This window comes from Streptomyces viridifaciens (assembly GCF_001888885.2).
GTDB lineage: Bacteria > Actinomycetota > Actinomycetes > Streptomycetales > Streptomycetaceae > Kitasatospora > Kitasatospora aureofaciens.
Window position 1 is genome coordinate 3,898,333 of the sequence record NZ_CP090841.1, and the last position, 905,595, is coordinate 4,803,927.

At 72.2% G+C, this 905,595-nt stretch carries 818 protein-coding genes, 12 tRNA genes, 3 rRNA genes, 2 other RNA genes, 14 pseudogenes and 1 riboswitch (1 of these 850 only partly in view); of the genes and pseudogenes, 530 read left to right on the top strand and 319 right to left on the bottom strand.

All coding sequences use genetic code 11. The annotated features are described in order from the left end of the window. The first annotated feature begins 12 nt into the window (after positions 1-12). Both BOQ63_RS24455 and BOQ63_RS24460 read left to right on the top strand, forming a co-directional pair. On the top strand, positions 13-576 hold the full coding sequence (locus BOQ63_RS24455; protein WP_305953133.1) for a DUF5819 family protein: 564 nt from the start codon (positions 13-15) through the stop codon (positions 574-576). Continuing rightward, a complete protein-coding gene (locus tag BOQ63_RS24460; protein WP_107488541.1) occupies positions 566-1,699 on the top strand; it encodes an HTTM domain-containing protein in 1,134 nt (377 codons plus the stop codon). Before BOQ63_RS24455 ends, BOQ63_RS24460 begins: the two co-directional genes overlap by 11 nt. Before the next feature lie 775 nt (positions 1,700-2,474). On the opposite strand, the gene BOQ63_RS24465 is transcribed toward BOQ63_RS24460, so the two are convergent. The 4 genes from BOQ63_RS24465 to BOQ63_RS24480 form a co-directional block, all read right to left on the bottom strand. After that, the gene (locus BOQ63_RS24465) at positions 2,475-3,896 is read right to left on the bottom strand and encodes an arylsulfotransferase family protein (RefSeq protein WP_079184087.1); all 1,422 of its coding nucleotides are present in this window, start codon (positions 3,894-3,896) and stop codon (positions 2,475-2,477) included. A 612-nt stretch (positions 3,897-4,508) separates the two neighbouring features. Further along, positions 4,509-5,333 (bottom strand): IS21-like element helper ATPase IstB, encoded by an 825-nt coding sequence (gene istB / locus BOQ63_RS24470; RefSeq protein WP_072652950.1) that lies wholly within the window; start codon positions 5,331-5,333, stop codon positions 4,509-4,511. After that, positions 5,333-6,601 (bottom strand): IS21 family transposase, encoded by a 1,269-nt coding sequence (istA, locus tag BOQ63_RS24475; protein ID WP_072652949.1) that lies wholly within the window; start codon positions 6,599-6,601, stop codon positions 5,333-5,335. The genes istB (BOQ63_RS24470) and istA (BOQ63_RS24475) overlap by 1 nt, the downstream gene beginning before the upstream one ends. 532 nt (positions 6,602-7,133) lie before the next feature. Further along, a complete protein-coding gene (locus BOQ63_RS24480) occupies positions 7,134-9,884 on the bottom strand; it encodes an ATP-dependent DNA helicase (RefSeq protein ID WP_072654961.1) in 2,751 nt (916 codons plus the stop codon). A gap of 283 nt (positions 9,885-10,167) precedes the next feature. On the opposite strand from BOQ63_RS24480, the gene BOQ63_RS24485 reads away from it, so the two are divergent. Next, complete coding sequence (locus BOQ63_RS24485; protein WP_167395778.1) at positions 10,168-10,308, top strand: hypothetical protein; 141 nt, start codon at positions 10,168-10,170, stop codon at positions 10,306-10,308. Positions 10,309-10,960: 652 nt separating this feature from the next. On the opposite strand, the gene BOQ63_RS24490 is transcribed toward BOQ63_RS24485, so the two are convergent. The 3 genes from BOQ63_RS24490 to BOQ63_RS24500 form a co-directional block, all read right to left on the bottom strand. Then, a complete protein-coding gene (locus BOQ63_RS24490; RefSeq protein WP_143174770.1) occupies positions 10,961-12,079 on the bottom strand; it encodes a hypothetical protein in 1,119 nt (372 codons plus the stop codon). Positions 12,080-12,164: 85 nt separating this feature from the next. Then, the gene (locus tag BOQ63_RS24495) at positions 12,165-12,725 is read right to left on the bottom strand and encodes a peptide deformylase (RefSeq protein WP_223886034.1); all 561 of its coding nucleotides are present in this window, start codon (positions 12,723-12,725) and stop codon (positions 12,165-12,167) included. Between the two features lie 5 nt (positions 12,726-12,730). Beyond that, positions 12,731-13,702, bottom strand: coding sequence for a helix-turn-helix domain-containing protein (locus BOQ63_RS24500; protein ID WP_072654964.1), 972 nt, complete (start codon positions 13,700-13,702; stop codon positions 12,731-12,733). Between the two features lie 143 nt (positions 13,703-13,845). Between BOQ63_RS24500 and BOQ63_RS24505 the strand changes: the two genes are divergently transcribed. The 4 genes from BOQ63_RS24505 to BOQ63_RS24520 are packed head-to-tail and all read left to right on the top strand — an operon-like array spanning position 13,846 to position 17,820. Continuing rightward, positions 13,846-15,000, top strand: a complete 1,155-nt coding sequence (locus BOQ63_RS24505) for a glycosyltransferase (protein ID WP_072654965.1) — start codon at positions 13,846-13,848, stop codon at positions 14,998-15,000. Continuing rightward, a complete protein-coding gene (locus tag BOQ63_RS24510; RefSeq protein ID WP_072654966.1) occupies positions 14,997-15,701 on the top strand; it encodes a hypothetical protein in 705 nt (234 codons plus the stop codon). Before BOQ63_RS24505 ends, BOQ63_RS24510 begins: the two co-directional genes overlap by 4 nt. Then, positions 15,698-16,933, top strand: a complete 1,236-nt coding sequence (locus BOQ63_RS24515; protein WP_072654967.1) for a glycosyltransferase family protein — start codon at positions 15,698-15,700, stop codon at positions 16,931-16,933. Before BOQ63_RS24510 ends, BOQ63_RS24515 begins: the two co-directional genes overlap by 4 nt. Further along, the gene (locus tag BOQ63_RS24520; RefSeq protein ID WP_072654968.1) at positions 16,930-17,820 is read left to right on the top strand and encodes a hypothetical protein; all 891 of its coding nucleotides are present in this window, start codon (positions 16,930-16,932) and stop codon (positions 17,818-17,820) included. The genes BOQ63_RS24515 and BOQ63_RS24520 overlap by 4 nt, the downstream gene beginning before the upstream one ends. On the opposite strand, the gene BOQ63_RS24525 is transcribed toward BOQ63_RS24520, so the two are convergent. Continuing rightward, entirely contained in the window at positions 17,778-18,278 is a 501-nt protein-coding gene (locus tag BOQ63_RS24525; protein WP_191093588.1) for a P-loop nucleotide/nucleoside kinase family protein, read from the bottom strand. The two genes, BOQ63_RS24520 and BOQ63_RS24525, sit on opposite strands and share 43 nt — an antisense overlap. Before the next feature lie 103 nt (positions 18,279-18,381). Between BOQ63_RS24525 and BOQ63_RS24530 the strand changes: the two genes are divergently transcribed. Continuing rightward, positions 18,382-19,299: an FkbM family methyltransferase gene (locus BOQ63_RS24530; RefSeq protein WP_072654969.1), complete on the top strand. Its 918-nt coding sequence runs from the start codon at positions 18,382-18,384 to the stop codon at positions 19,297-19,299. A gap of 88 nt (positions 19,300-19,387) precedes the next feature. Next, positions 19,388-19,864 (top strand): NUDIX domain-containing protein, encoded by a 477-nt coding sequence (locus BOQ63_RS24535; protein WP_072656350.1) that lies wholly within the window; start codon positions 19,388-19,390, stop codon positions 19,862-19,864. A 686-nt stretch (positions 19,865-20,550) separates the two neighbouring features. Here the strand turns inward: BOQ63_RS24535 and BOQ63_RS24540 are convergent. Next, positions 20,551-22,113 carry a DnaB-like helicase N-terminal domain-containing protein gene (locus BOQ63_RS24540; protein WP_223886035.1) on the bottom strand — a complete coding sequence of 521 codons (1,563 nt, stop codon included), beginning with the start codon at positions 22,111-22,113 and terminating at the stop codon, positions 20,551-20,553. Positions 22,114-22,366: 253 nt separating this feature from the next. On the opposite strand from BOQ63_RS24540, the gene BOQ63_RS24545 reads away from it, so the two are divergent. The 3 genes from BOQ63_RS24545 to BOQ63_RS24555 all read left to right on the top strand — a co-directional run bounded on the left by BOQ63_RS24545 (position 22,367) and on the right by BOQ63_RS24555 (position 25,341). Further along, complete coding sequence (locus BOQ63_RS24545) at positions 22,367-22,888, top strand: helix-turn-helix domain-containing protein (protein WP_107488543.1); 522 nt, start codon at positions 22,367-22,369, stop codon at positions 22,886-22,888. Positions 22,889-23,219: 331 nt separating this feature from the next. Continuing rightward, entirely contained in the window at positions 23,220-23,525 is a 306-nt protein-coding gene (locus BOQ63_RS24550) for a helix-turn-helix domain-containing protein (RefSeq protein WP_072654972.1), read from the top strand. 10 nt (positions 23,526-23,535) lie between these two features. Continuing rightward, complete coding sequence (locus tag BOQ63_RS24555; protein WP_072654973.1) at positions 23,536-25,341, top strand: tyrosine-type recombinase/integrase; 1,806 nt, start codon at positions 23,536-23,538, stop codon at positions 25,339-25,341. Between the two features lie 134 nt (positions 25,342-25,475). Here BOQ63_RS24555 and BOQ63_RS24560 read toward each other — a convergent pair whose 3' ends face one another. The 3 genes from BOQ63_RS24560 to BOQ63_RS24570 all read right to left on the bottom strand — a co-directional run bounded on the left by BOQ63_RS24560 (position 25,476) and on the right by BOQ63_RS24570 (position 27,859). Beyond that, positions 25,476-26,777: a GNAT family N-acetyltransferase gene (locus BOQ63_RS24560; protein WP_107488544.1), complete on the bottom strand. Its 1,302-nt coding sequence runs from the start codon at positions 26,775-26,777 to the stop codon at positions 25,476-25,478. Then, positions 26,774-27,574, bottom strand: a complete 801-nt coding sequence (locus tag BOQ63_RS24565) for an HNH endonuclease (protein ID WP_072654975.1) — start codon at positions 27,572-27,574, stop codon at positions 26,774-26,776. The genes BOQ63_RS24560 and BOQ63_RS24565 overlap by 4 nt, the downstream gene beginning before the upstream one ends. 197 nt (positions 27,575-27,771) lie before the next feature. Continuing rightward, a tRNA-Ser gene (locus BOQ63_RS24570) sits at positions 27,772-27,859 on the bottom strand. A 108-nt stretch (positions 27,860-27,967) separates the two neighbouring features. Here BOQ63_RS24570 and ffs point away from each other — a divergent pair. The 10 genes from ffs (at position 27,968) to BOQ63_RS24620 (ending at position 37,852) form a co-directional block, all read left to right on the top strand. Continuing rightward, positions 27,968-28,064: signal recognition particle sRNA small type (gene ffs, locus BOQ63_RS24575), an RNA gene on the top strand. Positions 28,065-28,140: 76 nt separating this feature from the next. Beyond that, complete coding sequence (locus BOQ63_RS24580; RefSeq protein WP_150476089.1) at positions 28,141-30,318, top strand: DNA polymerase III subunit gamma and tau; 2,178 nt, start codon at positions 28,141-28,143, stop codon at positions 30,316-30,318. Positions 30,319-30,483: 165 nt separating this feature from the next. After that, positions 30,484-30,822, top strand: a complete 339-nt coding sequence (locus tag BOQ63_RS24585; RefSeq protein WP_072654976.1) for a YbaB/EbfC family nucleoid-associated protein — start codon at positions 30,484-30,486, stop codon at positions 30,820-30,822. 165 nt (positions 30,823-30,987) lie between these two features. Then, a complete protein-coding gene (gene recR, locus BOQ63_RS24590) occupies positions 30,988-31,587 on the top strand; it encodes a recombination mediator RecR (RefSeq protein WP_030288200.1) in 600 nt (199 codons plus the stop codon). Next, the gene (locus BOQ63_RS24595; RefSeq protein ID WP_223886036.1) at positions 31,580-32,302 is read left to right on the top strand and encodes a DUF5063 domain-containing protein; all 723 of its coding nucleotides are present in this window, start codon (positions 31,580-31,582) and stop codon (positions 32,300-32,302) included. Before recR ends, BOQ63_RS24595 begins: the two co-directional genes overlap by 8 nt. Before the next feature lie 311 nt (positions 32,303-32,613). After that, positions 32,614-33,894: an aspartate kinase gene (locus tag BOQ63_RS24600; protein ID WP_030288196.1), complete on the top strand. Its 1,281-nt coding sequence runs from the start codon at positions 32,614-32,616 to the stop codon at positions 33,892-33,894. A gap of 28 nt (positions 33,895-33,922) precedes the next feature. Then, a complete protein-coding gene (locus BOQ63_RS24605) occupies positions 33,923-34,993 on the top strand; it encodes an aspartate-semialdehyde dehydrogenase (protein ID WP_072654977.1) in 1,071 nt (356 codons plus the stop codon). A gap of 285 nt (positions 34,994-35,278) precedes the next feature. After that, positions 35,279-35,824, top strand: coding sequence for a SigE family RNA polymerase sigma factor (locus BOQ63_RS24610; RefSeq protein ID WP_030288192.1), 546 nt, complete (start codon positions 35,279-35,281; stop codon positions 35,822-35,824). Further along, positions 35,817-36,974, top strand: a complete 1,158-nt coding sequence (locus BOQ63_RS24615) for a hypothetical protein (RefSeq protein WP_030288190.1) — start codon at positions 35,817-35,819, stop codon at positions 36,972-36,974. The genes BOQ63_RS24610 and BOQ63_RS24615 overlap by 8 nt, the downstream gene beginning before the upstream one ends. Positions 36,975-37,054: 80 nt before the next feature. Next, positions 37,055-37,852, top strand: coding sequence for an SURF1 family protein (locus BOQ63_RS24620; RefSeq protein WP_072654978.1), 798 nt, complete (start codon positions 37,055-37,057; stop codon positions 37,850-37,852). A 75-nt stretch (positions 37,853-37,927) separates the two neighbouring features. Here BOQ63_RS24620 and BOQ63_RS24625 read toward each other — a convergent pair whose 3' ends face one another. The 4 genes from BOQ63_RS24625 to BOQ63_RS24640 form a co-directional block, all read right to left on the bottom strand. After that, positions 37,928-38,431: a hypothetical protein gene (locus tag BOQ63_RS24625; RefSeq protein WP_072654979.1), complete on the bottom strand. Its 504-nt coding sequence runs from the start codon at positions 38,429-38,431 to the stop codon at positions 37,928-37,930. After that, entirely contained in the window at positions 38,428-40,278 is a 1,851-nt protein-coding gene (locus BOQ63_RS24630) for a S9 family peptidase (RefSeq protein WP_079183734.1), read from the bottom strand. The genes BOQ63_RS24625 and BOQ63_RS24630 overlap by 4 nt, the downstream gene beginning before the upstream one ends. Before the next feature lie 82 nt (positions 40,279-40,360). Beyond that, positions 40,361-41,827: an MFS transporter gene (locus tag BOQ63_RS24635; protein ID WP_079183735.1), complete on the bottom strand. Its 1,467-nt coding sequence runs from the start codon at positions 41,825-41,827 to the stop codon at positions 40,361-40,363. 72 nt (positions 41,828-41,899) lie between these two features. Then, positions 41,900-42,277: a nuclear transport factor 2 family protein gene (locus BOQ63_RS24640; protein WP_030288179.1), complete on the bottom strand. Its 378-nt coding sequence runs from the start codon at positions 42,275-42,277 to the stop codon at positions 41,900-41,902. A gap of 177 nt (positions 42,278-42,454) precedes the next feature. Between BOQ63_RS24640 and BOQ63_RS24645 the strand changes: the two genes are divergently transcribed. Then, positions 42,455-45,280 carry a helix-turn-helix transcriptional regulator gene (locus BOQ63_RS24645; protein ID WP_150476091.1) on the top strand — a complete coding sequence of 942 codons (2,826 nt, stop codon included), beginning with the start codon at positions 42,455-42,457 and terminating at the stop codon, positions 45,278-45,280. A 59-nt stretch (positions 45,281-45,339) separates the two neighbouring features. On the opposite strand, the gene BOQ63_RS24650 is transcribed toward BOQ63_RS24645, so the two are convergent. Continuing rightward, positions 45,340-46,260, bottom strand: coding sequence for a YDG/SRA domain-containing protein (locus BOQ63_RS24650; protein WP_072654982.1), 921 nt, complete (start codon positions 46,258-46,260; stop codon positions 45,340-45,342). Between the two features lie 2,276 nt (positions 46,261-48,536). Between BOQ63_RS24650 and BOQ63_RS24655 the strand changes: the two genes are divergently transcribed. After that, positions 48,537-48,815 carry a hypothetical protein gene (locus BOQ63_RS24655; protein ID WP_072654983.1) on the top strand — a complete coding sequence of 93 codons (279 nt, stop codon included), beginning with the start codon at positions 48,537-48,539 and terminating at the stop codon, positions 48,813-48,815. Between the two features lie 179 nt (positions 48,816-48,994). Here the strand turns inward: BOQ63_RS24655 and BOQ63_RS24660 are convergent. The 3 genes from BOQ63_RS24660 to BOQ63_RS24670 all read right to left on the bottom strand — a co-directional run bounded on the left by BOQ63_RS24660 (position 48,995) and on the right by BOQ63_RS24670 (position 50,845). Beyond that, positions 48,995-49,068: transfer RNA gene (locus BOQ63_RS24660), tRNA-Pro, on the bottom strand. Positions 49,069-49,168: 100 nt separating this feature from the next. Further along, positions 49,169-50,113 carry a metallophosphoesterase gene (locus BOQ63_RS24665; protein WP_030288132.1) on the bottom strand — a complete coding sequence of 315 codons (945 nt, stop codon included), beginning with the start codon at positions 50,111-50,113 and terminating at the stop codon, positions 49,169-49,171. Positions 50,114-50,137: 24 nt separating this feature from the next. Beyond that, positions 50,138-50,845, bottom strand: a complete 708-nt coding sequence (locus tag BOQ63_RS24670) for a CGNR zinc finger domain-containing protein (RefSeq protein ID WP_150476093.1) — start codon at positions 50,843-50,845, stop codon at positions 50,138-50,140. Between the two features lie 91 nt (positions 50,846-50,936). Here BOQ63_RS24670 and BOQ63_RS24675 point away from each other — a divergent pair, with 91 nt between their 5' ends. Then, a complete protein-coding gene (locus tag BOQ63_RS24675; RefSeq protein ID WP_030288130.1) occupies positions 50,937-51,389 on the top strand; it encodes a GatB/YqeY domain-containing protein in 453 nt (150 codons plus the stop codon). Positions 51,390-51,502: 113 nt separating this feature from the next. On the opposite strand, the gene BOQ63_RS24680 is transcribed toward BOQ63_RS24675, so the two are convergent. Continuing rightward, complete coding sequence (locus tag BOQ63_RS24680) at positions 51,503-53,770, bottom strand: transglycosylase domain-containing protein (RefSeq protein ID WP_030288129.1); 2,268 nt, start codon at positions 53,768-53,770, stop codon at positions 51,503-51,505. 504 nt (positions 53,771-54,274) lie between these two features. Between BOQ63_RS24680 and BOQ63_RS24685 the strand changes: the two genes are divergently transcribed. Then, positions 54,275-54,598, top strand: coding sequence for a WhiB family transcriptional regulator (locus BOQ63_RS24685; protein ID WP_030240986.1), 324 nt, complete (start codon positions 54,275-54,277; stop codon positions 54,596-54,598). Between the two features lie 43 nt (positions 54,599-54,641). Here the strand turns inward: BOQ63_RS24685 and bagB are convergent, their stop codons facing one another. Together bagB and bagA are read right to left on the bottom strand one after the other, a co-directional pair. Continuing rightward, complete coding sequence (gene bagB, locus BOQ63_RS24690; protein WP_197698055.1) at positions 54,642-55,817, bottom strand: ATPase BagB; 1,176 nt, start codon at positions 55,815-55,817, stop codon at positions 54,642-54,644. 17 nt (positions 55,818-55,834) lie between these two features. Beyond that, positions 55,835-56,923 (bottom strand): ATPase BagA, encoded by a 1,089-nt coding sequence (gene bagA, locus BOQ63_RS24695; protein ID WP_046386725.1) that lies wholly within the window; start codon positions 56,921-56,923, stop codon positions 55,835-55,837. A 241-nt stretch (positions 56,924-57,164) separates the two neighbouring features. On the opposite strand from bagA, the gene sp36 reads away from it, so the two are divergent. The 5 genes from sp36 to BOQ63_RS24720 all read left to right on the top strand — a co-directional run bounded on the left by sp36 (position 57,165) and on the right by BOQ63_RS24720 (position 59,839). Then, positions 57,165-57,323 (top strand): Sp36 family protein, encoded by a 159-nt coding sequence (gene sp36 / locus BOQ63_RS24700; RefSeq protein WP_094743074.1) that lies wholly within the window; start codon positions 57,165-57,167, stop codon positions 57,321-57,323. After that, positions 57,320-57,787 (top strand): RidA family protein, encoded by a 468-nt coding sequence (locus tag BOQ63_RS24705; RefSeq protein WP_030288123.1) that lies wholly within the window; start codon positions 57,320-57,322, stop codon positions 57,785-57,787. Before sp36 ends, BOQ63_RS24705 begins: the two co-directional genes overlap by 4 nt. 63 nt (positions 57,788-57,850) lie before the next feature. Further along, entirely contained in the window at positions 57,851-58,717 is an 867-nt protein-coding gene (locus BOQ63_RS24710) for an NUDIX hydrolase (RefSeq protein ID WP_072654986.1), read from the top strand. 80 nt (positions 58,718-58,797) lie between these two features. Next, a complete protein-coding gene (locus BOQ63_RS24715) occupies positions 58,798-58,971 on the top strand; it encodes a hypothetical protein (protein ID WP_157846654.1) in 174 nt (57 codons plus the stop codon). A 34-nt stretch (positions 58,972-59,005) separates the two neighbouring features. Next, the gene (locus BOQ63_RS24720) at positions 59,006-59,839 is read left to right on the top strand and encodes an MBL fold metallo-hydrolase (RefSeq protein WP_030288119.1); all 834 of its coding nucleotides are present in this window, start codon (positions 59,006-59,008) and stop codon (positions 59,837-59,839) included. Between the two features lie 121 nt (positions 59,840-59,960). On the opposite strand, the gene BOQ63_RS24725 is transcribed toward BOQ63_RS24720, so the two are convergent. Together BOQ63_RS24725 and BOQ63_RS24730 are read right to left on the bottom strand one after the other, a co-directional pair. Next, complete coding sequence (locus tag BOQ63_RS24725; protein ID WP_030288117.1) at positions 59,961-60,635, bottom strand: Crp/Fnr family transcriptional regulator; 675 nt, start codon at positions 60,633-60,635, stop codon at positions 59,961-59,963. Between the two features lie 152 nt (positions 60,636-60,787). Continuing rightward, positions 60,788-61,825: a DUF5937 family protein gene (locus BOQ63_RS24730; protein ID WP_030288115.1), complete on the bottom strand. Its 1,038-nt coding sequence runs from the start codon at positions 61,823-61,825 to the stop codon at positions 60,788-60,790. A 113-nt stretch (positions 61,826-61,938) separates the two neighbouring features. Between BOQ63_RS24730 and BOQ63_RS24735 the strand changes: the two genes are divergently transcribed. Continuing rightward, positions 61,939-62,757 carry an isocitrate lyase/PEP mutase family protein gene (locus tag BOQ63_RS24735; RefSeq protein WP_030288113.1) on the top strand — a complete coding sequence of 273 codons (819 nt, stop codon included), beginning with the start codon at positions 61,939-61,941 and terminating at the stop codon, positions 62,755-62,757. A gap of 41 nt (positions 62,758-62,798) precedes the next feature. Here the strand turns inward: BOQ63_RS24735 and BOQ63_RS24740 are convergent. Together BOQ63_RS24740 and BOQ63_RS24745 are read right to left on the bottom strand one after the other, a co-directional pair. Continuing rightward, positions 62,799-63,424 (bottom strand): annotated as a pseudogene (locus tag BOQ63_RS24740) (RraA family protein). 106 nt (positions 63,425-63,530) lie between these two features. Further along, a complete protein-coding gene (locus tag BOQ63_RS24745; RefSeq protein WP_030288109.1) occupies positions 63,531-64,319 on the bottom strand; it encodes an alpha/beta fold hydrolase in 789 nt (262 codons plus the stop codon). A gap of 140 nt (positions 64,320-64,459) precedes the next feature. On the opposite strand from BOQ63_RS24745, the gene BOQ63_RS24750 reads away from it, so the two are divergent. After that, positions 64,460-66,136, top strand: a complete 1,677-nt coding sequence (locus tag BOQ63_RS24750; RefSeq protein ID WP_150476097.1) for an FUSC family protein — start codon at positions 64,460-64,462, stop codon at positions 66,134-66,136. A gap of 39 nt (positions 66,137-66,175) precedes the next feature. Further along, positions 66,176-66,676, top strand: coding sequence for a MarR family winged helix-turn-helix transcriptional regulator (locus BOQ63_RS24755; RefSeq protein WP_030288107.1), 501 nt, complete (start codon positions 66,176-66,178; stop codon positions 66,674-66,676). A gap of 117 nt (positions 66,677-66,793) precedes the next feature. Here the strand turns inward: BOQ63_RS24755 and BOQ63_RS24760 are convergent. After that, positions 66,794-67,385, bottom strand: a pseudogene (locus BOQ63_RS24760) (response regulator transcription factor); the annotation flags it as partial. A 111-nt stretch (positions 67,386-67,496) separates the two neighbouring features. Between BOQ63_RS24760 and nth the strand changes: the two are divergent. The 4 genes from nth to BOQ63_RS24780 all read left to right on the top strand — a co-directional run bounded on the left by nth (position 67,497) and on the right by BOQ63_RS24780 (position 71,305). Beyond that, entirely contained in the window at positions 67,497-68,501 is a 1,005-nt protein-coding gene (gene nth, locus BOQ63_RS24765) for an endonuclease III (protein WP_150476098.1), read from the top strand. Next, entirely contained in the window at positions 68,498-69,232 is a 735-nt protein-coding gene (locus BOQ63_RS24770) for an NUDIX hydrolase (protein ID WP_046385980.1), read from the top strand. Before nth ends, BOQ63_RS24770 begins: the two co-directional genes overlap by 4 nt. 46 nt (positions 69,233-69,278) lie before the next feature. Next, positions 69,279-70,463, top strand: coding sequence for a MarP family serine protease (locus tag BOQ63_RS24775; protein WP_030288103.1), 1,185 nt, complete (start codon positions 69,279-69,281; stop codon positions 70,461-70,463). Between the two features lie 143 nt (positions 70,464-70,606). Then, positions 70,607-71,305: a metal-dependent hydrolase gene (locus tag BOQ63_RS24780; protein WP_030288101.1), complete on the top strand. Its 699-nt coding sequence runs from the start codon at positions 70,607-70,609 to the stop codon at positions 71,303-71,305. A 131-nt stretch (positions 71,306-71,436) separates the two neighbouring features. On the opposite strand, the gene BOQ63_RS24785 is transcribed toward BOQ63_RS24780, so the two are convergent. The 7 genes from BOQ63_RS24785 to BOQ63_RS24815 all read right to left on the bottom strand — a co-directional run bounded on the left by BOQ63_RS24785 (position 71,437) and on the right by BOQ63_RS24815 (position 81,568). After that, positions 71,437-71,646 carry a hypothetical protein gene (locus BOQ63_RS24785; RefSeq protein ID WP_030288100.1) on the bottom strand — a complete coding sequence of 70 codons (210 nt, stop codon included), beginning with the start codon at positions 71,644-71,646 and terminating at the stop codon, positions 71,437-71,439. A 144-nt stretch (positions 71,647-71,790) separates the two neighbouring features. Further along, positions 71,791-72,819 (bottom strand): alpha/beta fold hydrolase, encoded by a 1,029-nt coding sequence (locus tag BOQ63_RS24790; RefSeq protein WP_078867530.1) that lies wholly within the window; start codon positions 72,817-72,819, stop codon positions 71,791-71,793. Positions 72,820-72,897: 78 nt separating this feature from the next. Then, positions 72,898-73,374, bottom strand: a complete 477-nt coding sequence (locus BOQ63_RS24795) for a phage holin family protein (RefSeq protein ID WP_030557840.1) — start codon at positions 73,372-73,374, stop codon at positions 72,898-72,900. Between the two features lie 202 nt (positions 73,375-73,576). Then, entirely contained in the window at positions 73,577-74,950 is a 1,374-nt protein-coding gene (gene nhaA, locus BOQ63_RS24800) for a Na+/H+ antiporter NhaA (RefSeq protein ID WP_072654988.1), read from the bottom strand. A gap of 554 nt (positions 74,951-75,504) precedes the next feature. Next, on the bottom strand, positions 75,505-77,460 hold the full coding sequence (gene acs / locus BOQ63_RS24805; RefSeq protein WP_072654989.1) for an acetate--CoA ligase: 1,956 nt from the start codon (positions 77,458-77,460) through the stop codon (positions 75,505-75,507). A 242-nt stretch (positions 77,461-77,702) separates the two neighbouring features. Beyond that, a complete protein-coding gene (locus BOQ63_RS24810; RefSeq protein ID WP_079183740.1) occupies positions 77,703-80,117 on the bottom strand; it encodes a SulP family inorganic anion transporter in 2,415 nt (804 codons plus the stop codon). Positions 80,118-80,548: 431 nt separating this feature from the next. Next, the gene (locus BOQ63_RS24815) at positions 80,549-81,568 is read right to left on the bottom strand and encodes an ATP-binding protein (protein ID WP_030288088.1); all 1,020 of its coding nucleotides are present in this window, start codon (positions 81,566-81,568) and stop codon (positions 80,549-80,551) included. Positions 81,569-81,783: 215 nt separating this feature from the next. On the opposite strand from BOQ63_RS24815, the gene BOQ63_RS24820 reads away from it, so the two are divergent. After that, positions 81,784-82,674 carry a Fic family protein gene (locus tag BOQ63_RS24820; protein WP_078938823.1) on the top strand — a complete coding sequence of 297 codons (891 nt, stop codon included), beginning with the start codon at positions 81,784-81,786 and terminating at the stop codon, positions 82,672-82,674. 413 nt (positions 82,675-83,087) lie between these two features. Here the strand turns inward: BOQ63_RS24820 and BOQ63_RS24825 are convergent, their stop codons facing one another. Beyond that, positions 83,088-83,906, bottom strand: coding sequence for an HAD family hydrolase (locus tag BOQ63_RS24825; protein WP_030288083.1), 819 nt, complete (start codon positions 83,904-83,906; stop codon positions 83,088-83,090). 824 nt (positions 83,907-84,730) lie between these two features. On the opposite strand from BOQ63_RS24825, the pseudogene BOQ63_RS24830 reads away from it, so the two are divergent. The 4 genes and pseudogenes from BOQ63_RS24830 to BOQ63_RS24845 all read left to right on the top strand — a co-directional run. Beyond that, positions 84,731-85,243, top strand: a pseudogene (locus BOQ63_RS24830) (CpaE-like family protein); the annotation flags it as partial. Between the two features lie 233 nt (positions 85,244-85,476). Continuing rightward, entirely contained in the window at positions 85,477-86,553 is a 1,077-nt protein-coding gene (locus BOQ63_RS24835; protein ID WP_454130155.1) for a tyrosine-type recombinase/integrase, read from the top strand. A gap of 1 nt (position 86,554) precedes the next feature. Further along, on the top strand, positions 86,555-86,902 hold the full coding sequence (locus BOQ63_RS24840) for a helix-turn-helix domain-containing protein (RefSeq protein ID WP_072653004.1): 348 nt from the start codon (positions 86,555-86,557) through the stop codon (positions 86,900-86,902). Between the two features lie 334 nt (positions 86,903-87,236). After that, complete coding sequence (locus BOQ63_RS24845; RefSeq protein WP_143174565.1) at positions 87,237-89,255, top strand: site-specific integrase; 2,019 nt, start codon at positions 87,237-87,239, stop codon at positions 89,253-89,255. A gap of 29 nt (positions 89,256-89,284) precedes the next feature. Here the strand turns inward: BOQ63_RS24845 and BOQ63_RS24850 are convergent, their stop codons facing one another. After that, positions 89,285-89,977, bottom strand: a complete 693-nt coding sequence (locus BOQ63_RS24850; RefSeq protein WP_143174564.1) for a HEPN domain-containing protein — start codon at positions 89,975-89,977, stop codon at positions 89,285-89,287. A 159-nt stretch (positions 89,978-90,136) separates the two neighbouring features. Here BOQ63_RS24850 and BOQ63_RS24855 point away from each other — a divergent pair, with 159 nt between their 5' ends. From BOQ63_RS24855 to BOQ63_RS24890, 8 genes are all read left to right on the top strand, one after another. Then, the gene (locus BOQ63_RS24855) at positions 90,137-90,706 is read left to right on the top strand and encodes a CpaE-like family protein (RefSeq protein WP_499504919.1); all 570 of its coding nucleotides are present in this window, start codon (positions 90,137-90,139) and stop codon (positions 90,704-90,706) included. 83 nt (positions 90,707-90,789) lie between these two features. Next, positions 90,790-92,043, top strand: coding sequence for a TadA family conjugal transfer-associated ATPase (locus BOQ63_RS24860; protein WP_223886038.1), 1,254 nt, complete (start codon positions 90,790-90,792; stop codon positions 92,041-92,043). Further along, on the top strand, positions 92,040-92,207 hold the full coding sequence (locus BOQ63_RS24865; protein ID WP_157846627.1) for a hypothetical protein: 168 nt from the start codon (positions 92,040-92,042) through the stop codon (positions 92,205-92,207). The genes BOQ63_RS24860 and BOQ63_RS24865 overlap by 4 nt, the downstream gene beginning before the upstream one ends. Positions 92,208-92,223: 16 nt before the next feature. Next, the gene (locus BOQ63_RS24870) at positions 92,224-93,219 is read left to right on the top strand and encodes a type II secretion system F family protein (RefSeq protein ID WP_079184089.1); all 996 of its coding nucleotides are present in this window, start codon (positions 92,224-92,226) and stop codon (positions 93,217-93,219) included. A gap of 182 nt (positions 93,220-93,401) precedes the next feature. Beyond that, entirely contained in the window at positions 93,402-94,001 is a 600-nt protein-coding gene (locus tag BOQ63_RS24875) for a type II secretion system F family protein (protein ID WP_043389450.1), read from the top strand. A gap of 81 nt (positions 94,002-94,082) precedes the next feature. Then, on the top strand, positions 94,083-94,355 hold the full coding sequence (locus tag BOQ63_RS24880) for a DUF4244 domain-containing protein (protein WP_234355171.1): 273 nt from the start codon (positions 94,083-94,085) through the stop codon (positions 94,353-94,355). A gap of 85 nt (positions 94,356-94,440) precedes the next feature. Continuing rightward, positions 94,441-94,836: a TadE family type IV pilus minor pilin gene (locus tag BOQ63_RS24885; protein ID WP_030289403.1), complete on the top strand. Its 396-nt coding sequence runs from the start codon at positions 94,441-94,443 to the stop codon at positions 94,834-94,836. Next, the gene (locus BOQ63_RS24890; protein WP_050366703.1) at positions 94,824-95,393 is read left to right on the top strand and encodes an Rv3654c family TadE-like protein; all 570 of its coding nucleotides are present in this window, start codon (positions 94,824-94,826) and stop codon (positions 95,391-95,393) included. Before BOQ63_RS24885 ends, BOQ63_RS24890 begins: the two co-directional genes overlap by 13 nt. Here the strand turns inward: BOQ63_RS24890 and BOQ63_RS24895 are convergent. Further along, a complete protein-coding gene (locus tag BOQ63_RS24895; protein WP_072654991.1) occupies positions 95,388-97,751 on the bottom strand; it encodes a DEAD/DEAH box helicase in 2,364 nt (787 codons plus the stop codon). The genes BOQ63_RS24890 and BOQ63_RS24895 overlap by 6 nt on opposite strands. A gap of 221 nt (positions 97,752-97,972) precedes the next feature. Here BOQ63_RS24895 and bldG point away from each other — a divergent pair, with 221 nt between their 5' ends. From bldG to BOQ63_RS24950, 11 genes and pseudogenes are all read left to right on the top strand, one after another. Next, the gene (gene bldG / locus BOQ63_RS24900) at positions 97,973-98,314 is read left to right on the top strand and encodes an anti-sigma factor antagonist BldG (RefSeq protein WP_030289397.1); all 342 of its coding nucleotides are present in this window, start codon (positions 97,973-97,975) and stop codon (positions 98,312-98,314) included. 163 nt (positions 98,315-98,477) lie between these two features. Then, positions 98,478-98,897, top strand: coding sequence for an ATP-binding protein (locus BOQ63_RS24905; protein ID WP_030289395.1), 420 nt, complete (start codon positions 98,478-98,480; stop codon positions 98,895-98,897). Positions 98,898-99,098: 201 nt separating this feature from the next. Then, positions 99,099-99,462: pseudogene (locus tag BOQ63_RS24910) on the top strand (cyclophilin-like fold protein). A 178-nt stretch (positions 99,463-99,640) separates the two neighbouring features. Beyond that, a complete protein-coding gene (locus tag BOQ63_RS24915) occupies positions 99,641-100,414 on the top strand; it encodes a hypothetical protein (RefSeq protein ID WP_051747220.1) in 774 nt (257 codons plus the stop codon). 423 nt (positions 100,415-100,837) lie between these two features. Then, the gene (locus BOQ63_RS24920) at positions 100,838-102,370 is read left to right on the top strand and encodes a DUF7059 domain-containing protein (RefSeq protein WP_030289390.1); all 1,533 of its coding nucleotides are present in this window, start codon (positions 100,838-100,840) and stop codon (positions 102,368-102,370) included. Between the two features lie 310 nt (positions 102,371-102,680). Further along, a complete protein-coding gene (locus tag BOQ63_RS24925) occupies positions 102,681-103,148 on the top strand; it encodes a DUF3592 domain-containing protein (protein WP_030289388.1) in 468 nt (155 codons plus the stop codon). Between the two features lie 343 nt (positions 103,149-103,491). Then, entirely contained in the window at positions 103,492-106,371 is a 2,880-nt protein-coding gene (gene topA / locus BOQ63_RS24930) for a type I DNA topoisomerase (RefSeq protein WP_030289386.1), read from the top strand. 323 nt (positions 106,372-106,694) lie between these two features. Beyond that, positions 106,695-110,135 carry a dTMP kinase gene (gene tmk / locus BOQ63_RS24935; protein WP_150476103.1) on the top strand — a complete coding sequence of 1,147 codons (3,441 nt, stop codon included), beginning with the start codon at positions 106,695-106,697 and terminating at the stop codon, positions 110,133-110,135. 295 nt (positions 110,136-110,430) lie between these two features. Continuing rightward, positions 110,431-111,642 carry a DNA polymerase III subunit delta' gene (locus tag BOQ63_RS24940; RefSeq protein ID WP_072654994.1) on the top strand — a complete coding sequence of 404 codons (1,212 nt, stop codon included), beginning with the start codon at positions 110,431-110,433 and terminating at the stop codon, positions 111,640-111,642. Between the two features lie 289 nt (positions 111,643-111,931). Beyond that, positions 111,932-113,110 (top strand): alpha/beta hydrolase, encoded by a 1,179-nt coding sequence (locus tag BOQ63_RS24945; protein ID WP_030289379.1) that lies wholly within the window; start codon positions 111,932-111,934, stop codon positions 113,108-113,110. 123 nt (positions 113,111-113,233) lie between these two features. Continuing rightward, positions 113,234-114,907, top strand: a complete 1,674-nt coding sequence (locus BOQ63_RS24950) for an alpha/beta hydrolase (RefSeq protein WP_072654996.1) — start codon at positions 113,234-113,236, stop codon at positions 114,905-114,907. 118 nt (positions 114,908-115,025) lie between these two features. Here the strand turns inward: BOQ63_RS24950 and leuE are convergent, their stop codons facing one another. Further along, positions 115,026-115,682 (bottom strand): leucine efflux protein LeuE, encoded by a 657-nt coding sequence (gene leuE, locus BOQ63_RS24955; protein ID WP_072654997.1) that lies wholly within the window; start codon positions 115,680-115,682, stop codon positions 115,026-115,028. Positions 115,683-115,865: 183 nt separating this feature from the next. Between leuE and BOQ63_RS24960 the strand changes: the two genes are divergently transcribed. The 5 genes from BOQ63_RS24960 to BOQ63_RS24980 all read left to right on the top strand — a co-directional run bounded on the left by BOQ63_RS24960 (position 115,866) and on the right by BOQ63_RS24980 (position 122,186). Further along, positions 115,866-115,939, top strand: a tRNA-Thr gene (locus BOQ63_RS24960). A 438-nt stretch (positions 115,940-116,377) separates the two neighbouring features. Further along, positions 116,378-117,634 (top strand): AAA family ATPase, encoded by a 1,257-nt coding sequence (locus tag BOQ63_RS24965; protein ID WP_030289375.1) that lies wholly within the window; start codon positions 116,378-116,380, stop codon positions 117,632-117,634. Beyond that, positions 117,634-118,299, top strand: a complete 666-nt coding sequence (locus tag BOQ63_RS24970) for an RloB family protein (RefSeq protein ID WP_030289374.1) — start codon at positions 117,634-117,636, stop codon at positions 118,297-118,299. Before BOQ63_RS24965 ends, BOQ63_RS24970 begins: the two co-directional genes overlap by 1 nt. Positions 118,300-118,393: 94 nt before the next feature. Continuing rightward, entirely contained in the window at positions 118,394-120,985 is a 2,592-nt protein-coding gene (locus BOQ63_RS24975) for a type I restriction-modification system subunit M (protein ID WP_030289373.1), read from the top strand. After that, complete coding sequence (locus BOQ63_RS24980; RefSeq protein ID WP_030289372.1) at positions 120,975-122,186, top strand: restriction endonuclease subunit S; 1,212 nt, start codon at positions 120,975-120,977, stop codon at positions 122,184-122,186. Before BOQ63_RS24975 ends, BOQ63_RS24980 begins: the two co-directional genes overlap by 11 nt. A 23-nt stretch (positions 122,187-122,209) precedes the next feature. Here BOQ63_RS24980 and BOQ63_RS24985 read toward each other — a convergent pair whose 3' ends face one another. Together BOQ63_RS24985 and BOQ63_RS24990 are read right to left on the bottom strand one after the other, a co-directional pair. Continuing rightward, a complete protein-coding gene (locus BOQ63_RS24985) occupies positions 122,210-122,431 on the bottom strand; it encodes a DUF397 domain-containing protein (RefSeq protein WP_030289369.1) in 222 nt (73 codons plus the stop codon). Continuing rightward, the gene (locus BOQ63_RS24990; protein WP_030289367.1) at positions 122,424-123,221 is read right to left on the bottom strand and encodes a helix-turn-helix domain-containing protein; all 798 of its coding nucleotides are present in this window, start codon (positions 123,219-123,221) and stop codon (positions 122,424-122,426) included. Before BOQ63_RS24990 ends, BOQ63_RS24985 begins: the two co-directional genes overlap by 8 nt. 358 nt (positions 123,222-123,579) lie before the next feature. On the opposite strand from BOQ63_RS24990, the gene BOQ63_RS24995 reads away from it, so the two are divergent. The 3 genes from BOQ63_RS24995 (at position 123,580) to BOQ63_RS25005 (ending at position 128,346) form a co-directional block, all read left to right on the top strand. After that, positions 123,580-123,912: a hypothetical protein gene (locus BOQ63_RS24995; RefSeq protein ID WP_030289364.1), complete on the top strand. Its 333-nt coding sequence runs from the start codon at positions 123,580-123,582 to the stop codon at positions 123,910-123,912. 115 nt (positions 123,913-124,027) lie between these two features. After that, a complete protein-coding gene (locus BOQ63_RS25000) occupies positions 124,028-127,558 on the top strand; it encodes a type I restriction endonuclease subunit R (protein WP_030289363.1) in 3,531 nt (1,176 codons plus the stop codon). A 5-nt stretch (positions 127,559-127,563) separates the two neighbouring features. Continuing rightward, complete coding sequence (locus BOQ63_RS25005) at positions 127,564-128,346, top strand: M48 family metallopeptidase (RefSeq protein WP_030289355.1); 783 nt, start codon at positions 127,564-127,566, stop codon at positions 128,344-128,346. Positions 128,347-128,632: 286 nt separating this feature from the next. Here the strand turns inward: BOQ63_RS25005 and BOQ63_RS25010 are convergent, their stop codons facing one another. Both BOQ63_RS25010 and BOQ63_RS25015 read right to left on the bottom strand, forming a co-directional pair. Then, entirely contained in the window at positions 128,633-129,619 is a 987-nt protein-coding gene (locus BOQ63_RS25010) for an IS3 family transposase (protein ID WP_197698057.1), read from the bottom strand. Then, a complete protein-coding gene (locus BOQ63_RS25015; RefSeq protein WP_030558521.1) occupies positions 129,550-129,861 on the bottom strand; it encodes a transposase in 312 nt (103 codons plus the stop codon). Before BOQ63_RS25015 ends, BOQ63_RS25010 begins: the two co-directional genes overlap by 70 nt. A gap of 18 nt (positions 129,862-129,879) precedes the next feature. Between BOQ63_RS25015 and BOQ63_RS25020 the strand changes: the two genes are divergently transcribed. Continuing rightward, positions 129,880-131,904: an AIPR family protein gene (locus BOQ63_RS25020; RefSeq protein ID WP_079183743.1), complete on the top strand. Its 2,025-nt coding sequence runs from the start codon at positions 129,880-129,882 to the stop codon at positions 131,902-131,904. 505 nt (positions 131,905-132,409) lie between these two features. Here the strand turns inward: BOQ63_RS25020 and BOQ63_RS25025 are convergent. The 10 genes from BOQ63_RS25025 to BOQ63_RS25070 all read right to left on the bottom strand — a co-directional run bounded on the left by BOQ63_RS25025 (position 132,410) and on the right by BOQ63_RS25070 (position 142,332). After that, on the bottom strand, positions 132,410-132,538 hold the full coding sequence (locus tag BOQ63_RS25025) for a hypothetical protein (RefSeq protein WP_267885585.1): 129 nt from the start codon (positions 132,536-132,538) through the stop codon (positions 132,410-132,412). 226 nt (positions 132,539-132,764) lie between these two features. After that, the gene (locus BOQ63_RS25030) at positions 132,765-133,898 is read right to left on the bottom strand and encodes a DUF4034 domain-containing protein (RefSeq protein WP_072654998.1); all 1,134 of its coding nucleotides are present in this window, start codon (positions 133,896-133,898) and stop codon (positions 132,765-132,767) included. Between the two features lie 65 nt (positions 133,899-133,963). Next, positions 133,964-134,287 (bottom strand): hypothetical protein, encoded by a 324-nt coding sequence (locus BOQ63_RS25035; protein ID WP_030556806.1) that lies wholly within the window; start codon positions 134,285-134,287, stop codon positions 133,964-133,966. A gap of 513 nt (positions 134,288-134,800) precedes the next feature. Further along, entirely contained in the window at positions 134,801-136,513 is a 1,713-nt protein-coding gene (locus BOQ63_RS25040; RefSeq protein ID WP_454130141.1) for a phytoene desaturase family protein, read from the bottom strand. A gap of 467 nt (positions 136,514-136,980) precedes the next feature. Then, a complete protein-coding gene (locus tag BOQ63_RS25045) occupies positions 136,981-137,535 on the bottom strand; it encodes a hypothetical protein (RefSeq protein ID WP_030556809.1) in 555 nt (184 codons plus the stop codon). Between the two features lie 154 nt (positions 137,536-137,689). Beyond that, a complete protein-coding gene (locus tag BOQ63_RS25050; protein ID WP_072655000.1) occupies positions 137,690-139,339 on the bottom strand; it encodes an ABC transporter permease subunit in 1,650 nt (549 codons plus the stop codon). After that, positions 139,333-140,229 (bottom strand): ABC transporter ATP-binding protein, encoded by an 897-nt coding sequence (locus BOQ63_RS25055; RefSeq protein WP_030556812.1) that lies wholly within the window; start codon positions 140,227-140,229, stop codon positions 139,333-139,335. The genes BOQ63_RS25050 and BOQ63_RS25055 overlap by 7 nt, the downstream gene beginning before the upstream one ends. A 157-nt stretch (positions 140,230-140,386) precedes the next feature. Continuing rightward, positions 140,387-140,974, bottom strand: a complete 588-nt coding sequence (locus BOQ63_RS25060) for a TrmH family RNA methyltransferase (RefSeq protein WP_046386525.1) — start codon at positions 140,972-140,974, stop codon at positions 140,387-140,389. Beyond that, positions 140,971-141,615 (bottom strand): class I SAM-dependent methyltransferase, encoded by a 645-nt coding sequence (locus BOQ63_RS25065; protein ID WP_033346980.1) that lies wholly within the window; start codon positions 141,613-141,615, stop codon positions 140,971-140,973. The genes BOQ63_RS25060 and BOQ63_RS25065 overlap by 4 nt, the downstream gene beginning before the upstream one ends. A gap of 249 nt (positions 141,616-141,864) precedes the next feature. Next, positions 141,865-142,332, bottom strand: a complete 468-nt coding sequence (locus BOQ63_RS25070) for a carboxymuconolactone decarboxylase family protein (protein WP_030289335.1) — start codon at positions 142,330-142,332, stop codon at positions 141,865-141,867. 200 nt (positions 142,333-142,532) lie between these two features. Here BOQ63_RS25070 and BOQ63_RS25075 point away from each other — a divergent pair, with 200 nt between their 5' ends. Further along, on the top strand, positions 142,533-142,730 hold the full coding sequence (locus BOQ63_RS25075; protein ID WP_030289332.1) for a hypothetical protein: 198 nt from the start codon (positions 142,533-142,535) through the stop codon (positions 142,728-142,730). A gap of 77 nt (positions 142,731-142,807) precedes the next feature. Here the strand turns inward: BOQ63_RS25075 and BOQ63_RS25080 are convergent, their stop codons facing one another. Continuing rightward, positions 142,808-145,816 carry a lysylphosphatidylglycerol synthase domain-containing protein gene (locus BOQ63_RS25080; protein WP_150476105.1) on the bottom strand — a complete coding sequence of 1,003 codons (3,009 nt, stop codon included), beginning with the start codon at positions 145,814-145,816 and terminating at the stop codon, positions 142,808-142,810. A gap of 55 nt (positions 145,817-145,871) precedes the next feature. After that, entirely contained in the window at positions 145,872-146,633 is a 762-nt protein-coding gene (locus BOQ63_RS25085; RefSeq protein WP_072655003.1) for an SDR family oxidoreductase, read from the bottom strand. 226 nt (positions 146,634-146,859) lie between these two features. On the opposite strand from BOQ63_RS25085, the gene BOQ63_RS25090 reads away from it, so the two are divergent. From BOQ63_RS25090 to BOQ63_RS25105, 4 genes are all read left to right on the top strand, one after another. Continuing rightward, positions 146,860-147,789, top strand: coding sequence for a helix-turn-helix transcriptional regulator (locus BOQ63_RS25090; RefSeq protein ID WP_063737815.1), 930 nt, complete (start codon positions 146,860-146,862; stop codon positions 147,787-147,789). Between the two features lie 37 nt (positions 147,790-147,826). After that, positions 147,827-148,093, top strand: a complete 267-nt coding sequence (locus BOQ63_RS25095) for a UBP-type zinc finger domain-containing protein (protein WP_030288435.1) — start codon at positions 147,827-147,829, stop codon at positions 148,091-148,093. 117 nt (positions 148,094-148,210) lie between these two features. Further along, a complete protein-coding gene (locus BOQ63_RS25100) occupies positions 148,211-148,480 on the top strand; it encodes a hypothetical protein (protein WP_030288436.1) in 270 nt (89 codons plus the stop codon). A 233-nt stretch (positions 148,481-148,713) separates the two neighbouring features. Then, entirely contained in the window at positions 148,714-149,691 is a 978-nt protein-coding gene (locus BOQ63_RS25105) for a sigma-70 family RNA polymerase sigma factor (RefSeq protein WP_030288438.1), read from the top strand. On the opposite strand, the gene BOQ63_RS25110 is transcribed toward BOQ63_RS25105, so the two are convergent. Further along, positions 149,599-149,934: an STAS domain-containing protein gene (locus BOQ63_RS25110; protein ID WP_046385860.1), complete on the bottom strand. Its 336-nt coding sequence runs from the start codon at positions 149,932-149,934 to the stop codon at positions 149,599-149,601. The two genes, BOQ63_RS25105 and BOQ63_RS25110, sit on opposite strands and share 93 nt — an antisense overlap. A 202-nt stretch (positions 149,935-150,136) precedes the next feature. Here BOQ63_RS25110 and BOQ63_RS25115 point away from each other — a divergent pair, with 202 nt between their 5' ends. After that, complete coding sequence (locus BOQ63_RS25115) at positions 150,137-150,628, top strand: NUDIX domain-containing protein (RefSeq protein WP_078867556.1); 492 nt, start codon at positions 150,137-150,139, stop codon at positions 150,626-150,628. Between the two features lie 67 nt (positions 150,629-150,695). Here BOQ63_RS25115 and BOQ63_RS25120 read toward each other — a convergent pair whose 3' ends face one another. The 3 genes from BOQ63_RS25120 to BOQ63_RS25130 form a co-directional block, all read right to left on the bottom strand. After that, entirely contained in the window at positions 150,696-151,457 is a 762-nt protein-coding gene (locus BOQ63_RS25120) for a Clp protease N-terminal domain-containing protein (protein WP_030288442.1), read from the bottom strand. A 97-nt stretch (positions 151,458-151,554) separates the two neighbouring features. Continuing rightward, complete coding sequence (locus BOQ63_RS25125; protein ID WP_072655004.1) at positions 151,555-152,292, bottom strand: tyrosine-protein phosphatase; 738 nt, start codon at positions 152,290-152,292, stop codon at positions 151,555-151,557. A 127-nt stretch (positions 152,293-152,419) separates the two neighbouring features. Beyond that, on the bottom strand, positions 152,420-153,133 hold the full coding sequence (locus BOQ63_RS25130) for a VC0807 family protein (protein WP_043389055.1): 714 nt from the start codon (positions 153,131-153,133) through the stop codon (positions 152,420-152,422). Between the two features lie 427 nt (positions 153,134-153,560). Here BOQ63_RS25130 and BOQ63_RS25135 point away from each other — a divergent pair, with 427 nt between their 5' ends. The 3 genes from BOQ63_RS25135 to BOQ63_RS25145 all read left to right on the top strand — a co-directional run bounded on the left by BOQ63_RS25135 (position 153,561) and on the right by BOQ63_RS25145 (position 157,461). After that, a complete protein-coding gene (locus tag BOQ63_RS25135) occupies positions 153,561-154,337 on the top strand; it encodes an RNA polymerase sigma factor (RefSeq protein WP_223886298.1) in 777 nt (258 codons plus the stop codon). Continuing rightward, positions 154,334-155,344 (top strand): hypothetical protein, encoded by a 1,011-nt coding sequence (locus BOQ63_RS25140; RefSeq protein ID WP_150476107.1) that lies wholly within the window; start codon positions 154,334-154,336, stop codon positions 155,342-155,344. The genes BOQ63_RS25135 and BOQ63_RS25140 overlap by 4 nt, the downstream gene beginning before the upstream one ends. 521 nt (positions 155,345-155,865) lie before the next feature. Then, positions 155,866-157,461 carry a protein kinase domain-containing protein gene (locus BOQ63_RS25145; protein ID WP_051747158.1) on the top strand — a complete coding sequence of 532 codons (1,596 nt, stop codon included), beginning with the start codon at positions 155,866-155,868 and terminating at the stop codon, positions 157,459-157,461. 134 nt (positions 157,462-157,595) lie between these two features. Here the strand turns inward: BOQ63_RS25145 and BOQ63_RS25150 are convergent, their stop codons facing one another. The 5 genes from BOQ63_RS25150 to BOQ63_RS25170 all read right to left on the bottom strand — a co-directional run bounded on the left by BOQ63_RS25150 (position 157,596) and on the right by BOQ63_RS25170 (position 161,777). Continuing rightward, positions 157,596-158,120 (bottom strand): ion channel, encoded by a 525-nt coding sequence (locus BOQ63_RS25150; protein ID WP_037830814.1) that lies wholly within the window; start codon positions 158,118-158,120, stop codon positions 157,596-157,598. 168 nt (positions 158,121-158,288) lie between these two features. Then, positions 158,289-158,570: a Sec-independent protein translocase subunit TatA gene (tatA, locus tag BOQ63_RS25155; RefSeq protein WP_030288456.1), complete on the bottom strand. Its 282-nt coding sequence runs from the start codon at positions 158,568-158,570 to the stop codon at positions 158,289-158,291. A gap of 197 nt (positions 158,571-158,767) precedes the next feature. Next, positions 158,768-159,337, bottom strand: a complete 570-nt coding sequence (locus BOQ63_RS25160) for a methyltransferase family protein (RefSeq protein WP_030288457.1) — start codon at positions 159,335-159,337, stop codon at positions 158,768-158,770. A gap of 110 nt (positions 159,338-159,447) precedes the next feature. Next, the gene (locus BOQ63_RS25165) at positions 159,448-160,080 is read right to left on the bottom strand and encodes a class I SAM-dependent methyltransferase (RefSeq protein WP_030288458.1); all 633 of its coding nucleotides are present in this window, start codon (positions 160,078-160,080) and stop codon (positions 159,448-159,450) included. 143 nt (positions 160,081-160,223) lie between these two features. Continuing rightward, positions 160,224-161,777 carry an MFS transporter gene (locus BOQ63_RS25170; protein ID WP_072655008.1) on the bottom strand — a complete coding sequence of 518 codons (1,554 nt, stop codon included), beginning with the start codon at positions 161,775-161,777 and terminating at the stop codon, positions 160,224-160,226. Positions 161,778-161,886: 109 nt separating this feature from the next. Here BOQ63_RS25170 and BOQ63_RS25175 point away from each other — a divergent pair, with 109 nt between their 5' ends. Next, positions 161,887-162,501, top strand: coding sequence for a TetR/AcrR family transcriptional regulator (locus BOQ63_RS25175; RefSeq protein WP_046385460.1), 615 nt, complete (start codon positions 161,887-161,889; stop codon positions 162,499-162,501). On the opposite strand, the gene BOQ63_RS25180 is transcribed toward BOQ63_RS25175, so the two are convergent. After that, positions 162,491-162,808: a cupin domain-containing protein gene (locus tag BOQ63_RS25180; RefSeq protein ID WP_030288463.1), complete on the bottom strand. Its 318-nt coding sequence runs from the start codon at positions 162,806-162,808 to the stop codon at positions 162,491-162,493. The two genes, BOQ63_RS25175 and BOQ63_RS25180, sit on opposite strands and share 11 nt — an antisense overlap. 136 nt (positions 162,809-162,944) lie before the next feature. Between BOQ63_RS25180 and BOQ63_RS25185 the strand changes: the two genes are divergently transcribed. Further along, positions 162,945-163,211, top strand: coding sequence for a hypothetical protein (locus tag BOQ63_RS25185; protein ID WP_030288465.1), 267 nt, complete (start codon positions 162,945-162,947; stop codon positions 163,209-163,211). Positions 163,212-163,277: 66 nt separating this feature from the next. Here BOQ63_RS25185 and BOQ63_RS25190 read toward each other — a convergent pair whose 3' ends face one another. After that, positions 163,278-164,435: an acyl-CoA dehydrogenase family protein gene (locus BOQ63_RS25190; RefSeq protein WP_030288467.1), complete on the bottom strand. Its 1,158-nt coding sequence runs from the start codon at positions 164,433-164,435 to the stop codon at positions 163,278-163,280. Between the two features lie 209 nt (positions 164,436-164,644). Between BOQ63_RS25190 and BOQ63_RS25195 the strand changes: the two genes are divergently transcribed. Beyond that, on the top strand, positions 164,645-165,796 hold the full coding sequence (locus BOQ63_RS25195) for a TetR/AcrR family transcriptional regulator (RefSeq protein WP_072655009.1): 1,152 nt from the start codon (positions 164,645-164,647) through the stop codon (positions 165,794-165,796). A gap of 70 nt (positions 165,797-165,866) precedes the next feature. On the opposite strand, the gene BOQ63_RS25200 is transcribed toward BOQ63_RS25195, so the two are convergent. Further along, positions 165,867-166,190, bottom strand: a complete 324-nt coding sequence (locus BOQ63_RS25200; RefSeq protein WP_072655010.1) for a hypothetical protein — start codon at positions 166,188-166,190, stop codon at positions 165,867-165,869. Between the two features lie 249 nt (positions 166,191-166,439). On the opposite strand from BOQ63_RS25200, the gene BOQ63_RS25205 reads away from it, so the two are divergent. From BOQ63_RS25205 to BOQ63_RS25225, 5 genes are all read left to right on the top strand, one after another. Continuing rightward, positions 166,440-168,344, top strand: coding sequence for an ATP-binding protein (locus BOQ63_RS25205; RefSeq protein ID WP_072655011.1), 1,905 nt, complete (start codon positions 166,440-166,442; stop codon positions 168,342-168,344). A 73-nt stretch (positions 168,345-168,417) separates the two neighbouring features. Next, positions 168,418-170,775 carry a hypothetical protein gene (locus BOQ63_RS25210; RefSeq protein ID WP_072655012.1) on the top strand — a complete coding sequence of 786 codons (2,358 nt, stop codon included), beginning with the start codon at positions 168,418-168,420 and terminating at the stop codon, positions 170,773-170,775. A 380-nt stretch (positions 170,776-171,155) separates the two neighbouring features. Further along, positions 171,156-173,069 (top strand): threonine/serine exporter family protein, encoded by a 1,914-nt coding sequence (locus BOQ63_RS25215; RefSeq protein WP_223886039.1) that lies wholly within the window; start codon positions 171,156-171,158, stop codon positions 173,067-173,069. A gap of 85 nt (positions 173,070-173,154) precedes the next feature. Further along, positions 173,155-174,240: a hypothetical protein gene (locus BOQ63_RS25220; RefSeq protein ID WP_198429381.1), complete on the top strand. Its 1,086-nt coding sequence runs from the start codon at positions 173,155-173,157 to the stop codon at positions 174,238-174,240. Between the two features lie 243 nt (positions 174,241-174,483). Next, positions 174,484-175,830 carry a C40 family peptidase gene (locus BOQ63_RS25225; RefSeq protein WP_150476109.1) on the top strand — a complete coding sequence of 449 codons (1,347 nt, stop codon included), beginning with the start codon at positions 174,484-174,486 and terminating at the stop codon, positions 175,828-175,830. On the opposite strand, the gene BOQ63_RS25230 is transcribed toward BOQ63_RS25225, so the two are convergent. Then, positions 175,796-176,080, bottom strand: a complete 285-nt coding sequence (locus BOQ63_RS25230) for a hypothetical protein (protein WP_143174772.1) — start codon at positions 176,078-176,080, stop codon at positions 175,796-175,798. The genes BOQ63_RS25225 and BOQ63_RS25230 overlap by 35 nt on opposite strands. Before the next feature lie 142 nt (positions 176,081-176,222). Here BOQ63_RS25230 and BOQ63_RS25235 point away from each other — a divergent pair, with 142 nt between their 5' ends. After that, positions 176,223-176,759, top strand: coding sequence for a GNAT family N-acetyltransferase (locus tag BOQ63_RS25235; RefSeq protein WP_030555039.1), 537 nt, complete (start codon positions 176,223-176,225; stop codon positions 176,757-176,759). Positions 176,760-176,799: 40 nt separating this feature from the next. Further along, positions 176,800-178,080 carry a GNAT family N-acetyltransferase gene (locus tag BOQ63_RS25240; protein WP_046386116.1) on the top strand — a complete coding sequence of 427 codons (1,281 nt, stop codon included), beginning with the start codon at positions 176,800-176,802 and terminating at the stop codon, positions 178,078-178,080. A gap of 80 nt (positions 178,081-178,160) precedes the next feature. On the opposite strand, the gene BOQ63_RS25245 is transcribed toward BOQ63_RS25240, so the two are convergent. Continuing rightward, positions 178,161-178,961, bottom strand: a complete 801-nt coding sequence (locus BOQ63_RS25245) for a TetR/AcrR family transcriptional regulator (protein ID WP_223886040.1) — start codon at positions 178,959-178,961, stop codon at positions 178,161-178,163. A 9-nt stretch (positions 178,962-178,970) separates the two neighbouring features. After that, on the bottom strand, positions 178,971-179,120 hold the full coding sequence (locus BOQ63_RS25250) for a hypothetical protein (RefSeq protein ID WP_157846604.1): 150 nt from the start codon (positions 179,118-179,120) through the stop codon (positions 178,971-178,973). A 32-nt stretch (positions 179,121-179,152) separates the two neighbouring features. On the opposite strand from BOQ63_RS25250, the gene BOQ63_RS25255 reads away from it, so the two are divergent. Continuing rightward, positions 179,153-179,731 (top strand): GNAT family N-acetyltransferase, encoded by a 579-nt coding sequence (locus BOQ63_RS25255; protein WP_046386115.1) that lies wholly within the window; start codon positions 179,153-179,155, stop codon positions 179,729-179,731. Positions 179,732-179,813: 82 nt separating this feature from the next. On the opposite strand, the gene BOQ63_RS25260 is transcribed toward BOQ63_RS25255, so the two are convergent. Both BOQ63_RS25260 and BOQ63_RS25265 read right to left on the bottom strand, forming a co-directional pair. Beyond that, complete coding sequence (locus tag BOQ63_RS25260) at positions 179,814-180,293, bottom strand: macro domain-containing protein (protein WP_030288491.1); 480 nt, start codon at positions 180,291-180,293, stop codon at positions 179,814-179,816. 9 nt (positions 180,294-180,302) lie between these two features. Next, complete coding sequence (locus tag BOQ63_RS25265; RefSeq protein WP_072655015.1) at positions 180,303-181,559, bottom strand: MFS transporter; 1,257 nt, start codon at positions 181,557-181,559, stop codon at positions 180,303-180,305. A 116-nt stretch (positions 181,560-181,675) separates the two neighbouring features. Between BOQ63_RS25265 and BOQ63_RS25270 the strand changes: the two genes are divergently transcribed. After that, positions 181,676-182,689, top strand: a complete 1,014-nt coding sequence (locus BOQ63_RS25270; protein WP_150476111.1) for a LysR family transcriptional regulator — start codon at positions 181,676-181,678, stop codon at positions 182,687-182,689. Positions 182,690-182,751: 62 nt separating this feature from the next. Here BOQ63_RS25270 and BOQ63_RS25275 read toward each other — a convergent pair whose 3' ends face one another. Next, on the bottom strand, positions 182,752-183,357 hold the full coding sequence (locus BOQ63_RS25275; RefSeq protein ID WP_030288499.1) for a YceI family protein: 606 nt from the start codon (positions 183,355-183,357) through the stop codon (positions 182,752-182,754). 226 nt (positions 183,358-183,583) lie between these two features. On the opposite strand from BOQ63_RS25275, the gene BOQ63_RS25280 reads away from it, so the two are divergent. From BOQ63_RS25280 to BOQ63_RS25310, 7 genes are all read left to right on the top strand, one after another. Continuing rightward, positions 183,584-186,748 (top strand): DEAD/DEAH box helicase, encoded by a 3,165-nt coding sequence (locus BOQ63_RS25280; protein ID WP_150476112.1) that lies wholly within the window; start codon positions 183,584-183,586, stop codon positions 186,746-186,748. Next, positions 186,745-186,933 carry a hypothetical protein gene (locus tag BOQ63_RS25285; RefSeq protein ID WP_030288503.1) on the top strand — a complete coding sequence of 63 codons (189 nt, stop codon included), beginning with the start codon at positions 186,745-186,747 and terminating at the stop codon, positions 186,931-186,933. Before BOQ63_RS25280 ends, BOQ63_RS25285 begins: the two co-directional genes overlap by 4 nt. A gap of 115 nt (positions 186,934-187,048) precedes the next feature. Beyond that, complete coding sequence (sigJ, locus tag BOQ63_RS25290; RefSeq protein WP_046387333.1) at positions 187,049-187,855, top strand: RNA polymerase sigma factor SigJ; 807 nt, start codon at positions 187,049-187,051, stop codon at positions 187,853-187,855. Between the two features lie 34 nt (positions 187,856-187,889). Then, positions 187,890-188,975: a DNA polymerase III subunit beta family protein gene (locus BOQ63_RS25295; RefSeq protein ID WP_030288505.1), complete on the top strand. Its 1,086-nt coding sequence runs from the start codon at positions 187,890-187,892 to the stop codon at positions 188,973-188,975. Between the two features lie 102 nt (positions 188,976-189,077). Next, positions 189,078-189,485, top strand: coding sequence for a helix-turn-helix domain-containing protein (locus BOQ63_RS25300; RefSeq protein WP_046387331.1), 408 nt, complete (start codon positions 189,078-189,080; stop codon positions 189,483-189,485). A 2-nt stretch (positions 189,486-189,487) separates the two neighbouring features. Continuing rightward, the gene (locus BOQ63_RS25305) at positions 189,488-190,000 is read left to right on the top strand and encodes a hypothetical protein (protein WP_046387330.1); all 513 of its coding nucleotides are present in this window, start codon (positions 189,488-189,490) and stop codon (positions 189,998-190,000) included. Positions 190,001-190,120: 120 nt separating this feature from the next. Then, positions 190,121-190,471 (top strand): DUF2516 family protein, encoded by a 351-nt coding sequence (locus tag BOQ63_RS25310; RefSeq protein WP_046387329.1) that lies wholly within the window; start codon positions 190,121-190,123, stop codon positions 190,469-190,471. Between the two features lie 76 nt (positions 190,472-190,547). Here BOQ63_RS25310 and BOQ63_RS25315 read toward each other — a convergent pair whose 3' ends face one another. Then, positions 190,548-192,062: a PP2C family protein-serine/threonine phosphatase gene (locus BOQ63_RS25315; protein WP_079183747.1), complete on the bottom strand. Its 1,515-nt coding sequence runs from the start codon at positions 192,060-192,062 to the stop codon at positions 190,548-190,550. 238 nt (positions 192,063-192,300) lie between these two features. Here BOQ63_RS25315 and BOQ63_RS25320 point away from each other — a divergent pair, with 238 nt between their 5' ends. Beyond that, entirely contained in the window at positions 192,301-192,864 is a 564-nt protein-coding gene (locus tag BOQ63_RS25320) for an O-acetyl-ADP-ribose deacetylase (protein ID WP_072656353.1), read from the top strand. Positions 192,865-193,050: 186 nt separating this feature from the next. On the opposite strand, the gene BOQ63_RS25325 is transcribed toward BOQ63_RS25320, so the two are convergent. Then, the gene (locus BOQ63_RS25325) at positions 193,051-193,884 is read right to left on the bottom strand and encodes a class I SAM-dependent methyltransferase (protein ID WP_046387126.1); all 834 of its coding nucleotides are present in this window, start codon (positions 193,882-193,884) and stop codon (positions 193,051-193,053) included. Between the two features lie 226 nt (positions 193,885-194,110). Between BOQ63_RS25325 and mshA the strand changes: the two genes are divergently transcribed. Together mshA and BOQ63_RS25335 are read left to right on the top strand one after the other, a co-directional pair. After that, positions 194,111-195,478: a D-inositol-3-phosphate glycosyltransferase gene (gene mshA / locus BOQ63_RS25330; RefSeq protein WP_046387125.1), complete on the top strand. Its 1,368-nt coding sequence runs from the start codon at positions 194,111-194,113 to the stop codon at positions 195,476-195,478. 57 nt (positions 195,479-195,535) lie between these two features. Further along, entirely contained in the window at positions 195,536-196,072 is a 537-nt protein-coding gene (locus tag BOQ63_RS25335) for a type III secretion system chaperone family protein (protein WP_072655017.1), read from the top strand. A 13-nt stretch (positions 196,073-196,085) separates the two neighbouring features. Here BOQ63_RS25335 and BOQ63_RS25340 read toward each other — a convergent pair whose 3' ends face one another. Continuing rightward, the gene (locus BOQ63_RS25340) at positions 196,086-197,384 is read right to left on the bottom strand and encodes an MDR family MFS transporter (RefSeq protein WP_030288518.1); all 1,299 of its coding nucleotides are present in this window, start codon (positions 197,382-197,384) and stop codon (positions 196,086-196,088) included. Between the two features lie 151 nt (positions 197,385-197,535). On the opposite strand from BOQ63_RS25340, the gene BOQ63_RS25345 reads away from it, so the two are divergent. Both BOQ63_RS25345 and BOQ63_RS25350 read left to right on the top strand, forming a co-directional pair. After that, positions 197,536-198,294 (top strand): phosphoglyceromutase, encoded by a 759-nt coding sequence (locus BOQ63_RS25345; RefSeq protein ID WP_030288521.1) that lies wholly within the window; start codon positions 197,536-197,538, stop codon positions 198,292-198,294. Positions 198,295-198,577: 283 nt separating this feature from the next. Next, complete coding sequence (locus tag BOQ63_RS25350) at positions 198,578-199,174, top strand: lytic polysaccharide monooxygenase (protein WP_030555052.1); 597 nt, start codon at positions 198,578-198,580, stop codon at positions 199,172-199,174. 80 nt (positions 199,175-199,254) lie between these two features. Here the strand turns inward: BOQ63_RS25350 and BOQ63_RS25355 are convergent, their stop codons facing one another. Together BOQ63_RS25355 and phoU are read right to left on the bottom strand one after the other, a co-directional pair. Continuing rightward, on the bottom strand, positions 199,255-199,434 hold the full coding sequence (locus BOQ63_RS25355) for a hypothetical protein (protein WP_030288526.1): 180 nt from the start codon (positions 199,432-199,434) through the stop codon (positions 199,255-199,257). A 233-nt stretch (positions 199,435-199,667) separates the two neighbouring features. After that, positions 199,668-200,357: a phosphate signaling complex protein PhoU gene (gene phoU, locus BOQ63_RS25360; RefSeq protein WP_030288528.1), complete on the bottom strand. Its 690-nt coding sequence runs from the start codon at positions 200,355-200,357 to the stop codon at positions 199,668-199,670. 306 nt (positions 200,358-200,663) lie between these two features. On the opposite strand from phoU, the gene BOQ63_RS25365 reads away from it, so the two are divergent. Both BOQ63_RS25365 and phoP read left to right on the top strand, forming a co-directional pair. Beyond that, the gene (locus tag BOQ63_RS25365) at positions 200,664-202,142 is read left to right on the top strand and encodes a sensor histidine kinase (protein ID WP_079183748.1); all 1,479 of its coding nucleotides are present in this window, start codon (positions 200,664-200,666) and stop codon (positions 202,140-202,142) included. A 2-nt stretch (positions 202,143-202,144) separates the two neighbouring features. Beyond that, the gene (phoP, locus tag BOQ63_RS25370) at positions 202,145-202,840 is read left to right on the top strand and encodes a two-component system response regulator PhoP (protein WP_030061050.1); all 696 of its coding nucleotides are present in this window, start codon (positions 202,145-202,147) and stop codon (positions 202,838-202,840) included. A gap of 76 nt (positions 202,841-202,916) precedes the next feature. Here the strand turns inward: phoP and BOQ63_RS25375 are convergent, their stop codons facing one another. Further along, a complete protein-coding gene (locus BOQ63_RS25375; protein ID WP_051747162.1) occupies positions 202,917-203,615 on the bottom strand; it encodes a hypothetical protein in 699 nt (232 codons plus the stop codon). Between the two features lie 427 nt (positions 203,616-204,042). On the opposite strand from BOQ63_RS25375, the gene BOQ63_RS25380 reads away from it, so the two are divergent. The 7 genes from BOQ63_RS25380 to BOQ63_RS25410 all read left to right on the top strand — a co-directional run bounded on the left by BOQ63_RS25380 (position 204,043) and on the right by BOQ63_RS25410 (position 211,121). Continuing rightward, positions 204,043-204,525, top strand: a complete 483-nt coding sequence (locus tag BOQ63_RS25380) for a CarD family transcriptional regulator (RefSeq protein ID WP_030244332.1) — start codon at positions 204,043-204,045, stop codon at positions 204,523-204,525. Between the two features lie 259 nt (positions 204,526-204,784). Continuing rightward, positions 204,785-205,540 (top strand): 2-C-methyl-D-erythritol 4-phosphate cytidylyltransferase, encoded by a 756-nt coding sequence (gene ispD, locus BOQ63_RS25385; protein ID WP_030288536.1) that lies wholly within the window; start codon positions 204,785-204,787, stop codon positions 205,538-205,540. Beyond that, on the top strand, positions 205,530-206,021 hold the full coding sequence (gene ispF, locus BOQ63_RS25390) for a 2-C-methyl-D-erythritol 2,4-cyclodiphosphate synthase (RefSeq protein ID WP_072655019.1): 492 nt from the start codon (positions 205,530-205,532) through the stop codon (positions 206,019-206,021). Before ispD ends, ispF begins: the two co-directional genes overlap by 11 nt. A gap of 151 nt (positions 206,022-206,172) precedes the next feature. After that, on the top strand, positions 206,173-206,568 hold the full coding sequence (locus BOQ63_RS25395; protein ID WP_030288538.1) for a PPOX class F420-dependent oxidoreductase: 396 nt from the start codon (positions 206,173-206,175) through the stop codon (positions 206,566-206,568). A 115-nt stretch (positions 206,569-206,683) separates the two neighbouring features. Further along, positions 206,684-208,078, top strand: a complete 1,395-nt coding sequence (gene cysS, locus BOQ63_RS25400) for a cysteine--tRNA ligase (protein ID WP_030288540.1) — start codon at positions 206,684-206,686, stop codon at positions 208,076-208,078. Positions 208,079-208,214: 136 nt separating this feature from the next. After that, entirely contained in the window at positions 208,215-209,207 is a 993-nt protein-coding gene (rlmB, locus tag BOQ63_RS25405) for a 23S rRNA (guanosine(2251)-2'-O)-methyltransferase RlmB (RefSeq protein ID WP_030288542.1), read from the top strand. A gap of 228 nt (positions 209,208-209,435) precedes the next feature. Then, on the top strand, positions 209,436-211,121 hold the full coding sequence (locus BOQ63_RS25410) for a DoxX family membrane protein (protein WP_150476114.1): 1,686 nt from the start codon (positions 209,436-209,438) through the stop codon (positions 211,119-211,121). A 76-nt stretch (positions 211,122-211,197) separates the two neighbouring features. On the opposite strand, the gene BOQ63_RS25415 is transcribed toward BOQ63_RS25410, so the two are convergent. From BOQ63_RS25415 to BOQ63_RS25425, 3 genes are all read right to left on the bottom strand, one after another. Then, entirely contained in the window at positions 211,198-211,995 is a 798-nt protein-coding gene (locus BOQ63_RS25415) for a nucleotidyltransferase family protein (RefSeq protein ID WP_078867559.1), read from the bottom strand. Between the two features lie 84 nt (positions 211,996-212,079). After that, a complete protein-coding gene (locus BOQ63_RS25420) occupies positions 212,080-212,523 on the bottom strand; it encodes a hypothetical protein (protein WP_030288545.1) in 444 nt (147 codons plus the stop codon). Between the two features lie 161 nt (positions 212,524-212,684). Then, complete coding sequence (locus tag BOQ63_RS25425) at positions 212,685-213,782, bottom strand: ABC transporter ATP-binding protein (RefSeq protein ID WP_030288546.1); 1,098 nt, start codon at positions 213,780-213,782, stop codon at positions 212,685-212,687. A 314-nt stretch (positions 213,783-214,096) separates the two neighbouring features. Here BOQ63_RS25425 and BOQ63_RS25430 point away from each other — a divergent pair. Then, positions 214,097-214,170: transfer RNA gene (locus tag BOQ63_RS25430), tRNA-Thr, on the top strand. Between the two features lie 139 nt (positions 214,171-214,309). On the opposite strand, the gene BOQ63_RS25435 is transcribed toward BOQ63_RS25430, so the two are convergent. Beyond that, positions 214,310-215,065: a hypothetical protein gene (locus BOQ63_RS25435; RefSeq protein ID WP_072655022.1), complete on the bottom strand. Its 756-nt coding sequence runs from the start codon at positions 215,063-215,065 to the stop codon at positions 214,310-214,312. A 147-nt stretch (positions 215,066-215,212) separates the two neighbouring features. Between BOQ63_RS25435 and BOQ63_RS25440 the strand changes: the two genes are divergently transcribed. The 3 genes from BOQ63_RS25440 (at position 215,213) to BOQ63_RS25450 (ending at position 219,382) form a co-directional block, all read left to right on the top strand. Further along, positions 215,213-217,234 (top strand): N-6 DNA methylase, encoded by a 2,022-nt coding sequence (locus tag BOQ63_RS25440; protein ID WP_072655023.1) that lies wholly within the window; start codon positions 215,213-215,215, stop codon positions 217,232-217,234. 151 nt (positions 217,235-217,385) lie between these two features. Further along, entirely contained in the window at positions 217,386-217,802 is a 417-nt protein-coding gene (locus BOQ63_RS25445) for a hypothetical protein (RefSeq protein ID WP_030284438.1), read from the top strand. Beyond that, positions 217,799-219,382 (top strand): serine/threonine-protein kinase, encoded by a 1,584-nt coding sequence (locus tag BOQ63_RS25450; RefSeq protein ID WP_072655024.1) that lies wholly within the window; start codon positions 217,799-217,801, stop codon positions 219,380-219,382. Before BOQ63_RS25445 ends, BOQ63_RS25450 begins: the two co-directional genes overlap by 4 nt. A gap of 22 nt (positions 219,383-219,404) precedes the next feature. Here BOQ63_RS25450 and BOQ63_RS25455 read toward each other — a convergent pair whose 3' ends face one another. The 5 genes from BOQ63_RS25455 to BOQ63_RS25475 form a co-directional block, all read right to left on the bottom strand. Next, positions 219,405-220,658 carry a sensor histidine kinase gene (locus tag BOQ63_RS25455; protein ID WP_223886041.1) on the bottom strand — a complete coding sequence of 418 codons (1,254 nt, stop codon included), beginning with the start codon at positions 220,656-220,658 and terminating at the stop codon, positions 219,405-219,407. Beyond that, positions 220,655-221,479 carry a response regulator gene (locus BOQ63_RS25460; protein ID WP_030551648.1) on the bottom strand — a complete coding sequence of 275 codons (825 nt, stop codon included), beginning with the start codon at positions 221,477-221,479 and terminating at the stop codon, positions 220,655-220,657. Before BOQ63_RS25460 ends, BOQ63_RS25455 begins: the two co-directional genes overlap by 4 nt. Continuing rightward, positions 221,476-222,396: a hypothetical protein gene (locus tag BOQ63_RS25465; protein ID WP_150476116.1), complete on the bottom strand. Its 921-nt coding sequence runs from the start codon at positions 222,394-222,396 to the stop codon at positions 221,476-221,478. The genes BOQ63_RS25460 and BOQ63_RS25465 overlap by 4 nt, the downstream gene beginning before the upstream one ends. Before the next feature lie 174 nt (positions 222,397-222,570). Then, positions 222,571-223,368, bottom strand: coding sequence for a class F sortase (locus tag BOQ63_RS25470; RefSeq protein ID WP_223886042.1), 798 nt, complete (start codon positions 223,366-223,368; stop codon positions 222,571-222,573). Next, the gene (locus tag BOQ63_RS25475) at positions 223,361-223,822 is read right to left on the bottom strand and encodes a hypothetical protein (protein WP_051746883.1); all 462 of its coding nucleotides are present in this window, start codon (positions 223,820-223,822) and stop codon (positions 223,361-223,363) included. The genes BOQ63_RS25470 and BOQ63_RS25475 overlap by 8 nt, the downstream gene beginning before the upstream one ends. A 380-nt stretch (positions 223,823-224,202) precedes the next feature. Here BOQ63_RS25475 and BOQ63_RS25480 point away from each other — a divergent pair, with 380 nt between their 5' ends. From BOQ63_RS25480 to BOQ63_RS25510, 7 genes are all read left to right on the top strand, one after another. Beyond that, a complete protein-coding gene (locus tag BOQ63_RS25480; protein ID WP_030284423.1) occupies positions 224,203-224,394 on the top strand; it encodes a hypothetical protein in 192 nt (63 codons plus the stop codon). A gap of 40 nt (positions 224,395-224,434) precedes the next feature. Beyond that, on the top strand, positions 224,435-226,264 hold the full coding sequence (locus BOQ63_RS25485) for an ABC transporter ATP-binding protein (RefSeq protein ID WP_223886043.1): 1,830 nt from the start codon (positions 224,435-224,437) through the stop codon (positions 226,262-226,264). 163 nt (positions 226,265-226,427) lie between these two features. Continuing rightward, complete coding sequence (locus BOQ63_RS25490; RefSeq protein ID WP_157846563.1) at positions 226,428-226,802, top strand: hypothetical protein; 375 nt, start codon at positions 226,428-226,430, stop codon at positions 226,800-226,802. 183 nt (positions 226,803-226,985) lie between these two features. Next, positions 226,986-227,219, top strand: coding sequence for a hypothetical protein (locus BOQ63_RS25495; RefSeq protein WP_046387441.1), 234 nt, complete (start codon positions 226,986-226,988; stop codon positions 227,217-227,219). 167 nt (positions 227,220-227,386) lie between these two features. Continuing rightward, positions 227,387-227,932, top strand: coding sequence for a methylated-DNA--[protein]-cysteine S-methyltransferase (locus BOQ63_RS25500; RefSeq protein WP_030284415.1), 546 nt, complete (start codon positions 227,387-227,389; stop codon positions 227,930-227,932). A gap of 222 nt (positions 227,933-228,154) precedes the next feature. After that, positions 228,155-229,576, top strand: coding sequence for a family 2B encapsulin nanocompartment shell protein (locus BOQ63_RS25505; protein WP_030284413.1), 1,422 nt, complete (start codon positions 228,155-228,157; stop codon positions 229,574-229,576). Between the two features lie 174 nt (positions 229,577-229,750). Beyond that, entirely contained in the window at positions 229,751-230,800 is a 1,050-nt protein-coding gene (locus BOQ63_RS25510; protein ID WP_030551642.1) for a family 2 encapsulin nanocompartment cargo protein polyprenyl transferase, read from the top strand. Between the two features lie 82 nt (positions 230,801-230,882). On the opposite strand, the gene BOQ63_RS25515 is transcribed toward BOQ63_RS25510, so the two are convergent. Beyond that, the gene (locus BOQ63_RS25515) at positions 230,883-231,923 is read right to left on the bottom strand and encodes an NAD-dependent epimerase/dehydratase family protein (RefSeq protein WP_030284410.1); all 1,041 of its coding nucleotides are present in this window, start codon (positions 231,921-231,923) and stop codon (positions 230,883-230,885) included. 198 nt (positions 231,924-232,121) lie between these two features. Here BOQ63_RS25515 and BOQ63_RS25520 point away from each other — a divergent pair, with 198 nt between their 5' ends. Then, the gene (locus BOQ63_RS25520) at positions 232,122-233,459 is read left to right on the top strand and encodes a DUF1254 domain-containing protein (RefSeq protein WP_072655026.1); all 1,338 of its coding nucleotides are present in this window, start codon (positions 232,122-232,124) and stop codon (positions 233,457-233,459) included. 98 nt (positions 233,460-233,557) lie between these two features. Further along, positions 233,558-234,892, top strand: coding sequence for a DUF1254 domain-containing protein (locus BOQ63_RS25525; protein WP_030284405.1), 1,335 nt, complete (start codon positions 233,558-233,560; stop codon positions 234,890-234,892). A gap of 34 nt (positions 234,893-234,926) precedes the next feature. Here the strand turns inward: BOQ63_RS25525 and BOQ63_RS25530 are convergent, their stop codons facing one another. Next, entirely contained in the window at positions 234,927-236,849 is a 1,923-nt protein-coding gene (locus BOQ63_RS25530; protein ID WP_150476118.1) for a BACON domain-containing protein, read from the bottom strand. Positions 236,850-236,999: 150 nt separating this feature from the next. Here BOQ63_RS25530 and radA point away from each other — a divergent pair, with 150 nt between their 5' ends. Together radA and disA are read left to right on the top strand one after the other, a co-directional pair. After that, a complete protein-coding gene (radA, locus tag BOQ63_RS25535) occupies positions 237,000-238,511 on the top strand; it encodes a DNA repair protein RadA (RefSeq protein ID WP_030284400.1) in 1,512 nt (503 codons plus the stop codon). 195 nt (positions 238,512-238,706) lie between these two features. Then, positions 238,707-239,765, top strand: a complete 1,059-nt coding sequence (gene disA, locus BOQ63_RS25540) for a DNA integrity scanning diadenylate cyclase DisA (RefSeq protein WP_030284398.1) — start codon at positions 238,707-238,709, stop codon at positions 239,763-239,765. A 139-nt stretch (positions 239,766-239,904) separates the two neighbouring features. Here the strand turns inward: disA and BOQ63_RS25545 are convergent, their stop codons facing one another. Beyond that, complete coding sequence (locus tag BOQ63_RS25545) at positions 239,905-240,801, bottom strand: hypothetical protein (protein WP_191093691.1); 897 nt, start codon at positions 240,799-240,801, stop codon at positions 239,905-239,907. A gap of 191 nt (positions 240,802-240,992) precedes the next feature. Here BOQ63_RS25545 and BOQ63_RS25550 point away from each other — a divergent pair, with 191 nt between their 5' ends. Further along, on the top strand, positions 240,993-241,913 hold the full coding sequence (locus tag BOQ63_RS25550) for an HhH-GPD family protein (protein WP_072655028.1): 921 nt from the start codon (positions 240,993-240,995) through the stop codon (positions 241,911-241,913). Between the two features lie 75 nt (positions 241,914-241,988). Here the strand turns inward: BOQ63_RS25550 and BOQ63_RS25555 are convergent, their stop codons facing one another. Next, positions 241,989-243,584: an MDR family MFS transporter gene (locus tag BOQ63_RS25555; RefSeq protein WP_030284392.1), complete on the bottom strand. Its 1,596-nt coding sequence runs from the start codon at positions 243,582-243,584 to the stop codon at positions 241,989-241,991. Between the two features lie 221 nt (positions 243,585-243,805). Here BOQ63_RS25555 and BOQ63_RS25560 point away from each other — a divergent pair, with 221 nt between their 5' ends. After that, a complete protein-coding gene (locus tag BOQ63_RS25560) occupies positions 243,806-244,438 on the top strand; it encodes a TetR/AcrR family transcriptional regulator (RefSeq protein WP_072655029.1) in 633 nt (210 codons plus the stop codon). 30 nt (positions 244,439-244,468) lie between these two features. Here BOQ63_RS25560 and BOQ63_RS25565 read toward each other — a convergent pair whose 3' ends face one another. From BOQ63_RS25565 to BOQ63_RS25640, 16 genes and pseudogenes are all read right to left on the bottom strand, one after another. Next, positions 244,469-245,389, bottom strand: coding sequence for a M23 family metallopeptidase (locus BOQ63_RS25565; RefSeq protein ID WP_050366717.1), 921 nt, complete (start codon positions 245,387-245,389; stop codon positions 244,469-244,471). 387 nt (positions 245,390-245,776) lie between these two features. Continuing rightward, the gene (locus BOQ63_RS25570; protein ID WP_037829611.1) at positions 245,777-248,128 is read right to left on the bottom strand and encodes an immune inhibitor A domain-containing protein; all 2,352 of its coding nucleotides are present in this window, start codon (positions 248,126-248,128) and stop codon (positions 245,777-245,779) included. 275 nt (positions 248,129-248,403) lie between these two features. Next, positions 248,404-250,923 carry an ATP-dependent Clp protease ATP-binding subunit gene (locus BOQ63_RS25575; protein ID WP_030284384.1) on the bottom strand — a complete coding sequence of 840 codons (2,520 nt, stop codon included), beginning with the start codon at positions 250,921-250,923 and terminating at the stop codon, positions 248,404-248,406. A 666-nt stretch (positions 250,924-251,589) separates the two neighbouring features. Then, on the bottom strand, positions 251,590-251,940 hold the full coding sequence (locus BOQ63_RS25580) for a histone-like nucleoid-structuring protein Lsr2 (RefSeq protein WP_030284382.1): 351 nt from the start codon (positions 251,938-251,940) through the stop codon (positions 251,590-251,592). 91 nt (positions 251,941-252,031) lie between these two features. Then, positions 252,032-252,568, bottom strand: coding sequence for an amino-acid N-acetyltransferase (locus BOQ63_RS25585; RefSeq protein WP_030284380.1), 537 nt, complete (start codon positions 252,566-252,568; stop codon positions 252,032-252,034). Between the two features lie 9 nt (positions 252,569-252,577). Beyond that, positions 252,578-253,045: a BlaI/MecI/CopY family transcriptional regulator gene (locus BOQ63_RS25590; RefSeq protein ID WP_030284378.1), complete on the bottom strand. Its 468-nt coding sequence runs from the start codon at positions 253,043-253,045 to the stop codon at positions 252,578-252,580. 252 nt (positions 253,046-253,297) lie between these two features. Continuing rightward, a pseudogene (gene lysX / locus BOQ63_RS25595) lies at positions 253,298-254,839 on the bottom strand (bifunctional lysylphosphatidylglycerol synthetase/lysine--tRNA ligase LysX); the annotation flags it as partial. Between the two features lie 118 nt (positions 254,840-254,957). Beyond that, positions 254,958-255,707, bottom strand: a complete 750-nt coding sequence (locus BOQ63_RS25600) for a hypothetical protein (RefSeq protein WP_063756584.1) — start codon at positions 255,705-255,707, stop codon at positions 254,958-254,960. A 135-nt stretch (positions 255,708-255,842) separates the two neighbouring features. Beyond that, on the bottom strand, positions 255,843-256,628 hold the full coding sequence (locus BOQ63_RS25605) for a type III pantothenate kinase (protein WP_030284369.1): 786 nt from the start codon (positions 256,626-256,628) through the stop codon (positions 255,843-255,845). A 53-nt stretch (positions 256,629-256,681) separates the two neighbouring features. Beyond that, entirely contained in the window at positions 256,682-257,650 is a 969-nt protein-coding gene (gene nadC / locus BOQ63_RS25610; RefSeq protein ID WP_030284367.1) for a carboxylating nicotinate-nucleotide diphosphorylase, read from the bottom strand. A gap of 4 nt (positions 257,651-257,654) precedes the next feature. Beyond that, entirely contained in the window at positions 257,655-259,328 is a 1,674-nt protein-coding gene (locus BOQ63_RS25615; RefSeq protein WP_037829609.1) for an L-aspartate oxidase, read from the bottom strand. Between the two features lie 15 nt (positions 259,329-259,343). Next, positions 259,344-259,793 carry an aspartate 1-decarboxylase gene (gene panD / locus BOQ63_RS25620; RefSeq protein ID WP_030284363.1) on the bottom strand — a complete coding sequence of 150 codons (450 nt, stop codon included), beginning with the start codon at positions 259,791-259,793 and terminating at the stop codon, positions 259,344-259,346. 65 nt (positions 259,794-259,858) lie between these two features. Further along, positions 259,859-260,764 carry a pantoate--beta-alanine ligase gene (panC, locus tag BOQ63_RS25625; RefSeq protein ID WP_030284361.1) on the bottom strand — a complete coding sequence of 302 codons (906 nt, stop codon included), beginning with the start codon at positions 260,762-260,764 and terminating at the stop codon, positions 259,859-259,861. Continuing rightward, on the bottom strand, positions 260,751-261,722 hold the full coding sequence (locus tag BOQ63_RS25630; RefSeq protein ID WP_072655032.1) for a Rossmann-like and DUF2520 domain-containing protein: 972 nt from the start codon (positions 261,720-261,722) through the stop codon (positions 260,751-260,753). Before BOQ63_RS25630 ends, panC begins: the two co-directional genes overlap by 14 nt. 74 nt (positions 261,723-261,796) lie before the next feature. Next, positions 261,797-262,486: a response regulator gene (locus tag BOQ63_RS25635; RefSeq protein WP_030551626.1), complete on the bottom strand. Its 690-nt coding sequence runs from the start codon at positions 262,484-262,486 to the stop codon at positions 261,797-261,799. Between the two features lie 26 nt (positions 262,487-262,512). Then, positions 262,513-263,742, bottom strand: coding sequence for a sensor histidine kinase (locus BOQ63_RS25640; RefSeq protein ID WP_030284355.1), 1,230 nt, complete (start codon positions 263,740-263,742; stop codon positions 262,513-262,515). Between the two features lie 128 nt (positions 263,743-263,870). Here BOQ63_RS25640 and BOQ63_RS25645 point away from each other — a divergent pair, with 128 nt between their 5' ends. Then, complete coding sequence (locus BOQ63_RS25645) at positions 263,871-264,905, top strand: SAM-dependent methyltransferase (protein WP_072655033.1); 1,035 nt, start codon at positions 263,871-263,873, stop codon at positions 264,903-264,905. Beyond that, the gene (locus BOQ63_RS25650; protein WP_030284351.1) at positions 264,902-266,071 is read left to right on the top strand and encodes an NADH-quinone oxidoreductase subunit D; all 1,170 of its coding nucleotides are present in this window, start codon (positions 264,902-264,904) and stop codon (positions 266,069-266,071) included. Before BOQ63_RS25645 ends, BOQ63_RS25650 begins: the two co-directional genes overlap by 4 nt. A gap of 52 nt (positions 266,072-266,123) precedes the next feature. On the opposite strand, the gene BOQ63_RS25655 is transcribed toward BOQ63_RS25650, so the two are convergent. Further along, complete coding sequence (locus BOQ63_RS25655) at positions 266,124-266,939, bottom strand: DUF3109 family protein (protein ID WP_030284349.1); 816 nt, start codon at positions 266,937-266,939, stop codon at positions 266,124-266,126. Between the two features lie 258 nt (positions 266,940-267,197). On the opposite strand from BOQ63_RS25655, the gene BOQ63_RS25660 reads away from it, so the two are divergent. The 9 genes from BOQ63_RS25660 to BOQ63_RS25700 all read left to right on the top strand — a co-directional run bounded on the left by BOQ63_RS25660 (position 267,198) and on the right by BOQ63_RS25700 (position 278,891). Beyond that, positions 267,198-267,650, top strand: a complete 453-nt coding sequence (locus BOQ63_RS25660; RefSeq protein WP_072655034.1) for a hypothetical protein — start codon at positions 267,198-267,200, stop codon at positions 267,648-267,650. Between the two features lie 28 nt (positions 267,651-267,678). After that, entirely contained in the window at positions 267,679-270,453 is a 2,775-nt protein-coding gene (locus BOQ63_RS25665) for a toxin glutamine deamidase domain-containing protein (RefSeq protein ID WP_150476119.1), read from the top strand. A gap of 192 nt (positions 270,454-270,645) precedes the next feature. Next, positions 270,646-271,938 carry an SUKH-4 family immunity protein gene (locus BOQ63_RS25670; protein ID WP_030284343.1) on the top strand — a complete coding sequence of 431 codons (1,293 nt, stop codon included), beginning with the start codon at positions 270,646-270,648 and terminating at the stop codon, positions 271,936-271,938. Between the two features lie 162 nt (positions 271,939-272,100). Next, positions 272,101-272,958 carry a glycerophosphodiester phosphodiesterase gene (locus tag BOQ63_RS25675; RefSeq protein WP_072655037.1) on the top strand — a complete coding sequence of 286 codons (858 nt, stop codon included), beginning with the start codon at positions 272,101-272,103 and terminating at the stop codon, positions 272,956-272,958. Positions 272,959-273,088: 130 nt separating this feature from the next. Continuing rightward, positions 273,089-274,051: a Ppx/GppA family phosphatase gene (locus tag BOQ63_RS25680; RefSeq protein WP_030284339.1), complete on the top strand. Its 963-nt coding sequence runs from the start codon at positions 273,089-273,091 to the stop codon at positions 274,049-274,051. A 610-nt stretch (positions 274,052-274,661) separates the two neighbouring features. Then, positions 274,662-275,465, top strand: coding sequence for a sugar phosphate isomerase/epimerase family protein (locus BOQ63_RS25685; protein ID WP_030284337.1), 804 nt, complete (start codon positions 274,662-274,664; stop codon positions 275,463-275,465). Positions 275,466-275,517: 52 nt separating this feature from the next. Further along, positions 275,518-276,288 carry a class I SAM-dependent methyltransferase gene (locus BOQ63_RS25690; protein ID WP_072655038.1) on the top strand — a complete coding sequence of 257 codons (771 nt, stop codon included), beginning with the start codon at positions 275,518-275,520 and terminating at the stop codon, positions 276,286-276,288. A 140-nt stretch (positions 276,289-276,428) separates the two neighbouring features. Beyond that, a complete protein-coding gene (gene ilvD, locus BOQ63_RS25695) occupies positions 276,429-278,273 on the top strand; it encodes a dihydroxy-acid dehydratase (RefSeq protein WP_030284333.1) in 1,845 nt (614 codons plus the stop codon). 105 nt (positions 278,274-278,378) lie between these two features. After that, on the top strand, positions 278,379-278,891 hold the full coding sequence (locus BOQ63_RS25700) for a hypothetical protein (protein WP_030551616.1): 513 nt from the start codon (positions 278,379-278,381) through the stop codon (positions 278,889-278,891). A gap of 3 nt (positions 278,892-278,894) precedes the next feature. Here the strand turns inward: BOQ63_RS25700 and BOQ63_RS25705 are convergent, their stop codons facing one another. Together BOQ63_RS25705 and BOQ63_RS25710 are read right to left on the bottom strand one after the other, a co-directional pair. Further along, positions 278,895-280,220 (bottom strand): SCO2583/SCO2584 N-terminal domain-containing protein, encoded by a 1,326-nt coding sequence (locus BOQ63_RS25705; protein ID WP_072655039.1) that lies wholly within the window; start codon positions 280,218-280,220, stop codon positions 278,895-278,897. A 110-nt stretch (positions 280,221-280,330) separates the two neighbouring features. Further along, positions 280,331-280,780: a hypothetical protein gene (locus tag BOQ63_RS25710; protein ID WP_143174775.1), complete on the bottom strand. Its 450-nt coding sequence runs from the start codon at positions 280,778-280,780 to the stop codon at positions 280,331-280,333. Between the two features lie 225 nt (positions 280,781-281,005). Between BOQ63_RS25710 and proC the strand changes: the two genes are divergently transcribed. The 7 genes from proC to BOQ63_RS25745 all read left to right on the top strand — a co-directional run bounded on the left by proC (position 281,006) and on the right by BOQ63_RS25745 (position 287,453). Further along, on the top strand, positions 281,006-281,833 hold the full coding sequence (proC, locus tag BOQ63_RS25715) for a pyrroline-5-carboxylate reductase (RefSeq protein WP_030284325.1): 828 nt from the start codon (positions 281,006-281,008) through the stop codon (positions 281,831-281,833). Between the two features lie 86 nt (positions 281,834-281,919). After that, on the top strand, positions 281,920-283,161 hold the full coding sequence (locus BOQ63_RS25720) for an MFS transporter (RefSeq protein WP_051746877.1): 1,242 nt from the start codon (positions 281,920-281,922) through the stop codon (positions 283,159-283,161). A gap of 98 nt (positions 283,162-283,259) precedes the next feature. Then, on the top strand, positions 283,260-284,456 hold the full coding sequence (locus BOQ63_RS25725; RefSeq protein WP_046386055.1) for an acetoin utilization protein AcuC: 1,197 nt from the start codon (positions 283,260-283,262) through the stop codon (positions 284,454-284,456). 225 nt (positions 284,457-284,681) lie between these two features. Further along, positions 284,682-284,891 carry a helix-turn-helix domain-containing protein gene (locus tag BOQ63_RS25730; protein WP_045699258.1) on the top strand — a complete coding sequence of 70 codons (210 nt, stop codon included), beginning with the start codon at positions 284,682-284,684 and terminating at the stop codon, positions 284,889-284,891. A gap of 192 nt (positions 284,892-285,083) precedes the next feature. Next, on the top strand, positions 285,084-285,182 hold the full coding sequence (locus BOQ63_RS25735; RefSeq protein WP_003948845.1) for a 30S ribosomal protein bS22: 99 nt from the start codon (positions 285,084-285,086) through the stop codon (positions 285,180-285,182). A gap of 150 nt (positions 285,183-285,332) precedes the next feature. Beyond that, positions 285,333-286,439 (top strand): NAD-dependent epimerase/dehydratase family protein, encoded by a 1,107-nt coding sequence (locus BOQ63_RS25740; protein ID WP_030284319.1) that lies wholly within the window; start codon positions 285,333-285,335, stop codon positions 286,437-286,439. 6 nt (positions 286,440-286,445) lie between these two features. Then, entirely contained in the window at positions 286,446-287,453 is a 1,008-nt protein-coding gene (locus tag BOQ63_RS25745) for a lysophospholipid acyltransferase family protein (protein WP_030284317.1), read from the top strand. 62 nt (positions 287,454-287,515) lie between these two features. Here BOQ63_RS25745 and BOQ63_RS25750 read toward each other — a convergent pair whose 3' ends face one another. From BOQ63_RS25750 to BOQ63_RS25760, 3 genes are all read right to left on the bottom strand, one after another. Then, positions 287,516-288,811, bottom strand: a complete 1,296-nt coding sequence (locus BOQ63_RS25750) for a DUF5667 domain-containing protein (protein WP_150476121.1) — start codon at positions 288,809-288,811, stop codon at positions 287,516-287,518. A gap of 288 nt (positions 288,812-289,099) precedes the next feature. Next, the gene (locus tag BOQ63_RS25755) at positions 289,100-289,921 is read right to left on the bottom strand and encodes an ECF subfamily RNA polymerase sigma factor, BldN family (RefSeq protein ID WP_046386058.1); all 822 of its coding nucleotides are present in this window, start codon (positions 289,919-289,921) and stop codon (positions 289,100-289,102) included. A 571-nt stretch (positions 289,922-290,492) separates the two neighbouring features. Then, positions 290,493-291,530 carry an HAD family hydrolase gene (locus BOQ63_RS25760; protein WP_030284311.1) on the bottom strand — a complete coding sequence of 346 codons (1,038 nt, stop codon included), beginning with the start codon at positions 291,528-291,530 and terminating at the stop codon, positions 290,493-290,495. Positions 291,531-291,931: 401 nt separating this feature from the next. On the opposite strand from BOQ63_RS25760, the gene BOQ63_RS25765 reads away from it, so the two are divergent. The 7 genes from BOQ63_RS25765 (at position 291,932) to hemB (ending at position 299,241) form a co-directional block, all read left to right on the top strand. Further along, complete coding sequence (locus BOQ63_RS25765; RefSeq protein WP_030284308.1) at positions 291,932-292,207, top strand: glutaredoxin family protein; 276 nt, start codon at positions 291,932-291,934, stop codon at positions 292,205-292,207. 163 nt (positions 292,208-292,370) lie between these two features. Beyond that, positions 292,371-293,117, top strand: a complete 747-nt coding sequence (locus BOQ63_RS25770) for a 3'-5' exonuclease (RefSeq protein ID WP_046386054.1) — start codon at positions 292,371-292,373, stop codon at positions 293,115-293,117. Positions 293,118-293,218: 101 nt separating this feature from the next. After that, positions 293,219-294,121 (top strand): redox-sensing transcriptional repressor Rex, encoded by a 903-nt coding sequence (locus BOQ63_RS25775; protein ID WP_030284305.1) that lies wholly within the window; start codon positions 293,219-293,221, stop codon positions 294,119-294,121. Between the two features lie 25 nt (positions 294,122-294,146). Then, positions 294,147-295,487 carry a glutamyl-tRNA reductase gene (locus BOQ63_RS25780; RefSeq protein WP_072655040.1) on the top strand — a complete coding sequence of 447 codons (1,341 nt, stop codon included), beginning with the start codon at positions 294,147-294,149 and terminating at the stop codon, positions 295,485-295,487. 41 nt (positions 295,488-295,528) lie between these two features. Further along, positions 295,529-296,533: a hydroxymethylbilane synthase gene (gene hemC / locus BOQ63_RS25785; RefSeq protein ID WP_030284301.1), complete on the top strand. Its 1,005-nt coding sequence runs from the start codon at positions 295,529-295,531 to the stop codon at positions 296,531-296,533. Then, the gene (locus BOQ63_RS25790; RefSeq protein ID WP_030284299.1) at positions 296,530-298,176 is read left to right on the top strand and encodes a bifunctional uroporphyrinogen-III C-methyltransferase/uroporphyrinogen-III synthase; all 1,647 of its coding nucleotides are present in this window, start codon (positions 296,530-296,532) and stop codon (positions 298,174-298,176) included. The genes hemC and BOQ63_RS25790 overlap by 4 nt, the downstream gene beginning before the upstream one ends. 78 nt (positions 298,177-298,254) lie before the next feature. After that, positions 298,255-299,241, top strand: a complete 987-nt coding sequence (gene hemB, locus BOQ63_RS25795; RefSeq protein ID WP_030284297.1) for a porphobilinogen synthase — start codon at positions 298,255-298,257, stop codon at positions 299,239-299,241. Positions 299,242-299,296: 55 nt separating this feature from the next. Here the strand turns inward: hemB and BOQ63_RS25800 are convergent, their stop codons facing one another. From BOQ63_RS25800 to BOQ63_RS25810, 3 genes are all read right to left on the bottom strand, one after another. Next, entirely contained in the window at positions 299,297-299,563 is a 267-nt protein-coding gene (locus BOQ63_RS25800) for a hypothetical protein (protein ID WP_030284294.1), read from the bottom strand. A gap of 140 nt (positions 299,564-299,703) precedes the next feature. Then, on the bottom strand, positions 299,704-300,048 hold the full coding sequence (locus BOQ63_RS25805) for a hypothetical protein (protein WP_030551600.1): 345 nt from the start codon (positions 300,046-300,048) through the stop codon (positions 299,704-299,706). Positions 300,049-300,130: 82 nt separating this feature from the next. Continuing rightward, complete coding sequence (locus tag BOQ63_RS25810; RefSeq protein ID WP_037829602.1) at positions 300,131-300,475, bottom strand: hypothetical protein; 345 nt, start codon at positions 300,473-300,475, stop codon at positions 300,131-300,133. Between the two features lie 325 nt (positions 300,476-300,800). Here BOQ63_RS25810 and BOQ63_RS25815 point away from each other — a divergent pair, with 325 nt between their 5' ends. Beyond that, positions 300,801-301,520 (top strand): hypothetical protein, encoded by a 720-nt coding sequence (locus BOQ63_RS25815; protein WP_030284288.1) that lies wholly within the window; start codon positions 300,801-300,803, stop codon positions 301,518-301,520. Positions 301,521-301,596: 76 nt separating this feature from the next. On the opposite strand, the gene BOQ63_RS25820 is transcribed toward BOQ63_RS25815, so the two are convergent. The 4 genes from BOQ63_RS25820 to BOQ63_RS25835 all read right to left on the bottom strand — a co-directional run bounded on the left by BOQ63_RS25820 (position 301,597) and on the right by BOQ63_RS25835 (position 303,195). Then, a complete protein-coding gene (locus tag BOQ63_RS25820) occupies positions 301,597-301,977 on the bottom strand; it encodes a hypothetical protein (protein ID WP_046387201.1) in 381 nt (126 codons plus the stop codon). Between the two features lie 149 nt (positions 301,978-302,126). Then, the gene (locus BOQ63_RS25825; RefSeq protein WP_030284285.1) at positions 302,127-302,396 is read right to left on the bottom strand and encodes a chaplin; all 270 of its coding nucleotides are present in this window, start codon (positions 302,394-302,396) and stop codon (positions 302,127-302,129) included. Between the two features lie 106 nt (positions 302,397-302,502). Continuing rightward, the gene (locus tag BOQ63_RS25830) at positions 302,503-302,745 is read right to left on the bottom strand and encodes a chaplin (RefSeq protein ID WP_030284283.1); all 243 of its coding nucleotides are present in this window, start codon (positions 302,743-302,745) and stop codon (positions 302,503-302,505) included. Positions 302,746-302,976: 231 nt separating this feature from the next. Next, a complete protein-coding gene (locus BOQ63_RS25835; protein ID WP_141763766.1) occupies positions 302,977-303,195 on the bottom strand; it encodes a hypothetical protein in 219 nt (72 codons plus the stop codon). Positions 303,196-303,313: 118 nt separating this feature from the next. On the opposite strand from BOQ63_RS25835, the gene BOQ63_RS25840 reads away from it, so the two are divergent. Together BOQ63_RS25840 and BOQ63_RS25845 are read left to right on the top strand one after the other, a co-directional pair. Beyond that, complete coding sequence (locus tag BOQ63_RS25840) at positions 303,314-303,553, top strand: chaplin (RefSeq protein WP_030284281.1); 240 nt, start codon at positions 303,314-303,316, stop codon at positions 303,551-303,553. A 242-nt stretch (positions 303,554-303,795) separates the two neighbouring features. Then, on the top strand, positions 303,796-305,466 hold the full coding sequence (locus tag BOQ63_RS25845) for an RICIN domain-containing protein (protein ID WP_223886044.1): 1,671 nt from the start codon (positions 303,796-303,798) through the stop codon (positions 305,464-305,466). 25 nt (positions 305,467-305,491) lie between these two features. On the opposite strand, the gene BOQ63_RS25850 is transcribed toward BOQ63_RS25845, so the two are convergent. Continuing rightward, positions 305,492-306,079, bottom strand: a complete 588-nt coding sequence (locus tag BOQ63_RS25850; protein ID WP_072656356.1) for a DUF4291 domain-containing protein — start codon at positions 306,077-306,079, stop codon at positions 305,492-305,494. A 153-nt stretch (positions 306,080-306,232) separates the two neighbouring features. Between BOQ63_RS25850 and BOQ63_RS25855 the strand changes: the two genes are divergently transcribed. The 5 genes from BOQ63_RS25855 (at position 306,233) to BOQ63_RS25875 (ending at position 311,401) form a co-directional block, all read left to right on the top strand. Beyond that, a complete protein-coding gene (locus tag BOQ63_RS25855; RefSeq protein ID WP_030284275.1) occupies positions 306,233-307,516 on the top strand; it encodes a glycosyltransferase family 39 protein in 1,284 nt (427 codons plus the stop codon). 63 nt (positions 307,517-307,579) lie between these two features. Then, entirely contained in the window at positions 307,580-308,068 is a 489-nt protein-coding gene (locus BOQ63_RS25860; protein ID WP_030284273.1) for a MarR family winged helix-turn-helix transcriptional regulator, read from the top strand. Between the two features lie 103 nt (positions 308,069-308,171). Continuing rightward, entirely contained in the window at positions 308,172-309,629 is a 1,458-nt protein-coding gene (locus BOQ63_RS25865; RefSeq protein WP_030551595.1) for an MFS transporter, read from the top strand. Positions 309,630-310,026: 397 nt separating this feature from the next. Further along, the gene (locus BOQ63_RS25870; protein ID WP_143174776.1) at positions 310,027-310,629 is read left to right on the top strand and encodes a hypothetical protein; all 603 of its coding nucleotides are present in this window, start codon (positions 310,027-310,029) and stop codon (positions 310,627-310,629) included. A gap of 124 nt (positions 310,630-310,753) precedes the next feature. Next, on the top strand, positions 310,754-311,401 hold the full coding sequence (locus tag BOQ63_RS25875; protein ID WP_072655043.1) for an SMI1/KNR4 family protein: 648 nt from the start codon (positions 310,754-310,756) through the stop codon (positions 311,399-311,401). 48 nt (positions 311,402-311,449) lie between these two features. On the opposite strand, the gene BOQ63_RS25880 is transcribed toward BOQ63_RS25875, so the two are convergent. The 4 genes from BOQ63_RS25880 to BOQ63_RS25895 form a co-directional block, all read right to left on the bottom strand. Further along, positions 311,450-312,613, bottom strand: a complete 1,164-nt coding sequence (locus BOQ63_RS25880) for a hypothetical protein (RefSeq protein ID WP_072655044.1) — start codon at positions 312,611-312,613, stop codon at positions 311,450-311,452. Continuing rightward, the gene (locus BOQ63_RS25885; RefSeq protein WP_072655045.1) at positions 312,592-313,113 is read right to left on the bottom strand and encodes a DUF4365 domain-containing protein; all 522 of its coding nucleotides are present in this window, start codon (positions 313,111-313,113) and stop codon (positions 312,592-312,594) included. Before BOQ63_RS25885 ends, BOQ63_RS25880 begins: the two co-directional genes overlap by 22 nt. Positions 313,114-313,465: 352 nt before the next feature. Beyond that, positions 313,466-314,296 carry a hypothetical protein gene (locus BOQ63_RS25890; protein WP_072655046.1) on the bottom strand — a complete coding sequence of 277 codons (831 nt, stop codon included), beginning with the start codon at positions 314,294-314,296 and terminating at the stop codon, positions 313,466-313,468. Between the two features lie 89 nt (positions 314,297-314,385). After that, positions 314,386-315,354: a hypothetical protein gene (locus BOQ63_RS25895; RefSeq protein ID WP_072655047.1), complete on the bottom strand. Its 969-nt coding sequence runs from the start codon at positions 315,352-315,354 to the stop codon at positions 314,386-314,388. A gap of 371 nt (positions 315,355-315,725) precedes the next feature. On the opposite strand from BOQ63_RS25895, the gene BOQ63_RS25900 reads away from it, so the two are divergent. The 4 genes from BOQ63_RS25900 to BOQ63_RS25915 all read left to right on the top strand — a co-directional run bounded on the left by BOQ63_RS25900 (position 315,726) and on the right by BOQ63_RS25915 (position 319,319). After that, positions 315,726-316,343, top strand: a complete 618-nt coding sequence (locus tag BOQ63_RS25900) for a hypothetical protein (RefSeq protein WP_143174777.1) — start codon at positions 315,726-315,728, stop codon at positions 316,341-316,343. Between the two features lie 61 nt (positions 316,344-316,404). Further along, positions 316,405-317,673, top strand: a complete 1,269-nt coding sequence (gene istA, locus BOQ63_RS25905) for an IS21 family transposase (RefSeq protein WP_072652949.1) — start codon at positions 316,405-316,407, stop codon at positions 317,671-317,673. Then, positions 317,673-318,497 (top strand): IS21-like element helper ATPase IstB, encoded by an 825-nt coding sequence (gene istB / locus BOQ63_RS25910; RefSeq protein WP_072652950.1) that lies wholly within the window; start codon positions 317,673-317,675, stop codon positions 318,495-318,497. The genes istA (BOQ63_RS25905) and istB (BOQ63_RS25910) overlap by 1 nt, the downstream gene beginning before the upstream one ends. Positions 318,498-318,650: 153 nt before the next feature. Beyond that, positions 318,651-319,319 (top strand): hypothetical protein, encoded by a 669-nt coding sequence (locus tag BOQ63_RS25915; protein WP_072655049.1) that lies wholly within the window; start codon positions 318,651-318,653, stop codon positions 319,317-319,319. A gap of 63 nt (positions 319,320-319,382) precedes the next feature. Here BOQ63_RS25915 and BOQ63_RS25920 read toward each other — a convergent pair whose 3' ends face one another. Beyond that, positions 319,383-320,720: a hypothetical protein gene (locus tag BOQ63_RS25920; protein WP_072655050.1), complete on the bottom strand. Its 1,338-nt coding sequence runs from the start codon at positions 320,718-320,720 to the stop codon at positions 319,383-319,385. Positions 320,721-320,729: 9 nt separating this feature from the next. Beyond that, on the bottom strand, positions 320,730-321,248 hold the full coding sequence (locus BOQ63_RS25925) for a hypothetical protein (protein WP_360462769.1): 519 nt from the start codon (positions 321,246-321,248) through the stop codon (positions 320,730-320,732). Between the two features lie 226 nt (positions 321,249-321,474). Here BOQ63_RS25925 and BOQ63_RS25930 point away from each other — a divergent pair, with 226 nt between their 5' ends. Beyond that, on the top strand, positions 321,475-322,380 hold the full coding sequence (locus BOQ63_RS25930; protein ID WP_435820390.1) for a glycosyltransferase family 2 protein: 906 nt from the start codon (positions 321,475-321,477) through the stop codon (positions 322,378-322,380). A 24-nt stretch (positions 322,381-322,404) separates the two neighbouring features. Here the strand turns inward: BOQ63_RS25930 and BOQ63_RS25935 are convergent, their stop codons facing one another. From BOQ63_RS25935 to BOQ63_RS25945, 3 genes are read right to left on the bottom strand one after another with little or no spacing between them, the layout of a single operon-like run. After that, positions 322,405-323,544 (bottom strand): DegT/DnrJ/EryC1/StrS family aminotransferase, encoded by a 1,140-nt coding sequence (locus BOQ63_RS25935; protein ID WP_223886045.1) that lies wholly within the window; start codon positions 323,542-323,544, stop codon positions 322,405-322,407. Next, a complete protein-coding gene (locus BOQ63_RS25940; RefSeq protein WP_072655051.1) occupies positions 323,541-324,596 on the bottom strand; it encodes an NAD-dependent epimerase/dehydratase family protein in 1,056 nt (351 codons plus the stop codon). Before BOQ63_RS25940 ends, BOQ63_RS25935 begins: the two co-directional genes overlap by 4 nt. Before the next feature lie 20 nt (positions 324,597-324,616). Further along, positions 324,617-325,669, bottom strand: a complete 1,053-nt coding sequence (locus BOQ63_RS25945) for an NAD-dependent epimerase/dehydratase family protein (protein WP_072655052.1) — start codon at positions 325,667-325,669, stop codon at positions 324,617-324,619. A gap of 125 nt (positions 325,670-325,794) precedes the next feature. Here BOQ63_RS25945 and BOQ63_RS25950 point away from each other — a divergent pair, with 125 nt between their 5' ends. Then, positions 325,795-327,150, top strand: coding sequence for an NsdA family TPR-like regulatory protein (locus BOQ63_RS25950; RefSeq protein WP_072655053.1), 1,356 nt, complete (start codon positions 325,795-325,797; stop codon positions 327,148-327,150). Between the two features lie 52 nt (positions 327,151-327,202). On the opposite strand, the gene BOQ63_RS25955 is transcribed toward BOQ63_RS25950, so the two are convergent. From BOQ63_RS25955 to BOQ63_RS25970, 4 genes are all read right to left on the bottom strand, one after another. Further along, entirely contained in the window at positions 327,203-327,532 is a 330-nt protein-coding gene (locus BOQ63_RS25955) for a hypothetical protein (RefSeq protein WP_072655054.1), read from the bottom strand. Positions 327,533-327,663: 131 nt separating this feature from the next. Next, on the bottom strand, positions 327,664-328,386 hold the full coding sequence (locus tag BOQ63_RS25960) for a hypothetical protein (RefSeq protein ID WP_072655055.1): 723 nt from the start codon (positions 328,384-328,386) through the stop codon (positions 327,664-327,666). 104 nt (positions 328,387-328,490) lie between these two features. After that, entirely contained in the window at positions 328,491-329,018 is a 528-nt protein-coding gene (locus BOQ63_RS25965) for a hypothetical protein (protein ID WP_072655056.1), read from the bottom strand. Next, entirely contained in the window at positions 329,015-329,860 is an 846-nt protein-coding gene (locus BOQ63_RS25970) for a hypothetical protein (RefSeq protein ID WP_072655057.1), read from the bottom strand. The genes BOQ63_RS25965 and BOQ63_RS25970 overlap by 4 nt, the downstream gene beginning before the upstream one ends. Positions 329,861-329,899: 39 nt before the next feature. Here BOQ63_RS25970 and BOQ63_RS25975 point away from each other — a divergent pair. Beyond that, a pseudogene (locus tag BOQ63_RS25975) lies at positions 329,900-330,421 on the top strand (tyrosine-type recombinase/integrase); the annotation flags it as partial. Positions 330,422-330,512: 91 nt separating this feature from the next. After that, positions 330,513-330,752, top strand: a complete 240-nt coding sequence (locus BOQ63_RS25980; RefSeq protein WP_079183758.1) for a hypothetical protein — start codon at positions 330,513-330,515, stop codon at positions 330,750-330,752. Positions 330,753-330,969: 217 nt separating this feature from the next. On the opposite strand, the gene BOQ63_RS25985 is transcribed toward BOQ63_RS25980, so the two are convergent. The 5 genes from BOQ63_RS25985 to BOQ63_RS26005 form a co-directional block, all read right to left on the bottom strand. Beyond that, on the bottom strand, positions 330,970-332,649 hold the full coding sequence (locus tag BOQ63_RS25985) for an IS5 family transposase (RefSeq protein WP_223886046.1): 1,680 nt from the start codon (positions 332,647-332,649) through the stop codon (positions 330,970-330,972). Beyond that, positions 332,646-333,644: an SMODS domain-containing nucleotidyltransferase gene (locus BOQ63_RS25990; RefSeq protein WP_072655059.1), complete on the bottom strand. Its 999-nt coding sequence runs from the start codon at positions 333,642-333,644 to the stop codon at positions 332,646-332,648. Before BOQ63_RS25990 ends, BOQ63_RS25985 begins: the two co-directional genes overlap by 4 nt. Positions 333,645-334,261: 617 nt before the next feature. Beyond that, the gene (locus BOQ63_RS25995; protein WP_072655060.1) at positions 334,262-334,780 is read right to left on the bottom strand and encodes an ImmA/IrrE family metallo-endopeptidase; all 519 of its coding nucleotides are present in this window, start codon (positions 334,778-334,780) and stop codon (positions 334,262-334,264) included. Next, positions 334,767-335,084 (bottom strand): helix-turn-helix transcriptional regulator, encoded by a 318-nt coding sequence (locus BOQ63_RS26000; RefSeq protein ID WP_072655061.1) that lies wholly within the window; start codon positions 335,082-335,084, stop codon positions 334,767-334,769. Before BOQ63_RS26000 ends, BOQ63_RS25995 begins: the two co-directional genes overlap by 14 nt. A 553-nt stretch (positions 335,085-335,637) precedes the next feature. After that, positions 335,638-336,120: a hypothetical protein gene (locus BOQ63_RS26005; RefSeq protein ID WP_072655062.1), complete on the bottom strand. Its 483-nt coding sequence runs from the start codon at positions 336,118-336,120 to the stop codon at positions 335,638-335,640. Between the two features lie 478 nt (positions 336,121-336,598). Between BOQ63_RS26005 and hemL the strand changes: the two genes are divergently transcribed. The 7 genes from hemL to BOQ63_RS26040 all read left to right on the top strand — a co-directional run bounded on the left by hemL (position 336,599) and on the right by BOQ63_RS26040 (position 343,657). Further along, positions 336,599-337,927, top strand: coding sequence for a glutamate-1-semialdehyde 2,1-aminomutase (hemL, locus tag BOQ63_RS26010; RefSeq protein ID WP_030284268.1), 1,329 nt, complete (start codon positions 336,599-336,601; stop codon positions 337,925-337,927). Between the two features lie 62 nt (positions 337,928-337,989). Beyond that, complete coding sequence (locus BOQ63_RS26015) at positions 337,990-338,640, top strand: histidine phosphatase family protein (protein ID WP_046386371.1); 651 nt, start codon at positions 337,990-337,992, stop codon at positions 338,638-338,640. A gap of 142 nt (positions 338,641-338,782) precedes the next feature. Further along, on the top strand, positions 338,783-339,397 hold the full coding sequence (locus tag BOQ63_RS26020; protein WP_030284264.1) for a TlpA family protein disulfide reductase: 615 nt from the start codon (positions 338,783-338,785) through the stop codon (positions 339,395-339,397). Then, the gene (locus BOQ63_RS26025) at positions 339,394-340,167 is read left to right on the top strand and encodes a cytochrome c biogenesis CcdA family protein (RefSeq protein ID WP_030284262.1); all 774 of its coding nucleotides are present in this window, start codon (positions 339,394-339,396) and stop codon (positions 340,165-340,167) included. The genes BOQ63_RS26020 and BOQ63_RS26025 overlap by 4 nt, the downstream gene beginning before the upstream one ends. A gap of 2 nt (positions 340,168-340,169) precedes the next feature. Next, a complete protein-coding gene (gene resB, locus BOQ63_RS26030) occupies positions 340,170-341,936 on the top strand; it encodes a cytochrome c biogenesis protein ResB (protein ID WP_046386369.1) in 1,767 nt (588 codons plus the stop codon). Positions 341,937-341,939: 3 nt separating this feature from the next. Beyond that, a complete protein-coding gene (gene ccsB / locus BOQ63_RS26035; RefSeq protein ID WP_030284258.1) occupies positions 341,940-343,130 on the top strand; it encodes a c-type cytochrome biogenesis protein CcsB in 1,191 nt (396 codons plus the stop codon). 122 nt (positions 343,131-343,252) lie between these two features. Then, positions 343,253-343,657 carry a hypothetical protein gene (locus BOQ63_RS26040; RefSeq protein WP_030284256.1) on the top strand — a complete coding sequence of 135 codons (405 nt, stop codon included), beginning with the start codon at positions 343,253-343,255 and terminating at the stop codon, positions 343,655-343,657. Between the two features lie 24 nt (positions 343,658-343,681). Here BOQ63_RS26040 and BOQ63_RS26045 read toward each other — a convergent pair whose 3' ends face one another. Continuing rightward, positions 343,682-344,746: a ScbA/BarX family gamma-butyrolactone biosynthesis protein gene (locus BOQ63_RS26045; RefSeq protein WP_078867320.1), complete on the bottom strand. Its 1,065-nt coding sequence runs from the start codon at positions 344,744-344,746 to the stop codon at positions 343,682-343,684. Positions 344,747-345,095: 349 nt separating this feature from the next. Between BOQ63_RS26045 and BOQ63_RS26050 the strand changes: the two genes are divergently transcribed. Next, on the top strand, positions 345,096-345,713 hold the full coding sequence (locus BOQ63_RS26050; RefSeq protein WP_046386368.1) for a ScbR family autoregulator-binding transcription factor: 618 nt from the start codon (positions 345,096-345,098) through the stop codon (positions 345,711-345,713). Between the two features lie 13 nt (positions 345,714-345,726). Here the strand turns inward: BOQ63_RS26050 and BOQ63_RS26055 are convergent, their stop codons facing one another. From BOQ63_RS26055 to BOQ63_RS26070, 4 genes are all read right to left on the bottom strand, one after another. Beyond that, entirely contained in the window at positions 345,727-346,338 is a 612-nt protein-coding gene (locus BOQ63_RS26055; RefSeq protein ID WP_043388209.1) for a ScbR family autoregulator-binding transcription factor, read from the bottom strand. Positions 346,339-346,568: 230 nt separating this feature from the next. Next, the gene (locus tag BOQ63_RS26060; RefSeq protein ID WP_030284250.1) at positions 346,569-346,778 is read right to left on the bottom strand and encodes an acyl-CoA carboxylase epsilon subunit; all 210 of its coding nucleotides are present in this window, start codon (positions 346,776-346,778) and stop codon (positions 346,569-346,571) included. 79 nt (positions 346,779-346,857) lie between these two features. Beyond that, entirely contained in the window at positions 346,858-348,459 is a 1,602-nt protein-coding gene (locus BOQ63_RS26065) for an acyl-CoA carboxylase subunit beta (protein ID WP_030284248.1), read from the bottom strand. Positions 348,460-348,910: 451 nt separating this feature from the next. Beyond that, on the bottom strand, positions 348,911-349,351 hold the full coding sequence (locus tag BOQ63_RS26070; protein ID WP_030284246.1) for a PLD nuclease N-terminal domain-containing protein: 441 nt from the start codon (positions 349,349-349,351) through the stop codon (positions 348,911-348,913). Positions 349,352-349,445: 94 nt separating this feature from the next. Here BOQ63_RS26070 and BOQ63_RS26075 point away from each other — a divergent pair, with 94 nt between their 5' ends. Both BOQ63_RS26075 and mqnP read left to right on the top strand, forming a co-directional pair. Further along, positions 349,446-350,903, top strand: coding sequence for a menaquinone biosynthesis decarboxylase (locus BOQ63_RS26075; protein WP_030284245.1), 1,458 nt, complete (start codon positions 349,446-349,448; stop codon positions 350,901-350,903). After that, positions 350,891-351,796, top strand: coding sequence for a menaquinone biosynthesis prenyltransferase MqnP (mqnP, locus tag BOQ63_RS26080; RefSeq protein ID WP_030284244.1), 906 nt, complete (start codon positions 350,891-350,893; stop codon positions 351,794-351,796). Before BOQ63_RS26075 ends, mqnP begins: the two co-directional genes overlap by 13 nt. A 56-nt stretch (positions 351,797-351,852) precedes the next feature. Here mqnP and gcvH read toward each other — a convergent pair whose 3' ends face one another. The 3 genes from gcvH to BOQ63_RS26095 form a co-directional block, all read right to left on the bottom strand. Continuing rightward, positions 351,853-352,242: a glycine cleavage system protein GcvH gene (gcvH, locus tag BOQ63_RS26085; protein ID WP_030551587.1), complete on the bottom strand. Its 390-nt coding sequence runs from the start codon at positions 352,240-352,242 to the stop codon at positions 351,853-351,855. Between the two features lie 102 nt (positions 352,243-352,344). Then, positions 352,345-353,100, bottom strand: a complete 756-nt coding sequence (locus tag BOQ63_RS26090) for an alpha/beta fold hydrolase (protein ID WP_030284237.1) — start codon at positions 353,098-353,100, stop codon at positions 352,345-352,347. Positions 353,101-353,167: 67 nt separating this feature from the next. Then, positions 353,168-354,394, bottom strand: coding sequence for an FAD-dependent oxidoreductase (locus BOQ63_RS26095; RefSeq protein ID WP_030284234.1), 1,227 nt, complete (start codon positions 354,392-354,394; stop codon positions 353,168-353,170). Positions 354,395-354,490: 96 nt separating this feature from the next. Here BOQ63_RS26095 and BOQ63_RS26100 point away from each other — a divergent pair, with 96 nt between their 5' ends. Both BOQ63_RS26100 and BOQ63_RS26105 read left to right on the top strand, forming a co-directional pair. After that, positions 354,491-355,297 (top strand): TetR/AcrR family transcriptional regulator, encoded by an 807-nt coding sequence (locus BOQ63_RS26100; protein ID WP_072656360.1) that lies wholly within the window; start codon positions 354,491-354,493, stop codon positions 355,295-355,297. Further along, the gene (locus BOQ63_RS26105) at positions 355,294-355,662 is read left to right on the top strand and encodes a VOC family protein (RefSeq protein ID WP_030284229.1); all 369 of its coding nucleotides are present in this window, start codon (positions 355,294-355,296) and stop codon (positions 355,660-355,662) included. The genes BOQ63_RS26100 and BOQ63_RS26105 overlap by 4 nt, the downstream gene beginning before the upstream one ends. A gap of 67 nt (positions 355,663-355,729) precedes the next feature. Here BOQ63_RS26105 and BOQ63_RS26110 read toward each other — a convergent pair whose 3' ends face one another. The 3 genes from BOQ63_RS26110 to BOQ63_RS26120 all read right to left on the bottom strand — a co-directional run bounded on the left by BOQ63_RS26110 (position 355,730) and on the right by BOQ63_RS26120 (position 359,590). Then, the gene (locus BOQ63_RS26110; protein WP_143174778.1) at positions 355,730-357,784 is read right to left on the bottom strand and encodes an LPXTG cell wall anchor domain-containing protein; all 2,055 of its coding nucleotides are present in this window, start codon (positions 357,782-357,784) and stop codon (positions 355,730-355,732) included. A 253-nt stretch (positions 357,785-358,037) separates the two neighbouring features. Beyond that, positions 358,038-358,754, bottom strand: a complete 717-nt coding sequence (locus BOQ63_RS26115; protein ID WP_030551581.1) for an MOSC domain-containing protein — start codon at positions 358,752-358,754, stop codon at positions 358,038-358,040. Positions 358,755-358,840: 86 nt separating this feature from the next. Continuing rightward, a complete protein-coding gene (locus BOQ63_RS26120) occupies positions 358,841-359,590 on the bottom strand; it encodes a cyclase family protein (protein ID WP_030284224.1) in 750 nt (249 codons plus the stop codon). Between the two features lie 90 nt (positions 359,591-359,680). On the opposite strand from BOQ63_RS26120, the gene BOQ63_RS26125 reads away from it, so the two are divergent. From BOQ63_RS26125 to BOQ63_RS26150, 6 genes are all read left to right on the top strand, one after another. Next, on the top strand, positions 359,681-360,355 hold the full coding sequence (locus tag BOQ63_RS26125) for a UbiX family flavin prenyltransferase (protein WP_030284222.1): 675 nt from the start codon (positions 359,681-359,683) through the stop codon (positions 360,353-360,355). 119 nt (positions 360,356-360,474) lie between these two features. Next, complete coding sequence (locus BOQ63_RS26130) at positions 360,475-360,933, top strand: Lrp/AsnC family transcriptional regulator (protein WP_030055719.1); 459 nt, start codon at positions 360,475-360,477, stop codon at positions 360,931-360,933. Positions 360,934-360,936: 3 nt separating this feature from the next. Next, positions 360,937-361,899 carry a threonine ammonia-lyase gene (locus BOQ63_RS26135; RefSeq protein WP_030284219.1) on the top strand — a complete coding sequence of 321 codons (963 nt, stop codon included), beginning with the start codon at positions 360,937-360,939 and terminating at the stop codon, positions 361,897-361,899. Positions 361,900-361,951: 52 nt separating this feature from the next. After that, entirely contained in the window at positions 361,952-363,115 is a 1,164-nt protein-coding gene (gene mqnE / locus BOQ63_RS26140) for an aminofutalosine synthase MqnE (RefSeq protein WP_030551577.1), read from the top strand. Between the two features lie 115 nt (positions 363,116-363,230). Then, positions 363,231-364,490: a L,D-transpeptidase family protein gene (locus BOQ63_RS26145; protein WP_318299380.1), complete on the top strand. Its 1,260-nt coding sequence runs from the start codon at positions 363,231-363,233 to the stop codon at positions 364,488-364,490. A gap of 122 nt (positions 364,491-364,612) precedes the next feature. Further along, positions 364,613-365,557, top strand: coding sequence for a beta-ketoacyl-ACP synthase III (locus BOQ63_RS26150; protein WP_030284214.1), 945 nt, complete (start codon positions 364,613-364,615; stop codon positions 365,555-365,557). Positions 365,558-366,139: 582 nt separating this feature from the next. On the opposite strand, the gene BOQ63_RS26155 is transcribed toward BOQ63_RS26150, so the two are convergent. Then, entirely contained in the window at positions 366,140-366,787 is a 648-nt protein-coding gene (locus BOQ63_RS26155) for a TetR family transcriptional regulator (protein ID WP_030284205.1), read from the bottom strand. A gap of 416 nt (positions 366,788-367,203) precedes the next feature. On the opposite strand from BOQ63_RS26155, the gene BOQ63_RS26160 reads away from it, so the two are divergent. Then, entirely contained in the window at positions 367,204-369,630 is a 2,427-nt protein-coding gene (locus BOQ63_RS26160; protein WP_150476123.1) for a serine/threonine-protein kinase, read from the top strand. A gap of 37 nt (positions 369,631-369,667) precedes the next feature. Here BOQ63_RS26160 and galE read toward each other — a convergent pair whose 3' ends face one another. Further along, entirely contained in the window at positions 369,668-370,654 is a 987-nt protein-coding gene (gene galE, locus BOQ63_RS26165; RefSeq protein ID WP_030284203.1) for a UDP-glucose 4-epimerase GalE, read from the bottom strand. Positions 370,655-370,875: 221 nt separating this feature from the next. Here galE and BOQ63_RS26170 point away from each other — a divergent pair, with 221 nt between their 5' ends. After that, positions 370,876-371,988 (top strand): S1C family serine protease, encoded by a 1,113-nt coding sequence (locus BOQ63_RS26170; RefSeq protein WP_030284202.1) that lies wholly within the window; start codon positions 370,876-370,878, stop codon positions 371,986-371,988. A gap of 149 nt (positions 371,989-372,137) precedes the next feature. On the opposite strand, the gene BOQ63_RS26175 is transcribed toward BOQ63_RS26170, so the two are convergent. Continuing rightward, positions 372,138-373,307, bottom strand: a complete 1,170-nt coding sequence (locus BOQ63_RS26175; RefSeq protein WP_072656361.1) for a sensor histidine kinase — start codon at positions 373,305-373,307, stop codon at positions 372,138-372,140. A 335-nt stretch (positions 373,308-373,642) separates the two neighbouring features. Here BOQ63_RS26175 and BOQ63_RS26180 point away from each other — a divergent pair, with 335 nt between their 5' ends. The 14 genes and pseudogenes from BOQ63_RS26180 to BOQ63_RS26245 all read left to right on the top strand — a co-directional run bounded on the left by BOQ63_RS26180 (position 373,643) and on the right by BOQ63_RS26245 (position 386,684). Next, positions 373,643-374,059, top strand: a complete 417-nt coding sequence (locus BOQ63_RS26180) for an NADH-quinone oxidoreductase subunit A (protein WP_030284196.1) — start codon at positions 373,643-373,645, stop codon at positions 374,057-374,059. Beyond that, positions 374,050-374,718, top strand: a complete 669-nt coding sequence (locus tag BOQ63_RS26185) for an NADH-quinone oxidoreductase subunit B (protein WP_030284195.1) — start codon at positions 374,050-374,052, stop codon at positions 374,716-374,718. Before BOQ63_RS26180 ends, BOQ63_RS26185 begins: the two co-directional genes overlap by 10 nt. Next, the gene (locus tag BOQ63_RS26190) at positions 374,715-375,797 is read left to right on the top strand and encodes an NADH-quinone oxidoreductase subunit C (RefSeq protein WP_150476124.1); all 1,083 of its coding nucleotides are present in this window, start codon (positions 374,715-374,717) and stop codon (positions 375,795-375,797) included. The genes BOQ63_RS26185 and BOQ63_RS26190 overlap by 4 nt, the downstream gene beginning before the upstream one ends. Further along, positions 375,794-376,753, top strand: a complete 960-nt coding sequence (gene nuoH / locus BOQ63_RS26195; RefSeq protein ID WP_030284193.1) for an NADH-quinone oxidoreductase subunit NuoH — start codon at positions 375,794-375,796, stop codon at positions 376,751-376,753. Before BOQ63_RS26190 ends, nuoH begins: the two co-directional genes overlap by 4 nt. Beyond that, positions 376,750-377,307 carry a NuoI/complex I 23 kDa subunit family protein gene (locus tag BOQ63_RS26200; RefSeq protein ID WP_033353872.1) on the top strand — a complete coding sequence of 186 codons (558 nt, stop codon included), beginning with the start codon at positions 376,750-376,752 and terminating at the stop codon, positions 377,305-377,307. The genes nuoH and BOQ63_RS26200 overlap by 4 nt, the downstream gene beginning before the upstream one ends. Then, entirely contained in the window at positions 377,304-378,017 is a 714-nt protein-coding gene (locus BOQ63_RS26205; protein ID WP_030551564.1) for an NADH-quinone oxidoreductase subunit J family protein, read from the top strand. The genes BOQ63_RS26200 and BOQ63_RS26205 overlap by 4 nt, the downstream gene beginning before the upstream one ends. After that, positions 378,017-378,394, top strand: coding sequence for an NADH-quinone oxidoreductase subunit NuoK (gene nuoK / locus BOQ63_RS26210; protein ID WP_072655066.1), 378 nt, complete (start codon positions 378,017-378,019; stop codon positions 378,392-378,394). Before BOQ63_RS26205 ends, nuoK begins: the two co-directional genes overlap by 1 nt. Further along, positions 378,391-380,451, top strand: a complete 2,061-nt coding sequence (locus BOQ63_RS26215) for an NADH-quinone oxidoreductase subunit 5 family protein (RefSeq protein WP_030284185.1) — start codon at positions 378,391-378,393, stop codon at positions 380,449-380,451. The genes nuoK and BOQ63_RS26215 overlap by 4 nt, the downstream gene beginning before the upstream one ends. A 53-nt stretch (positions 380,452-380,504) precedes the next feature. Further along, a complete protein-coding gene (locus tag BOQ63_RS26220; RefSeq protein ID WP_072655068.1) occupies positions 380,505-382,085 on the top strand; it encodes a complex I subunit 4 family protein in 1,581 nt (526 codons plus the stop codon). A gap of 56 nt (positions 382,086-382,141) precedes the next feature. Next, positions 382,142-383,707, top strand: a complete 1,566-nt coding sequence (locus BOQ63_RS26225) for an NADH-quinone oxidoreductase subunit N (protein ID WP_072656362.1) — start codon at positions 382,142-382,144, stop codon at positions 383,705-383,707. 173 nt (positions 383,708-383,880) lie between these two features. Then, positions 383,881-384,744 carry a zinc metalloprotease HtpX gene (gene htpX, locus BOQ63_RS26230; RefSeq protein ID WP_030284182.1) on the top strand — a complete coding sequence of 288 codons (864 nt, stop codon included), beginning with the start codon at positions 383,881-383,883 and terminating at the stop codon, positions 384,742-384,744. Further along, positions 384,745-385,107: pseudogene (locus BOQ63_RS26235) on the top strand (EamA family transporter); the annotation flags it as partial. Positions 385,108-385,295: 188 nt separating this feature from the next. Continuing rightward, the gene (locus tag BOQ63_RS26240) at positions 385,296-385,721 is read left to right on the top strand and encodes a BlaI/MecI/CopY family transcriptional regulator (protein ID WP_030284173.1); all 426 of its coding nucleotides are present in this window, start codon (positions 385,296-385,298) and stop codon (positions 385,719-385,721) included. Positions 385,722-385,724: 3 nt separating this feature from the next. Continuing rightward, a complete protein-coding gene (locus tag BOQ63_RS26245) occupies positions 385,725-386,684 on the top strand; it encodes a M48 family metalloprotease (protein WP_030284170.1) in 960 nt (319 codons plus the stop codon). A gap of 18 nt (positions 386,685-386,702) precedes the next feature. Here the strand turns inward: BOQ63_RS26245 and BOQ63_RS26250 are convergent, their stop codons facing one another. Further along, entirely contained in the window at positions 386,703-387,701 is a 999-nt protein-coding gene (locus tag BOQ63_RS26250; protein ID WP_072655071.1) for an NADP-dependent oxidoreductase, read from the bottom strand. Positions 387,702-387,847: 146 nt separating this feature from the next. On the opposite strand from BOQ63_RS26250, the gene BOQ63_RS26255 reads away from it, so the two are divergent. Next, on the top strand, positions 387,848-388,777 hold the full coding sequence (locus tag BOQ63_RS26255; protein ID WP_072655072.1) for a LysR family transcriptional regulator: 930 nt from the start codon (positions 387,848-387,850) through the stop codon (positions 388,775-388,777). On the opposite strand, the gene mug is transcribed toward BOQ63_RS26255, so the two are convergent. Together mug and BOQ63_RS26265 are read right to left on the bottom strand one after the other, a co-directional pair. Then, positions 388,747-389,301 carry a G/U mismatch-specific DNA glycosylase gene (mug, locus tag BOQ63_RS26260; RefSeq protein WP_072655073.1) on the bottom strand — a complete coding sequence of 185 codons (555 nt, stop codon included), beginning with the start codon at positions 389,299-389,301 and terminating at the stop codon, positions 388,747-388,749. The genes BOQ63_RS26255 and mug overlap by 31 nt on opposite strands. Before the next feature lie 17 nt (positions 389,302-389,318). Further along, positions 389,319-390,317 carry a phosphatase PAP2 family protein gene (locus BOQ63_RS26265; protein WP_050366726.1) on the bottom strand — a complete coding sequence of 333 codons (999 nt, stop codon included), beginning with the start codon at positions 390,315-390,317 and terminating at the stop codon, positions 389,319-389,321. Between the two features lie 198 nt (positions 390,318-390,515). Between BOQ63_RS26265 and BOQ63_RS26270 the strand changes: the two genes are divergently transcribed. From BOQ63_RS26270 to BOQ63_RS26280, 3 genes are all read left to right on the top strand, one after another. Further along, positions 390,516-390,692, top strand: coding sequence for a hypothetical protein (locus tag BOQ63_RS26270; protein WP_157846559.1), 177 nt, complete (start codon positions 390,516-390,518; stop codon positions 390,690-390,692). A gap of 42 nt (positions 390,693-390,734) precedes the next feature. Then, positions 390,735-391,223, top strand: coding sequence for a hypothetical protein (locus BOQ63_RS26275; RefSeq protein WP_030284158.1), 489 nt, complete (start codon positions 390,735-390,737; stop codon positions 391,221-391,223). A 136-nt stretch (positions 391,224-391,359) separates the two neighbouring features. Further along, on the top strand, positions 391,360-391,989 hold the full coding sequence (locus tag BOQ63_RS26280; protein ID WP_030551546.1) for a hypothetical protein: 630 nt from the start codon (positions 391,360-391,362) through the stop codon (positions 391,987-391,989). A 90-nt stretch (positions 391,990-392,079) separates the two neighbouring features. Here the strand turns inward: BOQ63_RS26280 and BOQ63_RS26285 are convergent, their stop codons facing one another. Next, the gene (locus tag BOQ63_RS26285; protein WP_030284153.1) at positions 392,080-392,568 is read right to left on the bottom strand and encodes a YajQ family cyclic di-GMP-binding protein; all 489 of its coding nucleotides are present in this window, start codon (positions 392,566-392,568) and stop codon (positions 392,080-392,082) included. Between the two features lie 217 nt (positions 392,569-392,785). Here BOQ63_RS26285 and BOQ63_RS26290 point away from each other — a divergent pair. The 5 genes from BOQ63_RS26290 (at position 392,786) to BOQ63_RS26310 (ending at position 397,457) form a co-directional block, all read left to right on the top strand. Then, positions 392,786-392,866: transfer RNA gene (locus BOQ63_RS26290), tRNA-Tyr, on the top strand. A gap of 336 nt (positions 392,867-393,202) precedes the next feature. Further along, positions 393,203-393,358, top strand: a complete 156-nt coding sequence (locus tag BOQ63_RS26295; protein WP_157846558.1) for a hypothetical protein — start codon at positions 393,203-393,205, stop codon at positions 393,356-393,358. Between the two features lie 271 nt (positions 393,359-393,629). Then, on the top strand, positions 393,630-394,016 hold the full coding sequence (locus BOQ63_RS26300) for a potassium-transporting ATPase subunit C (RefSeq protein ID WP_079183763.1): 387 nt from the start codon (positions 393,630-393,632) through the stop codon (positions 394,014-394,016). 143 nt (positions 394,017-394,159) lie between these two features. Next, complete coding sequence (locus tag BOQ63_RS26305) at positions 394,160-396,790, top strand: ATP-binding protein (protein WP_079183764.1); 2,631 nt, start codon at positions 394,160-394,162, stop codon at positions 396,788-396,790. Continuing rightward, positions 396,783-397,457 carry a response regulator gene (locus tag BOQ63_RS26310; protein WP_072655074.1) on the top strand — a complete coding sequence of 225 codons (675 nt, stop codon included), beginning with the start codon at positions 396,783-396,785 and terminating at the stop codon, positions 397,455-397,457. Before BOQ63_RS26305 ends, BOQ63_RS26310 begins: the two co-directional genes overlap by 8 nt. Before the next feature lie 268 nt (positions 397,458-397,725). On the opposite strand, the gene BOQ63_RS26315 is transcribed toward BOQ63_RS26310, so the two are convergent. Then, positions 397,726-398,994: an amidohydrolase family protein gene (locus BOQ63_RS26315; protein ID WP_030290452.1), complete on the bottom strand. Its 1,269-nt coding sequence runs from the start codon at positions 398,992-398,994 to the stop codon at positions 397,726-397,728. A 227-nt stretch (positions 398,995-399,221) separates the two neighbouring features. On the opposite strand from BOQ63_RS26315, the gene BOQ63_RS26320 reads away from it, so the two are divergent. From BOQ63_RS26320 to BOQ63_RS26355, 8 genes are all read left to right on the top strand, one after another. After that, a tRNA-Thr gene (locus tag BOQ63_RS26320) sits at positions 399,222-399,294 on the top strand. A 43-nt stretch (positions 399,295-399,337) separates the two neighbouring features. Continuing rightward, positions 399,338-399,410: transfer RNA gene (locus tag BOQ63_RS26325), tRNA-Met, on the top strand. 83 nt (positions 399,411-399,493) lie between these two features. After that, a complete protein-coding gene (gene rpmG, locus BOQ63_RS26330; protein ID WP_006604855.1) occupies positions 399,494-399,658 on the top strand; it encodes a 50S ribosomal protein L33 in 165 nt (54 codons plus the stop codon). 130 nt (positions 399,659-399,788) lie between these two features. After that, positions 399,789-400,247, top strand: coding sequence for a MaoC family dehydratase N-terminal domain-containing protein (locus BOQ63_RS26335; RefSeq protein WP_030290451.1), 459 nt, complete (start codon positions 399,789-399,791; stop codon positions 400,245-400,247). Between the two features lie 5 nt (positions 400,248-400,252). Next, the gene (locus BOQ63_RS26340) at positions 400,253-400,675 is read left to right on the top strand and encodes a MaoC family dehydratase (protein WP_072655075.1); all 423 of its coding nucleotides are present in this window, start codon (positions 400,253-400,255) and stop codon (positions 400,673-400,675) included. Positions 400,676-400,844: 169 nt separating this feature from the next. Continuing rightward, entirely contained in the window at positions 400,845-401,477 is a 633-nt protein-coding gene (locus BOQ63_RS26345) for a TetR/AcrR family transcriptional regulator (RefSeq protein WP_079183765.1), read from the top strand. 92 nt (positions 401,478-401,569) lie between these two features. Next, positions 401,570-403,126, top strand: a complete 1,557-nt coding sequence (locus BOQ63_RS26350) for an MFS transporter (RefSeq protein ID WP_072655076.1) — start codon at positions 401,570-401,572, stop codon at positions 403,124-403,126. Between the two features lie 82 nt (positions 403,127-403,208). Next, positions 403,209-404,252 carry a UDP-N-acetylmuramate dehydrogenase gene (locus BOQ63_RS26355; RefSeq protein WP_030290447.1) on the top strand — a complete coding sequence of 348 codons (1,044 nt, stop codon included), beginning with the start codon at positions 403,209-403,211 and terminating at the stop codon, positions 404,250-404,252. A gap of 49 nt (positions 404,253-404,301) precedes the next feature. Here the strand turns inward: BOQ63_RS26355 and BOQ63_RS26360 are convergent, their stop codons facing one another. Then, positions 404,302-405,351, bottom strand: coding sequence for an adenosine deaminase (locus tag BOQ63_RS26360; RefSeq protein ID WP_072655077.1), 1,050 nt, complete (start codon positions 405,349-405,351; stop codon positions 404,302-404,304). Positions 405,352-405,467: 116 nt separating this feature from the next. Further along, positions 405,468-406,715, bottom strand: coding sequence for a pyridoxal phosphate-dependent aminotransferase (locus tag BOQ63_RS26365; RefSeq protein WP_030557926.1), 1,248 nt, complete (start codon positions 406,713-406,715; stop codon positions 405,468-405,470). 286 nt (positions 406,716-407,001) lie between these two features. Here BOQ63_RS26365 and BOQ63_RS26370 point away from each other — a divergent pair. The 13 genes from BOQ63_RS26370 (at position 407,002) to BOQ63_RS26430 (ending at position 423,641) form a co-directional block, all read left to right on the top strand. After that, positions 407,002-407,074: transfer RNA gene (locus BOQ63_RS26370), tRNA-Trp, on the top strand. Positions 407,075-407,224: 150 nt separating this feature from the next. Beyond that, positions 407,225-407,551 carry a preprotein translocase subunit SecE gene (secE, locus tag BOQ63_RS26375; protein ID WP_030290444.1) on the top strand — a complete coding sequence of 109 codons (327 nt, stop codon included), beginning with the start codon at positions 407,225-407,227 and terminating at the stop codon, positions 407,549-407,551. A gap of 206 nt (positions 407,552-407,757) precedes the next feature. Next, positions 407,758-408,660 (top strand): transcription termination/antitermination protein NusG, encoded by a 903-nt coding sequence (gene nusG / locus BOQ63_RS26380; RefSeq protein WP_078867727.1) that lies wholly within the window; start codon positions 407,758-407,760, stop codon positions 408,658-408,660. A 166-nt stretch (positions 408,661-408,826) separates the two neighbouring features. Next, the gene (gene rplK, locus BOQ63_RS26385) at positions 408,827-409,261 is read left to right on the top strand and encodes a 50S ribosomal protein L11 (protein WP_030290442.1); all 435 of its coding nucleotides are present in this window, start codon (positions 408,827-408,829) and stop codon (positions 409,259-409,261) included. A 104-nt stretch (positions 409,262-409,365) separates the two neighbouring features. After that, positions 409,366-410,088 carry a 50S ribosomal protein L1 gene (gene rplA / locus BOQ63_RS26390; RefSeq protein ID WP_030290441.1) on the top strand — a complete coding sequence of 241 codons (723 nt, stop codon included), beginning with the start codon at positions 409,366-409,368 and terminating at the stop codon, positions 410,086-410,088. Positions 410,089-410,298: 210 nt separating this feature from the next. Next, positions 410,299-411,081, top strand: a complete 783-nt coding sequence (locus tag BOQ63_RS26395; protein ID WP_030290440.1) for a hypothetical protein — start codon at positions 410,299-410,301, stop codon at positions 411,079-411,081. Positions 411,082-411,185: 104 nt separating this feature from the next. Then, positions 411,186-412,019 (top strand): SCO4651 family lipoprotein, encoded by an 834-nt coding sequence (locus tag BOQ63_RS26400; protein WP_033355164.1) that lies wholly within the window; start codon positions 411,186-411,188, stop codon positions 412,017-412,019. A gap of 106 nt (positions 412,020-412,125) precedes the next feature. Further along, positions 412,126-413,073: an SCO4651 family lipoprotein gene (locus tag BOQ63_RS26405; RefSeq protein WP_050366728.1), complete on the top strand. Its 948-nt coding sequence runs from the start codon at positions 412,126-412,128 to the stop codon at positions 413,071-413,073. 132 nt (positions 413,074-413,205) lie between these two features. Then, complete coding sequence (locus BOQ63_RS26410; protein ID WP_030557923.1) at positions 413,206-414,084, top strand: SCO4651 family lipoprotein; 879 nt, start codon at positions 413,206-413,208, stop codon at positions 414,082-414,084. 357 nt (positions 414,085-414,441) lie between these two features. Then, complete coding sequence (gene rplJ, locus BOQ63_RS26415; RefSeq protein ID WP_030290437.1) at positions 414,442-415,005, top strand: 50S ribosomal protein L10; 564 nt, start codon at positions 414,442-414,444, stop codon at positions 415,003-415,005. A 90-nt stretch (positions 415,006-415,095) separates the two neighbouring features. Further along, positions 415,096-415,479, top strand: a complete 384-nt coding sequence (rplL, locus tag BOQ63_RS26420; RefSeq protein WP_030290436.1) for a 50S ribosomal protein L7/L12 — start codon at positions 415,096-415,098, stop codon at positions 415,477-415,479. 675 nt (positions 415,480-416,154) lie between these two features. After that, on the top strand, positions 416,155-419,631 hold the full coding sequence (rpoB, locus tag BOQ63_RS26425) for a DNA-directed RNA polymerase subunit beta (RefSeq protein ID WP_030290435.1): 3,477 nt from the start codon (positions 416,155-416,157) through the stop codon (positions 419,629-419,631). A 116-nt stretch (positions 419,632-419,747) separates the two neighbouring features. After that, positions 419,748-423,641, top strand: coding sequence for a DNA-directed RNA polymerase subunit beta' (locus tag BOQ63_RS26430; RefSeq protein WP_030290434.1), 3,894 nt, complete (start codon positions 419,748-419,750; stop codon positions 423,639-423,641). 87 nt (positions 423,642-423,728) lie between these two features. On the opposite strand, the gene BOQ63_RS26435 is transcribed toward BOQ63_RS26430, so the two are convergent. The 6 genes from BOQ63_RS26435 to BOQ63_RS26460 all read right to left on the bottom strand — a co-directional run bounded on the left by BOQ63_RS26435 (position 423,729) and on the right by BOQ63_RS26460 (position 430,603). Next, entirely contained in the window at positions 423,729-425,078 is a 1,350-nt protein-coding gene (locus BOQ63_RS26435) for a M48 family metalloprotease (protein ID WP_079183766.1), read from the bottom strand. Between the two features lie 103 nt (positions 425,079-425,181). Then, positions 425,182-425,712, bottom strand: a complete 531-nt coding sequence (locus BOQ63_RS26440; RefSeq protein WP_107048713.1) for a Pycsar system effector family protein — start codon at positions 425,710-425,712, stop codon at positions 425,182-425,184. 17 nt (positions 425,713-425,729) lie between these two features. Continuing rightward, entirely contained in the window at positions 425,730-426,695 is a 966-nt protein-coding gene (locus tag BOQ63_RS26445; RefSeq protein WP_072655078.1) for a hypothetical protein, read from the bottom strand. Between the two features lie 42 nt (positions 426,696-426,737). Continuing rightward, positions 426,738-428,945: a hypothetical protein gene (locus BOQ63_RS26450; protein WP_072655079.1), complete on the bottom strand. Its 2,208-nt coding sequence runs from the start codon at positions 428,943-428,945 to the stop codon at positions 426,738-426,740. Further along, entirely contained in the window at positions 428,942-429,772 is an 831-nt protein-coding gene (locus BOQ63_RS26455; protein ID WP_030280697.1) for a hypothetical protein, read from the bottom strand. Before BOQ63_RS26455 ends, BOQ63_RS26450 begins: the two co-directional genes overlap by 4 nt. Before the next feature lie 111 nt (positions 429,773-429,883). Then, positions 429,884-430,603, bottom strand: a complete 720-nt coding sequence (locus BOQ63_RS26460) for a Crp/Fnr family transcriptional regulator (RefSeq protein WP_030280698.1) — start codon at positions 430,601-430,603, stop codon at positions 429,884-429,886. A gap of 230 nt (positions 430,604-430,833) precedes the next feature. Here BOQ63_RS26460 and BOQ63_RS26465 point away from each other — a divergent pair, with 230 nt between their 5' ends. The 4 genes from BOQ63_RS26465 to BOQ63_RS26480 all read left to right on the top strand — a co-directional run bounded on the left by BOQ63_RS26465 (position 430,834) and on the right by BOQ63_RS26480 (position 434,221). Continuing rightward, positions 430,834-431,508: a DUF4097 family beta strand repeat-containing protein gene (locus BOQ63_RS26465; RefSeq protein ID WP_030280701.1), complete on the top strand. Its 675-nt coding sequence runs from the start codon at positions 430,834-430,836 to the stop codon at positions 431,506-431,508. A gap of 82 nt (positions 431,509-431,590) precedes the next feature. Beyond that, positions 431,591-432,778 carry a sensor histidine kinase gene (locus BOQ63_RS26470; RefSeq protein ID WP_037828675.1) on the top strand — a complete coding sequence of 396 codons (1,188 nt, stop codon included), beginning with the start codon at positions 431,591-431,593 and terminating at the stop codon, positions 432,776-432,778. Next, the gene (locus BOQ63_RS26475; RefSeq protein ID WP_030280704.1) at positions 432,775-433,455 is read left to right on the top strand and encodes a response regulator; all 681 of its coding nucleotides are present in this window, start codon (positions 432,775-432,777) and stop codon (positions 433,453-433,455) included. The genes BOQ63_RS26470 and BOQ63_RS26475 overlap by 4 nt, the downstream gene beginning before the upstream one ends. Positions 433,456-433,609: 154 nt before the next feature. After that, positions 433,610-434,221, top strand: coding sequence for a hypothetical protein (locus BOQ63_RS26480; protein ID WP_030280709.1), 612 nt, complete (start codon positions 433,610-433,612; stop codon positions 434,219-434,221). A 91-nt stretch (positions 434,222-434,312) separates the two neighbouring features. On the opposite strand, the gene BOQ63_RS26485 is transcribed toward BOQ63_RS26480, so the two are convergent. Together BOQ63_RS26485 and BOQ63_RS26490 are read right to left on the bottom strand one after the other, a co-directional pair. Further along, positions 434,313-436,112 carry a vWA domain-containing protein gene (locus BOQ63_RS26485; protein ID WP_072655080.1) on the bottom strand — a complete coding sequence of 600 codons (1,800 nt, stop codon included), beginning with the start codon at positions 436,110-436,112 and terminating at the stop codon, positions 434,313-434,315. Beyond that, a complete protein-coding gene (locus BOQ63_RS26490; RefSeq protein WP_030280713.1) occupies positions 436,109-437,173 on the bottom strand; it encodes an ATP-binding protein in 1,065 nt (354 codons plus the stop codon). The genes BOQ63_RS26485 and BOQ63_RS26490 overlap by 4 nt, the downstream gene beginning before the upstream one ends. A 112-nt stretch (positions 437,174-437,285) precedes the next feature. Between BOQ63_RS26490 and BOQ63_RS26495 the strand changes: the two genes are divergently transcribed. From BOQ63_RS26495 to BOQ63_RS26505, 3 genes are all read left to right on the top strand, one after another. Continuing rightward, positions 437,286-438,026, top strand: coding sequence for an SIR2 family NAD-dependent protein deacylase (locus tag BOQ63_RS26495; protein WP_030280716.1), 741 nt, complete (start codon positions 437,286-437,288; stop codon positions 438,024-438,026). 91 nt (positions 438,027-438,117) lie between these two features. After that, positions 438,118-439,332 (top strand): cytochrome P450, encoded by a 1,215-nt coding sequence (locus tag BOQ63_RS26500; protein WP_030280718.1) that lies wholly within the window; start codon positions 438,118-438,120, stop codon positions 439,330-439,332. Between the two features lie 22 nt (positions 439,333-439,354). Further along, the gene (locus BOQ63_RS26505; RefSeq protein WP_030280720.1) at positions 439,355-440,353 is read left to right on the top strand and encodes an ADP-ribosylglycohydrolase family protein; all 999 of its coding nucleotides are present in this window, start codon (positions 439,355-439,357) and stop codon (positions 440,351-440,353) included. A gap of 120 nt (positions 440,354-440,473) precedes the next feature. On the opposite strand, the gene BOQ63_RS26510 is transcribed toward BOQ63_RS26505, so the two are convergent. Continuing rightward, complete coding sequence (locus BOQ63_RS26510) at positions 440,474-440,725, bottom strand: hypothetical protein (protein WP_072655081.1); 252 nt, start codon at positions 440,723-440,725, stop codon at positions 440,474-440,476. Positions 440,726-440,971: 246 nt separating this feature from the next. Here BOQ63_RS26510 and BOQ63_RS26515 point away from each other — a divergent pair, with 246 nt between their 5' ends. Further along, the gene (locus tag BOQ63_RS26515) at positions 440,972-442,279 is read left to right on the top strand and encodes a serpin family protein (RefSeq protein ID WP_072655082.1); all 1,308 of its coding nucleotides are present in this window, start codon (positions 440,972-440,974) and stop codon (positions 442,277-442,279) included. An 18-nt stretch (positions 442,280-442,297) separates the two neighbouring features. On the opposite strand, the gene BOQ63_RS26520 is transcribed toward BOQ63_RS26515, so the two are convergent. Continuing rightward, positions 442,298-443,410, bottom strand: coding sequence for an ADP-ribosylglycohydrolase family protein (locus BOQ63_RS26520; protein ID WP_037828677.1), 1,113 nt, complete (start codon positions 443,408-443,410; stop codon positions 442,298-442,300). Between the two features lie 137 nt (positions 443,411-443,547). Between BOQ63_RS26520 and BOQ63_RS26525 the strand changes: the two genes are divergently transcribed. Continuing rightward, the gene (locus BOQ63_RS26525) at positions 443,548-444,216 is read left to right on the top strand and encodes a zinc ribbon domain-containing protein (protein WP_167395782.1); all 669 of its coding nucleotides are present in this window, start codon (positions 443,548-443,550) and stop codon (positions 444,214-444,216) included. An 87-nt stretch (positions 444,217-444,303) separates the two neighbouring features. Here BOQ63_RS26525 and BOQ63_RS26530 read toward each other — a convergent pair whose 3' ends face one another. The 3 genes from BOQ63_RS26530 to BOQ63_RS26540 form a co-directional block, all read right to left on the bottom strand. Further along, positions 444,304-445,578 carry a DUF2786 domain-containing protein gene (locus tag BOQ63_RS26530; protein ID WP_051746691.1) on the bottom strand — a complete coding sequence of 425 codons (1,275 nt, stop codon included), beginning with the start codon at positions 445,576-445,578 and terminating at the stop codon, positions 444,304-444,306. Positions 445,579-445,661: 83 nt separating this feature from the next. After that, entirely contained in the window at positions 445,662-447,296 is a 1,635-nt protein-coding gene (locus BOQ63_RS26535; RefSeq protein WP_079183767.1) for a hypothetical protein, read from the bottom strand. After that, entirely contained in the window at positions 447,293-448,102 is an 810-nt protein-coding gene (locus BOQ63_RS26540; protein WP_030553963.1) for an ABC transporter ATP-binding protein, read from the bottom strand. The genes BOQ63_RS26535 and BOQ63_RS26540 overlap by 4 nt, the downstream gene beginning before the upstream one ends. 215 nt (positions 448,103-448,317) lie before the next feature. Here BOQ63_RS26540 and BOQ63_RS26545 point away from each other — a divergent pair, with 215 nt between their 5' ends. The 49 genes from BOQ63_RS26545 to glmM all read left to right on the top strand — a co-directional run bounded on the left by BOQ63_RS26545 (position 448,318) and on the right by glmM (position 486,048). After that, positions 448,318-448,857 (top strand): DUF1707 and DUF4190 domain-containing protein, encoded by a 540-nt coding sequence (locus BOQ63_RS26545; protein ID WP_305953110.1) that lies wholly within the window; start codon positions 448,318-448,320, stop codon positions 448,855-448,857. 429 nt (positions 448,858-449,286) lie between these two features. Further along, complete coding sequence (gene rpsL, locus BOQ63_RS26550) at positions 449,287-449,658, top strand: 30S ribosomal protein S12 (protein WP_014144289.1); 372 nt, start codon at positions 449,287-449,289, stop codon at positions 449,656-449,658. 2 nt (positions 449,659-449,660) lie between these two features. Next, positions 449,661-450,131, top strand: a complete 471-nt coding sequence (gene rpsG, locus BOQ63_RS26555) for a 30S ribosomal protein S7 (protein WP_030055803.1) — start codon at positions 449,661-449,663, stop codon at positions 450,129-450,131. Positions 450,132-450,170: 39 nt separating this feature from the next. Further along, entirely contained in the window at positions 450,171-452,276 is a 2,106-nt protein-coding gene (fusA, locus tag BOQ63_RS26560; protein ID WP_030280740.1) for an elongation factor G, read from the top strand. A 196-nt stretch (positions 452,277-452,472) separates the two neighbouring features. Further along, the gene (gene tuf, locus BOQ63_RS26565) at positions 452,473-453,666 is read left to right on the top strand and encodes an elongation factor Tu (protein ID WP_030280743.1); all 1,194 of its coding nucleotides are present in this window, start codon (positions 452,473-452,475) and stop codon (positions 453,664-453,666) included. Positions 453,667-453,857: 191 nt separating this feature from the next. Then, entirely contained in the window at positions 453,858-454,817 is a 960-nt protein-coding gene (locus BOQ63_RS26570; protein ID WP_037828681.1) for a glycosyltransferase family 2 protein, read from the top strand. After that, positions 454,814-455,260, top strand: coding sequence for a GtrA family protein (locus BOQ63_RS26575; protein WP_050366731.1), 447 nt, complete (start codon positions 454,814-454,816; stop codon positions 455,258-455,260). The genes BOQ63_RS26570 and BOQ63_RS26575 overlap by 4 nt, the downstream gene beginning before the upstream one ends. A 165-nt stretch (positions 455,261-455,425) precedes the next feature. Then, on the top strand, positions 455,426-457,483 hold the full coding sequence (locus BOQ63_RS26580) for a hypothetical protein (protein WP_072655083.1): 2,058 nt from the start codon (positions 455,426-455,428) through the stop codon (positions 457,481-457,483). Between the two features lie 134 nt (positions 457,484-457,617). Further along, a complete protein-coding gene (locus tag BOQ63_RS26585) occupies positions 457,618-458,940 on the top strand; it encodes a hypothetical protein (RefSeq protein WP_030280751.1) in 1,323 nt (440 codons plus the stop codon). 86 nt (positions 458,941-459,026) lie between these two features. Next, positions 459,027-459,716 (top strand): glycosyltransferase family 2 protein, encoded by a 690-nt coding sequence (locus tag BOQ63_RS26590; RefSeq protein ID WP_030280753.1) that lies wholly within the window; start codon positions 459,027-459,029, stop codon positions 459,714-459,716. Beyond that, positions 459,713-460,090 carry a DUF2304 domain-containing protein gene (locus BOQ63_RS26595; RefSeq protein WP_030280755.1) on the top strand — a complete coding sequence of 126 codons (378 nt, stop codon included), beginning with the start codon at positions 459,713-459,715 and terminating at the stop codon, positions 460,088-460,090. Before BOQ63_RS26590 ends, BOQ63_RS26595 begins: the two co-directional genes overlap by 4 nt. Positions 460,091-460,385: 295 nt before the next feature. Next, positions 460,386-461,279, top strand: coding sequence for a glycosyltransferase family 2 protein (locus tag BOQ63_RS26600; protein ID WP_046385840.1), 894 nt, complete (start codon positions 460,386-460,388; stop codon positions 461,277-461,279). A gap of 97 nt (positions 461,280-461,376) precedes the next feature. Beyond that, entirely contained in the window at positions 461,377-463,197 is a 1,821-nt protein-coding gene (locus BOQ63_RS26605; protein WP_072655084.1) for a hypothetical protein, read from the top strand. A 419-nt stretch (positions 463,198-463,616) separates the two neighbouring features. Then, positions 463,617-463,925: a 30S ribosomal protein S10 gene (gene rpsJ / locus BOQ63_RS26610; RefSeq protein ID WP_012785157.1), complete on the top strand. Its 309-nt coding sequence runs from the start codon at positions 463,617-463,619 to the stop codon at positions 463,923-463,925. Positions 463,926-463,939: 14 nt separating this feature from the next. Continuing rightward, a complete protein-coding gene (gene rplC, locus BOQ63_RS26615; protein ID WP_030280762.1) occupies positions 463,940-464,587 on the top strand; it encodes a 50S ribosomal protein L3 in 648 nt (215 codons plus the stop codon). A gap of 5 nt (positions 464,588-464,592) precedes the next feature. After that, complete coding sequence (gene rplD / locus BOQ63_RS26620) at positions 464,593-465,270, top strand: 50S ribosomal protein L4 (RefSeq protein ID WP_072655085.1); 678 nt, start codon at positions 464,593-464,595, stop codon at positions 465,268-465,270. After that, positions 465,270-465,587, top strand: a complete 318-nt coding sequence (rplW, locus tag BOQ63_RS26625) for a 50S ribosomal protein L23 (protein ID WP_030280768.1) — start codon at positions 465,270-465,272, stop codon at positions 465,585-465,587. The genes rplD and rplW overlap by 1 nt, the downstream gene beginning before the upstream one ends. Positions 465,588-465,633: 46 nt before the next feature. Further along, positions 465,634-466,470 (top strand): 50S ribosomal protein L2, encoded by an 837-nt coding sequence (gene rplB, locus BOQ63_RS26630; protein WP_030280770.1) that lies wholly within the window; start codon positions 465,634-465,636, stop codon positions 466,468-466,470. An 11-nt stretch (positions 466,471-466,481) separates the two neighbouring features. After that, positions 466,482-466,763: a 30S ribosomal protein S19 gene (gene rpsS, locus BOQ63_RS26635; protein WP_030280772.1), complete on the top strand. Its 282-nt coding sequence runs from the start codon at positions 466,482-466,484 to the stop codon at positions 466,761-466,763. 55 nt (positions 466,764-466,818) lie between these two features. Continuing rightward, positions 466,819-467,166, top strand: coding sequence for a 50S ribosomal protein L22 (rplV, locus tag BOQ63_RS26640; RefSeq protein WP_030280773.1), 348 nt, complete (start codon positions 466,819-466,821; stop codon positions 467,164-467,166). After that, positions 467,166-467,990 carry a 30S ribosomal protein S3 gene (gene rpsC / locus BOQ63_RS26645; protein ID WP_030280775.1) on the top strand — a complete coding sequence of 275 codons (825 nt, stop codon included), beginning with the start codon at positions 467,166-467,168 and terminating at the stop codon, positions 467,988-467,990. The genes rplV and rpsC overlap by 1 nt, the downstream gene beginning before the upstream one ends. 5 nt (positions 467,991-467,995) lie before the next feature. Next, the gene (rplP, locus tag BOQ63_RS26650; RefSeq protein WP_030232476.1) at positions 467,996-468,415 is read left to right on the top strand and encodes a 50S ribosomal protein L16; all 420 of its coding nucleotides are present in this window, start codon (positions 467,996-467,998) and stop codon (positions 468,413-468,415) included. Next, positions 468,415-468,639 (top strand): 50S ribosomal protein L29, encoded by a 225-nt coding sequence (rpmC, locus tag BOQ63_RS26655; RefSeq protein WP_030232478.1) that lies wholly within the window; start codon positions 468,415-468,417, stop codon positions 468,637-468,639. Before rplP ends, rpmC begins: the two co-directional genes overlap by 1 nt. Continuing rightward, on the top strand, positions 468,639-468,911 hold the full coding sequence (gene rpsQ, locus BOQ63_RS26660) for a 30S ribosomal protein S17 (RefSeq protein WP_030280777.1): 273 nt from the start codon (positions 468,639-468,641) through the stop codon (positions 468,909-468,911). Before rpmC ends, rpsQ begins: the two co-directional genes overlap by 1 nt. A gap of 99 nt (positions 468,912-469,010) precedes the next feature. Continuing rightward, on the top strand, positions 469,011-469,382 hold the full coding sequence (gene rplN / locus BOQ63_RS26665; protein ID WP_030232481.1) for a 50S ribosomal protein L14: 372 nt from the start codon (positions 469,011-469,013) through the stop codon (positions 469,380-469,382). Positions 469,383-469,397: 15 nt separating this feature from the next. Then, positions 469,398-469,709, top strand: a complete 312-nt coding sequence (gene rplX, locus BOQ63_RS26670) for a 50S ribosomal protein L24 (protein ID WP_030263484.1) — start codon at positions 469,398-469,400, stop codon at positions 469,707-469,709. Continuing rightward, positions 469,709-470,278, top strand: a complete 570-nt coding sequence (gene rplE / locus BOQ63_RS26675; RefSeq protein ID WP_030280779.1) for a 50S ribosomal protein L5 — start codon at positions 469,709-469,711, stop codon at positions 470,276-470,278. The genes rplX and rplE overlap by 1 nt, the downstream gene beginning before the upstream one ends. 4 nt (positions 470,279-470,282) lie before the next feature. Further along, positions 470,283-470,468, top strand: a complete 186-nt coding sequence (locus BOQ63_RS26680) for a type Z 30S ribosomal protein S14 (protein WP_030055830.1) — start codon at positions 470,283-470,285, stop codon at positions 470,466-470,468. Between the two features lie 285 nt (positions 470,469-470,753). After that, positions 470,754-471,161, top strand: coding sequence for a 30S ribosomal protein S8 (gene rpsH, locus BOQ63_RS26685; RefSeq protein ID WP_030280781.1), 408 nt, complete (start codon positions 470,754-470,756; stop codon positions 471,159-471,161). A gap of 22 nt (positions 471,162-471,183) precedes the next feature. Further along, positions 471,184-471,723: a 50S ribosomal protein L6 gene (gene rplF / locus BOQ63_RS26690; protein WP_030280782.1), complete on the top strand. Its 540-nt coding sequence runs from the start codon at positions 471,184-471,186 to the stop codon at positions 471,721-471,723. A 3-nt stretch (positions 471,724-471,726) separates the two neighbouring features. After that, a complete protein-coding gene (rplR, locus tag BOQ63_RS26695; RefSeq protein ID WP_030280785.1) occupies positions 471,727-472,110 on the top strand; it encodes a 50S ribosomal protein L18 in 384 nt (127 codons plus the stop codon). Between the two features lie 48 nt (positions 472,111-472,158). Beyond that, positions 472,159-472,779, top strand: a complete 621-nt coding sequence (gene rpsE, locus BOQ63_RS26700) for a 30S ribosomal protein S5 (RefSeq protein ID WP_030280788.1) — start codon at positions 472,159-472,161, stop codon at positions 472,777-472,779. Next, the gene (rpmD, locus tag BOQ63_RS26705; RefSeq protein WP_030055835.1) at positions 472,779-472,961 is read left to right on the top strand and encodes a 50S ribosomal protein L30; all 183 of its coding nucleotides are present in this window, start codon (positions 472,779-472,781) and stop codon (positions 472,959-472,961) included. The genes rpsE and rpmD overlap by 1 nt, the downstream gene beginning before the upstream one ends. Before the next feature lie 2 nt (positions 472,962-472,963). Next, on the top strand, positions 472,964-473,416 hold the full coding sequence (gene rplO / locus BOQ63_RS26710; protein WP_030280790.1) for a 50S ribosomal protein L15: 453 nt from the start codon (positions 472,964-472,966) through the stop codon (positions 473,414-473,416). Positions 473,417-473,755: 339 nt separating this feature from the next. Beyond that, positions 473,756-475,066, top strand: coding sequence for a preprotein translocase subunit SecY (secY, locus tag BOQ63_RS26715; RefSeq protein ID WP_030280792.1), 1,311 nt, complete (start codon positions 473,756-473,758; stop codon positions 475,064-475,066). Beyond that, entirely contained in the window at positions 475,066-475,719 is a 654-nt protein-coding gene (locus tag BOQ63_RS26720; protein WP_030280796.1) for an adenylate kinase, read from the top strand. The genes secY and BOQ63_RS26720 overlap by 1 nt, the downstream gene beginning before the upstream one ends. Positions 475,720-475,835: 116 nt before the next feature. Then, the gene (gene map / locus BOQ63_RS26725) at positions 475,836-476,675 is read left to right on the top strand and encodes a type I methionyl aminopeptidase (RefSeq protein WP_030280803.1); all 840 of its coding nucleotides are present in this window, start codon (positions 475,836-475,838) and stop codon (positions 476,673-476,675) included. Positions 476,676-476,807: 132 nt separating this feature from the next. Further along, positions 476,808-477,233, top strand: a complete 426-nt coding sequence (gene mscL, locus BOQ63_RS26730) for a large conductance mechanosensitive channel protein MscL (protein ID WP_030280806.1) — start codon at positions 476,808-476,810, stop codon at positions 477,231-477,233. 194 nt (positions 477,234-477,427) lie between these two features. Beyond that, positions 477,428-477,649 (top strand): translation initiation factor IF-1, encoded by a 222-nt coding sequence (gene infA / locus BOQ63_RS26735; RefSeq protein WP_003956442.1) that lies wholly within the window; start codon positions 477,428-477,430, stop codon positions 477,647-477,649. A gap of 33 nt (positions 477,650-477,682) precedes the next feature. Further along, positions 477,683-477,796: a 50S ribosomal protein L36 gene (gene rpmJ / locus BOQ63_RS26740; RefSeq protein ID WP_003956441.1), complete on the top strand. Its 114-nt coding sequence runs from the start codon at positions 477,683-477,685 to the stop codon at positions 477,794-477,796. A 177-nt stretch (positions 477,797-477,973) separates the two neighbouring features. Next, positions 477,974-478,354, top strand: a complete 381-nt coding sequence (rpsM, locus tag BOQ63_RS26745; protein WP_030259703.1) for a 30S ribosomal protein S13 — start codon at positions 477,974-477,976, stop codon at positions 478,352-478,354. A gap of 72 nt (positions 478,355-478,426) precedes the next feature. Further along, positions 478,427-478,834 carry a 30S ribosomal protein S11 gene (gene rpsK / locus BOQ63_RS26750; RefSeq protein ID WP_030232513.1) on the top strand — a complete coding sequence of 136 codons (408 nt, stop codon included), beginning with the start codon at positions 478,427-478,429 and terminating at the stop codon, positions 478,832-478,834. A gap of 126 nt (positions 478,835-478,960) precedes the next feature. Then, the gene (locus BOQ63_RS26755) at positions 478,961-479,983 is read left to right on the top strand and encodes a DNA-directed RNA polymerase subunit alpha (RefSeq protein WP_030055844.1); all 1,023 of its coding nucleotides are present in this window, start codon (positions 478,961-478,963) and stop codon (positions 479,981-479,983) included. Positions 479,984-480,110: 127 nt separating this feature from the next. After that, complete coding sequence (gene rplQ / locus BOQ63_RS26760) at positions 480,111-480,590, top strand: 50S ribosomal protein L17 (RefSeq protein ID WP_030280807.1); 480 nt, start codon at positions 480,111-480,113, stop codon at positions 480,588-480,590. A gap of 88 nt (positions 480,591-480,678) precedes the next feature. Beyond that, on the top strand, positions 480,679-481,590 hold the full coding sequence (gene truA, locus BOQ63_RS26765; protein WP_072655086.1) for a tRNA pseudouridine(38-40) synthase TruA: 912 nt from the start codon (positions 480,679-480,681) through the stop codon (positions 481,588-481,590). A gap of 41 nt (positions 481,591-481,631) precedes the next feature. Continuing rightward, positions 481,632-483,290: an ABC-F family ATP-binding cassette domain-containing protein gene (locus BOQ63_RS26770; protein ID WP_030553947.1), complete on the top strand. Its 1,659-nt coding sequence runs from the start codon at positions 481,632-481,634 to the stop codon at positions 483,288-483,290. Positions 483,291-483,522: 232 nt separating this feature from the next. Then, positions 483,523-483,966 carry a 50S ribosomal protein L13 gene (gene rplM / locus BOQ63_RS26775; protein WP_030055846.1) on the top strand — a complete coding sequence of 148 codons (444 nt, stop codon included), beginning with the start codon at positions 483,523-483,525 and terminating at the stop codon, positions 483,964-483,966. Positions 483,967-484,011: 45 nt separating this feature from the next. Beyond that, complete coding sequence (gene rpsI / locus BOQ63_RS26780; protein WP_030280813.1) at positions 484,012-484,521, top strand: 30S ribosomal protein S9; 510 nt, start codon at positions 484,012-484,014, stop codon at positions 484,519-484,521. A 162-nt stretch (positions 484,522-484,683) separates the two neighbouring features. Further along, a complete protein-coding gene (gene glmM, locus BOQ63_RS26785) occupies positions 484,684-486,048 on the top strand; it encodes a phosphoglucosamine mutase (protein ID WP_030280815.1) in 1,365 nt (454 codons plus the stop codon). Between the two features lie 66 nt (positions 486,049-486,114). Here glmM and coaA read toward each other — a convergent pair whose 3' ends face one another. Further along, on the bottom strand, positions 486,115-487,110 hold the full coding sequence (gene coaA, locus BOQ63_RS26790) for a type I pantothenate kinase (protein ID WP_030280818.1): 996 nt from the start codon (positions 487,108-487,110) through the stop codon (positions 486,115-486,117). A gap of 99 nt (positions 487,111-487,209) precedes the next feature. Between coaA and glmS the strand changes: the two genes are divergently transcribed. Next, complete coding sequence (gene glmS / locus BOQ63_RS26795) at positions 487,210-489,066, top strand: glutamine--fructose-6-phosphate transaminase (isomerizing) (RefSeq protein WP_072656365.1); 1,857 nt, start codon at positions 487,210-487,212, stop codon at positions 489,064-489,066. A 39-nt stretch (positions 489,067-489,105) separates the two neighbouring features. On the opposite strand, the gene BOQ63_RS26800 is transcribed toward glmS, so the two are convergent. Beyond that, positions 489,106-489,663 carry a Uma2 family endonuclease gene (locus tag BOQ63_RS26800; protein ID WP_030280822.1) on the bottom strand — a complete coding sequence of 186 codons (558 nt, stop codon included), beginning with the start codon at positions 489,661-489,663 and terminating at the stop codon, positions 489,106-489,108. A gap of 171 nt (positions 489,664-489,834) precedes the next feature. Here BOQ63_RS26800 and BOQ63_RS26805 point away from each other — a divergent pair, with 171 nt between their 5' ends. From BOQ63_RS26805 to BOQ63_RS26825, 5 genes are all read left to right on the top strand, one after another. Beyond that, a complete protein-coding gene (locus BOQ63_RS26805) occupies positions 489,835-491,310 on the top strand; it encodes a bifunctional ADP-dependent NAD(P)H-hydrate dehydratase/NAD(P)H-hydrate epimerase (protein WP_030280825.1) in 1,476 nt (491 codons plus the stop codon). Between the two features lie 374 nt (positions 491,311-491,684). After that, complete coding sequence (gene alr / locus BOQ63_RS26810; RefSeq protein WP_030280827.1) at positions 491,685-492,884, top strand: alanine racemase; 1,200 nt, start codon at positions 491,685-491,687, stop codon at positions 492,882-492,884. Continuing rightward, entirely contained in the window at positions 492,881-494,152 is a 1,272-nt protein-coding gene (locus tag BOQ63_RS26815) for an alpha/beta fold hydrolase (protein WP_046385838.1), read from the top strand. The genes alr and BOQ63_RS26815 overlap by 4 nt, the downstream gene beginning before the upstream one ends. A 102-nt stretch (positions 494,153-494,254) precedes the next feature. Continuing rightward, positions 494,255-494,749, top strand: a complete 495-nt coding sequence (tsaE, locus tag BOQ63_RS26820; RefSeq protein WP_030597235.1) for a tRNA (adenosine(37)-N6)-threonylcarbamoyltransferase complex ATPase subunit type 1 TsaE — start codon at positions 494,255-494,257, stop codon at positions 494,747-494,749. 129 nt (positions 494,750-494,878) lie between these two features. Further along, positions 494,879-495,073: a hypothetical protein gene (locus BOQ63_RS26825; RefSeq protein ID WP_030280833.1), complete on the top strand. Its 195-nt coding sequence runs from the start codon at positions 494,879-494,881 to the stop codon at positions 495,071-495,073. Positions 495,074-495,112: 39 nt separating this feature from the next. Here BOQ63_RS26825 and BOQ63_RS26830 read toward each other — a convergent pair whose 3' ends face one another. Beyond that, positions 495,113-495,679 (bottom strand): hypothetical protein, encoded by a 567-nt coding sequence (locus BOQ63_RS26830; protein ID WP_030280835.1) that lies wholly within the window; start codon positions 495,677-495,679, stop codon positions 495,113-495,115. Positions 495,680-495,837: 158 nt separating this feature from the next. Here BOQ63_RS26830 and tsaB point away from each other — a divergent pair, with 158 nt between their 5' ends. From tsaB to BOQ63_RS26855, 5 genes are all read left to right on the top strand, one after another. Beyond that, positions 495,838-496,494, top strand: a complete 657-nt coding sequence (gene tsaB / locus BOQ63_RS26835) for a tRNA (adenosine(37)-N6)-threonylcarbamoyltransferase complex dimerization subunit type 1 TsaB (RefSeq protein ID WP_030280837.1) — start codon at positions 495,838-495,840, stop codon at positions 496,492-496,494. Between the two features lie 23 nt (positions 496,495-496,517). After that, positions 496,518-497,006 carry a ribosomal protein S18-alanine N-acetyltransferase gene (gene rimI, locus BOQ63_RS26840; protein WP_499504921.1) on the top strand — a complete coding sequence of 163 codons (489 nt, stop codon included), beginning with the start codon at positions 496,518-496,520 and terminating at the stop codon, positions 497,004-497,006. Next, the gene (gene tsaD / locus BOQ63_RS26845; RefSeq protein ID WP_072655087.1) at positions 496,999-498,087 is read left to right on the top strand and encodes a tRNA (adenosine(37)-N6)-threonylcarbamoyltransferase complex transferase subunit TsaD; all 1,089 of its coding nucleotides are present in this window, start codon (positions 496,999-497,001) and stop codon (positions 498,085-498,087) included. The genes rimI and tsaD overlap by 8 nt, the downstream gene beginning before the upstream one ends. Then, entirely contained in the window at positions 498,084-498,344 is a 261-nt protein-coding gene (locus tag BOQ63_RS26850) for a hypothetical protein (protein ID WP_030280843.1), read from the top strand. The genes tsaD and BOQ63_RS26850 overlap by 4 nt, the downstream gene beginning before the upstream one ends. 79 nt (positions 498,345-498,423) lie before the next feature. Further along, positions 498,424-499,335: a polysaccharide deacetylase family protein gene (locus BOQ63_RS26855; protein ID WP_150476126.1), complete on the top strand. Its 912-nt coding sequence runs from the start codon at positions 498,424-498,426 to the stop codon at positions 499,333-499,335. Here the strand turns inward: BOQ63_RS26855 and BOQ63_RS26860 are convergent. Continuing rightward, the gene (locus tag BOQ63_RS26860; protein ID WP_030553935.1) at positions 499,311-500,507 is read right to left on the bottom strand and encodes a THUMP-like domain-containing protein; all 1,197 of its coding nucleotides are present in this window, start codon (positions 500,505-500,507) and stop codon (positions 499,311-499,313) included. The two genes, BOQ63_RS26855 and BOQ63_RS26860, sit on opposite strands and share 25 nt — an antisense overlap. A 422-nt stretch (positions 500,508-500,929) precedes the next feature. Here BOQ63_RS26860 and groES point away from each other — a divergent pair, with 422 nt between their 5' ends. From groES to BOQ63_RS26875, 3 genes are all read left to right on the top strand, one after another. Further along, entirely contained in the window at positions 500,930-501,235 is a 306-nt protein-coding gene (groES, locus tag BOQ63_RS26865) for a co-chaperone GroES (protein WP_014136232.1), read from the top strand. Positions 501,236-501,366: 131 nt separating this feature from the next. After that, on the top strand, positions 501,367-502,995 hold the full coding sequence (gene groL / locus BOQ63_RS26870; RefSeq protein WP_030280849.1) for a chaperonin GroEL: 1,629 nt from the start codon (positions 501,367-501,369) through the stop codon (positions 502,993-502,995). A gap of 139 nt (positions 502,996-503,134) precedes the next feature. Further along, positions 503,135-504,133, top strand: coding sequence for a LysR family transcriptional regulator (locus BOQ63_RS26875; RefSeq protein WP_030280851.1), 999 nt, complete (start codon positions 503,135-503,137; stop codon positions 504,131-504,133). 97 nt (positions 504,134-504,230) lie between these two features. Here the strand turns inward: BOQ63_RS26875 and BOQ63_RS26880 are convergent, their stop codons facing one another. Beyond that, a complete protein-coding gene (locus BOQ63_RS26880) occupies positions 504,231-504,557 on the bottom strand; it encodes a WhiB family transcriptional regulator (protein ID WP_030280853.1) in 327 nt (108 codons plus the stop codon). Between the two features lie 562 nt (positions 504,558-505,119). On the opposite strand from BOQ63_RS26880, the gene BOQ63_RS26885 reads away from it, so the two are divergent. From BOQ63_RS26885 to BOQ63_RS26900, 4 genes are all read left to right on the top strand, one after another. Next, a complete protein-coding gene (locus BOQ63_RS26885) occupies positions 505,120-505,731 on the top strand; it encodes a response regulator transcription factor (protein WP_014136228.1) in 612 nt (203 codons plus the stop codon). Positions 505,732-506,066: 335 nt separating this feature from the next. Beyond that, complete coding sequence (shbA, locus tag BOQ63_RS26890; protein WP_072655088.1) at positions 506,067-506,783, top strand: RNA polymerase sigma factor ShbA; 717 nt, start codon at positions 506,067-506,069, stop codon at positions 506,781-506,783. Between the two features lie 270 nt (positions 506,784-507,053). Beyond that, entirely contained in the window at positions 507,054-508,556 is a 1,503-nt protein-coding gene (guaB, locus tag BOQ63_RS26895) for an IMP dehydrogenase (protein ID WP_030280857.1), read from the top strand. A gap of 161 nt (positions 508,557-508,717) precedes the next feature. Continuing rightward, a complete protein-coding gene (locus tag BOQ63_RS26900; RefSeq protein ID WP_030280859.1) occupies positions 508,718-509,845 on the top strand; it encodes a GuaB3 family IMP dehydrogenase-related protein in 1,128 nt (375 codons plus the stop codon). A gap of 395 nt (positions 509,846-510,240) precedes the next feature. On the opposite strand, the gene BOQ63_RS26905 is transcribed toward BOQ63_RS26900, so the two are convergent. After that, positions 510,241-510,798 carry a hypothetical protein gene (locus BOQ63_RS26905; protein WP_050366733.1) on the bottom strand — a complete coding sequence of 186 codons (558 nt, stop codon included), beginning with the start codon at positions 510,796-510,798 and terminating at the stop codon, positions 510,241-510,243. 248 nt (positions 510,799-511,046) lie between these two features. Here BOQ63_RS26905 and BOQ63_RS26910 point away from each other — a divergent pair, with 248 nt between their 5' ends. Further along, a complete protein-coding gene (locus BOQ63_RS26910; protein ID WP_072655090.1) occupies positions 511,047-512,999 on the top strand; it encodes a serine/threonine-protein kinase in 1,953 nt (650 codons plus the stop codon). Between the two features lie 3 nt (positions 513,000-513,002). On the opposite strand, the gene BOQ63_RS26915 is transcribed toward BOQ63_RS26910, so the two are convergent. After that, entirely contained in the window at positions 513,003-513,518 is a 516-nt protein-coding gene (locus BOQ63_RS26915) for an SHOCT domain-containing protein (protein WP_072655091.1), read from the bottom strand. 56 nt (positions 513,519-513,574) lie between these two features. Between BOQ63_RS26915 and BOQ63_RS26920 the strand changes: the two genes are divergently transcribed. The 7 genes from BOQ63_RS26920 to BOQ63_RS26950 all read left to right on the top strand — a co-directional run bounded on the left by BOQ63_RS26920 (position 513,575) and on the right by BOQ63_RS26950 (position 526,104). Next, positions 513,575-514,663, top strand: coding sequence for a protein kinase domain-containing protein (locus BOQ63_RS26920; RefSeq protein ID WP_030280871.1), 1,089 nt, complete (start codon positions 513,575-513,577; stop codon positions 514,661-514,663). Between the two features lie 162 nt (positions 514,664-514,825). Continuing rightward, positions 514,826-516,610: a serine/threonine-protein kinase gene (locus tag BOQ63_RS26925; RefSeq protein ID WP_046385624.1), complete on the top strand. Its 1,785-nt coding sequence runs from the start codon at positions 514,826-514,828 to the stop codon at positions 516,608-516,610. A gap of 95 nt (positions 516,611-516,705) precedes the next feature. Then, entirely contained in the window at positions 516,706-518,346 is a 1,641-nt protein-coding gene (locus tag BOQ63_RS26930; RefSeq protein ID WP_150476128.1) for a succinic semialdehyde dehydrogenase, read from the top strand. A 121-nt stretch (positions 518,347-518,467) separates the two neighbouring features. After that, positions 518,468-520,273 carry a GMC oxidoreductase gene (locus BOQ63_RS26935; RefSeq protein WP_030553122.1) on the top strand — a complete coding sequence of 602 codons (1,806 nt, stop codon included), beginning with the start codon at positions 518,468-518,470 and terminating at the stop codon, positions 520,271-520,273. Between the two features lie 118 nt (positions 520,274-520,391). Next, positions 520,392-522,284 carry a hypothetical protein gene (locus BOQ63_RS26940; protein WP_150476129.1) on the top strand — a complete coding sequence of 631 codons (1,893 nt, stop codon included), beginning with the start codon at positions 520,392-520,394 and terminating at the stop codon, positions 522,282-522,284. Positions 522,285-523,300: 1,016 nt separating this feature from the next. Further along, on the top strand, positions 523,301-524,869 hold the full coding sequence (gene guaA / locus BOQ63_RS26945) for a glutamine-hydrolyzing GMP synthase (protein ID WP_435821415.1): 1,569 nt from the start codon (positions 523,301-523,303) through the stop codon (positions 524,867-524,869). Positions 524,870-525,066: 197 nt separating this feature from the next. Further along, complete coding sequence (locus BOQ63_RS26950) at positions 525,067-526,104, top strand: Rieske 2Fe-2S domain-containing protein (RefSeq protein WP_191093591.1); 1,038 nt, start codon at positions 525,067-525,069, stop codon at positions 526,102-526,104. Between the two features lie 22 nt (positions 526,105-526,126). On the opposite strand, the gene BOQ63_RS26955 is transcribed toward BOQ63_RS26950, so the two are convergent. Further along, positions 526,127-526,336, bottom strand: coding sequence for a hypothetical protein (locus BOQ63_RS26955; RefSeq protein ID WP_030280885.1), 210 nt, complete (start codon positions 526,334-526,336; stop codon positions 526,127-526,129). Further along, entirely contained in the window at positions 526,333-527,757 is a 1,425-nt protein-coding gene (locus tag BOQ63_RS26960) for a PspC domain-containing protein (protein WP_191093592.1), read from the bottom strand. Before BOQ63_RS26960 ends, BOQ63_RS26955 begins: the two co-directional genes overlap by 4 nt. A 263-nt stretch (positions 527,758-528,020) precedes the next feature. Between BOQ63_RS26960 and BOQ63_RS26965 the strand changes: the two genes are divergently transcribed. From BOQ63_RS26965 to pcrA, 3 genes are all read left to right on the top strand, one after another. Further along, positions 528,021-529,370, top strand: coding sequence for an ATP-binding protein (locus tag BOQ63_RS26965; RefSeq protein WP_046385606.1), 1,350 nt, complete (start codon positions 528,021-528,023; stop codon positions 529,368-529,370). Beyond that, a complete protein-coding gene (locus tag BOQ63_RS26970; protein ID WP_030280891.1) occupies positions 529,363-530,040 on the top strand; it encodes a LuxR C-terminal-related transcriptional regulator in 678 nt (225 codons plus the stop codon). The genes BOQ63_RS26965 and BOQ63_RS26970 overlap by 8 nt, the downstream gene beginning before the upstream one ends. A gap of 81 nt (positions 530,041-530,121) precedes the next feature. Then, on the top strand, positions 530,122-532,746 hold the full coding sequence (gene pcrA, locus BOQ63_RS26975; protein ID WP_072655097.1) for a DNA helicase PcrA: 2,625 nt from the start codon (positions 530,122-530,124) through the stop codon (positions 532,744-532,746). A 33-nt stretch (positions 532,747-532,779) separates the two neighbouring features. On the opposite strand, the gene BOQ63_RS26980 is transcribed toward pcrA, so the two are convergent. After that, on the bottom strand, positions 532,780-533,571 hold the full coding sequence (locus BOQ63_RS26980; protein ID WP_150476132.1) for a M23 family metallopeptidase: 792 nt from the start codon (positions 533,569-533,571) through the stop codon (positions 532,780-532,782). 343 nt (positions 533,572-533,914) lie between these two features. Here BOQ63_RS26980 and icmB point away from each other — a divergent pair, with 343 nt between their 5' ends. Next, positions 533,915-534,322, top strand: coding sequence for a coenzyme B12-dependent isobutyryl CoA mutase small subunit (icmB, locus tag BOQ63_RS26985; protein WP_030280897.1), 408 nt, complete (start codon positions 533,915-533,917; stop codon positions 534,320-534,322). 86 nt (positions 534,323-534,408) lie between these two features. Here the strand turns inward: icmB and BOQ63_RS26990 are convergent, their stop codons facing one another. Both BOQ63_RS26990 and BOQ63_RS26995 read right to left on the bottom strand, forming a co-directional pair. Further along, positions 534,409-536,040, bottom strand: coding sequence for a DUF5691 domain-containing protein (locus BOQ63_RS26990; protein ID WP_030280899.1), 1,632 nt, complete (start codon positions 536,038-536,040; stop codon positions 534,409-534,411). A gap of 11 nt (positions 536,041-536,051) precedes the next feature. Continuing rightward, complete coding sequence (locus tag BOQ63_RS26995; protein WP_150476134.1) at positions 536,052-537,350, bottom strand: SWIM zinc finger family protein; 1,299 nt, start codon at positions 537,348-537,350, stop codon at positions 536,052-536,054. Between the two features lie 179 nt (positions 537,351-537,529). On the opposite strand from BOQ63_RS26995, the gene BOQ63_RS27000 reads away from it, so the two are divergent. The 5 genes from BOQ63_RS27000 to sucD all read left to right on the top strand — a co-directional run bounded on the left by BOQ63_RS27000 (position 537,530) and on the right by sucD (position 544,617). Further along, entirely contained in the window at positions 537,530-538,612 is a 1,083-nt protein-coding gene (locus tag BOQ63_RS27000; RefSeq protein ID WP_033349975.1) for an ATP-binding protein, read from the top strand. A 73-nt stretch (positions 538,613-538,685) separates the two neighbouring features. After that, a complete protein-coding gene (locus BOQ63_RS27005; RefSeq protein ID WP_150476136.1) occupies positions 538,686-541,040 on the top strand; it encodes a DUF5682 family protein in 2,355 nt (784 codons plus the stop codon). A gap of 23 nt (positions 541,041-541,063) precedes the next feature. Continuing rightward, positions 541,064-542,260 carry a VWA domain-containing protein gene (locus BOQ63_RS27010; RefSeq protein WP_150476137.1) on the top strand — a complete coding sequence of 399 codons (1,197 nt, stop codon included), beginning with the start codon at positions 541,064-541,066 and terminating at the stop codon, positions 542,258-542,260. A gap of 281 nt (positions 542,261-542,541) precedes the next feature. Next, positions 542,542-543,714, top strand: coding sequence for an ADP-forming succinate--CoA ligase subunit beta (gene sucC / locus BOQ63_RS27015; RefSeq protein WP_030280910.1), 1,173 nt, complete (start codon positions 542,542-542,544; stop codon positions 543,712-543,714). 18 nt (positions 543,715-543,732) lie between these two features. After that, on the top strand, positions 543,733-544,617 hold the full coding sequence (sucD, locus tag BOQ63_RS27020) for a succinate--CoA ligase subunit alpha (RefSeq protein ID WP_030280912.1): 885 nt from the start codon (positions 543,733-543,735) through the stop codon (positions 544,615-544,617). Positions 544,618-544,675: 58 nt separating this feature from the next. Here the strand turns inward: sucD and BOQ63_RS27025 are convergent, their stop codons facing one another. Continuing rightward, on the bottom strand, positions 544,676-546,412 hold the full coding sequence (locus tag BOQ63_RS27025) for a LuxR C-terminal-related transcriptional regulator (RefSeq protein ID WP_150476139.1): 1,737 nt from the start codon (positions 546,410-546,412) through the stop codon (positions 544,676-544,678). A 129-nt stretch (positions 546,413-546,541) separates the two neighbouring features. On the opposite strand from BOQ63_RS27025, the gene BOQ63_RS27030 reads away from it, so the two are divergent. Beyond that, positions 546,542-548,101 (top strand): cell division protein PerM, encoded by a 1,560-nt coding sequence (locus tag BOQ63_RS27030; protein ID WP_150476141.1) that lies wholly within the window; start codon positions 546,542-546,544, stop codon positions 548,099-548,101. An 82-nt stretch (positions 548,102-548,183) separates the two neighbouring features. Here the strand turns inward: BOQ63_RS27030 and BOQ63_RS27035 are convergent, their stop codons facing one another. Next, positions 548,184-548,825 (bottom strand): hypothetical protein, encoded by a 642-nt coding sequence (locus BOQ63_RS27035; protein WP_051746696.1) that lies wholly within the window; start codon positions 548,823-548,825, stop codon positions 548,184-548,186. 411 nt (positions 548,826-549,236) lie between these two features. Here BOQ63_RS27035 and purN point away from each other — a divergent pair, with 411 nt between their 5' ends. Beyond that, a complete protein-coding gene (gene purN / locus BOQ63_RS27040) occupies positions 549,237-549,896 on the top strand; it encodes a phosphoribosylglycinamide formyltransferase (protein WP_030280920.1) in 660 nt (219 codons plus the stop codon). Further along, positions 549,893-551,470: a bifunctional phosphoribosylaminoimidazolecarboxamide formyltransferase/IMP cyclohydrolase gene (gene purH, locus BOQ63_RS27045; RefSeq protein WP_030280922.1), complete on the top strand. Its 1,578-nt coding sequence runs from the start codon at positions 549,893-549,895 to the stop codon at positions 551,468-551,470. The genes purN and purH overlap by 4 nt, the downstream gene beginning before the upstream one ends. Before the next feature lie 69 nt (positions 551,471-551,539). Here purH and BOQ63_RS27050 read toward each other — a convergent pair whose 3' ends face one another. Further along, positions 551,540-552,145, bottom strand: a complete 606-nt coding sequence (locus tag BOQ63_RS27050) for a hypothetical protein (protein WP_030280924.1) — start codon at positions 552,143-552,145, stop codon at positions 551,540-551,542. Between the two features lie 487 nt (positions 552,146-552,632). On the opposite strand from BOQ63_RS27050, the gene BOQ63_RS27055 reads away from it, so the two are divergent. The 6 genes from BOQ63_RS27055 to BOQ63_RS27080 all read left to right on the top strand — a co-directional run bounded on the left by BOQ63_RS27055 (position 552,633) and on the right by BOQ63_RS27080 (position 558,212). Beyond that, positions 552,633-553,487: a bifunctional methylenetetrahydrofolate dehydrogenase/methenyltetrahydrofolate cyclohydrolase gene (locus BOQ63_RS27055; RefSeq protein ID WP_030280926.1), complete on the top strand. Its 855-nt coding sequence runs from the start codon at positions 552,633-552,635 to the stop codon at positions 553,485-553,487. Between the two features lie 19 nt (positions 553,488-553,506). Then, positions 553,507-553,932, top strand: a complete 426-nt coding sequence (locus tag BOQ63_RS27060) for a DUF3017 domain-containing protein (RefSeq protein WP_046386795.1) — start codon at positions 553,507-553,509, stop codon at positions 553,930-553,932. A gap of 197 nt (positions 553,933-554,129) precedes the next feature. Then, positions 554,130-555,122 (top strand): malate dehydrogenase, encoded by a 993-nt coding sequence (locus BOQ63_RS27065; protein WP_030280929.1) that lies wholly within the window; start codon positions 554,130-554,132, stop codon positions 555,120-555,122. Between the two features lie 133 nt (positions 555,123-555,255). Beyond that, positions 555,256-556,581, top strand: a complete 1,326-nt coding sequence (locus BOQ63_RS27070) for a hemolysin family protein (protein WP_030280931.1) — start codon at positions 555,256-555,258, stop codon at positions 556,579-556,581. A 30-nt stretch (positions 556,582-556,611) separates the two neighbouring features. Next, positions 556,612-557,652 carry a tryptophan--tRNA ligase gene (gene trpS, locus BOQ63_RS27075; RefSeq protein WP_072655106.1) on the top strand — a complete coding sequence of 347 codons (1,041 nt, stop codon included), beginning with the start codon at positions 556,612-556,614 and terminating at the stop codon, positions 557,650-557,652. 65 nt (positions 557,653-557,717) lie between these two features. Then, positions 557,718-558,212, top strand: a complete 495-nt coding sequence (locus tag BOQ63_RS27080) for a 2'-5' RNA ligase family protein (protein WP_223886048.1) — start codon at positions 557,718-557,720, stop codon at positions 558,210-558,212. A gap of 27 nt (positions 558,213-558,239) precedes the next feature. Here the strand turns inward: BOQ63_RS27080 and BOQ63_RS27085 are convergent, their stop codons facing one another. Further along, entirely contained in the window at positions 558,240-560,750 is a 2,511-nt protein-coding gene (locus BOQ63_RS27085; RefSeq protein ID WP_051746697.1) for a CDP-glycerol glycerophosphotransferase family protein, read from the bottom strand. Between the two features lie 278 nt (positions 560,751-561,028). Further along, a complete protein-coding gene (locus BOQ63_RS27090) occupies positions 561,029-564,601 on the bottom strand; it encodes a bifunctional glycosyltransferase/CDP-glycerol:glycerophosphate glycerophosphotransferase (RefSeq protein WP_030280937.1) in 3,573 nt (1,190 codons plus the stop codon). A 134-nt stretch (positions 564,602-564,735) separates the two neighbouring features. On the opposite strand from BOQ63_RS27090, the gene BOQ63_RS27095 reads away from it, so the two are divergent. Next, the gene (locus BOQ63_RS27095; protein ID WP_030280938.1) at positions 564,736-565,734 is read left to right on the top strand and encodes a glycosyltransferase family 2 protein; all 999 of its coding nucleotides are present in this window, start codon (positions 564,736-564,738) and stop codon (positions 565,732-565,734) included. Between the two features lie 69 nt (positions 565,735-565,803). Further along, complete coding sequence (locus BOQ63_RS27100) at positions 565,804-566,742, top strand: YihY/virulence factor BrkB family protein (RefSeq protein ID WP_063737974.1); 939 nt, start codon at positions 565,804-565,806, stop codon at positions 566,740-566,742. Between the two features lie 27 nt (positions 566,743-566,769). On the opposite strand, the gene BOQ63_RS27105 is transcribed toward BOQ63_RS27100, so the two are convergent. Next, positions 566,770-567,987 carry a D-alanyl-D-alanine carboxypeptidase family protein gene (locus BOQ63_RS27105; protein ID WP_051746698.1) on the bottom strand — a complete coding sequence of 406 codons (1,218 nt, stop codon included), beginning with the start codon at positions 567,985-567,987 and terminating at the stop codon, positions 566,770-566,772. A gap of 146 nt (positions 567,988-568,133) precedes the next feature. On the opposite strand from BOQ63_RS27105, the gene BOQ63_RS27110 reads away from it, so the two are divergent. After that, positions 568,134-568,391 (top strand): SCO4848 family membrane protein, encoded by a 258-nt coding sequence (locus BOQ63_RS27110; RefSeq protein ID WP_030280941.1) that lies wholly within the window; start codon positions 568,134-568,136, stop codon positions 568,389-568,391. A gap of 112 nt (positions 568,392-568,503) precedes the next feature. Beyond that, entirely contained in the window at positions 568,504-570,135 is a 1,632-nt protein-coding gene (locus BOQ63_RS27115; protein WP_072655108.1) for a hypothetical protein, read from the top strand. Positions 570,136-570,201: 66 nt separating this feature from the next. On the opposite strand, the gene BOQ63_RS27120 is transcribed toward BOQ63_RS27115, so the two are convergent. The 7 genes from BOQ63_RS27120 to BOQ63_RS27150 all read right to left on the bottom strand — a co-directional run bounded on the left by BOQ63_RS27120 (position 570,202) and on the right by BOQ63_RS27150 (position 577,215). Continuing rightward, complete coding sequence (locus BOQ63_RS27120) at positions 570,202-570,972, bottom strand: succinate dehydrogenase iron-sulfur subunit (protein ID WP_030280945.1); 771 nt, start codon at positions 570,970-570,972, stop codon at positions 570,202-570,204. Then, entirely contained in the window at positions 570,972-572,714 is a 1,743-nt protein-coding gene (gene sdhA, locus BOQ63_RS27125; protein WP_072655109.1) for a succinate dehydrogenase flavoprotein subunit, read from the bottom strand. The genes BOQ63_RS27120 and sdhA overlap by 1 nt, the downstream gene beginning before the upstream one ends. 51 nt (positions 572,715-572,765) lie before the next feature. After that, complete coding sequence (gene sdhD, locus BOQ63_RS27130; protein WP_030280950.1) at positions 572,766-573,257, bottom strand: succinate dehydrogenase, hydrophobic membrane anchor protein; 492 nt, start codon at positions 573,255-573,257, stop codon at positions 572,766-572,768. A 7-nt stretch (positions 573,258-573,264) separates the two neighbouring features. Then, positions 573,265-573,645 (bottom strand): succinate dehydrogenase, cytochrome b556 subunit, encoded by a 381-nt coding sequence (gene sdhC, locus BOQ63_RS27135; protein WP_033332398.1) that lies wholly within the window; start codon positions 573,643-573,645, stop codon positions 573,265-573,267. A 323-nt stretch (positions 573,646-573,968) separates the two neighbouring features. After that, positions 573,969-574,454 carry a 2-oxo-4-hydroxy-4-carboxy-5-ureidoimidazoline decarboxylase gene (locus tag BOQ63_RS27140; RefSeq protein ID WP_030280952.1) on the bottom strand — a complete coding sequence of 162 codons (486 nt, stop codon included), beginning with the start codon at positions 574,452-574,454 and terminating at the stop codon, positions 573,969-573,971. A gap of 282 nt (positions 574,455-574,736) precedes the next feature. Next, the gene (locus BOQ63_RS27145) at positions 574,737-576,383 is read right to left on the bottom strand and encodes an alpha/beta hydrolase (RefSeq protein ID WP_030553154.1); all 1,647 of its coding nucleotides are present in this window, start codon (positions 576,381-576,383) and stop codon (positions 574,737-574,739) included. Between the two features lie 76 nt (positions 576,384-576,459). Continuing rightward, positions 576,460-577,215, bottom strand: a complete 756-nt coding sequence (locus tag BOQ63_RS27150; protein WP_030280954.1) for an SDR family oxidoreductase — start codon at positions 577,213-577,215, stop codon at positions 576,460-576,462. Between the two features lie 168 nt (positions 577,216-577,383). Here BOQ63_RS27150 and BOQ63_RS27155 point away from each other — a divergent pair, with 168 nt between their 5' ends. From BOQ63_RS27155 to BOQ63_RS27190, 8 genes are all read left to right on the top strand, one after another. Continuing rightward, positions 577,384-578,964, top strand: a complete 1,581-nt coding sequence (locus tag BOQ63_RS27155; protein ID WP_030280955.1) for an acyl-CoA mutase large subunit family protein — start codon at positions 577,384-577,386, stop codon at positions 578,962-578,964. 252 nt (positions 578,965-579,216) lie between these two features. Next, entirely contained in the window at positions 579,217-580,470 is a 1,254-nt protein-coding gene (locus BOQ63_RS27160; RefSeq protein WP_030280956.1) for an amidohydrolase, read from the top strand. 253 nt (positions 580,471-580,723) lie between these two features. Further along, the gene (locus BOQ63_RS27165; RefSeq protein WP_030280957.1) at positions 580,724-581,782 is read left to right on the top strand and encodes a BMP family lipoprotein; all 1,059 of its coding nucleotides are present in this window, start codon (positions 580,724-580,726) and stop codon (positions 581,780-581,782) included. A 346-nt stretch (positions 581,783-582,128) separates the two neighbouring features. Continuing rightward, positions 582,129-583,655, top strand: a complete 1,527-nt coding sequence (locus BOQ63_RS27170; RefSeq protein WP_435820353.1) for an ABC transporter ATP-binding protein — start codon at positions 582,129-582,131, stop codon at positions 583,653-583,655. 3 nt (positions 583,656-583,658) lie between these two features. Beyond that, positions 583,659-584,813, top strand: a complete 1,155-nt coding sequence (locus BOQ63_RS27175) for an ABC transporter permease (RefSeq protein ID WP_046386284.1) — start codon at positions 583,659-583,661, stop codon at positions 584,811-584,813. Continuing rightward, entirely contained in the window at positions 584,810-586,075 is a 1,266-nt protein-coding gene (locus tag BOQ63_RS27180; RefSeq protein ID WP_030280964.1) for an ABC transporter permease, read from the top strand. The genes BOQ63_RS27175 and BOQ63_RS27180 overlap by 4 nt, the downstream gene beginning before the upstream one ends. Continuing rightward, positions 586,072-586,464, top strand: a complete 393-nt coding sequence (locus BOQ63_RS27185; RefSeq protein WP_030280967.1) for a cytidine deaminase — start codon at positions 586,072-586,074, stop codon at positions 586,462-586,464. The genes BOQ63_RS27180 and BOQ63_RS27185 overlap by 4 nt, the downstream gene beginning before the upstream one ends. A 96-nt stretch (positions 586,465-586,560) precedes the next feature. Then, positions 586,561-587,838: a thymidine phosphorylase gene (locus tag BOQ63_RS27190; RefSeq protein WP_030280968.1), complete on the top strand. Its 1,278-nt coding sequence runs from the start codon at positions 586,561-586,563 to the stop codon at positions 587,836-587,838. A 30-nt stretch (positions 587,839-587,868) separates the two neighbouring features. Here the strand turns inward: BOQ63_RS27190 and BOQ63_RS27195 are convergent, their stop codons facing one another. Then, positions 587,869-588,423: a Uma2 family endonuclease gene (locus BOQ63_RS27195; protein ID WP_072655111.1), complete on the bottom strand. Its 555-nt coding sequence runs from the start codon at positions 588,421-588,423 to the stop codon at positions 587,869-587,871. Positions 588,424-588,449: 26 nt separating this feature from the next. Further along, entirely contained in the window at positions 588,450-589,742 is a 1,293-nt protein-coding gene (locus BOQ63_RS27200) for an MFS transporter (RefSeq protein ID WP_030280970.1), read from the bottom strand. A gap of 92 nt (positions 589,743-589,834) precedes the next feature. Here BOQ63_RS27200 and BOQ63_RS27205 point away from each other — a divergent pair, with 92 nt between their 5' ends. The 3 genes from BOQ63_RS27205 (at position 589,835) to BOQ63_RS27215 (ending at position 592,638) form a co-directional block, all read left to right on the top strand. After that, positions 589,835-590,803, top strand: coding sequence for a LysR family transcriptional regulator (locus BOQ63_RS27205; protein ID WP_078938792.1), 969 nt, complete (start codon positions 589,835-589,837; stop codon positions 590,801-590,803). 105 nt (positions 590,804-590,908) lie between these two features. Then, positions 590,909-592,066 carry an adenosine deaminase gene (locus BOQ63_RS27210; protein ID WP_051746700.1) on the top strand — a complete coding sequence of 386 codons (1,158 nt, stop codon included), beginning with the start codon at positions 590,909-590,911 and terminating at the stop codon, positions 592,064-592,066. 212 nt (positions 592,067-592,278) lie between these two features. After that, positions 592,279-592,638 carry a hypothetical protein gene (locus BOQ63_RS27215; RefSeq protein ID WP_030280973.1) on the top strand — a complete coding sequence of 120 codons (360 nt, stop codon included), beginning with the start codon at positions 592,279-592,281 and terminating at the stop codon, positions 592,636-592,638. Between the two features lie 85 nt (positions 592,639-592,723). Here BOQ63_RS27215 and BOQ63_RS27220 read toward each other — a convergent pair whose 3' ends face one another. Then, a complete protein-coding gene (locus BOQ63_RS27220; RefSeq protein ID WP_030280974.1) occupies positions 592,724-592,909 on the bottom strand; it encodes a PspC domain-containing protein in 186 nt (61 codons plus the stop codon). A 380-nt stretch (positions 592,910-593,289) separates the two neighbouring features. Here BOQ63_RS27220 and BOQ63_RS27225 point away from each other — a divergent pair, with 380 nt between their 5' ends. Further along, positions 593,290-594,660 carry a hypothetical protein gene (locus tag BOQ63_RS27225; RefSeq protein WP_051746701.1) on the top strand — a complete coding sequence of 457 codons (1,371 nt, stop codon included), beginning with the start codon at positions 593,290-593,292 and terminating at the stop codon, positions 594,658-594,660. Between the two features lie 76 nt (positions 594,661-594,736). On the opposite strand, the gene BOQ63_RS27230 is transcribed toward BOQ63_RS27225, so the two are convergent. Next, positions 594,737-595,264 carry a hypothetical protein gene (locus BOQ63_RS27230; protein WP_072655116.1) on the bottom strand — a complete coding sequence of 176 codons (528 nt, stop codon included), beginning with the start codon at positions 595,262-595,264 and terminating at the stop codon, positions 594,737-594,739. 153 nt (positions 595,265-595,417) lie between these two features. On the opposite strand from BOQ63_RS27230, the gene BOQ63_RS27235 reads away from it, so the two are divergent. Next, positions 595,418-596,065: a PhzF family phenazine biosynthesis protein gene (locus BOQ63_RS27235; RefSeq protein ID WP_030280978.1), complete on the top strand. Its 648-nt coding sequence runs from the start codon at positions 595,418-595,420 to the stop codon at positions 596,063-596,065. A 159-nt stretch (positions 596,066-596,224) separates the two neighbouring features. On the opposite strand, the gene BOQ63_RS27240 is transcribed toward BOQ63_RS27235, so the two are convergent. The 4 genes from BOQ63_RS27240 to BOQ63_RS27255 form a co-directional block, all read right to left on the bottom strand. Beyond that, on the bottom strand, positions 596,225-596,845 hold the full coding sequence (locus BOQ63_RS27240) for a VanZ family protein (RefSeq protein WP_072655117.1): 621 nt from the start codon (positions 596,843-596,845) through the stop codon (positions 596,225-596,227). A 106-nt stretch (positions 596,846-596,951) separates the two neighbouring features. Beyond that, on the bottom strand, positions 596,952-597,272 hold the full coding sequence (locus BOQ63_RS27245; RefSeq protein WP_030280982.1) for a hypothetical protein: 321 nt from the start codon (positions 597,270-597,272) through the stop codon (positions 596,952-596,954). Further along, on the bottom strand, positions 597,269-598,810 hold the full coding sequence (locus BOQ63_RS27250; protein WP_046386472.1) for an ATP-binding protein: 1,542 nt from the start codon (positions 598,808-598,810) through the stop codon (positions 597,269-597,271). The genes BOQ63_RS27245 and BOQ63_RS27250 overlap by 4 nt, the downstream gene beginning before the upstream one ends. Positions 598,811-598,850: 40 nt before the next feature. Continuing rightward, the gene (locus BOQ63_RS27255) at positions 598,851-599,528 is read right to left on the bottom strand and encodes a response regulator (protein WP_030257458.1); all 678 of its coding nucleotides are present in this window, start codon (positions 599,526-599,528) and stop codon (positions 598,851-598,853) included. Between the two features lie 272 nt (positions 599,529-599,800). On the opposite strand from BOQ63_RS27255, the gene BOQ63_RS27260 reads away from it, so the two are divergent. Continuing rightward, positions 599,801-600,766, top strand: coding sequence for a SigE family RNA polymerase sigma factor (locus BOQ63_RS27260; RefSeq protein WP_370863277.1), 966 nt, complete (start codon positions 599,801-599,803; stop codon positions 600,764-600,766). Positions 600,767-600,978: 212 nt separating this feature from the next. Here BOQ63_RS27260 and BOQ63_RS27265 read toward each other — a convergent pair whose 3' ends face one another. From BOQ63_RS27265 to deoC, 5 genes are all read right to left on the bottom strand, one after another. Further along, the gene (locus tag BOQ63_RS27265; protein ID WP_078867159.1) at positions 600,979-601,617 is read right to left on the bottom strand and encodes an ATP-binding protein; all 639 of its coding nucleotides are present in this window, start codon (positions 601,615-601,617) and stop codon (positions 600,979-600,981) included. Between the two features lie 47 nt (positions 601,618-601,664). After that, complete coding sequence (locus BOQ63_RS27270) at positions 601,665-602,072, bottom strand: hypothetical protein (RefSeq protein WP_030280991.1); 408 nt, start codon at positions 602,070-602,072, stop codon at positions 601,665-601,667. Positions 602,073-602,286: 214 nt separating this feature from the next. After that, a complete protein-coding gene (locus BOQ63_RS27275; protein ID WP_072655118.1) occupies positions 602,287-603,192 on the bottom strand; it encodes an aldehyde dehydrogenase family protein in 906 nt (301 codons plus the stop codon). Continuing rightward, complete coding sequence (locus BOQ63_RS27280; RefSeq protein WP_046386471.1) at positions 603,185-604,666, bottom strand: aldehyde dehydrogenase family protein; 1,482 nt, start codon at positions 604,664-604,666, stop codon at positions 603,185-603,187. The genes BOQ63_RS27275 and BOQ63_RS27280 overlap by 8 nt, the downstream gene beginning before the upstream one ends. Before the next feature lie 5 nt (positions 604,667-604,671). Then, on the bottom strand, positions 604,672-605,658 hold the full coding sequence (gene deoC / locus BOQ63_RS27285) for a deoxyribose-phosphate aldolase (RefSeq protein ID WP_030280997.1): 987 nt from the start codon (positions 605,656-605,658) through the stop codon (positions 604,672-604,674). Positions 605,659-605,825: 167 nt separating this feature from the next. Between deoC and BOQ63_RS27290 the strand changes: the two genes are divergently transcribed. After that, positions 605,826-606,506, top strand: a complete 681-nt coding sequence (locus tag BOQ63_RS27290) for a PH domain-containing protein (RefSeq protein ID WP_030280999.1) — start codon at positions 605,826-605,828, stop codon at positions 606,504-606,506. A gap of 66 nt (positions 606,507-606,572) precedes the next feature. Here BOQ63_RS27290 and BOQ63_RS27295 read toward each other — a convergent pair whose 3' ends face one another. From BOQ63_RS27295 to BOQ63_RS27305, 3 genes are all read right to left on the bottom strand, one after another. After that, complete coding sequence (locus BOQ63_RS27295) at positions 606,573-608,291, bottom strand: phospho-sugar mutase (protein ID WP_072655119.1); 1,719 nt, start codon at positions 608,289-608,291, stop codon at positions 606,573-606,575. A gap of 160 nt (positions 608,292-608,451) precedes the next feature. Further along, positions 608,452-609,273, bottom strand: a complete 822-nt coding sequence (locus tag BOQ63_RS27300) for a purine-nucleoside phosphorylase (RefSeq protein WP_030281003.1) — start codon at positions 609,271-609,273, stop codon at positions 608,452-608,454. Between the two features lie 149 nt (positions 609,274-609,422). Continuing rightward, complete coding sequence (locus BOQ63_RS27305) at positions 609,423-609,860, bottom strand: gamma-glutamylcyclotransferase family protein (RefSeq protein WP_030281005.1); 438 nt, start codon at positions 609,858-609,860, stop codon at positions 609,423-609,425. A 98-nt stretch (positions 609,861-609,958) separates the two neighbouring features. Between BOQ63_RS27305 and BOQ63_RS27310 the strand changes: the two genes are divergently transcribed. Both BOQ63_RS27310 and BOQ63_RS27315 read left to right on the top strand, forming a co-directional pair. Next, positions 609,959-611,473, top strand: coding sequence for an NAD(P)H-quinone dehydrogenase (locus BOQ63_RS27310; protein WP_030281007.1), 1,515 nt, complete (start codon positions 609,959-609,961; stop codon positions 611,471-611,473). Between the two features lie 199 nt (positions 611,474-611,672). Continuing rightward, positions 611,673-612,665 carry a DeoR/GlpR family DNA-binding transcription regulator gene (locus BOQ63_RS27315; protein WP_072655120.1) on the top strand — a complete coding sequence of 331 codons (993 nt, stop codon included), beginning with the start codon at positions 611,673-611,675 and terminating at the stop codon, positions 612,663-612,665. Between the two features lie 102 nt (positions 612,666-612,767). Here the strand turns inward: BOQ63_RS27315 and BOQ63_RS27320 are convergent, their stop codons facing one another. The 6 genes from BOQ63_RS27320 to BOQ63_RS27345 form a co-directional block, all read right to left on the bottom strand. After that, positions 612,768-614,543 carry an acetyl/propionyl/methylcrotonyl-CoA carboxylase subunit alpha gene (locus BOQ63_RS27320; protein WP_030281012.1) on the bottom strand — a complete coding sequence of 592 codons (1,776 nt, stop codon included), beginning with the start codon at positions 614,541-614,543 and terminating at the stop codon, positions 612,768-612,770. A gap of 235 nt (positions 614,544-614,778) precedes the next feature. Then, on the bottom strand, positions 614,779-615,531 hold the full coding sequence (locus tag BOQ63_RS27325) for a hypothetical protein (RefSeq protein ID WP_030281015.1): 753 nt from the start codon (positions 615,529-615,531) through the stop codon (positions 614,779-614,781). 121 nt (positions 615,532-615,652) lie between these two features. After that, complete coding sequence (locus BOQ63_RS27330) at positions 615,653-616,252, bottom strand: nucleoside triphosphate pyrophosphatase (protein ID WP_030281017.1); 600 nt, start codon at positions 616,250-616,252, stop codon at positions 615,653-615,655. Positions 616,253-616,299: 47 nt separating this feature from the next. Further along, the gene (mmpB, locus tag BOQ63_RS27335) at positions 616,300-616,440 is read right to left on the bottom strand and encodes a morphogenic membrane protein MmpB (protein ID WP_167344906.1); all 141 of its coding nucleotides are present in this window, start codon (positions 616,438-616,440) and stop codon (positions 616,300-616,302) included. Between the two features lie 154 nt (positions 616,441-616,594). After that, on the bottom strand, positions 616,595-616,816 hold the full coding sequence (locus BOQ63_RS27340; RefSeq protein ID WP_072655121.1) for an acyl-CoA carboxylase epsilon subunit: 222 nt from the start codon (positions 616,814-616,816) through the stop codon (positions 616,595-616,597). Positions 616,817-616,845: 29 nt separating this feature from the next. Further along, positions 616,846-618,456 (bottom strand): acyl-CoA carboxylase subunit beta, encoded by a 1,611-nt coding sequence (locus BOQ63_RS27345; protein ID WP_454130029.1) that lies wholly within the window; start codon positions 618,454-618,456, stop codon positions 616,846-616,848. Between the two features lie 235 nt (positions 618,457-618,691). Between BOQ63_RS27345 and BOQ63_RS27350 the strand changes: the two genes are divergently transcribed. The 4 genes and pseudogenes from BOQ63_RS27350 to BOQ63_RS27365 all read left to right on the top strand — a co-directional run bounded on the left by BOQ63_RS27350 (position 618,692) and on the right by BOQ63_RS27365 (position 623,633). After that, positions 618,692-619,582, top strand: coding sequence for a biotin--[acetyl-CoA-carboxylase] ligase (locus BOQ63_RS27350; protein WP_030281027.1), 891 nt, complete (start codon positions 618,692-618,694; stop codon positions 619,580-619,582). 173 nt (positions 619,583-619,755) lie between these two features. After that, a complete protein-coding gene (locus BOQ63_RS27355) occupies positions 619,756-620,877 on the top strand; it encodes an adenylate/guanylate cyclase domain-containing protein (protein WP_046386475.1) in 1,122 nt (373 codons plus the stop codon). A gap of 230 nt (positions 620,878-621,107) precedes the next feature. Further along, positions 621,108-622,358 (top strand): annotated as a pseudogene (locus tag BOQ63_RS27360) (GGDEF domain-containing protein); the annotation flags it as partial. Positions 622,359-623,249: 891 nt separating this feature from the next. After that, positions 623,250-623,633, top strand: coding sequence for a hypothetical protein (locus BOQ63_RS27365; RefSeq protein ID WP_030553176.1), 384 nt, complete (start codon positions 623,250-623,252; stop codon positions 623,631-623,633). Here the strand turns inward: BOQ63_RS27365 and BOQ63_RS27370 are convergent. Then, positions 623,596-624,216: a TetR/AcrR family transcriptional regulator gene (locus tag BOQ63_RS27370; RefSeq protein ID WP_072655125.1), complete on the bottom strand. Its 621-nt coding sequence runs from the start codon at positions 624,214-624,216 to the stop codon at positions 623,596-623,598. The genes BOQ63_RS27365 and BOQ63_RS27370 overlap by 38 nt on opposite strands. Before the next feature lie 97 nt (positions 624,217-624,313). Between BOQ63_RS27370 and BOQ63_RS27375 the strand changes: the two genes are divergently transcribed. Together BOQ63_RS27375 and hutH are read left to right on the top strand one after the other, a co-directional pair. Further along, positions 624,314-625,504, top strand: a complete 1,191-nt coding sequence (locus tag BOQ63_RS27375; RefSeq protein ID WP_030553180.1) for a macrolide family glycosyltransferase — start codon at positions 624,314-624,316, stop codon at positions 625,502-625,504. Between the two features lie 129 nt (positions 625,505-625,633). Then, positions 625,634-627,217 (top strand): histidine ammonia-lyase, encoded by a 1,584-nt coding sequence (hutH, locus tag BOQ63_RS27380; RefSeq protein ID WP_107488557.1) that lies wholly within the window; start codon positions 625,634-625,636, stop codon positions 627,215-627,217. 28 nt (positions 627,218-627,245) lie between these two features. Here hutH and BOQ63_RS27385 read toward each other — a convergent pair whose 3' ends face one another. Continuing rightward, a complete protein-coding gene (locus BOQ63_RS27385) occupies positions 627,246-627,680 on the bottom strand; it encodes a hypothetical protein (RefSeq protein WP_030281042.1) in 435 nt (144 codons plus the stop codon). Positions 627,681-627,908: 228 nt separating this feature from the next. Between BOQ63_RS27385 and BOQ63_RS27390 the strand changes: the two genes are divergently transcribed. Both BOQ63_RS27390 and BOQ63_RS27395 read left to right on the top strand, forming a co-directional pair. Continuing rightward, complete coding sequence (locus BOQ63_RS27390; RefSeq protein WP_030281045.1) at positions 627,909-628,778, top strand: MurR/RpiR family transcriptional regulator; 870 nt, start codon at positions 627,909-627,911, stop codon at positions 628,776-628,778. Between the two features lie 90 nt (positions 628,779-628,868). Then, a complete protein-coding gene (locus BOQ63_RS27395; RefSeq protein WP_033350007.1) occupies positions 628,869-629,192 on the top strand; it encodes a hypothetical protein in 324 nt (107 codons plus the stop codon). A 17-nt stretch (positions 629,193-629,209) separates the two neighbouring features. Here the strand turns inward: BOQ63_RS27395 and BOQ63_RS27400 are convergent, their stop codons facing one another. Genes BOQ63_RS27400 through BOQ63_RS27410 form a run of 3 tightly spaced genes read right to left on the bottom strand, consistent with a single transcriptional unit; the run spans position 629,210 to position 632,187 of the window. Then, a complete protein-coding gene (locus BOQ63_RS27400) occupies positions 629,210-629,848 on the bottom strand; it encodes a restriction endonuclease subunit S (RefSeq protein ID WP_030281050.1) in 639 nt (212 codons plus the stop codon). Beyond that, positions 629,845-631,503 carry an N-6 DNA methylase gene (locus BOQ63_RS27405; protein ID WP_072655127.1) on the bottom strand — a complete coding sequence of 553 codons (1,659 nt, stop codon included), beginning with the start codon at positions 631,501-631,503 and terminating at the stop codon, positions 629,845-629,847. Before BOQ63_RS27405 ends, BOQ63_RS27400 begins: the two co-directional genes overlap by 4 nt. 18 nt (positions 631,504-631,521) lie before the next feature. Continuing rightward, positions 631,522-632,187, bottom strand: a complete 666-nt coding sequence (locus BOQ63_RS27410) for a hypothetical protein (RefSeq protein ID WP_030281054.1) — start codon at positions 632,185-632,187, stop codon at positions 631,522-631,524. A 462-nt stretch (positions 632,188-632,649) separates the two neighbouring features. Here BOQ63_RS27410 and hutU point away from each other — a divergent pair, with 462 nt between their 5' ends. The 4 genes from hutU to hutI are packed head-to-tail and all read left to right on the top strand — an operon-like array spanning position 632,650 to position 638,090. Continuing rightward, entirely contained in the window at positions 632,650-634,320 is a 1,671-nt protein-coding gene (gene hutU / locus BOQ63_RS27415; RefSeq protein ID WP_030281056.1) for a urocanate hydratase, read from the top strand. A gap of 11 nt (positions 634,321-634,331) precedes the next feature. Further along, positions 634,332-635,513, top strand: a complete 1,182-nt coding sequence (locus BOQ63_RS27420) for an allantoate amidohydrolase (protein ID WP_030281058.1) — start codon at positions 634,332-634,334, stop codon at positions 635,511-635,513. Further along, positions 635,504-636,865 (top strand): formimidoylglutamate deiminase, encoded by a 1,362-nt coding sequence (locus BOQ63_RS27425; RefSeq protein WP_223886049.1) that lies wholly within the window; start codon positions 635,504-635,506, stop codon positions 636,863-636,865. Before BOQ63_RS27420 ends, BOQ63_RS27425 begins: the two co-directional genes overlap by 10 nt. Before the next feature lie 49 nt (positions 636,866-636,914). After that, positions 636,915-638,090, top strand: a complete 1,176-nt coding sequence (hutI, locus tag BOQ63_RS27430) for an imidazolonepropionase (RefSeq protein ID WP_072655129.1) — start codon at positions 636,915-636,917, stop codon at positions 638,088-638,090. 58 nt (positions 638,091-638,148) lie between these two features. Here hutI and BOQ63_RS27435 read toward each other — a convergent pair whose 3' ends face one another. The 3 genes from BOQ63_RS27435 to BOQ63_RS27445 all read right to left on the bottom strand — a co-directional run bounded on the left by BOQ63_RS27435 (position 638,149) and on the right by BOQ63_RS27445 (position 639,471). After that, positions 638,149-638,349, bottom strand: a complete 201-nt coding sequence (locus BOQ63_RS27435; RefSeq protein ID WP_072655130.1) for a DUF397 domain-containing protein — start codon at positions 638,347-638,349, stop codon at positions 638,149-638,151. A gap of 62 nt (positions 638,350-638,411) precedes the next feature. Further along, a complete protein-coding gene (locus BOQ63_RS27440) occupies positions 638,412-638,612 on the bottom strand; it encodes a DUF397 domain-containing protein (protein ID WP_072655131.1) in 201 nt (66 codons plus the stop codon). After that, on the bottom strand, positions 638,605-639,471 hold the full coding sequence (locus BOQ63_RS27445) for a helix-turn-helix domain-containing protein (RefSeq protein WP_072655132.1): 867 nt from the start codon (positions 639,469-639,471) through the stop codon (positions 638,605-638,607). The genes BOQ63_RS27440 and BOQ63_RS27445 overlap by 8 nt, the downstream gene beginning before the upstream one ends. A gap of 261 nt (positions 639,472-639,732) precedes the next feature. Between BOQ63_RS27445 and BOQ63_RS27450 the strand changes: the two genes are divergently transcribed. The 5 genes from BOQ63_RS27450 to BOQ63_RS27470 all read left to right on the top strand — a co-directional run bounded on the left by BOQ63_RS27450 (position 639,733) and on the right by BOQ63_RS27470 (position 642,439). Then, positions 639,733-640,098 (top strand): ATP-binding protein, encoded by a 366-nt coding sequence (locus tag BOQ63_RS27450; protein WP_072655133.1) that lies wholly within the window; start codon positions 639,733-639,735, stop codon positions 640,096-640,098. Beyond that, positions 640,095-640,346: a hypothetical protein gene (locus BOQ63_RS27455; RefSeq protein WP_072655134.1), complete on the top strand. Its 252-nt coding sequence runs from the start codon at positions 640,095-640,097 to the stop codon at positions 640,344-640,346. Before BOQ63_RS27450 ends, BOQ63_RS27455 begins: the two co-directional genes overlap by 4 nt. After that, positions 640,334-640,465: a hypothetical protein gene (locus BOQ63_RS27460; RefSeq protein ID WP_318299381.1), complete on the top strand. Its 132-nt coding sequence runs from the start codon at positions 640,334-640,336 to the stop codon at positions 640,463-640,465. Before BOQ63_RS27455 ends, BOQ63_RS27460 begins: the two co-directional genes overlap by 13 nt. A gap of 158 nt (positions 640,466-640,623) precedes the next feature. After that, a complete protein-coding gene (locus BOQ63_RS27465) occupies positions 640,624-642,144 on the top strand; it encodes a WXG100-like domain-containing protein (RefSeq protein WP_150476143.1) in 1,521 nt (506 codons plus the stop codon). Continuing rightward, positions 642,128-642,439, top strand: a complete 312-nt coding sequence (locus tag BOQ63_RS27470) for a hypothetical protein (RefSeq protein WP_141763769.1) — start codon at positions 642,128-642,130, stop codon at positions 642,437-642,439. The genes BOQ63_RS27465 and BOQ63_RS27470 overlap by 17 nt, the downstream gene beginning before the upstream one ends. A 619-nt stretch (positions 642,440-643,058) precedes the next feature. Here BOQ63_RS27470 and BOQ63_RS27475 read toward each other — a convergent pair. After that, entirely contained in the window at positions 643,059-643,259 is a 201-nt protein-coding gene (locus tag BOQ63_RS27475; RefSeq protein ID WP_030291246.1) for a hypothetical protein, read from the bottom strand. Between the two features lie 16 nt (positions 643,260-643,275). Continuing rightward, positions 643,276-643,464 carry a hypothetical protein gene (locus tag BOQ63_RS27480; RefSeq protein ID WP_072655137.1) on the bottom strand — a complete coding sequence of 63 codons (189 nt, stop codon included), beginning with the start codon at positions 643,462-643,464 and terminating at the stop codon, positions 643,276-643,278. Between the two features lie 255 nt (positions 643,465-643,719). On the opposite strand from BOQ63_RS27480, the gene BOQ63_RS27485 reads away from it, so the two are divergent. Then, positions 643,720-643,893: a helix-turn-helix domain-containing protein gene (locus tag BOQ63_RS27485; protein ID WP_318299382.1), complete on the top strand. Its 174-nt coding sequence runs from the start codon at positions 643,720-643,722 to the stop codon at positions 643,891-643,893. 179 nt (positions 643,894-644,072) lie between these two features. Next, positions 644,073-644,939 carry an XRE family transcriptional regulator gene (locus BOQ63_RS27490; RefSeq protein ID WP_223886051.1) on the top strand — a complete coding sequence of 289 codons (867 nt, stop codon included), beginning with the start codon at positions 644,073-644,075 and terminating at the stop codon, positions 644,937-644,939. 26 nt (positions 644,940-644,965) lie between these two features. On the opposite strand, the gene BOQ63_RS27495 is transcribed toward BOQ63_RS27490, so the two are convergent. Together BOQ63_RS27495 and BOQ63_RS27500 are read right to left on the bottom strand one after the other, a co-directional pair. Next, complete coding sequence (locus tag BOQ63_RS27495; protein WP_072655138.1) at positions 644,966-646,984, bottom strand: prolyl oligopeptidase family serine peptidase; 2,019 nt, start codon at positions 646,982-646,984, stop codon at positions 644,966-644,968. Positions 646,985-647,067: 83 nt separating this feature from the next. Then, positions 647,068-648,576, bottom strand: a complete 1,509-nt coding sequence (locus tag BOQ63_RS27500) for a peptide MFS transporter (protein ID WP_030290976.1) — start codon at positions 648,574-648,576, stop codon at positions 647,068-647,070. 328 nt (positions 648,577-648,904) lie between these two features. Here BOQ63_RS27500 and BOQ63_RS27505 point away from each other — a divergent pair, with 328 nt between their 5' ends. After that, on the top strand, positions 648,905-649,579 hold the full coding sequence (locus BOQ63_RS27505) for a response regulator transcription factor (RefSeq protein ID WP_030290974.1): 675 nt from the start codon (positions 648,905-648,907) through the stop codon (positions 649,577-649,579). 63 nt (positions 649,580-649,642) lie between these two features. Next, positions 649,643-650,890 (top strand): sensor histidine kinase, encoded by a 1,248-nt coding sequence (locus tag BOQ63_RS27510; RefSeq protein WP_030290972.1) that lies wholly within the window; start codon positions 649,643-649,645, stop codon positions 650,888-650,890. 77 nt (positions 650,891-650,967) lie between these two features. Here the strand turns inward: BOQ63_RS27510 and BOQ63_RS27515 are convergent. Further along, positions 650,968-651,267, bottom strand: a pseudogene (locus tag BOQ63_RS27515) (ester cyclase); the annotation flags it as partial. A 109-nt stretch (positions 651,268-651,376) separates the two neighbouring features. Further along, on the bottom strand, positions 651,377-651,955 hold the full coding sequence (locus BOQ63_RS27520) for a GtrA family protein (protein WP_072655139.1): 579 nt from the start codon (positions 651,953-651,955) through the stop codon (positions 651,377-651,379). Between the two features lie 257 nt (positions 651,956-652,212). Here BOQ63_RS27520 and BOQ63_RS27525 point away from each other — a divergent pair, with 257 nt between their 5' ends. From BOQ63_RS27525 to BOQ63_RS27535, 3 genes are all read left to right on the top strand, one after another. Further along, entirely contained in the window at positions 652,213-653,352 is a 1,140-nt protein-coding gene (locus tag BOQ63_RS27525; protein ID WP_030290965.1) for a 5-(carboxyamino)imidazole ribonucleotide synthase, read from the top strand. Further along, complete coding sequence (gene purE, locus BOQ63_RS27530; protein ID WP_030290964.1) at positions 653,349-653,873, top strand: 5-(carboxyamino)imidazole ribonucleotide mutase; 525 nt, start codon at positions 653,349-653,351, stop codon at positions 653,871-653,873. The genes BOQ63_RS27525 and purE overlap by 4 nt, the downstream gene beginning before the upstream one ends. A 76-nt stretch (positions 653,874-653,949) precedes the next feature. Then, the gene (locus tag BOQ63_RS27535; RefSeq protein ID WP_072655140.1) at positions 653,950-655,161 is read left to right on the top strand and encodes a dipeptidase; all 1,212 of its coding nucleotides are present in this window, start codon (positions 653,950-653,952) and stop codon (positions 655,159-655,161) included. 11 nt (positions 655,162-655,172) lie between these two features. Here the strand turns inward: BOQ63_RS27535 and BOQ63_RS27540 are convergent, their stop codons facing one another. Further along, positions 655,173-655,418, bottom strand: a complete 246-nt coding sequence (locus BOQ63_RS27540; RefSeq protein WP_078938424.1) for a CoA-binding protein — start codon at positions 655,416-655,418, stop codon at positions 655,173-655,175. Between the two features lie 17 nt (positions 655,419-655,435). Between BOQ63_RS27540 and BOQ63_RS27545 the strand changes: the two genes are divergently transcribed. From BOQ63_RS27545 to BOQ63_RS27560, 4 genes are all read left to right on the top strand, one after another. Further along, positions 655,436-655,861, top strand: a complete 426-nt coding sequence (locus tag BOQ63_RS27545; protein ID WP_030290958.1) for a CoA-binding protein — start codon at positions 655,436-655,438, stop codon at positions 655,859-655,861. A gap of 336 nt (positions 655,862-656,197) precedes the next feature. Next, entirely contained in the window at positions 656,198-656,467 is a 270-nt protein-coding gene (locus tag BOQ63_RS27550) for a hypothetical protein (RefSeq protein ID WP_143174783.1), read from the top strand. A 2-nt stretch (positions 656,468-656,469) separates the two neighbouring features. After that, entirely contained in the window at positions 656,470-657,537 is a 1,068-nt protein-coding gene (locus tag BOQ63_RS27555; RefSeq protein WP_143174784.1) for a putative T7SS-secreted protein, read from the top strand. Positions 657,538-657,545: 8 nt separating this feature from the next. Further along, on the top strand, positions 657,546-657,926 hold the full coding sequence (locus BOQ63_RS27560) for a DUF6188 family protein (protein ID WP_141763772.1): 381 nt from the start codon (positions 657,546-657,548) through the stop codon (positions 657,924-657,926). 445 nt (positions 657,927-658,371) lie between these two features. Here the strand turns inward: BOQ63_RS27560 and BOQ63_RS27565 are convergent, their stop codons facing one another. Continuing rightward, positions 658,372-659,709 carry a UDP-glucose dehydrogenase family protein gene (locus BOQ63_RS27565; RefSeq protein WP_072655141.1) on the bottom strand — a complete coding sequence of 446 codons (1,338 nt, stop codon included), beginning with the start codon at positions 659,707-659,709 and terminating at the stop codon, positions 658,372-658,374. Between the two features lie 207 nt (positions 659,710-659,916). Between BOQ63_RS27565 and BOQ63_RS27570 the strand changes: the two genes are divergently transcribed. From BOQ63_RS27570 to BOQ63_RS27585, 4 genes are all read left to right on the top strand, one after another. Then, on the top strand, positions 659,917-661,083 hold the full coding sequence (locus BOQ63_RS27570; protein ID WP_046385436.1) for an acyl-CoA dehydrogenase family protein: 1,167 nt from the start codon (positions 659,917-659,919) through the stop codon (positions 661,081-661,083). 152 nt (positions 661,084-661,235) lie between these two features. After that, positions 661,236-662,093, top strand: a complete 858-nt coding sequence (locus tag BOQ63_RS27575; RefSeq protein ID WP_030289917.1) for an oxidoreductase — start codon at positions 661,236-661,238, stop codon at positions 662,091-662,093. Positions 662,094-662,149: 56 nt separating this feature from the next. Then, a complete protein-coding gene (locus tag BOQ63_RS27580; protein WP_072655142.1) occupies positions 662,150-662,647 on the top strand; it encodes a GNAT family N-acetyltransferase in 498 nt (165 codons plus the stop codon). A 140-nt stretch (positions 662,648-662,787) separates the two neighbouring features. After that, entirely contained in the window at positions 662,788-663,237 is a 450-nt protein-coding gene (locus BOQ63_RS27585; protein ID WP_030289922.1) for a MarR family winged helix-turn-helix transcriptional regulator, read from the top strand. Positions 663,238-663,243: 6 nt separating this feature from the next. Here BOQ63_RS27585 and BOQ63_RS27590 read toward each other — a convergent pair whose 3' ends face one another. Further along, entirely contained in the window at positions 663,244-663,615 is a 372-nt protein-coding gene (locus tag BOQ63_RS27590; RefSeq protein ID WP_030289923.1) for a MerR family transcriptional regulator, read from the bottom strand. A 229-nt stretch (positions 663,616-663,844) separates the two neighbouring features. On the opposite strand from BOQ63_RS27590, the gene BOQ63_RS27595 reads away from it, so the two are divergent. Further along, positions 663,845-664,339 (top strand): peptidylprolyl isomerase, encoded by a 495-nt coding sequence (locus BOQ63_RS27595; RefSeq protein ID WP_030289924.1) that lies wholly within the window; start codon positions 663,845-663,847, stop codon positions 664,337-664,339. Between the two features lie 140 nt (positions 664,340-664,479). Next, positions 664,480-665,283 carry an arylamine N-acetyltransferase family protein gene (locus BOQ63_RS27600; RefSeq protein WP_051747264.1) on the top strand — a complete coding sequence of 268 codons (804 nt, stop codon included), beginning with the start codon at positions 664,480-664,482 and terminating at the stop codon, positions 665,281-665,283. Positions 665,284-665,298: 15 nt separating this feature from the next. Here the strand turns inward: BOQ63_RS27600 and BOQ63_RS27605 are convergent, their stop codons facing one another. Together BOQ63_RS27605 and BOQ63_RS27610 are read right to left on the bottom strand one after the other, a co-directional pair. Then, positions 665,299-665,766: an LbetaH domain-containing protein gene (locus tag BOQ63_RS27605; protein ID WP_050366748.1), complete on the bottom strand. Its 468-nt coding sequence runs from the start codon at positions 665,764-665,766 to the stop codon at positions 665,299-665,301. 38 nt (positions 665,767-665,804) lie between these two features. Beyond that, the gene (locus tag BOQ63_RS27610; RefSeq protein ID WP_150476145.1) at positions 665,805-667,016 is read right to left on the bottom strand and encodes an LCP family protein; all 1,212 of its coding nucleotides are present in this window, start codon (positions 667,014-667,016) and stop codon (positions 665,805-665,807) included. 179 nt (positions 667,017-667,195) lie between these two features. Here BOQ63_RS27610 and BOQ63_RS27615 point away from each other — a divergent pair, with 179 nt between their 5' ends. From BOQ63_RS27615 to BOQ63_RS27635, 5 genes are all read left to right on the top strand, one after another. Continuing rightward, positions 667,196-667,273, top strand: a complete 78-nt coding sequence (locus tag BOQ63_RS27615) for a putative leader peptide (protein ID WP_355212135.1) — start codon at positions 667,196-667,198, stop codon at positions 667,271-667,273. 80 nt (positions 667,274-667,353) lie between these two features. Then, positions 667,354-667,908 carry an NADPH-dependent FMN reductase gene (ssuE, locus tag BOQ63_RS27620; RefSeq protein WP_072655143.1) on the top strand — a complete coding sequence of 185 codons (555 nt, stop codon included), beginning with the start codon at positions 667,354-667,356 and terminating at the stop codon, positions 667,906-667,908. 255 nt (positions 667,909-668,163) lie between these two features. Next, complete coding sequence (locus BOQ63_RS27625; RefSeq protein WP_046386331.1) at positions 668,164-668,949, top strand: ABC transporter ATP-binding protein; 786 nt, start codon at positions 668,164-668,166, stop codon at positions 668,947-668,949. A 19-nt stretch (positions 668,950-668,968) separates the two neighbouring features. Continuing rightward, positions 668,969-671,539, top strand: coding sequence for an ABC transporter permease (locus BOQ63_RS27630; protein WP_030289930.1), 2,571 nt, complete (start codon positions 668,969-668,971; stop codon positions 671,537-671,539). Positions 671,540-671,882: 343 nt separating this feature from the next. Then, a complete protein-coding gene (locus BOQ63_RS27635) occupies positions 671,883-672,926 on the top strand; it encodes a glycosyltransferase family 2 protein (protein ID WP_030289931.1) in 1,044 nt (347 codons plus the stop codon). Positions 672,927-672,964: 38 nt separating this feature from the next. Here BOQ63_RS27635 and BOQ63_RS27640 read toward each other — a convergent pair whose 3' ends face one another. The 3 genes from BOQ63_RS27640 to BOQ63_RS27650 all read right to left on the bottom strand — a co-directional run bounded on the left by BOQ63_RS27640 (position 672,965) and on the right by BOQ63_RS27650 (position 676,660). Next, entirely contained in the window at positions 672,965-674,458 is a 1,494-nt protein-coding gene (locus BOQ63_RS27640; protein WP_223886052.1) for an LCP family protein, read from the bottom strand. 148 nt (positions 674,459-674,606) lie between these two features. Beyond that, positions 674,607-675,731: an LCP family protein gene (locus tag BOQ63_RS27645; RefSeq protein WP_223886053.1), complete on the bottom strand. Its 1,125-nt coding sequence runs from the start codon at positions 675,729-675,731 to the stop codon at positions 674,607-674,609. A 137-nt stretch (positions 675,732-675,868) separates the two neighbouring features. Further along, on the bottom strand, positions 675,869-676,660 hold the full coding sequence (locus tag BOQ63_RS27650) for a TIGR03089 family protein (RefSeq protein WP_030289935.1): 792 nt from the start codon (positions 676,658-676,660) through the stop codon (positions 675,869-675,871). A gap of 104 nt (positions 676,661-676,764) precedes the next feature. Here BOQ63_RS27650 and BOQ63_RS27655 point away from each other — a divergent pair, with 104 nt between their 5' ends. Together BOQ63_RS27655 and BOQ63_RS27660 are read left to right on the top strand one after the other, a co-directional pair. Further along, positions 676,765-677,928, top strand: coding sequence for a peptidoglycan recognition protein family protein (locus tag BOQ63_RS27655; protein ID WP_078867664.1), 1,164 nt, complete (start codon positions 676,765-676,767; stop codon positions 677,926-677,928). 47 nt (positions 677,929-677,975) lie between these two features. Beyond that, positions 677,976-678,899, top strand: coding sequence for a DNA-3-methyladenine glycosylase family protein (locus tag BOQ63_RS27660; RefSeq protein ID WP_030289938.1), 924 nt, complete (start codon positions 677,976-677,978; stop codon positions 678,897-678,899). 144 nt (positions 678,900-679,043) lie between these two features. Here the strand turns inward: BOQ63_RS27660 and BOQ63_RS27665 are convergent, their stop codons facing one another. From BOQ63_RS27665 to BOQ63_RS27675, 3 genes are read right to left on the bottom strand one after another with little or no spacing between them, the layout of a single operon-like run. Beyond that, entirely contained in the window at positions 679,044-680,336 is a 1,293-nt protein-coding gene (locus BOQ63_RS27665) for a coenzyme F420-0:L-glutamate ligase (RefSeq protein WP_030289939.1), read from the bottom strand. After that, positions 680,326-681,291 (bottom strand): 2-phospho-L-lactate transferase, encoded by a 966-nt coding sequence (gene cofD, locus BOQ63_RS27670; RefSeq protein ID WP_072655144.1) that lies wholly within the window; start codon positions 681,289-681,291, stop codon positions 680,326-680,328. Before cofD ends, BOQ63_RS27665 begins: the two co-directional genes overlap by 11 nt. A 42-nt stretch (positions 681,292-681,333) precedes the next feature. Continuing rightward, on the bottom strand, positions 681,334-681,969 hold the full coding sequence (locus BOQ63_RS27675; RefSeq protein WP_223886054.1) for a cysteine dioxygenase: 636 nt from the start codon (positions 681,967-681,969) through the stop codon (positions 681,334-681,336). 620 nt (positions 681,970-682,589) lie between these two features. Between BOQ63_RS27675 and BOQ63_RS27680 the strand changes: the two genes are divergently transcribed. The 3 genes from BOQ63_RS27680 (at position 682,590) to BOQ63_RS27690 (ending at position 688,706) form a co-directional block, all read left to right on the top strand. After that, the gene (locus BOQ63_RS27680) at positions 682,590-682,862 is read left to right on the top strand and encodes a WhiB family transcriptional regulator (protein ID WP_030062195.1); all 273 of its coding nucleotides are present in this window, start codon (positions 682,590-682,592) and stop codon (positions 682,860-682,862) included. Positions 682,863-683,111: 249 nt separating this feature from the next. Beyond that, the gene (locus BOQ63_RS27685) at positions 683,112-686,978 is read left to right on the top strand and encodes a glycosyltransferase family 2 protein (protein WP_030289943.1); all 3,867 of its coding nucleotides are present in this window, start codon (positions 683,112-683,114) and stop codon (positions 686,976-686,978) included. Positions 686,979-686,984: 6 nt separating this feature from the next. Further along, positions 686,985-688,706, top strand: a complete 1,722-nt coding sequence (locus BOQ63_RS27690; RefSeq protein ID WP_078938877.1) for a DUF5719 family protein — start codon at positions 686,985-686,987, stop codon at positions 688,704-688,706. Positions 688,707-688,757: 51 nt separating this feature from the next. Here the strand turns inward: BOQ63_RS27690 and BOQ63_RS27695 are convergent, their stop codons facing one another. Then, a complete protein-coding gene (locus BOQ63_RS27695) occupies positions 688,758-689,210 on the bottom strand; it encodes a metallopeptidase family protein (RefSeq protein WP_030289945.1) in 453 nt (150 codons plus the stop codon). 242 nt (positions 689,211-689,452) lie between these two features. On the opposite strand from BOQ63_RS27695, the gene BOQ63_RS27700 reads away from it, so the two are divergent. The 6 genes from BOQ63_RS27700 to ahcY all read left to right on the top strand — a co-directional run bounded on the left by BOQ63_RS27700 (position 689,453) and on the right by ahcY (position 695,962). Further along, on the top strand, positions 689,453-689,818 hold the full coding sequence (locus BOQ63_RS27700) for a DUF3499 domain-containing protein (protein WP_030289946.1): 366 nt from the start codon (positions 689,453-689,455) through the stop codon (positions 689,816-689,818). 159 nt (positions 689,819-689,977) lie between these two features. Beyond that, the gene (locus tag BOQ63_RS27705; protein WP_030289947.1) at positions 689,978-691,363 is read left to right on the top strand and encodes a phosphomannomutase/phosphoglucomutase; all 1,386 of its coding nucleotides are present in this window, start codon (positions 689,978-689,980) and stop codon (positions 691,361-691,363) included. Between the two features lie 142 nt (positions 691,364-691,505). Continuing rightward, positions 691,506-691,688 (top strand): Trm112 family protein, encoded by a 183-nt coding sequence (locus tag BOQ63_RS27710; protein ID WP_030289948.1) that lies wholly within the window; start codon positions 691,506-691,508, stop codon positions 691,686-691,688. A gap of 84 nt (positions 691,689-691,772) precedes the next feature. Next, the gene (locus tag BOQ63_RS27715) at positions 691,773-693,017 is read left to right on the top strand and encodes an SIS domain-containing protein (protein ID WP_030289949.1); all 1,245 of its coding nucleotides are present in this window, start codon (positions 691,773-691,775) and stop codon (positions 693,015-693,017) included. A gap of 179 nt (positions 693,018-693,196) precedes the next feature. Then, positions 693,197-694,174: a cation diffusion facilitator family transporter gene (locus tag BOQ63_RS27720; RefSeq protein WP_030289951.1), complete on the top strand. Its 978-nt coding sequence runs from the start codon at positions 693,197-693,199 to the stop codon at positions 694,172-694,174. Positions 694,175-694,513: 339 nt separating this feature from the next. Further along, positions 694,514-695,962 carry an adenosylhomocysteinase gene (gene ahcY, locus BOQ63_RS27725; protein ID WP_030289952.1) on the top strand — a complete coding sequence of 483 codons (1,449 nt, stop codon included), beginning with the start codon at positions 694,514-694,516 and terminating at the stop codon, positions 695,960-695,962. Between the two features lie 66 nt (positions 695,963-696,028). On the opposite strand, the gene BOQ63_RS27730 is transcribed toward ahcY, so the two are convergent. Together BOQ63_RS27730 and BOQ63_RS27735 are read right to left on the bottom strand one after the other, a co-directional pair. Continuing rightward, positions 696,029-697,096, bottom strand: coding sequence for a hypothetical protein (locus BOQ63_RS27730; protein ID WP_030289953.1), 1,068 nt, complete (start codon positions 697,094-697,096; stop codon positions 696,029-696,031). Next, positions 697,093-697,605, bottom strand: a complete 513-nt coding sequence (locus tag BOQ63_RS27735) for a SigE family RNA polymerase sigma factor (RefSeq protein ID WP_030289954.1) — start codon at positions 697,603-697,605, stop codon at positions 697,093-697,095. Before BOQ63_RS27735 ends, BOQ63_RS27730 begins: the two co-directional genes overlap by 4 nt. A gap of 110 nt (positions 697,606-697,715) precedes the next feature. On the opposite strand from BOQ63_RS27735, the gene BOQ63_RS27740 reads away from it, so the two are divergent. After that, the gene (locus BOQ63_RS27740; protein ID WP_030289955.1) at positions 697,716-698,345 is read left to right on the top strand and encodes a hypothetical protein; all 630 of its coding nucleotides are present in this window, start codon (positions 697,716-697,718) and stop codon (positions 698,343-698,345) included. 53 nt (positions 698,346-698,398) lie between these two features. Here BOQ63_RS27740 and BOQ63_RS27745 read toward each other — a convergent pair whose 3' ends face one another. Continuing rightward, positions 698,399-699,364 carry an RDD family protein gene (locus tag BOQ63_RS27745; protein WP_030289956.1) on the bottom strand — a complete coding sequence of 322 codons (966 nt, stop codon included), beginning with the start codon at positions 699,362-699,364 and terminating at the stop codon, positions 698,399-698,401. A gap of 241 nt (positions 699,365-699,605) precedes the next feature. On the opposite strand from BOQ63_RS27745, the gene BOQ63_RS27750 reads away from it, so the two are divergent. The 6 genes from BOQ63_RS27750 to BOQ63_RS27775 all read left to right on the top strand — a co-directional run bounded on the left by BOQ63_RS27750 (position 699,606) and on the right by BOQ63_RS27775 (position 708,088). Beyond that, positions 699,606-700,610, top strand: a complete 1,005-nt coding sequence (locus tag BOQ63_RS27750; RefSeq protein ID WP_072655148.1) for a stage II sporulation protein M — start codon at positions 699,606-699,608, stop codon at positions 700,608-700,610. A 573-nt stretch (positions 700,611-701,183) separates the two neighbouring features. Further along, positions 701,184-702,700: ribosomal RNA gene (locus BOQ63_RS27755) — 16S ribosomal RNA — on the top strand. Between the two features lie 271 nt (positions 702,701-702,971). Next, positions 702,972-706,091 (top strand): 23S ribosomal RNA (locus BOQ63_RS27760). A gap of 86 nt (positions 706,092-706,177) precedes the next feature. Beyond that, positions 706,178-706,294: ribosomal RNA gene (rrf, locus tag BOQ63_RS27765) — 5S ribosomal RNA — on the top strand. The 16S, 23S and 5S rRNA genes sit together here, the layout of an rRNA operon. A 193-nt stretch (positions 706,295-706,487) precedes the next feature. Beyond that, the gene (locus BOQ63_RS27770) at positions 706,488-706,907 is read left to right on the top strand and encodes a YciI family protein (RefSeq protein WP_030283918.1); all 420 of its coding nucleotides are present in this window, start codon (positions 706,488-706,490) and stop codon (positions 706,905-706,907) included. Between the two features lie 23 nt (positions 706,908-706,930). Continuing rightward, positions 706,931-708,088, top strand: coding sequence for an RNA polymerase sigma factor (locus BOQ63_RS27775; RefSeq protein WP_072656370.1), 1,158 nt, complete (start codon positions 706,931-706,933; stop codon positions 708,086-708,088). A gap of 3 nt (positions 708,089-708,091) precedes the next feature. On the opposite strand, the gene BOQ63_RS27780 is transcribed toward BOQ63_RS27775, so the two are convergent. The 5 genes from BOQ63_RS27780 to BOQ63_RS27800 all read right to left on the bottom strand — a co-directional run bounded on the left by BOQ63_RS27780 (position 708,092) and on the right by BOQ63_RS27800 (position 713,579). Continuing rightward, positions 708,092-709,402, bottom strand: a complete 1,311-nt coding sequence (locus BOQ63_RS27780) for a DUF58 domain-containing protein (RefSeq protein WP_030553222.1) — start codon at positions 709,400-709,402, stop codon at positions 708,092-708,094. An 85-nt stretch (positions 709,403-709,487) separates the two neighbouring features. Then, a complete protein-coding gene (locus BOQ63_RS27785; protein WP_051746870.1) occupies positions 709,488-710,468 on the bottom strand; it encodes an AAA family ATPase in 981 nt (326 codons plus the stop codon). A 26-nt stretch (positions 710,469-710,494) separates the two neighbouring features. Beyond that, positions 710,495-711,724, bottom strand: a complete 1,230-nt coding sequence (locus BOQ63_RS27790) for a DUF4350 domain-containing protein (protein WP_051746860.1) — start codon at positions 711,722-711,724, stop codon at positions 710,495-710,497. Then, the gene (locus BOQ63_RS27795; RefSeq protein WP_033350789.1) at positions 711,721-712,422 is read right to left on the bottom strand and encodes a DUF4129 domain-containing protein; all 702 of its coding nucleotides are present in this window, start codon (positions 712,420-712,422) and stop codon (positions 711,721-711,723) included. Before BOQ63_RS27795 ends, BOQ63_RS27790 begins: the two co-directional genes overlap by 4 nt. A gap of 5 nt (positions 712,423-712,427) precedes the next feature. Further along, positions 712,428-713,579 (bottom strand): hypothetical protein, encoded by a 1,152-nt coding sequence (locus BOQ63_RS27800; protein WP_050366754.1) that lies wholly within the window; start codon positions 713,577-713,579, stop codon positions 712,428-712,430. Between the two features lie 287 nt (positions 713,580-713,866). Here BOQ63_RS27800 and mtrA point away from each other — a divergent pair, with 287 nt between their 5' ends. The 3 genes from mtrA (at position 713,867) to BOQ63_RS27815 (ending at position 718,515) form a co-directional block, all read left to right on the top strand. Next, complete coding sequence (gene mtrA / locus BOQ63_RS27805; RefSeq protein WP_030283937.1) at positions 713,867-714,544, top strand: MtrAB system response regulator MtrA; 678 nt, start codon at positions 713,867-713,869, stop codon at positions 714,542-714,544. A 112-nt stretch (positions 714,545-714,656) separates the two neighbouring features. After that, positions 714,657-716,651, top strand: coding sequence for an MtrAB system histidine kinase MtrB (mtrB, locus tag BOQ63_RS27810; RefSeq protein ID WP_078656714.1), 1,995 nt, complete (start codon positions 714,657-714,659; stop codon positions 716,649-716,651). A gap of 10 nt (positions 716,652-716,661) precedes the next feature. Continuing rightward, the gene (locus BOQ63_RS27815) at positions 716,662-718,515 is read left to right on the top strand and encodes an LpqB family beta-propeller domain-containing protein (protein WP_072655154.1); all 1,854 of its coding nucleotides are present in this window, start codon (positions 716,662-716,664) and stop codon (positions 718,513-718,515) included. A 52-nt stretch (positions 718,516-718,567) separates the two neighbouring features. Here BOQ63_RS27815 and BOQ63_RS27820 read toward each other — a convergent pair whose 3' ends face one another. Then, entirely contained in the window at positions 718,568-719,290 is a 723-nt protein-coding gene (locus BOQ63_RS27820) for a ComF family protein (protein ID WP_094745267.1), read from the bottom strand. 361 nt (positions 719,291-719,651) lie between these two features. Here BOQ63_RS27820 and hpf point away from each other — a divergent pair, with 361 nt between their 5' ends. Continuing rightward, positions 719,652-720,347 carry a ribosome hibernation-promoting factor, HPF/YfiA family gene (hpf, locus tag BOQ63_RS27825; RefSeq protein WP_030283945.1) on the top strand — a complete coding sequence of 232 codons (696 nt, stop codon included), beginning with the start codon at positions 719,652-719,654 and terminating at the stop codon, positions 720,345-720,347. Between the two features lie 238 nt (positions 720,348-720,585). Then, a complete protein-coding gene (locus BOQ63_RS27830) occupies positions 720,586-721,344 on the top strand; it encodes a response regulator (protein ID WP_030283947.1) in 759 nt (252 codons plus the stop codon). A gap of 103 nt (positions 721,345-721,447) precedes the next feature. Here the strand turns inward: BOQ63_RS27830 and BOQ63_RS27835 are convergent, their stop codons facing one another. Together BOQ63_RS27835 and BOQ63_RS27840 are read right to left on the bottom strand one after the other, a co-directional pair. Continuing rightward, complete coding sequence (locus BOQ63_RS27835) at positions 721,448-722,656, bottom strand: winged helix-turn-helix domain-containing protein (RefSeq protein WP_030553230.1); 1,209 nt, start codon at positions 722,654-722,656, stop codon at positions 721,448-721,450. 67 nt (positions 722,657-722,723) lie between these two features. Beyond that, positions 722,724-723,281 carry a GNAT family N-acetyltransferase gene (locus tag BOQ63_RS27840; RefSeq protein ID WP_072655156.1) on the bottom strand — a complete coding sequence of 186 codons (558 nt, stop codon included), beginning with the start codon at positions 723,279-723,281 and terminating at the stop codon, positions 722,724-722,726. A gap of 242 nt (positions 723,282-723,523) precedes the next feature. Between BOQ63_RS27840 and secA the strand changes: the two genes are divergently transcribed. Continuing rightward, positions 723,524-726,286, top strand: a complete 2,763-nt coding sequence (secA, locus tag BOQ63_RS27845) for a preprotein translocase subunit SecA (RefSeq protein ID WP_030283953.1) — start codon at positions 723,524-723,526, stop codon at positions 726,284-726,286. A 77-nt stretch (positions 726,287-726,363) separates the two neighbouring features. Here the strand turns inward: secA and BOQ63_RS27850 are convergent, their stop codons facing one another. Beyond that, positions 726,364-726,867 (bottom strand): Rv3235 family protein, encoded by a 504-nt coding sequence (locus tag BOQ63_RS27850; protein WP_150476146.1) that lies wholly within the window; start codon positions 726,865-726,867, stop codon positions 726,364-726,366. Positions 726,868-727,203: 336 nt separating this feature from the next. Between BOQ63_RS27850 and BOQ63_RS27855 the strand changes: the two genes are divergently transcribed. The 5 genes from BOQ63_RS27855 (at position 727,204) to BOQ63_RS27875 (ending at position 736,621) form a co-directional block, all read left to right on the top strand. Beyond that, entirely contained in the window at positions 727,204-728,313 is a 1,110-nt protein-coding gene (locus BOQ63_RS27855; RefSeq protein ID WP_191093593.1) for a patatin-like phospholipase family protein, read from the top strand. A 90-nt stretch (positions 728,314-728,403) separates the two neighbouring features. After that, a complete protein-coding gene (locus BOQ63_RS27860; RefSeq protein WP_030283960.1) occupies positions 728,404-728,913 on the top strand; it encodes a DUF6912 family protein in 510 nt (169 codons plus the stop codon). Between the two features lie 51 nt (positions 728,914-728,964). Continuing rightward, a complete protein-coding gene (locus BOQ63_RS27865) occupies positions 728,965-729,621 on the top strand; it encodes an HAD family hydrolase (RefSeq protein WP_072655159.1) in 657 nt (218 codons plus the stop codon). Positions 729,622-729,762: 141 nt separating this feature from the next. After that, complete coding sequence (pruA, locus tag BOQ63_RS27870) at positions 729,763-731,388, top strand: L-glutamate gamma-semialdehyde dehydrogenase (RefSeq protein ID WP_033350825.1); 1,626 nt, start codon at positions 729,763-729,765, stop codon at positions 731,386-731,388. A gap of 286 nt (positions 731,389-731,674) precedes the next feature. Next, complete coding sequence (locus BOQ63_RS27875; RefSeq protein ID WP_030283965.1) at positions 731,675-736,621, top strand: NAD-glutamate dehydrogenase; 4,947 nt, start codon at positions 731,675-731,677, stop codon at positions 736,619-736,621. A 134-nt stretch (positions 736,622-736,755) separates the two neighbouring features. On the opposite strand, the gene BOQ63_RS27880 is transcribed toward BOQ63_RS27875, so the two are convergent. After that, positions 736,756-739,737 carry an FtsK/SpoIIIE domain-containing protein gene (locus tag BOQ63_RS27880; protein WP_499504506.1) on the bottom strand — a complete coding sequence of 994 codons (2,982 nt, stop codon included), beginning with the start codon at positions 739,735-739,737 and terminating at the stop codon, positions 736,756-736,758. Between the two features lie 315 nt (positions 739,738-740,052). Between BOQ63_RS27880 and BOQ63_RS27885 the strand changes: the two genes are divergently transcribed. From BOQ63_RS27885 to prfB, 3 genes are all read left to right on the top strand, one after another. Further along, a complete protein-coding gene (locus BOQ63_RS27885) occupies positions 740,053-741,894 on the top strand; it encodes a serine/threonine-protein kinase (protein ID WP_037829528.1) in 1,842 nt (613 codons plus the stop codon). Positions 741,895-742,139: 245 nt separating this feature from the next. Continuing rightward, complete coding sequence (locus BOQ63_RS27890; RefSeq protein WP_030283971.1) at positions 742,140-743,393, top strand: serine/threonine-protein kinase; 1,254 nt, start codon at positions 742,140-742,142, stop codon at positions 743,391-743,393. A gap of 67 nt (positions 743,394-743,460) precedes the next feature. Continuing rightward, on the top strand, positions 743,461-744,573 hold the full coding sequence (prfB, locus tag BOQ63_RS27895) for a peptide chain release factor 2 (protein WP_030283973.1): 1,113 nt from the start codon (positions 743,461-743,463) through the stop codon (positions 744,571-744,573). A gap of 96 nt (positions 744,574-744,669) precedes the next feature. Here prfB and BOQ63_RS27900 read toward each other — a convergent pair whose 3' ends face one another. Continuing rightward, positions 744,670-744,864: a hypothetical protein gene (locus tag BOQ63_RS27900; RefSeq protein WP_030283975.1), complete on the bottom strand. Its 195-nt coding sequence runs from the start codon at positions 744,862-744,864 to the stop codon at positions 744,670-744,672. A 367-nt stretch (positions 744,865-745,231) separates the two neighbouring features. On the opposite strand from BOQ63_RS27900, the gene ftsE reads away from it, so the two are divergent. The 8 genes from ftsE to BOQ63_RS27940 all read left to right on the top strand — a co-directional run bounded on the left by ftsE (position 745,232) and on the right by BOQ63_RS27940 (position 754,246). Continuing rightward, a complete protein-coding gene (gene ftsE, locus BOQ63_RS27905; protein ID WP_030059730.1) occupies positions 745,232-745,921 on the top strand; it encodes a cell division ATP-binding protein FtsE in 690 nt (229 codons plus the stop codon). Between the two features lie 78 nt (positions 745,922-745,999). Continuing rightward, positions 746,000-746,911 carry a permease-like cell division protein FtsX gene (gene ftsX / locus BOQ63_RS27910; protein ID WP_030283977.1) on the top strand — a complete coding sequence of 304 codons (912 nt, stop codon included), beginning with the start codon at positions 746,000-746,002 and terminating at the stop codon, positions 746,909-746,911. 112 nt (positions 746,912-747,023) lie between these two features. Continuing rightward, complete coding sequence (locus tag BOQ63_RS27915) at positions 747,024-748,160, top strand: S41 family peptidase (protein WP_150476150.1); 1,137 nt, start codon at positions 747,024-747,026, stop codon at positions 748,158-748,160. 63 nt (positions 748,161-748,223) lie between these two features. Next, positions 748,224-748,703, top strand: a complete 480-nt coding sequence (gene smpB / locus BOQ63_RS27920) for an SsrA-binding protein SmpB (RefSeq protein WP_030283981.1) — start codon at positions 748,224-748,226, stop codon at positions 748,701-748,703. A gap of 86 nt (positions 748,704-748,789) precedes the next feature. Beyond that, positions 748,790-749,171: a transfer-messenger RNA gene (gene ssrA / locus BOQ63_RS27925) on the top strand. Between the two features lie 162 nt (positions 749,172-749,333). Continuing rightward, a complete protein-coding gene (locus BOQ63_RS27930) occupies positions 749,334-751,637 on the top strand; it encodes a HelD family protein (protein WP_072655163.1) in 2,304 nt (767 codons plus the stop codon). A gap of 347 nt (positions 751,638-751,984) precedes the next feature. Then, positions 751,985-753,454, top strand: a complete 1,470-nt coding sequence (locus BOQ63_RS27935) for an NAD-dependent malic enzyme (RefSeq protein ID WP_037829531.1) — start codon at positions 751,985-751,987, stop codon at positions 753,452-753,454. 510 nt (positions 753,455-753,964) lie between these two features. After that, a complete protein-coding gene (locus BOQ63_RS27940; RefSeq protein WP_030059737.1) occupies positions 753,965-754,246 on the top strand; it encodes an HU family DNA-binding protein in 282 nt (93 codons plus the stop codon). 96 nt (positions 754,247-754,342) lie between these two features. On the opposite strand, the gene murA is transcribed toward BOQ63_RS27940, so the two are convergent. Then, positions 754,343-755,683, bottom strand: coding sequence for a UDP-N-acetylglucosamine 1-carboxyvinyltransferase (gene murA, locus BOQ63_RS27945; RefSeq protein ID WP_030283988.1), 1,341 nt, complete (start codon positions 755,681-755,683; stop codon positions 754,343-754,345). 299 nt (positions 755,684-755,982) lie between these two features. Between murA and BOQ63_RS27950 the strand changes: the two genes are divergently transcribed. The 6 genes and pseudogenes from BOQ63_RS27950 to BOQ63_RS27975 all read left to right on the top strand — a co-directional run bounded on the left by BOQ63_RS27950 (position 755,983) and on the right by BOQ63_RS27975 (position 763,337). Beyond that, on the top strand, positions 755,983-756,576 hold the full coding sequence (locus tag BOQ63_RS27950; protein ID WP_079184101.1) for a YqgE/AlgH family protein: 594 nt from the start codon (positions 755,983-755,985) through the stop codon (positions 756,574-756,576). A 73-nt stretch (positions 756,577-756,649) separates the two neighbouring features. Further along, on the top strand, positions 756,650-756,928 hold the full coding sequence (locus BOQ63_RS27955; protein ID WP_030283993.1) for a DUF3039 domain-containing protein: 279 nt from the start codon (positions 756,650-756,652) through the stop codon (positions 756,926-756,928). Between the two features lie 84 nt (positions 756,929-757,012). Next, the gene (locus BOQ63_RS27960; protein ID WP_030283996.1) at positions 757,013-758,623 is read left to right on the top strand and encodes a beta-N-acetylhexosaminidase; all 1,611 of its coding nucleotides are present in this window, start codon (positions 757,013-757,015) and stop codon (positions 758,621-758,623) included. A gap of 318 nt (positions 758,624-758,941) precedes the next feature. Then, complete coding sequence (locus BOQ63_RS27965) at positions 758,942-759,808, top strand: FAD binding domain-containing protein (protein WP_046385723.1); 867 nt, start codon at positions 758,942-758,944, stop codon at positions 759,806-759,808. Between the two features lie 71 nt (positions 759,809-759,879). Continuing rightward, positions 759,880-760,446 (top strand): annotated as a pseudogene (locus tag BOQ63_RS27970) ((2Fe-2S)-binding protein); the annotation flags it as partial. 560 nt (positions 760,447-761,006) lie between these two features. Next, positions 761,007-763,337, top strand: a complete 2,331-nt coding sequence (locus BOQ63_RS27975; RefSeq protein WP_030284004.1) for a xanthine dehydrogenase family protein molybdopterin-binding subunit — start codon at positions 761,007-761,009, stop codon at positions 763,335-763,337. A 134-nt stretch (positions 763,338-763,471) separates the two neighbouring features. Here BOQ63_RS27975 and BOQ63_RS27980 read toward each other — a convergent pair. Next, positions 763,472-763,543: transfer RNA gene (locus tag BOQ63_RS27980), tRNA-Cys, on the bottom strand. An 83-nt stretch (positions 763,544-763,626) separates the two neighbouring features. Further along, a riboswitch (guanidine-III (ykkC-III) riboswitch) is annotated at positions 763,627-763,693 on the top strand. A 44-nt stretch (positions 763,694-763,737) separates the two neighbouring features. Between BOQ63_RS27980 and BOQ63_RS27985 the strand changes: the two genes are divergently transcribed. Together BOQ63_RS27985 and BOQ63_RS27990 are read left to right on the top strand one after the other, a co-directional pair. After that, positions 763,738-764,052, top strand: coding sequence for a DMT family transporter (locus BOQ63_RS27985; protein WP_030284006.1), 315 nt, complete (start codon positions 763,738-763,740; stop codon positions 764,050-764,052). A gap of 95 nt (positions 764,053-764,147) precedes the next feature. After that, positions 764,148-765,587 carry an MFS transporter gene (locus BOQ63_RS27990; protein WP_030284008.1) on the top strand — a complete coding sequence of 480 codons (1,440 nt, stop codon included), beginning with the start codon at positions 764,148-764,150 and terminating at the stop codon, positions 765,585-765,587. Between the two features lie 29 nt (positions 765,588-765,616). Here BOQ63_RS27990 and BOQ63_RS27995 read toward each other — a convergent pair whose 3' ends face one another. Next, the gene (locus BOQ63_RS27995; RefSeq protein ID WP_370863227.1) at positions 765,617-766,933 is read right to left on the bottom strand and encodes a polysaccharide deacetylase family protein; all 1,317 of its coding nucleotides are present in this window, start codon (positions 766,931-766,933) and stop codon (positions 765,617-765,619) included. Between the two features lie 453 nt (positions 766,934-767,386). On the opposite strand from BOQ63_RS27995, the gene BOQ63_RS28000 reads away from it, so the two are divergent. The 3 genes from BOQ63_RS28000 to BOQ63_RS28010 are packed head-to-tail and all read left to right on the top strand — an operon-like array spanning position 767,387 to position 771,881. Beyond that, entirely contained in the window at positions 767,387-768,031 is a 645-nt protein-coding gene (locus BOQ63_RS28000) for a class F sortase (protein WP_223886055.1), read from the top strand. After that, positions 768,028-769,344, top strand: coding sequence for an alpha/beta hydrolase (locus tag BOQ63_RS28005; protein ID WP_050366758.1), 1,317 nt, complete (start codon positions 768,028-768,030; stop codon positions 769,342-769,344). The genes BOQ63_RS28000 and BOQ63_RS28005 overlap by 4 nt, the downstream gene beginning before the upstream one ends. Then, a complete protein-coding gene (locus BOQ63_RS28010; protein WP_051746863.1) occupies positions 769,341-771,881 on the top strand; it encodes a bifunctional lysylphosphatidylglycerol flippase/synthetase MprF in 2,541 nt (846 codons plus the stop codon). Before BOQ63_RS28005 ends, BOQ63_RS28010 begins: the two co-directional genes overlap by 4 nt. A gap of 90 nt (positions 771,882-771,971) precedes the next feature. Here BOQ63_RS28010 and BOQ63_RS28015 read toward each other — a convergent pair whose 3' ends face one another. Then, positions 771,972-772,400 carry an SsgA family sporulation/cell division regulator gene (locus BOQ63_RS28015; RefSeq protein WP_030284019.1) on the bottom strand — a complete coding sequence of 143 codons (429 nt, stop codon included), beginning with the start codon at positions 772,398-772,400 and terminating at the stop codon, positions 771,972-771,974. 307 nt (positions 772,401-772,707) lie between these two features. Between BOQ63_RS28015 and BOQ63_RS28020 the strand changes: the two genes are divergently transcribed. From BOQ63_RS28020 to BOQ63_RS28030, 3 genes are all read left to right on the top strand, one after another. Then, positions 772,708-774,540, top strand: a complete 1,833-nt coding sequence (locus BOQ63_RS28020; RefSeq protein ID WP_030284021.1) for a DEAD/DEAH box helicase — start codon at positions 772,708-772,710, stop codon at positions 774,538-774,540. A 372-nt stretch (positions 774,541-774,912) separates the two neighbouring features. Beyond that, positions 774,913-775,563 (top strand): IclR family transcriptional regulator, encoded by a 651-nt coding sequence (locus BOQ63_RS28025; RefSeq protein WP_030284022.1) that lies wholly within the window; start codon positions 774,913-774,915, stop codon positions 775,561-775,563. A gap of 52 nt (positions 775,564-775,615) precedes the next feature. Continuing rightward, the gene (locus tag BOQ63_RS28030; RefSeq protein ID WP_107050778.1) at positions 775,616-776,422 is read left to right on the top strand and encodes a S16 family serine protease; all 807 of its coding nucleotides are present in this window, start codon (positions 775,616-775,618) and stop codon (positions 776,420-776,422) included. 126 nt (positions 776,423-776,548) lie between these two features. Here the strand turns inward: BOQ63_RS28030 and BOQ63_RS28035 are convergent, their stop codons facing one another. Next, positions 776,549-777,106 carry an Lrp/AsnC family transcriptional regulator gene (locus tag BOQ63_RS28035; RefSeq protein ID WP_223886056.1) on the bottom strand — a complete coding sequence of 186 codons (558 nt, stop codon included), beginning with the start codon at positions 777,104-777,106 and terminating at the stop codon, positions 776,549-776,551. A 170-nt stretch (positions 777,107-777,276) separates the two neighbouring features. Continuing rightward, entirely contained in the window at positions 777,277-777,819 is a 543-nt protein-coding gene (locus BOQ63_RS28040; protein WP_072655165.1) for a hypothetical protein, read from the bottom strand. A 145-nt stretch (positions 777,820-777,964) separates the two neighbouring features. Between BOQ63_RS28040 and BOQ63_RS28045 the strand changes: the two genes are divergently transcribed. The 3 genes from BOQ63_RS28045 to BOQ63_RS28055 all read left to right on the top strand — a co-directional run bounded on the left by BOQ63_RS28045 (position 777,965) and on the right by BOQ63_RS28055 (position 781,867). Then, the gene (locus BOQ63_RS28045) at positions 777,965-778,669 is read left to right on the top strand and encodes a response regulator transcription factor (protein WP_030284031.1); all 705 of its coding nucleotides are present in this window, start codon (positions 777,965-777,967) and stop codon (positions 778,667-778,669) included. 17 nt (positions 778,670-778,686) lie between these two features. Next, entirely contained in the window at positions 778,687-780,141 is a 1,455-nt protein-coding gene (locus BOQ63_RS28050; protein WP_150476390.1) for a sensor histidine kinase, read from the top strand. A 325-nt stretch (positions 780,142-780,466) separates the two neighbouring features. Next, positions 780,467-781,867 carry a glycosyltransferase 87 family protein gene (locus BOQ63_RS28055; RefSeq protein ID WP_078939068.1) on the top strand — a complete coding sequence of 467 codons (1,401 nt, stop codon included), beginning with the start codon at positions 780,467-780,469 and terminating at the stop codon, positions 781,865-781,867. Between the two features lie 161 nt (positions 781,868-782,028). Here the strand turns inward: BOQ63_RS28055 and BOQ63_RS28060 are convergent, their stop codons facing one another. Beyond that, positions 782,029-782,445, bottom strand: a complete 417-nt coding sequence (locus BOQ63_RS28060; protein ID WP_030284038.1) for an SsgA family sporulation/cell division regulator — start codon at positions 782,443-782,445, stop codon at positions 782,029-782,031. A gap of 477 nt (positions 782,446-782,922) precedes the next feature. Here BOQ63_RS28060 and BOQ63_RS28065 point away from each other — a divergent pair, with 477 nt between their 5' ends. Both BOQ63_RS28065 and BOQ63_RS28070 read left to right on the top strand, forming a co-directional pair. Continuing rightward, the gene (locus BOQ63_RS28065) at positions 782,923-784,350 is read left to right on the top strand and encodes an RDD family protein (RefSeq protein ID WP_150476152.1); all 1,428 of its coding nucleotides are present in this window, start codon (positions 782,923-782,925) and stop codon (positions 784,348-784,350) included. A 165-nt stretch (positions 784,351-784,515) separates the two neighbouring features. Beyond that, positions 784,516-785,283 carry an RDD family protein gene (locus BOQ63_RS28070; RefSeq protein ID WP_072655168.1) on the top strand — a complete coding sequence of 256 codons (768 nt, stop codon included), beginning with the start codon at positions 784,516-784,518 and terminating at the stop codon, positions 785,281-785,283. Between the two features lie 34 nt (positions 785,284-785,317). On the opposite strand, the gene BOQ63_RS28075 is transcribed toward BOQ63_RS28070, so the two are convergent. Then, on the bottom strand, positions 785,318-785,566 hold the full coding sequence (locus tag BOQ63_RS28075; protein WP_046385846.1) for a hypothetical protein: 249 nt from the start codon (positions 785,564-785,566) through the stop codon (positions 785,318-785,320). Between the two features lie 200 nt (positions 785,567-785,766). Between BOQ63_RS28075 and BOQ63_RS28080 the strand changes: the two genes are divergently transcribed. The 4 genes from BOQ63_RS28080 (at position 785,767) to mycP (ending at position 789,776) form a co-directional block, all read left to right on the top strand. Beyond that, a complete protein-coding gene (locus tag BOQ63_RS28080) occupies positions 785,767-786,465 on the top strand; it encodes an endonuclease V (RefSeq protein WP_037829538.1) in 699 nt (232 codons plus the stop codon). A 97-nt stretch (positions 786,466-786,562) separates the two neighbouring features. Then, positions 786,563-787,003, top strand: coding sequence for a DUF2563 family protein (locus tag BOQ63_RS28085; RefSeq protein ID WP_030553273.1), 441 nt, complete (start codon positions 786,563-786,565; stop codon positions 787,001-787,003). Between the two features lie 29 nt (positions 787,004-787,032). Continuing rightward, entirely contained in the window at positions 787,033-788,448 is a 1,416-nt protein-coding gene (locus BOQ63_RS28090) for a WXG100 family type VII secretion target (protein WP_072655169.1), read from the top strand. A gap of 86 nt (positions 788,449-788,534) precedes the next feature. Beyond that, complete coding sequence (gene mycP, locus BOQ63_RS28095) at positions 788,535-789,776, top strand: type VII secretion-associated serine protease mycosin (RefSeq protein ID WP_143174787.1); 1,242 nt, start codon at positions 788,535-788,537, stop codon at positions 789,774-789,776. On the opposite strand, the gene BOQ63_RS28100 is transcribed toward mycP, so the two are convergent. Both BOQ63_RS28100 and BOQ63_RS28105 read right to left on the bottom strand, forming a co-directional pair. Beyond that, positions 789,770-790,333 carry a GNAT family N-acetyltransferase gene (locus BOQ63_RS28100; protein ID WP_072655171.1) on the bottom strand — a complete coding sequence of 188 codons (564 nt, stop codon included), beginning with the start codon at positions 790,331-790,333 and terminating at the stop codon, positions 789,770-789,772. The two genes, mycP and BOQ63_RS28100, sit on opposite strands and share 7 nt — an antisense overlap. 40 nt (positions 790,334-790,373) lie before the next feature. After that, positions 790,374-790,859: an NAD(P)-dependent oxidoreductase gene (locus BOQ63_RS28105; protein WP_030553284.1), complete on the bottom strand. Its 486-nt coding sequence runs from the start codon at positions 790,857-790,859 to the stop codon at positions 790,374-790,376. A 341-nt stretch (positions 790,860-791,200) separates the two neighbouring features. Here BOQ63_RS28105 and BOQ63_RS28110 point away from each other — a divergent pair, with 341 nt between their 5' ends. Both BOQ63_RS28110 and BOQ63_RS28115 read left to right on the top strand, forming a co-directional pair. Continuing rightward, on the top strand, positions 791,201-791,428 hold the full coding sequence (locus tag BOQ63_RS28110; protein ID WP_370863226.1) for a winged helix-turn-helix transcriptional regulator: 228 nt from the start codon (positions 791,201-791,203) through the stop codon (positions 791,426-791,428). A 107-nt stretch (positions 791,429-791,535) separates the two neighbouring features. Beyond that, on the top strand, positions 791,536-792,117 hold the full coding sequence (locus BOQ63_RS28115; RefSeq protein WP_051746864.1) for a DinB family protein: 582 nt from the start codon (positions 791,536-791,538) through the stop codon (positions 792,115-792,117). Between the two features lie 60 nt (positions 792,118-792,177). Here the strand turns inward: BOQ63_RS28115 and BOQ63_RS28120 are convergent, their stop codons facing one another. Continuing rightward, positions 792,178-792,618, bottom strand: coding sequence for an RNA polymerase sigma factor (locus BOQ63_RS28120; RefSeq protein WP_050366761.1), 441 nt, complete (start codon positions 792,616-792,618; stop codon positions 792,178-792,180). 473 nt (positions 792,619-793,091) lie between these two features. Next, positions 793,092-793,730: a hypothetical protein gene (locus BOQ63_RS28125; protein ID WP_030284063.1), complete on the bottom strand. Its 639-nt coding sequence runs from the start codon at positions 793,728-793,730 to the stop codon at positions 793,092-793,094. 333 nt (positions 793,731-794,063) lie between these two features. Here BOQ63_RS28125 and BOQ63_RS28130 point away from each other — a divergent pair, with 333 nt between their 5' ends. Next, positions 794,064-795,068, top strand: a complete 1,005-nt coding sequence (locus tag BOQ63_RS28130; protein WP_050366762.1) for a hypothetical protein — start codon at positions 794,064-794,066, stop codon at positions 795,066-795,068. A gap of 24 nt (positions 795,069-795,092) precedes the next feature. On the opposite strand, the gene BOQ63_RS28135 is transcribed toward BOQ63_RS28130, so the two are convergent. Continuing rightward, positions 795,093-795,686, bottom strand: a complete 594-nt coding sequence (locus tag BOQ63_RS28135) for an isochorismatase family protein (protein WP_150476154.1) — start codon at positions 795,684-795,686, stop codon at positions 795,093-795,095. Positions 795,687-795,955: 269 nt separating this feature from the next. Beyond that, positions 795,956-797,272 (bottom strand): nicotinate phosphoribosyltransferase, encoded by a 1,317-nt coding sequence (locus BOQ63_RS28140; RefSeq protein WP_030284069.1) that lies wholly within the window; start codon positions 797,270-797,272, stop codon positions 795,956-795,958. Between the two features lie 140 nt (positions 797,273-797,412). Here BOQ63_RS28140 and clpS point away from each other — a divergent pair, with 140 nt between their 5' ends. The 7 genes from clpS (at position 797,413) to BOQ63_RS28175 (ending at position 802,236) form a co-directional block, all read left to right on the top strand. Further along, positions 797,413-797,706 (top strand): ATP-dependent Clp protease adapter ClpS, encoded by a 294-nt coding sequence (gene clpS, locus BOQ63_RS28145; RefSeq protein ID WP_030284071.1) that lies wholly within the window; start codon positions 797,413-797,415, stop codon positions 797,704-797,706. Between the two features lie 83 nt (positions 797,707-797,789). After that, the gene (locus BOQ63_RS28150; protein WP_030284073.1) at positions 797,790-798,365 is read left to right on the top strand and encodes a DUF2017 domain-containing protein; all 576 of its coding nucleotides are present in this window, start codon (positions 797,790-797,792) and stop codon (positions 798,363-798,365) included. Positions 798,366-798,585: 220 nt separating this feature from the next. After that, entirely contained in the window at positions 798,586-800,055 is a 1,470-nt protein-coding gene (locus BOQ63_RS28155) for an amino acid permease (protein WP_078867314.1), read from the top strand. A 54-nt stretch (positions 800,056-800,109) separates the two neighbouring features. After that, on the top strand, positions 800,110-800,541 hold the full coding sequence (locus tag BOQ63_RS28160) for a M67 family metallopeptidase (RefSeq protein WP_030284075.1): 432 nt from the start codon (positions 800,110-800,112) through the stop codon (positions 800,539-800,541). Positions 800,542-800,678: 137 nt separating this feature from the next. Next, a complete protein-coding gene (locus BOQ63_RS28165) occupies positions 800,679-800,798 on the top strand; it encodes a putative leader peptide (protein WP_317621128.1) in 120 nt (39 codons plus the stop codon). 117 nt (positions 800,799-800,915) lie between these two features. Beyond that, complete coding sequence (locus tag BOQ63_RS28170; RefSeq protein ID WP_030284076.1) at positions 800,916-801,194, top strand: MoaD/ThiS family protein; 279 nt, start codon at positions 800,916-800,918, stop codon at positions 801,192-801,194. Between the two features lie 73 nt (positions 801,195-801,267). Further along, the gene (locus BOQ63_RS28175) at positions 801,268-802,236 is read left to right on the top strand and encodes a PLP-dependent cysteine synthase family protein (RefSeq protein ID WP_030284077.1); all 969 of its coding nucleotides are present in this window, start codon (positions 801,268-801,270) and stop codon (positions 802,234-802,236) included. Between the two features lie 64 nt (positions 802,237-802,300). On the opposite strand, the gene BOQ63_RS28180 is transcribed toward BOQ63_RS28175, so the two are convergent. After that, positions 802,301-802,756: a type II toxin-antitoxin system PemK/MazF family toxin gene (locus BOQ63_RS28180; protein WP_030284078.1), complete on the bottom strand. Its 456-nt coding sequence runs from the start codon at positions 802,754-802,756 to the stop codon at positions 802,301-802,303. A gap of 189 nt (positions 802,757-802,945) precedes the next feature. Between BOQ63_RS28180 and BOQ63_RS28185 the strand changes: the two genes are divergently transcribed. Both BOQ63_RS28185 and BOQ63_RS28190 read left to right on the top strand, forming a co-directional pair. Continuing rightward, the gene (locus BOQ63_RS28185) at positions 802,946-803,134 is read left to right on the top strand and encodes a MerR family transcriptional regulator (protein ID WP_030284079.1); all 189 of its coding nucleotides are present in this window, start codon (positions 802,946-802,948) and stop codon (positions 803,132-803,134) included. A 227-nt stretch (positions 803,135-803,361) separates the two neighbouring features. After that, complete coding sequence (locus tag BOQ63_RS28190; protein ID WP_030284082.1) at positions 803,362-804,108, top strand: MBL fold metallo-hydrolase; 747 nt, start codon at positions 803,362-803,364, stop codon at positions 804,106-804,108. A 5-nt stretch (positions 804,109-804,113) separates the two neighbouring features. Here BOQ63_RS28190 and BOQ63_RS28195 read toward each other — a convergent pair whose 3' ends face one another. The 4 genes from BOQ63_RS28195 to BOQ63_RS28210 form a co-directional block, all read right to left on the bottom strand. After that, positions 804,114-805,400 (bottom strand): LLM class flavin-dependent oxidoreductase, encoded by a 1,287-nt coding sequence (locus BOQ63_RS28195; RefSeq protein ID WP_072655173.1) that lies wholly within the window; start codon positions 805,398-805,400, stop codon positions 804,114-804,116. Beyond that, complete coding sequence (locus BOQ63_RS28200; protein WP_063737812.1) at positions 805,397-806,509, bottom strand: LLM class flavin-dependent oxidoreductase; 1,113 nt, start codon at positions 806,507-806,509, stop codon at positions 805,397-805,399. Before BOQ63_RS28200 ends, BOQ63_RS28195 begins: the two co-directional genes overlap by 4 nt. A gap of 374 nt (positions 806,510-806,883) precedes the next feature. Beyond that, positions 806,884-808,143 carry a PTS transporter subunit EIIC gene (locus BOQ63_RS28205; RefSeq protein WP_030284090.1) on the bottom strand — a complete coding sequence of 420 codons (1,260 nt, stop codon included), beginning with the start codon at positions 808,141-808,143 and terminating at the stop codon, positions 806,884-806,886. A 533-nt stretch (positions 808,144-808,676) separates the two neighbouring features. Then, positions 808,677-809,966, bottom strand: a complete 1,290-nt coding sequence (locus BOQ63_RS28210) for a PTS transporter subunit EIIC (RefSeq protein ID WP_030553293.1) — start codon at positions 809,964-809,966, stop codon at positions 808,677-808,679. Between the two features lie 370 nt (positions 809,967-810,336). Here BOQ63_RS28210 and BOQ63_RS28215 point away from each other — a divergent pair. The 4 genes and pseudogenes from BOQ63_RS28215 to rdgB all read left to right on the top strand — a co-directional run. Beyond that, positions 810,337-810,600, top strand: a pseudogene (locus BOQ63_RS28215) (PTS sugar transporter subunit IIB); the annotation flags it as partial. Between the two features lie 107 nt (positions 810,601-810,707). Next, the gene (gene rph, locus BOQ63_RS28220; protein WP_030284098.1) at positions 810,708-811,433 is read left to right on the top strand and encodes a ribonuclease PH; all 726 of its coding nucleotides are present in this window, start codon (positions 810,708-810,710) and stop codon (positions 811,431-811,433) included. A 144-nt stretch (positions 811,434-811,577) separates the two neighbouring features. After that, positions 811,578-811,967 (top strand): hypothetical protein, encoded by a 390-nt coding sequence (locus BOQ63_RS28225; protein ID WP_030284101.1) that lies wholly within the window; start codon positions 811,578-811,580, stop codon positions 811,965-811,967. Between the two features lie 31 nt (positions 811,968-811,998). Next, positions 811,999-812,604: an RdgB/HAM1 family non-canonical purine NTP pyrophosphatase gene (gene rdgB / locus BOQ63_RS28230; RefSeq protein ID WP_030284104.1), complete on the top strand. Its 606-nt coding sequence runs from the start codon at positions 811,999-812,001 to the stop codon at positions 812,602-812,604. Positions 812,605-812,678: 74 nt separating this feature from the next. Here rdgB and BOQ63_RS28235 read toward each other — a convergent pair. Both BOQ63_RS28235 and BOQ63_RS28240 read right to left on the bottom strand, forming a co-directional pair. Next, positions 812,679-812,765 (bottom strand) — tRNA-Leu (locus tag BOQ63_RS28235). Between the two features lie 12 nt (positions 812,766-812,777). Continuing rightward, positions 812,778-813,461 carry an HNH endonuclease signature motif containing protein gene (locus tag BOQ63_RS28240; RefSeq protein ID WP_051746865.1) on the bottom strand — a complete coding sequence of 228 codons (684 nt, stop codon included), beginning with the start codon at positions 813,459-813,461 and terminating at the stop codon, positions 812,778-812,780. Between the two features lie 350 nt (positions 813,462-813,811). Between BOQ63_RS28240 and BOQ63_RS28245 the strand changes: the two are divergent. Beyond that, positions 813,812-814,994 (top strand): annotated as a pseudogene (locus BOQ63_RS28245) (chitinase C-terminal domain-containing protein); the annotation flags it as partial. A 111-nt stretch (positions 814,995-815,105) separates the two neighbouring features. On the opposite strand, the gene bcp reads toward BOQ63_RS28245, so the two are convergent. Beyond that, positions 815,106-815,579 carry a thioredoxin-dependent thiol peroxidase gene (bcp, locus tag BOQ63_RS28250; RefSeq protein WP_030284109.1) on the bottom strand — a complete coding sequence of 158 codons (474 nt, stop codon included), beginning with the start codon at positions 815,577-815,579 and terminating at the stop codon, positions 815,106-815,108. A 156-nt stretch (positions 815,580-815,735) separates the two neighbouring features. On the opposite strand from bcp, the gene BOQ63_RS28255 reads away from it, so the two are divergent. From BOQ63_RS28255 to BOQ63_RS28270, 4 genes are all read left to right on the top strand, one after another. After that, positions 815,736-816,077: a DUF3618 domain-containing protein gene (locus BOQ63_RS28255; protein ID WP_030284111.1), complete on the top strand. Its 342-nt coding sequence runs from the start codon at positions 815,736-815,738 to the stop codon at positions 816,075-816,077. Between the two features lie 224 nt (positions 816,078-816,301). Next, complete coding sequence (locus tag BOQ63_RS28260; protein WP_079136310.1) at positions 816,302-816,604, top strand: GroES family chaperonin; 303 nt, start codon at positions 816,302-816,304, stop codon at positions 816,602-816,604. 143 nt (positions 816,605-816,747) lie between these two features. Continuing rightward, positions 816,748-817,059 carry a transposase gene (locus BOQ63_RS28265; protein WP_030284115.1) on the top strand — a complete coding sequence of 104 codons (312 nt, stop codon included), beginning with the start codon at positions 816,748-816,750 and terminating at the stop codon, positions 817,057-817,059. A gap of 5 nt (positions 817,060-817,064) precedes the next feature. Next, entirely contained in the window at positions 817,065-817,976 is a 912-nt protein-coding gene (locus BOQ63_RS28270) for an IS3 family transposase (protein WP_318299405.1), read from the top strand. A gap of 131 nt (positions 817,977-818,107) precedes the next feature. Here BOQ63_RS28270 and BOQ63_RS28275 read toward each other — a convergent pair whose 3' ends face one another. From BOQ63_RS28275 to BOQ63_RS28290, 4 genes are all read right to left on the bottom strand, one after another. Next, a complete protein-coding gene (locus tag BOQ63_RS28275) occupies positions 818,108-818,653 on the bottom strand; it encodes a hypothetical protein (RefSeq protein ID WP_143174788.1) in 546 nt (181 codons plus the stop codon). Positions 818,654-818,704: 51 nt separating this feature from the next. Next, positions 818,705-820,336 (bottom strand): alpha/beta hydrolase, encoded by a 1,632-nt coding sequence (locus tag BOQ63_RS28280; RefSeq protein WP_051746868.1) that lies wholly within the window; start codon positions 820,334-820,336, stop codon positions 818,705-818,707. Next, complete coding sequence (locus tag BOQ63_RS28285) at positions 820,333-820,659, bottom strand: hypothetical protein (RefSeq protein WP_143174789.1); 327 nt, start codon at positions 820,657-820,659, stop codon at positions 820,333-820,335. The genes BOQ63_RS28280 and BOQ63_RS28285 overlap by 4 nt, the downstream gene beginning before the upstream one ends. Before the next feature lie 105 nt (positions 820,660-820,764). Beyond that, positions 820,765-821,553 (bottom strand): GntR family transcriptional regulator, encoded by a 789-nt coding sequence (locus BOQ63_RS28290; RefSeq protein WP_037829541.1) that lies wholly within the window; start codon positions 821,551-821,553, stop codon positions 820,765-820,767. 250 nt (positions 821,554-821,803) lie between these two features. Here BOQ63_RS28290 and BOQ63_RS28295 point away from each other — a divergent pair, with 250 nt between their 5' ends. The 4 genes from BOQ63_RS28295 to BOQ63_RS28310 all read left to right on the top strand — a co-directional run bounded on the left by BOQ63_RS28295 (position 821,804) and on the right by BOQ63_RS28310 (position 825,511). Then, positions 821,804-822,151 carry an SCO3933 family regulatory protein gene (locus tag BOQ63_RS28295; protein WP_030284127.1) on the top strand — a complete coding sequence of 116 codons (348 nt, stop codon included), beginning with the start codon at positions 821,804-821,806 and terminating at the stop codon, positions 822,149-822,151. Between the two features lie 204 nt (positions 822,152-822,355). Further along, a complete protein-coding gene (locus tag BOQ63_RS28300; RefSeq protein ID WP_051746869.1) occupies positions 822,356-823,657 on the top strand; it encodes an FtsK/SpoIIIE domain-containing protein in 1,302 nt (433 codons plus the stop codon). Next, positions 823,657-823,854: a hypothetical protein gene (locus tag BOQ63_RS28305; RefSeq protein ID WP_030284131.1), complete on the top strand. Its 198-nt coding sequence runs from the start codon at positions 823,657-823,659 to the stop codon at positions 823,852-823,854. The genes BOQ63_RS28300 and BOQ63_RS28305 overlap by 1 nt, the downstream gene beginning before the upstream one ends. A gap of 163 nt (positions 823,855-824,017) precedes the next feature. Beyond that, complete coding sequence (locus tag BOQ63_RS28310) at positions 824,018-825,511, top strand: replication initiator (RefSeq protein ID WP_223886057.1); 1,494 nt, start codon at positions 824,018-824,020, stop codon at positions 825,509-825,511. A gap of 123 nt (positions 825,512-825,634) precedes the next feature. On the opposite strand, the gene BOQ63_RS28315 is transcribed toward BOQ63_RS28310, so the two are convergent. After that, a complete protein-coding gene (locus BOQ63_RS28315; protein ID WP_030284135.1) occupies positions 825,635-827,239 on the bottom strand; it encodes a recombinase family protein in 1,605 nt (534 codons plus the stop codon). 41 nt (positions 827,240-827,280) lie between these two features. On the opposite strand from BOQ63_RS28315, the pseudogene BOQ63_RS28320 reads away from it, so the two are divergent. Both BOQ63_RS28320 and BOQ63_RS28325 read left to right on the top strand, forming a co-directional pair. Next, positions 827,281-827,505 (top strand): annotated as a pseudogene (locus BOQ63_RS28320) (co-chaperone GroES); the annotation flags it as partial. Positions 827,506-827,606: 101 nt separating this feature from the next. Then, a complete protein-coding gene (locus tag BOQ63_RS28325) occupies positions 827,607-828,782 on the top strand; it encodes a winged helix DNA-binding domain-containing protein (protein WP_030284140.1) in 1,176 nt (391 codons plus the stop codon). 22 nt (positions 828,783-828,804) lie between these two features. Here BOQ63_RS28325 and BOQ63_RS28330 read toward each other — a convergent pair whose 3' ends face one another. Beyond that, entirely contained in the window at positions 828,805-831,129 is a 2,325-nt protein-coding gene (locus BOQ63_RS28330) for a transglycosylase domain-containing protein (protein ID WP_191093595.1), read from the bottom strand. Between the two features lie 279 nt (positions 831,130-831,408). Between BOQ63_RS28330 and BOQ63_RS28335 the strand changes: the two genes are divergently transcribed. From BOQ63_RS28335 to BOQ63_RS28390, 12 genes are all read left to right on the top strand, one after another. Beyond that, entirely contained in the window at positions 831,409-832,293 is an 885-nt protein-coding gene (locus tag BOQ63_RS28335) for an ABC transporter permease (RefSeq protein ID WP_078867787.1), read from the top strand. Then, a complete protein-coding gene (locus tag BOQ63_RS28340; RefSeq protein WP_223886058.1) occupies positions 832,286-833,218 on the top strand; it encodes an ABC transporter permease in 933 nt (310 codons plus the stop codon). The genes BOQ63_RS28335 and BOQ63_RS28340 overlap by 8 nt, the downstream gene beginning before the upstream one ends. 38 nt (positions 833,219-833,256) lie before the next feature. Further along, entirely contained in the window at positions 833,257-834,216 is a 960-nt protein-coding gene (locus BOQ63_RS28345; protein WP_030558043.1) for an ABC transporter ATP-binding protein, read from the top strand. A gap of 201 nt (positions 834,217-834,417) precedes the next feature. Then, positions 834,418-835,314 carry a glycosyltransferase family 2 protein gene (locus BOQ63_RS28350; RefSeq protein ID WP_030291145.1) on the top strand — a complete coding sequence of 299 codons (897 nt, stop codon included), beginning with the start codon at positions 834,418-834,420 and terminating at the stop codon, positions 835,312-835,314. Between the two features lie 171 nt (positions 835,315-835,485). Continuing rightward, on the top strand, positions 835,486-836,781 hold the full coding sequence (locus tag BOQ63_RS28355; RefSeq protein WP_037831716.1) for a DUF445 domain-containing protein: 1,296 nt from the start codon (positions 835,486-835,488) through the stop codon (positions 836,779-836,781). A gap of 159 nt (positions 836,782-836,940) precedes the next feature. Continuing rightward, the gene (locus BOQ63_RS28360) at positions 836,941-837,960 is read left to right on the top strand and encodes an adenosine deaminase (protein ID WP_030291141.1); all 1,020 of its coding nucleotides are present in this window, start codon (positions 836,941-836,943) and stop codon (positions 837,958-837,960) included. Positions 837,961-838,099: 139 nt separating this feature from the next. Beyond that, positions 838,100-838,672, top strand: coding sequence for a toxin-antitoxin system HicB family antitoxin (locus tag BOQ63_RS28365; protein WP_030291139.1), 573 nt, complete (start codon positions 838,100-838,102; stop codon positions 838,670-838,672). A 142-nt stretch (positions 838,673-838,814) separates the two neighbouring features. Continuing rightward, positions 838,815-839,654 (top strand): DUF4097 family beta strand repeat-containing protein, encoded by an 840-nt coding sequence (locus BOQ63_RS28370; RefSeq protein WP_030291137.1) that lies wholly within the window; start codon positions 838,815-838,817, stop codon positions 839,652-839,654. Continuing rightward, positions 839,654-840,580, top strand: a complete 927-nt coding sequence (locus tag BOQ63_RS28375; RefSeq protein ID WP_030291135.1) for an ATP-binding cassette domain-containing protein — start codon at positions 839,654-839,656, stop codon at positions 840,578-840,580. Before BOQ63_RS28370 ends, BOQ63_RS28375 begins: the two co-directional genes overlap by 1 nt. Beyond that, on the top strand, positions 840,577-841,344 hold the full coding sequence (locus BOQ63_RS28380) for an ABC transporter permease (protein WP_030291231.1): 768 nt from the start codon (positions 840,577-840,579) through the stop codon (positions 841,342-841,344). The genes BOQ63_RS28375 and BOQ63_RS28380 overlap by 4 nt, the downstream gene beginning before the upstream one ends. Positions 841,345-841,518: 174 nt before the next feature. Beyond that, positions 841,519-842,130, top strand: a complete 612-nt coding sequence (locus BOQ63_RS28385) for a hypothetical protein (protein WP_143174790.1) — start codon at positions 841,519-841,521, stop codon at positions 842,128-842,130. Between the two features lie 35 nt (positions 842,131-842,165). After that, positions 842,166-842,609: a hypothetical protein gene (locus BOQ63_RS28390; RefSeq protein WP_051747368.1), complete on the top strand. Its 444-nt coding sequence runs from the start codon at positions 842,166-842,168 to the stop codon at positions 842,607-842,609. Between the two features lie 217 nt (positions 842,610-842,826). On the opposite strand, the gene BOQ63_RS28395 is transcribed toward BOQ63_RS28390, so the two are convergent. After that, positions 842,827-843,225, bottom strand: a complete 399-nt coding sequence (locus tag BOQ63_RS28395; RefSeq protein ID WP_197697988.1) for a hypothetical protein — start codon at positions 843,223-843,225, stop codon at positions 842,827-842,829. A gap of 253 nt (positions 843,226-843,478) precedes the next feature. Next, positions 843,479-843,889, bottom strand: coding sequence for a VOC family protein (locus tag BOQ63_RS28400; RefSeq protein ID WP_030291223.1), 411 nt, complete (start codon positions 843,887-843,889; stop codon positions 843,479-843,481). Positions 843,890-844,183: 294 nt separating this feature from the next. Between BOQ63_RS28400 and BOQ63_RS28405 the strand changes: the two genes are divergently transcribed. Further along, positions 844,184-844,363: a hypothetical protein gene (locus BOQ63_RS28405; protein ID WP_030291221.1), complete on the top strand. Its 180-nt coding sequence runs from the start codon at positions 844,184-844,186 to the stop codon at positions 844,361-844,363. A gap of 984 nt (positions 844,364-845,347) precedes the next feature. On the opposite strand, the gene BOQ63_RS28410 is transcribed toward BOQ63_RS28405, so the two are convergent. Then, positions 845,348-845,533 (bottom strand): DUF397 domain-containing protein, encoded by a 186-nt coding sequence (locus tag BOQ63_RS28410; RefSeq protein ID WP_072655178.1) that lies wholly within the window; start codon positions 845,531-845,533, stop codon positions 845,348-845,350. A 605-nt stretch (positions 845,534-846,138) separates the two neighbouring features. On the opposite strand from BOQ63_RS28410, the gene BOQ63_RS28415 reads away from it, so the two are divergent. From BOQ63_RS28415 to BOQ63_RS28430, 4 genes and pseudogenes are all read left to right on the top strand, one after another. Continuing rightward, a complete protein-coding gene (locus tag BOQ63_RS28415) occupies positions 846,139-846,540 on the top strand; it encodes a hypothetical protein (RefSeq protein ID WP_030290703.1) in 402 nt (133 codons plus the stop codon). A 161-nt stretch (positions 846,541-846,701) separates the two neighbouring features. Further along, positions 846,702-846,791, top strand: a pseudogene (locus BOQ63_RS28420) (TetR/AcrR family transcriptional regulator); the annotation flags it as partial. 28 nt (positions 846,792-846,819) lie between these two features. Then, positions 846,820-847,260 (top strand): SDR family oxidoreductase, encoded by a 441-nt coding sequence (locus BOQ63_RS28425; protein WP_232543253.1) that lies wholly within the window; start codon positions 846,820-846,822, stop codon positions 847,258-847,260. Between the two features lie 174 nt (positions 847,261-847,434). After that, a complete protein-coding gene (locus BOQ63_RS28430; RefSeq protein WP_030290707.1) occupies positions 847,435-847,989 on the top strand; it encodes a GNAT family N-acetyltransferase in 555 nt (184 codons plus the stop codon). A 9-nt stretch (positions 847,990-847,998) separates the two neighbouring features. Here the strand turns inward: BOQ63_RS28430 and BOQ63_RS28435 are convergent, their stop codons facing one another. Continuing rightward, positions 847,999-848,682 (bottom strand): TetR/AcrR family transcriptional regulator, encoded by a 684-nt coding sequence (locus tag BOQ63_RS28435; RefSeq protein WP_030290709.1) that lies wholly within the window; start codon positions 848,680-848,682, stop codon positions 847,999-848,001. Positions 848,683-848,761: 79 nt separating this feature from the next. Between BOQ63_RS28435 and BOQ63_RS28440 the strand changes: the two genes are divergently transcribed. Beyond that, positions 848,762-849,694, top strand: coding sequence for a zinc-binding dehydrogenase (locus BOQ63_RS28440; RefSeq protein ID WP_030290711.1), 933 nt, complete (start codon positions 848,762-848,764; stop codon positions 849,692-849,694). 70 nt (positions 849,695-849,764) lie between these two features. Here BOQ63_RS28440 and BOQ63_RS28445 read toward each other — a convergent pair whose 3' ends face one another. The 3 genes from BOQ63_RS28445 to BOQ63_RS28455 form a co-directional block, all read right to left on the bottom strand. Then, the gene (locus tag BOQ63_RS28445) at positions 849,765-850,601 is read right to left on the bottom strand and encodes an NmrA family NAD(P)-binding protein (protein WP_030290713.1); all 837 of its coding nucleotides are present in this window, start codon (positions 850,599-850,601) and stop codon (positions 849,765-849,767) included. 147 nt (positions 850,602-850,748) lie between these two features. Beyond that, positions 850,749-851,315 (bottom strand): hypothetical protein, encoded by a 567-nt coding sequence (locus BOQ63_RS28450; RefSeq protein WP_030290715.1) that lies wholly within the window; start codon positions 851,313-851,315, stop codon positions 850,749-850,751. Between the two features lie 170 nt (positions 851,316-851,485). Continuing rightward, positions 851,486-852,475 carry a quinone oxidoreductase family protein gene (locus BOQ63_RS28455; protein WP_030290717.1) on the bottom strand — a complete coding sequence of 330 codons (990 nt, stop codon included), beginning with the start codon at positions 852,473-852,475 and terminating at the stop codon, positions 851,486-851,488. 108 nt (positions 852,476-852,583) lie between these two features. Here BOQ63_RS28455 and BOQ63_RS28460 point away from each other — a divergent pair, with 108 nt between their 5' ends. Continuing rightward, entirely contained in the window at positions 852,584-852,982 is a 399-nt protein-coding gene (locus BOQ63_RS28460; protein WP_078867755.1) for an ArsR/SmtB family transcription factor, read from the top strand. Positions 852,983-852,994: 12 nt separating this feature from the next. Here the strand turns inward: BOQ63_RS28460 and BOQ63_RS28465 are convergent, their stop codons facing one another. Together BOQ63_RS28465 and BOQ63_RS28470 are read right to left on the bottom strand one after the other, a co-directional pair. Further along, the gene (locus BOQ63_RS28465; protein WP_051747342.1) at positions 852,995-853,528 is read right to left on the bottom strand and encodes a hypothetical protein; all 534 of its coding nucleotides are present in this window, start codon (positions 853,526-853,528) and stop codon (positions 852,995-852,997) included. A 125-nt stretch (positions 853,529-853,653) separates the two neighbouring features. Further along, the gene (locus BOQ63_RS28470; RefSeq protein WP_030290723.1) at positions 853,654-854,421 is read right to left on the bottom strand and encodes a CDP-alcohol phosphatidyltransferase family protein; all 768 of its coding nucleotides are present in this window, start codon (positions 854,419-854,421) and stop codon (positions 853,654-853,656) included. A 269-nt stretch (positions 854,422-854,690) separates the two neighbouring features. Here BOQ63_RS28470 and BOQ63_RS28475 point away from each other — a divergent pair, with 269 nt between their 5' ends. Next, positions 854,691-855,257: an NUDIX hydrolase gene (locus tag BOQ63_RS28475; RefSeq protein ID WP_030290725.1), complete on the top strand. Its 567-nt coding sequence runs from the start codon at positions 854,691-854,693 to the stop codon at positions 855,255-855,257. A gap of 57 nt (positions 855,258-855,314) precedes the next feature. Further along, entirely contained in the window at positions 855,315-856,004 is a 690-nt protein-coding gene (locus tag BOQ63_RS28480) for an HAD family hydrolase (RefSeq protein ID WP_030290727.1), read from the top strand. Positions 856,005-856,062: 58 nt separating this feature from the next. Here the strand turns inward: BOQ63_RS28480 and BOQ63_RS28485 are convergent, their stop codons facing one another. Continuing rightward, positions 856,063-856,755 carry a YidC/Oxa1 family membrane protein insertase gene (locus BOQ63_RS28485; protein WP_033355088.1) on the bottom strand — a complete coding sequence of 231 codons (693 nt, stop codon included), beginning with the start codon at positions 856,753-856,755 and terminating at the stop codon, positions 856,063-856,065. A gap of 87 nt (positions 856,756-856,842) precedes the next feature. Then, on the bottom strand, positions 856,843-857,136 hold the full coding sequence (locus BOQ63_RS28490) for a DUF6412 domain-containing protein (protein ID WP_030290731.1): 294 nt from the start codon (positions 857,134-857,136) through the stop codon (positions 856,843-856,845). Between the two features lie 161 nt (positions 857,137-857,297). Between BOQ63_RS28490 and BOQ63_RS28495 the strand changes: the two genes are divergently transcribed. Together BOQ63_RS28495 and BOQ63_RS28500 are read left to right on the top strand one after the other, a co-directional pair. After that, on the top strand, positions 857,298-857,582 hold the full coding sequence (locus BOQ63_RS28495) for a type II toxin-antitoxin system Phd/YefM family antitoxin (protein ID WP_030290733.1): 285 nt from the start codon (positions 857,298-857,300) through the stop codon (positions 857,580-857,582). Next, the gene (locus tag BOQ63_RS28500) at positions 857,575-857,997 is read left to right on the top strand and encodes a type II toxin-antitoxin system VapC family toxin (RefSeq protein ID WP_037831599.1); all 423 of its coding nucleotides are present in this window, start codon (positions 857,575-857,577) and stop codon (positions 857,995-857,997) included. Before BOQ63_RS28495 ends, BOQ63_RS28500 begins: the two co-directional genes overlap by 8 nt. Positions 857,998-858,017: 20 nt before the next feature. Here the strand turns inward: BOQ63_RS28500 and BOQ63_RS28505 are convergent, their stop codons facing one another. Continuing rightward, positions 858,018-859,106 (bottom strand): Gfo/Idh/MocA family oxidoreductase, encoded by a 1,089-nt coding sequence (locus BOQ63_RS28505; RefSeq protein ID WP_030290736.1) that lies wholly within the window; start codon positions 859,104-859,106, stop codon positions 858,018-858,020. 227 nt (positions 859,107-859,333) lie between these two features. Here BOQ63_RS28505 and BOQ63_RS28510 point away from each other — a divergent pair, with 227 nt between their 5' ends. The 4 genes from BOQ63_RS28510 (at position 859,334) to BOQ63_RS28525 (ending at position 863,609) form a co-directional block, all read left to right on the top strand. Next, positions 859,334-860,113 carry an HAD-IIA family hydrolase gene (locus BOQ63_RS28510; protein ID WP_030290738.1) on the top strand — a complete coding sequence of 260 codons (780 nt, stop codon included), beginning with the start codon at positions 859,334-859,336 and terminating at the stop codon, positions 860,111-860,113. A 93-nt stretch (positions 860,114-860,206) separates the two neighbouring features. Then, the gene (locus BOQ63_RS28515; protein WP_072655179.1) at positions 860,207-861,469 is read left to right on the top strand and encodes a low temperature requirement protein A; all 1,263 of its coding nucleotides are present in this window, start codon (positions 860,207-860,209) and stop codon (positions 861,467-861,469) included. 129 nt (positions 861,470-861,598) lie between these two features. Next, entirely contained in the window at positions 861,599-862,276 is a 678-nt protein-coding gene (locus tag BOQ63_RS28520) for a uracil-DNA glycosylase (RefSeq protein ID WP_030290743.1), read from the top strand. Positions 862,277-862,502: 226 nt separating this feature from the next. Next, the gene (locus tag BOQ63_RS28525; RefSeq protein WP_223886059.1) at positions 862,503-863,609 is read left to right on the top strand and encodes a glycoside hydrolase family 6 protein; all 1,107 of its coding nucleotides are present in this window, start codon (positions 862,503-862,505) and stop codon (positions 863,607-863,609) included. A 13-nt stretch (positions 863,610-863,622) separates the two neighbouring features. Here BOQ63_RS28525 and glxA read toward each other — a convergent pair whose 3' ends face one another. The 4 genes from glxA to BOQ63_RS28545 form a co-directional block, all read right to left on the bottom strand. Further along, positions 863,623-865,554, bottom strand: a complete 1,932-nt coding sequence (gene glxA, locus BOQ63_RS28530; protein WP_030290749.1) for a radical copper oxidase GlxA — start codon at positions 865,552-865,554, stop codon at positions 863,623-863,625. Between the two features lie 35 nt (positions 865,555-865,589). Then, entirely contained in the window at positions 865,590-867,779 is a 2,190-nt protein-coding gene (locus tag BOQ63_RS28535) for a glycosyltransferase family 2 protein (RefSeq protein ID WP_079183792.1), read from the bottom strand. Between the two features lie 421 nt (positions 867,780-868,200). Continuing rightward, on the bottom strand, positions 868,201-868,968 hold the full coding sequence (locus BOQ63_RS28540) for a 3-oxoacid CoA-transferase subunit B (protein ID WP_191093596.1): 768 nt from the start codon (positions 868,966-868,968) through the stop codon (positions 868,201-868,203). 4 nt (positions 868,969-868,972) lie between these two features. Then, positions 868,973-869,734, bottom strand: a complete 762-nt coding sequence (locus BOQ63_RS28545; RefSeq protein ID WP_072655181.1) for a CoA transferase subunit A — start codon at positions 869,732-869,734, stop codon at positions 868,973-868,975. Positions 869,735-870,132: 398 nt separating this feature from the next. On the opposite strand from BOQ63_RS28545, the gene BOQ63_RS28550 reads away from it, so the two are divergent. From BOQ63_RS28550 to BOQ63_RS28575, 6 genes are all read left to right on the top strand, one after another. After that, on the top strand, positions 870,133-871,416 hold the full coding sequence (locus BOQ63_RS28550) for a substrate-binding domain-containing protein (protein WP_072655182.1): 1,284 nt from the start codon (positions 870,133-870,135) through the stop codon (positions 871,414-871,416). A gap of 86 nt (positions 871,417-871,502) precedes the next feature. Next, positions 871,503-872,294: an ABC transporter ATP-binding protein gene (locus BOQ63_RS28555; RefSeq protein WP_072655183.1), complete on the top strand. Its 792-nt coding sequence runs from the start codon at positions 871,503-871,505 to the stop codon at positions 872,292-872,294. A 113-nt stretch (positions 872,295-872,407) separates the two neighbouring features. Next, the gene (locus BOQ63_RS28560; RefSeq protein ID WP_046387181.1) at positions 872,408-873,190 is read left to right on the top strand and encodes an ABC transporter ATP-binding protein; all 783 of its coding nucleotides are present in this window, start codon (positions 872,408-872,410) and stop codon (positions 873,188-873,190) included. Beyond that, entirely contained in the window at positions 873,190-874,056 is an 867-nt protein-coding gene (locus BOQ63_RS28565; protein WP_030290073.1) for a branched-chain amino acid ABC transporter permease, read from the top strand. Before BOQ63_RS28560 ends, BOQ63_RS28565 begins: the two co-directional genes overlap by 1 nt. Before the next feature lie 251 nt (positions 874,057-874,307). Next, positions 874,308-875,393 (top strand): branched-chain amino acid ABC transporter permease, encoded by a 1,086-nt coding sequence (locus tag BOQ63_RS28570; RefSeq protein WP_078867681.1) that lies wholly within the window; start codon positions 874,308-874,310, stop codon positions 875,391-875,393. Next, positions 875,390-876,295, top strand: coding sequence for an alpha/beta fold hydrolase (locus tag BOQ63_RS28575; RefSeq protein ID WP_030290071.1), 906 nt, complete (start codon positions 875,390-875,392; stop codon positions 876,293-876,295). Before BOQ63_RS28570 ends, BOQ63_RS28575 begins: the two co-directional genes overlap by 4 nt. 132 nt (positions 876,296-876,427) lie before the next feature. On the opposite strand, the gene BOQ63_RS28580 is transcribed toward BOQ63_RS28575, so the two are convergent. Beyond that, the gene (locus BOQ63_RS28580) at positions 876,428-877,711 is read right to left on the bottom strand and encodes a polysaccharide deacetylase family protein (RefSeq protein WP_030290070.1); all 1,284 of its coding nucleotides are present in this window, start codon (positions 877,709-877,711) and stop codon (positions 876,428-876,430) included. Between the two features lie 357 nt (positions 877,712-878,068). Continuing rightward, the gene (locus BOQ63_RS28585) at positions 878,069-878,656 is read right to left on the bottom strand and encodes a DedA family protein (protein ID WP_050366769.1); all 588 of its coding nucleotides are present in this window, start codon (positions 878,654-878,656) and stop codon (positions 878,069-878,071) included. Positions 878,657-879,441: 785 nt separating this feature from the next. Here BOQ63_RS28585 and BOQ63_RS28590 point away from each other — a divergent pair. Then, the gene (locus BOQ63_RS28590; protein ID WP_030290068.1) at positions 879,442-880,533 is read left to right on the top strand and encodes an LLM class flavin-dependent oxidoreductase; all 1,092 of its coding nucleotides are present in this window, start codon (positions 879,442-879,444) and stop codon (positions 880,531-880,533) included. A gap of 109 nt (positions 880,534-880,642) precedes the next feature. On the opposite strand, the gene BOQ63_RS28595 is transcribed toward BOQ63_RS28590, so the two are convergent. Both BOQ63_RS28595 and BOQ63_RS28600 read right to left on the bottom strand, forming a co-directional pair. Then, on the bottom strand, positions 880,643-882,658 hold the full coding sequence (locus BOQ63_RS28595) for a putative bifunctional diguanylate cyclase/phosphodiesterase (protein WP_051747278.1): 2,016 nt from the start codon (positions 882,656-882,658) through the stop codon (positions 880,643-880,645). A 653-nt stretch (positions 882,659-883,311) separates the two neighbouring features. Further along, on the bottom strand, positions 883,312-883,737 hold the full coding sequence (locus tag BOQ63_RS28600; RefSeq protein WP_072655185.1) for an OsmC family protein: 426 nt from the start codon (positions 883,735-883,737) through the stop codon (positions 883,312-883,314). A gap of 237 nt (positions 883,738-883,974) precedes the next feature. Between BOQ63_RS28600 and BOQ63_RS28605 the strand changes: the two genes are divergently transcribed. Both BOQ63_RS28605 and lepB read left to right on the top strand, forming a co-directional pair. Continuing rightward, on the top strand, positions 883,975-884,310 hold the full coding sequence (locus BOQ63_RS28605) for a chorismate mutase (protein WP_030290065.1): 336 nt from the start codon (positions 883,975-883,977) through the stop codon (positions 884,308-884,310). Between the two features lie 135 nt (positions 884,311-884,445). Next, positions 884,446-885,333 carry a signal peptidase I gene (gene lepB, locus BOQ63_RS28610; protein WP_072655186.1) on the top strand — a complete coding sequence of 296 codons (888 nt, stop codon included), beginning with the start codon at positions 884,446-884,448 and terminating at the stop codon, positions 885,331-885,333. Here lepB and BOQ63_RS28615 read toward each other — a convergent pair. The 3 genes from BOQ63_RS28615 to BOQ63_RS28625 all read right to left on the bottom strand — a co-directional run bounded on the left by BOQ63_RS28615 (position 885,296) and on the right by BOQ63_RS28625 (position 889,337). Continuing rightward, positions 885,296-886,405, bottom strand: a complete 1,110-nt coding sequence (locus BOQ63_RS28615; protein WP_078867679.1) for an EamA family transporter — start codon at positions 886,403-886,405, stop codon at positions 885,296-885,298. The two genes, lepB and BOQ63_RS28615, sit on opposite strands and share 38 nt — an antisense overlap. A gap of 202 nt (positions 886,406-886,607) precedes the next feature. Further along, a complete protein-coding gene (locus BOQ63_RS28620; RefSeq protein WP_051747277.1) occupies positions 886,608-889,040 on the bottom strand; it encodes a transglycosylase domain-containing protein in 2,433 nt (810 codons plus the stop codon). Between the two features lie 223 nt (positions 889,041-889,263). Continuing rightward, positions 889,264-889,337: transfer RNA gene (locus tag BOQ63_RS28625), tRNA-Lys, on the bottom strand. A gap of 125 nt (positions 889,338-889,462) precedes the next feature. Between BOQ63_RS28625 and BOQ63_RS28630 the strand changes: the two genes are divergently transcribed. Next, positions 889,463-890,419: an alpha/beta fold hydrolase gene (locus tag BOQ63_RS28630; protein WP_318277936.1), complete on the top strand. Its 957-nt coding sequence runs from the start codon at positions 889,463-889,465 to the stop codon at positions 890,417-890,419. Positions 890,420-890,496: 77 nt separating this feature from the next. On the opposite strand, the gene BOQ63_RS28635 is transcribed toward BOQ63_RS28630, so the two are convergent. The 5 genes from BOQ63_RS28635 to BOQ63_RS28655 form a co-directional block, all read right to left on the bottom strand. After that, positions 890,497-891,177 (bottom strand): GOLPH3/VPS74 family protein, encoded by a 681-nt coding sequence (locus tag BOQ63_RS28635; RefSeq protein WP_051747276.1) that lies wholly within the window; start codon positions 891,175-891,177, stop codon positions 890,497-890,499. A 72-nt stretch (positions 891,178-891,249) separates the two neighbouring features. Then, positions 891,250-891,323: transfer RNA gene (locus tag BOQ63_RS28640), tRNA-Lys, on the bottom strand. A gap of 73 nt (positions 891,324-891,396) precedes the next feature. Continuing rightward, positions 891,397-893,469, bottom strand: coding sequence for a dipeptide ABC transporter ATP-binding protein (locus BOQ63_RS28645; protein ID WP_030598336.1), 2,073 nt, complete (start codon positions 893,467-893,469; stop codon positions 891,397-891,399). Next, positions 893,466-894,452 carry an ABC transporter permease gene (locus tag BOQ63_RS28650; RefSeq protein ID WP_046386477.1) on the bottom strand — a complete coding sequence of 329 codons (987 nt, stop codon included), beginning with the start codon at positions 894,450-894,452 and terminating at the stop codon, positions 893,466-893,468. The genes BOQ63_RS28645 and BOQ63_RS28650 overlap by 4 nt, the downstream gene beginning before the upstream one ends. A gap of 29 nt (positions 894,453-894,481) precedes the next feature. Further along, entirely contained in the window at positions 894,482-895,462 is a 981-nt protein-coding gene (locus BOQ63_RS28655) for an ABC transporter permease (RefSeq protein ID WP_030290053.1), read from the bottom strand. A gap of 335 nt (positions 895,463-895,797) precedes the next feature. Between BOQ63_RS28655 and BOQ63_RS28660 the strand changes: the two genes are divergently transcribed. Further along, positions 895,798-897,501, top strand: coding sequence for an ABC transporter family substrate-binding protein (locus tag BOQ63_RS28660; protein ID WP_072655188.1), 1,704 nt, complete (start codon positions 895,798-895,800; stop codon positions 897,499-897,501). A gap of 521 nt (positions 897,502-898,022) precedes the next feature. Then, positions 898,023-899,264: a low temperature requirement protein A gene (locus BOQ63_RS28665; protein ID WP_223886060.1), complete on the top strand. Its 1,242-nt coding sequence runs from the start codon at positions 898,023-898,025 to the stop codon at positions 899,262-899,264. Here the strand turns inward: BOQ63_RS28665 and BOQ63_RS28670 are convergent. Further along, entirely contained in the window at positions 899,252-900,265 is a 1,014-nt protein-coding gene (locus BOQ63_RS28670) for a LysR family transcriptional regulator (RefSeq protein ID WP_030290049.1), read from the bottom strand. The genes BOQ63_RS28665 and BOQ63_RS28670 overlap by 13 nt on opposite strands. A gap of 316 nt (positions 900,266-900,581) precedes the next feature. Here BOQ63_RS28670 and BOQ63_RS28675 point away from each other — a divergent pair, with 316 nt between their 5' ends. The 4 genes from BOQ63_RS28675 (at position 900,582) to BOQ63_RS28690 (ending at position 905,276) form a co-directional block, all read left to right on the top strand. Then, the gene (locus BOQ63_RS28675; protein WP_030290048.1) at positions 900,582-901,232 is read left to right on the top strand and encodes a snapalysin family zinc-dependent metalloprotease; all 651 of its coding nucleotides are present in this window, start codon (positions 900,582-900,584) and stop codon (positions 901,230-901,232) included. A 331-nt stretch (positions 901,233-901,563) separates the two neighbouring features. Next, complete coding sequence (snpA, locus tag BOQ63_RS28680) at positions 901,564-902,193, top strand: snapalysin (protein ID WP_030290046.1); 630 nt, start codon at positions 901,564-901,566, stop codon at positions 902,191-902,193. 169 nt (positions 902,194-902,362) lie between these two features. After that, a complete protein-coding gene (locus tag BOQ63_RS28685) occupies positions 902,363-903,022 on the top strand; it encodes a pentapeptide repeat-containing protein (RefSeq protein WP_030290045.1) in 660 nt (219 codons plus the stop codon). A gap of 193 nt (positions 903,023-903,215) precedes the next feature. After that, positions 903,216-905,276 carry a phosphocholine-specific phospholipase C gene (locus BOQ63_RS28690; protein WP_030290044.1) on the top strand — a complete coding sequence of 687 codons (2,061 nt, stop codon included), beginning with the start codon at positions 903,216-903,218 and terminating at the stop codon, positions 905,274-905,276. 24 nt (positions 905,277-905,300) lie between these two features. Here BOQ63_RS28690 and BOQ63_RS28695 read toward each other — a convergent pair whose 3' ends face one another. After that, positions 905,301-905,595, bottom strand: the end of a protein-coding gene (locus tag BOQ63_RS28695; protein ID WP_191093597.1) for a phosphoribosyl-dephospho-CoA transferase MdcG domain-containing protein. It continues 485 nt past the right edge of the window; 295 of the gene's 780 nt are visible here — the last part of the coding sequence; the start codon falls outside the window, past its right edge; it ends in the stop codon at positions 905,301-905,303.

Sequence of the window (905,595 nt, forward strand, 5' to 3'; positions counted from 1 at the left end):
GTGGCGCTCTGCGTGACCACCGCTCTCGTCCACGTCCTGTTGGTATTCCTTTACGTGGCGCCCTCGAATCAGATCTCACAGCGCTACAGCAAGCAGATCAACGCGTGGATCTATCCATTTTTCGAGCAGAACTGGCGGCTTTTCGCACCGAACCCCGAATCGGTGTCCCGACAGATCTCGGCTAGGACCGAGGCCACTTCGTCGAACGGTTCGAAGCAGGTGAGCGACTGGTTCGATCTGACGGCTGTGGACAGCGCAGACGTTGAACACAACATTTTCCCGAGCCATACGACGCAGAACATGCTGCGCCGGGCGTGGACCAGCTATCTCGAAACGCACGGAGGGGACGATCGGTCCTACTCCGCGCGGGCTGCGATGTTCCAGAAGTATCTCCGGAACATCGCCGTGGAGCGAGTTTCGGCTCATCAGCCCGGTCCGTTCCAGGCCATCCAGCTGAGGGTGACCACGCAGCCGATCGCAGGGTCCCCCCACGCGCGCGGTCCGTACCCCGCCGCGAAAGCCCCTGTCGAAACCAGGTACCTACCGTTGTGGAAGGTGACACCGAATGGCAACTGACCAGGCACTGGCCGCGGCGCCACCACCGTCCCGTGCCGCCACCGCCACCGGCCAAGCCGCCCCGCGACGGATCCTCGATCGCCCGGGCGCGCTCGTCGCCTCCCTGACCACGCGGCAGACCTCCCTCCACGCGGCCGCAGTGCTGCGCATCGGATACGGAGCGCTCTACCTCGCCTTTCTGTTGCGGGAGTTCCCCCACCGCCAGGAGATCTGGGGTCCCGAGGCACCGTGGACCCCCGCCTTGGCGAGGCAGCTGTTCGATCAGACGGGCTGGATCAGCATCCTCACTCTGTCCGACAGTCCTGCCTACTTCGAGAGCTGCTACGTGCTCGCGGTTCTCACGGCCACCCTGTTCATGCTCGGTTGGCGGACCAGGGTGATGTCCCTTCTGTTCGCGGCCGTGGTGGCCTCGTTCCACGCCAGGGCCATCTTCATGTCGGACGGAGGAGACAACGTGATCCTCCTCATGTCCCTCTACCTCTGCTGCACCGCATGCGGCCGACGCTGGTCCCTCGACGCGCGCAGAGCCCGCCGACGCGCTGCCGCCCGTACGGTCGACGCCTCGTCGTCACGCACGGAACCCGGGCTCAGGCACCAAGTCGCCGCCTCCCGCGAAACATTGGTCACGACGCTGCACAACTGCGGCATGTTCGTCATCGCCGCTCAGGTCTGCTTCCTCTACGGCTCTGCGGGGTTGTACAAGGTGCAGGGCAGCGCCTGGGGGGACGGGACCGCTCTCCACTACGTCCTGAACCTCGACCTGTTCCGGCCGTGGCCCGCCCTCTCGCTGATGCTCGACAACCATCAGATGGCCGTCGCGGTTGCCAGCTATCTGACCGTGATCCTGCAAGTGGCCTTCCCGTTCGTCCTCTTCGGCAGGCTGAAGTACATCGTTCTGGCCATGCTGCTGAGCATGCACGCGGGCATCGCGGTACTGCTGGGCCTCCCGCTCTTCTCCGGCGCGATGATCATTGCTGATGCCGTATTCCTCCCGGACCGGTTCTACGGGTCTCTGGGAAGCCTGTGCCGACGCGCCTTCAAACGTGCTGCGGCGAAGGGGCCGGTGTCCTCCTCGGCCCCGGACGCCACCCTCGTACCGCCGCAGCCCGGACGGGCCGGGTGAGACCGAGCGGCGACACCGGCACGGAACCAGCGCCGGCAGGGGAGGGGGAGGGATGAGTGACGCGCACCAAGGCACCGGAACGATCCTGGCCTACGACGGCGACTGTGGCTTCTGCCAGGCCGTGGTCGACCGGATCCGCAAGCTGAGCCACGCCTCGGATGCCAGCCGTGCCATGGCAGGCCCTGCCGGATCGCCTCACCGCTGCGCACTTGACGCGACTCGAACGGGAGGCGCTGATCTTCCGGGGCGGCGAGGTGCATGCCGGCGGAGTGGACGCGCTGACCTGCTTCGTCGAGTCCTCGCCGAGCCTCCGGTACCGGCGGGCCGCTGCTGCGATCGGCCTCCCGGGTGTACGGGCCGTCGCTCGTCGGGTCTACGCCGCGGTATCGCGGAACAGACACCGCATTCGTATCGGCGCAGTCACCTGCTCCGTGCACCACTCCTGAGCAGCCCATCAGGAAATTCGCCGCCAAGCGAAAAACGTCGGCCCCGACCGCAGAAGTGGTCGGGGCCGACGTTTGCCTTGATAGGCAGCGGCGGAGGATACGAGATTCGAACTCGTGAGGGGTTGCCCCCAACACGCTTTCCAAATCTCCTCGGCAGTGTCCGGCGGCGTTCACACACGTTCTGAACTGCGGTTCTCTTGCTGTCGGGGTGGTGACCGAACCCATTCGGACGGCGATGAATGAGACCGGAACCGAGACCAGGCCAGGGTTGTTGTTCGACAGTCGCGGGCGATGCTGCCGCCGAAGACGGCCCGAGGATCGGTCCTTCCTCAACCGGAGCGGGTCACGACGTGGGACGTCCCGATGACCTCCCCCTTCGCGTTCAGCGCCCTCACCTGGAAGTACGGTCCCGGGTTATCCGTCGTGAGGGCCGTCTCGAAGCCGGTCCGGTCGGCGTGGTCGACGACCACCGACAGGGAACGGGCGTCCGGTCCGGCGAGCACCTGCCACGCTCTGGTCTCCGTTGAGCCGTTCCAGGAGGCGTAGACGGTGCTCCGCCCGCCGCTGCCGTCGCGCGCCGCCGCACTGGGCGGATACCACGGCTTGCCGACCCACTCGTGGCGGAACGCCCGGTACGAGATGTCGGAGCCCGGCATCATGGCGTCGTAGAGCAGGTTCTTCGAGCCGTCGCCCTCGGTGTTCCCGGCGCCCCTGTACTCCGAGTAGTACGACTCCTGCCCCCACCCGACGAACTCGTTGCCGTTGGTGAGCGCCTGGGTGTCCCCCTGGGACGCGGCGTACAACCCCGGTGCGTGGTAGTAGGTCCGCGCCGCGGTCGCGCGGTGGTTGGGGAAGTCGAGGTTGAGGATCAGGCCGTGTGACTGCTGTTCGGGGGTGCCGTCCGGCTGGTTGCAGCAGCCGTCGTCGAACATGCTGATCCGGTTTCCCGGCCGGAACCGGGCGTGGTGCTGCCAGTAGAAGTCCGCGTTCGGGCCGAAGCTGAAGTCGCTTCTCTTGCCACCGAGTTGCCAGCGGATGTCGCCTGTCTGCCGCGCGACGTCGTAGACCGCCCAGAGGTTTCGGGCCGAGATCAGCAGCTGGCCGTCAGGGCCCTCGTCGATCGAGTTCACGTGATAGGCGTCCCACACCCCGCCGGACGAGGACGCCGAGGAGGCCGACACCTCGGAGTCCGCCGGGTTCACGTGGTCCAGGATGTCCCACGAGAAGACGAGTCTCCCGGTCGCGAGATCGACCTCCTGGACCTCACTGTCCTCGATGGCTCCGTTCTTCGGCCCCCCGTAGGGGGTGAGGTCCATCGGGACCGGCTTGGACGCGATGAACAGCGCGGTCCCCCGGCGTGTCAGGAGGAACTCGTGGAAGTCCGGGTAGAAGCCGTGCCGGGCGAAGACGGTCCTGAGCAGGCGGTAGTGGTCGTCGTAGATGTAGTAGCAGCCTCCCGGCTCGGGGGCGCCGCCGGGCAGGTTGGTGTAATACGGGGGAATCGCGATGGTTCCCTGCCAGAACGTCAGCACCGGTTGTGTGACGCCGGTCCGGGGGTTGTGGTACGTCTGCACCCGGAAGTCGCCGTTCTCGAGGTTCGCGACGGGAAGCGGGCGGAACCAGACCGGATCGCCGGAGTCTTCGAGCATCAGCGCCCCGGTCTGGCCGACCGGCTGGGTGAGGTTGTACGGGGCGACGAAGGCGTCCCCCCGGGCCGTGCCCGGTTGTCGCGTGGTCACGGTGACCCGCATGGGATGCAGCTTCGGCGCGGACGCGAAGCTCCACACATCGCTGCCGGAGGTGATCGGCGCCGGTACGCTCGTCGCCGGCGGGGCCGGCCGGGTCGCGCACCGGGCCCGGTCCCATCCCATCAGGTCGGACGCTGCGGACGTGCCTGCCCCTAGCGAACCGAGTGCCCCAGCCGTCACCATCACCGTCGCGGCTGCCATCCAGCGGTGCCAGGCACCCATAGCTGCAGGCACGTCCCTCCTCCTTCTGCTGCTCACCCGCGTGGAAGCGGGGCGATGCCCGCACGGCCTTGGCCGTCCTGCCCGGAAGCGGCGGGAAGCCAGCGCCCCACACGAGGTTGAACGGGCCTGCGGCATCCGCCTCGGAGGCCCTCACCCTCGGTGACCGGTATGGCCCAGAGATGGCACCCGAACAGGCCAGCCGGTCGGCCGGCGGCCGACCGGCTGGCCTGTTCGGTCGGCTGGGTGACGCCCCGGGGTGGCTTCATCCGGCAGGTGGTCAAGGACGCCGAGGGGGACGGCTCACAGGCCCCCGAAAAGGCCTGTCGGCGGCGGCTGAACCGTGACCCACTTTGGACGGTTGAGTTCTGACCCTCGCGTCGTCGGTGGTCTTGTTCAGTCGTTGTCGGTGGTGCGGGTGCGGCCGAGTTCGCGGCCCCGCATGCGGTAGGACTCGCCCTTGAGGGAGTGGACCTCGGCGTGGTGGACGAGTCGGTCGATCATGGCGGCGGCGACGGTCTCGTCGCCGAAGACCTCTCCCCAGCGGCCGAAGGGCTTGTTCGAGGTGACGATCACACTGGCTCTTTCGTATCTGTTCGAGATGAGTTGGAAGAACAGGTTCGCGGCCTCGGCCTCGAACGGGATGTAGCCGACCTCGTCGATCACGATCAGCGGATAGCGGCCGAGCTTGACCAGTTCGTCCTGGAGCCGGCCGGCCTGGTGGGCGGCGGCGAGGCGGTCGACCCACTGGGAGGCGGTGGCGAACGCGACCCGGTGTCCGGCCTGGCAGGCCCGGATGGCCAGACCGGTGGCGAGGTGGGTCTTGCCGGTGCCCGGCGGCCCCAGGAAGATCGCGTTCTCCTTGGCCGCTATGAAGTCCAATGTTCCCAGATGGGACAGTTGTTGGCGCGTCAGGCCGCGCAGGTGGGTGACGTCCAGCTCTTCGATGGTCTTGATCGCGGGGAAGCGGGCAGCTCGGATGCGGCCCTCGCCTCCGTGGCTGTCGCGGGCGGAGACCTCGCGCTGCAGGCAGGCGACGAGGTATTCAAGGTGGGTCCAGGACTCGGCCTGGGCGCGTTCGGCCAGGCGCTCGGCGGCGTCCAGCAGGGCGGGGGCCTTCATGGCGCGGGCGAGGAAGGCCAGGTCGGCGGCGGTCTGCCGGCCGGTGCGGGCCGCCTCGCTATCAGGCTTGACCGCGTCGGTCGTGGTGGTGCGGGCCATCAGGCGCCCTCCTCCCTTCCGGCGCCGCCCTCGATGAGGGTGAACATGCGGTCGTAGGTGCCGAGTTCGCGTTGTTCGACCTCGATGCCGAGGCTGTCGGGGGCCAGGAGGGCGGTGCGGGCGGTGGCGACGCGGGCGGCCTGCTGGTGGATCACCTCGCCGCGCAGGAGGTCGGCCGCGGCGGCGTGTTCGGGGTCGGTCAGGCTCTGGTGTTTGGCCCAGCAGCGGGTGTGGCGGGCCACGATGTCGTTGCCGGCGATGACGGTGATCTCCTCGTTGTCGGCGCGGACCATGACGGTCTTGCCGATGGCGCGGGGGTGGACGGAGTAGTCGTTGGTGTCGACGCGGATGTAGTGGTCGCGGCCGATGCGGGTGTGGAAGCGCCACCAGTTGGGCGGGGCGACGGGTGGGATGGTGAGCATCGCGGCGCGGTCGCTCTCCCAGCGATCCACCGGACGGGCGTCGATCGAGCGGTGCCGGCGCCGGTTGGCGATCTGCAGCCAGGCGGTCAGCTGGGTGTTGAAGTCGGTGGGGCCGGTGAACGTGCGTCCGGGCAGGAAGCTGGTCTCCAGGTAGCCGTTCGCGCGCTCGACCAGGCCCTTCGCCTCCGGGTCGCGGGGCCGGCAGAGATGGATCCTGACCGCGAGCAGGCCGGCGAACGCGGCGAACTCGCTGGTCAGTTTGCCTTTGCCGACGCCCGCCTCGTTGTCCCAGACCAGCGTCTTCGGGACGGCTCCCCAAGCGGTGAGCAGGCGCCAGTGGCCGTCGATCAGGTCGCCCGTCTGGCGGGAGGGCAGCATTCTGGCGGTGATCACCCGCGAATACCCGCAGACGATCACCAGCACCGGCGGTCGGCCCGACTGGCCGTAGCCGAGCGGAATGTCCACGGCCGGGAACCACAGGTCACACTGGGCGAGCTCACCGGGCTGGTAGACCGTGCGGGAGACTGGATCGACGGGCAGGTAGGCCGGTCGCAGCTCGCGCACGCGTTCCTTGAGGATCGTCAGCCCGCGCTGCCAGCCGATCCGCTCGGCGATCACCGTGGCGGGCATCGTCGGGGTCTGCTTGAGCAGCTCGCGGATGGCCGGCTCGACCGCGTCCACGGCCGAGCCTTTCAGCGGGCGTTGGTAGACCGGCGGCCGGTCGGTGGCCAGGGCCCGTTTCACCGTGTTCTTCGAGATGCCCATGTGCCGGGCGATCGCCCGGATCGGCATCTCCTCGGCCCGGTGCAGTCGACGGATCTCAGCCCAGTCCTCCACGGGAATCACCCTCTCCTCCTGACCCTCGATGGGGATCAGGATGATCAGACGATCGCAAGAAGGGTCGGATCTACTCCGGTGGGTCCCGTTTCATCCGCCGTTCAGCGGTCACAATTCGCCCGTCGCCGAGAAGGCCGACTGAGACGGAAACTGAGACGGGACACGACGAAGGCCCCGACCGGGACCCGGTCGGGGCCTTCGTTTGCCCTGACGGGCGAAGGCGGAGGATACGAGATTCGAACTCGTGAGGGGTTGCCCCCAACACGCTTTCCAAATGTTCGTCTGGCTGTCCAGGGACGGCCGTAGGCGTCCTGACCTGCGGCGGAGCAGCCCGCCGACTGACTTCCGAACGGCGGTGGACGAGGGTGAACGCAACCAGAACTGCAACCACGCTGGCGTCGATCGCCGCTGGTCGTGGGCGACAGCTTCACTCTGTGCGGTTCAGTGCCCGCCTATCGTGACCATGATCGCTGCGATCCGACCGAGCGCATCGAAGGTGAGGCCAGCAATCGACTGCTGGCCTCTGCTTCCAACCTCGTGTCTATGGCAGCTGGCGCGTCTTACCGCGCTTCGGTCGCTTCTCAACAGGGGCCAAACCTCGGCGGATCTTCATCAGATGCTCGTCTTTCGTGTTCTCGCGCACTGCGAGACGACTCAGGATTCGATGCTGTGTTTCTGGAGTCCAGAACACTTCGAGACGCTCCCGAGCGCGGGTGATCGCGGTATAGAAGATGCTGTGGGAGATGCTTTCCTCGTTGGCGTCCGTGATAACGACCTTGACTGACTTGTACTCAACGCCCTGTGCCTTGTGGATCGATACGGCGTAAGCGATCTGAAACGGCACCATGGTAGTGACCGAGTCATCGTCATCGTCGCTGTCGCCACGTTCGAAGACATCGAACTGGACCGTCGAGTCTCCTGCCCAGCGCAGACCTGAGAAAATTGCATCGGCTTCAGTGAAATCCCGTTCGAGATTCACATCGAAAATGATACGGCCGGGCATGCGAATGATCTTGACGATCCTGCCCTTCAAGTTGTTGAAGATGACCGGGCTGAACCGATCGGACTCGTTGAAGAGTACGGGATCTCCGACCTTGTACGTAGACTCGCTCCACGCCACAGCGGGATTCGGGTTGCTCGCCTGTAGGAACCGGTTGACGTTGTTGATTCCGTACAGGCCGTCGTAGTTTAGGCAGAGCACGATCTCGTCGTCGCTTCGATGCTGGAACAGCGAGTCTCCCAGAACCGTAGAGTAGCCATTCTTGGAGAGCGACTCTTCGATGCGGTCGTCCAGGTTCCGCACCCTGTCCCATAGCGTGAGAAGGCTCTGATCGGTCGTCCTGAAGGGCTCTGTAAGTTCGAAGACGGACTCGCTCGGGATGTACGACCGGATGATGCTGAACCAGTTGCCAAACTCGATCGACTCGATCTGGTAGACATCGCCAACGAGTACGAGCAGATCGAAGGATGTCATCTCAAGCACATCGAGCAGGCTTGCGTTGCTTACTGTGCTGCACTCATCGATCACCAATACGTCGTACTTTGCGCCGAGCGACGACGTACCTTTGCGTACGTGCTTGCTGATCGTGCTGAACTCGACGTTCGGCGCTTGCACTCGCCTCTTCAGATTGTCGACCGCCGGATTAGTGTGTGCCAAGAATAGCTTCCGTGCGCCACTGAAGTAGTTTGCAATGTGATTCACCATCGTTGACTTCCCAGTGCCGGCTGCACCGTAGACGAGGGCGATCTTCGAGTGCTCAAACAATTCCGTCAGTGCCTTGGCCTTCAAAGGGTCATCGATGGCACCTGGGTTCGCATCAATCCATGCCTGTACATCGCTGCTGTGGTGAGAGACGCCACTGGCAGAGATCTTTCGGAGGTTGTTGATGATCGAGACGGTGTCGTCCTCGTATCCGACGATGAACACGTGCCCGTTTTCATGAGCCAGCTTCCGAGGCTTGTGCCGTTCAGTGGGTGGCAGCATCCGATTGTGGCGCGCGATCAGATCGTCGACGTCGCCGAGGTCCTCTAGGTCGGCTGCTGGCGTATAGATCACACCGTGCTGCTCGACATTGCTCCGGACTCGTCTGGCCAGCAGCTCGTGAGGTCGGGTCCTCGCGTCCAGACTCTCGGCAAGGTCCCCAAAGCGCGGGTTGTGTCCGCGCGGTGATGTGCAGAATGGCATCGTGTCGAAGGGCTTGCAACTCCAGGAAACGCGCAGCCCGGAGAGTGCAGAACACTGGTGAGCATCGAACTGTGCCTTGATAACACGATTGTTCATCCGCAGCATGAGGTACCGCAAAAGACGAGAACCTGGCTGGTCGTTGCGAATGATTGATCGTGCGCTGTCAAGGACGGGGAAGATGATCGCATCTCGTTGGGCTCCGGTTAGCACCCAGGAGCGGAACGAGCCGTATGCTGCGTCGGTCATATCCATGAGATCAAGCAGGCTTGATCGTGTTGTCGTGAGGTACCGCATCAGGTTTCGGTACTCGGAATTCGACGTTCTGACCTTTCCGTGAGAGGCGTCGAAGAGGCGAGCGAAATTGTCGAACTCACACGGCCGGATTGACACCTCCCATGACCGGATCAGCGTGATCGGCATCGTCTGTCCGAGGACCTCGATCGTGTCGCTGGCCAGCTCCAGACTGGCCGCATATTTGTCGGTGACGTCGATGTCGGTGAACCCAATGATGCGATCGAACTTACTCGTGCGATTGTGGGCGAGATAGAACGTCACTTCGTAGTAGATGCGGCCGGAGATGAAGAAGGGGCGCGAGCTGTGAATGTAGTACCGCTCGCGACGTGCACTTGAGGACGATACCGTCCTTTGCCGCTGGATGCGGGCGGCAATCCTCTCGTAGTACTCATGCAATGAGGGGTCGAGATCGACTGGAAACTGTTCGATGTTGTGCAGGATTTTGATTCCGAGGAGATCCTGTGCCAGGTCGCGTGTGCGGAGTAGGTACTCGTAGTACTTCAGCATCAACCGCTCAGACGGATCGCGATCCAGCGTGTAGTGCGAGACGCTGGCCTGGAGCAATCCATGGAATCTGCTCAGGAGCCTGAACTTGGCAAGCGCTCTGACAGCATCCAAGGCCGGCCCGACCTGGTTATAGTGAAACTCAGTCGAGCGATCGCCGAGGTGCGCCCAGACAGCAAGCCCCTCGACGAGATTCCGGAGCTGCCCCAGCACGTTCTGCGAGAGGAAGCCCCGGTCGCCTACGAGGTTGACAAGGTTTTGGCAGATCACACTGTCGGCGCTCTTCACTTGCTGTTCTACTGATGCCATCGTTCCCGCTCCACTCCCCGAAGGCTCGCGCCTCACCTGCGATCGGGGTGAGAGGTCCTGGCAGCTCCTGCCCCGAGCGTTGCCGAGGCGGACCGGGCAGCATGCACGAAGGCGCTCTGGCTGCTGCCGAACAGCGGACCCGGCCCCGGTCCACATCATCAGGCAACAATGAAACCACTTAAGAGGCTGCAAACGGGCCGTTTTTCAAGACTGCCTGGCTTACTATGCTGGCTCCTGGGAGCTCAGGCTCCAACTCCCGCTCGGCGAGCTGAGCAGCGACGGAGTGGCCAAGGCGCTGCCTGCTCTGGCTTCGGCGTTCCGGGGCTGCACGACGCTCGGCGCGGTGCTGCTCCTGCTGAAGATCCCGGAGTGGATCGGGGCGGCCACCATGAGCTGGGCGTCCACCTCCACGGCCAGGCGCTAACAGCATGTGATGGACCCGATCCAGGATGGGGCTACGGAGAAGATTGGCGGTCTGTTTTGGGGCAGCTGGCCGCAGCCGCCGGCCTGGCGCCGGAAACGGCCGACTGAGATGGAGATCGCTAGGGGCTCAGGCCGCTTGTACGGTCCAAGCCCTCTGGGTTGGCAGAGGTTACGAGATTTGAACTGGTAAGGGATTGTCTCAAACGCGCTTTCCAGCCATCCCGAACGGTGTTCGGCGTGGTTGGCACTCGTCCTGACCTACGGTGGAGCGAACTGCTGGGCGAGGGACTGGGGCTGGCTGGAGTGGATCAAGCAGCCAATGAGGCTGAATCAGCTGCCCGCGTCTCAGCGATAGCGGGCGCTGTGATAAGTGCTACAGCCGGTACGAAGAGCGGCTGCCGGGCGACTGGTGCCATACCGATGTGAAGTCCATCGGCAGATTGGCATGCCAGAGCAGTTCGTGCCCCAGGATGCAATCCTATCCGCGGTAAGGCCCTCAAGGTTCGGCGCTGGGAAAATCGGCTTGGGCGCTAGTTGCCGCTGTGAGCCGAAGCCCCGGAAATTCGCCCCGCAGAATGGTCAACGGAATGACGGAACGTCGTGATTAGGCCCTCCGTCTTTGCGGAGGCGAGGTTTGTGAGCTGTTCTATAGGTCAGTCCATGAAGATTTCAGAAGGAACTATCACATCGTTCGTGATGACGGTCAGAAAACCGGATCCAGTGAACAGGCCGGAGAGCTCGTAACGTGTGGACTGTGTAGTGCTGAGATACTGATCCCGTACCTCCGCGCCGATCTTGCCGTCGAAGTCGTGGCAATAGTCCTCTACGAAAACCCCATTATCGAGGCCATTCACAGACTCGGCTTCCTGGTAGTAGTTCGTCTTTCGGTACATCTCGTGACGCCACAGGTCACGGCCATACGTTTTGAGTAGACGGGTGTCCAGGTAGATTGAGCATGGGTCCGGGAATAGCTCCGCGCCATTCGCTCGGGAACCACTGCTGTCGCGGTAAACGAACAGCAGATTACGAATGAGCGAGCCCATTCGCGGCAGGCGTACGGTGTTGAAACCATTGGCTACATTAATGGTGCTCTTGGACCAGTACGATGTGGTGCCGATCGCCGGGGGGTTCTGTGCGGTGGGACGCCCGTTAGGATCGGCCTGCGGGGGCTGGCCCCACGCCTCCAGGTGTGCACGGATCCGCACAATCGGAAGGGTGCTCGGCGCGGTTCCGTAGATGGTGGAACCGGCTGCCAAGGTGATGCGCAGCTTCCACGGGGATGCGGGGTTCAGATTTGGTAGCGCGCCCAGAGCGTCCCGGGCTGATAATTCCACGGGAACGCGCATGCAGAACCGGAAATTGCCGCCGGTGGGGGTTGCTGCCGAGTACATCGGCGACGCCTTAGGATCTGAATTTGCACCTGCTGCTCCACCCCACTTGTTAATGAGGTAGAGGTCGTAGCCGCTGAAAGGTCCGACCACAGGGGCGCCATTAACATCAAGGAGCGTGATCTCCGAGATGATATTCCACGGCGAGTCCTCGGTAATGGTGACGTCGGTACCGGCGCCATTGGTCGCCTGCACGTCCAGGATGATGCTGCGAAGGTAGCCGTACGAGGGCACGTCCCAGGAGCCCATAGCCGCTGAGCTTGTGCCTAGCGCTTGCGTCACATCGAACATGGGCTGGATGTGTTCGTGACTGGCCCGGGTGAACGGGACCAGCGATGTGGGCCGGTCCACCTTCTGGACGGTGCTGGCCGATTCCCTGTTCATGCACTTCCCTTCGCGAGCATGCTCTGGTTGTGGATCCCCTTCACATGTTGCGCTGAATTGTCCTTTGGTTGGTAATACAGGGCGCTTACTGCTCGTAAGCCCACGCCTGACCTGTCTGTCGGTACTGCTCGACAGGGACAGGGGCGACGCCGTCAGGCATGCGTGCGGTGTAGAGAAGGCCGTCGAGGTGGTCGATCTCGTGGTGAATCAGGCGGGCGAGGCCTCGTTCGTAGGCTGTGGTGGTCAACTGGCCGTCCAGCGTTGTGGCTTCCACGGTGATCCGAAGAGGACGGGGGACTACGCCACGGACGTCGAAGAACGAGAGGCAGCCTTCGAACTGCTCGTCCGTCTCAATGGAGCAGTCGGTGATCCGCGGATTCAACAGGACGATCGGCGGGGTGTCCGGGCCGACCGGCTGGACGATGGCGGCGGCGCGGCTGAAGCCGATCTGGGGTGCGGCGATGCCCATACCCTTGGCGAAGGGGTGGACCTGGCCGATGCGCTCCATGGCGGTGAACAGCTTCTCGATGACCTGCTCGGCGGCCTCGCGCTCGGTGGGCAGGTCGAACGCTCGGGCAGCCTCGGCGAGTACGGGCTCGCCCTCCTGGACGACGCCGAGGTCACGCATCTGCTCGCTGGGCCGCACCTGAATCACCTGAACTCCCCTTGGGTCGTGTCGCGTTCGGGTCGGGCCCGGAACCGCCATTCGAGACGGTACCGGGCGTGGAGGGCCGGTGTGGAGGTGCTCCAGGAGAAGACGCGCACGCCATCCTCCTCACGCCGGATCGGGGCAGTCCGCAACGGTGCCGCCTCGGCGGTCATGGACGTCTCCGTGCCCCACACCGCAGCGTCGAGCTCGACGGGGAAGACGAGTTCGACTTCCAGGTGCTCGGTGGGCAGGCGGACCGCGCGCTGGAACCAGCGGCCCCACTTCTCCTCGCCGACCGAGTAGGCGTACTCGATCCAGACCTCCTCGCCCGGGTAGAGCGGGAAGCGGCCCTGCTCGTTCTCGAACAGCAGCCACACCTCCTTGAACGCGTCGCGGTCGTGCTTGGTCTGCCAGTTCATCGCCTCCCCGCGGCATGTCGCGGTCAGTGCAAGCTCGTCCCAGGTCAGCGGGTGTTCGCGGTAGTGGGCGTTGGAGCGCTCGGGCTCACCGGGGTAGCGGTCGACGCTGATGCGGATCAAGTAGCGGGTGATCGGCTCGCTGCCGCTGTTCCGCAACAGCCGGCGCATCGTCAGCCGGTACTGGGAGCCGTCGAAGTCCAGGCGCGCGCCGTCGTGCGCCACGATGATCGCTGAGCCCGTCGCGTACGGCTGCTCGGGGCGGCGCGGGGCTGGCGGAGCCGCAGCCGGGGCCGCTCCGTTCTTGGCGGTCTCGTAGTCCAGCCAGCGCTTCCAGATGGCCTTGCCCGCGTTGAGGGTCTCCTCCGAGCGACGTGCGAAGTCCTCGGTCGGCTTGTGCCGGCCGGACTCCACGTGGCTCACGTACGACGGGTCGAAGCCCATCTTGAGGGCGAGCCCCCGCTTGGACAGGCCGCGCACTTCGCGCCAGTACGAGACCTCCGCTGCGAACGCCTCGGCGGCTTGCTCAACGGTCGGGCTGTCGTCGCGCTCGTCCATCAAGGCCCCCGCCCTGGCTGCTGGATGAGATGAATGAACCGTGAGTGATCTCGATTCATCATTCTGTCACGGTCCTGGTCGCCGGTTTCCTTCTTTTGCCAGCCCGGGTCGACACCCGGGCCGAGAGAGGGAGGACTCAAGCGATGCGCCTGCTGTACCTGCTCAACGTCTCCAACTCCAGCCAGCTGACTGCCGACTCCGGCTATACCTTCGCCGACATGCTCACCCCGGCCCTGGCCGACGCCGGGGTCGAGGTCACCGTGGCCGCTCCCGTCCCGGCCGGCGACGACCGCGTGCAGTTCGAGCGGACCACGTCGCCCGCGACCAAGTACCGGGCCCGCTTCGACCCGGGCGTCGGCGCCCTGGTGCGGCTGTTCCGCCGCCAGCAGCCCGAAGTGGTCGTGGCCAACCAGATCGAGGCCGCCCCCGCGATCCGCGCCGCGCTCCTGGAAGCAGGAGTGGACGCGCGGATCGTCGGTTACTGCCACTACCTGCCGTTCTCCTTCACTGGCACCGGCCAGTTGGCGCTGGACCCCGCGATGGACGACGGCGGGCTGGGCCGCAGCGTCCTGCTGGCCTTCGCCGCTGGCCTCGCGGCCTGCGACCGTGTCTTGGTCCACTCCGGCACCGCCGCTTCGTGGGCCGCCGCTGCCGCCGCCCGCACCGGCGTCGAGCTCACCGAGAAGTTGCACGTGGTCCCCGCCCCCAGGGACGTGCGCCTGGTCCGCGACCTTGCCGAGATCACCCCGCCGGAGGGCCGGGCGGTCGGCATCTACAACCACCGCCTGTACGCCCACTACGGCACCGCCCGGTTCACCCAGCTCGCTCGCCACCTCGTCGCTGAGGCCCCGGTGCGGCTGGCCGTGATGGACCTGTTCGGCACCCGCAGCGCCGAGCGGATCCGCCTGGATCCCAGCCCCGAGCGGAACTTGGAGGAGCTGGCGGCCGTGGACGGCATCGCCATCACCTCCGACCGCGGCGACCGCGTCCGCTACCGCAACCTGCTGGCCGGCGCTCACTTCGGCATCGCGCCGTTCCGGCCCGGCTGCCCCTGGTCCATGTCGGTCATCGACTGCCAGGCGATGGGCTTGCCGGTGATCGGCCCGCGCATCGGCTGGCTGGCCGAGCACCTCGACCCGGAGCTGGTGTTCGACACCGACGATCAGGCCGTCCGGATCGCCGAACGCCTCGCCACCGAACCCGAGTTCTACCTGGTGCACGCCAAGCGCGCGCACGCCTCCACCACGGACCTGACGCCCGCTGCGGTGGCCGCCCGCTACCTGGAGGCGATCAAGTGACCGGCTTCGACGCGGTCCTGCTCTCCTACGACGAGCCGCTGGCCGACTCCCTGCACACCCGCCTGGCCCGTGTGCTGGGCGGAACCGTCAAGCGTCTGCACGGGGTATGCGGGATGCGCCGCGCCTACCGGCTCACGGCCGAACTCGTCGACACCGACCAGTTCTTCCTCGCCGATGGCGACTTCGCCATCGACCCCGCTTTCCCCGCCAGCGCGGTGGAGCCGCTGGCAGCGGGCGTGTCGATGCGGGTCTGGCGGGCCGTCAACCCGGTCAACGGGCTCACCTACGGCTACGGCGGCCTCAAGCTGATCCGCACCAGCGCACTGCGGGAGATGGGCCAGGCCGTCGACGTGCTGGCCGCGCTGCCCGGCCGGGTCGAGTTCAGCGAGCACACCGCCGGGACCACCCTGTTCAACCAGACCCCGTTCCACGCCTGGAAGGCGGGCTTCCGGGAGTGCGCGATGCTCGCGCGCGGCAGCGAGTACGGCATGACCGACGCCTCCGCCCAGGAACGCATCGACGCCTGGACAGCCAGCAAGGACGGCGACTTCGCCGAGTACGCGGCAGCCGGGGCCCGCGACGGCCTCGAGTTCGCCCGCACTGCGGCCCGCGACCCCAAGCGCTTCGAGGCGCTCAACGACCCGCCCTGGCTGCACCGGCACTTCATCACGCTGCACGGCGAGCAGGCGGTCGCCGGATGAGCACCCGCTGCGGGCCGCTGGTCCTGATCGAGCCGCAGGCGCACCTCGGCGGCGGGCACCACCAGCGCACGCTGACGGCACTCGCCGCCGCCCGCCCGGGTGCCGTGGTCATCACCCCGCAGGGGATCGCAGACGGGCCCGGTTTGCTGCTGCGGGCCGGCTCCTGCATCGCCGCCGGACCGGTGGGTTTGGCGGCGAAGGCCCTGCTGGCCGCAGCACGCGCGGCGGAACGCGTATCGACCGCTGGCAAGCGGGCCTTCCGCTCACGGCGCTGGCCGCTACCGCTCCGCCGGCTGCCGCACCAGGTCACCCTGGTCGCGCGCTGCCTGATCGAAGCCGGATGCCTGCGTACCGCCCGCCGCCTCGCCCCTCAGCCGGCGGCCGTGGTGATCCTCAGCGCGAGCGAAGCCCTGCACGGCCTGGCCGCCCTGCTCGGCGGCACCCCGCACCTGCGGTTCATCCACGAGCAGGTCACCACCGAAGACTCGCCCGTCCGGCTGCTGGGTCGGCTCGCCCGGCGGAGCGAGAAGCACCTGGTCGCCCTCTACCCGACCACCGCCGTCCGCGACCGGCTCGCCCCGGCCTTCCCCCACCTCCCAGGGCGGGTGCGGGCGTTCGCGGTCGACGACGGTCGGCCTCTCACCGCCGCCGAGCGCGACGGTGCCCGCGCCGCCTTCACCATCCCCGACTCGGCGACGGCGGTCTGCCTGGTCGGCGGCTGGTGGCCCTACAAGGACATCGCCACCGTCGACGCGGCCCTGGTCCGCCTCACCAAGCCGCTACACGTCCTGGTCTGCGGCACTCCGCTGGACGACGCGGTACTCGAACGCTGGCACCGCCTGCCCCTCGTTCGGGTCCACACCGTGCCCGGCCCGGTCGGCGAGGACGTCCTTCGGCTCGTCTACGCTGCCGCCGATGCCGCCCTGGTGGCACGGCGTCCCGGGACCGGCAAGGAGTCTGGGCTGGTCATGGACGCCGCCCGGCTCGGTGTCCCCCTGGTCGTCTCCGACCACGACCCGGACCTGACCGAGCGGCTGGCCGGACAGCCCTGGGCCCAGCTCTTCCCGGCCGGCGACCCGGGCGCCCTCGCCAAGATCCTGGACCAGCTGGCGGACGGGCCGCCCGCCCGGCCGGGGTCGCGGGCCCCTGCGGTGCTGGACATGCTCCCGGCCTCCGAGCAGGCCGCCTACCTCACCGAGACATACGCCGACCTGGTCAAGGAGTACCGATGACGCCCGCTCCCCCCACCCTGGTCGCCGTGATCGGCCCGGTCGAACCGGCCCTGCTGACCGCCTGGACCGCCCACTACCGCGCGCTCGGCGTCGAGCGTTTCCGCCTCGCCTTCCACTTCGCCGAGCACGTCCCCGACGCCTGGCGCCGCCAGCTACTGGACACCGCTCAGAGCCTCGGCCTCCCCACCGGCCAGGTCAGCACCGGACCGTGGCACGAGCACACCAACACCGAACTGCGCGACGCGCTGCGGGAGCAGGCCGGCCCCGGCTGGCACCTGCTCGCCGACTCCGACGAGTTCCAGACCTACCCGGCCCCACTCGGCGAGATCACCGAGGCAGCCGAAGAGAACGGCTGGGCGGTGGTGGGCGGCTTGATGCTCGACCGCGTGGCCGCTGACGGCCGACTCGCCCTCTGGCGCCCCGAGACCGGACTCGACCGCGCCTTCCCGCTCGGCGGCCACCTCACCCACCGCCTCCTCCAGGGTGACCCCCGCAAGATCGTCCTCGCGCTCTCGGATGTCGCCGTGGCCTCCGGCAACCACCGCGCCCCCGGCCGCAGGCCCGACCCTCACACACTGGCGTGCGTCCACCACTTCAAGTGGCGCGCTGGCGTCCTGGACGACCTACGGCGCCGGGTCGACCGCTTCGCCTCCGGCGGCTGGACCGAGCACAGCCCCGCCGTCCGGAACGAGGCCACCCGCCTGCTGCAGCACATCGACCGCCACCACGGCCGCATCGACGTCTCCGACCCCCGACTCGGTTTCCGTCACGTCACCCTCGACCGCCTGCCCGACGACTGGGCTACCGAAGCCGCCCAGATCCATGCCGCCTGGCGCCCGCCCCGTCAGAGCCAGCCCGGCTCCACGATCTCCTCGCCCTCGTCCTGAGGCGCCTCGAAGCGCGCGAAGAAGTCGTCCAGAGCCTCAGGGGTCACGATCAGCGCGTTCGCGTCCCCTCGCTGGTTGCGCTCGGCCAGCCTGCGCAGCAGCTCGTCCCGATCGACGGGGAAGTACAGCAGCCGCCACCGACCGCCGGCCGACTCCACCAGCTCCTTCATCGCTTCGCGGTCCTTGCGCGGCCACAACCCTTGGTCCCACACCACGTCCCGGCCCTCGGAGACCAGTTCGACCAGCCGGGAGCGCAATTCGGCGACGACCGGGGCCTCTTTCTCGAAGTAGGTGTTCTCCGGATAGTCGACGCCGTACCGGCCATGCCGCTCGTGGACGACCTCGTCCACCGACAGCCGCACTGCACCCTGCGGCTCCAGCTCCCGCTGGGCGTAGGTCGTCTTCCCCGAACCGGTGAGCCCCACCAGCAGGAACACCACCGGAGCACTCTCGGCCACCGACAACTCCCCTCACCATCACCAGCGTTCACCGGCAAGTCTGCCACCACGGCCGTCTCCGGGAACCGCGTTCCGCACCCTCCGCCATCTGAAGGAGTCACGCGTGCCCGCCTCCGCCCTCGCCCGCCTGCTGCGGGCCTACGTCCGCCACGCGCCCGGAACAGTCGGCAAGGCCCAGCTCGTCGACCGTTTCCTCGACGATCACCTACGATCCCGTCCCCTCCACACCACTTCGCGGTTGCGCTCGGGTGACCTGGTCACCGTCACCACCAGCGACGTCATCCAGCGCTACCAGTACCTCTTCGGCGAGTGGGAGCCGAACCTGAGCGCCTTCCTACGGGACCGCCTGCGGCCCGGGGACACCTTCATCGACGTCGGCGCCCACCGCGGCGCGTTCAGCCTCCTGGCCTCCCACGCAGTCGGACCGACCGGCCGAGTCGTCGCCATCGAGCCCACCCCGCAGTTCCACGACGACCTCACCATCGCGGCCACCACCAACCACCGCGCCAACATCCGCACCGTCCGCGCCGCCGCCTCCGACCTCACCGGCACGCTGACCCTCTACCTGGAGGACCCGGCCAACCTCGGTCACACCACCGCCATCCGGCCCCGCCGCGTCCACACCACCTTCCACGTGCCGGCCGCGCCGCTCACCGAACTCCTGGGTCCGGCTGAACTCGACACCGCCCGAGTCATCAAGATCGACGTGGAGGGCGCCGAGGCGGCGGCGATCAGGGGACTGCTGCCCGCGCTGCCGCACCTGCGCGAGGACGTCGAGCTGGTCGTGGAAGTCACCCCCAAGCTCCTGGCCAAGCAGGGCGAGAGCGCCGCCGGGATCATCGACAGCCTGCGCGAGCACGGCTTCCACGCCTACACGCTCACCAATGACTACGACCCGGCCACCTACCCCCAGGCCATGCGCCGACCGCAGCCGCCTGCCCGATGCACCGAGACCCCGGAGCACATGACCGACCTGGTCTTCTCGCGCACAGACGCCGACCGGCTCACGCTCGGGCGCTGAGCACCCATGCCGTCCTAGCTGCGGAGCCAGTCTCAGCCACCCGACCGGACACCGAAATCCTCCGGCACTTCAACAAAGAGTGGGCACCGTGACCACTACCAGCGTGATGAACAGCCGCAACGCGGTCAGCGTGATCGTCCACGACCAGGACACCGACACGATCGCCGCCGTGCTCTACGCCGCCCGCAACTGGTCCCCCCAGCCGGCCTGGACCGTCCCTGGTGGCAAGGTCGAGCCCGGTGAAGCCCTGGACGAGGCCGCCGCCCGCGAGCTCAAGGGGGAGACCGGCCTGCTCGTCGACTCGGCCGATCTCGTACTCGTCCACGTCATGCACGTCGAGCAGGGCTTTGACCAGGCCGGGCAGTTCGTCCTCTTCGTCTTCGCCACCGACCGGTGGACCGGCGAACTGACCAACACCGAGCCGGACAAACACCTGGCCGCCCAGTGGGTCGAGGCGGATCGCTTCCCGGAGCCCGCTTTCCCGACCTCCGTGCAGGCGCTGGCCGCCTACCGCGATGGAGGTCCCTCTTTCTCCCGCTACGGATGGTCGGTCGCCCCTGTGTGAGGGGGTGACGTTGGTCGGACATCCTCCCGCTCGGAAGCTGCCACCGAGGGGGAGGATCCGGGCTCTCGTTCGGCGACCGGCTGCGTTGCCCTCGCACCCCTGGGCGAGGGCAACTGCTCCTCCAAGGGGCAGGCGGGGTAAGGACTCCTTGCCCCACAACTTGCTCCGCCTTGGCGGTGCCGGGGTAAGCATCGCTTATCCCACAACTTGCTCCGGCTTCAGACGGCCTGACCGAGGCTTGGCCGATGGGGCGTTCACGCTGGTGCGTACACGCGAGCCCCCCTCTAGAGGGGGGCTCGCGCGTGAACGCTGGGCCGCGTGGACGGCGTGTACGACTCTGTGATCGCTCTACCTGCGATTTCTGCTTCCCCGTGGACGACGTGAGCGGAGTTCGCCAAGCTCGTCGCGAGGAGGCTGCGTGGACGGCCCCGTGCACGAGACCACGTCCTGCCGCTGCCCCCGGGTGGTTGGTGATTCGCGTGGTGACCGGTGCTAGCGGCCTCGGTCGGTGCTGTCCCGACAGCAGGTCAGTGCGTTCAGCAGGACGCTGACCTGCCCGGTCACTCCGGTCAGCGAGAGTGACCGGCTGACCGACCTGCCGGACACTGTCCTCGGTCAGGACAACGCACTGACCGAGGACAGCGGTCAGCGCGCTGTCCTCGGTCAGTCCAGTGACCGCGAGGCGGTCAGGACACGGCAGTGATGTGCCGAGCGGACGGGCGGTACCGGGCCTGCTGACCGCCTCCGATGCCGCCAGCGGTGCCCTCGCTCTTGACCGCCAGTCCGCTCTTGACCAGGCGGTCCAGGTGACGGCGGGCCTTTTCGATGTCGGCACGGTCAGGGTTGGCCTCGCCGGTCAGGGCAGTCGCCAGGTCACGGGCGGTCAGTCCGTCCGTCGCGGCGCGCAGGAGGGTGACCGGGTCGAGGGTGGGTTCGACGTAGGTCGTGCCGCGCTGGTGGTCGTGGATGACCGGGAGGGGGCCGATCTCGCCGGTCACGGTCTTGAGGTGGTGGATGGTGACCGCCGGGTCGCCGGCCTCTCCGGCGATGAACAGGACACTGCCCGCCCCGGCGGTCAGCCAGGTCGAGCCGTACACCCGGTCCAGCGTCGGCCGCATGCCGCGCGGTGCGTCGGCAGCGGCCTTGCGCTGGTGGTGGAGCTCCATGATCTGGACCCCTGAGCGCAGGGCGCGCATGCGGGCGTTGTTGAAGGCGACGGCCAGGGAGTCGTCCACCAGGGTGCTGACCGCGTCCTTGAGACTGTCGATGACGATGGTGTCGGCGCGGTGGGCGGCGGCGAGCTCGGCGAGGAGGTCGGGCTCCTTGTCGAGGGTCGCGGGAAGCGGTCCCTGCCACACGGCGAGGCGGTCGCGCAGGAGCACCTCATCGGCCGGGGTGATGCGGCGGGCCATGGCGCGGGCGATCTGCTGGGGTCGGTCCATGGCGAGGTAGAGGACGCGTTCTCCCTCGGCGACGGGCAGGTCGAGGACAGTGGCCTGCAAGCCGAGACGGGCGAGGATGACCTGGTGGGCCAAAGTGGTCTTGCCGACGCCCGGTGCGCCGACGATCATCAGGCTCTCGCCGGAGGCCCAAGCGGTCTGCTCACGGGTGCCCCACAGAGGCTGCTTGTCCGCGCCCGTCTTGGTGACGAAGTCCCAGCCGTTGACGATGTAGCGGGCCAGACGGCTGCTGCCGGACGCCAGGGCACGTTCGCGTTCAGCGCGGATCTCCGTCTCGATGGCTGTGCGAATCTCGTCCGGATCGGCGCCGGGGGTCAGCGCGTGGTGGACGGTGCGGATGCCGGTGGAGTGCAGGGTCCGCAGCTGGGCGTCGCGCCGCACGATCTGCGCGTAGTAGTCGGCGTTGTCCGCCGAGGGCGGCGCGACGGCGACGAGCTTGTGGAGGTAGGAAGCGCCGCCGATGCGGGAGAGATCGCCCGTGCCCTGGAGGTGGTCCGTAAGGGCGATGGGATCGGTCGGGGCGTCCTCGGAGCGCAGGGCGAGGATCGCGCGCCAGATGGTCTCGTGGGCGGGCCGGTAGAAGTCGCTGGCGTCCAGCGTGCCCCTGACCTTCTCGACCGCCTGGTGGTTCACCATGCACGCGCCGAGGACCGCCTGTTCGGCGTCGACGTTGTGCGGCGGCTCCCCGGAGACGGGCTCCGCGAGCACCGGGAAGGGGTTCGACGCGCGGTGGTCCCGCCGCCGGTCGCGGGATGACGGCTCTGGCGGCGGGGCCGTAGGCTTGTCCACAGCGGTGTCCTCACTTGGAGGATTCGGGCGGCTACCCGGCTCCTCCGTTGTCGACTGTTCCAGGGATGGGCGGTTACGAGGTTCTGCTTCGCCCCCGGTGTTCGTAGCGCCGGGGGCCCTTTGCGTTCGGTGCCGGGTGGCTGGCCCGACACGCTGATCCGGTCTGGATCAGTTGCGTTTCGTCTTGCATCACGTTAGCCTCGTGCCAATCGCATTGCAAATGGGCTTAGCAACGATGCAAGGAGGGTTGGCCGTGGCCGACGGGGAACGTCGACAACGTCTGGAAGGGGAGGAGAACGTCGCGCGGCGCATCAAGCTGGAGCGCGAGGCACGCGGGTGGAGTACCGCCACGCTCGCCGACCGTCTGACCGACGCCGGCTACCCGCTCAACCAGTCGGCGGTCTGGCGCATCGAGAGCGGTGAACCGCGCCGCAGGGTCAACCTGGACGAGGCCATCGGCTTCGCCAAGGTCTTCGACGTCTCCCTAGACAACCTGGTCGGACCGCCCGAGATCGCCGCGAACGCCCAGGTGAAGCAGCTGATGTCCGAGTTCGCCGCGAGCTGGGAGAAGTCGGTCGCCGCCCGTAAGGAGATGGACCAGGCCCGGGAAGCGCTCGACGCCTACGGCCGCGCCCACCCGAACGTCGCCGAGCTCATCAGGGCGATGGTCAACCGGGTGGTGGCCGACGCGGCTGGTGATGACTTCCGCTTGCCCGACTCTCCGTCCGGCTCGCCTGGGCCTGAAGGTCTTGCCGATCCGAGCGCCGAGGCATAGTCCGCCGACGCCGCAGCTTGCTCTGACTGCTCGATGGCCCTGTTGCCGTCTGCTGATTCCGCATGCCAACTCCGCCGCCGATCCGATAACGACTGGCATCATGCCGGGCAATCGGCGGTTTGGTGCGGCCGGAATTAGCAGTTAACGTCCCGTTCCGCCGGTCTGAATGCGGGCCCAGCCAGCCCGCAGAACCCTCGACCAGCCATGCCCACCGCAGCCCTCGGCGCTACGAACGCCGGAGGTCGCCACGCGGTCCCATAACTCAACTGCCCATCCCTGGAACACCGACAACGGCGGCGCATAGCCGAAAGCGCCGCCGGGAGGAACACCCATGCCCGAAACTCCCTTGTCCTTCGCGCGGCTTGCCTGCGCGCTCGACCTCACCGAGGGCCAGCTCCTCGCCCTCGTCGCCAACTCGCACGAAGAAGCGGCCGATCTGACGCTCGTCGCCCTCACGGTCGAAGAAGCCGCCCGTCGCCTTGGCATCGGCCGAACGACCATGTACGCCCTGGTCGCCTCCGGTGAGGTTCCGTCCGTGACGATCGGCCGCCTCCGCCGAGTGCCCGCTGAGGCGCTCAAGGAGTACGTGGCCGCCCGTGCACGGGTGTCTGCCTCGACCGTCGCGCTCGCGGCCTGAGGGGGACCGCATGACCAAGTCCCGCAAGCCCAACGGCGACTCGACCATCTACCAGGCCAAGGACGGACGGTGGCACGGTTACGTCACCGTCGGCGTCAAGGACGACGGCAACCCGGACCGTCGGCACGTCTCCCGCAAGACCCGGCCCGAGGTGACCAAGGCGGTCCGCGATCTGGAGGCCAAGCGCGACAAGGGCAAGGTGCCCAAGGCCGGCCAGAAGTGGACGGTGGAGACCTGGCTCACCCACTGGGCCGAGAACATCGCGGCCCCCAGCGTGGGCGAGAACACGATCGACGGTTACCGCGTCGCCGTCTACCACCACCTCATACCCGGCCTCGGTGCCCACCGGCTGGAGAAGCTCGAACCTGAGCACCTCGAACGCTTCTACCGGAAGATGCAGGACGCCGGGAGCGCTGCCGGCACCGCTCACCAGGTCCATCGCACGGTTCGGACCTCGCTGAACGAGGCGGTGCGTCGGAAGCACATCACCGAGAACCCGGCGACGATCGCCAAGGCGCCGGTGCTGGACGAGGAGGAGGTCGAGCCCTACTCGATCGAGGAGGTCCAGCAGCTCCTGGTCGAGGCGGGTAAGGTCCGCAACACCGCGCGGTGGGTCATCGCTCTCGCACTGGGGCTCCGGCAGGGCGAGGTACTCGGACTGCAGTGGGAGGACGTCGACTTCGTAGCTGGCGTCATCCGTGTGCGGCGCGGTCGGCTGCGGCCCCGTTACGCGCACGGCTGCGGCGACCGCTGCGGACGCAAGCCCGGGTACTGCCCGAAGAAGATCCAGACGCGGCGCGAGACCAAGTCCACCAAGTCGAAGGCGGGCAAGCGGCCCATCGGTGTGCCGGAGCAGCTGATGAACCTCCTGCTCCAGCACAAGGCCGCCCAGGAGCGCGAGCGCCAACGGGCCCGTGACCTGTGGGTCGAGAAGGGGTACGTCTTCACGTCTGAGGTCGGCGAACCGCTCAACCCCAACACCGACTATCACCGGTGGAAGGACCTGCTGAAGGCCGCTCAGGTCCGCGACGGCCGCCTCCACGACGCCCGGCACACAGCCGCCACGGTGCTGCTGATCCTCGGCGTCCCGGACGCCGTGGTCGACGCCATCATGGGCTGGGAGCCCGGCAAGTCCGCCCGGATGCGGCGGCGCTACCAGCACATGACCAGCCCGGTGCTGCAGCAGACCGCGGCCAAGGTCGACGGGCTGCTCTGGCCCACTCGGCCAGCCGTGGACCAGGGCAATGCCGCTCCGGAGCCCGCCGACGTCCCGGTCGACGGCCTGGTTGAGCCCGTCGCGGCGGAGTCGGAGATCGAGCATGTCCCAGACCCGTCAGTGCTGTTCGTCGCGCACCTGGATGGGCGCCGTGTCCCGTTTCTGCACCGTGTCCACGCGAAGACGGTGGTCGATCAGTGGTGCTCCGAACAGCCGGGCCGCACTGGGGAGGTGCAGGAGTGGCAGCGGGAGAAGTGGGAGCGCGAGGGCCCAGGCGGCTTGAACGCGGTACGCGACCGACTCCCCGACCGCCGGGTCGTTTTCCACGCGTTCGCGGCGTACCGCCCGGGTGGCGAGCGCCTTGACCTCGCAATGCCCGAGCAATGGGCCGTCACGGCCTGGGACTTCGAGCCCGACCTCTACACCGACCGTCCGGTCTCCTGGCGTACCACCCGCCGGCCGGGAACCGACCAGTTGGTGGAGGCCCAGGTGCGCGGCACGGACAGGGACGCGGTTGCCGAGGCGTATGCCCAGGCCAAGGACCAAGCTGTCGACCGGGCTCAGAATCCCGGCAAGTACGGTGACACCAACGACTGGTAGACCCGGCGAAGACGTGGCCTGCCCCGTGTTCGTGGGGCAGGCCACGCTTGGCTTTGTAAGACCCGCGGTTGAGGCTCAACCCGGGATGACGTCGAGGGGCTCGTGGGCCTCGGAGGCCCGGTCGATTTGGTGCATCAGCTGATCCAGATGCCCCCGGGCGAGATCCGGCGTGCGAGGCGCAGGCCGGCGTTGCTGACCGGGGTCGACCAGGACACATCGGTAATCTCGCACCCGGAGTCGTTTGCGAGGGCTTGTACGAGCGTCGCGCCAACGCCCTTTCGGCGATGGGAGTCCGCCACCCATATCAGGTCGATGCACGGACGCAGAGTGTCGTCCTGATCGCCGTTCTCCGACTCATCGAGTAGGTCCCAGAAGTGGTGCCTTCGGACGTCGTGGGTCGCCAGGTAGCCGATGACGTATCCGTTGGCGTGCAGCAGGTATGCGCGTACGTTGTCCGGGGTCTGCTCAGGCTCACGAAGGTGTGACCACGAGTTGGCGTCGTAGCCATTCTCTCTCTGAGGCATACGCCCCACCTGGTAGGTCAGCTTCCGCCAAGCGATTGGCGACTCGGTCGTCACCACGGCCAGGTCGCCCCACCAGTCCAGGTTCTTGGGTGCCCGAACGCCGATCGCCCACATCGCGTGGTGGGCGGCGTGTTCATTTCCACCGTCCTCAGGAGCGCGCAGGGTCATCCCGCAGGGGCATTTGCTGCCACTCGGTGTCTGTACAAGCTGGAACTGGACAGGCGTTGCGCGGTGGCTGAGGTTCTGTCCTCTGCCGCCCACCCACGGTCGGTAAGGCGCATCCTCTGGCTCAACGTATCCGGTCCATCGGTCCACCCAGCCAGGGTGCTGTTCGGGAGACAGCTCCCGCTTTTGCTTCTCGGCGAGCGGCAGTGTTGGGCGAACCCACACACTGTCTGGGGTTGCCCGGCCGTTGAGGCGCACTCCGTGCCGTTTGGCCTTGGCACGTAGGAAGCGCAGAAACACACTGGGTGGTACGGAGAAGTCGATGCCGCGGACCAGTTCTCGCTCGCCGGGAGCAATCCACTCCTCGACAGGGAGTGCCAGTCGCTCAGCGAGGGCATGGAGTTCGCTGTAGTCGTGGTCGAGCTCAGCACTGCGCAGCGCTTCGATTGCGGCTCTGACTTGGGTAAGGGGAGCGGGCAGAGTGATCCAGCACGGTCCGCTGCCCCACGAGAAGCTGCCCGGGTACCCGTCGTACCAGATTCGATCGATAGACGTGTTCTGCGCCCTGGTGACGGCCTCCGTATAGGCGGTGGGTAGATCTGGGGAGTCTCCCCGCCGGGTCAATGCATCGACATACCCATCGCGGTCGAGCTCGACCGTGGCGTACCAACGGTGGGCTCGGACATTGATCCTCCGAGAACTGGGGTCGTGTCGATCGGGGTCGAGGTAGATTGTCCGCTCAGTCATGCGCTCTGCTCCTCGTCAGGTGCTCCCGCGTTCGGCTGCTTGTTGGGATAGGGCTTGCCGTTCTCGTCCGTGATCGTGGCGTCTGAAGCTGGCTGGACCTCGACGCGGAGCATGGGCCATGGCGTGCCCTCCTGATCGGAGTTATCGGTCAGGAGCATGTGGCGCACGAAGGCGCCCACTAGGAAGTTGCGCTCGGCGAGCTGGCTCAGGTAGCTCTGCAAGTCCTTCTCGGCCTCGCGATTCTCACGCACGCTGTGCAGCTCGGACGCAATGTCGCAGTAGTCCTGCACCAGGCCCAGGAACTCCAGGATGAGGTCTTCGTCCTCTTCGGGGAGGTGATCCGGCAGCGCATATTCGAAGGTCACGCTGGGCTTGATCATGTTCCACAGCGGGTTCCCACGCGTGATCAGCTTCAGGACCCGAGGCTGCGGAAACGCCGGGTCGGGTACCAGCCTCAGCCGGCCTGGCGTGGCCTCGCCGAGCGAGCGCGTCCACGCGGCATGCTTGGCCTTGATCTCGCGTAGCCGCTCCACCGTGAAGTGACCTGGTTGGTCATCGATTTGCTTGTGATGCCTGTTGCACAACAGGACCAGGTTCGTATGGCTGTGGATAGACGCTTCGTCTAGCCCGCCAGCTCGCGGCCCGCCCTTCGAGCGGGCAACTATGTGGGCCTCCTCGCCGAAGACCGAGGGGTCGTCGCAGTCAGTTCCGGGTGTGACGACCTGGACCCGGCAGATTGCGCACCGGCCGCCTGCTTCACACCAGATGATCTTGCGGGTCTTGTCGGACACAGCCATGAAGAGCACCCTGCCAGAGCAGCAGTGCCCAGCGGGGGCGAATGCGATGGCTCGGTCAGAGAGTCCGACCGTCGGATGCGGTCGAGCAGTCAGCCGTTCCTGGCGGATCCTGGCAACTGCAACCAAAACTGCAACCACGCAACGACGAAGGCCCCGACCGCTGAGCGGTCGGGGCCTTCGTTATGGCTGGTCAGCCATGGCGGAGGATACGAGATTCGAACTCGTGAGGGGTTGCCCCCAACACGCTTTCCAAGCGTGCGCCCTAGGCCTCTAGGCGAATCCTCCGTGGGAGAGCTTAGTACATGTTTCGGGGTGCTCGCGACCAGCTATCCCGCAGGCAGGAGGGTGGGGGTGGCCTGTGGATCGTCGGGGCCGGGATCCGGTAGTGTGGGGGTCAGCCCCTCGTGCGGCGTCATCTCTCTGAACCCCCCCAGGGCCGGAAGGCAGCAAGGGTAGGAGGGCTCTGGCGGGTGCACGGGGGGTCTTTGCGTTCCCGGGGCGTTCCGGGCGGGGGCCGGGGTGAAGGGGCGACGCGTTTGTCGGCCCGTCCCGATATCGTCGGTGGTGTGTCCCTAGCCCTGTACCGCCGCTACCGCCCCGAGACCTTCGCGGAGGTCATCGGGCAGGAGCACGTGACCGCTCCGCTCCAGCAGGCCCTGCGCAACAACAGGGTCAACCACGCGTACCTGTTCAGCGGGCCGCGCGGCTGTGGCAAGACGACGAGTGCGCGCATCCTGGCCCGTTGTCTGAACTGTGAACAGGGGCCGACGCCGACGCCCTGCGGGGAGTGCCAGTCCTGTCGGGACCTCGCGACCGGCGGGCCCGGCTCGATCGACGTGATCGAGATCGACGCCGCCTCGCACGGTGGTGTGGACGACGCGCGCGAGCTGCGCGAGCGGGCCTTCTTCGCGCCGGTGCACAGCCGGTACAAGATCTTCATCCTGGACGAGGCGCACATGGTGACCTCGGCCGGCTTCAACGCACTGCTCAAGGTGGTCGAGGAGCCGCCGGAGCACCTCAAGTTCATCTTCGCGACCACCGAGCCGGAGAAGGTGATCGGGACGATCCGGTCCCGTACCCACCACTACCCGTTCCGGCTGGTGCCGCCCGGCACGCTGCGCGACTACCTGGCGGAGGTCTGCGGCCGCGAGGGCATCCAGGTCGAGGACACGGTGTTCCCGCTGGTGGTACGGGCCGGCGCGGGCTCGGTGCGTGACTCGATGTCGGTCATGGACCAGCTGCTGGCCGGCGCCGGCGAGGGCGGCGTCACGTACCAGATGGCGACCGCGCTGCTGGGGTACACCGACTCCGCGCTGCTGGACGAGGTGGTGGACGCCTTCGCCGGGCACGACGGGGCGACGGTCTTCCAGGTGATCGACCGGGTGGTCGAGGGCGGGCACGATCCGCGCCGCTTCGTCACCGACCTGCTGGAGCGGCTGCGCGACCTGGTGATCCTCGCCACCGTGCCGGACGCGGGGGAGAAGGGGCTGATCGACGCCCCGGCGGACCGGATCGCCGTGATGCAGGCGCAGGCGGACGCGTTCGGCGCGGCCGAGCTGAGCCGGGCGGCCGACATCGTCAACACCGGGCTGACCGAGATGCGCGGCAACGCGGCGCCGCGGCTCCAGCTGGAGCTGATCTGCGCCCGGGTGATGCTGCCGGGCGCGTACAGCGACGAGCTGTCGCTCCAGGCGCGCCTGGACAAGCTGGAGCGCCGGGCGGCCGCGGGCGGCCTCGCCGCGCCGGCCGGGATGGCTCCGATGGCCGCCGCGCCGACTGCCCCGTCGGTGGAGGTGCCGGTGAGCGTGCCCTCGGCCCCCGCCTCCGCCTCCGCCCCCGCCGCCGCCCCCGTGGCCCCCGCACCCGCCCCCGCTCAGGCGACTCCGCCCCCGCCCCCGGCTCCCGCCGGGCCCGCCCCGGGCGCCTGGCCGATCCCGCGCAGCTTCCCGCCCGCCGGTGGCGCACCGGTCCCGGCCGCCCCCGCTGCCCCGCCCGCACCGCAGCAGCCGCAGGCGGCCCCGCAGCCCGCGCCCACCCCGCCCCCGGTCCAGCAGGCCCCCGTCGCCGCCCCCGGCGGCCAGCCGTCCGCCGCCGCCCAGCAGGGTGCGGCGCAGGTCCGGCAGCTGTGGCCGCAGATCCTGGAGGCGGTGAAGAACCGCCGCCGCTTCACCTGGATCCTGCTCAGCCAGAACGGCCAGGTGGCCGGGTTCGACGGCAGCACGCTCCAGGTCTCGTTCATCAACGCGGGCGCCCGGGACAGCTTCGTCGGCAGCAACAGCGACGACGTGCTGCGCCAGGCGCTGTCCGACGCGCTGGGCGTGGACTGGCGGATCGAGTGCATCGTCGACCCGTCCGGAGGCGGAGGCGGTGGTGGCGGCACCGCCCTGACCGCGACCGCCCCGACCGCGACCGCCGCGGCCGGCGGTGGCTGGGGGGCCCCGGCCCGTCCGGCAGCCGCCGCGCCGCCGATGGCCGCCCCCGCCCCGGTGCAGCCGCAGGTGCAGGCGCCCGCCCCGGTCCGGCCGCAGCCCCAGCCGTCGGCCCCGGCCCCCGCGCCGGTGCAGGCCCCGCCGTCGGCCGCGCCGGCGCCCCCGGCCCGCCCGGTGCAGTCGGTGGCTCCGGAGGACGACATCCCGGAGGAGGACGACCCGGACCTCAACGAGGAGGCGTTCTCCGGCCAGGAGCTGATCATCCGCGAGCTGGGCGCCACGGTGCTGGAGGAGATCCACCACCGGGGCAACTGAGCGGACCTCCCAGGGCCCCGGGGACGCCCTTCCGGGGAGACTCCAGGGCCCTCCTGGGGACTCCGGGGAGCCCGGGGAGCCCCGGGAGCGGTCCCCACGGGCGGCCCCGGGCCCGTAGGCTCGGCGGTGACGGACGAAGAACCGCGTGACAGCAAGGAGTGAGCCGTGTTCCCCGGTGGTGGTCAGCCCAACATGCAGCAGCTGCTCAAGCAGGCGCAGAAGATGCAGCAGGAGCTCGCGAAGGCCCAGCAGGAGCTGGCCGAGGCGAAGGTGAACGGTACGGCCGGCGGTGGCCTGGTCGAGGCGACGGTGACGGGTTCGGGCGAGCTGGTGGCGCTGACCATCGCTCCGGCCGCCGTGGACCCGGAGGACACCGAGACCCTGGCCGACCTGATCCTGGCGGCCGTCCGGGACGCCACCCAGGCGGCCCAGAAGATGCAGGCCGAGCGGATGGGCCCGCTCACCCAGGGCATGGGCGGCGGCATCCCGGGCCTGCCCTTCTAGCGTTCCGGGGCGTCCGTTCCCGGACGTCCCTCATGTGATTTCTGTGGGAGTCGGGCGTCGGCCGGTGTGTCCGGCGCCCGATTCGTTGGATGATGGCACCGGAGCACCTCCGGCAGGAGGACCTCCGGCCAGGAGCAGACCGACCATCCGAGGGAAGGCGCGACGTTGTACGAGGGCGTGGTTCAGGACCTGATCGACGAACTGGGCAGGCTGCCCGGCGTCGGGCCCAAGAGCGCCCAGCGGATCGCCTTCCACGTGCTGCAGGCCGACCCGGTCGACGTGCGCCGCCTCGCGCACGCGCTGCTGGAGGTCAAGGACAAGGTCCGCTTCTGCGTGGTCTGCGGCAACGTCGCGGAGGCCGAGCAGTGCCGGGTCTGCCTGGACCCGCGCCGCGACCTCGCGGTCATCTGCGTGGTCGAGGAGCCCAAGGACGTCGTCGCCATCGAGCGCACCCGTGAGTTCCGCGGCCGCTACCACGTGCTGGGCGGCGCGATCAGCCCCATCGAGGGCGTCGGCCCGGACGACCTGCGCATTCGCGAGCTGCTCGCGCGCCTCGCGGACGGTACGGTCACCGAGCTGATCCTGGCCACCGACCCCAACCTGGAGGGGGAGGCGACCGCCACCTATCTGGCCCGGCTCTGCAAGCCGATGGGCCTGAAGGTGACCCGCCTGGCGAGCGGCCTGCCCGTCGGCGGGGACCTGGAGTACGCGGACGAGGTCACCCTCGGCCGCGCCTTCGAAGGGAGACGACTGCTCGATGTCTGACCGGACGATCAACCAGCAGCCCCACGGCCCGCAGCCCCACCCGGAGCCGGAGGCCCAAGCCCCGCACACCCACGGCCCGCACATCCACGGCCACGGCTCCGAGCCGGACGACTTCGCCGTGCAGATCGCCGACTCGGTGGAGAGTTTCGTGCTCGCCGTCACCGAGGTCGCCAAGGGCGACGAACCGGGCAGCGCGGTCTCGCTGCTGCTCCTGGAGGTCTCGCAGCTGCTGCTGGCGGGCGGCCGGCTGGGCGCCATCGAGGACGTCGTCCCGGAGGACCGCTTCGAGCCCGATGCCGGACCGGAGCCGGACGGCGAGCAGCTGCGCGAGCGCCTCGCCGAGCTGCTCGCGCCGATCGACGTCTACCACGAGGTCTTCGACCCGTACGGTCCGCCGGAGAAGCCGAACGCCTTCCGGATCTCGGACGACCTGGCCGGTGTGGTCAGCGAGCTCCAGCACGGTCTGACCCACTACCGCGAGGGCCGGGTCAGCGAGGCGCTGTGGTGGTGGCAGTTCTCGTACCTCTCCAACTGGGGCACGACCTGCACGGCGGTGCTGCGGGCGCTGCAGTCGCTGATAGCCCACGTCCGGCTGGACAGCCCGATCGGTGCGGCGCCGGACGGCGCGGACACCGACGACGACGGGCTCACCGACGAGCAGCTGGAGCAGCAGGCGGGCGACCTGATGGCGGCGGAACTCGGTCTCGGCCGGTAATCCGCCGCGGGCCGGCACCGGTGCGGAGGCCGATTGTGACGAATGCCTCAGCAATCCGTCCGGAAAAGAAATCCGACCGTGGCGGCGGGCATTCGTCCGGGGATTCTGCGGAGCGGCGCCGAATGCCCCGCAGACCTGCCGGTGGCCCCGCCCGGATCGCCGCCCACCTGCCGAAACCGCCGTCTCATCATATGGAAAGCGCCGGTCGGGCCACCCCTGCTCGGTAGACTGGCGCGGACCGCACCCCCCTTTCCACCGGGGGGTACGGGGGCCAGGCGCCCCCGGAAAACGACACTAGTCGAGGAGCGCACGTGGGCCTTGTCGTGCAGAAGTACGGCGGCTCATCCGTTGCGGATGCCGAGGGCATCAAGCGCGTTGCCCGCCGAATCGTTGACGCCAAGAAGGCCGGCCATGAGGTCGTCGTCGTGGTGTCCGCGATGGGCGACACGACGGACGAGCTCATCGAACTCGCGGAGCAGGTGTCACCGCTCCCTGCCGGCCGTGAGTTCGACATGCTGCTGACCGCTGGAGAGCGCATCTCCATGGCGCTGCTGGCCATGGCGATCAAATCCCTGGGTCACGAGGCCCAGTCCTTCACGGGCAGCCAGGCCGGTGTCATCACCGACTCCGTCCACAACAAGGCGCGCATCATCGACGTCACGCCGGGTCGCATCCGCACCGCCCTGGACGAGGGCAACATCGCGATCGTGGCCGGCTTCCAGGGCGTGTCCCAGAGCAGCAAGGACATCACCACCCTGGGCCGCGGCGGCTCGGACACCACCGCCGTCGCGCTGGCCGCCGCGCTCAAGGCCGAGGTCTGCGAGATCTACACCGACGTGGACGGCGTGTTCACCGCCGACCCGCGCGTGGTGAAGAAGGCGCGCAAGATCGACTGGATCGCGTACGAGGACATGCTGGAGCTGGCCTCGTCCGGGTCCAAGGTGCTGCTCGACCGCTGTGTGGAGTACGCCCGCCGCTACAACATCCCGATTCACGTACGCTCGTCCTTCTCGGGTCTTCCCGGGACGATCGTCAGCAACGACAACCCGAACAAGCCCGAAGGGGGCGAGATGGAGCAGGCCATCATCTCCGGAGTCGCCCACGACACCTCCGAGGCCAAGGTCACGGTCGTCGGCGTGCCCGACAAGCCGGGCGAGGCGGCGCGCATCTTCCGCGCCATCGCCGACGCCGAGGTCAACATCGACATGGTGGTGCAGAACGTCTCCGCCGCGTCGACCGGCCTGACCGACATCTCCTTCACCCTGCCGAAGACCGAGGGCCAGAAGGCCATCGACGCGCTCGGCCGGGTCAAGGAGGGCATCGGCTACGAGTCGCTGCGCTACGACGACGCGATCGGCAAGATCTCGCTGGTCGGCGCGGGCATGCGGTCCAACCCGGGCGTCACCGCCACCTTCTTCGAGGCGCTGTCCGCCGCGGGCGTCAACATCGAGCTGATCTCCACCTCGGAGATCCGCATCTCGGTGGTCACCCGCGCCGACGACGTGCCGGAGGCGGTCCGCGCCGTGCACAGCGCCTTCGGCCTGGACAGCGAGAGCGACGAGGCCGTCGTCTACGGCGGCACCGGGCGATGACCCGGCAGCCGGGCAGGGGCTCCCGGAAGTGACCCGGCGGCCCAACCTCGCCGTCGTCGGCGCCACCGGCGCGGTCGGCGAGGTCCTGCTCGGCCTGCTCTCGCTCCGTCAGGACATCTGGGGCGAGGTCCGACTCGTCGCCTCCCCGCGTTCGGTCGGCCGTACGCCGGTGGTGCGCGGGGAGCCGGTCGAGGTCGTCCCGCTGGCCGAGGAGGCCTTCGCGGGCATCGACGTCGCCGTGTTCGCCGTCCCCGACGCGGTCTCCGCCCAGTGGGCGCCGATCGCGGCGGCCAAGGGCATCGTGGTGGTCGACGACTCGGCCGCCTTCCGCACCGCCGGGGACGTGCCGCTGGTCGTCCCCGAGGTCAACGCGGCCGCGCTGCGGATCCGTCCGCGCGGCATCGTGGCCAGCCCGGCCGGCACCACGCTCGCGCTGGTCGCGGCGGTCGGCGCGCTGCACGCCGAGTACGGGCTGGAACAGCTCGTGGTCGCCACCTACCAGGCCGCCAGCGGCGAGGGCCGGGAAGGCATGGCGGCGCTGCGCGAGCAGACGGCCCTGGTGGCCGGCACCGAGGTCGGCCGGCAGACCGGCGACCTGCGCGCGGTGATCGCCGACGAGGGGCCGTTCGCCGCCCCGCTCGCCCTCAACGCCGTGCCCTGGACCGGCGGCCTGTGCGAGGGCGGCTGGTCCGCCCAGGAGCTGGGCCTGCGCGACGAGGCCCGCAAGATCCTCGGCCTGCCCGCCCTGCGGGTCTCCGCGACCTGCGTGCGCATCCCGGTCGTCCGCACCCACGCACTGGCTGTGCACGCCCGCTTCGAGCGCGAGGTCAGCCAGGAGCACGCCCAGGACATCCTGCGCGAGACACCCGGCGTGGTCCTCTACGACGACCCGGCGGCCGGGGAGTTCCCCACTCCGAACGACGTGGTCGGCACCGACCCGGTCTGGGCCGGGCGGGTGCGCCGGGCGCTGGACGAGCCGGACGCGCTCGACCTCTTCCTCTGCGGCGACAACCTGCGCAAGGGGGCCGCGCTCAACCTGCTGCAGATCGCCGAGCTGGTGGCCGGCGAGCTGAGCGCAGGCAGCCCCGAGGGATCCTAGGAACCGTCACCGGACCGGTTCGGCGGGCCCTTTGTGCCCGAGGATGTCCGGACCTGTGTCCGCTCCTCGACACAATCCGTCCGGAATCCCGTGGGAATCCCCTGGAGGCCTCTTCGGCCGATGCGGAAGAATGGGCCCCGGGCTGGGCAACCATGACAGGGGATCGAGTGTCCAACGGGCGTGGCGAACGTGGTGGTGGGGGCAAGGACGGGCATCTCGGCGAGGGCCGTGGTGACCTTCCCGTCGCGCGCCCCGTGGTTTTCGAGTAGGCCGGAAGAAGACCAGATGACGGCGGCCGCACCCGGTGCGGCGGACTCCGGTGCCGGTACCGACGCGGGTACCAGCGAGGACCTGCTCACCGCGACCTACCAGGCGCACTACCGCTCCCTGCTGCGGCTCGCCGCGCTGCTCCTGGACGACCTCTCCACCTGCGAGGACGTCGTGCAGGAGGCCTTCATCCGGGTGCACGCCGCCCGGCGCCGGGTGCGCGAGCCCGAGAAGACCCTGGCCTACCTCCGGCAGACGGTGGTCAACCTGTCGCGCTCCACACTGCGCCGCCGGATCCTCGGCCTGCGACTGCTGCCGAAGCCCATGCCTGACATGGCCAGTGCAGAAGAAGGTGCCTACGATGCCTTGGAGCGCGACCAGCTGAAGGCCGCGCTGAAGGGTCTGCAACGCCGTCAGCGGGAGGTTCTGGTGCTGCGTTACTTCGTGGACATGACGGAGGCGCAGGTCGCCGAGGCCCTGGGCATCTCACTCGGTTCGGTGAAGGCGTACGGCTCGCGCGGACTCGCCGCCCTCCGGATCCAGATGGAGGCCGGACATGGCTGACGGCGCCCGGCAGCGGCCCGAGGACGACGACGTACCCGGCCTGTCCTCCGAGGAACGGGCGCTGCGCGAGCTGATGCGGCACGCCGTCGCCGGGATCCAGCCCGGGGCCGGCGCCCTGCCCCGAATCCGGCAGGCCGTACCCCGGCGCCGGGCCGCCCGCCGCGGGGCCTGGACCGGTGCGGCGGCGCTGGCCCTGGCCGTCGCGATCGCCCTGCCGGTACTCCACGAGGGCGACCACCTCGGACTCTCCGGCGGGCCCGGGTCCACGACCGTCAACGGCGCGACCCTGGCGGCCCCCAGCGGCGCCGCGGTCGGCGGGGGGGCCACCGGCACCGGCGCGCACCCCGGCTCCGGCGGCGGGGGCACCGCCCCCGCGACGGGCGCCGGCACCGCCTCACCCAGTCCCGGCGCGGACGCCACCCACCCCGGCCCCGCCATCCCGACGGGGGCCACCGGCACCGCAGACGGCGGGATCCTCCCGCTGTGCGGCCGGACGGACCTCGGCCAGGGCGCCGCGCAGGTCGGCCCCGCGGACGCCCAGGGCCGGATCTACGGCTCCTTCACCGTGTACAACGTCTCCGGACACAGCTGCCGACTCGGCGGGCCCGGCGCGGTGGCCGTCACCGGCGTCAGCGGCACCGACCGCAGCCGGGTCCGCACCGCCGACCACGCCCCGGGCGACCCGGCGGGCAGCCTGCCCGCGATGGACACCGAACCGCCGGTGCTCGCGCCGCAGGCGGGGTACCGGGTGCCGTTCGCGTGGATCCCCGACCAGGGCTGCGGCTCCGGCGGCGCCACCACCGCGCCGAGCACCGGAGCCAACCGGGCCTCCCTGACCACCCAGGCCCCCGCCGCCGCCTCCGGCGCCGCCCCGGCCTCCGGCGCCTCGGCCGCCCCGAGCGCCAACCCGCAGGCCAGCTCCTCGCCCACGTCCGGCACCAGCTCAGCGCCGAGCCCGACGGCCACCCCGAGCGGCAACCCCACCTCCGCGCAGGCCACCGCCACCATCGCCCACACCCCGGCGCCGGGCAGCCCGGAGGCCGCGACGGCCTCGCTGCCGGTCGGCTGCGGGGGGACGCTCTACCGGGGCGGCGTGCAGCAGGTCGGCGGCGCCGCGGCCCAGCCGACCGGGGCCCCCGCGGCGGGCTGAGCGCCCGCCCGGGCCGGACCGGCGTGCGGCGACGGACCCTGTGGTCCGCAGAGGTGTGAGGAATGGTTACCGTGGGGGGTGTGTACCGGTTCCTCCTGACTCCGCGCTGGCTGGGCGGCACCGCCCTGGCGATGGCGGCCGTGGTGGTGTGCGTCTGGCTGGGCTCCTGGCAGCTCGGCCGGTTCGAGGACCGCGTCTCCACCCACCAGGACACCAAGGCGTCCCTCACAGCTTCGGGTGATGCCCGGCCGATCGACGCACTGCTCGGCCAGGCCACCCCGCAGGTGACCACGGAGACCGTCGGCAAGCCCGTCACGGTGACCGGCAGCTTCGACACGGAGCACCAACTCCTCGTTCCCAACCGGGTGCTGGACGGCAAGCAGGGCTACTACGTGCTCACCCCCCTGCGCACCGCCGACGGACACGCCGTCGCCGTGGTGCGGGGCTGGGCGCCCGGTGCCCCGTCCGGCTCCGGCTCCGCCTCCGCTGCCGAGGCCGCGCCCGCCGGGCAGGTGACCGTCACCGGGCGGCTGCAGGCCAACGAGTCGGTCGGCAGCAACGGCGCGGTCGCGGGCGGCCTGCCCGCCGGGCAGCTCGGCATGATCAACCGGGCCTCGCTGCTGAACGTGCTGGAGTACGACGGCTGGTACGACGGCTGGGTGGCCGCCGACCAGGTGCCCGCCGGGCTGACCGCGGTCCCGACCGTGCAGCCGCAGGGCGGGGACGGGCTCACCCTGCGGGCGTTCCAGAACCTGGGCTACACCCTGGAGTGGTTCGTCTTCGCGGGCTTCGTGATCTTCATGTGGTTCCGTCTGATGCGCCGGGAGGCGGAGGCCGAGCAGGACCGGGCCCTGGGGCTGGACCCGGTCCTGGACTGACCGGCTCGCGACAGGCGGGCTCGCGACAGGCGGGCTATGGGCGGGCTCGCGACCGACCGGCCGCGACCGACCGGCTCATCTGGACGGCTTGCCGGTCGGACTGGGCAGTGGCTTGGCCGGGGGCGCGGCGGGCGTCGGCACCACGGTCGGTGTCGGGGACTGCGACGGGGCCGGCGTGTTCACCCCGCCGCCGAACGGCGCCCCGGTGTCCTCGTTCACCGGCGCGGAGCCACCGCTGCAGTGGCCGTGGCCGCCGACCACGTCGTTCGAGTCGTGGTGGTCGACGTGGTGGTGGACGGTGCCGCCGCTCTTCGAGCCGGACGAGCCCTTCGAGCCGGACGAGCCCTTGGAACCGCTGGACCCGTGCGAACCGCTCGACCCGTGCGACCCGCCGCGCTCGGCGGTGTCCTCCTCCGCACCCGTGGAGGCGGCGGCCGTCGGTGTGCCCGCCGCCGGGCTCGCCGGCCGGGGAGCGACCGGCGGCGGACAGTCCGCCTCGTCGCCGTGCGAGCCCGAGCAGCCACTGAGCGCCAGCGCCCCGGCCAGCACCGCCCCCGCGAACGCAGGCAGGCGTCTCACCCGGCCCCTCCGGAGCTCCCGCCCGGAACGCCGAGGTGCCGCCGGACGAAGTCGATCTCCAGCCGCAGCTGCTTGATCCGCTCCTCCACCACCAGCGAGCCGTGCCCGGCGTCGAACCGGTACACCTCGTGCGTCTTGCCGAGCTGCTCCAGCCGCTCGACGTAGTTGTCGATCTGCCGGATCGGGCAGCGCGGGTCGTTGACCCCGGCGCTGATGTACACCGGCACCCGTACCTGCTCGACGTAGGTCAGCGGCGAGGAGGCGGTGAAGCGCTCCGGGACCTCCTCCGGGGTGCCGCCGAAGAGCGTGCGGTCCAGCGACTTGAGCGCCTCCATCTCGTCGGCGTACGCGGTGTGGTAGTCCGCGACCGGCACGGCGGCGACGCCCAGCGACCAGCTGTCGGGCTGCACGCCCAGGCCGAGCAGGGTCAGGTAGCCGCCCCAGCTGCCGCCGGTGAGCACCAGCCGCCGCGGGTCGGCCAGGCCGCTGGAGAGCGCCCACTCCCGGACGGCCGCGATGTCCTCCAGCTCGATCAGACCGACCCGCTCGTGCAGCGCGTCGGTCCAGGCCTGGCCGTAGCCCGTCGAGCCGCGGTAGTTGACCCGGACCACCGCGAAGCCGTGGTCCAGCCAGGCGGCCGGGCCGGCCGCGAAGGAGTCGCTGTCGTGGTGGGTGGGGCCGCCGTGGATCTCGAACACGGTGGGGTAAGGGCCGGGGCCGGCCGTGCGCGGACGCTGCACCAGGGCGTGCACCCGCCCGCCGGGCCCGTCCACCCAGACGTCCTCGACCGGGACGGAGCCGGGCGGCACCGGGCCGGGCGCCCGCAGCACGACCGCCCCGGCGGTGGAGCGGACGGCGGAGGGCTCGGCGGCGGAGGACCACAGGTACTCCACCGTGCCGTCCGGACGGGCGGTGGCGCCGCCGACGGTGCCGCGAGGGGTCTCCAGCCTGGTCAGCCGGCCGTCCGCGAGCGTGTAGGTGAACAGCTCGCTGCGCGCCTCGTACTCGTGCTCGACCAGCAGCTCCGCGGCACCCGGGCGCCACTGCGCGGAGACGTCGCCGGGCAGTTCGCGGCCCTGCTCGTCGCGCAGCGGCAGGGCGGTCTCGGCGCCGGTGGCGACGTCCCAGATCATCGGCTCCCAGCGGCCGGTGCGCTGGTGGGCGACCAGCAGCCGGGTGTCGCCCTCGACCGGGGCGAAGCCCAGGCAGGCGACGCCGCGCGGCTCGTCCCGGCCGGTCACCTCGTCCAGCTCGGCGACGGTCTCGACCCCGTCACCGGTGAGCCGGAGCACCCGGATCGCGGAGTGCATCGCGTCGCCGTGCTCGGTGTGGTCGATGGCGAGCAGGGTGGCGTCGTGGCTCAGGTCGCCGACGCCGCCGTACTCCTCGTGCCGGTAGATCTCGACCGGCACGGCCGTGCCCGGGCGGCGCAGGTGCAGGGTGGTGCCGTCCTCGTCGGTGGACCGGCCGACGACCACCGTGCCGTCGCGGCCGAGGGCCAGTCCGGCCGAGTAGGAGGGGGCGAGGCCGGGCACGGCCTCCTCGTCCGGGCCGCCCGCGAAGGGCTGGCGGCGCCAGATGCCGAACTCGTCGCCGTCGTGGTCGTCGAACCACCAGACCCAGTCGCCGTCCGGGGACAGCTCGGCGTCGGTGGTGCCGTTCGGGCGGTCGGTGACCCGTCGGTGGGTGCCGGTGGCCCGGTCCCAGGCGTAGACCTCGTAGGTGCCGGTCGCGTTGGACACGTACAGCGCCCGGTCGGGGGCGTCCTCGGCCCAGTCGGGCAGTGACACGCGCGCCGCCCGGAACCGCTGCTCCCACGCCGGCAGGGCGCTCTTCTCCTCGCTCATCCGACCATCCAACCCGATCGGGGGGACGGAACGGAACGGGCGGGTGGGGTTCACCCCCACCCGCCCGCGGCTGTCACGGCGTTCACGAACGGCGCGGCAGCAGCCCGACCAGTCCCACCAGCACCAGCTCCAGCACCGCCAGCGCCGTCACGCTGCGGCCGAAGGCGGCGGCCGGGTCACCGGCGCCGTAGTAGACCAGGCCGATCAGCGCGATCCCGACGGCTCCACCGACCTGCTGCACGGTGGCCACCACCCCGGCCGCCGCGCCGGCCAGCCCGGGCTCGACGGCCGCCAGGGAGACGGTGGTCACCGGGGCGATGACCAGGCCCATGCCGAAGCCGTCGACGAACAGCCCGGGCGCCAGCCACCAGACGCTCGCGTCCCCCGCGTCGTACGCGGCGAGGGCGAGCAGGCCCAGCCCCACGGCCATCAGCAGCCCGCCGACGGTGATCGTGCGGCGCTCCCCGAGGCGGGCGGTGACCAGGTGGGTGGCGTTCGAGGTGAGCAGGTAGCCGAGGCCGATAGCGGTGAACACCAGCCCGGAGCCCAGCGCGTCCAGCCCGCGGCCCAGCTGCAGGTGCAACGCGAGGACGAGGAAGAAGGAGGCCTGGCCGAGCCAGAAGGCGAGTTGGGCGAGCAGCCCGGTGCGGAAGGCGCCGCTGCGGAACAGCCGGGTGTCGACCAGGGGAGTGCCCTGGGCGGTCGTGGCCCGGTGCTGGTGGACGGCGAAGACGGCGAGCAGGACGGCGGCGGTGGCGAGGCAGAGCACCGTCCACAGCGGCCAGTGGAGCCCGGGGCCCTGGATCAGCGGCAGCACCAGGGCGGTCAGCGCGACGGACACCAGCAGCACCCCGACCGGGTCCAGGCCCGGCCGCTGCGGGGCGCGCGACTCCGGCAGGCAGCGGCTGACGGCGGCCAGGGCGGCCAGGCCGATCGGCAGGTTGATCAGGAAGCAGCTGCGCCAGCCGAGGCCCAGCAGGTCCGCGCGGATCAGCAGCCCGCCGATCAGCTGGCCGAACACCGCGCCGATGCCCATGGTCAGTCCGTACCGGGCGAAGGCCCGGGCCTGCGCGGGGCCACTGAACGCGGTCCGCAGGATCGCCAGCACCTGCGGGCCCATCAGTGCGGCCGCCAGACCCTGGGCGACCCGGCCGCCGACCAGCGCGGTGGCGGTGGGGGCCAGGCCGCAGGCCGCCGAGGCGAGGGTGAACAGCGCCAGGCCGAGCGCGAACACCCGGCGGCGGCCGTACCGGTCGCCGAGCCGTCCGGCGGTGACCAGGCCGACGGCGATCGCCAGGCCGAACCCGGCCATCACCCACTGGACGACCGCCGGGCCGGCGCCCAGGTCGGCCTGGACGGAGGGGACGGCGACGTTGACGACGAAGGTGTCGAGGGCGGTCATGAAGGTGGCGGTCAGGACGACCGGCAGCAGGCCCCTGGGGGCGGGTGCCTGCTCCGTCGGGGCGGGCGACTGTCCCGTCGGGCCGGGTGCCTGCTCCGTCGGGGCCGCCGCTCCGGTCGGCGGTGGGGTGTCCAGGGCGGTGCTCATGTGGGGCTCTCCTCCGGGGTGGGGGCGCCGCCGTGGGGGTGCGGCGCCCCTGTGGTGGGGTGTCCGGGTTGCTCAGGCGCCCGGCACGCGGTCCAGGAAGCCGTGCACGGTGGCGATCCGGCCCTCCGGGGTGGCCGCCAGCACGTCGAAGCCGATCACCACCGGCTCGGCGCCCGCCGGGCCGAGGTTCCAGGTGAACCGGGCGATGTCGTGGTGTGCGTCCACCGGGCCGAGGGTGAACTCCAGCCCCGGGAACTGGGCCTGGGCTGCGCCGATCAGCGCGTCGATCGCGTCCCGGCCGACGACGGCGGCCAGCGGGTCGGTGTAGCGGCCGTCCTCGGCCCACACCTCGTCGATCAGCTTGCGGCGGGCCGCCGGGTCGGTCTCGTTCCACACCGCGAGGTAGCGCTCGGCGAGCTGCTGGAGGGTGGCGGCGGTGATCTCGGTCATGGTCATCTCCCGTGTTCCGGTCAGTGGTTGGCGGGTCGTTCCCGCGTCGTCGGCGGGTCGTTCCCGCTGCTCACAAAGGTAGGGACGGGCGGCCGCGGGCGAATCCGTCACGTATCCGTACGTGCCTACGTAGGTATTGCTCCCGGGTACCGGCGGCCGGCTCGGTAGGGTCGGGGCATGCTGTACGGGAGGGAACACGAACAGGCCGCCGTCGACGACCTGTTGGCGCAGGCCCGGGACGGGCGCAGCGGGGCGCTGCTGCTCCGCGGCGAGGCGGGGATCGGCAAGACCGCCCTGCTGGACGACGCCGTCGAACGGGCCGGGAAGGCGTTCCGGGTGATCCGGGCGGCGGGCGTCGAGTACGAGGCCGAACTGCCCTTCGCCGGGCTCAGCCTGCTGCTGGCGTCCGGCCTGGACCGGCTGGACGTGCTGCCCGGGCCGCAACGGCGGGCCCTGGAGACGGCGTTCGGGCTCGGCGACGGCTCGGCCGAGCCGGGAACGGCACCGGCCGCCGGGGCCGCCGACCGGCTGCTGGTCGGCCTCGCCACCCTGGGGCTGCTCGCCGAACTGGCCGCCGAGCGGCCCCTGTTGTGCGTGATCGACGACGTGCAGTGGCTCGACAAGGCCTCCCTGGACGCCCTGCTGCTGGCCGCCCGCCGCCTCCAGGCCGAAGGCGTCGCCCTGCTTCTCGCCGCCCGCACCGAGGGCGGCGCCGCCCCGTTCGATCGCCGACTCGGCCTGCCCGAACTGCGGGTGGCGGCCCTCGCCGACGCCGACGCCACCCGGGTGCTGACCGAGCGGGCCGGCCCCGACCTGCCCGCCGCCGTCCGCGACCGACTGCTCGCCGAAGCCGCCGGGAACCCGCTCGCGCTCACCGAACTCCCCGTCGCCAGCGGCCCGCAGGCCCACACCGCGGCCGGGCTGCCGCTCACCAGCCGGCTGCTGATCGCCTTCCACGGCCAGGTCACCGGCCTGCCCCCGGCCACCCAGACCCTGCTGCTGGTCGCCGCCGCCGAGGAGAGCGGCGAACTCGACGTCGTGCTGCCCGCCGCGGCCGCGCTCGGCATCGGTGCCGAACACCTCACCCCCGCCGAGGAAACCGGCCTGGTCACCGTCGCCCCCGACCGCCGGATCGCCTTCCGCCACCCGCTGCTGCGCTCCGCCATCCTCCAGCGAGCCCCGCACCACCAGCGGCTGACGGTCCACCGCACCATCGCCGAGGCCCTGCCCGAGGGCGACCGGCGCACCTGGCACCTCGCCCTCGCCGCCACCGCCCCCGACGCCGCCCTCGCCGACGCGCTGGAGCGCACCGCCGTCCGCACCGGGCGGCGCGGCGGCCACGGCGGCGCGGCCGCCTACGAACGGGCCGCCCGGCTCACCCCCGACCGCGACGGCGCCACCCGCCGCCTCGTCCTGGCCGCCGAAGCCGCCACCGAGGAAGGCGAGTTGACCCGGGCCGAAGCCCTCGCCGACGAGGCCGCCGCCCGTACCGACAGCCCCTTCGCCCACGCCCTGCTGGACCACGTCCGGGCCACCGCGCACTTCTGGCGCGGCTCGTACCCGACGGCCTACCGGCTGCTGCTCGACGCCGCTCTCGCCGTCGACCACTCCACCGCGGACGGTACGGCGGGCGGCGCTGCGGACGGCGCTGCGGACGGCGCTGCGGACGACACCGAGGGCGGCGCCGCGATCGAGCCCGCCCACGCCGCCCGGATGCTGTTCCAGGCCTTCCACGCCGCCTGGTACGCGGGGGAGGAGCCGGTGGCCGACGTGCTCGACCGGCTCGCCGCCCTCCCCCTGGCCGCCGACGACCCCGTCGCCCCGCTCGCCCGCTACCTGCCCGCTGCGGTGCTCCCCGCCCTCGGCCGGCCCGCCGCCGCGCTTCCGGCCGCCCGCGAGGCCGTCGAAGCCGCCCGCCGGGCCGGCGCCGAAAGCCCCGCCGACCTGGTCCAACTCTGCGGCGCCACCCTCATCCTCGGCCGCGACGAGGAGACCGTCGACCTCGGCGGCGAACTGGTCGCCGAGGCCCGCGCCAAGGGCGCCCTCGGGGTGATGCCCACCCTGCAGTTCTTCCTCGCCGAGGCCGAACTCTTCCACGGCCGCCACGCCGACGCCGAACTCACCGCCACCGAGGCGCTCGCCCTCGCCCAGGACACCGGCCAGCACCAGTGGGTCAGCCAACTCAGCGCACTGCTCGCCTATCTGGCCGCCCTCGACGGCCGCACCGACCGCTGCACCGACCTGGCCGCCACCTCCCTCGCCACCACCGGCCCGCAGACCGCCGCCCCCGCCGCCGGCCACCCCTGGGCCCAGTGGGCACTCGCCCTGCACGACCTCGGCCAGGGCCGGGCCGCCGGCGCCGCCGACCGCCTCCACGCCCTCACCACCGGCCCGCACCGCCACCACGTCAGCGCCACCCGGGCCGTCCCCGACCTGGTCGAGGCCGCCGTCCGCCTCGGCACCCCGGACCGCGCCGCCGAACCCTACGAACGCTTCGCCCGCTGGACCGCCGCCGCCGACCGCCCCTGGGCCGAAGCCCTACGGCTGCGCTGCCAGGCCCTGCTCGGCCCCGACGAACTCGCCGAACCCGCCTACCTCGCCGCCCTCGACCTCCACGCCACCGCCCACCGCCCCTTCGAACACGCCCGCACCGCCCTCCTCTACGGCGAATGGCTCCGCCGCACCCGCCGCCGCACCGACGCCCGCCCCCACCTCACCGCCGCCCTGGAAACCTTCGACCGCCTCGCCGCCCACCCCTGGTCCACCCGCGCCCGCACCGAACTCTCCGCCACCGGCACCCCCGCCCCCCAGGCCCCCCTCACCCCCCTGAACTCCCTCACCCCTCAGGAACTCCAGATCGCCCGCCTGGCCGCCCAGGGCCTCACCAACCGCGACATCGCCGCCCAACTCTTCCTCAGCCCCCGCACCGTCGCCCACCACCTCTACAAGGCCTATCCCAAACTCGGCATCACCTCCCGCACCGCCCTCCTTACCGTGCTCTGAGGTGCAGCTCCGACACTCGGGGTCCTGCCGTATTCCTTGCTGGCAGGACCCCGGTCCATTTACTCCTCGGCGTCGCCGTCGACGCCATCGTCTGCTGAAGCATCTGATGAGTGCTTCCACCCCGGCGAGTAGTGTTCACGGTGATAGGCCAGATGTTCTCGGTCTACCTGATGGTCCGTGGCCTCGCGCAGCTTCCCAATCGGGCTACCAGCCGCGTGGTCGATAACCATCAGGTCGTCCCTAATGGTCAACATGCCGAAGTCGAACAGCGCATGGTGGTTCGGACAGAGGCAGAGCACATTGCTGGTGACATCGGGGCCCCCGTGTGGCTCACCCAGACCTCGGATGTGAGCCGCCTCGGCGTATGCGCCCGTCGGCGTTTGAAGTCGGATCCCGCACACCTGGCAGGTGAAGTCATGGGTCTGCTTCACGAAATTCGCAACCTTGGTGCTACGTACGATCCGTTGGACCATTGATTCCATGCGCGTCGGCTTCTCCTGGCCAACCGGCTCCAGGGGTAGCGACTTCGGCGCTGCGGTTGCTACCGCAGCATCGATTCGTTCCAGCCGGTAGCGCCAGATCCGGAACTCTGATTGGCCGTTCTCGTGCCAGGACTGCTCCACCCGAAAGAGCCCGTCGTAACGGTAGCCGGTCTTGGGCGAGTACTCAGGATCTCCTGATGCTCCGCGGATGACTCGCACCGGCTGGCCGGTGGTCATGCTGGTGACCAGGGCGGCGTTGCCGCGGATCAGTTCCTGGTGGCCGGTCTGCTGGCCCGAATTGGGGTCACGGCCTCCCTGCCCCGTGTAGACGATGAGGTCGCCGTGATCCCGGTCGTCTTCATAGCCGCCAGAGACGACGATGGACTCGGCGCCGGTCTTGACCGTGCCACAAATGCCCGCCTGCAACGGCCGGTGCACCTTGGCATCGGAAAGCGCCCGTCGGTTGACGAAGATGCTTCCGACTTCTATGCCAGGCACGGCTCCGAATCCGTCGAAGCCGTCGGGCGGGGTAGGGAATGTTTCGTTCGGCAAAGCTCCGGGCCTCTCAGCGTCAAAGAACCGATGTACCAGGGGTCGACATTCGTATCGCGAAACGCGTGCCGACCCATGGTGGTTCCACCTGCCGAGGTGAGCCGGCAGCCCGGGTGACGCCACCTAGCGAACGTTGCCGATCGGCCGCTTTCCGAGTCGACGACGGCACCTCGTTGTCACGGATGTCGTCCCACGACGTGGCGGCTGGCTCCCGCTGGTCGCTGTGCAACCAGGCGATGGGCAGCTGGCGGGCGCCAGCCCGCACGATCAGGTCAGGAGCGGCTGCCAACAGGAGCCGAGGGTGATCGCACCGAACCCGGAGCATTTCTTCCAGCATAGCGAGAACGAGCCGGCGGATCGTGATCGCAGATCTGCTGTCACCCCTCCTCATCGAGGGTGCGATGGTGGACGACAGCTAGACGCCGAGGCGGTTGAACAAGGCAACCTGTTGATACCCGTCGATTGAGCCGGGAAGTGAATCCTTGCGGCGAAGGAACTCATCCCCCTACAACGGGCGCTTCGCCCATCGGGTGACGGGCTGCCGGGCGCGGGGATTCTTCCGGATACAACGTCAGAGGGCCCATCGGATCTTTCCGATGGGCCCTCTGGACTGGGTCGGGGTGGCGGGATTTGAACCCACGGCCTCTTCGTCCCGAAGCAACCTGGGTACCCGCGCGACCTTGGCTATCTGTGCCGCTGACCTGCGCTAACGATCCCCGAGTGTCCGTGGTCGTCCGCCGACGTACGCCCTCGTTGTAGCGCAGTTAGACACTCAGCCATGTGAGGCCTGTGCCCTCGTCGCTGGGCGCCGCTCGCCAAGCAGGAGCGCCACGATTCCGGCCACCGCAGAAAGAGCCGTCGGCAGGACTTCGGTTGGTGCTCGCAGCACGACCACGATGACAATCACGGCTGCTGGCCAGATATGGGGAATCCTGTTTGACAGGGGCCCTGAGGTTGGAGACAGACTCACAGTGGTACCTCCAAGAGGTGCTCATGCCCGCCGTTGCCGCACTCGGTTCCCGCCTCAGCGGCAGTGGCGGGCTTCGCCTTCCGGTCAGCCGACCGTAGCAGCGCTCAGCTCTCAGGCTGGGGGCTGAAAGGGGCAAGCGATGACTCTCGGATATTGACTCTGAGAAACAGTTGCGCTGAGTGACTACCGAGAAAAAGCCTGCAGTACGTTGGAACGACCTACAGCGCGTTGTTGCGATGTTCTTGTCGGCGGTAGTCGCGCACGGTAGCCGTAGACGTTGGCTGATTCCAGTCACATCTGTAGACGCCTCACGCGGATGCTCACCCTGGCCCTCTCCGTCGGCCTGCGGCCACTCCTCGGGCTGAGCGGGTGGTCCCCTCCTCGATCGGGCAGCTTCGCCGGCCCCAGGAGGTTCCGGGTACGCCCTTGGGTGTCCGGTCGAGGAGGGGGCCTCCCGCGACCCACCCACGATCACCCCGTCGAAGCCGCACCTGTGCGCCTGCCCCCGGTCCCCTCCGAGGAGGGCCCGGCGGAGCCATGCCCTGACCCGAGCTGTCCGCCCGGCGGGCTCACTCACCATCGACATCCCCGGCCGCACGCTCGACGTGCGCGGCCGGCCGCCGCCGAAGCGGGGCGCAGACAGGAGCGACGGCGAGCGGCAGGGCCGCGCGCTGGCGCGCCGTGCGCGCCCTTGAACCCGTAGAGAAGGTTTTTACGCACCCCCTCATCACTACATGCTCCACGTTCCCCTGAAACCAAGCACCCCCACCCCCACCTGCACCGATCCGCTTTACTCTCCCGAGACAATCCGTCTCTAAGGCAAGGCTATTGTCACGGCCGTGACGACCTGACACACTCTCAACATGGCGGCACGCAAAGGCAAGAAGAATCGATTGCCCGTTCAGAGTCGGCCGATGGCGGCGACGCCGGCGGAGACTCCAGGCGCCACGTCCGCGGCCACAGAAGCCACTCCAGAAGACCTCCGCGCCCACGCCGTGCGGCAACTCTCGGGAGTAGGTAGACGGCGGATTGAGCTGGCCTCTGAACTCGCAGACCTGGACTCCGCGCTCAGGCCGCTGGTCCAGGAAGCTGTCGCAGCCGGCGTTCCTTACCGGCGCATCGAGGAACTCACAGGCATCTCGCGCGCCAGCGTCACACGTTGGACCCGGCAAATGGTGTCGGGCTGAACGAACAACGGGGTCGCGCCCGGTGCGACCGGACGCGGTCTGGCCGATTTGAAGGAGCCGAATCCATGTCGAAACGAACCGAACTCATCATGTCCTCGACCATCCCCGACCTCCTGCCGGAGGAGGACTGGGTGTGGGTGGTCGCCAATAGCCTGGTTTGCATGTGCGACGACCACAGGTGCGGGCCGGTTCCGGATGAGATCCGAGCGAACCTTGAGTTCGATGAGCTGGTCTGCCCGGTTCACCCTTCCCGCTCGCGTCGCTCGTTCGACTCCACGCAGTTGGTGCCGATCGAGTTGCCCGCAGACTGGAAGCCCTCGCCCTCAGACTTGCTTGGCCCCTGAGCGCACCAGCCCGTCACCCCTTCGCACCGATACGTTTTACGCGTGACCCAGGCGGGCGCCACGGTCGCGGATGACCGAAGCTCGCAGACCGCTGAGGCCTAGTCACTCAGTTAGTCACGCAGAACGAGGAAGGGCCCTACCGGATTTCTCCGGCAGGGCCCTTACCTGCAACTACTGGGTCGGGGTGGCGGGATTTGAACCCACGGCCTCTTCGTCCCGAACGAAGCGCGCTACCAAGCTGCGCCACACCCCGGTCTTTCTGTTTGTCGCTCCGTCTCCTTCGCGACGAGTAGAACTCTACCGGACGCTCGCCGAGACACGAAATCCGGTTTCGGGCGGGCGTCCGGTCGGGGTCAGCGGGGGGCGGGGGTGAGGGTGAGGAGGGTGGCTTCCGGGGGGCAGGCGAAGCGGACCGGGGTGTAGCGGTTGGTGCCGCAGCCGGCGGAGACGTGGAGGTAGGAGCGGTGGCCGCCGGCCTGGTGGGTGGAGAGGCCCTTGACCCGGCGGGTGTCGAGGTCGCAGTTGGTGACCAGGGCGCCGTAGAAGGGGATGCAGAGCTGGCCGCCGTGGGTGTGGCCGGCCAGGATCAGGGGGTAGCGGTCGGCGGTGAAGGCGTCGAGGACGCGCAGGTAGGGCGCGTGGACGACGGCGAGGGAGAGGTCGGCGTCGGCGGAGGGGCCGCCGGAGACCTCGGCGTAGCGGTCGCGGCGGATGTGGGGGTCGTCGAGGCCGGTGAACTCCATGTCGAGGCCGTTGACGGTGAGGCGGCCGCGGGTGTTGGTCAGGTCGAGCCAGCCGGCCGCGTCGAAGCCGTCGCGGAGCTTCTCCCAGGGGTTGTGGACGGCCCCGCTGATGCCGCGGTTGCCGGTGCCGTCGGGGTTGTTCATGCCGTGGACGCCGCTGCGCATGGCCTGGAGGTAGCGGGCCGGGTTCTTGCGGGCCGGGCCGTAGTAGTCGTTGGACCCGAAGACGTAGACGCCGGGGAAGTCCATGAGCGGCCCGAGCGCGTCGAGGGTGGCCGGGACGCCGAGCGGGTCGGAGAGGTTGTCGCCGGTGTTGACCACCAGGTCGGGGCGCAGGCCGGCCAGGCTCTTCAGCCAGCGCTGCTTCTTGCCCTGCCCGGTCACCATGTGGATGTCGGACACCTGCAGGATCCGGACGGGCTTGGCGCCGTGCGGCAGGACGGGGACCTCGATCCGGCGGAGCCGGAAGGCACGCACCTCGTACCCGACGGAGTAGGCGAGGCAGGCGGCGCCGGCGGCGGCGACACCGAGGGGAACGGAGTACAGCGGTCGCATCAGCCCATGCTCTCAGACGGTGGATCAGCTGGTGAACGTCCGGTGGCCCGCTACGGGCACGGCCCCTGCTGTGGGCGCGGTCCCCGCTGCGGAATCCTCGGAGTCCCGGCGGGCGCGCAGGGCCCGGACCTTGTTGCGGTTGCCGCACCGCTCCATCGAGCACCAGCGCCGCCGCCCGGGCCGCGAGGTGTCGACGAAGAGCAGCCGGCAGTTGTGTGCCCCGCACTCCCGGATCCGGTCCGCGTACGGGCCGGCGAGCAGGGCGATGGCGTCCCGGGCGAGGGTGGAGACCAGCTGGGCCCCGTCGGCGGGCAGCGGGGCGGCCGCGGTGCCGTCGGGGCCGATCTGCGGGACGAGCGGCGGGTGGGCGGCGGCCCGGTTGAGGGCCGCGTGGTCGGCCGCGTGGTCGGCCACGGTGCCGGTCGTGCCGTGGGCGCGGGCGGTGGCCAGCCGCCAGAGGGCGTCGCGCAGGGTGCGGGCGTCGGTGAGCTGCTCGGCGGTGATCCGTACGGCTCCGGCGGGCAGCCGCAGCCGGGAGCGGGGGAGCCAGTCGGTGAGGTCGGACGGACGGTGCAGGGCCTCGAACCGGGAGAGGTCGCCGGGGCCGCCGGTGGTGAGCAGTTCGAGGCAGAGGGCACCGGGGTCGAAGAGGAAGCTGCTGCCGCCCGGAGTGGTGAGGACCAGGCCGGGCGCGGGGTGCTCGGGGTCCGGCGCTCCGTCTCGATCGGTCATGTAACCAGGGTAAGTGGTTACAGGCCGGGCCAGGGGACACCCGGCGCTTAATGGCAAGCGACCGAACGGCGCAGGTGGGAGACTCGTGGCCATGACGACGCTCAAGGAGCAGCTGCAGGAGGACCTCACGGCTGCCATCAAGGACCGGGACGAGCTGCGCTCGTCCACCATCCGGCTCACGCTGTCCGCCGTCACCAGCGAGGAGGTGGCGGGCAAGGAGAAGCGCGAGCTGTCCGACGCCGAGGTGCTCAAGGTGATCACCCGCGAGGCGAAGAAGCGCCGCGAGGCGGCCGAGGCCTTCGACCAGGGTGGCCGGGTCGACCAGGCCGCGCGGGAGCGCGCCGAGGGCGAGGTGCTGGCGGGTTACCTGCCCAAGCAGCTGTCGGACGAGGAACTGGCCGCGATCGTGGCCGCCGCCGTGGCCGAGAGCGGGGCGAGCGGGCCGCAGGCGATGGGCGCCGTGATGAAGCTGGTGAAGCCGAAGGTCGACGGACTGGCCGAGGGCGGCCGGGTGGCCGCGGCGGTGAAGGCCGCGCTGGCCTGAGCGGGACGCACGGCACGGCGCACGGCACGACGAACGCCGAAGGGGCGCCCTCCGGAAGATCCGGAAGGCGCCCCTTCGGCGTTCGTACGGGCGGGAGAGCCGGAGAGCCCCGGTCAGCCGTTGCCGCCGCCGTGCTTGCCGCCGTTGCCGTTCCCGTTGCCGTTCCCGCCGCCGATCATGCCCGGCGGGAGGGTGAACCCTCCTCCTATCACCCCACCGGGGCCGTTCCCGTTCCCCGGACCGGCCGGCGGCGGGTTCTGGGCACCCGGCTGCTGCTGCGGCGGCTGGGCGTTCGGGTCGGCTGCCGGGGGAGCGGCCGGCGGGGGCGTGGTCGCCTGGGGGTCCGGGATGTTGGTGGTCTGGATGGGCTCCAGGGGCGTGCCCTTGAGCGCCTGGTTCATCGCCATCTGCCAGATCGGACCGGGGCCGTCGGCGCCGAACACCTCGTCGAAGTGCTTGCCGCCGATGTTGATGTTCTTCATCTTGACGCCGCCGGCCGGGCCGCCGAGCCAGACCGCGGTGGCCAGCGACGGGGTGTAGCCGTCGAACCAGGCGGCCTTCTTCTCGTCGGTGGTACCGGTCTTACCGGCGATCTTGCGGCCGTCGTCGAGACCGAGGGCGGCCGCGGTGCCCTTCTCGGTCACGTTGAGCAGGACGGTGTTGAGCGAGTCCGCGGTCTGCTCGGAGAAGACCTGGTTGCACTGGGACTGCGGGACCTTGAGTTCCTTGCCGTCGACCGTGGTGATCTTGTTGATCGCGATCGGGGTGCAGTACTTGCCGCGCGCGGCGAAGGTCGCGTAGACGTTCGCCATGGTCAGCGGGGAGAGCTCCAGGGTGCCGAGGACCATCGAGGGCACTTCCTGGAAGGCGTCGCCCTTGGCGGACTGGGTGATGCCCAGCTTGTTCGCCATCTGCTTCATCGCGCAGAGGCCGACCTGCTGCTCCATCTCGACGAAGTAGGTGTTGACCGAGAGCGCCATGGCCTGCTTGAGCTCGTACGGCCCGACCTCGCCGGCCGACTCGTTCTTCACCGTGGCCTTGGGCTTGTCGGTGTTCTTCCAGGTGCCGTTGCAGGTCGACACCTGGGGGTAGTCGATCTTGTTCTCGGACGGGAACGACTGGGTGTTCGACATGCCCGCCTCCAGCGCCGCCGCGGCGAGGATCGGCTTGAAGGTCGAACCGGTCTGGAAGCCGTTGCCGCCGCCCATCGAGGCGTCGACGTTGAGGTTGACGACGGTCTGGTTCTTGTTCTGGTCCAGGCCGTACGGGCGGGTCTGGGCCATCGCCAGGATCTTGCCGGTGCCGGGCTCCATCATGGTCGCCGCGGCCGACACCTGGTCGGTCACGTTGACCTTCTTGGTGACGGCGTTCTGGGCGGCGGCCTGCTTGTCCGGGTCCAGCGTGGTGTAGATGTTCAGGCCACCGGTGTCCCACAGCTTCTTGCGGTCGTCGGCGGTCTTGCCGAAGGCCGGGTCCTGCTTGACCACGTGGCGGACGTAGTCGCAGAAGAAGCCCATGCCGGCCTGGGCGGTGATGCAGCCGTTCTGCGGGTCCTTGTACTTCAGACCCAGCGGGGCGGCCTTCGCCTCCTTCGCCTGGTCGGCGGTGATGTGCTTGTTCTCGAGCATCTTGTCGATGACCGTGTTGCGCCGCTTGATGGTGTTGTCCGGGTAGCGCACCGGGTCGTACTGTGACGGGTTCTGGACCAGGCCGGCGAGGGTGGCGGCCTCGGCGATGGTCAGGTCCTTGTTGCTCTTGCTGAAGTAGCGCTGGGACGCGGCCTCGACCCCGTAGGCCTGGTGGCCGTAGAAGGTGATGTTGAGGTAGTTGGTGAGGATCTGATCCTTGGTCAGGTCCTCCTCCAGCTTGATGGCGACCTTGAGCTCCTGGATCTTGCGGCCCAGGGTCTTGCGCTGCGCCTCCAGGACGGCGGCCTGGTCGTCACCGGCCTTCTCCACGTTGACGTTCTTCACGTACTGCTGGGTCAGCGTGGAGGCGCCCTGGGCGGCCGTGCCGCTCTCCGCGTTCTTGCCGACCGCGCGCAGGACGCCCTTGAGGTCGACGGCGCCGTGCTCGTAGAAGCGGGCGTCCTCGATGTCGACCTGGGCGTGGCGCATGTACGGCGACATCTGGTCGGCGCTGAGGACCGTGCGGTCGCGCTCGTAGACCTTCGCGATCAGGCCGCCCTTGGCGTCGAAGATCTGGGTGGCCTGGGTGAGCGGCGGGGTCTTGAAGTCGTCGGGGATGTTCTGGAAGCTCTCCGCCGTGTCCTTGGCGGTCAGCCCCATGGCGCCGACGGCCGGCAGGGCGAGGCCTGCCAGCAGGACTCCGGAGAGCACGCTGACGCCCAGGAACTTCACGCCGTTGCCGACGTGGTCCATCGGTGATCCGCTGCTCCTGCGGCGCGGAGCTCCGGGGTTGCCTGGGGGCTGGGGTGCCGGTGGGCGCTTCGGTGCCATGGGGAGAACCCTACGTCCCCGATTCCCGCACATGGGGGCAGGTGTTCGCCTAGGCTTGTCACAAGCTTGCGACAGCTTCGGTGCGTCAACATCATTCACTCTTGTGAGTGCGGAGACTTGCCCGAATTGCCCGGTATCGCACGGGTTTTGGGGCGGCTGGGACCTGCCGCGCTCGAGTGAACGACTGCGCTCCGTGACGGCGTCTGCGGCGAGAGTGGGGGCCTGCGGGTTGGCAAGGCTCGCGACCTGCGATCACTCCAACGAGTGAGATGACCGATACCCATAGTCCGATCGGGTCATTCGAGATTGAGCCCGAAGGGGCTGTTGCAAGCTGTCCATCTTCCGTAACGTCCTCAACTGGCAACGGTGAATATGCCGTTGCCGCCGTGGGGGAGCCTCGAATCATCGGGAGAGGACGGCGCCGGCATGGGCTGGGTTGACGACTGGAGTGCGCAGGCCGCCTGCCGCACGAGTGATCCGGACGAACTGTTCGTCCAGGGGGCGGCACAGAACCGGGCGAAGGCGGTGTGCAGCGGCTGCCCCGTCCGTACGGAGTGCCTCGCGGACGCGCTGGACAACCGGGTGGAGTTCGGGGTGTGGGGCGGGATGACGGAGCGCGAGCGCCGGGCGCTGCTGCGCCGCCGCCCGACGGTCATCTCGTGGCGCAGGCTGCTGGAGACGGCCCGCACCGAGTACGAGGAGTCCCTCGCGACCGGCGTGATACTGACGGACTACGCCCAGGCAGGCTGAGCCCGGCGGCGGTGCGCCGTCGGCACGGCCCCCCGGGGGGTGCTCATGCCGCGCCGCTGAGCCGCTCCCCGATGGCCCGCAGCCCGTCCAGGTCGTGCACATCGCCCGGCAGCGCGGCCACCTCCACGATCGGCACGTCCGGGTACACCGAGACGAAGCGGTCCCGGGTGCGCCGCTCGCGCCCCATGATCTGCATCCGCTCGGCGTGCAGCCGCAGCAGCCCGGCAGCGAGCAGCTCCGCCTCGGGCGAGGAGTGCTCCGAGCCGTTGTCGTCCAGGGCCTCGGCGGCAGCCAGCGCCCGCTCCGCGGTGAGCTGCGGCGCGCCCGTGCTGTGCACCCGGTTGAGTACCAGCCCGGCCAGTGGCATCCGGTCCGCGGCGAGCCGGTCCACGAAGTAGGCCGCCTCGCGCAGCGCGTCCCGCTCGGGCGCCGCCACCACCAGGAACGCCGTGCCCGGCGCCTTGAGCAGCTGGTAGGTGCGGTCGGCGCGCTCGCGGAAGCCGCCGAACATCGAGTCCGTCGCGCTCACGAAGGTCTGCACGTCGGTGAGCAGCTGGGCGCCGAAGATCTTGCCCAGGGTGCCGGTGAGCAGGCCCATCCCGGCGTTGAGGAACCGCATCGCGCTGCGACCGCCGACCTTGGCCGGCGCGGTCAGGATCCGGATCACCCGGCCGTCCAGGAAGGACCCGAGCCGGTTGGGCGCGTCCAGGAAGTCCAGCGCCGAGCGGGACGGCGGGGTGTCCACGACGATCAGGTCCCACTCCTCGGCGGCGCGCAGCTGTCCGAGCTTCTCCATCGCCATGTACTCCTGCGTGCCCGCGAAGCCGGCCGACAGGGACTGGTAGAACGGGTTCTCCATGATCGCCCTGGCCCGTTCGGGCTCGGCGTGGGCCAGCACGACCTCGTCGAAGGTCCGCTTCATGTCGAGCATCATGGCCTGCAGCTCGCCGTTGCCGGTGACGCCCTTGACCACCCGGGGGGTGTTGTCGAGTTCGGTCAGGCCCATCGACTGGGCCAGCCGCCGGGCCGGGTCGATGGTCAGCACCACGACCTTGCGGCCGCGCTCGGCGGCCCGCAGGCCGATCGCCGCGGCGGTGGTGGTCTTGCCGACGCCGCCGGAGCCGCAGCAGACGATGATCCTGGTTCCCGGGTCGTCGATCAGCCCGTCCACCGCGAGCCGGCTGCCGGTCGAGGCCATGCCGCTGTTCGCCGAGGCCATGCCGCTGTTCGTCGAGGTCATGCCGCCCCCTGCCGCTTCAGTTCGCCCGCCAGCCGGTACAGCCCGCCGAGGTCCACGCCCTCGCCCAGCAGCGGCAGTTCGTACGTCGGGAGCCGCAGCTGCTGCAGGTCGGCGCGCTGTTCGCGCTCCAGCTCGACCCGCTCGGCGTGCTCCCTGGCCTGTTCCAGCAGCGGGTCGAGCAGCGGCTCCACCGCCGCCCGGACCGTCTCCGTCCGGCGTGAGCGGCCCCCCAGCCCGGCCTCGCCGAGGGCCAGCGCCACCTCCTCGCGGTGGTCCCCGTCCACCGCGGCCACCGCGGCCGCGTCCAGCACCGGCGGCCGGACCATGTTGACCATCACCCCGCCCACCGGGAGCTTCGCCTCGCGCAGCTCCGCGATGCCGTCGACCGTCTCCTGCACCGGCATCTCCTCCAGCAGGGTGACCAGGTGCACGGCCGTCTCCGGCGACCTCAGCACCCGCATCACGGCCTGCGCCTGGGTGTGTATCGGGCCGATCCGGGCCAGCCCGGCGACCTCGGAGTTGACGTTCAGGAACCGGGTGATCCGCCCGGTCGGCGGGGCGTCCATCACCACCGCGTCGTACCGGCGCCGCCCGTCCGGGCCCTTGCGGCGGGCCGCCTCGCAGGCCTTGCCGGTGAGCAGCACGTCCCGCACGCCGGGGGCGATGGTGGTGGCGAAGTCGACGAAGCCGACCTTCTGCAGGGCCTTGCCGGCCCGGCCGAGCTTGTAGAACATCTCCAGGTACTCGAGCAGCGCCTGCTCGGTGTCGATCGCCAGCGCGAGCACCTCACCGGCGCGCGCCCCGCCCGCGGGCACCTCCCCGGCCGGCAGCCCCAGCTGGGAGGGGGAGACCGAGGCGATCCGGCGCTCCTCGTACGGGAGCGCGGCGATCCCGAACAGCTCGGCGATGCCCTGCCGCCCCTCGACCTCGATCAGCAGCACCCGTCCGCCGTCGGCGGCCAGGGCCAGGGCCAGCGCGGCGGCCAGCGTGGTCTTCCCGGTGCCGCCCTTGCCGCTGACCACGTGCAGCCGGACCCCCTCCCAGTCGGGGTCGCGCCGGGCCGCCTGGCCGGGGGTGCGTGCCACGCTGCGTCTCCGTCCGTCTCCGTCCCTACGGGCTCCCCTCCCGCGGGGCGCCCCTGCCGGGGCCCGCACGGGTGGGGCCTTCCTCCATGAGGGTGCCCTCTCGCGAGGGTAACCAGGGAGCGCTGCCGATGCCCGGAGCACCCGGGGTGCCAGGACTGAATCATGCCCCCTTTGTGCCCCACCTCACACGCCGGTCGGCGGGCGGCGGCGATCGCCGGGACGGCTCGTCTAGAGTCTGGCCATGACCAAGTGGGAATACATGACGGCGCCCCTGCTCGTGCACGCCACCAAGCAGATCCTGGACAACTTCGGCGAGGACGGCTGGGAGCTCGTCCAGGTCGTGCCGGGCCCGAACCCCGAGCAGCTGGTGGCCTACTTCAAGCGGGAGAAGAACGCATGAGCCAGGTCGAGTCGAAGCTCGCCGAGCTGGGTCTGACCCTGCCGCCGGTGGCCGCCCCGGTCGCCGCGTACGTGCCGGCCGTGCAGTCCGGCGAGTTCGTGTTCACCTCCGGCCAGCTGCCGGTCGTCGGCGGCAAGCTGCCGACGACCGGCAAGGTCGGCGCCGAGGTGTCCCCGGAGGAGGCCAAGGAGCTCGCGCAGACCTGCGCGCTGAACGCCCTGGCCGCCGTGAAGTCCGTGATCGGTGACCTGGACCGGATCGAGCGGGTCGTGAAGGTCGTCGGGTTCGTCGCCTCCGCCCCCGACTTCCACGGCCAGCCCGCCGTGATCAACGGCGTCAGCGAGCTGCTCGGCCAGGTGCTGGGCGACGCCGGTGTGCACGCCCGCAGCGCCGTCGGCGTCGCGGTGCTGCCGCTGGACGCCCCGGTCGAGGTCGAGCTCCAGGTGCGCGTCAAGAACGCCTGAGTGTGATCGCGGAGGCGGGGTCGGGCCTGTCCAACCCCGCCTCCGTGCGCTTAGCATCCGGGCATGGACCATCGAGCAACGACGCTCCCGATGCCGCCCGGCTGGCCCGCCCGCATCCGGGCGGTCGACTCCGGCCTGCTCACCCCCGCGGTGCCCAGGCCCGCCGCGACGGTCGTGCTGCTGCGCGACGGCGCCGACGGGCCGGAGGCCTACCTGCTGCGCCGTCGCACCTCGATGGCCTTCGCGGCCGGGATGTACGCCTACCCGGGCGGCGGGGTGGACCCGCGCGACGCCGAGGTCGAGCCGGGCTGGGCCGGGCCGTCGCCCGAGGAGTGGGCGCGCCGCCTCGGGGTGGACGCCCGGACGGCGCGGGCGGTGGTGTGCGCGGCCGTGCGCGAGACCTTCGAGGAGGCCGGCGTGCTGCTGGCCGGCCCGGACGCGCACAGCGTCGCCGCGCCGCGTGACTGGACCGCGGAGCGGGCCGCGCTGGAGGCGCACGAGCTGTCCCTCGCCGAGTTCCTGCGGGACCACGGCCTGGTGCTGCGCAGCGACCTGCTGGGCGGCTGGGCCCGCTGGATCACCCCGGAGTTCGAGGAGCGGCGCTACGACACCTGGTTCTTCGTCGCCGCCCTGCCGGTCGGTCAGCGCGCGGCACTGGAGGTCGGCGAGGCCGACCGGGTCGCCTGGCTGACGCCGGTCGAGGCGGTCCGGGGCTACCACGAGGGCCGGTTCGGCATGCTGCCGCCGACCGTGACGGTGCTGCGCGAGCTGTCGCCGGTGCGGACCGCCGCCGAGGCGCTGGCCGCGGCCGCCGGACGGACGCTGGAGCCGGTACTGGGCCGCGCCGAGGTGCGCGGTGACCGGATGACGGTCCGCTGGCCCGGGTACGACGAACTGACCATCGACGGGGAGTTCCCCGAGAGCTCCTGAGCCGGGTGCCGCCGAGCCCGGTACCGATGACCACCGCTGAAGAGATGCCGATCAGACGAACCAGAAAGGACCGACGACCGATGGACCACAACGACGTGGCTCGCCGGACCACCCCCGAGCTGCCCGCCCGCCGACTGCCCTCCCGTTCCCCGGCCTGCACCAGCCAGGTCCCGTTCGTCGAGGTCGCCCAGCGCGCGCTCGTCCGGGCCCTGCCGCTGCGGGCCCTGCATCGCGACGGCGAGGGCGGCCGGTGAACGAGCGGAGCGAGCGAACCGTCGAGGAGTGCGCATGAGCGGGCTCCTGCCGGGTGACCCCGCCGCCGTGGTCGGCGGCGAGGCCACCCCCCGGGCGTTGTGCGTACTGGCGCCGAACCCGTCGCCGATGACGCTGGACGGCACCAACACCTGGCTGCTCTCCGAGCCGGGCTCGGACCTCGCGGTGGTGATCGACCCGGGCCCGCTGCACGAGGGCCACCTGCGCCGGGTGCTCGACCTCGCCGAGGAGCGCGGCAAGCGGATCGCACTCACCCTGCTGACCCACGGCCACGCCGACCACTCCGAGGGCGCGGCCCGCTTCGCCGAGCTCACCGGCACCGAGGTGCGGGCCCTGGACCCGGCGCACCGGCTGGGCGCGGAGGGCCTGGTCGGCGGGCAGCGGCTGGACGTCGGCGGCCTCGACCTGCGGGTCGTCGCCACCCCGGGGCACACCTCGGACTCGCTGACCTTCCACCTGCCGGACGACGGCGCGGTCCTCACCGGGGACACCGTGCTCGGCCGCGGCACCACGATGGTCGCCCACCCCGACGGCCGGCTCGGGGACTACCTGGACTCGCTGCGCCACCTGCACACCATGGCCTCCGCGCACGGCGTCCGCACCGTGCTGCCCGGCCACGGGCCGGTGCTCGCGGACGCGCTCGGCGCCGTGGACTACTACCTGGCGCACCGGGCCACCCGGCTCGCCCAGGTCGAGACCGCGGTCGAGGCGGGCTGCCGGACGGCCGCCGACGTGGTCGCCCGGGTCTACGCCGACGTCGACCGGGCGCTCTGGCCGGCCGCCGAGCTGTCGGTGCGCGCCCAGCTGGAGTACCTGGAGGAGCACGGGCTGATCCCGGACCAGGACTGATCCCGGGCCCGGACCGTTCCTGCCCGAGGCCTGGTGGGGACCGGGCCGGGGAACGACGAAGGGCCCGTCCGGATCGGACGGGCCCTTCGCGGTGCTCGGAGCGCTCGGAGTGCTCGGCGCGTCAGCGCGAGCGGCGGGACAGCCGCTCGACGTCGAGCAGGACCACCGCGCGCGCCTCCAGCTTCAGCCAGCCGCGGCCGGCGAAGTCGGCGAGCGCCTTGTTGACGGTCTCGCGGGAGGCGCCGACCAGCTGGGCCAGCTCCTCCTGGGTGAGGTCGTGGGCGACGTGGATGCCCTCCTCGGACTGGACGCCGAAGCGGCGGGAGAGGTCCAGCAGGGCCTTGGCGACGCGGCCGGGCACGTCCGAGAAGACCAGGTCGGACATCACGTCGTTGGTCCGGCGCAGTCGGCGGGCGATGGCCCGCAGCAGCGCGATGGAGACCTCGGGGCGGGCGTGCAGCCAGGGCTGCAGGTCGCCGTGGCCGAGGCCGAGCAGCTTGACCTCGGTCAGCGCGCTGGCGGTGGCGGTGCGCGGGCCCGGGTCGAACAGCGACAGCTCGCCGATCATCTCGCTGGGGCCGAGCACGGCCAGCATGTTCTCGCGGCCGTCCGGGGAGGCGCGGTGCAGCTTCACCTTGCCCTCGGCGACGACGTACAGCCGGTCGCCCGGGTCGCCCTCGTGGAACAGCGACTCACCACGGGCGAGGGTGACCTCGGTCATGGAAGCGCGCAGCTCGCCGGCCTGTTCGTCGTCGAGTGCCGCGAAGAGTGCGGCGCGCCGCAGAACGTCGTCCACGTGCTTCCTCCTTCTCGGCCGTCCGGCGGGTGGGCCGTCCGGCGCAAGTTCCGTTCAGTGTTCTGCATCACCAAGCATGGCGCATGTCGCTCCGATCATATGAGGAGGGGGTGTGTCCGGGTGTGCGGTGCGGGGCCATTCGCACCGGCGGGTCATCGGGCGGGGCGCCCCGCGGGCGTCGCCCGGTCGAGCGACTGTCCGTCGGTGTCGAACAGGGAGTCGCCCACTCCCGTACGGGCCGAGAGGACGGTGTGGCCGGCCCGGTGGGCGCTGGTCAGGCCCGCCGCGCGCAGTGCGGTGAGGTGCTGGGAGACGGCGGCCGGGGACAGTCCGGTCCGGCGGGCCAGTTCGGTGGTCGAGGCGGGGGAGTCCAGCTCGGCCAGCAACTGGGCCCGGGACCGGCCGAGGACGGCGGCCAGTGCGTCGGTGCGCGCCGCCGAGCCGGGCCGCTCCTCCCACAGCGCGGCCGTACCGCGCGCCGGGTAGACCAGCTGCGGCGGGTCCGGCGGCAGCACCCGGGTGAGCACCCGCGGCCAGGCGAAGGCCGAGGGCACGAGCAGCAGGCCGGCCCCGGCGGTCAGCCGGGTGACGGCGCAGTGCCGCCGCTCCAGCCGCAGCGCGGTGCCGTCCCAGCGGACCGTTTCGTGCAGGTCGTCCAGCATCCGCGCGGGGCCGTGCTCGGCCGCCTGCCGGGAGCGGTGGAAGACGTCCGCCGCCAGCAGCGCCCGGATCCGCGCCCAGTACGGGGCGAGCGCCAGCTCCCAGTACGCCTCGATCTCGGCCGCCAGCCGGGGCAGCTGGCCGGACGGGTCCCGGTGCAGCGCCGTCAGTGCGGCGGGCAGCCGGCCGCCGGCCTCGGCGGCCAGGACGTCGAGATCGGCCCGGACCTGCTCGGCGCCGGTCGCGGTGATCACGGCCAGCTCCTCGGCGAGCGTGGTCGAGCAACCCGCCGGGGCGGGGTTGAGGAAGTCGGGCAGGTGGCCGTCGGGCGGGACCATCGCGGCCAGCCGGCCCCGGTCCAGCCCGGCGGCGGCCAGCCGGGCGCGCACCTGCCCGGCCCAGCGGCGGTGCAGCGCCGGGACGGGGGAGCAGGCGAGCGCCCGCAGGCTGGTCACCACCTCCTGCATCGGGCTGACGGCGAACCGGGTCAGCGCCAAGTCCTGGGTGGAGAACTGGAGTTCCGTCCGCATCCGCGGTCCCCCTTCGGAAGATTCGGCCCCAGCTTAATCACTGGTGGCGGCCTACGGCCGGGGCGCAGGATGCCTGCGTCCCCACCGATCCGTACGAAAGCCGGTGACCCGATATGTCCACCACCCCCGAGACCCGCGAGCGGGCGCTGCGGCTGCGCGAGCTCGTCGCGGAGGGCGTGCTCGTCCTGCCCAACGCCTGGGATGCGGGCAGCGCCGCGGTGATCGCCTCGGCCGGCGCCCGGGCGATCGCCACCACCAGCGGCGGCGTCTCCTGGTCGCTGGGCCACGGCGACGGCCAGCGGATGGACCGGGCGGCGGCGGTCGAGGCGGCCCGCCGGGTCGTCGCCGCGGTGGACCTGCCGGTCACCGTCGACGCCGAGGGAGGGTACGGGCCGCTGGCCGCCGACGTGGCCGCGACCGTCACCGCACTGGTCGGCGTCGGCGCGGCCGGGGTCAACCTGGAGGACTCGACGGCCGTCGGCGGGCCGCTGTTCCCGGTGGCCGAGCAGGCCGGGCGGCTGCGCGCGGCCCGTACCGCGGCAGCGGCGGCCGGACTGCCCGAACTGCTGGTCAACGCCCGGACCGACGTGTTCCTGTTCGGACTGGGCGGGCTCGACGACGTGCTGGTCCGGGCCGAGGCCTACGCCGAGGCGGGCGCCGACGGCCTGTTCGTCCCCGGGCTGCTGGACCTCGACGTCCTCACCGAGCTGTGCCGGCGCTCCCCGCTGCCGGTGAACGCGATGGCCGGGGCGGGCGGGCCGGGTGTCGCCGAACTCGCCGCCACCGGGGTGCGGCGGGTCAGCGTCGGCACCGGGCTCGCCCAGGCCGCGTACACCACGGCCCACCGGGCCGCCGTCGAACTGCTCGGCGCCGGGACGCTGACGGAGCTCGACGGGGCGCTCGGCTTCGGGGAGCTGAACGGACTGTACTGACGCGCTGCGCCGGCGCGTCGTACCGGCGGTTCCGGGAGGCGTCAACCGGTGAAGCCCAGCTCGGCCAGGCTCTGCTCGATCCGGGCGTGGTGGGCGGCCTGCCAGTCGTCCAGGGTCTCGGCGGACTCCTTGGCCAGCTTCACCCGGGCCGCTTCCAGGGCCGTCACCCGCTCAGTGGCGGGCACCACCACGACACCCTCCTCGTCGGCCACCACGATGTCGCCGGCCACCACCAGCACGCCGCCGCAGCGCACCGGGGCGCCGTGGGTGCCCAGCTGCTTCTTCGCCCCCGGGATCGGGATGACGCCCCGGGCGACCACCGGGAAGCCCAACTCCCGCACCTCGCCGAGGTCCCGGATCAGGCCGTCGGCCACGAAGGCGGCGACGCCCCGGCGCTGCGCCACGGCGCAGACGTTGCCGCCGGCCAGCGCGTGGTCCAGGTCGCCGGACTCCACCACGATCACCGAGCCGGGCTCGGCCCGGTAGATCGCGCGTGCAGCATCAGGTTGTCGCCGGGCGGGCACTGCACGGTGAAGGCCGGTCCGGCCACCCGGGGCATGCCCGACCAGAGCGGGCGCAGGCCGATGTCCATGACCTGGGCGCGGCCCAGGACATCGGCCAGGGTGGTGGTGGGAATGTCCGCGAAGTCCTTGAAGTCCCCGTCCATGCTTCCTCTTTCCTCGATTTCCTCGGTGATTTCCCTGATGGTCGGACCGTGGGAAGACTAGGACGCGGCGGTGGACGGGGGTTCAGCGGCTCGGGGCGGGCGTCCGTCAGGCGTAGAACTTCAGCAGCTCCGGGACCAGCGCCTCGGCCGCCACCTCGTGGGTCTGGTCGGCCAGCGTCCGGTACTCGGCGCCCGGCACCGCCCCGGCCACCGCGCGGGCGGGGGCCCGCAGCAGCTCCGGGCTGGCGCCGCCGTCCAGGACCAGGGTGGGCACGGCGACGGTGGCCAGCAGCTCGACCGGCACGGTCGCACCGGTCCGTGCGCCGAGCGCCGCCGCGTCGTACGCCAGGGTCGGCGCGACCGCCTCGAACACCGGCCAGACCGGGGCGGAACGCATGCCCTCCAGCATCTCCCCGGGCAGCCCCACGAAGGTCAGGAAGGCCGCGACAGCGTCCCCGCGCCGTCCCTCGGCGAGCGCCGCCTCCAGCTCGGTGACGTACCCGACGAAGCGTTCGGCCTGCCCCTCCTCGGTGCTGAACGGCGGCTCGTAGACGGCCAGTCGGGCCATCCCGACGCCCGCGGCGGCGGCCCGCAGCGCGAGCGCGGCGCCGGAGGAGATGGCGAAGACGGCCGCCGAGCCGCCGGCCGCCGCGATGACGGCGGCCAGGTCCTCGATCTCGCGCTCCACGGCGAACGGCGCGGTGTCCCCGCTGCCGCCGCGGCCGCGGCGGTCGTAGGCCCACACGGTGTGGTGGGCGGAGAGCTGCTCGGCGACCGCGACGCCCGGGTCGAAGGCGCGGTGGCCGATCGCCCCGTCGACCAGCACGACGGCCGGGCCGGAGCCGGTGACGGTGCAGGCGATGGTGGTGCCGTCGGCGGAGATCACGGTGCTCATGGGGTGTTCCTTCTGTCGGGCGAGTCGGTCATGGGGGTAGACCGGGGCTCGTCGCAGAACTCATCGCTCCGGGGAGAAATATTTTTCCCGACCTGTCATGGCAGATGATTCACAGGTAAATTACCTGCTAATCTTTTTCCATGGCCACAGCCCTCCAGTTCCGACAGGCACTCCGGGTCGGCCCGCCCGGGGACATCTGGCACAAACCCGCGCTCAGCGCCGTGGCGACCCTCGGCGTCCTCAACCTCACCCTGCTCGCCCTCGGCCGGCTCGACCTCGCGCTCTACACCTCGGCCGGCGGCCTCGGCGCGCTGTACGGCCACGGCCTGCCCTACCGCGCCCGGGCCCGGACCCTGGCCGGCGTGCTGCTCGGCACCGTGCTCAGCACCGCCGCCGCCCTCACCGCCGCCGCACTGACCCGGGACGCCGTGGTGCTGGTCGCGGTGGCGGCCGGGCTCGCCGCGCTGCACAAGCTGGGCTGCGACGCCGCCCGGATCGGCCCGCCCGGCAGCCTGATCATCACCTTCACCAGCGCCAGCTGCGCCTTCGTCCCCCAGCGCCCCGCCGACCCCCCGCCGCACCTGGCGCTCACCGCACTCGGCGCCGCACTCGCCTGGCTGGTCGGGATGGCCCCCGCGCTGCTGCGCCCGTACGGGCCCGAGCGGATCGCCACGGCCCGCGCGCTGGAGGCCGCCGCCCGGCTGGCCCGCAGCGCGCCCGGCACCCCCGACGCGGCCGCCCGCACCGCCCTGGTCGGCGCGGTCGACGCGGCCCGGCAGAGCCTCGCCCTCTCCTCCCCGGCCCGGTGGCGCGCGCTCGGCGACGCGCCCGAGCGGCTGCTCGTCCACGCGGAGTCGGCCCTGGCCGCGCCCGCCGGTCCGGCCGCCGAATCGGTGACCGAATCGACGACCGAATCGACGACCGAATCGGCCGCCGAATCCGCTGCCGCTGCCGCCGAGCGGTACACGGCCTGGGCCCGTGACCTGCGCCGGGGCCGCCCGCTGCCGCTGCTCGACCTCACCGAGGCCGAGGCCGCCGAACTGCGCGCCCACCGCCCCGGCCCCCGCCCCTCGCTGCGCCAGGCCCTGTGCCCCGGCTCCGCGCTGCTGCCGATCGGCCTGAGGGTCGCGGTCGGTTGTGCCGCCGCCGGGTGGCTCTCGCTGGCGTTCGGCGTCGGCCGTCCGTACTGGGCGGTGGTCACCGCGGCCTCGGTGTTCCAGGCCAACAGCACGCTCTCCTGGCATCGCGCGCTGCAGCGGGTGCTGGGCAACCTGATCGGCCTGGCGGTGTTCACCGCCGTACTGCCCCTCGCCCACTCGGGACAGCCGGCCATGATCGGGCTGGGGCTGCTGTGCCAGTTCGGCGCCGAGGCGACGATCGCCCGCAGCTACTGGCTGGCCACCGTCTTCGTCACCCCGATGGCCCTGCTGATGACCGAGTTCGCGGGCCTCCAGCCCGCCCGGACCCTGGTCGCCGACCGGTGGCTGGACACCTGCGTGGGCGCGCTCACCGGCCTCGCCGCCTGTCTGCTGGTCACCAACCGCCGCACCGCCACCCGGCTGTCCCGCGCCCTGACCGGAGCCGAGACCGCCACCCGCGAGGCCCGGGTGGCCGCAGCCGACGCGGCCGTCGGTTCCGAGGCCGCGGCGGTCCGCAGTGGACTGGCCACCGCCCTGCTGGAGCTGCGCGAGGCCGCCGACGCCGCCACCGGCGAGTGGCGCCGTCCAGCCCTCCCGCACCAGCGCACCGCCGACGCCGAACAGCACGCCCACCACCTCCTGGCGGCCCTTCTGGAGCGGCGCGGCGCCAGACCCTAGGATCGACGGACGGTCGGTCGCGGAACGGGAGCAGCGCACGTGGAGGACGTCGTCGCAGGTGTGCTGCGCCAGTGGGAGCGCGCCTATCCGGGCCTGGACACCGGCCCGATCGCCGTCCTCGGCCGGATCAACCGCTGCGCCGCGCTCCTCCAGCAGACCCCCGACCCGCTCACCCGGGCCGGGCTCACCCGCGCCGAGTTCGACATCCTCGGCGCCCTGCGCCGGGTTGACGCCGAGCTGACGCCCACCCAGCTGGCCCGGGAGAGCTTCGCCTCCGGTGCCGCCGTCACCAAGCGCCTGCGGCTGCTGGAGGAGCGCGGACTGGTCAGCCGCCGCACCGACGAACGGGACCGCCGGGTCGCCCACCTCTCGCTCACCGACGCCGGGCGGGAGCTGGTCGACGGCCTGGTCCAGGAGCTCGTCGCCTACGACCGCGTCCTGCTCTCCGGGCTCACCCCCGACGAGCAGGACCGCCTCGCCGAGGCCCTGGCGGGCCTGCTCAACACCCTTGAGGGCACCATCGGCCGCTCGCTGCGGTGAACACCCGCCGACCGGATCCGATGGCCCGCGGCACCCGGGGCATCGCCCTCCTGCCGGCGGTCGGCTCCTTCGCCGCCTCGGTGCCGGCCACAGGCCGGACCACCGCCGGTTGATCCCGCCCGGCTCCCCGGCGATCCGGACCGCGTCCAACCCGGCTGCGCCCGCCGGGCTCGGCCACCGCGGCCGCCAGGTGGTTGCGCGCGGTGCCGGTGGAGAGGACCAACCGGGCGGCGATCTGGGTGACGGTCGCGCCCTGCGCCGCCGGCCGCAGAACCTCGGCCTCACGGGGCGTCAGCGGGTTCTCCCGCACCCCGGCGCGGCCACGGCGAGTTCCGGGTCGACGACCCGCTCCCCGGCGGCCCCCCGTCGGGTCGCGGCCGCCAACTCCTCGGCCGGCACGTCCTTCCCGAGGAGGCCGGGCACCCCGGCCGCCAGCGCCCGGCGCAGTTCGGCGGGCCGCAGCTGTCCGGCGAGGAGTGCGGCACGCCGGGAGCCGCTCGCGCAGCTCGGCCGCCGCGCGAAGCCCGTCCGGTCCGGGCAGATCGATGTCGATCACCGCGACGTCCGGCCCGGTCCGCAGCGCGGCCGGCACCACTTCGTCCCCGCGCTCGACGTCGGCGACGACCACCAGGTCGGCCTCGTACCCGAGCAGGGCGACCAGCCCCTGTCGCACGATGGTCACGTCCTCGGCCGACAGGACCCTGATCATCCGCTCTCCCACCAGCCGGACCGCCCCCACTACACAACAGCCGCCCCGGCAGGCCCTTTTTACGTCCTTGATCGGTCCCGAGCGGTCCGCCGCTCGGCGTAGCCTTCGTGCATGGCAGAGAGCAAGGCCCGGAAGACCGCGACCGAGCCGGCCGCGAAGCAGGCCGTGACGTCGGCCGCGAAGCCGGACGTGAAGCCGGACGTGAAGCCGGACGTGAAGCCGGACGTGAAGCAGGCTGCGAAACCGGACGTGAAGGCGACTGCGAAGCCGACTGCGAAGGCGGCCGCGAAGCCGCCCGTGAAGCCGAGGAAACCGGAGTCGCACCTGGCGATGGTGCGGCGGGCCCGGCGGATCAATCGCGAGCTGGCGGAGCTGTACCCGTACGCCCACCCGGAGCTGGACTTCGAGAACCCGTTCCAGCTGCTGGTGGCCACCGTGCTGTCGGCGCAGACCACCGACCTGCGGGTGAACCAGACCACCCCGGCGCTGTTCGCGAAGTACCCGACGCCCGAGGACATGGCGGCGGCGAACCCGGAGGAGCTGGAGGAGGTCATCCGCCCCACCGGCTTCTTCCGGAACAAGGCGAAGGCGCTGATCGGCCTCTCCACCGCGCTGCGCGACGAGTTCGGCGGCGAGGTCCCCGGCCGGCTGGCCGACCTGGTGACCCTGCCCGGCGTCGGCCGCAAGACCGCCAACGTGGTGCTCGGCAACGCCTTCGGTGTTCCCGGCATCACCGTGGACACCCACTTCGGGCGGCTGGCCCGCCGGTTCGGCTGGACCACCGAGGAGGATCCGGTGAAGGTCGAGCTGGCCGTCGCCGAGATCTTCCCGAAGTCGGAGTGGACGATGCTCTCGCACCGCGTGGTCTTCCACGGCCGCCGGATCTGCCACTCCCAGAAGCCCGCCTGCGGGGCCTGCCCGATCGCCCCGCTCTGCCCCGCGTACGGGGAGGGCGAGCTGGACCCGGAGAAGGCCCGCAAGCTGCTCAAGTACGAGATGGGCGGTCAGCCCGGCCAGCGGTTGAAGCCGCCGTCGGACTTCCCCGGCGAGGCCGCCGCCCGCGCCGACGCGGCCGCCCACCAGGGCCGGGTCGCCGACCTGGGGGTGGACGCGTGATCAAGGGAGCCATCGAGCGGAGCGGCCTGCCGGGCTGGCTGGAGCCGGTCCGGGACGCGGCCGAGCGGGTGCTGCCGGAGCAGCTGAGCCGTTTCCTGCCGCCGCGCGAGGGCGGCCGGGCGGCGGCCGTGCTGATGCTGTTCGGCGAGGGCCCGGACGGGCCGGACCTGCTGCTGATCGAGCGGGCCCGCTCGCTGCGCTCGCACGCCGGCCAGCCGTCCTTCCCGGGCGGCGCGCTGGATCCGGAGGACGGCGACCCGGACGGTCCCGGCCCGATCGCGGCGGCGCTGCGCGAGGCCTGGGAGGAGACCGGCCTGGACCCGGCCGGGGTGCAGGTCTTCGCCGCGCTGCCCCGGCTGTACATCCCGGTGAGCAGCTTCGTGGTGACCCCGGTGCTGGGCTGGTGGCGCGAGGAGTCGCCGGTCCACCCCGTGGACCAGGGCGAGACCGGCGCGGTGTTCCGGGTGACGATCGCCGACCTCGCCGACCCGGCGAACCGGGTCCGGCTGCGGCACCCGTCCGGGCACGTCGGTCCGGCCTTCGCGGTCGCCGGGCGGCTGGTCTGGGGGTTCACCGCCGGGGTGATCGACCGGGTGCTGCACCACAGCGGGCTGGAGCTGCCCTGGGACCCGTCCCGGATCGTCGACCTCTCGGACGACGCGCTCGCGCTCGTCCAGGGTGACCTCGAGCACTCCCGTGCCCTGCCGGGCGGCGACGCCGGCAGCTCGTGACGCACCGTCGGCGCGACACGGTCGCGAAGCGTGGGAGGGTGTCGGGGTGAACGTCCTGGATGTGCTGCTGATCCTCGCCGCTGTCGGATTCGCCGTTTCGGGCTACCGGCAGGGCTTCGTGGTGGGCGTCCTCTCACTCGTCGGCTTCCTCGGCGGCGGCCTGCTGGCCGTTCAGCTGCTGCCGCTGCTGCTCGACCACCTCAGCCCCGGCACCACCGCCTCGGTGGTGGCCGTCGTGGTGGTGATCGTCTGCGCCGCGATCGGCCAGGCGGTCACCGCCCACTTCGGCTGGAAGCTGCGCGGCCACATCGACCGCCGCCCGGCCCGGCTGCTGGACGCCTCCGGCGGTGCGGTGGTCAACGTGATCTCGATGCTGCTGGTGGCCTGGCTGATCGGCTCCGCGCTGGCCGGGACGTCCCTGCCGACGGTCTCCAAGCAGGTCCGGACCTCGGCGATCCTCGGCGGCGTCCAGGACGCGCTGCCCGGCGACGCGCCGAACTGGTTCTCCGACTTCTCCAAGGTGCTCGCCCGCAACGGCTTCCCCCAGGTCTTCAACCCCTTCGAGCACGAGCCGATCACCCAGGTCGACACCCCCGACCCGGCGCTGGCCAACAGCCCGGCGGTGGCCAAGGCCCGGCAGAGCCTGGTCAAGGTGGTCGGCACCGCGACCTCCTGCGGCAAGACCCTGGAGGGCAGCGGCTTCGTCTTCGCCCCGCACCGGGTGATGACCAACGCCCATGTGGTGGGCGGCGTCGACGAGCCGACCGTGCAGATCGGCGGCGTCGGCCAGCTCTACGACGCCACGGTGGTCCGCTACGACTGGCAGCGCGACATCGCCGTCCTGGACGTGCCCAAGCTGAACGCGCCCCCGCTGACCTTCGCGGGCGAGGCGCGGACCAACGACAGCGCGATCGTCGCGGGCTTCCCGGAGAACGGGGCCTTCAACGTCCAGCCCGCCCGCATCCGCGGCCGTATCCAGGCCAACGGCCCGGACATCTACCACCGCGGCCAGGTGGTGCGCGACGTCTACTCGGTCCGCTCGCTGGTCCGCCAGGGCAACAGCGGCGGCCCGCTGCTCACCCCGGACGGCCAGGTGTACGGCGTGGTCTTCGCCAAGTCCCTGGACAGCGCCGACACCGGGTACGTGCTGACCTCGGCCGAGGTGCGCGAGGACGCGACGGCGGGCGGGAGTGCGAGCGCCAGGGTGGACACCCAGGGTTGCGCGCTCTGACCTCTCGTCGACTCGCGGCGGCGGCCGGTGCGGGATCCGTCGTACCGTCAGTCCGCCCTGGTAGCCTCGGCCGCGCTCACCCGTTCGGCTCAACCGGGTTGCCGTCCCGGAGTGAGTCAACGGGAGGTCGTGGCAGTCCGATGATGGGTCATTCACATGCGGTGAGCGGGGCGATGCTGTACGCGGCCTCGGCTCCGTTCCTGCCCCCGCTGCTGCTGCACACCACGCTGCAGCCGGCGGACATACTGATGGGCACGGTGCTGTGCGCGGGCGCGGCGCTGCTGCCGGACCTCGACCACCACGACGGTTCGATCGCCAACTTCCTCGGCCCGGTCTCGAAGGCGCTCTGCCGCTTCGTGGCCTGGGCCTCCGGCGGCCACCGGCACGCCACCCACTCGCTGCTCTTCGTCGCGCTGATGGGCGGCGGCACCTGGGCGGGCGTCACCTTCCTGGGCCGCTACTTCACCCTTTCGGTGACGTTCTTCCTACTGGCGCTGGCGATCCGCGCACTGCGGCTCTGCCCGCCGAGCAACGGGCCGGAGGCGTGGATCACCGTCATAGGCCTGGCCGCGCTCGGCACCTTCGGGATGAACACCTGGATGCCCAACTCGCCCGGCTGGCTGCCGTACGCGGTCGGACTGGGCACGCTGGCGCACCTGCTGGGCGACTGCCTGACCAAGAAGGGCGCGCCGCTGCTGTGGCCGCACAAGGAGCGCTACGAGATCGTGCTGATCAAGCGCAGCGGCAACAGCGTCGAGACCAAGGTGCTGGTGCCGATCATGTCGGTGGCGACCTTCGTCCTGCTCTGGTTCACCGCGCTGTCGCCGCAGATCGTGAACTGACCGGCTGACCGGCTGACCGGCTGACCGACTGGCCGTGACCGACTGGTGGGCCGGCCGACCGGTGGGCCGGCCGACTGACCGGCCGGCTGGCTGATCGGCCGTCGTCCGGACCGCCGGAGCGGCGCGGGGCCTCAGGTCTCGCGCCGCAGTCGTGCGCCCACCCACCGGGCGCGCCGGCCGAGGATGCGCCGGATGCCCATCTGCCGTTGCACCCCGCGCTGACGGCGGTCGAGGCCGTCGAAGCCGAGGTCGTCCGCCCGGTCGGGGCGGTGTGCGGAGCGCTGGGGACTGTTGTGGCGTCGGCCGCGCGGGGCGTCGTCGCGATCGGGCATCCAGGTCATACCGGAATGGATGCCCCTGGGCCGGTGGGAGTAACCGCCCGGGCTCGCCAGAACTGGCCTATGCGTTTGTCATATGAGCACAACATTAAGGGAGTTGGGCCGTCCGATCCCGTCGCGGAGACCGTCCGGCGGACCCTCCGGGCGTCACTCCTTGTGGCGGCCGACCCAGTCCAGCAGCTCGGCGGTGAACTCCTCCGGCGCCTCCTCGTGCGGGAAGTGCCCCACCCCCGGCATCAGCCGCCAGCGGTACGGCGCCGCCACGTACTCGCCGCCGCCCAGCGCGGTGTGCGGCAGCAGCACCGGGTCCGAGGCGCCCTGGACGTGCAGGGTCGGCGCGGTGATCGGCTTCTTCATCCGCCGGGCGAACTGGATGCCGTCCGGGCGCGCCATCGAGCGCAGCAGCCAGCGGTACGGCTCGATCGAGCAGTGCGCGGTGCTGGGGATCTGGATGGCCTGCCGGTACGCGTGCACGGCCGCCTCGTCCAGCTTGTTCGGCCCGGTCCACTCGTCCAGGTAGCGGCCGACCAGCGCGGCGTCGTCGGCGACCAGGCGGCGTTCCGGTATCCACGGCCGTTGGAAGCCCAGCACGTGGTCGAAGGCGGCCATCTGCTTGCGGTCCGTCAGCAGCGCCCGGCGCAGGTCCCGGGGGTGCGCCGCGGAGACCACGGTGAGGCTCTGGATCACCGACGGGCGCATCACCGCCGCCACCCAGGCCAGGGTGCCACCGGAGGCGTGCCCGACCAGGTGTGCCCGGCGCTCGCCGAGCGAGCGGATCACGCCGGTGATGTCCAGGGCGAGGTTGCCCGGGTCGTACCCGCGCGGGGTGCGGTCGCTGCCGCCGATGCCCCGGAGGTCGAGCGCCACCGCGCGGTAGCCGGCCGCGGCCAGCGCGGTCAGTTGGTGGCGCCAGGCCCACCAGTACTCGGGCCAGCCGTGCACCAGCAGCACCAGCGGGCCGGAACCCAGCTCGGTGATGTGGAAACGGGCGCCGTTGGCCGCGAGGTCGCGGTGCCCCCACGGGCCGGACTGCCGGATGTTCCAGGCCTCGGCAGCGCCCTCGCCGTGCCGCTCGGCGGCCGGCCCGGGGACGGTGCCGGGGACGGTGCCGGGGCCGACGTCGGGGACGGAGTCGGCGGACGGCTGCGCGGTCACGGGCGTCTGGTCGAGCGGCATACCGAGAGCGTGTCACATCCGCGAGCCGGACACGTGCCCGGCACTCGCTCTCGGCGGGTTCGAGCGCCCCTCCCGCGGTTACGGGATACGGCCCAGACCCCGGTCGATCTCCTCCTGGGTGGCCGGCCGCGGCCGGGCGTTCTTCAGCACCTCGGCGGTCTTCTGGACGCCCTCGATGGTGCGCTCAGGCTTGGTCACCTTCTTGAAGATGCGCACGGCCACGAAGCCGACCAGCGCCGCGACGAACACGTGGAGGGCGAACGAGATCGCGAACGACCAGCCCAGCGGCACACCCAGCCAGTGGAAGAAGAAGGCGATCGCGATGCTCGCCATCGGAATGCCTGCCAGGCCGATCACGCCGGCCACGACGAAGAAGATGCTGCCGGCGGCGCCGCGCTTGACGTCCGTCTTGATCTCGGCCTTGGCGAGCGCGATCTCGTCGTGGACCAGCGAGGACAGGTCGGCGGTGGCCGCCGCGAACAGCTGCCCCACCGAACGCTCACCCTCGTAGGGCGCCCGGCCGTTGCTGGACGGGTCTGCGGCTCCTGTGGGCATCAGCGGTTCTCCTCTGCAGCTGTTGCGGCGTGACGCCGTCGCGGTGTGCGGTTTCCGGTGCCGGTGGGGGATCCGGAGGCGTCAGTGGTGTGTCGACAGCTCAGAATCATGCCCCTACCGGTCAGTCGGACACCACTCCGGGGCCCCGGCGGAGGGACGTGTCCTGGCTTCGGAAGGCGCGCTGGACCCCTCCGGAAGGGCTTCAGCCGTCGCCTCCGAACCCCTCGCGGGGCAGGCGCCGGGCCGGTTCGTCCTGCTGGCGGACGTCCGGCACGCCGTCGCCGTCCACGCTGCCGCCCACGCCGCCGTCCACGTCCTGGTCCTCCTCCTCGCACAGCGTGCGGTAGTGCCGGGTGCGCAGCTTCAGCAGCACGGTGGCGATCGTCGCGCAGAGCAGCGAGCCGACCAGGACGGCGGTCTTGGAGCGGTCGGCGAGCGCCAGGTCGTGGGGGAAGGCCAGTTCGCTGATCAGCAGCGAGACGGTGAAGCCGATCCCGGCGAGCACCGAGACGGCGAACAGGTCGGCCCACTTGAGCCGCGGGTTCAGCTCGGCCCGGGTGAACCGGGCGGCCAGCCAGGTGCCGCCGAAGATGCCCACCGTCTTGCCGACCAGCAGACCGGTCACGATGCCGAGCGGAGTGGCCTGGGTGAAGACCTCGCGCAGCGCCGGGACGGAGATCGTCACCCCGGCCGAGAACAGCGCGAACACCGGGACGGCCAGCCCGGCCGAGAGCGGGCGGACCAGGTGCTCGATGTGCTCGCCGGGGGAGTGCTTCTCGTCGCCCTCCCGGTGGCAGCGCAGCATCAGGCCCATCGCGACGCCCGCCACGGTGGCGTGGACGCCGCTCTCGTGCATCAGCGCCCAGACCACGACGGCCAGCGGTACGAACAGGTACCAGCCCTTCACCCCGCGCCGGTGCAGGAACCAGAACAGGACCAGGCCGGCGAAGGCCAGGCCGAGCGCCCAGAACTTGATCCCGGAGCTGTAGAAGATCGCGATGATCAGGATCGCGATCAGGTCGTCCACCACGGCCAGGGTGAGCAGGAAGGCGCGCAGCGCCGAGGGGAGGTGGCTGCCGACCACGGCGAGCACACCGAGCGCGAAGGCGATGTCGGTGGCGGTCGGGATGGCCCAGCCGCCTGGGTGTCCGCCGCTGCCGGAGTTCACCAGGGCGAACAGGACCGCGGGCATGGCGACGCCGCAGACGGCGGCGACCACCGGCAGCAGTGCGGCGCTCGGGGTGCGCAGCTCGCCCGCGACGAACTCGCGCTTGAGTTCGATGCCGGCCACGAAGAAGAAGATCGTCAGCAGGCCGTCCTTGGCCCAGGTGGCCAGGGTGAGGTCGAGATGGAGCGGGGCGGACGGGCCGATCCGGTAGTCGAGCACGCTCTCGTACGAGTGCGGCCAGACGTTGGCCCAGATCAGGGCGACCACGGCGGCGGTCAGCAGCAGCATGCCGCCGACCGTCTCGGTGCGCAGGGCGTCGGTGATGAAGGTGCGCTCGGGCAGTGACAGCCGGCCGAGGAACTGCTGGCGGCGGGTCGTCGGCTCGTGGACGGGCGGCTGGTCGGTCACGTGGGACCTCCTGGGGCGGGGAGCGGCGACGGATGCACGGGTGGTGCAGTTGCCGACCAGACTTCCCGGCGCGCCCTCTGACGCCCGCGACTCCTGCTCAAGGATCTTGATGCGTCCTTAGCAGTCTAACGGGACTTTTCGGGTGACATCGGGATCGTCCTGTTAAAGGACTTAAGCCCTGCGGGACGGTTCTGCACTCCCGAGTAGCAGTGGACCGTCGCCCGAACAGCCCGGGCCGCGCGCAGTCGGGTGAACGCCCCCCTGTCATCGGCCGCAGCCGCCGCCCCCGTCCGGGAGACGCCGGGCCTCCAGGTGCGCTACTCCAAGCCCGGCTGCGGACCGCTCGGACCGCGGTCGCCCAACGCGGTCGGGCAGCGCGGTCGGGCGGCGCAGCTGGGCCGCGCAGCTGGGCCGCGCTACGACGACCTGCCCGTCGCCCGGGTGTCACACCGTCTGCGGGCATGACGAAGGGGCCCGGGCGGTGAACACCGCCCGGGCCCCGTCACGGCTTCAGCGCGCCGAGCCCGCTGCGCGCTCCGTCGTCAGCGCCGCACTCAGCCGTTGTCGCCGTTCGGCGGCAGCTGGGCCTGGATCTGGCTCATCACCGTACTGTCGGCGAGGGTGGTGGTGTCACCGACCTCGCGGCCCTCGGCGATGTCGCGCAGCAGGCGGCGCATGATCTTGCCGGAGCGGGTCTTCGGCAGCTCGCCGACCACCTTGATCTGCTTCGGCTTGGCGATCGGGCCGAGCGTGCGGCCGACGTGCGCCCGCAGCTCCTCGACCAGCTCGGGGCTCTCGGCGATGCCGCCGCGCAGGATCACGAAGGCGACGATGGCCTGGCCGGTGGTGACGTCAGCGGCGCCGACCACGGCGGACTCGGCCACGGACGGGTGGCCGACCAGGGCCGACTCGACCTCGGTGGTGGAGATGTTGTGGCCCGAGACCAGCATGACGTCGTCCACCCGGCCGAGCAGCCAGATGTCGCCGTCCTCGTCCTTCTTGGCGCCGTCACCGGCGAAGTAACGGCCCTGGAAGCGCGACCAGTAGGTGTCGATGTAGCGCTGGTCGTCGCCCCAGATGGTGCGGAGCATGGACGGCCACGGCTCGGTGAGCACGAGGTAGCCGCCGGAGCCGTTCGGGACCTCGTTGGCCTCGTCGTCCACCACGGTGGCCGCGATGCCCGGCAGGGCGCGTTGGGCCGAGCCCGGCTTGGTCTCGGTGACGCCCGGAAGCGGGCTGATCATGACGGCGCCGGTCTCGGTCTGCCACCAGGTGTCCACGATCGGGCACTTGCCGCCGCCGATGTGCTCGCGGTACCAGATCCACGCCTCGGGGTTGATCGGCTCGCCGACGCTGCCCAGCACCCGCAGCGAGGACAGGTCGAACTTCGCGGGGATGTCGTCGCCCCACTTCATGAAGGTACGGATCGCGGTCGGCGCGGTGTAGAGGATCGTCACTCCGTACTTCTGGACGATCTCCCAGAACCGGCCCTGGTGCGGGGTGTCCGGGGTGCCCTCGTAGATGACCTGGGTGGCGCCGTTGGAGAGCGGGCCGTAGACGATGTACGAGTGGCCGGTGACCCAGCCGATGTCGGCGGTGCACCAGTAGACGTCGGTCTCCGGCTTGAGGTCGAAGACCGCGTGGTGGGTGTAGCTGGTCTGGGTGAGGTAGCCGCCCGAGGTGTGCAGGATGCCCTTGGGCTTACCGGTGGTGCCCGAGGTGTAGAGGATGAACAGCGGGTGCTCGGCCTCGTGCGCCTCGGGGGTGTGCTCGGTGGACTGGCGCGCGGTGATCTCGTGCCACCAGACGTCGCGGCCCTCGGTCCAGGGGATCTCCTGCTCGGTGCGGCGGATCACCAGGACGTGGTCGACGCCCTCGACCTTGGTGAGCGCCTCGTCGATGGCCGGCTTGAGGGCGGAGGGCTTGCCGCGCCGGTAGCCGCCGTCGGCGGTGATGACGAGCTTGGCCTGGGCGTCCTGGATGCGGGAGGCGACGGCGTCGGAGGAGAAACCGCCGAAGACCACCGAGTGGGTGGCGCCGATCCGGGCGCAGGCGAGCATCGCGACGACCGCCTCGGCGATCATCGGCAGGTAGACCGCCACCCGGTCGCCCTTGCGGACGCCGAGCTCCAGCAGCGCGTTGGAGGCCTGCGAGACCTCGTCCTTGAGCTGGGCGTAGGTGATCGAGCGGCTGTCGCCGGGCTCGCCCTCGAAGTGGATGGCGACCCGGTCGCCGAGGCCGTTCTCGACGTGGCGGTCCACGCAGTTGTAGGCCACGTTGAGCTTGCCGTCGGCGAACCACTTGGCGAAGGGCGGGTTGGACCAGTCGAGCGTCTCGGTCGGCTCGACGGCCCAGCTGAGGCGGCGGGCCTGCTCGGCCCAGAAGCCCAGCCGGTCCTCGGAGGCCTGAGCGTACGCGGCCGCGGTGACGTTGGCGGCCGCGGCGAGCTCTGTCGGCGGGGCGAAACGCCGCTCCTCCTTGAGCAGGTTGGCCAGGCTCTCGTTGCTCAACGCGCACTCCTCATCGAGTCATGATCTGGGGCGATCCCGTGGGTGGGGATTGTCCCGTGTGTCCCAGCGCACAAGCTCACCAGGCGAACGGGTCAGTTGACAAGAGGCTCCTTGGAATTGGTGTAGACCTATGACCGAAGATCGAACGACCGGCCGTGCGGTCCGCCGCGCGGGGCGGCGGACCGCACGGCGGCCGGGGGGCCCGCGCCCCGGCCCGCCCGGCGGGGACACGGGCCCGGCTCTCAGGCGGCCAGCTGGGGCCCGTCCTCGCCGCCGTCGACGGGAACCCGGCCGTCCTTTCCCGCTCGTTCGGCCGACTTCTCGTCAGGTCGCCCGTCCGGCCGGGCTTCGGCACAGGCGCCGGCGTGGGCCTCGGTGCGGGCCTCGACCGGACTGAACGTCCCGGCGTCGCGGTCGAGGACGTAGGCCTGGGCGGTGGCGAAGTCGAAGTACATCCCGACCAGTCGCAGGCTGCCCTCCTCGACCCGGCGCTCCACCGCCGGATTCGCCATCAGCTGGTCCAGCTGCTGCACCACGTTGGTGATGCAGAGCTGCTCGACGAGGTCCACCACCGGCCGGTCGGCGAACTCGGCCGGGACCCGTCGCAGCCGGTCCAGTGAGCCGCGGCCGTTGCGCAGCCAGCGGGCCAGCGGGGTGGGCGGCCCGGTGCGCTCGTCGTGCACGCCGTCCAGCAGGGCCTTCATCGCGCCGCAGCCGGAGTGGCCGCAGACCGTGATCGAGCGCACTTCCAGCACCTCGACCGCGTACTGGACCGCGGCGGCCACCGAGTCGTCCGCCGCGCCGGGCTCGAACGGGGCCGGTACGAGGTTGCCCACGTTCCGGACGGCGAACAGGTCGCCGGGGCCGCTGTTGGTGATCATGCTGGTCACCATCCGCGAGTCCGAGCAGGTCAGGAAGAGCTGGGAGGGCGTCTGCCCCTCCCGGGCCAGCCTGGCGAGTTCGGGCCTGATCAACGGGGCGGTGTGCTGTTGGAACACCCGGACGCCGTCCAGCAGCCGGCCGTGCGGGTCCTCCTGCTGCTCGATGCAGCGGTGGCCGACCCAGGGCGTCCAGGCCCGGCAGCGGTGCGGGCCCGGCGAGCTGCCCGTGCGGACCGTGCCGTCGGGATCGAGCACCTCGTCGTCCTGGCGCCGCGTCACCAGCGAGACCCGGCCGCCCGCGGCCTGGTGTCCCGTCCGCCAGTCGTGCAGCGTCTCGTACGCGGCGTGGTCCAGGAAGGAGCCGTCGTGCACCACGGTGACCTCGGTGGCCTCGGGGATTCCGGCCAGCGCCCGGCTCAGCCGGGGGACGGCGGTGAAGGTGAGCGGCCCATGGGTGTGGACGGTGACCGAGCCGTCGGGGCCGGTCTCGACGTCCACGTGGGCACGGGTCAGCCGGTAGAGCGCGAGCAGTACGGCGGTGGCGGCGCCGAGGCCGACACCCCACAGCACGCCGAAGGCGACCACGGCGAGCATGGTGATCAGGTAGACCGGGAACTCGCGGTGCCGGTGCACGTTGCGGATGTGCGCGAAGCTCACCATCTGCAGCCCGACCACCAGCACCAGGGCGGCCAGGGCGGCCAGCGGGATCCGGCGCAGCCCACCGGCCAGCGCCAGTGCGGCCGCGAGTACCCAGACGCCGTGCAGCACCGAGGCCCACCTGGTCTGCCCGCCGGCCCGGACGTTGGCGGTGCTGCGCACGGCGCCGCCGGCGATCGGCAGTCCGCCGACCAGCCCGCTGACCAGGTTGGCGAGGCCCTGTCCGCGCAGCTCGCGGTCGAGGTCACCGGTGCGCTGGGACATCCGGTCCACCGCCACGGCGGACAGCAGCGACTCCACGCTCGCGACGGCGGTGACGGTGAGGGCGGCGGCGAGCACCCCGGCGAGCGAACCGTGCGGGAGTGCGGGCACGAGAGACTGCGGCTGCCAGGAGGGCAGTTCGATGTGGGCGAGTCGCAGGTCCAGCGCGAGGGCGAGCGCGGTGGCGGTCGCCACGGCGGCCAGCGGGCTGGGCACCTTGGCCAGACGGGCACCGAACTCGCCCGCACGGCCTGGGAGTCGGTCGAGCCGGGGCCAGCCCAGCAGCACGGCCACGGTCACCGCGCCGACCAGCACCGCCGGTGGGTGCGGACCGGACAACTGCTCGGGCAGCGCCAGGAGGTTGGCGACCGCCGAGCTCTGCGGGGAGCCGCCGAGGACGACGTGCAGCTGCGCGAGGGCGATGGTGAGTCCGACTCCGGCCAGCATGCCGTGCACGATCGCGGGCGAGACGGCGAGTGCCGTCCGGGCCACCCGGCGTGCGCCGAGCAGGAGTTGCAGCAGTCCGGCGGCGACGGTGACGGCGCAGGTGGCCCGCCAGCCGTACTGGGCGATCAGCCCGGCGGTGATCACGGTCAGCGCGGCGGAGGGACCGCTGACCATGAGCGGGGTGCCGCCGGACAGCCCGACCACGATGCCGCCCACGGCCGCGGCGGCCAGACCGGCGGTGAGCGGGGCGCCGGTGGCGAGCGCGATGCCGAGGGAGAACGGCACGGCGATCAGGAAGACCACCAGGGAGGCGGAGAGGTCCTGGGTCCAGCGGATCCGGGGGCCGGGGTCCGGTGGCGCGTGGTCGGTGGTGTCTGAGGCGATGGGGGCACTGGAGATGTCGAGGGTCATGGTCTTCCCGTCTGTCCGGGGGAACGAACGCAGTCAGGTCCGGTGGTGAGCCCGGGGTCGGGCTCCGGGGCGGATCGGCTGTCGTGGGCGCGACGGTGTGGCGGGATGGCGTGGGCGCGGCGGGGAGTGCGGGTGTCACCGGCCGGCGTCGACCATCCGGCCCGCCGAGGGCCAGGGCGAGGCGCGGGATGTCTCGCCGAGGGCCGTGGGAGGGCCGTCAAGACTCGGTAAACCGAGGGTAATGAAAGCTTTGCACGGCGTCGTTCCCGGAGGGAAGCGGAAAATCCCCGGTTCACCCCATTGGGTGGTGATCGAACTGGCGGGAATTCGCAGGTGGGGGCGCACCGACACGGCGGACGGGCTGCGGGCTCCCCGGGGTGGAGGGGAGCCCGCAGCCCGTCCGGTCGGTGGCGGTGCCGTTCGCGCTGGGGTCAGGCGGTGGCTCCCGCGGGGGTGGCCGACGCGCCGTCGGCGGTGAACTCGCCCGGGAACCCGCCGAGCACGAAGCCCTCGTCCACCTGGGTCGCGAGGTCGACGCCGACCTTGGCGTTTGCCCAACTCTCCGCGTTGCGCCGGTGGAAGAGCACGGCCTGCTCGGTGTAGCGGCGCGCGTCGCGCAGCTCGTACGCAGCCTCGGCCTCGGTCCGCAGTTGCTCCAGCACGGCCCGGTTGGCCGGCTCCAGCGACTTCAGCGGCGGCTCGGCGCCCTGCTCCAGCCGGCGCACCCAGTCCGACTGTCCGAAGGTGGTGAGCAGGTCGTCGCCGACCTCGCGGCGCAGGAAGGCCAGGTCGTCCGGGCCCTGCACCTTGTTGCCGATCACCCGCAGCTGGACCGCGAAGTCCCGCGCGTAGTCCTTGTACTGGCGGTAGACCGAGACGCCCTTGCGGGTCGGCTCGGCCACCAGGAAGGTCAGGTCGAAGCGGGTGAAGAGGCCGGAGGCGAAGGAGTCCGAACCTGCCGTCATGTCGGTGACCAGGTACTCGTCCGGGCCGTCCAGCAGGTGGTTGAGCAGCAGTTCCACCGCGCCGACCTTGGAGTGGTAGCAGGCCACCCCGAGGTCCTCCTCGGTGAACGCGCCGGTGGCCAGCAGTCGGACCGAGCCCTCGTCCAGTGCGATCGGGCGGGCGCAGGCGGCGTAGACCGGGTTCTCCTCGACGATCCGCAGCAGTCGCGAACCGCGGCCGGGCGGCGTGGTTTTGATCATCTCGTCGGCCGAGCGGATCAGCGGGTTGCTGCCGCGCAGGTACTCCTTGATCTCCGGCAGGCGCCCGCCGAGCGGGGGCAGCTCGGCCGCCTGAGCGTCGGTCAGGCCGAGGGCGGGGCCCAGGTGCTGGTTGATGTCGGCGTCGACGGCGATGACCGGCCGACCGATGGCGGCCAGGTGGCGGATGAACAGTGCGGACAGCGTGGTCTTCCCGCTGCCGCCCTTGCCGACGAAGGCGATCTTCATCTGGGGCTCCGGCTCTCGCTCTGGGCCCTGGGGGCGGGCCGCGTGCTCAGGGGCGCGCGTGGGACACCCCTAACTGGAAATAGTTATCGTCTCCGATAGCGGCCATGCTAGCGGGGGTTTGTGCCCCGCCGGGGAAGGGAAGTGAGGATTGCCTCGAACGGGTGATGTGGGGTTGCTGTTCCGGGAGGGGCGGGCCGTTCATTACTCTCGGGTAGGTGAGCACTGGAACAGATCCCCTCGCCCCGCTGGCCCAGCTCCCCGGGGTGCCCGACGCCGTGGCCGAGGTGCGCAAGGCCGTCGACCGGCTGTACGGCCACCGGGTGATGCGCCGCCGAGCGGCCGAGGTCACCTCCGAGTCCGCGCTGCGCGGCGCCCGCGCGTCGGCGGCCGTGGCCGGGGCCGACTGGCCGCTGGAGGAGGTCCGGCGCCGCACCGACTTCGGCCTGGACACCGAGGCCCGCACGGTCGGCGCGGCCCTGCGCATGGCCGCCGAGGCGGGGCAGCTGCTCAGCGTCTGGCGGCACTCGCCGCTGCAGGTGCTGGCCAGGCTGCACCTGCTCGCGGTCGGCGACGCCGACCCGGCCGCCGGTCGGCCGCGCCGGGCGGGGGAGCGCGCCGACGAACTGTTCCCACTGGAGCTCGAGCCGGTGGAGAGCGTCGAGGTCGAGGCCGGGACCGGGCCGCTGCCGGTGCTGCCACCCGCCCCGGACGCGGAGGAGGTCGCGGCCCGGCTGGACCAGCTCTCCCGGCTGCTGGTGGCCCGCGCGGAGGGGCACGGGGTGGGGACGCCGGCCCTGGTGGTCGCCGCGGTGGTGCACGGAGAACTGCTCGCCCTGCGGCCGTTCGGCACCCACAACGGGCTGATCGCGCGGGCCGCCCAGCGGATCGTGCTGATTGCCGAGGGCCTCGACCCGAAGTCGATCTGCCCCGCCGAGGTCGGCCTGGCCGAGCTGGGCACCGGCACCTACCGCCGCGCCCTGGCGGGCTACCTGGCGGGTACGCCCGAGGGGATGGCGGCCTGGATCGCGCACTGCGGGCGGGCGCTGCGGCTCGGGGTGCGGGAGAGCACGGCGGTCTGCGAGGCGATGCAGCGCGGCATGGCCTGAGCGGCCCGGCCGCCCTCGCTCGGAGGCGCTGCGGACCCCGAGGGCGTAGCCGGCTCCGAGGGCGCTGCGGGCGCTGAAGACGTTGCGGACACGAAGATGCGGCGGCACCTGATCCTGCTGGGTGCCGCCGCTGGTGCAGATACCGGGTGACCAAGCATGCACCGGAAGTGCCGATCAGACGGGGATCCTGCCCGTTCGTCTGGTCCGGCGGCCCGACAGCGGGTCGGCTGCATGTGGGTGCTCGGATACCTGTACGTGCGGTCCGTGGGCCTGAACTGCGTTGTCGGTTTGACCTCTTCGGTCCTGACCGGGTCTCGCGGGCCGTGCTTCATTTGTATCGCGTTTCGGCCGAAAGGGGAACCCGAAACGAGAAGTCTGTGTCGATTGCCCGTTTTGGCGGTCTTCGTGCTAGATCACGGCTTCCGTCGGGGGCGCAGGGTCGTGGGCCTGCGCCGACGCGCCAGGTACCAGACGACCCCGGCGGTCACCGCCGCCGCCCCGATCGCCACCGCGGTCAGTACCGAACCGCTCGGCGCCGAGAACTCGGGCAGCCGCCGTCTCAGTTGCACCGGCCGGTCGAAGACCAACACCGGCCACTCCCGGGCCTGCGCCTCCTTGCGCAGCGCGCGGTCGGGATTGACGGCGGAGGGGTGGCCGACCGCCTCCAGCAGCGGCAGGTCGGTCGAGGAGTCGCTGTAGGCGTAGGACTCGGCCAGGGCGTAGCCCTCCGCCTCGGCCAACTCCCGGATGGCGGCGGCCTTGTTCTCGGCGTAGGCGTAGTACTCGATCTCGCCGGTGTAGCAGCCGTCCTCCACCTTGAGCCGGGTCGCGATCACGTGGTCCGCGCCGAGCAGCGCGCCGATCGGTTCGACCACCTCGGAGCCGGAGCTGCTGACGATCACCACGTCCCGGCCGGCCGCGTGGTGCTGTTCGATCAGCGAGGCGGCCTCGTCGTAGATGATCGGGTCGATCAGGTTGTGCAGCGTCTCGGCGACGATCTCGCGGACCTGCTGGACGTTCCAGCCCCGGGTGAGCGCGGAGAGGTACTCGCGCATCTTCTCCATCTGGTCGTGGTCCGCGCCGCCTACCAGGAAGACGAACTGGGCATACGCACTGCGCAGTACGGCCCGACGGTTGATCAGACCGCCCTGATAGAAGGAGCGGCTGAAGGCCAGCGCGCTCGACTTGGCGATGATGGTCTTGTCGAGGTCGAAGAAGGCGGCCGTGCGCAGTCCGTTCGGCCGGGGTCGGCCCGGTGCGGTCGGCTCGTCGGGCCCGGTGGGGCCGCCCTGGGACTCGTCGGCGTGGTCGTCGGCGTTCTCGGTGGTGTCCACGGGAACCGAGGATAGAGGGAGCCACAAAACACCCCGCCATTCGGTGTACTCGCGGGCGTGCGGGTTTGTGTTTCTGGCCGCTCGGGTACACCATGGAAGTCACGGATCGTTCGCGACCGTGCTAACCCGGTCCGGCTCCTCCCCCCCGAGTCGGGCTGTGGATAGACGACCCCCGCTCTCCCCCCCGGCGGGGGTCGTCGCACGTCCGGGGCCGTTTTCAGGGCTTGAAGGCCCGCTGCCGCAGCTTCCGCGGGGCCTCGTCGGAGGTGTGCAGGGGGTGTCGACAGCTCCGTCTGTCCACCACCTTTCGTCACTCTGCGTTGCCGTTTGCTCATGGCGGGCGCGGCGCGCGCGCTCGTTTCGAGCTGTGCCGCGGGCCGCTACGACGGGGTGCGGAAGAGTCGGCGCGTGGGCGTCCGGAAGGCGGTCGGCCTCGGGGCGGCGGAGAGCCGGTTCATCTCCGTGATCCCCTTTCGTCAATTCTTCGACGAATAGCCCCCCGCCCGGGTGAACGTTTTCATCCACAGCCCCCGAGTTATCCACAGGCAATCGGAACGTGGATGACGGAATCCGGATCTCCCCCCACCGTGATGGTCGGCGGCGGTCGCCGGGCAGGGCCTCATCCCCCCTTCTTCCAGAGGCCCGCCCGGCGGCCGTCCGTCGGAACCGTCCGACGCGCGTCGTGGCCACCCCGGTGGCCGCGGCGCAGAGGGGAGAACACCATGTCGACGCCGATTGCCGACCACGTCACCGCCGAAGGCCCCGCGGCCGCTGGGCCGCTCGTGGTCACCGCGGACGAGGGCCTGGCCGAGCACCTGCTGCGGCTCTGTGCGGCGGCGGGCACCGAACCCAGGCTGATCAGGGGCGCGCCGCCGCCGCGCGAGCTGTGGGACGCCGCCCCGTTGGTCCTGGTCGGGGACGACCAGGCGGAGCGCTGCGCGGGGCTGGGCAGGCGCGCCGGGGTGCTGCTGCTCGGGCTGGACCTCGACGATCCCGGGGTGTGGGTCAGGGCCGTCCAACTGGGCGCCGAGCACGTGCTGTTCCTGCCCGACGCCGAGGCCTGGCTGCTGGACCGGATCGCGGACGCGGCCGAGGGCGTCGGTTCGCCGGCGGTCACCGTCGCCGTGCTCGGCGGCCGGGGCGGCGCCGGGGCCTCCACGCTGGCCTGCGCCCTCGCTGTCACGGCCGCACGGACGGGGCGGCGGACGATGCTCCTCGATGGTGATCCAAGTGGAGAGACGGCGGGTTCCCCGGGGGTGCTGGAGGGCGCGTCTCTGCTGTTCACGCTGGTCAGGGCCCTGTGCGCCAGGTCTACACGATCGGGTGAGGTTCTGACGGTTACTGGCAGATTCCAGGAGCTTGTCGCGTAATTTCACAGCTTGTGACAGATTCTGGGACCCCTCGCCTGTCCCTCATCACGGGAGCAGGCGGCGCGGGCACGCTTGAGCGGGAGCCGGCGCTTGCTGATGTGCTCACTCTTCAGCGGCGGGCCAGCGAGTCCTCCTCGCCGGAGGCGGAGCGCGATCTGTACCAGGACACGCTCGCGGAGTACTGCTGGGCCCGGGACGTGGCCGGGCTGGCCCCCAGGACCTTGCAGGCTCTGGTGCAGCCCGTGGTGGAGGTGTGCTCGTTCTACGACGTCGTTCCGTGGCGGCTGACGTCGCGGGACCTGGACCGCTACTTCGCCGGGCCGGGCAAGGCGGGGAAGCACTCGACGATGCGCGCGAAGGCCACGAAGATCGACGGCTACTTTGCGTTCCTCGAGCAGCGGTACGCGGGCGAGATCATGAGGAGGTTCGGGGCCACGGTCGAATCGCCGATCGATGCGTTCAACCGGCCTCGGCATCGTGGTGACTTCGGCCTTCGGATCCCGCCCTCGGTCAGGGAGACGGCGGACTTCTTCGCTTCCTGGCGGGACGCGCTTCCTGCCGCGCGGAAGTATCCGGTGGCGGTCCGTAACTACGTGATGTCGAAGCTGACGTACATCTCCGGAGTGAGGGCGGCGGAGCTCTGTGCGGTCCGTCTGGGTGACATCCACTGGGAACACGGTCAGTGGGGACGCTTCCTGGTCCACGGCAAAGGAGCCCGGGGGTCCGGGCCGCGTGAGCGCGAGGCCTTCCTGTTCGCTGAGGGGCGGGAACTGCTGTGGTGGTTCATCGAGGAGATCCGGGGAGAGTTCCACGACGACCCCAGTGATCCCCACGCGCCGCTGTTCCCATCCGAGCGGCTGCCCAAGTCGGTGGCCGATCTCAACATGCCGACGGCTCCACCGGTCGGTCCTGACACCTTCCGCCGGGCCTTGAAGATCGCCTCGCGTGAACATCTGAGCGGCTCCGTCGACCATCTCTTCCCGCACCTGCTGAGACATGCATGCGCAACACACAACTATGAAGCAGGGATGCCTCTTTGGGATATTCAAGTGCTTTTGGGTCATACCTGGGCAACGACCACGGTTGGATATCTGGCGACCGCCAAGGGAGATCCCGAGCGGCGGAGCCTGGAGTCGTCCCGGCGAGCGGTTCGCCGGCTGAGTGGGGAGTCATGAAGTGAAGTGGAACCTGCGCTGGGTCGCGGCCAAGCGCGACATCTGGCGGCCCACCCAACTGCAGGCGGCCTTCGCGGAGGTGGGATTCACCCCCTCGCTGAGCAAGGTCGCGGCCCTGTGGTCGAACAAGCCGATCACGGTCAGGCTCGACGATCTCGACATGATCTGCACCGCGTTGAACTGCACGGTTGCTGAGCTCATGGAAGCCGAGCCCGTCGCCACGGCTGTGGGCGAGCACGGGCCGCAACGGCTGGCGGTCGGAGACGAAGCGAGGCCCGCCAGCGGCCCGGCTCGGCCGGTTGCCAAGCCGTCCACGGGTGGTCGCCGACGGTCGCTCCCCCCGAACTGAGCTTCAGATGCCACGTCTACGGAGGGTCGGCAGCTGCAGCTTCTGCGCGGGCTGGGGGCTCGTGAACTGGTGCGGACTGTGTCCGACCTGCGCTCGAAGCCTTGGCCGGGCTGAGCGCGGGAATGACGGGGCACGGCTGGGGGCCTGCCGGCGGTGCGGGTGGCGAGTCGCTCTCAACTTCGAAGGCACCTGCCCGGCGTGTCTCCTGGCTGTTCGGTTCGGTGAGGACGACGCCTGGCTTCGGGCAGAGGTGCGAGGGGAGTACCTGCCGAGCGGCCGGCCCCGTCAGCTCACGCTTCACCTGGACGGACTTCGACTGCCCAACATCCAGCCCTTGCGGAAGGCGAGCCGTGCCGGCACCGCGAGCACCAAGGCCCGACGGCTTCCACCCGAGTTCCCACCCGAGGAGGACCAGAGCGCCGAGTACATCTGCACGCCGCAAGTCGATGGCCAGCTTGGGCTGTTCGCGACCCCGCCCAGGTTCTTCACGATGGAACATGCGGCCCGTCTCCGGGCCCGCGACATTCCCGACCTCCAGCTCGTGGTGGAGACGCTGGCGGAGATCTCGGCAGAGCGCGGAACCGACGCCGCCTGGCGACGTACGACCCGCGGCCTCGCCCTGCTCGCGTTGGCCGCGCGGGAGCCGGGCGAACGGCTGGTCCACCCGGAGTCCCTGGCCGACCTGCCCCAGATGCGGCCCACGATCGAATCGGCCCTCGACCGGGCCGGACTCCTCGCTGAACGAAAGCACCGGATCGTCCCCAGATCGCTTCTCTTCTCCGGAAGCTGTGCCCACTGCATGGCCTGGGCGAACGACCGCTGGAAGATCTGCCTGCCCTGCGCGGCCTGGCAGCAGGCCCACCCTCGGCCCAGGCCGTGCTCGCGCTGTCGACGAGTACTCCCGCTGAGCGGGGAGCTCTGCCGATTCTGCACCCTCGTCCTGGCCGAGACCGAGGTCGACATCCACGGCGCCGCACTCGAGGGGGGTGACCAGCTCTGGTTCGGCGGCCGGTTCGCGCCCTCCAGACGGGCGACCTACGGCCCCGGGCAGAGCTGCCCGCGCAGGGGCCGCTTCGATACCCGCAGACGGGCCGCGAAGGCGGCTGACAGGGCCGCGCAGCCTCCGTCCCAGCACCTGGCCGCCCCGGGCCAGCAGGCGCTGTTCAAGGCCCCCGCTCGGGACTGGACTCGCATCGATGAGGCCGACCTGCCGGCCGTCACCCCTGAGGCGGCTGATCTGATCGCCGACTTCAACCACTACATCAAGGACCGAGGCTGGACGCCGGAGCAGACCAAGAGCAGCCAGCGGGTCCTGCGGATCCTCTTGGCCTATCTCGGTGCCGACGCGCCGATCCGCGAGGCGGATGTCCGCTCGCTGTCCTCGCTGAGTTCCAACCACCAGGGCGCCCGCGTGATCGACTACCTCCGTCGCCAAGGCCTGCTGGCCGAGGAGGATGCCGTCGACGCGCACATCGCACGCGCCCGGCGCATCGCGGACGGGCTGCCCAAGCCGTTCATTCACGGGGTCAACGTCTGGATCGACGTCCTTCTGGGCCAGAGCACGAAGCCCAGCATCCCCATCCTTCCTGCCACCGCCAGCCGATACGTCAAGGACGTGTCACCCGTGCTCGAGGGCTGGGCCGCCGCCGGCATCACCAGCTTCCGCGAGATCACCAAGGAGCACGTCGAGGAGGCCGTCAAGGCCGGCGACAAACGGGCCCGCCACGTCGGACTCAGGTCGCTGTTTCGGGCCCTGCGGCGCGAGCGCCTGATCTTCCGGGACCCGGCCCGAGCCGTCAGCCTGCACGTCAGCCCCCGCATGCCCACGCCACTGCCCCCGGACCGGCTGAACGGCTTGCTCGACAAGGTCTCAAGCCCGCGCGACCGCCTGATCCTCGCCCTGGTCGCCATCCACGCCCTCACCTTCGCCGACCTGCGAAGGCTTCCACTTCGGGGCCTGGACCGGGCCAGAGGTCGACTTCGAGTCATCAGGCCAGGCCACCCCGACCACATCGTCTTCCTCGACGAGATCACCCTGAACCTGGCCACCCAGTGGGTCATCGAACGCGACCAGCGATGGCCCTACACCGCCAACCCGCACCTCCTGGTCACCCGGGTGTCCGCGGCCTCCGACAAGAACGCCCCAGTCACCAAGATCACCCTGCGAGCCCCGTTCCACCAGGCCGGCGTCCAGGCCCGAAAGCTTCGGGAGGACCGCATCCTGGACGAGGCCCACGAGAGTGCCGACCCCGTCCACCTGATGCGGATGTTCGGCCTGTCCCAGGCGACCGCGATCAAGTATATTGCCACCGCGCACCCCGCCGACATCCGGCCCGATCCCATCGCGCCATGAACTCCGTTGGCAATCAGCAGACTTGAGGGTCAGGCTGGTGGATCTAGTTCCGGGAGCGGCTGGCCCGTGTGCTTGAGAAGGTGCTCGCTGACGGCCGCCGCGCTCTTCTCCGCAAGACGAAGGATGAGGTCGAGGCCACCCGTCGCCTGGCTCTTCCGCACACCTCCCGCTGGCGAGCGGCGGTGCGCGATGGATCCACGGAGAACGACAAAGTCGTTCAGCAGCTTGGTGGTTCGCGCCTGATCGTTCTTGTGCCAGAACCACGCCGAGGTAATGTCCGCGATGCCGACGTTCTGCTGGAAGAAGGTCTTCAACTGTGCGGGCTTCGGCGTGTTCAGAGAGCTGTCGCCGTCCGCGGACAGTGCGGTGGCCCGGTCGCGGAGTACGGTTCGCCAGCCGTCATCCGCAAGGCCCCATATCGCCAGCTCGTTCTGATCGTCAAGCAAGATCTTTTTGAGGGTCTTCTTGACCTCTTTCGGCAAGGCGGCGCCATCCGGAGCATGATCGGCCAGGTGGCGCAGGGCCTCTGCCACGAGGTCCTCGCAGAACGCCTCCCACGACGCGCAGGTCATCACCACTGCTGAGCGGCTGACCACCTGAATGTCCGGCCGTCGCCGGCCCGGAGCCGATCCGGTTTCCTTCGAGTGGAACTCGATCAGCCGCTCGATATCGGGCACTGCATCATCCAGAAGACTGCGATGTGCGACGCCGAAAGCTCCCATGCCGTGACCATCCTCCGCCCCTAACCCGAGGGCTACTTGCCCGCGGAGTGAGGAGGAGCCTACGGGTTCAGCCTGGATCTACTCCAGGAATTCGCGAACCCGTCGGAATCGCTGGGCGGGGGTCTGGACGTCCTGCTCGGCGGGGAGACGGCGCGCGGTCTGCGCTGGCCCGACCTGGCCGGTGCGCGCGGACGGGTCAGCGGGGCCGAGCTGGCCCGGGCGCTTCCGGCCCTCAAACGGCTCTCCGCGCTGTCCTGCCTGTCCTGGGACCGCGGCGACACCCTGACTGTGCCGCCGGAAGCCATGCGCAGCGTGCTGGCCGCCGCCCGGCGACGCGGCGGGTTGGTGGTCGTCGACGTGCCCCGTCATCTCGACGCGGCCGCCGGACAGGCGCTGCAGCAGTCCGACCTGGCGCTGCTGGTGGTCCCGGCCGAGCTGCGCGCCGTGGCGGCCGCCGACCGGGTCGCTTCGGCGGCCCGGATGCGACTCGGGGACGTCCGGGCCGTGGTCCGGCCGGTGCGGGCCGGCGGGCTCCCGGCACACCGGATCGCCCGCGGGCTGCGACTGGAGCTGGCCGGGGAATTGGAACCGGAGCCGGGCCTGGCCGAGGACGTCGAGAAGGGCGTGCCGCCCGGGATGCGGGACGGCGGCCCACTCGCGCGCTTCTGCGCGACCTTCCTGAACGAAGTGCTACCGCCGGTGTCGGCGGTCGGAGGAGGTGTGTACTGATGGTCCGCCTGCGCAGAACAGGTCTTCGAGGCGGTGCCCCGGGCCCGGGCGACGGTGCGCGGGAGCACCGGCCGCTCCGGAGCGTGCCGCCGCCCGGCGGGCCGCCGTCGGCCGATCACGGGCCCTGCCCGTACGGCCGGACGGCCCGCGAGGAGCGGACGGCGGAGCTGGTGGACGCGGTGCGGCTGCGGCTCGCCGAGTCGGGGGCCGCCCCGACGGCGGGATCGGTCGCGGCCGTGCTGCGTGCCACCCGGCCGCCGCTCGGCGGGGACGAGGTGCTGGACACCGTGCGCTCGCTGCGCGCCGAACTGGTGGGTGCGGGCCCGCTGGAGCGGCTGCTGGCGGCGCCGGACGTCACGGACGTGCTGGTGAACGGTCCGGAGGAGGTGTGGGTCGACCGTGGCGGCGGCCTGCACCGGGCCACCGGAATCCGGTTCGCCGACGCCGAGGCGGTCCGGCGGCTGGCCCACCGGCTGGCCACCGCGGCCGGGCGGCGCCTGGACGACGCCCGGCCCTGGGTGGACGCCCGGCTGCCCGACGGCACCAGACTGCATGCGGTGCTGCCGCCGATCGCGACCGGCTGCACGCACATCTCGCTGCGGGTCTGCCGACCCCGGCCGTTCACGCTCGACGAGTTGACGGCGGGCGGAGCGCTGCCGCCGGAGGGCACCGAGCTGCTGGCCGGCATCGTGCGGGCCCGGCTGTCGCTGCTGGTCTCCGGCGGTACGGGTTCGGGCAAGACGACGCTGCTCGCGGCGCTGCTCGCCCTGGTCGGTCCGGACGAACGGATCGTGGTCGCCGAGGACTCCGCCGAGCTGCGCCCGGCCCACCCGCACGTGGTTCGGCTGCAGAGCCGACCGCCGAACCAGGAGGGGCTGGGCGAGTTCACCCTGCGGGACCTCGTCCGGCAGGCGCTGCGGATGCGCCCCGACCGGCTGGTGATCGGCGAGGTGCGCGGAGCCGAGGTGTCGGACCTGCTGGCCGCGCTCAACACCGGGCACGAAGGCGGCTGCGGCACCGTCCACGCCAATACGGCGGCGGACGTGCCGGTCCGGCTGGAGGCACTGGGCTCGCTCGCCGGGCTCGACCGGCCGGCGCTGCACAGCCAACTGCGCGCCGCGCTCGACGTGGTGGTGCACCTGGTCCGGGATCCGGGCTCGGGGCGCCGCCGGGTGGCGGAGATCCACACCCTGGCCGGGGACCGCGACGGGCTGGCCGTGACCATCCCGGCGGTGGAGTTCCCCCCGGCGGGTGGCTTGGTGCCCGGGGCGGGCTGGGAGCGACTGGTCAGGCTGCTGGCGGCGCGCGGAGTGGTCCTCGAGGCGGTGGCGCCATGAGCGCGGCGGCGGTGTCGGCGCTGACCACGTCGGTGTCGATGGCGTCGGCGGCCCAGGCGGCACGGGAGCTGCGGTTGGTCGAGATCGGGTTCGTGCTGCTGCTGGCCGGGTGCGCGACGGGTGCCCTGGTGCTGCTCCGGTCTTGCGGCCGGAAGAGGCGATGACGTGGAGGTGAGTGAGGTGACGCAGGAACAGATCGGGTTCTGCTGGGCGACGGTGCTCTGCCTGCTGACCGTCGCCGGGTGGCGTGCCGTCCAGGAACAGTTGCCGGGCGGGCGGCGCTCCAGACTGGTGCTGGCGGGCAGTGGGCCCCCGGTGTACGGGCCGGGCCCGCAGGCGGAACGACGGGGCTGGGCTCGGTTTCCGGGACTGCTGGTCCCCGAACTGTTGGTCCTGCCTGCGGGGTTGGCCTTCGGCCGGGCCACCGACTCGCCGGTACCGGTGCTCGCGGCCGCACTGGCCGTCCTTCCGTTGCGGCGGTGGCGGCTGCGGCGGCGCCTGGCCGCGGAGGCCGGGCAGCGGGCTGCGGCGGTGGTGGAGCTCTGCGCCGCGCTGGCCGGGGAGTTGCGCAGCGGCGCGACGCCGGAGCAGGCGCTGCACCTGGTCACCGCGCGGCTCGCCGCGGATCCGGAGGGGCTGCGCCGGCTCGGAGCCGAACCGGTGGCCCGGTTGGCCGCGGGCCGGTACGGCGGGGACGTTTCCGCCGCGCTCCTGTTGCTGGCCGAACTGCCAGGTGGCAGCGGGGCGGCGGCGATCGCGGCCTGTTGGCGGGTCGCCTCCGACGGCGGATCGGGGCTGGCCGCGGCGCTGGACCGGGTCGCCGAGGCGCTGCGCGGTGAACGGGAGTTGGCGGAGGAGATCGCCGGGGAGCTGGCCGGCCCGCGTACGACGATCGCGGTCCTGGCCGCCCTGCCGGGCGCGGGCCTGCTCCTGGGCAGTGGGCTAGGGGCACGCCCGCTGGAGGTCCTGCTGCACACCTCGGCCGGACTGGGCTGCCTTGCGGCGGGTGCGGCTCTGGAGGGTCTAGGGGTGCTCTGGACGGCCCGCATCGTCCGGGTGGCGGCCCGGGGCGCGCTGGAAGCCCCGCAGGGCGCTGAGTGGCCTGGTGGAGGCGGTGACGGGCGTCGAGGACCGCTGCGGGCGCGGGCGCTCGGTACCGGAGCGGGGGTGGCGTAATGCGAGGCCCCGGATGGATCGCGGCCGGGCCCCTCGCTGCGGCGGCGGTGACGGCGGCCGCCATGACGGTGGGGACGTTGCGGCGTACGGCCGGGCGGCGAGCGTTCGCCTGGGCGCCTGAGCGGGGCGCGGAGCGACGGCGAACGAGCCCGAGACGTCCAGGGCTTGGTCCTCTGCGGCGATTGGTCTCGGCGGTCGGCGCCGGGCTGGCGGTGGCGGTGCTGGTCGGGGATGTCGTCGGCGTCGTGGCCGGGGGACTGGCAGCGGCGGGGGTCCACCGCTGGTCGGCTCGGGCCCGTTCGCCGACGGATCGCCGGGCGGCGCTGGAGGAGGAACTGCTGACCAGGCAACTCCCACTGGGCGCTGAGCTGTTGGCGGCCTGCCTCGGATCGGCGGCACTGCCCTCGGTGGCGGTGTCGGCGGTGGGCCGGAGTGTGGGCGCACCGCTGGGGCCCAGGCTGGTGGCGATCGGAGCCGAACTGGCCCTGGGCGCACCGCCGGAACTGTGCTGGACCAGGCTGGGTGAACAGCACCCCGCACTGGCCCCGCTGGCACGCTGCCTGGTCCGGACGAGCCTCGGCGGGGCCCCTGTGGCCGGTCCGCTGATCGGACTGGCCCAGGCACAGCGGACAGCGGCCGCGCGGGCGGCCCACACCCGGGTCCGCCGGGCCGCGGTGCTCGCCACCGCGCCACTCGGGCTCTGCTTCCTCCCGGCCTTCGTCCTGATCGGCGTGGTGCCGGTGGTGATCGGCCTCACCAGCCGCTTCGCCCAGGCGATGTGAGTGGACGTCGGCTCCCGCGCCGCCGGAGTCACGGGAAAGACCGGAACGAAACCGGAAGAAAACTCCAGACAGGAGAGAACGATGACCGCAGTGATGATGATCAAGGCCGGGACCGGACAGCCGCTTCGGCAGTTGCTCGGGGGATGGCGACGGAGGAGTCGCGGGGCCGAGGGCCGGCTGCGCCGGACGGTCCGGCGCCGGGGCCGGTCGGACGCCGGAATGACCACCGCCGAATACGCAGTGGGAACGCTGGGCGCGTGCGCCCTTGCCGCCGGGCTCTACAAGGTGGTGACCAGCACGGCCATCACCGGGGCGCTGACCGAGATGCTGGAACGGGCACTCCATGCGACGTAGGGGCAGGCCGAGGCCCCGTGCTGCGCCCGTCCTCCGAGCGGCCGACGGGCGTTGCGGGAGCTCGGCGGCGGCACAGCGCCAGGCGGTGCGGTCGGCGCGGCGCGGGGACGGTGGCTTCGTCACGGCGGAGACGGCGGTGGTGCTGCCGGCGCTCGTCCTGCTCGCGGCGATGCTGATCTGGGGCGTACTCGCGGCGGCCGCGCAGATCACCTGCGTGGACGCGGCCCGGATCGGTGCCAGGGCGGCCGCGCGCGGGGAGACGGACGCCGTCGAACTCGCCCGCGCGGCGGCGCCGCCGGGAGCGCGGGTACGGCTGGCGGTCGCGGCGGACACGGTGCGGGTCGACGTGGACGCCCCGTGCGCGGGGCCGGGCCGGCTGGGCGGTCTGCTCGCGGTGCGGGTCGGCGCGATGGCCGTGGCCGCCCGGGAGGACGTACTGGGTGGCACCGCGGAGGGAGGTGGTGGCTCGTGGCCCGCCTGACCGGCCGCCGGTGGCCGGTGGAGCGGCTGGAGCGAGTCCGCACCGCCCGGGCCGCTGCGGCCGGCCGGCACGGGTACGGGGCGGACGCGGGCTCGGCGACGGTCTGGCTGCTCGCCCTGGCGATGCTGGGCACGGTGGCCTTCACCGCGACGATCGCGGTCGGTGCGGTGGTGGCCGCCCGGCACCGGGCCGAGTCGGCCGCCGACCTGGCAGCCCTCGCGGCAGCGGACCGGCTGCTGCTGGATCCGGACGGCGGCTGCGCTCGGGCCGCCGGGATCGCCGCGACGCAGGGCGCGGCTCTGGCGTCCTGCACGGTGGACCGCTCGGCGGACGCCGTCGAGGTGGTGGCCGAGGTGTCGGTGGGCGGGCTCCCGCTGCGGCTGCCGGTCGGCCCGGTGCGGGCGAGGGCCCGGGCCGGACCGCTTCGGGCTACGGTCACCGCGGCCGAGGGCGGCGCTGGTGCCGGCTCCGGTGCTGGCCCGGGTGCGGATGGCGGTGCCGGTGCAGGTCCCGGCGGTGTTCCGAGCAGCACGAGCGGTGCGGCGGCAGGGTCATGAAGCGGCCGGCGCTCCACCGTCCGGGCCCGCTGCGGAGCCGGTCCCCGGCGCCCCGGCCAGTAGGACGTCGAGCAGCCGGACGGCTGCCGCCTTGTCCAGTGGGTCGTTACCGTTGCCGCACTTGGGCGACTGGACGCAGGACGGGCAGCCGCGTTCGCACTCGCAGGAGGCGATCGCGGCGCGGGTGGCGGTGAGCCACGGGACGGCCCGCTGGAAGCCGCGTTCGGCGAAGCCGGCCCCGCCCGGGTGGCCGTCGTAGACGAACACCGTGGGCAGCCCGGTGTCGGGGTGCAACGGGACGGAGACGCCGCCGATGTCCCACCGGTCGCAGGTGGCGAACAGCGGCAGCAGGCCGATCGAGGCGTGTTCGGCGGCGTGGGCGGCGCCGGGCAGCCGGTCGAGCGGGAGGTCCGCGTCGAGCAGCTGGTCCTCGGTGACGGACCACCAGACCGCGCGGGTGCGCAGGGTGCGGGGCGGGAGGTCGAGCTTGCTCTCGCCCATGATCTCCCCGGTGGAGATCCGCTTGCGGAGGTAGCCGACCACCTGGTTGACCACCTCCACCGAGCCGAAGCTGAGCCGGCCCTCGCCCCACTGGACGGTGGTGTCGGTGTCAAGGACGGAGATGGAGGTGATGTCACGGGCGGCCGTCGTGTACGGCGGGTCGGCTGGTTCGACCAGGGCGACCGAGTCCTCCAGATCGAGTTCCCGGACCAGGTAGGTGCGTCCCTGGTGGAGGTGGACGGCCCCGGTGTGCACGGTGGTGTGGGCGGCCGCGGCGTCCACCGTGCCGAGCAGCCGGCCGGTGTCGGCCTCGACGATCTGCACCGGGCTGCCGCCGCTCCCGCGCAGGTCGACGGCGTCGGCGGCGCGCTCCCGGCGGGTCCAGTACCAGGAGCCGTCGGCGCGCCGGCGCAGCAGGCCGCGCCGCTCCAGCACCGGCAGCAGTGGTGCGGTGGAGGGGCCGAACAGCTCCAGGTCGTCGTCGGTGAGCGGGAGTTCGGCCGCCGCCGCACACAGGTGCGGGGCGAGCACGTGCGGGTTGTCGGGGTCGAGCACGGTGGCCTCGACGGGCGTCGCGAACAGCGCCTCCGGGTGGTGCACCAGGTAGGTGTCCAGCGGATCGTCCCGGGCGATCAGGACGGCCAATGCGCCCTGGGCCTCACGCCCCGCCCGGCCCGCCTGCTGCCAGAGCGAGGCCCGGGTGCCGGGGTAACCGGCCATCAGGACGGCGTCGAGTCCGGAGATGTCGACGCCGAGTTCGAGAGCGGAGGTGGAGGCGAGTCCGAGCAGTCGGCCGGAGTGCAGGTCGCGCTCCAGGGCCCGGCGTTCGTCGGCGAGGTAGCCGCCGCGGTAGGCGGCCACCCGCTCGGCGAGCGGCCGGCCGAGCTGGTCCTGGGCCTGCAGCGCGACGAGTTCGGCGGCGCGGCGGGAGCGGACGAACACGACGGTCCGGGTCTGCCGTTCGACCAGGTCGGTCAGCAGGTGCGCGGCCTCGGCGGTGGCGGTGCGGCGTACCGGGGCGCCGTGCTCGCCGACGTTCTCGGTCAGCGGCGGCTCCCAGAGGCCGAAGACCATGGGCCCGCGCGGCGAGGCGTCCTCGGTGACGGCCACGGCGGGCAGGCCGGTCAGCCGCCGGGCGGTCACGGCCGGGTCGGCGGTGGTGGCGGAGGCGAGCAGGAATGCGGGTGACGAACCGTAACGGGCACAGATGCGGCGCAGCCGCCGCAGCACCTGGGCGACGTGCGAGCCGAACACGCCCCGGTAGCTGTGGCACTCGTCCACGACCACGTAGCGCAGCGCCTTGAGGAAGGAGGCCCAGCGGGCGTGCGCGGGCAGGATGCCCCGGTGCAGCATGTCCGGGTTGGTGAGCACGTAGGAGGCGTACTGGCGCACCCATTCGCGCTCCTCCGGCGGGGTGTCGCCGTCGTACAGGGCTGCCCGGACCCTCGGCGGGGCGAGTTCGGCGGCGCGGCGGCGCTGGTCGGCGGCCAGCGCCTTGGTCGGAGCCAGGTAGAGCGCGGTGGCGCCGCGGCCGTTGCGGGCCTCGGTGCCCTCCAGCAGATCGCTGAGCACGGGCGCCAAATAGCCCAGCGACTTGCCCGAGGCGGTGCCTGTGGCGATGACCACAGTCTGGCCGGTTTTGGCCAGGTTCATCGCTTCTGCCTGGTGCGCCCAGGGCTGTTCCACCCCGATGTCCCGGGCCGAGGCGACGATCTCCGGTCGGATCGAGTCGGGCCACGGTGAATAACGCGCAGGTCGGGCGGGAAGGTGCTCCGTATGGGTGAGCCGATCGGCCCGGCCCCGACTGGTGGACAGGGTCGTGAGCAGTGCCTCGGGCAGGCTGTGTCGGGGCGGCATGAGGACCCAGTGTGTCACCGGCGTGACGCAGAATCGTCGTAAGCCATCGTGCGGGCATGGTCGCAGGTGGTTGAATGTGGCCGTGACGGCCGTACGGCCGTGGGTCGCAGCGCTGAGGCTTGCCACGCGTGGCTTGGCGTGCCCGGGCTCGCGACCATGCGGTGGCGGCCGTCCGGCCGAGGATCGCACATGACGTAGCAAGGCAAGGTGCTGGAGGTTCCGTGGACCTGTCCCTGTCGACCCGCGCAGTCGGCGATCGTACGGTCGTCGAGGTTGGCGGCGAGATCGATGTGTACACCGCCCCGAAGCTGCGGGAGCAGCTGGTCGAGCTCGTCAACGACGGCAAGTACCACCTCGTCGTCGACATGGAGGGCGTTGACTTCCTCGACTCGACCGGTCTGGGCGTGCTGGTCGGTGGCCTGAAGCGGGTACGTGCCCACGAGGGCTCGCTGCGCCTGGTGTGCAACCAGGAGCGTATTCTCAAGATCTTCCGGATCACCGGTCTGACCAAGGTCTTCCCGATCCACACCTCGGTGGACGACGCGGTCTCCGCGACCGACTGACGCGTCCGGGCCGGTCCACGTGGTCGGCCCGCCCGTTCCAACGCGTCCGGGGCGCAGGGGCCCGTATGAGGACCCGTGTTCCCCGGACGCCTCAGGGCCGGTCGAGTGCCGGCCCCGCGGGGCCGCACCGTCGGCTCCGGTCGGAGCACCCCGAGGGGGAGAGATGGCAACCGTCGAACTTCGATTCAGCGCGCTTCCCGAGCACGTGCGGACGGCCAGGCTGGTCGCCGCGGCCGTCGCCAGACGGGCCGGGGTCGACGAGTCGGTGCTCGACGAGGTGCGGCTCGCGGTCGGTGAGGCGTGCTCGCGTGCGGTCGGCCTGCACCAGCGTGGTGGCATCGGCGGCACGGTGCGGGTCGCGCTGACCGACCAGGAGAAGCGTTTCCTCATCGAGGTCGAGGACGAAGCGGGCCCCGCTGCGGTCCCGGCCCCCGGTGCCGCCGAGGGCGGCGACCCGGACGACGACACCCTGGGCCTCGCCGTGATCACCGGTCTGGTCGAGGACCTGGAGGTCACCAAGGGTGCCGACGGTGGCGTGATCCGGATGAGCTGGCCGGTCTCGGTCGCCTCTGTCGCGGTCTGACCTCTCCGACCTCGTCGCGGTCCGTGGACCGCTTCCCGGCGGCGCCCGGGATTCCTTCCGGCGTTCCGCCTTCCGGCCTCGTGCCCTCCGGCGTTCCCGCCCTCCGGGCAGTCGTTGACAGATTGTTGAGCCTGGCGGTTCGCTGCTTCCGGCACGACCGGGTCCGATCCTCGATCGGACCAGTCGCGGAAGAGGAAGCACATACGCATCCTGTGGCCGGCCGGGCAGGCCACCGCCACGCTGTCGGCCACCCCCACCACCGAGGCACTCTGGCCCAGGCTGCCGATCAGTTCGACGACCGGCACCTGGGGCGAGGAGGTCTACTTCCGCACGCCCGTCAGCGCGCCGCGCGAGGACGGCGCCCGGCAGGGCGTCGAGCCGGGCACGGTCGCGTTCTGGACCGATGGCTAGAGCCTCGCCCTGCCGTACGGCCCGACCCCGATCTCGCACGAGGGCGAGTGCCGACTGGCCAGTCCCTGCAACGTCCTCGGCGCGTTGGACGGGGACGCCCAGGTGCTGCGCACCCGTCCGGCCGGGCGATCCGATCAGGGTCGAGCGGGCCTGAGCGGCGGCGGGGGCGTGCTCTGAGCGGGCCGGGGTGGGAGTTCGGGCAGGGACGATCCGGGAGCCGAGCAGCGGCGCAGCCGAGGTGCCCGGCAGTCGAGCGGGCGGGAACCGGGCGCCTGGTGACGGCCGTGTAGGTTCGACGACCGAAGACGACCGAAACCGAAAGGCTTCTCCCGGTGAACAAGCGACTGCTGGCCGTACCCGCCCTCGGCGTGCTGCTCGCGTTCGGAGCCGTCGGCTGCGGCGGCGACGACAACAGCAAGCAGCTGGAGTCCTGGGCGTCGAACGTCTGCGGTGCGGCCAAGGACCCGATCGCCCAGGCACAGACCGCCCTCGCCGACACCGGCCAGGTGAAGACCGGCGAGTCCCCGGCCGACCTGCAGAAGCGGCTCTCGACGGACATCGGGCGACTCGCCAAGACCAACCAGGACATCGGGGCCGCCATCGACGCGGCCGGTGTGCCCAAGGTGGACAACGGAGCGGCGCTGCAGAAGGACACCGTCGACGAGCTGAAGAAGGCGTCCGACGGCTACCTGGACGTCCAGAAGAAGCTGGACGCGCTGCCCAACAACGACCAGGCGAAGTTCGCGGACGGGCTGCACAGCGTCGCCGACCGGCTGCAGCAGCTGTCCTCGCTGTCCACGCAGGCGCAGGCCAAGCTGCAACGCGGCGACCTGGGCGCGGCGATGGCCAAGCAGGAGGGCTGCAAGCCCACCCAGACGACCCCGAGCGCCGGGGCGAGCGGCCGTGCCGGCGGTTCCCCGGCCACCGGGGGCGCGAGCGCGAGCCCGAGCGCCGGTGCCTCCGCCTCGGCCGGCGCCCCCAGCGGTACCCCCGCGCCGGGCGCGACGGACACCGCGAGCCCGGCGGCCACCCCCTCGGCGGGCGCCTCCACCACCCCGGCGGCCTCGGCCACGACCCCGGCCACTCCGGCACCCAGCGCGAGCTGATCGAGGGCGCGGAGAAGCGGGGGAGGAAGGCGGGGAAGGTCAGGGAAGCATCAGGGGCCGGGGCCGTTCAAGGGAACGGCCTTCCCCGGACCCTGACCCAGACCCTGACCCAGACCCGGACCCGGGCCCGGATCCGACCTCGGCCCCGGCGCCTGCGTTCGCGGTCGGTGTTCCGGTCCGGACGGTGGGGGACTCAGCCGTGGCAGGGGGCGTGTGGGTGAGGGCGCGCTCCTGCTGAGGGGTGGGGCCCCCTGGCCCGGGGCGAGGTGGTGACCGGCCCGCCCCCGGTGGCGGACCGACCGCGCGCCGGCCCGGACAAGCCTGTAGCGGGCCGGGACCGGCCGAGGGCGGGCCCTCGCCCGTTCCGTGTGGACTGGTGGGCCGGTGGGGCCGGGGCGGGGTGGACCGGGGGACAATGGCGGGGTGATCAGTAGCCCCGTTCTCGACCCGACCCGTCTGGCCAAGCTGCGCGAGGCGCTGCTGGCCGCCTCGTTCACCGCCGATGGGTGCCTGGACCTGCTGGGGCCCACCGGCTACGCGGCGTTGGCCCGTAGCGAGGCCGTTCCGGCACTGCGTGCGACGCGCGGCGGCACCCCGCTGGAGACCCTGGTGCGGCTGTTCCTGCTGCAGCAGCCGGTGCCGTACAAGGCGGCGGCCGCCGCGCTACCGGTGGAGGACTGCCTGGCGGACGGCTGGCTGCGCCCGGACGGCGATCTGGTGCGCGCCACGGTGGACGTTCGGCCGTACGCCAACGAGGTGGCCGGGCTCCCGAGTTCGGATGCCTGGGTGGTCTCCGACCTGGGGTGCGCGGTGGGCGGCGCGGGTGGGATCGGCTCCGGCGAGACCGCGCACGGGGTGTCCCGCAAGGACCTGGTGCTGGGGGTCGGCGGGGCGTCCACGACGCTGGCCAACATCACCGTGCGCCGGCCCGTCCGGGCCGCGCTGGACCTCGGTTCGGGCTCCGGGGTGCAGGCGCTGCACGCCGCCCGGCACGCCCGTAGCGTCACCGCCACCGACCTCAACCCGCGCGCGCTGCGGTTCACCGAACTGACCCTGGCGCTGTCCGGGTTCGAGAACACCGAGGCGCTCACCGGGAGCCTCTTCGAGCCGGTCGGGGAGCGGAAGTTCGACCTGATCGTCTCCAACCCGCCGTTCGTCATCTCGCCAGCCGGCCGGTTCACCTACCGTGACGGCGGCATGGCCGGGGACGACCTGTGCCGCAGTCTGGTGCGCTCGGCCGCCGAGCACCTGGAGCCGGGCGGCTACTGCCAGTTGCTCGCCAACTGGCAGCACGTCAGGGGCGAGGACTGGCGCGAGCGGCTGGCCGGCTGGGTGGCGGGCACCGGACTGGACGCGTGGATCGTTCAGCGCGAGGTCCAGGACGTGGCCCAGTACGCCGAGTTGTGGCTGCGCGACGGCGGTGACCACCGCGGTCCCGGCGGCGACTACCAGGCCCGGTACGGCGAGTGGCTGGACGCCTTCGAGGCGGGCCGGGTCGAGGGCATCGGAATGGGCTGGATCACCCTGCGGGCCGGCGGAGCCGAGCGTCCGATCGTACGGGTGGAGGAGTGGCCGCACCCGGTGGAGCAGCCGCTCGGCCCGCACATCGACGAGTGGTTCGACCGGCAGGACTTCCTGCGCTCGCACGACGACGCGGGCCTGCTCGCGGCCCGCTACGTGCTGGCCGACGAGGTGGTGCAGGAGCAGGTCGGCGCGCCGGGGGCGGAGGACCCGGAGCACGTGGTGCTGCGGCACAACAGGGGCATGCGGCGGGCCACCAAGGTGGACACCGTCGGCGCCGGGTTCGTCGGGGTCTGCGACGGGACGCTGTCGGCGGGCGAGATCGTGGACGCCATCGCGCACCTGCTGGGCGAGGACCGGGTCGTGCTCCGGGACCGGGTGCCGGAGTCGCTCCGGCTGCTGACCGAGCAGGGGTTCATCAACCCGGTTCGCTGAGGCCCGGTTCGCTGAGACCCGGTTCGCTGAGGCCGGGTCGGTATGGCCCGGTGAAGCCCGCTCCGGCGAGGCCTGCCCGGCAAGGCCCGTCCGGCGAAGGCCGGTCCGGTCAGGCCGGTCAGGCCGGTCAGGCCCGTCCGGCAGCTCCCTCGAGCCGCCACGGCCCCGCGTGAGGCTGCGGATCCCCCCGTTCACCTGCCGGTGCCCCCAGGTTCCCCCCGTGGTCCCCGCTCGGCCGCCCCCTGTTGGTCGGCTGCTGTGAGGCTCTGTCCACAGGCTGTGGACAGAGCTGGGGAGCCGGGGGCCAGGGGTGGACACGACGACGGCGGCCGTGAGCGGACTGGTGCTCGCGCTCTTCGGTGGCGTGCTGTTGCTGTGGTGCGCCGCCGAAGTGCGCCTGCGCCACTGGGTGCGCCGCCGGGGGGTGTCGGCGGTGGCCACGGTCGTCGCCGAGAACGACGCGCACGGTCAGCTCGACAGCGCGCCGCTGCTGTCCTTCTCAGTGCTGTCGCCGGAGGGTTGCGCGGACCGCTCCGGGGCCGGCCGGATCGCCGAACTCGTGCTCACCCGCCCGCGCGGGCACACCCCGCTGCGCCGGCCGGAGCGTTTCGCCCCCGGCGCCCCGGTGCGGATCTGCTACGACCCGGACCGCCCCTGCCGGGCCGTGCTGGCGGCCGGGGAGGCCGGCCGGGCGGCGGCCGTCGACCTGCTGTGGGGCGCACTGGGCGCGGCCTGTCTGGTGGCGGGCGCCGGACTTCTGGCCGCGTTGGGCCGCTGAGGCCCCGGCGTGATCCGGAGGGCGCAGTACCGCATACCGCGAGCGCCCCGATTTATCCGTTGACAGATCTTGAAATCCGTCATTCCATCCTCCGGAACCTGCCGAAGCCCCCCTCCACGGGGCGCGAACCTCCGTCATCGGGTTACCGTTCGAGTGGCGTCGGTGAGCGCGGCAAGCGAAAAAGCGGGATCCGTCCGTTTGACAAGGGTGGCCGGGGTACGGTCACACTCCGCTGGTGGGGTGTCGTTCAGCGGCGACCCCGGGACGGTGGAGGGGTCGGGCGGAGCGCAGCCCGTGCTGCCAGCGCCGACCAGCCAATCAGGACCGGGAGAGAAGAGCGAAGGTGTCCCCGAGCAGCGAGACCGCGCACGGACAGCGACTCGTCATTGTCGAGTCGCCGGCCAAGGCGAAGACGATCAAGGGCTACCTTGGCCCCGGCTACATCGTCGAGGCGAGCGTCGGGCACATCCGCGACCTGCCCAGCACCGCGGCCGAGGTGCCGGACAAGTACACCGGCGAGGTGCGCCGCCTCGGAGTGGACGTCGACCACGACTTCGCGCCCATCTACGTGGTCAACGCGGACAAGAAGTCCCAGGTCAGCAAGTTGAAGTCGCTGCTCGCGGAGTCCGACGAGCTCTTCCTCGCCACCGATGAGGACCGCGAGGGCGAGGCCATCGCGTGGCACCTCCAGCAGGTGCTCAAGCCCAAGGTGCCGGTGCACCGGATGGTGTTCCACGAGATCACCAAGACGGCGATCCAGGAGGCGGTGGCCAACCCGCGCGAGCTGAACCAGCGCCTGGTCGACGCCCAGGAGACCCGCCGCATCCTCGACCGCCTCTACGGCTTCGAGGTCTCGCCGGTGCTGTGGAAGAAGGTCATGCCGAAGCTGTCGGCGGGCCGGGTGCAGTCCGTGGCGACCCGTCTGGTGGTCGAGCGGGAGCGTGAGCGGATGGCCTTCCGCACCGCCTCGTACTGGGACCTGGTCGGCACCTTCGGCACCGGTCGCACGCCGGCCGACGCCGCCAACCCGGAGACCTTCGGCGCCCGGCTGGCCTCGGTCGACGGCAAGCGGATCGCCAGCGGCCGTGACTTCGGTTCGGACGGCCGGCTCAAGGCCGGCAGCACCAACACCCTGCACCTGGACGAGCAGGCCGCCCGCCAGCTGGCCGCCGCCCTGGCGCAGACCGCGTTCAGCGTCCGCAGCGTCGAGTCCAAGCCCTACCGCCGCTCGCCGTACGCGCCGTTCCGCACCACCACGCTCCAGCAGGAGGCCAGCCGCAAGCTGGGCTTCGGCGCCAAGCGGACCATGCAGGTGGCCCAGAAGCTGTACGAGAACGGCTTCATCACCTATATGCGCACCGACTCCACCACCCTGTCGGACACCGCGATCGCCGCCGCCCGCGCGCAGGTCACCCAGCTCTACGGCGCGGACTACCTGCCGGACGCCCCGCGCACCTACGCCAGCAAGGTCAAGAACGCCCAGGAGGCGCACGAGGCCGTCCGCCCCTCCGGCGACCGCTTCCGCACCCCCGCCGAGACCGGGCTGAGCGGCGACGACTTCCGGCTGTACGAGCTGATCTGGATGCGCACCGTCGCCTCCCAGATGAAGGACGCGGTCGGCCAGTCGGTCACCGTCCGGGTCGGCGGCGCCTCCGCCGACGGCCGGGACGTCGAGTTCTCCGCCTCCGGCAAGATCATCACCTTCCACGGCTTCCTCAAGGCCTACGTCGAGGGCGCCGACGACCCGAACGCCGAGCTCGACGACCGCGAGCGCCGGCTGCCCCAGGTCGCCCAGGGCGACCCGCTGGCCGCCGACCGGATCACCCCGGAGGGCCACGCCACCAAGCCGCCGGCCCGCTACACCGAGGCCTCGCTGGTCAAGGAGCTGGAGGACCGGGAGATCGGCCGTCCCTCCACCTACGCGTCGATCATCGACACGATCATCCAGCGCAGGTACGTGTTCAAGAAGGGCACGGCGCTCGTCCCGTCCTTCCTCTCCTTCGCCGTGGTGAACCTGCTGGAGAAGCACTTCGGCCGGCTGGTCGACTACGACTTCACCGCCAAGATGGAGGACGACCTCGACCGGATCGCCGCCGGTGAGGCGCAGTCCGTGCCGTGGCTGAAGCGCTTCTACTTCGGCGAGGGCGAGGGCGCGGCCGGTGCCGCCGCCGAGGCCGGCAACGGCGACGGCGACCACCTGGGCGGCCTGAAGGAGCTGGTCACCGACCTCGGCGCGATCGACGCCCGGGAGATCAGCTCGTTCCGGATCAGCGAGGACATCACCCTGCGGGTCGGCCGCTACGGCCCGTACGTCGAGCGCGCCTCCGCCGTCGAGGGCGAGCCCGGCCAGCGCGCCGACATCCCGGACGAGCTGCCGCCGGACGAGCTGACCGTCGAGCTGGCCGAGGAGCTGCTGGCCAAGCCCAGCGGCGACTTCGAGCTCGGCCCGGACCCGGTCACCGGCAACATGCTGGTCGCCAAGGACGGCCGCTACGGCCCGTACGTGACCGAGATCCTGCCCGAGGGCACGCCGAAGACCGGCAAGAACGCGGTCAAGCCGCGCACCGCCTCGCTGTTCAAGACGATGTCGCTGGACACCGTCACCCTGGAGGACGCGCTGCGGCTGCTCTCGCTGCCGCGCGTGGTCGGCACCGACGCCGAGGGCGCGGAGATCACCGCGCAGAACGGCCGCTACGGCCCGTACCTCAAGCGCGGCACCGACTCCCGCTCGCTCACCAGCGAGGACCAGCTCTTCACGATCACCCTCGAAGAGGCGCTGGCGATCTACGCCCAGCCCAAGCAGCGCGGCCGGGCCGCTGCCGCCCCGCCGCTCAAGGAGCTGGGCACCGACCCGGTCAGCGAGCGCCCGGTGGTGGTCAAGGACGGCCGGTTCGGCCCGTACGTGACCGACGGCGAGACCAACGCCACGCTGCGCAAGGACGACGACGTCGAGACCATCACCCCGGAGCGCGGCTACGAGCTGCTCGCCGAGAAGCGGGCCCGCGGGCCGGTGAAGAAGGCGGCGAAGAAGGCCCCGGCGAAGAAGGCGGCGGCCAAGAAGACGACCACCACCAAGACGGCGGCGACCAAGACCGCCGCCAAGAAGACGGCCGCGAAGAAGACCACCACCGCCAAGACGGCGACGGCGAAGAAGACGGCCACGAAGAAGGCCGCGGCCGGCAAGACCGCCGCGGGCAAGGCCGCCGCCACCGACGAGGGCTGATCCCTCCGACAGCGGTACCACCGGGCCCGTGCCCCCCGTCCGGGAGCGCGGGCCCGGCGTTCGTCCGGGGGTGTGGGCCCGAGGCCCGTCCGGGGTCGGCGCGTGACCGGTACGGCTGCGGCGGCGCGGGACCGGGGGCCCACGGCGTCCGGGGTGGCCGTCTGGGACTGTGCGGCCCGGACGCCGGGACTGTGCGGGGCGGCCCCTGGTCCGTGCGGGGCGGCCGACCGCTCTGTGCGGGGATCGTCACAAGCCGGTGATGACGGGGAACCGGAACCCCGTTCATCTCAATCGGGCAAAGCCCAGACCGCTACGCTGACCGTATGACGAGCGAGGAGCAGCCCATCCCCAGCGCCGCCCCGGCCGCCAGAGCCACCGGGCCGGACCTGCCCGAGGTCGCGCCCGCCGGAACCCCCGTGGACCGGGCCCGGGCACTGTTGCGGACCAGGCCCTACCGGCGCCTGTGGACCACCCAGCTGATCGGCGGCACCGCCGACCGGCTCGGGCTTCTGGTGCTGCTCGCGCTCACCGTGATCGCCGCCGCCCGGGCAGGCCAGTTCGGCGACCTGCCGCGCAGCCTCGCCTTCGCCACCGCGGCGGTCCTGGCCGTTCGGGTGGTGGCCACCGGGCTGGTCGGCGTGGCGTTGCTGGAGCCGGTGCACCGGCTGGTCGCCGGGAAGCTCGACCGGCGCTGGACGCTGTTCGGCGCGGACGCGCTGCGAGCCCTGCTGATCGGCATCGCGCCCTGGTGGACGGTCTGGCTGGGCTCCGGCCCGAAGCCCTCCGGCGCGGCCACCTACGTGCTGCTCGCCACGGTGTTCCTCACCGGTGCCGCCGAGCGGGTGTGGGGGATCGCCAAGGCCGCCGCCGTCCCCGGCCTGCTGCCGCCGGCCAACCCGTACGCGCCCGCCGCCGAACAGCGGCCGGCCGCCGCCAACCTGGACACCGTCCGGAGTCTCGACCGGTTCACCGGCTGGGTCACCGTGGCGCTCGGCGCCGTCGGCCTGGTCGTCTTCACCCTGCTCAACAACATCGGCGCGGCGCTCGGCTCGGACTGGCTGCGTGCCCACCAGCTGACCTTCGCGTCGCTCGGTGCGGCCGGCCTGTTCGCCGCCGCGGCCGTCCGCGGCTACCTTCAGCAGCTGCCCGGCGGTCCGGTGGCCGTCGCCCCGCACTCGCCGCTGACCGGCCTGCGCGCCCCGACGGACGCGACCCCCGGCCCCGCCCTGAGCAAGGGCCGCACCGGCAGCGCCCCGTACTTCACCTTCGCCGTCGCGGCCGGGTTCGCCTCGATGGCGGGCGTCGCCGCACTGGCGCTGCTCACGGCCGCCGAGCACCGGGCCGGGCCGATCGGCTACGGCCTGATCGTGCTCGCGGCGGCCGGCGCCCCCGCGCTCGGTGCCGGGCTCACCCGGGCCACCCTGCCGTCGCTCTCCCGCCGCCGGCTGCTCGCGCTGGCGCTGCTCACCGAGGGCGTCGCGCTGATCCTGGCCGGGCTGGTGCTGGACTTCGTGCTGGTCCTGCTGCTCACCGTGGTGGCCGGGCTGGCCGCCGGGATCGTCGTCTCGGCCGGGCGCACCCTGCTCGCCCAGGAGGTCGAGGAGGCCCGGCTGCCCAAGGTCACCGAGCACCTGCACGCGGTGCTGCGGGCCGTGGTCGCCGCCGCGCTGGTCGCCGTGCCGCTGATCGCCGCGGCCTACGGGGACGTCGAGTACGGCACCGTCGAGCCCGGCTCCTTCACCTTCATCCACGGCGGGGCCGCCCTCGCCGTCGTCACCTCGGGCCTGCTCACGCTGGTGCTCGCCGCCGTCGTGCTGCTGCGCACCGACGACCGGCGCGGCACCGTGCCGTTCGGCCGGGACCTGGTGGACGCGGTGCGCGGCGGCAGCGGCCCGGTGCCGCACCGCGGCGCGGGCACCGGCTTCTTCATCGCCCTGGAGGGCGGGGACGGCGCCGGCAAGTCCACCCAGGCCCAGGCGCTCGCCGAGTGGATCCGCGGCAAGGGGCACGAGGTCGTGCTCACCCGCGAGCCCGGCGGCAGCCCGGTCGGCCAGCGGCTGCGCGGCCTCGTACTGGACGTCGGCAACACCGGCCTGTCCCACCGCGCCGAGGCGCTGATCTACGCCGCCGACCGCGCCGAGCACGTCGAGAACGTCATCCGGCCGGCCCTCGCCCGCGGCGCCGTGGTGATCACCGACCGGTACATGGACTCCTCCATCGCCTACCAGGGCGCCGGGCGCGACCTGGCCGCCACCGAGGTCGCCCGGATCTCCCGCTGGGCGACCGGCGGGCTGCTGCCCGATCTGACCGTGGTGCTGGACGTCGACCCGAACAAGGCCCGGGAGCGCTTCACCGAGGCGCTGGACCGGCTGGAGTCCGAGCCCACCGAGTTCCACCAGCGGGTCCGGTCCGGCTTCCTCGCCCTCGCGGCCGCCGACCCGGCGCGCTACCTGGTCGTGGACGGCAGCCAGGCCCCCGGCTCCGTCACCACCGCCATCCGGCACCGGCTCGACCGGGAGCTGCCGCTCTCCGAGCATGAGAAGGCCGCGCGCGCCGAACAGGAGCGGCTGGCCAAGGAGGAGGCCGAGCGGCGCGCCGCGGAGGAGGCCCGCAAGAAGGCCGAGGAGGAGGCCGCCGAGCGCAAGCGCCAGGAGGTGCTGGCGCAGCTGCGGGCCGAGCAGGCCGAGAAGGAGCGGGTGGCCAAGGAGGAGGCGGAGCGGGCCGCCGCCGAGGCCCGGCGCAAGGCCGAGGAGGAGGCCCGCCGCCGCGCGGAGGAGGAAGCGCGCCGCCGCGCCGAGGAGGAAGCCCGTCGGCGGGCCGAGGAAGAGGCGCGGCTGGCCGCGGAGGCCGCCGAGCGCCAGCGGATCGCCGCCGAGGCGGCCGCCCAGGCGGAGCTCCAGCGGCAGCGGGAGCTGGCGCGCGAGGAGCAGCGGCGCCGGGCGGAGGAGGCGCTCCAGCGGGCCGAGGAGGCCCGGCTGGCTCAGGCCGCGGCGCTCGCGGCGGCTGCTGCGGCGGCGGAGACGGCTTCGGACCGGGCCGATTCGGGTTCTGGCTCCGGGACCGGTGTGGGTTCTGGGGCCGGTGCGGGTTCGGATCGGCCGGGTTCGGGTGCGGGTTCGGACCGTTCGGGTGCGGGTTCGGGTCCGTCGGGCCGGGACGTGGCCACGACGGAGTTGCGGGCGGTCCCGGAGAGCCCGCAGGGTGCGGCGGAGGGCCTCGGCGACGAGGCGACGCGCGAGCTGACCCTGCGCGATCGGCAGGCGGCCGTCCGGGCTGCGGAGGCCGCCGAGGCGACCACCCAGCTGCCCAGGGTTCCGGCGGCGGTGGACGAGACGGCGGTGCTGCCGAAGGTGCCGGCGGCGGACGAGACGGCCGTGCTGCCCAAGGTGCCGGCGGTGGACGAGACCGCGGTCCTGCCGCGGGTCGAGCCGGCTCGTCCCGGGGAGCAGGTGGACAGCACCCGCGAGCTGCCGGTGGTGGACGGTCGGTCGGCCGCCCAGCCGCTCGCTGCCCCGCCTGCGGTCGACCCGCAGTCCACCGCCGAGCGGCCCCGGCCCGAGTGGGCCGAGGAGACCCCGATGGACGACCTGCCGAGCCTCACCGACACCCTGCTCGGCTCACGCGACGAGTGGGCGCGCTGGGAGCAGGGCGGCGGCCCGGGCGAGCCGGGCCCGCGCGACGGCGGTGACCGGCACGACGGGGACGACCGCCGGGGCGAGGGCGGCGGCAAGGGCAAGGGCCGGCGTTGGGGCCGCCGGGGCTGAGCCGGCCCGGACGACGGGCGGACGGATGGACGGATGGATGGACGGGCGGCGCCGTCGGGGCAGTGGTCCCCGGGGGCGCCGCCCGTCCCGTCGCTGTACTGCCGGCTGCGTGGTGCTGCCGGCTGCATGCCGCGGTGCTGCGTGCTGCGGTGCTGCGTGCTGCGGTGGCGCGTAGCTGGGCCGCACCCGTGACCCCCGTGACCCGGACGGAGCAGTGGCTGTCGGAGCGGAGACGTATGCTCGACGGCGGGGAATCGGCGCCGGGAGCGCTGCCGTACGGAGCTTGGGAGCAGCTGTGGCCGTCTGGGACGACCTGGTGGGCCAGGATCGGGTGGTCGACCAGCTGACCGCCGCGGCCCGGGCAGCCGGGGCGACGGTCGAGGCCGGCCGCGGTGCCGCTCCGGGCCAGGGCGGGAACGCCTCCCTGATGACCCACGCCTGGCTGTTCACCGGCCCGCCGGGGGCCGGGCAGGTCACCGCGGCGCGCGCCTTCGCGGCCGCCCTCCAGTGCACCAGTCCTGACCTCGCGCTCGGCGGCACGCCCGGCTGCGGGTTCTGCGACGGCTGCCACACCGTGCTGGCCGGCAGCCACGCCGACGTCAAGTACGTCCGGACCGACGGCCTGTCCATCGGTGTCGGCGACATGCGCGACCTGGTGCTGCGCGCCTCCAGCTATCCGACCGGTGGCCGCTGGTCGGTGATCCTGGTGGACGCCGCCCACCGGCTCACCGAGGCCGCCGCCAACGCGCTGCTCAAGGGGGTGGAGGAGCCCTCCCCGCGCACCGTCTGGCTGCTCTGCGCCCCCTCCGTCCAGGACGTGCTGCCGACCATCCGCTCGCGCTGCCGCCTGCTGGTGCTGCGCACCCCCGCCGCCGACGCGGTCGCCGACATGCTGGTCCGCCGGGACGGCGTCGACCCGGAGACCGCCCGGCTGGCCGCGCTCGCCGGGCAGGGCGACATCGAGCGCGCGCGCCGCCTCGCCGTGGACGAGCAGGCCCGCACCCGCCGCGCCGAGGTGCTGCGGATCCCGCTGGAGGTCGCCGACATCGGCGGCTGCCTGACCGCGGCCCAGCGACTGGTCGACACCGCCAAGGCCGACGCCGAGGCGCTCGCCGAGACCCAGGACGCCAAGGAGACGGGCGACCTGAAGGCCGTCTACGGCGCCGCCGAGGGCGGCAAGGCGCCGCGCGGCATGGCCGGGGCGGTCAAGGAACTGGAGAAGCGGCAGAAGAGCCGAGCCACCCGTACCCGTCGGGAGACCCTCGGGGTCGCGCTGCTCGACCTGCTCGGCTTCTACCGGGACGTGCTGGCGATCCAGTTGGGCTCCACCGGCGCGCTCGCCAACGAGGACCAGCGCCAGGCCCTGAACCGGGTTGCCCAGGCCGGATCGGCCGAGGGCACGCTGCGCCGGATCGAGGCGGTGCTCGCCTGCCGCACGGCGCTGGACCGCAACGTGGACCCGCTGCTCGCGGTCGAGGCGATGACGGTGGCGCTGCGGGCGGGCTGAGGCCGTCCGGCGTTCGGGCTCTCGCCGCCTCGTACCGGTTCACCGCCGTCTCGCTTTGTTGTTGTAGGCCTCCCGGAGTCGGTCCGGCGTCCCACCTTCGAGTGAACGGCCGGTACTCGCCGGGCACACCCGCGTGTGACGGCGCACCCGTTGTGCACGCTGGGGGCCGACTGTGCCCCGGCCGTACCCGGGCCTCCCCGTCCGGGAGGGCCCGCCGCCGGAGCGGTCGCCTCCTGTACGGCACCGGGTCCATCCCGGCGTCGGCCCTCCTCCCGAGGTGGTGCGTTCCGTGGTTCGTCCGCTCCTCGTCATCCCCCTGCTGGCTGCCGCTCTCGGCGGGATCTGGCTGGCACGCGGTGCGCTCCAGCGCTGGCGCGACCTGCGGGCCGCCGCGACCTACGAGCTCGCGGGCGAACGGTGGCCGATGCTGGTGCGGGCGGGCGGGGCGATGGTGTGCGGGGTGTGCGTCACCGCGCTGACGCTGCTCACCGCGCTCGGGGCGTTCGGTGTTCTGAGCAGGGGCCGGACGGGAGCGGACCGGGCGCAGTCCGCCGTGGACGCGGCCGAGGCGGGGGCCTGGCCCGGGTCGGTGCCGGAGACGGCGGTCCGGCAGCAGGCGGCGCCGCCCACGGCTGCCGCGTCGGCCGCGGCGTCGGGCGCCGCGACGTCGGCTGCGAGTGCGGCACCTGCCGGGGCGTCCGCCGTGGCCAGCCGCTTCGACAGCGTCGGGCACCCGGGCGGCGGCGAGTTGCTCCAGTCCGCCGTGCTCGGCCCCGACGGGAAGCCGCGCAACGTTCGGGTCTGGCTGCCGCCGCAGTACGCCAAGGAGTCGAACGCGCGTTTCCCGGTCGTGGTGATGCACGCCGCCACTCCCGGCAAGACCGCCGACGCCGAGGTGCCGGACGTCGTCGAGGGCGTCGGCGCCGCCCTGCAGACCGGCCGCATCCGTCCGTTCATCCTGGTCGCGCCCGAGGCGCCGAACGGCACCGCGCACCCCTGTGAACTGGTCGCCGCTGCCCCGGCCGCCGTCGCCGACGACGCGACGCTGCGGGCCACCATCGCCGCCTCCTTCCGCACCCTCCCGCCCGGCCCGACCTCCTGGGGCGCCCTCGGGGTCGAGGGCGGCGCGCCCTGCGCGGCCGCGGCCGGGCTGGCCAGGCCGGACCTCTACGGCGCGGCCGCCGCGGTCTCCGGCCGGTACGACGCCGCCGCGCTCGCCCAGACCGGAGCCGAGGCCCCCGCGGGCAGTTCGGCCAAGCTGTTGCTGGCCGCGGCCAAGGGCGACGCCGCCGGGCTGGACGCGGCCCGCAAGCTCCAGACCGCGCTCAAGGCAGGGCCGGGTCCGGCGGCCAAGGCCGAGGTGCGGGTCTCGGACAACGTGCAGGACTACACCGCGGACCGGGAGCGGCTGCGGCTGGTCCGGCAGGCCGCGCAGTTCCTGGCCGAGACGCTGACCAGGGCGTCCTGAGCTCCGGTCGGCGCTGGCCACCTGGTCGTTACGCTGCCCGGTACCCGGGTTGGGTACCGGGCAGCGACGTTTCTTCGGTCTCGTACTTTCTCGGATTTTCCCGGCGTGGTGGAGAGGAAGCGGATGAGGGGCTTCGGGTGGGTGCGGGTGCGGGTGCGGGTGCGGGTGCCGGGCCGGGGCCGGGTGCAGGGCCGGGTTCCGGTCTGGGCGCGGGTGGCGGCAGTGGCGCTCGCGACCGGGCTGGTGGCGGTCTCGGCCGGCGGGTGCAGCGGGGGGCCGAGCGTGGCGTCCGGTGGGCCCGGCCCGTCCGACTCGACCGATTCCGCCGTACCCGGGGCGACCTCCGCCGTCACCCCGTTGGAGCCGCTGCCCACCGCCGCCACGGCCGCGCTCGCGCCGTACTACGCGCAGCGGCCGACCTGGCAGCCCTGCGATGGCGGGTTCGAGTGCACCACCTTCCGGGTGCCGATGGACTACGACCGCCCCGGCGACGGCGACCTCACCCTCTCGGCCGCCCGCGCGGCCGTCGAGGCGGCAGGTTCGGGCGACTCCCGGGTGGGTTCGCTGCTGCTCAACCCGGGCGGCCCCGGCGGCTCGGCGATCGAGTACCTGGAGGCCGTCGCCAGGACGTACGACCGCGCGGTGCGCGCCCGCTACGACCTGGTCGGCCTCGACCCGCGCGGGGTGGGCCGCAGCAACCCCGTCAGCTGCCTGAGCGGCGACCGGATGGACGCCTTCACCTCCGCCGACCTGGCCCCCGGCGACCAGCGGGCGATCGACGCGCTGGTCGCCGCCGACAAGGAGTTCGCCGAGGGCTGCCGCAAGCAGGCCGGGCCCGTCCTCGGCCACCTCAGCACCGTCGAGGCGGCCCGCGACATGGACGTGCTGCGTGCCCTGCTCGGCGACGAGCGGCTGAACTTCGTCGGAAAGTCGTACGGCACCTTCCTCGGCGCCACCTACGCCGGGCTGTTCCCGAGCCGGGTCGGACGGGTGGTGCTGGACGGCGCGATGGACCCGGCGCTCGACTCCGTCACCGGCAACCGAACCCAGGCCGGCGGCTTCGAGACCGCCTGGGCCGCCTTCGCCAAGGACTGCGCCAAGCGCGAGGACTGTCCGTTCGGCCGCACCGAGCAGCAGGTCGGCGAGCAGCTCACCGCCCTGCTCGCGGCCGTCCACGCCAACCCGCTGCGCAGCAGCGACCACGGGCGCCGGCTCACCGGGTCCCAGGCCACCACCGGGGTCGTCCAGGCCCTGTACGCCGAGTTCCTGTGGCCCGAGCTGCGCACCGCGCTCAGCGACGCCAAGGCGGGCGACGGCACCGGGCTGCTGAAGCTCTCCGACGCCTACTACGGGCGTGAGGCGGACGGCTCGTACCCCAACATGATGTTCGCCAACGCGGCGGTGAACTGCCTCGACCTGCCCGCCCCGTTCCGCTCGCCGGAGGACGTCCAGCGGGCGGTGCCGGACTTCGAGCGGGCCTCGCCCCACTTCGGGCGGGACATCGCCTGGATGGCGTTGACCTGCGCCTACTGGCCGGTCCGGGCCACCGGCGCGGCGCACACCATCCGGGCCGCCGGCGCCGCCCCGATCGTCGTCGTCGGCACCACCCGCGACCCGGCCACGCCGTACGACTGGGCCCGGTCGCTGGCCGGGCAGCTGGAGTCCGGCCGGCTGCTGACCTACGACGGGGACGGCCACACCGCGTACGGGCGGCGCAGCACCTGCGTGGACGGCGCGGTCAACCGGTTCCTGCTCACGGGAGAGGCGCCGGAGCAGGACAGGCGCTGCGACTCGTAGTCACCCTCCTGCTGCGGTCGGCGCCGCGCCCGCGGTGGCCGCCGTGCTCGCCGCGTCGTGTCCGCGGGGTGTGCTCGCCGTGTCCGCCGTGCCGTCGGCGGGCTCGCCGTGCCGCCGGTCAGGCGGAGGAGACCGCCAGCTTCGCGGCGAAGCCCGCGAACAGCACGGCGACACCGCTGGTCAGGGTCGCCGACAGGCGCCGGCGGCGGCGGAAGGCGGTGGCGAGCGTGGTGCCGGCGAAGATCAGCAGCGAGAGGTAGAGCAGGCTGAAGGTCTGCAGGATGCCGCCGAGCAGGGCGAAGGAGAGCGCGGGCTGCCCGTAGGACGGGTCGACGAACTGGGTGAAGAACGACAGCAGGAACAGGATCGCCTTGGGGTTGAGCAGGCTGATCACCAGCGCCCGCCGGAACGGCCGCTCGCCCGCCTCCACCGCCGCCTCCGCGCCGTCCGCCGGGTCGGCCTCCGCCCGGCGTTCGCGCCAGAGCTGGCGGGCGGCCCGCAGCATCCCGAACCCGATCCACAGCAGGTAGGCGGCGCCGCCGAACTTGACCACCGCGAACACCGCCGGGTTGGCCTTCAGCAGTGAGGCCGCCCCCAGCGAGGTCAGGCTGATCAGCGTGAGGTCGCCCACGAACACGCCCGCCGCGGCCCGGTACCCGGTCCGGATGCCCTTGCGGGCGGCGACCGACAGCACGTACAGCGAGTTGGGACCAGGCAGCAGGATGATCACGAGGGCGCCGAGGACGTACGTCGCCAGGTCGTTGACACCGAACACGGTGCGCTCCGGAGATGGGGAAGGGGTGACTGGGGGCGCTCATCGTAACGTCGCACCGGCGATCGATTGAAGCGAAAACTATCTGCCCCCACGCACCCCCACCCGTCCCCCGACCATCCCGGCTACGGATCACCTGCGAACCTGTGTAGACTGACCCGCGTTGCCACCACACATGGCAGTGGTGCCGCCTTAGCTCAGTTGGCCAGAGCAACGCACTCGTAATGCGTAGGTCGCGGGTTCGAATCCCGCAGGCGGCTCAAGGTGAACCCCAGGTCAGGCATTTGACCTGGGGTTTTCTGGTTTCGATGGCCACGGGAGTCGGACAAATCGGGCATCTGACCCTGGGCATCGCAATGCGTAGGCCATCGCTTCGTTAGCGTGATCGATTCCCAAAGGTGGCGTCTGTGACCTGCGGCTTCGTCGATTGCGATGGGTTAGGGCAGTTCTTGCTGGGTGGCCTCGGTGGACAGTCGGTGGACAGCCGTGCGTGATTCAGCGCTAGGAGCAGCCGCGCTGGTCGTTGGAGGAGCGCCTGCAGGTTGCTCTGGTTGTGGCGTTCCGATAGAAGGGGCCGAAAGCGGAACGCTGGGTCGGCGCGGGAATCGCTTCTGGGGCTGAGCCAAAGATCATCGTTCAAGCAGTTCGGTGAGGCCTTCGCCGCTACTCTGATCGCATCGACGAGAGAGGGGGACGGGATGCTGCTCCGTTTCCGTGTCGCGAATGTGCGATCACTACGGGACGAACAGGAGCTGTCCTTCGTCCTTCCCGAGGGCGAGTCGGAGATGGCGTCGCGTGAGCTTCGAACCGGCGGTGACCGTTCGGTAACCGTGCTCCCTCTGATCGGAATCTTCGGCGCCAACGCTTCGGGTAAGTCGAACGTGCTGGCTGCCCTGACCGACATGAGGTCGGCCGTCCTCAACTCATACGCTCGTTGGGCTTCGTACGAGGGGATCCCTCGCAGACCCTTCGCCTTGAAAGCCACGGACGAGGACGAACCCAGCTTCTTCGAAGTCGATGTCGTCATCGACGAGGTGCGCTGGACGTACGGGTTCGAACTGGGGCCGAAGCGCGTCGAAGCTGAGTGGATCCACAGCTACCCCCGTGGCCATCGCCAGGTGTGGCTCGACCGTGACGCTTCGCGGCCCGAGGCGTACGAGTGGCCGGGGAGCCGGGTCAAAGACCGCGCCCAGCTTGCGCGACGTACCCGACCCAACGCCCTTCTCCTGTCCACGGCGGGCACGGACAACCACCCCCAGCTCTCCGTGCTCTTCCACTGGTTCCGCCGGAACCTCTGGATCATCAATCCGGAGGACGAACGGGAGCAACGGGAACAGTTCACGACACGTGCCCTCTCCGGTAGCCAGGCCCACCGGATCAATGAACTGCTGCGGGTCGCCGACCTGGGGATCACCGGAGCGAACGTCGTCCAGGAGGAAAAGGGCAGGGTCAGGGTGAGGCTCACCCATCGGTCGACCGGGGGTGACGTGGCCTTCGACTGGCGTGACGAGTCGCTCGGCACCCGTTCCTGGTTCGCACTTCTCGGCCCCCTCCTATTGGCGCTCGACGAGGGTGCGGTGCTGCTCGTCGACGAGCTGGATGCCAGCCTGCATCCGCGCTTCGCCGCCGAGGTCATCCGGCTCTTCCACGACCCCCACTCCAACCCCAGGGGGGCGCAGCTCCTTTTCACCTCGCACGACCCGTCGGTTCTCGCCACTCCGAGCGGTGGCCGCCTGTTGGAACCGGACCAGGTGTGGCTGACCGAGAAGGACGAGAACGGGGCCACCGAGCTGTATCCGCTGACCGCCGCAGCGCCGGGTGAGGACGAGGACCTGATGAGGTCCTACCTGGTCGGTGCGTTCGGGGGGGTTCCCTCACTCCTGGAGGGGCAGATCGCCCGGCGGCTGATGGCCGTGGGCGCTGAGGAGCGCGAGGAAGGGGCGGGGCGGAGCTGATGGCGCGCATGAAGGGGAACGAATCACTGGGGCCGACGAAGCCGCAGCGCGGCCGGCGCCGCCGCGTGGTCCATGTCTTTACCGAGGGGCGGGTCACTGAACCCACCTACATCGAGGCGGTCTCCGACCTGGTCCTCCTGCACGACCAGGGGGTCGAAGTCCGGATCGCCAACGCGAGCGCCCCGGGCTCCCAGCGCAAGCCCATCAAGCTGGTCGAGGCGGCGGTGCGGCTCATGCGGGAGGAAGCCCGCGCCGCGAAGCGCAGCGGAGTGAAGAAGGAGCTGTGGCCGCAGGTCTGGTGCCTGTTCGACCGGGACGACCACGAATCGATCGATACGGCGCTCAAGCAGGCCCGCGAAGGTGATGTCCAGGTCGCTTTCTCGCACCCGTGCTTCGAGGTGTGGCGGCTGCTCCACCACAAGCCGGTGACCGGCACCTTCGGCGGCGTGTGTGGGGAGGCGGAAGCCAGGCTGCCGTTCGCCAAGGAGCCCGGGAACATCAAGGTGGTGCTACCGACGCAGATCCAGGGCGGATTCATCAAGGCGAAGGCTCGGGCCGAGAAGATGAACGGGGAGCACGGCAAGCACATGCCGCTGACCCAGCGAGACCCGTACACCGACGTGCATGACTTCGTCGAGAAGGGGCTCGGCATCGCGTCGTACTGATCGGAGGCCCACCCGGTTCGGGTGAACGGTTTTCGCTGGGTCGCCCCGCCCCCCGTAGGGTTCCTACGTCATACCGGTCGTAGGGAGTCGTACGTTGGCCAAGCTCACGCTCGCGCAGTTGGAGCGGCATCTGTTCGCCGCCGCGGACATCCTCCGCGGCACGATGGACGCCTCCGAGTACAAGGACTACATCTTCGGTCTGCTGTTCCTGAAGCGGGCCAACGACGAGTTCGAGGCCGCCCGCGACCGGATCAGGCAGCGCGTCGCCGAGGAACTCGACCTCACCGGCGAGGCGCTGGACAGCTACATGGACGAGCCTGCCGCGTACAGCGACCGCGATGTGCTGTTCGTCCCCCAGGACGCCCGCTGGGAGCGGATCTCCTCGGCCACCCACAACATCACCGAGGAACGACTGCGCCCGGCCCTTCAGGCGCTGGAGGCGCAGAACGACAAGCTCAAGGGCCTGTTCGACCACCTCGACTTCAACCGGATCGGAGGTTCCGGCGCGGCGGCGGGGGCGGCCAAGCTCGCCGACCAGCGGCTGAGGCTGCTGATCGCCCACTTCGGGCGCATCCGACTGCGGACGGACGACTTCGAGTTCCCCGACCTGATCGGCGCCGCGTACGAGTACCTGATCAAGGAGTTCGCGGACTCAGCCGGCCGCAAGGGAGGCGAGTTCTATACCCCGCGTGCCGTCGTCCGCATGATGGTCGAACTGCTCCGCCCCCGGCAGGGGACACGTATCTACGACCCGTGCGTAGGCTCCGGCGGCATGCTCATCCACGCCAAAGAGTACGTGGAGGAACACGGCGGCGACACCACGGACATGTACTTCGCCGGCCAGGACGCCAACAGCGGCGCCTGGATCATGTCGACGATGAACATGGTGCTGCACGGCGTGCGGCGCTTCGACCTGTACACCGGTGACACCCTCGCCGAGCCGGCGCAGGTGCCGGAGTCCGACGCGTACCGCTACGACGGGGTCCTCAGCAACCCGCCGTTCTCGATGGACTACGCGCTCGGCGGCCTCAAGTTCGCCGCGCAGCGCGCGGCCTACGGGGCCACGAGCGAGCGTGGCAAGGCCGACCTGATGTTCCTCCAGCACATGCTCTGGATGGCCAAGCGGGAGGGGCGCGGCGGGATGGTCATCACGGTCATGCCGCACGGTGTGCTGTTCCGTGGGGGTGGAGAACAGGAGATCCGTACCAAGCTCCTCGACGACGACACGATCGAGGCGGTCATCGGCCTCGCCCCGAACCTCTTCTACGGCACCGGCATCCCCGCCTGCATCCTGGTCCTGCGCCCGCCGCACAAGAAGGACCCCGAGCTGGCGAACAAGGTGTTGTTCATCAACGCAGACCGGGAGTACCGAAAGGAGTCGGCGCAGAACGTCCTGCTGCCCGAGCACGCTGAGAAGATCACCTCCACCTTCCATGCCTACGCAGAGGTGCCGGGATTCTCGCGGCTGGTGAGCCGTGAGGAGCTGCGCGACAACGGCGACAACCTCAACATCCGTCGCTACGTGGACAACACGCCGCCGCCGGAGCCGCAGGACGTGCGGGCGCACCTGGTGGGCGGGGTGCCGCGCACGGAGATCGAGGGGAAGAAGGAGCTGCTCGACGCCTATGGGGTGAGCGTGGCCGATCTCTTCGCCGAGCGCGACCCGATCGACCCGGAGTACGTGGACTTCCTGCCCGAGGGGCAACGCCCGGACGCGGCCCGGCTGGCGGAGCTGGCCCGCCCTCGCGAGGATGCGCTGCGGGGCGTGTTCGAGGAGTGGTGGGCGGCGGAGGTCCGGCGCCTGGAGGCGGTGGCCGCGACTCCTGAGCGGCTTGCGGACCTGACCCCCTCGGAGCGCAAGGCTGCGCTGATGGCCGTGCGCGGCGAGCTGATCGAGTCGTTCGTGGAACGTCTGGGCCAGGTCGGGCTGTTGGACCGGCACGCGCTCGCCGGCGCCGTCGCCGGCTGGTGGTACGAGGCCAAGTACGACCTCCTCGCGCTCTCGGAGAACGGGTTCGCGGGCGTCCTGGATGGCTGGATCGAGAATGTCGAGACGCTGCTCGCCCCTGAACAGGACCCGAAGACCCGCAAGCTGCGCAAGCGCACGGCCGCCGAGCGGCGCCAGGCGTACGACCACAAGGTAGTCGCGGCGATCCTTCCGGATTTTCTGGAAGAGCTGGCGGCGGCGGACGCGCGGAAGGCGGAGCTGGACGCGCGGTGGAAGGAGCTGAACGCGGAGCCGGAGGACGGCGAGGGCGGGGGCGAGGAGGACGGCGACGCCCCCACGCGGGAGGAAGTCGTGCTGAGCGCCGAGCAGTTGGCGGAGCTGGCGTCGGTGAAGAAGGAACGTGCGAAGGCGGGCGCTGTGATCAAGCGTTTGGAGGCGGAGTTCTGGTTCCCGTGGCCGAGTGACCCGCCCAGGCTGGGCGAGGAGTCGCCGAGGCTGTTCCGGGCACGGGAGGCGCTGGACGCGGCAGGGGAGCGGCGGGTGGTGCTGGACCTGCTGCGGGACGATCTGGTGGCGAAGCTGGACGGGCATGTGATGCGCCGGCGGCGGGAGTTGGCGCAGGCGTACGGCATGTGGGAGGACAAGTACGCGGTGTCGCTGCGGGAGATCCGGGCCGAGCGGGAGAAGGCGGCGGCAAAGCTGGACGGGTTCCTGAGGGAGCTGGGCTATGCGAACTGACGCCGAGGTTCAGTGGGTTCCGGTGCGTGAGGTCGGCGACGTCCGGATGGGTAAGCAGCTTTCGCCTGCGAGCAAGGTTGCGGCGGGGCAGCGCCCGTACCTGCGGGTCGCGAATGTGCTTCAAGGGCGCATTGACTACACAGACGTGAAGACAATGGGATTCAGCGAAGCTGAGCGTGAGACCTATGGCCTCAAGCCGGGCGACATCCTGCTGAACGAGGGACAGAGCCTAGAGCTGGTCGGCCGCAGCGCAATCTACGACGGCGCCGCAGGGGAGTTCTTCTTCCAGAATACGCTGGTGCGCTTTCGTCCGAGCAATCTGGTTCTCTCGGCATATGCCCAAGTGATCTTCGAGCGTTGGTTGGCCAATGGTGTTTTCGCTAGCATTGCCAAGCAGACGACGAGTATCGCTCACCTGGGTGGGGAGAGGTTTGCATCATTGAGCTTCCCACTTCTTCCGCTTTCCGAGCAGAGTCGGATTGTTGAGGTGGTCGACGCCATTTCGGCACAGGAGCGCGCTATCGAGGCGTCGGTCGCAAAGCTGGGAGCCATGAAGTCCGGCGCGTTGGATGGGCTGCTCGACGAGTTTACTTGGAGTTTCAACCTGGCCGATGCGACGGATGGTGTTATCCGCAACGGATTCTCTCCCGTGGAGAGCGAGACGTGGACAGGAGTGCAGATGCTTGGGCTTGGCTGTCTCACCCCCGCGGGGTTCAAACCCGTTCAGCTCAAGAATGCTCCGCCGTCCGTCACTGCCGACCATGTCGCAGTGGTGCGGGATGGCGATCTTTTGATGAGTCGCGCCAACACACGTGAGTTGGTAGGCTTGGTTGGCATATACCGGCACGTCGGATCGCCCTGTATCTATCCTGACCTCATGATGAGGATTCGGCCGTCTAGGGCTTGCTCGACTGATTTCTTGGCTGCTGTTCTAATGTCGGCACGCGTGCGCGGCTATGTCCGGTCTATGGCGCAAGGGACTTCAGATAGCATGGTAAAGATCTCGGCGAATTCGGTTCGGGGCATTCCTGTTCCGCTGCCTGATCTTGAGGATCAGACGCGAATCCTTGCAGCCCTTGCCTCGCTCTCTCGGCAAGTAGATGTCGAATCCGAAGAGCTGGCAAAGCTGCGGAAACTCAAGCTGGGCCTCTTCGTCGACCTTCTTGCTGGTGGGGTTGGCGGCGCAATGCGACAAGGCTGAGCGTGGCGCGGGCTGCGGACTGGTCAGACCGTGAACTCCCCGTCCTTGACGGCCGTGACGAACGATGACCAAGCATCCGTTGCGAAGACCAGTGCAGGGCCGTGCGGGTCCTTGGAGTCGCGGACAGGGATGCCCGACGGGTAGCCGTCCAGCACTTCGACGCAGCTGTCAGCTTGGGAGCCGCTGAAGGATGACTTGCGCCAGCCGCTCAGCGACGAAGCGTCCGGGATGGTGCGCTCAGTCATGGTCTCCATAGTCCTTCGCTCTCGCCCTCAGGAGGGCGAGTGACTCTCTCGTCGGCAGTGCACCGCCCAGCGCAAGAGCGTAGGCGCTCTGGAGTTCCTCGACCATAGCTGGACTGTCGAACACCCTGCCGGTGCGCAAAGCCTCCGTGTAGGCGACTGGGGGCTGGTCCTCGAACCACATCAGCGTCAGCATGCTGTACAGCAGGGGGTGGTACCCCAGGTCGAACGGCAGCACGTGCACGCGTACGCGCCGAGTCTCGACCAAGCGGATGATGTGCGTGATCTGCTCGGCCATGACGTCAGGGCCGCCGATCGGGCGCCGGAGGACGGACTCGTCAAGCATGGCCCACAGTACGGGCGTCACCGGGTCGGCGAGGATCTTCGATCGTTCAAGGCGTGCGACAACCGTCCTGTCACACTCTGCTTCACTCCGAGGAGGGAAGGCCGCGCCGAGAACCGCACGGGCGTACTTCTCCGTCTGAAGGATGCCGGGGACGAAGGTCAGCGCGAACTCGTGGATCGTCGTGGCCTGCTGTTCAAGGTGTCGCGCAGTGGCGAAGTGATCGGCCACCGCCGCGTCGTCCTGCGGCAGGAAGCTGGTCAGCACGTCTCCGGTGTTCAGGGCCTTGTCCAGGCGCCGCAACGCGTCCTCCCTGGACGGGATGCGGCGGCCGGCCTCGATGTGTGAGATGTGCGAGCGGGTCATGAATGCCGTGTCGGCCAGCTCCTGTTGGGTCAGCCCCGCCGCTTCGCGCTGCGCCTTGAGCCAGTCCCCGTAAATGCTTCCCATCGTCAACCCCCGTGTGACGGACGTCGTGTCACCTGTCAACCACTGGCGAGCCTAATCCGCTCCGTCTCACTCTGTGAGTGGATCGCTACGCAGCGATGCCGGGCCGGGAATGTCCGGCCGCAGACCGAAGACCCCCGCGACCGCTTGCGACGGCCCGGGGGCGTGGCCCTCAACTACGTGGAGTTGACGACGTGTTGCACTGTATCGCCCGTGTCTTCGAGCCGCTGCTGCGGCTCCTGTGGCCCGCCCCAGGCCGCCACCGCTCGACCGGCTCGCCGTCCGTGAGTGCGCTCCCCGTGACCCCGGCGCGCCTGCGGCGTGCGCGGAAGTGCGCCGTGTGCTGCACGGAGGTGGCCGCGTGATCGGCCAGCCGGGCGGGCGGCGACTGCTCCCGTGGACCACTCCGGAGGGAAACCCCTGCTTCCTCGTCGGCGGTGGGGACGGCCGCGTCTCCCGGACCGCCGACAGAGTCGAGCGCGTGCAGCTCGGCATGGCGGTTGAACTGCTCGGCCACGCCGCCGAGATGGTGGCCGACCGCCGGGCCACCGCAGCGCAGCTCCGCTTCCTCGCCGCCCGCCTGGCGGAGTCGCTGCGCGACGTGCACCGGATTGCGGAGAGCCGGGGTGCCCGCATTCCCGAACCCTCCTACGACGTCCCCGAGGAGAGCGACCCGCCCCTGCCGGAGGTCTGAGCCGCCGGACCCGCCGTAGCCGCCGTACTCCCGTTCGTTCGAACTCTCCCGCCGAACCCCACCCGTGGCGCAGAATGGATCACCTGGGCGGTGATCGGCGGGGGAAGGCGCGGGCATGGCAGTGCAGACCGAACGGGACGAGGTGGAGCGGCCCATCGTCGCGCAGCTCCAGGCGATGGGGTGGCGGCACGTCCCCGGTACGGAGGTCGGCACGCTCGACGTCGAGACGCCGCTGCTCGTGGACGAGCTGGATGAGGCCCTGCGCCGGATCAACGTCCGGGCATCGGACCACAAGCCCTGGATGGACGGTACCGACGTCAAGCGGTCCATCGCGGAGCTGGCGTCCGTCTCTCTCGGTAAGGGCGTCGCACAGGCCAACTTCGACGCCACCGACCTGCTGCTCAGCGGGCTCGTCCTCTCCGGCCCGTCCGCCGCGCACGGCGGTGCATCGGCCACCGTGCAGTACATCGAATGGCGCGAGGAGCGGGCCGCGCTCAACGACTTCACCGTCGTCGACCAGCTCCGCGTCCAGAACCGGTCCGGCGAGCTGTCGGTCCTCGACATCGTTCTGTTCGTGAACGGGATCCCGCTCGTCGCCGTGGAGTGCAAGAGTCCCGATCTCGCCGACCCGATCCGCAGTGCCGTGCTCGATCTGCGGCACTACGCCGGCGACCCCGTCGCCGACGACGGACGCGACGACCCCGCGCTGTTCGTGCCCGCCGGGGTCCCGGAGCTCTTCCGGACCGTGCAGCTGCTGGTCGCCGCGACCGAGGGGAGTGCCTATCTGGGCACGGTCACGTCCACGCCCGACCACTTCCACCCCTGGCGGAGCATCGAGCCGCAGAGCGAGGCGACGCTGAGGGCGGAGCTGCCTGACCACACCGGCAAGCTGAACGAGCGGCACAAGCTCTTCGGGGTCGTCCTGCGTCCAGCTGCTCTTCTCAACGTCGTACGCCACTACGTCATCCCGCTCCCGGTGGAGACCGAATCCGGGGCGACCCGGACGGTCAAGGCCGTCGCCCGGCACCAGCAGTACCGGGCGACGGAGAAGTCCGTGCACAGGCTGCTCACCGGCAGGACACGCGGCGGCTCCGTGGCCGACGACGAGCGCGGCGGGATCATCTGGCACACCCAGGGCTCCGGCAAGAGCCTGACCATGACGTTCCTCGTGCGCCGGATCCATCTGCACCACCGGCTCAGCGAGTTCATGGTCGTGGTCGTCACCGACCGCACCCAGTTGCAGGACCAGCTCTCCAAGACACTGAAGCTGAGTGAGTCCGACGTCGAGACCGCCGCGACCCGCCCGGAGATGGAGGGGCTGCTACGGGACGGCGGGCGGCGGGTCGTCTTCGCGATGATCCAGAAGTACGGGACCGGGTTCACCTTCGCCGCCGAGGCGACGGGCGACGAGGACGACCGGGACCTGGCGGAGGAGTACCAGGAGGCCGAGCGAGTCGGCGCGGGCCGGCAGGCCGACACCCAGCCGCCCGTGGTGGACTTCCCCGAGTGCAATACCTCGTCCGACATCCTGGTCCTGGTCGACGAGGCCCACCGCTCGCACACCAACACGCTGCACGCCGCCCTGCGCAAAGCCATCCCCAGGGCGGCGAAGATCGGTTTCACGGGCACGCCGATCATGACGGGCCGGCTGGAGGACACCCGCCGGATCTTTGGCGGCTTCCTCGACACCTACCGGATGGCGGAGGCCGAGCACGACAGGGTCGTCGTCCGCATCCGCTACGAGGGCCGCACCGGTGAGGGCAAGGTCTTCGACAAGGACGGCCTCGACCGGAACTTCGCGGATCTGGTCCGCGACCTCACAGACGACGAGCGCAACGCGCTGCGGCGCTCGCCCACCGCACGCGACGTCGCCGAAACCCAGCCCATGATCCGCGCCAAGGCCGAGGACATGCTGGAGCACTGGGTGACCTGGGTGCTGCCCGGCGGCGGCTTCAAAGCCCAGGTCGCGGCGGTCAGCCGAAAGGCGGCTGTCGAGTACCACCACGCACTGCGACTGGCCCGGGACACCCTCCTGGCCGAACTCGCCGCGTTCGACCCGGAGTCGGTGGCCGGCATGCCCCCGGAAAAGCTGCCCCGCCGACTGCGCTACCTGCACCAGGCCTACCAGTACCGCTCCCTGCTACGCCGCATCGACTTCGTGCCGATCATCTCCCCGGGTGCGGAGCGCAAGCGTCGGGAATGGCTGCAGTGGACGGACAAGGACCGGCAGAAGGCGTACATCGAGCGTTTTCACCAGGCCTTTCCCCACCTGCCGCCCGAGTCGGAGTGGGTTGCCACCACGCCCTTCCACGTACCGGCGCAGGCCGGCTCGGAAACGAGCGCCGTCGGGGGCAACCCCTGGTCCCAGGACCCTGTCGAGCAGCCGCAGAGCCAGCCGACGACCGTACCCGACCCCGTCCACCCCGAGAGCCCGATCGCCTTCCTCATCGTGAAGTCCATGCTGCTCACGGGCTTCGACGCCCCGCGCGAGCAGGCGCTGTACCTGGACCGGCCGATCCGTGGCGCCGAGCTCCTTCAGGCCGTCGCGCGGGTCAACCGGCCGATGCAGGGCAAGGACGTCGGCTACGTCGTCGACTACCACGGCGTCTTCGAGCACCTGTCCGGCGCACTGGCCGCCTACCAGCAGGCCGACATCGACGACACAATGCGCAGCCTGTCGGAGGAGATCGACGGCCTCGGGCCGGCGGCTGAGGCGGTGCGCGCCTACCTCCGTGCGCACGGGGTGGCAGAGGCGGACCTCTCCCACCTCGGGCGGTTGGGCTCCGCGGCGCTGGCCTTCGAGGACGAGACCGCGAGGTTCGGGTACGACGAGGTGCTGCACCAATTCCTCGCCGTGCTGGAACGCGTTCTGCCGCACGAGCACGGCCTGGAGTACATCGCCGACGCCCGGCGCTGGGGGATGCTCCAGAAGCGCATCCGCAGGCTTTACCGGGATGAGTCGGGCGGTTCGTTCACCCTGCGGCGCTACGGTCGCAAGGTCCGGGCGATGATCGCCAACCACCTGGAAGGGCCGGAGATCGAGCAGGTCATCGCGCCGGTTTCGCTCGCCTCGACGGTCTTCGACGACCGGGTTCGCGCCATGCCGCCGCGCGAGGCCGCGGCCGAGATGGGGCACGCGCTCCGATTCCACCTGGAGGAGCGGGTCAAGCGGGAGGACCCGGCGAAGTACGCCGAGCTCTCCGAGCGCCTGGAGGAGATCCTCCGGGAGCTCACCGGACGCTTCGAGGAGCAGATCGAGGCGTTCGGCCCGCTGATCGAGCAGGCTCGGCGAGAGAACGAGGAGGATCCGGAGCTCGCGGGGCTCACCCCGTTGGAACAACGGGTGTACCGGCTGTTGGAGCAGCTGCTCGCGGAGAACCCGGGAGTCGTGCGGAGGGACGGAGCTACCCGGCTACTCGTCGACATGGTGTGCGATACAGCCGCGCAGATCATGGTCAAGGCGTCGTTCCAGGGGCAGCACCAGGACCTCGACGCGCTGGCGAACAGCATCCAGAACCAGTTGATCAAGGGCGGACTGCGGGTCGTCGGCGCGGACTGGGCACCCCTGCGGGACATCGCGCAGAGACTCACGGCGTATGCGGCGGGCAACCGGCGGCAGTTCCTGGGCAGGTTGCGGGGAGAATAGGCGGGGTGACCGCCCTCGCCGATAACCGCGTCCTCCTGGCCCTTGCCGAAGGGGACAGGCTCACCGTGGACGGCCTGGTGCTGCGGGTGCGGGTCAGCGCCCGCCGCAAGCGGTTCGCGCTGACAGTGGAGGCGGACGCCGGGCTGACGCTGCACGTGCCCGAGGGCCGTCAGGCAGGGGACGCAGAGCGGTTCGTCCGCGAGCACCGAGCCTGGCTGATGGCCAAGGTCGGCGTACGGGAGCGGACCCGACCGCTGAATCCCGCGAAGCGGCTGATCGAGGGCGAGGTCTTCCGCTACCTGGGACGGACGTACCGACTGGCGATCGTGGCGGACCCACCTGCCGATGGCAGAGTGCGCCTGATCGCTGGGCGGTTGGCCATGGGCAGGGAGCAGGCCGAGGATCCTATCCGTGGGCGGGCGGTGCTGGTCGACTGGTACTGCCGGGCCGGCCACGCCTGGGCGGCAGGGAGGCTGCAGCCTTGGGCGGCTCGGATGTCCGTGACCCGGCCGGTGGTGGACGTACGTGATCTTGACACGCGTTGGGGCGTGTACCGGCCCGACCCGAAGGGGCACGGGCCGGGCCGCATGAGCCTCGGTTGGCCGCTCTTCCAGCTTCCGATGCACCTGGTGGACTACGTCATCGCACACGAGCTTGCACATGTGCGGGTCCCTGGACATGGTGCCGACTACTGGCGGCTGCTGAGGTCGGCTCTGCCCGAATGTGAGTCCCGTTGCGGGGAGCTCGATGAACTTGGGCGACGCATGTGGATGGGGGACGTGGTTTAGCAGGGGCCACTCGGTGGCGGTGCCTGATCCTTCAGTTCGATCACGATGACGTCGGTGACTGCGCTACGGTCGAGCGGAGCAGACCGGGATAGGCACATTGGGGTGGGCATGGCCAGGACGAACAACGGCGACCTCACGGCAGTTCGACAGGTCGGTCGCATACTGGACACGGCGTTCGACGGGCTCATTGACATGTCCGACTTTGAAAGCAATTCCGAGGAGCAGCGTCAAAGGGCATTCCGATCTCGGGCCCTGTGAGCTTCCCCCGCTGCACGGGAGGCGTTGATTACCTGGTCAGGACGGGTGTGGGTGGTTCGACGGTCACCGGTTCGGCCGTCGCCTGGTCGGCGTAGAACTTCGCCTCGTACTCGTCGGGGCTGAGCCAGCCCAGGCGCTTCTGGATGCGGCGGGTGTTGTACCAGCCGTCGATGTAGGCGAACAGGGCCAGGTCGGCGTCAGTGCGGGTCTCGAAGGTCGTGCGACGCACGCACTCGGTCTTCAGCACGCTCCAGAAGTTCTCGGCGAGGGCGTTGTCGAACGAGTCCCCCACGCTTCCCATGCTCGGCTCGATTCCCGCCTTCAGCAGTCGAGTTGTGAGCTTGATGGACGTGTATTGACACCCATGGTCGCTGTGATGGACCAGTTGGCCGGGTTCGACGGGGCGGCCGTGCAGGGCGTACTCCAGCGCGGTGAGCACGAGGTCGGCGTCCGCCCGCTCGGAGGTGTGCCAGCCCACGATCCGGCGGGAGAAGGCGTCGCGGATCGTGGCCAGCCACCACGGTCCCTCGCCGGTGGGGATCAGCGAGATGTCGGCGACCCACAGCCGGTTCGGCGCGACGGCGGTGAAGTCGCGCTGGACCAGGTCCGGGGCGAGATCCGCCGCCGGGTCGCGGCGGGTGAAGGAGCGGGGCCGGCGCGGGCTGACGCCCTGGATGCCGGCCTGGCGCATGAGGCGTTCGACCCGCTTTCGGCCGACCCGGGTGCCCTCGCGCCGCAGGACGGCGTGGACGCGCGGGGAGCCGTACGTCTCGTCGGAGTCGGCGTGGATGCGGCGGATGTGCTCGGTGAGCTCGGCGTCGTGGCGCTTGCGCTCGCACGGCTCCGCCACGTCGCGGCGCCAGCGGTAGTAGGTGGAGGCGGGGATGTGCAGTTCCCGGAGGACGGGCTCGGCCCCGAAGCGGTCCTGGTGCTCGTCGATGAGCTTCAGTACCGTCGCCGGGTCGGGTCGAGCTCCTGGGCGAAAAAAGCCGAGGCGGCCTTGAGGATCTCGCAGGACCGGCGGAGCTCGGCGTTCTCCTTCCGCAGAGCGGCCAGCTCCTCCTTCTCCGCGGTGGTCAGCCGGTCGTCCCGCTCGCCCCGGTCCGCCTCGTCCTGGCGGATCCAGTTGCGCAGCGCTTCGTGGTGCACGCCCAGGTCGCGGGCCATCTTGCGGATCACGGGCTTCGGGTCGGCGGTGCGGTACATCTCCACCGCACGCCGTCGCAACTCGGGCGGGTACTTCATCGGTGCGGCCATGGCAGAGGCTCCCTTCTCATGGCCAATCAGGCCATCTCCGGCAACCTTCCGCACGTCGGGGGAACCTCACTGGCAGCCTTGGCGGTGCGGATGGTTGCCGGTTGGCAGAACGCAGCCGCAGCAGAAGCGGTCATTGACGGGCGGGACGATCAAGGGATTGACGCCATCGCCGTCACGAGCACCCCTCCGCATGTCTACCTGGTACAGGCGAAGTGGAGTGATCAGGGGCGGGCGACGGCTCGAACCGATGCCATCCTCAAGATGTTCGCCGGATTGAGGCTTATCGATGGGGAGGAGAGCAGCCAGTTCAATCCGCGCGGCCAGCTGTTGGCTGAGCAGGCCAAGGAAGCGATGAGCGAGCAGGCGGTCGGGGTCACGCTGGTCACTGTTCTGATGGGTGCCGAGGCGCCCTCCAGGGAAGTCCTCAACGAATTGGCCAACGGGGAGCGCGAGTTCAATACCCATGGCGACAGGGTTGGCCATCGCTTCCTGCACGCTGCGGACGTGTGGAACTGGGCGCGTGCGGACGCTGCGCCCACTCCCGTGGCCATGTCGGTGCAGATGGATCCGTGGTTCTCGCTTGACATACCTCACCAGGCTTTTCAGGGAGTGGTCCAAGCAGAGCAAGTCGCGGACTGGCTGGACACCCATGGCGCCCGGCTCTTCGAACTCAATATTCGAAATCCGTTGAGCGGCACACTCACGAACGAGGAGTTGGTCGCGACACTCACGGAAGAACCATCGCTGTTCTGGTACTTCAATAACGGGATCACCGTTCTCTGCGACACGGTGGATCCGCAGTACAGCTCCTTGCGGAACCCCCGCGGCGGACCGGTGACTCTTCGACTCACGGGGGCGAGCGTTGTCAACGGAGCGCAGACGGTCAGGGCGGTCCAACGAGCACTCGAGTCCTCAGATGATCCCGCGACAGCGCGTGTAGGCGTACGGGTGATCGTGACTGGTGGCGCGAGTGACTTCTCCTCGCGCACCACCCGGGCCACCAATCGGCAGAACCAGGTTGGGCCGCGTGACTTCGCCGCCCTGGACCCGGTTCAAGCGGAGATCCGTGCCGATCTCCGGGCCGAGCTGGGCAAGTCGTACTCGGTGAAGCGCGGCGAACTGAGCCCCTCACCCGAGACGGGTTGCTCGCTTGATGAGGCGGCTGCTGCCCTTGCCTGCGCCCACCCGAACGCCGAGTATGCGGGCAGGACGGCCAGTTCACTGGACACGTTGTGGGAGCGGGGCCCGAAGGAGACCTACGACATCCTCTTCCGCCCGCAGCCGACCGCGTTCCAGGTATGGCGTTCTGTTGTGACGATGCGCCTGATCCGTGATGAGCTGCATCGACTGCGGCCCACCTATGAGAAGCTCCCGGCCGCTGTCTTGGAGCACGGCACCTATCTGATGTGCCACTTGGTGTTCCGCAAGTTGGGGACCGATCGGATCGATGACCCGGACATTGACTGGGAGGGCGATGTCCTTCCACAGGTGTCGGCGGCTGTCGGGTCGCAGCTAGTCGCGCTGGTCGACGTTCTCGAAAAAGGCTATACGTCCCGGGTCCAGGGACTCCTCAGTGACCCCGACAAGTGCCGAGAGCTCGCTGCCAAGGTTGCCGCACTCGGTTGTGCGGGCGGGTCCGCGGACGAACTGGCTGACCGGTACGGCAAGCAAGCTCAGGCTCGGAAGCGGCGGCGGCCGAATGCCGTCCCCACGTTGGTCGATCACCAGGCCATCAAGGAAGGAGCGCCACTGCGCTTCGTGCCGATGAACCCCATCGAGCAAGAGGCCCTGGCTGAGTGGCTGGCAGAGGATGACCGGCGTTCCCGCTCGACCTGGGTCAATGACAGGACGAAGCCGTTGCTTTGGGAGGCGGATGGTCGGCGGTACTCGCCGTCCGGGCTGGTCACGCTGATGTGGGGGCAGGCGAGGTGGGAAGAGCGGCCTGTCTCCAACCAGGGGACGGCCCGCTGGCAGACGTCGGAGGGCGTCACTCTGGCAGCACTGGCCTTTGCTCTGCAAGACGGTAACGCCGAGTCCGACTGAGCCTAGCTGGGTCGCTCCGACACAGCGCCGTGCTGGTGAGCGCCGGGCGGCAGGCAGACCCGGCTGGGGGCCCAGGGGAGTCACAGCGTGTGCACCAAGCGACAAGACGGTCCGAACCGCCGTCTAGTCGCTCCCGGCTGCCTTGGTGGACGGTCGGTGGACGGACGCCTATGGACGGCGCGGCACAGGGCGGCACGAGCCAACCTGCCGTACATGCTCTGATCAGCTGAAACGTCACGAGACGGCATGGCTCGGCACCGCGCATCACGACCGCCGATGATCTCGTAATGCGTAGGTCGCGGGTTCGAATCCCGCAGGCGGCTCAAGGTGAACCCCAGGTCAGGCATCTGACCTGGGGTTTTTCCGTTTCCTTGGCCATGGGAATCGGGAAGATCGGACACCCGGATTCTGTGCATCGCAGTGCGTGGGTCGTCGGTTCGCTGGTGTCACCGATTCTCCGGAGGGAGCCTGTGACCTGCAGTTATGTCGAGGGTGGCGAGTTGATTCACTCGGTGCCGGAGAGCCTCGGTGGACAGCCGGTGGACAAGCGTGCCGCGGTCATGGCGCGCAGGGAGTCGACCGGCGTCGCGCGCCGCCTGATGCCGCCCGCGAAGTCGCGGATGGCGTCGAGCATCCGCTGACAGTAGCCCTCCAACTGCCGGTCCCGGCCTGCCATCTGCTCCGGGCCGACAGGAGGTCAAGACTGCCGCCCACGGGGTTTGTCATGTCGCAGTCGGACGGTCGCCTGCGGTCCCGTAAAGGTGTACGAGGTAAACAGACTATCGGTGGGGCGCGTTGGACTTGGCCAGCGCGATGGGCGTATAGCCCGTTGCCGATCACTCGGCTGACGGGCGTCCCTGTCAGGCGGTGGGCGGTGTGGGGCGGCCCGCCTTGTCCCAGCCGGTGAGGGCGCGGTTGCGGATCTCTATGTAGGTGGCCTTCGGTCGGCCGGTGTAGGTCCAGGGCGCGTGGTCGATGTACCGGTCGGCCAGGCGGAACTGCTCGACGGCCTCTGCCCAGCGGCGGTTGTGGGTGAGACCGTAGGCGAGGAGGTGGTGCAGACCGGGCAGGCGTGGGTCGTCAGTCGGGACGGTCTTCAGGTCGGCGATGACTTTGTCGATGGCCTGGTTCGCCTGCGGAGTCATCCAGGACCGGTAGTCGTCCTCGGTGAACTCCAGCTCGTGGAGGGCGGCCAGGCGCAGACCGGAGAGCAGGCTCTCGGGAGGCGCTCCGGCGGCGGCCCGCTCCGCGAACGCGGACATCTGCTCGTGCGAGCCGCTCCACTTGCGGCACCAGTACTGCAGCGCGGTCTGGTGGGCGCTGTAGTGGTACGGAGCTCGGGCGATCACCTGCTGCCACAGGGCATCGAACTGCTCGTGTGACCAGCCGAGGCCCATGGCGATGGGCAGTTGCGAGACGAACGGGGACGGGTCGTCGGGGGCGAGTTCGGCGGCGGCGCGGCTCGCCTCGGTGGCCTCGCCCAGGACGCGGTGGAAAGCGTCGAACTGCTCGCGGGTGACGTGCTTGGCCTGCTTGCTGCTGCGGACCTGCCAGGCGAGGTCGATCAGCGCGGTGGCGTGGACCACGGCCGCGTCCGCAGAGCCAGGTTCGGCGGCGCGCCAGGCGCTGAGCCAGCCGTCGTCCTTGCTGGCGTGCTCGGCGAGCTTCCACAGGCGGCGGTAGCGCTCGTTCCAGTCGGTGCCGGCCTCGGCGAGGTAGGCGGCGAAGGGCTTCCAGTCGCCAGCTGTTGCGGCTTCCTCAGCCTGCGCCAACTGTGCCGCGTCGGCGCCGGGCGCGGTGGCACGGGTCGGGTCGAGATCTCCGTCGGAGGGCAGGCCGAACGCGGTGGGGTCGATCTGGGCGCGGGCGGCACTGGCGGCCTTGAGGGCCTCGGTCTTCTGCTGGAGATCGGCGGTGCGGCGGTTGAAGTACCGGGTCGCGAGTTTGGCGAGGGCCCATATCAACGGCGGGATGAGCAGGAGAAGAACAGCCATGACGGCGCTTTGGGTCTTTCTCTGTGGAGACGCGGACGGACGGGGCGGTGCGGGCAGGCCTTCGCTCACACGGCCGTCGAGGGGCCGGCGCAGCGTAACAGCGTGCACAGCGGGGCGGTGTCGGGGGTGTCGGTGACGGCGGCGCCCAGGGCGGCGGTGAGGCCGTCCTGGACGCCGTGCGGTAGGGACAGCCGGGCCGGCTCGCCCCAGGAGGGTTCCCGGCGGGCTTGGCCGGCGTCGGCGAGGACAAGCAGAGTGAGCGAACGGAGTCCGTCGCGCAGGGCGGTGTGCAGGAACTCGCGGGCGGCCCGGGCGGCCCGGGCGGTGGCGGCGGCGGACCGCTCACTCCTCGTCAGTTCCGATCGCGACTGGAATGCGCTGTATCCCACGAGGACACCTGTACATCGTTCAGGCACGAGGAGAGAACGCTTGTTTGGAGGCCGGCCGTCATCGAAGAGTGGATTGTTCAGCGGTCGCAGAGCAGGTCGACCGCCGGGCGGCGAGCTCGAACCGACAAGACGTAGCTATGCCCCCGTCTCGGCGCGCGTAGCAACCTGCCAGTGCGTGAGCGATGCGTGAGCGGACGGGGGCAGCACAGGGCCGGTTCGGGTGAGATCGTGGATCACGGTGCAACGCTCTGAACTGCGGGTTCATCACCAGGTGGTCGATACTGGCAGCGGCCAGCATGATCACTCTCGGTCGAAATGCGTAGGTCGCGGATTCGAATCCCGTAGGCGGCTCGATAGGTGGAAGGTTCGGTCGGATGTTCTGGCCGGGCCTCTTGCGTTGGGTGGGCGGCGTGGGGCGGGAGGTCGGGGCTACTGGTCCGGGTGGGCGAGGACGGGGACGACGGACGCCCGCCCCGGGGAGAGGCGGGCGTCGCGGGAGTGGTCGGGCGGGGGTCAGCCGAGGCGGGCGAAGCCCTTGGCGGTCCGGCGGGCGAGGCCGCGGGAGACCAGCAGTGGATCCCAGTCCGGGCCGCGGTCGGGCAGTTTGGCCGGGTCGCCGAGGACGGCGCCGGCTGCCACCTCGGGGAGCAGCTGGCGTCCGAGGATCTGTCCGGCGGCGGCCATCCCGCCGGTGGCGACCGCGCTCAGGCCGCTGCCGAAGCGGATGTTCTGGCCGACCACGTAGAGGCCCTCGACGTCGGTGCGCACGTCCGGGCGCTGGCTGACGTTGCCCCAGCGGGCCATGCCGTACGGGGTGCCGCCGGTGCCGCGGATGTAGCGCTCGTGGCTGAGGGGGGTGGCCGCCTCGAGGTGGGTGATGCGGTCCCGGAAGGGGCCGATCACCTTCTCGGCGGCCGTCACCATCAGCTCGGTGAAGTGCCGCTTACGGGCCTGGTAGGCGGCGTCGCGGCGGTAGGGTTCGCCGTCGACCGGGCCGCCGCGGACGCCCCAGAAGCCGTAGCCGGGCGGGCAGAGGGTCATCAGCTGGAAGTTGCTGTGGCCGGGCGGGCAGACGGCGGCCGCGCCCGGGTCCTTGTGGGAGGCGAAGGAGAACAGCAGCTGGGGGATCGAGTCCACCGTGCCGTCGCGTTCCCAGCTCTCGACCATCGCCGCGTAGGCGGCCTCCATGTCGTCGCTGCCGTGCCACCAGATGTTGGCGTTGGGCAGGCCGGGCAGCTCGGTGTCGAGCGCGACGTACGCCGTGACCAGGCCGCCGCGCATGGTGGCGGCGCGGGTGCGGGCGACCAGGTCGGCGGGGAAGGCCTGCTCGCCGCCGCACAGGTCGAGCACGGTGCGGCGGTAGTCGGCGTTGGAGATCACCAGGGGGGCGGATATCCGGGTGCCGTCGGCGAGTTCGACACCGGTGGCGTGCCCCTGCTCGATCAGGATGCGGCGCACCTCGCAGCGGGTGCGCAGCTCGCCACCGTAGGACTCCAGGGCTTCCACGAAGGCGGCCACCAGCATCTGCCCGCCGCCCTCCGGGTAGTAGGCGCCGCGCATGTAGTGGTCGAGCATGGCGGCGTGCTCGGCGAAGGTGATGCCGTCCGGCATGGTGCCGTAGTTGCCGGCCTGTGCGGCGACCAGGGTGCGGGCCTTCGGGGAGAGCCCGCAGTGGTCCAGGGCCTCGGCCAGGGACCGGCTCCGGCGGGCCCAGCGCATGGTGTCCGGCTGATCGCGGAACAGCTCGACCATGTGGTGGCCGACCAGGCTCTCCCGGGTGGCACCGGACACCGTCCGGGCGATGTGGACGAAGCGGTCGACCCCCTCGGCCTCCTCGGGCAGTGCCGCGCGGAGCCGGTCGCGGTAGGCGTCCCAGCCGGCCGGCACGTCCAGCGTGGCGGTGGGGGTGATGATCCGGTCGAAGCCCTGCTCGTTGTCCATCGGGCGGAAGGTCACCCGGTCGCGGACGCCGAGGCCGGACAGGATGGCCGGGAAGATGCCGTTCGGCCCGCAGTCGCCGATGTAGTGGGTGCCCACGTCGAACTCGTACTTGCGCCGGCGCCGGAACACGTGGGCGTTGCCCCCGGCAACGTCGTGCTGTTCGAGGACGAGCACCCGGCGCCCGTCGGCGGCCAGGTAGGCCGCGCTGACCAGTCCGCCGAGGCCGCTGCCGACCACGATCGCGTCGTAGCGTTCCTCGCCGGCTCTGGCCGTCGGACCTTGCACTTCCCGCATTTCCGCCCCCACTCGTCTGCCCATCGGAAGGTGCCGCCATGGACGTGGATCTCGAAGGCCGGCCCGTTGATGTGCGCCGCTCGATCGGAGGGCAGGGAGGAGACCGGATCGGCCGCCTCCTCGGGCTTGCCGACCCGGCCGAGCGCAACGTTCCCCGCATCCGTTCCAGCGCGGCCCCGGGCAGGTCGCCCACCGTGTCGGTGGCGATCGGGCCGGGGCGACCACGATGGCTCGCACGCCGCGCGGGCCGCACTCCTCGGTCGGGGACCTGGTGAATCCGGTGATCCCCGCCTGAAACACGGCATAGTCGGCGCGGGCGACGTTACCGCAAATCCCTGACCGTGACGATGGGTTGACGATGGATCGGATCCTGTGCTCGTTCAGCGGGCCGAGTGGGGCGGGGCGGGCCGAGCGGGGGAGCCCGGAGGAGGTCGGAGGGGCTCGGTGGGCGGTCGCCCTCACCGCCGCAGGAAGGTTCCGCCGTCGAGGACCCAGAGGCTGGCCGGGACCGCACCGCACTTGACGACCTCGGTGTGCAGGTCGGGGTCGGTCCGGCTCCAGCCGGCCCGGCGCTGGTGCTGCTCGTCGGTCGGGTAGAAGGTGAGGCCGGCCTCGGGGTGCAGGCCTTCCTCGAAGAGGTACGGCTCGCCCCCGAGCGGGGTGATCACGGTCTTCGAGATGGGCCCGGTCACGGTGACGGCGCCGTTCGCGTCGACGGCCAGGCAGTCGACGTCGAACTCGGCACGGACGGTGCCGGATGTCTCGAAGACGTGCTGCACCACGACGTGCCCCTGGGCGCGGCCGTCGATCGTGCGGGCGCTGACCTGCGCGGTGAGCCGTTCGCCCGGGGTGGGGCCCGGGCCGTGGTCGCTGAGCAGGGTCCAGCTGTGCAGCGTGAGGTGCTGGCCGGGGCGCTGGGCCGGTACGGGCGCGGCCGAGGCGGTGCCTGCGGACCCGGCGGCGAGGGCCAGGGCCGCAGTGGTGAGCGCGACGGCGGCGGTGAACTTGCGCATGGTCAATCCTCTGCGGAGAGAAGGGAATCGGCCGGTTCTCCGGCTGCCTCCAAGCTCCCAGTTCACTCCTGGTCACGGCCTCCGCCGCGGGGCGGGACCGGCTCCCCCCGTCGGGGGAACCGTCCCTCCTCCGCGCGGTGCACGGAGTGGCGTGTCACCGGACAGCGTGGCGTATCGCGTCCAGGGCAAGGGCGGCCGCGGCGAGTGCGGTGGCCAGGCCCGCGACCGCGAGCGGGGCCGGGGCGCGGCTCCCGGAGGCGCCGAGGAAGTCCAGCCCGGAGACGTGGTTGACCATCCCGTACCAGAGCAGCGGGTAGACGGTCTGGAACATCCGGGGGCCGCGGGTGAGGCTGCCACAGAGCAGTGCCAGGGCGGGGATCAGCAGGGCGCCCGCCAGAGCGCCGGCCGCCGCCCGGACCTGCCCGGCACCGGCGAGTCGCAGCGCGGGTACGGCGGCCACCGCCAGCGCCGGGAGGATGCCCGCGAACAGACCGGCCAGCCCCCGGCGCAGCGGGGACGGGCAGGCGCCGAGCAGTTGGTCGATGCTGCCGCCGTCGGCCCGGTGACCCATCCGGGACCAGAGCGGCATCGGCCAGAGCATCGCGAACGGCAGCACCGCGTGGCTCGGCCCGTCCGGGGCGACGGCCGCCGCCGCCATCGCGAGCACGGCCACCCCGACCCACCAGAGCCGCTGCCCCCGCACCAGGATCCGCAGCTCCCCGAGCAGCGCGTCGAACCCGATCCGCCCCTGGCGGGGAGCGGTCAGCCGGGTCGGATCCAGGGCGAAGCCCGCCGGTCCGGCCGAGGACGCCGCCGCGCCCCCGGCCGGACCGTCCTGGCCGGTCGGCCGGAAAACCCCGGCCAGCCGGAGGTCCCAGGTCCGCCGGAGGACCCCGGTCGGCCGGGTAGCCCCGATCGCCCCGCCAGCCCCGGCTGCTGGGTGGGCCCGGGGCCCGTCGAAGCGCCGGAACCACAGCGCCCCGATCAGCGCGATCCCCACCGCCGCACCGACCAGCAGCACCCCCGTGGCTGCCGGTCCGAACGCCTCGCCGGGCCCGAGGCCGGGCCAGTCGAAGGTGCCGAGCACCCGGTTGTCCGCCGTCAGGCCCACACCGAACTCCACCCCGTCGACCGGTCGCCCGCCGGCCGCGAGCACCTCCCGGATCGAGGCGGTGATCCGCCGCATGCCCAGCAGGTCCGGCCCGCCGCCGGCCTGCGCGCCCAGCACGAGGACCAGCCAGACGACGAACCAGACCGCCGCCCCGAGCCCGCCGCGCAGCCCGGGCACCGTGTCGAACAGCACCGCGCACCCGGCCACCGCCGCCAGCAGCGGCAGCGTGACCAGGACGTACGGCAGCAGCAGCCGCACCGCGTCCACCCGGTCGGAGTCGCCCTTGATCAGCTGCACCGCGAGCGCCGTCCCCGCCAGTGCGAGCAGCATCGAGCCGAACAGCAGCAGATTGCTGACGAACTTGCCCGCCAGGTACCCGACCCGGCTCAGCGGGGTGGCGGCGAGGAGCCGGCCGACGCCGCTCTGCTCGTCCCGCCCGATGGCGCCCCGGGCGATCCCGAAGCCCGCCAGCGAGAGCCAGACCGCACCGCCGAGCGCCGTCACCGTGCCCACGTAGCCGCTGGTGTAGCGGCCGTGCAGGTCCGTCACCTGGAAGACCTCCCAGCGGGAGTCGCCCACCGGCGCGGCCAGCAGCCCGAGCGCGAGCGTGCCCAGCAGCACGACCAGGTAGCCGGGCCGCCGTCGGCGCTCCCGGAAGTCGGCCAGGGCCAGTGCCCCGATGCGCGTCACCATGCGGCCACCTGCTCCGTCGCGGACCGGTCGGCGGTGAGCAGCAGGTACGCGTCCTCCAGCCGGGGCGGTACCGGCCGCGCCCCGGCGGCGGGCGCGTGCCGGGACAGCACCCGCGCCCGGACGCCCTGCGGGGTACGGGTGGTGCCGCCGAGCAGGAACCGCGAGCGCAGCGGCGGGAGTTGGTCGGCCGGGACGGTCAGCTCCCAGACCGAGCCCTCGGCGCTGAGCAGCAGTTCCTCCGTGCTGCCGTGGTGCAGCAGCCGCCCGCCGCCCATCACCGCGATCCGGTCGGCGGTGGCCGCCACGTCCGGCACGATGTGGGTGGAGAGCACGACGATCCGCTCGGCGCCCATCCCGCTCAACAGGCTGCCGAAGCGCAGCCGCTCCTCCGGGTCGAGCCCGACCGTCGGCTCGTCGACGATCAGCAGCGCCGGGTCGTTGAGCAGCGCCTGGGCGATGCCGACCCGTTGGCGCATTCCGCCGGACATCGCGCCCAGCCGCTGCCCGGCCGCGTCCGAGAGGTTGACCAGTTCGAGCAGCTCCTCGATCCTGGCCCGGGCGGAGCGCCGGCGCAGCCCCTTGGCGGCGGCCAGGTAGGCGAGGAACTCGCGGGCGGTGAGCTGCGGGTAGACGCCGAAGTCCTGCGGCAGGTAGCCGACGGCACGGCGCAGCGGCCCGGGCCTGCGGGTGATGTCCACCCCCTCCCACAGCACCCGCCCCGAGGTGGGCCGGGTGACCGTGGCCAGGATGCGCATCAGGCTCGACTTGCCGGCGCCGTTGGCGCCGAGCAGGCCGAGCACTCCGGGCCGGAGCGTCAGCGTGAAGGAGTCCACGGCGCGCTTGCCGCCCCGGTACTCCTTGGTGAGGTCGAGGATCTGGAGTTCGGTCACGCCCGAAATGCTTCCGGCCGGGCCGCATCCGCACATCTGCCGTTCGGCAGATATCCGAGCGCTTCCGGCGCGGAAAAACGCCGGAGGGGTGGGCCTTTCGGCACACCCCTCCGGTCATCTGGTCCAGATGTCAGGCCGGTTCGGCCCTCCGGTCGATTCAGTCCTCGTCGCCGAAGTCGCCCCCGAGGTCGCCCCCGGCGTCGCTCCCGTCCGGGGTGCCGCTGAGCGCGTACCCCTGGCGGCGCGCCTCGTAGCAGGCCACCGTCGCGGCCGCCGAGACGTTCAGCGAGCCGACCCGGCCCAGCTGCGGCACGAACACCACCTGGTCGCAGAGCGCCAGCGCCTCGGGCGTGATCCCGCGGTCCTCGTGCCCGAGCACGAAGGCCACCGCCGGGGTCAGCTCGGCGGCGAACATCGGCACCGCCTCGTCCGCCAGCTCCAGCCCGACCACCTTGAAGCCGTCCGCCTTCGCGGCCGCGACCGCCTCGGCGACCGTCGGGAAGTGCTCCACCTTCAGGTACTTGTCGGTGCCCATGGCGGCCTTCTGCGCACCGGACGAGCGCACCGACGGGGTGTCCCCGGTCAGGTACAGCTTCTCGGCGCCCATCGCCGCCCCGGTCCGGACCACCGAGCCGACGTTGAACGGCGACTGCAGGTTCTCCAGGATCATCGCGAGCCGGAACTCGTTGCTGCGCCGCCACGAGCGGTGCAGTCGCTTCAGTTCGGTCCCGCGCAGCTGCTTCACGACGTCGTTCCCCGTCCACTCTCCGAGCCCTCGCCCGCATCCGGGCGGGGCCGCGCTTCCAGAATCCGGAACCCGTTGACCGAGGTGACCCGGGAGGTCGGGTGGCCCTGCTCGTTGAGCCACTTCTGCAGCGAGTCCGAGCCCAGGTGCTTCTGCACCACGAGGAACGCCGAGCCGTCCGGAGTCAGCCGGCCGAGCCAGTGCGTCAGCAGGCGGCGCAGCTCGGCCTTGCCGATGCGGATCGGCGGGTTGGAGTAGATGGTGGCGAACCGGAGGTCCTCGGGGACGTCGTCCGGCAGCGCGGCGTGGACGTTGCCCAGCCGCAGCGCCTCGGCGTTCAGCCGGACCAGTTCCAGCGCGCGCTCGTTGACGTCCACCGCCCACACCGGCAGCCGCTTGCGCCGGGTCGCCCAGGTCAGCGCGATCGGGCCGTAGCCGCAGCCGACGTCCAGGATCGGTCCGCGCACCCGCGGCTGGGGGGCGTGCTCCAACAGGATCCGGGTGCCAGGGTCGAGCCGACCGTGCGAGAACACCCCGGTGTCGGTGGTCAGTTCGAGGGTCAGGTCCGGCAGTGAGACCGTGATCGGCCGGCGCTCGCTGGCGACCTCGGGTGCACTGGAGAAGTAGTGCGAGCCGGACATCTTTTCCCCGTCGTCGGTATGGGCTCGGGGCCACCGGGTGGGTGTGGGTAAGCCCTGGGTACGGCACCGATCGTACCCCCGGTGGCCTGCAGCGCGTTCCGCGCGGCCCTGCGGTGCGGGTCCGCCGGGGCCTCCGGTGGGCCCGCCGGGTCAGGCCGCGGGTCCGCCCGGTCCGGCCGCGGGTCCGCGAAGGGACCGCGGAGGGTCCACCGGGGCCGGGTGCGCACCGCCCCGCCGCGGCCGCCGCGGTTACCGGGTGCCCAGGGTCTTGCGGGTGGTGATGTTGATCCGGTTCCAGGTGTTGATGGTGAAGCACACGGAGACCAACTGCGCCAGCTCCGCCTCGGCGAAGTGTTCGGCGGCCCGGGCGTACACCGCGTCCGAGACGCCGCCGCCGATCCGTACGATCTCCTCGGCGAGCGCGAGCGCGGCCCGCTCGCGCTCGCTGTACACCCCGGCCGGGGCCTCGTGCCAGACGGGCAGCAGGTAGATCCGCTCGTCGGTCTCGCCGGCCTTGCGGGCGTCCTTGGCGTGCATGTCCAGGCAGTACGCGCAGTTGTTCAGCTGCGAGGTGCGCATCTGCACCAGCTCGACCAGCGCCGGGTCCAGGCCCTCGCGGGCGGCGGCGTCCAGGGCGATCATCGCGCGGAACACCTTGGGCACGGTGCGGGCGTAGTCGAGGCGGGCGGGGGTGGTGGTGATCTCGTTCGTCGTCATGACTACGACCCTAGGAGGAGAATGCACCCGTTCCATGGGTCATTCAGGGGCAGGATTCGTGGGTCAATTCCGCTTCCGGCGGCAGGGCCCGGGCAACACGCCGGAGCGGCCCCGGCGCGTCGCGTCAGCGCGCCCGGCGACGGATACTGCCAGTACGCCATCCGGGCCCTGGGAGTCTCCCGACAGTGAGGACGGACGCCATGCCGCAGGACCACGAGGACTACCTGATCGACGAGACCGTCGAGACCGTCGAGCCCGACGAGGAGGAGGTCACCAGCGACGAGTACGACGAGGTCGCCGAGCGCCGGGCCCTCGGGGCGGACCCGGCCACCGACGTCGCGGACGCCGCCGAGCAGAACCGGATCGTCCAGCTCGACGAGGACGACTACCGCGAGTAGGCCGCCCGGCCCCCAGCCTCCCCACAGCTACACGGCTCCACAGCCGCACAGCCACACGGCTCCACAGCCACACACCTTTACAGCGCCTTGCGGCGCTGCAGCCAGGTCATCGCCGCCCAGCCCGGCAGCACCGGCAGGATCAGCGTCAGCAGCCGGAAGAGCGCCACCGCCGCCACCGCACCGCCTTCCTCCATCGACGCGGTCTGCTGCAGCCCGAACACCAGCGCCCCGTCCACCGCGCCGGCCCCGCCCGGGGTCGGCGCGGCATTGCCCGCCGCGTTGCCCACCAGGAACACCACCGCCACCGAGGCGAAGGACGGCTCCCGGCCGATCGCCAGGGCACAGCAGTACAGACAGGCAATCAGACAGAGCGACACGAGCAGCTGCCCGGCCACCCCCACCGCCAGCCGCCCGGGGTTGCGCAGCAGGTCCAGCAGTCGCGGCAGCACCTCGGCGGTCAGCGGTCGCAGCCGCGCCGCCAGCCACCGCCGGGCCGGCGGGATCGACCACACCACCGCCAGCAGCACCGCGGCCACCACCAGCCCGACGACCACGGCGGGCAGTGCCTCCAGCTCCGAACCGCCCGGCTGCGCGTCCACCAGGTAGACGAAGGCCCCCAGCTGGAGCAGGTGCAGCACCAGCCCGATCACCTGCCCCACCCCGACGCTGGACAGCGCCTTCGCGGTCGGGACGTTCGCCTGCTGCAACAGCCGGGTGTTCAGCGCGATCCCGCCGACACCCCCGGGCGACACCAGCTTCACGAACGCCCCGGCGAGCTGTGTCAGCACCACGTTGCGGAAGTTCAGCCGCTCCGGGACGAAGCCGACGAACCCCATCCCGGCCGCCACATGACTCAGTCCCGCCGCCACCAGCGCCAGCGCCAGCCACCACGGATCGGCGTCGGCCAGGGCAGCGACCGGGTTGTCCTCGGCCGCGAAGAACTGCGGGATCAGCAGCCAGCCGGCCACCACCCCGCCCACCACGGCCAGCAGCGTCCGCGGCCGCAACCGCTCCAGCCGCACCGGCCGCCCCACCACCTCCGGCCGACCGCGCAGTACCTCCGCCCGGATCTCCTCCAGCAACCCGCCGGTCGGGTCGGCCTCGTCGGGGGCCTGGTCCGGGGCTTCAGGGATGTCGCCGGACCTGGCCGACCGTTCGGCGCGGGGCACCTGCGGCTGCTCCCCGGCGATGGACGGGGCGCTGCCCGTGCCGCCGTCTCCTCCTGCGGTCGGCCCGGCAGCTGCGGGATCGGCCCGGTCGGCGGGTGTGCCGATCGTCGTGGGCGCGCCGATGTCGGAGTGCCGGGAGCGCGCTCCGGTCGGGTCGGTGCTCGAAGCCGCGCCCGCCGGGTGGGCCGTCCCGGCCGCCGACGGCGCGTCGCCGTGCCCCGGCCGGACTCCGGTCGCAGGGACATCGGCCGCCGGGGCATCGGTCGCAGGGACATCGGTCGCCGGGACAGTGGTGCCGGCCGCGCCCGTGAGCAGGAGCGGGGCCGTGTGCCGCCCGGTCGGGCGCGCGCCGCCGGGCGCCTCCGCCGGGCCGACCCCCAGCGCCCGCGCGTCCGACTCCCCGCCCTGGCCGCGCTTGAGTGCCTGGCGGGTGGTGCGGGCGAGGGCTATCGGCTGGAGCAGGGGCAGGGCGGCGCCCAGGGGGTCGGGGCCGAGGACGTCGGTGGCGGTGCGGACGGAGCGGGCGGCGCCGGCGCGGAGGGCGAGGGTGGTGAGGAGCTGGACGATGTCGCAGCGCAGGACGAGTTCGCTCGCCGCGATGTCGCCGTCCGCGAAGTCGACCAGGTGGACCGCGCCGCTGTCGTCGACCAGCAGGGACGACGGGACGAGGGCGCGGTGGGCGATCTCGCGGCGCTGGAGCAGGGCGAGCTGGCTCCAGACGTCGGCGAGGAGCTCGTCGGTGATCTCCGCGTCGTCGAGCTGGTCCAGGGTGCGCCCGGCCAGGTGCTCGTACGCGATCAGGGCGGTGTCGTGGCCGAGGCCCGCGGTGGCGGCGATGCGGCGGGTGCGCACGCCTGCGGCGAGGGCCGCGTAGGTGACCAGGGCCTCGTGCTCCAGCCCGGTGCGCGGTGAGCGCAGTGCGCGGGGGTGGGGGGCGGTGCGCAGGCGCAGGCGGCGCCAGGCGCGGCCGACGGCGGCGGCGGTGACGGCCTGCCGGTCGAGGAGCTGGACGTCGAGGTCGGGCCGTTCCTCGGCCTGCCGGACCCGGTAGCGGTCCGGTCCGGCGGGGACGGCCTCGACCGGCCGCAGCCCGCTGTCCCGCAGGGCACGCAGGACGTCCCCGGGCCTCGGCCGCGGGTCCGGGGTGCCGACGGCGTACAGGGTGCCGTGGGCGCCGGTCCAGCCGATCAGCAGGCCGAGCAGCAGCGCGGTGGGGGTGGCGTACCCGCCGGCCAGTCCGGCGAGGCCGGAGAGGGCGAGGACGGCCCAGGGCAGGCGCCGTTCACGGCTGCCGGAGGCGGTCATGAAGGCGAGGACGGGTGCGAGATAGCCGTAGACCGGCTCGGTGTGCCCGAGCACGTCGCCGGGCAGCCGGTGGGTGAGGGTGGTGAGCAGCGAGGTAGGGGCGAGGTCGTCGGCCCAGAGGTCCAGGGCGAGGGTCGCGCCGTACGCGGTGACGGCGGCGAGCAGTCCGTCGGAGACCTGTTGGAGGGCGCGCCGCCGGTCCGGTCCGAGCAGGCGGCGGACGGCGAGTCCGACGGGCAGCAGCAGTACGGTGGCGGTGGTGAGTCCGCCGGCCAGGCTCGCCAGCGGCCGCGGCACCAGTGCGCCGGCCTCGGCGACGTCGGCGGCGAAGCCCCCGGTGGTGGCCCGGGCGTAGTCCGCGAGCAGCAGGGTGAGCGCGATCGCGAGCAGGCCGGTGAGCAGCCGGATCAGGGCGACGGGCTGCCGTATCCGGCCGGCGTCGGACAGCGGTCGGGCCCGCCGCCGCTCACCGCCCGGCTGCCCGGGTGCGCCTTTGCCCCTGCCGTCGCCCGGCTGCCCGGGTATGCCCCCGCTGGTGTCCGGCCGCCGCGCAGGGGCCGTACTGCCGCCCCCGTCGGTGTCGCCGTTCGTTCTCCCCGTCACGATCGCCACGGGTGGCATGCTCCCATGCCACCCGTGGACCCGGAGCGGGATCTGCGTCCGTCCGTCACGCCTGCCGGGTCGGCAGCACCACCTGGTGGCGCAGGTTGACGTGCCGGGGGCGGCTGACGGTGTAGGCGATGAGATCCGCGACGTCCTCCGCCGTGAGCGCCGGGATGGCCGCGAACATCCCGCCGAGCTGCTCCCGCAGTGCGGGGTTGTCGATGTGGCCGCCGAGTTCGGTGTCGGTCAGGCCGGGCTCGACGGCGCTGACCCGGACGTCGCGCGGGCCGAGTTCGGCGCGCAGGGCGGTGGACAGCTGGGTGAGCGCGGCCTTGGTGGCGCCGTACACCGCGTAGTCGGGGAAGACGACGTGCGCGCCGATGGAGGAGACGTTGACCAGGTCGGCCGTGCGGCCGTCGGCGGCGGCCGCGGTGAGGTCGGCGGTGAAGGCGCGGATGACCCGCAGGGCGCCGGTGAGGTTGGTGTCGATCATCCGGGTCCACTCGTCGATCCGGCCGTCGGCGAGCGGGTTGGGCAGCATCACCCCGGCGTTGTTGACCACCAGGTCGACCGGCCCGTACGCGTCGTGGACGGCCGCGGCGGCGGCGTCGACCGAGTCCTGATCGGTGATGTCGGCGGTGACGGCGAGGGCCTGCCCGCCCGCCGCGGCGATCTCGGCGACGAGCGCCTCGATCCGGTCGGTGCGGCGGGCAAGCAGGGCGACCCGGGCGCCGTTGGCGGCGAGCAGCCGGGCGGTGGCGGCGCCCATGCCGCTGGCGGCTCCGGTGACGACGGCGGTGCGGGCGGCGAGGGCGGGGTAGCTCATCGGGGACTCCTGGGCCGGGTCGGCGGGCTGACGTCGACCACTCTGCGCCGGTGCCGCGCGCCCACCCAGGGCCACGTCCTTCCCCGGAACCCCTCACCCGGGAACCCCTCACCCGGGAACCCCTCACCCGGGAACCCCTCACCCGGGATGCCCGTTCCCGGGAACGGGCATCCCGGGAAAGGCAGTACCACCCTCGCGCCGCCCGCCCGGAGCTACCCTGCCTGGCATGGAGAACACCCTGGGGGACTTCCTCCGCTCGCGCCGGGCCCGGATCCAGCCGGAGGAGGTGGGCCTGCCCGCGCACGGCCGTCGCCGGGTGCAGGGCCTGCGCCGGGAGGAGGTCGCGCAGCTCGCCGGGGTGAGCGTGGACTACTACATCCGGCTGGAGCAGGGCCGCGGCGGCAGCGCCTCGGACGCGGTGCTGGGCGCGGTGGCCCGGGTGCTGCGGCTGGACGAGGTGGAGGCGGCGCACCTGCGCTCGCTGAACCGCCCGCCGAAGGCCCCGGCCGGCCGGGCCCGCGGGGACCGGCGGGTCCGCCCGGGGACGCGGTTGCTGCTGGACCTGATGACCGGGGTGCCGGCCTTCGTGCTGGGACGCCGGATGGACGTCCTGGCCTGGAACGCGCTGGGCGACGCGGTGAACGGTTTCTCCGACCGCGCGGGCGCCACCGCGGGCTCGCCCCCCAACCAGGCCCGGGACGCCTTCCTCGACCCCGCCGCCCGCGACTTCTACCCCCAGTGGGACGCCGTCGCCGCGGAGACCGTCGCCCAGCTGCGCCGGGACGCCGGACTGCACCCCGACGACCCGGCCCTGGCCGCGCTGGTGGGCGAACTGTCTCTGCGCAGCGAGGAGTTCCGCCGGTTGTGGGCGGATCACCTGGTGCGGGAGAAGACCAGCGGCGTGAAGCTGCTCCGGCACCCGCTGGTCGGCGAGCTGGAGTTCGGCTACGAGACCCTGACCGTCAACGGCTCGCCGGACCAGATGCTGGTCGTCTACACCGCCCCGCCGGACTCGCCCACCGCCCAGAAGTTGGCCCTCCTGGCCAGTTGGACGGCCCCGGGTGCCGCACCGGCCACTTCGCCCGGTACGCCCCCCATCCCCACCCCCGCCGCGCCGCCCACCCCCGCCGCGCCGCCCACCCCCGGCGCGTCCTGAAGCGGCGGCCCCGCCCGGGCCGTCATAGCCTTCGAGCATGAGCGCCTGCGAAGACCTCGCCGTGGCACCCCGGGACATCGATCCCCTCGCACCCGTCGACGGCTGCGCCGACTGCCTGGCCCAGGGCCGTCGGGACTGGGTGCACCTGCGGATCTGCCTGGACTGCGGCCACATCGGCTGCTGCGACTTCTCGCCGCAGCGGCACGCCACCGCGCACTTCCACGACACCTCCCACCCGGTGATCCGCTCGTACGAGCCGGGGGAGGACTGGCGCTGGTGCTTCGTCCACGAGGTCATGGGCTGAGCACGCCCTGCCTCTGCGGTGGCACCGGCCCGTGACCCGGGTAAAATCCCGACATAACGCCCATGCGGTCCCTCCGGCCGGCACCCGTCCGGCCGCGGCCGCCGAAGGGAGGTCGACGTGACCAAGCACGCAGCGGGCAGCACCGCCAAGTTCCGCCAGGGCACCCTGGACCTGTTGGACCGCCGGGGCATGGCGACCACACCGAGCCGGCTCGGGCCGAAGCCGCGGCCCGGCGCGGTGACCGCCGAGGCCGGGCACGCCAACGGCGACACCTTCCGCCACATCGGGCGCGATGTCACGCCCCCGGGGGTGCACGCCGCCCCACCGGTCCAGGGGGAGCTCAAGGGACACCGGCACCGTGGTGCGGAGAAGCACTCCGCCCACTGACCGGCGGCCGCCCCCCGGAGGTCCTCGGAGGGCCCCGGAGCTCCCCGGAGGGCCCCTGGGGCCGTCTTCGAACTCCCGCCTGCGGGGCCGTCAGGGGCGGACGCCACCGACCCGGCGTCCGCCCCTGACGTGTGCTCAGGGAGCCTTCTCGTTGGCCCCGGAAAGAGTTGTCAGTGGGCTGCGCTACCGTCGTCCCGTAAGCCAGCACACGGCAGTACGACGGGGGGCGCGCCATGACCGACGTGATCACGGAGGAGCCGGTCGAGCTCCAGTTGGAGCGGTACCGCACCGAACTCACCGGCTACTGCTACCGGATGCTGGGCTCGGTCTTCGAGGCCGAGGACGCGGTGCAGGAGACCATGGTCCGGGCCTGGCGCGGGCACAAGGGCTTCGAGGGGCGGGCCGCGCTGCGCTCCTGGCTGTACCGAATAGCCACCAACGTCTGCCTGGACGCGCTCAACGGCCGCAAGGGCCGCGCCCGTCCGATGGACCTCGCCGGGCCGGTGACGGTGGCCACCGCGAGCGCCACCCAGCTCCCCGAGGTCACGTGGATCGGCCCCGCACCGGACGGGCGGGTGCTCCCCGAGACGGGGGACCCGGCCGAGGTGGCCGCCCAGCGCGAGTCGGTGAAGCTGGCCTTCGTCGCCGTGCTGCAGCGCCTCGCGCCCCGGCAGCGGGCCGTGCTGATCCTGCGCGAGGTGCTCGGCTGGAAGGCCGCCGAGGTGGCCGAACTGCTCGGCGTCACCGTCGCGTCGGTCAACAGCGCGCTGCAGCGGGCACGCTCGGTGCTCGCCGCCGACGCCTCGGCCGCCCGCCCGGCCCCCGCGCTGGACGACGCGCACCGGGCGCTGCTGGACCGCTACGTCCGCGCCTTCGAGGCGTACGACATGGACGGCCTGGCCGCGCTGCTGCACGAGGACGTCACGCTCAACATGCCGCCGTTCTCGATGTGGCTGCAGGGCCAGGAGGAGATCCGGGCGTGGATGCTGGGCCCGGGGCAGGGCTGCCGGGGCTCCCGGCTGCTCCCGGTGACGGCCAACGGCGGCCCGGCGCTGGCCCAGTACCGGCCGAGCCCGGACGGCGGGCACGAGCCGTGGGCGCTGGTGGTGCTGGAGGTGTCAGAGGGCCGGATCACCGGGCTCACCAACTTCCTGGACACCGACGTGCTCTTCCCGCTGTTCGGCCTCCCGGACCGGCTCCCCGCCGAGTAGGGCGGCCGGCCAGGGCAGTTCCACGGCGTCCGGCGGATCGCCCGCTCCCGGCAGCAGTGCCGCGAGCCCGCTGAACGCGAGCAGTTCCCGCAGCGGGCCGCTCGCGTTCAGCAGCACCACGCCCACCCGGTGCCGTCCGGCGGCCAGCCGCAGCCGGGCGAGGGCGTCGACGACGGCCAGGTCGGGGGCGGTCAGCGCGCCCAGGTCACAGGTCAGTACGGCTTCGGCCGCAACGTTCTCCATGCGGATTGGACCGTCGCGCGGGCCCCGACTCATCGGTCCCGGCGGCGCCGACCCCGACGGCATCCCGCGGCATCCGGCCGCATCCGACGACATCCACGCCGCATCCGACGACGTCCAAGCGGCGTCCGATGGCGTCCGATGGCGTCCGGACGGCGATGGCAGAGTGGGGGCGACCGAACCGCCCTGCCCCTGGAGGAACACCGTGACGGCTGAGCCCTTGAGATCCCGCGAGGAGTGGCTGGCGTCCCTGCCCCGGATCTACGCGGCGGCGGGCTGCCTGCTGCGCGACGAGTCCGGCCGGATCCTGATTGTGAAGGCCGGGTACCGCGAGCACTGGCAGTTCCCGGGCGGGACGATCGACCTCGGCGAGGGCCCGGTCGAGTGCGCCGTGCGGGAGTTGGAGGAGGAGACCGGCATCGTCAAGGAGGCCGGGGACCTGCTGGCCATCTCCTGGACCCACGCCTCGGCCGAACTCGACCACCCCGCCCAGCACTTCATGTTCGACTTCGGCACCGTCCCGGACGGTACCCCGGTGACCGTGCCGGCCGGCGAGCTGGACACCCACCGCTGGGCGTCGACGCAGGAGGCGATGGAACTGCTGGGCCCGGCCCGTTCGGCCCGGCTCAGGGCGGCGCTGGAGGCGGCCGTCGACGGACGGGTCCGGATCGTCACCACCCACGTCTCCGGCTTCTGAGCGGAACGCGGAAGTGCCGTGCCCCGGGCGGGAGTTCCACCCCGGGCACGGCGGTCCGACGGAGGTCTCACTGCTGCTGCCCGGACTCCGCGTCCCGGGCGGCGACGATGGCGGCGATGGCCTCCGCGATGAAGGTCTCCGCCTCGGGCTTGTCCACCTTCAGCCCGGTGAGCACGCCCTCGCCGTTCTCGAACTCCAGCAGCGCGAGCAGGATGTGCTCGGTGCCGACGTAGTTGTGGCCGAGCTTGAGCGCCTCGCGGAAGGTCAGCTCGATCACCTTCTTGCCCTGCGCGTCGTACGGGATCAGCGCGGGGATCGCCTGCTCGACGGCGGCCGGCAGGGCGGCGGTGGCCGCCGTCCGGACGGCCTCCGGGGTGACGCCCTGGGCGGCGAGCGCCTTGAGGCCGATGCCCTCGGGTTCGGCGAGCAGGCCGAGCAGGATGTGCACGGCGGTGATCTCGGGGTTGCTCGCCTTCCTGGCCTCCTCCTGCGAGGCCACGATGACCTTGCGGGCCCGGGGCGTGAACCGGGCGAAGCCCTGGCTGGGGTCGAGGTCGGCGGTGGTGCCCGGGCCCTTGGGGACGAAGCGCTTCTGGGCGGCCTGCTTGCTGACGCCCATGCTGCGGCCGATGTCGGTCCAGGAGGCGCCGGAGCGGCGGGCCTGGTCCACGAAGTGGCCGATCAGGTGGTCGGCGAGGTCGCCGAGGTGGTCGGCGGCGATGACCGCGTCGGAGAGCTGGTCGAGCGCGTCGGTGTGGACCTTCTTGATCGCGGCGATCAGGTCGTCGAGGCGCAGCGGAGTGGTGTTGGGAACAACGGGATTCTCCATGCGTCAACCGTAGGTTGTCGATCCGAGGATCGTCAACCATCAGTTGACGCCTACCCGCAGGTAGGTTGTTCTCCTGTCCCTCGAACGCCCCGGCGCCCTACGCGCCGGGCAGCAGCCGGCTCCGGGCGGCGGCGATCCGGGCCGGCGTGACGCCCGCCGCGAGCAGGTAGCCCGTCGGGTCGAGCCCTTCGAGGGTGGCCTCCAGGGCGGCCTCGGCGGTGGTCCCGGCCTCGGCCAGTACCGCGTCGATCCCGCGGTATGGGTCCGGCAGCCCGAGCATCCCGTACAGCGGGCGGATGTTGGGGCCGCTCAGCAGGTAGTCCTCGGCGATCGCGGCCCGGTCGACCCCGGCCAGGGTGAGCAGCAGCAGCGCGGCCAGGCCGGTGCGGTCGCGGCCGGCGCCGCAGTGCACCACCAGCCCGCCGGGTCGGGCGTCGGCGATCGCGGTGACCAGCGCGGCGGCGGCGTGCGGGCAGTGCTCCAGGTAAGGCCGGAAGGCCAATGGGGTGCCGTCCAGTCGGCCGTGGGTCCGCCACCAGGCGGGGCCGGCCAGTTCGTCCAGCGGGACGCGGACCAGCTCGACGCCCTCGGGGAGCGGGAGGAGCGGCTTGTACTCCTCGGCGTTGCGCAGGTCGACCACGGTGCGGACACCGTGGTCGAGGAGGGCGCCCCAGCCCTCGCGGGTGAGGCGGTCCAGGTTGTCCGCCCGGGCTATCGCGCCACGGGCGGTCGGGCGGCCCGAGGCAGTGGGCAGTCCGCCCAGGTCGCGGACGTTCAGGCAGCCGTCCCAGGCGAGGGTGCGGTCCTCGGTGGTGGTCAGCGCGTCGGTCCGCATGGTGGGCTCCCCGTTTCCTGGATGGGGGGCCCGTTACCCCCTCGTTATAAGGACTCCCGGGAGGTCCCGATGGTTCCGATCGTTCGAACGGTCGGAACCGGCAGTCCGGGCAGCGGCCGAGCGGGGATCAGGCGGCGGTGGGGGCCTCGGCCTCGGCCTCGACCAGCTTCTCGATCGGCTCGACCGCGATCTGGCCGAGCAGGGAGCCGCCCACGATCGCGCCGATCAGGAACACGGTGGACAGCCAGGCCATGGTCGAGACCGGCAGGGTGAAGGCGCCGACCACCCGGGCCGCGCACTCGGTCAGCAGGGCGCCGCCCCAGATGCCGGCGAACACCCGCTCCTGGCGGTGGAAGGCCCGCGAGGCGGCCGCCCGTCCTTCGGCCAGCCGCTGCCAGGCGGCGGCGCGGTCCCGCTTGCCCTTGGTGACGAAGGGCATCAGCATCGGGGTCATCACCGGCCGGCCGATCAGTGCCGAGGCCAGGATCGCCAGCGCCACGCTGCCGCTCAGCAGGCCGTCCTTGGCGATCATCATCCGGGCGTCGCCGGTGACGAAGGTGAGCGCCAGACCGGCCAGATTGACCACCAGCATCAGCGAGGACCACAGGTTGAGCCTGCGCTCGCGCAGCAGACCGAGGACGGTCCGGCCGGCCGAGAAGGCGCTGCTCCAGGCCAGCGCGGCGAACTCGCTCAGGCCGCAGGCGGAGTGCAGCAGGTAGTACCCGGCCAGCGGCGCCACCACGTCGAGGACGAGCGGGCGCAGGCCGGCGGCCAGCGGGTTGGGCGCCTCGTCGGCCTGGGCGGGAGCGGTGGTGGCGACGGCGACGGTCTGGCTGCTCATGGTGGGTTCCTCCCCCGACTGGTGACTGCGGGCCGCTGCCCGCGTCGTGCCTCCAGTCTTTCCGGCCGACCCTCCGTCAGAGCAGTGCCGTCCGTTGCGGGATCCGCATGACAGTTGTCACTGGGCGGCCCGTGACACCCCCGCTGACCTGCACGTGGAGGTGCGGGCCGGCTCTGCGCGGTGCCGCGGCCACGGCAGGCCGTAGTCGCGCAGCGTCCAGCGGCAGATGCCAGCACGGCCCGGGCAGCCACCCGGAGCGCGAGCGCGCCGGGGACACGTCGGCGGGTCGAATCGATTCGCCCACCGACGACCCGGGCGGGGAACAGCGACCGGGGGCCTTGGCCGCCCGGCGGCCGTCGCCGGGACCTCGACCCCGGCCGGTCCGGTCCTCCGACCGGAGCCGACCCGTTCGCCCGGATGGCGCATGATGTGGCGGGTGCAGAGTGCAGAAAGCCCCGGAGCGGGCACCGGCAGCCCCCTCGGCCGGTCCGGACCAGTACCACCACCGGGCAGGGGCCCCGTTCCCAGCGACCTGACCGAGGCGGTCCGTGCCGCCCAGGACGGGGACGAACAGGCGTTCCGGCTGCTGTTCCGGACCGTCCAGCCGGGCCTGCTGCGCTACCTGAGGGTGCTGGTCGGCGGACGGCCGGAGGACGTGCAGGACGCCGAGGACATCGCCTCCGAGACCTGGCTGCAGATCGCCCGCGACCTGCGCGGCTTCTCCGGCGACGGGGACGGCTTCCGTGGCTGGGCCGCCACCATCGCCCGCAACCGCGCGATGGACCACCTGCGTGCCCGGCGCCGCCGCCCGGTCACCGACCTGCCGTTCGAGTACCTGGTCGAGCTGGCCGCCGGGGACGACACCGCGCGCGCCGCGCTCACCACGGTCGGCACCGCCGACGCACTGGCCCTGATCTCCCGGCTGCCGCGGGACCAGGCCGAGGCGGTTCTGCTCAGAGTGGTCATGGAGCTGGACGCCGAGAGCGCCGCCCAGGTGCTCGGCAAGCGGGCCGGCACCGTCCGGATGGCCGCCCACCGGGGGCTGCGGCGGCTGGCCAAGCTGCTGGAGCAGCCCTTCGCCTCCGGCGTCGGGATCCCGGCCGCCGGGAAGCCCGCGGAGGAAGCCGCCGGAAAACCCGCGAAAAAAAGTTCTCCGCAGGGTGTGACAGAACGCCGGGCCGCGACGCTGAAGGACATGAGATGAGCACCAACCGATCCCGTCGGATCGACCGTGATGCCGCCGAGCAGCTGCTCGGCGGTGCCGTGGGCGGCCCGTCGGCCGGGCAGGACGCCTCGCTCACCGGACCGGACGGTCCCGGGCAGCTCGCCCGGGTACTGGCCGCGGCCGCCGCCCCGGCGACGGCCGCGGAACTGGCCGGCGAGGAGGCCGCGCTGGCCGCGTTCCGGGAGGCGAGTCTCACGCCCGACCCCCTAGTGACCCCCGTCCGGAGACGATCGATGGCAACCGCCGCGCTGGCCAGGGCCTTCAGTACGAAGGCCGCTGCCGCCGTGCTCGGCGCCACCGCGCTGTGCGGGGTCGCGGTCGCCGCCGGCACCGGGAACCTGCCCGCCCTCGGCGGCCCGACCGAGCCGGAGCACTCGGTGGCCGCCTCGGGCAGCCCGACCGACTCCACCCACGGCACCACCGGCACCACCGGCGCCACCGCCAGCCCCGGCACCACCGGCAGCCCCGGCTCCGCCTCCCCGAGCGGATCCGCCCGGCCGACCACCGGCGCCCAGGCCGACCCGCCGCACGGCGTCGCCCCGTCCGCCCCCGCCACACCCGGCGCCCGCGGCGACCACCCCAGCCCACCCGCCGCGCTGGTCCCGCTCTGCCAGAACTTCGCGGATCGTACGAACAAGGGCGAACGCCCCCGCCAACTGGCCGCCGACCCGCTCTTCGCCCCACTGATCGCGGCGGCCGGCGGGGCGGACGGCGTACCGGACTTCTGCGAGGGCACGCCCGGCCACTCCAACGGCGACCACCAGGGCACCCCCGCGCAGCCGAGCCCGTCCACCCGCAACGGCAACCCGAACGGCAACGGCAACGCCAACGGCAACACCAACGGCGAGGACACCAGCGGCGGCAACGGCGCCAAGCCCGGCAAGGGCGGCGTGACCGGCACGCTCCCACCGGCCCTACCCACCCCGCCGAACGCCCGTCCGAGCAGAACCGGCCCCTCCGAGGACGAGCAGTCGGCCCGGAGATGACCCCCAGAACTCCGGGTGGGCGGCGAGCGACTCCCCCCGGGCTCGCCGCCCACCCGGGCCGCACCACCCCGCAGTAACCGCAGTACGCACAACCACCCGAACCCCGGGTGGCCGGTCGGCTCCCCCGTGCCCGCCGTCCACCCGGCCGGCCCCGGCCGGACCGGCGGGCGCTCACCCCGGACGCGCCCCCGGCCCGGCCGGCCCGGAACGTGCGGCCCGCCCGCCCGCAGTCAGGGCGGGCCGCACCCCGATCCGGCGGTCGGGGGACCGCTGCCCGGTCCCCCGGCCGCCACGCCCGGCCCTGCCCCTCCGTGGGCGCGCAGGGCAACGCCCGCCTCACCGCCTCCCACCGAACCGGGCGAGCGGGAGCCGCCCCGGCGTCACCCACTCTCCCGAGAGCCCACCCCCACCCGCAGAACCCCGCACAGCCCCCAACCGTCCCCCACCTCAAGACGGCTATCGTGCACGGGTGCACCAGGCATCCCCGGAACCCCGGGCGCCGCACGTGAGGGGAGCTCCAGGTGATCGGACGGGCGCTGAACGGGCGTTACGAACTCGTCGAGATGCTCGGCGTCGGCGGCATGGCCACCGTCTGGCGCGGCGTCGACCGGGTGTTGGGCCGCCAGGTGGCCGTCAAGGTCCTCAACGGCGGCCTCGCCGACGACCCCCGCTTCGCCGAGCGCTTCAGCCGTGAGGCGCAGCACGCCGCCATGCTGGTGCACCCGAGGATCGTCATGGTCTTCGACTCGGGTGTGGACCAGGGCACCCCGTTCATCGTCATGGAGCTGGTCCAGGGCCGTTCGCTGGCCGCCGTCCTGGTCCAGCAGCCGAATCTGCCGGTGGAGCGCGCGGTCGGCATCGCGGCGGCGGTGTGCGAGGCGCTGGCGGTCGCGCACGGGGCCGGGCTGGTGCACCGGGACATCAAGCCCGGGAACATCATGATCACCGACGACGGCGGCGTGAAGGTGGTGGACTTCGGCATCGCCAGGGCCGGGTCCTCCAGCAACCTGACCCAGACCGCGAGCGTGCTGGGTACGGCCGCCTACCTCTCGCCCGAGCAGGCCACCGCCTCCGACCTGGACGGCCGCACCGACCTCTACGCCGTCGGCTGCGTGCTGACCGAGATGCTCACCGGCGAGACCCCGTTCACGGCCGAGTCTCCGGTGGCGATCGCCTTCAAGCACGTCAGTGAGCAGCCCCTGCCGCCGTCCGCCCGGCGTCCCGGCCTGCCGCCGGCCGTGGACGCCGTGGTGCTGCGCCTGCTGGCCAAGGACCCGGCCCACCGCCCGGCCGACGCCGTCGCGGCACGGGCCGAGCTGCTCTCCACCGTCCCGGGCCTGGCGGTCGGCGACCCGACCGCCGAACTGCTCGCGACGGCCGCTCCCACCCAGATGCTCCCGCCGGTGCCCCCGAACCAGCCGGTGCCGTCACACCAGCCGGTGTCCCCGAACCAGCAGCACACCGCGCTCCTGCCGTCCCAACCCGCTGCCGCCACCTCCCTGCTGCCGTCGGTCCCCGCCGCTCCGCCCGGGGCCCTCGCCGGCTTCCCCGGCACGCCCGCGCCGGCGCGGAACCGCCGCAACAAGCCGCTCGTCCTCGGCGCCCTCGGCATAGCGGGCATAGCCGGGATCACCGCGCTGGCGCTCACCGCCTTCGACGAGCCGGCCGGCAACGCCGCCGCCAAGCCCACCGCCGCCAAGCCCGCGGCCACCGCTCCGGTCACCACGCCGGCCACGCCCCCCACGTCCGGCGCCTCCTCCGCCGCCCCGACGGCCCCGACCGCAGCTGCGTCCCAGGCCGCGCCCACCCAGGCCGTCCCGCGCAACCAGCCCGCGGCCCTCCAGCTCCAGTCCTTCCGCCAGGCGGTCGCCCAGGCTCCGATCACCAAGGAACGCGACAAGCAGGCGGACCTGTTGCGGATCCTCGACGACAGCGCCGCCCGGCTCAACGAGGGCAATCCCGACGACGCCGCCCAGGAGCTCAGGGCCGCCCAGAAGACGGTCAAGGACCTGGGCAAGAAGCACTCCATCGATCCCCTCACCTACGCCAACTGGAACGCCCGCCTCGGCGCGCTCCTCACCACCCTCCACGCGACGGCCGACAACCAGGACGACTGACGCCGCGCCAGGGCGTCCCGGACGGCCGCACCGGGGGCCGGCCCCTGTTGTCGGTCCCGCCACGGCTGACAGTCCGGCAGGATGCGCGGCGGGCCGGGTGGGGGGCCGGGTGGGGGCAGGCCGCCGAGCCGGAGTCACTCCTCGCGCCGGACCCGCCGTTCGATGCTGCTCCGGACCGCCTGGGACGCCGTCCCGGCGGCCGCCGCAAGGAACACGAAGTTGTACCCGATCTGCAGCACCACCACGAGCCGCGCCGACTGGCCGGCCGGAGTGATGTCCCCGTACCCGACCGTCGACATCGTCACGACCGTGAAGTACAGCGCGTCCAGCCGCGTCTCCAGCCCCGCGAACTCGGCCCTGTGCGTACCCATCACGTAGTACGACGCCGAGAAGATGGTCATCGCCAGGAAGATCAGGAAGGCCAGCCAGACCACCGGCCGCTTCGCCGTTCCCAGCACCACCCCGACGATCTTGACCACCATCAGCCAGGTCATCCCGCCCAGTGCCCCCGCGAAGACCAGCCAGCTGAGCACCGGCCGACGGTCACCGAACCACTCCAGGGGCAGCGTGAAGTACCCGACCATCAGCAGCGTGAACGCGCAGAGCAGCCACGCTCCGGCCCGGAAGTCGAGGGGTGGAGAGCCAGGGTTCTCGGACATCCTGCCCAGCCTCGCCCACCGGCACGGCCCCCGCCCGCCCCGATCGGCTGTTCGGCCGATCCGCCGCCGGACGCCCGGCCCGCGGCTCCGGTCCCGGCTCCGACCCCCGAACGGCGTCGAGCCCCTGGTGGAAGGTCCACCAGGGGCTCGACGGGGAGTTCGGACGGCTCAGGCGGTCGTGCCGGTGTGCTTGGTCTCGGTGGCCTTGGTCACGTTGGTCGGCGTGACGGCCGGGCGGTCGGCGCCCTGCTGGGGGGTGGCCGTGCTCTGCGCGGTGCCGGCGTCCGCCGGGGTGTCCTCCTCGCGCATCGCCTTGGTCTCCGCCTTCAGGATGCGCATCGACTTGCCCAGGCCGCGGGCCATCTCCGGCAGCTTCTTCGATCCGAACAGCAGGACTACGACCGCCAGCACCACCAAAATGTGCCAGGGCTCAAGACCGTTCCGCAGCATCCCTGGCCACCGGTCCCTTCTTGTCTAGAGTCACGGGTGGGCGCGAGCGCCCATGCTCGCCAGTATGCCTGGACCTGACGGCGAACGGATACACCAGCCGGGAAACGCTGGCCGAAAACCAGGTGCCGTTCGAGCGGAGCGTGAGCGACGCGGCCCCGAAGTGGTGTCCGCCCGCACCCGCCCCACGGCCGGACCGATCAGTAGACGAACGGCACCAGGCGCTTGGACTCCTTCCGGTACCGCGCGTACGCCGGACCGAAGGACGCCAGCAGCAGCCGCTCCTCGGCGGCGATCCGCCAGCCGTACGCGCCGAGCAGCAGCGCGGCGACCACCAGGGCGGCGGCCCAGCCGCCGGCGCCGAGCGCGTAGCCGATCCAGACCAGCAGGCTGCCGGCGTAGCCGGGGTGGCGGATCAGCCGGTACGGGCCGGAGCGGACCACGTGCTGGGTGGCCACGGTGCGCAGGGTGCGGGTGTAGTAGCGGCCCAGGGTCCGCATGCCCCAGGCTCGCAGGGCCAGCCCGGCGAGGACCAGCGCGACCCCGAACCAGCGTGCCCAGGTCGGCGGTTCACCGATCGAGGCGCGGTCGAACAGCACCACGGCCGGCACGGACGCGGCGTAGCAGGAGAGCAGCAGCCGGGTCGAGCCGCGGTCGCGGTCGTCCGTGTGCCAGGTGCCGGCCTCGCCGTCCTCGCGGCGTCGCAGCAGCAGCTCGTAGGCGATCCAGCAGAGGAGGCCGAGCAGGGAGAGGAGGGACGGCAGGGACATCGGGTGGCTCCTGACGGTCGTGGGTACCCCTCAACGGTCCTCCGGTCGGGCCGCCGCGACACGCACCCCGAGGTGGACGCAGCGGTGTCCACCCCCGGGTGGAGCGGCCCTTACGGGCGCCGCGCCAGCAGGTAGCCGCGCCGGGTGTCGGCCTCCTCGGGCAGGCCCACCCGTTCGAGCCGAGCCTCGACGGCGAACCCGGCCTCGGCGAGGCGGTCGGCGACGGCGTCGGTCTCCAGGAAGTGGAAGTCCACGTGGACCCGGTGGCCCCACCACTCCTCCAGCCGTCGGACCTCCTTGCCCAGGTGGAAGGAGACCAGCAGCACCCCGCCGGGCCGAAGCACCCGCCGCATCTCGACGAAGGCGGGCAGCAGCTCGTCCGGCTCCAGGTGGATCACCGAGTACAGTGCCACCGCGGCCGCGAACTCCCCGTCCCCGGCGGGCAGCGCCAGCAGGTCGCCGGTGCGGAACGCGGCCTCCGGGTGCTCACGCCCGGCCAGCTCGACCATCCGGGGCGAGAGGTCGATCCCGACCACCCGCGCGCCCTGCCCGGCCAGCCACCCCGCCACGTGCCCGGGCCCGCACCCGAGGTCCGCCACGACTCCGCCGGCCGCCTCCTCCAGGACGGCGCTCAGCAGTGCCCGGTCCACCACCTTGTGCGCCAGCTCACCCCCGATCCGCTCCAGGTACTCCTCCGCCACCGCGTCGTAACTCCCGCGCACCCGCCCGTGAACGTTCTCCATGGCCGCCACCCTGGCATGCCTGGCCACTCCTGCACCGGGTCTTCGCGAACCCCGCCCCTGGCTCCGGCGCGGACGGCGGAGAGCCCCCGCCCGGGTGGGCGGAGGCTCTCGATGACTCGCGCGGACCGGAAGCCGTGGACGGGTCAGGCGGCGACGGGCTCCTGCTCCGGGGCCGTGGTGGCGGCCGCGGGGAGGTGGCGCAGCAGTCGGTAGGCCAGGAGGGCGGCGCCGAGGGCGAAGAGCAGGCCGACGACGGCGGCGACGTGCAGGCCGTCGGTGAAGGCGCCGCGGGCGGTCTCCAGCAGGTCGGGGCCGAGCCGTCCGGGAAGGTGGGCGGCGACGGAGACCGCGCCGCCGAGGGTGTCCCGGGCGGTGCCGGCGGCCGCGCCGTCGACACCCGCCGGGAGCGCGCCGTCCAGCTGGTGGCGGTAGACCGCGGCGCCCGCCGCGCCCAGCAGGGCGATGCCGAGGGAGCTGCCGAGTTCGACGGCGGTCTCGGAGGTGGCGGAGGCGGCGCCGGCCTGCTCGGCCGGGGCGGCGGAGACGACCATCTCGGCGGTCATCGTCATGGTGCCGACGGTGCCCGCGGCCAGCACGCCCGCCGAGGTGAGGATGAGGGCCAGCGGCGAGTGGGGGCCGACCTGGGTCATCATCGCGAAGCCGGTCGCGCCGACCACGAAGCCGCCGCACATCAGGGCCGCCGGGCGGACCTTGCCGGCCAGCGCCGAGCCGATGCCGATCGCGGCGCCGACGCCGACGCTGGGCACCAGCGACCAGAGCGAGGCGGTGAACGGGCTCATGCCCTTGACCAGCTGCAGGTACTGCGAGGTGAAGAGGGCGAAGCCCATCATGGCGAACATCGCGAGGGTGTTGACGCTGATCGCCCCGCTGAAGGTGCGGATCCGGAACAGGCTCAGGTCGATCAGGGGGTTCGCCGCGGTGTGCTGGCGCCACACGAAGGCGCCGGCCAGCAGCAGTCCGGCCGCGGTGGCGAGGGCGGGCCGCGGGCTCCAGCCGTCCACGGCGAGGGTCTTGACGCCGTAGACCAGCGGGAGGATCGCGGCGAGCGAGAGCGCGGCGCCGGGCAGGTCGAAGCGGCCGGTGGGGGCGGTGGTGCGGTACTCGGGCAGCAGGACGGGCGCGGTCAGCAGCACCAGGACCATCACCGGCACGGCCACCAGGAAGGCCGAGCCCCACCAGTAGTGGTCCAGCAGCAGTCCGCCCGCGACCGGGCCGAGGGTGGCGCCGGCGGTGAGCATGCCGCCCCAGGCACCGAGCGCGGTCTGCCGCTGCTTGGTGTCGTGGAAGGTGTTGCGGATCAGCGCGAGGGTCGAGGGCATCACGGTGGCCCCGGCGGCGCCGAGCAGGGCGCGAGCGGCGATCAGCTGTTCGGCGCTGCCGGACCAGGCGGCCAGCAGGGAGGCCCCGGTGAAGCCCGCGGCGCCGATCAGCAGCAGTCGGCGGCGGCCGATCCGGTCGCCCAGCGCGCCCATCGTGATGAGCAGCCCGGCCAGCAGGAAGGAGTACATGTCCATGATCCACAGCTGCTGGGTGCCGCTGGGCGCCAGCTCGGTGGAGATGTACGGGACTGCGAAGAACAGCACGCCCATGTCCATGGACAGGACGAGCGTCGGGAGCAGGAGGACGGCCAGGCCGATCCATTCGCGACGGCCTGCGCGGCCGGTGGTTGCGGTCATGGGAAAGACGGTACGGACGTGTCAGACGTTTGTCTAGTACAAGTGTGTAAAACGAAAGTCCAAGACTCTCGTACAAGACATCTGTGCAGCACTTCCGTACGATCGGGGCATGGGAAACCGCGAAGACCTGATGGCCGGCGCCAAGCGCTGCCTGTACGAGAAGGGCTACGGACGCACCACGGCCCGCGACATCGCGACCGCCTCGGGCGTCAGCCTGGCCGCGATCGGCTACCACTTCGGCTCGAAGGACACGCTGCTCAACGCCGCGATGATCGAGGCGATCGGCGAGATGGGCGAGGCCCTGGGGGCGGTGGTGTACGGCGCCAATCAGGTGTCGGACGATCCGGAGGTGCGCTTCGCGGCCGTCTGGAACGGCCTCCGGGACGTCTTCGTCGAGCACCGCGGGCTCTGGGCGGCCCAGTTCGAGGCCCTCGCCCAGGCGGGGCACAACCCCGAGCTGGCGCGGGCCCTCGAGGAGGTGCAGAAGGAGGGCCGGCTCGGTCTCGCCGCGGTGTTCCAGGGGGTGACCGAGGTGCCGGACAACGACGAGGAGCTCGCCCGCGGCACCTTCTACCAGATCCTGCTGGCCGGCTATGTCGCCCAGTGGCTGGCCGCGCCCGAACTGGCCCCGGACGGGTTCGAGTTCCTGCGCGGGCTCCGGCTGGTCAGCGGCAGCGTCCTGGGGGCCGACGCCGGCGCCCCGGGGGCCGACGCTACGCGGTGACCGCCGTCAGCAGCACCACCGAGTCGACGTGCGCCAGCAGCCCGTGCCGCTCCTGCGGGACGGGCTCCAGCTCGCCGACGGAGAGTTCCAGCTGTCGGCCGGCGATGGTCAGCGAGACCCGACCGCGCAGCACCTGCACGCTCCCGGCGGTGGGCGGGTTGTGCTCGTCCAGCGCGGTGCCCGCGGTCATCGCGATCACGGTCTGCCGCAGCATCCCGTCGTGCAGCACCAGGTGGGCGCTGCGCCCGTGCGGACTCTCGGCCGCCAGGCCGGTGTGCTCCACGGCGAGCCGTTCGAGATCGGGCATCGCGCCACCTCCTCCTCAAGCCGGGTGCCCGGGTTGTGTGCCCAGGCTGGCGGACGCACCGGCGACGCGCACCCGGAGAGCCCCGGAGCGGGCCACCCGAGGTGCGGCCCGCGCCGACTGCCCGCATCGTGGAGGCATGGCGACCAACCAGACGACTTCCAACGGGTTCCAGGTCAACCGCTCCCTGCTGGTCGGCGGCGTTGCACTGGCCGGCATCGGCTCGGTGCTCGGCGCGGCCGGGGCGGCGCTGGTGTGCGCGGCGCTGTTCAGCGCGGGCCGCAGCTGGGTGCGCGGCCTGGAGGCCGCGCCGGCCGTGCTTGCCCAGCGGGCCCTGCGCGAGGCCAAGGTGGCCTCCGCGGCGGGCTGGGAGGCCTGGCGGGCCGAGCACGGTTCGGCCAACTGAGCCGACCGGGCCGCATCGGGCTCGGTCGGCCCGGTCGGTCGGCCCGGTCGGTCAGGCCGATCCGCCCTACAGCCCCAGGGACTTGGCGATGATGCTGCGCATGACCTCGCTGGTGCCGCCATAGATCCGGAACACCCGGTTGTCGGTGTAGAGCCGGGCGATCGGGTACTCCAGGATGTAGCCGTAACCGCCGTGCAGCTGAAGGCACTTGTCGATGACGGTGGAGGCCGACTCGGTGCAGAACAGCTTCGCGGCGGCCGCGTCCGCCACGGTCAGCTCGCCGTCCTGGTAGAGCTCCAGCGCGCGGTCCACCATCGACTGCTGCGCCAGCACCTGGGCCTGGCAGTCGGCCAGGGTGAACTTGGTGTTCTGGAACTCGGCCACCGCCTTGCCGAACACCTTGCGGTCCTTGACGTACTGCACCGCGAACCGCACCGCCGCCGCGGCCGCCGCGTACGCGCCGACGGCGATCGCCAGCCGCTCCTGCACCAGGTTGTGGGTCAGGTAGGAGAAGGCCCGGCCCTCCTCGCCGAGCAGGTTCTCCACCGGCACCTTGACGTCGCTGAACGCCAGCTCCGCGGTGTCCGAGGTGCGCAGGCCGATCTTCTGCAGCTTGCGGCCCACCGAGTAGCCCGGCGAGGTGGTGTCCACGCACAGGATGGACAGCCCGGCCCGGCGGTTCTCGGGGTCGTACGGTGCGGTGCGGCAGACCACCAGGACCAGGTCGGCCAGCACGCCGCCGGTGATGAAGGTCTTGGCGCCGTTCAGGACGTAGTGGGTGCCGTCCTCGGAGAGCCGGGCGGTGGTGGAGATGCCCGCGAGGTCGGAGCCGGCGCCGGGCTCGGTCATCGCGATCGCGGTCATGATGTCGCCGGAGACGAAGCCGGGCAGCCAGCGCCGCTTCTGCTCCTCGTTGGCGTACTCCAGCAGGTACGGCAGCACCAGCCCGGTGTGCACGCCGGAGGAGCCGAAGCTCACGCCCGCCCGGGCGGTCTCCTCGGCGATCACCGCCTGGTACTTGAAACCGCTCTCGCCCGCGCCGCCGTACTCCTCCGGCACCTCGATGCCGTAGACGCCGAGTTCGCCGAGCTGGCGGTAGAAGTCGCGGGGCGGGTGGCCGTCGGCCTCCCAGCTCTCGTAGACCGGGACGACCTCGTTGGCGATGAAGTCCCGGATGGTCTCCCGGAAGGCCTCGTGGTCCTCGTTGAACACGGTGCGGCGCACGGCGGCGCTCCCTTCGACGGTGCCGGCCGGCGGGCCGGCGGAGGCGGAACGTGCCAGGTGGTGGCCCGACAAGTTAATCCCCGGTAGCCTCGACTGTCCAGCGTTGCGACCCCTGGGAACCGGCGTGGAAGAGCGGTCCCGCGCGGCGGCGAAGTGAATCCTTGCTAGCCTTCTGGCGGGGTTGAGGACGAACGCGAGGGAGGCCCGCCATGGTGGTCCGACGGCCGCCCGGCCGACGCGCCCAGATCCTCGCCGTGGCCGCCGACCGCTTCCACCGCAGCGGCTACCACCAGGTCTCGATGACCGAGGTCGCCGCCGGGGTGGGCATCACCGCGCCCGCCCTCTACCGGCACTTCCGCGGCAAGCCCGAACTGCTCGACCGCGCCGTCCGGTTGGGCCTGGACGCACTCGCCGACGGCCTGCGCACGGCCCGCACCACCGCCGAACTCGGCGCCGCACTGGCCGCGGTGGCGGTCGGCCACCGCCCGCTCGGCACCCTGGTGCAGCGCGACGCCCGGCTGCTGCCGCCCGCCCGCCGGGCCGAGCTGCGCCGCGAACTCCGTACGGACGTCGCCCTGATGACAGCCGTGCTGCGCGCCGAGCGGCCCGAGCTGGCCCGGGCGGACGCGGAGTTGCTGTGCTGGTCGGCGCTCTCCGGCTGTGCCGGGCTGTCCTACCTGTCGGTCGCGCCGCAGCCCCGCCGGGCCGAGGCGCTGCTGCGCGAACTGGTCGCGGCCGTCCTCGCGGTGTCCCTGGACGGTACGGCCGCCGGGCCGGAAGCCGCGCCGGTGTCGCGGCCGAGGCCGCAGGCGCGCCGGGAGGAACTGCTCGCCGCAGCTGTCCGGCTGTTCCACCAGCGCGGTTTCGACAACGTCAGCACCGACCAGCTCGGCGCCGCCGTCGGCATCTCCGGGCCCAGCGTGTACCGGCACTTCGACAGCAAGGCCGACCTGCTCGCCGCCTCCCTGGTGCGCAGCCGGGAGCGGCTCTGGCACCAGGTGGACGGTGCGATCGCGACCGCCGCCGGGCCGCGGGCGGCGCTGGCGGCCGGACTGGGCGCGTACGTCGACTTCGCGCTGCGCAACGGCGACTACCTGGGCGCGATGCTCAGCGAGACGGAGCGGCTGGCCCCGCCGGACCGCCGGATCGCGGTGGACTTCCGGCGCGACTTCCTGCGCACCTGGGTCGGCCTGCTGCGGCAGGTGCGCCCGGAGGAGGACGCGCTGGCCGCCCGGATCCGGGTGCACGCGCTGTTCTCGCTGGTCAACGACGGGGTGCGGAACCGTCCGCACAGCGCCAGGCCGGACCTCGGCGACTGCCTGCGTCGACTGGGCCGGGCGGTGCTGGGGGCGCCGGAGTAGCGCGCGGGCCGGATGCCCGCCCCGCGCGTCGGGGGAGGCGGACACCCGGCCCCGGGGGCGGGAGGGCGGTCTAGTGGAGGACGTGCGGGTAGGAGAGCCGGGCGCCGACGTTCCCGTTGCCCTGCAGGGCGCCGATGCTGCCGCCGTTGCCGGTCACGGCGAGGCCGTTGTTCTGGTTGCTCGCCCCCGAACCGGTGGCCGTCTGCTGGGTGTTGGCCACGTGCCCGGCGACCGTGCCGATGACGTTGCCGGAACCGGCGTCGCTCACGACGCTGCTGTTGGAGCGGTCGTTCGCGCCGGCGCCGTTGTCGGCGTGCGCGGTGGTGGCACCGACACCGACGAGGAGGAACGCCCCGAGGGCGGTGACGGCGGCGGCTGCGCGTATGCGGGACACGCTGGTCTCCTGGACTGGAAGTGCGAATGTGGCGCGGTCCGGAGTGGCCGCCCCGGAGCACCGTTGCCTGACGTCGCGTGATCAGCCTTCACCAGCGCCGTGGACGAACTCCACCAAACGGGTGGCATTTCCCTCGATAGTGGGGGATCGGTCAATTCGGAGCTGACCAGAATCCGTCATTTCAGCGGTGCGGGCTGATGCAGAGAAAGAAATGGTCGGCAGATTGTCGCACTGGCACACTGGGGACCCATGTCTGAAGGTGCCACGACCGAGCCCACCCCCGCCGAGAACCTGCGCACCACCGAGGTCGACCTCGGCGGCCTGGTGAACGTCCTCGCCACCCATCTCTACTCCACCCCGCTGGTCGCCCTGCGCGAACTGGTCCAGAACGCCCATGACTCCCACACCCGCCGGCTCCTGGAGGACCCGGACGGCGAGCACCGGCCCCTGATCCGGGTACGCGCCGACGCCGCACGGCGGACCGTCGCCATCGAGGACACCGGGGCCGGCCTCACCGAACCGGAGATCCACGCCTACCTCGCCACCGTCGGCACCGGCTACACCCGGATGCTGCGCGAACTCACCGGCAACCAGGAGCTGATCGGTGCCTTCGGCCTGGGCTTCCTCTCCGCCTTCTCGGTCGCCGACGAGGTGACCGTCACCACCACCTCGCACCGCGAGCCGCAGCTCGGCCACCGCTACCGCAGCCGCGGCGGCGAGCACTACCAGGTCGAGCCGGTGCCCGCCCGCCCGCAGCCCGGCACCGTGGTCGAGCTGGCGCTCAAGGCCGAGCACGCCCACCTCGCCGACGAGCACGCGCTGCGCGAAGTCCTCGGCCGCTACTGCGTGCTGCTGCCCATCCCCGTCTTCGTCGGCGAGGACGAGCAGCCCGTCAACGCCGTCCAGGTGCCCTGGCGCCAACAAGTGGCGGGCGACCGGCACGCCGCCCGGATGCGCTTCGCCACCGCCTTCGGCCGCCGCTTCGAACCGCTCACCGCCTTCCCGGTCGGCCCGTCCGAGGGCGCCACCGACGCCGTCGGGCTGCTCTGGGTCCAGGACGGCGGCACCTACGGCAGCAGCGACAACCGCGACCTCGCCGTCTACCTGCGCGGCATGCTGCTCGCCGAGGACGCCCGCGACCTGCTGCCCAGCTGGGCCGGGTTCATCGGCGGGGTGATCGAGTCCAACCGGCTCACCCCCACCGCCAGCCGCGAGGACCTCCAGCGCGACGACCACTACCGCGCGCTGCAGCAGGTCCTCGCCGACGCCGTCGTGGACGGCCTCTACGAGACGGCCCGGCTGCGGCCCGCCGCCTGGCGCCGGATCCTCACCCGGCACGGCCAGGACCTGCTCGGCGCGGCGCTCTGCGACGAGCGGCTGTTCACCCTGCTCGCCGACGACGTCCCGGTGCCCACCTCGCAGGGTGACCTCACCGCGGGCGGGCTGCGGGCGGCCGGCGGAGGAGCCGTGCACGTCGCGCTCGGCAGCGGCGGCGGCTTCGAGGAGATGCTGTACCGGGCGATGCGGGTGCCGATCGCCCGCGGCGACCGCTACGCCGTCCTGCCGTTCCTGCGCCGCTACGCCCAGCTGCGCGGCTGCCGTCTGGTCGAGCTGGGCAGCGAGCAGGGCAACCGCGAGCTGTTCCGCGACCCGGAGCGCCCGCTGCCGCCCGAGGAGTCGGCCTGGCTGGCCGGCGCCCTCGCCGACCCGGGCGAGCAGCTCGTCCCGGCCCGCTTCGACCCGCCCGGCCTGCCGCTGGTCCTGGTGCCGGACCGCGAGGCCGAACTGAAGGCCCGGATCGAGGACGACCAGGCCGAGACCCGGATCCCGTCCGCCGTGCTGCGGCTGGCCCGGGCGTTCACCGCCCGCACCGACGGCGAGGTCAGGGCCCGGCTCTACCTCAACCTGGCCTGCCCGGCCGTCCAGGACCTGCTCGCCGCCTACCGCGCCGGGCACACCGGCAGCGCCACCGCGGCCGGACTGCTCCGCTCGCTCAAGGTGATCATGGCGGCGGCCTCGACCGGCCCCGCCGAGGGCGACCTCGGCGCCGCGCTGGCCGGCGTCGGCACCGCCGTCTCCGCCCTGACCGCCGCCGTCCCGGCCGGCCTGCCGGACGTCCCGGACAGCCCCGGCGACCTCCGGGAACAGGCGTGACCGACCGCCCGGCGGACGGATTGTCAGTGGCCCGCGGTAGACAACTCATCAGCACGACGCAGGGGGAACGGACATGACCACCGACATCTGGGCCTGGGTGCGCGACACCCACCAGCAGCTGCACGCGGTCGGCCACCGGCGGCTGGCCGACGCCATGTACGAGCTGCCGGAGCACGCGACCGAGGGGCGCAACGAGCAGCTCGACGCGGTCTACCCGGAGGCCGTCGCCTCCGCCCGGGCCCTCGGCCTGCCCTGGGTCGAGGTCTACCTGCGGCACTGGCGGATGCAGAACCTGCTGAACAAGCGGCAGCAGGGCGAGTCCGTCCTGCCCGAGGTGGTCGACCTGCTGGACTTCGCTCACCGGGAGGAGACGGCCGACTGCCCGCAGTCCGTCTGCGTGGTGCAGGACTTCGCGATCTGCCACGCCCGGGTCGACGGCCCCGGGTACGTGCGGGAGCGCCTCGACGTGGTCGGCGAGACGCTGGACCGGATCGAGCCCGGCCGCGCCTGCTTCGACTGCCTCTCCCGCGAGTACGCCGACGCCCTGGAGGACGACGGCCGGCCCGCCGACGCCCTCGCCCACCTGGACACCGCCGCCGCCCGGATGCGGACCGCGGGCCAGCAGGTCTCGCTCCGCTTCCACCGCGCCCGGGCCGGCACCCTGCACCTGCTGGGGCGGCACGAGGAGGTGCTCGCCCTGCTGGACACCGCCGACCGGGCGGCCAGGGCCCGGGGCGAGGAGCTCGACGAGAGCGACCGGCGCTCGGGCGCCGTGCAGCGGGCCCGCGCGCTCGCCTCGCTCGGGCGCACCGAGGAGGCGCTCGCCCTGCTGCCCGAGCGGGCCGAGGCCGAGCGGCACGCAGACCTGCGCCAGAGCTGGACGGAGACGGTCGAGCTGCTGATCGCGGCCGGTGCATGGGGGAACGACGCCGAGCTGGGCGCCGTGCTGGCCGGCTGGGTCGGCTACCTGGACGGCACCGGCTCCCACCGCCCCTGCGTGGACCTGCTGCTGGCGGCCGGTCGGCTGGCGCTCGCCCGCGGCGCCCGTACGGTGGCGCTCACGCTCGCGGCCACCGGGGAGCGTAAGCTCGCCCAGTTGCGCCGCACCGCCGGCGTGGCCGAGCAGGTCGCAGCCCTGCGCGCGGCCGCCGAGGCACTGCCGGTGCCCGAGCTGCCCGTCCCGCCGGGCGAACTGACGACACACCTGGCCGAGGCCCGGGTGCCCTTCGAGACCGGCGCCGACCTGCTCTCCGTCGCCCTGGACCGGTACCGGGGTGAGCAGGCCGGCGCCACCGACCTGGCCGTGCTGCTGGCCAACGTGCTCGGTGGCCTCGGCCACGCCCGGGCCGCCGCCGAGCTGCTCTGGCAGCGGCTGGACGCCGACCCGGGCAGCGAGCAGCTGACCGGCACGCTCGGTCAGGCCCTGATCGAGGCCCGGGACGCCGAGGGCGTGCGCCGCCTCGCCGACCGGCTGGCCGCGACCAGCCCGGCCGACGGACACTGGATACGCGCCCGCTGGGCCGCCGCCGAGGAGCGCTGGGCCGAGGTGCTGGAGCAGTGCGAGGCGATCCTGGCGCTGGAGGCGAGCCGGATCAACACCCGGCGGCTGGCCGCCGCCGCCGCGACCGAGCTGGGCGACCACGCCACCGCCCAGCGCCTCTACCAGGAGCTGCTGGAACACGCCCTGCCCGCCGAGGAGGCGGGGGAGGACGAACTCCACCGGACGGTCCAGGAACCCGACCTCTGGCACCTGATCACCGCGGCCACCGCCAACCGGGACTGGGCCGTGGTCCGCTCCACCGGCGCGCGCATCGGCATCGAGTTCGACGAGCCCGACGGCCCGGTGGACGAGGAGTGGCAGCTGATCAACGTCCGCGCCACCCGCGCCAACGGCACCAGGGCCGACCTGCCCGCCGTCCGGACGGGCCCGGCCACCGCCCGGATCCTGCCGGTGCTCGGCGCGGACCTGACGCTCAACCACGGTGACGTGGTGGTCTTCGCCCCGGCCCTGCTGGAGCGCCCGCCGGCGGAGGACGCCGCCGAGGAGGAGCGGGAGGAGTGGCGCCCCACCTTCGGGCTGCTGACCCTGCTCGACCCGGCCGGCTACACCACCTATTGGATCGACGGCGTCCGGCCGGGGGACGAGGCCTGGGCCGCTTTCCGGGACGCGCTGCGGGCGGCCGGCTACGCGGTCTGGGTGTACAGCGGGGAGCAGTACCGGCTCTCGGACCCGGAGCGGGAGGACGGCGACCTGCCCGGCGTCTATGCCGCCCTCGGCCTCCCGCCGACCGCCTCGGCCGAGCGCGCCGACGCGCTGCTGCACGACCTGACGGCCGGCTGGGAGCACCCGGTGACCTGGCTCGACCTGGCCGACGCGGCGGGGGCGGACCTCCGACGGCACACCGAGATCATCGAGCGCTACGACATCTGAGCCGCAGGCGGTCCGGTCCCCCGGCCCGGTCGGCCCCGCGCGGCGGGCCGGGGAACCATTCCGGATCCGGGCGAGTCTTTTCAACGGACCAGGTCGGCTACCTGTTCGGGTACTTCCCCCGGGCGGATCCCCTTCGTCCGGGACACCGTCGCGGCCGTCCTGGTCGGCATCGCGCTGGTCTCGGGGATCCCGGTGGCGGTCGAGCTGCTCCGGGCCCGCCGCTCCGGCGCGGAGCATGCCGCCCGCCACCGCGCCGGGTAGGCGCCCGGGCCCGCCGCCGCGGGACGTCTCGTACATGTGCGTCCAGCTGTTCGATCAGGCAAGGTGTAACCCGAGATCGAACGGTGGCCGGCGGCCACCAGGGGCGGCAAGGAGCGGAAGTGCCTAAGCGGGGCCGACCGGGTGCGGGCAAGCGGGCGAGGGGAGGCCGGGCGGTCCGCCAGGTGGGGCAGACACCTCCCCGGCCTGTGCACCCCGCCGAGGCGCCGCCCACCGAAGGCCTGCTCGGTCACCCCGCGCCGCCCGTCGAGCCCACCATCGAGGTGCCGCTGGCCCCACCGGTCCCGGAGAGCAGGGGCCTGCTGGCCCCCGAACCGGAGCCCGCGCCCGAGCCGCGGGTCGAACCGCAGCCCGAACCGCAGCCCGGGCCGTCGCCGGAGCCGCCGCTGGAGCCGCACCCCGAACTGACCGTCGACCTGCGCCCCCGGGACGCGGCTCCCCAGGACACGGCCCCCGGGCGCCCGGCCGCCGAGCGCCCGGGCCGCCGTCGTTCGGTCGCCGAGGACACCCTCACCCCCGAGGAGTGGCGCGCGGCCGGCTACACCCCGCCCACCGGCATCCCGGTCCCCGAGCTGACCGTCGGCGCCCCCGGGGAGGTGCCCTGGCCGGACCGGATGCGCACCCTGCTGCGCACCCCGATGTCCGAGCGCCCCGCCTTCGAGCGCACCGCCCGCGAGATGCACCCCTCCGCGGGCACTGCCCGCAACGTCCCGCGCATCCTCGACCTGACGCTGCGCATCGGCGAACTGCTGCTGGCCAGCGGCGAGGCCGCCGAGGACGTCGAGGCGGCCATGCTCGGCATCGCGCACGCCTACCGGCTGGACCGCTGCGAGCCGCAGGTGACCTTCACCCTGATCGGCATCTCGCACCAGCCCTCGCTGGTCGAGCCGCCGGTCACCGCCGACCGCGTGGTGCGCCGCCGGACCTCCGACTACACCCGGCTGAACGCGGTCTACGAGCTGGTGGCCGACATCACCGCGGAGAAGGTGACGGTCAACGACGCCTACCGCCGGCTGGCCCTGATCCGCCGCAACCGGCACCCCTACCCGGCCTGGCTGCTCGCCCTGACCACCGGTCTGCTGGCCGGCGCGGCGACCTTCCTGGTCGGCGGGCGGCTCGACGACAAGGCCTGGCTGGTCTTCGGCAGCGCCTTCGTCGCGGCCGTCCTCGGCGACCGGCTGGCCTCCGCGCTGGCCCGGCGCCGGCTGCCGGAGTTCTACCAGTTCGTGGCGGCCGCGATGCCGGCCGCCGCCTCGGGCATCATCCTGTCCTTCAATGACTGGGGCCTGCGCGGCTCGGTGGTGATCACCGGCGGCCTGTTCGCCCTGCTCCCCGGGCGCGCCCTGGTCGCCGCCGTCCAGGACGGCCTGACCGGCTTCTACATCACCGCCGCGGCCCGGCTGCTGGAAGTGATCTACCTGGTCGCGGGCATCGTGATCGGCGTGATCATGATCCTCTACCTGGGCGTCGGCTTCGAGGCGAGGCTCAAGCCGGACGAGAGCCTGGTGGGCATCAGCTACCCGCCGGTGCAGATGGTCGCCGCGATGGTGCTGACCCTGGCCTTCGCGATGCTGCTGCAGACCGACCGCCGCACCCTCGCGCTGGTCACCCTCAACAGCGGCATCGGCTGGGCCAGCTACGGCGCGCTGGTGTACAACGCGCACGTCAACCCGATCGCCGCGACCGGGGTGGCGGCCGGACTGGTCGGCCTGTTCGGCCAGCTGATGGCGCGCTACCGCAACGGCTCGGCGCTGCCGTACGTGACCGCCGCGATCGGCCCGCTGATGCCGGGTTCGGCGCTCTACCTCGGGATGCTCGCCTTCGCCCAGGGGCACTCCAGCACCGGCCTGGTGTCGGTGTTCCGGGCGGCGGCGATCGCGATGGCGCTGGCGATCGGGGTGAATCTTGGTGGTGAGATCGCCCGGCTGTTCCTGAAACTGCCGGTGGGCGCCGAGCTGCCCTCGCTCTACCCGGCGGTGCCGCGCCGGGCGGCCAAGCGCACCCGGGGGTTCTGACCGGGGCCGGCGCATTCGGGCCGGCACTGGTTTCGGGCCATGTCACGGCAGGCAGGACGCAGCACCAGGAACGAAGGTAAGACCCATGTCGACACTGCTGGACAGCTACCGCGAGCACATCGTCAACGCGCAGAAGCAACCGCTGTTCCTGCTGCTGGTCGGCTTCATCACCTCCTTCGTCTTCATCCGGTTCAGCGTGCGGATGATCCGCGCCCAGGTGCGCTGGTGGCCGGGCAACGTCACCCCCGGTGGCCTCCACATCCACCACATGGTGTTCGGCCTGGGCTTCCTGCTGGTCGGCGGCATGGGGGTGTTCGCCGCCTACGGCACGCCCCCGTGGATCGACTGGTTCGGGCTGCTCTTCGGCATCGGCTGCGGCCTGGTGCTGGACGAGTTCGCGCTGATCCTGCACCTGGACGACGTGTACTGGAGCGAACAGGGCCGCAAGTCGGTGGACGCCGTGATCTTCGGCATCCTGTTCACCGGCCTGCTGCTGATCGGGTACGTGCCGTTCGGCGCGCTGCCCGGCGAGGACACCCGCTGGGGCCTGATCACCGTGATCTCGGTGAACGCGCTGGCCTCGGTGATCACCCTGTTCAAGGGCAAGGTGTGGACCGGCCTGCTCGGGATCATGGTCCCCGGCCTGTCCTGGATCGGCGCGATCCGGCTGGCCCGCCCGAGCAGTCCGTGGGCTCGCTGGCGGTACACCACGCGCTCCCGCCGCCGGGCGCGTGCGCTCCGACGCGAACGTCTGCTGCACCGGCGTGCGGACCGTGCCCGCACCTGGCTCTTCGACCTGATCGCCGGCGCGCCCGACAAGGTGCCCGCCAACCATCCGGCCGCCCACCGGGTCGCCGAGCGGATGGCCGCGCGGGCCTCCGCCCACCTCGACGCGCACGCCGCCCGGGCGCTGGCCCGCCGCCAGGCGCGGCTGGCCGACCGCCGTTTTGCGGCGGTGGCCGGGTCGGCGGCGCACCAGCCCGCGGTGCACCCGCAGCCGGTGGAGGTGGCCGTCGGCAGCGTCCCGGGCCGCTCGGCCGCGGCGCAGCAGCGCCGCCGTACGATCCGTGCCGGGCGCAACCGGACGTACGGGGTCGGCCCGGCCGGGGCGGAGCGCCGGCCCGGGCGGCATCCCCACCTGCGGACGAGGACCCGCCGGATCCACCGGTAGTTCGTATGCCCTGTGTGCCGGACCGGAGTTGGTATCTGGTCGGATCATCGGATGGTCACCCGGTCGGTGGAGCGCGTTCGCGGTGTGAACGGCGCCGGAGTTGAGAACATGAGCGACGAATGACCGTTCTGTCACGTGATGGGATGATTCGTCGGACCTCCCGCTGTTGCCCGGCCGCCGCCCGCCCGCGCGCAGATCGGCATCCGCCGCCGTCCCCTCCGGACCCGTGAGAAGGGATGTCTCGTGGCGTGCAGGATCCTGCCGACCCTCCTGTTGTCCCTCACCGCCCTGCTCGGGCTGCTCCCCGCCGCCCAGGCCGACCCGGCGGACCCTGACCCGGCGACCGGCCGGCCACCGGGCGGTCAGCCGTCGGAAGTCCGGTCCCCGTCCGTCCGGTCCCCGGCTGGGCAGGCCCCGGCCGGGCAGCCCCCGGTCGGCCAGGACCCGTACCCGTCCACCGAGGAGATCGACCGCTCCCGCACCGAGGCCGACGGCAAGGCCGTCTCCGCGGCCGCACTGGAAGCGGCGCTCACCGCCGCCCGGGCCGAACTCGACCGGGCCGGCCGCAGCGCCGAACAGGCCGTCGAGGCATACAACGGCGCCCGGCTCGCCCTCACCCGGGCCCGCACCGAGGAGACCGCCGCCAACCGGCGCGCGGCCGCCGCCGAGACCGAGCGCTCCGAGGCCGCCGAGGACGCGGCCCGGCTCGCCGCCGAGACGTACCGCCAGGGCGCGGGCGCCGAACTGTCCGCCCTCAACGCCCTGCTCGGCGCCCACGGCCCGCGCGAGGCCGGCGACCGCGCCGCCGCGGTCGGCGTGGTCAGCGAGCGCACCCGGCAGATCCTGGACGCCGCCACCTCCACGGCCGCCGCCGCCCGCAGTGCCTCCGCCGCCGCCCGCACCGCCACCGAGGCCGCGGAGAAGGCCGCCGCCGAGGTCGGCGCGGCGAGGACCAGGGCGCAGCAGCGGCTCGCCGCCCAGCAGGGCGAGGTCGCCGCCGCCGACCGGCGCCGGGAGCGGCTGCTCGCCGAGCTGGCCGCGGCCCGGAACACCACGGTCGAGCTGGAGCGCGAACGCCGCGAGGCACTGGAGGCGATCGCCGCCCGGGAAGCGGAGGCGGGGGCGGCCGCCCGCGCCTCCGCCGAGCAGGCCGCCCGGGATGCCGAAACGGCCGCGGCCGCCGCCAGGGCCCAGGCGGTACTGCCCGAGCCTCGCCTCTGGTCGGCCGAGGGCGCGGCCGCCGCCGTGGCCTTCGCCAAGTCCAAGATCGGCCTGCCCTACGTCTGGGGCGGCGAGGGGCCGGAGGGCTACGACTGCTCCGGGCTGACCATGATGGCCTGGCGTGAGGGCGGCAAGCAGCTCAACCACTTCGCGGCCGACCAGTACGCCCAGTCCACCCCGATCGGCTACGGCCAACTGCGCCCCGGTGACCTGGTCTTCTGGACCGACACCGGCCGCGCCGCCGACATCCACCACGTCGGCCTCTACATCGGCGACGACCAGATGATCGAGGCCCCGCGGGTCGGCATGCCGGTCAAGCAGGCCAGCCTCTGGATCATGGGCATCCCGGACTACTACGCCCGGCCCTAGCCAGGGCCCGGGAGCCGACCGGCCCGTGCTCACGGCCGGCCGGTCGGCTCCCGGACGGGGGGAGCGTGACCACGTCCTTCGCCTCCCGCGCCGGCTCCGGGGCGGGGGTGACCAGGGCGTCGGCCTGGAGGCGGGTCGGCGCGAGGTGCTCGGCGGCGGGGGTGTCGGGGTGGCCGGGCTGCTCGGCGGTCGTCCAGGCGGTGGGCTGCAGGACGCGGTCGCCGAGCAGCCGGCTCCGCGGGGCGCGCACCCGGTCGGGGGCGCGGTCGGCGTCCCGCCTGGTCGGCTCGCCGTCGTGCCCGAGCCGGCACGGGAGATGTCGGACCGGCTCCCGCGCCGATGTCGGTGGCCCGCGTTAGCGTGGCCGCTCCGAACACTTCTGAGGAGGCGTCGTGCACCTGCGGAACGTCGAACCGGGCGACGCCGAGGCGTACGTCCGGATGCGCTGTGACGAGGGGATGATGGCCGAGCTGGGCGGCCCGCTGCCCCGGGAGAAGGTGGAGGCGCGGCTGCGCAAGGACCTCGCCCTGGTGGCGGCGGACAGCGCCTGGATCAAGGTGATCGTGCCGGACGGCGACGCCGGGCCGGGCGGGGCGGCCGGTCTGGTCACGCTCTGGCAGGACGAGGAGGACGGCGTCACCGTCTCCGAGATCGGCTGGATGGTGCTGCCCGGGTTCCAGGGCCGCGGTCTCGCCAAGGCGGCGGTGCGGCAGGTGCTGGACGCCGCCGCGGCGGACGGCCGCTGGGGCGAGGTGCACGCCAACCCGGGGGTGACCAACGGCCCGTCCAACGGGATCTGCCGTGCGCTCGGCTTCCGGCTGCTCGGCCAGCGGGACCTCGACTTCGCGGACCGGATCCTGCGCACCAACCACTGGGTCGTGACGCCCGGGCGGCACGACGGAGCGCGGGCCGGGTCGGGCACCGAATAATTCGAATGACGCCCCAGGTCGGCGGCCGTACGGTGGCTCGATGGGCAAGAGCATCGACGACACGGCCGTCGACACCGTGAACGGGGTCCAGGTCAGGGCCGTCTCCGTGGACGAAGTGGAGGAGTGGAACCGGGCGCTCAACTTCGGCTTCCTGCGGCCGCACGCGGGCGTCGCGCCGGACCTGCGCCGTCGGCAGTGGCAGCCGGGCCGGATGGTGGCCGGCTTCGACGGCGAGCGCCAGATCGCCACCTTCCGCAGCTTCGACGTCGAACTGACCGTCCCGGGCGGGGCCGTGGTCACGGCCGACGCGATCACCAACGTCACGGTCAGCTCCACCCACCGCCGCCGGGGCGTGCTCAGCGCGATGATGCGCCGGGACCTCGCCTCCGCCGCCGAGCGTGGCTGCGCGGTCGCCATCCTGGCCGCCGCCGAGTACAACATCTACGGCCGTTTCGGCTTCGGCCCCGCCACGTGGGGCTCCGGCTGGCGCATCGACCTGGGGCGCACCAGCGGTCTGCGCGAGGGCCTGCCCGGCGTGCCCGGCGGCCGGATCGACTTCGTGACGCTCGCGGAGCAGCGCGAGCTCGGCGCCGAGCTGTACGACCGCTGGAGGCTCACCCAGCCGGGCGCGATCGCCCGTGACGGGATCTGGTGGGAGCGCAACACCAATGTGATCCAGGTGCCGGGCGACAGCTTCAAGGAGCCGTTCGCCGCCGTCCACCGGGACGCCGACGGCGGGGTCACCGGGATGGTGGTCTACCGGATCGACAACAAGTGGGAGGGCGCCCTCCCCGCCGGCACGCTCACCGTGCACGACTTCCTCGCCCTCGACCTGCCGACCGCCGTCGAGCTGTGGCGCCTGGTGCTGTCCGTCGACTGGGTGCGCAAGGTGGTGGTCCAGGGCGTCTCCCCGGACGACCCGCTGCCGCTGCTGCTCCAGGACCCGCGCGCGGCCGTCCCGGACGAGGCGAACGCCGACCTCATGTGGCTGCGGCTGCTGGACGTCGGGGCCGCCTTCGGCGCCAGGACGTACGGCGCCGCGGGCCGGGTCGTGCTGGAGGTCGAGGACCGGCTCGGCTACGCCTCCGGCCGTTTCGCGATCGAGGTCGCCGAGGACGGCACCGGCCGCTGCACCCGCACCACCGACGACGCCGATCTCGCCCTGGGCGCCGGCGCGTTGGGCTCGCTCTACCTGGGGTCCGAGACGGCCCCGAGGCTGGCTGCGGCCGGACTGCTCACCGAACTGCGCCCGGGCGCGGCGGCCGCCGCCGATCTGCTGCTGCGCACCCCGCTGCGGGCCTGGACGCCGACCGAGTTCTGAGCCGCCGGCGACCACGGCGGAGGCCGGCCCGCGGATCGCGGGCCGGCCTCCGGGGTTCCACAAGTCCTGCGAGCCGCGGTCTACTTCACCGCGGTCTTCCCGATGGTGGGGAGGATGAAGTCCTGGATCAGCCCCTTGGCGTCCCGCACGATGGGCCGGAACACCCGGTAGCGCGACAGGTTGATCAACCGGGCGGCCATCGGCGTCGAGCGCCGGACGAACTCCCTGGTCCGCTCGGTGTCCTCGGTCCGGTCGAAGACCCAGTAGAGCACCACGACCATCAGGTTCAGCCAGAGCACGTCGGGCAGCAGCTCGACCAGTTCGGCGTCCAGCTTCGGCGCCAGGTCGGAGCCCTGGAGGACGTCGCGGAACAGTTCGACGGCCGTCGCCCGAGCGGGGTGGGACTCGTTGGAGAACGGGCTCAGCGAACTGGTCGGGTCGGCCGCCGTGCGGAAGAACTGGGCGGCGAACTCGTGGTACGGCGCGGCCGTGTCGAGCCAGGAGGTCAGCGCGATCTGGAGCCGCTCGGAGAAGTCCCGGGTGTGGGCCATGCGGCGCCTGGCGTCGGCCGCGTGGTCGTGGGTCATCCGGTCGTAGAACCCCTGGATCAGGAATTCCTTCGCGGAGAAGTAGTAGTAGGCGTTGCCGACCGACACGCCCGCCTCGGTGGCGATGGCGCGCATCGTGGTCTTCTCGTAGCCCCGCTCCTGGAACAGCCGCATGGCCGTCTCCAGGATCAGCGCCCGGGTCGCCTCGCTCTTGTCTGTCTTGGGCTGGGCCCGGCCGCCGGGCATGGGCCCGCCGTCCGTGCCGGGTGCGGCCGAGGCGTCGGCCGCACCCTTCCCGCCGTCCGTTCGGTTCGTCGCTGCCAGGTCGTCCACGGGCAGAGCCTAACCGGAGACGACGCTCCACCCGGTGTCGGTGCTGTCGGTGCTCGCGGCACCGGATGCCCCCTCCGCACCCGGTGCCACGCCCACCGCCCCCATCTTTTCGAACGCGTTCAAAAGCTCGGCAGAACTGTAGGCGTTGAGGTTGAACATGTTCAACTCCATCTCTGTGGGAGGCTCGTCACATGACCGGATCAGGGCGGATCACCATTCGGCACGGCGGAGAGCGGGATGCCGTGCACGTCGCGGACCTGCACACCGAGAGTTGGTGCACCAGCTACCGCGGGATCGTCCCCGACGAAGCGATCGGGGACGGACTGGCCGTCCAGCGGCGCGAGCTGTGGGAGCTGCGCCTGACGGTCGACTACGGGACGCCGGAGAACACGCCCGTGTTGCTGATCGCCGAACGGGCCGGGGAACCGGCCGGGTTCGTCTACCTGGTGCCGCAGCCCGACGGCGGGGTGCTGGTGGACAACCTGCACGTCCGCCCGGGCCTCACCGGCGGTGGGATCGGCCGGGAGCTGCTGGCGGCAGCCCGCGCCGAGGTCGCCGCGCGGTACCCCGGTGCCGACCTGTACCTGGAGGTGCTGAGCGCCAACACCCGCGCGATCGCCTTCTACGAGCGGGAGGGCGGTGTGCGGATCAGGGCGCAGGAAGGGGAGTTCCCGGGCGGGTACCTGCTGCCCGAGTACGTGTACGCCTGGCCGGCCGGGCCCGGGTCAGCGCCCGGCGCCGCCACGGCCGACTCGGCTCGACCGGCTTGACCGACTCAGCCGACCTGACCGGCTCAACTCGACCGACTCGACCGACTCGACCGACTCGACCGACTCGACCGGTTCGGCCGGGTCAGTCGACGTCGTAGACCGTCACCGGCACGCCGCGCGCCGTCAGCCGGTCCGCTATCAGCGGCGCGACCTTCGACCAGCGCCCGCCCGCCAGTCCGCAGCCGATCCGCGGCATGTGGACGGAGGCGCCGAGTTCGAGCGCGTGCTCGGCGAGCGCGGCCAGCCCGGTGTCGATGGCCTCGTACCGCACCGGCACGCCGGTGGAGCGCCCGGTCCGGATGCCGCGCTGGCCGACCAGGTTGGCCACCCAGACGTACGGCTCGACCTGCACCATTTGCAGGGCGCCGAGGCCGAAGTCGTTCTTCGCCCGCTCCCGGTGCCAGCGTCGGAACGCGGCCTCGGGCTCGGGCCAGCGTCTGGAGAGCGCGAGCACGAAGCCCTTTCCCCAGCCGCCCAGATCGTTGCAGACGTGCGCGATCACCTTCACGCCCTTGCCACGGGGCGTGGTGGCATCGCCTCGGACGTAGGTGATTTCCGCCATGCCTAGAAGTTAGACGGAGGCACTGACAACCCGCTCGGCATTTTCCCGCACCCCCGCCGCGCGCAGGTGGCGCCGCCCGGCCAGGGCGATCAGCAGGGCGAGCGCGGCCGCTCCGGCGGGCAGGACGTAGCCGGTGCCGGGCGCGGCGTGCTCGGCGACCGTTCCGGCGAGCGCGGCCCCGGCCGAGATGCCGACCACGATGCCGGACACCGCCACCGCCATCCCCTCGTTGAACTGCCGCTGCGGCAGCAGCTCCTGAATCAGCGTCATGCCGGTCACCATGGTCGGCGCGGTGGCCGTGCCGGCCGCGAACAGCACCGCGCCGAGCACCGCGAGCCCGGCTCCGCCCAGCCCGGCGGCGAGCGGCAGCAGCAGGACCCCGGCCATCGCGGCGGCCCCGACCAGGAAGCGCACCCCGGGCGCCCGACGCGGCGTCAGCAGGCCGAACACCAGCCCCGCCACGCAGGACCCGGCCGCGACCAGGGCCAGCAGCGCACCGGCCGCGGCCTTGTGGCCGAGCGAGTCCGCATAGGCGACGGTGGTGATCTCGGTCGCGCCGAAGACCGTGCCGGTGGCGAGGAAGGTCAGCACCAGCACCCGCAGCCCGGGTACCCGCAGCGGGGAGCCGTGCCGCTGACCGGCGGGTACACCGACGGGCAGCGGCGGTTCGGTGCGCCGCTGGGCGGCGAACAGCAGGGCGCCGGTGGTGCCGAGGGTTCCGGAGGCGAGCAGCCCGGCCTCCGGGGCGAGCGTGGTGCAGAGCAGCATCGCGAGCACCGGACCGGCCATGAAGCAGAGTTCGTCCATCGCCTGTTCGAAGGAGTTGGCCAGGTGCCGGGCGGCCTGGTCGTCCCGGTACAGGTGCGCCCAGCGGGCCCGGGCCATGCCGCCGAGGTTCGGCGCGGCCGCGCAGGCGGTCCAGCAGGCGTACAGCGTCCAGTCCGGTGCGCCGAGCCGTACGCAGAGCAGCAGGGCGAAGAGCGGTACGGCGTTGTACAGCGCGGCCGGAACCGCGACCCGCGACTGGCCGTACCGGTCCACCAGGCGCCCGAGCAGCGGCATCCCGAGCGCGCCGGTGACCAGCCCGGCCGCCGAGACCGTCCCGGCCAGCGCGTAGGACCCGCGCCGTTCCGCGAGCAGCACCACCAGCGAGACGCCGTTCATGGACAGCGCGAGCCGACCGAGCAGCCCGGCCAGGGTGAAGGCGGTGGCGCCGGGGGCGGCGAACAGCCGGCGGTAGGAGGCGAGGAGGGCGCGCGGGGGCAAACGGGCTCCTGGGACACGGGGCGGGAGGGGATGCCCCAAGCCTCGCCGTGTCGGCGGGCGGGCGTCCAACACCTGTTTCGCCACTCCCACAACACCTTGTTGTTAATCTCTCGCCCATGCCCCGTGACCTGCACCCCCGTCTGCTCCGCGGCTTCGTCGCGACCGCCGAGACCCTGCACTTCGGCCGGGCCGCCGAGCGGCTGTACGTCGCCCAGCAGGCACTGAGCCGCGACGTCCGCACCCTGGAGGGGCTGCTCGGCGACACGCTGTTCGTCCGCACCACCCGCAGCGTCGAACTGACCCCGGCCGGGCAGCGGCTGCTGCCCAGGGCGCGCCGGCTGCTCGCGCTGCACGACGAGATCCTCGCCGAGGCGGGCACCGGCGCCGGCGCCGCCGCCCGGCCGCTGCTGCTCGACCTCAACAGCGACGTCACCGGTCCGGACCTCACCGCCGACCGGGTGCTCCAACGGGCCCGCGCCGCCTGGCCGGAGGGCGAGCTGCTGGCCCGGTTCCACGGCGGCCTGGCCGCGGCCGCGGCCGAACTGCTGGCGCACCGGCTGGACGCCTCGTTCGGCCGCTTCGCCGGCCTGTCCGCCCCGGTGCGCGGCCAACTCGCCCAGCTGCCGGTGCGGTTGGAGCGGATCTCGGTGATGATGGCGGACACCCACCCGCTGGCCCGCCGCCCGGCGCTGCGGCCGGCCGAACTGGCCGGGCACCCCGTCGACATCTGCGCGGGCAACCCGGCGACCACCGAGTGGGCCGACCTCGGCGCCCGGCTGCTGCGCGAGCACGGGCTGGCCGCGGCCGAGCCGTACGTCCCGCCGGTCGGCCTGGACGAGACCGCCCGCTACCTGGCCCGGCACGGCGACCCGATGCTGACCACGGTCGGTGGGCCGAAGATCCCGGGGTCGGTGAACGTGCCGCTGGTGGAGCCGGTGCCGCTGTGCCTGGTGAGCCTGGTGCACCGGCCCGGCGAGCGTCACCCGGGGCTGCGTGCGCTGGCCGCCGCCGCGAGTGAACTCGGTACGGCCGAGAGCTGGTTGAGCCGCCCGGCGGGCAGCTGGCTGCCCGAGGCGGACGCGGAACTGGTCGCCGCCGCGCAGAACACCGCCCCTGCCTCGGGGGGATAGGCAGGGGCGGTGGGCTCGGTGGCTCGGCGACGGCACGGGCCGCCGGGCCGGGGACGGCCGGTTCAGGCCGCCTTGACGGCGGAGATGTCGAAGCTGAGCTTGACCTTCTCGCCGATCAGCACGCCGCCGGTCTCCAGGGCGGCGTTGTAGGTCAGGCCGAAGTCGGTACGGTCCACGACCGCCTTGCCCTCGAAGCCGACCCGCTCGGCGCCGTAGGCGTCCGTGGCGCTGCCGGTGTACTCCAGGTCCAGGACGACCGGGCGGGTGGTGTCCTTGATGGTGAGCTCGCCGTTCATCCGGTAGGAGTCCTCGCCGACCGCCTCGGTGGAGATGCTGCGGAAGCGGATCTCCGGGTAGGTCTCGGCGGCGAAGAAGTCGCCGGTGCGCAGGTGCTCGTCGCGCTGGGCCTGGTTGGTGTCGATGCTGGCGACCTTGATCACCAGATCGGCCGAGGAGTTGCCCGGCGTGGCGCCGTCCAGGTGCAGCTTGCCGTCGTACTCCGTGAAGCGGCCCTTGACGTTGGTGACCATCGCGTGGCGGACCGAGAAGCCGATCTCGCTGTGCATGGCGTCGACGGTCCAGTCGCCGGTCAGGTGCGACAGATCCGGGCCGGCCGGGGCCTGGACAGTGGCGGTGGTGGCGGTCTTGGTGCGGTTGAACAGGCCCATGGCTCCTCCTCGGGTTCGAAGCCAATTGTTTAGGCTTCAACTTCTTGGCTCCAGCGTACGACGCTTTCGTTCAAGTTTCAACCATGCGCCCGGAGCCTCCTTCCGAAGCGTTCCTCCGAAGCCTTCTTCCGGACCCCCGAACGGCCCGGTGCCCGGGCCGACGGGCACTGTCGGACCACCCGACTAGGCTGCGAAGGACAGTCCGATCCCCCCCGGAAGGCCCCGCATGTTCGTCCTGCACGCGCTCTGGCGGGCGGACGGACGGCTGGCCCTCTGGGCCGAGGACGCCCGCGCCCACCCCGGCGCCGGCGAACCCCGGCCCGACCGGCCCGCCCCGCGCGCCCACCCCTTCGCCTGCCCGGCCGGGAGCCTGGCCGCCGTCCTCGGCGGCATCGGGCCCGGGCTCGGCTGGCTCGCCGCACAGGCCCCCGAACGCTGGGCCACCCTCCTGCTGCCCACCGTCGGCACCCTGCCCGCCCCCTCGCCCGACCTGCCGGTCACCCCGCCGCGCGGCGGTGCCGTCCTCGCCCCCTGGCGGGTGCCCGCGCTCCTCTTCGACGCCGGAGCCGCCGCCCAGCTGCTCGGCGAGGTCCACGACCCGCACTGGGCCGTCACCGACACCGACCTGCCCGGCACCGGCCGGGTCGAGGTGGTCTACGGCCCCTCGCTGCGCTGGCTCACCGGGGTGCACGACCTCGCCTGGCGCACGGTCGGCCGGGGCCGGGTGCTGCCGCTGCCCGTCCTGGCCGACGGCCGTCCACAGGCCCGCTGGCGGCCCGATCCCACCCCGGCCGGGCGCCACGAGGCCGCCGCACTCGCGGCGGGCTGCCCGCCCGTACTGCTCGGTGAGTGGCCCACCGGCGCGACCACCGGGGAGGCGCTGCTCGACGCCGCCCTGGCCGCCCTGGTGGACGCCGAGGCCCGCGCCGCACTGGCCGACACGCCCTTCCCCGATTCCGGCGGGACGGCCGCCGACCGCTGGCTGCACGCCCTCACCACCCCTTCCGGCGAGGTCGACGCCCCGCCCCGGGACGTCGCCGAACTGCGCCGCCGGATCGCCGACTGGTACGCCACCGCCGAGCCCGCCGACCCCGCGCTGCGGCTCTGCTTCCGGCTGGTCGAACCGCTCGGCCCCGCCGACGACGGCCCCGGGGGCCGCCCCTCCGACGACGCCTGGCACCTGGAGTTCCTGCTCCAGGCCGTCGACGAGCCGTCCCTGCTGGTCCGCGCCGCCGACCTGCACGAGGGCGGCGCGGCGTACGCCGCACTCGCCCGCAGGACCACGCAGGGCCCGCCCGCGGCTCCGACGGACGAGCCCGCCGGCCCGGCCGAGGTCCTGGCCGCCGAACTCGGCCGCGCCGCCCACCGCTGGCCGGTCCTGGACGGACTGCGCCACCGCACCCGCCCGTCCGCCCTGCCGCTCGACCGGACCGGTGCCCTCGACTTCCTGCGCACCGCCGCGCCCGCCCTCGCCGAGGCCGGTTTCGGTGTGCTGCTGCCCGCCTGGTGGCGCCGCCGCCCCCGGCTCGGACTCGCCCTGCGCGCCACCACCCCGCCCGCGCCCGGCACCCTCGCCGTCACCAGCCAGGTCGACCGGGACGCCGTCGTCGCCTTCCGCTGGCAGGCCGCGCTCGGCCCGGACGGCACTCCGCTCACCGAGCAGGAACTCGCCGAACTGGCCGCCGCCAAACAGGGGTTGGTGCGGGTCCGGGGCACCTGGCTGGAGGCCGACCCGGCCCAGATCGCCGCCGCGCTCGCCTTCCTCACCGAGCAGCGCGACGGCCTGCTGGTCGCCGCCGACCTGCTGCGGCTCGCCCTCGACCCCGACGCGACGGTCGCCGGGCTGCCGGTCACCGGCGTCCGGGTGGACGGCCCGCTCGGCGACCTGCTCGCCGGCGGTGCCGGTGCCGCCCCCGAGGACCGGCCGCCGCCACCGGACTTCCGGGCCGAACTGCGGCCCTACCAGCGGCGCGGGCTCGCGTGGCTCAGGACCATGTCCGGCCTCGGCCTCGGCGCCGTCCTGGCCGACGACATGGGCCTCGGCAAAACCGTCCAGACCCTCGCCCTGCTCGCCGCCGAGAAGCACGACGGCGAAGCCGGCCCCACCCTCCTCGTCTGCCCGATGTCCCTGGTCGGCAACTGGCAGCGCGAGGCGGAACGCTTCGCCCCCGCCCTGCGCCGCCACGTCCACCACGGTGCCGGCCGCCTCGACGCCGGGCAACTCGCCGACGCGGTCGGGGGAGTGGACCTGGTCATCACCACCTACGGACTGGTCCAGCGCGACCTCGCCGCACTGCGCGCGATCCGCTGGCGCCGGGTGGTCGCCGACGAGGCGCAGCACATCAAGAACAGCGGCACCGCCCAGTCCCGGGCGATCCGCGCGCTGCCCGTCACCCGGCACCGGATCGCCCTCACCGGCACCCCGGTGGAGAACCGGCTCGCCGAACTCCACGCCGTACTGGACTTCGCCAACCCCGGACTGCTCGGCCCGGCCGAGCGCTTCAAGGAGCGCTACGCGATCCCGGTCGAAGTCCACCGCAACCCCGGGCGGACCGCCGAACTCCAGCGCCGCACCGCCCCGTTCGTGCTGCGCCGGCTCAAGTCGGATCCGGCGGTGGCGGCCGAGCTGCCCGCCAAGCAGGAGATGACCGTCTGGTGCAACCTCACCGCCGAACAGGCCGGCCTCTACCAGGCGGTGGTCGCCGACCTGCTGCAGCGGGTCGAGGGCATCCGGGGCGTGGAGCGGCGCGGCACGGTGCTGGCGGCGATCGGCAAGCTCAAGCAGGTCTGCAACCACCCGGCCCAACTGCTGCACGACGGTTCGCCGTTGGGCGAGCGCTCGGGCAAGGTCGCCCGGCTCGCCGAACTGCTGGAGGAGGCGCTGGCCGAGGGCGACCGCACCCTGGTCTTCACCCAGTACGCCGAGTTCGGCACGATGCTCCGCCCGTACCTGGAACGCCGACTCGGCGAGGAGGTGCTGTACCTGCACGGGGGCGTTCCGCGTGGCCGCCGCGAGGAGCTCGTCCGGCGCTTCCAGTCCCCGGACGGCCCAGGGGTGTTCCTGCTCTCGCTGCGGGCCGGCGGCACCGGCCTCAACCTGACCGCCGCCAACCAGGTGATCCACCTGGACCGTTGGTGGAACCCGGCGGTCGAGGAGCAGGCCACCGACCGCGCCTTCCGGATCGGCCAGCGCCGCGACGTCCAGGTCCGCCGGCTGGTCTGCGTCGGCACCGTCGAGGAGCGGATCGACGAACTCCTCACCGCCAAGCGCTCGTTGGCCGACACCGTGGTGGGCGCGGGGGAGCAGTGGCTCACCGACCTGCCGGTCGAGGCGCTGCGTGAACTGGTCGCCCTCACCCGCGAGGACGCCGTGGCCGAGGAGGACGCGTGACGGAACGGCCGAAGCCTGAGACGGTCAACGTCGCCGCCTACTGGCGCGGCGACTTCACCCTGAAGACCCCCGACGAGGAACCGGCCGAACCCTCGCTGAACCGCCTCGGCCGCTCCGGCATCACCGTCCACGGCCGTGACCTCGCCGCCCTCCTGGCCCCCGCCTACGACACCTTCCGTTCCTAGGGGCCGTCCCGCCCCGCTACCGTGCGGTAGCGTCCCGACCGTGACCGACACCCCCGACACCCGGCTCGCCGACTTCGAACGACACCGGCGGACGGTCTTCGGCATCGCCTACCGGATGCTCGGCAGCGTCGCCGACGCCGAGGACCTCGTCCAGGACACCTGGCTGCGCTGGAGTCAGGTCACCGGCCCGGTCGCCAGCCCCGGCGGCTACCTGGCGCGTACGGTCACCAACCTCGCCCTCAACCGCCTCGACTCCGCCGCCGTCCGCCGCGAGTCCTACGTCGGCCCCTGGCTGCCCGAGCCGCTGGTCACCGAGCCGGACGCGACCGACGGCGTCGAGCGCGCCGAGACCGTCTCGCTGGCCTTGCTGGTGGTGCTGGAGAGCCTCTCCCCGCTGGAACGGGCGGTGTTCGTCCTCAAGGAGGCCTTCGGTTTCTCCTACCAGGAGATCGCCGAGGCACTGGACCGCACCGAGACCGCCTGCCGCCAGGTCGGCAGCCGGGCCAGGGCGCACGTGCGCGCCCGCCGCCCCCGCTTCGACGCCCCGCCGGAGCTGCGCCGCCGGGCCACCGACGAGTTCCTGGCGGCGTGCGTCGGCGGCGACCTCAACCGGGTGCTCGCCCTGCTCGCCCCCGACGTCACCACCTGGAGCGACGGCGGCGGCGTGATCACCGCGGCGGTGCGGCCGGTCACCGGCGCCGACAACGTGGCCCGCTTCCTGCTCGGCCTGCTCCGCAAGCTGGGCGATGGCGTGGGCGCCCGACCGGTCCTGGTCAACGGCCAGCCCGGCCTGCTGATCACAGTCGACGGCGCCGTCGACTCCGTCTCGGTGCTCGACTTCACCGAAGGACCGGACGGCTCCCTCCTGGTCTCCGAGATCCGGGCCGTCCGCAACCCGCACAAGCTCGCCCACCTCGCTTGACCCTCGACCAGGTCGAGCCCCGAGAGTCACCGGCATGGAGAGCGAGCTGCACAGCATCGGCGAACTGGCCCGCGCCAGCGGCCTGGGCGTCGGCACCCTGCGCTACTACGACGGCGCCGAGGTGCTCACCCCCGCCTGGGTCGATCCGCAGACCGGCTACCGCTGGTACCGGCCCGCCCAACTCGCCGACGCCCGCCTGCTGGCCCGGCTGCGCCGGGTCGGCCTGCCGTTGACGGCGATCCGCGCGGTCCTCGCCGCCGTCCCCGGCAGCGGCGAGGCCGAGCGCGTCCTCGACGCCCACCTGCGCCGGCTGGAGGACGGCCTGTCCGACGCCCGCCGCGAACTCTCCCTGATCCGCACGACGATCGAGCAGAGGGAGCACCCGATGACCACCACCCCCGCCGAGCTGCGCCTCACCGTCCGCGCCGACGGCCTGGCCGCCGCCCTGGACGCGGTCCGCTTCGCGGTCTGCGGCGACCCGGAACTGCCCTCTCTCGCCGGAGTGCTCTTCGAACCCGACGGTCCGGTCCTGCGCCTGGTCGCCACCGACCGTTACCGGATGGCCCTGGCCGAGCTGCCCGCCCTCGGGGCGCCCCAGCAGCCCACCGCCGGCAGCACCGTCCCGACCGCCCTGGTCGACGCCCTGCGCGCACTCCTGCCCACCGGCCCGACCGAGATCGCCCTCACCCTGGGCGCCGGCACCTTCCGCGCCGAAACCCCCGACCACCGCGTCGAGGGCACCACGGTCGACCTCGACTACCCCGACCACCGCACCCTGACCCGGCTCGACCCCCGGCACCGGATCACCCTCCCCGCCGCCGAACTGCGCGCCGCCGTCGAAGCCGGCGCCACCCGCACCCTCCCCTCCGGCCCGCACGGCGCCGACTGCCAGGTCACCCTCCTCACCCTCACCGAGGACGGCCACCTCACCGTCGCCGACGACCCCGCCCCCGAGGACTTCCAGGTGGCCGTCAACCGCGACTTCCTCCTCGACGCCCTGCGCGCCGGCCACCCCGGACAACTCCTCCTCGAACTCGGCGGCCCCATCGCCCCCCTGGCCATCCGCACCCCCGGCCGAACCGGCACCTTCTCCGTCCTGATGCCGGTCCGCCTGCCCTGAAGTCACCGGAACGCCCGATCGGGGTCACCCGGTCGGCGCGCCGCGTTTGCTCCCGCTAACACCGTGCTTGCAATTGCAAGCAGGGTGTTGCACGCTGTCCCCATGGCCTCCCTGAACGTCGGCTCCCTCGGCGAGTACATCCGCGAGCAGCGCCGCAACGCGCAGTACTCACTGCGCCAGCTGGCGGAGGCCGCCGGCGTGTCCAACCCCTACCTCAGCCAGATCGAGCGAGGGTTGCGCAAGCCGAGCGCGGAGATCCTGCAGCAGATCGCGAAGGCGCTGCGGATCTCGGCGGAGACGCTGTACGTCCAGGCCGGGATCCTGGAGGAGCGGCGGGGTGAGGGCCTGGAGCTCCGGGCGTCGATCCTGGCCGATCCGCTGATCAACGAGCAGCAGAAGCAGGCGCTGCTCGCGGTCTACGACGCCTTCCTCAAGGAGAACGCCGCTTCGGGGTCCACCCCGATGACCGACGGCGCGGCCACCCAGCACACCCCCCTGGAGGACCGGTAACCATGCCGATCACCGACGACATCAAGAAGACCCTCACCGACCCGACCCCGCTCTACGCCCTGGCCGGTGCCGGGGACCTCGCGTACGAGAAGCTGCGCGAGGTGCCGGGCCGGGTCGAGGCGCTGGCGGCCGACCGCCAGGCCGCACAGGACAGGGCGACCGCCCGGCTGCACGAGGCGCAGGAGCTGCTGGCCGGAGCACCGGCCAAGGTCAGCGAGGCCGTCACCGCCTTCCCCACGGACCTCAAGGTCCTGCAGGAGCGGGCCCAGGACTTCGCCCTCCAGCAGGTGGCCCGTGCGCTGGAGTTGGCCGTCCGGGCCAAGGAGACGTACGACGAGCTGGCCGAGCGCGGCAAGGTCGTCGTGGACAAGGCCCGCCCCCAGAACACCCCGGACACCGAGGCCGTGGACTCCGCGGACGAGCCCGTCCGGGGCGAACTGGTGGACGACGCCGAGGCTCCGGCGCCGCAGAAGTCCGCCAAGGCCCGGAAGGGCGGCGCCGACGCCTCGGAGTGACCGGCCCCGCCCGGCCGGGGCACATCCGGTGACGGTGGGACGTTCACACGTGCGGGTGGCCGCCGTGCCAGGATGGGCGGCGGCCGGGGTGCAGCAAGCCGAGAGACGTAGGAGACCGCGATGACCGGAGTGTTCCAGATCCTGGCCTTTTCCTACCTGAACCCGTTCTGGTGGATGGCCGTCGCCATTCTGGGCTACAAGTTCTTCGCGCTGGTCGACGCGGCCACCCGCCGGGAGGACGCCTACCGGGCGGCGGACAAGAAGACCAAGGGGTTCTGGCTGGCTGTGCTCGGGATCAGCTTCGGCTGGGACCTGCTGTTCGGCGCGAACTTCCTCGGCAGCATCGGCACCCTGGCCGGCCTGGTCGCCTCGATCGTCTACGTGGTGGACGTCCGCCCCGCGATCCGGGCCCTGACCGGCGGCAGCGGCCGGGGCGGCCGGAGCAACACCGGCCCGTACGGCCCCTGGTAGCGAACCCGGCGGAACGAGACCGCAGCCCGGGCAGGTGAACTCCCTGCCCGGGCTGCGTCCTTTCCTGCGGCTGGGCTCAGCCGAGCAGTAGTTGCACCGGATTGCGTTCCAGCAGCAGCACCGCGACGTCGTCGGTCAGCGCGCCGCCGTTGAGTTCCTCGACCTCGGCGATCGCACTGTCGACCAGCCGGCCCCGGGTGAGCCCGGCGGACTGGTGGTCGGCGACCAGGTCGGCCAGCCCGTCCTGGCCGAGGCGCCGCGACCCGGCCCCGACCCGGCCCTCGATCAGCCCGTCGGTGTAGAGCAACAGCCGCCAGCCGGGCTGGAGTTCGACCTTGTGGGCGGGCCAGGCGGCCTGCCCGTCGTGGCACGGCAGCAGGCCGAGCGCGGGCCCCGCGAACTCGGAGGGCAGGGTGACCGGGGGGTGGTCGCGCCCGAGGAGCAGCGGCGCCGGGTGTCCGGCGAGGTAGAGCCGGGCCCGCTCGGGGGTACCGGCCGAGTCGAGGCCGGCGACGGCGGCGCCGGGTTCGATGACGAGCATGCAGAGCGTGGCGAAGATCTCGTCGCTGCGCCGTTCGTGCTCCAGCACGTGCTGGAGGGTGGTGAGCAGGGTTTCGCCGGTGAGGCCGGCGAAGACCAGGGTGCGCCACGCTATCCGGAGCGCGACACCGAGCGCGGCCTCGTCCGGGCCGTGGCCGCAGACGTCGCCGATCACGACGTGGACGGTGCCGTCGTCGGTGCGCACGGCGTCGTAGAAGTCGCCGCCGAGCAGGGCGCGGCGGCGGCCGGGGCGGTAGCGGCGGGTGAAGGAGAGCCCGGCGCCGTCCAGCAGCGGGGTGGGCAGCAGGTGGCGCTGCAGCCGGGCGTTCTCCTGGCCCCGCAATTCGGCCTCGACCAGGCGGCGCTGGGACTCGTCGGCGCGCTTGCGTTCGACGGCGTAGCGCAGTGCGCGGGCCAGCAGCGGGCCGTCCGTCTCGTGCTTGAGCAGGAAGTCCTGGGCGCCCGCGGCGACGGCGGCCGCGCCGAGTTCGGCCCCGGCGGCGTCGGTGAGCACGACCACGGGGATGTGCGGGGCGCGGCGGAGCAGTTCGTGCAGGCCTTCCAGGCCGTCCGAGGCGTCGGAGGGGTGCGGCAGGTCGGCCGGGGAGGCCAGGTCGAGCAGCACGCAGCCGAAGTCGTTGCCGCGGGAGCGCCCGCGCCGGGTGGCGGGGAAGGCCTGGGCGAGCAGCTGGGTGGCCTGTTCGAGGCCGCGGGCCCAGTGGATCTCGATGGAGGTGCCGCTGTCGGCGACCGCCGCCTTGATCAACTGGGCGTCCGAGGCGTCGTCCTCGATGACCAGCAGCCGCAGTGGCGTGCTGCCGTCGGCGGGCTCGTCACCGGCCGCCGGAACGCTTCCCGCCTCGACGAGGTGCGCGGGGTGGCGGGTGCCGTGCGCGGTCCGGACCGGCTGCGAGCGGGGGTGGGGTATCGGGGGAGTGGCCGTGGCCGGGCCGGTCGTCGGGCGGTTGCGGGCATGGCCGACCGGGGCGCCGTCATGGGCGCCCGGCAGGTCCGCGGCACCAGGTGCCCGCCCGTCTCCCGTTGCGGGCATCGGTGGTTCCTCCCTTTCCCCGACTGCGTAACGGCCGGAGTCCGTCCGCAGTGCCCGCCTGGCACCGTGCGTCGGGGAACTTCTCGCGACCATAACGTGATCTCCGGGGATTTCTCTGGCCGACCGGCGCCGTTGTGGTTATTGCCACGCCGGTGGCGGTGCGGTGATCGGATTCGGACGACGGCTCGGATCCCGGCCCGGCGGCTGCCGGGCGGGCCCGGGGAAGGGGTTGGTGACGGTGGCACGGATCACCCTGGTCGAGGGTGACATCACGGAACAGCGGGTGGACGCGGTGGTGAACGCCGCCAACTCGTCCCTGCTCGGCGGGGGCGGGGTGGACGGCGCGATCCACCGAAGGGGCGGGCCGGAGATCCTGGCGGAGTGCCGTCGGCTGCGGGCCTCGCACTGGGGCAGGGGGCTGCCCGTCGGGCGGGCGGTGGCGACCACGGCGGGGCGGCTGCCGGCCCGGTGGGTGGTGCACACCGTCGGGCCGGTGTACCTGGCGGAGGAGTACGAGGAGCGGGCTGGGCTGCTGGCCTCCTGCTATCGCGAGTCGCTGCGTGCGGCGGCTGAGTTGGGCGCGCGCACGGTGGCCTTCCCGGCCGTGTCGGCCGGGATCTTCGGCTGGCCGCCGGCGGATGCGGCCCGGATCGCGTTGGGCACCGTCGCCGGCGTGCTGGACGGCGGTGACGCGCGGGCGGGCGCGGAGCTGGCGGAGGTGCGGTTCGTGCTGTTCGGGGCGGAGATGTACCGGGTGTTCGAACGGGCCCGGGGGGAGCTGCTCGGGCCGGAGGGCTGCTGACGGGCTGCTGCGGTGCTGTGCGTGACTGGACAGGGCGGCCACCGAGCGGCGTGTGGTGTCGCCGCTCGGTGGCTTCCATCGTGGCGTGACGGGGCGTCAACGCGCCAGAGATATTCGATAACTCGTTCGAGTGAATGCGTCGTGTCGCTCACCAGCGCGCAGGTCCACCAGCAGGGAAAGGGGCCGCTACGGTGCGAGCGCCGTCCACGGCAGTGTGACCTCGCCCTGTCGCCACCGCCCCCGCGCGTCCACCAGCGGCCAGCTGCCCGCCAGCGCCGTGCACGCCGCCACCCAGCGCTGCCGCGCCCCGAACGCCCCGTACGGCGCGGCCGCCGCCCAGGCCCGGTCGAAGTCGGTCAGGAAGGCGTGCACCGGCCGCCCCGGCACGTTGTGGTGGATCAGCGCCTTCGGCAGCCGTTCGGCCAGGTCGGAGGGCTGGACCAGGCCGCCCAGCCGGGCCGCGAAGGTGACCGTTCGGGGCCCCTCCGGCCCGAGCGCGACCCAGACGTGCCGCCGCCCGATCTCGTCGCAGGTGCCCTCCACCAGCAGCCCGTCCGGGGCGAGCCGGGAGCACAGCCGCTCCCACACCCCGGGCACCGCCGATTCGTCGTACTGCCGCAGCACGTTGGCCGCCCGGATCAGCTGGGCCGGCCCGCCGCCGTCCAGCGGCACCTCGAAGCCGCCGCGCCGGAAGGTGAGCAGCGGCGGCTCGGCGTACGGCAGCGCGGCCGCGACCCGCTCCGGCTCGATCTCGATCCCGACCACCCGGACGTCCGGCCGCACCGTGCGCAGCCGTCCGGCCAGTTCCACGGCCGTCCACGGCGCCGCGCCGTAGCCGAGGTCGACCGCGACCGGCGGCCGCTCGGCGGCGCGCAGCGTCCGGCCCAGGGTGTGGGCGATCCAGCGGTCCATCCGGCGCAGCCGGTTGGTGTTGGTGGTGCCCCGGGTGACCGTCCCCACCGGCCGTCCGGCCCGGCCGCGGGCGGGCGCGGCGGTCGCGGGGTCGAAGGAGGCAGCCATGCGAGAAGGGTAATCGGCCCCGGTGGGGCCGGTCGGCCGCCGTCCTGACCTGGGCGGATGCCGGAGCGGCCGGTCGATCGCCGCGACCGGGAATGCCGGGCGACCGCCGCGTGGTTGGCACACTGGTGGTGATGTGTGCCCGGACGGGGCAGCGCACACCGGACATGCGGCGGCCCGTCCACGCGGACCCGCCGAGACGGGCCGCACACGAGGAGGCTTCAGCCAGGTGATCCAGCACCCCGTCCGTTCGGTACGCCGTGCCCAGTCGGCCGCGCCCGCGCGCGGCCGGCTCCAGTCGCTCGTCCCGGGCCGCCGGCGCCCGCGCCGGATAGCCATGCTCAGCGTGCACACCTCGCCGCTGCACCAGCCCGGCACCGGGGACGCGGGCGGGATGAACGTGTACATCGTCGAGCTGGCCAAGCGCCTGGCCGAGCTCAACATCGAGGTCGAGGTGTTCACCCGGGCGATCTGCTCGGACGACGCGCCGACGGTCGAGCTGGCGCCGGGCGTGCTGGTCCGGCACGTCACCGCCGGGCCGTACGAGGGCCTGGTCAAGGAGGACCTGCCGGCCCAGCTGTGCGCCTTCACCCACGGGGTGCTGCGCACCGAGGCCGGCCACCGCCCCGGCCACTACGACCTGGTGCACTCGCACTACTGGCTCTCCGGGCAGGTCGGCTGGCTGGCCGCCCAGCGCTGGGGGGTGCCGCTGGTGCACACCATGCACACCATGGCGAAGGTCAAGAACGCCGCACTGGCCGAGGGCGACACGCCCGAGCCCGCGGCCCGGGTGATCGGCGAGACCCAGGTGGTCGAGGCGGCCGACCGGCTGATCGCCAACACCACCGAGGAGGCCGCCGAGCTGGCGCTGCACTACGCGGCCCGGCCGGACCAGCTGGCCGTCGTCCACCCCGGGGTCAACCTGGACGTCTTCCGCCCCGGCGGCCCGCGGACCGCGGCCGACGCCCGGGACCGGCTGGGCCTGCCGCAGGACGCCGCGGTGCTGCTGTTCGCCGGGCGGATCCAGCCGCTGAAGGCGCCGGACGTGCTGCTGCGAGCGGTGGCCGCGCTGCTGGATCGCCGTCCGGAGCTGCGCGAGCGCCTGGTGGTGCCGGTGGTCGGCGGGCCGTCCGGCACCGGGCTGGCCCGGCCGGAGAGCCTGCACAAGCTCGCCGCCCAGCTGGGCATCGGCGACGTGGTGCGCTTCCACCCGCCGGTCGGCCAGACCCGGCTGGCGGACTGGTACCGCGCGGCGACGGCCCTGGTGATGCCCTCGTACAGCGAGTCCTTCGGCCTGGTGGCGCTGGAGGCCCAGGCCTGCGGCACCCCGGTGGTGGCGGCCGCGGTCGGCGGCCTGCCGGTCGCGGTGCGGGACGGCGAGTCCGGCACCCTGGTGCACGGCCACGACCCGCTGGCCTGGTCGCACGCGCTGGAGCCGTACGTCACCGACCGGGCGCTGGTGGCCCGGCGCGGTGCGGCGGCGGCCCGGCACGCGGCGGCCTTCGGCTGGGACACCGCCGCGGCGACCACCGCCGAGGTGTACGCCGGCAGCATGGCCCGTCCGGCCGGCCGACTGACCGGGGCCCTGCGCCGCTGACTCCTGCGGCCCGCACCGGGCTGCGCCGTCCCCGTACCGCCGAGTAACGTCACCCCCATGGCAATCCGCACCAAGGACGAGGTCCTGACCCTCCTGCGCACCGCCCTGGACGAGGCCGGGGTGGCCTGGGAGCCGGCCGCCGCCGACCCGTACACCCTGGTGGCGACCCTCCCTGGCACCCGCAAGCTGAACACCGCCTGCGCCCTGCGGGTCGGCGACCACACCCTGTCGGTGAACGCCTTCGTGATCCGCCGCCCGGACGAGAACCACGAGGCCGTCTACCGCTGGCTGCTGGAGCGCAACACCCGCCTCTACGGCGTGGCGTACGCGGTCGACGCGCTCGGCGACGTCTACCTGGCCGGGCGCCTGCCGCTGGAGGCGCTCACCCCGCAGGCCGTCGACCGGCTGCTCGGCACGGTGCTGGAGAACGCCGACGAGCCCTTCAACACCCTGCTGGAGCTGGGCTTCGCCTCGGCGATCCGGCGCGAGTGGGAGTGGCGCACCAAGCGCGGGGAGTCCACCCGCAACCTGGCCGCCTTCGCCCACCTGGCCGCCCCGGGCGCCCCGGCCGCCGAGGGGAGCCCGGGAGCCTGACCCGCCCGGGCGCTCAGGCGCCCGCCGGGGCCTTCTCGGTCTCCTCCGCCGGCGCCACCTCGATCACCGCACCCGGACGGCGCCCCGTCGCACCCGTGCGACGGGCCAGCACCGCGTACCCGAGCGCGGCGGCCGTCCCGATCGCCCCGCAGACCGACCACAGCACCGCCGGCCCGGCGTACTGCAGCAGCAGCCCGCCGCCGGCCGGGCCGAGCAGCGAGGCGAGCGACCAGGACAGCGAGTAGACGCCCTGGTAGCGGCCGCGCCCGTGGGTCGGCGCCAGCTCGCTCACCAGGCCCATCATCACCGGGGTGTGGAGGATCTCGCCGACGGTCCAGACGGCCACCGACAGCGCGAACAGCCAGGCCGAGGATCCGGCCAGCGCGGCCAGCCCGAAGCCCCAGCCGGTGAGCAGGCAGCTGGTGATCAGCATCGCGGTCCGCGAGCGGCCCTCCAGCCAGCGGGTCAGCGGGATCTGCAGCACCACGATCAGCAGCCCGTTCAGACCGATGACCAGCCCGTACTCGGTGGACGTGATGCCGGAGGCGCCCATGTCGACGGCCAGGGTGGTGCTGCCCTGCTGGAAGACCAGGGCGATCAGCAGGGTCAGCCCGACCAGCGCCATGAAGGGGGCGTCCCGGAGCACGGTGAGCAGGCTGGTGCTCGCCCCGGCCTCGTCCGCGTCCCTCCCGGGCGCGGCCTGCGGCCTGGTCTCCGGGATCCGGATGAAGATCACCACCGCGCAGACCAGGGTGGTGAGGGCGTCCAGCAGGAAGAGCGTGAGGTAGCCGCGGGTGGCGATCAGGCCGGCCACGGCGGCGGAGAGGCCGAAGCCGATGTTGATCGCCCAGTAGTTCAGCGAGTACGCCCGGACCCGGTCCTCGGCCGGGACGAGGTCGGCGATGATCGCCGAGGTCGGCGGCCGGGTGGCGTTGTTGCACAGCCCGACGACGAAGGCCACCGCGGCGATCGCCGCCTGGCCGTCCACGAAGCCGAGTACGGCGGTGGACGCCGCGGTGCCGAGCTGGGCGGCGACCAGCGTCGGACGGCGCCCGATCCGGTCGGTCAGCACCCCGGCGCCGACCGCGGCGACCGCCGAGCCGGCACCGAACAGCGAGGCCACCAGCCCGGCGTAGGACGCCGAGTACCCCCGCTCGGCGGTCAGGTAGAGCGCTAGGAACGTGACGACGAAGGACCCGAGCCGGTTCACCAGGGTGCTCACCCAGAGCCACCAGAACTGCCGCGGCAGCCCGCCCACCGTCTCGCGCACCAGTCTTCGGATCCGGGGGTTGGCGGCCAGGGCGACGAGCATGTGGGGGGCTCCCGGGGGCAGGCGTCCGCTGAGCGGCGCGGGCAGGCCCGGTCAGCCGACGTGGGTAAGTGGCAGGTAACCGCCGCACACGTTACACAGCCGCCCGAGGTCCCCACCAGGGGTTTTCCTGCCCTCCACTAAGCTGGGGGCCATGGCTGACACGACGTACCGACTCATCCTGCTCCGCCACGGCGAGAGCCAGTGGAACCAGAAGAACCTGTTCACCGGTTGGGTCGACGTCGACCTCAACGAGAAGGGCGAGAAGGAGGCTGCCCGCGGTGGCGAGCTCCTGGCCGCCGAGGGCCTGTTCCCGGACGTGGTGCACACCTCGCTGCTGCGCCGTGCCATCCGCACCTCGCAGATCGCGCTGGACAAGGCCGACCGCCACTGGATCCCGGTCAGCCGCAGCTGGCGCCTGAACGAGCGGCACTACGGCGCGCTGCAGGGCAAGGACAAGGCCCAGACCCTGGCCGAGTTCGGCGAGGAGCAGTTCCAGCTGTGGCGCCGCTCCTACGACACCCCGCCGCCGGTGCTGGCCGACGACGCCGAGTACTCGCAGGCCGGTGACGCCCGCTACGCCGAGATCCCGAGCGAGTTGCGTCCGCGCACCGAGTGCCTGAAGGACGTCGTCGAGCGGATGCTCCCGTACTGGTACGACGCCATCGTCCCGGACCTGGCCGCCGGCCGGACCGTCCTGGTCACCGCCCACGGCAACAGTCTGCGCGCGCTGGTCAAGCACCTCGACGGCATCTCCGACGCGGACATCGCCGGCCTGAACATCCCGACCGGCATCCCGCTGGTCTACGAGCTCGACGCCGACTTCAAGCCGGTCGCCAAGGGTGGCCGCTACCTCGACGCGGACGCCGCCGCCGCGGCCATCGAGGCGGTCAAGAACCAGGGCAAGAAGTAAGCCGCAGGTCTCAGGTCGTCCCAGGGCCCCGCACCCGGTTCGCCGGGTGCGGGGCCTTCGGCGTTCAACGGGACTGGGGTTCATGCGAGTTGGGGTCTGGTGGGCGAGCTGTGGTCTCGTCCAAAATGGTTCAGACCATTGACGGGTGGTGGCGCCGGCTCCTACCGTGAGGGCACCGGGCTGGCGCGGGCATGCCAAGGGATCCCCTGTCCCGGGCCGCCGCACCCCCACGCGCGCGTCTGCGCCCCGGCGCACTCTCCATCCACCCCCACGGAGGAGCACCATGCGCACACGTCATCTGGTCGGGGCGGTCGCCGCCGCGCTGGCGATCCCGCTCACCCTGGCCGTCCCGGCCCAGTCCCACGGGTACATCACCACGCCGCCCAGCCGGGCCGCGCTCTGCGACGCGGACGCGAGCGCCGTCCCGTGGGACTGCGGCGACATCCAGTGGGAGCCGCAGAGTGTCGAGGGGCCGAAGGGCTTCCCGGCCTCCGGGCCCTCCGACGGCACCATCTGCGCCGGCGGCAACGCCCGCTTCGCCGAACTGGACGACCCGCACGGCGGCGCCTGGCCCACCACGCCGGTGACGGCGGGTCAGCGGCTCACCTTCACCTGGAGGTTCACGGCCAGGCACGCGACGACCGACTTCAGGTACTACCTGACCAAACCGGGCTACGACGCCTCCCAGCCCGTCACCCGGGCCGACCTCGACCTGACGCCCTTCCTGGTCGTCCCGTACGGCGGTGCGCAGGTGCCCAGCACGCTCAGCCACACCGCGACCGTCCCGACCGGCCGCACCGGGCACCAGGTGGTCGTCGCGGTGTGGACGATCGCCGACACCGGGAACGCCTTCTACTCCTGCACCGACGTGCAGTTCTGACGGCAACCGCAGGACGGGCGGCCCGGGATGCACGAACGGTGCATCCCGGGCCGCCCCCGGTCCGGTGACGGTGGACTTCCTCAGTGACCGCCGCAGCAGCCGCCGTCCGCGCCGCCGCACTGGCAGGGCGCGCCGGACTGGCAGCCGCAGCCGCAGCCCGGGCCGCAGCCGCAGCCGGCCGCGAGGACGGGCAACAGCTTCGGGGCGGGCGGCTCGACGGTGTCGTGGGCGGTTGCCGGTCGGGTCGGGTTGGCCTTCATCGAGCTCTTCCCTCCTAGTGACGGGCACACCGCGGTGCCCCACCCTCGAGTGAAGCCGCCGTTCGGTGGGAGCGTCAACGGGCGCGCAGTGGTGGGACGTACGGAGGACCGTGCGTCCACACCCCCCTCGCCACAGGTTTACTCGGCCCCCGGGGTGAGCGACGGTCACTCCACCCGCGCCGTCACTCCACCCGGGCCGTCACTCCACCCGGGCGTCACTCAACCCCGCGCCGTCACTCCACCCCGGCGGCCTCCGCCGCCTCGGCGGCGGCCACGAACTCGGCCACGTGCTCGCCGGTCACCAGGTACACCACGCGCTTGGCGACCGACACCGCGTGGTCCGCGAAGCGCTCGTAGTAGCGGCCGACCAGGGTGATGTCGACGGCGGTCTCGATGCTGTGGTGCCAGCGCTCGTCGATCAGGTGCGACAGCAGCTCCCGGTGCAGGGCGTCGATCCGGTCGTCGTCCTGCTCCATCTCCAGGGCCTTGTCGACGTCCTTGGTGGCGATCACCAGGCCCGCCTTGGCCACCAGGCGCTGGGCGAGCTGGCCCATCTCCAGGACGGTGGACTGCAGGTCGGCGGGCACCGCCGACTCCGGGTAGCGCATCCGCGCGACCTTGGCGACGTGCCGGGCGAGGTCGCCGCAGCGCTCCAGGTCGGCGCTCATCCGCAGCGAGGTGACCACGATCCGCAGGTCAGTGGCGACGGGCTGCTGACGGGCGAGCAGGTCGATGGCCCGGTTCTCCAGCTCGTGGTGGAGGTCGTTGATCTTCTCGTCGGCGGCGATCACGCCCTCCGCCAGCGCCAGGTCCGCGTCGAGGAGAGCGGTGGTGGCCCGGCCCAGGGCCGAGCCGACCAGCCGGGCCATCTCGACCAGGCTGTCGCCGATCGCATCGAGTTCCTCGTGGTACGCGTCGCGCATGTTCTCTCCTCAGTAGCTGTGTCGGTGGCGGTGCCGACCGGTCAGCCCGTCCGACCGCCGTTCCGGCGTTCGGGCGACCGCTGCTGGTGGCGCGAATGGTACGCGCACACCCGAGACCTTGGCCGCCGTTCGGCGCACCGGTCTCTCCCACACGGGCTGCATGGACAACTCTGTGCCGTTCGGGCGACGGCGCACGGCCGCTACGGTGAATCGGCAGCCACGTGGAGGTGAATTCTCGGCAACGCACGGTCGATGCCTTGATCCAGCCCTTGGGGAGTGGTGTGGCCGTGCGCTTACGCTGGCCACATGGACGTGAACGTGGCCGCTGCCGCTGCCTGTGCCATAGCCGGGCTCGGCGTCGGCCTCACCGCCTCCATCGCCTTCCGCTGGAGCGAGCGCGAGCAGGCCAGGGGCAGGTACACCAGCGGCAAGCAGTACGGCCGGCACCAGGCACTGGGCACCGGCACCCCGGAGCCCCCGCTGCCGCCGGGGGTCGACACCGTACTCTCCGTGCTCCGCTCCTGCGCGATCGTGCTGGGCGAGGGCGACGAGGTGGTCAAGGCCAGCTCGGCGGCGTACGCGATGGGCCTGGTGCGCGGTGGTGCGGTCGCCGTGGACCAGATGCTGGCACTGGCCCGTGCCACCCGCCGGGACGGCGAGATCCGGCAGGTGGAGCTGGAAGTGCCCCGCCCCGGCGCGGCCCGCGCGGCCGAGCCGCTCGCGGTCTCCGTCCGGGTCGCCCCGCTGGGCTCCCGGCTGGTGCTGGTGCTGGTCGAGGACCAGACCGAGCGCCGCCGGGTGGAGGCCGTCCGCCGGGACTTCGTGGCGAACGTCAGCCACGAGCTCAAGACCCCGGTTGGCGCCCTTTCGCTGCTCTCCGAGGCGGTCGCCGACGCGGCCGACGACCCGGAGGCGGTGCAGCGCTTCGCCGGCCGGATGCAGGTTGAGGCGACCCGCCTGGCCAGCCTGGTGCAGGAGATCATCGACCTCTCCCGGGTCCAGGACGACCGGCTGATGGCCGACCCGGAGCCGGTCGCGGTGGACGAGCTGATCGCCGAGGCGATCGACCGCTGCCGCCAGCAGGCCGCCGCCAAGCAGATCCTGATCGCGGCCGGTGGCATCGCCGGGCTCTACCTGCACGGCAACCGCGGCCAGCTCGCGGCCGCGCTCGGCAACCTGGTGGAGAACGCTGTCAACTACAGCCCGCCCCGCACCCGGGTGGCCATCGCCACCCGCCGGATCTCCAGCGCCGCGGCGCTCGGCGAGGCGGACGGCGAACTGATCGAGATCTCGGTCACCGACCAGGGCATCGGCATCTCCGAGAAGGACCGCGAGCGGGTCTTCGAGCGCTTCTACCGCGTCGACCCGGCCCGCTCCCGGCAGACCGGCGGCACCGGCCTCGGCCTGTCCATCGTCAAGCACGTCGCCGCCTCGCACGGCGGCACCGTCTCGGTGTGGAGCGTCGAGGGGCAGGGTTCGACGTTCACCGTGCGCCTGCCCGCCGGCCAGGCGCCCGCCGGCGACGACGGGTTCGCCGACGACTCCGACGGCGACGCCCTCGACGGCCACGGGTCCGACGGCCACGGGTCCGACGACCACTTGGCCGACGACCACTTGGCCGACGACCGCGGACCCCGCGACGCGCCCGGCGCCGAGACCGCCGGGCCCGCCGCGGCACCCCGAACCCTCACCACGGACCGCACCGACCGTACGGCCCGTTCGCTCCCCGCCGGGGAGCGGCAAGTACCCCTGACAAAGACAACCCAGCTTGCCCCGGAGGCCTGATCGTGACCCGAGTACTGGTGGTCGAGGACGAGGAGTCGTTCAGCGACGCCCTCTCGTACATGCTCCGCAAGGAGGGCTTCGAGGTGGCCGTCGCCGCGACCGGCCCCGACGCCCTGGAGCAGTTCGAACGCAACGGTGCCGACCTCGTCCTGCTCGACCTGATGCTGCCGGGACTGCCGGGCACCGAGGTCTGCCGCCAGCTCCGGGTGCGCTCCAACGTCCCGGTGATCATGGTGACCGCCAAGGACAGCGAGATCGACAAGGTCGTCGGGCTGGAGATAGGCGCTGACGACTACGTCACCAAGCCGTACTCCACCCGCGAGCTGGTCGCCCGGATCCGCGCGGTGCTGCGCCGCCGCGGCGAGGACGGCGGCGCGGGCGAGAACGGCGGCGGCCCGGGCGCCCTGGAGGCGGGCCCGGTGCGGATGGACGTGGACCGGCACGTGGTGACGGTGGACGGCGCCAAGGTCGACCTGCCGCTCAAGGAGTTCGACCTGCTGGAGATGCTGCTGCGCAACGCGGGCCGGGTGCTTACCCGCATGCAGCTGATCGATCGGGTCTGGGGCGCGGACTACGTCGGCGACACCAAGACCCTGGACGTCCATGTGAAGCGCCTGCGGGCGAAGATCGAGCCCGACCCGGGCGCGCCGCGCTACCTGGTGACCGTCCGCGGCCTGGGCTACAAGTTCGAGCCGTAGACCGCGGGCCCGAGCGGACGCGGGAGGCCCCCGCCGGCGACTGCCGGCGGGGGCCTCCCGCGTTGCCCTGACTGCGTCAGTGGGCGGCCGGGGCGGTCGCCGTCGCGGTGGCACCGGCGACCGGGGCACCCGCGGTGGTGGCGCCGGCCGACGGGGTGGCCGGGGCCGTCGGGGTGCCCGTGGCGGTGGCGCCGGCGGACGGCGTGGCGGCCTTGGTGGGCGCGGCGGCCGGGGTCGGGGTCGGGGTCGGGGTCGGGCCGAAGCCCTTGTACAGGCCGCGGCCGTTCTCGCCGGAGTCCGGGCTCACGCCGGCCTGGGCGTCGACCTTCTGGCCGTCCTTGAAGGCGAAGGTGGCGGTGGCGAAGCCGCCGATGTGGACGGAGGCCGAGCTGAACGAGGCGGAGGGGTTGCCCTGGCCGCCGAGCACCACGGAGCCGCCGGGCGGCACGACGATGCTGGACTGCGGGGCGCCCGCGGCGTCCGCGAAGGTGGCGGTGGCACTGCCGACGGTGATCGACTGCAGCTCCGCCGGGGTGCCGGCCGTGTTGGAGATGTTCACGACCACATTGGCGGGGCCCGTGTAGTCACCCGAGGTGCCGACCCCGGTGACGAGCACGATGTTGTTCAGTCGAAGGTTCGTCCCCAGGGTCGCCGCGGCGTTGTCCGGCTTGATCTGCAGGGTGTCCGGCGTGGTGCTGGCCGCGCAGGAGGACAGCGAGGCGATGGCGATGGCGGCGATGGCGGCGATGCTGCCGCGTCGAAGGCTGCGGCTCACGGCGGCGGCTACTCCTAGGTCACGTGTCGACAGGTCAGGCCTCAGATTATCGACCTCACTTATGCGCTCCTCACGGGGTGGTCCCCGTGTCGCGCTCCCGGGGCTCCGCGGGGGCCGTCCGGCCACCCCTATGGCATGGACGAGTCAGCTTCAGGACAAGCTTCGACCAAGATCGAATAACGATCGGGTCACGGCCGGAAAAGGGGTGAAAGCTCAAGATCCAATCATGGCTGCCGGGGTGTTGCGCAAGGGTTTCGGCAGACGTCGGAACCGCCTCCGACCTGCGGGAAGCCCGTCTCGAACATCGGTCGCAGCACGTCATGGGGGTGGTTGTCAAGCCCCGAGACCGGCCCTGACCTGCGAAAACGCCCTTCGGGTGAGCCGCAAGGCGTGTTATTCTGGAAAGCCACGGAAGGGGTCCTGTCACATGACGTTCAAGGTTGGCGACACGGTGGTCTACCCCCATCACGGGGCTGCGCTGATCGAGGCCATCGAAATTCGCCAGATCAAAGGTGTGGACAAGACCTACCTGGTGCTCAAGGTGCAGCAGGGAGACCTGACGCTCCGCGTGCCCGCCGAGAACGCGGAGTTCGTCGGCGTGCGCGATGTGGTCGGCCAGGAGGGTCTGGACCGGGTCTTCGAGGTGCTCCGCGCACCGTACACCGAAGAGCCGACCAACTGGTCCCGTCGTTACAAGGCGAACCTGGAGAAGCTCGCCTCGGGCGACGTCATCAAGGTCGCCGAGGTCGTGCGCGACCTCTGGCGTCGTGAGCGCGAGCGCGGCCTCTCAGCCGGCGAGAAGCGGATGCTCGCGAAGGCTCGTCAGATCCTCGTCAGCGAGCTCGCGCTGGCGGAGAACACCAACGAGGACAAGGCGGAGACGCTGCTCGACGAGGTCCTCGCCTCGTAGTGCGGTCGGGCTGCCGCCCATTGCCCACAGCGCCCGGTGCCGGCGTGCCGTTCCCAGGACGAACCGTCTGGGAGTGGTGCAGTGGCACTCCGGGCGCTGAGGCGTGTCCGGACGACGCCCCCCGCCCGAGCCGGTCCAGGCCTGCAAGACCGTTTCCGCGCAGGTGTACGGCGGGCAGTGGACCAGTGGTTCTTCGGAAGGGGCCCCCGCGCCCGCCGGGCACGCCAAGGCCATACCCACTTCGCCGAAGGAGTGAAACCTGAACGCCTCAGGAGCAGTCGCAGCAGCAGTGGTGCCCGCCGCCGGACGCGGTGAGCGGCTGGGGCCCGGCGCCCCGAAGGCCCTGCGGGAACTGGGTGGCGTGCCGCTCCTGGTGCACGCCGTACGGGCCCTCGCCCGCAGCCGGGCGGTCGGCCTGGTCGTGGTCGCCGCGCCCGCCGACGGGGTGGCCGAGGTGGTCGCCCTGCTGGACAGCCACGGACTGGACGACAAGGACATCCGGGTGGTGGCCGGCGGCGCGACCCGCCAGGAGTCGGTCCGGCTGGGCCTGGCCGCGATCCCCGAGGAGGTCGGGATCGTCCTGGTGCACGACGCGGCCCGCCCGCTCGTCCCGGTCGAGGTGGTGGACGCCGTCGCGGCCGCCGTCCGGGCCGGGTGCGGGGCGGTGGTCCCCGCGGTGCCGCTGGCCGACACCGTGAAGCGGGTCGAGCCCAACCCGGGCGGCCCCGAGCCGGTCGTCGACACGCCCGAGCGGGCCACCCTGCGCGCGGTGCAGACCCCGCAGGGATTCGACCGGGCCACCCTGGTCGAGGTGCACGCCAAGGCGCTGGCCGAGGAAACCGCGGGCGGCGTCGCCGCCCCGCCCGTCACCGACGACGCCGGACTCGTGGAGCGCTACGGCGGCACCGTCGTCGTGGTGCCCGGCCACGAGGAGGCGTTCAAGGTCACCCGTCCGCTGGACCTCGTGCTCGCCGAGGCCGTACTCGCCCGCCGGAGGGCCGCCGATGCCTACTGAGCCCCTGATCCCCCGGGTGGGGATCGGCACCGATGTGCACGCCTTCGAGGCCGGCCGCCCGCTGTGGGTGGCCGGACTGGAGTGGCCGGACGCCGAGTTCGGGCTCGCCGGGCACTCGGACGCCGACGTCGCCGCCCACGCCTCCTGCGACGCCCTGTTCTCGGCCGCCGGGATCGGCGACCTGGGCGCCCACTTCGGCACCGACCGCCCGGAGTGGGCCGGTGCCTCCGGGGTGAAGCTGCTCGGCGAGGCGGCCCGGCTGGTGCGCGCGGCCGGCTTCGAGATCGGCAACGTCGCGGTCCAGGTGATCGGTGTCCGCCCGAAGATCGGCAAGCGGCGGGCCGAGGCGCAGGCCGCGCTGTCCGAGGCGATCGGCGCGCCGGTCTCGGTCTCCGGCACCACCACCGACGGCCTGGGACTGACCGGCCGGGCCGAGGGGCTGGCCGCGATCGCCACCGCGCTGGTGTACGAGCGGCGTTGAGCCGCCCGCCGGTCGGTCGGCCGGAAATACACCGTTGTTGACGGGTGTTCACCGGATGTCGCGGGGGCCCGGATCGGTAGGGTTCGATCCGGGCCCGTGCGGAGCTCGCCCTCGGGTCCGTATCGTCGCCGACCAGAAGAGGAAGAATCCGATGAGTGCCCAACTCTCCGACCGTGCGAAGGCGTTGATCGACGGCAAGAGCTTCGCCGTGGTCTCCACGATCCAGCCCGACGGCAGCCCCCAGTCCTCGGTGGTCTGGGTCAAGCGAGACGGCGACGACATCCTGTTCTCCACCGTCCAGGGCCGCCGCAAGCACCTCAACCTGGTGAAGGACCCGCGCGTCTCGATCCTGATCAACCCGGCGGAGAGCCCGTACGAGTACCTGGAGGCCCGCGGTTCGGTGACGATGACCACCGAGGGCGGCCGGGAGCTGATCAACGAGCTGGCCGCCAAGTACCGCGGCGAGGACGAGTACACCTGGGACGGTCCGGAGGACGTCCGGGTGGTCGTCCGGCTCTCGCCGAGCAAGGTGGTCGGCAGCATCTGAGCCGCACGCGCGACCTGCGCTTCCCCGGGACCGCACCCGCCGGATCCCGGGGAACGCCCTGCCGTTCCCCGGTAATGTCGCGGGGCACCCCCCGCCGCCCACTACGCTTGACGCTGTGAGCATTCGTCTGTACGACACCAGCACCCGCCAGGTACGCGACTTCGTCCCGCTTGTACCGGGTTGTGTCTCGATCTACCTGTGCGGCGCTACCGTCCAGTCGGCGCCACACATCGGGCACATCCGGTCCGGCCTCAACTTCGACATCATGCAGCGGTGGTTCGCTTACCGCGGCTACCAGGTGACCTTCGCCCGGAACGTCACCGACATCGACGACAAGGTGATCGCCAAGGAGCGCGAGCTCGGCACGCCGTGGTGGCAGATCGCCTACGAGAACGAGCGCGCCTTCAACGACGGTTACAGCGCGCTCGGCTGCCTGCCGCCGACCGTCGAGCCGCGGGCCACCGGGCACATCCCCGAGATGATCGAGATGATGCAGGGGCTGATCGCCAAGGGCCACGCCTACGCGGCCGACGGCAACGTCTACTTCGACGTGAAGTCGTACCCCGACTACCTCGCGCTCTCCAACCAGAAGCTGGACGACCTGCGCCAGCCCGAGGGCGAGGGCGAGACCGGCAAGCGCGACCAGCGTGACTTCGCGATGTGGAAGTCCGCCAAGCCGGGCGAGCCGAGCTGGGACACCCCGTGGGGCCGCGGCCGCCCGGGCTGGCACCTGGAGTGCTCGGCGATGGCCCACAAGTACCTGGGCACGGCCTTCGACATCCACGGTGGCGGGCTGGACCTGATCTTCCCGCACCACGAGAACGAGATCGCCCAGTCCAAGGCCTACGGCGACGACTTCGCCGCCTTCTGGGTGCACAACGCCTGGGTCACCATGGCCGGTGAGAAGATGAGCAAGTCGCTCGGCAACTCGGTGCTGGTCTCCGAGATGGTCCAGCGCTGGCGGCCGATCGTGCTCCGCTACTACCTGGGCGCCGCGCACTACCGCTCGATGATCGAGTACAGCGAGGACGCGCTGCGCGAGGCCGAGGCCGGGTTCGGCCGGATCGAGGGCTTCGTCCAGCGGGCCGTCGAGCGCTGCGGCACGGTCGACGCGGCGCCCGAGGTGCCCCCGGCCTTCGCCGAGGCGATGGACGACGACCTCGGCGTCCCGCAGGCGCTGGCCGTCGTGCACACCGCCGTCCGCCAGGGCAACAGTGCCCTGAACGCGGACGACAAGGAGAGCGTGGTGGCGCGTCTGGCCGAGGTCCGTGCGATGCTCGGTGTACTGGGCCTCGACCCGCTCGACCCGCAGTGGGCCGGGACGGAGCGCGGTGAGGACCTCCACGGCGTGGTCGACTCGCTGGTCCGCCTGGTCCTGGACCAGCGGCAGGCGGCGCGTCAGCGCAAGGACTTCGCCACCGCGGACGCCATCCGCGACCAGCTCGGCCTGGCCGGGCTGGTGATCGAGGACACCCCGTCCGGCCCGCGCTGGACGATCAACAGCCAGTAACCCCATCTGATGATCGGGGTGATGGGTGGGCCGTACCGGACCGGTGCGGCCCTCCCGCATGACGTAGCGCATGCCGTCGGCCGCCGCCGCACCGAGCGGGGCGGCCGGGCATGCCGGACAGACAGGAAGTACAGCCATGGCCGGCAACAGCCAGCGCAGGAACCGCCGCAACCCCGGATCGAAGAAGGGCGCGTCTGTCGGTACCGGCGGGCACAGCCGGAGGGCGCTGGAGGGCAAGGGCCCGACCCCGCCCGGTGAGGCGCGCAAGGGCCACCCCAAGCAGCGGGCCGCCAACGCCGCGCTCAAGCGCGAGCGGGACGCCAAGGCCCGGGCCGGCATGCGCCGGGCCGGTGCCGGCGGTCGCGGCGGTCGCGGCGGCGCGGGCAGCGCCGAGCTGGTCTTCGGCCGCAACTCGGTCGTCGAGGCGCTGCAGGGCGACGTCCCGGCCAACGCGCTGTACGTCCAGCAGTTCATCGACACCGACGACCGCGTCCGCGACGCCTTCCAGGCCGCCAATGACCGCGGCATCCCGCTGATGGAGGCCCCGCGGCCCCAGCTGGACCAGATGACCGGCGGGATGAACCACCAGGGCCTGGTGCTGCAGGTCCCGCCGTACGAGTACGCCCACCCCGAGGACCTGCTGGCCGACGCCGCCGACGCCGGCCAGGACGCGCTGATCATCGCGCTGGACGGGGTCACCGACTCGCGCAACCTGGGCGCCGTGGTCCGCTCCGCCGCCGCCTTCGGCGCGCACGGCGTGGTCATCCCCGAGCGCCGCGCGGCCGGCATGACCGCCGGTGCCTGGAAGACCTCCTCCGGTGCCGCGGCCCGGCTGCCCGTCGCCCGTGCCACCAACATGACCCGCACCCTGGAGGCCTACCAGAAGGCCGGCCTGATGGTGGTGGGCCTGGCGGCCGACGGCGAGGCCGAGCTGGGCGACCTGGAGCTGCTGACCGGCCCCGTGGTGATCGTCGCGGGCAGCGAGGGCAAGGGCCTGTCCCGGCTGGTCTCGGAGACCTGCGACATGCGGGTGCGGATCCCGATGAGCGGCCTGACCGAGTCGCTGAACGCCGGTGTCGCGGCCGGCATCGTGCTGTACGAGGCCGCGCGGCTGCGCGCCAAGCGCTGAACGCGGAGCGCTGAGCGCTGAGCGCGGCGGGCGGCGTTCCGTCCGCAGCGCCGAGCACGGCGGGTGTGCCGCCCGCAGGGGATCTTCTGAATTCCCCGTGATCCGAGTGGAAAGCGATCGGGCCCGACCGGGTCCGATCGCTTTTTTCATGATCACTTCAAGTATGCGCCGGACATCCACCCGCGAGAGTGTCCTAAGCGGCCGTCACCCGGTTAGTCGGGCGTGGACGTGGACACCAGAACACCTCGGCGCCCCCTGTTCGGCGGCGGCAGCACCGGGATAGACGCGAGCCCAGCGCTCGACACCGTCAAGGTGCCGTCGGACCCCGCGCGCCTCAGCAACACCCAGGCGAGCTTCCGGCTCCAGCTCGGCGCCCCGGTGGCGCCGCTGATCGAGACCCCGGTCGGACTCCTGTCCACCGGCGCCGCCTTCGGCGACCCCTACGCCGACCAGGGCCTGATCCGCCGTCCGCTGGTCACCCCACAGGTCGTCGTACCCGCCTCCGCCGTCCCGGCGCTGGCCGGGGCGGCCGCCGGGGCCGCCGGCGGCGCACCGCGCCGCAAGGGCCGGGTCACCCCCGTCACCTGGACCGGCCAGACGGCCCCCGGGGACCTCGCGGCCACCCGGCTGCTGGAGGCGGTGCGGACCAACCGCTCCCCGGCGGGCACCGGCCCGGACGAGGCCGACACCCAGGTGCTCCCGGCCTACCCCGGTGCCCGGACCGTCCCCCGCCAGCCGCGCGAGGGCACCGGCACCGCCACCGACGCGGGCATCGGCCCGGTCGGAGAGCCGCACGGCTGGACCCCCAGCGGCGAACTGCCCGAGGTCTCCGCCACCGACGCCGAGGGCAGGCAGCCCTGGTACCCCGGCCGACGGGTCGACCTCGGCCTGGTGCTGCTGCCGCTGCGCGCCGTGCTGGGCTCGCTCTCCCTCTACGCCGGGTTCAGCAAGCTCTGCGACCCGGTGTACTTCGACGGCGGCGAGCGCGGCTCGATGATGCGCTGGCTCTCCTCGCTGCACCCGTGGAAGGTCGCCGAGCCGCTGCTCGCCTTCGCGATGGCGCACCCCGTCGGCTCCGGCCTGGTGGTGTCGTTCACCGAGATCGTGGTCGGCGTGCTCACCGTCCTCGGCCTCTGGCAGCGGCTCGCGGCCGGAGCGGCGATGCTGCTCTCCGCCGCGCTGCTGTTCACCGTCAGCTGGCGGGCCGTACCGGTCTACGACACCCCCGACCTGATCTTCCTCGCGGCCTGGAGCCCGCTGCTGATCGCCGGGGCGCCCTTCGCCTCGCTCGACGGGCGGCTCAACCTGGAGGCCTGGCGGCGGATCGGCTCCGGCGCGCCGGGCGCCCTGCGCCGCCGGGTGCTGCGCCGCGGCGCGGTGGTCACCACCGTCGTGGTCGGCCTGACCCTGCTGCTCGGCTCGATGCTGGGCGCGGCCGTCCGCACCGGCGCCCGGCCCCACCAGACACCGGGCCGTCCGGCCACCGACTACGGCACGCCGGTCTGGCCGTCGGGCAGCCCGTCCGGGGCCCCGGGCGGACAGGGCACGTCCACCTCGCCCCCGCCCGCCGCCCCGCGCCCGGCCACCCCGACGCCGAGCGCCACCGCGCCCTCCAGCGCCCCGGCCAAGCCGGCCGGTGCCTCGCCGAGCGGCAAGCACTCCGGCAAGGCCGAGACCGGCGGCTCCTCGTCGGCCACCTCCGCCCCGTCCGCCGGATCCGCCGGGTCCGGCTCCGCGTCGACCCAGCGGACCCCGGCCCCCGGCGGCTCGGGCACGGCGCCCAAGCCCAGCCCGAGCAATGGCTCCGGACTGCTCGGCGGGGTGCTGGGCAGCGGGCCGGTGCTGGGCAGCGGTCCGCTGTCCGACCTGCCCGGTGGGCAGTCCTCCCGTCCGGGGACGCCGACCGCCACCTGAGGCCGCCGGACGCGCTACGGCCGGGTGCTCCGTGGGGGAGCACCCGGCCGTAGCGCTGCCGCGGCCGCGTCCTGGGTCACTGGGCGCTGTCGCGGTAGGCGGCGAGCTCCTTGGCCGCCTCGGTGAGGTCCTTCGCCGTGTCGATGGCGCGCCAGTACACGCCCAGCGCCAGCTGGTAGCCGGCGAGCCGCTTGCCGCGGGCGAGCTGGGGGAAGGTGGTCCGCTCGTGGTCGCCCACGTCCGGCAGCAGCTCGGCGAACTCCGGGCTGAACACGTACAGGCCGGCGTTGATCAGGAAGGGCGAGGGCGGGGCCTCGATGAAGTCCAGCACGTTGCCGAACTGGTCGGTCTCCACGGCGCCCCACGGGATGCGCGGCCGGGCCAGCGCGAGCGTCGCGACGGCGTCCCGCTCGTGGTGGAAGGCGGCCATGTCGCGCAGGCTGAAGCGGGTCCAGATGTCACCGTTGCTGGCGTACCAGGGCTCGTCCGGGCGCGGCAGCGCCTTCGCCGCGAGCTTCAGGCCGCCGCCGCGCCCCAGCGGCTCGGCCTCGACCACCGTGCTGACCCGCAGCGGCAGGTCCGCCCGGTCGAGCCACTCCTCCAGCACGTCGGCGAGGTGGCCGCAGGACACCACGACGTCGGTGACGCCCTCGGCGGCCAGCCAGGCCAGCTGGTGGCCGAGGATCGGGATGCCCGTCCCCGGAATCTCGACCAGCGGCTTGGGGCGGTCGTCCGTGTAGGGGCGCAGCCGGGAGCCCTGGCCGCCGGCCAGGATCACGGCCTGGGTGACGGGCGTCGTGGTCGGCCGGGGCTGGTGGGGCTGGTGGGTCTGCGAGGACGCGAGGTCGGCGGTGGGGCCGGAGTCAGCGGTCATGCCTGAACAATAGGACGCCGTCCGGTCGGGGGCGGCCTGCTTCAACTGTCAGGCGGGACGGGCCTGTCAGGTGGGACGGGCCTGTCAGCCGGTGACGCCGGCCGCGAAGGAGCCGTCGCAGACCGGGCGGGCGAAGGACCGGGCCCGCTGCACGTCACCCTGGTACTTGCGCACCGCGGCCTTGCCCAACTCGGTGGCCAGCGAGGTGCAGTACGGCGTCAGCGAGGGCTGCTCGCGCATCGAGCGCTCCAGCAGGTCCAGGGCGGCCGACGGATTCTTGGCGCGCAGCTCGTCCAGCAGCGCCACCCGCAGCGAGTCCTGCGGGGCGAGCCCGTCCGTCTTGGTGGTGGCGGTGGCGGAGCGCCCGATCCCGGCGCCGTCGCCGCTGGCCGCCGCCACGACCTGCTGGTCGAGCCCGGTCGGTGGAGCCCACGGGACGCGGGTCACGGCGAGGGTGCCGGTGGTCACCAGGACGACCGGCAGGGTCAGGGCGAAGGTCTGGCCGATACGGCGCACAAGCTGCTTCACCCTCAGGAGAGTAGCGGTGGGTACGGGGCGGATCGCCCTCCGTTACACCATCGAGTGACAGGGTGTCCGGGTTCGTCCCTGCACCGTGTTGACGCGGGGGTGTACGGACGGAGCCCGTCGGACCGGAAGGGGTCCGACGGGCTCCGCCAGGTGCGGCTTCCTCAGTCGCAGACGCTCAGGCGCACGCCGCTGCTGGCGGCGAAGACGTGGGTCTCCTGGGCGATCGGCACCACGTGGATGGTCTCGCCACGGGTCGGGATCTGGCGGCCGGGCACCCGGACGACCAAGTCCTTGTCCACGCCGCCGATCTGGGTGGTGCCGTAGACGAAGCCGTCCGAGCCGAGCTCCTCGACCACGTTCACCGTCACGGCGACGCCTTCGATGCCGCCGGCGTCGACGATCTGGAAGTGCTCGGGGCGGATGCCGACGATCACCGTCTTGTCGGTGCCGGCGCCGGCCAGGTTCTCGCGCGAGATGTTGACGACGGAGCCGCCGAACTTCACCCCGCCGTCCACCAGCGGCACCTCGACCAGGTTCATGGCCGGCGAGCCGATGAAGCCGGCCACGAACAGGTTGGCGGGCTTGTCGTACATGTTGCGCGGGGTGTCGACCTGCTGCAGCAGACCGTCCTTGAGGACCGCGACCCGGTCGCCCATGGTGAGCGCCTCGGTCTGGTCGTGGGTGACGTACACGGTGGTGATGCCCAGGCGGCGCTGCAGGCCGGCGATCTGGGTGCGCGTCGAGACGCGGAGCTTGGCGTCCAGGTTCGACAGCGGCTCGTCCATCAGGAAGACCTGCGGCTGGCGGACGATCGCGCGGCCCATCGCGACGCGCTGGCGCTGACCACCGGAGAGCGCCTTCGGCTTGCGGTCCAGGTAGTCGGTGAGGTCGAGGATCTTCGCCGCCTCCTCGACCTTGGTGCGGATGTCCGCCTTGTTCACGCCGGCGATCTTGAGCGCGAAGCCCATGTTCTCGGCGACGGTCATGTGCGGGTAGAGCGCGTAGTTCTGGAACACCATGGCGATGTCCCGGTCCTTCGGCGGCAGGTGGGTGACGTCCCGGTCGCCGATCCGGATCGCGCCGCTGTTGACGTCCTCCAGGCCGGCCAGCATGCGCAGGCTGGTCGACTTGCCGCAGCCCGACGGGCCGACCAGCACGAGGAACTCGCCGTCCGCGATCTCCAGGTCCAGCGCGTCCACCGAGGGCTTGGTCGCCCCGGGGTAGATGCGGGTCGCCTGGTCGTACGTGACAGAAGCCATGGTCGTTCTCTCCTTCACCGGCAGGAACGTGCCGGACGATCCGAGTAAAGGGGGGGTGGTTCGTCTCCGTCGGTCCATCAGTGGTCTGAACCACTACCGGAGCCGACTCCCGGCGACGCTACCTGCGCCACCGACGCTTGTCAGCCCCCTCCGCCCCGATTTCGGCATCGGTTCCATCACGCTCACCCCGCGCCCACCCGCCTCCCGCCCACCCACCACCCACCCCGCCAACCCCCGGATATCCCCCCACCCCGCCACCCCGGCCCGGTAGACTGCCCCCGGTGCCGCCGTGATCCGTCGCGGACGGCCACCGTGCCTCCTTAGCTCAGCTGGCCAGAGCACCGCTCTTGTAAAGCGGGGGTCGTCGGTTCGAACCCGACAGGGGGCTCAGTGGTGGAAGGGCCGGCTCGATCGAGCCGGCCCTTCGTCGTTGTCAGGCCCGGCGCTCCCCTCGCCGCGCCGGGCCTGCCGCCGCGCCGCCGCCGTCGTGGACGGCCGGGCATGGGTTGCTCGCTCGGGCCCCGAGTTCAGTGCGCGGAAGCCGCGTTCTTGACCAGGGTCTTGGTCAGGGCCACGCCGGCGGTTCCGGCCTTGCTCTGCTCGTTGTCATAGGTCGCCACCACGACCTTGCCGACGCGGGCGGCGACCAGCGTGCTTCCGCCGGTCCATTCCGGAGAGGTGATGACCGCCTGGAGTGCTTCGTCCCCGACGCCGGGCAGGCTCTGCAGGGTGACGGTCGCGGAGTAGTTCTGGCCGTCCTGGGTGACGGTGAAGGTGTGGCAGGCGGTGAGGGTCTTCTTCAGGTTGGCCATGACCGTCTGAGCGTCGTTGCCGCGGTAGGCGTCCAGCTCCTGGGCGAACATGTTCTGGGCTTCGTCCGCGTAGTTGTTCTTGGCGAAGGACGCGGCGATGATCCCCGCCGAGTTGACCCATCCCGTCCCGTTGAGCATGTCGCACGCCTTGTCGGCGGGCACCGCGGAAGGCGAGGCCGGCGGGATGGCGCCGTCGCCGGTGCTCTGGGAGCCGCTGGGGTCGAGCTTGAACTTCGGCGGCATCGCGGTGGCCGGCAGGAGCAGGGCGTTCAGCTTGTTCCCGTCGGGGAGGCCGGCGGTGCTCGCGGCGGGCCCGGGGGCCGGCGCGGTGGACGATGCGGCGCGGGCGGACGCGGCGGGGGCCGCCGCGGTGGCCGAGGGGTTCGCGTTGTCCGGGCCGCAGGCGGCGAGGCCGAGGACCGCGGTGGCGCTGCAGGCGATCAGGGTGGCCCGGCGGAGTTGCTGAGACATCGGGGCGTGCACCTTTCGGGCGGGGAGCTGTGTGAGCGGCGGGCTAATCAGATCATCGCCTGTGAACCGCGTCAACATGAGAATTCGCCGTGAGGCTGGTTGTAGAATCGTTCTCAGTCGTAGCGTCGCGGGGAGGGGGCCCACTCGGTGCCGGAGAACAGGACAGACGTCACCGCCGCCGGGATCGCGCGGTTGGCCGGTGTCGGCCGGGCCGCGGTCAGCAACTGGCGGCGCAGGCACACGGACTTCCCCAAGCCCGTCGGCGGCACCGACACCAGCCCGGTCTTCGACCTGGCCGACGTCGAGCAGTGGCTGCGCGACCAGGGCAAGCTCGCGCAGGTGCCCCTGCGGGAACGGGTCTGGCAACAGATCGAAGGGGATCCGGGCGGCGCGGCGACCGCGCTGCGGCTGGTCGGTGCCGTGCTCCTGCTGCGCGATCAGCCCACCCGCTGGCAGGAGCTGGCCACCGCGGACGACCGCCGTCTGGCCTGCGAGCTGCCCGGAGCGCTCGCCGAGGCACTTCGCGCCCGCCTGGGCGAAAACCACCCGGTACCCGTGCCGAGCGGGCCCGAGCTGACAGGGCGTCTGGCGCTGCTGCGCGGTGGCGTGGAGCTCGCGAACGAACTCGGCGCACGCCAGGCGTACGAGTTCCTGATGGGGCGCCACCTGGAGGCGGGGCCGCGCCAGTACACGCTCACCCCCGCGCCGCTCTCGGAGCTGATGGCCGAACTCGCCGGCCCGGCCGAGCTGGTGCTGGACCCCGCCTGCGGATTCGGCGGCCTGCTCGGCGCGGCCGGTCCCACCACCACGGTGATCGGTCAGGAGGCCGATCCGGACCTCGCCGCGCTGACCGCGGTGCGCCTCGCCCTGCACACGGACGGGGAGGTGCGGATCCAGGTGGGCGACAGCCTGCGCGCCGACGCGCACACCGGCGTGCGCGCGGACGTCGTGCTGTGCCACCCGCCGTTCAACGAGCGCTCCTGGGGGCACGAGGAGCTCGCCTACGACACCCGCTGGGAGTACGGGCTGCCGCCGCGGACCGAGTCCGAGCTGGCCTGGGTGCAGCACGCCCTCGCCCATGTGCGCGATAACGGCTGCGCCGTGCTGCTGATGCCGCCCGCCGCGGCGTCCCGCCGGTCGGGCCGGCGGATCCGGGCGGACCTGCTGCGGCGCGGCGCGCTCCGGGCGGTCGTCGCGCTGCCCGCGGGCGTGGCCCCGCCGTACGGGATTCCCCTGCACCTGTGGGTGCTGCGCCGTCCTGCGGCGGACGCGCCGCAACCGCAGCGACTGCTGCTGGTGAACGCGGCCGAGCACTCGGACGGCGGGGAAAAGCTGCCTTGGCAGGAACTGCGCAACACGGTGCTGGCGGACTGGTACGCCTTCGACCACGCCGGCGCGGCACCGGAGCGGCCCGGCGTCAGCCGCACCGTCCCGCTGGTCGACCTGCTGGACGACGACGTGGACGTGACCCCGGCCCGGCACCTGCCGATTCGGGCGGCGGGCACCGGAGGGGCCGGGCTGAGCGAGGTCCGCCAACGCCTGACCGATGCCCTGCGGAGCACCGTGGAACTGGCGCCGGTGGTGGGCGTCCAGGGCGCGCTCGTGCGCTGGCCCATGACCAGCCTGGGCGAACTGGCCAGGACGGGAGCCCTGGTGATGCGGACGGGCGGTGCCGGAGCCGGCACCGGCGGCCCGCCGGTCCTGAGCGAGCACGACATCGTGTCGGGCGGCGCCCCCTCCGGCGTGCTGCCCGAGGGCGAGGACGAGGAGCCGGTGCTCATCCGGGCCGGGGACGTGGTGATCCCCGTGCTCGGCCGGGGCACCGCGACCCGCGTGATCGACGAAGCCACCGCCGGTGCCGCGCTGGGCCGCAACGTCTACCTGCTGCGCCCCGACCCGGCCACCCTGGACCCGTGGTTCCTCGCCGGCTTCCTGCGCAGCAGCGCCAACAACCGGCAGGCCAGCAGCTTCACCACGTCCGCGACCCGGCTCGATGTGCGCCGGCTCCAGGTGCCCCGGCTGCCGCTGGCCGACCAGCAGCGCTACGGTGAGCGGTTCCGCGCGGTCGCCGCCTTCGAGGAGGCGGCACGCCTGGCGGCCAGACTGGGCGAACTGTTCGTCCAGGGCCTGTACGACGGGCTGACGGACGGGAGCATCAGCCCGTCCTGATGGGCGGAGGTCGCCCGGCGGACGGGTCGGTAGGCTGACCCCGGCAATCACCGATCAACCTCCGCCGAGCAGGAGCTGGCCCATGTACGGCCCCGTCCCCACAACGCCGCCGCGTCGACGTGGCGCGCGCGTGTGGAGGGTGCTTCTCAGGGTGGTCCTCACCGCCGTTCCGGTGCTGACCATCGGCATGCTGGGCTGGATATCGATGCTGTACCTCGCGCTCGTGCACCGCCGCCGACGCGACTGGCTGGTGCTCGTCGCGGTGGCGGCGGCGTCCGTCGGCGGGGTGGCGCTGATCGGGCCGTCCGGGAAGGACAGTTGGCAGGCCACCACCGGGGTGGTGCTCCTGCTCGGGACCATGGTCTTCGTCCCGGCGTACTTCCTTGCCGTCGACCTGCGGCCGCAGCCTTCGGGCGGGGCGGTTCCCGGCCAGGGGACCCCGGTGGCACTGCCGGCGGTGCCACCGGGCCACCCACCTGTGGGCCTGCCGCGCCAGGACCGCATCGGGCAGGTCAGGGCCGGGCTCGACGAACTGAGCGCCTACCTCGAGCAGCAGGAGCGCTCATGAAGGGCCGGCTCGTCGCCGGGCGGTACGAGCTGGCGACGCTCGTCGGGCAGGGCGGCATGGGCCAGGTGTGGACGGCACACGACAACGTCCTGGACCGGCAGGTGGCGGTCAAGCTGCTCCGGACCGACCGGATGCCCGAAGCGGCGGAGGACTTCGACGGGGTCAGGCGGCGCTTCGTCCGGGAGTGCCGGGTCACCGCCCAGGTCGATCACCCCGGACTGGTCACCGTGCACGATGCCGCCAGCGACGGCGACGACCTCTACCTGGTCATGCAGTACGTCCAAGGCGCGGACCTGGCCGACCACTTGGCCGAGCACGATCCCTACCCCTGGCCGTGGGCGGTCGCCGTGGCGGCGCAGCTCTGCCCGGTGCTGACCGCCGTGCACGCGGTACCGGCCGTGCACCGCGACCTCAAGCCGCGCAATGTCATGGTCCGTCCCGACGGCACCGTCGTCGTGCTCGACCTCGGTGTCGCCGCCGTCCTGGACTCCGACACCACGCGCCTCACCCTCACCGGCTCTCCCATCGGCAGCCCCGCGTACATGTCGCCCGAGCAGGCCATGGGAGGCGAGGTCGGCCCGAGCGCCGACCTCTACTCGCTCGGCGTGATCCTGCACGAACTGCTCGGCGGCACGGTCCCCTTCGCCGGTGCCTCCGCGCTGGGCGTGCTGCACCGGCACCTCCACGAGCCGCCTCTGCCACTGCGCCGGCTCCGGCCAGAGGTGCCGGAACCACTGGAGACCCTGGTCCTGCGGCTGCTCGCCAAGGACCCGCGGGACCGCCCGGCCGATGCGGCGGAGGTCTACCGCGAGCTGGCGCCCCTGCTTCCCGGGCCCGCGTCGAACCGCCTTGACGGCCCCGGGGTCCCGATGGACCCGACCCGTCCGTTCCGGCAGCCCTACGCGCCCTGGCACGGCGGGCAGCCGCCGTACCGGTCACGGCACTCGCCGACCGTGCCCGCCGCGGACCCGCACCCGGGCCCTCCCGCACCCGTCGGCGGGACGGCCGAGATCGGCGCCGCCGTCAAGGAGGCCAAGGGGTTGCTGGACGCGGGTCGGGTCACCCAAGCCGTGAGCGTGCTCGGCAGAGCGCTGTCCGGTGCCGCTGAGGCCCGTGGCCGGAACTCTCCGGTCGTCCACATGCTGCGGAAGCACTACGCCGCGACTCTGCTGGAGGACGGTCAGTTCCGCGCCGCACTGTCGGAGTTCCGGCTGCTGATCGAGCAGCGCTCCGCCGAGGCCGGCCCGGCTGACCCCCAGGCCCTACGCTTCCGCGTCGAGGCAGCGCAGTGCCTGGAACACCTCGGCGACCACGTCTCGGCACTCGCCGAGTACCGGTCCCTGCTTCCTCAGCTGGACCGGCTCGCCGACGACGATCCGGCCTTCGCACTGGAGGTCCGCGGCCGCGCAGCACACCTGCTCTTCGCGACCGGTGACCACATCGGCGCCCGCACGGCCCAGCTCCGAGTACTCGTCGACACCGAGCGGCTCTATGGCCCGCACCACCCGCTCGCCGCCGAGACCCGGCGCACCCTCGACGAATGGGACTCGCGGGACGACCGGAGAGACCGCCGTCCGTAGCCACCACGCGATGAGGAGGCGGTCAGTCCGGGGGGAGGGTGAGGGTGGCGAGGGCGCCGCCGGCGGGGTGGTTGGCGAAGGTGAGGGTGGCGCCGATGACGCGGGTGTGGCCGGTGGCGATGGTGAGGCCGAGGCCGTGGCCGCGGCCGCGTTCGGGGGCGTTGGTGCGGAAGCGCTGGGGGCCGTGGTCGAGGAGGTCGTCGGGGTAGCCGGGGCCGTGGTCGCGGACGGTGATCCGGCGGCCGTCGACGTGGAGTTCGACCGGGCCGGCGCCGTGGCGGTGGGCGTTGAGCAGCAGGTTGCCGAGGATGCGGTCGAGGCGGCGCAGGTCGGTGCGGACCTCCTGGTCGGAGGTGATCCCGATCCGGACGTCGAGGCCGGTGAGGGTGACGGTGCGGCGCACCGCGCGTTCCAGGGGGACGGCGGAGAGGTCGGGGGACTCGACGTCCGCGTCCAGGCGGGAGACCTCCAGGAGGTCCTCGACGAGGGCGCGCAGGGCCTGGACCCGGTTCTGCACCAGTTGGGTGGGGCGGCCGGGCGGCAGCAGTTCGGCGGCGGTGACTAGGCCGGTGAGCGGGGTGCGCAGTTCGTGGGCGACGTCGGCGGTGAAGCGCTGTTCGTCCTCCAGGCGGCGGTGCAGGGTGCGGGACATCAGGTCGACGGCGGCGGCGAGGTCGGCGACCTCGTCCTTCCCGTCGACGAGTTCGCCGATCCGGGTGTCGGTGCCGCCGGCCGCGATGCCCCGGGCGGCGGTGGCCGCGGTGCGCAGGCGGCGGCTGATCCGGTCCGCGACGAGCACGCCGGCCAGCACGGTGGTGAAGACCGCGGCGACGACGGTGAGCAGGATGATCCGGTCCAGGTCGGCGATGGCCCGGCGGTCCTGGGTGAAGTCCACCCGGGCGGAGAGCACTCCGCCCTGGACCGGGGCCGCCGCCCACATCGACTCGCCCTGCTGGTCGGTCGCGAGCACCGTGCCCTCTCGCCCGTCGGCGGCGAGGTCGTGCAGCCGGGTGGGGAGGGCCGGGTCGTCGAGGGCGGCGACGGGGTTGGGGGTCAGGCCGCGCGCGTAGTCGGTGAGGGCGGAGTTGAGGGCGGTGAGCGCGGAGGAGCGCGCCTGGTCGACGTGTTGTCGGATCATCGCCTGGTGGACCAGCAGGCCGACGGCCACCGCGACCAGGACGGAGATGGCGGCGACGGCGGTGGCGATCTGACGGCGCAGGGTCATCCGGCGCAGCGTCAGCCGGGAGGGGAGCTGTCGGGGTCGGCGTACGGTCATGCGGGGCGCCGGAGCTTGTAGCCGAAACCGCGGACGGTTTCGATCCGGCCGGAGCCGATCTTGGCGCGCAGCCGCTGGACGTGGACGTCCACCACCCGGGTGTCGGCTCCCCACTCGTAGTCCCAGACGCGCTCCAGCAGCGTCGAGCGCTCCAGCACGATGCCGGGCGCGGCGGTGAACTCCAGCAGCAGCCGCAGCTCGGTGGGAGTGAGCGGGACGAGGCGGCCGTCGACCCGCACCTCCATGCTGTCGGTGTCCACCTGCAGGCCGTCGAAGTTGCGGACGGCGTGGGTGGGGGAGGGAGCGGGGGAGGGGGCGACGGGGGCTGCCGGGGAGTCGGGCGACGCGGAAGAAGGGGGGAAGGAGGAGGAAGGGGAGGAGGAAGAGGAGGGGGAGGAAAGGACGGCAGGAGACGCAGCGGCAGGAGCCGGGGCCACCCGGATGCGGCGCAGCACGGTGCGGATCCGGGCGACCAGGACGGCGCTCTCGAAGGGCTTGACCACGTAGTCGTCCGCGCCCGCCTCCAGGCCGGACACCACGTCCACCGGGTCGGTGCGGGCCGACATCATCAGGATCGGCAGCTGGCTCTCCTCCCGGATCCGGCGGCACAGGCCGACCCCGTCGAGCAGCGGCAGCATCACGTCCAGCAGGAGCAGGTCGGGGCGGACGGCGTGGAAAGCCTCCAGCCCCTCCAGGCCGTCGGCGGCGGTGGTGACCGGGAAGCCGTAGCGCTCCAGGGCCATCCGGGTCGCCTCCCGGATCACCTCGTCGTCCTCGACGAGCAGGATGTGCGGCTGGGCGGGGGCGGCGGCGGTGGTCATCGCTTCGCTTCCGGGACGACGGCAGGGGCGGACGGTTGGGACGACTGGTACTGAGAGGACTGCTGGTACTGCGGGGTCGGCTGGTACCACTGGGACGGTTGAGCGGGCTGGGGCTGGGGTCGGCCGGGGCGCGCGGTCGGGACGGCCGCGCCGGCGCCCGGCCTGGCCTCGGCGGAGGGGCGGACCGGCCCGGGAACCGCGCCGACGGCTCCGGTGCCGGTCGGCGGGTCGGTGCCCGGATCGGTGGGCGGGAGCAGGCCGATGCCGTCCACCCGCTTCTCGACCAGGGCGAGCCTGGTCCCGTCCCACTGGTAGTGGCTGGTGGTGCGGGTGGTGACGGTGGTCGGTTCGTACAGCCACAGGTCGGAGTCCAGGGTGGCGGCGCCGAAGTCCGGCTTGATCTGCACCCGCAGGATCGGCAGGACGCGGTCCCCGGTGAGGGTGTAGACGTGCAGCGCGACCTGTCCCGGGGTGGCGACGGCGGCGATCAGTTCGGGCAGCCCGTCGCCGGTGAGGTCGCGGAACTCGGGGGCCCGCACCTCGCAGCCGGTGCAGGAGTCGAGCGCGCGCCGCTCCTCCGCGCTCACCGCCGGGTCCTTGGCCAGGAGGGTGTGGAGGTCGACCGCGGTGAGGTCGTGCCCGGGGGCGGTCAGGTCGGGTACGGGCTGCGGCGGAGGTGCCTGGGTGCTGGACCCGGTCGCGGACGTGGCGGGCGGCGGTGCGGTGGCCAGGCCGGGCCAGAGCGGTTTGGCCGAGGTCGGCGGGGTGACGGCCACGCGCGGGCCGTCGTCCCGCAGGCCGCCCGGGGCGGGGTGGCCGAAGGCCAGGACGCCGAGGACGGTCAGGGCGGCCAGGGTGGCGAGGGCGGCCGCGGGCACGGCGCCGGGGCGGCGGCGGAGCGGGGTCGGTGGTGCCACGGTCGGTGCTCGTCCTCCAGGTTCGCGGTGTGCGCGCGGCGCGGTGCCGGTTCGCCGTCCCTCCGGCCGTCCTGCTGCTGTGACCGTTGTAGCCGGTCCGTCCTGGTGGCCGGTCCGGTGGGTAGGTCGTGCGGACGGTGACCGGCGGTTCCGCCCCCGCTGTCGGCGGCCCGGTCAGGCCGGGTCCGCCAGAACGATGATGTTGTCCGTCCAGTGGCCGTCCGAGCCGATCCGCCCGCCGCAGGTGATCAGCCGCAGTGCGGGCCCGGGGGTGTCGCCGTACACCGCGTCGGTGGGGAAGTGGTCCTTGGCGGCCTGGAGCAGGCTGCGGACCTTGAAGTCCACGCTGCCGCCGTCCGAGCGCCGGATCCGGATCAGGTCGCCCGGGTGGAGTTCCGGCAGGCGCCGGAAGACCGCCGGGCCGTTCCTGGTGTCGAGGTGGCCGATCAGGACGGCCGGGCCGGCCTCGCCCGGGGTGGGGCCGTTGCGGTACCAGCCGACCTGGTCGGCATGGTCGGCCGAGGGCACCTGGACGGTGCCGTCGGCGTTCAGGCCGAGGTCGGTCACCGGGGCGTCCACGCTGATGGCGGGGATCAGCAGCCGGGTGGGCGGCGAGGCGGCGAGCGTCCGGGCGCTGGCGGTCGGCGCGCCCACGGGGGTGGTGCGGGCGGGCGCGGTCGGGGTGGGCGCGGCGGCCGCCGGGGCGTGGCCGGAGGTCTCGATCCGCACCACCGGGGTGTCCCGGCCGGACAGCGCGAGCGAGGTGCCGAGCACCACGCAGAGCAGGCCAGCCGCGCCGAAGACGCTCCGGCGCAGGATGCCCGGGCCGGGCCGGGCGGCGCGCCGCCCCCCGCGGCCGCCCCGCTTGGCGGTCCCCGCCGCCCGGGGCGCCCCGGCGCCGCTTCCCCGCCCGGCCGGGTGCGGAGGAAGGGCGCCGGGGTGCCCGGCGGACTCGGGACCGGTGTCAGCCACGCGCACCGGAGCGGCGGCGCAGCAGGGCGAAGCCCAGCGCACCGGCGCCGACGGCCGCGACGGCACCGCCGCCCGCCAGCATCAGGCCGTTGCCGTCGGTCTCGCCCGAGCCGTCACCGGCCTGGGCGGCACCCTTCGGCACCTCGCGCACCTGCGGCTGGGAGCCGGCGGGGACGGGCTGCGCCGCGGGCGCGGAGCCGGCCGGGTGGGCGGGCTTGGCGGACGCGGCGGCGGAGCCGGGCGCGGCTTCGGCGGGGGCGGGGACGGCGGAGGGACGGACCGCGCCCGCCGGCGCCGGGTTGGCAGGGGCGTGGGCGGTGGGGGTGGCGGCCTGCGGGGTTCCGTCGGCCCAGGCCTGCCCGCCGGTGACGACGGTCACCAGCGCGGCGCCGGTCAGCGCGCAGACCGCCAGCATCCGGCGGGCGGGCGAACGGTGGGTACGGCTCTTGCTCATACGGTGGTGCTCCTTCGAAGACGAAGACTCTGGTGAACGAACGCGTCAACGGCGAGACCGCGGCTCTCGCGAACGCCTCCGGCCCGTACGGCCGGTCCCTGAGGCCGGCCCGCGCGGTTGTCCGATGCGTCGTCGGTGACGGTAGGGGGACCGTGTCGCGGTGCCCGCCCGGCCGCGTCACGGTCGCCCATCGGCTGGGTAACGGTCCCCGGGCCGAGCGGAACGGGCCCGTGACGGAAGCCGTGACGGAGCCCGTGACGCACGTCGGAACACACTCGGTGACACCGGACACATCCGGTGACATGTGTCCCGGGCTGAGTACTTCCGCCCGCCCGTCCGTACTTTCCGGTGGGGGACAAACCGAGAGAAAGGTGGCAGTGATGAGCATCCTCGCCAACCTCCTTCCGACGCTGCGGAGCGACCGCGGCGACCGCGGTGGCCGCGGGTACGGCGGTCGCGGGGACGACCGCGGGGACTTCCGTGGCGGCCGGGGCGACTTCGACGATTTCGGCGACTTCGACGACGAGGGCCGTCGTGGCCTTCGCGGCTCGCGCCGCTGGAACCGGTGCTGACGGTCACGGACCGGTGATGGTCCCTGGCTAGGACGAACTGGTGTGGTCCCTGCGGCGGTTGACGGCCGTCGACACGGGTGACGGCGACGGCCGGGCGGACCCGGTCGTCGCCCCGGCCCCGGTCGTGCCGCTGCGGCGGACCTTCCGGCAGTTCTGGCCCTACACCCGAGGGGGGAGGCGCTGGCTGATCCTCCTGGTGGCGATCGTCCTGCTCGGCCCGGTGGTCGACGCGGCGATGATCTGGCTGTTCAAGATCGTCGTCGACGACGTGCTGGTGCCGCGCAGACTCGGGCTGTTCCTGCCGGTGGCGCTCGGTTACGCCGGGCTGACCCTGCTGGCGGGAGGCTTGGGCTTCGTCGACGAGACGCTCTCCACCTGGGTCAGCGAGCGCTTCCTCCTCAACCTGCGCACGGACGTGTTCCGGCACCTCCAGTGCCTACCGCTGGGCTTCTTCGAGCGGCGGCGGCTCGGCGACGTACTGTCGCGGCTGACCGCGGATGTCGAGGCGGTCGAGACCTTCCTGCTCTCGGGCGTCCTGGAAGCGGTCGCGTACGTCGCCGAGCTGACCGTCTTCCTCGGCCTGCTGTTCTACCTACGCTGGGACCTCACGCTGACGGCCCTGGTGGTGGCCCCGCTGTTCTGGATCACCGCCCGGCGCTTCTCGGGGAAGGTGAGGACCGCGTCCCGCGAACGGCGCCGCCGCAGCGGCTCGGTCAGCGCCCTCGCCGAGGAGACGCTCGGTAACATCGCTCTGGTGCAGGCGTACAACCGGCAGGACTGGGAGCAGAAGCGCTTCCTGGGGGAGAACCTGGCGCGGTTCCGCGCGACCATGGCGGCGACCCGGCTGCGCGCGCTGTTCGAGCCGATCGTGGAGATGCTGGAACTGGCCGGTGCGCTGATCGTGCTCGGCCTGGGGGCCTGGGAGTTGACCCAGGGCCGCCTCACCCTGGGCGAGCTCCTCGTCTTCGTCGCCCTCCTGAGCCGCCTCTACGGCCCGGTCAAGGGGATCGGGCGGCTCAGCAACGGCTTCTTCTCGGCCGCGGCCGCCGCCGAGCGGATCATCGAACTCCAGGACCAGCAGCCGGACGTGACCGATCCGCCGAAACCGCTGCGTCCGGCCCGGGTGCGTGGAGCAGTGGCTTTCGAAGGGGTGCGGTTCCGCTACCCGAACGTGTCCCGGTTGGCGCTGAACGACGTCTCCTTCCGCGCCGAACCGGGCGAGACGGTCGCGCTGGTCGGGGAGAGCGGGGCGGGCAAGTCGACCGTCGCCAAGCTGCTGCTGCGCTTCTACGACCCGGAGCGCGGTGCCGTCCGGCTGGACGGCATCGACCTGCGCGGCCTGGCGCTGAGCGATCTGCGCGAGCACATCGCGGTGCTGCTCCAGGAGACCCTGGTCGTCCACGGCACCGTCCGGGACAACATCGCCTACGGCCGACCGGGGGCCACCGACGCGCAGATCGTGGCGGCCGCCCGGGCCGCCGACGCGCACGAGTTCATCAGCCGGCTGCCGGAGGGCTACGACACGGTGGTGGGCCAGCAGGGGCGGCTGCTGTCCGGCGGCCAACGCCAGCGGATCGCGATCGCCCGGGCGATGGTCCGGGACGCACCGGTGCTGCTGCTCGACGAGCCGACCACCGGCCTGGACTCGGAGTCGGGGCGGCGGATCCTGGAGCCGCTCGGGCGGCTGATGAGCGGGCGGACGACGATCATCATCTCGCACAACCTGCTCACCGTGCGGAACGCCGACCGGATCGTCCTGCTGCGCGGGGGCCGCGTGGTCGCCTGCGGCAGCCACCGGGAACTGCTCACCCAGGACGCCGGCTACGCCCGGCTCGACCGGGCCGTGACCCCGACCTGGGCCGCCGGGTGAACGCGCGGGCTGTGAGTCCGCTCCGTCGCGCGAGACCCGATTCGCCGACACCCACGGCGATTTGCTCCCTCAGGGCCGCCGCGCGGTACCCCCGCCCGGCGCGTGGTCCTCACCGCCGCTCCCTCAGCTGCCGGAGCGTCCAGCCCGGCCCGAGGGCGCTGGTGTGCGCGATGAAGAGTTCGGCCGCGCGGCGGTAGGAGAGGCGGGCGCGGCCGGTGTGGGGGCAGCGGTCGGCGGCGGGGTGCCGTCCGCCGCGCTGGCGGCGGGGCTCGGTTCGGCGGTCTGCGGGACGTTGTACAGCACCACGGTGCAGCACTGGGTGCCGCCGGAACTGCTGGGCAGGCTGAGCGCCTTCGGGGCGGTCGGCTCCTTCGCCGTGGGACCGCTCGGCCTGGCGGCGGCCGGTCCGCTGTCGGCCCGGTACGGCACCGGCGGCGTGCTGTTGGTCGGAGCCGTCTGGCAAGTGGCGGCGGGGGCCGTAGTGTTGGGCCTGCCGGCCGTACGGGATCGCCGCTGGGAGGAGGGCCCGGACCGCTGACTCACCCCTCGGACGGCTCCGGGGCGCACCCCCGGCCGGTACCGGTGCGGCCCACCGCGCACCGTACCCGGCCGGCCCCGGAGCACAGCCGGTCGCTCCGCCCACGCGTGCGTGCCTCCGCGGCGGGCGGGGTGGCCGGGTCGGTCGTACCGTGGACGGAGGGGGTACGGAGGAGGTTTGACCATGCCCGGTTCGCTCACCATCAGCCATCACCAGGCCGCGGCCACCCTGGACCACGTGGACGCGGAGCGGCTGGCCACCGTACTGGCCGACCTGGCGTACCTGCTGGAGATCCCGGGGCCGGACCGGATCACCGACGCCCAGCTCGCCGTGCTGTGCGAGGGCCACTCGCCGGACCGCGCCGACCTGGTGCACTTCTGCGCGTCGACCGCCCGCAGGTTGAAGGGGCAGCTCTGACCGGACCGGCCGAGGGGACGGGGCCCGTCTTCGGACCGGCCCCGTCCGCACCGCCCGCACCGACCGCCCCGCCCGCCGTACGATGGCGCGCCGGGCGGCTCGGTCGGAGCGCCCCGAGGTCGCCGGGCCGGCTGGCGGCCGACCCGGCGGAGGGTGGGGGCCCGAGCGTGCCGCAGTCCTGGTCGTTGTCCTGGCTGACCGTGCCGACCCCGCTGCCCAGCGGTCCGATGCACATCGCGGTGACCCCGCTCGGGGTGGCGGCCGCAGGCTACGGCGGACGGGACGGTGAGACGCCGCCGTGCACCGACCCCGCGAAGGTCACCGCCGTCACCGAGCGGATCGGCGCCTACCTGGCGGGCCGCACCCGGGAGCTGGGCCTGCCGATCGACTGGAGCCTCAGCTCCGGGCCGCACCGCACCGTCCTGCGCACGCTCCGGGAGCAGGTGCCGTACGGACGGACCATCACCTACGGTGAACTTGCCGCCCGCAGCGGGGTGTTCGAGGACGTCACGGAACCGGGCCTGGCCGCCCGGACGGTCGGGCAGATGATGGCCGCCAACCCGGTGGCCCTGCTGGTGCCCTGCCACCGGGTGGTGGCGGCGGACGGGATCGGCGGTTTCGGCGGCGGCCGGGTCGGCATCGACGTGAAACGCTGGCTGCTCACCCTGGAAGGGGTGCTGGAACCGACACTGGACTGGAACGGTCCGCTGTAGTGTCAGCCGCACGGTCGACGGAGGAGGACCGGGCGCGGCATCCCGGTGTTTTCGAATAAGAAGTCGAACAAATATCGATCAGGCGATCTAGTCGTACTATTTGTTCGGTTATTCAGAACCACTCGAACGAGTGATTGCGGACCTCCCTCGAACGGCCCACCATGAAGCTGTAACGAGAATGTGCAAGGCGACACTTCATCGGGCATGCGAAGGGTTTTCCCTATGTCGACCGAAACCAATGCCGGTATTCCTGCGCCGGGCGCGCAGCCGGACATCCGGCAGCAGCAGTCCCTGAGCACGGCGGGCGCGCGGAACCTCGCCACGACCACCAAGTCCGCGCCCCAGATGCAGGGCATCAGCCCGCGCTGGCTGCTCAGGACGCTGCCCTGGGTGCAGGTCTCCGGCGGCACCTACCGGGTCAACCGCCGCCTGCGCCACAAGGTCGGCCGCGGCCGGGTGAGTTTCGTCAAGACGGGTTCCGAGGTGCGGATCGTCCCGCAGACGCTGGCCGAGGTGCCGGTGCTGCGCGGTTACGAGGACGAGGCGGTGCTGGAGGAGCTGGCCGGCCGCTTCGTCCAGCGGCAGTTCCAGGCGGGCGACGTCCTGGTCACCGCCGGCACGCCGATCAGCGAGGTCTTCCTGATCGCGCACGGCAAGCTCGAGCGGCTCGGCACCGGCAAGTACGGCGAGGAGACGGTGGTCGGCACCCTGGCCGACGGCGACCATCTGGGCGACGAGGCGCTCCAGGAGGAGGACGGCAGCTGGCCGTACACCGTCCGTGCCGCCACCGCAGGCACCGTGATGGTGCTCGCCTGGCCGTCCTTCCAGGAGCTGCACGACCGCTCCGAGTCGCTGCAGCTGCAGATCATGGAGTACCTGAACGGCTTCCAGCAGGCGCAGAACAAGCACGGCGAGGCGGCGATCGACCTCTCCGCCGGCCACCAGGGCGAGTACGAGCTGCCCGGTGCCTTCGTGGACTACGAACTCAAGCCGCGCGAGTACGAGCTGAGCGTCGCGCAGACCATCCTCAAGGTCCACACCCGGGTCGCCGACCTCTACAACAAGCCGATGAACCAGACCGAGCACCAGCTCCGGCTGACGATCGAGGCCCTGCGCGAGCGCCAGGAGCACGAGCTCATCAACAACCCCGAGTTCGGCCTGCTGGAGAACGCAGAGTACGACCAGCGGATCCAGACCCACTCCGGCCCGCCCACCCCGGACGACATGGACGAGCTGCTCAGCCGCCGCCGCAGCACCAAGATGTTCCTGGCCCACCCCAAGGCCATCGCCGCCTTCGGCCGTGAGTGCAACAAGCGCGGGCTCTACCCGGGCACGGTCGAGGTCGAGGGCAAGCAGGTCAGCGCCTGGCGGGGGGTGCCGATCTTCCCGTGCAACAAGATCCCGATCGTCGGCGGGAGCACCAGCTCGATCCTCGCGATGCGCGTCGGCGAGGACAACCAGGGCGTCGTCGGCCTGCACCAGACCGGAATTCCGGACGAATACCAGCCGAGCCTTTCGGTGCGGTTCATGGGAATCGACGAGAAGGCCATCATTTCCTACCTGGTGAGCGCCTACTACTCGGCCGCGATCCTGGTTCCGGACGCCGTCGGCGTCCTGGAGAACGTGGACATCGCCCAGCGCTGACGACGGCCGCCGGCTCGGCCTCCGAGCAGAATCCGCGCCGCCCGGCCGGGGACACCCGGCCCCGGCCGGGCGGCGCGCCGCGGCGCGTACGGCCACCGGCCCGCCGCCCCGGCGCACCCGGCCGCCCGACGGGCCGGCCGTCCTACGACAGGCGCCCTACAGGGGGAGGAACCCATGACGAGCTCCACGCTGGAGCGGGACCACAAAGAGGGCCACGAGGCGGCCGACATCCTCGCCCGCGCCCGCCGGCTGGTCGACCCGGTCCTGCGGGCCGCCGTCGACTCACTGCCCGGCACGATGCGCAAGGTCGCCGGCTACCACTTCGGCTGGTGGGAGGCGGACGGCACGCCCTCCGAGGCCTCCTCCGGCAAGGCGATCCGCCCCGCCCTGGTCCTCGCCGCCGCCCAGGCCCTCGGCGGCACCCCCGGTACGGCCGTCGCCGCGGCCGCCGCGGTGGAGCTGGTGCACAACTTCACCCTGCTCCACGACGACGTCATCGACCGGGACGACACCCGGCGCCACCGGCCCACCGCCTGGCGGGTGTTCGGCACCACCGAGGCCATCCTGGCCGGCGACGCGATGCACTCCCTCGCGCTGCGCCTGGTCGCCGAGGACGCCCACCCGGCCGCCCGCGGCTCGATCCGCCGGCTCGCCGACTGCGTGGTCGAACTCTGCGAGGGCCAGCAGATCGACTGCGCCTTCGAGCAGCGCAACGACGTCTCGCTCGCCGAGTGCCTGGCGATGGCCGAGGCCAAGACCGGGGCCCTGCTCGGCGCCGCCTGCGCGATGGGCGCGCTGTACGGCGGCGGTTCCGAGGAAACGGCACAGGCCATGGACGGCTTCGGCCGCGAGATCGGCCTCGCCTTCCAGCTGATCGACGACCTGATCGGCATCTGGGGGGATCCAGCGGTCACCGGCAAGCCGGTCGGCGCGGACCTCGTCGCCCGGAAGAAGTCGCTGCCGGTGGTCCGGGCGCTCGGTTCCGGCACCGCCGAGGGCGCCCGGCTCGCCGAGCTCTACGCGCTCGAACGGCCGCTCGGTCCCGAGGAGTTGGCGCAGTGCGCGGCGGCCGTCGAGGCGGCCGGCGGGCGCGGCTGGGCACAGGGCGAGTCCTGCGAGCGGATGGCCGCGGCGATGGCCCAGCTGGCGTTGGCCGTACCGGAGCCTTCCGCGGCCGACGAACTGCTCGCCCTCGCCGAGCTGGTGACCCGCCGCACCCACTGAGCCGCGTCCGGCGGATCCGGACCGGACCGGGAAGCCGACCCGTCCGGTCCCCCACTCCGGTCGCTGACGGACCGCGCGCAGCTCACCCGTGCGCGGCCAGGAGCCGCTGCTCCTTGGCCGGTTCGATGCCCTGCCTGAACAGCGACCCCGGCGCAGCCTTGCGCCCCTCGGCGTCGGTGTCCTCGGCCGGCCCCCGGGTGCGCAGCCAGTCCCAGGTGTCCCGCGCGGTCTCCGCGAACGGGCGGCAGCGCAGCCCGGCCGCCCGGGCGCGGCTGCTGTCGACCTGCCAGATGTACGCCCAGTCCGGCAGGTCCGGCGCCCAGAAGGGGAGTTCGGTCCAGGGCTCCACCCGGTCCGGACCCTCGGCCAGCAGCGGGCCGTCGTCGATCCGGACCAGTTCGGTGCCAGGGGCGCCCGCGACCTCCCGGCAGGTCTCCAGCCACTGCCCGAAGGTGAGCTGCCCGGGCGGCGCCGTGGTGAGGAAGCGCCCCGCCGTCCCGGCCGTCAGCAGATCCAGCCCGAAGGCGGCGAAGTCCCGGACGTCGATCACCTGGACGGTCCGCCCCGGATCCCCGGGGGCGAGCACCCGGCCGCCGCGGGCCATCCGCTCCAGCCACCAGGGCAGCCGGCCGCCGACCTCGTACGGCCCGACCAGCAGCCCGCTGCTGAGCACCAGCGTTCGTTCGGCGCCGATGCCCGTCAGCGCCGCGCGCTCGCAGCCCGCCTTCAGCTCGCGGCCGAACGGCTGGCCGGGCGGGGTGTCGGCGGGACAGGGGAGGAGCGGGGAGTCCTCGGTGATCACCTGGGTGGCCCAGTCGGCACAGGCGTGCACCGAGGAGACGAAGGTGTAGTGGTCGGCCCGCTCGCGCAGCAGCCGCACGGAGAGCGCGACCTGGGCGGGCTGCTGGGCGGAGGTGTCGACGACGGCGTCCCAGCGGCGGCCCCCGACCAGCCGCGCGAGGTCCTCGGCGCTGTCCCGGTCGCCCCGGACGGCCTCGACCCCGGGCAGGTCGGGGCCGCGGAGGCCGCGGTTGAAGGTGGTGACCTGGTGGCCGCGGGCGAGTGCCTCGACGGCGTAGGCACGTCCGAGGAAGGACGAGCCCCCGAGTAGAAGGATCTTCATACCGCCCAGCCTGTCCGGGCGACCCCGCCCGTACGCCCGGCTTAGCGCTGAGCAGAGCGCCGGAGCAGGTACACCGGCCGGAGTGCCGGCCGGCCAGGGCGCCGCCCCGACGTGCCACCCCATCCCACCCCCCTTAGCATCCGAAATGTACTGATATAAGTCGATCCATGACCTGATCCGGCCTGGGAGAGCGACAGCATGGTCAACCCGGCACTCGTCGATCCGGCCACCATCCGCGCGACCGTGGCCGAGGCCTGGATCCGCGGCCACCCCCTGCTGCGGACCTACCGCGCCCTCTACGCCCAGGCCCTGGACGACGCGGACCCCGGCTACGTCGGCGGCTTCGGCGTCTTCCGTCACACCGCGCACCCGGCCACCCCCGCCGACACCGACGCCGTCACCCCGGACAACGACACCCTCCCGTCCCACGCCTGGCTCGACCTGCGCGCCGAACCCTGGGTGCTCTCGGTCCCCGCCCAGGACCGCTACCACGTCTTCGCGGTGCACGAACTCGACGCCCTGCACGCCGGGTTGATCGGCTCCCGGACCACCGGCCAGGACGCGGGGGACTACCTGGTGGCCGGCCCCGACTGGCAGGGCAAGCCCCCGCCCCGCCTCAAGGGCGTGATCCGCACCGCCACCCGGCTGGTCGCCCTGGTCGGCCACACCCGCCTCACCGGGAACACCCCCGCCGACCTCGCCGCCCTGCGGGCCGTCCAGGAGCAGTACCGGCTGCGCCCGCTGCACGAGTACGCCGGCACCCCGGCGCCCGCCCCCGCTCCCGAACCGGTCTGGCCGGTCTGGCGCGACGAGGTCCTGGAGAGCGTCGAGTTCCTCACCTTCTTGGACTTCCTGCTCGGCTTCTTCCCCCTCACCGACGGGCTCCCGCCCGCCGAGACCGGGCTGCGCGGCCGCCTCACCGACCTCTGCATCGACGGCCGCGGCGAGTTCGAGCCCGCCGTCCTCCCGTTGGAGGTCCGCGCCGAGTTCGCCCGCGGAATCGCCGACGGCCGCGTCCGGCTGACCCGGGCGCTCGCCGAACTCCGCGACTCCGCCCAGCTGTTCGGCACCCGCGAACAGCTCGGCGCGGACTTCCTCCGGCAGGCCGTCGCCGCCGAGCTCGGCCCGTACGGACTGCCCGCCGAGGAGGTCTGGTACGGCCGTTGGGCGGCGGACAGCGAGGGCCGCCGCCCGCCGAACGCCAGCGACCGCGACCACCTGATCCGCTTCGCCCCGGACGCCCTGCCCCCGGCCCGCTTCTTCTGGTCCGCGACCGTCTACGCGCTCCCCGACCACCGGCTGGTCGACAACACCCTGGACCGCTACTCGGTCGGCGGCCACACCCCCGGCCTGGTCCGCGACGCGGACGGCGGCCTGACCCTCTACGTCCAGCACAAGCGCCCCGCCAACGCCGACCACTCCGCCAACTGGCTGCCCGCCCCGGACGGGCCGTTCGCCGTGGTGCTCCGGATCCACGGCCCGGAGGCCTCCGTCCTGGACGGCCGCTGGCAGCCCCCGCCGCTCACCCCGCGCTGACCGGCCCCGGCCAGGCCCAGGCCCAAAACCCGTCCCCGACCCGGACCCCGCGCCAGGCCCGCCCCAGGCCCCGACCCGAACCGACGAAGGACCCCCCGATGAACCTGCCCGAGCTGGAGGCCCTGGCCGCCGACGCCTACGTCTACGGCTACCCGCTCGTCGCCGGCCTCACCATGGTCGAGCGCTTCGCCAAGGGTGGCCTGGGCACCCTCCCGGCGGCGCCGCCCAACCACTTCAGCCACGCCACCCGGCTGGCCGGCCCCGGCGACCAGTTCGTCTCGGTCAACAACGACACGATCTACTCGATCGCCCAGCTCGACCTCTCCGAGGGCCCGCAGGTGCTGCACGTCCCGGACACCTCCGGCGCCTACTACGTGCTGCAGTTCATCGGCGCCTGGACGGACAACGTGGCCTACCTCGGCAGCCGCGCCACCGGCACCGACGCGCAGACCTGGCTGGTTGTCCCGCCCGACTGGCACGGCACCGCCCCGCACCCGGACCGGGTGATCGAGCTGCCCACCACCATGGGCACGATCGTCGGCCGCTTCGCCTGCAACGGTCCACGCGACCTCCCGCGGGTCAAGGCACTGCAGGCCGGGCTCAGCCTGGAGCCGCTGGAACCCGGCGGCCTGGTCGCCGGGCTGCCCGAGCCGGACCCGGACGTCCCCGAGCGGCTGGCCTTCTTCGAACGCCTGCGGGTGTGGATGCAGGCCTTCCCGCCGGCCACCCCGGACATCGAGTACCAGCGCCGCTTCGCCCCGCTGGGCCTGCTGGACGACGGCAGCTCGCCGTACCGCGCGGCCGCCGCGGAATGGACCCTCGCGCTCGCCAAGGGCCTGGCCGCCGGACGCGAACGGGTCGATGCCGCCACCCGCCCGCCCGAGGAGCACCCGCTCGGCGAGTGGCGCTTCGCGCTCCACCTCTTCGACTACAACCTCGACCACCTGGGCCCCGGCACCCTGGACGACCCCGAGTGGCGGATCCCCGACCGCCGCGCCGCCTACCTCAGCCGCGCCGCCGCCGCCCGGGCCGGCCTCTGGGGCAACCACGCCTACGAGGCCTCGTACGCGGTGACCTACGACGACTCCGACGGCCGCCCGCTCACCGGCGCCCACAGCTACACCCTCCACTTCGAACAGCCCCCGCCCGTGGAGGCCTTCTGGTCCGTCACGATGTACTCGGTGCCGGACTACTACCTGGTCGAGAACCCGATCAACCGCTATTCCATCGGCAACCGCACCCCCGGCCTGGTGTACGGCCCGGACGGCTCGCTGACCGTGACCCTCCAGCACGAACCGCCCGAGGACCCGACGGCCGCCGCCAACTGGCTGCCCACCCCGCTCGGCGAGTTCCGCCCGATCATGCGGCTCTACCAGCCCAAGCCGGAGGTGCTGGACGGCAGCTACCAGGTGCCCCCGATCCACCGCACCTGACGCCTTCCGGCCGCCCGGCGGCGACCGGGCCCTCCTATCGTCCCGAGGCCGTGGCCGCCCCGGTCGGGTGCGCCGACCCGCCGCCCGTCGGCGTCGTCGAGGGCGCCGCCGTAGCGGTCGGCGATCCGGAGGACGGCGGCGCGCCCGAACCCGACGGGGACGGCGCGCCCGTACGGCTCGGCGTCGACGAAGACGAAGGCGAAGCCGTGGCCGTGGCCGACGGCCCCCCGCCCGGTGCCGATGAGGACCCCGACGAGGGCGTCGACGATGGATCCGCCGAGGAGGACGCCGACCCGCCGCGGTTCTGCGGCCCGCCCTCCATGGTGACCACCGCCTGCGAGGGCGGCAGGGCGATCCGGGCCGTCCAGGGGGTGGCCGGCGCGAGGTCCTCGTCCACGGTGACGATCACGGTGATCCGCTGCCCGGGCTCCAGGGTCCCCGCGTCGCGGCTGAGCCGGAGCCATCCGGCGTTCGTCTCGGCGTGCCAGCGGATCTCCGTGGTACCGGAGTTGGTGAGGGTGAGCACCGTCCGGCTGCCGTACTCGCGGGCCTCGACGGTGAGCAGCCCGGCCGGGGACGGGTCGCCCGCGCCCGGAGCGGAGGCCCGTTCGACCACGGGGGCCGGGGCGGCGACCAGGGTGGGGCTGCCGAGCGGGGTCGCACCTCGGCTCGGTACCGGGACCAGCGGTCCCTGGAAGGTGAGCCGCGGAAAGCCGGGAAGCAACGTTTCTGCACTGCCCGTGCCACCCGTGCCACCCGTGCCACCCGCGACGCCCCCACCCCCGGGACCCGCACCCGCCAGCTCCAGCCCCGGCATCCCCGCGCCCCCGGCCGCGTCCGCGCCGGCCCCGCCCACCGCCCACGGCGGCCGCTGCCCGGTGTCCCGTCCGGCCTCGTCCACCCGCACCGCCGAGACCGAGGCCGCCGACCCCGGCCCGGCTCCGCCCCGGTGCCCGGCCCACAGCGCGACCACCGGCGCCGCCAGGACGGCGGCGAGCACCCCGGTGGTCACCACCCGCCGACGGACCGCCAGCCCCCGGCCCGCATCCGGCACCCGGTGCCGGGGGAAACCGCCGTGGTCGAACCGCAGCCCCGGCTCGGCCGCCACGGAGCCCCGCCGCCCCGCCGCCCCGGCCGCGGACACCCGCGCCGCCCCGGAAGCCACCCCGCCCACCCGGCGCGCCGCCCCGGAAGCGTCGCCGCCCGCCGGGGAGGGCGCCGTCAGCAGCGGCAGCCCCGACAACCCCGCCGCTCCCTCGGCCGCCTCCCCGGCGGCCACCCGCTCCGCCGTCCCCCGGCAGGTCGGGCAGTCCACCACGTGCTGCACCAGCTCCCGCCGCAGCGCCGGGCCGAGCACCCAGTCCCGCCAGGACTCCGTCCCGGCCCCGCCCAGCCGGTCCAGTTCGGGGCAGCTGCCCACCCCGAGCACCAGCAGCGCCGCCCTGGTCCGGGCCACCTCGGCCTCGGCGGCGGCGAGCAGCCCGCGGGTCCGGTCGAACGGCAGTCCCAGGACGGCCGCCACCTCCAGCGGGGTCAGCCGGTGCCGTACGGACAGCTCCAGCGCCTCGCGCTGCTCCGGGTCCGTACCGGCCGCCTCCGGCCAGGCGAGCGAGGCCAGCTCGCGCCGCCGCCGGACCGCCTCGGCCTCGGTCAGCTCCGCTCCGGGGCCTGCTCCGGGTTCCGTCCCGGAGCCCGCTTCCCCGACCGTCCCGTCCGCCAGCCGCCGCAGGCAGCAGTACCGGGCCAGCGAGAACAGCCAGGCCCGCACCAGCCCGGGTTCGGCCAGCCGGGCGCCGTGCCGCCGGGCCAGTTCGCGGACCTCGTGCAGGGCGGCGGTGGCCGCGTCGTGCTCGCAGAGCACCGAGAGGCAGTAGGTGAACAGGCCGTCCACCTGCCGGTCGTACGCCGCGAGGACGGCGTCCGGCGCCCCGGCGGGCCCAACAGTTCGCGTTGTCACCCGTCCGACGGTAGGGACAACGGCCCGCCCGCCCCCGTCATTCACCGCGTATGTACTTCTTTCGGGTAACAACATCGCCCATCTGTGTGGGTGTGCGGCGCGTCCGGTCGCGGTCCGCGGCTGTCACCCCCAGGCACTACCGTGGGCCGCATGCCTCCGCGTTCCAAGACCACCGCCAAGCCGCGCCCGGCCTACCGCTGCACCGAGTGCGGCAACCAGCTGCCCAAGTGGGTCGGCCGCTGCCCGGAGTGCAACGCCTGGGGCACGGTCGAGGAGTACGGCGCGGTGCCGATCCGCACCACCGCGGCCGGCCCGGTCAGCGCGCCGGCCCGCCCGATCGCCCAGGTGGACGGCCAGGTCGCGACGGCCCGTTCGACGGGCGTGCCGGAGCTGGACCGGGTGCTCGGCGGCGGCCTGGTCCCCGGCGCCGTGGTGCTGCTGGCCGGCGAGCCCGGCGTCGGCAAGTCCACCCTGCTGCTGGACGTCGCCGCCAAGGCGGCCACCGGGCAGCACCGCACCCTCTACGTCACCGGCGAGGAGTCGGCCGGCCAGGTCCGGTTGCGCGCCGACCGGATCAACGCCCTCTCCGAGCACCTCTACCTCGCCGCCGAGCAGGACCTGGGCGCGGTGCTGGGGCACATCGAGGCGGTCAACCCCGGCCTGCTGATCCTGGACTCGGTGCAGACCATCGCCTCCGCCGAGCTGGACGGCGCCCCCGGCGGCCCGGCCCAGGTCCGTGAGGTGGCGGGCGCGCTGATCCGGGCCTCCAAGGAGCGCGGCATGGCCACCCTGCTGGTCGGTCACGTCACCAAGGACGGCCAGATCGCCGGCCCGCGCCTGCTGGAGCACCTGGTGGACGTGGTGCTGAGCTTCGAGGGCGACCGGCACGCCCGGCTGCGGCTCATCCGCGGGGTCAAGAACCGCTACGGCGCCACCGACGAGGTGGGCTGCTTCGAGCTGCACGACGAGGGCATCGTCGGCCTGGCCGACCCGTCCGGCCTCTTCCTGACCAGGCGTGACAAGCCCGTCCCGGGCACCTGCCTCACCGTCACCCTGGAGGGCAAGCGCCCGCTGGTGGCCGAGGTGCAGGCGCTGATGGTGGATTCGCAGATCCCCTCCCCGCGCCGCACCACCTCGGGCCTGGAGTCGCCCCGGATCGCGATGATCCTGGCGGTGGTCGAGCGGCACGGCGGGGTGAAGCTCGGCAAGCAGGACATCTACACCGCGACGGTCGGCGGGGTGAAGCTGACCGAGCCCTCGGCCGACCTCGCGGTCGCGCTCGCGGTGGCCAGCTCCTCGACCGACACCCCGCTGCCCAGCAACCTGGTGGCGATCGGCGAGGTCGGCCTGGCGGGCGAGGTGCGGCGGGTGACGGGTGTGCAGCGCCGGCTCGCCGAGGCGCACCGGCTGGGCTTCACCCACGCCCTGGTCCCGCCGGACCCGGGCAAGGTGCCGCCGGGCATGAAGGTGGTCGAGGTGGCCGACATCGGTGAGGCGCTGCGGGCCATCCCGGGCCGTCGCCGGGCCGCCGCCAAGCCGCGCGTCGAGGGGCGTGGTGAGGCCCCGTCGACCCCGCCGGCACCCCGCGCGGCGAAGGTCCCGGCGTACCCGGAGGAGCTGATGGACGGCTGGGAGCCGCTCGACTCCGACGAACTGCGCTGACCCAAGCCCTGCCGAAGCCGCACGCAGTTAGACTTTCCCCAGTCTCATTGGCCAGAAGGCAGTACCGGAGCGGTACTGAGCGACAGAGCAACAGACCGCGGACCGGCGCACGGCGCGAGGCACGGGGTCGACCGGAGGAGTCACGTGGCAGCCAGCGACCGGGGGGCGGACAAGGCCTCCCGTGAGGAGGCCCTGCTGCGGGCCTCCCTCACCGCCATCGCGCCCGGTACCGCGCTTCGTGACGGCCTGGAACGGGTCCTGCGGGCCAACACCGGCGGCCTGATCGTGCTGGGCTTCGACCGTACCGTCGAGTCCCTGTGCACCGGCGGCTTCGTGCTGGACGTCGAGTTCAGCGCGACCCGGCTGCGCGAGCTGTGCAAGCTCGACGGCGCGGTGGTGCTGGACAAGGACATCACCAAGATCGTCCGGGCCGGCGTCCACCTGATGCCGGACTCCACCATCCCCACCGACGAGACCGGCACCCGTCACCGCACCGCCGAGCGGGTCAACCGGCAGACCGGCTACCCGGTGGTCGCGGTCTCGCACTCGATGCGGCTGATCGCCATGTACGTCAACGGCACCCGCCGGGTGCTGGAGGACTCCACCACCGTCCTCTCCCGCGCCAACCAGGCGCTGGCCACCCTGGAGCGCTACAAGCTGCGCCTGGACGAGGTGGCCGGCACGCTCTCCGCCCTGGAGATCGAGGACCTGGTGACGGTCCGGGACGTCACCGCCGTGGCCCAGCGCCTGGAGATGGTCCGGCTGATCGCCACCGAGATCGCCGGCTACGTGCTGGAGCTCGGCATCGACGGCCGTCTGCTCTCGCTCCAGCTGGACGAGCTGATCGCGGGTGTGGAGCCGGAGCGCGAACTGGTCGCCCGGGACTACTTCCCGGAGCGCGCCGCCAAGAAGGGCCGGACGGTCACCGAGGTGCTGGGCGACCTGGAGGCACTGACCCACGCCGAGTTGCTGGACCTGCAGACGGTTGCCAAGGCGCTCGGCTACTCCGGCTCGCCGGAGTCCCTGGACTCCGCCGTCTCCCCGCGCGGCTACCGCCTGCTGGCGAAGATCCCGCGCCTGCCCAACACGGTGATAGAGCGCCTGGTCGAGCACTTCGGCGGCCTGCAGAAGCTGCTCGCCGCCAGCATCGACGACCTGCAGACGGTCGAGGGCGTCGGCGAGACCCGCGCCCGCTCGGTCCGCGAGGGCCTGTCCCGCCTTGCCGAATCGTCCATCCTGGAGCGCTACGTCTGACCCGGAGCGCGGCAGACCGCGGACGGCCCCCGAGGAAGGCGCTTCCCCGGGGGCCGTCCCGCGTTTCCGGGGCCGTACGACGCCGGAGCCCCCGACCGCGCGCTGCGGTCGGAGGCTCCGGTACGGGATTGACGGGCGCTCAGTTGTCCAGTCGGATCGAGGTCCGTGCCGAGACCTTGTCCCCGGAGAGCCCGGTGAGCTCCGCGAGCACCACGTAGGTGCCGCTCGCCGGCGCCGTCTGGTCGGCGGTCGCGCACTGCGGCTTGCTGCGGCTGCGGTCCCAGGTGAAGGTCTCGGTCTGGCTGCTGTTCGCCGGGATCTGCACCCAGATGCTGCCCTTGTCGGGCGGGCAGTCACCGGAGGACCAGACCCGGTCGTTGTTGCTGCCGCTGCTGACCGTGATCGCGGAGGCGGTACGGCCCAGGTCCACCCGGCAGTTGGCGCCGGAGGAGTTCTTGACGGTCAGAGCCAGCTTCGGCTTGTCCTTGGGCTGGTACGAGTTCTGGGTGCCCGCCAGCTCCAGGGCCACCTGCGAGGAGGAGCAGACCGGGAGCGCCATGACCTCCGGGGTGTTCACCGCCGGGGCGCCGCCGCCCGAGCCGCCGGACCCGCCGGCCGAACCCCCGCCGGACCCGCCCGCCGGAGCCGGGTTGCCCCCGCCGGAGCCGCCCGAGCCGCCCGAACCCCCGGCGCCGCCGGAACCCCCGGAACCGCCCGTGCCACCGCCGCTGAGCCCGACCTCGCTGCCGCCGCCGCTGGCCACCGGCCCGCCGCCGGTGCCGCCGGTGGCGGGGTGCGCCGCGGGGCCGCTCGGCGAGGCGCCGGGCGTGATCGTCTGAGCGGGCGTCTGGCTCTCGGACTGGGGCGGTGCGGCCTGTGCGGCCTTGCCCGGTGAGCCGCCGTCACCTCCGCCCTGATCGGTCATCAGCCAGGCGATCAGGGCGACTACCGCCGCGACGGCGACGAGCACGACGGCGCGCCGACGCCAGTAGATCGAGGCCGGCAGCGGTCCCACGGGTTGACGCAGAGAGGGCACGATCAAACTCTACGAGACTGTGTGTGGCGATTGACTCACCAACACCGCACAGACGTCCCTTCTTTCACATGATCCGTAATTTGATCCGTCCGAGGGAGCTCCCGAACCGGGACGTACCGCGCATTTCGACCAAATCGGAACGCAGTGCTCCAGTTCGGTTGCGTCCACCGCCGTGGGAGGATCGAAGGGCCATGACTGCCATCACCGCCACCGAAGCCCCCTCGCTGCCGCTGCCGCTGCCGCTGCCGCTGCTGCACTCGACCGTCATCGACTGGTACGAGGCCAGCAAGCGCGACCTGCCCTGGCGTACCCCGGACGCGACGCCCTGGGCGGTCATGGTGAGCGAGTTCATGCTCCAGCAGACCCCGGTGAAGCGGGTGCTGCCCGTCTGGCGGGCCTGGCTCACCCGCTGGCCCACCCCCGCCGACCTCGCCGCCGAGGCACCCGGCGAGGCGGTCCGGATGTGGGGCCGGCTGGGCTACCCGCGCCGCGCCCTGCGGCTGCACGCGGCCGCCGTGGCGATCACCGAGGAGCACGGCGGCGAGGTCCCCGATGACCACGCCACCCTGCTCTCGCTGCCCGGAGTGGGGGAGTACACCGCCGCCGCGGTCGCCTCCTTCGCCTTCCGCCAGCGGCACGTGGTGCTGGACACCAACGTGCGCCGGGTCTTCGCTCGGGCGGTGACCGGCGTCGAGTACCCGGCGACCGCCACCACCGCCGCCGAGCGCCGCACCGCGACCGCGCTGCTTCCCGACGACGCCGCGACGGCGGCCACCTGGGCGGTCGGCGTGATGGAGCTGGGCGCGCTGGTCTGCACCGCCCGCGGCCCGGAGTGCGGGGACTGCCCGCTGTTCACCGCCTGCGCCTGGCAGCGGGCCGGCCGCCCGCCGTACGAGGGCCCGGCCCGGCGCGGCCAGACCTACGAGGGCACGGACCGTCAGGTCCGCGGCAAGCTGCTCGCGGTGCTGCGCGAGGCGCACGGCACGGTGCCGCAGGCCCGGCTGGACGCCGTCTGGCCGGACGCGGTGCAGCGCGCCCGGGCGCTGGACGGCCTGGTCGCCGACGGCCTGGTCGAGCCGGTCGAGCAGGGCGTCTACCGGCTCCCCCAGTAGGCGGGACGACGACAACACGACGGCGCCCCCGGCAGGTTTCGAGCCTGCCGGGGGCGCTGTCGTGCGAGGGGACCGTCAGACGGCCGCGGCCTCCAGCGAGGCCTCGGCCGGCTTCTCGCCCTTGCCGGTGCCACGCAGCGGCACCTCGCGCAGGAACACCGCGGCGGCGATGGCGATCACGGCCACTCCGGCGCCCCACAGGAAGACGGTGTGCATGCCGTTGGACACCGCGTGGTGGTAGGCGTCCTGGATGTAGTCGGGCATCTTGCGCAGTTCGGCCGGGCTGGTCTGGCCGGGGTCCTTCGCGCCGCCCGGGGGCAGCGGCTTCCCGGCCAGCAGCTGGCCCATGGTGTCCTTCACCCGGTTGTTGAACAGCGCGCCGAACAGCGCGACGCCGAACGAACCGCCGATGGTGCGGAACAGGGTGGCGGTGGAGCTGGCCACGCCCATGTCCTTGAGCTCCACGCTGTTCTGCGCCACCAGCATGGTGATCTGCATCAGGAAGCCCATGCCGGCGCCGAGCACGATCATCCAGCAGGCCGAGGTGAAGCTGCTGGTCCCGACGCCCATGGTGGAGAGCAGGATCAGGCCGCCGGTCATCACGACGGTGCCGATGATCGGGAAGATCCGGTACTTGCCGGTCTTGGTGACGGCCTGGCCGACCACCAGCGAGACGACCAGCATGCCGAACATCATCGGCATCAGCAGCAGGCCGGAGTTGGTCGCCGAGGCGCCCTGGACTATCTGCTGGTAGAGAGGGAGGAAGACGGTCGAGCCGAACATCACGAAGCCGACGATGAAGCCGATGATCGAGACCAGGGTGAAGTTCAGGTTCCTGAACAGGCTCAGCGGCAGCATCGGCTCCTGGGCGCGCTGCTCGACGTAGCAGAAGCCGATCAGCGAGGCGACGGCGAGCGCGGCGAGGCCGAGGATCTCCTTGGAGCCCCAGGCGTACTGCTGGCCGCCCCAGGTGGTGATCAGCACGAGCGAGGTGATGCCGACGGTGAGGAGCACGGCGCCCGGGTAGTCGATCCGGGCGGTGTTACGGACCTTCGGCAGCTTCAGGGTGGCGATGACCACGGCGAGCGCGATCACGCCGAGCGGCAGGTTGATGTAGAAGGTCCAGTGCCAGCTCAGGTGGTCGGTGATGAAGCCGCCGACCAGCGGGCCGCCGATGGTGGCCAGGGCCATCACGGCGGCGAACATGCCCTGGTACTTGCCGCGGTCACGCGGCGGGACGAGCGCGCCCATGATCGACATGACGCCGACCATCAGACCGCCGGCGCCGAGGCCCTGCACGGCGCGGAAGCCGATCAGCTCGTTCATGTTCTGCGACAGGCCGGACAGCGCCGAACCCACCAGGAAGATCACGATCGAGGTCAGGAAGGTGCCCTTGCGGCCGTACAGGTCGCCGAGCTTGCCCCAGATCGGGGTGGAGGCGGCGGTGGCCAGGGTGTAGGCGGTGACCACCCAGGACAGGTGCTCGGCGCCGCCGAGGTCACCGACGATGGTCGGCATCGCGGTGCCGACGATCAGGTTGTCGAGCATGGCCAGCAGCATCGTGACGACCAAGCCGACCATCACGAGGCGGATCTCGCGGGGTGACCGCGGCTGTTCCTCCTCGGCCGTCTTGTCCTCCGGTACCGGGCCGGCGGTCTTGGGCTGTGACATGGGGTGGGGTCTCCCGGAGGTGGTTCGGACGAGCGTCGCGCCGGGTGGCGGCTCACTTACTTGTCGCCCGGCTAGTTTATCGATCGTCGGCACGGTAAGCTGTTTCCTAGCCGGTCGTCAAGCCAGTTTTAATACCGGCCCCCTGGGCAGGGAGAATGAGCCCGGGGCGGACGCCCACCCTGGGGTCCGCAGCAGTCACCGACGCAGTCATGAGGCAGGCCATGGGCACTCCGCACAGCCCCCGCAGCGACACCCGGGCTCGCATCATCGAGGTGTCGCTGGAGCTCTTCTCGGCGCACGGCTACGAGCAGACCTCACTGCGCGAGATCGCCGACCGCCTGGGCGTCACCAAGGCCGCGCTCTACTACCACTTCAAGACCAAGGACGACATCGTCCTGGGCATCGTCGAGCGGATGGCCGCGCCGATCGACGAGACCATCGCGTGGGGCCGGGAGCAGGAGTGGAGCCCGGACACGCGCGACGAGCTGATCCGCCGCTTCGCGGACGGGATGGCCGAGCGGGCCCCGCTGCTGCGCTTCTTCCACGAGAACCAGCCGGCGCTGCGGGAATCCCCGGCCGGGCTGGCCTTCAAGGAGCGGATCATCACCATGATGCAGCTGGTGCACGGGCCGGAGGCGAGCTTCCAGGACCGGCTGCGCGCCGCGATGACGCTGTTCACCGTCCACTCGTCGATGTTCCTGCTCCAGCACGACGGCAAGGACCCCGTCCCCGCCGAGAACGTGTGGGGCGAGAAGGTGCCGGTGGCCGACCTGGACGAGGCCCTGGAGGCCGCCCGGACGGTCGCGCTGGAGATCGGCGGCCGGATCAGCCACCCCGCCCGCGTCGGCGGCTGAGACGCCGCGCCCCCTGGAACGCCGTATCCGCTAGAACGCCGTGACGCCGTGTCCGGAGAGGTAGGCGATCGGGTCGACCACCGCGCCGTAGCGGTTGCTGGTGCGGATCTCGAAGTGCAGGTGCGGCCCGGTCGAGTTGCCGGTGTTCCCGGACAGCCCGACCCGCTCGCCCGCCGACACCCGTCGGCCCGCCGAGACCGACAGCGTGGAGAGATGGGCGTACTGCGCGAAGTGCCCGTCGGCGAGCCGCAGCACGACCTCCTTGCCGTACGCGCCGTCCCAGGCGGCCGACACCACGGTCGCGTCGCCGACCGCCAGCACCGGCGTGCCCGGGGAGACCGCGAAGTCCACCCCGGTGTGGTACCCGGCGGCGTACTCGGAGTCGTGCACCCCGAAGGGGTTGCTGGTCGGTGCGTCGGGCACCGGCGCCGACCAGCCGGGCTCGGGCGGGGCGGCGGGCGCGGGCTCCGGTTCCGGGGCGGGCGCCGCGGCGGGCGCGGGCTCGGCGGGCTCCGCTCCGGGCGGCAGCAGGTTGGGCGCCACGGCCACGAACGCCTGCGCCGAGGGGGCGCCGTCCGGCAGCTTGTACGGGCTGGGTCCGGCCACCTGCACCAGGCCCGGGTCGGGCACCTTGGCCCGCGGGGCGGTGAAGGCGGAACTGCCCGGCGTGGTCGGCCGGACGGTCTGCGCCGAGGCACTGCCCGGGGCGGCCGCCAGCACGACGCCCGCCATCAGCGCGGCCGCTCCCACGGAGACCACCGCGTGGTCGCGCTCGACCCGCTGCCGGCTGCCCGGCAGGGTGGCGTGCCGGGGCGTGGCGAGCAGGCGCAGCGGCGCTACGGCGCGGCTGCGGACGGCGTGGCCGATCCGGGGCTGCCAGGCGGCCGCCTGGGCCGTCGCACGGACGGCGAGCCGGCGCAGGGCCGGCCCCATGGGCGGGACGGTGGACATCGCCTGTCGTACCTCACGGTCGTACGGGGGCAGCGCGAAGCGCCCGATCGGGGTGCTTTCGCGGAGCGGGGGACCACTCAGGTTTAACGGTCACCTGACGCAGCCCCAAAAGCGGCGATGTACTACGGCGTGTAGTCATCGCGGGTCCTGGAATTCCGGCCGACGGAGCAATGATCATGAGATCCGATCAACCGAGCCCGGCCCGATCCGTACCGCGGTCCCGTCGGGCCGTGCTACTAGGGCCGGTCGTACCACGCCGAACCCCTGTGACCAGCGCCACCCGGCGAGGGCGCGGGAAAGCGTCCGGCCCGCCCCCGCGCGGTGGCGGGGGCGGGCCGGACGTGGAGACTTCAGTGCCGCGCGATCACGACCTGACCGTCAGGACGATCAGTTGTCGACCGGGCGGACCCGGATCCAGGTCTCCAGGTAGTTCGCGGACTCGTTCTCGACCTCGATGCTGGTGCCGGTCTTCGGCACGTCGACACCGGCGTACTGGTCGTCCTTCGACCACCAGGACTTCAGGTCGTTGAACTCGTCGACGCCCTTGGACTTCGGGATGACCGTCTCGACGTCAGCCTTGTGCAGGGTCAGCGCCGGGACGCGGCGCGAACCGAAGGTGGAGTCGAAGCCCTGCATGCGAGGACGCATCAGGGTGCCGTCCGACCACTTCATCGGAGCCGGGTGCGAGTCGACCGGCAGGACGAGGCCGTGGCCCGGGTGGGCGCTGACGTTGTTATCGGTCTGCGACTCGTCCCAGTACCAGATCAGCAGGCCGGGCTGGTACGAGTAGTGCTCGACCCAGTTGGGCTTGGCGGCCGAACCGAAGTTGTACGGGCCGGTCTTCAGCGTCTGGTCGAACGACACGTACTGCTTGTTCTCCGCGATGTAGTACTGCGCGTAGTCCTTGGTGTACGAGCCGCCGAAGCGGGTGAAGCCGGCGGCGGTCCAGCCGTTGTCGCCGTGCTCCACGTCGTCGCTGAACAGGGTGGCGCCGTCGGCGACCACCGCGACGTTGTCCACCGCGAAGCCGCGGTAGTGCAGGCCGCCGTCGGTGGTGTTGTGGTAGCGGAACTGGATCTTCTTGCCCGCGTAGGCGTCCAGGTTGAACGACAGGTCACCCCAGGCGGCGGTGAGGCCGCTGAGGGCCGGACGGCCGTTCTCCTTGGGCAGGGCGGCGCCGTTCCAGGTGCCGTCCACGACGGTCCAGGTCTTGCCACCGTCGGTGGAGACCTCGCCGAAGGCGTAGTCGAAGTCCGGCTCCAGCTCGTACCAGGCCTTGGCGTTGATGCCGGCCTTGGTCTTGCCGGTCAGGTCGATGTCCCGGGTCAGCGTGACGTTCAGGTTGTCGGCGCTGCCGCTCCACCACTCGCTGCCGCCCGCGAAGGGCTTGTTGATGTCGGTGGTGATGCTCTTCTTCGGCAGGTCGACGATGAGCGCCTGCGGCAGGTTGGAGTTGTACTCCACCGGGCCGATGTGGTGCGTCGACTCGGTGCCGGCCTTGGCGCGGTCGACCTTCAGCCAGCCGAGCTGGTACTTGCTCCAGGCGTCGAGGTCGTTCGGCATGTCGCCGATGCTGTCCTTGCCCTCGCCGAGCCAGGAACCGGAGGACATCAGCGACCAGAAGCCGACCGAGTTGTCGATGCCCTTGCCGGCGGTGTCGTAGAGGTCCGGCAGACCGAGGTCGTGGCCGTACTCGTGGGCGAAGACGCCGAGGCCGCCGTTCTCCGGCTGCATCGTGTAGTCGCCGATCCAGAGGCCGGTGTTGCCGACCTGGACGCCGCCGAGCTTGTTGCCGTCGGGGCCGGCCTGGCCCGTCAGGTTGCCGTAGACGTAGGAGCGGTGGGCCCACAGGGCCTTGCTGCCCTGCTTGCCGCCGCCGGCCGACTTGTCCTCACCGGCGTGCACGATCTGGAAGTGGTCGATGTACCCGTCGGGCTGGTTGAAGTTCCCGTCGTGGTGCGAGCCGTAGCGGTCCCACTGGTCGTACTGGGCCAGCGTCGCCTTGATCTGCGCCTCGGTCTGACCCTTCGCCAGCTGGTCCTTGTACCAGATGTCGACGGCGTCGCGGATCAGGTCCTGGGCGCTGGCGCAGACGTTGGAGCCGCAGTAGTCGGAGCCGTACCGGGCCTCGTTCCACGGCACCCGGACCCAGTCCGAGACCACGCCGTCGACCGAGTAGCGGCCCGAGGACTGCTTCTCGTAGAAGGTCTTCAGCGAGGGCTTGTCCTTGGAGAAGTACAGGTCCTGGTAGTGCTGCTGGTTGTAGTCGGCCTGCCAGGCGGTCGAGTTGTTCGTGGCGCGGTCCGGCGCCTCGATCTCGTTGTGCTTGGGGCCGGCCTCGCCGCCGTACTTGACCTTGCCGTCGGCGGTCTTGGTGGTGTTGTCGACCTGGTCGCCGAAGTCGACCAGGATCGTGAAGATCTTGTCCGTGCGCTCACGGGCGAGCTCGACGTACTTGTCCTTGCCGAGCTTCACACTGGTGCTGCCGTTGTGCTGCTCGACCTGGGCGGTGCCGTTGAGCAGCTGCTCGGTGGCAGCCTTCTTCTCGGCGTCGACCTTGGCGGTCAGCGGGCCCGGGATGTTGTGCTCGGTGTTGACGCCCTGGACCGCGTCGGCCGGGTCCTTCGGAACCGGTGCGGAGCCGGCTGCCACGGCGCTGCTGGGGAACAGCCCCGCGCCGAGCGTGACGATGACCGCCGCCGCGGTGGTGACCGCTGCGGCTCTCCTGGTGGTCTTCAACGTTGTGACGCCCTCCCCGACCGAGCCGACTCTTGGCCAAGGCCCGGTAAACCAATATGAAAGACAGGTGGACGTCATTTGACCGAAGTGGGGCTGGAAAAGATAGACCTTGACCCTGACATGGCCACGGCGCTATGCTCGCCGATTTTCCGTCAGTTGACGGACGGTTGGAAAACCCCAGGTCCGGGGCGTGCGGGGGGAGGCGGAACGCACCGAGCCCCCGGCGCGAACGCCGGGGGCTCGGTGGCTGTGAAGTTGTCTGTTAAAAGTTGCCTTTACTTCGTCAGGTCCGGGCCGGACGAAGCGACCGCGGCCGGGGTGTCCGCGACGGCCGACTTCTCCTCGCCGCGGAAGGTGAACTTGGCGTCCTTGCCCTCGCCCTCCACGTCGACGACCACGATGTGGCCGGCCCGCAGCTCACCGAAGAGGATCTTCTCGGAGAGGTGGTCCTCGATCTCGCGCTGGATGGTGCGGCGCAGCGGACGGGCACCCAGGATGGGGTCGTAGCCGCGCTTGGCCAGCAGCTTCTTGGCCTCGACGCTGAGCTCCAGGCCCATGTCCTTGTCCTTGAGCCGCTCGTCCACCTTGGCGATCATCAGGTCGACGATCTGGATGATGTCGTCCTCGGACAGCTGGTGGAACACCACGATGTCGTCGACGCGGTTCAGGAACTCGGGGCGGAAGTGCTGCTTGAGCTCCTCGCCGACCTTCGCCTTCATCCGCTCGTACCCGGTCTGGGTGTCACCCGTGGCCGCGAAGCCCAGGTTGAAGCCCTTGGAGATGTCCCGAGTGCCGAGGTTGGTCGTCATGATGATGACGGTGTTCTTGAAGTCGACCACGCGGCCCTGGGAGTCGGTCAGTCGACCGTCCTCCAGGATCTGCAGCAGCGAGTTGAAGATGTCCGGGTGGGCCTTCTCGACCTCGTCGAAGAGGACGACCGAGAACGGCTTGCGGCGGACCTTCTCGGTCAGCTGGCCGCCCTCCTCGTAGCCCACGTACCCGGGCGGGGAGCCGAACAGCCGGGAGACGGTGTGCTTCTCGGAGAACTCGGACATGTCGAGCGCGATCAGCGCGTCCTCGTCGCCGAAGAGGAACTCGGCGAGCGTCTTGGACAGCTCGGTCTTACCGACGCCGGACGGGCCGGCGAAGATGAACGAACCGCCGGGACGCTTCGGGTCCTTGAGGCCCGCACGGGTGCGCCGGATGGCCTGGGAGAGCGCCTTGATGGCGTCCTTCTGGCCGATGACGCGCTTGTGCAGCTCGTCCTCCATGCGCAGCAGCCGGGAGGTCTCCTCCTCGGTCAGCTTGAAGACCGGGATGCCGGTGGCGGTGGCCAGGACCTCGGCGATGAGCTCCTCGTTGACCTCCGCGACGACGTCCATGTCGCCGGCCTTCCACTCCTTCTCGCGCTTGGCCTTGGCCTGCAGGAGCTGCTTCTCGTCGTCGCGCAGGGACGCGGCCTTCTCGAAGTCCTGCGCGTCGATCGCGCTCTCCTTCTCGCGGCGCACGTCGGCGATCTTCTCGTCGAACTCGCGCAGGTCCGGCGGCGCGGTCATCCGGCGGATGCGCATCCGGGAGCCGGCCTCGTCGATCAGGTCGATCGCCTTGTCCGGGAGGAAGCGGTCCGAGATGTACCGGTCGGCCAGGGTGGCGGCGGCGACCAGGGCGGCGTCCGTGATGGAGACCCGGTGGTGGGCCTCGTAGCGGTCGCGCAGACCCTTGAGGATCTCGATGGTGTGCGGCAGCGAGGGCTCCGCGACCTGGATCGGCTGGAAGCGGCGCTCCAGCGCGGCGTCCTTCTCCAGGTGCTTGCGGTACTCGTCCAGGGTGGTGGCACCGATGGTCTGCAGCTCGCCGCGGGCCAGCATCGGCTTGAGGATGCTGGCGGCGTCGATGGCGCCCTCGGCGGCGCCCGCGCCGACCAGGGTGTGCAGCTCGTCGATGAACAGGATGATGTCGCCGCGGGTGCGGATCTCCTTGAGCACCTTCTTCAGGCGCTCCTCGAAGTCACCGCGGTAGCGCGAGCCGGCCACCAGGGCGCCCAGGTCCAGCGTGTAGAGCTGCTTGTCCTTGAGCGTCTCCGGGACCTCGCCCTTGACGATCGCCTGTGCCAGGCCCTCGACCACGGCGGTCTTGCCGACGCCGGGCTCACCGATCAGGACCGGGTTGTTCTTGGTGCGGCGGGACAGCACCTGCATGACCCGCTCGATCTCCTTCTCGCGCCCGATGACCGGGTCGAGCTTGGCCTCGCGGGCGGCCTGGGTCAGGTTGCGCCCGAACTGGTCCAGGACCAGCGAGGTCGACGGGGTGCCCTCGGCGGGCCCGCCGGCCGTGGCGGACTCCTTGCCGCCGCTGGCCTGGTAGCCGGAGAGCAGCTGGATGACCTGCTGGCGCACCCGGTTGAGGTCGGCACCCAGCTTGACCAGGACCTGGGCGGCGACGCCCTCGCCCTCGCGGATCAGGCCGAGCAGGATGTGCTCGGTGCCGATGTAGTTGTGGCCGAGCTGCAGGGCCTCCCGGAGCGACAGCTCCAGGACCTTCTTCGCCCGGGGAGTGAAGGGAATGTGACCGGACGGGGCCTGCTGGCCCTGGCCGATGATCTCCTCGACCTGCTGGCGTACGGCCTCAAGAGAAATCCCGAGGCTCTCCAGGGCCTTGGCGGCGACGCCCTCGCCCTCGTGGATCAGACCCAGGAGGATGTGCTCGGTGCCGATGTAGTTGTGGTTGAGCATCCGGGCTTCTTCCTGAGCCAGGACGACAACCCGCCGCGCGCGGTCGGTGAACCTCTCGAACATCGTTTATCGCTCCTCAGAGCGGTCGGGCAGTTCGGGGTCCGTCCCCGCCCTGTCCTTCCGCATGCTAGTCCCGCTCAGCGGCGCGGCCCACGGATTCACTCCCCGGTAGAGGAGCGAGATGCTGCGCGACCAGCCGACACCAATCCCAACCTGATGCTGGGAATCGGTGTTCCCACAGGTGGGCCGGATGCACCGGAAACCGCTACGCCATCGGCGAACAAGAGCCGCCGGGGCGGAGCCGGACCCTCTTCGGCCGGTCGTACATGCTGCCCCTGGACGGGTCGAAGAACCCGTCCACCTGCATTCATACCCGGTATCGGGGCGCTTCTCGCGCAGTTTCCGCGGTGGCGGTGTTCGCCTGGCGAGAAGTCGGGCCGCGGTGGCGGTGGTTCAACGGCAGCCGGGTCGGTCGTACGCCGTCCCTGGGGTGTGCGCGTTACCGCTTCGCTCCTACAGCGTTGCACAGCTCGTCATTGTTCCGCCGCCCGAGCCCGCCGCCCCGGACGGGTCGTTCCGGCGCGGGCCCCGGTGCCGGTGGCGCCGCGCTCCCGGGGTGCGCGCCGCGGGGCGCGGAGGGGTTCCCTCCGCGCCCCGCGCGTGTGTCGTCGGTGCCCTACGCGGCCGCCGGGGCTCCGCATCCGCTCCGGCGGGCCGGTGGCGCCGGGTTCAGGACGCGTTGGCCTTGTCGTAGGCCTCGCGGACGGTGCTCGGCACCCGGCCGCGGTCGTTGACGTCCATGCCCTGCTCCTTGGCCCACGCGCGGATCTTCGCGGTGTCGGGAGCGCTGCCGGACGGGCGCGCCGCGGTGCCGCGGCCCGGACGGCGGGCGCCGGCCAGCCGGCCGCTCTGCTTGCGCCCCTTCTCCACGTACGGCGCCAGCAGACCGCGCAGCTTGTCCGCGTTGGCGCTCTTCAGGTCGATCTCGTAGGCAACGCCGTCGAGCGCGAACGTCACCGTCTCGTCCGCCGAACCGCCATCGAGATCGTCTTCAAGAATGACCTGCACCCTCTGTGCCACGGGCTTCCCTTTCCGCTAAACGACCCATTGCCTAAGGAAAGGAAAGCGCCTTTCACCGGAAAACACAAACCCTTGACCGGTCCGGACCCGCTCAGAGGTGCAGCAGCATGCGCGAGTTGCCCAGTGTGTTGGGCTTCACCCGCTCCAGGTCAAGGAACTCGGCGACACCTTCATCGTACGAGCGGAGGAGTTCTTCATAGACATCCGTGGCGACCGCCGCCGGGTCTGTCGTACCATCATCGGTTTCCTGAACCTCGCCGATCTCGACGAAACCGTGTTTCGCGAAGAACGGCACCTCGAACGTCAAGCAGAAAATCCGACGGACGCCCAGCCAGCGCGCGGTCTGCACCAGCTTCTCCAACAGCAGATGCCCGATCCCGAAGCCCCGGCAGGCCGGATCGACCGCGAGCGTGCGGACCTCGGCGAGGTCCTCCCACATCACGTGCAGGGCGCCGCAGGCCACTACCGCGCCGTTGTCGTCGCGTTCCGCGACCCAGAACTCCTGGACGGATTCGAACAGCGTGACCGTGGGCTTGTCGAGCAGAATGCCGTCGCGCGAGTAGGCGTCGATGAGCCCGCGTACGGTCCGTACGTCCGTGGTCCGCGCGCGGCGGATGGTGACCTCCATGGCGGGACGTTATCGCGTCGCGCCCGGCGCGGTCTCCCCGGTATCCGCGCCGCCGGTATCCGGACCGCCGGTATCCGGGCCGTCCTCGGCGGATTCCGGGCCGGGCGGATCGGACGGGAACAGTGCCGCCACCCGCAACGCGTCCCGCAGTGCCTCGCGTTGCTCGGGGGACATCAGGCCGAAGAAGTGCACCAGGGCCGCGGCCGGATTGTCACTGGTGGCCCAGGCGTCGTTCATCAGGGCCGCCGTGTACGCCTCGCGTGAGGAGACCGGTTCATATCGATAGGCCCGGCCCGCCCGCTCGCGGCGCAGCCAGCCCTTTCTGTGCAGCTTGTCCAGGACGGTCATCACCGTCGTGTACGCGATTTCGCGTTCCGACTGCAGATCCAGGAGAACCTCGCGAACCGTCACCGGTCGGTTCCACCGCCACACCCGGGTCATGATGGCGTTCTCAAGTTCGCCGAGTTGCCGGACCATAGTGCGGCCAGGATAGGGAGTGAATGGGGCAAAGCTTGTGAAGTGCGCCAAACCGGCGCGCCGCCACCCCCGGGAATCGGGAATGGCGGCGCACGGGTCGTTCCGGAGCGGCTGACGGCGTCAGTCGATCAGTCGACGTCTTCCTTGGCCTTCTGGGCCCCGCCCTGGCTGCGGATGATCGCCCGCACCAGGAATCCGAAGCCGATCGCCATGACCAGCGGCGGAACGATCGCGCTGACGTAGTCCATCAGGTCACTCCTCCTCGCTCTTCTCCGCCGTCGCGGCGGAAGCCTTCGGCTCCGGCTTCACCAGCGGGAAGAGCACGGTCTCCCGGATGTTCTTGCCGGTCAGCAGCATGATCAGGCGGTCCACACCGAGGCCGAGGCCGCCGGTCGGGGGCATCGCGTACTCCAGGGCGCGCAGGAAGTCCTCGTCCAGCTGCATCGCCTCGACGTCGCCGCCGGCGGCCAGCAGGGACTGGGCGGTGAGGCGGGCGCGCTGCTCGACCGGGTCGACCAGCTCGGAGTAGGCGGTGCCGATCTCGGTGCCGAAGATCACCAGGTCCCACTTCTCGGCCACGCCGGGGACCGAGCGGTGCTGGCGGGTCAGCGGGGAGACCTCGGTCGGGTAGTCCTTGATGAAGGTCGGCCGGACGGCGTTCTCCTCCAGCAGGCGCTCGACCATCTCCAGCACGATCTGACCGTGGCCCCAGTTCTTCTCGAACGGGATGCCGTGGTCGGCGGCCAGCTTGCGCAGCTCCTCGACGGAGGTCTCCGGGGTGACCTCGACGCCCAGGTGGGCGGAGATGCCCGGGTAGACGCTGACCTCCTCCCACGGCTCGGCCAGGTCGATCTCGTGCTCCACGCCGTGCGGGTCCAGGCCCTTGATCACGGTGGTGCCCAGGGCGTCCCGGGCGGCGTTGACGATCGTCTCGCGGATCAGCTCGGCCTGGGTGTTGTAGTCGCCGTAGGCCTCGTACGACTCCAGCGAGGTGAACTCCGGGTTGTGGGTGGAGTCCGCGCCCTCGTTGCGGAAGTTGCGGTTGATCTCGAAGACCTTCTCGGCGCCGCCGACCACCAGCCGCTTGAGGTACAGCTCGGGGGCGATGCGCATGTAGAGGTCGATGTCGTACGCGTTGATGTGCGTCCTGAACGGACGGGCGTTGGCGCCGCCGTGCACCGGCTGCAGCATCGGGGTCTCGACCTCGATGTAGCCGCGGTCCTCGTAGGTGCGGCGGATCGAGCGGACCACCTTGCTGCGCAGGTGCAGGATCTCGCGGGCCTCGGGGTTCACGATCAGGTCGACGTAGCGCTGGCGGACCCGGGCCTCCGGGTCGGTCAGGCCCTTGTGCTTGTCCGGCAGCGGGCGCAGGCACTTGGCGGTGAGTTCCCAGCGGTCCACCATCACCGACAGCTCGCCGCGCTTGGAGGTGATCACCTCGCCCTCGACGCCGACCTGGTCGCCGAGGTCGATGTCGGACTTCCAGGCCGCCAGCCGCTCGGCGCCCAGCTTGTCCAGGGAGAGCATCACCTGGAGGTCGCCGGTGCCGTCGCGCAGGGTGGCGAAGCAGAGCTTGCCGCCGGTGCGGGACAGGATCACCCGGCCGGTGATGCCGGCGCGCTCACCGGTCGCGGTGTCGGGCTCGAGGTCCGGGTGCTTGGCACGCAGGTCCGCGATGGTGCTGGTGCGGGGGAAGCCGACCGGGTACGGGTCGACGCCGGCCGCCCGGAGCCGGTCCAGCTTCTCGCGCCGGACGCGCATCTGCTCGGGAAGGTCGTCGGTCGCGGGAATCACGCTCTGATCGCTCACCCCACAAGGGTAGCCAGCCGTACACCGTGCTCCGCGTCGGGATGACGTGAGGGGGGAGGCCGCCGTGACGGCCTCCCCCCTCACGGGGTGCTACCGGTGGGGGTCAGCCGGTGCCGGTGCGGAGTTCGATCTCGTCCGGGGTGTCCTCGGCGGGCTCGGCGGGGCGGGACGGGGGCTTGGTGCGGTGGCCGAAGAGGTCGGCCGGGGTGGGCATCCGGTGCGGGCGGGGCGGGGTCGGCGTGGCGGCGGGCTGCTCCGGGCGGGAGTCCCGGGAGTCGGTGCTGCTCATCGTGGTCCGTCCTCCTACAGGGGTGGGGTGACTGCTCGGGGGTGCGGCGGGGTTCGGTACGGCCACCAGGTGGCGCGGGGGCCCGGCGGTGAGCGCGAGCCGTTCGCGCACGGCGGCCTCGGCCAGCGCGTGGCAGCGCCCGGCCAGCCGGGAGCGGCGGGCCCGTTCGCCGTGGCCGCAGGGCTGGCGGGTCAGCCCGCGCAGTGCGGTGAGGTCCTCGGGGCCGGGCAGGTAGCCGTCGGTGACGGCCTCCTCCAGCCGCTCCAGGTAGCCGGGGGCGCTGCCGGGCAGGGCGGAGCGGTAGCGGCCGAGGTCGGCCAGCAGGAAGGCGCGCAGTCGGCCGCCCTCCTGGACGGCCTCGTCGATCGCCTCGGTCAGGCGCAGCGCGTCCTGGACGTCCTCCGCCCACAGTTCGGCGCCCGGACCGGCGAACGCCGTCCGGTCGGGCCCCTGGAGGTGGACGGGGACGGCGGGGTGGAGGGCTTGGGCGAGGGCTCGGCGCAGCACGCGGACTTCGTCGGCGCTGAAGGCCATGCCGCCGCGCGATCCGTGTGGCGTAGGCATGGGCTGACACTACGTGAGGAATATCCGATTTGTCGGTAACGTCGCGCGGAATTCCGCACGATCGGCCCGACGGAACAGGGCCTGCCCGGCGGACCCCGCCGGGCTCGCGGGGTCCGCCGGACAGGCCCTCGCCGGTCAGCTGGGCCGGTTGCGCTCGTACACCAGGCGCAGGCCGATCAGCGTCAGCCAGGGCTCGTGGACGTCGATCGTGGTGGCCTCGCCGAGGACCAGGGGCGCGAGGCCGCCGGTGGCGATCACCTGGACGTCGTCCGGATCCTTGGCCAGCTCCCGGGCCATCCGCTCGACCAGGCCGTCGACCTGTCCGGCGAAGCCGTAGAGGATGCCGGACTGCATGCCCTCGACGGTGTTCTTGCCGATCACGTTGCGCGGGCGGGCCAGCTCGATCTTGCGCAGCTGGGCGCCGCGGACGCCGAGCGCCTCGACCGAGATCTCGATGCCGGGGGCGATCGCGCCGCCGACGTAGTCGCCGCGGGCGTTCACGGCGTCGAAGGTGGTCGCGGTGCCGAAGTCGACCACGATGCACGGGCCGCCGTACAGGTGGTTGGCGGCCAGCGCGTTGACGATCCGGTCGGCGCCGACCTCCTTGGGGTTGTCCATCAGGACGTGCACCCCGGTCTTCACGCCGGGCTCCACGATCACCGCGGGGACGTCGCCGTAGTAGCGGCGGGTCACCTCGCGGAGCTCGTGGAGCACGGCGGGGACGGAGGAGCAGATCGCCAGCCCCTCCACCGCGGCGTCCCGGGCCGCGGTGTGGTTGCCCATCAACCCCTGCAGCAGCACCGCCAGTTCGTCGGCCGTGCGGCGCGGATCGGTGGAGATCCGCCAGTGTTCCACCACTTCCTCGCCGTCGAACAGGCCGAGCGTGGTCTGGGTGTTGCCGACGTCGATGGTGAGGAGCACGGGGACGCTTTCTGCGAGTCGGGACGGGGCGGGGACTGCTCGCGACCTGACGGTCAGGCGCGCAGGTCCAGGCCGATGTCCAGGATCGGCGAGGAGTGGGTCAGCGCGCCCACGGCCAGGTAGTCGACACCAGTCTGGGCGACCTCGCGCGCGCTGGCCAGGGTGAGTCCGCCGGAGGCCTCCAGCTTCGCCCGGCCGGCCACCAGCTCGACGGCCTCCTTCAGCTGCTCGACGGTGAAGTTGTCCAGCAGGATCAGGTCCGCCCCGGCGTCAAGCACCGGCGGGATCTGCTCCAGGGTGTCCACCTCGACCTCGACCGGCAGCTCCGGGTACGCGGCCCGGACGGCCCGGAAGGCCTCGGCCACGCCGCCGGCCGCCACCACGTGGTTGTCCTTCACCAGGGCGGCGTCCGAGAGCGCCATCCGGTGGTTCGCGCCGCCGCCGCAGCGCACCGCGAACTTCTGCAGCGCGCGCAGGCCCGGGGTGGTCTTGCGGGTGTCCCGGACGACCGCGCCGGTGCCCTCCAGGGCGTCCGCCCAGGCCCGGGTCGCGGTGGCGATGCCGGACAGGTGGCAGAGCAGGTTGAGGGCGCTGCGCTCGGCGGTCAGCAGGTCGCGGGTGCGGGAGCGGACGGACAGCAGCACCTGGCCGGCCTCCACCCGGTCGCCGTCCTCGACGTGCCGCTCGACCTCGAACTCCTCCTCGCAGACCAGCGAGACGACGGCTTCGGCGACCCGCAGACCGGCCACCACGCCGGCCTGGCGGGCGGTGAAGTCGGCGGTCGCGACGGCGTCGGCGGGCACGGTCGCCACCGAGGTGACGTCCTCGCCGCCGGCCAGGTCCTCGGCCAGCGCCAGGGTGGCGATGTCCTCGACCTCGATCGGGTCCAGCCCGGCCCGCTCCAGCAGCTCGGCGAGCTGCGGGTCCAGGCCGGTCTCGTACTCCTCGCCGTCCCCGCAGGCGCAGCCGTCGCCGCAGCCGCCCTGGTCGGCCAGGGGGAGTTCCTCGTGGGCGTGGGTCATGGTTCTACTGCTCCTCAGGGGTGCTGACGGGGTCGCCGGAGGCGGCGAGGGTGGTGATCAGGTGGCGCCGCCAGTGGGCGTCGTCGCGCTCGGGGAAGTCCTCGCGCCAGTGGCAGCCGCGGGTCTCCTCGCGCTGCGCGGCGGCCGCGACCAGGGCGGTGGCGACCAGCAGCAGGTTGGCGGCCTCCCAGGTCTCCACCCGGGGGTCGGCCGGCTTCTCCTCGGCCACGTGCGAGTGGGCCTGCTCGGCGATCAGGGCGAGCCCGGCCGCGGCGTCGGCCATCGAGGCGGCCGAGCGCAGCACGCCCGCGCCGCGCGACATCAGCCGCTGGATCTCGGCCCGCGCCTCGGACGGCGGCAGCGGCACCGGCCGCGCGGCCCGGGCGGCGGCGACGTCCACCGTGCGCTCGGGCAGCTCGCCGGCCGCGTGCCGGCCTGCCAGGTCGGCGGCGATCCGCTCGGCGAAGACCAGGCCCTCCAGCAGCGAGTTGGAGGCCAGCCGGTTGGCGCCGTGCACCCCGGTGCAGGCGACCTCGCCGCAGGCGTACAGGCCGGGGACGCTGGTGCGGCCCCGCGGGTCGGTGCGGACGCCGCCGGAGGCGTAGTGCGCGGCCGGGGCGATCGGGATCGGCGCGGTGACCGGGTCGATGCCGTGCGCGCGGCAGGTGGCGAGGATGGTCGGGAAGCGGTGCTCCCACATCTCGGCACCGAAGTGCCGCCCGTCCAGGAACATGTGGTCGGCGCCCTGCTCCTGCATGCGCCGGGTGATCGCCTTGGCGACGATGTCGCGCGGGGCCAGCTCGGCCAGCTCGTGCTGTCCGACCATGAAGCGGACGCCGTCGGCGTCCACCAGGTGGGCGCCCTCGCCGCGCACGGCCTCGGAGATCAGCGGCAGCTGGCCCTCGGCGTCCGGGCCGACCCACAGCGGGGTCGGGTGGAACTGGACGAACTCCAGGTCGGTGACGGCGGCGCCGGCCCGCAGTGCCAGTGCCACGCCGTCGCCGGTGGAGACCGCCGGGTTGGTGGTGGCGGAGAACACCTGGCCCATGCCGCCGGTGGCGAGCACCACCGCGCGGGCCCGTACGGCGCCGACGCCGTCGCGCTGGCCCTCGCCCATCACGTGCAGGGTCAGCCCGGCGGCGTGGCCCTCGGTGTCGGTCAGCAGGTCGAGGACGAGCGCGTGCTCGATCAGCTCGATCCCCGGGTCGGTGCGGACGGCGGCGACCAGGGCGCGCGATATCTCGGCGCCGGTCGCGTCCCCGCCCGCGTGGGCGATCCGGCGGCGGTGGTGGCCGCCCTCGCGGGTCAGCAGGATCTCGCCGTCCTCGCCCCGGTCGAACAGGGCGCCGGTGGCGATCAGCCGGCGGACGGCGTCCGGGCCCTCGGTGACCAGGGTGCGGACGGCTTCCTCGTCGCAGATCCCGGCGCCGGCCACCAGGGTGTCGTCCAGGTGCTGCTCGGGGGTGTCCCCCTCGCCCAGGGCGGCCGCGATGCCGCCCTGGGCCCAGCGGGTCGAGCCCTCGTCCAGCACCGCCTTGGTGACCACCATGGCCCGCAGGCCGGCCTTGCGGACGTTGAGGGCGACAGTGAGACCGGCGACCCCGGAGCCGACCACGACCACGTCGGTGGCGGCGGTCCAACCGGGGGCCGGGGCGGTGAGGCGGTGGGTAACGGACATGGCTCAGTGGCTCCTTCAGCGCGTGGCCGCGGTGGCCGCGCCGTCCTCGCCACGGTACGCCTGGTCACCGCGGAGCAGTCCGGTGCCCTCCTGGGCCTCGGCAGGGTCCCCGCCGAGACCGGTGATCCGGTTGTGCTCGTCCACGAAGACGACCTTCGGCTCGTAGCCCTTGGCCTCGGCCGTGTCCATCTGCCCGTAGGCGATGAGTATGACCAGGTCGCCCGGGTGGACCAGGCGGGCGGCGGCGCCGTTGATGCCGATCACGCCGGTGCCGCGCGGGCCGGCGATGGTGTAGGTCTCCAGCCGGGCGCCGTTGTTGATGTCGACGATGTGGACCAGCTCGCCGGGGAGCAGGTCGGCGGCGTCAAGCAGGTCCTCGTCCACCGTGACCGAGCCGACGTAGTGCAGGTCGGCCTGGGTCACGGTGGCCCGGTGGATCTTGGACTTGAGCATGGTGCGGAGCATTGCGGGTCACGCCTCCTGTGAGTGCATGCCTGAAGGGCTTCTTGCTGCCGGGACGCAGCGGGTTCTCAGCGAACGATGATGCGGACGTTGTCGATCAGGCGGGTCGAGCCCACCTTCGCGGCGACGGCCAGCACCGCCTCGCCCTGGAAGTCGTCCGCCGCCTCGGAGAAGTCGTGCGGGTCGATCAGGGCGAGGTAGTCAAGGGTGACGCCCTCGGCGCCGTCCAGGACGGCCGCGGCGGCCTCGCGCACGGCCTTCGGGCCCTGGGCGGCGACGTCCCGGCCGGCGAACAGGGCCCGGGACAGGGCGAGGGCGTGGCTGCGCTCCTCCTCGGAGAGGTAACGGTTGCGCGAGGACAGCGCCAGGCCGTCCTCCTCGCGGACGGTCGGCACGCCGACGACCTCGACGTCGAAGTCCAGGTCGGCGACCATCCGCTGGATGACCGCCAGCTGCTGGGCGTCCTTCTCGCCGAAGAAGGCGAAGTCCGGGTCGGTGATGTGCAGCAGCTTGGCCACGACGGTCAGCACGCCGTCGAAGTGGCCGGGCCGGGTGGCGCCCTCGAAGCGGTCGCCCATCGGGCCGGCCGTCAGGCGCACCTGCGGCTCGCCGTTCGGGTAGACCTCCTCGACGGAGGGCGCGAAGACCACGTCGGCGCCGTTCTCCTCGGCCAGCCTCACGTCGGCGTCGAGGGTGCGCGGGTAGCGGTCCAGGTCCTCGGACGGGCCGAACTGCAGCGGGTTGACGAAGACCGTCACCGCGACCCGGCCCTCCCGGCCCACCTGCTTGCGGGCGGCGCGGATCAGCGCGGCGTGGCCCTCGTGCAGCGCGCCCATGGTCATCACCACGGCGTTGTCCACCGGGCTCTCGTCCGGCCAGAACGCGGCCTCGAAGTCGTCCACGGTCTGGGTGACGACGGCCCGGTGGACCTTCGGCGCCCGCTGGGGCCTGCTCGGCTGCTTACCGCGTGCCATTACCGCTCTCCTCGTTCAGTACGTCCAGCAGCGCCGCCGCCGACGCGTCGTCGATCGTTCCGTTGGCGAGCGCCCGCTGCGCGGTGGCGCGGGCCATCGCACGGTAGGCCGCCGGGATGTCCGGGGACACCGTACTGAGCTGCGCCAGGTGGCGCCGTACGGTGCCCGCGTCGCCCCGGGCGACCGGGCCGGTGAGGGCCGCGTCGCCGGAGCGCAGGCTGTTGTCCAGGGCGGCGCCGAGCAGCGGGCCGAGCATCCGGCCGGGTTCGGCGACGCCGGCGGTGCGCAGCAGCTCGACGGCCTGGGCGACCAGGGTGACCAGGTGGTTCGCGCCGTGGGCGAGGGCGGTGTGGTAGAGCGGGCGGACCTCCTCGGGCACCCACTCGGGCTCGCCGCCCATCTCCACCACCAGGGCCTCGGCGACCGGTCGCAGCTCCTCGGGGGCGGTCACGCCGAACGGGCAGCCGGCCAGCCGGGCCAGGTCGACGGAGGTGCCGGTGAAGGTCATCGCCGGGTGCAGGGCCAGCGGCAGCGCCCCGGCCCGGGTGGCGGGCTCCAGGATGCCGACGCCGTGCGCGCCGGAGGTGTGCACCAGCAGCTGGCCGGGACGGACGGCGCCGGTGGCGGCCAGCCCGGACACCAGGTCGGCCAGCGCGTCGTCCGGAACGGTCAGCAGGACCAGGTCGGCGGCGGCCATGACCTGCGGCGGGGTGACGATCCGCACGCCCGGCAGCAGCGCGTCGGCGCGGCGCCGGGAGGCGGCGGACACCCCGGAGGCGGCGACCACGGTGTGCCCGGCGAGCTGCAGCGCGGCGCCCAGCGCCGGACCGACCCGGCCGGTGCCGATCACACCGACCGCGAGCCGGGCCGGACGGTTGCCGGGGTCGCTGGGATCACCGAAAGCCTGGTCGCCGAGCGGGGCGAACTCACCGAAGTCGGCGAAGTCGGAGGAGCCCATGTCCACCCTTGTCCTGAATGACCGTTCCGGTCCACGCGCGGGTACCGGACGTACCGCCCCAGTGTACGGGCGCGTCAGTCCGCCGCCCCGGCCCGGATCAGTCCGGCCTCGTACGCCAGCACCACGGCCTGGACCCGGTCGCGCAGCCCCAGCTTGGCCAGGATCCGGCCGACGTGGGTCTTCACGGTGGCCTCGGAGAGCACCAGCCGGGCCGCGATCTCACCGTTCGACAGCCCCTGGGCCACCAGCAGGAACACCTCCCGCTCGCGCTCGGTCAGCGGGCCGAGGACGTCCGAGCCGGGCGCGCTATGCGGGGTGGGCAGCACCTCGGCGAAGCGGTCGATCATCCGGCGGGTGGTGGTCGGGGCGACCACGGCGTCCCCGCCGTGCACCGCGCGGATCGCGGCCACCAGCTCGGTCGGCGGGACGTCCTTGAGCAGGAAGCCGCTGGCCCCGGCCTTCAGCGCGGCGAAGGCGTACTCGTCCAGGTCGAAGGTGGTGAGGATGAGCACGTGGGGGGCGTTCGGCAGCGGGCTGCCGTCCTCGGCCAGGCAGATCCGGCGGGTCGCCTGCACCCCGTCCAGGCGCGGCATCCGGACGTCCATCAGGATCACGTCCACCGGCGTGTGCCGCAGCAGCTCCAGGGCCCGGGCGCCGTCGCCCGCCTCGGCGGCGATCTCGATGTCCCCCTGAGACTGGAGGATCATCCGGAAGCCGGTGCGCAGCAGCTCCTGGTCGTCGACGAGCATCACGCGGATGGTCAAGGTGGCTCCTAACAGGGGACGGGGGGTTAGTGCGCCGCCTTGAGCGGGAGGACGGCGCGGATCCGGAAGCCGCCACCGGGGCGGGGCCCCACGTCGAGGCTGCCGCTGACCATGCCGACCCGCTCGCGCATGCCGATCAGGCCGTGGCCCAGACCGTCCGCACCGCCGGCGGTCAGTTGCTCGTCGGTGCTGCCGCGGCCGTCGTCCTCCACCAGGACGGCCAGCTCGCGTTCGCCGAAGTCGACCGCGACCCGGGCGTGGGCGTCGGGGCCGCCGTGCTTGCGGACGTTGGTCAGCGCCTCCTGGACGATCCGGTAGACCGTCAGCTCGACGCCGCGCGGCAGCTCGCGCGGGTGCCCGGAGGTCGCGTAGTCCACCGCCAGTCCGGCCGTGCGGACCTGCTCCAGGAGGTCCGGCAGCTCCTCGACGCCCGGCTGCGGGACGTACTCCTCGGCGGTGTCGGCGGTGCGCAGCACGCCCAGCAGGCGGCGCATCTCGACCAGGGCCTGCCGTCCGGTCGAGGCGATCGTGCCGAGCGCCTCCTTGGCCTGCGCCGGGGAGTTGTCCAGCACGTAGGCGGCGCCGTCGGCCTGGACGATCATCACCGAGACGTTGTGCGCCACCACGTCGTGCAGCTCGCGGGCGATCCGGGCCCGTTCGGCCGCGACCGCCACCTTGGACTGGGCGTCCCGCTCGCGCTCCAGCCGGGCCGCGCGGTCCTCCAGCTCGGTCAGGTAGGCGCGGCGCACCCGGGTCAGCCGGCCCCAGGCCCAGCAGAGGATGAACGGGGTGCTCATCAGGAGGGTGATCAGCACCGCCTCGCCCAGGCCGTACGGGCGGGAGACGTAGATCCCGGTGTGGTCCGTGGAGGTCTTCACCAGGTGCATCCGCCAGAACACCAGCGGCCCGGCGGCGAGCCCCGCGAGCAGCGCGAGCCGGGAGGTCCACTTCTGGCCGAAGGCGGCGCCGGTGTAGGCGAAGACCAGGTAGGCGATGGAGGAGCCGCCCGGGTCGACGTCGGCGGCCACCTGGCCGACGGCGACGCCGGCGGCCGCGGCCACGGTGACGTCGGGGAAGCGTCGGCGGAAGACCATCAGCAGCGGCAGCAGCACCGCGACCAGGATCACGGAGTCGTGTCGCCAGCCGGTGTCGGGGAGGCTACCGTCCGGCAGCAGGCCGAGGAAGAGCACGATCGACGCCCAGGCGGCGTCGACCACCATGGGGTGACGGCGGAGCCAGGCGTTGAGTCGATGCACCTCTCCAGCCTAGGCAGTCGGGCGAGGTGCCCAGGTCCGCCGGTAGGGCGATCCGTCCTACTCCGTAGGTCGGAGACGCCCCGGCTCCGGTTGGGAGGGGGCCCCGGATGCCCGGTAGCGTCCGCCCCATGACGTGGATGCGGTGGGCGCCCGCCATGGAACGGGCCCTGTACGACCCGGACGGCGGTTTCTACCGCAGGCTGGAGGGCCCGGCCGGGCACTTCCGCACCTCCGTGCACGCCTCGCCCAGGTTCGCCCGTGCGGTGGCCCGGCTGCTGCTGGAGGTTGACGAGGCCCTCGGCCGTCCGGAGGAGCTGGCCCTGGTCGACATCGGGGCCGGGCGGGGGGAACTGCTGACCGGCGTGCTGGCCGAACTGCCCGGCGAGGTGCTCGCCCGGCTGCGCCCGTACGGCGTGGAACTCGCCCGGCGGCCCGACGGCCTTCCGTCCACAGCCCTGTGGACGGCGGAGCCACCGCGCGGGGTGACCGGGCTGCTGTTCGCCAACGAGTGGCTGGACAACGTGCCGCTGGACGTCGGGGAGGTGGACGGGGACGGGGTGCTGCGCTACCGGGAGGTGGACACGGCGACCGGCGAGGAGCGCCTCGGCGAGCCGGTCTCGGCGGCGGACGCGGCCTGGGCCGAGCGCTGGTGGCCGGTCGCGGAGCCCGGGGAGGTGGTGGAGTTCGGCGGGCCCCGGGACGCCGCCTGGGCGCGGGCCGTGGCCGGGCTGGAGCGCGGACTCGCCGTCGCCGTCGACTACGGGCACACGGCGGGGCGGCGGCCCCCGTTCGGGACCTTCACCGGTTTCCGGGACGGCCGGGAGGTGCCCCCGGTGCCGGACGGGTCCTGCGACGTGACCGCCCACGTCGCGCTGGACGCGATCGCCGTGCCCGGTCTCCACAGCCTGTGGACGACCCAGCGCGAGGCCCTGCGCGCGCTCGGGGTCAGCGGCGGGCGCCCGCCGCTAACGCTCGCCTCCACCGACCCCGCGGCGTACCTGCGGGCGCTGGGCGGCGCGGGGGAGGGGGCCGAGCTCACCGACCCGGCGGGGCTGGGCGGCTTCGGGTGGGTCCTGCAGGCCGTCCGCATGCCGCCCCTTGACGTTTTCGAGAGGGCTCAGAGCCTCGGTGTGCTGCCGGGATGGCACACTCTGGGGTCATGAGGGAGACCACGGTCGGCATCGGGGCGGGAGCCGAGAACTTCACCGGCGAGGCGGGCACCACCGACATGGTGCTCAACATCGGCCCGCAGCACCCGGCCACCCACGGAGTGCTGCGGCTGCGCCTGCTGCTCGACGGCGAGCGGATCGTCACCGCCGAGCCGGTGATCGGCTACATGCACCGGGGCGCGGAGAAGCTGTTCGAGGCCCGCGACTACCGGCAGATCATCATGCTGGCCAACCGGCACGACTGGCTCTCCGCCTTCTCCAACGAGCTCGGCGTCGTGCTCGGCGTCGAGCGGATGCTCGGCATGGAGGTACCCGAGCGGGCGGTGTGGATCCGCACCCTGCTCGCCGAGCTCAACCGGGTGCTCAACCACCTGATGTTCCTCGGCTCCTACCCGCTCGAACTGGGCGGGATCACCCCGATCTTCCACGCCTTCACCGGCCGCGAGGACCTCCAGCACGTGCTGGAGGAGGCCTCCGGCGGGCGGATGCACTACATGTTCAACCGGGTCGGCGGCCTCAAGGAGGACCTCCCGGCCGGCTGGCTCGGCCGGGTCCGCACCGCCGTCGCCACGGTCCGCTCCCAGATGCCCGTCTTCGAGGACCTCGTCCTCGGCAACGAGATCTTCCGCGCCCGCACCGCCGGCGTCGGCGTCCTCACCAGGGCCCAGGCCGAGGCGTACGGGGTCAGCGGCCCGATCGCCCGGGCCAGCGGCCTCGACCTCGACCTGCGCCGCGACGAGCCCTACCTCGCGTACGGCTCCGAGGAGCTGCGACAGGTGCTCACCGTGGTCACCCGCGAGGAGGGCGACTGCCTGGCCCGCTTCGAGTGCCTGCTGGAGCAGACCCTCAACGCGCTGGACCTCGCCGACGCCTGCCTCGACAAGCTCGCCACCCTGCCGCCCGGCCCGGTCAACCAGAGGCTGCCCAAGGTGCTCAAGGCACCCGAGGGGAGCACCTACGCGTGGACCGAGAACCCGCTCGGGATCAACGGCTACTACCTGGTCTCGCGCGGCGACAAGACGCCGTGGCGGCTCAAGCTGCGCTCGGCGTCCTTCAACAACATCCAGGCGCTGACCGAACTGCTGCCGGGCACGCTGGTGGCGGACATGGTGGCGATCCTCGGGTCGATGTTCTTCGTGGTCGGGGACATCGACAAGTAGGCCGACAAGGAGGCCGGTACCGGCAGGTGGGCCGGTACCGACGAGTGGACCGCTACTTCTTCTTCCCGGCGGGGTCCGCCGGGTGCGGGGCCACCTTCCGGTCACCCTTGGTGGCGATCCGCTCCTCGCACAGCCGGGCCAGCACCTCGTACGCCTTCCTGCCCATCAGCTCGGTGAGCTCGGGGCGGTAGCTGACGTACACCGGCTCGGCGCCCTGGTGGGCGGCCGGGGCACCGGTGCACCACCAGTGCAGGTCGTGGCCGCCCGGGCCCCAGCCGCGGCGGTCGTACTCGCCGATCGAGACCTGGAGGTAGCGGGTGTCGTCGGGGCGGTCGATCCAGTCGTAGGTGCGGCGGATCGGCAGCTGCCAGCAGACGTCCGGCTTGGTCTCCAGCGGCTCCCGGCCCTCCTTGAGGGCGAGCGCGTGCAGGGCGCAGCCGGCGCCGCCCGCGAAGCCGGGGCTGTTCACGAAGATGCAGGCGCCGTTGACCCGGCGGGTCTGGCGGTCGCCGTCCTCGTCCAGCATGGTGACGCCGCCGTCGGACCTGATCCGGCCCTTGGCGTCGGTGCCCTCGGCGAAGTTCTCCCACAGCTCGGGGGTCAGCCGCGCCGCGTGGCCCAGGACGCGCTTCTCGTCGTCCTCGTCCGAGTAGTGGGCGCCCAGCGTGCAGCAGCCGTCCGACTCGCCGCGGCCCTCGCGGATGCCGTGGCAGCCCTGGCCGAAGACGCAGGACCAGCGGGAGGTCAGCCAGGTGAGGTCGCAGCGGAAGACCTGCTCGTCGTCGGCGGGGTCGGCGAACTCGACCCAGGCACGGGGGAAGTCGAGCGGGACCTCGTCGCGCGGGATCTCGCGGCGCAGGGTCGGCATCGCGAGGTCGACGGGGGCGGGGGAGGCCACGGGCTTCGCCTTGGCCTTCTTCTTGGACGTTTCTGCTGGTGCCACCCGGCAAGGGTAGAGCTTCGCGGGGGCGTACGGGCCGGTTGGCGCGGTCGTGGGCGGTGCGGGGCTGGCGCCGGGTGGGCTTCGGGCGGAGTGAAGGCGGGGTGAAGAGGTCCGGCTGTCCGTGCGGGCCGGGCCGGGCGGGTGCCTAGGATGGCGGCCAGTCCGCTACGGGGAGGTACGGGGATGGCAGGCGGCAGCACCGGGGCGGCCGACGGCGGGAGCGGCGGGTTCGTCCTCAAACCGTGGGAACTGCACGGCGAGGGGCGGGAGTTCGAGAAGCTCGGGCGTGAACTCGGCAAGGCCGTGAGCACCCTGGAGCAGGGCCTCGCCGCGCTCGGCGCGCCCTGGGGCGCGGACCAGCCGGGCAGCGCCCTCGCCGCCGTGTACGGCCCGGCGCACGGTGAACTCCTCGGCGGGCTCCGGGCGTTGGCCGGACAGGTCGGGCAGGTCGGCGCCGGACTGCACACGATGGCGGAACGGACCACGGACACCGACACCTCGACGGCGGACGGCTTCTGCGGGACGCCGGCCCCCACGGCCGGCACGCCGGGGTCAGTCGCCCGCCCGGCGGTGTATTCGGGCACCGGGGCAACCCCGGGGGCGGCACCGGCCGTCCCCCAGGACATGTCGGTCTGAACGGCCCGGCTCGAAGGGGGAGAAGCGCGTGTCCCGGAAACTGCCCGAGGAACTGGTCCCGCTCCTGGCCAGGACCGGCCACCCGTGGCCGCAGGCCGACGAGGAGGCCCTGCGCAAAGCGGCCGCGCACTGGCGGGAGTTCGCCGCCGAGGCCGACCGGATCACCCGCCGCGGCGGGGAGTCCGTCCAGCGGGTGGCCGCCGACAACTCCGGCCACGCCGTCGACGCCTTCACGGCGTACTGGCGGACGTACAGCGACGGCGGCAAGGGCCACCTCCAGGACGCGCACACCGCCGTCGGGCTGGTCGCCACCGCCTTCGACGCCGCCGCCCGGGCCGTCGACGGCTGCAAGGCCGAGATCATCGCCACCCTGCAGAACCTGGCCGCCGAGCTCAAGCAGACCCGGGAGCAGGCCGCCGAGGTCCAGCAGACCGCGGCAGTGGTCGCCGCGAACGCCGGGCAGACCGGGCAGACCGGGGTCTTCGGCGGGCTGGAGAAGTCCGTCGCCGGCTTCGCGGGCGGGGTGAAGAACGCCGCCACCACCCAGGTCGCCGCAGGGGTCGAGGCCGTCGCGGCGGAGACCGCCGCGCTGAAGATCGCCGGCCTGCTCGCCGAACTCGGCCGCGGCATGAAGGACGCCCTGGCCGCCGCGCTCAAGGAGCCGGCCGCCGTCGCCCTGCTGCGGCTCGGCACCGCGTCCGGCACCGGCGTCACCACCGCCTCCTACCGCACCAAGGGCGGCTTCGACCCGCTCTCCGCCGGACTGCCCGCCGCCCTCGGCGAGCCCGGCGTGCTCGGCAGGGACGGCACCGGACTGGTCGTCCTCTCCGGGCAGGACGGCAAGCCCCTGGTCGGCGTGCCCGGGCTCGGCGTCAAGCTCGACGAGCACGGACAGCCCGTTCTCGGCCCCGACGGCAAGCCGGTCATCCTGCGCTCCGACGGCACCCCGGTGGCCGACGCCGCCGGGCTGCTCGTCGTCACCGGGCCGGACGGCAGGCCGGTGGTCGGGGTGGCCGACCTGGCCGTCCGGCTGGACGAGCACGGGCAGCCGGTGCTCACCGACCAGCAGGGCAAGGAACTGCACGGGCTGTCGCTCGCCGACCTCACCGACCCGCGCGAGGCCGCGGTCGATCCCAAGGTGCCGGGTGCGGTGACGGCGTCGGCCGTGGTGCCGCCGGTGGACCCGACGGCGGCCCCGTCCGTCGTCCCCGCCTCGCTCCCCGCCGTGGATTCCGCCCTGGACCCCTCGGCGGTTCCGTCCACGCTCTCCTCCGCCGCTCCGTCCGCGGCCCCGGCGGCCGATCCGGTGGTCGCCGCCGCGCCGGCCACGACCTCGGACGCCCCGTACAGCGGCTCGCACCGGGCCGTGACGGCCGCCACCGACTGGTCGCCGCCCGCGCGGGACGACGGGCCGTCGGTACGGGTGACCGCGCACCAGGGCGGCGGTCCGGTGACGGCGAGCTGGTCCGACGGGGACTACCCGCTCCAGGCGCCCAGCCACCACGGGGGCGGCGGGGGCGGCAGCGTGCCGGTGACCGTACGGACCGACTCGGTGAGCGCGCCGCCCGCGCCCGCCGCGCCGCCGTCCGGCGGCGGTCCCTCGTACGGGCCCGGGTACACCCCGGCCGCGGATGCCTCGCCGGTCGTCCGGCCGGTCGGAGTGGTCGGCGTGTCCGGGCAGTTCGGGACACCGGCGTACTCGGGCGGATATCCGGGGACCGGCACCGTGGGCGCCGTCGGACCCGGCCCCCTGGCGGTCGGTGGCGGCTCCCCGGCGCACGTGGCCGCGCCCTTCGGCAGCGGCATCGGCGGCGGCAGCGGTACTGCCACGGGCGCGCCCGGCGCCGCCTCCCCGGTCGTCGGCGCTCCCGTGGCCGGCGGGCCCCAGCCCGGCAGCGAGCTCCGACCGGGCGCGCCGCGCACCCCGGCGGGCGTCGCCCCCGGCCCGGCCACCCCGGCCCCGACCCCGGTCCCGGCCCCGGTCGAGCCGCCGATCGTCGGCACCACCCCCGTCATCGGCCGACCCGAGCCGCACCCCGCCGACGGCCGCCGCCGGGACACCGCCGCCGCCCTCGCCGACCCGGCCCTCGCCTGGGGCGCCGTCCCGGTCGCCACCGCCCACGCCATGGCCCTCCAGCTCGCCCTGCGGGCCCGGCGCGGCCCGCTCGCCGAAGGTCCGGAACTCCGGCTGCGCACCATCGCCGACAGTCGCCCATACGGGCTGCCCGGCGGTCTCGGCCCGGTCGACCCCGAGCACCAGGCCGAACTCGAACGCCGGGTGCCGCGCGACGAGGACGGCCTGCCCGTCCGCCACCCCGACCCGGCGGCCGGCGGTTGGCCGGAAGCCGTCAACGCGGGCGGCTACCGCGAACCAGGCCGGGCCAACAACAGCCTGGAGATCGCGCTCTCCGCCGTCGACACCTACACCGGCCGCCCCACCTGCGCGGCCCCGCGCATCCCCACCGAGGGCGACGCCGGCGAACGCGGCGGCCGCGACCGTGCGGAACGCGAACTCGGCGCCCCCTTCCGCGACCTCGGTGACGGCGGCCAGGCCTTCACCCGCCTCGCCGGCGAACTCCGCCGGGCCGGCCACGGGGCCCAGGCCGTCCTCCTCACCCTCGACGCCTACGGCCGCCCCCACGCCTGGAACGCCGTCAACCACCGGGACACCGTCACCTACCTCGACCACCAACTCGCCCGCCACAGCCCCAGCCCCCTCCACCCGGCCACCCAGGGCCTCTGGGCCATCGCCCTCTCCCCGGAGGGCCGCCCCCTGGACCTGATGACGGCGCGAGCCAGCTGATCGGCTACGAGATCCGGTCCGCCCCGCTCGGCATGCGGCGGGCGGCCGAGTTCACGGAACAGGAGGTCGCCGAGGCCTGAGCGGATCGCGCGGAGCGGTGCCGCGAAGTGCGACATCGCGGTGACCGGTTCGAACTGACCGCGGGGGCTGGATGATGTTGGGGTCGGAGTGGGTGTTGACGGGGGTGGGCGAATGATCTCGCGCGCGCAGGCGGTGGAGGCGGGGCACCGGTGGATCAACGGGGATCTGCCGCAGGGGGCCGGGGCGGTGCGCCGGGTGTGTGCGCACGAGTTCGAGCTCGGGTGGGTGGTCTGGGCGGAGCCGCCGCGGGTGGAGGTCGACCCGCGCACCGGGGAGCGGCGGGCGCCGGGGGAGGTGGGGGCCGCGTGTGCGGTGGTGGACCGGGAGAGCGGGCGGTTCACGGTGTGGCCCTCGGTACCGGTGGACGAAGTGGTCGGTCTCTACCGGGACTTCGTGGGCGCGGGCGGCTACGACCCGACCGGGCCGCCGGTCACCGGCCGGGGCGCCCGGGCCGAGCTGACGTACCGGGACGGCACGGGCGCGACCCACGCGCTGGCGCTGCGTTCCGCCGCGGGGCTGCCGCACCCGGCGCTGCGCGGCTGGTGGTGGCTGCGCGAGCAGGGCATCCCGGCCGAGGACGTGCTGGCGGTGCGGACCGACCTGCGGCTGAGCGCGCTGCCCGGCGGCTACTGGTCGTACGCGCTGGCCGCCGAACTGCCTCACGCGCGGCTGGAGTTCGAGCTTCCCTACGGGCCGCGCTCGGACCACCGGGCGGCCGCCGTACGGCAGTTGCCCGCCCCGCCGGACGGTCCGGGCCGTAACCGGGTGCCGTTCCCCCGCGCGGTGCCGCCGCTGCCGGGGGAGTCGGACGCCGCCCTGGCGGAGCGGCTGGTCCGGCGCTTCGGCACGGCGGGCGTGCAGCGCTTCGGTCCGGCGGACACGGCGCGCGCGGAACTGCCCGGGGACGCGGCCGCGCTGCTGCTGTCCGTCGGCGTGCCGAAGGCGGTGGACGGTTTCTTCGCGCTGCACCACCCGGGGGCGGAGGCGATCGCGGACGGCTCCCGCCCGGGCACCGTCCTGCCGCCGCTCGCCCCGCACCTCGCGGCGCTCGGCCGCGGCACCCGGGTGGCCGAACGGGAGCGGTCGGCCCTCGCCGGGCAGCTGGTGCTGGGCACGGACGGCTGGGCGCTGATCACCCTGGACACCGGGCCGGGCGCCGTCCGGGCAGTCGACCCGGACTACGGGACGGCCCGCCACTGCAACGCCGACCTGCGCGCCTTCGTCCGCTGCCTGGAGCTGTTCGCCGGCTGGTGGCCCACCCTGCGCGGGCTGGACCCGGCGGCCGCGGGCGCGGCGGTGGACGCCCTGCAGCGGGGGCTGGCGGAGCTGGACGGTACGGTCTACGGCGATCCGGAGAACTGGTGGGCTGTCATCGTGGAACAGTTGTGGGACGGTCTGCTCTGATCCGACCTCGGCCGCGGCGGCCCCGGGAACCGGAAACCGCCGCGGCGCTGTCCGAACGGTCAGATGACCACGAACCACGCGAGCCCAGGACCCGAGCGACCCGAGCCGCCCGAGCGACCTGAGCGACCCGAGCCACCGAAGCAGCAGCTGGAGCACCGAGCCGTGACCGCCCCGCCCCGCGCCGCCCGCACGGCCGCCCTCGCCGCGCTCGCGGTCCTGGCCGCCGGTTGTGCCGCGGGCGGCGGCCCCGCGCTGCAGGCCCGTTCGGCCGTCGCACCGGCGGTGTGCGCGTCCCCGGTGGTGATCGGCCACCGGGGAGCGCCGTTCAACGCCCCCGAGAACACCATGGCCTCCTTCGAGACCGCCCTCGACCAGGGCGCCGACTGGCTGGAGACCGACGTCCAGACCACCCGGGACGGCGTCCCGGTGCTGATGCACGACCCGACCGTGGACCGCACCACCAACGGCAAGGGTGCCGTCGCCGACCTGACCGCGGCCCAGGTCGCCGCCCTGCGGGTGACCGTCGGCCCGGGCCCGGCCCAGTCCGTCCCGACCCTGGAGGAACTGCTCGAGCGGCTCTCCGGCAGCAGCGCCACGCTGCTGATGGAGATCAAGTGGCAGCGCCCCGAGGACGTCGCCCGGATCGCCCGGATCGCGGCCGGCAGCAAGGCGCACGTCGTCCTCTACTCCTTCTCGGTCGACCACCTGCGCCAGGCCCACGCCGTGGCGCCCGCCCTGCCGGTGGTGCTGATCCAGAGCGGCGGGATCGCCGAGGACCCGAAGGGCCTGAAGCTGAACGGGATCGCCCTGGACACCGGACTGGCCACCGCGTCCCGGATCGCCGCCGAGCGCAAGGCCGGGCGCGAGGTCTACGTCTGGACGCTGGACGGTGAGGAGGCCTGGCAGCTGATGACCGCCCGGGACGCCGACGGCCTGATCACCGACACCCCGGGCCCGGCCCGCCGCTGGGTCGACGCCAACTGCCGCACCGAGCGCCGGACCGGGCCCCGCGGCCACTGAACGACGGTCAGCGGGCGACGGCCGCGGATCGCACCCGGAACGGTCGGGAACGCACGGGGACGACCGAGACCAGCGCGAATACCGTCACAACCGATCTCCTCGCCGCCCGAATCGCGTAGCGTGGAGAGTTATGCGACTCGGTGTGCTCGACGTAGGTTCCAACACCGTCCACTTCCTCGTGGTGGACGCCCATCCGGGTGCCGCCCCGCTCGCCGCCTACTCGCACAAGGCCGAGCTGCGCCTGGCCGAGCTGCTCGACGAGTCCGGCGCGATAGGCGAGGCCGGGGTCGAGCGGCTGATCGGGCATGTCGCCTCCTCGCTGCGGGTCGCCGAGGACAAGGGCGTGGTCGACATCCTGCCGTTCGCCACCTCCGCCGTGCGCGAGGCCGCCAACGGCGAGCAGGTGCTGCGCCGGGTCGCCGACGAGACCGGGGTCGAACTGCGGGTGCTCTCCGGGCAGGACGAGGCCCGGCTCACCTTCCTGGCCGTCCGCCGCTGGTTCGGCTGGTCCTCGGGCCGACTGCTCAACCTGGACATCGGCGGAGGCTCGCTGGAGATCGCCTGCGGCCTGGACGAGCAGCCGGACGTCGCCTGCTCGCTGCCGCTGGGCGCCGGGCGGCTGACCGCCCGCTGGCTGCCCGGGGACGTCGCCGACCCGGACGGGCTGCGCGAGCTGAGACGGCACATCCGGGCCGAGATCGCCCACGTGGTCGGCGAGATCTCCCGGCTCGGGCCGCCGCAGCACGCCGTCGCCACCTCCAAGACCTTCAGGCAGCTGGCCCGGATGACCGGCGCCGCCCCCGCCGACGCCGGCCCGTACGCCGACCGCCGGCTCACCCGCAGCGGGCTGTCCGCCTGGCTGCCGCGACTGTCCACGATGACCGTCGCCGAGCGCGCGCAGATCCCCGGCGTCTCGGAGGGCCGGGCCAAGCAGCTGCTGGCCGGGGCGCTGGTCGCCGACGCCGCGATGGACCTGTTCGGCCTGGAGGAACTGGACGTCTGCCCCTGGGCGCTGCGCGAGGGCATCATCCTGCGCCAGCTGGACTCCATGGACAGCAGCTCCACCGAGCGCCGGCCCGCGCTCACCCCGTAGGCGCGGCTCACCCCCGTAGGCGCCGCCTCCCCTCGTGGCGCGGCCGCCCGGCGTGCCGATGGTCACTCCGCCGGGCGTCCCGTCCCGTTCGGCGCGTGCTCCGCTTACGCTGTCTCCCGTGGTGCAACCAGCGGGCGAGGACGGAACGCAGGAGGGCCGCGCTCCCGGAGCGGACGGGCAGCCGCGGTCGGTGGGCCCGCGCGGTCGCCTCGGCAAGGCGGCGCTCGGCAAGGGGGCGCTCGGCAAGGGGGCGCTCGGCAAGGCGGGCAACGACGCCACCGCGGAACGGGACACCAAGGCCACCACCAAAGCCACCAAGGCCACCAAGGCCGTGAAGGCTGTGAAGGCGGCCCAGCGCACCGCCAAGAAGGCCGTCAAGAAGGCGGCGGCCCCCACCGCCGGCAGGTCCGCGCGCAAGTCCGCCGCGACGACCGCGAAGAAGCCCGAGCACCCCCGCCAGCCGCCCAAGGAGACCCGTACCGCCCGGGCCGCCGGCGCCGCCAAGGCCGCCGTCCAGTCCGTCCGCTCGGTCAAGGCCGCCAAGCGCGACGCCGCCCGTCCGCCGCTGCTGCGCACCACCGACCGGCTGGTGCTGCCCCAGCACCCGGCCCTGCACATCCCGGACACCAAGGTGGTGCTGTCCACCGCCTCGGTGTACCCGGCGAGCACCGCCGTCGCCTTCGAGCTGGCCGCCAAGCTCGGCTACGACGGGGTCGAGGTGATGGTCTGGAACGACCCGGTCAGCCAGGACCTGGAGGCTCTGCGCCGGCTCTCCGACGCCCACCAGCTGCCGATCCTGGCCGTGCACGCGCCCTGCCTGCTGATCACCCAGCGGGTGTGGACCACGGACCCGTGGACCAAGCTGGTCCGGGCCCGGGCGGCCGCCGAGAAGCTCGGCGCGAGCGCCGTGGTCGTCCACCCGCCGTTCCGCTGGCAGCGGCAGTACGCCCGGGAGTTCGTCGAGGGCATCAGCCGGATGGCGGGCGAGACCGACGTCCGCTTCGCCGTCGAGAACATGTACCCGTGGCGCTACCGCGACCGCGAGGTGCTGGCCTACTCGCCCGGCTGGGACGTCACCGACGAGGACTACCGGCACTTCACCATCGACCTCTCGCACGTCGCCACCTCCCGGATCGACGCCTTCGCCATGGCCGAGCGGATGGGCGACCGGCTCGCCCACGTCCACCTGGCCGACGGCAGCGGCTCCGGCAAGGACGAGCACCTGATCCCGGGCCGGGGCAAGCAGCCCTGCGCCGAGTTCCTGGAGCACCTCGCCCGCACCGGCTTCGACGGCCACGTGGTGCTGGAGGTCAACACCCGCCGCGCCGCGTCCCCCGCCGAACGCGAGGCCGATCTGGCCGAGGCCCTGGCCTTCACCCGCTTGCACCTGGCCACCCCCTCGCGCGTACGCTGAACGCCGGGCCCATCGGGGGCGCGAATGCGAACTGCCGTACGGCGGGAGAGAGATGACGCGGAGTCCGAACCACGGAGAGCTCGCGGTCAGCTTCGGCGCGGTCGCCGCCGAGTACGACCGGGGTCGGCCGCGCTACCCCGACGAGCTGCTCGACACGGTGGAGCGGCTCTGGGGCCGGAGCCTCAAGGGAGCCAGGGTCCTGGACGTCGGCGCGGGTACCGGCATCGCCACCCGGCTGCTGGCCGCCCGGGGCGCGGACGTCGTCGCGGTCGAGCCCAGCGACGGCATGGCCGCCCAGTTCCTGCTCTCCTCGCCCACCCTGCCGCTGGTCCGCGGCGGCGGCGACGACCTGCCGTTCCACGACGGGTCCGCCGACCTGGTCACCTACGCCCAGGCCTTCCACTGGACCCGCCCCGAGCGGTCCGTCCCCGAGGCGATCCGGGTGCTGCGGCCGGGCGGGGCCGTCGCCACCTGGTGGAACGTGCAGGACGAGACCGTGCCGTGGGTCCGGGCCCGGGCCGAGCGGATGGCCGCCGCCCTCCCCGACCGCTACCGCGGCTACGGCGGCATCAGCGCCCACACCAGCCACTTCGCCCCGGCCGGCCTCGCCGTCGAACGGGCGGTGCTGCACTGGGAGCGGCGGATCACCGTCGAGCACGTGCTCACCGACCTCACCTCCCGCTCCTACCTGGCCTCGCTCGGCCCCGAGGAGCGCGCGCCCGTGCTGGCCGCCGAACGGGAGGCCATGCTCGCCGAATTCCCGGACGGCGTGGTGGTCGAGCCCTTCACCCTGGACGTCACCGTCGCCGTCAGGCGGGGCTGACCCGCCGGCCCCGCGGACTGCCCGCATCGCGGACGGACCGTCCGCCGGCCGGACGGCGGGCGTAGGCTCGTAAGCCACACGGCCCCCGCACCCTCCTCACCGGCGGGGTGCCGGCGACAGCCCCGAAGGAGTGGAGCACAGTGCCCGAGCTGAGGTCCCGTACGGTCACCCACGGTCGCAACATGGCAGGCGCCCGGGCGCTTCTCCGGGCCGCCGGCGTAGCCCGCGAGGACTTCGGCAAGCCGATCATCGCGGTCGCCAACTCCTTCACCGAGTTCGTCCCCGGCCATACCCACCTCCAGCCGGTCGGCCGGATCGTCTCCGAGGCGATCAAGCAGGCGGGCGGCATCCCGCGCGAGTTCAACACCATCGCCGTGGACGACGGCATCGCGATGGGCCACGCCGGCATGCTCTACTCGCTGCCCTCGCGCGACCTGATCGCCGACTCGGTCGAGTACATGGTCAACGCGCACTGCGCCGACGCGCTGATCTGCATCTCCAACTGCGACAAGATCACCCCCGGCATGCTGATGGCCGCGCTGCGCCTCAACATCCCGACCGTCTTCGTCTCCGGCGGCCCGATGGAGGCCGGCAAGGCCACCCTGGTCGACGGCACCGTGCGCAAGCTGGACCTGATCGACGCGATCTCCCAGGCGGTCAACGAGAACGTCTCCGACGAGGACATCGCGATCATCGAGGAGAACGCCTGCCCCACCTGCGGCTCCTGCTCCGGCATGTTCACCGCCAACTCGATGAACTGCCTCACCGAGGCGATCGGCCTCTCGCTGCCCGGCAACGGCTCGGTGCTCGCCACCCACACCGCCCGCCGGGCCCTGTACGAGAAGGCCGGGCGGACGGTCGTCGAGATCGCCAACCGCCACTACGGCCAGGACGACGACTCGGTGCTGCCGCGCGCGATCGCGAACCGCGCCGCCTTCGAGAACGCCATGGCCCTGGACATCGCCATGGGCGGCTCGACCAACACCATCCTCCACCTGCTCGCCGCCGCCCAGGAGGCCGAGCTGGACTTCGACATGCGGGCCATCGACGCGATCTCCCGCAAGGTGCCCTGCCTCTCCAAGGTCGCGCCCAACGGCTCGTACTACATGGAGGACGTGCACCGGGCCGGCGGCATCCCGGCCATCCTCGGCGAGCTGTACCGGGGCGGCCTGCTCAACGAGGACGTCCACACCGTCCACTCCGACTCGCTCGCCGAGTGGCTCAAGACCTGGGACGTGCGCGGCGGCTCCCCCTCCGCCGAGGCCGTCGAGCTGTGGCACGCCGCCCCCGGCTGCAAGCGCTCCGCCGAGGCCTTCTCGCAGTCCGAGCGCTGGGAGTCGCTGGACACCGACGCTGCCAGGGGCTGCATCCGCAGCGTCGAGCACGCCTACTCGGTCGAGGGCGGCCTGGCCGTGCTGTACGGCAACCTCGCCGAGGACGGCTGCATCGTGAAGACCGCCGGCGTCGACGAGTCGATCTGGACCTTCAGCGGCCCGGCGGTGGTCTGCGAGTCCCAGGAGGACGCGGTCGAGGCGATCCTCGCCAAGCGGATCAAGGAGGGCGACGTCGTCGTCATCCGCTACGAGGGCCCCAAGGGCGGCCCGGGCATGCAGGAGATGCTCTACCCGACCTCCTTCCTCAAGGGCCGCGGCCTCGGCAAGGCCTGCGCGCTGATCACCGACGGCCGCTTCTCCGGCGGCACCTCGGGCCTGTCCATCGGCCACGCCTCCCCGGAGGCCGCCTCCGGCGGCACCATCGCCCTGGTCGAGGACGGTGACACCATCGCCATCGACATCCCGGGGCGGACGATCTCCCTGGAGGTGCCGGCCGAGGTCCTCGCCGAGCGCCGCCGCGCCCTGGAGGCCGGGCACGGCTACCGGCCGAAGAACCGCGACCGCCAGGTCAGCCAGGCGCTGCGGGCCTACGCGGCGATGGCCACCTCGGCCGACAAGGGCGCCGTCCGGGACGTCAGCAAGCTCGGCTGAGCCCGATCACCATCAGGAGGAGCCGCCCCGGCGTCCGGGACGGCTCCTCCGTCGTCGCCCTCCGGGCGCAGTGTCACAACTGTCGCTCGGGTGATAATCGACGTCGTGAGCGAGCAGCCCCCCACCCCCGCCCCCAAGCCCGCCGGTGCCCCCGAGCCGGAGCCGATCCGTTTCTTCGGCACCACCTGGGTCAACCGGGACAACGGCTACTGGCCGCGCCGGGTCGGCGTCTCGATCGGCGCCCTGGTCGCCACCGCGGCCGCCGCGCTGGTGCTGCGCTTCGGCGTCGAGGGCGTCGCGCTCTCCGACAACGGCGGCTTCCTGAACGGGCTGCTGACCGCCGCGATCGCGGTCTGCTCGATGATGTCCGTCCGGCGCACCTGGAAGGTGCTCACCGAGGGCAAGGACCAGCTGACCGGCTGGATGGCCGAGGACCGGTCGCTCGGCGCCGTCTGGCTGATCGGCGGGGCCGGCAGCCTGGCCGCCTACTTCGCCCGCAGCCTGGTCGAGGCCCCCGGCGAGGGCGTCAAGCGGGCCGCCCACGAGCGGGCCGTCGAGCGGTACGGCAAGCGCCGGACCGGCCGCAGCGGCCGACCCGGCGCGAAGCGCAAGCGCTGATTCTCACTCGCGGCTGGTCGTGCCGCACTGGCCGCTCGGCGCCAGGTCGTGGCTGCGGTCGTACGGATCCGTGGTCGGGCCGGTCTGCTCGGGGTGGGGCCGGGCGAACTGGCGGAACTGCGGATGCACGAAGCCGTCGTACACGGAGCAGGCGTTGTTGCCCACGTCGGACATGGCCTTCCCCAGGACGATCTTCTTCGCGTCGACCTGGTGCCGGTCCGGATCGTAGAAGCGGTAGTCACCGACCCTGCGCACGATCGTCCGGGTCGTCCAGGTGTCACCGGAGCTGGCGGCGGCCGGCTCGACCAGGCCCACCGGTCGGGCGGAGCCGCCCTGCGGCGCCGACGGGGTGGCGGACGGGGCCGGGCGGTCCTCGGCCAGCTTCCGGGCGTCGGGGCCGGGCTGCAACGGGTAGACGAAGGTGAAGTCGGTGTGGATCAGCACGCCGCCGTCACCGTCCCCCTCGTAGCTGAGCCGGCCCTGGACCTTGACCGCGTCGCCGACCAGGACCGCCTCGCGCGGGTCGAAGCGGGAGAACCAGCTCAGCGGGTCGTGGTCCTTGCCCGGGTGGTCGAGGGCGTCGGCCGCGTCCTTGCGGTCCTCGTGGTCGAGCATCGCCAGCGCGGCGTCCGGACGGGCACCCGCGATCACCTTGGGGTCGAGGTTGGCGGCCGCCAGGTAGTCCTTGACCTGCTGGAGCTGGGCGGCGACCTCGTCGGCCGAGAACACCCCGGTGGCCTTGGCCTCGGGCAGGACCATCGCCTCCGTGCCGGTCGGCCAGCCCGCGGCCGGGGAGGCCTTCCAGGGGTGGTCGACGGTCGGCTGGTCGTCCGGAGTGTCCGGCGGAGCCGTTGTCGGCCGGGCCGTCTCCGGGGCGACCACGGGGACGGGCGCGTCGGCCTTCGAGGAGCGCAGGCCGGAGACCCAGTTGCTGACCGCGTTGACGTTCAGCGAGGCGAGCAGTCCCGCCACGACCAGCAGCACCACCAGCGGGGTGCGCCACCAACCGCCCCGGCGCCTGGCCGGGCGCGGGTTGCCCCAGGGGTCGACCACCCGCAGCTCCGGCCTGCGCCCGAACCGGCGTTTGGGCGTCGCCGGACCGTCGTTGACCGAGCGGCGGCCGCCCGGGTCGACCGGCGGGGTGTGCTTCCAGCGGGCGGCCAGCATCCGGGTGCGGCCGGACTGCTCCTTGACGGTGGCGGAGCGCACGAACTCCTCGTCCAGCACGAGGTCTGCGAACGGGTCCTTCCCGCCCGCTCCGGACGGGTCGGACCCGCCCGGCTCACCGCCCTGCGAGGGGCGCGGTTCCGGATCTTCGGCGATTGGCATCGCGCCAGTATGCCGACGGGGTGTGACGATCCGTTGATCGGGGGCACACCTTGTGGTGAACCGGTGTGCGGGGCCGGGTGGTTCACCGCCGCTTGTCCGGAAATGCGCCGTCAGCCCTTGCCGCGGGCCTGCTTCACCCCGTGTACCACCCCGGCGACCGACATCAGTACGGCGGCCGGGATGAGCGACACGAGGAGCGCGCCGAACAGGCCCTCGTCGCCGAGGAGCATCTGGGCCACCGTGTTCAGCACCAGCAGCCCGCCGGCTGCCGGGAGCGCCGATTGCCACGGGTGTTCCCGCGCCCACCGCTTCAGCCGACGGTCGCCGCCGTCCCCGCGCAGCTGGTTGCCCGCCCAGCCGACCAGGAAGAAGAAGAACAGGCCCCAGCCGGCCGGTTCGGCCAGCATGCTCAGCGACCAGTCGCCGGAGATCGCCTCGATCCCCAGGGCCGTCGCCCCCACCACCGCACCGACTCCCGCGGCCGTCCGCCACGGGCCCACCGTCGCGGAGGCGACGGCGAGTTGCCGGTTCTCTCGTCGGGACATTCCGTCGTGTGCCATGGCTCCACGGTGCGCCTGCCCGGGCGTGGAGGCCATAGGGGAAACCCCCGAGTTTTCACCCTAGGGGCAACGGCCTTGGCGGCTGCCGGGCAGCGGCCCCGCCCGCCGCCGCACAGCCAGCCGTACGACGGCCTCCCCGAGCCCGCCGACCACGGACCGGACGGTCCCGCCGGGCGCCGCCGAGCGGTGCGAGGATGGCCGCAGTACCGAGGCTAGGAGCGGACCATGGGCAGCAGCGCAGCACACGGACAGAAGATCGCCTTCCTGGGCACCGGCAAGATCGGCGAGGCCCTGCTCTCCGGTCTGCTGCGGGCCGGCAAGGCCCCGTCGGACGTCCTGGTGACCGCCCGTCGGCCCGAGCGCGCGGCCGAACTCACCGACCGCTACGGCGTGGTGGCCGTCTCCAACGCCGAGGCCGCCAAGCTGGCCGACACCCTGATCCTCGCGGTCAAGCCGCAGGACATGGGCACCCTGCTGGAGGAGCTGGCCCCGCACATCAGCCCGGACCGGCTGGTGATCTCGGCGGCGGCCGGCGTCCCCACCGCCTGGTTCGAGGAGCGGCTGGCGGCCGGCACCCCGGTGGTCCGGGTGATGCCCAACACGCCGGTGCTGGTGGACGAGGGGATGAGCGTCATCTCCGGCGGCTCGCATGCCCGGGAGGAGCACCTGGCGCGCGCCGAGGAGATCTTCAGCTCGGTCGGCAAGGCGCTGCGGCTGCCGGAGTCCCAGCAGGACGCCGCCACCGCGCTGTCCGGCTCCGGCCCGGCCTACTTCTACTTCCTGGTGGAGGCGATGACGGACGCGGGCATCCTGCTCGGCCTGCCCCGCCAGGTGGCGCACGACCTGATCGTGCAGTCCGCGATCGGTGCCTCGGTGATGTTGCGCGACTCCGGCGAGCACCCGGTGAAGCTGCGTGAGGCGGTCACCTCCCCGGCCGGCACGACCATCGCGGCCATCCGCGAGCTGGAGAACCACGGGGTGCGGGCGGCGTTGCTGGGCGCGCTGGAGGCGGCCCGGGACCGCTCCCGGGAGCTGGCCTCCGGCGGGAAGTGATCGCGCGCGACCCCTCCCGCAATCGCGGCGCAGCCCCTACGCTCTCGGCCACCGTCGTCCGTACCGGCCAGTAGCGAGGTTCCCGCATGAGCGCCGCGCCGTCCGTGCAGCCCGTCCCGTCCCCGATGGCGCCCGGCCTGCGCGTCGGGCGGGCGGCGCTCGCCGTCAGCTTCCTGCTCCAGGGCACCACCTTCGCGCTGCTGGTCACCTGCATCCCGGAGATCCAGCACCGGTACGGGCTGAGCGACGGGCTGCTGCCGGTCTTCCTGGCCGCGGTGCCGATCCTGGCCGGGGTGGGCTCGATCCTCTCCGAGCAACTGGTGAAGCGCACCGGCGCCCGGGCCGTGCTGCGGGTGGTCCAGCCGGCGGTCTGCCTCAGCCTGGCGGGCGCCGGGCTGGGCGGTTCGCTGTGGCAACTCGCCCTCGCGCTCGGCGCGTTCGGGCTGCTGGTGGGCGCGCTGGACGCCAGCATGAACATGCTGGGGGTGGGCCTCCAGCACCGCTACGGCCGCTCGATCATGATCGGGTTCCACGCCGCGTTCAGCCTCGGCGGCATCCTCGGCGCGGGGATCGCCGGCCTCGGCTCGCACTACGACCTGGGGCTGCCGGTGCTGTTCGGCACGGCCGGGGCGGTGATCGCCCCGCTCGCGGTGCTGACCGGCACCCTCCCCCAGCCTTCGGCCGGGGGGACCCCCACCGCCGGACCGGCCGAACTCGGCGACGCCGTCCGGGAGGCCGCCGAGGCCGCCGCCCGGTCCATCCCCTGGCGCCCGCTGCTGCCGCTGTGCCTCGCGATGGCCTGCGCGTACATCGCGGACGCCTCGGTCTCCAACTACAGCGTCAAGTACCTCACCGACGTTCTGGGCAGCCGCGAGGACCTGGCCAAGCTCTCCTACCTCGGCTACATGGTCGCGATGCTGCTGGGCCGGGCCCTGGGCGACCGCGCGGTGCAGCGCTTCGGCACCGTCGCGGTAGTGCGCGGCGGAGCCGCACTGGCCGCGCTCGGCTTCGGGCTGGCCGCGGTGGCTCCCGCGGCCTGGGCGGGCATCGCCTCGTTCACCGTGCTCGGCTTCGGCATCTGCGCGATCATCCCGCAGGTGTTCGCGGCCGGCGGGCGGCTCTTCCCGGCCGACTCGGACGCCGCCGTGGCCCGGCTCAACCTCTTCAACTACGTGGGCTTCCTGATCGGTTCGCCGCTGGTCGGCGCGGTCGCGGACGCGAGCTCGTACCGCTGGGCGCTGCTCGCCCCGATGCTGTTGGTGCTCGCCGTGCTGCCGCTGGCCGAGCGCTTCGCCCCGGCCCCGGTGGCGGCGCCCGCCACCGGGTGAGGACGGCGCCCGCCGCGGTGCGGCGGCGGTGCCTTCCCGCCGTGGGTCGGCGAGCCCTGACCGCCGCCCGTCCGCCCCCACCCACTACGGTGGAGGCCATGCCCGAAGCCGAGCGTGACACCCCCTGCGGCCTGCACCTCTTCTGGGACGAGGCCGTCACCGCCTACGACTTCGGCCCCGGCCACCCGATGGACCCGACCCGGCTGGCGCTCACCATGCGCCTGGTCGAGGCCCTCGGGCTGGACACCGGGCCGGGGGTGACCGTCCGTTCCGCGCCGCCCGCCGGGGAGTCCACCCTGCATCTGGTGCACACCCGGGAGTACGTCGAGGCGGTCAAGCACGCCGCCGCGCACCCCGAGCAGTCGGACCCCCGGCACGGGCTCGGCACCGACGACAACTGGTCCTTCCCGGCGGTCCACTCGGCCTCCGCGCTGATCGCCGGTCAGTCGGTCGCCGCCGCCGAGGCGGTCTGGCGCGGCGACACCCCGCACGCCGTCAACTTCGCCGGCGGGCTGCACCACGCGATGCCCGGCAAGGCCTCCGGCTTCTGCGTCTACAACGACCCGGCCCTGGCCATCGCCCGGCTGCTCGAACTCGGTGCCGAACGGATCGCCTACGTGGACGTGGACGTCCACCACGGCGACGGTGTCCAGGAGGCCTTCTGGAACGACCCCAGGGTGCTGACCGTCTCGCTGCACGAGCACCCGGCCACCCTCTTCCCGCAGACCGGCTGGCCCAGCGAGACCGGCGGCCCGGACGCCCCCGGCTCCGCCGCCAACCTGCCGCTGCCGGCCGGCACCGGCGACGCCGGCTGGCTGCGCGCCTTCCACGCCCTGGTGCCCGAACTGCTCGAAGCCTTCCGGCCACAGGTCCTGGTCACCCAGCACGGCGCGGACACCCATTTGGAGGACCCGCTCGCCCACCTCGCCGTGACCGTGGACGCCCAGCGGCTGATCGCCGAGGAACTGCACGAGCTGGCCCACCGGTACGCCGACGGCCGCTGGGTGGCCACCGGGGGCGGCGGCTACGCGGTGGTGGACGTCGTCCCGCGCACCTGGACCCACCTGGTCGCCACCGCCGCCGGCCGGCCCGTCGACCCGGCCACCGAGACCCCCGAGGCCTGGCGCGCCGAGGTCTACCGCCGCACCCGCCGCCCCGCCCCGCTGCGGATGACCGACGGCGCCCGCCCGGCCTGGCGCGATTTCGAATCGGGTTACGATCCGGCCGACCGACTCGATCAGGCCATCCTCGCCGGCCGCCGCGCGGTGTTCCCGCACCACGGACTGCTGGCCTGAAACCGCCGTCCGGCCACGCGCCGGGCGGGCCGTGCGTACGCCCACTGGTGCGAACCGCCGAGTGACTACGTACTGCAACGGTGCTATCTCCCACAGTACGAGGACTGCATCTCCCCTCTTCCCACTGGTACCACCCATAACTACTCTGGGGATACACGTGTGCCGGTGGAGTCACCGGAGGGGAAGCCGGTGCCTTGCACACGGGTTAAGGGTCGGGTGATGGTCATGAGTTCCGTCGAGCGCCCCCTGCAGGAAGTCGTCTTCCTGACCGTGGCCGAGGTCGCCGCGGTCATGCGGGTGTCCAAGATGACGGTGTACCGGTTGGTGCACAGCGGAGAGCTGCCGGCCATCCGGGTCGGACGGTCCTTCCGGGTGCCCCAGCAGGCGGTGCACGAGTACCTCAAGGAGTCGTACGTGCGGCTCGAGAGCGCGTAGCCGACGGGCCGGGCGGGGGCGCGTCCGCAGCCGTGGACGCGCCCCCGTTCGCCCCGGATTCCCCGGGAGTTTCCCGGCTGCCGGGAGTGCGATTTACAGCCCCGGCCACGCGGACGGTAGGCTAGGCCCTCACGTCAGTCGTATGGACTCCGTCTCTCACGGACGAGAGTCTCAGTGAGCGAGGGTTGTTCCGTGGGCTCTGTCATCAAGAAGCGTCGCAAGCGTATGGCCAAGAAGAAGCACCGCAAGCTTCTGAAGCGGACCCGCGTTCAGCGTCGCAACAAGAAGTAAGCGCCCCCGGCCGCGCCCAGCGCGCCCAGCGCTTCCACCGCCCGTCCCGGCCCCAGTGGCCGGGGCGGGCGGTGTCGTTTCACCGCCTGGCGGGGCGTCGCGGTACGGTGCACGCAGGCCGCTCGGGTCGAGGGAATGGGGTGCAGCACCGTGGGCGTGGTCGTGCTCGTCACCGGCGTGGCACGCCATCTCGGTGCCCGCTTCGCCGCCGAGGTCCGTCGTCGGCCGGGGGTGGACCGGGTCGTCGGCGTGGACGTGCAGCCGCCGCGGCTGCCGGTCGAGGAGCCGGACGGCCCGGCCGCGCCGTACACCTTCCACCAGCTCGACCTGCGCCGCCCGGCGGTGTCCCGGGTGATCGCCGAGCACCGGGTGGACACCGTGGTGCACCTCAGTGTCAGTGCCACCGGGCTGGGCTCCACCAACCGCTCCGCGGTGAAGGAGTCCAACGTCATCGGCACCATGCAGCTGCTCGGCGCCTGCCAGAAGGCCTCCGGGGTGCGCCGGCTGGTGGTGAAGTCCACCACCGGCGTCTACGGCTCCGCGCCCCGCGACCCGGCGGTGTTCAGCGAGCGGATGCAGCCGAAGGACCCGCCCGGCGGCGGCTTCGCCAAGGACGCGGCCGAGGTCGAGGGCTACGTGCGCGGCTTCGCCCGGCGCCGTCCGGACGTCGCGGTCACGGTGCTGCGCTTCGCCAACATCGTCGGCCCGGGCGCGGACACCCCGCTCAGCGAGTACTTCGCGTTGCCGGTGCTGCCGACGGTGCTCGGCTACGACCCCAGGCTGCAGTTCGTCCACGAGGACGACGCCGTCGCGGTGCTCTGCCGGGCCGTCGACGAGCCCGAGCCGGGCACCGTCAACACCGGCACCTTCAACGTGGCGGGGGAGGGCGTGCTGCTGCTCTCCCAGTGCGCCCGCCGGCTCGGCCGCCCCACCGTGCCGCTGCTGCTGCCCGCGATCAGCTGGATGGCCTCGCTGGCGCGGCAGACCCGGCTGGTGGACGTCTCACCGGAGCAGCTGCGGCTGCTCACCCACGGCCGGGTGGTGGACACCGCCCGGTTGCGGGAGGTGTTCGGCTACCGCCCGGCGTTCACCACGCCGGAGGCCTTCGCCGACCTCGCCGCCGCCCAGGGCCCCGGCCTGCTGCCGCCCGAGCGGCTGTCCGCCGTCACCGACCGGCTGGCCGCCCTGCTCGGCCCGGAAGCCCCGGCCGCCGTGACCGCCGCCGTACCGAACCGCCCCCACCGCCCGAGGAGCTGACCCGCGATGAGTGCCGCCGCCGAGAACGCGCCGGGTGAGGCCAAGGTCATCCCGATCGAGTCCGCCCCCAGCTGGAGTTCTCCGGAGGGCCCCGGCCTGGCCGACCGGCTCGCCGGAGCCGTCGGCGGGGCGCTGTCCGGGCAGCTCGGCCCGGCGGCCACCCGGCTGTTCGGCAAGGGCTGGGAGGCCCGGGCCACCGAGGGGCTGGCCTTCCTGCGCCGCCGGATCACCGGCGACTACGAGGTGGACGAGTTCGGCTTCGACCGGGAGCTCACCGAGGAGGTGCTGCTCTCGCTGCTGCGACCGCTGGCCGAGAAGTACTTCCGGATCGAGGTCCAGGGGATCGAGAACATCCCGGCCGAGGGTGGCGCGCTGGTCGTCGCCAACCACTCCGGCACCCTCCCGCTGGACGCCCTGATGACCCAGGTGGTCATCCACGACCACCACCCGCACCACCGGCATCTGCGGATGCTCGCCGCCGACCTGGTCTTCGTGCTGCCGGGCGTCAACGAGCTGGCCCGCAAGGCGGGTCACACCCTGGCCTGCAACGAGGACGCCCAGGCGCTGCTGGAGCGCGGCGAGGTGGTCGGGGTCTGGCCGGAGGGCTTCAAGGGCATCGGCAAGCCGTTCTCCGAGCGCTACAAGCTCCAGCGCTTCGGCCGCGGCGGCTTCGTCTCCTCGGCGCTGCGGGCGAAGGTGCCGATCGTGCCGTGCTCGATCGTCGGGGCGGAGGAGACCTACCCGATGATCGGCAACGTCAAGACGCTGGCCCGGCTGCTCGGCCTGCCGTACGTGCCGATCACGCCGACCTTCCCGTGGCTGGGGCCGCTCGGCATGCTGCCGCTGCCGACCAAGTGGACGATCCGCTTCGGCGAGCCGATCGCCACCGACGGCTACCCGGCGGAGGCGGCGGACGACCCGATGCTGGTCTTCGACCTGGCCGACGAGGTGCGCGAGACCATCCAGCACACCTTGTACCAGCTGCTGGTGCAGCGGCGTTCGGTGTTCTTCTGATCCGACGTGACGGTGCCCCCGGCGGAGCGGACTCCGCCGGGGGCACCGTCACACCGCCTCGCTCAGCTGCCGCCGAGGATCCGCAGCCCGGGCAGCAGACCGGGGATCAGCGGGGGCACGTCCACCCCCTGCTGGGCGCCCGTCGGCGCGCTGGCCGGGCCGGACGGCGGCTGCGGCACCTGCGGCGGGGCCGCGTCGGTGCTCGGCGAGGGCTTGCCCGCGCCGGAGAGCCCGCTGGTGAGGCCGCCGACCAGCCCGTTGACCGCGTCCGGGGCGTTGCTGGGCAGGGTGCTCGGCAGGCCGGCGCCCTTCCCGTTGCCGGCCGTGCTGCCGGTGCCGGTGGCGGCCGGGGCGTGGTCGGTGCCGGGGCGGTTGCCCGTGCTGCCCTGGGACTGCCCGGAGCCGGGCGCGGCGCCGGTGCCGTTCGTGCCGGAGCCGTCCGGGGAGCCGCCGGGCGAGGAGGACGAGTCGTCGCCCGCTCCGGTGCCGGCCGGGTCACCGCTCTTGGCGGGGGGCTGGGCCAGGCGCAGGGGCGCGACGTCCTCGCTTATGGCGTCGAAGAGCTGGTCCACCAGGTGCGCCTGCTGGGTCAGTTGGACCGGCAGGCGACCCTGCAGCTCGCTCCAGCGGCCGTCCTCGTCGTGGGCGAAGCCGGCCAGCGCACGCATCGGCTCCAGCGAGCCGTTGCTGCGGTAGACCGAGCGCAGCAGGTCGCGGCCCCTGAGGGCGTCGGCGTGCATGTCGTCCAGCGCCCGGCGCACCCGGTCGACGGTGGCCGGGCTGAGCGCGGTGGCCGAACCGGGCTGGCCGACCAGGGCGTTGGCCTCGCCGAGCCGCGTGGCGGCGTTGTCGAGCAGTAGCCGGCCGCGTTCCGAGTCGGAGTCCGCGAGATCCAGCCGGAGCCCTTCGAGGCCACGCTTCATGCCGTAGAGCGTGTCCCCGGGGAGGGCACTGGAACTCGCGGCGGCGGCCCCGGCCAGGCTGCCGACGGCGAGCCCGGCGACCAGCCCGCCGATCGCGAAGCGGCGGCTCCACCGGCCGCGCGGCGCCGTCCGGATGGTCCGGTGGCGGCGCTGGCGGGGCACCGCGGCGCCCGGCCCGCCCGCGAAGGCCTGCTCGAACGCCGCCATCAGCTGGGCCCGTTGGACCGTCCGGACCTCCCGGTCCAGGGCCGGTCCGGGCAGTGCCCCCAGTGCGTCGGCCAGGCCGACCAGTTCGGCCATCGCGACCGAACCCGCTTCGGTGGAAGCGGCGTTGGCCGATTCGGCGTTGGCCGCGCGGCGTTGCTCCGCCTGGTGGGCCTCCAGCGCCTCGGCGAAGGCCTTCGCCCGCCGGTGCTCCAGCACGTTTGCCGTCACGGGCCACACCTCCCTTCGTCGTTGTCGACACCCCGGCCTGCCGGACGGTTGCCCCGGCGGGCCAAAGCCACTCCATCGGGTGACAGGTCGCAATTCGGCTTGACCGTACGCCTGGTGGGGGCTTGCACGCTGGCCAACGAGCGGTGCGGGCGGTCGGTTACGCACGGCTGATCATCGGACCGACCGTTCACCCGGACGTGTCGGTCGGGTACGAGCGGTGACGGACCTCCGGGCCGTCGCCGGACCAGGGCCCGTCCGGGCCCTGCCACCCCCTCGGTCACCGCCGCCTCACCGGGCGTCGGGCGGGAGGAGCCGGGCCAGGGTGCGGACGGCGCGGTACTGGAGGGTCTTGATGGCGCCCTCGTTCTTTCCCATGATCCGGGCCGTCTCGGCCACCGAGAGCCCCTGCAGGAAGCGCAGCGTCACGCACTCCTGCTGCTGCGGGTTGAGCCGGCGCACCGCGTCCAGCAGGGCGGCGTTGGAGAGCGACTCCAGCACCGACTCCTCCGGGCTGCGCTCGCACTCGTTGGAGTCGAGCATCTCGCCGGTGGTGACCTCCAGCCGGAACCGGCTGGACTTGAAGTGGTCGGCGACCAGGTTGCGGGCGATGGTGACCAGCCAGGCGCCGAAGTCCCGTCCCTGCCAGGTGAAGGTGCCGATCCGGCGCAGCGCGCGCAGGAAGGTCTCGCTGGTGAGGTCCTCGGCGGTGGCCCGGCTGCCGACCCGGTAGTAGATGTAGCGGTAGACGGTGTCCGCGTAGTGGTCGTAGAGCCGGCCGAAGGCCTCGCTCTCGCCCGCCTGGGCCCGCTCGACCAGCTCCATGATCGGGTTGTGCTCGGTCTCGAAGCCGGGGCTCGGCGCGGTGCGGGCGCGGCTGCGGCCGATGCCGGTGGTTCCGGTGCGGCCGCGCGAGCCGGTGCCGGTGGAGCCGGCGGCGGTGGTGCGCAGCGCCAGGCCGGGGCCGTGCTGGTGGCCGAACGGCACACCGGCGGGCACGAGTTGGGGCGAGGCGGCGAGCTGGCTGCGGAGCAGGGTGCGCAGCAGGTCCAGGCCGGTGGAGATCTGCCGCTCGGCGGTCGGCCGGCCGCCGAGGCCGGTGCGGGGGCGCAGGGGCGCGGACGACGGGCGGGAGGGTGCAGGCGCGTCGTTCCGGACGGGTGGGTACACGGGACTCCCAGAGGCAGAACTGTGGACGGATCACCTCCGCCTGCGCGGAGAGCACTCCCCATGGCACCCGTTCGAGCGGGGATGCATGGGTGACGTGCATCCAGGAGAGAATAACGCTTTGTGCAATGACAGCTACACCGTGTGGTCGAAGTGGTCGTTTGGGATCCATTGGTTGTGCATATTCGGCTGACACTGACCGGAGATGTCATCGTTCATCCGGCTCAACGTGACCGTTCGGGCGCCCAGGGTGACCAATTCGGCGGTGCTGGGGGCGGTTTCCCAGCCTTGAAGCCCGGCAACCCCCGACTTTCCCGGCTTGGCGAACGATCAGAACCGGTCGCCGGGGAACAAGTTCGTGCAACCGGCTCGGACGGCCTTCTGCGAACAGGGAGTTCGCTCGTACGAGGGGCCAGGTCAGGCCGCCGATTGACACCTCATCACCCGCGCGGGGGAGGGGCAGAAACGGTTCCCCGCGCGGGAGTGGAACCGGCTCCGGCCCCGGTTCGGGCGTGGCTCAGCCGCGGACGCGACGGCGCCGCAACGCCACCGCGGCGGCCGTCGCGCCGGCCGCCACTCCGAGCGCGGCCGCCGCCGGCAGCCCCACCCGGGCCGCCTTGCGCCCGGTCCGGAAGTCGCGCACCCGCCAGCCCTGCGCCCGGGCGTGCCGCCGCAGCGCGCCGTCCGGGTTCACCACGTACGGGTGGCCGACCAGCGAGAGCATCGGGATGTCGTTGGCCGAGTCGCTGTACGCGGCGCAGCGGTCGAGGTCCAGCCGCTCCCGCCGGGCCAGCGCGCGCACCGCGGCGGCCTTGGCCGGGCCGTGCAGCAGGTCGCCGACCAGCCGTCCGGTGTAGTGGCCGTCCCGGGCCTCGGCGACGGTGCCGAGCGCGCCGGTCATGCCGAGCCGCCGGGCGATGATCCGGGCGACCTCCAGTGGGGCGGCGGTCACCAGCCAGACCCGCTGGCCCGCGTCCAGGTGCATCTGGACCAGCGCGCGGGTGCCGGGCCAGATCTTGTCGGCGACGACCTGCTCGAAGACCTCCTCGCAGATCGCCTCCAGGTCTGCGGTGCGCTTTCCGGCGACGATGCCGAGGGCGGTGTTGCGGGCGTCCGAGATGTGGTCCGGGTCCTCGGTGCCGTGCAGCCGGAACATGGCCTGCTGCCAGGCGAAGCGGGCGATGTCGCGGCGGGTGAGGAAGCCGTGGCGGTAGAGGCCGACGCCGAGGTAGAAGATCGCCGCGCCGCGCAGGATGGTGTTGTCGCAGTCGAAGAAGGCGGCGGCGCGCGGGTCGTCCCGGTCGGGGGTGTGGTTCTCGGTCGGCGCCTTGGGAGCCTTCCCGGGCTTGCCGGTGGCGAGGGCCTCGGTCGCGGTGCCCGCCGCGGTCGCCGTCCCGGGCCCGGTGGCGCCCGCCCCGGGGGCGTCCGTCGTGAGGGGGGCCAGCGGTTCGGCGCGCAGCGCGGCCTCGGCGGCCGCGGCGGCGGCCTCGCCCGCCAGGGCGCTCCGCTCGGTGGTGGAGCGCCTCGCCTGGGTGAGCCTTCGGAGCACGGCCATGTCATCGAGCATATCCAGCCGGGCGGGGAGCGGCCGTGACGGAGCAGTGCCCGTGCGGTGAACAGTCCCCCGCCCGGCCCTGGGCGCCGCGTCCCGGCCTGCCCCGGAAGTTGCCCCGGAGGCGAGGGGGCGAGTCCCCGCCCCGAGTCGAAGGGGTGCGCCGGTGCCGAGAGGGAGGAGTGACAAGTGAGGGACGAGCGCCGGAGCGACGAGTGTCGGCGCCGCCCCGGAAATTGCCCGGAGGCGAGCGGGCGAGTCCCCGCCCCGGGCCGAAGGGGTGCGCCGGTGCCGAGAGGGAGGAGTGACAAGTGAGGGACGAGCGCCGGAGCGACGAGTGTCGGCGCCGGGTCGGGAGCGCCCCGGAGGCGAGCGGGCGAGTCACAGTGGCGCACAATGCCGGGGTGAGCCCTCTGCTGCGACGTAAGAGCCCCGAGCCGGCGGACCGTACCGTGACCCTGGTCGCCAAGCCCGGCTGCCACCTGTGCGACGAGGCGCGGGAGGTGATCGTCCGGGTGACGGCGGAGCTGGGCGCGGCCTTCGAGGAGAAGGACATCACCCAGGACGAGGAGCTGTACCGCCGCTACTGGGAGCAGATCCCGGTCACCCTGGTCGACGGCCGCCAGCACGACTTCTGGCGGGTCGACGAGAGCCGGCTGCGCAAGGCCCTGGGCGCCTGAGGAACCGTTCGTCCGAGTGTCACCGCCCCCGCCGACCGGCGGGGGCGGTTCGCCGAATCGTTGCCAAAGACACTCCGTTCCGGCTTGGGGCGGGGCGCCTGGGTCGGCTTACGATCGAACGCGTTTGCGCCCGTGGGGGGCTGAGCACACGAGGAGTGCCGCCATGCTTCCCCGCCCGACCCCCGCGACGTCCGAAGCCCTGCCCGGTGGCCGGGGCTTCGCCGTGGTGGACGTCGAGGCGACCGGCCGCAGCCCGTGGCGGCACCGGGTGGTCGAGGTGGCGGTGGTGCTGCTGAACGAGCGGCTCCGCCCCGAGGGGGAGTTCGCCACCCTGCTGGATCCGCTGGGCCCGGTCGGTCCGACCCATGTGCACCGGATCCGCCAGGCGGACGTCGAGGGCGCCCCGCGGTTCCGGGAGATCGCCCCGCGACTGCTGGAGCTGCTGGCGGGCCGGGTGCTGGTCGGCCATCACGTCAGCTGCGACCACGCCTTCCTGGACCGCGAGTTCGCCCGGATCGGGGTGCCGCTGCCCCCTGTCCCGGTGCTGTGCACGATGCGGCTGGCCCGTGCCCACCTGCCGGAGGTCCGCGGCTACGGGCTGGCGGCCTGCGCGGAGGCGGCCGGCCTGGGCTGGTACCCGGCGCACACCGCGCTCGGCGACGCCCGGGTGACCGCCGAGCTGCTGCGGCACTGCGTGGGCGAGCCGTCCTGTCCGCCGGACGACTGGGCCGGCCCGCTGCGCGAGGCCGCCCGGGTTCCCTGGCCGAGGCTGGGCCGGGCCCGTTCCCGCCCGTCCGGGGGCCCCGTCCCGCTGCTGCGCCGGGAGGCGCCGTACGGCCCCTGGCTGCCGGGTTCCGCGGCCCCGGAGCTCGTCCTGACGCAGGCCGGTGCTATGTGTTCGACGGCGTGATGCGCATCACTGTGTGGGGACAAATCGGACACCATCTTTGTGCACACGTTCACAAACGCTTAGCCTGGCTGCCAAAGCCCAGCTTCACCCACAGGAGCACCGTGGCAATCGGCCGATCACCACAGAGCAGTTCGCAGACGCCTGACCAGGGCGCCGCGCGCCGACCCTCGCGTGCCCGGGGCATCCCGGAGGCGACCGTCGCCCGGCTCCCCCTCTACCTGCGGGCCCTCACCGCACTCTCCGAGCGCTCGGTGCCGACCGTCTCCTCCGAGGAGCTGGCCGCCGCGGCCGGCGTGAACTCGGCCAAGCTCCGCAAGGACTTCTCCTACCTCGGCTCCTACGGCACCCGCGGCGTCGGCTACGACGTCGAGTACCTCGTCTACCAGATCTCCCGCGAGCTCGGCCTGACCCAGGACTGGCCGGTCGTCATCGTCGGCATCGGGAACCTCGGCCACGCCCTCGCCAACTACGGCGGTTTCGCCTCCCGCGGCTTCCGGGTCGCCGCCCTGTTGGACGCCGACCCGAACGTGGTCGGTTCCACCGCGGCCGGGCTGCCGGTGCGCCACATGGACGAGCTGGAGTCGATCGTCGAGAGCCAGCACGTCTCGATCGGTGTGATCACCACCCCGCCCGGCGCCGCCCAGCAGGTCTGCGACCGGCTGGTCGAGGCCGGCGTCACGAGCATCCTGAACTTCGCCCCGACCGTGCTGACCGTTCCGGACGGCGTGGACGTGCGCAAGGTGGACCTCTCCATCGAGCTGCAGATCCTCGCCTTCCACGAGCAGCGCAAGGCCGGGGAGGAGCCCGACCGCACCGAGTCCGTGCTGGACCGCGCCCCCGGCCCGGTCCGGGCGGCCGCGGCCAAGCTGCGCCGGGCGGCCGGCGGCAACGGCAAGGGCCGCGTCGTCGCCGAGCCGGTGGCCAAGGACCAGGCCGAGCAGGCCGGCAAGGGCAAGACCGCCAAGGGCGGCGAGGGCGAGCTGTCCGCGGTGATGCCCGCATGAACACCGAGAGCTGTGGGGGGCGGGCATGAGTCTTCTCGTCGTCGGACTGAGCCACCGGACGGCACCGGTCGGCGTTCTGGAGCGCGCCGCGCTGACCGGTGAGGTCCCGACCCGGCTGCTGCACGACGCGGCCGCCTCCTCGACCGTCGCCGAAGCCGCCCTGCTCAACACCTGCAACCGGATCGAGCTGTACGCGGACGTGGACAAGTTCCACGCCGGCGTCGCCGAACTGTCGCTGCTGCTGGCCCACCACAGCGGTGTGGACCTGGAGGAGCTGACCTCCCACCTGTACGTCCACTACGAGGACCGCGCCGTCCACCACCTGTTCTCGGTGGCCTGCGGCCTGGACTCGATGGTCGTCGGCGAGGGCCAGATCCTCGGCCAGCTGCGCGACGCGCTGGCCAAGGCGCAGGACGAGCACACCGCCGGGCGCGGCCTGAACGAGCTGTTCCAGCAGGCCCTGCGGGTCGGCAAGCGGGCGCACAGCGAGACCGGCATCGACAAGGCCGGCCAGTCGCTGGTCACCTTCGGCCTGGAGCAGGTCGCGGCGGGCGCGGGCGAGATCGCCGGCAAGCGCGCACTGGTGGTCGGAGCAGGCTCGATGAGCTCGCTGGCCGCCGCCACCCTGGTCCGCTCCGGCGTCACCGACCTGCTGATCGCCAACCGGACGCCGGCCCGCGCCGAGCGCCTGGTGGAGATCCTCGGCCCGGACGCGGCCCGCACCCTGGACCTCGCCAAGGTGCCGGAGGCGCTGGCCGACGTCGACCTGGTGATCTCCTGCACCGGCGCGGCCGGCGTGGTGGTCCGGGCCGAGGACGTGGCCGCCGCGGTCGCCACACGTACGGCCGACACCCCGCTCGCCCTGCTCGACCTCGCCATGCCGCGCGACGTCGACCACGCCGTGCACGAGCTCGACGGCGCCCTGCTGGTCGACCTGGAGAGCCTCTCCCACGCGCACGCCGCCAGCCCCGGCGCCGGCGACGTCGACGAGGTCACCCGGATCGTCGCCGACGAGGTCACCGCCTTCGGCGCCGCCCAGCGGGCCGCCCGGATCGCGCCGACCGTGGTCGCGCTGCGGGCGATGGCCTCCGACGTGGTCGCCGCCGAACTGGGCCGGCTGGACTCCCGGCTGCCCGACCTCGACGAGCGCTCCCGCGCGGAGATCGCCCAGACCGTCCGGCGCGTCGTCGACAAACTGCTGCACGCCCCGACCGTCCGGGTGAAGCAGCTGGCCGCCGAGCCCGGCGGAGCCTCCTACGCGGACGCCCTGCGTGAGCTGTTCGACCTCGACCCGGCGGCCGTGCACGCCGTGTCGGGCACGCCCGTCGGCGGCCGGCCCCAGCCCCCGGGCGGGGGCGTCAGATGAACCGTCAGCCATCCCACGAGTACCACCGGGACGATCACCTCATGAATGGTCAACCGCTCACCGAGCAGGCTCCGGCCGCCGCCCTGCGGCTCGGCACCCGGCGCAGCGCGCTCGCCATGGCCCAGTCGGGCATGGTCGCCCGCGAGGTGACCAGGCTCACCGGCCGCCCCGTCGAGCTGGTCGAGATCACCACCTACGGAGACACCTCCCGGGAGGCCCTCGCACAGATCGGCGGCACCGGCGTGTTCGTCTCCGCGCTGCGGGACGCCCTGCTGGAGGGCCGGATCGACTTCGCCGTGCACTCGCTCAAGGACCTGCCGACCGCCGCGCCCGAGGGCCTGGCGCTGGCGGCCGTCCCCGAGCGCGAGGACGCCCGGGACGCCCTGGTCGCGGCCGAGGGCCTGACCCTGGACGAGCTCGTCGAGAAGCTGGCCGGCGCCGGCCGCGCGGCCCGGATCGGCACCGGCTCGCCGCGCCGGATGGCCCAGCTGAACGCCTGGGCCCGGGCCCGCGGGGCCCAGCTGGAGACCGTCGCGATCCGCGGCAACGTGGACACCCGGATCGGCTACGTGACCGGTGGCGAGCTGGACGCCGTGGTGCTGGCCACGGCCGGCCTCAACCGGCTGGGCCGCGGCGCCGAGATCTCGCAGCACCTCGACCCCGAGCTGATGATCCCGGCCCCCGGCCAGGGCGCGCTCGCGATCGAGTGCGCCACCGCCGACGCCGATCTGACCGCCGCGCTCGCCGCGCTGGACCACGCCCCCACCCGGGTCGCCGTGGCCGCCGAACGCGCCCTGCTGGCCACCCTGGAGGCCGGCTGCTCGGCTCCGGTGGCCGCACTGGCCACCTGGAGCCCGGAGAACGAACTGCAGCTGGACGGTGTGGTCGGAGACCCCGACGGCGCCGCCCTGCTGAAGATGTCCGCCAACGGTCCGATCGTCCTCGACGAGACCGCCGAGCAGCAGGCGCGGGCCCTCGGCCACGCGCTCGCGGCCCGGCTGCTCGACGCGGGCGCGGCCACCCTGATGGGGGAGCGAGCCCGATGAGCCCCACCGCCGCCACCGACGCCCTGTTCCCGGCCGGCCAGCCCACCGGACGGTGCACCTTCCTGGGGGCGGGCCCGGGGGACCCGGGCCTGCTGACCCTGCGCGCGGTCGAGGTGCTGTCCTCGGCCGACGTCCTGGTCGCCGACCCGCTGACCGCCGCGGCCGTGCGCACCCACTGCCCGGCCGGCGTGCAGGTGCACTCCCCGGTCGCCGAGGGCAGCGACTTCGACCTGGCCAAGCTGGTCGCCGAGGCCGTCCGGGCCGGCAAGCACGTGGTCCGCACCGTCGACGGCGATCCGGGCCTGGACGGCTGCGCCGCCGAGGAGATGCTCAGCTGCGCGGGCGACGGGATCCCCTTCGAGGTGATCCCGGGCGTCGCCCAGTCGGTCGGCGTCCCGGCGTACGCGGGCGTCCCGCTGCGCGGCGCGGCCGGCACCGACGTGCGCTTCGTGGACGGCGCCCAGCTGCTGTCCGGTGCCCCGGTCGACCTGGGCGCGCCGGAGACCACCCTGGTGGTGCGCACCACCCTGGGCCAGCTGCCGGCCACCGCGAACGCGCTGGTCTCCAACGGCCGCAAGCCGGACTCGGCGCTGAGCGCCACCCTGTCCGGCACCACCACCCGTCAGCGCACCTTCACCTCCACGCTGTCCACCATCGCGGCCGACCTCAAGGCCGCCCGGGTGCTGCCCTCGCCGGTGTCCGCCCCGGTGGACCCGGCGACCTCGGTGATAGCCGTGGTGGGCGAGCAGGTCGCCCACCGGGCCTCGCACTCGTGGTTCGAGACCAAGCCGCTGTTCGGCTGGAACGTCCTCGTGCCGCGCACCAAGGAGCAGGCCCACGGCCTGTCCGAGCAGCTGCGCTCGTACGGCGCGGTGCCGCAGGAGGTGCCGACCATCGCGGTCGAGCCGCCGCGCACCCCGCAGCAGATGGAGCGGGCCATCAAGGGCCTGGTCACCGGCCGGTACGAGTGGATCGCCTTCACCTCGGTGAACGCGGTGCGTGCCGTCCGGGAGAAGTTCGAGGAGTACGGCCTGGACGCCCGGGCGTTCGCCGGGATCAAGGTCGCGGCGGTCGGTGAGACCACCGCGCAGGCGCTGGTGGACTTCGGTGTGAAGCCGGACCTGGTGCCCTCCGGCGAGCAGTCCGCGGCCGGGCTGCTGGAGGACTGGCCGCCGTACGACCCGGTCTTCGACCCGATCGACCGGGTCCTGCTGCCGCGCGCCGACATCGCCACCGAGACCCTGGTGGCCGGCCTGGTCGAGCTCGGCTGGGAGGTCGACGACGTGACGGCGTACCGGACGGTGCGCGCCTCGCCGCCGCCGGCCGAGACCCGCGAGGCGATCAAGGGCGGCGGCTTCGACGCGGTGCTGTTCACCTCGTCCTCGACCGTCCGGAACCTGGTCGGCATCGCCGGCAAGCCGCACAACGTCACGGTCATCGCCTGCATCGGCCCGGCCACCGCCAAGACCGCCGAGGAGCACGGCCTGCGGGTCGACGTGATGGCCCCGGCGCCGTCGGCGGCCGCGCTGGCCCAGGCGCTGGCAGACTTCGGAGCCAAGCGCCGCGACGCCGCGACGGCCGCGGGCGAGCCGGTCTACCGGCCCAGCGAGCGCCGTCCGGGATCCCGCCGCAAGGCCCGCTGAGGACCCCAACCATGGTGCTGGGGGCGGCGGTTCGCCTCGCCGCCCCCAGCACTGCACAACCGTTCGGAGAGAGAAGCCGTGTCCGCTGAATTCCCGTACGTTCGCCCCCGCCGTCTGCGCCAGAGCCCGGCGATGCGCCGGCTGGTCGCCGAGACCCGGCTGCACCCGGCGGAGCTGATCCTGCCCGCCTTCGTCAGCGAGGGCATCGCCGAGCCGAGGCCGATCACCTCGATGCCGGGCGTGCTCCAGCACACCCGGGACAGCCTGCGGAAGGCCGCGGTGGAGGCCGCCGAGGCGGGCGTGGGCGGCATCATGCTCTTCGGCCTGCCCGAGGTGAAGGACGCCGTCGGCTCCGAGGGCACCAATCCGGACGGGATCCTGCAGCAGGCCATCCGCGACGTGGTCGCGGAGGTCGGCGACCGGCTGGTGGTCATGTCCGACCTCTGCCTGGACGAGTTCACCGACCACGGGCACTGCGGCGTGCTGGCCGAGGACGGCAGCGTGGACAACGACGCGACCCTGGCGCGCTACGCCGAGATGGCCGTGGTCCAGGCCGAGGCCGGCGTCCACGTGGTCGGCCCGTCGGGGATGATGGACGGCCAGATCGCCGTCATCCGCCGGGCGCTGGACGAGGCCGGGCACCAGGACGTCAGCGTCCTCGCCTACACGGCCAAGTACGCCTCCGCGCTGTACGGCCCCTTCCGCGAGGCCGTCAACTCCTCGCTCAAGGGCGACCGCAAGACCTACCAGCAGGACCCGGCGAACGCCCGCGAGGCGCTGCGCGAGCTGGAGCTGGACCTCGCCGAGGGCGCGGACCTGGTGATGGTCAAGCCGGCCATGCTGTACCTGGACGTCCTGCGGCAGGTCGCCGATGCCTCGCCGGTGCCGGTGGCCGCGTACCAGATCTCCGGCGAGTACTCGATGGTGGAGGCGGCCGCCGCCAACGGCTGGATCGAGCGGGAGCGCACCATCCTGGAGACGCTCACCTCGATCCGCCGGGCCGGTGCCGAGCAGATCCTCACCTACTGGGCGGTCGAGGCCGCCCGGATGCTCAAGCAGCAGTAGGCGCACGGAAGGCCGGGTCCCCGCCCAGTGCGGGGGCCCGGCCTTCCGGTTCTCGCTACTTCCAGCCCTTGATGTGGGCGAAGCCCTCGCCGCCGCCGACCAGGTCGGTCGCGGTGGCGGCGCCGCCGCCCCCACCGCCGGCGACGATGTCGGAGGTGTGGGCGACACCGCCACCGCCGCCCGCCAGGAACGGCTGGTCGGCGGAGGCGACGATGCCGCCGCCGCCCTCCAGGCCGACGTGCGCGAACGCCGGGGTGGCGGCACCCGCGAGCGCCAGCGCGGCGGCGGCGGTCAGGGCGGTCTTGGCCAGCTTGCTCTTCATGGATCTGCCCTCTCTGTGGGAGCGCCCCGCGGGCGCTCGGCCTCTGACTGGTGTTCTGACTCGTGCTCTGACTCGGTCAAGCCCGGAGGGCCCGGGGAGACCTTCCTCCCCGGGCCCTCCGTCCGTGCCACGCCCCTTGATCAGCCGATCAGGTGCGAGACGCCACCGTCACCCGTGGACTGGGTGTTCTGGCCGACGTTGCAGTACTGCTTCGGCATGTTGTTCAGGACCGGCACCTCGACCGGCACCGCGACGCCGGCGACGGCGACGGCGATGTTGTGGATCTCCGGCACGCAGATGTTCGGGTTGTCCAGGGCGTGGTAGTTCGCGCTGCCGTTGCCGTGGGTGCCGGTCTGGTTGGTGCCGCCGTTGCCCTGGACGGTGGTGGCCGCGCCGTCCGCGTCGGCGATGGCGGAGGCCGAGCCGGCGGACATCGCGATGGCGGCGGCGGCCAGGCCGGCGGCAGCGAGGGTCTTCTTGATCATTTCCGGTTTTCCTCTCAGGGGTGAATCGGGGAGCGATTCGGGGTGGTTCGGGGGATCGGTGCGGGGGAGGGCTGTGGGGCCGTCAGCCGATCAGGTGGGACACGCCTCCGTCGCCCGTGGACTGGGTGCCCTGGCCGACGGTGCAGTACTGCTTGCCGCCGGTGTTGGCGACCGGGACCTCGACCGGGACGGCCACGCCGAGCACCGCGACGGCGATGTTGTGGATCTCCGGCAGGCAGACGTTCGGGTTGTCCAGGAAGTGGAAGTTCGGGCTGTTGTTCCCGACCGTCCCGGTGAAGTTGGTGCCGCCGTTGCCCTCGATGGAGGCGGCACCACCGTCCGCGTTACCGATGGCCGAGGCGGGCGCGGCGGCACCGGCCAGCGCGGCGACGGCCAGGCCGGCGGCGGCGAAGGACTTCTGGATCATGGATAGATCCCTCTCTGAAATGCTTTCGGTTTCCGTGCGTAGCAACGCGTCGAACGCTCAGACCCGGTCTGCAGTCACTGACGTCCAGATCAAAGAATGACGGCACGGAAGGTTACGGGGATTTTTGAAAAGAGTCCGGGAGGCGCGTCCGGGAATGGTTTCCGGTCGGATTATTGGGCCGAATCGGGTAACGCCCGCAATCCGAACTCATGGTCACTCGTTGCGCAGATTGCTTTCCGGCTGCGGCCCCGCAGCCCTCCCCGATGGATCTCCGGTACTGGACCTCCAGGACGCCCCAGTACGGACAGGCAGAACGGTGAAAAGCATGAAGTTCTCCAAGCGGGCCGGCGCGATGCTGCTGGCGGTCGGCGCGGGCGTGCTCGCCTCCCAGGGAGCGGCTTCCGCCGCCTCGGTGAGCCCCGACCAGGTCGGGGCCCTGGAGGACAGGCTGTCCACCCAGCAGGTCCCGGCGGACGTGCCGCTGGGCCCGCTGGGCGGCCACCTCACGGCCGGCATCCCGACCTCGCTGGTCATGCCGCCGGTCCCCGGCCGGACCACCGACAACGGGCTGGTCCCGAACCACCTGGTGCCCCAGCTGCCCACCGGCAAGCTCGGCCCGAGCGCCAGGGCCCAGCTGCCGCTCCCGCTGGTCGACCGGGGCGCCGACCTCGGCGAGGTGCTGCTGGAGGCCCCCGCTGCTCCGCTCCAGGCCAAGACCCCCGGCCTGGACGTGGGCAAGCCGCCGGCGCTGGTGCAGGACGGCACCGGCCAGCTCGCCGACGGCCGGCTCCGGGTGGACGAGGTGGACCCGCGCCTGGTGCCCGCCGCCGTGCAGGCCGTCCCCGGGGCCACGGCGAGCCTCGGCGCCGACCAGGAGCGGATCTCCGCCACCGAGGCGGTGAACCACCTGGCCGACGCCACCACCGGGACGGCGACCGGTGTGCTGCAGCAGACCAGCGCGACCGACGCGGCCACCGGGACGGCCGCCGGTCTGGTGCAGCAGGGCAGCGGCCTGGCGCCCCTGGCCGGCCTGACCCGGCTCTGAGGCCCCCCGGACGCGCCGGAGCCCGGCACCCCTGGCCGACGAGGCGGGGGAGCCGGGCTCCGGCGCGTCCGGGCGCTCAGCCGGGCAGGACGCCGGTCAGCCCGCCGACCAGCGGCAGGTCCTTGACGCCGCCGCCCGCGCTCAGCGGTCCGGTCAGCATGCCGGTGCCGACCGGTGCCAGGCCCTGGTCCGGCTGGATCGTCGCGCCGTTGTTGAGCACGTCGGCCGAGGAGTTGGCCCACGGGTCCACGCGCAGGCTCTTGATCGGCGCGACGCCGTAGCCGAGCCCGGTCGTCGTCCCGTTCAGCGCCTGCCCGACGTCGGTCTTCGCCAGCGAGGCCGGGCCCGCCGCACGCTGCTGGCCCGAGGTGGTGGCGGCCTGCGCGGTACCGGCGCCGAGCAGCACCACCGCGCCCACGGCGGCGGCCACTCCGGCCCCGCCCTTCTTCGAAACCATGCGGATCACCCTTCGGTGGAGTGGGGCCCGGCCCGACCGGACCGGGGAGGCGGGCCCTGGGGCTGCGGACGTCCGGTCCGGGGATGCCGAACTGCCCCCCGGCCGACTGGTCGGGGGGCAGGACGGCCGAAACGTGTGCCGATCGGGGATCAGCAGTCGTCCGCGGGCTTCGGGTGCATCTCCACGTTGGCGCAGGTGTTGCCGAACGCCGGGTTCAGCACGCCGATGACGTTGATGCTGTTGCCGCACAGGTTGATCGGGACGTGCACCGGGACCTGGAGCTGGTTGCCGGAGACGACGCCGGGGGAGCCGGCGGCCACGCCCTCGGCGCCCGCGCTCGCGGCGGCGGAGCCCGCCGCACCCAGCACCAGGCCGGCGGCGGCGGCGGAGAGGACGGCGACCTTCTTCACGTTCTGCATGGGGGTTGATCTCCTCGATCACACACGGGTGGAGCGTGCCGGCCCCGGCGCAACGGGGGGCACGTGCTCGGGTGAATCAGCTGTCGCCGGTGCGGCGACCGCGGGTTCAGCCGTTGTTGACGCAGGTGTTGCCGAACGCCGGGTTCAGCAGGCCGACGGCGTCGATGCTGTTGCCGCAGACGTTGAGCGGGATGTGGATCGGCACCTGGATCTGGTTGCCGGAGATGACACCGGGGGAGCCGGCGGCCACGCCCTCGGCGCCCGCGCTGGCGAACGCGCCACCGGCGGCACCGAACACCAGGCCGGTGGTCGCCAGTGACAGGACGGCGGCCTTCTTGAAGTTGCGCATGATTCTTCCTCCGATTTCTGCCCGACGGAAGTGAGGTGTCGGGAGTCGGGCGAGCAGGAATACTCACCCGAAGGCTGCAGGGATTTCCGTGAATGTCACTCCGACGGCGCACACCGGCGTGTTCCGCCCATGGCTCGGGCGTCGACGCAGCCGCCGCGTTTTCCGGCGCCCCGCGAATGCTCCCGCACGGCCGGGAACGGTTCGGGTGGAGGCGCGACCAGGAATTCCCGGTCAGGCGTTCAGGCGGTGTCGCCGAACGCCGGATTCCGAGGGGCCCGCCACGTCGACCGACTTGCCGGGGGCCTCGGTGCCGACGAGGCCGTGGGCGAGCTGCGCATGGGCGGTACTCGATTCCTGATTAGGGCCGGGTTGGATCGTCTTCGTCAGGGAGAACGAGGGAGCGCGCAGGGGGAAACGGTCCGGTCCGCTGATCACCCGAATGCCGGTCACCCGGGCGGCGTTGGTCCGTACGGGTGACAGTGCAGGCGCCGTCGCAACCGGTCCGGACGGGTCTCGTTCTAGATGTCGCACTCCCCGTGCATTTCTGTTGAACAGTCAGGAGGCTCACATGAGCGTCAAGAAGACCGCCGCCGTTGGCGCGGCCGTGGTGGGCATCGTGGCCGCCGGTGCCGGCACCGCGATGGCCAGCGCCGGTGCCCAGGGTGTCGCTGCGGGTTCCCCCGGTGTCATCTCGGGCAACCAGGTGCAGGTGCCGATCCACATCCCGGTCAACCTGTGCGGGAACACCATCGACGTCGTCGGCCTGCTGAATCCGGCGTTCGGCAACCACTGCCTCAACAACGGCTGAGGTCGCACCCGGTTCGGCCGGTGAGAGCCGCCGTTCCGCGCTTCCCTCCTGGGGCGCGGAGCGGCGGCTTTTCCGCGTCCGCTCGCTGTCGGCGCGTCAGCGCGCGGGTGATGTCACGAGCCTTGTTGGACTACTTGTCAGTACCTAGAATGTGAGACCTGCTCACCTTTCTGCACCGCTCTTGCTCCGCACCGCCCGGCACCCCCGGCCCGGCGGTTCCCCGCCCCCGCAAGGAGTCGCGTGTGATCAGGTTCCGCACGTCCACGGCGAGACGAGCGCGGACGGGCTCGTCCCGGTCCGCCGCACTGCTCGCCACCGGCGTCCTCGTCGCCACCCTCGGCCTGGCCGGTGCTCCCGCCGCCCTCGCCGACAACGCCCCGGCCCCGGCCGCCACCCGCCCGGCCGCGATCGTCGCCCTCGGCGACAGTGCCATCTCCGGGGAGGGCGCCGGCACCGACACCGGCGACGGCTACTTCCCGGAGACCGACACCCCCACCAACTACTGCCACCGGCACCCCAAGTCGGAGATCTTCGTCACCGGCATCCCCGGGGTCACCCCGATCGACCTCGCCTGCTCCGGCGCCCAGACCGGTGACCTGGTCAGCGACCCGGAGCTGGCCAAGATCACCGGCTCGGGCAGCGGCGACTTCGGCGAGCCCAAGCAGGACGTCAAACTCGCCGACACGGCGAGCAAGTACGACGTCAAGATGGTCGTCGTCACGATCGGCGCCAACGACGACTTCGACTTCAGCGGCATCATGATGCACTGCCTCGCGCAGTACTTCCCGATCCCCAAGGATCAGGGCTGCCGGGACACCATCGGCAGCGACGAGATCCGCAAACGGGCCCAGCGGGTCCAGCCCAAGGTCGTCGCCGCCCTGCAGAACATCCGTCAGACCATGCGCCGCGCGGGCTACGCCGACTCCTCGTACCAGCTGGTCTACCAGTCGTACTTCAACCCGATCACCCCGGACATCCGGCGCAACGACTACCTCGGCAAGATCACCGACGGCTGCCCGGCCTTCCCCGAGGACCTCGCCTGGGGCCACAACTGGGTGGTCCCGACGTTCAGCGACGCGCTCCGCGGCGCGGCCGAACAGGTGCCCGGCGTGCGGTACCTGGACCAGCGGCGGGTCGCCTTCGGGCACGAGGTGTGCGCGGAGTGGACGACCTCCCCGTACGAGTACTCCAACGGGGACGTCATCAACCTCTCCGAGTGGGCGCGCAACGGCTGCGACTCGCAGATCGGCATCCCCGGGCTGTGCATGAACATGGTCCGCCAGTCGTACCACCTGCGGGTGGCCGGCTACCGCGGTGAGGGCGTCTGCCTCGGCCAGTTCTTCGCCAGGCCCGACCAGGCCGAGGCGTACTGCACGCTCAACCAGCAGAACACCACCTCGATCCAGCCGCTCACTCCCGGCAAGCCCTTCGGCGACGTCCCCGAGGACGGCTCCTGGTACCAGCTCACCAACGCGGCCACCGGCAACGCGCTCGACCTCTCCGGCGGCGGCACCTACGGCGACTCCACCAACGGCCGGGCCGCGATCGGCTACCCGGCGGCCGGGGGACTGAACCAGTCCTTCGTCCTGGAGGCCAAGTCCGGCGGCAGCTACGAACTGGACTTCAGCGGCAACCGCGGCATGTGCCTGGACGCCAACGCGGCCGCCACCGCCCCCGGCACCCGGATCCAGCAGTGGGGCTGCAACGGCGGCGCCAACCAGCACTGGGTGTTCAAGCCGGCCGGCAACGGCAACTACGAGATCGCCGACTCGGCGGACCCGACCAAGGTCCTGGCCACCAGCGCCGATCTCGACGCCAAGGGCAACCCCTACGTCGAACTCGCCACCGAGACCGGCGCCCCCGCCCAGCTCTGGCAGCTCACCAAGCTCGGCATCGTCTACGTCCACAGCTGACGCGCGCGTCCACGGCTGACGTGGCTCAGGCCGTCGCCGCCCCCAACCGGGCGGCGACGGCCGCGCTCATCGGGTACGGCGTCTCGACCGGCAGCAGCGCCCGGTCCCGCTCCCGCCGGATCCGGTCGGCCAGCGCGGTGACGTCCGTGATCCGCCGGATCCACTCGTCCGCGTAGCGCCGCACCGCCCCGCCGCGCAGCCCGACCTGGATCGCCCGCCACTCCAGCGCCCCGAGGTCCGCACTGCGCTCCGGATCCCACTGCACCCGCACCGGGCTCTGCCGCAGCTCCCGCTTCCACGCCGCCTGCGACTCGTGGACCCGCCGGGTGTAGGCGCTCAGCACCGCCCGTTCCAGCGCCCAGTCGAAGCCCTCGCGGCTGATCTCCAGCGCGAGCACCCGCTCCTGGCCCTCGCGCCGCCCCCAGTCGCTGCGGTGCATCATCCAGAGGAACGAGGGCTTGATCCACGTCATCCGGTCCCGCTGGAACGCCTCCGGGAACCGCCCCTCGGCCGCGGCCGGCTCGGCGATCCGGGGCGGGAAGGCCTGGTAGACGGTGATCGTGTCGGCGGTGTGGAGCGCCCGGATCTGATGCTTCGGCGGCTGGAGCGGCATGGCCGCATCGTCGCGGGCGCAGGTGTCCCGCGCCACGGATTTTCCGGGCCGGGCGGGGAGGGCGGGCCCTCAGGGCCGTGCCGTAGGCTCTCTGGAACGTCGTTGCGCCGGAGCCGCGCGCACCATGAGCGGGGCGGGGAGTACCCAGAGCAGATGAGCACGGCATCGAGCACCGAGTCGTCCAGCACCGAGCCGTCCGCCACCGAACCGGCGCCGTCGGCGGAGCGACCCGAGGAGCGGACGGGCCGTGTGCCCGGGCGGTTCGGGGTGCTGGTGGACCGCTTCGCGCCCGCGCTCGGCGCGTACGCGGTGGTCAAGGCGATCGGCCTGACCGTCTTTCTGGTGCTGCTGGAGCACACCGGCGACTACCTGAAGAAGCAGGTCGGCCGAGGCGGCGGCGCCCACGCCTGGGACGTGCTGGGCACCTGGGACGGCATCTGGTACCAGCGGATCGCCGAGAACGGGTACGACCCGCAGCTGATCCCGCTGCACGGCTTCCCGCTGGCCACCTACTACGAGAACTCCGCCGCCTTCTTCCCGCTCTACCCCTGGCTGATGCGGCTGGTCGGCGTGGTGACCGGGCTCGGCCCGTACGGCTCCGGGATCGTGGTCTCGGTGCTGGCCTCGCTGGTCGCCGCGGCCGGGATCTTCGCGATCGCCGAGCGGCTCGCCGGCTTCCGGGCGGGTGTGATCGCCGCGGTGATCTGGGGCCTGTTCCCGGGCTCGGGCGTGGAGTGGGCGGTCTACTCGGACTCGCTGTTCGTCGCGCTGTCCGCGTGGGCCTGCTACTGCGTGATGACCCGCCGCTGGATCGCCGCGGGCCTGCTGGCCCTGGTCGCGGGCCTCAACCGGCCGACCGCCGCCGCGCTGATCGCCGCGGTCTCGATCGCCGCGCTGGTCGCGCTGGTCCGCCGCACCGACGGGGTGGCCCGCCCGCTGACCGCGATGCTGATCACCCCGTGGGGCCTGATCGGCTACGTCGCCTGGGTCGGCTGGCGGATGGGTGACTGGGGTGGCTACTTCAAGCTCCAGCGCGGCGCCTGGAACCGCTACTTCGACTTCGGCGCCTCCACCCTGCGCACGGTCATGGACGTGATCACCGGCCACTGGGACTTCTGGCAGTCCAACCCCGTCCCGGACCTGATCGCCATCGCGCTGCTGATCGCCCTGCCCGGCCTGCTGGTGCTGCTGCGGCAGGCCCGCCCTCCGCTGGTGCTGTGGGTGTACACCGGGATGACCGTCTTCACCGCGCTGAGCAGCAACCAGATCTTCGGCAACATCTCGCGCTACCTGCTGCCGGCCTTCCCGCTGTTCATCGGCCTGGCGGTGGCGCTGCGCCGGGTGCGGACCTCCTCGCTGGTCGGGATGTTCGCGATGCCGGTGATCGCGGCGGGCTGGTACGCGGGCTATGCGCTGTTCGAGTTGGGCATCCCGTAGGCCCGGTGTTGGTTGGCTACGGGATCATCCGGCAGCAGACGGGCCGTTGCTAACCTCGGACGCATGACGACGACCCCGCCCGTGCGCCAGATCCGCGACATCTCCGGCCTGCTGGACCACGCGAGCCACGTGCTGGCGACCCGGATGGCGGCGGCCTTCACCGAGCTCGGGATCACCCCCCGCGCGTACTGCGTGCTGTTCCACGCGCAGGAGGCCGAGCGCACCCAGATCCAGCTGGCCGAGCTGTCGGACCTGGACAAGACCACCATGGTGGTCACCGTCGACGAGCTGGAGAAGGCGGGCCTGGCCGAGCGCCGCCCGTCCGCCACCGACCGCCGGGCCCGGATCATCTCGGTCACCGAGGCCGGCGAGCGGGCCGTCGTGCAGGGCACCGCGATCGCCGACCGGGTGCACCGCGAGCTGCTGGATTCGCTGCCGCAGCCGGAGCGGGAGGTCTTCGTCTCCGCCCTGACCCGTCTGGTGGAGGGGCACCTGGCGGAGCCGGTCGAGAGCGAACGCTCCGTCCGCCGGGCCCGCCGTTCCCGGAGCTGACGCCTCGTCGTACCCCGGTCCAGGATTCTCCCGAGATAGATAGTCCCGAACAAAACAATCTGATAGCTTCCTTCCCGGTACTCGACGAACCGGGAGACCCGCCATGACCACGCACGCCCCGGCCGCGCCCGACACGGCGCCCGCGGCCCCCGCCCGCCCCCGCGCACTGGCCCTCGCGGTGCTCTGCGCCAGCATGCTGATGATCGTCCTGGACGGCTCGATCGTCACCGTGGCGCTGCCCGCCATCCAGGACGACCTGCACTTCTCGCCCGCCGACCTCACCTGGACGGTCAACGCCTACCTGATCGCCTTCGGCGGGCTGCTCCTGCTGGCCGGCCGGCTCGGCGACCTGATCGGCCGCAAGCGCGTCTTCGTCGCCGGACTCGCCCTCTTCACCGCCGCCTCGCTGCTCTGCGCCGTCGCCACCGGGCAGGGGATGCTGATCGCCGCCCGCTTCCTCCAGGGCGTCGGCGGCGCGATGGCCTCCTCGGTCAGCCTCGGCATGGTCGTCACGCTCTTCCCCGAGCCGGGCGAGCGCGGCCGCGCGATCGGCGCCTTCAGCTTCGTCGGCGCGGCCGGCGCCTCGATCGGCCAGGTCCTCGGCGGGGTCCTCACCCAGGCCCTAAGCTGGCACTGGATCTTCCTCATCAACCTGCCGCTCGGACTCGCCGCCGTCCTGCTGGCCGTCCGGGTGCTGGCGGCCGACCACGGCCCGGGCCTGCGGGCCGGTGCCGACGCCCTGGGCGCCGCGCTGATCACCGCCGCCCTGATGCTCGGCATCTACACCATCGTCGGCACCGGCGCCCACGGCTGGACCTCGGCCCGCACCCTCGGCCTCGGCGCGCTCTCGCTCGCCCTGCTGGCCGCCTTCCTGCTCCGCCAGGCCCGGGCCGCCCACCCCCTGCTGCCGCTGCGGATGTTCCGCTCCCGGAATGTCTCGGGTGCCAACGCCGTGCAGCTCCTGACCATCTCCGGGATGTTCGCCTTCCAGATCCTGGTCGCCCTCTACCTGCAGCAGGTCCTCGGATACGGCGCCGCCGCCACCGGCCTCGCGATGCTGCCCGCCGCGGTCGCCATCGGCGCGGTGTCGCTGCTGCTCTCCGCCCGGTTGGGCGCCCGGTACGGCGAGCGCGCGGTGCTGCTCGTGGGCCTCGCGATGCTGGTGGTCGCGCTCGGGCTGCTGGCCCGGCTGCCGGTCGACGCCGACTACCCCGTCCACCTGCTGCCGACCATGCTGCTGATCGGCGGTGGTGGCCTGGTGCTGTCCGCGCTCGCGGTGCTCGGCATGTCCGGCGCCGGGCCGCAGGACGCGGGCACCGCCTCGGGTCTGTTCAACACCACCCAGCAGGTCGGCGGCGCACTCGGCGTCGCGGTGCTCACCACCCTCGCCGACGGCCGCGCCGGAGCTCTGGCCGCCGCCGGGCATCCCGCGGCCGAGGCGCTCACCGGAGGCTTCCGGCTCGCCTTCACGGTGGCCGCAGGACTGCTCTCGGTGGCGCTGGTGCTGGCGGCGGCGGTTCTCCGGCCGGACGTCAACTCCATGGAACAACCGGGGAATTGACTCAGCCTGAGCAGTGGTGACGGCGCCCGGCGTCCAACGGCAGCAGTGGGTACGCGACTTCGGGCCGGCCGCGGGAGGGAGCTCCGGTGGCCGGCCCGGCGTACGTCATGGAGTTCCCCCGCGGTGCTTCCCCGTTACGGCCAGACCAGGCAGTACAGCTGGTGCCCGGCCTCGTGCAGCCGGTTGGCGAAGTCCTGCCACTCGTGCAGCTATTGGTTCCCGTAAGCCCGTGGGCTGGGGTTTTCTCGGAAAAGTGCCGCTGATCAGGCAAAACTACCTTCAGTAGTTCGCACTGGTCGGTGGCACTTTTGGCTCTCATGTGCCCCGGATGTGCCCTGCGGCGGCTGCGAGATCCGCTGCCACCAGGGCGTCATATACCTCGGATATGGTCCGCCTCGTGGCGATGAAGACTCTGCAGGTTGACGGTGAGTGGGTCCGGCGTCTGGTGGGGCTGACCGAGGGAACCTGGGACCAGGCCGAGATCGAGCGTGCCTTCCTCGAGTACGGCTGGGCCGAGGCTGACGAGGCTGGCGCCGTAGTCGTCGAGTGGGGTGCCGGGCCGTGTGCGCCGCACTTCTTCGGTGAGGCGGCGGGAGATGTGGTCGGCTGGCGCCTCGAGCTGGGTGACCCGCCCGTCGACGGTGGGCCGGAGTCCTCCTTCATCCAGCTGCCGTGTGCTCTCTTCTGGCCGCCGTTCGGCGCGGAGCCGGACGACGTGGACGACGAGGAGGACGACCTGGACGAAGAGTTCAGCGCCGACTGGGTCCGGTTCCCGGACGCTCCTCGCGCCGAGTTCCACGCGGAGTACGACAGGCTCGGCGCGCTGCTGAGGGCCGAACTCGGCGAGCCGTCCAAGGTCATCCCCGCGGACATGGGCGACCGCCAGGAGGTCTGGCACCACAACGGGCTCCAGATCGTCCTCCATCGCAGCGACGACATCAACACCTACTCGCACTACGACGTGATCAACCTACGGATCGGCCCTGCGGCCGCCTGGTGATCGCTGCTCTGCTGCTCGCCGGCCGCCGCGTTGATCGACGGCGTCCGACGTGCTTCTGCCTGACGTGCCCGAGCACTGCGAAGGCAGTCCTTCCGTGTCGTAGCCCACCCCTAGGATGCGGCCCATGACCGACCTTTCGCGCACATCCGGCGCCTCCGTCTCGTACCCGTGGCGTGAGCTCCTGCAGGAGTGGAGCGGTCTGTGGCTCGGGCCCGATGCGGGCGACGTGGAGCGGCGGTTCCCGGATTGGGCGCACGCGAGTGGCTGGCTCGGCGCCGGCGGCGCCCCGGAGACTGACATCGCAGCCCTGGAACAGCGCCTTGGAGCCACGCTTCCGCCGAGCTATCGACAGTTCCTCCTGGCCAGCAACGGCTGGCTCCACGTGAACGACACGGAGGGCCCCCTCCTGAACGCCGAGAAGGTTGGTTGGCTCAGGGACCTTGACCCCGAGCTGGCGCAGACCTGGGGTGAGGACACAGCCGACGATCTTCCGTCGATCCCTGACGACGAGTACCTCAGGTACGGCGACGACCAGGACTGTGTCATCGTGCGGCGGGAACACTTTCGTACGGCCCTGCAGATCAGCGACTGGGGAGACAGCGCGCTGCTGATGCTCAACCCGGCGATCATCAACGATCAGGGAGAGTGGGAGGCGTGGGCGTTCGCCAGTTGGTACCCCGGAGTTTTCCGCTACCCGTCGTTCTGGGATCTCATGGTCGATCTGATCAAGACCGACTACCCGGACGCCGGCTGGGTTGAACTGGGTCTCTGAGGGGGCCGAGAAGCGCCACACAGCGTCCTACAGGTCCCGGTTAGTCGGCTACGCAAGAGTGGGTTGGAACTCATCGATTGGTCGGCACTTCACCGGGTTGTCGACCACGAGCCGGCGCCCGGTGCCCACTGATACCTCCCCTTCCACGATCACAGCTCGCTGTGCCTGGTGCCATGACACAGCCTCCTGGTAGTGGGCGAACGGCAGTCGAACACGGATGTCGGACAGACGTCCGCGGCGGACGGTGGAGATCGTCACGTAACCGAAGGGATCTTTGGTCAGTCGCCGTAGCTCGATGATGCTTCCCGAGAAGGTCGACCCTGCGTCGATGCGGCTCTTCTTGAGCATGGCAGCAGCGTCTTCGATCTTCTGATGGGCATCACCGTCGATGGAGACGGAGTCGGGCATGGTGGCCGGGCCGGGCAGCGATTCGGCCCAGTCGAAGGTCGTTTCGAACTCCCCGATTGCCGGCTCGGCCAGGATCTGGGCCAAGGCGGAACAGAACTCTCTGCTGACGCCTCGTTCGACGACGGTGTGGAGGTCGCTGATAGAGGGAGTTCCCTCCGGATCGACGATGATCTCCTTCACGGCCATGATCGATTGTGCGAAAGTCCTCGTGACTCGTCGTTCGAACGGCTCAGGAGCCGCCGTGTAGAGCTCCATGTCAGGCAAGGGCATCTGTCCCTCTGGGACCGCTGGCGGGTCGGAGAGCGGAACCAGCAAGGGGATGATGAAGGAGCCCTCCTGGGTGTGATCCATGCGGGCCTTCTTGAGGACCTCGTCCCCGCGACGTGCGTAATTCCCCCCGATGTCTCCCCGCTCGTGCCAGGCGGTGGTTCCTGCGGCCCGCAGCAGCTTTCGTGCAGAGCCGATCACAGTCGCCGCTGCTTCAAACGGGATGGTGTCGGTGATCCGGTGATCGTTCGCGGCCCGCAGGAGGGTCACATCCATCCGGTGATAGCGAACCTTGGGTGCGAGAGCGGCCATGGGGATGCGTTCGTGTGTGGCGAGCCGTTCCAGGACACCTCTCGCGATCACAGGGTCGTTCTTGGAGACGGCCGGGATCCCGATCTTGGCCTCCTCCTTGATCCAGATCGCGCCTCCGGCCCCGGGTGGTTGGCTCGACCACCCGGTGTGCTTCATGTAGGCGCGCAACTGGGGCAGCGTTGGAATCCGCACCGGAGGGCCGCCTATGCCGCTGGCGTGAAGCATGCCTCCACCTCCTGGTGCCAGAGCCTCAGCACATCAGCGGTCAACCGCTGAGACTTCGGGATCCGGATCTTGTCCCCTGTCTCCGTCTGGTTCACCCTTACCCAGAATGCCGCCGCCCTATGATTGGTGCCGGTCTCGTGGTGGTGGATCCACTGTGGGCGGTCGTCGACGTCCAAGATCACAAGAACGAAGTAGACCGGCAGCAGGCTCTGCGACCACTGTTCCCGCCAGTAGAGCTCCGATTGCCATGTAGCGCTCTTGCCTGCGATCGAGAACCCGGCCGTGCACTTGATCTGAATCCGTGCCGGCGCGAGCGCGAAGTCGACCGTTGCGTCGACCGCGAGGACGTCCTCGTCAGGCGAGGTTTCGGTGAAGCCAACGCCGGCCTGACTCACTATCGAACGCACATATGAGACGCCGTAGCGCCCTTTGGCGCCGTTCTGACTCAGAGTCACTACGCTGGAGAGGTCCGGTTCCGCGCGCGGCAGCGGCACAGTCATGCCGGATATCTTGAGCCTCGTTGTCGTCTTCTGTCAGCGACTTGGCAATAATCGGTTCGGAGACCGCTACCTTTCCGTCACATGGCTTTCAACAGGCCAGTAAGCCAGCAGGCTCATGCTTCGCGACGACGCCGACGCAGCTCAGGCTCGTCTGCGTGGATGCTGGCAGCGATTCGGATCGCGTGGCGGCGTGTCCGAGCGGCGCGGAACGTGGACCCAGATGCCCGGTGCACCGACTGGTGCGGTCGCCGTTGAGCATCTTCGTGTGCCGCTCGGAGCCAGTGCGTTCCAATTGCACCCCGAGGGGAAGGACAGCCGGATGCCTTGCGGGGCACCGCGAAGGCACGCCCTGTCAGCTCGTGTGGGGCGCGTCCGTCGACAGCACCAGGTAGCCGATGCCGGCGTCCGTGATCCACTCGGCGGTTGCGCCGTCCAGTTCCCACGGCACCTTCAGGAGCGTCGCGCGCAGGGCACTGCGGTCCTGCAGGCCGGACGGCTCGGGCAGCAGGCGCTCGCGGCGCTTGGCGTCGGGGCCCCAGTGGTCATCTTCTGGGTTGTCGAGCACGGTCACGAACCGGTCCACGCGCGCCGACCAGGTCGGATGGCCCCACCACTGCTGGCAAGCCAGGGCACCGTGGCCGGCGGTGTATAGGAGGCCGAAGCGGACGCCCTTGTCCTCCATCTGCCCGACGAAGCCGCGCAGGCTCTGGTCGGCGTGCTCCACGTACTCGTCGAGCTCTTCCTCGGTCCGTGCGAGCTCGGCGAGCGTGGCACCGGTCGGGAGCTTCCGCCCGGGGTTGGTCAGCCAGCGGAAGAGCCGGTAGCCGAGCGCGTCGGCATCGTCCACGGTGAGCCCCGCCAGTCCTTCGCTGGTGCTGGTGGTGATGCCGAATTCCTTCGTCCATCCGCGAAGCCGCTGCCGTACGCCGTGGGTGGTGTGGCTGTTGATCCGCATCATGTCGCCGTCGGACAGGCGCCCCTCGGCGTGCCAGTTCTCGACGCAGCTGTTGCGCCAGGCGCCGTTGGTGATGCCGATCGCGAGGACGTCCAGCAGCGCGGCCAGGTCGGCGGGGTCGGTTCCCGCCTTCGCGAGCATCCCCTCGAAGATCTCTTCGGTCATCATGGCCCGGGCCTCGTCAATGCGGCGTTGGACGTCGCGGGGGACGCTGCTCGCGTCAGCCATCGGCTTTCCTCTCGGGGTCTGTGCTCTGCCCGGCTGATCCTAGGCGGCACAGGGGCAGTCGGGCGGTCGGATCCGGAGCGCTCACCGCCCTACCTGGCGCCTGCTACGGCGAGTTCCCCCGCGCGCAGCGTCGACCTGGCGGCGAGCATGGCCGCCCGGACACGCGCGGCCCCGGCAGCCGCGACGGCCGCTCCACCCCCGACCTGGACCCTTCGCCCGCCGAGGCCGGCACACTCGGCGCAGATGCCCGGCTGCGGCACCGGGTCGTGGCACTTGGCACACTCGGCATAGCGGAGGTTGGCGGGCCGCTTCGGGACCTGCACCGGCGGCATCTTGCGCTGCAGGCGGCTGCGGAGCACTCCGGCGGCAGAGTGCACGGTCTCGGGCAGGCCGGACAGCAGGGCTTGGGCCAGCTCCCGAGCGGTGCTGCCGCGCTCCAGCCACTGGGCCACCAGAGGCGCCAGCTCTCTCGCCTCGGCCTCGCCGATATGCAGGCGCGGCTCCGGGCGGATCACTCGGAACAGGGCCGCGACCGCCTCGCGGATCTGCCCGTCCGGCTGTGCCGGAGGCTGCTGGTCGGTGTTGTCGGTGTTGTGGCCCTCCTCCCGCCCGTCAGGCCGCCCGGCCTTGCCGTTGGGGGCCGACGGCTGGTCGGCCTGCTCGGCGGGGAGGGAAGGTTCTTCGTGTCGGTTCTTTACAAGAGGGGCGCCAGCAGAGCCGGTCGTCGCCTCACCGGAGACCGGACGGGGGACACCCGGTACCACCAGCTGCGGGGTGTCGAAGACGTGGGCCTCCGAGCGGACCGTGCCATCGGGCATCCGGATGACGTCGACCCGGTAGTACCCGGCCTCGGTCAGCTCCTTCAGGGCCTTGCGGATCGCCCCGCGTCCCTGCGGGCTGGTGTCAGCCATGTGCCGGCCGTCCTCGCGCCAGCCGTCCGGGCGCGAGAGGAGGTCCACGAGCAGGCCGCGGGCGGTGTAGCTGAGCCGACGGTCCTGCAGCAGGCCGTTGGGCAGCACGGTGAAGCTACGTACGTGTTCGGTACGATGGACGCGCATCGGGAGGTTGCACTCCTGTTGCCGGACCCCGGGGTGTTGGTAGCACCGCCGGGGTCGCCTATGTTCGGTTTGGACCACGGACCGTAGCACACACGAGGCGCGAAGATCGCTGACTCGGGCGAGCGGCCTTGATCACACTCGCGTCTGGCCAGTAGCTGCCCCCAGCTCGGCCGTGGGATGTGCGGCGACAGGTGGGGTCCTCGGCCTGAAGCGGACTTGCCTCGAAGCATGATCAAGCTGAAGGATCCGCTCACGCCCGGCTTCTCGCCAAGCCTTGCGACCTGGCTCAGAGCAGAGCTTCCCAGCCGCGCTCCCTCTCGCGGAGGCAAGGCCGGACCCGTCCAGAGACGGTGAGGATCGCGGCGTTCGTCTTGGCCAGCTTCACCACGCACGCCCCTTGGCCCCAATCCCGGCGCCTCGGCGATGACGAGGACATGCGAGGACAGGCCCAGCACGCTCTGCTTCGCCTCCATCCGCCGGATCGCTGCCAGGTCGAGAGCGCCAGCCCGATTGTCAGAAGTGCCCGCTACCGTCAGATGATCCATCACACTTTCCGTTTGGGGCAGCAGTTGAGGAAGATCGACCCGATAGCCAGGGCGCAAGAGATGCGGGATCGCGGCACTGACCCACAGATTCCCTACCCCGGGGCCGACAAGCCTTGGGCGGGCGTCTGCCAGGCGCTCGGGCACGTGACGACGTCCTCCTATTCCAGCGTGGTCACCAAGGGGCAGGGACCGTGTTTCATCTGCGGGCAGATAGCCAGCTCACGGGCGGCGGCCGAGAAACGCCGCGTGAAACCGGAAGTCGCCGTGGAGAAGATCCGCAGGGCTGGTGTCGAGCCACTGGAGCCATTCCCCGGCACTGACGCGAAGTGGCGCTGTCGCTGCGAGACCTGCAAGCAGGAGATCGGCGTCTGGTACAGCAGCGTTCTCGGCGACGGGCGAATTGTGACCGCTGAACGGCGGATGAAACGGGACCCACCGGAGTAGATCCGACCCTTCTTGCGATCGTCTGATCATCCTGATCCCCATCGAGGGTCAGGAGGAGAGGGTGATTCCCGTGGAGGACTGGGCTGAGATCCGTCGACTGCACCGGGCCGAGGAGATGCCGATCCGGGCGATCGCCCGGCACATGGGCATCTCGAAGAACACGGTGAAACGGGCCCTGGCCACCGACCGGCCGCCGGTCTACCAACGCCCGCTGAAAGGCTCGGCCGTGGACGCGGTCGAGCCGGCCATCCGCGAGCTGCTCAAGCAGACCCCGACGATGCCCGCCACGGTGATCGCCGAGCGGATCGGCTGGCAGCGCGGGCTGACGATCCTCAAGGAACGCGTGCGCGAGCTGCGACCGGCCTACCTGCCCGTCGATCCAGTCTCCCGCACGGTCTACCAGCCCGGTGAGCTCGCCCAGTGTGACCTGTGGTTCCCGGCCGTGGACATTCCGCTCGGCTACGGCCAGTCGGGCCGACCGCCGGTGCTGGTGATCGTCTGCGGGTATTCGCGGGTGATCACCGCCAGAATGCTGCCCTCCCGCCAGACGGGCGACCTGATCGACGGCCACTGGCGCCTGCTCACCGCTTGGGGAGCCGTCCCGAAGACGCTGGTCTGGGACAACGAGGCGGGCGTCGGCAAAGGCAAACTGACCAGCGAGTTCGCCGCGTTCGCCGGCCTGCTCGCGGTCAGGATCCATCTCTGCCGGCCCCGCGACCCGGAGGCGAAGGGCCTGGTCGAGCGCGCGAACGGCTACCTGGAGACCAGCTTCCTGCCCGGACGCACGTTCACCGGCCCCACCGACTTCAACACCCAGCTGACCGCCTGGCTGCAGATCGCCAACCGGCGCCGGCACCGCTCGATCGACGCCCGTCCGGTGGATCGCTGGGAGAGCGACCGCGCCGCGATGCTCACCATCCCACCCGTCGCCCCGCCCAACTGGTGGCGCTTCCACACCCGCATCGGCCGCGACCACTACATCCGCGTCGACACCAACGACTACTCCGTCCACCCCCGCGCCATCGGCAAGACCGTCATGGTCCGCGCCGACAACGAGGAGATCACCGTCATCGCCGGCAACGACATCGTGGCCCGCCACACCCGCTGCTGGGCCAAACACCAGAGCCTGACCGACCCCGAACACGCCGCCGCGGCCGACCTCCTGCGCGGCGAGGTGATCCACCAGCAGGCCGCCCGCGTCGCCACCGCCCGCACCGCCCTCCTGGCCCCCGACAGCCTCGGCATCGAGGTCGAACAACGCGAACTCGGCACCTACGACCGCATGTTCACCCTCATCGAGGGCGGCGCCGGAAGGGAGGAGGGCGCCTGATGGCCCGCACCACCACGACCGACGCGGTCAAGCCTGATAGCGAGGCGGCCCGCACCGGCCGGCAGACCGCCGCCGACCTGGCCTTCCTCGCCCGCGCCATGAAGGCCCCCGCCCTGCTGGACGCCGCCGAGCGCCTGGCCGAACGCGCCCAGGCCGAGTCCTGGACCCACCTTGAATACCTCGTCGCCTGCCTGCAGCGCGAGGTCTCCGCCCGCGACAGCCACGGAGGCGAGGGCCGCATCCGAGCTGCCCGCTTCCCCGCGATCAAGACCATCGAAGAGCTGGACGTCACCCACCTGCGCGGCCTGACGCGCCAACAACTGTCCCATCTGGGAACATTGGACTTCATAGCGGCCAAGGAGAACGCGATCTTCCTGGGGCCGCCGGGCACCGGCAAGACCCACCTCGCCACCGGTCTGGCCATCCGGGCCTGCCAGGCCGGACACCGGGTCGCGTTCGCCACCGCCTCCCAGTGGGTCGACCGCCTCGCCGCCGCCCACCAGGCCGGCCGGCTCCAGGACGAACTGGTCAAGCTCGGCCGCTATCCGCTGATCGTGATCGACGAGGTCGGCTACATCCCGTTCGAGGCCGAGGCCGCGAACCTGTTCTTCCAACTCATCTCGAACAGATACGAAAGAGCCAGTGTGATCGTCACCTCGAACAAGCCCTTCGGCCGCTGGGGAGAGGTCTTCGGCGACGAGACCGTCGCCGCCGCCATGATCGACCGACTCGTCCACCACGCCGAGGTCCACTCCCTCAAGGGCGAGTCCTACCGCATGCGGGGCCGCGAACTCGGCCGCACCCGCACCACCGACAACGACTGAACAAGACCACCGACGACGCGAGGGTCAGAACTCAACCGTCCAAAGTGGGTCACGGTTCAGCCGCCGCCGACAAGCGTCGTCTACCGAGGCAACGGGGCATGCTTCCACTGCTCAGGTACTGCACCCATAGCGCCGGAGGAAGCTCACGCCGAGATGCTGTCGCTCGGCCTCGAACCGTTGGTCCCGTACCCAGGTGTCAATGAACCATGGCGCAGCCGCTGCCGGACCTGCAAGAAGATCGTCGACCCGAGTCTGACCAACGCGCGGAAGACAAAGCACAAGTGCAGGTTCTGCGCGCAGCGGGCCACCGACCCCGACACCGCCGTGAAGATCATGGAGGACGCCGGTCTGAAGCCGCTCGACCCTTTCCCCGGAGGCGTCAAGGCTCCCTGGCGGTCCGAGCACATCGCATGCGGCAAGGAAGTGAGCCCGACCCTGGACAAGGTCATCCAGAAGCGCCGGGCCCCCTGTAGCAACTGTGCCCAGCACGGCTTCGACCCCAACAAGCCCGGTTACCTTTACCTGATCGTCCACGCGGCCATGGCCATTGGAAAAATCGGGATCTGCAACGAGGACAGTGACCGGCTGCGTGTTCACAAGCGCCACGGTTGGACACCGATCGCGAAGGAACTGCTGCCGGGGCATCTCGCGGCGAAGGCGGAAGACATGATCCTCGGCCGTTGGACCGAGATCGATCTCCCGTACGGCGCGACGGCCGCCGACATGCCGCAGGGGGGATGGACGGAGACCGTTGCGTTGGTCGACCGTGGAATGGCTGAGCTGGTGAAGGATTTCGAATGGGCGGTGGGGTTGTGCCGGTGACTTCTGGCACGTGGCAGCCGCTGCGGGTGCTCCGCCAGCCGCTCGACAGCCCGGCAGGAGCCATCACGCCGGGGCCATGTGCCGCTTCACCCATCGCTCCTCATCCCTCCGGTCCCGCAGGGGAGCGACCAGCCAGGGCACGAGGCGCGGGGCCGGCGCCGCAGCGACCTGTTCGACCGGGTGGAGGAGTCCCCGTTCGCATGTCTCCGCCGTCCAGACCGCGAAGCTGGCGTCCGGGTAGGCCGGGTTGATGCCGATCTCCCCCTTTGGGGTGGTGCCGTTGAACGGGGTCGGGATGCGCTCGGAGTTCCAGTAGCTCCACGCTTCCAGGGCCTTGGCCAGTTCGAAGCAGTGGTAGAGCTGTGGGTAGCGGTCGACGATCCGGATCTCCCGGAAGATCAGCTGGCCGAAGAGATGAGGGGCGGCGTCCGCCAGCGTGTCCAGGTCCGCCCGACTGAAGGTGAGGGCGGAGGCGTCCTGGTCCGGCGCCAGGGCTGTGGCGGCGAACAGGTGGGACATCCGGCGCCGCACGTAGCTGGGCAGGCCGGATGCCAGTCCGGCCTCGATGCTTTCGACGAGTTCGACGAGCCGCGCGCAGTTCGGCGCGAAGCGGCCGAGGTCGAAGAGAACTCCCATCCCCTGCACTGCGGAGAACGCGAGCTCCTTGTAGAGGCGGTTGTTGAGCTCGCCTCTGTGCGCGTACTCCTTGGTCGTCCGGCTGGTGGAGTGGAGCATCAAGTACTCGGCGACGGTCTCGAAGTAGAGGTACCCGAGGTAAGCGAAGACCGGGACCGTGGCGGCGAGGGTGTCGACGAACGACTCGTCCGGCGCCGCGCCGCCGGTCGCGTTGCGCAGGAGTGTGTCGAGGAACGGGGCCGCGACGTGCACGCGGTCCAGGACGGACCGGAGCACCTGGTCGTCCTCCGCCTCGGTGAGGAAGTGCCGGTACGCCTGGTACGTCCTCAGGTGGATGCCGCCGAGACGCAGGTAGTCGATGCCCTTGGCGGGCACCGGAGCGCTGGGGGTGACCTCGATGATCAGCGGTGTGCTGTTCTCCCTGCTCTCCAGCAGGTATGAGCCGAGGTTGTGGGGCCGGAAGGCGCCACCAGCCTCTGGTGTGAGAGGTGATCCATAGATGGCGCCGACCAGGCAGCCTGTGGAGGCGTAGAGGTGCCCGCTGCTGCGGACGGCACCCAGGTCGCGGGTCAGGTGAAGCAGGCGGATCGGGGCGCCACTGGCCAGGGTGCGGAGCATGGCGTTGTCCCGCAGGAGCCAACCGTTCGGGGTCTCCGCCTCAAGGCGGCGAGTCCAGTCGGCTTCGCTCTCCGCGAGCCCGGCGGGTGACGGGCGCGAGACCGGCGCGTTGTAGTTGGTGTGGGCGCATTCCCAGTCGGCGTGCAACGGGTCCTCCTACTCGGGCAGCACGGTGTGGAGTGCGTGTTCCAGGGCTTCGCCGTGAGTGGCGCCGTCGAGGCTTGCCTGCTCGCTGTGCACGACCAGGTCGAACGCGACCGGCGGGAGCCACGTCGGCAGGGCTACGCGGAGGCGGCTCGGGTCGGGCCACCAGCGGCGAAGGGGCAGTCGGTAGCGGTCGAGTGCGTCAGCCGCCTTGAGGAGGTCCACCAGGTGTGGGCTCTGCCGGTAGGCGCTGGCCTGGGTGTCGGTGAAGGCGTCGTGCGGGACGTCGTGGAGGGCGACGGCGGTGATCGTCTCGGTGGTGACCGGCTGGCCGAAGGTGCGGGCCACGGTGTCGAGGTTGCCGGCGAGCCAGCGTGCGGCGCGTTCGCCGTGGCCGGGGTCGTTGCGGTCGTGGTGTCGTCGGCAGTCGTGGCAGGCCGCTGCTGCGGCGAGGGCCAGGGCTTGATCACGGACGAGCTCATGATGTTGGGCGAGGAACTGGACGAGAAGGCTGACGCGGGCGTTGTGCATGGCGCCGTGGATGGAGTCGATCACGGGCGGGCTGGCGAACCATGAGGCATCGGGTACCAGCAGGGCGGGGCGGTGTGGCATCGTGGCCGGGACACTGGGACCGGCGGGCCGGTTGCTGGCGATCCAGGTCAGGGTGTGCTGGTCCATGTGCTGGTGGTCCGGGAGCCTGCGGGTCTCGGCGAGTACGCGCAACGGCACGTCGGCGGCTTCCGGTGTCGGCGAAATCATGAAGGGTTCCTCGATGGGATCGGGTGCGATGGGCGTCACGCTGGGCGTGGTGGTGCTGACGATGGGCAACCGGCCGAAGGAGCTTCGTGCGCTCCTGGACTCGGTCGAAGCCCAGGAGGGCGGCGGCAGCACGCGCACCGTGGTGCTCGGCCAGGGCGTGCACCTGCCCGAGCTGCCGGCGTGGGTGGATGCGGTAGAGCTGCCCGAGAACCTGGGCATCCCCGGAGGGCGGAATGCCGGCGTCGAGCGGCTGCGTGAACTCGGCGGTGTCGACGTCCTGGTGGTCCTGGACGACGACGGTCTGCTTCCCCGAACCGACACCTTCCGGTTGATCCGGGAAGCCTTCGAACAGAACCCGCTCCTCGGTGTGGTGTCCTTCCGGATCGCGGACGAGACCGGGTACACCCAGCGCCGCCACGTCCCCCGCTTCGGCGCGAGCGATCCGCTGCAGTCTGGTCCGGTCACCACGTTCCTGGGCGGCGGGCACGCGATCCGCATGAGCGTGATCGACCAGGTCGGCCTGTTCCCTGCCGAGTTCTTCTACGCGCACGAGGAGACGGACTTCGCCTGGCGTGCGCTCGATGCCGGATGGGAGATCGACTACCGGTCCGACCTGGTGTTGCAGCATCCCCGCACCGATCCGGCCCGGCACGCGACCTACTACCGGATGACGGCACGCAATCGGGTGTGGCTGGCGAAGCGTCACCTGCCTGCCGTCCTGGTGCCCATCTACCTCACCTCCTGGGCGCTGTACACGGTGGTGCGTCGGCCGCCGCTGTCCGGTCTCAAGGCTTGGTGGTCCGGGTTCTTCGAGGGCGTTCGGACGCCGTGTCCTCCGCGTCGGCCGATGCGGTGGAGCACGGTGTGGCGGATGACCAGGCTGGGCCGGCCGCCGGTCATCTGACAGCCGGCCCCGTGGAGTTGTGGGTCAGGACCAAACGGCGTGGACGGCGTCGATGACGCGCTGCACGTCCGAGCTGGTCATCGCCGGGTAGCACGGCAGGGACAGTTGCCGGGCAGCGATCTGCTCGGTGACGGGCAGGTGGCAGTCGATGTACCGGTATGCGGCGAGTCGGTGGACCGGCTTGAAGTGCACGCTGGTACCGATCCCATAGGTGTCGAGGAGCATGTCGGCCACCGTGTCGCGGCTCCGGCCGCCGACCGGTTCGATCAGGACGGGGTAGAGGAACCAGCCGTGCCGGACGCCGTCCAGGACGGTCGGCAGCCGCAGCCCCGGAAGGCCGGCGAGGGAGCGGTCGTAGGAGGCGGCGATCTGGGCTCGGCGGGCGGTGAAGTCCGGCAGCTTCTGGAACTGCTGGATCCCGACCGCGGCCGTGATGTCCGGCATGGTGTACTTCAGGCCCGGCACGGTGACCTCGTAGTCGGCGGTGCGGCGCTTGCCGTGGCGCTGCCACACGGAGGAGTCGATGCCGTGTCGGCCGAGGAGGCGGGCGGCCTGGACGAGGTCCGCGCGGCCGGCGATCATCCCGCCCTCGCCGGTGGTCATGACCTTGTTGGCGTAGAAGGAGAACACCGCCAGGTCACCGATGCTGCCCGCTCGCAGGCCATCGCGCGAGGCGTGCAGAGCGTGGGCGGCGTCCTCGATCAGGACCAGGCCGTGGTCGTCGGCGAGCTTGCGGAAGGCCAGGAGGTCGCAGGGGTGGCCGCCGTAATGCATGACCACGATGGCCTTCGTCCTGGCGGTGATCGCCTGCTCGGCCGCCTCGGGGTCGATGTTGAACGTGACCGGATCGACCTCGGTGAACACGGGTGTGCCGCCGGACTGGACGATGGCGTTCGGGGCCGCGCAGAAGGTGAGACTCGCGGTGATCACCTCGTCCCCCGGCTTGATGCCGGCGGCGAGGAAGGCCAGGTGCAGGGCGGCGGTGCACGACGAGACGGCGAACGCGTCCTCGGCTCCGAGTGCGGTCTTCACGACTTCCTCGAACCGGGTTGCCTTCGGGCCATGCGTGAGCCAGCCCGAGCGCAGGGTGTGGATCACCTCGGCCTCCTCCTCGCCCCCGATGGACGGCCGGTTCCACGGCAGGAACGGTGCGGCGGTCGTCACGGCTTCCCCCAGGTGGCGGTGTACTCGGCCTGGTACCGCTGGCACGCGAGGGAGCGCAGGGATCGCACCTTGCCGGCGGTGAAGGCCGCCACTAGGCCCCGGTGGTTGTCGTACTGGGGCTGGTTCGGGTCCGTGATCGTGCGGGCCGCGAGGAGGTCGGCGATCTCCTGCACGCCGTCCTTGAGAGCGGTGGAGCACGCCCCGGGCATGTGGTGCTGGAGCCGGGTGAAGCTGACCCGGTAGTCGCGGGCGTCGGCTTCGTCCCGCTCCGGCCCGCGCTGGATCTTCGAGCCGGGCACGATGGCAGCGACGGTCTCGGCGATGTCGGCGATGGTGTGGTTCTCCTGGTCGCTGCCGACGTTCCACGCCCCGGTCAGCTTGTTGTCCAGGACGCCGGCGAGGACTTCGGCGACGTCACCGACGTGGACGAGGGGGCGGCGCTGTGCGCCGCCGTTGAGCGGGATGCGGCCGGTGGCGACGGCCCGGGAGGCCATGGAGTTGACGACGGAGTCCAGACGCTGGCGGGGCGAGGAGCCGTGGACGGTTGCCAGCCGAAGGGTCGCGAACTTGCTGACTCCGGCGAGTACATCGGGCAGGCGTCGTTCGGCGAGGACCTTGGTCCTGGCGTAGATGCCCAGCGGGTTCGGCTCGGTGTCCTCGTCCACGGTGCCTTCGTGCTTGCCGTAGACGCTGCAGGAGGAGAAGAACACGTACTGGCCGACGCCAGCGCCGGCTGCGGCCTCGGCGGCGATCATCGGGGCGGCGTAGTTCAGTTCCACGGCCAGCTCCTCGTCCAGCTGGCAGGCCGGTTCGCCGACGATCCCGCCGAGGTGCACGACGGCGTCCGCGCCGTCGCAGACCTCAACCAGCAGGTCGGGGTCGCGCAGGTCCCCGCCGACGAACGTGGCGGCGTTGGGCAGGAGCTGGCTCGGGTCGTCCCGGCGGTTGTAGATCAGGCCGTCCACGACGGTGACGTGGTGGCCGAGGGAGACGAGGTGGTGGGAGGCGACGGAGCCGATGTATCCGGCTCCGCCGAGAAGCACGACGCGCATGGCGGTGGTGGTCCCTTCGTTCAGGCGGCCAGAGTGGCGGTGGTCGGGGTGGTGAACCAGTCCGGGACAGCGTCCGGCGTGGTGCGGAGCCAGTTCACGTAGCGGTCGATGCCCTCGGTGAGGGTGATAGCGGGGCGCCAGCCGAGCAGGTCGGCGGCCCTGCGGGTGTCGGCGTAACCTCCGCGCGGGTCGCCCTCGGGCATGGGTGTCTCGACGAAAGCGGCGCGGGGGTAGTGGGCGGCGACCAGCTCGGCGATCCGCCGGACCGAGGTGGGGATGCCGGTGCCGATGTTGATGGTCTGTCCGGTGGCCTGGCCGGCGACGAGGGCGAGGATCGTGGCGTGCGCGATGTCCTCGACGTGGACCATGTCGCGCACCTGGTGGCCGCCGCCGTTGAGCCGCATCGGCTTGCGCGTGTGCGCGGACAGGGCCAGCCACGGGACCATCCAGGAGTGCGAGCCGGGCTTGGGGATCTGCGGGTCGCCGTAGACGGAGAAGTACCGGACGATCGAGTACTCGGTGCCGCTGCCGCCGAGCATCAGGCGCACCTGGTGCTCGCCCCACAGCTTCGTGTTGGCGTACACCGAGATCGGGGTCAGCGGCTGGTCCTCGGTGAAGCGCGCCACACCGTCCTCCGTGGGGATGCCGTCGCCGTAGACGGAGGCGGAGGACACGAACACCAGCCGCTTCACTGACGACTCCATCACCGCGTCCAGGACGGTCTGGGTGCCGTGCACGTTGGCGGCGAAGGCGGTGTCGGGCCGGCGGGTGCAGGCGGCGACGTCGGCGTATGCGGCGGCGTGGATCACGTAGTCCGTTTGGCCTGCGAGCCACTTCACGGTGGACCGTTCGCGCACGTCCCCGAGGACGACCCGGGCGCCGTGCTGGTCCACCCGGAACAGATCGCGCACCGGGTGCGGGTAGGCGTCGAACCTGTCCAGGACGATCGGCTTGGCTCCGCAGGCGGCGAGCTGGGCGACGATGCGGCTGCCGACCAGGCCACCGCCCCCGGTGACCAGCACGCTGGCCCCGGCCAAGTCGCGCAGGCGCGGGTCGAAGTACACGTCGGCCATGAGGCATCGACCTCCTCTGAAGTGCGGGGTTGTGCACTCAGTGAACAGTCGGCCACGTCCAGGCGGTACGGTGATGGCCCGCTCATCCCGTTCAATCTGTTCAAGATCAGGTCTGGGGGTGCGAGTTGACTGGGCATAAGGAGCCCAACCGGCAGCTGGCGAGCGTCATCGAGGAAGCCGGGTGTACGTACGAAGCCCTGGCCAGAACGGTCCGCACCGTCGCCGCGGAGGCCGGCGAGACCCTGCACACTTCACGGTCGGCCGTGCTCTCCTGGGTCCGGGGCGGCACCCCAACTGGCAGAACCGCGACCTACCTTGCCGAGGCTTTGACCAGAATGGTGAAGCGGAAGGTGACGGCCGCCGAGATCGGTCTAGGCTTCGCCGCAATCGGGGAGGTCATGACCCCTGATCCTCTGGCAACCGCTGCCGATCTCGGGAGACTTGTCATGTTCCACCGTCGCGACTTCCTCGCCCTCGCCTTTGGCACCGCCGCCGTCGGGCTCCCGCTCGTCTACGACCACCAGGCCGTCGCCGCCGCTCTGCGAACCGCGAAGGGCGGTCGCAGGGTCGGAGCTGAAGAGGTCTCCACCGTCCGGCAGCTCACCGAGATGTTCCGGACCGCCGATGAGAGGCTGGGCGGCGGCCACGGGCTGTCCACTGTGTCGTCCTACCTGGCGGACGCCGTCGTGCCGATGCTCCAGGCCACGTTCCCGTCCGAGGAGGTCCGCCGGAGTGCGTACGGCGCGGCGGCTGAGCTGGCGACCCTGGTGGGGTGGAAGTGCCATGATCTCGGCCGCGAGGGCGCCGCACAGAGGTTCTACCTCCTCGCCTACCAGCTGGCCTGCGAGTCCGACCCCGCAGGTCACGGAGCCTGGATGATGCGAGCCCTCACCCACCAGGCCCTCGGTCTGAACCAGACCACGCACTGTGTCGAACTGGCCGAGGCCGCGCTGTCGCGGGCCCAAGGGAAGGTCGACCGGAAGACAGAAGCGCTGCTGCTGGTGACGGCCGCGCGGGCGTACGGAGCGAGTGGCCAGAGCAAGGACGCTGCGGGGGCGCTCCTGGCCGCCGAGGACGCCATGCTCGCCTGCGAGGACGGCGTTCCCTCCTACGCTGCCGCCTCCGGCCCAGTGGCGGCCACCGTGGCATCGCACACGGGTAAGACCCTGACCGAGATGAAGGACCACCAGGCCGCCGAACGGCACTACCGTGCGGCGTTGGAGGGGCGCGTCCCTGAGACGTACCAGCGGGTTCGTGGTCTGACCCTCGCGAACCTCGCCAAGTCCGTGGCCGCCCAGCACCGCCACGAGGAGGCCGTGATCCTCTGGGATCAGTGCCTGGACCTCATGGACGGCGTGGCGTCCGACCGGAACCGGAAGGAGCTGAAGACGGTGCGCTCGACCATGGCCGTCTACAGCAGGCGAGGGATCCCTGGCGCATCCGAACTCGCGCAGAGAGCTGGCGAACTCGTGTCCCTGTGACGCCAGGTGAGTCCGCCGCTTCCCGGTGCTCGTGCCGGCGTGGCTTCGCTCATCAGCCCCAAGTGGTGCCCGCCAGCAGGCCATCGAACGCGAGTGCCCTCATGGCGCTGTCGAAGTCATCCCATTCGTGTTCGGGTTCGGTGAAGTGCTGGTCGAAGTAGGCGCGGGTGAGGTCGGGCTCGTGCCACTCGGCCGCGCAGCGACAGCGGACGAAGACCTGGTGGCGGACGTTCAGGAGGAGCCAGTCGCGGCGCGCGGCGCACTGCGGGCAGGTGATGGGGATGCCGCGGGCGTCGAGTTCGCCGGGGTGGGGGACGGCGCGGATGACGGCTCGGTGGGGCTCGGGGCGGGGGTGGTGGTAGGCGGGTTCGTAGTCGGTCATGCGGTGCCCTTCCGTGTCGGTGACGGTTGCAAGCACCACAAGACGTACGGCGGCCGGGATGGTTCCCGGCTGCCGGAATGGACATCACATCGACACCTTGACCGTGTGGTTGTTCGGCCAAGGGCTGGGGGTTAGTCCTTGTCGCGGTCCGTGATGATGCTCATCTCGGGGCCGAGGATGTCGCGGAGGCGCAGGTACTCGATGCGGTCCTCTTCTGTCATGCGGGAGGCGGGGTCGTGGATCAGGGTGCCGTCGGGGACGTCGCCGAAGTACTTGTCCATCAGGGCGCAGAAGGCGCGGGGGGCGTCGGCTTCCCGCTCCTGCTTGAAGTCGAGTTCGAGCTGTATCTGCGCGAGGACGGCCTCCATCTCCTTGAGGGTGCAGCTGCACGCGAGGGACTTCTCCTGCTTGGTGAAGGGCTGCCCGTCGTGGTGGGTCCAGGTGTTGGTGTCGAGGTAGGCCGGGAGGTCGGCGTCGAGCAGCAGGGTGACGACCTCGGGGCGGATGCCGGTGCGGATCAGGGTGCGCAGGCGCTGGTATTCGGTGCGGTCCTTGTCGGTCATGGCCGCGACGATGTCTTCGTCGGTGGTGCCGTTGGGGAGCTTGATCGAGTACCGGTACATGAGGATGCGCAGGGCGTGAGCAGGGTCGCCGAGGCCGTGGTCGAGCCCGATCTTCCGCGTGGAGGAGAGGGTTTCGAGCTCCACGTCAGTGGCGTCGTGGGCCATGGCCTGCTCGGCGTCGGTGAAGGGGCGTCCGTCGTGGTGGGACCAGGTGTTGGTGTCGGGCCGGTAGATGAAGTCGGCGTTGTTGAGGAGCTTGAAGACGTCGAGGCGGCAGGTGGGCTCAGTCAAAGTGGTGAAGGTCCTTGAAGTGGTGGGTTGGTGGCCGGTGGCGGCTGGGCTGGGGGTTTGTGCCGTTGGGCGGGGCGCGGGGCAGGGGCTTCTCCTGGCCGGGGTCAGTGTCGGCGGGTGGGATCGTGAGCGGCCCTGTCGGTGGCCGGCGAGGTCGGCGTGGCGGCGAGGGTCGTCGCGGTGGTGCGTGCGGTGGCGGTCTTGGTCCGGGCGGCGGTGGTGCGGTCGTCGGCGGTGGCCTTGCGGGTGCGGGTCCGGACCGACCACAGGAGTATCTGGGCCGGGGAGTTGGCGTCCGCGAGGTTGTGCGGTTGGGCGGCCTGGCCGAGGATCTCGGCGGTGTCGTGGCCGGCGTGTTCGGCGTCGGCCAGGACGGTGGCGAGGGCGGGCCAGGCGGGGTCGGTGGTGATGCGCGTGGCGTGGTCGGGCAACAGGGCCTGGACGGTGTGCTGGTAGCGGGTGAGGGTGTGGGTGTCGGGGGTGCCTTGGGAGAGGTCCGCGAGGGGCTGGGCGGCTGCCCGCTGGTAGGCGGTGTGCAGGTGCACGCCGGTCTGCCAGGCGGCTTCGGCCTGCTGCTGATGGCCACGCTGGGCGTGCCATTCAGCGGCGGCGATCACCGCGACGGCGATCACGAAGAGGATGAGAGCGAGGGTTTCACCGTCCTTGGTGCCGCTGGTGTAGAGCAGTCCGCGGGTGGCGCGGTGCAGAGCATTGGCCTTGCGGTGCTGGGGTTTGATGCGGGAGCGGTTGGCACGTTCGAAGACCTCGGCGGCGTGGTGGAGCCGGGCGCGGTGCGCGGGTGGGCTGAGGGCGGCGGTGACGTCGAGGAGTTCGCCCAGGGCGGCGATGTGGGCCTGGCGGCCTCGTCGTTGCCGGTGCGCAGGGCGTTCGGGATGGTCTCGGTGGTGCGGACGGCCTGCTTCCAGGCCGCAGTAGGCGTGAGCTTGCGGGAGAGGGGATCGATGGCCGCGAGACGTTGGCGGATCTTGGGCAGGGAGAGGTCGGGGGCGAGGTTGCTGCCGCTGAACCATGCGGTCTCGCCGGGCAGGGTGACGCTGTAGCCCTTCACGTCGCCGGACGGCAGCAGGCTCTCCTTGAACAGGACGCCGAACTGGTCGAGGGCGAGGAAGAACTGCTCCTCGGTACTGGAGGCGGCAACAGCGAGGCGGACCTTGGTGCGCAGTTGTTCACGGGTGGTGGTGGCCTGGCCGAGTCGCTTGGCGCGGTGCTGTTCGGCCTGGGTGGGCCGCTTGGCAGCGGTGCCATCACCCGACCGGACCCGCCGAAGGGCGTAGTCGATTTCGATCTGGCGGGCCTCGCGTTGGGCGCGGGTGAAGTCGCGGCCGTTGTCGGGCGTGCGGCCGTCCTGGCGCATCAGGGTGGCGACGATGTGGATGTGGTCGGCGTTGTGCCGCACCGCGACCCAGCGGCACGCTTTGGTGTCGCCCTTGGGGGCGATGCCGGTGGCGTGCACGATGCGCCGGGCGATGGCGGCCCACTCGGTGTCGGTGGCTCGGTCCCGCTGTCGCCGGGCACGGCCAAGGCGCTCCGCGCTCACCTGGAGCGGTTCGGGACGACGCCCGTCACGCTGCCCTGGCACACTCCGGACGGCAAGTCGAAGACCCTTCGTCTGCTGTTCGTGGACGCCAAGGGGAAGCCGCACAACCGGAGTGTCTTCAACCAGGGCATCTGGAAGCGGGCGCTGGTAAACGCCAGCGTGATTCCCCCGCGCACGAGCGGCTCGCAGTACTTCGAGGCGGCACCGGACGACGGGATGCACGCCCTCCGCCACACGTACGCCTCGGCCCAGCTCGAAGGCGGCACCAGCATCAAGGCCCTCGCCGTCTACCTCGGCCACTCCGACCCCGGCTTCACGCTCCGGACGTACACTCACCTCATGCCGAGCAGTGAGGGCCGTAGTCGCTCCGCCACTGACGACTTTCTTCTTGGGGCAGCCGAGTCGGGTCCCGGCAGTCGACACGAGCGCGCCTCCGGAGGCGTGTGCTCTCAGAAGCGATTCCCAAACCGAAGGTAGGGTCACGTTTTCCCAGGTGAGGTGTGTGGCCGCCACTCGGTAGGCAAGCTCGGAGCGTCGTGTCGGTGCGGGGCGTGGTCGGAGGTGGCGGATGCCGTCGGTGCTGGGAGTGCTGGAGAGGCGCGAGCGGGTGGCGCTGGCCCGGGCGGAGGAACTGCGGGCCGAGTTGGAGGGGCTTCAGGCCGCCGTGGCCGAGGCGGATGAGGCCGCGCGGCGCGCGGTCATCGCCCGGGAGGAGACCGTCGCTGCCTTGGGCGAGTTGGCCGATGAGGCCCCGGTGGTGGAGCCGGTTGTGGGCGTGGCCGGGCCGCGGGTCGAAGTGCCCTTCTAGAGCGAAGGGTTGGGGATCCATGCGCTTTCGCCCGACTGTGCGCGGATCGTGGCCCTGGTCGAGCGCGATGCGGCCGGTGGTGGGGACGGGGTGCGGGCTCGGGCGATGCGCGAGGATCTGGGTTGGCCTGCGAGTGACGCGAGGGAGCAGGCGGCCCGGTTTCGGGCGAAGCGGCTGGCGGAGCGGGGCTGGTTGAGCGAGGGGCGGCCGGGACTGTTCAGGCCGCGGGCGGCTTGAGGCGGCGGGGTGCCGGGGCGCCGGAGCGGGCCAGGCGGCGGGTGGCCGGGATGCTCGCGGCCCACCAGGCCATCGCCTCGGCGCTGTCGATGCGGGTCTCGTAGTCCCGGACCAGGCGCCGGGCTCGGATCAGGTGGGAGAAACTGCGCTCCACGACCCAGCGGCGTGGCAGCACCACGAACCCCTTGGCGTCGTCGCCGCGCTTGACGACGGTCAGCGCGAGGGCCAGGACCGCGTGGGCGAAGGCGATCAGCCATCCTGCGTAGCCGCCGTCGGCCCAGACCAGGGCGATGCGGTGGTGTTCGGCGCGCAGTTGTTCAAGGAGGTCACGGCCGGCGTCGTTGTCCTTGACCGACGCGGCGGTGACGATCACCACCAGCAGCAGGCCCAGGGTGTCCACGGCGATGTGTCGCTTGCGGCCGTTGATTTTCTTCCCGGCGTCGTAGCCGCGGGTGGCCGCGCCGACGGTGGCATCGGCCTTGACCGACTGCGAGTCGATGATCGCGGCGGTGGGTGCCTCCTTCTTGCCGGCCAACTCTCGCAGTATCTTGCGCAGTCGGCCGTAGAGTTCCTTGATGAGGTGGTTGTCGCGCCAGCGGCGGAAGAACCGGTAGACGGCCCGCCACTTGGGGAAGTCGGCGGGCAGGCTGGCCCAGCGCACACCCTCGGCGACCAGGTAGCGCACCGCGTCGAGCATCTGGCGGTGGCAGAAGCCCTCCGGGCGGCCCCCTTGCCCGTTCATCCAGGCCGGGACCGGCAGCAGCGGCCGGACGACCACCCACTCCGCGTCGGTGAGGTCGGAGCCGTAGCGGCGGGCCCGGTCCGGCTGGTCGGCGGCATTCCCGAGCAGGTGTGCGAGGCAATCGCACGACATGCCGGAGCTGGACGCGGACGGAGCAAGCACGCCACAGTGGGACACCAGGGCCCGGGAAACGGCGCCGGGCGGGGGTGCCGGGCGGGGCGTGCCGGTGGGGCCGGCGTCGATGAGCGTCATCAGGTGCGCCAGGGTCTCGCCAGCGCCTAGGGGCAGCGAGTGCTCCAGCGTCAGGATCGGGGCCCGGAGACTGTCGCGGCCCTGGGCGCGGCTGCTCAGGTCGAGGCGATGGGCGGTGCGCGGGGTGAGCCAGCCGACCGCAGCGCGGGCGTGCGCCACCGGCTCGCGCACGACGACGGTGGGAGTGCCCGGTGTGCTGTGGAGGACGCCGCCGACGGCATGGTAAAGCGCCGTGCCAGCGTCGAACTCTCCGGCGGCCGCGTCAGTGAGCCATTGCCACAAGCGGCTCATGACGGAGGAGATGCCGGCGAGGGGGTCCCATTCGCGGGCTGGGTCGAGGTAGAGGCACAGTCGGTTTCCCTGCAGGACATGCGGTGTGCTGGCGAACCGGTAGTCCAAGGTCTGCACTTCGGGCGGGGCCAGGGGTATGGGCGGGAGGGCGAGCAGGAACTCCTCGGTGTCGGCGAGGCGCAGGCCACCCGGCGAGCGCGGCATGTCCGCGGTGCGGATGTGGATGGTGACAGCCACCCGCCCGCCGGGGGCGGTGCGGGGCCCGCCGAGCACCCGCACCTCCCCGGGGTGCTTGTCCGCGAGCGCCTTGAGTTCGGCCAGCTGCAGGCGCTGCCAGTCGTTGGGGCCGTCGGGGCGCGGCCTGCGCTTGGTCATCCCGCGCGCCCGGTGCGCGTGGCCGTGGTGAGCAGCGATGCCGCGGCGAACTTGGGGGCGAGCGACGAGGAGGAGGTGCCCGGCAGGGAGGGAAAGGAGTCGCCGAACAGGTTCCGCCACAGCCGCACGCTCCTGTCGTGGTCCTGCTCGTCGTAGGCCTCGCGGATCTCCTGAGCGTGGGCGTGGATGCGGGCCCGGAAGTAGCCGTAGGTGGTCTGGTCCCAGCGGTGGTCGAAGGTGGCTCCGGATCCGGAGGGGTCGGCGATCGATGGCTTGTAGGGGCGGGCCTGCAGCCAGGTGTCGAGGTCGTTGACGATGGTCAGCAGCGCGGTGGGAACGTTCCCGTAGCAGCCGGGGCGGGCCAGGGCCGTGGCCTGGCTGACGCGTTCGCCGAGCAGGGTGGTGAGGATGATGGAGCGGGTCCCGGTGAAGGAGTTCTTGTGGTCCCGCAGGAACTTCATCAGCCGGATGACCTTGCGGAGGTTGCCGTCCGTGATGCCGTCCTTCTCCCGCATCCAGGCGGTGAAGCCGTCGGGGTTGGTCTCCTCCCAGCAGTTGTCGTCCCGGTTGACGATCACCTCCCGGCCGTCCGCCAGGAACAGGTGCGGGACGATGTCGACGTGCATGGAGTTGGCGTAACGCAGCTGCACGCAGCGGCACTTGCGAGTGTGGGGCATGTCGTTGTAGGTGCCGTTCCGGTGGAGGGCCGCGTAGACCTTGTCGATGTAGGTCTCCGGGCTGTCGGCCCATTCCGGCACCTCGGCGAGGTCCAGCATGAAGTCGGCGTCGAACTCCTTGTCACCGACGGGGTTGATGATGGTGCGCTGCGCCCACGACCCCTGGGGTCTCTTGCCGAGGACCAGGGGACCGAGTTCGGGGTCCTTCCGTAGCGCCTGGTAGATGACTTCGACGCGGCTGTCGAGGAGGTCGAGCTTTGTCTGGCTGAGGTTGACGGTGTCCCGCAGGAGGGCGCGGAAGCTGTTGACGTGTTGCACGGTCTGTCCCTTCATGAGTGAAGCAGTGCGTGTAACAGGAGTGGCAGAACGTGAGCTATCCGAGAGTCCGCGCGCCGTCCTGTTCACGGGGGCGGGCATGACTGTCCTGGGGATAGCGCGCCGGCGCACCGGCCGAGGGTGTGAGGGCGGCTCGGAGCCTGCCCTGCAGCACCCCGTTCTGCCTAAAAGGAGCGCGCCCGGCGCCGTCAGCACGGACGCTGGGAACTTGATGTTGTGCTGAATTGAGTTGGCGTCAGCATCAGCAACCACGGCGTGCCGTACCCGCACGCGGCGTGTTGCCGGAGGTGCTGCCCAGCCAGCGGTGCCCGGCTCACTGCCAGGCGCATGCACTCGGTACAGCCCCGCGAGGTGGCTTCGTCGGCCTCACGCCGCGCAGGACCCACCTCAAGCGCAGAGGGGCCATTCACTCTCTGCTGTAGCAATAGCAACACACAGAGCTATAGTCGCGCAACACTTTTTGGGCGACACGCAGACTGAGCCATATTTGATGGACAGTTTGGCTGACATAGCCGTCAGTGCAGCAGCCCTCCATGGCCGTCAGCTGAGGCAACATTCTCGCCGGGTCGTCGGAGGAGGAAGTCGGCTGCGAGTGCCTGCTACCGCGCCGGTCCGGACACGATCCCTAGGTTCATCAGGCGATAGGTCATGGCGATCTCGCTCATCTGGAACTGTCCGGACAGGACCCGCACCAGCTCTTCTGTAGTACGGAAGCCCACAGATCGAACCGCTTGCCGGACCATGGCCTCGGGGGCGAGTAGCGCTGCGGCGAACCGGTTTGCGTCGATCTCCTCGCGGTCCGTGGCCATGCTCGACACCGTATTGCGGTAGTTCACCCGTGTGTCCGTGTCCAGGATCAGCGGACGCCCTTCATGCAGCCGGAGGTGCCCGAGTTCGTGCGCCACTGTGAATCGACGCCGCTCGGCGGTGTGGGACCGGTTGACGCCGATGACGCAGCTGCCGTCCTTGCGCAGGAGCATGCCCGAGACGTCGTCGTCCAGTTGCTGCGGCACCACTAGGACTCCTAGGAGCTTGGCCAGCGCGACAGGATCGACCGGAGGGGCGTGGAGCTGGAATTCCTGAAGAAGCGCGCGCGCCGCGAGGTCAGCCTTCGCCATGGCCGTCCTTCAGCTTTGCCGCCTCAGCCCATACGGCAGCGACGCCGGCCGCATGGCGGGCCCGCAGGCCGGACGCCTCATCGGGCTGCAGCGGTGGAAACAGATCCGCCAGCTGCACGTTCAAAGCCGATGCGATCAAGGCCAGTCGATACAGCGGCGGCGCTTGGGTGCCGGACTCGATGTTCGTGATCGAGCCTCGCGACAGCCCCACACGCCTGCCCACGTACTCCTGCGTCACCCCAGCGCGCGCTCTCGCCTGACGGATTCGCCGGGCCACCGCTTCATTGAACTCCCGCTCCTTCATAAAGCCCCCAACGCCGCCAGCTTGCCTGACAACCTACTTCCCCACCGCTGCCCAGGCCAGGCGCCACCCCACCAGACTCAACCGGGCAAACCTGAATGAATCCGGCAGAATCCACAGTGAAGTGGCGTAGTAACCGAGGACCTGCCTGCTGATGAGATTGCGCATGGCATCGCGATCGCCGGGGTCGGTACCTCCGCTACGGCCCTGAGTGCGCCCATGGCCAGTCCTCTGCCCGATGCGGTGAAGGCGTCGGCCCGATCTTGACTTCGTCGGGGATCTCGGGGGCGGCGGGTGCCAGATGGCGGCGGGTCAGAATCTGTGCCACTGAGGGGTGCTGATGATCAACCGCTGAGTTGCCGAGCCATGGGTCACGAAGGGGGGACAGGCGCACGCAGTCGCCGGGCATCGACGGGTATCCGGCGCAGGCGGTGCTGCCGGTGGGGCACTTCCAGAGCGGTGTGCCCTGGATGTGCCCCGATGGTCTGCAGGCCCCCCTTCCGATTGTCCTCGGGGCGGCCTCGAGAAGAAGCTCAGAAAGGGGAGCTATCGCAGGTCAGGGCCAGACCAGGCAGTACAGCTGGTGCCCGGCCTCGTGCAGCCGGTTCGCGAAGTCCTGCCATTCGTGCAGCATCGTGTAGATCACGAAGGCGTCGCGCGGACCGCGGCGGTCGGGGACGGTGGACCAGATGAAGGCGGCGGCGCCGAGTTCCGTCTCGTCCGCCTTGCGGAGCGGTTCGACCACGTTGTGGGGGAGTTGGACGACGGCGTAGTCCGGGTGCAGCACGACGAGCTCCAGCGGCGGCACCTGGTGCAGCGGGACGCCCTGGATGCCGGTGAGGACCATGGCGCTCATGGTCTCCGGTTTGATCTTGGTGGAGAGGTGGCCGGTGGGGGAACCGCTGGTCTCCATCAGGTCGCCGAGTCGCCCCAGCGCGCCGAGTTCGCCGGCGTCGAGGCCGAGCCCCCCCGGACCGAGGGCGGTGGGGACTCTTGCGGCGGTCGCGCGGTCCGGTGCGCCGAAGTACTTGTAGGTCACCCCCACGCGTCCCTCACCCCGCCTCTCGCCGCCGCGACGACCACGACCCGTACCCGCTCCCGTACCCCCGCGTGCGGTTTCGGCGGGCCTGCGGGAGCCCCCCGCCGCCTCGTCGAAGCCGTCCTGCGCCTCGGACACTCGGACCATCCTCACCGGAATTCGCCGGAATCGACAGACCCCCGCACGCCCGGCGCCCACCGGACGTGCTCCTACCCGTCATGCGCCGCCGTGCCTACTCGCGGGCCGTACCCACTCGCGGCACACAGCAGTCCTCTCCACACCCCTGTACACAACCGGAGCGCTCGCGCACTCTGTGCACACAGTCTGACTGGTCCGTGCTCCGGAACAGCCAGCGGCCCCGCCCGTGCACGACCGCCACGGACAACCGTCACGGACAACCGTACAGACAACGGTGCCCGGATCATCGTTCCAGATGATCGGGCCGGACATGCAGAGCTCAAGGACACGATTTGAGACCATGTCTCACGTGAGCTACCCCTACGAAGCCCCCCAGTCCCAGTCGCTGTTCGATCGCGCCTCCGTGGTCACGCCCGGCGGTGTCAACTCCCCGGTGCGCGCCTTCCGCGCGGTCGGCGGTACGCCGCGCTTCATGGTGTCCGGCACCGGCCCCTACCTCACCGACGCCGACGGCCGTGAGTACGTCGACCTGGTGTGCTCGTGGGGTCCGATGATCCTCGGCCACTCGAACCCCGCCGTGATCGACGCCGTCCAGCGGGCCGTCGCCCTCGGCACCTCCTTCGGCACGCCCGGCCAGGGCGAGGTCGAGCTCGCCGAGGAGATCGTCGCCCGGGTCGCCCCGGTCGAGCAGGTCCGCCTGGTCTCCTCCGGCACCGAGGCCACCATGTCCGCGATCCGCCTCGCCCGCGGCTTCACCGGCCGCGCGAAGGTGGTCAAGTTCGCCGGCTGCTACCACGGTCACGTGGACGCGCTGCTGGCCGCCGCCGGTTCCGGCGTGGCCACCTTCGGCCTGCCGGACACCCCGGGCGTCACCGGCGCCCAGGCCGGCGACACCATCGTGCTGCCGTACAACGACCTGGCCGCGGTCGAGCAGGCCTTCGCCGCCCACCCGGGCGAGATCGCCTGCGTCATCACCGAGGCCTCGCCCGGCAACATGGGCGTCGTCCCGCCGCTGCCCGGCTTCAACGCGGGCCTGGCCCGGCTCTGCCGGGACAACGGCGCGCTGTTCGTCTCCGACGAGGTGATGACCGGCTTCCGCGTCTCCAAGGCCGGCTGGTACGGCCTGGAGGCGGCGAACGAGGGCTGGGCGCCGGACCTGCTGACCTTCGGCAAGGTCATGGGCGGCGGCTTCCCGGCCGCGGCCTTCGGCGGCCGCGCCGACGTGATGGCCCACCTGGCCCCGGCCGGCCCGGTCTACCAGGCGGGCACCCTGTCCGGGAACCCGGTCGCCACCGCGGCAGGCCTGGCCCAGCTGCGCGGCTGCACCGACGAGGTGTACGCCACGGTGGACCGGGTCTCCGCCGAGATCTCCGGCCTGGTCTCCGAGGCGCTCACCAAGGAGGGCGTGGCGCACCGGCTGCAGACCGCCGGGAACATGTTCTCGGTGTTCTTCACCGAGGCCGCGGTCACCAACTACGAAGAGGCCAGGACCCAGGAGGCGTACCGTTTCACCGCCTTCTTCCACGCCATGCTGGCCGAGGGCGTCTACCTGCCGCCGTCCGCCTTCGAGTCCTGGTTCGTCTCGGCGAGCCACGACGAGCGGGCGATCGAGCGGATCGCCGCCGCCCTGCCGGCCGCCGCGCGCGCCGCTGCCGCCGCCACGGTCTAGTCGGACCCGACCCCAGGAGTAGTTGAGAAGTGAGCGCCAAAGAGATCACCGTCGTCCACGTGATGCGTCACGGTGAGGTGCACAACCCAGAGGGCGTCCTGTACGGGCGGCTGCCGGACTACCACCTGTCCGAGCTGGGCCGGCAGATGGCCGACCGGGTCGCCGAGGACCTGGCCGACCGGGACATCACCCACGTGGTGGCCTCCCCGCTGGAGCGGGCCCAGGAGACCGCCGCGCCGATCGCCAAGGCGCACGGCCTGGACCTCGCGGTGGACGAGCGGCTGATCGAGGCGGAGAACGTCTTCGAGGGCAAGACCTTCGGGGTCGGCGACGGCTCCCTGCGCAACCCGGGCTACTGGAAGTACCTCACCAACCCGTTCAAGCCCTCCTGGGGCGAGCCGTACCTCGACCAGGCGGTGCGGATGATGGGCGCGCTCGGCGCCGCCCGGGACGCCGCCCGCGGACACGAGGCGGTCTGCGTCAGCCACCAGTTGCCGATCTGGATCCTCCGCTCCTTCGTCGAGCGCCGCCGGCTCTGGCACGACCCGCGCAACCGGCAGTGCTCGCTGGCCTCGCTGACCAGCTTCACCTTCGAGGGCGACCGGATCGTCTCGGTCGGCTACCGGGAGCCGGCCCGCGACCTGCTGCCCGCGCACCTGGTCGGCAAGGGCCGCAAGGGCGACAAACCGGTGGGGAAGAGCTTCGGCGCCTGAGGCCCGTAAGCGGTGCGTAAGTATGACTTCGGGTCACTTGGCGAGCGCCGGGTGACCCGAAGTCTTCGCAGGTCAGGATGGGTGCGATGCGCAAGGGAGGACCCCCCGGAACCTGCCCGGAACTCCATGCGAAACTTTTCACATGTCTGCCATGACGCGCCCCCGTCCCCGTGTCGCCGCAGCCGCCGCCACAGTCGCCGCCGCTGCGCTCGTCCTCACCGGCTGTTCCTCCTCGGGCTCGTCGAGCAGCGGTGAAGGCCAGGTCGGCTTCGTCACCGTGAAGGGGACGAACCTGTCGAAGGCGGACGCGGGCAAGCGCGGGGACGCGCCGGACGTCTCCGGGGAGACCCTGGAGGGCAACCAGGTCAAGCTCTCGGACTACCGCGGCAAGGTCGTGGTGCTGAACGTGTGGGGCTCCTGGTGCGGTCCGTGCCGGGCCGAGGCGAAGAACCTCCAGGCCGTCGCGGACGAGTACAAGGACAAGGGCGTCCAGTTCCTGGGGATCAACACCCGGGACACCGACAAGACCAACGCCGTCCGCTTCGAGCAGGAGCAGGGCGTCAGCTTCCCGAGCATCTTCGACCCGGCGGGCACCCAGCTGCTCAAGTTCCCCAAGGGCAGCCTCAACCCGCAGTCCATCCCGACCACCCTGGTCGTCGACCGCGACGGCAAGCTGGCCGCCCGCGCCGTCGGCGGGACGACCCAGGAGGCGCTGGAGTCGATCGTCCAGCCGGTGGTCGCGGAGCAGCAGCAGTGAGTGCGCCACTCCAGCTCGCCGACAACACCGCGACCCTGCAGAGCGGGGCGCTGCTGGTGGCCGCCCCGATCGCGGTGGCGGCGGGCCTGGTCTCGTTCTTCTCGCCCTGCGTGCTGCCGCTCGTCCCCGGCTACCTCTCCTACGTCACGGGCTTCTCCGCCGCTGACCTCGCCGACGCGCGCGGGGCCCGGCGGGGGCGGATGCTGCTCGGGGCCGTACTGTTCATCCTCGGCTTCACCGCGGTCTTCGTCTCCAGCGGGGCGCTGTTCGGTCAGTTCGGCGGCACGCTCAAGGAGCACCAGCGGGTCATCTCGACGGTGCTCGGCGCGGTGACGATCGTCATGGGACTGGCCTTCATGGGCCTGGTGCCCGGGCTGAGCATGCGCGAGGTGCGCACCCACCGCCGTCCGGTGATAGGCCTGCTCGGCGCGCCGCTGCTCGGCGTGGTCTTCGGGGTCGGCTGGACGCCGTGCATGGGTCCGACCCTGGCAACCGTTTCGAACCTGGCGCTCAACCAGGCCGACGCCCAGCGCGGCGCCCTGCTGATGACCTTCTACTGCCTCGGCCTCGGCGTACCGTTCATCGTGGCCGCGCTGGCGTTCCGCCGGGCGCTGGGGGCCTTCGGGTGGGTCAAGCGGCACTACCCGCTCGTCATGCGGATCGGTGGCGGCATGCTCGTCGCGGTCGGTCTGCTGCTCGTCACCGGGATCTGGGATTCCTGGATGAGCGAACTGCAGTCCTGGACCGCCGACTCCCAGATCGGAATCTGACCGTGAGCAAGACCACGACCGATACCGAGCTGCCCCCGGCACCGGACGACGACACCGCCGCGGAGCGGCTCAGCACCGCGCCGGTCGAGTCCGAGGGGCCGACCGGCATAGGGGTGCTCGGCTGGGCGCGCTGGATGTGGCGCCAGCTGACCTCGATGCGGGTCGCCCTGATCCTGCTGTTCCTGCTGTCGCTGGCCGCCATCCCGGGCTCGCTGATCCCGCAGAACGGCCAGAACCAGTTCAAGGTGCAGACCTGGAAGGCGCAGCACACCGCGGTCGCGCCGATCTACGAGAAGCTCCAGCTGTTCGACGTCTACAGCTCGGTCTGGTTCTCCGCGATCTACATCCTGCTGTTCGTCTCGCTGGCGGGCTGCATTGTCCCGCGCACCTGGCAGTTCGTCGGCGTGCTGCGCTCCCAGCCGCCGGCCGCACCGCGCAACCTGACCCGGATGCCGGTGTACGCGGCCTGGCGCACCGGGGCGGACCCGGAGCAGGTGAACGCCGCCGCCCACCGGCTGCTGCGCAAGCGCGGCTTCCGGGCCGACCTCTCCGGCGGCTCGGTGGCCGCGGAGAAGGGCTACCTGCGCGAGGTCGGCAACCTGCTGTTCCACCTGTCGCTGTTCGCGCTGCTCGGCGGTTTCGCCTGGGCCAGCCTGGCCTCCGGCACCGGCGGGAAGCTGATGGTCGAGGGCCAGGGCTACTCCAACACCATCACCCAGCTCGACGACTTCACCGGCACCCGGTTCTACGGGAACCAGGACCTCGACCCGTTCTACCTGAAGCTCGACGACTTCACCTCGAAGTTCCAGAACACCGGTGACCAGATGGGTGCCGCCCGGCAGTTCACCGCGAACGTCGAGTACTACGGGGGCAGCGACGAGTCGAAGCTGAAGAAGGGCACGATCGAGGTCAACCACCCGCTGGAGATCGGCGGCAGCAAGGTCTACCTGATCGGCCACGGCTACGCCCCGGTGATCACCGTGAAGAACGGCAAGGGCGACGTGGTCTACCACGACGTCGTGCCGTTCCTGCCGCAGGACGCCAACCTGACCTCGACCGGCGTGGTGAAGGTCTCCGACTACGGCGTCGGCCCGGACGGCAACAGGACCCAGCTGGGCTTCTCCGGCTTCTTCCTGCCGACCGCCCCGCTGAGCTTCGCCGGCACCGGCCCGATCTCGCTGTTCCCCGGCGACGCAGCCCCCGAGCTGGTGCTGAACGCCTTCTCCGGCGACCTCGGCACCGACTCCGGCCTGCCGCAGAACATCTACCAGCTGAACACCTCCAAGCTCACCCAGATGCAGCAGGACGGCCAGCCGGCCAAGGCCCTGCTCAAGCCCGGCCAGGCCTGGGACCTGCCGAACGGCTACGGCAGCATCACCTTCGAGGGCTACAAGCAGTGGGCGAGCTTCAACGTCTCGCACCGCCCGGGCAACGCGATCGCGCTGACCGGGGCCGTCCTGGCGATCCTCGGCCTGATCGGCTCGCTGTTCATCCAGCGCCGCCGGATCTGGGTGCGGGCGGTGGCCCTGCCGGGCGGCGGCACCCAGGTGGAGCTGGCCGGCCTGGCCCGCAGCGAGTCGGCGAAGATCGCCGAGGAGCTGGCCGAACTCGCGGTGGACCTCCAGGACGACGCCCCGGCGTCGGAGGAGGACGGCGACGGAACCGCGCAGGCCGACGTCGAGGCCCCGGCCGAGGAAGCAGTACCCGACGCCCCCGAGGCCGCGGCCTCGGACCCCGCAGTCCCCGCCGACCAGAACTCCAAGGAGTAGACGGTGCATCTCGCCTCGGGAGTCGACCCACAGCTGGCCGACCTCTCAAACAAGCTGATCTATTCGGCGATGGCGGTCTACACGATCGCCATGTTCGCCCACATGTTCGAGTGGACGTTCGGCAGCAAGGGCGCGGTCGCCGTCCGCTCCAAGGAGCAGTCCGGCAACCTCGCCGAGACCGTCGCCGCCGCGGAGACCAAGGCCGCGAAGAAGGTCACCGTCACCGTGGCCGGGGCGAAGGGCGGCACCACCACGCTCACCCGCACCGTGCTGGCGGGCGAGGGCGCGACGGTGGTCACCGGCGGTCGCACCGACGAGGACGTGGACGGCCCGGGTGCGGCCGGCACCAGCGAGAAGGCCGACCTGGCCGGCCGCATCGCGATCTCGCTCACCGTCCTGGCGCTGCTGCTGCACGGCGGCGGCATCGTCGCCCGCGGGCTCTCGGTGTCCCGCTGGCCGTGGGGCAACATGTACGAGTTCTCCTGCGCCTTCGCCTTCGCGATGACGGCCGCGTACGTGGTCCTGCTGGCCGCGCGCAAGAACGTCCGCTGGCTCGGCCTGCCGGTCACCGTCGCGGTGCTGCTGACGCTCGGCATCGCGACCCAGGTGCTGTACACCGACTCCGAGCAGCTGGTCCCGGCGCTGCACTCGTACTGGCTGGCGATCCACGTTTCCACCGCGATCTTCTGCGGCGGCGCCTTCTACGCGGCGTTCATCTCGACCCTGCTGTACCTGGTCCAGGACTCGTACCGGCAGCGGGCCGACGAGGGCAAGTACGAGTTCCTCCGGCCCGGGGCGCTGCGCTCGCACGACGGGCAGAAGTACTCCCAGACCAGGATCGCGTTGGCCCGCATCCGCGTCTCGGTCTGCAACCGGCTGCCCGCCGCGTCCACCTTCGACAAGCTGTCCTACCGGATCAACGCCCTGGTCTTCCCGCTGTGGACGTTCACCATCATCGCGGGCGCGATCTGGGCCGAGGCCGCCTGGGGCAAGTACTGGGAGTGGGACCCGAAGGAGACCTGGTCGTTCATCACCTGGGTCGCCTACGCCTGCTACCTGCACGCCCGTGCGACGGCCGGCTGGAAGGGTCGCAAGGCCGCGTACCTGGCGCTGGCGGCCTTCGCCTGCTGGCTCTTCAACTACTACGGCGTGAACATCTTCGTCACCGGCAAGCACTCGTACGCGGGGATCTGACCGGGGCGGCGCACCCACCGGCCCGGCCTTCCGCAGGAAAGTGGCCGGGCCGAGGTGCAACAGGGGTAGTTCGTGCCGGCCGTCCGTGCCGGTACGGGGAGGAACGAGGAGGAAATCGCGCAATGGAGTGCGACGAGGTCATGCTGACCGTCCGAATCACCGCCGCCGAGCAACTGCTGCTCCGACGGCTCGCCCAGGGACACCGGAGCGACGTGTCCGAAGTGGTGGCCGACGCTCTGCTGGACATCATCCCCACGCTCAGCGCACCGGGGGACGCCTACCGGCTGCTGAGCGCCCTCGCGACGCCGGCGCCGTGCGCGTTGACGGTCTGGCTGCCGACCGCGCTGGCCGACCTGCTGGTCCCCGGCGCGGCCCGGATCGCCCAGATCACCGACGTCCGGATCGAGTCGGCCAGTGCCGCCCTGGGCGCGGCGCTGCGGCTCTGGCTGGCCCAGGACCCGGTCCGGCTGGCGGCCAACCTCAGCGTGATGCACGCCGGGCGGCCGGCCACCCTGGTGGCCGCCTGACGGGGTCCGGCCCGCCCGGCGGGCTCAGCTGGCCAGCGGCAGCAGGCCGGGAACGGCGGGGCGGCCGTCGAAGGCGTCCCGCCGGACCGGCACCCGCGGACCGTCGACCGGCTCGGTGAACAGCCGGCACTCGGCCGCCGTCCGCCCGTCCTGGAGCAACCGCACCTGGACGGGGGTGCGGCGGCCGTCCGCCGAGCACTCGCGGACGGCCCGCACGAAGCAGGGCCGGTCCAGCTCGATGTAGCGCTCGAAGGAGGTCACCAGCTCGACCGGCACGACCGGCTCGGGGTGGTGCAGCCGCTGGGCGGCCTGCCGGGCGGCCTCCAGCACCAGCATTCCGGGCACGTGGTCCAGCTCGTGGTCGAACAGCACCGGGTGTCCGGCGTCGGCGCGCAGCAGCCAGGTGTCCGGCCGCAGGGTCGGGCTGAGCACCACGTCCGCGGCCTGCGCCCGGCCGACGAGTTCGGGCGCGGCGGGCTCCGGCGGCAGCGGCGGGGTGACGACGCCCCGGCCGGGGCCGCGCAGCCGCTCGTACGAGGCGGGGGTGACCACCCGCAGCTGGCCGGAGCCGTGGCCGATCCGCAGGCCGTCCCGGGTGATCTCGGCGTGCACGCGCAGCGAGGCGAGCCGGCCGTGCCGCATCCGGACGTCCTGGCAGCCGACGGTGAGCATCAGCGAGGCCGGTCCGGTGGTGACGGCGAGGCCCCGCAGGCCCGCGTCGCCGAGCGCGTAGCCGAGGTCCTCCATGACGAAGTGGTGGTCGCGCGGCACGCCGAAGCCCGCGTGGCCGACCAGCAGCCCGGCCTGCCGGACGGTCTCGGCCACCAGCACCGGGTCGTGGTAGCGGTCCCCGGGCAGCCGGTAGAAGCCGTGCAGCCGGGGCCACTGGGCGCCGAGCAGGAAGTCGTACGGGCCGGTGGCCTGCCAGCCGGTGAGGAAGACCTCGGAGACCGAGGCGCGGTGCACCAGGTGCCGGGAGACGGTCCGGTCGTGGAAGTCGTAGCCGGTGCCCGGGCCCGTGCCCGGGTGTACGCCGGAGCCGGGGTGGGCGTACGGGCCGTGAGTGCCCGGCTCTACGATCAATGGCATGACTGGCCCCAGCTCCAGGGTCTCGGTCGAGCGGCCGCTACGGACGCCCACAGCAAAACATACATACCACCCGGTTTGTGTTCGGCGACCGGGGGTGGCCCGGCCGCACCGCCCGGACCGACCACGCTACCCGGCCCCTGGTCTGCGGCAATGCCCGAAACGGGGAGGGCAGACCTTGGACGGGGGTGGTCCCCGCTGGACGGCGGGGTCGACACACGCGCTAGATTAGATACCAACCATGCGGTTTCGGCGGGTGTCGTCCGCATGCGAGGCGCCGCCACCGACCGAGGGAGCGCCGACAGCAGCCGGGTGGGGCGGGGAGCGCGACCGGCGGAGTCCGGAGGGGTCAGTGGTCAAGCAGGAACGCGCGGGGCGGACCAGGCAGGCCGTGCTGCTCGCGGCTGCGGACGCCTTCGCGCAGGTCGGGTTCGAGGCCGCCAGCCTGGTCGACATCAGTCGCCGGGCCGGGGTGAGCAAGGGCGCCCTCTACTTCCACTTCGTCTCCAAGCAGGCCCTGGCCGACGGCGTGCGGGCCGCGGCCGGGCGGGAGATCGGCTCGGCCGCGCTGCACGCCCTGCGCGCCGAGGGGCAGGCCGTCCAGGGGCTGATCGACTTCTCGCACGAGCTGGCCCGGCTGCTGCGCGAGGACGTGGTGGTGCGGGCCGGCGTCCGGCTCGGCCGCCAGGGGCCGCGACCGGGCGGCGGAACGTGCGGACCGGACACCGCCTGGCGCAGCCTCACCGCGGTGGTCCACCGCCTGCTGGACCGCGCCGACCGGGCCGGCGAGCTGCGCCCGGGGGCGGACCGGCACGCCTGCGCGGAACTGCTCACCGCGGTGGTAGCGGGCCAGGTGCTGCTGGCCGCCGACCAGGCCGGGCGCCCGGCACCGGAGGCCGTCCGGCGGCTCTGGGCGGCCGCGCTGCCGGCCCTGGTGGGGCCGGAGGGCTGCGCGGGCTACCGGGTCTGAGTCGGTACCGCGGTCAGCGGCGCTCGGCGACGCTCAGCCGGGCGAGCGCGTGCGGCTGGACCAGCCCCGGCAGCAGCAGCGTCCACATGTCGGCCATCCGCTGGATGAGGTCCTGCCGGTCGGCCAGCACCTGGGAGCTCAGCTGGATCCCCGTCACCGCGCCGGTGATCACCCCGGAGGCCGCGACCAGGTCGACCCCGGGGTGGAGGTCCCCGGCCTGCCGGGCGCGCTCCAGCAGCTCGCGGACCAGGTCCATCCAGCCCTGGTAGGCGGCGATCTGCGGCTGGGTGAAGCTGCCGTGCTCGATCGTCAGCCGGATACTGCCGCGCACCAGCGGGTCCTCCTGGAGCGCGCGGGCGAACGCGTACCCGAGGTCGATCAGGGTCTGCACCGGGCTGTCCGAGGACGGCACCCAGGAGGCGATCCAGGCGCCCTGGCCCTCGATCACGGCGAGCGCCAGTTCCTCCTTGGAGTGGAAGTGGAAGTACAGCGCGCCCTTGGTGACGCCGGCCCGGTCCAGGATCTCGGACATCGTGGCGGCGGCGTAGCCCCGCTCGTCGAATACCTCGGCGGCCGCGAGGAGCACCGCCTGGCGGGTCGCCAGCGCGCGGGCCTGCCTGGCCATCGCAGCCTCCCTGGAAAGTTCTGTACCTCGGCAGCGGCCGATCCTAAGGGGGCCGACGGGTCGGCGGACTCGAACCGTCCGGTAGGTATCCTACCGAGCCCCTCCGTGCCCGATCGGACGGGCACGAACGGTGCGCGCACGCCCCGGCCCGGTCCGGGGGCCGGGCCGGAACGGCCCGACGGCCGGTCACCCGGATGGGGTGACCGGCCGTCGGGGGAAGCCCGGAACCGTCAGGCGGCCTGCTGCCAGCTGACCGGCGAGTAGTACGCCGGGCGCCGCTCCAGCCGCTGCCAGTTGGCGATCGGCTCGACCTGCGCGGTGGCCGCGGCCTGCTGGGCGACGGCCGCGCGGGCGGCCAGAACGGCGGTGAGGGCGGCGAGTTCCTCGTCGGAGAGGCTGCCGCGGACGATGCGGACGAGGGGTTCGGCGGAAGCGGTCATGTCCTGGTTTCTCCCCCGGTTGCTGTTGCTCCGGTGTGTGGTGGCGTTCGGTACGGGCCCGCTGCGGCGGACCGCGCCGCTACATCGGCGGGTTGCCGTGCTTGCGGCTGGGCAGGTCGGCGTGCTTGGTGCGGAGCATGGCCAGGGCGGAGGCGATCACCTGGCGCGTCTCGGCCGGGTCGATGACGTCGTCCACGAGGCCGCGCTCGGCCGCGTAGTACGGGTGCATCAGCTCGTTCTTGTATTCCTTGATCTTCTGGGCGCGCATGGCGTCCGGGTCCTCGGCGGCGTTGATCTCGCGGCGGAAGATGACGTTGGCGGCGCCCTCGGCACCCATCACCGCGATCTCGTTGGTCGGCCAGGCGTAGGACAGGTCCGCGCCGATGGAGCGGGAGTCCATCACGATGTAGGCGCCGCCGTAGGCCTTGCGCAGGATCAGCGAGATGCGCGGCACGGTGGCGTTGCAGTACGCGTACAGCAGCTTGGCGCCGTGGCGGATGATGCCGCCGTGCTCCTGGTCGACGCCGGGCAGGAAGCCGGGGACGTCCAGCAGGGTGACCAGCGGGATGTTGAAGGCGTCGCACATCTGGACGAAGCGCGCGGCCTTCTCGCTGGCGTTGATGTCCAGCACGCCGGCCAGCGACTGCGGCTGGTTGGCGATGATGCCGGTGACGTGGCCGTCGACCCGGGCCAGCACGCACAGCACGTTGGTCGCCCAGCGCTCGTGGACCTCCAGGTACTCGCCGTGGTCGACGATCTCCTCGATCACCTTGCGCATGTCGTACGGGCGGTTGCCGTCGGCGGGCACCAGGTCGAGCAGGCTGTCGTTGCGGCGCTCGACCGGGTCCTCGCTGACCACGGACGGCGGCATCTCGCGGTTGTTCTGCGGCAGCAGCGACAGGAGGTAGCGGACCTCCTCGATGCAGGACTGCTCGTCGTCGTAGACGAAGTGCGAGACGCCCGAGACGCCGGCGTGCACGTCGGCGCCGCCGAGGCCGTTCTGGCTGATCTTCTCGCCGGTCACCGCCTGGACCACGTCCGGGCCGGTGATGAACATCTGCGAGGTCTCGCGGACCATGAAGACGAAGTCGGTCAGCGCGGGGGAGTACGCGGCGCCGCCGGCGCACGGGCCGAGCATCACCGAGATCTGCGGGATGACCCCGGAGGCCTTGGTGTTGCGCTGGAAGATGCCGCCGTAACCGGCCAGGGCGGTGACGCCCTCCTGGATGCGGGCGCCGGCCCCGTCGTTCAGCGAGACCAGCGGGGCGCCGGCCGCGATGGCCATGTCCATGATCTTGTGGATCTTCTGCGCGTGGGCCTCGCCCAGGGCGCCGCCGAAGATCCGGAAGTCGTGCGCGTAGGTGAACACGGTGCGTCCGTGCACGGTGCCCCAGCCGACGATCACGCCGTCGGTGTGCGGCTTCTTGGCCTCCAGGCCGAAGCCCTGGGCGCGGTGCCGGCGCAGCGGCTCGACCTCGCGGAAGGAGCCCTCGTCCAGCAGCAGCTCGATGCGCTCGCGGGCGGTCAGCTTGCCCTTCGCGTGCTGGGCCTCGGTGGCCTTCTCGCTGGGGCCGCGACGCACCTTCTCGCGGAGCTCGTGGAGCTCGGCGACCCGCCCCTTGGCGTCGACCGGGACCTCGGGGACCTCGCCGCCGACCGGCGCCTCATGCACAACCGTCATCTCGAACCACTCCAAGGGTGAGGGAACTGTCCGACAGCCAATGTCTGCTGTGCCCCCAGCTGCGAATCAACTTCTTCACTTATGACTGTACGAGGGGGCGTGTGCTGGTTTCGGCGTCGATTCCGTACAAGGTCGAGTTCGTTTAGCTGTCAGGCCTTCACAGAAGCGGACGGGTCGAGGGCGGTGCTCCCCGTGTCCGTTCGAATGCCGAGGGTGATCGGTCAGGTGATGGTCCGATGATCTGAGCATAAAGAAAAGCGCAGGTCAGGGCTGTCTCGCCACACTGTAGGGCGGCTGTCTGGAGCACGGCTAAAGCGCCGCTCGACTGTGGCGCCGGGAACGGACGGAGTCGTGCCAGAGGCTCCACAGTCGTAGGGAAGCGCCAAAAACGTCGCTGCCCACCTGCGGTCGGCCGAGTGGGCTGTTCGGGGGAGCGGGCGGGCCGCTCCGATCAGCTCTTTCGCCCGTCCTCGGGTTCGTCCCCGCCGCGCAGCTCCCGCTCCCGGCGGCGCAGATCGGCCTCCCACTGCTTGAGCATGTCCTCGTGGTCCTTGTCGTTCCCCTTCAACGACCCGTTCCCGAGGGAGGCGAGGAACTCCGGATCGTCGTCCGGTGCCGGCGGGCGTCCGCCCCGCGCGCCGCCGTACCCCGCCGGGCCGCCGTCGGCCGGCCGCCCCGGCTGCCCGTCCGGCGCGCCGGACCGCAGGAAGCCGCGCCGCTTGCCGGCCGCCAGCCAGGCGATCGGGCCGAGCGGGGGGAAGAGCAGCACGATGATCAGCCAGATCGGCTTCGGCAGGTGCCGCACCTCGTCCTCGGGGGCCACCAGGCAGTCGATGAACGCCCACACCCACAGCGCGAGCGGAAGGACGATGGTCAGAAGAATCCTCAGCACGGCTGCGGTCTCCCCCCGTCGAGGGCGGTAGCGGCGGGCGCCTTCCCGGGCCCTTGACGCAAGCCAGGCTATAGGGTGGCGGATACTGACAGGCATGGCATACGACGATCTCCGCTCGTTTCTCCGGGCCCTCGACCGCGAGGGCGACCTCAAGCGCATCAAGGCGGAGGTGGACCCCCACCTGGAGATCGGCGAGATCGTCGATCGCGTGCAGAAGGCCAAGGGCCCGGCGCTGTTGTTCGAGAACGTCAAGGGCTCGTCGATGCCGCTCGCGATGAACGTCTTCGGCACCGAACGGCGCCTCGCCAAGTCGCTCGGCCTCAAGGGCCCGGAGGACGTCTCCGAGAAGATCGCCGGCCTGCTCAAGCCGGAACTGCCGCAGGGCTTCACCGGCTTCCGGGACGCCTTCGGCAAGCTCGCCTCGATGGCGCACGTCCCGCCCCGGCAGGTGAAGTCCGGCGACGCCCCGGTCCAGGAGGTCGTGCTCACCGGCGACGACGTCAACCTGGACGAGCTGCCCGCCCTCTTCACCTGGCCGCTGGACGGCGGCTCCTTCTTCAACCTGGGCCTGACCCACACCAAGGACCCGGACTCCGGCGTCCGCAACCTCGGCCTCTACCGGCTCCAGCGGCACGACCGCCGCACCATCGGGATGCACTGGCAGATCCACAAGGACAGTCGCAACCACTACGCGGTCGCGGCGAAGCGCGGCGAGCGCCTCCCGGTCGCGATCGCCTTCGGCTGCCCGCCGGCCGTCACCTACGCGGCCACCGCGCCGCTGCCCGGCGACATCGACGAGTACCTGTTCGCCGGCTTCATCGCGGGCGAGCGGGTGCGGATGGTCGACTGCAAGACCGTGCCGCTGCAGGTCCCGGCCGACGCCGAGGTCGTCCTGGAGGGCTGGCTGGAGCCCGGTGAGATGCTCCCCGAGGGCCCGTTCGGCGACCACACCGGCTTCTACACCCCGCAGGAGCCGTTCCCGGCGCTGACGATCGACTGCGTGACGATGCGCCGCCGTCCGATCCTGCAGTCCATCGTGGTCGGCCGCCCGCCGACGGAGGACGGCCCGCTGGGCAAGTTCACCGAGCGGTTCTTCCTGCCGCTGCTGAAGATCATCATCCCGGACATCGTCGACTACGACCTGCCCGAGGCCGGCGGCTTCCACAACTGCGTGATCGTCTCGATCGACAAGAAGTACCCCAAGCACGCCCAGAAGACGATGCACGCGATCTGGGGCGCCCACATGATGTCGCTCACCAAGCTGATCATCGTGGTGGACTCCGACTGCGACGTCCACGACTACCAGGAAGTCGCCTGGCGGGCGTTCGGGAACGTCGACTACAGCCGGGACCTCACCGTGGTCGAGGGCCCGGTCGACCACCTCGACCACGCCTCCTACCAGCAGTTCTGGGGCGGCAAGGCGGGCATCGACGCGACCCGCAAGCTCCCGGAGGAGGGCTACACCCGGGACGGCGGCTGGCCGGAGATGGTGTCCTCGGACCCGGCCACGGCCGCACTGGTCTCGCGTCGCTGGAAGGAATACGGACTGTGAGCACGGCCGCTGTCGAAACCCCGGGACGCACGAGGGCGTTCCTGCGCCTGGTGATGATCGAGCACTCGGTCTTCGCCCTGCCCTTCGCCTACATCGCCGCGCTGACCGCCATGTTCCTGGCCGACAGGCGGGTGCACTGGGGCGAGCTGTTCGTCGTCACCGTCTGCATGGTGGGCCTGCGCACCTTCGCGATGGCCGCCAACCGGATCATCGACCGCGAGCTCGACGCCCGGAACCCGCGCACGGCCGGGCGCGAACTCGTCACGGGCGCGGTGTCGTTGAGGACGGCGTACGTCGGGTCGGCGGTCGCCCTGGTGGCGTTCCTCGGCGCCGCGGCGATGCTGAACCCGCTCTGCCTGGCGCTCGCCCCGGTGGCCGTGGTGCCGATGGTCGTCTATCCGTACGGCAAGCGGTTCACCAACTTCCCGCAGGCCATCCTGGGGCTGGCCCAGGCCATGGGCCCGGTGGGCGCCTGGCTCGCGGTGACCGGCAGCTGGTCCTGGGAGGCCGTGGTGCTGGGCGTCGCCGTCGGCATCTGGATCGGCGGCTTCGACCTGATCTACGCCTGCCAGGACGTCGAGTCCGACCGGGAGAACGGCGTCGGCTCCCCGCCGGCCCGCTTCGGCGTCCCGGCCGCGATCCGGGGCGCCCGGGTCTGCCACGTCCTCACCACCCTGCTGCTCGGCTGGTTCGCGGTCCTCACCCACGCCGGCCCGGCGTTCTGGATCGGCCTGCTGGTCGTCGCCGGCGCCTTCGTCTACGAGCACACCATCGTCCGCCCCAACGACCTGTCCAGGCTCAACCGGGCCTTCTTCCAGACCAACAGCTTCGTCGGCATCTCGCTGTTCTTCTTCGCCCTCGTCGACCTGGTCCTCCGCGGTCTCGGCATCTGACCCGGGCGGCGCCCGCCGGGATTCCGGCGGGCGCCGCGTCGCGTCCGAGGGCCGGGTCACTCCTCCTTGAGGTAGCCCTCGTACTCGGCCGCGGTGAGCAGATCCTTCAGCTCGTCGGCGCTGGTGAGCGTCAGCTCGATCATCCAGCCGTCGCCGTACGGGTCGCCGTTGATGTCCTCGGGTGCCTCGTTCAGGTCCTGGTTCACCGCGGCGACCGTTCCGGACAGCGGGGCGTAGAGCTCGCTCACCGACTTGACCGACTCCACCGTGCCGAACGGTTGGCCGCGGTCGAACTTGTCCTTCTCCTTGGGGAGTTCGACGAAGACGATGTCACCGAGCTGCCTCTGCGCGTAGTTGGTGATGCCCACGCGGGCTGTCTTTCCCTGCAGCAGGACCCACTCGTGGTCCCTGGTGTACTTGAGGTCGGCGGGGATGTCGGCGGGCATGGCTTCCTCTTTCGCTCGGGCGGCTGACCGGTTACGGGGAGGAGCCTGCTACACATCCCCGCTCCCGAACGCGAACTCACCCGAACGAGTGAGGCCTGCGCGTCAGTTGTGCAGGAAGGACTCCAGCGACGACGCCAGGGCGACCGGCGCCTCGTACATCGGGTAGTGCCCGCTGCCGCCGAGCTCCTCCAGCTCCGCGTTGGGGTAGTGCTCCAGCCAGGTGCCCCGCATGACGTCGGCGGTCAGGGCGAGGTCGTGCTCGCCGACGATCACCTTGACCGGCACCGGGTTCCCGTTGATCCGGCGCTCCAGGTCGGCCGTCGTCCAGTCCCGGACGTACCCGTCGAAGGCCTCGGCGTTCGACAGCCGCAGCGACTGGTCGACCATCCGGTCCAGCCAGACCCGGCCGGCCCGCTGACCGGTGACCAGGTCGAGGATCGCGTACCGCTTCTCCCGGTCCCCGGCGGCGCCGTAGAACAGCGCCTCGCCGGCCTCGTCCAGCGGGTACGCCCCGGCCGGCACCGGCGCCAGGCCGACCAGCTTGCGCACCCGCAGCGGCGCCTCGGCCAGGACCTGCTGGGCAGCCTTGCCGCCCATCGAGTGGCCGACCAGCGAGAAGCGGTCCCAGCCGAGCTGGTCGGCGAGGGCGAGCGCGTCGGCGGCGATCTCGGCGAGGGTGTACTCGCCGGTGACGTCCTTGCGTTCGCCGTAGCCGCGGTAGTCGAGGAAGGCGTAGCTGAAGGCCCTGCCGTCGAGGTAGTCGAGGAAGGGGCCCCAGCCCGCGCTGGTGCCGAACCAGTCGTGCAGGACGAGGACGTGGTGGTCGCCGGTGCCGGTCACGCGGTGAGGGATCGTCATGCCGGTGGTCCTCCCCCGGAAACCACCCGTCCGAACGACCGGTCCGTGAAACGCGCCGTCCGCCGGGTCAGGCGGTCGGCCGCCGGGCGAACGCCGGGGCGTGTTCGGGGCGCGGACCGAGGGCGATGAGCCGGGAGAGGGCGAGCCGGACCGCAGGCACCCGGCGGGAGACCACGGCGAAGCCGGTGGGCGGCCCGGAGCGGCGGCCGGAGAGCACCGGCGCGAACATGACGCCGTGGAGGATCCGCTGGAGCCGTTGCATGACCACGGTGGGCCACCAGCGGCGCCGCTGCACCCGGGCCAGGGCGGCGACGGTCGGGCGGCCGCGCCGGAGCGGTTCGGCGAGCAGGGTGGCGGCGGCGACGGCGTCCTGGACGGCGAGGTTGATGCCGACGCCGCCGGCCGGGGACATCGCGTGGGCGGCGTCGCCGATCAGCAGCAGTCCGTCGACGTACCAGCGGTCCAGCCGGTTGAGCCTGACGTCGAGCAGGTGGACGTCGTCCATGCTCGCCAGCTGGTCGACGCGGTCGGCGTACTGCGGCATGATCCGGGCGATCCGGGCGCGGAAGCGTTCGATGCCCTCGCCGCGCAGCCGGGCGTCGGAGCCCTTGGAGTTGAAGTACGCGATCTGGAAGAAGTCGTCGCGGGTGAGGCTGAGCGCCATGTCGCGGTCCCCGAAGCCGGGGGTGAGGTTGGGTGGGGCGGTCCGCTCGTGGGCGTGCCGGGGGAGGCGGAACCACCAGACGTCGAAGGGCACCGGGTACTCCCGGGGGGCGAGACCGGCCTCCCGGCGCAGCGTGGAGTGCCGGCCGTCGGCGGCGACGGTGAGGTCGGCGCGGATCTCGCCCTCCTCGCCGTCCCGGGTGCGGTAGCGCACGCCGACCACCCGTCCGCCCTCCCGCAGCAGCCCGGTCGCCTCGGTGTTCATCCGCACGGTGAAGGCGGGCTCCCGCTTCGCCTCCTCGACCAGGAAGTTGAGCAGGTCCCACTGCGGCATCATCGCGATGTAGTTGTACGGAGCGGGCAGCCGGTCGAAGGCGCTCAGCACGACGGTGCCGACGCCGGGCAGCGGCAGCACCAGGTTGCCGAGCCGGCTCTGCGGGAGTTCGGCGAACTTCCGGCCGAGGCCGAGTTCGTCCATCAGCCGCACGGTGGAGGCGTGGACGGTGTCGCCGCGGAAGTCGCGCAGGAAGTCGGCGTGCTTCTCCAGCACGGTCACCTCGACCCCCGCCCGGGCCAGCATCAGGCCCAGCATCATTCCGGCCGGTCCGCCCCCGGAGACGACGACGCTCATGGCTTTCTCCCCTCGGTCCCCTTGCCGCTCCTCGTGGAACTTGCATATAGAGAATCTCTGGAACCGTCTCAGGTGTCAAGTAGTACGATGCTCCACATGCAGGATCTGGTGAAGGCCGCCCTGGCAGCGGCGAAGGAACGCGGACAGGACGTCGCGGACGTGCCGCTGACGGCGATCGCGACGGCCGCCGGGATCTCGCGCAGCACCCTGCTGCGCCGGCTCGGCGGCTCCCGCGCCGCCCTGGACGAGGCGGTCCGGCAGACGGGCGTCGACCCGGGCGGACGCCCGCCGGTACGGGAGCGCGCGATCGAGGCGGCGGCCCGTCTGGTGGCCGAACGCGGCCTCGGGGCGATCACCCTGGACGCCGTCGCGGACCGCGCCGAGTGCTCGCTGCCCAGCCTGCACGCCGTCTTCGAGGGCCGGGACGGCCTGCTCGCCGCCGTCTTCCTGCAGTACGGCCCGCTGCCGAACCTGGAGGCGCTGGCGGCCGACCCGCCCGAGCGCCTGGACGACACCGTCCGGGCGCTCCACCACACCTTCCTCGCTAGCCTCGCCGACGAGCCGCGGATCGTCCCGGCGGTCTTCGCCGACCTGCTCAGCCGCCCCGACGGGCCCGCCGCCCGGATGATGACGGTCCACATGCCGCGGATCGTCGAGGGCCTCGGCCGGCTGCTGTTGCCCCACGTCGAGTCCGGCCGGATCCGACCGCTGCCGCTCCCGGTTCTGGTGCAACTGCTGCTGGGCCCGCTGCTCAGCCGCGTCCTGATGCGCCCGGTGCTCGAAACCACCCTCGGGGCCGGCCTGCCCTCGCTGGACGAGTCCATCGACCTCTTCACCGAGGCCTACCTGCGGGCGGTCGCCCTGCCCGCCCGCGACGAGAGCACCCCCGGAGGAGAGCCGTGATCGGCACACTGCAGTGCCTGGTGCTGGACTGCCCGGACCCGGGGGCGCTCGCCCGGTTCTACGCGGCTGTGCTCGGCGGCGAGGTCGACCGCCCGGACCGGCGGTGGTCCCTCGGCGCCGGCTGGTCCACCCTCCACCTCGACGACGGGACGGTGTTCTGCTTCCAGGGCGTCGCCGACCACCGCCCGCCCCGCTGGCCCGACGGGGAGCACCCCCAGCAGGCGCACCTGGACATCGACGTGGCGGACCTCGACACCGCCGAAGCCGCCGTACTCGCCCTCGGTGCCGTACGGCTCCACGACGCCGGCGGCTGGCGCGTCCACGCCGACCCGGCCGGGCATCCCTTCTGCCTCGTCAGGGGCTGAGAACGCCGAGCCCCGGCCCCCGGACAGTGCCGGGGAGCCGGGGCTCGGTGCTCTTCTGAGCGGGGGATCAGGCGCTGCGGCGGCGCCGCGCGAAGAACAGCGCGGCGATGCCGCTGGCGAGCAGGCCGGCGGCGGCCGCCGCGGCCGCCAGCATGCCGTCCGAGCCGGTGTGGGCGAGCGAGCCGCCCGCCGACTGGGTGTCGGTGGTGCTGTCGGTGCCGGTGGCGTCGGAGCCGCCACCGGAGGTGCTGGTGAGGCCGGCCTTGACGGCGGTGGTGTCACCGCCCGCGGCGCCCTTGCCCGTGCCGCTGACCGGGGTGCTGGTGACGTCCACGGGGAAGCCCTGCGGGCCGACGGAGGCGGGGAAGTCGGTGTTCTCGCCGAGGACGGCCCAGGTGTTGACGTAGGTCCGGCCGATCGGGGCGCCGTCGGTGAAGCCGAGGCGGACGTGCTTGGTGACGGTGGTCGAGGCGGGCAGGTTCTTGTCCGCCGTGAGGTGGTAGACGACCTGGTCGGCGCCCGGCTGGCTGGTCGGGACGCCGGTGACGTTCTCCCAGCTGCCGTCGGCCTTCTGCACCTGGAGGGTGCTGCGCCGGTCGGTCTGGACGATGGGCGACACGTTGTCGTAGGCCGAGGCACTGGAGTTGATGAAACTGATGTCGAACTCGGCCGGGGTGCCGCCGGGGACCGCGGTGGTGGGCGCGCCCTTGGTCTGCACGTCGAGGGCCTTGAGCGCGACGTCCTTGGTGCTCTCGGCGAGGACGTACTGACCCGTCCTGTCGAGGACGGCCGAGGCGAGCTTGACGGTGCCGCTCTGGCCGGCCCAGTCGTTGTTGAGCGGGGCGGCGAGGCGGAGCTGGACGGTCTTGGCGCCGTGGGCGGGGACGGTCACGTCGTTGAGGGAGCCGATGAAGTGGAACCCGTCGGGCTGCTGCTTGAAGGTGAGCCCGACCGGCTTCCAGTTGCCGTCGGCGTCGAGGGACTCCAGCGCGATGCGGCCGTCGCTGCGGGCGTTCGGGTTGCTCGCGTCGAGCTTGAGGTTGAACGGCGCGTCGGAGCTGCCCGCGTTGGTGACGGTCTCGGTGAACTCGACCGGCTTGCCGCCGTTGCCGATCGACGCCGGCTCCTGCACCGACAGGCCCAGGGCGGAGCCGGTGAGGTTGATCGCGATGTACTGGGGGCCGACCGAGACGGGCGAGTAGTTGCTGCCCTGGTCGAGCAGCGCCCACGGGTGGACGTACGTCGTGCCGATCTTGGCGTCTCCGGTGAAGCCGAGGCGCAGGTGCCGGGTGAAGGTCTCGCCCGGCGCCAGGTTCTGGTCGTCCGCGAGCTGGTAGAGGAGGTCTCCGCCGGCGTGGGGGAGGGAGGTTCCGGTGAGGGTCTGCCAGCTGCCGTCGGCCTTCTGCATCTGGAGCGTGCTGGACTTGTCGGCCTCCAGGACCTTGGAGGCGTTGGTGAAGCGGGAGGCGCTGGGGTTCTTGATGGTGACGTCGAACTCGACCGGCGCGCCGCCGATGACGGCGGTGGTCGGGGCGTTCCCGACCTCCAGGGTCACGTACTCGGCCGAGACGTCCTTGGTGCTCTCGGCGAGGACGGTGCTGCCGGTCGCGTCGAGGACGGCGGAGCTGAGCTTCACGGTGGACACCCGGTCGGTCCAGTAGGAGTGGAGCCCGGTGGTGAGGCGAAGCTGGACGGTCCTGGTGGCGCCGGCGGCGACGGTCAGGCCGGGCACCGTGTCGGTGACGGGCTTCCAGGCGCCGTCCGTGTCGCGGTACTCGACCTTGATGACCTGGTTGGCGAGGGGGCTGGCGTCGGTCGCGGCCTTGACCCGCAGCTTGAACGAGGCGTCGGCGGTGCCGGAGTTGGTGACGGTCTCGGTGAACTCGACGGGCCCTCCGCCGCGGCCGACCGTCGCGGGTGCGTCGACCTGCAGCGACAGCTTGTCGGCCGTGGCCTTGGCGGTCGGCTCCGCGGTGGCGGTGGCGGTGGCGGTGGCGGTGGCGGTGGCGGCCGGGGCGTCGGCGGCGTAGGCGGCCGGGGAGGCCACGACGGCGCCGGTCGCCAGCAGGACGCCCAGGGTGGCGGCGGTGAGAACGGTGGAGCGCGAACGACGTGCAGGCACGACGGACATTCGAGTACCCCCCAGGGTGTTGCACCGACAGCGTTCTGCCGGTCGATCAGCGCGGTCATGGTCGGACCCGAGGTCCGGGGTGGTGCCCCCGGTGTCGCCTGCGGGTCGCTCGGGCGGGCTTCCCCGCCGCTCACTCACATAGACGTGCGACAGGCACGGGGGTTGCAGGTGGGTTCAAAGTTTTTTCGGAGAATCTTCAAAGCCCCTCTGACCTGCGGATTCGTCCCCTGGCCTGCCCGGCGGATCAGTCCAGCACCAACCGGTCGCCCAGCCGCAGCCGCCCTGGAGCGGCCACCTCGGCGAGGGCGTCGAGCCGGCCCTCGTGGGCGTGCGCGATCGCCTTGAGGATCTCGGGGGCGTGCGGCAGTCCGGGCTGCGGGGCGCCGCTCATCGCGCAGCGCTCGCTGGAGGCGACGAAGGCGAGCCGGGCGCTGTCCGGGGCCTCGCCGTGGGCCCGGCGGCCGAGCCAGGTGTCCTCGACGAAGGGCGGAGTGCCGGGCGGGGTGCGCAGCACGATGTTGGGACGGAAGCGGCGTTCGTCCACCACGGCGAACGGGACGGCCTCGCGGACCCAGTCCAGGGTGGCGGTGGTGAGCAGGCTGACCGGCAGCCGGTCGAAGTGCGAGACGGCGTCCTCGCGGGCGAGTTCGACGTCCGCGCGCTGGAGGTAGGCGCGCAGGAAGGCGGTCGGGCGGTCGATCGGACGGCCGAGCGGGTCGAACAGTTCGGGGCCGTCGATCCGGTGGCCGAGGCGGGCGGAGAGTCGGAGCAGGCCGTCCATCCGGCGGAAGCGGCGGGTGTTCTTGCCCGAGCCGAGCCTGCCGGAGGCGTCGCGGACGGCGTAGAGGCGGTCGCCGGCCAGGCCGCGCAGGTCCACGTCCACGGCGCCGAGCCGCTCACCGCCGGTGGACTTCACGGGGTAGCGCCAGAGCCGCTCGACCACTCCGATGATCTCAGCCATGGCCGGACAGCCTAGTGGCGCCACCGGGGGATGGTCTAGACCAAGTCCCCTGCCGGATGGGCCTCCACGCGTGGTCGGGGCACCCCTCAGCCCAGCCGCGCCACCGCCCGCACCGGAGCCCCGTCCGCCGCCACCAGCCGCAACGGGAACAGCGAGACCTCGACCGGCCGGCCGGCCTCCTGCGCCTCCAGCAGCGCCCGCAGGTCGGTCAGGTTCTCGGCGATCACCCCTCCGCCCTCCGCCCCCAGCAGCACCCGGTGGGCGGCCAGCGTCGACTCCTCCACCGCCGGGTCGGGCCCGTCGTGCTCGTCGGTGAGGTCGGCGAGCAGCGCGGCCACCGCCCGGTCGTCCGGCCCCGGGTCGGGAGTGGGGTCCACGCTCAGCGCGTCCACGCCGACCGTCCGCACCCCGGCGGCCACGATAGCCTCGGCGGCGGCCGGGGTGAGGCTGGGGTGGGCCAGGTAGGCGTCGGTGCCCCAGTGCCGGGCCCAGCCGGTGGCCAGCAGCAGGACGGAGCCCTCCCCGCAGCGCTCCAGCGCGGGCGCCAGCAGTTCGGGGGTGACGGCCGTACGGGGCTCCAGCCCGCGCAGGTCGGCCACCACGGCCGGGCCGGTGAACCGCTCCAGCGGCAGCCCGTCCAGGGTCGGCCAGGTGACGTCCACGTGGTACGGCGCGTCCACGTGCGTCCCGGACTGCGAGCCGAGGTGCAGGGCCAGCACGTTCACCCCGGCGGTGGCGGTGGTGAGCGCGGGCTCCAGCAGGACGGCCGGGTCGCCGGGGTAGACCGGCATCGCGGTGGTCACCTGATGGGTGAGGTCGACGAGGGTCGCTGCCATGCGCCCATCCTCCCAGGGGGCGCGCCGCCGCGGGCCCGCTCCGCCGTCCCCGGGCCGAAGCCGCAGGTGGGGGCGGGACAGAATTGCCCCATGGGAACTGCGAAGCGTCAGCCGTGGGTGGTCGGGGTCTCGGGAGCGTCGGGGACGCCGTACGCGGCCTCGGTGATCCGGGCGCTGCTCGCCGCCGGTGAGGCGGTGGACCTGATCGTCAGCCGGGCCGCCCGGCTCACCCTCCTGGACGAGACCGGCATCTCCTTCCGGGACGCCCACTGGCGCACCGACCTGGCGCGCTGGCTCGGGACGGAGGACCGCCTGGACGACGTCCGGTACTGGCCGGCCGGGGACTTCGCGGCCGGACCGTCCAGCGGCTCGTACCCCGCCAAGGGCATGCTGGTCGTCCCCGCGACCACCGGCGCGGTGGCCGGGATCGCGCTCGGCCTGAGCAAGGACCTGCTGCAGCGGGTCGCCAGCGTCACCCTCAAGGAGCGCCGCCCGCTGGTCGTGTGCGTGCGCGAGACACCACTCAACGGGGTGACGTTGAAGCACTTGGTGGAACTGGACGCGCAGGGCGCGGTCGTGCTGCCCGCCTCGCCCGGCTTCTACGCCGGCGGCTCCACCGTGCGCGAACTCGTGGATTTCGTGGCCGGACGGGTGCTGGACGCGGTCGACGTGCCGCATTCCCTGTACCTGCGCTGGGAGGGCGAGTTGGGCGCGGCCGCCCGCAAACCGGGCGACGGGGACGGCGATCGGGCTGAGGGGGAGTAAGGAGAGCGAGGGTGGGAGAGTATCTTCTCTGCGATATCCGGGACGGTCAGCGCACAGCGCCTTTGAATCCGGATAATGATCTGTGGGTCTGGTGAGGTTCGGAAGGACGCGGACGGTATATGGACACGGTGGACAGGCAGCTCATCCAGGCGCTCCGGGAGAACGGCCGCGCGTCCTACGCCGAGCTGGGCCGGCTGGTCGGTCTCTCCGGCCCGAGCGTCACGGACCGCATCAACCGCCTGGAGCAGGCCGGTGTGATCACCGGTTACCGCGCGACGGTCAACCCGGCCTCGCTCGGCTTCGGCGTCACGGCCCTGATCGGCCTTCAGCTCACCGACGCGGCCGACCACGAGGACGTCGCGTTCCGGCTGAAGGACCTCAACGAGGTCGAGGACTGCTGGTTCATCGCGGGTGACGACTCCTACATGCTCAAGGTCCGGGTGGCCGACGTGGCCGGGCTGGAGTCGGTGGTGAAGCGGATCTCGGGCACGAAGGGCGTGGCCAGGACGCGCACCACCGTCGTACTCTCCACGAAGTGGGAGAACCGGGTGAGTGAGCTTCCTCCTGTAGGAGAGTGACGTATGGCACTGGTCGGTCTGGAGGAGCTGCGCGCCGCCCGGCAGCGGATCGCGGGGGTGGCCGTACGCACCCCGCTGGTCCCCGCCCCCTGGGCGGCCGAGGGCGAGCGGCGGCTCTGGCTCAAGCCCGAGAACCTCCAGCCGACCGGGGCCTTCAAGACCCGCGGCGCCTACAACCGGCTGTCCGCGCTGTCCGCGGACGAGCGTTCCAGCGGCGTGGTCGCCCAGTCCAGCGGTAACCACGCACAGGCGGTCGCGTACGCGGCGCAGCTGCTCGGCATCAAGGCCGTGATCGTGATGCCGGACACCTCGCCCGCGGTCAAGGTGGAGGCCACCCGCTCGTACGGCGCCGAGGTGATCCTGGTGCCGCCGGCCGAGCGGGACACCCTGCCCGGCGAGCTGGCCGACCGGCACGGCTACGTCTGGGTGCCGCCGTACGACGACCCGTTCATCATCGCGGGCCAGGGCACCGTCGGCCTGGAGATCGCCGAGGACGCCCCGGCCGAGCTGGACACCGTCCTGGTGCCGGTCAGCGGCGGCGGTCTGATCGGCGGGACGGCGGCCGCGCTCAAGCTCACCCGCCCGGGCGTCCGGGTGATCGGCGTGGAGCCGGAGCTGGCCGCCGACGCCCGGGCGAGTCTGCGCTCCGGGCGCCGGGTGGAGTGGCCGGCCGCGGACACCTACCGGACCATCGCGGACGGGCTGCGCACCCCCTCGGTCGGCGTGCTGCCGTACGAGCACATCACCGCCTACGTGGACGACATCGTCACCGTCACCGAGGACGAGATCCGCGCCACCGTCGCCCTGCTGGCCCGCCGCGGCCGGCTGGTCGCCGAGCCCTCCGGCGCGGTCGCCCCGGCCGCGTACTTCCACCGGGCCGCCGAGACCGGGGGCCAGACGGTGGCCGCCGTGGTCAGCGGCGGCAACATCGACCCGGGTCTGCTCGCGGAGCTGCTCTCGGCATAGGCGTAGGCTCCTTCCGGCAAGGAATCGAATGTCGGAGGAGGCGGGTCACCGCATGGACGCAGGGCTCAAGCGCGAGCTGGAGGCGAAGGTCTACGCGGGTGAGCGGCTGACCCGCGAGGACGGGATCGCGCTCTACGAGAGCGACGACCTGGCCTGGCTGGGCGGGCTGGCCCACCACGTGCGGACGCGGAAGAACGGCGACGTCGTCCACTTCAACGTCAACCGCCACCTCAACATGACCAACGTGTGCAGCGCGTCCTGCGCGTACTGCTCGTTCCAGCGCAAGCCGGGCGAGAAGGACGCGTACACGATGCGCATCGAGGAGGCCGTCCGCCTCGCCAAGGCGATGGAGAGCGAGTCCCTCACCGAGCTGCACATCGTCAACGGCCTGCACCCGACCCTGCCGTGGCGCTACTACCCGCGCTCGCTGCGGGAGCTGAAGGCGGCGCTGCCGAACGTCTCGCTGAAGGCCTTCACCGCCACCGAGATCCACTGGTTCGAGAAGATCAGCGGCCTGTCCGCGGACGAGATCCTGGACGAGCTGATCGACGCCGGCCTGGAGTCGCTGACCGGTGGCGGCGCGGAGATCTTCGACTGGGAGGTCCGGCAGCACATCGTCGACCACGACACCCACTGGGAGGACTGGTCGCGGATCCACCGCCTGGCCCACGGCAAGGGCCTCAAGACGCCCTGCACCATGCTGTACGGCCACATCGAGGAGCCCCGCCACCGGGTCGACCACGTGCTGCGGCTGCGCGAGCTGCAGGACGAGACCGGCGGCTTCCAGGTCTTCATCCCGCTGCGCTACCAGCACGACTTCCACGACTCCAAGGACGGCGTCGTGCGCAACAGGCTGATGGCCCGTACCGAGATGGCCACCGGCGCCGAGGCCCTGAAGACCTTCGCGGTCTCCCGGCTGCTCTTCGACAACGTCCCGCACGTCAAGGTCTTCTGGGTGATGCACGGCGTCACCACCGCCCAGCTGGCGCTCAGCCACGGCGCGGACGACATGGACGGCTCGGTGGTCGAGTACAAGATCACCCACGACGCGGACAACTTCGGCACCCCGAACAAGCTCGGCCGCGAGGACCTGCTCGGCCTGATCCGGGACGCCGGCTTCCGCCCGGTGGAGCGCAACACCCGCTACGAGATCATCCGCGAGTACGACGGCCCGGACCTGACGCGTCGCGAGACCCCGCAGGCGATGCGCCTCTGACCTGCGAACTCCCCGCCGCCCGGACCGCACCCGCGGTCCGGGCGGCGGCGCCTTCACGGCTCCCGCACGGGACCCGGGTTTACCAACGGGTACGGCGTTTGGCAGGATCGACCGCATGTCCGGTTCTCATCGCGCCACCGAGTACCCGCCGTACGAGCCGATGCAGGAACCGGTGTACGGGGTGCCCCAGCAGTCGAACGAGGCGCCGTACAGCGCTTACGAGCCGTCCCCGCAGGGCCACCCCGGCGAGTACCAGCAGACCGCTGACGGGTACTTCGAGGCGTACGGCGAGACGTTCCAGGCGTACCCCGCCGAACCCCAGCCGGTGTACCAGGAGTATCCGGAACCGGCCTACGAGCCGTACCAGCAGCCGGCCCACGAGCAGCCGGTCGACCAGGAACCGGCCTACGAGCAGCCGGCCTACGAGCAGCCGGTTCCCGAGGAACTCGCACCCGTGCTGCCCCTCGCCTCCGTGGCCCCCGCCGCGACCCCCGCGCCGGGTGGCCGGGCCGCCGCCCGGGGCCGGCGGCGCAAGGCCAAACAGAAACGTCACGGCAAGGCCGTGATGGCCGGCACCGCGCTGCTGGTCGCGGCCGCCGCCGGCTGGTACACCGTCGGCCAGGACAGCGCCAAGTCCGTCGCCACCGCGGCCGACGGCCCCGGGCCGGAGGGCGTCAGCAAGCCCGACCACCCCGCGCCCGCCCCCGGCGCCGTCCAGGCCGCCGCCGACCGGCAGTCCGCCGCCCCGGCCGCCGGCCGGAGCGAGACCCGCCCGGACGGATCGCTGGCCGCGATACCCGGCCTCGGTGCCGCCTTCACCGCGAAGATCCCCGCCGCGACCACCCAGGTCGTGGTCGCCAGCGGCCAGGGCAAGGACACCGACAAGAACAGCGTCACCCTGTGGACCCGCACCCCCGAGGGCCGCTGGCTGGCCGGGGAGACCTGGCAGGGCCACAACGGCAAGAACGGCTGGACCACCGACCACAACGAGGGCGACCTGCGCAGCCCGATCGGCGTCTTCGACCTCACCGACGCCGGCGGCCGCAACGACAACCCCGGCAGCAAGCTCCCGTACGACAAGGACCCGAGCTTCGTGGTCTCCGGGACGGGCTTCTTCGGCGACCAGCTGGCCGGCTCCTTCGACTACGTGGTCGCGATCAACTACAACCGGGTCGCCGGCAGCTCCCCGCTCGACATGCGCCGCCCGATGGGCACCAAGAAGGGCGGCGGCATCTGGCTGCACGTCGACCACGACGGCCCGACCCACGGCTGTGTGTCGATACCCGAGGACAAGATGGCCCAGCTGATCCGCACCCTGGACCCGGCCGCCCACCCGGTGATCGTGATGGGTGACGCCGCCTCGCTGGCCGCCTGACCTCGGCGGACGTCCGGACCCAGGCGCCCCAAGGCGCTTGTGGGGCCCCTACAGATCGGCGGGGCGGATCCTGTAGCCGGTCATGCCCGGCTGACCAGCGGGTAACCCGGTTCCATGGCAGCATGAGCGGTTCGCGCATTGTGGCACTCGGCCACTACCAGCCCCCCAAGGTCCTCACCAACGACGACCTGGCGGCATTCGTCGACACAGACGACGAGTGGATCCGCACCCGCGTGGGCATCCGTACCCGGCACATCGCCGAGGGCGAGACCCTGGTCGACCTCGCCGCCGAGGCCGCGCAGAAGGCCCTCGCCAACAGCGGCCGGACGGCGGCGGAGATCGACCTGGTCGTCGTCGCCACCTGCACCGCGATCGAGCGCAGCCCCCACACCGCCGCCGCGGTGGCCGCCCGTCTGGGCGTCCGCTCGCCCGCCGCGTACGACATCAACACGGTGTGCTCCGGCTTCTCCTACGCGCTGGCCACCGCCGACCACGCGATCCGGGCCGGCGCCGCCCGGCGCGCCCTGGTGATCGGCGCCGAGCGGATGACCGACACGCTCGACTGGACCGACCGCTCCACCTGCGTGATCTTCGGCGACGGCGCCGGCGCCGCGGTGGTCGAGGCGCAGGAGGAGGGCGCCGAGCCGGGCATCGGGCCGGTGGTCTGGGGCTCCGAGCCGGAACGGGGCGACGCCGTGGTGATCACCGGCTGGGACCCGGTGATCAGCCAGCAGGGCCAGTCGGTGTTCCGCTGGGCCACCACCCAGCTCGCCCCGCTGGCCCGCGAGGCCTGCGAGCGGGCCGGGCTCGACCCGTCGGAGCTGAAGGGCTTCGTCCCGCACCAGGCCAACCTGCGGATCATCGACGCGATCGCGGGCAAGCTGGGCCTCGCCGACGCGGTGGTGGCCCGGGACGTGGTCGACTCCGGCAACACCTCGGCCGCCTCCATCCCGCTCGCCTTCTCCAAGCTGGTCGAGCGCGGCGAGCTCTCCCCGGGCGACCCGGTCCTGCTCTTCGGCTTCGGCGGCGGCCTGGCCTACGCCGGCCAGGTCGTCCGCTGCCCCTGACTCGCCCGCTCGCCTCCGGAGCGCTCTGACCCGGCGCCGACGGTCGTCGCTCCGGCGCTCGTTCCTCGCTTGTCGCTCCTCCCTTTCGGCACCGGCGCGCCCCTTCGGCTCGGGGCGGGGACTCGCCCGCTCGCCTGCGGGCCGCTCCCGACCCGGCGCCGACGGTCGTCGCTCCGGCGCTCGTTCCTCGCTTGTCGCTCCTCCCTTTCGGCACCGGCGCGCCCCTTCGGCTCGGGGCGGGGACTCGCCCGCTCGCCTGCGGGCCGCTCCCGACCCGGCGCCGACGGTCGTCACTCCGGCGCTCGTTCCTCGCTTGTCGCTCCTCCCTTTCGGCACCGGCGCGCCCCTTCGGCTCGGGGTGGGGACTCGCCCGCTCGCCTCCGGAGCGTTCTGTCCCGGCCCTCGCTGGGGCTGCACATGCCGGTGGGCGGGCACCCTCGTACGGGTGCCCGCCCACCGGCATGTCTGGCGCGCGTGCGGTACGTCGGCGGACCTCCCCCGAGGACACGGCCGCCGTCCGTCGTACCCCGGACAGGAGGCCGGGGCTGCGCGCGGAGCGGATGGTGGATCGAACGGACGGTGCTACTTGGGCGCCTTCTTACCGGTGACGCCCAGGTACACCAGGGGAGCGAGGTTGGGTTTGAGATCCTTCACTTTGACGCCCCAGGAGGTGAAGGCCTTCTGGTGCTCGGCCGCCGAGGCGAGCAGCGAGACCAGGGCCCCCGAGACGGCGTTCGGGTCGAGCGATTTGTCGGCCTGACCCTTCGCCTGGAGTTCCTTGACGGCCTCGGCGAGCGGCTTGGCGACCGAGTTGAGGACGGTCATGCGGATCTTGAAGAACCGCTTGTCCCCTTCCGCGGCACCGAGCGTGACCACTCGGAGAATGGCGTCGTTCTTGCGCCAGAAGGCGAGGAATCCGTCGACCAGTTCTTCCGAAGTGGTCGGTCCGGACTTCCCTGCCCAGGACTTTCCGGCCACCAGCTCTTTGAGGGTGTCGGAGTCCTTGGCCATTTCCTCGGCGATTTCGAGGACTGCGCCCTCGACATCCGGGAAGTACTGGTAGAAGGTCGCGGGGGAGGTACCCGCCATACGGGCGACGTCGATGACCTTGACGTCCCGATAGGGCGACGTGCTGAGCATCTCGCGGAGGCAGTCGAGCAGCTTCTGCCGCGTCTCCTGTCCGCGTCGCCCGGCGACGCGACCGTCGACGGTGCGAACTTGTCCTGTCATGCCGTCAGCTTACCGTGGCAAGATCTTGGCGCGATTCGGTGATGCGACTATTACTCCGCACGGGGGGTTGCTATAGGGCTCTGAAGCACTTCGGACGGAATTTCACCGGGCCTCGCAGCCGCTCTTGAAGCCCCCCCGTGTGCTTTTGACCCCATAGCGTGACGGCGAGTCCGCTGAGGGTTGGTCGGGTGACAGAGCGTGACCGGTCGCACCGGGTGTCGAGTCGACGGTCCGGGCGCCGGGGCGCAAGCCGTGGCCGGAACGGGCGTCAGAATCCGGCCGTTCCGTCGTCGCCGGCCGGCGGACCGGTCGGCGACCGCCTCGCGGTGGGGGAGGTTGGAGATGCGCCGGGCGGCATTGGAGAATCGGGTCCGGCACCACGCGGCGGGTGCGGACAACGGGGAGGTGGCTGCGGAGTGGACCAGCTGACGGCGCACGATCCGAGGCGGATCGGGCCCTTCGAGGTGCTGGGGCGGCTCGGCGCGGGTGGGATGGGGCTGGTCTACCTGGCGCGCTCCGCCTCCGGGCGCCGGGTGGCCATCAAGACCGTCCGGGGGGAGCTGGCCGAGGACGAGCTGTTCCGGGTCCGCTTCGCCCGCGAGATCGCGGCGGCCAAGACGGTCGGCGGCTTCTACACCGCGGCCGTGGTGGACGCCGACGCGGACGCCCGGGTGCCCTGGCTGGCCACCGCGTACATCCCGGCGCCCTCGCTGGAGGACCTGGTCGAGGAGTGCGGCCCGCTGCCGGTGGAGGCGACCCGCTGGCTGGTCGCCGGCATCGCCGAGGCCCTGCAGTCCATCCACGCGGCCGGGCTGATCCACCGCGACCTCAAGCCCTCCAACGTCCTGGTGGTCGAGGACGGCCCCAAGGTGATCGACTTCGGCATCGCGTCCGGGGTCTCCAGCACCCGGCTGACCATGACCAACGTCGCGGTCGGCACCCCCGCCTACATGTCCCCGGAACAGGCCCGGGACAGCCGGACCGTCCGGGGCGCCAGCGACGTCTTCTCGCTCGGCTCGCTGATGGTCTTCTGCGCCACCGGGCACCCGCCGTACCGCGGCTCCAACCCGGTCGAGACGGTGTTCCAGCTGCTGCGCGAGGAGCCGGACCTGACCGGCATGGCGCCCGAGCTGATGGACCTGGTCCGCGCCTGCATGCAGCAGGCGCCCGAGCGCCGGCCCACCCCGGCGCAGATCCAGGCCGAGCTGGCCCCGCACCTGTTCTCCCGGGACGACGCCTCCGGCGAGGCCGGCGACTGGCTGCCCGCCCACGCGCTGGAGCTGATCGAGCGCAAGCGCGGCCGACGCCCGAGCGCGCCGACGCCCCGCCCGTACTCCGGGCCGGCCGAGCAGCCGCAGCCGCAGCAGCCGCCGCTCCAGGCCCCGCCGCAGCGGCCGCCCGTGCCGCCGCAGCCCGTCGGCGCGGACGACCCGCGCACCTACCCGGGCCCCGGGCAGGCTCCGCCGGCCGGGCCGGTGCACGCCGGGCCGCTCCCCGGGACCGGGGACGGCGAGATCCCGACCGCGAAGATCCCCTCCAAGAACAAGCACCGGGCGCCCACCGGCGGCGTCGCCGTCGAGGTGCAGCTGTCCGGTGCCTCGGTGCGGATAGGCCCGGGGCCGCGGGCCGAGCACGAGCAGCCGGGTGCGAGCACCGCCCCCGCCGCGACCGACTGGGTCCGGCGGGCGGCGCCGACCCCGTCACCGGCGCCCCCGCTGACCCCGGCCCCGCAGCCCTCCCCGGCTCCGGCCGCCCGCTGGCGCCCGTGGCGGTTCCGGATGTCCAACGACGTCTGGGGCACCCCGGTGGTCGCCGACGGCACGCTCTTCGTCTCCAGCTTCGAGGTGCACGCGCTGGACATCGGCTCGGGCGAGCGCCGCTACAAGACCCGGGACGTCGCCTGGGCGCTCGCGGTGGACGCCGGCCGGGTGCACGCCGCCGACGGCCCGCACCTGTACACCGTGGACGTCGCGGACGGCACCGAGCGCTGGCGCACCTCGCTGGACGGCTGGGTCTACTCGCTGTCCGCCGCCGACGGCGTGCTCTGCTGCGGCGTGCGGGGCGGCGGCGTCCAGCTGCGCGCGGCCGCCACCGGCGCCGAGCTGTGGCGCGCCGACGACGCCCAGCAGGACTACGAGAACCCGCAGTCCGGCCCGGTCCTGGTGGGCGGCTCCGCCTACTACTACGGCGCCGGGCGGCTGCGCTGCGTCGACCCGCGCGGCGCGGGCCTGCGCTGGTCCTTCCAGGTCGGCGAGGACGTGCCCTCGCACCCGGTCGAGCGCGGCGGCGTGCTGTACGTGACGGCGGGCACCCGGGTGTACGCGCTGGACGCGGCCAGCGGGGTCGAGCGCTGGCGCTTCGACGCCCCGGTGGTGCTGTTCACCCCGCCGGCGCTGGACGGCGACGCGGTCTACGTGGCCGACTACCTGGGCACCGTCTACGCGCTGGACGCGGCCACCGGCCTGGACCGCTGGCGCGGGGTCACCGGCGGCCGCCAGGGCGCCGAGCCGCTGGTGGTCGGGGACGGCATGGTGCTGGTGGGCAGCGGCGAGGTGCTGTACGCCTTCGAGGCGGCGACCGGCCGGGAGCGCTGGCGCTACACCGCGCGCGGCGAGATCGTCGGCTCCCCGGCGCTGGCCGACGGCCTGGTGCACCTGGGCAGCCGTGACCACTCCCTGCACACCCTGGACCTGGCGACCGGTCAGCTGCGCTGGGAGCTCGGCACCAAGGGCGAGCTCACCGGCTCCCCGGTGGCGGTCGGCGGGCGGGTCTTCGTCGGCTCCAAGGACCGCTGCGTGTACGCCCTGGACGCCTTCTACGGCACGGCGGTGCCCGCCCGCTGAGCGGGGCGGACACCGCCGGTCCGGTGACGCCGGGGCGTCAGGCCTTACGGGCCTCGGGGTGGCGGCTGCACCAGCCCTCCCAGGCGGAGGAGACCATGTCGGCCACGTCGTGGCTCGCGCTCCAGCCCAGCTCGCGGTGGATCAGGTCGGCGGCGGCCACCACCCGGGCCGGGTCGCCGGGGCGGCGCGGGGTCACCTCGGCGGTGACGTCGTAGCCGGTGACCTTGCCGATGACCTCGATCATCTCCTTGACGCTGACGCCCTCGCCACGGCCGATGTTGAGCACCAGCGCGGTCTCGCCGGCCGGGTCGGCGGCCAGCCGCTTGGCGGCGGCCACGTGGGCCGAGGCGATGTCGGAGACGTGGATGAAGTCGCGGACGCAGCTGCCGTCCGGGGTCGCGTAGTCGTCGCCGAAGACCCGCGGCGCCTCGCCGGCGGTCAGCCGCTCGAAGACCATCGGGATCAGGTTGAACACCCCGGCGTCGGAGAGCTCGGGCGAGGCGGCGCCGGCCACGTTGAAGTAGCGCAGGGCCACGGTGGACATCCCGTACGCCTTGCCGGCCGCGGCGACCAGCCACTCGCCGGCCAGCTTGGTCTCGCCGTACGGGCTCATCGGCGCGCACGGGGTGGACTCGGTGACCAGGTCGACGTCCGGCATGCCGTAGACGGCGGCGGAGGAGGAGAACAGGAAGCGCTTGACGCCGCCCCCGGCCGCGGCCTCCAGCACCGTCTGCAGGCCGATCATGTTCTCGCGGTAGTACAGGAACGGCTGCTCGACCGACTCGCCGACCTGCTTCTTGGCGGCGAAGTGCAGGACGCCCTCGATGCCGTGCTCGCGGATCGCGGTGTCCAGGACGGCGCGGTCCAGGGTCGAGCCCTCGATCAGCGGGACGCCGTCCGGCACCCGGGAGGCGTCGCCGGTGCTCAGGTCGTCCAGGACGGCGACGCGCTCGCCGGCGTCGAGCAACTGGCGGACGACGTGCCCACCGATGTATCCGGCACCGCCGGTGATCAACCAAGTCATGGGGCAATCCTAGGCGTTCGAATGCGGGCCACCGGGTTCGGGCGAGTCGGGACGGCGGTCCGGACAAATAGGTGAAATGCTGACAAAGTTTCCCGTGCTCTCATGCCCGCGCCTCGGCGTGGTGACGAATCGGAGGCAGCCAGGTGAGCCGAACGAAGGAACACAACCGCCCGCTGCCGGCCGGCCCGCGGCCGACCGGGCCCAGGGCGGCACAGGGCCGGCTGCTCGCGCCGGGCGCGGTCGCGGTCGTGACGGCGCTCGCGCTGGCGCTGGCCGGGTGCAACAGCTCCACCTCTTCCTCCTCCGCGGCCGCCTCACCGACGGCCGGCTCCCCGTCCGGCACCACCAAGCAGGCCTCCTCCGCCCCCGGCGCCCAGCCGGGCAGCGCCAACCAGTTGCAGGACGCGTACCAGAAGGTGATCGGCGACGTGCTGCCCTCGGTGGTCCAGATCACCACCGGCGACAGCCTCGGCTCCGGGATCGTCTACGACGACAAGGGCGACATCGTCACCAACGCCCACGTGGTCGGCTCCGCGACCACCTTCACCGTCACCCTGGCCAACACCACCAAGTCGCTGGACGCCACCCTGGTCGCCAGCTACCCCGACTCCGACCTCGCGGTGATCAAGCTCGGCAGCCCGCCGGGCGGCCTCAGGCCGGCCACCTTCGGCGACTCCGGCAAGGTCCAGCTCGGGCAGATCACCCTCGCCATGGGCAGCCCGCTCGGACTCTCCGGCAGCGTCACCCAGGGGATCGTCTCGGCCACCGGGCGGACCGTCTCCGAGCCCCGCAACGCCGGCTCGCCGGGCGCCACCATCGGCAACATGGTGCAGACCTCGGCCGCGATCAACCCGGGCAACAGCGGCGGCGCACTGGTCAACCTGGACAGCCAGGTGATCGGCATCAACACCCTCGCCGCGACCGAGCCGCAGACCAACGGCGCGGCCGCCCCCGGCATCGGCTTCGCCATCCCGGCGTCCACCATCACCAACATCGCCGACCAGCTGATCAAGCAGGGCAAGGTCACCAACTCCGGCCGGGCCGCACTCGGCATCACCGCCCGGACCAGCTTCGACCAGCAGTTCCAGCCGGCCGGCGCGGTCATCGTGGCGGTCAGCCAGGGCGGACCGGCCGCCTCGGCGGGGCTCCAGCCCGGCGACGTCATCACCAAGATCGGCGACACCCCGGTCGACTCGCTGAACGCGCTCACCACCGCGCTCGCCTCGCTCACCCCGGGCAGCAAGGTGACCGTCACCTACACCCGGGACGGCAACAGCAGGACCGCCGACGTCACGCTCGGCACGCTGGAGAGCAGTTCCCAGGGCACGCCCTGAGCCCTTCGACGGCGTTTCCGACCCCGGTACGCAGACCGGCCCGCACACCGCGCAAGGGTCCCGCGGGCCGTCCGGCGCACCGGACCGGCGCCGGGACCCCGTCCGCTGCCTCGACGGGGTCCCGGCGCCCTTCGCCGGGCTGACAGGTCCTAGCGGCGGGTGGTGCGGGTGCGCCAGGGCAGCTCGACGGTGACGGTGGTCGGGCCGCCCTCCGGGCTGTTCACCAGGAACACCCCGTCCACCGCCCGGATCCGCTCGGCCAGCCCGCCCAGGCCGCTGCCCGGGTAGGGGGCGGCCCCGCCCTTGCCGTCGTCGTGGACCAGCACCATCAGCTGGTTGTCGGAGCGCCAGACGTCGACCGAGGCGGTCCGGGCGCCCGCGTGCTTGGAGACGTTGGTCAGCAGTTCGCTGACGGTGAAGTAGGCGATGCCCTCGACCGCCGAGTCCGGGCGCTCGGGCTCGCCGTCCGGTCCGGCCAGGTCGACGTTCACCTTCACCCCGCCGGGGACGGTGCAGCGGGCCGCGACCGCGGACAGCGCCGCGTCCAGGCCGCGGTCGGTGAGCACCGCCGGGTGGATGCCGCGGGCCAGGTCACGCAGTTCCTGCAGGGCGAGCTTCACCTCGCCGTGCGCGTTGTCGACCATCCGGGTGGCGACCGCCACGTCCTCCTGGGTCTCCACCTCGCGCAGCCGCTCCTTGGCCATGCCCAGGTCCATCGCCAGCGCGACCAGGCGGGCCTGGGCGCCGTCGTGCAGGTCGCGCTCGATCCGGCGCAGGTCGGCGGCGGCGGTGTCGACCACGGTGCCGCGGTCGTCCTCCAGCTCGCGCACCCGCTCGGCCAGCGCGCCGGGGAAGAGCAGTGACTCGATCAGGATCCGGTCGACCGCCGCCATCGTGCGCACCACCACGGGCAGCACCGGCCACAGCACGATCACCGAGACCAGGGACAGGGTGAAGCTCAGGATGCCCCAGGGCAGCATCAGCACGTTGTAGAGCGCCGAGCGCCAGTTCAGCAGGTCGGTGAGGTGGGCGATGGTGTAGGCGACCATGCCCGGGCGGCGCGGCCTCACCGGCTCCGGCTCGTCGATCCGGGAGCCGTAGACGGAGCGGGCCCGGTTGCGGCCCTGCGCGCCCAGGGCGCGGGAGCCGGCCAGGCCGGCGGCCAGCACCGGCAGGCCGATCACCGTGACCGACAGGCCCAGGCCGACGGAGAGCGCGGTGACCGAGAGCACGAAGCCGGCGATGCCCAGCGGGAGGTTGAGCATCAGGTGGCCGACCTGGCGCCACATCCGCGCGCCGTACAGCGGCGGGCGTTCCATCCGGGCGTCCTGCTCCCTGATGGCGTCCACGGCGCGGTTCAGCGACTTCATCGGATCATCCGTCCCCTCGTTCGAGCTGGCGGACCCAGCATCCCGAATCGCGGGCGGGGTGTGCCATGGGGGTGATACATCTTCCCGGCCGGGGGTTATCCCCACCCCGACCGGTCCCCGGGCGTTCATCCGGACGTCCACGGGACGTCTTGCGGAGCGGGCAGGTTTCGGGGGGAGTGGAGCCGTCCCCTTAGACTCACGCATTGGCCACGGTTAAGACCGTGTGAGTAAAAGTCGTAGAACTGTCTTGAGGGCGGATTCGCGGCCGAGGTGGAGGCGAAGGCATGGAGTGGCAGCAGACGGCTGCCGTCGCGGCCGACCCAGCGGTCGGCAGCGGCTACTTCGACGCGTACGCCGCGATGGGCCTGCTGGCCGTCATCGGGGTGCTCTTCGTCGCCGTGGCGTTCACCGCCAACCGCCTGCTGCGGCCGGTGGTGTACTCACCCGAGAAGCTCCTCGCCTACGAGTGCGGGGTGGACCCGGTGGGCGAGGACTGGGCGCACACCCAGATCCGCTACTACGTGTACGCCTTCCTGTACGTGATCTTCGCGGTCGACGCGATCTACCTGTTCCCGTGGGCGACCGTCTTCGCCGCCGCCGGGTACGGCGCCGGAACGCTGGTCGAGATGTTCCTCTTCATCGGCTTCCTCGCGGTCGGACTGCTCTACGCCTGGAAGAAGGGCGTTCTGGAATGGACGTGACGCACACCCACTCGCACGGCGCCCAGGGCGGTCCCGTCCCGCTCGGGCTGCCCGACCCCGCCCGCCCCGGCGCCGTAGAGCGCCGCGGCCTCGGCCCGCTGGCCCGGCTCGCGCCCGACCCGGTCAAGGTCGTGCTCAACTGGGGCCGCCGCTACAGCCTCTGGTGCTTCAACTTCGGCCTGGCCTGCTGCGCGATCGAGTTCATCGCCGCGTCCATGGCCAAGCACGACTTCATCCGGATGGGCGTCATCCCGTTCGCGCCCGGCCCCCGTCAGGCGGACCTGATGATCGTCTCCGGGACGGTCACCGACAAGATGGCGCCCGCCGTCAAGCGCCTCTACGAGCAGATGCCCGAGCCGAAGTACGTCATCTCCTTCGGCGCCTGCTCGAACTCCGGCGGCCCGTACTGGGACTCGTACTCCGTCACCAAGGGCGTGGACCAGATCATCCCGGTCGACGTCTACGTGCCCGGCTGCCCGCCCCGGCCGGAGGCGCTGCTCCAGGGCATCCTCAAGCTGCAGGAGAAGATCGCCGCCGAGTCCCTGCCCGGCCGGTACGCCGCGCCCGCGGCGGCGCTGCGCCGTCCGCTGGTGCCGGGGCCCCCGGCCGGCCCGTCGGCCGGTGCTCCGGCCGGTTCGTCCGAGGGAGGGGTCTCGTGACCACGCCCGAGCAGTACGCGGCGTCGGTCGGGGAGTGGGCGACCGGCGCCGAGGCGTACGGGCTGATCACCGTCGACGTGCCGGCCGAGCGCTGGATCGAGGCGCTCACCAGCGCCCGGGACGTGCTGGGCCTGGGCTTCTTCGACTGGCTGAGCGCCGTCGACGAGCTCGCCGAGGGCTTCTCCGTGGTCGCGCACCTGGCCGCCGCCGAGGCGCCGGGGGTGCGCCACCTCGCGCTGCGCACCCGGGTGCCGCGCGACGGGGCCGCGCTGCCCAGCGCCGTCGCGGTGTACGCGGGGGCCGCCTGGCACGAGCGCGAGACGCACGAGATGTTCGGCATCGACTTCCCCGGGCACCCGTACCTGGCCACCCTGCTGCTGCCGGACGGCTTCGAGGGGCACCCGCTGCGCAAGGAGTTCGTGCTCGCGGCGCGGGTGGCCAAGGACTGGCCGGGCGCCAAGGAGCCGGGCGAGTCGGACCACGGCGGCGGGCCGGCCCGCCGCAAGATGCAGCCGGCCGGTGTGCCGGACCCGAACGAGTGGGGGCCGCTCAAGGGCACCCTGCCGCCGGTCGCCGAGCGGCCCGCGCGCGGTGCGCGGGCGGCGGGCGCGGCGGCGCGAACGCCCCGGGCCGGTGCGGCTGCGGCCGCCGGTGCCGAGGGTGCCGCCCCGGCGGTGCGGGCGGACCGGCCGCGGCGGACGCGGTCGGTGTCGGAGGGGTCGGCGAGCCAGGGGGCCGCCGAGGCTCCGGACACTCCGGCCACTTCTGAAGCCCCGGCCGCCCCGGCCGCTGAAGGCGCTCCCGCAGCCCCGGCCGCTCCTGCCGCCGAGGGTGTCCCGGCGGTCCGGGCGGACCGGCCGCGGCGGACACGGTCGGTGTCCGAGGGCTCGGTCAGCCAGACAGCCGATGAAGCTCCTGCGGCTCCTGCGGCTCCTGCGCGGCCCCGGTCCTCCGACGCGCCCTGGCACAACCCGGTGCCGGCCCACGACGAGAAGCCCTCGGGTGAGGAACCGGACGGGGCGGCGGAGAAGGACGAGAACTCGGCCGGAGCGGCCGACCAGGACGGAGACGGCACGTGAACCTGCTCGACACGGTGCTCCGCTGCGTCGCCACCCTCGTCGTCTTCCTGGTCTTTCCGCTGGTCATCGGCCAGACCGAGCACAAGGTCATGGCGCACATGCAGGGCCGGCTCGGCCCGATGTACGCGGGCGGCTTCCACGGCTGGGCGCAGCTCGTCGCCGACGGCGTGAAGTTCGCGCAGAAGGAGGACATCGTCCCCGCCGGGGCGGACCGCCGGATCTTCCAGCTGGCGCCCGCCGTCTCGCTGCTGCCGTACCTGTTCGTGCTGCTGGCGATCCCGGTCGGCCCGGACGGCTTCGTCGGCCAGGCGATCGACGCCGGACTGTTCTTCGTGCTGGCCGTGATGGGCGTCGGCGTGATCGGCAAGCTGATGGCCGGCTGGGCCTCGGCGAACAAGTTCTCGCTGCTCGGCGGTCTGCGCACGGCCGCGCAGCTGATGTCCTACGAGCTGCCGATGGTGCTCGCCGCGGCCTCGGTGGCGATGGCCGCGGGCACCCTGTCGCTGCCCGGGATCCTGGACGCCTGGCACTGGTACTGGCTGCCCTGGCAGATCATCGGCGCCTTCGTGTTCTTCACGGCCGGCCTGGCCGAGCTCCAGCGGCCGCCGTTCGACATGCCGGTCGCCGACTCGGAGATCATCTTCGGCGCGTACACCGAGTACACCGGTCTGCGCTTCGCGCTGTTCCTGCTGTCCGAGTACGTGGGCATCCTGGTGGTGTCGGCGCTGACGGCGGTGCTCTTCCTCGGCGGCTGGCACGGGCCGATGGCCGACCAGCTCGGCTGGCTGTGGATGCTCCTCAAGACCTTCGCACTGGCCTTCGTGGTCATCTGGCTGCGGGTCACCTACCCGCGCCTGCGCGAGGACCAGCTGATGCGCTTCGCGTGGGTGGGGCTGATCCCGCTCGCACTCGTCCAGCTGGCCCTCACCGGCATCATCAAGGTGGCGATCTCATGAGTTTTCCCGGTGTCGGTCTGGCCAAGGGGCTGGCCGTGACGCTGCGGACGATGACGAAGAAGAGCGTCACCGCGCAGTACCCCGACGTGCAGCCGGTGCTGCCGCCGCGTTCGCGCGGCGTCATCGCGCTGCTGGAGGAGAACTGCACGGTGTGCATGCTCTGCGCGCGCGAGTGCCCGGACTGGTGCATCTACATCGACTCCCACAAGGAGACGCTGCCGGCCGCCGAGCCGAACGCGCGGGCCCGCACCCGCAACGTGCTGGACCGGTTCGCCATCGACTTCTCGCTCTGCATGTACTGCGGGATCTGCATCGAGGTGTGCCCCTTCGACGCGCTGTTCTGGTCGCCGGAGTTCGAGTACGCGGAGACCGACATCCACGAGCTGACCCACGAGCGGGAGAAGCTCCGGGAGTGGATGTGGACCGTCCCGGCGCCGCCGGCGCTGGACCCGGCGGCCGAGGAGCCCAAGGAGATCGCCACCGCGCGCAAGGCGGCGGACAAGCTAGCGGCTGCGGCTGCGGCCGACGCCGAGGAGAAGGGTGACGACGCATGACGGGCGCTGCCACGCTCCTCGCGGCGACCGGTTCGTTGGAGCCGGCCGCCCGTTCGTTCCTGTCCCCGACCGGCCAGGAGATCGTCTTCCTGCTGGTCGGCATCGCGGTGCTCGGCTCGGCGGTGGCCTCCGTCACCACCAAGCAACTGGTGCACGCCGCGCTCTGGCTGGTGGTCGCGCTCGGCGGGCTTGCGGTGGAGTTCCTGCTGCTCACGGCCGAGTTCATCGCCTGGGTGCAGGTGCTGATCTACCTGGGCTCGGTGATCGTCCTGGTGCTGTTCGGGCTGATGCTCACCAAGGCGCCGATCGGGCGCTCCCCGGACGCCGACTCCAAGAACCGCTGGGTCGCCCTGGTCGTCGCGCTGGCCTCGGCCGGGACGCTGGTGACGCTGGTCGTCGACGCCTTCCGGACCTCCTGGATCGACCTCGGCGCGGGCGGCGGCTCGGCCGCCGTCACCGGGGCCAGTCTGTTCCGGAACTGGGTGCTGCCTTTCGAGGCGCTGTCCGTGCTGCTGCTGGCGGCGCTGGTCGGCGCGATCGTGCTGTCTCGCGGGGCCAAGCGCCGGGTGCCCGCGCCGCGGGCGGGCAGGCTGCGGGCCGGACGGCCGGTCGGGTCGAACGGGACCGTCGCCGCGACCGCGCCGCGCACCGCCCCGGAGGCTGCCGCGCCCTCCGCGCCGTCCACGCCGTCCGTGACGGAGGAGAGCTGATGCACCTCGCCTACCCCGTCGTCCTCTCCGCGCTGCTGTTCAGCGTCGGCGTGTACGGCGTCCTCGCCCGGCGCAACGCCGTCCTGGTGCTGATGTCCGTCGAGCTGATGCTCAACGCCGTCAACCTCAACCTGGTCGCCTTCGACGCCTGGCTGCGCGACTCGCTGCACGCCGGGCAGGCGCTCACCCTGTTCACGATCACCGTCGCCGCCGCCGAGATCGGGCTGGGGCTCGCCATCGTCCTGCTGCTGTTCCGGGCCCGGGGCACCGCGGACGTCGACCGGGCCACCGCGCTCGGCGACCCGGCCGAGCCGTACGCCTCCGTCGAGGAGGAGCCGGCCGCAGCCGAGGCACTGAAGGGCCGGGCCACCGCATGAACCTCGCCCTGCCCGCCCTCGTCCCCGCGCTGCCCGCCCTGGGCGCCGCCGCGACCCTGGCCGCCGGCAAGAAGGCGCCCGGGCTGGCCCGGCCGCTGGCGATCGTCCCGGTCGCCGTCTCGGCCGTGCTCGCCCTGGTGGTCGCCCTCCAGCTGGGCACCGGTCAGACCCTGGACGCGGCCACCCGGCTCACCCCGACCGGCGGCCCGGACATCTCGCTGGCCGTCCACCTGGACGGCTTCAGCTCGCTGATCTCCGTCCTGGTCGGTGTGGTCGCCACCTGCGTCCAGGTCTACTCGACCGCGTACCTGAAGGCGGACCCGCGCTACCCCTCGTACGCGGCGCTGGTCTCGCTGTTCACCGCGGCGATGTTCCTGGTGGTCTTCTCGGGCGACCTGATCGTGCTGCTGGTCGGCTGGGAGGTCATGGGCGTCTGCTCGTACTTCCTGATCGGCCACCACTGGGAGACCGCGGACGCCCGCTCGGCCTCGCTCAAGGCCTTCCTGGTCACCAAGCTCGGTGACGTGCCGTTCCTGTTCGGGATCTTCCTGCTCGGCGCGGACGTCCACAGCTTCCGCATCCCGGACGTGCTGGCGGCCGCGGGCGAGGGCAGGCTCGGCCACCCGACGCTGATCGCGCTGCTGCTGCTCGCCGGCGTGGCCGGCAAGAGCGCCCAGTTCCCGCTGCACACCTGGCTCCCGGACGCGATGGCCGGTCCGACGCCGGTTTCCGCGCTGATCCACGCCGCCACCATGGTCGCAGCCGGCATCTACCTGGTGGCCCGGCTGATGCCGGTGTTCCTGCAGTCGGGCGCGGCACTGGTCGTGCTCGCCGTGATGGCCGCCGTGACGATGATCGGCTCGGCGCTGTGCGCACTCGCCCAGGACGACCTCAAGCGGGTGCTCGCCTACTCCACCGTCGGCCAGCTCGGCTACATGGCCGGCGCGCTGGCCAGCGGGGACCGCGAGGCCTCGGTGTTCCACCTCGTCAGCCACGGCGCGTTCAAGGCCCTGCTGTTCCTGGCCGCCGGCGTGGTGATCCACGCCGCGCACACCAACTCGATCTCCGCGATGTCCCGGATCCCGGGGTTGCGCAAGCGGGTGCCGGACGCCTACTGGACGACGGGCATCGCGCTGGTCGCGCTGGCCGGGCTGCCGCCGTTCTCCGGCTTCTTCAGCAAGGAGGCGGTGCTGACCGCCGCCGAGCACGCCGCCAACGGCGAGGCGCTGACCAACGGGCTCGGCCCGGCCTCGGGGGTGCCGCAGGCGGCCGGCTGGATCGTGCTGATCTCGGCCGGGCTGACCGCCCTGCTCACCGGCGCCTACGCCACCCGGTTGTTCCTGGTGACCTTCCACAGCCCGGCCGGTGCGGCCGCGGCGGCACCGGAGGTGCTGCCCGCCGCCGACCGGGCGACGGTGGTGGCCGACCACGAGGCGGACGCGCCGTACTCGCCCGAGCTGGACGAGGCCGACCCGGCCACCGCCGAGCCGCCCGCGATGCGCTGGCCGCTCTGGGTGCTGGCCGTTCCGACCATGGCCTTCGGCGTCGCCGGGCTGCGCCCGGACTGGCTGCCCGCGCTGCTGGACGGCGGCTCGCTGCGCCCCACCGGCGTCACCGCCGTGACCGGCACCGGGCTCGCCGTGGTCGGGGTGCTCGCCGCCTACGGCGCCTGGCGCTCGGCCACCGCGCGGCTGGCCACCGGCCGTCCCGCCCCGGCCGCCGTCGGCCGGGTGCCCGAGCAGGCCGGAGCCCCGGCCGCCGAGGTGATCGTCGCCGACCCCGGGCGCACCCTGCTCGGCCCGCTGTTCGGCCCGGCCCGGCACGGCTTCGGCGTCGACCGGCTGTACCACGCGCTGTTCGTCCGCCCGGTGGCCGCCGCCGCCCAGCTGGTCCGCTTCCTCGACCGCGAGGTCGTCGAGGGCTACGTCCAGGGCAGCGGGATCGGCGCCAACCTGCTCGGCCGGGCCGTCCGGCTCGCGCAGACCGGCAACGCGCAGACCTACCTCAGCGCGCTGCTCGCCGGGGTCGTCCTGCTCGCCGTCCTGGTGGCGGTGTAGCCGGTGCTGCTGTCCTCCACCCCCGTCCCGTTCACCCCAGCTGGGAGCCCCCGATGAACGCGGTCCTCATCGCCCTCCTGGTGCTGCCACTGCTCGGCGCCGCGCTCACCCTGGCGCCCGTGTTCGGACCGGACCGGGCCGTCGCCGACCGGCGGGCGCTGCGGCTGAACTCCGTGGTCACCGGCGCGGTGTTCCTGGTCTCCGTCGCCCTCGCGGCCGGCTTCGACCACGGCTCGCCGGCCCGGATGCAGGCCACCACCGACGTGTCCTGGATCCCGGCCCTGCACGTGCGCTTCCACCTCGGGGTGGACGGCGTCTCGCTGCCGCTGATCGTGCTGACCGCGCTGCTCACCTTCCTCTGCGCGCTGTACTCGGAGAAGCGGCTGCCGGGCGGGGAGGCCCGGGACGCAGCCCCTGACGAGCACCGTCCCTCCGGGCAGGCCTTCGTCGGGCTGTTCCTGCTCCTCGAAGTCGGCATGCTCGCCACCTTCGCGGTCCTGGACCTCCTGCTCTTCTTCCTGGCCTTCGAGATCGTGCTGATCCCGATGTACTTCCTGATCGCCCGCTGGGGGAGCGGCGCGAAGACCCCGGCCGCCAACCGGTTCATCCTGTACACGCTGCTCGGCTCGGCCGTGATGCTGCTCGGCTTCCTGCTGATCGGCAGCAAGGCCGGCACCTTCGACATGCAGGCGCTGGCCGCCGCGCACGGCCACGGCCTGAGCCACACCACCCAGGTGATCGCCGCGCTGGCGATCATGGTCGGGCTGGCGGTCAAGGCCCCCGGCTGGCCGCTGCACAGCTGGCTCCCCGACGCGCACACCGCCGCCCCGACGGTGGGCTCGGTGCTGCTCGCCGGCGTGCTGCTGAAGATGGGCACCTACGGTCTGGTCCGCGTCCTGCTGCCGGTCGTGCCGGACGGCACCGCGACGCTCGCCCCCTACCTGGGCGCCTTCGCCGCCGTCGGCATCGTCTACGGCTCGCTGGCCTGCCTGGCGCTCGCCCGCCCCGGATCCAAGGGCGACCTCAAGCGCCTGATCGCGTACTCCTCCGTCGGCCACATGGGCTTCGTGCTGCTGGGCATCGCCTCCCTCACCCCGGTGGGCGTCAACGGGGCGCTGTTCGCCAACATCGCCCACGGTCTGATCACCGGTCTGCTGTTCTTCGTCGTCGGCGCGCTCAAGGACCGCTACGGCACGGCGGACCTCGACACCCTCTCCGGCGCCACCGGCGCCGCCCTGTACGGGCGGGCACCCCGGATCGGCGCGCTGCTCGCCTTCGCCGCCGTCGCCAGCCTCGGCCTGCCCGGGCTGGCCGGCTTCTGGGGCGAACTGCTCGCCATGTTCGGCGCCTTCGACCCGGCCGCCGGCCTGTCGCGCCCCGCCTTCGTCACCTACATGGTCCTGGCCGGCCTCGGCACCCTCCTCACCGCCGCGTACCTGCTGATCGTGGTCAAGCGCGTCTGCATGGGCGACCCCGCGCAGCCCGCACCGGTGGACCGGCTGCCCGACCTGCGCCCGTACGAGGCCGTCAGCTGGACGCCGCTGGCCGCGCTCACCCTGGTGGCCGGGCTGTGGCCCGCTCTCCTGCTCGGCCTCTCCGACCCTGCCGTCAAGCACCTCCTCGGGGGTGGCTGACCGTGCTCGCAGCCCACACCGCCGCACTCGGACCTCACTCCACGGGGCAGCACACTGTGACCTCCCTCGCCGTAGCCAACCCGGGCAGCCTGATCCAGTCCGTGGACTGGGTGGCGATCGCGCCCCCGCTGATCGCCGCCGTGGCCGCCCTCGCGGTGCTGGTCACCGACCTGTTCCTGCCCGAGCGGCACAAGAAGTGGCTCGGCCGCCTCGCCGCGGCCGGACTCGCCCTCGCCCTCATCGCACTCCTCCCGCTGACCAGTGGGTCACCCCGAGCGACCTTCTGTGTCCGGAACGTAGCAGCGGCCACTGACACTCCGCCGGTCGGCGGCCCTGCCGCGGCCGGCTGCTCCTACGTCGCCGACCACTTCGCCCTGGTGTTCCAGCTGCTCGCCCTCGGCGGCGCGCTGATCGCGGCCCTGCTGTCGATGCACACGGTCGAGAAGGAGCGGCTGCCGGGCGGCGAGTACTGGTTCCTGCTGCTCTCCAGCGCCACCGGCGCCGCCCTGCTGCCGGCCTCCCGCGACCTCGCCACCATGGTGATCGCCCTGGAGGTCGCCTCGCTGCCCGCGTTCGCCCTGGTCGCGCTGCGCCGGGACGGGCGGGGCGCGGAGGCCGCGCTCAAGTTCTTCGTCTCCTCGGTGACCGCGACCGCCGTGATGCTGCTCGGCATCGGCTTCGTCTACGCGGCGAGCGGCAGCCTGCACCTCGGCGCCGTCGCCCAGGGCCTGGAGCACGCGCCCGGCCAGCTCAAGCCGCTGGCCGAGGCCGGGGCCGTGCTGACCCTGGTCGGCTTCGCCTTCAAGGTCGCCGCCGTCCCGTTCCACTTCTGGGTGCCCGACACCTACACCGGCGCCCCGCTGCCGGTGGCCGGCTACCTCTCGGTGGTCGGCAAGGCGGCCGGCCTGTCCGGTCTGGCGCTCGCCACCACCGTCGCGTTCCGCCCGTACGCCCACACCTGGGGCCTGGCGCTCGCCGTGCTGGCGGCCGTCACCATGACCGTCGGCAACGTCGGCGCGCTGCGGCAGCGCTTCGACACCCGGTACAGCGCGGTGCGGCTGCTCGCCTGGTCCTCGGTCGGCCAGGCCGGGTACCTGCTGGTGCCGCTCGCCGCCGCCGGGTACGCGCCCACCGGTGCCGACCCGCTCGGTGCGACCGCCGCGTACGCGCTGATCTACGGCGTGGTGAACCTCGGCGCCTTCGGGGTGGTCGCCGCCGTCGGCCGTCGGGCCGGGACCAGCGTGGACGACTTCCGCGGCCTGTTCGCCCGCAACCGCTGGACGGCGCTCGCGATGGCCTTCTTCCTGCTCTGCCTGGCCGGGCTGCCGCCGGGCGTGATCGGCCTGTTCGGCAAGGTCGTGGTGTTCCGCGCGGCGGTGGACGCCGGGCTGGGGTGGCTGGCCGTGGTGATGGCCGTCAACGTGGTCGTCGCCCTGTACTACTACCTGCTGTGGACGGCCCGGCTGTTCACCCCGGCCGACCCGGCGGCGGTCGCGGACGGTGCCGGGGCCCGGCTGCCGGTCAGCCTGACCGCCACGCTGGGGCTCACCGCCTCGGCGGCGGTGGTGCTGTCGGTCGCCCCGCAGCTGGTCCTCCAGGTCGCCGGCGGCAGTCTGTTCTGAGCCCGGGCCCGGGCCGAGCGCAGTCGTCGGCCCGGGGCCGTCCGGGTGGTGCGGCGGCGGCGCGGTGGTGTCGCGTCCGTCACAAGGGAACAAGGTCCCCGGCCCCACCCGTTGACCGGGCAAGAGGGACGAGGCGGAAAGGGCTTCCCCACCGCACCACTGGAGGGCCTGACGTGCACAGCCGGCACAACGGACTGAGGACCGCCGTCCTGCTCGGTGGCCTCTCGGCGCTGATCCTGGTGATCGGCAGTTTCTTCGGCCGGACCGGCTTCGTGGTCGCCCTGCTGGTCGCCCTCGGGACCAACGCCTACGCCTACTGGAACAGCGACCGGATCGCGCTGCGGGCCATGCGGGCCCGCCCGGTCAGCGAGTTCGAGGCGCCGGGGCTGTACCGGATCGTGCGCGAGCTCTCCACCTCGGCCCGCCAGCCGATGCCCCGGCTCTACATCTCCCCGACCCCGGCCCCGAACGCCTTCGCGACCGGCCGCAACCCGCGCAACGCGGCGGTCTGCTGCACCGAGGGCATCCTGCAGATCCTGGACGACCGCGAGCTGCGGGGCGTGCTCGGGCACGAACTGAGCCACGTCTACAACCGGGACATCCTGATCTCCTCGGTCGCCGGGGCGCTGGCCTCGGTGGTGATGTTCCTGGTGAACTTCGCCTGGCTGATCCCGTTCGGCCGGAGCGAGGACGACGACGGCCCCGGGCTGTTCGGGATGCTCGCCATCATGATCCTCGGGCCGATCGCCGCCGGACTGATCCAGATGGCGGTCAGCCGATCCCGCGAGTACCAGGCCGACGCCGACGGCGCCCGGAGCACCGGTGACCCGCTCGCCCTCGCCAGCGCCCTGCGCAAGCTCGACGCCGGCACCCGCCAGCTTCCGCTCCCGCCGGAGCCCCAGCTGCAGACCGCGAGCCACATGATGATCGCCAGCCCCTTCCGCCCGGGCGAGGCCGGCGCCCGGCTGTTCTCCACCCACCCGCCGATGGCCGAGCGGATCGCCCGGCTGGAGCGGATGGCGGGGTACCGGGGGTAAGGGCGGCTGTCCCGGGAGCTCCCGGGGGCCCGGGTGATCGCCTGGGCGGTGGTGACCGCGCTGCCCGCGATGCTGCTGACCTCCGGGTACGGGCTGGCCGCGGAGCCGGTGCACCTCGGCGCGAAGGCGCTGGCCGGGCTGGCGTACGTAGCGGCGGTCTCGCAGTTCGGCGGGTTCGTGCTCTGGTACCGGGGGATGGCCGCGATCGGCGTGCCGAGGGCCAGCCAGCTGCAGCTCGCCCAGCCGCTGCTGACGCTGCTCTGGTCGGTGCTGCTGCTGGGGGAGGACCTGCCGGTGGCGGCGCCGGTGACGGCGGTGGTGGTGCTGCTCTGCATCGCGGTCACCCAGCGGGCCCGGGTCTAGGACGTGTCTGCCGGACACGTTCCGGGGCACGCCCGGGACACGCCCGGGACTCGCTCCGCAGGCTCCCGGGCGGTGTCGTGCGCCCGCGAACCCTCGCGGTGAGCCGTCCGGAGGAGCCTTCCGCTCGTTAGGATGAGCCCGCGCCCCGCGTCGGTCCGGGGCGCGGCATCCGGAGGGAGTGGGCCGTCATGGCAGACGAGAGGCACGCCCCGGCGTCCGGGGACGCGCCGGCCCGCAGGCGCGGCCAGGGCGAGCTGGAGGCGCAGGTGCTGGCGGTGCTCCAGCAGGCGCCCGGCCCGGCCAGCGCGGGGTGGGTCCAGGAACGCCTGGAGGGCGATCTCGCGTACACCACGGTGATGACCATCCTGTCCCGGCTGCATGCCAAGAACGCCGTCTCCCGGAGCCGCTCCGGCCGCTCGTACCTGTGGCAGGCCTCCTCCGACGCCGCCGGGCTGGCCGCGCTGAGGATGCGCCGGATGCTCGACGGCGAGGCGGACCGGGACGCCGTCCTCGCCAGTTTCGTCACCGCGCTGCTGCCGCACGACGAGGAACTGCTGCGGGCGCTGTTGGACGCCGCGTCCGCGGATCCGGCAGCGGCCGACCGTGAGAGCTGATCCGTGGGCTTCTTCGTCTTCCTCCCGCTCATCCTGCCGCTGACCGCGGTGCCGATCGCCCGCCTGACCGAGCAGCACCTGCACCCGCGCGGTGCGGCCCGGCTGATGACGGTGATCAGCGCCGTGATGGCGGTGTGCAGCGTGCTCTGCCTGGGCCTGATCGGCGTGGTGGGCACCGCGCAGATCCCGGGCAACCCGCTGCCGGACAGCTGGTCGGACCCGGTGGTGCGGCACGCGCTGCCGTACCACGAGACGGTCGGCACGGCCGCGATGTGGCTGCTGGTGCTGGTGGCGTTCACCTGCTGCCGGACGGTCGTGCGGCACCTGCGGGTCCGCTCCCGCGCCCGGCGGGCGCTGGCCGGGCTGCCCGAGGGGTCGGCCGGGGAGGAGGGCCTCGCGGTGCTGCCGGACCGCAACCCGTACGCCTACGCGCTGCCCGGCTCGCCCGGGCGGGTGGTGGTCTCCACCGGGATGCTGGACGGGCTGGCCGAGGACGAGCGGGAGGCGCTGCTCGCGCACGAGCGGGCGCACCTGCGCCACCGCCACCACCGCTACCTGCTGACCACCCAGCTCGCCGCCTGCGTCAACCCCTTCCTGCGGCCGCTCCAGGCGGCGGTGGCCTTCAGCGCGGAGCGGTGGGCGGACGAGGAGTCGGCCCAGGCGGTCGGGGACCGGCGGATCACCGCCCGGGCGGTGGCCCGCGCGGCGCTGGTCTCGCACGCCGCCCCGGCGCCGGGCTTCGCCGCCTTCGCCGCCCCGGCCGCCGCCCAGCCCGGCCCGGTGCCGCGCCGGGTGGCCGCGCTGCTCGGCCCGGTGCCGACGGCCCGCAACTGGCCGCCGGCCAAGACCCCGGCGGGCCTGGCGGCGATGGTGGCCGCGGCCGGTACGGCGGCCTCGGCGCTGTGCGCGCTCAACGCGGCGGTGGCCCTGCTGGTGGTGCTGAAGGCCGTCACCCCGCTGTAGGCCTGTGGGCCCGTAGGCTCAGATCCGGACGATCATCTTGCCGGTGTTGGCGCCGCGCAGCATGCCGAGGAAGGCCTCCACCACGCGGTCGAAGCCGTCCACGACGGTCTCGTCCGGGACGAGGGCGCCGGAGCGCAGGTGCGGGACGAGGAAGTCGTACAGCTCGGGGCGGGCGTCCAGGTGGTCGCGGACCAGGAAGCCCTCCAGCCGCAGGTTCTTGCCGACGACGTCGTACAGGTTGCGCGGCGCGGCCGGCGGGTCCTGGAGGTTGTTGTACTGGGCGACGGCGCCGCACCAGGCGATCCGGCCGCGGTCGCGCATCGCGCTGATCGCGCCCTCCAGGTGGTCGCCGCCGACGTTGTCCAGGTAGACGTGCAGCCCGTCCGGCGCGGCCTCGCGCAGGCGGTCGGCGATCGGGCCGTCGTGGTAGTCGAAGGCGGCGTCGAAGCCGAGGTGCTCGGTGAGGTGGGCGGCCTTGGCGGCGGAGCCGGTGCTGCCGATGACCAGTCCGGCGCCGAGCAGTCGGGCGATCCGGCCGGCGGCGGTGCCGACGCCCCCGGCCGCCGCCGAGACGAACAGGGTCTCGTCGGGCCGGAGCCGGGCGATCCTGGTCAGACCGACCCAGGCGGACAGCCCGGTGCCGCCGAGGACCGACAGGTGGGCGCTGAGCGGGACGCCGGCGAAGTCGGGCAGCAGGTGGGCGCGCTCGGCGGTGACCACGGAGTGGGTGCGCCAGGCCTGCCGGTGGAAGACCAGGGCGCCGACCGGCAGCGTGTCGGCCCGGGTCTCCACCACCCGGCCGAGGGTGCGGCCCTCCAGCGGGGCGTGCAGCTCCCAGCCGCCCTCCTCCATCTCCTCGCGCATGTACGGGTCGACCGACTGGTAGAGGTTCTCGACGAGGGCCTCGCCGGCGACCAGGGCCGGGACGGGCTCGTCGACGAAGGCGAAGTTCTCGGCGCTCGGCGCGCCCGAGGGGCGGGAGACGAGGTGGACGACGCGGGCGGTGGGGCGGGACATCGGCGGTGCTCCGTACGGGTGGGTGCGGGTGGGGTGCGGTGGGACGTGCCCACCGTAGGGAGCCCGGGAGCGGCCGAGCAGGGGCCGGCGTCGATGGAACGGGGGGTTCCATGAGCGGCGTCGATGGATGCCGGTAGGTTCGCCGCATGACCGATCTCGCCCCGCACGAGCTGCGCGTCCTGGTCGCCGTCGACGAGGAGCGGAGCTTCACGGCGGCCGCCGCGCGCCTGGACACCACCCAGTCCGCCGTTTCGCACGCCGTGCGCGCCTGCGAGCGGAAGCTCGGCGCGGTGCTCTTCGACCGTGGGCGCCACGGCGCACGCCCCACCGAGGCCGGCGCGCGGGCTGTCGGGTACGCCCGTCGGATCCTGCGGCTGCTGACCGTGATGGGCCCCGAGGTGCGCGGTGCCGGTGCCGGGGCGGTTGGGCCGGTGACCGGGACGCTGCGGATCGCCGCCTTCCGGAGCGCCGCCGCCCACCTGCTGCCGCCGGTGCTGGCCCGGCTGGCCGCCGATCACCCCGGGCTCACCCCGCACGTGCGGATCGTCCGGGAACTCGGCCGGGGCACCGCGGGGGAGGTCGCCGACGGGCGCGCCGACCTGGGGCTGGCCACCCTGGACGCCGGCGGCCCGCCGCCCGTCCCCGGCCTGGTCGCCGTCCGGCTGTACCGGGAGTCGTACGCGCTCGCGCACCCCCAGGACCACCCGGAGCCCCGCCGGCTGCCGCTGGTCGACTGGGCGGAGAACTGCGACTCCTACACCAGGGACTGGTGGCAGCGGCAGGACTGGCTGCCGCCCGCGACCGTCGACGCGGAGGACGACACGGTGGCGCTCTCGCTGGTCGCCCAGGGGCTCGGCATGGCGATCATGCCCCGGACGGCGCTGCTCGGCGCCCCGCCCGGACTGGCCGTCACCGACCTCGGCCCCCGCCCGCCCAGCCGCTTCGTCGGGTACGTGACCACGCCCGAGCTGGCCGGGACCCCAGCCGTCCGGGCGCTGATCCGCGAGCTGCGCGAGCTGCCGCTGCCGGCCGGGGTGACCGCCGCTCAGGGAGTGTCCGCGCCCTCGACGCTCTGACGGAGCTTGCGGAACTCGGCGGCCAGCGCGTCCAGGGGGTAGTGGGCGTTGAGGCCGCTCGGGTTGGGCAGGACCCACACCTCGGTGTCGCCGATGCCCTCCGGCTGGCGGCCGATCGCGGCCTGCCGCTTGCCGAAGGCCGTCCGGTAGGCACCGATGCCGAGCACCGCGAGGACACGGGGCCGCAGCCGCAGCACGCGTTCGCGCAGCGCCGCGCCGCCCTCGCGCAGCTCCTCGGCGGTGAGCTCGTCCGCCTTGGCGGTGGTGCGCGGGGCGACGTTGGTGATGCCGAGGCCGAGGGCGGGCAGCTCGCCCTGCTCGTCCGGGCGGTACTGGCGCACCGTGAAGCCGGAGCGGTGCAGGGCGGGCCAGAAGCGGTTCCCGGGGCGGGCGAAGTGGTGCCCGGTGGCCCCGGACCACAGCCCCGGGTTGATGCCGCAGAACAGCACCCTCAGTCCGGGGCCGGTGACGTCGGGGATGGTGGTGCCCTGGGCGGCCCGCAGTTGCTCGGGGGTCGGCCTCATCGGTGGTGGCTTCGGCTTCACCCGGCCAAGTCTGCCTCGGCCGCCGCCCGCGCCGTACGGCGGTTGCGCAGCAGGCGCAGGCCGAAGACGACCACGGCCGCGTACGTCCAGCCGACGAGGACGTCGACGATGAAGTGCTCGGCGCCGTAGACCAGGGTGAACGCCATCGCGAGCGGATAGGCGACCAGCAGCGCCCGCAGTGTGCGCCCGGCGGCCGGCCAGAACAGGAACAGCAGCATCGCCGGGTAGGCGGAGTGCAGCGAGGGCATCGCGGCGACGTCGTTGGCGAACTGACTGCCGTTCTCCAGCAGGGAGTCGGCCTGCGGCAGGCCCATGGCGGAGATGGTCTCCCAGACCACCCGGTGCAGCGGCGGCAGGTTGCCCTGCTGGGCGACCAGCCACGGCGGGTCGGCCGGGTAGAGCAGGTAGGTGGCGAAGCCGGCGAAGGTCAGCGTGAAGTAGCAGGCGAGCAACTGCCGGAAGCGCCGGTGGGAGCGCCGCCAGAGCACGGCGAGCAGGACGAAGACCACGAGGAAGTGGGAGAGGTAGACGGCCGTCGCGGCGTAGTCGTACCAGTGCGGTGAGCCCGGGGTGTAGAGGGCCTGCTGGAGCCGTACGGTCCAGGTCTCGCCGGAGCCGAGCAGCTCGTCGGCGCGCAGCTGGGGCAGCCAGTGCGGGGCCCAGGGGGTCTGGGCGCCGTAGCCGCGCAGCAGGGAGTAGACCCAGACCACGGCCATCACCGGGATCCAGTCGCGCAGCACCAGGAGGAAGCCGCGCCCGCCGTGGCCGCTGTGGACGGCGGCGGTCAGCAGGGCGCCGATCAGCCAGAGGAACACCACGTCATTGGCGAAGGCCATGCCCTGGGTGGCCACGAACCAGACGAAGGCGGTCAGATAGGCCGGCCAGGCCAGCAGACGCAGTCTCGACAGGCCGGTTCGGCGGTCGCGGTCGGACACCGGGCGCAGTCGTCCGGCCCGCACCGGGGACGGTGGGGCCGGGCTGAGCAGCTTCGTCATGCTCACCGAAACTAGCAACGGAAGCTTGAAGGACTCTGGGTGAACTATGACCAGCCCGTAAGAAAATCCCACGGTTGGGTCAAATCTGACCGGGCAAAGGTCCCGGAACCGTGCGGACGGGCCAGGCGGCGCGGCGCAGCGTGCGGCTCGTGGTCGCGGGCAGCAGGGCGGCGGCGAGCACCCCGGCGATCGAGGCCAGTGCGACGGGCCGATTTCTCGCTGCGGCTCGAACCGGAGCGGCTGGCCCGGCTGCAGGTCCGGCTCAAGGAACTCCTCGACGAGCTGACCGCGGAAGGTCCGAGTACGGCCGACGACGCCGTGGACGTGACCCTCTTCACCCTCCTCTACGGCCTCCGGCCGGGCACGGAATCATAAATTCCGCGCCGACTGTCGGTGCGGTGGGACAGCATGTCCGGCATGTCGTATGAACTCCAGGCGCTGATGGGCACATTGGAGCTGCTGACGGTGGCGGCCGCGGAAGTGCCGGCGGCCCGGGTGGTGCCGCTGGCGCAGGGGCTGGCACTGATCCCGCTCACCTCCGCCGTGCTGTCCGCACTCCAGGGCGACGCCGCCGTGCCCAAACCCGCCGGTGGGGCGGGGTTCGGCTGGCACTCCGACGGCTTCGAACTCCGGATCGCCGCCTGGTCCAAGGCCGGTCCGATCGCCTGCGTCGAGGCCGAGTACTTCGGCGGCAGCGGCACCCAGCGCGCCGCCGTCTGGTCGGACGGCCGGGTCGTCCTCGGGCCGCTCACCAGCGGCGACTCCGAGCCCTCGCCGGCCGAGGGCACCCCGATCTCCCGGGCCCTGCGGTGCCTCGGCGGACACGTCGAGCCGGGGCGGGTGGACGAGTTCGACTCGGTCGGGCTGGGGGCGCACCGCAGCACCGCGGGCTGGGCGACGGGCTGAGTCCGCGGGAGCCGACGGCGGGTCGAGAGGAGACGCGCCGCCGTTCGGCGTACCTGCGGTGGCTGCGCCCGGACGGCGACCGCACGGTGTGGGTCAGGCGATCTCGCCTGACCCACGTCGACAGGAAGCAGCACTCGTGCGTGCCACCCGGATGGCCGCCCTGCTGACCGCAGCCCTCGCGCTGACCATGGTCGCCACGGTGTCCGCCACTGCCGCCGACCACGGAGCCGCGGCCTCCCGATCCACCGTCGCCGCCCCGACCGCTGCTGTCCTCCCGGTCGTCCCGGTCACGGTCCCGGCACCGCCGACCACCCTCCCGGCCGCCGACCCGGCGCTCCCGGGCCTCCCCGTCGGCCAGGCCGACGAACCGGCGGTGCCCACACTGCCCGCGGTCCCCGGTGCTCCGGCCGACCCGACCCTCTCCGCGCTTCCCACGCTCCCCGCCGTCCCGGCCGCAGCGGATCCGAGCACGGCCCCCCTCGGGGCGGTCGGAGACCTCGTCAAGCAGATCACCGGCCTGATCTCCACGGTGACCTCCACCGTCCCCGAGCTCGGCGGCGCCGTCCAGCAGCTCGTCGCCTCACTGCAGAGCCTGCTGCAGAAGCTGATCGGCCAACTCCAGCCGATGGCAACACCGGCGAACGCCCCCGCCCCGTCCGCGCAGCCCGGCTCCGCATCCGCCGGCCTCCCTGGGCAGCTCGACGCCCTGCGCGCCCAGGCGCAGGCCCTGGCCGCTGCCGCCCAACTTCGGCCCGCCGCCGGCTGACCGACCCCGGCCGACGCGAACGGCCCCGCCCCCGAATCGGGAGCGGGGCCGTGCCGTCGCGTCCCCGCGGACGGGGGAGCGGCGGGTCGACTAGCGGTAGTTCACGAACTGGATCGCGAAGTCCAGGTCCTTGCCCTTGAGCAGGGCCTGGACGGTCTGCAGATCGTCGCGGCTCTTGGAGCTGACGCGCAGCTCGTCGCCCTGGACCTGGGCCTTGACGCCCTTCGGACCCTCGTCCCGGATGATCTTCGCGACCTTCTTGGCATCCTCCGTGGTGATGCCCTCCTTGATGTTCGCGAAGATCTTGTACTCCTTGCCGGACAGCTGCGGCTCGGCGGCGTCCAGAGCCTTCAGCGAGAGGCCGCGCTTGACGAACTTCGTCTGCAGCACGTCCAGGATGGCCCGCACGCGCTCCTCGCCGTTGGCCTTCATCTCGATCTTCTCGCCGGAGCGGCTGATCTCGCCGCCCACGCCCTTGAAGTCGAAGCGGGTGGCGATCTCACGGGAGGTCTGGTTGATCGCGTTGTCGACCTCCTGCCACTCGACCTTCGAGACGATGTCGAAACTGGAGTCGGCCATGGGTGTTGGTCTCCTTGATGCTCTGGCTTCACTGGCACGGCCCGCCCCAGCGGGCGCCCGCCGCCCAAGCCTATCCAGCGCCACCCCGGCCCCGCCCGTGACAGTCGCGCCGCGGTCCTTGATCATCGCGTGATCTATCGAGTGGCGGAACACCCCCGGGGATCAGGTATGGTTTACCAAGTCGAGCGGGGCGAGAGCCCGGCGAGACGACAATCCTGGCTGGTTGCCCGAGCGGCCAAAGGGAGCAGACTGTAAATCTGTCGCGCAAGCTACGCAGGTTCGAACCCTGCACCAGCCACAGGATAGAGAAACGGCCCCCGATCTGCGGAAACGCGGATCGGGGGTCTTTTCGTGCGTCCGGATGCCGCCGGGGGCAGTTATTGCGTATAGCTTGCAATTACGGTGATTGGGCAGCAGAGTGGGGGCCGGGGGTGGGAGTCCTTTCGAGCTGATCGTCTTCCCAACCGGCGCCCGCCGGGACAACGGCTTCGCCCACCCCCGCCAACAGCCCCTCCCGCCGTACGGTCCCCGTCGTGGGTACGCGTGAAGGCCTCCGGCGGCGGCATCAGGAACGCATGGGGGACGGGTGGCGTCGGGCGCGGTGACTCGGCGGCGCAGCGTGCTGGTGGTTCCCGTGACGGCGATCACCCGGCTCACCGTGCTGATCCCCGAGGTGGAGCCCGCCCACTGGTGGCAGTGCGCGCGGCAGAACCGGAGCGGCGCCGTGATCGACCGCGCCCTGCGCCGGCACGCCGACGCGGTGGTCCGCCGACTTCGGATGCGGAGCTGACCGGCGGGGAAGCAGGGGGAAGCCGCGTACGGCCCCGGACGGCGAACCGCCGTCCGGGGCCGTTCGTCGTCCCACCACCCCCGCGCGTCAAGGTCCCGTCAACGACCGGCCCGCGCCCGTATGGAGGGCGTCAGGGCCTCCTGAACGCGCCCTTGACGGCTGGTTTGCTGCATCTGCCGGTCGTCCGCCGGCGCCGCACGGAGGCGCCGGGGGTGGGCGGAGCCGTGCCCCTTCCGGTTCAACCACGGGTGACGACCCGAAGGAGGACCCGGTGCCGGACCCGAAGTGGTTCCAGCCCCGGCCCTCCGCCAACAACTACGCCGGTGACAACTCCGGCGCCTCCAACCTGGGCCCGAACAGCGAGGACCTGCTCAAGGCCGTCAACGACCGCCGCGCCGCCGTCGCCGCCTTCGACGGCGTGGACCCGGCGAGCGTCCCGGCCGACGCGCTGACCGCCTCCGGCTCCGGCCTCGACCCGCACATCTCGGTGGCCTACGCCAAGGAGCAGGTCAACCGGATCGCCAAGGAGCGCAAGCTGCCGGTCGAGACGGTCGCCAAGCTCGTCGACAACTACACCGAAGGCCACTCGCTCGGCTTCCTCGGCGACGAGGGCGTCAACGTCGTCCTGCTCAACAAGGCGATCAGCGAGCAGAGGTGACCGAACGGTGACACCCCACGACATACCAGGGTGACCGGGCCGACCCGGGCGGGGGAGGATGCCTCCGCGCCCGGGTCGGCGGCCCCGTGTCCGCCGACGCGTACCGACCAGCCGTCACCTCCCGATGGAAAGAAGCAGTGCCCATGGCCCGCGACTTCACACCCGGCTCCGGCGTCCGCACCGGTCGGCTGAGGGTGTACCTCGGTTCCGCCCCGGGGGTCGGCAAGACCTACCGGATGCTGGACGAGGCGCGGCGCAGACAGGAACGCGGGGCCGACGTCGTGGTCGGGTACATCGAGACCCACGGGCGCCAGCACACCCGGCGGATGTTGGAGGGTCTGGAGGTCCTGCCGCGGGTCCACCGCTCCTACCGCGGGGCCGAGTTCGAGGAGATGGACCTCGACGCGGTGCTCGCCCGCCGCCCGTCCGTCGTCCTGGTCGACGAGCTGGCGCACACCAACATCCCCGGCGGCCGGCACGCCAAGCGCTGGCAGGACGTCGAGGAACTGCTCGCCGCCGGGATCGACGTCATCACCACCGTCAACATCCAGCACCTGGAATCGCTGAACGACGTCGTCCGGAAGATCACCGGCATCCCGCAGCGCGAGACCGTCCCGGACGAGGTGGTCCGCCGGGCCGACCAGATCGAACTCGTCGACATGGCCCCGCAGGCGCTGCGCCGGCGGATGGCCCACGGCAACGTCTACAAGGCCGAGAAGGTGGACGCCGCGCTCTCCAACTACTTCCGGGTCGGCAACCTGACCGCCCTGCGCGAACTCGCCCTGCTCTGGGTGGCCGGCCGGGTGGACGAGGGACTGCGCGACTACCGGGCCGACCACCGCATCGACCGTGTCTGGGAAACCCGTGAACGGGTGGTGGTCGCCCTCACCGGCGGCCCCGAGGGCGAGACGATCATCCGCCGCGCCGCCCGGATCGCCGACCGCACCGCCGGCGGCGACCTGCTGGCCGTCCACGTCTCCCGCAGCGACGGCCTGGCCGGCGCCTCCTCCGGCGCGCTCGCCCAGCAGCGGCAGCTGGTGGAGGCCCTCGGCGGCAGCTACCACGTGGTGGTCGGCGACGACGTCCCCACCGCGCTGCTCGCCTTCGCCCGCGCCCACGACGCCACCCAGCTGGTGCTGGGCACCAGCCGCCGAGGCCGGATCAGCCGCTTCCTCACCGGCCCCGGCACCGGGCAGACCACCGTGGACGCCTCCGAGGACATCGACGTCCACATGGTCACCCACGAGTTCACCGGTCGCGGCAAGCTGCCCTCGCTCGGCCGCCGCCACTCCAAGCGCCGCACCATCGCCGGCTACGCCGCCGGATTCGTGCTGCCCTGGCTGCTCACCGCCGTGCTCTCCCAGGCCCACGCCAGCATCAACCTCACCACCGACGCGCTGATCTTCCAGCTCGGCGTGGTCATCGTCGCCCTGCTCGGCGGCGCCATGTCCGCTCTGCTGGCCGCGTTCATCGCCTCGGTGCTGCTGAACTACTACTTCATCCCGCCGATCCACAGCCTGACCATCGGCGAGACCAACAACATCGTCGCCCTGGTGGTCTTCGCCGCCATCGCGCTCGCCGTCTCCACCGTGGTCGACCACGCCGGCCGGCTCACCAGCCGGGCCGCCCGCGCCACCGCCGAGGCCGAGACCCTCTCCACCCTGGCCGGCAGCGTGCTGCGCGGCGCCGACGCCCTACCCGCCCTGCTGGAGAAGTCCAGGACGGCCTTCGGCATGCGGACCGTCGCGCTGCTCTCCCGCTCCGACGGCGAGGTTCTCGCCCACTGTGCGGACCGGGCAGCCGCCGAGCACCCGGACGACGAGGAGACGCCGCACGAGATCACCGAGGTCCCGGTCGGCGCCGACGCCGTCCTGGTCCTCACCGGCCGCCGGCTGCCCGCCGCCGACCAGCGGGTGCTCACCGCCTTCGCCGCCCACGTCGCCGCCGCGCTGGAACGCGACCGGCTGGCCGTGGTCGCCGCCGAGGTGGAGCCGATCAAGGCCGCCGACCGGATGCGCACCGCCCTGCTCGCCGCCGTCAGCCACGACCTGCGCACCCCGCTCGCCGCCGCCCGCGCCTCGGTCGGCTCGCTGCGCAGCCCCGACGTCGAGTTCTCGCCCGAGGACCAGGCCGAACTCCTCGCCACCGCCGACGAGTCACTGGTCAAACTCACCCGGCTGGTCGACAACCTGCTCGACATGAGCCGCCTCCAGGCCGGCGCGCTCACCCTGCACCTGGCGCCGACCTCACTCGAGGAGATGCTGGTACGAGCCATGGACTCCTTGTCCGATCCGCAGGCCCCGATCCAGCCGCTGGACCTCGACACAGCGCCGGCGGTGCTCGCCGACCCGCCGCTGCTGGAACGCGTCCTCGCCAACGTGATCACCAACGCGCTGCGCCACAACGCCCCCGGCGCGCCCGTCCTGGTCACCGCCAGCCACCACGCCGACCTGGTCGAGGTCCGGGTGATCGACCGCGGCCCCGGCATCGCCCCCGAGGACCGCGACCGGGTCTTCCTGCCCTTCCAGCGCCTCGGCGACACCGACAACACCACCGGCGTCGGCCTCGGCCTCGCCCTCTCCCGCGGCCTCGCCGAGGCCATGGGCGGCAGCCTGGAGGTCGAGGACACCCCCGGGGGCGGCACCACCATGCTGCTCACGCTGCCCGCGGCCGCCGGGCACACCACCGCCGGGCGCTCCACCACCGACCACTCCACCACCGACCACTTCACCGCCGAGCACTCCGCCACCGGGGAGGAGTCACCGCATGAGTGAGATCCTGATCGTCGACGACGAACCGGCCATCCTGCGCACCCTGCGGATCAACCTCAGCGCCCGCCAGTACGCCGTCCGCACCGCCGCCACCGGCGGGGAGGCGCTCGACCGGGCCGCGCACTCCGCCCCGGACGCCGTCCTGCTCGACCTCGGCCTGCCCGACCTCGACGGCATGGACGTGCTGCGCGGACTGCGCACCCGCAGCACGATGCCGGTCATCGTGCTCTCCGGCCGCTCCGACGCCGCCGACAGGATCGGCGCCCTGGACGCGGGCGCCGACGACTACCTCACCAAGCCGTTCCTGATGGACGAACTGCTCGCCCGGTTACGGGCGGTGCTGCGCCGGCCGCTGGGCGCCGTGCCGCCGGAGAGGGCGGTGATCGGCGACCACACCGTCGACCTCGCGGCCACCACGGTGCTCGGCCCGGGCGGCCCGGTGCGGCTCACCCCGACCGAGTGGCGGATCCTCGGCCTGCTGCTCGCCACCCCCGGCCGGCTGGTGCCCGGCCGGCAGATCCTGCGCGAGGTGTGGGGGCCGGCTCAGGAGACGCGCGGCAACTACCTGCGGGTCTACCTGGCGGGGCTGCGCCGCAAGCTGGAGCCCGACCCGGCCCGCCCGCGCCACCTGATCACCGAGCCGGGGATCGGGTACCGGTACGTGCCGTAGCACGCGCCGTAGCCGTAGGGCGTGCCGCAGTGCGGGCCCCGGAGCGTGCCCTGCGTCAACGAGACGTCAAGAGCCGGTCGTCGGGCGACAGGAGGGTGTCAAGGCCGGTCGGGGCCGGTGGTCCGCGGTCGTAGGTTCGGTGCCGGAACGAGCGGGCCCTGCTCCGTGTGGGGGAAGCCGGGGCCGCTCCGGCCGCCGTCCCCGAGGACGGCCAGCAGGTGGGGGAGGGGCGCGCGGCGCAAAGCGCGCGCCCTTCTGGCCTGCGGCCTCAGCAGTCGGCGCCGTCGGACTGCCGGGGCAGCGCCAGCGCCACCGTGTCGGCGAACTCCCGGACCGCGCTGGTCCGGCTGACCACCCGGCCGCTGTGCACCACCAGCCGGCTGTGCCCGCCCGCGAGCGCCCCGGCCAGACTGTCCCCGCGCACCGCCAGCAGCTCCGCCGGGAATCCGGCGTCCACCCGGACCGGCGGCAGCCCGAGCGCCGCCCGGGCCTGGTTCGCCACCGCGTCGTAGGCCGCCTCCGGGTCCAACTCCCCGCCCGCCGCGAGCAGATAGGCGGACTCCAGCGGGTCGGCCCGGCCGACCGGGTTGGACTGGTCCCGAAGGGCGCCGCTGCCGGCCGCCAGCGGCACCCGGGCCGCGGTCAACTCCCGCACCAGACCGGGCCGCTGGCCGGACGGCCGACCTTCCAGCCCGGTACAGCCGCCGTTCTGCGGCAGCCAGACCACCCGCACCCCGCTGGTCGCCAGCACGGTGGACGCGCCGCGGGCCAGCGCCCCGCACGGGCCGAGCGTCACCCGCGGCCGAAGCGGCGCCAACGCACTCGCCAGACGGGCGAGTTGGGCCGCGTCTGCGGCGGTGGTGTGGAGGTCGACCGGGCAGTCCGCCTCCCGGGCGGCCTCCAGCAGCAGCTGCACGTACCCCGCCGGGTCCGGGTCCAGCTCCGGGCAGCCGCCGGCCGCCGTGGCGCCCAGTTTGAGGGCCTCGCGCAGCTGGGCACGCCCGTCCGCGCCGGCCCGGCCGGTGAGCAGCCGGGGCATCGCCACCGCCTGGAGATCGGCCAGGCCCCGCAGCGCCTGGCGGGCGGTGAGCACCGCCTCCAGCGGGTGCAGCCCGTGCACGTCGCCGATCCGTACGTGGGTGCGCTGGGCGGTGGCACCGTAGCCGAGCGAGGTGAGCGCGGCCTCGGTGACCCGGCGGGTGAGGTCGGCGGGGGTGTCCGGCGGCGGGGCGGGCAGGGCGGCGGAGAAGGCGGAGTCGTAGTGGGCGTGCGCCTCGGCGGGGGCCGGGAGCAGGAGGTAGCCCCGGAGGTCGATCCGGGCGCCGGTGGTGACGGTGGGGGCGCCGGGCAGGGCGGGCAGCGGGCCGAGGCTGCCGACGGTGCCGACCGCCTGGATGCGGTCGCCGCTGATCCGGACGTCCACCACCCGTCCGTCGGCCAGCCGGGCCCCGGTGAGGAGCAGGACCGGGCCGTGTCCGAGTGGGTTGGCCGCCGGGTCGGGCCCGGAGTGCGGCCCGTCGGGGGCTGCGCTGTCCATCGACGGCTCCTTCTCGTGCCCCGGCCAATGAGCGTCGAGCCTATGGCGCACGGGGGCGGGCCGCCGGGAGGCGGGCAATAGTCGTATCGGCTCGGGGCGCGCGGCTCGTGGGCCGATCGAACGCCCGGCCTTGGATCGGTCGTCCGTGCACCTCGCCGACCTGCGGTCTTCGCCCCGGGATACGGATTTCACCTCTGGGCGCGGAACGTGTAATCTCTTCCTCGTTCGCCCCTATAGCTCAGTCGGTAGAGCGTCTCCATGGTAAGGAGAAGGTCTGCGGTTCGATTCCGCATGGGGGCTCTGGTGAAAGGCGGTCAGCTTCGGCTGTGCTGCTGATCACTGTGGCGGTGTAGCTCAGTTGGTAGAGCAAGCGGCTCATAATCGCTGTGTCACCGGTTCAAGTCCGGTCACCGCTACCCCGCGTAGTCGGTCGGGAGATCGCACTCCCGGTCGGCTACTCTTGTTGTGTTCTTATTCGTTGTCCAAGGAAGGCACTCCCGTGGCTGCCACCGACGTCCGCCCGAAGATCACGCTGGCCTGCGTGGAGTGCAAGGAGCGGAACTACATCACCAAGAAGAACCGGCGTAACGACCCGGACCGTCTTGAGATGAAGAAGCACTGCCCCCGCTGCAACTCGCACACCGCGCACCGCGAGACCCGCTGACCCTGTCGCAGGGCGCCGGGCCTGTGTGAACTCAGGTCTTCGACTCCGGGCCGTATCCCTCAACAGGGGGTGCGGCCCGGAGTCTTTTTCGTATCCGTCCGCGTTTCCATCCGCGTTCCGAGGAGCTGCCATGGCGCTCGACCCGTCCTTCATCGGGCGTAGTTACCCGCCCACCGATCCTTACGAGGTCGGCCGGGAGAAGATCCGCGAGTTCGCGATCGCGATCGGGGACGCCAACCCGGCGTACACCGACGCGGAGGCCGCGAAGGCGCTGGGTCACCAGGACGTGATCGCCCCGCCGACCTTCCCGTTCGCGATCGCCTTCCAGGCGGCCGGCCAGGTCGTCGAGGACCCGGAGCTGGGCCTCGACTACAGCCGGGTGGTGCACGGTGACCAGAAGTTCCGGTACAGCCGCCCGGTGCGGGCCGGTGACCGGCTGACGGTCGCGGTCACCATCGACAACATCAAGTCGCTGGCGGGCAACGACGTGCTCACCGTGCGCGGCGAGGTGGCGGACGAGACCGGCGAGCACGTGGTGACGGCGATCATGACGCTGGTGGCCCGGGCCGCCGACGAGGCGGGGGAGTGAGCGCGATGGCGATCAACTACGACGAGGTCGAGGCCGGCACCGAGCTGCCGGCGCAGTCCTTCCCGGTGACCCGCGCCACACTGGTGCGCTACGCGGGTGCCTCCGGCGACTTCAACCCGATCCACTGGAACGAGAAGTTCGCGCTGGAGGTCGGCCTGCCGGACGTCATCGCGCACGGCATGTTCACCATGGCCGAGGCGATCCGGGTCGTCACGGACTGGGTCGGCGACCCGGCCGCGGTGGTCGAGTACGGCGTCCGCTTCACCCGGCCGGTGCCGGTGCCGAACGACGGGGTCGGCGCGGTGATCGAGGTCTCGGCCAAGGTCGCCAAGAAGCTGGAGGACCGCAGGGTGCAGGTCGACCTGCTGGCCACCTCGGGCGGCCAGAAGGTGCTCGGGATGTCCAGGGCGGTCGTCCGGCTCGCCTGAGGCGCCCGATCTCCGGCCGGTTCGCCGGCCCGGCTCCCGGTCTGTTCCCAGGCCGTTCTCCGAGGTCAGCCGCCCCGGGGCCCGTTCGGCGGGTTCCGGGGCGTTTTTCGGGCTTGCGGGGCTAGTGATTGGTCACTAACTTATTGCCGTGGCGAAGACGAGCATGCGGATGAGTGCGGAGGAGCGGCGCGAGAGCGTCGTCCGGGCCGCGGTGATCGAGTTCGCCAGGCACGGCTACCGGGGCACGTCCACCGAGGCGATCGCCCGCCGGGTGGGCGTCTCGCAGCCGTACCTGTTCCGGCTGTTCCCGGGCAAGCAGGCGATCTTCACGGCCGCCGCCGAGCGCTGCATCGAGGAGACCTGGCGGGTCTTCGACGAGGCGTCCGTCGGGCTGACCGGGGAGGAGGCCGCCGCGGCGATGTCCGAGGCGTACATGGGCCTGGTCGAGGACCGCGAGCAGCTCATGATGCAGATGCAGCTCTACGTCTCGGTGTTCGCCTCCCGGATGGCCGGCGAGGACGAGATCGGGGCGATGGCCCGGCAGCTGTGGGGGGAGCTGTTCGAGCGGGTCCGGGAGCGGGTCGGCGGTGACGTGCAGGGCACCACGGAGTTCTTCGCGTACGGGATGCTGATCAACACCCTGGTCGCGCTGGGCTTCCCCCGGGAGCACCGGATCTGGGACGGCTTCGGCGAGCGCGAGGACGAGCACGAGGGCGAACGCCGGTACGGGCACGAAGGTGAACGCCGGGACGAGCACGACGGCGAGGGCGAACGCCGGGACGGGCGCGCGGGCGGGGAGTAGCAGGTCGCACGGTGGAGTCCGTGCGGCCCTTTTTCGGCCGTCGAAAGTTAGTGATCAATAACTATCTGGGAAACTCTGGGGGAAGTGGAGTCATGACGGAGATCACGACGAAGAACGCGGCGGAACTCGCGACCGAGAAACCGGGCCTCGGACGCACCGGCGTCTGGACCCTGGTGATCACCAGCCTCGCCGGCTTCATGGCGGCCCTGGACAACCTGGTCGTCACCACCGCGCTGCCGTCCATCCGCGAGGAGCTCGGCGGCGGGCTGTCCGACCTGGAGTGGACGGTCAGCGCCTACACCCTGTCCTTCGCCGTGCTGCTGATGTTCGGCGCGGCGCTCGGCGACCGCTTCGGCCGCCGCCGGATGTTCCTGATCGGGCTCAGCCTCTTCACCGTCGGTTCCGCCGCGGCCGCACTCTCGCCCGGCATCGGCGCGCTGATCGCCGCCCGCGCCCTCCAGGGCGTCGGCGCCGCGGTGTCGATGCCGCTCACCCTCACCCTGCTGACGGCCGCCGTCCCTGCGGTCAAGCGCGGGATGGCCTTCGGCATCTGGGCCGGGGTCAACGGCCTCGCCATCGCCGCCGGCCCGCTGATCGGCGGCGCCCTGACCGAGCACTTCTCCTGGCAGTGGATCTTCTGGGTGAACGTCCCGGTCGGCGTCGCCCTGGTGCCGCTGGCCGCCCTGCGGCTGCGCGAGAGCTTCGGCGCCAGCCCGGCCCTGGACGCGGTCGGCACGGTGCTGGTGAGCCTCGGCCTGTTCGGCGTCGTGCTCGGCCTGATCCGCGGCAACCCGGACGGTTGGACCAGCCCGCTGGTGCTGGCCGCGCTGGCCGGCGGCCTGGTGCTGCTGATCGCGTTCGTGCGCTACGAGCAGCGCGGCGCCAGGCACCCGATGCTGCCGATGCGGCTGTTCCGCAACCGGACCTTCGCCGCGGTCAACGCCTCCGGCCTGCTGATGTTCCTCGGGATGTTCGGCTCGATCTTCCTGATCAGCCAGCACCTCCAGACCGTGGGCGGCTACACCCCGCAGGAGGCCGGCATCCGGATGCTCCCGTGGACCGGGGTGGGCCTGGTCGTCGCGCCGGCGGCCGGAATCCTGGCCGACCGCTTCGGCGGCCGTCCGATCGTGCTCGTCGGACTGACGCTCCAGGGCGTCGGCCTGGCGCTGTACGCGGCGATCAACGACGGGCTCGGCCACTACGAGTACTCCCCGGTGGTCCCCGCCGTGGTGATGTGCGGCGTCGGCATGGCGATGTACTTCGCGCCGACCGCCGCCATGGTGATGGACAGCGTCCGGCCGGAGGAGCAGGGCATCGCCTCCGGTGCCAACAACGCTCTGCGCGAGGTCGGCGGCGCGCTCGGGGTGGCCGTGCTGTCGGCGGTGTTCTCGGCGCGCGGCGGCGACGGCTCGGCGGGGAACTTCGTCCACGCGATGGTGCCCGCGCTGTACGTCGGAGCCGGCCTCGTACTGGCGGGCGCGGTCTGCGCGCTGGTGCTGCCGCGCCGGGCGAAGGCGGCCGGGGCCGTGGGGACCGAGCAGGCGGCCGTGATCGAGAGGGCCGCGATGATCGAGCAGGCGGCGGTGATCGAGCAGTCCGCGGCGCCCGTGGAGGGGCGGCCCGTCCCGGCCGAGGTCTCGAAGGCCTGAGCGGTGGGCGCGGGCCCGGGCCCGCGCCCACGTCCACCGGGGGCGGCCGACCGGCCGCCCCCGTCCCCTTACGCTGGTGGGCGTGCTGGTAGAAAACGACGCCCCCCTCGCCCCGCTGACCACGCTCCGGCTCGGCGGCCCGGCCCGCCGCCTGGTGACCGCCCACACCGACGACGAGGTGATCGCCGCCGTCCGCGAGGCCGACGCGGCGGGCGAGCCGCTGCTGGTCCTCGGCGGCGGCTCCAACCTGGTGATCGGCGACGCGGGCTTCCCCGGCACCGCGCTGCGGATCGCCACCACCGGCTTCGCCCTGGACGGCACGGTGCTGGAGCTGGCGGCCGGCGAGGTGTGGTCGGAGGCGGTCACCCGCGCGGTGTGCGAGCACGGCCTGGCCGGCATCGAGTTCCTGGCCGGCATCCCCGGCTCGGCCGGCGCGACCCCGGTGCAGAACGTCGGAGCGTACGGCCAGGAGGTGGCCCAGACCGTCACCGAGGTGGTCGCGTACGACCGCGCGGCGGGCGAGGTGGTCACCCTCACGAACGCCGAGTGCGCGTTCTCCTACCGGCACAGCCGCTTCAAGGCCGAGCCGGACCGCTACGTGGTGCTGCGGGTGCGTTTCGCCCTGGCGGACCGGGCCGGGCTCTCCACCCCGGTCAAGTACGCCGAGGTCGCCAGGCACTTCGGCGTCGAGCAGGGCGAGCCGGTACCGCTGGTCGAGGCGTACGAGGCGGTGCTGGCGCTGCGGGCCGGGAAGGGCATGGTGCTGGACCCGGCGGACCACGACACCTGGTCGGCCGGCTCCTTCTTCACCAACCCGGTGCTGACGGCGGCGCAGTACGAGTCCTTCCGCACCCGTCCGGGCACCGAGAACGCCCCCGCCTACCCGGCCCCGGAGGGCTGCACCAAGACCTCGGCGGCCTGGCTGATCGACCGGGCGGGCTTCGGCAAGGGTTACGGCGACGGCCCGGCGACCCTCTCCACCAAGCACACCCTGGCGCTCACCAACCGCGGCGCGGCCACCGCCGAGGACCTGCTGGCCCTGGCCCGGGAGATCCGGGACGGGGTCCGCGAGGCCTTCGGGGTGGAGCTGGTGAACGAGCCGGTGATGGTGGGCGTCAAGCTCTAGGACCGGACAGCCCTGGGCCGGCCAGCCCCGGGCCGGACAGCTCCAGGACCTAGGACCCGGGGGGTGCCTGCCCGTCCACCAGCCAGGCGTCGATGTCCGCCAGCAGCTCCTTGCGGACGGCCTCCGGCGCGCACGAGCCGCGCACCGACTGCCGTGCCAGCTCGGCGAGTTCGGCGTCGCCGAAGCCCAGGACGTCCCGGGCCAGGTCGTACTGGGCGGCGAGCCGGCTGCCGAACAGCAGCGGGTCGTCCGCGCCGAGCGCCAGCGGCACCCCGGCGTCGAACAGCCGGCGCAGCGGCACCTCCTCGGGGCGCTCGTAGACGCCGAGCGAGACGTTGGAGGACGGGCAGACCTCGCAGGTGATCTGGCGGTCCGCCAGCCGGGCCATCAGCCGCGGGTCCTCGGCGGCCCGGACGCCGTGGCCGATCCGGCCGGCGCCCAGGTCGTCCAGGCAGTCCCGGACGGACTCCGGCCCGGCGAGCTCGCCGCCGTGCGGGGCGGCCAGCAGCCCGCCCTTGCGGGCGATCTCGAAGGCCCGGTCGAAGTCGCGGGCCAGGCCGCGGCGCTCGTCGTTGGAGAGGCCGAAGCCGACCACGCCGCGGTCGGCGTAGCGGACGGCGAGCCGGGCCAGCGTCCGGGCGTCCATCGGGGACTTCATCCGGTTGGCCGCGACCAGTACCCGGATGCCCACCCCGGTGGCCGCGGAGGCGTGCTCGACGGCGTCCAGGATCAGTTCCAGCGCGGGGATCAGCCCGCCCAGCCGGGGCGCGTAGGAGGTCGGGTCGACCTGGATCTCCAGCCAGCGGGAGCCGTCCCGCCGCTCGTCCTCCGCGGTCTCCAGGACCAGCCGGCGGATGTCCGACTCGTCGCGGAGCACCGAGCGGGCGGTGTCGTAGAGGCGCTGGAAGCGGAACCAGCCGCGTTCGTCCGTGGCCCGCAGCTTGGGCGGCTCGCCGGAGCTGAGGGCCTCCGGCAGCCGGACGCCGTGCTTGGCGGCCAGCTCCAGCAGGGTGGCGGGCCGCATCGAGCCGGTGAAGTGCAGGTGCAGGTGGGCCTTCGGGAGGCCCCTGACGTCTCGCGGGTTCAACAGGCGTTCCATTTTCCGATACTGCCGTATGCGGCCCCCGAACGGGAACCGCCCTCTTCCCATCCCCCGAAGGGGTGAAAGAGGGCGGTGTGCCGGGTGAATCCCGGATGTCGTGTTGACCTGGGAGGTCAGTCGGTGGCCTCGCCGAGCAGCTTCTGGAGCCGGCTGACGCCCTCGACCAGGTCGGCGTCGCCCAGCGCGTAGGAGAGCCGCAGGTAGCCGGGGGTGCCGAAGGCCTCGCCCGGGACGACCGCGACCTCGGCCTCGTCCAGGATCAGCGCGGCCAGCTCGCCGGAGGTCTGCGGGCGACGGCCGCGGATCTCCTTGCCCAGCAGGCCCTTGACCGACGGGTACGCGTAGAAGGCGCCCTCGGGCTCGGGGCACAGGACGCCCTCGATCTCGTTGAGCATCCGCACGATGGTCCTGCGGCGGCGGTCGAAGGCCTCGCGCATCTCGGCCACCGCGTCCAGGTCGCCCGCGACGGCGGCCAGCGCGGCGCGCTGCGCGACGTTGGAGACGTTCGAGGTGGCGTGCGACTGCAGGTTGGTCGCGGCCTTGATCACGTCCTTGGGGCCGATCACCCAGCCCACCCGCCAGCCGGTCATGGCGTAGGTCTTGGCGACCCCGTTGACCACGATGCACTTGTCGGCGAGCTCGGGCAGCAGGGCCGGCAGCGAGGTGAAGCTCGCGCCGCCGTAGACCAGGTGCTCGTAGATCTCGTCGGTGAGCACCCACAGGCCGTGCTCCAGCGCCCAGCGGCCGATCGCCTCGGCCTCGGCCTCGGTGTACACCGCGCCGGTCGGGTTGGACGGGGAGACGAACAGCACCACCTTGGTGTTCTCGGTGCGGGCGGCCTCCAGCTGCTCGACCGAGACCTTGTAGCCGGTGGTCTCGTCGGACACGACCTCCACCGGGACACCGCCGGCCAGCTGGACCGACTCCGGGTAGGTGGTCCAGTACGGGGCCGGGATGATGACCTCGTCGCCCGGGTCCAGGATCGCGGCGAAGGCCTCGTAGATCGCCTGCTTGCCGCCGTTGGTGACCAGCACCTGGGAGGCGTCCACCTCGTAGCCCGAGTCGCGCAGCGTCTTGGCGGCGATCGCGGCCTTCAGCTCGGGCAGGCCACCCGCCGGGGTGTAACGGTGGTTCTTCGGGTCGCGGCAGGCCTCGACGGCCGCCTCGACGATGTAGTCCGGCGTGGGGAAGTCGGGCTCGCCGGCACCGAAGCCGATCACCGGACGGCCGGCCGCCTTGAGGGCCTTGGCCTTGGCGTCCACGGCGAGGGTCGCGGACTCGGCGATCGCGCCGATCCGGGCGGAGACCCGGCGGTCGGCGGGGCGGATGGAAGGGTCGGGCTGCGGGGTGGAAGCGCTCATGCCTGCATCGTCGCAGAACCGGGACGGACCGGTCATCGCGGTTTCACCATCCGTACGGCTCCGTCCGCATCGCGGCCCCCGCCGATCCGCCGGTGGTCGACGCGCCCGGCCGGACATCCGCCGGTCGGGCGGCGGCTCCGGAAGAAGAGGTTCGACCAAACAGCCTCCGACCACGTACACTCGCTCCTCGACGGCCCACCGGAAAAGACCGGAGCTTTCACCGCCTGTGCAGACGGCGGGGGGAGATGCGGTAGGTTGGTCGCCACCAGGGGCCGCGAGGTTCCGTAGGGCAATAGCTCAATTGGTAGAGCACCGGTCTCCAAAACCGGCGGTTGGGGGTTCGAGTCCCTCTTGCCCTGCTGCTTGATCCGTACTCAGCCCGTTCGCTCCACAGAGCGAGCGGGCTTGATGCGGAGAGGGCACCGATCAGCACCGCTTGAGCCGACCGCTCGTGCCTGAACCGGGTACGCAGGCGATGTTCGGCCGGACCCGGATTCAGGTGAGGACGAGTGACGGAGACCACGGGCTCCACCGCAACGCCTGAGAGCGGCAACCCCGAGGGGACCGACGGCGCTGCCGAGACCGCTGCTGCCGAGGACGGCAAGAAGTCCGGCAAGCAGAAGAAGTCCGGCAAGCGGGCCAAGAAGGGCCTCTTCGCGCGGATGGGCCTGTTCTACCGCCAGATCATCGCCGAGCTGCGCAAGGTCGTCTGGCCCACCAGGAGCGAGCTCACCAACTACACCGCCGTCGTGGTGACCTTCGTCGTGGTCGTGATGGGCTTCGTCTACGGCCTCGACTACGGCTTCGCCAAGCTGAGCCTCTTGGTCTTCGGCTGATCGAGCCCCACCTCCGAACCACCTCCCGACCCGGGCCGAATCCTCGGCCCGGGTCGAGCTGTCGGCGGCGGACGTACGCGCGCGTACCGTGGACTCGGTACTGTTGAAGTCTCCGAGACCTCTCCTGGCGCCCGCGCGAGCGGCCGCGCGCCGGTCCGGTTTCGGAGCGCGCCACCTTCACCATCTCCAGGAAAGAAGCAGCCACCGTGTCTGAGTCCCCCCTGTACGACGCCGACGAGACCGTCCGCGAGGCGGATGTCGCCGCCGAGCTGGACGCGGCCGAGCTGGCTGACGACGCCGAGTCCGCCGAGCAGATCGTCGACGCCGCGGACAGCGACGAGGACGAGGTCGAGGCGTACGACGAGGCCGAGTCCGGCGAGGCCGCCGAGGAGTCCGCGCTGCACGTGGAGGCCGCCGAGGCGGAGGACGGCACCGAGGAGCTCGCCGCCGAGGCCGACGAGGAGACCGAGGCCGAGGAGTCCGCCGCCGAGGCCGAGGCCGAGGTCGACCCGGTCGCCAAGTTCCGCGAGGACCTGCGCTTCATGCCGGGTGAGTGGTACGTGATCCACACCTACGCCGGCTACGAGAACCGGGTGAAGCAGAACCTGGAGCAGCGCGCCGTCTCGCTGAACGTCGAGGAGTACATCTTCCAGGCCGAGGTGCCGCAGGAGGAGGTCGTCCAGATCAAGAACGGCGACCGCAAGACCATCCGCCAGAACAAGCTCCCCGGTTACGTCCTGGTCCGCATGGACCTCACCCCGGAGTCCTGGGGCGTCGTGCGCAACACCCCCGGTGTCACCGGCTTCGTCGGCAACGCCTACGACCCGTACCCGCTGACCCTGGACGAGGTCGTCAAGATGCTCGCCCCGGACGTCGAGCGCCAGGCCGCCAAGGAGGCCGGCAAGCCCTCGCCGGTCAAGCCGACCGAGATCCAGGTGCTGGACTTCGAGGTCGGCGACTCGGTCACCGTCACCGACGGCCCGTTCGCGACCCTCCAGGCGACCATCAACGAGATCAACCCCGACTCGAAGAAGGTCAAGGGCCTGGTCGAGATCTTCGGCCGGGAGACCCCGGTCGAGCTCTCCTTCGACCAGATCCAGAAGAACTAGTCCACGGTCTTCGGATCCGGGGCGGGGGCCGAGGGCCCCCGCCCCGAATCCGTTTTGGTCCAGCGGCGCCGACGCGTTAGCCTGGTCCGATGTGTGTGCTGGCGACCGGGTGTCGCCCCGGTTCCGCACGCACCAGCAATCACCTCTCGGAAGGACCCGGAGAGACATGCCTCCCAAGAAGAAGAAGGTCACGGGGCTTATCAAGCTCCAGATCAACGCCGGTGCGGCCAACCCGGCGCCGCCGGTCGGCCCCGCGCTGGGTCAGCACGGCGTCAACATCATGGAGTTCTGCAAGGCCTACAACGCTGCGACCGAGTCGCAGCGCGGCATGATCGTGCCGGTGGAGATCACGGTCTACGAGGACCGTTCCTTCACCTTCATCACGAAGACGCCGCCGGCCGCGCGCCTCATCCTGAAGGCCGCGGGCGTCGACAAGGGCTCCAGCGAGCCGCACAAGACCAAGGTCGCCAAGCTCACCAGCGCCCAGGTCCGCGAGATCGCCACCACCAAGATGCCCGACCTGAACGCCAACGACCTGGACGCGGCGGAGAAGATCATCGCCGGCACCGCCCGGTCGATGGGCATCACCGTCGAGGGCTGATCCTCCCGTCCCGCCAGGGACACCCACGGCTCAGCCGTCCCCCGTGGTAGGGCCTGCGCAGGCCCGTTGACTACCACAACTCCCATCACCATTCAGGAGCAGCAGTGAAGCGCAGCAAGGCTCTGAAGGCCGCGGACGCCAAGGTCGACCGCGAGCGCCTTTACGCCCCGCTCGAGGCCGTCCGCCTCGCCAAGGCGACCAGCACCACCAAGTTCGACGGCACCGTTGAGGTCGCCATGCGTCTGGGCGTCGACCCGCGCAAGGCCGACCAGATGGTCCGCAGCACCGTGATCCTCCCGCACGGCACCGGTAAGACCGCTCGGGTCCTGGTCTTCGCGACCGGCGAGCGTGCCGAGGCCGCGCGTGCTGCGGGCGCCGACATCGTCGGTGCCGACGAGCTGATCGACGAGGTCGCGAAGGGCAAGCTGGACTTCGACGCCGTCGTCGCCACCCCGGACCTCATGGGCAAGGTCGGCCGCCTGGGCCGCGTGCTCGGTCCCCGTGGTCTGATGCCGAACCCGAAGACCGGCACCGTGACCCCGGACGTCGCCAAGGCTGTCAACGACATCAAGGGCGGCAAGATCGAGTTCCGCGTCGACAAGCACTCGAACCTGCACTTCATCATCGGTAAGGCCTCCTTCACCGACGAGCAGCTGGTCGAGAACTACGCCGCCGCGCTGGACGAGGTGCTCCGCGCCAAGCCGTCCGCCGCCAAGGGCCGCTACATCAAGAAGACCGCGTTCTCGACCACCATGGGCCCCGGCATCCAGGTGGACCCGAACCGCACCCGCAACCTCCTCGTCGAGGAGGACCCGGCCGCGGTCTGAGCCCCAGCGCTCTAGAGCAGTCCGTACGGCGGGCCCGTACCCCCTTCACCGGGGGTGCGGGCCCGCCGTCGTTCGTCCCCGACCCCGCGGTGCGAACGGCCCGGAAACGGTTGCGGGATCGGGACACGGGCGGACGGGAACGGTTGACCAAGTCGTCGTACGCTCTGCCGGTCAGTTCATGTGGAGAATCCGTGACCGCCGGAGTGTGCCGTGCCGCCCGCCCTTCGCCCCGCCGCGCTCGCGGCGGCCCTCCTGCTGCTCGGCGCCGCCACCGGCTGCAGCATGCTGGCCGCCCCCGGCACCCAGGTCCCCGGTGAGCCGGCGCCGGTGCCGCCCAAGCAGGTGGTGCTCGCGGCCGCCCAGGCGCTGGACGACACCGGTGGCGCCCGGATCGAGGTGGTGCGGGAGGGCCCGGACGGCCGGCGCACCGCGAGCGGCACGCTGGTCTGGGGGGACCGCGACGAGGCCGCGCTGGCCGTCACCGACGAACTGGGCAGCGGACGGCTGACCCTCCACGACGGCGCGATCGACCTCGTCTACCAGGGCGCCGCGCCCAAGCACGCGGACCGCGGCACCGCGGAGTCGCTCGACCCGAAGGCCGGGATCGACCCCGGCGGCTACGCGGGCGGGTGGATGAGCACACTGGTCACCAACCCGGGCAGCCGGGCGTACGCGATGGCCCGGACCGACCGGCTCGGCTCGCTCGGCGGCGAACAGCTGGCCGGAGTGACCGCCGCCCACTACCGGGGCACCGTCCCGGTGGCCGACTACTTCGGCGCGGACGGGGAGCTGAGCACCCAGCGGCTGGCCGCGCTGGTCGACTGGTACCGGCAGCGCGGGGTCGCGCAGATCGGCTACGACGTCTGGGTCGGGCCCGGCCGGCGGCTGCTGAGGCTGCGCGAGACGGCGCGGGGGAGCGCCGGAACCACGGTGACCACGACGGATGTCTCAGTCCCCGGGGCGGGGGACACGGCGTCCGCCGCGGCCGGATGACCGCAGGGGGATATCCGGTGCGGATCGCTCCCGGCGATCCGTTAGAGTCCGCGTGAGAAGAAGCTGAGGATCGGCTCTTCCGAAGAACTTACGGGGGGTACTCCATGCGTGCCGTGCGTCTCGCCGCCACCGTCGCGACCGCCGCCGTCCTGCTGGCCGGCGCCACCGCCTGCGGCAGCAAGGGCGGCAGCGACAACAAGGCGGCCGCTGACACCAAGGACGCCGGGTCGGTCCCGGCCGGGCTGACCGCGGACCCGAAGGCCGCGCTCACCGCCGCCGCCCTGGTGATGCAGAAGGCCGGGAACGGCAAGGTCGCCATGACCTCCCCGGACCCCACCAGCCCGGGCGGCGCCGGCACCGTCGACTGGAAGGACCCGGGCAAGGTCGCCCTGGACGTGTCCAGCGACATGGACGGCAAGAAGCTCAAGATCCGGGTGATCGGCGCCGACGCCTACGTCGGCTCCGACGACGCCACGGCCCTGCAGGGGAAGCACTGGGTCAAGGTGCCCTCCTCGCAGGAGATGGGCGGCGCCTTCGTGGTGATGGGCCAGATGACCAACCCGGTCGCCCAGCTCACCATCGCCGCCGCGAGCGGCAAGCTGAGCAAGGTCGCCCAGGAGGGCGTCGACGGCGTCCAGACCACCCACCTGCGGGCGGTCGAGGAGACCGCCACCCTGGTGGCCGGGATGACCGCGCTCACGCCCGAGCAGCGCCAGTCCGTCCAGAAGACGCTGGAGGAGGACGGCAAGACCCTCACCGTCGACTTCTGGCTGAACGACAAGCAGGAGCTCGTCAAGTACCAGGAGTACGGCGACACCAACGGCGAGGCGAAGGCCGTCACCATCAAGTACTCCGACCTGGGCAAGGCCGGCAAGACCGAGGCGCCCGCCGCCGGTGACCTCGGCTCCCAGGCCGACCTCCTCAAGCTCTTCGGCTGATCCGGCCCGACGCTCGAACCGGCGCTGCGCCGGGACCGTCCGCAGCAACCACCGGCTACCGCCCCGGGCGCACCGCGCGTCCGGGGGTTCTCAAGGGGGGAACACCATGGCTGGAACCCGCAAGGCCGCCGTCGCCGTCGTCCTCGGCGCGTTGGCGCTGACCGCGACCGCCTGCAACGACAACAGTGACTCCGGCAAGAACGCCGCCCCGGCCGCGCCCACCACGGCCGCCGCCGCGACGACCCAGGCGGCCCCGCCGGCCAAGGTGAGCCCGGCGGTCTTCCTGGAGCAGGTCACCAAGAAGACCGGCGCGGCCAAGTCCGCCAAGGTCACCGAGGACATCGCCATCGGCAGCATCACCATGAAGGCCGACGGCGCCATGGGCTGGGGCGACGGTCTCCAGGGCGACATGACGATGGACATGTCCGGCATGCCGAATGCCGACAAGATGACCGCCAGCATGGGCGGCACGGCGTTCGTCTACCGGTTCGTGCCGGACGGCATGTACATGAAGCTCGGCGGCGATGCCCTGAAGGCGTCCGACGGACGGCACTGGGTGCACATCGGCTTCGACGACGTCGCCAAGATGCAGGGCGGCGGCACCGCGGCCGGCGGTGCGAGCACCGCCGACCAGTTCAAGAAGGCCGACCCCGTGGAGGGGGTGCGGACCCTGATCGCCTCCGGCACCGTGACCGAGGTCGGCCAGGAGACGGTGAACGGCAAGCCGGCCACCCACTACACCGGTGTGCTGAACGTGGCCAACATGGCGAAGGCCAACGGCGGCCTGACCCCCGAGCAGGTCGACCAGCTGAAGAAGTCGCTGGCCACCATGGGCATCACCAGCGAGACCATCGACGTCTGGGTGGACGCCGACCAGCTCGTGGTGAAGCGGACGGAGCAGGCCGACACCAAGGCCGGCGCGATGAAGGTCACCGTCACCTACTCGGACTACGGAACCCCGGTCGCCACGACCGCTCCGGACAAGTCCGACTCGATCGAGATCACCGAGCTGGCGAAGCTCGGCAAGGACGCGGCCGCCGCCGACAACAGCTGACCCCGGTCCCCGCTCCGGCCCCGACTCGTCCGACCGGTGGACGGGCCGGGGCCGCAGGGGTGCGACCAGGGGGCCGCCACCGGCGGATCCGGGTCCGGATGGCAAGGTGGCCCGGTGGGAGAGGAACGCACGATGGCGGGACGGCAGCGGCTGGCGGCACTGGCCGCCGTCGCCGTGCTCGCGAGCGGACTGACCGGCTGCGGCGGGGGCGATGTCGCGCCCGCCACGCCGTCCGCCGGGTCGAGCGCGAGCAGTGCCTCCCCGACCACCGCCACCCCGACCGGTCCGGCCAAGCCGACCGACCGCTCGCCGCACGGGGTGCTGCTCTCCGCCGAGCTGGCCATGCAGACCGCCCGCCGGGCCAAGGTCAGCTACCGGCTGGGCGCGGACGCCGGCTCCGGTCCGCTGTTCTGGGCGCCCAAGACCGCGCTGCAGATCAAGCGCTCCACCCCGGGGGACGCCGAGCAGCTGATCGTCGTGGACACCGTCGCCTACCAGGGTGGCGACGCCGCCACCGCGGCCAGGAACGGCGGCAAGCACTGGGAGCGCTTCACCGTCCCGCCCGACCCGGACGGCCACAAGGAGGTCCCGTACGCGGGGCTGATCGACCTGCTGAACCCGGTCGAGGCGCTGGCCGCGGCCACCGCAGACGGGGCGGAGGCGAGCTTCGTCGGCGAGGAGAAGTACGAGGACTCGACCGTCGAGCACTACCGGGTGACCACCACCGCCGAGAAGTACGCGGCGGCCCAGACCGCGCTGACCCAGGCCCGACGGGACAACCTGCGGGCCGCGCTGGCCCCCGGCGGCTCGATCTCGCTCACCGTGGACCTCTGGCTGAACGACAAGGACCAGCTGGTCCGGCTCCAGCGCACCGGCAACGGCGACAGCGGCCGGGCGGACGACTCGGTGCTCTACTCCGACCCGGCCGGCCCGCTGCTCTCGGCCCAGGCGCCGGCCGAGACGGACACCGTGGACACCGGCGTCCGGACCGTCTCCCCACTGGCCCGCTGAGCCGCTCCCGGCCCGCCCGGGTTCACCCGTCCGAGGGCGATTTGCGTCGTACGGACCGGTCCGGTTACTGTTGCCGAAGCCAAAGACCGCTGGTTGTCGCCGCGCCCGTCAGGGAGCAGGTGGCCGAAGGATCTGCGCTTCGTCGCAGGCAGCCCGCGCAGGTGTGTCTGGAGCTTCGACTTCCGGGTACCGCGTCCGCGCGGCCGCCCGTCGAGGTCGTCACGAGCCCCGTGCGCCTGCGCACCGGGGCTCATTGCATTTCGCAAGGGCTTTCCTTCCGTCCGGTCGGTTCGAGGCGTGAATGGTCGACTTTCGCGGTCGGCCGGACTTCGACATCACGGAAGGAGGCGTAAGCCTATGGCCAGGCCCGACAAGGCTGCTGCCGTCGCCGAGATCACGGACAAGTTCCGTGGCTCCTCCGCGGCGCTGCTCACCGAGTACCGCGGTCTCTCGGTGAAGCAGGTCAAGACCCTGCGTCGCTCGCTCGGCGACAACGCCGAGTACGCCGTGGTGAAGAACACGCTGACCAAGATCGCGGCCAATGAGGCCGGGATTTCGGAGCTCGACGACCTGTTCAACGGTCCGACGGCTGTCGCCTTCGTCACCGGTGACCCGGTGGAGTCGGCGAAGGCTCTGCGTGACTTCGCCAAGGAGAACCCCGCTCTCATCATCAAGGGCGGTGTCCTTGACGGCAAGGCGCTGTCCGCCGATGAGATCAAGAAGCTCGCGGACCTCGAGTCCCGCGAGGTGCTGCTCGCCAAGCTGGCGGGTGCCCTGAAGGCCAAGCAGTCCCAGGCTGCCGCGCTCTTCCAGGCCCTGCCGTCGAAGCTCGTCCGCACTGTGGACGCGCTGCGCGACAAGGTCGAGCAGGGCGGTGCCGGTACGCCGGCTCCCGCCGCCGAGGACGAGGCCGCGGAGTAATTCCGCAGGCTCACGCCTCGCTGCGGGCCCGTACGCCCGCCAACCCGTACATCCGGCACCACCTGCCGATTTAGTGGAAGGACGCCAATCATGGCGAAGCTGTCCCAGGACGAGCTGCTCGCGCAGTTCGAGGAGCTCACCCTCATCGAGCTCGCTGCCTTCGTGAAGGCCTTCGAGGAGAAGTTCGACGTCACCGCCGCCGCCCCGGTCGCCGTTGCCGCCGCCGGCGTTCCCGGTGCTGCCGTTGAGGCCGCCGAGGAGCAGGACGAGTTCGACGTCATCCTCGACGGTGCGGGCGACAAGAAGATCCAGGTCATCAAGGAGGTGCGCACCCTGACCTCCCTCGGCCTGAAGGAGGCCAAGGACCTCGTTGACACCGCTGGTGCCAAGGTCCTGGAGAAGGTTGCCAAGGACGTTGCCGAGAAGGCCAAGGCCGCCCTCGAGGGTGCCGGCGCCAAGGTCACCGTCAAGTGACTTCTCGCCCCCTCTGAGGGGCCTGAGGCCGGGCCGATCACCCTTGCGGGTGGTCGGCCCGGCCTTTTGCGTTCCCCCGGGGCAGGCCGGGCGGAGCGGCCGGGAACCACCGGTGTGGCCGATCGCTCACTCGGTACTGTCCGCGTCGAGGAGTATGGTGATCACCGTCGTCGACAGTGGTCCCGACCACGGCTTCTGTAACGCCGGGGGGCTCCGGGCCGATAGACGGGTCGAGGTCCGCGCCGCCGGCGGGCCCTTGACGAACCTGGCGAGGCGCGCGATTCTCAAGGCGCGAGTCCGCCCCGGTTGGTTCGCCGCTGGATGCATAACCAGTGGCTCCGGCGGGAAATGACTCCACGTGAGTTAGAGCAGTACCCGGTGGGCGTCCGCGCCCCCGGCTACCGGGAGGAGTCTCCGATTCGGTTTCCGAATCAGAGCTGGACAGCAGTGTGGCCTTTGGCTACACTGTCCCTTTGCGCTGCCTGTTAGCTGCTCCGTGACTCGTCGCCCGGAGTTTGCGTTGCCCTGAAGGGGTCTGGCACCGCCTCCGCAAAGCGGCTCTGACCTGGGACATCGACCCCGGCAGAGGCCATGGCGAGGTAGGCGGCTCCAAGCCCAAGCAGGCCCGGCTGGTACGCGCGTAGTGAGCTCCGAGCCCTCGGAAGGACCCCCCTCTTGGCCGCGCCGCGCAACGCCTCGAACAATTCCGCCGCATCCACCGCCCCGCTCCGCGTCTCCTTCGCGAAGATCAAGGAGCCCCTTGAGGTCCCGAACCTCCTGGCCCTGCAGACCGAGAGCTTTGACTGGCTGCTCGGCAACGCGGCCTGGAAGTCCCGGGTCGAGCAGGCGCTGGAGTCCGGTCAGGACGTCCCCACCAAGTCCGGTCTGGAGGAGATCTTCGAGGAGATCTCTCCGATCGAGGACTTCAGCGGGTCGATGTCCCTGACCTTCCGCGACCACCGTTTCGAGCCGCCGAAGAACTCCATTGACGAGTGCAAGGACCGCGACTTCACGTACGCGGCCCCGCTCTTCGTCACGGCCGAGTTCACCAACAACGAGACCGGTGAGATCAAGTCTCAGACGGTCTTCATGGGCGACTTCCCGCTCATGACCCACAAGGGCACGTTCGTGATCAACGGCACCGAGCGCGTCGTCGTGTCGCAGCTCGTCCGCTCCCCGGGTGTGTACTTCGACTCCACCCTGGACAAGGTGTCCGACAAGGACATCTACTCCTGCAAGGTCATCCCCTCGCGTGGTGCCTGGCTGGAGATGGAGATCGACAAGCGCGACATGGTCGGCGTCCGCATCGACCGCAAGCGCAAGCAGTCCGTCACCGTGCTGCTGAAGGCTCTCGGCTGGACCAACGAGATGATTCTCGAGGAGTTCGGCGAGTACGAGTCGATGCGCAACACCCTGGAGAAGGACCACACCCAGGGCCAGGACGACGCGCTGCTGGACATCTACCGCAAGCTGCGCCCGGGCGAGCCGCCGACGCGCGAGGCCGCGCAGACGCTTCTGGAGAACCTGTACTTCAACCCGAAGCGCTACGACCTGGCCAAGGTCGGTCGTTACAAGCTCAACCGCAAGCTGGGCAACGCCGAGTCGCTGGACTCCGGCGTGCTCACCGAGCCCGACATCATCGGTGCGATCAAGTACCTGGTGAAGCTGCACGCCGGTGAGACCGAGTGGCGTGACGAGACCGGCCGCGACATCGTGGTCGAGGTCGACGACATCGACCACTTCGGCAACCGCCGCCTGCGCAACGTCGGCGAGCTCATCCAGAACCAGGTCCGTACGGGTCTCGCCCGCATGGAGCGCGTCGTGCGCGAGCGCATGACCACCCAGGACGTCGAGGCGATCACGCCGCAGACCCTGATCAACATCCGGCCGGTCGTCGCCTCCATCAAGGAGTTCTTCGGCACCAGCCAGCTGTCGCAGTTCATGGACCAGACGAACCCGCTGTCGGGCCTGACCCACAAGCGCCGTCTGTCCGCCCTCGGTCCCGGTGGTCTCTCCCGCGAGCGCGCCGGCTTCGAGGTCCGTGACGTGCACCCCTCGCACTACGGCCGCATGTGTCCGATCGAGACCCCGGAAGGCCCGAACATCGGTCTGATCGGGTCGCTGGCCTCGTACGGCCGGGTCAACGCCTTCGGCTTCATCGAGACCCCGTACCGCAAGGTCGTCGACGGTGTCGTCACCGAGAAGGTGGACTACCTCACCGCCGACGAGGAGGACCGCTACGTCATCGCCCAGGCGAACGCCCCGCTGACCGCGGACCTGCACTTCGCCGAGCCGCGCGTCCTGGTCCGCCGCCGTGGCGGCGAGATCGACTACATCCCCGGCACCGAGATCGACTACATGGACGTCTCGCCGCGCCAGATGGTGTCGGTCGCGACCGCCATGATCCCGTTCCTCGAGCACGACGACGCCAACCGCGCGCTCATGGGCTCGAACATGATGCGCCAGGCGGTGCCGCTGCTGAAGAGCGAGGCCCCGCTGGTCGGCACCGGCATGGAGTACCGCTGCGCCGTCGACGCCGCGGACGTCATCACCGCCGAGAAGGCCGGTGTGGTGCAGGAGGTCTCGGCCGACTACGTCACCGTGGCCAACGACGACGGCACGTACACCACGTACCGCGCCGCCAAGTTCACCCGCTCCAACCAGGGCACCGCCTTCAACCAGAAGGTGCTCGTGGACGAGGGCGCCCGGGTCGAGGTCAACCAGGTGCTGGCCGACGGCCCGTGCACCGACGAGGGCGAGATGGCCCTCGGCAAGAACCTGCTCGTGGCGTTCATGTCGTGGGAGGGTCACAACTACGAGGACGCGATCATCCTGTCGCAGCGCCTCGTGCAGGACGACGTCCTCTCCTCGATCCACATCGAGGAGCACGAGGTCGACGCCCGTGACACCAAGCTCGGCCCCGAGGAGATCACCCGGGACATCCCGAACGTCTCCGAGGAGGTCCTCGCCGACCTCGACGAGCGCGGCATCATCCGGATCGGCGCCGACGTCGTCACCGGTGACATCCTCGTCGGCAAGGTCACCCCGAAGGGTGAGACCGAGCTGACCCCCGAGGAGCGCCTGCTCCGCGCGATCTTCGGCGAGAAGGCCCGTGAGGTCCGCGACACCTCGCTGAAGGTGCCGCACGGTGAGTCCGGCAAGGTCATCGGCGTCCGCGTCTTCGACCGCGAGGAGGGCGACGAGCTTCCCCCGGGTGTGAACCAGCTGGTCCGCGTCTACGTGGCCCAGAAGCGCAAGATCACCAACGGTGACAAGCTCGCCGGCCGCCACGGCAACAAGGGTGTCATCTCCAAGATCCTCCCGGTCGAGGACATGCCCTTCCTCGAGGACGGCACCCCGGTCGACATCATCCTCAACCCGCTGGGTGTCCCGTCCCGAATGAACCCGGGACAGGTCCTGGAGATCCACCTCGGGTGGCTCGCCAAGCAGGGCTGGGACGTCTCCGGTCTCGCCGACGAGTGGGCCCAGCGCCTCCAGGCGATCGGCGCCGACCGGGTCGAGGGCGGCACCAACCTCGCCACCCCGGTCTTCGACGGCGCCCGCGAGGACGAGATCACCGGCCTGCTGGACAACACCACCCTCACCCGTGACGGTGAGCGCCTGGTGAACTCCACCGGCAAGGCCCGCCTGTTCGACGGCCGCTCCGGCGAGCCGTTCCCGATGCCGGTCTCGGTCGGCTACATGTACATCCTCAAGCTGCACCACCTGGTCGACGACAAGCTGCACGCCCGTTCGACCGGTCCGTACTCGATGATCACCCAGCAGCCGCTCGGTGGTAAGGCGCAGTTCGGTGGTCAGCGCTTCGGTGAGATGGAGGTGTGGGCCCTCGAGGCGTACGGCGCCGCGTACGCCCTGCAGGAGCTGCTCACCATCAAGTCCGACGACGTGCTCGGCCGCGTGAAGGTCTACGAGGCCATCGTCAAGGGCGAGAACATCCCCGAGCCCGGCATTCCCGAGTCCTTCAAGGTTCTCATCAAGGAAATGCAGTCGCTCTGCCTCAACGTGGAGGTGCTGTCCTCGGACGGCCAGTCCATCGAGATGCGGGACTCCGACGAGGACGTCTTCCGCGCCGCCGAAGAGCTCGGCATCGACCTGTCCCGGCGCGAGCCGAGCAGCGTCGAAGAGGTCTGACGGAGGTCGGGCCGGCTCGCGCTTCTGAATCAAGCAGAGTGCGCAGCCGGCCCGCCCCCAGGCCCCCCTCAGACCACAGACAAACTCTCGAATCACGAAAGAGGGCTTGACGACCAGTGCTTGACGTCAACTTCTTCGACGAGCTCCGCATCGGCCTGGCCACCGCCGACGACATCCGCCAGTGGTCGCACGGCGAGGTCAAGAAGCCGGAGACCATCAACTACCGCACCCTGAAGCCCGAAAAGGACGGCCTCTTCTGCGAGAAGATCTTCGGCCCGACCCGGGACTGGGAGTGCTACTGCGGTAAGTACAAGCGCGTCCGCTTCAAGGGCATCATCTGTGAGCGCTGCGGCGTCGAGGTGACCCGCGCCAAGGTGCGCCGTGAGCGGATGGGCCACATCGAGCTGGCCGCCCCGGTCACCCACATCTGGTACTTCAAGGGTGTGCCGTCCCGCCTCGGCTACCTGCTCGACCTGGCGCCGAAGGACCTCGAGAAGGTCATCTACTTCGCCGCCTACATGATCACCTGGGTCGACGACGAGCGCCGCCAGCGCGACCTCCCGTCCCTGGAGGCGCACGTCTCGGTCGAGCGCCAGCAGATCGAGAACCGCCGCGACGCCGACCTCGAGGCCCGCGCCAAGAAGGCCGAGACCGACCTGGCCGAGCTGGAGGCCGAGGGCGCCAAGGCCGACGTGCGCCGCAAGGTGCGCGAGGGCGCCGAGCGCGAGATGAAGCAGCTGCGCGACCGTGCGCAGCGCGAGCTCGACCGCCTCGACGAGGTGTGGGCCCGCTTCAAGAACCTCAAGGTCCAGGACCTCGAGGGCGACGAGCTGCTCTACCGCGAGCTGCGCGACCGCTTCGGCACCTACTTCTCCGGCTCGATGGGCGCGGCGGCCCTCAAGGACCGCCTCGAGACCTTCGACCTGGCGGAGGAGGCCGAGCGCCTCCGCGAGATCATCCGCACCGGCAAGGGCCAGAAGAAGACCCGTGCGCTGAAGCGCCTCAAGGTCGTCTCCGCGTTCCTGCAGACCAGCAACAAGCCGAACGGCATGGTCCTGGACTGCGTCCCGGTCATCCCGCCGGACCTGCGTCCGATGGTGCAGCTGGACGGTGGCCGTTTCGCGACCTCCGACCTGAACGACCTGTACCGCCGCGTCATCAACCGCAACAACCGCCTGAAGCGCCTGCTCGACCTCGGTGCCCCCGAGATCATCGTGAACAACGAGAAGCGCATGCTCCAGGAGGCCGTCGACGCGCTGTTCGACAACGGCCGCCGCGGCCGTCCGGTCACCGGTCCGGGCAACCGCCCGCTGAAGTCCCTCAGCGACATGCTGAAGGGCAAGCAGGGTCGTTTCCGCCAGAACCTGCTCGGCAAGCGAGTCGACTACTCGGCCCGTTCGGTCATCGTCGTCGGCCCGCAGCTCAAGCTGCACCAGTGCGGTCTGCCGAAGGCCATGGCGCTGGAGCTCTTCAAGCCGTTCGTGATGAAGCGCCTGGTCGACCTGAACCACGCGCAGAACATCAAGTCGGCCAAGCGCATGGTCGAGCGTGCCCGCCCGGTCGTGTGGGACGTGCTCGAAGAGGTCATCGCCGAGCACCCGGTCCTGCTGAACCGTGCGCCCACCCTGCACCGCCTCGGCATCCAGGCCTTCGAGCCGCAGCTGGTCGAGGGCAAGGCCATCCAGATCCACCCGCTCGTCTGCACCGCGTTCAACGCGGACTTCGACGGTGACCAGATGGCCGTCCACCTGCCGCTCTCCGCGGAGGCGCAGGCCGAGGCCCGCATCCTGATGCTGTCCTCGAACAACATCCTGAAGCCGGCCGACGGTCGCCCCGTCACCATGCCGACCCAGGACATGGTGCTCGGTCTGTTCTTCCTGACCTCGGACCGCGACAACGTGAAGGGCGCCGGCCGCACCTTCTCGTCGACGGCCGAGGCGATCATGGCCTTCGACGCCCGCGAGCTGGACGTCCAGGCCCCGATCGAGCTGCGCCTCGGCGCCGGCACCGTCCCGCCGCGCGGCTGGACCCCGCCGGTGGACGAGGAGGGCCGGTCCAGCTGGTTCGAGGGCGAGCCCTTCCGCCTGAACACCACCCTGGGCCGCGCGCTCTTCAACGAGCTGCTGCCCGAGGACTACCCGTTCGTCGACTACGAGGTGGGCAAGAAGCAGCTCTCCGCGATCGTCAACGACCTGGCGGAGCGCTACCCCAAGGTCACCGTCGCGGCGACCCTGGACAACCTGAAGGCGGCCGGCTTCCACTGGTCGACCCGTTCCGGTGTCACCGTCTCGATCTCGGACGTCATCGTCCCGCCGAGCAAGCCCCAGATCCTGGAGGGCTTCGAGGCGAAGGCGGAGAAGGTCCAGAAGCAGTACGAGCGCGGTCTGATCACCAACGACGAGCGCAAGCAGGAGCTCGTCGGCATCTGGACCCAGGCGACCAACGAGGTCGCGGACGCCATGGCCGCGAACTTCCCGAAGACGAACCCCATCTTCATGATGGTCGACTCGGGTGCCCGTGGAAACATGATGCAGATGCGCCAGATCGCCGGTATGCGTGGTCTGGTGTCGAACGCCAAGAACGAGACCATCCCGCGACCCATCAAGGCGTCGTTCCGTGAGGGTCTGTCCGTGCTGGAGTACTTCATCTCCACCCACGGTGCCCGTAAGGGTCTGGCCGACACCGCCCTCCGTACCGCCGACTCCGGCTACCTCACCCGTCGTCTGGTCGACGTCTCCCAGGACGTCATCATCCGCGAGGAGGACTGCGGCACCGAGCGCGGCCTGAAGCTGTCGATCGGCTCCGTGGGCGCCGACGGCGTGCTGCGCAAGGCCGACGACGTCGAGACCAGCGTGTACGCCCGCATGCTCGCCGAGGACATCACCGTCGACGGCAAGCTGCTGGCCACCGCCAACACCGACCTCGGCGACGTCCTGATCGACGAGCTGATCCGCCACGGTGTGGGCGAGGTCAAGACCCGCTCGATCCTGACCTGTGAGTCGGCCGTCGGCACCTGCGCCATGTGCTACGGGCGCTCGCTGGCCACCGGCAAGCTGGTCGACATCGGTGAGGCGGTCGGCATCATCGCCGCCCAGTCCATCGGTGAGCCCGGTACCCAGCTGACCATGCGTACCTTCCACACCGGTGGTGTGGCCGGTGACGACATCACCCAGGGTCTGCCGCGTGTCGTCGAGCTCTTCGAGGCCCGCACCCCCAAGGGTGTGGCCCCGATCTCGGAGGCCGCCGGCCGGGTCCGCATCGAGGACACCGAGAAGACCCGCAAGCTGGTCGTCACGCCGGACGACGGCAGCGACGAGATCGCCTACCCGGTCTCGAAGCGCGTCAAGCTGCTGGTCAGCGAGGGCGAGGCGGTCGAGGTCGGCCAGAAGCTGACCATGGGTGCCACCAACCCGCACGACGTGCTGCGGATCATGGGCCAGCGTGCCGTCCAGGTCCACCTGGTCGCCGAGGTCCAGAAGGTCTACAACTCGCAGGGTGTGTCGATCCACGACAAGCACATCGAGATCATCATCCGGCAGATGCTCCGCCGCGTGACGATCATCGAGTCGGGCGACGCCGAGCTGCTCCCGGGCGAGCTCGTCGAGCGCGGCCGCTTCGAGCAGGAGAACCGTCGCGTGGTCGCCGAGGGCGGTCACCCCGCCTCCGGCCGTCCGCAGCTGATGGGTATCACCAAGGCCTCGCTGGCCACCGAGTCCTGGCTGTCGGCCGCCTCCTTCCAGGAGACGACCCGGGTCCTCACCGACGCGGCGATCCACGCCAAGTCGGACCCGCTGCTGGGCCTCAAGGAGAACGTCATCCTCGGTAAGCTCATCCCGGCCGGTACGGGTCTGCCCCGCTACCGCAACATCCGGGTCGAGCCGACCGAGGAGGCCAAGGCCGCGATGTACTCGGCCGTCGGCTACGACGACTACGACCTGTCGCCCTTCGGCGCCGGCTCCGGCCAGGCGGTTCCGCTGGACGACTACGACTACGGCCCGTACACCGGCTGAGTCACCTCTGCGGCCGGCAACGGCCGCTGAACGCCAGGGCGGTCACCCCTCACGGGGTGGCCGCCCTGCGGCGTTTCCGGACCAGCCTCAGCGGGCGGCGGCGGCCGCCGCGGCGCGCCAGTCCTCCAGGCGGCGGATCCGGGTGTGGGTGTCGGGGTGGGAGGAGAGCAGCCGCTGGCCCAGGCCCGGACGGACGGCCCGGCCGCCGTTCTCCCGCGCGGCGATCGCCAGGGCCTGCTCCTCGTCCCGCAGGAAGCCGTGGAAGACCTCGATCATGGCGTCGGCGAACCCGAGTTCGGCCGCCTGGACGTCCGCCCGCAGCTCGGAGCGGCGGCCCACCGCGGCGAGCAGGTACGGCGTGACCAGGACCAGCAGCAGCGGCGGGAAGGAGAGGGCCACGGCCACCACCACGACGACCGAGACCAGCCCGACCACCAGGGCGCCGAGGAGCGAGAACACCGACGCGATCTGGAAAGCGATCACCGCCGCGATCCGGAAGGCCGCCCAGGCGATCCGGGCCGGCATCGAGTACCAGTAGCCGAGCAGGGTCGCCCAGGCGTGACCGCCGCGGTGGTGACCGAGCTCGTGGGCGAGCACGGCGGCCAGCTGGGCGTCGGGGAGGGTCTCCAGCGCGTAGCGGGTGACGCCGACGATGTGCCCGGCCGCCGCGGTGGCGTTGACGGCCTTGTGGTCCTCGATCCACAGGTCGTACGTCTCCGGGCTCACCCCCGCCTTGGCGGTCACCTGGTGCCAGATGGGCTCCAGCCGGGTCAGCTCGGAGTGCAGCGCCGGACGCATCCGGAACAGGTAGCGGGCGAGGAGCTTCTCGGTCGGGCGGTGGAACACCAGCGCGCCGGAGGCGATCCAGGCGCCGATCAGCAGGTAGTTGAAGGGCGCGGCGAGGAACATCGAGATGATCCCGATCACCAGCAGGCTGCACAGGAAGTGCGGGAGCTGGAACACCAGTTGGCCGATCGCGGTGGCGTCGGCGCCGCGCTGGCGGGCGGCCAGGTGGATCCGGCCGGTGTGGGGGTCGATGTCGACGGTGCGGTCGAGGACGGGCGGCTGCGGCGGGGCGGGCGGCGGGGCGAAGCCCCGGGCGGGGACGCGGGGCGGTTGCTGCGGGGGCGGGGTGGGGGCCGGGTACTGCGGTGGCGTGGCGGTCGGGTACTGCGGGGAGGCGGCCGGGTACTGCGGTGGGGCCGAGGCCGGGTACTGGGGCGGCACGGCGGTGGTGGGGTACTGCGGCGGAGTGGCCGTCGGGTACTGCGGGGCCGTGGCGGGGTACTCGGGCGGGGTCGTGCCCGGGTACGGCGGCGGAGTCGCGCCCGGGTACTGGGGAGCGCCCTGCGGGGACTGGGGCGGGACGGTCGGGTGCTGCGGCGGGGCGCCGGGGGACTGCGGCGGCGGTGCGTCCGGGTAGGTCGGTTCGGTCATGGCGAGGTCCTCGGGGACGGGACGCGCGCACGGCGGCGTCCGTACGGTGCTGGGCTGTGCAGGACGGTGCGGATCGGTGCTGGACGGGTTGTGCGGCGCCGGTTCAGCCCAGGAACAGGGCGGTGACCAGCGGGAACAGGCCGGCGCCGAAGGAGAGGATGCCGACCCGGACCCAGGAGTGCTTCCGCGAGACGATCAGGCTGTTCTCCGCGAGCGCGGCGCGGACGGCATCGGCGGCCAGCCGCTCGGTGTCGGCCAGGGCGTCGGCGAGCAGTCCCTGCTCGGCGGCCAGCCGGATGTCCCCGAAGTAGCCGAGCGGGCGGCCCGGCCGCCAGTTGCTGCGGCGGAAGCGGGGCAGCACCGCCAGCAGCAGCGCGACCAGGGACACGGCGATGCCGAGCCCGCCGAGCGCGAGCAGCACCTTGGCGGCGCCGGAAAGCTGCTGAGGTGCCCAGCCGGTGCTGGTGAGCAGGCCGCCCAGCACCCCGACGATCACGCCGAGGGCGGCGACCAGGACGGCGGCCTTGCTGTCCGCGCGGGCGATCTCGGTGCGCAGTTCGGCGAGCAGGGCGGTGCCGGGCGGTGGTGCCGGCAGGGTGTTGGCGGGCGCGACGGTGGTGGGCGGGTCGGACACGGTGGGGCTCCTCGGGTTCACCGGTTGAGCGGAGGGTTGGGGCCCTTGTCGAGCCGGGGCGCGCCCGGCCCGGGCGAGGCCGGACCGGCGGGCCGCTGCCGCAGGAGGGCTTCGAGGGCGGCCTTGGCGTCCTGGCGCGGGCCCTCCAGCTCGAACTCCTCCAGGGCGTTCTGGCCGAGCAGCCGCTCGATCACGTGGAGCTGGCCCTGGACCAGTTCCCGCTGCTCGTCCTTCAGGTACTTGAGGGCCTCCTTCAGGTCCTCGGGGTGGGCGGCGACCTGGAGGGCCCAGGCGGCGACCCCGCCCTGCTCCAGGTGGTACTGGTAGAACTTCGCCTTCGCGGCGAGGATCTCGTGGGACTCCTCGACCTGCCGGAGGGCGTGCGGGTGCGCCTGGGTGTCGAAGTGGTAGCCGCGCAGCCGCTCCTTCTGGTCGCGGGCGGCCTGGTCGATGTCCAACTGGACGGCGCAGCGCACCCGCAGGCCCTCGGCCTCGGCGACGGGGTACTCGTCCAGCGCCTGCTGGACGGCGGTCTCGGCCTCGCCGCTCTGGTCGGTGGTGAGGTTGCGGGTGACCGCCCGCATCCGCTGTCGGATCCGGGGGGTGAGCAGCGCCGGTACGTCCCGGATCCGGCTGGCCACGACCAGCTCCGCCGCCGACACCTGCCAGTCGATCTCCACCACGGCTTCGAACGCACCGATGTCGTCCCGGCCGGGCAGCCGCTCCTCGATCCGCAGGTGGTGCAGGCCGAGGTCGACCTCGAAGGCGGCCTGGTAGCCGCGGCCGACCAGGTCGCTGAAGCCCGGGCGGTGCGGCGGCAGGTAGACCTGGTGCTCGCCGGACGGCGTGGTCAGGACCAGGGCGGAGTCGGCCCGGGCGTTCGGCCGCTTGGGCAGGCCGAGCGCGCGGCCGAGCGGGTGGACCGTCAGGACCGGGTCGACGAGGTCGCCGGCGGGGAAGTCGGGGCGGTGTGGTGCCGACATGCGCGGGTGCTCCAGGATCGGGACGGGTTCGGGGGTGCGGTCTCAGCCGCCGGGCGGGAACGGGGTCGCCGGGCTGCCGGTGCGGACGGTGCGGACGAGGTGGTCCAGCCGCTGGCGGTCACGCTCGGTGACAGCCAGGTCGTCGAACAGTTCGGTGAGCCGGGCAGTGGTCTCCGGCTGGTCGGCGGCGCCGATCAGCCAGCCGCGCAGCACGCCCAGGGCCGCGTCGCGGTAGCCGCGGTCCTCCAGCGCCGTGCGCCACAGCGCGACCAGCAACGAGCGGACGGGGACGGGCTCCTCGGGGACGGCCAGCACCGTGACGCTGACCACGCTCCCCGGTTCGGGGCGCGGACTGCGGGCGTACCAGTCGAGCAGCGGCCGGCCGACGGCGGTGTCCTCGGTGCGCCGGGCGGCGGTCAGGAAGACGGCCAGGGCCAACTGCCGCAGGGAGGCCGGGCCGGAGAGCCAGCGGACCAGGGCGCGCAGCACCTGCTCGGCCTCGGCGGAGAGCAGCAGCAGCTCGGCCGCTTCGAGCAGCCCGAGCACCTGGAAGCGGTCGGCCCGGTCGGGTGCCGGGGGCGGCGCACCGGGCTGGAACTTGGCGGCGAGCTGGTCGAGCTCCCCGTCGCTCAGCCGCTCGGCGGCCAGCACGAAGGCCTCCAGGGCCTGGGCGGGCATCAGCGGGCCGAGCAGGGCGTAGCAGCGGATGGCGGTCCAGCGGCGGCGGGCGCTGTCGTCGCCGGCCCAGCTGCGCAGGATCCGGGGGACGGCGGCGGTGCCCGCGTGGTAGGCGAGGGCGAGGCTGTTGGCGGCCTGGAGGCAGAGCCGGAAGTCCTTGGCGCCGGACCAGGGGCCGAGCAGTCCGCTCATGGTGGCGGAGAGGTCGACGGAGGCGAGCAGGGCGGTGGTGGAGGCGACCCGGGTACGGACCAGGGCGCGGGAGTCGGTGGCCAGCGCGTTGAGCCAGCCGGTGATCGCGGGGCGGGCGGAGGGGTGGCTCGTCCAGACCTCGCGCAGCAGGGTGGGCGCGGTGCGGGGGTCCAGGAAGGAGGCCATCCGCTGTGGGACCGGGCCCCAGGGGGTCTGCTCGGTCTCCTCGGTGAGTTCGGCGTGGGCGAGGGCCATGCGCTCCTCGACCGAGCTGCCGAAGGGCGGGATGCCGTCGGGGCGTCCGGGGGTGCGGATGGTCTCCAGCCGGCGGAACAGCTTGTCGGCGCACTCGGCGGCGAGGGTGTAGGGGGCGTGGTCGAAGACGGCCAGGGAGATCAGGAAGGCCTTCTCCTGGAGGGGGAGTTCGTCGTCCCCGAACCAGCGGCCGACCTTCTCCTGGACGATGCCGTGGCCGAAGTCGGCGAGGTCGGCGGGGTGGCCGGTCTCGGGGGAGTAGCGGGCGAGTTCGACGGCGAACCCGGCCACTTCGCGGATCGGCGGGTACTTGGCCAGGAACTCCTGGACGGGTTCCAGGGTGAGCAGGTGCCGACCGGAGGGCAGGCCGTCCCGCAGGGCGTCCAGGTGGGCGCCGAGGACGAGCCCGGGATCGGGCGGCTGCCAGTCGACGGTGGGGAGTTCGCGGATCGCGGCGGAGCGGGTGGTGGTGACGACCAGGTAGCCGTCCTGCTTGGCGAGGGTCTCGCGCAGGCGGTCGAGGTCGGACCGGAGCAGCGGGCGGGTGCGGGAGGTGGTGTAGTCGGCGAGCAGGTAGCCCGGGGCCGGTTCGGCGCCGGTGAGCAGCGCGGTGGGGGAGACGTCGGGGTCGAGGTTGCGGATCCGGCGGATGCCCAGCGTGTGCAGCAGCATCAGGGCGGCGGAGCGCCGTCCGGTGTCGGCCCGGCCGGTGAGGATCAGGACGCGTTGCTCGCGCAGCTGCTGGAGGGCCTGCTGGAAGGCAGGTCCGGGGCGGAAGACCGTGGTCAGGGCGGTGAGTTCCTCGGCGGGGACCTCGCCGGAGGCGTGCGGTGGGGCGCCGAAGGCGGAGCCGAACTGGTAGACGGTGGTCTTCGGGCCGGTGACGACGTCGCCGTGGACCTGCCCGCCGGAGACGGTGTGCCGGTCCCCGCCGACCAGGTCGCCGCCGAAGCTGGGGTTGCCGCCCGCGAAGAGGTAGTTGCGGCCGGCGAAGCTGTCCGGGACGTGCTCCAGCAGTTCCTGGACGGCCTCCAGGGCGTTCTGCGGCTCCTCGGGCGGGGCCTCCTGGAGTTCGTCGGGGTCGAGCGGCTGGGCGGCGGCGTCCGGTTCGGCGGTGGCGGTCACCGCTCACCGCCGACGGTGTTGCCGGTGTTGACGTCGCCGTGGACCTCGCCGCCGGAGACGATGTGCTGGTCGCCGCCGATCAGGTTGCCGCCGAAGGTCGGCGATCCGCCGAGGAACTGGAAGGTGGCGGGGGCGCGGCTCTCGGCCGGGTCCGGGGCCTGGGCTGCGGGCGGGGCGGGAGCCGGGCCCGGCGTCGGAGCGGCCGCGGCCGCCGGGGCAGCACTCGGCGGGGGCGACGGCGCGGGCGCGGGTTCGCCGTGCAGCCAGGCCGTGAAGTCGCCCTCCTTGCCCTGCACGGTGACCCGGTGGAACGCCTCCGGCAGCAGTCCGCCGTGACCGTGCCGGACGATGCCCTGGTAGAGCGCGTCGGAGACGCCGAGCACGCAGGGGCCGTTCCGGTGCCGCAGCGCCTCGCGCAGGGCCGCCGAGTCCAGCAGCCGGAAGGCCTGGTTGAGGTCCCAGCCGACGGCGCCGCCGAGGGCCCCGCCGAGTTCCTGGACGGCGACCTCGCCGGAGGCGAGCACGATCCGCAGCCGTACCCGGGCTTCGGCGGCCGCGAGGCGGTTGTTCGCGTGCAGCAGGGCGGGGGTCTCGTTGACCAGCGCGTGCAGCAGCCGGGGCTTGGGGACGGTGGGGCTGATCAGGGCCATCACCGAGTCGCCACGGTCCTCCAGGCGCTGGTCGGCGGGCTCGACCCCGGCGCTGCGCAGCGTCTCGTGCAGGACGGAGTAGAGCATCCGGCGCATGAACGCCTGCTCGACGTCGTCCCGCCTGCCGAACTGCTCGATGTCCAGCAGCAGGATGGTGTGGTTCACCGGATCGGTCATGGTCGCCTCTCGGTTCGTCGTCGGGCCTCAGACTGCCCGCTGCGGGCGTGTCGGTGTGAGCGCCGATGAGGCACTCGCTCTGTGACGGTGTGCACAGAACCTTCCTGCGGATCAGCGGAGTTGACCGGGCCTCCGGAGCAGGTCGGGGCGCGCGATGACCAGCGAGCGGCGGCTGGTGACGACGATGCCGCGGTCCCGCAGGGACTTGAGCAGCCGGGCGACGGCCTCCCGGGAGGCGCCGACCGAGCCGGCCAGCTCCTGCTGGCTGAGCGGGACGGAGACGACGATGCCCTCGGCGGTGCGGCGACCGTGGGTGCGGGCTAGTTCCAGCAGCAGGTCGGCGAGGCGTTCGCTGACGGTGAGCGAGGCGAACTTCAGCCGGTGGTGGTCTGCGGCCCGCAGCCGGTCGGTGGAGAGCGCGAGCAGCTGCATCGAGGCCGCGGGGGTGCGCTGGAGGTAGGCGGTGAAGGCGGCCCGGTCCACGGCGGTGGTCTCGACCTGTTCCAGCGCGGTGACGGTGGCCGCCCGGGGCCTTCCGCTGAGGGCGGCGGACTCGCCGACGATGTCGCCCGGCCCGCGCAGGGCGAGCAGCGCCTCGTACCCGTTCTCGGCGGCGGCGGTCACCTTGAGCCAGCCGCGCAGGACGAGCAGGACGTGGTCGGAGGGTTCGCCTTCGCGCAGCGCGGCGGTGCGCGCGGGGTAGTCGAGCCGGCGGCCGAGGGCGAGCAGCGCGGTGCGGTCGGCGTGGTCGAGCCGGGCCAGGAAGGGCACGCGGTCGTCGAGGCCGTGACCGGTCGCGGGACCTGGTCCGCCGGGCGGCGTGTTGGCCATGCCTGATCAGCCCTTGTCGTCAGCGCCTGGGCGCGGTGGGCTCGGAGAGGTTGAGTGCGGGCAAACAAGCTACCGGCGAAGCGGCGTCCGCGCCGGTGAATCGGTGAATTGCCCGCCATCCCCCTCGCGGGGGAGCGGCGGGAACCGCTCCGGCGAGGGAGGTGGCGCAGGGTCCGGTCGAGGGAGGCTTCTCGGTGTCGGGATGACGGGGCTTGCGAAGGGGGCCGGACATGAAGCGGGTGCTGGGCGCGGTGGCGATCACGGCGGGGGTGCTGGTCGGGATGTCGGGCTGTCTGCCGATCGGGGACGACCGGGAGCACCGGACGGTCAGCTACGGCGTGGCCGAGCAGGTCAAGGAGCTGGTGATCGAGGGGCAGAACGGCGGTGTCGTGGTGACCGGCGGCGGCGGGGCGGTGCATGTGGTCGAGGACCAGAACTACCGGGGGGACGCGCCGAAGAGCACCCACGAGGTGAAGGACGGCGTGCTCCGGCTGACGTACGACTGCGACTCCTGCGGGATCGGGTACACCGTCAACGTGCCGGCCGGGACCAAGGTGCGGGTCAAGGAGACGAACGGCGGCATCAAGCTGTCCGGGCTGGCCGCCGACGCCGAGGCCGACGTGACGAACGGCGGGGTCGAGGCCAGCGGGCTGACCTCTCCCCAGGTGCGGCTGGCCGCCGTGAACGGGGGTGTGCGGGCCGACTTCGCCGGCGCGCCGTCGAAGCTGGAGGCGACGACCTCGAACGGTGGGGTGAATCTGAAGGTGCCGTCCGGGGAGGCGTACACGGTGGACGCACAGGCCACGACGGGCGGGATCGACGTGAGCATCCCCTCGCAGCCGGGCGCGGCGCACAGCATCACCGCCCGGGCGAAGACCGGCGGTGTGACGGTCAGCGGTGCCTGACCGGGCGGTGCCAGAGGTTCTGCCGGTAGGGCATGATCTTCTGCGCGGGGGCGGGGTCCCCGGGTACGGGGGAGGTACGGCGGTGGAGCGCGTCGCGCGCTGGCGGACATGGACGGCCGGGCTGAGCCCGTACGTGCTGGACTCGTCTCTGGCGCTGGTGTCGGCAGGGATCGCGGTGTGGGCGGTCTACAACGACGACACCCGTTGGCCCACGTGGGTCTACCTGTTGGCGGTGGCCACCGCGGTGCCGCTGCCCTGGCGGCGCAGGGCACCACTGACCGTGCTGGCGCTGTACAGCGCCGCCGAGATCACGCTGTCCGTGCTGGCGCACTCGGCGAACGCCCAGGTGCCGCTGGCCGGTGTCCTCGGCCTGTACACGGTGGCGGAGCGGTGTTCGGACCGGGCGCGTTGGTCGGTGCTGGCCGTCACGGTCGTCGGCAACGTGGTCGGCACCCATTCGCCGAACGGCGCGCTGTTCAGCGTGCTCACCTCGGCGGGCTCGTTCGTCTTCGGCGCCCTGGTGCGCACCCAGCGGCAGTTGGTCCGGGTGGAGGCGGAGCGGGCGCGGGAGGCCGGGGTGCGGGCGGCCAGCGAGGCGGCCCGGGCGGTCGCCGAGGAGCGGTCCCGGATCGCCCGGGAGATGCACGACATCCTGGCGCACGCCGTCTCGCTGATGGTCATCCAGGCCGAGGCCGGGCCGCTGGTGGTGCGCGACAACCCGGACCGGGCGATCCGCGCCTTCGACACCATCGCCGACTCCGGCCGTGATGCGATGGTCCAACTGCGGCGGGTGCTCGGGGTGTTGAAGGACCCGGAGGCGGGGCGGGAGCTGGCGCCGCAGCCCCGGCTGGCCGAACTGGCGGACGTGGTCGAGCGGGTGCGCCGGTCCGGCCTGGGGGTCGAGCTCGAACTCGCCGACGGGCTGGGCGCGCTGCCCGCCGATGTGGAGGCGGCCGCGTTCCGGATCGTGCAGGAGGCGCTGACCAACACCGTCAAGCACTCCGGGGCCGACCGGGCCGCGATCCGGGTGCGGCGCTCCGGCGAGGTGCTGGAGGTGGTGGTCTCCGACAACGGCCGCGGGGTGCCGCTGGCCGCCGACCGTACGGTGGCCGGCTGGTCCGGCGGGCGCGGGCTGGTCGGCATCCGCGAGCGGGCGGCGGCCTGCGGCGGCCGGGCCGAGGCCGGTTCGGGGCCGGAGGGCAGGGGTTTCCTGGTGAGTGCCCGGCTGCCGCTGGGGCCGGCGGGCGTGGTGGAGAGGGTGGGCGGATGACGCCGATACGGGTGGTGGTCGCGGACGACCAGGAGCTGGTGCGGGCCGGGTTCGGGATGATCCTGGACGCCCAGCCGGACATCGAGGTGGTGGCCGAGGCCTGCGACGGCGCCGAGGCGGTCGAGGCGGTGCGGGCGCACAACCCGGACGTGCTGCTGCTGGACGTCCGGATGCCGGTGATGGACGGCCTGGAGGCGGCCCGCCGGGTGTGCGCGGAGTTCCCGGCCACCAAGGTCATCATGCTGACCACCTTCGACATCGACGACTACGTTTTCGACGCGCTGTACGCGGGCGCCAGCGGCTTCCTGCTGAAGGACGTCCGACGGGACGACCTGGCGCACGGGGTGCGGATGGTCGCCTCGGGGGAGGCACTGCTCGCGCCCTCGGTGACCAGGCGGCTGATCGGCGAGTTCGCCGCCCGCCGGCCGGGCAGCCACGAGCGGGCGGTGCGGCCGCCGTCCAAGCTGCTGGAACAGCTGACCCTGCGCGAGCACGAGACGCTGCGGCTGATCGCGCGCGGGCTGTCCAACGCGGAGATCGCGGCCGAGCTGGTGGTCAGCGAGCACACCGTGAAGACCCACGTCAGCAATGTGCTGAGCAAGCTCGGGCTGCGCGACCGGGTGCACGCCGTGGTGTTCGCGTACGAGGCCGGGGCGGTGGTGGCGGGCGAGTCCTGAGGAACTCGCCCGTACGGGGGAGGGGCCGGGTTAGCCGGTACGGGCGATCCGCGACGAGGGGCCCGGACGGAAGGCTCAGGGGTGTCGGAACGGACACGGGCCAGCGGCCACGGACAGTGGTCCGCGGGCCCCGGACACCACGGGAGAACCTCGCATGAACGCCCCTCGGAACAGCCGCCTCACCGGCTACGCCGCCGTCGGAGCCCCCGCGCTGATGGCCCTCTACGGCGGGATCCGCCTGGTGCCCGGCTCCCGCCAGCCGGGCCTCGGCTGGACCGCCGGGCACACCGCGATGTTCGCCGGCCTGCTGCTGTTCGTCCCGGTGCTGCTCGCCCTGCGTGCCCTGCTCGCCCCGCGCGGCACCACGGCCGGGAAGCTGGCCGCGAACGCCGCGCTGGGGACGGCGTTCGCGGGCCTGCTGGCCTCGCTGGTGCAGATCGGGATCGACCTGTACGTCGGCGTGGTCTCGGCGACCAAGGAGGAGCAGTCGCGGCTGTTCGGGCGGGTCCAGGACGTCCCCGGGGTGCTCCCGGCCGTGTACCAGGTCGGCCCGCTGCTGTTCTACGTCGGCCTGCTGGCGCTGCTGGTCGCCGCCTCGGTGGGGGCGGGCCGGACGCTGCCCTGGTGGAGCCCGGTGCTGATGCTGGTCGGCACCCTCGCCACGGGCGTCGACCTGGCCTTCATCCCGCTCGCCGCGGCCTGCTACCTGGTCGCCCTCGCCCCGTTGACCCGCCCGGCCACCGCCCTGCGCCCGGCACTGGCCTGACCGGTGTTGGGCTCGATCGGCGTTGGGCCTGACCGGGATCGGCCCGCCCGGCACTGGCCCGACCCGCTCCAGACTGACCGGCGGTCGGCCGTCAGCTCATCCGGAACACCGGCCCGCGCGGGGTGAACGGCAGCCCGGCGCCGCGCGGGACGAGGAAGGCGTGCTCGCGGCGCACCCGCAGCACGTCGCACTCGCCGTCGGTGATCACCAGGACGGGCGCCCCGGGCGGGAAGTCCTCGGCCCGCTCCAGCAGGTCGATTCCCGGCTGGAGGACGGTGCCGCCCCGGCCGTGCACCCGGAGCCGCCCGGAGATCTCCTCGACCGGGAGGTACCCGGCGTCGTGCGGGGCGGCGTCGCAGTGCACCACCCGGGCGGCCGGGACGTCCCGGGCGGCGGCGTACGAGGCGATCGCCCCGAGCGCCTTGCCGAGCAGCGTCCGGTCCATCGAGCCCGAGGTGTCCAGGACGACCCCGAAGGTGCAGCGCGGGACCTCCTCCTCGGGGCGGTAGCGGCCGGCCCGGGGGATGTCCGGGGTGGCGGACTGCCGGCGGGCCGGGCGGGAGTAGCTGCGCACCGGCTCCGGGCTCGGCACGAACTCGTCGAACCAGCGCGCCAGTCGGGCGTCCCAGGGCAGCGGCGGGTGGGCGAGCGCGCGGATCTCCTCGACCAGTCCGGCCGGGAGCAGGCCGCGTCCGCGCTGGTGCAGTTCGAAGCCCTGCTGCAGCCCGCGTCGGTAGAAGTCGTCGAGGTCCACGTAGGTGCGCCGGTCGCGCACCAGCGGTTCGCCGAGGACGTCCGGGCGGTTCTTGCCGGCCAGGGTGGCGAGGCGGCGGATCCGGCGCTGGTCGCGGGCGATCCGGTCGTACACCTCCTCGGCGGACAGGCCCTTGAACTGCGGGTCGTGCAGCAGCCCGTCGGGCATCTCGCCGACGCCCATCTCCAGCAGCCAGCCGTTGATGACGTAGTCGGCGGCGACGTTGAACAGGAACGGGTCCCGCCCGCCGCGGCGCTCGCCGTGCCGCAGGGCGGCGTGCAGGATCTCGTGCCCGAGGACGAACCGCCACTCCTCGTCGGAGTGGTGGCGCAGCGGGTTGACGTAGATCTCGCCGACCTCGGCGTTGACCGCGGCGACGGCGATGTCGTGCGCCCGGGCGAGTTCGGCGTCGGCCACGACGGTGAGGCCGGCTGCGATGCCGCCGAGCAGCGGGTACGAGGAGACGAACCAGTTGAGCGCCCTGGTCCACGGCCGCTCGGGCAGGCGCTCGCCGGTGTCGGCGTCGATCCGGCCGCCGGCCCGGTCCATCGCGGCCGACATGGTGCGGGTGAGGGCGGCGGCGAAGGACGCCTGCCAGTCCTCGGGGACCAGGCCGTGGCCGTGCCACTCGACCAGCAGCTGGTCACGGCCGCCGGAGCCGGCGGCTCCGGCCGTCCCGGCGGTGCCGGCCGTCGGCAGGCCGTCGCGGCGCCAGCGGGCGGCCAGCTCCTCCTCGTCTCCGCCCGGGTACTCCTGGGGGAGTGCGACCGGGGCACGGCCGACCGGGAAGGTGGCGAGGAAGCGGTTGACCACGGTGCAGCGGGCGGCGGCCGCGGGCGGGTCGGGCTGGACCCGGGTGCCGCGGGCGGCCGGGAGGTGGCCGAAGCCGAGGTGCAGCAGGCAGTGGGCCAGCACCCAGGCCCACTCCTCGGGTTCGGCCCGGCGGCGCGGGTTGACGTGCACGGTGCCGTCGGAGTCGACCACCGCCCAGCCGTCCGGCGGGGCGGTGGTGCAGTCCCGGGTGCGGCAGACGTCGGCGCGCAGGGCGGCGAAGGCCGGGTTGCGGCGCAGCAGCCGGACGCCCTCGGCGAAGGACTCGGCGCCCGGGTCCGCCGGCTTCGCGGGGGAGGGCTTCACCGGCGGGCCTCGACCAGCCGGGGCATGTCCCGGGCGGCCTCGATCAGGAACCAGGAGGGCAGCACCGGGTTGCCGTCCGCGCCGTCGGCGATCACCGTCTGGGCGACCTCCACCGAGATCTCGGCCAGCTGCACCAGCAGCGACTTGGCCCGGAAGGCGGTCTGCCGCTGCGCCCCGGAGGCGTGCTCCTTGCGGGCGGGCAGCTCCTTGACCAGGCGGCCGCGGAAGGCGTCGGCCAGGTAGTAGAGCAGGTCGCGGTCCTCCAGCCGGTGCGGCCAGCGGGCGTCGCCCTTGAGGATCGCCTCCAGGCCGTAGGAGTTGCGGACGATCTTCGCGTAGCCGCAGAAGGCGACCGCGTGCTGCGCGCTGAGCAGCCCGTACGTGACGACCTTGAGGGTCTCCTCGTCCAGGGCGGGGCCGAAGGAGTGCAGCGCGTCGGAGAGCATGTGCCAGGCGCGCGGGGTGGAGAACGGCTCCTCGGTCTTGGGCGGGGCGGACCACAGGTGGTCGGGCCGGTCGGTGAGGTGGTCGACGATCCAGGGGTGGATGCCGGCGCCGGCCGCCCAGCGCAGCCAGTCCTCGGCGCTGGCCCGCAGGTGGACGTGGACCATGCGGTTGACCAGAGCGGACGCCATCGGGCGGGCGAGCGCGCCATCGGTGGCGCGGTTCCCGGCGCCGATCACGATCGAGCCGGGCGGCAGCTCGTACGAGCCGATCCGGCGGTCCAGGATCAGCGAGTAGAAGGCCTTCTGGACGTCCGGCGAGGCCGCGTTGAGCTCGTCCAGGAACAGGCAGTACGGCTCGTCGCGGGCGATCTGCTCGGGCGGGCAGAACCGGGAGCGGCCCTCCGGGGTGAGCTGCGGGACGCCGATCAGGTCCTCCGGGGCGAGCTGGGTGCCGACCAGGCTCACGCACTCCAGTCCCAGCGACTCGGCGAACGCCCTGACCAGGGAGGACTTCCCGATCCCGGGAGCGCCCCAGAGGAACACGGGGCGGACGGTGGCCAGGCCGAGCAAAAGCTCGGGGACCTGCGAGGGCGAGACGCTGACTGCTCCCTGCACGGGGCTCCTTCACGGAAACGCTGGGTGACCGGCCCAGTGTGCGGCGGGAGTTGACACGGCGCACCCGGATTTTCGGTGGCAGAGGGCTGGTCGGCCGCCGTACCGTCCGGGCATGAACGCGAAGCGTCCCCTGATCGCCGTGCTCACCGGCGCGGGCATCTCGACCGACTCCGGCATCCCCGACTACCGCGGCCCGCAGGGGCTTTGGCAGCGGGATCCGTCGGCCCAGGAGCTCGTGACCATCGGGCCCTACCTGGCCGACCCGGAGGTGCGGAAGCGGGCCTGGCTGATGCGCCGTGACGCCGGCGCGATGGCGGCCGAGCCGAACGCCGGGCACCGGGCGCTGGTCGATCTCGAGCGCTCCGGCCTGCCTCTGCGGGTGCTGACCCAGAACGTGGACGGGCTGCACCAACGGGCCGGTCTGCCCGCCCGCAAGGTGTTCGAACTGCACGGCACCGCACGGGAGGTGCAGTGCGCGCGCTGCCGGGTGGTCGGACCGATGGACGAGGCGCTGGCCCGCGTCGCGGCGGGGGAGCCGGATCCGGCCTGCCGCGAGTGCGGGGGGATCCTGCGCCCGCGCACGGTGATGTTCGGGGAGGCGCTGGACCCGGTGGTGCTCCAGCAGGCCGACGCGGTCGCCAAGGCCTGCGACCTCTTCGTCGCGGTGGGCACCAGCCTCCAGGTGTTCCCGGTGGCCGGGCTGCCGCTCATCGCGGTGGAGACCGGGGCGAAGCTGATCATCGTGAACGCCGAGCCGACCCCGTACGACGAGGCGGCGGCCGAGGTGATCCGGGAGCCGATCTCCACCGCGCTGCCGGAGCTGGTGCGACGGCTGGTGCGGGAACGGGCCTGAGAACAGGGGCCGGAAGGGTCTTAGAAGGGACGCACCGCGTGCGTACGATGATCCTTCCGGCTCCCCCCTCACGGCCTGGAGTGATCGAGCGATGACGACGACGGCGAAGTTCGACCCCTGGTCGGCGGCGTTCGTGGCCCACCCGTACGACGTGTACGCCGAACTGCGCGAGCACGCGCCGGTGACGTACCACGAGCCGACGAACCAGTGGCTCGTCTCGCGCCACGAGGACGTCAGCGCCCTGCTGCGCGATCGGCGGCTCGGCCGCACCTACACCCACCGGTTCAGCCACCAGGAGTTCGGCCGCCCCGAGCCCGACCCGGCGCACGAGCCCTTCCACACCCTCAACGACCACGGGCTGCTCGACCTGGAGGCGCCCGACCACACACGGATCCGCCGCCTGGTCTCCAAGGCCTTCACCCCGCGCATGGTCGAGGGGCTGCGGCCCACCGTCCAGCGCCTCGCGGGCGAACTGGTCGACGGGCTGCTCGCGGCCGGCGGCGGAGACCTGATCGCCGCCGTCGCCGAGCCGCTGCCGGTCGCCGTGATCGCCGAGATGCTCGGCGTGCCGGAGGGGGACCGGCATCTGCTGCGCCCCTGGTCGGCCGACATCACCGGGATGTTCGAGCTCAACCCGAGCGAGGAGGTCGCCCGCCGCGCCGTCACCGCGAGCACCGAGTTCTCCGACTACCTGCGCGCCCTGATCCGCGAGCGCCGGGCGAACCCGGGTGAGGACCTGATCAGCGCGCTGATCCAGGCCCAGGAGGGCTCCGACGCGCTCAGCGAGCAGGAGATGGTCTCCACCTGCGTGCTACTGCTCAACGCCGGCCACGAGGCGACCGTCAACACCACCGGCAACGGCTGGTGGGCACTGTTCCGCAACCCCGGCGAACTCGCCCGGCTGCGCGGCGACGTGGACGGGCTGCTGCCCACCGCCGTCGAGGAACTGATGCGCTGGGACACCCCGCTGCAGATGTTCGAGCGCTGGGTGCTGGAGGACATCGAGGTTCGCGGCGTCACCGTCCCGCGCGGCGCGGAGATCGCCCTGCTCTTCGGCTCCGCCAACCGCGACCCGGAGCGCTTCGCCGACCCCGACCGCCTCGACCTCGGCCGCACCGACAACCCGCACATCACCTTCGGCGCCGGAATCCACTTCTGCCTGGGCGCGCCGCTTGCCAGACTGGAGCTCACCGAGTCCTTCGGCGCGCTGCTGCGTCGGGCCCCGGGCCTGCGGCTGGTCCGCGAGCCCGAGTGGAACCCGGGCTACGTGATCCGAGGGCTCAAGGAACTGCTGGTCGAGGTCTGACCACGAAGAGGGGGGAACCGCCGTGGGCAAGGCGACAGGGGCGCTGCTGGGACTGGCGATCGGCGACGCGATCGGCCGGGTGACCGAGTTCAAGAGCGTCGAGGAGATCGCCGCCGTCGAGCCCGACTGGCGGCGGCTCCCGCTGCCGGAGAAGGCGTTGGTCACCGACGACACCCAGATGACGCTCGCCCTCGCCCGCGGCCTGCGCACCGCCCTCTCGCGCGGGACCCTGACCCCGTTGCGCCTGGAGCGGCCGGTCCGCGAGGAGTTCGTCGACTGGTGGCGCTCGCCGGAGAACAACCGCGCCCCCGGCATGACCTGCCTGCGCGCCTGCGAGCGGCTCAGCCACGAGAAGTACCGCTGGCAGCAGGCCAGCGACGTCGGCTCCAAGGGCTGCGGCGCCAACATGCGGGTCGCCCCGATCGGGCTCATCCGCGAGCTGGACGCCCGGCAGCTCTCCGGCGCCGCCCAGCTGCAGTCCGCGCTCACCCACGGCCACCCGACCGCCCTCGCCGCCAGCGACCTCACCGCCTACGCCGTCCGGAAGCTCGCCGAGGGAGTCCCGCCCGCCGGACTGCCCGCGGTGCTGCGGGCGTACGCGCTGGCGAGCCGCGAGCGCTACGACGAGTTCTGGCTCGGCGACCTCGCCGCGCGCTGGTACGGCGCCTCCCCGCAGGCCGTGCTCGCCCGCGGCTGGGACGACTGCCTCAAGGTCCTCGACCAGCTGCAGGCCGCGCTCGCCGCACCGGACCTGGAAGCCGACCCCTGCCTGGCCACCGGCGAGGGCTGGGTCGCCGAGGAGGCCTTCGGCACCGGCTTGCTCTGCTTCCTGCTGCTGCCCGACGACCCGGTGGCCGCCGTCCGCCGGGCCGCCTACTCCAGCGGCGACTCCGACTCCCTCGCCTGCCTGACCGGCGCCTTCGCCGGCGCGTACCACGGCGAGGCGGTCTGGCCGGAGGAGTGGGTCGAGCGGATCGAACACCGGGACGAACTGCTTGAGTTCGGCGCCCTCTGGGACTGAGTGGTCAAGGCCCGGTCTCGCGGCCGAAGATCCGCCGGAACAGCGCCGCCGGGCCGCCGGCGGCACCGCTTCACTGGGGTGATCCGGGGTCGGCCGGGTACAGCTTGACCAGGTGGGGCGTCAGGCCGAGGAACGCCAGCGACCGCACCTCGCCGTACGTCGCGAGCCGGTGGCCGATGCGCTGCGCGGAGTCCGGCCCGAACAGTAGTCGAGTTGCTCGACGGTGAGCGGCAGCGCCCGCAGCGAGGCGAGGAGCGCCGACAGCGCGTCCGAGAGCTTGGAGAATTGCGCGGGCCCCGTGAGCCCCTTGACCTCCACCACTACGGGAAACGGGTGCGGCGCAGCCTCCACGGACGCATCCACGAGCCTCATCGTGTACCACCTTCCGGGCCCATCAGAGCCCAAACGATCCATCTGTCTCCTGGGACGGGCTGTCGGTGGCGCCCTCCGGACCTCGGACGAGTCCTTCGAAGTCGCCTGGTTCCACCCGGACGAGGTGGACGCGCTACCCATGGTCACCAGCATCCGTAAGCGGCTCGATGACTGGCGAAGCGGTCAGATTCCTGTGGTTCGGTAGCCGAGGCGGAACCCGATCGCGGGGTGCCGCGTCGAAGGGCCATGACGAACAGCCGCACCGGAAACCGTCGTCGCGCCGCCGTGCTCCTCGCCGCCGTGCTCGCCGCGCCGCTGCTCAGCGGCTGCGGCAGCACCGGGGCCGCCACCGGCACCGAGCTGAAGGCCTCCGCGCCGGCCAGCCGGCCCGCCGTGGACCCGGCCCAGGTGGCCGCCACCGCCAAGGCCACCGACGCCTTCGGGCTCGACCTCCTGCACGCTCTCACCACGACGCCGGACGGTGCCGGGCGCAACACGGTGGTCTCGCCCGTCGGGCTGGCCACCGTGCTCGGGATGCTGATGCCCGGGGCGCGCGGCGCGACCGCCGACGAACTCGCCAAGGCCCTGCACACCGGACTCGACCCGAAGCAGTACGCGCTCGCCGTCGGCGCGCTCGACCAGCGGACGAAGAACAGCGACCGGCTCACCCTGCACCAGGCCGACGAGGTCTGGACGCAGCAGGGCTTCCCGGTCGAGCCCGACTACCTGGCCACGCTCGCGGCCGCCTTCGACGCCGGGGTGCACACCACCGACTTCAAGAAGGACCCCGAAGGCAGCCGCAAGGCGGTCAACGCGGCCGTGGAGAAGGCCACCGAGGGCCGGGTCAAGGACCTCTTCGCCCCGAAGACGATCAACCCGGACACCCGGCTGGTCCTCACCGACGCGCTCTACCTCAAGGCCAAGTGGGCCTCCGAGTTCAAGTCCTCGAACACCGAAGACCGCCCGTTCCACAAGCTCGACGGCACCGTGTCGAACGTCTCGACGATGAGCCAGACCGGCGGGTTCAAGTACGCCGACGGCTCCGGCGGGATCGTCGGAGAGCCCTGGCAGGCCGTCGAACTCCCTTACGCGGACGGCAACCTGGCGATGGACCTGATCGTCCCCGCGCAGGGCGGCTTCGCGGCCTTCACCAAGGGACTGGACCAGCCCCAGCTCGACCGGATCCTCGGCGCCCTCGCCGAGCGGCCCGTCGACCTGCAGCTGCCGCGCTTCCACTTCGACACGTCCAACGAGCTCACCCCCGCGCTGCGTTCGCTCGGCGTCCACTCGGTCTTCGACCACGCCGACCTCAGCGGCATCGCCAAGGAGCCGCTCGCCGTCAGCACGGTCGTCCAGAAGGCCACCGTCCAGGTCGACGAGGAGGGCACGGTCGCGGCGGCCGGCAGCGGCGTCGGGATCGTCGCCGGGGCGGCGCCCGCTCCGCGCGATCCCGCCCAGCTGCACATCGACCGGCCGTTCCTGTTCCTGGTCCGTGACACCTCCACCGGCCGGCCGCTGTTCCTCGGCCAGGTCACCGACCCGCAGGCGAAGTAGGGCCGCTCACGAGGCTGTTCACCAGGCCGGGTAGCGCCCGCCGAGCGCCGGGTGGGCCGGGTCGCGGCTGCCGAACAGCACCAGCAGGTCGTCCGCGACCGTCAGCAGCTCGGCCCGGCCCTCGATCGCCCGCACCCACTCGCCGGGCAGGGCCGAGGCGCCGTACGCGGCCCCGACCAGGTTGCCGCAGACCGCGCCGGCGGAGTCGCTGTCCCCGGAGTGGTTGACCGACAGCAGCAGCGCGGTGCGCACCGGGTCGGGGTCGAGGGTGGCCGCCAGCAGCGAGTACACGGCGATGGCCAGGCACTCCTCGGCGATCCAGCCGAGCCCGACCCGCTCCACCGTCTCCGCCACCGGCTCGGCCTCCTGGGCCAGCCGCACCGCCCGGGCCAGTGCCTGGACGGTCTCCTTGGAGCTCGGCAGCTCGCGGATCTGCTCCACCGTCTCACCGACCGCCGCCCACGGCTCGGTCCCGGCCGCCAGCCGCTCGACCAGTGCCGCGAAGGCGCCGGCCGCGAGGTAGCCGGTCGGGTGCCCGTGGGTGAGCTGGGCGCACTGCACGGCCAGCCCGAAGGACTGCTCCACGCCGAGCCGGGCCAGCCCGAACGGCGCCGAGCGCATCACCGTGCCGCAGCCCTTGGAGCCCGGGTTGATCGGCCCGGGCCGTCCGATCGCGGACGGCGCCTCGAACTCCGGGTGCTCGGACACCCCGCTCAGGCAGGCGTTGCCCGGCGCCCGCCGCGCGTACAGGAACGACCGGCTCAGCAGCCAGCCGTCGTACGGGCGGGGCTGCGGCTCGGTGTCCGGCGCGCTCTGGTACTGGGTCCGCAGCCAGCGCCGGTACGCGCCGTGCACCGCCTCCGGCACCGAGCCGCCGCCGCCCGTCCAGCCGCGGACGAAGCCGCGGATCAGGCCCTCGGCGGTGAACAGCGTCATCTGGGTGTCGTCGGTGACCTCGACCGGGCCGCTCCCGGCCGGCAGCGAGGTCACGCCCTGAGGCCCGAACCGGTCCTGGATCTGGTGCAGTTGCTGGAACTCCACCGGCCAGCCCAGCGCGTCACCGATGGCGCCGCCGAGCAGCGCACCGCGCACCCGGTCCCGGTATCCCGACTCCGCCGCCGACTCCGTCACCGGATTTCTCCCAGGGTGCTCCCGGCTTCAGCTGGGAGGGGAACGGGTGCTTGGAGCGGAGCTGCGAAGCGGTGGAGTTCTCTGCGCATCTGTACTGATCCCTCTCGTTGTCAGTGGGGTCGGCTAGCTTGTGGGTCATGACGATGCGGCAGGTTGCGGAGGACGCCGGGCACACCCGGTACACCTACCGCCTGCGTGTGTCGTCGACCGCGTCCGTGCTGCTGGGTGCGGAGTGGGGTAGGTGCCGGTGGGTGTGGAACGAATGCGTGCACATGTCGCGTAAGGTCCACCCGCACAACCGGGCCGATCCGGAGGCGAAGCGCAGCTGCGGACCGGCCGACTTGGACAAGCTCCTGACGCAGGCGCGCGGGGCGATGACGTGGCTGCGTGAGGGGGCGTCGGTCCCGCAGCAGCAGACCGTCCGGGACTTCGCGAAGTCCCGCGCCAAGGCGCTGGCAGTGGAGGACTTCCGGCCGACGTTCCTCGGCCGTACCACGATGGCCCGCAAGGCCGCCGACGCCGCCATCGGCGCGACCAAAGCGGCGCTGGTCGGGCAGGCCCGCAAGCACGGTCGGACCGTTTACCTGGTCAACCCCGCGCACACCACGATGGACTGCGCGCACTGCGGTGTGAGAGCTAAGCACCGCCTCCCCCTCTCCGAACGGATCTATACGTGCACCGCGTGCGGAGTCTCGTCCCCCAGGGACAAGAACTCCGCGCGTGTGATGCTCGTCCGGGCTGGTCTCAACCCGGTTGGTGTCGATCGTGGAAGACCACAGCGTCCGCCGGACGTCGCGGCAGCGTGAGCCAGGAATCCCCCGCCCCCGAGCGGGGGGAGGAGTCAAGTCGAATCCCCCTTCGTTCGTGGCGGGTCGTTTCTATCAGGCGGGCCGTCAGTTGTGGATCTCGCCCCGCCCGTGCAGGGCGGCGCGGTCGGCCGCGGCCCGCCCGGCGGCCCAGCCCTCGCCGTCGCTGACCCGGACCCGCTGCGAGACCAGCTTCGGGAACAGCCGGCCGACCTCCTCGTCCACCGCCGCCGAGCGGGCGGCCAGTGCGGGCAGCAGCCGTGCGTCGGGCAGCAGCTGCTCCTCGGTGCCGTCCTCGCGCAGGTGGCGGCCGGCCGCGGCGGCGGTGGTGGTCCGTTCGGTGGCGGCGGTCAGCCGTTCGCGGATCCGCGCCGCGTACGCGACCAGGAAGGACTGCCGGAACGCCTTGCTGCGCGAGTCCTTGCCGGAGCCGGCCTTGTTGAGCGCGTGGGTGGCCTGCACCAGCAGCGAGGTGTAGAGCAGTTCGACACCGTCCAGGTCGCCGTCGAAGCCGATCACGGTGCAGAAGCCGAACTCCTTCGCCCACACCACGCGGCACCGGTTCGCCGCCGCGACGGCGTCCAGCAGCATCGTCTTGGGGCCCTCGTACGGGTTGTCCACGCCGATCCGCAGCGCCGCCGGGGTGTTCCGGTCGGCCGCGGCGGCGGCCACCAGCGCCTCGTCGATGCTGTGCTGGGCCATCAGCTGCTGGGCCTTGGCGGTCAGCGCCTCGGCCTCCTCCGGGTACTCGGTGGACTCGGCCTTGGCCAGCAGCGCCCGGATCCGGGCCAGCATCCGCGGCTCGCCGGTCACCGGACCGGTGGGGCGACGCGCCGCCGTGGACGCGCCGGGCGCGGGGCCGACCGGCGCGATCGGGGGCAGCCGGCCCCAGCTGCGCAGCAGCTCCAGGACGGCGGTGGCGAGCGCGAAGCGGTCCAGCCGGTGCCGTTGGGCGAAGGCCCCGAGGTACTGCTCGTCGGACGGCCACCACACCTCGGCCTCCAGCTCGCGCAGCTGCTCCTGCCAACGCCGGTCCAGGCCCGCGGCGGGGTGGCGGCGGGCCTCGGCGGCAATCAGGTCCACCGCGAGCGCCAGGTGGACCGGCTTCAGCCCGCGCCGCACCACCCGCACCAGGTCCGCCGGGCGCCACCCGGCCGACCAGCAGCGGCCCACCGCGGTGTCCGCGTACCCCAGCAGCGCCCGGCTGACCGCCGGCCACTGCCCGGCCGAGGCGGCCAGCAGCGAGGCCCCGGTGTCCAGGGCGAGGTCCAGCCCCTCCTCGGGGGCGGTGAGCACCGACCGCACCGCCTGCTCCAGCAGCGGCCCGGCGTTCCCGTCGCCCTGCTGCGCGCGCTTGCCCACGGTGTGTCCCTGCTCTCCTCGACGGTTCGGCCCCTCCGGCCCATGATGCCGGAGGGGCCGGGCGGGCGGCCCGGGAGCAGGACCTACCGTTCGATGGCCTTGGCCATGATCTCCGGGATCCGCTCCAGCAGCCGGGCGGCCGCCAGCCGGATGCCCAGGGTGGCGACCAGGCCGCCGTACAGCGGGCCGAGCAGCAGCAGCGGCCAGGTCGGTCCGTCCGAAGCGAGCGCCCAGAACAGGTAGCCGCCGACCGGCAGGGCGAGCACCGCGACACCGATCATCGAGCCGAACTGGTTGAGCAGGATCAGCCCGCCCTGCCCGGGGGCGGCGTTGCGCATCGGATTGCTGTCGGCCGGCATGGTGTAGGGCGCCAGCACGCTGAACACCGAGCCGAGCGCGATGCCGCAGCCGAGCACCGCCACCGCCAGGCCGACCGCGGACGGCAGTCCGGCCCAGTCGCCGGTGACGGCGGCCAGCACCAGCCCGAGCACCACCGCGACCGGGACGGCGTACGACAGCACCGCGTACGCCCGGCCGCGCAGCTCGTCCCGGGCATCGGCCGGGGTGCGCAGGGTGGCGGCGACCATCCAGAACGCCGAGCCGTCCATGCCGAACAGGTTGAGCATCTGCAGTCCGAGGAAGGTCCCGGTCATCGCCAGCAGGTAGACGCTCGACCAGCCCTGGATCACCGACAGCACGCAGATCACCAGCGTCATCCCGACGCTGGTGAACAGCGCGGCCTTGGCCCGCGGCTCGCGCCAGGCGTACCGCAGGTGGCGCTGCATCACCGCGCCGGTACGGCCCTCGGGCAGGAAGCGCCAGCCGCCGGTGTTCTGCACCCCGCGCGCCACCTCCACGGTGGAGGCGTCGGCGGTGACCATCAGCTCCTGCAGGCTGCCGCGCCACCAGCGCAGCAGCAGGACGAGCAGCGCGCCGGCCGCGGCCAGCTGGAGCAGCCCGAACGCGTAGTGGCCCTCGCCGACGGTGCGCGGGGCGTCCGCCGCGCTGATCGGCGGGATCCAGCGCAGCACCGCGGCGATCGGCCTCAGCGGGCTGAGGTCGATGTCCTTGCCGTGCTGCCGGCCGAAGATGCTCTGCGAGCCGACGTTGGCGGCCTGGACGAGCAGGGCGAAGGCCAGCCCGCCGAAGATCGCGAAGTCCTTGCCGCGCCGGCTGGAGAGCATCCGGGCGTTCCCGGCCGCGACCGCACGGGAGAGCGTGACCAGGCAGAGCAGCGCGAGCGGCACCCCGACCACCGCGGCCGCGGCCGAGGAGCCGCCCACCGCGCCGGACAGCACCGCGCCGGTCACCAGCACCAGGCTGATCAGCGGACCGGGCCCGATCAGCGAGGCCAGCAGTGAGCCGCGCAGCAGCGGGCCGGGCCGCAGCGGCAGCATGGTGAGCCTGGTCGGGTCGGCGCTCTCGTCGCTGGAGAACAGGAACAGCGGCAGCGCCGCCCAGCCCAGGGTGAGCACGCCGAGCAGCACCACCCCGGTGTCCCCGGACCCGGCGTAGCGCCCGTTGAGCACCGCCATGCCGAGGGCCGTGAAGCCCGCGACGACCAGGCCGAGGACACCGCCGACGACGTACACCGCGGTCCGGCCGGGGCTGCGGCGCAGCCCGTTGCGCAGCAGCCGCAGCTTGAGCGCGACCAGGCCGCGCACCACCGTGCGCCCGTCGGGCACCGTGCGCCCGTCGGGCACCGCCGCCCCGGTCACCGGGCGCTCCCGGAGTGCCCGCCGCCGAGCCAGCCGAGCGCCTGGCCGTCGTCCTCGCGGACGCCGATCAGCTCCAGGAAGGCCTCGTGCAGGCTGCGCCCGCCGCGGACGGAGTCCAGCGGCCCCTGGGCGATCACCCGGCCCGCGTTGACCACGGCGACCCAGTCGCAGAGCTGCTCGACCAGTTCCATCACGTGGCTGGAGAAGACCACCGTGGAGCCGGCCGCCGCGTACCGCTTGAGCACGCCGCGGATGGTCTGGGCGGAGACCGGGTCGACGCCCTCGAAGGGCTCGTCCAGGAACAGCACGTCGGGGTTGTGCAGCAGTGCGGCGGCCAGGCCGACCTTCTTGCGCATGCCGGTGGAGTAGTCGGCGACCAGCTTGTCGGCGTCCCGGGCGAGGTCCAGGACGGCCAGCAGCTCCTCGGTGCGGCGGTCCACCTCGGTGGCGGGCAGCCCGCGCAGGCGGCCGGTGTACTGGAGCAGTTCGCGCCCGCTGAGCCGCTCGAACATCCGCAGGCCCTCGGGGAGGATGCCGATCCGGGCCTTGACCGTGACCGGGTCGGCCCACACGTCGGTGCCGTGCACCAGCACGGTGCCCTGGTCGGGCCGGAGCAGGCCGGTGACCATGGACAGCGTGGTGGTCTTGCCCGCGCCGTTCGGCCCGACCAGGCCGATGAACGCCCCGGCGGGCAGTTCCAGGCTGAGCCCGGCCACGGCGGCCTGGCTGCCGAAGTGCTTCCACAGCTCCTGGATGCTGACGGCCGAGGGGGCGGGTTCGGAGGGCGACGGTGCTGACGCCTGCATGGCGGCCTTCTGTCTGTGGTCGTGGGTGGACGAACGGGTGGTCGAACGGACGCTCCGGGCCCAGCCTGGCACTGCCCGAACGGGCTGTCGCCCGCTTTGAGCATCCCCTGAGCGTGGCCGCCGGTCCGATCCCGCAACTACTCAGTTCCCTTGTTCGTCCTGCACTATGAGGAGCAGTGAGCGCGCGGGGTGCCGCGCTGCCGGGGAGGTGGCGGATGTCCGTTCAACCGTGGGGTGAGCCCGGTCCTGCCCATCGGCAGGCCGCCGGCTGGCAGTCCGGTCCGCCGCCTCAGGCGGCGATGCGGGCGAGCCACGCGGACCGGGACCGGACGGTGGACGTGCTGAAGGCCGGGTTCGCGGAGGGGCGGCTGTCCGTCCAGGAGTACGAGCAGCGCCACGAGGCCGCGGCCCGGGCGGTGACCTACGGCGAACTGGCCGCGCTGGTGGCGGACCTGCCGAGCGGGCCGATGGCGGCGCCGCTGCAGTCCGCGCAGGCGGTTCCGGCGACCTTCCTGGTGCCGCCGCCGGTACCGCAGGCCCGGCCCACCAACGTGCTGGCGGTGGTCTCCCTGGTGTGCGGCCTCACCGGCTTCCTGGTGCTGCCGGTGGTGCCCGCGCTGATCACCGGCCACACCGCCCGGTCCCAGATCCGCGAGCGCAACATGGACGGCGACTGGGCGGCCGTCCTCGGCCTGGTGCTCGGCTACCTGGGCGCCGCCTTCTGGTCCCTGATGTTCTTGCTGGCCATCGCGTAGCGTCCGCTGCTCCCGCCGCCGCCCCGTCCGCCGCTCCGCTGGCGGGCACCCGGCGACTGTGGTAGAGCGGGTGGAGGGCGGTCCGACACCGGCCGGTCGCGTACGGGACACCGGGGCGACACCCGGGCGGAGGCCGCGACCTGCGGCGTTGCATTTGTTTTGACCGAGCCCCATGCGCTAGGTACGCTCTGACCTTGTGCCTGGGGTGTCCCCGGGTCCTTGTGCGTGCATGCACACCGGTCGCCGCGCCGAGCCGGAGCGCCCTCCAGCGCACCGCGCGTAGAGCGCCGTCGCTGTACATCAGCCATGGGATTCCGTGACGGAAGAGCCCAACACACCCGACCGCGTGGGTCGACCACGGGGTCGTGTGCGAGGGAGACACCGCAGGTTAGTTCCACCAAGCCTTGGCACACAGAAAACGGAGAAACGGTGCCTACGATCCAGCAGCTGGTCCGAAAGGGCCGGCAGGACAAGGTCGAGAAGAACAAGACTCCCGCGCTGAAGGGTTCCCCGCAGCGCCGTGGGGTCTGCACGCGTGTGTACACGACCACCCCGAAGAAGCCGAACTCGGCTCTCCGCAAGGTCGCCCGTGTGCGCCTCACCAGCGGGATCGAGGTCACCGCTTACATCCCGGGCGAGGGCCACAACCTGCAGGAGCACTCCATCGTGCTGGTTCGCGGTGGTCGTGTGAAGGACCTTCCTGGTGTCCGCTACAAGATCATCCGCGGTTCGCTCGACACCCAGGGTGTCAAGAACCGCAAGCAGGCCCGCAGCCGCTACGGCGCCAAGAAGGAGAAGTAAGAATGCCTCGTAAGGGCCCCGCCCCGAAGCGCCCGGTCATCATCGACCCGGTCTACGGCTCCCCGGTCGTCACCCAGCTGGTCAACAAGATCCTGCTGCACGGCAAGCGCTCCACCGCCGAGCGGATCGTGTACGGCGCCCTCGAGGGCGTCCGTGAGAAGACCGGCTCGGACCCGGTCGTCACGCTGAAGCGTGCGCTGGAGAACGTCAAGCCGGCCCTCGAGGTCAAGTCCCGCCGTGTCGGTGGCGCGACCTACCAGGTTCCGGTCGAGGTCCGTCCGGGCCGCGCCAGCACCCTGGCGCTGCGCTGGATGGTCGGTTACTCGCGCGCCCGTCGCGAGAAGACCATGACCGAGCGCCTGATGAACGAGATCCTCGACGCCAGCAACGGCCTGGGCGCTTCCGTGAAGCGTCGCGAGGACACCCACAAGATGGCCGAGTCCAACAAGGCCTTCGCGCACTACCGCTGGTAGTCCGTACCCCGTCACTAGACAGAGAGAGAACGAGCCACCATGGCTGCAACCTCCCTTGACCTCGCCAGGGTCCGCAACATCGGGATCATGGCGCACATCGACGCGGGCAAGACCACCACCACCGAGCGGATCCTGTTCTACACCGGTGTCTCGTACAAGATCGGTGAAGTCCACGACGGCGCTGCCACCATGGACTGGATGGAGCAGGAGCAGGAGCGCGGCATCACGATCACGTCGGCCGCGACGACCTGCCACTGGACGGTCGACGGCGTCGACAACACCATCAACATCATCGACACCCCGGGTCACGTCGACTTCACCGTCGAGGTGGAGCGCTCGCTGCGCGTCCTCGACGGTGCCGTCACGGTGTTCGACGGTGTCGCCGGTGTCGAGCCCCAGTCCGAGACCGTGTGGCGGCAGGCTGACCGCTACGGCGTCCCGCGGATCTGCTTCATCAACAAGCTGGACCGCACGGGCGCGAACTTCTTCTTCTGCGTCGACACCATCGTGGAGCGCCTCGGCGCCACCCCGCTGGTGATGCAGCTGCCGATCGGTGCCGAGGCGGACTTCCAGGGCGTCGTCGACCTGGTCCGCATGAAGGCTCTGGTCTGGTCGGCCGAGGCCGCCAAGGGCGAGATGTACGACGTCGTCGACATCCCGGCCGAGCTGCAGGAGCAGGCGGACGAGTACCGCACCCAGCTGATCGACACCGTGTCGAACGTCAGCGACGAGATCATGGAGCTCGCCCTCGAAGAGGCCGAGATCCCGGTCGAGCTGCTGCAGGACGCGATCCGCAAGGGCACCCTGAACTCGGACTTCACCCCGATCTTCTGCGGCACCGCCTTCAAGAACAAGGGCGTTCAGCCCCTGCTCGACGCGGTCGTCAAGTACCTGCCGTCGCCGCTGGACATCGAGTCCATCGAGGGCACCAAGCCCAACGACCCGGACACCAAGATCTCCCGCAAGGCCTCGGACGACGAGCCGCTGGCCGCGCTGGCGTTCAAGATCATGTCCGACCCGCACCTGGGCAAGCTCACCTTCGTCCGGATCTACTCCGGCCGCCTGGAGTCCGGCACCTCGGTGCTGAACGCCGTCAAGGGCAAGAAGGAGCGCATCGGCAAGATCTACCGCATGCACGCGAACAAGCGTGAGGAGATCGAGTCGGTGGGCGCCGGCGACATCGTCGCCGTCATGGGCCTGAAGCAGACCACCACCGGTGAGACGCTGGCCGACGAGAAGAACCCGGTCATCCTGGAGTCCATGGACTTCCCGGCCCCGGTCATCCGCGTCGCCATCGAGCCCAAGTCCAAGGGTGACCAGGAGAAGCTGGGTGTCGCCATCCAGCGTCTCGCCGAGGAGGACCCGTCCTTCCAGGTCAACACGGACGAGGAGACCGGCCAGACCATCATCGCGGGTATGGGCGAGCTGCACCTCGAGGTGCTCGTCGACCGTATGCGCCGTGAGTTCAAGGTCGAGGCCAACGTCGGCAAGCCGCAGGTCGCGTACCGCGAGACGATCCGTCAGGCCGTCGAGCGCATCGACTACACCCACAAGAAGCAGACCGGTGGTTCCGGTCAGTTCGCCAAGGTGCAGATCGCGATCGAGCCGCTCGAGCAGGCCGAGGGCTACGAGTTCGTCAACCTGGTCACCGGTGGCCGCGTCCCGCGCGAGTACATCCCGTCGGTCGACGCCGGTTGCCAGGAGGCCATGGAGTTCGGTGTCCTCGCCGGCTACCCGCTCCAGGGCGTCCGCGTGAAGCTGCTCGACGGCCAGTCGCACGACGTCGACTCCTCCGAGCTCGCGTTCAAGATCGCCGGTTCGATGGCCTTCAAGGAAGGCGCGCGGAAGGCCAAGCCGGTCCTCCTCGAGCCGATGATGGCCGTCGAGGTCACCACGCCCGAGGACTACATGGGCGACGTGATCGGCGACATCAACTCTCGCCGTGGCCAGATCCGGTCCATGGACGAGCGTCACGGTGCCCGCGTCGTCACGGCGCTGGTGCCCCTCTCCGAGATGTTCGGCTACGTCGGTGACCTGCGCAGCAAGACCTCTGGTCGCGCGAGCTACTCGATGCAGTTCGACTCGTACGCCGAGGTCCCCAAGGCCGTGGCTGAGGAGATCATCGCCAAGTCGAAGGGCGAGTGACGTCCCGATATTCGGGATGATTCACACCCCTTAGGCTATTAGGAGGCGACCCGGGAGGATCCGTCCGGATCCTCCCGGGCCCTCCGGCCCCCCACCCACGGGACGGCGCGAGGTGCCCCGGGCACCCGGGCCGGGCCCGTATCAAAGACCAACTGACGTCAGCACGGCGTACAGGAACTGTCCTCAGGAGGACTCAGTGGCCAAGGCGAAGTTCGAGCGGACGAAGCCCCACGTCAACATCGGCACCATCGGTCACATCGACCACGGCAAGACCACGCTGACCGCGGCCATCACCAAGGTGCTGCACGACGCGTACCCGGAGATCAACCCCTTCACGCCGTTCGACCAGATCGACAAGGCCCCGGAGGAGCGTCAGCGCGGTATCACCATCTCGATCGCGCACGTCGAGTACCAGACCGAGGCGCGTCACTACGCCCACGTCGACTGCCCGGGTCACGCTGACTACATCAAGAACATGATCACCGGTGCCGCCCAGATGGACGGCGCCATCCTGGTGGTCGCCGCCACCGACGGCCCGATGCCGCAGACCAAGGAGCACGTCCTCCTGGCCCGCCAGGTCGGCGTTCCGTACATCGTCGTCGCCCTGAACAAGGCCGACATGGTGGACGACGAGGAGATCCTGGAGCTCGTCGAGCTCGAGGTCCGCGAGCTCCTCTCGGAGTACGAGTTCCCGGGCGACGACCTGCCGGTCGTCCGCGTCTCCGCCCTGAAGGCCCTCGAGGGCGACAAGGAGTGGGGCGAGAAGCTCCTCGGCCTCATGCACGCGGTCGACGAGAACATCCCCACCCCGGCCCGCGCCGTGGACCAGCCGTTCCTGATGCCGATCGAGGACGTCTTCACGATCACCGGTCGTGGCACCGTCGTCACCGGTCGTATCGAGCGCGGCATCCTCAAGGTCAACGAGACCGTCGACATCATCGGCATCAAGACCGAGAAGACCACCACCACGGTCACCGGCATCGAGATGTTCCGCAAGCTGCTCGACGAGGGCCAGGCCGGTGAGAACGTCGGTCTGCTGCTCCGTGGCATCAAGCGCGAGGACGTCGAGCGCGGCCAGGTCATCATCAAGCCGGGTTCGGTTACCCCGCACACCGACTTCGAGGCCCAGGCCTACATCCTGTCGAAGGACGAGGGTGGCCGCCACACCCCGTTCTTCAACAACTACCGCCCGCAGTTCTACTTCCGTACCACGGACGTGACCGGCGTCGTGACCCTCCCCGAGGGCACCGAGATGGTCATGCCGGGCGACAACACCGCCATGACCGTCGCGCTGATCCAGCCCGTCGCCATGGAGGAGGGCCTGAAGTTCGCCATCCGTGAGGGTGGCCGTACCGTCGGCGCCGGCCAGGTCACCAAGATCGTCAAGTAATTCGACGCTCTGACCTGCCTGCCCCGTCAGGCTCGTCCGAAGGGCCCCACGCACCTCGCGGTGCGTGGGGCCCTTCGGCGTCCAACCCGGCGCTCACCTGGGCGCACTCGCTCTCACGGGCAGCTCATGGCCGACTGTTATGGTCGGCTGACCATCCAGCCCCCGCCGTCGCGGAAAGTGGGACCCAACGCATGTCTACGGCACCGCTGTTGTCGGTCGTGATGCCGATCTACAACGAGCAGGAGGCGCTCCCGCTGACCGTCGAGCGGCTGCGTCCGATCCTGGACGGCCTGGGCATCGACTACGAGGTCGTCGGAGTGGACGACGGCAGCCGGGACGCCACACCCGTGCTGATGCAGAAGATCCGGCAGGACTGGCCGGAGTTCCGCATCGTCCGCTTCGCCCGCAACTCCGGCCACCAGGCCGCGCTCACCGCGGGCATCCACCGGGCGCTCGGCGACTACGTGGTCAGCATCGACGCCGACCTCCAGGACCCGCCGGAGAAGATCCCCGAGATGCTCGAACTGGCCCGCGAGCAGGGCCTCGACGTGGTCTACGGGGTACGCGGGGACCGCGGCACCGACACCGCGTTCAAGCGCCGGACGGCCGGCGCCTACTACTGGCTGATGCGCAAGCTGGTCGGCAAGCGGATGCCCAACCAGGCCGGCGACTTCCGGCTGCTCAGCCGCAACGCGGTGGACGCCCTCAAGCAGCTGCCCGAGCACCAGCCGGTCTACCGGCTGCTGGTGCCGTGGCTCGGCTTCCCCAGCGGCGAGGTGGTCTATGTCCGCGAGGAGCGGGTGGCCGGCGGCACCCACTACCCGCTGTCCAAGATGGTGCGGCTCGCGCTGGACAGCATCACCAACTTCTCCGCCGCCCCGCTGCGGCTGGCCACCTACCTCGGCCTGGTCAGCTTCGTGGTCTGCATAGGGCTGGCGATCCACGCCACCGTCGCGTACGCGCTCGGGTCGACGGTGCCCGGCTGGTCCTCGCTGTTCATCGGGATGCTGTTCCTCGGCGGCGTGCAGCTGATCTGCGTCGGGCTGCTGGGGGAGTACGTCGGCCGGATCTACTCCGCGGTGCAGGCCCGTCCGACCTACTTCGTCGGTTACGACTCGGCCGAGGACGACGAGCGGGGCCGGGGCCGGTGACACTGACCGGCGAACCCGCCGCTCCCACCCCGGGGCCGCGCCGCCAGCTGCCGTCCTTCCTGGTCATCGGCGTCCTGAGCACCGTCTTCTACCTGGGGCTGTTCGTCGTCGCGCGGTGGTTCACCGACCCGCAGACGGCCAACCTGATCGCCCTGGCCGTCAGCGCGGTGGCCAACACGGCGGCCAACCGCCGCTTCACCTTCGGGGTGGTCGGCTCCCAGGGCATGGTCCGCCACCAGCTGCAGGGCGCGGTGGCCTTCCTGATCGGGCTCGGCCTCAGCTCCGGGGTGCTCGCCCTGCTGGACCGGGTGGTGCCGCACGCCTCCAGGCCGGTGGAGGTCGGCGGGCTGATCCTCGCCAACGGGCTGGCCACGGTGGCCAGGTTCGTGCTGTTGAAGGTCTGGGTGTTCCGCGGCCGGGAGTCCGGACCGTCCGGGTCCTGAAACCCCGACCGTTGGTGGACGGTCCGTTCGCGCCCCTGGGCCGCTCCGGGTGATCGCGCCCTCGGTATGCTGGGCCCTCGTAGCCTGCCCGCGCAGACGGTAGATGAAGTCCGGACCCGGTAGGGGGAGACGGGCGGCAGGACTGAACCGGAGGGGCACGGCACCGTGTCGACCGTACACAGCTCGCCCGACAGCGGGATCCAGCGACCGACCGTGCCACCGGGGCCGGCCGGCGGGCGGGCGAGCCGCAACCCGCTCGTGCTGGCCGGCGGACTCGCGCTGTCCTGGCTGGTGCCGACCGGTCTGGTCACGCTCCATCTGGGCATCCTGCTGCTGCCGCTGCTGCTGGTCGCGACGGCCTCCGTGATCCGGGTCGGCGGGGTGCTGCTCGACCGGCTCTTCGTCGCCGCGCTGATCCTGTTCGGCGGCGTGCTGACCCTCGGCCTGGTCTTCTCGCTCTGGCCCTGGGGCCTGTCCCCGGTCGCCACCACCGGCACCATGTTCAGCGTGCTGACGGTGGCCGCCTGGGCCGCCCGGCGCGCCCCGCGGCTGCCGCTGCGCTTCCGCTGGTCCGACCTGCTGGTGGTGGGCACCTTCGGCGGGCTCTGGCACTACCTCTACCACCCGGTCGCCGGTGCGACGGCGGCCGAGCGGGTCGCGTTCTTCGCGACGTCGGAGGACCGGCTCTCGCACTTCTCCTTCTTCTCCGCCATCGAGGGCGTGGGCGGTTTCAACTTCTTCCACCAGGACGCGGCCAAGGCCTACCTCATGCCGCCGTCCGAGGTGACCTATCCGCAGGGCTCGCACTTCCTGCTGGCCTGGACGGACACGCTCGTCCACTCCGCCGCGAACCCCGGCGACATGCTCCAGACCATGAACCGGTACTTCCTGTACCTGCTCGTGGCGTACGCGCTGTTCTGCACCGCGCTGGTCTGGGCGGCACGGTGGATCGGCGGCCCGCGGCTGCGGGGCTGGCGGGCGGCGGCGGTGTGCGCGACCGTCGGCTCGATCATGTTCGCCAGCAACTACATGGACCTCCTGGTCCACGGCTTCGACTCGACCTTCATCGGCCTGCTGCTGATCGCGCTCTCCCTGGCGGTGCTGGTCCGGCCGGCGATGGGCCGCACCGAGTTCGTGCTGGCCGCCTCGGCCGGGCTGATCACCGTGACCTTCACGTACAACATCTACGGCGCGTTCGTCGGCGTGGCCCTGCTGGGCGCGCTGGTGGCGCACCGGCGCAAGTTCGCCGGGTACTGGTGGTGGACGCTCGGCGCGCTGCTGTGCGCGCTGGGCGTGGCCGCGCTGCCGAGCGTCCTGTCGGTCATGGGCAACCTGGACGTCGCGAGCGCCTCGAACATGAACGGCCCGAGCGTCGGGGCGGACCGCTCGGTACTCATCGGCGGCGGCCTGCTCGGTCTGTTGGCGGCGGCCATGCCGCGCAGTCGCCGCACGGCCACCGGCCAGGCCCACCTGGCGGTGCTGCTGGGCACCGGCGCGGTGCTCAGCGCCTTCGCCGCCTACCAGCTGCACAGCATCGGCCGGTACTCCTACTACTTCCACAAGATGACGGCCGTGGGCGTCGTGGTCGCGCTGATCTCGGTCGGCGCCGTCGGCGTCATGCTGCAGACGCCGTACCGGGGCACCAGCCGGGCACTGCCGCGGCGCCTGGGCGAGCTCGCCCTCTCCGGGCTGGCCGTCGCCGCCGCGCTCAGCATGTTCGCCAACGTGCAGTGGGGCTTCCTGGCCACCAAGGACAACCCGTCCGCCTGGTCCGGCAACCCGCTGGTGGCCTGGGGCCGCGGCGAGTTCGAGAGTGACATGGGCCCCAAGGGCGTCGAGGCGCTGGCCCCGCTGCGCGGCACGGGTGGCCCGGTGATCGCCCTCGTCTCCAACGACGACTACAAGAACCTCAAGGCCACCTGGCTCGCCTCGCTGCTGAACCGGCGCGGCGGTGACATGAAGGCGCTGTACGAGATGCACTGGGTGGACATCGGCGGTCCCCAGGTCAAGGAGGAGGACTACCAGCGCTCCTTCGGCCGGCTCAAGGGCGCGATCGACATGCTCCCGGCCCCGCACCCGCCGGTGACCATCCTGACCGCGGACCGTGCGGTGGGTGACCGGATCAAGCGCGACCTGGCGAAGCAGGAGGTGAAGGCCACCGTGCTGAGCGACCCGGAGATGCTCTGGACGCAGCCCTGGGGCCGCACCTTCCCCGGGGTCTGACAGGACGACCGGCGGGGCACGCGCGTGCACTGAGCGTTTACGCCGACCCGCTACTATTCACAGCAATCGCACGGCCCGGTCGGCCTCGTGCGTGGACGTGTGGCATGGCCGGCCGGTGAATCGGTGGTCATGTGATGAAGAACCCGATCGCCAAGCTGCTTGGGGTGCTTCCCCCGGGGGCGCGGCTCGTGGTCGGTGGCACGGTCGTGCTCGGAGCCTCGGCGTACGTCTACATGGCGCTCGTGGGCTACAGCCTGAGCACCGTCGGCGCGGCCAGGGTGACGATGCTCTGGACCATCGTGATGTCCGTGGGGTGGGGGCTCTTCCAGCCGGTCGAGCTGGAGCTGACCCGACTGGTGGCCGCCCGCAAGGTCGCGGGGCACGGTGCGCTGCCCGCGGTGCGGCGGATGCTGCTGCTCGCCATGGCGATCCTGGTCGCGGTCTGCGGAGTGCTGGCCGTCGCCGCCCGCCCGATCGCCGACCAGTTGTTCAGCGGTGACCGCAGCCTGGTGGTCGCGCTGGCCGGCGGCCTGGCCGGCCTCGCGGTGAGCTCGGTCGCCCGCGGCGCGCTGGCGGGCCTGGGGCTGTTCGGCCCGTACGGCACCCAGCTGGCGGTCGACGGCGGCCTGCGGATAGGGCTGGCCGGTGTGGCGGCGGCGGTCGGCCTGCACTCGGCGATGGCCTTCGGCCTGATCCTGTTCGTCTCCCCGCTGCTGGCCTCGCTGATCGGCCTGCGCGACACCCTGGCCGACCGCACCCCGGGGCCCGAGGTCTCCTGGAAGCAGCTGACCGGAGGCCTCGGCCTGCTGATTGCCTCGGTCATGCTCAGCCAGCTGGTGGTCAACGCGACCGTGGTCTGCGTGCGCCTGCTCTCGCCGAAGCACTCCGAGGCCTCCGACGCGCTGGTCTTCGCGATCGGCCAGGCCGTGGTGATGGCCCGGGCGCCGCTGTTCGCCTACAGCGCCCTGCAGGCCTCGATGGTCTCCGCGCTCTCCGGCGCCGCCGCGGCCGGCAACCACGCCGAGTTCCGCAAGGTGCTGACCCGCACCACCGCGATCGTCGCCGCGATGTGCATCGGCGGCGGCCTGCCGGTGATCGTGCTCGGCTCCCGACTCAACCCGCTGCTGTTCAACGCGAAGGACGTGCTCGGACCACTGGACTTCGTCTGGCTGGTGTTCGGGACGCTCTGCTACGTCCTGGCGACGGTCTTCGGCCAGGCGTTGATGTCGAGCGCCCAGCACCGCCGCCAGCTGGTGGGCTGGACCGCCGGTTCCGTAGCATTGGTGGCTGTCGCGCTCGCTCCGGGTGACGTCGGCCTCCGCGCGGAGCTCGCCTACCTGGCCGGCTCGCTGGTCAGCGCGGTCCTGATGCTGTGGTCGCTCTACCGCGCGTTCCCGTCCCGTCCCGCCGCCGTCCCGTCCGACCGGTCCGCAGCAGAGCCGCTGCGGACGTCCTGAGGTGCGGGGGCCCGACGCCATGACCATCACCCATAGACAGACCCGAGGCACGGGCCGCCGTGCCGTTCGCGAAGCATGGAGCACCTGTGTCCGAGTATGACAACGTCTGGCTGGTGATCCCTGCCTACAACGAAGGCCAGGTGATCGCCGAGGTCGTGGAGGGGGCGCGCAAGACCTTCCCGAACATCGTGGTGGTGGACGACGGCTGCACCGACGACACGGCCCAGCACGTCATGACGACCGGCGCCCACCTGGTGCGGCACCCGGTCAACCTGGGGCAGGGCGCCGCGCTCCAGACCGGTCTGAAGTACGCCCTGGAGCAGGAGGGCGCAGAGTACTTCGCGACCTTCGACGCGGACGGCCAGCACCAGACCGCGGACGTCGAGAAGATGGTGGCGCTGCTGCGCGAGGGCGAGGCCGACATCGTGCTCGGCTCCCGCTTCATCGAGCAGACCGGCCAGGTGCCGTGGATCAAGCGCGTGGTGCTGCGCACCGCCGCCGCGGTCAGCCCGACGGCCCGCAAGCTCAAGCTCACCGACGCGCACAACGGTCTGCGCGTGATGAACCGCGAGGCCGCCAGCCGGATCAAGATCACCATGAACGGCATGGCGCACGCTTCGGAGATCGTTTCCTTCCTCGCCGGCTCGGACCTCCGGGTCGCCGAGGTCCCGGTGGACATCCTGTACACCGACTACTCGCGCGCCAAGGGCCAGTCCCTGATCAACGGCGTGAACATCCTCTTCGACATCTCGCTGCGGGAGCGTAACCGCCGATGAATCACCTCTGGATCCAGCTGATCCTGGTCGTGGCCGCGGTGGCCATGGCCCTCCTGTTCGTCCGGCGCTGGGACGCCGCGAACACCCGGGCGTGGAAGCGCATCGCCTTCGCGCTGTTCGTGATCGCCAACGTCGTCGCCATCCTGTGGCCGTCCGGCGTGACCAAGCTGGCCACCGCGCTCGGCGTCGGCCGCGGTACCGACCTGGTGCTCTACCTGATGGTGATCGCCATGGGCTTCCTCACCCTCAACACCTACCTGCGCTTCCGCTCGCTGGAGAAGAAGCTCACCGACCTGGCCCGCACCGTGGCCATCACCGAGGGCGTCCGCCACAACAGCGACCGCCTGGACACCCCGGTCGGCTCCGACCACTGACCGGCCGCCTCCCGCGCGGCACGGTGACGAGCACGAGGAGGGGGTCGCACCCGCTGGGTGCGGCCCCCTTCCGGCCGTACAGGGAAATCCGTCTTTCCGGAGACCGTCCTGAACCGGGCGGTCCACCACGACCGTCTTCCGGGGTATCGGCCCGCCGACCACGGCGGCCCGTGCACTGGTTCGCAGCGGTACCGCCCGGCGACCACCGGCCGGAAGCTGGTTGACTTGGCTCGCCCGGCGGCCGCGGCCGGGCGGCACCGAAGCATGATCCAGGACCAGGAGGTGCGGCGCTGCCATGAGCGTCGATTTCGTCATCCCGTACTACGGCGACCCGGAGTACCTGTTCGCCACCATCGACAGCATCCGGGCCCAGCACCAGCAGGACTGGCGGCTGACCGTGGTGGACGACCAGTACCCGGGCAACCGGGCGCTGGAGTACATCGAGGGCCTGAACGACGAGCGGATCCGCTACGTCCGCAACGAGGAGCGGCTCGGCCCCAACGGCAACACCTACAAGGCGTCCACCCTGGCCGAGCGCGAGTTCGTCTCGATGATGGGTGCCGACGACCTGCTGGAGCCGAACTACCTGGACGTCGTCCTGGAGCGGATGAAGGCCGACCCGAACGCGATCGCGGTCCAGCCGGGCGTGAAGGTGATGGACAGCGACGGGGTCCTGGTGCCGTCGCTCGGCATCGGCGACAAGGTCAAGCGCCGGATCGCCGCCCCGGCCCGCAAGGCCGGCCTGATCAGCGGCGAGGACGCGGTGAAGAGCCTGCTGTCCGGCAACTGGCTGTACACCCCGTCGCTCCTCTACCGGCAGTCCGCGCTGTCGAAGATCCCGTACCGCCCGGACATCGACGCCGTGCACGACCTGGCGTTCATGGTCGACATGCTGATGGAGGGCGGCAACCTGCTGGTCGACGAGCGCGAGGTGTTCCGCTACCGGCGCCACCAGGCCAGCGACTCCTCGACCCGGGTGAAGGACGGCAAGCGCTTCGACGAGGAGCTGCGCTACTACGGGCTGATCGCCAAGGAGCTGCGCGCCAAGGGCTGGAACGCGGCGGCCCGCTCGGCCGACCTGCACCTCTCCTCCCGGCTGCACGCCCTGATGGTGGCCGCCGGGCGCCTCGGTGCGGGGGACTTCGCCCACGCCGGCGCCATGGTCGGCCGCGCCGTCCGCAGCAGCTGACCGGGCGCCGAATGGGCGGAATTATCATGTCGGCTGATCCCGATCGCCGACCCACCATGCCACTCACCGGACGTGGCCATGCACGGAAGTGACTGACATGACTGATCTGGCCACCAGCCCGGTCGGCGGCTCCGAGGCGGAGCACCGGCAACCGGAGGGCGCGAGCGCGACCCGCCCCGGGCGGATGGACGGCCTGCTGGCACGCCCCTGGGCGGTCCGTTCGGCCGAGGCACTGGTCTCGATCGCGGCGGCGTTCGCCTTCACGCTGCTCTGCAGCCGCATCGACGTGAACCCGCTCAACCGGGTCGGCCAGGTCAGCGGTCTGGCGATGCTGCAGAAGTACGCCGCGGTGGTGGGCCTGCCAGTCCTCGCCGTGCTGCTCTACGCCGCCTACCGGGGCACCCTGGCCCGCTACCAGCTGGTCCAGCGGCTGGTCTGTGCGGCCGTCGCGGGCCTGGCCACCGGCGCGGTGGCCGGCGGCATCGCCGTGGCGCTGCACGGCACCCAGTGGGGCCTCGGCGGTCAGGAGGGCGACCCGGGCAACCTCATCGGCATGGCCAACGACATGCTGCGCGGCCAGGGCCTGCCCGGCGTCTACCCGCCCGGTTTCCCGGGGGTGCTGGCGATCTGGTCGAAGCTGTTCTACGGCGGCATCGGTGGCGGCGGCTACGCCATGAAGGACCTCCAGCTGATCTTCAGCGCGCTGGTCGGCCCGATGGCCTACCTGTCCTGGCGGCTGCTGCTGCGCCCGTTCTGGGCGCTGCTGGTGGCCGTCCCGGCCGCGATCCTGTTCCTGGACCCGATCCGGCCGTACAGCCACGTCACCATGCTGGTCATGGTGCCGATGCTGGCCGCGGCGCTGCGCGAGCTGCGCCGGGCGCACCAGCTGACCACCCGCTCCACCGTCTGGCGCGGTGTCGGCTTCGGCGTCTCGTTCGGCCTGATGTTCCTCTGGTACTCGGGCTGGTTCGTCTGGGCCGCGCCGGGGGTGCTGGTCCTGACGCTGTTCCTGGTGCCGTGGCGCAAGGGCGCCGCCCGGTTGAAGCCGGTGCTGCTGTTCCTGGCGGCGACCCTGGTCAGTGCCGCCGTGGTCGGCGCGCCGCTGCTGTACCAGCTGGTGCGGCTGGGGGCCGAGGCCAAGGACCGGTACGCCTACCTCTCGGTGTACATCGACCCGGCGTACGTCATGGGCTGGGCCTCGGACCGGGCCGGCGACCTGACCTACCACGACTTCCCGTGGCGCGGCGAGCTGGCCGGGCAGAGCGCCTACACCCTGCTGCTGCTGGCCGGTGTCGCGCTGGCGCTCGGCCTCGGGCTGCGCAGCATCGTGGTCCGGACCACCGCGGTCACCCTGGTCAGCGCCTGGCTGCTGCGGTACTGGTTCGCCTCCCACCTGGCCCAGGCCAAGGCCGTCCAGCTGTACCCGCGCACCACCTGGATCATCCTCTACGCGCTGATGATCCTCGCGGTGCTCGGCCTGATGTTCGTCGTCCAGCGGGGTACGGCCTGGCTGCGCACCGTCCAGCGCGTCGGCACCGACGCCGGGCCGGCCCCGCTGACCCTGCGCCCGGAGGTCACCGGCCGCCTGGTCGCCGGCGCGGTCTGCGCGGTGGCGCTCTTCGCCACCATGGCGGCCTCCTGGTCGGTGGACCGCTACATGCCGACCACCGACCCGAAGCTCCTGCCGAGCAGCGGCAGCCAGAACGTGGACATGGGCATCGACGCCTGGCGGGCGCACATCCTGGTGAACCGCGACGGCAAGTGCCCCAAGTTCGACCCGGCCGGCCCGCACGACTGCGCGCCGGTGAACAAGGGGCTCAAGGAGTACAACAACGGTCCCGACAAGGGCCAGTTGTGGTGCAGCAACGTGCCCGGCGACGCGTGGGCGCTGGTCTGCGGCACCAAGCGACCCTGGTGACGCGGCCGGGCGGCGGCAGCCGCCCGCTCTGACGGTCACCCCCTCGGGGCCGGTGAGGTACGCCTCACCGGCCCCGATTGGCATCCGGGCTGCTCCATGTGGCAGTATGTCCAAGTTGCTCGGTTGAGTGCCGATGCTGCGCGCCTCCCGCCGGGAGGACTGGAAGCGAGTCCCATGTACTCGTCGTTCCCGTGATGGCCGTCAAGCGTGAGTTCTACGCCGCGGCAGCTGCGGGGCGAAAGTACGGGAATCTTCCGGGAAGCGTGTGCGGGGCCTCGGCCCGGCCACCCCCCACCCCGAAAGTTCGAAACCGACGAAGTACTTCGCCGGTTTTTTGCAAGCGCGAGTGCGACACGCCCGAGCGCGGGGGTCGGAGGGGAGTCGTGAAGTGACTAAGGACAAAGGACTACTGAGTAGCCATGGCGGGACAGAAGATCCGCATCCGGCTCAAGGCCTACGACCACGAGGTCATCGACTCCTCGGCGAAGAAGATCGTCGAGACGGTGATCCGTACTGGTGCGCAGGTCGCGGGCCCGGTGCCGCTGCCCACTGAGAAGAACGTGTACTGCGTCATCCGCTCGCCGCACAAGTACAAGGACTCGCGCGAGCACTTCGAGATGCGTACTCACAAGCGTCTGATCGACATCCTCGACCCCACGCCGAAGACGGTTGACTCGCTCATGCGTCTCGACCTGCCGGCTGGCGTCGACATCGAGATCAAGCTCTGAGAGGCGCACCGAAGATGGCTAAGCAGATTAAGGGCATCCTGGGCGAGAAGCTCGGCATGACCCAGGTCTGGGACGAGAACAACCGGGTCGTCCCGGTGACCGTCGTCAAGGCTGGGCCGAATGTCGTGACCCAGGTCCACACCGCCGACAGCGCGGCCGGCTACAGCGCCGTCCAGCTCGGCTTCGGCGAGATCGACCCCCGCAAGGTGAACAAGCCCCTCGCGGGCCACTTCGCCAAGGCCGGTGTCACCCCGCGCCGCCACCTGGTCGAGATCCGTACCTCGGACGCGTCCGAGTACACCCTGGGCCAGGAGATCACCGCCGAGCTGTTCGAGGCGGGTGTCAAGGTCGACGTGACCGGCACCTCCAAGGGCAAGGGCTTCGCCGGTGTCATGAAGCGTCACAACTTCAAGGGTCTCGGCGCCGGTCACGGCACCCAGCGCAAGCACCGCTCGCCCGGTTCCATCGGTGGCTGCGCCACCCCGGGCCGTGTGTTCAAGGGCCTGCGCATGGCTGGTCGGATGGGCCACGAGCGTGTGACCACCCAGAACCTGACCGTGCACGCGGTCGACGCGGAGAAGGGCCTGCTGCTCATCAAGGGCGCCGTCCCGGGCCCGAACGGCGGCCTCGTCCTCGTCCGCACCGCGGCGAAGGGGCTGTGAAGGATATGAGCACCATTGACATCCTGTCGCCGGCTGGCGACAAGACCGGCAGCCTCGAGCTGCCGGCCGAGATCTTCGACGCGAAGGTCAGCGTTCCGCTGATGCACCAGGTCGTCGTGGCGCAGCTCGCTGCGGCCCGTCAGGGCACCCACAAGACCAAGACTCGTGGCGAGGTCCGCGGTGGCGGCAAGAAGCCGTACCGCCAGAAGGGCACCGGCCGCGCCCGTCAGGGCTCGACCCGTGCGCCGCAGTTCGCCGGCGGTGGCGTCGTGCACGGTCCCGTGCCGCGCGACTACTCGCAGCGGACCCCGAAGAAGATGATCGCCGCCGCCCTGCGCGGTGCGCTCACCGACCGGGCCCGCCACAACCGCATTCACGTCGTCACCGGCGTGACCGCGACCGAGGGGCCGTCGACCAAGGCCGCCAAGGGCCTGTTCGGCAAGATCACCGACCGCAAGAACGTCCTCCTGGTCGTCGAGCGCTCGGACGAGCTGGGCCTGAAGTCCGCTCGCAACCTGCCGAACGTGCACATCCTGGACGCCGGTCAGCTGAACACCTACGACGTGCTCGTCTCCGACGATGTGGTCTTCACCCAGGCCGCCTTCGAGCGTTTCGTGGCCGGTCCGGCCGCGTCCGCCAAGGCCGTTGCCGCTGAGGGCGAGCTCGAAGGGAGCGCCGCCTGATGAGCGACGTTACGAGCAAGACGTTCACGGACCCCCGTGACGTCCTGGTGAAGCCGGTCATCTCGGAGAAGAGCTACTCGCTCCTCGACGAGAACAAGTACACGTTCATCGTGTCGCCGGGCGCCAACAAGACCCAGATCAAGCAGGCCGTCGAGGCGGTCTTCTCGGTCAAGGTCGAGGCTGTCAACACGATCAACCGTCAGGGCAAGCGCAAGCGCTCCAAGACGGGCTTTGGCAAGCGCAAGGACACCAAGCGCGCCATCGTGACGCTGGCCGAGGGCAACCGCATCGACATCTTCGGTGGTCCGGTCTCCTGAACAAGGAGATCGTGATCGTCGATTAGGACGAGGACGAGAGAGCCAAATGGGCATCCGCAAGTACAAGCCGACTACGCCGGGCCGTCGCGGCTCCAGCGTGGCCGACTTCGTAGAAATCACGCGGTCCACCCCGGAGAAGTCGCTGGTTCGCCCCCTGCACAGCAAGGGCGGCCGCAACAACGCCGGTCGTGTCACCGCTCGCCACCAGGGTGGCGGTCACAAGCGCGCCTACCGCGTGATCGACTTCCGTCGTCACGACAAGGACGGCGTGCCGGCCAAGGTCGCGCACATCGAGTACGACCCGAACCGCACCGCGCGCATCGCGCTCCTGCACTACGCGGACGGCGAGAAGCGCTACATCATCGCGCCGCGCGGCATCGCGCAGGGTGACCGGATCGAGAACGGCGCTGGCGCCGACATCAAGCCGGGCAACAACCTGCCGCTGCGCAACATCCCGGTCGGTACCACCATCCACGCCGTGGAGCTGCGTCCCGGTGGCGGTGCCAAGCTGGCCCGTTCCGCCGGTTCCGGCATCCAGCTGCTCGCCCGTGAGGGTCGCATGGCGCACCTGCGCATGCCCTCCGGTGAGATCCGCCTGGTGGACGCGCGCTGCCGCGCGACCGTCGGCGAGGTCGGCAACGCCGAGCAGTCGAACATCAACTGGGGCAAGGCCGGCCGCATGCGCTGGAAGGGCGTCCGCCCGACCGTGCGTGGTGTCGCCATGAACCCGATCGACCACCCGCACGGTGGTGGTGAGGGTAAGACCTCCGGTGGTCGCCACCCGGTCTCGCCGTGGGGTAAGCCCGAGGGCCGTACCCGTCGCCCGAACAAGGCGTCGGACAAGCTCATCGTGCGCCGCCGCAAGACCAACAAGAAGCGCTAGGAGCAGGTCAGATGCCGCGCAGTCTCAAGAAGGGCCCCTTCATCGACGGCCACCTCATCAAGAAGGTGGACGCTCAGAACGAGGCGGGTACCCAGAACGTCATCAAGACCTGGTCCCGTCGTTCCGTGATCTCCCCGAGCATGCTCGGCCACACGATCGCGGTTCACGATGGCCGTAAGCACGTCCCGGTGTTCGTCACCGAGTCGATGGTCGGCCACAAGCTCGGCGAGTTCGCTCCGACCCGCACCTTCCGCGGCCACGTCAAGGAAGACCGGAAGTCGAAGCGTCGCTAAGCCTGAGCTTGCGCGCCAAAAAGACTCAATGACTTACTCCATTAAGGGGACAACCATGGAAGCCAGGGCACAGGCGCGGTACATCCGCGTGACGCCCATGAAGGCCCGCCGCGTGGTGGACCTCATCCGTGGCATGAATGCCACGGAGGCCCAGGCCGTCCTGCGTTTCGCTCCGCAGGCCGCCACCGTGCCGGTCGGCAAGGTGCTCGACAGCGCCATTGCCAACGCCGCGCACAACTACAACCACTCCAACGTGGACGACCTCTACATCTCCGAGGCGTACGTTGACGAGGGCCCGACCCTGAAGCGGTTCCGCCCGCGTGCCCAGGGCCGTGCCTACCGGATCCGCAAGCGGACCAGCCACATCACCGTGGTCGTCAGCAGCAAGGAAGGGACCCGGTAATGGGCCAGAAGGTTAACCCGCACGGGTTCCGCCTCGGCATCAGCACGGACTTCAAGTCCCGCTGGTACGCCGACAAGCTGTACAAGGACTACGTCAAGGAAGACGTTGCCATTCGTCGCATGATGACGAAGGGCATGGAGCGCGCCGGCATCTCCAAGGTCGAGATCGAGCGCACCCGCGACCGCGTCCGCGTCGACATCCACACCGCTCGCCCCGGCATCGTCATCGGTCGCCGTGGCACCGAGGCCGACCGCATCCGCGGCGACCTCGAGAAGCTGACCGGCAAGCAGGTCCAGCTGAACATCCTCGAGGTCAAGAACCCCGAGCTGGACGCCCAGCTCGTGGCTCAGGGCGTCGCGGAGCAGCTGTCCTCCCGCGTCTCCTTCCGTCGTGCCATGCGCAAGTCGATGCAGGGCACCATGAAGTCCGGCGCCAAGGGCATCAAGGTCCAGTGCTCCGGTCGTCTCGGCGGCGCCGAGATGAGCCGTTCGGAGTTCTACCGCGAGGGCCGTGTGCCGCTGCACACCCTGCGCGCGAACGTCGACTACGGCTTCTTCGAGGCCAAGACCACCTTCGGCCGCATCGGCGTGAAGGTCTGGATCTACAAGGGCGACGTCAAGAACATCGCCGAGGTCCGCGCTGAGAACGCCGCTGCCCGCTCGGGCAACCGCCCGGCCCGTCCCGAGGGTGGTCGTCCCGCCCGCGGTGGCGAGCGCCGTGGTGGCGAGCGCGGTGGCCGTGGCCGTCGTCCCGCCGCTGCCGAGGCCCCCGCGGCCGCGGCCGTCGAGGCTCCGGCTGCTGAGAACACCGGAACGGAGGCCTGACCCAAATGCTGATCCCCCGTCGGGTCAAGCACCGCAAGCAGCACCACCCGAAGCGCCGTGGCGCTGCCAAGGGTGGCACCGAGCTGGCGTTCGGCCAGTTCGGCATCCAGGCCGTGACCCCGGCCTACGTGACGAACCGTCAGATCGAGTCCGCTCGTATCGCGATCACCCGTCACATCCGTCGTGGCGGCAAGGTCTGGATCAACATCTACCCGGACCGTCCGCTCACCAAGAAGCCGGCCGAGACCCGCATGGGTTCCGGTAAGGGTTCGCCGGAGTGGTGGATCGCGAACGTGCACCCGGGTCGGGTCATGTTCGAGCTGTCGTACCCGAACGAGAAGGTTGCTCGCGAGGCGCTCACCCGCGCCGCGCACAAGCTGCCGATGAAGTGCCGGATCGTCCGGCGCGAGGACGGTGAGAGCTGATGTCGGCCGCTACCAAGGCTGCTGAGCTTCGCTCGCTGGACAACGAGGGTCTCGTTGCCAAGCTGCGCGAGGCCAAGGAGGAGCTGTTCAACCTCCGCTTCCAGGCGGCGACCGGGCAGCTCGACAACCACGGACGGCTCAAGCTCGTCCGCAAGGACATCGCGCGGATCTACACCCTGATGCGCGAGCGCGAGCTGGGCATCGAGACGGTGGAGAACGCCTGATGACTGAGAACACCAACGAGACGCGCGGTTTCCGCAAGACCCGTGAGGGTCTCGTCGTCAGCGACAAGATGGACAAGACCGTCGTCGTCGCCGTCGAGGACCGCGTCAAGCACGCTCTGTACGGCAAGGTCATCCGCCGTACGAACAAGCTGAAGGCGCACGACGAGCAGAACGCGTGCGGCGTGGGCGACCGGGTCCTCCTCGCGGAGACCCGCCCGCTGTCCGCGACGAAGCGCTGGCGCGTCGTCGAGATCCTCGAGAAGGCCAAGTAACGAAGCCGATGAGGTACGGCCGTATGTGCACCGGGTCCCTGGACGCCGGTGTGAGCAGCGGCCGGCCCGTCGACTCTCGTTGACGATCAGGAGAAAGCTGTGATCCAGCAGGAGTCGCGACTGCGTGTTGCCGACAACACTGGTGCCAAGGAGATCCTTTGCATCCGTGTTCTCGGTGGCTCCGGTCGCCGCTACGCCGGAATCGGGGACGTCATCGTCGCGACCGTCAAGGACGCGATCCCCGGTGGTTCGGTGAAGAAGGGTGACGTCGTCAAGTGCGTCGTCGTCCGCACCGTCAAGGAGCGCCGCCGTCCGGATGGCTCGTACATCCGCTTCGACGAGAACGCCGCTGTCGTGCTGAAGAACACCGAGGGTGACCCCCGTGGCACCCGCATCTTCGGCCCGGTCGGCCGCGAGCTGCGCGACAAGAAGTTCATGAAGATCATCTCGCTGGCGCCGGAGGTGCTCTAACCCATGGCGAACAGCATGAAGATCAAGAAGGGTGACCTGGTCCAGGTCATCACCGGCAAGGACAAGGGCAAGCAGGGCAAGGTCATCCAGGCCATGCCGGCTGAGAACAAGGTCCTGGTCGAGGGTGTCAACCGGGTCAAGAAGCACACCAAGCCGGGTCCGGGTACCCAGGGTGGCATCGTGACCGTCGAGGCCCCGGTGCACGTCTCCAACGTCCAGCTGGTCGTGGAGAAGGACGGCAAGAAGGTCGTCACCCGCGTCGGTTACCGCTTCGACGACCAGGGCAACAAGATCCGCGTTGCCAAGCGGACCGGTGAGGACATCTGATGTCTGAGACGACTGTTGAGAAGGTGGCCCCCCGCCTCAAGGAGCGTTACAACTCCGAGATCAAGGGCCAGCTGCAGGAGCAGTTCTCGTACGAGAACGTCATGCTGATCCCCGGCCTGGTCAAGGTCGTGGTCAACATGGGTGTCGGCGAGGCCGCCCGTGACAGCAAGCTGATCGAGGGCGCGATCCGCGACCTGACCGCGATCACCGGTCAGAAGCCGGCCGTGACCAAGGCTCGCAAGTCCATCGCGCAGTTCAAGCTGCGCGAGGGCCAGCCGATCGGCACCCACGTCACCCTTCGCGGTGACCGCATGTGGGAGTTCCTGGACCGTCTGGTTTCGCTGGCCCTGCCGCGAATCCGTGACTTCCGTGGTCTCTCCCCGAAGCAGTTCGACGGCCGTGGCAACTACACCTTCGGTCTGACCGAGCAGGTTATGTTCCACGAGATCGACCAGGACAAGGTCGACCGTCAGCGCGGTATGGACATCACCGTCGTGACCACCGCTCAGACCGACGACGAGGGCCGGGCGCTCCTGCGCGCTCTGGGCTTCCCGTTCAAGGAGGCGTGAGCCAATGGCGAAGAAGTCCCTCATCGCGAAGTCCGAGCGCAAGCCGAAGTTCGGCGTCCGGGCCTACACCCGGTGCCAGCGCTGCGGCCGTCCGCACTCGGTGTACCGCAAGTTCGGCCTGTGCCGTGTCTGCCTCCGTGAGATGGCGCACCGCGGCGAGCTGCCGGGCGTGACCAAGAGCTCCTGGTAGTCCCAGAGCTCTAGGCACACAGCGAAGCAGAGGTGCCCGATCCCACACCGCCCGCCGAAGTCACAATGCTGAGGTTTGGGCTGCCGTACGGATTCCCGTAAGGTAGTGGGGTCGGGCCCCCTGCCACGGCTTCCCCATGGACGTCCGTGGCCCTCTTCTGGGAGGGCTCGCACCCAGTCTTACTACGTCGTAGGTCCCCTGCGCTTGTGCCCCTGACGAACTCGGAAGAGTGCGGAAGGGGGACCTGGCGCGGAGAAACCACGGCGAGAGAGGCCTGAGGCCATCATGACCATGACCGACCCCATCGCAGACATGCTCACGCGTCTGCGTAACGCGAACTCGGCGTACCACGACTCCGTGGCGATGCCGGCGAGCAAGATCAAGGCGCACGTCGCCCAGATCCTGCAGCAGGAGGGTTACATCTCCTCCTACAAGGTTGAGGAGCCCGCTGAGGGCGAGGTCGGCAAGAAGCTGACCATCGAGCTCAAGTTCGGCCCCAACCGTGAGCGCTCCATTGCCGGCATCAAGCGCATCAGCAAGCCGGGTCTGCGCGTTTACGCAAAGTCCACCAACCTGCCGAAGGTGCTCGGCGGCCTGGGCGTGGCGATCATCTCCACGTCGTCCGGCCTCCTGACCGACAAGCAGGCCGCCAAGAAGGGCGTAGGCGGAGAAGTTCTCGCCTACGTCTGGTAATTCGGGAAACGGAGGTACAGCAATGTCGCGCATTGGACGGCTGCCCATCCAGGTCCCCGCTGGCGTGGACGTCACCATCGATGGCCAGACGGTCGCGGTGAAGGGCCCCAAGGGTTCCCTCACCCACGTTGTCGCTGAGCCGATCGAGATCGGCAAGGGCGAGGACGGCACCGTGCTCGTCACCCGCCCGAACGACGAGCGTCGCTCGAAGGCCCTGCACGGCCTGACCCGCACGCTGGTGGCGAACATGATCACCGGCGTGACCGCGGGCTACCGCAAGTCGCTGGAGATCAGCGGTGTCGGCTACCGAGTCACGGCGAAGGGCTCCGACATGGAGTTCGCGCTGGGCTACAGCCACCCGATCCTGATCACCGCGCCGGAGGGCATCTCCTTCGTCGTCGAGTCGCCCACCAAGTTCCACGTGGACGGCATCGACAAGCAGAAGGTCGGCGAGATCGCCGCCAACATCCGCAAGCTGCGCAAGCCCGACCCGTACAAGGCCAAGGGTGTCAAGTACGCGGGCGAGGTCATCCGCCGCAAGGTCGGAAAGAGTGGTAAGTAAGCGATGAGTGTCTCTGTCAAGATCGGCAAGGGCAACGCCTACAAGAGCGCCGCTCGCAAGCGCCGCGCGATCCGCGTTCGCAAGCGCGTCGTCGGCACCGAGGTGCGTCCGCGCCTCGTTGTGACGCGCTCGAACCGTCACATGGTCGCCCAGGTCATCGACGACGCCAAGGGGCACACCCTGGCGTCGGCGTCCACCCTCGACGTGTCCATCAAGGGCGCCGAGGGCGACAAGACCGAGCTGGCCAAGAAGGTCGGGAGCCTGGTCGCCGAGCGCGCCAAGGCCGCCGGCATCGAGTCGGTCGTCTTCGACCGCGCGGGCAACCGGTACGCCGGCCGCATCGCCGCCCTGGCGGACGCGGCTCGCGAGGCCGGGCTCGACTTCTAAGCCGCTCGTCGACTCTGTCGACGGACGTAAACGAGAGAGGTAATTCCAATGGCTGGACCCCAGCGCCGCGAAGGCGGCGCCGGTCGCGGCACGGGTGGCGAGCGGCGCGACCGTAAGCGTGACGGTCAGGGCAACGCCCAGGCTGTCGAGAAGACCGCTTACGTCGAGCGCGTCGTCGCGATCAACCGTGTCGCCAAGGTTGTCAAGGGTGGCCGTCGCTTCAGCTTCACCGCGCTCGTCGTGGTGGGCGATGGCGAGGGCACCGTGGGTGTCGGTTACGGCAAGGCGAAGGAGGTTCCGGCCGCCATCGCCAAGGGTGTTGAGGAGGCCAAGAAGAACTTCTTCCGCGTCCCCCGTATCCAGGGCACCATCCCCCACCCGATCCAGGGTGAGAAGGCCGCCGGCGTCGTGCTGCTGAAGCCCGCCGCCCCCGGTACCGGTGTTATCGCCGGTGGTCCGGTGCGCGCCGTCCTGGAGTGCGCCGGCATCCACGACATCCTGTCGAAGTCGCTCGGCTCGGACAACGCGATCAACATCGTGCACGCCACCGTGGCTGCTCTGAAGGGCCTCGTCCGCCCCGAGGAGATCGCCGCCCGTCGTGGCCTGCCGCTGGAGGACGTGGCCCCCGCCGCTCTGCTGCGGGCGCGTGCTGCTGGGGTGAGCGCCTGATGGCTCGCCTGAAGATCACGCAGACCAAGTCGTACATCGGCAGCAAGCAGAACCACCGTGACACCCTGCGTTCGCTCGGCCTGAAGCGCATGCACGACGTCGTGGTGAAGGAGGACCGTCCCGAGATCCGCGGGATGGCCCACACGGTCCGTCACCTGGTGACGGTTGAGGAGGTGGACTGATCATGGGCGACAACCCGATCAAGATCCACAACCTGCGTCCCGCCCCGGGTGCCAAGACCGACAAGATCCGCGTGGGTCGTGGTGAGGGCTCCAAGGGTAAGACCGCCGGTCGTGGTACCAAGGGCACCAAGGCCCGCTACCAGGTTCCGCAGCGCTTCGAGGGTGGCCAGATGCCGCTCCACATGCGCCTGCCGAAGCTGAAGGGCTTCAAGAACCCGTTCAAGATCACGTTCCAGGTCGTCAACCTCGACAAGCTGGCCGAGCTCTACCCGCAGGGTGGCGAGGTCACGGTCGAGGACCTGGTCGCCAAGGGCGCGGTTCGCAAGAACTCCCTCGTCAAGGTGCTCGGCACCGGCGAGGTCTCGGTTGCGCTGCAGGTGACGGTCGACGCCGTCTCCGGCTCGGCCGCCGAGAAGATCAAGGCCGCCGGCGGTACGGTCACCGAGCTCGTCTGAGCCCGCTGAACATCGCCGACAACCGGCTTCGAGCCCCGCACCTCCTCCGGGAGGTGCGGGGCTCGTGCCTTTACCGGCCCTTTCACTCCGGGGCCGAAATCGGGGCGGCCCGCCCCTCGTTCTTTTGTGTGGCAAAACCGGGCATCCCGTACCCCCGTGAGTGGGGGACGGGCCGTACGCGCTTCTTTCGAGTGGCCGCGCACTGTTAGAGTCCGTGGAGTTCCCTTGTAGGCTGCGCGTAGGCTCGCCTGTGCCGTCTGTACGGGAGCCCGAACCGCAAACTCCCCATTCCAGGACCGACCCTCCCGCCGACGACGCGCGGGAGGCGCAGGAGGCACCGTGCTCAGTGCGTTCGCGCGGGCGTTCCAGACGCCCGACCTGCGCAAGAAGCTGCTGTTCACGCTGGGCATCATGGTGCTGTTCCGGCTGGGCTCGCACATTCCGATTCCGGGCGTGAGCTTCACGGCCGTGAACGAGTGCGTGAAGGAGACCAAGAACAACGGCCTCTTCGGGCTCGTCAACCTGTTCAGCGGTGGCGCGCTACTCCAGCTGACGATCTTCGCCCTCGGCATCATGCCGTACATCACGGCGAGCATCATCCTCCAGCTCCTCACCGTCGTGATCCCGCGACTCGAGGCGCTGAAGAAGGAGGGCCAGGCCGGTACGGCGAAGATCACCCAGTACACCCGCTACCTGACCATCGCGCTCGCCGTGCTCCAGGGCACCGGCATCGTGGCGACGGCCTCCAGCGGTGCGCTGTTCTCGGGCTGCCCGCTGGCCAACCAGATCGTGCCGGACACCTCGGTGTTCCGGATCGCGGTCATGGTCGTCACGATGACGGCCGGCACCACGGTCATCATGTGGCTGGGCGAGCTGATCACCGACCGCGGCATCGGCAACGGCATGTCGCTGCTGATCTTCACCTCGATCGCCGCGCAGTTCCCGTCCTCGATGTGGGCCATCAAGCAGTCCGGCACCATCGGCGGCGGCTGGGTCGAGTTCCTGTCCGTGGTCGCGGTCGGCATCATCGTCGTGATGCTGGTCATCTTCGTCGAGCAGGCCCAGCGCCGGATCCCGGTCCAGTACGCGAAGCGGATGATCGGCCGCCGGGCGTTCGGCGGCACCTCCACCTACATCCCGCTCAAGGTGAACCAGGCCGGTGTCATCCCGGTCATCTTCGCCTCGTCGCTGCTGTACATCCCCGCCCTGGTGGTCCAGCTGACCAACAGCCAGGCCGGCTGGGCGGTGTGGATCAAGCAGAACTTCGTCAAGGGTGACCACCCGATCTACATGGCGACGTACTTCCTGCTGATCGTCTTCTTCGCCTTCTTCTACGTGGCCATCTCCTTCAACCCCGAAGAAGTTGCCGACAACATGAAGAAGTATGGTGGCTTCATCCCGGGCATCCGGGCCGGCCGGCCGACGGCCGAGTACCTGAACTACGTGCTGACCCGAATCACGTGGCCGGGTTCGCTCTACCTGGGCCTGATCGCGTTGATCCCGATGATCGCCCTGGTCGCCTTCGGACAGCAGACCAACTTCCCGTTCGGCGGCACCAGCGTGCTCATCGTCGTCGGCGTCGGACTCGAAACTGTGAAGCAGATCGAGAGCCAGCTCCAGCAGCGCAATTACGAAGGGTTCCTCCGCTGATGCGTATCGTCCTCGTTGGTCCTCCCGGGGCCGGGAAGGGTACTCAGGCGCACCTGCTCGCCAAGACCCTGTCCATCCCCCACATCTCCACCGGAGACCTGTTCCGCGCCAACATCGGCCAGGGCACCCCGCTGGGGCTCGAGGCCAAGAGCTACATGGACGCGGGTCGCCTGGTGCCGGATGAGGTCACCATCGGGATGGCCAAGGACCGCATGCTCCAGGCCGACGCCGCCAACGGCTTCCTGCTCGACGGCTTCCCCCGCAACCTGGGCCAGGCCAAGGCGCTCGACGAGTTCCTCGCCGAGCAGGGCATCGAGCTGGACGGCGTGCTGGACCTGGAGGTCCCCGAGGACGAGGTCGTCCGGCGGATCGCCGGCCGCCGCCTGTGCCGCAACGACGGGGGCCACGTCTTCCACGTGGACTACAACCCGCCGAAGGTCGAGGGCGTCTGCGACGAGTGCGGCGGCGAGCTGTACCAGCGCTCGGACGACACCGAGGAGAAGGTGCGCACCCGCCTGGAGGTCTACCACACGGAGACCGAGCCGATCATCGACTACTACGTCCAGCAGGGCCTGGTGGCGACCATCTCGGCCCTCGGCAAGGTGGACGAGGTCACCCAGCGCGCGATCGAGGCGCTGAAGCAGAACGGCTGAGGTCCCTCAGCGAGGTACGACGTACGGCCGGGGCGCCCGTGGAGCGGGCGGCCCGGCCGTTTCGGCGTCGTACGGTGGTAAGCAGTGGCAATCCGGACTTGGAAGGCGTGACCCTGATGGTGGAGATCAAGACCCCCGAGCAGATCGCGAAGATGCGAGCGGCCGGGCTGGTCGTCGCCGAGGCGCTGAAGGCCTGCCGCGCGGCGGTCGCTCCCGGGGTGACCACCCAGGAGCTCAACGACATCGCGGACAAGGTGATCACCGACCACGGCGCCACCTCGAACTTCCGCGCCCACCACGGCGGCCTGTGGTTCCCCGGGGTGATCTGCGCCTCGGTGAACAACGAGGTCGTGCACGGCATCCCGGGTGACCGGGTGCTGCAGGAGGGCGACCTCATCTCGATCGACTGCGGCGCCATCCTGGACGGCTGGCACGGCGACTCGGCGATCACCGTGGCGGTCGGCGAGGTCAGCCCGGAGGTCGAGATGCTGAGCCGGGTGACCGAGGGCTCGATGTGGGCCGGCATCGCCCAGATGAAGAAGAGCAACCGCCTGGTGGACGTCTCCAAGGCGATCGAGGGCTACATCCGCCGCCAGCCGCTGCCGCCCAAGGGCAAGTGGGGCATCACCGAGGGCTACGGCGGCCACGGCATCGGCACCGCGATGCACATGGAGCCGCACGTGCTGAACTACGTCGAGCGCGGCCGCGGCAAGGGCCCGAAGCTCGTCCCGGGCACCGTGCTGGCGATCGAGCCGATGGTCTCCCTGGGCACCCCGCACACCACCGTGCTGGACGACGACTGGACGGTCGTCACCAACGACGGCACCTGGGCCTCGCACTGGGAGCACTCGGTGGCCGTCACCGAGCAGGGCCCGCTGGTGCTGACCGCCTTCGACGGCGGCCGGGCCGAACTCGCCAAGCTGGGCATCACCGCAGCTCCGGACCCGCTGGCCTAGTCGCCGAGGCGGCCAACTGCCGCTCATGACAAGGGATCAGAGCCCTGGAGGTTTGGACCTCCAGGGCTTTTGTCCTATTTTTGACGGCTGACGGGGCAGTCAATGGCTTACGAGCGAGCAGGAGAGAGCAACGTGCTCAAGGGATTCCGCGACTTCATGATGCGCGGCAACGTCGTCGACATGGCCGTGGGTGTGGTCATCGGCGCCGCGTTCACCGGGGTGGTCACCGGCTTCGTGTCCGCGTTCCTCACCCCGCTGGTCGGCGTGGTGGTCGGCGCGGCCGGCGACTTCAGCTCGTACAAGGCGACCGTCGCCGGGGTGACCTTCCCGTACGGCCAGTTCCTGAACGTGGTGATCGCGTTCGTCATGACGGCCGCGGTGCTGTACTTCTGCGTCGTGCTGCCCGTCACCAAGGCCACCGAGCGCTACCTGCCGAAGAAGCCGAAGACCCCGAAGCGCCCCTGCCCCGAGTGCCTGACCGAGATCCCGCAGGCCGCCCGCCGCTGCTCGGCCTGCACCGCCCACGTCGAGCCGCTGACCGTCACCACCGGGTTCTGAGCGTCCGGGTGTGACGACGGACTCCTTCCGGGGCCGCCGTTTTGGCCCGTGGGACGCGCTGGCGTAGGATGGACCGTCGGCTCACTCGTAGCGTGCTTCAGCACGCCCTCTTCCCCTCGGGGCTGGGGTGAACCCAGGTTCGCACGAGCGTTCCGCATACGGTAGCCGGTCCCGGAAGGTGGATCTCGCAGTTCATGGCTAAGAAGCAAGGCGCCATTGAGATCGAGGGCACCGTGATCGAGTCTCTTCCGAACGCGATGTTCAAGGTCGAGCTGCAGAACGGTCACAAGGTCCTCGCGCACATCAGTGGCAAGATGCGCATGCACTACATCCGCATCCTGCCGGACGACCGGGTGGTCGTGGAGCTCAGCCCCTACGACCTCACGCGCGGCCGGATCGTCTACCGCTACAAGTAAGAACGTCAGATCTAGACCCGGAGAACCTGAAACATGAAGGTCAAGCCGAGCGTCAAGAAGATCTGCGACAAGTGCAAGGTGATCCGCCGCCACGGCCGGGTCATGGTGATCTGCGACAACCTGCGCCACAAGCAGCGCCAGGGCTGATCTCTCCCCAGCATTTCTCGTAGTACTTCGCGCGACGCGAAAACGTCATAAGCGGGTCACCCGATCCGTCCCGAAGCGGGACGGACTGCCGCCCCCGGTCAGAGGCCGGGGCTCCATCGTCGAGAGGCGAAGGAGTAGGTGGCACGCCAGACCTCTGAAGAACCACAGGAGCCTTGAATGGCACGCCTCGCCGGCGTTGATCTCCCCCGTGAGAAGCGGATCGAGATCGCCCTCACCTACGTGTACGGCATCGGCCGTACCCGCGCCCAGCAGACCCTCGCCGAGACCGGCGTCAACCCGGATGTCCGCGTTCGCGACATCACCGAGGAAGACCTGGTCAAGCTGAGCCAGTACATCGACGCCAACTACACGGTCGAGGGTGACCTCCGCCGTGAGGTGGCCGCCGACATCCGCCGCAAGGTCGAGATCGGCTGCTACGAGGGTCTGCGTCACCGCCGGGGCCTGCCGGTCCGCGGCCAGCGCACCCACACCAACGCGCGTACCCGCAAGGGCCCGCGTCGCGCGATCGCCGGTAAGAAGAAGCCGGGCAAGAAGTAGTCCGTCCCGTAACCGGACATCCCTCCGGCCCGCGGGTCAGCGGACCGACCACCTCAGTAGGAGAACAGACTTATGCCCCCCAAGGGTCGTCAGGCTGCCGGCGCGAAGAAGATCCGCCGCAAGGAAAAGAAGAACGTCGCTCACGGCCACGCGCACATCAAGAGCACGTTCAACAACACCATCGTTTCGATCACTGACCCCGCGGGCAACGTGATCTCCTGGGCCTCCGCCGGCCACGTCGGCTTCAAGGGCTCGCGCAAGTCCACCCCGTTCGCCGCGCAGATGGCCGCCGAGGCCGCTGCCCGTCGCGCGCAGGAGCACGGCATGCGCAAGGTTGACGTCTTCGTGAAGGGTCCGGGCTCCGGCCGCGAGACCGCGATCCGTTCGCTCCAGGCCACCGGCCTGGAGGTCGGCTCGATCCAGGACGTCACCCCCACCCCGCACAACGGCTGCCGTCCGCCGAAGCGCCGCCGCGTCTGACGCAGCGCCTTCGGGCACGCGGGTCGCTTTAAACCTCGTACGGGCTCCTGTTCTTGCAGGAGCCCGTACGCTTGGTCCTGTCGGCATCAAATAGTGGGTGCCGAAGACAACTGGAGGAACCTCCCCATGCTTATCGCTCAGCGTCCCTCGCTGACCGAAGAGGTCGTCGACGAGTTCCGCTCGCGGTTCGTGATCGAGCCGCTGGAGCCGGGCTTCGGCTACACCCTCGGCAACTCCCTGCGCCGCACGCTCCTGTCGTCGATCCCGGGTGCCGCTGTCACCAGCATCCGCATCGACGGCGTCCTGCACGAGTTCACCACCGTGCCGGGCGTCAAGGAGGACGTGACCGACCTCATCCTCAACATCAAGCAGCTGGTCGTCTCCTCGGAGCACGACGAGCCGGTCGTGATGTACCTGCGCAAGCAGGGCCCGGGTGTCGTCACCGCCGCCGACATCGCCCCGCCGGCGGGTGTCGAGGTGCACAACCCCGAGCTGGTCCTCGCCACCCTCAACGGCAAGGGCAAGCTGGAGATGGAGCTGACCGTCGAGCGCGGTCGCGGCTACGTCTCCGCCGTCCAGAACAAGGCCTCCGGCCAGGAGATCGGCCGCATCCCGGTCGACTCGATCTACAGCCCCGTGCTGAAGGTCACCTACAAGGTCGAGGCCACCCGTGTCGAGCAGCGGACCGACTTCGACAAGCTGATCGTCGATGTCGAGACCAAGCCCGCCATGCGTCCGCGCGACGCCATGGCCTCGGCCGGCAAGACCCTGGTGGAGCTGTTCGGCCTCGCCCGCGAGCTGAACATCGACGCCGAGGGCATCGACATGGGCCCGTCCCCGACGGACGCCGCCCTGGCCGCCGACCTGGCGCTGCCGATCGAGGAGCTGGAGCTCACCGTCCGCTCCTACAACTGCCTCAAGCGCGAGGGCATCCACACCGTGGGTGAGCTCGTCGCCCGCTCCGAGGCCGACCTGCTCGACATCCGCAACTTCGGTGCGAAGTCGATCGACGAGGTCAAGGCGAAGCTGGCCGGCATGGGCCTGGCCCTCAAGGACAGCCCGCCCGGGTTCGACCCGACCGCCGCCGCCGACGCCTTCGGTGCCGACGACCTGGACGACGCGGGTTACGCGGAGACCGAGCAGTACTGAGAGACTTGACCGCGGGGGCGGTTCCCCGGAACCGCCCCCGTCGTCATGAAAGCCGTACGGGCACAGTGTCCGTACGCCCGCTGTGGTACCTGGTACGGCCGCAGTCGGAGATTCAAGGAGTAATTCCATGCCGCGTCCCACCAAGGGTGCCCGTCTGGGCGGTGGCCCGCACCACGAGCCGCTGCTGCTCGCCGGTCTGGCCCGTGAGCTGTTCCAGTACGGCCGCATCACCACCACCGAGGCCAAGGCCCGCCGCCTGCGCCCGCTGGCGGAGAAGCTGATCACCAAGGCGAAGAAGGGCGACATCCACAACCGTCGCCTGGTGCGCAAGACCATCACCGACGTCTCGGTGCTGCACACCCTCTTCACCGAGATCGCGCCGCGCTACGAGAACCGCCCGGGTGGCTACACCCGCATCACCAAGATCGGTCCCCGTCGTGGCGACAACGCCCCGATGGCCGTGATCGAGCTGGTCGAGGCGCTGACCGTCGCGCAGACCGCCGTCGGCGAGGCCGAGGCCGCCACCAAGCGTGCCGTCAAGGAGGCCGACGAGGCCGCCGCCGTCGACACCAAGGCCGACGAGGCCGAGGCCGCCGAGCAGGCCTGACACCTCTAGGTGTGTTGCGGGCCCGTTCTCCCAGCGATGGGGGAGCGGGCCCGTTCCTTGTTTTCCGAGGACCGGGAGAAGAGAAGCAGTGGTCAACGATTGCGCCGAGCAGCCGCCGGTGAAGGACGGCCCGGCCGACGGGTACGTCCGGGTCCGGCTCGACCTCGCCTACCAGGGCGCCGAGTTCTCCGGCTGGGCCCGCCAGAAGGGCGGCCGCAGGACCGTCCAGGAGGAGATCGAGACCGCGCTGCAGATCGTCACCCGCAGCCCGGAGCTGTTCCCGCTGACCGTGGCCGGCCGCACCGACGCCGGTGTCCACGCCCGCGGCCAGGTCGCCCACGTCGACCTGCCGGCCGAGCTGTGGGAGGCGCACCGGGAGAAGCTGCTGCGCCGGCTCGCCGGGCGGCTGCCCGGGGACGTCCGGATCTACCGGGTCGGCGAGGCGCCGACCGGGTTCGACGCCCGCTTCTCGGCGATCTGGCGCCGGTACGCCTACCGGGTCGCCGACCATCCCGGCGGGGTCGACCCGCTGCTGCGCGGGCACGTGCTCTGGCACGACCGGCCGCTGGACGTGGAGAAGATGAACGCCGCCGCGAAGCTGCTGCTGGGCGAGCACGACTTCGCCGCGTACTGCAAGAAGCGCGAGGGCGCCACCACCATCCGCACCCTGCTGGAACTGCACTGGGACCGCGTCCCGGTGGACACCTACGCGAGCCAGGAGGGCAGCCTCGCGGTGGCCACCGTCCGGGCCGACGCCTTCTGCCACAACATGGTCCGGGCGCTGGTCGGGGCGATGCTGCTGGTCGGTGACGGGCACCGGCCGGTGGAGTTCCCCGGCGAGGTGCTGGCCGGCGGGGTCCGCAACTCGGCCGTCAACGTGATCCGGCCGTACGGGCTCACCCTGGAGGAGGTCGGCTACCCGCCGGACGACCAGCTCGCGGAGCGGAACCGTCAGGCCCGGAGGATGCGCACCCTGCCCGGTCAGCCGGCCGCCTCGTAATCCGTTTTGGCCCGGGGCGTCCGCTTGGGACAATCCTTCCCATGGGACACGTCGAGATTTCGCACCTGGAGTACTACCTGCCGGACGGGCGGGTGCTGTTCGACGACGCGTCCTTCCGGGTCGGCGAGGGCGCCGCGGTCGCCCTGGTCGGCGCCAACGGGGCGGGCAAGACCACCCTGCTGCGCATGATCGCGGGCGACATCCAGCCGCACGGCGGCTCGGTGACGATCAGCGGCGGGCTCGGCGTGATGCGCCAGTTCGTCGGCACCACCGGCCGCGAGGACCGGTCCGACACCCCGGGCGCGCTGCCGGCCGACGCCTCGGTGCGCGACCTGCTGGTCTCGGTCGCCCCCGCGCGGATCGCCAAGGCGGCCCGCGCGGTGGACGCCGCCGAGCTGGCGATGATCGCCCAGGACGACGAGAAGACGCAGATGGCCTACGCCCAGGCGCTCTCCGACTGGGCGGACGTCGGCGGCTACGACTACGAGACCGACTGGGACGTCTGCACCACGGCCGCCCTGGGCGTGCCCTTCGACAAGGCCCAGTGGCGCGGTCTGAACACCCTCTCCGGCGGCGAGCAGAAGCGGCTGGTGCTGGAGGCGCTGCTGCGCGGCCCCGAGGAGGTGCTGCTGCTCGACGAGCCGGACAACTACCTGGACGTCCCGGCCAAGCGCTGGCTGGAAGAGGCCATCAAGGCCACCTCGAAGACCGTCCTGTTCATCTCGCACGACCGCGAGCTGCTCTCCCGCACAGCCGACAAGATCATCAGCGTCGAGTCCGGCGCCGCCGGCAGCAGCGTCTGGGTGCACGGCGGCGGCTTCGACACCTTCCACGAGGCCCGCAAGGCCCGCTTCGAGCGCTTCGAGGAGCTGCGCCGCCGCTGGGACGAGGAGCACGCCAAGCTCAAGAAGCTGGTCGTCACCCTGCGCCAGGCCGCCGCCGTCAGCCACGAGATGGCCTCGCGCTACGCGGCCGCCCAGACCAGGCTGAAGAAGTTCGAGGACGCCGGCCCGCCGGAGGCGCCGCCGCGCGAGCAGAACATCACCATGCGGCTCAAGGGCGGGCGCACCGGCGTGCGCGCCTTCACCATGGAGCGGCTGGAGCTCACCGGCCTGATGCAGCCCTTCGACCTGGAGGTCTTCTACGGCGAGCGGGTCGCGGTGCTGGGCGCCAACGGCGCCGGCAAGTCGCACCTGCTGCGGCTGCTGGCCGGTGACACCACGGTCGAGCACACCGGCGACTGGAAGCTCGGCGCCCGGGTCGTCCCCGGCCACTTCCGGCAGACCCACGCCCACCCGGAGCTGTTCGGCCGCACCGTCCGGTCGATCATCGAGGAGGAGCACGCGCTCAGCCGCGGCGCCGCGATGGGCGCGCTGCGCCGGTACGAGCTGGACCGCCAGGAGGAGCAGAAGTTCGAGTCGCTGTCCGGTGGGCAGCAGGCCCGGCTGATGATCCTCAAGCTCGAACTCGACGGTGTGACGGCCCTGTTGCTCGACGAGCCGACCGACAACCTGGACCTGGAGAGCGCCGAGGCGCTGCAGGCCGGGCTGGAGGCCTTCGACGGCACGGTGCTGTGCGTCACCCACGACCGCTGGTTCGCCAAGACCTTCGACCGCTTCCTGGTGTTCGGTGCGGACGGGCGGGTCTTCGAGTCGCCCGAACCAGTCTGGGACGTCACCCGGGTGGAGCGCGAACGCTGAGTGACCGGAGGGCGGGCGCCGGGCGATTTTTGACCGCTTCCCGCCCGCCCGGTAACCTGGACGCTTGATGTGCGTATTGGCTCGCTCTATCTCACGTGAGAGGTCGGTACGCCGGAGACATCAGGTCGACGACCAGCGGTCCCCCTTGAATTGCGTCCAAGGTTGGCCAGGCTGCTCTTCCGTCCGGGTGCTCCTGTCAGGACTCACTCACTGAAAAGCGAAGGCTACGACCGTGCGTACGTACAGCCCCAAGCCCGGCGACGTCCAGCGTCAGTGGCACGTCATCGACGCGACCGACGTCGTGCTCGGCCGCCTGGCTTCCCAGGCCGCCAACCTCCTCCGGGGCAAGCACAAGGCGATCTACGCGCCGCACGTTGACACTGGTGACTTCGTCATCATCATCAACGCCGACAAGGTGCACCTGTCCGGTAACAAGAAGACCCAGAAGCTGGCCTACCGCCACTCGGGCTTCCCGGGCGGTCTCCGTTCGGTGCGCTACGACGACCTGCTGGCGAACAACCCGGAGAAGGCCGTCGAGAAGGCCATCAAGGGCATGATCCCCAAGAACAGCCTGGGCCGTCAGATGCTCTCGAAGCTCAAGGTCTACTCGGGCGACCAGCACCCCCACGCTGCCCAGCAGCCGGTGCCGTTCGAGATCACCCAGGTCGCGCAGTAATTCGGCCACCAAGCCCCCCAACACTGAAAAGAGCTGAGGAACACCGTGGCCGAGACCACTGAAACCCTTGAGGTCGACTTCGACGAGGCCGTTGAGGCCGTCGAGGGCGAGTACACCTCCGAGGAGAGCTACACCTCCGAGTCGCTGGCCGGCCGCTTCGGCGAGGCCACCCCGGGCGCCGGCCTCGGCCGTCGCAAGGAGGCGATCGCCCGCGTGCGCATCGTCCCCGGCACCGGCCAGTGGAAGATCAACGGTCGCACCCTCGAGGACTACTTCCCGAACAAGGTGCACCAGCAGACCGTGAACGAGCCCTTCAAGCTGCTCGAGCTGGACGGCCGTTACGACATCGTCGCCCGCATCAGCGGCGGCGGCGTCTCCGGCCAGGCCTACGCGCTGCGCCTCGGCGTGGCCCGTGCCCTGAACGAGGCCGACGTGGACAACAACCGCGGCGCCCTCAAGAAGGCCGGCTTCCTGACCCGTGACGCCCGCGCCGTCGAGCGCAAGAAGGCCGGTCTGAAGAAGGCCCGCAAGGCGCCGCAGTACAGCAAGCGCTAATCGCGTCCCCGGGGGTGCGGTCCGCCCTGGCGGCGCACCCCCTGGTTGCGCAAACCGTCGCCCCGGAGTACCTCGTGTACTCCGGGGCGACGTGTTCCCCGGCTAACGTGCGGCGGCCGGGATCATCGGTGGGTTCCGAGCATGGTGATGGAGGACGGGACAGTGGGACGACTCTTCGGTACGGACGGCGTACGCGGTGTGGCCAACGAGGGCCTGACGGCGGAGCTGGCGCTCGGCCTGTCGGTGGCGGCCTCCCACGTGCTCGGCGAGGCCGGCGCCTTCGACGGGCACCGGCCGGTCGCGGTGGTCGGCCGTGACCCCCGTGCCTCGGGCGAGTTCCTGGAGGCCGCGGTCATCGCCGGCCTGGCGAGCTCCGGCGTCGACGTGCTGCGGGTCGGCGTCCTGCCCACCCCCGCCGTCGCCTACCTCACCGGCGCGCTCGGCGCCGACTTCGGCGTGATGCTGTCCGCCAGCCACAACGCCATGCCGGACAACGGCATCAAGTTCCTCGCCCGCGGCGGCCACAAGCTGGACGACCGGATCGAGGACGCCATCGAGACCCACTACCGCAAGCACACCGTCGGCGGCGAGGACTGGAACCGCCCGACCGGCGCGGCCGTCGGCCGGGTGCGTGAGTACACCGAGGGCTTCGACAAGTACGTCGCCCACCTGATCGGCGTGCTGCCCAACCGCCTGGACGGCATCAAGGTCGTCATCGACGGCGCCCACGGCGCCGCCGCCTACGTCGCCCCCGAGGCCTTCGCCCGGGCCGGCGCCGAGGTCGTGCACACCCTGGGCGCCGAGCCCACCGGGCTCAACATCAACGACGGTGTCGGCTCCACCCACCTCGACCGGCTGCGCGCCGCGATGAAGGAGCACCGGGCCGACCTCGGCATCGCCCTGGACGGCGACGCCGACCGCTGCCTGGCCGCCGACGCCGAGGGCAACGAGGTGGACGGCGACCAGATCATCGCCATCCTCGCCGTCGCCATGAAGGAGGCCGGCACCCTGCGCCGCAACACCGCGGTGGCCACCGTGATGTCCAACCTCGGCTTCAAGCTGGCGATGGAGCGCGAGGGCATCGACCTGGTGGAGACCGCCGTCGGCGACCGCTACGTCCTGGAGGCGATGAAGGAGCACGGCTTCGCGCTCGGCGGCGAGCAGTCCGGCCACGTCATCCTGCTGGACCACGCCACCACCGGCGACGGCACCCTGACCGGCCTGATGCTGGGCGCCCGACTGGCCGCCACCAAGCAGCCACTGGCCGACCTGGCCGCCGTGATGACCCGTCTGCCGCAGGTGCTGATCAACGTCAAGGGCGTGGACAAGAGCCGGGTGCGGACCAGCACCGAGCTGGCCGCCGCCGTCGCCGCGGCCGAGACCGAGCTGGGCGCCACCGGCCGGGTGCTGCTGCGCTCCTCCGGCACCGAGCCGCTGGTCCGCGTCATGGTGGAGGCCGCCGACCCGGCGCAGGCCGAGACGGTCGCCCAGCGCCTGGCCGAGGCGGTGCGCACCCACCTGGGCTGAGCCCCTGACACGCCGAAGGGCCCCCGCGCGTGGCGGGGGCCCTTTTCGTCGTGCCCCGGGGGTGCCTCAGAGCTTGCGCAGCAGCGCCCGGCGGACCTTGTGGTCCGCGCCCTTCTGCAGGATCAGGGTGGCCCGGCCGCGGGTGGGCAGCACGTTCTCCAGCAGGTTGGGCTTGTTGATGGTGCGCCAGACCTGGCGGCCGTACTCCATCGCCTCCTCCTCCGGGACCTCGGTGAAGCGGCGGAAGTAGGAGTTCGGGTCCTGGAAGGCGGTCTGCCGCAGCTTGCGGAAGCGGTCCAGGTACCAGTGCTCGATGTCGTCGGTGCGGGCGTCGACGTAGATCGAGAAGTCGAAGTAGTCGGCCACCGCGAGCCGGGTGCGGCCGTCGGTGCCCGGCAGGGCCGGCTGCAGCACGTTCAGGCCCTCGACGATCAGGATGTCCGGGCGCTCCACGGTCAGCCGCTCGTCGGGCACGATGTCGTACACCAGGTGCGAGTACACCGGCGCGGTGACCCGCTCCTTGCCCGCCTTCACGTCCGCGACGAAGCGCATCAGCGCCCGGCGGTCGTACGACTCCGGGAAGCCCTTGCGGGCCATCAGGCCGCGGCGGCGCAGCTCGGCGTTGGGCAGCAGGAAGCCGTCGGTGGTGACCAGTTCGACCCGGGGGTGCTCGGGCCAGCGGGCGAGCAGGGCCTGGAGCAGCCGGGCGGTGGTGGACTTGCCGACGGCGACCGAGCCGGCCACGCCGATGATGAACGGGGTACGGGTGCGTTCGGTGTCCGGGGTGTCCAGGAACGTGCCCAGCGCGCCGCGCAGGTCGTGCGTGGCGTGGATGTACAGGTTCAGCAACCGGGACAGGGGCAGGTAGACGTCGCGGACCTCGTCCAGGTCGAGGGCTGTGCCGAGACCGCGCAGCTGCTCCACCTCCTGGGCGGTCAGCGGCAGCGGCGTACGCTCGCGCAGCGCGCTCCACTCGGCCCGGCTCAGGTCCACGTAGGGGGACGGGGACGGACCGGGCGTGGCGGCGCCCCGCGTACAGAGTTCGGTCAGCACATGCTCCATTGTGAGCCGTAGCGGTGTTCACCGTGGTTGTGGTGTCGGTCACGCAGCGTTGGCGCGGGACGGGAAAACGCCCACAGAACCGCCCTTATGCTGGCACGCATGTGCGGAATTGTTGGATACGTGGGCGCGCAGTCCGCCCTCGACGTAGTAATCGCGGGCCTGCAGCGACTGGAGTACCGGGGCTACGACTCGGCCGGTGTCGCGGTGCAGGCGCAGGACTCCCAGGGGCAGTGGGGTCTCGTCACGGACAAGCGGGCCGGAAAGCTCGCCAACCTGGAGAAGTCGCTCGCCGAGTCGCCCCTGCCCGGCGGCACCACCGGCATCGGCCACACCCGTTGGGCCACCCACGGCGGCCCGACGGACGCCAACGCCCACCCCCACCTGGACGACGACAACCGGGTCGCCGTCGTCCACAACGGCATCATCGAGAACTTCGCCCAGCTGCGCGCCGAGATCGCGGAGCGCGGCCACACCCTCCGGTCCGAGACCGACACCGAGGTCGTCGCCCACCTGCTGGGCGAGGCCTACCAGGGCGACCTCGCCGAGGCGATGCGGGCGGTCTGCCGCCGCCTGGACGGTGCCTTCACCCTCGTCGCCGTCCACGCGGACGCGCCCGGCGTGGTCGTCGGCGCCCGCCGCAACTCGCCGCTGGTGGTCGGCCGCGGCGAGGGCGAGAACTTCCTCGCCTCCGACGTCGCCGCCTTCATCGCGCACACCCGCGAGGCGGTCGAGCTGGGCCAGGACCAGGTCGTCGAGCTGCGCCGGGACGGCGTGACCGTCACCAACTTCGACGGCACCCCGGCCGAGGTGCGCGAGTACCACGTCGACTGGGACGCCTCCGCCGCCGAGAAGGGCGGCTACGACTACTTCATGCTCAAGGAGATCGCCGAGCAGCCGAAGGCCGTCGCCGACACCCTGCTCGGCCGGATCGGCACCGACGGGCGGCTCACCCTCGACGAGCTGCGCATCTCGGACGCGGACCTGCGCTCGGTCGACAAGGTCGTCATCGTCGCCTGCGGCACCGCGTTCCACGCCGGCATGATCGCCAAGTACGCGATCGAGCACTGGACCCGCATCCCCTGCGAGGTCGAGGTCGCCTCGGAGTTCCGCTACCGCGACCCGATCATGGGCCCGGGCACGCTGGTCATCGCCATCTCGCAGTCCGGCGAGACCATGGACACCCTGATGGCCCTGCGGCACGCCCGTGAGCAGGGCGCCAAGGTGCTGGCGATCTGCAACACCAACGGCTCCACCATCCCGCGCGAGTCGGACGCGGTGCTGTACACCCACGCCGGGCCGGAGGTCGCGGTCGCGTCCACCAAGGCGTTCCTGACCCAGCTGGTCGCCTGCTACCTGGTCGCCCTCTACCTGGGCCAGGTGCGCGGCACCAAGTGGGGCGACGAGATCTTCACCATCATCCGCGAGCTCGGCGACGCGCCGAAGCAGGTCGAGCAGGTGCTGGAGACCATGGAGCCGGTGCGCGAGCTGGCCCGCTCGCTCGCCGACGCCCGCTCGGTGCTGTTCCTCGGCCGCCACGTCGGCTTCCCGGTGGCCCTGGAGGGCGCGCTCAAGCTCAAGGAGCTCGCCTACATGCACGCCGAGGGCTTCGCGGCGGGCGAGCTCAAGCACGGCCCGATCGCGCTGATCGAGGAGGGGCTGCCGGTCGTGGTGGTCGTGCCCTCGCCGCGCGGGCGGTCCATCCTGCACGACAAGATCGTCTCCAACATCCAGGAGATCCGGGCCCGCGGCGCCCGCACCATCGTGATCGCGGAGGAGGGCGACGAGGCGGTCGTGCCGTACGCGGACCACCTGATCCGCATCCCGGTCACCCCGACCCTGCTCCAGCCGCTGGTCTCCACCGTTCCGCTCCAGGTCTTCGCCTGCGAGCTGGCCACGGCCAAGGGCCACGAGGTCGACCAGCCGCGCAACCTGGCGAAGTCGGTCACCGTCGAGTAGTCGCCCGGCCTCTCACGGCGCCCCTGCGGTGGCTGCGTCCTACCGCAGGGGCGCCGTGTCGAGCGTGAAGGAGAACGGGGCGGGCAGGTCGATCGGCTTGCCGAAGTCGGTCTTGGTGAGCGCCCTGTAGTCACCGTTCTGGGGTTCGGAGAAGAGGGTGACCTTGCCTTCACTGCGATCGATCAGCAGGTAGCAGGGGATGCCCGCCGCGGCGTAGCCCTTGCGCTTCGGCTCGCGGTCCTTGTACGGGCTGGTCGAGGTGATCTCGAACACGAGTAGGACTCCTTCCGCCGGAGCCCAGGAGTCCAGGTGGTCGAAGTGGTCCTCCGGAACCACCGTGCCGTCGGGGATGAAACGGCCTCCGGGGGTGACGAGGCCCTTGTTGCCCGCGATGTCCAGTTCGATCGAGGCGTTCCGGAAGAACTGCTTGGCGACCTTCGAGAACGCGCCCTCGTGCGGCCCGTCCGGTGGTGGCGTCACGACGATCTCCCCTTCGATGAGCTCGGCCTTGAACCCGGGCGGCGTGTCCAGCTCCAGAAATGCCTGGAGAAGACCGTCCTGGCCCAGCGGCTGCTCGACAGCTGGCATGGCGACCATGGCCCTTCTCCCTCCTGTGGGTCCGTGCCGAGCCACAAGGTAGGCGTACGGACCGACACCGGCGGGGGATCGAAGTGGGTGTCACTCGAAAGTGTGCCGCAGGCCCGGCTCCCGCGGGGCGGTGGCGCGGGCTAGCGTCGGCGGTAGCCGACTGCTGAAGGAGTTCTCCCCATGCGTCATGCACACCCTGTGGAAACCGTCCGGGCCGCCGAGGCCGCGCTGATGGCCCGGTTGCCGGAGGGCACGCTGATGCAACGGGCGGCCGCCGGCCTGGCGGCGACCTGTGCCCGGCTGCTGACGCGGCGTCGGGGGCGGGTCTACGGCAGTCGGGTGACGGTGCTGGCGGGCAGCGGGGACAACGGGGGTGACGCCCTGTACGCCGGGGCGGCGCTGGCCCGGCGCGGGGCGCGGGTGACGGCGGTGCTGCTCACGCCGGAGAAGGCGCACCCGGGCGGACTGGCCGCGCTCCGGGCGGCGGGCGGACGGGTGACCGCGGAGCAGGAAGTCGGCCTGGCCGAGTTCTCGCGTGCGGACCTGGTGCTGGACGGGATCGTCGGCATCGGCGGCCGGGGTGGGCTGCGCCCCGGGGCCGCGCCGTACGCCCGGGCCGGGCGGAGCGGAATCGTGGTGGCGGTGGACCTGCCCAGCGGGGTGGACGCCGACACCGGCGAGGTGGCCGGCGAGGCGCTGCGCGCGGACGTCACGGTCTGCTTCGGCACGTACAAGCCCGGGCTGCTGATCGACCCGGGGGCCGAGTACACGGGTGCCGTGCAGCTGGTGGACATCGGGCTGGAGCTGCCCGAGCCGGAGGTGACGGCCCTGCAGCACGCGGACGCGGCGGCGCTGCTGCCGCTGCCGGGTGCGGAGAGCGACAAGTACCGGCGCGGCGTGGTCGGGGTGGCGGCCGGCTCGGCGCGGTACCCGGGGGCGGCGCTGCTGGCGGTGGCCGGGGCACTGCGCGGCGGCGCGGGCGCCGTCCGGTACGTCGGCACGGCGGCCGAGGAGGTGGTGCGGCGCTTCCCGGAGACGCTGGTCACCGAGGGCGGCCCGGCCGGGGCCGGGCGGGTGCAGGCCTGGGTGGTCGGGCCGGGCGGCGGCGAGGGGGCGCGTCAGGCGCTGACCGAGGCGCTGGCGAGCGACGTCCCGGTGCTGGTGGACGCGGACGGGCTGACCGAACTGGGCCGGCTCGGCCCGGACGCGCTGGCCGGCCGGACCGCGCCCACCCTGCTCACCCCCCACACCGGCGAGGCCGCCCGGCTGCTGGCGGGCGCCGAGGGCGGCGCGCCGCCCGCCGCCGAGGACCTGGCCGCCGCCCGGCTGGCCACCGCCCGCCGCCTGGCGGCCGCCTACCGGGCCACCGTGCTGCTGAAGGGCTCCACCACCGTGGTCGCCGACCCGGGCGGGGCCGTCCGGGTGAACCCCACCGGCACCTCCTGGCTCGCCACCGCGGGCAGCGGCGACGTGCTGGCCGGCCTGGCCGGCTCCCTGCTGGCCACCGGTCTGTCGCCGCTGGACGCCGCCTCGCTCGGGGCCTACCTCCACGGCCTGGCCGCCCGGGAGGCGGCCGGCGACCCGGGCGCGCCGGTGACGGCCCTCGCGGTGGCCGGGGCCCTGCCGACGGCCTGGCGGGCGGTGCGGGGGGCGTAGAGGTGGACCGGCCGCCCCTGGAAGGCCTGGACGGGCCGGCAACGGGGTCGCGCCGCCCGTAGCCGGCGCCGGGCCCCACGCTGCGGCCGGAGGGCCTGTGAGGGTTGACGGCAGGCGGCTGCGGGCGGGCGTCGGCACCGGGTGCCCGTGGCTCGCGCCGGGGCCGCGATCCCGGGCCCGCGCGGGTGGCACCGCGGCGGTTCCGGCCCCGGCGACCGGCCCCGGGGCGGAACCGGAACGCGGTTCGCCGCGTCCGTACCTGGGCGGAGGGGCCGTTTGCCGCAGGTCGGCGGGCTGGGGGACGGCGCGGTGCCGATCACCGCGCCGACGGGCCGTTCGGCGAGGACTCCGGGACGTCTGGGAGACTGACCCTGATGACAACTGCGAACACGACCGGCACAGCCACCCTCACCGACGGCGTACGGGCCGAGGCGACCATCGATCTGGCCGCCCTGCGCGGCAACCTCGCCGCCCTGCAGGAGCGCGTCGGGAGCACGGCGGTGATGCTCGCGGTCAAGGCGGACGCCTATGGCCACGGCGCGGTCGAGTGCGCCCGCGAGGCGGTCGCGAACGGGGTCGGCTGGCTCGGCTGCGCGACGCCCGACGAGGCCCTGGCGCTGCGGGCCGCGGGCATCCGCCCCGAGCAGGCCCGGATCCTGTGCTGGCTGTGGACGCCCGGCGGGCCGTGGCGCGAGGCGCTGCGCGCGGACCTGGACATCTCGGTCAGCGGCCGGTGGGCGCTGGAGGAGCTGCTGACGGCCGTTCGGGAGACCGGCATCCCGGCACGGGTGCACCTGAAGGCCGACACCGGCCTCGGCCGCAACGGCTGCCAGCCGCACGACTGGCCGCAGCTGGTGGCCGAGGTGCGGCGGGCCGAGGCCGCGGGGCTGCTGAAGGCCGTCGGCATCTGGTCGCACTTCGCCGCCGCCGACGAGCCCGGCCACCCGTCGATCCAGGCCCAGCTGGACTCCTACCGCGCCGCGCTGGCGCACGCCGAGCTCGCCGGGCTGCGCCCCGAGGTCCGGCACCTCGCGAACTCCCCGGCCACCCTGCTGCTGCCCGAGACGCACTTCGACCTGGTCCGCACCGGGCTGGCCGCGTACGGGCTGTCGCCGGTGCCGGAGGTGGGTTCGCCGGCCGACTTCGGGCTGCGTCCGGTGATGGCGCTGACGGCCCGGCTGGCGCTGGTCAAGCACGTGCCGGGCGGGCACGGGGTCAGCTACGGCCACCACTACGTGACGCCCGGCCCGACCACGCTGGGCCTGGTCCCGGTCGGCTACGGCGACGGCGTCCCGCGGCACGCCAGCGGCACCGGCCCGGTGCAGATCGACGGCAAGTGGCGCACGGTGGCCGGCCGGGTGGCGATGGACCAGTTCGTGGTGGACCTGGGCGGGGACACCCCCGAGGCCGGCGACGAGGTGCTGCTGTTCGGCAACGGCGAGCGCGGTGAGCCGACCGCCGAGGACTGGGCCCGCGCCAGCGGGTCCATCTCGTACGAGATCATCACCCGGATCGGTGCCCGGGTGCCCCGCCGCTACCTGGGCGGCAGCCACGACGGGAGCCGCAGGGCATGACCGGGGCACCGGACGGGACCAACCCGGTGGCGGCGGTGGCCAAGGCGGCCGGCGCGGCCACCACCGGGGTGAGCCGGGCCGGTCTGATCGGTATATCGGTCGGTGTGCTGGCGGCCGGGGCGGCCGCGGGCGTGGCCGTGGAGCGGCTGACGGTCGGCCGGGCGATGCGCCGCCGGGCCCGGGCCGAACTGGAGGCGTCCGCCCCGTACGGTTCGCTGCGCGGGCGCCCGCTGACGGTGGTCGCGCCGGACGGCACCGAGCTGTACGTCGAGCTGGACGGGACGGGCTGGGACGAGCCGGACTCCGCTCCCGGCACCCCCGAGCCGCTGACCGTGGTGTTCAGCCACGGCTACTGCCTCAACCAGGACAGCTGGCACTTCCAGCGGGCGGCGCTGCGCGAGGGCCTGCGGCTGGTCTTCTGGGACCAGCGCAGCCACGGCCGCTCCGAGCGCTCCCGCTCGTTCCTGGCGGGCGAGCCGGCCGGGATCGACCAGCTGGGCGGCGACCTCAAGGCGGTGATCGACGCCGTCGCGCCGACCGGGCCGCTGGTGCTGGTGGGCCACTCGATGGGCGGCATGACGGTGATGGCGCTGGCCGACCAGCACCCGGAGCTGTTCCGGGAGCGCGTCGCCGGGGTCGCGCTGGCCGGCACCCTGGCGGGGAACTGGAACGAGGTGAGCCTCGGACTGCCGACGGTCGGGGCCAAGCTGTTCAAGCGGGTCGCGCCCGGGGTGGTGAAGCTGCTGGGCCGTCAGGTCGAGCTGGTGGAGGCGAGCCGGCGGATCGGTTCGGACTTCGCCGCCGTGTTCTACCGGAGGTTCTCCTTCGGGGGGCGGGACGTCGATCCCGGCGTGGTGAGCTTCGCCGAACAGCTGCTGGACGCCACCCCGATCGACGTGGTCGCCGAGTTCTTCCCGGTGTTCGGCGCACACGAGAAGTACGAGGCGCTGGCCGCCCTGCGCGGTCTGCCGGCCCTGGTGCTGGCTGGGACGAAGGACCTGCTGACGCCGTCGGCGCACAGCGAGGCGATGGCCGAGCGGCTGCCGGGCGCCGAGCTCGTGCTGGTCGAGGGCGCCGGGCACCTGGTGCTGCTGGAACGCCCGGAGCTGGTCGACCGCGAGCTGGCGCTGCTGCTGCGCCGGGCCGCCGACTTCGCCGGCGCCGCGCCGCTGCCGCCCTCCGTCCTCGCGCTCGCACTCGCCGAGGAGCCGCGCGCGGACGGCTCCGGGGACACGGCGGCCCAGGATCCGGCCGTCGACTCCGTCTGAGCCACCCCGCCCGCCGCGGCGGGGTGCGCCGGTGTGGCACGGTAGCGGTGGCGGCCGGTGGTCGGCGCGCCGTTACGGACGACCGAAGGGCAAGACACGCGCATGGGCTCGCACGCCACTCTCACCGTCCCCACTCCGGAGCGGATGGGCCGGCTCGGCCGGGAGCTGGCCGCGCTGCTGCGGCCGGGTGACCTGGTGCTGCTCTCCGGCGAGCTGGGGGCGGGGAAGACCACGCTGACCCGGGGCCTGGGGGAGGGACTGCAGGTCCGCGGGGCGGTGACCTCGCCGACCTTCGTGATCGCCCGGGTGCACCCCTCGCTGGTCGGCGGCCCGGCGCTGGTGCACGTGGACGCGTACCGGCTGGGCGGGGACCTGGACGAGATGGAGGACCTCGACCTGGACGTCTCGCTGCCGGAGTCGGTGATCGTGGTCGAGTGGGGCGAGGGCAAGGTCGAGCGGCTGTCCGAGGACCGGCTGGAGGTGCGGATCGAGCGGGCGATCGGCGAAACCGCCGGGGAGGACCACGATCCGCGCCGGGTGGTGCTGACCGGCCTCGGGGAGCGCTGGGCGGGCGTGGAACTGGCGGAGCTCGCCTGATGCGTGCCGGGCGCCGGTCGATCGGGTTCCACCGTTTTGCCGACAGGCTGTCGGCAAGGTGTTGCGGGCGGGGTGCCGGGCGTGGTGGGATGGGTGCTGCGGTTAGGTCTGCCTAACTAGGGAGGCGCCATGTCGAGCACCACCCCCGCCCCGGAGCGTGCCGCGCGCACCGCCGGGGACGGAGAGTCCGCCCACCGCGCTCCGGGCGAGCCGATGCGGGCGCTGCTGGCCGCCTGCGCGGCCGCCGAGGCGGTGTCCACCCCGCCCGGACCGCGGCCCCGGCAGGCCGAGGAGCCCGAGGCGGAGACGCCCCGGGCCGCGTAGTCCGTCCCTCGCGTGCCGCCCGTGGTACGGGCGGGCGGCTCAGGCGACCACGACCACCTTGGTGCCGTTCGACGCGAAGTCCCAGAGCAGCTGACCGTCGGCGCGGCTGCTGCGGATGCCGCCGGTCTTGGCCTTCGGGTCGGCCGTCGGCGTCGTGTCGTCCAGCGCCGCTCCGAAGCCGAACACCACGCCGGCCTGCTGGGCGAAGCGCACCACGTGCTCGATCTTCCGGCCGTCCGTGCCGGTGCCGGCCGCGGTGCGGCTGTACACCGAGTAGCTGCCCGGGGCGGGCTCGACCGAGCCCGGGGTGACCGGGAAGGCGGCCGCGACCTGCGGGTTCTTCTTCGGGTCGACCAGCCAGACGAAGTGGTTGCCGGCCGAGTAGACCACCCGGGTGCCGCTGCCCGAGGAGGCCGGCAGCGGCGGGACGGTCGGGGTGGCGGAGGCGCTCGGCGTCGCGGAGGCGGCCGGGCCGGTGGACGTCGAGGCGACGGTCGGACGGGCCGCGCCCGCGCGGTCCTGGGCGCCGTTGGCCTGGAAGGCCAGCAGGCTCACCACCGCCAGGGCCCCCAGGGTCAGCCCCGTGACCACCACTCCAGGACCCATCTTCGCCACGTGCCCGCTCCCGCCGCCGTTCGCCGTTCGTACCGCCCTAATCGTGCCAGGTCCCCCCGGCCGCTCGGCAGCGCCCTTGCACGTGTGTTCCGGATGGGGACACCAGCTCGATCAGCCGGTCGGCCCAACGTCGGTCTAACCTTGACCCCGTGCTGCTGCTCGCGTTCGACACCGCTACCCCCGCCGTCACCGCCGCCGTCCACGACGGCACGGCGGTCCTCGCCGAGACCCACCAGGTCGACGCCAGGCGCCACGGCGAACTCCTGCTGCCCGCGATCGACCAGGTCCTGCGGGCCGCCGGGGTGGACAAGCACCGGCTCACCGGGATCGCGGTCGGCGTCGGCCCCGGCCCGTACACCGGCCTGCGGGTCGGCCTGGTGACCGCCGCCGCGCTCGGCCACGCGCTCGGCGTGCCGGTGCACGGCGTCTGCACCCTGGACGCGATCGCCTTCCAGGCCCGCGCCGAGGGCCTGGCCGGGCAGCCGTTCACCGTCGCCACCGACGCGCGCCGCAAGGAGGTCTACTGGGCCTCGTACGACGCCGACGGCAGCCGCACCGACGGCCCGGGCGTGGACCGCCCGGCCGAGCTGACGCCCGCGGCCCGCTCCGTCGGCGCCGGAGCGCTGCTCTACCCCGACGCCTTCCCGGGCGCGCACGGCCCCGAGCACGTCTCGGCCGGCGCCCTGGCGGGCTTCGCCGCCGCCGAGCTGTCCGCCGGGCGCGAACTGCTGCCGAACGTGCCGCTGTACCTGCGCCGCCCGGACGCCCAGGTCCCGGCGGGCTACAAGGCGGTGCTCCCGGCGTGAACCACGGCACCACCCTGCGCCCGATGCGCTGGTGGGACATCGAGCCGGTGATGGACCTGGAGCTCAGACTGTTCCCCGAGGACGCCTGGTCCCACGGGATGTTCTGGTCCGAGCTCGCCGACGCCCACCCGGGCGGCACCCGCCACTACACGGTCGCCACCGCCGCGGACGGCACGATCGTCGGCTACGCCGGTCTGATGACCGTCGCCGGCGAGGGCGACGTGCAGACCATCGCCGTCGACGAGCGCCACCAGGGCGCCGGCCTCGGCACGGCGCTGCTCACCGACCTGATCCACGAGGCCGCCCGGCGAGGCTGCGCCGACCTGCTGCTGGAGGTGCGGGTGGACAACCAGCGCGCCCAGCGGCTGTACGAGCGCCACGGCTTCGAACCGGTGGGCATCCGGCGCGGCTACTACCAGCCCGCCAACATCGACGCGCTGGTGATGCGCCTCGACCACCCCAGCACCGACAGCACCGACCCGAAGGACATTGAGGACACCCGCCATGGCTGACGAACCGCTCGTCCTCGGCATCGAGACCTCCTGCGACGAGACCGGCGTCGGCATCGTGCGCGGCACCACGCTGCTGGCCGACGCGGTCGCCTCCAGCGTCAACGACCACGCCCGCTTCGGCGGCGTCGTCCCGGAGATCGCCAGCCGCGCCCACCTGGAGGCGATGGTCCCGACCATCCAGCGCGCCCTGGACACCGCCGGGGTCAAGGCCGGTGACCTGGACGGCATCGCCGTCACCGCCGGCCCCGGCCTGGCCGGAGCGCTGCTGGTCGGCGTCAGCGCGGCGAAGGCGTACGCCTGGGCGCTGGACAAGCCGCTGTACGGGGTCAACCACCTCGCCTCGCACATCTGCGTCGACCAGCTGGAGCACGGCCGGCTGCCCTCGCCGACGATGGCCCTGCTGGTCTCCGGCGGGCACTCCTCGCTGCTGCTCAGCGAGGACATCACCACGGACGTCCGCCCGCTCGGCGCGACCATCGACGACGCGGCCGGCGAGGCCTTCGACAAGGTCGCCCGGGTGCTCGGCCTGGGCTTCCCGGGTGGCCCGATCGTCGACCGGACGGCCCGCGAGGGCGACCCCGAGGCGATCAGCTTCCCGCGCGGCCTGAGCGGGAGGAACGACCCCGCGTACGACTTCTCCTTCTCCGGGCTGAAGACCGCCGTCGCCCGCTGGGTGGAGGCCAAGCGCCGGGCCGGCGAGGAGGTGCCGATCGCCGACGTCGCGGCCTCCTTCCAGGAGGCGGTCACCGATGTGCTCACCCGCAAGGCCGTCAAGGCCTGCCGGGACAACGGCGTCGACCACCTGATGATCGGCGGCGGCGTCGCGGCCAACTCCCGACTGCGCGAGATGGCCCAGCAGCGCTGCGACCGGGCCGGCATCCGGCTGCGGGTGCCCCGGCCGGGCCTGTGCACCGACAACGGCGCGATGGTGGCGGCGCTGGGCTCCGAGATGGTGTGGCGGGGCCGCACCCCCTCCGCCTTCGACCTGTCGGCGGACTCCTCGCTGCCCGTCACCGACGTCCACGTGCCCCACACGGATTTCCACGGCCAGGCCTACGACGCCCTCGGCGGCGGCACGTGACCGTCGCCGCGATGTGGGAGGCCCGGGCGGCGGACGGTCGGGCGGCCGAACTCGCCGCCTGGGTAAGGGAGTCCGCGCTGCCCGGACTGCGCGGCGCGGCCGGGCTGGTCCGGACCGAGCTGTTCTCCGCGCCCGGCGAGCGGGTGCTGCTGATCACCTGGTGGGACGGCGAACCCACGGCCGTCGCCGACCCGCCGGCCGCGCTGCTCGGCCGTCCGGTGCACCGCTGGTCCTTCACCAGCGAGCACGTCGAGTAGACCGTCGTCGGGAACCGCCGTGGCGGCCGCTACCGTGCATAGCTGAGAGAAAGCTGGACGGGACCGGGAGCGCGGTGCGGTGAACAGGGACGGGCGGAGCAGGACCAGGGCTTACGCGGCGGGGGCGCTGGCGCTGCTGGCCTTCGCCACCGCGTGCGGAGACAACGGGGGCGGCACCGCCGCACCGGCCGGGACGAAGGCCGCGTCGGCGGCGCCCCAGCCGTCCGGCGGTGGCGGCACGCCGGCCGCCGCGGCCACCGCGCCGGGCGCGGCCCCGGCCGAGGGCGACGCCGCGGCCTGGGCGAAGTGGAACCTCAAGCCGCTCACCCCGGCCCCCGCGCCGCCCGCCGACAAGCCCATCAAGCTCGAACGCAGCGGCACCGTACCGGTGTTCAGCGACGTGAAGACCACCGACAAGGTCGTCTTCATCACCATCGACGACGGCGCCGAGAAGGACCCGAAGTTCGTCGAGATGCTGACCGACCTCAAGGTGCCGATCACGATGTTCCTGACCAAGGACATCGTCAAGAACGACTACGGCTACTTCAAGCCGCTCCAGGCACTGGGCAACCGCATCCAGAACCACACCGTCACCCACCCGGTGATGAGCAAGCTCTCGCCGGAGAAGCAGAAGTCCGAGGTCTGCGAGGACCAGGCCGCCCTGACCCAGCAGTACGGCACCGCCCCGCTGCTGTTCCGCCCGCCGTTCGGCGACGGCGCCAACACCCCGACGCTCAACAACTCGGTGCAGCAGTGCGGCCCGCGCGCGATCGTGCTCTGGCGCGAGTCGATGCAGATCCACGACATGCAGTACCAGGCGGGCGACAAGAAGCTGAAGCCCGGCGACATCATCCTGGCGCACTTCCGCGGCCCCAAGGAGCTCAAGGGCGCCACGATGACCCAGATGTTCGCGGACCTGCTCGCCCGGATCCAGGAGCAGGGCTTCTCGGTGGCCCGGCTGGACGACTACATCCAGCCGCCGGCCTCCTGAGGCGTCCGCGCCGGCTGTCCCAGCATCATCAGCGGCCCGTTGTCGGTGCGGCTGAGGATCACCGTGACGGTGTTCGGCCCGGAGGGCTTGAGCTGACGGCGCAGCTCCTCCGGGGTGATCGCCATCCCGCGCTTCTTGATCACCACCGTGCCGACCCCGCGCTCGCGCAGCAGCGCCTTCAGCTTCTTGACGTTGTACGGCAGCACGTCGGTGAGCTCGAAGGCGTGTGCGTACGGGGTGGCGACCAGTCGGTCGGAGGTCAGGTAGGCGATCTTCGGGTCGATCAGGCGGCCGCCGACCTGCTCGGCCACCTCGGCCACCAGGTGCGCCCGGATCACCGCGCCGTCCGGCTCGTACAGGTACTGTCCGACCGGGCCGGCCGGCGGGTCGGGCAGGTCGCCGCCGGTCAGGCTGGCGGCCTGCGGCAGCAGGGTGGCGCGGTGCGGGCGGTCCGCCCCCGTGCCGAACCAGAGCACCGCCTCCTTGACGTCCCCGTGGTCGGAGACCCACTCGGCCTCGGCGTCCGCCGGGACGGCCTCGTGCGGGATGCCCGGAGCGACCTTCAGTGCGCCGATCGGGGTCCGCCGCCCGGCCTCGATCGCCCAGGAGAGCGGCGGCGCGTACGCCTCCGGGTCGAACACCCGGCCGCGCGAGGTGCGCCGGGCCGGGTCGGTGAACACCGCGTCGTAGCCGGTCACGTCCACCTCGGCGACGTCCGCGCAGACCACCTCGACCAGCTCGGCCAGGCCCAGTGCGGCGGCGTTGGCCGCGGTGGCGGCGCAGGCCGCCGGATCCTTGTCGACGGCCAGCACCTCGATCCCGGCCCGGGCCAGCGCCAGCACGTCCCCGCCGATGCCGCAGCACAGGTCCGCCAGCCGCCGTACGCCCAGCCCGGCGAAGCGGTGCGCCCGCCACTCGGCCACGCTGCGCCGGGTGGACTGTTCGACCCCGTTGGGCGTGAAGTACATCAGGTCGGCGTCCGCCCCGAACTTCGCCCGCGCCCGCTGCCGCAGCCGCGCCTGGCCGAACGCCGCCGACACCAGCTCCGCCGGGTGCTCCCGCCGCAGCCGGGTGGCCAGCGCCAGCTCCTCCTCGGGTGCGAACTCGCGCAGCTCGGCGAGCAGGGCCTGACCACGGGGGGTCAGCAGGGGCTGGAGGTTCTCGGTGTCCACACGGTCATTCTGACCGGTCGGACGAGGGGGAGGCGGTCGGTCACCGCGACGGGACGCCCGAGGAGAGGACCGCTGGGACGAACGGGAGCACGACGCCGAGCAGGAGCGGCGCGGGCAGGGCGAGGGAAACGTCCTTGAGCCGGGACGGGCCGACGCGCGTCGGAATCGATGCCGTGTCAGGAGTCCGGCCGGGGGCCCGGACTCGCACACGAGTGCGACCACCCATCGGCCACCCGAGTCCGCCGGGCGCGCCGTTGGCACTCTGGTTGACTGAGTGCTAACCGCGGCCTATGGTCGTCCTTGGCACTCCCCAGTGGGGGAGTGCTAACGCGAAGACGTGTGTCTGACCCCCGCGACGGCAGGCTCGCAGGTTCGCCCCTACCCGTTAGAAAACCCCGTAATCTCCGAAGGGGAGCTCGGACGTGACCACCAGCAGCAAGGTTGCCATCAAGCCGCTCGAGGACCGCATCGTGGTCCAGCCGCTCGACGCCGAGACCACCACGGCCTCCGGCCTGGTTATCCCGGACACCGCCAAGGAGAAGCCCCAGGAGGGCGTCGTCCTGGCCGTCGGCCCGGGCCGCTTCGAGGACGGCCAGCGTCTGCCGCTCGACGTCGCCGTCGGTGACATCGTCCTGTACTCGAAGTACGGCGGCACCGAGGTGAAGTACCAGGGCGAGGAGTACCTCGTCCTCTCGGCCCGTGACGTTCTCGCCATCATCGAGAAGTAACAGCACCGAGAAGTAAGTCGTTCCGACCCGCCCCGGATCCGTGTCCCAAGTGACAGGGGCCGGGGCGTGGTTGTTGGTTCACGTAGTTCGGCGGCCGGTGGGCCGGCCGCAGCCCCGAGGGAATAGGGAACATGGCGAAGATCCTGCAGTTCGACGAGGACGCCCGCCGCTCGCTGGAGCGCGGTGTCAACAAGCTGGCCGACACCGTCAAGGTGACCATCGGCCCCAAGGGCCGCAACGTCGTCATCGACAAGAAGTTCGGCGCCCCGACCATCACCAACGACGGTGTCACCATCGCCCGTGAGGTCGAGCTGGACGACCCGTACGAGAACCTTGGCGCGCAGCTCGTCAAGGAGGTCGCCACCAAGACCAACGACGTCGCGGGTGACGGCACCACCACCGCCACCGTGCTGGCCCAGGCCCTGGTCAACGAGGGTCTGCGCAACGTCGCCGCCGGTGCCGGCCCGGCCGCCCTGAAGAAGGGCATCGACAAGGCCGTCGCCGCCGTCTCCGAGCACCTGCTGTCCGTCGCCCGCGAGATCGAGGGCAAGGACGACGTCGCCGCCGTCGCGTCCCTCTCCGCACAGGACGCCCAGGTCGGCGAGCTGATCGCCGAGGCGATCGACAAGGTCGGCAAGGACGGTGTCATCACCGTCGAGGAGTCGAACACCTTCGGCGTGGAGCTGGACTTCACCGAGGGCATGCAGTTCGACAAGGGCTACCTGTCGCCGTACTTCGTCACCGACGCGGAGCGTCAGGAGGCGGTCCTGGAGGACCCGTACATCCTGATCAACCAGGGCAAGATCTCCTCCATCCAGGAGCTCCTGCCGCTGCTGGAGAAGATCCTGCAGAGCGGTGCCTCGAAGCCGCTGCTGATCATCGCCGAGGACGTCGACGGCGAGGCGCTGTCGACCCTGGTCGTGAACAAGATCCGCGGCACCTTCAACGCCGTCGCCGTCAAGGCCCCGGGCTTCGGCGACCGCCGCAAGGCGATCCTCGGCGACCTGGCCGTCCTGACCGGCGGCACGGTCATCTCCGAGGAGGTCGGCCTCAAGCTCGACCAGGCCGGTCTGGACGTGCTGGGCACCGCCCGCCGCGTGACCATCACCAAGGACGACACCACCATCGTCGACGGTGCCGGTGACTCCGAGGCCGTGGCCGGCCGCGTCGCCCAGATCAAGGGCGAGATCGCCGCGACCGACTCCGACTGGGACCGCGAGAAGCTGCAGGAGCGCCTGGCCAAGCTGGCCGGCGGCGTCTGCGTCATCAAGGTCGGCGCCGCCACCGAGGTGGAGCTGAAGGAGCGCAAGCACCGCCTGGAGGACGCCATCTCGGCGACCCGCGCCGCGGTCGAGGAGGGCATCGTCGCCGGTGGTGGCGCCTCCCTGGTCCACGCCGCCAAGGTGCTGAACGACGGCCTGGGCCTGTCGGGTGACGAGGCCACCGGTGTCGCCGTGGTCCGCAAGGCGCTGCACGAGCCGCTGCGCTGGATCGCCCAGAACGCCGGCCTGGAGGGCTACGTCATCACCTCCAAGGTCTCCGAGCTGGAGACCGGCCAGGGCTACAACGCCGCCACCGGCGAGTACGGCGACCTGGTGAAGGCCGGCGTCATCGACCCGGTCAAGGTCACCCGTTCCGCCCTGGAGAACGCCGCCTCGATCGCCTCCCTGCTCCTCACCACCGAGACCCTCGTGGTGGAGAAGAAGGAGGAGGAGGCCGAGGCCGGTCACTCGCACGGCGGCCACGGCCACTCGCACTGACGCCGTACGCCTGACCGGAGGCCCGGTCCGCTCCTCCCGAGGGGCGGACCGGGCCTCCGGTTGTTCCTGCCGGACCCGCTTGAGGGTTCAACTATCAGTAGAATTTTGCAGAATGCAAAGATTGCCTTATAACTGAGGCATGATCGAGGCCCGCCATCTGCGCGTCCTGCGTGCCGTCGCCCGCACCGGCTCCTTCTCCGCCGCCGCCCGCGAGCTGGGGTGCACCCAGCCTGCCATCAGCCAGCAGATGAAGGCCCTGGAGAAGTCCGTGGACACCCCGTTGGTGGTCCGCTCGGGCCGCGGGATGCAGCTCAGCGAGGCCGGGCGGGTCCTGCTCAAGCATGCCACCGGAATCCTGGCCGGGCTCTCCGCCGCCGAGGAGGAGGTCGCCGCGATAGCCGGGCTGCGGGCCGGGCGGGTGCGGCTGGTCTCCTTCCCGACCGCGAGTTCCACCCTGGTGCCGCCCGCGGTCGCCCGCCTGCGGGACAGCCATCCGGGGGTGCGCGTGTCGCTGGTCGAGGCCGAGCCGCCGGAGTCGCTGGCGATGCTGCGCGGCGGCGAGTGCGAGATCGCCCTGGCCTTCCGCTACCCGCAGTCCGACGGCGCCACCGCGTCGCCGGCCGCCGCGCACGGCTCGCCGCGGGAGGCGCGGGCCGAGGCGAACCTGGAGGCGCAGCAGCTGTCGGCCGGCACCGACTGGTCCGACCTGGTGGTCACCCCGCTGCTGGACGACCCGCTGGTGGGCCTGCTGCCCGCCGGTCACCCGCTGGCCGGGCGGGGCGGGCCGGTGGGGCTGGCCGAACTGGCGGGGGAGCAGTGGATCGCCGGCTGCCCCCAGTGCCGGGGGCACCTGGTGGAGCTGTGCGCGGGGGCGGGCTTCGAGCCCCGGATCGACTTCGCGACCGACGACTACCCGGCGGTGGTCGGCCTGGTGGCGGCCGGGCTCGGGGTGGCGGTGCTGCCCCGACTGGCCCTGCAGTCGGTGCGTCCTGACGGTGTGTCGACTGTGCCGGTGCGGACGGCCTCCGGGGTGCCGGCGGTGCGCCAGGTGGTGGCGCTGACCCTGCCGGACCTGGCCGAGGTCCCGGCCGTCGCGCTGATGCAGGAACGGCTGGCGGGCGCTGCGGCCCACCGCTGACGATCGGTGACGGCGGCCCCGCGCCCCCGAAAGGGGGTCTCGGCAGCCTGAGGCGCCGCGAAGAAACGTTTCTCCACGGCGCACCGCGGGTGCGGGTCTAGCGGTGCGCGACCGTCGGCGGGGCCAGTGGGACCTCCACCAGGCGGTGCCGCGAGCGGCCCAGCATCTCCTCGCGCTCGTCCTCCGTCATCCCGCCCCAGACCCCGTACGGCTCACGGACCGCCAGGGCGTGCGCGGCGCACTCCGCGATCACCGGACAGCGCATGCACACCTCCTTGGCGCTGGCCTCGCGCGAACTGCGTGCCGCCCCGCGCTCGCCCTCGGGGTGGAAGAAGAGCGAGCTGTCCACGCCGCGGCAGGCTGCCGAGAGCTGCCAGTCCCAGAGGTCCGCGTTGGGACCGGGGAGACGGGAGAAATCTGCCATGGCTCATTCCCTTCAGAGGCGGTCGGCGACGGCCGGGCTTTTCGGCGGGCTGCTGCCGAACGGTGCCCGGCGGGGCGTCCCGCGCTGGTGTGGACACCTGGAAATATGACTTAAGGCAACTCCATGGACAAGTCACCCACACGCGGGCACAACAGTCAATGACCATAGGAAAGCTATAAAAACGGGCAAAGTGGGCAAGGGTTTTCGTTGGGCCCGGACGTGGCAATCGGGTGGCCGAGGGGCGCGCGACGGGCCGCACCGGTGTGCGGGTCGTACGCCGACCGCGCGCGAGCTGCGCAAAAGTGCGGCGTGTGCACCGCGATGCGGCTGATCGGTAACGGGTTGGCCACGTACAGTGGTGGAGATGCCCTGAAGGCCGTAACTCATTCGAGTGACGGTCGTTGGAAGTGCGGAGGCGGTTAGCGGGCGCCGGACGTCGGGAACGATCGCGGGCAAGTCGGGGCGATCAGTACGAAGTCCGTCGCCGATCGGCCGTGTCGGAGAGGTTCGTACCAGCCAGGAGGCTCAACGTGACGCGGATCAGCTGCGGAGGACGACGGTCATGACTTCCGTTCTCGTTTGCGACGATTCCCCGCTCGCCCGCGAGGCGCTTCGCCGCGCCGTCGCGACCGTACCCGGGGTGGACCGGGTCACCACCGCGACGAACGGGGAGGAGGTCCTCCGCCGCTGGGTGGCCGACCGCTCCGATCTCGTCCTGATGGACGTCCGGATGCCCGGTCTCGGCGGGGTCGAGACGGTCCGGCGGCTGCTGTCCGCCGACCCGGGCGCCCGGATCATCATGCTCACCGTCGCCGAGGACCTCGACGGCGTCGCGCTCGCGGTGGCCGCCGGTGCCCGCGGGTACCTGCACAAGGACGCCTCGCGCGCCGAACTGCGGGCCACCGTCACCCAGGCGCTCGCCGACCCGACGTGGCGGCTCGCCCCGCGCCGGCTGCGCAGCCCCGACATGGGCGCCGCACCCACCCTGACGGCGCGTGAGATCCAGGTGCTGGAGGGCATGAGCCACGGACGCAGCAACGCCGAGATCGGACGCGAGCTGTTCCTGTCCGAGGACACCGTGAAGACCCACGCCCGACGGCTGTTCAAGAAGCTCGGGGCCTCCGACCGCGCGCACGCGGTGGCGCTGGGTTTCCGCTGGGGCCTGGTCCGCTGACCACCGGCGGCGCCGTCGGCTGCGACGCGCCGCCGTCGAATTCCGGAGCGGGCGCCGCACAGGCGTGTGACGTTACGGTCCCGAGGTTGCACCATGGAGGAGTGGAGCACCTCGGGGACCAGCGGACAGGCGCTGCGGCGAACCACGCAGCCGCAGGACACTCGGCGGACGGCGCGGCGGACGGGACCACCTACGGCGGCGGGGCGGAAGGCGGCACGGTGCAGGAGGGGCCGGTGGTGCGCGGCACGACGCACGGCGCCGCAGCGCATAACGTTCCGGTGCACAACTCCGGACGCGGTGCCGCGTTTTCCCGGTCGACCAGGCACCATGGACCGATGCGCGACGATGTCGCCGGTGCGGCCGGCCAGGCGGACCCGGGGGAGGCCGAGCCCTCCGACCCGGGCCACGATCCGTCGTACGCGGACTCCGACGCCCCCGGCGCCGAAGCCGGTCCGGGCCGCCCGCCGGTGCTCGGCACGGGCGGCTCGCCCCTGGTCGGCGAACTGGTCGCGGCCGCCGTGCGCGGCGAGGGCCCGGCCATCGACGCGCTGCTCGCCTACGTCCACCCGCTCGCGCTGCGGTACTGCCGCGCCAAGCTGGTCCGGCTGCCCGGCGGTGCCCGGCACCACGTCGACGACGTGGCCCAGGAGGTCTGCGTCGCGGTGCTGTGCGCGCTGCCCCGGTACAAGGACCAGGGGCGGCCGTTCGAGGCCTTCGTCTACGGCATCGCCGCCCACAAGATCGCCGACCTGCAGCGGGCCGCGATGCGCGGGCCCGGTTCGACCGTGGTGCCGCAGGACGACCTGCCGGAGGTGCCGGACGAGGCACTCGGCCCGGAGGAGCAGGCGCTGCTCAGCAGCGACGCGGCCTGGGCCAAGGAGCTGCTCTCCAACCTGCCGGCCCGTCAGCGCGAACTGGTGCTGCTGCGGGTGGCCGCCGGACTGTCGGCGGAGGAGACCGGCGAGGTGCTCGGGATGTCGCCGGGCGCCGTCCGGGTGGCCCAGCACCGGGCGCTCAGCCGGCTGCGGGCGCTCGCGGAGGAGTCCTCCTGAGCGGAGGCGCAGGCCAGGGGGCCTCCCGCCGGGTGGAATGAGGGGGCGGGGGCCCTTGTTGTCAAGGGCACACGAGGGCACGTTCACGGTGCCAGTACCATGGGGTATCGGCGCCTGGGCAGGTTGCCAAAGTTTCGCGGGTGCGCGCGGGGTTCCTTTGGAGGTTCCTCCAAGTCGCCCGGCTTTCGGCGGTCTGCGCGAGTGAGCGATCAACGCGCCCCTCCCTCTGGGCGCGAGCGGATTAGGCCGGCCACGGAAGGTACTCCCCAAATGTCTTACAACGCCGCAGGCGTACCCGAGAAGTTCGCCATGCTCGGGCTCACGTTCGATGACGTCCTGCTGCTGCCCGGGGCCTCCGAGGTGCTGCCGAACCAGGTCGACACCTCCTCCCGGGTCTCCCGGAACGTCCGCGTCAACATCCCGCTGCTGTCCGCGGCGATGGACAAGGTCACCGAGGCGCGGATGGCCATCGCGATGGCCCGTCAGGGCGGCGTCGGCGTGCTGCACCGCAACCTGTCGGTCGAGGACCAGGCCAACCAGGTCGACCTGGTGAAGCGCTCCGAGTCCGGCATGGTCACCGACCCGATCACGGTCGGCCCGGACACCACGCTGGCCGAGGCCGACGCGCTGTGCGCCAAGTTCCGCATCTCCGGCGTGCCGATCGCCGACGAGGCCGGCAAGCTGCTCGGCATCGTCACCAACCGCGACATGGCCTTCGAGTCGGACCGCAGCCGCCAGGTCCGCGAGATCATGACCCCGATGCCGCTGATCACCGGCAAGGTCGGCATCTCCGGCGAGGACGCGATGGCGCTGCTGCGCCGCCACAAGATCGAGAAGCTTCCGCTGGTCGACGACGAGGGCCGGATCAAGGGCCTGATCACCGTCAAGGACTTCGTCAAGGCCGAGCAGTACCCCAACGCCGCCAAGGACGCCGAGGGCCGTCTGCTGGTCGGCGCCGCCGTCGGCGCCAGCGCCGAGGCCTTCGACCGGGCCCAGGCCCTGGTCGAGGCGGGCGTGGACTTCCTGGTCGTCGACACCTCGCACGGTCACAGCCACAACGCGCTGGCCTGGATCGAGAAGATCAAGTCGGCCGTCCGGGTCGACGTGGTCGGCGGCAACGTCGCCACCCGGGACGGCGCCCAGGCACTGATCGACGCCGGCGTGGACGGCGTCAAGGTCGGCGTCGGTCCCGGCTCCATCTGCACCACCCGCGTCGTCGCCGGCATCGGCGTCCCGCAGATCACCGCCATCTACGAGGCCGCCCAGGCCTGCCAGGCGGCCGGCGTGCCGGTCATCGGCGACGGCGGCCTGCAGTACTCCGGCGACATCGGCAAGGCGCTCGCCGCCGGTGCCGACACCGTGATGCTGGGCTCGCTGCTGGCCGGCTGCGAGGAGTCCCCGGGCGAGCTGCTGTTCATCAACGGCAAGCAGTTCAAGTCCTACCGCGGCATGGGCTCGCTGGGCGCCATGCAGTCCCGCGGCCAGGGCCGCTCCTACTCCAAGGACCGCTACTTCCAGGCCGAGGTCGCCTCGGACGACAAGCTCGTCCCCGAGGGCATCGAGGGCCAGGTCCAGTACCGCGGCCCGCTGTCCGCCGTGCTGCACCAGCTGGTCGGCGGCCTGCGCCAGACCATGGGCTACGTCGGCGCCGGCACCATCGCCGAGATGGAGAGCAAGGGCCGCTTCGTCCGGATCACCGCGGCCGGCCTCAAGGAGAGCCACCCGCACGACATCCAGATGACCGTCGAGGCGCCGAACTACTCGGCCCGCTGAACGGCCCGAACCACTGAGGGGCCCGTCGCTGCGAAGGCAGTGGCGGGCCCCTCGGCCCGTCCGGGGCGTGGGCCGTCGGGGCGCCACCAGCGCTGGTACGGGATACTGGGGGCGGCCGGGGTGACCCGGCGGGCATGAGCAACAAACCAGAAGGGCTCGAAGTGACTGAGATCGAGATCGGGCGAGGCAAGCGCGGCCGCCGGGCGTACGCCTTCGACGACATCGCCGTCGTCCCCAGCCGCCGTACGCGTGACCCGAAGGAGGTCTCGATCGCCTGGCAGATCGACGCCTACCGCTTCGAGCTGCCGTTCCTGGCCGCCCCCATGGACAGCGTGGTCTCGCCGCAGCAGGCCATCGCCATCGGCCGCCTCGGCGGCCTCGGCGTGCTGAACCTCGAAGGCCTCTGGACCCGCTACGAGGACCCGCAGCCGCTGCTGGACGAGATCGTCTCGATGACCGACGCAGCCGCCGCGACCCGCCGACTGCAGGAGATCTACGCCGCGCCGATCCGCGCCGAGCTCATCAAGCAGCGGATCCAGGAGGTCCGCGACTCCGGCGTCGTCACCGCCGCCGCGCTCTCGCCGCAGCGCACCGCCGAGTTCTCCAAGGCCGTCGTGGACGCCGGGGTCGACGTCTTCGTCATCCGCGGCACCACCGTCTCGGCCGAGCACGTCTCCAGCGCCGCCGAGCCGCTCAACCTCAAGCAGTTCATCTACGAACTGGACGTTCCGGTGATCGTCGGCGGCTGTGCCACGTACACCGCCGCGCTGCACCTGATGCGGACCGGCGCGGCCGGCGTGCTGGTCGGCTTCGGCGGTGGCGCCGCCCACACCACCCGCAACGTGCTGGGCATCCAGGTGCCGATGGCGACCGCGGTCGCCGACGTGGCGGCGGCGCGGCGCGACTACATGGACGAGTCCGGCGGGCGCTACGTGCACGTCATCGCGGACGGGGGCGTCGGGTACAGCGGCGACATCCCGAAGGCGGTTGCCTGCGGCGCCGACGCCGTGATGATCGGCGCTGCGCTGGCCCGTGCCACGGACGCCCCGGGCAAGGGGTTCCACTGGGGGATGGAGGCCGTCCACGAGGAGCTGCCGCGGGGCAAGCGGATGGACCTCGGGACCGTCGGCACCACCGAGGAGATCCTGACCGGGCCGTCGCACACGCCGGACGGGACCATGAACCTGTTCGGGGCGCTGCGGCGGGCGATGGCTACTACCGGGTACACGGAGCTGAAGGAGTTCCAGCGGGTCGAGGTGACGGTCAACCCGGCGCTGGATCACCGCTGAGGCGGTTGCTGAAGCAGGGACGGAGGCCTTCGCCGGATTGCCGGTGGGGGCCTTCGGGCTTTTCGGGGTCGGGGTGGGGTTGGGGTTGGGGTTGTCGCGCGGGGGTGGGCTCTCGGGAGGGTGGGTGGCGCCGGGGCGGTTCCGGGGGTGGCCGCTCCGGGGGCTGGATGATTTTCCGACTGCCGACTCTGAGGGTGGGGTCCTGGGCGCCGTTGGCAGTCTGAAAATCACCCGCAACGCCCCCTTCCGCAGCCACCCCCTCCACCGCCCCTCCCGCAGCGCGTCCCTCTCGCCTGGTTCGGTGGGAGGGGGAGGGGTGGGTGCGGGCGTGCGGGGCGTTGCCCGGCCGCCCATGAGGGTGGGGTGGGGCGCGGCGGGGGGGGGCTCAGGGGTGGTCAGGTGCGGTTGGCGGTGCGGCGGGTGAGGAGGAAGCCGCCGGTGAGGGCGATGGCGTAGAAGGCGAGGTCGAGGGGGCGTAGGTCGGCGCGCCAGGAGCTGAGGGTGGCGTGGAGGAGGGTGCGGGGGGTGGCGGTGGCGGTGTGGACGAGGCGGAGGTGCTGGGTCAGTTGGCCGAGGAGGAGGGCGCCGGCCGAGAGGAGGGCGCCGAGGGGTGGGAGTAAGCGGTTGCGGCCGCCCAGCAGGCCGAGGGGGAGGGCGACCAGGCCGGCCTGGGCGATGGTCAGCCAGCCGAGGCTGTCGGCGGCGCGCAGGGGGGCGCAGCCGTAGGCGAGGCCGGCGAGGAGGGCGGCGAGCGGGGCGAGGAGGAGGGCGAGGGCGGTGCGGCGGCGGGGGGTGCGGCGGTGGGCGGTGGGGTCGTAGCCGGTGACCGGGGCCCCGGGCATGCCGGGGGCGACGTAGCCCTCGGGGGTGTCCAGGACGGGTGCGACCGAGTAGTGCTGGGCGGTGCGCGGTCGGAGCGATGGGCCGTCAGCGCCCGGTGCGGGTGCGGTCATGGGCGTCGAGTCCCCCCGGAAAGACTATGAGCTGCCGAACGGTAGCAGCGGTGCGGGCAGATCTTGGCGAGTTTTCGATCACAGATCGGGCACAGAGCGTCGCACCCGTTCCGGTTCGTCCCGGCTTGGGCCGGGGGGCGGGTGGTAGCCGCCCCTCCGGACAGGGGATGATGGAGGCTTGGGCGTTCGGGCCCCGGGCCGACGCGCCGTCACCACGACCGCCAGCAGCACATGGGGGAACGTTCCGAATGACCCAGGCGCAGGGTTCCACCGGCCGCCTCCTGGCCGGCCGCTACCGGCTGAACGGTGTGCTCGGACGCGGTGGCATGGGCACCGTCTGGCGCGCCGAGGACGAGATGCTGGGCCGGACCGTCGCGGTCAAGGAACTGCGGATGAACGCCAGCGTCGAGGAGGAGGAGAAGCACCGGCTGATCGTCCGGACGCTGCGCGAGGCGAAGGCGACCGCGCGGATCCGGCACAACTCGGCGGTGACGGTCTTCGACGTGGTCGACGAGGACGACCGGCCGTGGATCGTGATGGAGCTGGTCGAGTCCCGCTCGCTGGCCGACGTCGTCCGGGAGGACGGGCCGCTGCCGCCCGCGCGGGCGGCGGAGATCGCGCTGGACGTGCTGGGCGTGCTGACCGCGGCGCACGCGCTGGGCATCCTGCACCGGGACGTGAAGCCGTCCAACGTGCTGATCGGCGAGGACGGCCGGGTCGTGCTCACCGACTTCGGGATCGCCAGTGTGGAGGGCGACGCCTCGATCACCTCCACCGGGATGCTGGTGGGCGCTCCCTCGTACATATCCCCGGAGCGGGCGCGCGGGCAGAAGCCCGGGCCGCCGGCCGACCTGTGGTCGCTGGGCGGCACGCTGTACGCGATGGTCGAGGGTCGGCCGCCGTACGACCGCGGCTCGGCGCTGGCCACCCTGACCGCGGTGATGACCGAGGAGCTGACCACCCCGGCGAACGCCGGGCCGCTGCTGCCGGTGATCGAGGGGCTGCTGGAGAAGGACCCGGCGAAGCGGCTGGACGCTTCGCAGACCCGGTCGCTGCTGAAGCGGGTGGTGGCGGAGGCGACCGCCAAGGCCGAGTCGACCACCGAGCACGCGATGCCGGTCGCCGGCGGGAAGGGCGACGAGGGCGGGGCGGAGAAGGCCGAGCCGCCGGTGAAGGCCGCGCCGGAGGCTGGGGACACTCCCAGGCGGACGGTGGGCGGGCTGCTGGGGACGGTTCGGGTGGGCAGTCGGGCGCGGGACGAGGAGTCCGTCGCGAAGTCTGCGGCCGAGCCGGTGCCGGCGCCGGCACCGGCACCGGCACCGGCACCGGCACCGGCGACCGAGCCGATCCGGCCGGTCACCAGTGAGTGGACGATGGGGGCGACCCAGGCGGCCGGGGCCGACCCGCGCAAGGGGCGGCGGCGGTTGGCGGTGGTCACCGTGGTGCTGGTGCTGTTGCTGATCGCCGGGATCGTCGCGGTGGTTCAGGCCGTGGGTGGTGGGAGCGGCGGCGCGAAGGGGCAGAGCACCCACAGTGCGGGTGCGACCTCGCCGGTCGCGGCGACCACGGGGGCCACGCCGAGTCAGACTCCGACGGCGGCGGTGACGGCGTCAGCTCCTGCTCCCGCGGAGCCGAGTGCCACGACGGAGTCCTCGGCCCCCGCGCCGCCGCCGACTGCGGCGGCCCAGGCGCCGACGACCGCGACGGCCCAGACGCCGACGACCGAGCCGGCTCCGACGCAGACCACGGGTGGCGCGGTGCCGGCGGGTTACCACGCCTACCAGGATCCGAGCGGGTTCTCCGTCACGCTGCCGGACTGGTTGCAGCCGGCCGGGTCGGACTCCAACCGGCGGATCTTCAAGAACCCGGCCGACGGCAGCCAGCTGCGGATCGAGTGGACCACCTCACCGGGGGCGAGTGCCCTCGCCGACTGGCAGGACTCGGAGCCCAACGTCCGCGGCCAGGTGACGAACTACCAGCGGCTGAACCTGGCGGCGATCACCTACCGGCAGTGGAGCAACGCGGCGGACTGGGAGTGGACCAACGGCACGCCCAAGTCGCACTCGCTCAACCGGGGCTTCGTGACCGGGAACCCGGCCAAGTACGGCTACTCGATCTACTGGATCGTTCCGGACGCGCAGTGGGCCGTGCAGGCCTCCGCCCGGGAGGTCGTGTTCGACAGCTTCCAGCCGGCGCCGTAGGGCTCAGCCGATCAGACGCTGCTTGGCCCGGCTGAACTCCTCGTCGGTGAGTGCGCCGGATGCCCGCAGGGCGGCCAGGCGTTCCAGCTGGTCGACGAGTCGGTCGCCGGAGGGGGCCGGCGCTGGTGGCGGGGTGGTGCGGGCGGCCTGGGCGGTTTCGCGGATCCGTTCGGCGAAGGGCTCGGCCTTGATCACGTCCTCGAAGCGGTGCGAGCCGGTCAGTGCGACGACGGTGAGCACCTCGCCGTTGAACTTGGTGCGGGCCACGGTGGCGTCGGTGACGGCCGTGAGCGGAACCGGTACCGGTGGCTTTCCGTCCTTCAGGAAGAGCAGTCGGTGGGTGGTGAGCACCAGCACGCCCCTGCGGAAGTGGTCGGGGTGCCGCCCGGCGGTGGAGGCGACCGGTTCCTCGCCGTCGACGACGGCCGCTTCGACCGTGCGGACGGCCTCGGCGCGGTTGGCTTGGTTGCTGTTGCCCGCCACCTTGAAGGCGGTGTCGATCAGATCGGTCCAGTCCATGGGAGCGAGCGTAAAGGAGCCGCTCAGTAGGCTGTCCGGTGATGAGAGGAACTGGCATGCGAGGCGGCCCCGGCCAGTTGATGGCGGGTCGGTACCGGTTGACGGACCGTCCCGAACTGCTGCGAGCCTTCGCGGTGGACGAGCACACCGGCGAGTCGGTGCTGCTGCGCGCCGTGGAGCTGCCCGCGTTGCTGACCGCGGGTCAGGACCCGGAGGAGCCCAACCCCGGGCACGGGGACCGGCTGGTGCGGCGGGTGGCGGCGGTCGGTTCGGCCGCGCCGGCCTGGCACCCGCGGCTGCTGCGCGGGGTCGGCGCGTTCGTCGACGGTGAGTTGCTGTGGACGGTGGAGGAGCGGCCGGCGGGCTGGACGCTGGCCGAACTGCTCACCGCCGGGCCGCTCCCGCCGTACCGGGCGGCCGAGTTGGCGGCCGACCTGGCCGGTGCCCTGCGGGCGCTGCACGAGGCCGGGCTCTCCCACGGCAATGTGGCCGCCGAGTCGGTGCTGGTCTGCGAGGACGGCGCGGCGATGCTCGGCGGGCTGCTCGACGGGGTGGCGCAGGAGGCGTTGGCCGAGGACCTCGGCGGGCCGGGCGGACGGCGACGGTACGAGGTGCGGGCCACGCTGGTCGGTCCGGTGGCCGAGCGCTGGCCCTTGGACGGCGGCCCGGCGGGGGACTGCTGGGCGCTCGGGGTGCTGGTGCAGCGGATGGTGGCCGGCCGCCCGCCGTTCCCGGAGGTCGGGGTGCCGGAGCTGGTCACGGCGGTCCGGGAAGGTCGACGTGAACCGTCGGTGGTCTGCGGGCCGTTGGCACCGTTGGCCGAGCGGCTGCTGCAGCCGGATCCGACGCTGCGGCCGACGGCCCGGGCGGTGCAGGGCGAGTTGGCGGCGCTGCTGGCGAGCGCCCCGGAGCCGGCCGACGAGGAGCGGGTGGCGAGGGAGGTGGAGCTGAAGCCGGAGGCGCCCTTGGTGCCGCTGCGGCCGCGTCGGCGCGGGCGGTCGGGCGGGGTCGCGCCGGAGTCCGGCGCGGCTCGGGGTGGCGGGAGCCCCCGGATTCCGCCGGCCCTGCTGGGACCGCTGCTGGTGGGAGGGGTGTTCCTGCTGCTGGTGCTGGGCATCGTCGCCGTGGTGCTGTTCGCGGGCTGACGGTCCGGCTATCCGCCGGTCCGCAGGTCCGGGGGGTGGGCGAGATTACCGGGCTCGGCGAGGTGCGCCTAGGGTGTCCGTGGGATCTGTTCGAACAGTGGTCTGCAGCGGGCTTTCCGCCGCGGTGACGGCAGGTGGAATCGAGAGGGGGAGCGGTCGCCGATGGGCGTGCAGGACCGGCCGGAGGCGGCCGAGACGGAGCGGCTGCTGGCCGGGCGGTACGAGCTCGGTGAGCGGCTCGGCCGGGGCGGGATGGGCACGGTCTGGCGGGCCTGGGACCGGATGCTGGACCGCGAGGTCGCGGTCAAGGAACTGACCGTCAACCACCTGCCGGAGGAGGACCTGCAGATCCTGCACACGCGGATGAAGCGCGAGGCCAGCGCCGCCGCCAGGATCAAGCACCCCGGTGTGATCACCGTGCACGACGTGCTGGAGCAGGACGGCCGGCCGTGGATCGTGATGGAGCTGGTCGACGGCCGCTCGCTGGCCGACGTGATCAGCCAGGACGGCACCCTGCCGCCGCGCGCCGCCGCCGAGGTCGGCAGCCAGGTGCTCGCCGCGCTGCACCGCGGCCACCAGCTCGGGGTGCTGCACCGGGACGTCAAGCCGGCCAACGTGCTGCTGGAGCGCGGCACCGGGCGCGTGGTGCTGCTGGACTTCGGCATCGCCAAGTACGAGGGCTCGACCGAGCTGACCCGGCCCGGCGACCTGGTCGGCTCGCCGGACTACCTGGCGCCCGAGCGCGCCCAGGGCGAGCGGCCGGGGCCGGCCTCCGACCTGTGGGGCCTCGGGGCGACGCTGTACGCGGCGGTCGAGGGACAGTCGCCGTTCCGCCGGGACTCGCCGATCACCACGCTGGCCGCGGTGGTCGACGAGCCGCTGCCGGAGTCGCGCCGGGCCGGGCCGCTCGGGCCGGTGCTGGCCGCGCTGATGGCCAAGGACCCGGCCGACCGGCCGACCGCGGACGAGGCGGCCCGGATGCTGGCAGAGGTGCAGGCCGGGCACACCATGGGGCTCGCCTCGGTGGTGCCCTCGGCCACGCCGGTGCGCACGCCCACCCAGTCGGTGCCGGTGGTGGACCGCAGCGAGGGACCGGAGAGGTCCGGCGAGCCGCCGGTGGAGGGCTCGGAGGATCCGACCACCCGGCGCGCGGCCGCCGCCGTCAAGGCCGTGGGGGGTGCCGTCCCGCCCGTCGTTCCGTACCCGGCCGGGGGCGTGTCCGCCGCTGGGCAGGCGCACACCGCCGTCGTTGAGCCGGTCGCGTACTCCGCCGCGCCCGCGCGTGGTCCGGCCGGACGCCGCAACCGGATGAAGCTCGTCGCCATCGCGGTGGCGGTCGGTGTGCTGGCCGCGGGCGCGACCTTCTTCGCCACCCGGCACCTGTCCGGCTCCCCGGCCGCGGTCCCCACCCCGACCGCGCAGCCGGACACGGCCGAGCCCTCCGACGCACTGGTGACCGGCACTGCGACCCCGGGGGCGCCCGCGCCCGCCGGCTACCGCTGGGTCGACGACCCGGCCGGTTTCCGCTTCCCGCTGCCGACCGGGAACCCGGCCTGGCAGCGCATCCTCGGGACCGACGACAACAACCAGATCTTCTACAGCCCCGACGGCAAGGTGCACTACCTCCAGTTCGCGGTCACCGTCGGCCAGCCGATCAAGCCGCTGGACCACATGCGGGAGATGGAGGTCAGCGTCTCCAAGTCGCTCAAGGACTACAAGCAGCACCGGATGGCGAGCACCGCGGTGAACGGTCACGAGGCGGCCGTCTGGGAGTTCAGCTACGCGGCGAAGGAGGGCGGCCGCCGGCACGCGATCGAGACCGAGTTCATCGACGAGGACGGCACCGCCTACGCGATCTACTCGTCCAGCCCCGACAAGGGCAACGACTGGACGGAGGCCTTCCAGCGCTACACCACGGTGCTCAACGGTTTCACGCCGACCCGCTGACGGAGTGCCGCAAGCGCCCCGCTTTGGCCCGACTGCGGCAGATTCTTGTTACCGACGGGTACCGCGCCGGGCGGCGAAGGCCTAGGCTGCGCCGTATGTCGGACCTCACAGCAGATGCAGTGGCCCCCGAACACCCCGGCGCCCCCGCGGGCGGCAACCCGACCGCCCCCGGCGGCGGCCGGACCGTCGCGACCGCCGTCCCCCGCTCCCTGGTCGAGCGGCTGGCCACCGGGGTGACCGCCACCGCCGAGCCCAGCGTGGTGGAGACCGTCGCCCCGCTGACCGGTGAGCGGCTGGCCGGCCTGCCGCAGTCCACCCCGGCCGACGTCGAGGTCGCCTTCCAGCTGGCCCGCCGCGCCCAGACCGCCTGGGCCGCGCTGCCGGTGCGCCGCCGCGCGGCCGTGCTGCTGCGCTTCCACGACCTGCTGCTCAAGCGGCAGGACGAGGTGCTGGACCTCGTCCAGGCCGAGACCGGCAAGGCCCGGCTGCACGCCTTCGAAGAGGTCCTGGCCGTCGCCATGGCCGCCCGGCACTACGGGCGCTCCGCCCAGGGCTACCTGAAGGACCGGCGCCGCGGCGGTGCGCTGCCGGTGCTCACCCACACCGTGGAGGCCCGCCGCCCCAAGGGCGTGATCGGCCACATCTCGCCGTGGAACTACCCGCTGGAGCTGTGCGTCGGGGACCTGCTGCCCGCCTTCGTGGCCGGCAACGCGGTGGTCAACAAGCCCGACACCCAGACCGCGCTGACCGGGCTGTGGGCCAGGGAGCTGCTGATCGAGGCCGGGCTGCCGGCCGACCTGTGGCAGGTGGTGATCGGCGACGGCCCGGTGATCGGCCCCGCCGTGGTGGAGCACGCCGACTACGTCTCCTTCACCGGCTCCACCCGCACCGGCCGCGAGGTCGCCCAGCGCGCCGCCGCCCGGCTGGTCGGCGCCTCGCTCGAACTCGGCGGCAAGAACGCCATGCTGGTGCTCTCCGACGCCGACGTCGACGCGGCCGCCGCGGGCGCCGTACGGGCCTGTTTCTCCTCGGCCGGGCAGCTGTGCATCTCGATCGAACGGCTGCTGGTGCACCGCTCGGTGGCCGACCGGTTCCTGGAGCGCTTCGTCGCCCGCACCCGGGCGCTGCGCCTGGGCGGCGGCCTGGCGTACGGCGCCGACATGGGCTCGCTGGTCTCCGCCCGGCAGCTGGACACCACCACCCGGCACGTGGAGGAGGCGGTCAAGGCTGGCGCCACCGTGCTCACCGGCGGGAGGGCCCGGCCCGACCTCGGCCCGTACTTCTATGAGCCGACCGTCCTGGACGGGGTGACCCCGGAGATGGCGGTCTGCGGAGAGGAGACCTTCGGCCCGGTCGTCTCGGTCTACCGCTTCGACACCGAGGAGGAGGCGGTGGCCGCCGCCAACTCCACGCCGTACGGCCTGAACTCCAGCGTCTGGACCAGGGACCTGCGGCGCGGCCGGGCGGTCGCGGCCCGGCTGCGCACCGGGACGGTCAACGTCAACGAGGCCTATGCGGCCGCGTACGGCTCGGTGGCCGCGCCGATGGGCGGCATGGGCGACTCCGGGCTGGGCCGGCGGCACGGCGCCGACGGCATCCTGCGCTTCACGGAGGCGCAGACCGTCGCCACCCAGCGGCTGATGCCGATCGCGCCCTCGTTCGGGCTGGACGACCAGCAGTTCGCCGCCGTGATGACCGGCGGGCTGCGGGTGCTCAAGGCGCTGCGGTTCAAGTAGGGCCGCGGCTCGAGCAGGGCTGCGGTTCAAGTAGGGCCGTCGTCCACCTGGCGCCGCGGTTCGACGCGGCGCCGACCAGGCTTTCCCCCAGGCAGGTTCGTCCCCGAAGGAGCAGTGGCAGATGGTGGAGTCCGGCGGTTCGGCGGAGTTCGACTACGACGTGGTCGTGGTCGGCTCCGGCTTCGGCGGTTCGGTCGCGGCGCTGCGGCTGACCGAGAAGGGCTACCGGGTCGCCGTCCTGGAGGCCGGGCGGCGCTTCGAGCGGGACGAACTGCCGCGGAACTCCTGGGACCTGCCGAACTACCTGTGGGCTCCGCAGCTCGGGCTGTACGGCATCCAGCGGATCCACCTGCTGGCCAACGTGCTGATCCTGGCCGGCGCCGGGGTCGGCGGCGGCTCGCTGAACTACGCCAACACCCTGTACGTGCCGCCGAAGGCGTTCTTCGAGGACCGCCAGTGGCGCCACATCACCGACTGGCAGGAGGAGTTGGCGCCGTTCTACGACCAGGCGCAGCGGATGCTCGGGGTCCGGCTGAACCCGACCGTCACGCCGTCCGACGTCCACCTCAGGGCGGCGGCCGAGAAGATGGGCGTCGGGGACACCTTCCACATGGCACCGGTCGGGGTCTTCTTCGGGGACGGCAAGGACACCGACGGGACCACGAAGGCGGCGCCCGGCGAGGAGGTCGCCGACCCGTACTTCGGCGGTGCCGGCCCGGCCCGCCGGGCCTGCGTGGAGTGCGGCGAGTGCATGACCGGCTGCCGGCACGGCGCCAAGAACATGCTCACCGAGAACTACCTGTACCTGGCGGAGCGGGGCGGTGCGGAGATCCACCCGCTGACCACGGTGGCCCGGATCCGCGAGCTCGCCGGGGCCGACGGTAGCCGCGGCTATGCGGTGGACGTGCGCCGCACCGACTCCCGGTCGAGGACCGACCGGGTCAAGGCAGGCGCCCGGACCATCACCGCCGCCCGGGTGGTGGTCGCGGCCGGCACCTACGGCACCCAGTCGCTGCTGCACCGGATGCGCGACGCCGGCCACCTGCCCCGGATCTCCGACCGGCTCGGCGAGCTGACCCGCACCAACTCCGAGGCGCTGGTGGGCGCGCAGACCACCGACCGGCGCTACGGCACCAAGGCGGACTTCACCAAGGGCGTCGCGATCACCTCCTCGATCCACCCGGACGCCAACACCCACATCGAGCCGGTCCGCTACGGCAAGGGCTCCAACGCGATGGGCGCGCTGTCGATCGCCCAGGTCAAGGGTGGTGGGAGGGCCCCGCGCTGGCTGCGCTACCTGGGCAACTCGGTGCTCCACCCGGTGACCTTCGGCCGCTCGATGAACCAGCGCGGCTGGTCCGAGAAGACGATCATCGGCCTGGTGATGCAGTCGCTGGACAACTCGATCACCGTCTCGCTCAAGAAGGGCCCGCTCGGCAAGCCCCGGCTCACCTCCAGCCAGGGCCACGGCGAGCCCAACCCGACCTGGATCCCGGCCGCCGAGAAGGGCGCCCAGGCGCTGGCCGACGAGATCAACGGCTTCCCCGGCAGCACCGTCGGCGAGATCTTCGACATCCCGATGACCGCGCACTTCCTCGGCGGCTGCCCGATCGGCGACACCCCCGAGACCGGCGTGGTCGACCCGTACCACCGGCTGTACGGGCACCCCGGGATCAGCGTGGTGGACGGCGCGGCCGTCTCCGCCAACCTCGGTGTGAACCCCTCGCTCACCATCACCGCGCAGGCCGAGCGCGCGCTGTCGATGTGGCCCAACAAGGGCGAGGCCGACCGGCGCCCGGCGCAGGGCGAGGCCTACCGCCGGGTCGACCCCGTCGCGCCGGTGCGCCCGGCCGTGCCGGAGGGTGCCTTCGGTGCGCTGCGACTGCCGATGCTGCCCGTCCCGGAGGTCCCGAAGAAGCGCGGCTGAACCGGCCCTGGAGGCCAACCCGCCCGGGCCGCTTTCCGGTTGACATCCGTTCGAGTCCGATGGGATAAACGGGCTCCCTGGGGGACCAGGAACTCGTCGAGCGGGGGGAATGCGGTCCATGGCCAACTGCGCATCGTGCGGCGCGACTTCGGTGGAGGGGGCGCCCGCCTGTGGCTCGTGCGGACGGCCGACGGCACCCCCGCCCCCGACGGCCGTCGCGCTGCCCGCCGTACCGCAGCCGGCTGTACCGCCGCCCGCCGGGCCGCCCGGGTACTACCCGCCGCCGCCCGGCCGGAGTGCCGGATACCCGCCGGTCGGCGGGCCGCCCGCGGTGGGCAGCTGGGGCGCCGGGCAGCCGTACCACCCGAAGAGCGCCCAGTCGCCGCTGCTGCGCCTGCTGACCGGCACGAGCTGGCGCCCGGCGCTGCGGGCGGCCGTCGGGCCGACCGTGGTGCTGCTGCTGGCGGCGCTGGTAGCGGCGATCCCGAGCGACTACTCCCTCGACCGGGCCTTCCCGACCCCCGAGTTCGGCGACCGCTTCCTCTCCACCCTGGCGACGGCGCTGAACGCGCTGGGCGCGCCGTTCCGGCTCGGCTTCCAGAACCCGATCACCCGCAGCCGCTCGGAGAACCTGGACGTCACCTTCTGGGTGGTGCCGATGACGGTCACCGTCCTGTGGTGCCTGGCGCTCTGGCTCGGCCTGCGGGCCGGGCTGCGCCGGCGCAAGGCCGACGGCTCCCAGCTGACCCGCGGCCAGGCGGCCGGTGAGGCGCTGCGCACGGCGGTGGTTCTCGGCCTGGTGACCGCGGTGCTCGGGCTGATCGCCGGTACCGACTGGAACCCGGGGAACACCGACGGCGGGTACTACGGCGAGGGCCCGGGCCTCAAGCCGTCCTTCAGCACGGACTCCGGCTGGATCTGGGCGGTCGGCTGGACGCTCCTGGTGGGCGGACTGCTGGCCTTCACCGTGTACGGCACCGACGCGCTGCGCTGGGCCGCCTGGCGCAACCCGTCGGTGCGCGGCTGGGCGGTGGCCGCGCTGACGGCGGGCCAGGCGCTCGCGCTGACCGTGGGCCTGGCCTCGTTGACGGCCTTCGTGCTGGTCGCCGCCAACAGCGACCAGGGCTGGGAGACGCCGCTCTCGCTGGCCTTCCTGCCCAACCTTGGCCTGCTGCTGCTCGGCCTGGGCTCGGGCGCCACCGTCCGGTCGGACACCACCAGGGGTGCCGTCCCGGGGTGGAGCGACTACCGCGACAGCCACCGGGAGTTCTCCTTCTTCGACCTGCACGGCGAGACCGCAGACTGGCGCTGGACCGGCCTGCTGGCGCTCGCCGCGGCGGGCCTGCTCGGCTGGACGGCCTACCGGCGGCGGCTGGACACGGCCGACCGGCTCCGGCTGGCGGCCGTGTACGCCGTGCTGCTCACCGCGCTGACGGCGGCGTCCGGCGGGCTCTTCAGCACCTCGGTGTCCCTCCGGGCACCGACCTCCGGGAGCTGGGGCGGCGGGAACAACTCGCCCTCCACCCAGGACACCTCGGTGGGGCTGGCCTTCCTCAGCGTGCTGGTGGCCTGCGCGGTCTGGGCGCTGGTCGGTGCGCTGCTGGTGCCCGCGCTGCTGGCAGCGCTGGGCGGCCGGGGCGCGGCGGTGCCGTACGGGGCGGTGCCGTACGCGGCGGCGCCCTACGGGACGACGCCGTACGGGGCGTACGGGCCGGTGCCGCCGGAGGTGCCGCACCCGGGCGGACCCGGCTTCGCGGGCCCGCCGGCCGGCCCGGTGCCGGGCCCGGTACCGCCCGGAGTGCCCCCGCAGGCGCCGCCGTACGGGCCGGTGCCGCCGGAGGTGCCGCACCCGGCCGGTCCGGTGGCGGACGCGCCGGTGGTCGGGGTGAGCGAAGTGCTCGGCTCGCACGACGGGCCGCCCGCGCCCGCCGCCGGGACGCCGCAGCCCGGGGCCGCGCCGCGGCCGCCGGAGGAGCCGGTCGACCCGAGCGTCTGGCGCGACCACCCGTAGGTCGCGGAAAGGGCAAAGGGCCCCGCGGGGGTACGGGGCCCTTTGTCGCTCAGCACTCGGCGTCAGGGCTGCGCCGGGTGCTGGAGGTGACGGCGCCGGGGGAGGAGCGCCGTCCTGTCGGTTGGCTCGTGGTCGTGCCCCTTCGGCGCCGACGTGGGTGGCCGGCGAGCAGGGCATGCGCTCCCTTGCGGCGGCGGGTCGGCGGGCAGGTCTGCGCCGGGCCATCGCTCACGGAGCGTGAACTGAAAACCGCTGTCGCCTTCCTGCGCGGCGACGGCGGAGACGCGGTCCGATCCCCGCGACGCGCCTGCCGGCCGTTGGGGGAACCGTTCACAGGGAGCATCGTGCTGGACGGAGGGGTTGCTCTGCAACCGGTTCGGCGCACTTCGAACCACTCCGTGTGCCGACGACGGTGCGCCGAATGATCACGGTGCGTAGTGGCCTGAAGGGCTGCGGCGCACGGGGACGCGCGTAGCAGCGCGGGACGGTGGGGGGAGGTGCGCCCGGAGCGCGCCCCGGATCGAACCTTGGTGCGGCGGTCGGTGCGACGGCCGGCCCCCGGGCGTCCCCGGGAGCCGGCCGTCCCACCTCTCGGCCCAGTCGCGGCCGGGGTCGCTGTCCCCTGCTGGCCGGCCGCGGTACCCGCGCACGGTCCCACGGCGCCGCGCTCCCCGGCGGGCCGGGGCGGCGGCGCCACGTGCGCCGGTGGACTGGGGTGAAGCTCCACGCGTGGTCCTGCAGTCCGTACGGCGGTGCCCCCGGTCGGGGGCGGCGGCGGCGCGTCTGGCGGACGCGGCGCGGCCGTCCGGTCGTCAGAAGCAACGAAGCGCGGCCCCACCCGGTCACGGTTCCTTGGACGTGCAGACGAGTGAAACCGGACAGCCCGGTAGAATCGGAGTCCAGACACCCCACACCCGTCCGCCGCCGCCACCCCTGCCCGGGGAGGCGGTTCAGCGCGACACCTCGATACCGCTGCCGGAAGGCCGTCTGTGTCCTCTGCAATTCCCGTCCAGTCCGTGCCGGACAACGACACCGTCCTGGTGGTCGACTTCGGTGCCCAGTACGCCCAGCTCATCGCCCGTCGGGTGCGTGAGGCGCGGGTCTACAGCGAGATCGTGCCGAGCAGCATGCCGGTCGCCGAGATGCTCGCCAAGAACCCCAAGGCGATCATCCTCTCCGGCGGTCCGTCGTCGGTCTACGAAGAGGGCGCGCCGCAGATCGACCGCGCGATCTTCGAGGCCGGTGTCCCGGTCTTCGGCATGTGCTACGGCTTCCAGCTGATGGCCAAGACGCTGGGCGGCACCGTCGACAACAACGGTGCCCGCGAGTACGGCCGCACTCCGCTGACCGTCTCCCGCACCGGCTCCACCCTGTTCGAGGGCGTCCCGGCGCAGCACTCGGTGTGGATGTCGCACGGCGACGCCTGCTCGGCCGCCCCGGAGGGCTTCACCGTCACCGCCTCCACCGACCTGGTCCCGGTCGCGGCCTTCGAGAACGACGAGGCCCGTCTGTACGGCGTCCAGTACCACCCCGAGGTGCTGCACTCCGACCACGGCCAGCTGATCCTGGAGCACTTCCTCTACCGCGGCGCCGGCATCGCCCCGACCTGGACCACCGGCAGCGTGGTCGAGGAGCAGATCGCCCTGATCCGCGAGCAGGTCGGCAACAAGCGCGCGATCTGCGGCCTGTCCGGCGGCGTGGACTCCGCGGTCGCCGCGGCCCTGGTCAACAAGGCCATCGGTGACCGGCTGACCTGTGTCTACGTCGACCACGGCCTGATGCGCAAGGGCGAGACCGAGCAGGTCGAGAAGGACTTCGTGGCCGCCACCGGCGTCCAGCTGAAGGTCGTCGACGCCTCCGAGCGCTTCCTGAAGGCGCTGAAGGGGGTCACCGACCCCGAGGAGAAGCGCAAGATCATCGGCCGCGAGTTCATCCGGGTCTTCGAGCAGGCCCAGGCCGAGATCGTCGCCGAGGCCGGCGCCCACGGCGAGTCGGTCGACTTCCTGGTCCAGGGCACCCTGTACCCGGACGTGGTGGAGTCCGGCGGCGGCACCGGGACCGCCAACATCAAGTCCCACCACAACGTCGGCGGCCTGCCCGAGGACCTGCAGTTCCAGCTGGTCGAGCCGCTGCGCAAGCTGTTCAAGGACGAGGTCCGGATGGTCGGCCAGGAGCTCGGCCTGCCGGAGGAGATCGTCCAGCGCCAGCCGTTCCCGGGCCCGGGTCTGGGCATCCGGATCGTCGGCGAGGTCACCAAGGAGCGCCTGGACCTGCTCCGCGACGCCGACGCGATCGCCCGCGAGGAGCTGACCGCGGCCGGTCTGGACCGCGAGATCTGGCAGTGCCCGGTCGTGCTGCTCGCCGACGTGCGCAGCGTGGGCGTGCAGGGCGACGGCCGCACCTACGGTCACCCGATCGTGCTGCGCCCGGTCTCGTCCGAGGACGCCATGACCGCCGACTGGTCGCGCCTGCCGTACGACGTGCTGGCCCGGATCTCCACCCGGATCACCAACGAGGTCCGCGACGTGAACCGCGTCGTCGTCGACGTCACCAGCAAGCCGCCGGGCACCATCGAGTGGGAGTAGCACCCCCGCGCCGGTGAGCCGGTGCCGAACGGCCGCGCCGTCGTTCCCGTACACGGGAGCGGCGGCGTTGCCGTTCGTTCACCCGGTGGGGACTTCGCGGCCCCCGGGTGGGACCTCCCACCGAAAGCGTGCAGGAGCGGGCAGAATGCGGACCGGACCTGTCAGGGAGTGGCAGGCCGCGAGGGAAGGTGTGAGGGATGTCGGAGGTAAGCAGCTCCGAGGCGGTCGGCGGGGAAGCGGCCGACCGGGCCGTCCGGGCGGAGCGGTGGAGGGCGCTCGCGTCCCGGCACGCGCTGCTGCCGCTGCGGCTGTTCCTCGGCATCACCTTCGTCTACGCGGCTCTGGACAAGCTCTCCGACGCGCACTTCCTGGCCGGCGCCGGCGACCAGGCCTCCTTCGTCTCCCAGACCCGGGCGGCCAAGGACGGCGGCAGCCCGATCGCCTTCCTGCTCGGCCCGGCGCTCGACCACCCCACCCTGTCCGCGCTGGCCATCGCCTTCGGCGAGCTGGCCGTCGGCCTGGGCACCCTGCTCGGCCTGTGGGGCCGGGTCGCGGCGCTCGGCGGCGCGCTGATCAACCTGAGCCTGTGGCTGACCGTCAGCTGGAACGTGTCGCCGTACTACCTCGGCAACGACCTCGGCTACCTGATGGCCTGGACGCCGCTGCTGCTGGCCGGTACGTCGGACCTGTCGGTGGACGGCTACCTGGCCCGCCGGGCCGGGCGGGACCGCGAGCGGGGGCTGGCCGAGGACCACGTCAAGCGCCGGGCGCTGGTGGACGGCGGGATCGCGGCGGTCGCGATCGGCGGCGCCGGGCTGCTGACGGGCTCGCTGACCCGCACCTTCGGCCGGGGCCGGCAGGCCGCCGCGCCCGTGCAGTCCGCGCCCGTGCCGTCCGCGGCCCCGGTTCCCAGTGGCACCGCGCCCGCCCCCACGGTGGCCGCGGCGAGCGTGCCGGTCGGCGGCTCGGCCCAGGTCAAGGACCCGGCCACCGGGGACGCCGTCTACATCGTGCAGCCCAAGGCCGGCCAGTACTGCGCCTTCTCCTCGGTGTGCACCCACTCCGGCTGCGCGGTGGACGCGCCGAAGAACGGCCAGTTCTACTGCCCCTGCCACGGCTCCCGCTTCGACGCCGCGACCGGCGCCGTGGTCAACGGGCCGGCCGTCAAGCCGCTGCCCAGGTACGGGGTCGGCAAGGACGGCGACAAGCTGACCCTGGGCCCGCTGCAGAGCTGAGCCCGCTGCGGAGCTGGGCCCGCTATTCCTCGCGGTCCGGCCTGCCCCGCCGGGCCACCGCGGCGACCGCGCCGGCCAGGCCGCCGACGCCGAGCACGATGAAGGTGACCGGGACGACGATCCGTCCGTTCACCGAGCGGTCGTTGAGCGCGGCCACCAGGTAGACCACCGCGATCACGGTGAACAGCCCGCCCGCGATCAGCGAGAACAGGTCGAGCCGGTGCTTCCTCACTGCTGGACCACCTTGATGTCGCCGAGGCCGAGGCCGAGTTGGAGATCGAGCGTGCCCTTGGACGGCTGACCGCCCACGGGGTCGATCCGGTAGACGTGCCGCCCGGTGCCGTCGTTGCGGTCACCGGGGACGGTGACGTTGCCCAGGCCGACCCGGGTCACCAGGTTCACCGTGACGTTCGGCGGCACGGTGACCACCAGTTCGCCGGCGCCCAGGTCGACCTTGGTGGCGAGGGTGCTCCCGGCCGGGTCGAGCCCGGACAGGTCGAGCCGGACGTTGCCGGCGCCGAGGTTGTAGCGGTCCTTCAGCTCGGCGGCCGAGCCGACCGTCCAGGTGCGGTCGCCGATGGCGTCCTGCACGGTGTGCGGGGCGTGGCCGGTGAAGGCCAGCACCAACGTGGTCAGCAGGCCCAGCACCGCGAGCCGGCGGGCCCTGCCGAACCTGGCGGCCAGCAGCAGGGTCAGGCCGATCACCAGCAGCCCGGTGGCCAGCACGACGGTGCTCAGCTTGGTGACGTCGGTGTGGCCGACCGAGGCGGACCAGACCGCGGCGGCCGCGCCGATCGCCAGCAGGAAGCCGAAGAAGCCGAGCGGCGAGCGCTCCCTCGGCTGCCGGACGGCGGTCGGCTCGCGGCGGCGCTCCGGGCGCTCCTTGCGCAGCGGGTCGCCCTCCGGGAGGTCGGTGCGCTGCCACCAGGGCTGCGCAGGGCCGCCGGGCGGCGGGACCTTGGTGCCGTACGCGGGCGTGGGACCGGCCGGGTCGGCGGCGCCGTACGGGTTGCGCTCGGGGTGGCGCGGGTCCCACAGGTAGCCGCTGGGGCCGGGGGCCGGGGAGTCGGCGGGGGCGGTCCCGGCGGCCTGGGCGGCGGCGTGCCGGGCCCGGGCGGCCTCGTCCTGCGGCCGGCCGGGGCCGTCGTCGTCGGGGAAGTGGCGGTCGTACGGGCCGCCGTGGCGGCGCCCGCGACCCCGGCCGCGGCGGCGCTCCGGGTCGTAGCGCACCGCCAGGAAGACCAGGCCGCCGAGCAGCAGCAACGGGAACATCTGGTCGCCGTCGTCCATCGAGGAGAAGAACACCCCGGTGCCGATCACGGTCAGCAGCACCGCGCCGATCGACTGGCCGTCGACCCGGCCGGTCAGCACCCGCTGGAGCTCGGTGCGCCCCCCGCGGCCCTTGCCGTCGGCGCCGTCCTCGGTCGGGACGATCAGCCAGGCCAGGCCGTACAGGAAGAGCCCGAGCCCGCCGGAGAGGCAGAGCACCACGGTGACCACCCGGAACACCACCGGGTCGATGTCCAGGTGCCGCCCGAGGCCGCCGCAGACGCCGGCGACCACGCGGTGGTGCTCGGTCCTGGTCAGCGGGGGGCGTTCCGGTTCCGGCGGGGCGGCGGGCCCGGCTTCCTGGATGCGGGGGTCCTCGGTCATGGGCACCATCCTTCCGGCAGGGGGCGGGCGGGCCCAACCGGGTACGGCCCTGCCCGTACCCTGACTTGTCCCTGATAAGGGTGGGGGACCCACCCTGATGCGCCCGAAGGCGCCCGCGTGGAACCATCGGTGGCGTGGCAGCACCCGGTACCGATCCCCGCCCCCTCGCCCCCGACGCCGCGGCGTCGGCCGGCGCCGACCCCAACGCGCCCGACGGCGGGCGCCCGCCCTACCGGCGGCTCTACCGCAGCCCGCAGGGGCGGATGCTGGGCGGCGTGGCGAACGGCCTCGCGGTGCACCTCGGACTGCCGGTCCGCTGGGTGCGGCTGGCCTTCGTGCTGCTGTTCTTCGCGCAGGGGATCGGCGCGCTGCTGTACGCGGCGTTCTGGTTCGTGGTGCCGATCGGCATCGGCGAGCCCGCCCACCGCGGCGCCACCCACTGGGTGAACGTCAACGGCGTCTACGTCCCGACCTCGCCCTGGCTGCGGCCGGGCACACCGCTGACCAAGTCGGGCGGCGGCTGGATCGGTCGGCTGCGCGAACTGCTCCAGCACGCGCTCCAGGGCGAGCCGGTCACCGCGCCCCCCGCCGTCGAGGGCGAGGCCGGGGCCGAGGCCGGGAAGCGGCCCGCGGCCAGGGGCGCGCAGGGCGGCATCGGCCAACTCGCCGCCCTGGTCATGGTCGTGATCGGCCTGATCGCCCTGTTGAACGTGCTCGGCTGGCAGACCGCCAAGCCGTACACCTGGCCGCTGCTGGCGATCGGCGTCGGCGTCGCGCTGGTCTGGCGGCAGGCCGACGACTCGCGCTGGCAGCGCTGGTTCGGCATGGAGGGCGAGAAGAGGCGCGGCGCCTACACCCGGGTCGGCGCCGGTGTGCTGCTCGTGGTGGGCGGCACCATCGCGCTGCTCGCGATGCAGGGCAGCGGCTCCACCCTCGGCTCGGTGATCCAGGCCTCGCTCGCCGTGCTGGCCGGGGTGCTGGTGCTGCTCGGCCCGTACGGCCTGCGGCTGTGGCAGGACCTCGGCGCCGAGCGCACCGCCCGCATCCGCGCCCAGGAGCGCGCCGAGATCGCCGCGCACATCCACGACTCGGTGCTGCACACCCTCACCCTGATCCAGCGTCGGGCCGAGGACCCCAAGGAGGTGCTGCGCCTCGCCCGCTCCCAGGAACGCGAGCTGCGGCTGTGGCTGTACCGCCCCGAGGCCGCCGCCGAGGCCGCGCCGGACACCATGGCGGAGACCCTGCGGGCGGCCGTCGCCGAGGTCGAGGACCGGCACGGCGTCCCGGTCGAGCTGGTGATCGTCGGCGACTGCCCGATGGACGAGAGGATCGCGGCACAGATGCAGGCCGCGAGGGAGGCAACCGTCAACGCGGCCAAGTACGGTGGCGGGGGACCGGTCCAGGTCTACGCCGAGGTGGAGGGGAGGACGGTGTCGGTGTTCGTCCGCGACCACGGCCCCGGCTTCGATCCCGACACGGTGCCCGAGGACCGGATGGGCGTACGGGAGTCGATCGTCGGCCGGATGAAGCGCCACGGCGGCACCGCTCGGGTGCGGCCGGCGGCGGGCGGCGGCACGGAGGTCGAGCTGGAGATGGAGAGAACGAATGACTGAGGCAGCGCCGGAGCGCACGGCCAGGGTCGTCCTGGTGGACGACCACCGGATGTTCCGGACGGGGGTCAGGGCCGAGATCGGCCGCACCGAGGTGACCGGCATCGACGTGGTGGGCGAGGCCGACGACGTGGACTCGGCGGTCCGCGTGGTCGCCGAGACCAGGCCGGACGTGGTGCTGCTCGACGTCCACCTGCCCGGCGGCGGCGGCGTCGAGGTGCTGCGCCGCTCGGCCGGCGTGATGGGCGAGCAGGGCGGGGTGAAGTTCCTGGCGCTGTCCGTCTCGGACGCCGCCGAGGACGTGATCGGCGTCATCCGCGGCGGCGCGCGCGGCTACGTCACCAAGACCATCACCGGCACCGACCTGGTCGACGCGATCTTCCGGATCGCCGACGGCGACGCGGTCTTCTCGCCCCGGCTGGCCGGCTTCGTGCTGGACGCCTTCGCCGCGACCGACACCCCGCCGGTGGACGAGGACCTGGACCGCCTCACCCAGCGCGAGCGCGAGGTGCTCCGGCTGATCGCCCGCGGCTACGCCTACAAGGAGATCGCCAAGCAGCTCTTCATCTCGGTGAAGACCGTCGAGAGCCACGTCTCCGCCGTGCTGCGCAAGCTCCAGCTCAGCAACCGGCACGAGCTCACCCGCTGGGCCACCGCCCGCCGCCTGGTCTGATCCGGCCCTGCCTGGCCCGCCCGCCTCGGATCCCTCGGGGCGGGCGGGCTTGTCGGTGGGTGGCCATAGACTCGATGTGCCATGAGTAGCCTCTTTGACGACCTCCCGCTCCCCGGTTTCGAGGCACCCGCCGCCGGGTCGAAGCAACCCGCCGTGCCCGCCGACGCGATCGGCGAGGAGCCCCCGCCGTACGAGGACGAGCTTCCGTACGACGCGTACGAGGAGGCGATCCCGGAGGGGCTGTTCCACACCGACCATGCCGCGGAGGCCGAGCGGGACGCCTGGTACCGCAACGGCGCCGCCCGGACGGTGGTGGACCCGGCGCAGCTGCTGGAGGGGATGAACGACCCGCAGCGCGAGGCCGTCCTGCACGCCGGCTCGCCGCTGCTGATCGTGGCCGGCGCCGGCTCCGGCAAGACCCGGGTGCTGACCCACCGGATCGCCCACCTGTTGGGCGCCCGCGGGGTGCAGCCGGGCGAGATCCTGGCGATCACCTTCACCAACAAGGCCGCCGGCGAGATGCGCGAGCGCGTCGAGGCGCTGGTCGGCCCGCGCGCCCGGGCGATGTGGGTGTCCACCTTCCACAGCGCCTGCGTGCGGATCCTGCGCCGCGAGTCCAAGCAGCTGGGCTTCACCTCCAGCTTCTCGATCTACGACTCGGCCGACTCCCAGCGGCTGATGTCGCTGGTCTGCCGCGACCTCGACCTGGACCCGAAGCAGTTCCCGCCGAAGTCCTTCACGGCGAAGGTCAGCAACCTCAAGAACGAGCTGATCGACGAGGAGACCTTCGCCGACCAGGCCGCCAACCCGATGGAGAAGAAGCTCGCCGAGGCGTACGCGCTCTACCAGCGGCGGCTGCGCGAGGCCAACGCGCTGGACTTCGACGACATCATCATGACGACGGTGAACCTGCTGCAGGCCTTCCCCGACGTCGCCGAGCACTACCGGCGCCGGTTCCGGCACATCCTGGTCGACGAGTACCAGGACACCAACCACGCCCAGTACATGCTGGTCCGGGAGCTGAGCGGCGGATCCGTCGCGGCCGCGCCCAAGCGCACCGCGGACGGGGACTTCGTGAACCCGGCCGCCGGGCGGCTGGCCGAGGTGCCGCCGGCCGAGCTGTGCGTGGTCGGTGACGCGGACCAGTCGATCTACGCCTTCCGCGGCGCGACCATCCGCAACATCCTCCAGTTCGAGGAGGACTACCCGAACGCGACCACGATCCTGCTGGAGCAGAACTACCGCTCCACCCAGACCATCCTGAGCGCCGCCAACGCCGTCATCGAGCGCAACGCCAACCGGCGCGAGAAGAAGCTCTGGACAGCCGGCGACCACGGCGAGAAGGTCGTCGGCTACGTCGCGGACGACGAGCACGGCGAGGCCCAGTTCATCGCCGACGAGATCGACCGGCTCACCGACCAGGGCGAGGCCAAGCCCGGCGACGTCGCGATCTTCTACCGCACCAACGCCCAGTCCCGCGTGTTCGAGGAGGTGTTCATCCGGGTCGGCCTGCCGTACAAGGTGGTCGGCGGGGTGCGCTTCTACGAGCGCAAGGAGGTCCGGGACGTCCTGGCGTACCTGCGGGTGCTCTCCAACCCGGAGGACACCGTGCCGCTGCGCCGGATCCTCAACGTGCCCAAGCGCGGCATCGGCGAGCGGGCCGAGGCGATGATCGACGCGCTGGCCGCGCGGGAGCGGATCTCCTTCGCCCAGGCGCTGGTGCGGGTGGACGAGGCGTACGGGTTGGCTGCGCGCTCGGCCAACGCCGTCAAGAAGTTCAACACCCTGATGGCCGGGCTGCGCCAGGTCGTCGAGTCGGGCGCGGGCCCGGCGGCGGTGCTGGAGGCCGTCCTGGAGGAGACCGGCTACCTGGCCGAACTCCAGGCCTCCACCGACCCGCAGGACGAGACCCGGGTGGAGAACCTCAAGGAGCTCGCCTCGGTGGCGCTGGAGTACGAGCAGGATCCGGGCGAGCGGCCGGACGCCGGGGACGACGGCGCGCCGCCGGTCGGCTCGCTGGCCGACTTCCTGGAGCGGGTCGCGCTGGTCGCCGACTCCGATCAGATCCCGGACGAGGACGAGGAGGGGCAGGGCGTCATCACGATGATGACCCTGCACACCGCCAAGGGCCTGGAGTTCCCGGTGGTCTTCCTGACCGGCATGGAGGACGGGATCTTCCCGCACATGCGGGCGCTCAACCAGGTCAAGGAGCTGGAGGAAGAACGCCGGCTCGCGTACGTGGGGCTCACCCGGGCCCGCGAGCGGCTCTACCTGACCCGCTCGGTGCTGCGCAGCGCCTGGGGGCAGCCGGCCTACAACCCGGCCTCGCGCTTCCTGGAGGAGATCCCGGAGACGCTGGTCGAGTGGAAGCGGACGGGGGCCGCGCAGGCGCCGGTCCAGCGCGGCTTCTCCTCGGGTTCTTCCTGGGGCAAGTCCTCGCCCGGGGGCGGGAGTTCGCGTTCTTCGTCCTCGGCTGCGGCCTCGCCGAAGGCGGGCTGGGGGCAGTCGGCCCGGCGCCCCGGCAAGGTCGTGGACCGCGAGGTCGTCGCGCTCGCGGTGGGCGACCGGGTCACCCACGACACCTTTGGGCTGGGCACGGTGACGGGCGTGACGGGCGTCGGCGACAACGCGCAGGCCGAGGTGGACTTCGGCTCCGGCGGCCGCAAGCGGCTGGTCCTGCGGTACGCGCCGGTCGAGAAGCTCTGACCGGCGCAGGTCGGGGCGGGCAGGCGGCAGGCCCTAGCGCGGGTCCAGTCCGTTCGAGAGGAACCAGGGCAGCGGGTCGACCGGCCCGCTGCCCGGCGGCCGGATCTCGAAGTGCAGGTGCGGCCCGGTGCTGTTGCCGCTGCTGCCGACGTACGCGATGACGTCGCCCTGCTTCACCGGCCCCTTGCGGACCTTGTACGCCCGCAGGTGGCACATCCACGCCTCGGTGCCGTCCGGCATCTTCAGTATCGACATGTAGCCGTAGAACGGGTTCCACTGCGTCCGGATCGTGCCGTCGGTGACGGCGTACACCTCGGAGCCGCCGTCCACCGGGAAGTCGATGCCGGTGTGCCGGTTCATCCAGTGGGTGCCGGCCGCGCCGAACAGCTCGCCGAGGCCGTGCTGGGCCACCGGCATGACCACCTTGGGCTTGGCCGGTTGGGCCGTCGGCTGGGCGGTCGGGGTGGCGGTGGGCCGCCCGTCGCCGGGCTGGGCGCCGCTCAGCGGTTGGCGGGCGTCGCCGCGGGAGGCCTGGGCGGCCTGGTCGAGGTCGGCGGCCGTCTGCTGGGCGGTCTGCTGCGCGGCCGTGCGGTCGGGGGCGTCGGCCGCCGACGCCTGCGAGGGCACCCGGTCGGCCTGCTCGTGCACCACCGTGACCCCCGCCGCCCCGGCGACCCCGAGCGCGGCCACCGACGGGACGGCGACCCGGAACAGTGCGGCCCGGGTGGCCGCCTTGGCGGCGCCGCGGCGCTGGGCACGGGACTGCTCGCGGGCGGCGAGGCGCAGCTCCGCACGGGTCGGACGGGCGGCTGCTTCGGGAGCCATCGGGGGCTGCCTCCTCGGTGGGCCTCGGGCACGTCATCGTGTGAGGTGAACAGCGGTGACTGTAGCCCCAGGCCGGACACCCCGGAAAAACCGCCGGTTGTCAAGGGGGCGGACGGGCGGCGCGCCGGGTCTGTACGGAGGGTCCGCGAAGGGGTGTACCCACTGGTAGCAAGGCCTGGGGCTGTGACTTTGCCCTCCTCTTGGGAGGCGGCTCGGCCAACCGGGCCGGGTGGCGCTAATCTCCCCTCAGGTTGGTTGGTTATCGAGCGTTAACCGCGTTAACCGCACCCGTGGGCCCACGAGGTCCGGTCGGATGATGGACGACGAGGTCCAGGAGGCAGTGATGAGTGTGTCGGGGCCGATCCGTGTGGTGGTCGCCAAGCCGGGGCTCGACGGTCACGACCGTGGCGCCAAGGTCATCGCGCGTGCCCTGCGCGACGCCGGTATGGAGGTCATCTACACCGGGCTGCACCAGACGCCCGAGCAGGTGGTCGACACCGCGATCCAGGAGGACGCGGACGGCATCGGGCTGTCGATCCTCTCGGGCGCCCACATGACGCTGTGCGCACGGGTGCTGGAGCTGCTGAAGGAGCGCGACGCGGCGGACATCAAGGTCTTCTGCGGCGGGATCATCCCGGACGAGGACATCGCCGAGCTCAAGGCGCTGGGCGTCGCGGACATCTTCACCCCGGGCACGCCCACCCGGGACGTGGTCGCCTGGGTCGAGGCCAACCTGCGCGCGGCCGGCTGACCGTCGGGAGTTACCGAGCGGGCCGGTCCGTCGCGGACCGGCCCGCTCGGCCGTTCTCAGCCGCTCTCTTCTCGGCCGCTCTTTTCTCAGCTGCCCTGTTCTCGGGCCGTCAGCCGGAGCTCGTTCAGCATCGCGGCCCGGAAGTGCAGCGTCCCGGCCAACCGGGCGAAGGTCTCCGACCAGGCCGAGTCGGGGGAGGCCCCGGCGGCCAGCTCCTCCACCGCGGCAGCCGTCTCCGGGGCGAGCGCGCGTTCCGTCATCCCGAGCACCCCGCTGTGGCTCCACGGGTAGGCGCCGGAGGCCGCGGCCCGGGCCAGCGCCCTCACCACCGCGGTGGACAGCGGCGGCGTCCACGGGGTCGCGCAGGCGCCGAGCAGTTGGAAGGCGTCGCCCAGGCCGTGCACCTCGATGAAGGCGGCCGTCCAGGCGGCCCGCTCCTCGGGCGGCAGGACGGCCAGCAGCTTGGACGGGGCGCCGGTGACGCGCGCGCCGCGCGCCCGGCCGGCGCCGCGGGCCGGCGGGACGGGCGCCGGGCCGAGCAGCGCCCGGGCCCAGTCGGCGTCGTGCTGGCGGACGGCGGCGCGCGCCCAGGCCTCGCGCAGGTCGTCGGCCCAGCTGCTGCTGGTCTCGTCCACGCTGTCGCCGACCCGCAGGGCGAGCAGCTGCTCGGGCGTCAGCCCGGTGCTCTCCGCCCAGACCGCCAGCGGCGCGGCGGCCACCACCTCGCCGAACCACCAGGCCCGCTCGCCGCGCCCGGTGGGGGACTTGGGGGCGATGCCGTCGCGCTGCATCCGCTCGTCGCACTCGACGGGCGGGGTCACCAGCAGGTGGGTGCCGCCGTCGGCGAGGCGGACGGCGGCCCGGGCCCGTTCGGCCATCCGCCGGGCGAGCGCCGAGGTGGGCAGGGTGGAGAGCAGTTCGGCGGCGGTGGCGCGGACGTTCTTGCTGCGGTCGCCCAGCGCGGCCTCCAGGAAGGGTTCGTCGGCGGGGGAGAGGCCGTCCTGGAGGGCGTCCAGGAAGAGCAGCCGGTCCTCGGCGCGCTCGGTGGGCCAGGTGCTGCGCAGCAGCTCCAGCCCGGCGGCCGGGTCCCGGCGGCGCAGCAGGGTGAGGTGGGTGACCCGCTCGGCGAACAGGCCCTCGTGCCACAGCCGGTGGTCGGACGGGTCGTCCGGCCGGCGGTCCGGTTCGGGGGCGGCGGTGCGCAGCACGAACCGCCAGTCCGGGTTCTGCGAGGCCAGCCAGCGGCCCAGCGGGCCGGCCAGCGCGACCGCGTCGCCGCGCAGTTCGCTGCGCGCGCGGGCGGCGTCGAGCAGCGCGGGTATCAGCGCGGCGGGTGGCCGCAGGCCCTCGAACCGGGCGGTGGTGAGCCACTGCGGCAGCAGCTCGGCCAGGTTGGCCAGGGTGCCGCCGCCACTGCCGCCGTTTGCGCCGGTGCGTCCGGCGAGCAGGACGGCCAGTCGGCGGGCGGCGGCCTCCGGCATCTCCGGGCGGGGGTCCTCCGGGGCGGGTGGCCCGGGCGGGCCGGCGGCCGGTACGGGCAGGGCGCCGGCCCGGCGGCGGACGGTGGCCAGCGCGGCCAGTTCCAGCAGCGCGGTGGCCGGGTCGGAGGGATCCACGGCTTCGGCGAGCGGCAGTGCGGTGGCCGGGAGCGGGCGCCGGTCGGTGCCGAGCAGGGCGCTGGTCCGCAGGGACTCCCACGGGTCCTGGGTGATCGTCATCGTCGGTTCTCCTAGGAAGAGCTGAGGCCGACCGGGCGGTGCTCGGCGGACCAGGCGGTGACCGGGGCGAAGCCCTGGTGGCCGTACTCGCCGAAGACCGTCAGCGGGCGGCCGGTGGAGACCGCGACCAGCCGCCACAGCGCCGCCTCCGGTACGGCCGAGGTGCGTACGGGGACGGTGTGGTGGCCGTCCGTCAGGTACCAGCCGTCCGGGGCGCGGACCGGGACGACCCCGGCGAGCACCGTCGGCCAGCTGTCCAGCCACGGGTCGTCGGCCACCGCGGTGCCGTACCCGGCGACCGCCTCGGCGACGGTGAGGCCGGCGGGCGGGGCGGCCGGGCCGGGCTCGGGGGCGCCGTAGCGGGTGCCGAGCGCGGCGCGCAGCGGGCGGGCGCCGGGGTGGTAGGCGAGTTCGGCCTCCAGCAGGTGGCCGGTGGGCAGGGCGAGGTCGGGGGCCTGGCCGGGGCGGCCGAAGGCGAGCAGCAGGGCGGGGCGGCCGGTCTTGGCGCCGCGCAGCCAGACCCGGCGGGTGGTGAGCCGCTCGTCGGCAGTGTCGCGGCTGCCGAGTACCAGCCAGCGGTCCCGGACGGTGGGCCCGGTGAGCACCTCGGCGGCGTCCAGGGTGTAGCCGACCCGGGCGCGGACGGTGGCGGCCAGTTCGGGCGGCAGCTCGTCGATCCGGGTGGCGGCGGTGGCCAGCAGGTGGAGCATCGCGTACTCCGCCAGCAGCCGCTCCTCCGGCAGGGTGTCCAACTCCCTTACTCTGGTGGCCAGTCCGGGGGCTTGGGCGTCGACCATCCGGGCCGCGACCTCCTCCCAGGGGCCGGCCGTCGACTGATCGGCGAGGCCGTGCCGGATCCGGTCGGCCAGTCGCAGCCGCAGCTCGGCCGCTCCGGCCGCGACCCGGGCGCCGCGCCGTTCGGCCCGGCGGCGGGCGGCCTCCGGATCGGCCGGGGGCGCCGCGCGCTTCTCGGCGCGCTCGCGGCGGGCCCGGAGCCACTCGGCCGCCCAGTCGGCGGCCTCGCCGGTCGGCACGGCCTCGGGGGCGCCGCTCCACAGCAGGAGGAGCCCGAGCGCGTGCTTGCACGGGAACTTCCGGCTGGGGCAGCTGCACTGGTAGGCGGGCGTGGCGAGTTCGATCACGGTGCGGTACGGGGTGCGGCCGCTGCCCCGGCACTCGCCCCAGAGTGCGGCGCCGTCGGTGCCCGTCCCGGACCAGGGCGCGGGCGAGGACAGCTTGCCGGCGGCCTTCCGCGACGCGGCGTCAGGCGCCAGGGACAGGACGTGTTCGGTGCTCCAGCGTTCCTCCATGCGACCGACGGTAGGCGGGGGCACTGACAGCGGCTGACTGACCGTCCGGACCGGGCCGGGCGTTGTCAGTGGCACGTTGCAAGGTGGTTCCCACAGGCCGGGACGCCGACCTGGCTCCCCCCGATCCCTTTGCCGCCCGGGCATCCGTGTGCCCGGAGGCCGACCCGAAGGAGCCCCCGATGACCGACGTTCTGCGGCAGCACGCCGAGGACGCCTTCGCCGGTGAACTGGCCGCGCTGGCCGCCCAGGACGACCGTCCCCGCCCCGAGCGCTGGAAGCTCTCGCCGTGGGCCGTGGCGACGTACCTGCTCGGCGGTGAGCTGCCCGACGGCACCCGGATCACCCCCAAGTACATCGGCCCGCGCCGGGTGGTCGAGGTCGCCGTCACCACCCTGGCGACGGACCGGGCGCTGCTGCTGCTCGGTGTGCCCGGCACGGCGAAGACCTGGGTGTCGGAGCACCTGGCGGCCGCGATCAGCGGTGACTCCACGCTGCTGGTGCAGGGCACCGCGGGGACGCCGGAGGAGGCCGTCCGGTACGGCTGGAACTACGCGCAGCTGCTCACCCACGGCCCCAGCCGGGACGCCCTGGTGCCCTCGCCGCTGATGCGGGCGATGGCGGACGGCAAGCTCGCCCGGATCGAGGAGCTCACCCGCATCCCGGCCGACGTGCAGGACAGTCTGATCACCATCCTGTCCGAGAAGACTCTGCCGGTGCCGGAGTTGGGAAGCGAGACCCAGGCCGTGCGCGGCTTCAACGTGATCGCCACCGCCAACGACCGCGACCGCGGCGTCAACGAGCTGTCCAGCGCGCTGCGCCGCCGCTTCAACACCGTGGTGCTGCCGCTGCCGGGCTCGCTGGACGAGGAGGTCGACATCGTCACCCGCCGGGTCAACCAGCTCGGCCGCTCCCTCGACCTGCCCGAACTGCCGGGCGGCGCCGAGGAGATCAGGCGCGTGGTGACCGTCTTCCGCGAGCTGCGGGCCGGCCTCACCGTGGACGGCCGGACGAAGGTCAAGACCCCGAGCGGCACCCTCTCCACCGCCGAGGCGATCTCGGTGGTGACCAACGGCCTGGCTCTGGCCACCCACTTCGGCGACGGCGTGCTGCGCGCCGGGGACGTGACGGCCGGCATCCTCGGCGCGGTCGTCCGCGACCCGGTCGCGGACCGGGCGGTGTGGCGCGAGTACGTCGAAGGGGTGGTGCGCGAGCGCGACGGCTGGAAGGACTTCTACCGCGCCGCCCGCGAGGTGACGGCGTGATTGAGCGGAGCGAGCGGACCATCGAGAGGTGCGTGTTGCGGCAGGCGCCTGCCGGGCGAAGCGGGGTGGGGGCATGACGAACGGGGAGGTCGCTCTGCTGGGCATCCGGCACCACGGCCCCGGCTCGGCCCGGGCGGTGGCCGCCGCGCTGGCGCAGTGGCGGCCGGACGCGGTGCTGATCGAGGGCCCGGCGGAGGCCGACGCCGTCGTCCACCTCGCCGCCGAGAAGGACCTGGTGCCCCCGGTCGCCCTGCTCGCCCACGCGGTGGACGACCCGGCGAAGGCCGCGTTCTGGCCGTACGCCGAGTTCTCCCCGGAGTGGGTGGCGATCCGCCACGCCGTGGACCACGACCTGCCGGTCCGCTTCATCGACCTGCCCGCCGGGTACGGCTTCGCACCGTTCACGGACGCCGACGCCGACGACGCCGACGATCACGCCGCCGACGGGGCCGGGCCCGACGAACTGCCCACCGATCCGCTGGCGCTGCTCGCCGAGGCCGCCGGTCACGACGACCCGGAGCGCTGGTGGGAGGACGTGGTCGAGCACCGCGCCCCCGGCGCGGACGCGCTGGCGCCGTTCGCCGCCGTCGCCGAGGCGATGGGCGCGCTGCGCGCCGAGGGTCTCGGCGAGTCCCGCCGGGACCAGCTGCGCGAGGCCCACATGCGCCAGCAGATCCGCGCCGCCCGCCGCGCCGGGCACCGCCGGATCGCCGTGGTCTGCGGGGCCTTCCACGTCCCCGCGCTGGAGACGATGCCCACCGTCGCCCACGACCGGGCGCTGCTCGCCGGCCTGCCGAAGAAGGTACGGGTGGACATCACCTGGATCCCGTGGACGCACCGCCGGCTCTCCCAGGCCACCGGCTACGGCGCGGGCGTCCAGTCGCCCGGCTGGTACCACCACCTGTTCACGGCCGTTGGTGATCCGGTGCCGCGCTGGCTCACCCGGGCCGCCGAGCTGCTGCGCGCCGAGGACCATCCGGTCTCCTCCGCCCACGTGATCGAGGCGGTCCGGCTCGCCGAAACCCTGGCCGTGCTGCGCGGCCGCCCGCTCGCCGGGCTGACCGAGACCCTGGACGCCGTCCGGGCGGTGCTCTGCGAGGGCTCGGACGTCGCCCTGGAACTCGTCCGGGAGCGCCTGGTGGTCGGCGACGCGCTCGGCGAAGTGCCGGACGCCGCACCGGCGGTACCGCTCCAGCGCGACCTGGCCCGACTTCAGCGCTCGCTGCGGCTCAAGCCCGCGGCCGCGCCCCGGGACCTCGACCTCGACCTGCGCAAGGACACCGACGCGGCCCGCTCCCGGCTGCTGCACCGGCTGCGGCTGCTGGGCGTCGAGTGGGGCGTGCCGGCCCGCTCCTCGGTGAACTCCACCGGGACGTTCCGGGAGAGCTGGCGGCTGTGCTGGCAGCCCGAGTTCGCGGTTCGGATCGCCGAGGCCGCCCAGTGGGGCACCACCGTCGAGGAGGCCGCCGTCAACAAGGCGGTCGGCACCGCCCGGGCCGCCGTCGAACTCGCCGAGCTGACCGGCCTGGTGGAGACCTGCCTGCTGGCCGGGCTGTCCGGCGCGCTGCCCGCCGTGATGCGGGTGCTTGCCGACTGCGCGGCCCTGGACACCGACGTCGCGCACCTGGCGGGCGCGCTGCCCGCGCTGGTCCGCGCACTGCGCTACGGCGACGTGCGCGGCACCGAGCGCGGCGCGCTGGCCGGGGCCGCGGCGGGCCTGGCCGAGCGGGTCTGCGTCGGACTGCCGCCCGCCTGCGTCGGGTTGGACGCCGAGAGCGCGGCGGCGATGCGCGCCCGGATCGACGAGGTGCACGGCGCGATCGCCCTGCTCGACCCGGCCGCCTCCGGCACCGGCACCGGCACCGGCACCGATACCGGCACCGACACGGGCGGCCTGGCCGAGCGCTGGGCCGCCGCCCTGCGCTCGCTGGCCCGCCGCGAGCCCACCGCCGGACCGGCCACCGGCGCCCCCGGGCTGCTGCGCGGCCGCGCCGTCCGGCTGCTGCTGGACGACGGCCGGCTCGACTCCGAGGAGGCCGGCCGACGACTGCGCCTGGTGCTGTCCGTCGCCAACTCCCCTGCCGACGCGGCCGGTTGGGTGGAGGGCTTCCTCACCGGCGGCGGTGCCCTGCTGCTGCACGACCCCAGGTTGCTCGCCCTGCTGGACGAGTGGCTCGGCGGGGTCAGCGGCGAGGTGTTCACCGACGTGCTGCCGCTGCTGCGGCGCACCTTCGCCGGGCTGGAGGCGGGCGTGCGCACCACCATCGGCGGCCGGGTCGCGGCCGGTCCGCTCGGCGCGGCCCCGGCGGCCCCCGAGGCGGTCGGCGAACTCGACCCGGACCGCGCCGACGCGGCCGTCCCGGTGCTGGCCGTGCTGCTCGGCGTCGGCCCGAAGATCCCCCGCCAGCGCGCCGGCCGCAACACCTGACCCCAGTCGAAGGAGAGGACGAGATGGCGACCACGACCGATGAACGACTGCGCCGCTGGCGACTGGTGCTCGGCGGCGAGGCCGACGGCACCGGCTGCACCCTGCGCGGCCGCGACGCCGCGATGGACGGAGCCCTCGCCGCGCTCTACCGGGGCGCCCCCGACGACGCCGCCCGTACGGGCCGCGGCCGCCGCAGCGCCGGGCTGGGCGGCTCGGCCCCGCAGGTGGCCCGCTGGCTGGGCGACATCCGGGAGTACTTCCCGTCCACCGTCGTCCAGCTGATGCAGCAGGACGCGATCACCCGGCTCGGCCTGGACCGGCTGCTGCTGGAGCCGGAGATGCTGGAGGCCGTCGAGCCGGACGTGCACCTGGTCGGCACCCTGCTGTCGCTCAAGCACGCGCTGCCCGAGACCACCCGGGAGACCGCCCGGGCCGTGGTCGGCAAGGTGGTCGCCGACCTGGAGCGCAGGCTCGCCGACCGGACCAGGGCCACCCTGGGCGGCGCCCTCGACCGCAGCGCCCGGGTGAACCGGCCGCGCCACCGGGACATCGACTGGGACCGGACGATCCGGGCCAACCTGAAGAACTACCTGCCCGAGCACGGCACCGTGGTGCCCGAGCGGCTGGTCGGCTACGCCCGGGCGCAGCGCGCGGTGAAGAAGGACGTCATCCTCTGCGTCGACCAGTCCGGCTCGATGGCGCCCTCGGTCGTCCACTCCGCGGTGTTCGGCGCGGTGCTCTCCTCGATGCGCACCCTGGACACCCGGCTGGTCGTCTTCGACACCTCGGTGGTCGACCTCACCGAGCAGCTGACCGATCCGGTGGACGTGCTGTTCGCCACCCAGCTCGGCGGCGGCACCGACATCAACCGGGCGCTCGCCTACTGCCAGTCGAGGATCACCCGGCCGTCCGAGACGATCGTGGTGCTGATCAGTGACCTGTACGAGGGCGGCATCCGGGACGGCATGCTGCGGCGGGTCGCCGCGATGAAGGCGGCCGGCGTCCAGTTCATCGCCCTGCTCGCGCTCTCCGACGAGGGTGCGCCGGCCTACGACCACGCCCATGCCGCCGCGCTGGCCGCGCTCGGCGCCCCGGCCTTCGCCTGTACCCCGGACGTCTTCCCGGAGATCATGGCGGCTGCGATCGAGAAGCGTCCGATCCCGCAGCACCTGGTCAAGGGCGCTGACCGGGGGGAGGCGCAGCTTCACTCGAACGTGTGAATCACTCGATCGGTGGACCGCGGCCCCGTCCGGCACCTTCGGGCTGATCTGTGACGGTTCTCACCCAAGCCGGGCAGGCCCCGGGCGGAACACGCCCGTCCCACGGGGATAACCTGCCAGACGGACGTGACGCGCGTGTTGATTGACGTGTGCGCCCGTGGCTGTGTGGGCCGCAAGGCCGTACCTCTGCGTACCCGCACCGCCCCGACGACCCGCAGCGAAGATCCTGCCGTGGCACGCTCGTAGAGACACAATCCGCGACCACGAACAAGGACAAACACGTGGACCTGTTCGAGTACCAGGCGAGGGACCTCTTCGCCAAGCACGGTGTGCCCGTGCTTGACGGCGATGTCATCGAGACCGCCGCAGACGCTGCCGCCATCGCGGAGCGCTTCGGCGGCCGCGCCGTCGTCAAGGCTCAGGTGAAGGTGGGTGGCCGGGGCAAGGCCGGCGGCGTCAAGCTCGCCGCCGACCCCCAGGACGCCGTCGCCAAGGCCGAGCAGATCCTCGGCATGGACATCAAGGGCCACACCGTTCACAAGGTGATGCTGGCCCAGACCGCGGACATCAAGGACGAGTACTACGTCTCGTTCCTGCTGGACCGCACCAACCGCACCTTCCTGGCCATGGCCAGCGTCGAGGGCGGCGTGGAGATCGAGGTCGTCGCCGAGCAGAACCCCGAGGCGCTCGCCAAGATCCCGGTCGACGCCAACGAGGGCTGCACCCCGGAGAAGGCCGCCGAGATCGTCGCGGCGGCGAAGTTCCCGGCCGAGGTCGCCGACCAGGTCGCCGAGGTCCTGCAGAAGCTGTGGAAGGTCTTCATCGCCGAGGACGCCCTCCTCGTCGAGGTCAACCCGCTGATCAAGTCCGGTGACGGCAAGATCATCGCGCTCGACGGCAAGGTCTCCCTGGACGAGAACGCCGACTTCCGCCAGCCCGAGCACGAGGCGCTGGAGGACAAGGCCGCGGCCAACCCGCTGGAGGCCGCCGCCAAGGCCAAGGGCCTGAACTACGTCAAGCTCGACGGCCAGGTCGGCATCATCGGCAACGGCGCGGGCCTCGTCATGAGCACCCTCGACGTGGTCGCCTACGCCGGTGAGAAGCACGGCGGCGTCAAGCCCGCCAACTTCCTCGACATCGGTGGCGGCGCGTCCGCCGAGGTCATGGCGAACGGCCTGGAGATCATCCTCGGCGACCCCGACGTCAAGTCGGTCTTCGTCAACGTCTTCGGTGGCATCACCGCCTGTGACGCGGTCGCCAACGGCATCGTCCAGGCCCTGGAGCTCCTCGCCGGCAAGGGCGAGAACGTCACCAAGCCGCTGGTCGTCCGCCTGGACGGCAACAACGCGGAGCTGGGTCGCAAGATCCTCGACGACGCCAACCACCCGCTGGTCCAGCGCGTGGACACCATGGACGGTGCGGCCGACCGCGCCGCCGAGCTGGCCAACAAGTAAGGAAGGGGACTTAACACCATGGCTATCTTCCTTACCAAGGACAGCAAGGTCATCGTCCAGGGCATGACCGGCGCCGAGGGCATGAAGCACACCCGCCGCATGCTCGCCTCCGGCACCCAGATCGTCGGCGGCGTCAACCCGCGCAAGGCCGGCACCACCGTCGACGTCGACGGCACCGAGATCCCGGTCTTCGGCTCCGTCGCCGAGGCCATGGAGAAGACCGGCGCCGACGTCTCGGTCCTCTTCGTGCCGCCGGCCTTCACCAAGGCCGCCGTCGTCGAGGCCATCGACGCCGAGATCCCGCTGGCCGTCGTCATCACCGAGGGCGTCCCGGTGCACGACACCGCCGCCTTCTGGGCGTACGCCGGTTCCAAGGGCAACAAGACCCGGATCATCGGCCCGAACTGCCCCGGCCTGATCAGCCCCGGACAGTCGAACGCCGGCATCATCCCGGCCGACATCACCACCTCCGGCAAGATCGGTCTGGTGTCGAAGTCCGGCACCCTGACCTACCAGCTCATGTACGAGCTGCGCGACATCGGCTTCTCCTCGGCCGTGGGCATCGGCGGTGACCCGGTCATCGGGACCACCCACATCGACGCCCTCAAGGCCTTCCAGGAGGACCCGGAGACCGAGATCATCGTCATGATCGGTGAGATCGGCGGCGACGCCGAGGAGCGTGCCGCGGCCTACATCGCCGAGCACGTCACCAAGCCGGTCGTCGGCTACGTCGCGGGCTTCACCGCCCCCGAGGGCAAGACCATGGGCCACGCCGGCGCCATCGTCTCCGGCTCCTCGGGCACCGCCCAGGCGAAGAAGGAGGCCCTCGAGGCCGCCGGTGTCAAGGTCGGCAAGACGCCGTCCGAGACCGCCCGCCTGGCTCGCGAGATCATCGCCGGCTGACCCTGGTCACCCGCGCTGTGAGCGCCCCCGCCCCTCGTGGGCGGGGGCGCTCGCCGTTTCAGCGCCGGGGCCCCGCGACGCACGGCAGCGGGGACCACGCCGGACAGGCCGCCGGGTTCCGCTGCGGGGGCGGGGCCGCACCCCGGGCCGCCACCGGCAGCTCCCAGCGTGCGATCGCCTGCGGCGGCGGGGCCGCCACCACTGCCGCCAGCCCCGGCGTCGGACTGCACCACAGGCTGGTGACGCCGTTCGGCGCCCCGCCCGGCCGCAGCGGCACGCCGGGTCCCGGCACCTCCGCGGTCGGGGCCGGCACGCACAGCACGGGCACCGGCTGGTCCGGCCGCTGGAACAGCTCCGCCGGGCGCATCCCGGCGAGCGTCGCCAGCACCGCCCCGCCCACCGCGGCCGTCAGCAGCACCGCCGCGCCCGTCCGGCTCGCCGTCCACAGCCGGTGCCGGGCCCGCAGCACCGGCACCGGCGCCCGGTGCGGCTCCGGGCAGCCCCGCACCGCCGCCCGGTGCAGCAGCCCGCTCAGGCCGTCCGCGAAGCCCGGCGCCCCGGGATCCGGCCCCACCAGTTCGGGCACCCACTGTGCCAGCGCCGCCCGGGCCGCCCACACCCGCCCTTCGGCCGCCGCCAGGGTCGACTCCACCTCCAGCGCGACCGCCGCCGCCGGCAGGCCCAACCCGTCGTGCAGCACCAGCGCCCGGCGCTGCGGGCGCGACAGCCGCCGCAGCGCCCTCAGCAGGGCCTCGTCCCCGTCGGTCAGCCGGTCGTGGTCCGGCAGCACCGACTGCGCCTCGTCCGCCGGCCGCACCCGGATCCGCCGGTGCGGCAGCGTCCACGCGTGCACCCGCCGCGGCCCGCCCCGGCGCCACGGCGACAGCGCCAGCTCGCAGGCCCGCACCCGCACCCAGCCCTCCGGGTCCCCCGACCCGACCACCGCGCCCCAGTCCCGCCGCGCCGCCCCGAAGGCCAGCCGCACGCAGTGCACCGCCCGGTGCCGGCACGTCGTCAGCAGGTACACCTGCTGCACCAGCCGGGTGTGCGCGTCCTCGTACAGCCCCTCGAAGTCCTCCGACAGGTCCCGCCCGTTCCCCGCCTCGGTGAGTGCCTGACTGATCCGCTCCCGGGAGTCGGCGGCCTCCGGGGCGGCGGGTACGGCCGACTTCGGCATGGTCCTGGCCGCCTTCCCGGCTGCGGTGGGTGCGCCGCCCTGTCCGCTCCTGCTCGGGGCCGGGGCGGTGGGCCCGTCGGCGGGGACCGTGGGCACGTCCGGTCGCGGGGCGCGCTGCTGCTTCCGGTGCGACGGCCTGCCGTCGGGCAGCTGCCGCTCGCCGTCCGGGGGTACGGCGGCCGGGCCCGGCTCGGGGGTGCCGCCGGCCCGGCGCGGAGGGTGCGGGTCCCCGGTCGGGCGGCCGGCAGTGGGGGAGGGGGCGCCGTCGGTGCCGGACTCTGCCGAGGCCGGGGTCGGGTTGGTCTGGGTCATGCCGCTGCGTTCTCCCGGGGCTGTGGGGGCCACTCGCGTGCGGTCGGGGTCGGTGGGGCCGGCCGGGGAGCGCCTGCCCGGGCCGACGGGGGGTGCGGTCCTGAGGAGGGCGATGGCGGCGGCTTCGGTGGGACAGCCGAGTTTGTGCAGGGCCCGTTGGAGATAACTGCGCGCGGTCGCGGGGGTGACGCCGAGTGCGGCGGCCGTGTGGTCGAGGCCGTGCCCGGCGGCGAGGTGGGAGAGGGCCTCCGCCTCACGGGGAGTCAGTTTCCGCAGCTCGGGGACGCGGGTGGGGGGCGTGGTCATCAGACGCTCCGGGCCCGGGCGGCGGCTTGGGGGCAGGGTCTGAAAAGGCGCATAAGACAATAATCTGGGACACGGCGGCGGTTTGCCGGTTCACGGAGCATGGCGAGTCGCCTTGGCACCATGAGGCGCATGACGCAGCTGATGGGCCGTCCACTCCTGGAAGTGCCGGGCGAACTGGGTGGACGCCCCGTGCTGGCCGACCTGTTGGCGGGGGTGCGGACCGCGCTGGTCGGTCTGGCACTGGTCGGGGTGCCGGTGCTCGGGCTCTGGATCGCGACGCCGTACGCGGACTCGGACGCGGCCGGTGCCACCCGGTTGGCGGGTGCGCTGTGGCTGCTCGGGCACGGCGCGCCGGTGCTGCGTGGCGGTGCGGACGCCCCGTTGACCCTCACTCCGCTGCTGCTCGGCGCCCTGATGGTGGTGCGGCTGTACCGGGCGGGCGCCGGGGCGGCGTCGCGGCGCGGGCTGCGTTCCCGCTGGGGCGGGCCGGTGGCGGTGTGGACGGGGTACTGCGCGGTGGCGGTGGGAGTGGTGCTGCACTGCGCGGGACCCGGGCCGTTCCGCAGCCGGGTGCTGCCGGACCTGCTGGTCGTGGGCCTGCTCGCCGGGTTGTCGACGGCCGCCGGCTTCCGGTCCGTCCGGCCGGAGACGGCCTTCGCCCGGTTCCTCCGGTCGGTGGCCGTCGGGACAGGGTCGTGGTTCGACCGGCTCCCCCCGGACTGGCGGCCGGTCGGCGGGATGCCCGCGGTGTGCCGGGCGGCCGCTGCGGCCGGGGCGGGGCTGGTCGCGGCGGGCGGACTGCTGGTGGCGGGGGCGGCGGTGCTGGACGCGGTGACCGGCGGCGGGCGGGGGATGGCACTGCTCGGGCGCGGGCCCGCGGCGCTGTCCGGGCTGCTGCTGCTCACCGTGCTGCTGCTGCCGAACGCGGTGCTGTGGGGCGCGGCGTACGCGCTGGGCCCGGGCTTCGAGGTCGGTGCCGGGACGCTGGTGTCGCCGGGCGGTACGGAACTCGGTGCGGTGCCGGAGTTCCCGCTCTTCGCCCTGCTGCCCCAGGAGGGCCCGGGCGGCTGGCGGCTGGCGGTGCTGCTGCTGCCGCTGCTGGCGGGGCTGGTGCCCGCGGTCCTGCTCGGCCGGGCGGCGGCGGGCCGCCGTTCCCCGGTCGGTGCCGGTCCGTGGACGCCCGCCGCGACGGCGGTCGCGGCCCTGGCGGCCGCGCTGCTGCTCGGCGCCGGGGCGGCGGCGCTGGGCTGGCTGTCCGGCGGAGCACTGGCGGCCGGGCGGATGGCCCGGTTGGGGCCGGTGCCGTGGTGGACGGGCCTGGCGGCGGCGGGCTGGCTCGCCGCGGTGGCCGTACCGGGCGCCCTGCTGGTCCGCCACCGCGCGCTCGGTCCGGCGGGGGTCGAGTGCGCGGACGGCGTCGAGTGCGCGGACGCCGCCGAGTGCGCGGATGCCGCCGTGTGCGCGGACGGCGTCGAGTGCGCGGATGCCGTCGAGCAGGCGGGGACCGTCGAGGGCCCGGTCGATGCCCGGTCCCCGGCCGGGGGCACGGCCGGGCTCGTGAGACCGGTGCCCGGGCGGGGCGTGCACGCTCGGCTCACGGTCCCGGTGCGCCGGCGCGCGCTGGAGCTGCGCGCCCGTACCCACGCCCTCGTGCGGCGGCTGTCCGGGCAGCGCGGCCCTACCGGCTGAACCGGTGGCCCAGGGCCTGTCCGGCGGATCTCGCCGGGCGCCCGAGGCCGCGCGCCGATCCGACGGGATCCGCGGTCAGGCCCTACTCGGCGTTCCCGGTGAAGTCCACGTACCACTGCGGGGCGTACCGGTCGCAGTTCTCGGCGCCGACGTTGGTCAGCGAGTCCCGCACGCAGGTCACGTAGTCCCGGTAGTAGTAGCCGAGCCCGATCACCGAGGTCGCGACGACGACGGTCATCGCGCCGGTGAGGATCCCGGCGAGCGCGGCCGGGGTGAGCGGGTTCGGCGCCGGGATGCCGGCGGGCCCGCCCGCGGCCGCCGCCGCGGGCCGCTTGGCGCGCAGCGCGCCGATGCCCCAGACGATGCCGAGCACGCCGACCAGCAGCGCGATCCAGTGGAAGCCGGCGAACAGGCAGACCAGCGCGAAGGGCCCGGCCAGCGCGGCGTTGCGGGCCTTGCGGTGGCTCGGGTCGGTCGGGTCGAGCCGGGGCGGTTGCGGGGCCTGCGGCCGCTGGCCGGGGCGTCCTTCGCCGAGGCCCTGGCCCCACGGCGGCGGGAACGGCGGACGGTCGCCGCCCTGGCCGCCGCTCTCGCCGCCCTGACCGCCGTTGCCGTCGGGGCCGTGGCCGGACCAGGGGCTGCGCGGCCGCCACGGCTGGTCCGGGGCGTCCGCCGGCGGCGGCGCGAAGGGGTTGCGCTCGTCGGTCTCGTCGCCGCTGCTCATGGGTTCAGCCGTTCCTTCTCGGTCGGGGCTCGGTCGTGGCTCGGTCGGGGCTTCGGTGGTGGCTCGTTCGGAGGGTCGCGCGTCGGAGCGGTCTCCCGCGCCCCAATGATCCCGCAAGCGTTCGAGGGCCCGGCGGGGGCCTGCCCTCGCCCGTACGGGGCGTGCACAACTCCGGTACGGCGGGCCCGAGGAGATCCCCGTCTCAACTACGCGCGTAGCGCCGCCGACAGGGTGCGGGGGCCCTCCGACCAGCCGTTATCGTGGTGACGGTCAGCAGCTCAGATAGGTTCCCCAGGCCCCGCGTCGCGGCGGTTCTCCTGGTGTTCCCCTTCGCTCGACCTGCCGTTCGTAGTGGCCCCACCACCGGTGGACGTACCAGCGGGCGGCGCCCGACCTACGGAGAATCGCGCAGTGGCCGCCGCCCCCGCTCAGCTCTTCCCGCCCCGTACGCCCGGACCGGCCCGCCTGGTGGTGCTGGTCTCCGGCTCCGGCACCAATCTCCAGGCGCTGATCGACGCGGTCGCCGACCCGGCGTACGGCGCCGAGATCGTGGCCGTGGGCGCGGACCGGAACGGCATCGCCGGCCTCGACCGCGCCGAGAAGGCTGGCCTGCCGACCTTCGTCCACCGCGTCAGGGACTTCCCGGACCGGGCCGCCTGGGACGGCGCGCTGACCGCCTCCGTCGCCGCCCACCGGCCGGACCTGGTGGTCACGGCCGGCTTCATGAAGATCCTCGGCCCCGAGTTCATCGCGGCCTTCGCCGGGCGGATCGTCAACACCCACCCCGCACTGCTGCCCGCCTTCCCCGGCGCCCACGGCGTCACCGACGCGCTCGCGTACGGGGTGAAGGTCACCGGCTGCACCGTCCACCTGGTCGACGCCGGCGTGGACACCGGGCCGATCATCGCGCAGGGCGTCGTCGAGGTCGTCGACGCCGACCACGCTGATGGCGGCGAAGCGCTGCACGAGCGCATCAAGACTGTCGAGCGCAAGCTGCTCGTCGACGTCGTGGGCCGGCTGGCCCGCGAAGGTCACCGCATCGAGGACCGAAAGGTATGGATCCCGGCATGACTGCCAGCTCCACCACGCCCCCCGTTTCGGAGAACATCCGTCCGATCCGTCGCGCGCTGATCAGCGTGTACGACAAGACCGGTCTGGAGGAGCTGGCCCAGGGCCTGCACGCCGCCGGGGTCGCCATCGTCTCCACCGGCTCCACCGCCGGCCGGATCGCCGCCGCCGGCGTGCCGGTGACCGAGGTCTCCGAGCTGACCGGCTTCCCGGAGTGCCTGGACGGGCGCGTGAAGACTCTGCACCCCCGCGTGCACGCCGGCGTGCTCGCCGACCTGCGCCTGGAGTCGCACCGCGCGCAGCTGGCCGAGCTCGGTGTCGAGCCCTTCGACCTGGTCGTGGTGAACCTCTACCCGTTCAAGGCCACCGTCGCCTCGGGCGCCACCCCGGACGAGTGCGTCGAGCAGATCGACATCGGCGGCCCGAGCATGGTCCGCGCCGCCGCCAAGAACCACCCGTCGGTGGCCGTGGTCGTCGACCCGGCCCGCTACGAGGACGTGCTGACGGCCGTTCGCGAGGGCGGCTTCGACCTGGCCACCCGCAAGCGCCTGGCCGGTGCCGCGTTCGCCCACACCGCCGCCTACGACGTGGCCGTGGCCTCCTGGTTCGAGGCCGGCTACGCCCCCGGCGACGAGCGGTTCCCCGAGTTCCTCGGCGCCACCTGGGAGCGCCAGAACGTGCTGCGCTACGGCGAGAACCCGCACCAGGGCGCCGCGCTCTACACCGACGGCACGGGCGGCCTGGCCGGCGCCCAGCAGCTGCACGGCAAGGAGATGTCGTACAACAACTACGTCGACACCGACGCCGCCCGCCGCGCCGCGTACGACCACGCCGAGCCGGCCGTCGCGATCATCAAGCACGCCAACCCGTGCGGCATCGCGACCGGCGCCGACGTCGTCGAGGCGCACCGCAAGGCGCACGAGTGCGACCCGGTCTCCGCGTACGGCGGCGTGATCGCGGTCAACCGCCCGGTCACCGTCGAGCTGGCCGAGCAGATCGCCCCGATCTTCACCGAGGTCGTCGTGGCCCCCGCCTTCGAGGACGGCGCGGTCGAGGTGCTGGCCCGCAAGAAGAACATCCGGGTGCTGGTCGCCCCCGAGGCCCCGGCCAACCGCCAGGAGGTGCGCCCGATCTCCGGCGGCGTGCTGCTCCAGGACGCCGACCGGGTGCAGGCCGAGGGCGACGACCCGGCGAACTGGACGCTGGCGACCGGCGAGGCGCTCCCGGCGGCCGAGCTGGCCGAGCTGGCGTTCGCCTGGCGGGCCTGCCGGGCCGTCAAGTCCAACGCGATCCTGCTGGCCAAGGGCGGCGCCTCGGTGGGCGTCGGCATGGGCCAGGTCAACCGGGTCGACTCCTGCAAGCTCGCGGTCGAGCGGGCCGGCGAGCGGGCCAAGGGCGCGTACGCGGCCTCGGACGCCTTCTTCCCGTTCCCGGACGGCCCGGAGATCCTGATCGCCGCCGGCGTGCGGGCGATCGTCCAGCCGGGCGGTTCGATCCGTGACGAGCAGGTCATCGAGGCGGCCGAGAAGGCCGGCGTGACGATGTACTTCACCGGCGCGCGCCACTTCTTCCACTGAGTGGCACGAAGCGGCCCGGCCCCCTCCGAGGAGGGAGCCGGGCCGCTTCGCCGTGGTTCGTGCCGTCCGTCAGTACCGCGGCCGGTTGAACCAGTTGACGCCGTCCCGGACGCACATGGCGGTGATCCAGATGACGCAGATCGCGATCCAGATCAGCCCGATGATGATGTTCGCCGTGATCTTGGTGTTGATCCCGCCGATCAGGTCGAGCACGCCGAACAGCGCGGCGATCGAGCCGTAGACGATGGTGGTGATCCGGACACCGTTGCCGCCCTTGCCGAACTTCGCGCCCAGCGTGATGGACAGCGCGGCGGCCAGCGCCCACACGACGCCGATGACCAGCAGGATTCCCATCGCGGCGTGGCCGATCGAGGAGATGAAGTCGTCGCTGCTCGTCGAGGTCTTGTTGACGGCGTCGTTGGCGACCGCGGCCGCGATCAGGCAGAACCCCGCGAGGATCACCTGCACACCGCCGATGACGAACAGCAGCACCCGGGTGGTCATCACCAGGCCCGGCATGACCTGCGGCAGGGCCGGCGCGTAGCCGTAGGCCGGCGGCGGGGCCTGCTGCGGGTAGCCGTAGCCCGGGGCCGGCGGCGGGGCCTGCTGCGGGTAGCCGTAGCCGGGCGCGGGCGGCTGGCCGTACGGGTTGTTCGGGTCGGGCGGGTAACTCATGGATGCCTCCGGGCAGTTGCGGGGACGTGGGGACGGGACGGCGGAGGACCCGGTTGCGGCCGGCGAGTCGGGTCGCCGACGGAACGGGACGGTACCGGAGCGCGGTGACAGCCCGGCGGCGGTGACGGGCGCGGCCGGCTCAGTGCTGTGACGAGCGGGTGATCGGACGCCTGGACGGGCACGGCGCGGTGAGGACGTCGCCGTGGCGGTCTGGCTGTGCGGACTGCTGTGGTCGGATCACTGGCTCTTTCCCCCGGGTACGCCCCGCCGCGGGATCCGTCGGCCCGTCACCGGGCCGGGTCGCGGCAGGGGATGCCCGCATATCGTCATCCGGACGGCAGCGCGCTGTCCAGCCGGTTGTGGGCGCCAGGTCGAGACTGTGGCGCAACCGCAACGTGGTGCGGACCTTCCGTACCCGTCCGGTCGCCCGACCGGCCAGGGGGCCGCCCCGGTACGGGACGCGGTCGCGATCCGGGAGAATGGGGTCATGACTGCCCAGATTCTCGATGGCAAGGCCACCGCCGCCGCGATCAAGTCCGAACTCGCCGCCCGCGTGGCGGCCCTCAAGGCGAAGGGCGTCACGCCCGGCCTCGGTACCGTCCTGGTCGGCGACGACCCGGGCAGCCGCTGGTACGTCAACGGGAAGCACAAGGACTGCGCCGAGGTCGGCATCGCCTCGATCCAGCGCGAGCTGCCCGCCACCGCCACCCAGGAGGACGTCGAGAACGTCGTCCGCGAGCTCAACGCCGACCCGTCCTGCACCGGCTACATCGTCCAGCTGCCGCTGCCCAAGGGCCTGGACCAGAACCCGGTCCTGGAGCTGATGGACCCGGACAAGGACGCCGACGGCCTCCACCCGACCTCGCTCGGCCGCCTGGCGCTGGGCATCGAGGGCCCGCTGCCGTGCACCCCGCTGGGCATCGTCGAGCTGCTGCGCCGGCACGACGTGGAGATCGACGGCGCCGAGGTGGTCGTGGTCGGCCGCGGCATCACCGTCGGCCGTTCGATCGGCCTGCTGCTGACCCGCCGCAGCGAGAACGCCACCGTCACCCTGTGCCACACCGGCACCCGGGACCTCGGCGCCCACCTGCGCAAGGCCGACATCATCGTGGCCGCCGCGGGCGTGCCGCACCTGGTCAAGCCGGAGGACGTCAAGGCGGGCGCCGCGGTGCTGGACGTCGGCGTCAGCCGCAGCGAGGGCAAGATCGTCGGCGACGTGCACCCGGGCGTGGCCGAGGTGGCCGGCTGGATCTCCCCGAACCCCGGCGGCGTGGGCCCGATGACCCGCGCGATGCTGCTGAACAACATCGTCGAGGCGGCCGAGCGCCGCGCCGGCGTCTGATCCCCGAGGGACGGCGAGCATGACTGAACCGCGACCGGCGCGGTCCCGGCAGAGGCCGGTCAGGACCACCGGCACCCTGCCGCCCGAGGGCGCTGCCCCGGCCCTCGGGCGCGACCACGCCCTGCCCGTCCGGCAGTGGCCGATAACGCTGGTCCTGTCGGTGGTCGGTGCCGGCCTCGCGGTCACCTGGTTCGCCGACTTCAAGGACGGCTTCAAGTACGGGCTGCTGATCCTCGGCATCGGAGTGCTGCTCGGTGCCGTGCTGCGGCTGGTGCTGCCCGAGGTCGGGATGCTGGCGGTGCGCAGCCGCTTCACCGACGTGATCGTGCTGGCCTTCCTGGGCGCCTCGATCGTGCTGCTGACCCTGGTGGCGCAGCCGAACCCGTGGCTGGAGATCCCGCTGCTGGACAACATCGGCCAGCTGATCGGCCGGCCCAAGCACTGAGCCGGCCGTCCCGCCGCGGCCCCGCCCGGAACCCGGGCGGGGCCGCGGTGCGTCTGTGACGCATCAGCCACGCCCGCACACGCGGCGTAGGCTTCCCTTTGCGATAACCTGACGCCGGTCTCTCGATGTCGAGAGATCATCCTGGCTCCAGTGCCGGTGTGCCTGGGGCACCTGGCGATTTGCTGGAGAAGGTAGAAATGACCCGCACCCCCGTCAACGTCACCATCACCGGAGCCGCCGGCCAGATCGGCTACGCGCTGCTCTTCCGCATCGCCTCGGGCCACCTGCTCGGTGCCGACGTGCCGGTGAACCTGCGCCTCCTGGAGATCCCGCAGGGCCTCAAGGCCGCCGAGGGCACCGCCATGGAGCTCGTCGACTGCGCCTTCCCGCTGCTGCGGGACATCACCATCACCGACAACCCGAACGAGGCCTTCGACGGCGCCAACGTCGCGCTGCTGGTCGGCGCCCGTCCGCGCACCGCCGGCATGGAGCGCGGCGACCTGCTGCAGGCCAACGGCGGCATCTTCGGCCCGCAGGGCAAGGCCATCAACGACCACGCCGCGGACGACATCAAGGTCCTGGTCGTCGGCAACCCGGCCAACACCAACGCCCTGATCGCCCAGCGCAACGCCCCGGACGTCCCGGCCGAGCGCTTCACCGCGATGACCCGTCTGGACCACAACCGCGCGGTCGGCCAGCTGTCCGCCAAGACCGGCGCCCTGGTCTCCGACATCAAGCGCGTCACCATCTGGGGCAACCACTCCGCGACCCAGTACCCGGACATCTTCCAGGCCGAGGTCGCCGGCAAGCCGGCCTTCGAGGCCGTCGGCAACGACCAGGCCTGGCTGGAGAACGACTTCATCCCGACCGTCGCCAAGCGCGGCGCCGCCATCATCGAGGCCCGTGGCGCCTCCTCGGCCGCCTCGGCCGCCAACGCCGCCATCGACCACGTGTACACCTGGGTCAACGGCACCGCCGAGGGCGACTGGACCTCCATGGGTGTCGTCTCCGACGGCTCCTACGGCGTCCCGGCCGGCCTGATCTCCTCCTTCCCGGTCACCACCAAGGACGGCAAGTTCGAGATCGTCCAGGGCCTGGAGATCTCCGACTTCTCCCGCGCCCGCATCGACGCCTCGGTCAAGGAGCTGACCGAGGAGCGCGACGCGGTCCAGGAGCTGGGCCTCATCTGAGCCCCGGCCCCGCGGCCTTCCCGACGGCCCGCCCCTCCCTCCCGGGAGGCGGCGGGCCGTCGCCGTTCCCGGCCCGCGTCCGGCCACGTCGCTTCCGGCCCCCGTCCACGCCCGCCGCCTACACTGGCCCGCTGTGAACGAAACCCTCGGGGACGCCGCGCTCGTCCTCGTCTTCATCCTGCTGGGCGGGCTGTTCAACGTCGCCGAGATCTCGCTGATCTCGCTGCGGGAGGGCCAGATCCGGGCGCTGGAGGCGCGCGGCACCCGGCGCTCGGCCCGGGCCGCGCACCTGGCCGCCGACCCCAACCGCTTCCTGGCCGCCGTCCAGGTGGGGGTGACCTGCATGGGCTTCCTGTCCGCCGCCTTCGGCGCCGACACCCTGGCCGGCAAGGTCGCCCCTCTGTTCGTCGACGCCGGGCTGTCCCGGGGGATGGCGGACGCGGTCGCCCTGGTCGGGCTCACCCTGGTGATCAGTTACGTCTCGCTGGTGCTGGGCGAGCTCACCCCCAAGCGGATCGGTCTGCAGCGTGCCGAGTCCATCGCGGTGGGCGCCGCCCCCGTGGTGGACGTGATGTCGGCGGCACTGCGCCCGGTGATCTGGCTGCTCGGCCACTCCACCAACCTGATGGTCCGGCTGTTCGGCGGCGACCCGGCGGCCGGGCGCGGCTCGATGAGCTCCGAGGAGCTGCGCGGCCTGGTCGCCTCCAACACCGAACTGGGCAGCGACGAACGAGCGTTGATCGCGGACGTGTTCGCCGCCGGGGAGCGCCAGCTGCGCGAGGTGATGGTGCCGCGCACCGAGGTGACCTTCCTGGACGCCGAACGCCCGCTGGCCGCGGTGCGGCACCAGTCCGAGACCTCGCCGCACTCGCGCTACCCGGTGGTCGAGGGCAGCGCCGACGCCGTGGTCGGCTTCGTCCACGTCCGGGACCTGTACGGCGCCCGCGGCGAGCAGGCCGTCAAGGTCCGCGACCTGGCCCGCCCGGTCAAGCTGCTGCCCGGCACCAAGCGGGTGCTGGAGGCGATGGGCGAGATGCGCCGGGAGGGTCACCACCTGGCCATCGTGGTGGACGAGTACGGCGGCACCGCCGGCATCGTCACCCTGGAGGACCTGGTCGAGGAGGTGATCGGCGAGATCCGCGACGAGTACGACCGGCCGGAGGCCGCCCCTACCCGCCGGCTGGCCGGCGGCGGCATGGAGCTGGACGGCCTGCTGAACCTCGGCGACTTCGAGGAGGAGACCGGCGTCGCCCTGCCCGAGGGCCCGTACGAGACGGTGGCCGGCTGCCTGGTCGCCTCGCTCGGCCGGCTGCCCCGGGACGGCGACCACGCCAGGGTCCCGGTTGAGGGCGGTGGCGCGGTGCTGCTGACGGTGGCCAAGGTGGAGGGCCGGCGGATCGCCCGGGTGAGGGTGAGTGCGGTCACACCGGAGGAGCCTGCTGGGGCGGAGGTTTCCTGAGCGAGCCGGGGAACTGGAACAATGGCGTGCATGGTCAACGCAGCGGTCACTGGTCCCGTCAAGGACCGTCCCCGGGTGCTCTCCGGGATCCAGCCCACCTCCGGCTCGTTCCACCTCGGCAACTACCTCGGCGCGGTGCGCCAGTGGGTCGACCTGCAGAAGGAGAACGACGCCTTCTACATGGTCGTCGACCTGCACGCGATCACCGTGCCGCAGGACCCGGCGACGCTGCGCCAGAACACCCGGATCTCCGCCGCCCAGCTGCTCGGCGCCGGCCTGGACCCGGAGCACTGCACCCTGTTCGTCCAGTCGCACGTGCCCGAGCACGCGCAGCTGGCCTGGGTGATGAACTGCCTCACCGGCTTCGGTGAGGCCTCCCGGATGACCCAGTTCAAGGACAAGTCCTCCCGGTACGGCGCCGACAGCACCACCGTCGGCCTGTTCACCTACCCGATCCTGCAGATCGCGGACATCCTGCTCTACCAGGCGGACGCCGTCCCGGTCGGCGAGGACCAGCGCCAGCACGTGGAGATCACCCGCGACATCGCGGAGCGCTTCAACTCCCGCTACGCCCCGGTGTTCACGATCCCCAAGCCGTACATCCTCAAGGAGACGGCGAAGATCATGGACCTCCAGGACCCGGGCATCAAGATGAGCAAGTCGGCGTCCTCGCCCAAGGGCCTGGTCAGCCTGTTGGACGAGGCGAAGGTCAGCGCCAAGAAGTTCAAGAGCGCCGTCACCGACACCGGCACCGTCGTCTCCTACGACGAGGAGCAGAAGCCGGGCGTCTCCAACCTGCTGCGGATCCACTCCGCGCTCAGCGGCCAGTCGGTCGAGCAGCTGGTCGCGCACTTCGAGGGCAAGATGTACGGCGCCCTGAAGGCCGAGCTGGCCGAGCTGTTCGCCGAGTGGGTGACGCCCTTCCAGCAGCGCACCGGCGCCTTCCTGGACGATCCGGCCGAGCTGGACCGGGTGCTGGCGATCGGCGCCGAGAAGGCCCGCGCGGTGGCCTCCGAGACGCTGGCCACGGTGTACGACCGGATCGGCTTCCTCCCGGCCGCCAAGCGGTGACTCCCCTCACACCCCTGCCCGGTGGTGACGGCGGCCCGCCTTTCCCGGAGGTCGTCACCATCGGCGTGTCCGTCAGCGTTCCGGACCCGTACGGCGCGCGGATCCAGGACGCCCGGGCCGGCCACGGCGATCCGCAGGCGCGCTCGATACCGACGCACGTCACCCTGCTGCCGCCGACCGAGCTGCCCGCCGAGGCGCTGCCGAAGGTCGAGGAGCACCTGGCGGCGGTGGCGGCCGCGCACCGGCCGTTCCGGATGCTGCTGCGCGGCGCCGGCACCTTCCGGCCGGTGTCCCCGGTGGTGTTCGTCCGGGTCGAGCAGGGTGCGCAGGAGTGCCGGCTGCTGGAGGCGGACGTCCGCTCCGGCCCGCTGGCCCGCGAGCTGGCCTTTCCGTACCACCCGCACGTCACGGTCGCCCACGGCCTGCCGGACGACGTGCTGGACCAGGCGTACGAGCAGGCGCGCGGGTTCCGGGCGTCCTTCCCGGTGCCGGGCTTCTCGCTCTCCCGGTTCGACGCGGACGAGGTCTGGCGGCCCTGGCGGGAGTACCACTTCTCCTGAACCGGCCGGCTCCCGCCGCCGGGTGGACTACCCTGCGGCGCGGCCGAGTTCGAGCATCCGGCCGACCACCCGGCCCGCCGCGCCGCCGTCGTCCAGGGCGCAGTGCTCGGCTCGGAAGCGCCGGTAGCGCTCCGCGTAGCCGGGCGGCAACTCCGCTCCGCTGTCGGCGAGTTCGCGCAGCGCACCGAGCAGTTCGGCGGAGTCCGGCACCAGCGGGCCGGGGGCGTTCGGCTCGAAGTCGAAGTAGAAGCCGCGCAGGGTGTCGCGGTAGTGCTCCAGGTCGTAGGTGAAGAAGTAGACCGGGCGGCCGGTGATCGCGAAGTCGAACATGATCGACGAGTAGTCGGTCACCAGCACGTCCGCGATCAGCAGCAGTTCCTGCGGGTCGGGGAAGTCGCCGCAGTCGTACAGGAAGCCGTCGCCGGCGCCCGGCAGCGGGTCGCGCACGTGCGAGTGCGGGCGGACCAGCAGCACGTGGTCCTCGCCGAGCAGCCGGCGGGCGTGGTCGACGTCCAGCCGAAGGTCCAGCCGGAAGCCCTCGCCGTCGCCGCGCCGCTGGTCCTCGCGCCAGGTCGGCGCGTACAGCACGACCCGCTTGCCCTCGGGGATGCCGAGCCGTCTGCGGACCGTCGCGGCGACCCGCGGGTCGGGCTGGGCCAGGACGTCGCCGCGCGGGTAGCCGGACTCCAGGATCTCGCCGTCGTAGCGGAAGGCGCGTCGCAGGATCGGGGTGGCGAACGGGCTGGGGGAGAGCAGCAGGCTCCACTGCGGGGTCTCCCGGTCGAGCGCCTCCAGGTAGCCGTGGTCGGCCAGCCAGGAGTTGTCGACGTCGTGGGCGATCCGCTTCAGCAGCGAGCCGTGCCAGGTCTGCACCACGACCTGGCCCTCGCGGCGCTCCAGGAAGTCCGGGAAGTGGGTGTTGCCGACCAGGTAACGGCAGGTGGCCAGGGCGCGGTACCACTCCGGGCTCCAGATCCGCACCGGGACGACCCCGGGCGGCAGCTCGGCCTGGCCGTCGTCGACCACCCACAGGTGCTCCAGCGGCTCGCCGCGGCGGGCGAGTTCGGCGTGCACCGCGCGCGGGGAGTCGGCGTAGCCGCGGCCGCCGAACACGTCGTACAGCACCGCCTGGCGCAGCGGTTCGCGGCGGAAGGCCGGGTAGTGCTCGGTGCGCAGCCGGTGTTGGGTCCAGGCGCTGCGCTCGGTGGCGTCGAGCACCGGGGTGGAGTCCACCAGCAGGGTGTCGTGCCAGCGGCGCTGCAGCAGGACGTGCTTGCCGCCGGTGGTCGCGGTGGCGGGCAGCGCGGGCAGGACGGCGGCGGCGGCGATCAGCGGCCGGGCCGGGCCGGAGCGGTCGGCCGGCTCCAGGGCGGCCTCCCAGATGCCCTTGCGCAGCGGCAGCACGGCGCCGTCCGAGCCGGTGCGGGTGGCGGGCACCCGCACCCGGAAGCGGCCGTCCGGTCCGGGCTCGACCGGGGTGCGGACCTCGCCCGAAGTGCCGCTGTGCCGCAGGACCAGCTCCAGCCGGTCGGCGGCCGGGTCCGGGCAGTGGCCGGAGAGTTCGAACCCGGCGAAGTGCACCGCGATCCGGTCGACCACTCCGGCGGCCGGCTGGACGCAGACCTGGAGCCGGCCGTCGGCGAGGTGCTTGAGGTAGAGCACCCGGTCCGGGGCGTCCTGCAGCGGGTGCTGGCCGGCCACCGGGCCGCCGCGCTCGTCCAGGCAGAGCTGCTCGGTGCCGCCGTCGGGGCGCAGCAGTTCGGCGTCCCAGTGCTCCAGCGGGCCGCGGCCGCGCCCGTCGGCGGTGAACGGCCGGTACGGCAGGTGGACGGTGAAGGTGTTGCCGGTGCGGGTGAGCGGCTGCTCGATCACCGCGTCGCTCTGCCGGTGGCGCAGCCGCAGCACGGTGCCGGTCGGGCAGTGGTCGGCGGTGCCGGTCAGCCGGATGCCGTCGGCGGCGGGCTCGGCGCCGTCGAGTCGGACGTCGGGGCGCTCCAGCCGCAGCCGTAGCCGGTCGTCCTCGAAGTACGGCTGGAGGCGCACGTCGCGGTCCACCCAGCGGGCCGGCGGGTACTCGCCGGAACCGCACCAGTGGGGGGCGAGGGCGCCGTACTGGCGGCGCAGCCGGGTGGGGCGGGGGCGGGTGAAGAGCGTGGTCTCGATCTGCCAGTCGCCGAGCAGCCAGCGGCCGTCACGGCGCAGCCGGGAGGGTTCCACCAGGGCGGTGAAGCCGGACCAGTCGTGGTTGTGGTCGGGCTGGGCGCTGTCGTCGGTGACCTCGGGCAGCTTGCGGGGCCTGGAGCGCAGGTGCAGGGGCGGCTCGGTGCCGTCCTGGTGGCGCAGGGTCAGCCAGGTCCAGGCCGAGCCGGGGCGTCCGGTGTCCAGGTCCAGCGGGCGGGCGAAGCCGGTGAGCTCGAGCCCGCGGCCGTGCCAGCGGGCCCGCAGCAGTCCGAACACCACGTCCTCGTCGACGGCGGATCGGCCGGCGCTCGCCCGGGGGGCGGCGTGCGGCAGAACGAACCGGGTGAGCGCAGGCATGGTGCGGGGGGCCCTTCGGGGGAGGGGATCCCGGCATGGCGGTGGCCGGGAGAAGCCGCCGTGCCGGAACGGACCGGACGGGGCCGAATCGATATCCCATACCGGGAAGGCACCCCGGGTCAACTGTCCAGTTCGGAGAATTTCCTTTGAAATTTGTTTGGTAAACGTGAGTTCGAGTGCAAAATACACGTAAAGGGCAGTCAGTTCTCAGGAAATTCCCAGGTGGCGCCGAGGCGCCCGGCGCGGATCGCGCCGGGCGCCTCGGTCGGGGCCCGTGACTACTCCTTGCGGAGCATCGCGTCGACCACCCGGACGGAGGCCTTGCCGTCGTCCAGGTCGCAGTACGCCTCGCGGAACGCGGCCGCCTTGTCCGCGTACTCTGCCGCGACCTCGTCCACCCGGGCGAGCGCGTCGACGAGAGCCTCGGAGGTGGGCAGCAGCGGGCCGGGTGCCTCGGCCTCGAAGTCCAGGCTGAAGCCGCGCAGGTTGTCGCGGTAGTGCTCCAGGTCGTGGGTGAAGAAGAACATCGGCCTGCCGGTGTTGGCGAAGTCGAAGATGCTCGACGAGTAGTCGGTGACCAGCACGTCGGCGATCAGCAGCAGCTCCGCCATGTCGGGGTAGCTGCCGACGTCCCAGATGTAGCCGTTGCCGGCGCCCGGGATCTGACCGCACATCATGTTGTGCCGGCGCACCAGCAGCACCTGGTCGTCACCGAGCGCGGCCTTGGCCGCCTCCAGGTCGATCCGCAGGTCGATCTGGTAGCCGCCGTTCGGCCGGCGACGGTCCTCGCGCCAGGTCGGTGCGTACAGCACGACCTTCTTGCCCTCGGGCAGGCCGAGCCGTTCGCGAACCTGTTCGGCCGTCTTCTCCCGGTCGGCCGCGAACAGGAGGTCGTTCCGGGGCGAACCGCTCTCCAGTATCTCGCCCTGGTAATCGAAGGCGCGCCGCAGGACGGGGGCGGACCAGCTGTTGCCGGCCACCATCAGGCTCCAGTTCGGGACCTCGCGGGACAGGCCCTTGAGGTAGTTCGAGTCGGTGAACCAGACCTTCTCGAAGTCGAAGCCGACCTGCTTCAGCGGGCTGCCCTGCCAGGTCTGGAGGACCACCTGGCCGGTCCGGCGGACGAAGAAGTCGGGCAGGTGGGTGCTGGTGACGATGTACTTGGCGGTCGCCAGCGCCTCGAACCACTCCGGGCTCCAGAGCCGGATCGTCCGCGCCGTGCGCGGCAGGTCGGCCTGCATGTCGTCGCTGCCCCACAGGTGCTCCAGCGGCAGGCCGCGGCGGACCAGCTCCTCGTGGATCGCCTTCGGAGAGCCGGCGTACACGCTGCCGTGCCCGGCGTTGTACAGCACCGTGTCGCGCACCGGCAGCCGGCGGGCGGCCGGGTAGTCGACGGTGCGCAGCTGGCGCTGGCGGAAGCCGGACCGCTCCTCGGGCAGCAGCGCCGAGTGCGACTCCAGCGACAGGCCGTCGTGGTAGCGGCGCTCCAGCACGATCCGCTTGCCGCGGGACTGCACCTCCACCGGCAGCGCGCCGAAGCAGGACGGGGAGATCTGCACGTAGCTGTCCGGCAGGGCCGCGGCGTGCTCACCGACCGGACGGAAGAAGACCCGCCACGTACCGGCGGCGAGCGGGACCTGACCGGCGAAGGTGGCGGTCGGCACGGCGGGCAGCGCGGTACGGAACCGGCCGTCCGCGATCTCCACCGGGTAGACGTGCTCCTCCTCACGCCAGTGGTGCCGGACCACCAGCTCCCAGCGGTGCGAGCCGGCCAGCGGGAACGAGCCGCTCAGCAGGAAGCCGTCGGCGCCGCGCGACGACACCTCGTCGACCACCGGCTGCAGCAGCTGGTCGGAGAACTGGAGGTGGCCCGTCGCGGAGGGCTTGGTGTAGATCACCCGGCGCTGATCGGCGGGAGCCTGCGGGTTCAGCGGCATGTGCAGCTGCTCGGGCGCGTTGCGGTCGTCCCAGACCAGCGGCATGACGGTGCCGTCGGCCAGCAGCAGCGCGCTGTTCCAGCGGTCGCGGACGCGCTCGCCGGCCACCGGGTCCAGCTCGGCCCAGGCCTCGCGGACGGCGGTCAGCTCGGCCACCTCGACCGACGAGGTGAACGGCTGCAGCGCGCCGACCGGCGTGCCCAGCTCCACCGGGAAGGTCAGCTCGCGGTCCGACTCGACGTGGGTGAGCCGCAGCCGGGCCCCGGCGAAGCTCGCGCCGGAGCGCGCCGCGCCGGAGACCTCCACCCGGTCGCCGTGCGCGGCCAGGCCGGTCACCCGGGCCTTGACGGTCTCCACCTGCAGGTAGACGAAGTTGTCCCGGACCCAGGGCACGATCCGCACGTCCGGCTCGACCCAGTGCGGCGGGATCGATTCGGCGGTGTCGTGCCAGCCCGCCGAGATCCGGCCCTTGTAGATCCCGCCCTTGCCCGCGCCGGCCACCAGGACGCGCCAGTGGCCGTCCTTCCAGCGGCCGCGGTGCTTGAGCTTCTTCGGGTCGAGGGAGACGGTGAAGCCGGACCAGTCGCAGCTGTACAGGTCGTGGTTGCAGCTCGCGGTCGCCTCGGCGCTGTACTGGGTCTTCATCGGCACCGCGATCACCCGGCGGCCCTTGGCCTCGCGCAGCACCAGGGTGCGGACCATGTCGTGCTTGTTCGCCGCGCCCAGCTGCTCCGGGTAGGCGTGCCCGGTCAGCCGCAGCTTCCCGCCCACCCAGGCGCTGTCGTACAGCCGGCTGCGCATGACCAGCGAGTTGTCCAGCTTGAGCACGTTGGACGGCACGCTCCTGCGCCCACCGCGCAGGAACGGGTAGTCCGCGTACGGCCGCAGCAGACCGCGGGCCTGCACGCCGCCGCCGCTCTCGCCCTCGTACTTGATCTGCTCGACCAGCTCGTCCACCCGGTTCTGCAGGGTCAGGTGGTACTTCAGCCGCAGCGGCGCCCGCAGCTTGCGGACCTGCTCCTGGCCGATCGACCGGAGCAGCCGGCTGACGTGCTGGACGTAGGCGTCCCGGTAGTCCCGGTCGCCGTCCACGACGGACCAGAAGAACATCGGGATCTCCTCGACGAGGGTGTTCTCGTCGTAGGAGCGCAGGTACTCGGCGAAGCGCGGCTCGGTCTGCTTCTTCAGCCAGGCGCGGACCAGCTCCACCGAGGCGACCCGGTCGATCAGGCCCTTCGGGTTGGTGCGCATCTGGGTGATCGACATCTCGCCGACCTCGCGCTCGCGCCAGTGGTAGATCGGCTCGGAGAGCACGTCCACGCTCTTGGCGAGGTAGTGGTGCGGCACGCTGACCGGCGCGTCCTCGTACAGGATGCCCTCGGGGTACAGCAGGCCGGCGGCGTCGAAGAAGGAGCGGCGGTACACCTTGTTCCACGCGGTGCGGTCGGTGACCAGCGCCGGGATCTCGGTGATGTGGGTCTTGAGCCGGGTCTCCTTGAACGGCTTCGAGTGCCCGCCGGACTGGTAGTAGCCCACGGCGCGGAACCGCAGCACGTTGCCGGTGCAGAAGTCCGAGCCGGTCTCGTCCAGCGTGTTGATCATCAGCTCGTACGCGCTGGGCGGCATCGAGTCGTCGCTGTCCACGAAGCACAGGAACTCGGCGTCCGGGTCGATGTGCCGGATACCGGTGTTGCGGGCCGCGCCGAGGCCCTTGTTCACCTGCCGGACCAGCCGGAACCGCGAGTCCTTCGCCGCGTACGCCTCGGCGAGCGCCGCGCTGTCGTCCTTCGAACCGTCGTCGACCATGACGCACTCGAAGTCCGTGAACGTCTGGGCGGCGATCGAGTCGAGGCATTCGACGAGGTAGCGCTCGACGTTGTAGATCGGAACGACGATGGAGAGGCGGGGAGCCATCGGCTACGCAGGCCTTTCTCGGGAGGAGCGTGGCAGCCCGCGAGGGGTCTGGCCGCACTTGGATCGGTGCGTACGTGCGCCCCGATCCTACCTTCCGGGGCCCGGCCCTCCCCGGGCCCACTACGCTGGCCCCCGTGCCCCGCTTCAGCGTCATCGTCCCCGTGTACCAGGTCCAGGACTATCTCACCGAATGCCTCGAATCGGTCCTCGGCCAGGCCGGACCCGACCTCGAACTGATCGCGGTGGACGACTGCTCACCCGACGGCTGCGGTGCGGTGCTGGACGCGGCCGCCGCCGCCGACCCCCGGGTCCGGGTGCTCCACCTGCCGGAGAACGTCGGCCTCGGCCGGGCCCGCAACGCCGGCCTGGAGGTCGCCACCGGCGACTACGTCGTCTTCCTCGACAGTGACGACACCCTCACCCCCGACCTGCTGAAGGCCGTCGACGAGCGGCTCGCCGCCACCGGCGACCCGGACGTCCTGGTCTACGACTACGCCCGGACCTACGCCGACGGGCGGATCACCCGGGCCGCCGCCGGCCACGTCTTCGGCGCCGCCTCCCCGGACGTCTTCGACCTCGCCGCCCGCCCCGACCTGCTCGACCTGCTCCAGGTCGTCTGGAACAAGGCCTACCGCCGCGGTTTCATCACCGAGCAGCAGCTGGAGTTCCCGGCCGGCTACTACGAGGACACCCCCTGGACGTACCCGGCGCTGCTCGCCGCCGACAGCATCACCCTCCTCGACCGGGTCGGCGTGCACTACCGCCAGCGCCAGGAGGGCGGCAACATCCTGGCCACCGCCAGCCGCAAGCACTTCGACGTGTTCGCCCAGTACGACCTGGTGTTCGCCTTCCTCGACCGCCGCCCCGACCTCGACGCCTGGCGCCCGGTCGTCTTCGGGAAGATGCTGCACCACCTCAACACCGTGGTCGCCAAGCCCGGCCGGGTCCCGCCCGGCGACCGCCGCGAGTACTTCCGCCGCGCCGCCGCGCACTGCGCCCGGCTGCGTCCGGCCGGCTACCGCCCGCCCGCCGGCGTGGACGGCGTGCGCACCGAACTGCTCGGCCAGGGCCGCTACACCGCGTACCAGGCCGTCCGCGCCCTCGCGAAGGCCCGCCGACTGGTCAACCGGTAGGGCGGCGACCCGGGTGTCCGGCCCCGCGCCTGACGGCCGTTCGGGGGACGGGCCGGTATAACCGGTCGGGTGGACTTCCTGACCCGCCTTCCGGTCCTGGGCCCGCTCGTGGCCCGGGTGCAGCGCAGCCGCCCGTACCGGGTGTACGAGTACTTCACCGCCGCCCGCGGAAACCGGCTGGCCGGAGCCGTCACCTTCTTCGGCTTCCTCGCCCTGTTCCCGCTGCTCACGGTGGGCCTGGCGGTCGCGGTCGCGACGCTGAACGGCAGCCAGGTGGACGACCTGCAGCACCGCATCTCCGACCAGCTGCCCGGCCTGTCGGACGCGCTCAACCTGCCCTCCCTGGTGGCCAACGCGGGCGCCCTCGGAGTGGTCAGCGGGGCCCTGCTGCTGATCTCCGGCCTCGGCTGGGTGGACACCATGCGCACCTCGATCCGGGACCTCTGGCAGCTGCCCGAGGAGAAGGGCAACGCGGTGCTGCGCAAGGCCTGGGACGTCGTGGTGCTGGCCGGCCTCGGCCTGGTGTCCCTGTTCTCGCTGGCCGCCTCCGCCGCCGGCAGCACGCTCGCCGGGCGGATCGCCGACGCGATCGGCCTCGGCAGCGGCTACCTGCTGACCGGGGTCGGTGTGCTGATCGCCATAGCGTGCGACATGCTGCTCTTCGCCTACCTGCTGGCGCCCTTCCCCGGCATCACCGGACAGCGCCGCCGGGACCTCGTGCACGGCGCCCTGATCGGCGCGGTCGGCTTCGAACTGCTGAAACTGCTGCTCGCCTCCTACCTCGGCTCGGTCGCCGGACGCAGCCTGTACGGCGCGTTCGCCACGCCGGTGGCGCTGCTGCTGTGGATCAACTTCGTCAGCCGACTGCTGATGTACTGCGTGGCCTGGACGGCGACCGCCGATCCGGACGCCGCCCGCGAGCGGACCAGGGCACACGGCCGGGCGCTGCTCGCCGCAGCCGACCGGTCGGAGGCCGCGGCGGGGACGCCGGCCGGGCCGCAGGAGTAGCCCGCCCGCTCGCCTCCGGGCCGGGGGTCAGCACTCGAAGCGGCCCCAGCGGCGGCGGCTCGCCCTACGGCGCCGGACGAGCAGCACGGCGCCCGCCGCGACCACGGCCCCGACCGCCACGGTCGGCCAGCCGACCGGGTCGAGCCCGCCGCCCCCGCCGGTCGGCCGGGTCGCGGTGTCGGCGGCGTGCGGCGGCGGGGCGGGGGTGCCGGTGGCGCCGGGGGTGCCGCCCGCCTGACCGGTCGGCTCCCCGCCGCCGGCCTGCTTCTCCTCGACCAGCCGGCCGACCGGCTGGACCTTGCCCGCTGCGGCGAAGCCCCAGTCCAGCAGCTCGGCAGTCTCGTCGTACACCCGCTGGTAGCTGGCCGGGTGCATCACCGTCACCAGCAGGGTGCGCCCGTTCCGCTCGGCGGCGCCGACGAAGGTCGAGCCCGCGTTGGTGGTGGTGCCGTTCTTCACCCCGATCAGACCGGGGTACTTGCCCAGCAGCCGGTCGGTGTTGGCGATCCCGAAGCTGCCGCGCCGGCCGGTGTTCTTGTCGAGGGCGCCCGGGAACATCGCCTCGCGGGTCGCGCAGTACATGCGGAAGTCCGGGTTGCGCAGGCCGGCCCGGGCGAACAGCGACAGGTCGTAGGCCGAGGACACCTGGCCGTCCATGTCGTAGCCGTCCGGGGATATCACCCTGGTGTCCCAGGCCTGGAGGGCCTCGGCCCGGTCCTGCATCTCGTTGACGGTCCGCCGGATGCCCCCGTTCATGAACGACAGGACGTGCACGGCGTCGTTGCCCGAGCTCAGGAACACCCCCCGCCACAGGTCCTCGACCCGGTAGTCCAGGTTCTCCTTGATGCCGACCAGGCTGCTGCCGGGGCCGATGTTCTGGATCTCCTCGTCGGCGACCCGGTGCACCGTGTTGCGGTCGAACTTCGGCAGCACGGTGTCCGCGAAGAGGATCTTCAGGGTGCTCGCCGGAGGCAGTCGCAGGTGCGGGTTGTATGCCGCCAGGACCTCCCCCGAGGCGGCGTCGGAGACCATCCAGGACTGGCCGGTGAGGTCCCTCGGCAGGGCCGGGGCACCCGCCAGCGGGTTGACCTGGACCCCGGGGAGTCCGAGCCGCTCCCCGCCGACCGCGGTCGACGGGGGCGGCACCTGCGGGGCCGCGACCGCCGCCGGGGCGACGAGCAGAACCGGGAGGGCCGCGGCGACCGCGGCGCACAGCTGCGCGAGGTTGTGACGGGATGTGAGCACGGGGTGACCGTACCCACTGCGGCGCTGCGGCGTGCGCCACACCGTACGGGTCCCTCGCACGAGGGGCCCGCCCTTGGGCCGATCGGCGGCCCGCGCATACTGGGGAGGCGCCCCGCCCCCACATCCACCCCGCCGAGGACCACCCGATGAAGCTCAGCCGCCGCACCTCCTGGTTCCTGACCGCCTTCGGCGTCTGGTCGATCATGATCTGGACGACCTTCGTCAAGAACCTCTGGAAGGACTCCGGCGGCCAGGCCTTCGTGAACGGCGACCACTCCCAGCCGACCGCCTTTTTCTGGATCCACCTGCTGCTGGCGATCACGTCCTTCGTCCTCGGAATCGCCGTCGGCACCGTCGGCCTCCGCGGCCTGCGCGCCGCCCGCCGCGGCCCGGCCACGGACTGACCGCTCGAGGCCCCGCCCTAATCCCCGTTGCCGCCGGCGGCCCCCACTGGCAAGATCCTCACCGCTCGCACGCGCGTACCGGACGCGCTGCTCACAAGGGGTGGGAATCTCCATGACACTTTCGCGTGCCCGCAGACTCGGCGGGGTCACCGTGGCAGTCCTCGCGGCCGGACTACTCACCGCGCCCGTCGCCTCGGCCGTCCCCGGGACGGCGGTCACCGACCCGAAGGCCGTGCCCGCCCCGGGCTTCGCCGCCAGCGGTCTGCACACGGACGCCTGCGACGACTCCACCACCCCCGGCTGGCTGGGCGTGGCCAACCCCGTCCTGACCGTCGCCGCCACCTCACCCCAGGTGCGCTTCAAGGTCTGGGACGACTCGACCCCGGCGCACGACAAGATCGTCGACAGCACCGCGGACGTCACCGCCGGAGCGGCCGCGCTGACCACCGCCGACCTGCTGGACGGCCACAGCTACACCTGGCAGGCCTGGCCCGAGTACTCCCCGGGGAGCGGCAAGCCCGCTCCGGCCTGCCACTTCAAGGTCGACCTCACCCGGCCGGGCCTGTCCGTCTCCTCCACCGACTTCCCGGCGAGCGGTTCCGGCAGCACCCCCGGCAAGTACGCGGGCGAGAACGGCGTCTTCACCCTCACCGGCACCGATGCGGGCTCCGGCGTGGCCTGCTACCAGTACGCGCTGAACGGCACGCTCGGCGTCGGCTGGGACTGCGCCTCCGGCCACACCGTGAAGGCCGGGGCCGACGGCACCGCCCAGCTGACCCTCAAGCCCAAGGACTGGGGCACCAACACCCTGACCGTCCAGGCCATGGACAACGCCGGCAACGTCGGCCAGCCGGTCACGTACACCTTCTACGCGCCGTGGGATCCGCGCCCGAAGCCGGCCGTCCCGGGCGACGTCGACGGTGACGGCGTGCCGGACATCCTGCTCCCGGACGCGCAGGGCAACCTCCAGGTGATCAGCGCCGGCGCGACCGACACCACCCCGTCCTCGACCCTCCCGGCCGCGCTCGCGCCGCTGCACGCCGGCTGGCAGGACGACCAGGTGCTGCACCGCGGCTGGGCCCCGGTCCACGCCCCCGGCGACGACCTGCTGGTGCACCCGAAGGGCAACCCGGGCTTCCTCTACTCCTACGCGAACAACCACCAGGGTGACTTCGGTCAGCAGTACCCGACCCTGGTCCGCAAGCCCGCGTCGAACCGGTGCGTCGACGCGGCCGGGGCCGCGACCCCCTGCCCGCCGGACTACGCCGCCGACTGGTCCTCCTCCGACCAGCTGGTCGCCCTCGGATCCGCCGACGTGCCGTCCGCCCCGGTGCTGCTCTCGGTCGAGCACGGCAAGCTGTACGCCTACCACCCGAGCTTCCGCGGCTACGCGGACGCCCAGCTCATCGCCACCACTGGTGACTGGAGCGGCTACGACCTGATCGCCCCCGGCGCGGACGCCTCCGGCAACCTCACCCTGTGGGCCCGCGAGCGTGCCAACGGCGCCCTGCACGCCTACCCGATCGCCAAGCAGGCCTACAACCTGCTGGACTTCTCCGCCCTCGCCGACCCCTCGGCGAATGTGGTCGCCACCGGCTTCACCACCGCCGCCTACCCGACCCTGGGCAGCTCCGGCGACGGTGACGGCGACGGCAAGCCCGACCTGTGGGCCGTCACGCCCGACCGCCACCTTGTGACCTTCAGCGGCTGGTCCGCGCCGAAGGACCTGGGCGCGCTGCGCTAGGAGAACGGCGAAGGCCCCGTCCGATCGGTCGATCGGACGGGGCCTTCGGCCTGCCTCAGGGCGGGATCAGAAGCGGCGGGTGACCAGCGCCCGCTTCACTTCCTGGATCGCCTTGGTGACCTCGATGCCACGCGGGCAGGCCTCCGAGCAGTTGAAGGTGGTGCGGCAGCGCCACACGCCCTCACGGTCGTTGAGGATCTCCAGGCGCTGCTCGGCACCCTCGTCGCGCGAGTCGAAGATGAAGCGGTGCGCGTTGACGATGGCAGCCGGGCCGAAGTACTGGCCGTCGTTCCAGAACACCGGGCAGGACGACGTACACGCGGCGCACAGGATGCACTTGGTGGTGTCGTCGAAGCGCTCGCGGTCCTCGGCGGACTGCAGGCGCTCGCGCGTCGGCTCGTTCCCCTTGGTGATGAGGAACGGCATGACGTCCTTGTACGCCTGGAAGAACGGGTCCATGTCCACGACCAGGTCCTTGAGGACCGTCAGGCCCTTGATGGCCTCGATCGTGATCGGCTTCTCCGGGTTGACGTCCTTGATCAGGGTCTTGCACGCCAGCCGGTTGCGGCCGTTGATCCGCATGGCGTCGGAGCCGCAGATGCCGTGCGCGCAGGAACGGCGGTAGGTGAGGGTGCCGTCCTGCTCCCACTTGATCTTGTTGAGCGCGTCCAGGACGCGCTCCTTCGGGTCCAGCGTCAGCTGGTAGTCGACCCACACCGGGTCCGGGTGCTCCTCCGGGTTGAACCGGCGGATCCGGAAGGTGACGGTGATCAGCTGGATACCGCCGGCCTCGGCCGCGTCCAGAGCGGCCGAGTGCTCCACAGTCGGAGTGCTCATCAGTACTTACGCTCCATCGGCTGGTAGCGGGTCGTGACGACCGGCTTGTAGTCGAGGCGGATGGAGGTGCTGCCGTCGGCGGCGACCTCCTGGTACGCCATGGTGTGCTGCATGAACTTCACGTCGTCACGGGTCGGGAAGTCCTCGCGGTAGTGACCGCCGCGGGACTCCTCGCGGGCCAGCGCGGAGACGGCCAGCACCTCGGCCAGGTCGAGCAGGTTGCCCAGCTCGATGGCCTCCAGGAGGTCCGTGTTGTACCGGTAGCCCTTGTCCTGGATGGAGACGTTCTTGAAGCGCTCCTTCAGCGCGGCGATGTCCTCGACCGCCTGCTTCAGGGTGTCGCCGGTGCGGTACACCATCGCGTTGGTGTCCATGGTCTCCTGCAGCTCCTTGCGGATCTGCCCCACGGACTCGGTGCCGGTCGACTCGCGCAGCTGCTCGACCATGGTCTGGACCAGCTCTTCCGGGTTCTCCGGCAGCGGGACGAACTTGTTCGCGTTGGCGTAGTCGGCGGCGGCGATGCCCGCGCGACGGCCGAACACGTTGATGTCCAGCAGCGAGTTGGTGCCCAGGCGGTTGGCGCCGTGCACGGACACGCAGGCGACCTCGCCGGCCGCGTACAGGCCGGGGACGATGTCGGTGTTGTTGCGCAGGACCTCACCCTCGACGTTGGTCGGGATGCCGCCCATGGCGTAGTGCGCGGTGGGCTGGATCGGGATCGGGTCCGTGTAGGGCTCGATGCCGAGGTAGGTGCGCGCGAACTCGGTGATGTCCGGCAGCTTGGCGTCGAGCTGCTCCGGCGGGAGGTGGGTCAGGTCCAGGTAGACGTGGTCGCCTTCCGGACCGCAGCCGCGGCCCTCGCGGATCTCGGTGTAGATCGCGCGGGAGCAGACGTCACGGGACGCGAGGTCCTTCATGACCGGGGCGTAGCGCTCCATGAAGCGCTCGCCGTCCTTGTTGCGCAGGATGCCGCCCTCGCCGCGGGCGCCCTCGGTGAGCAGGATGCCCATGCGCCAGATGCCCGTCGGGTGGAACTGGAAGAACTCCATGTCCTCCAGCGGCAGGCCACGGCGGTAGGCCACGGCCTGGCCGTCACCGGTGAGGGTGTGGGCGTTCGAGGAGACCTTGAACATCTTGCCGGTGCCGCCGGAGGCGAACACGACGGCCTTGGCCTGGAAGACGTGGATCTCGCCGGTGGCCAGCTCGTAGGCGACGACGCCGGCCGTCTTGCCCTCGTTGATCAGCAGGTCGAGGACGTAGAACTCGTTGAAGAACTCGACGCCGTGCTTGACGCAGTTCTGGAACAGCGTCTGGAGGATCATGTGGCCGGTGCGGTCGGCCGCGTAGCACGAGCGGCGGACCGGGGCCTCGCCGTGGTTGCGGGAGTGACCGCCGAAGCGGCGCTGGTCGATCCGGCCCGCCTCGGTGCGGGAGAAGGGCAGGCCCATCTTCTCCAGGTCGAGGACGGCGTCGATGGCCTCCTTGCACATGATCTCGGCGGCGTCCTGGTCGACCAGGTAGTCACCGCCCTTGACCGTGTCGAAGGTGTGCCACTCCCAGTTGTCCTCCTCGACGTTCGCCAGGGCGGCGCACATGCCGCCCTGGGCCGCGCCGGTGTGGGACCGGGTCGGGTAGAGCTTGGTCAGGACGGCGGTGCGGCTGCGCTGCGTCGACTCGATGGCCGCACGCATGCCGGCGCCGCCGGCGCCGACGATGACGGTGTCGTACTGGTGAATCTGCATGGGGGGTTAACTCGCCTCTGGCCTCTGCCGATGGTCGATGGTGCTCGCGGCTCAGATGTTGGGGTCGAAGGTGAAGATCACCAGGGTGCCGAGCAGCACGGTGAAGACCGTGGCGGTACCCATGAGCCCCTTGAGCCAGAGCCGGGTCGAGTCCTTCTCGGCGTAGTCGTTGATGACCTGACGCATGCCGTTGGCGCCGTGGAGCATGGCGAGCCAGAGCATGAGGAGGTCCCAGCCCTGCCAGAACGGCGAGGCCCAGCGGCCGGCCACGAAGGCGAAGCCGATCTTGGAGACGCCCCCGTCGAGGACCAGCATGATCAGCAGGTGGCCGAGGATCAGCACGACCAGGACGACACCGGACAGGCGCATGAAGAGCCAGGCCAGCATCTCGAAGTTGGTGCGGGTGCGGCGCGGGGTCTTCGCGGTCCGCTTGCGCGGCGGCTCGATGACGAAGGCGTCGGCCGGGTTGCCGGTGCCGAGGCCCTTGCCGGTGTGCGCGTGCTTCGAGGGGACGACGAGCGCGTCGGAGATTTCCGTGGACATGGTCAGCTCACTTCCCGAACCAGGAGATCAGCGTGTGCTGCAGGATCCCGTAGAAGGAGCCGGCCATCAGGACGACCCAGACTCCGACGACGGTCCAGAGCATCTGCTTCTGGTACTTCGGGCCCTTGGACCAGAAGTCCACCGCGACGACGCGCAGGCCGTTGAGCGCGTGGAACAGGATGGCGGCCACCAGGCCGTACTCCATCAGGTTCACGAGCGGAGTCTTGTACGTCTGAATGACGGTGTCGTAGGACTCCGGCGACACTCGCACCAGGGCGGTGTCCAGGACGTGGGCGAACAGGAAGAAGAAGATGAGGACGCCGGTGACTCGATGAGCCACCCAGCTCCACATGCCTTCCCGGCCGCGGTACAGCGTTCCAGCCGGCACGGAAAAACCCTCCGGAAGCGATTGGGGGCTCGGCCGGCTTCGGTGTCGGTCAGCCCGGCCGGGTACGGTCCACCGGCCGCCAGCATCCTATCGACGCCTTGTCGGGAACCGCCTCCGGGGCCCCTATGTGTGATCAATCAGGCACTTCTGGCCTAGTGGGGCGGGAACCAAACCCCGTTTCATCACTTCTGGTGGCTGTTCGGTCACCGAGAGATAGCGGATTCCGGTCCTCGGCACCCGCTGACGCCGCCCGCCGACGCCCCCGTCCGACGCCGAAGCCGCCGGACGGCCCGCCCGTCCGGCGGCTTCGGCGTCGGCGGGGCTCAGTGCGCCCCGGCCTCCGAATGGGTGGCGACCAGGTGCTCCAGCCGGGTGAGGGCGATCCGCCGGAGCTCGTCCGCCGCGATCAGCCGCTCCTCGTCCGGGTCGTTGGCCAGCCGGGTGCGGATCGAGGAGAGCACGGTGTCGAGCATCTCCTCCGGGTCGACGCGGTCCAGGCAGACCACGAAGACGTGGCCGAACCGGGCCTCGTACGCGGCGTGGGCCGCCCGCAGCGCGGTGTGCGCGGCCTGGCTGCCCGGCGCGCGCATGCCCAGCAGCGGCTGCGGCATCCAGCTCTCGTCGGCCAGGGCCTCGGCGAGGTCGGCCGGGCGCAGGTCGTAGGAGGCCTCGCTGGCGGCGGCCAGCAGGGACTCTATGTCGGGGTAGGGGCGGTGTGCGGTGAGCCGCAGGGCCCAGCGGTGGCTGCCGCAGCAGGCCAACAGGGCCTCCTCGGCGGCCCCGGCGTCCGCTTCGTTGAAGCGGTGCAAGCCGAGGAGGGTCGGCTCGGTGCTGGCGTCGGGCCGCTGTGACGGGATGTCGCTGGCCAGCGGGTCCTCCTCGTGAGGGCGGGAAGGGGCCGGTGGGGTGGTGGAGCAGCTGGAGGATGGGGGCTGCTGGGGTGCGTTCGACGCCGTCCCGGCAGCTCCTCAACGGTAGTTGAGTGGTCATCAGTTGGGGAGGGCGAGCGCGGAATTCATCCGGACGAGCTATCAAGTTGTGACGTTGACACCTGCACGTCACCGCCCTCCCCGTCCGCCTCCGCCTCCGGCTCAGCCGCAGCGGGTGCCCTCGGCCGGCATGGTGCCGTCGGTCAGGTAGGCGGCCATGGCCAGGTCGATGCAGGCGCTGCCCTTGCCGAAGGCGCCGTGGCCCTCGCCGACCCGGGTGAGCAGGGTGGCCCGGGCGAAGCCCTTGGCCAGCTTCTCGGCCGAGGCGTACGGGGTGGCCGGGTCGCCGGTGGTACCGACGACCAGGATCGGAGCGGCGCCCTCGGCCCGGATGGTGTGCGGCTTCTCCTGGGTCTTGAACGGCCAGTAGGCGCAGCCGGGCTCCAGGTAGTCGTCCACCGTGACGCCCTTGGACAGCAGTGGCGCCTCGGCGAGCAGCCGGTCGACCGCCTGCTGGGCGTGCTCGCGGGTCGGCGCGGGGCGGGCGGCGTCGGCGCAGCTGATCGCGCCGTTGGCCTCGTCCATCGGGCTGTAGTGGCCGTTCCCGTCGCGACCGTCGTAGTCGTCGGCGGCGGCCATCAGGTAGTCGCCCTTGTCGCGCATCATCGCCCAGCCGAGGCTGTTCCGCAGGTACTTCCAGGAGGTCTTCTCGTCGCCGTAGAGGAGGGAGATGACGCCGGTCCAGGCCATGTCGCGGCCGAGCTTGCGGCCGTCCTTGGCGGTCAGCGGGTGGTCGTGGAGGCCGTCCAGGAAGTCGGCGGCCTTTCTGGCGGCCTTGGTCCGGTCCGTGCCGAGCGGGCACTCGGCGGCGTGGTTGTCCACGCAGTCGTCGGCGAAGCGCTGGAAGGACTTCTCGAAGCCGATCTGCTGGTCGACGCCGTGGTCCATGGTGTCCTGGGCCGGGTCGACGGCGCCGTCGAGGATCAGCCGGCCGGTGTTCTGCGGGAACTCCTCGGCGTACAGGGCGCCGAGGTAGGTGCCGTAGGAGATGCCGAGGTAGTTGAGCTTCCGGTCGCCGACGGCGGCGCGCAGCACGTCCAGGTCGCGGGCGGTGTTGCGGGTGCCGACGAAGGGCAGCAGCTTGCCGGACTTGGCCTGGCAGGCGGCGGCGTGGTCGGTGGACTGCTTGACGTGGGCCGCCTTGCGCTCGGCGGGGTCGTCCGGGGTGTCCGTCTGGTTGACGGCGTCGAGCTGCTCGTCGTCGTAGCAGACCACCGGTGAACTGTCGCCGGTGCCGCGCGGGTCGAAGCCGATCACGTCGAAGCGAGTGTGCAGGGTGCCGTCGAAGTCCTTGGCGCCGTACTTGACCATCTCGACGCCGGAGGCGCCGGGGCCGCCCGGGTTGACCATCAGGGAGCCGATCCGCTGGTCCTTGGCGGTCGCCGGGTACCTGATCAGCGCGAGGTCGATCGCGTCGGAGGCGGGGTTGGCGTAGTCGAGCGGGACGTGCAGCCTGCCGCACTGCATGCCGGAGATGTCGATCTTCGCCCGTTCGGCCCTGGGGTCGGCCGGACAGTCCGCCCAGGTGATCTGCTGGCCGTAGAACGGCTTGAGCGCCGGGTCCGCCTCGCCCTTGGGCTTCGGGGTCGCAGCCGGACTGGCGGTGGGGCCGGCCGAGGGGGCTGCGGTGCCGGAGGCCTTGTCCTGGGCCGTGGTGGCCGAGTCGTTGCAGGCGGAGGTGAGCAGGAGGGTGCCTGCCGCCACGGCGGTCAGCAGTACCCGTGGGCGGGCGGCCCGGAAGATCGTCATCACACGTGTGTACCACTCGTGTACGACACGTGTTCGACTGGGGGTGCCGGGCCGCTCCGCCGCGCACGGGCCCGGGTCAGCCGCGGTGGACCTTGTGGTTGGCGGCCTGCGCCCGCGGGCGGACCACCAGCAGGTCGATGTTGACGTGCGAGGGCCGGGTGACCGCCCATGCCACGGTGTCCGCGATGTCCTCCGAGGTCAGCGGCTCGGCCACGCCCGCGTACACGGCGGCGGCCTTCTCCTCGTCGCCGCGGAAGCGGGTGACCGCGAAGCCCTCGGACTTCACCATGCCGGGAGCGATCTCGATCACCCGGATCGGCTCCCCGCACAGCTCCAGCCGCAGCGTCGCCGCGATGGTGTGCGCGGCGTGCTTGGCCGCGACGTAGCCGCCGCCGCCCTCGTACGCGGCCAGCGCGGCGGTCGACGAGAGCACCAGCACGGTGCCGTCGCCGGTGGCGCGCAGGGCGGGCAGCAGCGCCTGGGTCACGTGCAGCACGCCGAGCACGTTCACCTCGTACATGGCCCGCCAGTCGGCCGGGTCGCCGTGCTCGACGCTCTCCGCGCCGATCGCGCCGCCCGCGTTGTTCACCAGCACGTCCACCCGGCCGACCTCGGCCGCGAAGGCGTCCACGGCGGCCCGGTCGGTGACGTCCAGGGTGACCGCCCTGGCCGAACCGCCGCGCTCGCCGATCTCCTTGGCCAGTGCCTCGATCCGCTCGGTCCGGCGGGCGGTCAGCACCACCTCGAAGCCCTCGTCGGCCAGCCGGCGGGCGGTCGCCGCCCCGATTCCGCTGCTGGCACCGGTGACCACGGCCACCTTCTGCTCGGTCATTGCCACTCCCTGGGGCTCATCCGGTCGTTCACCCGATCATCTCAACCGCGTTCTCGACGGTCGCCTCCGGGCGCTCCTGCCCCGGCGCGCCCTGCGGCGCGGGGCGGGCCGGGCGTGCGGCCGGGCCCTAGGTTGGGAGGACCGACCCCGCGCCCCCGTGGAGGACCGATGCCGCGCCGCTCCGAGTCAGGCTTCCCGATCGATCAGCTGTACGGCCCCGAGGCGCTGGCCGGCTGGGATCCGGACACCCGGCTGGGGCGGCCGGGGGAGTACCCGTACACCCGGGGCGTCTACCCGACGATGTACACCGGCAGGCCGTGGACGATGCGCCAGTACGCGGGCTTCGGCACCGCCGCCGAGTCCAACGCCCGGTACCGCCAGCTGATCGCGGGTGGCGGCACCGGCCTCTCGGTGGCCTTCGACCTGCCCACCCAGATGGGCTACGACTCGGACGCGCCGCTCGCCGCCGGGGAGGTCGGCAAGGTGGGCGTGGCCGTGGACGGCGTCGAGGACATGGCGGTGCTCTTCGACGGCATCCCGCTCGGCGAGGTGTCCACCTCGATGACCATCAACGCGCCCGCCGCCCTGCTCCTGCTGCTCTACCAACTGGTCGGCGAGGCCCAGGGCGTGCCGCCCTCGGCGCTCACCGGCACGGTGCAGAACGACGTGCTGAAGGAGTACATCGCCCGCGGCACCTACATCTTCCCGCCGCAGCCCTCGCTGCGGCTGGTCGCGGACGTGTTCCGGTACTGCCGGGCCGAGATCCCGCGCTGGAACACCATCTCGATCTCCGGCTACCACATGGCCGAGGCGGGGGCCGATCCCGCGCAGGAGATCGCCTTCACCCTGGCCAACGGGATCGCCTACGTCCGGACCGCGCTCGCCGCCGGAATGGCCGTGGACGACTTCGCACCCCGGCTCTCCTTCTTCTTCGTGGCCCGCACGACGCTGCTGGAGGAGGTCGCCAAGTTCCGCGCCGCCCGTCGGATCTGGGCCAGGATCATGCGCGAGGAGTTCGGCGCGCGGGACCCCCGCTCGCAGATGCTGCGCTTCCACACCCAGACCGCCGGGGTGCAGCTGACCGCCCAGCAGCCCGAGGTGAACCTGGTCCGGGTCTCGGTCCAGGCGCTGGCCGCCGTGCTCGGCGGCACCCAGTCGCTGCACACCAACAGTTTCGACGAGGCGATCGCGCTGCCCACCGAGAAGGCCGCCCGGCTCGCCCTGCGCACCCAGCAGGTGCTCGCCCACGAGACCGACGTGACGGCCACCGTCGACCCCTTCGCCGGCTCCTACGCGGTGGAGTCGCTGACCGACGCCGTCGAGGCCGCCGCGCTGGCACTGATGGCCCGGGTGGAGGAGCAGGGCGGGGCGGTGGCGGCGATCGAGCAGGGCTTCCAGAAGGGCGAGATCGAGCGCACCGCCTACCGCCTCCAGCAGGAGACGGACTCCGGTGAGCGCACCGTGGTCGGGGTGAACCGCTTCCGGCTGGACGAGGAGGAGCCGTACCAGCCGCTGCGGGTGGACCCGGCGATCGAGCGGCAGCAGGCCGAGCGGCTGGCCCGGCTGCGGGCCGGGCGCTCCGCCACGGCCGTCGGCCGGGCACTGGATGCGCTGCGCCGTACGGCCGAGGGGCCGGAGAACGTGCTCTATCCGATGAAGGAGGCGCTGGCCGCCCGGGCCACCGTCGGCGAGGTCTGCGACGCGCTGCGCGGGGTCTGGGGCACGTACGCTCCGGTGGAGCGTTTCTGACCGCTTCCGAGCCGGTCCGAGTGGATCCGAGCGGTTCCCGCGCGCCACTGACCGGCCGTCAACCTCCGTCGGCCGTCGAGCCGGTGTCGGCCGTGACCACCGGCCCGGGCGATCGTTGCACAGGGCAAGCAATCCGGGGAAGGCGGCTGAAACGAGATGTCATACCCACCTGTCCGACCGGTATGCACCCATCCGGGGACTAGTTTTCCGGAAGTCGGGCCAAATCCCCCCAACGGGCCTATTCTTGGGGAGATGAACCGTCCTGAGCCCGCTCAGCCGGGCACCACTCTCGCCACCGCCAGCCCCGCCGCCGAACTGCGCGACCGGGTCCGGAGGCTGGAGCCCGAGCTGATCGCCTTCCGCCGTGACCTGCACCGGCACCCGGAGCTGGGCCGCCAGGAGTTCCGCACCACCAACCTGCTGCGCGACCGACTGGTGGCGGCCGGCCTGGAACCGCGGGTGCTGCCCGGCGGCACCGGTCTGCTGGTCGACGTCGTCCCCGCCGGCACCGCCCCCGGCGCCGAGTTCCTGGCCTTCCGCGCCGACATCGACGCGCTGCCGATCGACGACGCCAAGACCGACGTGCCGTACCGCTCGACCGTTCCCGGCCGGGCTCACGCCTGCGGTCACGACGTGCACACCTCGGTGGTGCTCGGTACCGGTCTGGTGCTGGCCGAGGCCGTCCGCAACGGCGAGCTGCGCCGCCCGGTCCGGCTGGTGTTCCAGCCGGCCGAGGAGGTCATGCCGGGCGGTGCGCTCGACGTCATCAAGGCGGGCGGGATGGACGGCGTCGGCCGGATCTTCGCGGTGCACTGCGACCCGAAGGTGGAGGTCGGCCGGATCGCCCTGCGGGTCGGGGCGATCACCTCGGCCTGCGACCGGCTGGTGCTGCACCTGGACGGCCCCGGCGGGCACACCGCCCGTCCGCACCTGACCACCGACCTGGTGACCGCGATCGCCCGGATGGCCTCCGACCTGCCGGGCGCGCTGGCCCGCCGGATGGACCCGCGCTGGGGCGTCAGCCTGGTCTGGGGCCGGATCGCCTCCGGCTCCGCGGCCAACGTCATCCCGCAGCACGCCGAGCTGGAGGGCACCGTCCGCTGCCTGGAGCTGGACGGCTGGCGCGAGGCGCCTGAGCTGCTGCACGAGCTGATCGCGAAGCTCGCCGAGACCTACCGGGCCAAGTGGACGCTGGACTACCACCGTGGGGTGCCGCCGGTGGTCAACGAGGCGGTCTCGGTCGGGCAGCTGGAGGCGGCGATGACCGCCCGGTTCGCCGAGGACGGTGCCCAGGTGGTCGAGGGCACCGAGCAGAGCCTGGGCGGCGAGGACTTCTCCTGGTACCTGGAGCACGCCCCGGGCGCGCTGGCCCGCCTCGGCGTCCGCGCCCCCGGCGACAGCACCGTCCGCGACCTCCACCAGGGCCGGTTCGACGTGGACGAGCGGGCGATCGGTGTCGGCGTGGAGCTGTTCTCGGCGCTGGCCCTGGAGGCCGACCGCACCTGACCGTTCCCGGGGGTGTGTGGTCGACGCGTGACCGGGTCGAGGAGATCCGGGGTTGCGGCACGGTTCCGTAAACTGGGCGGACCAAGACTCGGATCACCGTCCGCGTACGGGAAAAGAGCCTTCGGTGGGCCTTCAGACCACGGTTTGATAACAACCCGAATGCTCCGGCAGCCCGTAACCCAACCGTGTTCTACGCGCGTTACGGTGGCGTCCGACCACGCTAAACGGGTGCGTGTGAGAAGGAGATACTCCCTTGCGCCGTTCAATGAAGCTCGCCGCGGTTGTGCTCTCGGGTTCCCTGGGCATGGCCTCGCTCGCCGCTTGCGGCGCAAAGAGCACTGACACCAACGCCTCCTCCGGGTCGTCCTCCGACGCCCTCAAGGTCGGTATGGCCTACGACATCGGCGGCCGCGGCGACCAGTCCTTCAACGACTCCGCCGCGCGCGGTCTGGACAAGGCCAAGGCCGACCTGGGCGTCAACGTCACCGAGGCCGAGGCCAAGACCGGTGAGGCCGAGGCCGACAAGGAGACCCGCCTGAAGAACCTGATCGACGGTGGTTACAAGACCATCGTCGCCGTCGGGTTCGTGTACCAGCAGGCGGTCGACAAGGTCGCGAAGGACAATCCGAACGTCAAGTTCGCGATCATCGACTCGAACGACAAGGACCAGCCGTCCAACGTCACCTCGCTGCTCTTCGCCGAGCAGGAGGGTTCGTACCTTGCCGGTGTCGCCGCGGCCAACAAGTCGAAGGCCCACCACATCGGCTTCATCGGTGGTGTGCAGTCCGAGCTGATCAAGAAGTTCGAGGCCGGTTACAAGGCGGGCGCCAAGTCCGTCGACCCGAACATCCAGATCGAGACGACCTACCTCACCACGCCCCCGGACTTCTCCGGCTTCAACTCGCCCGACAAGGGCAAGGAGGCCGCCCAGGGCCAGCTCGACAAGGGCGCGGACGTCATCTACTCCGCCGCCGGCTCCTCCGGCAACGGCGCCATCGAGGCCGTCGCCACCGCGGGCAAGTGGGCCATCGGTGTCGACTCCGACCAGGCCAGCCAGCCGGCCCTGGCGAAGTTCAAGAACAACATCCTGACCTCGATGGTCAAGAACGTCGACAACGCGGTCTACGCGTACATCGACTCGGTCAAGAAGAACACGCCGTTCACCGGCATCAAGCTCTTCGACCTGAAGGCCAACGGCGTCTCGCTCGCCACCACCGGCGGCAAGATCGACGACATCCAGGACAAGCTGAAGGCCGCCAGCGACGCCATCACCAGCGGCGCCACCACCATCCCGACCGCGCCGACCTCCTGAGGTCAGCGCGTCTCGGACGCGACCTGCGCCTGCCGCCTGCCCGGTAGCGCGACGATCGACACAGTTCACGGGAGGGGCCCGGCAGGGTGCGCTCAACGCGTACCCCCGGGCCCCGTTCCGTACTCCCGTTTCCCCTTGGCCCTCCGAGCGCAACGACGCGCCTCCAGACCACCAGGAGATCGCCATCACCGCATCAGACCCCGTCCCCCTGCGCAAGGACGGCACCCCCAGCGCGGGGACGGCGACAGCGGCCGTCGAACTGCGCGGCATCACCAAGCGCTTCCCCGGCGTCGTGGCCAACCACGACATCAACCTCACCGTCCGCACCGGCACCGTGCACGCCCTGATGGGTGAGAACGGCGCCGGCAAGTCGACGCTGATGAAGATCCTCTACGGCATGCAGCGGCCGGACGAGGGCACCATCGCGATCAACGGCGAGCAGTGCGAGTTCCACACCCCCGGCGACGCCATCGCCCGCGGCATCGGCATGGTGCACCAGCACTTCATGCTCGCCGACAACCTGACCGTGCTGGAGAACGTCGTCCTCGGCGGCGAGAAGCTCCACGGCATCGGCGCCAGGGCGAAGGCGAAGATCAAGGAGATCTCCGACCAGTACGGCCTGGGCGTGCGCCCGGACGCCCTGGTCGAGGACCTCGGTGTCGCCGACCGCCAGCGCGTCGAGATCCTCAAGGTGCTGTACCGCGGCGCCAAGATCCTGATCCTCGACGAGCCCACGGCCGTCCTCGTCCCGCAGGAGGTCGACGCGCTGTTCGACAACCTGCGCGAGCTCAAGTCCGAGGGCGTCACGGTCATCTTCATCTCGCACAAGCTGCACGAGGTGCTGGCCGTGGCCGACGCGATCAGCGTCATCCGGCGCGGCACCACGGTCGGCGACGCCGACCCGAAGGCGGTCACCGCCCGGCAGCTGGCCGAGATGATGGTCGGCGCCGAGCTGCCCTCCCCGGAGAACCGCGAGTCGACCGTCACCACCACCGAGATGCTCAGGGTCGAGGACCTGCGGATCGCCAAGACCGACGCCGAGGGCATCGAGCGCGTCGTCCTGGACGACATCTCGCTGCGCATCCACAAGGGCGAGATCCTCGGCATCGCCGGCGTCGAGGGCAACGGCCAGGCCGAACTGGTCGAGGCCATCATGGGCATGCTGCCGCTGGACGGCGGCACCGTCACCCTGGACGGCAAGGACCTCTCCGGCACCCTCACCCGGGCCCGCCGTGAGGCCGGCATCGGCTACATCCCCGAGGACCGCCACAAGCACGGCCTGCTGCTGGAGGCCCCGCTCTGGGAGAACCGGATCCTCGGTCACGTCACCGAGGAGCCCAACTCCAGCGGTCCGCTGCTCAAGCCCGCCGCGGCCCGCGAGGACACCCTGCGGATCGTCCGGGACTACGACGTCCGCACCCCCGGCATCGAGGTCACCGCGGCCTCGCTCTCCGGCGGCAACCAGCAGAAGCTGATCATCGGCCGCGAGATGAGCCACCAGCCCAAGCTGCTGATCGCCGCCCACCCGACCCGCGGTGTGGACGTCGGCGCGCAGGCGCAGATCTGGGAGCACATCCGGTCCGCCCAGCGGGAGGGCCTGGCCGTCCTGCTGATCTCGGCCGACCTGGACGAGCTGATCGGCCTCTCCGACACCATCCGGGTCATCTACCGCGGCCGCCTGGTCGCCGACGCCGACCCGGCCACCGTCACCGCCGAGGACCTCGGCACCGCGATGACCGGTGCCGCCGCCGGCCACCTGGAGTCCGACCCGGAGGCCGTCGCCGAGGCGCAGGCCGCCGCCGCGGAGGGCACCGAGGCGGCGGACCAGCACCCGCACACCGACACCGCCGACAAGCCGCAGGCGGGGGAGTAACCCATGACCAGTCCCAACCCCGCCGCCAAGCGCAGCTTCGCGCAGCGGATCAGCGGTGAGCGGATCGTGCTCGCACTGGCTGCGCCGGTGCTCGCGGTCGTGCTGTCCGTCGCGATCTGCTCCGTCCTGCTGGCGACCTCGGGCAAGAACCCGTTCGACGCGTGGAACGTGATGATCACGTACGCCACCAAGTCGGACGGCCAGGTGCTGATCCTCAACCGGGCCACCACCTACTACCTGGCCGCCGCGGCCGCCGCGTTCGGGTTCCGGATGAACCTGTTCAACATCGGTGTCGAGGGCCAGTACAAGGTCGCGGCGCTGTTCGCGGCCTTCGTCGGCGCCCAGGTCGACCTGCCGGCGTTCATCCAGATCCCGCTGCTGCTGGTCACCGCCATGCTGATCGGCGGTCTGTACGCGAGCATCGCCGGTCTGCTGAAGGTCTACCGCGGTGTCAGCGAGGTCATCTCGACCATCATGCTGAACGCGATCTCGGTCTCCATCGTCGGTCTGCTGCTCGTCCCCGGCGTCTTCGCGCCCAAGGCCAGCAGCACCAGCAACTCGATCCAGACCGACCCGGTCTCGGACTCCAGCCACTTCTTCAGCATTCCCACCGCCGGTGGCGACCTCTGGGGCTTCCTCTTCATCGCCGTCCTGGTGGGCGTGCTGTTCCAGTTCACGCTGACCCGCACCCGCTTCGGCTTCGACCTGCGGGCCACCGGCCGCTCGGAGTCCGCCGCGACCGCGTCCGGCGTGAACGTCAAGAAGATGGTCGTCATCTCGATGGTGGTCTCCGGCGCGATCGCCGGTCTGATCGGCCTGCCCGAGCTGCTGCAGAACTCCTACTCCTACGGGCAGAGCTTCCAGCCCGGTCTGGGCTTCCTGGGCATCTCGATCGCCCTGCTCGGCCGGAACAGCCCGATCGGCATGGCCTTCGCCGCGCTGCTGTTCTCGTTCCTGGACTCCACCGGCTCCCAGCTGCCGCTGAAGGGCGGCTTCCCGTTCGAGATCGTCGCGGTCATGCAGGGCACCATCGTCATCTGCGTCGTCGTCGCGTACGAGCTGGTGCGCCGCTACGGCCTGAAGCGCCAGCAGCAGAAGGTCGGCGCCCAGCTCGCCGCCCAGGCCGCGGCCACTGAGAAGAAGGAGGTGTCCGCGTGAGCACCGCCACCGCTGCTCGTCCGAAGGCGCCGGGCGCACCCGCGAAGAAGCGCAAGCTGTCCTGGCCGGTCGTCCTGCTCCTGATCGCGGGCGCCCTGGTCCTGTTCGCCGCCGTGGGCATGGCCACCGGCAACCACTCGCTGACCTCCTCCGGTCAGGTCTCCGCCGCGCTCGGCTCCGCCGTGCCGATCGGCATGGCCGGCCTGGGCGGTCTCTGGTCCGAGCGGGCCGGCGTGGTCAACATCGGCCTCGAGGGCATGATGGTCGCCGGCACCTTCTGCGGCGCCTGGGCCGGTTACCTGGTCAACCCGTGGGTCGGTCTGCTGGCCGGCATGCTCGGCGGTGCGCTGGGCGGTCTGCTGCACGCGATCATCACCGTCACCTTCGGCGTCGACCACATCGTCTCCGGCGTCGGCATCAACCTGCTGATCCCCGGCATCTGCGCGTACGTCAACCGGATCTACTACAAGGACTACATCTCGGCCGGTGCCGGGGCGAACCAGTCCCCGCCGGCGGATCCGCTGCCGTACATCACCGTCCCGGGGCTGTCCTCGGGCCTGAAGACCATCGAGAACCACCACTGGTTCCTGGTCTCCGACGTCGCCGGTGTGCTCGGCGGGCTGGTCACCAACCTCTCGGTGGTCGTGGTGCTGGCCGCCGTGCTGATCGTGGTCAGCTACTTCCTGCTGTGGCGCACGGTGTTCGGCCTGCGGCTGCGCTCCTGCGGTGAGAACCCGACCGCGGCCGAGTCGCTGGGCGTCAACGTCTACAAGTACAAGTACATGGCGGTCATCGCCTCCGGTGCCTTCGCGGGCCTCGGTGGTGCGTACCTCTCGCTGGTCGCCGCGCACTTCTACAAGGACGGCCAGACCCTGGGCCGCGGCTTCATCGGCCTCGCGGCGATGATCTTCGGCAACTGGATGCCCGGCGGTCTCGCCATGGGCGCCGGCCTGTTCGGCTTCACCGACAGCCTCCAGCTGCGCGACCCGGAGTCGGTCCACGTGCTGATCCTGATCGTCGCGATCGCGATGGCGCTGCTCGCCCTGTGGCAGCTGTACCGCCGCAAGTTCACCGCGACGGTGGTCTCCCTCGTGGTGGCCGGCGGTCTGGGCGCGTGGTACGCGCTGACCGACGAGGTGCAGCGCCCGCTGATCGTCGCCACGCCGTACCTGATCACCCTGGTGGTGCTCTCGCTGGCGTCGCAGCGACTGCGGATGCCCAAGGCCGACGGCCAGATCTACCGCAAGGGCCAGGGCAAGTGACGGCCCCCGTGATCGACTGGGCGCGGCTGCGCGAGGCGGCGCGCGAGGCGATGGGCCACGCGTACGCCCCGTACAGCAAGTTCCCGGTCGGGGCGGCGGCGCTGGTGGACGACGGCCGGCTGGTCAGCGGCTGCAACGTGGAGAACGCCTCGTACGGGCTCGGGCTGTGCGCCGAGTGCGGGCTGGTGTCCGCGCTGCACGCCTCCGGCGGCGGCCGGCTGGTCGCCTTCACCTGCGTCGACGGCGCGGGCGAACTGCTGATGCCGTGCGGGCGCTGCCGCCAGCTGCTGTACGAGCACGGCGGCCCCGGGCTGCTGATCGAGCTGCCCTCTGGCGTGAGGCCGATGAGCGAGGTCCTGCCCGACGCGTTCGGGCCGGAGCGGCTCTAGCCTGTCTTTCTGTTACGCGCGTAGAGTGTCGCGAGTCGGCCGTAACCCGGTCATCTCGCGACACTCTTCGCTTTTGAACCCCCTCTTGGAGCACGCATGGATGCCATCTCCGTCATCAGGACCAAGCGCGACCGCGGAGAGCTGAGCGACGCTCAGATCGACTGGGTCATCGACGCCTACACCCGCGGCGAGGTCGCCGACGAGCAGATGTCCGCGCTGGCCATGGCGATCCTGCTGAACGGCATGAAGCCGCACGAGATCAGCCGCTGGACCGAGGCGATGATCCGCTCCGGCGTCCGGATGGACTTCTCCTCGCTGCCGCTGCCCACCAGCGACAAGCACTCCACCGGCGGCGTCGGCGACAAGATCACCCTCCCGCTCGCCCCGCTGGTCGCCGCCTGCGGCGCAGCCGTCCCGCAGCTGTCCGGCCGCGGCCTCGGCCACACCGGCGGCACCCTGGACAAGCTGGAGTCCATCCCCGGCTGGCGCGCCCTGCTCTCCAACGACGAGATGATGGACGTGCTGCGCGACGCGGGCGCGGTCATCTGCGCGGCCGGTGACGGCCTCGCCCCCGCCGACAAGAAGCTGTACGCGCTGCGCGACGTCACCGGCACCGTCGAGGCCATCCCGCTGATCGCCTCCTCGATCATGTCCAAGAAGATCGCCGAGGGCACCGGTGCCCTGGTGCTGGACGTCAAGGTCGGCTCCGGCGCCTTCATGAAGAACATCGACGACGCCCGCGAGCTGGCCCGCACCATGGTCGGCCTGGGCACCACCGCCGGGGTCAACACCGTCGCCCTGCTCACCGACATGTCCACCCCGCTCGGCCTCACCGCGGGCAACGCGCTGGAGGTCCGCGAGTCCGTCGAGGTCCTGGCCGGTGGCGGCCCGGCCGACGTCGTCGAGCTCACCCTCGCGCTCGCCCGCGAGATGCTCGCCGCGGCCGGCGTGCACGGCAAGGACCCGGCCGACGCCCTCCGCGACGGCTCGGCGATGGACCACTGGCGCCGCATGATCGCCGCCCAGGGCGGCGACGTCGACGCCCCGCTCCCGGTCGCCCGCGAGCAGCACGTCATCCCCGCGCCCGCCTCCGGCGTGCTCACCGCGCTGGACGCCTACGCCGTCGGCGTCTGCGCCTGGCGCCTGGGCGCCGGCCGCGCCCGCAAGGAGGACCCGGTCCAGGCCGGCGCCGGCGTCGAGATGCACGCCAAGCCCGGCGACACCGTGGTGGCCGGCCAGCCCCTGCTGACCCTCCACACCGACACCCCGGAGCGCTACGACTACGCCATCGAGGCGCTGGCGGGCGGCATCGAGGTCAGCCCGGAGGGCACGGCGTTCACCCCGAACCCGATCGTGCTCGACCGCATCGCCTGAGGAACCTGAGGTCTGCTCACGTACGCCGGATCAGGCGTACGTGAGCAGACCGCCGGTGTCGATCGTCCAGGGACCGACGGCGATCTTGTCACCGAAGACGAACTTCTCGCGGGACTCGTAGCCAGGTTCCGAATGCACGATGCCGGTGCCTGTGCGGGGATCCACGAGCAGGTAGTACGGAATGCCCATGGCGGAGTAGTCCCGGACCTTGTTGAGGTAGTCGTTCTCAGGGTTGGACTTGGAGACGATTTCCACGGCGAGCAGGACCTGGTGCGGGAGAACCGCCGACTGCTCGCTCGCCAGGACCGCCTCGGGGAAGACCATCAGATCCGGATTGCGCAGTTGACCGAGGCCGACGTCCACCAGGTCCGCACCGTGGTACGCGATATGGCTCGGGTGGGTCGTCGGCAACTGCGCATTGAGCTGTCTGGCGATGAGCAGTACAGCGAGTTCGTGTCGCATGACCGGCGACATCATCATGACGATCTTGCCCTCGGCGATCTCGACCTTCCCTATCCCCGGCACCTGCGGCAGCTGATCCGCGATCTCACGCAACCGGGCGAACACTGCAGGATCGACGCTCATATCCCGGAGTGTATCGGCGCCCGCTGTCAAGCGTCCGCGACCGCTCGCCTCGTGGTATGGGCCTGGTGGGTGGCGTAGAGAGTGACCGCCGCAGCCAGGGTCATGGCGGTGAGCCCGACGGTGGCGGCGCCGGGCCAGCCGGTGGAGTGGTAGGCGTCGGCGCCGAGGGTGCCGCCGAGGCTGTTGCCGAGGTAGTAGGCGATCAGGTAGAGGGCGGAGGCCTGGGCACGTCCCTCGGTGGCGGTGCGGCCGACGGCGGCGGAGGCGGTGGCGTGGCCGGCGAAGAAGCCCGCGGTGATCAGGACCAGGCCGAGCAGGGCGCAGGGCAGCGAGTCGGCGAGCGAGAGCAGCAGGCCGGCGGCGGTGACGCCGATGGCGACGTAGAGGGCGCCGCGCCGGCCGAGGCGGGCGGAGAGGCGCCCGGCCGCGGCGGAGGTGCCGGTGCCCACCAGGTAGACCACGAAGATCGAGGCGGCGATCGACTCCGGCAGGTGGAACGGGGCGGCGATCAGCCGGTAGCCGACGGTGTTGTAGACGGCTCCGAACACCGCCATGAAGAGCATCCCGAGCGCGTACAGCCGCACCAGCAGCGGGTTGCGCAGGTGCCGGCCGACCGTACGGGCGAGCGCGCGGGCGTCCACCGGGGCCGGGGTGAAGTGCCGGGCGGCGGGGATCAGCAGCCGGAAGGCGAGCGCGGCGAGCAGGGCGAGGGCGGCGGACGCGGCCAGGCCCCAGCGCCAGCCGAGGGCGGCGGCGGTCCAGCCGGAGAGCAGCCGGCCGCCCATGCCGCCGATGCTGTTGCCGGCCACGTACAGGCCCATCGCGGAGGCCAGTGCGCTGGGGTGGACCTCCTCGGCGAGGTAGGCCATCGCGGTGGCGGGCAGGCCGGCGAGCGCGGCGCCCTGGACGACGCGCAGCGCGACGAGGGTGGTGAGGTCGGGCGCGAAGGGCAGGGCGACGGCGAGGGCGGAGGCGGCGAGGGTGGAGGCCGTCATCACCGCGGTGCGGCCGTACCGGTCGGACAGCGCGCTGGCGGGGAGAAGTCCGAGGGCGAGTCCGAGGGTGGCTGCGGAGGCCGTCCAGCTGGCCTGGCCGGGGGTGAGGTCGAGGTCGGCCGAGAGGACCGGCAGCAGGCCCTGGGTGGAGTAGAGGAGGACGAAGGTCGCGATCCCGGCGGCGAACAGGGCGAGGTTGGCGCGGCGGAAGTCGCGCTGGCCGGGGCGGTGGCGGTCGTCGTGGCCGAGGCCGAGGGCGCCGGGGGTGCGGGCGGTGGAGGCATCCGGGGCGGGCGCGGATGCCCTGGTATCGGAGGGCTGCATGACGTCGACGGTAGGCCTGGCCTGGTTGATGCGTCCAATGCATGAGCAGTGGATGATCGATGCGCTGGCGTATGAGTTGAGGTGAGGCGCTGATGACCGTGGCGGATGTGCCGGACGGAACGGAGCAGCGGTACCGGGCGGCCGAGTTGGGGCCGGACGAGCCCGCCGTGCTGCTGGCGCCGCGGCTGGCGCAGTTCGCCGCGGTGGCCCGGCTGGAGCACGTGACGCAGGCGGCGGCGCTGCTCGGGGTGCCGCAGCCGACGCTGTCGCGGGCGGTGGCCCGGCTGGAGGGGGAGCTGGGAGTGGACCTGCTGGCCCGTCAGGGCCGGACGGTCCGGCTGACCAGGGCGGGCCGGCTGCTGCTGGCCTCGGTGGAGCGGGCGCTGGCGGAGCTGGAGCGCGGCGCGGAGGCGGCCCGGGCGGAGGCGGACCCGGCGGCGGGGCGGGTGGCCTTCGGCTTCCTGCACACGATGGGCCCGGACGCCGTCCCGGCGCTGCTGCGGGGCTTCCGGGCGGCGCACCCGCAGGTGCGGTTCCAGCTGGTGCAGGACTACGGCACGGCGATGCTGGAGCGGTTGCGGGCGGGCGAGTTGGACCTGTGCCTGGTGGCGCCGCTGCCGGACGACCCGGCCTTCACCGCCCGCCCGCTGGACGAGCAGCGGCTGCACCTGGTCGTCCCGGCGGACCACCGGCTGGCCGGGCGGCGGCGGATCCGGCTGGCGGAGGTGGCCGAGGAGCCGTTCGTCGGCCTGGAGCAGGGGTACGGGCTGCGCATGATCACGGACGGTTTCTGTGCCCGGGCCGGGTTCGTGCCCCGGCTGGCCTTCGAGGGGGAGGAGACCGAGACCCTGCGCGGGCTGGTGGCGGCCGGGCTGGGGGTGGCGCTGCTGCCGCCGGCCCTGGTGCCGCGGCCGGGGGTGGTGGAGCTGGAGGTCACCGCGCCGCGGACCCGGCGGGCGATCGGCCTGGCCTGGGCGACGGGCAGGCCGCTGACGCCGCCGGTGGCGGCGTTCCGGGACTTCGTGCTGTCCCGGCGGGGGCGGCTGCTGCACCACGACTGATTTGGCGGATCGTATGGACCGGGAGGAGGAATTCCGGGCGGACTTTGGACCATCCGGTGGTGTCCGCAGTAGGATATCTACGCGCGTAGGGGCTATATTTCCGCAATGGAGAAGCAGATCCCCGTCACCACCGCGGGCACGGGCCCGCGCATTCCCACCCCGGAACAGATCCGCCGCGCGCCGAAGGTCCTGCTGCACGACCACCTCGACGGCGGACTGCGCCCGGAGACCGTGGTCGAGCTCGCCGCCGCGACCGGCTACGAAGGCCTCCCCACCACCGACGTCAAGGAACTCGGCGAGTGGTTCCGCGAGGCCGCCGACTCCGGCTCGCTGGTGCGCTACCTGGAGACCTTCGCGCACACCTGTGCCGTCATGCAGACCCGCGAGGCCCTGGTCAAGGTCGCCGCCGACTGCGCCGAGGACCTGGCCGCCGACGGCGTCGTGTACGCCGAGGTCCGCTACGCCCCCGAGCAGCACCTGGAGGGCGGCCTGACCCTGGACGAGGTCGTCGAGGCCGTCCAGGAGGGCTTCCGCCTCGGCGAGGCCAACGCCCGCGCGGCCGGCAACCGGATCCGCATCGGCACCCTGATCACCGCGATGCGGCACGCCGCCCGCTCGCAGGAGATCGCCGAGCTGGCCAACCGCCACCGCGACCAGGGCGTCGTCGGCTTCGACATCGCGGGTGCCGAGGCCGGCTATCCCCCCACCCGCCACCAGGCCGCCTTCGACTACCTCAAGGGCGAGAACAACCACTTCACCATCCACGCGGGCGAGGCCTTCGGTCTCCCGTCGATCTGGGAGGCCCTGCAGTGCTGCGGCGCCGACCGGCTCGGCCACGGGGTGCGGATCGTGGACGACATCACGGTCAACGAGGACGGCAGCGTCGAGCTGGGCCGGCTGGCCGCCTACGTGCGCGACAAGCGCATCCCGCTGGAGATGTGCCCGACCTCCAACCTCCAGACGGCGGCCGCCACTTCGTACGCCGAGCACCCGATCGGGCTGCTCAGCCGGCTGAAGTTCCGGGTCACCGTGAACACCGACAACCGGCTGATGAGCGGCACCAGCATGAGCCAGGAGTTCGGGCACCTGGTGGACGCCTTCGGCTACACGCTGGGCGACATGGAGTGGTTCACGGTGAACGCGATGAAGTCCGCGTTCCTGCCGTTCGACGAGCGACTGGCGATGATCAACGACGTGATCAAGCCGGGCTACGCCGAGCTCAAGGCGGAGTGGCTGTTCAGCGTGGGTACCGGCGGAAACTGAGCCGGTGCGGCCCGGCGGTCGGGTGAACGCCGCTTCCTCGAAAGGGAGTTGGCGTTCATCCGACTAGTCACTCGAGTGAGTGAACGCCCTTTGGTTCCCACGCGACCCTGTCACTACGGTGTGCCAGTCATTGCTGACAGTTCGTGGCGGCGGTCGCCCGTTCGCCGGACCGCGCGACGTCGGCCACCGATGAGGACCCAAGGGGACGAACCATGAAGCAGGCTCTCAAGGCCGCCGGCACCGCGGCGCTCGGCATCGCCATCGCGGCGGTCGGCGCCGGCACCGCCTCCGCGGCCGGCCAGGCGACCGGCGGCCTCGGGCTGCCCACCGGCGCGGTCACGAACCCCGCGGTGACCGGCGCGGTCACCGACACCGCCGCCAAGCTGCCCGGCGGGGACAAGGTCGCCGGCACGCTCGGCACCCTGGCCCCGACCGCCGGCCAGTCCGTGCCCGCCGGCGCCACCCCGATCGCCGGTGTCACCCAGCAGCGCACCGGCATCCCGTCCATCCCCGGCCTGGACAAGACCCCCGTCGGGGGGCTGACCGGCGTCCTGCCCGGCCTGGGCGGCTGATCCCGGCCACCGGTACGACGACGGGCCGCCCGCCCCGGAAGACCCCGGGGCGGGCGGCCCGTCGCCGTGCCCAGCCCGTACGGCCTCACGGCTCCTGGGGGAGCAGCACCCACAGCGCGAGGTAGATCAGGAACTGCGGGCCGGGCAGCAGGCAGGAGAGCAGGAAGATCAGCCGGACGGTGAACGGCGCCAGGCCGAAGCGCTCGGCGATCCCGGCGCAGACGCCGGCGATGACGCGGTTGTGGCGGGGACGGGCGAGGCGGGCGGTCATGTCTGCTCCCTGGGCTTTCCGCCCGGCCGGTCGGTCCGGCGGGCATACCTCCATGTTCCGCCGCCGAAGGCCCGGAATCCTCCGCCCACCAGGCGATTCCCGACCCCGACGGGTCACCGGGAAGGCGTAGGCCCGCGTCGGGGTCCGTCTCAGGGGTGCCCCGGAGACCGGCGGGGCGCCGGGCGGCCCGGGCGGCGGTCCGGTCCGGAGCGTGCGGGCGCGGAGGGCCAGTTCACGGAGCCGTCCGACCCGGGGGATATGATTCCGCGGTCGCTGCGGTGGGGGGCATTCGGCGACGCCCGTACGGCCACAAAAGGCCCCTCACGCTTGCGATTTCGCACTCTTACCGGGTTACGCCCGAATTCCTCCGTGAGGTTCCCTTGCGCAACCAGCCCCGCAGAATCCTCGCCGCGGCGGCCACTGCCGCCCTCGTCTCCGGCGTCGCCCTGGCCTCGGCCCCGGCCGCCCTCGCGGCCCCGACGCCCGCCGGTACGACCCAGGGCACCCAGGCCACCTCGCCGGTCACCGTCACCACGAGCGCCTTCCCGGCCGCGGTCAAGCCGGGCACCTCGGTCGAGTTCACCTCGACCCTCAAGAACACCGCCGACCACCAGATGGACGTGACGACCGCCTTCAGCCTCTCGACGGTCCGCGGCAGCGGCCCCAGGCCGAGCCAGCTCAAGCTGGAGTACCAGCGCCCCGGCAGCACGCAGTGGCAGGACGCCAGGGCGACCACCACCGACGCCGGCGGATTCTGGGAGCTGGACGAGTTCGCGACCCAGCTGCACCTGGCGGCCGGTGCCGAGGCCACCTACCGGCTGCGGCTGAGCTTCACCGCCGACGCCGCTCCCGGGCCGGCCTCCGCCGGCCTCCTCGCGATGGTCTCGGACCCCACCCTCCCCCCGGAGCAGCGCATCACCCAGGCCTGGGGCACCACCCCGTTCTTCACCGTCGAGAGCGGCACCCCCACCCCGGTGCCCACGCCCGCCGCCACGGCGGACGTCAGGCTCGGCGGGGTGCCCGCCGTCTTCACGGCGGGCGCGGCGGCGAAGCCGCTCAAGCTGGTGCTGACCAACAACAGCGGCAAGGACCTCCGGATCGTGCCCGTGCTGGTGTTCCAGGGGCAGACGGTCCTCCCCTCCGAGACCGTCAGGTTCGAGTTCCAGGGCCCGAACGGGAACTGGGTCGAGGGCACCCCCGGAGGCGACTCGGACCACCCCACCTGGCAGTACCAGGCGCTGCGGACGGGCGACAAGGACAGCGAGGTCATCACCCTGCCGAAGGGCGGGACCAGGACGATCAACCTCCGGCTGGCCTTCACCAAGGACGCTCCGGCCCTCGCCGAGTCCCTGGTCGCCGTCGTGGGCACCCAGCCCGGTGCCGGCGAGAGCGTGGCCGAGGCGTCCAGCCCGAAGGCCGACTTCAACATCGTGGGCCCGGCGGCCCCCACCGGCACCCCGGCCCCCACCACGCCCGCCGCCGACACGGCCCCGGCGGCCCCCGACCCGTCCACCGCCCCCGTCGCCGTCCCGGCCGCGCAGGTCACCGCCGGCGCGCCGAGCCCGGCGGCCGAGACCGCGCAGTCCGCCGCCGGAGCCCCGGCCGCCGTGACCGCCACCCGGCTCGCCTCCACCGGCGGCGGCTCCTCCTCCGCCCCGATGGCCATCACCGGCGCGACCGCGATCGCCCTCGGCATCGGCACCCTGCTCGTGGCCCGCCGCCGCAACGGCGCCCAGGGCGCCCGCAACTGACCGGGTACGGCCGAAGGCCCGTCCGTCACCCGCTGCGGAACGGGAACGGACGGGCCTTCGGCCTTCGCGCGGCGGCTCAGCCGGCCGGTTGCTGCGGCGGCTGCGGCTGGGCGTACGGGTTGTCCGCCACCGGCTGGGCCGGCGCGCCCGGCTGGTAGGGCGAGGCACCCTGCGGCGGCACGGGCTGGCCGGGCTGGCCGGGCTGTGGGGCGACCGGGGCGACCGGGGCGTTCGGGTTGAACGCGGCCGGCTGGGCAGCGCCGGGGGCGTACGGTGCGTTCGGGTTGTACGCCCCGGCCGGCGGGGTCGGCCGGTTCTTCTCGTTGCTCCGCTCGACGACCGCCTTCACCGTGGCGACGATCATGGCGAACGGCAGGATCAGAGCCTGGAAGAAGATCCGGTAGGTACCGCCCTCGAAGACGAACGCGAGGTAGTAGGCGTAGCCCGCGAACGCGACGCCGACGACGACGTTGAGGATCCGAAGGCCGACCTTCAGGCCGCGGAGCGGCAGTACCCCGAGGACCACCATGATGATGCCGCTGAACGCCAGCAGGACGACGTACCAGGAGAACAGCGGCTCGGCGCTGAAGTCGAGATTGTTCAAGGGGGGTTTCCTGTGGGACGAGAAGAGGCGGGAACCGCCTGGGGACGAGAGCGCACAGTACTGGAGGCGGCCGACATCCGTCGTCGTCTTTTCATCACGGTGTCGTTGCGCTGTGTCCGAACCGCGCTCGAACAGTAATTGACGAGGTGGGAAATGACTGATTATGAGGTGCTGCGGGTCTTTTGCGGGCCGGACGGGCAGCACGGGAACGAGCTCGGAGTGGTGCGCGACGGCGCCGCCGTGCCCGGGCGGGCGGCGCGGCAGGAGCTCGCGCGTGAACTCGGGTTCAGTGAGACGGTGTTCGTCGACGATCCGGAGCGCGGGGAGATCGACATCTACACCCCGAGCGTGCGCCTGCCGTTCGCGGGCCACCCGTGTGTGGGGACCGCCTGGCTGCTCGGCGTCGGGCAACTGGTCACCGCCGCCGGGGTGGTGGCCGTCCGGCACGAGCGCGGGCTGACCCGGATCGAGGCCCGGCCGGAGTGGGCTCCGGGGCGGACCCTGCGGCAGTACGGTTCGGTGGCCGAGGTGGAGGCACTGGAGGTGCCGCCGCCGGGCGAGTGGATCTACGCCTGGGCCTGGCAGGACGAGACGGCCGGTACGGTCCGGGCGCGGGCCTTCCCCGGCCGGGGCGACGGGATCGACGAGGACGAGGCGACCGGGGCGGCCGCCCTGTTGCTGGCGGCGCACCTCGGACGGGCGCTGACCATCACCCAGGGCCGGGGTTCCCAGCTGATGGCGGGCCCGCGCCCGGGCGGGCTGGTCGAGGTCGGCGGCCGGGTGGTGTCCGCGAGGGGTTGAGTCCGACCCGCCCCGCGTCCCAGGGACGGGCGTCGGATCAGGAGCGACCGGAGGCGAGCGGGCGAGTGACCCGCCCCGAGCCGAAGGACGCGCCGACATCGAAAGGGAGAAGCGAGGGAGCGACGGAGGAGAGAGGGAGCGCCGACCGTCGGTGTCGGATCAGGAGCGACCGGAGGCGAGCGGGCGAGTGGGTGCCGCCGGTTCCGCGTAGGCGCGCGGCCGGGCCACGGGTGCGACCGTCACCGTCGGGGTGACGGTGGTGGCCGTCGGCGGCCCGGCCAGGACGGGCAGCCGCAGGGCCCGCGGCTTCGGCCGGTGGGTCCGCAGCAGGTGGCGCAGGCCGGGGACGAGGGCGAGGTGGGTGATCACCACGCCGAGCACGGCGAACAGTATGTGGTCCACGTTGAGCACGTGTCCGGGCGTCCAGGAGGAGAGGAACTCCAGGCCGGTCGCCAGCAGGGCGGAGACGCCCGTGGTGCGCAGGAAGGACGGCAGCCAGGGGGCCCGGACCCGGCCGCCGGTCAGCGGGAGCAGGACGCCGAGCGGGGCGAGCAGCAGGAACTCGCCGACCACCTGCCAGGTGGTGGAGGAGCGGAGCGAGGCCAGCGGGGTGAGGTTGGCGTCGTACACCCAGGCGACCGGCAGCGGTCTGAGCACGAGCCAGAGCACCAGCGTCAGGTGGAGGGCCAGGCCCGCCAGCCCGGCCAGCCGGAGGGAATGGTGGACTGCCGCCGCCGGCCCGGTCTGGGGCCGCGCGCCGGAACGCCCGTCGCGTGTCACGGGGCCCGTCCCATCTCGCTGCACGGCGGGAAGGACGTGAGCCGGTGGCGCGCCGGTTCCACCCCGGACGTGAACATTCCAGGGCGCGCCCCCGTTTCCCACTCCGCTACCGGCACGGCGCGGACGTCGGCACCGCGCTGAACACGTTGTCCGGCGGTGGCGAGCCCGGCGGCACCGGGGTCGGCGAGGGGCTCGGACTGACGCCCGCCTTGGCCGCGCCGCGGGCCGGGCCGGGGGTCGGGGCCGGGACGGTCGGGGTGGCCAGGGCGGTCGGTATGTGCGGGGCGGTCGGGCAGGCCGTCCGGCTGGCGGGTGCGCCGGCGTCGACCGGTACGGCGGTCGGCCGGATGCCGCAGCCGGAGGCCAGGGCGAGCAGGAACAGCACGCCGGCGGTGCGGCGCAGGGTGGTGCGGGTGGGGGAGGTCACGTGGCGTCCTTGTGCTCGTCGTCGCCGGCGGGGCCGCCTTCGGCCCCGCCCGCGGACGGCGGCGGTGGTGGGGTCAGTGGCAGGGTGAGGGTGAACACCGCGCCGACCTCCCCGTTCGCCGCCGTGATCGTCCCCCCGTGGATCTGTGCGTTGGCCATGGCGATGGACAGGCCCAGGCCGCTGCCCTCCGAGCGGGCCCGCCCCCGGTCGGCCTTGTAGAAGCGGTCGAAGACGTGCGGCAGCACGTCCTCGGGGATGCCGGGGCCGCTGTCGGAGACCTCGACCACGACCGTGTCCTCGGTCTGCCGGACCTTGACCCGCACGGGCGAGCCGCCGTGCTTGAGGGCGTTGCCGATCAGGTTGGCGAAGACCACGTCGAGTCGGCGCGGGTCGACCACGGCCAGGATGCCGCGCGGGGCGTCCAGTTCGACCGCGTCGTACCAGGCCCGGCCGTCGATGCAGGACATGATCAGGTCGGCGACGTCCACCTCGTCGGCGACCAGCTTGGCGGTGCCCGCGTCGAAGCGGGTGACCTCCATCAGGTTCTCCACCAGGTCGGACAGCCGCCGGGTCTCGCTGACCACGAGCCGGACGGCCGGCTCGATCATCGGGTCCAGCGACTCGGCCTCGTCCTCCAGGATGTCGGTCACCGCGGTCATCGCGGTCAGCGGGGTGCGCAGCTCGTGCGACATGTCGGCGACGAACCGCCGGCTCTGCGCCTCGCGCGCGCTCAGCTCCTCGACCTGCTCGTGCAGCGACTCCGCGGCCCGGTTGAACGTCCTGGCCAGGTCGGCGAGTTCGTCCGAGCCCTCGACCTCCAGCCGGGTGTCCAGGTGGCCCTCGCCGAGCCGCTTGGCGGCCTCGCCGAGCCGCTTGACCGGCCGCAGCACGGTCGCCGAGGCGGCCTGGGCGAGCAGTGCCGAGCCGATCAGTGCCAGCAGCGTCGCGATGGCCAGCGACCAGCCCAGCGTGTTGAGATCGGCCCGCTCGTTCTCCAGCGACTTGAACATGTACGCCGTCGGACCGTTCGGCAGCACCTTGGTGCCGCCGATCACGAACGGGCGGCCCTGCAGGTTCTGCCGCTGCCAGTACAGGTGGTACGGGTACGGGTTGCTCTCGGTGACCTCGCGCGGCTTGGCGACGGTGGACTGCAGCGGCGCCGGGACGTCGGCCAGGGTGAAGTGCGTCGGGTCGGAGGAGGCCGGGCACTCCGGGTGCGCCCCGTCCACCACGACCACGTCGTAGGTCAGGCCGGAGCTCGCCACGGTGGAGGCCAGCGCGGCGAGCTCCGGACAACTGGCGTTCAGCGGCAGGTCGGAGACGTTGCGGCTGAGCGAGACCCGGAAGTCGTTCAGCGCGGTGTCCTGGGCGCGCTTGAGCACCGCGTCGCGGTTCAGCCAGTACGCGATGCCGGAGGCCGAGACGGCGGCGAGCAGCGCGACGGCCGCGAACACCGCGATCAGCCGCACCCGCAGGGAGCGCAGCCGTCGCCACCGGCCGGACGAGAACCGCCGGGCAGTCTGCTGATGGTCAGTCACAAGAGCCTGTCGTCGTACGGGAGTTCAGAATGGAATGGGATCAGGCCGGCGGGTCCAGCCGGTAGCCGACGCCGCGCACGGTGCGGATCAGCGTCGGCGCGGACGGCACGTCCTCGACCTTGGCCCGCAGCCGCTGCACGCAGGCGTCCACCAGGCGGGAGTCGCCGAGGTAGTCGTGCTCCCAGACCAGCCGCAGCAGCTGCTGGCGGGAGAGCGCCTGGCCGGGGCGGCGGCTGAGCTCCAGCAGCAGTCGCAGTTCGGTCGGGGTGAGCTGGAGGTCCTGGCCGTCCTTGGTGACGGTCATCGCGGCCCGGTCGATCACCACGCTGCCGTAGGCGGAGGAGTCCGAGCTCTCCCGCTCGCCGCGCCGCAGCACCGCCCGGATCCGGGCGTCCAGCACGCGCGGTTGCACCGGCTTCACCACGTAGTCGTCGGCGCCGGACTCCAGGCCCACGACCACGTCGATGTCGTCGGAGCGCGCGGTGAGCAGGATGATCGGCAGCTGGTCGGTGCGGCGGATCCGACGGCAGACCTCGAAGCCGTCGATGCCGGGCAGCATCACGTCCAGCACGATCAGGTCGGGCCGCTGCTCCTTGAAGAGCCTCAGACCGTCCTCGCCGGAGGCGGCGGTGGCCACGCGGTGGCCCTGGCGGGTGAGGGCGAGTTCGAGGCCGGTCCGGATGGCGTCGTCGTCCTCGATCAGTAGGAGGAAAGGCACGGGCCCATTTTGGCTTACCGGAAGCGCCGAATCACCCCCCGGATCGGTCACCGCCCGTACGGGAACCGGACGAAGGGCCGCCGGCGTCCGGTACGGAGGGAGCCGGACCGGGACGAAGGGCCCGCCCCCTGTGACACCCCTGTGACAGTCGGCGGACAGCGCCATCACAACCGGCGGGCAGGATTTTCCATGTCGCCGCAGGACAGCGGGCCGCAAGGGCCGGCTGGAGGGCGGCAACAGGAACCGCTCGTACCGAACCAAGGGGGCGCACGATGAACGCCATGCTTCAGACCCGGACCAACCCGGCTGTCCGCACCGCGCGTTCGTCAGCGACCACCCACCGGACCCGGTACGAGATCAGGACCGACGAGAACTCCGGTGCCGTGACCGTACGGGGGTGCGCGCACAGCACCGGTGGAAACCCTGTCGCCCGCCGGGTGAGCGGCGGCGGCAGGACGGGGGAGCTGTACGGGGTCGGCCGACTGGGGAGTGCGGTCGACTCCGCCAACACCCTCACGCTGCGGGGGATCCTCCCCGTCCGCGCCGAGGGCAAGGACAGCCGGGGGAACAACGGCCTGCGGGCGGTCGGTTCGGGGGAGCCGGCCGGTCGCGAGGCCGCCGGTGCGACGCTGTTGCGGCTGAACCCCGCACCGGCCCGCACCGCCGAGGCGGGACAGGGAGACGCGCAGGGGGAGCACTCGGCCGTCGCGGAGGACCACATCACTGAGTTCACCGCGTACGTGCGCGAGCGCCGCGCCTCCCTGTACGCCACGGCGTACCACCTCACCGGTGACCGCTACGAGGCCGAGGACCTGCTGCAGAGCGCGCTCTTCAGCACCTACCGCGCCTGGGGCCGGATCACCGACAAGGCCGCGGTCGGGGGCTACCTCCGCCGCACCATGACCAACCTGCACATCTCCGCCTGGCGGCGCCGCAAGGTCAACGAGTACCCGACCGAGGAGCTGCCGGAGACGGCCGGCGACACCGACGCGATGGGCGGCACCGAGCTGCGCACCGTGCTCTGGCAGGCGCTGGCGAAGCTGCCGGAGAACCAGCGGACCATGCTGGTGCTGCGGTACTACGAGGGCAAGACCGACCCGGAGATCGCCGACGTGCTGGGGATCAGCGTCGGCACGGTCAAGAGCAGCATCTGGCGCGCGCTGCGCCGGCTTCGCGACGACGAGCACCTGAACAAGTCGGGCGACACCGTCCGGGCGTTCGGCGAGCTGGTCGCGTAGGACCACGCGTAGGACCAGGGGGACAGGACTCCCGTCGGGGGACGGGTAGCGGACGGTTACGGTTCGGGGGCGCCGGCTCGGGGGAGCGGTGCCTGTGGGGAGCCGAGGCCGTTCGGCAGGCGACGGCCCGGTGCGGGGGAGACGCACCGGGCCCGTCGTCGTTCTCGTCGGCGGGCCGCCGTTCCGTCGGCCCGGCTTTCCGCCGCCGGCGTTCAGGCCGCGGAGAGCTCCAGCGGCCCGGCCGCCGCGCGGACCCGCCGCTCGGCCTCCGCTCCGGCGCACGGGTACGAGCCGAGTTCGACCTGCCGGCCGACGATGGCCCGCTCGGCCCGCATCAGCCGGAAGCCCCGGCGCAGCAGCACCGGCAGCGACTTGCGGCCCTCGCGGACGTCCCGGCGCAGTCGACGCCAGGCCGTGGTGAGCGCGCCGTTGCGCAGGCACAGGGCGTCCCCGAGCAGGCCCTCGGCCGCGCACTCGGCGACGATCTCGGCGGCGAATATGCCCTCGGCGATGAACGCGGTCGCGCCGCCCAGGTCCAGCGGGCGGGTGGAGACCCGGCCGTTGTCCGGGATCGAGTACACCGGCACCTCGGTGCGCCCCTGCTCGTACAGTGCGCGGATGGCGGCGACGGCCTGGTCGCGGTGCCAGGCGAGCGGGGAGTCCCAGTCCACGGCGCCGTCGGGCAGCCGGGGCAGGGTGGGGTCGTCCCCGTCCTTGTAGAAGTCGTCCAGCTGGAGCACCGGCAGCCCGCTGCGCTCGGCCAGCGAGGACTTCCCCGATCCGGAGGGCCCGGAGAGCAGGATCACCCGGGCATGGGCCGTCGGCGCGGGATTCATGGGGGAGTCACTCACGGGACACCAGTCTGACGCATCCCGGCCGGTTGCCGAAACCGTCCGGCTCACACCTTCTGCGTCTCGGGACGGGCGAAGGCGAGGTGGACCACCGGCAGGTAGCGGCTGTCGACCTGGAGGTACACCGGGCGGCCGCCCCCGGGCGGCTGGTAGGCGGTGGCGGCCCAGTCCTGGGAGTGCCAGGTGTCGGGCTCGGGCTCGTGGAAGGTGCCCCCGGTGGGCAGATCGACGTGACCAAGGACACGGAAGCCGAAGCTCACCGCCGCGGCACCCGGGGTGATGCCCAACCTGCCGTTGACGTACACGCGTTGCCAGCCGGGCCGCTCGGACCGGGCCGAACAGGGCACCCGTACCGGCTTCCCCGCGGCCAGTCGGCGGCGGACCCGGGCCACGTGCCACCTGCGGACGAACCCGTCCGCGAACAGCGGCATCAGCTCGGCGATCAACTCTCCCACGGCGCCCCCCTCGACGGTGTCGGTACCGAGGATTGTGGTCCGGACGCATGCGCACGGCGAGTGCCGAAAGTCGGCGGGAACGGTGACGAAAGTCGACGGACCCGCGCCAGGGGGGAGAGGCGCGGGTCCGTCCAATGACCGCCCGGGCCCTGGGGGGAGAGGGCGCTGGGGACGGCCAGTCTGTGGAGTTGTGACGCGGTGGAGCGGGGGAGGGTCAGATCCCCATCGGGTGCCAGACCGTCTTCGTCTCCAGGAACGAGAGTAGCCGGTCCGTACCGGGCGCATTGGTCCAGTCCTGGGCGAACGGGTCCAGCTCCGGACGGACCACCCGCTTCAGGGTATCGGCGGCGGCGGCCTCCAGGGCGGCCGCCGCGCCGGGGCCGTCGGCGGCGATGGCCCCGGTGAGGTCCAGCGCGTTGACGTCCTGGTGCGAGGCCAGGGTGGGGGCGATGTCCGCGGTACGGCCCGAGATGATGTTGACCACGCCGCCCGGGACGTCCGAGGTGGCGAGCACCTCGCCCAGCGACAGTGCGGGCAGCGGGGCGTCCGCGGCGGCCGCGACCACGACCGTGTTGCCGGTGGCGATCGCCGGGGCGATCACCGAGACCAGGCCGAGCAGCGAGTGCCCGTACCCGGCCTGTGGGGCGACGATCCCGACCACGCCGGTGGGCTCCGGGGTGGAGAGGTTGAAGTACGGCCCGGCGACGGGGTTGGCGCCGCCCGTGATCTGGGCGACCTTGTCCGTCCAGCCCGCGTACCAGACCCAGCGGTCGATCGCGGCGTCCACCAGCGCGGCGGCCTTCTTCGGGCCGACGCCCTCGGAGAGCGACACCTCGGCGGCGAACTGCTCGCGCCGGCCCTGCAGCATCTCGGCCACCCGGTACAGCACCTGGCCGCGGTTGTACGCGGTGGTGCCGGCCCAGCCCTTGACCGCCGCGCGGGCGGCCAGGACGGCGTCACGGGCGTCCTTGCGGGTGCCCAGCGGGGCGTTGGCGAGCCACTCGCCCTTCGAGTCGGTCACCTCGTACACCCGTCCGCTCTCGGAGCGCGGGAACTTCCCGCCGACGTACAGCTTGTAGGTCTTGAGGACGTCAAGACGCGCAAAGGTCGTGTCAGACATCGAGGTAGGCCTCCAGACCGTGGCGGCCACCCTCGCGGCCGTAGCCCGACTCCTTGTAGCCGCCGAACGGCGAGGTCGGGTCGAACTTGTTGAAGGTGTTGGCCCAGACCACACCGGCCTTGAGCCTGTTGGCCATCCAGAGGATGCGCGAGCCCTTCTCCGTCCAGATGCCGGCGGAGAGGCCGTACGGGGTGTTGTTGGCCTTCGCGACCGCCTCTTCGGGGGTGCGGAAGGTCAGCACCGACAGCACCGGGCCGAAGATCTCCTCCTGGGCGATCCGGTGGGCCTGGCTGACGCCGGTGAACAGGGTCGGCTTGAACCAGAAGCCGGTACCCGGGAGTTCGCACTCCGGCGACCAGCGGTCCGCGCCCTCGGCCTCGCCGGCGTCGGTCAGCTCGGTGATCCGGGCCAGCTGGGCGGCCGAGTTGATCGCGCCGATGTCGGTGTTCTTGTCCAGCGGGTCGCCGACCCGGAGGGTGGCCATCCGGCGCTTCAGGGCGTCCAGCACCTCGTCCTGGACGGACTCCTGGACCAGCAGGCGCGAGCCCGCGCAGCAGACGTGGCCCTGGTTGAAGAAGATGCCGTTGACGATGCCCTCGACCGCCTGGTCGATCGGCGCGTCGTCGAAGACGATGTTGGCGGCCTTGCCGCCCAGCTCCAGCGACAGCTTCTTGCGGCTGCCGGCCAGCTGCCTGGCGATCGCCCGGCCGACCGGGGTGGAGCCGGTGAAGGCGACCTTGTTGACGTCCGGGTGCGCGGTGAGCGCGGCGCCGGTGCGGCCGTCGCCGGTGACGATGTTGACGACGCCCTTGGGCAGACCGGCCTGGCGGCAGATCTCGGCGAAGCGCAGAGCCGTCAGCGGGGTGGTCTCGGCCGGCTTGAGGACGACCGTGTTGCCGGTCGCCAGCGCGGGCGCGATCTTCCACGCCAGCATCATCAGCGGGAAGTTCCACGGGATGACCTGGCCGGCCACGCCCAGCGGGCGCGGGTTGGCGCCGAAGCCCGCGTAGTCCAGCTTGTCCGCCCAACCCGCGTAGTAGAAGAACCACGCGGCGACGGTCGGGATGTCGAAGTCGCGGGTCTCGCGGATCGGCTTGCCGTTGTCCATCGACTCCAGCACGGCCAGCTCGCGGCTGCGCTCCTGGATGATCCGGGCGATCCGGAACAGGTACTTGGCGCGCTCGCTGCCGGGCAGCGACGACCAGTCGGCGAAGGCCTTGCGGGCGGCGGCGACGGCGCGCTCCACGTCCTCGTCGGTGCCCTGGGCGAACTCGGCGAGCACCTGCTCGGTGGCCGGGTTGACCGTCTTCAGGGCCTCGCTGCCGGAGGAGTCGACGAACTCGCCGCCGATGAAGTGGCCGTAGGAGGTGGCGATGTCGCCCGCGGCCGCGGGGGACTCCGGGGCCGGGGCGTAGGCGAAGAGGCCTCCGGCCGGCTTGGCCACGGGCTCCTCGATGTTCTTCTTCTTGGCCATGGTGATCAGTCCACCGTCACGTAGTCGGGGCCGGAGTAGCGGCCGGTGGCGAGCTTCTGGCGCTGCATCAGCAGGTCGTTGAGCAGGCTGGAGGCGCCGAAGCGGAACCAGTGCGGGCTCAGCCAGTCGTCGCCGAGCGTCTCGTTGACCATCACCAGGTACTTCATGGCGTCCTTGGTGGTCTTGATGCCGCCGGCGGGCTTCACGCCGACCTGGACGCCGGTGGCGGCGCGGAAGTCGCGGACCGCCTCCAGCATCAGCAGGGTGACCGGCGGGGTGGCGTTGACGGCGACCTTGCCGGTGGAGGTCTTGATGAAGTCGGCGCCGGCCAGCATCGCCAGCCACGAGACGCGGCGCACGTTGTCGTACGTCTGCAGCTCGCCGGTCTCGAAGATCACCTTGAGGTGGGCGTAGGTGCCGTCCGGGCGCTTGCACGCCTCCTTGACGGCCACGATCTCGTTGTAGACGTCGAAGTAGCGGCCGGAGAGGAAGGCGCCGCGGTCGATCACCATGTCGATCTCGTCGGCGCCCGCGGCCACCGCGTCGGCGGTGTCGGCGAGCTTGACCGGGAGGGCGGCGCGGCCGGCCGGGAAGGCGGTGGCCACCGAGGCGACCTGGATGTCGGTGCCGCGCAGGGCGTCCTTGGCGGTGGCGACCATGTCCGGGTAGACGCAGATGGCGGCGACGCGCGGGGTGGTCGGGTCGGTCGGGTCGGGGGTCCTGCCCTTGGCGCACAGGGCGCGCACCTTGCCGACCGTGTCCGCGCCCTCCAGCGTGGTCAGGTCGATCATGGAGATCGCCAGGTCGATGGCGTAGGCCTTCGCCGTGGTCTTGATCGAGCGGGTACCGAGGGTGGCGGCTCGCGCCTCAAGGCCGACCTGGTCGACGCCGGGCAGGCCGTGCAGGAAGCGGCGGAGCGAGGCCTCGGACGCCGCAACGTCCGCGAGGCCGCTGCCCGCAACGCCGGGGGCATTGGCTGCAACAGTGGACATAGTCACCAGACCAGCATATCTACGCGCGTAGCCGACCGCTAGGGAGACGACCTTTCCGGCGGGCTTTCGTGGCCGGACCGAGACCTCGGCCACCCGGCGCCCCGGCCCGCCATTCGTGGCCGGACCGAGACCCGCTGGTGAGGGGTGCATGGGGCAGAATCGAGGCCATGACCGAATCCGACGGCAAGCCCCACCAGGGCCCGGCCGCCCCCGGCGGGGACCCCGAGTACGCGGACCGCGTGTACCGCTCCGTCCCCGGCGTGATCTCCGGCGTGCTCCTGCTCGCCGTCGCCGCCTGGCTGATCGGCGACGCGGTGGTGACCGGAACCGGGAAGACCCCGTACGTCGCCCTCGCCGCGGTGCCCGTGTTCGCCTTCCCGGTGATCGCCTACACGCTGCGCCCTGCGGTGTTCGCCGGCAGCGACCGCCTGGTCGTCCGCAACCCCTGGCGCACCATCACCGCCCCCTGGGCCTCGGTCGCCGCGCTGCGCGCCGGGTACTCCGTCGAGCTGCTGGCCGGCGAGAAGAAGTACCAGGTGTGGGCCGTCCCGGTCTCGCTGCGCCAGCGCAAGCGCGCCACCCGGGCGCAGAGCCGCGGCAACGCCGAGCACGCCTCCCGGACGGGTCTGGGGCTGGGACTCGCCGGCCGGACCAACCCGGTCGTCCACGGCGCCCCCGACCCCACCCGCGCCTGGTCCGACCAGGTGACGGACGTCCTCCAGGAGATGGCCGAGCGCAACGGCACCCGCCCCGGCGCCGCCGGGCCCGTGGTCGTCCGCTGGTGCTGGTGGGTCATCGCCCCCTCGCTGGTGGGCCTGGTCGCCCTGATCACGGTGATCGTCGTCTGAGCCCGGACGCGTGAGCCCGGGTGCGTGGAAGGGCCCGGAACGGGTGGGCCCTTCCACGCCGGAAGGTCAGATGCCCGCGGCCTCGGCGAGGTCGCGCTTGACCGCCGCCAGCAGCTCGGCGGCGCGCTCGCGGGCGGCGCCCAGGTCGGCGGCGGTGGCGACCGGGAGGACGACCTCCAGGTAGCACTTGAGCTTGGGCTCGGTGCCGGACGGGCGGACCACGATCCGGGCCGAGCGGACCGGGTCGCCGGCCAGGTAGTAGCGCAGCCCGTCGGTGGGCGGCAGGTCGTCGGAGCCGGCCGACAGGTCGTCGGCGCGGGTGACGGTCAGGCCGGCCAGGACGGTCGGCGGCTGCTCGCGCAGGCGGCGCATGGCGTCGGCGATCAGCGAGAGGTCCCGCACCCGGACGGACAGCTGGTCGGTGGCGTGCAGGCCGTGCTCCAGCGCGAGGTCGTCCAGCAGGTCGCTCAGGGTGCGGCCGGACTTCTTGAGGGTCGCGGCGAGCTCGGCGACGAGCAGGGCGGCGGTGATGCCGTCCTTGTCCCGGACGCCCTGGGGGTCGACGCAGTAGCCGAGCGCCTCCTCGTAGCCGTAGCGCAGGCCCTCGGCGCGGGCGATCCACTTGAAGCCGGTCAGCGTCTCGGCGTACGCCAGGCCCGCGGCCTCGGCGATCCGGCCGAGCAGGGTGGCGGAGACGATGGTGGTGGCGAAGGTGCCCTCGGCCTTCTTGGCGACCAGCGCGGAGCCGAGCAGCGCGCCGACCTCGTCGCCGCGCAGCATCCGCCAGCCGGCCGAGCCGTTGCCGCTGCCCCCCGCGTTGCCGCCGGTCGGGACGGCCACTGCGCAGCGGTCGGCGTCCGGGTCGTTGGCGATCACGATGTCCGGGCCGACCGCGGCGGCGGTGTGGAAGGCGAGGTCCATCGCCCCCGGCTCCTCCGGGTTGGGGAATGCCACAGTCGGGAAGTCCGGGTCGGGCTCGGCCTGCTCGGCGACCACGGTCGGCGCCGGGAAGCCGGCCCGGCGGAAGGCGGCGACCAGGGTGTCGCGGCCGACGCCGTGCATCGGGGTGTAGACCACGTCCAGCTCGCGCGGGCTGTGCTCGTCGACGATGGAGACGGCCCGGGTCAGGTAGGCCTCGACGACGTCCTCGCCGAGCACCTCCCAGCCCTCCTCGGCGCGCGGGACGTCGTTCAGCGAGCCGATCGCGTCGATGTGGGCGGCGATCCCGGCGTCGGCGGGCGGGACGATCTGCGAGCCGTCGCCCAGGTAGACCTTGTAGCCGTTGTCCTGCGGCGGGTTGTGGCTGGCGGTGACGGTCACCCCGGCGGCCGCGCCCAGGTGGCGGATCGCGAAGGCGAGCACCGGGGTCGGCAGCGGGCGCGGCAGCAGCGCGGCGCGCAGGCCCGCCCCGACCACCACGGCGGCGGTGTCGCGGGCGAAGTCGTACGACTTGTGCCGGGCGTCGTAGCCGATCACGACCAGGTCGCCGAGGCCCTGCTCCTTCACGTACGCGACCAGCCCGGCGGCGGCCCGGATCACCACGGCGCGGTTCATCCGCATCGGGCCGGCGCCGAGTTCGCCGCGCAGGCCGGCGGTGCCGAACTGGAGGCGGTCGGAGAAGCGCTCGGCGAGCTCGGACCAGGCGAGGGTGCAGTCCTCCTCGGCCTCCGGGCCCTCGGCCCGGGCCAGCAGGGCGGTCAGTTCCTCACGGGTCTGCGGGTCGGGGTCCTCGGCCAGCCAGGTACGGGCCCGGGCGAGGAGGTCGGTGGTGGGTGCCTGCGTCATTTGCCTGCTCCATCGGAAAGTGCGTCGGGGTGTCGGCCGGAGGGTTCCGCGCAAAGGGAAGAAGAGGTGTGCACATGCGGACGGGGCCCGCGGGATGGCGTGATCAGCGGATCACGCCGCCCGTGGGCCCCGTCACTCATGATTCTGCGCCCGGCAGGCGTCAGATCCGCTCCAGGACCTTCGCCAGCAGCTCGCCCATGCGTTCGGCGGAGGCCTTGCCGGCCTCCAGGACCTCTTCGTGGTTGAGCGGCTCGCCGGTCATGCCGGCGGCCAGGTTGGTGACCAGGGAGATGCCGAGCACCTCGGAGCCGGCCTCGCGGGCGGCGATGGCCTCCAGGGTGGTGGACATGCCGACCAGCTCGCCGCCGATCACCCGGGCCATGTTGACCTCGGCCGGGGTCTCGTAGTGCGGGCCGCGGAACTGGACGTAGACGGCCTCGTCCAGGCTCGGGTCGACCTCGCGGCACAGCGCGCGCAGGCGCTTGGAGTACAGGTCGGTGAGGTCGACGAAGTTGGCGCCGACGATCGGGGAGTCCGCGGTCAGGTTGATGTGGTCGCTGATCAGGACGGGCTGGCCCGGGGTCCAGCCCTGGCGCAGACCACCGCAGCCGTTGGTCAGGACGATGACGCCGCAGCCGGCCGCGGCGGCGGTGCGCACGCCGTGGACGACGGTGGCCACGCCGTGGCCCTCGTAGTAGTGGTTGCGGCCGAGGAAGATCAGGGCGCGCTTGTCGCCGATCTTCACCGAGCGGATCTTGCCGGCGTGGCCGGCCACGGCGGGGGCGGGGAAGCCCGGGAGGTCGGTGACCGGGAACTCGGCCACGGTCTCACCCAGGGCGTCGGCGGCCGGCACCCAGCCGGAGCCCATCACCAGGGCGACGTCGTGCCGCTCGGCACCGGTCAGCTCGCGCAGGCGCTCGGCGGCGGCCTGGGCGGCGGCGTAGGGGTCGGCGGAGACGACCGACTGAGGAGAAGCGTTCACGGGAACGAGGATAGACGGGTTTCGGCTACGCGCGTAGAAGATCTGCGTACGGCATGCCGGATCGTTACCGGGTTGTCCCGAAGGCACAGCTCGGCGGCGCTCTTCGGGTGGCCGGTTCTGTCGATACGCACAGGAAGGAGGGCTTGCGCTCAGCAGGGTCGGCGGCGCAGGTCCAGCACGTAGTCGTCCGGGGCGCCGGCGCTCTCGGCGGCGTCGGCGATCAGGCCGAGGTAGCGGGCCGCGGGCAGACCGCCCTCGTAGTCGTTGAGCACGTACGTCCAGACCGGGATGTCGCCGTCCAGGGTCTGCGCGCGCAGCCTGATCTTGCGGTAGATGCCGAGCTGGACGCCCTCCCAGCGGTCCAGGCCCTCCTCGTCCATCGGCGCGATGTCGTAGAGGGAGACGAAGACCCGGTCCTTCTCGTCCTCGACGACGGTGGCCAGCGAGCCCTCCCAGCCGAGCTGCTCGCCGCCGAAGGTGAGCCGCCAGCCGTCCAGCCACCCCGTGCCGCGGAGCGGGGAGTGCGGGGCCCGGCGGGTCATCTGCCGGGCATCGAGGTTGGTGGCATACGCGGCGTAAAGGGACATGGGTGCAGCGTAGCCCGGTCGGAGGACGCGGCGGGGGCCAGTGGACGAAGCCACCGAGCGCGGACCCCGTTGTGGCGCCGCTCCCGGTGTGCGGGACAATGGGGTACGTGACTCGGATCGTGATCATCGGTGGCGGACCCGGCGGCTACGAGGCGGCGCTGGTGGCCGCTCAGCTCGGCGCGGAGGTGACCGTCGTCGACCGCGACGGTCTGGGCGGATCGGCGGTGCTCACGGACTGCGTGCCGTCGAAGACCCTGATCGCGACCGCGGAGGTGATGACCACCTTCGACAGCTCGTACGAGGAGCTGGGCATCACGGTCGACCAGGACGGCGCCGGGGACCGCGAGAGCAAGGTCATCGGCGTGGACCTGGGCAAGGTCAACCGCCGTGTGAAGCGCCTGGCGATCGCGCAGTCCCACGACATCACCCAGTCCGTCACCCGCGCCGGGGTCACCGTGCTGCGCGGCCGCGGGCGGCTCGGGGCCGGCGGGCAGGCCGTGGACGGCTCCCGGGAGGTGCTGGTGGACGCCCCCGACGGTGCCGTGCACTCGCTGCGCGCCGACGCGGTGCTGATCGCCACCGGCGCCCACCCGCGCGAGCTGCCGGACGCCCAGCCGGACGGCGAGCGGATCCTGACCTGGACCCAGGTGTACGACCTGGAGGAGCTGCCGCGCGAGCTGATCGTGGTCGGCTCCGGCGTCACCGGTGCCGAGTTCGCCGGCGCGTACCAGGCGCTCGGCTCCAAGGTCACCCTGGTGTCCAGCCGTGACCGGGTGCTGCCCGGTGAGGACCCGGACGCCGCCGAGGTGCTGGAGGACGTCTTCCGCCGCCGCGGCATGAACGTGATGGGCCGTTCGCGGGCCGAAACGGTCAAGAGGATTTCGGCACGGGCAGAAGGCACACAGGGACCCTCCTCGCCGGAGGCGGGCGAGGAGGGATGGATCGGCGACCGGGTCGAGGTCACCCTCTCCGACGGCACGGTGATCGAGGGCACCCACTGCCTGATGGCGGTCGGTTCGATCCCCAACACCGCGGACATGGGCCTGGAGGAGGCCGGGGTCAAGCTCAACGACTGGGGCCAGATCCAGGTCGACCGGGTCTCCCGCACCAGCGCCCCGGGCGTCTACGCGGCCGGCGACTGCACCGGCGTCTTCATGCTCGCCTCGGTGGCGGCCATGCAGGGCCGGATCGCGATGTACCACGCGCTCGGTGACGCGGTGCAGCCGCTGAACCTGAAGACCGTGGCCTCCAACGTCTTCACCGACCCGGAGATCGCCACCGTCGGTTACACCGCGGCCGACGTGGAGTGCGGCAAGATGGACGCCGTCGTGGTCAAGCTGCCGCTGCGCGGCAACCCGCGGGCGAAGATGCAGGGCATCCGGGACGGCTTCGTGAAGCTGTTCTGCCGTCCGGGCACCGGCATCGTGGTCGGCGGCGTGGTCGTCGCCCCGCGGGCCAGCGAGCTGATCCACCCGATCGCGCTGGCGGTGGACGCCAATCTGACGGTCGAACAGGTGGCCAGCGCCTTCACCGTCTACCCGTCGGTCTCCGGCTCGACCGCCGAGGCCGCCCGGCAGCTGCACATCCGCAAGCGGTCCGCCGGCGAATCCTGAGCCCGGAGCGCACAGTTGGGGCGGCCGCCGATCGGTGGCCGCCCTTCGCGCAGGCATGATCATCACCCGGACGGCGGGCGCGGTTCCGGGTGGTCGGCGGCGCGTATTGTACGGTCACGCGCCGCTCTTGCGTGAGCAATTCCCGCTACCAGCTGCAAACGCCTGAAAGCAGACGGTCACGCAGGTTACCGTCGGTTCTGTGTTTGCAGCAGAACGTCGCCAATTGATCCTCGAAATGGTGCGCGCCAACGGAGCCGTCTCGCTCCGGGAGTTGGCCCGCGTCGTCCAGACCTCCGAAGTGACCGTGCGCCGCGACGTACGGGCGCTGGAGGCAGAAGGGCTCCTCGACCGCCGGCACGGCGGCGCGGTGCTCCCCGGCGGCTTCAGCCGCGAACCCGGCTACCCGCAGAAGACCCATCTGTCCGCGGCGGAGAAGAGCGCCATCGCGGACCTCGCCGCCGGACTGGTGGAGGAGGGCGACGCGGTGGTGGTAGGCGCCGGCACCACCACCCAGGAACTGGCCCGCCGGCTGGCCCGGGTGCCCGGGCTGACCGTGGTCACCAACTCGCTGCTGGTCGCCCAGGCGCTGGCGCACGCCAACCGGGTCGAGGTGGTGATGACCGGCGGTACCCTGCGCGGCTCCAACTACGCCCTGGTGGGCAGCGGTGCCGAGCAGTCGCTGCAGGGGCTGCGGGTCACCAAGGCCTTCATCTCCGGCAGCGGGCTGACCGCCGAGCGCGGGCTGTCGACCGCGAACATGCTGTCCGCGAGCGTGGACCGGGCAATGGTGCTGGCGGCCGCCGAGGTCATCGTCCTCGCCGACCACACCAAGCTCGGCGCGGCCGGCATGTTCCAGACGGTCGCCACCGAGACCATCACCCGGCTGGTCACCGACGAGCAGGCCACCGCGGACGACGCCACCGCCCGCGAGCTGGACGCGCTCGCCGACTGCGGGGTGCAGATCGACCTCGCCCCGCTCGGCGTCGCCTCCGGCGGCGACGCCCCGGTGCACGGCACCGGCAGCGGCCCGGTGCACCAGACCCAGCCCGGTCCGGTGGGCCGTCGGCCCGTCCCGCCGCCCGGTGGTGCCCCGCTGCCCGGCCAGCGCCGTCCCGGTACCCACGGCGGGCCGGTGGGCCCGGGCGGGATGCCGGTCCGGCTGGCCGAGATGGGCCTGCCGCGCGGGCGTTGAGCCCGGAAACCCGAACGGTCCGTACTCCTTCGAAGGGAGTACGGACCGTTCGAGAATTGACGGACGCGGTGTCAGGACCTGATCCGCGTCGGCCCGATCGGGTCAGTCCTTGATCTCGCAGAGCGCGGCGCCGCTGCTGACGCTCCCGCCCACCTCGGCCTTGAGGCCGACGACGGTGCCCGCCTTGTGGGCGTTCAGCGGCTGCTCCATCTTCATCGCCTCCAGGACCACGATCAGCTCGCCCTCGGCGACGACCTGGCCCTCCTCGACGGCGACCTTGACGATGGTGCCCTGCATCGGCGAGGCCAGGGTGTCACCGCTGAGGGCCGAACCGGCCTTCTTGGCGCCCACCCGGCGCTTGGCCTTGGCCGCACCCGTCGCACCGGCCGCGGGGGCCGTGGAGACGCCCAGCGAGGACGGCAGCGAGACCTCGATCCGCTTGCCGCCGACCTCGACGACCACGGTCTCCCGGGTCTCGGCCTCCTCGGCCTCGCCGGCCCCGCCGACGAACGCCGGGATGGTGTTGTCGAACTCGGTCTCGATCCAGCGGGTGTAGATCTTGAACGGTCCGTCGCTGCCGTGCACCTCGGGCGCGAACGCCGGGTCGGTGACGACCGCCTGGTGGAACGGGATGGCGGTGGCCATGCCCTCGACCTTGAACTCGTTCAGCGCGCGCCTGGCCCGCTCCAGGGCCTGCTTGCGGTCGCGGCCGGAGACGATCAGCTTGGCCAGCAGCGAGTCCCAGGCCGGGCCGATGACCGAGCCGCTCTCCACGCCGGAGTCCAGGCGCACGCCCGGGCCGGACGGCGGGGCGAACAGCGTCACCGTGCCGGGGGCGGGCAGGAAGTTGCGGCCCGGGTCCTCGCCGTTGATGCGGAACTCGAAGGAGTGGCCGCGCACCTCGGGGTCGCCGTAGCCGAGCTCCTCGCCGTCGGCGATCCGGAACATCTCGCGGACCAGGTCGATCCCGGTGACCTCCTCGGTGACCGGGTGCTCCACCTGCAGGCGGGTGTTGACCTCCAGGAAGGAGATCGTGCCGTCCAGCGCGACCAGGAACTCGCAGGTCCCGGCGCCCTCGTAGCCGGCCTCCTTGAGGATGGCCTTGGAGGCGCGGTACAGCTCGGCGTTCTGCGCCTCGGTCAGGAACGGCGCGGGCGCCTCCTCGACCAGCTTCTGGTGGCGGCGCTGCAGCGAGCAGTCACGGGTGGAGACGACCACCACGTTGCCGTGCTTGTCCGCGAGGCACTGGGTCTCCACGTGCCGCGGGTTGTCCAGGTAGCGCTCGACGAAGCACTCGCCGCGGCCGAAGGCGGCGACCGCCTCGCGCACCGCGGAGTCGTACAGCTCCGGGATCTCCTCCAGGGTGCGGGCGACCTTGAGGCCGCGGCCGCCGCCGCCGAAGGCCGCCTTGATGGCGACCGGCAGGCCGTGCTCCCGGGCGAACGCGACGACCTCGTCGGCACCCGAGACCGGGTCCGGGGTGCCGGCCACCAGCGGGGCGCCGGCGCGCTGGGCTACGTGACGGGCGGTGACCTTGTCGCCGAGGTCCCGGATGGCCTGCGGCGGCGGGCCGATCCAGGTCAGGCCCGCGTCGATGACGGCCTGGGCGAATTCGGCGTTCTCCGACAGGAACCCGTAGCCGGGGTGGACGGCGTCGGCGCCGGAGTCCTCGGCGGCCTTGAGGACCTTGGCGATGTCCAGGTAACTGGTGCCGGGGGTGTCACCGCCCAGCGCGTAAGCCTCGTCGGCCGCGCGGACGTGCAGCGCATCCCGGTCCGGCTCGGCGTAGACGGCGACGCTGGTGATACCGGCGTCCGAGCAGGCCCGGGCGACGCGGACGGCGATTTCCCCGCGGTTGGCGATGAGCACCTTGCGCACTGTGGCTCCCTTCTTGAACCTCGTTGAGTTTATGGATTCCTGGGCAGTACCGGCGAGTAGCCCCAGGTTGTGAACTATCCCACACGCTCGGTGATGAGAAATCGGGCCCCGATCACGGTCCGTCGACGACTGCGCAGGTCGCGGCCGGTGCGGTGCGGCCGAGGCGGTCGACGGTCGGTGACCGTCCGGCGGCGTGGCGGGACGGTGTCATGGAACACACCTTCCCGCAGCCCGCTTAAGCCGCGGTCGAGGCGGCCGCGGGGCGCCGCATCGCCTCGGCGGTCACGTCGGCGGCGAGCTCCACCACGTCCGGCCCGTACGCTTTCGGGTTGACGATCCGCAGGACGAGGGCGAAGGTGCCGGTCCCGCCGTACTGCCGGGCGAGTCGACGGTGGTTGGCGACCAGGAAGCGCACGGCGGCGTGATTGGAGACCGCGGTCTGCCCGGACACCAGGAAGGCGGGCCGGCCGTCGGGCGACGGGTGCAGCCGGGCGAGCAGGGCGAAGGCCTGGCCACCGGAGGGCGCGGACCCGGGCTCGTACCGGTACTCCTCGCCGCCCACCGCGAGCGACAGCTCCGGGGCGCTACCGCCCACATCCGTGAAGGTCACCCCGGGCAGCCAGGAGGCCAGGTGCGCCGCCGTCCGGTCGTTGCTGGACGGGCCGCCGAGGCAGAACTCGGCCCTGTGGCCCAGGCCCTGGCGGACGTCCTCGTGGCCGACCAGGTCGGCCTGGGCCCCGCACTCCTTGATCAGCGCGGCCAGCTCCATGAGGGCGAACACATCGTTGCGCGAGACGCTCTTGCCACTGGTCGAGGCGGTGTGCCGGTTCACCACCAGCAGGCACTCGCCCCCGGGCGGCATGCCGAAGAACGCTCGGACCCGCTCCAGCCGCCGTCTCCGCCGCAGGGCCTGCGCGAGCCAGCCGAGGCCGGCGCTGATGGCGCTGGCCACCAGGCCCAGCACCACGTTGAGCACGCTGTCGGTCATCGCCGCGTTCCCTCCCCGCTCGAAACGCTCGTCAGCTTAGAGGGCCAACGGGCGGGTGCGGCAGGTTGATTGGTCCACGGATCGGGCCGGGAGCGGGTCGCGCGGTCCCGGGGAACGCGGCTCAGGTCCACAGATCGGTGATGCGCAGGTCCAGCTCGGCGAGCAGGCGGCGCAGCAGCGGCAGGGACAGGCCGATGACGTTGCCCGGGTCGCCGTCGATGCCGTCGACGAAGGGCGCCGAGCGGCCGTCCAGGGTGAACGCCCCGGCCACGTGCAGCGGCTCACCGGAGGCGACGTAGGCGGCCACCTCCTCGTCGTCGGGGGTGCCGAAGCGGACGGTGGTGGAGGCGGTCGCCGAGGCCTGCTTCCCGGTCGCGGTGTCGATCACGCAGTGGCCGGTGCGCAGCACCCCGTCGCGGCCGCGCATGGACTGCCAGCGGGCCAGCGCCTCGGCGGCGTCGGCGGGCTTGCCGAGGGCCCGGCCGTCCAGCTCCAGGACGGAGTCGCAGCCGATCACCAGCTCGCCGTCGGTCAGCCCGGCGGCGACGGCCTTCGCCTTGGCCTCGGCCAGGACGAGGGCGAGCTCTCCGGGGGTGGCGGCACTGATCGCGTCCTCGTCGACGCCGCTGACCACCACGCGGGGGTCGAGCCCCGCCTGGCGCAGCAGCCCGAGGCGGGCGGGGGAGGCGGAGGCGAGGACGAGGGCGCGCTGGTCGGTCATGCCCACCAGGGTAGGGGGTGCCCCATCCGCCGTTCGGGTGAAACGGCTCAGATGAAGAACCGGGAGATCATGATCAGCACGGAGCCCACCAGCACGATGGCGGCGAGCACCTTGCCGGCCCGCTGCATCCGCTGCTGCATGCGACGGGCCTCGGGCGAGGGCCCGTCCTCGGGGTCTGACCAGAGCACCCGTCCAGAGTGCGGTGCGGGCGGGCCCGGACGCCTGAGTATCCGTACTCAGGTTTCGGGCAGAACAGGCGGCGGGACGGGGGCGTGGAGCGGCCCGGAGTGGGAAGCCGGACGGGCCGGCTTCCCACTCCGGGCCGGAGCGGCTCCTGGCCGGCTAGTGCGCCCAGCCGGACGTCCGCCAGGCGTTGACGCCCGGGCGGACGGCGGGGCGGAGCAGGCGGGAGCGGTCGTTCCAGGGGGAGGCCGGGCCGGCGCCGGCCAGGCGCGCCGCCTCGGCGGCGGCCTGCGCGGCGGCGGCCCGGGCCTGGACCACCGCCAGGACGGTGGCGAGCTCCTCGGGGGTCGGCTGCCCGTGCAGCACGTGGATCGGGGACATGGCTGGTTCTCTCCCGAGAGGGATGGTGCCTACAGGGGGATGTTGCCGTGCTTCTTGGGCGGCAGCACCTCGCGCTTGCCGCGCAGCGCCCGCAGGCCCCGGACGATGTGCCGACGGGTCTCGCTCGGGGCGATCACCGCGTCGACGTAGCCGCGCTCGGCGGCCAGGTACGGGTTGAGCAGGGTGTCCTCGTACGAGGCGATCAGCTCGGCCCGCTTCTCGTCGGCGGTGCCGGCCGCCTCGGCCTCGGCGATCTCCCGGCGGTGCAGGATGTTGACCGCGCCCTGCGCGCCCATCACCGCGATCTGGGCGGTCGGCCAGGCCAGGTTGAGGTCGGCGCCCAGGTGCTTGGAGCCCATGACGTCGTACGCGCCGCCGAAGGCCTTGCGGGTGATCACGGTGATCAGCGGGACGGTGGCCTCGGCGTAGGCGTAGATCAGCTTGGCGCCGCGGCGGATGATGCCGTTCCACTCCTGCTCGGTGCCGGGCAGGAAGCCGGGCACGTCGACGAAGGTCAGCACCGGGATGTTGAAGGAGTCGCAGGTGCGGATGAAGCGCGCGGCCTTCTCGCTGGCGTTGATGTCCAGGCAGCCGGCCAGGTCCATCGGCTGGTTGCCGACGATGCCCACCGACTGGCCCTCGACCCGGCCGAAGCCGGTGATGATGTTGCCCGCGAACAGCGGCTGGGTCTCCAGGAACTCGCCGTCGTCGAGGACGTGCTCGATCACCTTGTGCATGTCGTACGGCTGGTTCGCCGAGTCCGGCACGATGACGTCGAGTTCGAGGTCCTCGTCGGTGACGGTGAGGTCGGCCTGCTCGGGGTAGGACGGCGGGTCGCTCAGGTTGTTGGACGGCAGGTACGAGAGCAGGCTCTTGACGTACTCGACCGCCTCCTTCTCGTCCGTCGCCAGGTAGTGGGCGTTGCCGGACTTGGTGTTGTGGGTCCGGGCGCCGCCCAGCTCCTCCATGCCGACGTCCTCGCCGGTCACGGTTTTGATCACGTCCGGTCCGGTGATGAACATGTGCGAGGTCCGGTCGGCCATCACCACGAAGTCGGTGATCGCGGGGGAGTAGACCGCGCCGCCCGCGCAGGGGCCCATGATCAGCGAGATCTGCGGGATGACGCCCGAGGCGTGCACGTTGCGGCGGAAGATCTCGCCGTACAGGCCGAGCGAGACCACGCCCTCCTGGATACGGGCGCCGCCGGAGTCGTTGATGCCGATGACCGGGCAGCCGGTCTTCAGCGCGAAGTCCATCACCTTGACGATCTTCTCGCCGAAGACCTCGCCGAGCGAGCCGCCGAAGACGGTGAAGTCCTGGGCGAAGACCGCGACCTGACGGCCGTCGACGGTGCCGTAGCCGGTCACCACGCCGTCGCCGTAGGGCCGGTTCCTCTCCTGGCCGAAGTTGGTCGAGCGGTGCCGGGCGAACTCGTCGAACTCGACGAAGGAGTCCTCGTCCAGCAGCTCGACGACCCGCTCACGGGCGGTCAGCTTGCCCTTGGCGTGCTGCTTCTCCACGGCCTTGGCGGAGCCGGAGTGCACCGCCTCGTCCAGCCTGCGCCGCAGGTCGGCGAGCTTGCCGGCGGTGGTGTGGGGGTCGTACGGCGCCTCGGTCATCCGGTGGCTCTCCCTGATCATCGGCCGCGACCTGTTCGAGTGCGCGCGGGCCGGAGACGGGGCCCGCGCAGGAGGGCAGGGCGGCGCTGCGAACTACCGCTGCGTAGCGTAGCCAGCGCGCCGGGCGATCCGTCATGTCCTGGCGTTATGGTCATCGACACAGTGTGTCAACGAGCGTTCTGCGGGACGATGGTGCGGACTGCGCCTCTGCGGGTCCGTCCTGCCCGTGGCCCGGGCTGGTCCTAGGGTTGCCACCATGACACCCGAGACCCCCCGCCGCAGTGGACTGCGCGGCTTCGGCCGTACCGGACCGTCCCCCTGGACCGACCTGGACCGGCCGCCGCTGGACCAGGAGGTGCTGCGCCGCGACCTGGTCGTGCCGGGCGGGCTCTGGACCTCGCTGGACGTCGTCGCCGAGACCGGCTCGACCAACAGCGACCTCGCCGAGCGGGCCCGGGCCGGCGCGCCGCAGGGCGCGGTGCTGGTCGCCGAGGCGCAGAGCGCCGCGCGCGGCCGGCTGGACCGGCAGTGGACCGCCCCGGCCCGTTCCGGGCTGTTCCTGTCCTTCCTGCTGCGCCCCGAGGAGGTGCCGGTCGAGCGGTACGGCTGGCTGCCGATCCTGGTCGGGGTGGCCGCCGCCAGCACCCTGGACCGGGTGGCGGGGGTCGAGGTCGGGCTGAAGTGGCCCAACGACCTCCAGGCGGTGATCGACGGCACGGAGCGCAAGCTCGGCGGCATCCTCACCGAGCTCAGCGGCGGTGCGGTGGTGGTCGGGATGGGCCTGAACGTCTCGCTGCGCGCCGCCGAGCTGCCCGTCCCCACCGCCGGCTCGCTCGCCCTGGCCGGCGCCTCGACCACCGACCGGTCCGTCCTGCTGCGCGCCCTGCTGCGCGAGTTCGCCGGGCTGTACGGCGAGTGGACGGCGGCGGCCGGGGACCCGCACGCCAGCGACCTGCTGCGCGCGTACGTGGACCGCTGCAGCACGCTCGGCCGCCAGGTGAGGGTGCACCTGCCCGGCGACCACGAGCTGGTCGGCGAGGCGGTGGCGATCGACGGGGACGGCCGGCTGGTGGTCCGTACGGCCGACGGCGCACGCCGGGCGGTCGGGGCGGGGGACGTGGTGCACGTCCGCCCCGAGCCGCGCTGAACGGCAGTCTTCACCTCTCCTTGACTCGGGCGGATGCTCCGGATCACGCGATTCCGTGCGAACATTCCACCTGGCAGCGGTGTGAGGCGCGCCACTGTCCGCCCGGGTGGCGGACGGTGCGCCCGGACAGGTAGGACACGAGGCAAGTGCGGCAACCGCACGGGGACGGACCGGTGGCAGAGGACGGCAGCAGCGGGACGGCGGGCAACCACGACCCCACGGTCGCGCTCGAACTGGAACGCCTGATCCTGGACGCGCCACGCCGTTACACCCCGTACCAGGCCGCGCGCGCCGCCGACGTCCCGATGGAGCTGGCCACCCGGTTCTGGCGCGCCATGGGCTTCCCCGACATCGGCCAGTCCCGGGCGCTCACCGACGGCGACGTGATCGCGCTGCGGCGCCTGGCCGGCCTGGTCGAGTCCGGGCTGCTCAGCGAGTCGATGGCGATCCAGGTGGCCCGCTCCACCGGCCAGACCACGGCCCGGCTGGCCGGCTGGCAGATGGACACCTTCCTGGAGAACCTCACCCAGTCCGCCGAACCCGGGCTGACCCGCGCCGACGTCGCGTACCCGCTGGTCGAGCTGCTGCTGCCGGAGCTGGAGCAGTTCCTGGTGTACGTCTGGCGGCGCCAGCTGGCCGCCGTCACCGGCCGGGTGGTGCAGGCCGCCGAGGACAACGAGATCACCAGCGGCCGGCTCGCCGTCGGCTTCGCGGACCTGGTCGGCTTCACCCGGCTGTCGCGGCGGCTGGAGGAGGAGGAGCTCGGCGAGCTGGTCGAGACCTTCGAGAACACCTGCTCGGACCTGATCGCCGGACAGGGCGGCCGGGTCATCAAGACCCTCGGCGACGAGATCCTCTACGTCACCGAGGACCCGTCCACCGCCGCCGAGATCGCGCTCAGCCTGATCGAGGCGCTGGCCGAGGACGACACCATCCCCGCGCTGCGGGTCGGCATGGCCTTCGGGACGGTGACCCAGCGGATGGGCGACGTCTTCGGCACCACGGTCAACCTGGCCAGCCGGCTCACCTCGATCGCGCCCAAGGACGCGGTGCTGATCGACGGGGAGTTCGCCGCGGCGCTGGAGCAGCACGGCAGCGTCGGTCCGGCCGAGTCGGAGGGGCCCGGCCTGGCGGAGGCGCTGTCGGTGGCGGCCGGGATGCCCGCCTCCGGGCTGCCGGTGCCCGCGCCGGACACGGGGGCGCGGTTCCACCTGCAGCCGATGTGGCGGCGGCCGGTGCGGGGGCTGGGGCTGGTGGAGCCGTGGCTGCTGTCGCGGCGGACGAAGGCCGAGTAGCGGGTGGCGCGCACAGGGCTCTTCGTCGGCCGGGTTCCCGGGCCCTCGGACGGGTGCCGAACGGTTGAAAGCCGTACCGTCGGGTGCGGGTCCATCCGGGCAAACGGGGCATAACCGAACGAAATCGCCATAGTCTTGGTGCAAGCGGCCGGACGGGTGCGGCCGACCGGTGGGGGTCCGGCAGGACCGAGCACAGGGAGCGAGGCGAGCCGGTGAGCAGTGAGGCGATCATGACGGACCGCGGCTGCGACTGCGATGGCCCGCACCGCTCCGACCCGCTGCCCGACCTGCGGCTGCAGTCGGTGGTCGAACTCGCCCAGGACATGGCCGGGGCGCTCACCCCGCTGGAGGCCGTCCGCGCCGCCGCCGCCCGGGCCACCGAGGCGCTCGGCGCGACCATGGCCGCCGTCTCCGTATGGGACCGCGAGTCCGGCCGGCTCCGGGTGCTGGTCAACCACGGCGAGCTCGCGCCCGGCGAGGAGGAACTGCCCGAGGACGAGTCGTACCCGGTCGCGGACTTCCCGGAGATCGTCACCTACCTGGAGGAGCGCTGGAGCACCGGACGGCTGCCGCGCGCCTGGCTGCAGACCGCCGAGAACGACGAGCCGTACACCGGGCACATCCACCCGACCGCCGGCGCGTACTGCCAGGAACGCGCCGCCGCGCTGCGCCGGCGCGGCCGGGCCTGCTGCGTGGTCGCGCCGATCGTGCTGCACGGACAGGCCTGGGGAGAGCTGTACCTCGCCCGGTCGACCGGGATGCCCGGGTTCACCGAGGCCGACGCCGACTACGCGACCCTGCTCGCCGCCCAGGTCTCCGCCGGGCTCGCCCAGACCGAGCGCCTCGCCGACCTGCGCAAACTCGCCTTCTCCGACCCGCTCACCGGCCTCGCCAACCGGCGCGCCGTCGACGCCCGGCTGGAGAGCGCGCTGGAGGCGCACAACCGGGACAACACCGTGGTCTCGCTGGTGGTCTGCGACGTCAACGGGCTGAAGCGGGTCAACGACCAGCTCGGCCACGAGATGGGCGACCGGCTCCTGGAGCGCTTCGCCCACCAGCTGTCCCTGGCCGCCGCCAAACTGCCCGGCAGCCTCGCCGCCCGGCTCGGCGGCGACGAGTTCTGCCTGCTCGCGGAGGGGCAGAAGGCCGACGAGGTGGTCGCCGTCGCCGAGGAACTGTGCGCGCGGGCGCTCGCCCTGTCCGAGGGCGAGGGTGTCGCCTGCGGCGTCGCCTCCACCGGGGACTCCATCGGCCCGGTCACCACCCCCGACCGGCTCTTCCGGCTCGCCGACGCCGCCCAGTACCGCGCCAAGGCCGCCCGCGCCGCCCACCCGGTGGTCGCCGGGCGTAGCCACGGCCCCGGCTTCTCGCCCGATCCCACCGTGCTGCTCGCCGACGCCGCCGACCCCCACCACCGCGCCGACGGCCGGCGCGGCCCCGGCGGCCGGGCCGGTGCGGCCGACCGGCGGCGCTTCCGCGGCGCCGCCCACAGCGCCGACCCGGGGCAGCTGCTCACCGCCGTGCTCTCGGCCCTCGACCAGGCCTCGGCCGCCCGGGCCGTCCACCCCGCCGACACCCTCGGCAAACTGGTCGTCGTCGCCGAGACCTCCGCCCGGCTGCTCGACGCCGTCGGCTGGTGGGTCTCGTACGTCCCGCCGGGCTCCCACCTGATGCGCACCTCCCAGCACGCCGTCTACCGGATGACCAGCGGCCCCAGCAGCACCCGCGCCGAGACCCAGCGCGCCCAGATCGAGGCACCCGACGCCGTCTTCGACCTCCGCCACTACCCGATGACCCGCCGCGCCGTCCGCGGCGGCGCCTTCGCGCTGCGGGCGGGCGCGGCGGGCAACGACCCGGCGGAGGAGGCGATGCTCGTCGTCTCCGGCTACCGCGGCATGGTCGCGGCGGGCGGCCAGAACCCGGCGGGCGGCTGGCTGGTCGAGCTGTTCGCCGACGACGCCACCCTGCCGCTCGGCCAGGCGGCCTGCGCGATGCGGGCGCTGGTGGCGGTCGCCCTGGCGGGGGCGGCCTCGCCGCCGGTGATGTGACGGCGGGGGTTGTTGTTGGGGGTGGGGGCTCTCGGGAGAGTGGGTGGCGCCGGGACGGTTCCGGGGGTGGCCGCTCGCCCGCAACGCCCCCTTCCGCAGCCACCCCCTCCACCGCCCCTCCCGCAGCGCGTCCCTCTCGCCTTGGTCGGGTGAGAGGGGTGGGGGGTGCTTGGTGGGCGCGCGGGGCGTTGCCCGCGCGCCCACGGAGGGGGATGTGCCGGTTCGGTGACCGGGGTGTCGCGGCTGGGTCGCGGTTGAGGGTACGGGGTGTCCTGGTGGGGGGGCGGGGTGGGATGGTGTCGGGGCTGGACCGGGGAGCAGGGGGTGACCATGGGCGGACGGCTGGTGGGTGCGGCGGTGACCGGGGTGCTGGTGCTGGGCGGCGGGGTGGCGGGGGCCGGGCCCGCGTCGGCGGTGCCGGTGGTGCGAGTGGTGCCGGTGGTGCGGGCGGCGGGGCAGGTCGGTACGGCGTCGGCGGGGGCGACCGGTCCGGCGGCTGTGCGGACGGCGCGGGTCGGGCTGCGGGCGCATCAGATCACCCACGCGTCCTCGCGGCACAAGCGCAAGACCCGGCGCAGCGTGGTCGGCCGGGCGCTCGACGCGGTTTTCGGCTGGCTCGCCTTCGCCGTGCTGCTGGTCGTGCTGTTGGTGGTACTCGCGGTGTACGCGGTCAGGCGTCGGAGGTCCCGTTGGCGGCAGGGTGGTTGAGGGCCCGTAGGGCGGCGTCGACCAGGCGGTCCGCGTGCTCGTGGGTGAGCGGGCCGAGCCGGTACTGCCAGCGGTAGTAGAGCGGTCCGTAGACCAGTTCGACGGCGAGGTCGAGGTCGGCGTCGGGGGCGAGTTGGCCGGCCTCGCGGGCGGCCCGGAGGCGGTCGCGGGTGACTTCCAGTAGCGGGTCCAGCAGGCGGGTGCGGTACTCGGAGTGCAGCACCGGGTCGTTGAGGAGCTCGGCGATGATGGCGCGATAGGTGCGGTCGGCGCGCGGGTCGGTGAGTTCGTCGCTGGTGGGGCGCAGGACGGCCCGCAGGTCGGCGGCGAGGTCGCCGGTGTCGGGGAGGGCGAGGCCGCCCTCGTGCTGGTTGACGGCGAGGAAGGCGTCGAAGACCACGGCGCCCTTTGAGGGCCACCACCGGTAGATGGTCTGCTTGCCGACGCCGGCCCGGGCGGCGATCGCCTCGATGGTCAGCTTGCCGTAGCCGACTTCGGCGACGAGCTCGGCGGCGGCGGTGAGGACGGCGGCGCGGGCGCGTTCGCTGCGGCGGGCGGGGTCGGGGGCGGTTCTGGAGGCCATGGGAAAAGTCTATGCGAGATGACGAGACGAGACGTATTGTCTTACCGTTCCTGCGAGACGGAACGTCTCGTCTTCATCGCTTTCCCCGGAGGTGCACATGAACCGCCCCGCACACATCCTGATGGTCTCCGTTCCGGCGCACGGGCACGTCAACCCCAGCCTCGCCGTGATCACCGAGCTGGTCGCCCGGGGGTACCGGGTCAGTTACGTCAACGACCCGTCCTTCCGTGAGATCGTCGAGTCCACCGGCGCGTCCTTCGTCCCGTACGCGACCGCGCTGCCGCTCACCGACGACCCGGCCGGCTGGCCGGAGGACCCGGTGGCGATCCAGGAGGTGTTCCTGGACGACGCGCTGTCGATGTGGTCCGCCCTGCTGGAGGCCTTCGAGGACGACCACCCCGACCTGGTGCTCTACGACATCGCGGGCTTCGCCGGGCGGGCGCTCGGCGAACGGCTGGGCGTGCCGGTGGTGCAGCTGTCCTCCAGCTTCGTCGGCTGGGACGGCGGCGAAGAGGACCTGGCCGAGGTCTTCGAGGCGATCCGCAGTGGCCCCGGCGGCCCCGAGCACCACCGGCGGTTCGCCGACTGGCTGGCCGGGGCCGGCGCGGTGCAGCGGGACGTCGAGGCCTTCAAGAACCGCCCCGAGCGGTGCATCGCGCTCGTCCCGCGGGCGCTCCAGCCCAACGCGGACCGGGTGGACGAGCGGCGGGTCAGCTTCGTCGGGCCCTGCTTCGGCGACCGTGCCCACCAGGGGCGGTGGGAGCGCCCGGCGGGCGCCGAGAAGGTGCTGCTGGTCTCGCTGGGCTCGGCCTACACCAACCAGCCCGCGTTCTACCGGGCGTGCATCGAGGCCTTCGGCGACCTGCCGGGCTGGCACACCGTGCTGCAGATAGGCCGGCACACCGACCTGGCGGCGCTGGGCGAGGTGCCGGACACCGTGGAGGTGCACCGGTGGGTGCCGCAGCTGTCGGTGCTCGCCCAGGCGGACGCCTTCGTCACCCACGCGGGCATGGGCGGCTCCAGCGAGGGGCTGTTCCACGCGGTGCCGATGATCGCCGTGCCGCAGGCTGTCGACCAGTTCGCCAACGCGGACGCGCTGGTCGGCCTCGGCGTGGCGCGCCGGTTGGACACCGAGCAGGCCACCGCGGAGGCGCTGCGCGCCGCGCTGCTGGAGCTGGTCGACGATCCGGCGGTGGCCGAGCGGCTGGCGGTGCTGTCCGCCGCGGGCCGGGCCGAGGGTGGCACCGTGCGGGCAGTGGACCTGATCGAGGCCGAGCTGAAGGGTTAGTCGCTGGGAGCGGCCCCCCGGGGGGGAGTGGACCCCCGGGGGTGCGGCACGGATCCGGGCATCGGAGAATCCGGATCGGATGGTGGGCAGCTGTTGTCATATCTCCATTCACCTGATGTGATTGTGTATATGGATATGCACAGTGCTGTGGCCCCCGACGCTCCGCTGGTCCAGGTCGGTAAGGCCGACGTCAGTGCGGAGGACGTGCTGGCCGTCGCCCGGGGCAACGCCCGGGTCGAGATCGGTCCCGACGCGCTCGCCGAGATGGCGGCCGCCCGCGCGCGGATCGACGCCCTCGCGGCCGAGCCGCGCCCCGTCTACGGCGTGTCGACCGGCTTCGGCGCGCTCGCCGTCCGGCACATCAGCCCCGAGCTGCGTGCCCAGCTGCAGCGCTCGCTGGTCCGCTCGCACGCGGCCGGCATGGGCCCGGCGGTCGAGCGCGAGGTGGTCCGCGCGCTGATGTTCCTCCGGATGAAGACGCTGGCCTCCGGCCGCACCGGCGTCCGCCCGCTGGTCGCCCAGACCATGGCCGCCCTGCTCAACGCGGGCATCACCCCGGTGGTGCGCGAGTTCGGCTCGCTCGGCTGCTCCGGCGACCTCGCGCCGCTGTCGCACTGCGCCCTGGTGCTGATGGGCGAGGGCACCGCCACCGCCCCGGACGGTGTGGAGAAGCCCGTCGCCGAGCTGCTGGCCGCCGCCGGGATCGAGCCGGTCGAGCTGCTGGAGAAGGAGGGCCTGGCCCTCATCAACGGCACCGACGGCATGCTCGGCATGCTCGTGATGGCCATCGCCGACCTGCAGCGCCTGTTCACCACCGCCGACATTACCGCCGCGATGACCCTGGAGGCGCTGCTCGGCACCGACAAGGTGCTCGCCCCCGAGCTGCACGCCCCGATACGCCCGCACCCGGGCCAGGCGCTCAGCGCCGCCAACATGCTCGCCGTGCTCAAGGGCTCCGGCCTCACCGGCCACCACCAGGACGACGCGCCGCGAGTCCAGGACGCCTACTCGATCCGCTGCGCCCCGCAGGTCGCCGGGGCCGGCCGGGACACCCTGGCGCACGCCCAGCTGGTCGCCTCGCGCGAGCTCGCCGCCTCGGTGGACAACCCGGTGGTGCTGCCGGACGGCCGGGTGGAGTCCAACGGCAACTTCCACGGTGCGCCGGTGGCGTACGTGCTGGACTTCCTCGCCATCGCCGCCGCCGACCTCGGCTCGATCTCCGAGCGCCGCACCGACCGGCTGCTCGACAAGGCCCGCTCGCACGGCCTGCCGGCCTTCCTGGCCGACGACCCGGGCGTGGACTCCGGCCTGATGATCGCCCAGTACACCCAGGCGGCGCTGGTCAGCGAGAACAAGCGGCTCGCCGTCCCGGCCTCGGTCGACTCGATCCCGTCCTCCGCGATGCAGGAGGACCACGTGTCGATGGGCTGGTCGGCCGCCCGCAAGCTGCGCCAGGCCGTCGAGAACCTCGGCCGCATCCTCGCCGTCGAACTGACCGCCGCAGCCCGCGCGCTGGAGATCCGTCAGCAGGCCGACGCCTCGGGCGGGCTGGCCCCGGCCACCGCGGCCGCGATGGCCGCCGCCCGTGAGGCGGGGGTCGGCGGCGCCGGCCGCGACCGCTTCCTCTCGCCGGACCTGGAGGCCGCCGCCGCGCTGGTCGCCTCCGGGGACCTGGTGCGGGCGGTCGAGCGGGTCACCGGCCCGCTGGCCTGAGTTGTCCCGGACGCGGGGCGGCCGGGGCTCAGTCCCAGTCGCCCCGCGTCCGGCGCTCGTCCCGGTCGCGGCGGTTGCCCAGGGCCGCGGCGAAGTTGACCCCGACGATGCCCGCCCAGCAGGCGAGCAGGCCGGCGAAGCCACCGCTGCCGGGGTTGCTCGCGATCGCGGTCAGCGGGATGCCGAAGGCCAGCGAGACCACCGCCATCCGGTTGCCGGCCCGGCCAGGGGCCCAGCCGCGGTGGTGGTGGCGCCGGCTCCGGTCCCTGTCCCGGTCGCGGTGGTCGGGCTCGTAGTCGTCCAGCCGTGCGGCCACCGAACGCTCCACCCGGGCGTCCAGGCGGGCGTCGAGGCGCTTCATGAAGGAGTCGACGAGCTCCTCCTCGTACTCCTTGCCGAGCTCCTTGCGGGCCTGCAGGGTGGCGTCGAGGTCGCGCCGAAGTTCGTCCTGGCGAGTGTCCATGCCAGTAGCGTGGGGCCGCCGGCCGGCCCGGTCCATCCGTTCGCGGGGGGAATCCGGGCGGGGTCAGGGAGAAATCAGGGTTACCCCGAGGCCGGTGCCCGGCCCCCGGCCCGGTGCCCGATCATGGGGACGTCCGTGCGACGTCCCGCCGTACGAGACGTCTTTGCCAGGGGCGGCGCGCTGCTGCACAGTCGTCGTTCCGAACGCTCGCATCCGGAGGTAGAGCTGATGACCGCCACCGACGAGGCCGGTACCGTCGGCCCCTCCGCCCGGCTGCTCCAGCTGTTCGAGGGGCACCGGCTGACGCCCACCCAGCGGCGGATCGCCCACTCGCTGGTCCGGCACGCCGGCGAGGCGCCGTTCCTGTCCAGCGTCGAGGTCGCCGAACTCGCCGGGGTCAGCCAGCCCTCCGTCACCCGCTTCGCGGTCGCCCTCGGGTACGACGGCTACCCGGCGCTGCGCAAGCAGCTGCGCGAACTCGGCGCGGGCGAGCCGGCCGCACCGGAGACCCCGGACGACGCCGTGCGCAACGAGCACCAGCAGGCCGTGCTGGCCGAGATCGAGCACCTGCGCCACCTCGCCGAACTGCTCGCCGACCCCGAGCCGATCATCCGGGCCGCCCGGCTGCTCGCCGCCTCCCGCCCGCTGCCGGTGCTCGGTCTGCGGGCGGCCTCGGCACAGGCGCGCGGCTTCGCGTACTTCGCGGCCAAGGTGCACCCGGACGTCCGGCTGCTGGACGAGGGCGGCAGCATGCTCGCCGACCGGCTGGAACAGGCCACCGCGGCGGGTGCCACCGCGCTGCTGTGCTTCGCCCTGCCGCGCTACCCGCGGGAGTTGATGGACGCCCTGGTGGTGGCCCGGGAGTGCGGGCTGACCGTGCTCACCGTGGCCGACAGCGCCTTCTCGCCGGTGGCCAAGCTCTCCGACCTGATGCTGCCGGCCGCCGTCGGCACCGGGCTGGTCTTCGACACCGCCTGCGCGCCGATGATGCTCGGCCGGGTGCTGCTGCAGACCATGTGCGACGAACTCCCCGGCGCGGAGGCCCGGTTGGAGGCGGTCGAACACGCGGCGGCGGCGCGGGGGCTGTTCTTGGAATAGGCGCGGCCTGGAATGAGCACAGCCTCGACATGAGGCCGGGGGAGTACTTGCCACGAACCCGGGCATCCCCTACTGCAGGGGGTGCCGCCCATGCGCGTGATCCACGAGATGAAGTTCGTCGCCCGCCTGGCCTCGGGTGCCGACGAATGGTCCTGCCCCGCCTGCGGACGCCGCGTCACCCTGCGGCGCCTGCCCGAACCCGAACTGACCGTCCTCGACCCGGGCGACGAGTCCGCCGTCCACGTCGGCGTCATCGAACCCGACGCCCGCGCCACCGCGGCCGCCGAGAAGTACGGCCTCGGTCCGGTCCAGAACATCCCCCGCCCGCCCTCCCCGCCCGCCCCCGACGCCGCCGACCGCCGCTGGCTCGCCGAGATCGGCATCGACTGGGACGGCGGCGACGCCGCGGCGTGACGAGAGGACCGGCGCGCTCAGTTCCAGTGCGGCGACATGGCCCCGGTGAACATTGCCGGGGAGATGAGGTCGCGCAGCTCTGCGGTGGTACGGGCGATCTCTTCGTGGACGGCGATCTTCTCCGACAGCCCTTCCAGGATCTCCGTGATGGCGGCGGCTTGCGCGCGGGGCGGCAGGTTCACCGGCAGCTTGGAGAGGGCCGCCACCGTGACGCTCGGGATGCCGACCGTGCTCGTACTGGCCTGTTCGAACCAGTTCTTGGCCACGGGACTGCCCAGGTAGTGCAGCAGGTACCCCTGCCATTCCGGGGCACGGAGCCGCAGCCGCAGCAGGTTGCCGCTGAACAGCCAGCCTGCTTCTGCATCGGTGATGCGGGCCGCCCGCCCCGGATCTCCCGTGCGCGCGCAAACGATGTCGCCCGGCCGCAGGCGGTACTGATCGACCTTCGACTCTGCCTCCTGGGGCAGGAAAGTGAGATCGGCGTGGACGATCTGCCCCCGGTAGCCGATGTTCATCGGGCGCAGCAACGGGATGCCGGCGTTGCTGCGGCTCGCCGGATTCGTGAGGTGGCCGGGGCCGGACTGGATCTCACAGAGCTCGCCGAGTTCCGTGGTCGTCCAGTCGGCCGGGATCGGCTGCTCGGCACTGTACGTCATGGCATTCCGTTCAGCAGGCGGGCGACCTGGTGGTCCACTTCCTGGGCTCGCACGTGCAGGCGAGCCAGTTCCTCGCGGATCCGGTGCAGCCGGTCCGTGGTGGCGGCCAGGTCGATCGGGGGGCCGGACCGGTGCATGTATCTGGCCGGGTCGAGTACGAAGTCCGCCGCCTTGATCTCAGCGAAGGTGGCGCGGCTGCTCGACCAGCGAGGGGAGCGGCTTCCGGTGAACTCGTGGGGAGCTCGCCGCCACGCCCGGTACTCGGCGACCAGCTCCGACACGTCCGTCTCGGTCAGTACGCGCAGCGTGCGGGTGTCCATCTCTCCCGCTTCCCGGGCGTCGACGAACCACACGTCCGGTGGGGAGTCCCCGGAGGGGCGGCGTAGGAGCCACAGACAGACCCCGATGGTCGTCGAGCTGAAGAGGCCGGGGGGGAGCGCGACCACTCCTTCGACGACGCCGGCTGACAGGAGCCGGGCGCGAATCTCGCGCTCCCTGCCCCCGCGGAAGGCCGCACCATTGGCCATGACGACGATGGCCTGCCCGTCGGGGGTCAACGACCGGACCGCGTGCTGGATCCATCCCAAGTCCGCATTACGCTCCGGTGGAGTGCCGAACGGCCAGTCCTCCCAGGCGAAACGTGCGTCGTAGCGGGCCTTCATGCTGAATGGTGGATTGGTCAGGACCAGGTCGTAGGCGACTGGCCCGGTCCGCCCACGTTCGCTGGGCAGGTAAGGCTCGATCGCGGTCCGGAACGGAACGCCGTGCAGCATCAGGTTCATCGCGGCGATCCGGCGGTGCCGTTCGTTCGGGGTCTCGGCGACGGCCAGGTCCACGGTCGGGCCGCGCCCGGTTGGCTTGCCGCCGAATTCCACGAGCAGCTCGCCGGAGCGGCAGAACGGATCGTAGATGTCGGAAGGCTGCGGGAGCTCGCCCGCCAACTCGACCATGAGCCGACGCAGGGACGGCGGAGTCACCAGCTGTTCGCCGCGCCGTCCGAGTTTCTCGGTCTCGGTCTGGAGCAGTAGGCCGAACAGGTCGGCGGCCTGGGGTGCGTGGGTGATCTCCTCGATGAGGTGGCCGGCCCTCTCCAGAGACCATCGCTCGGGATCGGTGATAGGCCCGTCGGCCTCGCCGACCCATCCGTCGCCCTCCGGCCCGAGCAGGTCGGCCCGGATCCGGGCCAGGCTCCAGATCGGGCTTCGCCCGTGGTGAAGGTCATACGTGGCAGTCCGCCACTCGGTCGGAGCGTACCCACGAACGAAGACGAGTGACAGGAGGAGTTCCAGGTACAGGGATTCCCGGCCCGAATGACGCCAGGGCTCGCCGAGTGGGCCCAGCAGCGCCGTCGCCAGGCGACGCGACAGCGCGGGGTCGGGCGCGTCCGTCTCTTCGCGGATGCCTGCGGATCGACGGAACCGGTCGCCGTAGGTGGTTCCGGGGCGCTCGTCGGCGTTGAGTGCATTGGCCGGAATCGCACGTGGCGACAGCCATGCGGCCACCTCGTCGACCGCGAACAACTCGGCCCCCCCTACCAGCACCGGCTTCGGGTAGTCGGGGTGGCGCCTTTCCCAGTTGCTGACGGCGGGTCGGCTCACCCCGGCGTGCTTGGCGATGCCGGAACGGGAGATGAATCGTGCGGTGCCCTCCGGCATGGTGCTCACCACCTTCGGTCAGAACTGTGGGGTGCGCAGGCCGGCGCAGGTGTCCTGGCGCTGCTTCAGTACGGTCGGGACCCTGTCCAGCTGCCTCGCCTCGGCCGACAGGTCGGCGTTCAGGAGGTCCAGGAGGCGGAAGAGAGTCGCGTGGTCGGCTTCCAGACGGCGGTGGTGGATCGGTTCGTGGTGGCTGATGCGGTTGCGCAACAGCATCATGGTGGTGAACTGCCGGTGCAGGTCGTCCCGGCGTCCCGATCCGCGTGGGAAGGCCCGGTGGAGGGCCGGGACCCAGAAGGTCCGGTCGTACCTCCTGGACAGCAGCTTCACCCAGAAGCCGAAGGAGAGTTCGGCGACCACGTCGTCGGCAGTCGCCGGTCGGTGGTTGATCCGCCGCCCGCACTTGGTCTGGGCGTCCGAGACGAGCCGGGCGCCATCAGCGTCCAGCGGTGCGATCGACCACCAGTCGGGGCGTCCGAACCTGTGCATGAGGGCGCCGTGCAGGGCGTTGCGCAGGGCCACCTCAAGACAGTGAAGGGGACCGTAGAAGGCGGCCGACACTTCGATGTTCCACCAGTACAACCGGATCGCCGCAGACCGGCCACCGGCCGCCGTGGCGTAGGTCTGCAGGCGCGCTCCCGAGAGGCTGCGCTCTGCCCAGGTGGGCCATTCGCCGGTGTTCACGGAATCCCCCGAGTGGACGGTGAGGCCTTGCAGCCCCGGAGACGACTGGTAATCTCGGTCGAGTAAGCCCCGGGTCGCCTCTGCCTGCATGCCGCCCGGGGCACTGCTGTTTCTCGGGCGCATCGCCTCGGAGGCACTGCGCGGCCGTGGCGGATCACCGGCCTGTGCGTGCCGTTCCCGTCTTTCCGGACACTACAGTCGCGTCGCTGACGCCGCAAGCGCATTGCCGTGAGCTCGAATCTGTTAACCCCTCGCCGTGATGCGCGCGGGTGTCCGCTCCTGATGCTCGATGCCCGTCGTTGCCAGGCCGAACGGGTGGGTGGCCGAGGGTCTGGGGCGCGGGTGGAGGTCGGTGGCCGCCGGGGCTGATCGGATTGTTCGGGGGTCTGGTCGAAAGTGGCTTGTTTAGTTATATTCAGTCGAACCGAGCTTGAATGAATCCATCCGCAGAGAGGCCGGGACATGGTGCAGCAGCAGGCGAGCGGGCCGCGTGAGGTGCGTGCGGCGCGGGGGACGGGACTCACGACGCAGGGGTGGCAGCAGGAGGCTGCGCTGCGGATGCTGATGAACAACCTCGACCCCGAGGTGGCCGAGCACCCCTCGAAGCTGGTCGTGTACGGCGGCACCGGCAAGGCCGCGCGGGACTGGCGCTCCTTCGACGCCATGGTGAAGACGCTGCAGGGGCTGAAGCAGGACGAGACCATGCTGGTCCAGTCCGGGCGGCCGGTCGGCGTCATGCAGACCCACGAGTGGGCGCCGCGCGTGCTGATCGCCAACTCCAACCTGGTCGGCGACTGGGCCAACTGGGAGGAGTTCCGCCGGCTGGAGAGCCTCGGGCTCACCATGTACGGCCAGATGACCGCCGGCTCCTGGATCTACATCGGCACCCAGGGCATCCTCCAGGGCACCTACGAGACCTTCGCCGCCGTCGCCAACAAGCGCTTCAACGGCACGCTGGAGGGCACCATCACCCTCACCGCCGGTCTGGGCGGGATGGGCGGCGCCCAGCCGCTGGCCGTCACCATGAACGGCGGCGTGGCGATCTGCATCGACTGCGACCCGTCCCGGATCTCCCGCCGGATCGAGCACCGCTACCTGGACGTCGAGGCCAAGGACCTCAGCCACGCCCTGGAGCTCGCCACCGCCGCCCGCGACAAGAAGCAGCCGCTCTCCATCGGCGTGCTGGGCAACGCCGCCGAACTGGTCCCGCAGCTGCTCGCGATGGACGCGCCGATCGACATCGTCACCGACCAGACCAGCGCCCACGACCCGCTGGCCTACCTGCCGGTCGGCGTCGCCTTCGACGACATGGCCGACTACGCGGCCGCCAAGCCCGCCGAGTTCACCCAGCGCGCCCGCGAGTCGATGGCCGCCCACGTCGAGGCGATGGTCGGCTTCCTGGACCGTGGCGCCGAGGTCTTCGACTACGGCAACTCGATCCGCGGCGAGGCCCAGCTGGCCGGCTACGACCGCGCGTTCGCCTTCCCCGGCTTCGTCCCGGCGTACATCCGCCCGCTGTTCTGCGAGGGCAAGGGCCCGTTCCGCTGGGCCGCGCTGTCCGGCGACCCGCAGGACATCCACAAGACCGACAAGGCCGTCCTCGACCTCTTCCCGGAGAACGAGTCGCTGGCCCGCTGGATCAAGATGGCCCAGGAGAAGGTGCACTTCCAGGGCCTGCCCGCGCGCATCTGCTGGCTCGGCTACGGCGAGCGCGACAAGGCAGGTGAGCGCTTCAACGACATGGTCGCCTCCGGCGAGCTGTCCGCCCCGATCGTGATCGGCCGCGACCACCTGGACTGCGGCTCGGTGGCCTCCCCGTACCGCGAGACCGAGGCGATGCTGGACGGCTCGGACGCGATCGCCGACTGGCCGCTGCTCAACGCCATGGTCAACGTGGCCTCCGGTGCCTCCTGGGTGTCCATCCACCACGGCGGCGGCGTCGGCATCGGCCGCTCGATCCACGCCGGCCAGGTCACCGTCGCCGACGGTACGGCGCTGGCGGGCGAGAAGATCCGCCGGGTGCTCACCAACGACCCGGGCATGGGCGTCATCCGGCACGTGGACGCCGGGTACGACCGCGCCACCGAGGTCGCCGCCGAGCGCGGTGTGCGCGTCCCGATGGGTGAGCTGTGACCTTCCAAGAGATGTGGGCGGAGCTGCTCCCCGTGGGCCGCTCCGCCGCCTCCGGCGGCTACCGCCGCTTCGCCTGGAACTCCGCCGACGCCGAGTGCCGTGCCTGGTTCGAGCAGCAGGCCCGCGGCCGCGGCCTGACGTACGAGCTGGACCGCAACGGCAACCAGTGGGCCTGGCTGGGCGATCCTCACGGTGAGGGCGCGGTCGTCACCGGCTCGCACCTGGACTCCGTCCCGGACGGCGGCGCCTTCGACGGCCCGCTCGGGGTGGTCTCCTCCTTCGCCGCCCTGGACGAACTGCGCGCCCGCGGGGCCGAGTTCGACAAGCCCCTGGCGATCGTCAACTTCGGTGACGAGGAGGGCGCCCGGTTCGGCGTGGCCTGCATCGGATCCCGGCTGACCGCCGGGGTGCTCTCCCGCGACGCCGCGTACGAGCTGCGCGACGCCGGCGGGGTGCGGCTGCCCGACGCGATGGAGAAGGCCGGCTACGACCCGACCGCGATCGGCGCGGACGAGGAGCGGCTGTCCCGGATCGGCGCCTTCGTCGAACTCCACGTCGAACAGGGCCGCCACCTCGCCGAGGGGCAGCCGGTGGGTGTGGCCGGGGCGATCTGGCCGCACGGCCGCTGGCGCTTCGACTTCCACGGCGAGGCCAACCACGCCGGCACCACCCGGATCGAGGACCGCCGCGACCCGATGCTGACGTACGCCAACACGGTGCTCGCCGCCCGCAAGAAGGCGAAGCTGGCGGGCGCGCTGGCCACCTTCGGCAAGGTCGCGGTCGAGCCCAACGGCACCAACGCGATCGCGTCGCTGGTGCGCGGCTGGTTGGACTCCCGGGCCGCCGACGAGCGCACCCTCACCGAGCTGGTCGCCGAGATCGAGCGGGCCGCCGCCGAGCGCGGCGAGCGCGACGGCGTCCGGGTCGAGCTGACCCGCGAGTCCTACACCCCGGTGGTGGACTTCGACGGCCCGCTGCGCGACCGGCTCGCCAAGCTGCTCGACGCCCCGGTGCTGCCCACCGGCGCGGGACACGACGCCGGGATCCTGGCGTCCGCCATCCCGACCGCCATGCTGTTCGTGCGCAACCCCACCGGCGTCTCGCACTCCCCGGCCGAGCACGCCGAGACGGCCGACTGCCTGGCCGGGGTTACCGCCCTCGCCGACGTACTGGAGGACCTGGCGTGTCATTGACCGTGCCGGTGAGCTACTGGGCGCAGTACGCCTGGCTGCCGCACCCCAACGGGCCGGTGGTCGAGCAGGACGTGCTGATCACCACCGGCCCCGACGGCCGGATCGTCCGGGTGGAGCCGGACAGCGGGCCCTGCCCGCCCGGCGCCGTCCGCCTCGACGGGCTGCTGCTGCCCGGCCAGGCCAACGCCCACTCGCACGCCTTCCACCGGGCGCTGCGCGGGCACGTCCAGGTCGGCTCCGGGACATTCTGGACCTGGCGGGACACCATGTACCGTTTCGCCGGCGCGCTCGACCCGGACAGCTACCTGGAACTCGCCACCGCCGTCTACGCCGAGATGGCGCTCGCCGGGATCAGCGCCGTCGGCGAGTTCCACTACCTGCACCACGCGCCCGGCGGCGCCCGCTACACCGACCCGAACGCGATGGGCGAGGCGCTGATCGAGGCCGCCGCCCGGGCCGGCATCCGGATCACCCTGCTGGACACCTGCTACCTGTCCTCCGGTTTCGGCGCCGAACCCACCCACCCGCAGCTGCGGTTCAGCGACGGCGACGCCGAGGCCTGGGCGGTCCGCGCCGACGCGCTCAAGCCGCGCGAGCACGCCCGGATCGGCGCTGCCATCCACTCGGTCCGGGCCGTCCCGGCCGAGCAGCTGGGCACCGTCGCGCACTGGTCGGCGATGCGCGGGGCGCCGCTGCACGTCCACCTGTCCGAGCAGACCGCCGAGAACGACGCCTGCCTGGCCGCGCACGGCGTCACCCCGACGCGGCTGCTCGCCGACCACGGCGCGCTCGGCCCGCGCACCTCGGCCGTGCACGCCACCCACCTCACCGACGAGGACGTCACGCTCCTCGCCGACTCCTCCACCACCGTCTGCATGTGCCCCACCACCGAGCGGGACCTCGCCGACGGCATCGGCCCGGCCCGCCGACTCGCCTCGGCGGGCAGCCCGATCAGCCTGGGCAGCGACAGCCACGCGATCATCGACCCGTGGGAGGAGGCGCGGGCACTGGAGCTGGACGAGCGGCTGCGGACCCGCACCCGCGGGCACTGGACGGCGAACGCGCTGCTGCGGGCCGGGGGCGAGGACGGGCACGCCTCGCTGGGCTGGCCCGAGGCCGGGCGGATCGAGGCCGGTGCGCTCGCCGACTTCACGGCGATCGCGCTGGACACCGTCCGTACGGCCGGGCCGCCGCCCCGGCTCGGCGCCGAGATCGCGGTCTTCGCGGCCTCGGCGGCGGACGTGCGGCACCTGGTGGTCGGCGGGCGGCACGTCGTCCGGGACGGCGTCCACCAGCTGGTGGCCGACGTGCCGGGGGCGCTGCGCTCCGCGATCGGCGCGCTGGACTGCTGAACCCTGTTGTCCGACTCCCTTTGTCCGACTCCCTTCGGAAGGCGTTGACTTGAGCACCAGGACCACTGTGATCACGGGCATCGGCAGCCTGGTCACCAACGACCCCGGGCACGGCACCGGGCCGCTCGGCCTGCTCACCGACGCGGCCGTGGTGATCGACGGCGACACCGTCGCCTGGGTCGGCCCGGCGGCGCAGGCCCCGGCGGCGGACGAGCGCTTCGACGCCGAGGGCCGGGCGCTGCTGCCCGGCTTCGTCGACTCGCACGCCCACCTGGTGTTCGCGGGCGACCGCACCGCCGAGTTCAACGCCCGGATGTCCGGGCAGGCGTACTCGGCGGGCGGCATCCGCACGACGGTGGCGGCGACCAGGGCCGCTTCGGATGCGGAGCTGGAGGCGAACCTGGCCGGGTTCGTCCGGGAGGCGCTGCGGCAGGGCACCACCACGATCGAGTGCAAGTCCGGCTACGGGCTGACGGTCGAGGACGAGGCCCGGGCGCTGCGGATCGCGGCCCGGCACACCCCGGAGACGACATACCTGGGTGCGCACATCGTGGCCCCCGAGTACGCCGAGGACCCGGCGGGCTACGTGGACCTGGTGACCGGCGAGATGCTGGACGCCTGTGCGCCGCACGCCCGTTGGGTGGACGTGTTCTGCGAGAAGGGGGCGTTCGACGGCGACCAGGCGCGGGCCGTCCTGACGGCGGGCATCGAGCGCGGGCTCACGCCGAGGGTGCACGCCAACCAGCTGACGTACGGGCCGGGGGTGCAGCTCGCGGTGGAGCTGGGAGCAGCCTCGGCGGACCACTGCACCCATCTGACCGATGAGGACGTGGCAGCGCTGGCCGGTTCGGCGACGGTCGCGACGCTGCTGCCGGGGGCGGAGTTCTCCACGCGAGCCGAGTACCCGAGCGGGCGCAGGTTGTTGGACGCGGGCGCGGTGGTCGCGCTGTCGACGGACTGCAACCCGGGATCGAGCTTCACGAGTTCGATGGCGTTCTGCATCGCGGTGGCGGTGCGGGAGATGGGGATGACCCCGGACGAGGCGGTCTGGGCGGCCACCGCCGGTGGCGCGCACGCGCTGCGGCGCAGCGACGTTGGCACGATCGCGGTCGGCGCGCGGGCGGACCTGCTGCTGCTGGACGCCCCCTCACACGTCCACCTGGCCTACCGCCCGGGCGTTCCGCTCACGGCGGCGGTCTGGCGGGCAGGCGTCCGGGAGGTCTGAGCCCCGGACTGCGGACGGCCCCCGCGCCCCCGGGGTGGCGGGCGCGGGGGCTTCGCGTTCAGGGGGTGGTGGTCAGGTGGTCGAACTCGCCCGTCTTGGCGGCCTGGAGGAGCTTGGCAAACTTGGTAGGCGTCGTGCAGACGATGACGTCGCCGTCGTCGGACTCACGGAGTTCGGTCACTCCTTCATGTGCGCGCACCTCGACGCAATTGCTGGCTGCTTCACTGAAGCTGGACTTCTGCCACGCAGAGCTGGTCATGAGTGTCAGGCTAGCCACCGGCGGCCTTTTGCGGGGGAGCAAGAGGCCGCCGGAACGATTGCTTAGGCGTTGGTGATGAGGTGGTCGAACTCGCCTGCCTTGGCGGCCTGGAGAAATGCAGCGAACTTGAGCGGCGTGGTGCGGACGATGACATCACCCTCGTCGGACTCGCGGAGTTCGACCAACCTGTCGGCAGCCCGAACCTCAACGCAGTCGGAGTTCGAGCCTGAGTAACTTGACTTCTGCCAGGTGGAGTTAAGCATATTTGCTTTCCATGTCCTTCTTGATGGAGCGAATGAACTCTCGGGATTCCTCTTCCGAGAGGGCGGCCGAGCTGATCTGGGCGAGCAGCGATCGGAACCGGGCTGTGTGGGCTGGTGCGTCGAAGAGCAGGTTGCCAACGCCTGAGTCAGCCTGCACTGTGTCGAGTTCTTGAATTGGACCCTCGACGTACGTGAAGTTCTCGTAATTGAGTGGGAGCGCATCGACATCGAACAGCACAACGCGGATCGAGACGTTGGGCTGCTCGGAGGCTTCAACTAGGGTGCCGAGCTGTTCGGCTTGGACCGCAGCCCCGCTGAACTGCATGCGCAGCGCCGCTTCGTGGACGTATGCGACCAGTGGGGTCGCCTCTGATCGGATGATGTGCTGACGCCGCAAGCGAAAGGCTGTCCTCAGGTCCACCTCGTGACTCGGAAGAGGCGGATAGGAGCGAGCAAAGATGGCCGAGGCATAGGCTTTCGTCTGAAGCAGGCCATGGATGAAGGCCATCGTGTAGACCGAGAGCCCACGCGCGTGGCTTTCAATCTCGGCGACCTCAAGGAAGTCCTGTGAGAGGCGTCCTTGGTACTCCTCCCACCAGCCTCCCTTGTCTCGATCCGTGATGATCTCCGCCAGTGCCTCGATCAGGGGTTCGTTGACGCACATGCACAACGCGGCGATCGTGCGCAGGCGTTCGACGCTGATGCCCGTCTTCCCGCTCTCCATCTGCGTCACATGGGCAGGGTTGATGCCCAGCGCCCGAGCCAGCTGACTGCCGCCGAGTCCGGCTTGCTCCCGCATCCTTCGCAGCTCGGCGCCCAGTCGACGCTGACGGAGAGTTGGGTTCGATCGAAGCGCCATGGCGTCCTCTCTGCAGGTCGTGGGACCAGTCTGCCGCAGAGAGACTGCCACGTTAGAGGGAACTTCTTGCGGTCCGCCACAAATCTGTGGCGGACCGCGCTATCGTCGTTCCCAGCTCGATACGACGCATCGTCAGTAAAGCCTGCATCCAGGGCAGTAGGCGCCTGCTGCCCGCACGCCGAAGAGCAGCCGCCGCCCCGGCCTGGCTCACGGTGACGACCGTCGTCACCTCTCCCACACCACAGCCTCACGGAGGTTCCCGTGTGCATCCGTAACACCCCCTCGCTCACCCTTTCCCGTCAGGCCCTGCGGGACGCCATGACCCGCAGCGGCCGCTGGGACGCCGAGGCCATCTTCAACGCCGAACTCGCCCTCTGCGAGCTGATCTCCAACGCCTGGCGGCACGGCGCGACCCCCGCGCCCGTCGTCTGGTTCTCCATCCTCGACCAGACCCTCCGCGTCACCGTCTCCGACGAGAGCGACGCCCTCCCGCAGCCGCGAACGTCCCCCGGCCTCACCGAGACCGGCCGGGGCCTCCAGCTGGTCGAGGGCCTCACCGACCGCTGGGGCGTCGACCCGCAGAAGCGCGGCAAGACCACCTGGTACGAGCTGGACTCCGACGCGTGACCCGCGACCCCATCGCCCCGGACGACCCCCGGATGCGCGACTACACCGAAACTCAAATCACCACCCTGCTCGGCGAGTTGCACCGCCGGGGCCTCCCGCACGGCCTCCTCTGGGGCTCCGCCGCGCCCGGCGAGAAGACCCTCGACGGCCGCATCCTGATCGACTTCGGCAACTCCCCGGTGAGCACTCTCCTCAACCTCCTCCACCTCCTCCGCGACCTGGAGAGGGACGAGCCGTGGCACCGGTGAAGTTCTTCGTCGGCGCCGTCCTCGTCGCCCTCCTCGCCCTGGCGATCGCCACCGTCGCCCTCGGTGTCCTCGCCACCCTCAAGATGCCCCACCCCGAGCACCGCGACGACCGGCCCTGACGCCCACGCGCAGGCCCTCGCCCACCCAGGCCGGGGGCCTCGCGGGCAATCACGACCCCGCGTGAGCGGGATCACGCCCACCGCGTGAAACCCCGTCAGCCGGTTCGTCGATCTCATCACCGTAGTGGTGAGTTCCGTGAACGTGTACGGGGTGACGCATGGGTGAGTCCGCGGCCGCGAAGGCCGTGCAGAAGGTCACTGGCATGTGGTGGCCGGACGCCGACCCGGACAAGCTGCGTACCGTGGCCGACGCGTGGGAGGCGATGGCCACCGCCATCGACAACGTCACCGCCCCCACCAACCAGGCCGCCGCCGCCATCGTCGCCAACAACCACGGCCCCGCGATCGACGCCTTCGGCAAGTTCTGGGCCCGGTACTACGGCGGCAAGGACAGCGCGGGCAAGGGCAAGGGCTGGCTGCCCGAGACCGCCGACGCCTGCCGCGCCCTCGCCAAGGCGCTGCGGGACTTCGCCCACGAGGTCGACAAGGCGATCAAGAAGCTGGAGGAGGAGGCCGCGATCGTCGGCGGCACCCTCGTCGTCGGCACCGCCCTGGCCCTCGTCACCTTCAGCATCTCGGCGGACATCGCCGCCGCCACCGCCGCGGGCATCGTCGCCACCGCCGCGGCCGTCGGGGTCACGGTCTCCGAGGCCATCGCCACCATCGCCGCCACCGTGCTGGTCGGTGCCGCCTTCGGCGCGGTGGAGGCCATCACCGTCGACCTCGCGGTTGCTCAGCCCATCCGCGTCGAGCTGTTCGGCGACGGCGGCTACAGCCTCACCGAGGCCGCCGACTCCGCCGAGACCGGCGGCATCATGGGCGGCGCCGGGGGCGGCCTCGGCGCCGGCGCCCGCGTCGTGACCACCGCCGCCGAGACCACCGAGAACGCCTCCGTCGCCCTCGCGGGCCTCGCCAAGGTCGCCAACGCCGCCGACACCGTCCCCGGCCGCATGATCACCGGCGCCGGCCTCAGCGCCGGCTACGACGCCGCCTTCAAAACCGGCCCCGTCATGCCCCTCGACCTCGTCCTCGGCGCCGTCGGCAGCGCCGCCGGGCCCCGCGCACGCTCCACCGAGAGCGCCCCGTACGTGCCCAGGCATGCCAAGCCGGTCGAGCTGCCGATGCCCGGCAGGCTGCCCCCGCGCGAGTACGTCGAGGCCCACCCGAGCGTCGCCAAGGTGACCACGGAACTGGCACGCGTGCCGCCCAAGGTCTTCAACCACGTCTGGGACTACCTGAAGGCCGCGCCCGGCGGCGGCATCAGCATCGGCCCCAGGCCCATCACCGACCTCCCGGGCGGCTTCCACCTCGCCGGGGTCAAACCGGTGGGCGGCAGCGCACCCGCGGAACACGTACCCGGTATGTACCTGCCCACCGAGCGCAGGCTCCTCATCGATTCGAGCGCCAATACGAAGAGCAGTGTCGCGGTTCACGAGTTCGGGCACGCGGTTGACGAGGCCTACGGTTTCAAGAGCCGTCAGCCGGACTGGCAGCATGTGCAGCAGCAGGTTTTGGACCGGATCGGCGGAAACCCGAAGCTCGACGCCTACACCCGCCAGCCGCACGAGTTCTTCGCCGAGGCTTTCAATCACTGGACGGCCAAGAAGCTGACCAAATTCACATTCGGCGACCGTGAGGCCGCGAAGATCCTGAAGGAGTATTTTGAGCGAGCATTCTGAGCCCTACGAAGTCCTCGCGTTCCCGATGCTCGACGCCGACGGCGTGACCATCTGGCAGAAGTACGGCGGCAGGACCGTGGAGGGGTACTACTACGACGGCTGGCACAAGATCGAGCCCGGCGACCCCCGCTACGACGAACTGCTCCCGCAGGCACGCGAGAACCCCCAGGACGACGATGATGACGAGGACGACCTGGACGACCTGGACGACGACGGGCCCACGGTCCACCCCGAGACCCTGGCCATGCTGATGGACATGCAGCGCCGAACGACCGAGCGCGGCGAGCAACACTGAAACACGCGAAGGCCCTCGCCCGCCCAGGTCGAGGGCCTCGCGGGCGCCCACTGTCAGCCGGGATAGGGGGTCGCCCTGTGTGCCAGGAAGTGCTGGAGCCGGAGGCCCGGTGCTGACGTGCTCAGGTGGCCTTCAAACGTTCCAGGAACTCAGGGACGCCGTCGACCTTGCGATAGGTGTTGAAAGCCGGTGTGAGCTCCCGGATCAGGGCTACGCACCGGCCTCAAGTTCCGCATCCACCCCCTCGCCGCCGCCATCGCCCACGACCAGCTCGCTCGCCTGGACGGCTACCTCGCAGGCCAGGCGGACGTCGCGCGCTACCTGACCGGACAGCTGGTCCGGATACCGGGCCTGGGGGTCACCGAAGTGCCCGAAGGAGTCGTCCCTTCCTGGTACGGGTTGACGCTCACGTCGATGGCATCGCGGCTCCCTGATCGCGGGCACCATCCGGGCGGAAGTCTGGCGATGGTTCCACCGTCGGGTACCGGGGCAGCCTCGGCGGGTGCTGCCGTCCTCGCAGCACCCTCGCTGCGAGGACGCGTGTACACCAGCGCTGGCCATGGACTTCGTGAGCGGCCCGCTCCCCGCATGCAGGGAGCGGGCCGCTTCGGTGTGCCGATCAGCCGAAGGGCAGGACCTGGGTGCTGCCACCGGCCAGGATGCGCTGGTATTCACTCCCGCCGCTGAGTGAGCGGTAGTTGAGCACCGGATCGCCCGCCCGTACGAGGGTGGTCGCACATCCGAGGCACCAGGGCTGTGGCGGCTGCACGTCGAGATCCTCGATCACCGCAGGAGCGGAGCACTGCGTGCAGTCCGCCATCGCGTCCTCCCCGGGGTCAGGCCCAGGTGGAGCCGGACGTGGTGCAGCCCCATCGGCCGTCCATGGTCTGGTATGTGGCGCCCGATCCGCAGACCGGGCAGGTGCGGGCGCTCGGCTCATAGACCCGCTCCAGCAGGGTACTGGGCGTCGAGGTGGTGGTGGGCTCGATCTCGGTGACGGGCTTGTCGAGCAGGACGGTAGTCATGGCGTCTGCCCTCCGGATGAAGTGACAGAGATGCGCCGGCCGGGCATCACCCAGGGAACTCGGCTGTGGTCCAGATGTGGATGCTGTCGGGGTGCTCCCGCACGCCGTGTGCGTGCTCCGCACACCTCGTGCGCACCCCGCCTGGGGATGGCGTCCTGTCGATACGGTTGCCACTCCACGCAGTCGAAGGGCGACACCGTGTCACGTCAACGCCAACTTGGGGTGCTCATCAGGGCCGCTCGGTGTGCACGGCGGATGACTCAGGCCCAGCTGGGCCGCGCGTGTGGCTACTCGGCGTCGGCGATCAGCCGGGTCGAGGCGGGCGCGCTCCGGCCAACCGAGCAGGCGCTGCTGCGAATTGCCAGGCGTTGGACCTGCCGCTTGACGCCATTGGCCTGGGTCGACCGGCTATGCTGGCACAGGATGTGACCCCGGATCAGGAGGACGCCATACTCCGCAGGCAGCTGCTCGTGGCTGGCATGGCGGCAGCTGGGGCGTCCAAGCTTTCATCCGCCTCCGCTGCTGCCGCGCGCCCGGATGCACCAGCCCGGATCGTTGGGGCCCTGTAGGAGCCCGAACCCTCTGAACCCACGTCGTTGCGGCAGCTCATGGCATCGCTGACATCGGCGCGCGCGCAGTTCACGGCGGCCCGCTACCGACAGCTCGGCGACTTCCCGCCCGGCTTGCTGGGCTCGGCGCAGGCGACCCGCGAGGCCCTGTCCGGCCGGTCCCGTGAGGAGGCCCATGGGTGTGTGGCCCGTGCCTGGGTGCTGGCGACGGAACTCGCGTTGAAGGCTCACTCCGACGTCGCGTGGCCGGCAGCGGACCGGGCTCTGGCTGCGGCCCAGGCCAGCGGCGATCCGGTGGTGCACGGGGAGGCGGCTCGGGTTCTGGCGATCACGATGCGACGTTCAGGACGCCCGGCCGCCGCCGTCGATCTCCTGCGTCGCACCGCTGACTCGCTCTCCCAGGACCGAAACGACGTGTCTTGGGCTGTGGCGGCGACCCTGCTGATGACGTCCGCCTACACGGCTGCGTGCGGGCAGCGCCGAAGCGACGCCCTCGACCTCATGTCGGGCGCGGCGGATGCGGTCGGCCGGGTGATCAGCGCCAGGTTCCGGCCGAGCACCCCGCTGTTTACCGTCGACGCCACCAGCACGCAGGTTGACCTGTACTGGATTGGCGTACACACGGCGCTGGGCACCCCCGACGAGGGGGTGCCGTACGCGGCGCGGATCGCGCCGGGACAGCTGCCGACCACCGAGCGCCGGGCCCGGTACGGCACAGACTGCGCGCGCATGTGGCACCATCTCGGCGACCACCGCAAGACGTTCGCGTCGCTGCGGTTCACCGAGCAGGTCGCCCCGGAGGAGGTGCGTCGGCTGGCTCTGCGGGCTCTCACAGCGGACCTGCTGTACGCGCCGGTCACCGTGGCCGGCGTGCGGGAGTTTGCCGCGCGCACAGGCGTCTCATAGGGGGGCGGGCCCGGGAGGGCCTTCGGTCATGAGAGGCCCAAGGACCGCCGCAGGAACGTCAGTTCGTGCCGGAGCAGGTTTGCCAGCACGGCCTCGTCGGTCGGGCGGTGACCGGTTGCCCGCAGGGGCAGGACGTCGTGGGGGCGGCCGGCGGCGACCAAAGCACTGGAGAGCCGCAGGGTGTGGGCGGGGTAGACGTTGTCGTCGGCCAGGCCCTGGATCAGCAGCAGCGGGCGGCTCAGGTTCGGCGCCTCGGCGATGAGGGAGCCGCCGTCGTAGTGCTCGGGGTACTGGTCGGGGTGGCCGAGGAAGCGTTCCTGCCAGTGGGTGTCGTAGAGGCGCCAGTCGGTGGGCGTGGCCCCGGCCGAGGCGGCGTGGAAGACGTCCGGCCGCCTCAGCACCGCGAGGGCGGCCAGGTAGCCGCCGAAGGACCAGCCGCGGATGCCGACCCGGTCGAGGTCGAGCAGTCCGGGCCGCAGCCGGGCCGTCTCCCGCAGGCCGTCGATCTGGTCCTCCAGCGGGGGCCCGGCCTTGTCACCCCAGACCGTCTTGTCCCACTGCGGCCCGCGGCCGGGGGTGCCTCGTCCGTCTATGACCAGCACCGCGAAACCCTGGTCGGCGAACCACTGCGACACCTGCTCGTGCCAGACGCCGCCGGTGGTGACCTTCTGCATCGCGGGCCCGGCGTACGGGTCGAGCAGTACGGGCAGCGGGCCGTCGCCGGGGCGATACCCGGTGGGCAGGTAGAGCGCGGCGCGCAGTTCGCGAGGGCCGAGGCGGAGCAGCTCGGGGCGGGCGGTGACGACGGGCGGTTCGGCGTACGAGGTGAGGGCGAGCGGCGGGCGGCCCTCCCGGAGCACGGTGGAACGGACACCCCCGGACCGAGTGGTGAGCACCAGCGTGCCGCCGCGCCGTACCCCGTCGTGCAGGCCCGGGCCGTCGCTCAACTGCTGCAGGCCGAGATCGGGCCGGTAGACCCACAGGTGCGTCTCCGTAGGTTCCTCGGAGGCGGTGAACAGCACCTCCTCGCCCTCCGTCCCGACCACCGCCCGCAGCTGCAGCCCCTCCGGCGTGACGGGTTTGCCGTCGACGGTGAGCCGCCGGGTGCCGCCGTCATCGGTGGTGTCGACCAGCGCCCCGCCCGCCGTCCGGGCCGGAAGGCCGGGGACCAGCTCGATCCAGTGCGGGTCCGTCCGCTCGGCGAGCAGCCGGGTGGCGCCGTCCGGCTCGATCGCGAGCGTACGCACCGTGCGCTGGTCGCGGCTCTGCACGGCGGCGTACGGGCCGTGGCCGTCCCAGCCGGCGGCGGTGAGGTACTCGAACGCGTCGCGGTCCCAGCGCACCTCGACCCGACTGCCGTCGAGGCCGATCAGCCAGAGCGAGACGTCGGCGTTGGCGGTGCCGGCGAGCGGGTAGCGGATGGCGCGCGGCGGCTGCTGTGGGTCTGCCGGGTCGGCGAGGAAGAGCCGGGTGACGGCGCGCTCGTCGACCCGGGCGACCAGGAGCGCGGCGCCGTCGGGGGACCACCAGTAGCCGCGGTCGCGGTACATCTCCCCGGTGGCGACGTACTCGGCGAGGCCGTACGAGACGTCCTCGGCCTCGGGCTCGGCCAGCAGCCGGTCGCCCGTGCCGTCCGCGCCGACCACCCGCAGGGCGCCGCCGCTGACGTAGGCGATCGTGCGGCCGGTCGGGTCGAGCCGTACCTCCTGGGGCCGCCCGGCGGAGGGGATCGGGCGCACGTCACCCGTGACGGTGTCGACCAGCCACAGCCCGCCGTCCAGCGTGAAGACCGCGAGGGAGCCAGTGGCGTCGGTGCTGTACGAGGCGATGCCGGTGGCGGACCCGAGCACGCCCGGGTCGGCGAGCAGCCGCTCCTCACCGGTCGCGCCGTCCAGCGCCCACAGGCAGACGAGCGGGTCGGTGCCGCCCCGGCTGCGCAGGAACAGCACGGTGGCGCCGTCGGCGGAGGGCTCCGGCTGGGTGGGGACCCCCAGGGTGAACCGTCTGGTGCGGGCAAGTTGCTGCGGAAACGAGTCGGTGGCCATGCGGGCACCGTAGGCGGAAAACGGCCGGGGCCGCCGTGGATCTCAGGAATCCACGGCGGCCCCGGAGCTTCACCGGGCGGACGTCAGTGCACGTCGCCCATGAGCTTGACGACCTTCTTGCGGTACATCGCCAGCGCGACACCCGCGAGGATCGCCATGACGCCCTGCACCGCGAAGTACGCGGTCCCGCCGACGATCTTGTCGCCCAGCACCAGCTGGAAGATGGCGGCGACGCAGTCACCCGCGGTGACGGCGAGGAACCAGACGCCCATCATCTGGCTGGCGTACTTGGTCGGCGCCAGCTTGGTGGTGACGGACAGGCCGACCGGGGAGAGGGTGAGCTCACCGACGGTCTGGACCAGGTAGACCATGGCCAGCCACAGCGGGGTGACCTTGGTGTCGCCGGAGGCGGAGGCCATCGCCAGCATCATGACGATGAAGGAGGCGCCGATCATCAGCAGACCGAAGGCGAACTTCATGGTGGTGCTGGGGTTCTTCGACCGGCGGGCCAGCGCGACCCAGATCCAGGCGAAGACCGGGGCCAGCGCCATGATGTACAGCGGGTTGAGCGACTGGAACCAGCTGGACGGGAAGTTGAGCCCGAACAGCGTGGACGCGGTGTGCTCGTCGGCGAAGATGTTCAGCGTCGAGCCGGACTGGTCGTAGATCATCCAGAACACGGCGGCGGCGACGAAGAACCAGATGTAGCCGCTCATCTTGGACTGCTCGTTGGCGTCGAGGTCCTTGTCGCGCTTCACCTTGGTGAAGACCAGGACCGGGATCGCCAGGCCCGCGATGGACAGCGGCCAGATCGCCCAGTTGATGGTGAAGTGGCCGGTAGCGGCGACGACGCCGTAGAAGACGGCGGCGATGGCCAGCCAGATGCCCGCCTTGGTGAAGATCTTCCGCTTCTCGTCCGGGGTGATCGGCGAGGTGACGACGTTGCTCTTCGGGCTCAGGTGGCGGGTGCCCAGCAGGAACTGGCCCAGGCCGAGGGCCATGCCGACACCGGCGAGGGCGAAGCCCAGGTGCCAGCTGACGCTCTGGCCGACGGTGCCGATGACCAGCGGGGCCGCGAAGGCACCGAGGTTGATGCCCATGTAGAAGACGGTGAAGCCACCGTCGCGGCGCGGGTCGTTCGGGCCGTCGTAGAGGTGGCCGACCATCGTCGAGATGTTGGCCTTGAGCAGGCCGGAGCCGACCGCGATGAAGGCGAGGCCGACGAAGAACGACGCGCTGAAGGGGACCGCCAGCAGGAAGTGGCCGATCATGATGATCGTGCCGCCGACCGCGACGGTCTTGCGAGCGCCGAGGAAGCGGTCCGCGATCCAGCCGCCCGGGAGGGCGAGCAGGTAGACCATGGCCGTGTAAACGCTGTACACGGCGGCGGCGACGGCCGTCTTCATGGCCAGGCCGCCGTCCGCGACGGAGGCGGTCATGTAGAGCACCAGCAGGGCGCGCATGCCGTAGTAGCTGAAGCGCTCCCACATCTCGCTCATGAAGAGAGTGGCGAGTCCCCGGGGGTGGCCGAGGAAGGTCTTGCCGCCAGGAGTGGCCGACGTGACGCCGGTGTCCAGGGTCGTAGACGCCATGAGTAGTGGTTCCTTGCCTGATCGCGTCCGCCTAGGGGGGTGGCGGCGGACGAACTTCAACCACTGTACGTGGCGATATTTGGCGTTATCAGATGACAAAAGCCACGCATTAGGTATGGGAATGGCAAAGTTCCAGGAAGATCTGCCCGATTGATCGATGGTAGACCGGCATGTCCTCCTTCGGTTTCAAGATCCAATCGGGGATTCTTCGCCGAACGACCGGTTGGTGTCACCCTGTTGGTCCATTGGGAAGCCTTGTATAACGATCACGCTCTGTGAACTACCTCACAGGGCGTACGGCCTTACCCGAGCGGACTACCATCACCACATGACCTGTGTGCTGCTCGCCGAGGACGATCCGGCGATCTCCGAACCGCTCGCCCGGGCCCTGCGACGGGAGGGCTACGAGGTGCTCGTCCGCGAGGACGGTCCGACCGCACTCGCCGCCGGCCTCACCGAGGAGGTCGACCTCGTCGTCCTGGACCTCGGCCTGCCCGAGATGGACGGTCTGGAGGTCTGCCGCCGCCTGCGCGCCGACGGCAAGAGCTGCCCCGTGCTGGTGCTGACCGCCCGCGCCGACGAGGTGGACACCGTGGTCGGCCTGGACGCCGGCGCCGACGACTACGTCACCAAGCCCTTCCGCCTGGCCGAGCTGCTCGCCCGAGTCCGGGCCCTGCTCCGGCGCGGCAACGTCGACCAGCTCACCACCGGTGCGCACGGGGTGAAGATCGACATCGAGTCCCACCGTGCCTGGCTCGGCGAGGAGGAGCTGACCCTCTCCGCCAAGGAGTTCGAGCTGCTGCGCGTCCTGGTCCGCGACGCCGGCCGGGTCGTCACCCGCGAGGAGATCATGCGGCAGGTCTGGGACACCACCTGGTGGACCTCGACCAAGACCCTGGACATGCACATCTCCTGGCTCCGCAAGAAGCTCGGCGACGACGCGGCGAACCCGCGCTACATCGCCACCGTGCGCGGGGTGGGCTTCCGGTTCGAGAAGAATTAACCCCGCACGGAGATCGTGGCCGGGCGGCGGCCGATGAAGCGGAAGACCTCGGGGAGCAGCAGCGTGAAACGCCGGATGATCAACTCGCTGCTGATCGTCGTCCTGGTGGTCGTCGTGGTGTTCTGCGTGCCGCTCGCCCTGGTCGAGAAGCGGACCATCGTCAGCTCGGCCCAGGACCGGGTGGACGCCACCGCCGTCCGGGTGCTCGCCCTGGTGGAGAGCCGGCTCGCCGCGGGTGAGGGCGTCAAGGAAGGCCGGGTCTTCGAGAGCCAGGTCACCGAGGGCAGCTACGTCGAGGTGCAGATCCCCGGCCAGCCGGTGCTCTCGGCCGGCGACCGCCCGGCCGGGAACCACCTGCTGAGGGCCGCCGAGCACGGCACCAGCGGCGAGATCGTCACCGTCGAGCAGTCCCGCGAGGACGTCGACCACGAGATCGCCAACAACCTCCTGCTGCTCGGCGTGGTCGCCCTGCTGGCCGTCCAGGCCGCCGTGGCGCTCGCCGTCTGGCAGGCCAAACGGCTCGCCCGGCCGCTCACCGAACTCGCCGAGACCGCCGAACGGCTCGGCTCCGGCGACCCCCGCCCGCGCGACCGCCGCTACGGGGTGCCCGAGCTGGACCGGATCGCCGAAGTGCTGGACACCAGCGCCGAGCGGATCGCCCGGATGCTCACCGCCGAACGCCGGCTCGCCGCCGACGCCTCGCACCAGCTGCGCACCCCGCTCACCGCGCTGTCGATGCGGCTGGAGGAGATCACCGCCCTGGCCGAGGAGCCGGAGACCGTCAAGGAGGAGGCGACCATCGCCCTTCAGCAGGTCGAGCGGCTCACCGACGTCGTCCAGCGGCTGCTCACCACCCAGCGCGACCCGCGCAGCCCCACCGCCGTCGCCTTCGACCTGGACGAGGTGATCAAGCAGCAGGTGGAGGAATGGGGCCCGACGCTGCGCGAGCAGGGCCGGGTGCTGTCCCTGGAGGGCCTGCACGGGGTCACCGCGGTCGGCACCCCGGGGACGGTGGCCCAGGTGCTGGCCACCCTGATCGAGAACTCGCTGATGCACGGCGCCGGGACGATCACCCTGCGGGTGCGGCCCTCCGGTACCTCGGTGGTGGTCGAGGTGCAGGACCAGGGCGCCGGGGTGCCGGCCGACCTGGGCAACCGGGTGTTCGAGCGCGCGGTCAGCGGCCGCAACTCCACCGGGATCGGGCTGGCCGTCGCCCGCGACCTGGCGGAGGCGGACGGCGGTCGGCTGGAGCTGCTCTCGCTGAAGCCCGCGGTGTTCGCGCTCTTCCTCGGCCGCAGCCACCAGGACTGATCAGCGGGCCTGACCGATCAGGGAGCCCTGGCCGGTGAGGAGCCCTGACCGGTAAGGAGCCTGATCGATCAGGAGCCCTGGCCGAGCTGCATGTCGCGGACCACGTCGAGGTCGGTGAAGGTGGGCGGCGCGTCGCAGAGTGCCACCATCTCGCGGAAGATCCGGTCGGTCTGGGGAAGCCTGGAGTTGCGCATCGCCTCCTCGTAGGAGGGGAACTCCACGATCTCCACCACGTGCCTGCTGTCGGAGCGGTCGGTGCCGACCACCGCGTGCGAAGCGGTCCGGGTGCCGTTGGTGGCCTCGACCCAGCTGTCCATGAGCTGGTTGAGGTCGTCGAGCCGGTCGGTCCTGCAGTCGATGATCTGGACGAACGCCATGGCGCGCCTCCTGGGCCCCCTCGGCCTCGATCGTCCACGGGCCGTGCTCGCCCTCGGTCACCACTGTCCTCTCGCGGAGGCGGGCCGGGCAAGGGGGGCGGGGAGGGGCCTACTCGGCCTTGGCGTAGCGGATCTGCTCGGTGACCAGCATCAGCTCGGCCTGGGCGGCCAGTTCCTGGCCGTCGGCGGCATGGGCGGCATGGGCGGCATCGGCGGTGGAGGCGACGGCGGCCGGCTCGGGCTCGGGGAGCGCGGTGAACACCCAGGTGCGGTAGGAGACGAAGCGGAACACGGTGGCCACGGCGAGGCCGATCACCTTGGCACCCAGCTGCTCGTAGTGCGAGTCCAGGTGGAGCACGTAGACCGTGAAGGCCAGCACGCCGGTCTCGATCAGCATGCCGATGCCGCTGAACACCAGGAACAGCGTGATCTCCCGCTTGCGGGAGGCGGCGTCGCGGTCCCGGTACAGCCAGTAGCGGTAGCCGAGGTAGTTGGTGGCGATCGCGATCACCGTCGCCGCGATGTTGGACCGCAGCGAGGCCAAGCCCAGACCGTTGATGCAGACCCAGAAGACGGCGAAGTTGATGACCACGCCACTCAGGCCGACGATGCCGAACTTCACTACCTCGCCCGTGAGCCCGCGCAGTTTCTGCACGAGCGGGGGTTTCGAAGCTGCGGTCGTCGCCATACCGGGTGGCCTCCATGTACCTGCGGGAAAAAGGGCGTCCCACTGGGCCGGGGACACCCCTTGAGCCCTGCGTGCACGCACATGATCCGACCGCGCGGACGAGGACCTAGCCGTCCAGGCTACCCGCTCCCACCGAACGGCTCAGCCGTCCGGGTGCGGGGTTGACATCTACGCGCGTCCACTACTCACGGCCCCACCGCGGCTCCGAGGCCCCCCACCGGCCCGGATATCCTGGCGGGGTGACTTCCCCGGGCAACATGAATTTTCCAGTGGTGGGCATGATCGGTGGCGGGCAGCTGGCCCGCATGGCGCACCAGGCGGGGATCCCGCTCGGGATCCGGTTCAAGCTCCTCGCCGACACCCCCCAGGACTCCGCCGCACAGGTGGTGTCCGACGTCGTCCTCGGTGACTACCGCGACCTCGACACCCTGCGCCGCTTCGCGGCCGGGTGCGACGTCATCACCTTTGACCACGAGCACGTCCCCACCGAGCACCTGCGGGCCCTGGAGGCCGACGGCATCGCCGTCCGCCCCGGCCCGGAGGCGCTGGTCAACGCCCAGGACAAGGGCGTGATGCGGGCCAAGCTCGACTCCATCGGGGTGCCCTGCCCCCGGCACCGGATCGTCGCCGACCCGGCCGACGTCACCGCCTTCGCCGACGAGGGCACCGGCTACCCGGTCGTGCTGAAGACCGTCCGCGGCGGCTACGACGGCAAGGGCGTCTGGGTCGTCGACGACGAGCAGGAGGCGCAGGCCCCGTTCCTGGCCGGCGTCCCGGTGCTGGCCGAGGAGAAGGTCGACTTCGTCCGCGAGCTGGCCGCCAACGTGGTCCGCTCGCCCAGCGGCCAGGCCGTCGCCTACCCGGTCGTCGAGAGCGTCCAGGAGAACGGCGTCTGCGCCGAGGTCACCGCCCCAGCGCCGGACCTCGACCCCGCCCTCTCCGACGAGGCCCAGCAGCTCGCCCTGCGGATCGCCGGCGACCTCGGCATCGTCGGCCACCTGGCCGTCGAGCTGTTCCAGACCCGGGACGGCCGGATCCTGGTCAACGAGCTCGCCATGCGCCCGCACAACTCCGGGCACTGGACCCAGGACGGCGCCGTCACCTCGCAGTTCGAGAACCACCTGCGGGCCGTCCTCGACCTCCCGCTCGGCGACCCCCGGCCGCGCGCCAGGTGGACCGTCATGGTCAACGTCCTCGGCGGCGACTACCCGGACATGTACCACGCCTTCCTGCACTGCATGGCCCGCGACCCCGGGCTGCGGATCCACATGTACGGGAAGGACGTGAAGCCCGGCCGCAAGGTCGGCCACGTCAACGTCTTCGGGGACGACCTCGACGACGTCCGCGAGCGCGCCCGCCATGCGGCCGCCTACCTGCGAGGAACGATCACCGAATGACGAACCCTGTCGTTGGCATCGTGATGGGCTCGGACTCCGACTGGCCGGTCATGGAGGCCGCCGCCCAGGCCCTGGACGAGTTCGAGATCGCGTACGAGGTGGACGTCGTCTCCGCCCACCGGATGCCCCGCGAGATGGTCGCGTACGGCGAGAACGCCCACCGGCGCGGCCTGAAGGCGATCATCGCGGGCGCCGGCGGCGCGGCCCACCTGCCGGGCATGCTGGCCTCCGTCACCCCGCTGCCGGTCATCGGCGTGCCGGTGCCGCTGCGCTACCTGGACGGCATGGACAGCCTGCTGTCGATCGTCCAGATGCCGGCCGGCGTCCCGGTCGCGACCGTCTCGGTGGCCGGCGCGCGCAACGCGGGCCTGCTCGCGGTGCGGATGCTCGCCGCCTTCGACGCCGAACTCACCGAGAAGATGGCCGACTTCCAGGCCGAGCTGAACAACCAGGCCACCGAGAAGGGCAAGAAGCTCCGGGCCAAGGTGGCCGGCTCCTCGTCCTTCGGCTTCGGCAAGTAGGACTGCGCAAGCAGGACTGCGGCAAGCAAGGCTTCGACGAGCAAGAGCCGCCGACCCGTGGGGTAGAACAGCCCGTATGACTTCTCAGACGGACTCCGCCACCCCGCTGGCCGCCGCCCGGGCCCTGCTGCGCACCGCCCCCGTGGTGGACGGTCACAACGACCTCCCCTGGGCGATGCGCGAGCAGGCCGGGTACGACCTCGGCGCGCTCGACCTCGCCGCCGACCAGAGCGACCGCCTGCACACCGACCTCGCCCGCCTCGCGGAGGGCGGGGTCGGCGCGCAGTTCTGGTCCGTCTACGTCCCCGCCTCGCTGGCCGGCGACCACGCGGTCTCCGCCACCCTGGAGCAGATCGACTTCGTCCACGCGCTGGTCGAGCGCTACCCGGACCGGCTGCGCCTCGCCCGTACCGCCGCCGACATGGAGGCCGCTCGCGCCGAGGGCCGGATCGCCTCGCTGATGGGCGCCGAGGGCGGCCACTCGATCGACTGCTCGCTGGCCACCCTGCGCGCCCTGTACGAGCTGGGCGTCCGCTACCTGACGCTCACCCACAACGACAACGTGCCGTGGGCCGACTCCGCGACCGACGGGCCGGTGGCCGGCGGGCTGACCCGCTTCGGCGAGGAGGTCGTCCGGGAGATGAACCGGCTCGGCATGCTGGTCGACCTCTCGCACGTCTCCGCCGACACCATGCGGGACGCCCTGCGGGTCACCGAGGCGCCGGTGGTCTTCTCGCACTCCTCGTCCCGCACGGTCTGCGACCACCCGCGCAACATCCCGGACGACGTGCTCGCCCAGCTGCCCGCCAACGGCGGAGTGGCGATGGCGACCTTCGTCCCGAAGTTCATCCTGCCCGCCGCCATCGAGTGGACCCGGGCCGCCGACGAGAACATGCGCGCCCACGGCTTCGACCCGCTGGACACCACCCCGCCGGCCATGGAGCGCCAGCGCGCCTTCGAGGCCGCCAACCCGCGCCCGATCGCCACCCCGGCCACCGTCGCCGACCACCTCGACCACATGCGCGAGGTCGCGGGCATCGACCACATCGGGATCGGCGGCGACTTCGACGGCACCGCCTTCCTGCCGGACGGCCTCGACTCGGTGGCCGGATACCCCAACCTGGTCGCCGAACTCCTCGGCCGCCACTGGTCGGAGGCCGACCTGTCCAAGCTGACCTGGCACAACGCCGTCCGCGTCCTGCACGACGCCGAGTCGGTCGCCACCTCCCTGCGGGCGAGCCGCCGGCCCTCCATCGCCACCATCGCCCAGCTGGACGGCGACGCCTGAGGCCTGACGGCTCAGCCCAGCCGCGGGATCTCGATGGCCGGGCACCTGTCCATCACCATCGAGACCCCCGCGGCCCGGGTCCGCCCGTACGCGGCCTCGTCGACGACCCCGAGCTGGAACCAGACAGCCTTCGCCCCGACCGCCACCGCCTGGTCGGCCACCTCCCCGGCCAGCGAACTGTTCACGAACACGTCCACCACGTCGGGAATGGCCGGGTGAGCAGTGGCGCTGGCGTGAGGTGAGTTCTCGGTACTCAGCTGCGAGGAGGCAGGGCATGTACGGCGACCCGGAGACGGTCCGGAAGATCCTCACCGAGCTGGGTGACACCTGGGCCGTCGTGGGCCTCTCGTCCAACCAGCGACGGGCGGCCTACGGCGTGGCCGAGGTCCTGCAGCGCTTCGGCAAGCGCATCGTGCCGGTGCACCCGAAGGCAGAGACGGTCCACGGCGAGAAGGGGTACGCGTCCCTCGCGGACATCCCGTTCGAGGTCGACGTCGTGGACGTCTTCGTCCGGTCCGACCTCGCCGGTGACGTCGCGGATGAAGCGGCCACCATCGGCGCCAAGGCCGTCTGGTTCCAGCTGGGCGTGATCGACGGGGCGGCGTACGAGCGGACGCAGGCCGCGGGGCTTGCCATGGTGATGGACAAGTGCCCCGCCATCGAGATCCCCCGGTTGGGCCTGGCTCGCCAACGCCGTTAGATCTTGCGAGCCTCGGGAGGTTTGGCGGCAGCGCTCCGACTGGCAAGCCTCCTGATCTCAATCAGGTGCACTTCGATACCGGAGCTTGTGGCCGGGAGCGGCGGAAGGGCCCGATGTGGCGCTCAGGTGCTGGCGGTGTCACTCGACCTGCTGCAGCCACGACAGCTCTGAGATCGTGGTCGGCAGATGTGTTATCGAACCCGAACGCAGAGTCCTTGTCGTGTGGATGAGCCGATGATTTGATGAGTCGGATCGTTCGATCGGCCAGACACGGGGGTGGAGATGGCTGAAGGGTATCGGGTTGACCTCCATGCGTTACGGGAGGCAGCCGCAGGCGTGAACGGCACGATCGGCAAGGCTGCCAAGCAGCGCGTGAGTGATATCCCGCATGACGAGTCGGCGATTGGCAATCATGAACTGGCCGGTACGCTAGGTGATTTTCTCAGCCGATGGCAGCGCGGTGTCGATAATCTCACGAAGGACGGCCAGGAGATTTCGGCAAGGCTATCGGCCAGCGTGAAAGCCTATAGTGATGCGGAACAGGCGGCGCATGGCGATCTCAACGGAATCCTGCAGAAGAGCGGGACTGATCCGGGGGTTAAGTAGCCGTGGCAGATCTCGGGCAAACGAACGATCCGAAGGCGCTGATACCCGGGGATAGCGGATCGATAGCCCATACTGAGTCGGCGCTCCGAGAGTACGGCGATTTCCTTCATATCGCTGGCGAGGGCCTCAGTCGCATCAACACCAGTGATGGGTGGAGCGGAGAAGCTGCTGACGCTTTCCACAAAGTATTCCACGGCCAACCCGGGAAATGGCTGCAAGCAGGCGATGCATTCCACGATGCGGCTGGGGCTCTGGGTAGCTATGCATCCACTCTGGACTGGGCGCAGGGCGAGGCGGCTGACGCTCTAAGATTATGGAGCGCCGGCGAAGCGAACCAGCAGGCTGCTCGCGACAAGCTGGCGAATGCCCGGAACCAACTCGCCGGGGCCGCCGGTACCGCTGCCGCCATCATAGGTAAGGCGCGCGACCTAGCTCCTCCGAAGCCGGGGTTCTGGTCGCAGCTGGGCGACGACATCGGTGATTTCTTCTCCGATGCCGGAGATTTCGCCAAGGACCTCGGCGAGACAGTGGTGAGCGACCTGGCCTCGGTCGGCAATGCCATGGTGCACGATCCCGGGTCGGTTGCCGAGATGGCCGGAGGTCTTGCACTGACCACGCTCGGTGTCGGCGGCGAGGTGCTCGGCGTCGCACTGGATGCCACCGGAGTCGGTGCCGTCATTGGAGTGCCCGCGAACGTGGTTTCGGCGGGGGCCATCGCAACTGGTGTCGGCTTGATGGGTATGGGTGCGTCGAACATCGCCGAGGATGCGGCTGGCCCGGACCGCGTCAACATGAACTCCGACAGCGGTGGCGGCGGTGGCGGTGGGGTTCCGCGATCCTACAAGTCAAACGAGGGTGCCATCGGCCAGGAACTGGGCTATTCTCGGAAAGACATCAAGCTTGCAATTCACGCAGTAAAAAACAAGCCAGGATGGCGCGGTATCGGCGGCAACAAGAACCCGGACGTTGTCGTTGATACGAGTACCGGGGAAGTCTACCCGAAACTTCCCGATGGAAGCCCGGCTGATGACAGTATCGGGAATGTCTTTGACTACCTGCCAGAGGAATAGCGGCGCACATGTCGAATGAAATTAGTGAACTTGCTGATCGGTGGATCCTCCCGCTGCGGGGCCATCGTGTGGTGGATATCGCCTGGGGTGATGAGCTTCGTTTCCTGCTTGAGCCATCCGGCGAGGTTGTCGTTGGCTGCGGGGCCCTGTGGACAGAAGGCCCGGTGACGGCTCCAGGAGCCCGCCCCACGGCACTCGATCAGTGTGACAAAGGACGGGTTCAGCAGACCACGGGTGCAAGCGTCCTGTCGGCTGTCGGCTTCAAGAGCGGTGCGCTGCGTGTGGTGTTCAGCAACGGGTGGCACCTGAATGTGAAGTCTGAAGGGCCGTTCGTTCCCGCATCGGTGAGATCAGGTGACACTGTCATGTGGGAGCGCGCTCGTCCCTGAGCGGTCTGGAATCATAAGAGGCAAGTGAGAGCCCTTGGCCTCGACGTTTCGGGGCGGACCCTGGGTTCATCCGGCGACCCGTTCCAGCATCGCGTCCAGTGACGGACAGTCCGGTCGAACCTCCGCGAAGGTGCCGTGGCCCCGACCGACAGTAACAACTTGGGCTCTCTCTCCTCGGGTAGGAGAGAGAGCCCAAGGTATTTCCGTCATCGGTCAGGCTGTGAGGAGTTCGCGTGCCCGGTCGTTGAAGTCGGCTACGAGGGCGTGGCGGCCGAACGGGGATCTCGCGGACCGTCGCTTCGTCGCCGTAGTTCGTCATGCCGGTCCCAACCGTGCGCGCCGGAGGGCGATTCCCGGCTCAGAGAGGAGCTTCGTATACGGTTCGAACGCGTTCGACGGAGTCTGCGTCCGGGCGGGCCGGCGGGTCGGGGCCCTGGGGCCGGGATCAGCTGGGGCGGCCGAGGGCGCGGTAGGTCCAGCCGGCGGCGCGCCAGGCTTCGGCGTCGAGGACGTTGCGGCCGTCGAGCAGGCGGCGTTCGGCGACGACGGCGCCGAGCTCGGCCGGGTCCAGCTCGCGGAACTCGGCCCACTCGGTGAGGTGGAGGACGACGTGGGCGCCCTCGGCGGCCTCCAGGGCGGAGTCGGCGTAGGCCAGGGACGGGAACATCTTGCGGGCGTTGTCCATGGCCTTCGGGTCGTAGACGGTGACCTGGGCGCCCTGGAGCTGGATCTGCGCGGCCACGTTGAGGGCGGGGGAGTCCCGGATGTCGTCCGAGTTGGGCTTGAAGGCGGCGCCGAGGACGGCGATCCGGCGGCCCAGGAAGCCGCCGCCGCACTGCTCGCGGGCCAGCTCGACCATCCGCGAGCGGCGCCGCATGTTGATCGAGTCGACCTCGCGCAGGAAGGTCAGCGCCTGGTCGGCGCCGAGCTCGCCGGCCCGGGCCATGAACGCCCGGATGTCCTTGGGCAGGCAGCCGCCGCCGAAGCCGAGGCCGGAGTTGAGGAACTTGCGGCCGATCCGCTCGTCGTGCCCGAGCGCGGTGGAGAGCAGGGTGACGTCCGCGCCGGCGGCCTCGCAGACCTCGGCCATCGCGTTGATGAAGGAGATCTTGGTGGCCAGGAAGGAGTTGGCGGCGGCCTTCACCAGCTCGGCCGTCGCGTAGTCGGTGACCAGGAACGGCACCCCGGCGGCGATCGGGTCCGCGTACACCTCGCGCAGCAGCTGCTCGGCCCGCTCGCTCTGGGCGCCGACCACGATCCGGTCCGGGCGCAGGGTGTCCTGGACGGCGAAGCCCTCGCGCAGGAACTCCGGGTTCCAGGCGAGTTCGGCGGCCTCGCCGACCGGCGCCAGCGCGGCCAGCCGCTCGGCCAGCCGGGCCGCCGAGCCGACCGGCACGGTGGACTTGCCGACCACCAGGGCCGGGCGGGTCAGGTGCGGCGCGAGGTCGTCGATCGCGGTGTCCACGTACGACATGTCGGCGGCGAACTCGCCCTTGCGCTGCGGGGTGTTGACGCAGATGAAGTGGACGTCGCCGAACTCGGCGGCCTCCTTGGCGGAGGTGGTGAAGCGCAGCCGCCCGGTCGAGCCCTCGTGGCCGGCCACGTGCTTGAGCAGCAGTTCGGACAGGCCCGGCTCGTACATCGGCACCCGGCCGGCGGTGAGCATGGCGATCTTGTCGGGGTCGATGTCCAGGCCCAGCACCTCGAAGCCGAACTCGGCCATCGCGGCGGCATGCGTGGCGCCGAGGTAGCCGGTGCCGATCACGGAGATGCGGAGGGTCACGGGTTCCCCTTAGTGCGGGTTCGACCAGTAGAGGGTGCCCCTGATGCTATCCGCCCGAGCCGGGTGGGCACCGTTCGCCCGCACGCCGAGGACGCTAGGCAGCCGCAGGTCGGAGCCCTAGGATCTCTACTGAACGGTAGTTAACCGCGATTCGACTCGGATCGGACGTCGTCCGGACGTCGGTCACTGGACCACGAGGCAGGCATCATGGCGGGCAGCGCAGGGGCGGCTGACTTCGATCTCTTCCGTATCTCCGAGGAGCACGAGATGCTCCGTGAGGCGGTGCGTTCGCTGGCCGAGGCGAAGATCGCTCCGTTCGCGGCGGAGGTGGACGAGCAGGGGCGTTTCCCGCAGGAGGCGTTGGACGCGCTGCGGGGCAACGATCTGCACGCGGTGCACGTGCCGGAGGTGTACGGCGGTGCGGGGGCGGACGCGCTGGCGACGGTGATCGTGATCGAGGAGGTCGCGCGGGTGTGCGGCTCGTCGTCGTTGATCCCGGCGGTGAACAAGCTGGGGTCGCTGCCGGTGCAGTTGTCGGGTTCGGAGGAGTTGAAGGCGAAGTACCTGGGGGCGCTGGCGCGGGGTGAGGGGATGTTCTCGTACTGCCTGTCGGAGCCGGAGGCGGGCAGTGACGCGGCGGGGATGAAGACCCGGGCGGTGCGTGACGGTGACTTCTGGGTGCTGAACGGTGTGAAGCGGTGGATCACCAACGCGGGGGTGTCGGAGTTCTACACGGTGATGGCGGTGACGGATCCTTCGATGCGTTCGAAGGGGATCTCGGCGTTCGTGGTGGAGAAGGGCGACGAGGGTGTGTCGTTCGGTGCTCCGGAGAAGAAGCTGGGGATCAAGGGTTCGCCGACGCGTGAGGTGTACTTCGACAACGTGCGGATTCCGGCGGACCGGATGATCGGTGCCGAGGGGAGCGGGTTCCAGACGGCGATGAGGACGTTGGACCACACCCGGGTGACGATCGCGGCGCAGGCGGTGGGGATCGCGCAGGGTGCTCTGGACTACGCGAAGGGCTACGTGCGGGAGCGCAAGCAGTTCGGGAAGGCGATCGCGGAGTTCCAGGGGATCCAGTTCATGCTGGCGGACATGGCGATGAAGCTGGAGGCCGCGCGGCAGATGACGTACGTGGCGGCGGCGAAGTCGCAGCGCGGGGACGCGGATCTGACGTTCTTCGGTGCGGCGGCGAAGTGCTTCGCGTCGGACGTGGCGATGGAGGTGACCACGGACGCGGTGCAGTTGCTGGGTGGTTACGGTTACACGCGGGACTACCCGGTGGAGCGGATGATGCGGGACGCGAAGATCACCCAGATCTACGAGGGCACCAACCAGGTCCAGCGGATCGTCATGGCCCGCAACCTGCCGTAACGGCGCCCCCCTCGAACTCTCGCAGCCCCTGGCCGGTTCCGATCGGCCGGGGGCTGCGGCGTTTCCGGACGGGGCTGATCGCAGGGTTCGACGGATGTCGTATAAATGATCGTCAACTTCCTTGCGATGCAGTCGAGTACGGAGGAACCCAGATGACCGCCCAGGAGACCACCGGCAAGGTCTGGCTGATCACCGGCGCCAACTCCGGCTTCGGCCAGGCGATCGCCGAAGCCGCGCTGGCGGCCGGTGACACCGTCGTCGCGGCCGCCCGCCGCCCCGAGACCCTGGCGGAGCTGGCCGCCGCCCACCCGGACCGGGTGTTCCCGGTGCGGCTGGACGTCACCGACCAGGAGCGGATCCCCACCGTGGTCGCGGAGACCGTGCAGCGGCACGGCCGGATCGACGTCCTGGTGAACAACGCCGGCCGCGGCCTGATCGGCGCCGTGGAGGAGTCCACCGACCGCGAGCTGCGGGACCTCATGGACCTGCACTTCTTCGGCCCGGCCGCGCTCACCCGCGCCGTACTGCCGCACATGCGGGCCCGGGGCACGGGCGCCGTGGTGCAGATGAGCAGCATGGGCGGCCGCTTCTCCTTCCCCGGTGTGGGCGCCTACTCGGCCACCAAGTTCGCGCTGGAGGGCCTGTCCGAGGCGCTGGCGCCGGAGGTGGCCGGCTTCGGGATCAAGGTGCTGATCGTCGAGCCGGGCGCCTTCCGGACCGGTTTCGCGGGCGGCGGCGCGCTCGCCCACAGCGCCCCGATCGACGCGTACGAGCCGGTGGTCGGCCCGGTCCGCACCGGGCTGCCGGACTCCGACGGCAAGCAGCCGGGCGACCCGGTGAAGGCCGCCGAGGCGATCCTGGCCGCGCTGGCCGCGGAAAAGACCCCGCTGCGGCTCGCGCTCGGCTCCGACGCCGTGGACGCCGTCCTGGGCAACCTGGACGGTGCGCGCCAGGAGGCCGAGGCCTGGGCGGCGGTCGGCCGCGGAACCGACTACCCGGCCGGGTCGTGACCCCGGGCCGGTAATCCGGGCGACGGCGGGCGGCCGTGGTCCCTAGGCTGCCCGCCGTGCCTTCTGACCTCAGTCCATCTGATCTCAGTCCTTCGGACCTCAGCCTCGCCGTGCTCACCCCCGACAACATCGACGCCGCCCTCGCTCTGCGGGTACGCCCCGACCAGGAGGGTCTGGTCGCGCCGGTGGCGAAGTCGCTGGCCGAGGCGTACGTGCACGGGGAGACGGCCTGGCCCCGGCTGGTCCTGGACGGCGGGCGGCCGGTCGGCTTCGTGATGGCCTTCTTCGACGTCCGCTTCGACCCGGAGCACCCCGACGACCGGCCCCGCTCCGGCCTCTGGCGCCTGCTGGTCGACGCCGAGCGGCAGCGCGGCGGCTACGGGCGCTTCGCCGTCGAACAGGTCTGCGCGGAGATCCGCCGCCGTGGCGGCTCCCGCACGACCGTCACCTACCACCCCGGTCCGGACGGGCCCGCCGGGTTCTACGCCCGACTGGGCTTCCGCCCGACCGGCGAGCTGAGCGGCGGCCAGGAGGTGGCGGAGCTGGAGCTGTAGCGGGGGCGGCCGGAGAGGCGGCTCAGTCGATCAGCGCGGCCGCCTGCTCCTGGGCCTTGGTCGTCCTGGCCGGCCGCGGCCCGGGCGGGTGCCTCCGGGCACTGTGTGCACACGCACGCACTCTCGGTACGATGAACGGCATGGACCGCGCCGATCTCTCCCTGGGCCCGCTCTCGGAGCAGGACCACGCCTTCTACGGGCTGGTCTGGGCCGGCACCACCCTGGCCGCCCGGGTGGACCGGGAGCTGGCCCGGGTGCACGGGCTCCCGCTGTCCTGGTTCGAGGTGATGCTCTGGCTGAACTACCAGCAGGAGCCGGTGGCAGCCTCCGACCTCGGCGCCAAGACCATGCTCAGCCGCAGCCAGGTCTCCCGGGTGGTGGACGCCCTGGCCGGGCGCGGCCTGGTCTCCCGTACGCCCTCGGCCTCGGACGCGCGCTCGGTGCGGATCGAGCTGACCGGGCAGGGCCGCGCCCTGTTCGCCGAGGCCGACGCGACCCGACGGGCCGCCCTGGCCCCGGTGTTCACCGACCGGCTGGACGCGGCGGACATCGCGGCGCTGGAGGCGGTCTGGCGCAAGCTCAGGGCCTGAGAGCCCCTAAGCCGCCGACGGCCGCCCGGTGGCGCCGGCGATCACCTCGTCCAGCACCTCGCGCGAGCGCAGCAGGTCGGTGATCATCCGGTCGATCCGGTCGCGCTCCGAGGTGAGCTCCTCGACCAGCAGCGGGGTGGCGGTCTCGCTCGGGCCGCCGTCGGAGTCCCGCATGCAAGGGAGGATCTTGTAGATGGTGCGACTGTGCAGCCCGGCGGCGAACAGCTCCTGGATGTGCACCACCCGGTCCACCGCCATCTCCGGGTACTCCCGGTGGCCGCCGGCGGTGCGCCGGGCGACCAGCAGTCCCTGCTGCTCGTAGTACCGCAGCGAGCGCTCGCTCACGCCCGTGCGCCGGGCCAGTTCACCGATCCGCATGCCGTCCACCCCGCCGTCCATCCGCCGTTCCGACCGAAGGCTTGAACCTGACATCGATGTTAGCTTCTACCGTTCGGGCCTGACGGCGAACGCCGACGGGCTCATGGGCGGCGGGGGCGCCGAGGGCTGCGCCGACCAACCCGACGCCCGCCGGATAACACGCCGACGTCACCAGCGGGAGAGCCGGGGGTGGCGCGCGACGCCGGGCAGCTCATGCCATGATCCCTGCATGGGTTCCAACGTTTTCTTCGACATCACCATCAACGACGAGCCGGCCGGCCGCATCGTCTTCAAGCTGTTCGACGACGTCGTTCCGAAGACCGCCCGCAACTTCCGCGAGCTGGCCACCGGCCAGAACGGCTTCGGCTACGAGGGCTCCGGCTTCCACCGCGTGATCCCCGCCTTCATGCTGCAGGGCGGTGACTTCACCAACCACAACGGCACCGGTGGCAAGAGCATCTACGGCGAGAAGTTCGCGGACGAGAACTTCCAGCTCAAGCACGACCGCCCGGGCCTGCTGTCGATGGCCAACGCCGGCCGCAACACCAACGGCTCGCAGTTCTTCATCACCACCATCGTCACCGACTGGCTGGACGGCAAGCACGTCGTCTTCGGCGAGGTCGTCGAGGGCATGGACATCGTGAAGAAGATCGAGGGCCTCGGCTCGCAGAGCGGCCGCACCTCGGCCGCCATCAAGATCGCCAAGTCCGGCGTGGTCGAGTAATCACCGCGTCCACCGGTACGCGTACCGCCCCGGAGTGGGAAGTCGGCCCGGCCGACTTCCCACTCCGGGGCGGTGTCGTTCCCGTGTCCTAGGTCGAAGGACCGATGGCCCGCCGCTCCGGCCCGGGGTGGAATGGGCGGATGGATCATGAGCAGGCGTACGAGGGGCTGACCACCGCCGCCCGGGCGGCGTACCTGGACCGGATCGGCGTCGCGGACCCGGGGGCGCCCTCGGCCGGCGGTCTGGCCCGACTGCAGCGGGCGCACCTGCGGACGGTCCCCTTCGAGAACCTGAGCATCCACCTCGGCGAGCCCGTGGTGCTGGAGCCGGCGGCGCTGGTGGCGAAGGTGGTGGACCGGCGGCGCGGCGGGTTCTGCTACGAACTCAACGGTGCCTTCGCCGAGTTGCTGCGGTCACTGGGCTACCGGGTGAGCCTGCTGGCCGCCCGGGTCTTCCAGGGGGAGCGGCCGGGGCCGCCGTTCGACCACCTGGCGCTGCGGGTCGACCTGGACGAGCCCTGGCTGGCCGACGTGGGCTTCGGCCGGTTCAGCGAGCTGCCGCTGCGTCTCGACGGACGCGGCGAACAGGCCGACCCCCAGGGCGTGTTCACCGTCCGCCCGTACGGCGAGCACGGCGAGCTGGACGTCCTGATGGACGGCGAGCCGCAGTACCGGCTGGACCAACGGCCTTACCCGCTGGCCGATTTCGGCCCGACCTGCTGGTGGCAGACCAGCTCGCCGCAGTCCCACTTCACCCGCTCGACCACCTGCTCGCTGCCCACCCCGGACGGCGGCCGGACCACCCTCAGTGGCACCCGGCTGATCCGCACCGCCCCCGACGGCGGTCGCGCCGAGGAGCAACTCACCGACGCCGCTGCGCTGTCCGCCTACCGGGAGCACTTCGGGATCGCGCTCGACCGGCTGCCGTCCCCGCCGTCGGTCTGACCCTCCGTCGCCGCGTCAGGCCGAAGCCGCGACCGGGGGTGCCCAGTCCCGCTCCCGCATCCCCACCTTGCGCGCGGGCACCCCGGCCCAGACCTCGCCAGGCCCGGTCGAGCGGGTGAGCACGGCGTTGGCGCCCACCACGGTGCCCGCCCCGACGGTCAGCACGCCCTCCTTGCACACCACCTTGGCGCCCGCGCACAGCACCGCGCCGTCCTCGACCACCACCCGCCGCATCGCGCTGCGTTCCTGCGGCACCCACGGGTCGGCCCGGCCGATGGTCACGCCGTTGTAGAGCGTCACGTCCGCCCCGAGCGTGGTGTACGGGTGCAGGACGGTGCCGAAGCCGCGGTGGAACACGGTGAGGCCGGGCCCGATCTCGCAGGCGGCCGGCACCTCCATGCCGTAGAGCGCGAGCGCCTCCTGGACCAGGCGGCCCAGGAGGCGGTGGCGTCGGCGGTAGACGAGTGCGGTGACGAGTGACATCCACCCATTGTGGCCGGGTGGTCACCAGGCGTGTCCGGTTACTTGAAGTCCGGCACCGCGGTGTCGTTCTTGAAGGCGTCGAAGACCTGCTTGGACTTGTTGGTGTCCCACAGCACCGCCGACTCGCCGGTCTTGGTCCGGTAGTCCGCGTTGCCGATCGGGATGGTGAGCGTCTTGCCGCCGCCGCCGTTGACGTCCTTCATGGCGAGGAAGAGCGAACCCAGGTCGGTCAGTCCGCAGTCGTCGTCGACGATCAGGGTACCGAGCGCCGAGTCCACCAGCGGGTAGAAGGTGAACGGGTTGAGCACGGTGCCCGGCGAGGCCGCCTGGTGGGCGAGGGCGCCGAGGAACTTCTGCTGGTTGCGCATCCGGCCGAGGTCCTGGTCGGCCATCTGGTGGCGCTGGCGGACGAAGGCCAGGGCCTGGGTGCCGTTGAGGGTCTGGTCGCCGGCCTTGAGGTCGAGGCCGGAGTCCTTGTCCTTGATGTCCTGGTCTATGTGCATCTGGACGCCGCCGACGGAGTCGACGATGCCCGCGAACCCGGCGAAGCCGATCTCGGCGTAGTGGTCGATGTGGATGCCGGTGTTCAGCTCGACGGTCTGCACCAGGAGCCGGCCGTTGCCGGTGGCGAAGGCCGAGTTGATCTTCGAGGCGGTGGCCTTGACGGTCTTGCCGCTGCTCGCCTTGTACTCGGGAATCGGCACCCAGGAGTCACGCGGGATGCTCATCAGCGTGTTCCCGTGGTCCCCGATGTGCAGGATCATCATCGAGTCGCTGCGCTTGCCCTCGACGTCGTGGCCGGTGTGCATGGTGTCCATCTGGGACTCGCTGAGGCCCTCGCGGCTGTCGGAACCGACGATCAGCCAGTTGGTGCCCTTGCCGGCGGCCGGGCGGCCCGGGTAGTCGGCCAGCACGTTCTCGTGGTTGAGCTTGGAGTCCGCCCAGAACCAGGTGGAGACGGCGGTCACCATGACGGCGATCAGCACGCCGAAGACCGTCCACTTCACGATCCGCCGCCGCGGCCAGCGCCCGGCCCGCGCACCGGCCGGCCCGGCACCGCCGGGGCCGCCGGGAACGGTCTGCGGCGGGACGCCGCCGAGGCGGGACGGCCCCGGCTGTCGCGGAGCGGGCGCCCCCGGCCCGCGCGGGTTCAGCCCGGCCGGCAGCGGCGGCTCGGCCGCCGCACCGCCGCCGTTGCCTCCGTACGGGTTCCCGCCGCCGCCCGGGCGGCCCTCCTGCCACGTGTTCATGCCGTCGAGGATGCCCGACCCCGGTACTGCTGACTCCCCCCGGGGTCCCCGCCAGGCCTCTTGTAGCAGTTTTGATGCACGTACCGGATCGTTCCGGCGTGAAACGCGCCCGTCACCCGCGTTCCGAGCGCCGAAACGATTCTTGACCGCTTCGAACGCAGCGTGTTTGCATTCCAGGCATGGACCAGGGGCGGGCACTCACGCGTCGGCGGCACGTCGACCTGCAGCGTGTGTCCGGTTCCCTCTGTCGCGGCTGAAGCGCACCCGCCACCCCCACCGCAGCAGCCGAGCAGCGGCCGCTGCGAAGCGACCCCGCTTCCAGCCAGAGGTGAACCCCATGGCCACCGTCCTGTCCGTATCCGGCTCCCCGTCCGCCACCTCCCGCACCACCCGGCTGCTGCGCCACGTCGACGCCCGCCTGGTGGACCGCGGCCACCACGTCATCCCGTTCGAGGCCCGCAGCCTGCCCGCGCACGCGCTCCTCTCCGGCGACTTCGAGCACCCGGAGATCGCCGCCGTCACCGAGCTGTTCGCCCGCGCCGACGGCGTCGTCATCGGCACTCCCGTCTACAAGGCCGCCTACTCCGGCCTGCTCAAGGCCCTGCTCGACGTGCTCCCGCAGTACGCCCTGGCCGGCAAGGCCGTCCTGCCGCTGGCCACCGGCGGCTCGCCCGCGCACGTCCTCGCCGTGGACTACGCGCTGCGCCCGGTGCTCAGCTCGATGGGCGCCGGCCACATCACCCAGGGCTGGTTCGTGCTCGACCGCCACATCACCGCCGCGGAGGACGGCACGACCCTCGTCGAGTGCGCGACCGACGCCCAGCTCGTCCCCGTCGTGGCGGGCTTCGCCGACGCCCTCGAACGCCTGGCCGCACCCGTCCTGACCGGCTGACCTGCCGCCCGCCCGACCCCGTACGGGGCGACCCCGAGACGGCCCGCGGCACCCCCTAGGGGGAGGGGGTGCCGCACCCGTAGAACCTTGGTTGCACCGCTTCATTCCGACGGAGGACGAGCCTCCTGACGACGACTCCTAACGTGGTTCTCACGCCCCCGCCCCTCCGAGGGCGACCCGGTTCCATCGGGTCCGCCACCCGACCTCGTCGGGAGGGTGGGGGCCAACGGGTGGGCCACTTCTTAGGAGACTCCAGTGACGACGGCAGCAGCCGTGTACGACCCCCAGCTTCCCGGCGGACCGTCCGCCGTCGCCGCCACGGCCCGCCAGGTGACCAAGGCGTACGGATCGGGCGAGACCAGGGTGACCGCGCTCGACGCGGTCGACGTGGACATCCAGCGCGGCCGCTTCACCGCGATCATGGGCCCCTCGGGCTCCGGCAAGTCCACCCTCATGCACTGCCTGGCGGGGCTGGACACGGTCAGCAGCGGGCGGATCTGGATCGGCGACACCGAGATCACCGGCCTCAGGGACAAGCAGCTGACCAGGCTGCGCCGGGACAAGATCGGCTTCATCTTCCAGGCGTTCAACCTGCTCCCGACCCTGAACGCGCTGGAGAACATCACGCTGCCGATGGACATCGCCGGCCGCAGGCCCGACCAGGCCTGGCTGGACCAGGTGGTGGAGACCGTCGGTCTGGCCGGCCGGCTCAAGCACCGCCCGACCCAGCTCTCCGGCGGTCAGCAGCAGCGCGTCGCGGTGGCCCGCGCGCTGGCCGCCCGCCCGGAGATCATCTTCGGCGACGAGCCCACCGGGAACCTGGACTCCCGGGCCGGCGCCGAGGTGCTGACCTTCCTGCGCCGCTCGGTGGACGAGCTGGGCCAGACCATGGTCATGGTCACCCACGACCCGGTCGCCGCCGGCTACGCGGACCGCGTGCTCTTCCTCGCCGACGGCGTGATCGTCGACGAGATGCACGCGCCGACCGCCGACTCCGTCCTCGAACGCATGCGCCGCTTCGACGGCAAGCGCACCAGCTGAGCGGCGGGACGACGAAACCATGCTGCTCAGGACCTCACTGCGGAGCTTCTTCGCCCACAAGGGCCGGATGGCGCTCTCGCTCATCGCCGTCGTGCTGTCGGTCGCCTTCGTGTCCGGCACCCTGGTGTTCTCCAACACCGCCACCAGCACCTTCTCCAAGCTGTTCGCCGCGACCGCCTCCGACATCTCGGTCCAGCCGCCCAAGCCGGCCGACGACGAGGAGCCGCAGGCCGGGGACAAGCCCGCGACGGTCCCGGCCCCGCTCGCCCAGCAGGTCGCCTCGGTGCCGGGCGTGAAGACCGCGATCGGCCAGGTCATGGTCGGCAACGCGATCCTGGTCAACCCGGCCACCAACAAGCTGGTCGGCCCGACCAGCGGCGCCCCGACCCTGGTCGGCAACTGGACCGACACCCCGCGCAACCCGGTCAAGATCACTTCCGGGCACGTCCCGCAGAACTCCGGCGAGCTGGTGCTGGACGCGGACACCGCCAAGAAGGCCGGGCTCGGCATCGGCGACAAGGTCCGGGTCGACAACGCGACGGGACAGCACCCGTACACGATCGCCGGCATCGCCACCTTCACCACCACCAACCCGGGCGCCGCGCTGGCCTTCCTGGACACCGCGACCGCCCAGCAGGTGCTGCTCGGCGAGCAGGCCTACACCTCCGTCGAAGCCTTCGGCGACGGCAGCCGCAGCAACGACCGGCTCAAGGCCGACACCCTCGCCGAGCTGGGCAGCCGCTACCAGGTCAAGACGGCGGCCGAGCAGAAGGCCGACAACACCAAGGCGATCGGCAGCGGCCTCGACTTCATGAAGTACGCGATGCTCGGCTTCGCCGGCATCTCGCTGATCGTCGGCGGCTTCCTGATCATCAACACCTTCTCGATGCTGGTCGCCCAGCGCACCCGCGAGATCGGTCTGCTGCGCGCCATCGGCGGCAGCCGCCGGCAGGTGAACGGCTCGGTACTGGTGGAGGCGCTCATCCTGGGCGTGCTCGGCTCGACCCTCGGCGTGGCGGTCGGCCTGGGCGTGGCCGTCGGCCTCATCAAGCTGATGAACGCGATCGGCATGGACCTCAAGGCGAGCGACCTGGAGATCGGGCCCGACGTCTTCGTGGCGGGCTACGCGGTGGGCATCCTGATCACCGTCGTCGCGGCGTGGATCCCGGCCCGCCGGGCCAGCCGGATCGCGCCGATGGCCGCCCTGCGCGACCACGGCACCCCGGCCGAGGCCCGCTCCAACCTGGTCCGTACGGTCCTCGGGGTGCTGCTCACCGGCGGCGGCGCAGGCCTGCTGGTGCTCGCCGGGACGGCGGACCGGGCCGGCACCGGCGGGCAGCTCCTGGGCCTCGGCCTGCTGCTCACCCTGATCGGCTTCGTGGTGCTCGGCCCGCTGCTGGCCACCGTCGTCATCAAGGTGCTCGGCGCGCTGCTCCCGGCCCTGTTCGGCCCCTCCGGCAAGCTCGCCCAGCGCAACGCGATGCGCAACCCGCGGCGCACCGGCGCCACCGCCGCCGCACTGATGATCGGGCTGGCGCTGGTGATCGGCTCCTCGGTGTTCAGCTCCTCGGCGGTCAGCTCGGCCAGTGCGCAGATCGACAGGTCGGTGGGCGTGGACTACATCATCTCGGGCGGCCAGGCCCCGGTCACCGCCGAGATGATGGACGCGGTGAAGCGCACCCCGGGCATCGACCACGTCACGACCCAGGAGAACCTTCTCCGCACCAAGGTCCAGCTGCCCGGCGGGCAGAACGCCAGGACGGACCTGACCGCGGTGCCGGCCAGCTTCTTCGGCAGCGACTTCCACCCCACGGTCAGCTCCGGCGCGATGGACTCGATCGGGCGCGGTTCGCTCGGGATCGGCGAGACCTTCGCCGAGGACCACGGCCTGAAGGTCGGAGACCGCGTGACCGTCGACTACGGCAAGGGCCGCACCCAGACGCTGCCGGTGGGCGTGGTGTTCCAGAAGGGCGGGCTGCTGGGCGACGGCTCCTTCGTCGGCCTGGACGCCCTGGCCCAGGTCGTTCCGGCCGCCGAGCAGCCCCCGGTGTGGACGTTCTTCGCCAAGGCCGCCCCCGGCGCCGACGTCGGCAGGACGCTCACCGCCCTGCAGGAGGCGCTCCAGCAGTACCCGCAGCTGACCGTGAAGGACCAGGCCGGCTACAAGGAACTCGTGCAGTCCCAGGTCAACACGCTGCTCTACCTGATCTACGGTCTGGTCGGCCTGTCGATCACCGTCGCGGTGCTCGGCGTGGTCAACACCCTGGCGCTGTCGGTGGTGGAGCGCACCCGCGAGATCGGCCTGCTGCGGGCGATCGGGATCTCCCGCCGCCAGCTGCGCCGGATGATCCGGCTGGAGTCCGTGGTGATCGCCCTGTTCGGCGCCGTCCTCGGCACCGGTCTGGGCCTGGCCTGGGGCGTCACCGCCCAGCGGGTGCTGCGGGACCAGGGCCTCGGGACGCTCTCCGTCCCGACCACCACGGTCGTGGTGACGCTGGTCTCCTCGGTGGTGATCGGTCTGGTCGCCGCCCTCGTCCCGGCCTTCCGGGCCGGACGGATGAACGTCCTCGCGGCCATCGCGACGGACTGACCCGGCGACGCCGGACGTCGGGTCACCCACGGGGGAGCGGGGGAGCGGGGGAACGGGGGAACCCGGGGGAATGGGGGACGGGGGCCGGGCGCGCACAGTGCCCGGCCCCTGCCGCGGCAGCTGGTGAACATCCTGTCGGGGGCCGGATCCGCCCTGTTCACCGCCGTTCACCGGACGCCCGGAACCTGCGCCGAACCTGCACCGCTCCCGCCCGGATTCGGGCCCGGGGAAGCGGAACGGTACGGTGATCGTGATCACGGCGCCGGTGCCGCCCTCCCGGGGACCGGGAGCGACGGAACCGGGACAAGACGGCAACGCGTCGGCACCGGTACGGTTGGCCCCGATGAACACCAAGGCTGCTGAGGAGCTGCCGGCTGTTTCCGTGATCATGCCGGTGCTCAACGAGGAACGACACCTGCGCACGGCCGTCCGGCGCATCCTGGACCAGGAATACCCCGGGCCGATGGAAGTGGTGATCGCCCTCGGCCCCTCCACCGACCGCACCGCGGAGATCGCCGCCGAACTGGTGGCGGAGGACCCGCGGGTGCGCACGGTGGAGAACCCCACCGGCCGCACCCCCGCGGGGCTGAACGCCGCGATCCGGGGCTCGCAGTACCCGATAGTGGTCCGCGTCGACGGCCACGGCCTGCTGACGCCCGGCTACATCACCACGGCGGTCCGGCTGCTCGGTGAGATGGACGCCGCCAACGTCGGCGGCATCATGCACGCCGAGGGCGAGACCGAGTGGGAGAACGCGGTCGCCGCCGCGATGACCTCCAAGATCGGCGTCGGCAACGCGGCCTTCCACACCGGCGGCCTGGCCGGCCCGGCGGACACCGTGTACCTCGGGGTGTTCCGGCGCGAGGTGCTGGAGAAGCTCGGCGGCTACAACGAGGAGTTCATCCGCGCCCAGGACTGGGAGCTGAACTACCGGATCCGCCAGGACGGCGGGCTGGTCTGGTTCACCCCGCAGCTCAAGGTGACGTACCGCCCCCGGCCGTCCGTCCGGGCACTGGCCAAGCAGTACAAGGACTACGGCCGCTGGCGCCGGGTGGTCACCCGCTACCACCGCGGCTCGGTCAACCTGCGCTACCTCGCCCCGCCGAGCGCGCTGCTCGCGGTGGTGCTCGGCCTGGTGCTCGGCGCCGCCGTCCACCCGGCCTTCCTCGCGGTGCCCGGTGCCTACCTGCTGGGCATCCTCGGCGGCGCGGTGGTCGAGGGCCGCGGCCTGTCCCTCCGGGCCAGGGCGCTGCTGCCGGTGGCGCTCGCGACCATGCACCTCAGCTGGGGCTTCGGCTTCATCACCTCGCCCCGCTCGCTGGCCCGCCGGGTGATGGCCAGCGTCCGCCCGACCTCGAAGGACGTGCTCTCCCAGGCGCGTTCGTAGTTACCCGGCGCGCACGCCGTTACCTGGCGCACACGCCGTTACTTGGCGCACACGTCGACGTCGTCCGCCTGCACCCGCTGGAGGTCCTTCGGGGCCTCGGTGGGTGCCTGCGAGGGGGCCGCGAGGGCGTCCTTGCCGAGCACCAGCAGCAGCGGGTCCTTCGGGCCCGCCTTGGGGTTCGGCCGTACGGCGTCGGCGGGCAGTCCGAGGGCGGTGGCCAGCGCGGCGGCCTCGGCCTCCCGGCCGGCCGGGAGGGACACCGTGGTGGTCGCGGCGGGCGGGGCGTCGGAGCCGACCGCCGCCTTGGCGAAGCCCTTGGCCTTCAGCTTGTCCACCGTCGGCCCGGACTGTCCGCGGGTCCCGCTGCCGTTGCGCACCGTCACCGGGACATCCTTGGTGTCCACCGCAGGGGCGGTGGTGCTGGGTGCCGCAGGGGCGGGCGTCTCGGCGGCGGGCGGGGTCGCGGTCAGCGAGCGGTCGCCCGCGATCATCGAGAAGACCTGCCCGGCGTCCGGCTGCCGCAGGATCAGCCGGTCCTGGTCCTTGGGGTCGTCCAGCACCGGCACGGTGGTGAAGGTGATGTTCCCGGTGTCCACCTTGCTGATGTCCTGCGCGAGGTCCTTCAGCTTGTCGACGCTGCCGATGGCGGAGTCCACGGTGAGCGCCCTGGTGGCGGCGTCCGCGAGCCGGTAGAGCTTGCTCGGGCTGGTCAGGGTGTCGTCGCTCTTGATCTTGCGGATCATCGAGCTGATGAACTGCTGCTGGAGCGGGATCCGGGTGAGGTCGCCGCCGAAGCCGACCGCGTGCCGGGTGCGGACGAAGGCCAGCGCCTCCTCGCCCTGGACCACGTGGCGGCCCTTGGACATCTTCAGGTGCGAGTCCTTGTCGTCGATGTCCTTGCCCGCGCAGACCTCGACCCCGCCGACGGCGGTGGAGAGCGTCTTCACCGCCTCGAAGTTGACCTGCACGAAGTGGTCGACCCGGATGCCGGTCATCTTCTCGACGGTCTTCCAGGTGCAGCCCGCGTCGCGCCCCGCCTGGCCGAGGCTCGTATTGAACATGTCCCGCGCCGAGCCCGGGATCTTCTTGCCCTTGCCGTCCTCGCACTCCGGTATCGGCACCATCAGGTCGCGCGGGATGCTGACCACGGTCGCGTTGGAGCGGTCCTTGGCGATGTGGAACAGCAGCGTGGTGTCGGCGTGCCCGGTGCTGCCCTCGTCGCCGTACTCGCGTCCGAGGCCCGCCCGGCTGTCCGTGCCGATCACCAGGACGTTCAGCGCGTCCCCGGCGGCCTTGGGCCGCTCCGCCTCGTCGCCCAGCTGGACCTTCACCGAGGTCAGGTTGTTGTTGAAGTGCTGGTACAGGTAGTACGCCCCGCCGCAGCCCGCGACCATCACCAGCGCGCCCGTCCCGGCCGTCCACTTCAGCACCCGCCGGCGCCGGTTGCGCCGGGCGACCGCTGCCGCCCGCCGGCGGTTGTCCCGGCGGCCGCCGCCGTTGTACTGGTCGGTGTCCGGTTGGTCCTGCTGCACGGGATTCCCTACGTCCGGCCGTCACGGGAGGCGACCCACCCGGGCGGTGGGTCGATCCGGACACACTAGACGAGCCGAACGGGGGAATCGTTCCGAGTATGAGATCCGTCACGGAAAAGCAATGGGACGGCAAACCCCGGCGCGGGTCTCAGTGTTGTGCGCAGGAGTCCACGTCGGCGGTGCGCCCCTCGAAGGTGGGCGAGGCGCTCGCCGAGGGGGACGCCGTCGCCTCGTCGGAGGCCACCACGGCCCCGGGGCTCGTCCCCGCGTCCGGCGCGGGCGTCGAGCCGGGCGGCCGGACGGCGATCTGCCGGTCCTCCCGCAGCGCGGTGAACAGCTGGGTGGTCTGCGGCTGCACGAACTCGTCCCGGTCCGAGTCGTAGTGGTACGGGCGGCGCGGCGCGGTCAGGAACACCACGTTCGGCGAGGGGATGTCGCGCAGGTCCTGGGTGAGGTCGTAGAGCGCACCGAGCGAGGACAGGCCGGCGTCCGCCTTCACCGAGGAGGTGGCCGCGTCCAGCACCGGCCACAGCCTGGTCGGGTTCAGCAGCACCCCCTGCGACTGCACCTTGCGGATCAGCGACGCCAGGAACTGCTGCTGACGGCCCATCCGCTGGGTGTCGCTGCCGTCGCCCAGGCTCTCCCGGACCCGGACGTAGCCGAGGGCCTGCTCGCCGTGCAGCACCTGGCGCCCGGCGGCCAGGTCCAGCTTGGCGTCCTTGTCGTGGATCGGCTGCGGCACGCAGACCTCGACCCCGCCGATCGCGTCCACCATGGCCTTGAAGCCGCTGAAGTCGAGGATCACGTGGTGGTCGACCCGGATGCCGCTCAGCTGCTCGACGGTGCGGATCGAGCAGGCCGGACCGCCCAGCTCGAAGGCCCAGTTGAACTGCATCGTCCCCGGCTTGCTGCGGCTGCCGTCCGGTTTCTCGCAGGAGGGCACGGTGACCATGACGTCACGCGGGATGGAGACCGCGGTCGCGTGCTTCCGGTCGGCGGCCAGGTGCAGCAGGATCGTGGTGTCCGAGCGCTGGGTGCCGGGCTGGCCGCCGTACGAGGAGTTCGCGCCGCTGCGGTCGTCGCTCCCGATCAGCAGGATGTTCCGGGCACCCGCGGCCGCCGAGGAACGGCCCGGACGCTCGGCCTCCAGCTCGGCCAGCAGCCGGTCGGTGGCCGAGTCGGTCGTGATGTTGCCGTCCAGCTTGCGGTACGCGATCCAGAGCGTCACGCCGGCGGCGACCAGTAGGAACGCGACGGCGCCGGCGGTGATCATCAGCCACCGCCGGCGCCGTCGCGGGCGTTTCGGTCCACTCGGGGGAGCGTCCGTGGGGGGAGTCTCGTCGGTCGGGGGGTGCTCGGTGTCATCCTCGGCCATGGCAGGGATCCCTACCCGCCGGGGCGCCGCCGGGGTCAGCCGAGGCGGACAGTCACCCGTTCGGACTCGGCCCGCTTCTCCCACTGCCCGGCGTCCAGGCCCTGCGAGTTGCGGCACAGCACCACCGAGGCGCCGGCCGCCAGCGGGGCCAGCAGACCGGCCTCCAGACCGGCCCAGTCGTCGAAGGAGAGGGTGGACATCACCCGGTCGCCGGGCTTCAGACCGAGGCGCACGGCCCCCTCCCGGGCCAGCGCGACGGTCTGCTCCCCGGTCAGCTTCAGCGGCAGCCCGTCCACCGAGGTCTCCAGCGCCTCCCCGTCCGGGGCGACGGGGGAGTACGGCGCGAAGCGGTCGCCCTGGCCGGGCACCTCGGCGGCGTAGTCGAGGAAGCCGTCCGGGCGGTGCGGGAAGCGGCCGCCCAGCGGCCGCAGTGCGAGGGCCACCCGCTCGCCCCCGCAGGCCTGGGCGGCCTCCAGACCGTCCGGGCCGCTCACCACCAGGTCGGCGGCCGCCGGGTCGCCGGCCGGCACCGCCGTCACACCGACCGACCAGCAGGCCAGCAGCCAGACGGCGCTCTGCCAGTGGGCGGGCAGCAGCAGCGCGGCGCGGTCGCCCGGGCCGGCGTTCAGCTCGTCCTGCAGGAGGTTGGAGGTCTTGGCGACCCAGTTGTCGAAGGTCCGGGCGGACAACTCCACCCGTTCGCCGGTGGCGTCGTCGTAGAAGGTGACCAGCGGGGCCGCGGGATCGACCGAAGGGGTGCCGCCGCGCAGGTATGCGTGCAGCAGCTCGACGGGGGTGCGGGCATCGGCAGCGAATGGCGCAGTCATGGTGCGCCCCAGCCTAAGGCCTTCGAGCGGCAGGCCGGGAGGGGCGGCCGAGCGGGCGCGGGGCGGCGTGGCGAGCCGTCCGGTTTGCGGCGACGATCCCCTGTATGCGCCTTTCACGCCAGGCCGCGCGCCTCTCGACCAGAGCCGCGCGCCTCCCAGTCCCCGCTGCGCTCCTCGCCGGGTGCACCGCCGCCCTGCTGCTGCAGCCCGCTTCCGCCGCCTCCGCCGCGCCCCCTCCCTCCGGCGCCGAACGTCATGTCTTCCCCGGCGGCGGCACGACCACCTCGCTCCCGCTGACCTCCGGGCACGGGCTCGCCCCGAGCACCACCCGACCGTACGAACTCCTCGGCGTCGTTTGGGACGGACCGGCCGGGGCCCTGAACGGCGGCTCCGTCCGGGTCCGCACCCGGGACGCCGCCACCGGCCGCTGGAGCGACTGGCACACCCTGGAGGCCGACGCCGAGGACGGCCCCGACGACGCCCCGCACGGCGCCACCGCCCCGCTGTGGACCGGCCGCAGCGACGGCGTCGCCGTCGACGTCCGACCCGGGCCGGCCGGACTGCCGCCCGGACTGCGGGTCGACCTCGTCGACCCCGGCGCCGGTGCCCCCGCAGCCGCCGCCCCCCGCACCCTGCCCGCAGCCCCCGCCGACGGCGACCACCGGGCGCCGCGTCCGGGGATCGTCACCAGGGCCGGCTGGGGCGCCGACGAGTCCCTGCGGGAACCGGGCTTCGAGTACACCGGCCCCGTCCGCGAGGTCTTCGTCCACCACACCGCCACCGCCACCGACTACGCCTGCAGCGACGCCCCCCGGGTGATCAGGTCGATCTACCAGTACCACGTCAAGACCAGCGGCTGGCGGGACATCGGCTACAACTTCCTCGTGGACCGCTGCGGCACCATCTACGAGGGCCGGGCCGGCGGCGTCGCCCAACCCGTCCACGGCGCCCACACCCTGGGCTTCAACACCGACTCCTCCGGCGTCGCCGCCATCGGCACCTTCGTCAGCGACACCCCGCCCCAGGCCCTCCTCGACGGCATCACCGCCATCTCCGCCTGGAAGCTCGGCCTCACCGGCCAGGCCGCCGACGGCCACACCAAACTCACCTCGGGCTCCGACGCCAGCCGCTACCCCAAGGGCACGGTCGTCGAGTTCGACGCCATCTCCGGCCACCGCGACGCCTTCAACACCGAATGCCCCGGCGAGGCCCTCTACGCCCGCCTGCCCGCCCTGCGCACGGCCGCGGCCAAACTCCAGGCCAAGTAGCCGCCGCGTATCGTTCATAGCCTCAGGCACCACAGGAGGCGACAGCAGTGACGGGCGGCAGCGAAGCGGTACGGCGCTGGCGGCCGGGCTTCCCGCTCGACCCCGTCCGCACCCTCCTGCCACTGCGCCGGGGCCCCGCCGACCCCTCCTACCGCACCACCGGCGACGGCGCCGTCTGGCGCGCCTCCCGCACCCCGGCCGGCATCGGCACCCTGCGGGTGCTGCCGCGCCCCGCCGCCGGCGAGGTCGAGGCGACGGCCTGGGGCCCGGGCGCCCAGTGGCTACTGGAGCGGCTGCCCGTCCTGCTCGGCGCGGAGGACCACCCCGAGGCACTGGTCCTCCCGCCCGGCCCGCTGCGCGACGCCCAGCGCCGCACAGCGGGCGTGCGACTCACCCGGACCGGACTGGTCCTGGAATCCCTCGTCCCGGCGATCCTCGAACAGAAGGTCACCACCGACGAGGCCTACCGCGCCTGGCGCACCCTGCTGCGCGACTTCGGCACCCCGGCCCCGGGCCCCGCCGAGGGCATGCGGGTGGCCCCGTCGGCCCGCGAATGGGCGATGGTCCCCAGCTGGGAGTGGCACCGCGCCGGTGTCGACCCCAAACGCTCCGCCACGGTGATCCGCGCCGTCCGGCTGGCCCCCCGCCTGGAGGAGGCCTCCACGATGCCCCACGAACAGGCCTTCACCCGCCTGACGGCCGTCCCCGGCATAGGCGTCTGGACAGCCGCCGAGACCCTCCAACGCAGCAACGGCGACCCGGACGCCGTCTCCGTCGGCGACTTCCACCTCCCCAACCTGGTCGGCTGGGCCCTGGCGGGCCGCCCCCGCAGCGACGACTCCCAGATGCTCGCCCTCCTGGAGCCCTACCGCCCCCACCGCCACCGCATCTGCCGCCTCCTCCTGGCCACCACCGCCCACGCCCCCCGCTACGGCCCCCGCCTCACCCCCAACGACCACCGCCACCGCTGACCGGAAGCCACGTGGGCGGCGCGCAGGGGCAACGCCCCGCGCGCCCACGAGAAGCCCCCACCGCCCCCTCACCCGACCAAGGCGAGAGGGACGCGCCCCGGCGTCACCCACCCTCCCGAGAGCCCGCCCCCCGAACAGCACCCCCTACCGCACCTCGACGAACGCCTCCGCACTCCGCGCCGCCCGCTCCCGCGGCACCTCCGCCGGCCGGCCGACCGCCACCGCCCCCATCGGGTCCCACCCCTCCGGCAGGTCCAGCACCTCCCGGACGGTGTCGCGGCAGAACATCGTCGACGACACCCAGGCGGAGCCGTACCCCTCGCCGGTCAGGGCGACGAGCAGGTTCTGCACCGCCGCTCCGGCGGCGACCGTGAACATCTCCCGCTCCGCCGCGGCCCGGCGCGGGTCCGGGTAGTCGTGCGAGCCGTCCATCACCAGGCACGGCACGACCAGGTACGGCGCGTCCCGCAGGACGTCGCCCCGGGCGGTGCGGCGGGCGATCCTGGCCTCGTCCCAGCCGTCGAGTTCGCGCAGGTCGCGCTGCCAGGCGCCGAGCATGGCGTCGAGCAGCCGGACCCGGGTCCCGGCGGACTCCAGCAGCACGAAGCGCCAGGGCGTGGTGTGGTGCGGCGCGGGCGCGGTGACCGCGGCGGCGACCGCGCGCCGGACGGCGGCCGGGTCGACCGGGTCGGTGGTGAAGGAGCGGACGGTGCGCCGCAGGGTGACGGCCTGGCGCAGTGCCTCGGAGGTGCCGAGCCGGAACATGTCGTCGGCGGCGGCCCGCACCAGCGGCCGGGTGCCGGCGCCGTCCTCGGCGGTGACCAGGTGTCCGAGGCCGCGCACGATCGCGACCGGGACGCCGGTGGCCTTGCCCTTCACCAGGTCGGCGGCGGCGGCGAGTTCGTCGGCGGTCGCGGTGACGGTCAGCACCAGCTCGTTGCCGTGGCTGTCGGTGCGCCCCCGGTGGTCCTCGAGGACGGACAGCCCGGCGGCGCCGATCGCGACGTCGGTGAGCCCGTTGCGCCAGGGCCGTCCGAAGGTGTCGGTGACGACGACGGCGAGCCGGCACCCGGTCAGCTGCTGGAGCCGGGAGCGCAGCGCCCGCGCCGAGGCGTCCGGGTCCTCGGGCAGCAGCAGCACGGTGCCGGGGGCGGTGTTGGAGGCGTCGACCCCGGCGGCGGCCATGACGAAGCCGTTGCGGTTCTCGACGATCCGGGCCGGTCCGCGCCGGGCGACCACCCGGACGGTCTCGGCGTCGATCGCGGCGTCGCGGTCGGCGGCGTGCAGCAGCCGCCCCTCGGCCTTGCTGACGACCTTCGAGGTGACCAGCAGGATGTCGCCGTCCCGGTACGTCCCGGCCTTGGCGATCAGTCCGGCGAGGTCCGCCCCGGCGTCGACCTCGGGGATCCCCTCGACCCCCAGGATCTCAAGAGCCATGGCGGACCTGCTCGGCCAGGGCCAGCGCCGTCCGGGCCATCTCGGCGGTGGCCTCGACGCCGGTCATGAGCAGCGGGACGGCCCGGCAGGCGATACCGGCGGCCTCGACGGCGGCGACGGCGTGCTCGTCCGCGGTGTCCACCAGCCAACCGTCGATCAGGTCGGGGCCGTAGTTGAGCGCGACCGCCTCGGCGGTGGCCTCGACGCCGACGGCGGCGAGCACCTTGTCGGCCATGCCCCGCACCGGGGCCCCGCCGATGATCGGGGAGAGCCCGACCACCGGCGCCGGGGCGGCGGCGACGGCCTCCCGGATGCCGGGGACGGCGAGGATGGTGCCGATCGAGACGACCGGGTTGGACGGCGGGAAGAGGATGACGTCGGCCTCGGCGAGGGCCTCCAGCACGCCGGGCGCGGGCTTGGCGGTGTCCGCGCCGACCGGGATGATCGCCTCGGCGTCGACGGCGGCGTGCAGCCGGACCCAGTACTCCTGGAAGTGGACGGCCCGGGTGCCCTGCTCGTCGGTGATCCGCACGTGGGTCTCGACCCGGTCGTCGCTCATCGGCAGCAGCCGCACGCCCGGGTTCCAGCGCACGCACAGCGCCTCGGTGACCTGGCTGAGGCTGTACCCGGCGGTGAGCATCTGGCTGCGGACGAGGTGGGTGGCGAAGTCCCGGTCGCCGAGCCCGAACCACTCGGGGCCGACGCCGTACTCCTTCATCTCGGCCTTGATCGACCAGGTCTCGTCGGCCCGGCCCCAGCCCTGTTCCTCGTGGATCCCGCCGCCGAGGGTGTACATCACGGTGTCGAGGTCGGGGCAGACCTTGAGGCCGTAGAGGTGGATGTCGTCACCGGTGTTGCCGATGACGGTGATCTCGTCCTGCGGTCCGACCGCCGCGAGGAGTCCGCGCAGGAAGCGCGCCCCGCCGATTCCGCCTGCCAGTGCCACGATGCGCATGGGGGTCATCCTGCCACGGCCGGACTCTTCGTCAGTGCGCGCTCAATGACGCTCGGCCTGCTCCCGCGGAAGCGGTTCCGGGTGCTGCTCGGGGACGGCGGCGGCGCCGTACTGGTTCATCGCGGTCAGGCCCGGGGTGTAGAGGTGGATGGAGACGGCGGGTTCGAGCGCGCCGTTGACCACCTCGTGCAGGTAGCCGGAGGAGAACACCCGCTGCCCGCCGGGGCGCAGGGTGCGGGCGCCCTCGCCGGCGTGGGTGAGGGAGCGTTCGATCAGCTCGCCCCGGACGACGGTCATCACGCCGGAGGACTCGCCGTGGTCGTGGAAGCCGCTGCTCTGGCCGGGCAGCCAGCTGAGCAGCCAGACCTCGTAGCCGGGGCCGGTCTCCAGCCGGGCGTACCAGCGGGTCAGCGCGTCGTAGCGGACCAGCGGCTCCCAGCGGGCGCGGTCGGCGGCGATCTCGCGGACCAGCCGGGCGTACCCGGCGACGGTGGTGGGGTGACCGGGCAGGTCGGTGCGGGCGAGGTGGGGGAAGGCGAGCGGGTCGCCGGCGATGGAGACGTCGCTGAGCCCGTCCGCCCAGCGACGTCCGTCCGTACGGCGGACGGCGGGGGAGAGGCCCAGGCGGGCGAGCTTGTTGCAGTCGCGGTTCCGCTTGCGGATGCGGATCATGCGCACGGTGGTCGTCCTCGGATGAGTCGGCTGGTTCGGGGAGCAGCCGGATCCGGGATGTCCTGGGGGCGGGAATCGCGGGCGGCCTCTGTGCTTCCTGGGCGGCGCGCGGTGGGACGCGGGCGCCTAGCTACAGCAGGAACAGAGGCGACAACAGGAGTTCACGGCACGGCGGAGCGTGGAACCGCTCCGGGGGCTGGCGAACTCTGACATAGGGGAAAGGAGACCGCATTCGCGGGGCCGGTGTCAAACCGGGCCATGCGGCATTCGAGTGGATTAGGTCCGTATCTCTCCCTGATGGGGTGATTCATCACTCTCTAGGTTTCGATGGGAAGATCGCCGGGAAGGGAGGCCGATGACCGGCCTGTGACGGTGAGCGGGCGTCATTTCGCGAGTGGTTGCGGACGTTTCGACGCTCTCCAGGGCTTTCGGACTGAAGGTCCGATGTGTCCGAATATGTACACTATTCGTAATGGCTTGGTGCCAGGGAGTGAATCCCGGCCTCAATACCAGAGCTCGGCTTGACTGGGCCAGAGTGACGCAACTGTAATTTCACTCGTGTCGTCAGCCGCACGAGGCAACGGCAACCACGGGGACGCCAAGTAGGGGCAGAGGAGGCGCGCCACATGAGCGAGCTCTTTGAGCTGTTGATCGGGGACGGCATCGCGGAGGACGAGGAGGAACTCGGTTGGCAGGAGCGCGCGTTGTGTGCCCAGACCGACCCCGAGTCCTTCTTCCCCGAGAAGGGCGGCTCGACCCGCGAGGCCAAGAAGGTCTGCCTCGCCTGCGAGGTCCGCTCGGAATGCCTGGAGTACGCCCTCGCCAATGACGAGCGCTTCGGCATCTGGGGCGGTCTCTCGGAGCGCGAGCGCCGTCGGCTCAAGAAGAGCGCGGTCTGAGCGCGGTGGCCCCTGGCCCCCGCTGACCCTCCGCCAACGGCGGACGGCCGCACAGGCTGTACGAGCGCCTCACCGTGACGGTGGGGCGCTTTCGTGTTCCCGGGCCGTTTCCACTCCGCCCGGGCCCCTTCTTCACCGCCTCCGCACCGGCACCGCGCACGAGGCGGCCATCGAGAGCCGTTAGTGTGGTGCGCCATCCGGTTGCCGTTCACCGGCTGTGTCCACCGAGAACTGGGGCCCGCGCACTCGATGACCGTCTACAGCCACCAGGGCGGCTTCACCGCTGCCAGGCCGCCCGCCTACCCGCGCCACCTGGTCACCGCGGTGATCGTCTCGCACGACGGCGCCCGCTGGCTGCCGCAGGCCCTGGCCGGCCTGCTCGGCCAGGACCGCCAGGTCCAGCGGATCCTCGCGGTCGACACCGGATCCACCGACAACTCCCCGCAGCTGCTCGCCGACACCCTCGCCGACTGGCTGCCCGAGAGTGGCCCGCTGGTGCTCGGCCGCCGGGCCGGCTTCGGCACCGCCGTCGCCGAGGCCGTCGCGAGCTCCGCGCCCCTGCGCCCGGAGGACCTCCCGTACCGGCTCGACCCCTCCGGCTACGACCCGGTCACCGGCGGCTGGGACGACTTCGGCGACCCGCTCGCCCAGGAGGACGACCTCGGCCGCGGCGGCCCGCGCGAGACCCAGCCGATCGAGTGGCTCTGGCTGCTGCACGACGACTGCGAGCCGCAGACCGACGCGCTGCGCCGCCTCCTCCAGGTCGCCGACTCCACCCCCAGCGCCGGCGTGGTCGGCCCCAAGCTGCGCAGCTGGTACGACCGCCGCCAGCTGTTGGAGGTCGGCGTCACCATCGCCCGCTCCGGCCGCCGCTGGACCGGCCTCGACCGCCGCGAGCAGGACCAGGGCCAGCACGACCAGGTCCGCCCGGTGCTCGCCGTCTCCAGTGCGGGCATGCTGGTGCGCCGGGACGTCTTCGAGGAGCTCGGCGGCTTCGACAAGGCCCTCCCGCTGATGCGGGACGACACCGACTTCTGCTGGCGGGTCAACGCCGCCGGCCACCGCGTGGTGGTCGCCCCCGAGGCGGTGCTGCGGCACGCCGAGGCGGCCAGCCGCGAGCGCCGGGCGATCGACTGCGGCCCCGCCCACCCGCACCGGGTGGACAAGGCCGGCGCCGTCTTCACCCTGCTCGCCAACTGCAGGGGCGTGCTCTTCCCGTACGTGCTGCTGCGCCTGGTGCTCGGCACCCTGGTGCGTGCCGTCACCAACCTGCTCGGCAAGGACGCCCGCCAGGCCATCGACGAACTGGCCGGTCTCGGCCATGAACTCGTCCGTCTCCCAAGGCTGTTGACCGCCCGCAAGCACCGCGCCCGGACCAGGGCGGCGGACGCCCTGGACGACCGCACGCTGTTCCCGGCCCCCGGCGCGACCACCCGGCTCGCCGTCGAGGGCGTGATCGGCTCGCTCGGGATAGGGGGCGGCGACGACTCCGGCAGCCGCCACGGCTCGGTCGAGGCCGGCGGCGACGAGGACGGCGAGGACCTCGTCGTCGAGCAGTTCGCGCTGCTCAAGAAGCTGGCCCGGCGCCCCGCGCCGGTGCTGTTCGCCGGCCTGCTGGTGTTCGCCCTGGTCGCCTGCCGCAGCCTGCTCGGCGGCGGCGAGCTGTTCGGCGGCGCCCTGCTGCCCGCCTCCGACGGTGCGGGCGGCCTGTGGTCGATGTACGCGGACGCCTGGCACCCGATCGGCACCGGCTCCACCGCCGCCGGGCCGCCGTACCTCGGCGTGCTCGCGGTGCTCTCCTGGCTGCTGTTCGGCCACGCCGACCTCGCGCTCACCCTGCTGGTGGTGCTCACCGTCCCGCTGGCCGCGGTCAGCGCCTACCTGGTCTCCCGGCCGCTGCTGGACTCCAAGCTGGTCCGCGCCTGGGCCAGCGCCACCTACGCGCTGCTGCCCGCGGCGACCGGGGCGCTCGCCCAGGGCCGGATCGGCACCGCCGTCCTCGCCGTGCTGCTGCCGCCGCTGGCCCGCGCCGCCGCGATCGCGGCCGGCCTCGGCATCCGCCAGGAGAGCGCCGCCAAGGGTGCCCGCCCCGGCTGGCGGCCGGTCTGGATGACCGTCCTGCTGCTCACCCTGGCCACCGCCTTCGTACCGCTGACCTGGGCGCTCGCCGTGCCGCTGTGCCTGGCGACGCTGGTGGTCGCGGTGCTGCGCGGCGGCGCCTTCGGCTCCGGCGGTACGGCGCTGCGGCTGCTCGGGCTGCGTGTCCTGGTGATCCTCGCGGTACCGGTCGCGGTGCTGGCCCCCTGGTCGCTGAAGGTGCTGTCGCACCCGCAGTGGCTGCTGCTGGAGGCCGGGCTGCCCGGTCTGCACGGCGCCGGGGCGAGCGCGGCCGGCCTGCTGCTGGTCAATCCGGGCGGCGCCGGGGTGCCGCCGGTCTGGCTCTCCGCCGGTGTGGTCCTGGCCGCGCTGGCCGCGCTGCTGCGCGCCGACCGGCGCCGCGCGGTGCTCGTCGCCTGGGGCGCGGCCGGTGCCGGCCTGCTCTTCGCGGTCGCGGTGGCGGGCACCTCCGTCACCCCGGCCTCCGGCGGCCAGGCGGTGCCCGCCTGGGCGGGCCCGGCCACCCTGATCGCCGGGATCGCCCTGCTCGCCGCCGCCGCGATCGGTGCCGACGGCGCCAACGCCCGGGTCGCCGGGATCGCCTTCGGCTGGCGTCAGCCGGTGGCCGCCCTGGTGGTGGCCGCGGCCGTGCTGGCCCCGCTGGGCACCGGCCTGTGGTGGGCGCTGACCGGCGCCGGCGGTCCGCTGCACCGCGCTGACGGCGGCCAGGTGCCCGCCTTCATCGCCGAGGAGGCCGGCACCACCGACCGGGCCCGCACCCTCGTCGTCACCGGGCAGAAGGGCGCCGTCCGCTACACCGTGCTGCGCGGCGCCGGGCTGACCCTCGGCCAGGCCGAGTCCACCGTCGACCCGGCCACCGGCACCCAGGACGGCCTGAACAAGATGGTCGGCAACCTGCTGGCCGGTTCCGGCGCCGACCAGGCGAACGCCCTGGCCGGCTACGGCATCGCCTACGTGCTCGTCGAGCGCCAGGCCGTCGACGCCTTCAAGAACGTCCTGGACACCACCCCCGGCCTGGTCAAGGCCAACCAGGAGCGCGACACCGCGCTCTGGCAGGTCAACGGCGCCCCTGCGGTGCGCGCGGTGATCACCGCCCCGGGCGCCACCCCGGTGGTCGTCCCGGCCGGGGCCCGCGACCTCTCCACCACCGTCCCGGCCGGTCCGGACGGCCGGGTGCTGCGGCTCGCCGAGTCCGCCGCCCCCGAGTGGAAGGCCACCGTGGACGGCACCGCCCTGGAGCCCACCACGGTCGACGGCTGGGCGCAGGGCTTCAAGCTCCCGGCCGCCGGCGGCAAGCTGAGTGTCACCCGCGAGGCCAGCCTCGTCCACACCGGCTGGATCTGGGCCCAGGTGCTGCTCGGCGTCACCATCCTGGTGCTGGCCCTGCCCGGCCGCCGCAGCCACAAGGACGACGACCTGCCCGAGGAGGTGGTGGCCGCCGCCGCGCTGGCCGCCGCCGCCCAGGCGCAGGCCCCCGCCCCCGGCAGCCGCCGGGCCCGCCGGATGGCCGAGCGCGGCGAGGGCGGCGAGCCCGGCGCCGAGGACTCCGGCGTGTACGAGGGCCGGCCGGGGGCGATCCCGGCGCAGCCCACCGGCGAGCCGGTGACCGAGGCGGTCCAGGCGGCCGCCGCCGTCCAGGAGGCCGAGCCGTACACCGACCCGTACCAGTCGTACCAGCAGGCCGACCCGTACAGCTACGACCACTACCCGGCCCAGCAGCCGGCGGCCGCGCCGTACGGCAGCCAGGGGTACGACGGCCAGGGGTACGACGGCCACCAGCAGCAGGCCTACCCGCAGCAGGGTTACGAGCAGCAGGGCTACGAGCAGTACCCGCAGGAGCAGTACGGCTACGACCCCTACCAGCAGCAGCCCGGCCAGCCCCAGCAGGCCTGGCAGCCGGGCCGGCAGGGCGAGCCGTACTACGACCCCAACGACCCGGGCGGCACCGGCCACTCCCCTGCGCACTACCCTCCGCACCAGCACGGATCGGGGAGCTGACCCGCGATGAAGAAGCCCGCATTCAGGAAGAAGTCCGGCGCCGGGCCCGAGGAGCCCTTCGAGCCCGCGGCCGTCGAGCCGACCGGGGCCGGGGAGACCACCCGCCCGGCGGTCGGGCCGCCCGGCCGCTCCGCCGGGAAGACCACCCAGTCCCTGCTGGCCGCGGCCGTGGTGCTGGCGGCGGTCCTCGGGATCGCCGAGGCGCGCCCGCCGGCGAGCCCGGCCAAGGCGGACGCCGCCGGCGCCCCCAGCACCGCCCAGGTCGAGCGCACTGCGGCGGTCTGCCCGCAGCCGCTCCAGGGCCTGACCGGCTCGACCACGCTCACCGCCTACACCCCGCCCGGCACCGGCTCCGCCACCGGCGGCGCGGGCTGGCTCACCGACCAGTCCGCCCCCGCAGTCCCGCCGACTGCGGCCCCCTCGGCCCCGGCCTCCGCGGCGCCGAGCGGGTCGCCCAGCGGGTCGCCCGGTGCGACCCCGAGCGGCTCGGCGACCCCGGCACCGGACAAGAACGCCGCGCCCGCCGACGCCAAGCTGACCCTCACCAAGCCCGGCACCCCGGCCACCGGCCCGGCCACCAACGGTGACGCCGCGCCCGGCACCGGGGCCGTCGCCACCGGCGCGCTCGCCCCCGGCTTCACCGTCACCCAGACCACCGTGGTCACCGAGCAGCGCGGTCTGGGCCTGTCCGGCCTCACCTGCACCCCGGAGAACACCAGCTTCTGGTTCGCCGGGGCCAGCACGGCCGGCGACCGGGTCGACTACCTCAGCCTGGTCAACCCCGAGTCCTCCGCCGCCGTGGTCGACATCCAGCTGTACGGCGACAAGGGCCTGATCGACAACGACGCCGCCAACGGCATCACCGTGGCCCCCGGCAGCTCGCAGTCCGTCCTGCTGTCGACGCTCAGCAAGGGCGCCGTCACCGACCTCGCCGTGCACGTGGTGGTGCGCTCCGGGCGGGTCGGTGCCGCGCTGCACGCCGCCGACGGCGCCAAGGGCGCCGACTGGATCCCCGCCTCGGCCGACCCGGCCCCCACCCAGGTGCTGCCCGGCCTGCCCGCCGACACCTCCGCGGCCCGCCTGGTGGTCTGGGCGCCGACGGACGACGACGCCGACCTGAAGATCCAGCTCTCCGGCAAGAACGGCTGGTTCACCCCGGCCGGAAACGAGTCGATCCACGTCAAGGCGGGCATGGTGGCCGCCGTCGACCTCGGCAAGGTCACCCGGGACGAGGTCGCCGGCCTGCGGCTGTCGCCCAGCGACGACAAGCACGCCGTCCCGGTCGTGGCGGGCCTGCGGATCGACCGCACCGGCGGCAACGGCAAGAGCGACGCGGCCTGGCTCACCGGCAGCAACCCGATCGGCGCGCGCGCCACCGTCGCCGACAACCGGGCCGGCGCCTCCACGCTGTTCCTGACCTCCACCGGCGACGCCGCCACCGTCAAGGTCACCGCTTCGGCCGGCAGCGGCGGCGGCACCCCGGCGACCAAGGAGGTCCAGCTCCCGGCCGGGGGCACGGTCGCGATCCCGGCGCCCGAGCCCGCCGGGCTGAACGGGGTCTTCGCGCTCACCGTGGAGACCGAGTCCGGCGGCCCGGTGGTCGGCGCCCGGATGCTCTCCATCCCCAACAAGGACGTGCCGATGTTCACCGTCCAGGCGCTGCGCGACGACCACAGCACCGTCCAGGTGCCGCAGGCCGCCCAGGACCCGGGCGTCGTGCTGCGCTGACCGCGCGTCCCGGGGCCTGCGGTCGGCAGGCCCCGGGACGCCGGCGGAAGATCAGTCCTCGTCGTAGCGCGGGTCGATCGCGTCCGGGGACAGCCCCAGCAGCTCGGCCACCTGCTCGATCAGGATCTCGTGCACCAGCGCCGCCCGGTCCTCCCGGGTCTTCGCCCGGATCTCCACCGGCCGCCGGTACACCACGATCTGGCTCTTGCGGCCCTTCTCGCCCGGCGACACCCGGCCCAGCGGCACGCCGTCCTCGGAGTCGGCGCCGTCCGCCTCGTGCAGCGGCACCTCCTGCACGGCGAACTCCACCTCGATCAGCTGCGGCCACCGCCGCTCCAGCCGCTCCACCGACTCGCGCACGTAGTCGTCGAACAGTTCGGAGCGGGTGAGCGAGATCGGCACCTGGGGCGGCGCCAGCGGGCCGCGCAGCCCTCTGCCGTGCCGGTCGCGGTGCCGGGGGCGGCGCGAGGGGCCTGTCGATGACTGCGGTGCGGAGCTGTCCATATCACTGCCGAGAGTAGTCCTTGACGGGTCGGAAGTGGACCACTCCGACGGGGGAATCGCCGGGGCGGCGGCGCGTGCCCGAACGGCCGGAGCGAGCGGGACGGCAGGAGCCGCACGGCGCGCCGAGAGCGCCCCCGGACCCCGCGGGGGCGCCCGCGCGGGCGCGCGGACCGCGACACGGGCACCCCCGCCGGGCAGGCGGTCTTCGCTCCCCGGCGGGGAGTGCGGTACCGTCCACCCTCGTGAGCTCTGTACGTCGTTGTTCGCGGACCGCGTGCGGCCGACCGGCCGTCGCGACGCTGACGTACGTCTACGCGGACTCCACCGCCGTACTGGGCCCGCTCGCCACCTACGCCGAGCCGCACTGCTACGACCTGTGCGCCGAGCACGCCGAGCGGCTCACCGCGCCGCGCGGCTGGGAGGTCGTCCGGCTCGCCGCCGAGGCCGGGCCGCTGCGCCGCAGCAGCGACGACCTGGAGGCCCTCGCCAACGCCGTCCGCGAGGCCGCCCGCCCGCAGACCCCCCGTCAGGGCCGGGGCCCCGAGGGCGAGTCCACCGAGGGCGGCCGCCGCGGCCACCTCCGGGTGCTGCGCTCGCCCGACAACTGAGCCCCCGGCCGGCCCCCGCCCGGGGACCCCCGAGGCCCTCACCCGGCACGATGCGTTCCTCCGGCCCGGGTACGCTGCCCGTCTGACCTCACCTCGCCCCGTCGAACGAACGGGCGGGTGGCCGACGTATCGATCAGACAGAACCAGGGTGGAGCCGCAGTGCGCGACCTCAAGCAGCTCGTGAAGGCGTACGACGTCCGAGGTGTCGTCCCGGACCAGTGGGACGAGAGCCTGTCCCGGGCCTTCGGCGCCGCGTTCGTGCAGGTCACCGGCGCGTCCGCGATCGTGGTCGGCCACGACATGCGGCCCTCCTCCCCATCGCTCAGCCGGGCCTTCGCCGAGGGCGCGGCGGCCTACGGCGCCGACGTCGTACAGATCGGCCTCTGCTCGACCGACCAGCTCTACTACGCCAGCGGCAAGCTCGACCTGCCCGGCGCGATGTTCACCGCCAGCCACAACCCGGCCCAGTACAACGGCATCAAGCTCTGCCGGGCCGGCGCCGCCCCGGTCGGCCAGGACACCGGCCTGTCCGAGATCCGCGAGCTGGTCGAGTCCTGGACCGCCGAGGACGACACCGTCACCGTCCCGGCCCGCGACGTGGAGCCCGGCGCGCTCTCCGAGCAGGACACCCTGCGCGGCTACGCCGACCACCTGCTGGGCCTGGTCGACCTCACCTCGATCCGCCCGCTGAAGGTCGCCGTGGACGCCGGCAACGGCATGGGCGGCCACACCGTCCCGACCGTCTTCGACGGCCTGCCGATCGAGCTCGTCCCGATGTACTTCGAGCTGGACGGCACCTTCCCCAACCACGAGGCCAACCCGCTCGACCCCAAGAACCTGGTCGACCTCCAGGCCAAGGTCCGCGAGGTCGGCGCCGACGTCGGCCTGGCCTTCGACGGCGACGCCGACCGCTGCTTCGTCGTCGACGAGCGCGGCGAGCCGGTCTCCCCGTCCGCGATCACCGCCCTGGTCGCCGCCCGCGAGATCGCCCGCGCCCAGGCCGCCGGCGAGACCGAGCCGACGATCATCCACAACCTGATCACCTCCTGGACCGTCCCCGAGGTGGTCCGCGAACTCGGCGCCACCCCGGTGCGCACCCGGGTCGGCCACTCCTTCATCAAGCAGGAGATGGCCGTCACCGACGCAGTCTTCGGCGGCGAGCACTCCGCGCACTACTACTTCCGCGACTTCTGGCGCGCCGACACCGGCATGCTGGCCGCGCTGCACGTGCTGGCCGCGCTCGGCGGGCAGGAGCGCACCCTGTCCGAGCTGACCGCCGAGTACGACCGCTACGCCGCCTCCGGCGAGATCAACAGCACCGTCGCCGACCAGGCCGCCAGCACCGCCGCCGTCCGCGCCGCCTACGCCGGTCTGGAGGGCACCACCGTGGACGAGCTGGACGGCCTCACCGTGGCCGGCCCGGACTGGTGGTTCAACCTGCGCGCCTCCAACACCGAGCCGCTGCTGCGCCTCAACGTCGAGGCCAAGGACCCGGCGCGGATGGCCGAACTGCGCGACGGCGTGCTGGCCGTCGTGCGCGGCTGAGCCCCGCCGCCGCCCGGGGCTGAGCCCCGCCGCCGCCCGCGCTCCGGCGGAACGCGCCTGACCGAAGCACGCGGTGCCCCGGCCGGTAGGGTTGCCTATCGGCCGGGGCACCTCCGTGCCACACCGAACTTTGGAGAGCCCCATGAAGCTCGAATCCTTCCTGCTGGAGATCCTGGTCTGCCCGCAGTGCCGGGCCGCGCTCACCGAGGGCGGCACCGAGGAGCAGCCCGAGCTGGTCTGCACCGGCGCGGACTGCGGCCTCGCGTACCCGGTCCGCGAGGGCATTCCGGTCCTCCTGGTGGACGAGGCCCGCCGCCCGGCCTGATCCTGTTGGGGCGTGTCGGACACGCCCCCGGGGCGACAGCCCCACCCGCGCCCGCCGACCACAGGACAGCCGGAGGCCCGCCGCATGCTCGACGACACCCTGCTCGACGACCCGGCCGCCCTCCAGCGCGCCGACCACGACCGCGCCCTGCTGGCCCTGGCCGGCGCCGGTGCCAGGGTCCGCACCGCGCTGCGGCAGGCCGACACGGCCGGCCTCGACCGGCTGCGCCCGGACGGCCGCCCGCGTGCCGTCCTGGTCGCCGGGCACGGCAGTGCCCTGACGGCGGCCGAGATCCTCGCCGTGCTCGCCGGCTCCGCCACCCTGGTCGCCCCGCTGCCGCCGACCGAGGCCGCCGCCCCGCGCGCCGACCGGGCCGGTGCCCCGCCCGCGTTCACCGCCGGCCTCGGCTGGCAGCTGCCCGGCTGGGCCGGTCCCCTCGACCTGCTGGTGGTCAGCTCCGCCGACGGCGGCGAGCAGGGTCTGATCAGCCTCGCCGAGCAGGCGTACGCGCGCGGCTGCGCCATCGTCGTCACCGCCCCGGCCGGCAGCCCGCTGGCCGGGGCCGCGCTGCAGGTGCGCGCGCTGCCGTTGCCGTACGTCGCCGCGGTGCTGCCCGACGAGGGGGCGCCCGCGGTGCCGGCCGCCGAGCCGGACCTGCCGGCCGAGGACCCGGCCGCGCTGTGGTCCCACCTGACGCCGCTGCTGGCGCTCGCCCAGAAGCTCGGCCTCACCCAGCTGCCGTACGACGCGCTGCCGGCCGTCGCCGACCTGCTGGACGCCACCGCCGTGCGCTGCCGCCCGGACGCCGCCGCGTACACCAACCCGGCGAAGGGGCTGGCCGCCCGGCTGGCCGGGACGGTCCCGCTGTTGTGGGCCGAGGGCCCGGTCGCCGCCGCGGCCGCCGCCCGGTTCGCCGCCCAGCTGGCCGACCGGGCCGGCCGCCCGGCGCTGGCCGGGTCGCTGCCCCAGGCACTCACCGCCCACCGCGGCATGTTCACCGGCCAGTGGGGCGCCGGCGCGGACCCGGACGACTTCTTCCGAGACCGCGTCGAGGAGCCCGACCCGCTGCACCTCCAGGTCCTGCTGCTGCGCCACGTCCCCGGTACGGGCCCCGCCGAGGAGCAGGACGGCCCCGCGGAGGTGACCGAGGACGACCCGCGGCCGCGCAGCTTCGGCGTCACCCGGGCGCACCGGCTGGCGGCCGCCCACGAGGTGCGGCTGACCGAGTACGCGAGCACCCTCCCGGAGCAGCTGCACGCGCTGGCCGACCTGATCGCGCTGACCGACTTCGCCGCCGTCTACCTGGGGCTCGCCGCCGCGCAGTCCTGAGCGCGCTGCCGCTAGGTTGGGGCGCGTGAGCGAGCGGAGTGAGCGAGCCGTTGGTGGGTGCGTGTGGGCGAATGCCCCTGCCGAGCGGAGCGAGGTGGGCGCGTGAGCGAGCGGAGTGAGCGAGCCGTTGGTGGGTGCGTGTGGGCGAATGCCCCTGCCGAGCGGAGCGAGGTGGGCGCATGAGTACTGAGGGCGGGACGAGGGCACTGGTGGCGGCGCTGTCCGCGAACCTGGCGATCGCGGCGGCGAAGTTCGCCGCCTTCGGCTTCACCGGCTCCTCCTCGATGCTGGCCGAGGGCGTGCACTCGGTGGCCGACTCCGGCAACCAGGTGCTGCTGCTGATCGGCGGCAGGCGGGCGCGCCGGGCGGCGGACGAGGAGCACCCGTTCGGGTACGGGCGCGAGCGCTACATCTACGGCTTTCTGGTGGCGATCGTGCTGTTCAGCGTCGGAGGGCTGTTCGCGGTCTACGAGGGCTGGCACAAGGTCAACCACCCCGAGGCGCTGGAGTCCTGGGGCTGGGCGGTGGGCGTGCTGCTCTTCGCCGTCGCGATGGAGGGCTGGTCCTTCCTCACTGCGGTGCGCGAGTCCGCCAAGGCCAAGGGCGGCCAGGGCTGGGTGCAGTACATCCGCACCGCCAAGGCGCCGGAGCTGCCGGTGGTGCTGCTGGAGGACACCGGCGCCCTGATCGGCCTGGTGCTGGCGCTGCTCGGCGTCTCGCTCACCGTGGTCACCGGCAACGGCGTCTGGGACGGCGTCGGCACCCTGTGCATCGGCGTGCTGCTGGTGCTGATCGCGGTGGTGCTCGCGCTGGAGACCAAGTCGCTGCTGCTCGGGGAGTCCGCCGACAGGGAGTCGGTGCGGCGGATCCGTGCCGCACTGGTGGACGGCGAGGCCGTCACCGGGGTGATCCACATGCGCACCCTGCACCTCGGGCCGGAGGAGCTGCTGGTGGCCGCCAAGATCGCCGTCAACGCGGAGGACAGCGCGGCCCGGGTGGCGCTGGCCATCGACGCGGCCGAGGAGCGGGTCCGGGCGGCCGTCCCGATCGCCCGGGCGATCTACCTGGAACCGGACGTCTACAGCGCCGAGAAGGCCGCCGCGGGCGAGGACCCGGCCGCCACCCCGGGCGGCCCGGGGCCTGCCGCTGCGCACTGACGCACCGTGCGCGCGGTGCCCTCGGGCCGGGGCCGAGCGGCGGTCGGACCGGCGACCGAAATCGGTCATCCACGGACGGCCGACGGGGCCGCCGGTGTAGATTCGTCACCAGAGCCAGAACGTCGCTGCTGATGGCGGTCGATCGGCGGTCCGTGCCCCCGGGGTGTGCGCCGGTCGAGGGAGAGAGGTCCTCCGACGGTTTGTGCTGCGCAGCGGGGAACCGGTCCGTACCACCGGACCAGGTCGCCCCGGCGTAGCCGTGCACCCGGACGGCCCGCCATGCGCAACGCACATCCGGACCTTGGCTTCGCCCCACCCCCATCAGCGAGGAGCAGACGCATGTCGACCGACATCACCGGTGACTTCAAGGTCGCCGACCTTTCCCTGGCGCCGTTCGGCCGCAAGGAGATCCAGCTGGCCGAGCACGAGATGCCCGGCCTGATGGCCATCCGCGCCGAGTACGCCGCGTCGCAGCCGCTGGCCGGTGCCCGGATCACCGGCTCGCTGCACATGACCATCCAGACCGCCGTGCTGATCGAGACCCTGACGGCGCTCGGCGCCGAGGTCCGCTGGTGCTCCTGCAACATCTTCTCCACCCAGGACCACGCGGCCGCCGCGATCGCGGTCGGCCCGGAGGGCACCCCGGAGAACCCGCAGGGCGTGCCGGTCTTCGCCTGGAAGGGCGAGACCCTGGAGGAGTACTGGTGGTGCACCGAGCAGGCGCTGACCTGGCCTGACGGCAAGACCCCGAACATGATCCTGGACGACGGCGGTGACGCCACCCTGCTGATCCACAAGGGCGTCGAGTTCGAGAAGGCCGGTGCCGCTCCGGACCCGTCCACCGCGGACAACGACGAGTTCCGGATCATCCTGGAGCTGCTCAACCGCACCCTCAAGGACACCCCGAACAAGTGGACCGAGGTCGCCGCCACCATCAAGGGCGTGACCGAGGAGACCACCACCGGTGTCCACCGCCTGTACGAGATGCACCGTGACGGCCAGCTGCTGTTCCCGGCGATCAACGTCAACGACTCGGTCACCAAGTCGAAGTTCGACAACAAGTACGGCTGCCGCCACTCGCTCATCGACGGCATCAACCGTGCCACCGACGTCCTGATCGGCGGCAAGGTCGCCGTCGTCTGCGGCTACGGCGACGTCGGCAAGGGCTGCGCCGAGTCGCTGCGCGGCCAGGGCGCCCGCGTCATCGTCACCGAGATCGACCCGATCTGCGCGCTCCAGGCGGCGATGGACGGCTACCAGGTCGCCACCCTGGACGACGTCGTCGAGATCGCCGACATCTTCATCACGACCACGGGCAACAAGGACATCATCATGGCCTCGCACATGGCCCGGATGAAGCACCAGGCCATCGTGGGCAACATCGGCCACTTCGACAACGAGATCGACATGGCCGGCCTGGCCAAGCTCGACGGCATCGTGAAGACCGAGATCAAGCCGCAGGTCCACGAGTGGCGCAAGGCCGACGGCCGCACCATCATCGTCCTCTCCGAGGGCCGCCTGCTGAACCTGGGCAACGCGACCGGCCACCCGTCCTTCGTGATGTCCAACTCCTTCGCGAACCAGACGATCGCCCAGATCGAGCTGTTCACGAAGACCGAGCAGTACCCGATCGGCGTCTACGTGCTCCCGAAGCACCTGGACGAGAAGGTCGCCCGCCTGCACCTGGACGCGCTGGGCGTGAAGCTGACCACCCTGACCCAGGAGCAGGCCGACTACATCGGCGTTCCGGTCGAGGGCCCGTACAAGTCGGAGCAGTACCGCTACTGATGCGGTGACGCTGCAACGCCGGTGGCCGGCACCCCCCGTGGGTGCCGGCCACCGGCGCGTCCTGGCTCAGCGGATGACGTCGGTGGTCCAGCTGCCCGGGTCCGGGCCGAGCGCCGTGGTGTGGGCGAGCATCCAGGGAAGGCCGCCGAGCTGCTCCAGGGTGGCCGGCATGCCGGCCCCGGAGGCGATGGACACCTCCACCCCGTTCTGCACGGCGACCAGCGGCGGGTTGGGGTCCGTGTACGGGGAGCCGTCCGTGCCGGTGAAGGTGGCGTGCGGCCCGTTCGGTCGCATGTTGACCGAGACGTTCTTGCCGTCGAGCTGGAACATCACCCACAGGCTCCAGGCACCCACCCCGTCCGTGTCCGGCACCGACAGCTGGACGTCGGTGGCCTTGAAAGCCTCCGGCAGTCCGGTGAACCGGACGGGCAGCGGGACGTTCCAGTGACCGAACCTGACGTCCCCGGCGGCCTTGTGCAGCACCTCCTCGGTGACGTCCCCGGGCTTGCCGCCGTAGCCGGTGATCTCCGCCCAGCGCCCCGAGGCGGTCAGCCAGCGCAGCGTGGGCTCGGACGAGCCGGACCCGCGCTGGGGAACCACCCAGTAGGCCGTCCGTCCGTCGATCGGCTCGGCGTCCACCTTGGTCAGCGGGGAACCGCCCGTGGTCATCGGGGGCTGCTCGCCGACCGGGTACTGCGAGAGCAGGATGCGCGGCGCGTTCTCGCCGGTGCCGCGGGCCTCGGCATGGATGCCGTGGTAGCCGGTCTCGTAGCCGATGCCCCGCTCGCCGCCGGCCCAGTCGGGCAGCCAGCCGAAGTGGACCTCGGTGGTCAGCGGGTCGAAGCCGGTGGGCGTCGGGGTCGCGGACGGCGAGGCGGACGGCGAGGGGGACACGGTGGAGCCGACCGGCGGGGCCGGGACGGCGGAGCCGCCTGCGGGCGCCAGCAGCGACGTCACCGTGATCACCGCGGCGGTGGCGACGGCGACGGCGCCGACCACGGCGAGCCGACGGCGGCGCAGCCGGGTGGTGCCCTCGGCGACGGAGCGGCCGGCGTCGATCCGCGGCGGCGGCGCGGGCCCGTCGGCGACGGCCGTCAACCGGGCGGTCAGGTCGTCGTGATCCTTGGTGGTCATGGCGTCCTCTCGGCGGCGGTGGGACGGGGGGCGAGGGTGCCGCGCAGCGCTTCCAGGGCACGGGAGCTCTGGCTCTTGACGTTGCCGGAGGAGCAGCCGAGGGTTTCGGCGGCCTGCTCGATCGACAGGTCGCAGTAGTACCGCAGCACCACGGTGGCCCGCTGCCGGGGCGGGAGGGCCGCGAGGGCCCGGCGCAGGTCGAGGGAGGCGTCCAGGTCAACGTCACCGGCCACCCCTTCCGGGCCGGCCTCGGAGCGGAGGGTACGGCGCCACCACGGGGAGCGCTGCTCCGCCAGGAAGGTGTTCACCAGCACCCGGCGGGCGTAGCCGTCCCGGTTCTCCATCCGCGAGGCCCGCGCCCAGTTCACGTACAGCTTGGTGATCGTCTCCTGGACCAGGTCGTCGGCCCGGTGCCAGTCCCCGCAGAGCAGATAGGCGACCTTCCGCAGCCAGCCGCTCCTGGAGGCCACGTACACCGTGAACTCCTCGTCGCGTGTCTGCTTCGCCATCCGCACCCCCTCTCGTCGTGGCGGCGGCACCGGTCCGGTGCCGTCCACACCCCTAATGCGCGCACCACCGGGGAAAGTTGCACGGGAGCCCCGCGCGTAGGCTTTTGGGCATGCCCAACGGTCGGTACTCGCTCCACGACACCCATGACCACGTGCTGCTCGGCGAGGAGCGGTTCAGCTGCGCGCCCGGGGCGGCCGGGTGGAGGTACGTCTCCAAGACCTACGCGCCGGACGGCCGGGTGATCGGCAGTGTCGACCTGACGCTGGACTCGCGCGCCCGTCCGTTGCGGATGGAGCTGCGGGCCGGTGGCTGGCAGGTGCGAGGCGGCGCGGTGGACGGGGTCGCCTGGGTCCGTACCGACGCGGCGGACCCGGGCGGCGAGCACGCGACGGAGGGGCACGACCGGGCGCACGGCTTCACCGGGAGCTCGCCGGCCTTCCTGGTCGCCACCGCCCGGATGCTGCGGCTGCGGGAGGGGGCGAGCGCGCGGGTGCGGCTGGTGGCGTTCACCGAGCCGGTGTTGGCGCCGCGCACCTTCGACCAGGGGTGGCTGCTGGAGGGGGTGGACACCCACGAGACCGACTCGGGGCCGCTGGTGGTCGAGCGGTACCAGGTGGCGGACCTGGAGACGGGGGAGCAGCAGGTGGTGCACCTGGCGGGGGACGTGGTGCTGGCGGCGGCGGGGATCGAGCTGGAGGAGCTGGCGTCGCCGCCGAACGCCTGGGCGGCGGGGGAGTAAGGGGAGCAGAAGCGCGGGGCCTCGGGCGGGTGGGGCCTCAGGCGGGCCGAGACTCAGGCGGGTGGGGCGAAGCCGGTACCGGGGGCGGGCGGCGTGGGCTGCGCGGGCGCGGCGGGCTTCGTGAAGGACGGGGCGGCGGGAGCGGGTGCGGGTACGGGCGCTGCGGGGACGCCGAGGACGCGGTGCGGTCGGCCGTCGGGCGTGGCCACCGGGTGCGGGGCGGGCGTCTGGACGGGGACCGCCGCTGCCGCGAACTGCTGGTGGGCGCGCATCCACTCCCGGCGCTGGCGCTCGGTGATCACCGCCCCCAGGTAGGCGGCCGGGTGCAGGCCCTGCGGCACCGGGTTCCCGGTTCGGGCGGCCAGGTCCCCGGCCAGTCCGGTGGACATCCGGAACGTCACGCTCGGATCCAACTGGCCGATGCGGCCCAGCAGTTGGCGGGTTGCGAGCCATAGCGGCTCGGGCACCGCCGACAGGTCCATCGCGACCAGCTCGCGGCCCATGGCGTGCAGCAGCTGCGGGTGCACCGGCGGCAGCGGGCTGGCGGGGCCGCCCACACCAGGGGTGCGCTCGCGGATCACCACCGTCCCGGCGAAGATGTCGCCGAGCCGCTTGCCGTCCGGGTTCAGCGCGGAGGTGATCACGGCCGGGGCGCCGGTTATCGCGATCACCTCGAAGAAGCCGACCAGTCCGCGCACCAGCGAATGCCGGAACCGCACCGGCCCGCCGTCGGTGCGCACGACCCGCAGACCGAGTGCGGCCTTGCCGAGCGAGCGCCCGTGGGTGAGGGTCTCGACCATCACCGGCAGGGCGACCAGGAAGAACACCGTCATGCCGAGCATCGTGGCCGTGAGCGCCGCGCTGTCGAGGTCCGCCAGGGCGACGCTCATCACCAGCGTGCAGATGAACAGGGCGGCGAACTCGACGAGCAGGTCGAGCACGATCGCCAGCGCCCTGCTCGGAAGCTTCGCCGTCTGCAGGTCGAGGACGACCGCCTCACCCGTCACCAGGTCGCTCAAGACACCTGTCCGTTCACGCTCACGCGGGACGGGGGAGCGCGGTTGGATCGGCCCCCACTGCCCGCTCTCCACAGTCTGATCCGCAGCCGCAAACATACGGCGCCCGATGGTCGCTCGGGAAGTGAGATCCCGGCGGCCGAACCGGGGGCGGCTCCTGGCATGCTGGGCCCGCACGTGTCCGTACGTACCTGCCCGACCGCGCACGCGCGCCTCGCGCCATCGCCGACCATGGAGCCGCCGAATGGACCTGGACGTCTTCGTCGCCACCCACCAGGGGGAGTGGGCCCGGCTGGACGCCCTCGCCCGTAGGCCCCGGCTCAGCGGCGAGGAGGCCGACGAGCTGGTCACCCTCTACCAGCGCGCCACCGGCCACCTCGCCAAGGTCCAGGCCGCCGCGCCGGACCCGGCGCTGATCGGCAGGCTGACCGGTCTGGTCTCGCGGGCCCGCAGCGCGGTGACCGGAGCCCGGACCAACGGCTGGCAGGACGTCGCCCGCTACTACACGGTGAGCTTCCCGGCCGCTCTCTACCGCGCCCGCCGCTGGTGGGCGCCGGTGGCGGCCGTCTCGATGGCCGCCACCGTGCTGCTCGCCTGGTGGATGGCGACCCACCCCGAGGTCCGCAACAGCCTCGTCACCCCCGACGACCTGCGGGAGATGACCCGCCCCGGCGGCCAGTACGAGGCCTACTACTCGGACCGGCCGGCCAGCTCCTTCGCCGCCCAGGTCTGGACGAACAACGCCTGGATCGCCGTGCAGTGCCTGCTGTACGGCATCGCGCTGGGCATTCCGGTGCTCCTGGTGATGTGGACCAACGTGGTCAACCTCGGTGTGGGCATCGGTCTGATGGCCTCCGCCGGACGGCTCGACGTCTTCCTCGGCCTGCTCATTCCGCACGGGCTGCTGGAGCTGACCGCGGTGTTCGTGGCGGGCGGCCTCGGCCTGCGGCTCGGCTGGACCGTCATCGACCCCGGTCCGCGCACGCGCACGGTGGCGCTGGCGGAACAGGGCCGCTCGATCATCGGGATGTCGATCGGCCTGGCGACGGTGCTGGCGGTCTCCGGAGTGCTCGAAGCCTTCGTGACGCCGTCCGGCCTGCCGACCTGGGCCCGCATTTCGATCGGTGTACTGGCCGAGGTGGCCTTCCTCCTGTACGCCCTGGTGCTCGGCCGAAAGGCCGCGCAGGGCGGAGAGGTCGGCGATGTGGACGCGGCCGACCGGGCGGACCTGCAGCCCGTCGCGGCCTGAGCCGATGTGATCAACAGGCCCCTGACCTGCTAGTCTTCTCGCATCCCGGCCAAACCATTGACGTGGTGAGGGTGGGCTAGTAGGTTTGAACGGTTGGGACTGACTGGACAACGGTCGGTCCCGGGCGCTAGTGTCTACGACACCGCCGAATCGAGGCGAGCGCGTTTTACGAAATGCGCACCCTCCGATAAAGCGAAACCCCCGGACTGAGCACACCGGAAGCCCTGATAAGCTTCCGAGCGAAGTTCGAAGGAAATCCCACCAGCGGGAATCGGATGAATGAAACTCCGGAAAACGGAGCGGAAAACATCTGATAAGCTGGAAACACGAAAGAACGAAGCGCCCGGAGGGCCCGCTGGAAGGCGGTCCGAAGGAAGCGTCCGTTCCTTGAGAACTCAACAGCGTGCCAAAAGTCAACGCCAGATATGTTGACATCCCCGGCCTCGATCGTCTGATCGGGGTTGGAGATTCCTTTTGAAACAAACACTAGCGAGGACGCAGTGCGCGGGATCACCCTATTCCGGTGGTTGCCGTGCCGCTCAACGCGGGTGTGGACCCGATTACGGGTAAACATTCACGGAGAGTTTGATCCTGGCTCAGGACGAACGCTGGCGGCGTGCTTAACACATGCAAGTCGAACGGTGAAGCCCTTCGGGGTGGATCAGTGGCGAACGGGTGAGTAACACGTGGGCAATCTGCCCTGCACTCTGGGACAAGCCCTGGAAACGGGGTCTAATACCGGATACGACCTTCCTCCGCATGGGGGTTGGTGGAAAGCTCCGGCGGTGCAGGATGAGCCCGCGGCCTATCAGCTTGTTGGTGGGGTAATGGCCTACCAAGGCGACGACGGGTAGCCGGCCTGAGAGGGCGACCGGCCACACTGGGACTGAGACACGGCCCAGACTCCTACGGGAGGCAGCAGTGGGGAATATTGCACAATGGGCGAAAGCCTGATGCAGCGACGCCGCGTGAGGGATGACGGCCTTCGGGTTGTAAACCTCTTTCAGCAGGGAAGAAGCGCAAGTGACGGTACCTGCAGAAGAAGCACCGGCTAACTACGTGCCAGCAGCCGCGGTAATACGTAGGGTGCGAGCGTTGTCCGGAATTATTGGGCGTAAAGAGCTCGTAGGCGGCCTGTCGCGTCGGATGTGAAAGCCCGGGGCTTAACCCCGGGTCTGCATTCGATACGGGCAGGCTAGAGTGTGGTAGGGGAGATCGGAATTCCTGGTGTAGCGGTGAAATGCGCAGATATCAGGAGGAACACCGGTGGCGAAGGCGGATCTCTGGGCCATTACTGACGCTGAGGAGCGAAAGCGTGGGGAGCGAACAGGATTAGATACCCTGGTAGTCCACGCCGTAAACGTTGGGAACTAGGTGTTGGCGACATTCCACGTCGTCGGTGCCGCAGCTAACGCATTAAGTTCCCCGCCTGGGGAGTACGGCCGCAAGGCTAAAACTCAAAGGAATTGACGGGGGCCCGCACAAGCAGCGGAGCATGTGGCTTAATTCGACGCAACGCGAAGAACCTTACCAAGGCTTGACATATGCCGGAAACATCCAGAGATGGGTGCCCCCTTGTGGTCGGTATACAGGTGGTGCATGGTTGTCGTCAGCTCGTGTCGTGAGATGTTGGGTTAAGTCCCGCAACGAGCGCAACCCTTGTTCTGTGTTGCCAGCGAGTAATGTCGGGGACTCACAGGAGACTGCCGGGGTCAACTCGGAGGAAGGTGGGGACGACGTCAAATCATCATGCCCCTTATGTCTTGGGCTGCACACGTGCTACAATGGTCGGTACAAAGGGCTGCGATGCCGTGAGGCGGAGCGAATCCCAAAAAGCCGGCCTCAGTTCGGATTGGGGTCTGCAACTCGACCCCATGAAGTTGGAGTTGCTAGTAATCGCAGATCAGCATGCTGCGGTGAATACGTTCCCGGGCCTTGTACACACCGCCCGTCACGTCACGAAAGTCGGTAACACCCGAAGCCGGTGGCCTAACCCGTAAGGGATGGAGCCGTCGAAGGTGGGACCAGCGATTGGGACGAAGTCGTAACAAGGTAGCCGTACCGGAAGGTGCGGCTGGATCACCTCCTTTCTAAGGAGCACATGGCCGCTTGCAGGCGAATGTTCTGCACGGTTGCTCATGGGTGGAACGTTGACTATTCGGCACAGGAAGAGACCAGGGGCTAGTACTGCTTCGGCGTGGAACGCGTTCTGGGATTGGCTGTGTCGGGCACGTTGTTGGGTCCTGAGGGAACGGAAGTTGCCTCAAGGATGCCGGCCTCACTTGAGATGGTCCTTCGGGATCGTTGAGGGTGTGTGACTGGTCGTTGTTTGAGAACTGCACAGTGGACGCGAGCATCTGTGGCCAAGTTTTTAAGGGCGCACGGTGGATGCCTTGGCACCAGGAACCGATGAAGGACGTGGGAGGCCGCGATAGGCCCCGGGGAGCTGTCAACCGAGCTTTGATCCGGGGGTGTCCGAATGGGGAAACCCGGCAGTCGTCATGGGCTGTCACCCGCTGCTGAACACATAGGCAGTGTGGAGGGAACGCGGGGAAGTGAAACATCTCAGTACCCGCAGGAAGAGAAAACAACCGTGATTCCGGGAGTAGTGGCGAGCGAAACTGGATGAGGCTAAACCTTGAGCGTGTGAGACCCGGCAGGGGTTGCGCTCGGGGGGTCGTGGGTTTTTTCTTGATCGGTCTGCCGGCCGGTCGGCGAGTCAGAAACCGTATGGGTAGTCGAAGGACATGCGAAAGGTCCGGCGTAGAGGGTAAGACCCCCGTAGACGAAATCTGTACGGCTCGCTTGAAGAACACCCAAGTAGCACGGGGCCCGAGAAATCCCGTGTGAATCTGGCGGGACCACCCGCTAAGCCTAAATATTCCCTGGTGACCGATAGCGGATAGTACCGTGAGGGAATGGTGAAAAGTACCGCGGGAGCGGAGTGAAATAGTACCTGAAACCGTGTGCCTACAAGCCGTGGGAGCGTCGTCAGTCGGTTTACCGGCTGGCCGTGACTGCGTGCCTTTTGAAGAATGAGCCTGCGAGTTTGCGGTGTGTAGCGAGGTTAACCCGTGTGGGGTAGCCGTAGCGAAAGCGAGTCCGAATAGGGCGTTTCAGTTGCATGCCCAAGACCCGAAGCGGAGTGATCTAGCCATGGGCAGGTTGAAGCGCGGGTAAGACCGTGTGGAGGACCGAACCCACCAGGGTTGAAAACCTGGGGGATGACCTGTGGTTAGGGGTGAAAGGCCAATCAAACTCCGTGATAGCTGGTTCTCCCCGAAATGCATTTAGGTGCAGCGTCACGTGTTTCTTGCCGGAGGTAGAGCACTGGATAGGCGATGGGCCTTACCGGGTTACTGACCTTAGCCAAACTCCGAATGCCGGTAAGTGAGAGCGTGGCAGTGAGACTGTGGGGGATAAGCTCCATGGTCGAGAGGGAAACAGCCCAGAACACCGACTAAGGTCCCTAAGCGTGTGCTAAGTGGGAAAGGATGTGGAGTCGCAGAGACAACCAGGAGGTTGGCTTAGAAGCAGCCACCCTTGAAAGAGTGCGTAATAGCTCACTGGTCAAGTGATTCCGCGCCGACAATGTAGCGGGGCTCAAGCACACCACCGAAGTCGTGTCATTGCAGCTATAGGGCCAACGCCTGCTGTGATGGGTAGGGGAGCGTCGTGTGCCGGGTGAAGCGGCCGAGGAATCGAGTCGTGGACGGTATACGAGTGAGAATGCAGGCATGAGTAGCGATACAAGAGTGGGAAACTCTTGCGCCGATTGACCAAGGGTTCCTGGGTCAAGCTGATCTGCCCAGGGTAAGTCGGGACCTAAGGCGAGGCCGACAGGCGTAGTCGATGGACAACGGGTTGATATTCCCGTACCCGCTTTGAAGCGCCAACGCTGAACCTTCTGATGCTAAGCCCGTGAAGCCGTCCCGGAGCCTTCGGGCAAAGGGAAGTGGTGGAGCCGGTGGCCCAACGGGGTAGTAGGTGAGCGATGGGGTGACGCAGGAAGGTAGTCCAGCCCGGGCGGTGGTTGTCCCGGGGTAAGGGTGTAGGACGTGGGGTAGGCAAATCCGCCTCACATATAGTCTGAGACCTGATGCCGAGCCGATTGTGGTGAAGTGGATGATCCTATGCTGTCGAGAAAAGCCTCTAGCGAGTTTCATGGCGGCCCGTACCCCAAACCGACTCAGGTGGTCAGGTAGAGAATACCGAGGCGTTCGGGTGAACTATGGTTAAGGAACTCGGCAAAATGCCCCCGTAACTTCGGGAGAAGGGGGGCCATTCCTGGTGACGGGCCTTGCGCCTTGAGCTGGGGGTGGCCGCAGAGACCAGCGAGAAGCGACTGTTTACTAAAAACACAGGTCCGTGCGAAGCCGTAAGGCGATGTATACGGACTGACGCCTGCCCGGTGCTGGAACGTTAAGGGGACCGGTTAGCTCCACTTCGGTGGGGCGAAGCTGAGAACTTAAGCGCCAGTAAACGGCGGTGGTAACTATAACCATCCTAAGGTAGCGAAATTCCTTGTCGGGTAAGTTCCGACCTGCACGAATGGCGTAACGACTTCTCGACTGTCTCAACCATAGGCCCGGTGAAATTGCATTACGAGTAAAGATGCTCGTTTCGCGCAGCAGGACGGAAAGACCCCGGGACCTTTACTATAGCTTGATATTGGTGTTCGGTTCGGCTTGTGTAGGATAGGTGGGAGACTGTGAAGCAGCAACGCCAGTTGTTGTGGAGTCGCCGTTGAAATACCACTCTGGTCGTGCTGGATGTCTAACCTGGGTCCGTGATCCGGATCAGGGACAGTGTCTGGTGGGTAGTTTAACTGGGGCGGTTGCCTCCTAAAGGGTAACGGAGGCGCCCAAAGGTTCCCTCAGCCTGGTTGGCAATCAGGTGTTGAGTGTAAGTGCACAAGGGAGCTTGACTGTGAGACTGACGGGTCGAGCAGGTACGAAAGTAGGGACTAGTGATCCGGCGGTGGCTTGTGGAAGCGCCGTCGCTCAACGGATAAAAGGTACCCCGGGGATAACAGGCTGATCTTCCCCAAGAGTCCATATCGACGGGATGGTTTGGCACCTCGATGTCGGCTCGTCGCATCCTGGGGCTGGAGTAGGTCCCAAGGGTTGGGCTGTTCGCCCATTAAAGCGGTACGCGAGCTGGGTTTAGAACGTCGTGAGACAGTTCGGTCCCTATCCGCTGTGCGCGTAGGAGTGTTGAGAAGGGCTGTCCCTAGTACGAGAGGACCGGGACGGACGAACCTCTGGTGTGCCAGTTGTTCTGCCAAGGGCATGGCTGGTTGGCTACGTTCGGGAGGGATAACCGCTGAAAGCATCTAAGCGGGAAGCCTGCTTCGAGATGAGCACTCCCACCTCCTTGAGAGGGTAAGGCTCCCAGTAGACGACTGGGTTGATAGGCCGGATATGGAAGCCCTGTGAGGGGTGGAGTTGACCGGTACTAATAGGCCGAGGGCTTGTCCTCAGTTGCTCGCGTCCACTGTGTTGTTCTGAAACAACGACCCCGACCCCGTAAGACGTGGGTTGGTGCGGTTGACAGTTTCATAGTGTTTCGGTGGTCATAGCGTGAGGGAAACGCCCGGTTACATTCCGAACCCGGAAGCTAAGCCTCACAGCGCCGATGGTACTGCAGGGGGGACCCTGTGGGAGAGTAGGACGCCGCCGAACAATCATTCAGAAAAGCCCCTGATCCTTTGGATCAGGGGCTTTTCGCATTTCCGAGGCAGGGAGGTCGGCCGTGGCCACGGCCACCGCCGCTGCCGGAAAGAATCTTGGTCACTCGTGTCGAGAACCCGTGGCCGGCTCCGTCCCCGGGGTGGACGCGGCCACAATGGGTCGCATCAGCACCGAGGAGAAGACGATGGCCAAGTACCTGCTGCTCAAGCACTACCGAGGCGCTCCGACCGCGGTCAACTGCGTGCCGATGGACCAGTGGACGCCGGAGGAGGTCACGGCGCACATCACGTACATGCAGGACTTCGCCGCCCGGCTGGAGAAGACCGGCGAGTACGTCGACGGCCAGGCGCTTGCGCCGGAGGGGACGTGGGTCCGGTACGACGGTGAGGGCCGTCCGCCGGTGACCGACGGTCCGTTCGCCGAGACCAAGGACCTCATCGCCGGCTGGATGGTGATCGACGTCGACAGCTACGAGCGCGCCGTCGAACTGGCCGGGGAGCTGTCGGCCGCTCCCGGTGCCGGGGGGAAGCCGATCCACGAGTGGCTGGAACTGCGCCCGTTCCTGGGGATGCCGTCGACCACCACGGAGTGCCATCTCCGATGACGGAGGTCAGCGGAGGCCACCCGATGGACGAGGCCCTGATCCGGAGCCTCACGCCGGCCGTGCTCGGCGTCCTCGTCCGCCGCGGAGCAGATTTCGCGGCGGCCGAGGACGCCGTGCAGGAGGCGCTGATCGAGGCGGTTCGCGGCTGGAGGGCCGATCCACCGCGCGATCCGAAGGGCTGGCTGGTCAGCGTCGCCTGGCGGAAGTTCCTCGACGCGGCCCGGGCGGACACCGCCCGCCGCCGTCGGGAGGACCTCGTCGACCAGGAGCCGCAGCCCGGGCCGGCGGCCGCGGCGGACGACACGCTGCAGCTCTACTTCCTGTGCGCCCACCCGTCGTTGTCGCCGTCGTCGGCGGTCGCGCTCACCCTCCGCGCACTCGGCGGGCTGACCACCCGCCAGATCGCCCAGGCCTACCTGGTGCCCGAGGCGACCATGGCGCAGCGGATCAGCCGGGCCAAGCGCACCGTGTCCGCCGGCCGGTTCGATCGGCCCGGCGACGTCGCCACCGTGCTGCGCGTCCTCTACCTGGTCTTCAACGAGGGCTACTCGGGCGACGTCGACCTCGCCGCGGAGGCGATCCGGCTCACTCGGCAGCTTGCGGGGGCGATCGACCATCCCGAGGTGGCGGGCCTGCTGGCGCTGATGCTGCTGCACCACGCCCGCCGGGCCGGCCGGACGGCGCCCGACGGCAGTCTGGTGCCGCTCGCCGAGCAGGACCGCAGCCGCTGGGACACCGGGTTGATCGCCGAGGGCGTCGGGATCCTGCAGGCGGCCCTCGCCCGGGACCGGTTGGGTGAGTTCCAGGCCCAGGCGGCGATCGCGGCGCTGCACGCGGACGCGCCCACCGCCGAGGAGACCGACTGGGTGCAGATCGTCGAGTGGTACGACGAGTTGGTGCGGTTGACGGACAGTCCGGTGGTCCGGCTGAACCGCGCGGTGGCAGTGGGCGAGGCCGACGGGCCGCGCGCCGGGCTGGCGGCGCTGGGGGCGGTGGACGCGTCCCTGCCGAGGTACGCGGCGGTGGCGGCGTACCTCCACGAGCGCGACGGGGACCTGGAGACGGCGGCCCGGCTGTACGTCGAGGCGGCGCACCGGGCGCCCAACCCCGCCGAGCGCGACCACCTGACGCGGCAGGCCGCCCGGCTGAACGTGCGGCTCAACGATCCCGGGAGGGGCTGAGGTTCAGAGCCGGCCGGCGGCCTTCAGCGCCAGGTAGGTGTCCGCCAGGGCCGGGGCGATCTGGGCGGGCGGGGCGTCGAGGACGGTGACCCCGTGCCGGGTGAGGCGGTCGGCGGTGTGGCGGCGGTCGGCGCGGGTCCGTTCGGCGGCGGCCGCGCCGTAGACGGCCTCGACGGTGCCGCGGCCGGCGGCCAGCACGTCCAGGTGCGGGTCGGCGACCGAGGCGAGGACGACCTCGTGGCGTTTGGTGAGCAGCGGCAGCAGGGGCCGCAGGCCGTCCTCGACGGGGGCCGCGTCGAGGCCGGTGAGCAGGACGATCAGCGAGCGGTGCGGTGCCATCCTGAGCGCGGTGGAGACCAGGGAGCGCATGTCGGTCTCGTGCAGCGCGGGCTCCAGCAGGGCCATCGCGTTGGTGAAGGCCGGCAGGATCTCGCTGGGCGAGCTGCCGATGACCGCGGCACGCTTGCGGGCGTCGTGGGCGAGCAGGTCGACCCGGTCGCCGGCGCGGGTGGCGAGGGCGGTGAGCAGCAGGGCGGCGTCCAGGGCGGCGTCCAGGCGGGGGGCGTCGCCGACGCGGCCGGCCGAGGTGCGGCCGGTGTCGAGCACGACGAGGATGTGCCGGTCGCGTTCGGGGCGCCAGGTGCGGACGGCGACGGTGTGACGGCGGGCGCTGGCGCGCCAGTCGATGGAGCGGACGTCGTCGCCGGGCAGGTACTCCCGCAGGGAGTCGAACTCGGTGCCCTGCCCACGGGTCAACACCGAGGTGCGGCCGTCGAGTTCGCGCAGCCGGGCGAGCCGGGAGGGCAGGTGCTTGCGGCTGTGGAACGGGGGCAGCGCGCGGACCGTCCAGGGGACGTGGTGGGAGCCCTGGCGGCCGGCCAGGCCGAGCGGGCCGAGCGAACGCACCGTCACCCGGTGGGCGTGGTGGTCGCCGCGTCGGCTGGGGGCGAGCACGGAGACGGCCAGGCGCCGTTCGCCGCCGGGGACGGCGAGGGTGTGCCGGGAGGCGGTCTCGGCGGTGCCGGGGCGCCAGGCGGAGGGCGCCCAGGCGTCGCGGATCAGGGCGCGGAGGGGCCGCCCGGAGGGGTTGGTGACGGTCAGTTCGACGGAGGCGGTGTCGCCGAGCCGGACGGTGGTGGCGCCGCCCCGGACGATCCGCAGGCTGCGGACGGGGGCGGCGAGCACCAGGTCGGCCAGGACGGCGAGCAGGACCGCGCCGGTGACGGCCCCGATCCCCACCCAGGAGGGCAGCAGGAGGCCGACGAAGAGCGCGCCGAGCGCGGCGATCAGGGCGGTTCGCCCGGTGAGGGCCATGCGGGTGCGCTCCTTCGGAAGCCCGTGGTCGGAGGGGCCGTGGGTTCGGCGGCGGCGAGAAGCCCGGTGCGCCGGTGGGCGTGGGTCAGCGGGGGGCGGGCGTCTGGGCGAGGACGGCCTGGATGACGGAGTCGGCGGTGACGCCCTCCATCTCGGCCTCGGCGCGCAGTGCGACGCGGTGCCGCAGGGTGGGCAGGGCCAGCGCCTTGACGTCGTCCGGGGTGACGTAGTCCCGTCCGGCGAGCCAGGCCCAGGCGCGCGAGGCGGCGAGCAGGGCGGTGGCACCGCGCGGGGAGACGCCGATGGAGAGCGACGGGGACTGCCGGGTGGCCCGGCAGAGGTCGACGATGTAGGCGAGGACCTCGGGGGAGACGGTCAGCCCGGCGATCTGCTCGCGGGCGGCGGCGAGGTGCTCGGGCCCGGCGACCGGGCGGACGCCGGCGGCGGCGAGGTCCTTGGGGTCGAAGCCGGACGCGTGCCGGGACAGGACCTGGAACTCCTGGTCGCGGTCGGGCAGCGGCAGGATCAGCTTGAGCAGGAAGCGGTCGAGCTGGGCCTCGGGCAGCGGGTAGGTGCCCTCGTACTCGACCGGGTTCTGGGTCGCGGCGACCAGGAACGGGACGGGCAGCGCGCGAGGCTCGCCGTCCACGGTGACCTGCCGCTCCTCCATGGCCTCCAGCAGGGCGGCCTGGGTCTTGGGCGGGGTGCGGTTGATCTCGTCGGCGAGCAGCAGGTTGGTGAAGACCGGGCCGGGCTGGAAGGAGAACTCGGCGGTGCGGGCGTCGTAGACGAGCGAGCCGGTGACGTCACCGGGCATCAGGTCGGGCGTGAACTGGATGCGCTTGGTCTCCAGGCTGAGCGCCGTGGAGAGGGTGCGGACCAGCAGGGTCTTGGCGACGCCGGGGACGCCTTCGAGCAGGACGTGGCCGCCGCAGAGCAGGGCCACCACGAGGCCGGTGACGGCGGCGTCCTGACCGACCACGGCCTTGCCGATCTCGGCGCGCAGGGCGGTCAGCGCGGCGCGCGGGTCGGTGGCGGGGGTGGCGGGTGCCGTGCCGGGGGTGATGCGGAGCTGGGCGGTCGCCTGTTCGGTCACGGGTTCCGTACCTGCCTTTCGAGGGCGTCGAGGTCGTCGGCGAGCCGCAGCAGCGCGGCGTCGTCGGTCGGGGGCGGGCCGTAGAGCAGGGCCCGGACGTCCGCGGCGGGTCGTTCGGGGAGGCGGCCGGCGACGGCCGCGCAGAGTGCTTCCGGCTCGGGGGCGCCGGCCTGGAGCGGGACGCCCAGGGCGGGGGCGAGGCGGTGGGCGGCGGCGCGGCGCAGGGCCTCGGCGGCGCGGCCGTGGGCCTTGGCCCGCCGGTAGAGGCGGGCGCGGCCCTCGGTGGTCTCAGCGGCGCGGACCACCACGGGCAGGTTCTCGCTGACCACCGGGCCGAGTCGGCGGGCGCGCCAGAGGGCGGCGAGCACGGCGGCGACGGCGAGTTGGTAGAGGGCCCAGTGCCAGCCCTTCGGGATGTAGTCGCCGAAGGACTTGTGCGGGGTGCCCTCGGCGACCGGCGCGGTGTAGTCGGGCAGGTGCCAGGTGAGGCGGGGCTGCGAGCCGAGCAGGCCGAGCGCGAGCGAGGCGTTGCCGTCCCCGGCGAGCTCGTCGTTCCGCAGGAACCGGCCGCTGCCCAGCACGATGACGTCGCCGCCCCCGCTCGGGGTGCGGACCAGGGGGTAGGCGTGGCCCCGCTGGTAGCAGCCGTCGCCGCGGCTGCCGCTGGTGTAGAGCATGCCGCCCGTGGAGGCGCTGCCGGCCCGGAGGGCCTCGGGGAGCGAGCAGCCCGGCTGGGTGCCGCGGACGGGCGCGAACGGGGCGTCGCCGGCCTCGTCGGCGGCGCGGATGCCGGGGGCGAGGACGCCGAGTGCGGCCGGACCCGGGGCGATCAGGACCAGCCGCTGGTGCCGGGCGGCGGCGACGGCGCGCAGCTGGGCCGGGCTGAGCAGGTCGGGTTCGGGCAGCACCAGGGTGTCGGCGCCGTTCGCGGCGGCCGCCGGGTCGGTGCCGAGTTCGACCTTGACGCCCTGGTGTTCGAGCAGCGCGACCACGGCGTGGGCGCCGTCGGAGTCGTAGGAGCGCGGGTCGATCGGCGGGTAGCGGTGGCCGCGGTTGAGGACGGCGATGCCGACGGCGGCGACCAGCAGGACGGCGAGGAAGACCAGGTACCAGCGGGCCCGGCGGGCCAGGCCGCGCCCGGTGGGGGCGAGGCTGGTCGGCGTGGCGTCGGTGGGTCGTCCGGGGGCTCGCTCGGCGGCGGGGGGAGCCGGGGCCGTGCCGGTCATGCCGCTCCTCCCGTGGTCGGGGCCGGGGCGGCGGCCGCGGCGGAGGCGTGGGCGAGGACCGGGCGGGTGCGTTCCAGCGTCCGGTCGAGGTCCAGCAGCAGCTGGTAGGCGGCCTGGTCGGCGGTGCGCTCGCCGTAGGCGACGTCGTCGAAGGTACGGGCGGCCGCGGCCAGCGCGGCGGCGTGCTCGGGCAGGGCCCGGCCGGCCTCGGCGGCGGCCTCGTCGGCGGTGCGGCCGGGGCGGGCGTCGAGCAGGGTGCGTTCTTCCAGGGCGCGGACCAGAGCGCGCATCTGCTCGCGGACGGCCTCGGACCAGCGGCCCGCGGCGGCGTGCCCGGCGGCCTCCGCGCGGTACCGGTCGGCGCTGCGCGGGCCCTCGGTGCCGTACACACCCAGGACGGTACGGGCGGCGCGCTTGGGGGCGCCGAGGCGCCACCAGAGGGCGGCGCCGATCACCACGGCGACGACCAGGAACAGCACCAGCCCGGTGGTGCCGTCGGTGCCGTCGCCGGAGATGCTCCCCATGGCGCGGTCGATGTGGTCCCAGATCCAGTCGACGACGCGTTCCAGGACGGTCGGGTCGTTCTTGTGGTAGTCGGCTTTGAGCAGCTCGTCGCGGGCGGCGTCGCGGGCCGGGTCACGCGGAACGGTGACCGGAGCGCCGCCGGCGGCGAGGAGCCTGTCCCCCCAGATCGGCATCCGGTTCAGTGCCTCGCCGGGGTCTGGTCGGCCCGGCCGTTCCCGCCGGTGCCCTGCTCGGGCGTGGAGGCGGCGCGGGCGAGCTCGATGTCCAGGGCCTCGCGGCGGATCCGCTGGTCGATGTAGACCAGTACGCCGACGGCGGCCAGGAACGGGGTGGTCAGCGAGGAGGCGATGATCCCGGCGATCGCGGTCAGCACCATCATGCCGATGGACTGCTGCGAGGAGTCGCCGAAGCGGTCGATGGAGCCGAAGCCCAGCACCAGGCCGATGAAGCGGAACGGGATGACCAGGGTGGCCCCGACGATCCCGGCCAGGAGCCGGCTCAACAGGACGATGCCGAAGATCCGCCACCAGGAGCCGCGGGCAAGTCGGCGCGAGCGCGACAGCGCCGTCACCACCCCCTGCTTCTCCAGCATCAGCGCGGGGGCGGCCAGGCTGTAGCGGATCAGCAGCCAGAGGCCGACCGGCAGGGTCAGCAGGCCGACCAGGAACAGCAGGGACACGGTCGCGGGGCTGTCGGCGCCGCCGGCCCGGTAGCCGAGCAGCGGGGTGAAGCCCAGCAGCACCACGCCGCCGCTCATCAGGGTGGTGAGCACGGTGAGCCCGAGCAGCTGCAGCAGCCGGGGCCGGGCGTCGCGCCAGGCCTCGCCGGCGGTCACCGAGCGGCCGAGCACGGCGCGGCTGACCACGATGGTGAGCAGTGCGACGGCGAGCGCGTCGAGCAGCAGTGTCAGCGGCAGGCTGGCGAGCAGGGTGAGGAGCTGGGTGGAGGCGCCGGTCCGGCCCTTGACCAGCAGCTGGGCGACGAAGGTGCCGGCCTGGTCGACGACGGCGATGCCGAGCGAGAGGGTGAGGGCGGTGCGCCAGTGCCGGCGCACGGTGGTGACGGCGCCGTCGAGCAGTTCGCCGACGCTCAGCGGGCGCAGCGGGATGACACCGGGCCGGGGGCTGCGCGCGGCGTCCCAGCCGTACGGGTCGCGGCCGGGCGTCTGCCCGCCGTGGTTCGGCTGTCCGTACTGGGCGCCCCAGCCGGAGGTGGTCCGAGGGGGTGCCGACGGCCCGGGCACGGCGGCGGGCGCGTCGGCCGGGGGCCGGACGCCGTCGCGGGGCGGCTCGGACGAGCTGGGCGAGGCCCAGCCCGGAGTGTCGGTCATCACTGCTCCTCGGAGGGGCGTCCTGGGCGCGGATCCGGGCGGATCTTTCGCCCGCGCGCAGCGCCCATCGTGCCATGGGGCCCGGAGACGCCCCAGGGGTATCCGGTTGCTGATCGGCAACGGGGCCCGCCTGGGGGTCGGGCGGCGGGTTCCGGACCGTTCGAAGGCGTTCCGACTAGGGCTATTCGCCCGGTATGGCCGGAATTCGACGGCCGGGGACTTGGCCGTTCTGGAGCATTGGCACTGCTGTGCGGCAGGTCACAATCCGGTAATGAGAAGATGGACGCATGAAGGGACGCGTCCTCGTCGTTGATGACGACTCCGCACTGGCCGAGATGCTCGGCATCGTGTTGCGTGGTGAGGGTTTTGAGCCGTTTTTCGTCGCGGATGGGGACAAGGCGCTAGCCGCGTTCCGGGAGAGCAAGCCCGACCTGGTCCTGCTCGACCTGATGCTGCCCGGCCGGGACGGCATCGACGTGTGCCGGCAGATCCGGGCGGAGTCCGGCGTCCCGATCGTCATGCTGACCGCGAAGACCGACACGGTCGACGTCGTGGTGGGCCTGGAGTCCGGCGCCGACGACTACGTCACCAAGCCGTTCAAGCCCAAGGAGCTGGTGGCCCGGGTGCGCGCCCGGCTGCGCCGCGCCGAGGAGCCGACGCCCGAGCAGCTGACCATCGGCGACCTGGTGATCGACGTGGCCGGCCACTCGGTGAAGCGGGACGGGCGCAGCATCCCGCTGACCCCGCTGGAGTTCGACCTGCTGGTCGCGCTGGCCCGCAAGCCCTGGCAGGTGTTCACCCGCGAGGTGCTGCTGGAGCAGGTCTGGGGCTACCGCCACGCGGCGGACACCCGCCTGGTCAACGTCCACGTGCAGCGACTGCGCTCCAAGATCGAGAAGGACCCGGAGCGCCCCGAGATCGTGGTGACCGTCCGCGGCGTCGGCTACAAGGCCGGACCCAGCTGACGTGTCGGAGCGGGCTGAGGGCACCCCGTCGGGTTCCGCGACCGACGGGGCGGGGGCCGTGCGCGGGGACGTGCTGAGTTCGACCACCCGCCGCCGTCGCGGCCCCTCCGGGATGTTCGGCCTGATGAAGCGTCAGCTCCGGCGCCCGGCCCGCAAGGTGGCCGTGCTGTACCACCGGTCGATCCAGGTGCGCGTGGTCGCGGTGTCCCTGCTGGCCTCCATCGCGGTGGTGCTGGTGCTGGGCGTGGTCGTGGTGGCGCAGGTGCGCAACGGCCTGCTCGACACCAAGATCGACGCCGCCCGGGCGCAGGCCCGGATCGGTTTCCAGGTCGAGCAGAAGAAGATCGACGAGGCCCGGGACCAGAACCTGCGGGGCGCCGTCGACCCGAGCACCGGCGAGACCGGCACCTGGCTGCTGCGCCAGGTCAACGACCTGGCCGCGAGCGGGCAGACGGTCTACTCGGTGATCGCGATGGCCCCCGGCACCGGGGCGGTCGTCCCCGACAGCGCCGGCTTCGCGCCGCGCTACTCGGGCGACATCCAGCCCAGCAGCGTCCCGGACACCCTGCGCGCCAAGCTCATCGAAGAGCCCGGCCAGATGTTCGACCAGCCGACCCGGATCCACCGCTCGCCCGAGGCCGGCGGCAAGAGCGAGCCCGGCCTGGCCCTCGGCATGCAGTTCGTCGGCCCCGCCAACACCAGCTACCAGCTGTTCTACGTGTTCTCCTTCGGCCAGGAGACCGACACCCTCAACCTGATCACCGGCACCCTGGCGACCGCCGGCGTGTTCGTGGTGATCCTGATGGGCGGCATCGCCTGGGTCGTGGTGCGCCAGGTGGTCACCCCGGTGCGGATGGCCGCGGGCATCTCCGAGCGGCTCGCCGACGGGCACCTGGAAGAGCGGATGAAGGTGACCGGGACGGACGACATCGCCCGCCTCGGGGAGTCGTTCAACCGAATGGCCAACGCCCTGCAGGCGCAGATCCGCCAGCTGGAGGAGCTGTCCCGGGTGCAGCGGCGCTTCGTCTCGGACGTCTCGCACGAGCTGCGCACCCCGCTGACCACGGTCCGGATGGCCGCCGACCTGATCTACGACAGCCGCGAGGACCTGGACCCGATGGCGGCCCGCTCGGCGGAGCTGCTGCAGGGCCAGCTGGACCGCTTCGAGTCGCTGCTCGCCGACCTGCTGGAGATCAGCCGCTTCGACGCCGGCGCCGCGATCCTGGACGCCGAGCCGGTCGACCTGCGAGAGATCGTCGGCCGGGTGGTGGAGGCCGCCGACCCGCTGGCCCAGGCCAAGGGCAGCACCGTGATCATCCGCGGCGACAGCGAGCCGGTGCTGGCCGAGGTGGACTCCCGCCGGATCGAGCGCATCCTGCGCAACCTGGTGGTCAACGCGCTGGAGCACGGCGAGGGCCGCGACGTGGTGGTCCGGCTGGGCTCGGCGGACGGCGCGGTCGCGGTCGGCGTGCGCGACTACGGCATCGGCCTCAAGCCGGGCGAGGCGTCCCGGGTGTTCCACCGCTTCTGGCGGGCGGACCCGTCCCGGGTGCGCACCACCGGCGGCACCGGGCTGGGCCTGTCCATCGCCGTCGAGGACGCCCACCTGCACGGCGGCTGGCTCCAGGCCTGGGGCGAGCCCGGCGGCGGCTCGCACTTCCGGCTCACCCTGCCGCGCACCCGCGGCGGCGAGATCAACCGGGCGCCGTTCCGGCTCGAGCCGGAGGACTCCCGCAACAACCGGGGCCTGGGCGCGTACGGCACGCCGTACCGCCGGGCGATCGCCCCGACCGGTTCGACGGCCATGGCCGCCGCCGAGGAGCAGGGCGAGGCGCCGGACGGGACCGGCAACGGGCTGGGCAGCGGGCTCGGCGGAGTGCTGAACATCGGCCCCGGCCTGGGCCGGAACCGGCTGCCGGAGGGGCCGCGCTCGGACCCCTCGGACGTGCGGACGGCGGGGGCCGGTTACGGTGCCACCGGCGCCCAGGTCATGGTGGACCCGACGCCGGGACGGCCGTCGGTGGCACAGCGGACGGCGGAACCGGACGTGACGGGTGGTACGGACCTGGAGGGGTCGCAGCGTGCGAAGGACGAGCAACAGGACTGAGACCGGCCCCGTGCCGCGGCTCGTGGCGGTGGCCGGTGCGGTGCTCGGCGCCCTGGTGGCGAGCGGCTGCGCGGCCATGCCGGACTCCGGCGGCATCGCCAAGGTGGAGCTGTCGCAGGGCTCGGCCGACAAGAACCTGCAGGCCAGGGTGTTCCCGGTGGCGCCCGCCAAGGGCGCCAAGCCGCGTGAGCTGCTGACCGGGTTCCTGGACGCGGTGACCGCCGACGAGGGGTACGAGACCGCGCGCAAGTACCTCACCGGGCACGCCGCCGCGACCTGGAACCCGGACGCGGGCATCCAGGTGCTCTCCGCCACGCAGATCGCGCCCGACCAGGTCGTCAACGACAAGGACACCGAGTACTCCGAGACGGTGTCCGGGCAGCTGCTGGCCACGGTCGACGAGAAGCGCTCGTACGTGATGGTGGCGGGGCCGAACAACAACAAGGTCCTCGACTTCACCTTCACGCGGGAGGACGGTGAGTGGCGGATCGCCCAGCTGCCCGCCGGCGTGATCATGAACGAGACCAACTTCCGGAACAGCTTCCGGCAGGTCGAGCGGTTCTTCTACACCGCCCCCGACCCGTCCGTGCCGGGCTCCGGCAGCGGCCAGGAGGTGCTGATCGCCGACCCGATCTACCTGCGGCGGCGGATCGACCCGCTGACCGCGGCCGCCAACGCGCTGGTCGCGGGGCCCTCCCACTGGCTCGCACCGGTGGCCCGGACGGCCTTCCCGAGCGGCACCACCGTCGACAAGGTGGCCCTCGACGACAGCCGGGTCGCCCATGTGCAGCTCGGCGGCGCGGACCTGGGCGACGCGGCGGCCTGCCGCCGGATGGCGACCCAGCTCTACTACACCTTCGCCGACCAGGGGAAGGGGCAGGTCGACCGGCTGGAGCTGAAGGGGCAGCGCGGCTCCTGCACGGCCAGCCGCAACGACGACCAGGCCGTCGGCCCCGGCGCGCTGGCCGGCCGGCTGCCCGTCCAGCAGTACTACCAGCGCGCCGACAACGGCGTGCTGATGGTGGCCGACGAGGGCCGCAGCGGCGATCCGGTGCCCGGGGTGCTGGGCAAGCCGCACGCGAGCGGCACGCCCCAGCTGGGGAACGTCGCGGTCAGCCGGGACGGCTCCCAGGCCGCCGCGCTCTCGGACGACGGCCACCAGCTCTACTCGGTGCCGCTGGCGGCCGGCACGGGGGTGCTGCCCGAACCGGTGCTCAGCTCGCCGGTGAAGGCCGGCGCCAAGGACGACGGCCTGACCTCGCCGACCTGGGACGGCCGGGGCGACCTCTGGGTGGTGGACCGCAACCCGCAGGCCCCGCGGGTGGTCATGGTGCGCGGCGGCAAGACGTACACCGTCCCGGTCGAGGGGCTGCTGACCGGGCAGACGGTGCAGGCGGTGAAGATCTCCTCGGACGGCGCCCGGATCGCGCTGGTGGTCAAGTCACTCGGTGTGACGGGCAGCTCGCTGGAGTTCGGACTGGTGGAGCACGGCGGCACGCCGGGGGCGCCGACCGCGAGGATCACCGGGGTGCGCCCCGGGGCCCCCTCGCTCACCGACGTCGCCTCGGTGTCCTGGACGGAGACCGACCAGCTGCTGGTGCTCGGCAAGGAGGCCGACCGTCCCCAGCAGCTGTACTACATCAGCACCGACGGCTCGCAGAGCACGGACAGTCAGCTGCAGACCGGCAACGGACTGCCGTCCTCCCCGCAGTCCATCTCGGCGGCGGAGTCCCGCGGGTACCTCCTGGCCCAGCCGTCGCCGGTGCTCGCGGTGGCGGGCGGGACGGTCTACCGGCTGGTCAACAACCAGTGGCGGGAAGCCCAGTTGGTGGACAAGGCGCGCTCGTACTTCTACGTGGGCTGATCGGCGGGCCCCGGCCCGGCGGGCTCGGAGTGGCGGCCCCGGTCCGAGGGCCTCAGACCGGCGGCTGCACCGAGGTGGCCGCGACCGTGGCGGCGGCCCGGGCCGGCAGTCCGGCGTCGGCCAGCGCCCGGGCGGCCTCAGCCAGGCTCGCCCCGGTGGTCACCAGGTCGTCCACCAGCACCGGCTGACGGCCGGCCAGGCCGGTGCGGGCGCGCGGTAGCACGGTGAGCGCGCCGTGCAGGTTGCGCCGCCGCTCGGCGGCGTTCAGCCCGGTCTGGTCGGCGACCGGACGGGTGTGCCGCAGCAGCGGCGCGGCCCGGGCGTCCAGACCGGCCCGGCGCAGCGACCGGGCGGCGGCCCCGGCCAGCCGCAGCGTCGGGTCGTGGCCGCGGGCCCGGACGGCCGCGCGGGCCGAGGGCATCGGTACCAGCAGCAGCGGCGCGGCCCCGGCCCGGGCCCCGAGCACGGAGCGCACCGCCCCTCCGAGCGCCTCGCCGAGCGGACCGGCCAGCCGCAGCGCGCCGCGTTCCTTGTGGGCGAGCAGCAGCTGCCGCACCGGGCCGGTGTACGGCGCCGCGGCGTGCGCCCAGGGCAGCAGGGTGGGGCCGGGGCGGGCGGCGGTCAGGGCGTGCCGGCAGGCCGGGCAGAGCTGGGTGCGTTCGGCGCCGCAGCCGGCGCAGTTCGCGGGGAGCAGGACGTCCAGCAGCCCGGCCAGTGCGTGGCCGAACGGTGTCCGTGCGGACGGCGGAGGGGCGGGGGAGTGGGACGGCGGCACGGCTGCTCCTGGCGGCGGCAGGCACGGAGAGTCAGCAAAGGATGCGCCGTATGGGGGGCGTTGTCCAGGTATTTACCTTTGCTTCACCCACAGGGGGGTAGACGTGGTGCAACAGTTTGACCGCCAGCCCGAAGTATCGGGTCATATCCCCCATCCCGCCTGGGGAGGCGAAAACTCCCTGTGAGGTGTTCGATGAGGCCCAGGGGGTTTCAACCGTCCCTGATGGGGAGGAAGTGAGATGAGGGCCAGTCGTTCCCGCCGCTGGCGGCGGGGGCCGGCAGTGGATGGGCTGGTCCAGCTGGAACTCAGTCCGGTCCGGTAGCACCCGGATCGGCGTCAGCACGAGGGATCGGAGTTCTGCGTGGACATCGTCGTCAAGGGCCGCAAGACCGAGGTGCCCAAGAGGTTCCGCGAGCACGTGGCCGAGAAGCTGGAGAAGGTCCAGAAGTTCGACGGCAAGGTGATCAGCCTCGACGTCGAGGTGTCCAAGGAGCACAACCCGCGGCAGGCCGACCGGTCGGACCGCGTGGAGATCACTCTTCGCAGCCGGGGCCCGGTGATCCGGGCCGAAGCCGCCGCCGCCGACGCGTACGCCGCGCTCGACCTGGCCGCGGCGAAGCTCGACGCGCAGCTGCGCAAGTCGGCTGACCGGCGTCGGGTGCACAAGGGCGGCGCCAACGGCCGCACTCCGATCAGCGTCGCCGAGGCGACCGCGGCCCTGGCCGCGCTGCCGGACACGACGGCGCAGGAGGGCGAGACCAACGGGGCCGTCCGCAAGACCATGATGGGATCCCTGGAAGTGGAGGGCGAAGGCCCGCTGGTGGTCCGGGAGAAGACGCACTCGGCCGCCCCCATGGCGCTGGACCAGGCGCTCTACGAGATGGAGCTGGTCGGCCACGACTTCTACCTCTTCGTGGAGAAGGACAGCGGTCTGCCCAGCGTCGTCTACCGCCGGCACGGCTACCACTACGGTGTCATCCACGTGCAGCCGGACATGGCGGCCGGCGTGGCCAGTGGTGCGGGCGGTGCGATCGGTCGGTTCGACGACGAGGACTGACCGTTCCGACGGCAGTGACGGGGAGGTGACCCCGGTGGCGCCCGCCGCCGGGGTCACCGGTGTTCCGGGGCGTTCCGCCCGTTTCGGGCGCGCCCGGTGGGACGGGCTCGAACGGTGCTCGGATCAGTTGCCTCCCGGGGTCACCCGATGCGGGGGAATCGGCATCGGAGGGTGACCGCGGCGACGGCGGGGCGTGGAATGATTGGGCGCACGTCGACCCGCGAAGGGGGAGGAGCGGATGGGGGATCACTTCGGGCTGGGGCCCGCAGCGGGACCGGGCGCCGGGCTGCCACCGGGGCCGGAGGAGGAACCCGCGTACGCGCCGCACCGGGGTGAGCCGATCCGCGTCCTGGTGGTGGACGACCACGCCCTGTTCCGCCGGGGGCTGGAGATCGTGCTCGCGGAGGAGCCGGACATCAAGGTCGTCGGCGAGGCCGGGGACGGCGCCGAGGCCGTGCTGAAGGCCGCCGACCTGCTGCCCGACATCATCCTGATGGACGTCCGGATGCCGCGCCGCAGCGGGATCGAGGCCTGCACCGCGATCAAGGACGTGGCGCCCAGCACCAAGATCATCATGCTGACGATAAGCGACGAGGAGGCCGACCTCTACGAGGCGATCAAGGCGGGGGCCACCGGCTACCTGCTCAAGGAGATCTCCACCGACGAGGTCGCCACCGCGATCCGCGCGGTGGCCGACGGGCAGTCGCAGATCAGCCCGTCGATGGCCTCCAAGCTGCTCACCGAGTTCAAGTCGATGATCCAGCGGCGCTCCGACGACCGGGACCTGGTGCCGGCGCCCCGGCTCACCGACCGGGAGCTGGAGGTGCTGAAGCTGGTGGCGACCGGGATGAACAACCGGGAGATCGCCAAGGAGCTGTTCATCAGCGAGAACACCGTGAAGAACCACGTCCGCAACATCCTGGAGAAGCTCCAGCTGCACTCCAGGATGGAGGCCGTGGTGTACGCGATGCGGGAGAAGATCCTCGAAATAGGGTGAACGGCGCCACGGGGTGAGCGGTGCCACCGGGGGAACGGCGCCGGGGAGTCGGCGGCGGCACGGGGGAGTGGGGCCGCGGGGCGAGTGGGGCCGCCGCCGCTGCCTATTCCGCGAGCAGCTTCTCCAGGGTCGGGCGCAGCCGTTCGTCGTGCAGCGCCTCGACCCGCACCCCGTCGCAGCCGACCCAGGCGGCCGCCTCGCGCAGGGCGGCGGCCAGTGCCTCCAGATGGCGGGAGCCGCCTCCCCGGCCGTCGGCCAGCGAGACCTGCCGGGCGACCAGGGTGCGGCCCTCGCGGGCCGGGTCGACCCGGCCGACCAGCCGGCCGCCGGCCAGCAGCGGCATCGCGAAGTAGCCGTGCACCCGCTTGTGCTTGGGCGTGTAGGCCTCCAGCCGGTGGGTCATGCCGAAGATCCGTTCGGTGCGGGCACGGTCCCAGATCAGCGAGTCGAACGGCGAGAGCAGCGTGGTGCGGTGGCGCCCGCGCGGGGCGGCGGCGAGCGCGGCCGGGTCGGCCCAGGCCGCGGCCGTGGTGCCGCCCGGGCCCCAGCCGGCCACCTGGACCGGGACCAGGCCGCTGTCCGCGAGCACCGGGTCCAACTGCTCGGCGCGCAGCCGGTGGTAGTCCAGCAGGTCGGCCCGGGTGGCCACGCCGAGCGCGGCGCCGGCCTGGGCCACCAGGGTGCGCACGCAGTCCTCGTCGGACCGGTCCTGTCCGAACAGGGCGTCGGGGATCGCCTGTTCGGCCAGGGCGTAGACCCGCTTCCAGCTGCGGCGCTCGGTGCAGACCACGTCGCCGAAGGCCAGCGCCCGTTCGACCGCGATCTTGGTGTCGGACCAGTCCCACCACTCGGCGGTCCGCTTGGCCCCGCCCAGCTCGGTGGAGGTCAACGGCCCCTCGGCGCGCAGCTGGTCGAGCACCGCCCGGTACGTCTCGGGTGCGACCTGGTGGCCCCAGAGGTGGCCGCGCTCGCGGTAGCGGCGGCGCCGGAAGGCGAACAGCGGCCACTCCTCGACCGGCAGGATGCAGGCCGCGTGCGACCAGTACTCGAAGCTGGTGCCCGCGCCCCAGTAGGCCGCCTCGACCGCAGGGCGGCCGACCGCCCCGAGCCTGGCGTACGGCACCAGCTCGTGCGAGCGGGCCAGCACCGAGATGGTGTCCAGCTGGACGGCGCCCAGGTGCCGCAGCACCCCGCGCACTCCGCCCCGGCGGTCGGGAGCGCCCAGCAGGCCCTGGGCGCGCAGGGCGATCCGGCGGGCGTCGTCGGCGCTCAGGACGGTGACGGGGGCGTGGTGGGCAGCGGCGGCGGTCATGCCGGCGAGCGTAGCCGGGGGCACCGACAGCGGGGCCGGGCCCCGGGGAGGGGGCGAACCGGGGTGCTCAGTCCAGGTCGGACGGGAGCAGCGAGGCGACCCAGGCGTCGTGGAAGACGCCGCGCTGTTCGGCGTACGACCGCAGGGTGCCCTCGGGGCGGTAGCCGACCCGCTCGGCGACCGCCCGCGAGCCCTCGTTGCCGACGTAGGCGAGCCACTGGAGGCGGCGCAGCCCGAGGTCGGTGAGCGCCCAGCGGGCGACCGTGCGGGCCGCCTCGACGGTGTAGCCGCGGCCGCGCTGCTCCTTCGCCGTCCACCAGCCGACCGAGGCGGCGTTCGGGTCGCCGGGCTTGCGCGTGACCGCCTGGGTGCCGACCAGGCGTCCCGTTCCGCTCTCGACCACGCACCAGATGTACTCGGCGTCGGCGGCCAGCCCCTCGGGGGCCAGGGTACGGACGAAGAACTCGGCGTCCTCGCGGCGGTAGGGGACGGGGACGACCGTCCAGCGCTGGATCTCCGTGTCCTGGCAGGCGGCGAAGATCGCGTCGATGTCCGATTCCCGCGGGGCCCGCAGGACCAGGCGGTCGGTGGTGAGGGTGGCGAGTTCGCCCCGCGGCTGTTCCATGGGCGGATTATTTCCCCGTGAGGGGAATGCGGGCATCCGAATAGTCGGCCAACTCCCCGGCCTGCCGACCGATTTGTCCCGGTGGACGGTGCTATCGATCCATGTGCACGCGCGGGTGACACGGGAATACCGTGCTGACGCACCTCCCGAGGCATTGGACTCCTCGCATACGATGGCCCGTGCGGTGGGGTGGACCCGCCGTGCAGTCGTCCAGTGCCAATACAGGCAAGGAGCCCGCTCAAGTGTCCGTCTTCGACAAGATCCTGCGCGCCGGCGAAGGCAAGATCCTTCGCAAGCTGCAGCGGATTGCTGCCCAGGTCAACTCCATCGAAGAGGACTTCGTCAACCTCACCGACGCCGAGCTGCGTGCGCTGACCGACGAGTACAAGCAGCGGCTCGCGGACGGCGAGACGCTGGACGACATCCTCCCCGAGGCGTTCGCCACCGTCCGCGAGGCCGCCAAGCGCGTTCTCGGCCAGCGGCACTACGACGTCCAGCTGATGGGCGGTGCGGCCCTGCACCTCGGCTACGTCGCCGAGATGCGCACCGGTGAGGGCAAGACCCTGGTCGGCACCCTGCCCGCGTACCTGAACGCGCTGACCGGCAAGGGCGTCCACCTGATCACCGTCAACGACTACCTCGCCGAGCGCGACTCGGAGTGGATGGGCCGGGTGCACCGCTTCCTCGGCCTCGAAGTCGGCGTGATCCTGGCCAACATGACGCCCGCCGAGCGCAAGCGCCAGTACGCGATGGACATCACGTACGGCACGAACAACGAGTTCGGCTTCGACTACCTGCGCGACAACATGGCCTGGTCGAAGGACGAACTCGTCCAGCGCGGCCACAACTTCGCGATCGTCGACGAGGTCGACTCGATCCTCATCGACGAGGCCCGCACCCCGCTGATCATCTCCGGCCCGGCGGACCAGGCGACCAAGTGGTACGCCGACTTCGCCAAGCTGGTGCTGCGCCTGAAGATCGACCGCGACTACGAGGTCGACGAGAAGAAGCGCACCGTCGGCGTCCTGGAGGAGGGTGTCACCCGGGTCGAGGACTACCTCGGCATCGACAACCTCTACGAGTCGGTGAACACCCCGCTCGTCGGCTTCCTGAACAACGCCATCAAGGCGAAGGAGCTGTACAAGAAGGACAAGGACTACGTCGTCATGAACGGCGAAGTCATGATCGTCGACGAGCACACCGGCCGCATCCTGGCCGGGCGCCGCTACAACGAGGGCATGCACCAGGCGATCGAGGCCAAGGAGGGTGTGGAGGTCCAGAACGAGAACCAGACCCTGGCCACCATCACCCTGCAGAACTTCTTCCGTCTGTACGACAAGCTCTCCGGCATGACCGGTACCGGCACCACCGAGGCCGCCGAGTTCCACCAGATCTACAAGCTCGGCGTGGTGCCGATCCCGACCAACAAGACGCCGCTGCGCATCGACCAGCCCGACCTGATCTACAAGTCGGAGCCGGCCAAGTTCGCCGCCGTGGTCGAGGACATCGCCGAGAAGCACGAGAAGGGCCAGCCGGTGCTGGTCGGCACCGTGTCGGTCGAGAAGTCCGAGTACCTGTCGCAGGAGCTGCGCAAGCGCGGCATCCCGCACGAGGTGCTGAACGCCAAGCACCACGAGCGCGAGGCGCAGATCGTCGCGCAGGCCGGCCGCAAGGGCGCCGTCACCGTCGCCACCAACATGGCCGGCCGCGGCACCGACATCATGCTCGGCGGCAACCCGGACCACCTCGCGGCGGCCGAGCTGGCCCAGCGCGGGCTCTCCGCGAGCGACAACCCGGAGGAGTACGAGGCCGCGTTCCCGGAGGCGCTGGAGAAGGCCAAGGCCTCGGTCAAGGCCGAGCAGGAGGAGGTCAAGGAGGCCGGCGGCCTCTACGTCCTCGGCACCGAGCGGCACGAGTCCCGCCGGATCGACAACCAGCTGCGCGGCCGCTCCGGCCGTCAGGGCGACCCGGGCGAGTCCCGCTTCTACCTGTCGCTGGGCGACGACCTGATGCGCCTGTTCAAGGCCGGCATGGTCGAGCGCGTGCTCTCGATGGCCAACGTGCCCGAGGACGTGCCGATCGAGTCCAAGATGGTCACCCGCGCGATCGCCTCCGCGCAGACCCAGGTCGAGCAGCAGAACTTCGAGATCCGCAAGAACGTCCTGAAGTACGACGAGGTGCTCAACCGCCAGCGCGAGGTCATCTACGGCGAGCGCCGCCGCGTCCTGGAGGGCGAGGACCTCCAGGAGCAGGTCGGCCACTTCATGGACGACACCGTCGAGGCCTACGTCAAGGCGGCCACCGGCGAGGGCTTCGAGGACGACTGGGACCTCGACAAGCTCTGGACCGCGTTCAAGCAGCTCTACCCGATCACCCTGGACCTGGCGGAGCTGGAGGAGGAGGTCGGCGGCCCGTCCGGCCTGACCCCCGAGTTCCTGATCAAGGTCGTTCAGGAGGACATCCAGGCGCAGTACGGCGCCCGCGAGGACCAGCTCGGCGAGGAGATCCTGCGCGAGCTGGAGCGCCGCGTGGTGCTGTCGGTGCTGGACCGCCGCTGGCGCGAGCACCTCTACGAGATGGACTACCTCCAGGAGGGCATCGGCCTGCGGGCCATGGCGCAGCGCGACCCGCTGGTCGAGTACCAGCGCGAGGGCTTCGACATGTTCACCGCGATGATGGAGGGCATCAAGGAGGAGTCCGTCGCCTACCTGTTCAACCTGGAGGTCCAGGTCGAGCAGCAGGTCGAGGAGGTCCCGGTCGAGGACGCCGAGGTGGTGCTCGACAAGCTGGAGAAGGACGCCGCCCGCCCGGAGATCAAGGCCAAGGGCCTGGAGGCCCCGAAGCCGCAGCGGCTGCACTACACGGCCCCCTCGGAGGAGGTCGGCGGCGGTGTGGTCGAGGGCGACTTCGAGGACACCGTGCCGGAGGACGAGGGCGACGGGATGACCCGCGCCGAGCGCCGCAAGGCCGCCAAGTCCGCCAAGGGCCGCCGCCGCAAGGTTTGATCCACGCACAGCACGCAACGCAGGGCGCCGCTTCCGTACTGGGGCGGCGCCCTGCGCCGTCCCGCGCGCTGTGGCCGTCATCGGGCCTCCACGGCGGTGCACTGCCACTGGCCGGCCGGGCCGCGCTGCTCCAGCCGGAAGGCCACCATGTGGTGCCGCCGGCCCAGGTCGACCCGGACGCAGGCCTCGACGGCGTCGGGCGAGGGTGACCGGTCGTGCACCGGGCCGAGCCGGGGCCGGTCGGCGGGGCCGCCGCGGCGCAGCGCCCCGGCCCGGACCAGCGAGGCGAGCTGCCCGTAGCCGTCCAGGCTGGTGTGCCGCATCAGCTGGCCGGAGGGCCGGGCGCCGGTGAGCACCTCGACCAGCTGGTGGGCGAAGCGGGCGGCGAGCGCCCCCGCGTCGTGGCGGGCCGGGCCGGTGGCCCCGGTGACCCGGGCGGTGCCGTCGCAGACGGCGCGCGGGTGGCGCGGCCGGCGCCCGGCCGGGTCCCAGCCGCCGGAGGCGCGGCCGCGCCGGTGCGGGCGGGCGGTGGGGCGGGTGCTGGGTCGGGCGCTGGGGTCGCTGTTGAGCTGCGCGGTCACGGTGGCCTCCGGCAAGGGTGGTGCGGGTACGGACGGGTCCAGGCTGGCGGCGGCCCGGGCGGCACGGCAACGCGTTTTCGAGTGGGCGGGAGACCGGTGCGAAGTTCACCTATCCGGGTGAGTCGCCCAGTGCGGCGACGGGCCCGGCGCGTACCCCCGCAGGCGGTGGGTTGACGTGCGGGGACGGGCCGGAGAGCCCGAAAGGGGACGCCCCGGTACGGCGGACCGGGTGACTCCGGGCCCGGTTCCCGTTGCGCCGCCCGTCCGCCCGCGCGCACCATCGGTAGCCTGACCCGCTCCCAACGACGACGGGCGGCCGGGATGACGACAGCCGGGATGACCACACGGACGGCGGTGTCGGGGACGAGCCCCGGCGGCGCGCCCCGGCGCGGCCTGGTGCTGGGCGGCGGCGGAATGCTCGGCGCGGCCTGGACGGTCGGCGCTCTGTGCGCCGTCGAGGAGGTCACCGGGCTCCGGCCGGGTGAGGCGGACCTCCTGCTCGGCACCTCGGCGGGCGCGATCCTGGCCGCGCTGCTGGCCGGGGGCGTGCCCCCCGAGCAGTTGCGCGACCACCAGCGCGGCCTGGCGGTCACCGAGGGCCCGCTGGCCGGGGTGGCCTTCGACTACGAGACGGCGGTGGGCGGTGCGCTGCCGCAGCGCCCGCGGGCCGGGATCGGCTCGCCCGACCTGCTGCGCGACGCCGTCCGGCACCCGCGGGAGTACCCGCTGCTGACCATGGTCTCGGCAATGGCGCCGCACGGCCGCGGCTCGCTGGCGCCGGTCGGCGAACTGGTGCGCGGGCTGTTCGGCCCGGGCGGCTGGCCGGCTCCGGGGAGTTCGGGTCCGACTGCGGCGGGGGTGGCGCCGAGCGCGGCCGCCGCGCCGCTGCGGGTGGCGGCGGTGGACTACCGCAGCGGCCACCGGGTGGTCTTCGGCGACCCGGAGGCCCCGGCCGTCGCGGTGGCCGACGCCGTGATGGCCTCCTGCGCCATCCCCGGCTGGTTCGCGCCGGTGCGCCTGGACGGTTCGGCGTACGTGGACGGCGGCTGCTGGTCGGCGACCAGCGCCGACCTGCTGCTCGGCCGCGGCCTGGACGAGGTGTACGTGCTGGCCCCGATGGCCCTGCGGCTGGGACCGCGGCCCGAGCGCTCCGACCGCAGAACCCTGGCCGCGCTGCGCGAGTGGCGGGCCCGGGACCGCCCGCGCGGCGTGCTGGCCCAGCTGGTCAGCCGCTACCGCCGGGCGGTCACCCGCCAGCTGCTGCGCGAGGCCGCGTTGCTGCGGGCCGAGGGCGTCCGGGTACGGCTGCTCGCGCCCACCCTGGCCGACCTGGCGGTGATGGGACCGAACCTGATGGACCCGGCCCGCCGCGGCGAGGTGCTGGAGAGCGCGCTGCGGACCAGCCGGGCGGCGCTGGCCGCCGAGCGCGGACCCGGCGCGAGGTGATCACGGGCGGTCCGGCGGAGCTTATTCTTGGGGCGCTGGATGCTGTGCCGCTGGACGAACCCCCGCTGGACGAACCGGAGAGTGCCACCGATGCGCGTGTACGTGCCCACCACCCTGACCGGCCTGGCGGCGGCGCACGAGGGCGGAGCCCTGGAGGCGTCCGCGGCCTACGCCGTGACGCCCGCGCTGCGCGAGTGGTACGTCAGCGACGACCTGGAGGAGCTGGAGTACGCGGCGCTGAACCGGGCCGCCCAGTCCTCGCTGCGGCTGCTGGCGGCCGACCCGGCCGCACCGCGCCGGCGCGTCGTGGTGGCCCTGGACGTGGCCGACTCGGCCGTGCGCCCCTTCCCCGGCGACGAGTACCAGGACCAGGCCTCGCTCGGCCGGGTGGTGCTGCCCGGCCCGGTGAAGCTGGCGAAGGCCGCCTCGGTGCACGCGGACGTGGCCGACGACGAGGTGGTCGAGGACGTCACGGCGGCGGTGGCGGCGGTGGCCGCGGCCGACTCGGGCGACCAGGACGCCCAGTTCACCGTGGACGGCGCGGAGGACCACGACCTGCTCTGGTACGCGACCCAGGAGATCCCGTCCCTGCTGGGCTGAGTGAGCCCCGTCCTACCGGCGTGTCGGCCGTTCGGGTTACCGTTTGGCCCCGTGCGCACTCACATCGTTTGGGACTGGAACGGCACCCTCTTCCACGACATGGACGCGGTCCTCGGCGCGAGCAACGCCGCGTTCGCGACCATCGGCGTCGGGCCGATGACCATGCAGCAGTACCGCGAGCAGTACGAGATCCCGATCCCCCGCTTCTACGAGCGACTGCTCGGCCGGATGCCCTCCCAGGAGGAGTGGCAGCGGCTGGACGACGCCTTCCAGGACCGCTACCGCGAGCTCAGCCCGGCCTGCGGCCTGACCGAGGGCGTGCCCGAGCTGCTGGCGGGCTGGCAGGCGGCCGGGCACAGCCAGTCCCTGCTGTCGATGTACGTGCACGACAAGCTGGTGCCGCTGGTCGACTCCTTCGGCCTGACCGGCAGCTTCCTGCGGGTGGACGGCCGCAGCGGTCCCCCCGGCGGCCAGAAGGCGGACCAGCTGACGAAGCACCTGGCCGCGCTCGGCGAGTGGGTGGACCCGGCCCGCACGGTGCTGATCGGCGACGCCGCGGACGACGCCCTGGCGGCGCTGCACGCGGGCGCCCACGCCGTCCTGTACACCGGGGGCTCGCACACCCGGGAGAAGCTGGAGCCGGTCGGCGTCCCGGTGGTGGACAGCCTGGCCGAGGCGGTGGAGCTGGCCGGCCAGCTGACCGGCTGACCGGCTCGACCGGCTGAGCGTTCGTGACGGCGGACGTGGCGGGCGCCACGTCCGCCGTTGGCGTGTCTGGACGGGCGGATCCGCCCCGCCCTGGTCAGGCTGGACTGACACCGGTAGAGCCAGGACGGAGCCGCCATGCCCATCGACGCAGTCACCGAGGTGCCCACCCCGGTCAACGAGCCGGTGCAGGCGTACGCGCCCGGCAGCCCGGAGCGGGACCGGCTGGTCAGGCGGCTGGACGAGCTGGCGGCCGAGCAGGTCCCGCTGCCGATGACCATCGGCGGCGAGCAGCGCTTCGGCGGCGGTGAGCGGATCGACGTCGTCCAGCCGCACCACCACGCCGCCAAGCTGGGCGTGCTCGGCAACGCCACCCGGGAGGACGCCCGGGCGGCGGTGGACGCGGCGCTGGCGGCCGGGCGGCAGTGGCGCGCGCTCCCCTTCGACGACCGGGCGGCCGTCTTCCTGCGCGCCGCCGAACTGCTGGCCGGGCCCTGGCGGGAGACGCTCAACGCGGCGACGATGCTCGGCCAGTCCAAGACCGTGCAGCAGGCCGAGATCGACTCCGCCTGCGAGCTGATCGACTTCTGGCGGTTCAACGTGCACTTCGCCCGGCAGGTGCTGGCGGACCAGCCGGTCTCCTCCCCGGGGGTGTGGAACCGGGTCGACCACCGCCCGCTGGAAGGTTTCGTCTACGCGGTCACCCCGTTCAACTTCACCGCGATCGCCGGGAACCTGCCGACCGCCCCCGCCCTGATGGGCAACACCGTGGTCTGGAAGCCCGCGCCGACCCAGACCCTGGCCGCGTACCACCTGATGCGGCTGCTGGAGGCGGCGGGCCTGCCGCCCGGGGTGATCAACCTGGTCACCGGCGACGGGCTGCAGGTCTCCCCGGTGGCGCTCACCGACCCGGCGCTCGCCGGGCTGCACTTCACCGGCTCCACCGCCACCTTCCAGTCGCTCTGGCAGACCGTCGGCGCCAACATCGGCGGCTACCGCACGTACCCGAGGATCGTCGGCGAGACCGGCGGCAAGGACTTCCTGCTGGCCCACCGCTCGGCCGACCCCGAGATCCTCAGGACCGCGATGATCCGCGGCGCCTTCGAGTACCAGGGCCAGAAGTGCTCGGCGCTCTCCCGCGCCTACCTGCCGCGCAGCCTCTGGCTGAGGATCAAGGACGACTTCCTGGCCGAGGTGGACGCCCTCACGGTGGGCGACGTCACCGACCTGTCCAACTTCATGGGCGCCCTGATCGACGAGCGCGCGTTCGAGAAGAACCGGGGCGCCATCGAGCGGGCCAAGGCCGACCCGACCGTCGAGCTGGTGGCCGGCGGCCAGTACGACGACGCGATCGGCTGGTTCGTCCGGCCGACGGTGCTGGTCTCCTCCGACCACCGGGGCGAGATCTTCCGCACCGAGTACTTCGGCCCGATCCTCGCGATCCACGTCTACGAGGACTCCCGCTGGGACGACGTGCTCGGCCGGGTCGACTCGGGCGCCCCGTACGGCCTGACCGGCGCGGTGGTCGCACAGGACCGCTACGCGATCTCCCAGGCCGTGGAGGAACTGCGCTTCACCGCCGGGAACTTCTACATCAACGACAAACCCACCGGCGCCGTCGTCGGACAGCAGCCCTTCGGCGGCTCCCGGGCCTCCGGGACCAACGACAAGGCGGGCGCCGCCCAGAACCTGCTGCGCTGGACCTCGGCCCGGGCGATCAAGGAGACCTTCGTGCCGCCGACCCACCACGGGTACCCCCATATGGGCTGAAAGCGAACATGACCCTCCGGTTTGGACATGGTGTCCAGGACGGACCCGACATCCTGCGGGTTTGCGCCTCCCTGTCCCTGTCCACCTTCGATTGATCCGGTTAGGCTGGCTGGCGTCGTCGGGTGGCTTGCAGGACGAACGAGTCGTCCTACCCACTGGGAGGGCGTTTCATGCGTGCCATGAGCCCCTTTCAGTCGGACGGTGCGGCAGGATTGCGAGCGACCCGTCGGTGTACACCCACACACCACCGAGTCACGCAACGGCGCGCGACAGGAGCCAAGAAGTCATGCAGACCAAGCTGGACGCAGCCAAGGCCGAACTGCTCAAGAAGGCAGCCGTAGCCGCTGAGAACAGCCAGGTGGGGGGAGCGGCGCCGGGGGAGGGTCTGAGCAACGGCGCTCTGACCGCGTACCTGCACCACTACTACCTCCACACCGCGCCCGAGGACCTGGTCGACCTCGACCCGGTCGACGTGTACGGCGCGGCCGCCTCGCACTACCGCCTGGGCCTCAAGCGCCCCCAGGGCACCGCCGAGGTGCGGGTCCACACCCCCTCGGTCGAGGAGAACGGCTGGTCCTGCGGCCACACCGTGGTCGAGGTCGTCACCGACGACATGCCCTTCCTGGTCGACTCCGTCACCAACGAGCTGTCCCGCCAGGACCGCGCGATCCACCTCGTCGTCCACCCCCAGCTGGTCGTCCGCCGTGACATCACCGGCAAGCTGCTGGAGATCCTGGACGTCGACGCCTGCTCCCGCAGCCAGGCCGCCGGCGCCGAGTGGCCCGCCGACGCGACCGTCGAGTCGTGGATGCACATCGAGATCGACCGCGAGACCGACCGCGACGACCTGCGCACCATCGAGACCAACCTGCGCCGCGTGCTCGGCGACGTCCGCGAGGTCGTCGAGGACTGGGCCAAGATGCGCGACAGCGCGCTGCGCCTGGCCGACGAGCTGGCCGAGGAGCCCCCGGCCGGCCTGCCCGAGCAGGAGGTCGGCGAGGCCTGGGAGCTGATGCGCTGGCTCGCCGACGACCACTTCACCTTCCTCGGCTACCGCGAGTACGACCTGGTCGAGCACGAGGGCGAGGAGGTCCTCAAGGCCGTCGCCGGGACCGGCCTCGGCATCCTGCGCTCCGACCCGCACAGCCACGACGACCGCCACCACTCGGTCTCCGAGGCCTTCGGCCGCCTCTCCGCCCCGGTCCGGGCCAAGGCCCACGAGAAGAAGCTGCTCGTCCTCACCAAGGCCAACAGCCGCGCCACCGTGCACCGCCCGGCCTACCTGGACTACGTCGGCGTCAAGAAGTTCAACGCCGCCGGCGAGCCGATCGGCGAGCGCCGCTTCCTCGGCCTGTTCTCCTCCGCCGCCTACACCGAGTCGGTCACCCGCATCCCGGTCGTGCGCCGCAAGGTCCAGGCTGTGCTGGAGGAGTCCGGCTTCTCCAGCGAGAGCCACGACGGCCGCGACCTGCTGCAGATCATGGAGACCTTCCCCCGGGACGAGATCTTCCAGACCCCGGCCACCGAGCTGCTCTCCATCGCCACCAGCGTGCTCTACCTGCAGGAGCGCCGTAAGCTGCGCCTCTTCCTGCGCCAGGACGAGTACGGGCGCTACTTCTCGGCCTTCATCTACCTGCCGCGCGACCGCTACACCACGCGCATCCGGCTGCTGCTCACCGACATCCTCAAGGAGGAGCTGAACGGCGCCACCATCGACTACACGGTGTACGCCACCGAGTCGGTGCTGACCCGCCTGCACTTCGTGGTCCGGGTCGCCCCGGGCACCGAGCTGCCCCGGCTCACCGACGCCGACATCGAGCGGATCGAGAGCCGTCTGGCCGAGGCCGCCCGGTTCTGGATGGACGGCTTCCACGACCAGCTGCACACCGAGCTGGGCGAGGAGAAGGCCGCCGAGCTCGGCCACAAGTACGCCAACGCCTTCCCCGACGGCTACCGCGCCGACTTCCCGCCGCGCACCGCCGTCGCCGACATCAAGCAGATCGAGTCGCTGCACGGCGACGGCGACTTCCGCCTGAACCTGTACCAGCCGGTCGGCGCGGGCGACGACGAGCGCCGCTTCAAGATCTACCGGGTCGGCGGCCCGATCTCCCTCACCGAGGTTCTGCCGGTGCTGCAGCGCCTGGGCGTCGAGGTGCTGGACGAGCACCCGTACGCGCTGCGCCGCTCCGACGGCACCACCGCGTGGGTGTACGACTTCGGCCTGAAGCTGCGCGAGGCCACCGAGCTCACCGACGAGGCCCGCGAGCGCTTCCAGGACACCTTCGCGGCGACCTGGACCGGCAAGGCCGAGAACGACGGCTTCAACGAGCTGGTCCTCACCGCCGGGCTGAACTGGCGCCAGGCGATGGTGCTCCGCGCGTACGCCAAGTACCTGCGCCAGGCGGGCTCCACGTTCTCCCAGGACTACATGGAGGACGCGCTCCGCAACAACACCCACACCACCCGCCTGCTGGTCAACCTGTTCGAGGCCCGACTGAGCCCGAGCCACCAGCTGGGCGCCGCCGAGCTGACCGAGGGCATCCTGGAGGAGCTGGCCGGCGCGCTCGACGAGGTCGTCTCGCTGGACGAGGACCGCATCCTGCGCTCCTTCCTGCACCTCATCAGGGCCACCCTGCGGACCAACTTCTTCCAGCACGACGGCTCCGGCGAGTGGCACTCCTACGTGTCGATGAAGTTCGACCCGAAGGCCATCCCGGACCTGCCGGCCCCGCGCCCCGCGTTCGAGATCTGGGTCTACTCGCCGCAGGTCGAGGGCGTGCACCTGCGCTTCGGCAAGGTCGCCCGCGGCGGTCTGCGCTGGTCCGACCGGCGCGAGGACTTCCGCACCGAGATCCTCGGCCTGGTCAAGGCCCAGATGGTGAAGAACACCGTCATCGTCCCGGTCGGCGCCAAGGGCGGCTTCGTCGCCAAGCAGCTGCCGGACCCGTCGGTGGACCGCGACGCCTGGCTGGCCGAGGGCATCTCCTCGTACAAGACCTTCATCTCGGCGCTGCTCGACATCACCGACAACCTGGTGGCCGGCGAGGTCGTCCACCCGGCCGACGTGGTCCGCCACGACGAGGACGACACCTACCTGGTCGTCGCCGCCGACAAGGGCACCGCGACCTTCTCCGACATCGCCAACGGCGTCGCGGAGTCGTACGGCTTCTGGCTCGGCGACGCCTTCGCCTCCGGCGGCTCGGCCGGCTACGACCACAAGGGCATGGGCATCACCGCCCGCGGCGCCTGGGAGTCGGTCAAGCGCAACTTCCGCGAGCTCGGCGTCGACACCCAGTCCGAGGACTTCACCGTCATCGGCATCGGCGACATGTCCGGCGACGTCTTCGGCAACGGCATGCTGCTCAGCGAGCACATCCGGCTGGTCGCCGCCTTCGACCACCGCCACATCTTCCTCGACCCGAACCCGGACGCGGCCGTCTCGTACGCCGAGCGCCGCCGCCTCTTCGAGCTGCCGCGCAGCTCCTGGGACGACTACGACAAGTCGCTGATCTCGGCCGGCGGCGGGGTCTTCCCGCGCAGCGCCAAGTCGATCCAGGTCAGCGCGCAGGTCCGGGCCGCGCTGGGCATCCAGGAGTCCCGCCTGACCCCGGCCGAGCTGATGAAGGCGATCCTCCAGGCGCCGGTCGACCTGTTCTGGAACGGTGGCATCGGCACCTACGTCAAGGCCTCCGGCGAGACCAACGCCGAGGTCGGCGACAAGGCCAACGACGCCATCCGGGTCAACGGCGAGCAGGTCCGGGCCCGGGTCATCGGCGAGGGCGGCAACCTCGGCTGCACCCAGCTCGGCCGCATCGAGTACGCGGCCACCGGCGGCCCCGAGGGCACCGGCGGCTGGATCGACACCGATGCCATCGACAACTCGGCCGGTGTGGACACCTCGGACCACGAGGTCAACATCAAGATCCTGCTCAACCAGGTCGTCGCCGAGGGCGACATGACGGTCAAGCAGCGCAACGTCCTGCTCGCCGAGATGACCGACGAGGTCGGCCACCTGGTGCTGCGCAACAACTACGCGCAGAACGTGGTGCTGGCCAACGCCGTCGCCCAGGCGCACAGCATGGTCAACGTCCACGCCCGGATGATCAACCGCTTCGAGGCGGCCGGCCAGCTCGACCGCGGGCTGGAGTTCCTGCCCACCGAGCGCCAGATCCGTGAGCGCCAGCAGAACGGCCGCGGGCTCTCCCAGCCCGAGATGTCCGTCCTGCTCGCCTACACCAAGATCATCCTCGCCGAGGAGCTGCTGGCCACCGACCTGCCGGACGACCCGTACTTCCGCACCCTGCTGCACGAGTACTTCCCGAGCGCGCTGCGGGCCGGGTTCGCCGACGCGATCGATAACCACGCGCTGCGCCGCGAGATCATCACCACGCTGATCGTCAACGACACGATCAACCGCGGTGGCTGCACCTTCGCCTTCCGCCTGAAGGAGGAGACCGGCGCGACTTACGAGGAGATCGCCCGGACCCACACCGCCGCGCGGGCCGTCTTCGGCCTGGAGGAGATCTGGTCCCGGATCGAGGGCCTGGACAACCAGGTCCCCGCCCGGATCCAGACCAAGATGCGGCTGCACTCGCGGCGCCTGGTCGAGCGCGCCACCCGGTGGATGCTCAACAACCGCCGCCAGCCGCTCGACATCGCCGGCACCATCGAGTTCTTCCACGACCGGGTCAACCAGGTCTGGGGCTCGCTGCCCAAGCCGCTGCGCGGCGAGGACCTCGCCTGGTTCGAGTCGATCCAGGGCGAGCTCGCCGCGGCCGGCGTGCCGGACGAACTGGCCACCCGGATCGCCGGCCTGTCCTCGGTCTTCCCGACCCTGGACATCACCGAGGTCGCGGACCGCTCCGGCAAGGACGTCGCCGAGGTCGCCGAGCTGTACTACGACCTGGGCGACCGCCTGCAGATCTCGCACCTGCTCGACCGCATCATCGACCTGCCCCGCACCGACCGCTGGTCGTCGATGGCCCGGGCCGCGATCCGCGAGGACCTCTTCGCGGCGCACGCGGCGCTGACCGCCGACATCCTGGCCTGCGGCCCCGACGGCGCAAGCCCCGAGGAGCGCTACAACGCCTGGGCGGACCTCAACTCCACCCTGCTGAACCGCGCCAAGGCCACCCTCGACGACATAAGGGGTTCGGACAACTACGAGCTGTCCAGCCTCTCGGTCGCGATGCGCGTCATCCGCACCCTGCTGCGCACCGGTTCGATGCGCTGACGGACGGCTGAACGGAAGGGGCCCGCGTCCATCCCGGACGCGGGCCCCTTCCGTGTTCCCGCCCCGGGCGCGGCAACGTCGAAGGGCCCCGACGAACCGCTCGGTTCGTCGGGGCCCTCCCGGTGTCGAGCGGGTCAGCGGGAGGCGGCGCGTTGGAGCGCGCTGGCGAGGAGGGCGAGGTCGGTGGGGCCGTTGCCGAGTTCGCGGACCGGGCGGCGGGCGGGTGGGGCGCCGAGCTGGAGCGGGTCTATCGCGACCACGGTGGGGCGCAGGGTGGCGGTGCGGGGGATGCGGCCGCTGATCCGGGCGGTCTGGAAGGCGGCGACGCCGCCGTCCGGGCGGCGCAGGTAGCCGCGCCCGGGGGTGTCCTCGGGGAGGGCGGCGGCGTCGCCGAGGTGGATCAGCAGGTCGGAGTCGGCCGGGTCCTCGGTGCGCAGCGCGATCCGCAGCAGGGCGGCCTCGTCGACCTCGGTGCCGGCGCTCTCCTCCGGGCGGCCGGTGGCGACCGCGAGGTGGACGCCGAGCGGGCCGCCGCGACGGGCGACGGCCGCGAGCGCGCGGGCCAGCGGCCGGCCGGCCGGGGAGGTGGGGGAGAGCAGGGCGTCGTAGTCGTCGACGACGACGACCAGTCGGGCCGGGACGGGGCCGGAGGGGGTGGTCGCCGGCCGGGGGCCGTCGGCGCTGCGCGGGGGGATGATCCGGGGCACGGCCGTGGAGGCGGCGCCGACGGTGGCGGGTACCGGAGCGGAGCTGCGGCCCTGATCGGCCGGACCGTGCGCATCCAGACGGTGCGCGTCCAGGCCGTGCTCGTCCAGGCTGTGCCCGTCCAAGATGCGGGTGGCGTGCCAGGAGGCGAAGTCCAGCCCGTCGAACAGCCGCTCCCGCAGGGCGAGTTCGTCCTCCAGCGCCTCGGCGGCGAGGAGCGCGGCGCGCGGGTCGGCGGCGGCGTTGACCCGGCCGGTGACGTGCGGCAGCTCCGAGCAGCCGGACAGCCCGTCCTCGGTGGCCCGGCCCTCGACGATGGTGACGGCGAGGCGCTCGGGCCGCTCGGAGACGGCGAGCGAGGCGACCAGGGTGCGCAGCAGTTCGGTCTTGCCGGAGCCGCGGGCGCCGCCGATCAGCAGGTGCGGGCCGCCCGGGTCGGGGGAGGGCAGGGCGAGTTCGGGGTCGGCCAGGTCGAGGGTGCACAGCTCGTCCCGGGTGGTGCCGAGCAGTGCGGTCGCGGCGCCGATGCCGCCGGCGTGGGCGGCCCAGCGGGCGGACAGCTTGGCCGGGGTGACGGTGTCGAGCTGGAGCAGGTCGAGCAGCCGCAGCGCGTCCGGCAGCGGGCCGCGGGAGGCCGGGGCGGCTTCGCGCAGCGGGGCGAGGACGCGGGCCAGCCGTTCGGCCCAGGCGTCGGAGACGGCGTCCAGCGAGATCTCGTGCAGGGTCTCCCGGCCGCGGGCGACCGGGCGGTCCAGCGAGAGCTGGGTGCCGACCTCGCCGGTGATCAGAGCGGTGGCGCCGAGGCCGCGGGGGAGCAGCTCGGGCTGTTCGGCGAGGCAGATCGGGAAGATGCCGACGGCCGGGCCCTGGCGCAGCAGCAGGTCGAGCGCCTGCCGGGCGGCCTCGTCGGTCGGGCGGCCGTCGACCACGACCACGGTGGCGGGGTGGCCGCCGAGGCCGGTCGGGCCGCTGAGCCGGGCGGTGAGCTCGGTCAGCCGGGCGGTGGCCTGTTCGTCGTCCAGGCCGACCAGCAGCCGGCAGTCCTGGCCCTCGGCGGGGCGCAGATGGGGCAGCCACAGTGCCCAGGCCCAGGTGTCGACGCGTTCCTCGGGGCTGCGGGCCGGGTCGGCGTCGACCACGACCAGGCTCAGCCCGGTCGGCGGGTGGAGCGCGGCGAGCTGGGCGACGACGGCGCGGGTGAGCGCGTCGAGGCGCTCGCGCGGGCCGCTGAGGCCGAGGCTGCCGGCGGTCTGCAGGTCGAGGGTGACCGGGACGGCGGGCAGTACGGTGCCGGGCGTGGTGCCGGGGCCGCCGGGCCGGTCGGCGGTGCCCAGCCGGAGGGTGAGGGCGTCGGGGTGGCCGGGGCCGCGCTCCCACAGCCGGGGGCCGGGGCCGACGGCGTTGAGGAGCACGGTGGCGAGGTCGGGCCAGCGCTCGCGCTGGGCGGCGGCCTGGCGCTGCCGGACGGCGGCGTGGTGGCGTTCGGCGCTCTCCTGACCGGGCGGTTCGGCGGCGCGGCCGGGCAGCAGGGAGAACAGGCCGCGGCCGCGGCCCGGGGCGGGCTCGGGGGCGGCGGGCGGCTCGATCACCGGTGCCGCGGACCGGACCGGGCCGGGGGCGGCGAGCTGGAGGTGGCCGTTGCCGTCGGGCAGGGCGGCCCGGACGGAGGTGGGGTCGGCCGGTTCGAGGACCTGCAGGGTGGACTCGCCGATCCGCAGCAGGGCGCCGTTCTCCAGCGGGACGGCGGCCTCGGCGGGCACGGGCGGGACGATCCGGCCGTCGAGGGTGGTGCCGTTGGTGGAGCCGAGGTCGCGGACGGCGATCCGGCCGTCCTCGCCGAGGTGGAGGGCGAGGTGCAGCCGGGAGACGTCCGGGTCGTCGAGCGGGACGTCGGCCTCGCCGGAGCGGCCGATCCGGATCTCTCGGCCGTGCAGCCGGTGGACCCCGCCGGCGTCCGGGCCGCCGACCACCCGGAGTTCGGCGGCGGCCGCGGCGTCGTCGGGGTCGTCGGCGGTCGGGTCCGGTTCGTTGAGGCTGAGGACGGCGCCGTCGAGCAGTGGGGGGTGGCCGAGCAGGGTGTGCTCGTCCACCCGGTGCGCCCCGGAGTACAGGTGCACATGGGTGGCGGCCCGCGGTCCGCGCACGCCCACGGCGCCGGCGAGCGCGCCCGCGATGGCGCCGAGCGCGGTGCCGACGGGCGCGGTGACCAGCACGTCCACGTAGGGGATGGCGGAGCCGGCGGCGGTCGGGCCGCTGCGCGGTCGGAGGACGGTCAGCCGGATCTGCATCTCGCCCGCGGGTCCCTTCTGCTGGTGTGATGCCTGGTACCGCTGCCCGGTGTCGTCGCGGACGCGCCGGGCGGTCGCGGCGACCCATTGGGCCACACGAGTGGCGAGTGTCCATCCTGCCATCCGGCGTGGACAGTCCGCGCACCGTACCGGATTTGACGATCTTGCGATCATCGCCATGGTGGAGGCGACGGAGGGTCAGGTCAACCGTCGCCCCGGCGCCCCCGCCCCGGGCCGCGGCGACCGCCTCCGGCCGGGCACCCCGGCACGTCCGGGCAGTCCCCTAGGGGATCTCCCCCAACCCTGCTCGGATGGCCCGCCGGTCACCTCAAAAACCCGTACGGACACCGTTAGAGTGGCCAAACACGGGCCCGGCAGGCTCACCGCACACCGGCGGGGGAGCGCCCCGCGCGGGCGGCACGGCGAGGAGTGCGACAGGTGCGGCCAGTCGGCAGCAAGTATCTGCTTGAGGAGACCCTGGGGCGGGGTGCCACCGGGACCGTCTGGCGCGGTCTGGTGCGCCAGGACGTCCAGGTGCCGGGCAGCGAGCCCGGGCAGCAGGTGGCGATCAAGGTGCTGCGCGAGGAGCTGGCGGCCGACCCGGACGTCGTGATGCGCTTCCTGCGGGAGCGCTCGCTGCTGCTGCGGCTGAGCCACCCGAACATCGTCCGGGTCCGCGACCTGGTCGTCGAGGGCGAGCTGCTGGCCCTGGTGATGGACCTGGTGGAGGGCCCCGACCTGGCCCGCTACCTGCGCGCCAACGGCCCGTTCAGCCCGATCGCGGGCGCCCTGCTGATGGCCCAGGTCGCGGACGCGCTGGCGGCCAGCCACGCGGACGGGATCGTCCACCGCGACCTCAAGCCGGCCAACGTGCTGCTCGCCTCCACCGTGGTGCAGGGCACCGAGCAGATGCACCCGATGCTGACCGACTTCGGCATCGCCCGACTGGCCGACTCCCCGGGCGTCACCCGCACCCACGAGTTCGTCGGCACCCCCGCGTACGTCGCCCCCGAGTCCGCCGAGGGCCGCCCGCAGACCTCCGCGGTGGACGTCTACGGCGCCGGCATCATGCTGTACGAGCTGGTCACCGGCCGCCAGCCGTTCCAGGGCGACAGCGCCCTGGCCGTGCTCCAGGCCCACCTGGCGCAGGAGCCCCAGCGGCCCAGCACCATGCCCGAGCCGCTGTGGACGGTGATCGAGCGCTGCCTGCGCAAGGACCCGGCGCAGCGGCCGAGCGCCACCGCGCTGGCCCGCGCGCTGCGGGTGGTCGCGGCCGGGGTCGGGGTGCACGCCTCCCCGGCGGCGGTGGACGAGGCGCTGGCGGTCGGCGCCCTGCTGCTGCCGGACCCGCAGCCGACCGCCGTGCCCGGAGTCGTGCCGGTCGTCCCGGGTGACCCGGGCGGCCCGGCCGGGGCGGAGGACCGCACCCAGGTGCTGCCCCCGGCGTCCGGCGGCCCGCAGTACGACCCGGCCGCGGCGACCCGGGTGATGGGCACCCAGCCGCCGCCCGCGCCGCCCTACGGCACCCAGGACCGCACCCAGGTGATGCCGCCCACCGCCGTGCCGCCGCCCCCGCCCGCCGGCCCTCCCGCGCCGCAGGAGGAGGCGCCCCACCCGTGGCAGACCCAGCTGCGGGCGGCGCGCGACCGCAACCAGCAGACCCAGGTCGGCCACTTCGGCCCGGAGGACTTCGAGGACCCGCAGGTCGCCCCGCCGCCCTACCAGGCGGGCCGGGGCGGCCCGGGCCACCAGCAGCCGCCGGCCGGCCCACGCGCGGACCAGCGTCGCCAGGGCCCGCCGCCCGGCTACGCCCAGCGCCCGCCGGTCGCCCCGCCGCCCTACCAGGTCAACCAGGGCGCTCAGGGCAACCAGGGCGGCCGTCCGCAGCCCCAGGGCGGCTACCGGCAGGCCCCCGCCGGGTACGGCCGGCCGCAGGGCGACTACCCGCCGCCTCCGCCCCCGCCCGCCGCCGCGCCGCGCCGGTCCGAGCCGCCGGCGCCGCAGTACCGGGAGCCCCGGCCGCCCCGCGAGGAGCCGCGGGAGCCGTCCCGCCGGGAGAGCGCTCCGCCGCGCGAGCGGCGCCCGCGCAGCCGCAACCGGATGTACATCCCGGGGCTGGGCTGCCTCAAGGGCTGTCTGATGGTGCTGCTGGTGCTGGCCGTCGCCGCGATCGCGCTGTGGAACTTCACACCGCTGCCGCACTACTGGGACAACGTCGTGAGCTGGTTCGACACCGCGCGGGACTGGGTGACCAGCGTCTTCGGCAGTTCCAGCAAGTAGCGCGGGACCGGACGGCGGGCCGCTCCGGCGCCCCGCCGACAGCTGACCGGGCGTCCGGACCCGTTCCGGAAGCCAGGATTGACGCTTTGTCGACAATTCACGAGATTTCTCGCCCCGGAGTCCCGCTCCACGGCCCCCAGGCGCCCCGCGCAGGGGGTTCGGGCGCGTAGGTTGGTCGCTGTTGTCCCGCCCCACCGAGCGCGCCCGGACCCCCGGAGCGCTCCCGCGCCGCCCACGGAGCAGCATTGGCACGCAAGATCGGCAGCCGGTACACCGTCCACCAGGTCATCGGCCGGGGATCGGCCGGGACGGTCTGGCTCGGTGAGGGGCCCGACGGCCCGGTGGCGGTCAAGCTGCTGCGCGAGGACCTCGCCGCCGACCAGGTGCTGGTCGGCCGCTTCGTCCAGGAGCGCACCGCGCTGACCAGCCTCGACCACCCCCGGGTGGTCGGCGTGCGCGACATGGTCGTGGACGGCAGCGACCTCGCCCTGGTGATGGAACTGGTCCAGGGCACCGACCTGCGCTCCCGGCTCGAGCGGGACGGAGCCCTCCCGCCGCAGGTCGCCGCGTCGGTCATCGCCGACGTCGCCGACGGCCTCGCGGCCGCGCACGCGGCCGGGATCGTCCACCGCGACGTCAAGCCGGAGAACGTCCTGCTCGACCTCGCCGCCGCCCCCGGCCCCGGCGGCGCCCCGCGCGCCAAGCTCACCGACTTCGGCGTGGCCCGGCTGGTCGACGCCCCGCGCCGCACCCGGGCCACCCGGATCATCGGCACGCCCGACTACCTCGCCCCCGAGATCATCGAGGGACTGGAGCCGCGCGCCGCCGTCGACATCTACGCCCTCGCCACCGTGCTGTACGAGCTGCTGGCCGGCTTCACCCCGTTCGGCGGCGGCCACACCGGCGCGGTGCTGCGCCGGCACGTCACCGAGCAGGTGCCGCCGATCCCCGGGCTGCCGGACGGGCTGTGGCGGATCATCTCCGAGTGCCTGGCCAAGGCTCCGGCCTCCCGGCTGCGCGCCGCCGAGCTGGCCGCCCGGCTGCGCGAGCAGCTGCCCTCGCTGGCCGGACTGCCGGTGCTGGCCGTGCCCTCCCAGGGCCGCGCCCCGGCCGAGGAGCAGCTGTCCCCCGGCGAGGCCGTCTACGCCGAGGTCGACGCCGGCCCGGGCGTCCACAAGCGCCGTCGCGGCCCGGCCGTCCCGCTGGTGCCCGGCGCCGCCCCGGACTCCACCCGGGACACCCACACCAGCCTGCGCCGCCCCTCGGCCGAGGAACTGGCCGCGTACGCCGCCGAGTCGCGCGCCCAGCGCGCCGCCCCGGGCCACCGCCGGGACCGCGCGGCCCTGCTGCGCCGGCGCCGGATGCTGGCGGTGCTGCTGGCCACCGTGCTGCTGCTGGCGGGCGCCGCCGCGGCCTGGACGGCCTTCGCGGCCCCCGAGCCGGGCGCCGGCCACCCGGCCCGGCCGGCCGTGCACAGCACCGCCCCCCGCGCCCCGTGACCCCTCCCGGTCGCCTCCGGAACGGGGGTGTCGTCATGACCACCCCCGGAACCATTACGCTGGGGGCGTGGCAGCCGTCGATCCTTCCGAAGAGCTCAAGAACCTCGATACGACCATGGGGTCGATCGAGGCCGTCCTCGACCTGGACAAGATCCGGGCCGACATCGCGGTCCTGGAGGAGGAGGCAGCCGCCCCCACCCTGTGGGACGACGTCGCGAACGCGCAGAAGGTGACCAGTCGGCTCTCCTTCCTCCAGGGCGAACTGCGCCGGGTCGAGGGCCTGCGCGGCCGCATCGACGACCTGGGCGTGCTGTTCGAGCTCGCCGAGGCCGAGGACGACGCGGACACCCGCGTCGAGGCCGAGGCCGAGCTGGTCTCGCTGCAGAAGGCCGTCGAGGAGCTGGAGGTCCGCACCCTCCTCTCCGGCGAGTACGACGCCCGCGAGGCGCTGATCAACATCCGCGCCGAGGCCGGTGGCGTGGACGCCGCCGACTTCGCCGAGCAGCTGATGCGCATGTACCTGCGCTGGGCCGAGCGGCACGGGTACCCCACCGAGGTGTACGACACCTCGTACGCCGAAGAGGCCGGCATCAAGTCCGCGACCTTCACCGTGAAGGCCCCGTACGCCTACGGCACCCTCTCGGTCGAGCAGGGCACCCACCGCCTGGTCCGCATCTCGCCGTTCGACAACCAGGGCCGCCGGCAGACGTCCTTCGCCGGTGTCGAGGTGCTCCCGGTCGTCGAGCAGTCCGACCACGTCGACATCGACGAGGGCGACCTGCGGGTGGACGTCTACCGCGCCTCCGGCCCCGGTGGCCAGGGCGTCAACACCACCGACTCGGCGGTGCGCATCACGCACCTCCCGACCGGCATCGTGGTGTCCTGCCAGAACGAGCGTTCGCAGATCCAGAACAAGGCGTCCGCGATGAACGTCCTCCAGGCCAAGCTGCTCGAACGGCGCCGCCAGGAGGAGAAGGCCGCGATGGACGCCCTGAAGGACAGCGGCAGCTCCTGGGGCAACCAGATGCGCTCCTACGTGCTGCACCCGTACCAGATGGTCAAGGACGTCCGCACCGCGTACGAGGCCGGCAACCCGCAGGCCGTCCTGGACGGCGACATCGACGGCTTCATCGAGGCCGGCATCCGCTGGCGCAAGCAGCGCGAGACCAGCGCCGAGTAGGCACCCGGACACGCACCGGGCCGGACGCACGGACCCGGACACACGCAGAAGGCCCCCGACCGCGACGGTCGGGGGCCTTCCGCGTGGTCAGGGGCCTCAGGCCAGCGCCTGCCGCGCGATCAGCGCCACCGCGAGCAGCCCGGCCAGCAGGGCCAGCAGCATCGCGGGGGAGAGTGCGGCGAACGGCCCCTGCTGCTCCTGCAGCCGGGCCCGGTTGGCGCGGCACACCGAGCAACGCCCGTCGCTGACGCGGCCGTTGCAGTTGGCGCACACCAGATGGTCGCACGTCATGCGATCTCCTCCTCGCTGCTACAGCCAACGCACCGGACGGGGCTTTGGTTCCCTCTTCATACCTGTACGGGGAGTCTGCCCTGTACGGGGGAGCGGCCGGACACGGTCGCCACCTCCACTCTGCCAGGTTCTGGCGCTTCCGGCTCCCGGGCTGTGAGATGGCTCGCAATTATCGGGGCACAACCGGACATTCTCCCCCAGATTCAGAGGACCGTCCCGGTCTGTCCCTGCGGGCCGGTCGCCGGTTCGCGTATGGTCCCAGACCGGGAGCGGCCCTCCGCGCTCCCATCGCCCGCCGCCGGACCGGGCCTCCGGGGCGGACCGACCGAGGACTGGCGCCGCCTAGGATGGCCTCCGTGATGCAGCCGTGATCAGATTCGACAACGTCTCCAAGACCTATCCCAAGCAGAACCGTCCCGCCCTGGACAACGTCTCGCTGGAGATCGAGAAGGGTGAGTTCGTCTTCCTGGTCGGCTCGTCCGGCTCGGGCAAGTCCACCTTCCTGCGCCTGTGCCTGCGCGAGGAGCGCCCGTCCACGGGTGCCGTGCACGTGCTGGGCAAGGACCTGGGCAAGCTGTCCAACTGGAAGGTGCCGCACATGCGCCGCCAGCTGGGCACCGTCTTCCAGGACTTCCGCCTGCTCCCGAACAAGACGGTCGCGCAGAACGTCGCCTTCGCGCTGGAGGTGATCGGCAAGCCCAAGAGCGCCATCAACAAGGTGGTGCCCGAGGTGCTGGAGCTGGTCGGCCTCGGCGGCAAGGAGGACCGCATGCCGGGCGAGCTGTCCGGTGGTGAGCAGCAGCGCGTGGCGATCGCCCGGGCGTTCGTGAACCGCCCGATGCTGCTCATCGCGGACGAGCCCACCGGCAACCTCGACCCGCAGAACTCGGTCGGCATCATGAAGCTGCTCGACCGGATCAACCGCACCGGCACCACGGTGCTGATGGCCACCCACGACCAGGCCATCGTCGACCAGATGCGCAAGCGAGTCATCGAACTCGACAAGGGGCTGCTCGTCCGCGACCAGGCCCGCGGCGTCTACGGATACCAGCACTGACCCACCAGCGCTGAACCCCGTGGGGCCGCCGGCCCGACCGCCAGACCGCGCAGTACCGACCCTGGAGTTGTTTCCCGCATGCGTGCCCAGTTCGTCCTGTCGGAGATCGGTGTGGGTCTCCGACGCAACCTGACCATGACCATCGCGGTCGTGGTCAGCGTCGCGCTCTCCCTCGCCCTCGCCGGTTCCTCGCTCCTGGTCCGCGACCAGGTGAACTCCATGAAGGGGTACTGGTACGACAAGGTCGAGGTGAGCATCTACTTCTGCACCAAGGCGGATGCCCGCAACTCGCCGCAGTGCGACAAGGGCGCGGCCACCGACCAGCAGGTCCACGACATCAAGGACCAGCTGGACAAGATGACTTCGGTGGTCCAGTCGTCCACCTACGAGAGCTCCGCCGAGGCGTACAAGCACTGGAAGGAGATGAACCCGGACAACCCGCTCATCTCCGTCCTGGGTCCGGACGCCATGCCCCAGTCCTGGCGGGTGAAGCTCAACGACCCGACCAAGTACGACGTCATCCAGAGCGCCTTCGCGGGCAAGCCCGGCGTCAAGTCGGTCGAGGACCAGCGGAAGATCCTGGAGAACCTGTTCGGCCTGCTCAACGGCCTGCAGACGGCGGCGTTCGTGATCATGGTGCTGATGCTCTTCGTCGCGTTGCTGCTGATCGTCAACACCGTCCGGGTGTCGGCGTACAGCAGGCGGCGCGAGACGGGCATCATGCGCCTGGTCGGTGCCTCGAACTTCTACGTCCAGATGCCGTTCATCGCGGAGGCCGCGTTCTCCGCGCTGCTCGGCGCGGGGCTGGCCTCCGGACTGCTGATCGGCGGGCACTTCTTCGTCCAGAACTGGCTGGCCGACCGGGTGCAGTTCATCCACTTCATCGGCCTCAGCTCGGTGCTGGCGGTGATCCCGCTGCTGGTCGTGGTCGGTATGGGCATGGCCGGCATCGCGGCGTTCTTCACGCTGCGCAAGTACCTCAAGGTCTGACCCCCGCGGGTTCCTTCGGCCCCGTACGGCACTGCGCCGTACGGGGCCGTCGCCGTTCCGCCCTCCCCGTTCCGGCCCGCCGCTCGCGGTGCGGTGTCTACACTCCGGTGCCATGCTGCAAACTCCGCGCAGGGCGCGTCAGGTGGCCGCCCTCAGCCTGGTGTTCGGCGCCGTGCTGCTGGCCGGCGCCGCCACCGGTGCCTGGGGCGACCCGAACGACCCGCCGCGCCGCGCGTCCGCCGACCTGGCGCCGGCCTCCGCCGGGCTCCCGGCGGACCCGTCCGGCAAGGCGCTGTCCGAGCAGCAGGCCGAGCACCTGCTCGCGGCCGGCGGCGACCGCTGGGGCGCCTACTACAGCGCCCAGGAGTACGCCGAGTTCAGCCAGGGTCTGGACGGCCGCTACCCCGGGGTCGGCCTGTCGGTCGGCCGCGGCGAGGACGGCGTCACCGAGGTCTCCCAGGTCACCCCGGCCGGACCGGCCGCCCAGGCCGGGATCGCCCCCGGCGACCGGCTGCTGCGGATCGGCAAGGACCAGGCCGACCGGCTGCCGGTCACCGAGGTGGTCGCCCGGCTGCGCGGGCAGGGCGACGAGCGCCGGGCCGGCTCCGAGGTCACCCTGGCCGTGCGGCGCGGCGACGGCGAGGTGCGCGAACTGCGGCTGAAACGCGTGCTGCTGGACAGCCGGCAGGTCACCGCGGAGCACCTGGACCGCGGCGTGCTGCGGATCACCGTCCGGGCCTTCACCAGCGGCGTGGCCGACCAGGTGCGCGCCGCGCTGCGCGCCCCGCACACCGGTGTGGTGCTCGATCTGCGCGGCAACTCCGGCGGGTTGGTGGACGAGGCGGTCGGCACGGCCGGGAGCCTCCTGGACGGCGGACCGGTCGGCTCGTACCAGGAGCGCGGTGGGACGAGGGAGTTGACCGCCCCGCCCGGCGGCGACGGGCGCACCCCGCTGGTGGTGCTGGTGGACGGCGGCACGATGAGCGCCGCCGAACTGCTCGCCGGCGCCCTGCAGGACCGCAGCCGCGCCGTGGTGGTGGGCTCGCGGACCTTCGGCAAGGGCACCGTCCAGCAGCCCAGCCGGCTCGCCGACGGCGCCGTGCTGGAGATGACCGTCGGCCGCTACCACACGCCGTCCGGACGCTCCCTGGACGGCACTGGCCTGACCCCGGACGTCCCGGCCGCCGCGGGCGAGGACACCGACGCGCTGGCCCTGCGCGTCCTCGCCGGACTCGGGACCCGGTCCTGAGCGGCCGGACGGCCCCTAAAGCAGCTGCCCGATCCGGCCCCGAAGTGCGAGAATGACCGCGCTATGGCAAAGGAAACCGGACAGAAGCTGATCGCGCAGAACAAGAAGGCGCGACACGAGTACACGATCCTCGACACCTACGAGTGCGGCCTCGTCCTCACCGGCACCGAGGTCAAGTCGCTGCGGGAGGGGCGGGCCAACCTGGTCGACGGCTACGCGTACATCCAGAACCACGAGGCGTGGATCGACAACGTCTTCATCCCCGAGTACACCCAGGGGACGTGGACCAACCACGCGGCCCGGCGCAAGCGCAAGCTGCTGCTGCACAAGCTGGAGATCCGCAAGATCGAGACCAAGGTCCGCGACGCGGGCCACACCCTGGTCCCGCTGTCGCTGTACTTCAAGGACGGCCGCGTCAAGCTGGAGCTCGCGCTCGCGGTCGGAAAGAAGCTGTACGACAAGCGCCAGACGCTCCGCGAGAAGCAGGACACCCGCGAGGCGGCCCGCGCGGTGGCGGCGGCCCGGCGGCGCCAGCGGGGTTAATCCGCTGGACCCCCGCCCGTCGCCTCGCGTACTATGGCGCAAGCAACACGGACGGTCACCGTCCGAGCTGTTTCTCAAAAAAACATGGGGATGATCGGTTTCGACAGGGGATGTTGAAACAGGGGAAGCGAGCCGAGGAACGCGGCAATGATCTCGTTAACCACGTGTCGCAAAAAAATAATCGCCAACTCTAAGCGCGATTCCCAGCAGTTCGCTCTCGCTGCCTAATAAGCACCGATAGCGCTTGGGTGTCAGACCGGGGAGTTCCCGACCCGGACCCTGGCATAATCTAGGGAACTCAACCGTCCGCCCGGGCTGCGGGGGCGGATGGGAAATCAAACAGCAGCTGGGCCTGTTGGCGGCTTGTCCGCGTGACCGCCAGGGCCGAGAAAAGCACAGCGGACTGCGCTCGGAGAAGCCCTGAATTAACTCCACTGGACCCGGGTTCGATTCCCGGCATCTCCACCACCCCATGTTCACACCGAAGGCCGTCCACCGCTCACGCGGTGGGCGGCCTTCGCACTTTCACCGTCCCGGTGCGGCGCGCCCGCCCGCCCGGGCGTAGGATCATCCGTCCGCTCGTTTTCCGGAGCCGGATTCCGCCGCAACCCCGCCGCAAACCCCGAGGCCATGCAGAGCAACACGGACACCACCCCCACCGCCGATCACGAGACCGTCCGCGAGCGCGAGATCGCCGGTGAGCAGCAGCACCTCGACACCGTCTACCACCGGCTGGAGGAGAAGCTCGCCGAGGCCGAGTACATCCTGGAGGACGCCGCCAAGCGGGTCCACGTCGGCACCCCCGGCGCCCTCGCCGAGCGTGACGCCCAGGTGTACCGGGCCGGCGCGCACCTCCAGCGCCTCAACAACGAGTTCGAGGACTTCCTCTTCGGCCGGATCGACCTCCAGCGGGCGGACGCCCCGGAGGAGCACGGCATCCCGTCCGACACCCCGCTCGACCCGGCCGACCCGGCCGTCGCCGAGACCCTCCACATCGGCCGTCTGGGCGTGCTGGACGCCGAGTACGGTCCGCTGGTGATCGACTGGCGGGCGCCCGCCGCCGCGCCGTTCTACCGCGCCACCCCCGTGGAGCCGGGCCGGGTGATCCGCCGCCGGGTGATCCGCTCCAAGGGCCGCAAGGTGATCGGCGTCGAGGACGACCTGCTGCGCCCCGACCTCACCCCGACCCTGGACGGCGAGGAACTGGCCGTGGTCGGCGACGGCGCGCTGATGGCCTCGCTCGGCCGCGCCCGCAGCCACTCGATGCGCGACATCGTCTCCTCGATCCAGAAGGAGCAGGACGAGGTGATCCGCGCCGCCGCGGCCGGCGCCACGCTCGTCACCGGCGGCCCCGGCACCGGCAAGACCGCCGTCGCCCTGCACCGCGCCGCGTACCTGCTCTACCAGGACCGCCGCCGCTACGCCGGGGGCATCCTGGTGGTCTCGCCGACCCCGCTGCTGGTCTCGTACACCGAGGGCGTGCTGCCCTCGCTCGGCGAGGAGGGCCAGGTCGCCATCCGCGCCGTCGGTTCGCTGGTGGACGGCATCGAGGCGGGCACCTACGACACCCCGGAGGCGGCCCGGGTCAAGGGCTCGGCCCGGATGGTGCAGCTGCTGCGCCGGGCCGCCCGGGCGGCGCTGGAGCTGGGTGCCCCGCAGGAGCTCAAGGTGGTCGCCCGCGGTGAGGTGCTGAAGCTGGACGCGGGCCGGCTGCGGGCCGTGCGCGGCAACGTGGTGGGCTCCGGCGGCACCCCGCTGAACCTGCTGCGTCCGCGTGCCCGCCGACTGCTGCTGGACGCCCTGTGGCAGGAGGCCACCCGGCACCTGCCCAGGCCCACCGACCACTACGGCCGGGAGCAGCGCCAGGAGGAGAAGGAGTCCTTCGACGACTACGTCTCGGACGAGCCGTCCTTCCTGGAGTTCCTGGACGCCTGGTGGCCGGCCCTGAGCCCGCGCCGGGTGCTCGGCACGCTCAAGCAGGCCCGGCACACCAACCGGATCGCCCGCCGAGCCGTCACGCCGGACGAGGCGAGGCTGCTGGCGGCCTCCTGGCGCCACCTGTCCCCGGAGGGCGAGGGCGCGCTGTCGGTGCACGACGTGGCGCTGGTGGACGAGCTGCAGGTGCTGCTCGGCGAGCCGGCCCGGCCGAAGGTCCGCGAGGTGGACGCGGTGGACCTGCTGAGCGGCCTGGAGGAGGTCACCACCTTCGCCGACCGCAGCTCCCGCCGGCGCGACCGCCAGCCGGTGGAGCGCAAGGAGTACGCCCACGTCATCGTGGACGAGGCCCAGGACCTCACCCCGATGCAGTGGCGGATGATCGGCCGCCGGTCCCGGATGGCCACGTGGACCATCGTCGGCGACCCGGCGCAGTCCTCCTGGCCGTTCCCGCAGGAGGCCCAGGCCGCGCTGGACGAGGTACTGGCCGGCAAGCCGCGCCGCCGCTTCACGCTGACCGTGAACTACCGGAACCCGGCCGAGATCGCCGAGGTCGCGGCCACGGTGCTGGCGCTGGCCGCGCCGGGCACGCCCTCGCCGAGCGCGGTGCGCCACGTCGGCGTGGAGCCGCGCTTCGCGGCCGTCACCGACCCCGCGCCGGAGGCCTTCGGCAAGGCAGCCCGGGCCGAGCTGGAGCACCTGCTGGGCGAGGTGGACGGGACGGTGGCGATCGTGGTGCCGATGGACCGTCGGGCCGAGGCGGCCGGCTGGACCGAGGGCCTGGGCGAGCGCGTGGTGGCGCTGGGCAGTTTGGAGGCCAAGGGCCTGGAGTACGACGCGACGGTGGTCGCCGACCCGACCGGCATCGCCGGTGAGTCGGAGGCCGGCCTGCGGGTGCTCTACGTGGCGCTGACCCGGGCGACCCAGCGGCTGACCGTGCTGTCCGGCCCGGACGACCTGCCCGACGCGGCTGGTGTGCCCGCGCTGCTGCGCGGCTGACCCGCCCATGACGAAGGCCCCTCACCGATGGTGAGGGGCCTTCAGACGTTTGGAACACCGACCCGCCATGCTCGCCTCGCGGCAAGTGGTCCCTCTGAGGGACGAAGGTTGGGCCCGGGGGCTTGGATCGGGCCGGTGCCTGTCCAATGTAACGCATCGGCCCGCTGAGGCAAGGAGTGGACGGCGGAAGACTGCGGGCGGTCGGGCCCGGTTGTCGGATCCGCACACTCAATGAACGTTATTTCTGGCAATCCCTTGGAAGGTGCGACGATCGAGGTCTAGCATGCGCAGGCGATGCCTTCAACAAAATGTTGAGCCTGCGGGACAGACGGAAGAAGGAAGCGTCGATGGCGACCGTGCCCAGTGTCTCCAACTCGATCACGGTGCGACTGGAGGTCCCGGCCCGCGGCAACGCGGTCAGTGCGATCACCACGGCCGTGGAGTCCTCCGGCGGATCCGTGACCGGTCTCGACGTCACCGCCTCCGGCCTGGAGGCGCTGCGGATCGACGTGACCGTGGCGGCTTCCTCGGTGGCGCACGGCGAGGAGATCGTCGAGAAGCTGCGGGCGATCGACGGCGTGTCGATCGGCAAGGTCTCGGACCGGACCTTCCTGATGCACCTCGGCGGCAAGATCGAGATGTCCTCGAAGCTGCCGATCCGCAACCGTGACGACCTCAGCATGATCTACACCCCGGGTGTCGCCCGGGTCTGCATGGCGATCGCCGAGAACCCCGAGGACGCCCGCCGCCTGACCATCAAGCGCAACAGCGTCGCGGTGGTCACCGACGGCTCGGCGGTGCTGGGCCTGGGCAACATCGGCCCGGCGGCCGCGCTGCCCGTCATGGAGGGCAAGGCGGCCCTGTTCAAGCGCTTCGCCGGGATCGACGCCTGGCCGATCTGCCTGGACACCCAGGACACCGACGAGATCGTGGCCATCGTCAAGGCGATCGCCCCGGGCTTCGCCGGCATCAACCTGGAGGACATCTCCGCGCCGCGCTGCTTCGAGATCGAGGCCCGGCTGCGCGAGGCCCTGGACATCCCGGTGTTCCACGACGACCAGCACGGCACCGCGATCGTGGTGCTGGCCGCCCTCACCAACGCGCTGAAGGTGGTCGGCAAGGAGATCGGCGACATCCGCGTGGTGATGTCGGGCGCCGGCGCCGCCGGCACCGCGATCCTCAAGCTGCTGCTGGCCGCCGGTGTCGAGCACGCCACCGTCGCGGACGTCCACGGCGTGGTCCACCTGGGCCGTGACGACCTCAACGACAGCCTGCGCTGGATCGCCGAGCACACCAACCGCTCGGGCCGCACCGGCAGCCTCAAGGAGGCCGTGGCGGGCGCCGACGTCTTCATCGGCGTGTCGGCCCCGAACGTCCTGGACGGCGACGACCTGGCCACCATGGCCGAGCAGGCCATCGTCTTCGCGCTGGCCAACCCGGACCCGGAGGTCGACCCGGCCGTAGCCCGGCAGACCGCCGCCGTGGTCGCCACCGGCCGCAGCGACTTCCCGAACCAGATCAACAACGTGCTGGTCTTCCCGGGCGTCTTCCGCGGCCTGCTGGACGCCCAGAGCCGCACGGTCAACACCGAGATGATGATCGCCGCCGCCCGGGCGCTGGCCACCACCGTCGGCGACGACGAGCTGAACGCCAATTACATCATCCCGAGCGTGTTCCACAAGGATGTCGCCAAGACCGTCGCCACCGCGGTGCGCGACGCCGCCCTGGCCGACGCCCAGGCGCCCACCCCGTCCCGTCCGACCCCCGGCATCGTCGGCACCCTCGACACCTCCGCGTTCCCCACCGTCAAGCTCTGAGGACCGGCGCCGACGACGTGTCGTCGATCGGTCAAATGTCCGATTAGCGGCCATACTCGCCCAAGCCCGCCCCGAACCCTTGCGACACAAGGGCGAGGGGCGTGTTTGGGCTTGTCGTGCCTAGGGCGTACGGTAGCCCTGCACGGGGCAGGCGTGTCCGACAAGTACGGAACGTCCCCCTGGTCTTCCGGCGTGTCGTCCCGACCGCCGCCCGCGCCCGGTCCGCCGGAGCCGACGGAGCGTCACACCTCCAACGGGCGGGCTTTGTTCGGGTGGCTCGGCCGGGGCCCGATTGGCTTTCTCGGGGCCGGTCGGGGCAGGATTCGTTCCCAGGCAGGCGGGCGGGCCTTCGACGGCTCCGGCGCGCGGCATCGGGTACGGACCCGGCCTGCGACCACGCATTGCCTTGCATGAGCACAGTGTGCGGACCTGCGGCCCATCCGGGTGCCCCCCGGTGGGAGCACCGATGGGCCCCCGCACACCGCAAGCGAACAGACCACAGGAGTACACATGAACCGCAGTGAGCTGGTGGCCGCGCTGTCCGAGCGCGCCGAGGTGACCCGCAAGGACGCCGACGCCGTTCTGGCCGCCTTCGCCGAGATCGTCGGCGAGGTCGTCGCCAAGGGCGACGAGAAGGTCACCATCCCCGGTTTCCTGACCTTCGAGCGCACCCACCGCGCTGCCCGCACCGCCCGCAACCCGCAGACCGGCGAGCCGATCCAGATCGCGGCCGGCTACAGCGCCAAGGTCAGCGCCGGCTCCAAGCTGAAGGAAGCCGCCAAGGGCGCCTGAGTCACCCCTTGAACGCCCGAGAGGCCGGGCTCCCCGCGGGGAGCCCGGCCTCTCGTCGTGTGGGGGCCTGTCCGCCGGACGGGCCCCCACCGTTCGTCACGCGTCGACCAGCTGCTCACTGGGCAGCTCGACGTGGGCGCCGAGGTCCCGCAGCTTCTCCATGAAGTTCTCGTAGCCGCGGTTGATCAGGTCGATTCCGTGGACGGTCGAGGTGCCCTCGGCCGCCAGCGCCGCGATCAGGTACGAGAAGCCGCCGCGCAGGTCCGGGATGACCAGCTCGGCGCCGATCAGCTTGGACGGGCCGGAGACGACCGCGGAGTGCAGGAAGTTGCGCGCACCGAAGCGGCACGGGGTGCCGCCCAGGCACTCGCGGTAGAGCTGGATGTGCGCGCCCATCTGGTTCAGCGCGCCGGTGAAGCCGAGCCGGGACTCGTACACCGTCTCGTGCACGATGGACAGCCCGGTGGCCTGGGTCAGCGCGACCACCAGCGGCTGCTGCCAGTCGGTCTGGAAGCCCGGGTGGACGTCGGTCTCCAGGGCGATCGCCTTGAGCTCGCCGCCCGGGTGCCAGAAGCGGATGCCCTCGTCGTCCACCTCGAACGCGCCGCCGACCTTCCGGAAGGTGTTGAGGAAGGTCATCATCTCCAGCTGGCGGGCGCCGCGGACGTAGATGTCGCCCTTGGTGGCGAGCGCCGCGCAGGCCCAGGAGGCCGCCTCCAGGCGGTCCGGCAGGGCGCGGTGGGTGTAGCCGCCCAGCTCGTCCACACCGGTGATCAGGATGGTGCGGTCGGTGCCCAGGGTGATGATCGCGCCCATCTTCTGCAGCACGCAGATCAGGTCGACGATCTCCGGCTCGATGGCCGCGTTGCGCAGCTCGGTGACGCCCTCGGCGAGGACGGCGGTGAGCAGCACCTGCTCGGTCGCGCCGACCGAGGGGTAGGGCAGCTCGATCTTGGTGCCGCGCAGCCGCTGCGGGGCGACCAGGTAGGTGCCCTGGGGGTGCTTCTCGATGGTGGCGCCGAACTGGCGCAGCACCTCGAAGTGGAAGTCGACGGGCCGGCCGCCGATGTCGCAGCCGCCCAGGCCCGGGATGAAGGCGTGGCCGAGGCGGTGCAGCAGCGGACCGCAGAACAGGATCGGGATCCGCGAGGAACCGGCGTGGGCGTCGATGTCGGCGACGTTCGCGCTCTCGACGTGCGAGGGGTCGAGGATCAGCTCGCCGTCCTCGTCACCGGTGCGCACGGTCACGCCGTGCAGCTGGAGCAGGCCGCGGACCACCTTGACGTCACGGATGTCCGGGACGTTGCGCAGTCTGCTGGGGCCCTGGCCGAGGAGGGCGGCGACCATGGCCTTGGGGACCAGGTTCTTCGCACCGCGGACGCGGATCTCGCCTTCGAGCGGGTTTCCGCCGTGGACCAGCAGGACGTCGTCGGTCATCGTTCTCGCAATCCGGGGTGCCAGAGGAATGGGAACGGCTCCGGGACGGAACCGTTGGTGGACCGGTGGTACGTGCGTACGGGCGCGTTCGGGCCCCCGGAGAATCCGAGTCGGCACCGTAGAGGGGCGTCCACCATCCGTAGATGGTAGTGGGCGTGCCGATGGTTCCCGTGAGCCTCTCCCGTGATGGTGCTCTCTCCGGCCCCGCTCCCGCCCGCCGGTTCGGCCGTACGGGTGTTCGTCCGGCGTGGCGGGGTTTCGAGTGTTGCGGTGTCCGACCGGTGCCGTTCTGCGGGATCATGTGTGGCATGACGGCGGCCCATTCGCACGGAGGCCGGTCGCACACCGGCCGTCTGCTCGTCGCGACGCCCGTGCTCACCGACCCCAACTTCGCCCGGGCGGTGGTACTGCTCCTCGACCACGACGCCGAGGGGGCGCTCGGCGTGGTGCTCAACCGGCCGACGCCGGTCGAGGTGGGCAGTGTGCTGGACGGCTGGGGCAGACTCGTCGGCCAGCCCGCGGTGGTCTTCCAGGGCGGGCCGGTGGCGCTGGACTCGGCGCTCGGCCTGGCGGTCGCCCCCGGGGAGCCGGGCTCCGGCGAGCCGCTCGGCTGGCGGCGGGTGTACGGCGCGATCGGCCTGGTGGACCTGGAGGCGCCGCCCGAGGTGCTGGCCGGGGAACTCGGGAGCCTGCGGATCTTCGCCGGGTACGCCGGCTGGTCGCCGGGCCAGCTGGAGGCGGAGCTGGAGAGCGGCGCCTGGTACCTGGTGGACTGCGAGCCGGGGGACGTCTCCAGCCCCGAGCCGGAGCGGCTGTGGCGCTCGGTGCTGCGCCGCCAGCGCGGCCCGCTGGCCCTGCTGGCGACCTACCCGGACGACCCGACGATGAACTGAGCGGGCGCCCCACGCGCCCGGGCGCGGCGCGACACTGGCCCGGTTTCCGGGGGCGCCCATAGACTTGGCACCCATGAGCACTCTTGAGCCCGAGCGCGGCCTCGGCACCGGCACCCTGGTCGAGCCCGTCCCGCAGGTGTCCCACGGGGACGGCGACCACGAGCGCTTCGCGCACTACGTCCAGAAGGACAAGATCATGGAGAGCGCGCTCTCCGGGTCCCCGGTCGTGGCGCTGTGCGGCAAGGTGTGGGTGCCCGGGCGCGACCCGAAGAAGTACCCGGTCTGCCCGATGTGCAAGGAGATCTACGACGGCATCGGGAAGCCGCAGGGCGGCGACGGCGACAAGCAGTAGCTGTCCGCGGAACGCCGTTTTGCATAGCACCGCGTTTTCGACGTGGTCTATGCCAATCGTGGCGTGCCTGGGCAGGATGTCGGAATGGACCTCATTCCCGCACCTTCGAGTGCCGTCCGGCGCCCGGACGAGGACTTCCCGCTCGACGCCACCACCACGCTGACCGCGCCGCCCGGCCTGGCCGACGCCGAGCGGTGGCTGCGCGGCACGCTGTCCGCGGCCACCGGGCTCCCGCTCGGCCCGGGCCGGCCGGGCACGGGCATCGAACTGGTCCTGGACGGCGCCCTGGCCGCCGAGGCGTACCGGATCACGGTGCGCCCCGGCCACGCCCTGCTCGCCGCGGGTGGCCCGGCCGGCGCGCTGTGGGCCGCGCAGACCTTGCGGCAGCTGCTCGGGCCGGACGCGTACCGCCGCTCGCCGCTGCGGCGGGAGGGCTGGGTGCTGCCCGGCGCGGACATCGCGGACGCGCCCCGGTTCGGCTGGCGCGGCGCGCTGCTGGACGTCGCCCGGCACTTCCTGCCCAAGTCCGACGTGCTGCGCTTCGTCGACCTGCTGGCCGCGCACAAGCTCAACGTGCTGCACCTGCACCTGACCGACGACCAGGGCTGGCGGGTGGAGATCAAGCGCTACCCGGGGCTGACCGGGCGCGGCGCCTGGCGGGAGCGCTCGATGGTCGGCTACCGCTCCGGGCAGCGCCGGGACGACCGCCCGCACGGCGGCTACTACACCCAGGACGACCTGCGCGAGATCGTCGCCTACGCGGCCGCGCGCGGGGTCACCGTCGTCCCGGAGATCGACCTGCCGGGCCACACCCAGGCCGCCGTCGCCGCCTACCCCGAGCTGGGCAACACCGACGTGGTGGACACCGCCGCGCTCGGCGTCTGGACGGACTGGGGGGTGAGCCCCCACGTGCTCAACGCCTCCGAGGAGACCCTGCGCTTCTTCGAGGGGGTGCTGGAGGAGGTCCTGGAGCTGTTCCCGTCCGAGTTCATCCACCTCGGCGGGGACGAGTGCCCCAAGGAGCAGTGGAAGGACAGCGCCGCCGCCCAGGCCCGGATCCACGAGCTGGGCCTGGCCAACGAGGACGAGCTGCAGAGCCACCTCATCCGGCACTTCGACCGCTGGCTGGCCGAGCGCGGCCGCCGGCTGATCGGCTGGGACGAGATCCTGGAGGGAGGTCTCGCCCCGGGGGCCGCGGTGTCGTCCTGGCGCGGGTTCGGCGGAGGGGTCGCCGCCGCGGAGGCCGGGCACGACGTGGTGATGTGCCCCGAGCAGCACGTCTACCTCGACCACCGGCAGGCGGACGGGCCGGACGAGCCGGTCCCGGTCGGCTTCGTGCGCACGCTGGAGGACGTCTACCGCTTCGAGCCGGTCCCGGCGCAGCTGGACGCGGCCGCCGCCCGGCACGTCATCGGCACCCAGGCGAACCTGTGGAGCGAGTTCGCGGACAGCGCCCGGGACGTCGACTACCGGGCCTTCCCCCGACTGGTCGCCTTCGCCGAGGTCGCCTGGTCCGAGCTGCCCGCCGAGCCGGCCGAGCGCGACTACCCGGACTTCGAGCGGCGGCTGCGCGGTCACCTGGAGGTGCTGGACGCGCTGGGCGTCGAGTACCGCCCGATGGGCGGCCCGCGCCCGTGGCAGCGCCGGCCCGGGGTGGCGGGGCGGCCGATCGAGGGACCGCCGCCGGTGCGCTGAGCCGGTGCTCCGGTGCGCTGATGCGTCCATCGGGAACTTATGGGCGGTCATCTGACGTCAAGAACAGATGAACATCTGCCTCGGCCCGATCAGGGTTGGGGCAGATACCGCCCGGTATCCGTCCCAATCGGGCAGTCCCGTTCACCGGTCCCGAAATGATCATCGAGCATTGTGTGCCAGAGTTGCCCAACCCGGCCCGATCGCCCGTACCCTACGGCCAGGCCGGGCTGCTGACGCGGACAGTGCGGCCGCGGCCGCGGGCGGCAGGCGATCGATGAGCAAGTGGAGCACGGTGGGACCCAGGTGAACCGGACGATCATGCTGCCGGCCTCGCTCGACGAGGCCGTCGATGCGCTGGCCGCCGCCCCGGCCGCGGTACCGGTGGCCGGAGCCACCGACCTCATGGAGGCCGTCAACGCCGGACGGCTGCGCCCCGCCGCCCTGGTCGGCCTCGGCCGGATCACCGAACTGCGCGGCTGGCGCTACGAGGACGGCGGCACCGCCGTGCTCGGCGCCGGACTCACCCACGCCCGGATGGACCGCCCCGACTTCGCCGCGCTCATCCCCGCGCTCGCCGACGCCGCCCGCACCGCCGGCCCGCCGCAGGTCCGCAACGTCGGCACCCTCGGCGGCAACATCGTCACCGCCGCCCCGGCCGGCGACACCCTTCCGGTGCTCGCCGCCCTGGAGGCCACCGTCACCCTCGCCCGGGCCGGCGCCAGCCGCGAGGTGCCGGTCAGCCACCTGCTCACCGGCCTCGACCCGGTCCGCCCCGGCGAACTGCTCACCTGGGTGCGGGTCCCGCTGCTGCACGCGCCGCAGGTCTTCCTCAAGGCCACCGGCCGCAGCGGCCCGGCCCGTGCCACCGCCTCCGTGGCGCTCGTCCTCGACCCGGCCCGGCGCGCCGTGCGCTGTGCCGTCGGTGCCGTCGCCCCGGTGCCACTGCGTCCGCTGGAGGCCGAAGCCTGGGTGGCCGGCTGCATCGACTGGGACGGCAGCCGGGAGATCGACCCGGCCGCCGGCGCCGCCTTCGGCGAGTACGTGGCCGCCGCCTGCGTCCCCGACAACTACGGCGCCGAGGGCGCCTGGGAGGCCGTGACCGAGGGGCCGACGGCGGCCGCCGTTCGGCTGCGGCGTACCGTATCGGTGCTGGCCCGACGGGCACTGGGAAGGGCGCTGAAGTGACAACAGACCCCATCGAGACCCTCGACGCCGATCCGCTCGGCCTCGCTCCGCAGGTCAGCCGGGAGCTGCGCCCGTGCGCCTCCTACACGCTGCGGGTCAACGGTTTCGAACGGCCCGTCACCGACGCCTGGATCGGCGAGAGCCTGCTCTACGTGCTGCGCGAGCGGCTCGGACTCGCCGGCGCCAAGGACGGCTGCGAGCAGGGCGAGTGCGGGGCCTGCTCGGTGCAGGTGGACGGCCAGCTGGTGGCCGGCTGCCTGGTGCCCGCCGCGCTGGCCGCCGACAGCGAGATCAACACCGTCGAGGGCCTGTCGGCCGGGGGCGCCGCGAGCGACGTCCAGCAGGCGCTGGCCGCCTCCGGCGCCGTGCAGTGCGGCTACTGCACCCCCGGCATGGCGATGGCCGTGCACGACCTGCTCCAGCGCAACCACCGGCCCACCGAGGTCGAGGCCCGGCAGGCGCTGTGCGGCAACCTCTGCCGCTGCACCGGCTACCGAGGGGTGCTGGCGGCCGTCCAGACCGTCGCGGACGCCCGCGCGCTGGAGGCCGAGGAGGCGGAGCGGGCCGCCGCGGCTGCCGCCGAGGAGGCCGCCGCCGAAGCGTCCGCCGAGGCCGGCGCGCCGGTCGCCGCCGAGCCGTCCGCCGTCGAGACGGAGCCGGTGATCGAGCCGCCGGTCTACGCCGACGCCGAGGCCTGGATCGAGCACGTCCCCCAGCAGCCCTCCGCACCCGAGCAGGACCAGGTGCAGGTCCAGGCGACGGTCGAACAGCCGTACGGAGACGGCGGCTACGACACCGGCGTGTACGACACCTCGGCCCTGACGGCGATGCAGCCAGGCATCCCCGCCCAGGTCGCCGACGACCAGGTGTACTACCAGCCGCAGGGCTACCCCGAGCAGCCGTACCAGGCCACCCCCGCGCACGGCACCTACGTGCCGGCCGGCTACCCGGACGGCCACCAGCAGCAGAACGGCTACGACACCGGCTACGACGCCCCGGTCTACGAACCCACCCCCGCGCACGGCACCCCGCTGCCCGGCGCCCTCCACGACGGCACGCCCCCGCACGGCACCCCGTACCCGGACCCGCACGGCGCCCCGGCCGACGGCGGTGCCCCGGCCGGCGTCCCGACCACCGGCGTCCCCCACGGCGCCACCCCCGCCCACGGCATCCGGCTCCCCGAGGACGACCACGCATCATGACGTCGCCTACCGACATCGGCGCAGCACTCCAGCAGGACGGCGGCGAGGGCGGCGCCGTACCGGAGCCCTTCGGCCTGGGTAGTTCCCCGCTGCGCAGCGACGCGCTGCCCAAGGCGCTCGGCATCTACCCGTACGCCGCCGACCTGTGGGCCGAGGGGCTGCTGTGGGGCGCGGTGCTGCGCTCGCCGCACCCGCACGCCCGGATCCGCGGCATCGACACCTCGGCCGCGCTCGCCCTGCCCGGGGTGCACGCCGTGGTCACCGCCGCCGACCTGCCGCCCGGCCCGGACGGCCTACCGGACGGCGCTCCGGCCGGCCCGATCATCGCGGACCGGCCGGTGCTGGCCGCCGGCGTGGTGCGCCACCACGGCGAGCCGATCGCCGCGGTGGCCGCCGACCACCCGGACACCGCCCGGCTGGCGGTCGGCCTGATCGCGGTCGACTACGAGCCGCTGGAGGCGGTCACCGACCCAGAGCAGGCCTTCACCGCCCCGGCGCTGCACCCGGACGGCAACCTGTTCCGCCACCTGCCGCTGCGCACCGGCGACCCGGACGCGGTCGGCGAGATCGTCGTCGAGGGCCTCTACCAGGTCGGCCGACAGGACCCGGCCCCGCTCGGTGCCGAAGCCGGCCTGGCCGTGCCGCGCCCGGACGGCGGCGTGGAGCTGCACCTGTCCTCCACCGACCCGCACGGCGACCGCGACCGCACCGCCGCCTGCCTCGGCCTGGAGCCGGACCGGGTCCGCCTGGTGGTCACCGGCGTGCCCGGCGCCACCACCGACCGCGAGGACCTCTCCTTCCAGGTCACCCTGGCGCTGCTGGCGCTGCGCACCGGCCGCCCGGTGAAGATGACCCTCACCCGCGAGGAGTCCTTCCACACCCACACCTCGCGCCACCCCGCACTGCTGCGCTACCGCCACCACGCCGACGCCGAGGGCACGTTGGTGAAGGTGGAGGCGCAGATCCTGCTGGACGGCGGCGCCTACGCGGACGTCTCCGCCGAGGCGCTGGCCGCCGCGACGGCCTTCTCGGTCGGCCCGTACGTCTGCCCGAACGTGTTCGTGGACGCCTGGGCGGTGCGCACCAACAACCCGCCGGCCGGGCGGATGCGCGGTGAGGGCGCGCTGCAGGCCTGCTTCGCGTACGAGTCGCAGATGGACCAGCTGGCCGCCCGGGTGGGCGTGGACCCGGTGGAGATCCGCCGCCGCAACGCGATGTCCACCGGTGATCCGCTGCCCACCGGACAGGCCGTCACCTGCCCGGCACCGGTGAAGGCGCTGCTGGACGCGGTGGCCGCCGAGCCGCTGCCGGCGCTGCCGGTGGACGACCCGGACGCGGAGTGGCTGCTGCCCGGCGGGCCCGGCGGCGCCGGCGACCCGTCGGCCGTGCGGCGCGGGATCGGCTACGCCGTCGGCATGGTGCACATGCTGGGCGCCGAGGGCGAGGACGAGGTCTCCACCGCCACCGTGCGGGTCAGCGGCGACCACGCCACGGTGATCTGCGCGGCCGTCGACGCCGGGCAGGGCTTCGCCACGCTGGCCCGGCAGATCGTGCAGACCGTGCTGGGCGTCAGCGAGGTCTACATCGCACCGGCCGACAGTGACCAGTCGATCGCCGGGCCCTCCGCGCGGGGCCGGCACACCTGGGTCTCCGGCGGGGCGGTCGAGCGGGCCGCGCTGATGGTTCGTCACCAGCTGCTGCAGCCGATCGCGGCCAACTTCGGGATGTCGGTGGAGCTGCTGCAGATCGCCGACGGGAAGATCACCTCCTACGACGGGGTGCTCGGCATGCCGGTCGCCGAGGCGCTGGAGGGCAAGGAACTCTGGGCCACCGCCCAGTGCCGCCCGCACCCGACGGAGCCGCTGGACGAGTCCGGGCAGGGCGACGCCTTCGTCTCCATCTCCTTCTGCGCGATGCGCGCCGTGGTGGACGTGGACATCGAGCTGGGGGCCGTCCGGGTGGTCGAGATGGCCGTCGCCCAGGACGTCGGCCGGGCGCTGAACCCGCGCCAGATCGAGGACCGGATCGAGGCGGGCGTGGCCCAGGGCGTCGGCCTGGCGCTGATGGAGGACCTGCAGACCACGGGCGGGCTGCTGGGCAACCCCTCGCTCACCGGCTACCGGCTGCCCACGTCGCTGGACACCCCGGAGGTGCGGATCGCCGCGCTGCTGGAGGAGCGGGACGTGGTCGCCACCTTCGGTGCCAAGGCGGTCAGCGCGGTGCCGGCGGTGGTCGCGCCCTCGGCCGTCGCCGCCGCCGTCCGGGCCGCCACCGGCCTGCCGGTCGGCCGGCTGCCGATCCGTGCGGAGGACGCCGTCACGGGCTGAGCGGGGTGTCCGGGTCCGAATGCGCGGACCCGGAACGGCGAATGCGGGACCGGAGAATGCGGGACCGGAGAATGCGGGACCGGAGAATGCGGAATTGCCGGTCGACCACGGGTCGACCGGCAATTCCTTTTTCGAGGCCGTGGCGGGAATTGAACCCGCGTGCACCGCTTTGCAGACGGTCCCCTGAGCCACTCGGGCACACGGCCAGTGAATTCAGGATGGCCGATCGCCCGAATGGGGTCAATGAACTCCTGTAAATTCTGTGTGGCAATGTGTGCTACCGTCGGAAGCGGTGGCTGTTTTCCCCGCCATCCCGGACGAGCGCGTCGTACCCGGTGACGACAAGACGACGCAGTTCAGCGGCAATCCGGCCGCTGTGGACTGCGGAGGTACGGCCGTCATGGCTTGGCTCGTTCTGATCGTCTCGGGTCTTCTGGAGACCGTGTGGGCGGTGGCCCTGGAATCGTCCAAGGGCTTCTCCCGCCTCGTTCCCGGCCTCGTCTTCGGCGTCGCGCTGCTGTTCAGCATGGGCGGACTGGCGTACGCGATGCGCACCATCCCGATCGGCACCGGGTACGCGGTCTGGGTCGGCATCGGCGCGGTCGGCACCGCGCTCTACGGCATGGCCGTCCTGGGCGATCCGGCGACGGTGGCCCGGATCGGCTGCCTGCTGCTGATCGTCTCCGGCGTGGTGGGGCTCAAGGTGCTGCACTGAGCCCCCGGCGGCCCCGGGTCCTAGGCCTACGGACCGATGCGCTCACCGACTCGGGTCAGGGGTCACCGACACGGACGGACCTTACGATGTTGCGTATGACCACTGCCTCCCCCACCTCGGTCGACTCCACCCCGATACCCGACGGAACCGACCCCGGCGGAGGGGTGCTCGGCGGCCGCTACCGGGCGCTGACGCTGGGGATCGTGTCGGTGGTCCTGGTGATCGCCTTCGAGGCGACCGCCGTCAACACCGCGATGCCGACCGCGGCCCGCCAGCTGAACGGCCTCGGGCTGTACGCCTTCGCCTTCTCCGGCTACTTCACCACCACCCTGTTCGCCCTGGTCGTCTCCGGCCAGTGGTGCGACCGGCGCGGCCCGCTGCGGCCCCTGTTCACCGGCATCGCGGTGTTCGGCGCGGGCCTGGTGGTGGCCGGGACGGCCCCCGGCATGTGGGTGTTCGTGGCCGGGCGGGCGATCCAGGGCCTCGGTGGCGGGCTGGTGATCGTCGCGCTGTACGTGGTGGTCGGCCGGGCCTACCCGGAGCGGCTGCGGCCCTCGGTGTTCGCCGCCTTCTCCTCGGCCTGGGTGCTGCCCTCGATCGTCGGGCCGCTGGTCTCCGGGGCCGTCACCCAGCACCTCGGCTGGCGCTGGGTGTTCCTGGCCGTGCCGGTGCTGATCCTGCTGCCGCTGGCGGTGATGGGCCCGGCGCTGGCCCGCTCCGAGCGTGAGCACCCGGTGCTCCGCGGCGCGGACTTCGACCGCCGCCGCACCCTGCTGGCCGCGATGGCCGCGGTCGGCGCCGGACTGTTGCAGTACGCGGGCCAGCGGCGTGACCTGGTCGGGCTGCTCCCCGGGATCGCCGGGGCGGCGCTGCTGGTGCCGGCCGTCCTCGGACTGCTGCCGAAGCGGACCCTGCGCGCCGGGCGCGGGCTGCCGACCGTGATCCTGCTGCGCGGGGTGGCGGCGGGGGCGTTCTTCGCCGCCGAGGCCTTCATCCCGCTGATGATGACCACCGAGCGCGACTTCTCGCCGACGCTGGCAGGGCTCACCCTGACCAGCGGCGGGCTCTCCTGGGCGCTCGGCTCCTGGTTGCAGGGGCGGCCGGGGGCCGAGCGCTACCGCGGGGCGATGATCCGCGGCGGCTTCGTGCTGACCGCCGTGGCGATCGCGGGCGCCGCGCTGGTGCTGATCCCGGCGGTGCCCTCCTGGACGGCCTCGGTGGCCTGGGGCGTCGGTGGCGTCGGGATGGGGCTGACGGTCGCCAGCGTCAGCGTGCTGATGATGCGGCTCTCCGCGCCCGAGGACGCCGGGGCCAACTCGGCCGCGCTGCAGATGAGCGACGCGCTGGGCAACGTGCTGCTGACCGGCCTGGCGGGCGTGCTGTTCGCGGCGCTGGGCGGCGGCTCGCTGGCCGCCGCCCACGAGGGAGCAGGGGACGGGGGCTCGCCCGCCGCCTTCGCCGTGATCCTGCTGGTGATGGCCTCGGTCGCGGTGCTGGGGGCGCTGCTCTCCGGCCGGGTCCGCGCCCGGGCCTGACCGCGCGGCGTTTCCGGCCGGGCCGCCGGTCAGCGGGCGGCGGCCGTGGGGGAGGGGACCGGCGGTGCCGCCGGAGTGCCGAGGAAGCCCTCCCAGCCGCCGGCCGGGGACTGGCCCGGGCCGAGGCTCCGCAGCTTGCGCAGCACCGCCGGGTCCTGGGCGTCCAGCCAGTCCACCAGCTGGCGGAAGGAGACCAGCCGGACCTCCGGCTTGCCCGCGATCAACCTGAGCGCTTCCTCGACGGCGTTCATGTAGATGCCGCCGTTCCACTCCTCGAAGTGGTTGCCGATGATGTACGGCGCCCGGTTGCTGTTGTACGTGCGGTCGAAGCCCATCAGGTAGGAGTCCCGGGCCTGGGCCTGGAAGCCCGGGTAGAGCGCCGGATCGGCCTTGGTGTTGGGGCCGCACTGGTTGAACATGATGTTGTAGTCCATCGACAGCACCTGGAAGGTGTGCCCGGGGAAGGGGATGGCCTGCAGCGGGAGGTCCCACAGGGCGCCGCCCTGGATCTTCTGCGGCCACACCTGGGTGCCGTTGCCGCTGCTGTCGTAGCGCCAGCCGCGCTTGACCGCGGTGGGCAGCAGGTTGCGCTGGCCCTCCAGGCAGGGGGTGCGGCTGCCGATCAGCTCCTTGCGGTAGTCGAAGGGCAGGGCCGGCAGGTCGGTGAAGCCGGTGTTGGTGCGCCAGTTCGTCACGAAGTCCATCGCCTGCTGGATCTCGCTGTCCCACTCCTCCGGGGACCACTGGCCGACGCCGGTGGAGCCGCAGAAGTGGCCGTTGAAGTGGGTGCCGATCTCGTGGCCCTCCAGCCAGGCGGCGTGCACGTTCTCCAGGGTGTCGTGGATGTGCTGGTCGCTCAGGTAGCCGATCTCGGAGGCGCCGACCTTGTGCTGCGGCGGGCGGTAGAGGTCCTTCTTGGACTCGGGCAGCAGGTAGAGGCCGCTGAGGAAGAAGGTCATCGAGGCGTTGTGCTCCCTGGCCAGCCGGCGGAAGCGGGCGAACAGGCCGTTGTCGAGCTCGCCGGCGCCGTCCCAGGAGAAGACCACGAACTGCGGGGGCCGCTGGCCGGGCTCGAGCCGTTCGACGACGGGCTGGTGGGGCTGGGCACCGGTGTCCGAGGTGGAGCCGTCGCCGATCAGCACGGTCTGCGGCTTCTGCGGGGCCGGGGCCGGGGTGGCGCTGTGGTTACCGGGCGTCGGGGCGACCGGGACGGCGTTGCCGGCCTTGTGCTCCCCGCCCCCGCCGGCCCGGTCGCTGCCGCAGCCCGTCGCCAGGGTGGCGGCGGTGGCCGCTCCGGCGGCCAGCAGGGTCCGGCGGGAGAGCGCGTCCATGGTCACTCCGTTCATGAGGCGTTCGGCAGGCGGGCGGCGCGCCGGGCGACGGGGGTGCGTGCGGCGTGCGTGCAAGGCGGCCGGCGAGCCCGCGGCAGGCGTGCGGAGGTCCGGTCCGACCGGAGGGGGATGGGGGAGCCCGTGACCGGGTCAGCATGGCATGAGGGCGGGAACGGTCAGAGAGGCGCAGCGAACGGTCGTAATCGATCGCCCGATTGACGCAACCGAACCGGCGGGCCGGAACGTCGATGCTGTTCGACGGGTGGTAGTGCCGAACCCGTGCGTTCGGCGGAGTCGTCACGCTCCGCCTCCGGAAGGCCACTGACCGCAGGAACGGGGCCGTCGACCCTGCCGATCGGCGGGTGCGGATAGGGCCGTGGTGGGGACGTGCCCCGCGTTCCGATCCGATTGAATGGGTTCCCAGGAAACTCCCAGGAACGGGATCCGGACCGGCAGAGGGGAGCACCCGTGGGCACGCGGCAGAGCAGCAGCCCCTGGCCGGGCACCGTGGCGGTCGGCGCCGCGCTGGTGCTCGGCGCCTGGCTGCTGCACGACGGCGGCTCGGCCGTCCTGCCGCCCGCGCCCGGCGCCGGGCAGGCGCTGTCCGGCTTCGCCCCGGTCTCGGTCGTCCCGCCGCTCGGCCCGTCCACGCCGACCAGGATCCGCATCCCGGCCGTACGGCTGGACGCCCCGGTCACCGAACTGGGCCTGGACCCGGAGGGCCACCTCCAGGCCCCGCCCGAGACCGAGCGCAACCTCGCGGGCTGGTACCGCGGCGGTGCCAGCCCCGGCCAGCGCGGCACCGCCATCCTGGCGGGCCACGTCGACAACAAGTCCGGGCCGGCCGTCTTCTACCACCTGGGCGCGCTCCACCGGGGCGACCGGATCGAGATCGCCCGGGCCGACGGCGCCACCGCCGTCTACCAGCTGTACGCCATCGAAGTGCACAACCGAAAGGACTTCCCGGACGACCGGGTCTACCGCCAGGCCGCCGACGCACAGCTGCGGGTGATCACCTGCGGCGGCGCGTACAGCGAGGAACACGGCTACGAGGGCAACGTCGTCGCCTACGGATTCCTGGCCGACACCACACCGCCGGGCAAAGCCGCATGACCACGCTCACCCTCGCCGCCCGCTGGAACCCGATCGACTGGCCGCTCACCCACGGCCCCGTCCCCTGCACCGTGCTCGCCGCGGGCTGGGCCGCGCTCGCCCTGCTGGCGATATCCCGGCACGAGCGCTGGCGCGCCCCGCGCATGATCGGCGCCCTGCTGCTCGGCGCCCTGCTGACCGTCCTGGTGAAGTTCGTCGTCGACGACTGGTGGCACCCGTTCCCGGAGGGCACCCCGGACTTCGTCCTGCGCTGGACGGCCGTCGCGCTGTTCGCCCTCTCCCTGCTCTGCTTCCGGGCGCCGCTGCTGCCCGCCCGCCGCAGGTTCCTGGCGGCCGGCGGCCTGCTCCTGGTGGTGCTGATGGCCGCCTCGCAGGTCAACCGGGGCTTCGACCAGTACCCGACCGCCCGGGCCATGCTGGCGCCGCACACCGACGAACTGACGACGGGACGGGCCGCCGCCACCGTGCAGGGCGCGCCCGGCCGCCCGCTCGCCGAGCTCTGGCACGCGCCGGCCGGCCTGCCGGACAAGGGCACCCTCTCCACCGTGACCGTCCCCGGCACCAGGTCCGGCTTCGACCCGCGCCCCGGCTACGTCTACCTGCCGCCCGCCTACCGGGCCAACCCCCGGCCGCTGCTGCCCGTCGTGGTGCTGATGCCCGGTCAGCCGGGCGCACCGGAGGACTGGGTCAACTCGGGCGCCCTCCGGGAGAGCCTGGACGCCTTCGCCGCCCGGCACCAGGGCCTCGCGCCGATCGTGCTGGTCGTCGACGAGACCGGCGGCAACTTCGCCAACCCGCTCTGCATGGACTCCCGGATCGCCAGGTCGCAGACCTACCTGGGCGTCGACGTCCCGGACTGGATCCACCGCAACCTGCAGACCGCCACCGGCCGCGGCGCCCTCGCCATCGGCGGGCTCTCGCTCGGCGGGACCTGCGCCCTGCAACTGGCCGTCAACGCCCCCGACGTGTACGGGACCTTCCTGGACATCTCCGGGCAGGAGGAGCCGACCCTGGGCACCCACCAGGAGACCGTGGACCAGGCCTTCGGCGGCGACGAGGCGGCTTTCGACGCCGTCGACCCGGTGCACCTGATGGCCGGCCGGAAGTACCCCGACACCGCCGCCATGATCGTGGTCGGCGCCAACGACCCGTGGTTCCGGCCGGGGCAGGAGAAGATCCATGCGGCGGCGCAGGCGGCGGGCATGAAGGTCGGCTACCAGACCATCCCCGGCGGGCACAGCTGGACGGTGTTCCGGCAGGCCTTCGAGCAGAACCTTCCCTGGCTCGCCCAGCAGACGGGACTGATCCGGTGACCCGACTCCTCGCCGCACCGCCGCGGGCCGCCGAGCAGGACCAGGGTGCCGACCTCGCCCCGGTCGCCCGTACGCCGGAGGCGGGCCCCCAGCGGATCCGCCGGGCGGCCCGGGTGCTCGGCGACCAGCTCCGCTCCGCGCCGCTGACCCTCTCGCTGCTGGCCGGGCTCTGGGCGCTCGGCGCGGCCACCGGGAGCCTGTCCGGCGGGCCCTCCGCGCGGCTGCTCGCCCGTACCGGCGTCGGCCTGCCCACGCTCGGCGAGGGCCACTGGTGGACGCCGCTCAGCTCGCTGCTGTGGTGCTCGGGCATCGGGGCCTACGTCTTCACCAGCCTGCTGCTGCTCCTGGTCGGGCCGGCCGCCGAGCGCCGGCTCGGACGGCTGCGCACCCTCGCGGTGCTGGTCGGCGGGCAGGTCGCGGGCACCCTGCTGGGCACCGCGCTGGTCCAGGCCGGCTCGCTGGCCGGCGAGCAGTGGACCGCCTCGGTGGCCGACCAGACCTCGGTCGGGCCCGGCGTCGGCCTGTTCGCGCTGGCCGGGGTGCTCGGCTACCGGCTCACCGTGCTCTGGCGCCGCCGGCTGCACCTGCTGGTGCTGCTCGTGCCGCTCGTCATGACGCTGTACGTCGGCCACCTGCAGAGCGTCCAGCGGTGCGCCGCCGCGCTGCTCGGCCTCGCCGCGGGCGCGCTGCTCAGCCGGGGCCGGCCGTACCTGCGCAGCCACCGCTCCTCGCACTCCGAGACCCGGGTGCTGGTCGCGCTCTGCCTGGTCGCCGCCGCCTGCGGACCGCTGATCGCCTCGCTGTACGACAACGCCAGCGGGCCCTTCAACACCTTCTCCGAGCTCTACTTCTCCCACCGGCTCAGCCCGGAGGACGTGGCCGACTTCTGCGCGGTCTCGGCGCACGACTGCGCCCGGGCGCACGCCGTCGAGCGGATATTCGACACCCCCGGCCGGCTGATGGCCGCGCTGTTCCCGGCGCTGCTGCTGGTACTCGCCGAGGGGCTGCGCCGGGGCCTGCGGTGCGCCTGGCGGATCAGCGTCGCCACCGAGCTGCTCTGGACGGCCCTGCTGACCCGGCTGTACTTCGAGGCCGGGCCGGTCAGCGGGGACGTGTCGCAGTACTTCGTCGAGGCGATGCTGCTGCCGTTGCTGACCACCGGTCTGCTGCTGGCGACCCGGCAGCGGTTCCGGCTGCGGCTGTCCGGCCGGGCGGTGCGCCGGCTGGCTCTGGTGGTCGGCGGGGCCGCGCTTGCCGCCTCGGCCGCGTACGTGGGCCTCGGACGGCTGGCGGCCGGTCAGTTCGAGCCCGGCGCCGGCGTGCGCGGGCTGGTCAACGGGCTGCCCGCCCAGTTCCTGCCACCCGCCTACAACGACCTGCTGCCGGACTACCCGATCGCGGTCGGCCCGGTGGCGCTGTTCCTGGAGACGTACTGCGGGCTGGCGTTCTGGGTGGTCGCGCTGGGCGCGCTGCTGTCGGCGTTCCGCCGACCGATGCTGCACGCCGACGCGGCGGCGGCCGCCCGGGCCCGGGCGCTGCTCACCGCGCACGGCGGCGCGACGCTGTCCTTCATCACCACCTGGGACGGCAACCACTACTGGTTCGACGAGCAGGGCCGCGCGGCCGTCGCCTACCGGGTGGTCGGCACGGTGGCGCTGACCACCGGCGATCCGTTCGGCGCCCCGGAGGACCGGGCCCGGGCGGTGGCCGGCTTCGCCCGGTACTGCGACGCCCGGGGCTGGACGCCGTGCTTCTACAGCGTCGGCGCCGAGACCAGGGCGTCGACCGCCCAGCTGGGCTGGCGCTCGGTGCAGGTCGCCGAGGACACCGTGGTGCCGCTGCCCGAACTGGCCTTCACCGGCCGCAAGTGGCAGGACATCCGCACCGCCCTGAACAAGGCCGGCAAGCAGGGCATCACCGCGGAGTGGTGGACGTACCACGAGGCGCCGCTCGCGCTGCGCGAGCAGATCCGGGCGATCTCCGAGGAGTGGGTCTCCGAGAAGGGCCTGCCCGAGATGGGTTTCACGCTCGGTGGACTGGAGGAGCTGGACGACCCGGACGTGCGGGTGCTGGTCGCCGTGGACGCCGACCGGGTGGTGCACGGGCTGACCAGCTGGATGCCGGTGTACGAGGACGGCGTGCCGGTCGGCTGGACGCTGGACTTCATGCGGCGGCGCTCGGACGGCTTCCGCGGCGTCAACGAGTTCCTGATCGCCTCGGCCGCGCTCGGCTTCAAGGGGGAGGGCGCGCGTTTCCTCTCGTTGTCGGGCGCACCGCTGGCCCGCGCCAGGCAGGACGAGGAGCCCACCGGGCTGCAGCGGACGCTGGACTGGATGGGCAGGGCGCTGGAGCCGGTGTACGGCTTCCGCTCGCTGCTGGCGTTCAAGGCGAAGTTCCAGCCGGAGTACCGGCCGATGTACATGGCCTACCCCGACCCGGCCGCGCTGCCCGGCATCACCCGGGCGATCGGCAAGGCCTACCTCCCGCACCTCACGCCGGCGCAGGGGGTCCGGCTGATGCGCAAGCTGTCCGGCTGAGCGGATTTGCGGGCGGGCGAGCGGCCGAGCCGTGGTGACGGGCTCTGACGTCCGGAAGCGCGGGGGCGCTCCCGGACGCCGGGCGCCTCGTCAGCCGAGCAGCTGGGCGAGCGCGCGGTCGGCGTCCAGGTGCAGGTGCTCCTCGCCCTCGGGGACGAGCAGCCGGCTCCGCCACAGGAAGCGCCGCAGGTCGGTGGTGTCGAACTGGAGCAGTGCGGTGCCCTCGGGGGCCCGCAGCTCGACCATGGTGCGCCGGCCGACCGTGGGCCGGACGTGGACGTCACCGACGCCGGCCGGCGCCTCCAGGCCGGAGCAGAGCAGCCGGCGGGCGAACACCCAGACGATGTCCTCGGTGTCCGGGCCGTCCGCGGCGTCGTCCAGCGAGAACTCGGCGGGGAAGGCCATCCGGACCGCGAACGGGTCCTCCGGCAGGTAGGACAGCACCACACGCAGCCGGGCGGAGCGGTGCGGGGAGAGGATCAGCCGGGCCTGGACGGTCTCTTCGACGGGGGAGTACAAGGGTGGGTCCCTTCGTTCGGTGCGGGCCGCGCGGGGCAGGTGGGGTCGGCGCGGCCTCACCCTGGTGAGAGTCCCGGGGGCACCGGGGATTACCCGGCTCCGAGGGCGATCGCCTGTGTCCTGGGTCACACCGATTTCCGGCCGTCCGGGCCAGGCGCGGAGCCCGGCCTGGAGGCCCGAACGGCCCCGGACCGGTAGGCTGGGCGGGTTGTCCGAACGCCGCCCGACCGCGGGACAGGGCCGCAAAACCGCCTCTGACCTGCGACGATCCCCCTCGGAGACCGTGAGTACTGCCGCCGCCTCCTCGATGCCGCTGTTCTCCGACACACCGGAGCCGCAGGAGCCCGCCCGGGCCGTCGGCCATGCCGCGTCCGCCGCCTCGCACCACCTCTCCCCGGCCTTCCCCGGCCGCGCCCCCTGGGGCACCGCGGGCAAGCTGCGGGCCTGGCAGCAGGGTGCGCTGGACAAGTACATCGAGACCCAGCCGCGCGACTTCCTCGCGGTCGCCACCCCGGGCGCAGGCAAGACCACCTTCGCGCTCACCCTGGCCTCGTACCTGCTGCACAACCACCTGGTGCAGCAGGTGACGGTCGTCGCGCCGACCGAGCACCTGAAGAAGCAGTGGGCCGAGGCCGCCGCGCGGATAGGCATCCGACTGGATCCGGCGTACTCCTCCGGGCCGCTCTCCCGGGACTACCACGGCATCGTGGTCACCTACGCGGGCGTCGGGGTCAACCCGATGCTGCACCGCAACCGCACCGAGGCCCGCAAGACCCTCGTGATCATGGACGAGATCCACCACGCCGGTGACTCCAAGTCCTGGGGCGAGGCCTGCTTCGAGGCCTTCGAGCCGGCCACCCGCCGGCTGGCGCTGACCGGGACGCCGTTCCGCTCGGACACCAACCCGATCCCGTTCGTCTCGTACGACGCGGGCAGCGACGGCATCCGCAAGTCCGTCGCCGACTACACCTACGGCTACGGGCACGCGCTCGCCGACCACGTCGTCCGCCCGGTGATCTTCCTCAGCTACAGCGGCAACATGCGCTGGCGCACCAAGGCCGGCGACGAGCTGGAGGCCCGGCTCGGCGAGCCGATGACCAAGGACCTGATCGCCCAGGCCTGGCGCACCGCGCTGTCCCCGCAGGGCGAGTGGATCCCGTCCGTCCTCCAGGCCGCCGACCGGCGGCTGACCGAGGTCCGCAAGGCCATCCCGGACGCCGGCGGACTGGTGATCGCCACCGACCAGAACGTGGCCCGCGCGTACGCCAAGATGCTGCGCGAGATCAGCGGCGAGAAGGTCACCCTGGTGCTCTCCGACGAGGCCGAGGCCTCGAAGCGGATCTCCGACTACGCGGCGGGGACCTCGCGCTGGATGGTCGCCGTCCGCATGGTGTCCGAGGGCGTCGACGTGCCCCGGCTGTGCGTCGGGGTGTACGCCACCTCGATCTCCACCCCGCTGTTCTTCGCGCAGGCCGTCGGCCGCTTCGTGCGCGCCCGCAAGCGCGGCGAGACGGCCTCGGTGTTCCTGCCGACCATCCCGATGCTGCTGGGCTTCGCCAACGAGATGGAACTCCAGCGCGACCACGTGCTGGACCGGCCGAAGAAGGAGGGCGACGGCCTCTTCGACGAGGAGGACCGGCTGCTCGCCGAGGCCGAGCGGGCCAACGACGGGCCGGACGGCGCGGGTGGCGAGGAGTTCTCCTACGAGGCGCTGGGCTCCGAGGCGGTCTTCGACCGGGTGCTGTACAACGCCATGGAGTTCGGCATGCAGGCCCACCCCGGGAGCGAGGAGGAGGAGGACTACCTCGGCATCCCGGGCCTGCTGGAACCGGACCAGGTGCAGATGCTGCTGCAGAAGCGCCAGCACCGGCAGATCCAGCGCAGCAAGACCAAGCCCGCCGAGGAGGCCGACCTGCTGGAGCTGCCTGCCGAGCAGCGGCCGGTGGTCACCCACCAGGAGCTGCGCGAGCTGCGCAAGGAGCTGAACGCGCTGGTGGCCGCCTGGCACCACCGCACCAGCCAGCCGCACGGCACCATCCACAACGAGCTGCGCCGCCAGTGCGGCGGGCCGCTGACCGCGCAGGCCACCGCCAACCAGCTGAAGGCGCGGATCGCCAAGATCCGGGAGTGGGCGAAGTAACGGCCCGGCAGGCGGGTCCGGGCCGGACGGGCCCGGACCCGTCCGTTCCGGTGTGTCCGGACATCGGACCGGCGTGGGGCCGACGCCCTGTCCGGAGCGGTGAAATGGCGGGGTTCGTCCGGAATTCCCGACGGCGGCGATGACGATCACGCCCGAATTTTGGACAACCACTTCCGCCACGAGACTTCCTTCACTACCTTTCCCCCACGCTCTTCCGTCGGGCAACCCCCGCGGGACGGGCTCCGCAGGACCGCGCGGCCGTCAAGGACGACACCGCACGGCCCGAGCGCGGCCACCCCCACCTGCGCGCGACCCCGCCCCCCGGGCCCGGCGCCGCACGCCCCGCGAGCGCCGCGGAAAGGACCGCCCGTCGTGACTGCCGAGACCTCCCAGACGCTGGACCGCGGCGTCCGCGTCCTCAAACTCCTCGCCGACTCCGAGCGCGGGCTCACCGTCACCGAGCTGGCCGCCCGGCTGGCCGTCAACCGCACCGTGGTCTACCGGCTGCTCGCCACCCTGGAACAGCACGGCCTGGTCCGCCGCGACATCGGCGGCCGCGCCCGGGTCGGCCTCGGCGTGCTGCGGCTGGCCCACCGGGTGCACCCGCTGCTGCGCGAGGCCGCGCTGCCCGCCCTGCGCAGCCTGGCCGAGGACCTCGGGGCCACCGCCCACCTGACCCTGGTGGACGGCAACGAGGCGCTGGCGGTCGCGGTGGTCGAGCCCAGCTGGACCGACTTCCACGTCGCCTACCGCACCGGACTGCGCCACCCGCTCACCGAGAGCGCGGCCGGACGGGCGATCCTGGAGGCCCGTACCTTCCCCAGCCAGCGCCGGCCTGAACAGGGCTTCGTCATCACCCGTGCGGAGGAGCAGTCCGGGGCCAGCGGGGCGGCCGCGGCGCTGCTCGGGCTGAGCGGCATCGAGGGCAGCGTCGGCGTCGTGATGCTCAACGGGCTGGTGCCCGAGCGGGTCGGCCCGCGGGTGGTGGAAGCGGCCACCGAGGTCGCCGACGCCCTGCGGTAGCGCCCGGGGCGAGCGGGCGAATCACGGCGTCAGGTGTGTTTGGATTTCCCTTGTGCCCGACACCAAGCTGACCAAGGCCCTCAAGTCCCCGCGGACCCGCGCGCTCGCGCTCTGCGGGGTGCTGATCGCCGCGCTGTTCGGCGTGGCGGCGTTCGTCCCGCTGCCGTACACCGTCACCTGGCCGGGCCTGACCGCGGACACCCTGGGCTCGTACCGGGACAAGCCGGTGCTCACCATCAGCGGGGCTCCGCTTCGCAGCACGACGGGCGAGCTGCGGATGGTCACCATCACGGCCACCAACGCGGACCAGCGGACCTCCCTGTGGCGCTCGCTGCAGGCCTGGTTCGACTCCAAGGAGGCCGTGCAGCCGACCGAGGTGGTGTACCCGCAGAGCAGCCCGGCCAAGGCCAACGAGGAGACGGCCGAGCAGATGGCGCAGTCGCAGGACAGCGCCACCGCCGCCGCGCTCGGCTACCTCCACCTCTCGCCGGACCAGGTGAAGGTGAAGGTCGACCTCGGCGACGTGGGCGGTCCCAGCGCCGGGCAGATGCTGGCGCTGGGCATCGTCGACAAGCTGGCCGGCGACGGCAAGGGCGGCGACCTCACCGGCGGGCTCACGATCGCGGGCACCGGCACCATCGACAAGGACGGCACCGTCGGCCCGGTCGGCGGCGTGCCGCTGAAGACCCAGGCGGCGGCCCGGGACGGCGCGACCGTGTTCCTCGTCCCCAAGGACGAGTGCACGGACGCCAAGGTGAACACCCCGAAGACGCTGCGGCTGGTGCCGGTCGGCACGCTCGCCGAGTCGGTCGCGGCGCTGGACGCGCTGAAGAGCGGCGGCAGCGTCCCCAGCTGCTGACCCCGCCGTGCTGACCCCGCCGTGCCGACCCCGTCGTGCCGACCCCGTCGTGCCGACCCCGCCGTGCCGACCCCGCCGTGCCGACCCCGTCGTGCCGACCCTGTCGCCGGGCCCGTGCGGACCGCCCTACTCGGCGGCGGCCTGGTCCACCAGCGGCAGGATCCGGTAGGGCACCGGGTTCTCCAGCACGATCGCGGTGGAGGAGCGGACGATCCCGTCGAAGCCCACCACCCGGTCGATCACCCGCTGGAGGTCCGCGTTCGACCGGGCCACGATCCGCACCAGCATGTCCCCGATCCCGGTGATGGTGTGCAGTTCCAGCACCTCCGGCACCCGCGCCAGGTGCGCCCGCACGTCCGCGCCCTGGCCCTGGGAGATCTCCAGGGTGGCGAAGGCCGTCACCGGGTAGCCGATCGCCGCCGGGTCCACCTCCGGACCGAAGCCGCTGATCACCCCCTTGGCCTGCAGCCGGTCCAGCCGGGCCTGCACGGTGCCCCGGGCGACCTGCAGCCGGCGCGAGCACTCCAGCACGCCGATCCGGGGCTCCTCCGCCAGCAGCCGGATCAGCCGGCCGTCCAGGGCGTCGATCGAGTCGTTCCCGCCGGCCGCCGGAGTGGTGGGAGTGCCCTGCGGGGCGGGGGAGTCGGGCGAGCCGGGGGAGCTCGGGGACTGGGCGGGGGGCATCGCGGCTCCGTCCTCCGGTGGGCATTCTGTACAGCGGCGTCGTCGATTCTCCCGCCCCGGGGCACAGCTTGACCAGGATGAAACGGAACAGTTGCGCTCCGGTCGGCCCGACGCCCGGGCCCGCACCCCGGCAGAGCCCTTGGCCGGCTGGTGACCGGGCCGACGCCGGATCAGCGGACCGCCGTCTCCACGACCGGCGGGTGGCCGTTCCAGTAGACGAAGACCGAGTTGGCCTGGTTGTCCCTGGTGAAGTCCACCCGCATCCACTGGTCGCCGTTCCACACCTGCATCTGCCAGCCCGGGTCCGGGGTGGCGGAGACCAGCGAGGCCTTGTCGGCGCGGATGTCCAGGGCGACCCGGCCGCCGGGGATCGGGTAGCTGCGGACCGTGGACGTGGCGGTGGGCGACGGCCGCCTGGCGGGCGGGGCGGCCGCGCCGGTGGGCGGGGTGCCGGCCGGGGCATGCGTGGTGGTGGTCGCGCTCGGGGCGGCGGCGGGCTGGGTCGGGGACTGGGACGTCGGCGTCGGCGTCGGGTCGGGGGTGGCGCTCGCGTTGTGCGGGGTGCCGCCGACCCTCGGGGAGGGCAGCGGCAGCGCGGTGGGCTGCTCGAACGCGGCCCCGGTGAGCACCGCGTGCACACCGAGCCAGGACAGCGCCACCGCCGCCCCGGTGGCCGCCGCCCAGGCGCAGAGCTGTACCAGTCCGTTCCGCATCGTCCGCACATCCTGCCGTACTTCCCGGTCGGCGGAGACCGGCACCCCCGCTGTTCGGCAAGGCAGTTGCACAATGTCCGGACCTGTACCGGACCGCCCCCCGAGGTACAGACCACTGCCCGCGGATGGCGTACCGTGCAGGGCCATGGCAACAGTGCTCGTGGTCGAGGACGACCCCTTCGTACGTTCCGCGCTCATCCGCCATCTGACCGACGCCGGTCACGCGGTCCGCAGCGTGGGCACGGCCCTGGAGGCGCTGCGGGAGGTCGCCCAGGTCGGCTGCGACCTGGTGATCCTGGACCTGGGCCTGCCCGATCTGGACGGCAGCGAGGCGCTCAAGATGATCCGGGGGCTGACCAACGTCCCGGTGATCATCTCCACCGCGCGGGACGACGAGGCGGAGATCGTCCGGCTGCTCAACGACGGCGCCGACGACTACCTGGTGAAACCTTTCTCCGGAGAGCACCTGAGCGCCCGGATGACCGCCGTGCTGCGCCGGCTCGGCGGTGGCGCCGCGCCCGTCGCCCAGGTGCTGCGGGTCGGCGGACTGGCCATCGACATCCAGCGGCGCGAGGCCGTCCTCGACGGGCGGGCGCTCGACCTGACCCGGCGTGAGTTCGACCTGCTCGCCTTCCTGGCCGCCCGGCCCGGCGTCGTGGTGCCGCGCAAGGAGATCCTCGCCGAGGTCTGGCGGCAGACCTACGGCGGCGACCAGACCATCGACGTCCACCTCTCCTGGCTGCGCCGCAAACTCGGCGAGACCGCCTCCAACCCCCGCTACCTGCACACCGTCCGGGGTGTCGGGGTCCGGCTGGAGGCCCCCGGGGGCCCCGCGGAGCACCGGACGTGAAGCGGTTCGCGCACTCGCTGCGCTGGGCCCTGATCAAGGCCGCGGCGGCCGGAACCACCATGGTCGCGCTGGCCTTCCTGATCCCGCTCGGCCTGATGGTCCAACAGACCGCCAGGGAACGGGCGTTCACCGCCGCCGAACGGCAGGCCGCGGCGCTCGGGCCGGCACTGGCGATCACCACCGAACAGGACGCCATCGACCGGGCGGTGGCCAGCACCGACGCGGGGGCGCAGGGGCGGATGGCGGTGCACCTGCCGGTGCCGGCCGGGGCGGTGGGCGCCGGGGGAGCGGGTGCCGGGGAGGCGGGTGCGGGGGGAGCGGCCGGCGAGGGTCCGGGCGGGCCGACCATCGGGGAGGGGCGCGCCACCGCGGCGGACGTGGCCACGGCCGGCGGCCAGGGCCGGGCCTTCACCGTCGCCGTGCCCGGTGGCTACGCGCTGCTCCAACCGGTCGCGGTGGACACCGGCCGGACCGCCGTGGTCGAGGTGTTCGTCGCCGAGAGCGACCTCACCCGCGGCGTCTCCACCGCCTGGCTGGTCCTCTCCGCGGTCGCCCTCGGCCTGGTCGCCGTCTCGGTGCTGGTCGCCGACCGGATGGGCGGCCGGATCGTCGCCTCCGCCCGCCGGCTCGCCGCTGCCGCCCGCTCGCTCGGCGCCGGGAACCTCGCGGTGCGCCTCCCGGTGGAGGGCAAGCAGGTCGACGGCAGCCCCGAAGAACTGCGCGAAGCCGCCCACGCGTTCAACACCATGGCCGACCGTGTCGTCCAGCTCCTCGCCGCCGAGCGCGAGTTGGCCGCCGACCTGTCGCACCGGATGCGCACCCCGCTGACCGTGCTGCGCCTCAACGCCGCCTCGCTCGGCCACGGCGACGCGGCCGACGCCACCCGGCACGCGGTGGCCCAGCTGGAACGCGAGGTCGACCAGATCATCCGCTCCGCCCGCCGCGCCCCCGAGGACGCGCCCGCCGTCGCGGTCGGCTGCGACGCCGCCGAGGTGATCCGCGAACGGGTCGGCTTCTGGTCCGCGCTCGCCGAGGACGAGGGGCGCCGCTGGCAGCTGGCCGGCGCCGAGCGGCCCGCGCCGGTCCCCGTCCAGCGCGGCGACCTGGCCGCCGCCGTCGACGCGCTGCTCGGCAACGTCTTCCGGCACACCGCCGTCGGCACCGCCTTCTCGGTCGACGTCCTGGCCACCGACGGCTCGGTGATCGTCCTGGTCGGCGACGCCGGACCCGGCTACAGCGACCCGGCCGCCGCCCTCAGGCGCGGCGAGGGGCACGGCGGGGAGGGCTCCACCGGCCTGGGGCTCGACATCGTCCGCAAGCTCGCCGAGTCCACCGGCGGGGACCTCGCGCTCGGCCGCTCCGCCGTGCTCGGCGGCGCCGAGACCACGCTGCGGCTGCGCACCCGCCCGGAGGAGGCCCCGCCCGTCCGGATCGGGCGGCGGCGGACCCGGGGCGCGCTGTTCCCGAAGTGACGGCCGACCGGGACCGGCCGTCCGGGGTTCTTCCGCAACCGGTTCTTCCTTAACGGCGGCCTAAGGGAGTTCCATCCCTCGCTCAGCCCGCCGATCCGGCCGCCCGGCGCCGCTAGCGTCGGTCGCACCGGTCCCGTTCCGACGGCCCGCGCCTCTTCCGCGCGCTCCGGGCCGCCTCGACGGCCCCGGCCGTCCGTGCTCAGTCCGCAGCCGAGCACGGGCGGCCGGGGCGCTTTCGTCACCGTACGTAGTCGATCGCGCCCAGGACGGGACCGGTCGCATCCGGTATCGTCGCTGGTTGGCCGAGTGGTGGACGGAGTGGACAGTGACAGCGGTGCAAGACGAGCGCAGCCCGGCGCGGGCCGTACCCGCCCCTCCGCCCGCCTCCCCGTCCGACCGGCTGCGGATCGCGCTCGGTGCCCCGGTGCGCGCGCTGCGTGAGGCCCCCCGCCGTCCGCTGCTGGTCGCCTCGTCCCTGGCTTTGCTGTCGCTGGTCGTATACGCAGTGGTCCGCCACTTCGTCCACACCTCGATGGTCGACATGATCGTCTACCGCGCCGAGGGAGCCGCCGTCGCCAACGGCAACGACCTCTACGCGCTGCGCGTCACCGAGTGGAACCTGCCCGCGACCTACCCCCCGTTCGCGGCGATGCTGTTCGTCCCGACCACCTGGTTCCCGATCGCTTTCCTCCGGGTGGCGATCACTCTCGGCAACCTCGGCCTGCTCGCCCTGATGGCCCACCTGTCCTTCAAGCTGGTCGGCTGGCCGCGCCGCGAGCTCCGGCCCGTCGGCGTGGTCCTGATCACCGGCCTCGGCGTCTGGCTCGAACCCGTCTTCACCACGCTCAGGTACGGCCAGATCAACCTCGCGCTCGGCTGCCTGATCCTCTGGGACCTCACCCGGTCGGACGGGCGCCGCAGCAAGGGCGTGGCGATCGGCATCGCCGCGGGCATCAAGCTCACCCCCGGCCTGTTCGCCGTCTACCTGCTGATCACCGGCCGGGTCCGGGCCGCCTTCACGGCCGGTCTGACCTTCCTCGGCACCTTCCTGATCGGCACGCTCCTCCTGCCCGACGCCACCTGGGGCTTCTGGACCAAGTACCTCTACGACTCCTCCCGGGTCGGCAAGACCGAGATCGTCGACAACCAGTCACTGCGCGGCGCCTTCGCCCGGCTGCTGCACACCCCGGACCCGGGCGTCATCGCCACCCTCGGGGTGGGCCTGGTGGCCGTCGCCGGCCTCGCCGTCGCCGCCTGGGCCGCCCGCAGCGGCCGCTGGCTGCCCCGGTCCGAGGCCTGGGGCGTCTGCGTCGCGGCCGTCACGGCGGTGCTGATCTCGCCGATCAGCTGGACCCACCACTGGGTCTGGTGCGTCCCGATGCTCGTCCTGCTCGCCGCCGAGGCCTCGGTCGAGCACGCCCGGCCCGCGGCCGTCCGCCGACTGCGCTGGCGGGCCTTCTTCTGGGCCACCCTGCTCGCCTTCCTGTCCTTCGCGATGTGGGCGGCGAAGCCGCTCGGTGCGGCCGTCCTCCACATGTCACCGCTGCGCCAGCTGCCCACCTCGATCTATCCGTGGGTCGGACTCTGCTTCCTGCTCGCCGCCGTCGTCCGGATAACGGCGCGGCGACGCTCCGCCGGCGCACCGCTCGCCCTGCTGCCCGGACAGCGCGACGGCGGCGGTCCCGACGCCGCCCGCGGCCGTCAGCAGGCCCCCGCGGCCCGCTGAGCCGGCAGGGGCGCCGTCGCTCCTGTCCTGCCTCCGGTGTTCTCCGTCCCGTCGGCCCCCTGGCCCCGGGTACGGCGGTGCTCCTGCGCCGGCCGGCGCTCCTCGGGCGTCGCGGAGCTCCTGGACGTACCAGTGCGCGCTGCGGCGCACGACCGGCGCGCCTACGCGAGCAGCTCGGCGAGCGAGCCGTCCAGGTCGAGGGCGGCCAGCTCGCTGCCCGGCGGGACCAGCCGGTGGGCCCGCTCCAGCCAGGCCGCCACGGCCGGCAGCGGCGCCTCCAGCAACGCGTCCCCGGCGGGCGAGCTCAACGCCAGGCACAGCACGCTGCGGCGGCCCGAGCGGGTCGGCCAGATCCGCACGTCGCCCTGGCCGCACGGGCGGAAGGTCCCCTCGACCAGCAGCTCGCGGGCGAACACCCAGGTCACCGGGGAGCCGGTGTCCAGGTGGAAGGTGATGTACACCGCGTACGGGTCGTGGCTGCCGTAGGTCAGCCGGGCCGGGACGGGGACGCTGTGCTCCGGGGAGAGCACCAGGTTCAGCTCCAGCTCGTGCTCCACGACGCTGACGGGGCGATCCATGATCGTCTTCCTCTCTGCCTTCACTTCGTGCCCGGTTCCGGGCCCTGTGACCTTTGAGAGGGCGGTCCGCCCCGGCTCTTACACGCGTTTCCGGGATTTCTGCGAGAAGTGCCGTGCGGGGTGGTGAACGGCAGCGGATGCCGCGCGCGGGCCCATCGCGCGCCCGTTTCCATACTCCGGGCGGCCCTCCGCTGTCCGGGGAATCACCAACTTCCGGTCGGCACTTCGGCGAGGTACTACCCTTTGTGACTGTCCGGCGACTGTCCGCCTTCGGCGGTGCCCCCACGTGCGCCGGGCGCCGGGGCGTGCGCGGGCGCGCAGCCTGTTCGACCTGTTCGCGCCGTCGCTCTTGCACCCGCTTTTCCGCACCCGTTCTTCCGCACCCGTTTCCTGCACCCGTTCGGACCCGTTTCGACCTGCTGAGGACCGGTCGTCCCCGCCGCCCCTCAGTCAGGACCCGACAGGAGAGAAAACCCCATGACGGACCGCCCCTTCGCCGCCGACGGCGACCCGGCCGTCGCCCCCGAGCCCGGCTACTACCCCGACCCGTCGATCCCCGGCTTCGTCCGCTACTGGGGCGGCTCGGCCTGGGTCCCGGGCACCACCCGGCCCGCGCCCGCCGAGGGCGAGGTGCTGCAGCCGCCCCGGTACGCCACCCGGCGGGTCGCCCCCGTTCCCGGCCCCGTCGCCGCCCCGGACCTGGCGGCGGTGCGGGCGGTGCCGCCTCCGATGGCGCCGGTGCAGGCGTCGGAGGCGGTGCCGGTGCAGGGGTCGGTGCCGGTGCCGGTGTTGCCCGAGCGTGCGGAGCCGCCCGTGGTGGTGTCCGCGACTTCGCTCCCGCCGCCGCCGTCCCGGGAGGTCCCGGGCTCCGGGGACACCGGCCCGGTGTACCTCGACCAGACGACGGGCGGGGCGTCCTTCGTGGTCGGACCGAGGGTCGCCGAGGTGATCGGCGGGCCGGTGTTCCGCACCGTCGAGCCCTCGGCGGAGGAGGCCTCCGGGGTGCCCGGGGCCTCCGGATGGCAGGCGGATCCCCGGGCCCAGCGGGGGCTGACGGAGACGGGCGGCTCCCCGCACTGGGTGTCCTGGGGGGTGCTTCCGGGGGCGCCCGAGGAAGAGGAGGGGCGCGCGGAGGTGGAGCGCGCTGCTGTTGCGGTGGAGGTCGCCACGGCCGTCGCGCCCGCCGTGGCGGTGGCGGTCCGCGAGGTGCCGGCGCCGGTCGAACCCGTCATGGCGATGCCGGTGGTCGAGGTGGCAGCCGAGCCCGAGGAGACGCCCGCCCCGGCCCGCACGGAGGCCCCGCCGGCCGAGGCTCCGGCGCCGGTGACCGGGCCCGCCGCGCCTCCCGCCGCTTCGCTGCCCGTGGTGCGGCCGGCCCGGGAGGCCGCCGTCCGTCGTCGGTCGGCGGCCCCGGTGTCCGCCGGACTGGGGCGGCGGCTGGCGGCCCGGGCGGTGGACACCGGGGTGCTGCTGGTGGTCGCCGTCGCTGCCGGGATCCCGCTCGGCGGCTCGGTCTCCGACCACCTCCGGCAGAAGCTCGACCAGGCCAGGATGGCCAGCTCCCTCGCCCGCCGGCAGGTCCAGGTCTGGCTGGTGGACGACGTGGTGCTGGGCAAGCTCGCCGCGCTGCTCGGCATCCTGGTGTTCGTCAGCCTGGTCTACGAGGTGCTGCCGGTCGCCCGGACCGGCCAGACCTTCGGCAAGCGACTGGCCCGGATCCGGGTGGTCGACGCCACCGCCCCCGGTGGCCGGACCCGGCTGAGCCTCGGCCGCTCGCTGCTGCGGTGGGTCGTCCGGCAACTCGGCACGGTGCTGCTGCTCGGACTGGTCTGGCCGCTGTTCGACCGTCCGGCGCGGCGCGGCTGGCAGGACCGGGCGGCCCGGACCCGGGTGGTCCGCGGCTGAGGGCGCGGGGCCGGGGTGTGCCGGGTGGGCTGGTGCGTCGGAGGTGCGGGGTGCGCTGGAGGTGCGGAGCGCGCCGGAGGTACGGAGGTGCCCGGGCCGGGCGGTGGGCAGCAAAACGGACAAAATGTCCCAGGCCTTGAGAATGTGTGATGTTCTACTCGGGGGATGAGCACCCACGACCCCTCAGGCCCCCAGCCGGAGGGGGGCGGTCAGCCCTCCTCCGACAAGCAGCCCCCGGCCCCGGGCGGCGGCACGCCGGAAGGCGAACCGCCGCGCCCCACCCCGTCCGACGAGCCCTACGGCGGCCCGACCGGCGCCTCGACAGGAGCCCCGTCCGGTCCGCCGCCCGGTGCCCCGTCCGAGGGCCCCGGCGCCTACCAGGGCAACTACGGCGGACCGACCCACGGTCAGAACCCGTACGGCCAACCGCCGTACGGCCAGCCCCCGCCCGGCTACGGCCCCGGCCCCGGCATGTACGGCGCCCCCAGCGGAGGCCCCGTCCCCGGCATGCCGCCGATCGGCACCTGGCCCAAGCGGATCCTCGCCCGCGTCATCGACTACGTCCTCGTTCAGGTCGTCGGCGTCATCGTCGTCAGCCCCTTCGTCGACCTCGGCACGCGCCAGGGCAGCACCGAAGCCTTCTGGCTCGGCTGCGTCATCTACCTCGTATACGAGGCACTGATGCTCGCCCGGGACGGCCAGACCCTCGGCAAGAAGGCGATGAAGATCCGCGTCGCCATGCTGGTCGACGGGAACACGCCCACCCAGGCCGCCGCCTGGACCCGGGCCGCCGTCTACATCCTCCCGGCCGTGATCTGCTGCGCCGCCCTGTGGTGGATCATCGACGGCCTGTTCGGCGTCTTCGACAAGCCCTACCGGCAGTGCGTCCACGACAAGGCCGCGAAGACCGTGGTGGTCACCACCGAGGGCTGAGCGCGGCAGCGGGACGACGGCGCCCGGCGGCGGATCAGCGCTGCCGGGCGTACTCGTGCCCGGCCGCGGCCGGGGAGGCGCCGGAGCCGTCGGCGACCGCGGCCGAGCGCGTCGAGACCGACACCGAGAGCGCCGTCACCACGGTGCCGAGCGCCAGCGCGAAGGCCACCAGGACCCCGACCTCCAGGGCGCCCGAGGCGCCGGACACGGCCAGCAGCGCCACCGTGGTGGCGACGACGGTGAACGAACCCAGGCAGAACTGGACAGCGGACGGACGTGGCATGGCGGGGAGTCCTTCGCACGTCGGGGGGCGGGCGGAACTGGTGCCGGTTCCAGGAGCCCTACCCGGCAAGGGAGTTCGGTAGGACCAGGCTAGCCCGCGGGGTCCGGGGCACAGGGGGCGCACGGACTCACCCCGGGGTCGTCCGCACCCCTCGGTACGGTGGAGCCCGACCGACACCACGCAGACCGGGGGAACCGACCGTGCCCATCCCCGCCGACTGGCCCACCACCGAGGCCCAGGCGCTCGCCGAACAGGAAAGGCTGCGGCCACTCGTCCGAGCCGTCGACGACGACGCCCCCTGCCGGCTGATCGCCGGAGTCGACGTGGCCTACGACGACGACCACGACCTCGTCGTCGCCGCCGCCGTCCTGCTCGACCCGGACACCCTGGACGTCGGCGAGCAGGCCACCGCCGTCGGCCGGATCGCCTTCCCTTACGTCCCCGGACTGCTCGCCTTCCGCGAACTCCCCGCCGTCCTCGACGCGCTGGCCGCACTCACCCGCACTCCCGACACCGTCGTCTGCGACGGCTACGGCCTCGCCCACCCCCGCCGGCTCGGCCTCGCCAGCCACCTCGGTGTCCTCACCGGGCTGCGCACCCTCGGCGTCGCCAAGACCCCCTTCACCTTCGACCACCACGACCCGGGCCCGGGACGCGGCTCCTGGACCCCTCTCACCGACCCCGCCACCGGCGAGGAGGTCGGCCGCGCCGTTCGTACCCGGCCCGGCGTCAAGCCCGTCTACGTCTCCGTCGGCCACCGCATCGGCCTCGACACCGCCGTGCACACCACCCTTCAACTCGCCCGCCGCTACCGGCTGCCCGAAACCACCCGGCACGCCGACTCGCTCTGCCGCCGCGCCCTCACCGAAGCCCAGCGCGGCCGGACGCCCGCGAACTGACCGTGCACCCGGCGGGATCCGAGCCCGGTGTGTTAGACATGAGCCACCGGGGCCCGGGGCCCCGAACGCCAGGAACGGACGCACGGGGGGCGCCGCAATGGGAACAGGAACCGGCTCGACCGGCGGAGCCAACCAGGGCTACCGGGTCGAGGTCGAGCAACTCCGCACCTTCGCCGGCCAAGTACGGCTACTGCTCAAGGAATTCGAGAAGGACGCCGACGGCAACACCACCCACGGGCGCAGCGGCATCGGCAAGACCGCCTTCGGCACCTTCGACGAGGCCACCCAGATCCACGACCGCTACAGCACCATGCGGGACGCCCTGCGGGACGTGCTCAACCAGCTCCAGAGCGCCGTCAACGACGCCCAGCGCAACGCCGAGCTGACCGCGACCACCTACGAGGAACACGACCAGCACGTGGCCACGAAGCTCAAGCTCGCCGACGACGGCTGGTCCGTGGCCGAGCCCTCGGCCGCCAGCGAGACCGCGTACGAGGCGAACCAGGTCCCCTCCCAGCGCGGCAACACCACCATCTGACCCACCACCCGACCGGAGGTGAACCACCCGTGGTCTACACCGACTTCACCAAGTACAGCCATGCCGATCTCCGCAAGATGGCACAGGCACTCGACCCCGGCGCGGTGATGGCCGCCGGCGACCCGTGGCGCAAGGCGGCGACCACCCTCAAGGAGATCCGCAAGACCCTGACCAACGTCAGCACCGAGGCGGCCACCAGCTGGGAAGGAACGACCAGCGATTCCTTCCACGCCTCCATGCTCACCCTCGCCGCCAACATCAACGAGGCTGCCGCCTACGCCAACGACGCGGCCAACACCCTCCACAACATGTCCGAGGCGATGGCCCAGGCCAAGCGCGATATGCCAGAGGAACCCGGCAACTGGGACAAGATCAAGGACACCGTCGGCGACTTCTTCAGCAGCGAGGACGACCACATCCAGGTCGCCGACCGGAAGAAGGCAGAAGCGGCCGCCGTCATGCAGACCCTCGCGATGCACTACCGCATCGCGACGCCTGCGCTGAAGGCTCCGCCGCCGCCGGGACCCAACCCGCGAAATCCGGGGACACGCGATGACGTCCGTGACGTGGGGCCACAGGACCAGAGCAGCATGGCAGCGGCGGCGGCTGCGATGATCTCGGGCACCTCGTTCGGAACTACCGGGGCGCCGGAACGAGCGACGAGCGTACCCGTGTCGAGGAGATCCACGGGCCCCGAAGGTTCGATGGCGACTCGCTCGTCGTCGAGAAGCACGCCTGCTCCGACCGATTCCGGAATCAAGGGAGGCACTGCACAGACGCCACCGAAACAGTCGATCACAGCGACTCGTGGCTCGGGTGCGGACATCTCGGGCACCCCGGTGTCGCGTCCGAGTGGGAGTCTGCCGGGCCCAATTACGTCAGGTACTCAGACGTCCGGCCTGAGTACCACGTCGCCTCTGAGTCCCACGAGTGGACCGATCGCCGGTGGCGGTGGCCAGACGAACGCCGGTCCTGAGGGGCCGTCGGTACTGGGCGGCCCTGTCGGGACCGGCTTCGGGCAGGGTAGGACCGGATTTGGTGGCAGGGAGTTTCCCGGTGGTGTGACACCGCTGGAGGGAACCGGTTCTGGCGCGGGCCGAATCGTTGGTGGTGGCGGCGAGGCCTATCCCGACATCGGAGTCAAACGAGCGGGCGGCTCCGGTGCCCGGTCCAGCGGCGCAGTCCGCGAGACCCCGCTTCCCGGGGCCGGAGCGCGGGGCACACAGGCCTTCACCGAGGGCGGATCCGGACTGGGAGCTCGCAACCGGCTTGGTGCTGAACCTGGATCCCGTGCCGCGGGCGTCATGGCGCCCGGCATGCCGATGAGTGAAGCCCAGCGTCGCAAGAGGGACCGAGGGAAGGATGGCAAGCGTCCGGACTACCTCGTCGAAGACGAGGAGACCTGGGCGCCGAACAAACCGGCCAATCCGAACGTGGTGGAATGAGACCGGTCCGTAAGCGGACAGGTGATCTGATCGCATCCCGCAGGTCGGTGATCTGCGGGATGCCTCGTTGAGTGGGGTGACCGGGTTTGACGAGCCGCCTGATGGGGCGTGGTACGACGATCCTTGCCGCCGGGACGCTGATTTGGAGCGTTGCCGCACCCTCGGCATCGGCTGACCAGATCAGGGACCAGCAGTGGGCTCTGAAGACCTTCGAGACTGAGACCAAAGTCTGGCCGATCAGCCAAGGTGAGGGCGTGGTCGTTGGCGTGATCGACACAGGCGTGAATCAAGATCACCAGGATCTGACCGGGCAGGTGCTATCAGGGGCTGACTTCTCCGGTGGCAAGACGGACGGTCGCGTGGACACTGATGGCCACGGTACCGGGATGGCGAGCCTCATCGCGGGCCACGGGCACGGCGCACAAGCAGGGGTGATGGGTCTGGCCCCGAAGGCGAAGATCCTTCCGGTGAAGATGGGGACGGATGGTGACGGTTCCGCTCCTCAGCCGGCCGCATTCGCGGGCGCGATTCTCTATGCGGTGGACCATGGTGCGAAGGTCGTGAACATCTCTCTCGGGGGGAGGGACTTCCGCTTCGATTCGAATTTGCGCAAGGCCGTCAACTACGCGGTTTCCAAGGACGTCGTGCTGGTCGCTGCTGCAGGCAACACCGGGGCTGATATGGACGTCGAATATCCGGCTGCCTTTCCAGGCGTGGTGGCCGTCGGTGCGGTTGACTCCAAGGGGGCCGTGTGGAGCAAGTCCACGTCGGGTCCTGAGATCACGTTCGTCGCGCCCGGTGCGGATGTCTACCGGGCAACTGCCAAGTCCTCAGCAAGTTATGGAGCTGGAGACGGCACCTCTGACGCCACCGCGTACGTCTCCGCCACTGCCGCACTGATCCGGTCCAAGTACCCGAACCTGTCCGCCGGTCAGGTCATCAACCGAATGATCAAGTCGGCCACCCCGCCCGCCAACGGGACAGTGGTGCCGAACAATCACTACGGCTACGGGACCGTCTCACCCGCGAAGGCACTGGATCCGAACCCTGCCGTGGACAACGGGCCGAAGGACAACCCACTGGCGAAGCGGCCGGAGTCGAAGGGCACGCCGCACATCGATGAGGACAGCGACGCGACGGACCAGCCCTCCGTGGCACCCGAAGCCGCCTCCGGCAGCGGTGGTGGCAGCGACGACACCGGCCTGGTGATCGCGGCCGTGGCCGCCGGTGCCGTCGTGCTCGGCGCGTCCGTGGCCGCCGTGGTGACGGCGCGCCGCCGTAAGCGGGCAGCCGCCGCCGTGCCGCCGTACGGGGGGCCCGGTCAGTGAGTGCTGAGCCAGTCGTCGCGTAGGGCGGCCATGTGGAGGACGTCCCAGTAGCGGTCGTCCCAGTGGTGGGCCTGGCGGGCGCGGCCTTCGTGGGCGAATCCGGCCTTGGTGTAGGCGCGGGCGGCGCGTTCGTTGTACTCGAAGACTTCGAGGTGGACGCGGTGGAGGCCGACGGTCGCGAAGGCGTGGCGGAGGACCAGCAGGGTGGTTTCGGTGCCGATGCCGCGGCCGGTGCTGTCGGGGGTGAGGGCGATCCGGTAGCTCGCGGAGTTGTTGTCCGGGTCGACGTCGGTGAGGGCGGTGTCGCCGAGGAAGCGGCCGGTGGCGGGGTCCTCGACGGCGAGGTCGAGCCGGTCGGGCTGGTCGCGGCGGGTGGCGCACCACTGGGCGATGCGGTCGCGGGTGAAGGTGGTGCGGGTGCCGGTGAGGCGGTTGGTCTCCCGGTCGGTGCAGAGTTCCCACATCGGGTCGGTGTGCCGGGCGTCCAGGGGGACGAGGCGGACGGTGGGGCCGTGCAGGGTGGGTTTCACCGCGAGGGCTGAGAGGTCCGTGGCCATGGTGCCCAGGATGCCCGCCGGGGCCGGTTCGTGCAGGGATTTACTCGGCGACGGAGATCTGTTCCCGGTGGTGGGCGGGGGTGGTGAGTTCGTCGACGATGGCGACGGCGAGGTCGGCCTGGGCGATCCGGGAGCCGAGGACGTGGGGGCCGCCGACCCGGTAGTGGCCGGTGCCGGGGGCTGTGCGGTCGAGGTCCATCGGCGGGGTGACGACGACCCAGTCGAGGGTGGCGGGGGAGGCGTGGAGCAGGTCGAGGGCGGCGGTGTGGCCGAGCGAGAAGGTGCGGTGGGCCTCGGGGAACGCGGGGTCGTCGTGGACGGCGATGCCGGGGGCGGTCTGGAGGGTGGTGGCGACGCCGACGCCGAGCAGGCGGGGGACGCCGGCCCGGCCGGGGTCGCGGACGGCTGCGGTGACGGTGAGGCCACGTCGGCGGGCCTCGGCGACGACGGCGCGGCCGACCTGTCCGCCCGCGCCGTAGAGGATGACGTCCGCGCGGCGCTGCTGCCGGGGCTCCGTGCTGGTCATGGGGGTCTCCGGTGGGTCGGTGGCGGGTGCGTCGCCTGCCGTTGCCGTGACGGTAGACCGGGGGGTGCCGGTTACTTCAACGGAACCGGCCCGACCGGAACCGGGCCAGTGGAACCGGGCCGAGCGGAACGGGCTTGAACGGAACCGGCTTCAACGGAACCGGCCGCCGGGGTACGGTCGGCGGATGACGCAGACCGGGCCGGCGCCGCTGCCGGCGGATTTCTTCCCGGCCGACTGCCCGGTGCAGTCCGTGCCGGTGTTGGGCAGCCGGAAGTGGGCCTGGCGGAATCATCCGTTGTCTGGAGGGTGGGCCGCACCGCTTCTCCGAGTTGCGGGTGCCGTTGGCGGGCATCACCGCGAAGGTGCTGGCGGAGTCGCTGCGTTCGATGGAGCAGGACGGCGCGGTGGTGCGCACGGAGTACGCCGAGAACCCGCCGCGGGTGGAGTACGCGCTGACGCCGCTGGGCCGGACGCTGCTCGGGCCGATGGACGCGATGTGCGACTGGAGCCGCGAGAACTTGGGGAGCCTGCTGGCGGCCCGGCTGGAGTACGAGCGCGCGGAGCGCTGAGTCGTTCCGGAGCGGAGGGCGGCCGGGAGCGCTACTGGCAGTATTTCGGTGGTCGCTGACGTTCCTGCCGCTGGTGGGCGGGGGTGCGGGGCGGCGATGCTGGGCGCATGAGCACTTCCGAGAACCACGCGAGCCCCGCCGATGTGAGCCCCGCCGACGCGATCGTCCCCGACACCAAGGACTGGACCTGGGTGCTGGAACGCCCCTGTCCCGAATGCGGTTTGGACACCCCGGCGGTGGCCGCCACGGCCGTCGCCGGGATGGTCCGGGACAACGCGCGGAGCTGGCTGGCGGTGCTGGCGGGGGACGAGGACGGGCTGCGCCGGCGGCGGAGCCCGGAGGTCTGGTCTGATCTGGAGTACGCCTGCCACGTCCGGGACGTCTTCCGGTTGTTCCTGGTCCGGCTGGACCTGATGCTCGACCAGGACGGTCCGCTTTTCCCGAACTGGGACCAGGACGAGACGGCGGCCGCCGAACGCTACTGGGAGCAGCGGCCGCAGGTGGTGGCCGGGGAGCTGGCGGAGGCCGGGGAGGCGCTGGCGGCGGCGTTCGAGGCGGTGTCGGGCGAGCAGTGGCGGCGGACCGGGGACCGTAGCGACGGGGCGCGGTTCACCGTCGAGTCCTTCGCCCGCTACCTGATCCATGACCCGGTCCACCACCTGTTCGACGTGACGGGCGAGCGGGTCTGAGGCAGCCGGGGTGATCGAGGCAGCTGGGGTGACTGGGGCGGCTGACCCGGCCGGGGCGGGTCACCAGCCGGAGGCCTCGTGCAGCATGGTGCGCCGGAGCCGTCCGGCGACGCTGGCGGTGTCGGTGCCGATGACGTCGGCGATCTCGGGTGCGGCGAGGCCGACGACGTAGTGCAGGATGGCCAGGTCGTCGTCGGCGGGGTGGCGGTCCGGCGCGGGGGTCTCCCGCCGGGTGTGTTCGGCGACGGTGCCGCGCAGGATCTGCCAGGCGAGCGCGGTCGGGTTCGGGCTGGTGAGCAATTCCCGCCACTGGACGGCGATCTCTGCGAACGCCTGCTGGACGGCGGTGGCCGCGTGGGCGTGCTCGGTCAGCCACACCCGGGCGTAGCTGAGGTACCGGGGGCGGTGGAGTTCGCAGAAGGCGGCGAACTCCAGCGGTACGTCCTCCGGTTCACCGGGCCCCGGGGGAGGATCGGCGTCGCTCGTGTGACGGTTGGTCATCTCGTCTTCTCGGAAAGGGAGATGGACTTCTGAGGGTCGATCATCTGTGCTCACTCTACGGTAGGCCCTAGGTGCACTGGGTGACCAATCCGATGGAATGCCCGGAACCCGTCGACGCTCGGCCGGTTCCGTTGGCGATCGGTGCGGCGCGGCGGCGGTACTGCCGGTCGGGGGCTGGTCGGGGGCCGGTCGCAGGAGTGCTGCGCAGTGGTGCGGGGGCGTCGGTGCGAGCGTGTCGCAGCTGGTCAGAGGGTGTGGCGCGGCAGTGGTCGCAGGGCAGTTGAGGTGCCACCGTAGGGCCTGTCGGAGCCGGCGTCCACGCCCAGGGCGCGAAGTCGCGTGCGCACAACCGCCTGCGCAACCGCACTCACGACGGGGGTTGCGCCGGGGTGGGGCGGCGGGCGGCGCGTCGAGTGCGCCCCGGCGGCTCGCGGCGACCGGGGCGCGGGTCCGAGCGGCGTGGGGCCGCCCGGTCAGGAGTTGGGGCGGGCCTCCGCCGGGGAGGCCAGGTTGTCTGCGGCGTGGCCGCGTTCGACCTGGGCGGGGAAGGACTCGACGGCCCGGCGCCGGACCAACTGGGCCGCTGCTGCCGCTGCCGCCCCCGCGGCTGCCTCCTCGCGCTCGCACCGGTGGTTGCCGGATGCCCCGGCGGTGTGTCCGCCCGCCGCATGGGCCCCGGCGGCGTGCCCGCCCGGCGCGTAGGTGCCGGGGGCGTGCCCGCCGCCCGGGTGCGCCCCTCCGGTGTGCGTCGCGCCCGGGTGCGTCCCCGCCGCGCGCCGTCGGCGGCCGAGCGCGATCCGCTCGGCGTGTTCCTCGGCCGCCTGTCTGGCGGCCAGGTAGGCCTGCACGGCGGCCATGCCGTAGACCGGCTGGATCAGTTGGTGCCCTTTGAAGAAGGGTCTGGCCGGGGCGAACCCGGCGGCGACCACCAGGTCGCGGATCTCTGCTATCTCGGCCTCGCTCCGGGCGGTGAAGCGGACCTCCCAGCCCTTCTTGTACGTATGGCCCTTCTCGCCGCTGCGGCGCGCCGGGTCCGGGCGGCGGACGTATCCGGGCAGACGGCCGAGGCGGAGCTGGGCCGCGCGGAGGCCGGCGGTCTCGTCACGTGACATGTCGTAAGCCTAGGCAATACCGGAGGTGCGATTGACGCCCGGAGGGTCCCTCGCCGTATGCCCTTGATCACTGTGGGTCAGGCGATCAGGTCGACGATCGTTTTCGATCAGATCCGATAGCCATATGAACGTCATTTACGCCAAATGAGTAAGGGTATGGGGACTTTAGTGCGGGCTGATCCCGGTTTCGCGACGGTTGGGTAACAGTGCGTCAGCCTCTGTCACGTGGGTCGCGGTGGTTGGGGATGGTGTGGGCATGAGCGAACGCAGTGAGCGAATCATCGAGTTGCGCGCATGGTCGGATGCCCTCGTCGAGCGTAGCGAGGTGGGCGCATGAGCTACCGGATCCCCACGCCGCCGCCTTCCCTCGAGGAGCTGGCGAAGCGTCAGCAGAACGTCGTCACCGCGAGCCAGCTGCGCGCCCGGGGCGTGCCGGCCCGGATCATCACCGAGCACTGCCGCCGGGGCGGCCCCTGGCAGCGGCTGCTGCCGAGGGTCTACCTGCTGCAGTCCGGCGAGCCGACTCCGGAGCAGCGGATGTGGGCCGCGCTGCTGTACGCGGCGCAGAACGGCCGGGAGGAGGGCCGTCGCGAGGGCGCGGTGATCACCGGTGCGGCCGCGCTGGCGCTGTACGGCTTCGCCTCGGTGCCCCGGCTGCCCGCGGTGACCGGGGTGGACGTCCTGGTGCCCCGTCAGCGCCGGCTCAAGGACGCGGGCGACGTGCGGATCCTGCGCACCGAGCGGGAGTTGGTGGCGCGTTCGGTGCACGGCCTGGCCTGCGCGCCGGTCGCCCGGGCGGTCGCGGACGCGCTGTGCGAGTGGACGGCGGACGGAAATGCGGCGGTGCCGGTGCGCGAGGTGCTCCGCGAGGCCGTCGCCCGCCCGGAGGTCCGGTGCACGGTACGGGAGTTGGCCACCGAGCTGGTCGAGTCGGGGCTGACCGGGGAACCCCGGGTGCGCGCCGCGCTGGACGAACTGCTCGCCGCCGAGCGGGACTTCGTCCTGGAGCAGGTGGACCGGCTGGTGGACGAGTGGCTGCTGCCCGCCCCGCTGGCCGCTCCGGAGCTGCGGATGCGCGGCGGCACCTACATCGGCATCCCGGACCTCTACTGGCCGGAGCGCGGTGTCGCGGTGGAGGTGGACTCGGACCTGCGCTGCGTCAGCGAGGGCGAGGCCGCCTGGGTGCGCGGCGGGCAGCACCGGATGGAGTACCTGGGCATCCGCGTGGTGTACGTCTCCGGTGCCCGGCTGGCCGCCGAGCCGGAGGCGGTCGGCGGCGAGCTGCGCGAGGCCTACCGGGCCGGCGGGACGGACGTGGTGGAGCTGCTGGTGGTCTGAGCGCCGCCCGTCCTCCTGGACGGTTCAGGACGGGCGGACCACCGGCTCGCCGACCAGCTCGACCCCGGCCGCCCGCAGCTCCTCCAGCGCGGCGGCGGTGGTATCCGGCGACACCCCGGCGGTGAGGTCGAGCAGCACCCGGGTGGTGAAGCCGGCCCGTGCGGCGTCCAGGGCGGTGGCCCGTACGCAGTGGTCGGTGGCGATGCCGACCACGTCGATCTCGTCGACCTGCCGCTCGCGCAGCCACTCCACCGGGCCGCGGCGGTTCTCGTCCAGTCCCTCGAAGCCGCTGTAGGCCGCCGAGTAGGCGCCCTTGTCGAAGACCGCCTCGACCGCCCCAGAGATCACCGCGGGCGCGAAGTTGGGGTGGAAGCCCACGCCCTCGGTGCCGGCCACGCAGTGCACCGGCCAGCTGGAGACGTAGTCCGGCTCGGGGGAGAAGTGCTCGCCCGGGTCGATGTGGTGGTCGCGGGTGGCGAGGATGTGCTGGTAGCCGGGGGAGGACTCGGCGATCAGGTCGGTGATGGCGGCGGCCACCTCGGCGCCGCCGGCGACGGCCAGGCTGCCGCCCTCGCAGAAGTCGTTCTGCACGTCGACGACGATCAGTGCCCGGTGCATGGCTCGCATCCTCGGATGTGGGGGCGGTGCGCCCCGGTGGTGGGGGCCCTCGCGAACGCCGGAGGGCGCGGGAGGAACTCCAGGGAACTCTACGGCTGACTCTAGGGAGTGGCGCGCGGCGGCGGAAGGCTTGGGGCCCGTCTTCGGACCGCCGCCCGCGGGGCGGCGTCGACGGCCCCCGTGACCGGCCGCCGGGCCGCGCGGACGCCCTCGGTGCGGACCGGCGGACCGGCGGACCCAGCGCATCGGCGGCCCGGCGGACCGGCGGATCAGCCGATCAGCTCGGTGGGGATGACCGGGTCGCCCTTGGAGAGCTGGGTGGCCGACAGCGGCAGCGCCGCGCGGGCCCGGATGTGCCGTTCGCGGGCGGCGGTCAGCGGTTCGCGGCCGACGGCCTCGCCGGCCAGCACCAGCGGCACCTGCGTCAGGTGCGGCCGCAGCTCGTCCGGGACCGGCCCGGTGCCGATCACCTCGGCCTCGGCCACGCCCTCGGCGTCCGGGCGGCGGGCGGCCCACTTGCGGCCGCCGATGCTGGTCTTGCCGCCGGCCGCGCGCTTGGCGACCGGCACCAGCGGGCCGTCCTGGGTCTCGGCGCGGGCGACCAGCTTGTAGACCATCGCGCAGGTCGGGTGGCCGCTGCCGGTGACCAGGCTGGTGCCGACGCCGTAGCCGTCCACCGGGGCGGCGGCCAGGGCGGCGATCGCGTACTCGTCGAGGTCCGAGGTGACGATGATCCGGGTCTTGCCGGCGCCGAGCTCGTCCAGCTGACGGCGGACCCGGTGGGCCGCCAGGATGAGGTCGCCGGAGTCGATCCGGACCGCACCCAGCTCGGGCCCGGCCACCTCGACGGCGGTGCGGACGGCCTCGCGCAGGTCGAAGGTGTCGATCAGCAGGGTGGTGCCCCGGCCCATCGACTCGATCTGCGCCCGGAAGGCGTCCCGCTCGCTGTCGTGCACGAGGGTGAAGGCGTGCGCGGAGGTGCCGGTGGTCGGGATGCCGTGCAGGTAGCCGGCCTCCAGGTCGGAGGTGGCGGCGAAACCGGCCACGTAGGAGGCCCGGGCGGCGGCGACGGCGGCCTGCTCGTGGGCCCGGCGGGCGCCCAGTTCGATCACCGGACGGCCGCCGGCGGCGGCCGTCATCCGGGAGGCCGCGGCCGCGACCGCCGAGTCGAAGTTGAGGATGGAGAGGATCACCGTCTCCAGGATCACCGTCTCGGCGAAGCTCCCCTCGACGGTGAGCACCGGCGAGCCGGGGAAGTAGACCTCGCCCTCGGGGTAGCCGTGGATGTCGCCGCGGAAGCGGTAGTCGGCGAGGAAGCGCAGGGTGTCGTCGTCGACGACGCCCTGGTCGGACAGCCAGTCCAGCTGGGGGGTCTCGAAGCGGAAGTTCTCGACGGCGTCCAGCACCCGGCCGGTGCCGGCCATGACGCCGTACCGGCGGCCGCTGGGCAGGCGTCGGGTGAACACCTCGAAGACGGAGCGGCGGTGCGCGGCCCCGCTGCGCAGGGCGGCCTGCAGCATGGTGAGCTCGTAGCGGTCGGTGAGGAGCGCGGTCGACCCGGCCGCGCGCACTGAAGTGGCGTCCATGGAGATGATGCTACTACCACTTAGCGTCAGAGTGACGATTTCTCGTCCCGGGGGCCGGGCCGGAATCGCCCGGGTGTCCCCCGGATGGCAGCATGGGCCATGAGGAGTTACGGACGAGTGTGCAACGAGGAGGCCCGGCGGTGAGTGTCGCGCCCGTGGAGATCGAGCGCCCGGAGGTCGAAGGACAACCGGTGACCGAGCCGGACACGCCCTGGGTGACCATCGTGCACAACGACCCGGTCAACCTCATGAGCTACGTCCAGTACGTGTTCCAGGCCTACTTCGGGTACCCGAAGGACAAGGCCCGGAAGCTGATGATGGACGTGCACACCAAGGGCCGGGCGGTGGTCTCCAGTGGCTCCCGCGAGGAGATGGAACGGGACGTCCAGGCGATGCACGGCTACGGCCTGTGGGCGACGCTGCAGCACGACTGACCGCCCATCCGGCGCACAGTGACTGACCGCCCGCCGGTCCGGCGGCGCGGCCGAAGACGACGAAGACGGGCTGACCGATACAGATGGCTGGGTTGTTCGAGAGCGCCGGCGGTGGTGGCGCGGCGATCGCGCTGGACGAGGTGGAGGCCTCCATCCTGCGGTCGCTGGAAGTGCAGATGCTGGAGCTGATCGGTCCGGGCCCGGGCGGGGACGACGGCGACGACCCGCTGGCGGCGCTGTTCGCCGAGGGGCCGTCCGAGGCGCCCGCCGACCCGGCGCTGGCCCGGCTCTTCCCGGACGCCTACGGTGGCCCCGCCGCGCCGCAGGACGAGGAGACCCGTGCCGCCGCCGCCGAGTTCCGCCGCTACACCGAGCTCGACCTGAGGGCCCGCAAGCGGGACGACGCGCTGCAGGTGGTCCGGGCGCTGGACGGCCTCGGCGGCGCCGGGGTGCTGAAGCTGGCCGCCGCCGACTGCCTGCACTGGCTGGGTGCGCTGAACGACCTGCGGCTGACCCTCGGGGTGCGGCTGGAGGTCTCCGAGGAGGACGAGCAGGGCCTCTACGAGCTGCCGGACGGCGACGAGCGCAAGCCGCTGGTGATGGCCTACCTGTGGCTGGGTGCGCTCCAGGAGTCGCTGCTGGAGGCGATCACCGACTGAGTCCGGGCGGTTTCCGCCCCACTCTCCCGGGTGATCCTGCCCGCTTCCGGGCACGCCCCGGCCGTTCCGTCCAGCATGTGGACGATTGGCCGGGGCATTCTTGCATAAAACGGGCAAAATATAATAGGACATGCTCAAATATCGCTCAGATGACACCGCTATTCGGATCGTGCGTGGTACGACTTTCCCCCACAAACGAGACCCACCCAGGACGGTGACCATGGCCGAGCAGACGTACGACCAGGTGGTCGATGCGAAACCGGACGAGGAGGGCTACGAGCGGGGGCTGGGCAGCCGCCAGATCCAGATGATCGCCATCGGCGGCGCGATCGGCACCGGCCTCTTCCTCGGTGCCGGCACCGCCATCTCCAAGTCCGGACCGAGCCTGATCCTCTCCTACGCGGTGGCCGGCCTGGTGATCTTCGCGATCATGCGGGCCCTCGGCGAGCTGCTCACCTACCGCGCGGTGTCCGGGAGCTTCGCCGAGTACGCCCGCGAGTTCCTCGGGCCCTTCGCCGGCTACGTCACCGGCTGGACGTACTGGTTGTTCTGGGTCGTCACCGGCATGGCCGAGACCACCGCCGCCGCCGTCTACGTCAAGTTCTGGGCACCGGGCATACCCCAGTGGGCCAGCGCGCTGACCTTCCTGGTGGTCCTCTACGCGGCCAACCTGATCTCGGTGAAGCTGTTCGGCGAGATCGAGTTCTGGTTCTCCATGGTCAAGGTCACCGCCATCATCGGCATGATCCTGATCGGCATCGGCGTGCTGACGCTCGGCTTCAGCAAGGCCGGTGACACGGCGTCGATCTCCCACCTGTGGCAGGACGGCGGCTTCTTCCCCAAGGGCATCGGGGCCACCGTGATGACCCTGCAGATCGTCATGTTCGCCTACCTGGGCGTCGAACTCGTCGGCGTCACCGCGGGCGAGAGCGAGAACCCCGAGAAGACCCTGCCGCGCGCCATCAACACCCTGCCCTGGCGCATCGCGCTGTTCTACATCGGCGCCCTGGTGGTCATCCTCTCGCTGGTGCCGTGGACCGAGTTCCAGCCCGGCGTCAGCCCGTTCGTCGCCGCCTTCGGCAAGATCGGCATACCGGCCGCCGCCGGCATCATCAACTTCGTGGTGCTCACCGCCGCGCTCTCCTCCTGCAACTCCGGGATGTACTCCACCGGTCGTATGCTGCGCGACCTCGCCCTGCGCGGCCAGGCCCCCGGGCAGCTCACCAAGCTCAACAGCCGGCGCACTCCGGCCGTCGCGATCACCCTGTCCTGCCTGCTGATGGGCGCCGGCGTGGTGCTCAACTACCTCGTCCCGGCGCGGGCGTTCGAGTACATCACCTCGGTCGCCACGGTCTGCGGGCTGTGGACCTGGGCGATGATCCTGATCTCCCAGATCCGCTACCGCAAGGCCTGGCGGGCCGGCCACCTGCCGCCGCCCACCTTCAAGGCCCCCGGCGGCGCCTGGGTCAGCTGGGCCGCCCTCGCCTTCCTGGCGCTGGTCGTGGTGCTGATCGGGCTGGACAAGGACAACCGGATCTCGCTGTACGTCTTCCCGGGCTGGGCCCTGCTGCTGGTGATCGGCTACCAGGTGATCAAGCGCCGCAACCCCCAGGCCGTCCACGGCCTCGCCCACGACCACCTGCACGCCGGGGGCGAGGACGCCCGCAGCGGAAACGTGGACGCCCGCTGACCGCGCTTCGGACGCCCCGGCGGACAGCCGCCGGGGCGTGTCTATCCTGACCCCATGCTGACCATCACCCGAGAGATCCGCGACCGGATCGTGGCCCACGCCCGCGCCGACCACCCGGACGAGGCCTGCGGCGTGGTCGCCGGACCGGCCGGCACCGGCCGGCCCGAGCGGTTCATCCCGATGCTCAACGCGGCCCGCTCGCCCACCTTCTACGAGTTCGACTCGGGCGACCTGTTCAAGCTCTACCGCGAGATGGACGACCTGGACGAGGAGCCGGTGATCGTCTACCACTCGCACACCGCCACCGAGGCCTACCCCTCCCGCACCGACGTGAGCTACGCCTCCGAGCCGTTCGCCCACTACGTCCTGGTCTCCACCGCCGACGGCAACGGTGAGGACGACCCCTACCAGTTCCGTTCGTTCCGCATCGTGGACGGCGAGATCACAGAGGAAGACGTCCAGGTCGTCGAGGCCTACCCGGCCTGACCGGCACCCCCTGGACCCGGCCCGCCGACCCGCAGCGAGCGGTCGGCGGGCCCCGTCGTCTCAGCATCGGAAACGACAACATCCGGATCACGAGACGGGCATGTCGGAGCGGGCCCGGGAATCTATACGATGAGCCCATGCGTTCCGTCGATGTGAGCAACCAGGCCCCGGGCACCCGGCTCGTGGCGCGCCTGCACATCGACCTGTGCCGGCACGCCGGCGCGATCTGTCCCGGCACGCCCGCGCGCTCGCGCTGAGAGCCGCCCCGCCCGGGCCCCGCCGCCTCCCCGGCGGCGTCGAGCCCCGCGCACCCTCCGCCCCGCCGCGCCCGCTGCGGCCCACTCACCTCCACGACTCGCACAGGAGCGCACCCCATGGCCATCGAGGTCCGCATCCCGACCATCCTCCGCACCTACACCGACGGCGCCAAGGCCGTCGAGGGCAACGGCAGCAACCTCGGGGAACTCTTCACCGACCTCGACGCCCGCCACCCGGGCATCGCCGCCCGTCTGGTCGAGGGCGGCGAGCTGCGCCGCTTCGTCAACGTCTACCTGAACGACGAGGACGTCCGGTTCCTGGAGGGCATCTCCACCGCCCTCTCCGACGGCGACAGCGTCACCATCCTGCCCGCCGTGGCCGGCGGCGCCCGCTAGGACTCCCGGCTCCCCCTCCCGGTGGCGGGGGAGCCGCCCCTCTTCACCCTCACCGCCGTGGCCGGAGGCCCCCTTGCGATACGACAGTCCGCTCGAAGCCGTCGGCAACACCCCGCTGGTCCGCCTGCCGCGGCTGTCCGCCGCCGTCCCCGGCAACGACGGGGGCCTGGTGAACCTCTGGGCCAAGCTGGAGGACCGCAACCCCACCGGCTCGATCAAGGACCGCCCCGCGCTGCACATGATCGAGCGCGCCGAGGCCGACGGCCGGCTCACCCCCGGCTGCACCATCCTGGAGCCCACCAGCGGCAACACCGGAATCTCGCTCGCCATGGCCGCCAAGCTCAAGGGCTACCGGATGGTCTGCGTGATGCCCGAGAACACCAGCGAGGAACGGCGCGAACTGCTCCGGATGTGGGGCGCCGAGATCATCTCCTCCCCGGCCGCCGGCGGCTCCAACACCGCCGTCCGGATCGCCAAGGAGATCTCCGCCGAGCACCCCGACTGGGTGATGCTCTACCAGTACGGCAACCCCGACAACGCGGGCGCCCACTACACCACCACCGGCCCCGAGATCCTCGCCGACCTGCCGACCGTCACCCACTTCGTGGCCGGCCTCGGCACCACCGGCACCTTGATGGGCGTCGGCCGCTACCTGCGCGAGAAGGTCCCCGGCGTGAAGATCGTCGCCGCCGAACCGCGCTACGACGACCTGGTGTACGGGCTGCGCAACCTCGACGAGGGCTTCGTGCCCGAGCTGTACGACGCCGAGGTGCTCACCACCCGCTTCTCGGTCGGCTCCGCCGACGCCGTCCGCCGCACCCGCGAACTCCTCCAGCAGGAAGGCATCTTCGCGGGCATCTCGACCGGCGCCATCCTGCACGCCGCGCTCGGCGTCGGCCGCAGGGCGGCGGTCGCCGGGGAGCGCGCGGACGTGGTCTTCGTGGTCGCCGACGGCGGCTGGAAGTACCTGTCCACCGGCATCTACACCGCCGAGTCCACCGAGGCGGCGGTCGAGGCGCTGCAGGGCCAGCTCTGGGCCTGACGATTCCGCTTGCAGGGCCGGCTCCGGGCGTGACCATCCCGCTGCAGGGCCGAGAGCTCCTGCCCTAACTCCGCTGGAGGGCCCGCTGGGCCCGGGCCCAGACCTGCCGGTCCACCGTGCCGGCCCGGCGGCGGAAGGCCGACAGCGGCACCTCGCGCAGCTCGTCGGTCTCCAGCCAGCTGGTCCGGCCCTGCCGGTCGCCCACCGAACCGGGCGGCAGCGGCAGTACGCCAGGTCGCTCGGCGTGGTGCTTGCTGGTGATCTTCGCGACGGTGGCGGCCCGGCCGTGCACCCGCAGCACCAGGCAGGGGCGGTCCTTGGAGCCCGGGCCGTCCTCGAACGGCACCTCCGCCCACCAGATCTCCTGCGGCTCCGGGCCGGCCTTGGTGCCCGGGCGCGGCCGCGGGCCGGTCGGGCCGGTCGGGCGCGCGGCCGGCCGGGTGCGCCTCGCCAGAGCCGCCGCGACGGCCGCCAGGACGGCGACGCCCGCCACGGCCAGGACCACCCAGATACCAGTCATGCGGCGAACCGTACCGGGCCGGGGGTGAACGCCACCACCGTGGCGGCCGTGACGGCCGGGCAATTGTCCGCGTATTGCTCCCGGTTCGTCACGGAACCGCCACGACGGCCGTTCGGTCGGCTACGCCCCGGTGCGGTCCGGCAAGGCTGCCTCACGAACGTCCGCCCCCGTCCCCCCGGAGGTGCCTTCGTGGAAGATCCCGAACTCTGGTCGTACGCCGAGATCGCCCGGCACATCAACGTCCGGCCCGAGACCGTGCGCAACTACCGTCGGCACGGACTGCTGCCCGACCCGGACGTGACCGACGGCAGCGGCCACCCCCGCTGGTACCCCGGGACCATCCGCTCCTGGGCCCGCAACCGCCCCCGGCACCGCTGAACCCACCGCGCCGCCCCCGCCCCGGCGGTCTGGGTGATTCCAGCCACAGCCCGGCACGGGGACGGGGGCAAAGTGCCGCTCCGCCCTTACCCTCGACACACCAACGCAGTGCTCCCGGCCGGTACACCGGCCCGGCCTGCCGTTTTCCATGCTGTTCTCCATGCCGTTCCCACTGCATGGAGAGCAGCCCAGCAGCAGCCAGGACGTGTCGGGGCGGAGGGGCTCGAATGAAACTGACCGTGGTGGGGTGCTCGGGGAGCTTCCCGTCCGCCGACTCGCCGTGCTCCAGCTACCTGGTCGAGGCCGACGGTTACCGGGTGGTGCTGGACCTCGGCAACGGCGCCCTCGGCGCACTGCAGAAGTACACCAGCCTCTACGAGGTCGACGCCGTCCTGCTCAGCCACCTGCACGCGGACCACTGCGTCGACCTGTGCGCCTACTGGGTCGCCCGCAACTACCGTGCCGAGGGCTGCCCCGACCTGCTGCCGGTGTACGGCCCGGCGGGCACCGCCGAGCGCCTCGCCCGCGCCTACGACATGCCCGAAAACCCCGGAATGAAGGAGGTGTTCGAGTTTCGCACGCTCACCCCGGGCAGCTTCGAACTCGGCCCGTTCCGGGTCTCCGCCACCCAGGTCAACCACCCCGTCGACGCCTTCGCCTTCCGGCTGGAGCACGGCGGCCGCTCGCTGGTCTACTCCGGCGACACCGGTGAGAGCCCCGCACTGGTGGAACTCGCCCGCGACACCGACCTGTTCCTCTGCGAGGCCGCGTACCTCGACGGCCGGGACACCTACCAGGCCGTCCACCTCAACGGCCGGGAGGCCGGCGAGCACGCCACCGCCGCCGGGGCCCGTCGGCTCGTGCTCACCCACATCCCGCCGTGGACCGACGCCGAGCGCAACCGCCGGGACGCGGCCGCCACCTACGCCGGCCCGGTCGAGCTGGCCCGGGCCGGTGCGGTGTACGAGGTCTGACCGTCTCAGCGCCGCTCGGGGAGCGGCAGGCCGAGGTGGTCGCGCAGGGTCGGGCCGGTGTAGTCGGCGCGGAACACCCCGCGCTCCTGGAGCAGCGGTACGACCCGGTCGACGAACTCGTCCAAACCGCCCGGGGTGAGGTGCGGGACCAGGATGAAGCCGTCGCCCGCGTCCTGCTGCACGAAGTGGTCGATCCGCTCGGCGACGGTGGCGGGCGAGCCGATGAAGGACTGCCGGCCGGTCACCTCGATGACCAGCTCACGGCTGCTCAGCCCCTTCTCGGCGGCCAGGGCGCGCCAGCGTTCGGCGGTGCCCACCGGGTCGGGGATGCGGACCCGGCCCTGGACCAGCGCGCTGTCCGGATCCGGGTCGACGACCGGCAGCGGCCCGTCCGGGTCGTGGTCGGCGAGGTCGACGCCCCAGACCTGTTCCAGGAAGGCGATCGCGGTCTGCGGGCTGACCTGGGCCCGGCGGACCTCGGCGGCGCGCTCGGCCGCGTCGGCGTCGGTGTCGCCGAGGACGAAGGTGGCGGCCGGCATGATCTTCAGCTCGTCCGGCTTCCGCCCGTAGCCGGCCAACCGGCCCTTGACGTCGGCGTGGAAGGCCCGGCCGGCGGCGAAGTCGGAGTGCCGGCTGAAGACGACGTCGGCGGTGGCGGCGGCGAACTCCCGGCCCTCGGCGGAGTCGCCGGCCTGGATGACCACCGGGTGGCCCTGCGGCGGGCGGGGCAGCGAGAGCCGGCCCTCGACCTCGAACTGGGGGCCGCGGTGCCGTACCGGTTCCTCCCCGGCATCCCAGAACTCCCTTGCCAGCTGCACGGATTCGGCGGCCCGGGTGTAGCGGTCGGCGCGGTCCAGGTAGCCGCCGCGGCGGAAGTTCTCCCCGGTGAAGGCGTCCGAGGAGGTGACCACGTTCCAGGCCGCGCGGCCGCCGGAGAGGTGGTCCAGGGAGGCGAAGCGGCGGGCGAGTTCGTACGGCTCGTTGAAGGTGGCGTTCACCGTGGCGGCCAGGCCGATCCGTTCGGTGACGGCGGCGAGGGCGTTCAGCACGGTGATCGACTCGGGGCGGCCGACCACGTCCAGGTCGTGGATGCGGCCCTTGGTCTCGCGCAGCCGCAGGCCCTCGGCGAGGAAGAAGAAGTCGAACTTCCCGCGCTCGGCGGTCTGTGCGAGGTGGCGGAAGGAGTCGAACTCGATGTGGCTGCCGGAGGCCGGGTCGCTCCACACCGTGGTGTTGTTGACGCCGGGGAAGTGCGCGGCGAGGTGGACCTGCTTGAGCGGACGGTCCGTCATCGGGTCACCTCGGCAAGCGCGGTGGCGGTGGTCGGTCGGGCGGTGGCGGTGGCGGTGGCGGTGGCGGTGGCGGTGGCCGTGGCGTTGCCGGCGCCGGCGTAGCGGCTGGCCGGGCGGGGCAGGCCGAGGTGGTCGCGCAGGGTGCGGCCGGGGTACCCGGTGCGCAGCAGTCCGGCGTCGCGCAGGGCGGGGGCGATCCGCTCGGCGAGTGCGGCCAGGTCGCGTTCGGGTTCGGCGGGGACGAGGTGGAAGCCGTCCACGCCGGTGCCGGTGGCGGTGAGTTCGGCGAGCAGCCGCTGTTCGGCGGCCCGGTCCGGCAGGGCGGAGTCCAGCCGGGCGAGGATGCGCAGGTGTTCGCCGGAGCGCAGCCGAAGCTCGGTGGCGGCGGTCAGCCGAGCGGCCCGGTCAGGGGCGTCGAGCAGCACGACGTCGGCGTACCGGATGGCGGTGGCGACCCGGGCCCGGCCGCCGGGGGAGGCGTCCCGGGCGAGGTCGCCGGCGGCCACCGGCACCGCGACCACCGGGCGGCCCTGGGGCGGCCGCGGGGTGATGGAGGGCCCGCGGACCGAGAAGTGCCGGCCCTCGAAGTCGATGTAGTGCAGCTTGTCGCGGTCGATGAACCGGCCGGTGGCGGTGTCGCGGATCTCCGCGTCGTCCTCCCAGCTGTCCCAGAGCCGGGCGGCGACCTCGGCGGCGTCGGCCGCCTCGGCCCACAGCTCGTCCTCGGGGGCGACCGGGCGGCGGCCGAAGGCCTTCGCCTCGGCCTCGGTGGTGGAGACGCCGACCAGCCAGCCGGCCCGGCCGCCGCTGACCCAGTCCAGGGTGTTGAGCGAGATCGAGGTGTGGAAGGGCTCGGTGTGGGTGGTGGTGACAGTGGGCACCAGGCCGATCCGCGAGGTCAGCGGGGCGATCCGGGCGAGGGTGGCGAGCGCGTCGGGGCGGCTGGGTTCGGCGGTGAAGGAGTCGTCCAGGGTGACGAAGTCCAGGCCAGCCCGCTCGGCGAGGCGGGCGAGCGCGGCGTAGTGGCCGGGGTCGAGGTGGCGGGGGCTGTCGGTGGCAGCGTCCGCGGCGGCGTCGATGGCGGCGGAGAGGTGCAACTGGCGGGGCATGACGGGCCTGGCTTTCCTCGTGCGGATGCGCGCGGACAGCGGCAGGAGCCGTACCGGCACCCGCGTTCGGGTGCGGGTACGGACGAGCGCGGCCGCGCGGAGAGGGGAGGAGGACGGCCGGCGCCGGGCGGGGACTCAGCCGGGCGGCGGCGTGGCGAGGGGTCGGCTCAGCCGCGACACGCCGCGGACCACACACGACCGAAGTCGATGTGGCTGCGGGTCACCAGCGGGCACGAGGGGTACACCGCTTCAGTTGACCAGGGCGTCCGTCGGTTCGTCAACCGCCGTTTCCGCTCACCGGACATGCCGAAGGCCCCGCCCGGCCGCCGGGGGAGCGGCGGTGGGCGGGGCCTTCGGAGCGGCCGGGACGGGCGTCAGGCCTTGGTGATGTCCTCGATCTCGGCGTCGTCCTCGCGACCGGGGGTCTTGAGGTTGAACTTGGTGATCGCGAAGCGGAACACGAAGTAGTAGATCGCCGCGAAGGCCAGGCCGATCGGGATGATCAGCAGTGGGTTCTTGGCCAGGCTGAAGTTGATCGTGTAGTCGATCAGGCCGGCCGAGAAGCTGAAGCCGTGGTGGATACCGAGCGCCCAGGTGAGGGCCATCGAGACGGCGGTCAGTACGGCGTGGATGGCGTACAGGGCCGGGGCGATGAACAGGAAGGTGAACTCGATCGGCTCGGTGACGCCGGTGACGAAGCTGGTCAGCGCGATGGAGATCATCATGCCCGTGACGGCCTTGCGGCGCTCGGGGCGGGCGCAGTGGGCGATCGCGAGGGCGGCGGCCGGCAGTGCGAACATCATGATCGGGTAGAAGCCGGCCTGGAACTGGCCGGCGGTCGGGTCGCCCGCCAGGAAGCGGTTGATGTCGCCGTGGACGACGGTGCCGTGGGCGTCGGTGTAGTCACCGGTCTGGAACCAGGCGTACGTGTTGACGAACTGGTGCATGCCGATCGGGATCAGCGCGCGGTTGATCAGGCCGAACAGACCGGCGCCGACCGCGCCCGCGCCCACCAGGCCGTTGTTGACGTGCGAGATCGCGTCGCCGATGGGCTGCCAGCCGAGGCCGAAGATGACGCCCAGGCCGGTGCCGACGAAGGCCATGATGATCGGCACCAGGCGTCGGCCGTTGAAGAAGCCGAGCCAGTCGACCAGCTTGGTGCGGTGGAACCGCTGCCACAGGATGGCCGCGAGCAGACCGACCACGATGCCGCCGAGCACGCCCGGGTCCTGTGGCTTGCCCGCCGGGAGGGCCTCGGTGACGGTGCCGTGCGCCGGGAACGCGGTCAGGACGTTCTTGAACACCAGGTAACCGACCAGCGCGGCCAGCGCCGTGGAACCGTCGGCCTTCTTGGCGTAGCCGATCGCGATGCCAACGCAGAACAGCAGCGGCAGCGCGCCGGTGACGGCGGTGCCCGCGGCGCCGAAGACCTCGACGAGCTTCGCGGGGAAGTGCCACTTCTCATGGACGTCGGGCTGGCCCAGGCGCGCCAGCAGACCGGCGGCCGGGAGGACGGCGATCGGCAGCTGGAGGCTGCGGCCGACCTTCTGGAGGCCGGGAAGGACGCTGTTGCCGAACTTCTGGATCGGCGTCGGAGCCTTGGCGGGCGCCGGTGCCTGCGCAGACTGACTCATGGGGGTGGGTTCCTAACGGCATGGCGGTCGGTCGGGGGAAGGCACACGGGGCCGGACCGCGAACTGGTCTACACCACACGTGGTGTAGACCAGTTTTGTAGCACGGGTGGAGAAGTCGGGGAACCCCGGATAGCGCCGCCACCGGGAAGCGCTATGAAATCGAAACCTAGTCGCGGAGCGACGATCATGATTTCAGTCGCGATTGTGATTTTGGCTATTTGCGCAACAAAAAGCGCGGAGCCCGTGCGCCGCCCGGGGCGCGGCGGGGTGCGCGGGGTCGGGGCCGGACGGTCCGGCCCTTGCCGGTGCGTGCGGCGGCTGCTGAGAGTGACCGGAGGGTCGCGGACGTGCCGATGGGACGTCCCACCACCCGTGGTCGGCACCCGTCCGGACCGCCTCCAGCCGGGTGGATCGCGACCGAATTACCTTTTCCACGGGCCGCGGACAGGGAATTCGGTCCTTTCCGGAAATGCCGATGGCTCCCGGACCGGCGGGTCCTGGGGCCATTGCGGATTGGTGCCTGCGGCCGGAATTCAGGCCTTGGTGACGTCCTCCACCTCCGTCTCGTCCTCGCGCCCCGGGGTTTTCAGGTCGAATTTGACGATGATGAAGCGGAAGAGCCCGTAGTACACCGCGGCGAAGCCCAGTCCGATGACGATGATCAGCCACGGTTTGGTGGCCAGCCCCCAGTTGATGACGTAGTCGATCAGGCCGGCCGAGAAGCTGAAGCCGTCGTGCACCCCGAGCCCCCAGGTGACCGCCATCGAGGCGCCGGTCAGCAGCGCGTGCACGCCGTACAGGGCCGGGGCGACGTAGGCGAAGGAGTACTCGATCGGCTCGGTGACGCCGGTGACGAAAGAGGTCAGGCCGACCGAGAGCATCAGGCCGTAGATCTCCTTGCGGCGGTGCGGCTTGGCCGAGTGGGCGATCGCGAGTGCCGCGGCGGGCAGCGCGAACATCATGATCGGGAAGAATCCGGACTGGAACTGGCCGGCCGTCGGGTCCCCCGCCAGGAAACGCGGGATGTCGCCGTGCACGATGGTGCCGTCGGCCTTCGTGAACTCGCCGAACTGGAACCAGACGAAGGTGTTCAGCAGCTGGTGCATACCGATCAGCAGCAACGCGCGGTTGAAGACGCCGAAGATGCCCGCGCCGCCCGCGCCGAGATCGGCGAGGTCCTGCGAGAAGTCGTTCAGGCCGCGGCCGATCGGCGGCCACACCCACAGCGCGACGACCGCGGTCAGCATGCCGACCAGGGCGGTGATCATCGGCACGAGACGGCGGCCGTTGAAGAAGCCGAGCCAGTCGACGAGTTTGGTGCGGTGGAAGCGCACCCACAGCCAGGCCGACATCAGGCCGATCAGGATGCCGCCCAGCACCCCCGGGTTCTGGTACGTCGCGCCGGCCGCCTTCGCCGAGCTGTAGTCCACGCACTGGTCGCTGACCAGAACGGTCGGTGGCTTGCAGTTCTCCGGGAAGGCGTGCAGGACCTTGTAGTAGACGAGGAAGCCGACCACGGCCGCCAGCGCGGTCGAGCCGTCCGCCTTCCTGGCCATGCCGATCGCCACCCCGATGCAGAACAGCATCGGCAGGCCGAGCGCGGAGTCGAGCAGGGCGCCGCCGGCCGCCGCGAACACCTTGGCGACGTCCGTCCAGCCCAGACCGTCCTTGCCGAAGACGTCCGGCTGGCCGAGCCGGTTGAGGATGCCCGCCGCGGGCAGCACCGCGACCGGCAGCTGCAGCGAGCGGCCCATCTTCTGGAGCCCGCCGTAGAAGGTGTGCCACCACGTGGTCTGCGGAGCCGTGGCGCCTGCCGAGCTCATCATCCGCCCTCCGAGCGAGGTTGCCGTCGGGAGACCCGGTGCGGGACCCTCGGGCGGGGCTCGGGAACACCCGGGGTCGTTCCTGCGTTCGTCGGAGTACACATATATTGGTGTAGACCACTTTGGGACGCAGGCCGGACACCGGAACGCGAGCCCCGCTGATCGTCATCCTCGGGCGGCGGTCCGGAGCCTGCGCGGCGGAATGGGCCAAAAGTGGACTAACGTGGCAGACCGGACCGGCTCGGGTCATGCTGGTCGCGCTGCCCGGCAGCGCGACCGCAGCTGAACCCGCGTCAGCCACCGGCACGGACCTCACCACCCGACGGTCGAGGACCCCAGCACAGCGCAGGACGGCACCCGGCAGAGCCGCCGACGGGCCGAGACAGAGGGAGAGAATCAGATGGCCAGCAAGGCTGAGAAGATCGTCGCCGGTCTGGGCGGCATCGACAACATCGAAGAGGTCGAGGGCTGCATCACCCGCCTGCGCACCGAGGTCAAGGACGCCGCCCTGGTCGACGAGGCCGCCCTCAAGGCCGCCGGCGCCCACGGCGTCGTCAAGATGGGCACCGCGATCCAGGTCGTCATCGGCACCGACGCCGACCCGATCGCCGCCGACATCGAGGACATGATGTGAGCTGAGCCACCCGGGCTCCACCGCCCACGGCCCGCCGACCCGCTCAGGGGGACGGCGGGCCGAGGCGTGTCCGGGCACCCGGATCCGAGCGGCTACGCTCAGTGGCTATGTCACGCATCGACGGCCGCACCCCCGACCAGCTCCGCCCCATCACCATCGAGCGGGGCTGGAGCAAGCACGCCGAAGGCTCCGTCCTCATCTCCTACGGCGACACCAAGGTGCTGTGCACCGCCAGCGTCACCGAAGGCGTCCCGCGCTGGCGCAAGGGCAGCGGCGAAGGCTGGGTCACCGCCGAGTACTCCATGCTCCCGCGCGCCACCAACACCCGCGGCGACCGCGAAGCCGTCAAGGGCCGCATCGGCGGCCGCACCCACGAGATCAGCCGGCTCATCGGCCGCTCCCTGCGCGCCGTCGTCGACCACCGCGCCCTCGCCGAGAACACCATCGTGCTCGACTGCGACGTCCTCCAGGCCGACGGCGGCACCCGCACCGCCGCCATCACCGGCGCCTACGTCGCCCTCGTCGACGCCGTCTCCTGGGCCCGCGAACGCAAGCTGCTGCGCGCCAAGGGCCAGCCCATCACCGGCGGCGTCAGCGCCGTCAGCGTCGGCATCATCGACGGCGTCCCCATGCTCGACCTCCAGTACGAGGAGGACGTGCGCGCCGAGACCGACATGAACATCGTCTGCACCGCCGACGGCCGCTTCGTCGAGGTCCAGGGCACCGCCGAAGGCGCCCCCTTCGACCGCGACCTGCTCAACCAGCTCCTCGACCTCGGCACCCTCGGCTGCGCCGAGCTCGACGAGATCCAGCGCAAGGCCCTGGAGGGCTGAACCCCCTCCCTGGACACGTGTGCGGCCCGCTGTACACGCCCGGCCCGTAGCCCGTACGGTTCCCGCAGCGCCCTCGCTGCGGGAACCGCGCACCCGGTGGCGCGCGTCCCTCCCCACGGAACCCCCGCCCACCAGGAGGACCGGATGCCGTCGAGCATCGCCCGCCCCGCCGCCCTCGCCGTGGCCGGACTGATCGCGATCCTCCCGCTCAGCATGGTCAGCTGCTCCGCCGCCCAGAAGGCCATCGACTGCGGCAACACCGCCGTCAAGGTCACCGGCGACATCGCCGACCTCGCCAAGGCCTACGACAACTCCAGCAACGACTCGGCCGCCGGGGGGAAGGCGCTCCAGAAGCTCAGGGGCGACCTCGACCAGATCGGCAGGAACTCCAAGAACACCGACGTCGCCAAGGCCGTGAGCGACCTGCAGAAGCAGGCCGACAAGGTCCAGCAGGCCGTCGACAAGAAGCAGGCCCCCGACCTCAAGCCGCTCGGCGACGCCGCGGGCAACCTCACCTCGGTCTGCACCGGCTGATCGGTTCCGTCCTCTCGGTAGGGTGGGCGATATGTCCACCCGTCTGATCCTCGCCACCCGCAACCAGCACAAGGTCGCCGAACTGCGCGCCATCCTCGGCGACGCCGGGCTCGACGTCGAACTCGTCGGCGCCGACGCCTACCCCGAGATCCCGGACGTCCCCGAAACCGGCGTCACCTTCGCCGAGAACGCCCTGCTCAAGGCCCACGCCCTCGCCCGCGCCACCGGCCTGCCCGCCGTCGCCGACGACTCCGGCCTCTGCGTGGACGTCCTGAACGGCGCACCCGGCATCTTCTCCGCCCGCTGGTCCGGCAAGCACGGCGACGACCGCGCCAACCTCGACCTGCTGCTCGCCCAGCTCTCAGACATCGCCGAACCCCACCGCGGCGCCCACTTCTTCTGCGCCGCCGCCCTCGCACTGCCGGACGGCACCGAACGCGTCGTCGAGGGCCGCCTCCTCGGCACCCTGCGCACCACCCCGGCCGGCGACGGCGGCTTCGGCTACGACCCGATCCTCCAGCCCCTCGGCGAGGCCCGCACCTGCGCCGAACTGACGGCCGACGAGAAGAACGCCATCAGCCACCGTGGCCAGGCCTTCCGCGCCCTCGCCCCGGTGGTCAAGGACCTCATCGGCTGACGGGAAGTCCGAAACGACGAAGGCCCGCCCCGAGATCATTCTCGGGACGGGCCTTCGACTTTTAGGTGTAATGCTGGTGCGGCCTGAGGGACTCGAACCCTCACGGGGTTTCCCCCACCGGATCCTAAGTCCGGCGCGACTGCCAGCTCCGCCAAGGCCGCCTGGCCTCTAGTCTAGGGCCTCGCTTCCGGTGGGAACACCGCGATTTCATTCGGCGCCTTGCGCCCGTTCTTGTTCCGCCCGCAGTAGGTGTCGGTGACGGCATGGCAGTTGGGGCAGAGCAGCCGGAGGTTGTCGGGCCGGTTGTCCGACCAGTCGCCGTTGACGTGGTCGACCTCCAGGGTCATCGGCCGTCCGCGCCATGTGGGGCCCGTACCGCAGCCCTCGCACTGCTCCGGTCGGCCGAGCTCGGTCAGCGCCGTGCGGATTCGTGTGCCCGGGATCCGCTTGGCCCCCTGGGTGCGCCGGGTGAGGAGGTCGGCGGCTGGGATCCGGGCACGGGAGTGCTTGCCCCGATTGTGGGCCTGCCCTGTGAAGTGGGAGGTGTCGATGTCGAACGCTTTGATCCGCCGTCCGATGTGGGCCTGGGTTCCGCCGGCCTGGCGCTGGCGGAGGTATCGCACGACCCCGGCCACGCCGTGCGACGCCGAGACGGCCTCCTGGAGGACTTCCCGGGTGTAGACGGTTCCGATCGGGCGGAAGTGCGAGGTGTCGATTCCGTGGTCGGTGAGTTTGCGGCGAAGGTACTTCCGCCTGTCGAGGTTCGGTTCGCGGTCGAGTGCGATCAGCATCTCGTCCAGCGTGGTTGCGGCCGCTGCGGCTTCGGCGAGCAGTTCGCGGGGGTACTTGACCGGCAAGGTTGTTCCCCTTGTGGGCTCGTGAGCCCCCTTCTCCGGTGTGGCAACGATCGGCGGGCGGAAGGGTTGCGGCCCGTCTGGGGTTTGGGAAGTGTTTGCCAATTGGTACAGACCTATCGACCTATTGGTCCAGACCACATAGCTTCGGCGCCAATTGGAACCCCCACGTGCGTGCTCCCCCACGGGCATGCGCCGACGCTCTCTCCTGGAGGACCGAGTGTTGATCCGAAAGAGCTCCGCCGCCCGGGCCGGTGCGGCCTCGTTGGCGGTGGCCTCGTTGGCCGGGCTGGTGATGGCGACGCTGGGTGCGGCGCCCTCGCAGGCGTCGGCGGCGGTCGACAACGCGGCGTGCCGGCCGGACGGGCTGTACCGACAACATCTGGAACGACAAGGACGACGCCGGCAAGGAGTCCCCGGCCGGGTCGAACCCGATGTGGCACGCCAAGAACCTGGAGAAGGGCATCCTGCCCGACTACCTGGCCGGGTACGGCGTGACCGACACGGCGCTGCGGGGCAGCTGCACCCGCAACTACAGCAACTCGCTGGTGGCGCCGTGGCTGTGGAACGACACCAAGAAGGTGTTCCTGTCCACCGAGGACGAGCAGTCGGTGGGCGCCAAGGCGGACTACATCGTCGACCAGGGCGCCGGCGGCGCGATGATCTGGGAACTCGCGGGCGACTACAGGTGGGACGCCACGGCCAACGGCGGCAAGGGCGAGCGAGTACGTCCCGGGCTCGACGCTGACCTCGCTGATGTACGACAAGTTCAAGGCGGCGAGCCCGTACGGCGCGGCCCGCTCGACGGTCCCGCTGCCGCAGCAGACCCTGCCGATCGACGTGTCGTTCACCAACTTCGCGCTGGGCGACTCGAACTACCCGATCAACCCGAAGCTGCACATCGTCAACAACTCGACGCTGACCCTGCCGGGCGGCACCGAGTTCCAGTTCGACTACAGCAACTCGGCCCCGGGCAACGCCAAGGACCGTGCCGGCTTCCGGCTGCAGGTGATCCGGCAGGACAACCCGGGCCCGGGCAACGCGGGCGGGCTGAAGGGCACCTACAACCGGGTGTCGGTCAAGCTGCCGGGCTGGCAGTCGCTGGCGCCGGGGGCCTCGGTCGACATGGACTTCGTCTACTACCTCCCGGTGTCCACGCCGTCGAACTGGACGGTCAACGTGGCCGGGACGCTGTACGGGATCAAGGGTGACCTGACCCGGGGCGCGCTGGACAGCGGTACGCCGACGCCCATCCCGACGCCCACCCAGACGCCCACTCCGACTCCGACGGGCACCCCGACCGGGACCCCGACGCCGACCCCGACCGGTACTCCCACGGGGACGCCCGCCCCGACCCCGACCCCGGCCCCGGGCACCTGCACGGCCGCCCCCGGCTGGGACGCGGGCACCACCTACGCGACGCCGACCAAGGTGTCCTGGAAGGGCCACTACTACCAGAACAAGTGGTGGACCAAGGGCGACGACCCGGCCGCCGGTGGCGCCTGGGGCGTCTGGAGCGACCTCGGTGCCTGCTGAGCCTGACGGCGGCGGTCACCGGAGGTGAGGAACGGCGGTGGCGGCACACCCGGTCGGGGGGTGGGCCGCCACCGCTGCGTTCGGTGTTCGGTGTTCGGTGCGGAGGAGGGATCAGGCCTCGACCTTGAGGTCGCGCAGCAGCTTGGCGACGTGCCCGGTGGCCTTGACGTTGTACAGCGCGCGCTCGACCTTGCCCTGCTCGTCGACGACGATCGTGGAGCGGATCACGCCCTGGTAGGTGCGGCCGTAGTTCTGCTTCTCGCCGTAGGCGGCGTACGCCTCCAGCACCTGGTGGTCCGGGTCGGAGAGCAGGGTGACCTTGAGGTCCTCCTTCTCGCGGAACTTGCCGAGCTTCTCCGGCTGGTCGGGGGAGATGCCGATGACGTCGTAGCCGGCGCCCGCGAACACCTCCAGGTTGTCGGTGAAGTCGCAGGCCTGCTTGGTGCAGCCGGGGGTGAGGGCGGCCGGGTAGAAGTAGACGATGACCTTGCGGCCCAGGTGGTCGGCGAGGGAGACCTGGTTGCCGTCGGCATCGGACAGGCTGAAGGCGGGTGCGGTGTCGCCGGGCTGGAGGCGCTCAGTCACGGTCGTACTCTCCTGGAGGCTGGGACGGGCGGTCGTACCACGGCAAACCTACCCCCGTTGGTGGGTGGGGCCGCGCGTCCGTGCCCGGCAGCTGACAGACTGGGTTGGTCGCACAGGACGACAGGACGACATCGGCAAGTGAATGGGGTGGCCCGAGTGGGCGGTGCGAGCACGCAGGACAAGCCGGAGCGGACGGCTGCGCAGATCGAGGCGGACATCGAGCGCACCCGCGAGCGGCTCGCGGTGAACCTGGACGAGCTGGCCGTGCGGATCCACCCGAGCACCATCTCGGCGCAGGTCAAGGCAAAGGCGATGGCCGCCGTCGAGGAGAAGACCGCCAAGGCGTACGTGGCCGCGAGCGGCCTGGTCGAGAAGGCCAGGGCGCAGTTCGTGGACGAGAAGGGGCAGCCGCGCAAGGAGCGGATCGTCCCGGCGGCGCTGGTCGGCGTCGGTCTGGTGCTGCTCATCGCCTCCTCCCGCAAGCGCCGCAAGGACTGACGGACGCCGCGAGGACCGACGAGGGCCGCGAGGACCGGTCAGGGGTCCCGGAGGGCCGGACCGCCGTGGGCGGGCCGGTCCTTCCGCATGCCGGGCCAGCGTCACGCGCGGCGCTCCGGGGCGGTACCTTCGGGATCGTGAGTACGAACGACAACCCGACGCATTCCGACCCCGGGCACGAGTCCACGCGGCACGACCGGCTGGGCGAGAAGCTGCCGATCCGGATGCTGCACGACCGCGTGCTGGTGCGCATCGAGGGCAGCGAGGGCGAGCGCCGCTCGACCGGCGGCATCCTGATCCCGGCGACTGCGGAGCTAAGTAAAAGGTGCACGTGGGCGGAAGCTGTGGCCGTGGGACAGAGCGTGCGCTCGGTGGAGCCCGGTGACCGCGTCCTGTACGACCCGGAGGACAAGCTGGAGGTCGAGGTCAGGGGCGCGACCTACGTGCTGCTGCGTGAACGCGACCTGCACGCCGTCGCCGCGACCCGTTTCGGGGACACCGAGGGCTCGACCGGCCTCTACCTCTGAGATCGGGGGCTGGCCGGGAACGTGTCGAGCCCTCCCCTGCTGTGCGTACACAGCGGTTCGGGGGAGGGCTCGGGTGAGGTTTCCCCGAGGTACGGAAGGCTGCCGGAGATGGCCTGATGGGCCATGAGAACGGAGTCTTTGTGATGGCTGCTCAGATGAAGTACCCGCCCGAGTTGCGACGACGTGCGGTGGAGATGTACCGCTCCGCCGATCCGAAGCCGGCGATCCGGCAGATGGCCCGCGATCTCGGGGTTCACCATGAGGCCCTGCGGAACTGGATCCGCCAGGACGAGGCCGACCGGGGCGAGCGCGACGACCGGCTGACCACCGCGGAGAAGGAGGAGCTGGCAGCTCTGCGCAAGGAGAACGCCGAACTGCGCCGGTCCTGCGAGATCCTCAAGGCCGCCTCGGCTTTTTTCGCCCAGGAGCTCGACCCGACCCGGCGACGGTCCTGAAGCTCATCGACGAGCACCCGGACCGCTTCGGGGCCGAGCCCGTCCTCCGGGAACTGCATATCCCCGCCTCCACCTACTACCGCTGGCGCCGCGATGCCGTCGAGCCGTGCGCGCGCAAGCGCCACGACGCCGAGCTCACCGAGCATATCCGCCGGATCCACGCGGACTCCGGCGAAACCTACGGCTCCCCGCGCGTCCACGCCGTCCTGCGACGCGAGGGCACCCGCGTGGGCCGCAAGCGGGTCGAGCGCCTGATGCGCCAGGCCGGCCTGCAGGGTGTCAGCCCGCGCCGGCCCCGCTCCTTCACCCGCCGCGACCCGGCGGCGGATCTCGCCCCGGACCTGGTCCAGCGCGACTTCACCGCCGTCGCGCCGAACCGGCTGTGGGTCGCCGACATCTCGCTGATCCCGACCCGCGAGGGACCGTGGTGGCTGGCCACGATCCGCGACGCCTTCTCCCGCCGGATCGTGGGCTGGCACACCTCCGAGCGGGCGGACGCCGACCTTGTGCTCACCGCGCTGGAGTACGCCCTGCACGGTCGGCCCGTCGAGCCCGGCCAACTGGTCCATCACAGCGACCACGGCTGCCAGTACACATCCATCAAGCTCACAACACGCCTGCTCAAGGCAGGAATTGAGGCGAGTATGGGCACGATCGGCGACTCCTACGACAACGCCCTCGCGGAGAACTTCTGGAGCGTGCTGAAGACCGAATGCGTCCGGCGCACGACCTTCGCCACCCGCACAGACGCCGACCTCACACTGTTCGCCTATATCGACGGCTGGTACAACACCCGACGCATTCAAAAGCGCCTGGACTGGCTCAGCCCCGACGAATACGAGGCGAAGTACTACGCCGACCAGGCGACGGCCGAAGCGGTGGGCGCCGAACTGTCTACACCAGCCCTGACCAGGTAATCAGCACCTCCCGCCCAACGGGGGAAGCTCACCCTTACAGGTGGCTAGGACGTGCTTGAGTAAGTAAAGGAGAGTTGCGACAGCCCCCACGCCCTGACTCCTCGGGCGCGGGGGCTGTCCCTTACAGGTGGCTAGGACGTGCTCGTCGGCGAGACCGACGCGGGCGGGGGCAACAGGCAGGGAGTGATGATGCCGAGGTACATGCGATCTCCGCGGCCCGAGGTCTCCGCCGTGGCGGTGTATCGGCTGTTGGGGTGGAAGGCGTCGACGAGTGCATCCGGCTTGCCGTCCACGGACTCGCGGTAGCCGTTCACGGTCAGGCCCTCGCCGACCAACATGTCACGGACCTTTTTGACCACTTCAGGATGCTGGGCGCGCGGCACCGAACTCTTCACGCTGTACATCAGGATGTACCGGTCATCAGTGGCGGTTTCACCGTTCTTGCCAGTACACGGAGTGAAGAGCGCGTCGACGGTCGCGGGATCGATCTCGATCCCGGCGGTCCGGGCCATGTGCTCGGTGATCTGTTGTGCCCAGGCCTGGGCGTCGGCCTTGGATTTCACGGGTGGTGTGTCACTCCTATCAGTCGGAGCAGTGGATGAGCACGCGCCGAGCACCGTGACCAGGAGCGCGGTGCAGGCGATACGCCTGGAAAGCCGGGTAGTGATCGCGGTCATGACGCTCCTGAGGATGGTGCGGATCGACGGCTCAGTGGATGGGGGACAGGTTCAGTGCGGAATCTGGGGGAGGACTGTCGGCGGTCGGCCGGCAATGATGCGTCCCTGGTTTTGGAGGCTTTCACTTGCGCCCCCGGGGCCGATGTCCCAGTAGCCGCCGTGTCCACTGGTGTCGATCTGGATGTTCTGCGCGCCGAAGTACATGTTCTGGGGGGCAGGGCCAGACAGGTCGCCGGCGACCTCCCGGATGAAGTCGTCCCTGGCGGTACCGACCCAGACGTGTTTCGGGTCGATGTTGAGCTCGGATGCCTTGTCCACCCCCATGCCGGGGCTGCCGAGCACAAGGATGTCGTCGGCGTTCACCCCGCCGTCCCGTGCGGCTGCACCCACGACATAGCTGCCGTAACTGTGACCCATGACGGTCAGGTGTGAACAGACGCCGTTGCCGCCCTCGGCCACCCGCAGGCCCTTGGTGAAGTTGCGTAGATCCGGTGCCCCGGCGTCTCCGCGATCGGTGGTGGCCACACTGGTGATTTCCCCCCACTCCGGTGTCTCGTAGCCCAGCCACGAGACGACGGCGACACTTTCGTCGCCAGCCTTGTTCTCAGCGGACTTCTGGAGGCGCCGGATGTGGTCCATCTGCCCCGGCACTCCGGAGAGGACGGTTCCGGTGCCTGGTACGAAGACGGCTGTGTGCTGGGACTTGTCGGGGTTGCCTGTCGAGATGATGGCCCGGCCGTTGTGTACGTCCGGGTCGATGCCGAGCAGGAACATCTGGTGCTTCTCGGGGTTCCCGTCGGACGCCGTCAACTTCCTCCGGATTTCCTCCATCGCCGCGATCCGCGCCTTGTACTCGCCTTCGTCGATACCGAAGTCGCTGGGCTTCCCCGTTCGGTAGGCATCCAACTTCTCGTCGAGTACGAGACGGTTGGCCTCGTCGCGGACGGTCGCGGGAAGCCCGTCGAGCTTGCCGATCTCGCCGGGGTGCAGGGCCAGGTAGGCCTCCTGCTGCTCAGGGGTGAGGCCCTTCCACCACGCGGCGGACTTCTCCGGGTCCTTGCCATCCGGGATGTAGGGGTCGACCAGGCCCAGGTCCTTCATCGCGGCGGCAGCCGCGTTCTTGGCCCCGGCGAGCGCTCCGTCCACCTTGGCCGGGTCGAGAGCATTCGAACTGAGCCGGCCCAAGGCCGTGTTGCCCTGATCGCTCGCCGTCTGGGCGTCTTTCAGCGCGGTGTCGATCCGGTCCTGGAAGCCCTTCATCTCCGAACCGAGCTGTTGACGTGCCTTCTGCGCCTCGGGATCGTTCGCCTCTCCCTTGTCTGCGGGCGGGAGGCTGACGACGCCATCGGACGACACCGTCAGGCCGGCGTCCACGGCGCGTTTCACGGCATTGGTGAGGTTGGTTTGCGCCTGGTACATCCGGTCGGCGACGGTGTTCAAGACCAGGGCCGCGGTGTCCGATTCCATCTTGACGATGTTCAGTTGTTGTTCCGTCTTCGCCATGTACGGAAGCGCGGCCTTGGCATCGTCTCCCTCCCAGTTGCCGCACAGCGGACCGTTGACCTGGCTGCGGTGCCGCTGGCCGATGCTCTCCGCTGTGTGCCCCAGGGCCGTCCAGCTCTTTGCGGCGTCGTGCAGCCCGTGCGGGTCGAACTTCACGAGAAGCTCGTAGATGCCGGTCACTTGGGCGCCTGCAGCGGTGCGGCCCATGCTCCGGCGACGGCGCGGTCATTGTGCTCGTGGGCGGCTGCGTTGGCGTTCAGGTTAGTTGCGGTGCTCGCGAGGCGCTGTTGCAGGTCAGCGAGCGGCTGAGACCAGTCGGTGCCCAACTGACTGAGCCCGCCTGCGATCGACCAGCCGGTCATCTGGCCGGAGACGGTACTGCTGGTGTTCACGGCGTTCTGAACGGGAGGGCCGAGTTCCTCGCCCAGACTCTTTGCGATACCTGCGGAGGCCCGCAGATCGGTTGGTTGGATAACGACCTTGCCGGTGGCGTTGTCACCCACTGTTTGCTCCCCCCAGACGTTCGGTACACGTACCTGTGTTCTACAGAACGTTAACTGAGGGCTGCGCGCTACGTATCCGTCAAGATACTCAGATCGTATGGACAGCTAGCGGGCTGCCTTCGGCTGTCCAGCGGCGCGCTTGGGCTTGATGGCCTCGATGTCGTAGGTCAGGCCGGTGGTCTCAGCGCCGATCCGGGTCTCTTCGAGGATCAGGGATAGGCCTGAAGGTCGGTCGTAGGTGACGCGGTGGATGACCAGCAGAACGGCGGCCTCGGACAGGCGCAGCGCTTCCCGCTCGTCGGGCTGGGGGACGCGGGCGCTGACCCTCTCGCGCCAGGCCACATCGTGCCCAGCGGCGCCCAGCGTCGCGTACGCCTCGGCCGGTGTCACTCCGGGCTCCTTCGCCAACGGGGTGCCCGTGATGCGCTCCATCGGGAGTACCAGGCGGTGGAGGGCGCGGCCGTCGCCGGTCGGGTCGGTGATCAGGCGATCGCAGGTGAACACCGCCTCGCCCTCGTCCATGTCCAGCAGCGGTGCGGAGATCAGGTCCGTACGGGCGCGGTAGACGGTCGGCTCCTCGCCGTGGCCGAACCACTCATCGGCGGGCGTCTCGTACTGGCTGCCCCGGAGGGTGACCGTGCGCTCCATGGTGCCGGTGGGGCCGTGGACGGCGGGGCGGACGAAGGTGCCGCGGCCTTGCTTCACGTCCAACTGGCCTTCACTGCGCAGGGCCGCGACTGCGAGCCTGACGGTTGGTCGGGAGACGCCGTAGGTCTCGGCGAGTTCCGTTTCCGTGGGCAGTTGGGTGCCGGGGGGCCATTCGCCGACGGCGATCGCCTGTCGCATCGCCGCCGCTACCTGCTTGTGCAGTGCCTCGTTCCGGATGATCGCCATGGTGTCGAACCCCTTGGTGCGGGCGCCGGGGCGGTGGCCCGCGTCGTGTCGCGTGGTTATCGAGTCGTTATCTGTGGTCGTTTGCCCAGCTCGGGCGGCGTATTCAGGTCTGTCATCAGTCACTAGCCGTTAAACGTAAGCATGAATGGCTTGCGCTGGGGCGTCAAGGCGGCGCATCATCGGCTCACCAAAGGTAGGTACGTTTGACGACATACGTCAGGCGGCCTTGGTGACCTAGGAGCGTGTGCTCATGCAGTCCATTCCCGTGGACGGAACCCGGCTCGGCACGATGACCTGCATCGTTGCCCCCGAAGTGCGGATCGCGAACCGCGAGACCGGAGAGGTCCGCAAGAACCAGGACGGCCAGACCATGTACACGGTTGGCATCGCCGTGCGTCAGGAGGGGCGGCGGGCGTCGATCATTGAGATCAGCGTCCCGGGCGAGCCGGCCGGTGTGGTCGAGGGTGTCCAGGTGCGCGTCACCGGACTGACGGCCTTCTCGTGGGCGATGGGCGACCGGCACGGTCTCTCGTTCCGGGCCGACGCCATCACCCCCATCCCCGCCCCGGCCGCCTCGCGCAAGGGCGGAGACGCCTGATGAGCGGCGCGACCCGTGTGAAGCTGCGCGGCTTGCTGCGCGAACTCGGCGACCTGGCCGAAGAGGTGGACCCGTTCGCCCCGGACGAGGAAGGTGCCCAGCTCTTCGACCACATCGTCATCGTCGCGACCAAGGCCGCCGGCCAGGCTCGCGACCTGGAGACCGAAGCGCACAACACCGCGATGGAGAACGGGGGCGGTCGTGATGCTGGCGCAGATTCTCTGGCTGGCGCTGCTGGCCACAGTGCTTGTCCTGCTGATCATCGCCCCGGGGCTTCGGCGCAACTACCCCTACGTGTGGTGGTGCCTGCTCGGCTACCCAGCAACCGCGGTGCGGGTCCGGGTGACGTGGCGGCGGCTGACTACGAATCTCGGTCTGGCGGTGGCCAAGCGCCCCGGGCGGGCCCTGCTCGGCGACCTAGTCGTCAGGGGCGATCCTCTCAAGCCAGTTCCGCCCCGCCTGGGCGCGCCGAAGCTGCGACGCGGCGGCCTGGACGTGAGGGTGCGGCTCCACCCGGGGCAGGTGCCGGACCACCTCCTGTCCGCCGTCGAAGCACTCACCCATGCCTGGCGGGTCCACGCGGTCCGACTCTCCTCCGACGAACTCGGGTTCGTCACCCTCTCCGCGCTCGCCTGGGACCCGCTCCGGGCGCCCATCGTGCCCTACCAGCTGAAACAGCGCGCACTGCGGGTGGTGGTCGGCCTGTTGGAGGACGGCCGGGCCCGGATGATCGACTTCCGGAGGGCACCGCACTGGCTGGTCGTCGGCGCGACCCGTTCCGGCAAGTCCACTCTGATCGCCGCCCTCGTGAAGGAACTCGCCCCGCAACGCGTCGCCCTGTTCGGCATCGACCTCAAGGGCGGCATGGAACTGCCCCTGTTCGAAGATCGACTCTCGGCCCTGGCATCGACGCGGGCGGAAGCGGCCCGGTTGCTCGCAGAGCTGGTGGCAGAGACCGAAGCTCGGATGCAGCTGTGCCGCTCGGTCGGGGCCCGGTCGATCTGGGACCTGCCGGGCAAGCTCTGCAAGCTGCCGATCGTCGTGATCGTGGACGAGGTGGCCGAGCTGTACCTGATGGCCACGCGCGAGGACAAGGCGGAGGTCGGGGAGATCTCCACGAACCTCCTGAGGCTGTCCCAGCTCGGCGCGGCCCTCGGCATCCACCTGGTGATCGCCGGACAGCGGGTCGGCTCGGACCTCGGCCCCGGCGTCACGGCCCTGCGGGCACAGTTGGCCGGCCGCATCTGCCACCGGGTCAGCGACTCCGGGACGGCAGAGATGGCTCTCGGCGACCTCAACAAGGACGCCCTCGCCGCAGCCCAACGCATCACTCTCGCAGAACAGGGCGTCGCCATTACCGCCGACACCGACGGCCAGTGGCGCCGCGCCCGCTCGATCCACGTCACCCCGGAACAGGCCCGCCGCGCCGCGCGGAAGTACGCCCGCCTGGCTCCGGCCTGGCCCGGGCTCCACGTGGACGAGCCGACCGAAGGGGTCTACCTCTGATGAGCAACGGCGCCGTCCTCGTCCTGATCGGCTTCCTGGCCCTCGCCACCTTCCTCCTGGTCCGCGCCGGCGAACTCAAGGTCTGGCAGGTCCTCCTGATCGGCGTGCTCGCCATCTACCTCGACCGCATCGGCTGGACCGACCCGATCGTCTACATCGTGACCTGGGCCGTCCAAGGCCTCACCCACACCACCTGAACGGCGTGATCACCGTGCCAACTCACCCAACCCGCAACGGCGGACCGACCGGAACCCTGGTCCGCCGGACCCCCTCCACCCGCCCCCAAGCCACCCCCGGCCGCGCCAGTACGTGTCTGGCCCGGCCGGGGCCCGGCGAACCCTGGCCCTGGAGACACCCACCATGACCCGCCCGGCCACCAACCCGTACACCGATCCCACCGCACGCCGCGCCTTCCTCGACCGGGAGGCGCGGCTGCGCCAACTACCTTCATTAGAGCGCGACTTGGTTCGCCTTGGTGAGATGCAGGACCTGAACCGCTGGCTGGAACAGATCCGCGCCACCGGAGGATGCGCCGAACCCGTCTACCTCACCGGACACACCACCACTCTGGACGCCAGCACCGGTGAAGCCCTGCGCCACTACACGACCGGCACGGAACCCGGCGGCCGGCTGGCGGTCCGTTGCCGGAACCGCCGGGCCTCCCGCTGCCCGTCGTGCTCCCGGGAGCATGGCGGCGACACCTTCCACCTGGTCCGCTCCGGCCTCATCGGCGGCAAGGGTGTTCCCAACACGGTCCGCACCCACCCGCGGCTGTTCGTCACCCTGACCGCCCCCTCGTTCGGCCCGGTCCACCGCGCGGACACCTGCCACCCGGCCCGGCGCCGACGCTGCGAACACGGCGGACGACACGGCTGCGGCCGAACGCACCCCGACGCGGACCCGCTCATCGGACAGCCGCTGTGCGCCGACTGCTACGACTACCCCGGCCACATCCTCTGGAACGCCATGGCCCCGGTGTTGTGGAAAGCCTTCCGCGACAACCTCTACCACCACGTCGCCACCCGGGCCGGCGTCGGCCGGTCACAGGTACGCACCCTGGTCCGGGTGTCGTCCACCAAGGTCGCGGAGTACCAGAAGCGCGGCGCGGTCCACTTCCACGCCGTCATCCGCTTCGACGGACCTGCCGGGCCCGGCTCACCGCCTCCGCCCTGGGCAACCTCGGATCTCCTTCTGGAGACCGTCCACTCGGCTGCCGCTGCTGTGGCACTGCCGTGCCCCGACTCGGCGGCCTACAGCGGCAGACGGCTCAGCTTCGGCACCCAGTTGGACGCGCACCCCCTCACCAACGGGGACGGCGGACGACTCACCGATGATGCCGTGGCCGCCTACGTCGCCAAGTACACCAGCAAGAGCGCCGAAACCGCCGGCGCCGTCGACCGCCGCATCACCTCCGCGGCACAAATCCGAGCACTCCGCGTCGTCCCGCACGTGCGGGCCCTCATCGCCACCGCCTGGCGGCTCGGCGAACTGCCCGAACTGGAGCACCTGCGCCTGCGCACCTGGGCCCACACGCTCGGATACCTGGGCCACTGCCTCACCAAGACCCACGCCTACTCCACCACCTACACCCGTCTCCGGGCCGACCGCGCCGAACACGCCCGTGCCCTGGCCGGTGCCCCACCCCTGTACACCGACTGGGACAACGAGACCACCACCGAATCCGCCTGGCGCTTCGCCGGGACCGGCCACACCCCCGCCGAAGCCCTCATCGCCGCTGGCATTGCCGAAGACCTCGCCACCAACCGGGAGATCACGCATTCGCACCGTGGAGAGATCTCGTCCGGACCGGTCGCTCAGCGGAGGGGGACTGATGGCCGACCGTCCTCCCACTGAGGAAGAGTGCTGGGCTGAGTTCTGGGAGGTTGTCGGCAGAGCTGCGGCCGAACGCTACCTCCGAGAATGGGCCGAGATTCGGGATGGCGAAGATCCCGAACTCGGCCCCTCCGAGGCTGCTGCCTAGGCTGCCTCGGTCATCTCCCAACGCGGGATGATCGTGTAGCGGTGCGGATCGCGAAGGGGCCCGCGCTGCACGATGATCTTCCCGATGGCGCTTCGCAGGGCGGCTTGCTTGAGGTGGTCGGCCATGTCTGGCCACTCTCGGGCAAGCCCCTCGAACACTTCCCGAGGCGGCCGGGGATTGGCCTTCACCCGGCCGCAGCGCGCAAGCTGAGCCTCCGCCTTGGCAAGCTCGTTGTCGACGTCGTCGCGCTGTTCAAGGAAGTCCTCACGGGTGATGTCCTCTGAGGCCGCCATCCGGATCAGGTTCTTCCGCTGCTTCTTGAGCTTCTGAATCTCGGCTTCCCACCGCCACGATTCGTCGGGTTCCTGGTGAGCGGCGTCCACGGCGGCTTCCGCAGTTGCCCGGCCTGTCTCCTCGCCGAATGCCCGCTCGTTGATCCAAGCGAAGATCACTGCGTCGAGCGTCTCCCGGTGGGCGTTCGAGTGGTTGCAGGTGCGGAGTTGGATGCCCTGGCAGCGCCACACGGGCTGGCGGCTTCCGCCCGAGAGGCCTGCTCGCATGGGCGCGGGATGCTTGCAGTCACCACAGAAAACGAGACCGCTCGCCGGGTACTTCGCCTTCCCATCGCGCTTGCCGTGGCGACCGGCCTGGCGCTTCTCCAGGTACTTGTCCCAGGTTTCCTGCGAGATGATCGCTTCGTGCGCTCCCTGGACGAAGACGAATCGGTCGAGCTTGCCCACGCCCGTCGGTTCAAGGGCCGACTCCGGCGGTTCCTCCTGGTAGCTGCTGGACTCCGAGCGAACCCGGATGTACCCGGCGGCGAACCCGGTGTCCATGATTCCCTGGAGCCGGTGGATCTCCATGGTGTGGCCGGCGTACGTGGTCAGTCCCTGCTCGCGCATCTCGTCGCAGATCTTGCCCAGACTGACGCCGCTCACGTAGCGCTCGTAGGCATCGGCCAAGGCCGGCCCGTAGACCGGATCCGGGATCTGGATGCCTGAGCGGCAGTTGTCACACGTCTCGATCTCCTCCCGCGCCCGGCGGTGACCGTTGGCGGCCCGGGGCTTCGGCGGCTTGCACGTGGCGCACAGCCGGTAGCCGAATCGGGGATGCCCGTTGTGCGGTAGGCCGTTGCGCAGACGGCGCGCGAGGGTGCGTTGCCACCCTTCGCCGATCTGCTCCCGCTGGAGGTCGGCCAGCCCGAGCATGTTGTTCCGGGCGAAGCGCCCAGCCGCGGTCTTGGTGTCGAAGTTCTCCGTCGCCGACTTCGCGGTACCCCCGACGCCTTCGAGGGTGCTGAGGTTGATCAACGACTGTTCGAGGTTCCGGCCGAAGCGGTCCCACCGGTAGACCAGCACCACATCGGCTTCGCCGGAGGCGATCCGCGCGATGATCTCGCCGATACGGCGCTTCGCGAAGTCCCCACCCGAGAGGTCAAGATCGGGGACCACGTCGATCACGTTCATGCCCTCGCCGATCGCGAACTTCCGGCAGGTGTGCTCCTGGAGCTCCGGACTGATCATGTCCTCGCGTGCGGTCGAGACCCGGATGTAGATGATGGCCCGGAGCGTCTGGCGACGCGTCAAAGACTTTGCTGCCATTGCTGTTCCCCTTCAACGCAGCGAATCTTTTAGAAGTCTAGGCGACCGCGGAGCTTTCCAAGCGCTGCACCTGGGCCGAGGCCGTGGCCGTGGGACAGAGCGTGCGCTCGGTGGAGCCCGGTGACCGCGTCCTGTACGACCCGGAGGACAAGCTGGAGGTCGAGGTCCGGGGCGCCACCTACGTGCTGCTGCGTGAGCGCGACCTGCACGCGGTGGCGGCGAGCCGCTTCGGGGACACCGAGGGGTCGACCGGCCTGTACCTGTGACCGCGGCCGCGGTGCGGCCGCGGGGGTTCCGTGTGGCGGGTCCGTCGGCCGGATTGTGGCCGGCGGACCCGTTCGACGGTCGTGACCGCTAGGGTCCGGGCATGAGTGTCCCGGTGATCGGTGTTGGGGAGCGGCGGGCCCGGTTGGGGCGTCGGCAGCTGTTGGCGCCCTCGGCGCGGGCGGCGCGGGTGGAGGACGTGGCCGACGCGGTGGTCGGCCTGCACGCGACGGACGCGGCGACGGTGTACCTGTCGGCCTGTGCGCGGCTGGCGGAGCCCTCGGCGGCGGAGGTGGACCGGGCGCTGTACGGGGACGTCTCGCTGGTGAAGCTGCTGTCGATGCGGCGGACGATCTTCGCGGTGACGGAAGGGCTGGCCCCGTACGTGAGTGCGGGGGCGGCGCGGGCGATCGCGGCGAAGGAGCGGGCGACGCTGCTGAAGCACCTGCGGGACCACGCCGAGGGCTGGGACGCGGCCCGGCTGGCGGAGACGGAGCGCGAGGTGCTGGCCGCGCTGGCCGTGCGCGGGGAGGCGACGACCAAGGAACTCGGCGAGGCCGTGCCGCAGTTGCGCGAGACGATGCTGATGTCGGCGGGCAAGGCGTACGAGGCGAAGCAGAGCGTGGGCAGCCGGCTGATGCGGTTGCTGGCCTCGGACGGGCACGTGCGCCGGTGCCGTCCGCGCGGGTCCTGGTTGAGCAGCAGCTATCCGTGGGCGCTGGTGCCGCAGTGGCCGGATGTGCCGGTGCGGGAGGCGAAGGCGGAGGTGGTGCGGCGCTGGCTGGCGGCGTACGGGCCCGGCACGGTCGAGGACGTGAAGTGGTGGACGGGCTGGACGCTGGGGGAGGTCCGGACGGCGCTGGCGGACGTGGGGGCGCGGGGCGTTGCCCTGGCGGACGGCGCGGCGGCCCTGGTGCTGCCGGGGGACGAGGGGCCGGTGGCGGCCCCGGAGCCGTGGGCGGCGCTGTTGCCGGCGCTGGACCCGGCGGTGATGGGCTGGCGGGGGCGGGACTGGTACCTGCGGCCGGAGGACGTGCCGGCGCTGTTCGACCGGGCGGGCAATGCCGGGCCGACGGTGTGGTGGTGCGGCGAGGTGGTCGGCGGCTGGGCGCAGCGGGCGGACGGCGAGGTGGTGTGGCGGCTGTTCCGGGACGTCGGGGTGGAGGCGGAGCGGGCGGTCGCGGTGGAGGCGGGGCGGTTGGCGGCGTGGTTGGGGGAGGTGCGGGTGACGCCGCGCTTCCGGACGCCGCTGGAGCGGGAGTTGGTCGCGAAGGGGTAGCCGTGTGGGCCCCGTCGCGGGTTCACCGGGCCGGGGCGGGGGCGACCGCCGTACCGCTGGGGCCGGCGGTGGCGGTGGGCGGGTCGCTGGGCCGGGCGGACCGGGTCTGGGTGGGCCGGCTGCTGGGGCTGGGCTGGTCCTGGCTGGGGGTGGGCCGGGGGTTCTGCGGGCTGGGGGCGACCGGGCCGGGGTTGGGCTGGTCGGTGGCGGCGGGTGCGCTGGGGGCGTGGCTGGGGGTGGTGGCGGGGGCGCTGGTGGCGGCGGCGGTGGTGGTGGGGGTGGCGCTGGGGGAGCTGCTGGTGGGGGCGCCGGTGGTGGGCCAGTTGTCGGGGCCGGGGTCGGTGTGGCCGGTCTGCAGGTCGAACTGCCGGGTGGGGGTGCCGCTGAGGGCGGCGGTCATGTAGTCGGTCCAGATCTTGGTGGGGAAGGCGCCGCCGTTGATCCGGGTGAGGCCGGCGGTGCCGGCCAGCGGTTCCTTGGCGTGGCTCTTCGGGTTCTCCCGGAACAAGCCGACGGTGGTGGTGAGTTCGGGGGTGTAGCCGGCGAACCAGGCGGAGAGGTTGGCGTCGGTGGTGCCGGTCTTGCCTGCGGCGGGGCGGCCGAGGTCGAGGGCGGCGGAGCCGGTGCCGCGGGGGCTGACGACGTCGCGCAGCACGTCGGTGACGGAGTCGGCGATGTTGCGGCCGACGGCGTCGGTGGCCTTGTGGTCGGGCATCTTGGGAACGTCGACGGCGCCGCCGGGGTTGACCCGTTCGAGTTTCTGGACGGACCAGGGGGTGTGGGCCTGGCCGTGGTTGGCGAGGGTGGCGTAGGCCCCGGCCAGGTCGAGGGCGCTGGGGGTGGCGGTGCCGAGGGTCATCGAGGTGTTGGCCGGGTCCATGCCGCGGACGCTGTCGGGGATGCCGAGTTTGACGGCGGTGTCCCGGACGCGGGCGAGTCCGGCGTCGACGCCCTCCTGGGCGTAGACGGAGTTGACGGACTTGACCATGGCGTAGCGCAGGGTGATGTTGCCGTAGTCGACGTCGTCCTCGTTGGGCGGCGCGTAGGGGGTGGGGCCGCCGGTGACGGGGCGTTCGCTGGTGCCGTCGTAGCGGGTCTCGGTGGTGATGGGGCGGCCGTCGACGGTGTGCTGGGCGATCAGGCCGGCGGCGAGGTCGATCGGCTTGAAGGTGGAGCCGATCTGGTTGTCCTGGCGCAGGGCGTCGTTGAAGGGCTGCTTGGCGTAGTCGGGGCCGCCGTAGACGGCGACGACGCGGCCGGTGGCGGGTTCGACGGAGGCGCCGGCGACCCGGACGTCGGTGTCGGTGGTGGGGCGGGCCTTGGGGTCGAGTTCGCCGGTGAGTTCGTCCTGGACGGCTTTGACGAAGGCGTCCTGCTTGGGCTTCTCGAAGGTGGTGGTGATCCGCCAGCCGCCGGCCTTGAGGGTGGCGGCGTCGATGGTGCCGGAGGAGATGAGGTAGTCGTCGGCGACGCCGACCAGGTAGCCGGCCTGGCCGGCGAGGCCGGTGGCGGGCTGGGGGTCGATGGGTTCGGGGAAGGTGGCGGCGTTGCGGTCGGCGGTGGTGAGGAAGCCGAGTTGGACCATGCCGTCGAGGGCGTAGTTCCAGCGGGCGACGGCCTTCTCCCGGTTGGCGGGGGTGGCGGTCCTGACGTCGTAGAGGCTGGGGGCCTGGAGCAGGGAGGCGAGGTAGGCGCCCTGTCCGAGGGTGAGCTGGGAGACGTCGACGCCGTAGTAGGCGTGGGCGGCGCTCTGGATGCCGTAGGCGCCGCGGCCGAAGTAGCTGCTGTTGAGGTAGCCGGCGAGGACCTCGTTCTTGCTGCGCTGCTGGTCGACCTTGAGGGCGATGAAGAGTTCGCGGCCCTTGCGTTCGAAGGTCTGGTCCTGGGTCAGGTAGTAGTTCTTGACGTACTGCTGGGTGATGGTGGAGCCGCCCTGCATGCCCTTGCCGAGCAGGGTGTTCCAGCCGGCCCGGAGCATGCCCTTCAGGTCGATGCCGCGGTTCTGGTAGAAGGTGCGGTCCTCGGCGGAGACGACGGCCTGCTGGGTCTGCAGCGGGATCTGGTCGATGGTGACGTCGGTGCGGTTGACGGCGCCGGTGCGGGCGATCTCGGTGGTGCCGTCGGCGTAGAGGTAGATGTTGTTCTGGGCGACGGCGTGGGCGTTGGGGTCGGGCACCGGGACGATGACGTAGAGCACGGCGAAGGCGCCGACGGCGAGCAGCAGCAGCGCGGTGAGGGTGCCGAGGGTGATCCGCCAGGTGGGCAGCATCCGGCGCCAGAGGGGGAGGGCGCGGCGGGCTTCGCGGCGGGCGGCCCGTTTGGCCTGGCGTCGGGTGCTCAAGGTCATGACGGGATTATCTGCTATTTGACGTGGGCTCAGCGGAGGTCCGGGTCTGAGGTGCGCGGTTGTGCGGGTGGGGCCGCGCGCCCCGGGGTGCGTCGGAAAACCGGGTGCGGGGGTTGGGGCCCGGCGGTACGGTGAAAGGTGCAAATCGCATAGCGCACCGACTTCCGACAGCTCCGCCCGCCCGCCCGGTACCCCCGGGTGCGGCCGGTCGGAGCCGCTGGGGCGTGCGCGGACGGCTGCGGGCAGCCGCCCGCCCGTATTTGTCGACAAGGAGACAATATGCAGAACGCTGCGCTGGTCGGGGCGAGGCCCCCTGATACCTCCGGTGGCTCCGCACGCGGGGCCGCCTTCGGCGGATCCGCCCCCGGGCTGTACGCCGCCGTCGCCCGCGGCGCCTTCCGCCGCTACTCCACCTACCGGGCCGCCACCCTGGCCGGCACCTTCACCAACACCGTCTTCGGCATCATCCTGGCCTCCTCCTTCCTCGCCCTCTGGCAGGCCAGGCCCAGCCTCGGCGGCTACGACCAGAGCCAGGCCGTCACCTACATCTGGGTCAGCCAGGCACTGCTGGTCACCGTCGCCGTCTGGGGCGGGGGCTTCCAGGACGACCTCCAGGACCGCTTCCGCAGCGGCGACATCGCCGTCGACCTCTACCGGCCGGTCGACTTCCAGGCCTGGTGGCTGGCCACCGACCTCGGCCGGGCCGCCTTCCAGGCTCTGGTCCGCGGCACCGTGCCGATGCTGGTCGGCGCACTGGTGTTCCGCACCCGGATGCCCGAACACCCGCTGACCTGGGTCTTCTTCCTGCTCTCCGTCCTGCTGGCGGTGCTGGTCAGCTTCGGGCTGCGGTTCCTGGTCTCGATCACCGGCTTCTGGCTGCACGACTCGGAGGGGGTGCGCGCGGTGATGCTGGTGGTCTCGATGTTCTTCTCCGGGATGCTGCTGCCGATCGCGCTCTTCCCCGGGTGGCTCGGCGACCTCGCCCCGCTGCTGCCCTGGGCGGCGCTGGTCAAGGTGCCGACCGACGTCTTCCTGGAGCGGGCGGACGGCGCCGGACTGCTCGGCGCGCTGGGCTTCCAGCTGGGCTGGGCGGCCGTGCTGCTCCTCGCCGGGCGGGGCGCGCAGTGGCTGGCCACCCGCCGGGTGGTGGTGCAGGGTGGCTGAGCCGTTCACCACCGAGCCGTGCGCCGCTGAGCAGGCCACCGCTGAGCCGGCCACCGCTGAGCCGGCCACCGCTGAGCCGTTCGCCTCCGAGCCGTTCGTCTCCGAGCCGTTCCTCGCCCGGACGTCCTGGGCGGTCCGCTCCTGGTGGCTGTGCGCCCGGATGTGGATGCGCTCGATGATGGCCTACCGGGCCTCCTTCCTGCTGAACCTGGTGGCCAGTCTGGTCACCCACTCCCTCGACTTCGTCGTCCTGGTGATCATGTTCGAGCACACCGACCGGCTCGGCGGCTGGAGCCTGCCGGAGATCGCCTTCCTCTACGCCACCGCGACCTTCTCCCTCGGCATGGCCAACCTGCTGGTCGGCTCGGCCGACGGCCTCGGCGTGCGGATCATGAGCGGATCGCTGGACACCATGCTGATCCGCCCCGCCCCCGCGCTGTCCCAGCTGTGCGCCGAACGCTTCAGCCTGCGCCGGCTCGGCCGCCCCCTCCAGGCCCTGATGGTGCTCGCCTGGTCGCTGGCCGCCCTGGACGTGCGCTGGACCTGGGACCGGGTGCTGCTGGTGCCCGTCCTGCTGGTCTGCGGCAGCGTCATCTTCGGCGCGATCTACGTCGGCGGCGCCACCGTCCAGTTCTGGTGGGGCGAGTCCAAGGAGATCCAGAACTCCTTCACATACGGCGGCGCGACCCTGCTCCACTACCCGCCGACCATCTTCGCCAAGGAACTGGTCGCCGGAGTGGTCTTCGGCGTCCCGCTGGCCTTCGTCAACTGGCTGCCCAGCCTTCGCATCCTCGACCGGCCCGACCCGCTCGGACTGCCCACCGCCTTCCAGTACGCCTCCCCGGTCGCCGCCGCGCTGTGCGTCGCCGCCGCCGGGGCGGCCTGGCGGGCCGGGCTGCGCGCCTACCGCGGCACCGGCAGCTGAACTTCCGTACTCCGTACTCCGTGGGGAGGAGAACCACCATGGCACTGATCGAACTCCAGGACGTCCACCGCACCTTCACCGTGCGCGCCCGCACCGGCCGGTTCAGCCGGGTCAGGCGCGAGGTGCGTGCGGTGGACGGGCTCAGCTTCACGGTCGAGGCCGGCGAGTGCGTCGGCTACATCGGCCCCAACGGCGCCGGCAAGTCGACCACCATCAAGATGCTCACCGGCATCCTCGTCCCCAGCTCCGGTCGGTTGCGCGTGGCCGGCGTCGACCCGGCCCGCGAACGCGTCGCACTGGCCCGCCGGATCGGCGTCGTCTTCGGCCAGCGCACCACCCTGTGGTGGGACCTCCCGCTGCGCGACTCCTTCGAACTCGCCCGCCGGATCTACCGGATCCCCGACCGGCGGTACCGCGAGAACCTCGGCCGATGCGTCGAACTGCTCGACCTGGGCGGCTTGTTGGACACACCCGTACGGCAGCTCTCACTCGGCCAGCGGATGCGCGGCGACCTCGCGGCCGCCCTGCTGCACGACCCCCAGGTGCTCTACCTGGACGAGCCGACCATCGGCCTGGACGTGGTCAGCAAGGGCAAGGTGCGCGAGTTCCTGCGCGAGGTCAACCGCGACCGCGGCACCACGGTGCTGCTCACCACCCACGACCTCACCGACATCGAGCAGCTCTGCGGCCGGGTGATGGTGATCGACCACGGCCGGGTCGTCCACGACGGCGGACTGGACGGGCTGCACGCCGCCGGGCGCAGCGAGCGGACCCTGGTGGTCGACCTGGCCGAGGCCCGGCCGCCGATCGAGGTGGCGGGTGCGCGGGTGGTGAAGGTCGAGGGGCCGCGCCAGTGGCTGGCCTTCCCGGCCCGGGAGAGCGCGGCGCCGATCGTGGCGGAGGTCGCGGCGCGGTACCCGCTGGTGGACCTCTCGGTGCGCGAGCCGGCCATCGAGGACGTGATCGCGCGGATGTACGCGGAGGTCTCGATCGGATAGCGCTGCCGGGCGGGCGTACGCAGGGGGCGCGATCGGGTAGCGCTGCCGGGCGGGCGCACGCGGAGGTCGCGACCGGCCGGTCCGTCCGGATCGGTGTTCGGATTCGGCCACCCGTCCGGGGAGGGTACGTGACTCCCCGGCGGGCGGCCGAGTTGACGGTGCGAGGTTCCGCTCGACCCCATCCCGGAGGCCCGCCGCCCGATGACCGCACCCGACGTGACCGTGGTGGTCGCGGTCCACGACACCGTGCCGCACCTCCCCACCTGCCTGGACTCGTTGGTCGGGCAGCCCCTGGCACGGGAGCGGCTGGAGGTGGTGGTCGTCGACGACGGCTCCACGGACGGCGGCGAGGCGCTGCTGGACGAGTACGCCGCCTGGCACCCCGGACTGGTCCGGCTGGTCCACCAGCCGGACCAGCCGTTCACCCCGGAGGCCTGCCTGCGGGCGGACCGGGTGTCCGTCCTCGCCGACTACGACTGCTGTTGCCCGGTGCCGCGCGAGGAGGATCGGGGCGACAGCACCGAGTGGGCCCCGGTGCTGAACCGGCTGCGCGGGATCGCCGCACTGCAGCAGGTCGCCGACGAACTGGCCGAATCCGGCGAGGAGTCGGAAGCCATCCGGGCCCGCACCTTCGCCTGGGACGTGCCCCGGCTGCTCCGGGCCGACTTCCTCCTGCTGGACGACGGGCTGCAGCGGCGGGTGTGCGCCGAGATCGGCCGGATGGTCGAGCGGTTCGGCGCCCGCGAGGTGTACCACCGGCTGCCGGTCGCCGCGCGCCTGCGGCTCGAACTCGCCGCCGCCGTAAGGCCCGGGGCGCTGCGCGACCAGATCCGTTACGAGGCCGCGCACGGCGAACCGCCGGTGGTGGTCGACGGGCGGCGGCACTACGCGGGCTTCCCGGCGTTCCGGGACGCCCGGCTCGGCCTGCCGGACGAGCTGTTCCTGCTGCGCGAGGAGCCGGTGTTCGAGGCAGCGCCGCCGCTCAACCTCGCCCAGCAGCTGTGGCGCGGCGCCGTCCCGGAGCAGCTGCGGCGCCGGCTGCGGCGACACCCGGCATGGCGCCGGCTCGCCAACTCGGTGAGCGCGGGCCGCGGCTGACCGTCCGGACGGCTGCCCGGACGCCCGGGGGAACGGCCGCGGTGGACGTCCAGGGGGACGTCCGGGGGGACGGCTGCCCGAGCGTCTGTGTGGTCGCGTGTGGTCGCGAACCGGCGCGGGTGATCACGGGGCACGCCCCCGTCCGCGCCGGACACCGGGCAGACTGGCGGGGTGAGTGACGAAGCCTTCAGCGGGACCGGCCCCGGGGTCCGGTTCACCGCGGCCGACGAGCAGAAGAAACGCGGCGTCCGCCGGATGAAGACCATCGCGACCGGTCTGTTGGCCTTCGCGACCCTGGTCTTCGCCCTGTCCACCTGGGCGAAGGCGGCCGGCGCCGGCGCCTGGGCCGGGTACGTGGCGGCCGCCGCCGAGGCGGGCATGGTCGGCGCGCTGGCCGACTGGTTCGCGGTGACGGCGCTGTTCCGCCGTCCGTTCGGCCTGCCGATCCCGCACACCGCGATCATCCCGACCAAGAAGGACGCCTTCGGGCGCTCGCTCGGCGAGTTCGTCGGCGACAACTTCCTGGCCGGTCACGTGGTGCGCGGCCGGCTTGCCGCGCTGGGCATCGGCCGTCGGCTGGGGGAGTGGCTGGCCGCGCCGGGCAGCGCCGAGCGGGTCACCAAGGAGGCCTCGGCGGCACTGCGCGGCCTGCTCGCTGTGCTGCGCGACGACGACGTGCGGGCGGTGGTCGCCGAGGCGGTGACCAGGCGGGCCGCCGCCACCTCGGTGGCCGAGCCGATGGGCCGGATGCTGGGCAAGGTGGTGGCGGACGGCGGGCACCGCGGGGTGGTGGACCTGGTCGCCGTCCGGGCGCACGGCTGGCTGACCGCCAACCACGAGGACGTGGTCCGGAAGGTCACCCAGAAGACCCCGGGCTGGACGCCGAAGTTCCTCGACCAGCAGGTCGGCGAGCGGGTCTACAAGGAGCTGATGCGCTTCGTCACCGACATCCGGGACGACCCCGACCACCCGGCCCGCGGCGCGATCGACAACTTCCTCGCCGACTTCGCCACCGAGCTGCAGACCGACCCGGAGACCATCGCCCGGGTCGAGCGGGCCAAGGGCGAGCTGCTGGCCCGTCCCGAGGTGCAGGACCTGATCAACTCCACCTGGGCGGCCGTGCGCACCCTGGTGATGGGCGCGGCCGAGGACGAGGACAGCGAACTGCGCCGGCGTATCCGCGAGGGCGTGCGCCGCTTCGGCGAGCGCCTGGCCACCGACGCCAAGCTCCAGGCCAAGGTGGACGGCTGGCTGCAGGACGCCGCCCAGTACCTGGTCGACACCTACCGGGCGGAGATCACCTCGCTGATCTCCGAGACGGTCGCGGGCTGGGATGCCGACGAGGCCTCGCGCAAGATCGAGGCCAACGTCGGACGGGACCTGCAGTTCATCCGGATCAACGGCACCGTGGTCGGCGCGCTGGCCGGGCTGCTGATCCACACCGTCGCGGTCGCGCTCGGGGGGTGACTCCGGGCCCGGCGGCCCTGGGTTGCGCCTATCCTTGGCCGATGTTCGCGGTACGCGCGTAGAGGCGCGGAGCAGAAGGAGAAGGGAACCACCGTGGTCCAGCCGGACGGAAGTCGGATCGGAAGCCCCACTGGCAGCGGCAGCGCCGCTGACCGGAGCATCGAGGCGTTCATCGCCGGGATGCCCAAGGCGGAACTGCACGTGCACCACGTCGGCTCGGCCTCGCCGCGCATCGTCGCCGACCTGGCCGCCCGGCACGCCGGGAACTCCAAGGTGCCGACGGACCCGGCGGCGCTCGCCGAGTACTTCACCTTCACCGACTTCGCGCACTTCATCGAGGTCTACCTGAGCGTGGTGGACCTGGTCCGCGACGCCGAGGACGTCCGCGCGCTCACCTACGGCGTGGCCGAGGACATGGCCCGGCAGAACATCCGGTACGCCGAGCTGACCCTCACGCCGTACTCCTCGGTCAGGCGCGGCATCCCCGACGTGGCCTACATGGAGGCGATCGAGGACGCCCGGCTGCGCGCCGAGAAGGACCTCGGCGTCGTGCTGCGCTGGTGCTTCGACATCCCCGGCGAGGCCGGGCTGGAGGCGGCCGAGGTCACCGCCCGCCTCGCCACCGAGCTGGCCCCCGAGGGCCTGGTGAGCTTCGGCCTGGGCGGTCCGGAGATCGGCGTGCCGCGCCCGCAGTTCAAGCCGTACTTCGACCGGGCGCGCGCGAGCGGCCTGCGCTCCGTGCCGCACGCCGGTGAGACCACCGGGCCGCAGACGGTCTGGGACGCGATCCGCGAGCTCGGCGCCGAGCGCATCGGGCACGGCACCCAGGCGGTGAAGGACCCGGCGCTGCTCGACCACCTGGGCGAGCACCGCATCCCGCTGGAGGTCTGCCCGACCTCCAACATCGCCACCCGGGCCGTCGAGCGGATCGAGGACCACCCGATCAAGCGGATGGTGGACGCCGGCCTGCTGGTGACGGTCAACAGCGACGACCCGCCGATGTTCGGCACCGACCTCAACACCGAGTACGCGGTGGCGGCGCGGCTGCTGGGGCTGGACGAGACCGGTGTGGCGGCGCTGGCCCGCAACGCGGTCGAGGCCTCCTTCCTGGAGCAGGCGGGCAAGGCACGGCTGGTCGGCGAGATCGACTCCTACCTGGCGGGCTGGCAGCAGGGCTGAGTTTCCGCAGGTGAACCGCCCCGTCGACCTCGGTCGGCGGGGCGGTTCCGTTGTGGGTGCCGAGCGCAACTGCGAGATGGTGCCAAAGTGGTGCCACAAATGACTCGACATGGCACCACGTCCGTGCCATCCTTGGGTCATGGACCTCACGCCGTACGTCGAAAACCTCCGGAACGAGCTCGCGGTGGCCGCCGCCACCGGCGGGGACGAAGCGCGTGCGCTGGCCGAGCGGCTGACGCTCCCGCTGGAGTCGGCCGTGCGGCTCACCCTGCTCAACGCCCTCTCGGCCGCCATGGGGGAAGTCACCCGTGACCTCGCCCCGGGTTCGGTGGACGTGCGGCTGCGCGGCCTCGACCCCGAGTTCGTGGTGACGGCACCGCCAGGTGCCGACGCCTTCCACGGTGAGGGCTCGCCCGCCGAGCCGCCGATGGCGTCGTCAGTGGCGCCACCAGTGGCACCATCCGCGTCGCCCGTGGTGCCGGAGGCCGACGAGGCGGGCACCGCCAGGATCAACCTGCGCCTGCCCGCCAACCTCAAGGCGAGGGCGGAGGAGGCCGCCGGGCAGGAGGGCCTCTCCCTCAACGCCTGGCTGGTCCGGGCCGTCGCCGGTGCGGTCGAGGGCGGCCGCCCGGTCGCCCGCCCGGCCGCCGCCCTCGGCAGCCGCACCACGCGCAGCGTCGGCGGCCAGGGCTTCACGGGCTGGGTCCACTGACACCTCCGCGCCCCTGACACCTCCGCGCCCCTGACACCTCCGCGCGACTGACACCTCTGCTCCACCGACCATCTGCCCCTGCAACGTCACCCCCGCTCCGACCAGCGGGAATACCCACACGAGCCAAGAGGACGGGACAGCCATGCCCACGTACGAGACCGACGGACCGATCTCCGTCGCCCTGGACTTCGAAATCGGCTCGGTGTGGATCCGGGCGAGCAAGCGCACCGACGCGGTGGTCGAGGTCCGGCCCACGAGCGCGACCAGGGACGCCGACATCAAGGCCGCCGAGCTGACCCAGATCGACTTCTCCGGCGGCCGGCTCACCCTCAAGGGCCCCAAGCAGCGCACCGTCTTCTCCAGCCGGAAGGGCTCGGTCGAGATCACGGTCGAGCTGCCCGCCGGCTCCGAGGTGCACGCGGAGTCCCCGATGTCGGACTTCGTCGCCGAGGGCCCGCTCGGCGACTGCCGGATCAAGACCTCCATGGGCCGGATCCAACTCGACCGGGCCGAGAACGTGCGGATCAAGACCGACATGGGCGACATCCGGCTCGGCAACGCCGCCGGGGACGCCGAGGTGACCGGCTCCGGCCGGATCGAGGTCGGCACCGTCGGGGGCCGGCTGACGGTCAAGAACAGCAACGGCGACACCGAGATCGACGAGGCGCGGGGCGAGCTGACGGCCAACTCCTCCAACGGCCGGATCCACGTCGGCACCGCCGAGGCGGGCGTGCAGGCCAAGACGGCGAACGGGCACATCCGGCTGGGCCGGGTCGTCCGGGGCAGGGTCGACCTGCAGGCCGGTGTCGGGGACGTCGAGGTCGGCATCGCGGAGGGCACGGCGGCCTGGCTCGACGTGCACAGCAAGTTCGGTGCCATCCGCAACGACCTCGGCCCGGCGCAGGGCCCGGGCGACGCCCGGGAGACCGTCGAGGTCCGTGGCACCACCCAGGTCGGCAGCATCACCATCCGGAGGGCCTGATGGCGGCGATCTCGGCGGTCGGACTGACCAAGTCCTACGGGGACAAGGCGGTCCTGCGGGGCATAGACCTGTCCATCCCGGCCGGCACGGTGTTCGCCCTGCTCGGGCCGAACGGCGCGGGCAAGACCACCACGGTGGAGATCCTCTCCACCCTGATCCCGGCCGACGCCGGCTCGGTCCAGGTGGCCGGCCACGACCTGGTCCGCGAGGCCGACGGGGTGCGGAGGGCGATCGGGGTGACCGGCCAGTTTTCGGCGGTGGACAACCTCCTCACCGCCGAGGAGAACCTGATGCTGATGGCCGACCTCAACCACCTCCGCCGTCGGGAGGGGCGGAGGCGGGCCGAGGAACTGCTGCGGCGCTTCGACCTCACCGACGCCGCGCGCAAGCCCGTCGTCACCTTCTCCGGCGGCATGCGGCGCAAGCTCGACCTGGCGATGACCCTGGTCGGCGACCCGAAGGTGATCTTCCTGGACGAGCCGACCACCGGGCTGGACCCGCGCAGCCGGCGCACCATGTGGGAGATCATCCGGGGGCTGGTCGCCGATCACGGGGTGACGATCTTCCTCACCACCCAGTACCTGGAGGAGGCCGACCAACTCGCCGACCGGATAGCCGTCCTGGACGGCGGCCGGATCGTCGCCGAGGGCACGGCCGAGGAGCTGAAGCGGATCGTCCCCGGCGGGCGGATCCGGCTCCAGTTCACGGACGCCGGCCAACTGGACACCGCGGCCGCGCTGTTCGACTACGCCACCGCCGATGCGGAGGCCCTGCGACTGGACATCCCCGGGGACAACTCGGTGATCACCGTGAAGGCCGTGCTGGACACGCTCGACAACGCCTCCGTACGGGCCGAGTCGCTGGTCGTGGAGACGGCCGACCTGGACGACGTCTTCCTGCAACTCACCGGGGAGGGTGCGCGATGAGCGCGACGACCTACGCGGTCAGCGACTCGCTGACCATGCTGCGCCGGAACCTCAAGCGCGCCCAGCGTTATCCGGCGATGACCTTCTCCGTCGTCGTGATGCCGGTGATGATGCTGATGCTCTTCAACTACGCCTTCGGCGGCGCGCTGGGAGCCGGCATCGGGGGCGGCAGCTACATCGACTACGTGACGCCGGGGATCGTGCTGATGACGGCGACGGCCGGTTCGGTCGCCACGGCGGTGGGTGTCTGCGTCGACATGACCGAGGGGATCGTCAACCGCTTCCGGACGATGGCGATATCGCGGTCGGCGTTCCTGACCGGGCACGTGGTCGGGAGCGTGATACAGACCCTGGTCGCACTGGTGCTAGTGATCGGCGCGGCCTTCGCCATGGGGTTCCGGTCCAGCGCGGGGCCGGTGGAGTGGCTGGCGGCCGCCGGGCTGCTGCTCTTCGTGACACTGACGCTGACGTGGATCTCGGCGGGCATCGGGCTGGTCTCGAAGACGCCGGAGAGCGCGAGCAACACGCCGCTGCCGCTGACCTTCCTGCCGTTCATCGGCAGCGCGATCGTCCCGCCGGACTCGATGCCGACCGTGCTGCGGTGGTTCGCCGAGTACCAGCCCTTCACCCCGATCATCGAGACCCTGCGCGGCCTGCTGATGGGCACCGGGATCGGCAACAGTGGCTGGATCGCCCTCGCCTGGTGCACCGGCCTCACGCTGCTCGGTTACGTCTGGTCGCGGAGCGTCTTCTACCGGCGGTAACGGGGGTGCGGCCGGTAGCCACCAGGGCGGCCCGGGGAGGCGGAGAAACCCGCCTCCCCGGGCCGCCCCGCCGTCCCCGGGGCAACGGGACGGGCCGTCAACAGCCGCCGGACGCGGGCGCTTCCTGTAGTAAAGTCCGCGCAAAGATCGGCAAAAGACCGGCCGGGGGGGCGGATGGCGGCGAGGCGTCGTAGACGGATTGCCTGGGGGCTGAGAGGGACGGCCCTCGCCGCGCTCCTGGCGTACCTGCCGGGCTGGCACGCCTCCCGCTCGGGCGGCCTGGTGATGGTCGAGCACTGGCTCAACCGTCCGAGGCTGCTGATCGGCGCAGCGGTGGTGCTGGTCGTGCTCTCGCTGGTGGTCGAGCTGGAGTTCCGCACCCGGTTCTCGCAGATCGGCTGCGCGGTGCTCCTGGTGCCCCTCGTCGTCGTCGCGGTACCGGTGCTGTCCGTGTCCCTGGTGTTCAGCGGCCACGGGGGCCGGGAGGACCGTTTCGTCAGCCCGAACCGCTCGAACCGGGTGCTCAGCGTCACCAACGTCGCCTTCTCGATCGACCCGGTCTACCAGGTGGAGTTGGAGACCGGCAGCGGCTGGTCCGCCCGCCACTGGAGCCTGGGAACCTGGAACACCAGGGGCGGAGACTTCGTCCGCATCGACTGGTCCGGCCCGGACCAGATCACCGTGACCGGCCGCCACAAGCTCACCGTCTTCGACGTCCACCCCGACGGCAGCCTGAGCGAACCCCGAGTCCTGCCCAAGCAGTCCGACCCCGGACCGGAGTCCTAGCTCCAGCCGAACCCGTCCCCGTCTAGGCTGGCCCGATGCAGCAGGCGATCCGCGAGCGGTGGGGAGCACAGCCGCGCTGGGTGTGGTGGGTGGCGGCGGTGTACGTGGCCGGGTTCGTCGAGGGGGCCGGAGTGCACGCCGTCGACGTGCTCAGCGGCGGACTGCACGCGTACCGGGCGTGGCCGCCGGCGAGCCAACTGCTGTTCCACGCCATGCTGGTACTCGATCCGCTCGCCGCCGTGCTGGTGGCGCGGGCCCGCCCGGCGGGGCCGCTGCTCGGCGCCTGCATCATGGTCGCCGACCTGGTGGCGAACTGGTGGGGTAACTGGGACGGCCTGATGCGCCATCCACTCGACTACCTCCAGTTCGTCGGGCTGCCGGTGATGACGCTCTTCGGACTGTTCGTCTTCGCCACCGCGGCCCCGCTCCGCCGGGCGCTCCGCAGCGCCGACCGGGCCCCGCGCATCCGACCGGCCTGAGCCCGGCGACCCCGTCGAGCCCGCCGCCCCCCGGAGCTCACCGGGCCCGTCGGCCCTGCCGTGCGCCTCGAGGGTCAGCTCGAAGCAGCCGGTTGGCGCCGGTGCTCGCACCCGGTCGGTCGTGAGAGTGCTCCTGCCGGCGAAGGGCCCGGCTCTCCGTCTTCGGGAGGAGAGCCGGGCCCCGTCCGGAGGGCGTGCGCACCTCACGTCGGCTGGGTCACCAGCGGTCGATGCCCATGGTGTTCGCGGCGCTGTGAATGGCGTTGTAGTGCGGGATCGACATGTCGGACTTCTTCTGCCCGGCCGGGAGGTGCTTGTCGGCGGCACGGAACTCGTCGCGGGCGGCGGCGAGCAGGCTGGTGCCGTAGGAGACCGGGACATCGTTGGTGCCGTGGGCCGGGTGGGACTTGGCAGCCGTCTGGCTGCCGGCCTGGGCGAGGATGCTGCGGGCCTGGTTGTAGGCGGCGGCCTTGACCGTCTTCGGGTTGCGGACCTGGGCCTGCACCCCGGCCGCCGACCGGGTCTGCTCGGCGGCCGTGGCGACGGGGGCGACGGCGGCGGTGAGGGCGCCGGCGACGGCGACCGCGGCGAGGGCGTTGCGGACGAGCCTGTTCATGCGAAATCCTTCCGTAAGAATTCCAAAGGTTCGCCTCCGCGTCGGACTTGGGAATCGTCGGAGCGCGAACGTCTCCGCACTACCCCGGCCACCGAGAGCGGAAAACCGGATTCCGGCGGGTTCGTTCGGAAGCGATGGGATCCGGCCGTTCTCCGGACCCGGGGAATTCGTATCGTCGGACCGGAAGGACGCGCCCTTTCCCGGACCGGCTCCGTAGGGGAGCCCGCTGCCGGAATCCGTGCCCGTGGCAGGCCTACGCGTTGGACCAGGACCGGGTGGACAGCACCAGCAGGTAGCCGTCCCGGTCCTGGACGGTAACGCCCCAGGTGTCCCAGTACGGGTTGTGCGCCGGCACCCGCTTGCCGCCGTGCCGTTCGAGCCGCTCCACCAGCGCGTCGCTCACGGGCTCGCCGAGGTAGACGACCAGCAGGTCCTCGGCGGTGGGCCGCGGCTGAACGGGCGCGGCGGGGTCGTGGACGAGCTCCAGATGCCAGGCGGCGGTGGGCCAGCCGACCATGAGGAGCGAGTGCTCGCCGGGGACGCCGTCCGTCGTGTGCCGGTACAGGACGTCGAGGCCGAGGCCCGAGACCCAGAAGCGCTCGGCTGCGGCCAAGTCCAGCGATGGGCGGGCGATGCGGAGGTGCGCGGTGGCGTCGGCCGGCATGGTTCTGACTCCAGGTGCGGGGGGAGGGGAGGGCGGGCTCCCGGTGGCAGTGAGCCTAGGGATCACGCGAGGGGGTGCCATCGGGCGCTGGTCCTAGTCCGCCGGCCCCGGACCCCCGGTCCTCGGGGCCTGGGCGGGCCGGGTGAACGACGAGGGGTGGTTCACGGAAGAACTCAAGGAACTCAGCTCCCTCGGGTGCGGCGATTCGAGGCAATCCGATGCGCATCGCCTCGCGGTCGTGACCGAACGAACCGTCACGCGCATGCGAGGGAACACCGCAGAAGGAGAAATCCCTTGTTCACCACCAAGAAGGCCACCGCCATCACTGCCGCGGCGCCGGCGGCCTCCGGCGTCATGGCCACCGCAGCGCCTGCTTCGGCGGGTGTCCGCGCCGCTTCGGAGAACGTCCGCTGCTTCAACGAGCATTGGCGTGACAACAGCCCGCGTCAGCTGTGGGACGTCACGCCGTCCTGAGTGGTGGGTGGTGCGAACGCGGACGGGCCCGGCACCTTGGTAGGTGCCGGGCCCGTCCGGCTTGGAGCGCCAGGCCCGGGTTGCACGGACTCTTCCTACTGAAAGTAGGACGTGCTCTGGTAGCACCGCTGACGCCTGACGGGGGATTGTCTCCCTCGCGACGAGAAGAAGACTAGCAGCTCAGCGGCTGTGCTCCGAATCGCGGAGGGGTGCCGGGGGAGCCCGGTCTGTTGGGGTCGTGGGTCGTTCCATCGCCCAGTAGCTCGACCAGGATCGGGTCATCGAAGCGGCCCCGATTGGCAAGCCCGTGGGGGAGATGCTCTTGGTCAACAGCCCGCGTCAGCTGTGGGATGTCACGCCGTCCTGAGTGGTGGGTGGTGCGAACGCGGACGGGCCCGGCACCTTGGTAGGTGCCGGGCCCGTCCGGCTTGGAGCGCCAGGCCCGGGTTGCACGGACTCTTCCTACTGAAAGTAGGACGTGCTCTGGTAGCACCGCTGACGCCTGACGGGGGATTGTCTCCCTCGCGACGAGAAGAAGACTAGCAGCTCAGCGGCTGTGCTCCGAACCGGGGAGGGGTGCCGGGGGAGCCCGGCCTGTTGGGGTCGTGCGTCGTTCCATCGCCCAGTAGCTCGACCAGGATCGGGTCATCGAAGCGGCCCCGATTGGCAAGCCCGTGGGGGAGATGCTCTTGGTCAACAGCCCGCGCCAGCTGTGGGACGTCACGCCGTCCTGAGTGGTGGGTGGTGTGAACGCGGACGGGCCCGGCACCTTGGTAGGTGCCGGGCCCGTCCGGCTTGGAGCGCCAGGCCCGGGTTGCACGGACTCTTCCTACTGAAAGTAGGACGTGCTCTGGTAGCACCGCTGACGCCTGACGAGGAATCGTCTCCCTCGCGACGAGAAGAACAGTAGCAGGTCAGCGCCCGTGATCCGAATCGTGAGCGCACCGGCCGGCACCTCCGGCCGGTGCCGGGGAGGAGGATCCGTCAGATGTCGAACTCCCCGTTTCGGATGGCGGAGACGAGGTCGCGCCATTCGGTGGGAGTGAGTCGGGCGACGGCGTCGGGGAGCAGGCTGCTGCGGACATAGACGGCATCGGGAGCTATTGCCACTTCGGGGCAGTTGTTGCCGTAGCCGCACGCGGTGGGCTTTTGCCAAGCGAGTTCTTCCACCAGGACCTCACAGGCTGTTCATGATGCTGGAGATCGCATCGCGGGAGGCTGACGGATCGAGCGAGCGATCGCGCCTCATCCCGATGATGTTCCGGTAGTTCTCCAGCTGGTTCATCTGGGTCAGAAACGCTGGTGATCCCACGGAGTCCAGCTGAACGGTATCGAGGCATCAACCTCCTCGCGCTCCTGCGTGAGTGCAAGCGCAACCGCGACGGCGGTCACCACCGATTCCCCGACTCCTGGTCGCCGATCCCCTCACCGCCTGCTCCCGCGCGCTCCGCAGGATCCGGGCTTCCGGCCTTCGGCGGGGCCTGGCCAGGCAACGCCCCGTCGGGCCGTCGTCCACCTCCCGCGCCGGCCCCGCCCCCAACTCGGCCTCGAACAAAGGAAGTCGGCCCGACCGCCTTCCTGGGTGCACCTGCACCGCATCGCGCCGCAACAATGATCCGTCAGCTCGTAGACGGCGGACGTGACATGGCGCATTCCTTGCCCCACAGGGGACTTGACGTTCGATCTTCACTCTTGGAAGAGTCGACGACAGCGCGAACTCCAGTCCCACGAAGCCGAGTTCGAAGCTTCTTTCATCGAAACGGGGTAGGTTTCTCATGCTCACCAAGAAGATCGCCACCGCAGCGGTCGCCGTGGCCGCCGCAGGTGTCCTCGCCACCGCCACATCGGCGTCCGCGTCCACCACCCTCTACAACACGGGCACGGCGACGGTCGGTGCGGGCCTGTCCAACACCTGCACGTCGCGGACCGTCAACCTGGCCGCCGGTTCCTACGGCTGGGGCTTCTACGACTCGGCCCCCTACGTGAGCAGCACGATCACGGTCGCCGCGGGAAGCTACACGTGGACCGACTGCCTGGCGGTGAGCGTGGACTACGACTTCCTGAACTCGACGCTCCAGCTCAACGGCAGCACCTCGGCTCCGAAGACGCTGCGCGCATCGCGGTGGCTCTCCCAGGGCACCCACACCTACGGCAGCTTCCTCAAGCCGAACTTCTAGGGCCGGCGCGTCCTCGGCCCGGCGGGGCCTCGACCCTCGGTCGGTCGGGGCCCCGACGTGTTGTTCGCCCCGAGCAGTTGACCTCGGGGTCAAATAATCACTACGGCGGCGGCGTGGGCAGACCGATGAGCTTCGAGCCGGACGTGGTCATCGCGCGGGCGATGGAGACCTTCTGGACCAAGGGCTACGGTGACACCTCCCCGGCCGACCTCGCGGAGGCGACAGGGGTGCCCAAGGGCAGCCTCTACCACTCCTTCGGCTACAAGCCTGTTCAGTGCGATGCGGACCACCAGGGCGGCGCTGCCGAGCATCCTGGACCGCCGCGGTGCGATCGTGAACGTCTCCTCGGGCAACGCCCGCACGCCCACCGGTTCGCCGGTCGGGTACGCGGAGGCGAAGGCGGCGCTGACCGTGTTCGGCAAGCGGCTCAGCGAGGAGCTGGCGCCGCGCGGTGTCCGTGTGAACACCGTCTCGCCGGGCGTCGTGGCCGGTCCGTTGTGGACCGACCCCGACGGCTTCGGCGGCAAGGTGGCCGCCGCGTCCGGCCTCGGACACGGCGACCTGCTCGCGGGGCTGCCCGGTCGGATGGGCATCGCCTCGGGGCGTCTCACCGAGCCGGCGGAGGTGGCGGATCTGGTCGTGTTCCTGCTGTCCGACCGCGCCGCCGACATCCACGGCGCCGACCACGTCGTCGACGGCGGCACCCTCAAGACCGTCTGACCCCGCGCGCCACAGCCGCCGGACTCGCCCAGCTGGTCCGAACTCGCTCAACAACCCGGTCGAGTACCAGTTCACGGTCAACGGCGTGGCCGGATCCGTGAACGGCGCCAGCCGCTCCGCCCGCTTCGCAAAAGGGGGTTGTCGGCGCGGTCGGGCGGTCGTGATGATCGTGCGATGAGCACCATCATCAGACGGGTACGGACCGACGAGTGGGAGCGGGTCAAGGAGATCCGCCTCGCCGCGCTGCAGGACCCGGTCGCGCACCTCGCCTTCCTGGACACCTACGAGAACGCCTCCGCCAAGCCCGACGGCTTCTGGCAGGAGCGCACCGCCGGGGCCGCCGAGGGCGAATCCGTGTGGCAGGCCGTCGCCGAGGCCCCTGACGGGCGCTGGCTCGGCACCATGACCGTGTTGGTCGAGCGGCCCGGCGGGAACGGCGCCCTCGGCGGCGATGTCATCACCGTCCCGCAGGCCCACGTCGTCGGCGTCTACGTCCGCCCCGAGGCTCGCGGCACCGGCCTCGCGCACGAGCTGATCGAGGCCGCCCAGGACTGGGCCTGGTCGCTCAGCGAGCCCCGGCTCCGGCGCGTGCGGCTGTTCGTCCACGAGTCCAACGCCCGCGCCGAGGCGATGTACGTGCGGGCCGGCTTCAAGCCCTCCGGCGCGTCCGTGCCGGTGCCGGGCGACGAGACGCACCGGGAGATCGAGCTCGCCGTCGAGCGGGACTGACGCGGCCCGCTAGCGCACGGCTTCCTCGCCGCGCGGCTCCGCCGTCGCGGCGAGGGCGCCCGGGAGCTCGGCGCAGGCGGCTCGGAGGCGTCGGGTGAGGTCCTCGCGGGTGTGTCCGGCGGGCTGGGCCACCCAGGCGGCGAGGGCCTGGTGGAAGGCGGAGAGCAGCATGTCCAGCGCGAGCCGGACGCGCAGGGCGGCGATGCCCTCTTCGGCGGTGCCCTTCTCGGCGGAGTCCAGGGTGAACCGCCGTTCGGTGACGGCCGCCGCCTCCCGGCTGACGCGGTTGCAGAAAGCCAGTCCGTGGGCATCCATCGAGGGCGTCCTGGCGGCCAACCTCCGGCTGGCCAGGGCGCGTTGGGCCCATGTGTCGCTGGGCATCCGGCCGATCGCCTCGACCAGTGCTTCCTCGTAGAGCGAGACCAGCGGGCGGCCCTGCGGCGGATGGTCCTCCAGCACCTCCAGGAACGCGGTCCAGAGGTCCTGGGTGGGCGCCGCCGCGACGTCCTCCTTGCTGCTGAACGTGCGGAAGAACGTCCGCTTGGAGACCTCAACCGACTCGCACAGCTGGTCCAGGGTCACCCGGTCGAAGCCGTGCTCGCCGAACAGCTCCAGCGCGGTGTCGATCAGTGCCTGGCGGGTGCGCAGCTTCTTGCGCTCGCGCAGCGGGAGCACCGGGTTCTCGGGAGTCATCGAGGCCAGTGTATCCAAGCAGCTATTGCCACCTGTAGGCTTGTGCCACTCAGTGGCAGAATCTAGGGGAGGATCCTCCATGCGTGCGCTTCTGGTCGACCGCTCGGCCCCCGGCCGCCTGCGCCTCGGCACCGCTCCCGACCCCGAACCGGCGCCGCACCAGGCGCTGGTCCGGGTCGCCGCGACCTCGCTCAACTACGGTGAGGCCGCCTTCGGTCTCGACTCGGCCCCCGACGGCACGGTCCTCGGCTGGGACGCCGCCGGAGTCGTGGAGCGTGCCGCCGCCGACGGCTCCGGTCCGGCGGCCGGGACTCCGGTGGTCACCCTGATGCCTGCCAGCGCCTGGGCCGAACTCCGGGCCGTCGACACCGGGTTGATCGGCGTCGCGCCCGCCGGAGCCGACCTGGCGGCGCTCGCCACCGTCCCGGTCGCCGGCCTCACCGCCCTGCGCGCCCTGCACCGCGTCGGGCCGCTGCTCGGCCGCACCGTGCTGGTCACGGCGGCCACCGGCGGCGTCGGCCGGTACGCCGTCCAACTCGCCCGTGCCGCAGGGGCGTACGTGATCGCCTCCACCGGCGCACCGGAGAAGAACCGCGAGCTGCTGGAACGGCTGGGCGTCCACGAGGTGGTCGGTGCACCGGGGCAGGCCTCGCGCCCGGTCGACGGCGTGATCGAGCTGGTCGGCGGACCCCAACTGGTGGAGGCCTATGAGGCCTTGGGGGAGGGCGGCACGCTGGTCGCCACCGGGCACATCGCCGGCAAGGGCGAGGACTTCCCGTTCGGCGCGCTGTTCGGCGACCAGCAGCGGCACGACCGCAGCCTGGTGACCTTCTTTCTGCTCGGGTGCGCCGGCCTCGGCCGGGACCTCGGCTGGCTCGCCCACCGCGTCGCGGCAGGGGAGTTGGACCCGGGCATCACCTGGCGCGGCAGCTGGGACGACGCGGCGCAGGCCGTCGAGGCCCTGCTCGCCGGGCGGCTCCACGGCAAGGCGGTGCTGACCTTCGACGCCTGAGACCAGGCCCCGCCTCCGCTCGGGGCCAGGGCCGCCGTACGGGCCCCGAGCGGAGGCGGCGAACGGCGGACTACCGGAAGTCCTCCGCATGGTCCCGCACCCACGAGCGGAAGGTGCGGGCCGGGCGGCCGAGCACCTGCTCCACGGTGTCCGTCACCCGCTCCGGCTCGCGGGTGAACGACTCCCAGGCGCGCAGCCTGGACTCCACGAACGCCGCGTTCCCCCAGGCCGCCGTCAGCTGTTCACGGGCCGTCTCCGGCGCCAGCTCCGCCCAGCGCACCTCGGTGCCGAGCTCCTCGCCGATGATCCGCGCCAGGTCGGCGTGGGCGATCGACTCGGGCCCGGTGACCAGGTACTTGGCTCCCTCGTGGCCGTCCTCGATGAGCGCCCGAACGGCCACGTCCGCGATGTCGCGCTCGTGGATCAGCGAGCGGCGCGCCTGCCCGTACGGCCAGCGGACGAGGCCCTCGCGGACCTGGCCGGCCCAGCCGAGCACGTTTCCCGCGAAGTCGATCGCCCGGACGAAGGTCCAGGCCAGGCCGGACCGGCGGATCAGCCGCTCGATCTCCTGGTGGAAGATCACGGGCGGCTCGTCGTCGGCGAGGTCCGGAACGTCCGTCGAGAGGTAGACGACCCGCTCGGCGTGTTCGGCGATCAGCTCCACCACCCGCGGCTGCACCGGGATCCCGGGCCACATCAGGTAGACGGCCTGCACCCCGCCGCTCAGGCCGGCCGCCAGGCTCTCGGGCGCCGCCAGATCGCCCTCGACGGCCTCCACCCCGACGGGCAGCGCGGCCTCGGCGGCGTTCCGCACCAACGCCCTTACCTCGTGGCCGCCTTCGGCCAACGAGGCCACGACGTGCCTGCCCACACTGCCGTTCGCGCCGATTACCAGAATCTTGGTCATGCGGGGCCCAACGCCGCCCCGGCCCGGCCTATGCCCGACCTGTGCCCGGCCCGTGCCGGCTACCAGCCCTCCTCCACCTGCCCGTCGTCCGCGAGTCCCGCCTGCCGGGCCAGCCACCGGGCCGACTTCCTGCACAACGGGTACCGGTCAGGCCGGGGTGATGGTCAGAACCGTCGCGAAGTTCAGGCTGGTGACCCCGCCGGGGATGAGGCAGCCGAGGAGGTCGAGGTTGGCGGCGGTGAAGGTCTCGACCACGTGGCCGCCGGCGAACTCGCCGGAGGTGACGGTGCCGGTCTCGGTGAGGACGGTGGTGGACAGGCCCCGGACGACGGCCGCGGTGAACGGGAAGCTGCTGGTGGTGCCGTTGTTCCAGCGGATGGTCTCGACCCCGCTCTCGCCGATCAGCTGGTTGCAGCTGAGATCGAGCTGGGCGGTGACGTCCCGCTCCCCGGCCGTGGCGGTGGAGTTGGCGGACAGGCAGCTGCCGGTCGGGCTGTGCGCGTCGATGACGTTGAGGTCGCCGTCGACCACGACGGTGGTCGGCCGCACGGTGTCGGTGAGTCCGGGGGCGTAGGTCGTGTAGCTCCAGCCGGTGCAGTTGATCCCGGCGGTGGAGGCGTGGGCGGGCGCGGCGGTGACCACCGCGCTGCCGAGGGACAGGGCCAGCAGGCCGGCGAATGCGGGGATCCGGTGGATTCGTCCTCGTCTGATCACGGCTGCCTCTCCAGGTGGTGGTGGCGCGGTGCAGCGGACTCCGGCGGTCAACAGCATCGGGACCGGACCGTACTGATCACAAGTGGGTGCGGCCTATTGACCGGTCCGGACCGAAACTGTCCGTACTGGCGGGTGAATTGAGCGGCAGGGCCGCTGGGCGGCTCGGCCGCTCACTCGCCCATCCGCACCACGTACTTGCCGGTGGCCCGCCCCTCCTGCATCGCGTCGTGTGCGGCCGGTACGGCCTCCAGGCCCGGCAGTTCGGTGAGCGGGATGCCGAGGCCGCTGTTGGCCTGCAGGTCGAGGGTGGTGCGGATGGCCCGGGCCAGGCGCTCGGGGGCGGTGGCGGCGAAGGCGCGGTGGCTGAACCCGGTGACGGAGAGGTTGCCGCCCATCAGGCGGCCGAGCGGGGGCAGGGCGCCGACCTCGCCGCCGCCCGCGTTGCCGAACAGGACGATCCTGGCGCCGGGCGCGGCGACCGTCAGGTCGAGCTCCAGCGCGGCGGTGCCCAGCGGGTCGAGCACCAGGTCGACGCCTCGGCCGCCGGTGGCGGTACGGACGGCGTCGGCGAGCTTCTCGTCGCGGGCGAAGGCGTGGTGGTAGCCGAGGTCGACGGCGGCCGCGGCCTTCTCCGGGCGGCCGACCGTGCCGATCAGCGTTCCGCCGCCGCCGAGCAGCGGGACGAGCTGGGCCACCGCGCTGCCGACGCCGCCGCCGGCCGAGTGCACCAGGACGTTGTCCCCGGCGGTCAGCCGGCCCGCGTCGGTGAGCAGCAGGACGGCGGTGGCGAGGCCGAGCGGGGCGGCCGCGGCGGTGCGCAGCTCCAGTCCGTCCGGAACGGGCAGGGTCAGTACGGCGTCGGCGACCACGACCTCGGCCAGTCCGCCGCCGACCGGTGCGGCGACCACCCGGTCACCCACGGCCAGCCCGGTGACGCCCTCCCCGAGCTCCCGGACCGTACCGGCCACCTCCTTGCCCGGCAGGTACGGCCACTCGGCGGTGTAGCCCGCGTCGCCTCGACGGGCCATCACGTCCACGAAGTTCAGACCGGCCCAGGCGACGTCGATCGCGACCTGGCCGGGTCCGGGATGCGGTGCCTCGATCTGCCGGATCTCGGAGTTCTCGGCTCCGCCGGGTGCGGTCATCACCAGTGCGCGCATGTCGGCCCCCTCGACTACGATGTTCGACGAACGGCGAAACTGCCGTGGCACAGTGGTACCAGCTACGTTCGTCGTTTGTCGAACATCGCAGATCGGAGGAGGTCCAGCGTGGCCCGCAGCACTCGCCGCCGACCGGCGCCCGCACACCCGGCGACCGAGGAGATCGACCTGTACGACGTTCTGCACGCGCTCTCCGACCCGACCAGGATGACCATCGTGCGCGTCCTGCGGACCGAGCCCGAACGGGCCTGCGGCACCTTCCCGGTGGACGTCGCGCCCTCCACCCTCAGCCACCACTTCAAGGTGCTGCGCGAGTCCGGCGTGATCAGCCAGCGCGAGGAGGCCAACCGCCGGTTCTCCGCCCTGCGGACGGTGGACCTGGAACGGCGTTTCCCCGGACTGCTCGACACCGTCCTGGCAGCGCTCGCCCGCAACGAGCCCGGCGGCGGGCCGGCGGGCGAGGAGTCCGGCCACGAGCCCGGCTCCGACAAGGCCCGGCACGGGTAGCGGAGGCCGGAGTCAGGCGCCGGTCGCGCGGTGCCGGCGGTGGTACGAGACGGTGACCGCCGCGAGCAGCGGGCCCCAGGCAACGGCGGGCAGATAGAGGAAGCCGACCAGCAGGTGCCCGAGCGGGGTCATGTTCGGGTGCGGCATCGCCCACCAGGCCAGGAACGGAGTCCAGAGCACCGTCAGCGCGGCGGCGCCCAGCGAGGCCGCCAGGACGACGCGGCGCGGGTCGACCGGGCGCCCGCCGAGGAGCGGGATCCAGCGCGGCGGCACCGTGCCCCACGGCCGGACCAGGCCGAGGGTGAGCAGGGCCAGCGCCTCGGTGAGCACGCTCAGGGTGAGCGGCCAGACGGCGTCCCAGCCGGTGAAGCCCACCGCGTGGTAGCCCGCGTCGGTGTACCCGCCGTGCCAGCCCAGGACCAGCCCGAGCCGCCACAGTCCAGCCGGCAGTGCGGTGACCGCGGCCAGGTGGGCGGCGCGGACCGCCCAGCGCGGCGGGGCGGGCACGGCGGAGGTCGCGGGCGCGGCGGTACGGGGCGTCGTCATGCGTCCACCCTCCCGTGCGGGCCGCCGCATCGGCGTCCGCCCGGCGGCGGGCTCGTGCCGGACCCCTCCCCCTGGTGGGGGAGGACCGTCTCAGCCCCGGGCAGGCCGATCGCGGCCGCCGGGCGTCACCGCAGCCGCGAGGAGGACAGGATCGACGCCAGGTGTGCCACGACCATCCCCCAGGTGATCACCGTGATCCCGGCGAGCGTCCACCGGGTGGCGTCCAGGTTGTGCAGCCCGGCATCCACCGCGGCCGCCGCCAGCAGCACCAGCGAGGCCTCGATGCCGTTCGTCACCCGGTGGATCTTGAAGATCGAGGCGAACCGACGGGCCGTCGCGATGCCCTGGGAACGCGGCTGGGTCGACTCCTCGTTCGCCGGCGGCTGCCCGCTGCGGGCCCGGGCCACGTCCACCAGGTCCGTCGAGGCCTTGAGCAGCACCACGCCCAGCGCCGCCGCCAGACCCGCCGACACCCACAGCTCCGAACCGCCGCGGGCCGCCCGTACGCCCGCACCGATCATCAGCGCGGCGTCCGCCAGGTAGGCGCCGAGCCGGTCCACGTACACCCCGGCCATGCTGAACTGGCGCTTCCAGCGCGCCACTTCGCCGTCCACACAGTCGAACAGCAGGAACAGCTGGAACAGCACCGCCGCGAGCACCGCCCCGGTCGGGCCCGGGATCAGCAGGGCCGCGCCGCCGCCGACCCCGCACACCACCATCACCCAGGTCAGGGTGTTCGGCGAGACCCGGGTGCGCACCAGCTGCCGGGTGGTCCGCAGCGAGATCGCCCGCATGTACATCCGACCCGCCCAGTGCTCACCGTTGCGGCTCTGCAGCTTGGCCTGCGGCTGGCACACCTCGCGCAGCTCGGCGAGCGCCGGAGCAGCCACCATGACGACATCCCTCCACCTGTCCCGAAACGATCACCACAGGCTACGGCCTCCGGGCAGGCACCCCGACCGGCAGGTACGGCCCAGGGGGAGCGGGAAAACCGGTGGGCCGCCCCACCCTCCCCGGGCTAGGCTTCCCGGGTTCACCGGAACCGGAGCCCCCGGCCCCGATCGCCCGCTCCCGCAAGCCCGTTGGCGTTCCTCGACGTGACGCGGTCGGACGGAAGGCGGCGCGACCCGGCCCCGGGGCGGAACGAGGAGAGCACAGCATCATGGTGACCACGGGCACCGCACCGCAGAGCCCCGACCTGGCCCGACTCCTGGCCGGTCACCGGCCGCAGGGCCCGGTCGAGACCGCCGACCACGCCCGGGCCCGCGCCCTGGTGGACGCCCCCGACGCCTGGGACCGCGGCACCCCGCTGCACTTCACCGCCTCGGCGCTGATCGTCCACCCGCCGACCCGCCGGGTGCTGCTGCGCTGGCACGTCCGCCAGCAGGCCTGGCTGCAGGTCGGTGGCCACGGCGACCCCGGGGAGACCCTGCCGCTGGACATCGCCCTGCGCGAGGGCCTGGAGGAGACCGGCCTGACCGACCTCACCCCCTGGCCCGACGCCGCCCTCGTCCACCTCGCCGTGGTGCCCGTCCCCGCCTCGCCCGTCGAACCCGCCCACGAGCACGCGGACCTGCGCTTCCTGCTGGCCACCGGCACCCCGGACGACGCCAGGCCGGAGAACCCCGCCTCCCCGCTGGAGTGGCTCACCGTCGAGGAGGCCAGGGAGCGGACCACCGAGGAGAACCTCCGCGAGACCCTCGACCGCGCCGCCCGCCTGCTCGGCTGAGCCACCCCGCCGCCCAAGGATCCCGCCCCGCCACCCAAGGACCCCTGAGGACCCTCGATGCACACCGACCAGACCCTCATCTTCGACGCCGACGACACCCTCTGGGAGAACAACGTCCTCTTCGAGCGGGTCATCGCCGGCTTCCTGGACTGGGTCGCGACCCCGGTCGAGCGAGAGGCCACCCGCACCCTGCTCGACCGGATCGAGGCCGCCAACGCGGCGGCCCTCGGCTACGGCGCCACCGTCTTCCGGCAGAGCCTCGCGGACTGCCTGCGGCAGCTGAACGACGACCGCACCCCCACCGAGGCCGAGCTGGCCCGGATCGACGAACTGCTCGCCCCGCTCACCCGCCGCGGCGAGGTCGAGCTGATCACCGGCGTCGCCGACACCCTCACCGCCCTCGCCGGCCGCCACCACCTGCTGCTGCTGACCAAGGGCGACCAGGAGGAGCAGCAGGCCAAGGTGACGGCCTCCAGCATCGACCACCACTTCCGCGGCATCCACATCGTGGCCGAGAAGTCCGTGGACACCTACCGGCAGCTGACCACCGAGCTCGGCCTCGACCCGGACCGGACCTGGATGATCGGCAACTCACCCAAGTCCGACATCGCCCCCGCCCGCCGGGCCGGCCTGCGCACCGTGTTCATCCCGCACGAGCACACCTGGGTGCTGGAGCACGTGGACCTCGGCCCGGACGAGGCGACGCTGCAGCTCACGGCCTTCCCGGAGCTGCTGCGCCACTTCTGAGGCCCCGCGGTCACAGCGCCGCGCGGCGAGCGGCGAGCGCGCGGGCGACCGCGACGCGCTACAGCGCCAGCGCCGCCGCCGGGGCCTGGTTCGTACCCCGGTACAGCCAGGCCCGCTCGGAGGCCGACCACACGCTCGTGGTCAGCAGGTAGAGCCCCGCGGCCACCGGCACCAGTACCGCGAACAGCACCGAGGCGAAGGACAGGTACGGCAGCAGCGCCGCCCCCGGCTGCGGGGTGGTCTGCGCCGCCGCCGCACGCCGGGCCCGGCGGTAGTTGACGTACCCGACCGCCGCCAACCCGGCGTACAGCAGGCCGAACACCGCGAACTGCCCGGCGCCGTGCGCGTTCCCGACGTGCAGGCCGAGCGGCACCCCGAACAGGGTGTGGTCCAGCAGGTCGTTCGGGGTGGTGAACAGCCGGTACATCACCGAGAAGAACGGGATCTGGACCAGCATCGGCAGGCAGCCCGCGAACGGCGAGACCTGTTCCTTCCGGTACAGCTCGGCGAGCGCCTCGCGAGCCTTCTCCGGGCTGTTCCGGTGCTTCTTGTTCAGCTCGGCGACCTTCGGCGCGAGTTTCGAACGGGCCTTCTCCCCGCGCGCCGCCGCCCGTGCCAGCGGGTGCAGGCACAGCCGTACGGCGAGGACGAACAGGACGATCGCCAGCGCGGTCGGCAGGACGTGGGCGATGGCGGAGACCACGGCGTGGGCGACGGTGACGGCCGGGTCGAGAACGGACAGAACGGACATGGTTGAGCGAGCCCTCCGGGGTCTCAGGACATGAGTGATCGGCGGAGGACGGCCGCGAAGAACCCACGGCGATGGAGCGATGAGGGGTTACGCGGCCGCCGGGGCCGCTCCCGGCGCCCTGGGGCGTCGCCTGCCCCGGGCGTCCGGATCACGCTGCGGAAGGAACGCCGTACGGAACGCCCGGCGCCGCAGCACTCCGCTGCGCACCGCCGCCGGGGCCCGGGCCCCCAACAGCCGCGCCCCGGCCAGGGCGCCCGCGACCGCACCGGCCACCAGGGCCACGGCCGCCACGGCGGCTACGGACGTGAGCGCGCCGCCGTCGGTCACCAGCTGTCCGGTCAACATCCGGAGCAGGCCGAGCAGGAACGCCACAACGCCCACGGCACACGCTCCCCTCGATGTCTCCGGGCTCCCGGTCGTACAGCAGGACGATCGTACGGTGCGTCGGGTTCCCGGCGAAGGGGCGGACGGGCGCACGGCGTAGCGGAGGAGTGCTCGCGCGAGCCGTAGCCACCCGTGCTACACGGGGCTACCGTGGATCCATGAAGACGATTACCCAGCGGGAGTTCCGGAACAACTCCGCCGCGGTGATGGACGCTGTGGAGGCCGGGGAGACCTTCCACATCACCAGGAACGGGGTCGAGGTCGCGGAGCTGCGGCCGGTGTCCGGACGCCGGAGGCTCACGGCGGAGGAGCTGGTGGCCCGGCACGTGAAGCTGCCGCGGGTGGACTACCAGGAGATGCGCAAGGAGGCCGAGGAGTACTTCGGGCCCGAGGAACTGGTGGGGGACGAGGGCGACGACCCGTTCGAGCGGCGGCGTGGCTGAGCGCCGCAGAGCACCCCGACGGCGGCCCGCCGGGGTGCTGGACACCTGCGTGTACATCGACCTGGCGCTGCTGAACCCGGCAGACCTGCCCGCCGTGCCAGAGCTGACCGCGATCACCTTCGCCGAGCTCCAGCAGGGCGTCTCGATGGCCCGCGACCCGGTCAGCCGGGCGGCCCGGCTGGAGGTGCTGGGCGCGGCGATGGCCGACTTCGACCCGCTGCCCTTCGACGCGGCCGCCGCCGCCCGCTACGGGACCCTCGTCACCCTGACGATCGCCGCCGGTCGCCAGCCGCGCCCCCGCCGGATCGACCTGATGATCGCCGCCGTCGCCTCCGCGCACGGACTGCCGCTGTACACCCGCAACGTGGCGGACTTCCGGGGCCTGGGCTCGGCGGTGGAGATCATCGGGCTGTGAGCCCCCGCCGTCTGCGGCCGTCAGTCCAGCCGGACCGTCGTGCCGGTGGCGGCCGAGGTACGGGCCGCCTCCAGGACGGTGAGGGTGGCGACCGCGTCGCGCGGGTCGACCGGGGGCGGGGTGCCGAGGACGGCCAGGGCGGCGGCGATGCCGGCGTAGTAGGCCGGGTAGTCGCCCGGGTCGGTGGGCAGGGAGATCGCGGACTCGTCGCTGCCCAGGGTGCCGTAGTGCTCGGGCAGGTCGGCGCCCCACGGGTGGCTGCCGTCCGGGCGGTGGCCCGACCGCAGCTCCGCCTCCTGCGGGTCCATGCCGTGCTTGACGTACCCGGCGGTGTCGCCGAGCACCCGCAGCCGGGGGCCGATCAGCGGGGTGATGGCGCTGGTCCACAGGTGGGAGCGGGTGCCGGAGGCGTGGGTCAGGGCCAGGAAGGCGTCGTCGTCCACCACCGCGCCGTCGCGCCGCACGTCGATCTCCGCGTACACCGTCTCGACCGGACCGAACAGGGTGAGCGCCTGGTCGACCAGGTGGCTGCCCAGGTCGTACAGGGTGCCGCCGATCTCCGCCGGGTCGGCCAGCTCGCGCCAGCCCGGCTTGGGCTTGGGACGGAAGCGCTCGAAACGGGACTCGAAGCGGTGCACCCGGCCGAGCGCCCCGCCGCGTACCAGTCGGCTCGCGGTGAGGAAGTCGCCGTCCCAGCGCCGGTTCTGGAACACCGAGAGCAGGACGCCCCGCTCGTCGGCGAGCCGGCACAGCTCCAGCGCCTCGGCGGAGGTGCCGGCCAGCGGCTTGTCCACGACGGTGGCCAGGCCCGCCCGCAGGGCGGAGCGGGCGAGCGGGGCGTGGGTGCGGTTGGGCGAGGCGATGACGACCAGGTCCAGCGCGTCCGGGTCCGCGAGCAACTGCTCCGGGGTGTCGACCGCGCGGGCGTCGGGGTGCTCCTGCCGCAGCTGCTCGCGGCGCTCCGGGTTGGCGGTGACCACGGCGTCCAGCCGCAGCCCCGGGGTGGTGGCGATGAGCGGGGCGTGGAAGGCGGAGCCGGCCAGGCCGTAGCCGATCAGGCCGACGCGCAGCGGGCGGTCGTGCGGGGCGCGGGGGGTCTGCGGATTCATGCCGCCTACTCAATCACGAGGCGCCCGGTTGCTCCCGGTTCGGCCGTACGGACGCCGCCCGGCGGTCGTACGGCCGCTGCTCGGCCGCTGTCGGGTCGCTGCCCGCCCGCCGCCGGGTCGCCGCATTCCGCCCAGCGGGACGTCCTGTCCCCGGTCACCCGCGCGGATTAGGCTGTGCCGGGTCAGGGCCCCACGCAAGACGTTGCAACACCTCGGGAGACACGCACGTGGCAGACCGCAAGCCCATCGAGTCCTGGCTGACCGACATGGACGGTGTCCTCATCCACGAGGGCACGCCGATCCCCGGCGCGGAGGAGTTCCTGCGCAGGCTGCGGGAGTCCGGCAAGCCCTTCCTGGTCCTCACCAACAACTCCATCTACACCCCGCGCGACCTGAGCGCCCGACTGGCCGGGATGGGCCTGGAGGTGCCGGAGGAGTGCATCTGGACCTCCGCCCTGGCCACCGCCAAGTTCCTGGCGGGCCAGCGGCCGAACGGCACGGCGTACGTGATCGGCGAGGCCGGCCTCACCACCGCGCTGTACCAGGCCGGGTACGTCCTGACCGACAACAACCCCGACTACGTGGTCCTCGGCGAGACCCGCACCTACTCCTTCGAGGCGCTCACCAAGGCGATCCGCCTGATCAACCAGGGCGCCCGGTTCATCTGCACCAACCCGGACGAGACCGGCCCCTCCACCGAGGGGGTGCTGCCGGCCACCGGCTCGGTCGCGGCCCTGATCACCAAGGCCACCGGCGTGGAGCCGTACTTCGTCGGCAAGCCCAACCCGCTGATGATGCGTGAGGCGCTGAACACCGCCGGTGCCCACTCGGAGAGCGCCGTGATGATCGGCGACCGGATGGACACCGACATCGTCGCGGGCATGGAGGCCGGCATGGAGACCGTCCTGGTGCTCACCGGCCTGACCTCCGCCGCCGACGTGGAGCGCTTCCCGTACCGGCCGAGCCGGGTGGTCAAGTCGATCGCGGACCTGGTCGAGCTGGTCTAGCCTCTGCGGTGCAGTCGCGAGCCCCGTTCCGGCCGAGCGCCGGGGCGGGGCTCGTCTCGTAGGTGTGCCGCAGGGCGGGGAGGCAGGGCGCGGATGAGTGCGACGGGGGAAGCGACGGGGGAAGCGGCGGGCGCGGCGGCGGGGGAGGCTGCGGGCTCCGGGGAGAAGCGGGTCACCTGGGCGGAGCTCTACTTCGACCTGGTCTTCGTCTTCGCGATCACCCAGGTCTCCGGACTGCTGCACCACCAGCACGACCTCACCGGGCTGGTCCGGGCACTGGTGGTGTTCGTGCCGGTCTACTGGTGCTGGGTCGGCACCACCGTGCAGGCCAACATCCGGGACGTCGACAACCTGCGGGACCGGCTCGGCATCCTGCTGGTCGGACTGACCGGCCTGTTCATGGCGCTCGCCGTCCCCGGCGCGTACGGCCGCCGGGGCGTGCTGCTCGGCGCCGCGTACTGGCTGGCCCGGGTGGTGCTGCTGCTCCTGCTGGTGCGCGTCCCGGGCGTCTGGCGCGGTCCGTACGGGGCGGGCGTGCTGGCCAGCGGGCCGCTGCTGCTGGTCGGCGGGCTGCTGCCGGACGGCCCGAGGCTGGTGCTGTGGGCGGCGGCCGCGCTCTGCGACCTGTCCGCGCCGCTGGTGTTCCGGCGGCGGCTCGCGGACGTGGCCTACCATCCGTCGCACATGCCCGAGCGGTTCGCACTGTTCCTGCTGGTGGCGATCGGCGAGTCGGTCGTCGGGATCGGCGGCTCGGCCGCCGCGGCCCGGCTGGACGTGCCCGAACTGCTCGCCGTGGCTGCCGCGTTCACCATCTCGGCCGGCCTGTGGTGGCAGTACTTCGTGTTCGCGGCGGACGCGATGCGGCACGCCGTGGAGGTCGCCGACTCGCGGCGGGACGTGGTCCGGCGGATCTTCCAGTACGGGCACCTGGCGCTGGCCGCCGGGGTGATCGGGGTGGCGGTCGGCTTCGAGGAGACAGTGGCCGACCCGTGGCGGGCGCTCGGCGCCGGGTCGGTGGCGCTGCTGTACGGCGGGTGCGGGCTGTACCTGCTGACCTTCGGGTACACCCGCTGGATGATGTTCCGCCGGATGTCGACGACCCGGATCGCCGCGGCGGTGGTGGTGCTGGGTCTGCTGCCCGCGATGGTGCGGCTGCCTGCGCTGGTGGTGCTGGGGGTGCTGGCGGTGCTGCTGGTGGCGCTCAACGGGGTGGAGCACCTGCGGGTGGTGCGGGCGGCGGGTGCTTCCGCCGCTTCGGCTCCCGCTCCTGATCCGTCGGTTCCTGCCTCGCCGGTTCCCGAGTCGGCTGCTGGCTCGGTTCCCGAGTCGGCTGCTGGCTCGGCTCCCGTGGAGTGAGTTGTCGGTGGGGCTGTGTAGCGTTCGGGGTGTAAGAGGGCGGGCGGCGCAGCAGCCGCGGTGTGGGAGGTAGATGTCGTGACGGACACGGTCGAGGCGGGCGTGGTCGAGGCCGGCGGGGGCGGCGGGCTGGAGCTGCCCGAGTCCTGGCGCGAGGTGCTGGGCGCCGAGACGGAGAAGCCGTACTTCGCCGAGCTGGCGGCCTTCGTGGCGGCCGAGCGCGCGCAGCACGAGGTGTTCCCGCCGAGCGGCCAGGAGTTCGCGGCGCTGGAGGCGACCCCGTACGAGAAGGTCCGGGTGCTCGTCCTCGGGCAGGACCCGTACCACGACAACGGCCAGGCCCACGGCATGAGCTTCTCGGTGCTGCCCGGGACGAAGACGCCGCCCTCGCTGCGCAACATCTTCAAGGAGCTGGACGCCGACCTGGGCGTCCCCGCCCCGGACAACGGCTACCTGATGCACTGGGCCGAGCAGGGCGTGCTGCTGCTCAACGCGGTGCTCACGGTCCGCGCCCACGAGGCCAACTCGCACAAGGCGAAGGGCTGGGAGAAGTTCACCGACGCGGTGATCAAGGCGGTGAGCGCGCGCGAGGAGCCGGTGGTCTTCGTGCTGTGGGGCAACTACGCCAAGAAGAAGCTGCCGCTGATCGACACCGGGAAGCACGTGGTCGTGCAGGGCGCGCACCCGTCGCCGCTGTCCGCCAAGCTGTTCTTCGGCAGCCGTCCGTTCTCGCAGATCAACACGGCTCTGGACGACTTCGGTGGAGAGCCGATCGACTGGCGGGTGCCGGACCTGAAGCAGGGCTGACGCCGAGCCGGTGCCGGCCCGGTGGTGGGGGGAGCCGGGCCGGGATCCGGCGTCGGGGGGCGGTGAGTGGCCGTGGGTGGGCGGGGTCGGATCCCCGTTCGCCCACGGCCACTTGCCGTTCACCGATGGCTGCCGTCGGTCGGGGGCGGGTGTGCTTAGCTGGTGCCGACCGGTGGCCGGACCGGTCCTGGGGCGGGGGCGGTTGCGGGCTTCGGAGGGGCGGTACGTGCGCGGGGTGGGACGGGCAGGAACGTTTCGGAGCGCCAGGGCCTCCCGCTGGGCGGCGCTGGCCGTCGCGGGGCTGGTGCTGACCGTGCCCGGCTGCAGCGGCTCGGACGGTAGCGGTTCGGGCGGCGCCGGGGGGACGAGCGGCGCCAGGTCGGCTTCTCCTACCAGTACACCCGCGGGCAGCCCGGCGGCCGGGCCGGTGGCCGGGCCGGTGGTCCTCAACCAGCTTCCGGGGCAGGCCTTCTACGTGTCCGACCGGACCAACGCCGCCCAGCAGGTCGGCGTGCTGCGCAGCCAGGGCCGGTCGGCCGAGGCGGACACCCTGCTGCGGATCGCCGCCCAGCCGTCCTCCCAGTGGCTCGGCGACCAGGGCGCCCGGGAGATCGCCGACCAGGTGAGCCGACGGGCCACCGAGGCGGGTCGGACGGCCGTCTTCGTCGCGTACGACATCCCGCACCGGGACTGCGGCCAGTACTCGGCCGGCGGCGCCCCCGACGCCGCCTCCTACCGTTCCTGGATCACCGGCGTCGCCGAAGCCCTGGGCGACCGCAAGGCCTGGGTGGTGCTGGAGCCGGACGCCGTCGCCCACACCCTGGACAGCTGCGGGGTCAAGGGCGACCTGGCCGCCGAGCGGTACGGCCTGCTGGCTTTCGCGGTACAGGAGTTGAAGAAGCGTCCGAACGTCCGGGTCTACCTGGACGCGGGCAACCCGGGCTGGGCCCAGGACCCGGAGGACCTGGCTGCCGCGCTGCGCAAGTCGGGCATCGCCGTGGCCGACGGCTTCGCGGTGAACGTCGCCAACTTCTACCCGACCGACCGGAACGCGGCGTACGGCAACCGGCTCTCCGCCGCCCTCGGCGGGAAGCACTTCGTCATCGACACCAGCCGCAGCGGCAACGGCTCGGCGGGCGCCGACTCCTGGTGCAACCCGCCGGGCCGGGCGCTCGGCGAGGCGCCGACCACCGAGACCGGCCGGCCCGGGGTCGACGCCTACCTGTGGATCAAGAACCCGGGGGAGTCGGACGGCCAGTGCGGGCGCGGTGAACCCCCGGCGGGCCAGTTCTGGCTGCCGTACGCGCTCGGGCTGGCGCAGGCGGCGCACTGAGTGGTGGTCGGGCTCAACCGGTGACCTGGACCCAGCGGGCGACCGACGGGGTGCCGGCGGCGTCCGTCAGGAACAACATGTACCAGCCGGGCGGGAGCAGATCCGGGTTGCCCGGGAGGGTGAGCGAGACGCCGTCGGCGGTGCGCCCGGTGACGTCCAGGGCGACCGAGCGCTGCTCGACGTCGGTCACGTGGGTCACCGAACTCGGGCGGATCAGCTTGGCGGTCGTCACCGCGTCCGGCCGGGCGGCGCCGACCCGCAGGGTGCCGCCGAGCTTGGCCGACTGGGGTGCGGCGGTCACCTCCGGGCGGTCGCCGTGGTACAGGTACGGCGGGGTGTAGATCTCGATGCGCTGCTCGAAGCCGCCGGGCTGGGTCTCGGCCTTGTCGGCGAACAGCGGGTTGGAGCCCAGCACGGCGACCCGGCCGTCCGGCAGCAGCAGCGCCTCGGAGTGGTAGTCGCGGCCTACGGTGGGCTCCGCGGCGGTGCTGAAGGTGTTGGAATCCGGGTGGTACACCTGCGCCTTGAGCAGGTCGCTCCCGCCCCGGCCGCGGTAGCCGCTGGAGCCGCCGGTGGTGAACACGGTGTCGTCCGGGAGGATCACGCTGTTGAGGTAGCGGGTGCCGCCGGCCGGCAGGTCCGGGCCCGGGGTGTAGGCGGGCCCGGGCGCGGACAGGTCGACGATGTCGGTGCGGGCCGTGGACAGCGGGGACTCGCCCACCCCGCCGCCGCCGAGCACCATGACCTTCTGCGCCTGCGCGGGCGGCAGCAGCACCGAGGAGGAGGTCTCGGTCAGGCCCGGGTCGCGCAGGCCGGGGACGGGCCGGAAGGAGTTGTTCGACAGGTCCCAGAGGCCGGGCTCACGGCCCTTGTCGGCGGGGCCGTAGCCCGCGTTGGAACCGGAGTAGAAGAGCTTGCCGGTGGCCGTCAGGAAGATCGAGGGGTAGGTCGGGAAGTAGTGGTCGGGGGCCTTGGCCCAGGTCCTGGACTTCGGGTCGTAGACCTCGTTGTCGTTGCCGTCGAGGATCTGCCCGGTGTCGTCCAGGCCGGAGACGGTGACCACCCGGCCGTCGCCCAGCCCGGTCAGGGTCGGGTACCAGCGGGCGTGCGACATGTCGGTGACCTGCTCGTAGAGCTCGGTGTCCGGGTTGAACTCGAAGGCGGAGCGGATGCCCTGGTAGTCCTGCTTGTCCAGGGTCAGCTTCTCGCTCTGCCCGTACAGGTTGTGGGCGTCGGCCCCGGTCAGGCCCTTGATCCGGTACTGGGCCGGGGAGTTGGTCACATAGTCCGGGCCCTCGCCGACCGCCTCGACGAACACGTGCTGCTCGCCGGCGGTGACCACGGTCTGCTTCCCGGCGCCGGTCTTGGTCGCCGCGGGCACGGTCACCTCGACGGTGCTGGTGTACTCGCGACCGTTGGGGGCGACGAAGACGGTGCCCTTGGGGAAGGTGCGGGAGCGCTCCGGGCTCTCGTTGCGCACCCGCATCACGCCGGCCGCCTTCTTCACCGCGCCGTCCAGCTTCTCGTACCGCTGGGTGCCGCCGGCCACCAGTACCCGGCCGTCCGGGAGGGAGGTGTGACCGCCGCAGAACATGTCGGCGGGGGTGGGTATCAGCTTGTAGGTGTTCTTCGCAGGGTCCCAGAGCAGGCTCTTGAAGGTGCCCGCGTTGAACTGCTTCTCGTCGTTGCCGGAACCGGCCACGATCAGCACCTTGCCAGTGCGCAGGAGGGTGGCGTGGACGGCGTTGACCCGGAACTCGGCGGGCAGGGCCAGGGTCTGCCAGTGGCCGTACTGTCCCTTGTACTCGGGGCGGTTGATCACGTACTGGTGGTACTGGGCGCCGGCGAAGCCGAGCACGGCCGGGGCGTTCATCCCGGCGACGGTCAGCGCGACGGTGCTGCCGAGGGCGAGGCGCTTGGTGCGGCCGGCCTTGCGGATCTTCACGGTGGTGCTCCCCTCGGGAGGCGGGCGGGAGTGGCTCAGCGGGTGGGCGTGCCGCTCCCGGCGTGGTCGGGCGGGGCGGGCGTCAGGCGGAGCTGGAGCGTGGGGCTGTCGAGTGCCGGGCTGTCGAGCGCGGCGGTGTCGCTGTTCGTCGTGGTGCCGGGCGTCGGGGTGTCGCTGTTCGTCGTGGTGCCGCTGTCGGTGGTGGGCGCGGGGCGGGCGTGGCGAGGGCGGCGCTTCTCCAGGACGACCGTCGGGGTGGCGGACGGGCCGCCGGTCACGGTGAGGGTGGCGGTGGGCCGGGTACGACGGCGGCGGACGGCGTCGCCGGTCGAGATCAGCAGCGGCAGCACGGTCAGGGCCAGGGCGATGCAGGCCCAGGTGCGCATCGCGACGTGGTCGTAGCCGGTGTGGAAGGACGCGGCGACGGCGCCGCCGAACACCACCGCCCAGAACAGGTGGTAGCGGAAGGTGCCGATCCGGTCGGCGCTGGCGGAGCGACCCTTGGGTGTCACCACGAAGCGGCTGCGCACCCGGAACAGCGCCTGGAGCAGCGAGGCCGCGTAGACCGGGCCGCAGACCGCGGACATCACCATGCCCGCGATCCCGGAGGAGCCGGCCGGCTCGTGCGGGCTCACGTTGTGCTTGCGGTTCCAGGTGTAGAGCAGGAGTTGGAGCGCGGCGGCGTCGCTGTAGAGCATCATCCAGATCTCCGAGGAGACGTGGACGCCCGAGGCACCGAAGCCCAGGTAGAGCACGCTGGACACGCCGCCGAGCAGCCAGGTCAGCGCCGCCATCGGGTAGAAGCCCACCATCAGTGAGTAGTTGAGCAGACGGCCGGGCGACAACCGCCAGAGCACCCGCCAGTACTGGGTGAACAGGGTCTCGTAGGTGCCGCGGCTCCAGCGCAGTTGCTGGGAGAAGAAGTCGGTCCAGGAGGACGGACCTTCGCCCACCGCGAGCACGTCCGGGGTGTAAACGGACTTCCAGCGTTCTCCGGTCTCCGGGTTCCGGCTCCGGTGGAACTCCAGACCGGTGGCCATGTCCTCGGTGATGGAGTCGTACAACCCGCCGATCGACTGGAGCGAGCGGATTCTGACGGCGTTGTTGGTCCCGACGAACATCGGTGCGCCGTAACGGTTTCCGGCGCGTTGGACGAGGGCGTGGAAGAGGTACTGCTGGCTCTCGGAGAATTTGGTGACGGCCGAGCCGGAGCTGCGGTAGTTCCCGTACACCTGGGGGCCGACCACGAATGCCACGTCCGGATCGCGGAAGTAGCCGAGCATGCGCTCGCAGATGTCGGGCAGCGGGGCGTGGTCGGTGTCGACGGACACCCAGAAGTCGTAGTCGTCGCCGTGGGCCTGGAGCCAGGCGTTGTAGTTGCCGTGCTTGGTCCCGGCACGGAACCGCCCCTTCGGCTGGTTCCAGTGCGGGCGGCCGGAGCGGCTGAAGTGGCGGACTCCCAGCTCGGTGCACAGGGCCCGCATTGCAGGATCGTTTCCCTCGTCCAAGAGCCAGACGTCGTACGGCCCTTCGTGCCGGACGGCCCGGGCCGCCACCAGCGTGGCCCGGACCGTCTCCGGCGGCTCCTTGCCCGGCACGCAGGTGGTGAGGAACGCGACCCGGGTGCCGGGCTCCGGCGTCACCGGTACCGGATCGCGGGCGACCAGGGTGGCGTGGGTGTTGGACACCACGTTGACCAGCCGGAACACCTCGACCACCGCGATGATCCCGATCATCACCTTGTCGCCGAGCAGCACCAGGACGTCGGTCTCGTCGACGCGCTCCGGCCAGTGCTCCGGCAGCAGCAGCCAGACCAGCAGGATCGCCTCCACCAGCGGGGCGGTCACCAGCAGCAGGCCGGCCCGGATCCGGTGCGGCTCGTGGCGCAGCAGGCTGCGGTACTGGACCCGGTACGGCGTGGCCGGCTCCGTGCCGGTGGGGTCCCGAGGGCTGCCCGGGTCCGGCCGGTAGACACCGCCGCCGAGCTCCCGGTCCTCGTCCGGATCGACCGCAGGGCCGGCCAGCCGGCTGAAGTGACCGTAGTCATAGGGCGCTTCGGGCACCGGCACGTCGCGCAGCACGGCCTCGCGCGCCCTGCTCCGCTGGGCCGGTTCGGCGTCCCTTCGACGCGACGGCGGCTTGGGCGGCCTGGACCTGGGCGCCTTGGACGGCGAGGACGGCGAGGGCGGCTTGTACGGTTGGGACGGCGAGGACGGCGTGGTCATGGCGTGCTCCCCCCGGAGTGTTGCGGGATGCTGTGCCCGGCGTTGTCCGCCTCGCTCCGGAGCCGTGCCGATAGAACGCGGCCCGGTGAACTGCGGGCCGTCCCACAGTTTCCGGGCTGTCCAACACGCACTCCGGTGCCGGGAATCCACCGTGCGGAACCCGGCCCGTGGAGTGTGTGCGACCGGTTCAGTTGTGGGCCTGCGCGGCGGCTTCGAATGCGGGATCCCGGTGCACCGTCCAGCTTCCCCTCCGGATGCGGTGGGATCCTTGGCTTGCTCAACTCTCCCGGAGCGTAACGCTGATGGCAACAGCTCCGCGCAACGATCACCGCTCAAGCGTGAAGTTGCCACGGTTCCCGGCCATTCTGGTCCGTGATGGTGCTAATGCGGCGGAATTCCGGAAACGGGGGCCGGCGTGCGGTCAGTGCGGCGACAGAAGGGGAGCGTCCGTGGCCGCCCGTACCTCGGCAGGGCTCACACCCGGGGCCGTCTCCACCAGGCGCAGCCCCTCCGGGGTCACGTCGACGACCGCCAGATCAGTGACGATCCGGTCCACCACCTGCCTGCCGGTGGCGGGAAGCGAGAGCTCCCGGACGATCTTCGGCGAGCCGTCCCTGGCGGTGTGCTCCATGACCACGATCAGCCGTCGGGCGCCGTGCACCAGGTCCATCGCGCCGCCCATGCCCTTGACCATCCGGCCGGGGATCATCCAGTTCGCGAGGTCCCCGGTGGCGGACACCTGCATCGCACCGAGCACCGAGACGTGGATCCGACCGGCCCGGACCATGCCGAAGGAGAAGGCGGAGTCGAAGTAGGCGGCTCCGGGCGTGACCGTCACCGTCTCCTTGCCCGCGTTGATCAGATCGGGGTGCTCGGCACCCTCCACCGGGTACGGGCCCACGCCGAGGACGCCGTTCTCCGAGTGCAGCACCACCCGGACGCCCGGCGGGAGGTGGTTGGGGATCAAGGTGGGCAGACCGATGCCCAGGTTCACGTACTGCCCGTCGCGCAACTCCCGGGCGGCGCGGGCGGCCAGGGCGTTACGCGGGTCGAGCGGGGCGGAGGCGGAGGTTGCGGTGGGGGTGGAGGTGTTCGCGTGGGCGGGGGTGGGGGCGGAGGTGCTCGCGCGGGTGGGGGTGGGGGCGGAGGCGCGGGTGCTTGCGAGGGCGGGGTTGCTGGGGGCCGGCATCGGTTCAGACCTCCTGGAGGGCGGGGCGGACGGTCCGGCGCTCGATGCGGCGGTCCTCGGGATCGGCGGCCACGACCCGGTCGACGTACACGCCGGGCAGGTGCACCGCATCCGGGTCCAGCTCGCCCGGTTCGACGATCCGGTCCGCCTCGACCAGGGTGATCCGGCCCGCCGTCGCGCAGAGCGGGTTGAAGTTCCGGGCGGCCGCGTGGAACGCGCAGTTGCCGTGCCGGTCCGCCACCTCGGCCCGGACCAGCGCGAAGTCCGCGGTGATCGCCTCCTCCAGCAGGTACCGGCGACCGCCGAACTCCCTCACCTCCTTGGGCGGTGAGGCCAGCGCCACCGAGCCGTCCGCGGCGTAGCGCCAGGGCAGCCCGCCTTCCTCGACCTGGGTGCCGACCCCGGCCGGGGTGAAGAACGCCGGGATGCCGGCACCGCCTGCTCGCAACCGCTCGGCCAGCGTGCCCTGCGGGGTCAGCTCCACCTCCAACTCCCCGGCGAGGTACTGCCGGGCGAACTCCTTGTTCTCCCCGACGTACGAGGAGGTCATCCGGGAGATCCGGCCCGCCCGCAGCAACAGGCCGAGCCCCCATTCGTCCACCCCGCAGTTGTTCGACACCACGCGCAGACCGGTGGTGCCGGCGCTCACCAGGGCGCCGATCAGGGTGCTCGGGATGCCACAGAGGCCGAAGCCGCCGACGGCCAGCACCGCACCGTCGGGTATGTCGCCGACCGCGGCGGCGGGGGAGTCGAGGACCTTGTCCAAGGGATCACCTCATGAGGGACTGGGAGGGAGAGAGGAAGATGTGGCGGGGTCGGGATCGGGATCGGGGCGACGGGGGGGGCGGGGCGACGGCGGGGGCGGGGGCGGCGACGGCTGTACCCCGGGGGCTGGCGGCCGGGGCTGCACCCAACCGGCACCGCGCCCTCTCCACCGTGGCCGGGCACGCGGCGCCGCAGCCATGGCGGCCACCGCCATGGACGGGGGCGGACCCGTGTCGGCGGGCCACATCCGGACGCCCGGAGCGTGGCACCGGGCGGGCGGTATGTCGACCGGAGCCACATCGCGGCGGGCTGCTACGTCGACCGGGCACATGTTGCCGGTCCCACCGCACACCTACGGTTCCGGCATCCACCCCGCCGCATCCCCAGGAGTCGGTCACCATGCGCAGCACCACAGCCCTCACCAGGACCGCCTCCGGCGCCCGCCCGGGCGCGGCACTGCCCGACGGACCGGCCCGGAAGCTCGCCGCGGTGGCCGCGTGCGCCCTGCTCGCCGCAGGCTGCGCCGAGGCCGGTACCGCCGGGACCGCCGGGACCGCCTCAGGGGGCGGAGGCGGCGCGAAGACCCCGGTCAAGGTCGGCCTGGTGTACTCCAGGACCGGTCCGCTCGCGGCCTACGGCAAGCAGTACCTGGACGGCTTCAAGGCCGGTCTGAGCTACGCGACCAAGGGCACCGGCGAGGTCGACGGGCACAGGATCGAGTTCGAGGAGCAGGACGACGCGGGCGATCCGGCGAAGGCGGTGTCCGCCGCCAAGGACCTGATCGGCAAGGGCTACAAGGTCCTGGCCGGCTCCACCGCCTCCGGCGTCGCCCTCCAGGTCGGCCCGATCGCCTCGCAGAACAAAGTGCTCTTCATCAGCGGACCGGCCGCCGCCGACAAGGTCACCGGCTTGAACAAGTACACCTTCCGTTCCGGCCGCCAGTCCTACCAGGACATCAGGACGGCGGCCTCGTTCATCGGTGACGCCAAGGGCAAGAAGGTCGCCGTGCTCGCTCAGGACAACGCCTTCGGGCAGGCCAACGTGGCCGCCGTGAAGGCCGTGCTCGGCGCCCAGGGCGCGACGGTGGAGCAGGTGCTCGCCCCGCCGAGCGCCACCGACCTCACCCCGTTCGCGACCCAGGCCAAGACCGCCAAGCCCGACCTGTTGTTCGTCGCCTGGGCCGGCGACAGCGCGTCGGCCCTGTGGACGGCGCTCAACCAGCAGGACGTGTTCGCCGACACCAAGGTCGTCACCGGCCTGGACCTGGCCGCCTCCTACCCGCTGTTCGGCCCGGCCGGCGACAAGATCTCCTTCCTGAACCACTACTTCGACGGCGCCGCCGGCACCCCGGTGGAGAAGGCCATGACCGAGGCCGTCACCGCCGGGGGCGGCAGGCCCGACATCTTCACTCCGGACGGCTTCACCGCTGCTCAGATGATCGTGCACGCCGTCGAGTCCAACCACGGTTCCGCCGAGGACACTTCGGCGCTGGTCAAGGCGCTGGAGGGCTGGAGCTTCGACGGCGTCAAGGGCCGGACCACGGTCCGGGCGGAGGACCACGCCCTCCTCCAGCCGATGTTCCAGGTCCGGCTGACCGGAACCGGGGCCGCTGCCAAGCCCTCGGTGGAGAAGACTCTGACCGCCGACGAGGTGGCGCCCCCGGTCACCCCGATGGCCGGCTGATCCCGATGCCCGCTCCCGCCGCGTCCACTCCTCCGGCCTCGACTCCTCCGACCTCCGTCTCTGCTGCCTCTGCCCGGCGCTCCTCCATGCCACGTTCCTCGTCCCTGGGTCCTCCTTCTCCGGATCCCTCCGCTCCGGTGCTGCGACTGGACGGCCTCGGCTGGTCCGTCCGCGGTGTGCCGATCGTCGAGGACGTCTCCTTCTCGGTCGGCGAAGGCGAGTTCATCGCCTTCATCGGGCCCAACGGGGCCGGCAAGACCTCCCTCTTCAACCTGATCTCCGGCATCTGTCCGGCGACCCACGGCAGCCTCCACCTCGACGGCACGGACGTCACCGCCGAGGCCGTGCACGCCCGGGCGCGGCGTGGAATCGGCCGCACCTTCCAGACCTCCTCCCTCTGGCCGGGGATGACCGTCGCCGACCACGTCCGGCTGGCCGCCCAGGCGGCAGCCGGACCGCGAGCCTCGTACCGCCTCTGGCGCCGCGCCGACCGTTACTCGGAGCAGGTGGCCGACACCCTGCACCGCACCGAACTCAGCCACCGCGCCGATACCTTGGCCGGAGCGCTCTCCCACGGCGAGAAGCGCAAGCTGGAACTCGCCGTCCTGCTCGTCTCCGATCCGCGGCTGATCCTGCTGGACGAGCCGATGGCAGGTGTCGGCGCGGAGGAGGTGCCGGCCCTCACCGAACTGATCCGTTCCGTGCACCGTGGCCTCGGCCGGACGGTTCTGATGGTCGAGCACCACATGGACGTCCTGCTCGGCCTGGCCGACCGCCTGGCGGTGATGCACCACGGCACCCTGCTCGCCCTGGACACCCCCGAGGCCGTGATGGCCGATCCGACCGTTCAACAGGCCTATCTTGGTGAGGCGTTGTGACCTCCTCTCCGTTGTCCTCGACGCGTCCGTCCTCCTCTGCCACTGCCCATTCGTCGCCCTCGCCGTCGTCCTCGCCCTCGTCCGCCGTCGAACCCCTCCTCTCCGTCCGTGACCTGCGGGTGGTCATCGACGGGCTGCACATCCTGCACGGCGTCGACTTCGACGTGGCCTCCGCCGGAGTCACCGCACTGCTGGGTCGCAACGGTGCCGGCAAGACCACCACCGTGAAGGCCGTCATGGGCCTGGTGCCGCGCACCGGAAGCATTCGGCTGTCCGGTGCTGAAATCTCCTCGCTCTCCACGCATCTGGTAGTCCGACATGGCATTGGTTACGCGCCCGAGGACCGGGGGATCTTCGCCGGCCTGACGGTGGCCGAGAACCTTCGCCTCGCCGAGCGCGAAGTCCGCGGTGGAGCCGAGGCGGGTGAGCCGAACTACGCGCTCGTCCACGAGCTCTTCCCCGAACTCAAGGCGCGGGCCGGACAGCTGGCCGGGACGCTTTCCGGCGGTCAGCAGCAGATGGTGGCGATCGGCCGGACGCTGCTCAACCGGAACCGGCTGATCATCGCCGACGAGCCCACCAAGGGCCTGGCGCCGAAGATCGTCTCCGAGGTGGCCGAGGTACTGGCGCGAGCGGCCGAGGCCGTGCCCGTTCTCCTGGTCGAGCAGAACCTCGCGCTCGTCCGCCGACTGGCCGGCACCTGTGCTGTCCTGGCCGATGGCCGAACCGCCCACCGGGGCGACACCGCTGAGCTGTTGGCCGACGAGGAGGCCGCCCGCCGCCTGCTCGGCGTCGGCTCCCGTCATCCGCTCGCTGGCGGACCCCGGTCGTCCTCCACCTCGTCGGCGGCCTCCCCGGCTGCCACCCCTGTCGTCACCACGGAGGTGAGGCCCTGATGGACACCGTTGTTCTCCTCTCCTGTACTGGACTCGGTCTCGGTGCGCTGTACTTCCTGGTCGCCTCCGGTCTCTCGTTGATCTTCGGTCTGATGGACGTGCTCAACTTCGCGCACGGCGCCCTGCTCTCCATCGGCGCCTATGCCACCTGGTGGGCCGGTACGGAGGCCGGCTTCTCCTTCTGGCTCGCAGTGCCGTTCGGCACCCTGGTCGGGACGGCCGCCGCCGTCATGCTGGAACTCTTCCTGATCCGGCCGCTCTACAGCCGCCCGCGCGACCAGATCCTCGCCACCGTCGGGGTCGGGCTCGCCGTACCCGCCCTGCTCATGGGGATCTGGGGCGCGGACGCCCGCCCCTTTCCCCAGCCGGCCCTGCTGGCCGGCACCTGGCACGTGCTCGGTGCGACCGTCCCGGTCAACCGCTTCGTGCTCCTGGCCGCTGCCGCGCTGTTGCTGCTCACTCTTCGGTTGTTCCTCGCCCGCACCCGCTACGGGCTGATCGTCCGGGCCGGCGTCGAGGACCGGGCGATGGTCACGGCGCTCGGCATCGACGTCCGGAGGGCGTTCACCCTCGTCTTCGCCATCGGCGGGGCGGCCGCCGCGCTGGGCGGCGCCCTCGGCGGCCTCTACTTCGGTTCGGTCAATCCCGGTCAGGGGACCAGCCTGCTCATCTTCGCCTTCGTCGTCGTGGTGATGGGCGGCATGGGATCCGTAACCGGGGCCGCCGCCGCCTCGGCGGGCGTCGGCCTCGTCCAGCAGTTCGCCAACTACTACACCGGCACCGGGCTCGGCGACCTCTCGGTCGTCGTCCTGCTCGCCGTGCTGCTTCTGGTCCGACCCCGTGGACTCACCGGGAGGCTCGCGTGAGCGCCGAAACTCCGATCACGAGCACCGGTGGCCCAACGGCCGCCCGCAGCGCCGCCATCTCGGCAGGGGGGACTGACACCAGCCCTGCCGTGACCACCGTGTCAGCAGAGGGGACTGACACCAGCTCCACCGACACCGCCACTGTGGCAAGGGGGACTGACACCAGCCTTGCCGGAACCCATTGTGAACAAACGGACGAGACCGGCGCCATCCCTCGAACAGGTGATTCGGCCACTAACCGCTGGACACGGATGCACGCAGCGCTACGCTGGTGGCCGATCGCCCCGCTGATCACGCTCCTTGTCGCCCCATACAGTGCGCTTCCCGTCCCGGGACTGCTCGACGGCCCGCTCGGCAGCCCGGGAAGCCTCCAACTCATCGCCCTGTGCCTGCTCTACGGGGCCCTCGCCACCGGCTACGACCTGCTGCTCGGTCGCACCGGACTGCTCTCCTTCGGCCACGCGCTCTACTTCGCGACCGGGCTCTACGGCACCGACCTCGGCATGCTCGAACTGCGACTCCCCTTCGCCGCCGCCGCGGCGTTCGGCGTCGCCTGCACCGCGCTGCTGGCCCTGCTGCTCGGCTCGGTGAGCCTGCGGGTCACCGGCATCGGCTTCTCCATGGTCACCCTCGCCTTCGCCCAGGCCGGCGCCATCCTCGTCCAGCGCAATCCCGGTGGCGTCACCGGCGGCGAGGAGGGACGGTCAGCCCCGGCCGAGCTGCTGCCCTCCGGCCTGCTCGGGATCGAGAACACCGCCAACCTCTACTGGATCGCCGTCGGTTACCTGGTCCTGACGGTCGCCGCGGTCCACTGGGCCGTCCACTCACCGGCGGGCCGGGTCTGGGAGGGCATCAAGGAGAACGAGCGCCGGGTCGAGGTGCTCGGACTGCGGCCCTACGGCTACAAGTTGGTCGCCTTCGTGCTGTCCGGTGCGCTCGCCGGAGTGGGCGGCGTGGTCTACCTGCTGCTCACCGGCGGGGCCACCCCGCAGGCCGCCGGTTCGGACGCCACGCTCGCTCTGCTGGTCATGGTGGTCCTCGGAGGCACCGGCACCCGCTGGGGGCCGTTGCTCGGTGGGGTGCTCTACACGTGGGCCGGCCACCGGCTCGGCGACCTGGCCAACTCGAACGCCGTCGCGGACCTGCCCGCAGTGCTGCGCGTGCCGCTCTCCCAACCCCTGTTCCTGCTGGGCGCCCTGTTCGTCGCCGTTGTCTACCTGCTCCCCGGCGGCCTGGCCGGGCTGCCCGCCCGCATCCGTGCCGCCCGATCCGCCCGTTCGGTCCGCACGCCGACCGGCGTGCCCGCCGCCCGTCCCACCGGAGGTACCCCCGCGTGAGCCAGCCGCCCCTGAAGCCCGAGGAGTTGACCGTCCCCGTACCCGGCGGGGACCTCGCCGTCCTGCGGTGGCCCGCCGACCAGCTGGGGGCCCCGACCGTTGTGGCGGTGCACGGCATCACCGCCAACGGCCTGGCCTGGTACGAGATCGCCCGCCGGCTCGCCGGTCGGGTCACCCTGCTCGCGCCCGACCTGAGGGGCCGCGGCGCCAGCCGCTCGGTCGCCGGACCGTACGGGCTGGCCCGGCACGCCGACGACGTGGCCGCGCTGGTCGCCGCCCTGGGCGCGGGGCCCGTGACAGTCGTCGGCCACTCGATGGGGGCCTGGGTCACCGCCCTGACCGCCGTCCGGTACCCCGAACTCGTGCGCCGGGTTCTGCTGGTGGACGGTGCGCTGAGCTTCCCGCTCCCGGAGGGCGTCCGGGAGGAGGACGCCCTGGCAGCGGTGCTCGGCCCCGCACTGGCCCGGCTGTCGATGACCTTCCCGGACCGGGCCGCCTACCGGGAGTTCTGGCAGCGTCATCCGGCCTTCGACGGCAGCTGGTCGGACGGGATCGACGCCTATGCCCAGCGCGACCTCGTCGGCGCCGAGCCCGAACTGCGCTCCTCCTGCGTGCTGGGGGCCGTGCAGACCGACGGTGCCCAGGTCCTGCTGGACCGGGAGGCGGCCGGGGCCGTGCATCGGCTGCCTTGCCCGGCCGAACTGCTCTGGGCGGAGCGCGGCCTCCTCGACGAGCCGCAAGGGCTGTACGACCACCAGCGGATCGAGTTGTCCGGGCTGGACGGGGACCGGGTTCCGGCCGCGCTCGTGCCGGACACCAACCACTACTCGATCCTCTGGGGCGAGGCCGGAGCCGACCAGATCGTCCGCAGGCTGCTCGCGGACGTCTCCGCCGCCGGGTGACGGTCCCGGAAGCAACGGCGCAACGGCGCAACGGCGCAACGGAGCCACAGCCCAACGACATGACGGGACGCCGGAGCCACGGAACGGCAACGGCCGGCGGGGTGCGGACACCCGCCGGCCGTAGAAGTCGGGTCAGCCCGCCGCGCCGAGGAAGCTCTCCCAGCCGCCGGAGGGCGCCTGGCCGACGTTGAGCGTGCGCAGCTTCCGCAGGGTCGACTGGTCCTGAACCTCCAGCCATTCGACCAACTGCCGGAACGAGACCAGCCGGACCTCGGGCTTGCCCGCGATGGCCTTGAGCGTCTCCTCGACGGCGTCCATGTAGATGCCGCCGTTCCACTGCTCGAAGTGATTGCCGATGAAGAACGGCGCCCGGTTGCTGTTGTAGGCGCGCTCGAAGCCGGCCAGGTAGGAGTTGGTGGCCTGGGTCCGCCAGTCGCCGTACTTGGACGGGTCGCCCTTGGTGCTGCCGTTGGACTGGTTGGCCAGGATGTTGTAGTCCATCGACAGGACCTGGAAGGTGTGGCCGGGGAACGGTATGGACTGCAGCGGGAAGTCCCAGATCTTGCCGTCCTGCACCTTCTGCGGCCATATCTGGAGGCCGCCCGAGGAGCTGGCGTCGTACTTCCAGCCCAGCTTGGCGATGGTCGGCAGCAGCGCCTTCTGACCCTCCAGGCAGGGGGTGCGGCCGCCTATGAGCTCCTTCTTGTAGTCGAAGGGGAGCGGATCGACGTCGGTGAAGCCGGTGTTGGTCCGCCACTGGGTGACGAAGGCGATGGCCTGGTCGATCTCGCTCTGCCAGTCGTCCGGGGTCCACATGTTGACCCCGTTCTTGTCCGGGCGGCTGGAGCAGAAGTGCCCGTTGAAGTGGGTGCCGATCTCGTGCCCGGCGAGCCAGGCCTGGCTGACGAGCTTGAGGGTGCTCTTGACCGCACCGTCCGAGAGGTACGGGATGTCGGAGGCGCCGACCGCGTGCTTCGGCGGGTGGTACAGCTGGGACTTGTCCTTGGGCAGGGCGTATATGCCGGAGAGGAAGAAGGTCATCGTGGCCTTGTACTGTTCCGCCAGCTTGAGGAAGCGGGGGAACTGGCCGTCGTCGGTGCCGCCCGCGCCGTCCCAGGAGAACACCACGAACTGCGGCGGGCGCTCGCCCGGCTTGAGCTTCTCGGGCTTGGGTTGGTTCGGCTGCGGACCGGTGTCCGCCGTGGAGCCGTCGCCGATCGGGGTGCCCTTGGGCACCACGGCCTGGGTCGGGTCGGTGGTGCCGGTCTGCCCGGCCTTCGGACTGGTGCCGGAGGAGGAATGTGAGGTGGAGTCCTGCCCCGAACCGGATCCGTTGCTGGAACAGGCAGCGACCGCGCCGAGGGCCGCGGTCGCAGCGGTCGCACTGAGCACCGTCCTGCGCGAGATGCTGGTCATGGTCTCCCCTGGGTGCCGATCGCCGGTGGTGGGGGCGGCCCCGGGCCGCACCGGTCAAATCGGGCAATTGATGAATATTCCGCCGTTAGCATGTCATGTCGCCACAGCGGCCACCAAGGTCGCCGGGCTCCGACGCCAGTCAACACGTCGGGGGCACCGGGCTGGGCTGCAGGGATCCGTCGTCTGTTGCGGTCCTGTGACGCTTCACACTGCGCGGCGTCAGGGGAGTACGGTACCGCCGCCCTGTCCGGCCCGGTCAGAGTTCGTCAGCACTCGGTGCGGGCCGTCGCTCGTAAGGGAAAATTGTGCTCCTGACAGCATCCCGCGGCCGAAAGGCGCCAGCCGCGGCGGGGCTGGTCACAGCGTGGCCAGCCGCCGGTTGCGGCGCACTATTCGGGCGATCGCGGTGCTGACGGCGGTGGCCGCCGCGCAGGAGACGGCCAGACTCAGCCAGGCGGTGTTGAACCAGTGGCTGTTCAGCCAACCCAGCGTCACGATGTAAGCGGCCCAGACCAGCCCCGCCAGCGCCGACCAGTGCAGGAAGCGGTGCGGATGGGCGGGGGAGTGGCCGATGGCCAGGTCCAGGACGGTCCGCCCGGCCGGCACGAACCGCGCGACCACCACCATCGCGGCAGCCCCGCCGTGCGGGCGCTCGACCAGTGACTGCTGGACCCGGGCCACGCTCGCCGCCAGTTTCGGGCGCCGGGCGATCCGGCGCTGCAGCACTGGGGCGCCGCGACGGGCGAGGTGGAGCAACAGGAGGTCGCCCAGGAAGGAGGCCACCGCCACGCCCAGGCCGAGCAGCACCGGGGCGCCGTTGATCTGTGCCGTCTTGAGCACGGCCAGGATGACCAGCGTTCCGCTCGGGATGAAGGGGAGAAGGGCGTCGCCGAGTACGGCGAAGAGCGCAAGGGCGCAGATCCACGAGGATCCGGTCGCCGCCACGAAATTCAAGGCCTTACTCCCTCCACGCCGCCCTGGGGGAGCAGGTGGCTGCTGGGGTCAACGCTAGCGCCCCGACTTTTCATGCCATGAAGCACCCCGGTATGGCGGGGGTCACGGGAGCCGCCCGCAGCTCACGGCCCTGTGGTGTGCCCGGTGAGGTGGTCCTGTGGAGTGCGCGGGCGAAGGCCCCGGAAATGGAACGAGCCCCCGGGGCGGGGTGCCGCGCCGGGGGCTCGCAGGGATCGTGCGGCACTGGTCCAGCCCGACGATCTTGCCTGCGGAACATGGACCCGCTCGGTGCCCCGTTCCTGATCACCACCCTGCCTGAAGCCGGCCGCCGGTCGCGAGCGCTCCGGCTGGCGACTTTGCGACCCTGGCGTGAAGTCGCCAGCGGTGACCGGCTGCTGGCTTTCCGTCATACGAACGGTCGGTCGGCCCACTCGCCCGCCCGAACCGTCGGGGCCGTGCCCCGGCCGCCCCCGGGCGAACCCGGCCGCCCCCGGGCGAACCCGACCGCCCCCGCGCGAACCCGACCGCCCTCGTACGAACCCGACCCGCCCCCGGGCCGAACCTGGACCGCACACTCCGCCACGCCCGGAGCGCGCCTCCGGCCGCCCGATCCGGCTCTGTCCGCATCGGGCGGCCGGCCCGGGAACAGCGAGCCCGCGACCGTGGTTGACGTCCGTCGGCAGCAGCGACCGCCGGGCCGTCCGAGACCCCGCGGCCGCCCACGACGGCCGGCTCGGAGGAGAGCCGGACCAAGGACAGCCAGGAGGGCGGACGGCATGACCACCGAGGACCAGCAGGAGCACCGAACCGGACCGGGGACCGGTGAGGCGATCCGGGGCACCGCCCGCGGCACTGCACCCGCTCCGCTCTCGATCCTCGACCTGGCCACCGTCGGCGTCGGCTACACGCCCGGCCAGGCCCTGGCCGCCACCACCGAACTGGCCCGCCGGGCCGAGCAGTGGGGGTACCACCGTTTCTGGGTGGCCGAGCACCACGGCATGCCTGGTGTGGCCAGCTCGACCCCGGCCGTCCTGCTCGCCCACCTCGGGGCCCACACCACCACGCTGCGGCTCGGCTCGGGCGGGGTCATGCTCCCCAACCACGCCCCGCTGGCCATTGCCGAGCAGTTCGGCCTGCTGGAGGCCCTGCACCCCGGCCGGATCGACCTCGGGCTCGGCCGCGCCCCCGGCACCGACCCGGCCACCGCCCGCGCGCTGCGCCGCGGACTCGCCGAGGGTGCGGACGACTTCCCGCTGCAGCTCTCCGAGCTGACCCACTTCCTCGACGGCGACTTTCCCTCCGGCCACCCGTACGAGCGGCTGACCGCCGTCCCCAGGGGCGAGGGCCGTCCGCCGGTCTGGCTGCTCGGGTCCTCCGGCTTCAGCGCCCAGCTGGCCGGCCACCTCGGCCTACCGTTCGCCTTCGCCCACCACTTCAGCAGCGCCAACACCATTCCGGCGCTGGACCTGTACCGGACGTCCTTCCGCCCTTCCGCCGTGCTCAGCGAGCCGTACGCGCTGATCGGCGTGAGCGCCGTCGCCGCCGACGACGAGACCGCCGCCCGCCGCCTCGCCCGCTCCGCGGCCCTCGGCATGCTCCGGCTCCGGCGCGGCAACCCCGGCCCGATCCCGACACCGGAGGAGGCCGAGGAGTACCCGTACAACCCGGCCGAGGCGGACTTCATCGACAGCTGGCTCGACAACGTGGTGCTGGGCGCCCCGGGCCAGGTCGCGGACGGCCTGGAGGCGCTGCGCAAGCGGACCGGGGTGGACGAGTTGATGGTCACCTCGCACATCCACGGCCACGAGGCCCGGTTCCGCTCCTACGGCCTGATCGCCGAGGCGTACGGCCTGACAGCGACGGCCTGACGGCGACGGCCTCACGGCAGCGGCCTGACCTCGACGGCCTGACGGCAGACCCTGACGGCCGAGGCCCCGCCCCGACCGTCTGCGCACCACCTCGGTGACGCCCCCGCCCCTAGCGGTGGCTGGGGGCGGGGCGGCCCTTCCGGAGTATCGCCGCGACCAGCTCGGCCTCGCCGGGGCGGGCGAAGTACCAGCCCTGGGCGGTGTCGCAGCCGGTCAGCCGGAGCCGCTCGGCCTGGGCGGCACTCTCGATGCCCTCGGCGGTGACGGTCAGGCCGAGGGTGTGGGCCAGCTGGACCATTGCGCCGACGATCTGCTCGTCCGCGTCGCGGCGGCGGGAGTGGAGCTCCGGGAGGGCCGGGCGCTCCGCCGGTGCCGAGGACGTAGCCGGGGACGCAGCCGAGGACGTGGCGGAGGACGTGGCGGAGGACGTGGCGGAGGACGTGGCGGAGGACGCGCCCGATGCCCCACCCCCACCTCCACCCCCAACCGCTGCCGCGGCGGAGTGCCCAGCCGTCGGCGGCGCCGGGTCGCGGAAGCCCTCGATGAACGTCCCGTCGAGCTTCAGCACGTGCACCGGCAGCCGGGAGAGGTAGGCCAGGTTGGAGTAGCCGGTGCCGAAGTCGTCGATCGCGATCCGCACGCCCATGTCGGCGAGCGCCTGGAGGGCCTGCAGCGGGCGGCCGCCGGGGCCGAGCAGGGCGCTCTCGGTGATCTCCAGCTGCAGCAGCCGGGCGGGCAGGCCGGCGCTGTCGAGGGCCCGGGCGACGTCGGCGACCACGTCGGAGTCCCAGATCTGGCGGGCCGCCAGGTTGACGCTCACGAAGGTCTCGGTGTCCGGGAACTCGGTGAGCCACTGCCGGGCCTGACGGCAGGACTCCTCCAGCACCCACTTGCCGAGCGGCACGATGGCGCCGGACTCCTCGGCGAGCGGGATGAAGCGGTCGGGGGAGAGCGTCCCGTAGCGGGGGTGGCGCCAGCGGACCAGGGCCTCGGCGCCGTGCACCGCGCCGTCGGCCAGGCCGACCAGCGGCTGGTACTCGATGGTGAACTCGCCGCGCTCCAGGGCCGGCCGCAGTGCGGTGGCGAGCAGCTGGCGGGTGAGCTGGTGAGCACCCCGGTCGGGGTCGTAGAGGGTCCAGCGGGCACGGCCGTCCGCCTTGGACCAGTAGAGCGTGGAGTCGGCGTCCTTGACCAGGTCGGTCGGGGTGGTCTCGTGCACCGAGCGTTCGACGACGCCGATGCTGGCGGTGACCACCAGCCGGTGCCCGGCGACGTCGAAGGGACGTTCCAGCACCTCCAGGATCCGCCCGGCCAGCGCGGTCAGCTGCTCGCTGCCGACGCTGTCGGTGACCAGGACGGCGAACTCGTCGCCGCCCATCCGGGCGACCAGGTGGGCGTCCCGTTCGGAGAGCCCGCGCCGCAGCCGAGTGGCGACGGCGATCAGCAGCTCGTCGCCGATGTGGTGGCCGAGGGTCTCGTTGATCGCCGCGAAGCCGTCGAGGTCGAGGTAGCAGACACCCACCCGCCGTTCCTCCGCTACCGCCACCGGTCGGCCGGAACCTCCGCGGTTCCCGCGGTCCTCGGTGCCCGGGAGGCAGGCGGCGTCCAGCCGTTCGAAGAAGAAGGTCCGGTTGGGCAGCCTGGTCAGTGGATCGTGCAGGGCCTGGTACTCCAGGCGGTCGCCGAGCCGGCGCTGCTCGGTCATGTCCTCGACCAGTGCGAGCGTGTAGAGCGGCTGCCCGGCGGGGTCCCGGATGAGCGAGACGGTCACCTTGCTCCAGACCGTGTGGCCCTCACGGTGCTTGAGCGGTTTCTCCACGCGGAACCGTTCCCGCTGGCTGTGGACGAGCGCGGTGAACAGCCTGGGCGGCATGCCCTCCGGGTCGATGATCTCGTGCAGGTGGGTGCGGACCAGTTCGCCGACGCCACGGCCGATCAGGGCGGCGAAGGCGGGGTTGACCTCGATGATCCGGTCCTCGGGGTCGATCAGCGCCATGCCGATGACGGCGTCGCAGAACGCGGCCCGGAACCGGGACTCGCTGGCCCGGAGTGCCGCCAGCAGCCGGTCGTCGCCGTCCTCCCGGCCGGGGGCCCCACCGGACCCCGAGTGTGCGCTGTCGGCCAACGGGGCCGAACAGGTGGGGCAGAGCAGTACGCCCGGATCCTCCAAGGTGCCGCAGGCCGCAGCCGGGGACGCACTCGGGGCCGCACTCGGGGCCGCACTCGGGGCCGCAGCCGACGACGTGGGCGGGGAGGTCGACGCGGAGGCCGGAGGAGCAGCCGGTCCGACCGACCGCGCCGGACCGAGGACCGGCGCGGCGAGGTGGCGGTGGTGTGACGATTCCTTGTGCCGCACGCCTGGGTGGTGTGCGTCGGCCCCCTCGTTCTGGCCCGGCACGGCATGCTCCCGTCCGCTGCTGACGCTTGACGATGGTCTGCCTGGCCGGTCGGGATTCCGGCGGCCGGCTCCGCACTCTGTCGGGGTCCTCGGAGTCGGTCCGCTGCGGGGCGCTGTCGCGCGGGGACCCGGGTGAAGAACAGGGCGCTTCGGCCGATCATAGGCCGCGACCACAACGCGCGGTGACCGCCGCCAGGGTGATTCGCCCCGTTTGTGAACATGCATGGCGAACGTTCAGATGCCTTCGGTGCACATCACATGAGGTGCGACCGGAGCGCGTGCGCCGAAGCCGCGCCCCCGGGCGCTGGTCGTGCGCCGGGGCGGGGCCGGGGTGCGCCCCCGGACGGGCCGGGGGCGGACGGGCCGGAGGCAGCGGTCGGTCAGGCGAGCTCGGCGGTAAGGGTGATGGTGGTGCCGGTCAGCGCCTGGCTGACCGGGCAGTTGGCCTTGGCGTCCTCGGCGGCCTTCACGAAGCCGGCCTCGTCCAGTCCGGGGACCTCACCGGTGACGGTCAGGTGGATGCCGGTGATGCCGGTGCCGGGCAGGAAGGTGACGTCGGCCCGGGTGTCCAGCTTGGTGGGCGGGTTGCCGGCCTTGGCCAGGCCGTTGCTGAGGGCCATCGAGAAGCAGGCGGAGTGGGCGGCCGCGATGAGTTCCTCGGGGCTGGTCCTGCCGTTGGGCTCCTCGGCGCGGGCCGGCCAGGAGACGGGGTACTCGCCGATCCCGGAGGAGGCGAAGGTCACCTGCCCCTTGCCGTGGAGGAGGTCGCCCTCCCAGGCCGTGCGGGCGGTGCGGGTGGTTGCCACGATCGGTTCCTCCAGTGCTGAGGGACTGCTGAGTCGTCACTTCCGGTCATGCACGCACCAGCCTACGGGCAGCCACGTCGCGGAGCCGGGCGCCGGGCGGTCCGGCGGGCTGTCCGGATGGTGGACGGTTCCCCCGAACGGTGCCGGTCGGGACCGGGTGCCCTGTTAGATTTGCCCGGGCCCGAGCCCGGCCGCCGTACGGTCGGGCGCCCACCCCAGACACCGGGAGCCGACCCGATGACGGACCAGCCCACGACCCCTGACGCCGACGTGACCGAGGGGACCGACGACGCGGTACGGGCGGAGCTGACCAGCCTGCGCGAGAGCATCGACAACATCGATGCCGCGGTCGTCCACATGCTGGCCGAGCGTTTCAAGGCGACCCAGCGGGTCGGGCGGCTCAAGGCCGAGCACAAGTTGCCGCCGGCCGATCCGGCGCGGGAGCGGGACCAGATCAAGCGACTGCGGGAGCTGGCCGCCGGGGCCAAGCTCGACCCGGTCTTCGCGGAGAAGTTCCTGAACTTCATCATCGCCGAGGTGATCCGCCACCACGAGGCCATCGCCCGCGCTTGAGGGAGCTGAGGACGGCGCCCGGCACCGGAACCCTGCGGACCGCGATGTCGGACGCGGCTAAACGCCGGATTTCGTGAGGCTCCCCGGTTGGCGTAGCGTGCAACTTTCCCCAGCCGGAGAGGTGGAGCAGCGACCATGGCGGTGAACCTGCCCGAAACGCCCGGCGGTGCTCCCAGCGAACCCGCCGAGCCCGGCGTACCAGCCGCCCGGGACACCCCGTACGGCCAGCAGGGCCCCTATGCCCCGTACACCCAGCAGGTCCCGTACGCCCGGCAGGGTACGGACGGCCGGCAGATCCAGGGGGACGGGCCCGGGGGCCGGGCCGAGGCCCGCGGTCGGGCCGGTGGATCGCGCGGACGCAAGGCCCGTCGGTCGGGGCGCCGTCCCCGGCCGTGGTGGATCGAGCTGCCGGCGATGGCGGCGGTCGGACTGGTGGTCGCGCTGCTGATCAAGACCTGCCTGTTCCAGGTCTTCACCATCCCGTCCGGGTCGATGGAGAACACCCTGCGGGTCGGCGACCGGGTCGGCGTGAACAAGCTCGCGCCGTTGACCGGCTGGACGCCCCAGCAGGGGCAGCCAGTGGTGTTCAAGGACCCCGGGAACTGGCTGCCACCGCAGCCGGTCGACTCGAATCCGATCACCAACGCCGTGAGCTCGGTGCTGAGCTTCGTCGGGCTGGTGCCGCCGAAGGACGACAACTACCTGGTCAAGCGGGTGATCGCGACCGGCGGCCAGACCGTCCAGTGCGCGGGCACCACGCTGACCGTCGACGGCAAGAAGGTCGACGAGCCGTACCTGCACCCCGGCGACGACTCCTGCGCGGGCATGGACTTCGGCCCGGTGAACGTCCCCTCTGGCTACGTCTGGGTCGAGGGCGACCACCGCAGCGACTCGGCGGACTCCCGTTGGCACCGGCAGGGCCCGGGTGGCGGCGCCGTGCCGGTGGGCAACGTGGTCGGCCCGGTGTCGGCCGTGGTGTGGCCGGTCAGTCACCTCGACTGGTTCGGCTGGACCGGCCGCTGACCCCGCGGTCGGCGGCGGCCACCCGCTCCCGGGCCGCCACTGCGGCACGGGAAGCGGTGGCTCCGGAAGGAACGGAGCTCCCGGCAGCACCCGCAGCGGAACCCGCGCCCACCTCAGCTCCAGCTCCAGCCCCCGCCTCGACCGTCGGCGGCTTGCTGGTCTGCGCCGCGAACGCGCCCGCCAGCACCAGCAGACCGCCCGTGACCTGCGGCAGCCCCAGGTGCTCGCCGAGCAGGACCCAGGCCAGCACGGTGGCGACCACGGCCTCCAGGTTGGCCACCACCCCGGCGACCGGCGGCGAGAGGTAGCCGACGGAGACCACGCCGGTCAGGTAGGCGAGCACGGTCGCGATCAGCACCATCCAGGCGGCCGGGAGCAGGGCGGGCAGGGTGTGCCCGTTCATCACCACGGACCCGCCGAGCAGGCTCCAGTCGGCCTGCCAGGGCCGGGTGAACACGGTGAGCAGGACGGCGCCGATCAGCAGCCCGAACGCACTGACGGCCAGCGGGTCGACCGGGCGGTCGCCGCGGCGGCCGGCGTCGGCCAGCAGGAAGTAGCCGACCTGGCAGAAGGCCGCACCGAGGGCGAACAGCACGCCCAGCGCGTCGAAGCTGAGGCCGTTCCAGACCTCCACCACACAGGCCAGGCCGGCCACCGCGACGCCCGCGCCGATGGCCGCGCCGCGGGAGATCGGCCTGCGCTGCACGAACCTGACGTAGCCGATCAGCAGCGGCGGCCCGAGGTACTCGATGAGCAGGGCGACCCCGACCGGGATGCGGGAGATCGCGGCGAAGTAGCAGGCCTGGACGCCGGCCACGGCGAGCAGGCCGAAGCCGAGCAGCAGGCCGGGGCGGCGCAGGACGGCGTCCCGGTGCCGGTAGGCGATCGGCAGCAGGGCCACGGCCGCCCCGGTCACCCGGAGCCAGACCACGTGCAGGGGGGAGAGCCCGGCCTCGATCAGCGGCTTGGCCGCGGTACCGGAGCCGCCGAACGCGAAGGCCGAGACCAGAGCGAGGCCGAGGCCGAGGGTTCTGCCCGAAGGGTGGGTGGGCGAGGCCGTTGATCTGTGCACTGGCGCATTGTGGCAGCCGCACCGATGCTTCGGTAAGGCGCCATTTCGGCATTTGGTCCTGGTCTCAACTGTCCGCAACGGCGCGATGACCGACACGGGCCAGACACGCGCACGGGCCGGACCACCGACACGGACACGGGCCGGACCACCGACCCGTGTCGGTGATCCGGCCCGCATGGAACGACGTCGCCGGGAGGGACGATCAGCCCCCGGCCCCGGCCCCCGTGAGCGCGTCCGTCCCGCCGGTGGGCTGGGTGGTCGGCTGACCGGTGGGGCCGGTGGTCGGCTGGGTGGTCGGCGTCGGCCGGGAGGTCGGCCGGCCGGTGGGCCGCGAGGTGGGCTGGGTGGTGGGCTGACCGCCCTGGTCGGTGGTCGTCCCGGTGCCGTTCCCGCCGGCACCGGACCCGGACCCGGAGCCGGAACCCGAGCCGGAACCCGACCCGGAACCCGAGCCCGAGCCGCCCGAGGAGTTCGCGCCGGAGCTGTTGCCCTGCTGGCCGCCCGTGCCGGTGCTCGGCGTGGCGCTGCCGGTCGACGGGGTGCTGCTCGGCGTGCTCGGGACGGTCGGCAGGTCGGTGGCGCCCGAGGAGTCCTCGCCGTCCGCCGGGGTCGGGAAGTCGCTCACCGGCTGGCCCTTGAGGGCGGCCTTCATGTAGCTGGTCCAGATCTGGGCCGGGTACTGGCCGCCCGCCGCGCCGTCGATCCCGCCGACGCCGCTCAGGCTGACCTGGGCGCCGGTGCCCGGGTCCTGGCCGAACAGCGCGACCGAGGTGACCAGCTCGGGAGTGTAGCCGACGAACCAGACGGACTTCTGGTCGTCGGTGGTGCCGGTCTTGCCCGCCGTCGGACGGCCCAGCGCCTTCGCCCGCCAGCCGGTGCCGCCCGGGTCGCTCACCACGCCCTGGAGCATCGAGGTGACCTGGTTGGCGGTGTCCGCGCTGATCGCCTGGGTGGTCTTGTGCGCGGGCAGTGCCACGGACTCGCCGCCGCGGTCCACCGACTGCACCAGCCACGGGGTGATCTGCTTGCCGCCGTTGTCCAGGGTGGCGTACACCCCGGCCATGTCGAACACGCTCGGGGTGGCCGCGCCCAGCGGGATGGAGGGCACCGGGTCCAGCCCGGGGGTGTTGCCGGGCAGGCCCAGCGCGATGCCGGTGTCCTTGACCTTCTGCAGCCCGGTGTCCTGGGCGAGCTGGGCGAAGGCTGAGTTGACCGACCAGTCGGTGGCCTGCTGGAGGCTGATCTGGCCGTAGCTCCTGTCACCCTCGTTCGGCGGCGCGTACGGGGTGCCCTTGCCGCCGCGGACCTTGCGGCCGCTGGTGCCGTCGTAGATCGTGTGCGGGGTGACGGTCCGGCCGTCCTGGGTCTTGGCGTTGTTCTCGAAGGCGGCGGCCAGGGCGATCGCCTTGAAGGTCGAACCGGCCTGGTAGTCGCGCCGGGTGGCGTTGTCGACGTAGTGCTTCACGTAGTCGACGCCGCCGTACAGGGCGACGACCGCGCCGGTCTTCGGGTCCACCGAGACGGCGCCGGCCTGGGCGGCCGCGTCCTTCTTCCGCTTGTCCGGGTTCAGGGTGTCGTGCAGCTGCGCCTGGACGGCGTCCTGCAGGGCCTGCTGGCGGTTCGGGTCGATGCTCAGCTTGATCGTGTAGCCGCCCTTGGCCAGCTCGGTCTCGCTGATGACGTTGTTGGAGGTGAGGTACTGGGTGGCCGCGTCCACCAGGTAGCCGGACTGGCCGGACAGCCCCGGGTTGGGCTGTGGGTCCTTGACGTCCGGGAAGGTGGTCCTGGACCGCTCGTCGGCGGAGAGCCAGCCCTCCTTGACCATGCCGTCCATGACGTAGTTCCAGCGGTTGACGGCGTTCTGCTTGCCCGCCGGGGTCGCGGTGGCCACGTCGTACGCGCTCGGGGCGTTCAGCAGGGTGGCCAGGTAGGCGCCCTGGGCCGGGTTGAGCGCGGAGGCGTCGACGCCGAAGTACGCCTGGGCGGCGGCCTGGATGCCGTACGCGCCGCGACCGTAGTAGGAGGTGTTGAGGTAGCCGGAGAGGACGTCGTCCTTGCTCTCGGTGGCGTCCACCTTGATCGAGATGAAGAGTTCCTTCACCTTGCGGGTGATCGACTGCTTCTGGTCCAGGTACGTGTTCTTCACGTACTGCTGGGTGATCGTGGAGCCGCCCTGGGTGCCCTCGCCCTTGGCGGTGTTGAGAGCGGCCCGGACCAGGCCCTGGACGTTGACGGCGCCCTCGTTGTAGAAGTTGCGGTCCTCGGCGGCCAGCGCGGCGTGCTGGGCGGCGGGGGAGACCTTGTCCAGGCCGACGTTCTGCCGGTTGGTCTGGCCGGTGCGGGTGATCACCGAGCCGTCGGCGTACAGCCAGGTGTTGCTCTGGGCCATCGCGGCGGCGTGCGCGTCCGGGACCTTCACCAGCGCGACCCCCAGCGCGAACAGCCCGACGCCGAGGAGCAGTGCGGCGGCGAAGCCCAGCAGGGTCATTCGCCAGGTGGGTATCAGCCGGCGCCAGCCGGTGCGCCTGGGGCGGCGCGGCTTCCCGCCGCCGGGCGCCGTGGTGGTGGAGCGCTTGAGTCGCTTGACCGGCCGGAGGCCGATCGGCGGCCGGCCGCTCTGGGCGTTTCGGAACAAGGCGCGGCCTTTCCTGCGGGCGGACCGGGCCAGCCTGCACAGACGGGGACATCGGCGGTAGGGGACCTTTGTCCCGATTCCGGTTTACTGCCCTGGACGAGCAGGGCGGGCCCAATGGCTCCAGCGGAACGGCAATCGAGACCGACATCACACATAAAACGGACATCAAAGGCCAAAAAATCAGGGAGCCCCTCGCTATTGCGAGAGGCTCCCCAACTGTCTGTGCGCCGCCAGGGACTCGAACCCCGGACCCGCTGATTAAGAGTCAGCTGCTCTAACCAACTGAGCTAGCGGCGCTTGCTGACCTGGAAAACAATACACGGTCCCGGAGGGTGCCTCGAACCGCGGCGGCCCCACCCGGCACTCCGGGCGCCCGTTTCCTCCCATTTGGGGGGAGTTCGGCCGGCGGCTAGGGTGGAAGCGTGCCCAGCCCCCACCTCTGGCACCACCGCGAGCGGACGACCGTACGCCGGCTCGGACCCTGGCTGGTCGGCGCCCAACTGTTCGCCACCGGCTCCGGCACCGGGGTGGGTTTCCTGCGCATCGACGGCGTCCCGCTGCACGTCCGCACCGAGGGCAGCGGCCCGGTCTGCCTGCTCACCGGCGGTCTGGGCAGCAGCTGGTTCGACTGGGACCTCGTCGTCCCCTTCCTCGCCCCCTACCGCACCGTCGTCCGCTTCGACCGGCCCGGCTACGGGCTGAGCGCCGCCGAGCCCGCGACCGGGCGCCCCGCGCCGACGGCGGCCGGGGAGGCCGAGCGGATCCGCGCGGTGCTGGACGGCCTGGGGCTGGGCGGGCCCTGCACCCTGGTCGGCCACTCGCTCGCGGGCTTCCACGTGGAGGCCTTCGCCCGGCTGTACCCCGACCGGACCGCCGGGCTGGTCCTGGTCGACGGCAGCGTCGAACCGGAGCCCCGCCCGTACCCGGCGCCCGCGGCGCGCGACCGGGCGGCCCGGTCGCTGGCGGGCGCCGCGACCGCCCTCGCCGTGCCCTACCTGCTCGGCCCGACCGCCCGCCGGGTGACCGCCCGGCTGTCCACCGTCCGCCGCGAGGACCTCGCCCCTGCGCCGCTGGTCCGGCACTGCTACCGCACCGGCCGGGCGCTGCGCGCCCTGTTGCGGGAGAACGGGCGCTACCTGGACGTGGCCGCCGAGCTGGACGAGCTGCGGCGGACCCGGCCGCTGCCCGAGGACCTGCCGGTCACCGTGCTGGCCGCCGACGACGGCTGCCGGACCGGCCGCACCGAGTCCTGGCTGGCCCGGCAGCGGGAACTGGCGACGCTGCTCGGGGCCGACTACCGGACCACGGCGCCGGCCGGGCACCTGGTGATGTTCGACCGCCCCGACGCGGTGGCCTCCGCCGTCCTCGACACGAGCTGAGGCACGAGCCGACGCCCCCACGGGCCGAACCACGAGCCGGGACCCACACGCGCCGGCACACGGGCCGGGCCGTCACGTCACCCGCTCGCCGCCGCCGTCCGCCGCGCCACCGCCTGCTTCACGGCGTGGGCGACCGGCAGGCTCCGGCTCAGCCGTCGCACCGCGCGCCGGGTCGGGGTGCCCGCCGTTCCCCGGTAGATCCGGTACTCCAGCCGGACCGCGCCGATCAGGCCGGCCAGCTGGTGGTCCCGCTCCTCCGCGGGGCTGGTGGGGCCGGAGACGGCGGTCCGGGCCAGTGTCGCCGCGACCCGCTCGGCGATCAGCGCCCCGGCGTCCGGCGGCACAGCGGTCCAGCGGCGGTAGGGCAGCCCGAGGAAGCGGTGGGTCCGGACGGTGAGCACGCCCTGCCCGGTCAGCCGGTCCAGGTAGTACTGGGGGTCGGTGCGGTGCGGCACCCTGCGGAGCACGTGGTCCAGGGTGGCCCGGTGCCGGTTCTTGCCCGCTCGTTCCAGTTCGGCCAGCACCCGGGCGGCGAGCTCGTCGTGGTCGCCCAGCGGATGGAAGCCGGTGATCCGGCGGCCCTCGACGGTGATCGCGCCGCGGAGCTGCAGTTCGGCGAGCACGGCTCCCGTGATCGCGGTGGGGAAGGTGGTGCCGGGGATCCGCAGCAGTCCGCGCGTCGGTTCGGCGCAGAGCAGCAGCAGTTCCTCGGCCAGCGGTCGGCTGTCGCCCGGCGAGGGGCTCTGGTACGGAGTCACGACCCGAGGCCTACCCACCTCGGAAACGCCTCAGGCCGCCCACCGGAGTGGACGGCCTGAGACCTTGCCATGTGCGCCGCCAGGGACTCGAACCCCGGACCCGCTGATTAAGAGTCAGCTGCTCTAACCAACTGAGCTAGCGGCGCCTGCTGACGTGGAAGACAGTACACGCCGCCGGCCCGATCCGCCGAATCGCATTCGGGCGATCACGCCACGTGGTCACTGCGGGTGGTGGCAGGCCGCCCCGTGGTCCACCTCCAACCCGTGGTCCACCCCCGCCCGGTCGTCCAGCGTCGGCCGCTCCCGCTCGCAGAGTTCCCGGGCCGCCGTGTCCCGGAGCCCGGCGTAGAGCGGGCAGCGGGTGCGGAAGGCGCAGCCGGTGCGGCGCTCGGTGGGGGAGGGCGGGTCGCCGGCCAGCAGGATGCGGTCGCGGGCGCGCTCGGCGGCCGGGTCGGGCAGCGGGACGGCGGAGAGCAGGGCCCGGGTGTAGGGGTGGCGGGGGTGGTCGAAGACGGCGGAGACCTCGCCCTGTTCGACCGTCCGTCCGAGGTACATCACGCTGACCCGGTCGGCGAGGTGCCGGATCACCGAGAGGTCGTGCGAGACGAACAGGTAGGACAGGCCGAGTTCGGCCTTGAGCTGTTGCAGCAGGTTGAGCACGCCGGCCTGGATCGAGACGTCCAGGGCGGAGACCGGTTCGTCCAGGACCAGCAGTTTCGGCCGGACGGCGAGTGCCCGGGCGATGGAGATGCGCTGGCGCTGCCCGCCGGAGAACTGGTGCGGGTAGCGGGCGGCGTGCTCCGGATCGAGGCCGACCTGGCGGAGCAGCTCGGGCACCCGGCGGGCGATCTCCTCGCGCGGGGCGCGCTGGGCGCGCAGGGGTTCGGCGACGATGTCGCCGACCGGCATCCGGGGGTCGAGGCTGGCCATCGGGTCCTGGAACACGATCTGCAGCTCGGCCCGGAGCCGCTGGGCCTCGGCCCGGGTGAGCCGCGCGGTGTCGTGGCCGAGCAGTTCGATCCGGCCGGTCTCGGGGGCGCCCAGCTTCAGCAGTTCGAACAGCGTGGTGGACTTGCCCGAGCCGGACTCCCCGACCAGGCCGAGGGTCTCGCCCTCCCGGAGGTCCAGCTCGACGCCGTCCACCGCGTAGACCTCGCCGACCTTGCGCTTGAACACCGTGCCCTTGAGCAGCGGAAACGTTTTTCCGAGCCCGCTCACCGACAGCACCGGCGCCCGTCCGGCGCGGTCGCCGCCGGAGGGCCCGGGCGGCAGCTCCGGCACGGGGTACACCTCGCTGGGCGCGGGCCGCCGTCCGGCCAGCTCCGCCGACCGCACGCACGCGGCCCGGTGCCCGTCCTCCCCGCTCAACGCGGGCTCCGCCGCCGAGCAGCGCTCCTCCACCAGCGGGCACCGCGCGGCGAACGGGCAGCCGGGCGGCAGTTCGGACATCGGCGCCGGGGCGCCGGGGATCGGTACGAGCGGACCGCCGTGCCCGTCCAACCGGGGCAACGCGCCGATCAGGCCGAGCGTGTACGGGTGGCGCGGGGCCGCGAACAGCTCGTCCACCCCGGCGGTCTCGACCACCCGGCCCGCGTACATCACGGCGACCCGGTCGGCCGCCCCGGCGATCACCCCGAGGTCGTGGCTGACCAGGACGAGGGCCGCGCCGGTCTCCTCCCGGGCGGTGCGCAGCACGTCGAGCACCTGGGCCTGGATGGTGACGTCCAGGGCGGTGGTGGGCTCGTCGGCGAGCAGGATGTCGGGCTCGTTGGCGATGGCCATGGCGATCATCGCGCGCTGGCGCATGCCGCCGGAGAACTCGTGGGGGAAGCTGTCCAGGGCGCGGTCGGGGGCCGGAATGCCGACCAGGTCGAGGAGTTCGGCGGCCCGGCGGCGGGCGGTGGCCCGGTCGACCGGCTGGTGGACCCGGACCGCCTCGGCGATCTGGTCGCCGATCCGGTAGACCGGGGTGAAGGCGGACAGCGGGTCCTGGAAGACCATGGCGACCCTGCGGCCGCGGATCGCGGCGAGTTCCCTGCCGGGCAGGCCGACCAGCTCCCGGCCGTCGAGCCGCACCGAGCCGCCGACCCGGGCGGTGCCCGGCAGCAGCCCGAGCACGGACAGTGCGGTGACGGACTTCCCGGAGCCGGACTCTCCGACGATGCCGAGGGTCTCGCCGCGCCGCAGGGTGAGGTCCACCCCGCGCACGGCGGGCACCGGGCCGTGCGGTCCGACGAAGTCCACCCGCAGGTCCCGGACGGCGAGCAGCGGGGTCTCGACGGCGGTGGTCACTTCTGCTTCCTCCACGAACGACGCGAGCGGGGGGACCGGCGGGAGCGGCGGGGAGCGCCCCCGGCGGTCGGGTCGAGGGCGTCGCGCAGCCCGTCCCCGACCAGGTTGACGGCGAGCACGAACAGCACCAGCAGTCCGGCCGCGAAGTAGAACATCCACGGGAACACCGGGGCCTCGCTGGTCCCGGCGGCGAGCAGGGTGCCGAGCGAGACGTCCGGCGCCTTGACCCCGAAGCCGAAGTAGGAGAGCGCGGTCTCGCTCATCACCGCGCCGCCGACCGCGATGGTGGCGTCGATGATCAGGAAGGAGGCGACGTTCGGCAGGATGTGCCGGCTGATGATCCGCAGCGGCCGCACGCCCATGAACCGTGCGGCACGCACGAATTCGCGCTCGCGCAGGGAGAGGGTCATCGAGCGGACCACCCGCGCGGTGATCATCCAGTTGAACAGGGCGAGCAGCAGCACGAAGGCGATCCAGCCGGCGCTCTTCAGCCGCGACGAGACGATGGTGATGATCAGGAAGCTGGGGAAGACCAGCAGCAGGTCGACCAGGAACATCAGCGCCCGGTCGGCCCAACCGCCGAAGTAGCCGGCGCAGGCTCCCACCACGGAGGCCAGCACGGTGGAGAACAGTGCCACCAGCAGGCCGATGATCAGCGACTTCTGCAGGCCGCGGACGGTCTGCGCGAACACGTCCTGGCCGACCCCGTTGGTGCCGAACCAGTGCTCGGCGGAGGGGGGTTGGTGCAGCGCGCTGAAGTCCGGGGCGGCGTAGTCCCAGGGCGTCAGGTACGGACCGCCGAAGGCGAGCGCGAACAGCAGCAGGATCAGGACGGCTCCGGCGACGGCCCCGCGGGCGGCCAGCAGCCGGGCCAGGACGAGCCGTCCGCGCCCGGTGGCCCTCGGCCGCCCGGTGGGATCGGCGGGATCGGCGCGGCCGACGGGGGAGTCGGGGTCGGTGGGTTCGGCGGCGACGGCGGTCATCTCGGCTCACTCATCTCGGCTCACTCCGGTCAGGACCGCACGCGCGGGTCGAGGGCGGCGTGCAGGGTGTCGGCCAGGAAGCCGGAGGCGAGCACGACGACGGCGGTGAACAGGTTGATCGCCACCACGGAGTTGACGTCCTGTTCGTTGATCGACTGGATCAGCCACTCGCCCATGCCGTGCCAGCCGAAGATCGTCTCGGTGAAGATCGCGCCGGTGAAGATGCCCAGGAAGCTGTAGGCGAACATGGTCGACATCGGGATCACGGCGGTGCGCAGCCCGTGCTTGAGCAGGGCCCGGCGGCGGGTGAGGCCCTTGGCCTCGGCGGTGCGCAGGTAGTCGGAGCCGAGCACGTCGAGCATGGTGCCGCGCTGGTAGCGGCTGTAGGTGGCGAGGCCGCCGAGGGCGAGCGAGACGGTGGGCAGCAGGAGGTGCAGCGCCCAGTCGGCGAGGTGGGCGCCGAGTCCGCCGGTCAGTCCCGGGGTCTCGTAGCCGGTGAACGGGACGACCTCGTGGCCGGCCGCGTCCTTCGCGGCGATCGCGCCGTTCTTGAGGAACAGCGCGACGAGGAAGACCGGGGTGGAGAGCAGCACGAAGGACAGCACGGTGAGCAGCCGGTCTGAGATCCGGTACTGGCGCACCGCGCTCCACGCCCCGGCGGCCACGCCGAGGAGCATGCCCAGCAGGCTGCCCAGCAGCATCAGCCGCAGCGAGACCCAGACCCGGCGGCCGAAGTCGTCGGAGACCGGGGTGTCGTGGATGGTCCGGCCGAGGTCGCCGTGGAGCAGACCGCCGGTCCAGTGGCCGAAGCGCACCAGCACCGGTGTCCGGTCGTTCAGGTTGAGTGAGGTGAGCTGGTGCTCGACCGACTCGGCCGACGGGCGCGGGACCTTGGCGTCGAAGTAGGTGCGGGGCTGGAGGGCGCTCGCGGAGATCGCGTACGCCAGGAAGACGGCGGCGATCAGCAGCGCCGCGTAGTAGCCGAGCCGCTTGGTGAGGTAGCGGAGCATCAACGGCCGCCCGGGGTGGGGACGGGGCCGCCGCGTCTGGTGGGCATCGGGTGGTGGCCTTCGGTCGGGGCCCGGTCAGGGCGTCAATCGGCGGTCGGGACGGGCGGGTCGGGGAAAGCGCAGGTCAGAGTGAAGCACCCCGGCACGGCGGGGGTGTTGCGGCAGCGTTGCGGCCCGTGACTTTTGGATCAGGTGTGCGCTCCTCCCCCTGGTGGCGGATCTGATCCGCTGTTACGTTCCTCTGGCTCGGTGCCGGATTGAGTGCCCATGCTCAAGCCAAGTCATGCCTGCTGCGCCCCAACTCCTGTTCCACAGACCTCACCAGGGGGACCCTCATGGACGCTTCCACCACGGCCCGCCGCCTCGGTCGGGCGACCGCCCTCGCCGTCGCCGTCGCGCTCGCGGTCACCGCGTGCACCTCGGGCGGGGGCGGTTCGGCGGGTGACGTGGCCAAGAGCGAGCCGCCGAGACAGGACTCCCAGGACATCAACGCCAAGCCGTTGGACCAGGTCAAGGACGGCGGGGAGGTGCGTCTGCCGCTGTACCAGTGGATCACCCAGTGGAACCCGTTCCAGGTGGACGGCAGGTACGGCGACGCGGTCGAAATCATGCGTGCGCTGGAGCCCGATCTCTTCACCACCGACGCCTCCGGGAACTTCCAGCCCGTCGCCGACTATCTCCAGGAGGCGAAGATCACCTCGACCTCACCGCAGGTGATCACCTACAAGCTCAATCCCAAGGCGAAGTGGTCGGACGGCAAGCCGCTGGGCTACCTCGACTTCAAGGCGGACTGGGAGGCCAGCAACGGCAAGAAGGACGGCTACAACATCGCCGACTCCTCCGGCTACGAGCTCATCTCCTCCGTCGAGCAGGGCGCGGACCCGACCGAGGTCAAGGTGACCTTCTCCGAGCCGTACGCCGACTGGCAGAACCTGTTCCGCCCGCTGATCCCGGCGGCCGGCATCGGTACGGCCCAGGACTTCAACCAGGCCTGGGTGGACAAGATCCCGATCACGGCGGGAGCGCTGAAGATCGGGACGGCGGACAAGACCGCCCAGACCCTGACCCTGGTCCCGGACCCGGCGTGGTGGGGGACGAAGGCCAAACTCGACCGGATCACCTTCCGGGTGATGTCCCAGTCGGCGACGACCCAGGCGTTCCTCAACAACGAGATCGACCTCGCCACGGCCGGCACCGCCGCCGCGTACGGGCAGCTCAAGGGCGCCAAGGACGCCGTCATCCGGGCCGCCAGTCCGTGGGACGACGTGCACATCTCGTTCGGCCAGGGCGGGGCCCTGGCGGACCAGAAGGTCCGCCAGGCGCTCGGCAAGGCGCTCGACCGGTCCTCGTTGATCAAGATCGCGAACAACGGCGTGCCGGTGGAGTTCAAGGCGCTCGGCAACCACATCTTCATGCCCAACCAGGCCGGCTACCAGGACAACTCCGGTGAGTGGGCGAAGTTCGACCTGGCCGCGGCCAGGAAGCTGCTCGGCGACGCGGGGTGGAAGGACGCGGGCAGCGGTCAGCCGCGCACCAAGGACGGGCAGCAGCTGGAACTGCACTGGGTGATCAACGACTCCACCCCCCAGGCGCAGTTGGACCTGGCGACTGCTGCGGCGGCGATGTGGCTGGCCGCCGGGGTGAAGGTCGACCTCGACAAGGTCCCCGCCAACGACTTCTTCACCAAGTACGTGAACCCGGGCAAGTTCGAGATCGCCAGTTGGCGGAACACCGACTCGTTCCCGCTGTCGACCTCGCTCACCAACTTCCGTCTGCCGGTCGGCGACAACGTCTTCGGCAACTACTCGAAACTCGGCACGCCCGAGATCGACGCGCTGCTGAAGAAGGCCGCCGGCACGCTCGACCCGGCGGAGGCCGCGAAGCTCTACAACCAGGCGGACGCGAAGATCTGGGAACTCGGCCACACCGTCGAGCTCTACCAGCGGCCGGTCGTGGTGGCGACCCGCAAGGGCCTGGCGAACGAGGGCGCGTTCGGCCTGGGGAGCACGGACTACGCCAAGATCGGCTGGGAGAAGTAGCCCGGGCCGCCGAGGCGGCGAGGGCGACCGCACGGCAGGCGCTGGCGAGCAGCGCGGTGATCACGAGGCCGGTGGTGCGGACACGGGTGGGTCGACCGCGCCGCCCCCGCTGTCCTGCCACCGGCCTTGACCTTCCGCGTTGCCCGCAGGCCGCCCGTGTCGTGGGGCCCCGCCGGGGGCCCGCGCTCGCTTCCAACCGGGGAAGAATCTAGCGGGGCATCGCGGCCGGTCGCGGTGCAGCGCGCGGGGCGCGCCCGGAAACCCGCCGTGCTGTCACCCACTTCGCGCACCGGGGCGTCAACTCTCGCTGACGGCAAGGAGAAAAGGGGCACACGAAGGCATCGCGCCTGGCTTCGAACGGAGTTGTCGTACTGGTGCGCGTGCCCGTGTGGGCGCCGGTGCACGCGTCGCGCCGGTGCGTGCGCCCGGGCCGGGCCGCTGCCAGGATGCGGGACGGCGACCCCTCTCCGGGCCGCGCCGCCCCGCCCCCGCCCTCCCCTCCCCCCCCCGGAGCAGCACCGATGACCAGCGATCCCGCCGCGGCGGCGGCACCCCGAGCGCAGTACGTCGACCCGCCCCCGGTGCGCCGGATGGTCCCGCGCGACCGCGACGAGCCGCACCGGGTCGCCACCCCGCTGGAACTCTTCTTCGACCTCTGCTTCGTGGTCGCGGTCGGCCAGGCCGGCCGCGAACTCGCCCACTCCCTCGCGGCCGGGCACTACGGCGAGGGTCTGCGCGGCTACGCGCTCGCCTTCTTCGCCATCTGGTGGGCGTGGATGAACTTCACCTGGTTCGCCTCCGCCTACGACTGCGACGACGCGCCGTACCGGATCACCACGCTGGTGCAGATCGCCGGCGTGCTGATCCTCGCCGCCGGGGTGCCGAGGCTGTTCGCCACCCAGGACCTGGCGCTGGCGATCACCGGGTACGTGGTGATGCGGCTGGCGATGGTCACCCAGTGGTTGCGCGCGGCGGCCGCCGAGCAGGGCGAGGCGCGCCGGGTCGCGCTGCGCTACGCGGTGGGGATCACGATCTGCCAGGTCGGCTGGGTGGTCGTGCTGCTGCTGCCGGACGCCGCCCGCCCAGTGGTCGTCCCGATCGGCGTGCTGTGCGAGCTGGCCGTGCCGGTGGTCGCCGAACTGCGGATGCAGACCGCCTGGCACCCGCACCACATCGCCGAGCGGTACGGGCTGTTCACCCTGATCGTGCTCGGCGAGACGGTGGCCGCCGCGACGGTCGCGGTGCAGTCGGCGGTGGACGGGCACGAGGAGCCGGGCCGGCTGGTGCCGGTGGCGGCCGGCGGACTGCTGATCTGCTTCGCGGCCTGGTGGATCTACTTCGCCCGGCCCGTCCACGAGCACCTGCGCTCCAACCGGCAGGCCTTCGCCTGGGGCTACGGGCACTACCTGGTGTTCGGCTCGGCGGCGGCGATCGGCACCGGGCTGGAGGTGGCGGTGGAGTCGGCCGTGCACAAGGCGGAGATCTCCGCGACGGCCGCCACCGCGACGGTCACCGTGCCGACCGCGGTCTACCTGTTCACCGTCTGGTACCTGCACTCCCGGCACACCAAGCGCGGCCCGGTCGCCCAGTCGGTGGCGCCGACCGGGGCGGTGCTGGTGCTGGCCTGCACCGCGCTGGGCGGATCCGGGGTGCCGGCGGCGGGCCTGGTCTGCGCGCTGATGGTCGCGGTGGGGGTGCTGATCCACGGCCGGGAGAGCCGGGCGGTCCGGGAGGGCCGCGGCGCGGGGGCTCAGAAGGCCTGAACCCGCTCCAGCAGCACCGGTTCGTGCCGCGCCAGCCAGGCCAGGTAGGCCGGGTTGACCTTGGCCAGATCCAGGTAGGCGGCGCGCAGTTCGCCGTACAGCGCGTCCAGGGCGGGCTGGCTGAGCACCCGGGGGCGCCAGGTGAACAGCAGCCGGACGGCCAGCGGGTCCCCGTGCACCGGGCGGACCACGGTGCCGGGCCCGGGCAGCGAGGTCGGCTGGCAGGGGCGGACGGCCTCGCCGGAGGCGACCAGCTCGGCGGCGGTGGCGTTGTCCCGCACCTGCACCACCCGGGGGTTGAGCCCGGCCTCGCTGAACACCCGGCGCATCGCGGCGTACTCGTGGTCGGCGGTCGGGTCGACCATCCAGGTGTCCTCGGCGAGGTCGGACAGGTGGACGACCGGGCGGGCGGCGGCCGGGTGCCCGGCGGCCAGCGCGACGAACTGCGGCTCACGGGCCATCAGCACCCGGTGCTCGGCGTCCGGCGGCACGCGCAGCGGGAAGCCCTCGCACTCGTACACGAAGGCCACGTCCAGCTGGTCGGCGGCGACCATCCGCAGCAGCGCGCTGGCGGAGACGTCGACGTGGATGGTGGTGTCGGTGTCCGGCAGCCGCTCGTGCACCCGGCGCAGCCAGGCGGCCACCGCCCGGCTGCCGACGCTGCCTATCCGCAGCCGGCGCTGGCGGCCGGGTCCGGTGGTGTCCCGGGCCTCCTGGCGGGCGGCGGCCACCAGGGCGGCCATCTCGGTGATCACCGGCCGGGCCCGGGACAGCACGGAGTGGCCGAGCGCGGTGGGCCGGCTGCCGGTCTGCTCGCGGGTGAACAGGGTTCCGCCGATGGCCCGTTCGATGCGGTGCAGCTGGGTGGTGAGGGAGGGCTGGGTCATGCCGAGTTGGAGCGCGGCCTTGCGGAGGCTGCCGGTGTCGGCGATCGCGCACAGCACCCGCAGGTGTCTCACGTCCAGCTCCACGACGGGAGCATAGACGTCGGCGCACCGCATCGCCAAGGACATGACAGGAGATCGCGGGCGCGCCGACGGCCCGCCCGGGCCTTTATATGGGCGGTCGTGCGGGCGGTCGCGTCTCCGCGCGGGCGGTCGTGCGGGGGGCCGGGTCTCCGCGCGGCCGACGGACCGCCGCCGTATGCGGCCGGGCTATCGCCGGTTGACATCATCCGCCACGGGCCCGGGCGGGTCGAAGCTCAGGGGCACCACACCGCCCCGGCCTGGCCGGGGCGGCCCCCACCGCGCGCCACTGCCGACGGATCCGGCCCCCACCGGCCCGGGCGGCGGGCGCACCGCGAATCGGAGCCCCCACATGAAGCGATCCGTGCTGTCCGCGACCCTGGGCCTGGGTCTCGCCGCCGCCCTCGTGACCCTGCCCGCCACCGCCGTCGCCGCGCCCGCGGCCCCGGCGGTGCAGACCCACACCGCCCGGGCCCACTCCGGCTCGACGCACGCCGGTCCGCAGGAGGAGGCCGCGGACAACCAGGCCTTCTTCCGGGCCGTGATGGCCTCGGCCAGGGCCAGGCAGGCCGCCGAGCCCTGGCTGCAGACCGTCACCGTCACCTACGACACCACCAACGCGCCCTCCTTCACCGGCGACATCGCCAACGCCGCGCAGATCTGGAACAGCTCGGTGCACAACGTCCAGCTCCAGGAGACCAGCGGCACCGGCGACTTCTCGTACACCGAGGGCGACGGCAGCGGCTCGTACGCCAGCACCGACGGACACGGACACGGCTACATCTTCATCGACCACCAGCAGGCCCAGGAGTACTACTCGCTCCGGATCGTCGCCCACGAGACCGGCCACGTGCTCGGCCTGCCCGACGACTACTCCGGCCCGTGCAGCGAACTGATGTCGGGCCACGGCCCCGGCCCGTCCTGCACCAACGCGCACCCCGACGCCAACGAGAGCGCCCAGGTCGACGCGCTCTGGGTGAACGGCGTGGCGGCGGCCAACTGACCTGCCTCCTGGGCGAATCGGGTGCGGCGGCCCGCCCGGCCGGAAACGGGCGGGTCGCCGCATGGGTACTTCCCCGACCGGGAGCCTAGCCGCCCCCGGAACGGAATACCAGGGGCATGGTCGAGTCAAGACGAGTAAAAGACGGCTCAAATCCGGAGTGTTCCGGGGCATTGCACCGGGCTATCGCGGGTTGACATCATCCGCACCGCCGCCGGGCTGCCCGAAGCTCTGGGGACACCCGGTCACCAGGTGTCCCCCCAAGGCCGACCCCAAGCGGCCGTGGCACCGGGGACCGGACCCCCACCTCCAGGACCCCTTCAGGAGCCCCCACATGAAGCGATCCGTGCTGTCCGCAACCCTCGGCCTCGCCCTCGCGGCCGGCCTCGCCGTGCTGCCCACCACCGCGGCCGCCGCCCCGGCGGCCCCGACCGCAGCGGCCGTGCAGGGCTACACCGCCTCGACGTACGCCGGTTCGGCCCAGGAGGCCGCGGACAACCAGGCGTTCTTCCAGGCCGTGATGGCCTCGGCCAAGGCCAAGCAGGCGGCCAACCCGGGCCTGGCCACCGTCGTGGTCACCTACGACGCCAGCTCCGCCCCGTCCTTCCGCACCCAGATCGCCAACGCCGCCCAGATCTGGAACAGTTCGGTCAGCAACGTCCAGCTGCGGGCCGGCTCGGCCGCCGACTTCCGCTACTACGAGGGCAACGACAGCCGCGGCTCGTACGCCAGCACCGACGGGCACGGGCGCGGCTACGTCTTCCTCGACTACCAGCAGAACCGGCAGTACAACTCGGTCCGGGTGACGGCCCACGAGACCGGGCACGTGCTCGGTCTCCCGGACCACTACTCCGGTCCGTGCAGCGAGCTGATGTCGGGCGGCGGCCCCGGCACGTCCTGCACCAACCCGTACCCGAACGCCACCGAGCGCAGCCGGGTCAACTCCCTCTGGGCGCGCGGCTGACGCCGCCACCGCCGAACGCCCCGGCCCGGCCGCGTCCGCAGCGGCCGGGCCGGGGCGTGCCGGGCCGGGGCCCTGTCGGTGGCGCGTGCGAGCATGCGGACGAGACCCGTTCGCCCTGACCCGCTCGCTCCCGACCCGTTCGCCCCCTGCCCCGTGAGGTGCCGCCGTCATGCCCCGTTCCTTCCCCGAGCAGCTCGCCGACCTCCCGTACGCCGAGCTGCTGCGCCCCCACGCAGGTCCGCTGCGCAGCGACGCCCGGTACGACACCACGCACTTCGACGGCGGCGGGCACACCGACGAGTCGGCCGCCGGCGCCGTCTTCCTGGAGTGCGCCTTCACCGGGGTCTCGCTCAGCGGCGTCAAGTTGCGCCAGGCCCGGTTCAACGAGGTCTGGGTGCAGGCCGGGCGGTGGGTGGCCTGCGACCTGAGCGACACCGAGTGGCAGGACAGCGCCTTCCTCGGCGGCGTGCTGGCCGGGGTCGCCGGGTACGGCTCCGCGCTGCGCCGGGTGGTGTTCCGCGGCTGCAAGCTGGAGGCCGTCAACCTGCGGGCGGCCGTGCTGCGGGACGTCGTGTTCGAGGACTGCCTGCTGCGCGACGTGGACTTCGGCGAGGCCAAGCTGACCGGGGTGTCCTTCCCCGGCTCGACGTTGGAGGAGGTCCGGCTGCGCGGGGCCGTGCTGAGCGGGACGGACCTGCGCGGAGCCGCCCGGCTCGGCCTCGCGGACGGCCACCAGGGCCTGCGCGGAGCCGTCATCAGTTCGACCCAACTGCTGGAGCTGGCACCGCAGTTCGCCCATGCGCTGGGAATCGAGGTCAAGGACCGCTGACCCTGCACCGTCCCTCCCCGGCGGATCCGTCGGGCGTTCAGCCCCGCGTCGCTCGGTGACACCCGGCCGAACAGTCCGACAACCCTGCTGCACGCATCTGGTGGCCCGCTCCGGCCGAGGTGGAGACTGCTCCGCGATCGATGAGCCCCGACTTGTGTACACAACATCGCCAGCGAAGGGACGGACCGGGCTGATGGCCGAGTTGAGTCGTAGGAAGTTCGTCACGCTGTCCGGAGCGGCTGCGGCCGGTCTCGCGGCGGCCGGCACCGGCGCCGCGGGGACCGCGGCCGCCGCGACGGCCTCCACCACCACGCTCAGCACCACCGGCACCATCACCGACGTGCAGCACGTGGTGATCCTGATGCAGGAGAACCGCAGCTTCGACCACTACTTCGGCACCCTCAAGGGCGTGCGCGGCTTCGCCGACAAGGCCACCATCCAGCTCTCCGGCGGCTACAGCGTCTTCAACCAGCCGAACGGCCTGTTCGCCCGGCAGTACCCGTGGGCCTTCAACCCCTCGGGCGCCGGCGGCTCCCCGGAGACCCAGGCGCAGTGCAACGGCGACCTCTCGCACGCCTGGTCCGACCAGCACAAGGCCTGGAACGGCGGCAAGATGGACTCCTGGGTGTCCGCCAAGGGCACCGTCCGCACCCTCGGCTACCTGCAGCGCGGCGACATCCCGTTCCACTACGCGCTGGCCGACAACTGGACCGTCTGCGACGCCTACCACTGCTCGGTGCTGAGCGCGACCGGCCCCAACCGCACCTACCACTGGTCGGGCTGGATCGACCCCAGCGGCACCGCCGGGGGCCCCGCCTACGACGGCGGATCCGAGTCCAACCTGCGCTGGCAGACCTACGCCGAGGCGCTGGAGAAGGCCGGCGTCAGCTGGAAGGTCTACCAGAACGCCAACGACAACTTCGGCGACAACGCCCTCGCCTACTTCAGCCAGTTCACCGGCGCCGCGGCCGGCAGCCCGCTCGCCGTCAAGGGCATGGGCTCCGTCCCCGCCGTCACCGGCCGGACCCCGGACGACATCGCCGCCGCGATCAGGGCCGACGTGCTGAACGGCACCCTGCCGCAGGTCTCCTGGATCGTCGCCGACCAGCAGTCCTCGGAGCACCCCTACGCCACCCCGCAGGACGGCGCGCACTTCGTCCACCTGGTGATGGACGCCCTGAACGCGGACCCCGACGTGTTCAACTCCAGCGTCCTGCTGATCAACTACGACGAGAACGACGGCTTCTTCGACCACGTCCCGCCGCCGGCCGCGCCCGCCGGCACCGCGGACGAGTTCTACAACTCCACCAACATCGGCCTCGGCTTCCGCGTCCCGCTGATCGCCGTCTCCCCGTGGAGCCGCGGCGGCTGGGTCAACTCCGAGACCTTCGACCACACCTCGGTGCTGCGCTTCCTGGAGGTGTGGACGGCCGCCATCGGCAAGCCGGCCACCAGCCCCAACATCAGCGCCTGGCGCCGCCAGGTCTGCGGCGACCTCACCTCGGTCTTCGACTTCGCCAACCCGGTGTACGGCATGCCCGCGCTGCCCGACACCTCCCGGACCATCGGCCTGTCCACCTGCGGCCCGCTGCCCAACCCCTCGCCGAGCAACAACGCGCTGCCCGCGCAGGAGCCCGGCACCCGGCCGGCCCGCGCCCTGCCGTACCAGCCCAACGCCAACCTGGACCACTGGGACACCAACGCCAGCGGCGTCATGCACGTGTGGCTGAAGATGTCCAACGACGGCGCCGCCCGGCCCGCGCACTTCGCCGCCTACGCCAACGCCTACCGCAGCGGCGGCCCCTGGCAGTACACCGTCGCCTCCGGCAGCCCGGCCACCGACTTCTTCAACTGCGGCACCAACGGCTTCGGCAACGGCAAGTACGACCTCACCGTGGTCGGTCCCAACCGCTTCCTGCGCCGCTTCACCGGCGACCTCACCCAGCCGGGCAGGAACGCCGCCGTCACCGCCTCCTACGCGGTCGAGCCGGGCAGCGGCAAGCTGGCGGTCTACTTCCGGATGGCCAACTCCGGCAGCACCCCGATGACCTTCACCATCACCTCCGGCAACTACCGGACGGACGGCCCCTGGACGTACCAGGTGCCGGCCGGCGGCAGCACCAGCGACTTCTTCAACGCGGTCGCGTACAACAACGGCTGGTACGACTTCACTGTCACGGTGGACGCCGACAGCAGCTGGACCCAGCGCTTCACCGGCCACCTGGAGACGGGCGCGCCCAGCGTCAGCGGCTGAGCCCGACCACCCCGACCACCCCGGTCAGCCGTACGGGCCCCGCGGGAACCACGGATCGTGGACCTCGCGGGGCCCGTACGGCGTCAGCAGGGTGAAGGTGTGCACGCCCGCCGCGTACTCGGCCAGCTGGACCACGCCGTAGCGGGTCTCCAGCTCGGCCTGCACCGGTACCGGCAGCTTGCTCAGCGCCCGGCGCAGCTGCAGTGCGTCGCGTCGGCTGATCGGGTGCGGGGCCCGCAGCACCAGCCGCAGTGGGCTGAGCGGCCCGGCGACCGGGACGCCGGTGCCCAGTTCGTAGCCGACCGCGCCGATCGGGCCC

Excerpts from the sequence above, each read along its gene's own strand:
- BOQ63_RS24460 (WP_107488541.1), top strand. The coding sequence starts at position 566 with ATGGCAACTGACCAGGCACTGGCCGCGGCGCCACCACCGTCCCGTGCC.
- BOQ63_RS24465 (WP_079184087.1), bottom strand. The coding sequence starts at position 3,896 with ATGCGGGTCACCGTGACCACGCGACAACCGGGCACGGCCCGGGGGGAC.
- istB (WP_072652950.1), bottom strand. The coding sequence starts at position 5,333 with ATGGCCCGCACCACCACGACCGACGCGGTCAAGCCTGATAGCGAGGCG.
- BOQ63_RS24480 (WP_072654961.1), bottom strand. The coding sequence starts at position 9,884 with ATGGCATCAGTAGAACAGCAAGTGAAGAGCGCCGACAGTGTGATCTGC.
- BOQ63_RS24490 (WP_143174770.1), bottom strand. The coding sequence starts at position 12,079 with ATGAACAGGGAATCGGCCAGCACCGTCCAGAAGGTGGACCGGCCCACA.
- BOQ63_RS24500 (WP_072654964.1), bottom strand. The coding sequence starts at position 13,702 with ATGGACGAGCGCGACGACAGCCCGACCGTTGAGCAAGCCGCCGAGGCG.
- BOQ63_RS24505 (WP_072654965.1), top strand. The coding sequence starts at position 13,846 with ATGCGCCTGCTGTACCTGCTCAACGTCTCCAACTCCAGCCAGCTGACT.
- BOQ63_RS24515 (WP_072654967.1), top strand. The coding sequence starts at position 15,698 with ATGAGCACCCGCTGCGGGCCGCTGGTCCTGATCGAGCCGCAGGCGCAC.
- BOQ63_RS24520 (WP_072654968.1), top strand. The coding sequence starts at position 16,930 with ATGACGCCCGCTCCCCCCACCCTGGTCGCCGTGATCGGCCCGGTCGAA.
- BOQ63_RS24550 (WP_072654972.1), top strand. The coding sequence starts at position 23,220 with ATGCCCGAAACTCCCTTGTCCTTCGCGCGGCTTGCCTGCGCGCTCGAC.
- BOQ63_RS24555 (WP_072654973.1), top strand. The coding sequence starts at position 23,536 with ATGACCAAGTCCCGCAAGCCCAACGGCGACTCGACCATCTACCAGGCC.
- BOQ63_RS24560 (WP_107488544.1), bottom strand. The coding sequence starts at position 26,777 with ATGACTGAGCGGACAATCTACCTCGACCCCGATCGACACGACCCCAGT.
- BOQ63_RS24565 (WP_072654975.1), bottom strand. The coding sequence starts at position 27,574 with ATGGCTGTGTCCGACAAGACCCGCAAGATCATCTGGTGTGAAGCAGGC.
- BOQ63_RS24595 (WP_223886036.1), top strand. The coding sequence starts at position 31,580 with ATGTCTGACCGGACGATCAACCAGCAGCCCCACGGCCCGCAGCCCCAC.
- BOQ63_RS24610 (WP_030288192.1), top strand. The coding sequence starts at position 35,279 with ATGACGGCGGCCGCACCCGGTGCGGCGGACTCCGGTGCCGGTACCGAC.
- BOQ63_RS24615 (WP_030288190.1), top strand. The coding sequence starts at position 35,817 with ATGGCTGACGGCGCCCGGCAGCGGCCCGAGGACGACGACGTACCCGGC.
- BOQ63_RS24630 (WP_079183734.1), bottom strand. The coding sequence starts at position 40,278 with ATGAGCGAGGAGAAGAGCGCCCTGCCGGCGTGGGAGCAGCGGTTCCGG.
- BOQ63_RS24635 (WP_079183735.1), bottom strand. The coding sequence starts at position 41,827 with ATGAGCACCGCCCTGGACACCCCACCGCCGACCGGAGCGGCGGCCCCG.
- BOQ63_RS24640 (WP_030288179.1), bottom strand. The coding sequence starts at position 42,277 with ATGACCGAGATCACCGCCGCCACCCTCCAGCAGCTCGCCGAGCGCTAC.
- BOQ63_RS24645 (WP_150476091.1), top strand. The coding sequence starts at position 42,455 with ATGCTGTACGGGAGGGAACACGAACAGGCCGCCGTCGACGACCTGTTG.
- BOQ63_RS24655 (WP_072654983.1), top strand. The coding sequence starts at position 48,537 with ATGTCGAAACGAACCGAACTCATCATGTCCTCGACCATCCCCGACCTC.
- BOQ63_RS24665 (WP_030288132.1), bottom strand. The coding sequence starts at position 50,113 with ATGCGACCGCTGTACTCCGTTCCCCTCGGTGTCGCCGCCGCCGGCGCC.
- BOQ63_RS24670 (WP_150476093.1), bottom strand. The coding sequence starts at position 50,845 with ATGACCGATCGAGACGGAGCGCCGGACCCCGAGCACCCCGCGCCCGGC.
- BOQ63_RS24675 (WP_030288130.1), top strand. The coding sequence starts at position 50,937 with ATGACGACGCTCAAGGAGCAGCTGCAGGAGGACCTCACGGCTGCCATC.
- BOQ63_RS24680 (WP_030288129.1), bottom strand. The coding sequence starts at position 53,770 with ATGGACCACGTCGGCAACGGCGTGAAGTTCCTGGGCGTCAGCGTGCTC.
- BOQ63_RS24685 (WP_030240986.1), top strand. The coding sequence starts at position 54,275 with ATGGGCTGGGTTGACGACTGGAGTGCGCAGGCCGCCTGCCGCACGAGT.
- bagB (WP_197698055.1), bottom strand. The coding sequence starts at position 55,817 with ATGGCCTCGGCGAACAGCGGCATGGCCTCGACCGGCAGCCGGCTCGCG.
- sp36 (WP_094743074.1), top strand. The coding sequence starts at position 57,165 with ATGACCAAGTGGGAATACATGACGGCGCCCCTGCTCGTGCACGCCACC.
- BOQ63_RS24705 (WP_030288123.1), top strand. The coding sequence starts at position 57,320 with ATGAGCCAGGTCGAGTCGAAGCTCGCCGAGCTGGGTCTGACCCTGCCG.
- BOQ63_RS24710 (WP_072654986.1), top strand. The coding sequence starts at position 57,851 with ATGGACCATCGAGCAACGACGCTCCCGATGCCGCCCGGCTGGCCCGCC.
- BOQ63_RS24715 (WP_157846654.1), top strand. The coding sequence starts at position 58,798 with ATGGACCACAACGACGTGGCTCGCCGGACCACCCCCGAGCTGCCCGCC.
- BOQ63_RS24720 (WP_030288119.1), top strand. The coding sequence starts at position 59,006 with ATGAGCGGGCTCCTGCCGGGTGACCCCGCCGCCGTGGTCGGCGGCGAG.
- BOQ63_RS24730 (WP_030288115.1), bottom strand. The coding sequence starts at position 61,825 with ATGCGGACGGAACTCCAGTTCTCCACCCAGGACTTGGCGCTGACCCGG.
- BOQ63_RS24735 (WP_030288113.1), top strand. The coding sequence starts at position 61,939 with ATGTCCACCACCCCCGAGACCCGCGAGCGGGCGCTGCGGCTGCGCGAG.
- BOQ63_RS24745 (WP_030288109.1), bottom strand. The coding sequence starts at position 64,319 with ATGAGCACCGTGATCTCCGCCGACGGCACCACCATCGCCTGCACCGTC.
- BOQ63_RS24750 (WP_150476097.1), top strand. The coding sequence starts at position 64,460 with ATGGCCACAGCCCTCCAGTTCCGACAGGCACTCCGGGTCGGCCCGCCC.
- nth (WP_150476098.1), top strand. The coding sequence starts at position 67,497 with ATGGCAGAGAGCAAGGCCCGGAAGACCGCGACCGAGCCGGCCGCGAAG.
- BOQ63_RS24780 (WP_030288101.1), top strand. The coding sequence starts at position 70,607 with ATGGGTCATTCACATGCGGTGAGCGGGGCGATGCTGTACGCGGCCTCG.
- BOQ63_RS24785 (WP_030288100.1), bottom strand. The coding sequence starts at position 71,646 with ATGACCTGGATGCCCGATCGCGACGACGCCCCGCGCGGCCGACGCCAC.
- BOQ63_RS24790 (WP_078867530.1), bottom strand. The coding sequence starts at position 72,819 with ATGCCGCTCGACCAGACGCCCGTGACCGCGCAGCCGTCCGCCGACTCC.
- BOQ63_RS24795 (WP_030557840.1), bottom strand. The coding sequence starts at position 73,374 with ATGCCCACAGGAGCCGCAGACCCGTCCAGCAACGGCCGGGCGCCCTAC.
- BOQ63_RS24810 (WP_079183740.1), bottom strand. The coding sequence starts at position 80,117 with ATGACCCTCGACATCTCCAGTGCCCCCATCGCCTCAGACACCACCGAC.
- BOQ63_RS24815 (WP_030288088.1), bottom strand. The coding sequence starts at position 81,568 with ATGAAGATCGCCTTCGTCGGCAAGGGCGGCAGCGGGAAGACCACGCTG.
- BOQ63_RS24850 (WP_143174564.1), bottom strand. The coding sequence starts at position 89,977 with ATGGGAGCTTTCGGCGTCGCACATCGCAGTCTTCTGGATGATGCAGTG.
- BOQ63_RS24865 (WP_157846627.1), top strand. The coding sequence starts at position 92,040 with ATGAGCGCGGCGGCGGTGTCGGCGCTGACCACGTCGGTGTCGATGGCG.
- BOQ63_RS24880 (WP_234355171.1), top strand. The coding sequence starts at position 94,083 with ATGACCGCAGTGATGATGATCAAGGCCGGGACCGGACAGCCGCTTCGG.
- BOQ63_RS24895 (WP_072654991.1), bottom strand. The coding sequence starts at position 97,751 with ATGCCGCCCCGACACAGCCTGCCCGAGGCACTGCTCACGACCCTGTCC.
- BOQ63_RS24905 (WP_030289395.1), top strand. The coding sequence starts at position 98,478 with ATGGCAACCGTCGAACTTCGATTCAGCGCGCTTCCCGAGCACGTGCGG.
- tmk (WP_150476103.1), top strand. The coding sequence starts at position 106,695 with ATGACGAGCGAGGAGCAGCCCATCCCCAGCGCCGCCCCGGCCGCCAGA.
- BOQ63_RS24950 (WP_072654996.1), top strand. The coding sequence starts at position 113,234 with ATGAGGGGCTTCGGGTGGGTGCGGGTGCGGGTGCGGGTGCGGGTGCCG.
- BOQ63_RS24965 (WP_030289375.1), top strand. The coding sequence starts at position 116,378 with ATGCTGCTCCGTTTCCGTGTCGCGAATGTGCGATCACTACGGGACGAA.
- BOQ63_RS24970 (WP_030289374.1), top strand. The coding sequence starts at position 117,634 with ATGGCGCGCATGAAGGGGAACGAATCACTGGGGCCGACGAAGCCGCAG.
- BOQ63_RS24980 (WP_030289372.1), top strand. The coding sequence starts at position 120,975 with ATGCGAACTGACGCCGAGGTTCAGTGGGTTCCGGTGCGTGAGGTCGGC.
- BOQ63_RS24985 (WP_030289369.1), bottom strand. The coding sequence starts at position 122,431 with ATGACTGAGCGCACCATCCCGGACGCTTCGTCGCTGAGCGGCTGGCGC.
- BOQ63_RS24990 (WP_030289367.1), bottom strand. The coding sequence starts at position 123,221 with ATGGGAAGCATTTACGGGGACTGGCTCAAGGCGCAGCGCGAAGCGGCG.
- BOQ63_RS25000 (WP_030289363.1), top strand. The coding sequence starts at position 124,028 with ATGGCAGTGCAGACCGAACGGGACGAGGTGGAGCGGCCCATCGTCGCG.
- BOQ63_RS25015 (WP_030558521.1), bottom strand. The coding sequence starts at position 129,861 with ATGGCCGCACCGATGAAGTACCCGCCCGAGTTGCGACGGCGTGCGGTG.
- BOQ63_RS25020 (WP_079183743.1), top strand. The coding sequence starts at position 129,880 with ATGGCCAATCAGGCCATCTCCGGCAACCTTCCGCACGTCGGGGGAACC.
- BOQ63_RS25025 (WP_267885585.1), bottom strand. The coding sequence starts at position 132,538 with ATGCTCGACGCCATCCGCGACTTCGCGGGCGGCATCAGGCGGCGCGCG.
- BOQ63_RS25030 (WP_072654998.1), bottom strand. The coding sequence starts at position 133,898 with ATGGCTGTTCTTCTCCTGCTCATCCCGCCGTTGATATGGGCCCTCGCC.
- BOQ63_RS25045 (WP_030556809.1), bottom strand. The coding sequence starts at position 137,535 with ATGCGCAAGTTCACCGCCGCCGTCGCGCTCACCACTGCGGCCCTGGCC.
- BOQ63_RS25050 (WP_072655000.1), bottom strand. The coding sequence starts at position 139,339 with ATGGTGACGCGCATCGGGGCACTGGCCCTGGCCGACTTCCGGGAGCGC.
- BOQ63_RS25065 (WP_033346980.1), bottom strand. The coding sequence starts at position 141,615 with ATGTCCGGCTCGCACTACTTCTCCAGTGCACCCGAGGTCGCCAGCGAG.
- BOQ63_RS25070 (WP_030289335.1), bottom strand. The coding sequence starts at position 142,332 with ATGACGACGAACGAGATCACCACCACCCCCGCCCGCCTCGACTACGCC.
- BOQ63_RS25075 (WP_030289332.1), top strand. The coding sequence starts at position 142,533 with ATGCCGCAGGACCACGAGGACTACCTGATCGACGAGACCGTCGAGACC.
- BOQ63_RS25085 (WP_072655003.1), bottom strand. The coding sequence starts at position 146,633 with ATGAGCTACCCCGCCCTCGCCGCCCGCACCGCCGTCGTCACCGGAGCC.
- BOQ63_RS25090 (WP_063737815.1), top strand. The coding sequence starts at position 146,860 with ATGGAGAACACCCTGGGGGACTTCCTCCGCTCGCGCCGGGCCCGGATC.
- BOQ63_RS25095 (WP_030288435.1), top strand. The coding sequence starts at position 147,827 with ATGAGCGCCTGCGAAGACCTCGCCGTGGCACCCCGGGACATCGATCCC.
- BOQ63_RS25105 (WP_030288438.1), top strand. The coding sequence starts at position 148,714 with ATGACCGACGTGATCACGGAGGAGCCGGTCGAGCTCCAGTTGGAGCGG.
- BOQ63_RS25110 (WP_046385860.1), bottom strand. The coding sequence starts at position 149,934 with ATGGAGAACGTTGCGGCCGAAGCCGTACTGACCTGTGACCTGGGCGCG.
- BOQ63_RS25120 (WP_030288442.1), bottom strand. The coding sequence starts at position 151,457 with ATGGAGAATCCCGTTGTTCCCAACACCACTCCGCTGCGCCTCGACGAC.
- BOQ63_RS25125 (WP_072655004.1), bottom strand. The coding sequence starts at position 152,292 with ATGCGGACCGACGCGCTGACCACCACCGAGGACCGCACCCTCGCCTGG.
- BOQ63_RS25130 (WP_043389055.1), bottom strand. The coding sequence starts at position 153,133 with ATGAGCAGCCAGACCGTCGCCGTCGCCACCACCGCTCCCGCCCAGGCC.
- BOQ63_RS25135 (WP_223886298.1), top strand. The coding sequence starts at position 153,561 with ATGTGGCGGGTGCAGAGTGCAGAAAGCCCCGGAGCGGGCACCGGCAGC.
- BOQ63_RS25140 (WP_150476107.1), top strand. The coding sequence starts at position 154,334 with ATGAGCACCAACCGATCCCGTCGGATCGACCGTGATGCCGCCGAGCAG.
- BOQ63_RS25150 (WP_037830814.1), bottom strand. The coding sequence starts at position 158,120 with ATGTCCGAGAACCCTGGCTCTCCACCCCTCGACTTCCGGGCCGGAGCG.
- tatA (WP_030288456.1), bottom strand. The coding sequence starts at position 158,570 with ATGCTGCGGAACGGTCTTGAGCCCTGGCACATTTTGGTGGTGCTGGCG.
- BOQ63_RS25160 (WP_030288457.1), bottom strand. The coding sequence starts at position 159,337 with ATGTCCCTGCCGTCCCTCCTCTCCCTGCTCGGCCTCCTCTGCTGGATC.
- BOQ63_RS25165 (WP_030288458.1), bottom strand. The coding sequence starts at position 160,080 with ATGGAGAACGTTCACGGGCGGGTGCGCGGGAGTTACGACGCGGTGGCG.
- BOQ63_RS25170 (WP_072655008.1), bottom strand. The coding sequence starts at position 161,777 with ATGACCGCAACCACCGGCCGCGCAGGCCGTCGCGAATGGATCGGCCTG.
- BOQ63_RS25175 (WP_046385460.1), top strand. The coding sequence starts at position 161,887 with ATGGGAAACCGCGAAGACCTGATGGCCGGCGCCAAGCGCTGCCTGTAC.
- BOQ63_RS25180 (WP_030288463.1), bottom strand. The coding sequence starts at position 162,808 with ATGCCCGATCTCGAACGGCTCGCCGTGGAGCACACCGGCCTGGCGGCC.
- BOQ63_RS25185 (WP_030288465.1), top strand. The coding sequence starts at position 162,945 with ATGGCGACCAACCAGACGACTTCCAACGGGTTCCAGGTCAACCGCTCC.
- BOQ63_RS25195 (WP_072655009.1), top strand. The coding sequence starts at position 164,645 with ATGGTGGTCCGACGGCCGCCCGGCCGACGCGCCCAGATCCTCGCCGTG.
- BOQ63_RS25205 (WP_072655011.1), top strand. The coding sequence starts at position 166,440 with ATGTCTGAAGGTGCCACGACCGAGCCCACCCCCGCCGAGAACCTGCGC.
- BOQ63_RS25210 (WP_072655012.1), top strand. The coding sequence starts at position 168,418 with ATGACCACCGACATCTGGGCCTGGGTGCGCGACACCCACCAGCAGCTG.
- BOQ63_RS25220 (WP_198429381.1), top strand. The coding sequence starts at position 173,155 with ATGTCGACACTGCTGGACAGCTACCGCGAGCACATCGTCAACGCGCAG.
- BOQ63_RS25240 (WP_046386116.1), top strand. The coding sequence starts at position 176,800 with ATGGGCAAGAGCATCGACGACACGGCCGTCGACACCGTGAACGGGGTC.
- BOQ63_RS25250 (WP_157846604.1), bottom strand. The coding sequence starts at position 179,120 with ATGTTCAACCTCAACGCCTACAGTTCTGCCGAGCTTTTGAACGCGTTC.
- BOQ63_RS25255 (WP_046386115.1), top strand. The coding sequence starts at position 179,153 with ATGACCGGATCAGGGCGGATCACCATTCGGCACGGCGGAGAGCGGGAT.
- BOQ63_RS25260 (WP_030288491.1), bottom strand. The coding sequence starts at position 180,293 with ATGGCGGAAATCACCTACGTCCGAGGCGATGCCACCACGCCCCGTGGC.
- BOQ63_RS25270 (WP_150476111.1), top strand. The coding sequence starts at position 181,676 with ATGCCCCGTGACCTGCACCCCCGTCTGCTCCGCGGCTTCGTCGCGACC.
- BOQ63_RS25275 (WP_030288499.1), bottom strand. The coding sequence starts at position 183,357 with ATGGGCCTGTTCAACCGCACCAAGACCGCCACCACCGCCACTGTCCAG.
- BOQ63_RS25280 (WP_150476112.1), top strand. The coding sequence starts at position 183,584 with ATGTTCGTCCTGCACGCGCTCTGGCGGGCGGACGGACGGCTGGCCCTC.
- sigJ (WP_046387333.1), top strand. The coding sequence starts at position 187,049 with ATGCTCGGCAGCGTCGCCGACGCCGAGGACCTCGTCCAGGACACCTGG.
- BOQ63_RS25295 (WP_030288505.1), top strand. The coding sequence starts at position 187,890 with ATGGAGAGCGAGCTGCACAGCATCGGCGAACTGGCCCGCGCCAGCGGC.
- BOQ63_RS25300 (WP_046387331.1), top strand. The coding sequence starts at position 189,078 with ATGGCCTCCCTGAACGTCGGCTCCCTCGGCGAGTACATCCGCGAGCAG.
- BOQ63_RS25305 (WP_046387330.1), top strand. The coding sequence starts at position 189,488 with ATGCCGATCACCGACGACATCAAGAAGACCCTCACCGACCCGACCCCG.
- BOQ63_RS25310 (WP_046387329.1), top strand. The coding sequence starts at position 190,121 with ATGACCGGAGTGTTCCAGATCCTGGCCTTTTCCTACCTGAACCCGTTC.
- BOQ63_RS25315 (WP_079183747.1), bottom strand. The coding sequence starts at position 192,062 with ATGCCCGCAACGGGAGACGGGCGGGCACCTGGTGCCGCGGACCTGCCG.
- BOQ63_RS25325 (WP_046387126.1), bottom strand. The coding sequence starts at position 193,884 with ATGGCTGCCTCCTTCGACCCCGCGACCGCCGCGCCCGCCCGCGGCCGG.
- BOQ63_RS25335 (WP_072655017.1), top strand. The coding sequence starts at position 195,536 with ATGGCAATCCGCACCAAGGACGAGGTCCTGACCCTCCTGCGCACCGCC.
- BOQ63_RS25340 (WP_030288518.1), bottom strand. The coding sequence starts at position 197,384 with ATGCTCGTCGCCCTGGCCGCCAACCCCCGGATCCGAAGACTGGTGCGC.
- BOQ63_RS25345 (WP_030288521.1), top strand. The coding sequence starts at position 197,536 with ATGGCTGACACGACGTACCGACTCATCCTGCTCCGCCACGGCGAGAGC.
- BOQ63_RS25350 (WP_030555052.1), top strand. The coding sequence starts at position 198,578 with ATGCGCACACGTCATCTGGTCGGGGCGGTCGCCGCCGCGCTGGCGATC.
- BOQ63_RS25355 (WP_030288526.1), bottom strand. The coding sequence starts at position 199,434 with ATGAAGGCCAACCCGACCCGACCGGCAACCGCCCACGACACCGTCGAG.
- phoU (WP_030288528.1), bottom strand. The coding sequence starts at position 200,357 with ATGCGCGACGCGTACCACGAGGAACTCGATGCGATCGGCGACAGCCTG.
- BOQ63_RS25365 (WP_079183748.1), top strand. The coding sequence starts at position 200,664 with ATGGACGTGAACGTGGCCGCTGCCGCTGCCTGTGCCATAGCCGGGCTC.
- BOQ63_RS25380 (WP_030244332.1), top strand. The coding sequence starts at position 204,043 with ATGACGTTCAAGGTTGGCGACACGGTGGTCTACCCCCATCACGGGGCT.
- ispF (WP_072655019.1), top strand. The coding sequence starts at position 205,530 with ATGCCTACTGAGCCCCTGATCCCCCGGGTGGGGATCGGCACCGATGTG.
- BOQ63_RS25395 (WP_030288538.1), top strand. The coding sequence starts at position 206,173 with ATGAGTGCCCAACTCTCCGACCGTGCGAAGGCGTTGATCGACGGCAAG.
- rlmB (WP_030288542.1), top strand. The coding sequence starts at position 208,215 with ATGGCCGGCAACAGCCAGCGCAGGAACCGCCGCAACCCCGGATCGAAG.
- BOQ63_RS25415 (WP_078867559.1), bottom strand. The coding sequence starts at position 211,995 with ATGACCGCTGACTCCGGCCCCACCGCCGACCTCGCGTCCTCGCAGACC.
- BOQ63_RS25425 (WP_030288546.1), bottom strand. The coding sequence starts at position 213,782 with ATGGCTTCTGTCACGTACGACCAGGCGACCCGCATCTACCCCGGGGCG.
- BOQ63_RS25435 (WP_072655022.1), bottom strand. The coding sequence starts at position 215,065 with ATGTCTCAGCAACTCCGCCGGGCCACCCTGATCGCCTGCAGCGCCACC.
- BOQ63_RS25450 (WP_072655024.1), top strand. The coding sequence starts at position 217,799 with ATGAAGGGCCGGCTCGTCGCCGGGCGGTACGAGCTGGCGACGCTCGTC.
- BOQ63_RS25455 (WP_223886041.1), bottom strand. The coding sequence starts at position 220,658 with ATGACCGTACGCCGACCCCGACAGCTCCCCTCCCGGCTGACGCTGCGC.
- BOQ63_RS25460 (WP_030551648.1), bottom strand. The coding sequence starts at position 221,479 with ATGACCACCGCCGCCGCCCCCGCCCAGCCGCACATCCTGCTCGTCGAG.
- BOQ63_RS25475 (WP_051746883.1), bottom strand. The coding sequence starts at position 223,822 with ATGAGCAAGAGCCGTACCCACCGTTCGCCCGCCCGCCGGATGCTGGCG.
- BOQ63_RS25480 (WP_030284423.1), top strand. The coding sequence starts at position 224,203 with ATGAGCATCCTCGCCAACCTCCTTCCGACGCTGCGGAGCGACCGCGGC.
- BOQ63_RS25495 (WP_046387441.1), top strand. The coding sequence starts at position 226,986 with ATGCCCGGTTCGCTCACCATCAGCCATCACCAGGCCGCGGCCACCCTG.
- BOQ63_RS25505 (WP_030284413.1), top strand. The coding sequence starts at position 228,155 with ATGTCGACCGAAACCAATGCCGGTATTCCTGCGCCGGGCGCGCAGCCG.
- BOQ63_RS25510 (WP_030551642.1), top strand. The coding sequence starts at position 229,751 with ATGACGAGCTCCACGCTGGAGCGGGACCACAAAGAGGGCCACGAGGCG.
- BOQ63_RS25515 (WP_030284410.1), bottom strand. The coding sequence starts at position 231,923 with ATGAAGATCCTTCTACTCGGGGGCTCGTCCTTCCTCGGACGTGCCTAC.
- BOQ63_RS25520 (WP_072655026.1), top strand. The coding sequence starts at position 232,122 with ATGGTCAACCCGGCACTCGTCGATCCGGCCACCATCCGCGCGACCGTG.
- BOQ63_RS25525 (WP_030284405.1), top strand. The coding sequence starts at position 233,558 with ATGAACCTGCCCGAGCTGGAGGCCCTGGCCGCCGACGCCTACGTCTAC.
- radA (WP_030284400.1), top strand. The coding sequence starts at position 237,000 with ATGCCTCCGCGTTCCAAGACCACCGCCAAGCCGCGCCCGGCCTACCGC.
- BOQ63_RS25550 (WP_072655028.1), top strand. The coding sequence starts at position 240,993 with ATGACTGCCATCACCGCCACCGAAGCCCCCTCGCTGCCGCTGCCGCTG.
- BOQ63_RS25555 (WP_030284392.1), bottom strand. The coding sequence starts at position 243,584 with ATGTCACAGCCCAAGACCGCCGGCCCGGTACCGGAGGACAAGACGGCC.
- BOQ63_RS25560 (WP_072655029.1), top strand. The coding sequence starts at position 243,806 with ATGGGCACTCCGCACAGCCCCCGCAGCGACACCCGGGCTCGCATCATC.
- BOQ63_RS25565 (WP_050366717.1), bottom strand. The coding sequence starts at position 245,389 with ATGTCCACCGTCCCGCCCATGGGGCCGGCCCTGCGCCGGCTCGCCGTC.
- BOQ63_RS25575 (WP_030284384.1), bottom strand. The coding sequence starts at position 250,923 with ATGTTCGAGAGGTTCACCGACCGCGCGCGGCGGGTTGTCGTCCTGGCT.
- BOQ63_RS25585 (WP_030284380.1), bottom strand. The coding sequence starts at position 252,568 with ATGGAGGTCACCATCCGCCGCGCGCGGACCACGGACGTACGGACCGTA.
- BOQ63_RS25590 (WP_030284378.1), bottom strand. The coding sequence starts at position 253,045 with ATGGTCCGGCAACTCGGCGAACTTGAGAACGCCATCATGACCCGGGTG.
- BOQ63_RS25600 (WP_063756584.1), bottom strand. The coding sequence starts at position 255,707 with ATGCCTACGCCACACGGATCGCGCGGCGGCATGGCCTTCAGCGCCGAC.
- nadC (WP_030284367.1), bottom strand. The coding sequence starts at position 257,650 with ATGACCCACGCCCACGAGGAACTCCCCCTGGCCGACCAGGGCGGCTGC.
- BOQ63_RS25615 (WP_037829609.1), bottom strand. The coding sequence starts at position 259,328 with ATGTCCGTTACCCACCGCCTCACCGCCCCGGCCCCCGGTTGGACCGCC.
- panD (WP_030284363.1), bottom strand. The coding sequence starts at position 259,793 with ATGCTCCGCACCATGCTCAAGTCCAAGATCCACCGGGCCACCGTGACC.
- panC (WP_030284361.1), bottom strand. The coding sequence starts at position 260,764 with ATGGCACGCGGTAAGCAGCCGAGCAGGCCCCAGCGGGCGCCGAAGGTC.
- BOQ63_RS25630 (WP_072655032.1), bottom strand. The coding sequence starts at position 261,722 with ATGGGCTCCTCCGACTTCGCCGACTTCGGTGAGTTCGCCCCGCTCGGC.
- BOQ63_RS25645 (WP_072655033.1), top strand. The coding sequence starts at position 263,871 with ATGACGTGGATGCGGTGGGCGCCCGCCATGGAACGGGCCCTGTACGAC.
- BOQ63_RS25650 (WP_030284351.1), top strand. The coding sequence starts at position 264,902 with ATGAGGGAGACCACGGTCGGCATCGGGGCGGGAGCCGAGAACTTCACC.
- BOQ63_RS25655 (WP_030284349.1), bottom strand. The coding sequence starts at position 266,939 with ATGCCGACCCTGCGCCGCGAGATCCCGCGCGACGAGGTCCCGCTCGAC.
- BOQ63_RS25660 (WP_072655034.1), top strand. The coding sequence starts at position 267,198 with ATGGCAGGCGGCAGCACCGGGGCGGCCGACGGCGGGAGCGGCGGGTTC.
- BOQ63_RS25670 (WP_030284343.1), top strand. The coding sequence starts at position 270,646 with ATGATCTCGCGCGCGCAGGCGGTGGAGGCGGGGCACCGGTGGATCAAC.
- BOQ63_RS25680 (WP_030284339.1), top strand. The coding sequence starts at position 273,089 with ATGCGACTCGGTGTGCTCGACGTAGGTTCCAACACCGTCCACTTCCTC.
- BOQ63_RS25690 (WP_072655038.1), top strand. The coding sequence starts at position 275,518 with ATGACGCGGAGTCCGAACCACGGAGAGCTCGCGGTCAGCTTCGGCGCG.
- BOQ63_RS25705 (WP_072655039.1), bottom strand. The coding sequence starts at position 280,220 with ATGCCAATCGCCGAAGATCCGGAACCGCGCCCCTCGCAGGGCGGTGAG.
- BOQ63_RS25710 (WP_143174775.1), bottom strand. The coding sequence starts at position 280,780 with ATGGCACACGACGGAATGTCCCGACGAGAGAACCGGCAACTCGCCGTC.
- proC (WP_030284325.1), top strand. The coding sequence starts at position 281,006 with ATGGGCAGCAGCGCAGCACACGGACAGAAGATCGCCTTCCTGGGCACC.
- BOQ63_RS25720 (WP_051746877.1), top strand. The coding sequence starts at position 281,920 with ATGAGCGCCGCGCCGTCCGTGCAGCCCGTCCCGTCCCCGATGGCGCCC.
- BOQ63_RS25725 (WP_046386055.1), top strand. The coding sequence starts at position 283,260 with ATGCCCGAAGCCGAGCGTGACACCCCCTGCGGCCTGCACCTCTTCTGG.
- BOQ63_RS25730 (WP_045699258.1), top strand. The coding sequence starts at position 284,682 with ATGAGTTCCGTCGAGCGCCCCCTGCAGGAAGTCGTCTTCCTGACCGTG.
- BOQ63_RS25745 (WP_030284317.1), top strand. The coding sequence starts at position 286,446 with ATGAGTGCCGCCGCCGAGAACGCGCCGGGTGAGGCCAAGGTCATCCCG.
- BOQ63_RS25760 (WP_030284311.1), bottom strand. The coding sequence starts at position 291,530 with ATGGCCGTGCTCCGAAGGCTCACCCAGGCGAGGCGCTCCACCACCGAG.
- BOQ63_RS25770 (WP_046386054.1), top strand. The coding sequence starts at position 292,371 with ATGCTTCCCCGCCCGACCCCCGCGACGTCCGAAGCCCTGCCCGGTGGC.
- BOQ63_RS25780 (WP_072655040.1), top strand. The coding sequence starts at position 294,147 with ATGAGTCTTCTCGTCGTCGGACTGAGCCACCGGACGGCACCGGTCGGC.
- hemC (WP_030284301.1), top strand. The coding sequence starts at position 295,529 with ATGAATGGTCAACCGCTCACCGAGCAGGCTCCGGCCGCCGCCCTGCGG.
- BOQ63_RS25790 (WP_030284299.1), top strand. The coding sequence starts at position 296,530 with ATGAGCCCCACCGCCGCCACCGACGCCCTGTTCCCGGCCGGCCAGCCC.
- BOQ63_RS25800 (WP_030284294.1), bottom strand. The coding sequence starts at position 299,563 with ATGAAGAGCAAGCTGGCCAAGACCGCCCTGACCGCCGCCGCCGCGCTG.
- BOQ63_RS25805 (WP_030551600.1), bottom strand. The coding sequence starts at position 300,048 with ATGATCAAGAAGACCCTCGCTGCCGCCGGCCTGGCCGCCGCCGCCATC.
- BOQ63_RS25810 (WP_037829602.1), bottom strand. The coding sequence starts at position 300,475 with ATGATCCAGAAGTCCTTCGCCGCCGCCGGCCTGGCCGTCGCCGCGCTG.
- BOQ63_RS25815 (WP_030284288.1), top strand. The coding sequence starts at position 300,801 with ATGAAGTTCTCCAAGCGGGCCGGCGCGATGCTGCTGGCGGTCGGCGCG.
- BOQ63_RS25820 (WP_046387201.1), bottom strand. The coding sequence starts at position 301,977 with ATGGTTTCGAAGAAGGGCGGGGCCGGAGTGGCCGCCGCCGTGGGCGCG.
- BOQ63_RS25825 (WP_030284285.1), bottom strand. The coding sequence starts at position 302,396 with ATGCAGAACGTGAAGAAGGTCGCCGTCCTCTCCGCCGCCGCCGCCGGC.
- BOQ63_RS25830 (WP_030284283.1), bottom strand. The coding sequence starts at position 302,745 with ATGCGCAACTTCAAGAAGGCCGCCGTCCTGTCACTGGCGACCACCGGC.
- BOQ63_RS25840 (WP_030284281.1), top strand. The coding sequence starts at position 303,314 with ATGAGCGTCAAGAAGACCGCCGCCGTTGGCGCGGCCGTGGTGGGCATC.
- BOQ63_RS25850 (WP_072656356.1), bottom strand. The coding sequence starts at position 306,079 with ATGCCGCTCCAGCCGCCGAAGCATCAGATCCGGGCGCTCCACACCGCC.
- BOQ63_RS25855 (WP_030284275.1), top strand. The coding sequence starts at position 306,233 with ATGAGCACGGCATCGAGCACCGAGTCGTCCAGCACCGAGCCGTCCGCC.
- BOQ63_RS25860 (WP_030284273.1), top strand. The coding sequence starts at position 307,580 with ATGACGACGACCCCGCCCGTGCGCCAGATCCGCGACATCTCCGGCCTG.
- BOQ63_RS25865 (WP_030551595.1), top strand. The coding sequence starts at position 308,172 with ATGACCACGCACGCCCCGGCCGCGCCCGACACGGCGCCCGCGGCCCCC.
- BOQ63_RS25875 (WP_072655043.1), top strand. The coding sequence starts at position 310,754 with ATGACCGACCTTTCGCGCACATCCGGCGCCTCCGTCTCGTACCCGTGG.
- BOQ63_RS25880 (WP_072655044.1), bottom strand. The coding sequence starts at position 312,613 with ATGCTTCACGCCAGCGGCATAGGCGGCCCTCCGGTGCGGATTCCAACG.
- BOQ63_RS25885 (WP_072655045.1), bottom strand. The coding sequence starts at position 313,113 with ATGACTGTGCCGCTGCCGCGCGCGGAACCGGACCTCTCCAGCGTAGTG.
- BOQ63_RS25890 (WP_072655046.1), bottom strand. The coding sequence starts at position 314,296 with ATGGCTGACGCGAGCAGCGTCCCCCGCGACGTCCAACGCCGCATTGAC.
- BOQ63_RS25895 (WP_072655047.1), bottom strand. The coding sequence starts at position 315,354 with ATGCGCGTCCATCGTACCGAACACGTACGTAGCTTCACCGTGCTGCCC.
- istB (WP_072652950.1), top strand. The coding sequence starts at position 317,673 with ATGGCCCGCACCACCACGACCGACGCGGTCAAGCCTGATAGCGAGGCG.
- BOQ63_RS25915 (WP_072655049.1), top strand. The coding sequence starts at position 318,651 with ATGCTGTCGCTCGGCCTCGAACCGTTGGTCCCGTACCCAGGTGTCAAT.
- BOQ63_RS25925 (WP_360462769.1), bottom strand. The coding sequence starts at position 321,248 with ATGCACAACGCCCGCGTCAGCCTTCTCGTCCAGTTCCTCGCCCAACAT.
- BOQ63_RS25930 (WP_435820390.1), top strand. The coding sequence starts at position 321,475 with ATGAAGGGTTCCTCGATGGGATCGGGTGCGATGGGCGTCACGCTGGGC.
- BOQ63_RS25940 (WP_072655051.1), bottom strand. The coding sequence starts at position 324,596 with ATGCGCGTCGTGCTTCTCGGCGGAGCCGGATACATCGGCTCCGTCGCC.
- BOQ63_RS25945 (WP_072655052.1), bottom strand. The coding sequence starts at position 325,669 with ATGGCCGACGTGTACTTCGACCCGCGCCTGCGCGACTTGGCCGGGGCC.
- BOQ63_RS25955 (WP_072655054.1), bottom strand. The coding sequence starts at position 327,532 with ATGACCGACTACGAACCCGCCTACCACCACCCCCGCCCCGAGCCCCAC.
- BOQ63_RS25980 (WP_079183758.1), top strand. The coding sequence starts at position 330,513 with ATGCCGTCGGTGCTGGGAGTGCTGGAGAGGCGCGAGCGGGTGGCGCTG.
- BOQ63_RS25985 (WP_223886046.1), bottom strand. The coding sequence starts at position 332,649 with ATGACCAAGCGCAGGCCGCGCCCCGACGGCCCCAACGACTGGCAGCGC.
- BOQ63_RS25995 (WP_072655060.1), bottom strand. The coding sequence starts at position 334,780 with ATGGCGAAGGCTGACCTCGCGGCGCGCGCGCTTCTTCAGGAATTCCAG.
- BOQ63_RS26000 (WP_072655061.1), bottom strand. The coding sequence starts at position 335,084 with ATGAAGGAGCGGGAGTTCAATGAAGCGGTGGCCCGGCGAATCCGTCAG.
- hemL (WP_030284268.1), top strand. The coding sequence starts at position 336,599 with ATGTCTCACGTGAGCTACCCCTACGAAGCCCCCCAGTCCCAGTCGCTG.
- BOQ63_RS26015 (WP_046386371.1), top strand. The coding sequence starts at position 337,990 with ATGCGTCACGGTGAGGTGCACAACCCAGAGGGCGTCCTGTACGGGCGG.
- BOQ63_RS26020 (WP_030284264.1), top strand. The coding sequence starts at position 338,783 with ATGTCTGCCATGACGCGCCCCCGTCCCCGTGTCGCCGCAGCCGCCGCC.
- BOQ63_RS26040 (WP_030284256.1), top strand. The coding sequence starts at position 343,253 with ATGGAGTGCGACGAGGTCATGCTGACCGTCCGAATCACCGCCGCCGAG.
- BOQ63_RS26045 (WP_078867320.1), bottom strand. The coding sequence starts at position 344,746 with ATGCCATTGATCGTAGAGCCGGGCACTCACGGCCCGTACGCCCACCCC.
- BOQ63_RS26055 (WP_043388209.1), bottom strand. The coding sequence starts at position 346,338 with ATGGCCAGGCAGGCCCGCGCGCTGGCGACCCGCCAGGCGGTGCTCCTC.
- BOQ63_RS26060 (WP_030284250.1), bottom strand. The coding sequence starts at position 346,778 with ATGACCGCTTCCGCCGAACCCCTCGTCCGCATCGTCCGCGGCAGCCTC.
- BOQ63_RS26065 (WP_030284248.1), bottom strand. The coding sequence starts at position 348,459 with ATGACGGTTGTGCATGAGGCGCCGGTCGGCGGCGAGGTCCCCGAGGTC.
- BOQ63_RS26075 (WP_030284245.1), top strand. The coding sequence starts at position 349,446 with ATGGCATACGACGATCTCCGCTCGTTTCTCCGGGCCCTCGACCGCGAG.
- gcvH (WP_030551587.1), bottom strand. The coding sequence starts at position 352,242 with ATGCCCGCCGACATCCCCGCCGACCTCAAGTACACCAGGGACCACGAG.
- BOQ63_RS26090 (WP_030284237.1), bottom strand. The coding sequence starts at position 353,100 with ATGACGATCCCTCACCGCGTGACCGGCACCGGCGACCACCACGTCCTC.
- BOQ63_RS26095 (WP_030284234.1), bottom strand. The coding sequence starts at position 354,394 with ATGAGCGTCGTCGTCTCCGGGGGCGGACCGGCCGGAATGATGCTGGGC.
- BOQ63_RS26100 (WP_072656360.1), top strand. The coding sequence starts at position 354,491 with ATGCAGGATCTGGTGAAGGCCGCCCTGGCAGCGGCGAAGGAACGCGGA.
- BOQ63_RS26115 (WP_030551581.1), bottom strand. The coding sequence starts at position 358,754 with ATGGCTGAGATCATCGGAGTGGTCGAGCGGCTCTGGCGCTACCCCGTG.
- BOQ63_RS26120 (WP_030284224.1), bottom strand. The coding sequence starts at position 359,590 with ATGGCAGCGACCCTCGTCGACCTCACCCATCAGGTGACCACCGCGATG.
- BOQ63_RS26125 (WP_030284222.1), top strand. The coding sequence starts at position 359,681 with ATGGGAACTGCGAAGCGTCAGCCGTGGGTGGTCGGGGTCTCGGGAGCG.
- BOQ63_RS26130 (WP_030055719.1), top strand. The coding sequence starts at position 360,475 with ATGGACACGGTGGACAGGCAGCTCATCCAGGCGCTCCGGGAGAACGGC.
- BOQ63_RS26135 (WP_030284219.1), top strand. The coding sequence starts at position 360,937 with ATGGCACTGGTCGGTCTGGAGGAGCTGCGCGCCGCCCGGCAGCGGATC.
- mqnE (WP_030551577.1), top strand. The coding sequence starts at position 361,952 with ATGGACGCAGGGCTCAAGCGCGAGCTGGAGGCGAAGGTCTACGCGGGT.
- BOQ63_RS26145 (WP_318299380.1), top strand. The coding sequence starts at position 363,231 with ATGTCCGGTTCTCATCGCGCCACCGAGTACCCGCCGTACGAGCCGATG.
- BOQ63_RS26150 (WP_030284214.1), top strand. The coding sequence starts at position 364,613 with ATGAGCGGTTCGCGCATTGTGGCACTCGGCCACTACCAGCCCCCCAAG.
- BOQ63_RS26155 (WP_030284205.1), bottom strand. The coding sequence starts at position 366,787 with ATGACAGGACAAGTTCGCACCGTCGACGGTCGCGTCGCCGGGCGACGC.
- galE (WP_030284203.1), bottom strand. The coding sequence starts at position 370,654 with ATGACTTGGTTGATCACCGGCGGTGCCGGATACATCGGTGGGCACGTC.
- BOQ63_RS26175 (WP_072656361.1), bottom strand. The coding sequence starts at position 373,307 with ATGGAACGCCCGCCGCTGTACGGCGCGCGGATGTGGCGCCAGGTCGGC.
- BOQ63_RS26180 (WP_030284196.1), top strand. The coding sequence starts at position 373,643 with ATGGAGTGGCAGCAGACGGCTGCCGTCGCGGCCGACCCAGCGGTCGGC.
- BOQ63_RS26185 (WP_030284195.1), top strand. The coding sequence starts at position 374,050 with ATGGACGTGACGCACACCCACTCGCACGGCGCCCAGGGCGGTCCCGTC.
- BOQ63_RS26200 (WP_033353872.1), top strand. The coding sequence starts at position 376,750 with ATGAGTTTTCCCGGTGTCGGTCTGGCCAAGGGGCTGGCCGTGACGCTG.
- BOQ63_RS26205 (WP_030551564.1), top strand. The coding sequence starts at position 377,304 with ATGACGGGCGCTGCCACGCTCCTCGCGGCGACCGGTTCGTTGGAGCCG.
- nuoK (WP_072655066.1), top strand. The coding sequence starts at position 378,017 with ATGCACCTCGCCTACCCCGTCGTCCTCTCCGCGCTGCTGTTCAGCGTC.
- BOQ63_RS26215 (WP_030284185.1), top strand. The coding sequence starts at position 378,391 with ATGAACCTCGCCCTGCCCGCCCTCGTCCCCGCGCTGCCCGCCCTGGGC.
- BOQ63_RS26220 (WP_072655068.1), top strand. The coding sequence starts at position 380,505 with ATGAACGCGGTCCTCATCGCCCTCCTGGTGCTGCCACTGCTCGGCGCC.
- BOQ63_RS26240 (WP_030284173.1), top strand. The coding sequence starts at position 385,296 with ATGGCAGACGAGAGGCACGCCCCGGCGTCCGGGGACGCGCCGGCCCGC.
- BOQ63_RS26250 (WP_072655071.1), bottom strand. The coding sequence starts at position 387,701 with ATGTCCCGCCCCACCGCCCGCGTCGTCCACCTCGTCTCCCGCCCCTCG.
- BOQ63_RS26255 (WP_072655072.1), top strand. The coding sequence starts at position 387,848 with ATGACCGATCTCGCCCCGCACGAGCTGCGCGTCCTGGTCGCCGTCGAC.
- mug (WP_072655073.1), bottom strand. The coding sequence starts at position 389,301 with ATGAGGCCGACCCCCGAGCAACTGCGGGCCGCCCAGGGCACCACCATC.
- BOQ63_RS26265 (WP_050366726.1), bottom strand. The coding sequence starts at position 390,317 with ATGACGAAGCTGCTCAGCCCGGCCCCACCGTCCCCGGTGCGGGCCGGA.
- BOQ63_RS26275 (WP_030284158.1), top strand. The coding sequence starts at position 390,735 with ATGTCGTATGAACTCCAGGCGCTGATGGGCACATTGGAGCTGCTGACG.
- BOQ63_RS26285 (WP_030284153.1), bottom strand. The coding sequence starts at position 392,568 with ATGGCCGACTCCAGTTTCGACATCGTCTCGAAGGTCGAGTGGCAGGAG.
- BOQ63_RS26305 (WP_079183764.1), top strand. The coding sequence starts at position 394,160 with ATGGCCCGCGACTTCACACCCGGCTCCGGCGTCCGCACCGGTCGGCTG.
- BOQ63_RS26310 (WP_072655074.1), top strand. The coding sequence starts at position 396,783 with ATGAGTGAGATCCTGATCGTCGACGACGAACCGGCCATCCTGCGCACC.
- BOQ63_RS26315 (WP_030290452.1), bottom strand. The coding sequence starts at position 398,994 with ATGGACAGCGCAGCCCCCGACGGGCCGCACTCCGGGCCCGACCCGGCG.
- BOQ63_RS26335 (WP_030290451.1), top strand. The coding sequence starts at position 399,789 with ATGGCGCTCGACCCGTCCTTCATCGGGCGTAGTTACCCGCCCACCGAT.
- BOQ63_RS26340 (WP_072655075.1), top strand. The coding sequence starts at position 400,253 with ATGGCGATCAACTACGACGAGGTCGAGGCCGGCACCGAGCTGCCGGCG.
- BOQ63_RS26345 (WP_079183765.1), top strand. The coding sequence starts at position 400,845 with ATGAGTGCGGAGGAGCGGCGCGAGAGCGTCGTCCGGGCCGCGGTGATC.
- BOQ63_RS26350 (WP_072655076.1), top strand. The coding sequence starts at position 401,570 with ATGACGGAGATCACGACGAAGAACGCGGCGGAACTCGCGACCGAGAAA.
- BOQ63_RS26360 (WP_072655077.1), bottom strand. The coding sequence starts at position 405,351 with ATGGAACGCCTGTTGAACCCGCGAGACGTCAGGGGCCTCCCGAAGGCC.
- BOQ63_RS26365 (WP_030557926.1), bottom strand. The coding sequence starts at position 406,715 with ATGAGCGCTTCCACCCCGCAGCCCGACCCTTCCATCCGCCCCGCCGAC.
- rplK (WP_030290442.1), top strand. The coding sequence starts at position 408,827 with ATGCCTCCCAAGAAGAAGAAGGTCACGGGGCTTATCAAGCTCCAGATC.
- BOQ63_RS26400 (WP_033355164.1), top strand. The coding sequence starts at position 411,186 with ATGCGTGCCGTGCGTCTCGCCGCCACCGTCGCGACCGCCGCCGTCCTG.
- BOQ63_RS26405 (WP_050366728.1), top strand. The coding sequence starts at position 412,126 with ATGGCTGGAACCCGCAAGGCCGCCGTCGCCGTCGTCCTCGGCGCGTTG.
- BOQ63_RS26410 (WP_030557923.1), top strand. The coding sequence starts at position 413,206 with ATGGCGGGACGGCAGCGGCTGGCGGCACTGGCCGCCGTCGCCGTGCTC.
- rplJ (WP_030290437.1), top strand. The coding sequence starts at position 414,442 with ATGGCCAGGCCCGACAAGGCTGCTGCCGTCGCCGAGATCACGGACAAG.
- rplL (WP_030290436.1), top strand. The coding sequence starts at position 415,096 with ATGGCGAAGCTGTCCCAGGACGAGCTGCTCGCGCAGTTCGAGGAGCTC.
- BOQ63_RS26435 (WP_079183766.1), bottom strand. The coding sequence starts at position 425,078 with ATGACCGAACCGACCTACCCGGACGCACCGCCGCCGCAGTCCCCCGGC.
- BOQ63_RS26445 (WP_072655078.1), bottom strand. The coding sequence starts at position 426,695 with ATGTCGGCACCACACCGCCCCGACTTCCCCGCCGGCGACCTCGTCGAC.
- BOQ63_RS26455 (WP_030280697.1), bottom strand. The coding sequence starts at position 429,772 with ATGACCGATCCGGTGAACCACACCATCCTGCTGCTGGACATCGAGCAG.
- BOQ63_RS26460 (WP_030280698.1), bottom strand. The coding sequence starts at position 430,603 with ATGGCCAACACGCCGCCCGGCGGACCAGGTCCCGCGACCGGTCACGGC.
- BOQ63_RS26465 (WP_030280701.1), top strand. The coding sequence starts at position 430,834 with ATGAAGCGGGTGCTGGGCGCGGTGGCGATCACGGCGGGGGTGCTGGTC.
- BOQ63_RS26475 (WP_030280704.1), top strand. The coding sequence starts at position 432,775 with ATGACGCCGATACGGGTGGTGGTCGCGGACGACCAGGAGCTGGTGCGG.
- BOQ63_RS26480 (WP_030280709.1), top strand. The coding sequence starts at position 433,610 with ATGAACGCCCCTCGGAACAGCCGCCTCACCGGCTACGCCGCCGTCGGA.
- BOQ63_RS26495 (WP_030280716.1), top strand. The coding sequence starts at position 437,286 with ATGAACGCGAAGCGTCCCCTGATCGCCGTGCTCACCGGCGCGGGCATC.
- BOQ63_RS26500 (WP_030280718.1), top strand. The coding sequence starts at position 438,118 with ATGACGACGACGGCGAAGTTCGACCCCTGGTCGGCGGCGTTCGTGGCC.
- BOQ63_RS26510 (WP_072655081.1), bottom strand. The coding sequence starts at position 440,725 with ATGAGGCTCGTGGATGCGTCCGTGGAGGCTGCGCCGCACCCGTTTCCC.
- BOQ63_RS26515 (WP_072655082.1), top strand. The coding sequence starts at position 440,972 with ATGACGAACAGCCGCACCGGAAACCGTCGTCGCGCCGCCGTGCTCCTC.
- BOQ63_RS26525 (WP_167395782.1), top strand. The coding sequence starts at position 443,548 with ATGACGATGCGGCAGGTTGCGGAGGACGCCGGGCACACCCGGTACACC.
- BOQ63_RS26540 (WP_030553963.1), bottom strand. The coding sequence starts at position 448,102 with ATGCAGGCGTCAGCACCGTCGCCCTCCGAACCCGCCCCCTCGGCCGTC.
- BOQ63_RS26545 (WP_305953110.1), top strand. The coding sequence starts at position 448,318 with ATGTCCGTTCAACCGTGGGGTGAGCCCGGTCCTGCCCATCGGCAGGCC.
- rpsG (WP_030055803.1), top strand. The coding sequence starts at position 449,661 with ATGCCTCGTAAGGGCCCCGCCCCGAAGCGCCCGGTCATCATCGACCCG.
- fusA (WP_030280740.1), top strand. The coding sequence starts at position 450,171 with ATGGCTGCAACCTCCCTTGACCTCGCCAGGGTCCGCAACATCGGGATC.
- BOQ63_RS26570 (WP_037828681.1), top strand. The coding sequence starts at position 453,858 with ATGTCTACGGCACCGCTGTTGTCGGTCGTGATGCCGATCTACAACGAG.
- BOQ63_RS26585 (WP_030280751.1), top strand. The coding sequence starts at position 457,618 with ATGAAGAACCCGATCGCCAAGCTGCTTGGGGTGCTTCCCCCGGGGGCG.
- BOQ63_RS26595 (WP_030280755.1), top strand. The coding sequence starts at position 459,713 with ATGAATCACCTCTGGATCCAGCTGATCCTGGTCGTGGCCGCGGTGGCC.
- BOQ63_RS26600 (WP_046385840.1), top strand. The coding sequence starts at position 460,386 with ATGAGCGTCGATTTCGTCATCCCGTACTACGGCGACCCGGAGTACCTG.
- BOQ63_RS26605 (WP_072655084.1), top strand. The coding sequence starts at position 461,377 with ATGACTGATCTGGCCACCAGCCCGGTCGGCGGCTCCGAGGCGGAGCAC.
- rpsJ (WP_012785157.1), top strand. The coding sequence starts at position 463,617 with ATGGCGGGACAGAAGATCCGCATCCGGCTCAAGGCCTACGACCACGAG.
- rplC (WP_030280762.1), top strand. The coding sequence starts at position 463,940 with ATGGCTAAGCAGATTAAGGGCATCCTGGGCGAGAAGCTCGGCATGACC.
- rplD (WP_072655085.1), top strand. The coding sequence starts at position 464,593 with ATGAGCACCATTGACATCCTGTCGCCGGCTGGCGACAAGACCGGCAGC.
- rplW (WP_030280768.1), top strand. The coding sequence starts at position 465,270 with ATGAGCGACGTTACGAGCAAGACGTTCACGGACCCCCGTGACGTCCTG.
- rplB (WP_030280770.1), top strand. The coding sequence starts at position 465,634 with ATGGGCATCCGCAAGTACAAGCCGACTACGCCGGGCCGTCGCGGCTCC.
- rpsS (WP_030280772.1), top strand. The coding sequence starts at position 466,482 with ATGCCGCGCAGTCTCAAGAAGGGCCCCTTCATCGACGGCCACCTCATC.
- rplV (WP_030280773.1), top strand. The coding sequence starts at position 466,819 with ATGGAAGCCAGGGCACAGGCGCGGTACATCCGCGTGACGCCCATGAAG.
- rpsC (WP_030280775.1), top strand. The coding sequence starts at position 467,166 with ATGGGCCAGAAGGTTAACCCGCACGGGTTCCGCCTCGGCATCAGCACG.
- rplP (WP_030232476.1), top strand. The coding sequence starts at position 467,996 with ATGCTGATCCCCCGTCGGGTCAAGCACCGCAAGCAGCACCACCCGAAG.
- rpmC (WP_030232478.1), top strand. The coding sequence starts at position 468,415 with ATGTCGGCCGCTACCAAGGCTGCTGAGCTTCGCTCGCTGGACAACGAG.
- rpsQ (WP_030280777.1), top strand. The coding sequence starts at position 468,639 with ATGACTGAGAACACCAACGAGACGCGCGGTTTCCGCAAGACCCGTGAG.
- rplX (WP_030263484.1), top strand. The coding sequence starts at position 469,398 with ATGAAGATCAAGAAGGGTGACCTGGTCCAGGTCATCACCGGCAAGGAC.
- rplE (WP_030280779.1), top strand. The coding sequence starts at position 469,709 with ATGTCTGAGACGACTGTTGAGAAGGTGGCCCCCCGCCTCAAGGAGCGT.
- BOQ63_RS26680 (WP_030055830.1), top strand. The coding sequence starts at position 470,283 with ATGGCGAAGAAGTCCCTCATCGCGAAGTCCGAGCGCAAGCCGAAGTTC.
- rpsH (WP_030280781.1), top strand. The coding sequence starts at position 470,754 with ATGACCATGACCGACCCCATCGCAGACATGCTCACGCGTCTGCGTAAC.
- rplF (WP_030280782.1), top strand. The coding sequence starts at position 471,184 with ATGTCGCGCATTGGACGGCTGCCCATCCAGGTCCCCGCTGGCGTGGAC.
- rplR (WP_030280785.1), top strand. The coding sequence starts at position 471,727 with ATGAGTGTCTCTGTCAAGATCGGCAAGGGCAACGCCTACAAGAGCGCC.
- rpsE (WP_030280788.1), top strand. The coding sequence starts at position 472,159 with ATGGCTGGACCCCAGCGCCGCGAAGGCGGCGCCGGTCGCGGCACGGGT.
- rpmD (WP_030055835.1), top strand. The coding sequence starts at position 472,779 with ATGGCTCGCCTGAAGATCACGCAGACCAAGTCGTACATCGGCAGCAAG.
- rplO (WP_030280790.1), top strand. The coding sequence starts at position 472,964 with ATGGGCGACAACCCGATCAAGATCCACAACCTGCGTCCCGCCCCGGGT.
- BOQ63_RS26720 (WP_030280796.1), top strand. The coding sequence starts at position 475,066 with ATGCGTATCGTCCTCGTTGGTCCTCCCGGGGCCGGGAAGGGTACTCAG.
- map (WP_030280803.1), top strand. The coding sequence starts at position 475,836 with ATGGTGGAGATCAAGACCCCCGAGCAGATCGCGAAGATGCGAGCGGCC.
- infA (WP_003956442.1), top strand. The coding sequence starts at position 477,428 with ATGGCTAAGAAGCAAGGCGCCATTGAGATCGAGGGCACCGTGATCGAG.
- rpmJ (WP_003956441.1), top strand. The coding sequence starts at position 477,683 with ATGAAGGTCAAGCCGAGCGTCAAGAAGATCTGCGACAAGTGCAAGGTG.
- rpsM (WP_030259703.1), top strand. The coding sequence starts at position 477,974 with ATGGCACGCCTCGCCGGCGTTGATCTCCCCCGTGAGAAGCGGATCGAG.
- rpsK (WP_030232513.1), top strand. The coding sequence starts at position 478,427 with ATGCCCCCCAAGGGTCGTCAGGCTGCCGGCGCGAAGAAGATCCGCCGC.
- BOQ63_RS26755 (WP_030055844.1), top strand. The coding sequence starts at position 478,961 with ATGCTTATCGCTCAGCGTCCCTCGCTGACCGAAGAGGTCGTCGACGAG.
- rplQ (WP_030280807.1), top strand. The coding sequence starts at position 480,111 with ATGCCGCGTCCCACCAAGGGTGCCCGTCTGGGCGGTGGCCCGCACCAC.
- BOQ63_RS26770 (WP_030553947.1), top strand. The coding sequence starts at position 481,632 with ATGGGACACGTCGAGATTTCGCACCTGGAGTACTACCTGCCGGACGGG.
- coaA (WP_030280818.1), bottom strand. The coding sequence starts at position 487,110 with ATGGAGCATGTGCTGACCGAACTCTGTACGCGGGGCGCCGCCACGCCC.
- glmS (WP_072656365.1), top strand. The coding sequence starts at position 487,210 with ATGTGCGGAATTGTTGGATACGTGGGCGCGCAGTCCGCCCTCGACGTA.
- BOQ63_RS26800 (WP_030280822.1), bottom strand. The coding sequence starts at position 489,663 with ATGGTCGCCATGCCAGCTGTCGAGCAGCCGCTGGGCCAGGACGGTCTT.
- BOQ63_RS26805 (WP_030280825.1), top strand. The coding sequence starts at position 489,835 with ATGCGTCATGCACACCCTGTGGAAACCGTCCGGGCCGCCGAGGCCGCG.
- alr (WP_030280827.1), top strand. The coding sequence starts at position 491,685 with ATGACAACTGCGAACACGACCGGCACAGCCACCCTCACCGACGGCGTA.
- BOQ63_RS26815 (WP_046385838.1), top strand. The coding sequence starts at position 492,881 with ATGACCGGGGCACCGGACGGGACCAACCCGGTGGCGGCGGTGGCCAAG.
- tsaE (WP_030597235.1), top strand. The coding sequence starts at position 494,255 with ATGGGCTCGCACGCCACTCTCACCGTCCCCACTCCGGAGCGGATGGGC.
- BOQ63_RS26825 (WP_030280833.1), top strand. The coding sequence starts at position 494,879 with ATGTCGAGCACCACCCCCGCCCCGGAGCGTGCCGCGCGCACCGCCGGG.
- BOQ63_RS26830 (WP_030280835.1), bottom strand. The coding sequence starts at position 495,679 with ATGGGTCCTGGAGTGGTGGTCACGGGGCTGACCCTGGGGGCCCTGGCG.
- rimI (WP_499504921.1), top strand. The coding sequence starts at position 496,518 with ATGCGCTGGTGGGACATCGAGCCGGTGATGGACCTGGAGCTCAGACTG.
- tsaD (WP_072655087.1), top strand. The coding sequence starts at position 496,999 with ATGGCTGACGAACCGCTCGTCCTCGGCATCGAGACCTCCTGCGACGAG.
- groL (WP_030280849.1), top strand. The coding sequence starts at position 501,367 with ATGGCGAAGATCCTGCAGTTCGACGAGGACGCCCGCCGCTCGCTGGAG.
- BOQ63_RS26875 (WP_030280851.1), top strand. The coding sequence starts at position 503,135 with ATGATCGAGGCCCGCCATCTGCGCGTCCTGCGTGCCGTCGCCCGCACC.
- BOQ63_RS26880 (WP_030280853.1), bottom strand. The coding sequence starts at position 504,557 with ATGGCAGATTTCTCCCGTCTCCCCGGTCCCAACGCGGACCTCTGGGAC.
- BOQ63_RS26885 (WP_014136228.1), top strand. The coding sequence starts at position 505,120 with ATGACTTCCGTTCTCGTTTGCGACGATTCCCCGCTCGCCCGCGAGGCG.
- shbA (WP_072655088.1), top strand. The coding sequence starts at position 506,067 with ATGCGCGACGATGTCGCCGGTGCGGCCGGCCAGGCGGACCCGGGGGAG.
- guaB (WP_030280857.1), top strand. The coding sequence starts at position 507,054 with ATGTCTTACAACGCCGCAGGCGTACCCGAGAAGTTCGCCATGCTCGGG.
- BOQ63_RS26905 (WP_050366733.1), bottom strand. The coding sequence starts at position 510,798 with ATGACCGCACCCGCACCGGGCGCTGACGGCCCATCGCTCCGACCGCGC.
- BOQ63_RS26910 (WP_072655090.1), top strand. The coding sequence starts at position 511,047 with ATGACCCAGGCGCAGGGTTCCACCGGCCGCCTCCTGGCCGGCCGCTAC.
- BOQ63_RS26915 (WP_072655091.1), bottom strand. The coding sequence starts at position 513,518 with ATGGACTGGACCGATCTGATCGACACCGCCTTCAAGGTGGCGGGCAAC.
- BOQ63_RS26920 (WP_030280871.1), top strand. The coding sequence starts at position 513,575 with ATGCGAGGCGGCCCCGGCCAGTTGATGGCGGGTCGGTACCGGTTGACG.
- BOQ63_RS26925 (WP_046385624.1), top strand. The coding sequence starts at position 514,826 with ATGGGCGTGCAGGACCGGCCGGAGGCGGCCGAGACGGAGCGGCTGCTG.
- BOQ63_RS26930 (WP_150476128.1), top strand. The coding sequence starts at position 516,706 with ATGTCGGACCTCACAGCAGATGCAGTGGCCCCCGAACACCCCGGCGCC.
- BOQ63_RS26935 (WP_030553122.1), top strand. The coding sequence starts at position 518,468 with ATGGTGGAGTCCGGCGGTTCGGCGGAGTTCGACTACGACGTGGTCGTG.
- BOQ63_RS26940 (WP_150476129.1), top strand. The coding sequence starts at position 520,392 with ATGGCCAACTGCGCATCGTGCGGCGCGACTTCGGTGGAGGGGGCGCCC.
- BOQ63_RS26950 (WP_191093591.1), top strand. The coding sequence starts at position 525,067 with ATGTCGGAGGTAAGCAGCTCCGAGGCGGTCGGCGGGGAAGCGGCCGAC.
- BOQ63_RS26960 (WP_191093592.1), bottom strand. The coding sequence starts at position 527,757 with ATGACCGAGGACCCCCGCATCCAGGAAGCCGGGCCCGCCGCCCCGCCG.
- BOQ63_RS26965 (WP_046385606.1), top strand. The coding sequence starts at position 528,021 with ATGCTGGGCGGCGTGGCGAACGGCCTCGCGGTGCACCTCGGACTGCCG.
- BOQ63_RS26970 (WP_030280891.1), top strand. The coding sequence starts at position 529,363 with ATGACTGAGGCAGCGCCGGAGCGCACGGCCAGGGTCGTCCTGGTGGAC.
- pcrA (WP_072655097.1), top strand. The coding sequence starts at position 530,122 with ATGAGTAGCCTCTTTGACGACCTCCCGCTCCCCGGTTTCGAGGCACCC.
- BOQ63_RS26980 (WP_150476132.1), bottom strand. The coding sequence starts at position 533,571 with ATGGCTCCCGAAGCAGCCGCCCGTCCGACCCGTGCGGAGCTGCGCCTC.
- icmB (WP_030280897.1), top strand. The coding sequence starts at position 533,915 with ATGAGTGTGTCGGGGCCGATCCGTGTGGTGGTCGCCAAGCCGGGGCTC.
- BOQ63_RS26990 (WP_030280899.1), bottom strand. The coding sequence starts at position 536,040 with ATGACGATCACCCAGGACCCGTGGGAGTCCCTGCGGACCAGCGCCCTG.
- BOQ63_RS26995 (WP_150476134.1), bottom strand. The coding sequence starts at position 537,350 with ATGGAGGAACGCTGGAGCACCGAACACGTCCTGTCCCTGGCGCCTGAC.
- BOQ63_RS27000 (WP_033349975.1), top strand. The coding sequence starts at position 537,530 with ATGACCGACGTTCTGCGGCAGCACGCCGAGGACGCCTTCGCCGGTGAA.
- BOQ63_RS27005 (WP_150476136.1), top strand. The coding sequence starts at position 538,686 with ATGACGAACGGGGAGGTCGCTCTGCTGGGCATCCGGCACCACGGCCCC.
- BOQ63_RS27010 (WP_150476137.1), top strand. The coding sequence starts at position 541,064 with ATGGCGACCACGACCGATGAACGACTGCGCCGCTGGCGACTGGTGCTC.
- sucD (WP_030280912.1), top strand. The coding sequence starts at position 543,733 with ATGGCTATCTTCCTTACCAAGGACAGCAAGGTCATCGTCCAGGGCATG.
- BOQ63_RS27025 (WP_150476139.1), bottom strand. The coding sequence starts at position 546,412 with ATGACCACGCCCCCCACCCGCGTCCCCGAGCTGCGGAAACTGACTCCC.
- BOQ63_RS27030 (WP_150476141.1), top strand. The coding sequence starts at position 546,542 with ATGACGCAGCTGATGGGCCGTCCACTCCTGGAAGTGCCGGGCGAACTG.
- BOQ63_RS27035 (WP_051746696.1), bottom strand. The coding sequence starts at position 548,825 with ATGAGCAGCGGCGACGAGACCGACGAGCGCAACCCCTTCGCGCCGCCG.
- purH (WP_030280922.1), top strand. The coding sequence starts at position 549,893 with ATGACTGCCAGCTCCACCACGCCCCCCGTTTCGGAGAACATCCGTCCG.
- BOQ63_RS27050 (WP_030280924.1), bottom strand. The coding sequence starts at position 552,145 with ATGAGTTACCCGCCCGACCCGAACAACCCGTACGGCCAGCCGCCCGCG.
- BOQ63_RS27055 (WP_030280926.1), top strand. The coding sequence starts at position 552,633 with ATGACTGCCCAGATTCTCGATGGCAAGGCCACCGCCGCCGCGATCAAG.
- BOQ63_RS27060 (WP_046386795.1), top strand. The coding sequence starts at position 553,507 with ATGACTGAACCGCGACCGGCGCGGTCCCGGCAGAGGCCGGTCAGGACC.
- BOQ63_RS27065 (WP_030280929.1), top strand. The coding sequence starts at position 554,130 with ATGACCCGCACCCCCGTCAACGTCACCATCACCGGAGCCGCCGGCCAG.
- trpS (WP_072655106.1), top strand. The coding sequence starts at position 556,612 with ATGGTCAACGCAGCGGTCACTGGTCCCGTCAAGGACCGTCCCCGGGTG.
- BOQ63_RS27085 (WP_051746697.1), bottom strand. The coding sequence starts at position 560,750 with ATGCCTGCGCTCACCCGGTTCGTTCTGCCGCACGCCGCCCCCCGGGCG.
- BOQ63_RS27090 (WP_030280937.1), bottom strand. The coding sequence starts at position 564,601 with ATGGCTCCCCGCCTCTCCATCGTCGTTCCGATCTACAACGTCGAGCGC.
- BOQ63_RS27110 (WP_030280941.1), top strand. The coding sequence starts at position 568,134 with ATGAAGCTCAGCCGCCGCACCTCCTGGTTCCTGACCGCCTTCGGCGTC.
- BOQ63_RS27115 (WP_072655108.1), top strand. The coding sequence starts at position 568,504 with ATGACACTTTCGCGTGCCCGCAGACTCGGCGGGGTCACCGTGGCAGTC.
- BOQ63_RS27120 (WP_030280945.1), bottom strand. The coding sequence starts at position 570,972 with ATGAGCACTCCGACTGTGGAGCACTCGGCCGCTCTGGACGCGGCCGAG.
- sdhA (WP_072655109.1), bottom strand. The coding sequence starts at position 572,714 with ATGCAGATTCACCAGTACGACACCGTCATCGTCGGCGCCGGCGGCGCC.
- sdhD (WP_030280950.1), bottom strand. The coding sequence starts at position 573,257 with ATGTCCACGGAAATCTCCGACGCGCTCGTCGTCCCCTCGAAGCACGCG.
- BOQ63_RS27145 (WP_030553154.1), bottom strand. The coding sequence starts at position 576,383 with ATGACGATCTTCCGGGCCGCCCGCCCACGGGTACTGCTGACCGCCGTG.
- BOQ63_RS27150 (WP_030280954.1), bottom strand. The coding sequence starts at position 577,215 with ATGACCGAGCAGAAGGTGGCCGTGGTCACCGGTGCCAGCAGCGGAATC.
- BOQ63_RS27155 (WP_030280955.1), top strand. The coding sequence starts at position 577,384 with ATGCCGCGCCGCTCCGAGTCAGGCTTCCCGATCGATCAGCTGTACGGC.
- BOQ63_RS27160 (WP_030280956.1), top strand. The coding sequence starts at position 579,217 with ATGAACCGTCCTGAGCCCGCTCAGCCGGGCACCACTCTCGCCACCGCC.
- BOQ63_RS27170 (WP_435820353.1), top strand. The coding sequence starts at position 582,129 with ATGGGTGAGAACGGCGCCGGCAAGTCGACGCTGATGAAGATCCTCTAC.
- BOQ63_RS27175 (WP_046386284.1), top strand. The coding sequence starts at position 583,659 with ATGACCAGTCCCAACCCCGCCGCCAAGCGCAGCTTCGCGCAGCGGATC.
- BOQ63_RS27190 (WP_030280968.1), top strand. The coding sequence starts at position 586,561 with ATGGATGCCATCTCCGTCATCAGGACCAAGCGCGACCGCGGAGAGCTG.
- BOQ63_RS27195 (WP_072655111.1), bottom strand. The coding sequence starts at position 588,423 with ATGAGCGTCGATCCTGCAGTGTTCGCCCGGTTGCGTGAGATCGCGGAT.
- BOQ63_RS27200 (WP_030280970.1), bottom strand. The coding sequence starts at position 589,742 with ATGCAGCCCTCCGATACCAGGGCATCCGCGCCCGCCCCGGATGCCTCC.
- BOQ63_RS27205 (WP_078938792.1), top strand. The coding sequence starts at position 589,835 with ATGACCGTGGCGGATGTGCCGGACGGAACGGAGCAGCGGTACCGGGCG.
- BOQ63_RS27210 (WP_051746700.1), top strand. The coding sequence starts at position 590,909 with ATGGAGAAGCAGATCCCCGTCACCACCGCGGGCACGGGCCCGCGCATT.
- BOQ63_RS27215 (WP_030280973.1), top strand. The coding sequence starts at position 592,279 with ATGAAGCAGGCTCTCAAGGCCGCCGGCACCGCGGCGCTCGGCATCGCC.
- BOQ63_RS27220 (WP_030280974.1), bottom strand. The coding sequence starts at position 592,909 with ATGACCGCCCGCCTCGCCCGTCCCCGCCACAACCGCGTCATCGCCGGC.
- BOQ63_RS27235 (WP_030280978.1), top strand. The coding sequence starts at position 595,418 with ATGACTGATTATGAGGTGCTGCGGGTCTTTTGCGGGCCGGACGGGCAG.
- BOQ63_RS27260 (WP_370863277.1), top strand. The coding sequence starts at position 599,801 with ATGAACGCCATGCTTCAGACCCGGACCAACCCGGCTGTCCGCACCGCG.
- BOQ63_RS27275 (WP_072655118.1), bottom strand. The coding sequence starts at position 603,192 with ATGTCTGACACGACCTTTGCGCGTCTTGACGTCCTCAAGACCTACAAG.
- BOQ63_RS27280 (WP_046386471.1), bottom strand. The coding sequence starts at position 604,666 with ATGGCCAAGAAGAAGAACATCGAGGAGCCCGTGGCCAAGCCGGCCGGA.
- deoC (WP_030280997.1), bottom strand. The coding sequence starts at position 605,658 with ATGTCCACTGTTGCAGCCAATGCCCCCGGCGTTGCGGGCAGCGGCCTC.
- BOQ63_RS27290 (WP_030280999.1), top strand. The coding sequence starts at position 605,826 with ATGACCGAATCCGACGGCAAGCCCCACCAGGGCCCGGCCGCCCCCGGC.
- BOQ63_RS27295 (WP_072655119.1), bottom strand. The coding sequence starts at position 608,291 with ATGACGCAGGCACCCACCACCGACCTCCTCGCCCGGGCCCGTACCTGG.
- BOQ63_RS27305 (WP_030281005.1), bottom strand. The coding sequence starts at position 609,860 with ATGTCCCTTTACGCCGCGTATGCCACCAACCTCGATGCCCGGCAGATG.
- BOQ63_RS27310 (WP_030281007.1), top strand. The coding sequence starts at position 609,959 with ATGGGGTACGTGACTCGGATCGTGATCATCGGTGGCGGACCCGGCGGC.
- BOQ63_RS27325 (WP_030281015.1), bottom strand. The coding sequence starts at position 615,531 with ATGACCGACAGCGTGCTCAACGTGGTGCTGGGCCTGGTGGCCAGCGCC.
- BOQ63_RS27330 (WP_030281017.1), bottom strand. The coding sequence starts at position 616,252 with ATGACCGACCAGCGCGCCCTCGTCCTCGCCTCCGCCTCCCCCGCCCGC.
- BOQ63_RS27340 (WP_072655121.1), bottom strand. The coding sequence starts at position 616,816 with ATGTCCCCGATCCACGTGCTGCACGGGCAGCCGACCCCCGAGGAGCTC.
- BOQ63_RS27345 (WP_454130029.1), bottom strand. The coding sequence starts at position 618,456 with ATGATCAGGGAGAGCCACCGGATGACCGAGGCGCCGTACGACCCCCAC.
- BOQ63_RS27350 (WP_030281027.1), top strand. The coding sequence starts at position 618,692 with ATGACACCCGAGACCCCCCGCCGCAGTGGACTGCGCGGCTTCGGCCGT.
- BOQ63_RS27370 (WP_072655125.1), bottom strand. The coding sequence starts at position 624,216 with ATGGCCTCCAGAACCGCCCCCGACCCCGCCCGCCGCAGCGAACGCGCC.
- BOQ63_RS27375 (WP_030553180.1), top strand. The coding sequence starts at position 624,314 with ATGAACCGCCCCGCACACATCCTGATGGTCTCCGTTCCGGCGCACGGG.
- hutH (WP_107488557.1), top strand. The coding sequence starts at position 625,634 with ATGGATATGCACAGTGCTGTGGCCCCCGACGCTCCGCTGGTCCAGGTC.
- BOQ63_RS27385 (WP_030281042.1), bottom strand. The coding sequence starts at position 627,680 with ATGGACACTCGCCAGGACGAACTTCGGCGCGACCTCGACGCCACCCTG.
- BOQ63_RS27390 (WP_030281045.1), top strand. The coding sequence starts at position 627,909 with ATGACCGCCACCGACGAGGCCGGTACCGTCGGCCCCTCCGCCCGGCTG.
- BOQ63_RS27395 (WP_033350007.1), top strand. The coding sequence starts at position 628,869 with ATGCGCGTGATCCACGAGATGAAGTTCGTCGCCCGCCTGGCCTCGGGT.
- BOQ63_RS27400 (WP_030281050.1), bottom strand. The coding sequence starts at position 629,848 with ATGACGTACAGTGCCGAGCAGCCGATCCCGGCCGACTGGACGACCACG.
- BOQ63_RS27405 (WP_072655127.1), bottom strand. The coding sequence starts at position 631,503 with ATGCCGGAGGGCACCGCACGATTCATCTCCCGTTCCGGCATCGCCAAG.
- hutU (WP_030281056.1), top strand. The coding sequence starts at position 632,650 with ATGGTGCAGCAGCAGGCGAGCGGGCCGCGTGAGGTGCGTGCGGCGCGG.
- BOQ63_RS27420 (WP_030281058.1), top strand. The coding sequence starts at position 634,332 with ATGTGGGCGGAGCTGCTCCCCGTGGGCCGCTCCGCCGCCTCCGGCGGC.
- BOQ63_RS27435 (WP_072655130.1), bottom strand. The coding sequence starts at position 638,349 with ATGACCAGCTCTGCGTGGCAGAAGTCCAGCTTCAGTGAAGCAGCCAGC.
- BOQ63_RS27440 (WP_072655131.1), bottom strand. The coding sequence starts at position 638,612 with ATGCTTAACTCCACCTGGCAGAAGTCAAGTTACTCAGGCTCGAACTCC.
- BOQ63_RS27445 (WP_072655132.1), bottom strand. The coding sequence starts at position 639,471 with ATGGCGCTTCGATCGAACCCAACTCTCCGTCAGCGTCGACTGGGCGCC.
- BOQ63_RS27465 (WP_150476143.1), top strand. The coding sequence starts at position 640,624 with ATGGGTGAGTCCGCGGCCGCGAAGGCCGTGCAGAAGGTCACTGGCATG.
- BOQ63_RS27475 (WP_030291246.1), bottom strand. The coding sequence starts at position 643,259 with ATGGCGGACTGCACGCAGTGCTCCGCTCCTGCGGTGATCGAGGATCTC.
- BOQ63_RS27480 (WP_072655137.1), bottom strand. The coding sequence starts at position 643,464 with ATGACTACCGTCCTGCTCGACAAGCCCGTCACCGAGATCGAGCCCACC.
- BOQ63_RS27485 (WP_318299382.1), top strand. The coding sequence starts at position 643,720 with ATGACTCAGGCCCAGCTGGGCCGCGCGTGTGGCTACTCGGCGTCGGCG.
- BOQ63_RS27490 (WP_223886051.1), top strand. The coding sequence starts at position 644,073 with ATGGCATCGCTGACATCGGCGCGCGCGCAGTTCACGGCGGCCCGCTAC.
- BOQ63_RS27495 (WP_072655138.1), bottom strand. The coding sequence starts at position 646,984 with ATGGCCACCGACTCGTTTCCGCAGCAACTTGCCCGCACCAGACGGTTC.
- BOQ63_RS27500 (WP_030290976.1), bottom strand. The coding sequence starts at position 648,576 with ATGGCGTCTACGACCCTGGACACCGGCGTCACGTCGGCCACTCCTGGC.
- BOQ63_RS27505 (WP_030290974.1), top strand. The coding sequence starts at position 648,905 with ATGACCTGTGTGCTGCTCGCCGAGGACGATCCGGCGATCTCCGAACCG.
- BOQ63_RS27520 (WP_072655139.1), bottom strand. The coding sequence starts at position 651,955 with ATGGCGACGACCGCAGCTTCGAAACCCCCGCTCGTGCAGAAACTGCGC.
- BOQ63_RS27525 (WP_030290965.1), top strand. The coding sequence starts at position 652,213 with ATGAATTTTCCAGTGGTGGGCATGATCGGTGGCGGGCAGCTGGCCCGC.
- purE (WP_030290964.1), top strand. The coding sequence starts at position 653,349 with ATGACGAACCCTGTCGTTGGCATCGTGATGGGCTCGGACTCCGACTGG.
- BOQ63_RS27535 (WP_072655140.1), top strand. The coding sequence starts at position 653,950 with ATGACTTCTCAGACGGACTCCGCCACCCCGCTGGCCGCCGCCCGGGCC.
- BOQ63_RS27545 (WP_030290958.1), top strand. The coding sequence starts at position 655,436 with ATGTACGGCGACCCGGAGACGGTCCGGAAGATCCTCACCGAGCTGGGT.
- BOQ63_RS27560 (WP_141763772.1), top strand. The coding sequence starts at position 657,546 with ATGTCGAATGAAATTAGTGAACTTGCTGATCGGTGGATCCTCCCGCTG.
- BOQ63_RS27570 (WP_046385436.1), top strand. The coding sequence starts at position 659,917 with ATGGCGGGCAGCGCAGGGGCGGCTGACTTCGATCTCTTCCGTATCTCC.
- BOQ63_RS27575 (WP_030289917.1), top strand. The coding sequence starts at position 661,236 with ATGACCGCCCAGGAGACCACCGGCAAGGTCTGGCTGATCACCGGCGCC.
- BOQ63_RS27585 (WP_030289922.1), top strand. The coding sequence starts at position 662,788 with ATGGACCGCGCCGATCTCTCCCTGGGCCCGCTCTCGGAGCAGGACCAC.
- BOQ63_RS27590 (WP_030289923.1), bottom strand. The coding sequence starts at position 663,615 with ATGCGGATCGGTGAACTGGCCCGGCGCACGGGCGTGAGCGAGCGCTCG.
- BOQ63_RS27595 (WP_030289924.1), top strand. The coding sequence starts at position 663,845 with ATGGGTTCCAACGTTTTCTTCGACATCACCATCAACGACGAGCCGGCC.
- BOQ63_RS27600 (WP_051747264.1), top strand. The coding sequence starts at position 664,480 with ATGGATCATGAGCAGGCGTACGAGGGGCTGACCACCGCCGCCCGGGCG.
- BOQ63_RS27605 (WP_050366748.1), bottom strand. The coding sequence starts at position 665,766 with ATGTCACTCGTCACCGCACTCGTCTACCGCCGACGCCACCGCCTCCTG.
- BOQ63_RS27610 (WP_150476145.1), bottom strand. The coding sequence starts at position 667,016 with ATGAACACGTGGCAGGAGGGCCGCCCGGGCGGCGGCGGGAACCCGTAC.
- BOQ63_RS27615 (WP_355212135.1), top strand. The coding sequence starts at position 667,196 with ATGGACCAGGGGCGGGCACTCACGCGTCGGCGGCACGTCGACCTGCAG.
- ssuE (WP_072655143.1), top strand. The coding sequence starts at position 667,354 with ATGGCCACCGTCCTGTCCGTATCCGGCTCCCCGTCCGCCACCTCCCGC.
- BOQ63_RS27630 (WP_030289930.1), top strand. The coding sequence starts at position 668,969 with ATGCTGCTCAGGACCTCACTGCGGAGCTTCTTCGCCCACAAGGGCCGG.
- BOQ63_RS27635 (WP_030289931.1), top strand. The coding sequence starts at position 671,883 with ATGAACACCAAGGCTGCTGAGGAGCTGCCGGCTGTTTCCGTGATCATG.
- BOQ63_RS27645 (WP_223886053.1), bottom strand. The coding sequence starts at position 675,731 with ATGATCACCGCCGGCGCCGTCGCGTTCCTACTGGTCGCCGCCGGCGTG.
- BOQ63_RS27650 (WP_030289935.1), bottom strand. The coding sequence starts at position 676,660 with ATGACTGCGCCATTCGCTGCCGATGCCCGCACCCCCGTCGAGCTGCTG.
- BOQ63_RS27655 (WP_078867664.1), top strand. The coding sequence starts at position 676,765 with ATGCGCCTTTCACGCCAGGCCGCGCGCCTCTCGACCAGAGCCGCGCGC.
- BOQ63_RS27665 (WP_030289939.1), bottom strand. The coding sequence starts at position 680,336 with ATGGCTCTTGAGATCCTGGGGGTCGAGGGGATCCCCGAGGTCGACGCC.
- cofD (WP_072655144.1), bottom strand. The coding sequence starts at position 681,291 with ATGCGCATCGTGGCACTGGCAGGCGGAATCGGCGGGGCGCGCTTCCTG.
- BOQ63_RS27680 (WP_030062195.1), top strand. The coding sequence starts at position 682,590 with ATGAGCGAGCTCTTTGAGCTGTTGATCGGGGACGGCATCGCGGAGGAC.
- BOQ63_RS27685 (WP_030289943.1), top strand. The coding sequence starts at position 683,112 with ATGACCGTCTACAGCCACCAGGGCGGCTTCACCGCTGCCAGGCCGCCC.
- BOQ63_RS27690 (WP_078938877.1), top strand. The coding sequence starts at position 686,985 with ATGAAGAAGCCCGCATTCAGGAAGAAGTCCGGCGCCGGGCCCGAGGAG.
- BOQ63_RS27695 (WP_030289945.1), bottom strand. The coding sequence starts at position 689,210 with ATGGACAGCTCCGCACCGCAGTCATCGACAGGCCCCTCGCGCCGCCCC.
- BOQ63_RS27710 (WP_030289948.1), top strand. The coding sequence starts at position 691,506 with ATGAAGCTCGAATCCTTCCTGCTGGAGATCCTGGTCTGCCCGCAGTGC.
- BOQ63_RS27715 (WP_030289949.1), top strand. The coding sequence starts at position 691,773 with ATGCTCGACGACACCCTGCTCGACGACCCGGCCGCCCTCCAGCGCGCC.
- BOQ63_RS27720 (WP_030289951.1), top strand. The coding sequence starts at position 693,197 with ATGAGTACTGAGGGCGGGACGAGGGCACTGGTGGCGGCGCTGTCCGCG.
- ahcY (WP_030289952.1), top strand. The coding sequence starts at position 694,514 with ATGTCGACCGACATCACCGGTGACTTCAAGGTCGCCGACCTTTCCCTG.
- BOQ63_RS27730 (WP_030289953.1), bottom strand. The coding sequence starts at position 697,096 with ATGACCACCAAGGATCACGACGACCTGACCGCCCGGTTGACGGCCGTC.
- BOQ63_RS27735 (WP_030289954.1), bottom strand. The coding sequence starts at position 697,605 with ATGGCGAAGCAGACACGCGACGAGGAGTTCACGGTGTACGTGGCCTCC.
- BOQ63_RS27740 (WP_030289955.1), top strand. The coding sequence starts at position 697,716 with ATGCCCAACGGTCGGTACTCGCTCCACGACACCCATGACCACGTGCTG.
- BOQ63_RS27750 (WP_072655148.1), top strand. The coding sequence starts at position 699,606 with ATGGACCTGGACGTCTTCGTCGCCACCCACCAGGGGGAGTGGGCCCGG.
- BOQ63_RS27770 (WP_030283918.1), top strand. The coding sequence starts at position 706,488 with ATGGCCAAGTACCTGCTGCTCAAGCACTACCGAGGCGCTCCGACCGCG.
- BOQ63_RS27775 (WP_072656370.1), top strand. The coding sequence starts at position 706,931 with ATGGACGAGGCCCTGATCCGGAGCCTCACGCCGGCCGTGCTCGGCGTC.
- BOQ63_RS27780 (WP_030553222.1), bottom strand. The coding sequence starts at position 709,402 with ATGGCCCTCACCGGGCGAACCGCCCTGATCGCCGCGCTCGGCGCGCTC.
- BOQ63_RS27790 (WP_051746860.1), bottom strand. The coding sequence starts at position 711,724 with ATGACCGGCACGGCCCCGGCTCCCCCCGCCGCCGAGCGAGCCCCCGGA.
- BOQ63_RS27795 (WP_033350789.1), bottom strand. The coding sequence starts at position 712,422 with ATGCCGATCTGGGGGGACAGGCTCCTCGCCGCCGGCGGCGCTCCGGTC.
- BOQ63_RS27800 (WP_050366754.1), bottom strand. The coding sequence starts at position 713,579 with ATGACCGACACTCCGGGCTGGGCCTCGCCCAGCTCGTCCGAGCCGCCC.
- mtrA (WP_030283937.1), top strand. The coding sequence starts at position 713,867 with ATGAAGGGACGCGTCCTCGTCGTTGATGACGACTCCGCACTGGCCGAG.
- mtrB (WP_078656714.1), top strand. The coding sequence starts at position 714,657 with ATGTTCGGCCTGATGAAGCGTCAGCTCCGGCGCCCGGCCCGCAAGGTG.
- BOQ63_RS27830 (WP_030283947.1), top strand. The coding sequence starts at position 720,586 with ATGGGGGATCACTTCGGGCTGGGGCCCGCAGCGGGACCGGGCGCCGGG.
- BOQ63_RS27835 (WP_030553230.1), bottom strand. The coding sequence starts at position 722,656 with ATGACCGCCGCCGCTGCCCACCACGCCCCCGTCACCGTCCTGAGCGCC.
- BOQ63_RS27840 (WP_072655156.1), bottom strand. The coding sequence starts at position 723,281 with ATGGAACAGCCGCGGGGCGAACTCGCCACCCTCACCACCGACCGCCTG.
- BOQ63_RS27855 (WP_191093593.1), top strand. The coding sequence starts at position 727,204 with ATGACCACACGGACGGCGGTGTCGGGGACGAGCCCCGGCGGCGCGCCC.
- BOQ63_RS27860 (WP_030283960.1), top strand. The coding sequence starts at position 728,404 with ATGCGCGTGTACGTGCCCACCACCCTGACCGGCCTGGCGGCGGCGCAC.
- BOQ63_RS27875 (WP_030283965.1), top strand. The coding sequence starts at position 731,675 with ATGCAGACCAAGCTGGACGCAGCCAAGGCCGAACTGCTCAAGAAGGCA.
- BOQ63_RS27880 (WP_499504506.1), bottom strand. The coding sequence starts at position 739,737 with ATGGCAGGATGGACACTCGCCACTCGTGTGGCCCAATGGGTCGCCGCG.
- BOQ63_RS27900 (WP_030283975.1), bottom strand. The coding sequence starts at position 744,864 with ATGACGTGCGACCATCTGGTGTGCGCCAACTGCAACGGCCGCGTCAGC.
- ftsX (WP_030283977.1), top strand. The coding sequence starts at position 746,000 with ATGCGTGCCCAGTTCGTCCTGTCGGAGATCGGTGTGGGTCTCCGACGC.
- BOQ63_RS27915 (WP_150476150.1), top strand. The coding sequence starts at position 747,024 with ATGCTGCAAACTCCGCGCAGGGCGCGTCAGGTGGCCGCCCTCAGCCTG.
- smpB (WP_030283981.1), top strand. The coding sequence starts at position 748,224 with ATGGCAAAGGAAACCGGACAGAAGCTGATCGCGCAGAACAAGAAGGCG.
- BOQ63_RS27930 (WP_072655163.1), top strand. The coding sequence starts at position 749,334 with ATGCAGAGCAACACGGACACCACCCCCACCGCCGATCACGAGACCGTC.
- BOQ63_RS27935 (WP_037829531.1), top strand. The coding sequence starts at position 751,985 with ATGGCGACCGTGCCCAGTGTCTCCAACTCGATCACGGTGCGACTGGAG.
- BOQ63_RS27940 (WP_030059737.1), top strand. The coding sequence starts at position 753,965 with ATGAACCGCAGTGAGCTGGTGGCCGCGCTGTCCGAGCGCGCCGAGGTG.
- murA (WP_030283988.1), bottom strand. The coding sequence starts at position 755,683 with ATGACCGACGACGTCCTGCTGGTCCACGGCGGAAACCCGCTCGAAGGC.
- BOQ63_RS27950 (WP_079184101.1), top strand. The coding sequence starts at position 755,983 with ATGTGTGGCATGACGGCGGCCCATTCGCACGGAGGCCGGTCGCACACC.
- BOQ63_RS27955 (WP_030283993.1), top strand. The coding sequence starts at position 756,650 with ATGAGCACTCTTGAGCCCGAGCGCGGCCTCGGCACCGGCACCCTGGTC.
- BOQ63_RS27960 (WP_030283996.1), top strand. The coding sequence starts at position 757,013 with ATGGACCTCATTCCCGCACCTTCGAGTGCCGTCCGGCGCCCGGACGAG.
- BOQ63_RS27965 (WP_046385723.1), top strand. The coding sequence starts at position 758,942 with ATGCTGCCGGCCTCGCTCGACGAGGCCGTCGATGCGCTGGCCGCCGCC.
- BOQ63_RS27975 (WP_030284004.1), top strand. The coding sequence starts at position 761,007 with ATGACGTCGCCTACCGACATCGGCGCAGCACTCCAGCAGGACGGCGGC.
- BOQ63_RS27985 (WP_030284006.1), top strand. The coding sequence starts at position 763,738 with ATGGCTTGGCTCGTTCTGATCGTCTCGGGTCTTCTGGAGACCGTGTGG.
- BOQ63_RS27990 (WP_030284008.1), top strand. The coding sequence starts at position 764,148 with ATGACCACTGCCTCCCCCACCTCGGTCGACTCCACCCCGATACCCGAC.
- BOQ63_RS27995 (WP_370863227.1), bottom strand. The coding sequence starts at position 766,933 with ATGAACGGAGTGACCATGGACGCGCTCTCCCGCCGGACCCTGCTGGCC.
- BOQ63_RS28005 (WP_050366758.1), top strand. The coding sequence starts at position 768,028 with ATGACCACGCTCACCCTCGCCGCCCGCTGGAACCCGATCGACTGGCCG.
- BOQ63_RS28020 (WP_030284021.1), top strand. The coding sequence starts at position 772,708 with ATGCCGCTGTTCTCCGACACACCGGAGCCGCAGGAGCCCGCCCGGGCC.
- BOQ63_RS28035 (WP_223886056.1), bottom strand. The coding sequence starts at position 777,106 with ATGCCCCCCGCCCAGTCCCCGAGCTCCCCCGGCTCGCCCGACTCCCCC.
- BOQ63_RS28040 (WP_072655165.1), bottom strand. The coding sequence starts at position 777,819 with ATGCGGAACGGACTGGTACAGCTCTGCGCCTGGGCGGCGGCCACCGGG.
- BOQ63_RS28045 (WP_030284031.1), top strand. The coding sequence starts at position 777,965 with ATGGCAACAGTGCTCGTGGTCGAGGACGACCCCTTCGTACGTTCCGCG.
- BOQ63_RS28060 (WP_030284038.1), bottom strand. The coding sequence starts at position 782,445 with ATGGATCGCCCCGTCAGCGTCGTGGAGCACGAGCTGGAGCTGAACCTG.
- BOQ63_RS28065 (WP_150476152.1), top strand. The coding sequence starts at position 782,923 with ATGACGGACCGCCCCTTCGCCGCCGACGGCGACCCGGCCGTCGCCCCC.
- BOQ63_RS28070 (WP_072655168.1), top strand. The coding sequence starts at position 784,516 with ATGAGCACCCACGACCCCTCAGGCCCCCAGCCGGAGGGGGGCGGTCAG.
- BOQ63_RS28075 (WP_046385846.1), bottom strand. The coding sequence starts at position 785,566 with ATGCCACGTCCGTCCGCTGTCCAGTTCTGCCTGGGTTCGTTCACCGTC.
- BOQ63_RS28085 (WP_030553273.1), top strand. The coding sequence starts at position 786,563 with ATGGGAACAGGAACCGGCTCGACCGGCGGAGCCAACCAGGGCTACCGG.
- BOQ63_RS28100 (WP_072655171.1), bottom strand. The coding sequence starts at position 790,333 with ATGGCCACGGACCTCTCAGCCCTCGCGGTGAAACCCACCCTGCACGGC.
- BOQ63_RS28105 (WP_030553284.1), bottom strand. The coding sequence starts at position 790,859 with ATGACCAGCACGGAGCCCCGGCAGCAGCGCCGCGCGGACGTCATCCTC.
- BOQ63_RS28115 (WP_051746864.1), top strand. The coding sequence starts at position 791,536 with ATGAGCACTTCCGAGAACCACGCGAGCCCCGCCGATGTGAGCCCCGCC.
- BOQ63_RS28120 (WP_050366761.1), bottom strand. The coding sequence starts at position 792,618 with ATGACCAACCGTCACACGAGCGACGCCGATCCTCCCCCGGGGCCCGGT.
- BOQ63_RS28125 (WP_030284063.1), bottom strand. The coding sequence starts at position 793,730 with ATGTCACGTGACGAGACCGCCGGCCTCCGCGCGGCCCAGCTCCGCCTC.
- BOQ63_RS28130 (WP_050366762.1), top strand. The coding sequence starts at position 794,064 with ATGAGCTACCGGATCCCCACGCCGCCGCCTTCCCTCGAGGAGCTGGCG.
- BOQ63_RS28135 (WP_150476154.1), bottom strand. The coding sequence starts at position 795,686 with ATGCACCGGGCACTGATCGTCGTCGACGTGCAGAACGACTTCTGCGAG.
- BOQ63_RS28140 (WP_030284069.1), bottom strand. The coding sequence starts at position 797,272 with ATGGACGCCACTTCAGTGCGCGCGGCCGGGTCGACCGCGCTCCTCACC.
- BOQ63_RS28150 (WP_030284073.1), top strand. The coding sequence starts at position 797,790 with ATGGCTGGGTTGTTCGAGAGCGCCGGCGGTGGTGGCGCGGCGATCGCG.
- BOQ63_RS28155 (WP_078867314.1), top strand. The coding sequence starts at position 798,586 with ATGGCCGAGCAGACGTACGACCAGGTGGTCGATGCGAAACCGGACGAG.
- BOQ63_RS28160 (WP_030284075.1), top strand. The coding sequence starts at position 800,110 with ATGCTGACCATCACCCGAGAGATCCGCGACCGGATCGTGGCCCACGCC.
- BOQ63_RS28165 (WP_317621128.1), top strand. The coding sequence starts at position 800,679 with ATGCGTTCCGTCGATGTGAGCAACCAGGCCCCGGGCACCCGGCTCGTG.
- BOQ63_RS28170 (WP_030284076.1), top strand. The coding sequence starts at position 800,916 with ATGGCCATCGAGGTCCGCATCCCGACCATCCTCCGCACCTACACCGAC.
- BOQ63_RS28180 (WP_030284078.1), bottom strand. The coding sequence starts at position 802,756 with ATGACTGGTATCTGGGTGGTCCTGGCCGTGGCGGGCGTCGCCGTCCTG.
- BOQ63_RS28190 (WP_030284082.1), top strand. The coding sequence starts at position 803,362 with ATGAAACTGACCGTGGTGGGGTGCTCGGGGAGCTTCCCGTCCGCCGAC.
- BOQ63_RS28195 (WP_072655173.1), bottom strand. The coding sequence starts at position 805,400 with ATGACGGACCGTCCGCTCAAGCAGGTCCACCTCGCCGCGCACTTCCCC.
- BOQ63_RS28200 (WP_063737812.1), bottom strand. The coding sequence starts at position 806,509 with ATGCCCCGCCAGTTGCACCTCTCCGCCGCCATCGACGCCGCCGCGGAC.
- BOQ63_RS28205 (WP_030284090.1), bottom strand. The coding sequence starts at position 808,143 with ATGAGTCAGTCTGCGCAGGCACCGGCGCCCGCCAAGGCTCCGACGCCG.
- BOQ63_RS28210 (WP_030553293.1), bottom strand. The coding sequence starts at position 809,966 with ATGAGCTCGGCAGGCGCCACGGCTCCGCAGACCACGTGGTGGCACACC.
- rph (WP_030284098.1), top strand. The coding sequence starts at position 810,708 with ATGTCACGCATCGACGGCCGCACCCCCGACCAGCTCCGCCCCATCACC.
- BOQ63_RS28225 (WP_030284101.1), top strand. The coding sequence starts at position 811,578 with ATGCCGTCGAGCATCGCCCGCCCCGCCGCCCTCGCCGTGGCCGGACTG.
- rdgB (WP_030284104.1), top strand. The coding sequence starts at position 811,999 with ATGTCCACCCGTCTGATCCTCGCCACCCGCAACCAGCACAAGGTCGCC.
- BOQ63_RS28260 (WP_079136310.1), top strand. The coding sequence starts at position 816,302 with ATGCTGCACGACCGCGTGCTGGTGCGCATCGAGGGCAGCGAGGGCGAG.
- BOQ63_RS28265 (WP_030284115.1), top strand. The coding sequence starts at position 816,748 with ATGGCTGCTCAGATGAAGTACCCGCCCGAGTTGCGACGACGTGCGGTG.
- BOQ63_RS28275 (WP_143174788.1), bottom strand. The coding sequence starts at position 818,653 with ATGACCGCGATCACTACCCGGCTTTCCAGGCGTATCGCCTGCACCGCG.
- BOQ63_RS28290 (WP_037829541.1), bottom strand. The coding sequence starts at position 821,553 with ATGGCGATCATCCGGAACGAGGCACTGCACAAGCAGGTAGCGGCGGCG.
- BOQ63_RS28295 (WP_030284127.1), top strand. The coding sequence starts at position 821,804 with ATGCAGTCCATTCCCGTGGACGGAACCCGGCTCGGCACGATGACCTGC.
- BOQ63_RS28300 (WP_051746869.1), top strand. The coding sequence starts at position 822,356 with ATGCTGGCGCAGATTCTCTGGCTGGCGCTGCTGGCCACAGTGCTTGTC.
- BOQ63_RS28305 (WP_030284131.1), top strand. The coding sequence starts at position 823,657 with ATGAGCAACGGCGCCGTCCTCGTCCTGATCGGCTTCCTGGCCCTCGCC.
- BOQ63_RS28310 (WP_223886057.1), top strand. The coding sequence starts at position 824,018 with ATGACCCGCCCGGCCACCAACCCGTACACCGATCCCACCGCACGCCGC.
- BOQ63_RS28315 (WP_030284135.1), bottom strand. The coding sequence starts at position 827,239 with ATGGCAGCAAAGTCTTTGACGCGTCGCCAGACGCTCCGGGCCATCATC.
- BOQ63_RS28325 (WP_030284140.1), top strand. The coding sequence starts at position 827,607 with ATGAGTGTCCCGGTGATCGGTGTTGGGGAGCGGCGGGCCCGGTTGGGG.
- BOQ63_RS28330 (WP_191093595.1), bottom strand. The coding sequence starts at position 831,129 with ATGACCTTGAGCACCCGACGCCAGGCCAAACGGGCCGCCCGCCGCGAA.
- BOQ63_RS28335 (WP_078867787.1), top strand. The coding sequence starts at position 831,409 with ATGCAGAACGCTGCGCTGGTCGGGGCGAGGCCCCCTGATACCTCCGGT.
- BOQ63_RS28345 (WP_030558043.1), top strand. The coding sequence starts at position 833,257 with ATGGCACTGATCGAACTCCAGGACGTCCACCGCACCTTCACCGTGCGC.
- BOQ63_RS28350 (WP_030291145.1), top strand. The coding sequence starts at position 834,418 with ATGACCGCACCCGACGTGACCGTGGTGGTCGCGGTCCACGACACCGTG.
- BOQ63_RS28365 (WP_030291139.1), top strand. The coding sequence starts at position 838,100 with ATGGACCTCACGCCGTACGTCGAAAACCTCCGGAACGAGCTCGCGGTG.
- BOQ63_RS28370 (WP_030291137.1), top strand. The coding sequence starts at position 838,815 with ATGCCCACGTACGAGACCGACGGACCGATCTCCGTCGCCCTGGACTTC.
- BOQ63_RS28375 (WP_030291135.1), top strand. The coding sequence starts at position 839,654 with ATGGCGGCGATCTCGGCGGTCGGACTGACCAAGTCCTACGGGGACAAG.
- BOQ63_RS28380 (WP_030291231.1), top strand. The coding sequence starts at position 840,577 with ATGAGCGCGACGACCTACGCGGTCAGCGACTCGCTGACCATGCTGCGC.
- BOQ63_RS28385 (WP_143174790.1), top strand. The coding sequence starts at position 841,519 with ATGGCGGCGAGGCGTCGTAGACGGATTGCCTGGGGGCTGAGAGGGACG.
- BOQ63_RS28390 (WP_051747368.1), top strand. The coding sequence starts at position 842,166 with ATGCAGCAGGCGATCCGCGAGCGGTGGGGAGCACAGCCGCGCTGGGTG.
- BOQ63_RS28395 (WP_197697988.1), bottom strand. The coding sequence starts at position 843,225 with ATGAACAGGCTCGTCCGCAACGCCCTCGCCGCGGTCGCCGTCGCCGGC.
- BOQ63_RS28400 (WP_030291223.1), bottom strand. The coding sequence starts at position 843,889 with ATGCCGGCCGACGCCACCGCGCACCTCCGCATCGCCCGCCCATCGCTG.
- BOQ63_RS28415 (WP_030290703.1), top strand. The coding sequence starts at position 846,139 with ATGCTCACCAAGAAGATCGCCACCGCAGCGGTCGCCGTGGCCGCCGCA.
- BOQ63_RS28425 (WP_232543253.1), top strand. The coding sequence starts at position 846,820 with ATGCGGACCACCAGGGCGGCGCTGCCGAGCATCCTGGACCGCCGCGGT.
- BOQ63_RS28430 (WP_030290707.1), top strand. The coding sequence starts at position 847,435 with ATGAGCACCATCATCAGACGGGTACGGACCGACGAGTGGGAGCGGGTC.
- BOQ63_RS28435 (WP_030290709.1), bottom strand. The coding sequence starts at position 848,682 with ATGACTCCCGAGAACCCGGTGCTCCCGCTGCGCGAGCGCAAGAAGCTG.
- BOQ63_RS28440 (WP_030290711.1), top strand. The coding sequence starts at position 848,762 with ATGCGTGCGCTTCTGGTCGACCGCTCGGCCCCCGGCCGCCTGCGCCTC.
- BOQ63_RS28445 (WP_030290713.1), bottom strand. The coding sequence starts at position 850,601 with ATGACCAAGATTCTGGTAATCGGCGCGAACGGCAGTGTGGGCAGGCAC.
- BOQ63_RS28455 (WP_030290717.1), bottom strand. The coding sequence starts at position 852,475 with ATGCGCGCACTGGTGATGACCGCACCCGGCGGAGCCGAGAACTCCGAG.
- BOQ63_RS28465 (WP_051747342.1), bottom strand. The coding sequence starts at position 853,528 with ATGACGACGCCCCGTACCGCCGCGCCCGCGACCTCCGCCGTGCCCGCC.
- BOQ63_RS28470 (WP_030290723.1), bottom strand. The coding sequence starts at position 854,421 with ATGGTGGCTGCTCCGGCGCTCGCCGAGCTGCGCGAGGTGTGCCAGCCG.
- BOQ63_RS28475 (WP_030290725.1), top strand. The coding sequence starts at position 854,691 with ATGGTGACCACGGGCACCGCACCGCAGAGCCCCGACCTGGCCCGACTC.
- BOQ63_RS28480 (WP_030290727.1), top strand. The coding sequence starts at position 855,315 with ATGCACACCGACCAGACCCTCATCTTCGACGCCGACGACACCCTCTGG.
- BOQ63_RS28485 (WP_033355088.1), bottom strand. The coding sequence starts at position 856,755 with ATGTCCGTTCTGTCCGTTCTCGACCCGGCCGTCACCGTCGCCCACGCC.
- BOQ63_RS28495 (WP_030290733.1), top strand. The coding sequence starts at position 857,298 with ATGAAGACGATTACCCAGCGGGAGTTCCGGAACAACTCCGCCGCGGTG.
- BOQ63_RS28505 (WP_030290736.1), bottom strand. The coding sequence starts at position 859,106 with ATGAATCCGCAGACCCCCCGCGCCCCGCACGACCGCCCGCTGCGCGTC.
- BOQ63_RS28515 (WP_072655179.1), top strand. The coding sequence starts at position 860,207 with ATGAGTGCGACGGGGGAAGCGACGGGGGAAGCGGCGGGCGCGGCGGCG.
- BOQ63_RS28535 (WP_079183792.1), bottom strand. The coding sequence starts at position 867,779 with ATGACCACGCCGTCCTCGCCGTCCCAACCGTACAAGCCGCCCTCGCCG.
- BOQ63_RS28540 (WP_191093596.1), bottom strand. The coding sequence starts at position 868,968 with ATGCCGGCCCCCAGCAACCCCGCCCTCGCAAGCACCCGCGCCTCCGCC.
- BOQ63_RS28550 (WP_072655182.1), top strand. The coding sequence starts at position 870,133 with ATGCGCAGCACCACAGCCCTCACCAGGACCGCCTCCGGCGCCCGCCCG.
- BOQ63_RS28555 (WP_072655183.1), top strand. The coding sequence starts at position 871,503 with ATGCCACGTTCCTCGTCCCTGGGTCCTCCTTCTCCGGATCCCTCCGCT.
- BOQ63_RS28565 (WP_030290073.1), top strand. The coding sequence starts at position 873,190 with ATGGACACCGTTGTTCTCCTCTCCTGTACTGGACTCGGTCTCGGTGCG.
- BOQ63_RS28570 (WP_078867681.1), top strand. The coding sequence starts at position 874,308 with ATGCACGCAGCGCTACGCTGGTGGCCGATCGCCCCGCTGATCACGCTC.
- BOQ63_RS28580 (WP_030290070.1), bottom strand. The coding sequence starts at position 877,711 with ATGACCAGCATCTCGCGCAGGACGGTGCTCAGTGCGACCGCTGCGACC.
- BOQ63_RS28590 (WP_030290068.1), top strand. The coding sequence starts at position 879,442 with ATGACCACCGAGGACCAGCAGGAGCACCGAACCGGACCGGGGACCGGT.
- BOQ63_RS28605 (WP_030290065.1), top strand. The coding sequence starts at position 883,975 with ATGACGGACCAGCCCACGACCCCTGACGCCGACGTGACCGAGGGGACC.
- lepB (WP_072655186.1), top strand. The coding sequence starts at position 884,446 with ATGGCGGTGAACCTGCCCGAAACGCCCGGCGGTGCTCCCAGCGAACCC.
- BOQ63_RS28650 (WP_046386477.1), bottom strand. The coding sequence starts at position 894,452 with ATGACCGCCGTCGCCGCCGAACCCACCGACCCCGACTCCCCCGTCGGC.
- BOQ63_RS28655 (WP_030290053.1), bottom strand. The coding sequence starts at position 895,462 with ATGCTCCGCTACCTCACCAAGCGGCTCGGCTACTACGCGGCGCTGCTG.
- BOQ63_RS28660 (WP_072655188.1), top strand. The coding sequence starts at position 895,798 with ATGGACGCTTCCACCACGGCCCGCCGCCTCGGTCGGGCGACCGCCCTC.
- BOQ63_RS28665 (WP_223886060.1), top strand. The coding sequence starts at position 898,023 with ATGACCAGCGATCCCGCCGCGGCGGCGGCACCCCGAGCGCAGTACGTC.
- BOQ63_RS28670 (WP_030290049.1), bottom strand. The coding sequence starts at position 900,265 with ATGCGGTGCGCCGACGTCTATGCTCCCGTCGTGGAGCTGGACGTGAGA.
- BOQ63_RS28675 (WP_030290048.1), top strand. The coding sequence starts at position 900,582 with ATGAAGCGATCCGTGCTGTCCGCGACCCTGGGCCTGGGTCTCGCCGCC.
- snpA (WP_030290046.1), top strand. The coding sequence starts at position 901,564 with ATGAAGCGATCCGTGCTGTCCGCAACCCTCGGCCTCGCCCTCGCGGCC.
- BOQ63_RS28685 (WP_030290045.1), top strand. The coding sequence starts at position 902,363 with ATGCCCCGTTCCTTCCCCGAGCAGCTCGCCGACCTCCCGTACGCCGAG.
- BOQ63_RS28690 (WP_030290044.1), top strand. The coding sequence starts at position 903,216 with ATGGCCGAGTTGAGTCGTAGGAAGTTCGTCACGCTGTCCGGAGCGGCT.